Source organism: Paeniglutamicibacter sulfureus, assembly GCF_039535115.1.
Classification (GTDB): Bacteria; Actinomycetota; Actinomycetes; order Actinomycetales; family Micrococcaceae; genus Paeniglutamicibacter; species Paeniglutamicibacter sulfureus.
Genome location: NZ_BAAAWO010000001.1, coordinates 3,250,356 through 4,173,101, shown reverse-complemented (window position 1 = coordinate 4,173,101; position 922,746 = coordinate 3,250,356). Strand labels below are relative to the sequence as shown.

Annotated in this window: 769 protein-coding genes, 13 tRNA genes, 7 rRNA genes, 1 other RNA gene, 9 pseudogenes and 12 riboswitches (2 of these 811 running past the window's edge); of the genes and pseudogenes, 334 read left to right on the top strand and 465 right to left on the bottom strand. The window is 64.9% G+C overall.

Going from position 1 to position 922,746, the window contains the following annotated elements:
- Window positions 1-19: the 3' portion of an acyl-CoA carboxylase epsilon subunit gene (locus ABD687_RS18865; protein ID WP_310288956.1), read on the top strand. Its footprint begins 218 nt before the window's first position; only the last 19 of its 237 coding nucleotides appear in the window; its start codon lies off the left edge, out of view; it ends in the stop codon at window positions 17-19.
- A gap of 162 nt (window positions 20-181) precedes the next feature.
- Window positions 182-1,849: a DUF885 domain-containing protein gene (locus ABD687_RS18860; protein ID WP_310288958.1), complete on the top strand. Its 1,668-nt coding sequence runs from the start codon at window positions 182-184 to the stop codon at window positions 1,847-1,849.
- A 490-nt stretch (window positions 1,850-2,339) separates the two neighbouring features.
- Here ABD687_RS18860 and ABD687_RS18855 read toward each other — a convergent pair whose 3' ends face one another.
- Window positions 2,340-4,913 (bottom strand): helix-turn-helix transcriptional regulator, encoded by a 2,574-nt coding sequence (locus ABD687_RS18855; protein ID WP_302262743.1) that lies wholly within the window; start codon window positions 4,911-4,913, stop codon window positions 2,340-2,342.
- 231 nt (window positions 4,914-5,144) lie between these two features.
- Here ABD687_RS18855 and ABD687_RS18850 point away from each other — a divergent pair, with 231 nt between their 5' ends.
- The 6 genes from ABD687_RS18850 to ABD687_RS18825 all read left to right on the top strand — a co-directional run bounded on the left by ABD687_RS18850 (window position 5,145) and on the right by ABD687_RS18825 (window position 14,225).
- Window positions 5,145-6,551, top strand: coding sequence for a dicarboxylate/amino acid:cation symporter (locus ABD687_RS18850; RefSeq protein ID WP_302262744.1), 1,407 nt, complete (start codon window positions 5,145-5,147; stop codon window positions 6,549-6,551).
- Between the two features lie 155 nt (window positions 6,552-6,706).
- Window positions 6,707-7,366 (top strand): TetR/AcrR family transcriptional regulator, encoded by a 660-nt coding sequence (locus ABD687_RS18845; protein ID WP_264268200.1) that lies wholly within the window; start codon window positions 6,707-6,709, stop codon window positions 7,364-7,366.
- Window positions 7,367-7,372: 6 nt separating this feature from the next.
- The gene (locus ABD687_RS18840) at window positions 7,373-10,837 is read left to right on the top strand and encodes an MMPL family transporter (RefSeq protein WP_302262745.1); all 3,465 of its coding nucleotides are present in this window, start codon (window positions 7,373-7,375) and stop codon (window positions 10,835-10,837) included.
- An 86-nt stretch (window positions 10,838-10,923) separates the two neighbouring features.
- On the top strand, window positions 10,924-11,565 hold the full coding sequence (locus ABD687_RS18835; protein ID WP_302263346.1) for a Maf family protein: 642 nt from the start codon (window positions 10,924-10,926) through the stop codon (window positions 11,563-11,565).
- 130 nt (window positions 11,566-11,695) lie between these two features.
- Window positions 11,696-13,465 (top strand): acetyl/propionyl/methylcrotonyl-CoA carboxylase subunit alpha, encoded by a 1,770-nt coding sequence (locus ABD687_RS18830; protein WP_264268202.1) that lies wholly within the window; start codon window positions 11,696-11,698, stop codon window positions 13,463-13,465.
- 223 nt (window positions 13,466-13,688) lie between these two features.
- On the top strand, window positions 13,689-14,225 hold the full coding sequence (locus ABD687_RS18825; RefSeq protein ID WP_264268203.1) for a DinB family protein: 537 nt from the start codon (window positions 13,689-13,691) through the stop codon (window positions 14,223-14,225).
- A 64-nt stretch (window positions 14,226-14,289) separates the two neighbouring features.
- Here ABD687_RS18825 and ABD687_RS18820 read toward each other — a convergent pair whose 3' ends face one another.
- Both ABD687_RS18820 and ABD687_RS18815 read right to left on the bottom strand, forming a co-directional pair.
- Window positions 14,290-15,687, bottom strand: a complete 1,398-nt coding sequence (locus ABD687_RS18820; protein ID WP_264268204.1) for an MFS transporter — start codon at window positions 15,685-15,687, stop codon at window positions 14,290-14,292.
- 300 nt (window positions 15,688-15,987) lie between these two features.
- Window positions 15,988-17,394, bottom strand: a complete 1,407-nt coding sequence (locus ABD687_RS18815) for an NAD(P)H-quinone dehydrogenase (RefSeq protein WP_264268205.1) — start codon at window positions 17,392-17,394, stop codon at window positions 15,988-15,990.
- A 147-nt stretch (window positions 17,395-17,541) separates the two neighbouring features.
- Here ABD687_RS18815 and ABD687_RS18810 point away from each other — a divergent pair, with 147 nt between their 5' ends.
- The 5 genes from ABD687_RS18810 (at window position 17,542) to ABD687_RS18790 (ending at window position 21,963) form a co-directional block, all read left to right on the top strand.
- A complete protein-coding gene (locus ABD687_RS18810; RefSeq protein ID WP_264268604.1) occupies window positions 17,542-18,381 on the top strand; it encodes a purine-nucleoside phosphorylase in 840 nt (279 codons plus the stop codon).
- Window positions 18,382-18,438: 57 nt separating this feature from the next.
- A complete protein-coding gene (locus ABD687_RS18805; protein WP_310288965.1) occupies window positions 18,439-20,181 on the top strand; it encodes a phospho-sugar mutase in 1,743 nt (580 codons plus the stop codon).
- Between the two features lie 89 nt (window positions 20,182-20,270).
- A complete protein-coding gene (gene deoC / locus ABD687_RS18800) occupies window positions 20,271-20,948 on the top strand; it encodes a deoxyribose-phosphate aldolase (protein ID WP_264268207.1) in 678 nt (225 codons plus the stop codon).
- Window positions 20,949-21,000: 52 nt separating this feature from the next.
- Window positions 21,001-21,249 carry a hypothetical protein gene (locus tag ABD687_RS18795; RefSeq protein ID WP_372342843.1) on the top strand — a complete coding sequence of 83 codons (249 nt, stop codon included), beginning with the start codon at window positions 21,001-21,003 and terminating at the stop codon, window positions 21,247-21,249.
- A 276-nt stretch (window positions 21,250-21,525) separates the two neighbouring features.
- Complete coding sequence (locus tag ABD687_RS18790; protein WP_302262747.1) at window positions 21,526-21,963, top strand: universal stress protein; 438 nt, start codon at window positions 21,526-21,528, stop codon at window positions 21,961-21,963.
- An 82-nt stretch (window positions 21,964-22,045) separates the two neighbouring features.
- Here ABD687_RS18790 and mfd read toward each other — a convergent pair whose 3' ends face one another.
- Entirely contained in the window at window positions 22,046-25,660 is a 3,615-nt protein-coding gene (gene mfd, locus ABD687_RS18785) for a transcription-repair coupling factor (RefSeq protein ID WP_310288968.1), read from the bottom strand.
- A gap of 171 nt (window positions 25,661-25,831) precedes the next feature.
- On the opposite strand from mfd, the gene ABD687_RS18780 reads away from it, so the two are divergent.
- Window positions 25,832-26,329 carry a DUF2505 domain-containing protein gene (locus ABD687_RS18780; protein ID WP_310288969.1) on the top strand — a complete coding sequence of 166 codons (498 nt, stop codon included), beginning with the start codon at window positions 25,832-25,834 and terminating at the stop codon, window positions 26,327-26,329.
- A gap of 274 nt (window positions 26,330-26,603) precedes the next feature.
- Window positions 26,604-27,956 (top strand): Na+/H+ antiporter NhaA, encoded by a 1,353-nt coding sequence (gene nhaA, locus ABD687_RS18775; RefSeq protein WP_310288972.1) that lies wholly within the window; start codon window positions 26,604-26,606, stop codon window positions 27,954-27,956.
- A 94-nt stretch (window positions 27,957-28,050) separates the two neighbouring features.
- On the opposite strand, the gene sufU is transcribed toward nhaA, so the two are convergent.
- The 7 genes from sufU to ABD687_RS18740 all read right to left on the bottom strand — a co-directional run bounded on the left by sufU (window position 28,051) and on the right by ABD687_RS18740 (window position 34,293).
- A complete protein-coding gene (gene sufU / locus ABD687_RS18770; RefSeq protein ID WP_264268212.1) occupies window positions 28,051-28,500 on the bottom strand; it encodes a Fe-S cluster assembly sulfur transfer protein SufU in 450 nt (149 codons plus the stop codon).
- Window positions 28,497-29,840, bottom strand: a complete 1,344-nt coding sequence (locus ABD687_RS18765) for a SufS family cysteine desulfurase (protein ID WP_302262749.1) — start codon at window positions 29,838-29,840, stop codon at window positions 28,497-28,499. The genes sufU and ABD687_RS18765 overlap by 4 nt, the downstream gene beginning before the upstream one ends.
- 302 nt (window positions 29,841-30,142) lie before the next feature.
- On the bottom strand, window positions 30,143-30,721 hold the full coding sequence (gene pth / locus ABD687_RS18760; RefSeq protein ID WP_264268214.1) for an aminoacyl-tRNA hydrolase: 579 nt from the start codon (window positions 30,719-30,721) through the stop codon (window positions 30,143-30,145).
- Window positions 30,722-30,743: 22 nt separating this feature from the next.
- On the bottom strand, window positions 30,744-31,319 hold the full coding sequence (locus ABD687_RS18755; protein ID WP_264268215.1) for a 50S ribosomal protein L25/general stress protein Ctc: 576 nt from the start codon (window positions 31,317-31,319) through the stop codon (window positions 30,744-30,746).
- A gap of 304 nt (window positions 31,320-31,623) precedes the next feature.
- Complete coding sequence (locus tag ABD687_RS18750) at window positions 31,624-32,604, bottom strand: ribose-phosphate diphosphokinase (protein WP_264268216.1); 981 nt, start codon at window positions 32,602-32,604, stop codon at window positions 31,624-31,626.
- A 46-nt stretch (window positions 32,605-32,650) separates the two neighbouring features.
- On the bottom strand, window positions 32,651-34,123 hold the full coding sequence (gene glmU, locus ABD687_RS18745; protein WP_310288981.1) for a bifunctional UDP-N-acetylglucosamine diphosphorylase/glucosamine-1-phosphate N-acetyltransferase GlmU: 1,473 nt from the start codon (window positions 34,121-34,123) through the stop codon (window positions 32,651-32,653).
- A 98-nt stretch (window positions 34,124-34,221) separates the two neighbouring features.
- Window positions 34,222-34,293, bottom strand: a tRNA-Gln gene (locus ABD687_RS18740).
- 153 nt (window positions 34,294-34,446) lie between these two features.
- On the opposite strand from ABD687_RS18740, the gene ABD687_RS18735 reads away from it, so the two are divergent.
- Window positions 34,447-35,115 carry a TetR/AcrR family transcriptional regulator gene (locus tag ABD687_RS18735; protein ID WP_264268218.1) on the top strand — a complete coding sequence of 223 codons (669 nt, stop codon included), beginning with the start codon at window positions 34,447-34,449 and terminating at the stop codon, window positions 35,113-35,115.
- A 176-nt stretch (window positions 35,116-35,291) separates the two neighbouring features.
- Here ABD687_RS18735 and ABD687_RS18730 read toward each other — a convergent pair whose 3' ends face one another.
- The 16 genes from ABD687_RS18730 to ABD687_RS18655 all read right to left on the bottom strand — a co-directional run bounded on the left by ABD687_RS18730 (window position 35,292) and on the right by ABD687_RS18655 (window position 57,957).
- Complete coding sequence (locus ABD687_RS18730) at window positions 35,292-35,705, bottom strand: hypothetical protein (protein WP_310288984.1); 414 nt, start codon at window positions 35,703-35,705, stop codon at window positions 35,292-35,294.
- Entirely contained in the window at window positions 35,702-37,315 is a 1,614-nt protein-coding gene (locus tag ABD687_RS18725; RefSeq protein ID WP_344761010.1) for a hypothetical protein, read from the bottom strand. Before ABD687_RS18725 ends, ABD687_RS18730 begins: the two co-directional genes overlap by 4 nt.
- Window positions 37,316-37,500: 185 nt before the next feature.
- Window positions 37,501-38,976 carry a lipopolysaccharide biosynthesis protein gene (locus tag ABD687_RS18720; RefSeq protein ID WP_310288990.1) on the bottom strand — a complete coding sequence of 492 codons (1,476 nt, stop codon included), beginning with the start codon at window positions 38,974-38,976 and terminating at the stop codon, window positions 37,501-37,503.
- Window positions 38,969-39,919 carry a glycoside hydrolase family 16 protein gene (locus ABD687_RS18715; protein WP_310288993.1) on the bottom strand — a complete coding sequence of 317 codons (951 nt, stop codon included), beginning with the start codon at window positions 39,917-39,919 and terminating at the stop codon, window positions 38,969-38,971. The genes ABD687_RS18720 and ABD687_RS18715 overlap by 8 nt, the downstream gene beginning before the upstream one ends.
- Window positions 39,912-40,901: a GNAT family N-acetyltransferase gene (locus ABD687_RS18710; RefSeq protein ID WP_310288995.1), complete on the bottom strand. Its 990-nt coding sequence runs from the start codon at window positions 40,899-40,901 to the stop codon at window positions 39,912-39,914. Before ABD687_RS18710 ends, ABD687_RS18715 begins: the two co-directional genes overlap by 8 nt.
- 43 nt (window positions 40,902-40,944) lie before the next feature.
- A complete protein-coding gene (locus ABD687_RS18705) occupies window positions 40,945-41,751 on the bottom strand; it encodes a polysaccharide deacetylase family protein (RefSeq protein WP_302262755.1) in 807 nt (268 codons plus the stop codon).
- Window positions 41,748-43,274, bottom strand: coding sequence for a glycosyltransferase family 2 protein (locus tag ABD687_RS18700; RefSeq protein WP_310288997.1), 1,527 nt, complete (start codon window positions 43,272-43,274; stop codon window positions 41,748-41,750). Before ABD687_RS18700 ends, ABD687_RS18705 begins: the two co-directional genes overlap by 4 nt.
- 571 nt (window positions 43,275-43,845) lie before the next feature.
- Window positions 43,846-44,805 carry a glycosyltransferase family 2 protein gene (locus ABD687_RS18695; protein WP_310288999.1) on the bottom strand — a complete coding sequence of 320 codons (960 nt, stop codon included), beginning with the start codon at window positions 44,803-44,805 and terminating at the stop codon, window positions 43,846-43,848.
- A complete protein-coding gene (locus ABD687_RS18690) occupies window positions 44,802-45,608 on the bottom strand; it encodes a glycosyltransferase family 2 protein (protein WP_310289001.1) in 807 nt (268 codons plus the stop codon). Before ABD687_RS18690 ends, ABD687_RS18695 begins: the two co-directional genes overlap by 4 nt.
- An 808-nt stretch (window positions 45,609-46,416) precedes the next feature.
- Window positions 46,417-49,059, bottom strand: coding sequence for a LuxR C-terminal-related transcriptional regulator (locus tag ABD687_RS18685; RefSeq protein WP_310289002.1), 2,643 nt, complete (start codon window positions 49,057-49,059; stop codon window positions 46,417-46,419).
- The gene (locus ABD687_RS18680) at window positions 49,056-51,134 is read right to left on the bottom strand and encodes a response regulator transcription factor (RefSeq protein ID WP_310289005.1); all 2,079 of its coding nucleotides are present in this window, start codon (window positions 51,132-51,134) and stop codon (window positions 49,056-49,058) included. The genes ABD687_RS18685 and ABD687_RS18680 overlap by 4 nt, the downstream gene beginning before the upstream one ends.
- 599 nt (window positions 51,135-51,733) lie before the next feature.
- On the bottom strand, window positions 51,734-53,542 hold the full coding sequence (locus ABD687_RS18675; protein WP_302262761.1) for an ATP-binding cassette domain-containing protein: 1,809 nt from the start codon (window positions 53,540-53,542) through the stop codon (window positions 51,734-51,736).
- 18 nt (window positions 53,543-53,560) lie between these two features.
- Window positions 53,561-54,502, bottom strand: a complete 942-nt coding sequence (locus tag ABD687_RS18670; protein ID WP_302262762.1) for a 4-(cytidine 5'-diphospho)-2-C-methyl-D-erythritol kinase — start codon at window positions 54,500-54,502, stop codon at window positions 53,561-53,563.
- Entirely contained in the window at window positions 54,499-55,380 is an 882-nt protein-coding gene (gene rsmA, locus ABD687_RS18665; protein WP_264268232.1) for a 16S rRNA (adenine(1518)-N(6)/adenine(1519)-N(6))-dimethyltransferase RsmA, read from the bottom strand. The genes ABD687_RS18670 and rsmA overlap by 4 nt, the downstream gene beginning before the upstream one ends.
- A gap of 181 nt (window positions 55,381-55,561) precedes the next feature.
- Window positions 55,562-56,677 (bottom strand): resuscitation-promoting factor, encoded by a 1,116-nt coding sequence (locus tag ABD687_RS18660; RefSeq protein ID WP_310289010.1) that lies wholly within the window; start codon window positions 56,675-56,677, stop codon window positions 55,562-55,564.
- A gap of 320 nt (window positions 56,678-56,997) precedes the next feature.
- The gene (locus ABD687_RS18655; RefSeq protein ID WP_310289013.1) at window positions 56,998-57,957 is read right to left on the bottom strand and encodes a TatD family hydrolase; all 960 of its coding nucleotides are present in this window, start codon (window positions 57,955-57,957) and stop codon (window positions 56,998-57,000) included.
- Window positions 57,958-58,140: 183 nt separating this feature from the next.
- On the opposite strand from ABD687_RS18655, the gene ABD687_RS18650 reads away from it, so the two are divergent.
- Genes ABD687_RS18650 through ABD687_RS18640 form a run of 3 tightly spaced genes read left to right on the top strand, consistent with a single transcriptional unit; the run spans window position 58,141 to window position 63,017 of the window.
- Entirely contained in the window at window positions 58,141-59,121 is a 981-nt protein-coding gene (locus ABD687_RS18650; protein WP_264268234.1) for an AAA family ATPase, read from the top strand.
- Window positions 59,122-59,154: 33 nt separating this feature from the next.
- The gene (locus tag ABD687_RS18645) at window positions 59,155-60,579 is read left to right on the top strand and encodes a DUF58 domain-containing protein (protein ID WP_302262765.1); all 1,425 of its coding nucleotides are present in this window, start codon (window positions 59,155-59,157) and stop codon (window positions 60,577-60,579) included.
- On the top strand, window positions 60,576-63,017 hold the full coding sequence (locus tag ABD687_RS18640) for a transglutaminase TgpA family protein (protein WP_310289018.1): 2,442 nt from the start codon (window positions 60,576-60,578) through the stop codon (window positions 63,015-63,017). Before ABD687_RS18645 ends, ABD687_RS18640 begins: the two co-directional genes overlap by 4 nt.
- A gap of 149 nt (window positions 63,018-63,166) precedes the next feature.
- Here the strand turns inward: ABD687_RS18640 and ABD687_RS18635 are convergent, their stop codons facing one another.
- Entirely contained in the window at window positions 63,167-64,651 is a 1,485-nt protein-coding gene (locus ABD687_RS18635; protein WP_264268237.1) for an NAD-dependent succinate-semialdehyde dehydrogenase, read from the bottom strand.
- A gap of 167 nt (window positions 64,652-64,818) precedes the next feature.
- Window positions 64,819-65,667 (bottom strand): 16S rRNA (cytidine(1402)-2'-O)-methyltransferase, encoded by an 849-nt coding sequence (gene rsmI, locus ABD687_RS18630; protein ID WP_302262768.1) that lies wholly within the window; start codon window positions 65,665-65,667, stop codon window positions 64,819-64,821.
- A 65-nt stretch (window positions 65,668-65,732) separates the two neighbouring features.
- Here rsmI and ABD687_RS18625 point away from each other — a divergent pair, with 65 nt between their 5' ends.
- Together ABD687_RS18625 and ABD687_RS18620 are read left to right on the top strand one after the other, a co-directional pair.
- Window positions 65,733-67,340, top strand: coding sequence for a dolichyl-phosphate-mannose--protein mannosyltransferase (locus ABD687_RS18625; RefSeq protein ID WP_310289024.1), 1,608 nt, complete (start codon window positions 65,733-65,735; stop codon window positions 67,338-67,340).
- 75 nt (window positions 67,341-67,415) lie between these two features.
- Window positions 67,416-69,263 (top strand): AMP-dependent synthetase/ligase, encoded by a 1,848-nt coding sequence (locus ABD687_RS18620; RefSeq protein WP_310289027.1) that lies wholly within the window; start codon window positions 67,416-67,418, stop codon window positions 69,261-69,263.
- 91 nt (window positions 69,264-69,354) lie between these two features.
- Here the strand turns inward: ABD687_RS18620 and ABD687_RS18615 are convergent, their stop codons facing one another.
- The 4 genes from ABD687_RS18615 to ABD687_RS18600 form a co-directional block, all read right to left on the bottom strand.
- Window positions 69,355-70,728 carry a TIGR01906 family membrane protein gene (locus tag ABD687_RS18615; RefSeq protein ID WP_302262771.1) on the bottom strand — a complete coding sequence of 458 codons (1,374 nt, stop codon included), beginning with the start codon at window positions 70,726-70,728 and terminating at the stop codon, window positions 69,355-69,357.
- A gap of 250 nt (window positions 70,729-70,978) precedes the next feature.
- The gene (ahcY, locus tag ABD687_RS18610) at window positions 70,979-72,445 is read right to left on the bottom strand and encodes an adenosylhomocysteinase (RefSeq protein WP_302262772.1); all 1,467 of its coding nucleotides are present in this window, start codon (window positions 72,443-72,445) and stop codon (window positions 70,979-70,981) included.
- 11 nt (window positions 72,446-72,456) lie between these two features.
- Window positions 72,457-72,654 carry a Trm112 family protein gene (locus tag ABD687_RS18605; RefSeq protein ID WP_310289031.1) on the bottom strand — a complete coding sequence of 66 codons (198 nt, stop codon included), beginning with the start codon at window positions 72,652-72,654 and terminating at the stop codon, window positions 72,457-72,459.
- 10 nt (window positions 72,655-72,664) lie between these two features.
- The gene (locus tag ABD687_RS18600) at window positions 72,665-73,063 is read right to left on the bottom strand and encodes a DUF3499 domain-containing protein (protein ID WP_264268244.1); all 399 of its coding nucleotides are present in this window, start codon (window positions 73,061-73,063) and stop codon (window positions 72,665-72,667) included.
- Between the two features lie 96 nt (window positions 73,064-73,159).
- On the opposite strand from ABD687_RS18600, the gene ABD687_RS18595 reads away from it, so the two are divergent.
- The gene (locus ABD687_RS18595) at window positions 73,160-73,675 is read left to right on the top strand and encodes a metallopeptidase family protein (RefSeq protein ID WP_302262774.1); all 516 of its coding nucleotides are present in this window, start codon (window positions 73,160-73,162) and stop codon (window positions 73,673-73,675) included.
- Here ABD687_RS18595 and ABD687_RS18590 read toward each other — a convergent pair.
- From ABD687_RS18590 to ABD687_RS18580, 3 genes are read right to left on the bottom strand one after another with little or no spacing between them, the layout of a single operon-like run.
- A complete protein-coding gene (locus tag ABD687_RS18590; protein WP_310289035.1) occupies window positions 73,672-75,537 on the bottom strand; it encodes a DUF5719 family protein in 1,866 nt (621 codons plus the stop codon). The genes ABD687_RS18595 and ABD687_RS18590 overlap by 4 nt on opposite strands.
- Window positions 75,534-78,917 carry a glycosyltransferase gene (locus ABD687_RS18585; RefSeq protein ID WP_377700314.1) on the bottom strand — a complete coding sequence of 1,128 codons (3,384 nt, stop codon included), beginning with the start codon at window positions 78,915-78,917 and terminating at the stop codon, window positions 75,534-75,536. Before ABD687_RS18585 ends, ABD687_RS18590 begins: the two co-directional genes overlap by 4 nt.
- Window positions 78,918-78,946: 29 nt before the next feature.
- Window positions 78,947-79,477, bottom strand: a complete 531-nt coding sequence (locus tag ABD687_RS18580; RefSeq protein ID WP_310289039.1) for a WhiB family transcriptional regulator — start codon at window positions 79,475-79,477, stop codon at window positions 78,947-78,949.
- A gap of 288 nt (window positions 79,478-79,765) precedes the next feature.
- Here ABD687_RS18580 and ABD687_RS18575 point away from each other — a divergent pair, with 288 nt between their 5' ends.
- A complete protein-coding gene (locus ABD687_RS18575; protein ID WP_310289042.1) occupies window positions 79,766-80,500 on the top strand; it encodes a TIGR03089 family protein in 735 nt (244 codons plus the stop codon).
- Between the two features lie 139 nt (window positions 80,501-80,639).
- Here ABD687_RS18575 and ABD687_RS18570 read toward each other — a convergent pair whose 3' ends face one another.
- A complete protein-coding gene (locus ABD687_RS18570) occupies window positions 80,640-81,206 on the bottom strand; it encodes a GtrA family protein (protein WP_264268249.1) in 567 nt (188 codons plus the stop codon).
- Between the two features lie 243 nt (window positions 81,207-81,449).
- Between ABD687_RS18570 and ABD687_RS18565 the strand changes: the two genes are divergently transcribed.
- The 4 genes from ABD687_RS18565 to manA are packed head-to-tail and all read left to right on the top strand — an operon-like array spanning window position 81,450 to window position 86,054.
- Complete coding sequence (locus ABD687_RS18565; RefSeq protein WP_377700319.1) at window positions 81,450-82,595, top strand: 5-(carboxyamino)imidazole ribonucleotide synthase; 1,146 nt, start codon at window positions 81,450-81,452, stop codon at window positions 82,593-82,595.
- 29 nt (window positions 82,596-82,624) lie between these two features.
- Window positions 82,625-83,125 (top strand): 5-(carboxyamino)imidazole ribonucleotide mutase, encoded by a 501-nt coding sequence (gene purE, locus ABD687_RS18560; protein WP_310293390.1) that lies wholly within the window; start codon window positions 82,625-82,627, stop codon window positions 83,123-83,125.
- Window positions 83,126-83,133: 8 nt separating this feature from the next.
- Entirely contained in the window at window positions 83,134-84,756 is a 1,623-nt protein-coding gene (locus ABD687_RS18555; protein WP_310289048.1) for an LCP family protein, read from the top strand.
- 41 nt (window positions 84,757-84,797) lie between these two features.
- Complete coding sequence (gene manA / locus ABD687_RS18550; RefSeq protein WP_310289051.1) at window positions 84,798-86,054, top strand: mannose-6-phosphate isomerase, class I; 1,257 nt, start codon at window positions 84,798-84,800, stop codon at window positions 86,052-86,054.
- Between the two features lie 91 nt (window positions 86,055-86,145).
- Here manA and glpX read toward each other — a convergent pair whose 3' ends face one another.
- Entirely contained in the window at window positions 86,146-87,168 is a 1,023-nt protein-coding gene (gene glpX / locus ABD687_RS18545; protein ID WP_310289054.1) for a class II fructose-bisphosphatase, read from the bottom strand.
- A gap of 173 nt (window positions 87,169-87,341) precedes the next feature.
- Between glpX and ABD687_RS18540 the strand changes: the two genes are divergently transcribed.
- From ABD687_RS18540 to ABD687_RS18520, 5 genes are all read left to right on the top strand, one after another.
- The gene (locus tag ABD687_RS18540) at window positions 87,342-88,025 is read left to right on the top strand and encodes a DUF4245 domain-containing protein (protein ID WP_310289056.1); all 684 of its coding nucleotides are present in this window, start codon (window positions 87,342-87,344) and stop codon (window positions 88,023-88,025) included.
- A 98-nt stretch (window positions 88,026-88,123) separates the two neighbouring features.
- Window positions 88,124-88,762, top strand: a complete 639-nt coding sequence (locus ABD687_RS18535; protein WP_302262782.1) for a carbonic anhydrase — start codon at window positions 88,124-88,126, stop codon at window positions 88,760-88,762.
- Window positions 88,763-88,899: 137 nt separating this feature from the next.
- Window positions 88,900-90,312, top strand: a complete 1,413-nt coding sequence (locus tag ABD687_RS18530) for a class II fumarate hydratase (RefSeq protein WP_310289060.1) — start codon at window positions 88,900-88,902, stop codon at window positions 90,310-90,312.
- A gap of 171 nt (window positions 90,313-90,483) precedes the next feature.
- The gene (locus ABD687_RS18525) at window positions 90,484-91,158 is read left to right on the top strand and encodes a TetR/AcrR family transcriptional regulator (protein WP_310289063.1); all 675 of its coding nucleotides are present in this window, start codon (window positions 90,484-90,486) and stop codon (window positions 91,156-91,158) included.
- Between the two features lie 56 nt (window positions 91,159-91,214).
- The gene (locus ABD687_RS18520) at window positions 91,215-92,897 is read left to right on the top strand and encodes an MDR family MFS transporter (RefSeq protein ID WP_310289066.1); all 1,683 of its coding nucleotides are present in this window, start codon (window positions 91,215-91,217) and stop codon (window positions 92,895-92,897) included.
- Between the two features lie 124 nt (window positions 92,898-93,021).
- Here ABD687_RS18520 and ABD687_RS18515 read toward each other — a convergent pair whose 3' ends face one another.
- Together ABD687_RS18515 and ABD687_RS18510 are read right to left on the bottom strand one after the other, a co-directional pair.
- A complete protein-coding gene (locus tag ABD687_RS18515; RefSeq protein ID WP_310289070.1) occupies window positions 93,022-93,492 on the bottom strand; it encodes an NUDIX hydrolase in 471 nt (156 codons plus the stop codon).
- Window positions 93,493-93,548: 56 nt separating this feature from the next.
- The gene (locus ABD687_RS18510) at window positions 93,549-94,067 is read right to left on the bottom strand and encodes a prepilin peptidase (protein WP_310289073.1); all 519 of its coding nucleotides are present in this window, start codon (window positions 94,065-94,067) and stop codon (window positions 93,549-93,551) included.
- Here ABD687_RS18510 and ABD687_RS18505 point away from each other — a divergent pair.
- Window positions 94,066-95,040, top strand: coding sequence for a hypothetical protein (locus tag ABD687_RS18505; RefSeq protein ID WP_310289076.1), 975 nt, complete (start codon window positions 94,066-94,068; stop codon window positions 95,038-95,040). The genes ABD687_RS18510 and ABD687_RS18505 overlap by 2 nt on opposite strands.
- A 31-nt stretch (window positions 95,041-95,071) precedes the next feature.
- Here ABD687_RS18505 and phoH2 read toward each other — a convergent pair whose 3' ends face one another.
- Both phoH2 and ABD687_RS18495 read right to left on the bottom strand, forming a co-directional pair.
- Window positions 95,072-96,439, bottom strand: coding sequence for an RNA 5'-3' helicase PhoH2 (gene phoH2, locus ABD687_RS18500; RefSeq protein WP_372342846.1), 1,368 nt, complete (start codon window positions 96,437-96,439; stop codon window positions 95,072-95,074).
- A 183-nt stretch (window positions 96,440-96,622) separates the two neighbouring features.
- Window positions 96,623-97,384: an isoprenyl transferase gene (locus ABD687_RS18495; protein WP_264268262.1), complete on the bottom strand. Its 762-nt coding sequence runs from the start codon at window positions 97,382-97,384 to the stop codon at window positions 96,623-96,625.
- Window positions 97,385-98,007: 623 nt separating this feature from the next.
- Between ABD687_RS18495 and trhA the strand changes: the two are divergent.
- Window positions 98,008-98,689 (top strand): annotated as a pseudogene (gene trhA / locus ABD687_RS18490) (PAQR family membrane homeostasis protein TrhA).
- Here the strand turns inward: trhA and ABD687_RS18485 are convergent.
- The 3 genes from ABD687_RS18485 to ABD687_RS18475 all read right to left on the bottom strand — a co-directional run bounded on the left by ABD687_RS18485 (window position 98,686) and on the right by ABD687_RS18475 (window position 102,781).
- Window positions 98,686-100,899, bottom strand: coding sequence for a thioredoxin domain-containing protein (locus ABD687_RS18485; RefSeq protein ID WP_310289081.1), 2,214 nt, complete (start codon window positions 100,897-100,899; stop codon window positions 98,686-98,688). The pseudogene trhA and the gene ABD687_RS18485 overlap by 4 nt on opposite strands.
- A gap of 170 nt (window positions 100,900-101,069) precedes the next feature.
- On the bottom strand, window positions 101,070-101,861 hold the full coding sequence (locus tag ABD687_RS18480) for an ABC transporter permease (protein ID WP_310289083.1): 792 nt from the start codon (window positions 101,859-101,861) through the stop codon (window positions 101,070-101,072).
- Window positions 101,858-102,781 (bottom strand): ATP-binding cassette domain-containing protein, encoded by a 924-nt coding sequence (locus tag ABD687_RS18475; RefSeq protein WP_310289085.1) that lies wholly within the window; start codon window positions 102,779-102,781, stop codon window positions 101,858-101,860. The genes ABD687_RS18480 and ABD687_RS18475 overlap by 4 nt, the downstream gene beginning before the upstream one ends.
- 156 nt (window positions 102,782-102,937) lie before the next feature.
- Here ABD687_RS18475 and ABD687_RS18470 point away from each other — a divergent pair, with 156 nt between their 5' ends.
- Window positions 102,938-104,374 (top strand): sensor histidine kinase, encoded by a 1,437-nt coding sequence (locus ABD687_RS18470; RefSeq protein ID WP_310289089.1) that lies wholly within the window; start codon window positions 102,938-102,940, stop codon window positions 104,372-104,374.
- 5 nt (window positions 104,375-104,379) lie between these two features.
- On the top strand, window positions 104,380-105,087 hold the full coding sequence (locus ABD687_RS18465) for a response regulator transcription factor (RefSeq protein WP_310289091.1): 708 nt from the start codon (window positions 104,380-104,382) through the stop codon (window positions 105,085-105,087).
- Window positions 105,088-105,682: 595 nt separating this feature from the next.
- Here ABD687_RS18465 and ABD687_RS18460 read toward each other — a convergent pair.
- Genes ABD687_RS18460 through ABD687_RS20770 form a run of 3 tightly spaced genes read right to left on the bottom strand, consistent with a single transcriptional unit; the run spans window position 105,683 to window position 106,092 of the window.
- The gene (locus ABD687_RS18460; protein WP_302262797.1) at window positions 105,683-105,880 is read right to left on the bottom strand and encodes a hypothetical protein; all 198 of its coding nucleotides are present in this window, start codon (window positions 105,878-105,880) and stop codon (window positions 105,683-105,685) included.
- A gap of 15 nt (window positions 105,881-105,895) precedes the next feature.
- Window positions 105,896-106,024 carry a hypothetical protein gene (locus tag ABD687_RS18455; protein WP_302262798.1) on the bottom strand — a complete coding sequence of 43 codons (129 nt, stop codon included), beginning with the start codon at window positions 106,022-106,024 and terminating at the stop codon, window positions 105,896-105,898.
- Entirely contained in the window at window positions 105,979-106,092 is a 114-nt protein-coding gene (locus ABD687_RS20770; protein WP_367281514.1) for a DUF255 domain-containing protein, read from the bottom strand. Before ABD687_RS20770 ends, ABD687_RS18455 begins: the two co-directional genes overlap by 46 nt.
- 678 nt (window positions 106,093-106,770) lie before the next feature.
- Between ABD687_RS20770 and ABD687_RS18450 the strand changes: the two genes are divergently transcribed.
- Entirely contained in the window at window positions 106,771-107,523 is a 753-nt protein-coding gene (locus ABD687_RS18450) for a hypothetical protein (protein ID WP_302262799.1), read from the top strand.
- Window positions 107,524-108,028: 505 nt separating this feature from the next.
- Here ABD687_RS18450 and ABD687_RS18445 read toward each other — a convergent pair.
- A complete protein-coding gene (locus ABD687_RS18445; RefSeq protein WP_264268268.1) occupies window positions 108,029-108,301 on the bottom strand; it encodes a hypothetical protein in 273 nt (90 codons plus the stop codon).
- Window positions 108,302-108,352: 51 nt separating this feature from the next.
- Window positions 108,353-109,270: a mycothiol conjugate amidase Mca gene (gene mca, locus ABD687_RS18440; protein ID WP_302262800.1), complete on the bottom strand. Its 918-nt coding sequence runs from the start codon at window positions 109,268-109,270 to the stop codon at window positions 108,353-108,355.
- Between the two features lie 108 nt (window positions 109,271-109,378).
- On the opposite strand from mca, the gene ABD687_RS18435 reads away from it, so the two are divergent.
- Together ABD687_RS18435 and greA are read left to right on the top strand one after the other, a co-directional pair.
- Window positions 109,379-109,780, top strand: a complete 402-nt coding sequence (locus ABD687_RS18435) for a DUF4307 domain-containing protein (RefSeq protein WP_302262801.1) — start codon at window positions 109,379-109,381, stop codon at window positions 109,778-109,780.
- Window positions 109,781-110,046: 266 nt separating this feature from the next.
- On the top strand, window positions 110,047-110,541 hold the full coding sequence (gene greA / locus ABD687_RS18430; RefSeq protein WP_264268271.1) for a transcription elongation factor GreA: 495 nt from the start codon (window positions 110,047-110,049) through the stop codon (window positions 110,539-110,541).
- A gap of 228 nt (window positions 110,542-110,769) precedes the next feature.
- On the opposite strand, the gene ilvA is transcribed toward greA, so the two are convergent.
- The 3 genes from ilvA to ABD687_RS18415 form a co-directional block, all read right to left on the bottom strand.
- Window positions 110,770-112,020, bottom strand: a complete 1,251-nt coding sequence (gene ilvA / locus ABD687_RS18425) for a threonine ammonia-lyase (RefSeq protein WP_310289099.1) — start codon at window positions 112,018-112,020, stop codon at window positions 110,770-110,772.
- Window positions 112,021-112,124: 104 nt separating this feature from the next.
- Entirely contained in the window at window positions 112,125-113,441 is a 1,317-nt protein-coding gene (locus ABD687_RS18420; RefSeq protein WP_310289103.1) for an AI-2E family transporter, read from the bottom strand.
- 204 nt (window positions 113,442-113,645) lie between these two features.
- Window positions 113,646-114,458 (bottom strand): Bax inhibitor-1/YccA family protein, encoded by an 813-nt coding sequence (locus ABD687_RS18415; RefSeq protein ID WP_302262803.1) that lies wholly within the window; start codon window positions 114,456-114,458, stop codon window positions 113,646-113,648.
- A 354-nt stretch (window positions 114,459-114,812) separates the two neighbouring features.
- Between ABD687_RS18415 and ABD687_RS18410 the strand changes: the two genes are divergently transcribed.
- Genes ABD687_RS18410 through ABD687_RS18395 form a run of 4 tightly spaced genes read left to right on the top strand, consistent with a single transcriptional unit; the run spans window position 114,813 to window position 118,911 of the window.
- A complete protein-coding gene (locus ABD687_RS18410) occupies window positions 114,813-116,111 on the top strand; it encodes a branched-chain amino acid ABC transporter permease (protein WP_377700320.1) in 1,299 nt (432 codons plus the stop codon).
- A gap of 15 nt (window positions 116,112-116,126) precedes the next feature.
- On the top strand, window positions 116,127-117,107 hold the full coding sequence (locus ABD687_RS18405; protein WP_264268275.1) for a branched-chain amino acid ABC transporter permease: 981 nt from the start codon (window positions 116,127-116,129) through the stop codon (window positions 117,105-117,107).
- A complete protein-coding gene (locus ABD687_RS18400; protein ID WP_310289111.1) occupies window positions 117,104-118,132 on the top strand; it encodes an ABC transporter ATP-binding protein in 1,029 nt (342 codons plus the stop codon). The genes ABD687_RS18405 and ABD687_RS18400 overlap by 4 nt, the downstream gene beginning before the upstream one ends.
- Window positions 118,129-118,911 carry an ABC transporter ATP-binding protein gene (locus tag ABD687_RS18395; RefSeq protein ID WP_310289114.1) on the top strand — a complete coding sequence of 261 codons (783 nt, stop codon included), beginning with the start codon at window positions 118,129-118,131 and terminating at the stop codon, window positions 118,909-118,911. The genes ABD687_RS18400 and ABD687_RS18395 overlap by 4 nt, the downstream gene beginning before the upstream one ends.
- 92 nt (window positions 118,912-119,003) lie before the next feature.
- Here ABD687_RS18395 and ABD687_RS18390 read toward each other — a convergent pair whose 3' ends face one another.
- The 19 genes from ABD687_RS18390 to ABD687_RS18300 form a co-directional block, all read right to left on the bottom strand.
- Window positions 119,004-120,278: an ABC transporter substrate-binding protein gene (locus tag ABD687_RS18390; protein ID WP_264268278.1), complete on the bottom strand. Its 1,275-nt coding sequence runs from the start codon at window positions 120,276-120,278 to the stop codon at window positions 119,004-119,006.
- Window positions 120,279-120,492: 214 nt separating this feature from the next.
- Window positions 120,493-120,574 (bottom strand) — tRNA-Leu (locus tag ABD687_RS18385).
- A gap of 169 nt (window positions 120,575-120,743) precedes the next feature.
- Window positions 120,744-122,117, bottom strand: coding sequence for an NAD(P)/FAD-dependent oxidoreductase (locus tag ABD687_RS18380; protein ID WP_264268279.1), 1,374 nt, complete (start codon window positions 122,115-122,117; stop codon window positions 120,744-120,746).
- A gap of 89 nt (window positions 122,118-122,206) precedes the next feature.
- On the bottom strand, window positions 122,207-123,658 hold the full coding sequence (locus tag ABD687_RS18375) for a S8 family serine peptidase (protein WP_409373469.1): 1,452 nt from the start codon (window positions 123,656-123,658) through the stop codon (window positions 122,207-122,209).
- A 75-nt stretch (window positions 123,659-123,733) separates the two neighbouring features.
- On the bottom strand, window positions 123,734-124,690 hold the full coding sequence (locus ABD687_RS18370) for a Ppx/GppA phosphatase family protein (RefSeq protein ID WP_310289122.1): 957 nt from the start codon (window positions 124,688-124,690) through the stop codon (window positions 123,734-123,736).
- The gene (locus ABD687_RS18365; RefSeq protein ID WP_425566766.1) at window positions 124,687-125,418 is read right to left on the bottom strand and encodes a DUF501 domain-containing protein; all 732 of its coding nucleotides are present in this window, start codon (window positions 125,416-125,418) and stop codon (window positions 124,687-124,689) included. Before ABD687_RS18365 ends, ABD687_RS18370 begins: the two co-directional genes overlap by 4 nt.
- A gap of 41 nt (window positions 125,419-125,459) precedes the next feature.
- On the bottom strand, window positions 125,460-126,371 hold the full coding sequence (locus ABD687_RS18360) for a septum formation initiator family protein (protein ID WP_310289127.1): 912 nt from the start codon (window positions 126,369-126,371) through the stop codon (window positions 125,460-125,462).
- Between the two features lie 142 nt (window positions 126,372-126,513).
- Entirely contained in the window at window positions 126,514-127,794 is a 1,281-nt protein-coding gene (gene eno, locus ABD687_RS18355) for a phosphopyruvate hydratase (RefSeq protein ID WP_310289129.1), read from the bottom strand.
- Between the two features lie 100 nt (window positions 127,795-127,894).
- Window positions 127,895-128,614, bottom strand: a complete 720-nt coding sequence (locus tag ABD687_RS18350) for a MazG nucleotide pyrophosphohydrolase domain-containing protein (protein WP_310289132.1) — start codon at window positions 128,612-128,614, stop codon at window positions 127,895-127,897.
- Between the two features lie 290 nt (window positions 128,615-128,904).
- Window positions 128,905-130,098 carry an adenosine deaminase gene (locus tag ABD687_RS18345; protein ID WP_302263351.1) on the bottom strand — a complete coding sequence of 398 codons (1,194 nt, stop codon included), beginning with the start codon at window positions 130,096-130,098 and terminating at the stop codon, window positions 128,905-128,907.
- 99 nt (window positions 130,099-130,197) lie between these two features.
- On the bottom strand, window positions 130,198-130,920 hold the full coding sequence (locus ABD687_RS18340; protein WP_310289134.1) for a DedA family protein: 723 nt from the start codon (window positions 130,918-130,920) through the stop codon (window positions 130,198-130,200).
- 190 nt (window positions 130,921-131,110) lie between these two features.
- Window positions 131,111-132,424 carry a thymidine phosphorylase gene (locus tag ABD687_RS18335; RefSeq protein WP_310289137.1) on the bottom strand — a complete coding sequence of 438 codons (1,314 nt, stop codon included), beginning with the start codon at window positions 132,422-132,424 and terminating at the stop codon, window positions 131,111-131,113.
- A 51-nt stretch (window positions 132,425-132,475) separates the two neighbouring features.
- Entirely contained in the window at window positions 132,476-132,892 is a 417-nt protein-coding gene (locus ABD687_RS18330; RefSeq protein WP_310289139.1) for a cytidine deaminase, read from the bottom strand.
- Window positions 132,893-132,905: 13 nt separating this feature from the next.
- Window positions 132,906-134,189: an ABC transporter permease gene (locus tag ABD687_RS18325; protein WP_310289141.1), complete on the bottom strand. Its 1,284-nt coding sequence runs from the start codon at window positions 134,187-134,189 to the stop codon at window positions 132,906-132,908.
- Window positions 134,186-135,409: an ABC transporter permease gene (locus ABD687_RS18320; RefSeq protein ID WP_302263352.1), complete on the bottom strand. Its 1,224-nt coding sequence runs from the start codon at window positions 135,407-135,409 to the stop codon at window positions 134,186-134,188. The genes ABD687_RS18325 and ABD687_RS18320 overlap by 4 nt, the downstream gene beginning before the upstream one ends.
- A gap of 35 nt (window positions 135,410-135,444) precedes the next feature.
- Window positions 135,445-137,001 (bottom strand): ABC transporter ATP-binding protein, encoded by a 1,557-nt coding sequence (locus ABD687_RS18315; protein WP_264268289.1) that lies wholly within the window; start codon window positions 136,999-137,001, stop codon window positions 135,445-135,447.
- A gap of 208 nt (window positions 137,002-137,209) precedes the next feature.
- Window positions 137,210-138,304, bottom strand: a complete 1,095-nt coding sequence (locus tag ABD687_RS18310; RefSeq protein WP_302262813.1) for a BMP family lipoprotein — start codon at window positions 138,302-138,304, stop codon at window positions 137,210-137,212.
- Window positions 138,305-138,582: 278 nt separating this feature from the next.
- Entirely contained in the window at window positions 138,583-139,788 is a 1,206-nt protein-coding gene (locus ABD687_RS18305) for an amidohydrolase (RefSeq protein WP_264268291.1), read from the bottom strand.
- Window positions 139,789-139,994: 206 nt separating this feature from the next.
- Window positions 139,995-141,107, bottom strand: coding sequence for a mannose-1-phosphate guanylyltransferase (locus ABD687_RS18300; protein ID WP_264268292.1), 1,113 nt, complete (start codon window positions 141,105-141,107; stop codon window positions 139,995-139,997).
- 250 nt (window positions 141,108-141,357) lie between these two features.
- On the opposite strand from ABD687_RS18300, the gene sdhC reads away from it, so the two are divergent.
- The 4 genes from sdhC to ABD687_RS18280 are packed head-to-tail and all read left to right on the top strand — an operon-like array spanning window position 141,358 to window position 144,831.
- The gene (gene sdhC, locus ABD687_RS18295) at window positions 141,358-141,753 is read left to right on the top strand and encodes a succinate dehydrogenase, cytochrome b556 subunit (RefSeq protein ID WP_217388615.1); all 396 of its coding nucleotides are present in this window, start codon (window positions 141,358-141,360) and stop codon (window positions 141,751-141,753) included.
- A 3-nt stretch (window positions 141,754-141,756) separates the two neighbouring features.
- Window positions 141,757-142,203 carry a succinate dehydrogenase hydrophobic membrane anchor subunit gene (locus tag ABD687_RS18290; protein WP_264268293.1) on the top strand — a complete coding sequence of 149 codons (447 nt, stop codon included), beginning with the start codon at window positions 141,757-141,759 and terminating at the stop codon, window positions 142,201-142,203.
- A gap of 58 nt (window positions 142,204-142,261) precedes the next feature.
- Entirely contained in the window at window positions 142,262-144,049 is a 1,788-nt protein-coding gene (sdhA, locus tag ABD687_RS18285; protein WP_310289147.1) for a succinate dehydrogenase flavoprotein subunit, read from the top strand.
- Entirely contained in the window at window positions 144,049-144,831 is a 783-nt protein-coding gene (locus ABD687_RS18280) for a succinate dehydrogenase iron-sulfur subunit (RefSeq protein WP_264268295.1), read from the top strand. The genes sdhA and ABD687_RS18280 overlap by 1 nt, the downstream gene beginning before the upstream one ends.
- A gap of 195 nt (window positions 144,832-145,026) precedes the next feature.
- Here the strand turns inward: ABD687_RS18280 and ABD687_RS18275 are convergent, their stop codons facing one another.
- The 5 genes from ABD687_RS18275 to ABD687_RS18255 all read right to left on the bottom strand — a co-directional run bounded on the left by ABD687_RS18275 (window position 145,027) and on the right by ABD687_RS18255 (window position 149,229).
- On the bottom strand, window positions 145,027-146,181 hold the full coding sequence (locus tag ABD687_RS18275; protein WP_302262815.1) for a YihY/virulence factor BrkB family protein: 1,155 nt from the start codon (window positions 146,179-146,181) through the stop codon (window positions 145,027-145,029).
- A complete protein-coding gene (locus ABD687_RS18270) occupies window positions 146,162-146,719 on the bottom strand; it encodes a 2'-5' RNA ligase family protein (RefSeq protein WP_310289150.1) in 558 nt (185 codons plus the stop codon). Before ABD687_RS18270 ends, ABD687_RS18275 begins: the two co-directional genes overlap by 20 nt.
- 2 nt (window positions 146,720-146,721) lie before the next feature.
- Entirely contained in the window at window positions 146,722-147,759 is a 1,038-nt protein-coding gene (trpS, locus tag ABD687_RS18265; RefSeq protein ID WP_310289152.1) for a tryptophan--tRNA ligase, read from the bottom strand.
- Window positions 147,760-147,775: 16 nt separating this feature from the next.
- A complete protein-coding gene (locus ABD687_RS18260; RefSeq protein ID WP_377700321.1) occupies window positions 147,776-148,522 on the bottom strand; it encodes an exodeoxyribonuclease III in 747 nt (248 codons plus the stop codon).
- A 182-nt stretch (window positions 148,523-148,704) separates the two neighbouring features.
- A complete protein-coding gene (locus ABD687_RS18255) occupies window positions 148,705-149,229 on the bottom strand; it encodes a hypothetical protein (protein ID WP_302262818.1) in 525 nt (174 codons plus the stop codon).
- 157 nt (window positions 149,230-149,386) lie between these two features.
- Here ABD687_RS18255 and ABD687_RS18250 point away from each other — a divergent pair, with 157 nt between their 5' ends.
- Window positions 149,387-149,854, top strand: a complete 468-nt coding sequence (locus ABD687_RS18250; protein WP_310289157.1) for a hypothetical protein — start codon at window positions 149,387-149,389, stop codon at window positions 149,852-149,854.
- Here ABD687_RS18250 and ABD687_RS18245 read toward each other — a convergent pair.
- Entirely contained in the window at window positions 149,844-150,200 is a 357-nt protein-coding gene (locus ABD687_RS18245) for a VOC family protein (protein WP_310289160.1), read from the bottom strand. The genes ABD687_RS18250 and ABD687_RS18245 overlap by 11 nt on opposite strands.
- 1,019 nt (window positions 150,201-151,219) lie before the next feature.
- Between ABD687_RS18245 and ABD687_RS18240 the strand changes: the two genes are divergently transcribed.
- The 8 genes from ABD687_RS18240 to ABD687_RS18205 all read left to right on the top strand — a co-directional run bounded on the left by ABD687_RS18240 (window position 151,220) and on the right by ABD687_RS18205 (window position 158,472).
- Window positions 151,220-151,426 (top strand): Flp family type IVb pilin, encoded by a 207-nt coding sequence (locus ABD687_RS18240; RefSeq protein WP_310289163.1) that lies wholly within the window; start codon window positions 151,220-151,222, stop codon window positions 151,424-151,426.
- A gap of 184 nt (window positions 151,427-151,610) precedes the next feature.
- Entirely contained in the window at window positions 151,611-152,003 is a 393-nt protein-coding gene (locus tag ABD687_RS18235) for a TadE/TadG family type IV pilus assembly protein (protein WP_310289166.1), read from the top strand.
- 23 nt (window positions 152,004-152,026) lie between these two features.
- Entirely contained in the window at window positions 152,027-153,040 is a 1,014-nt protein-coding gene (locus ABD687_RS18230; protein WP_310289169.1) for a TadE/TadG family type IV pilus assembly protein, read from the top strand.
- Between the two features lie 67 nt (window positions 153,041-153,107).
- The gene (gene cpaB, locus ABD687_RS18225; protein ID WP_310289172.1) at window positions 153,108-153,851 is read left to right on the top strand and encodes a Flp pilus assembly protein CpaB; all 744 of its coding nucleotides are present in this window, start codon (window positions 153,108-153,110) and stop codon (window positions 153,849-153,851) included.
- On the top strand, window positions 153,848-155,044 hold the full coding sequence (locus tag ABD687_RS18220; RefSeq protein ID WP_310289175.1) for a CpaE/TadZ family protein: 1,197 nt from the start codon (window positions 153,848-153,850) through the stop codon (window positions 155,042-155,044). The genes cpaB and ABD687_RS18220 overlap by 4 nt, the downstream gene beginning before the upstream one ends.
- Window positions 155,041-156,618, top strand: coding sequence for a TadA family conjugal transfer-associated ATPase (locus ABD687_RS18215; protein ID WP_310289177.1), 1,578 nt, complete (start codon window positions 155,041-155,043; stop codon window positions 156,616-156,618). Before ABD687_RS18220 ends, ABD687_RS18215 begins: the two co-directional genes overlap by 4 nt.
- A 2-nt stretch (window positions 156,619-156,620) precedes the next feature.
- Window positions 156,621-157,568: a type II secretion system F family protein gene (locus ABD687_RS18210; protein ID WP_310289181.1), complete on the top strand. Its 948-nt coding sequence runs from the start codon at window positions 156,621-156,623 to the stop codon at window positions 157,566-157,568.
- A 10-nt stretch (window positions 157,569-157,578) separates the two neighbouring features.
- Window positions 157,579-158,472, top strand: coding sequence for a type II secretion system F family protein (locus tag ABD687_RS18205; protein ID WP_310289184.1), 894 nt, complete (start codon window positions 157,579-157,581; stop codon window positions 158,470-158,472).
- Window positions 158,473-158,731: 259 nt separating this feature from the next.
- On the opposite strand, the gene ABD687_RS18200 is transcribed toward ABD687_RS18205, so the two are convergent.
- Window positions 158,732-159,607 carry a LysR family transcriptional regulator gene (locus ABD687_RS18200; RefSeq protein WP_302262830.1) on the bottom strand — a complete coding sequence of 292 codons (876 nt, stop codon included), beginning with the start codon at window positions 159,605-159,607 and terminating at the stop codon, window positions 158,732-158,734.
- A 136-nt stretch (window positions 159,608-159,743) separates the two neighbouring features.
- Here ABD687_RS18200 and ABD687_RS18195 point away from each other — a divergent pair, with 136 nt between their 5' ends.
- The 3 genes from ABD687_RS18195 to ABD687_RS18185 all read left to right on the top strand — a co-directional run bounded on the left by ABD687_RS18195 (window position 159,744) and on the right by ABD687_RS18185 (window position 162,681).
- Complete coding sequence (locus ABD687_RS18195; RefSeq protein WP_302262831.1) at window positions 159,744-161,039, top strand: cytochrome P450; 1,296 nt, start codon at window positions 159,744-159,746, stop codon at window positions 161,037-161,039.
- A gap of 65 nt (window positions 161,040-161,104) precedes the next feature.
- A complete protein-coding gene (locus tag ABD687_RS18190) occupies window positions 161,105-161,428 on the top strand; it encodes a 2Fe-2S iron-sulfur cluster-binding protein (RefSeq protein ID WP_302262832.1) in 324 nt (107 codons plus the stop codon).
- Window positions 161,429-161,433: 5 nt separating this feature from the next.
- On the top strand, window positions 161,434-162,681 hold the full coding sequence (locus ABD687_RS18185; protein ID WP_310289191.1) for an NAD(P)/FAD-dependent oxidoreductase: 1,248 nt from the start codon (window positions 161,434-161,436) through the stop codon (window positions 162,679-162,681).
- 11 nt (window positions 162,682-162,692) lie between these two features.
- Here the strand turns inward: ABD687_RS18185 and ABD687_RS18180 are convergent, their stop codons facing one another.
- On the bottom strand, window positions 162,693-163,610 hold the full coding sequence (locus ABD687_RS18180) for a LysR family transcriptional regulator (RefSeq protein ID WP_302262834.1): 918 nt from the start codon (window positions 163,608-163,610) through the stop codon (window positions 162,693-162,695).
- Window positions 163,611-163,780: 170 nt separating this feature from the next.
- Here ABD687_RS18180 and ABD687_RS18175 point away from each other — a divergent pair, with 170 nt between their 5' ends.
- Window positions 163,781-165,181 carry an MFS transporter gene (locus ABD687_RS18175; protein WP_310289195.1) on the top strand — a complete coding sequence of 467 codons (1,401 nt, stop codon included), beginning with the start codon at window positions 163,781-163,783 and terminating at the stop codon, window positions 165,179-165,181.
- Between the two features lie 622 nt (window positions 165,182-165,803).
- On the opposite strand, the gene ABD687_RS18170 is transcribed toward ABD687_RS18175, so the two are convergent.
- The 7 genes from ABD687_RS18170 to glyA (ABD687_RS18140) form a co-directional block, all read right to left on the bottom strand.
- The gene (locus ABD687_RS18170) at window positions 165,804-166,910 is read right to left on the bottom strand and encodes a fatty acid desaturase family protein (protein ID WP_377700316.1); all 1,107 of its coding nucleotides are present in this window, start codon (window positions 166,908-166,910) and stop codon (window positions 165,804-165,806) included.
- Between the two features lie 353 nt (window positions 166,911-167,263).
- The gene (locus ABD687_RS18165) at window positions 167,264-167,536 is read right to left on the bottom strand and encodes an SHOCT domain-containing protein (protein WP_302262837.1); all 273 of its coding nucleotides are present in this window, start codon (window positions 167,534-167,536) and stop codon (window positions 167,264-167,266) included.
- Between the two features lie 158 nt (window positions 167,537-167,694).
- Complete coding sequence (locus ABD687_RS18160; protein WP_310289200.1) at window positions 167,695-168,396, bottom strand: response regulator; 702 nt, start codon at window positions 168,394-168,396, stop codon at window positions 167,695-167,697.
- A 37-nt stretch (window positions 168,397-168,433) separates the two neighbouring features.
- A complete protein-coding gene (locus ABD687_RS18155; protein ID WP_302262838.1) occupies window positions 168,434-169,561 on the bottom strand; it encodes a sensor histidine kinase in 1,128 nt (375 codons plus the stop codon).
- 104 nt (window positions 169,562-169,665) lie between these two features.
- Window positions 169,666-170,283: a hypothetical protein gene (locus ABD687_RS18150; protein WP_264268318.1), complete on the bottom strand. Its 618-nt coding sequence runs from the start codon at window positions 170,281-170,283 to the stop codon at window positions 169,666-169,668.
- Window positions 170,284-170,402: 119 nt separating this feature from the next.
- Entirely contained in the window at window positions 170,403-171,284 is an 882-nt protein-coding gene (locus ABD687_RS18145; protein WP_264268319.1) for a bifunctional methylenetetrahydrofolate dehydrogenase/methenyltetrahydrofolate cyclohydrolase, read from the bottom strand.
- A 77-nt stretch (window positions 171,285-171,361) separates the two neighbouring features.
- Window positions 171,362-172,648 carry a serine hydroxymethyltransferase gene (gene glyA / locus ABD687_RS18140; protein ID WP_302262839.1) on the bottom strand — a complete coding sequence of 429 codons (1,287 nt, stop codon included), beginning with the start codon at window positions 172,646-172,648 and terminating at the stop codon, window positions 171,362-171,364.
- Between the two features lie 62 nt (window positions 172,649-172,710).
- Window positions 172,711-172,798, bottom strand: a riboswitch (ZMP/ZTP riboswitch).
- Window positions 172,799-172,890: 92 nt separating this feature from the next.
- Between glyA (ABD687_RS18140) and ABD687_RS18135 the strand changes: the two genes are divergently transcribed.
- Together ABD687_RS18135 and purU (ABD687_RS18130) are read left to right on the top strand one after the other, a co-directional pair.
- Window positions 172,891-173,988, top strand: a complete 1,098-nt coding sequence (locus tag ABD687_RS18135; protein WP_310289204.1) for an NAD(P)-binding domain-containing protein — start codon at window positions 172,891-172,893, stop codon at window positions 173,986-173,988.
- Between the two features lie 60 nt (window positions 173,989-174,048).
- Entirely contained in the window at window positions 174,049-174,897 is an 849-nt protein-coding gene (gene purU, locus ABD687_RS18130; protein ID WP_264268323.1) for a formyltetrahydrofolate deformylase, read from the top strand.
- An 85-nt stretch (window positions 174,898-174,982) separates the two neighbouring features.
- Here purU (ABD687_RS18130) and ABD687_RS18125 read toward each other — a convergent pair whose 3' ends face one another.
- Window positions 174,983-175,504 carry a hypothetical protein gene (locus ABD687_RS18125; RefSeq protein WP_310289209.1) on the bottom strand — a complete coding sequence of 174 codons (522 nt, stop codon included), beginning with the start codon at window positions 175,502-175,504 and terminating at the stop codon, window positions 174,983-174,985.
- A 380-nt stretch (window positions 175,505-175,884) separates the two neighbouring features.
- Here ABD687_RS18125 and ABD687_RS18120 point away from each other — a divergent pair, with 380 nt between their 5' ends.
- Together ABD687_RS18120 and ABD687_RS18115 are read left to right on the top strand one after the other, a co-directional pair.
- On the top strand, window positions 175,885-176,409 hold the full coding sequence (locus tag ABD687_RS18120; protein WP_310289211.1) for a gamma carbonic anhydrase family protein: 525 nt from the start codon (window positions 175,885-175,887) through the stop codon (window positions 176,407-176,409).
- A 37-nt stretch (window positions 176,410-176,446) separates the two neighbouring features.
- Window positions 176,447-177,505, top strand: a complete 1,059-nt coding sequence (locus ABD687_RS18115) for a Gfo/Idh/MocA family protein (protein WP_310289213.1) — start codon at window positions 176,447-176,449, stop codon at window positions 177,503-177,505.
- 205 nt (window positions 177,506-177,710) lie between these two features.
- Here the strand turns inward: ABD687_RS18115 and ABD687_RS18110 are convergent, their stop codons facing one another.
- The 11 genes from ABD687_RS18110 to ABD687_RS18060 all read right to left on the bottom strand — a co-directional run bounded on the left by ABD687_RS18110 (window position 177,711) and on the right by ABD687_RS18060 (window position 192,422).
- A complete protein-coding gene (locus tag ABD687_RS18110; protein ID WP_310289215.1) occupies window positions 177,711-178,178 on the bottom strand; it encodes a 2'-5' RNA ligase family protein in 468 nt (155 codons plus the stop codon).
- A gap of 128 nt (window positions 178,179-178,306) precedes the next feature.
- Window positions 178,307-179,311 carry a bile acid:sodium symporter family protein gene (locus ABD687_RS18105; RefSeq protein ID WP_310289218.1) on the bottom strand — a complete coding sequence of 335 codons (1,005 nt, stop codon included), beginning with the start codon at window positions 179,309-179,311 and terminating at the stop codon, window positions 178,307-178,309.
- Between the two features lie 328 nt (window positions 179,312-179,639).
- On the bottom strand, window positions 179,640-180,842 hold the full coding sequence (locus tag ABD687_RS18100) for a cystathionine gamma-synthase (RefSeq protein ID WP_310289220.1): 1,203 nt from the start codon (window positions 180,840-180,842) through the stop codon (window positions 179,640-179,642).
- 18 nt (window positions 180,843-180,860) lie between these two features.
- Window positions 180,861-182,192, bottom strand: coding sequence for an O-acetylhomoserine aminocarboxypropyltransferase/cysteine synthase family protein (locus ABD687_RS18095; RefSeq protein WP_310289223.1), 1,332 nt, complete (start codon window positions 182,190-182,192; stop codon window positions 180,861-180,863).
- A 96-nt stretch (window positions 182,193-182,288) separates the two neighbouring features.
- A complete protein-coding gene (gene metE, locus ABD687_RS18090) occupies window positions 182,289-184,646 on the bottom strand; it encodes a 5-methyltetrahydropteroyltriglutamate--homocysteine S-methyltransferase (RefSeq protein ID WP_310289225.1) in 2,358 nt (785 codons plus the stop codon).
- 44 nt (window positions 184,647-184,690) lie between these two features.
- Window positions 184,691-185,617 (bottom strand): methylenetetrahydrofolate reductase, encoded by a 927-nt coding sequence (locus ABD687_RS18085; RefSeq protein WP_310289229.1) that lies wholly within the window; start codon window positions 185,615-185,617, stop codon window positions 184,691-184,693.
- Window positions 185,618-185,720: 103 nt separating this feature from the next.
- Window positions 185,721-185,837: riboswitch (SAM riboswitch) on the bottom strand.
- A 386-nt stretch (window positions 185,838-186,223) separates the two neighbouring features.
- Window positions 186,224-188,011 carry an ABC transporter permease subunit gene (locus tag ABD687_RS18080; RefSeq protein WP_310289231.1) on the bottom strand — a complete coding sequence of 596 codons (1,788 nt, stop codon included), beginning with the start codon at window positions 188,009-188,011 and terminating at the stop codon, window positions 186,224-186,226.
- The gene (locus ABD687_RS18075; protein ID WP_302262851.1) at window positions 188,011-189,534 is read right to left on the bottom strand and encodes an ABC transporter substrate-binding protein; all 1,524 of its coding nucleotides are present in this window, start codon (window positions 189,532-189,534) and stop codon (window positions 188,011-188,013) included. The genes ABD687_RS18080 and ABD687_RS18075 overlap by 1 nt, the downstream gene beginning before the upstream one ends.
- Window positions 189,535-189,592: 58 nt before the next feature.
- On the bottom strand, window positions 189,593-190,858 hold the full coding sequence (locus tag ABD687_RS18070; protein WP_302262852.1) for an MFS transporter: 1,266 nt from the start codon (window positions 190,856-190,858) through the stop codon (window positions 189,593-189,595).
- Window positions 190,855-191,646 (bottom strand): ABC transporter ATP-binding protein, encoded by a 792-nt coding sequence (locus tag ABD687_RS18065; RefSeq protein WP_302262853.1) that lies wholly within the window; start codon window positions 191,644-191,646, stop codon window positions 190,855-190,857. Before ABD687_RS18065 ends, ABD687_RS18070 begins: the two co-directional genes overlap by 4 nt.
- On the bottom strand, window positions 191,643-192,422 hold the full coding sequence (locus ABD687_RS18060) for an ATP-binding cassette domain-containing protein (RefSeq protein ID WP_302262854.1): 780 nt from the start codon (window positions 192,420-192,422) through the stop codon (window positions 191,643-191,645). The genes ABD687_RS18065 and ABD687_RS18060 overlap by 4 nt, the downstream gene beginning before the upstream one ends.
- A 354-nt stretch (window positions 192,423-192,776) precedes the next feature.
- Between ABD687_RS18060 and ABD687_RS18055 the strand changes: the two genes are divergently transcribed.
- Window positions 192,777-194,309, top strand: coding sequence for a deoxyguanosinetriphosphate triphosphohydrolase family protein (locus tag ABD687_RS18055; protein WP_302262856.1), 1,533 nt, complete (start codon window positions 192,777-192,779; stop codon window positions 194,307-194,309).
- Between the two features lie 46 nt (window positions 194,310-194,355).
- Window positions 194,356-195,300: a hypothetical protein gene (locus tag ABD687_RS18050; RefSeq protein WP_302262857.1), complete on the top strand. Its 945-nt coding sequence runs from the start codon at window positions 194,356-194,358 to the stop codon at window positions 195,298-195,300.
- A gap of 60 nt (window positions 195,301-195,360) precedes the next feature.
- Here the strand turns inward: ABD687_RS18050 and ABD687_RS18045 are convergent, their stop codons facing one another.
- Window positions 195,361-197,583: an NADP-dependent isocitrate dehydrogenase gene (locus ABD687_RS18045; RefSeq protein ID WP_302262858.1), complete on the bottom strand. Its 2,223-nt coding sequence runs from the start codon at window positions 197,581-197,583 to the stop codon at window positions 195,361-195,363.
- Window positions 197,584-197,803: 220 nt separating this feature from the next.
- Entirely contained in the window at window positions 197,804-198,388 is a 585-nt protein-coding gene (locus ABD687_RS18040; RefSeq protein ID WP_264268342.1) for a TetR/AcrR family transcriptional regulator, read from the bottom strand.
- 156 nt (window positions 198,389-198,544) lie between these two features.
- Here ABD687_RS18040 and ABD687_RS18035 point away from each other — a divergent pair, with 156 nt between their 5' ends.
- Complete coding sequence (locus tag ABD687_RS18035) at window positions 198,545-200,005, top strand: MDR family MFS transporter (protein WP_264268343.1); 1,461 nt, start codon at window positions 198,545-198,547, stop codon at window positions 200,003-200,005.
- A 767-nt stretch (window positions 200,006-200,772) separates the two neighbouring features.
- On the opposite strand, the gene purH is transcribed toward ABD687_RS18035, so the two are convergent.
- Together purH and ABD687_RS18025 are read right to left on the bottom strand one after the other, a co-directional pair.
- Window positions 200,773-202,440, bottom strand: coding sequence for a bifunctional phosphoribosylaminoimidazolecarboxamide formyltransferase/IMP cyclohydrolase (gene purH / locus ABD687_RS18030; RefSeq protein ID WP_264268344.1), 1,668 nt, complete (start codon window positions 202,438-202,440; stop codon window positions 200,773-200,775).
- An 88-nt stretch (window positions 202,441-202,528) separates the two neighbouring features.
- The gene (locus tag ABD687_RS18025) at window positions 202,529-203,053 is read right to left on the bottom strand and encodes a COG4315 family predicted lipoprotein (RefSeq protein ID WP_302262860.1); all 525 of its coding nucleotides are present in this window, start codon (window positions 203,051-203,053) and stop codon (window positions 202,529-202,531) included.
- A 244-nt stretch (window positions 203,054-203,297) separates the two neighbouring features.
- On the opposite strand from ABD687_RS18025, the gene ABD687_RS18020 reads away from it, so the two are divergent.
- Both ABD687_RS18020 and ABD687_RS18015 read left to right on the top strand, forming a co-directional pair.
- Window positions 203,298-203,801 (top strand): sigma-70 family RNA polymerase sigma factor, encoded by a 504-nt coding sequence (locus tag ABD687_RS18020; RefSeq protein WP_302262861.1) that lies wholly within the window; start codon window positions 203,298-203,300, stop codon window positions 203,799-203,801.
- Window positions 203,798-204,466 carry an anti-sigma factor family protein gene (locus tag ABD687_RS18015; RefSeq protein ID WP_310289240.1) on the top strand — a complete coding sequence of 223 codons (669 nt, stop codon included), beginning with the start codon at window positions 203,798-203,800 and terminating at the stop codon, window positions 204,464-204,466. The genes ABD687_RS18020 and ABD687_RS18015 overlap by 4 nt, the downstream gene beginning before the upstream one ends.
- Here ABD687_RS18015 and ABD687_RS18010 read toward each other — a convergent pair.
- Entirely contained in the window at window positions 204,463-205,224 is a 762-nt protein-coding gene (locus tag ABD687_RS18010; RefSeq protein WP_264268347.1) for a DUF4303 domain-containing protein, read from the bottom strand. The genes ABD687_RS18015 and ABD687_RS18010 overlap by 4 nt on opposite strands.
- Window positions 205,225-205,487: 263 nt before the next feature.
- Between ABD687_RS18010 and ABD687_RS18005 the strand changes: the two genes are divergently transcribed.
- Together ABD687_RS18005 and ABD687_RS18000 are read left to right on the top strand one after the other, a co-directional pair.
- Window positions 205,488-206,837, top strand: coding sequence for an MFS transporter (locus ABD687_RS18005; protein WP_302262864.1), 1,350 nt, complete (start codon window positions 205,488-205,490; stop codon window positions 206,835-206,837).
- A gap of 270 nt (window positions 206,838-207,107) precedes the next feature.
- Window positions 207,108-210,140 carry an alpha-mannosidase gene (locus tag ABD687_RS18000; RefSeq protein WP_310289248.1) on the top strand — a complete coding sequence of 1,011 codons (3,033 nt, stop codon included), beginning with the start codon at window positions 207,108-207,110 and terminating at the stop codon, window positions 210,138-210,140.
- Window positions 210,141-210,156: 16 nt separating this feature from the next.
- Here ABD687_RS18000 and purN read toward each other — a convergent pair whose 3' ends face one another.
- From purN to ABD687_RS17975, 5 genes are read right to left on the bottom strand one after another with little or no spacing between them, the layout of a single operon-like run.
- On the bottom strand, window positions 210,157-210,726 hold the full coding sequence (gene purN / locus ABD687_RS17995) for a phosphoribosylglycinamide formyltransferase (protein WP_302262866.1): 570 nt from the start codon (window positions 210,724-210,726) through the stop codon (window positions 210,157-210,159).
- 10 nt (window positions 210,727-210,736) lie between these two features.
- The gene (locus ABD687_RS17990) at window positions 210,737-212,476 is read right to left on the bottom strand and encodes a dipeptide ABC transporter ATP-binding protein (protein ID WP_310289251.1); all 1,740 of its coding nucleotides are present in this window, start codon (window positions 212,474-212,476) and stop codon (window positions 210,737-210,739) included.
- A complete protein-coding gene (locus ABD687_RS17985; protein ID WP_377700317.1) occupies window positions 212,473-213,342 on the bottom strand; it encodes an ABC transporter permease in 870 nt (289 codons plus the stop codon). Before ABD687_RS17985 ends, ABD687_RS17990 begins: the two co-directional genes overlap by 4 nt.
- Window positions 213,343-213,362: 20 nt before the next feature.
- The gene (locus ABD687_RS17980; RefSeq protein ID WP_302262868.1) at window positions 213,363-214,313 is read right to left on the bottom strand and encodes an ABC transporter permease; all 951 of its coding nucleotides are present in this window, start codon (window positions 214,311-214,313) and stop codon (window positions 213,363-213,365) included.
- Between the two features lie 17 nt (window positions 214,314-214,330).
- On the bottom strand, window positions 214,331-215,857 hold the full coding sequence (locus ABD687_RS17975) for an ABC transporter substrate-binding protein (RefSeq protein WP_310289254.1): 1,527 nt from the start codon (window positions 215,855-215,857) through the stop codon (window positions 214,331-214,333).
- A 144-nt stretch (window positions 215,858-216,001) separates the two neighbouring features.
- Here ABD687_RS17975 and ABD687_RS17970 point away from each other — a divergent pair, with 144 nt between their 5' ends.
- Together ABD687_RS17970 and ABD687_RS17965 are read left to right on the top strand one after the other, a co-directional pair.
- Complete coding sequence (locus ABD687_RS17970) at window positions 216,002-216,394, top strand: hypothetical protein (protein WP_302262870.1); 393 nt, start codon at window positions 216,002-216,004, stop codon at window positions 216,392-216,394.
- 11 nt (window positions 216,395-216,405) lie between these two features.
- Entirely contained in the window at window positions 216,406-216,945 is a 540-nt protein-coding gene (locus ABD687_RS17965; protein WP_302262871.1) for a DinB family protein, read from the top strand.
- Here ABD687_RS17965 and ABD687_RS17960 read toward each other — a convergent pair.
- The 5 genes from ABD687_RS17960 to ABD687_RS17940 all read right to left on the bottom strand — a co-directional run bounded on the left by ABD687_RS17960 (window position 216,942) and on the right by ABD687_RS17940 (window position 221,551).
- Entirely contained in the window at window positions 216,942-218,270 is a 1,329-nt protein-coding gene (locus ABD687_RS17960) for a cell division protein PerM (protein WP_302262872.1), read from the bottom strand. The two genes, ABD687_RS17965 and ABD687_RS17960, sit on opposite strands and share 4 nt — an antisense overlap.
- 64 nt (window positions 218,271-218,334) lie before the next feature.
- Entirely contained in the window at window positions 218,335-219,081 is a 747-nt protein-coding gene (locus ABD687_RS17955) for a sulfite exporter TauE/SafE family protein (RefSeq protein ID WP_302262873.1), read from the bottom strand.
- A gap of 179 nt (window positions 219,082-219,260) precedes the next feature.
- Window positions 219,261-220,076, bottom strand: coding sequence for an aldolase/citrate lyase family protein (locus tag ABD687_RS17950; RefSeq protein WP_302262874.1), 816 nt, complete (start codon window positions 220,074-220,076; stop codon window positions 219,261-219,263).
- Window positions 220,061-220,846: a 2-oxo-hept-4-ene-1,7-dioate hydratase gene (gene hpaH, locus ABD687_RS17945; RefSeq protein ID WP_302262875.1), complete on the bottom strand. Its 786-nt coding sequence runs from the start codon at window positions 220,844-220,846 to the stop codon at window positions 220,061-220,063. The genes ABD687_RS17950 and hpaH overlap by 16 nt, the downstream gene beginning before the upstream one ends.
- Window positions 220,847-221,050: 204 nt before the next feature.
- Window positions 221,051-221,551: a DUF6328 family protein gene (locus ABD687_RS17940; protein WP_264268360.1), complete on the bottom strand. Its 501-nt coding sequence runs from the start codon at window positions 221,549-221,551 to the stop codon at window positions 221,051-221,053.
- A 176-nt stretch (window positions 221,552-221,727) separates the two neighbouring features.
- Here ABD687_RS17940 and ABD687_RS17935 point away from each other — a divergent pair, with 176 nt between their 5' ends.
- Complete coding sequence (locus ABD687_RS17935; protein WP_302262876.1) at window positions 221,728-222,933, top strand: MalY/PatB family protein; 1,206 nt, start codon at window positions 221,728-221,730, stop codon at window positions 222,931-222,933.
- 16 nt (window positions 222,934-222,949) lie between these two features.
- Here the strand turns inward: ABD687_RS17935 and ABD687_RS17930 are convergent, their stop codons facing one another.
- The 9 genes from ABD687_RS17930 to ABD687_RS17890 form a co-directional block, all read right to left on the bottom strand.
- Window positions 222,950-223,630: a CE1759 family FMN reductase gene (locus ABD687_RS17930; RefSeq protein ID WP_264268362.1), complete on the bottom strand. Its 681-nt coding sequence runs from the start codon at window positions 223,628-223,630 to the stop codon at window positions 222,950-222,952.
- A 64-nt stretch (window positions 223,631-223,694) separates the two neighbouring features.
- Window positions 223,695-223,913 carry a hypothetical protein gene (locus ABD687_RS17925; protein ID WP_302262877.1) on the bottom strand — a complete coding sequence of 73 codons (219 nt, stop codon included), beginning with the start codon at window positions 223,911-223,913 and terminating at the stop codon, window positions 223,695-223,697.
- A gap of 224 nt (window positions 223,914-224,137) precedes the next feature.
- A complete protein-coding gene (locus tag ABD687_RS17920; RefSeq protein ID WP_264268364.1) occupies window positions 224,138-224,425 on the bottom strand; it encodes a hypothetical protein in 288 nt (95 codons plus the stop codon).
- A 117-nt stretch (window positions 224,426-224,542) separates the two neighbouring features.
- Entirely contained in the window at window positions 224,543-224,716 is a 174-nt protein-coding gene (locus tag ABD687_RS17915; protein ID WP_302262878.1) for a hypothetical protein, read from the bottom strand.
- 452 nt (window positions 224,717-225,168) lie between these two features.
- Window positions 225,169-226,728: a molybdopterin-dependent oxidoreductase gene (locus ABD687_RS17910; protein WP_310289266.1), complete on the bottom strand. Its 1,560-nt coding sequence runs from the start codon at window positions 226,726-226,728 to the stop codon at window positions 225,169-225,171.
- Between the two features lie 122 nt (window positions 226,729-226,850).
- Window positions 226,851-227,693, bottom strand: coding sequence for an anti-sigma factor (locus ABD687_RS17905; RefSeq protein ID WP_310289268.1), 843 nt, complete (start codon window positions 227,691-227,693; stop codon window positions 226,851-226,853).
- Window positions 227,693-228,274, bottom strand: coding sequence for an ECF RNA polymerase sigma factor SigK (gene sigK / locus ABD687_RS17900; RefSeq protein ID WP_264268368.1), 582 nt, complete (start codon window positions 228,272-228,274; stop codon window positions 227,693-227,695). The genes ABD687_RS17905 and sigK overlap by 1 nt, the downstream gene beginning before the upstream one ends.
- A 181-nt stretch (window positions 228,275-228,455) precedes the next feature.
- Window positions 228,456-229,142: a fasciclin domain-containing protein gene (locus ABD687_RS17895; RefSeq protein ID WP_302262881.1), complete on the bottom strand. Its 687-nt coding sequence runs from the start codon at window positions 229,140-229,142 to the stop codon at window positions 228,456-228,458.
- Between the two features lie 240 nt (window positions 229,143-229,382).
- Window positions 229,383-229,520, bottom strand: coding sequence for a hypothetical protein (locus ABD687_RS17890; RefSeq protein WP_264268370.1), 138 nt, complete (start codon window positions 229,518-229,520; stop codon window positions 229,383-229,385).
- Between the two features lie 191 nt (window positions 229,521-229,711).
- Between ABD687_RS17890 and ABD687_RS17885 the strand changes: the two genes are divergently transcribed.
- The 3 genes from ABD687_RS17885 to ABD687_RS17875 are packed head-to-tail and all read left to right on the top strand — an operon-like array spanning window position 229,712 to window position 232,715.
- Window positions 229,712-230,851, top strand: a complete 1,140-nt coding sequence (locus ABD687_RS17885; protein ID WP_310289272.1) for a type III polyketide synthase — start codon at window positions 229,712-229,714, stop codon at window positions 230,849-230,851.
- Window positions 230,852-230,862: 11 nt separating this feature from the next.
- Window positions 230,863-231,573: a methyltransferase domain-containing protein gene (locus ABD687_RS17880; RefSeq protein ID WP_310289274.1), complete on the top strand. Its 711-nt coding sequence runs from the start codon at window positions 230,863-230,865 to the stop codon at window positions 231,571-231,573.
- Complete coding sequence (locus ABD687_RS17875; RefSeq protein ID WP_310289276.1) at window positions 231,570-232,715, top strand: FAD-dependent oxidoreductase; 1,146 nt, start codon at window positions 231,570-231,572, stop codon at window positions 232,713-232,715. Before ABD687_RS17880 ends, ABD687_RS17875 begins: the two co-directional genes overlap by 4 nt.
- 69 nt (window positions 232,716-232,784) lie before the next feature.
- On the opposite strand, the gene ABD687_RS17870 is transcribed toward ABD687_RS17875, so the two are convergent.
- Both ABD687_RS17870 and ABD687_RS17865 read right to left on the bottom strand, forming a co-directional pair.
- On the bottom strand, window positions 232,785-234,242 hold the full coding sequence (locus tag ABD687_RS17870; protein WP_310289278.1) for an MFS transporter: 1,458 nt from the start codon (window positions 234,240-234,242) through the stop codon (window positions 232,785-232,787).
- On the bottom strand, window positions 234,239-235,306 hold the full coding sequence (locus tag ABD687_RS17865; RefSeq protein ID WP_302262886.1) for an MBL fold metallo-hydrolase: 1,068 nt from the start codon (window positions 235,304-235,306) through the stop codon (window positions 234,239-234,241). The genes ABD687_RS17870 and ABD687_RS17865 overlap by 4 nt, the downstream gene beginning before the upstream one ends.
- 216 nt (window positions 235,307-235,522) lie before the next feature.
- On the opposite strand from ABD687_RS17865, the gene ABD687_RS17860 reads away from it, so the two are divergent.
- Entirely contained in the window at window positions 235,523-236,008 is a 486-nt protein-coding gene (locus ABD687_RS17860) for a cupin domain-containing protein (protein WP_264268376.1), read from the top strand.
- A 72-nt stretch (window positions 236,009-236,080) separates the two neighbouring features.
- The gene (locus tag ABD687_RS17855; protein ID WP_302262887.1) at window positions 236,081-236,848 is read left to right on the top strand and encodes an alpha/beta hydrolase family protein; all 768 of its coding nucleotides are present in this window, start codon (window positions 236,081-236,083) and stop codon (window positions 236,846-236,848) included.
- Here the strand turns inward: ABD687_RS17855 and ABD687_RS17850 are convergent.
- Entirely contained in the window at window positions 236,770-237,672 is a 903-nt protein-coding gene (locus ABD687_RS17850; protein ID WP_302262888.1) for a PaaX family transcriptional regulator, read from the bottom strand. The genes ABD687_RS17855 and ABD687_RS17850 overlap by 79 nt on opposite strands.
- A gap of 230 nt (window positions 237,673-237,902) precedes the next feature.
- Between ABD687_RS17850 and ABD687_RS17845 the strand changes: the two genes are divergently transcribed.
- The gene (locus tag ABD687_RS17845) at window positions 237,903-238,862 is read left to right on the top strand and encodes a ribonuclease HI (protein WP_310289282.1); all 960 of its coding nucleotides are present in this window, start codon (window positions 237,903-237,905) and stop codon (window positions 238,860-238,862) included.
- 19 nt (window positions 238,863-238,881) lie between these two features.
- Here the strand turns inward: ABD687_RS17845 and ABD687_RS17840 are convergent, their stop codons facing one another.
- From ABD687_RS17840 to ABD687_RS17825, 4 genes are all read right to left on the bottom strand, one after another.
- Window positions 238,882-239,841, bottom strand: a complete 960-nt coding sequence (locus ABD687_RS17840; RefSeq protein WP_310289284.1) for an HNH endonuclease family protein — start codon at window positions 239,839-239,841, stop codon at window positions 238,882-238,884.
- A 112-nt stretch (window positions 239,842-239,953) separates the two neighbouring features.
- Window positions 239,954-240,304: a sunset domain-containing protein gene (locus ABD687_RS17835; RefSeq protein WP_310289287.1), complete on the bottom strand. Its 351-nt coding sequence runs from the start codon at window positions 240,302-240,304 to the stop codon at window positions 239,954-239,956.
- Between the two features lie 67 nt (window positions 240,305-240,371).
- The gene (locus ABD687_RS17830) at window positions 240,372-241,583 is read right to left on the bottom strand and encodes an integrase catalytic domain-containing protein (RefSeq protein WP_007273073.1); all 1,212 of its coding nucleotides are present in this window, start codon (window positions 241,581-241,583) and stop codon (window positions 240,372-240,374) included.
- A 114-nt stretch (window positions 241,584-241,697) separates the two neighbouring features.
- Window positions 241,698-241,919 (bottom strand): hypothetical protein, encoded by a 222-nt coding sequence (locus tag ABD687_RS17825; protein WP_310289290.1) that lies wholly within the window; start codon window positions 241,917-241,919, stop codon window positions 241,698-241,700.
- A gap of 326 nt (window positions 241,920-242,245) precedes the next feature.
- Between ABD687_RS17825 and kynA the strand changes: the two genes are divergently transcribed.
- The 6 genes from kynA to ABD687_RS17795 all read left to right on the top strand — a co-directional run bounded on the left by kynA (window position 242,246) and on the right by ABD687_RS17795 (window position 246,831).
- Window positions 242,246-243,115 carry a tryptophan 2,3-dioxygenase gene (gene kynA, locus ABD687_RS17820; protein ID WP_264268383.1) on the top strand — a complete coding sequence of 290 codons (870 nt, stop codon included), beginning with the start codon at window positions 242,246-242,248 and terminating at the stop codon, window positions 243,113-243,115.
- A 9-nt stretch (window positions 243,116-243,124) separates the two neighbouring features.
- The gene (locus ABD687_RS17815; protein ID WP_264268384.1) at window positions 243,125-243,958 is read left to right on the top strand and encodes a PaaX family transcriptional regulator; all 834 of its coding nucleotides are present in this window, start codon (window positions 243,125-243,127) and stop codon (window positions 243,956-243,958) included.
- A gap of 143 nt (window positions 243,959-244,101) precedes the next feature.
- Window positions 244,102-244,440, top strand: coding sequence for an ArsR/SmtB family transcription factor (locus ABD687_RS17810; protein ID WP_264268385.1), 339 nt, complete (start codon window positions 244,102-244,104; stop codon window positions 244,438-244,440).
- Between the two features lie 18 nt (window positions 244,441-244,458).
- The gene (locus ABD687_RS17805) at window positions 244,459-244,932 is read left to right on the top strand and encodes an SRPBCC family protein (RefSeq protein WP_310289297.1); all 474 of its coding nucleotides are present in this window, start codon (window positions 244,459-244,461) and stop codon (window positions 244,930-244,932) included.
- A gap of 187 nt (window positions 244,933-245,119) precedes the next feature.
- Window positions 245,120-245,482, top strand: coding sequence for a PadR family transcriptional regulator (locus tag ABD687_RS17800; protein ID WP_264268387.1), 363 nt, complete (start codon window positions 245,120-245,122; stop codon window positions 245,480-245,482).
- Window positions 245,482-246,831, top strand: coding sequence for a permease prefix domain 1-containing protein (locus tag ABD687_RS17795; protein WP_310289301.1), 1,350 nt, complete (start codon window positions 245,482-245,484; stop codon window positions 246,829-246,831). The genes ABD687_RS17800 and ABD687_RS17795 overlap by 1 nt, the downstream gene beginning before the upstream one ends.
- Window positions 246,832-246,952: 121 nt before the next feature.
- On the opposite strand, the gene ABD687_RS17790 is transcribed toward ABD687_RS17795, so the two are convergent.
- From ABD687_RS17790 to ABD687_RS17780, 3 genes are all read right to left on the bottom strand, one after another.
- Window positions 246,953-247,669, bottom strand: coding sequence for a LysM peptidoglycan-binding domain-containing protein (locus ABD687_RS17790; RefSeq protein ID WP_310289303.1), 717 nt, complete (start codon window positions 247,667-247,669; stop codon window positions 246,953-246,955).
- Between the two features lie 319 nt (window positions 247,670-247,988).
- A complete protein-coding gene (locus tag ABD687_RS17785; protein WP_302263445.1) occupies window positions 247,989-248,681 on the bottom strand; it encodes a phosphonatase-like hydrolase in 693 nt (230 codons plus the stop codon).
- Between the two features lie 31 nt (window positions 248,682-248,712).
- The gene (locus ABD687_RS17780) at window positions 248,713-249,471 is read right to left on the bottom strand and encodes a GntR family transcriptional regulator (protein ID WP_310289306.1); all 759 of its coding nucleotides are present in this window, start codon (window positions 249,469-249,471) and stop codon (window positions 248,713-248,715) included.
- A 166-nt stretch (window positions 249,472-249,637) separates the two neighbouring features.
- On the opposite strand from ABD687_RS17780, the gene ABD687_RS17775 reads away from it, so the two are divergent.
- The 6 genes from ABD687_RS17775 to ABD687_RS17750 all read left to right on the top strand — a co-directional run bounded on the left by ABD687_RS17775 (window position 249,638) and on the right by ABD687_RS17750 (window position 255,509).
- Window positions 249,638-250,840, top strand: a complete 1,203-nt coding sequence (locus tag ABD687_RS17775) for a TIGR03364 family FAD-dependent oxidoreductase (RefSeq protein WP_344761009.1) — start codon at window positions 249,638-249,640, stop codon at window positions 250,838-250,840.
- Window positions 250,841-250,854: 14 nt separating this feature from the next.
- Window positions 250,855-251,775, top strand: a complete 921-nt coding sequence (locus ABD687_RS17770; protein ID WP_310289310.1) for a phosphate/phosphite/phosphonate ABC transporter substrate-binding protein — start codon at window positions 250,855-250,857, stop codon at window positions 251,773-251,775.
- Window positions 251,775-252,584: a phosphonate ABC transporter ATP-binding protein gene (locus ABD687_RS17765; RefSeq protein WP_310289312.1), complete on the top strand. Its 810-nt coding sequence runs from the start codon at window positions 251,775-251,777 to the stop codon at window positions 252,582-252,584. Before ABD687_RS17770 ends, ABD687_RS17765 begins: the two co-directional genes overlap by 1 nt.
- Window positions 252,581-253,399 carry a phosphonate ABC transporter, permease protein PhnE gene (phnE, locus tag ABD687_RS17760; protein ID WP_310289314.1) on the top strand — a complete coding sequence of 273 codons (819 nt, stop codon included), beginning with the start codon at window positions 252,581-252,583 and terminating at the stop codon, window positions 253,397-253,399. The genes ABD687_RS17765 and phnE overlap by 4 nt, the downstream gene beginning before the upstream one ends.
- Window positions 253,400-253,471: 72 nt before the next feature.
- Window positions 253,472-254,341 (top strand): EamA family transporter RarD, encoded by an 870-nt coding sequence (gene rarD / locus ABD687_RS17755; protein WP_310289317.1) that lies wholly within the window; start codon window positions 253,472-253,474, stop codon window positions 254,339-254,341.
- 55 nt (window positions 254,342-254,396) lie between these two features.
- The gene (locus tag ABD687_RS17750; RefSeq protein WP_310289320.1) at window positions 254,397-255,509 is read left to right on the top strand and encodes a YihY/virulence factor BrkB family protein; all 1,113 of its coding nucleotides are present in this window, start codon (window positions 254,397-254,399) and stop codon (window positions 255,507-255,509) included.
- A 10-nt stretch (window positions 255,510-255,519) separates the two neighbouring features.
- On the opposite strand, the gene ABD687_RS17745 is transcribed toward ABD687_RS17750, so the two are convergent.
- Window positions 255,520-257,010, bottom strand: a complete 1,491-nt coding sequence (locus ABD687_RS17745) for a TIGR01777 family oxidoreductase (RefSeq protein WP_310289322.1) — start codon at window positions 257,008-257,010, stop codon at window positions 255,520-255,522.
- 471 nt (window positions 257,011-257,481) lie between these two features.
- On the bottom strand, window positions 257,482-258,213 hold the full coding sequence (locus ABD687_RS17740) for a M50 family metallopeptidase (RefSeq protein ID WP_310289324.1): 732 nt from the start codon (window positions 258,211-258,213) through the stop codon (window positions 257,482-257,484).
- 153 nt (window positions 258,214-258,366) lie between these two features.
- Here ABD687_RS17740 and ABD687_RS17735 point away from each other — a divergent pair, with 153 nt between their 5' ends.
- From ABD687_RS17735 to ABD687_RS17685, 11 genes are all read left to right on the top strand, one after another.
- Window positions 258,367-258,696 carry a hypothetical protein gene (locus ABD687_RS17735; RefSeq protein WP_302263437.1) on the top strand — a complete coding sequence of 110 codons (330 nt, stop codon included), beginning with the start codon at window positions 258,367-258,369 and terminating at the stop codon, window positions 258,694-258,696.
- A gap of 74 nt (window positions 258,697-258,770) precedes the next feature.
- Window positions 258,771-259,415: a DUF305 domain-containing protein gene (locus tag ABD687_RS17730; protein ID WP_310289325.1), complete on the top strand. Its 645-nt coding sequence runs from the start codon at window positions 258,771-258,773 to the stop codon at window positions 259,413-259,415.
- A 13-nt stretch (window positions 259,416-259,428) separates the two neighbouring features.
- Window positions 259,429-260,037 (top strand): thioredoxin-like domain-containing protein, encoded by a 609-nt coding sequence (locus ABD687_RS17725; RefSeq protein WP_310289326.1) that lies wholly within the window; start codon window positions 259,429-259,431, stop codon window positions 260,035-260,037.
- 28 nt (window positions 260,038-260,065) lie between these two features.
- Window positions 260,066-260,362, top strand: a complete 297-nt coding sequence (locus tag ABD687_RS17720; RefSeq protein WP_310289328.1) for a hypothetical protein — start codon at window positions 260,066-260,068, stop codon at window positions 260,360-260,362.
- Window positions 260,363-260,555: 193 nt separating this feature from the next.
- Complete coding sequence (locus tag ABD687_RS17715; protein WP_344761008.1) at window positions 260,556-261,239, top strand: SGNH/GDSL hydrolase family protein; 684 nt, start codon at window positions 260,556-260,558, stop codon at window positions 261,237-261,239.
- A gap of 5 nt (window positions 261,240-261,244) precedes the next feature.
- On the top strand, window positions 261,245-263,032 hold the full coding sequence (gene glsA, locus ABD687_RS17710) for a glutaminase A (protein WP_310289331.1): 1,788 nt from the start codon (window positions 261,245-261,247) through the stop codon (window positions 263,030-263,032).
- Between the two features lie 256 nt (window positions 263,033-263,288).
- On the top strand, window positions 263,289-263,957 hold the full coding sequence (locus tag ABD687_RS17705) for an alpha/beta hydrolase family protein (RefSeq protein WP_302263432.1): 669 nt from the start codon (window positions 263,289-263,291) through the stop codon (window positions 263,955-263,957).
- 108 nt (window positions 263,958-264,065) lie between these two features.
- Window positions 264,066-265,331, top strand: a complete 1,266-nt coding sequence (locus ABD687_RS17700; protein WP_310289334.1) for a multidrug effflux MFS transporter — start codon at window positions 264,066-264,068, stop codon at window positions 265,329-265,331.
- A gap of 92 nt (window positions 265,332-265,423) precedes the next feature.
- A complete protein-coding gene (locus ABD687_RS17695) occupies window positions 265,424-268,888 on the top strand; it encodes a TM0106 family RecB-like putative nuclease (protein ID WP_310289336.1) in 3,465 nt (1,154 codons plus the stop codon).
- Between the two features lie 86 nt (window positions 268,889-268,974).
- Window positions 268,975-269,229, top strand: a complete 255-nt coding sequence (locus tag ABD687_RS17690; RefSeq protein WP_264268411.1) for a hypothetical protein — start codon at window positions 268,975-268,977, stop codon at window positions 269,227-269,229.
- 48 nt (window positions 269,230-269,277) lie between these two features.
- Window positions 269,278-270,276, top strand: a complete 999-nt coding sequence (locus tag ABD687_RS17685; protein WP_310289339.1) for an aldo/keto reductase — start codon at window positions 269,278-269,280, stop codon at window positions 270,274-270,276.
- A 10-nt stretch (window positions 270,277-270,286) separates the two neighbouring features.
- Here the strand turns inward: ABD687_RS17685 and ABD687_RS17680 are convergent, their stop codons facing one another.
- Window positions 270,287-270,532 carry a hypothetical protein gene (locus ABD687_RS17680; protein ID WP_310289341.1) on the bottom strand — a complete coding sequence of 82 codons (246 nt, stop codon included), beginning with the start codon at window positions 270,530-270,532 and terminating at the stop codon, window positions 270,287-270,289.
- 158 nt (window positions 270,533-270,690) lie between these two features.
- Here ABD687_RS17680 and ABD687_RS17675 point away from each other — a divergent pair, with 158 nt between their 5' ends.
- Genes ABD687_RS17675 through ABD687_RS17655 form a run of 5 tightly spaced genes read left to right on the top strand, consistent with a single transcriptional unit; the run spans window position 270,691 to window position 277,225 of the window.
- Window positions 270,691-272,148: a DUF3375 domain-containing protein gene (locus ABD687_RS17675; protein ID WP_264268620.1), complete on the top strand. Its 1,458-nt coding sequence runs from the start codon at window positions 270,691-270,693 to the stop codon at window positions 272,146-272,148.
- On the top strand, window positions 272,145-272,804 hold the full coding sequence (locus tag ABD687_RS17670; RefSeq protein ID WP_264268414.1) for a DUF4194 domain-containing protein: 660 nt from the start codon (window positions 272,145-272,147) through the stop codon (window positions 272,802-272,804). The genes ABD687_RS17675 and ABD687_RS17670 overlap by 4 nt, the downstream gene beginning before the upstream one ends.
- Window positions 272,801-276,124: an ATP-binding protein gene (locus ABD687_RS17665; RefSeq protein WP_310289345.1), complete on the top strand. Its 3,324-nt coding sequence runs from the start codon at window positions 272,801-272,803 to the stop codon at window positions 276,122-276,124. Before ABD687_RS17670 ends, ABD687_RS17665 begins: the two co-directional genes overlap by 4 nt.
- A gap of 43 nt (window positions 276,125-276,167) precedes the next feature.
- On the top strand, window positions 276,168-276,647 hold the full coding sequence (locus tag ABD687_RS17660; RefSeq protein ID WP_310289347.1) for an RNA polymerase sigma factor: 480 nt from the start codon (window positions 276,168-276,170) through the stop codon (window positions 276,645-276,647).
- Entirely contained in the window at window positions 276,644-277,225 is a 582-nt protein-coding gene (locus ABD687_RS17655; RefSeq protein WP_264268417.1) for a methylated-DNA--[protein]-cysteine S-methyltransferase, read from the top strand. Before ABD687_RS17660 ends, ABD687_RS17655 begins: the two co-directional genes overlap by 4 nt.
- Before the next feature lie 13 nt (window positions 277,226-277,238).
- Here the strand turns inward: ABD687_RS17655 and ABD687_RS17650 are convergent, their stop codons facing one another.
- Window positions 277,239-279,773 (bottom strand): ABC transporter permease, encoded by a 2,535-nt coding sequence (locus tag ABD687_RS17650; protein WP_310289350.1) that lies wholly within the window; start codon window positions 279,771-279,773, stop codon window positions 277,239-277,241.
- Window positions 279,774-279,777: 4 nt separating this feature from the next.
- Window positions 279,778-280,530: an ABC transporter ATP-binding protein gene (locus ABD687_RS17645; protein WP_302263423.1), complete on the bottom strand. Its 753-nt coding sequence runs from the start codon at window positions 280,528-280,530 to the stop codon at window positions 279,778-279,780.
- Between the two features lie 120 nt (window positions 280,531-280,650).
- On the opposite strand from ABD687_RS17645, the gene ABD687_RS17640 reads away from it, so the two are divergent.
- From ABD687_RS17640 to ABD687_RS17630, 3 genes are all read left to right on the top strand, one after another.
- Window positions 280,651-281,214, top strand: a complete 564-nt coding sequence (locus ABD687_RS17640; protein WP_310289352.1) for a VanZ family protein — start codon at window positions 280,651-280,653, stop codon at window positions 281,212-281,214.
- A 251-nt stretch (window positions 281,215-281,465) separates the two neighbouring features.
- The gene (locus ABD687_RS17635) at window positions 281,466-282,278 is read left to right on the top strand and encodes a FadR/GntR family transcriptional regulator (protein WP_310289354.1); all 813 of its coding nucleotides are present in this window, start codon (window positions 281,466-281,468) and stop codon (window positions 282,276-282,278) included.
- Window positions 282,275-282,979 carry a cache domain-containing protein gene (locus tag ABD687_RS17630; protein ID WP_264268422.1) on the top strand — a complete coding sequence of 235 codons (705 nt, stop codon included), beginning with the start codon at window positions 282,275-282,277 and terminating at the stop codon, window positions 282,977-282,979. Before ABD687_RS17635 ends, ABD687_RS17630 begins: the two co-directional genes overlap by 4 nt.
- 40 nt (window positions 282,980-283,019) lie before the next feature.
- Here ABD687_RS17630 and ABD687_RS17625 read toward each other — a convergent pair whose 3' ends face one another.
- From ABD687_RS17625 to ABD687_RS17590, 8 genes are all read right to left on the bottom strand, one after another.
- The gene (locus ABD687_RS17625) at window positions 283,020-283,853 is read right to left on the bottom strand and encodes a gamma-glutamyl-gamma-aminobutyrate hydrolase family protein (RefSeq protein WP_310289356.1); all 834 of its coding nucleotides are present in this window, start codon (window positions 283,851-283,853) and stop codon (window positions 283,020-283,022) included.
- A complete protein-coding gene (locus ABD687_RS17620) occupies window positions 283,850-284,620 on the bottom strand; it encodes a gamma-glutamyl-gamma-aminobutyrate hydrolase family protein (RefSeq protein WP_264268424.1) in 771 nt (256 codons plus the stop codon). Before ABD687_RS17620 ends, ABD687_RS17625 begins: the two co-directional genes overlap by 4 nt.
- Entirely contained in the window at window positions 284,617-285,339 is a 723-nt protein-coding gene (locus ABD687_RS17615) for an ABC transporter substrate-binding protein (protein ID WP_264268425.1), read from the bottom strand. Before ABD687_RS17615 ends, ABD687_RS17620 begins: the two co-directional genes overlap by 4 nt.
- Entirely contained in the window at window positions 285,339-286,754 is a 1,416-nt protein-coding gene (locus ABD687_RS17610) for a glutamine synthetase family protein (RefSeq protein WP_264268426.1), read from the bottom strand. Before ABD687_RS17610 ends, ABD687_RS17615 begins: the two co-directional genes overlap by 1 nt.
- Before the next feature lie 28 nt (window positions 286,755-286,782).
- Complete coding sequence (locus tag ABD687_RS17605) at window positions 286,783-288,012, bottom strand: NAD(P)/FAD-dependent oxidoreductase (RefSeq protein ID WP_310289360.1); 1,230 nt, start codon at window positions 288,010-288,012, stop codon at window positions 286,783-286,785.
- A 2-nt stretch (window positions 288,013-288,014) separates the two neighbouring features.
- A complete protein-coding gene (locus ABD687_RS17600) occupies window positions 288,015-288,206 on the bottom strand; it encodes a ferredoxin (RefSeq protein WP_264268428.1) in 192 nt (63 codons plus the stop codon).
- A 52-nt stretch (window positions 288,207-288,258) separates the two neighbouring features.
- Entirely contained in the window at window positions 288,259-289,470 is a 1,212-nt protein-coding gene (locus ABD687_RS17595) for a cytochrome P450 (protein WP_302263416.1), read from the bottom strand.
- A 71-nt stretch (window positions 289,471-289,541) separates the two neighbouring features.
- The gene (locus ABD687_RS17590) at window positions 289,542-291,059 is read right to left on the bottom strand and encodes an APC family permease (RefSeq protein WP_264268430.1); all 1,518 of its coding nucleotides are present in this window, start codon (window positions 291,057-291,059) and stop codon (window positions 289,542-289,544) included.
- A 100-nt stretch (window positions 291,060-291,159) separates the two neighbouring features.
- Here ABD687_RS17590 and ABD687_RS17585 point away from each other — a divergent pair, with 100 nt between their 5' ends.
- The gene (locus ABD687_RS17585) at window positions 291,160-291,390 is read left to right on the top strand and encodes a hypothetical protein (RefSeq protein ID WP_344761007.1); all 231 of its coding nucleotides are present in this window, start codon (window positions 291,160-291,162) and stop codon (window positions 291,388-291,390) included.
- Between the two features lie 145 nt (window positions 291,391-291,535).
- On the opposite strand, the gene ABD687_RS17580 is transcribed toward ABD687_RS17585, so the two are convergent.
- On the bottom strand, window positions 291,536-292,450 hold the full coding sequence (locus tag ABD687_RS17580; RefSeq protein ID WP_264268431.1) for a cation diffusion facilitator family transporter: 915 nt from the start codon (window positions 292,448-292,450) through the stop codon (window positions 291,536-291,538).
- Window positions 292,447-292,845 carry an ArsR/SmtB family transcription factor gene (locus ABD687_RS17575; RefSeq protein WP_264268432.1) on the bottom strand — a complete coding sequence of 133 codons (399 nt, stop codon included), beginning with the start codon at window positions 292,843-292,845 and terminating at the stop codon, window positions 292,447-292,449. Before ABD687_RS17575 ends, ABD687_RS17580 begins: the two co-directional genes overlap by 4 nt.
- Before the next feature lie 63 nt (window positions 292,846-292,908).
- On the opposite strand from ABD687_RS17575, the gene ABD687_RS17570 reads away from it, so the two are divergent.
- Entirely contained in the window at window positions 292,909-293,505 is a 597-nt protein-coding gene (locus ABD687_RS17570) for a DNA-3-methyladenine glycosylase I (RefSeq protein ID WP_264268433.1), read from the top strand.
- Window positions 293,502-294,422, top strand: a complete 921-nt coding sequence (locus tag ABD687_RS17565) for a DNA-3-methyladenine glycosylase family protein (RefSeq protein WP_302263414.1) — start codon at window positions 293,502-293,504, stop codon at window positions 294,420-294,422. The genes ABD687_RS17570 and ABD687_RS17565 overlap by 4 nt, the downstream gene beginning before the upstream one ends.
- On the opposite strand, the gene ABD687_RS17560 is transcribed toward ABD687_RS17565, so the two are convergent.
- Window positions 294,419-295,267 carry a siderophore-interacting protein gene (locus tag ABD687_RS17560; protein WP_302263413.1) on the bottom strand — a complete coding sequence of 283 codons (849 nt, stop codon included), beginning with the start codon at window positions 295,265-295,267 and terminating at the stop codon, window positions 294,419-294,421. The two genes, ABD687_RS17565 and ABD687_RS17560, sit on opposite strands and share 4 nt — an antisense overlap.
- A 75-nt stretch (window positions 295,268-295,342) precedes the next feature.
- Window positions 295,343-295,999, bottom strand: coding sequence for a TetR/AcrR family transcriptional regulator C-terminal domain-containing protein (locus ABD687_RS17555; protein ID WP_264268436.1), 657 nt, complete (start codon window positions 295,997-295,999; stop codon window positions 295,343-295,345).
- Window positions 296,000-296,086: 87 nt separating this feature from the next.
- On the opposite strand from ABD687_RS17555, the gene ABD687_RS17550 reads away from it, so the two are divergent.
- Together ABD687_RS17550 and ABD687_RS17545 are read left to right on the top strand one after the other, a co-directional pair.
- On the top strand, window positions 296,087-297,721 hold the full coding sequence (locus ABD687_RS17550) for an amidohydrolase (protein WP_310289367.1): 1,635 nt from the start codon (window positions 296,087-296,089) through the stop codon (window positions 297,719-297,721).
- Window positions 297,718-299,088 carry an APC family permease gene (locus tag ABD687_RS17545; protein WP_264268438.1) on the top strand — a complete coding sequence of 457 codons (1,371 nt, stop codon included), beginning with the start codon at window positions 297,718-297,720 and terminating at the stop codon, window positions 299,086-299,088. Before ABD687_RS17550 ends, ABD687_RS17545 begins: the two co-directional genes overlap by 4 nt.
- Before the next feature lie 76 nt (window positions 299,089-299,164).
- Here the strand turns inward: ABD687_RS17545 and ABD687_RS17540 are convergent, their stop codons facing one another.
- On the bottom strand, window positions 299,165-299,770 hold the full coding sequence (locus ABD687_RS17540) for a histidine phosphatase family protein (RefSeq protein ID WP_264268439.1): 606 nt from the start codon (window positions 299,768-299,770) through the stop codon (window positions 299,165-299,167).
- Between the two features lie 46 nt (window positions 299,771-299,816).
- Window positions 299,817-299,940: riboswitch (SAM riboswitch) on the top strand.
- Window positions 299,941-299,955: 15 nt separating this feature from the next.
- On the opposite strand from ABD687_RS17540, the gene ABD687_RS17535 reads away from it, so the two are divergent.
- The gene (locus tag ABD687_RS17535; protein ID WP_264268440.1) at window positions 299,956-300,390 is read left to right on the top strand and encodes a hypothetical protein; all 435 of its coding nucleotides are present in this window, start codon (window positions 299,956-299,958) and stop codon (window positions 300,388-300,390) included.
- A 96-nt stretch (window positions 300,391-300,486) separates the two neighbouring features.
- On the opposite strand, the gene ABD687_RS17530 is transcribed toward ABD687_RS17535, so the two are convergent.
- From ABD687_RS17530 to ABD687_RS17520, 3 genes are all read right to left on the bottom strand, one after another.
- Entirely contained in the window at window positions 300,487-300,855 is a 369-nt protein-coding gene (locus ABD687_RS17530; RefSeq protein ID WP_264268441.1) for an avidin-fold protein, read from the bottom strand.
- 138 nt (window positions 300,856-300,993) lie between these two features.
- Window positions 300,994-301,458 (bottom strand): acyl-CoA thioesterase, encoded by a 465-nt coding sequence (locus ABD687_RS17525; protein ID WP_264268442.1) that lies wholly within the window; start codon window positions 301,456-301,458, stop codon window positions 300,994-300,996.
- A complete protein-coding gene (locus tag ABD687_RS17520; protein WP_264268443.1) occupies window positions 301,459-302,538 on the bottom strand; it encodes an App1 family protein phosphatidate phosphatase in 1,080 nt (359 codons plus the stop codon).
- Window positions 302,539-302,666: 128 nt separating this feature from the next.
- Here ABD687_RS17520 and ABD687_RS17515 point away from each other — a divergent pair, with 128 nt between their 5' ends.
- A complete protein-coding gene (locus tag ABD687_RS17515; protein WP_264268444.1) occupies window positions 302,667-303,098 on the top strand; it encodes a pyridoxamine 5'-phosphate oxidase family protein in 432 nt (143 codons plus the stop codon).
- 102 nt (window positions 303,099-303,200) lie between these two features.
- Here ABD687_RS17515 and xdhC read toward each other — a convergent pair whose 3' ends face one another.
- From xdhC to ABD687_RS17480, 7 genes are all read right to left on the bottom strand, one after another.
- On the bottom strand, window positions 303,201-304,007 hold the full coding sequence (gene xdhC, locus ABD687_RS17510) for a xanthine dehydrogenase accessory protein XdhC (protein WP_264268445.1): 807 nt from the start codon (window positions 304,005-304,007) through the stop codon (window positions 303,201-303,203).
- Window positions 304,004-306,361: a xanthine dehydrogenase molybdopterin binding subunit gene (xdhB, locus tag ABD687_RS17505; RefSeq protein WP_310289371.1), complete on the bottom strand. Its 2,358-nt coding sequence runs from the start codon at window positions 306,359-306,361 to the stop codon at window positions 304,004-304,006. The genes xdhC and xdhB overlap by 4 nt, the downstream gene beginning before the upstream one ends.
- Window positions 306,358-307,866, bottom strand: a complete 1,509-nt coding sequence (locus tag ABD687_RS17500; RefSeq protein WP_264268447.1) for a xanthine dehydrogenase small subunit — start codon at window positions 307,864-307,866, stop codon at window positions 306,358-306,360. Before ABD687_RS17500 ends, xdhB begins: the two co-directional genes overlap by 4 nt.
- Window positions 307,867-308,526: 660 nt before the next feature.
- Entirely contained in the window at window positions 308,527-309,408 is an 882-nt protein-coding gene (locus tag ABD687_RS17495) for a 3-hydroxyacyl-CoA dehydrogenase family protein (RefSeq protein WP_302263400.1), read from the bottom strand.
- A 134-nt stretch (window positions 309,409-309,542) separates the two neighbouring features.
- Complete coding sequence (locus ABD687_RS17490) at window positions 309,543-311,003, bottom strand: aldehyde dehydrogenase family protein (RefSeq protein ID WP_310289374.1); 1,461 nt, start codon at window positions 311,001-311,003, stop codon at window positions 309,543-309,545.
- A 29-nt stretch (window positions 311,004-311,032) separates the two neighbouring features.
- Entirely contained in the window at window positions 311,033-312,226 is a 1,194-nt protein-coding gene (locus tag ABD687_RS17485) for an acyl-CoA dehydrogenase family protein (RefSeq protein ID WP_310289376.1), read from the bottom strand.
- 48 nt (window positions 312,227-312,274) lie between these two features.
- A complete protein-coding gene (locus ABD687_RS17480; RefSeq protein WP_310289377.1) occupies window positions 312,275-313,636 on the bottom strand; it encodes an aminotransferase class III-fold pyridoxal phosphate-dependent enzyme in 1,362 nt (453 codons plus the stop codon).
- An 82-nt stretch (window positions 313,637-313,718) separates the two neighbouring features.
- Here ABD687_RS17480 and ABD687_RS17475 point away from each other — a divergent pair, with 82 nt between their 5' ends.
- Window positions 313,719-315,272: a PucR family transcriptional regulator ligand-binding domain-containing protein gene (locus tag ABD687_RS17475; protein WP_310289379.1), complete on the top strand. Its 1,554-nt coding sequence runs from the start codon at window positions 313,719-313,721 to the stop codon at window positions 315,270-315,272.
- On the opposite strand, the gene ABD687_RS17470 is transcribed toward ABD687_RS17475, so the two are convergent.
- The 3 genes from ABD687_RS17470 to ABD687_RS17460 all read right to left on the bottom strand — a co-directional run bounded on the left by ABD687_RS17470 (window position 315,252) and on the right by ABD687_RS17460 (window position 318,720).
- Window positions 315,252-316,451 (bottom strand): CaiB/BaiF CoA transferase family protein, encoded by a 1,200-nt coding sequence (locus tag ABD687_RS17470; protein ID WP_310289381.1) that lies wholly within the window; start codon window positions 316,449-316,451, stop codon window positions 315,252-315,254. The two genes, ABD687_RS17475 and ABD687_RS17470, sit on opposite strands and share 21 nt — an antisense overlap.
- A gap of 210 nt (window positions 316,452-316,661) precedes the next feature.
- Window positions 316,662-318,167: an MFS transporter gene (locus ABD687_RS17465; protein ID WP_310293395.1), complete on the bottom strand. Its 1,506-nt coding sequence runs from the start codon at window positions 318,165-318,167 to the stop codon at window positions 316,662-316,664.
- A gap of 52 nt (window positions 318,168-318,219) precedes the next feature.
- Window positions 318,220-318,720 (bottom strand): MarR family winged helix-turn-helix transcriptional regulator, encoded by a 501-nt coding sequence (locus ABD687_RS17460; protein ID WP_264268461.1) that lies wholly within the window; start codon window positions 318,718-318,720, stop codon window positions 318,220-318,222.
- 124 nt (window positions 318,721-318,844) lie between these two features.
- On the opposite strand from ABD687_RS17460, the gene ABD687_RS17455 reads away from it, so the two are divergent.
- Window positions 318,845-319,711 carry an inositol monophosphatase family protein gene (locus ABD687_RS17455; RefSeq protein WP_310289384.1) on the top strand — a complete coding sequence of 289 codons (867 nt, stop codon included), beginning with the start codon at window positions 318,845-318,847 and terminating at the stop codon, window positions 319,709-319,711.
- On the opposite strand, the gene ABD687_RS17450 is transcribed toward ABD687_RS17455, so the two are convergent.
- From ABD687_RS17450 to ABD687_RS17440, 3 genes are all read right to left on the bottom strand, one after another.
- On the bottom strand, window positions 319,703-320,455 hold the full coding sequence (locus tag ABD687_RS17450) for a hypothetical protein (RefSeq protein WP_310289386.1): 753 nt from the start codon (window positions 320,453-320,455) through the stop codon (window positions 319,703-319,705). The two genes, ABD687_RS17455 and ABD687_RS17450, sit on opposite strands and share 9 nt — an antisense overlap.
- A gap of 94 nt (window positions 320,456-320,549) precedes the next feature.
- A complete protein-coding gene (locus tag ABD687_RS17445) occupies window positions 320,550-321,053 on the bottom strand; it encodes a DUF2087 domain-containing protein (protein WP_302263388.1) in 504 nt (167 codons plus the stop codon).
- A gap of 328 nt (window positions 321,054-321,381) precedes the next feature.
- Window positions 321,382-323,058 carry an FAD-binding dehydrogenase gene (locus ABD687_RS17440; RefSeq protein ID WP_310289389.1) on the bottom strand — a complete coding sequence of 559 codons (1,677 nt, stop codon included), beginning with the start codon at window positions 323,056-323,058 and terminating at the stop codon, window positions 321,382-321,384.
- A 170-nt stretch (window positions 323,059-323,228) separates the two neighbouring features.
- Between ABD687_RS17440 and ABD687_RS17435 the strand changes: the two genes are divergently transcribed.
- Complete coding sequence (locus ABD687_RS17435; protein WP_310289391.1) at window positions 323,229-324,041, top strand: alpha/beta fold hydrolase; 813 nt, start codon at window positions 323,229-323,231, stop codon at window positions 324,039-324,041.
- A 14-nt stretch (window positions 324,042-324,055) separates the two neighbouring features.
- Here the strand turns inward: ABD687_RS17435 and ABD687_RS17430 are convergent, their stop codons facing one another.
- From ABD687_RS17430 to ABD687_RS17400, 7 genes are all read right to left on the bottom strand, one after another.
- Window positions 324,056-324,466 (bottom strand): cupin domain-containing protein, encoded by a 411-nt coding sequence (locus ABD687_RS17430; protein WP_310289392.1) that lies wholly within the window; start codon window positions 324,464-324,466, stop codon window positions 324,056-324,058.
- Between the two features lie 38 nt (window positions 324,467-324,504).
- A complete protein-coding gene (locus ABD687_RS17425; RefSeq protein ID WP_310289394.1) occupies window positions 324,505-325,299 on the bottom strand; it encodes an IclR family transcriptional regulator in 795 nt (264 codons plus the stop codon).
- A gap of 51 nt (window positions 325,300-325,350) precedes the next feature.
- Window positions 325,351-325,827 (bottom strand): nucleoside deaminase, encoded by a 477-nt coding sequence (locus ABD687_RS17420; RefSeq protein ID WP_310289396.1) that lies wholly within the window; start codon window positions 325,825-325,827, stop codon window positions 325,351-325,353.
- A 106-nt stretch (window positions 325,828-325,933) separates the two neighbouring features.
- The gene (locus ABD687_RS17415; RefSeq protein WP_302263383.1) at window positions 325,934-327,190 is read right to left on the bottom strand and encodes a M24 family metallopeptidase; all 1,257 of its coding nucleotides are present in this window, start codon (window positions 327,188-327,190) and stop codon (window positions 325,934-325,936) included.
- Window positions 327,191-327,489: 299 nt separating this feature from the next.
- Entirely contained in the window at window positions 327,490-329,244 is a 1,755-nt protein-coding gene (locus ABD687_RS17410) for a BCCT family transporter (protein WP_372342853.1), read from the bottom strand.
- A 1-nt stretch (window position 329,245) separates the two neighbouring features.
- Window positions 329,246-330,040, bottom strand: coding sequence for a creatininase (locus ABD687_RS17405; RefSeq protein ID WP_264268472.1), 795 nt, complete (start codon window positions 330,038-330,040; stop codon window positions 329,246-329,248).
- 450 nt (window positions 330,041-330,490) lie between these two features.
- Complete coding sequence (locus ABD687_RS17400; RefSeq protein ID WP_310289399.1) at window positions 330,491-331,867, bottom strand: MFS transporter; 1,377 nt, start codon at window positions 331,865-331,867, stop codon at window positions 330,491-330,493.
- Window positions 331,868-332,431: 564 nt separating this feature from the next.
- On the opposite strand from ABD687_RS17400, the gene ABD687_RS17395 reads away from it, so the two are divergent.
- Entirely contained in the window at window positions 332,432-332,728 is a 297-nt protein-coding gene (locus ABD687_RS17395) for a helix-turn-helix domain-containing protein (protein ID WP_310289401.1), read from the top strand.
- 34 nt (window positions 332,729-332,762) lie between these two features.
- Here the strand turns inward: ABD687_RS17395 and ABD687_RS17390 are convergent, their stop codons facing one another.
- Window positions 332,763-333,434 carry a GntR family transcriptional regulator gene (locus ABD687_RS17390; RefSeq protein ID WP_310289403.1) on the bottom strand — a complete coding sequence of 224 codons (672 nt, stop codon included), beginning with the start codon at window positions 333,432-333,434 and terminating at the stop codon, window positions 332,763-332,765.
- Between the two features lie 165 nt (window positions 333,435-333,599).
- On the opposite strand from ABD687_RS17390, the gene glyA (ABD687_RS17385) reads away from it, so the two are divergent.
- The 6 genes from glyA (ABD687_RS17385) (at window position 333,600) to purU (ABD687_RS17360) (ending at window position 341,080) form a co-directional block, all read left to right on the top strand.
- Entirely contained in the window at window positions 333,600-334,922 is a 1,323-nt protein-coding gene (gene glyA / locus ABD687_RS17385) for a serine hydroxymethyltransferase (protein WP_310289405.1), read from the top strand.
- A 4-nt stretch (window positions 334,923-334,926) separates the two neighbouring features.
- Complete coding sequence (locus ABD687_RS17380; RefSeq protein WP_149619475.1) at window positions 334,927-336,144, top strand: sarcosine oxidase subunit beta family protein; 1,218 nt, start codon at window positions 334,927-334,929, stop codon at window positions 336,142-336,144.
- A 16-nt stretch (window positions 336,145-336,160) separates the two neighbouring features.
- A complete protein-coding gene (locus ABD687_RS17375) occupies window positions 336,161-336,484 on the top strand; it encodes a sarcosine oxidase subunit delta (RefSeq protein WP_264268478.1) in 324 nt (107 codons plus the stop codon).
- Entirely contained in the window at window positions 336,481-339,393 is a 2,913-nt protein-coding gene (locus ABD687_RS17370; RefSeq protein WP_310289408.1) for a sarcosine oxidase subunit alpha family protein, read from the top strand. The genes ABD687_RS17375 and ABD687_RS17370 overlap by 4 nt, the downstream gene beginning before the upstream one ends.
- Window positions 339,386-340,003: a sarcosine oxidase subunit gamma gene (locus tag ABD687_RS17365; RefSeq protein ID WP_310289410.1), complete on the top strand. Its 618-nt coding sequence runs from the start codon at window positions 339,386-339,388 to the stop codon at window positions 340,001-340,003. The genes ABD687_RS17370 and ABD687_RS17365 overlap by 8 nt, the downstream gene beginning before the upstream one ends.
- A gap of 210 nt (window positions 340,004-340,213) precedes the next feature.
- A complete protein-coding gene (purU, locus tag ABD687_RS17360; RefSeq protein ID WP_310289413.1) occupies window positions 340,214-341,080 on the top strand; it encodes a formyltetrahydrofolate deformylase in 867 nt (288 codons plus the stop codon).
- A gap of 160 nt (window positions 341,081-341,240) precedes the next feature.
- Here purU (ABD687_RS17360) and ABD687_RS17355 read toward each other — a convergent pair whose 3' ends face one another.
- On the bottom strand, window positions 341,241-341,906 hold the full coding sequence (locus ABD687_RS17355; RefSeq protein ID WP_302262894.1) for a histidine phosphatase family protein: 666 nt from the start codon (window positions 341,904-341,906) through the stop codon (window positions 341,241-341,243).
- Window positions 341,907-342,082: 176 nt separating this feature from the next.
- Between ABD687_RS17355 and ABD687_RS17350 the strand changes: the two genes are divergently transcribed.
- Together ABD687_RS17350 and ABD687_RS17345 are read left to right on the top strand one after the other, a co-directional pair.
- Window positions 342,083-344,224 (top strand): heavy metal translocating P-type ATPase, encoded by a 2,142-nt coding sequence (locus tag ABD687_RS17350; protein WP_377700342.1) that lies wholly within the window; start codon window positions 342,083-342,085, stop codon window positions 344,222-344,224.
- Window positions 344,225-344,304: 80 nt separating this feature from the next.
- The gene (locus tag ABD687_RS17345; protein ID WP_310289415.1) at window positions 344,305-345,066 is read left to right on the top strand and encodes a MerR family transcriptional regulator; all 762 of its coding nucleotides are present in this window, start codon (window positions 344,305-344,307) and stop codon (window positions 345,064-345,066) included.
- Window positions 345,067-345,095: 29 nt separating this feature from the next.
- Here ABD687_RS17345 and ABD687_RS17340 read toward each other — a convergent pair whose 3' ends face one another.
- From ABD687_RS17340 to ABD687_RS17325, 4 genes are all read right to left on the bottom strand, one after another.
- Window positions 345,096-346,778: a thiamine pyrophosphate-binding protein gene (locus ABD687_RS17340; protein WP_310289417.1), complete on the bottom strand. Its 1,683-nt coding sequence runs from the start codon at window positions 346,776-346,778 to the stop codon at window positions 345,096-345,098.
- Entirely contained in the window at window positions 346,775-347,767 is a 993-nt protein-coding gene (speB, locus tag ABD687_RS17335; RefSeq protein WP_310289419.1) for an agmatinase, read from the bottom strand. Before speB ends, ABD687_RS17340 begins: the two co-directional genes overlap by 4 nt.
- Before the next feature lie 352 nt (window positions 347,768-348,119).
- Window positions 348,120-348,245, bottom strand: coding sequence for a hypothetical protein (locus tag ABD687_RS17330; RefSeq protein ID WP_302262897.1), 126 nt, complete (start codon window positions 348,243-348,245; stop codon window positions 348,120-348,122).
- A 134-nt stretch (window positions 348,246-348,379) separates the two neighbouring features.
- Window positions 348,380-348,817, bottom strand: a complete 438-nt coding sequence (locus ABD687_RS17325; protein ID WP_302262898.1) for a hypothetical protein — start codon at window positions 348,815-348,817, stop codon at window positions 348,380-348,382.
- 335 nt (window positions 348,818-349,152) lie between these two features.
- Here ABD687_RS17325 and ABD687_RS17320 point away from each other — a divergent pair, with 335 nt between their 5' ends.
- On the top strand, window positions 349,153-350,964 hold the full coding sequence (locus ABD687_RS17320; RefSeq protein ID WP_310289422.1) for an APC family permease: 1,812 nt from the start codon (window positions 349,153-349,155) through the stop codon (window positions 350,962-350,964).
- 79 nt (window positions 350,965-351,043) lie between these two features.
- Window positions 351,044-351,661 carry a VanZ family protein gene (locus tag ABD687_RS17315; protein WP_302262900.1) on the top strand — a complete coding sequence of 206 codons (618 nt, stop codon included), beginning with the start codon at window positions 351,044-351,046 and terminating at the stop codon, window positions 351,659-351,661.
- 80 nt (window positions 351,662-351,741) lie between these two features.
- On the opposite strand, the gene ABD687_RS17310 is transcribed toward ABD687_RS17315, so the two are convergent.
- The gene (locus tag ABD687_RS17310) at window positions 351,742-352,317 is read right to left on the bottom strand and encodes a cupin domain-containing protein (protein ID WP_264268490.1); all 576 of its coding nucleotides are present in this window, start codon (window positions 352,315-352,317) and stop codon (window positions 351,742-351,744) included.
- 161 nt (window positions 352,318-352,478) lie between these two features.
- Here ABD687_RS17310 and ABD687_RS17305 point away from each other — a divergent pair, with 161 nt between their 5' ends.
- The 5 genes from ABD687_RS17305 (at window position 352,479) to ABD687_RS17285 (ending at window position 358,072) form a co-directional block, all read left to right on the top strand.
- Window positions 352,479-354,005, top strand: coding sequence for a sodium:solute symporter family protein (locus tag ABD687_RS17305; RefSeq protein ID WP_302262901.1), 1,527 nt, complete (start codon window positions 352,479-352,481; stop codon window positions 354,003-354,005).
- Window positions 354,006-354,132: 127 nt separating this feature from the next.
- Window positions 354,133-354,711 (top strand): DinB family protein, encoded by a 579-nt coding sequence (locus ABD687_RS17300; RefSeq protein WP_302262902.1) that lies wholly within the window; start codon window positions 354,133-354,135, stop codon window positions 354,709-354,711.
- Between the two features lie 12 nt (window positions 354,712-354,723).
- Window positions 354,724-354,835: riboswitch (SAM riboswitch) on the top strand.
- 18 nt (window positions 354,836-354,853) lie between these two features.
- Window positions 354,854-355,126: a hypothetical protein gene (locus tag ABD687_RS17295; protein ID WP_310289428.1), complete on the top strand. Its 273-nt coding sequence runs from the start codon at window positions 354,854-354,856 to the stop codon at window positions 355,124-355,126.
- 240 nt (window positions 355,127-355,366) lie between these two features.
- On the top strand, window positions 355,367-356,470 hold the full coding sequence (locus ABD687_RS17290) for a VIT1/CCC1 transporter family protein (protein ID WP_302262903.1): 1,104 nt from the start codon (window positions 355,367-355,369) through the stop codon (window positions 356,468-356,470).
- A gap of 195 nt (window positions 356,471-356,665) precedes the next feature.
- Window positions 356,666-358,072, top strand: a complete 1,407-nt coding sequence (locus ABD687_RS17285; protein WP_310289430.1) for a DUF222 domain-containing protein — start codon at window positions 356,666-356,668, stop codon at window positions 358,070-358,072.
- A gap of 117 nt (window positions 358,073-358,189) precedes the next feature.
- On the opposite strand, the gene ABD687_RS17280 is transcribed toward ABD687_RS17285, so the two are convergent.
- The 8 genes from ABD687_RS17280 to ABD687_RS17245 form a co-directional block, all read right to left on the bottom strand.
- Window positions 358,190-359,062 (bottom strand): sugar phosphate isomerase/epimerase family protein, encoded by an 873-nt coding sequence (locus tag ABD687_RS17280; RefSeq protein ID WP_302262905.1) that lies wholly within the window; start codon window positions 359,060-359,062, stop codon window positions 358,190-358,192.
- A 59-nt stretch (window positions 359,063-359,121) separates the two neighbouring features.
- Window positions 359,122-360,156 (bottom strand): Gfo/Idh/MocA family oxidoreductase, encoded by a 1,035-nt coding sequence (locus tag ABD687_RS17275; protein ID WP_310289432.1) that lies wholly within the window; start codon window positions 360,154-360,156, stop codon window positions 359,122-359,124.
- Window positions 360,153-361,208, bottom strand: coding sequence for a Gfo/Idh/MocA family protein (locus tag ABD687_RS17270; protein WP_302262907.1), 1,056 nt, complete (start codon window positions 361,206-361,208; stop codon window positions 360,153-360,155). The genes ABD687_RS17275 and ABD687_RS17270 overlap by 4 nt, the downstream gene beginning before the upstream one ends.
- A gap of 74 nt (window positions 361,209-361,282) precedes the next feature.
- Complete coding sequence (locus tag ABD687_RS17265; protein ID WP_302262908.1) at window positions 361,283-362,224, bottom strand: ATP-binding cassette domain-containing protein; 942 nt, start codon at window positions 362,222-362,224, stop codon at window positions 361,283-361,285.
- A gap of 28 nt (window positions 362,225-362,252) precedes the next feature.
- Window positions 362,253-363,308: an ABC transporter permease gene (locus ABD687_RS17260; RefSeq protein ID WP_302262909.1), complete on the bottom strand. Its 1,056-nt coding sequence runs from the start codon at window positions 363,306-363,308 to the stop codon at window positions 362,253-362,255.
- 72 nt (window positions 363,309-363,380) lie between these two features.
- Window positions 363,381-364,376 (bottom strand): substrate-binding domain-containing protein, encoded by a 996-nt coding sequence (locus ABD687_RS17255; RefSeq protein WP_302262910.1) that lies wholly within the window; start codon window positions 364,374-364,376, stop codon window positions 363,381-363,383.
- A 336-nt stretch (window positions 364,377-364,712) separates the two neighbouring features.
- Entirely contained in the window at window positions 364,713-365,708 is a 996-nt protein-coding gene (locus ABD687_RS17250; RefSeq protein WP_302262911.1) for a substrate-binding domain-containing protein, read from the bottom strand.
- A gap of 243 nt (window positions 365,709-365,951) precedes the next feature.
- Window positions 365,952-366,977 carry a LacI family DNA-binding transcriptional regulator gene (locus ABD687_RS17245; RefSeq protein ID WP_310289435.1) on the bottom strand — a complete coding sequence of 342 codons (1,026 nt, stop codon included), beginning with the start codon at window positions 366,975-366,977 and terminating at the stop codon, window positions 365,952-365,954.
- Between the two features lie 139 nt (window positions 366,978-367,116).
- On the opposite strand from ABD687_RS17245, the gene ABD687_RS17240 reads away from it, so the two are divergent.
- From ABD687_RS17240 to iolB, 4 genes are all read left to right on the top strand, one after another.
- The gene (locus ABD687_RS17240) at window positions 367,117-368,298 is read left to right on the top strand and encodes a Gfo/Idh/MocA family protein (RefSeq protein ID WP_302262913.1); all 1,182 of its coding nucleotides are present in this window, start codon (window positions 367,117-367,119) and stop codon (window positions 368,296-368,298) included.
- 114 nt (window positions 368,299-368,412) lie between these two features.
- Window positions 368,413-369,483: a Gfo/Idh/MocA family protein gene (locus ABD687_RS17235; protein ID WP_302262914.1), complete on the top strand. Its 1,071-nt coding sequence runs from the start codon at window positions 368,413-368,415 to the stop codon at window positions 369,481-369,483.
- Window positions 369,484-369,611: 128 nt separating this feature from the next.
- Window positions 369,612-370,352, top strand: coding sequence for a GntR family transcriptional regulator (locus tag ABD687_RS17230; protein WP_302262915.1), 741 nt, complete (start codon window positions 369,612-369,614; stop codon window positions 370,350-370,352).
- 37 nt (window positions 370,353-370,389) lie between these two features.
- Complete coding sequence (iolB, locus tag ABD687_RS17225; RefSeq protein WP_310289438.1) at window positions 370,390-371,283, top strand: 5-deoxy-glucuronate isomerase; 894 nt, start codon at window positions 370,390-370,392, stop codon at window positions 371,281-371,283.
- 212 nt (window positions 371,284-371,495) lie between these two features.
- Here the strand turns inward: iolB and ABD687_RS17220 are convergent, their stop codons facing one another.
- The 6 genes from ABD687_RS17220 to ABD687_RS17195 form a co-directional block, all read right to left on the bottom strand.
- Entirely contained in the window at window positions 371,496-372,428 is a 933-nt protein-coding gene (locus ABD687_RS17220) for an intradiol ring-cleavage dioxygenase (RefSeq protein ID WP_302262917.1), read from the bottom strand.
- 42 nt (window positions 372,429-372,470) lie between these two features.
- Complete coding sequence (locus tag ABD687_RS17215; RefSeq protein WP_310289440.1) at window positions 372,471-373,409, bottom strand: aldo/keto reductase; 939 nt, start codon at window positions 373,407-373,409, stop codon at window positions 372,471-372,473.
- Window positions 373,410-373,505: 96 nt separating this feature from the next.
- Complete coding sequence (locus tag ABD687_RS17210) at window positions 373,506-374,585, bottom strand: maleylacetate reductase (protein ID WP_302262919.1); 1,080 nt, start codon at window positions 374,583-374,585, stop codon at window positions 373,506-373,508.
- An 86-nt stretch (window positions 374,586-374,671) separates the two neighbouring features.
- Window positions 374,672-375,841, bottom strand: coding sequence for a multiple monosaccharide ABC transporter permease (gene mmsB / locus ABD687_RS17205; RefSeq protein WP_302263356.1), 1,170 nt, complete (start codon window positions 375,839-375,841; stop codon window positions 374,672-374,674).
- Between the two features lie 59 nt (window positions 375,842-375,900).
- The gene (locus ABD687_RS17200) at window positions 375,901-377,439 is read right to left on the bottom strand and encodes a sugar ABC transporter ATP-binding protein (protein ID WP_302262920.1); all 1,539 of its coding nucleotides are present in this window, start codon (window positions 377,437-377,439) and stop codon (window positions 375,901-375,903) included.
- Between the two features lie 69 nt (window positions 377,440-377,508).
- The gene (locus ABD687_RS17195; RefSeq protein ID WP_310289443.1) at window positions 377,509-378,660 is read right to left on the bottom strand and encodes a substrate-binding domain-containing protein; all 1,152 of its coding nucleotides are present in this window, start codon (window positions 378,658-378,660) and stop codon (window positions 377,509-377,511) included.
- Window positions 378,661-378,912: 252 nt separating this feature from the next.
- Here ABD687_RS17195 and ABD687_RS17190 point away from each other — a divergent pair, with 252 nt between their 5' ends.
- The 4 genes from ABD687_RS17190 to iolG all read left to right on the top strand — a co-directional run bounded on the left by ABD687_RS17190 (window position 378,913) and on the right by iolG (window position 383,766).
- Window positions 378,913-380,502, top strand: a complete 1,590-nt coding sequence (locus ABD687_RS17190) for an IclR family transcriptional regulator (RefSeq protein ID WP_310289445.1) — start codon at window positions 378,913-378,915, stop codon at window positions 380,500-380,502.
- Window positions 380,503-380,681: 179 nt separating this feature from the next.
- Window positions 380,682-381,782, top strand: a complete 1,101-nt coding sequence (locus tag ABD687_RS17185) for a Gfo/Idh/MocA family protein (RefSeq protein ID WP_310289447.1) — start codon at window positions 380,682-380,684, stop codon at window positions 381,780-381,782.
- On the top strand, window positions 381,779-382,660 hold the full coding sequence (locus tag ABD687_RS17180) for a sugar phosphate isomerase/epimerase family protein (RefSeq protein WP_310289448.1): 882 nt from the start codon (window positions 381,779-381,781) through the stop codon (window positions 382,658-382,660). The genes ABD687_RS17185 and ABD687_RS17180 overlap by 4 nt, the downstream gene beginning before the upstream one ends.
- 89 nt (window positions 382,661-382,749) lie before the next feature.
- Complete coding sequence (gene iolG, locus ABD687_RS17175) at window positions 382,750-383,766, top strand: inositol 2-dehydrogenase (protein ID WP_310289450.1); 1,017 nt, start codon at window positions 382,750-382,752, stop codon at window positions 383,764-383,766.
- A 165-nt stretch (window positions 383,767-383,931) separates the two neighbouring features.
- Here the strand turns inward: iolG and ABD687_RS17170 are convergent, their stop codons facing one another.
- Window positions 383,932-384,924 (bottom strand): Gfo/Idh/MocA family oxidoreductase, encoded by a 993-nt coding sequence (locus tag ABD687_RS17170; RefSeq protein ID WP_302262926.1) that lies wholly within the window; start codon window positions 384,922-384,924, stop codon window positions 383,932-383,934.
- A gap of 130 nt (window positions 384,925-385,054) precedes the next feature.
- Window positions 385,055-386,086, bottom strand: coding sequence for a LacI family DNA-binding transcriptional regulator (locus ABD687_RS17165; protein WP_302262927.1), 1,032 nt, complete (start codon window positions 386,084-386,086; stop codon window positions 385,055-385,057).
- Between the two features lie 159 nt (window positions 386,087-386,245).
- Here ABD687_RS17165 and ABD687_RS17160 point away from each other — a divergent pair, with 159 nt between their 5' ends.
- On the top strand, window positions 386,246-387,448 hold the full coding sequence (locus ABD687_RS17160; protein ID WP_302262928.1) for a phytanoyl-CoA dioxygenase family protein: 1,203 nt from the start codon (window positions 386,246-386,248) through the stop codon (window positions 387,446-387,448).
- Between the two features lie 16 nt (window positions 387,449-387,464).
- Here the strand turns inward: ABD687_RS17160 and ABD687_RS17155 are convergent, their stop codons facing one another.
- Together ABD687_RS17155 and ABD687_RS17150 are read right to left on the bottom strand one after the other, a co-directional pair.
- Window positions 387,465-388,235, bottom strand: coding sequence for a TIM barrel protein (locus tag ABD687_RS17155; RefSeq protein WP_310289453.1), 771 nt, complete (start codon window positions 388,233-388,235; stop codon window positions 387,465-387,467).
- A complete protein-coding gene (locus tag ABD687_RS17150; RefSeq protein WP_302262930.1) occupies window positions 388,232-389,320 on the bottom strand; it encodes a Gfo/Idh/MocA family oxidoreductase in 1,089 nt (362 codons plus the stop codon). Before ABD687_RS17150 ends, ABD687_RS17155 begins: the two co-directional genes overlap by 4 nt.
- Window positions 389,321-389,436: 116 nt before the next feature.
- Between ABD687_RS17150 and ABD687_RS17145 the strand changes: the two genes are divergently transcribed.
- Window positions 389,437-390,438 (top strand): LacI family DNA-binding transcriptional regulator, encoded by a 1,002-nt coding sequence (locus ABD687_RS17145; RefSeq protein ID WP_302262931.1) that lies wholly within the window; start codon window positions 389,437-389,439, stop codon window positions 390,436-390,438.
- A gap of 37 nt (window positions 390,439-390,475) precedes the next feature.
- Here ABD687_RS17145 and ABD687_RS17140 read toward each other — a convergent pair whose 3' ends face one another.
- From ABD687_RS17140 to ABD687_RS17095, 10 genes are all read right to left on the bottom strand, one after another.
- Entirely contained in the window at window positions 390,476-391,975 is a 1,500-nt protein-coding gene (locus ABD687_RS17140) for a sugar porter family MFS transporter (protein ID WP_302262932.1), read from the bottom strand.
- Window positions 391,976-393,018: 1,043 nt separating this feature from the next.
- The gene (locus ABD687_RS17135) at window positions 393,019-393,984 is read right to left on the bottom strand and encodes a sugar phosphate isomerase/epimerase family protein (protein ID WP_302262933.1); all 966 of its coding nucleotides are present in this window, start codon (window positions 393,982-393,984) and stop codon (window positions 393,019-393,021) included.
- 66 nt (window positions 393,985-394,050) lie between these two features.
- Window positions 394,051-394,935: a sugar phosphate isomerase/epimerase family protein gene (locus ABD687_RS17130; RefSeq protein ID WP_302262934.1), complete on the bottom strand. Its 885-nt coding sequence runs from the start codon at window positions 394,933-394,935 to the stop codon at window positions 394,051-394,053.
- Window positions 394,936-394,958: 23 nt separating this feature from the next.
- A complete protein-coding gene (locus ABD687_RS17125) occupies window positions 394,959-395,972 on the bottom strand; it encodes a Gfo/Idh/MocA family protein (RefSeq protein WP_302262935.1) in 1,014 nt (337 codons plus the stop codon).
- A gap of 68 nt (window positions 395,973-396,040) precedes the next feature.
- A complete protein-coding gene (locus tag ABD687_RS17120; RefSeq protein ID WP_302263357.1) occupies window positions 396,041-396,973 on the bottom strand; it encodes a sugar phosphate isomerase/epimerase family protein in 933 nt (310 codons plus the stop codon).
- A gap of 132 nt (window positions 396,974-397,105) precedes the next feature.
- On the bottom strand, window positions 397,106-398,626 hold the full coding sequence (locus ABD687_RS17115; RefSeq protein WP_310289455.1) for a CoA-acylating methylmalonate-semialdehyde dehydrogenase: 1,521 nt from the start codon (window positions 398,624-398,626) through the stop codon (window positions 397,106-397,108).
- A 44-nt stretch (window positions 398,627-398,670) separates the two neighbouring features.
- Entirely contained in the window at window positions 398,671-400,602 is a 1,932-nt protein-coding gene (gene iolD, locus ABD687_RS17110; RefSeq protein ID WP_302263358.1) for a 3D-(3,5/4)-trihydroxycyclohexane-1,2-dione acylhydrolase (decyclizing), read from the bottom strand.
- Window positions 400,603-400,632: 30 nt separating this feature from the next.
- Window positions 400,633-401,556 (bottom strand): Cgl0159 family (beta/alpha)8-fold protein, encoded by a 924-nt coding sequence (locus ABD687_RS17105; RefSeq protein WP_302262937.1) that lies wholly within the window; start codon window positions 401,554-401,556, stop codon window positions 400,633-400,635.
- On the bottom strand, window positions 401,553-402,551 hold the full coding sequence (iolC, locus tag ABD687_RS17100; protein WP_310289457.1) for a 5-dehydro-2-deoxygluconokinase: 999 nt from the start codon (window positions 402,549-402,551) through the stop codon (window positions 401,553-401,555). The genes ABD687_RS17105 and iolC overlap by 4 nt, the downstream gene beginning before the upstream one ends.
- 186 nt (window positions 402,552-402,737) lie before the next feature.
- Entirely contained in the window at window positions 402,738-403,154 is a 417-nt protein-coding gene (locus tag ABD687_RS17095) for a tautomerase family protein (RefSeq protein WP_310289458.1), read from the bottom strand.
- A gap of 343 nt (window positions 403,155-403,497) precedes the next feature.
- Between ABD687_RS17095 and ABD687_RS17090 the strand changes: the two genes are divergently transcribed.
- Both ABD687_RS17090 and budC read left to right on the top strand, forming a co-directional pair.
- A complete protein-coding gene (locus ABD687_RS17090; protein ID WP_310289460.1) occupies window positions 403,498-404,505 on the top strand; it encodes a sugar phosphate isomerase/epimerase family protein in 1,008 nt (335 codons plus the stop codon).
- Window positions 404,502-405,281 (top strand): meso-2,3-butanediol dehydrogenase, encoded by a 780-nt coding sequence (gene budC, locus ABD687_RS17085; RefSeq protein WP_310289462.1) that lies wholly within the window; start codon window positions 404,502-404,504, stop codon window positions 405,279-405,281. Before ABD687_RS17090 ends, budC begins: the two co-directional genes overlap by 4 nt.
- A gap of 63 nt (window positions 405,282-405,344) precedes the next feature.
- Here budC and ABD687_RS17080 read toward each other — a convergent pair whose 3' ends face one another.
- Both ABD687_RS17080 and ABD687_RS17075 read right to left on the bottom strand, forming a co-directional pair.
- On the bottom strand, window positions 405,345-406,304 hold the full coding sequence (locus tag ABD687_RS17080) for an ROK family protein (RefSeq protein WP_310289464.1): 960 nt from the start codon (window positions 406,302-406,304) through the stop codon (window positions 405,345-405,347).
- Between the two features lie 140 nt (window positions 406,305-406,444).
- Window positions 406,445-407,650 (bottom strand): LOG family protein, encoded by a 1,206-nt coding sequence (locus ABD687_RS17075; RefSeq protein ID WP_310289466.1) that lies wholly within the window; start codon window positions 407,648-407,650, stop codon window positions 406,445-406,447.
- A gap of 104 nt (window positions 407,651-407,754) precedes the next feature.
- Between ABD687_RS17075 and ABD687_RS17070 the strand changes: the two genes are divergently transcribed.
- Window positions 407,755-411,087, top strand: coding sequence for a DEAD/DEAH box helicase (locus tag ABD687_RS17070; RefSeq protein ID WP_264268498.1), 3,333 nt, complete (start codon window positions 407,755-407,757; stop codon window positions 411,085-411,087).
- A 90-nt stretch (window positions 411,088-411,177) separates the two neighbouring features.
- Here the strand turns inward: ABD687_RS17070 and ABD687_RS17065 are convergent, their stop codons facing one another.
- From ABD687_RS17065 to ABD687_RS17045, 5 genes are all read right to left on the bottom strand, one after another.
- Entirely contained in the window at window positions 411,178-413,352 is a 2,175-nt protein-coding gene (locus ABD687_RS17065) for a bifunctional polysaccharide deacetylase/glycosyltransferase family 2 protein (RefSeq protein ID WP_310289470.1), read from the bottom strand.
- Window positions 413,349-413,813, bottom strand: coding sequence for a hypothetical protein (locus tag ABD687_RS17060; RefSeq protein WP_310289472.1), 465 nt, complete (start codon window positions 413,811-413,813; stop codon window positions 413,349-413,351). Before ABD687_RS17060 ends, ABD687_RS17065 begins: the two co-directional genes overlap by 4 nt.
- Before the next feature lie 274 nt (window positions 413,814-414,087).
- Window positions 414,088-415,131 carry an L-idonate 5-dehydrogenase gene (locus tag ABD687_RS17055; protein WP_302262946.1) on the bottom strand — a complete coding sequence of 348 codons (1,044 nt, stop codon included), beginning with the start codon at window positions 415,129-415,131 and terminating at the stop codon, window positions 414,088-414,090.
- 37 nt (window positions 415,132-415,168) lie between these two features.
- Window positions 415,169-416,575, bottom strand: coding sequence for an Nramp family divalent metal transporter (locus tag ABD687_RS17050; protein WP_264268502.1), 1,407 nt, complete (start codon window positions 416,573-416,575; stop codon window positions 415,169-415,171).
- A 175-nt stretch (window positions 416,576-416,750) separates the two neighbouring features.
- Window positions 416,751-417,806, bottom strand: a complete 1,056-nt coding sequence (locus ABD687_RS17045; protein WP_302262947.1) for a zinc-dependent alcohol dehydrogenase family protein — start codon at window positions 417,804-417,806, stop codon at window positions 416,751-416,753.
- A gap of 229 nt (window positions 417,807-418,035) precedes the next feature.
- Between ABD687_RS17045 and ABD687_RS17040 the strand changes: the two genes are divergently transcribed.
- A complete protein-coding gene (locus tag ABD687_RS17040) occupies window positions 418,036-419,064 on the top strand; it encodes an agmatine deiminase family protein (protein WP_302262948.1) in 1,029 nt (342 codons plus the stop codon).
- Between the two features lie 107 nt (window positions 419,065-419,171).
- A riboswitch (SAM riboswitch) is annotated at window positions 419,172-419,304 on the top strand.
- 22 nt (window positions 419,305-419,326) lie between these two features.
- On the top strand, window positions 419,327-419,611 hold the full coding sequence (locus tag ABD687_RS17035; protein ID WP_302262949.1) for a hypothetical protein: 285 nt from the start codon (window positions 419,327-419,329) through the stop codon (window positions 419,609-419,611).
- 19 nt (window positions 419,612-419,630) lie between these two features.
- Here ABD687_RS17035 and ABD687_RS17030 read toward each other — a convergent pair whose 3' ends face one another.
- From ABD687_RS17030 to ABD687_RS17000, 7 genes are all read right to left on the bottom strand, one after another.
- Window positions 419,631-420,638 carry a PDR/VanB family oxidoreductase gene (locus ABD687_RS17030; protein WP_264268506.1) on the bottom strand — a complete coding sequence of 336 codons (1,008 nt, stop codon included), beginning with the start codon at window positions 420,636-420,638 and terminating at the stop codon, window positions 419,631-419,633.
- Window positions 420,635-421,786: an aminotransferase class I/II-fold pyridoxal phosphate-dependent enzyme gene (locus ABD687_RS17025; RefSeq protein ID WP_264268507.1), complete on the bottom strand. Its 1,152-nt coding sequence runs from the start codon at window positions 421,784-421,786 to the stop codon at window positions 420,635-420,637. Before ABD687_RS17025 ends, ABD687_RS17030 begins: the two co-directional genes overlap by 4 nt.
- 38 nt (window positions 421,787-421,824) lie before the next feature.
- A complete protein-coding gene (locus tag ABD687_RS17020) occupies window positions 421,825-422,592 on the bottom strand; it encodes an amino acid ABC transporter ATP-binding protein (protein ID WP_264268508.1) in 768 nt (255 codons plus the stop codon).
- Complete coding sequence (locus ABD687_RS17015; protein ID WP_310289477.1) at window positions 422,589-423,545, bottom strand: amino acid ABC transporter permease; 957 nt, start codon at window positions 423,543-423,545, stop codon at window positions 422,589-422,591. The genes ABD687_RS17020 and ABD687_RS17015 overlap by 4 nt, the downstream gene beginning before the upstream one ends.
- Window positions 423,542-424,441: an ABC transporter substrate-binding protein gene (locus ABD687_RS17010; RefSeq protein WP_310289479.1), complete on the bottom strand. Its 900-nt coding sequence runs from the start codon at window positions 424,439-424,441 to the stop codon at window positions 423,542-423,544. Before ABD687_RS17010 ends, ABD687_RS17015 begins: the two co-directional genes overlap by 4 nt.
- Window positions 424,442-424,601: 160 nt before the next feature.
- Window positions 424,602-426,278, bottom strand: coding sequence for an HAL/PAL/TAL family ammonia-lyase (locus tag ABD687_RS17005; protein WP_310289481.1), 1,677 nt, complete (start codon window positions 426,276-426,278; stop codon window positions 424,602-424,604).
- A complete protein-coding gene (locus ABD687_RS17000) occupies window positions 426,256-427,041 on the bottom strand; it encodes an IclR family transcriptional regulator (RefSeq protein WP_264268512.1) in 786 nt (261 codons plus the stop codon). The genes ABD687_RS17005 and ABD687_RS17000 overlap by 23 nt, the downstream gene beginning before the upstream one ends.
- A 185-nt stretch (window positions 427,042-427,226) precedes the next feature.
- On the opposite strand from ABD687_RS17000, the gene ABD687_RS16995 reads away from it, so the two are divergent.
- Window positions 427,227-428,435 (top strand): cytochrome P450, encoded by a 1,209-nt coding sequence (locus ABD687_RS16995; RefSeq protein WP_264268513.1) that lies wholly within the window; start codon window positions 427,227-427,229, stop codon window positions 428,433-428,435.
- Between the two features lie 93 nt (window positions 428,436-428,528).
- Here ABD687_RS16995 and ABD687_RS16990 read toward each other — a convergent pair whose 3' ends face one another.
- The 4 genes from ABD687_RS16990 to pcrA form a co-directional block, all read right to left on the bottom strand.
- Window positions 428,529-429,740, bottom strand: coding sequence for an alpha-hydroxy acid oxidase (locus ABD687_RS16990; protein ID WP_264268514.1), 1,212 nt, complete (start codon window positions 429,738-429,740; stop codon window positions 428,529-428,531).
- 195 nt (window positions 429,741-429,935) lie between these two features.
- Complete coding sequence (gene sucD / locus ABD687_RS16985) at window positions 429,936-430,838, bottom strand: succinate--CoA ligase subunit alpha (RefSeq protein ID WP_264268515.1); 903 nt, start codon at window positions 430,836-430,838, stop codon at window positions 429,936-429,938.
- Between the two features lie 16 nt (window positions 430,839-430,854).
- On the bottom strand, window positions 430,855-432,024 hold the full coding sequence (gene sucC / locus ABD687_RS16980; RefSeq protein ID WP_217388367.1) for an ADP-forming succinate--CoA ligase subunit beta: 1,170 nt from the start codon (window positions 432,022-432,024) through the stop codon (window positions 430,855-430,857).
- A gap of 239 nt (window positions 432,025-432,263) precedes the next feature.
- Window positions 432,264-434,669, bottom strand: coding sequence for a DNA helicase PcrA (pcrA, locus tag ABD687_RS16975; protein ID WP_310289487.1), 2,406 nt, complete (start codon window positions 434,667-434,669; stop codon window positions 432,264-432,266).
- A 73-nt stretch (window positions 434,670-434,742) separates the two neighbouring features.
- On the opposite strand from pcrA, the gene ABD687_RS16970 reads away from it, so the two are divergent.
- Window positions 434,743-435,378, top strand: coding sequence for a hypothetical protein (locus ABD687_RS16970; protein ID WP_310289489.1), 636 nt, complete (start codon window positions 434,743-434,745; stop codon window positions 435,376-435,378).
- 97 nt (window positions 435,379-435,475) lie between these two features.
- A tRNA-Arg gene (locus ABD687_RS16965) sits at window positions 435,476-435,552 on the top strand.
- Window positions 435,553-436,167: 615 nt separating this feature from the next.
- Here ABD687_RS16965 and ABD687_RS16960 read toward each other — a convergent pair.
- The gene (locus tag ABD687_RS16960) at window positions 436,168-437,397 is read right to left on the bottom strand and encodes an ROK family transcriptional regulator (RefSeq protein ID WP_264268518.1); all 1,230 of its coding nucleotides are present in this window, start codon (window positions 437,395-437,397) and stop codon (window positions 436,168-436,170) included.
- A 207-nt stretch (window positions 437,398-437,604) separates the two neighbouring features.
- Between ABD687_RS16960 and ABD687_RS16955 the strand changes: the two genes are divergently transcribed.
- Window positions 437,605-438,006: an NUDIX hydrolase gene (locus tag ABD687_RS16955; protein WP_264268519.1), complete on the top strand. Its 402-nt coding sequence runs from the start codon at window positions 437,605-437,607 to the stop codon at window positions 438,004-438,006.
- 10 nt (window positions 438,007-438,016) lie between these two features.
- Here ABD687_RS16955 and ABD687_RS16950 read toward each other — a convergent pair whose 3' ends face one another.
- The 10 genes from ABD687_RS16950 to ABD687_RS16905 all read right to left on the bottom strand — a co-directional run bounded on the left by ABD687_RS16950 (window position 438,017) and on the right by ABD687_RS16905 (window position 449,925).
- Entirely contained in the window at window positions 438,017-439,873 is a 1,857-nt protein-coding gene (locus ABD687_RS16950; RefSeq protein ID WP_302262962.1) for an ABC transporter ATP-binding protein, read from the bottom strand.
- Window positions 439,874-440,324: 451 nt separating this feature from the next.
- Window positions 440,325-442,646, bottom strand: a complete 2,322-nt coding sequence (locus ABD687_RS16945) for an FdhF/YdeP family oxidoreductase (protein WP_264268521.1) — start codon at window positions 442,644-442,646, stop codon at window positions 440,325-440,327.
- A gap of 72 nt (window positions 442,647-442,718) precedes the next feature.
- Entirely contained in the window at window positions 442,719-443,552 is an 834-nt protein-coding gene (fdhD, locus tag ABD687_RS16940; protein ID WP_264268522.1) for a formate dehydrogenase accessory sulfurtransferase FdhD, read from the bottom strand.
- Between the two features lie 63 nt (window positions 443,553-443,615).
- Window positions 443,616-444,815 (bottom strand): molybdopterin molybdotransferase MoeA, encoded by a 1,200-nt coding sequence (locus tag ABD687_RS16935; protein ID WP_264268523.1) that lies wholly within the window; start codon window positions 444,813-444,815, stop codon window positions 443,616-443,618.
- A 10-nt stretch (window positions 444,816-444,825) separates the two neighbouring features.
- Window positions 444,826-445,104 carry a DUF6457 domain-containing protein gene (locus tag ABD687_RS16930; protein ID WP_264268524.1) on the bottom strand — a complete coding sequence of 93 codons (279 nt, stop codon included), beginning with the start codon at window positions 445,102-445,104 and terminating at the stop codon, window positions 444,826-444,828.
- Window positions 445,105-445,119: 15 nt separating this feature from the next.
- Window positions 445,120-445,788, bottom strand: a complete 669-nt coding sequence (mobA, locus tag ABD687_RS16925) for a molybdenum cofactor guanylyltransferase (RefSeq protein ID WP_264268525.1) — start codon at window positions 445,786-445,788, stop codon at window positions 445,120-445,122.
- Entirely contained in the window at window positions 445,785-446,282 is a 498-nt protein-coding gene (locus ABD687_RS16920) for an HNH endonuclease (RefSeq protein ID WP_264268526.1), read from the bottom strand. The genes mobA and ABD687_RS16920 overlap by 4 nt, the downstream gene beginning before the upstream one ends.
- Before the next feature lie 550 nt (window positions 446,283-446,832).
- The gene (locus ABD687_RS16915) at window positions 446,833-447,666 is read right to left on the bottom strand and encodes a C40 family peptidase (RefSeq protein ID WP_264268527.1); all 834 of its coding nucleotides are present in this window, start codon (window positions 447,664-447,666) and stop codon (window positions 446,833-446,835) included.
- Between the two features lie 5 nt (window positions 447,667-447,671).
- A riboswitch (cyclic di-AMP (ydaO/yuaA leader) is annotated at window positions 447,672-447,825 on the bottom strand.
- Window positions 447,826-447,952: 127 nt separating this feature from the next.
- On the bottom strand, window positions 447,953-448,876 hold the full coding sequence (locus ABD687_RS16910; RefSeq protein WP_310289495.1) for a M23 family metallopeptidase: 924 nt from the start codon (window positions 448,874-448,876) through the stop codon (window positions 447,953-447,955).
- A gap of 87 nt (window positions 448,877-448,963) precedes the next feature.
- Window positions 448,964-449,137, bottom strand: a riboswitch (cyclic di-AMP (ydaO/yuaA leader).
- A gap of 92 nt (window positions 449,138-449,229) precedes the next feature.
- Window positions 449,230-449,925: an iron-dependent transcriptional repressor DtxR gene (locus ABD687_RS16905; RefSeq protein WP_264268529.1), complete on the bottom strand. Its 696-nt coding sequence runs from the start codon at window positions 449,923-449,925 to the stop codon at window positions 449,230-449,232.
- A gap of 197 nt (window positions 449,926-450,122) precedes the next feature.
- On the opposite strand from ABD687_RS16905, the gene serC reads away from it, so the two are divergent.
- Complete coding sequence (gene serC / locus ABD687_RS16900) at window positions 450,123-451,244, top strand: phosphoserine transaminase (protein ID WP_264268530.1); 1,122 nt, start codon at window positions 450,123-450,125, stop codon at window positions 451,242-451,244.
- Window positions 451,245-451,422: 178 nt separating this feature from the next.
- On the opposite strand, the gene ABD687_RS16895 is transcribed toward serC, so the two are convergent.
- Window positions 451,423-451,938, bottom strand: coding sequence for a DUF3027 domain-containing protein (locus ABD687_RS16895; RefSeq protein WP_310289498.1), 516 nt, complete (start codon window positions 451,936-451,938; stop codon window positions 451,423-451,425).
- Between the two features lie 4 nt (window positions 451,939-451,942).
- Entirely contained in the window at window positions 451,943-452,326 is a 384-nt protein-coding gene (locus ABD687_RS16890) for a cold-shock protein (RefSeq protein ID WP_264268532.1), read from the bottom strand.
- Window positions 452,327-452,577: 251 nt separating this feature from the next.
- On the opposite strand from ABD687_RS16890, the gene ABD687_RS16885 reads away from it, so the two are divergent.
- The 5 genes from ABD687_RS16885 to ABD687_RS16865 all read left to right on the top strand — a co-directional run bounded on the left by ABD687_RS16885 (window position 452,578) and on the right by ABD687_RS16865 (window position 456,601).
- On the top strand, window positions 452,578-452,808 hold the full coding sequence (locus tag ABD687_RS16885) for a hypothetical protein (RefSeq protein WP_264268533.1): 231 nt from the start codon (window positions 452,578-452,580) through the stop codon (window positions 452,806-452,808).
- Window positions 452,809-452,941: 133 nt separating this feature from the next.
- Entirely contained in the window at window positions 452,942-453,652 is a 711-nt protein-coding gene (locus ABD687_RS16880) for a response regulator transcription factor (RefSeq protein ID WP_217388348.1), read from the top strand.
- A gap of 52 nt (window positions 453,653-453,704) precedes the next feature.
- Window positions 453,705-455,174, top strand: coding sequence for a sensor histidine kinase (locus ABD687_RS16875; RefSeq protein WP_310289501.1), 1,470 nt, complete (start codon window positions 453,705-453,707; stop codon window positions 455,172-455,174).
- A gap of 185 nt (window positions 455,175-455,359) precedes the next feature.
- On the top strand, window positions 455,360-455,650 hold the full coding sequence (locus ABD687_RS16870) for a WXG100 family type VII secretion target (RefSeq protein WP_264268534.1): 291 nt from the start codon (window positions 455,360-455,362) through the stop codon (window positions 455,648-455,650).
- A gap of 54 nt (window positions 455,651-455,704) precedes the next feature.
- Entirely contained in the window at window positions 455,705-456,601 is an 897-nt protein-coding gene (locus ABD687_RS16865; RefSeq protein ID WP_264268535.1) for a DUF4031 domain-containing protein, read from the top strand.
- A gap of 17 nt (window positions 456,602-456,618) precedes the next feature.
- Here ABD687_RS16865 and ABD687_RS16860 read toward each other — a convergent pair whose 3' ends face one another.
- From ABD687_RS16860 to ABD687_RS16845, 4 genes are all read right to left on the bottom strand, one after another.
- Window positions 456,619-457,377 (bottom strand): phosphotransferase, encoded by a 759-nt coding sequence (locus ABD687_RS16860; RefSeq protein WP_310289503.1) that lies wholly within the window; start codon window positions 457,375-457,377, stop codon window positions 456,619-456,621.
- 214 nt (window positions 457,378-457,591) lie between these two features.
- Entirely contained in the window at window positions 457,592-459,229 is a 1,638-nt protein-coding gene (groL, locus tag ABD687_RS16855; protein WP_264268537.1) for a chaperonin GroEL, read from the bottom strand.
- 280 nt (window positions 459,230-459,509) lie between these two features.
- Entirely contained in the window at window positions 459,510-460,169 is a 660-nt protein-coding gene (locus ABD687_RS16850; RefSeq protein ID WP_264268538.1) for a LytR C-terminal domain-containing protein, read from the bottom strand.
- Window positions 460,170-460,263: 94 nt separating this feature from the next.
- Window positions 460,264-460,560: a DUF3263 domain-containing protein gene (locus ABD687_RS16845; protein WP_264268539.1), complete on the bottom strand. Its 297-nt coding sequence runs from the start codon at window positions 460,558-460,560 to the stop codon at window positions 460,264-460,266.
- Window positions 460,561-460,695: 135 nt separating this feature from the next.
- Between ABD687_RS16845 and ABD687_RS16840 the strand changes: the two genes are divergently transcribed.
- Window positions 460,696-461,469, top strand: a complete 774-nt coding sequence (locus ABD687_RS16840; RefSeq protein ID WP_310289506.1) for a uracil-DNA glycosylase — start codon at window positions 460,696-460,698, stop codon at window positions 461,467-461,469.
- Here ABD687_RS16840 and ABD687_RS16835 read toward each other — a convergent pair.
- Complete coding sequence (locus tag ABD687_RS16835) at window positions 461,466-463,295, bottom strand: threonine/serine exporter family protein (RefSeq protein ID WP_310289508.1); 1,830 nt, start codon at window positions 463,293-463,295, stop codon at window positions 461,466-461,468. The genes ABD687_RS16840 and ABD687_RS16835 overlap by 4 nt on opposite strands.
- A gap of 199 nt (window positions 463,296-463,494) precedes the next feature.
- Between ABD687_RS16835 and ABD687_RS16830 the strand changes: the two genes are divergently transcribed.
- Complete coding sequence (locus ABD687_RS16830) at window positions 463,495-464,553, top strand: LLM class flavin-dependent oxidoreductase (RefSeq protein WP_264268542.1); 1,059 nt, start codon at window positions 463,495-463,497, stop codon at window positions 464,551-464,553.
- A gap of 77 nt (window positions 464,554-464,630) precedes the next feature.
- On the opposite strand, the gene ABD687_RS16825 is transcribed toward ABD687_RS16830, so the two are convergent.
- Window positions 464,631-464,707: transfer RNA gene (locus ABD687_RS16825), tRNA-Val, on the bottom strand.
- A 477-nt stretch (window positions 464,708-465,184) separates the two neighbouring features.
- Here ABD687_RS16825 and ABD687_RS16820 point away from each other — a divergent pair.
- Window positions 465,185-465,769 carry a GNAT family N-acetyltransferase gene (locus tag ABD687_RS16820; RefSeq protein ID WP_310289511.1) on the top strand — a complete coding sequence of 195 codons (585 nt, stop codon included), beginning with the start codon at window positions 465,185-465,187 and terminating at the stop codon, window positions 465,767-465,769.
- Window positions 465,770-465,833: 64 nt separating this feature from the next.
- On the opposite strand, the gene scpC is transcribed toward ABD687_RS16820, so the two are convergent.
- Window positions 465,834-467,360 carry a succinyl-CoA:acetate CoA-transferase ScpC gene (gene scpC, locus ABD687_RS16815; RefSeq protein ID WP_486348398.1) on the bottom strand — a complete coding sequence of 509 codons (1,527 nt, stop codon included), beginning with the start codon at window positions 467,358-467,360 and terminating at the stop codon, window positions 465,834-465,836.
- Between the two features lie 1,567 nt (window positions 467,361-468,927).
- On the opposite strand from scpC, the gene ABD687_RS16810 reads away from it, so the two are divergent.
- Window positions 468,928-469,545, top strand: coding sequence for a hypothetical protein (locus ABD687_RS16810; protein WP_310289512.1), 618 nt, complete (start codon window positions 468,928-468,930; stop codon window positions 469,543-469,545).
- A gap of 305 nt (window positions 469,546-469,850) precedes the next feature.
- On the opposite strand, the gene ABD687_RS16805 is transcribed toward ABD687_RS16810, so the two are convergent.
- From ABD687_RS16805 to uriH, 3 genes are read right to left on the bottom strand one after another with little or no spacing between them, the layout of a single operon-like run.
- On the bottom strand, window positions 469,851-470,822 hold the full coding sequence (locus tag ABD687_RS16805) for a ribokinase (protein ID WP_310289515.1): 972 nt from the start codon (window positions 470,820-470,822) through the stop codon (window positions 469,851-469,853).
- On the bottom strand, window positions 470,823-472,244 hold the full coding sequence (uriT, locus tag ABD687_RS16800; protein ID WP_310289517.1) for a uridine transporter UriT: 1,422 nt from the start codon (window positions 472,242-472,244) through the stop codon (window positions 470,823-470,825). It abuts the gene before it with no gap.
- Complete coding sequence (gene uriH / locus ABD687_RS16795; protein WP_264268546.1) at window positions 472,241-473,221, bottom strand: uridine-preferring nucleoside hydrolase UriH; 981 nt, start codon at window positions 473,219-473,221, stop codon at window positions 472,241-472,243. Before uriH ends, uriT begins: the two co-directional genes overlap by 4 nt.
- Window positions 473,222-473,411: 190 nt before the next feature.
- Here uriH and ABD687_RS16790 point away from each other — a divergent pair, with 190 nt between their 5' ends.
- Complete coding sequence (locus tag ABD687_RS16790; protein ID WP_264268547.1) at window positions 473,412-474,455, top strand: LacI family DNA-binding transcriptional regulator; 1,044 nt, start codon at window positions 473,412-473,414, stop codon at window positions 474,453-474,455.
- Between the two features lie 8 nt (window positions 474,456-474,463).
- Here ABD687_RS16790 and ABD687_RS16785 read toward each other — a convergent pair whose 3' ends face one another.
- Window positions 474,464-475,009, bottom strand: a complete 546-nt coding sequence (locus tag ABD687_RS16785) for an RDD family protein (RefSeq protein WP_264268548.1) — start codon at window positions 475,007-475,009, stop codon at window positions 474,464-474,466.
- A gap of 174 nt (window positions 475,010-475,183) precedes the next feature.
- Between ABD687_RS16785 and ABD687_RS16780 the strand changes: the two genes are divergently transcribed.
- Entirely contained in the window at window positions 475,184-476,086 is a 903-nt protein-coding gene (locus tag ABD687_RS16780) for a dihydrodipicolinate synthase family protein (protein WP_310289522.1), read from the top strand.
- Between the two features lie 236 nt (window positions 476,087-476,322).
- Here ABD687_RS16780 and ABD687_RS16775 read toward each other — a convergent pair whose 3' ends face one another.
- Window positions 476,323-476,964 carry a cob(I)yrinic acid a,c-diamide adenosyltransferase gene (locus ABD687_RS16775; RefSeq protein WP_264268550.1) on the bottom strand — a complete coding sequence of 214 codons (642 nt, stop codon included), beginning with the start codon at window positions 476,962-476,964 and terminating at the stop codon, window positions 476,323-476,325.
- A gap of 106 nt (window positions 476,965-477,070) precedes the next feature.
- Between ABD687_RS16775 and ABD687_RS16770 the strand changes: the two genes are divergently transcribed.
- A complete protein-coding gene (locus tag ABD687_RS16770) occupies window positions 477,071-478,837 on the top strand; it encodes a BCCT family transporter (RefSeq protein ID WP_310289525.1) in 1,767 nt (588 codons plus the stop codon).
- A 21-nt stretch (window positions 478,838-478,858) separates the two neighbouring features.
- Here the strand turns inward: ABD687_RS16770 and ABD687_RS16765 are convergent.
- Together ABD687_RS16765 and ABD687_RS16760 are read right to left on the bottom strand one after the other, a co-directional pair.
- A pseudogene (locus ABD687_RS16765) lies at window positions 478,859-479,029 on the bottom strand (amino acid transporter); the annotation flags it as partial.
- On the bottom strand, window positions 479,029-479,373 hold the full coding sequence (locus tag ABD687_RS16760) for an SOS response-associated peptidase family protein (RefSeq protein ID WP_264268552.1): 345 nt from the start codon (window positions 479,371-479,373) through the stop codon (window positions 479,029-479,031). The gene ABD687_RS16760 and the pseudogene ABD687_RS16765, both read right to left, overlap by 1 nt.
- A gap of 276 nt (window positions 479,374-479,649) precedes the next feature.
- Between ABD687_RS16760 and ABD687_RS16755 the strand changes: the two genes are divergently transcribed.
- The gene (locus tag ABD687_RS16755) at window positions 479,650-480,690 is read left to right on the top strand and encodes a PDDEXK nuclease domain-containing protein (RefSeq protein ID WP_310289528.1); all 1,041 of its coding nucleotides are present in this window, start codon (window positions 479,650-479,652) and stop codon (window positions 480,688-480,690) included.
- Between the two features lie 356 nt (window positions 480,691-481,046).
- Here ABD687_RS16755 and ABD687_RS16750 read toward each other — a convergent pair whose 3' ends face one another.
- The 4 genes from ABD687_RS16750 to ABD687_RS16735 all read right to left on the bottom strand — a co-directional run bounded on the left by ABD687_RS16750 (window position 481,047) and on the right by ABD687_RS16735 (window position 485,536).
- A complete protein-coding gene (locus ABD687_RS16750) occupies window positions 481,047-482,216 on the bottom strand; it encodes an MFS transporter (protein WP_310289530.1) in 1,170 nt (389 codons plus the stop codon).
- Between the two features lie 109 nt (window positions 482,217-482,325).
- Window positions 482,326-483,381: a Bug family tripartite tricarboxylate transporter substrate binding protein gene (locus ABD687_RS16745; RefSeq protein WP_310289531.1), complete on the bottom strand. Its 1,056-nt coding sequence runs from the start codon at window positions 483,379-483,381 to the stop codon at window positions 482,326-482,328.
- Between the two features lie 44 nt (window positions 483,382-483,425).
- A complete protein-coding gene (locus tag ABD687_RS16740) occupies window positions 483,426-483,995 on the bottom strand; it encodes a tripartite tricarboxylate transporter TctB family protein (protein ID WP_264268555.1) in 570 nt (189 codons plus the stop codon).
- Window positions 483,992-485,536, bottom strand: a complete 1,545-nt coding sequence (locus tag ABD687_RS16735; RefSeq protein WP_310289534.1) for a tripartite tricarboxylate transporter permease — start codon at window positions 485,534-485,536, stop codon at window positions 483,992-483,994. Before ABD687_RS16735 ends, ABD687_RS16740 begins: the two co-directional genes overlap by 4 nt.
- Window positions 485,537-485,846: 310 nt before the next feature.
- Between ABD687_RS16735 and ABD687_RS16730 the strand changes: the two genes are divergently transcribed.
- Window positions 485,847-486,569: a FadR/GntR family transcriptional regulator gene (locus ABD687_RS16730; RefSeq protein WP_310289536.1), complete on the top strand. Its 723-nt coding sequence runs from the start codon at window positions 485,847-485,849 to the stop codon at window positions 486,567-486,569.
- A gap of 50 nt (window positions 486,570-486,619) precedes the next feature.
- A complete protein-coding gene (locus ABD687_RS16725; RefSeq protein ID WP_264268558.1) occupies window positions 486,620-487,876 on the top strand; it encodes an NAD(P)/FAD-dependent oxidoreductase in 1,257 nt (418 codons plus the stop codon).
- A 48-nt stretch (window positions 487,877-487,924) separates the two neighbouring features.
- On the opposite strand, the gene ABD687_RS16720 is transcribed toward ABD687_RS16725, so the two are convergent.
- The 4 genes from ABD687_RS16720 to ABD687_RS16705 are packed head-to-tail and all read right to left on the bottom strand — an operon-like array spanning window position 487,925 to window position 491,800.
- Window positions 487,925-488,926: a type 2 periplasmic-binding domain-containing protein gene (locus tag ABD687_RS16720; RefSeq protein ID WP_310289539.1), complete on the bottom strand. Its 1,002-nt coding sequence runs from the start codon at window positions 488,924-488,926 to the stop codon at window positions 487,925-487,927.
- Window positions 488,923-489,933 carry an amidohydrolase family protein gene (locus ABD687_RS16715; protein ID WP_264268560.1) on the bottom strand — a complete coding sequence of 337 codons (1,011 nt, stop codon included), beginning with the start codon at window positions 489,931-489,933 and terminating at the stop codon, window positions 488,923-488,925. Before ABD687_RS16715 ends, ABD687_RS16720 begins: the two co-directional genes overlap by 4 nt.
- Entirely contained in the window at window positions 489,930-490,637 is a 708-nt protein-coding gene (locus tag ABD687_RS16710; RefSeq protein ID WP_264268561.1) for a 4-carboxy-4-hydroxy-2-oxoadipate aldolase/oxaloacetate decarboxylase, read from the bottom strand. Before ABD687_RS16710 ends, ABD687_RS16715 begins: the two co-directional genes overlap by 4 nt.
- A complete protein-coding gene (locus ABD687_RS16705) occupies window positions 490,637-491,800 on the bottom strand; it encodes a zinc-dependent alcohol dehydrogenase (RefSeq protein ID WP_264268562.1) in 1,164 nt (387 codons plus the stop codon). Before ABD687_RS16705 ends, ABD687_RS16710 begins: the two co-directional genes overlap by 1 nt.
- An 88-nt stretch (window positions 491,801-491,888) precedes the next feature.
- Here ABD687_RS16705 and ABD687_RS16700 point away from each other — a divergent pair, with 88 nt between their 5' ends.
- Both ABD687_RS16700 and ABD687_RS16695 read left to right on the top strand, forming a co-directional pair.
- Entirely contained in the window at window positions 491,889-492,818 is a 930-nt protein-coding gene (locus ABD687_RS16700) for an ABC transporter substrate-binding protein (protein ID WP_264268563.1), read from the top strand.
- Window positions 492,818-493,285, top strand: a complete 468-nt coding sequence (locus ABD687_RS16695) for an RpiB/LacA/LacB family sugar-phosphate isomerase (protein ID WP_310289542.1) — start codon at window positions 492,818-492,820, stop codon at window positions 493,283-493,285. Before ABD687_RS16700 ends, ABD687_RS16695 begins: the two co-directional genes overlap by 1 nt.
- A 25-nt stretch (window positions 493,286-493,310) precedes the next feature.
- On the opposite strand, the gene ABD687_RS16690 is transcribed toward ABD687_RS16695, so the two are convergent.
- The 5 genes from ABD687_RS16690 to ABD687_RS16670 form a co-directional block, all read right to left on the bottom strand.
- Window positions 493,311-494,159, bottom strand: coding sequence for an alpha/beta fold hydrolase (locus tag ABD687_RS16690; protein WP_264268565.1), 849 nt, complete (start codon window positions 494,157-494,159; stop codon window positions 493,311-493,313).
- 18 nt (window positions 494,160-494,177) lie between these two features.
- Window positions 494,178-494,990, bottom strand: a complete 813-nt coding sequence (locus tag ABD687_RS16685; protein WP_264268566.1) for a 3-methyl-2-oxobutanoate hydroxymethyltransferase — start codon at window positions 494,988-494,990, stop codon at window positions 494,178-494,180.
- The gene (locus ABD687_RS16680) at window positions 494,987-495,469 is read right to left on the bottom strand and encodes a hypothetical protein (RefSeq protein WP_264268567.1); all 483 of its coding nucleotides are present in this window, start codon (window positions 495,467-495,469) and stop codon (window positions 494,987-494,989) included. Before ABD687_RS16680 ends, ABD687_RS16685 begins: the two co-directional genes overlap by 4 nt.
- Before the next feature lie 2 nt (window positions 495,470-495,471).
- Window positions 495,472-496,719: a Rieske 2Fe-2S domain-containing protein gene (locus ABD687_RS16675; RefSeq protein WP_310289546.1), complete on the bottom strand. Its 1,248-nt coding sequence runs from the start codon at window positions 496,717-496,719 to the stop codon at window positions 495,472-495,474.
- 70 nt (window positions 496,720-496,789) lie between these two features.
- Window positions 496,790-497,116, bottom strand: a complete 327-nt coding sequence (locus ABD687_RS16670) for a 2Fe-2S iron-sulfur cluster-binding protein (RefSeq protein WP_264268569.1) — start codon at window positions 497,114-497,116, stop codon at window positions 496,790-496,792.
- A 233-nt stretch (window positions 497,117-497,349) separates the two neighbouring features.
- Between ABD687_RS16670 and phtC the strand changes: the two genes are divergently transcribed.
- Window positions 497,350-498,087: a 3,4-dihydroxyphthalate decarboxylase gene (gene phtC / locus ABD687_RS16665; protein WP_264268570.1), complete on the top strand. Its 738-nt coding sequence runs from the start codon at window positions 497,350-497,352 to the stop codon at window positions 498,085-498,087.
- A gap of 769 nt (window positions 498,088-498,856) precedes the next feature.
- Here the strand turns inward: phtC and ABD687_RS16660 are convergent.
- Window positions 498,857-498,933: transfer RNA gene (locus ABD687_RS16660), tRNA-Thr, on the bottom strand.
- A gap of 173 nt (window positions 498,934-499,106) precedes the next feature.
- Complete coding sequence (locus tag ABD687_RS16655) at window positions 499,107-499,970, bottom strand: DsbA family protein (RefSeq protein ID WP_310289548.1); 864 nt, start codon at window positions 499,968-499,970, stop codon at window positions 499,107-499,109.
- Window positions 499,971-500,122: 152 nt separating this feature from the next.
- Between ABD687_RS16655 and ABD687_RS16650 the strand changes: the two genes are divergently transcribed.
- The 4 genes from ABD687_RS16650 to ABD687_RS16635 all read left to right on the top strand — a co-directional run bounded on the left by ABD687_RS16650 (window position 500,123) and on the right by ABD687_RS16635 (window position 505,199).
- Window positions 500,123-501,598 (top strand): alpha,alpha-trehalose-phosphate synthase (UDP-forming), encoded by a 1,476-nt coding sequence (locus ABD687_RS16650; protein WP_264268572.1) that lies wholly within the window; start codon window positions 500,123-500,125, stop codon window positions 501,596-501,598.
- Between the two features lie 162 nt (window positions 501,599-501,760).
- Complete coding sequence (gene otsB, locus ABD687_RS16645; RefSeq protein WP_302262997.1) at window positions 501,761-502,543, top strand: trehalose-phosphatase; 783 nt, start codon at window positions 501,761-501,763, stop codon at window positions 502,541-502,543.
- Window positions 502,544-502,599: 56 nt separating this feature from the next.
- Window positions 502,600-503,724: an ABC transporter ATP-binding protein gene (locus ABD687_RS16640; RefSeq protein WP_302262998.1), complete on the top strand. Its 1,125-nt coding sequence runs from the start codon at window positions 502,600-502,602 to the stop codon at window positions 503,722-503,724.
- A 143-nt stretch (window positions 503,725-503,867) separates the two neighbouring features.
- Window positions 503,868-505,199: a DUF4032 domain-containing protein gene (locus tag ABD687_RS16635; protein ID WP_302262999.1), complete on the top strand. Its 1,332-nt coding sequence runs from the start codon at window positions 503,868-503,870 to the stop codon at window positions 505,197-505,199.
- A gap of 222 nt (window positions 505,200-505,421) precedes the next feature.
- Here the strand turns inward: ABD687_RS16635 and ABD687_RS16630 are convergent, their stop codons facing one another.
- The 4 genes from ABD687_RS16630 to ABD687_RS16615 form a co-directional block, all read right to left on the bottom strand.
- Complete coding sequence (locus tag ABD687_RS16630) at window positions 505,422-507,326, bottom strand: glycoside hydrolase family 13 protein (RefSeq protein ID WP_302263000.1); 1,905 nt, start codon at window positions 507,324-507,326, stop codon at window positions 505,422-505,424.
- Window positions 507,327-507,331: 5 nt separating this feature from the next.
- Window positions 507,332-508,258 carry a sugar ABC transporter permease gene (locus tag ABD687_RS16625; protein ID WP_264268578.1) on the bottom strand — a complete coding sequence of 309 codons (927 nt, stop codon included), beginning with the start codon at window positions 508,256-508,258 and terminating at the stop codon, window positions 507,332-507,334.
- Window positions 508,258-509,871, bottom strand: a complete 1,614-nt coding sequence (locus tag ABD687_RS16620; RefSeq protein ID WP_264268579.1) for an ABC transporter permease subunit — start codon at window positions 509,869-509,871, stop codon at window positions 508,258-508,260. The genes ABD687_RS16625 and ABD687_RS16620 overlap by 1 nt, the downstream gene beginning before the upstream one ends.
- 144 nt (window positions 509,872-510,015) lie before the next feature.
- Complete coding sequence (locus ABD687_RS16615) at window positions 510,016-511,335, bottom strand: sugar ABC transporter substrate-binding protein (protein ID WP_264268580.1); 1,320 nt, start codon at window positions 511,333-511,335, stop codon at window positions 510,016-510,018.
- A gap of 277 nt (window positions 511,336-511,612) precedes the next feature.
- Between ABD687_RS16615 and ABD687_RS16610 the strand changes: the two genes are divergently transcribed.
- The 5 genes from ABD687_RS16610 (at window position 511,613) to ABD687_RS20765 (ending at window position 516,997) form a co-directional block, all read left to right on the top strand.
- Window positions 511,613-513,355 carry a glycoside hydrolase family 13 protein gene (locus ABD687_RS16610; protein WP_344761006.1) on the top strand — a complete coding sequence of 581 codons (1,743 nt, stop codon included), beginning with the start codon at window positions 511,613-511,615 and terminating at the stop codon, window positions 513,353-513,355.
- 64 nt (window positions 513,356-513,419) lie between these two features.
- Window positions 513,420-514,451 carry a LacI family DNA-binding transcriptional regulator gene (locus ABD687_RS16605; RefSeq protein WP_310289557.1) on the top strand — a complete coding sequence of 344 codons (1,032 nt, stop codon included), beginning with the start codon at window positions 513,420-513,422 and terminating at the stop codon, window positions 514,449-514,451.
- Between the two features lie 53 nt (window positions 514,452-514,504).
- Entirely contained in the window at window positions 514,505-516,259 is a 1,755-nt protein-coding gene (locus tag ABD687_RS16600; protein WP_310289559.1) for a glycoside hydrolase family 13 protein, read from the top strand.
- A gap of 303 nt (window positions 516,260-516,562) precedes the next feature.
- A complete protein-coding gene (locus ABD687_RS16595) occupies window positions 516,563-516,889 on the top strand; it encodes a hypothetical protein (RefSeq protein ID WP_310289561.1) in 327 nt (108 codons plus the stop codon).
- Entirely contained in the window at window positions 516,890-516,997 is a 108-nt protein-coding gene (locus ABD687_RS20765; RefSeq protein ID WP_377700346.1) for a hypothetical protein, read from the top strand.
- Window positions 516,998-517,467: 470 nt separating this feature from the next.
- On the opposite strand, the gene ABD687_RS16590 is transcribed toward ABD687_RS20765, so the two are convergent.
- The 15 genes and pseudogenes from ABD687_RS16590 to ABD687_RS16520 form a co-directional block, all read right to left on the bottom strand.
- Window positions 517,468-518,637 (bottom strand): NAD(P)-dependent oxidoreductase, encoded by a 1,170-nt coding sequence (locus ABD687_RS16590; RefSeq protein WP_310289562.1) that lies wholly within the window; start codon window positions 518,635-518,637, stop codon window positions 517,468-517,470.
- A gap of 152 nt (window positions 518,638-518,789) precedes the next feature.
- Window positions 518,790-519,395: a hypothetical protein gene (locus ABD687_RS16585; protein WP_310289564.1), complete on the bottom strand. Its 606-nt coding sequence runs from the start codon at window positions 519,393-519,395 to the stop codon at window positions 518,790-518,792.
- 346 nt (window positions 519,396-519,741) lie between these two features.
- Window positions 519,742-520,818 carry a DUF4365 domain-containing protein gene (locus ABD687_RS16580; RefSeq protein ID WP_310289566.1) on the bottom strand — a complete coding sequence of 359 codons (1,077 nt, stop codon included), beginning with the start codon at window positions 520,816-520,818 and terminating at the stop codon, window positions 519,742-519,744.
- 2 nt (window positions 520,819-520,820) lie between these two features.
- Complete coding sequence (locus ABD687_RS16575) at window positions 520,821-521,459, bottom strand: Cap15 family cyclic dinucleotide receptor domain-containing protein (RefSeq protein WP_310289568.1); 639 nt, start codon at window positions 521,457-521,459, stop codon at window positions 520,821-520,823.
- A gap of 15 nt (window positions 521,460-521,474) precedes the next feature.
- Complete coding sequence (locus tag ABD687_RS16570; protein ID WP_310289570.1) at window positions 521,475-522,371, bottom strand: nucleotidyltransferase domain-containing protein; 897 nt, start codon at window positions 522,369-522,371, stop codon at window positions 521,475-521,477.
- 528 nt (window positions 522,372-522,899) lie between these two features.
- Window positions 522,900-524,284 (bottom strand): annotated as a pseudogene (locus ABD687_RS16565) (IS3 family transposase).
- Between the two features lie 67 nt (window positions 524,285-524,351).
- Window positions 524,352-524,954: a DUF6414 family protein gene (locus ABD687_RS16560; protein ID WP_425566763.1), complete on the bottom strand. Its 603-nt coding sequence runs from the start codon at window positions 524,952-524,954 to the stop codon at window positions 524,352-524,354.
- A 19-nt stretch (window positions 524,955-524,973) separates the two neighbouring features.
- Window positions 524,974-525,333 (bottom strand): hypothetical protein, encoded by a 360-nt coding sequence (locus ABD687_RS16555; protein WP_310289574.1) that lies wholly within the window; start codon window positions 525,331-525,333, stop codon window positions 524,974-524,976.
- 160 nt (window positions 525,334-525,493) lie between these two features.
- A tRNA-Pro gene (locus ABD687_RS16550) sits at window positions 525,494-525,570 on the bottom strand.
- Between the two features lie 71 nt (window positions 525,571-525,641).
- Window positions 525,642-527,024 carry an FAD-binding oxidoreductase gene (locus ABD687_RS16545; protein ID WP_310289576.1) on the bottom strand — a complete coding sequence of 461 codons (1,383 nt, stop codon included), beginning with the start codon at window positions 527,022-527,024 and terminating at the stop codon, window positions 525,642-525,644.
- 69 nt (window positions 527,025-527,093) lie between these two features.
- Window positions 527,094-527,594 carry an SRPBCC domain-containing protein gene (locus tag ABD687_RS16540; protein WP_302263004.1) on the bottom strand — a complete coding sequence of 167 codons (501 nt, stop codon included), beginning with the start codon at window positions 527,592-527,594 and terminating at the stop codon, window positions 527,094-527,096.
- A gap of 164 nt (window positions 527,595-527,758) precedes the next feature.
- A 5S ribosomal RNA gene (rrf, locus tag ABD687_RS16535) occupies window positions 527,759-527,875 on the bottom strand.
- Between the two features lie 173 nt (window positions 527,876-528,048).
- Window positions 528,049-531,178 (bottom strand): 23S ribosomal RNA (locus ABD687_RS16530).
- A gap of 534 nt (window positions 531,179-531,712) precedes the next feature.
- Window positions 531,713-533,240: ribosomal RNA gene (locus ABD687_RS16525) — 16S ribosomal RNA — on the bottom strand.
- The 16S, 23S and 5S rRNA genes sit together here, the layout of an rRNA operon.
- A gap of 835 nt (window positions 533,241-534,075) precedes the next feature.
- On the bottom strand, window positions 534,076-534,627 hold the full coding sequence (locus ABD687_RS16520) for an SRPBCC domain-containing protein (protein WP_264271874.1): 552 nt from the start codon (window positions 534,625-534,627) through the stop codon (window positions 534,076-534,078).
- Between the two features lie 944 nt (window positions 534,628-535,571).
- Here ABD687_RS16520 and ABD687_RS16515 point away from each other — a divergent pair.
- Window positions 535,572-536,956: pseudogene (locus ABD687_RS16515) on the top strand (IS3 family transposase).
- Window positions 536,957-537,272: 316 nt separating this feature from the next.
- On the opposite strand, the gene rrf (ABD687_RS16510) reads toward ABD687_RS16515, so the two are convergent.
- The 4 genes from rrf (ABD687_RS16510) to ABD687_RS16495 all read right to left on the bottom strand — a co-directional run bounded on the left by rrf (ABD687_RS16510) (window position 537,273) and on the right by ABD687_RS16495 (window position 543,639).
- Window positions 537,273-537,389: ribosomal RNA gene (rrf, locus tag ABD687_RS16510) — 5S ribosomal RNA — on the bottom strand.
- Window positions 537,390-538,157: 768 nt separating this feature from the next.
- A 5S ribosomal RNA gene (gene rrf, locus ABD687_RS16505) occupies window positions 538,158-538,274 on the bottom strand.
- A gap of 173 nt (window positions 538,275-538,447) precedes the next feature.
- Window positions 538,448-541,577 (bottom strand): 23S ribosomal RNA (locus tag ABD687_RS16500).
- A gap of 534 nt (window positions 541,578-542,111) precedes the next feature.
- A 16S ribosomal RNA gene (locus ABD687_RS16495) occupies window positions 542,112-543,639 on the bottom strand.
- 521 nt (window positions 543,640-544,160) lie between these two features.
- Between ABD687_RS16495 and ABD687_RS16490 the strand changes: the two genes are divergently transcribed.
- Window positions 544,161-545,372, top strand: a complete 1,212-nt coding sequence (locus ABD687_RS16490; protein ID WP_007273073.1) for an integrase catalytic domain-containing protein — start codon at window positions 544,161-544,163, stop codon at window positions 545,370-545,372.
- 216 nt (window positions 545,373-545,588) lie between these two features.
- Here ABD687_RS16490 and ABD687_RS16485 read toward each other — a convergent pair whose 3' ends face one another.
- From ABD687_RS16485 to ABD687_RS16465, 5 genes are all read right to left on the bottom strand, one after another.
- Window positions 545,589-546,344 (bottom strand): GlgB N-terminal domain-containing protein, encoded by a 756-nt coding sequence (locus ABD687_RS16485; protein ID WP_310289579.1) that lies wholly within the window; start codon window positions 546,342-546,344, stop codon window positions 545,589-545,591.
- Window positions 546,345-546,590: 246 nt separating this feature from the next.
- A complete protein-coding gene (rlmB, locus tag ABD687_RS16480; protein ID WP_264271218.1) occupies window positions 546,591-547,592 on the bottom strand; it encodes a 23S rRNA (guanosine(2251)-2'-O)-methyltransferase RlmB in 1,002 nt (333 codons plus the stop codon).
- 105 nt (window positions 547,593-547,697) lie between these two features.
- The gene (gene cysS, locus ABD687_RS16475; RefSeq protein ID WP_310289581.1) at window positions 547,698-549,167 is read right to left on the bottom strand and encodes a cysteine--tRNA ligase; all 1,470 of its coding nucleotides are present in this window, start codon (window positions 549,165-549,167) and stop codon (window positions 547,698-547,700) included.
- 54 nt (window positions 549,168-549,221) lie between these two features.
- Complete coding sequence (ispD, locus tag ABD687_RS16470; RefSeq protein WP_310289583.1) at window positions 549,222-550,490, bottom strand: 2-C-methyl-D-erythritol 4-phosphate cytidylyltransferase; 1,269 nt, start codon at window positions 550,488-550,490, stop codon at window positions 549,222-549,224.
- A gap of 137 nt (window positions 550,491-550,627) precedes the next feature.
- A complete protein-coding gene (locus ABD687_RS16465) occupies window positions 550,628-551,110 on the bottom strand; it encodes a CarD family transcriptional regulator (protein ID WP_105551679.1) in 483 nt (160 codons plus the stop codon).
- A gap of 309 nt (window positions 551,111-551,419) precedes the next feature.
- Here ABD687_RS16465 and ABD687_RS16460 point away from each other — a divergent pair, with 309 nt between their 5' ends.
- Window positions 551,420-551,950, top strand: coding sequence for a hypothetical protein (locus ABD687_RS16460; RefSeq protein ID WP_264271214.1), 531 nt, complete (start codon window positions 551,420-551,422; stop codon window positions 551,948-551,950).
- Between the two features lie 260 nt (window positions 551,951-552,210).
- On the opposite strand, the gene ABD687_RS16455 is transcribed toward ABD687_RS16460, so the two are convergent.
- On the bottom strand, window positions 552,211-552,891 hold the full coding sequence (locus tag ABD687_RS16455) for a response regulator transcription factor (protein ID WP_264271213.1): 681 nt from the start codon (window positions 552,889-552,891) through the stop codon (window positions 552,211-552,213).
- Window positions 552,888-554,105, bottom strand: coding sequence for a sensor histidine kinase (locus ABD687_RS16450; RefSeq protein WP_264271212.1), 1,218 nt, complete (start codon window positions 554,103-554,105; stop codon window positions 552,888-552,890). The genes ABD687_RS16455 and ABD687_RS16450 overlap by 4 nt, the downstream gene beginning before the upstream one ends.
- A gap of 181 nt (window positions 554,106-554,286) precedes the next feature.
- Here ABD687_RS16450 and phoU point away from each other — a divergent pair, with 181 nt between their 5' ends.
- Window positions 554,287-554,946 carry a phosphate signaling complex protein PhoU gene (phoU, locus tag ABD687_RS16445; RefSeq protein ID WP_302263007.1) on the top strand — a complete coding sequence of 220 codons (660 nt, stop codon included), beginning with the start codon at window positions 554,287-554,289 and terminating at the stop codon, window positions 554,944-554,946.
- 246 nt (window positions 554,947-555,192) lie between these two features.
- Here phoU and ABD687_RS16440 read toward each other — a convergent pair whose 3' ends face one another.
- Together ABD687_RS16440 and ABD687_RS16435 are read right to left on the bottom strand one after the other, a co-directional pair.
- Window positions 555,193-555,495, bottom strand: coding sequence for a DUF4193 domain-containing protein (locus tag ABD687_RS16440; RefSeq protein ID WP_071214863.1), 303 nt, complete (start codon window positions 555,493-555,495; stop codon window positions 555,193-555,195).
- Between the two features lie 304 nt (window positions 555,496-555,799).
- Window positions 555,800-556,543 carry a phosphoglyceromutase gene (locus tag ABD687_RS16435; protein WP_310289591.1) on the bottom strand — a complete coding sequence of 248 codons (744 nt, stop codon included), beginning with the start codon at window positions 556,541-556,543 and terminating at the stop codon, window positions 555,800-555,802.
- An 86-nt stretch (window positions 556,544-556,629) separates the two neighbouring features.
- Here ABD687_RS16435 and ABD687_RS16430 point away from each other — a divergent pair, with 86 nt between their 5' ends.
- From ABD687_RS16430 to ABD687_RS16420, 3 genes are all read left to right on the top strand, one after another.
- Window positions 556,630-557,487, top strand: a complete 858-nt coding sequence (locus tag ABD687_RS16430; RefSeq protein WP_310289593.1) for a class I SAM-dependent methyltransferase — start codon at window positions 556,630-556,632, stop codon at window positions 557,485-557,487.
- Between the two features lie 67 nt (window positions 557,488-557,554).
- The gene (locus ABD687_RS16425; RefSeq protein WP_310289595.1) at window positions 557,555-558,022 is read left to right on the top strand and encodes an LpqB family beta-propeller domain-containing protein; all 468 of its coding nucleotides are present in this window, start codon (window positions 557,555-557,557) and stop codon (window positions 558,020-558,022) included.
- Window positions 558,019-559,674 carry a DUF5671 domain-containing protein gene (locus ABD687_RS16420; RefSeq protein WP_310289597.1) on the top strand — a complete coding sequence of 552 codons (1,656 nt, stop codon included), beginning with the start codon at window positions 558,019-558,021 and terminating at the stop codon, window positions 559,672-559,674. The genes ABD687_RS16425 and ABD687_RS16420 overlap by 4 nt, the downstream gene beginning before the upstream one ends.
- A 37-nt stretch (window positions 559,675-559,711) precedes the next feature.
- On the opposite strand, the gene ABD687_RS16415 is transcribed toward ABD687_RS16420, so the two are convergent.
- Window positions 559,712-560,014, bottom strand: coding sequence for a DUF2516 family protein (locus ABD687_RS16415; RefSeq protein WP_264271206.1), 303 nt, complete (start codon window positions 560,012-560,014; stop codon window positions 559,712-559,714).
- Between the two features lie 18 nt (window positions 560,015-560,032).
- On the bottom strand, window positions 560,033-561,169 hold the full coding sequence (locus ABD687_RS16410) for a trans-sulfuration enzyme family protein (RefSeq protein WP_310289600.1): 1,137 nt from the start codon (window positions 561,167-561,169) through the stop codon (window positions 560,033-560,035).
- 65 nt (window positions 561,170-561,234) lie between these two features.
- Between ABD687_RS16410 and tmk the strand changes: the two genes are divergently transcribed.
- The 4 genes from tmk to ABD687_RS16390 all read left to right on the top strand — a co-directional run bounded on the left by tmk (window position 561,235) and on the right by ABD687_RS16390 (window position 564,845).
- Entirely contained in the window at window positions 561,235-561,948 is a 714-nt protein-coding gene (gene tmk / locus ABD687_RS16405) for a dTMP kinase (protein ID WP_310289602.1), read from the top strand.
- A 2-nt stretch (window positions 561,949-561,950) separates the two neighbouring features.
- Window positions 561,951-563,099 (top strand): DNA polymerase III subunit delta', encoded by a 1,149-nt coding sequence (locus ABD687_RS16400; RefSeq protein ID WP_264271203.1) that lies wholly within the window; start codon window positions 561,951-561,953, stop codon window positions 563,097-563,099.
- A gap of 65 nt (window positions 563,100-563,164) precedes the next feature.
- Complete coding sequence (locus ABD687_RS16395) at window positions 563,165-564,691, top strand: alpha/beta hydrolase (RefSeq protein ID WP_310289603.1); 1,527 nt, start codon at window positions 563,165-563,167, stop codon at window positions 564,689-564,691.
- Between the two features lie 81 nt (window positions 564,692-564,772).
- Window positions 564,773-564,845 (top strand) — tRNA-Thr (locus ABD687_RS16390).
- A 464-nt stretch (window positions 564,846-565,309) separates the two neighbouring features.
- On the opposite strand, the gene ABD687_RS16385 is transcribed toward ABD687_RS16390, so the two are convergent.
- The 9 genes from ABD687_RS16385 to ABD687_RS16345 all read right to left on the bottom strand — a co-directional run bounded on the left by ABD687_RS16385 (window position 565,310) and on the right by ABD687_RS16345 (window position 573,577).
- Window positions 565,310-565,657 carry a J domain-containing protein gene (locus ABD687_RS16385; RefSeq protein WP_264271201.1) on the bottom strand — a complete coding sequence of 116 codons (348 nt, stop codon included), beginning with the start codon at window positions 565,655-565,657 and terminating at the stop codon, window positions 565,310-565,312.
- 224 nt (window positions 565,658-565,881) lie between these two features.
- Window positions 565,882-566,304, bottom strand: coding sequence for an Hsp20/alpha crystallin family protein (locus ABD687_RS16380; protein WP_302263012.1), 423 nt, complete (start codon window positions 566,302-566,304; stop codon window positions 565,882-565,884).
- Window positions 566,305-566,589: 285 nt separating this feature from the next.
- A complete protein-coding gene (locus tag ABD687_RS16375) occupies window positions 566,590-567,495 on the bottom strand; it encodes an IS982 family transposase (RefSeq protein WP_310289606.1) in 906 nt (301 codons plus the stop codon).
- 96 nt (window positions 567,496-567,591) lie between these two features.
- Window positions 567,592-568,437 (bottom strand): aldo/keto reductase, encoded by an 846-nt coding sequence (locus tag ABD687_RS16370; RefSeq protein WP_302263013.1) that lies wholly within the window; start codon window positions 568,435-568,437, stop codon window positions 567,592-567,594.
- Window positions 568,438-568,529: 92 nt separating this feature from the next.
- Window positions 568,530-568,982 (bottom strand): hypothetical protein, encoded by a 453-nt coding sequence (locus ABD687_RS16365; RefSeq protein ID WP_264271198.1) that lies wholly within the window; start codon window positions 568,980-568,982, stop codon window positions 568,530-568,532.
- Window positions 568,983-569,073: 91 nt separating this feature from the next.
- Window positions 569,074-569,787, bottom strand: coding sequence for a proteasome activator (locus ABD687_RS16360; protein WP_302263014.1), 714 nt, complete (start codon window positions 569,785-569,787; stop codon window positions 569,074-569,076).
- Window positions 569,788-569,978: 191 nt separating this feature from the next.
- Window positions 569,979-570,227: a YbdD/YjiX family protein gene (locus tag ABD687_RS16355; RefSeq protein WP_302263015.1), complete on the bottom strand. Its 249-nt coding sequence runs from the start codon at window positions 570,225-570,227 to the stop codon at window positions 569,979-569,981.
- Between the two features lie 2 nt (window positions 570,228-570,229).
- Entirely contained in the window at window positions 570,230-572,476 is a 2,247-nt protein-coding gene (locus ABD687_RS16350; RefSeq protein WP_310289611.1) for a carbon starvation CstA family protein, read from the bottom strand.
- Between the two features lie 123 nt (window positions 572,477-572,599).
- The gene (locus tag ABD687_RS16345; protein WP_310293399.1) at window positions 572,600-573,577 is read right to left on the bottom strand and encodes an NAD(P)H-quinone oxidoreductase; all 978 of its coding nucleotides are present in this window, start codon (window positions 573,575-573,577) and stop codon (window positions 572,600-572,602) included.
- Between the two features lie 198 nt (window positions 573,578-573,775).
- On the opposite strand from ABD687_RS16345, the gene ABD687_RS16340 reads away from it, so the two are divergent.
- Together ABD687_RS16340 and ABD687_RS16335 are read left to right on the top strand one after the other, a co-directional pair.
- A tRNA-Ser gene (locus ABD687_RS16340) sits at window positions 573,776-573,863 on the top strand.
- 163 nt (window positions 573,864-574,026) lie between these two features.
- On the top strand, window positions 574,027-574,812 hold the full coding sequence (locus tag ABD687_RS16335) for a VOC family protein (protein WP_310289612.1): 786 nt from the start codon (window positions 574,027-574,029) through the stop codon (window positions 574,810-574,812).
- Between the two features lie 54 nt (window positions 574,813-574,866).
- On the opposite strand, the gene ABD687_RS16330 is transcribed toward ABD687_RS16335, so the two are convergent.
- Together ABD687_RS16330 and ABD687_RS16325 are read right to left on the bottom strand one after the other, a co-directional pair.
- Window positions 574,867-576,900 carry an FAD/NAD(P)-binding protein gene (locus ABD687_RS16330; RefSeq protein ID WP_264271194.1) on the bottom strand — a complete coding sequence of 678 codons (2,034 nt, stop codon included), beginning with the start codon at window positions 576,898-576,900 and terminating at the stop codon, window positions 574,867-574,869.
- Window positions 576,901-577,003: 103 nt separating this feature from the next.
- Window positions 577,004-578,101 (bottom strand): type I restriction endonuclease, encoded by a 1,098-nt coding sequence (locus ABD687_RS16325; RefSeq protein WP_264271193.1) that lies wholly within the window; start codon window positions 578,099-578,101, stop codon window positions 577,004-577,006.
- A 144-nt stretch (window positions 578,102-578,245) separates the two neighbouring features.
- Between ABD687_RS16325 and ABD687_RS16320 the strand changes: the two genes are divergently transcribed.
- Window positions 578,246-580,456, top strand: a complete 2,211-nt coding sequence (locus ABD687_RS16320; RefSeq protein WP_310289617.1) for a prolyl oligopeptidase family serine peptidase — start codon at window positions 578,246-578,248, stop codon at window positions 580,454-580,456.
- Here ABD687_RS16320 and ABD687_RS16315 read toward each other — a convergent pair.
- Window positions 580,446-580,886, bottom strand: coding sequence for a hypothetical protein (locus tag ABD687_RS16315; protein ID WP_310289619.1), 441 nt, complete (start codon window positions 580,884-580,886; stop codon window positions 580,446-580,448). The genes ABD687_RS16320 and ABD687_RS16315 overlap by 11 nt on opposite strands.
- Window positions 580,887-581,024: 138 nt before the next feature.
- On the opposite strand from ABD687_RS16315, the gene ABD687_RS16310 reads away from it, so the two are divergent.
- Window positions 581,025-581,113: transfer RNA gene (locus ABD687_RS16310), tRNA-Ser, on the top strand.
- A gap of 155 nt (window positions 581,114-581,268) precedes the next feature.
- Here ABD687_RS16310 and ABD687_RS16305 read toward each other — a convergent pair.
- The 3 genes from ABD687_RS16305 to ABD687_RS16295 form a co-directional block, all read right to left on the bottom strand.
- The gene (locus ABD687_RS16305; protein WP_310289621.1) at window positions 581,269-582,246 is read right to left on the bottom strand and encodes a hypothetical protein; all 978 of its coding nucleotides are present in this window, start codon (window positions 582,244-582,246) and stop codon (window positions 581,269-581,271) included.
- A 257-nt stretch (window positions 582,247-582,503) separates the two neighbouring features.
- Window positions 582,504-582,788, bottom strand: coding sequence for an SCO4226 family nickel-binding protein (locus ABD687_RS16300; protein WP_302263022.1), 285 nt, complete (start codon window positions 582,786-582,788; stop codon window positions 582,504-582,506).
- A gap of 135 nt (window positions 582,789-582,923) precedes the next feature.
- Window positions 582,924-585,059, bottom strand: a complete 2,136-nt coding sequence (locus tag ABD687_RS16295) for a RecQ family ATP-dependent DNA helicase (protein WP_310289623.1) — start codon at window positions 585,057-585,059, stop codon at window positions 582,924-582,926.
- A 119-nt stretch (window positions 585,060-585,178) separates the two neighbouring features.
- On the opposite strand from ABD687_RS16295, the gene ABD687_RS16290 reads away from it, so the two are divergent.
- The 6 genes from ABD687_RS16290 (at window position 585,179) to ABD687_RS16265 (ending at window position 592,013) form a co-directional block, all read left to right on the top strand.
- On the top strand, window positions 585,179-586,666 hold the full coding sequence (locus ABD687_RS16290; RefSeq protein ID WP_310293401.1) for a phosphohexomutase domain-containing protein: 1,488 nt from the start codon (window positions 585,179-585,181) through the stop codon (window positions 586,664-586,666).
- On the top strand, window positions 586,663-587,145 hold the full coding sequence (locus ABD687_RS16285; protein WP_264271186.1) for a hypothetical protein: 483 nt from the start codon (window positions 586,663-586,665) through the stop codon (window positions 587,143-587,145). Before ABD687_RS16290 ends, ABD687_RS16285 begins: the two co-directional genes overlap by 4 nt.
- Before the next feature lie 169 nt (window positions 587,146-587,314).
- A complete protein-coding gene (locus ABD687_RS16280; protein WP_377700378.1) occupies window positions 587,315-587,752 on the top strand; it encodes an RrF2 family transcriptional regulator in 438 nt (145 codons plus the stop codon).
- A gap of 180 nt (window positions 587,753-587,932) precedes the next feature.
- The gene (locus ABD687_RS16275) at window positions 587,933-589,114 is read left to right on the top strand and encodes a globin domain-containing protein (RefSeq protein ID WP_310289627.1); all 1,182 of its coding nucleotides are present in this window, start codon (window positions 587,933-587,935) and stop codon (window positions 589,112-589,114) included.
- Between the two features lie 480 nt (window positions 589,115-589,594).
- The gene (gene istA, locus ABD687_RS16270) at window positions 589,595-591,247 is read left to right on the top strand and encodes an IS21 family transposase (RefSeq protein WP_302262615.1); all 1,653 of its coding nucleotides are present in this window, start codon (window positions 589,595-589,597) and stop codon (window positions 591,245-591,247) included.
- A gap of 22 nt (window positions 591,248-591,269) precedes the next feature.
- Window positions 591,270-592,013, top strand: coding sequence for an ATP-binding protein (locus tag ABD687_RS16265; RefSeq protein WP_302262616.1), 744 nt, complete (start codon window positions 591,270-591,272; stop codon window positions 592,011-592,013).
- Window positions 592,014-592,570: 557 nt separating this feature from the next.
- Here ABD687_RS16265 and ABD687_RS16260 read toward each other — a convergent pair.
- From ABD687_RS16260 to ABD687_RS16250, 3 genes are all read right to left on the bottom strand, one after another.
- Window positions 592,571-593,854 (bottom strand): alpha/beta fold hydrolase, encoded by a 1,284-nt coding sequence (locus tag ABD687_RS16260; protein WP_310289629.1) that lies wholly within the window; start codon window positions 593,852-593,854, stop codon window positions 592,571-592,573.
- On the bottom strand, window positions 593,851-594,378 hold the full coding sequence (locus ABD687_RS16255) for a PadR family transcriptional regulator (protein ID WP_264271182.1): 528 nt from the start codon (window positions 594,376-594,378) through the stop codon (window positions 593,851-593,853). The genes ABD687_RS16260 and ABD687_RS16255 overlap by 4 nt, the downstream gene beginning before the upstream one ends.
- A gap of 224 nt (window positions 594,379-594,602) precedes the next feature.
- Window positions 594,603-596,432 (bottom strand): phosphoenolpyruvate carboxykinase (GTP), encoded by a 1,830-nt coding sequence (locus tag ABD687_RS16250; protein WP_310289632.1) that lies wholly within the window; start codon window positions 596,430-596,432, stop codon window positions 594,603-594,605.
- 308 nt (window positions 596,433-596,740) lie between these two features.
- On the opposite strand from ABD687_RS16250, the gene ABD687_RS16245 reads away from it, so the two are divergent.
- Together ABD687_RS16245 and ABD687_RS16240 are read left to right on the top strand one after the other, a co-directional pair.
- Window positions 596,741-596,817: transfer RNA gene (locus ABD687_RS16245), tRNA-Arg, on the top strand.
- Window positions 596,818-597,256: 439 nt separating this feature from the next.
- Window positions 597,257-597,330, top strand: a tRNA-Arg gene (locus tag ABD687_RS16240).
- 74 nt (window positions 597,331-597,404) lie between these two features.
- Here the strand turns inward: ABD687_RS16240 and ABD687_RS16235 are convergent.
- Complete coding sequence (locus ABD687_RS16235; RefSeq protein WP_310289634.1) at window positions 597,405-598,076, bottom strand: esterase/lipase family protein; 672 nt, start codon at window positions 598,074-598,076, stop codon at window positions 597,405-597,407.
- Window positions 598,077-598,293: 217 nt separating this feature from the next.
- The gene (locus ABD687_RS16230) at window positions 598,294-599,319 is read right to left on the bottom strand and encodes a lactonase family protein (RefSeq protein ID WP_310289636.1); all 1,026 of its coding nucleotides are present in this window, start codon (window positions 599,317-599,319) and stop codon (window positions 598,294-598,296) included.
- A gap of 154 nt (window positions 599,320-599,473) precedes the next feature.
- Between ABD687_RS16230 and ABD687_RS16225 the strand changes: the two genes are divergently transcribed.
- Genes ABD687_RS16225 through ABD687_RS16215 form a run of 3 tightly spaced genes read left to right on the top strand, consistent with a single transcriptional unit; the run spans window position 599,474 to window position 603,194 of the window.
- Window positions 599,474-600,280, top strand: coding sequence for an ABC transporter ATP-binding protein (locus ABD687_RS16225; RefSeq protein ID WP_310289638.1), 807 nt, complete (start codon window positions 599,474-599,476; stop codon window positions 600,278-600,280).
- A complete protein-coding gene (locus tag ABD687_RS16220) occupies window positions 600,277-602,595 on the top strand; it encodes a YhgE/Pip domain-containing protein (RefSeq protein ID WP_310289640.1) in 2,319 nt (772 codons plus the stop codon). The genes ABD687_RS16225 and ABD687_RS16220 overlap by 4 nt, the downstream gene beginning before the upstream one ends.
- A complete protein-coding gene (locus tag ABD687_RS16215; RefSeq protein ID WP_264271175.1) occupies window positions 602,592-603,194 on the top strand; it encodes a TetR/AcrR family transcriptional regulator in 603 nt (200 codons plus the stop codon). The genes ABD687_RS16220 and ABD687_RS16215 overlap by 4 nt, the downstream gene beginning before the upstream one ends.
- Window positions 603,195-603,213: 19 nt before the next feature.
- Here ABD687_RS16215 and ABD687_RS16210 read toward each other — a convergent pair whose 3' ends face one another.
- From ABD687_RS16210 to ABD687_RS16190, 5 genes are all read right to left on the bottom strand, one after another.
- Window positions 603,214-604,929, bottom strand: a complete 1,716-nt coding sequence (locus ABD687_RS16210; RefSeq protein WP_310289642.1) for an ABC transporter transmembrane domain-containing protein — start codon at window positions 604,927-604,929, stop codon at window positions 603,214-603,216.
- Window positions 604,926-606,089, bottom strand: a complete 1,164-nt coding sequence (locus ABD687_RS16205) for a DUF1611 domain-containing protein (RefSeq protein WP_310289643.1) — start codon at window positions 606,087-606,089, stop codon at window positions 604,926-604,928. The genes ABD687_RS16210 and ABD687_RS16205 overlap by 4 nt, the downstream gene beginning before the upstream one ends.
- A 183-nt stretch (window positions 606,090-606,272) precedes the next feature.
- Window positions 606,273-607,220, bottom strand: a complete 948-nt coding sequence (locus ABD687_RS16200) for an EamA family transporter (protein ID WP_310289645.1) — start codon at window positions 607,218-607,220, stop codon at window positions 606,273-606,275.
- A gap of 3 nt (window positions 607,221-607,223) precedes the next feature.
- Complete coding sequence (locus ABD687_RS16195; RefSeq protein WP_310289647.1) at window positions 607,224-607,745, bottom strand: SixA phosphatase family protein; 522 nt, start codon at window positions 607,743-607,745, stop codon at window positions 607,224-607,226.
- A gap of 111 nt (window positions 607,746-607,856) precedes the next feature.
- The gene (locus ABD687_RS16190; RefSeq protein ID WP_264271170.1) at window positions 607,857-608,654 is read right to left on the bottom strand and encodes a winged helix-turn-helix domain-containing protein; all 798 of its coding nucleotides are present in this window, start codon (window positions 608,652-608,654) and stop codon (window positions 607,857-607,859) included.
- A gap of 584 nt (window positions 608,655-609,238) precedes the next feature.
- On the opposite strand from ABD687_RS16190, the gene ABD687_RS16185 reads away from it, so the two are divergent.
- Together ABD687_RS16185 and ABD687_RS16180 are read left to right on the top strand one after the other, a co-directional pair.
- Entirely contained in the window at window positions 609,239-609,979 is a 741-nt protein-coding gene (locus ABD687_RS16185) for a response regulator transcription factor (RefSeq protein WP_310289649.1), read from the top strand.
- Window positions 609,976-611,613 (top strand): sensor histidine kinase, encoded by a 1,638-nt coding sequence (locus tag ABD687_RS16180; RefSeq protein ID WP_310289651.1) that lies wholly within the window; start codon window positions 609,976-609,978, stop codon window positions 611,611-611,613. Before ABD687_RS16185 ends, ABD687_RS16180 begins: the two co-directional genes overlap by 4 nt.
- 90 nt (window positions 611,614-611,703) lie before the next feature.
- On the opposite strand, the gene upp is transcribed toward ABD687_RS16180, so the two are convergent.
- Window positions 611,704-612,342, bottom strand: coding sequence for a uracil phosphoribosyltransferase (upp, locus tag ABD687_RS16175; protein WP_264271167.1), 639 nt, complete (start codon window positions 612,340-612,342; stop codon window positions 611,704-611,706).
- A 151-nt stretch (window positions 612,343-612,493) separates the two neighbouring features.
- Here upp and ABD687_RS16170 point away from each other — a divergent pair, with 151 nt between their 5' ends.
- Both ABD687_RS16170 and tadA read left to right on the top strand, forming a co-directional pair.
- The gene (locus ABD687_RS16170) at window positions 612,494-613,903 is read left to right on the top strand and encodes an FAD-binding oxidoreductase (protein ID WP_310289653.1); all 1,410 of its coding nucleotides are present in this window, start codon (window positions 612,494-612,496) and stop codon (window positions 613,901-613,903) included.
- 79 nt (window positions 613,904-613,982) lie between these two features.
- Window positions 613,983-614,471 carry a tRNA adenosine(34) deaminase TadA gene (gene tadA / locus ABD687_RS16165; RefSeq protein WP_310289655.1) on the top strand — a complete coding sequence of 163 codons (489 nt, stop codon included), beginning with the start codon at window positions 613,983-613,985 and terminating at the stop codon, window positions 614,469-614,471.
- An 11-nt stretch (window positions 614,472-614,482) separates the two neighbouring features.
- Here tadA and ABD687_RS16160 read toward each other — a convergent pair whose 3' ends face one another.
- Window positions 614,483-615,721 (bottom strand): DNA glycosylase AlkZ-like family protein, encoded by a 1,239-nt coding sequence (locus ABD687_RS16160; protein WP_310289657.1) that lies wholly within the window; start codon window positions 615,719-615,721, stop codon window positions 614,483-614,485.
- 70 nt (window positions 615,722-615,791) lie between these two features.
- Between ABD687_RS16160 and ABD687_RS16155 the strand changes: the two genes are divergently transcribed.
- Window positions 615,792-615,882: transfer RNA gene (locus ABD687_RS16155), tRNA-Ser, on the top strand.
- A 162-nt stretch (window positions 615,883-616,044) separates the two neighbouring features.
- Here ABD687_RS16155 and ABD687_RS16150 read toward each other — a convergent pair.
- The gene (locus ABD687_RS16150) at window positions 616,045-616,779 is read right to left on the bottom strand and encodes an NUDIX hydrolase (RefSeq protein WP_310289658.1); all 735 of its coding nucleotides are present in this window, start codon (window positions 616,777-616,779) and stop codon (window positions 616,045-616,047) included.
- Window positions 616,780-616,889: 110 nt separating this feature from the next.
- Here ABD687_RS16150 and ABD687_RS16145 point away from each other — a divergent pair, with 110 nt between their 5' ends.
- Both ABD687_RS16145 and ABD687_RS16140 read left to right on the top strand, forming a co-directional pair.
- The gene (locus ABD687_RS16145) at window positions 616,890-617,909 is read left to right on the top strand and encodes an SPFH domain-containing protein (RefSeq protein ID WP_310289660.1); all 1,020 of its coding nucleotides are present in this window, start codon (window positions 616,890-616,892) and stop codon (window positions 617,907-617,909) included.
- 8 nt (window positions 617,910-617,917) lie between these two features.
- Window positions 617,918-618,814, top strand: a complete 897-nt coding sequence (locus tag ABD687_RS16140; RefSeq protein WP_310289662.1) for a diacylglycerol kinase catalytic domain-containing protein — start codon at window positions 617,918-617,920, stop codon at window positions 618,812-618,814.
- A 25-nt stretch (window positions 618,815-618,839) separates the two neighbouring features.
- Here the strand turns inward: ABD687_RS16140 and ABD687_RS16135 are convergent, their stop codons facing one another.
- Together ABD687_RS16135 and ABD687_RS16130 are read right to left on the bottom strand one after the other, a co-directional pair.
- The gene (locus tag ABD687_RS16135; RefSeq protein ID WP_310289664.1) at window positions 618,840-619,613 is read right to left on the bottom strand and encodes an SDR family oxidoreductase; all 774 of its coding nucleotides are present in this window, start codon (window positions 619,611-619,613) and stop codon (window positions 618,840-618,842) included.
- A gap of 91 nt (window positions 619,614-619,704) precedes the next feature.
- The gene (locus tag ABD687_RS16130) at window positions 619,705-620,409 is read right to left on the bottom strand and encodes a phosphatase PAP2 family protein (RefSeq protein ID WP_310289666.1); all 705 of its coding nucleotides are present in this window, start codon (window positions 620,407-620,409) and stop codon (window positions 619,705-619,707) included.
- A gap of 98 nt (window positions 620,410-620,507) precedes the next feature.
- Between ABD687_RS16130 and ABD687_RS16125 the strand changes: the two genes are divergently transcribed.
- The 5 genes from ABD687_RS16125 to ABD687_RS16105 all read left to right on the top strand — a co-directional run bounded on the left by ABD687_RS16125 (window position 620,508) and on the right by ABD687_RS16105 (window position 630,134).
- Entirely contained in the window at window positions 620,508-620,966 is a 459-nt protein-coding gene (locus ABD687_RS16125) for a 23S rRNA (pseudouridine(1915)-N(3))-methyltransferase RlmH (RefSeq protein ID WP_264271157.1), read from the top strand.
- Between the two features lie 60 nt (window positions 620,967-621,026).
- Window positions 621,027-625,922: an ATP-dependent helicase gene (locus ABD687_RS16120; RefSeq protein WP_310289668.1), complete on the top strand. Its 4,896-nt coding sequence runs from the start codon at window positions 621,027-621,029 to the stop codon at window positions 625,920-625,922.
- Window positions 625,923-626,037: 115 nt separating this feature from the next.
- Window positions 626,038-626,871, top strand: coding sequence for a DNA-formamidopyrimidine glycosylase family protein (locus ABD687_RS16115; protein ID WP_264271155.1), 834 nt, complete (start codon window positions 626,038-626,040; stop codon window positions 626,869-626,871).
- A gap of 61 nt (window positions 626,872-626,932) precedes the next feature.
- Entirely contained in the window at window positions 626,933-628,006 is a 1,074-nt protein-coding gene (locus ABD687_RS16110) for a pseudouridine synthase (RefSeq protein ID WP_310293403.1), read from the top strand.
- A gap of 175 nt (window positions 628,007-628,181) precedes the next feature.
- Entirely contained in the window at window positions 628,182-630,134 is a 1,953-nt protein-coding gene (locus ABD687_RS16105; RefSeq protein WP_310289670.1) for a hypothetical protein, read from the top strand.
- Between the two features lie 22 nt (window positions 630,135-630,156).
- Here the strand turns inward: ABD687_RS16105 and ABD687_RS16100 are convergent, their stop codons facing one another.
- Window positions 630,157-630,462 carry a hypothetical protein gene (locus ABD687_RS16100; protein ID WP_310289672.1) on the bottom strand — a complete coding sequence of 102 codons (306 nt, stop codon included), beginning with the start codon at window positions 630,460-630,462 and terminating at the stop codon, window positions 630,157-630,159.
- A gap of 97 nt (window positions 630,463-630,559) precedes the next feature.
- On the opposite strand from ABD687_RS16100, the gene ABD687_RS16095 reads away from it, so the two are divergent.
- On the top strand, window positions 630,560-631,336 hold the full coding sequence (locus tag ABD687_RS16095; protein ID WP_310289674.1) for a DUF1684 domain-containing protein: 777 nt from the start codon (window positions 630,560-630,562) through the stop codon (window positions 631,334-631,336).
- A 21-nt stretch (window positions 631,337-631,357) separates the two neighbouring features.
- On the opposite strand, the gene ABD687_RS16090 is transcribed toward ABD687_RS16095, so the two are convergent.
- On the bottom strand, window positions 631,358-632,137 hold the full coding sequence (locus tag ABD687_RS16090; protein WP_310289676.1) for an SDR family NAD(P)-dependent oxidoreductase: 780 nt from the start codon (window positions 632,135-632,137) through the stop codon (window positions 631,358-631,360).
- Window positions 632,138-632,312: 175 nt separating this feature from the next.
- On the opposite strand from ABD687_RS16090, the gene ABD687_RS16085 reads away from it, so the two are divergent.
- Complete coding sequence (locus ABD687_RS16085) at window positions 632,313-633,059, top strand: glutamine amidotransferase (protein ID WP_310289678.1); 747 nt, start codon at window positions 632,313-632,315, stop codon at window positions 633,057-633,059.
- Here the strand turns inward: ABD687_RS16085 and ABD687_RS16080 are convergent.
- Window positions 633,056-633,628, bottom strand: a complete 573-nt coding sequence (locus ABD687_RS16080) for a YdeI/OmpD-associated family protein (RefSeq protein WP_302263053.1) — start codon at window positions 633,626-633,628, stop codon at window positions 633,056-633,058. The genes ABD687_RS16085 and ABD687_RS16080 overlap by 4 nt on opposite strands.
- A gap of 81 nt (window positions 633,629-633,709) precedes the next feature.
- Here ABD687_RS16080 and ABD687_RS16075 point away from each other — a divergent pair, with 81 nt between their 5' ends.
- The 3 genes from ABD687_RS16075 to ABD687_RS16065 are packed head-to-tail and all read left to right on the top strand — an operon-like array spanning window position 633,710 to window position 635,720.
- On the top strand, window positions 633,710-633,868 hold the full coding sequence (locus tag ABD687_RS16075) for a ribbon-helix-helix domain-containing protein (RefSeq protein ID WP_264271147.1): 159 nt from the start codon (window positions 633,710-633,712) through the stop codon (window positions 633,866-633,868).
- Window positions 633,868-634,581: a hypothetical protein gene (locus ABD687_RS16070; RefSeq protein ID WP_310289680.1), complete on the top strand. Its 714-nt coding sequence runs from the start codon at window positions 633,868-633,870 to the stop codon at window positions 634,579-634,581. The genes ABD687_RS16075 and ABD687_RS16070 overlap by 1 nt, the downstream gene beginning before the upstream one ends.
- A 29-nt stretch (window positions 634,582-634,610) precedes the next feature.
- Window positions 634,611-635,720 carry an oxidoreductase gene (locus ABD687_RS16065; protein WP_310289682.1) on the top strand — a complete coding sequence of 370 codons (1,110 nt, stop codon included), beginning with the start codon at window positions 634,611-634,613 and terminating at the stop codon, window positions 635,718-635,720.
- A gap of 160 nt (window positions 635,721-635,880) precedes the next feature.
- On the opposite strand, the gene ABD687_RS16060 is transcribed toward ABD687_RS16065, so the two are convergent.
- The gene (locus ABD687_RS16060) at window positions 635,881-637,233 is read right to left on the bottom strand and encodes an MFS transporter (protein WP_264271144.1); all 1,353 of its coding nucleotides are present in this window, start codon (window positions 637,231-637,233) and stop codon (window positions 635,881-635,883) included.
- Between the two features lie 247 nt (window positions 637,234-637,480).
- Between ABD687_RS16060 and ABD687_RS16055 the strand changes: the two genes are divergently transcribed.
- Window positions 637,481-638,467 (top strand): Lrp/AsnC family transcriptional regulator, encoded by a 987-nt coding sequence (locus tag ABD687_RS16055; RefSeq protein WP_310289684.1) that lies wholly within the window; start codon window positions 637,481-637,483, stop codon window positions 638,465-638,467.
- Between the two features lie 99 nt (window positions 638,468-638,566).
- On the opposite strand, the gene ABD687_RS16050 is transcribed toward ABD687_RS16055, so the two are convergent.
- Window positions 638,567-640,009, bottom strand: a complete 1,443-nt coding sequence (locus ABD687_RS16050; RefSeq protein ID WP_302263058.1) for a DHA2 family efflux MFS transporter permease subunit — start codon at window positions 640,007-640,009, stop codon at window positions 638,567-638,569.
- Between the two features lie 167 nt (window positions 640,010-640,176).
- On the opposite strand from ABD687_RS16050, the gene ABD687_RS16045 reads away from it, so the two are divergent.
- The gene (locus tag ABD687_RS16045) at window positions 640,177-640,716 is read left to right on the top strand and encodes an NUDIX hydrolase family protein (RefSeq protein WP_264269946.1); all 540 of its coding nucleotides are present in this window, start codon (window positions 640,177-640,179) and stop codon (window positions 640,714-640,716) included.
- 21 nt (window positions 640,717-640,737) lie between these two features.
- On the opposite strand, the gene ABD687_RS16040 is transcribed toward ABD687_RS16045, so the two are convergent.
- On the bottom strand, window positions 640,738-641,808 hold the full coding sequence (locus ABD687_RS16040; protein WP_264269945.1) for an FUSC family protein: 1,071 nt from the start codon (window positions 641,806-641,808) through the stop codon (window positions 640,738-640,740).
- Window positions 641,809-641,980: 172 nt separating this feature from the next.
- On the opposite strand from ABD687_RS16040, the gene tgt reads away from it, so the two are divergent.
- Window positions 641,981-643,282 (top strand): tRNA guanosine(34) transglycosylase Tgt, encoded by a 1,302-nt coding sequence (tgt, locus tag ABD687_RS16035; protein WP_302263060.1) that lies wholly within the window; start codon window positions 641,981-641,983, stop codon window positions 643,280-643,282.
- 15 nt (window positions 643,283-643,297) lie between these two features.
- On the opposite strand, the gene ABD687_RS16030 is transcribed toward tgt, so the two are convergent.
- Together ABD687_RS16030 and ABD687_RS16025 are read right to left on the bottom strand one after the other, a co-directional pair.
- Window positions 643,298-643,888: a DUF4126 domain-containing protein gene (locus tag ABD687_RS16030; protein WP_302263061.1), complete on the bottom strand. Its 591-nt coding sequence runs from the start codon at window positions 643,886-643,888 to the stop codon at window positions 643,298-643,300.
- A gap of 191 nt (window positions 643,889-644,079) precedes the next feature.
- Window positions 644,080-644,805 (bottom strand): queuosine precursor transporter, encoded by a 726-nt coding sequence (locus tag ABD687_RS16025; RefSeq protein ID WP_264269942.1) that lies wholly within the window; start codon window positions 644,803-644,805, stop codon window positions 644,080-644,082.
- Window positions 644,806-645,097: 292 nt separating this feature from the next.
- Between ABD687_RS16025 and ABD687_RS16020 the strand changes: the two genes are divergently transcribed.
- The 5 genes from ABD687_RS16020 to ABD687_RS16000 all read left to right on the top strand — a co-directional run bounded on the left by ABD687_RS16020 (window position 645,098) and on the right by ABD687_RS16000 (window position 652,209).
- Window positions 645,098-645,745 carry a TetR/AcrR family transcriptional regulator gene (locus tag ABD687_RS16020; RefSeq protein ID WP_310289691.1) on the top strand — a complete coding sequence of 216 codons (648 nt, stop codon included), beginning with the start codon at window positions 645,098-645,100 and terminating at the stop codon, window positions 645,743-645,745.
- Between the two features lie 183 nt (window positions 645,746-645,928).
- A complete protein-coding gene (locus ABD687_RS16015) occupies window positions 645,929-646,585 on the top strand; it encodes a hypothetical protein (protein WP_310289693.1) in 657 nt (218 codons plus the stop codon).
- A gap of 79 nt (window positions 646,586-646,664) precedes the next feature.
- Window positions 646,665-647,489, top strand: coding sequence for a bifunctional hydroxymethylpyrimidine kinase/phosphomethylpyrimidine kinase (thiD, locus tag ABD687_RS16010; RefSeq protein ID WP_264269939.1), 825 nt, complete (start codon window positions 646,665-646,667; stop codon window positions 647,487-647,489).
- Window positions 647,490-647,865: 376 nt separating this feature from the next.
- On the top strand, window positions 647,866-651,153 hold the full coding sequence (locus ABD687_RS16005) for a S8 family serine peptidase (RefSeq protein ID WP_310289696.1): 3,288 nt from the start codon (window positions 647,866-647,868) through the stop codon (window positions 651,151-651,153).
- A 141-nt stretch (window positions 651,154-651,294) separates the two neighbouring features.
- The gene (locus ABD687_RS16000) at window positions 651,295-652,209 is read left to right on the top strand and encodes a serine hydrolase domain-containing protein (protein ID WP_310289698.1); all 915 of its coding nucleotides are present in this window, start codon (window positions 651,295-651,297) and stop codon (window positions 652,207-652,209) included.
- Between the two features lie 45 nt (window positions 652,210-652,254).
- Here ABD687_RS16000 and ABD687_RS15995 read toward each other — a convergent pair whose 3' ends face one another.
- The gene (locus ABD687_RS15995; protein WP_310289700.1) at window positions 652,255-653,514 is read right to left on the bottom strand and encodes a glycoside hydrolase family 3 N-terminal domain-containing protein; all 1,260 of its coding nucleotides are present in this window, start codon (window positions 653,512-653,514) and stop codon (window positions 652,255-652,257) included.
- Between the two features lie 255 nt (window positions 653,515-653,769).
- Here ABD687_RS15995 and ABD687_RS15990 point away from each other — a divergent pair, with 255 nt between their 5' ends.
- The gene (locus tag ABD687_RS15990) at window positions 653,770-654,219 is read left to right on the top strand and encodes a hypothetical protein (RefSeq protein WP_310289702.1); all 450 of its coding nucleotides are present in this window, start codon (window positions 653,770-653,772) and stop codon (window positions 654,217-654,219) included.
- Here ABD687_RS15990 and ABD687_RS15985 read toward each other — a convergent pair.
- The 6 genes from ABD687_RS15985 to ABD687_RS15960 form a co-directional block, all read right to left on the bottom strand.
- A complete protein-coding gene (locus tag ABD687_RS15985; protein ID WP_302263068.1) occupies window positions 654,216-655,490 on the bottom strand; it encodes a Y-family DNA polymerase in 1,275 nt (424 codons plus the stop codon). The genes ABD687_RS15990 and ABD687_RS15985 overlap by 4 nt on opposite strands.
- A 139-nt stretch (window positions 655,491-655,629) precedes the next feature.
- Window positions 655,630-656,052 carry a LexA family protein gene (locus tag ABD687_RS15980; RefSeq protein ID WP_302263069.1) on the bottom strand — a complete coding sequence of 141 codons (423 nt, stop codon included), beginning with the start codon at window positions 656,050-656,052 and terminating at the stop codon, window positions 655,630-655,632.
- Between the two features lie 187 nt (window positions 656,053-656,239).
- A complete protein-coding gene (locus tag ABD687_RS15975; protein ID WP_310289705.1) occupies window positions 656,240-656,971 on the bottom strand; it encodes a cytochrome c biogenesis CcdA family protein in 732 nt (243 codons plus the stop codon).
- Window positions 656,972-657,124: 153 nt separating this feature from the next.
- Complete coding sequence (locus tag ABD687_RS15970; RefSeq protein WP_344761024.1) at window positions 657,125-658,882, bottom strand: SH3 domain-containing protein; 1,758 nt, start codon at window positions 658,880-658,882, stop codon at window positions 657,125-657,127.
- 251 nt (window positions 658,883-659,133) lie between these two features.
- Window positions 659,134-660,723: an AMP-binding protein gene (locus ABD687_RS15965; RefSeq protein ID WP_310289709.1), complete on the bottom strand. Its 1,590-nt coding sequence runs from the start codon at window positions 660,721-660,723 to the stop codon at window positions 659,134-659,136.
- 129 nt (window positions 660,724-660,852) lie between these two features.
- Window positions 660,853-661,377, bottom strand: coding sequence for a nucleoside deaminase (locus ABD687_RS15960; protein WP_264269930.1), 525 nt, complete (start codon window positions 661,375-661,377; stop codon window positions 660,853-660,855).
- 113 nt (window positions 661,378-661,490) lie between these two features.
- Here ABD687_RS15960 and ABD687_RS15955 point away from each other — a divergent pair, with 113 nt between their 5' ends.
- Both ABD687_RS15955 and ABD687_RS15950 read left to right on the top strand, forming a co-directional pair.
- Entirely contained in the window at window positions 661,491-662,120 is a 630-nt protein-coding gene (locus tag ABD687_RS15955) for a uracil-DNA glycosylase family protein (RefSeq protein ID WP_310289711.1), read from the top strand.
- On the top strand, window positions 662,117-662,971 hold the full coding sequence (locus ABD687_RS15950; RefSeq protein ID WP_310289713.1) for an SDR family oxidoreductase: 855 nt from the start codon (window positions 662,117-662,119) through the stop codon (window positions 662,969-662,971). The genes ABD687_RS15955 and ABD687_RS15950 overlap by 4 nt, the downstream gene beginning before the upstream one ends.
- 171 nt (window positions 662,972-663,142) lie before the next feature.
- Here ABD687_RS15950 and ABD687_RS15945 read toward each other — a convergent pair whose 3' ends face one another.
- Window positions 663,143-664,420: an NAD(P)/FAD-dependent oxidoreductase gene (locus ABD687_RS15945; RefSeq protein ID WP_302263073.1), complete on the bottom strand. Its 1,278-nt coding sequence runs from the start codon at window positions 664,418-664,420 to the stop codon at window positions 663,143-663,145.
- A 377-nt stretch (window positions 664,421-664,797) separates the two neighbouring features.
- On the opposite strand from ABD687_RS15945, the gene ABD687_RS15940 reads away from it, so the two are divergent.
- Window positions 664,798-668,160 (top strand): DEAD/DEAH box helicase, encoded by a 3,363-nt coding sequence (locus ABD687_RS15940; RefSeq protein WP_302263074.1) that lies wholly within the window; start codon window positions 664,798-664,800, stop codon window positions 668,158-668,160.
- Window positions 668,161-668,322: 162 nt separating this feature from the next.
- Window positions 668,323-669,402 carry a hypothetical protein gene (locus ABD687_RS15935; RefSeq protein ID WP_302263075.1) on the top strand — a complete coding sequence of 360 codons (1,080 nt, stop codon included), beginning with the start codon at window positions 668,323-668,325 and terminating at the stop codon, window positions 669,400-669,402.
- 86 nt (window positions 669,403-669,488) lie between these two features.
- Here ABD687_RS15935 and ABD687_RS15930 read toward each other — a convergent pair whose 3' ends face one another.
- The 3 genes from ABD687_RS15930 to ABD687_RS15920 form a co-directional block, all read right to left on the bottom strand.
- The gene (locus ABD687_RS15930) at window positions 669,489-670,112 is read right to left on the bottom strand and encodes a malonic semialdehyde reductase (RefSeq protein ID WP_302263076.1); all 624 of its coding nucleotides are present in this window, start codon (window positions 670,110-670,112) and stop codon (window positions 669,489-669,491) included.
- A 445-nt stretch (window positions 670,113-670,557) separates the two neighbouring features.
- Complete coding sequence (locus tag ABD687_RS15925; protein WP_302263077.1) at window positions 670,558-671,811, bottom strand: sensor histidine kinase; 1,254 nt, start codon at window positions 671,809-671,811, stop codon at window positions 670,558-670,560.
- A gap of 55 nt (window positions 671,812-671,866) precedes the next feature.
- Window positions 671,867-672,076: a hypothetical protein gene (locus ABD687_RS15920; protein ID WP_302263078.1), complete on the bottom strand. Its 210-nt coding sequence runs from the start codon at window positions 672,074-672,076 to the stop codon at window positions 671,867-671,869.
- A gap of 101 nt (window positions 672,077-672,177) precedes the next feature.
- Between ABD687_RS15920 and ABD687_RS15915 the strand changes: the two genes are divergently transcribed.
- Complete coding sequence (locus ABD687_RS15915) at window positions 672,178-672,849, top strand: response regulator (RefSeq protein ID WP_264269921.1); 672 nt, start codon at window positions 672,178-672,180, stop codon at window positions 672,847-672,849.
- A gap of 265 nt (window positions 672,850-673,114) precedes the next feature.
- Window positions 673,115-674,896 carry a BCCT family transporter gene (locus ABD687_RS15910; RefSeq protein ID WP_302263079.1) on the top strand — a complete coding sequence of 594 codons (1,782 nt, stop codon included), beginning with the start codon at window positions 673,115-673,117 and terminating at the stop codon, window positions 674,894-674,896.
- 264 nt (window positions 674,897-675,160) lie between these two features.
- Here ABD687_RS15910 and ABD687_RS15905 read toward each other — a convergent pair whose 3' ends face one another.
- Window positions 675,161-676,417, bottom strand: coding sequence for an APC family permease (locus tag ABD687_RS15905; protein ID WP_310289716.1), 1,257 nt, complete (start codon window positions 676,415-676,417; stop codon window positions 675,161-675,163).
- Between the two features lie 197 nt (window positions 676,418-676,614).
- On the opposite strand from ABD687_RS15905, the gene ABD687_RS15900 reads away from it, so the two are divergent.
- Window positions 676,615-677,862 (top strand): exonuclease domain-containing protein, encoded by a 1,248-nt coding sequence (locus ABD687_RS15900; RefSeq protein ID WP_264269919.1) that lies wholly within the window; start codon window positions 676,615-676,617, stop codon window positions 677,860-677,862.
- A gap of 121 nt (window positions 677,863-677,983) precedes the next feature.
- Window positions 677,984-679,228 carry a hypothetical protein gene (locus tag ABD687_RS15895; protein WP_310289719.1) on the top strand — a complete coding sequence of 415 codons (1,245 nt, stop codon included), beginning with the start codon at window positions 677,984-677,986 and terminating at the stop codon, window positions 679,226-679,228.
- A gap of 134 nt (window positions 679,229-679,362) precedes the next feature.
- Here the strand turns inward: ABD687_RS15895 and ABD687_RS15890 are convergent, their stop codons facing one another.
- Entirely contained in the window at window positions 679,363-679,932 is a 570-nt protein-coding gene (locus ABD687_RS15890) for a histidine phosphatase family protein (protein WP_310289721.1), read from the bottom strand.
- Between the two features lie 172 nt (window positions 679,933-680,104).
- Here ABD687_RS15890 and ABD687_RS15885 point away from each other — a divergent pair, with 172 nt between their 5' ends.
- The 5 genes and pseudogenes from ABD687_RS15885 to ABD687_RS15865 all read left to right on the top strand — a co-directional run bounded on the left by ABD687_RS15885 (window position 680,105) and on the right by ABD687_RS15865 (window position 687,248).
- Window positions 680,105-680,479 (top strand): hypothetical protein, encoded by a 375-nt coding sequence (locus ABD687_RS15885; protein ID WP_310289723.1) that lies wholly within the window; start codon window positions 680,105-680,107, stop codon window positions 680,477-680,479.
- A gap of 93 nt (window positions 680,480-680,572) precedes the next feature.
- Window positions 680,573-681,957 (top strand): annotated as a pseudogene (locus tag ABD687_RS15880) (IS3 family transposase).
- A 52-nt stretch (window positions 681,958-682,009) separates the two neighbouring features.
- The gene (locus ABD687_RS15875; RefSeq protein ID WP_344761023.1) at window positions 682,010-682,825 is read left to right on the top strand and encodes a GAF domain-containing protein; all 816 of its coding nucleotides are present in this window, start codon (window positions 682,010-682,012) and stop codon (window positions 682,823-682,825) included.
- Between the two features lie 97 nt (window positions 682,826-682,922).
- Window positions 682,923-684,713, top strand: coding sequence for an NAD(P)/FAD-dependent oxidoreductase (locus ABD687_RS15870; RefSeq protein WP_310289725.1), 1,791 nt, complete (start codon window positions 682,923-682,925; stop codon window positions 684,711-684,713).
- A gap of 60 nt (window positions 684,714-684,773) precedes the next feature.
- Window positions 684,774-687,248, top strand: a complete 2,475-nt coding sequence (locus ABD687_RS15865) for a TOTE conflict system archaeo-eukaryotic primase domain-containing protein (RefSeq protein ID WP_310289726.1) — start codon at window positions 684,774-684,776, stop codon at window positions 687,246-687,248.
- 68 nt (window positions 687,249-687,316) lie between these two features.
- Here ABD687_RS15865 and ABD687_RS15860 read toward each other — a convergent pair whose 3' ends face one another.
- The 4 genes from ABD687_RS15860 to ABD687_RS15845 are packed head-to-tail and all read right to left on the bottom strand — an operon-like array spanning window position 687,317 to window position 692,027.
- On the bottom strand, window positions 687,317-688,387 hold the full coding sequence (locus tag ABD687_RS15860) for a substrate-binding domain-containing protein (RefSeq protein WP_302263086.1): 1,071 nt from the start codon (window positions 688,385-688,387) through the stop codon (window positions 687,317-687,319).
- Window positions 688,388-688,442: 55 nt separating this feature from the next.
- The gene (locus ABD687_RS15855) at window positions 688,443-689,432 is read right to left on the bottom strand and encodes an ABC transporter permease (RefSeq protein WP_310289728.1); all 990 of its coding nucleotides are present in this window, start codon (window positions 689,430-689,432) and stop codon (window positions 688,443-688,445) included.
- 19 nt (window positions 689,433-689,451) lie between these two features.
- On the bottom strand, window positions 689,452-690,990 hold the full coding sequence (locus ABD687_RS15850; RefSeq protein ID WP_302263088.1) for a sugar ABC transporter ATP-binding protein: 1,539 nt from the start codon (window positions 690,988-690,990) through the stop codon (window positions 689,452-689,454).
- Window positions 690,987-692,027, bottom strand: a complete 1,041-nt coding sequence (locus tag ABD687_RS15845; protein WP_310289731.1) for an NAD(P)-dependent alcohol dehydrogenase — start codon at window positions 692,025-692,027, stop codon at window positions 690,987-690,989. The genes ABD687_RS15850 and ABD687_RS15845 overlap by 4 nt, the downstream gene beginning before the upstream one ends.
- Before the next feature lie 173 nt (window positions 692,028-692,200).
- Here ABD687_RS15845 and ABD687_RS15840 point away from each other — a divergent pair, with 173 nt between their 5' ends.
- Genes ABD687_RS15840 through ABD687_RS15830 form a run of 3 tightly spaced genes read left to right on the top strand, consistent with a single transcriptional unit; the run spans window position 692,201 to window position 695,233 of the window.
- Complete coding sequence (locus tag ABD687_RS15840; protein ID WP_302263090.1) at window positions 692,201-693,145, top strand: sugar-binding transcriptional regulator; 945 nt, start codon at window positions 692,201-692,203, stop codon at window positions 693,143-693,145.
- Window positions 693,142-694,530 (top strand): xylulokinase, encoded by a 1,389-nt coding sequence (gene xylB, locus ABD687_RS15835; RefSeq protein WP_302263091.1) that lies wholly within the window; start codon window positions 693,142-693,144, stop codon window positions 694,528-694,530. Before ABD687_RS15840 ends, xylB (ABD687_RS15835) begins: the two co-directional genes overlap by 4 nt.
- A 19-nt stretch (window positions 694,531-694,549) precedes the next feature.
- Window positions 694,550-695,233, top strand: a complete 684-nt coding sequence (locus tag ABD687_RS15830; RefSeq protein WP_302263092.1) for an HAD-IA family hydrolase — start codon at window positions 694,550-694,552, stop codon at window positions 695,231-695,233.
- A gap of 87 nt (window positions 695,234-695,320) precedes the next feature.
- On the opposite strand, the gene ABD687_RS15825 is transcribed toward ABD687_RS15830, so the two are convergent.
- Both ABD687_RS15825 and xsc read right to left on the bottom strand, forming a co-directional pair.
- Window positions 695,321-696,658, bottom strand: a complete 1,338-nt coding sequence (locus ABD687_RS15825) for an NAD(P)/FAD-dependent oxidoreductase (RefSeq protein WP_310289735.1) — start codon at window positions 696,656-696,658, stop codon at window positions 695,321-695,323.
- A gap of 194 nt (window positions 696,659-696,852) precedes the next feature.
- On the bottom strand, window positions 696,853-698,658 hold the full coding sequence (xsc, locus tag ABD687_RS15820) for a sulfoacetaldehyde acetyltransferase (protein WP_310289737.1): 1,806 nt from the start codon (window positions 698,656-698,658) through the stop codon (window positions 696,853-696,855).
- Between the two features lie 191 nt (window positions 698,659-698,849).
- On the opposite strand from xsc, the gene ABD687_RS15815 reads away from it, so the two are divergent.
- Genes ABD687_RS15815 through ABD687_RS15805 form a run of 3 tightly spaced genes read left to right on the top strand, consistent with a single transcriptional unit; the run spans window position 698,850 to window position 702,416 of the window.
- A complete protein-coding gene (locus ABD687_RS15815) occupies window positions 698,850-699,689 on the top strand; it encodes an IclR family transcriptional regulator (RefSeq protein WP_302263095.1) in 840 nt (279 codons plus the stop codon).
- 5 nt (window positions 699,690-699,694) lie between these two features.
- A complete protein-coding gene (locus ABD687_RS15810; protein WP_302263096.1) occupies window positions 699,695-700,681 on the top strand; it encodes an AAA family ATPase in 987 nt (328 codons plus the stop codon).
- Window positions 700,682-700,697: 16 nt separating this feature from the next.
- On the top strand, window positions 700,698-702,416 hold the full coding sequence (locus ABD687_RS15805; RefSeq protein ID WP_302263097.1) for a cobaltochelatase CobT-related protein: 1,719 nt from the start codon (window positions 700,698-700,700) through the stop codon (window positions 702,414-702,416).
- Window positions 702,417-702,541: 125 nt separating this feature from the next.
- Here ABD687_RS15805 and ABD687_RS15800 read toward each other — a convergent pair whose 3' ends face one another.
- The 8 genes from ABD687_RS15800 to ABD687_RS15765 all read right to left on the bottom strand — a co-directional run bounded on the left by ABD687_RS15800 (window position 702,542) and on the right by ABD687_RS15765 (window position 713,449).
- Window positions 702,542-703,648, bottom strand: coding sequence for a YeiH family protein (locus ABD687_RS15800; protein ID WP_302263098.1), 1,107 nt, complete (start codon window positions 703,646-703,648; stop codon window positions 702,542-702,544).
- A gap of 126 nt (window positions 703,649-703,774) precedes the next feature.
- The gene (locus ABD687_RS15795; protein ID WP_302263099.1) at window positions 703,775-705,331 is read right to left on the bottom strand and encodes an APC family permease; all 1,557 of its coding nucleotides are present in this window, start codon (window positions 705,329-705,331) and stop codon (window positions 703,775-703,777) included.
- 80 nt (window positions 705,332-705,411) lie between these two features.
- Window positions 705,412-706,425, bottom strand: coding sequence for a phosphotransacetylase (locus tag ABD687_RS15790; RefSeq protein ID WP_302263100.1), 1,014 nt, complete (start codon window positions 706,423-706,425; stop codon window positions 705,412-705,414).
- A 24-nt stretch (window positions 706,426-706,449) separates the two neighbouring features.
- The gene (locus ABD687_RS15785; protein WP_264269905.1) at window positions 706,450-707,844 is read right to left on the bottom strand and encodes an aspartate aminotransferase family protein; all 1,395 of its coding nucleotides are present in this window, start codon (window positions 707,842-707,844) and stop codon (window positions 706,450-706,452) included.
- A 166-nt stretch (window positions 707,845-708,010) separates the two neighbouring features.
- Window positions 708,011-709,192 carry an alanine racemase gene (gene alr, locus ABD687_RS15780; protein ID WP_302263101.1) on the bottom strand — a complete coding sequence of 394 codons (1,182 nt, stop codon included), beginning with the start codon at window positions 709,190-709,192 and terminating at the stop codon, window positions 708,011-708,013.
- Between the two features lie 75 nt (window positions 709,193-709,267).
- Window positions 709,268-710,884 carry a MocR-like pyridoxine biosynthesis transcription factor PdxR gene (pdxR, locus tag ABD687_RS15775; RefSeq protein ID WP_310289744.1) on the bottom strand — a complete coding sequence of 539 codons (1,617 nt, stop codon included), beginning with the start codon at window positions 710,882-710,884 and terminating at the stop codon, window positions 709,268-709,270.
- Window positions 710,871-711,767: a universal stress protein gene (locus ABD687_RS15770; protein WP_310289745.1), complete on the bottom strand. Its 897-nt coding sequence runs from the start codon at window positions 711,765-711,767 to the stop codon at window positions 710,871-710,873. The genes pdxR and ABD687_RS15770 overlap by 14 nt, the downstream gene beginning before the upstream one ends.
- 107 nt (window positions 711,768-711,874) lie before the next feature.
- Window positions 711,875-713,449, bottom strand: coding sequence for a helix-turn-helix domain-containing protein (locus tag ABD687_RS15765; protein WP_310289747.1), 1,575 nt, complete (start codon window positions 713,447-713,449; stop codon window positions 711,875-711,877).
- Window positions 713,450-713,587: 138 nt separating this feature from the next.
- Here ABD687_RS15765 and ABD687_RS15760 point away from each other — a divergent pair, with 138 nt between their 5' ends.
- On the top strand, window positions 713,588-714,385 hold the full coding sequence (locus tag ABD687_RS15760) for a GNAT family N-acetyltransferase (RefSeq protein ID WP_310289749.1): 798 nt from the start codon (window positions 713,588-713,590) through the stop codon (window positions 714,383-714,385).
- Window positions 714,386-714,407: 22 nt separating this feature from the next.
- On the opposite strand, the gene ABD687_RS15755 is transcribed toward ABD687_RS15760, so the two are convergent.
- The 8 genes from ABD687_RS15755 to ABD687_RS15720 all read right to left on the bottom strand — a co-directional run bounded on the left by ABD687_RS15755 (window position 714,408) and on the right by ABD687_RS15720 (window position 724,288).
- Window positions 714,408-715,646, bottom strand: a complete 1,239-nt coding sequence (locus ABD687_RS15755; RefSeq protein WP_310289752.1) for an acyl-CoA dehydrogenase family protein — start codon at window positions 715,644-715,646, stop codon at window positions 714,408-714,410.
- A gap of 41 nt (window positions 715,647-715,687) precedes the next feature.
- On the bottom strand, window positions 715,688-716,914 hold the full coding sequence (locus tag ABD687_RS15750) for an acyl-CoA dehydrogenase family protein (protein ID WP_310289754.1): 1,227 nt from the start codon (window positions 716,912-716,914) through the stop codon (window positions 715,688-715,690).
- Window positions 716,915-716,929: 15 nt separating this feature from the next.
- Entirely contained in the window at window positions 716,930-718,372 is a 1,443-nt protein-coding gene (locus ABD687_RS15745; RefSeq protein WP_310289756.1) for an LLM class flavin-dependent oxidoreductase, read from the bottom strand.
- 18 nt (window positions 718,373-718,390) lie between these two features.
- Window positions 718,391-719,497, bottom strand: coding sequence for an ABC transporter permease (locus ABD687_RS15740; RefSeq protein WP_264269896.1), 1,107 nt, complete (start codon window positions 719,495-719,497; stop codon window positions 718,391-718,393).
- Window positions 719,494-720,501, bottom strand: coding sequence for an ABC transporter permease (locus ABD687_RS15735; protein WP_310289760.1), 1,008 nt, complete (start codon window positions 720,499-720,501; stop codon window positions 719,494-719,496). Before ABD687_RS15735 ends, ABD687_RS15740 begins: the two co-directional genes overlap by 4 nt.
- Window positions 720,498-722,063, bottom strand: coding sequence for a sugar ABC transporter ATP-binding protein (locus tag ABD687_RS15730; RefSeq protein WP_310289763.1), 1,566 nt, complete (start codon window positions 722,061-722,063; stop codon window positions 720,498-720,500). The genes ABD687_RS15735 and ABD687_RS15730 overlap by 4 nt, the downstream gene beginning before the upstream one ends.
- Complete coding sequence (locus ABD687_RS15725) at window positions 722,047-723,141, bottom strand: substrate-binding domain-containing protein (RefSeq protein WP_310289765.1); 1,095 nt, start codon at window positions 723,139-723,141, stop codon at window positions 722,047-722,049. Before ABD687_RS15725 ends, ABD687_RS15730 begins: the two co-directional genes overlap by 17 nt.
- 979 nt (window positions 723,142-724,120) lie before the next feature.
- Entirely contained in the window at window positions 724,121-724,288 is a 168-nt protein-coding gene (locus tag ABD687_RS15720) for a toxin-antitoxin system HicB family antitoxin (RefSeq protein ID WP_344761022.1), read from the bottom strand.
- Between the two features lie 351 nt (window positions 724,289-724,639).
- On the opposite strand from ABD687_RS15720, the gene ABD687_RS15715 reads away from it, so the two are divergent.
- The 3 genes from ABD687_RS15715 (at window position 724,640) to ABD687_RS15705 (ending at window position 729,910) form a co-directional block, all read left to right on the top strand.
- Window positions 724,640-725,818, top strand: coding sequence for an MFS transporter (locus ABD687_RS15715; RefSeq protein WP_310289766.1), 1,179 nt, complete (start codon window positions 724,640-724,642; stop codon window positions 725,816-725,818).
- A gap of 231 nt (window positions 725,819-726,049) precedes the next feature.
- Entirely contained in the window at window positions 726,050-727,873 is a 1,824-nt protein-coding gene (locus tag ABD687_RS15710) for a calcineurin-like phosphoesterase family protein (protein ID WP_310289767.1), read from the top strand.
- A gap of 216 nt (window positions 727,874-728,089) precedes the next feature.
- On the top strand, window positions 728,090-729,910 hold the full coding sequence (locus ABD687_RS15705) for a calcineurin-like phosphoesterase C-terminal domain-containing protein (RefSeq protein ID WP_310289769.1): 1,821 nt from the start codon (window positions 728,090-728,092) through the stop codon (window positions 729,908-729,910).
- A 139-nt stretch (window positions 729,911-730,049) separates the two neighbouring features.
- Here ABD687_RS15705 and ABD687_RS15700 read toward each other — a convergent pair whose 3' ends face one another.
- The 3 genes from ABD687_RS15700 to ABD687_RS15690 all read right to left on the bottom strand — a co-directional run bounded on the left by ABD687_RS15700 (window position 730,050) and on the right by ABD687_RS15690 (window position 732,942).
- Window positions 730,050-730,877 (bottom strand): shikimate 5-dehydrogenase, encoded by an 828-nt coding sequence (locus tag ABD687_RS15700; RefSeq protein ID WP_310289771.1) that lies wholly within the window; start codon window positions 730,875-730,877, stop codon window positions 730,050-730,052.
- A gap of 74 nt (window positions 730,878-730,951) precedes the next feature.
- Window positions 730,952-731,632 carry a FadR/GntR family transcriptional regulator gene (locus tag ABD687_RS15695; protein WP_310289773.1) on the bottom strand — a complete coding sequence of 227 codons (681 nt, stop codon included), beginning with the start codon at window positions 731,630-731,632 and terminating at the stop codon, window positions 730,952-730,954.
- Window positions 731,629-732,942, bottom strand: a complete 1,314-nt coding sequence (locus tag ABD687_RS15690) for an MFS transporter (RefSeq protein WP_310289775.1) — start codon at window positions 732,940-732,942, stop codon at window positions 731,629-731,631. The genes ABD687_RS15695 and ABD687_RS15690 overlap by 4 nt, the downstream gene beginning before the upstream one ends.
- Window positions 732,943-733,156: 214 nt before the next feature.
- Here ABD687_RS15690 and ABD687_RS15685 point away from each other — a divergent pair, with 214 nt between their 5' ends.
- Together ABD687_RS15685 and ABD687_RS15680 are read left to right on the top strand one after the other, a co-directional pair.
- On the top strand, window positions 733,157-733,816 hold the full coding sequence (locus ABD687_RS15685) for an MFS transporter (protein ID WP_310289777.1): 660 nt from the start codon (window positions 733,157-733,159) through the stop codon (window positions 733,814-733,816).
- A 21-nt stretch (window positions 733,817-733,837) separates the two neighbouring features.
- A pseudogene (locus tag ABD687_RS15680) lies at window positions 733,838-734,335 on the top strand (MFS transporter); the annotation flags it as partial.
- Window positions 734,336-734,457: 122 nt separating this feature from the next.
- On the opposite strand, the gene ABD687_RS15675 reads toward ABD687_RS15680, so the two are convergent.
- Window positions 734,458-734,715: a hypothetical protein gene (locus ABD687_RS15675; protein ID WP_302263120.1), complete on the bottom strand. Its 258-nt coding sequence runs from the start codon at window positions 734,713-734,715 to the stop codon at window positions 734,458-734,460.
- 177 nt (window positions 734,716-734,892) lie between these two features.
- On the opposite strand from ABD687_RS15675, the gene ABD687_RS15670 reads away from it, so the two are divergent.
- From ABD687_RS15670 to ABD687_RS15660, 3 genes are all read left to right on the top strand, one after another.
- On the top strand, window positions 734,893-735,930 hold the full coding sequence (locus ABD687_RS15670) for an LLM class flavin-dependent oxidoreductase (protein ID WP_310289779.1): 1,038 nt from the start codon (window positions 734,893-734,895) through the stop codon (window positions 735,928-735,930).
- 702 nt (window positions 735,931-736,632) lie between these two features.
- The gene (locus tag ABD687_RS15665) at window positions 736,633-737,070 is read left to right on the top strand and encodes a 6,7-dimethyl-8-ribityllumazine synthase (protein WP_310289781.1); all 438 of its coding nucleotides are present in this window, start codon (window positions 736,633-736,635) and stop codon (window positions 737,068-737,070) included.
- Window positions 737,071-737,498: 428 nt separating this feature from the next.
- Window positions 737,499-738,362 (top strand): hypothetical protein, encoded by an 864-nt coding sequence (locus ABD687_RS15660; RefSeq protein WP_310289783.1) that lies wholly within the window; start codon window positions 737,499-737,501, stop codon window positions 738,360-738,362.
- 89 nt (window positions 738,363-738,451) lie between these two features.
- On the opposite strand, the gene cycA is transcribed toward ABD687_RS15660, so the two are convergent.
- The 5 genes from cycA to ABD687_RS15635 form a co-directional block, all read right to left on the bottom strand.
- Window positions 738,452-739,936 carry a D-serine/D-alanine/glycine transporter gene (gene cycA, locus ABD687_RS15655; protein WP_310289785.1) on the bottom strand — a complete coding sequence of 495 codons (1,485 nt, stop codon included), beginning with the start codon at window positions 739,934-739,936 and terminating at the stop codon, window positions 738,452-738,454.
- 54 nt (window positions 739,937-739,990) lie between these two features.
- Window positions 739,991-740,194: a hypothetical protein gene (locus tag ABD687_RS15650; protein ID WP_310289787.1), complete on the bottom strand. Its 204-nt coding sequence runs from the start codon at window positions 740,192-740,194 to the stop codon at window positions 739,991-739,993.
- A gap of 158 nt (window positions 740,195-740,352) precedes the next feature.
- Window positions 740,353-740,450: riboswitch (glycine riboswitch) on the bottom strand.
- Between the two features lie 74 nt (window positions 740,451-740,524).
- Window positions 740,525-740,692 carry a hypothetical protein gene (locus tag ABD687_RS15645; RefSeq protein WP_302263130.1) on the bottom strand — a complete coding sequence of 56 codons (168 nt, stop codon included), beginning with the start codon at window positions 740,690-740,692 and terminating at the stop codon, window positions 740,525-740,527.
- 244 nt (window positions 740,693-740,936) lie between these two features.
- Window positions 740,937-742,196 carry an O-succinylhomoserine sulfhydrylase gene (locus ABD687_RS15640; protein WP_310289789.1) on the bottom strand — a complete coding sequence of 420 codons (1,260 nt, stop codon included), beginning with the start codon at window positions 742,194-742,196 and terminating at the stop codon, window positions 740,937-740,939.
- Window positions 742,197-742,753: 557 nt separating this feature from the next.
- Window positions 742,754-742,915: a hypothetical protein gene (locus ABD687_RS15635; RefSeq protein ID WP_310289791.1), complete on the bottom strand. Its 162-nt coding sequence runs from the start codon at window positions 742,913-742,915 to the stop codon at window positions 742,754-742,756.
- A 17-nt stretch (window positions 742,916-742,932) separates the two neighbouring features.
- Between ABD687_RS15635 and ABD687_RS15630 the strand changes: the two genes are divergently transcribed.
- From ABD687_RS15630 to ABD687_RS15585, 10 genes are all read left to right on the top strand, one after another.
- Window positions 742,933-743,886: a metal ABC transporter substrate-binding protein gene (locus ABD687_RS15630; RefSeq protein WP_310289794.1), complete on the top strand. Its 954-nt coding sequence runs from the start codon at window positions 742,933-742,935 to the stop codon at window positions 743,884-743,886.
- A complete protein-coding gene (locus tag ABD687_RS15625; RefSeq protein ID WP_310289796.1) occupies window positions 743,883-744,593 on the top strand; it encodes a metal ABC transporter ATP-binding protein in 711 nt (236 codons plus the stop codon). The genes ABD687_RS15630 and ABD687_RS15625 overlap by 4 nt, the downstream gene beginning before the upstream one ends.
- On the top strand, window positions 744,593-745,447 hold the full coding sequence (locus tag ABD687_RS15620; RefSeq protein ID WP_310289798.1) for a metal ABC transporter permease: 855 nt from the start codon (window positions 744,593-744,595) through the stop codon (window positions 745,445-745,447). The genes ABD687_RS15625 and ABD687_RS15620 overlap by 1 nt, the downstream gene beginning before the upstream one ends.
- Window positions 745,444-746,436 carry a CobW family GTP-binding protein gene (locus tag ABD687_RS15615; RefSeq protein WP_310289799.1) on the top strand — a complete coding sequence of 331 codons (993 nt, stop codon included), beginning with the start codon at window positions 745,444-745,446 and terminating at the stop codon, window positions 746,434-746,436. The genes ABD687_RS15620 and ABD687_RS15615 overlap by 4 nt, the downstream gene beginning before the upstream one ends.
- Window positions 746,433-747,416: a WD40 repeat domain-containing protein gene (locus ABD687_RS15610; RefSeq protein WP_310289801.1), complete on the top strand. Its 984-nt coding sequence runs from the start codon at window positions 746,433-746,435 to the stop codon at window positions 747,414-747,416. The genes ABD687_RS15615 and ABD687_RS15610 overlap by 4 nt, the downstream gene beginning before the upstream one ends.
- 3 nt (window positions 747,417-747,419) lie before the next feature.
- Window positions 747,420-747,866, top strand: a complete 447-nt coding sequence (locus ABD687_RS15605) for a peptidase (RefSeq protein WP_310289803.1) — start codon at window positions 747,420-747,422, stop codon at window positions 747,864-747,866.
- A 154-nt stretch (window positions 747,867-748,020) separates the two neighbouring features.
- Window positions 748,021-749,460, top strand: coding sequence for a DUF3375 domain-containing protein (locus tag ABD687_RS15600; protein ID WP_310289805.1), 1,440 nt, complete (start codon window positions 748,021-748,023; stop codon window positions 749,458-749,460).
- Window positions 749,457-750,161, top strand: coding sequence for a DUF4194 domain-containing protein (locus ABD687_RS15595; RefSeq protein WP_310289807.1), 705 nt, complete (start codon window positions 749,457-749,459; stop codon window positions 750,159-750,161). Before ABD687_RS15600 ends, ABD687_RS15595 begins: the two co-directional genes overlap by 4 nt.
- Window positions 750,158-753,556 carry an ATP-binding protein gene (locus ABD687_RS15590; protein ID WP_310289809.1) on the top strand — a complete coding sequence of 1,133 codons (3,399 nt, stop codon included), beginning with the start codon at window positions 750,158-750,160 and terminating at the stop codon, window positions 753,554-753,556. Before ABD687_RS15595 ends, ABD687_RS15590 begins: the two co-directional genes overlap by 4 nt.
- Entirely contained in the window at window positions 753,553-754,755 is a 1,203-nt protein-coding gene (locus ABD687_RS15585; RefSeq protein WP_310289811.1) for a Wadjet anti-phage system protein JetD domain-containing protein, read from the top strand. The genes ABD687_RS15590 and ABD687_RS15585 overlap by 4 nt, the downstream gene beginning before the upstream one ends.
- On the opposite strand, the gene ABD687_RS15580 is transcribed toward ABD687_RS15585, so the two are convergent.
- Both ABD687_RS15580 and ABD687_RS15575 read right to left on the bottom strand, forming a co-directional pair.
- Complete coding sequence (locus tag ABD687_RS15580) at window positions 754,740-755,135, bottom strand: hypothetical protein (protein WP_302263132.1); 396 nt, start codon at window positions 755,133-755,135, stop codon at window positions 754,740-754,742. The genes ABD687_RS15585 and ABD687_RS15580 overlap by 16 nt on opposite strands.
- Window positions 755,136-755,272: 137 nt before the next feature.
- On the bottom strand, window positions 755,273-755,503 hold the full coding sequence (locus ABD687_RS15575) for a hypothetical protein (protein WP_302263133.1): 231 nt from the start codon (window positions 755,501-755,503) through the stop codon (window positions 755,273-755,275).
- Between the two features lie 93 nt (window positions 755,504-755,596).
- On the opposite strand from ABD687_RS15575, the gene ABD687_RS15570 reads away from it, so the two are divergent.
- Complete coding sequence (locus ABD687_RS15570; RefSeq protein WP_310289813.1) at window positions 755,597-756,586, top strand: ArsR/SmtB family transcription factor; 990 nt, start codon at window positions 755,597-755,599, stop codon at window positions 756,584-756,586.
- A gap of 49 nt (window positions 756,587-756,635) precedes the next feature.
- Window positions 756,636-757,010, top strand: coding sequence for a PH domain-containing protein (locus ABD687_RS15565; RefSeq protein WP_302263135.1), 375 nt, complete (start codon window positions 756,636-756,638; stop codon window positions 757,008-757,010).
- A gap of 39 nt (window positions 757,011-757,049) precedes the next feature.
- On the opposite strand, the gene ABD687_RS15560 is transcribed toward ABD687_RS15565, so the two are convergent.
- The 6 genes from ABD687_RS15560 to ABD687_RS15535 all read right to left on the bottom strand — a co-directional run bounded on the left by ABD687_RS15560 (window position 757,050) and on the right by ABD687_RS15535 (window position 763,307).
- Window positions 757,050-758,174, bottom strand: a complete 1,125-nt coding sequence (locus ABD687_RS15560; protein WP_310289815.1) for a YkvI family membrane protein — start codon at window positions 758,172-758,174, stop codon at window positions 757,050-757,052.
- A 98-nt stretch (window positions 758,175-758,272) separates the two neighbouring features.
- Entirely contained in the window at window positions 758,273-758,611 is a 339-nt protein-coding gene (locus tag ABD687_RS15555; RefSeq protein ID WP_310289817.1) for a hypothetical protein, read from the bottom strand.
- 163 nt (window positions 758,612-758,774) lie between these two features.
- A complete protein-coding gene (locus ABD687_RS15550) occupies window positions 758,775-760,001 on the bottom strand; it encodes a glycerate kinase family protein (RefSeq protein ID WP_310289819.1) in 1,227 nt (408 codons plus the stop codon).
- Between the two features lie 51 nt (window positions 760,002-760,052).
- The gene (locus ABD687_RS15545) at window positions 760,053-761,609 is read right to left on the bottom strand and encodes an SLC13 family permease (RefSeq protein WP_310289821.1); all 1,557 of its coding nucleotides are present in this window, start codon (window positions 761,607-761,609) and stop codon (window positions 760,053-760,055) included.
- Window positions 761,606-763,129, bottom strand: coding sequence for a sensor histidine kinase (locus tag ABD687_RS15540; protein WP_310289823.1), 1,524 nt, complete (start codon window positions 763,127-763,129; stop codon window positions 761,606-761,608). The genes ABD687_RS15545 and ABD687_RS15540 overlap by 4 nt, the downstream gene beginning before the upstream one ends.
- A complete protein-coding gene (locus tag ABD687_RS15535; protein WP_302263140.1) occupies window positions 763,116-763,307 on the bottom strand; it encodes a hypothetical protein in 192 nt (63 codons plus the stop codon). Before ABD687_RS15535 ends, ABD687_RS15540 begins: the two co-directional genes overlap by 14 nt.
- Window positions 763,308-763,540: 233 nt before the next feature.
- Here ABD687_RS15535 and ABD687_RS15530 point away from each other — a divergent pair, with 233 nt between their 5' ends.
- The 5 genes from ABD687_RS15530 to ABD687_RS15510 all read left to right on the top strand — a co-directional run bounded on the left by ABD687_RS15530 (window position 763,541) and on the right by ABD687_RS15510 (window position 769,973).
- Entirely contained in the window at window positions 763,541-764,203 is a 663-nt protein-coding gene (locus tag ABD687_RS15530; protein ID WP_310289825.1) for a dTMP kinase, read from the top strand.
- Window positions 764,204-764,579: 376 nt separating this feature from the next.
- On the top strand, window positions 764,580-765,881 hold the full coding sequence (aceA, locus tag ABD687_RS15525; protein ID WP_310289827.1) for an isocitrate lyase: 1,302 nt from the start codon (window positions 764,580-764,582) through the stop codon (window positions 765,879-765,881).
- 142 nt (window positions 765,882-766,023) lie between these two features.
- A complete protein-coding gene (gene aceB / locus ABD687_RS15520; RefSeq protein ID WP_310289829.1) occupies window positions 766,024-767,661 on the top strand; it encodes a malate synthase A in 1,638 nt (545 codons plus the stop codon).
- 271 nt (window positions 767,662-767,932) lie between these two features.
- The gene (locus ABD687_RS15515; RefSeq protein WP_302263144.1) at window positions 767,933-768,577 is read left to right on the top strand and encodes a hypothetical protein; all 645 of its coding nucleotides are present in this window, start codon (window positions 767,933-767,935) and stop codon (window positions 768,575-768,577) included.
- A 190-nt stretch (window positions 768,578-768,767) separates the two neighbouring features.
- A complete protein-coding gene (locus ABD687_RS15510; protein ID WP_310289831.1) occupies window positions 768,768-769,973 on the top strand; it encodes an MFS transporter in 1,206 nt (401 codons plus the stop codon).
- On the opposite strand, the gene ABD687_RS15505 is transcribed toward ABD687_RS15510, so the two are convergent.
- A complete protein-coding gene (locus ABD687_RS15505) occupies window positions 769,970-770,638 on the bottom strand; it encodes a YoaK family protein (RefSeq protein ID WP_310289833.1) in 669 nt (222 codons plus the stop codon). The two genes, ABD687_RS15510 and ABD687_RS15505, sit on opposite strands and share 4 nt — an antisense overlap.
- A 342-nt stretch (window positions 770,639-770,980) precedes the next feature.
- Here ABD687_RS15505 and ABD687_RS15500 point away from each other — a divergent pair, with 342 nt between their 5' ends.
- Window positions 770,981-772,345 carry an amino acid permease gene (locus tag ABD687_RS15500; RefSeq protein ID WP_310293407.1) on the top strand — a complete coding sequence of 455 codons (1,365 nt, stop codon included), beginning with the start codon at window positions 770,981-770,983 and terminating at the stop codon, window positions 772,343-772,345.
- A 165-nt stretch (window positions 772,346-772,510) separates the two neighbouring features.
- Window positions 772,511-773,218, top strand: a complete 708-nt coding sequence (locus ABD687_RS15495; RefSeq protein WP_310289835.1) for a DsbA family oxidoreductase — start codon at window positions 772,511-772,513, stop codon at window positions 773,216-773,218.
- A 3-nt stretch (window positions 773,219-773,221) separates the two neighbouring features.
- Here ABD687_RS15495 and ABD687_RS15490 read toward each other — a convergent pair whose 3' ends face one another.
- Both ABD687_RS15490 and ABD687_RS15485 read right to left on the bottom strand, forming a co-directional pair.
- A complete protein-coding gene (locus ABD687_RS15490) occupies window positions 773,222-773,917 on the bottom strand; it encodes a LytR C-terminal domain-containing protein (protein ID WP_310289837.1) in 696 nt (231 codons plus the stop codon).
- Between the two features lie 8 nt (window positions 773,918-773,925).
- Window positions 773,926-774,225, bottom strand: a complete 300-nt coding sequence (locus tag ABD687_RS15485; protein ID WP_217388812.1) for a type II toxin-antitoxin system VapB family antitoxin — start codon at window positions 774,223-774,225, stop codon at window positions 773,926-773,928.
- A gap of 180 nt (window positions 774,226-774,405) precedes the next feature.
- Here ABD687_RS15485 and ABD687_RS15480 point away from each other — a divergent pair, with 180 nt between their 5' ends.
- The 3 genes from ABD687_RS15480 to ABD687_RS15470 all read left to right on the top strand — a co-directional run bounded on the left by ABD687_RS15480 (window position 774,406) and on the right by ABD687_RS15470 (window position 778,031).
- Window positions 774,406-775,431 carry an isopenicillin N synthase family dioxygenase gene (locus ABD687_RS15480; RefSeq protein WP_302263149.1) on the top strand — a complete coding sequence of 342 codons (1,026 nt, stop codon included), beginning with the start codon at window positions 774,406-774,408 and terminating at the stop codon, window positions 775,429-775,431.
- A gap of 107 nt (window positions 775,432-775,538) precedes the next feature.
- Window positions 775,539-777,308: a sensor histidine kinase gene (locus ABD687_RS15475; protein ID WP_310289841.1), complete on the top strand. Its 1,770-nt coding sequence runs from the start codon at window positions 775,539-775,541 to the stop codon at window positions 777,306-777,308.
- Between the two features lie 324 nt (window positions 777,309-777,632).
- Window positions 777,633-778,031, top strand: a complete 399-nt coding sequence (locus tag ABD687_RS15470; protein WP_310289842.1) for an Hpt domain-containing protein — start codon at window positions 777,633-777,635, stop codon at window positions 778,029-778,031.
- On the opposite strand, the gene ABD687_RS15465 is transcribed toward ABD687_RS15470, so the two are convergent.
- Window positions 778,028-778,804, bottom strand: coding sequence for a response regulator transcription factor (locus ABD687_RS15465; RefSeq protein WP_310289845.1), 777 nt, complete (start codon window positions 778,802-778,804; stop codon window positions 778,028-778,030). The genes ABD687_RS15470 and ABD687_RS15465 overlap by 4 nt on opposite strands.
- Before the next feature lie 149 nt (window positions 778,805-778,953).
- Window positions 778,954-779,038, bottom strand: a tRNA-Ser gene (locus ABD687_RS15460).
- A 426-nt stretch (window positions 779,039-779,464) separates the two neighbouring features.
- Between ABD687_RS15460 and ABD687_RS15455 the strand changes: the two genes are divergently transcribed.
- The 5 genes from ABD687_RS15455 to recR all read left to right on the top strand — a co-directional run bounded on the left by ABD687_RS15455 (window position 779,465) and on the right by recR (window position 786,183).
- Entirely contained in the window at window positions 779,465-780,784 is a 1,320-nt protein-coding gene (locus ABD687_RS15455) for an HNH endonuclease signature motif containing protein (protein WP_310289847.1), read from the top strand.
- A 66-nt stretch (window positions 780,785-780,850) separates the two neighbouring features.
- An RNA gene (gene ffs / locus ABD687_RS15450) (signal recognition particle sRNA small type) lies at window positions 780,851-780,947 on the top strand.
- 60 nt (window positions 780,948-781,007) lie between these two features.
- Complete coding sequence (gluQRS, locus tag ABD687_RS15445; RefSeq protein WP_310289850.1) at window positions 781,008-781,928, top strand: tRNA glutamyl-Q(34) synthetase GluQRS; 921 nt, start codon at window positions 781,008-781,010, stop codon at window positions 781,926-781,928.
- On the top strand, window positions 781,925-785,398 hold the full coding sequence (locus ABD687_RS15440) for a DNA polymerase III subunit gamma and tau (protein WP_310289853.1): 3,474 nt from the start codon (window positions 781,925-781,927) through the stop codon (window positions 785,396-785,398). Before gluQRS ends, ABD687_RS15440 begins: the two co-directional genes overlap by 4 nt.
- Window positions 785,399-785,520: 122 nt before the next feature.
- On the top strand, window positions 785,521-786,183 hold the full coding sequence (recR, locus tag ABD687_RS15435) for a recombination mediator RecR (RefSeq protein WP_302263156.1): 663 nt from the start codon (window positions 785,521-785,523) through the stop codon (window positions 786,181-786,183).
- Between the two features lie 22 nt (window positions 786,184-786,205).
- Here recR and ABD687_RS15430 read toward each other — a convergent pair whose 3' ends face one another.
- The 4 genes from ABD687_RS15430 to ABD687_RS15415 form a co-directional block, all read right to left on the bottom strand.
- Entirely contained in the window at window positions 786,206-788,698 is a 2,493-nt protein-coding gene (locus ABD687_RS15430) for a GcvT family protein (protein ID WP_310289860.1), read from the bottom strand.
- Window positions 788,699-788,722: 24 nt separating this feature from the next.
- Window positions 788,723-789,616 carry a formyltetrahydrofolate deformylase gene (purU, locus tag ABD687_RS15425; RefSeq protein WP_302263367.1) on the bottom strand — a complete coding sequence of 298 codons (894 nt, stop codon included), beginning with the start codon at window positions 789,614-789,616 and terminating at the stop codon, window positions 788,723-788,725.
- A 79-nt stretch (window positions 789,617-789,695) separates the two neighbouring features.
- Complete coding sequence (locus ABD687_RS15420; RefSeq protein WP_264269863.1) at window positions 789,696-791,579, bottom strand: BCCT family transporter; 1,884 nt, start codon at window positions 791,577-791,579, stop codon at window positions 789,696-789,698.
- A 1,029-nt stretch (window positions 791,580-792,608) separates the two neighbouring features.
- Window positions 792,609-793,388, bottom strand: a complete 780-nt coding sequence (locus tag ABD687_RS15415) for an IclR family transcriptional regulator (RefSeq protein ID WP_264269952.1) — start codon at window positions 793,386-793,388, stop codon at window positions 792,609-792,611.
- A gap of 436 nt (window positions 793,389-793,824) precedes the next feature.
- Here ABD687_RS15415 and ABD687_RS15410 point away from each other — a divergent pair, with 436 nt between their 5' ends.
- A complete protein-coding gene (locus ABD687_RS15410) occupies window positions 793,825-795,111 on the top strand; it encodes an aspartate kinase (protein ID WP_302263158.1) in 1,287 nt (428 codons plus the stop codon).
- Between the two features lie 119 nt (window positions 795,112-795,230).
- Here ABD687_RS15410 and ABD687_RS15405 read toward each other — a convergent pair whose 3' ends face one another.
- A complete protein-coding gene (locus tag ABD687_RS15405) occupies window positions 795,231-796,616 on the bottom strand; it encodes an HNH endonuclease (RefSeq protein WP_310289866.1) in 1,386 nt (461 codons plus the stop codon).
- A gap of 190 nt (window positions 796,617-796,806) precedes the next feature.
- Here ABD687_RS15405 and ABD687_RS15400 point away from each other — a divergent pair, with 190 nt between their 5' ends.
- The gene (locus ABD687_RS15400) at window positions 796,807-797,712 is read left to right on the top strand and encodes a 3-methyladenine DNA glycosylase (RefSeq protein WP_310289869.1); all 906 of its coding nucleotides are present in this window, start codon (window positions 796,807-796,809) and stop codon (window positions 797,710-797,712) included.
- Window positions 797,713-797,760: 48 nt separating this feature from the next.
- Window positions 797,761-798,237 carry a hypothetical protein gene (locus tag ABD687_RS15395; RefSeq protein ID WP_310289871.1) on the top strand — a complete coding sequence of 159 codons (477 nt, stop codon included), beginning with the start codon at window positions 797,761-797,763 and terminating at the stop codon, window positions 798,235-798,237.
- 10 nt (window positions 798,238-798,247) lie between these two features.
- On the opposite strand, the gene ABD687_RS15390 is transcribed toward ABD687_RS15395, so the two are convergent.
- Together ABD687_RS15390 and ABD687_RS15385 are read right to left on the bottom strand one after the other, a co-directional pair.
- The gene (locus tag ABD687_RS15390) at window positions 798,248-798,913 is read right to left on the bottom strand and encodes a response regulator transcription factor (RefSeq protein ID WP_310289872.1); all 666 of its coding nucleotides are present in this window, start codon (window positions 798,911-798,913) and stop codon (window positions 798,248-798,250) included.
- The gene (locus tag ABD687_RS15385) at window positions 798,910-800,634 is read right to left on the bottom strand and encodes a sensor histidine kinase (RefSeq protein ID WP_310289875.1); all 1,725 of its coding nucleotides are present in this window, start codon (window positions 800,632-800,634) and stop codon (window positions 798,910-798,912) included. The genes ABD687_RS15390 and ABD687_RS15385 overlap by 4 nt, the downstream gene beginning before the upstream one ends.
- Before the next feature lie 210 nt (window positions 800,635-800,844).
- Here ABD687_RS15385 and ABD687_RS15380 point away from each other — a divergent pair, with 210 nt between their 5' ends.
- Both ABD687_RS15380 and ABD687_RS15375 read left to right on the top strand, forming a co-directional pair.
- Window positions 800,845-802,269 (top strand): CitMHS family transporter, encoded by a 1,425-nt coding sequence (locus ABD687_RS15380; protein WP_310289879.1) that lies wholly within the window; start codon window positions 800,845-800,847, stop codon window positions 802,267-802,269.
- A 164-nt stretch (window positions 802,270-802,433) separates the two neighbouring features.
- Window positions 802,434-804,005 (top strand): Na+/H+ antiporter, encoded by a 1,572-nt coding sequence (locus ABD687_RS15375; protein ID WP_264269855.1) that lies wholly within the window; start codon window positions 802,434-802,436, stop codon window positions 804,003-804,005.
- Window positions 804,006-804,417: 412 nt separating this feature from the next.
- Here the strand turns inward: ABD687_RS15375 and ABD687_RS15370 are convergent, their stop codons facing one another.
- The 3 genes and pseudogenes from ABD687_RS15370 to ABD687_RS15360 form a co-directional block, all read right to left on the bottom strand.
- Window positions 804,418-806,868 carry a hypothetical protein gene (locus ABD687_RS15370; protein ID WP_310289882.1) on the bottom strand — a complete coding sequence of 817 codons (2,451 nt, stop codon included), beginning with the start codon at window positions 806,866-806,868 and terminating at the stop codon, window positions 804,418-804,420.
- A gap of 511 nt (window positions 806,869-807,379) precedes the next feature.
- A complete protein-coding gene (locus ABD687_RS15365) occupies window positions 807,380-807,667 on the bottom strand; it encodes a YchJ family protein (protein WP_310293409.1) in 288 nt (95 codons plus the stop codon).
- A 51-nt stretch (window positions 807,668-807,718) separates the two neighbouring features.
- Window positions 807,719-807,781: pseudogene (locus ABD687_RS15360) on the bottom strand (SEC-C metal-binding domain-containing protein); the annotation flags it as partial.
- Between the two features lie 201 nt (window positions 807,782-807,982).
- Here ABD687_RS15360 and purS point away from each other — a divergent pair.
- Genes purS through purL form a run of 3 tightly spaced genes read left to right on the top strand, consistent with a single transcriptional unit; the run spans window position 807,983 to window position 811,313 of the window.
- Complete coding sequence (gene purS / locus ABD687_RS15355) at window positions 807,983-808,234, top strand: phosphoribosylformylglycinamidine synthase subunit PurS (protein WP_264269852.1); 252 nt, start codon at window positions 807,983-807,985, stop codon at window positions 808,232-808,234.
- Window positions 808,234-808,989 carry a phosphoribosylformylglycinamidine synthase subunit PurQ gene (gene purQ, locus ABD687_RS15350; RefSeq protein WP_264269851.1) on the top strand — a complete coding sequence of 252 codons (756 nt, stop codon included), beginning with the start codon at window positions 808,234-808,236 and terminating at the stop codon, window positions 808,987-808,989. Before purS ends, purQ begins: the two co-directional genes overlap by 1 nt.
- A gap of 38 nt (window positions 808,990-809,027) precedes the next feature.
- Entirely contained in the window at window positions 809,028-811,313 is a 2,286-nt protein-coding gene (gene purL, locus ABD687_RS15345) for a phosphoribosylformylglycinamidine synthase subunit PurL (RefSeq protein WP_302263368.1), read from the top strand.
- A gap of 183 nt (window positions 811,314-811,496) precedes the next feature.
- Here the strand turns inward: purL and ABD687_RS15340 are convergent, their stop codons facing one another.
- Entirely contained in the window at window positions 811,497-812,393 is an 897-nt protein-coding gene (locus ABD687_RS15340) for a Fic family protein (RefSeq protein ID WP_310289884.1), read from the bottom strand.
- 75 nt (window positions 812,394-812,468) lie between these two features.
- Between ABD687_RS15340 and istA (ABD687_RS15335) the strand changes: the two genes are divergently transcribed.
- Both istA (ABD687_RS15335) and ABD687_RS15330 read left to right on the top strand, forming a co-directional pair.
- Complete coding sequence (istA, locus tag ABD687_RS15335; protein WP_310287146.1) at window positions 812,469-814,025, top strand: IS21 family transposase; 1,557 nt, start codon at window positions 812,469-812,471, stop codon at window positions 814,023-814,025.
- Window positions 814,022-814,771 (top strand): ATP-binding protein, encoded by a 750-nt coding sequence (locus tag ABD687_RS15330; RefSeq protein WP_310287143.1) that lies wholly within the window; start codon window positions 814,022-814,024, stop codon window positions 814,769-814,771. Before istA (ABD687_RS15335) ends, ABD687_RS15330 begins: the two co-directional genes overlap by 4 nt.
- Here ABD687_RS15330 and ABD687_RS15325 read toward each other — a convergent pair.
- A complete protein-coding gene (locus ABD687_RS15325; protein ID WP_310289886.1) occupies window positions 814,732-815,232 on the bottom strand; it encodes a hypothetical protein in 501 nt (166 codons plus the stop codon). The genes ABD687_RS15330 and ABD687_RS15325 overlap by 40 nt on opposite strands.
- Window positions 815,233-815,718: 486 nt before the next feature.
- On the opposite strand from ABD687_RS15325, the gene ABD687_RS15320 reads away from it, so the two are divergent.
- Together ABD687_RS15320 and ABD687_RS15315 are read left to right on the top strand one after the other, a co-directional pair.
- Entirely contained in the window at window positions 815,719-817,611 is a 1,893-nt protein-coding gene (locus tag ABD687_RS15320; RefSeq protein WP_302263165.1) for an FAD-binding monooxygenase, read from the top strand.
- A 343-nt stretch (window positions 817,612-817,954) separates the two neighbouring features.
- Window positions 817,955-818,737, top strand: coding sequence for an SDR family oxidoreductase (locus ABD687_RS15315; protein ID WP_264269848.1), 783 nt, complete (start codon window positions 817,955-817,957; stop codon window positions 818,735-818,737).
- A gap of 38 nt (window positions 818,738-818,775) precedes the next feature.
- Here ABD687_RS15315 and ABD687_RS15310 read toward each other — a convergent pair whose 3' ends face one another.
- The 3 genes from ABD687_RS15310 to ABD687_RS15300 all read right to left on the bottom strand — a co-directional run bounded on the left by ABD687_RS15310 (window position 818,776) and on the right by ABD687_RS15300 (window position 821,900).
- Complete coding sequence (locus tag ABD687_RS15310; protein ID WP_302263167.1) at window positions 818,776-820,416, bottom strand: HD domain-containing phosphohydrolase; 1,641 nt, start codon at window positions 820,414-820,416, stop codon at window positions 818,776-818,778.
- Window positions 820,417-820,420: 4 nt separating this feature from the next.
- Window positions 820,421-821,146: a hypothetical protein gene (locus ABD687_RS15305; protein ID WP_310289893.1), complete on the bottom strand. Its 726-nt coding sequence runs from the start codon at window positions 821,144-821,146 to the stop codon at window positions 820,421-820,423.
- An 85-nt stretch (window positions 821,147-821,231) separates the two neighbouring features.
- Window positions 821,232-821,900, bottom strand: coding sequence for a DNA alkylation repair protein (locus tag ABD687_RS15300; protein WP_310289896.1), 669 nt, complete (start codon window positions 821,898-821,900; stop codon window positions 821,232-821,234).
- A 181-nt stretch (window positions 821,901-822,081) separates the two neighbouring features.
- Here ABD687_RS15300 and ABD687_RS15295 point away from each other — a divergent pair, with 181 nt between their 5' ends.
- Window positions 822,082-823,827, top strand: a complete 1,746-nt coding sequence (locus tag ABD687_RS15295) for a lipase family protein (RefSeq protein ID WP_310289898.1) — start codon at window positions 822,082-822,084, stop codon at window positions 823,825-823,827.
- Window positions 823,828-823,860: 33 nt separating this feature from the next.
- On the opposite strand, the gene ABD687_RS15290 is transcribed toward ABD687_RS15295, so the two are convergent.
- The 16 genes from ABD687_RS15290 to ABD687_RS15215 all read right to left on the bottom strand — a co-directional run bounded on the left by ABD687_RS15290 (window position 823,861) and on the right by ABD687_RS15215 (window position 839,555).
- On the bottom strand, window positions 823,861-825,264 hold the full coding sequence (locus tag ABD687_RS15290) for a DUF1990 family protein (protein WP_310289901.1): 1,404 nt from the start codon (window positions 825,262-825,264) through the stop codon (window positions 823,861-823,863).
- 6 nt (window positions 825,265-825,270) lie between these two features.
- Complete coding sequence (locus ABD687_RS15285) at window positions 825,271-825,594, bottom strand: putative quinol monooxygenase (protein WP_264269842.1); 324 nt, start codon at window positions 825,592-825,594, stop codon at window positions 825,271-825,273.
- A gap of 24 nt (window positions 825,595-825,618) precedes the next feature.
- Window positions 825,619-826,005, bottom strand: a complete 387-nt coding sequence (locus tag ABD687_RS15280) for an MmcQ/YjbR family DNA-binding protein (protein WP_310289904.1) — start codon at window positions 826,003-826,005, stop codon at window positions 825,619-825,621.
- A gap of 87 nt (window positions 826,006-826,092) precedes the next feature.
- Window positions 826,093-826,521 carry a CoA-binding protein gene (locus ABD687_RS15275; protein ID WP_302263172.1) on the bottom strand — a complete coding sequence of 143 codons (429 nt, stop codon included), beginning with the start codon at window positions 826,519-826,521 and terminating at the stop codon, window positions 826,093-826,095.
- 119 nt (window positions 826,522-826,640) lie between these two features.
- A complete protein-coding gene (locus ABD687_RS15270) occupies window positions 826,641-827,516 on the bottom strand; it encodes a MetQ/NlpA family ABC transporter substrate-binding protein (protein ID WP_302263173.1) in 876 nt (291 codons plus the stop codon).
- Between the two features lie 65 nt (window positions 827,517-827,581).
- Window positions 827,582-828,454, bottom strand: coding sequence for a MetQ/NlpA family ABC transporter substrate-binding protein (locus ABD687_RS15265; protein WP_310289908.1), 873 nt, complete (start codon window positions 828,452-828,454; stop codon window positions 827,582-827,584).
- An 88-nt stretch (window positions 828,455-828,542) separates the two neighbouring features.
- On the bottom strand, window positions 828,543-829,469 hold the full coding sequence (locus ABD687_RS15260; protein ID WP_344761005.1) for an acyl-CoA dehydrogenase family protein: 927 nt from the start codon (window positions 829,467-829,469) through the stop codon (window positions 828,543-828,545).
- Entirely contained in the window at window positions 829,369-829,809 is a 441-nt protein-coding gene (locus tag ABD687_RS15255; RefSeq protein WP_344761004.1) for an acyl-CoA dehydrogenase family protein, read from the bottom strand. The genes ABD687_RS15260 and ABD687_RS15255 overlap by 101 nt, the downstream gene beginning before the upstream one ends.
- Before the next feature lie 12 nt (window positions 829,810-829,821).
- Window positions 829,822-831,240, bottom strand: coding sequence for an NtaA/DmoA family FMN-dependent monooxygenase (locus tag ABD687_RS15250; protein WP_310289913.1), 1,419 nt, complete (start codon window positions 831,238-831,240; stop codon window positions 829,822-829,824).
- 48 nt (window positions 831,241-831,288) lie between these two features.
- Window positions 831,289-832,023, bottom strand: a complete 735-nt coding sequence (locus ABD687_RS15245; protein ID WP_302263176.1) for a methionine ABC transporter permease — start codon at window positions 832,021-832,023, stop codon at window positions 831,289-831,291.
- Window positions 832,016-832,840, bottom strand: a complete 825-nt coding sequence (locus ABD687_RS15240; protein WP_310289915.1) for a methionine ABC transporter ATP-binding protein — start codon at window positions 832,838-832,840, stop codon at window positions 832,016-832,018. Before ABD687_RS15240 ends, ABD687_RS15245 begins: the two co-directional genes overlap by 8 nt.
- A gap of 104 nt (window positions 832,841-832,944) precedes the next feature.
- Window positions 832,945-833,039: riboswitch (SAM riboswitch) on the bottom strand.
- A gap of 567 nt (window positions 833,040-833,606) precedes the next feature.
- Window positions 833,607-834,359, bottom strand: coding sequence for an SDR family NAD(P)-dependent oxidoreductase (locus tag ABD687_RS15235; protein ID WP_302263179.1), 753 nt, complete (start codon window positions 834,357-834,359; stop codon window positions 833,607-833,609).
- A gap of 78 nt (window positions 834,360-834,437) precedes the next feature.
- Window positions 834,438-835,850, bottom strand: a complete 1,413-nt coding sequence (locus ABD687_RS15230) for an MFS transporter (protein ID WP_302263180.1) — start codon at window positions 835,848-835,850, stop codon at window positions 834,438-834,440.
- A gap of 24 nt (window positions 835,851-835,874) precedes the next feature.
- The gene (locus ABD687_RS15225; protein WP_302263181.1) at window positions 835,875-837,104 is read right to left on the bottom strand and encodes a M20 family metallopeptidase; all 1,230 of its coding nucleotides are present in this window, start codon (window positions 837,102-837,104) and stop codon (window positions 835,875-835,877) included.
- Window positions 837,105-837,109: 5 nt separating this feature from the next.
- The gene (locus ABD687_RS15220) at window positions 837,110-838,345 is read right to left on the bottom strand and encodes an aminotransferase-like domain-containing protein (RefSeq protein WP_310289924.1); all 1,236 of its coding nucleotides are present in this window, start codon (window positions 838,343-838,345) and stop codon (window positions 837,110-837,112) included.
- Window positions 838,290-839,555 carry a M24 family metallopeptidase gene (locus ABD687_RS15215; RefSeq protein ID WP_302263183.1) on the bottom strand — a complete coding sequence of 422 codons (1,266 nt, stop codon included), beginning with the start codon at window positions 839,553-839,555 and terminating at the stop codon, window positions 838,290-838,292. Before ABD687_RS15215 ends, ABD687_RS15220 begins: the two co-directional genes overlap by 56 nt.
- Before the next feature lie 159 nt (window positions 839,556-839,714).
- Here ABD687_RS15215 and ABD687_RS15210 point away from each other — a divergent pair, with 159 nt between their 5' ends.
- From ABD687_RS15210 to ald, 5 genes are all read left to right on the top strand, one after another.
- Window positions 839,715-840,611 (top strand): LysR family transcriptional regulator, encoded by an 897-nt coding sequence (locus tag ABD687_RS15210; RefSeq protein ID WP_302263184.1) that lies wholly within the window; start codon window positions 839,715-839,717, stop codon window positions 840,609-840,611.
- A 32-nt stretch (window positions 840,612-840,643) separates the two neighbouring features.
- Window positions 840,644-841,540: a LysR family transcriptional regulator gene (locus ABD687_RS15205; RefSeq protein WP_302263185.1), complete on the top strand. Its 897-nt coding sequence runs from the start codon at window positions 840,644-840,646 to the stop codon at window positions 841,538-841,540.
- A gap of 141 nt (window positions 841,541-841,681) precedes the next feature.
- On the top strand, window positions 841,682-842,983 hold the full coding sequence (locus ABD687_RS15200; protein WP_310289928.1) for an aminotransferase family protein: 1,302 nt from the start codon (window positions 841,682-841,684) through the stop codon (window positions 842,981-842,983).
- Window positions 842,980-844,467, top strand: a complete 1,488-nt coding sequence (locus ABD687_RS15195; RefSeq protein WP_310289930.1) for an NAD-dependent succinate-semialdehyde dehydrogenase — start codon at window positions 842,980-842,982, stop codon at window positions 844,465-844,467. The genes ABD687_RS15200 and ABD687_RS15195 overlap by 4 nt, the downstream gene beginning before the upstream one ends.
- 61 nt (window positions 844,468-844,528) lie before the next feature.
- On the top strand, window positions 844,529-845,650 hold the full coding sequence (gene ald, locus ABD687_RS15190) for an alanine dehydrogenase (protein WP_302263188.1): 1,122 nt from the start codon (window positions 844,529-844,531) through the stop codon (window positions 845,648-845,650).
- Window positions 845,651-845,959: 309 nt separating this feature from the next.
- On the opposite strand, the gene ABD687_RS15185 is transcribed toward ald, so the two are convergent.
- The gene (locus ABD687_RS15185; protein WP_264269834.1) at window positions 845,960-847,363 is read right to left on the bottom strand and encodes an LLM class flavin-dependent oxidoreductase; all 1,404 of its coding nucleotides are present in this window, start codon (window positions 847,361-847,363) and stop codon (window positions 845,960-845,962) included.
- 82 nt (window positions 847,364-847,445) lie between these two features.
- Complete coding sequence (locus ABD687_RS15180) at window positions 847,446-848,783, bottom strand: acyl-CoA dehydrogenase family protein (RefSeq protein WP_310289934.1); 1,338 nt, start codon at window positions 848,781-848,783, stop codon at window positions 847,446-847,448.
- Window positions 848,784-848,789: 6 nt separating this feature from the next.
- Window positions 848,790-848,887, bottom strand: a riboswitch (SAM riboswitch).
- 423 nt (window positions 848,888-849,310) lie between these two features.
- Window positions 849,311-849,401, top strand: a riboswitch (SAM riboswitch).
- Between the two features lie 4 nt (window positions 849,402-849,405).
- Here ABD687_RS15180 and ABD687_RS15175 point away from each other — a divergent pair.
- The 4 genes from ABD687_RS15175 to acs all read left to right on the top strand — a co-directional run bounded on the left by ABD687_RS15175 (window position 849,406) and on the right by acs (window position 854,265).
- Window positions 849,406-850,218: an ABC transporter ATP-binding protein gene (locus tag ABD687_RS15175; RefSeq protein ID WP_310289936.1), complete on the top strand. Its 813-nt coding sequence runs from the start codon at window positions 849,406-849,408 to the stop codon at window positions 850,216-850,218.
- Window positions 850,219-850,304: 86 nt separating this feature from the next.
- Complete coding sequence (locus tag ABD687_RS15170; RefSeq protein ID WP_310289938.1) at window positions 850,305-851,333, top strand: aliphatic sulfonate ABC transporter substrate-binding protein; 1,029 nt, start codon at window positions 850,305-850,307, stop codon at window positions 851,331-851,333.
- On the top strand, window positions 851,333-852,163 hold the full coding sequence (locus ABD687_RS15165; RefSeq protein WP_310289941.1) for an ABC transporter permease: 831 nt from the start codon (window positions 851,333-851,335) through the stop codon (window positions 852,161-852,163). Before ABD687_RS15170 ends, ABD687_RS15165 begins: the two co-directional genes overlap by 1 nt.
- A 125-nt stretch (window positions 852,164-852,288) precedes the next feature.
- Window positions 852,289-854,265, top strand: a complete 1,977-nt coding sequence (acs, locus tag ABD687_RS15160) for an acetate--CoA ligase (protein WP_310289944.1) — start codon at window positions 852,289-852,291, stop codon at window positions 854,263-854,265.
- A gap of 4 nt (window positions 854,266-854,269) precedes the next feature.
- Here the strand turns inward: acs and ABD687_RS15155 are convergent, their stop codons facing one another.
- Window positions 854,270-854,917 (bottom strand): class I SAM-dependent methyltransferase, encoded by a 648-nt coding sequence (locus ABD687_RS15155; RefSeq protein WP_310289946.1) that lies wholly within the window; start codon window positions 854,915-854,917, stop codon window positions 854,270-854,272.
- Between the two features lie 154 nt (window positions 854,918-855,071).
- Window positions 855,072-856,004, bottom strand: coding sequence for a LysR family transcriptional regulator (locus tag ABD687_RS15150; RefSeq protein WP_310289949.1), 933 nt, complete (start codon window positions 856,002-856,004; stop codon window positions 855,072-855,074).
- A gap of 159 nt (window positions 856,005-856,163) precedes the next feature.
- On the opposite strand from ABD687_RS15150, the gene ABD687_RS15145 reads away from it, so the two are divergent.
- Both ABD687_RS15145 and ABD687_RS15140 read left to right on the top strand, forming a co-directional pair.
- Entirely contained in the window at window positions 856,164-857,468 is a 1,305-nt protein-coding gene (locus ABD687_RS15145; RefSeq protein ID WP_302263192.1) for an aromatic ring-hydroxylating oxygenase subunit alpha, read from the top strand.
- A gap of 26 nt (window positions 857,469-857,494) precedes the next feature.
- Window positions 857,495-858,925 (top strand): ferredoxin reductase, encoded by a 1,431-nt coding sequence (locus ABD687_RS15140; RefSeq protein ID WP_310293411.1) that lies wholly within the window; start codon window positions 857,495-857,497, stop codon window positions 858,923-858,925.
- Window positions 858,926-859,062: 137 nt separating this feature from the next.
- On the opposite strand, the gene ABD687_RS15135 is transcribed toward ABD687_RS15140, so the two are convergent.
- On the bottom strand, window positions 859,063-859,614 hold the full coding sequence (locus tag ABD687_RS15135; RefSeq protein WP_264269826.1) for a histidine phosphatase family protein: 552 nt from the start codon (window positions 859,612-859,614) through the stop codon (window positions 859,063-859,065).
- 131 nt (window positions 859,615-859,745) lie between these two features.
- A riboswitch (SAM riboswitch) is annotated at window positions 859,746-859,841 on the top strand.
- Between the two features lie 165 nt (window positions 859,842-860,006).
- Here ABD687_RS15135 and ABD687_RS15130 point away from each other — a divergent pair.
- Both ABD687_RS15130 and ABD687_RS15125 read left to right on the top strand, forming a co-directional pair.
- Complete coding sequence (locus tag ABD687_RS15130; RefSeq protein WP_264269825.1) at window positions 860,007-861,380, top strand: O-acetylhomoserine aminocarboxypropyltransferase/cysteine synthase family protein; 1,374 nt, start codon at window positions 860,007-860,009, stop codon at window positions 861,378-861,380.
- Window positions 861,380-861,880 carry a CoA-binding protein gene (locus ABD687_RS15125; RefSeq protein WP_310289956.1) on the top strand — a complete coding sequence of 167 codons (501 nt, stop codon included), beginning with the start codon at window positions 861,380-861,382 and terminating at the stop codon, window positions 861,878-861,880. Before ABD687_RS15130 ends, ABD687_RS15125 begins: the two co-directional genes overlap by 1 nt.
- 144 nt (window positions 861,881-862,024) lie before the next feature.
- Here the strand turns inward: ABD687_RS15125 and ABD687_RS15120 are convergent, their stop codons facing one another.
- The 4 genes from ABD687_RS15120 to ABD687_RS15105 form a co-directional block, all read right to left on the bottom strand.
- Window positions 862,025-862,411 carry a hypothetical protein gene (locus ABD687_RS15120; protein ID WP_264269823.1) on the bottom strand — a complete coding sequence of 129 codons (387 nt, stop codon included), beginning with the start codon at window positions 862,409-862,411 and terminating at the stop codon, window positions 862,025-862,027.
- Between the two features lie 202 nt (window positions 862,412-862,613).
- A complete protein-coding gene (locus ABD687_RS15115; protein ID WP_310289959.1) occupies window positions 862,614-863,393 on the bottom strand; it encodes a carbon-nitrogen hydrolase family protein in 780 nt (259 codons plus the stop codon).
- Between the two features lie 244 nt (window positions 863,394-863,637).
- Window positions 863,638-864,927 (bottom strand): adenylosuccinate synthase, encoded by a 1,290-nt coding sequence (locus tag ABD687_RS15110; RefSeq protein ID WP_264269821.1) that lies wholly within the window; start codon window positions 864,925-864,927, stop codon window positions 863,638-863,640.
- Window positions 864,928-865,095: 168 nt separating this feature from the next.
- Complete coding sequence (locus ABD687_RS15105; protein ID WP_302263196.1) at window positions 865,096-865,455, bottom strand: hypothetical protein; 360 nt, start codon at window positions 865,453-865,455, stop codon at window positions 865,096-865,098.
- Between the two features lie 154 nt (window positions 865,456-865,609).
- Here ABD687_RS15105 and ABD687_RS15100 point away from each other — a divergent pair, with 154 nt between their 5' ends.
- The gene (locus ABD687_RS15100) at window positions 865,610-866,179 is read left to right on the top strand and encodes a TetR family transcriptional regulator (protein ID WP_302263197.1); all 570 of its coding nucleotides are present in this window, start codon (window positions 865,610-865,612) and stop codon (window positions 866,177-866,179) included.
- Here ABD687_RS15100 and ABD687_RS15095 read toward each other — a convergent pair.
- The 4 genes and pseudogenes from ABD687_RS15095 to kynU form a co-directional block, all read right to left on the bottom strand.
- Window positions 866,176-866,802, bottom strand: coding sequence for a thymidine kinase (locus ABD687_RS15095; protein ID WP_264269818.1), 627 nt, complete (start codon window positions 866,800-866,802; stop codon window positions 866,176-866,178). The two genes, ABD687_RS15100 and ABD687_RS15095, sit on opposite strands and share 4 nt — an antisense overlap.
- Before the next feature lie 170 nt (window positions 866,803-866,972).
- Complete coding sequence (locus ABD687_RS15090) at window positions 866,973-868,172, bottom strand: amino acid permease (RefSeq protein ID WP_310289964.1); 1,200 nt, start codon at window positions 868,170-868,172, stop codon at window positions 866,973-866,975.
- Window positions 868,173-868,269: 97 nt separating this feature from the next.
- Window positions 868,270-868,314, bottom strand: a pseudogene (locus ABD687_RS20760) (hypothetical protein); the annotation flags it as partial.
- A 200-nt stretch (window positions 868,315-868,514) separates the two neighbouring features.
- On the bottom strand, window positions 868,515-869,804 hold the full coding sequence (gene kynU / locus ABD687_RS15085; RefSeq protein ID WP_310289967.1) for a kynureninase: 1,290 nt from the start codon (window positions 869,802-869,804) through the stop codon (window positions 868,515-868,517).
- 140 nt (window positions 869,805-869,944) lie between these two features.
- On the opposite strand from kynU, the gene ABD687_RS15080 reads away from it, so the two are divergent.
- Window positions 869,945-870,439 carry an Lrp/AsnC family transcriptional regulator gene (locus tag ABD687_RS15080; RefSeq protein WP_310289970.1) on the top strand — a complete coding sequence of 165 codons (495 nt, stop codon included), beginning with the start codon at window positions 869,945-869,947 and terminating at the stop codon, window positions 870,437-870,439.
- Between the two features lie 28 nt (window positions 870,440-870,467).
- Here the strand turns inward: ABD687_RS15080 and ABD687_RS15075 are convergent, their stop codons facing one another.
- The 8 genes from ABD687_RS15075 to ABD687_RS15040 all read right to left on the bottom strand — a co-directional run bounded on the left by ABD687_RS15075 (window position 870,468) and on the right by ABD687_RS15040 (window position 881,322).
- Complete coding sequence (locus tag ABD687_RS15075; RefSeq protein WP_310289973.1) at window positions 870,468-870,896, bottom strand: SRPBCC family protein; 429 nt, start codon at window positions 870,894-870,896, stop codon at window positions 870,468-870,470.
- 38 nt (window positions 870,897-870,934) lie between these two features.
- The gene (locus ABD687_RS15070; RefSeq protein ID WP_310289975.1) at window positions 870,935-872,098 is read right to left on the bottom strand and encodes an LPXTG cell wall anchor domain-containing protein; all 1,164 of its coding nucleotides are present in this window, start codon (window positions 872,096-872,098) and stop codon (window positions 870,935-870,937) included.
- Between the two features lie 410 nt (window positions 872,099-872,508).
- The gene (locus tag ABD687_RS15065; protein ID WP_264270581.1) at window positions 872,509-873,306 is read right to left on the bottom strand and encodes a hypothetical protein; all 798 of its coding nucleotides are present in this window, start codon (window positions 873,304-873,306) and stop codon (window positions 872,509-872,511) included.
- Between the two features lie 27 nt (window positions 873,307-873,333).
- A complete protein-coding gene (locus tag ABD687_RS15060) occupies window positions 873,334-878,826 on the bottom strand; it encodes a DUF6531 domain-containing protein (protein WP_310289980.1) in 5,493 nt (1,830 codons plus the stop codon).
- Between the two features lie 149 nt (window positions 878,827-878,975).
- On the bottom strand, window positions 878,976-879,257 hold the full coding sequence (locus ABD687_RS15055) for a pyrophosphorylase (protein ID WP_071214649.1): 282 nt from the start codon (window positions 879,255-879,257) through the stop codon (window positions 878,976-878,978).
- A 424-nt stretch (window positions 879,258-879,681) separates the two neighbouring features.
- Window positions 879,682-880,467 (bottom strand): hypothetical protein, encoded by a 786-nt coding sequence (locus ABD687_RS15050; RefSeq protein WP_310289988.1) that lies wholly within the window; start codon window positions 880,465-880,467, stop codon window positions 879,682-879,684.
- A 179-nt stretch (window positions 880,468-880,646) separates the two neighbouring features.
- Window positions 880,647-880,859, bottom strand: coding sequence for a hypothetical protein (locus ABD687_RS15045; RefSeq protein ID WP_310289991.1), 213 nt, complete (start codon window positions 880,857-880,859; stop codon window positions 880,647-880,649).
- A gap of 181 nt (window positions 880,860-881,040) precedes the next feature.
- Window positions 881,041-881,322, bottom strand: a complete 282-nt coding sequence (locus tag ABD687_RS15040) for a pyrophosphorylase (protein ID WP_071214649.1) — start codon at window positions 881,320-881,322, stop codon at window positions 881,041-881,043.
- Between the two features lie 351 nt (window positions 881,323-881,673).
- On the opposite strand from ABD687_RS15040, the gene ABD687_RS15035 reads away from it, so the two are divergent.
- From ABD687_RS15035 to ABD687_RS15025, 3 genes are read left to right on the top strand one after another with little or no spacing between them, the layout of a single operon-like run.
- Window positions 881,674-884,634 carry a hypothetical protein gene (locus ABD687_RS15035; protein ID WP_310289994.1) on the top strand — a complete coding sequence of 987 codons (2,961 nt, stop codon included), beginning with the start codon at window positions 881,674-881,676 and terminating at the stop codon, window positions 884,632-884,634.
- Entirely contained in the window at window positions 884,631-885,965 is a 1,335-nt protein-coding gene (locus tag ABD687_RS15030; RefSeq protein ID WP_302263206.1) for a type 1 periplasmic-binding domain-containing protein, read from the top strand. Before ABD687_RS15035 ends, ABD687_RS15030 begins: the two co-directional genes overlap by 4 nt.
- A gap of 31 nt (window positions 885,966-885,996) precedes the next feature.
- Window positions 885,997-890,301 (top strand): type VII secretion EssC family protein, encoded by a 4,305-nt coding sequence (locus ABD687_RS15025; protein ID WP_310289997.1) that lies wholly within the window; start codon window positions 885,997-885,999, stop codon window positions 890,299-890,301.
- A gap of 60 nt (window positions 890,302-890,361) precedes the next feature.
- Here ABD687_RS15025 and ABD687_RS15020 read toward each other — a convergent pair whose 3' ends face one another.
- From ABD687_RS15020 to fbaA, 4 genes are all read right to left on the bottom strand, one after another.
- Window positions 890,362-890,946 carry a hypothetical protein gene (locus ABD687_RS15020; RefSeq protein WP_310290000.1) on the bottom strand — a complete coding sequence of 195 codons (585 nt, stop codon included), beginning with the start codon at window positions 890,944-890,946 and terminating at the stop codon, window positions 890,362-890,364.
- 122 nt (window positions 890,947-891,068) lie between these two features.
- Window positions 891,069-893,042, bottom strand: coding sequence for a serine/threonine-protein kinase (locus ABD687_RS15015; RefSeq protein ID WP_310290003.1), 1,974 nt, complete (start codon window positions 893,040-893,042; stop codon window positions 891,069-891,071).
- A 100-nt stretch (window positions 893,043-893,142) separates the two neighbouring features.
- Window positions 893,143-893,562, bottom strand: a complete 420-nt coding sequence (locus ABD687_RS15010; RefSeq protein ID WP_310290005.1) for a DUF3151 domain-containing protein — start codon at window positions 893,560-893,562, stop codon at window positions 893,143-893,145.
- A gap of 2 nt (window positions 893,563-893,564) precedes the next feature.
- A complete protein-coding gene (gene fbaA, locus ABD687_RS15005; protein WP_302263211.1) occupies window positions 893,565-894,587 on the bottom strand; it encodes a class II fructose-bisphosphate aldolase in 1,023 nt (340 codons plus the stop codon).
- Between the two features lie 475 nt (window positions 894,588-895,062).
- Here fbaA and ABD687_RS15000 point away from each other — a divergent pair, with 475 nt between their 5' ends.
- Entirely contained in the window at window positions 895,063-895,794 is a 732-nt protein-coding gene (locus tag ABD687_RS15000; RefSeq protein ID WP_302263212.1) for a hypothetical protein, read from the top strand.
- Between the two features lie 23 nt (window positions 895,795-895,817).
- Here the strand turns inward: ABD687_RS15000 and ABD687_RS20755 are convergent.
- Window positions 895,818-896,000: pseudogene (locus ABD687_RS20755) on the bottom strand (M23 family metallopeptidase); the annotation flags it as partial.
- Between the two features lie 736 nt (window positions 896,001-896,736).
- Window positions 896,737-897,411: a TrmH family RNA methyltransferase gene (locus ABD687_RS14995; protein ID WP_310290007.1), complete on the bottom strand. Its 675-nt coding sequence runs from the start codon at window positions 897,409-897,411 to the stop codon at window positions 896,737-896,739.
- 162 nt (window positions 897,412-897,573) lie between these two features.
- Here ABD687_RS14995 and corA point away from each other — a divergent pair, with 162 nt between their 5' ends.
- Window positions 897,574-898,581: a magnesium/cobalt transporter CorA gene (gene corA / locus ABD687_RS14990; protein WP_302263217.1), complete on the top strand. Its 1,008-nt coding sequence runs from the start codon at window positions 897,574-897,576 to the stop codon at window positions 898,579-898,581.
- A gap of 135 nt (window positions 898,582-898,716) precedes the next feature.
- Complete coding sequence (locus ABD687_RS14985) at window positions 898,717-899,511, top strand: HAD-IIA family hydrolase (protein ID WP_302263372.1); 795 nt, start codon at window positions 898,717-898,719, stop codon at window positions 899,509-899,511.
- Window positions 899,512-899,581: 70 nt separating this feature from the next.
- Here ABD687_RS14985 and ABD687_RS14980 read toward each other — a convergent pair whose 3' ends face one another.
- From ABD687_RS14980 to ABD687_RS14970, 3 genes are all read right to left on the bottom strand, one after another.
- Window positions 899,582-900,787, bottom strand: a complete 1,206-nt coding sequence (locus ABD687_RS14980) for an amidohydrolase family protein (RefSeq protein ID WP_302263373.1) — start codon at window positions 900,785-900,787, stop codon at window positions 899,582-899,584.
- 136 nt (window positions 900,788-900,923) lie between these two features.
- Window positions 900,924-902,312, bottom strand: a complete 1,389-nt coding sequence (xylB, locus tag ABD687_RS14975) for a xylulokinase (RefSeq protein WP_302263218.1) — start codon at window positions 902,310-902,312, stop codon at window positions 900,924-900,926.
- 14 nt (window positions 902,313-902,326) lie between these two features.
- Window positions 902,327-903,157, bottom strand: a complete 831-nt coding sequence (locus ABD687_RS14970; protein WP_302263219.1) for a DeoR/GlpR family DNA-binding transcription regulator — start codon at window positions 903,155-903,157, stop codon at window positions 902,327-902,329.
- A gap of 134 nt (window positions 903,158-903,291) precedes the next feature.
- Here ABD687_RS14970 and ABD687_RS14965 point away from each other — a divergent pair, with 134 nt between their 5' ends.
- Both ABD687_RS14965 and ABD687_RS14960 read left to right on the top strand, forming a co-directional pair.
- Window positions 903,292-904,629 carry an MFS transporter gene (locus ABD687_RS14965; RefSeq protein ID WP_302263220.1) on the top strand — a complete coding sequence of 446 codons (1,338 nt, stop codon included), beginning with the start codon at window positions 903,292-903,294 and terminating at the stop codon, window positions 904,627-904,629.
- 61 nt (window positions 904,630-904,690) lie between these two features.
- A complete protein-coding gene (locus ABD687_RS14960) occupies window positions 904,691-906,178 on the top strand; it encodes a mannitol dehydrogenase family protein (protein WP_302263221.1) in 1,488 nt (495 codons plus the stop codon).
- Window positions 906,179-906,259: 81 nt separating this feature from the next.
- Here the strand turns inward: ABD687_RS14960 and ABD687_RS14955 are convergent, their stop codons facing one another.
- The 5 genes from ABD687_RS14955 to ABD687_RS14935 all read right to left on the bottom strand — a co-directional run bounded on the left by ABD687_RS14955 (window position 906,260) and on the right by ABD687_RS14935 (window position 912,059).
- The gene (locus ABD687_RS14955) at window positions 906,260-906,817 is read right to left on the bottom strand and encodes a gluconokinase (RefSeq protein ID WP_310290018.1); all 558 of its coding nucleotides are present in this window, start codon (window positions 906,815-906,817) and stop codon (window positions 906,260-906,262) included.
- Window positions 906,814-908,043, bottom strand: coding sequence for a D-mannonate dehydratase ManD (manD, locus tag ABD687_RS14950; RefSeq protein WP_264270566.1), 1,230 nt, complete (start codon window positions 908,041-908,043; stop codon window positions 906,814-906,816). The genes ABD687_RS14955 and manD overlap by 4 nt, the downstream gene beginning before the upstream one ends.
- Before the next feature lie 56 nt (window positions 908,044-908,099).
- On the bottom strand, window positions 908,100-909,554 hold the full coding sequence (locus tag ABD687_RS14945) for a mannitol dehydrogenase family protein (RefSeq protein ID WP_302263222.1): 1,455 nt from the start codon (window positions 909,552-909,554) through the stop codon (window positions 908,100-908,102).
- Window positions 909,551-910,960 carry a glucuronate isomerase gene (gene uxaC / locus ABD687_RS14940; protein ID WP_302263223.1) on the bottom strand — a complete coding sequence of 470 codons (1,410 nt, stop codon included), beginning with the start codon at window positions 910,958-910,960 and terminating at the stop codon, window positions 909,551-909,553. The genes ABD687_RS14945 and uxaC overlap by 4 nt, the downstream gene beginning before the upstream one ends.
- Window positions 910,961-911,042: 82 nt before the next feature.
- Window positions 911,043-912,059 carry a LacI family DNA-binding transcriptional regulator gene (locus ABD687_RS14935; protein WP_302263224.1) on the bottom strand — a complete coding sequence of 339 codons (1,017 nt, stop codon included), beginning with the start codon at window positions 912,057-912,059 and terminating at the stop codon, window positions 911,043-911,045.
- A gap of 299 nt (window positions 912,060-912,358) precedes the next feature.
- Between ABD687_RS14935 and ABD687_RS14930 the strand changes: the two genes are divergently transcribed.
- From ABD687_RS14930 to ABD687_RS14915, 4 genes are all read left to right on the top strand, one after another.
- Window positions 912,359-913,264, top strand: coding sequence for a TRAP transporter substrate-binding protein (locus tag ABD687_RS14930; protein WP_310290024.1), 906 nt, complete (start codon window positions 912,359-912,361; stop codon window positions 913,262-913,264).
- Window positions 913,261-913,770 carry a TRAP transporter small permease gene (locus ABD687_RS14925; protein WP_217388896.1) on the top strand — a complete coding sequence of 170 codons (510 nt, stop codon included), beginning with the start codon at window positions 913,261-913,263 and terminating at the stop codon, window positions 913,768-913,770. The genes ABD687_RS14930 and ABD687_RS14925 overlap by 4 nt, the downstream gene beginning before the upstream one ends.
- 2 nt (window positions 913,771-913,772) lie before the next feature.
- Window positions 913,773-915,083: a TRAP transporter large permease gene (locus ABD687_RS14920; protein WP_302263226.1), complete on the top strand. Its 1,311-nt coding sequence runs from the start codon at window positions 913,773-913,775 to the stop codon at window positions 915,081-915,083.
- Between the two features lie 392 nt (window positions 915,084-915,475).
- Window positions 915,476-917,854: a glycoside hydrolase family 3 protein gene (locus ABD687_RS14915; RefSeq protein ID WP_302263227.1), complete on the top strand. Its 2,379-nt coding sequence runs from the start codon at window positions 915,476-915,478 to the stop codon at window positions 917,852-917,854.
- Window positions 917,855-917,979: 125 nt separating this feature from the next.
- On the opposite strand, the gene ABD687_RS14910 is transcribed toward ABD687_RS14915, so the two are convergent.
- On the bottom strand, window positions 917,980-918,324 hold the full coding sequence (locus ABD687_RS14910; RefSeq protein ID WP_302263228.1) for an ArsR/SmtB family transcription factor: 345 nt from the start codon (window positions 918,322-918,324) through the stop codon (window positions 917,980-917,982).
- Between the two features lie 157 nt (window positions 918,325-918,481).
- Between ABD687_RS14910 and ABD687_RS14905 the strand changes: the two genes are divergently transcribed.
- The 3 genes in view from ABD687_RS14905 to ABD687_RS14895 are tightly spaced (each overlapping or abutting the next) and all read left to right on the top strand, a layout consistent with a single transcriptional unit that may run on beyond the window.
- Complete coding sequence (locus ABD687_RS14905; RefSeq protein WP_310290030.1) at window positions 918,482-920,110, top strand: ABC transporter substrate-binding protein; 1,629 nt, start codon at window positions 918,482-918,484, stop codon at window positions 920,108-920,110.
- Window positions 920,107-921,120, top strand: coding sequence for an ABC transporter permease (locus ABD687_RS14900; RefSeq protein ID WP_310290033.1), 1,014 nt, complete (start codon window positions 920,107-920,109; stop codon window positions 921,118-921,120). Before ABD687_RS14905 ends, ABD687_RS14900 begins: the two co-directional genes overlap by 4 nt.
- Window positions 921,113-922,746 carry the 5' portion of an ABC transporter permease subunit gene (locus ABD687_RS14895; RefSeq protein ID WP_310290035.1) on the top strand. It continues 19 nt past the right edge of the window, so only the first 1,634 of its 1,653 coding nucleotides appear in the window; its start codon is at window positions 921,113-921,115; its stop codon lies off the right edge, out of view. Before ABD687_RS14900 ends, ABD687_RS14895 begins: the two co-directional genes overlap by 8 nt.

The window sequence follows — 922,746 nt, the reverse complement described above, 5'->3', positions numbered from 1 at the left end:
GAAAGTCGGCCGGCACTAACGCAAGGCCGCCCCTCACCGCAATGCTGCGTGGCCGGCGGCTTCGGCCGGGATGCCGACAGGATGGCATTTTCCTGTTGGTACCCCGGCCTTTCGCGTTCCCGCGAAAAGATTTCCCGCAAAAATCTTCAACAACGCTTTCAGAAGCGCCTAGGCTGTTGCCATGACCAACACCACACCGGCGCGCACGCCCAGCGCGATCGACGCCGTCGCCAACGAATACTTCGCCCGCCTGCTTGAACTCATCCCCGAATTCGCCACCGAGCTCGGCCTACCCGGCAACGAGGCCGCGTATACCGACTATTCCCCCGCCGGTGTCGCAGCCCTGACCGAGGCCGCACGCGATGCACTGGCGAAACTGGCGCCCCTGACGCCCCAGGACAAGGTCGATGAGACCACTCTCGACGCCATGAACGAACGCCTGGGACTGGAAATCGAGATCGCGAAAACCCGGCGGACCGAGCTGAACAACATCGCCTCCCCCGCGCAGGAATTGCGCGCCATCTTCGACCTCATGCCGCAGGAAACCGCTGCCGACTATGCATTTGTTGCCGACCGGATGCACAACCTGCCCGCCGCCATGGACGGATATATCGCCTCGCTTCGCGAATCGGCGGCCCTGGGCCTGGTGGCGGCGGCCCGACAGGTGAAGATCGTCATCACGCAGGCGCGCGACTATGCCAAGGACGGAGGTTTCTTCGACGGCCTCGCTGCTGCGGGCACCGAGGTCGACCCCGGGCTCGCCGAACGGCTGGACTCCGGCGCCGTCGCGGCCAACTCCGCCTATCTTCGCCTGGCTGAGGTGCTCGAGGACGAGCTGCTGCCCTTGGCACCGGAGAAAGATGCGGTGGGCAGGGAGTACTACGCGCTGATGTCCCGCCGCTTCCTGGGTGCCACGGTGGACCTGGAGGAATCCTACGCCTGGGGCGTGAACGAGCTGGCGAACCTCATCGCCGAACAGGAGCGGGTCTCCGAGCAGATTTCCGCCGGGGCCGGCATCGCGGAGGCCAAGGAGATCCTGAACCGGGATGCGGCCCGGCAACTTTCCGGAACCGACGAGCTGCAGCGCTGGATGCAGGAAAAATCCGACGCAGCCCTTGTCGCATTGGCCGGGACCCACTTTGAGATCCCTTCCCCGATGGACCGGATCGAGTGCATGATTGCGCCGACCCAGGAAGGCGGCATCTACTACACCGGCCCGTCCGAGGACTTCAGCCGCCCGGGACGCATGTGGTGGTCGGTGCCCGAGGGCGAGGACAGTTTCACCACGTGGTCCGAGCTGACCACCGTCTACCACGAGGGCGTCCCAGGCCACCACTTGCAGGTAGCCACCGCGGTGCTGGCCCGCGATACGCTCAACGACTGGCGCCGCCATGCCTGCTGGGTCTCGGGGCACGGCGAGGGCTGGGCGCTGTACGCCGAACGCCTGATGCTCGACCTGGGCTTCCTGGCCGATCCAGGCGACTATCTGGGCATGCTCGATGCCCAGCGGATGCGCGCTGCCCGCGTCGTCTTCGACATCGGCGTGCACCTGGAACTGGAAATCCCCGAGGCCTGGGGCTCGGGGACCTGGGACAGCGAGAGCGGCTTCGAGTTCCTGAAAAAGAACCTGGATATCTCGTCCGGCCAACTGGAATTCGAATTCACGCGCTACCTCGGCTGGCCAGGCCAAGCACCGGCATACAAGGTGGGACAACGATTGTGGGAGCAGATCCGCGCCGAACGCGAAGCCCGCGGCGGGGCCGACTTTGACCTGAAGGCGTTCCATACTCAGGCCCTCGGCGTCGGGTCGGTGGGCCTCGATACCCTGCGTCGGGCACTATTGGGCTGATCCCGAGCGAATCCGGAGACGTTGCCGGGGTGCCAAAATCCCTGTTCATCCGGGGATGGGCACCCCGGCAACGAACGCGCACACGAACCACAGCCGACGAAGGTCACATGGATTGTGAATGGGCTTTTCGCCGCCAAGCTCGAGACGGAAGCGCCTGTATTATGCCTTTGCGTTGGATTAGAGGGTGAACGCTAGGGTGAATCGGAGCAAAATGGCTGATGTGGCAACGAATTTGCTGCCATAGTTAGGTCTTGGTACAGCGAATTACGTCGAAGCGACCACAACTCGGGATTCCGGGAAACTCCACTTCACGTACAAAAGCGTTTATCGCCGGGGAATTCGCGGTACGGCATGGATGCAATGCTTGGGGGCTGCATCAGTGCCAACGGGATTATTTCCGAGTCTGGTTTGGTGGAAGCCCGATCCCCCGTAGTGCGGCGCATGCGAGCGCGCAGTACCTCCGGTGGATCATGCGAATGACAGAAACCTCCTAGTCAATCGTCTCGGCGTCTCTGCTGAGAACCAGCCCTTGCACGCGCGCGACATCGAGCGCGGACGCCCGATCGGACACTCCAAGCTTGCGGTAAATACTCCGTAGTTGGCTCTTGACCGTGTTGACCGAGACAAACTGTCGCTCGGCAATTTCCGCGGCACTCCCCGTGGACACCAATTCACCCAGCACCGCCAGCTCGCGGGAGCTAAGCACTGCGCGGCCCAAGCCCCCGGGAATGTTCGACACGGCATTTGGGTCGATCTTGAGCTCGATACGCATTTCCCTGGCCACGGTCAGGACGCGTTCCAGGTCCGGGGCGGGCAAGAGGTTCAAGGCAAGGCCCAAACCGTATTCCTCACTCAGCGCGGCCACCATGCGCAGTGCGCCTCCAACTGCCTTCAAGTTGTTTTGTTGCAAGGTTGCGGCGAGCACCAGGACCGCTTGTTCAAAACGCCCGCGCGGCTGCACGGGCGCCCCCATGGCCGTACACAAGCGCAACACTTCAGCTGCGTCGCCTTGGGCAAGTCGCACCCTTGCTTGGAACGACAAGCGGGAGGTCTCATCCGACAACTTCGTCGCGGCCTTGAATGCCTGGGAGGCGTCCCCCACTGCCAGGTTCAACAGGCACGATGCAGTGATCAGCATTTGCCTGCCGAACCGCTGCACCACCGGTTGTTCGCGTTCACGCAATAGGTAACCCTGCATCCGGACGAGGGAGGCCGTCGGTTCCCCGCGGATCACCGCGAGGAGCGCCTCGGCCAACCGGATGGAGGGCCAGAACTCGTTGTTGTGCTGCTCAATGCGCAAGAGCTCCATCCACCGCGCGGCATCGTCGAAACGATGTTCTTCCATGGCACACAGGAAGGCTGCCGCCCTGTGGGGCGTGGCGAAATAGTGGTTGGCTGCAGGGTTGGACCAGTGCTCCGGCAAGCATTCGGCCAATATTACGGAGGCTCGGCGAATATCCCCGTTGAGCGCGTAAAAGTAGGCCTGAACCGTTTCGGCATAGTGGTCGCTCCCGTCACGATTGTGGCGCTGGTCGGCTGCCACACCCATCTCGGCCACGATCAGGGCTTCTTCGTCCACCCCGCCGGCATGCAGGCACAGTGCAAGCTGAATGAGCAGGGGTCCTTCAAAGGGACCGATCCCGTCGCGCTGCCCGGGCGACATCTCCCGGTACAACGCGATGCCACTCCGGGCCGAACGCACCGAGGCCTCACCGATGCCGCTCAATCTCAGCGCCACGGATTCGACGGTGATCATGATCAGCCGGTCCGACGGCGGGGCCTTGCGACCCACGGTGCGTGCACCGGCGGCGGCCAGGGCCAGCAGTTCCAGGGTCTTGAGCTTGAATTTTCCGGTGGAGCTGTAGGCGACCGCCAGGCAAATGGCCAACAGGGGGTACCGGGCCAGGACCGTCAGGGGCAGGTCATCGAGCAGCACCGAACCGCGCGTGCCCAGTTCGCCTTCGAGGTATTCGTCGGCATGCATGCGCAGCACGTCGGAAGCCAATTGAAAATCGGGTGCCTCCAACGCGTGGCGCAGCGCGCGGAACGAAGAACCCTGGGTCATTTCATACCCCGCGCTCAATCGGTGCAGGGCCGCCAACCGTTCCGGTTCCGGTTCCAGATAGACACGCTTGAGCACTCGGCGCAGCACGGGGTGCAGGCAGTATTCCTCGTCCGGATTGCGCGACGACCGATACACCAGGCCACGGCCCTCAAGATCCGCGAGCCACCGTTCAACGTGACCCGAGCCCAGAAGCGCCAGCAAGGGCGCCGGCAATGTCGTGGGTACCGAGATCACGGCCAGGAAATCCAGCTGCCCGGGCTCCAGGCCCTCGCCTTCCAGCATCAATTTCATGTCACGTTCGACCGCACGGTGGACGGAGGCCAGAAAATCCTTGGCCTCCGCATCGAGCTCCAGCGGCGTGGACGCCGAGGTGCCCAGGGGCGAGACCGGCCAACTGCGCCGGGCCGCCACGTCCGAAGTGCGAGGCCCCTGCATGGTCTCGGCGCGAAGCTTGGCCATCCGCACCAATTGGGGCGTGCCGCACAGACCGTTGGCCAGTTGTTCGGCAAAGTCCGCAAGCGCCGTCCCCTCCAGGTACTGTGCGGTTTCATCGGCGGTGAAGCGAAATTCATGGGGAGGAATCACCGAGACGCCAACGGAAAGCAGCGTTCGATGGCGCTCCACTTCCAGGTAGTCACGCGTCACTATGACTATGCGACGACCGGGATGCTGTAGTGCAGTTCGCTGCACGGCCTGCAGGAGTTCCTCGTCGTACCGCCGGGAGAACCCCACAAGTACAACAAGGTGCGATTCGGGGTTCTCGGCCTTCGCATAGGTCAGGGCCAGCAACTCGTCCAGCGAGTCGGTATTCCCGCGGCACTCGATCCATGACCATTTGCCGGCCGAGGGGTCACGCCGGGACAACCAGCCGCGAACCGCAGTGCGCTTGCCGGAGCCGCGCGGCGCCCTGGCGATGACAACGGGGGAGGCCGCAGCGCGGTCAAGCAGCTGGTCAAGGCGCGGGCGGGGCAGAATGTCATCGACCTGTCTCCACTTCACGCACTCCACCCCCATCCCCAGATAGTGCCGACATCGGTGCACGGATTTCCGCACTCCGGGAGCACCATATAACAGAAAAATACATTAGTTGAAAGCTCATCTTAACACCGGGATGAGCTGCATATGCAACGCGTCACAAATAAACCGCATTAGGCGACTCAGCCCGTTTCTTTCGTAATATTTCTCAATGCTGGCTGTCCTTTGCTAGGCTCCACCGCCTAGCTTCGTACCGTGACTACTTCAACCACGACGCCGCGACGGCGCCTCCCCGCCTGGGCCACCGCCTTTGGCCCGCAAATCATCATCGCACTGGCCTTGGGCCTGGGCCTTGGCCTGCTGGCCAAGTACACCGGCCACACCGCGGACACCCCAACCGGACTGGGCACCACGCTGGCCACGCTTGGCTCCAGCTACATCTCGCTGCTCAAGGCGGCGGTCATCCCGCTGATCTTCTTCGCGGTCGTGGCTTCCATCGCCAATCTGTCCAAGGTGACCAATGCGGCACGCCTGGCCTGGCAGACCATCCTCTGGTTCGCCATCACCTCGGCCATCTCCGTGATCATCGGCATGGTGCTGGGCACCGTGCTGCGCCCGGGATCCGGCACCGGCCAAAGCGCCCCTCCCGAATACGACGGGCGCACCGGCGACTGGTGGGCGTTCCTGATCGGGCTCATCCCCTCGAACTTCCTAGGCCTTGGCGCAACGACCAAGATCGCCGAGGGCGGGGACGCGACCACCGCACTCAGCTTCAACGTGCTGCAGGTGCTGGTCATTGCCATCACCGTGGGCATCGCAGCACTCAAGGTGGGCGACGCCGCCCGCCCGTTCCTGGACTTCTCCGCAGCCACCCTGGCCGTGATCCAAAAGGTCCTCTGGTGGATCATCCGCCTGGCCCCGCTGGGCACCGTGGGCCTGATCGGCAACGCCGTGGCCACCTACGGCTGGGACACCATCGGCGCGCTGGGCAAGTTCACCCTGGCCATCTACATCGGCCTGGCGCTGGTGATCTTCGGCCTCTACCCGGTGCTGGTCCGCGCCCACGGCCTGAGCATCAAGCAGTACTTCTCCGGGGTCTGGCCCGCCGTGCAGCTGGCCTTCGTCTCCCGTTCCTCCATCGGCACCCTGCCGCTGACCCAGCGCGTGACCGAGCGCAACCTGGGCGTGCCCTCGGGCTACGCCTCCTTCGCCGTGCCGCTGGGCGCCACGACCAAGATGGACGGCTGCGCCGCCATCTACCCGGCGATCTCCGCGATCTTCGTCGCCCAGTTCTTCGGCATCGACCTGGGCCTGACCGACTACCTGCTGATCGCCATGGTCTCGGTGCTGGGCTCGGCCGCCACGGCCGGAACCACCGGCGCGGTGGTCATGTTGACCCTGACGCTGTCCACGGTCGGCCTGCCGCTTGCAGGCGTCGGACTGATCCTGGCCGTCGACCCGATCCTTGACATGGGCCGCACCGCGGTCAACGTCGCCGGGCAGGCCCTGGTGCCGGCCATCGTCGCCAAGCGCGAGGGCATCCTGGACGAGGAGCTGTACAACGCACCGCGCCACGGCGACCCGTTCAACGACGAGTTCAAATCTGCAGCGGATTCCTCCGCCGCCGAGGCGCGGGAGTCGACGCCGACGCCCGTCGGCTAGCCAGGCCGCCTTGGGTAGTCACACCAACACGGGGCGGGTCGTTTTCTCCCGGGGAATGCAGTGCATCCCCGGGGCGGAAGCGGCCCGCCCCGTGGCGTTGGTTCCCATCGTCGGAAAATTGCACGTCATGCAAGTTTGCACGTAGTGTATAAAAAGTGATCGACTCCCCCGTGCAGCCGCCCTCGCGGCGCGAAAAAAACAAGGCCGCCACCCGGACCGCCATCGTGCATGCCGCCCTCGGCCAGCTGGAAACTGCAGGCTACGCCGCACTGACCGCAGAATCCGTGGCCGATGCCGCCGGAATCTCCCGCCGCACCTTCTTCAACTACTTCCCCTCGATCGAGGCAGCACTCAACGAGCCGACCAGGCTGCTGCTGGAGAATTCGGTCGCGGTGCTCGACGAGCTGGATCCGGAGATCGATCTGCTCTCCGCCGCGGTGACAGCGGTGGAATCCCTCGTCGACCCGGCGCTGCTGGAACCCATCGCGAATCTGTACCTGCATGCCTCGGCCCATCCGCAGATGGCCCGCATGCAACTTGAGGCCTGGAACGACTGTGCCGAGGCGCTCACCGAGATCATCGCCGCCCGCGCCCCACAGGGCACCGCGCTGGCCGCCTCCGTCTTTGCGCACAGCGTCATCGGCGCCGGCAAGGCGGCCTTCGCCGCCTGGGCCCGCGAGCTGGGCGAGCACCCGGACCCCGCCGACCCGCGGCGGACCCACATGCTGCGCACCACCCTGGCCGAGGCCGTCGCCCAATTGCGCGACGGCTTCCCCTCCCTCCAACAGCGTGCGCCGCACACCCGAAAGGGCTAGGAGACCATGGCTTCCTTCCTGTACCGCCTCGGTGCCCTGGCCTACGCCCGGCGCTGGGCCGTCGTCGGCATCTGGACGATCCTGCTGCTCCTCATCGGGCTGTGCGCCGGCGCTTTCATGGGCAAGCTGTCGAACACCTTCGCCATCCCCGGCACCGAAACCCAGCGCACGCTGGACCGGATGAAGGTCGAGATGCCCGAACTGGCCGGCGGAACCGGCTCCATCGTCTTCCGCACCCCCGACGGCGCGGAGCTGTCGGCCGCGCAGCACCGGGCCATCGCCTCCTCGCTGGACGACCTCGCCGCCCAGTCCCCGATCACCGAGGTGGCCCGGCCCTTCGAACTCCAGGCACAGCTCGATGAGGCCAAGCCGCAGCTCGCCGAAGGCAAGACGAAGCTCGATGATGCCGCCACGGCCCTTGCCGACGGCAAGAAACAGCTCGAGGACGGCAAGGTGGCGTTGGAAGACGCACAGGCGGAGCTCGACTCCGGGCGCGTTCAGCTGGGCAATGCCAAGCAGGAGCTTGCCGAGGGACGCCGGCAGCTGGCCGCCGGCCAGGCGAAACTCGATGCCGCTGCCAGTGAATTGGAAGACGGAACCGCCACCCTGACGGACGGCCGGGAACAACTCGCAGCAGGCCAGAAAAAATGGGATGCGGGCAACCGCGAATACCGGGCCGGTGCCGCGAAGATCGCCGATGGCCGCAAGGCCCTGGCCGCCGGGCAGGCGAGACTCGATGCCGGCGCCCGGGAACTGGAGGCCGGGCGGGCGCAATACGACGCCGGCATGAAGAAAATCCTGGACGGCCGGTCCCGGAACTCCGTTGAGAAGCAGCTGGCCGCCGGGAAGCAGCAAGCCACCACGGGCCTGGCCCGGGTGGACTCCGGCCTCAAGGACCTTGACGCCGGCATTGCCCACGTCAGGAAGCTTGCCGCTGCGGCGGAAAAGAAACTCGCGGGTGCCACCACCGAAGCAGGGAAGCAAGCCGCCCAACAAGAGCTGGACTCACTCACCGCGAAGCTCACGGGTCTCGAGGCCGAAAGGAAATCCGTGGCCGGGACCAAGACGGGCCTGGAAAAAAACCTGCGCGACATTGCCGATGCCACCGCCGGACTATCGACGCTGGATGCGGCCAAGGCGAAGCTCGATGCCGGAGCGAAGGAACTGGCCTCCGGGCAACAGACCCTGAAGACCAAGAAGGCCGAACTGGAGGCCGGGGCAGCCAAGCTGCCGGCCGCCAAGCAGCAGCTCGACGCCGGAGCCGGGGAGCTTGCAGCCAACCGCGCCAAGCTCCGGGACGCCGAGGCAAAGATCGCCGAGGGCAGGGCCCAATTGCGTTCCGGGCAGGCGGAGATCGACGCCAACGCCGCCAAGCTGTCGGCGGGCCAGCAGGAGATCGAGACCAGCCAGGCCAAGCTCGTCGCCGGGCAAAAGACAGTGGACGAGAAGACGGCAGCGCTGCCCGAGGCCGAGGAGAAGCTCGAGCGGGGCGCCAGGGACCTGGCCGCCGGGCGGGCCGAGCTGGCCTTTGCCGAGCGCCAGGCCGGTGCCTCCGAGGGGATGCGATTCGTCTCCGCCGATGGCTCCACCGCCGTGGCACACGTGACCTTCGTCGGTGCGACCGACTCGCTGACCACCGACCAGCGCGCCGCCATCCAGGGCATTGCCGCCGGGCCGGAGTCCGCGGGCGTCGAGGTGCTCTTCTCCAAGGAGATCATCCAGGACCTCTCCTCCATCTTCGGGGCTGCGGAAATCATCGGCCTGGCCGTGGCCGCGGCGGTGCTGCTGGCCATGCTCGGCACGCTGGTGGCCGCCGGCCTGCCGCTGGTCATGGCGGTGCTTGGCGTGGGTGCAGGGGTGGGCGGGACGCTCGCACTCTCGTCGGTCATCGAGATGGCCTCCATCACCCCGGCCCTGGCGCTGATGCTGGGCCTGGCGGTGGGCATCGACTACTCGCTGTTCATCGTGCACCGGCACCGCCGGCAACTGCTGGAAGGCGTCCCGCTGGGCGACTCCATCGCCCGGGCCACGGGCACCAGCGGAAACGCCGTGGTCTTCGCCGGGCTGACAGTGGTCATTGCCCTGTCCGCGCTGGCCGTCCCGGGGCTGCCGTTCCTGACCGTGCTGGGCGCCTCGGCCGCGTTCACGGTGCTGATGGCGGTGCTCATCGCCATCACGCTGACCCCCGCGCTGCTGGGGATCATCGGGACGAGGCTGGTCTCCAAGCGGGCGTGGGCACGTGCCCGGGAGGCCGATGCCGATGCCGCGGCGCCGACCAACGCTGCGGGAAACCGCGGCTGGGGCGCGCTGGTGACCCGCCGCCCGTGGATCGCCGCGATCGCTTCCATCGCCGTCCTGGCGATCGTGGCGTTGCCCGCGCTGGAATTGCGCACCGCGCTGCCCGACGGCAGCGCCGAACCGGTGGACTCGGGCGCCTACAAGGCGTACGAGCAGATGAGCGACGCCTTCGGCGCCGGGTACAACGGCCCGCTGCTGGTGCTCGCGGACCTGCCGGCCGGGCTCGATGAACGCGGTGCCGACACTGCCAACCTGGACGTGGCCGACGCCGTGCGCCAGATCCCCGGCGTCGTCGCGGCGATCCCGGTGGCGGTCAACGAGTCGCGAAACCTTGGTGCGATCCAGGTGATCCCGGCCGAGGGGCCGGCCAGCGCGCAAACCGAGGCGCTGGTGCATGCGCTGCGGGACGCCGCACCCGGGATCGAGGAGGCCACGGGTGCACACATCGCCGTCACCGGGCAGGTCGCTGCGCAGGTGGACGTCTCCGAGAAGCTCGCCGAGGCGCTGCCGCCGTACATCTTTATCGTGGTGGGCCTCTCGCTGATCCTGTTGCTGTTGGTCTTCCGCTCGGTCGTCGTGCCGTTGCTGGCCACCGCCGGCTTCCTGCTTTCGCTGGCCGCGGCGTTCGGCGCCACCGTGGCGGTCTACCAGTTCGGCTGGCTGGGCGAGGTGTTCGACGTAAACGTGCCGGGCCCGATCATGAGCTTCCTGCCGATCCTGCTCACCGGCATCCTCTTCGGGCTGGCCATGGACTACCAGGTGTTCCTGGTCGCCGGAATGCGCGAGTCCTTTGCGCACGGGCAGCCGGCCCGCGCCGCGGTGCGCTCCGGGTTCGCGCACGCGGCCCCGGTGGTCACCGCCGCGGCGCTGATCATGATGGCGGTGTTCGCCGGCTTCGTGTTCTCGCACCTGACGATGATCCGGGCGATCGGGTTCTCGCTGGCCATCGGCGTGCTCTTCGACGCGTTCATCGTGCGGATGACGCTGACCCCGGCGATCATGCACCTGCTGGGCCACCGCGCCTGGTACATCCCGCGCTGGCTGGATAGGATCCTGCCGGACGTGGACGTGGAGGGCGCGAAGATCGCCGCGCGCACCGCGGCGAAGCAGGACGGCACCGCGACGGATTCCGGAACCCAGGCGCCTCCGGCTCGGGATACGGTGGATGCATGAGCCAGAATGTGAATGCCAACGACAGTTCCACCACCACCGGCGCGACGGCCACCGACCCGCGCGAGGAGGTCCAGGGCCCCGATGAGCTGCCGTTGCTGGTGCTGGCCTCGGCCTCGCCGGGACGGGCCAAGGTGCTCACCGACGCCGGCATCGACTTCGCCGTGCAGGTCTCCACGGTGGATGAGGACGCGGTCCTGGCCCGGGCCGTGGAGCGCTTCGGCGAGCTGGGCGCCGCCGACACCGCCTTGCTGCTGGCCAAGTCCAAGGCCGAGGACGTGGCGGGCATGGAGGAGGCCGACGGGGCGGTGGTGCTGGGCTGCGACTCGGTCTTCGAGTTCGAGGGCGTCGCCTACGGCAAGCCGTACACCGCGGAGGTCGCCACGGAGCGCTGGGAGGCGATGAGCGGAAAGTCGGGGATCCTGCACACCGGGCACTGGCTCATCGACAACCGCTCCGAGGAGGACGGGGACGGCGGCACCGGCGCGACCATCGGCGCCGTCTCCTCCACCACCGTGAACTTCGAGAAGGTCAACGCCGAGGAGATCGCCGCCTACGTCGCCACCGGGGAACCACTGCCGTGCGCCGGGGCGTTCACCATCGACGGCCGCGGGGCCGCCTTCATCCGCGGCATCGAGGGCAACCCGCACACCGTCATCGGGCTGAATGTCTCCACGCTGCGCGAGCTGCTGGCGGGGACCGGACTGTCGATTTCCGACCTGTGGGTCTAGCCGGTCCCGGATTGTAGGAACCCCACAAAGAAATCGCGACTTACTCCCGACACCGGGGGTTTTGGGGGTGCATATCCCACAAACGCGGGTAGGCTCCACAAGAGCATATTTAAAGGAGATAGCCCCTGCCATGAGTCAGTTGACGAAGGTTCTCATCGCCAATCGCGGAGAAATCGCCGTACGCATCATCCGCGCCGCCCGTGATGAGGGCATTGGATCGGTTGCCGTCTACGCCGAGCCCGACCGCGATGCACTGCATTCGAGGCTGGCCGACGAGGCCTACTCGCTGGGTGGTTCCACGGCCGCGGAGTCCTACCTGGACATCGCCAAGATCATTGAGGTCGCCAAGCGCTCCGGCGCCGACGCGGTGCACCCCGGCTACGGCTTCCTGGCCGAGAACGCCGGGTTCGCCCAGGCAGTGATCGATGCCGGGCTGACCTGGATCGGTCCCCCGCCGTCCGCCATCGAGCAGCTGGGCGACAAGGTCCAGGCCCGCCACCTGGCCGAAAAGGTCGGTGCCCCGCTGGTGCCCGGCACCAAGAACCCGGTCGAATCAACCGACGAGGTGCTGGCCTTTGCCGATGCGCACGGACTGCCGCTGGCCATCAAGGCCGCCTATGGCGGCGGCGGACGCGGCATCAAGGTGGTGCGCAACCGCGAGGAAATTCCGGAGCTCTATGAATCCGCCGTCCGCGAGGCGGTCGCCGCCTTCGGCCGCGGCGAGTGCTTCGTCGAACGCTTCCTCGATGCCCCGCGCCACGTCGAGACCCAGTGCCTGGCCGATGCGCACGGCAACGTCGTGGTCATTTCCACCCGCGACTGCTCGCTGCAGCGCCGCAACCAGAAGCTCGTCGAGGAGGCCCCGGCGCCGTTCCTGAGCGATGAGCAGAACCAGCGCCTCTACGCCGCCTCCAAGGCCATCCTGCGCGAGGCCGGCTACGTGGGTGCCGGCACCTGCGAGTTCCTCGTGGGCCAGGACGGGGTCATCTCCTTCCTGGAGGTCAACACCCGCCTGCAGGTCGAGCACACGGTCTCCGAGGAGGTCACCGGCATCGACCTGGTGGCCGAGCAGTTCCGGCTGGCCCGCGGCGAGGAGCTGGGCTACACCGACCCCGAGGTCCGCGGCCACTCCTTCGAGTTCCGCATCAACGGCGAGGACGCAGGACGCGGCTTCATGCCGGCGCCCGGCACCATCACCACCATGAACCTGCCCACCGGTCCGGGCGTGCGCATCGATTCGGGCGTGGAGGCAGGGGAAACCGTCTCGGGGAACTTCGACTCGATGATCGCCAAGCTCATCGTCACCGGTTCCACCCGCGCGCAGGCAGCTGCCCGCTCCCGCCGCGCGCTGGCGGAATTCCACATCGAGGGCATGCCCACGGTGCTTCCCTTCCACCGCGCCGTCATGGCCGATGCAGCGTTCATCCCGGAATCCGGTCCGTTCTCCGTCCACACGCGCTGGATCGAGACCGAATTCGCCAACGAGATCCCCGCCTGGGACCCGGCCACCGCCGGCACCCCGGGCGAGGACGAGGGCCGCAATGCCATCACCGTCGAGGTCGGCGGCAAGCGCCTGGAGGTCGTGCTGCCCGCGTCCTTGGGCGCCATGTCCCCATCCAACGGCAAGACGCGGAAGAAGAAGCGGGCCGCGGGATCCCGCGGAGCCGCGAGCGCCGGCAACTCGGGCGCCGACCTGGTCTCCCCCATGCAGGGAACCATCGTCAAGGTTGCCGTTGCCGAGGGCGACACCGTGGCCGAGGGCGACCTGATCCTGGTCCTGGAGGCCATGAAGATGGAACAGCCGCTGACCGCGCACTGCGACGGCGTGGTTTCCGGGCTCACCGCAGTGCCGGGCGACACCGTCTCGGCCGGAGCCGTGCTGGCCTCGATCGGCGAGTAGCACCGCACCACCACCGCACCGAACGGGGCGGCCTGGTCTTCCATGCGAAGACCGGGCCGCCCCGTTGCGTTGCCGGGCCACCCTTTCTTGGGCCGACGCGGTGGCTCCGGGTTCCCGCCGGTCATCCGGGCGGGCATCCGAACGGGCATCCGGGCGGTCATCCGGGCGGGCATCCGAGCTGTCCTTCGCCTAGGAACGGGTGACGGGTCGTAGGCTGGTGGCCATGACGGCAGAAATTAAGACGGCGCCCGCACCGGACCCGCGCGCCGACCCGCCACCGTGCGCCAGCGAGCGCGAGACGCTGCTGGCGTTCCTGGACTACCAGCGCCGCACCCTGGAGCTCAAGTGCGCGGGGCTCACCGCGGCGGCGCTGGGAACCCGCGCGGTGCCGCCCTCCGGGCTGTCCCTGCTGGGCCTGGTGCGGCACCTGGGCGACGTGGAACGATTCTGGGTCCGCACGTGTCTGGCCGGCGACCCGGCGCCGCCGCTGTACTGGCGCCCGGACGGAAACGACACCGACTTCGACTTCCCGCATCCCGATGACCGGATGGTGGAGCTGTCCTTCGCCGCATGGAAGGCCGAGGCGGCCTTCGCCGATGCCGCACTGGGTTCGGAGCCGCTGGAGCGTGCGGTGGGGGCCGGGCACCACGGGATGGTGTCTGTGCGCTGGATCCTGGTGCACCTCATCGAGGAGTACTCCCGGCACAACGGACACGCGGACCTGCTGCGCGAATGCCTCGACGGGACCGTGGGCGAGTAACCCCGGCGTTAACGCACGCTGCCCGCCGTCCGTGGGGAAGGCGGGCAGTGTGACAGGGTGGAAACTAGGAGACGTTGTTCTCGAAATCGACGTCCTTGGTGTCCTTGGTCAGGAACAGGGCGATCAGCGTCAGCACCGCGCCGAGGGCCAGGTAGACGCCAACCCAGACGGTGTTGCCTCCGCCGAACTGCCACAGGGCGATGGCGACGAACGAGGCCGGGGCCGCGCCGATCACCGAGGACATGTTGTAGGCGACTGCCGAACCGGTGTACCGCACGTTGGAGGGGAAGAGCTCCGGCAGGTAGGCGGCCATCGGGCCGAAGGTCGCACCCATCAACGTGAAGCCGAGGACCAGGCCGACCATGGCTGCCGCCTTGCCGGGGCCAAACATCAGGGTCCAGGCCAGACCGAAGATGAAGATGCCGCTGGTGACGTAGATCAGGAACTTGCGGCGGCCCAGCTTTTCGGCCAGCGGGCCGGAGACCAGCGTGAAGATGCCGAAGAAGACCACGCCGATGATGAGCATCGTGAGGAATTCCGGACGGGCAATGCCCAGGCCCGGGACAAATGCTGCCTCGGCGGCGGCGTCAAAGACCTTGCCCTTGGCCTCGGCCGCGGCGCGGGCCGCCTCAACGGTGGCCGGGGCGGTGCCGTAGGTCAGCGTGAAGGCGGTCATCAGGTAGAAGAGCACGTAGGTGGCCAGCATGATGAACGTGCCGGCGAGCACCGGACGCCAGTGGTACTTCATGGTGGTCTTGAACGGGGACTTCGCGACCTTCTTCTGGTCCACGACCTTGGTGAAGGCCACGGACTCGACCAGCTTCAGGCGGACCCAGAGTCCCACGGCCACCATGACGGCCGAGAGGATGAACGGCACGCGCCAGCCCCAGGACATGAACTGTTCGGTGGACAGGCCCAGTTGCAGGCCCACGAACATCAGGTTGGCGATGATGAATCCGATGGGGGCGCCGAGCTGCGGGAACGTTCCGTAGATGGCGCGCTTGTTCGCCGGCGCGTTTTCGGTGGCCAGCAGCGCGGCACCCGACCACTCGCCGCCCAGGGCCAGACCCTGGGCGAAGCGCAGCAGCACCAGCATCAGCGGTGCCAGCACCACGAAGTTGCCCTGGGCCGGCGGCAGGAAACCGATCAGGAAGGTGGCAATGCCCATCAGGAGCAGCGAGGCCACCAGGGTGCCCTTGCGACCGATCTTGTCGCCGAAGTGCCCGAAGAGCACCGAGCCCACCGGGCGGGCCACGAAGGCCACGCCGAAGATCGCGAACGAAGACAGGATCGCGTTGACGTTCGACGCGTTCGGGAAGAAAAGCGCCGGGAAAACCAACACCGATGCCGTGGCATAGGCGTAGAAATCAAAGAATTCGATGGTGGTGCCGATGAGGCTGGCAAACAGCACGCGTCCGCGTGTGTTTTCTTTCGGTGCAACGACCGTGGTCTTGTTGGACATGACTCGTTATTCTCTTGGTGGGGTGCCATAAGTTACTAAGTGACAAGCTTATGAGGGACGTCCACCTTTTGGACAGTCCTTCCACTATTTGGACAACTGTAATACACGCCACAGCAATCCCAGGTGATCCCCGCTTTCGAAGCGTTCAATTCCCTCGAATTTGCGCCAGGGTCCGGTAGCCGGCCCTTCTCGCGGATCGCACGGCGCCCGGGCCTCACCACGGCGAACGGCCGCCACCCCCGGGGGGCGGCGGCCGTTCGAAGGGCACCTTGTTGGGCGCCGCGTTCGTGCGCCTTTGACCTAGAGGTGGACGTGCAGGCGGCGCGCCGCCTCGGAAATCGAGCCCGAAAGCGAGGGGTAGACCGAGAAGGTCTCCGCCATGTCATCGACGTGCAGCTTGTTGTGCACCGCCAGGGCGATGGGGAAGATCAGTTCGGAGGCACGCGGGGCAACCACGACACCGCCGATGATCGTGCCGGAGCCGCGGCGCGAAATGATCTTCACAAAGCCCTGGTTCACGTTCATCATCTTGGCCCGCGCGTTGGTCGCGAGGTCCAGCTTGATGATGTCCGCCTGGTACTTGCCCTCGGCGACCATGCGCTCGGTGACCCCGACGGTGGCGATCTCCGGCGAGGTGAAGATGTTCGAGGAAACCTCGGTGAGCTTCAGCGGCTTCACCGAGTCGCCCAACAGGTGCGCCATGGCAATGCGTCCCTGCATGGCCGAGACCGATGCCAGCGCGAAGACGCCGGTGCAGTCGCCTGCGGCGTACACGTTGGTGGCGGTGGTGCGCGAGACGCCATCAACCTGGATGTGGCCGGATTCGGTGAGCTTGATGCCCGCTTCCTCCAGGCCGATTCCGGCGGTGTTGGGGATCGATCCGACTGCCACCAGGCAGTGGCTGCCCTCGATGACCTGGCCATCGCCCAGGGTAACCTTCACGGTGTCGCCCACGCGTTCCACGGCCTCGGCGCGGGACTTGGCCACCACGTTGACGCCGTTCTTCTTGAAGGCCTCCTCGAGGACCTCTGCTGCGTCGGCATCCTCGCCCGGCAGCACGCGGTCGCGTGAGGAGACCAAGGTGACCTTGGTGCCCAACAGGTTGTAGGCGGAGGCGAACTCGGCACCGGTGACACCGGAACCGATGACGATCAGGTGTTCGGGGATTTCCTTCAGGTTGTAGACCTGGGTCCAGTTGAAGATGCGTTCGCCGTCGGGAATCGCGGTGGGCAGTTCGCGCGGGTGGGCACCGACGGAAATCAGCAGGGCGTCGGCGGGGATGTTTTCGGTGCTGCCGTCGGCGCGGACGACCTCCACGGTGGAGGCGTCAAGCAGCCGGCCCTCGCCAATGACCACGCGCACGCCGGCGCGCTCGAGGCCCACATGGATGTCGGAAGACTGTTCCCGGGCAAGTTCCAGCAGGCGCGCATTCATGATGGAGAGATCTGCCACCGCCTCGGTGCCGGCCTCCCCGACCTCGACGCCGAATTCGCGCGCGCCGATGACCCGGCGCATCGCATCGGCCGTGGCCACCAGGGTTTTGGAGGGGACCACGTCGGTCAGCACGGCGGAACCGCCCATGCCCGCGCGTTCGACGATGGTCACCTGCGCGCCGAGATGGGCGCCGACCATCGCGGCCTCGTAGCCACCGGGGCCTCCGCCGAGAATTACCAACCTGGGGGAACTGAAATCGCGTTGTGCACTCACGATCACCCATTCTTCCCTACCCGGGTGACAAGTGCACACCGCACACGCGGGCGAAGGCCCCGGCAAAAGCGTCCGATGTCGGCATCGACAGCCCGAACTGCCTGCATCCGGCGGCGCCGCCTGCTGCATTCCGAGCTCCACCTGACAATGCAGGGTTCCGCCGGTAGGTTTAACCCCGTGATCGACAACGAATCCTCCCCCTTTGACCTGGCCAATGCCGCCGCCGCCAAGATCGCCGAACTGACCGGCGTCCCGAACCACGACATCGCCCTGGTGCTTGGCTCCGGCTGGGGCGAGGCTGCGGACCTGATCGGCGAGCGCACCCACCGCATTGACGCCACCGAACTGCCTGGCTTCCACGCCGCCGCGGTCCCGGGGCACGTCGGCACCATTTCCTCGGTGCTCACCGCCACCGGCAAGCGCGTGCTGGTGCTCGGCGCCCGCACCCACTTCTACGAAGGCAAGGGCGTGCGCGCCGTGGTCCACGGGGTGCGCACCGCCGCCGCCGCCGGCGCCAAGACGCTGGTGCTGACCAACGGCTGCGGCGGACTGAACCCGGATTGGGTGCCGGGCACCCCGGTGCTGATCAAGGACCACATCAACCTCACCGCCACGTCCCCGCTGGAGGGGGCGACGTTCGTCGACCTCACCGACCTGTACTCATCGCGCATCCGGGCTCTGGCCCGCGAGGTGGACGCGTCGCTGGACGAGGGCGTGTACGCACAGTTCACCGGCCCGCACTACGAGACCCCCTCCGAGGTGCAGTACGCCAAGGTGATCGGCGCGGACCTGGTGGGCATGTCCACCGCACTGGAGGCCATTGCCGCGCGCCACGCCGGCATGGAGGTCTTCGGCATCTCGCTGGTCACCAACCTGGCCGCCGGCATCTCGGCGACAGCGCTCAGCCACGAAGAGGTCATCGAGGCCGGCCAGGCCGCCGGCCCGCGGATTTCGGCGCTGCTGGCGGACATCGTCGCCAAGCTCTAGTTCCCCCGCCCACGCACTCCCCCCCGCCCCGGCACAGCAGAAGGATCCCCACAGCAGATGAGCACCCACCAGATCGACGCCGATTTGCTCGAGCGCGCCGCGGCCTGGGCCACCCAGGACCCGGATCCCGTGACGGCCGCCGCGCTGCGCGAGCTGTGCGCCGCCGCCCCCGGGGATGCGGGCGCAGCAGCCGACCTGGCCGACAGGTTTGCCGCCTTCCTGGCCTTCGGGACGGCGGGGCTGCGTGCCGAGCTGGGACCTGGCCCGAACCGCATGAACTCGATGGTCGTGCGCCGCACCGCCGCCGGCATCGGACGTTTCCTGCTCGATGCCGCCGCCGGAGCCTACACGCCGCTGGCGGTCATCGGCTTTGACGCCAGGCACAACTCTGATGTCTTTGCCCGCGAATCCGCCGCGGTGCTCACCGCCGCGGGCATCGAGGTGCAGCTGCTGCCCTCAGCCCTGCCCACCCCGGTGCTGGCCTACGCCGTGCGCGCGCTCGGTGCGGAGGCAGGAATCATGGTGACCGCCAGCCACAACCCGCCGGCGGACAACGGCTACAAGGTCTACCTGGGCGGCCGCGCCGAAAGCGGGTGGGGCCAGGGCGCGCAGATCGTCAGCCCCGTGGATGCACGGATCGCCGCTCGGATCGACAACGACGAGCCCATCACCTCGATCGCGCTTGCCGAGGGCGGCTGGGGCGTGCTGCCAGGCGCCGGGGAACCCGGGGACATCGAGGGCAGGTACCTTCAGGCCATCGCCGGCGTCGTCCCGGCCACGGACGGGAACGGCGGCGACGCAATCACCGCCGCGCGGGAAAACCTGCGCATCGTGCTGACCCCGATGCACGGGGTCGGCGGGCACACCATGGCCCAGGCGCTGGGTCGCGCCGGCTTTTCCCGGGTGCGCCTGGTGGCCGAGCAGGCAGCACCGGATCCGGACTTCCCCACGGTGGCCTTCCCGAACCCGGAGGAGCCAGGTGCCCTTGACCTGGCCCTGGCGCTGGCCACTGACACCGGCGCCGACCTGGTCATCGCCAACGACCCGGACGCAGACAGGTGCGCAGCCGCGGTGAAGTTCCCCGACACCGGCTGGCGGATGCTGCGCGGGGACGAGGTCGGGTGGCTGCTGGGCGACCGCTGCGCCGCCACGGCCGCCGACACCGCGGTGCTGGCCAATTCCATCGTCTCCTCGCGCATGCTCGCCTCCATCGCCGCCGCGCATTCGCTGGCGCATGAATACACGCTGACCGGATTCAAGTGGATTTCCCGTGTCCCGGACCTGGCCTTCGGCTATGAGGAGGCGCTGGGCTATTGCGTTGCCCCGTCGCTGGTGCGCGACAAGGACGGGATGTCCGCCGCGCTGATGCTCGCCGACTACGCCGCCGAGCTCAAGGCCGCCGGGTCCTCGCTGCCGGAGGTGCTCGATGCGCTGGCGTTGGCCCACGGGCTGCACCAGACCGACCAGCTCTCGGTGCGCGTGGCCGATCTGGGCTTGCTGGACACCATGATGCACTCGCTGCGTTCGGCCCCGCCTGCGAGCCTGGGTTCGGAGGCCGTCACCGGGTTCGAGGACCTTTCCCTCGGTGCCAACCTGCCGCCCACCGATGGACTGCTCTTCGCCACCGAGGCCGGCACCCGGGTCATCGTGCGCCCCTCAGGCACCGAGCCCAAGCTCAAGTGCTACCTTGAGGTCATCGCCTCGGTGGCCTCGCCGGCCGACCTGCCGGCAGCACGCGCCGCCGGCAACGCGCGTCTCGAGGCCATCAAGCTCGAACTCGCCGGCCTGCTGAACCCGTAGCCGCGACCGGCGGCCACCTCGCCGGTAGCGTCCCTCCGACACACCCGTCTTTTCATCCGCACCACGACCAGGAGCCACAGAACATCGCCATGAGCACCCAGAACATCGCCTCGTACATCGACCACACCATCCTGAACCCCGACGCCGCGGCCACCGACATCGCCCGCATTTGCGCCGAGGCAGTGAAGCACTCGTTCAAGTCCGTCTGCGTGAACCCCATCTGGGTGGCCACGGTGAGCGAGGCACTGGCGGGTTCCGGAGTGCTGACGTGCTCGGTCATCGGTTTCCCCTTCGGCGCCACCCCGACGGCGTCCAAGGTCTTTGAGGCGAAGACGGTGGTGGCCGACGGTGCGAACGAGGTCGACATGGTCATTGACATCGCCGCAGCCAAGGCAGGGGACGAAGAGGCGCTGGTGGCCGACATCTCCGCCGTCGCGCAGGCCGTGCACGACGGCGGGGCGATCCTGAAGGTCATCATCGAAACTGCGCTGCTCAGCGACGACGAGAAGGTCCTGGCCTGCCGCGCCTCGGTGCGCGCGGGGGCCGACTTCGTGAAGACCTCGACCGGTTTTGCCGGCGGCGGGGCGACTGTCGCGGACGTCGCGCTGATGCGCGCCACCGTGGGTCCGGACCTGGGCGTAAAGGCCTCCGGCGGGGTGCGTTCGCTGGAAACCGCGCACGCAATGATCGCCGCCGGCGCCACACGTCTTGGTTCCAGCTCCGGAGTTGCTATTGTGGAGGGTGAACAAGGCGCCGAGGGCTACTGATCTCGTATCCCGCACGCGCATTGAAACCCCAGATCATTTTAGGAGATTCGCTGTGTACTCGAACGGCAAGAATGTAGCCCACTCGGGCCAGGGCCACATGGCCGGGAACGTCATCGCCTTGGTGGTGTTCTTCGTCCTGTTTGTCGGGGCCATCTACTCGCTCTCGTTCTGGTCGCTGGACAACGCCTGGCTCCCGGGCATTGCCTGCCTGGTGCTGGCCATGTTGGCCTTCGGCATCCCGCAGCACATCCTGGGCATGTCCGACCGCGACCCGGCGAAGACGTCCTCGCAGCAGGACTAACCGCCTTCGGCGTTTCCCGCTTCAGGGGGAGGCAGCCACCGCGCAGCACCGCTCGTCCGCACACCGCGGACCCGTGTTGCACGCGGTGCCCGCCTCCCCTTTTGCATGCCGCTTCCGCGCCGGTTCCGCCAAGGACCCTACGCGAGGGCAGGGGGCGCGGAGCGCAACGCTGAATTTTCTACAGAGTGTAGAAAATTAGGATTTGCCGCATGTAGGATGAGGTCAGCGGATCCCGCAAGGGATTCGTTCCCCCGACTGAGAATCGAGCGCTTCACCATGGACAACTCTCCACACGGCACCATCATCGTCGGCGTTGACGGGTCACCGCAATCGATTAGCGCCCTGCGCTACGCCGCCACCTTGGCAGCACCCTTGGGCCACGGCCTGGTGGCATTCTCCTCCTGGCTTCCGCGCATTGCACTGGAGGACTACACTCCCGCTTGGGCACCCGAGCAGGACGCCCGCGACTCGCTGGAGAAGTCCATCGAAGAGGCCTTCGGCCAGGACGTCCCGGCAAACCTGGAGCGCAAGGTGGTCATGGGACCGGCGACTCCCAACCTCATCGAGGCTTCCCGGGACGCGGCGATGCTCGTACTGGGCACGCGCGGACGCGGCGGCTTCAAGGGCATGGTCATGGGTTCGGTGTCCAGCTCACTGGCTGCGCACGCCAAGTGCCCGGTGCTGATCCACCATGGGGAATCCGCCTCCGCCTAACGGCGGGCGAACACACGCAGGCCGGGTTCCTCCCCCCCCCCATCGGCGGGCAGGAACCCGGCCTCCCGTTGTTGCGCGCCGGCTACGCCTTGGCGCGCAGCGCCTCAACCTCGAAGATATTGGACAGCACCCCGGAGACCCATTCCAGGATCTGCTCGTCCACCAGGTCCCGTCCCCCAATGGCGGAGGTCTGCGGCTTGGGGATCACGATGGCGCCCAGCGCCGGCTTGTCGGCCGCGCCCTTGTACATCCGGGCCAGGCGCAGCTGGCGCGAATCCGGCAGGTCGGCGATGGCGGCCGGGGCGAACTTGATCATGTTGCCCATCATCGCCACGTCCGTTAGTCCCAGCGCGCGGGCGCGGATGCGGATCCGGGCGACCTCCAAGAGGTTCACCACCGGCGCCGGCGGCTGCCCGTACCTGTCCACCAGCTCGGCCAGCACGTCCTCGAGCGCCGCGAAGTCGGTGGCGGCGGCGATCTTCCGGTAGGCCTCCAGGCGCAATCGCTCCCCCGGCACGTAGTCGTGCGGCAGGTGCGCGTTGACCGGCAGCTCGATCTTCATCTCCGCGGTCTTCTCGTCGGCCTCGCCCTTGAAGTCGGCCACCGCCTCGCCGACCAGGCGCAGGTACAAATCGAAGCCGACCCCGGCGATGTGCCCGGACTGTTCCCCGCCGAGCAGGTTGCCCGCGCCACGGATCTCCAGGTCCTTCATGGCCAGCTGGTAGCCCGAGCCCAGTTCGTTGTGCGCGGCCACGGCCTTGAGCCGCTCCAGCGCAACCTCGCCCAGCGGCTTCTCCGCATTCCACAGGAAGTAGGCATACGCCCGCTCCCGGCCGCGGCCCACGCGCCCGCGCAGCTGGTGCAGCTGGGACAGGCCGTAGTTGTCCGCCCGGTCCACGATCAGCGTGTTGGCGTTGGAGATGTCCAGGCCGGTCTCGATGATGGTGGTGGAGACCAGCACGTCGAACTTCTTCTCCCAGAAGTCCTGGATGATCTTCTCCAGCCGGGACTCGCTCATCTTGCCGTGGGCCACCTCGACGCGGGCCTCGGGGACCAGTTCGCGCAGTTCAGCGGCGATCTTGTCGATGGAGGAGACGCGGTTGTGGACGAAGAACACCTGCCCGTCGCGCATCAGCTCGCGGCGGATGGCGGCGGAGATCTGCTTGTCGGTGCGCGGGCCCACGTAGGTGAGCACCGGGTGGCGCTCCTCCGGCGGGGTGGCCAGCGTGGAGGTCTCGCGGATCCCGGTCAGGCTCATCTCCAGGGTGCGCGGGATCGGGGTGGCGGACATGGAGAGCACGTCCACGTTGGTGCGCATCTTCTTGAGCTGCTCCTTGTGCTCGACGCCGAAGCGCTGCTCCTCGTCGACGATCACCAGGCCCAGGTCCCTGAACTGGACCGTGTCGGAGAGCAGCCGGTGGGTGCCGATGACCACGTCGACGGTGCCGTTCTTCAGCCCCTCGATGATGTCCTTGGACTCCTTCGCGGTCTGGAAGCGCGAGAGCGTCTTCACCCGCACCGGGAAGCCGGAGTAGCGCTCGGTGAAGGTTTGCTGGTGCTGGGAGGCCAGCAGCGTGGTGGGAACCAGCACCGCTACCTGCTTGGAGTCCTGCACGGCCTTGAACGCGGCGCGCACCGCGATCTCGGTCTTGCCGAAGCCCACGTCGCCGGAGACCAGCCGGTCCATCGGGATCTCGCGCTCCATGTCGGCCTTGACCTCGTTGATGGTGGTCAGCTGATCCGGGGTCTCCACGTAGGCGAAGGCCTCCTCCAGCTCCGACTGCCAGGGGGTGTCGGTTCCGAAGGCGTGGCCGCGGCTGGCCATGCGGGCGGAGTAGAGCCGAATCAGGTCCCCGGCGATCTCCTTGACGGCCTTGCGCGCCCGGGACTTGGTGCCGGCCCAGTCCGAGCCGCCCATCTTGGACAGCGTCGGGGCCTCGCCGCCGACGTACCGGGTGACCTGGTCCAGCTGGTCGGTGGGCACGAAGAGCTTGTCACCCGGCGCGCCGCGCTTGGCCGGAGCGTACTCCAGGACCAGGTACTCGCGCTTGGCATCGGCCCCGCCGGCGACCTTGCGGGCGATCAGTTCAACGAATCTGGCGATGCCGTGTTGCTCGTGCACGACGAAGTCGCCCTCGGTGAGGGTCATCGGGTCCACCGCGTTGCGCCGCTTGGCGGCCAGCCGCTTGGCCCCGCTCGGGGCGTAGGCGCTGGAGCGGCCCAGGAGGTCCGCCTCGGTGAGGAAGCCGAGCTTCAGGGAATCGAGCGCAAAGCCGCGCCCGGCTTGCGCGGTGGTGATCTCGATGAGCCCGGGGGTGGGTGCCTCGTCGAGGGAGTTGATGCGGTGGGTGGGAATGTCGGCGTCGTGGAAGAGCTCGGCCAGGCGCTGGGCGGGGCCGGGACCGTCGGTTGCCACCACGATCGACCAGTCGTCCTTGATGCGCCCGGAAATGAACCCGAGCATCTCGGCGACGTCTCCCTGGTAGCCGCGCGGCTCGCGGGCATTGATGCGGATCGAGTCGGCCTCCGGCAGCAGTTCGGCGTCGGTGCCCAGCGAGGTCACCGACCACCAAGAGACCTTGGCGGCCTGCGCGTCGCTGCGGGTGGCGGCCAGCGAGGTGAAGTTCCCGGCCTCCAGCTCGGCCGCGGCGGCCTGCGCCTGCGCCTGGGACAGGTCAAGGGGTGCGGCCCCGCCGTCGGAGGCGGTGGCCCAGGCGGCGGCCAGGAACTCGGCGTTGGTCGCCTCCAGGTCGTGGGCCCGGGCGCGGACGCGTTCCGGTTCCATGACCAGGGCGATGGACTCGGCCGGCAGCGCCGAGAGCAGCGGCACCATGGCATCGACCAGCAGCGGGGCCAGGGATTCCATGCCCTCCACCGCCAGGCCGCCGGCGATCTTGGCGAGCATGTCCCTCGCCGCGGGCATCTGGGACTGCAGCTTGGCCGCCCGCGACATCACCGATGGGGTGATCAGCAGTTCGCGGCAGGGCGGGGCCTGGATCCGGGTGGGTGCCTCGTGCTCCAGCGACCGCTGGTCGGCGATGGAGAAGAAGCGCATGGCCTCGATCTCGTCGCCGAAGAAGTCGATGCGCACCGGGTGGTTCAGCGTGGGCGGGAAGACGTCAAGGATGCCGCCGCGCACCGCGAACTCGCCACGGTGGGTGACCATGTCAACGCGCGCATAGGCGGCATCGGCCAGCGCCCTGACCACGGCGGAGAACTCGTATTCGTCGCCCACCTGCAGGTGGACCGGCTCCAACTTGCCCAAGCCGGCGACCAGGGGCTGGATGACGGCGCGGATCGGGGCCACGACCACCTGAAGCGTCGGATCCTTGGTCTCCAGTCGGCGCAGCACATCCAGGCGCCTGCCCACGGTGTCCGAGCGCGGGGAGAGCCGCTCGTGGGGCAGCGTTTCCCAGGAGGGGAATTCCGCCACGGCAGCCTCGGGGAGGTAGCTGTGCAGGGCGGCAACCAGCTCCTCGGTCTCGCGGCCGGTGGCTGTCACCGCCAGCACCAGCCCGTCGGCGACCTTCGAGCGCAGCGCCTCGACGGTTTCCGCGGTGATGACCGCTCGCATCCCGGAAGGGGCGGCGATCTCCAGCTCGTTGGCGCGGGCGGCGTACCCGGTGGCGGCATTGGATCTGACGCGGGAAAAGGAGGTGTCGGTTCGCAATGCGGTGCGCAGGCCGTGAAGCGCCATCGGCTGGGGTCCTTTCCGAAGACTGATGCGCGCACAACACAAGTACCCGAGATCCATGCCGGGTCCCGGGGTGCGCCATTCAAGCGTACCGCCGCGGGCAGGCAAGCCCGGTACGCTGGTGGGGTTGTATCAATATTGGTTCGGCCAATCTATTTTACGGAGTTTTGCCCCATGGCCCTTAACGCCACCACAGACCTGACACACGCCCCCGACGCCATCATCGCCACACTGGCCGACCGCGACTTCGCCGAGCACCTGACCGGACTGGTCGGCGGATCGCTCAAGAGCTTCGATATTTCCGGCGACACCGCCGCGGCCTTCACCCTGACCACCGTCCGCACCCTGCCGACCGACCGCGCCCCGGAAATGGCCCGGAAATTCGTGGGCCAGACGGTCGAGGTCACCCAGGTCGAGTCATGGTCGGCACCGGCCGCCGACGGATCGCGGGAAGCAACCCTGAAGCTCACCGTCGGTTCCCTGCCGGTATCGGTGGCCGGCACCGAATCCCTGCGGGCCACCGAATCGGGATCGGCCCTGGGCGTGGAGGCCACTGTGTCCTCCTCCATTCCGTTCGTGGGCGGAAAGATCGCCTCGGCCGCCGAGCCGTTTATCTCCAAGGCACTCTCGCTGCAGGGCGCCAAGGTGTCCGCCTGGATCGAACGCGGCTAAATACCGAGGCTTCGCCCGCCGCGGCGGGTGCCGGACCTTGGCACAATGACCGGCGCGTGGCTGACCACCTTGGTCAGCCACGCGCCGGTCTTTGTCTTTCGGGCAGGCCGCCGCCGCAGGGCACCTCCACGCGCCCCAAGATGAAGCGTCCATTGGTCTCCTGAGGCTGCCGGATGTGCACTGGGACACCCTTAGGCGATAGTGTTGTCTCTGGTGTGCCGGGAAGTCTGGTCGGCGATAACTTCAGCGTCCCCGAAAGAATTGAAGAAGAACCATGAGCCAATCCCCCACGCCATCGCCGAAACCAAAGACGGTTTTCGGTCCGGGAAGCTATACCGAACACCTGCGCATCGGGGAAATCCTGCGCAGGGAAACCGTCGGCGGACTCGTCCTGATCATTGGCGCCGTCGTTGCGCTCATCTGGGCCAACTCACCGGCATCGGACAGCTACTTCGCACTTCGTGACTTCCACTTCGGTTTCGAGATCTTCGGCATCGACCTGAACCTGTCCCTCGGCCACTGGGCCGCCGACGGACTGCTTGCGGTGTTCTTTTTCCTCGTGGGCCTTGAGCTGAAGAAGGAGTTTGTCGCTGGCGATTTGCGGGACATGAAGCGCGCCATCGTCCCGGTGACCGCGGCCTTTGGCGGCGTGCTGGTCCCGGCGCTGATCTTTGTCGCCCTGAATGCGTCCACCGGCGGGGAAACCCTGCGCGGCTGGGCCATTCCCACCGCCACCGACATCGCCTTCGCCGTTGCGGTGCTGGCCGTCATCGGTTCGAACCTGCCCTCCCCGCTGCGCATCTTCCTGCTGACCCTCGCGGTCGTCGATGACCTGATTGCCATCGTGATCATCGCCTTCGTCTTCACCGAGGATCTGAACCCGCCCTACCTGCTGATGGCGCTGGCCCCCATCGCCCTCTATACCTTCGTGACGCACCAGTGGCCGAAATTCTTTGCCGCGAACCTGTGGGCCCCCTGGGTCATCCTGCTGCCGCTGGGCATCGCAACGTGGGCCCTGGTCTTCGGTTCGGGAATCCACTCGACCATTGCCGGCGTCGTGTTGGGCTTCTGCGTCCCGGTGTTGCGCAAGAACAAGGACGAATTCGACAGGCCCGGCCTGGCCGAGCAGCTCGAGCACCGCTTCCGCCCGCTCTCCAGCGGCTTCTGCGTGCCGGTATTCGCATTCTTCTCCGCCGGCGTGGCAGTGGGCGGCGCTGAGGGATTCGCCTCGGCACTGGGCGACCCGGTGCTCTGGGGCATCGTCTTCGGCTTGGTCTTCGGCAAGCCCATCGGCATCATGGGCGCCACCTGGCTGGTTACCAGATCGTCCAAGGCGAACCTTGATCCGGACACCAAGTGGGGCGACCTGCTGGGCGTGACGTTCCTGGCCGGCATCGGGTTCACCGTGTCGCTCCTGGTCTCCGAGCTGTCCTTCGGCCTGGCGTCGCCGCACTATGACCACGCCAAGGTCGCGATCCTGACCGCTTCGCTGTTGGCCGCCATCCTGGGCACGATTTGGCTGCGGCCGCGCGATCGCCGCTACCGCCTGGTCAACGAGCGAGCCGCCAGGGACGAAGACAAGGACGGCATACCGGACATCTTCCAGAAGCCGGAAAACCTCGGCTAGAAGAATCACCGCATACAGATAGAGCCGGATTGGCTGCCCGCGGAAATTTCCAGGGGCAGCCAATCCGGCTCTTTCGGCTTAAGTGAAGTGCGAACTACTGGTTGGCCGCCAGCAAGGCGGCCTCGGCGGCAACCCATGACAGCATGGCGCACTTGACCCGGGCGGGGAACTTGGAGACGCCGGCAAACGCTGCGCCGTCACCCAGGATTTCCTCGTCCCCGGCCCGGCTGCCCCGCGAGCGCATGAGTTCGCGGAATTCCTCAAGGATGGACATGAATTCGTCGCGCTCGATCCCGGTGGCCAGTTCACTGAGCACCGAGGCCGAGGCCATGGAGATCGAGCAGCCGTCGCCTTCCCAGGAAACATTTTTCACGATGCTTCCCTCAAGCTGGACACGCAGCTGGATGTGGTCGCCACACACGGGGTTGTGTTGCATCGATTCGCCGTGGGCCACCCCTTCCGGAGCCTCGAGCAACCCGGCGCCGTGCCTGGCCTTGGCATGGTCCAGGATGATTTGTTGGTACAGCTGGTCCAGATCGTTCACTTGCCGACTCCGAAATATCCGCGCACGTCCGACACCGCATTGAGCAGGGCGTCGACGTCGCTGGTGGTGTTGTAGAGGTAGGTGCTTGCCCGGGTGCTGGAGACTACGCCCAGTGCCCGGTGCAGTGGTTGGGCGCAGTGGTGGCCCACGCGCACGGCAATGCCGCGCGAATCCAGGAACTGGCCCACGTCGTGCGGGTGCACGCCTTCGATGACGAAGGGGGCGGTGCCGATGCGTGCCGCGCCCTGGGCAGGGCCCAACACGCGCACCCCCGGGATACCGTCCAGGCCGGTGAGCATCCGCTCACCCAGGTTCTCTTCCCATGCAGCGATGCGGTCCATGCCCACTTCGCGCAGGTATGCGACGGCGGTGGCCAGGGCGTGGACCTGCGAAATCCTCTGGGTTCCGGCTTCGAAGCGCATGGGGGCCGGGAGGTACTCGGCCTTCTCCATCGTCACCGAGGTGATCATGGATCCGCCGGTGAGGAAGGGCGGCATGGCATCAAGCAGTCCGGCACGTCCATAGAGTCCACCGATGCCGGTGGGGCCGAGCATCTTGTGTCCGGAGAACGCCATGAAGTCCACGTCGAGGGCCTTCACGTCCACGGGCAGGTGCGGGACCGACTGGCAGCCATCGAGGACCGTCAGTGCGCCGACATTGCGGGCCAGCGCCACCAGTGCCGCAACATCGGTCACGGTGCCCAGGACGTTGGAAACGTGCGTGAAGGCCACCACCTTGGTGGCGGGGGTAATGATCGAGCCGGCGAGGTCCATGCGCAGGGCGCCTGATTCGTCGACGGGAATGTACTTAAGGGTGGCGCCGGTACGCAGCGCCAGCTCCTGCCAGGGAATCAGGTTGGCATGGTGTTCGAGCTCGGTGACGACGATTTCGTCCCCTGCTCCGAGTGCGAAGGCACGGGCTGCATCTCCCCCGAGGCCCGCACTGGCATTGCCAAAGGAGTAGGTGATGAGGTTCAGCGCCTCGGTGGCGTTCGAAGTCCACACCACTTCGTTGTCCTTGGCCCCGATGAAGCGCGCCACGTCGGTGCGGGCCTGCTCAAAGATGTCCGTGGCCTCGACGGCCAGGGAGTGGGCACCGCGGTGGACTGCAGCATTGAAGTTCTCGTAGTAGTGCTGTTCTGCCTCGTAAACGCAGCTGGGCTTTTGCGAGGTGGCCCCGGAATCCAAATACGTCAGCGGCACTCCATTGACGTTGCGACCCAAGATGGGGAAGTCTGCCCGCAGCCGCGAGACTTCAATGTCATCCAAGGCCTTGGGAAGGGTATCTTGCGTCGTGGGCAATGCACTGGACACGTTGGGATCCTCCGAAGTTCGTTTCATGCCGCCTTCGCCGCAACGGCTGTGCGCCGCACTGTGCGGCTGGTTCCGTGGGACGATCGTGATTACGGCATCATTTGCTTCGCTAATTCTCCCACGTTCGGGCCTTCAAGGCACATAAGTCAACCCTTACCAATGTGTCCCCGGCCCGGAATTTGGCCCAAAAAAGGTGCCGGCAGCCGATTGGGGGTGGCCCCCGGCCTCAGGGGGCCACCCCCAATCGGCCCCTCTTGTTCCTGGGACCAATAATGGCACGTCAATCGGCGACCGGACGGCTTCGCTGTGAAGCGCCACGGATCCCGGTGCTAGTCGTGGAATTTGCGCAGCGCCGATTCCAGTCCGTGATTCACCAGTTCCTCCACGGCGTCGGCCGCCGCATCGGTCAGGAACGGCAGGGACTTCTTTTCGTCCTTCGAGAAGTCCTTGAGCACGTAATCCGCTGTCTCCATGCGACCGGGAGGCCTCCCCACGCCCACTCGCACCCGCAAATAGTCCTTGGTGCCCAGGGCCTTGGAAATGTCTCGCAGCCCGTTGTGGCCGCCTTCGCCACCCCCGAGCTTGAGCTTCACGGTGTCGAAGGGAATATCGATCTCGTCGTGCACGGCAATGACGTGTGCGGGATCGATGCCAAAGAACTTTGCCAGATTGGCCACGGGTCCACCCGAGAGGTTCATATAGGTCATCGGCTTCGCCAGAACGAGTCTGGGCCCGCCAATGCCCATGCGTCCCTCGAGGATTTGCGCCCGGGAGCTGTGGGTCTTGAACTTTCCGCCGATGCGCGCGGCAAGTTCGTCGACGGCCATCTGGCCAACATTGTGCCTGTTATGCGCGTAGCCGGGCCCGGGGTTTCCGAGCCCGGCTACGAGCCAGGTTTCGCTAGTCATGCGACAACCAATATCGAGATAATTACTCGGCGGAAGCTGCCGATTCCTCGTCTGCTTCCGAAACTGCGGCATCGATCGTAGCAACGACGACGCTGCCTTCGATGGCCAGGGCGGTGCCCTCCGGCAGGATCAGGTCCGATGCGAGGATCTGGGTTCCCGCGGTCAGGCCGGAGACGTTGGCAACAACGTGCTCCGGAAGGGCGACTGCCTCGGCTTCGACGGCGATGACCGCGTGGTCCAGGGACAGGGTCGAACCGGCGGTGAGTTCACCCTGGATCTGGACGGAAACCTCGACGATGACCTTTTCGCCCTTCTTGACGATCAGGAGGTCAAGGTGGTCAACGGTCTGGCGAAGGGCGTGGCGCTGGATGTCCTTCACCAGGGTGACGGTGTCTTCGCCCTCAACCGAGATGTTCAGCAGGGCGTTGGAGCCACGGACTGCAAGGGTGGTGGCGGCGGCCGGCAGCAGGACGCGGACCGGATCGGTGCCGTGGCCGTAGATCACTGCAGGGATCTTGCCGGCGCGGCGGGCCTGGCGTGCGGCGCCCTTGCCGAAGTCGGTGCGCAGTTCGCCGTCGAGGGTGATGATGTTGCTCATGGTGTTCTCCTTGTGGAAGATGATTAATTGGTTCCTGCCCCGCTCGGGCCTAGAAGCATCATCATCCGATTCCTGCAAAGGAGAAGGACGCGTAGTGCGTTTCTAGCCTCGTCGATAACGGACCCCCATTTGCATGGGGTTCCCTCGCCTGGGCACAAGTAGATATTTTAGCAGGGCGCGGGCATCCGGGGAAATCGTGCAAGATCCAGGACTGGACCCTTAACGGAAGCGGACCCCGACGCGGCTCCCAAGTGGGAGGCGCATCGGGGTCCGGCATCAAGCCGATGTCCCGCGGGACGGGTTCCTAGGCGTCGCCGTCAAAAAGGCTGGTGACCGAGCCGTCTTCGAAGACTTCCTTGATGGCCCGTGCCAACAAGGGGGCGATCGAAAGCACCGTCAAGGTTTCGAAGCGCTTGGATTCCGGAATCGGCAGGGTGTTGGTCACCACGACCTCGCGTGCACCGGACTCGGCCAGGCGCTGCGCGGCCGGGTCGGAGAACACGGCATGCGTGGCGGCGATGATGACGTCCTTGGCACCGGCGTCCTTCAGCACCTTCACGGCGCCGGCAATGGTTCCCCCGGTGTCGATCATGTCGTCGATCAAGACACAGGTGCGGCCCGCGACCTGGCCGACGACGGTCTTGGAAACGGCCTGGTTCGGGACCGTCAGGTCGCGGGACTTGTGCACGAAGGCCAGCGGAGCCCCGCCGAGGCGTTCTGCCCACTGTTCGGCCACGCGGACGCGACCGGTGTCGGGGGAAACCACGGTGACCGGGTCGTCCCCGACAACATTGCGGATGTGGTCGGCCAGCAACGGGATGGCGAAGAGGTGGTCGACCGGGCCGTCAAAGAAGCCCTGGATCTGCGCGGTGTGCAGGTCAACGCTCATGATGCGGTCGGCACCTGCCACTTTGAACATGTCGGCAACCAGTCGAGCCGAGATCGGCTCGCGGCCACGGCCCTTCTTGTCCTGTCGGGCGTATGGGTAGAACGGGGCCACGACGGTGACCCGCCGGGCCGAGGCGCGCTTCATGGAGTCAACCATGATCAGCTGTTCCATGAGCCAGTTGTTCAGCGGTGCCGGGTGGGCCTGGATGACAAAGACATCCTTGCCTCGCACCGATTCGCCGGAGCGTACATAGATCTCGCCGTTGGCGAAGTCGTAGGCACTCATCGGAAGCAGTTCGGTCCCAAGGGCCGCTGCCACCTCTTCGGCAAGCTCGGGGTGGGCACGCCCGGAAGCCAGCACCAGCTTCTTATCGACGTTATGGCTCAGTTCGCTCATGGGATCGCTTTCTCGCTCAGACGGGGATCGGAAATGATGTGGAGGGTTACTTGGCCTGGTCCGCGGATTCCGCGGTCACGCCGGAATCCAGTGCGGACTTGAATGCGGCTTCCGCGGCGGGGGAACCGGGACGCTTGGACATCGTCCAGCCCTCGGTATTTCGTTGCGGTGCCACGGTCAGGGCAAGGGCCCCCGCCGGAACGTTTTTGCGCACGATGGCGCCCGCACCTGTGTATGCGCCGTCACCGATGCTCACAGGTGCGACAAACACGGTGTTGGAGGCGGTGCGCACGTGCGAGCCGATGAGGGTGCGGTGCTTGTTGACGCCATCGTAGTTGGCGGTGATGTTGCCACAGCCGATGTTGGTGTATTCACCGATTTCGGCGTCCCCGGCGTAGCCCAGGTGCGAGAGCTTTGAGCCACGGCCGACGACAATGTTCTTGGTCTCGTAGAAGGCTCCGATCTTGGCGTCGGGGCCGAGATTGGTCTTGGGGCGCAGGTAGGCGAAGGGGCCGACCGATGAGCCTTCGGCAATGATGGACTCGGTGACGTCCGAGCGGACGATCTTGGCGCCGCGCCCGACCTGGGTGTTGGTCAGGGTGGTGTCAGGGCCGATGACCGCATCGGTTCCCACGGCGGTGCTTCCATGCAGCTGAGTGCCCGGCTTGATGGTCACGTCGTTGGAAAGTGCCACCTCGACATCGATCCAGGTGGTTTCCGGGTCGATGATGCTGACGCCTGCGCGCATCCACTTTTCGAGGATGCGGCGGTTCATTTCCTTGCCCAATGCGGCCAGTTGGACCCGGTCGTTGGCGCCCTCGACCTGCCAGGCGTCCTCCGTGACGACGGCCGCGACGCGTCCCCCCGTGGACCGGGCAATGCCCAGCACATCGGTGAGATACATCTCGCCCTGCGCGTTGTCGGTCGTGACCTCGGCCAGTGCCGAACGCAGGACCTCGGCGTCAAATGCGTAGATTCCGGAGTTGACCTCGCGGATTGCGCGTTCTTCGTCGCTTGCATCCTTGTGTTCGCGGATGCCGGTCACCGTTCCGTCCTCTGCACGCAGGATGCGGCCGTATCCGGTGGCATCTTCCAGCAGCGCGGTAAGCACCGTGACGGCATTGCCTTCGCGGTCGTGGGTGGCAACCAGCTCGGACAACAGCTCGGTGGTCAGCAACGGGACGTCGCCGTACGTGACCACGATCGTGCCTTCCAATGCCGGGTCCAGCTTTTCGAGGCCCAGTTGCACGGCTCGTCCGGTGCCCGGGATTTCATCCTGGTCGGCGATGACGACGTTCGGCTTGACCTGCAGGAGGTGCTCGACAACGCGTTCGCGTTCAAATCGGACCACCGCCACCAGCGTTTCGGGGTCGAGCCCCTCAGCTGCGGCAAGGGCGTGCCCCACCATGGAGCGACCGCCGATTTCATGCAGGATCTTGGGTTTTGCCGATTTCATCCGGGTTCCTGCGCCTGCGGCGAGAACGATGACAGCGGCTGGTGCGTTGGCGTGAACGCTCAAGATTGGTACTCCCCTGCTACATTGGCTAGCCGGACCGGCCGGGCCAGGCCTCATCATTCTATCCCGGCGAAACACCGGGATTTTCAATGATTGATGAGTTCCGCCCATAGGATTCGAACCTATACTCCACAGCTCCAAAGGCTGGGGTGCTGCCATTACACCAGGGCGGAATGTGCGTTGAGCTTGCCTCACCGGCACAGTGAACTATTCTGCCACGACTGTAGGCATCGATGCGACTTGAACGACGTCGGCGCGTTCATCCTTTGTTCACACCACCGTGACTAGGCATGGTTTATGTCATTCCTGTGCTTACCATGTTGCTTATGAGCCCCACCGCACGCCCGCGCACGCGAATGACCGGAGTCCAACGCCGGCTTCAGCTGATCGATATCTCACGCCAGCTATTCTCCTTGCGGGGCGTAGACGGAACCACGATCGAAGAAATCGCCCGCGCTGCGGGTGTGTCCAAGCCCATCGTCTATGAGCACTTTGGTTCCAAGGAAGCGCTCTACATGGAAGTGGTCACGAACGAATACCGGGAGTTGCTGTCGCGGATCACGGAATCTCTCTCCGGTGACGACTCCTCGCGGGTGTTGCTGGAGAAAGCAGCGCTCGCGATCTTGACCTACATAGAGGACTGCACCGAAGGATTCCGCATCCTGGTTCGCGATGCCCCGCCGTCCCAGCCCGAGGGCACGTATTCCACCCTGCTGACCAAGGTGACCGAGCAGGTCGAGCACATCCTGGCCGACGAGTTTTCACGCCGCGGGTTCAGCGCCGAGGATGGATCCATCTACGCGCAGATGCTCGTGGGCATGGTCGCCATGACCGCGCAGTGGTGGCTGGATGCCCGGCACCCCGACAAGCGCACGGTTGCCGCCCATGTGGTGAACCTGGCTTGGTACGGGTTGACCGGCCTGCGCAAGGATCCTGCGCTCCAAGACCAGCAGGCCCGGCAGTCCCCGACAGCCGAGGTTCCGCCGGCGGAGTAGTCGGACCGGATTCTCCAGGTGACATCCCTGACAGCGGTGGTGGTCGGGCAGGCCTGTATCGTTGGCCCTGACTGCACGCCTGGATGGTTCAGGGCTTGTTATTCCCCGCCGGGCACTCCACTGGATCTGTTGCCCGTTCGGGCGCGCAGTTTCGCCCCGCAAGGAATCAATACCGCTTAATCGTTGTCCCCGAGGCGGTGGATTCCATGTGCCCGGGGTTCGGCAACCCCCAGCGACACGTGGAACCCCCGAATCCCGCGGCCCCCCGCGTCACGGCTGAGACGGACAAAGCCCGCGGCACCCATGAGAAGGAGGCTGATAAATCCGGCAACGGGTGACCACCACCCTGCAACGGCCATTGCCGTCGCCACAAAGGTTGTGGCGCAAAAGCTCAAGACGAGGGCCATGGCCAAGGTGTCACCCCCGTCCCCCGGACGCATCCGCAGAGCCCACCCGTAGCCCGGCACGAAGAGACAGAAAACCACGGCACTGATCAAACGGACTGCTTCCACTTCAAGCAAGAGCACAATGTAGATAGTCGTCACCACGATGACGACGGGCCCGGTGCCAATGATGCGCAGGGCACTCATTGGTTCCTGCCCACGTCCGAAAGCCTGAAAACGGTGGCGTCGGTCGTCTCATAGGCAATCTCAAATCTGTCGGATTGCCGCAATTCCTCCTCGATCCGTTCCAGGCTCCCTTCCGGCATGGACTGCTCGGCGTTGACGGCAATTTTTTGGCCCCGGGTAATCAACACGTATCCTTCGGTGTATTTGCTGTCGACGAGCCATGCGGAAAGCCTGACGGCAGGGTCCGACAGCAACCCGCGAATCGATTCTTCCGGTTCACGGTCCAACGGCACATATGTGAACTTCTCATAGTCGATGAAACGCGCCGGATAGTTTGGGCTCCCTTCAACGAGCAAGGAGCCGGGCGCCGCATGCGTGTATACCCAGCTCGAGGCTTCAACCTCTTCAGGGGGAAAGTAGTTCTGCTGTTCCTTGCCGTAATAGCCGAGCAGAAATCCCGGAGTGACCAGTGCGATGACAACACCGGCAGACACGAGGCTTCGCAAGGGAAAGCCCTGGCCGTCGCGCGGGAGACACGTTTCGGCGGCGAGTATTGCAATGAACGGCGAAGCGAACAGGAACGCCCGGAACAGCACCTCTCCACCGAAGCCAGTGGTCAACACCAGGATTCCGGGCAGCAGCATGAGAATCGCGGCGATGCCGCGCGGCCCCATGCCGTCCCAGCGGTGCCAATTTCCTTGCTTGTTCCGGTTCGACCAAATGCCGAAGACCGACAACAGGCCGGCGATGGCAACGGTGGACCGGCCGCCCCAAACCACAAGCAGTGCCGTGCCCGTGATGGCATTCGCCTTTTCGAGGGTCTGGTCTGCGTTGTCCACGACATTGCCGAATTCCGAGACTAGCTCCCGCAAGTTGGGAAGTGTGTAGTCCAAGGCCCCGGTAAAGGCCCACCCGGCTATGACCGTCAGCGCAACGATCGGCAGTTGCCACGCATTGGTGCGTCGTAGTGCAGTCAACGCAACAACCGCCATCAGCATCATCAGGGGCGTGATCTGATGGGTGAGGGCAACCGCGGCGACGATCACGGCAAACGGACCAATCATGGCCACATGTGACATCGGCCTGAGCATCAGCCCGACCATGGCCAAATAGAGGATCAAGCCGACGGCCTGCGGGGCGAAGTAATCCTGCCCCACCCAGTTGATGAGCAGGAAGAACATCAGGCCCAGCCAGATCAACGTGCGGTTCCGTGTAAGGCCCCTGAAGACGTAGCGCAATACGATCACGGTGGACAGGTTGAAGACCACGGGGGCCCAGGAGGCAATTTGGAGCACGTCGGATTGCCCGGAGAAGTCAGTGAGAAGGGCGCCGCCGGCAAAGAACCCCGGCCAGTTTTGGTAGATTTGCCCCGCGTCAAGGGTGGTGTCAACCGATCCGTGCCGCTGGATGTACTCGACGATGCCAACGTGTTTATAGGCCCACGAATAGCGAAGGGTGCCGTATAAAACCGCGGGTGTGCCGTGGATCAACACGATGTAGGTGACCAGGAAGGTACCGAGCACCCAGCTGGGCAGACCCTTGTACAGGCTGGCCAGGAAGCCTCCAAGGAGAAGCGCCAAGGCAAACGCCGTCACGGGAGTGAACAGGCTCAGCAACCCCAGGACGCCCATGTTACGGGGCTCCGCACCGCTGAAGCTCCAGGCCCAGAGTGCCACGGCCACGAGGGGAATCGCCAAGCTCAACGCAATGCTTCGCATGTGCGTGGCACTCCCGGTGCCAGGGGCTGCCGGCGGTGTTGCCGGGACCTCGCCGTGGATATTCGGCTCATGACGGCCACCCGATGTGGTTTGCGTTTTCATTGCCGCTCCCCGGCAGTCGCAATGGTGTTGGTCCACGGCTTTGGCCAGTTCGTGCCCCGTGCCTTCGGCACTCCGCAGGCATTGTGTGCAGTGGGAAAGGAATATCCGGTCCGCTCCAGTTTGCGTTTGGTCCGCCGTGAATGGTGCAGTCGTCCGGCCCCATCGACGAAAGAACGCCATCCACGCTCGTTGTCCCACAGGCCCGTGCGCCCCGTCATCAGCAGGAACACCGCTGTGATGCTGTGGATCATCAGGATCGCCAGTCCGATGCCGGCAAGCCCCCACGTGTGCAGGGCATACCATCCGCCCACCCAGGTGCTGATCGAAATAAACGCATACACCCCTACGACCGCGCGCATGTTTCCGCGCACCCTGGCCGTGCTGACGCTTATGCCTACGATCAGGTGCGGGATTGCCGACGCCAAGATAAATCGCAGGGGCGACGTCGCGTTTTCCGCGTAGTGCGGTCCCATCAAACGCAGAACAAACGGAGCAAAAACAATGCCCAGGATCGCGGCCGGAACCACCAGTTGGGCGCCATGAAACAACGCCCTGCGCGCGTATGCAGTTGCATGGGCCGGGTCGTGTACCGATTCGGCAATCAAGACGCTTCCCACGTTGCTGACGATCAGGTACAACGATTCCCCGATGGCGTTGGCAATGTACCAATACGCGCTGGCTTCGGCTCCGGCGACCTGGAGCACGATCAATGTCAGGACATCGTTGGTCGCAAACCAGAGCATGGTTGCCAGATGGTCGGACGCGGCAAAACGCACAATGCTTGATATCGGAACCCGCGTTTCCTTCGCCGGCCGGGAATCCCGGGCCGCAGCTTGGCGCGCGTACCGCAGAGCCAGTGCCGTGATAAGAAGCACCGCCAGCAAGGCAGGGATCATGGTTGCCGCAAAAATTGCCCATGTGGCGGCACCGGCGAACAACGGAAGCAGGGCGATCTTGAACACGGATGCGAGGCCGTTCTGAATCGGGACCCAGCCGGTACGGCGCAGACCGATGAGCACTTGATCCTGCAACACGTAGAGCACCCATATCGCCGTGCCAACGACAAAGACAAGCATCGCCACCGGGTTGTCGCGAAGGAAGCCAAGTTTTTCGGCCCACAGGGGCTGTCCCAGCAGGAAGATCCCTGCCGCAAACATGGCGGCCCCGGCGCAGAACGCGTAGCAGCTCATGATGATCCGTGCCGTGCCGGATCCGGCCGCAGGCAGGAATCGAATCAGGCCGTTGTTCATCCCCAAGGTTGCAAAGTTGGCAAGCAAGGCGACGGTCGACATCAGTGCCACACCAATGCCGACCGCCGAGGTGGGGAGCCATCGGGCGGCGAGCGCCCAGAAGGCAAGTCCCAGCACGGAGGTGAGTCCGGTGCCGATAATGAGGGCATCGGCACTGCGTCGTAACGGATCGTTGAACCGTGCCCTGAGCGAGCCGGCAATGCCGATCTTCTCGCTAGTCATTTTTCAGGATCCGGACGTGGTCAACGCTCATCGTCGCGGGGAAAACCGTTGACTCGTCGGGGTTTCCGGGAAAGTCTCCCCCGACGGCAAGGTTCATCACCAGGTACATGGGTTCATCCGGAACCCGTTCGTCGTCCAGCTGCCACACCTGCTTTCCGTCCAGGAAGAACTTCAGCCGACCGGGCGTCCAGTCCAGCCCGACGGTGTGCCAGCCTTGGGTGAGCGTGTATCCGCCGGGGACCGCGTATTTATGGCCGAGCGAGCGTTCCGCGTCGTTCTTTGGATGCATGCGCATCCGAAGTATCCCCGGTTTATGGCCCAGCAATTCCAGCAAGTCGACCTCGGGGACCGGTTCCGTGCTTGCCGGAAGCATCCAGATCGCCGGCCATAGTCCACGGCCCGCCGGCATTTTGAGCCGGACCTCGACCTTTCCGTAGGTGAACGCGAATTTCGCCGGCTTATCGTATGCCGGGGGTCCGGTCGTGACCATGCCCGAGGCATAGTCGAACGGTTTGCCCTCCGAGTCGTAAACCCGGCGATCCTCCGCCGTCAGGTTCAGGATCCCGTTGGCGATTTTCGCTTGCTCCGGCATGTACCATTCGAGCTCGTTATTCGTGGCAATGGTGCAACCACCCTTGTCCCACCAATGGCACCGATTCCAGATCGACTCATCCAGGGTGTTTTCATCAAAACGTTCATCCAGCAGGATCCTTTCGTCGGCCGGTTCGACGGGCGCCACGGATGCCCCCGGATCGGATTCTCCCGCCGGATCTGCAGGTTTCCCCTGCCTCGGGGAATCATTGGTTCCCGTCGTTCCGACCGCCGAGGCAAGCGGCGAAAAATCCGTGTCCAGGATTTGATGGCGGGTGCTGGTGGCCAATGAGAAAACCAGGGACAGTGCAATTGCAGCACCAATCGCTGCTCCCCAGATCCTGTTAAACATCGCGGAATCCCAACAGGCGTTTTACGAGTCCGCGTATGGCGGCATCTGCGCGGGTCCACGGCAGGCGGTCCAACCGCAACTCGGCATAGTCGTAGGCAACTGCTCCCAGCTTCTCCTTGAACTGTGCCAGGGCCTCCGATTCGCCGGACTCCCCCATATGGTACGTGGTGCACCCCAATTCACAGGCACGTTCCATGTTTTTCCACTGCACCAAATATCCCGCGCCGCTCTTGCCGACCCGTTCGCGGTCCATGGCACCGAGCGTGTAATGGGCGGTACCGGCCAACATGACAATCGAGCCGGCCGCGGGTTTGCCGTCTACGTATGCGATCGTCACCTGGTACCCACTGCCCAGGTGTCGGGCCAGCAATTGCAATTTGCCCAAGGGGTCACGCCGTTTGGCGCGGACATGAGCCAACGCCCGCGGCTCATGCTGTTGCCCCGCCCACCGGTCAATTGACAGAAGGTACAGGGCATAGAAATCGCGCAGGAGTGCATCGGTGTGGCCCATTTCGATGCGCACGCCTTCACGCTCGGCTATGCGGACGTGGCGGCGCGAGGACTGGGACATGCCCTTCCAGACGCTTTCGGCACCGCCACTGAGGTCTACTGCGTGGGCACGACGCGGGATGGCGAGCACCCCCTCGTCGACGGCATCGGCCCACGCCTGCCATTTCTTCGGGTCCGGCCAGATGCCTATGCGCTGTAGACGAAGTTTACGCAGGTCATGCAGGATCGCCCGAGTCGTTTCTGCATCCGCTTCCGCCCCCACCAAGCCGCCGACTCCCCAGCCCGGTGGGTAGGACTGAAGCCATCCGCCCAGTCCGGCAAGTCCTCGACGTTGGACCAGCGGAAGCAGGAATTCGCGGCCGTCTGCAAAGCTGTAGAGCCTGCTGGCGTCCCGATAGCGGCCGCCGGAAGTCAGCGCATCGACCCACTCGGGGGCGTGGTCGGGTAGCGCCTCCTGGTCGGCGTCCAGCATGCTGCGCCATTTTTTCCGGGGAACCGGTGATACCACCACTGGTTCAAGCATTGGATCCCCACCTCGCCTTTGACGCACGGAACCGGCGCGCCTGCCGCCAGACGTGGGTACGCCAGCGTTCCTGTGGGCGGGCCCGTTTCACGGCCGTGCCTGCCAACACCGCTTCAAGGTGTTCCACGCTGCAATCGGCCATCACCGTATACCGGGCCAGGGCGAAAGGGTCGTCCTGCGGATGACTCAGTGCGTTGCGCACGGCCGCTGCCGAGGAGTACCCGGCCTCGATGACCATTTGCCTGACTGCCTTGTCGTGATAGCCGTGCGGGTAGGCGAAGGTGTCCACCGGCCGCTCGATCAGTTCTTCCAGGGCCTTTTTGCTTCCGGCGATTTCCCGGGATGCGGCTTCCCGTCCTATGCAGTCAAGTTGCGGGTGGGTCACGCTGTGCGCACCCATCTCGACGCCGTCACCGGCAAGTTCCCGGATGGCCGAGCCGTCAAGCATGGGCAGTTCCCCGGCGCCCACCGGCCCGAGCCATTCGCTGCGACCGCCGACCACTCCCGTTGTCACATACAAGGTGGCGGGCAATCCGCGATGCTTCAACACCGGCCAGGCATTCGAGGCGAAATCGGCGAATCCATCATCAAAGGTCACCGCAACGCTCCGAGGCGGCACTTCGGCACCCGATCGGATCAGGTTGACCACTTCCCCGACGGACAGCCCCGTGTACCCGAGCCTGAGCAGCGCATCCATGTGGTCGGCGAACAGCTTGCATGTCACTGCCCAAGGGCCGAAGCCCACGGGTGCATCGTCCTGGACGGAATGGTAGAGCAGGATCGGGATCACCGTGTTCATGGTGTTCCCCCCGCAACGATCTGGCGCTTCAGGTGGCGTCGGCTTCGCAGGTACCTCCAGGGCCCGGACAGGAGGCCGCGCCGGTGTTCGCGCAGCAGATCCCTTGGATAGGGCGGAAGCCCGGCGACCACAGGCGGGTTCATGATGTTGGTTGCGCGCGACCGCAGGATTGAGGCATTCCCGGCAAAGGCGAGCACCATGCGCGGGTCGTGCATGAGACAGCGCATCAGGTGCGCCCCCAGTCCGGCACCGTATCCGTAGACCTGGCGGCGCAGCGCAGCATAGTCTCGGTGGTGCGGATGCAAAACGATCGCGGCCGGTTCATACACGAGCCGATTCCCCGAAGCCAGGACGTCATGGAATGCCGCCAAGTCGTCGCCACCCATCGCCACGGTTCCGGTGCCCAGGGCGGCTTCGAACCCCCCGGCATTTTGCAGGTACCTAGTCTGGAACGCCATGTTGGCCCCGGATCCGCAGGCTCCGGAGGTGTACGGCATCAGGGGAAACTCTGCATTGCCCCGGGTTCCGTCGAAGACGCGCCGGTGCAGGCCCTTGTCATAGGTCATGTTGCCTTCCACCCATTGTTGCGGAAGGGTGTCAAGCTCACGCGGAGCGATCATGCCGGTAACACAGACCGCGGAAGGATCTTCGGCAAAGACCTTCACCAGACGTTCGAGCCAGCGGCGGTCGGCCAGGACATCATCGTCGGTGAAGGCGACGACGTCCGTGGCGATGTGCGGCATTGCGGCATTGTGCGCGTGGGCGAGTCCCGGTCTGTCTTCGCGCACATAGACCAACCGCGGGTCTTGCCGGGTGCGCAGGGCCATGAGTTCGGCGGTACGCTCGTCCGACGGCGCGTTGTCCACAACGACGATGCGCTCGGCCCTCAGGGTCCCGGACTCAATCGAAGCCAGACACTCCACCAGCTGTTCGGGGCGATTGCGCGTCGCGAGGACAACGGTGACCGAGGGGTAAACGTTCGGGTTGGACGAGGTGGATCGAACCGCGCCGGCAGCTTCGGGCCATGCTCTCGCGGCCAAATGCTGACGGACTACCGCCGGGGTGACGGTTTCATGCTCGGCCAGTTGGAAGCTCAGTTTGGACACTGGGTCGCCGTCCCTGGTGAGCAGGCACAGCACCTTCCGATACCTGGCTCCGGATTCAAGCGCATCCAGCGTTGCCGATGGGTTCTTCAGGTCGATGATCAACGGCAGCACCGGCAGGACCATCCCGATCCCTGCGGACCTCCCGCCAGACTTCCGTATCTTGAAATGGCTGGTGGTCGCCAACGCCATTCCGGCCAACACGCTCGCGAACAACGCACTGGCTGCCGCTCTACCGATTTCAGCCGTACCGACCTGTGCGCCGCCCTGTGTTCCACCTTGAGGCCATTTCAACCCTTGACGGCTGCCTCGAACCGGCATCACGCGCGCACTGTCAGTGATACGCCCAAGACCCCGCGACAGACGTTCAGGTTGTCCCTGGTAGCCCGGTAAAATTTTCGGGCTCGTTTTCGACATCATGCTTTATTCCCCCAAGTTCGACCGCCTGGATCCAGCTCCCAAAGCTGTTTCGTGGCGGGGTGCTCATTAAAGAATTGCTTGTCCGCTTGGCGTCATCGCGGAAAGACCTCCCTCTGCGCGGCAAGAAGCATCCCAAAGAACAGTCATGTGTCCCGTCAGTGCCGGCGCGGCTGTTCCGCCATGAAATGGGCTCGGGATCGAAGCCGTTGTCTCCGGGCATCGAGTCGCCCGCCATTGAATCAAGATAACCACAGCCGCCCCCAGTGGTGGTTTTAAGTGGCGAAGACTAGTTCGCCATTGAAACAGCACCCTACGCCTTGACAGGCAAATTTTGAAGAGCGGTTGGACTATTTGGCAAACTCGAGACTCTCGGGCACCACTCGGTTGCACATCAGCATCATCGTCGTTGTCGCACACGGCCTGACGATGCGCCGACCACACATTGTCGAACTGCCGCAGCCAAGGGTGCCGCTGGCGGAGAAACCCGCGAACGTCCCCTCGACCGGCCTTGGAGCGCAGACGGTCCCCGCAGGCGGGACATCGCGGACCCTTGGTCATCATGGCAGAGCAACTATGCGACATTCCTGACAGGTTCCGGGACAAGCGAGCCACGCGCATAACCTACACATGTCGCCAGGAGTCCACCTACGATCGCCAGGGACATTCCCAACGGCCTAAGCGAACGGTTCCTCAACGCCGTTCCAATGCCCTGACTGACCCCGGCAGGCAGAACGGTCAATACGTAGGATTTCTCCGTGTGCAGTCTTTCCGCGTGCTCGTTGATCCGGGCGGACTGACGCCTGACTATGACTGACTTGCTCACTCCCTCCCAATAGCAGCGCCTCATGAAGTAAGCCAACCGGTGACGTTCCAGGGTGACCCGGTGATTCACCACAGCCTTGCGGCAAAGCACCACTCGATGGTTTGCCGAATGTTGCCTCATGCGCATGGATAGCTCGGTTTCTTCGCCGCCGACAGGTTTGGCACCGATCCTTCCAAGTCCGGACGAAAAGCCACCGCTGTCGACTATGCTCGCGCGTCTAAATCCCATGGATGATCCAATAGGGTTCCTGATGTAATCGCCATCCGCGGGAAGCCCGACATAGCTGCAACCGACAACCCACAGGAACTCTTCGGGAAACCAGGATGGCGGTTGTCCTGCATCCCATTTAGGCAGCGCCATTCCGCCGACTCCAACCACGTCGGAGTGAATAAACGGTTCGGTCATGTACCGGACCCATTGCGTGTCCGCAACGGCATCGTCATCAAGAAATAGGACGATTTCTCCCGATGCCCTGGCGACTCCCGAGTTCCTTGCCCCTGAGAGCCCTTTGGCTTCAGTGTTCGCGACCACCACGGCATCCGAGAATTGCTCTCGGGCCCGCTCCAACAATCGTGGATTGTAGTCAATCACGATGATCACTTCTGCTGGTTCCATCGACTGGCAGGCCAGTGAAGCCCTGGCCCTGACCAAGTCGTTCCAGCGTGATTCGGTAAATGCACAAATGACAACAGAAACTAAACGTTTCATGCCTGGCCCAGGCCTCTCCGGTGCAGGGTGTTCCCAGCTGTTCGGGCATTCCAAAACGAATCGGGAGCGCCCGCTGACCGCGCAACAGACATTCTTTCGACAATCAAGGTGCGCAGACAGCGGCCACCGTCCCGGAACGTGTTCAGGTTACTTTCACCGTTGAGCCGATCCGCCTCGAAGCTTGGAACTTCTGCGATCTTCAGTCCCGCCTTGACTGCACGAATGCTCATCATCGTTTCGATCTCAAAACCGTCACCCCAAACGTGGCCAAGAGACGAATTGAAAGGATCCGGGAAGTCGAATGCCTCCACGCTTTCCTTTGTCATGGCGTTGAACCCGTAGCAGAGGTCTGTGTAGGCGGTTCTGAAGAAAGCGTTGGCGATGCCATTCAGGAAATGATTCCCCAATGTCCGAAGTCTCGTGATATCGGTGCTTCCGCCCCCTGGCAGGAACCGGCTGCCCCTGACATATTCCGCACCGTCGTCCATGGCCGAAAGAAAAGCCGCAATTTCGGCTGGGTCCATGGAACCATCCGCATCGATGGCCACGATCCGTTCACAACTCGCCGAAGCGAAGCCAGCGACGAGGGCGTTGCCTTTGCCCCTTCGAGCTTGTTGAATCACCACGATGTCAGGAATGACGTCCCGAGCAACCCCCACTGTTCCGTCGGTTGATCCCCCATCGACGAGAATGAATTCATCTATTCCAGGCGGCAATGCCTCGAGCACATGGCCCACGTTTAGTTCTTCGTTGAACGTGGGCACGACAAGCGAAACGCTTGCACCACCTTGTAATCCGCGCATCTAAATTACCCCCAAGTAGTTTAGGAAAGTTGCATCCCAAAAATGTGGATGCGGTGTCGCATTGTCCGATCAATAGCGACGCAAGCGCGCAGTATCCCCATCGCGGCGACGAGGCATTCTGTGAGCGCTGTAAGCCCAAGGCTATGCACCAAGGCGGGGTTGGCCACGCGTAAAAAGCACTCTAGTGAGGGCGTTTTCCCCGGCGTTTCACCTAGCCCACTACTCCCTTTCGAGGTAAGTTGACTGCTCCCTGGATCTGCACAGGACGCAGGTAGGGCTTATGCGGAGCGGGCCGCATGTCAACCCGAAAAAGTTGCTCCGCGACCTTGGACCTCATGCCTTGTAGTGAGGGAGTACATGAATCGACGTCAGCCTTCGCCGACCGCACAAGGCAAATTGGCGAAGACTGACGGGCGACGAGCTCTTGCCTTGAACTGCTCAACGGTTGGTAGCAACAGGTATTGTCCGGGACCGGATAAAGGTGCCGCTTCAGTAGGACAAGGAGCCGACGGCTGCTGGGGGGTCGATCGCCCAAGATGGACAATCGCCAACCGCCGACTCCAGTCCTGAATACGCAGGCGGTTTACGCTAACGCCTGCCTATACCCGGCGTATTATTCGAATGGAAATCGCGAATCCAGTGCACGTAATTCGATCAACCAACCAATATTCTTCCCCGGGCTAATTCAAAGAATAGTCAGGCCATGGGACGATAACCACGCGTATTGGATACCTTATTGTTGACCGGTAACTACGCGAAATTGTCGATCGTCCACTCGAATTTCCACCAACGCCTTCGATTGCTCAGCCTAACCAAGGTTTCCTAGTTCCGCGCGTCCACTGATCCCTAGCTTGGCAAAGATCCGGTAGAGGTGTCCCTCGACTGTGCGTTGCGAAACTGTCAGGCTTTGTGCAATTTCCCTGTTGCTTTTCCCCTGGCCGACCAACTCGATGATCTCCTTTTCACGGTTTGTCACCCCACGTTCATTCATGGTCTCGCTCAACGCTCCCCAACTCTGGCCACCAAGTTCCGTGACCCACGAAGCCAATTGACGCAGCAGGACCCCACGCTTCCTCTCGTCGATGCCATCGCTGTGGCCACGCAGACACGAAGCAAGAAGTTCGGCTCCAAGACAGGTCTCCCCGCAAGAAAACATCAGCTCAGCTGCACCGACGATGTCTACCAATTGCCCTGAGCGCACCATGCCCATGGCAGCCGCAAGTGTGCCGCATCGTCGACCCACACCTTCGGAGCTCAGTCTCTCGAGGCGGTCCAGCGCCCTCGGTCGGTCACGGAGACCATTCGACATTTTCCACAACAAGATCAGCAGGTGGTGTTCTGTCTGGCTGCGTTTCTCTGCACGGGCCCGTTCGATGAGTGCGACCATGGCTTCCGGTTCCTTCGGCGACCTCGATAGTTGCCGGTATCCGGTGGCCAACATCAAAACGTCGGTGTTTTCGACGCGACCATTTCCGTGTTCGATGAGGTTTTCGCGACGGTCTTGGCCTCCGCCGAACGTGGCACCCTCCGTTTGCGATTCTTGGAAGCCGTACAGCGCCTCGGCCAAGGGGTACAGGCCGTCGGGGTCGTGGCAGGCCAATTCCGCCCGGGCTTCGTCCAGGAAATTTCTGGCAAGCGGCCACCGCCCTTGCTGGATCGTTGCAAATGCCGACCAGAAATTAAGCATGCCGCTTCTATCCAGCTGCACTTCCAGTGAGCCGGAGCGTCCCGATTCATTGAGAGCACCGATCGTTGCATAGTCGCCGACGGCAAACAACGATCGCAAGCCAGCTGCCAGTAGGGGGTGAAATTCAATGTTTTCGGAGGGGGAACATGCACTCATCGATTGCAGAGATTCAAGGGCAAGATCGGCAGCTTCAACAAAGCTGCCCATGTCCATCAGGATTTCGCATATGAGTTCGCGGCAAATGAGCAATTCGGTGCCGTTGTCGTCGCATAATTTTTCACACCGCCTGGCCCTGTCCAGAATTGATCCTAGGTCCGTGCGGTCAACAAGCTCGATGCGCATTTCAAGAATCTCGATGGCCCGCTGATTCCGGGCAATTTCTCGCGCTTCCCCCGGCTCGTCCAATGATTCCAGTCTTGCTGTGCAGCTTTTCCATTCCTGTAGGAGGTGCTGTGTCTCTTCTCGGCTGCCGGCGTTGCGGCGCAAGGCAACGCTTTGCATTAGCTTCATTTCGCGTAGGTGCGCCACATCGGGACATTGCCAACAGAACTTTCCTACCGTATCCATGACCTCCTGGTACCTGCGCATACCCATCAAGGCACGCACCTCTTCCCGGGCGAATGCTGGCCTGCCCCCAAGTACATTCGAGTGTTGACACAAGCGCCAAGCCGTCGGGAAATCCAGCTGGTTATTGGCCAGCGTGGTTGCTTCAAGGACAAGCCGGGTTTCAAGGTGTCTGCCGTTTTCACATGCCCACAACACGGACTCGGGCAGACTTCCATGGTCGACTGAGCGCTGGATGACCCGCTCCATCAGTTGCAAGTTGCGCCCGGGCGGGATGAGGTCCCGAAGGATCTGGGCATGGATAGGCGCCGCAATTTCAACCCGAGACTCGGCAACTTGCCTCACCAGTCCGGCGTCGACTAGCCTGCCGACGTCCGCACCAGTGTACTTCGCCAACAACGTGACCTCTTCTGCTCCGCCCAGGGCCAGTATTTCCAGCGCCGTCGCAGCAGCGGTGTCGAGACGTTGTTGAATTCGGATGACTGCATCGGCCAGGTGCACATCCAGATTGATCCGCGATTGCTCGAGGACATACCTTCCCCGAGATTCAACAAGGATCTCCTGTTGTTTGGCAGAACGCAGGAAAGCTCCTACGAGCATTCCGTTGCCGCCGCAGACTGCGGCGATAACCCGCGCAGAGGCTGTGGTCGGCAACCGTCCGAGTTCCTCCTGGCAGTAGTCTGCGACGTCACGGTCGGAGAACCTCCCCAGTATGATCCTGGCCAGTCGCGCTCCGAGCTCACTCCCCGCCACCACACGCTCGCTGTGTCCCTGCCCCACTGTCATCAAAATCAACTTGATACAACCAGCCGATGCCAGCTGTGTCAGGACAAAGGCACTCGCCTCATCCAGGTGTTCGGCCTCTTCCACCACCACGATTGTCTTTCCGCCCGGTTTCGGTGAACGCAAGAGGCTCCATACGTGTTTCAGGACTCCTGCTTCATTCAGGGGTTCTGTGAAATCGACCAATAGTGGTGACAAGGTCCCGAAATTGCTTTCGCCGAGCACGGCAGAACAAAGCAAGCGAACCGCCTCCAGCTTTTCTCCTCTCAGCACCCTGTCCACCAGCGATGATTTTTCGCATCCAATCGGGCCCGAAAGCACGACTCCCGTTGATGCAGGATCTGTCAATATTTTTGCCAGCTCCCGGCGTGCCGCCAGCCTGGCACGACCGGGAACTTCCCGCTCCCCCGCGCTCATGACGCGACACGGTTATTGAGACCCAGGGTCCCGACCAAGGAGCTAAGTTCACGCCGTCCACCCAAGGACAGTTTCGAATAGATTTGATAGAGATGCCCCTCAACCGTGCGGATAGAGACACCGGCGTCATCGGCAATTTGCTGGTTGTTCATACCTTGCGCCGCAGCCGAAGCCACCATTTTTTCGCGGTTCGTTAGCATTTGAAGCACCTCGGATTCTTGACCCGGGAAATGTTCATTGCCTGAGGTCGGATGTGCCCCGTTTCCCCTGCGCTTGCGATTGACGAAACCTGCAACTGCTGTCTTTCCTGCCGCCGAGATTGAATCAAGGAAATGGTTTGACTCCGGCAAGGCGTAAACCACAAAACCCGCGTCCACCAACTTTTCGAGACCGGCCAGCGTTGACGATTCGTGTCCGTTTTGCCAGCCTGCATATATGAGTGCGAATGCCAGCCCGATCGTCGTCGTCGTTTGCGTAGAAGGCCGCCAAGGTTGGACGCTTGGCTGAAGCCCGTTCCGCAAAGCAGCTAGCCTGCAAAGGATTTTTCCGTTGCCAGTCCCCTGGAGCTGGCTCTCCTCCATGTTCCGCCCTATAGCGGAGCTGGTTCCAACCGAAGACAGCAACTCTGTAAACCACCAGCGTGCTGTTTCCCAGCTTCTGTCGAAAGGCATCCTGGCGTGTTCGGCAACGCGGCCAGATTCGCTTGCGTAGACAAGCATGGCCCGGACTATCCAAAGATCGTAGTCATGCCCTGATACCTGAAGTTGGGCAAGTGACGATTCCAGTACGGGAAGTGCAAGACTCAGGCGACCTGCGGTAACGTCCAAAATGGTTTCGGCGATGACAACGGCTTCGAACAGTTCTGCAGGCAGTTCATCGAGGTAGCGAGTGATGATGTTGGCTATGGATTGCTCCGCGGTTTCGAGTTCACCATCCAAGAGACTGTTCCGCAGCTCGTCGAGGAGCCGACACAGGTTCCTTGACGATGGGGTTTTTATGTGGGTCTGTTCGCACCATGGCCTTCCCTGCCCTGAAATGAAAGCAAAGAAGTTGCCCTTGTCGTTGATTGAATGACCGACCGCGGCCGCGCGGCTTTCGCTCCCAAGGGATTCCTGGAGAAACGTGGAGCTGTGCGTGACTTCCTCGAGTGACTGGCCGATTCTTCTAACAAATCCAGAGCTGATGAGGTGGTCGACGTCTTTTAGTCGATCCCGATTCAGCCCCACGAGCCGTATCGTTCCATGTCTCGCCAGTCTCTGGAGAAAGCGCCTCTCGGAGTGACTTAACATTGACATTTGGGCCCAGGCCAACGCTTCCACGCGGCCGCCCCGCGGCCATGCCCCGGGGAGCAAAACGAGGTGCTCCCCCTGGAGGCACAGCTTGCCATTGGTTATCGCCTCACGAGCAAGGGCCACCAACAAGCCCATGTTTCCATGCGCGCGATGCCATAGTGCGCCCGTTGTCAGAGGTGTTGGAACGGCATTGAACTCTTTGATGAGAACCCGATGCACTTCGTCAAGTCCCAGCGGCTCAAAGCATATTTCGGTACAGCCTGCTCTGCCGGTGATAGGTAGGAATTCAGGGGGCATGATTTCACCGTGCACCATCAGCAATATGACCAACGCGCTCCGGCTGAATGCCATTTGAGCCAGCGCATCCTTGGATTGACGGTCCAACAACTGAGGATACTGAACGACAACCACTGGCCGATCAGGGTTTCGCTTGGCAATGGCCCGCATGATTCCCGTCAGGCCGAGCTGTTCGATTTCTGCGACATCGGCCAGTAGGAATGCCAACGCACCGAAGCCCATTTTTTGTGCATATACCGTTCCGCTGACGTGAATCGGCTCGCACGAGGCATCCACTGCTCTGATCGCTTGGGCCACCAAATCCACACGGTCGTCAGCATGGCTTCCAGTCAACACCACGGACATTGAGTTGTTGTCTGTGATGGCGTCCTTGATCAGATCCAAATAGTGCTCACGCGTTCGTCCTCCCCAGGACTTCCCGCTGTTTTTTTCCCCTGTACCGTTGGTGGTGCCCAATAAATCAGGACGCCAAGCAAGATCCAACATCGTTATTCACCTGTTCCCCAACTACCGGCAAAATATGCGTGTGCCCGTCCCCAAGACAGTCTCATGCAACTTGCAAGCCATCCTACGGCGACTTGGCCAAGTAATCACCAGTTTCGAACATTTTCGTTCCCTTTAGTGCAGACTTTCCACGAAGGTCCCCGTGTGTCTCATGTCAATGGGGGTTAACCGCTTGGTAACGGAACCAGCGAAACGTCTTTAGTTCGGCCTGCGACTTTACATCCAGGCGCTGATGGATCTGGTGTCGGTGGCCCTGAATATTGCGAACCTTCTGCGCAACCGTTGGGAGATTTGGCGACTGGTAGCGCCGGTGGCGCCCTCACTGAACGTGGCCCCGTCAAGATGGCCCACGCCATCGAATAGTTCGGTTTCAGGCTCGCCTAGGCAAGCCGGTTAAGCCCGGCCAGATCCGCGGGTGGCCGTTGTTCCCTTGGTGACGTATGTGATTCGGAGTGTGAATCGAACCAATCCACGACTTCCGCCCTTCTCCGTTTGGCATTTTTGCCAAACGGGGAAGCGGATTTGTTAGGTCACGTGAGGTTTTCTAGGAGTGGGCGGTAGCGAAGTCGTGGGTCGAACAGTTACTCACCCAAGGTTTCAGCGGCTTCCAGCCAAGCCATTTCGAGTTCTTCCTTTTCCATTTCGACTCCACGCAGGGTGGCATTGAGCGTTGATACCTCGTCGAATTTCATGGCTTCGGACGCCACCGCCATCTGACCGTGGAGCTTCTCAATCAAGGACTCGAGCTTGTTCATCTGGCGCTCGACGCGGTTCAGCTCCTTGCGGGCCTCGCGCTTCTCGGCCTCGCTCGGGCCGGTGGATTCGGCCACCGCGGCGGGTCCGGACTTGTCCGTGGGCGCTCCGGTATTGCCGCCGCCCTGCGCACCGGAACGCAGCTCCAGGTACTGGTCGACGCCGCCGGGCAGCCCGCGCAGCTTACCGTCGCCCAGGAGCGCGACCTGGTGGTCGGTCACGCGTTCGAGCAGGTAGCGGTCGTGGGAGACGACCACAAGGGTGCCAGGCCAGCCGTCGAGCATGTCCTCAATGGCGGCCAGCGTGTCGGTGTCCAGGTCGTTGGTGGGTTCGTCGAGCATCAGCACGTTCGGCTCGCCGATGAGCAGGCGCAGCAACTGCAGCCGGCGGCGCTCACCGCCGGAGAGCTCCTTGACCGGGGTCCACTGCTTGTCGGTGCCGAAGCCCAGCTGCTCGGCCAGTTGCCCTGCGGAGACTTCCTTGCCGCCGACCTCGAAGGACATCCGCTCGGCCTTGATGACCTCGATCAGGCGCATGTCCTTGACCTCGTCGAGCTCCTTGACCTCCTGGGTCAGGATGGCGGTCTTTACGGTCTTGCCGCGCTTGATGAGCCCGGACGTGGGCTCGATCTGGCCGTTGAGCAGTTGCAGCAGAGTGGACTTGCCGGCGCCGTTGACGCCCACAATGCCCACGCGTTCGCCCGGGGCCAGGCGGAAGGTGATGTTGTTGAACAGCGGCTTGCCCGTGCCGAAGTCCAGGGAGACGTGTTCGAGGTCGAGCACGTCCTTGCCCAGGCGCGCGGTGGCCATCTTGTTCAGTTCCACGGTGTCGCGGGCCGCAGGGACGTCGGCGATCAGCGTGTTGGCCGCCTCGATGCGGAACTTGGGCTTGGCGGTGCGGGCCGGGGCGCCGCGGCGCAGCCAGGCCAGTTCCTTCTTGACCAGTTGCTGGCGCTTGCTCTCCACCACCGCGGCGGTGCGGTCGCGCTCGGCGCGGGCCAGCACGTAGGCGGCGTAGCCTCCATCAAACGGGTCCACGGTGCCATCGTGCACTTCCCAGGTCCGCGTGCAGATCTCGTCCAGGAACCAGCGGTCGTGGGTGACCACCAGCAGCCCGTTGGCGTTGGCGCGCCAGCGGTCCTTCAGGTGCTTGGCCAGCCAGGCGACGCCCTCGACGTCGAGGTGGTTGGTGGGCTCGTCGAGCATGATCACTTCGTGCTCGCCGATGAGCAGCTTGGCCAGGGCGACGCGGCGCTTCTGCCCGCCGGAGAGGGAGTTGACCTCCGCGTGCCAGTCGACCTCGCCGACCAGACCGCCCATGACCTCGCGCACCAGCGGGTTGGAGGCCCATTCGTGGTCGGCTGCCTCCCCGACGATGGCTTCCCCGACCGAGAGAGCCCCGTCGAGCACGTCGGACTGGTCCAGATAGGCCACGCGGACGTCCCCGCGCTTGGTCACCCGGCCCTCGTCCGGGCTCATGCGGCCGGCCAGTAGGCGCATGAGCGTGGATTTGCCGTCGCCGTTGCGTCCGACCATGCCAATGCGATCCCCGTCCTCCAAGCCCAGGGAGAGCGAGTCAAGGACGGTACGGGTGCCGAAGGACATGGAAACGTTTTCGGCGCCGAGCAGGTGGGCCACGTTGTGGTGCTCCTTTTGTTACGGGGATTCGATGACGGTGGGCAGGATACCGGCTCCGGGGACCGGGCCGTGGACCTGCAGGGTTGCCACGCCCGCTTCGTCGGAAAGCTGGGCGATGATTTCAGCGCCGTGGGGCTGGTCGCGGGCGAGCAGGGCCAGCGTCGGACCGGAACCGGAGACCAGCGCGTGCAGTGCGCCAGCGGCCTCGCCGACGTCGCGCACCACGCCCAGTTCCGGGGCCAGGGCCAGGGCCGCACGGGTCATGTCGTTCACGAGCAGGGGCGCCAACGCGTCCAGGTCCCCGTCCAACAGTGCCCCGACCATGCGCGGGTCGACCTCGGTGGGGGTTTCGACGACCTCGTTGGCCCGCAACCGGTCGAGCATGCCGTACACGCGCGGAGTGGACAGCCCGTAAGAGGCAGGGACCAGCACCCAGTCGGTGCGCGTGCGCAACAACAGCGGGGCCAGCTCGTCGCCCACACCCAGGCCGACGGCGGCGCCGCCCTGCAGGGCGAAAGGCACGTCGGCGCCCAGGCGGGCGCCCAAGCGGGAAAGTTCCTCGCGGGTCAGCCCGGTGCCCCACAGGGCGTTGCACGCCACGAGCGTGGCGGCGGCGTCGGCTGATCCCCCGCCCATGCCCCCGGCGATGGGCACGCGCTTGGTGATGCACAAATCGACCCCGGCGTAGTGTCCGGTGTGTTCGCGCAGCAGCATTGCCGCCTTGACCACGAGGTTTTCCGGACCCAGCGGGAATGACTCAGGGTCGGAGACCGCGGTGGAGTCCGGGTGCAGGAAGACCTGGATTTCCTCGTCGTCCCGGGCGGTGGCGGCAACGTCCTCATAAAGGGAGACGGCCAGGTACAGACTGGCCACCGAGTGGTAGCCGTCCTCGCGGGGCGGTCCGACCCTGAAGTAGCAGTTGATTTTTCCCGGGGCACGGGCAACGACCGATTGGGTCATGGGGCTGCCGGTTCGTTGGCGACCTTCGCCTCGGCAATGGCGGCGAATTCGGCGATGCCGAGCTTTTCCCCGCGGGCCTGCGGATCGACTCCCGCCGCCAGCAGTGCGGCCTCGGCCAGGGCAGGGGATCCCGCCCAGCCGGCCAGGGCTGCGCGCAGCGTCTTGCGGCGCTGGGCAAAGGCGGCGTCGATGACGGCGAAGACCTCGCGCCGGGTGGCTGTGGTCTCAGGAGGGGTGCCGCGTTCGAAGCTGACCAGCCCGGAGTTGATCTTGGGTGCGGGCCAGAAGACGTTCATGCCGATGACGCCGGCCTTGCGCATGGTGCCGTACCAGGCGCCCTTGACCGAGGGCACCCCGTAGGTCTTGTTGCCCGGGCCGGCTGCCATGCGGTCGGCGACCTCGTCCTGGACCATGACCAAGCCGTGCTGCAGCGAGGGGAAATGCTCGAGCAAGTGGAGCACCACCGGCACAGCGACGTTGTAGGGCAGGTTCGCCACCAGGGCCGTGGGCGGGTGCTCAAGCTCGGTGACCTTCAGCGCGTCGGAGAGGATGACAGTGAGGTTCGCTGCCTTCTCCGGGCGGAATTCGGCCGCGGTCCGCGGCAGCCGGGCGGCAAGCTTCGGGTCGATTTCCACCGCAACGACGCGGGCGGCGGCATCGAGCAGGCCCAGGGTCAGCGAGCCGAGGCCCGGCCCGACCTCGAGCACGGTCTCGGCAGGATCGAGCTTGGCGGTCGCCACGATGCGCCGGATGGTGTTTCCGTCGATGACGAAGTTCTGCCCCAGGGTCTTGGTGGGGCGCACGTCGAGCTCACCGGCGAGGCGGCGGATCTCGGTGGCACCGAGCAGTGGTGGCGGGGTCGATTCTACGGAAGTCACGTATCAATCCTAGTTCAGGGCCCGTGCGCCGCCGACCGGGGCGTCCGCTGCGGGTGGCTCACGGGGGTGTTGCTGCCATCAACAATGGGTCCCGCCCTATCCAAGGCGGAACCCATTGTTCATTGTGAAATCTTGTGCACCTGTGCGGTGGTGCATCGGGCCGTCGGGCCCGGTATGTCTGTTAGCGCAGGCCCAGCTTGCTGGAGCATGCGGGCCAGTGGCCCCAGCCGCCGCTGCCGCGCAGCACCTCGGCCGTGGCAACCTGCTCGGAAGGCGATGCCTGGTGCGGCAGCGGCGCGTACTTGCCGCCGCCGGCGCCGAGCCAGCTGCTGGCGGAGAACTGCAGGCCGCCGTAGTAGCCGTTGCCGGTGTTGATCGACCAGTTGCCGCCGGACTCGCACTTGGCCAAAGCGGCCCAGGTGCTCGACACGCTGCCGGAAGTCGTGGGTGCCTTGGCCTTGACCTCGGGCTTGGGCTTCGGCTTTGGCTTGGTGCCTACGGAAACCTCGGCGTCAACGGCCTTGGTGGTGACCTTGTCGCTGGTCAGCTCGCGCTTGGATTCCTTGCCGTCGCGCAACGTAACGGTGTAGGTGAGCGTGCGTTCGCCGTCCTTGCCCTCTTCGAGGGTCTTCTTGGTGCCAACCAGTGCGTCGGAGTCCTTGACGGTGTCGGTGCCGTGTTCTATCGACTCGGTCTCGGTGACGGTCTTGGTCTTGACGCGAACGACCTTCAGTTCCATGTCCTGCACGATGGCGTCCGCGACCTTGGCGTTGATCTCGTCATCCTTGTCCAGGGAGATCTTGGCTGCCTTGAGTGCATCGCCGACGGTCTCGGCGGTGGTGTTCAGCTTCTTGTTCTTGCCATCGGCTGTGATCGAAACGTCCTTGGGAGTGGAAATCTCGATGGTGCTGGCCAGCGAGGCCAGGGCCATTGCGCGGGCCTGCTCGATCTGTGCCTTTTCGGAAACGTTGAGTTGGTCCACGACATCTGCCACGGTCAGGCCAGTGGTGTGCACGACGCGGTCGACGCCGTCGATGCTCACATTGACTTCCTTGTGGCGCTTGATGTCGATGAGGGTACCCTCGGCGACTGGTGCATCCAGGGCCGGGGAGATTTCGTCGCGTTCACCAAGGGTGATCGACGAGTCCTCCAGGACATCTGACACGGTGGCGGCGCGAGTGGTGATGCTCTGGCTCTCGCCGTCGACGGCGACGGCAAGGGTCTTGTTGCCTCCGACGAACATGACCAGACCGAGTATCAACGCGGTCAAAACGGCTGCTTGCGCGCCGATCTTCACCCAACGATTCTTGAGGGCATTCTGCACAGGATTCCAAACTTAGGTCTAACCCGGGCACGGGGGCAGATCGATGCGTACACGGCGGGTGAACGGTTGCTCCCGGCAAAACCGGGCGCAGCCCACCGTGTGCCCATTGATTGGTGCGAGCACAATCCAATTCTTTTCATCTGTCGATGTCGCGTTGCGGTGCGAGGTTCCCCTCCGCAGGCAGAATCAAATGCACCCGGGAACCTTCCCCGATCCCGGCTACTAAAAACCAACCGTAACCGAATCGTAATAAGGTCGCAAGCACTTCGTGCTTGCCTTGCGCCCAAAACGGGCTAGAACTCCCCGTAGACACGGTTCGTGTTTGCCGCCAGTGTCCGGCAATATTCCTCCAGCTCCGCCCCCACGGCTTCGGCCATGAAACGCACCGTTTGCGGGATCAGGTAACTGGCGTTTGGGCGACCCCTGTAGGGATGCGGGGTGAGGAACGGAGCATCGGTCTCCACCAGCACCAATTCGGGGTTGGCTACCAATAATGCATCGCGCAGGTCGTGCGAATTCTTGAATGTCACGGTCCCGGAGAAGGACAGGTACCAGCCGTTGGCGTTGCAGATCTTGGCCAGTTCGGCATCGCCCGAAAAACAGTGGAATACCACGCGCTCGGGAAGTTCCTCGCTTTCCAGGACGCGCACCACATCGTGATGTGCATCACGATCGTGGATTTGCAGGGCCTTGGAGTGCTCGCGGGCGATGCGGATGTGCTCACGGAAGGAGTGTTCCTGGGCCGGCCGGCCGGCCTCGCCGGTGCGGAAATAATCCAGCCCGGTTTCCCCCACGGCACGCACGCGGCCATGGGCCGCCAACTCCTCGATCCGGGCAATCGCGGAATCCAGCTCTCCCGTGGCGGCCAGGCGCGCGGCATCGTTGGGGTGGATCGCCACGGCGGCCAGCACCCGGGGATCCTCAGTTGCCGCGCGGACAGCGAATTCGGAGGATTCCACGTCGCAACCGACTTGGATGACACCGGGTACGCCCACGGCATTTGCCGCATCCAGCGCCTGGGCGACGGTGACGTGGACCGAGCCATCGCGGAAGTCCAGATGCGTATGGTTGTCTGGCACGCCAAAGGGCAACGGGGCCGGCGCGGGCGGGTAGGAGAGGTCGCGCTTCTTGCCCTGTTCGTCCTTGGCATTCCGGATCGGGGCGCCCGACTCCCCCGCTACCGGGGCGGGCAGGTAGGCCTCCGGCACCCCTTGCGTCCTCGAGGTTTGCGCCGTTTGTTCCGCCGTAGACATGGTTGCCACGTCCCCTTCACTAGATGCCCCTGCTTCCCGGGGGCAATGACCACTCGCCCATCCAGCCTACGCGGAAGAAAAAGACGATTGATTTAGTGTGATGCGGGGCACAACTTTGGCAGTATCGTTGGGATGGAGGGCCTCGACCGCCCACCCAACGGATGCGCTCCAGGAGGACATTGCATGTCGCTTTCCACCGAGTCCCAGGTTCTGCCCGCCGACGAGTTCGGCCGGGTCTGCGAAGAAGTGCTGGCCGGGATTGCCACGGTGATCGATGGCAAGGCCGAGGTGGCCCGCACCGCGCTGACCGTGTTGCTGGCCCAGGGGCACCTGCTTCTGGAGGACGTGCCGGGGGTCGGGAAGACCATGCTGGCCAAGACCTTGGCCAAGTCGGTTGACTGCACGGTGCACCGAATCCAGTTCACCCCGGACTTGCTTCCCTCGGACGTGACGGGGGTGTCCATCTTCAACCAGGACACCCACGAGTTCCAGTTTCGGCCCGGCCCTGTCTTCGCGCACATCGTGATCGGCGACGAGATCAACCGGGCCAATGCCAAGACCCAGTCCGCGCTGCTTGAATGCATGGAGGAGGGTCAAGTCACCGTCGACGGGATCACCCGGCGGCTGGAGACGCCCTTCATGGTGATCGCCACGCAGAACCCCATCGAGCTCGAGGGCACCTTTCCATTGCCCGAGGCCCAGCGCGACAGGTTCATGGCCAAGATCTCCATGGGGTACCCGGACGCCGCCGCCGAGATGGCGATGCTCGAAACCCACCAATCGACCTCGCCGCTCGATGACCTGGCCCCGGTGCTGGACCTGCCCGCCCTGCACATGTTGATCAACACCGTTGCCGCGGTCTATGTCTCCGAACCCGTGAAGGAATACGTCGTGGCCCTGGGACGGGCGACACGCGAGCATTCCGACATCCGCCTGGGCGCTTCCCCGCGATCCCTGTTGCAGTTGCTGCGCGCGGCGAAGGCCGAGGCCGCGCTCAATGCCCGCGACTACGTGCTGCCCGAGGACGTGCGCAACATCGCCGCCAAGGTGCTCGGGCACCGGCTGATCCTGCACCGCCGGGCCGAGGCCGCCGGTTCCAATCCCGAATCCGTCCTCGTGGCAATCCTCAACGCGATACCGGTGCGCGCCGGGGCACGCGGCTAGCGCCGAACGCGAAGAGGCAAGGTGAGGGCAGACATGGGCACCGACACCGGGGAACCCAACGAATTCCGCGAATCCCCTTCCCGCGGCCGCTGGGCGATCGCCGAGCCTCCGGCAACGCTGCGCGAAAAGGTCCACCTGGGATTCCTCACCGCGCGCGGCTGGGGCCTTTTTGCCGCCGGGGCGATTGCCTTGCTCGGAGCCTTCCTGCTGGGACGGCGCGAGCTGATGGCGGTTTCCCTTTTCCTCTTGGTGACCCCGCTGTTGGCCGCCTTCCTGTTGCGCTTCGGCAACCCCGCGCTCACGGTGACCCGGACCTTCAACCCGCCTCAGGCAACCACGGATTCATCGGTGCGGGTGCGCCTGCACATCACCCATCGGGGACGTTCCGGTGCATCGATCCCGCTCAGCGACACGCTGCCCGAGGATTTCGGCAAGGGTCCGGAGTTCAACTACCCCTCTCGCACCGCGGCGCAGGGGGCCGGAGGCTCCGGCAGCTGGTATGAATACCGGCTGCGGCCGGCCACGCGCGGCATCTACGCGATCGGGCCGGTGCGCGCGCAGGTTGCCGACGTCTTCGGGCTTGCCGCCCGCCCCGCGGCCCTCGATGCGCCCAGCGCCCTGATTGCCCTGCCGGTGTGCGAGGCGCTGGAGCCCACCGGTATTCCGGGCGAACACGGATCCCACGGCCAGGCCGCTTCAAACCGCCGGCTGACCCCCGATTCCTTTGAGGTGATGACCCGCGAGTACCGTCCAGGGGACACCGTGCGGCGCATCCACTGGCCGGCCACGGCCAGGCGCGGCTCGCTGATGGTGCGCCAGGAGGACTACCGGGCCACCCCCAGGGCCGTCATCATGTTGGACCGTTCCCGCGCTGCCTTCCTGTCGCAGGGCGCCGGTTCCGAGCCGTCGCTGCAGATCCCACAATTCACCTCCGCGCCCAAGGACTCCAGCCGGCGCTTCGAATGGGCTCTGCACGCGGCACTTGGCGTCGGAGCCTACCTGGCGCAGACGGGGTTCGGCATCGACTTGATCGACCACCGCGGCGAGGGCGTCAACGACGTCTCCGCCTCCGGCACCGAGGAAGCCGGCGAGCTGTTTGCAGGTCCCCACGCCACGGCCCGGATGCAGCAGGCACTCGCCGCACTGGCACTTGAGGACTCCGGGGTCCAGCGCCACGAGACGGCCAGGTCCACGCTCGCCGCGGCGCTGAAGGAACGCATGCGCGAGCGAGGCGACAGACTCGTGCTGATCCTGGGCGAACCCACCCCCGAACAGGCAGATGACTGGCTGGAGGTCGTCGGTGCGCGGAGCAAGGTGACGGTGCTGTGCGTGGCCAACCGCGAAGCGCACCTGTTCCCGATCATCTCCCGCTTCCGCCAGGCCGGCTGGTCGGCCGTCGCGGTGAACCCGAAGACCACGCTCACCGAGGCCTGGGCCGGATTGTGGCACCAGTCATGAGCACCGCGACCCTGCCCCGGACCGATACACCGCCCCCGGGTTCACCCCGGCAGGCACCCGACGCAGCTGTTTCCGGCATCCCCGCGGCCGCCTTCGCGGCCCTGGCCACGCTCACGGCAATGCTCGGGGCCACCGCCTCGCTGCATGGGGTGATCAGCGGCTGGGGGTGGATGCTCCAGGTGTTCGTGGTGGTCACCTGCATCGTGGTGGCCGCCAACCTCGTGCGCTGCCTCTCCCCGCGCCGCTACCTGGGGACCCTGGCCGGGGCAGTGGTGGCGGTGCTGGCGCTGACCTTCCTGTTCTTCTCCAACACCGCCTGGCTGGGCGTCGTGCCGACCGGGGCGACCTACCGCGCCCTGCTGAAGGTCTGGGCCATGGCGAATGAGCAAATGGGCTCCCAGGTGCCGCCGGTGGAAACCACCGGGGTCATCGTCTTCTCCATCTGCGTCTGGGCCTCCGCGGTCGCTCTGGCCGTCGACGCCCTGGCCTTCGAGCTCCGCGCCGCGGCCCTGGCCGGCATCCCGCTGGCACTGCTGCTGTCCATCGCCTCGCTCTTCGAGCCGCACGGTGCAGGCATCATGACCGTTGCCCTCACGGCCGTGGGCTATTTGCTGGTGCTGGCGGCATCGCGCTGGCAGTCCGACACCGGTTCGGGCAGGCGCCGCGCCCTGGAACTCGCCGGCCCGCACGAGGCAGCCGGCGGGCACACCTCCCCCGGACCGCAGGCCCGCGGGGCGCTGTTGCAGGGGGCAGCCCTCCTGGCCGGCGCCCTCGTCGCGTTGCTGGTGCTGCCCGCTGCCATTCCAGGGTTCTCCAAGGGCATGCTCACCGAGGGCAGCCGTCCGTCCTGGGGCAGGATCGCCACCAACATCGACCCGATGATCGCCCTGGGCAACGACCTGCGCAACCGCTCTTCCGGCACGGTGCTGCGCTACTTCACCGATGCGGACTCCCCCACCTACCTGCGGACCTCCGTGATCGGCCAACTCACCGCCGACCGCTGGCTGCCTGACCCCGAGGCCAGCCGGGTCCCTGCCACCGAGAACCTGGTGACCCGAGCCTTCCCGCGGGCCTTCGAATCGGCCCGGCCCGCCTATACCCGGGTCATCACCGACAGGTACCGCGGCGCGTGGATGCCGCTGCCCGGAAACGCGATCACGCTCAACGGCCTGGGCGGGAACTGGGGATGGAGCCCGGACACCGGCACCCTGCTGGCCGCAGAGGGCCAGCCGCCGGCGGCCGCCGACTACTCGGTGATGAGTGTGAACCCGCAGATCAGCGCGCAGATGCTCGCCGAGCTCTCCTCCTCGATCCCGCGTGGCTTCTTTGCCGAGGTCGACCCCCAATACCTGCAGCTGCCCGAGGACGTTCCCGGATCCCTGGCAGAGGCCACCGAGGCCGCGGTGGGCGATGTCGCCAGCGACCCCTACGAACAGGCCGTCGCCATCCAGGACTACCTTCGTTCAGCGGCGTTCAGGTACTCGGAACAAACCCCGGTCGAAGACGGCTACGACGGCAGCGGGATGGACGTCATCGACGCCTTCCTGCAGGAAAAGGCCGGGTACTGCGTGCATTTCGCCTCCACCATGGCCCTGATGGCCCGCGAGCTGGGCATCCCCAGCCGGTTGGTCACCGGCTACGCCCCCGGCACCCCCACCGGGGAGTCGATCGCCGGACAGAACGGCTCTGAACTGGATGAGTTCACCGTCAGTTCGCGCAACGCCCACGCCTGGCCGGAGCTCTATTTCCCCGGTGCCGGATGGGTCGCGTTCGAGCCGACCCCGGGGCGCGGGATCCCCCCGGACTACGCACCTGCGCTGCCTGCCCCGGACGTCGACCCGACCCTGAACCCGACCGCGCCCAACGCCTCAAATTCCGCATCCGCCAGCTCCGCCGAGGCCTCGTCCGAGGCTGCGGAGGCGGCGCGGGGCTCCGGCCCCGGGGCCGGGTCCCCGACGTCGGGCCTGGCGGGCATCCTGCTCGTCGTGCTGCTGGCAGGGGCGGCGCCGTGGCTGGTGCGCAGGATCCAGCGCAGTCGACGCATCGCGCGCATGGCCCTGCACGGACGTGCGGATATCCGCCACGGGAAGGAAACCGGACCGGCGGCTGCCTGGTCCGAACTCGTGGCCCTTGGCCTTGACTTCTCCTGGCCCATGAGGCTGGACGAATCGGCCGGGGACTATTCCCGGCGCCTGGCCCGTAGCTTCCCCGCTGCCGCCGAATCCCTCAACGCGCTGGCCGGAGCCTATGAACGCCAGCGCTACGCACGCCCTGGCGATGAGGAAGACCCCGCCGCACTGGAAGCGGCCCTCGGCGAGGTGCGGCAAGCCCTGGCGGCCTCGATGGGGGTCGGTGAGCGCCTGGGGCGCAGCCTCTGGCCGCGGTCGCTCTTTGCTCCCCGCCCGTTGGGAGCCTCCGGCTACGCCTCGGCCAGGTAGTTTGCCCTGTCCTGTGGCTGGGCCACGGCGATCCCGCCGGCCGTCTCGAGAGCGGCATCGCCGCAACGGGGCCCCGCCAACGAAAACGGCGGCGCCCCCGTTGCTCCGTGTGGAGCAGAGGGGGGCGCCGCCGTCGGTGCCGCTGGCGGTTAGCGGGCCGCGTACGGGTCGGCGATGCCGATGTACTGGGTGGTGGTGTACTCGGCCAGGCCCTCGGCGCCGCCCTCGCGGCCCAGGCCCGACTGCTTCACTCCGCCGAACGGGGCGGCGGCGTTGGAGATGACGCCGGCGTTGAAGCCGACCAGGCCGAATTCGATCTGCTCCGCGACGCGGAAGAGACGGTTGTGGTCGCGGGTGTAGATGTACGAGGCCAGGCCGTACTCGGAGGCGTTGGCCAATTCGATGGCGTGGGCCTCGTCGCGGAAGGTGGTCACCGGGGCGACGGGGCCGAAGATTTCCTGGCGCAGGATCTCGGCGTCGTTGGCGACGTTCGAGAGCACGGTGGGTGCGTAGAAGTAGCCCGGGCCATCGATCGGCGCCCCGCCGGTCTCGGCAACGGCGCCTGCCTCGACGGCCTTGGAGACCAGCGCGTGGATGTCGTCGCGGGCGCCGGAATCGATGATCGGGCCGACATTGGTGGTGGACTCGGTGCCGCGGCCGGTCTTCAGCGCGCCCATGGCGGCGGAGAACTTGGCGATGAATTCCTTGGCCACCGACTCGTGCACCAGGAAGCGGTTGGCCGCGGTGCAGGCCTCGCCCATGTTGCGCATCTTGGCTGCCATGGCGCCCTCGACGGCGGCGTCCAGGTCGGCATCCTCGAAGACCAGGAACGGTGCGTTGCCGCCCAGTTCCATGGAGGTGCGCAGCACCTTGTCGGCGGCGTCCTTCATGAGCATCTTGCCCACGGCGGTGGAACCGGTGAAGGAGACCTTGCGCAGTCGGTCATCCTGCATCAGCGGGCCGGAGATCTTCGAGGCGCTCTTGGAGGAGACGACGTTGAGCACGCCTGCCGGCAGGCCGGCTTCCATCATGACCGCGGCGAAGAGCTGGGAGGTCAACGGGGTGAGCTTGGCGGGCTTGAGCACCATGGTGCAGCCGGCGGCGATGGCCGGGGAGACCTTGCGGGTGGCCATGGCCAGCGGGAAGTTCCACGGGGTGATCAGCAGGCACGGGCCGACCGGCTTGGTCTGCACGATCATCTTGTTCTTGCCCTCGGGAGTGGTCAGGTAGCGGCCGTAGTCGCGCACCGTCTCCTCGGAGAACCAGCGCAGGAACTCGGCGCCGTAGGTGACCTCGCCGCGGGCCTCGGCCAACGGCTTGCCCATTTCCAGGCTCATCAGCAGGGCGAAGTCCTCGGCGCGCGCGGTGACCATGTCGAAGGCGCGGCGCAAGATCTCGGCACGCTCACGCGGTGCGGTCAGCGCCCAGGTCTTCTGGACGGCGTCGGCTGCGTCGAGGGCTGCCATCGCATCTTCCGAGGTGGCGCTCGCCAGGGTGGCAAGCACCTTGCCGGTGGCCGGGTCAACGACGTCAAAGGTACCGCCATCGGAGGCGTCGCGCCATTCGCCGTTGATCAGCAAACCGGTCGGGACGGAGGCGAGCAGCTCGGCTTCGCGCTCGGGGGTAATGGTCATAGCGGCGTTCTCCCTTGAACTGTGGGGTGTTGCGAAAATTGCAGGATCGTGTTGGTCTCCACGCTAGCGCCGCGGCAAGTGACTGTAAATTTCTATCTGCACTATGACGAAGCCGCCATTTTGTGCAGTCATCCCATGCGCGTCCCGGTGGTTTTTTGGGGCAATGGTCAGGCGCGGGCTTCGAGCACCGCTGCGTAGAGCTCGCGCTTGGACACGCGTTCGGTCTCGGCGACCGCAGCCACCGCTTCCTTCAGACGCAGGCCCTCCGAGACAAGTTGCTGCACCTGGGCCACGTGGTCGGTGGCGCGTGCGGGCTCCCCCGCCGGAGCGCCGGCAATGACCACGGCGATCTCGCCGCGGACCTCCCCCTCGGCCCACACCAGCAGCTCGTCGAGGTTTCCGCGGATCACTTCTTCATACATCTTGGTCAGTTCGCGGGCAATGGCCCCCTTGCGCTCGGGTCCGAAGGCATCGCGCAGCGCACGGATCATCGCGTCCAGCCGGTGCGGAGCCTCGAAGAAGACCATGGTCCGTTGCTCGGTGGCCAGGTCCTGAAGGCGCTTGGTCCGCTCACCGGCCTTGCGGGGCAGGAAGCCCTCGAAGGTGAACCTGTCGGTGGGAAGCCCTGACAGGGCCAGCGCGGTGAGCACGGCGGAGGGCCCGGGCACGGCGGTGACGGTGACGCCGGCGGCCACGGCTGCCTCGACCAGCTTGAACCCGGGGTCGGAGACAGCGGGCATGCCGGCATCGGAGACCACCAGGATGGTCGCCCCGCCGGCCACCAGCTCGAGCAGCTCGGTCAGCCGGTGGGTTTCGTTGTGCTCGTGGTAGCTGATCAAGCGCCCGGGGACGCGGACTCCCAGGCCGGTGGCCAGGTGCAGGAAACGCCGGGTGTCCTCGGCGGCCACGATGTCTGCGCTCTTCATGAGCTCGATCAGGCGGGGGGACGCGTCGGAAAGGTTGCCAATGGGGGTTGCCGCCAAGACGATCTGGCCCGGGGTTTCTTGAGTTTCCACGCCCCAAGCCTACTGCCCGCGCGTGCCGCCGTATCCCGCCGACGGGCGCCGGTAGAGTATTGACAGTGACTACAGCTTCCACGCAGAGACTTCGGCGCTGGGTCCTCCCACCGGCCGGCGCCTTCGGGCGCGAAGCCCTGAGGGACCGTTTGGCGGGCCCGTTGCACCGTCCCGGGATCTGGGGCTGGATCGTTCCGCTGGCGGTCACCGCACTCGCGGCGGTGCTGCGCTTCACCAACCTCGCCCATCCGCATCTGCTGATCTTTGACGAGACGTATTACGTCAAGGACGCCTTCACCATGATGCAGGCGGGCTACGAGCTGGAGTGGGGCGAGGAGCCGAACGATGCCTTCATTGCAGGGCACCCGGAGCCCAAGGACTCCGCCTCCTTCGTGGTCCATCCCCCGCTGGGCAAGTGGCTGATCGCCGCGGGGATGTGGCTTTTCGGCAGTGACAACGGGCTGGGCTGGCGCTTTTCCGCCGCGCTCTTTGGCACCCTCGCGGTGCTGCTGTGCGCGCTGGTTGCCCAGAAGATGTTCTCCTCGGTGTTCCTGGGCGGCGTGGCCGGCCTGTTGGCAGCCATCGACGGGCACCAGTTGGTCATGTCCCGCACCGGACTGCTCGATATCTTCCTGATGTTCTTCCTTCTGGCAGGGTTCTTCGCCCTGCTCCTTGACCGCTTCGACGGACGCGAGCGACTGGCCCGCGCCCTGGCCACCGCCGATGGCGCCCGCCCCGCCGAGGGGTTGCTGACCTACGGCCCGTGGTTGTGGTGGCGGCCGTGGCGCTTGGTGGCCGGGGTGATGTTCGGCTGTGCAGCCGGGGTCAAGTGGTCGGCGTTGTCCTTCATTGCCGTCTTCGGACTGATGACGGTGCTCTGGGATCTTTCGGCCCGGCGCCGCGCCGGGATCCGCCACTGGATCGCCGCCGGGCTGATCCGCGACGGGGTCCCGGCGTTCCTGCTCATCATCCCCACGGCCATCGTGGTGTACCTGGCCACCTGGACCGGTTGGCTGCTCTCCTCCGACGGACGCTACCGCCAATGGGCTGCGGAGAATCCCTCGGAGACCTGGGGCTGGGTACCGGAGGCGCTGCGTTCACTGGGCGAATACCACCGGGCGGCCTATTCCTTCCACGAGGGCCTGGGCTCGCCTCACGGCTGGGAGTCCTCGCCCTGGAGCTGGCTCTTTGCCGGACGCCCCGTGCTCTTCTTCTACGAATCGCGCGGCAATGGCGAGTTCGGGTGCACCTCTTCGGATTGCGTCCAGGCGATCACCGACCTGCCCAACCCGATCATGTGGTGGGCGGCGACGCTGAGCCTGTTGCTGGTGCTTTTCCACTGGATCGGTGCCCGCGACTGGCGTGCCGGGGCCATCCTGGCGGGAGTGGGCGCCGGGTTCCTGCCGTGGTTCGCCTATCCGGAGAGGACAATGTTCTTCTTCTATACCCTGCCTTTCGCCCCGTTCCTCATCCTCTCCCTGTGCTACGTGCTGGGCAGGAGCCTGCCCGTCGGGGGCCAGGTGCCGTGGCACCGGCGGCGCCTCTTGTGGGGTGTGGGGATCTTCCTGGCCTTGGTCGTTGTCGTGTCCGCCTACTTCCTCCCGGTGTGGACCGGGGAGATGGTCACCTACGAGAACTGGCGCAACCACATTTGGATGCCCAGCTGGGGATAGACCCCAAATTACCAATGGGTAACATAGGTGATGTCCCAGACCACACGCCGACCATCTCCCGGGAAGCACCACACCATGCGCGAAGCCAGCACACCACTTCTCCAGGACCTGCCGCAGGACTTCAACACCACCCAATTGCTGGTGGACCGCCTGGCCCGCGGCACCGGCGCACCGCTTTTTAGCGTCAAGCGCGCAGGCTCGTGGACCGACGTGTCCACCGCCGACTTCGTCGCCGACGTCCGCTCGCTGGCCAAGATGCTGCTGGCCGCCGGGATCGCCCCCGGGGAAAAGATCGGGATCATGTCCCGCACGCGCTATGAATGGGCGCTGGCCGAGCAGGCGATCTGGTTTGCCGGTGCTGTGTCCGTTCCCATCTACGAGACCAGTTCCCCGTACCAGGTGGCGTGGATCCTGCAGGACTCCGGCGCCCGGCACGTGTTTGCCGAGGACCCGGCCTGCGCACGAGTGCTCGCGGAGGCCGCCGGATCCGTGGACGAGGAGGTCACCGTGTGGACCTTTGAGGGGCCCGAGGCCCCCGGGCCGACCGACATCCCTGCAGCAGGACTCCGGGAACTGCTGTCGGAGGGGTCCGCCAGCGGGATCGGCAATGAACAGGTCGAGGCCGCCCGGACCTCCGCCGGCCTGAAGGACATCGCCACGCTGGTCTACACTTCCGGCACCACCGGACGGCCCAAGGGTTGCATGATGACCCACGCGAATTTCTCCCTGATTGCCGTGAACCTGGCCCGGCACATGGCCCCGGTGCTGGGCCGGAACGATCGCACCTTGATGTTCCTGCCGCTGGCCCATGTCCTGGCCCGCGCCGTCCAGCAGGTCTGCGTGCACGCAGGATCGACCATCGCGCACGCGTCCTCGGCCTCCACCCTGGAGCCGGATCTGGCGGCCGTGAAACCGGGCTTCCTGCTGGCTGTGCCCAGGGTCTTCGAAAAGATCCGCACCACCGCGGCCGGCACGGCATTGGCCGCGGGCAAGGGCCAGCTTTTCGCCCAGGCGGAGTCGACAGCCATCGAATTTTCCCGGAGCGCCGACGCCCGGGCCCGCGGCCTGGCCTCGCGCCGTTCCCCGCTCCTGCTGGCCCGGCACGCCCTGTTCAACAAGGTGCTCTACCCGCGGCTGCGGGCGGTGCTGGGCGGCAGGGTGCGTTACGCCATTTGCGGCGCCAGCGCCTTGAACGCCGACCTGGCCCATTTCTTCCGCGGCGCCGGCGTGGGATTGCTGGAAGGCTATGGGCTCACCGAGACCACGGCCCCGGCAACCGTAAACATGGCGCGGAACCTCAGGGTGGGGTCCGTGGGCCTGCCCATCCCCGGCACCACCGTCCGCATCGCGCCTGACGGCGAGGTATTGGTCAAGGGAATCGGGGTCTTTGCCGGCTACCACCACAATGCGCAGGCCACGGCCGACGCCTTTGACGACGAGGGATTCTTCAGGACCGGCGACACCGGGGCCCTGGACGAGTCGGGGTTCCTGGGCATCACCGGGCGCAAGAAGGACATCCTGGTGACGGCAGGCGGCAAGAACGTGGCTCCGGGGCCGCTGGAGGAAGCCATCCGAACCTCGCCCCTGGTCTCCCAGGTGGTGTTGGTGGGTGATAACCGTCCGTTCATCGCCGCCCTGCTGACCCTGGATCCCGAAGAACTGGGCCCGTGGTGCCGGGCCAACGCCCTTCCGGTTCTCTCCCCGGCCGAGGCGGCGGTGCAGCCCAAGGTGCTCGCCGAGCTCCAGGACGCCGTGGATGCGGCGAACGCCGCGGTCTCCAAGGCCGAGGGCATCCGGAAGTTCGTGGTCCTGGACCGGGAGTTCACCGAGGAGTCGGGGCACCTGACGCCCTCGCTGAAGGTGAAGCGGGGAAGCATCGTCAGTGACTTCCAGGACCTGATCGACCAGTTGTACAGGCGCTGAAGGGTCGGCACAAACAGTGATTCCCGGGTGCTTGGCCCGGCTTCCGAATCGAAGCCGGGAAACACCCGGGAATCTGCAGTGGTCGGCAGTGCTACAGCCCGAAGACCCGCTTTTCCTGGCGCAGGCGCGAGCCCTCGCGGCGCTTGGCCGTAGGCCAAGTGGCGATCAGGGTCACCAGCGCCGTGATGACCACCAGGCCGGCGATGCCGATGGCTGCGTCGATCCAGAATTGCGGCGGGTAGAGCCTGATCAGCGTGTCTGAGAAGTTGAAGGTCCAGGTGCCGTCCGCAAAGAAGATCCGGTGGAACGTGCTGAAGAAGCTTTCCCAGCCAAGGATCGCCACGACGGTGAGACCTGCAAGCAGCACCAGGGTGGCGACCGATCCGGCAAAGAGCCCGCGGCGGATGCCGCCGGCGTAGCGCTTGCCCAGGTAGATCAGTGCAATGAGCGCGATGACGCCCAGAATGGTCCCGCCCAGATAGGTGAAGGACATGACGTTCTTGACGTCGGCCATGTGCTGGACCTCGGTGCCGAGGAAAAGCGGGTTGCCGTTGGGATCCCGCAGTTCGGCCAGGTACCGGTTGTCGGCGACGTTGTTCAGGAAGTCCACGCCGAAGGAGCCGTAGGTCAGCCTGTCGGCGGTGGTGAACCCGAAGCTGTCGACGGGGAATCCGGGGCGCTGGTAGGCAATCCACAGGAAGATGGGGCTGGCCACCAGGCGGATGGCCAGGATCAGCAGCACCAGGGGGTAGGCGATGGCCAGCAACACTTGGAGGGTGCGGGCCAGTGGCGGCTTGGATTCCAGGGCCGCCTCGCGGGCGGCACGGCGTTCGCGGGCCGCAGGGGTCGGCTCGGGCACCGGGGTGTAGGCGCCGAAGACCCTGCTGCGTGCCTCGGCAATGGCCGAAGCGGTTTGCGGTGTGGCCGGGGCCACCGGGCGCGGCATGGCGCGGGTCTGGTCGTTGTCCGTCGATGCTGCGGATCCGGCAGTTGCCGGTGACGACGACTTGTCGACCTTGGCGGTTTCGGGGAGCGGTTCCACCGGGATCTTGGCGATGATGTCCTCGACTTCCTCGGGCTCTTCGGCCTTGCCCGGGGCCTGCTTCTGGGCGCCTGCCCCGGCAGGGGTCGCCTTTGCCGGGTCGGCCGGCTTCAGGGGTGTGGCAGCTGGCCTGGCCGCGGCCGCCGGTGCGGCGGTAGGGGCCTGCGCAGGCTTGGCCGGCGCAGCGCCGGTCGTTGCTGCGGGCTTCGCTGCCTGTGCTGCGGGCATCTTGGCTTCGGCGGCCTTCTGCGCGGCGGCAGTCCGCGAGGCGACAATCGAGGCCTCGATCCGGGCGGCGGCCGACGCGGCGGCGGCGCTCAACGAGCCGGATCCGGCCTCGGTCTTGGCGCCGGCACCGGGCACTGCCTGTGCGGTCGCCGGCTTTCCCGGCTTGCCGGTCTGCGGTTCGTCCTGCTCAGCCATGCTTCTCCCTCAAAACTCTGACATGCGGTGCGCTTGCGGTGCGGGGCGTTGCGGGCCGACAACGCCCACTGCCAAACACACAGCTAAGCCTATCGAGCCGAGGGTTCACCCGCGGCCCACCAGCGTCTTTTCGGTCCGCGTGTCGGAAGGGCAACGCACCGGCGCCCGCCCTGCCGCCGCGAGGCGCGAAGGCAAGGCGGGCTTCGATTCCTGCGGCCCGGAGAACTTCGGCGGCCGGGCCGCGATCCGCCTAGTAGCGGTAGCTCTCCGGCTTGTACGGGCCGGCGGCATCAAGTCCGAGGTACCGGGCCTGCGCGTCCGAAAGCTCCGTCAGTTCGACACCCAGGGCGGCGAGGTGAAGGCGCGCGACCTTCTCGTCCAGGATCTTGGGCAGCACGTAGACGGACTTGGCGTACTCCCCCGTGCCGGCCTTGGAGTACAGCTCGATCTGCGCGATCACCTGGTTGGCGAAGGAATTGGACATCACGAACGAGGGGTGGCCGGTGGCATTGCCCAGGTTCAGCAGCCGGCCCTCGGAGAGCACGATGACGGAGCGTTCGGCCGTGGAACCGGCCTCGAAGGTCCACTCGTGCACCTGGGCCTTGATCTCGACCTTTTGGACGCCCGGGATCGCGGCCAGTCCCGCCATGTCGATCTCGTTGTCGAAGTGCCCGACGTTGCCCACGATGGCCTTGTTCTTCATCAGCTGCATGTGCCCGGCGGTGATGATGTCCTTGCCGCCGGTGGTGGTGACGAAGATGTCGCCCTGGTCCAGCACGGTTTCCAGCCGGGCCACCTGGTAGCCGTCCATGGCCGCCTGCAGGGCGCAGATCGGGTCGATCTCGGTGACGATCACCCGGGCGCCCTGGCCGCGCATGGCCTCGGCGGCACCCTTGCCCACGTCCCCATAGCCGCAAACGACGACCACCTTGCCGCCGATCAGCACATCGGTGGCGCGCATGAGCCCATCGGGCAGGGAGTGGCGGATGCCGTATTTGTTGTCGAACTTCGACTTGGTCACCGAATCGTTGACGTTGATCGCCGGGAAGAGCAGCGTTTGGGCAGCTGCCATCTGGTTCAGCCGCATCACCCCGGTGGTGGTTTCCTCGGTGACGCCGTTGATCCTCGCGGCAATGCGGGTGAACTTGGCCGGGTCATTGGACAGGGAGACGCGCAGGGTGTCCAGCACGATGGAGTGTTCGTGGCTTGTCGCGGCCTCGGGGCCGGGCACGGCTCCGGCGGCCTCGTACTGCGCGCCCAGGTGCACCAGCATGGTGGCGTCGCCGCCGTCGTCCAGGATCATGTTCGGTCCGAGCTCCGGCTCGGTCTCGGCCCCCGGCCAGGTAAGGACCTGCTCGGCGGTCCACCAGTAGTCCTCGAGGGACTCGTTCTTCCAGGCGAACACCGGGACGCCGGCGGGGTTCTCCGGGGTGCCGGTGCCCACGACCACGGCGGCCGCGGCCTCGTCCTGGGTGGAGAAGATGTTGCAGGAGGCCCAGCGGACCTGCGCGCCCAGGGCCACGAGGGTCTCGATGAGAACCGCTGTCTGCACCGTCATGTGCAGGGACCCGGCGATGCGGGCGCCGGCCAGCGGCTGCTCCGTCGCGTATTCGGCGCGCAGGGACATCAATCCGGGCATCTCGTGCTCGGCCAGGCGGATCTGGTGGCGTCCGGCCTCGTGCAGGGACAGGTTCGCGACCCGGAAATCGATGCCCATGTCCCCGGCCCCTAGCCTTGGGTCTTCGCGGGGATGACGGTGGCCTCGGGGGCCAGCATGACCGGGATCCCCTCGACGATGTCGTAGCTGTAGGTTTCCCCGTTGTCCCCGGTTCCGGTGGACACCAGCGTGTCACCGTGCTGGATGAGGGTGGAACCGGTGAGAGGGCAACGGAGCTGGGCAGAGAGTTGGGCTGAGAGATTCGACATGGAACCCAGTTTAGGGCTCCAGGTTCCCTTCGCGCAGCACCCGCAGGTGCCGCCGCGTCATGCCCTGGGCGTTGCCGGGCTCGATGGCCGGCGGCGAGGTGCGTGGAGCCGGGACCTCCGGGGCCGGGGCGAGGGCCACATCGGCCTCGTTTTCCCGCACCGCATTGGCCAGCGCGTACAGGTCGTCGTTGCCGAGCCGTCCCTGCTCGGGCAGGGCCAGGCGCATGACCTCCCAACCCAGCGGCACGGTCAGGCGCTGGGCATGGAGCGAGCACAAGTCGTAGCAATGCGGTTCCGCAAAGGTCGCCAAGGGACCGAGCACCGCCGTCGAGTCGGCGTACACATAGGTCAGGGTGGCGATGGCCGGTTGGCGGCACGCCGAACGTGAACAAAGTCTGGATGATCCCACGGTTACACAGACTACCGCAGCGCGGCGGCACGGCGTCGGCGCATCGCCGTGCGGCAGGCGGTTCCCGCGGGGCCGAGGTGGCATAGGCTAGGTGTCATGTCCGGAAAACTGTCGATCGATTTGGACGGGCGCGATCCGTCCTCGCTGCACAGCGGGAGTACCCGGAGATACGCCGACCGCAAGCGCAACCGGCACGGACGCGGCCGGCGCGGGCCACTGCTCCTGGCACCGCTGCCCGGGTCGCGCACCCGGGCCGAGCGCTTCGAGGACCTGCTGGTTGAATCGGCCGAGCGTCTGGCCGACCGCTGGGGCGAGCGGGTGACGGCCATCGACTTCCGCATCATGATGGTCCCCGCCGCCAAGGTGCTGGAGCGTGCGCGGGCTGCCGGGACCCGGGTGCCGTGGGCCACGAGCCGTTCGGCGCGGCCCGGCCGCCCCGAACGCGTCACGCTCTACCGCCGCCCCATCGAGGAGGCATGCGGCCACGGCGCCGAGCTGCTTCCGGAGATGGTGCACATGGCGATCGTGGAACAGCTGGCCGACCTGTGGGCCATGGACCCGCAGGCCATTGACCCCGGGTACGGGTCCTGGGATGCCGGCCCGGACGATTAGTCGCGCAGCAGGACCTGGACGCCCTTGCTTCCCAGTGCTGCGTCGCTGACCGGCACCGCGGCAATGCCGAAGGCCCCGTCCTGGACCACCGCGGAGGCGTAGCCGGGGGCGCCGGTGGCCGAGAGCACCAGGGCCGTGGTGCCGGCCCCGAAGTCGCTGGCGGCCAGCGCGACGGTCTTGCCGCCGGACAGCTCGATGTTCCGCGTTGCCGAGAGCTTGCCGTCGGCACCCAGCGCGCGCACCGAGACGGTGGCGGTGTCCTCGGGGGCGTTGAGCACCAGCGTGGACCTGCCCACTGGCGGAAGCACCATCAGGTTTTCGCTGCCCAGCCGGTTGGCGGCACCGGCCCAGGCCAGGTCGATGGGTTCGTTTGCCTTGGTGCCTCGCACCATTTTCACGCTCGCGCTCACCGCAGAGTCGCCCTCGACCACGATGGTGTACTGCCCGGCGGGAAGCCCGCCCAGCGGCATGCGTGCGGTGGCGTTGGAGGCCACCACCACTTCCCCGCCGCCGGGAATCGGGACCTCGCCGTTGCGGCCAAGGGCCCGCACCTTGACGGTGGCGCCCTCGGCGGAGGTCGCTGCAAGCACCAGTTCGGCGGCGGCGTCGGAGTTGGCCGCAGGCTTGGCCAGCTCGCCGGAAAGCTTCGGGTCCAGGATCGCCACCCCGGGGATCACCTGGGTGTTGTTGGCCGTTGCCGAGCCACCCAGATAGTCGACGCCGCCCGGGACCAGCCCGCGCAACGTGCTTTGCTGGATGGTGGCGTTGATGCGGCCGCCGGAGGAAGTGACCTTGGCCGAGAGGGCCTTCTCGTTCGGCGCGTACCCGGCGAGGATGATCGACTTGGACTCGCCCGGTGCCACCGCCAGCGCGCCGAGGCTGGGTGCGGAGACCATGCCGTCGGCACCGCGCAGGTCAACGCGCACCTGGGCGACGGAGGCCGAGGGGTTGACCAGGTTCAGCACCGCGGTGGATCCGGGGGTGGTCACCGCGCCGGTGAGCCATGATTCGGCCGACGGGGCCGTGCAGCCCGCGGCGGCGAGCCCTGCAAGGTCCCCGTCGGCGGCGGAGTAGGAACGCACGGCGGAGACCAGGGACTGCACCCCGCCCAGCGGCTGGGCGTGCACCGTGAGGGACTCGGCGTAGTTGCTCACCGCGCCCGGTGCGCCCTTGCGCTCGGAGGTGCCGTCGGCGCCGGCGCCGGTGGCCTTCGCTGCCTCGGCTGCCGACAGCCGCGGGGCGATGGTTGCCTCGACGCCCGCATCGTTTCTGAGCATTTCGGTGCCCGGGATGCGGCCGGCGGAATCCGAGAGCACCGCGGCGCGCACACCCGTCCTGGCGTCCTTGGATGCGGGGGCGAATTCCGGGTCGACGCCGGAACCGGCGCCCGTGAACAGCTTCATCGTCGCCGGGCAGCTGGCCAGCGCGTCTCCCGCCGGCAGCGAGGTCAGGGCGACCGGGGTGCCGGTGGCGGCGGTGGCGGGAGGAAACACCGATCCGGCGGCAATGGCCGCGGCGCCCAGGCAGAGCACCCCCAGCGAGCCCACCAGGCCCAAGGCCCTGCCGCGGGTCTTGGCGCGGTGGACGCGCTCCGGGGCGGGCGCCGGGGAGGCAGCCTCGGTCTTCGGGTCCGTCCCCGCGTCGGCGTCCTTGGCGGGCTGAACGGTGGCCGCGGGTGCTGTCGCCGATTGGGGCGTTGCCGCGTCGGCGGATTCCGGGGCCGGTGGCGCTGCGGCCACGGGGGCGGGCACCTGGTCCCGTTCCGCGGGCAGTGCGGCGCCCGGAGCCAGTCCCGCGGCTTCGCGGGCGGCCTGGGCTACGCGATCGGCTTCGCGTCGTGCCTTGCGGGAATCGTTTTTCACTTCGTCTCCTTGGCGTGGGCCCCATGGTGCCCGCGGTCGAGCTCGTCGATGCTTTCCGCGTTGCCGCGGGTGCGGTATTCATCCAGGCGGCGCGCGGCAAAACGGCGGCTGCGCGGGATGGGGATGACCAACAGCAGGGTCAGCAGCAGCACCACCAGCTGGGCCATGGCCACCGGGAGCTTGTACGGGCTCAGGTAGTGCACTTCCAGGGTGCCGCCGGCGGCACCGAGCTCAAAGCCCTGCGCCCATTGCGCGTTTTCCACGCCCGTCCCGGTGGCGTCCGCTGCGCCGCCGGCCTCGGCGCCCACGGCGAGGCGCTTGAGCTCTACCCCGTCCAGGGTTGCGCTCCAGCCCGCGTCGGCGCGTTCGGCCATCGCCAGCACCCGGCCGGCCTCGCCGGGTTCGACAGTTGCAGCGGTGACCTCCCCGCGGTGCGAGGGCAGCAGTGCCACGGTCTTGTCCCCCGCCACGATGCGCACGCGGGCGGTGGAGTCGGTGGCGTTGTCCACGCCGGGGATCCGCTCAAGCGGTTCCACGCGCCACAGCCATCCGGCTTCGGTCTGTCCCACCGGGACCAGGCCGGGCACCGCGTCGAGGCGTGCCACCAGCGCCGAGGTCGTGGCCCGGGAATCCTGCAGCACGACGAACCCGGCGCCGAGGGACGCCAGTTCCGCGCGCGGGTCCAGGGCGGAGTCGGAGACGAGCGTGGCAACCGTTTGTTCGATGAACCGGTCGGCGTCGTCCGATTCACGCAGGGCGGGGGCCGGCACGTTGCCGATGAGGCGGTTTGCGGCTGCGGGCTGGGACAGGGCATCGGCAGTGGTGCCTGCCCCGTTCATCAGTGCTGCGCTGACCGCCCCGCCGCCGTTCTGTGCGAGGACCAGCGTGCGGTCCTCATAGGGTCCCAGTCCGCGGTCGGCGGCGGTGGCGGGAAGGGTGCGGGCGGATACCGCCTGCAGGGCGCTGGTGGTGCCCAGGTCGGTTCCCGTGGCAACACCGGCAGGGGCCGGGAGCTGTGCCACGATCCAGTTCCCGCCGGCGACCAGCACGGAGATTCCCAGCAGGGCCGAGGCCCAGGCGAGGGTGCCGGTGGCAGCGGTGCGCGCACCGGTGGCCGGCGGTGCGTCCTGGCGGCGCTCGGCCCGGAGCTCGGAGATCCCCAGTCCCGCGGCAAAGACCAGCGCCAGGGCGAAGAAGGAGACAAAGGGCCCGTTGAAGGCGGCGACGAAGGTGTTCCCGGCCACGGCGGCGGGCACCAGCGAGGCGCCGTACCCGGCGGCAAGCATCAGCACGCCGCCGAGCCACAGGCTACGGGCCAGCGAGGCGGAGTTGTTGCGGCCCCCGGCGAAGAGCCCGGTGAGCGCGAAGGCGAGCAGTGGGGCGCCGACCAGCAGCGCCAGCACCAGTGCCCAGGGCCCGGCGGGCAGGAAGCCGAATCCGGCAGGGGTTCCCAGCGGGTCAAAGGCCGTGGGGAAACCCAGGCCCTGGGCCCACAGCGGTGCCGGGGCGAAGGGCAGGGGCAGTCCGGGATCGGTGAGCAGCACGCGCGGGTTGCCCAGCGCGGCGATGACCAGCGGCAGGTGGAAGACCAGTGCCGGAAGCGGCACCCACCACAGGGTCCGGGCACGGGAGCGGAGCCCGATGGCGGCGAGGACGATGAGCACGACCAGGGCAAGACCCACGGCGGGGGAACCTGCGGCGATGCCCACCAGCAGCAGGGCGGCCGCCGCGGCGGCGGTCCAGGAGGGAACCATTCCGGTGCCCGGGCGCGAGGCGGGCAGCGGACGGTTTCCGCGGCCAGTGCGGAAGTCAATGGCGGCTCCGACCGAGCGCAGCAGCGCCAGCAGGAACAGCGGTGCCAGGACGTGGACCAGCACGCTGCCGGCGCGGCCGGAAGCCAGCGAAACCTGCATCGCCGGGGCCAGGCCCCAGAGCAGGGCGCCGACCATGCGCGCGGCCCGGGAACGGGTGACCGCGGCCAGGCCCAGCCAGGCGGCCAGCGCCGCCAGCGGCATGGCGAGCAGGGTCAGCACCACGGCCGCGGCGTTGGCGTTTCCGCCGCCGGCCAGGGCGGCCAGCCAGTACACGTAGTCGATGGGGTCCCCGCCGGCGGGGCTGCCGGCCCCGAGGTCGGCCCACCAGGAGGTGGCGTTGGCGAAGATCTCGGAGGCCTTGGTGGAGAGCGGGAGCATTGCCCCGCCGGCCACTGCTTCGGCGCCGATCAGGGCGCGCAAACCCACCAGCGAGGTGGCCAGGGTGACGATCACGGCGATGATGGCACTGACGAAGGAAGAGGTGCGGTTGGGTGCGGCCAGCGCCGCAAAGTCGTTGCGGGCGTCCCCGCTGGGGACCTGGGCGGCGGTGGCGCCGGTCCCGTCCCCGTAGACGCTTTCGCCATCGAGGGAGTCGAGCATGTGCTTGCGGTGTTCGCGCACCAGGTCCTGATCGGTGAGCAGCCGGGCGATGGACTTGCGTGGGACACGCCGGGTGGCGGCGGCCGAGGAGCGGGACCTGGAGAGCTTGACCGGCGTTCCGACGGCCCTGAAGGTGGCACCCAACTGGCCGAAGGCGTACCCCGGGTCCTTGGCCAGCAGCGAGAGCAGGAAGCGGTAGATCCCGCCCAGCACCGCTCCGATGACCAGGAAGGGGATGGCCCAGGCCGGGGCGTGCTTGAGCCGCATGAACACCTCGGCGCGGCGGGTTTCGGCCGGTCCTGCCAGGGCGCGGACCACGGCTGCCTTGTGGTGGATCTTGGCTGCGGGCACGATGACCACGCGGTTGCCCATGAGGCGGTTGCGCCAGCACAGGTCCATGTCGTCGCCCAGTCCCGGCAGCGCCGGGTCGAAACCGCCCAGGGCCTCGAAGACGTCACGGCGGATGAGCATTCCGGCACTGGTCACGGCAAAGGAGTCGGTGCGGGCGTCGTACTGGCCCTGGTCAACCTCGTCGATCTCGATGAGCGTCAGCCGCTCGGCATGCTTGTTCATGCCCAGGCCCACATCCAACAGGCGGCGAGGGGAGTCAAGATCAAGCTGCTTGCACCCGGCGATGGTGACCGACTCGGTGGCCTCGACCACGGTGAGGAGCTTTTCCAGGGCATTGAGTTCGGGCACCGAGTCGTCGTGGATCAGCCAGAGCCATTCGGTGCGCCCCTTGCGCGGCTCACCGAGGGATTGCACGGCTTCCATCACCGAGTGCCCGAAGCTGTGCTCCGGGACCTGAAGCAAGGTGGCGTCGGAGGGCAGTTGCCGGCGCAGGAGGTCGGCGGAACCGTCGGTGGACGACGCGTCGACGCCGACGAAGCGGTCAATCAGTCGTGTTTGATCGCGCAGGGCGGCCAGGGTCCGGGGGAGAAAAGCTGCGCCATTGTGGGCAGCCACAATGGCGGTGACGTGGATCGTAGGGAGAATTAGACTGCTCGTTTCCGCAAGCGACGACGTTCACGCTCGGACAGTCCGCCCCAAATTCCGAACCGTTCGTCGTTGGTCAGTGCATATTCAAGGCATTCGGAGCGCACATTGCAGGCGCCGCAGACACGCTTGGCATCCCTGGTCGATCCTCCCTTTTCGGGGAAGAATGCCTCGGGGTCGGTCTGTGCACACAGTGCCTCGGACTGCCAGCCCAGTTCGCCTTCTTCGTCCTCGGCACCCAAGCCGATCCAGATGGCCTGGGCCGGGCTCTTGCCGTCGGGCATGGCATCGAAGCTCGGTGCCCACGAGGGAGTCGGGTCAGCGACCAGATCGCTGGCTGCGTCGTGCGCCAACAGGAATGCGGCAGTCTCCTCTGCGGGAGTCAAGCCCTGCGAACCGTCGGATTCCTGTGCCCGGCTTGTCTCGGCCGGATCGACAAACCAGTCCGCCGGAACGCTTCGGCCCCCGCTATAAGGTGGCGTAGGCGCCGTCGCTGCGGCCTCGTTGAAGCTTCGATCCACGTTTCCCATGGTTTACTAACCTTCCGCCGTTACGAACTTGATACCTAATATGACCCATAAGAGCGACGTCGACGGCCTTCCAAGAAAAAGCCGTCGCGAGACAATTTCTCTCTCCCTGACGGTGCACTATCTAATTACACTGGTGTAACTCCCGTTGCGTCAAGTGCGGCCGTCGATTTTAGCCACACATGTCGTAGATTTGGAGTCACGCCACGCCCGAGATTTCGCCGTGATCACACACGATTTTGCCCAACCCCGGATTCCCGGGGAATTCACAGGCTTGACAAGGAGCTTCCCATGACCATTGATACCAACTCGTTATCTCCCGTCGAATCACTGCTCGCTCCAATGCGCCATTCCACCCACCCGTACCTGACCTGGTACTCCCAGGGCGGGGAACGCGTGGAACTCAGTGGACGCGTTTTTGACAACTGGGTCGCCAAGAGCGCGAACCTATTGCACGAAGAATTCGATTTAGCCCCGGGGAGCATTGTTGCCACCGACATGCCCGGCCATTGGAAGTCCGCGGCGCTGGCCTTGGCGTGCTGGCACCTGGGCGCCGAAGTGCGCTGCGTGGCCCCCGGAACGGATCCCGGAGATGTCGACATATTTATTACCGCCGACACGGAAACCCTAGCAGTCAACGGCAGCGTCGAGGTCATCGCCGTTCCCCTGCCGGCCCTGGCCATGGCCTTCGACGGCCCGCTGCCGGTTGGTGCCACCGATTACGCCTCAGAGGTCCGCGCCTACGCGGATTCGTTCAACCCCTCCCCCATCGATACGTCCGCCACGGCATTGCAGGGGCCCGCCGGCTCGATGGCCTACACCCAGCTGTTCGCCGAGCTGCCCGAAACCGGGGCAAGCGGCACCACCCTGCTGAGCACCGCGTGGCCGCTGGAACGGCTCCTTCCGGTCCTGGTGTCGCTGTGGAGCGCGGGGAACCCTGTGGTTCTGGTGGAAGACGGCGTAAAGATCAGCGACTCGCTGCTCGGCGGCGAACGCGTGGTGACGCGCCTGGATCGGGAATCATAGGCCGCAAGCCAAGGGCCCGGCCTCCGGCGGGCATGAAAAACCCCGGGATGCTCCCTGGCTTTTCCCTCCACCGGTGGTGGAGAAGCAAGAGGGGGAACATCCCGGGGCTGTAGGTATCAACGTGCCGGGCCCACCGGCACTAGACGACGCCGTCAGGCGTTCCCGGGGCCCGGGGCGGCGCGGAAGCGCCACGCTCCGCATCAGCCGGCTCGAGGCCGACGTGCAGCAGCTCGCGGTCGTGGGCGAATTCCTCTTCGGCATCCATTTCCTCGCCAAAGACCCAGAAACGGTAGGCGAAGAACCGGAAGATCGTGCCCAGCACCAGGCCGACCACGGAACCCGCAATAAACAGGCTGGTGGTGTCGGTCAGGCCGATCCAGTACTTGGTGATGAACACACATGCTGCGGCGATTCCCAGCCCGATGGCGTTCATGATGAGGAACATTACGAGCTCGCGCACCACGTTGGCCTGCCGGCGATGGCGGAAGGTCCAGAAGCGGTTGGCCACCCACGAAAACATCGTGGCCACGACGCCGGCAATGATTTTTGCCTTGACCTCGGAGTCATCCATGGGCCCCTCGAGCATCCACAGGTAGATGCCCGAGTCGATGATGAACGCGACACCCCCGACCACGCCGAATTTGGCGACTTCGCGCCACATCATGGACGCCAGGCCCAAGAGTTTGCGCCAGATCTCTTTCAGCATGATCCTCCATGGATTCGTCTCAATGCACCGTATGCCGCGTGGCTCGCTGCTGCGCGTCCGGTGCGGTTGGGCCGTCATTTCCCTGGACGGCCAACCAAACTATTCTAATGCGGTTCACTGAATGTTCACCGCCAATGGTGTCCAAACTCGCCATGGACAACATAGGTTGGGCCCCGCGTTCGGTAGGCTAAGCGGGTGATGTTTCCAGTGATTGGCGTTGTTGGCGGAGGCCAACTTGCCCGAATGATGGCTCCCGAGGCCCTGAATCTCGGCTTCGAACTACGCATCCTGGCCGAGGGCCCGGATGTCTCTGCCGCGCGCAGTGTTGCTTCCGCCCCGGTAGGTGACTATACGGATTTGGCGACGCTACGTGAATTCGCCCGCGGAGTCGATGTCCTGACGTTCGACCACGAGCACGTGCCCAATGAGCACCTGCAGGCGCTGATCGCCGAAGGCGTCAACGTCCAGCCGCGCCCGGCCGCGCTGATCCATGCCCAGGACAAGCTCGTGATGCGCGAGGCCATCGCCGCGCTGGGCCTGCCCAACCCCGAGTGGGCAGCGGTGGAAACCGTTGATGAGCTGGTGGCCTTCGGCCAGAAGATCGGCTGGCCGATCGTGCTGAAGACCCCTCGCGGCGGCTATGACGGCAAGGGCGTGCGCATGATCGAGACGGAAGAAGATGCCCGCGCGGCGGCGGATTGGTTCGGCAACGGCGCACTGCTGGCCGAGGACAAGGTCGCCTTCACGCGCGAACTCTCCGCCCTTGTTGCCCGCAACCCCGGCGGCGAGGCCAAGGCCTGGCCAGTGGTGCACACCATCCAGGTCGACGGCGTCTGCGACGAAGTCATTGCCCCCGCACCGGGCCTGGACCCGGCCGTCGAGGCGGCAGCCGAGCAGGCGGCACTGCGCATCGCCGAGGCCTTCGGCGTCACCGGCGTGATGGCAGCCGAACTCTTCGAGACCCCCGGCTCCGGTGCCGGGTTCGTCATCAACGAACTTGCCATGCGCCCGCACAACACCGGACACTGGACCATGAACGGCTCGATCACCAGCCAGTTCGAACAGCACCTGCGCGCGGTCCTTGACCTGCCGCTGGGAGCCACCGACGCACTGGCCGAGACCACCGTGATGAAGAATTACCTCGGCGGGGCCAACCAGGACCTGTTCACCGCGTTTCAGGCCGCCTTGGCCGCCGAACCGCGCGTGAAGGTCCACGCCTACGGCAAGTCCGTGCGTCCGGGACGCAAGATCGGCCACGTCAACGTGGTCTCCGAACCCGGGGAATCCGTTGACTCGCTGCGCGCCCGCGCCAACACCGTGGCCTCATTGATCCGTGACGGCGTGCCTTCCCCGGCCCCCGCATCCACCACCGAAGGACAAACTTCTTGAGCACCCCCGCACCCCTGGTTTCCCTGGTCATGGGCTCCGACTCGGACTGGCCCGTCATGAAGCTGGCCGCCGAGGCGCTGCGCGAATTCGGCATCCCCTTCGAAGCCGACGTCGTCTCCGCCCACCGCATGCCCGAGGACATGATCGCCTACGGCAAGGAAGCCCACACCCGCGGCATCCGCGTGATCATTGCCGGAGCCGGCGGCGCCGCCCACCTGCCGGGCATGCTCGCCTCGGTCACCCCGCTGCCGGTCATCGGCGTTCCGGTGCCGCTGAAGACGCTCGACGGCATGGACTCGTTGCTCTCCATCGTCCAGATGCCCGCCGGCGTGCCGGTCGCCACCGTCTCCATCGGCGGGGCACGCAACGCCGGCCTGCTGGCAGTGCGGATGCTCGCCACCGGCACTGACGAGCTCGCCGCCGCACTGCAGGAAAAACTCATCGACTTCGCCGCCGAGCTGCGCCAGGTCGCAGCCGACAAGGGCGCCGCCCTGCGGGCCGCCGTCGCCTCCGAAGCCCCCGGCGCGTAAGGACCCCTATGACATCGACCCGCCGCTCGTCCCACGACCCCGACCTGCTACCGGACCCCGTCTCGGCCCCGGCACCGGTGCGTTCCAAGCGCGCACTGTTCCTGCTGCTGCTGACAACGTTCTTCCCCGGCAGCGCCCAATGGGTTTCCGGGAATCGCGCCCTTGGCGGGTTCGTCATGCGCGTCACCATCACCTGCTGGGCTTTGCTCCTGGTGGTGCTGGCGCTCGCACTGCTCAAACGCGACTGGCTGCTTGGATTCTTTGCCCAGGCCTGGGTGCAGCTGGGATCCTCGTTGCTGCTGGTGGTGCTGGCGGCCGGCTGGCTCTTGATGTTCCTGAACACGCTGGCGATCATCCGCCCCCGGTATCTGGCCCCCGGGGCCAGGATCGGGCTGACCGCCACGTTGCTGGTGGTGGCCCTGGCCATCACCGGGTCCCTGGGCTACGGCGCATTCGTGATGAACAAGGGCCGCGAGACCATCTCCAGCGTCTTTACCGCCGGACCTGCCTTCAAGCCGGTTGACGGACGCTACAACATCGCCGTGTTCGGCGCCGACTCGGCGGGCAACCGCGAGGGGGTACGCACCGATTCCATGTCGCTGCTGTCCGTCGATGCCAAGACCGGCAAGTCGTTGCTGATCTCCATCCCGCGCAATATGCAGAACGCCCAGTTCTCCAAGGACTCCCCCATGCGCAAGATCTACCCCGAGGGGTACAACTGCGGGGACGAGTGCCTGTTCAACGCGATCTATCGCGACGCCACCGACAACCACGCCGACCTGTACCCGGATGCGGCCAACCCCGGTGCGGAAGCCACCATGGACGCCATCGAGGGCAGCACGGGTCTGAAGGTCCAGTCGTACGTGATGATCGACATGGCCGGGTTCGCCGGGTTCATCAACGCCATGGGCGGGGTCAAGGTCGACTCCGGCGGCTGGGTCCCCTACAACGGCAAGAGCTGGCCCAACTCCTCGGTCAACACCCACTGGTTCGCCCCCGGCGAGCAGACGCTCACCGGGAAGCAGGCCCTCTGGTTCGCCCGCTCGCGCGACTTCACCTCCGATTACCACCGCATCGCGCGCCAGCAGTGCCTGCAACAGGCCATGATTTCCCAGTTCAGCCCCAAGACCATGCTCACGCGCTTCACCTCGATCATGGATGCCGGCGAGCAACTGGTGGAAACCGACATTCCGCAGCAGCAGCTCGGATCGTTCCTGAACCTGGCCGACAAGGCCCGCCAGACCCCGTTCAAGCGCCTGACCCTGGGTGCCCCCGACTTCGGGTCCGCGGGCGACAAATTCTCCACCTACCCGAAGTTCGACGAGATCCACTCGCGCATCGACGAACTCATCGCCGCGCAAAACGAATCCCCGGCCAAGAAGTCCGCGGAGGCAACCAAGGAATCGGCCAAGGAGAAGGAATCCTCCGCCCCGGCAAAGTCGACCAAGGATTCCGGGACCGAGCGGAATTCCGAGCCCGGCAAGATCAACACGGCACCCTCCGACGCACCCACGGCACAGCCCGACGGGTCGGAGCTGACCGAGCGCTACCTGGTCACCCTCGAGCAAATCGGCCGCACCGACCTGCTGGCAAAAATCGCAGCCAACAACAACGAATGCTCGGTGCCCTGACCCGTCCGGGCACATAAATCCCCATAGCCTGAAGGACAACGATGTATCGCCTGACAAACACCATCCGTGATTATGCCTGGGGATCCACCGGCGCCATCAGCGGGCTTCTGGGCACCGATCCCAGCGGCAAGCCGGAGGCCGAAATGTGGCTCGGCGCCCACCCCTCCGCTCCTTCGCTGGCCTCCGATGGACAGCCCGGTGGCGTGGACACCGGCCTGGACCGGCTGATAGCCGCCGACCCCCAGGGGCTGCTGGGTCCCGAGGTGGCCGGTGCATACGGCCGGCTGCCGTTCCTGATGAAGCTGCTGGCAGCGGGCAAGCCGCTGTCCATCCAGGTGCACCCCTCCGCCGAGCAGGCAGCCGCCGGTTACGCGGCGGAGAATGCCGCGGGCCTGGCCTCCGATGCTCCCCGGCGCAACTACCGCGACGGCTCGCACAAGCCGGAAATGATCTACGCGCTGACCGATTTCGCCGCCTTGAGCGGCTTCCGCTCCCCCGCGGAGACCGCCGGTCTCTTTGGCACCCTGGGCGCGGCGCTGGAAGCCGAGCCGGCGGAAACCTGCGCCAAGATCGTCTCGCTGCTCTCGAACCCCGACGAGTCCGAGGCGCTGCGCTCGAGCTGCGAATACCTGCTCGGCGGATCCCCGGAGCTTGGGCGGCTTGGTGCCGCCGCGCTGCGCGCCGTGGAAGCGAACCCTGCACTGGCCGAACACCCCTCGCTGGCGGAGCTGCCACGGATCAACGAACACTATCCGGAAGACATCGGCGTGCTGGTCTCGCTGCTGCTGAACCTGGTGGTGCTGGAACCCGGGCAGGCCATCTACCTGGGTGCCGGAAACGTGCACGCCTACCTGCGCGGGCTCGGCGTGGAGGTCATGGCCAACTCCGACAACGTGCTGCGCGGCGGATTGACCCCCAAGCACATCGACGTGCCCGAGCTGCTGCGCGTCAGCAGCTTCGAGGCCCTGGGCGTCCCGCATCTGGAAGCCACCGAGACCATGTACGGCCAACAGGTCTTCACCCCGCCCTTTGCCGAGTTCCAGCTCCAGCACATCGAGCTGGCCGCCGTGTCCGATGCCGCCGACATGGGCGGCGGGGACGTGCCGGTGGCCGCCAACGGCCCGGTCATCGTGCTCTGCATCGAGGGAGAGGTGCTCATCGACACCCCGCGCGGGGACGAGCTCCTGCGCCGCGGCGACTCGCTGTTCATCGGCGCCAACGAGGCCCCGGCCATGGCTCGGCGCAGCGCCAATGCGGCGGGGCGCGCCTTCGCCGTGACGCCGCAGCCGCTCTCCTAGGTCCTGCGGCAGCCAAGACGCAGCGAGGCCCGGCAGGAATCACTTCCTGCCGGGCCTCGCCATGTCCGCGCGGCACTGCCGCCGGTGTGGTCTAGCGCGTGTAGGCTTCCCACTTGTCGGACTGGTGCTCGCCGTCGACGATGCGGATGGTGCCCGACTTGGAGCGCATCACGATCGACTGGGTGTGGATGCGGTTGTTCTTGTACCGCACCCCGCGCAGCAGGTCGCCGTCGGTGATGCCGGTCGCGGCAAAGTAGCAGTTGTCGGAGGTGACCAGGTCGTTGGTGGTCAGCACCCGGTCCAGGTCGTGGCCGGCGTCGATGGCCCGCTGCTTCTCGTCGTCGTCCGTGGGCCACAGGCGGCCCTGGATGATGCCGCCGAGCGACTTGATGGCGCAGGCGGTGACGATGCCTTCGGGAGTTCCGCCGACGCCCATCAGCACATCCACACCGGTGTTCTCGCGGGTGGCTGCAATCGCGCCGGCAACATCGCCGTCCATGATGAACTTGGTGCGTGCGCCGGCGGCGCGGATCTCGTCGACCAGGCCCGCGTGGCGCGGGCGGTCAAGGATGCACACGGTGATCTGGTTGATCTTCTTGCCCTTGGCCTTGGCAATCAGGTGCAGGTTCTGCTTGACCGGCAGGCGCAGGTCAACCAGCTCGGCAGCCTCGGGCCCGGTGACAAGCTTTTCCATGTAGAAGACCGCGGAGGGGTCGAACATGGAGCCGCGGTCGGCAACGGCCAGAACCGAGAGCGCGTTGTTGATGCCCAGGGCGGTCAGGCGGGTGCCGTCGATCGGGTCAACTGCGACGTCGCATTCGGCGCCGGTTCCGTCGCCCACGCGTTCGCCATTGAACAGCATCGGGGCTTCGTCTTTTTCGCCTTCGCCGATGACGACAACGCCATTGAAGGACACGGTGGAGAGCAGCGAGCGCATGGCGTCGACGGCAGCGCCGTCGGCGGCGTTCTTGTCGCCGAAACCAACCCAGGGGCTGGAGGCGATGGCGGCGGCCTCGGTGGCACGCACCAGCTCAAGGGCAAGGTTGCGGTCCGGTTCAGCGTCGCCGACTGAAAGTCGTGGGGACAGGTGGGCAAAATTCGTGGCTTCAGTCACGGTCTTCCTCGTCGTTGAGATCTGTTAGTTTGCCGAGGGGCCAACAGCTCCCATCATATCTCCCGTCGCCGCTTACTCCCCGTTGGCTACGACTTGTGCGACGCATCCGGCAGCCCGCGGAGCCCGGGGCCGCCCGTTTAGATTCTGCGCGGCGGATGCGCGAGAATGGAGGGGTGAGTGAACACCCCGAAGGCCCAGCCGTACCCGTCAACACCCCTGCATCCGCCAACACCCCGGCGTCCGCGGACACGGCCGTGCCGTCGCACGGGCTTGGTTCGGCACCTGCCGATGCGCAGCAGCCCGTCAAGCCGGTGCTGACTCCCAAGCAGGCCAAGCGCGCCAACCAAACACTCAAGGGCATGATCATTTCGGTGTTGCTCACCGTGGCGGTGGCGGTCCCGGTCATCCTCATCAACCCGGCGGACAAGGCCGAGACCTTCCGCGCGCCGGTGGATGTCGCCGATGTTGCCTCGCAGGCCGCGGCGGATGCGGATTTCACGCCCTGGGCACCGAACCTTCCCGAGGGCGACTACGTGAACTTCGCGCGTTGGATCACCGGGAATGTCGACGGAATCAAGTACTGGGAATTCGGGGTCGTCACCAAGGACGACGAGTTCGTGTGGGTCAAGCAGACAGCCGGGGCCAACCCGTCATGGCTGGCAGCGGCCACCGAAAACGCCACCCCCGCCGGCACCCACACCGTAGACGGGACCGACTGGGAACTGCGCACCAAGGACAACGACCAAATACTGGTCTCGACGCGCGGGGCCTCCACCATCGTGCTGACCAGTGACAGCGGCTTGGACACCCTCGACAAGCTGGCCCGCCTGGCCCAGCACGAGATCCCCGCCAACTAGCTCCCGCCCCCACAGCATCCGGCCACGGCGCCCGGATGAGATATTCGACACAATACATTCACCGGCGTGCCCTGCCTCGGGCGTCTAAGCTAAAGAACATGAATGATTCCGACGTCTCCGTCGACCACCTTGAGCTGACTCCCGCAGAAGCCTGGCGCAAACTGCGCGAGGGCAACTCCCGCTTCGTGGCCGGCCAAACCGACCATCCCAACCAGGACGCGCTGCGCCGCCAGTTCCTGGTGGACAAGCAGCACCCCTTTGCCGTCATCTTCGGCTGCTCGGATTCGCGTCTCGCTGCAGAAATCATTTTCGACCTGGGCCTGGGCGACGTCTTCGTGGTGCGCACCGCAGGGCACGTGATCGACTCGGCGGCCCTGGGCTCCCTGGAGTACTCGGTCGCCATGCTGAACGTCCCGTTGATCGTGGTGTTGGGCCACGACTCCTGCGGCGCCGTGACGGCAACGATCGACTCGGTGGAAAGCGGAACCATGCCCCCTGGCTTCATCCGCGACCTCGTCGAGCACATCACCCCGTCGGTGATCACCGCCCGGCGCAACGGCATCCGCGACGTCAACACCACCGTCGTCGAGCACGTCCAGCAGACAAGCCACCGCCTGGTGGAACAGTCGCGCATCGTTTCCTCCGCCGTGGAGGAGGGCCGCACCGCGGTGATCGGGGTGACCTACCGCCTGGCCGAGGGCAAGGCGGAAATGGTCTCCGGCTTCGGCGTCCTTTAGCCGGCACCTCTGCGCCCGCGGCCGGACCGGTTTCCCGGGACCTGCCGCGGGCGCTTTTTATTCCCGCGTTCGCCATTGGGGTGAACTGTGCGTCCGGCCACTGCCGAACCGGGTACATGCGGCGTAGCGTGTCTGGCATGGACACTTCTGCAGACTTCCGCATTGAACACGACACCATGGGCGAGGTCCGCGTACCGGCCGCAGCCCTCTACCGGGCCCAGACCCAGCGGGCCGTGGAGAACTTCCCGATCTCCGGCAAGAAGCTCGAGGCCACGCACATCCGCGCGCTGGCCCAGGTGAAGAAGGCCGCGGCAGGCGCCAACCTGGAATTGGGCGTGCTGGATGCCGAGCGGGCGAACGCGATCATGGCAGCCGCCGACGAGGTCGCCGCCAACAAGTACGACGAACACTTTCCCATCGACGTGTTCCAGACCGGTTCGGGCACCTCGAGCAACATGAACATGAACGAGGTGCTGGCCGAGCTGGCCACCCGCGCACTGGCCGCGGCCGGCTCGGACACCGTGGTGCACCCCAACGACCACGTCAATGCCTCGCAGTCCTCCAACGACGTATTCCCCACCTCGGTGCACGTCGCCGCGACCGCCGGGCTGCTGGGCGACGTCGTCCCGGGCCTCGAGGTGCTGGCAGCATCCCTGGAGGCCAAGGCAGTCGAGTTCAAGGACGTGGTGAAGTCCGGGCGCACCCACCTGATGGACGCGACCCCGGTGACCCTGGGCCAGGAATTCGGCGGCTACGCCGCCCAGATGCGCTACGGCGTCGAGCGCATCCTGGCCTCGCTTCCGCGGGTGGCCGAGGTGCCCTTGGGCGGCACCGCGGTGGGCACCGGCATCAACACCCCCGAGGGGTTCCCCGAACGCGTCATCGAGCTGCTCGCCTCGGACACCGGCCTGCCGCTGACCGAGGCCCGCAACCACTTCGAGGCCCAAGCCAACCGCGACGGACTCATCGAGGCCTCGGCCCAGCTGCGCAACATCGCGATCTCGCTGATGAAGATCAACAACGACCTGCGCTGGATGGGATCAGGACCGAACACCGGACTGGGCGAGATCGCGATCCCCGACCTGCAGCCGGGCTCATCGATCATGCCGGGCAAGGTCAACCCGGTGATCTCCGAGGCAGCGATCATGGTCGCCGCCCAGGTGATCGGCAACGACACCGCGATCGCATGGTCAGGGACCAACGGGGCGTTCGAGTTGAACGTCGGCATTCCGGTGATGGCCTCGAACCTGCTCGAGTCAATCCGCCTGCTGGGCAACACCACCCGGGTCATGGCGACGAAGATGGTCGACGGGATCACCGCGAACGTGGAACGCGCCCGCTTCCTGGCCGAGGCCTCCCCCTCCATCGTCACCCCGTTGAACAAGCTCATCGGCTACGAGAGCGCCGCGAAGATCGCCAAGAAGGCAGTTGCCGATTCGCTCACGGTCCGCGAGGCCACGGTGGCGCTGGGCTTCGTCGAGCGTGGCGATCTCACCGAGGCCCAGCTCGATGAACTGCTCGATGTCACCACCATGACCGGCAAGCACTGACACCAACCCAACACCCCCGCAAGCAGCGGCGGCCCGTCGAGGAATGTCTATCCATTCCTCGGCGGGCCGCCGTTTGCGTGTCCGGACGGCGGAACCGAGGGGCGCTGGGGCGTTCCGTGAGCGGGCCCACTTAAGTTGCACCCAACAACCAATAGTGCAAAACTGCACTCTATGAAGAATAGTGCAATTGGGGTTGTCGGCGAGCCGGGCACCCCGCCGGGCCTCGGCGCCCGCATGCTGAAAACCCGGCTGTCCATCTCGCGGAACGCACGCGAGCTGACGGCGGAAAACGGCTTTGCGGGGTTCACCGTCGAGGAACTCTGCGCCCGCGTGGGGATCTCGCGGCGCACCTTCTTCAACTACTTCGCCACCAAGCTCGACGCCGTCTTCGGGCACGCCGAGGACGGGCTGCCAGCCGAGGCGCTCGAGCGGTTCATGAACGCCCGGCCCGTCGGCACCGTCGGCATCTCCCCCACCCTGCTGGCCGACCTGGTGGCCTTGGTGCGGGAACAGCTGCGCATCGACGACGCCGAGATCCGCGGTGTCCACGGCTTCTTCACGATCCTGCACCGCGAGCCGGAACTGCTGGCCCGCATGATGAAGGTCGGCCCGGAACGCCAGGCCGAATTCACCGCCATGGTGGCCAGGCGCGAAGGAGTCGAAGCCGACCACAGCGGCATCGGCATGCTGGCGCACGCCCTGCAGTTCGCCACCCACCGTGCCATCGAACGCTACCTGGCTTCACCAGACGGGCCATCGCTGGAGGAAGAATTCCTCTCCGTCATGCACCAGACCCGGGAATTGTTCGGCCAGCCCCTGCTGCACGGGGATCCCCCCGCCACCTGACCCGACGGTCCGACGCACCACCCGTCATTTCCATCACACGCAAGGAACACCACCGCATGTCCACCACCACCGCGCCCCGCACACCCCCGGGCCCGGCGCCGTTGCTGCTGACGCAACGGCGCATCTGGATCATCTTCTCCGCGCTGATCGCCGGCATGATGCTCTCCTCCCTGGACCAGACCATCGTCTCCACCGCCATGCCCACCATTGTGGGCCAGCTCGGCGGAGTCGAACACCAGGCCTGGATCACCACCGCCTACCTCCTGGCCACCACCATCGTGATGCCGATCTACGGCAAGTTCGGCGACGTGCTGGGCAGGCGCAACCTCTTCCTGATCGCCATCGCGCTGTTCACCTTGGCCTCCGTGGGAGCCGCGTTCGCCGGCACCTTCTGGATGTTCGTGTTCTTCCGCGCCATGCAGGGCCTGGGCGGCGGCGGGCTGATGATCCTCTCGCAGGCCATCATCGCCGACATTGTCCCGGCCTCCGAGCGCGGGAAGTACATGGGCCCACTGGGCGCCATCTTTGGACTCTCCGCGGTCGCCGGACCATTGTTGGGCGGCTTCTTCGTCGACCACATGACCTGGCAGTGGGCGTTCTACATCAACATCCCCATCGGCATCGGCGCCTTCCTGATCGCCTGGTTCGCGCTGAAGCTGCCGAGCAAGAAGGCCACCAAGAAAATCGACATCCTCGGCGTGCTGCTGCTCTCGATCGCCACCACCTGCCTGATCTTCTTCACCGACTTCGGCGGCTCGAAAAACCATGGCTGGGGCGCCATGGAAACCTGGGGTTGGGGCGTGGGCATGCTGGCCGCCATCGTGCTCTTCGTCATCGTCGAAGCACGTGCCGAGGACCCGATCATCCCGCTGTCGCTGTTCAGGAACCCGGTCTTCGTCAACGCCACGGCCATCGGCTTCACCCTGGGCCTGGGCATGTTCGCAGCCATCGCATTCGTTCCCACCTTCCTGCAGATGTCCTCGGGCACCTCCGCGGCCGTCTCCGGGCTGCTGATGGTCCCGATGATGGTCGGCATGATGGGCACCAGCATCTACTCGGGCATCGCGATCACCAAGACCGGCAAGTACAAGGGCTACCCGATCGCCGGCGCCCTGGTCACCGCCGGGGCCATGCTTGCCTTCACCACGCTCTCGGCAGCCACCCCGCTGTGGCTGGTCTGCGTGTACCTCTTCGTGTTCGGTGCCGGCCTGGGACTGATCATGCAGGTCGTCGTGCTGGTGGTGCAGAACGCCGTGGATCCCGCCATGGTCGGCACCGCGACCTCCACGAACAACTACTTCCGTGAGGTCGGTGCGTCGCTGGGCGTGGCGATCTTCGGGGCCATGTTCACCAACCGGCTCTCCGAGAAGCTGACCGAGGTCTTCACCGGCGCCGGCGCGAGCGCCGAGGATGCCGGCAACGCCACCGCGACGCTGGATCCGCAGACCATGGCGCAGCTGCCCGAGGCCGTCCGGGACGGCATCGTCACCGCCTACGCCGATTCGCTGGCACCGGTGTTCTGGTACCTGATCCCGTTCATCCTCATCGCCTTCGTACTGGCGCTCTTCCTCAAGCAGGTCAAGCTCTCGGACACTGCCGGGATGGTGGCACGCGGCGAGGCCATCGGCGGCGAGGAGGCCCAGGCGCTGGAAGATGCGGAACGCCATGGCACCAAGGTTTCCGCGGCAGTCTCCCGCGCTCGTCCTGACAACGACCGGTCGCCGGAGACCGACCGCTAGGTCCGTGCCTCCCTCCCCCGGCGCCGGTGCCCCGCACGACCCCCCCAACCGCTCCCCTGACCGGGAATGGCTGCAGGTCTGGCGGGGCACTTTCGTCTGCGACCAGGAACCTCGCCGGGTCCGGTCAACCGGTGATGAAGTGGCCGGCTTCCCTGGGCTCGAGGGTCCAGTCGATGGCACGTTGGTGCTTGGGCGGCAGTGCCGGCAGCTGGCCCAGTACGAACCATCCGACCTCGAGGTTCTCGTCGTCGTTGACCTTTGCCTCCCCGCCCAGATACTCGCCGGCCAGGATGATGTCCAGGTATCGGGCGCGGTCCCCGTTGGGATACACCGCCTCGTCGGTGGTTGCCACCCCGACCAGCCGGGTGACGGCGCAGTGCACCGCGGTCTCCTCAAACACCTCGCGCACCGCCGCGATGGCGGGCTCCTCGCCCGGCTCCAGGATGCCGGCCGGAAGCGTCCAGCGCCCGTTGTCGGCCCGGCGGACCAACAGCACGCGGCCCTCGTGGATCACCACGGCCTTGACGCCGGGCAGCCACAGCGGGTCATTGCCGATCTTCCGGCGCATTTGGACGATGAATTCTGGTGTGGGCATGGCGGTGTTCCGGTGTCTTTCGTGTCGAGTGGATTCCGGGCGTGGTCTTGGCTTGGCTAACCGGCCACAGCCAGGGCAAGGGCCCCGCCCGCCAGCATGAAGGGACCGAAGGCAACGGAGGACCGCAGCGTGACCTTGCGCGCCAAAAGCAACACCACCGACCACAGGGCCCCGATGATGAAGGCAAAGGCGGTGGCCCACAACAGGTGGGTGTAGGAGAGGAAACCGAGGTAAAGTCCCAGCACGGCGGCGAGCTTCACGTCCCCCAGCCCCATGCCCGCGGGCGCAATCAGGTGCAGCACCAGGTAACCGGCGAACAGGATCACCGCTCCCAGCACCATGCGCAACAGGATCATGGGTTCTCCGGCCAACAATGCGGCAGCGCCCAGCAGCGCCAGGGCGGCGATGAACCACGGGCCCAGGATGCGGTTGGGCAGCAGGTGCGACTTGAAGTCGATGATGGTCAGGCGCACGGCGTTGAACAGGTACAGCGCCAGGGCCAGCGTTGCCAGGATTCCCGCCACCGTGGCCAGGACCGGGTCGGCGGCAAACCACTGCAGGATGAGTTGCGGCATGGGCCAAACCTTACGCGGTGCCCGCCGCCGCCGTCCGCGGCGGCACGCCACCGGCGGGACAATCCCCCGCAATGTGACTCCTCGCTACACTGAAGGCATGGACCAGCACCGTGGCGCTGACGTATTCCCCGACCCCGACAGGGCGCCGGGCAAGGAGCTCATGGGCCATTTTCGTCGGCTCGCCCGGTCCTCCCCCTGGCTGTGGAACACCCTCCAGATCCGGATCGGCGTCACCGACAAGGAACGGCAGGCGTTGGCCTTTGCCGCCCCGAGCCTGCCCACGCACCTCACGGTGCTGATCAGGCGCCCCGACGCCATCCGTGTCGAGGACGAGGACGGTGCGGTGCTCTTCCGCACCGAGCACATCTACGATTCGCGCGATGCCGGCTTCGTGGCGGCCACCCGCAAAAGCTGGTTGCTGCCGCCCCAACTATTGGCCCCGGTGTACGGGGACGACGGCCTGGTCTCCCGGCGGCCGGAGGCCGCCTATGGCAACGCATTGATGCCCGTGGGCCTGTGGAGTGCGTTCCTGGATCCGGTCGAGATCGCCGGCTTCGCACCGGCTCCTGCCGACATGGCCTTCCCCCATCCCAGCACCATCCACTCGCTGCGGGTGTTCACGGACGAATCGGGCCGCGAATGCATTGAGGCAGAACTCTCCCGCGGCCATTCCTACGCCCCGGTCATCAACGATGCGCCGCTGCTGGGCACCGGCCTCACGCTGATCCGCCTCGACCGGGCCACCGGCGTCTGCGTGCTGCGCCGGGTGCTCGACGGTCCTGACGCCGGGCTCGAACACCGGGCGGTCATCACCGCCGTGGACGAATACATGATCGACGGGCTTTTCACCCAGCCACTGGCCTCGCTCAGCGACGTGCGGCATGCACCGGTGTGGCCGATCCCGGGGCTGGCCGACACCCCCGGGCCGCAGACTCCGGGCAGCGCACGGCACCGGGGCGGGCCGGCGGCCTAGGACCGCGGGCGCGCCCCGGAGTTGCACCCGGCTAGTGGATGCGGTCTTCAAGCAGCTCGGTGACCAGCGCGGCGATCTCGGAGCGCTCGGAGCGGGTCAGGGTCACGTGCCCGAAGAGGTGGTGGCCCTTGAGCTGCTCGACCACCGCCGCGACGCCGTCGTGCCGCCCCACCCGCAGGTTGTCGCGTTGGGCCACGTCGTGGGTGAGGATCACCTTGGAGTTCTGCCCGATGCGCGAGAGCACCGTGAGCAGCACGTTGCGCTCAAGCGATTGCGCCTCGTCGACGATCACGAACGCGTCGTGCAGCGAGCGCCCGCGGATGTGGGTCAGCGGCAGCACCTCGAGCATGCCCCGGCTCATGACCTCGTCGATGGCGTTCTTGGAGACCACCGAGCCCAGGGTGTCGAACACGGCCTGCGCCCAGGGGTTCATCTTCTCCGCCTCGGCGCCGGGGAGGTAGCCCAGCTCCTGGCCGCCGACCGCGTAGAGCGGGCGGAAGACCATGATCTTGCGGTGCTCACGGCGTTCCATGACCGCTTCGAGCCCTGCACACAGTGCGAGCGCCGATTTGCCGGTGCCGGCGCGGCCGCCGAGCGAGACGATGCCGACTTCCTTGTCGAGCAGCAGGTCCAGGGCCAGGCGCTGTTCGGCGGAGCGGCCGCGCAGCCCGAAGGCCTCGCGGTCTCCGCGCACCAGGCGCACCAGGTGGTTGCGGTCCACCCTGCCCAGGGCCGAGCCGCGCGGGGAGTGCAGGATCAGCCCGGTGTTCACCGGCTGATCGGCTGCTTCCTCAAGCTCAAGGGATTCATCTGAGTAGAGCGCGGACATGTCCTCCTGGCTCACGTCCATCTCGTGCACGCCGGTCCAGCCGGAGTCGGCAATGAGCTCGTTGCGGTATTCCTCCGCCGTCAGGCCCATGGCCGAGGCCTTGATGCGCATGGGAGTGTCCTTGGACACCAGCGTGACATCCAGGCCCCCGTCGAGCATGGCCTTGGCGACGGAGAGGATGCGGGTGTCGTTGTCCGCGTTGCGGAACCCCACCGGCAAGACGTTGGACGCAATGTGGTTCAGTTCCACGCGCAGGGTGCCACCCTGCTTGCCGACCTCCATGTCATTGGCCAGCCCGCCGTTCTTGCGGCCCAGCTCCTCAAGGGTCCGCAGTGCCTCGCGGGCAAAATAGCCCAGCGTGGGGTCGTTGCGCTTGTGCTCGAGTTCGGTGATCACTGTCAACGGCAGGACCACATGGTGTTCGGCAAAGCGCAACATGGCGTGGGGGTCTGCGATCAACACCGAGGTGTCCAGGACGAATGTCCGGGTACCTGCCGCCGATGCCGCCTGGGTGGCAGTCTCTGCCGAGACGGCGGGGGCGGTTGATGGGATTTCCTGTTTCGCTACCACTGTGGCTCCTCGCGGGGAGTGCTGCCCCGTTCAGCGGGCAATGACGGCTTCATCACCCGTTACGCTCAACATACGCCGAATGCTTCGGCCATACCTACGGTTTGGACAGTGCCGCGGTGAAGAGAAGATGAAGATTTGGCATCGCCCGGATGTCAGCGTGGGACGCGCCCCGGAAACCACGGATCAGGAGCCGAAGCGGCGTTGCCTGTCGGCGAAGTCGCGCAGGGCGCGCAGGAAGTCCACGCGCCTGAAATCGGGCCACAGCGCCTCGCAGAAGTAGAACTCGCTGTAGGCACTCTGCCACGTCAGGAACCCTGAAAGGCGCTGTTCGCCCGAGGTGCGAATGACCAGGTCGGGGTCCGGCTGGCCCTTGGTGTAGAGGTGGGTGGCCAACTGGTCGGGATCCAGGTCCGCGGCGATCTGCGCGGCGTCCAGCCCGTTGGCATGTCCTTGGAGCAGCAGCGCCTTGACGGCATCGACGATCTCCTGCCGGCCGCCGTAGCCGACGGCGACGTTGACGTGGATCCCGGTGACACCGGCGGTTGAGGCTTCCAGCTCGCGCAGTTTGTTGGCCAGGTAGTCCGGCAACAGGTCCAGCGCGCCCACCGGCTTTACGCGAACGGTCTTGGTCTCGCCCAACCGGTCCAGGGTGTTGGCAATGATCCCCATCAGGGCATCGAGTTCATCGCTGGAGCGGCTCATGTTGTCCGTGGAAAGCATGTAGAGCGTGACCAGGTTGATGTCCAGCTCCTGGCACCAGCCCAGGAATTCCAGGATCTTGTCCGCGCCGGCCTGGTGCCCGCTGGCCGTGGTTTGCCCTGACAGCTTGGCCCAGCGCCGGTTCCCGTCCACGAGCACGCCAATATGTGCCGGCAGTTTTTCCGGGGTCAACATACCCCGCAACTGCCGCTCATAGAGCCGGTAGACGAATCCCGGAAGTTCCACGGCGATACTCCTGCATAAAAATAGGGGGCCAACATGCGACCGCCCTCGGGTCGCGTGCATGGCTTAACGCTACCGGGTTCCGCCCCCGGTGGTGCGCCAAGACGCGGGCATGGCACGGTGCAATACCGCATACAACGGCCCGGTCCCCGGTGATCCCTGCGTTTTCCTCGGCACTCCGGCCACCGCTGCCACCTTGGCCTCGATCCATCGATGGTGATCACGGCAGGCGCCGGGGGGGGATTGAACCGGGAATGCCCGTCTTGTCAGCAAGATGGGGCTTGCCACAGGGGCTATTCGCCTCTGCCACGAGGGGTACGACGCCCCGGCGAGCGCTGCCTCCGCAGGGGCGTCTGGTGAGGATGCTGGTTAGTTCTCCTGCATTTTTACCGTAGTCGCGGTTCCGAATGCGTTGACCTGTAAGCCGATGGTGTCACCGGCATGCGCGAACCCTTTATTGTCGTCAGTTGATGCCAGAATCGCGGAACCAGCCGACGCAGCATCCCGCTGTGAAGTCCACGTGTACGACCTATTCGCTTCGGTCGGAGCCTCGAAGGTCCCCGCCCATTAGATAGACGCCGTATCGCCGCCGCCAAAGCTACCGCGCGGTAGTTTAGGCTGGGGTCATGAGCCAAGCATCCGGGACCCCGTCACATCCCATGGTTCCAGCGCACCCGGCCAAGCCGTTGCTGCGCGGCTGGATCCATGCAGTCACCGCACCACTGGCCCTGGTCGCCGGTATCGTGCTGATCGTTCTGGCCCCTGCGGGCGCCGGCAAGATCGCCAGTGCCGTGTTCGCGTTCACCGGGGTTCTGCTCTTCACGGTTTCGGCTTTCTACCATCGCGGAAATTGGTCGCCGACCACCACTCGCGTGCTCAAGCGGATCGACCACACCAACATCATGCTGCTGATCGCCGGCTCCTACACGCCGCTGGCCTGGGCCCTGCTTCCGGCCAGGTCGGCCACCATTCTGTTGGTCTCGATCTGGATCGGGGCCCTTGCAGGGGTCGGCTTCCGGGTGTTCTACACCGACGCACCGCGTTGGCTTTACACCCCCGTCTACGTATTGCTCGGCCTGGCGTCCCTGCTGTTCATCGGGGAATTCTTCACCGCCAGCCCGGCCGCGACAATCCTCTATATGCGCCGGCGGTGCCTTTTACATTGCCGGTGCGGTGTTCTACGCGTTGAAGGCCCCGAACCCCATTCCGGAAATCCTGGGATTCCACGAGCTGTTCCATGCCTTCACGCTGATCGGTTACTCCTGCCACTTCGCAGCCATTGCCATCGCGGTGCTCGGCGCCACCTAGTTCACCGGTCCGCTCACCGAAAGTCCCGGTGCGATGAGCGCGGCCAGCGCCGGCAGGTTGCCGACCGGTGCGTGGCAAACCCCTCCGCGGCACACATAGAGCCGCAATTGCCCCTCGGGTCCCGCCGGGTAGACAGTGTCCCTGGTGCCCGCGTCGCCGGTCGGGCCCAGTTGGGCCACTGCCGCCAATACGCCGAGGCGCACCGCTTCCCGGCGCTCGGGCTCGGTTCCTCCCGCCACGACCAGCTCCGTCGTGGAACCGTGGACGAATCGGGCAACCACTCCCAAGGCGCTCCCGGTGCCATGGGGTGCGCGCTCGGCAAGCGCCGGGACGAATCCCAGCAACATGCGCACCAACCCGAGGTCTTCTTCGCTGCTTTCGAACGCCGCCTCGGGGGCGTCCGCTCCCATGTCCAGCTGCCTGCGCCCGGCCCGGTTCAGCAGCGCGGCGGCCAGCAGCGAGGTCGCCGAGGGCACCGCGTCATCCAGTGCCTCGGCGCTGCCCATTCCCCCGCGCATGGCCTGGACTCGGGGGTCGTTCGCTGCGCTGTCCAGTGGCAATCCGCCGTCAAGGAAAAGTTCCAGGGCCGCGCTGAGCACTTCGTCGGCTCTGGCGAACCAGACCTGGTCCCCCGAGGCGGTACCCAGCTGCTGGAATCCCAGTGCCACGCCCGCATAGTCCTCAAGCACCGCGGAGATGGATGTGCTGGCCCGGCCCTGGTGGCTGATGCGGTGGAGCATTGCCCCGGCGCCACCGCTCGCCGTCACCCAATGCACCCGGTACAGGTACTCGGCCGTCTTCGTGGCGAGGTCAAGCATGCGCGGTTCGCGCAACAGCACCGCTGCCTCGGCCAGCGAGGCAATGGCCAGGCCGTTCCACCCGGCGACGACCTTCTCGTCGCGGCCCGGCTGCACCCGCGTCGCACGCTCGGCGGCCAGTTTCCCCAGGGCATCTGCGAGCCCCGGCCATTCGACGAGCGTCGGGGTGCGGGACAGCGCAACGGTCATCGGCACGTCCCGCGGAAGGAGATCACCTTGCCCGGCGCCCTCGCCCGGCAGCGATGCGCCTGCCCACAAGTGCAGGAAAACATTGCCGGAGGCCGGAAGCCCTTCCGTTCCCTGTTCCCCCAGGACCCTAGCGACCTCGCCCCGGCTAAAGGTGTAGGTGGCGCCCTCGTGGTGGGATCCGTCCGGCATGACGGTGTCGGCGTCAAGGGATGAGGCGAATCCCCCGCCGGGAAGCTGCATGTCTTCCTCCAGCCACTTGTGGATGCCGCGGGCGGATACGCGACAGAGTTCGGAGATGTCCGCATCGGGCAACTGCACCGCCGCGCGGGCGAACAGGCCGAGCAGCTGTGCGTTGTCGTAGAGCATCTTTTCAAAGTGCGGGATCTTCCATCCAGGATCCACGCAATAACGCGCAAAGCCGCCGCCCACGTGGTCTGCCAGTGCACTGCAGGCCATGATCCGCAGCGTCTCCGATGCCAGCGCCGCGGCCTGCGACGCCTCGGACCCCGAGCCCAGTGAAGCCCGCAGAAGGAAGTCCAACACGGAACTCGGCGGGAACTTGGGTGCCGGTGAAAAGCCTCCGGTGGGATCCTCCATGGCCGCCAACTTTCGCACGGCGGTGCCGATCACCTCGGCCAGCTCCGGTTCATTGCCGGCAGTGGGCAACGGCAGGGACCGGGAGAACATCTTGGCCTGTCCGCCGGCGACCGAACCCAGGTGGTCGGCGAGCGTCGCTGCCTGCAGTTCCAAGGCGTCTCGGCGGTTGTCCCAGGCGTCGGTGACGGCTTCGAGCACTTGCATGAAGGCGGGCATGCCCGGCCGGGGCACCGGGGGGAAATAGGTCCCGGCATGGATGGCGCGGCCGTCGGGGAGCGTGAATACGCTCATGGGCCAGCCACCGGCACCGGTGAGTGTTTGGGTTGCGGCCATGTACGCACTGTCGACGGCAGGATGTTCCTCGCGGTCGACCTTGATCGGCACGAAGTGTTCGTTGAGGTAGGCGGCGATCCCGGGGTCGTCGAAGGATTCGCGGGCCATCACATGGCACCAGTGGCAGGCGGCGTATCCGATGGACAGGAAGACCGGGACGTCGCGGGACGCGGCCTCGGCGAATGCCTCGTCCCCGTAGGGCCACCAGTCCACCTGCTGGTGGGCATGCTGCCTGAGGTAGGCGGAGGCGCTCGAGGCGATTCGTTGTCCCATGTTTCCAGTCTCCCCCACGAGCGTCCTTCATGGCAGAGCCCGGGGCATCGAGCGCAGGCCAATCCCGACGACCGTCGTGTCTGGAGGTTCCAAGCCGGAAACATGTGGAACGTAGACATCGAGCTGATTGCCCAGTGGTTCGCTTCGTGGGACTCCTGCAGCAGCCGACTTCAGCTGTCCCGGCCCCGCAATGCCGCATACCCGGCACCGAGGAACACCGTCGTCCAGGCTGCCAGAACGGCAACCGCGGTGACCGGGCCGTAGGGTTGTTCCGCTGCGGTGCCCAACACCGCAGCGGCATTGATCGGCAGATAGGAGGCGGCTTCCTGCACCGCCTCCGCGGCGAACAGCGGCAGGATCTGCGGCAGCCCGAAGAGCAGCACGAACGCCGCGGTCACGGCCCCGGCGCTGCTACGCAGCATCGATCCGAGGCCCACCATCATCATGGCCAGCAGCCCCAGGTAGGTGCCGGCGCCGAGCATGGCCGTGGCCAGCTGGCCGGGCGTGAACTCTCCGTAGGATCCCGCGGCCGGTGCCGCCACCAGAGTGCCGACCCCCACCAGGGCGGCCCCGGAAACGAATCCGACCGCACCCAGCACCGCGGCCTTGGACCCCAGGAAGCTCAAGCGCACCGGGACCGCCTGCAGGGAGGTGGTGATGGTGCCGGAACCGTACTCGGAGGTGACGGACAGCGCCGCAAGAACGGCGATGAACAACTGGGACAGCTGCAATGACACGAAGGCGACGAAAGGTGCCGGCATCGTCGTGTCATAGCCGTTCTCCCCGCTGGCCTGCGCCGAGGCGCCCAGCAGCCAGGCCAGGCCGAGCTGCCCGAGCAGCGCCAGTGACAGGATGATCCAGGTGGAGCGCTGGGAGGCCAGCTTGGTGGCCTCAAAGGCCGCGGCCCGGCGGGCACGGCCGCGGCGGATGGCGGCGGGCGGGGTTCCCTGGATGGCGCTCATGATGCTGTCCTTTCATTTTCGGATGGCACATATTCGAGGCTGGAGGAAGTCAATTCGGCGTAGGCCTGTTCCAGCGAGGCCTTGCGCAGGCTCAGTTCGTTGATCCTCAGCCCCAGCCCGTGGGCAATTCCCCCGACATCCTCCAGCGAGGCGCCGGTGACCCGCAGCGTCCCGGAATCCGTCAAGGTGACAGGGCACCCGGCCCAGGACAGCGCCTCGGCGAGCAGCGCGGCATCGGGGGTGGCGACGGTGATGGAGTTCAGCGCGCTTTCGGCGATGACGTTGTCGATGGAATCATCCGCGATTAACCTGCCCCGCCCGATGACCACCAGGTGGTCGGCCGTGGACTGCATCTCGCTCATCAGGTGGCTGGAGACGAACACCGTCGCCCCGGCGGCCGCCTTGGCACGCATGAGCTCTCGGATCCACACCACCCCGTCGGCGTCCAGGCCGTTGACCGGCTCGTCGAAGATGAGCACCTGCGGATCGCCCAGCAGCGCACCGGCAATGCCCAGACGTTGGCGCATGCCCAGCGAAAAGGTGCCGATGCGTTGGTGCCCCGCCTCGACGAGCCCGACCTCCTCCAGCACCGTCCCCACCCGGCTGGCGGGGATGGAGTTGCTGCGGGCCAGGCCCAGCAGGTGGGATGCGGCACGCTGCCCCGGATGCCCGATGCGCGAGTCGACCACGGCCCCCACGGTGCGCAGCGGGGTGTGCAGGGCCGCATAGGGTTTCCCATTGATCAGCGCTGCCCCGGAGTCGGGGGTGTCGAGCCCGAGCAGCATGCGCATGGTGGTGGTCTTCCCTGCCCCGTTGGGACCCAGGAAGCCGGTGACTTTCCCCGCTTCGATGGCCACCGAGAGCCCGTCCACCGCCCGCTTGCGTCCAAAGTCCTTGGTGAGATCCTCAAGCACGATCATGGTCCTGCTCCTTGCCCGGTTGGTGTTGCTTCCTTGCCTTCAACGCTAGGTTGGGTCCCGGGCCCACCGACACCGGCGTTCGTCGGGTCTTGGGCAGCGAACACCCCTGACTTTCGTCGGTGTTCCGGCGGGCGGCGGCTCGGTAGCATGGGGTGAATGAGGATCCGTTCCGGAGTCCGTTTCCGTCCGCAGCAGGCCGGCTGGGCCGTCGTGCTGTTGCTGGCCGCGCTCGTGATGCCGGCACTGGGCCCGGGCAATGCCCTGGCCGCGGCCCTGGCGGTGGTTGCCCCCTATCTGGCCGGGCGCAGGCTGGATTCCCTCGCCGCTTCGGTGTCCATGTTGGGGGCCGGGATCCTGGTCGCCGGTGCGCTGCGGCTGGCCGCCGATCCTTCCGGAGCCGCCTCGAGGTGGCTGTTGGACGTGCTGCTGGTCTTTGCCGCGGTGGTGCTGCCCTGGTGGTGGGGCCGCTACCGTATGCTGCGCGCCGCCCACCGCCGACGCGAACACGAGGTGGTTGCCGCCAACGCCAGGCTGCTCGAACGCACCCGCGTTGCCCAGGACATGCACGATGAGCTCGGGCACGAGCTGGCGCTCATTGCGCTGGGTGCCGGCGCGCTGGAGGTCGACGCAAACTCCACGGAGCACGGACGCCGCGCGGCGGCCGACATCCGCGAGCGAGCTGCCCAGGCCATCGATTCGCTGCACGCGATCGTGGCGATGTTGCGCCAGGACACGTCCAACGGCGTTGCCCCGCTGATACCTGCCGGCGAATCGATCCAGGCACTGGTTGCCCGGGTGCGAACCTCCGGGCTTCAGGCGGACCTCGAACAGGTGTCGGCCCCGCCCGGAACCCCGTCTCCTTCACGGGCGGTGCAGGCCGCCATGCACCGGGTGGTCCAGGAGGGGCTGACCAATGCGGCCAGGCATGCCCCCGGCGCCGAGGTGCACATCGGGATCGACGAAGGCAAGGACCCGGTGACCATCACAATCGAAAACCGACGCACCTCACCGGCCCTGGCCGTGGGCACCGGAGGTTCCGGGCTCGCCGGGGTCGCCGAACGGCTGCGCATGCTCGGCGGCACCCTGGAGGCCGGAGTTCACGGGCAGGATTTTCGCCTCGTCGCACGCATCCCCCGGTCATCCCGGCTTCCCGAACCCGGACCCGGCACGCTGGCGCTCGGTCCTGCGCCGGTGGACGGGTCGGTGGCCACGGAGCTTGCCGATGTCCGTCGCACCACGCGCTCGCGGCAATGGGCCACCGCGTTGCTTCCGCTGGGGTTGGCGACGCTGTTGGCCGGCATCCTGGTGACGGTGCAGGTGCTCACGGTGGTGGACAACGCCCTGGCGCCGTCCGCCTACGCGCAGCTGCGGGTGGGGCAGGCCCGCGCAGAGATCGTACCGTTGCTGCCCGCCGGCGGCCTGGACGGCCCCACCCCGAGGATTGCCGAGACCCCGGCACCAGGGAACACGACATGCATCTACTACCAGGCACGCAACGGCTTCCTGGATTTCAGCACCGACATGTACAGGCTGTGTTTCGGCCACGGGGTGCTCGTGTCCAAGGACCATCTGTTGCCGCGAAACGAAGGATGACACCTGTGCCCCTGCCCGAAGTTCCACGACCCGCCTCCGGCCCCGGGGACAGGCCCATCACGGTGTTGTTGGCCGATGACGAAGCGCTGGTCCGCGCCGGGGTCCGGGCGATCCTGTCCTCGGATCCGGGCATCGAAGTAGTGGCCGAGGCGGCCGACGGGCGCGAGGCCCTGGAACTTGCCGCCAGGTTCCGGCCTTCGGTGGCGCTACTGGATATCCGCATGCCGGTGCTTGACGGGCTCGCCGCGGCCCGCGAACTGGCCGTGCGCCTGCCCGGCACCGCCGTCGCCATGCTCACGGTCTTCGGCGAAGACGAGTACATCGACGCGGCGCTGAAGGTGGGAGTCAGCGGCTTTTTACTCAAGGCCTCGGCGCCGCAGGAGCTGATTGCCGGGGTCAAGGCGGTTGCCTCGGGCGCCGCCTATCTTTCACCGCGCGTGGCACGGCGGGTGGTGGACCGGCTGCGCGCCGTCGACGTCGGTGCCCCTCAGGTGGCCCGCGCGGCCGTGGCGCAGCTAAGCGCCAGGGAAACCGATGTGCTCATCCTGTTGGGGGCCGGCTATTCAAATGCACAGATCGGTGCTCGGCTGCACCTGACAGAGGGAACCGTCAAGGGGCATGTCTCGGCGATCCTGCTCAAGCTGGGGGCAGTGAACCGGGTGCAGGCCGCGGTGTTGGCCCACCATGCCGGGTTGGTTCCGCCCGGTTCCTGAACCCAGGGCCGCGGTCACTGCAAAGGCCCCCGTGAAGAAATTCTCAATTTCACGGGGGCCTTGCAGGATGATGGTGAGCCTAACGCGCGGGCTTGTCGCCCGGCTCGTCGGGCTGGATGTCTTTACCCTTGTCCACCAGCTCCTGCTGACGTGCCTCGGGTCATGTCACGGATCAGGAAGATGGTCACAATGACGAGCACCGCCGTGGCCACAAACCCACGAATCCCCGGCCAATGCTCTGTGCCGCATCTCCGACGGGCGCTCCGTGAACCGGCGATGGACTAACGGAGGCGGTGTAAAGCAGGAACGAATACACGCGCGGGGCGCATTCTGAAAAAGTTGGCGGCCGGAATCATCGGCACATTACACCGGCAAACTGGTCGGCCTCTGGGAGTGTGGTGGGAACCGCGGATTCGATCAGGGTGCAGTCCTCCCATGGCCATGCCTTGGCGTAGATCGCCTCGGGCACGGCAAAGAAGAGTCCTGTCGGATCGATTTGGGTCCGGTGGGCCAGCAGCGCCCGGTCTCGGTGCTTGAAGAAGTCTGCGCAGTGGACCTGCGTGGTGGTTTCGTGCGGCGAAACCCGCCCGAATCGCTATTCGTCCGGGTGTTGCTCCCAGGCGGCAATTCGTTCGGCATAGGGCGATTCGATGCCGCCGTCCACCATGGCGTAGTGCAGTGTCTTGAATCGCTCGTCGGCAAAGGCGCGATCGTAGTAGAGCTTGGAGGTTTCCCAGGGCTCGCCAAGTTCCGGAGAGCTGGTGGACTTGGCAACTTCTGCAACGGCGTGCATGGCGATCTTGTGCGCCTAGACGTGGTCTGGGTGCGGGTAGCCGCCGTTTTCGTCGTACGCAATGATCACGTGCGGCTTGAATTCGCGGATCAACTTGATCAACGGGGCTGCTGCCCGGTCAAGGCCTCGTCCCCATAGGGCCACCAGTCCACCTGCTGGTGGGCATGCTGGCGCAAGTAGGCGGAAGCGCTTGAGGCGATTCGTTGTCCCATGTTTGCGGTCTCCCCCAAGATGGTTCTTTGGGTCACGGCCTGGGAATTTCGCGCATGCCAGCCCCTCCTGGTGACTCACGGGAGCATCCGCACTAGAATGCGGACATGAGCGGCTTGCATGTTTCGGTGCGGGCGTCAGCGGGCTCGCCGGCGGTGAGCGAATTCGTCATGGCGGTCGGATTTCCATGGCATGCCAGTACCGAAAACCCTCCCGTAGACAGGATGGTACGAGGCCGCGGGGCCGTGGACCGCGCTTCACGCACGTCTCGTCTTGATACTCATCCCGGTTCCCGACACTGCCGACCAAGTTGCTCTCCACGGGAGTTGACTCGTGCGCGTTGGTCAGGCCGCGCGGATCGTGACGCTCGCCGGAGCGGTCGGTACGCACGGACCATTTCTACCCGACATCGTGTTCCCTGCGCTTGCGGACAGAGCTCCGGGGCCTCTTGCGCCGGACAGTTCATTGGCGACTTGACCGCGGAACGACGCGGGCATCGTCGTGTTCGACTTGTGTTCGACTGCCGGCGTATCTGCCTGGCAATACCGGGTGCCGCTGGTGGACGCGGGGGCGCCTTCGGCCGTGCTCCCTGAAACTTGCTCGCGGTCAGTAGGCCGGCGTTCCCTCGAGCTACTTCTAACGTGAACCGACTCCAATTCCGAGCGAGAAAAGAAAAAGTCATGAAGACAACCAAAGGCAGGCCACCTATCGCCGGCAACCGAATGGCCTTGGCGGGCGCCGTGCTCTACCTCTTGGAGTGGGTCGCCATTTTTGGATCTGGTCTGGTGGGGGTAGAGATGATCGGCGGCGAGATCGGCGCCTCACCGCAAGAGGTCGTGGCCACCTATGCCGGATCCGAGAACGGAATGGCACTCATCGCCGGTTGGATGTGCCTCGTGCTCACCGGCCGGGTGTTGCTGCTCGTCGGCCTTCGGGCCGGCCTCCGAGACTCCGGCCGGGACCACCCCTTGATGGGATTTGCAGTATCGATCATGACCATCAGCGTCGCGCTGGAAATCGCAATCACCGCGATTTATGCCGGCGCCGCAACACTTGCAGCCGATTCGTCCGAGCAAGCGGTCCTGGCTCTGGACCGAGCCGGTACCGCCTTGTACCCTATGGTTTACGGCTCTGCAGGTCTGTCAGTCCTCTGCGCTGCTTGGTGTCTGTCGCGCTCAGGCCTCTTCCCCGTCGCACTGAATGTCCTCGGGTTCATAGGCGGTGCCGGCATGGTTCTGATACCGTTCTTTGCTGCTCCGGCCTTCAATGCGGTACTAATAGTCCTGGGTTTCATCCCGCTTTTCGTCTGGGTCTGGATGATCTGGGCCGGCATCCTCTTCTGGCGGAACGCACCCAGCCGGGCCGTCGAACCAGTCGACGCCGTGAACATGTCGGGCGGGCGACGAAACCGCTCGAAGCCTCCACTTTTGTGAAGTAGCTGCCGGAGCGCTCTTCCAACCGGTGTCTCGCGAGGTCTCGCAGATGGTAGGCGGAACGAGACGACGCACAACGCGGGACAATTCTGTGCTTCATCCCAACACGGTCCCGCTTAACCGATAAGCCCCGGTGCTGTTTCCCGATCCCAGTCTCACGACAGATATCCTTTGCACCGGACATCCTTGTCATCCGACACTCCGGCTCTCCGTCGCACGTTCAGAACAGATCTGTTCCACGAAGAGTACTCGACAGCGAGCTAGTGGAGTCCCATTGCCTGGGACCGTCGATCAAGGTCCGCCCGTGAATGCGGCCCGGGTCCAGGTCCGCCGATCAGACCGACCTGCCGACAGGGCACAGGGACACCTACGCTCAAGGCGACTTCAGGGTGCGGATTCACGCCAAGCGCCGAGTCCCAATGGCCAAGCCCACGGCGGCGGAGCCCCGAAAGCGACACCTGACACAAGAATCCATCCAAGCCATACTTTCAGGAGTCCGAGACGATTAACGCGCGGGCTTGTCGCCCGGCTCGTCGGGCTGGATGTCTTTGCCCTTTTCCACCAGCTCCTGCTGGCGGGCTTGGGCCTCGCCCTGGTAACGGACCCGGCGGATGCGGCGGGTCATGTCACGGATCAGGAAGATGGTCACAATGACGAGCGCCGCGGTGGCCACAAAACCCACGAATCCCGGGCCAATGGATTGTGCCGCGTCACCGACGGGCGCGCCGGGAACCGGCGAAGGACTAACTGATGCTGCGTACAGCAGGAACGAATACACGCGCGGGGCTCTTTCTGAAAAAGTTGGCGGCCGGTTTCACCGGCACGTTACCTATCTTAGACCGGCAAACAGGTCGGTCTCTGGGAGTGTGGTGGGAACCGAGGATTCGATCAGCGTGAAGTCCTCCCACGGCCATGACTTGGCGTAGATCGCCTCGGGCACCGCAAAGAAGAAACCGGCCGGATCGATCTGGGTCCGGTGGGCCAGCAGCGCCCGGTCGCGGTGCTTGAAGAAGACGGCGCAGTGGATCTGCGTGGTGGTCTCGTGCGGGGAGACCCAACCGAAGAGCTGCTCGTCAGGGTGTTGCTCCCAGGCGGCAATTCGTTCGGCATACGGCGACTCGATGCCGGCGTCCACCATCGCATAGTGCAGTGTCTTGAAACGCTCGGGGGCGAAGGCGCGGTCGTAGTACAGCTTGGAGGTTTCCCAGGGCTCGCCGAGTTCCGGGGAGCTGTCGGCCTTGGCCGCTTCCGTAAAGGCGTGCACCGCGACCTTGTGAGCCTGGATGTGGTCCGGGTGCGGGTAGCCGCCGTTTTCGTCGTACGCGATGATCACGTGGGGCTTGAACTCGCGGATCAACTTGATCAACGGTGCAGCTGCCCGGTCCAGCGGCTGCAGGGCGAAGGCGCCGAAGGGAAGTTCCGGCAGCGGGTCGCCCTCGGGCAGGCCGGAATCCACGAAACCCAGCCAGCGGTGCTCGATGCCCAGCACGGCAGCGGCCTCGGCCATTTCCGTGCGCCGCACCCCGGCCAGGTCCCGGTGTGCGTGGGCAAGTTCACCAACGGCCGCGTTGAGGATGTCTCCGCGTTCCCCCCCGGTGCAGGTTGCCACCATCACCGAAGCGCCGGCCGCAATGTACGCGGCCATCGTGGCCGAGCCCTTCGATGATTCGTCGTCGGGGTGTGCATGGACCGCCAGCAAACGCAGCCCCGTTGAATCAGCGATCTGCTCCACGTTTCGTTCTTCCACCTAGGTAGCTCCAACTTCTCATGCTCGGTGAAGGGTTCCCCTTGCCAAGGCTTAGACTGGTAGGGATGATTTCCCGGCCGCGACGCCCACGAATCGAAAGAGGCGCCAATGTCCAGCTTAACTAATAGGTACGGTTCGCCCAAGCGGGCCCTTCCCAAAAAGACCCGCAAGACGTTGATCATCGGGTCCCTGGGCGTTGGCATGCTGGCCGCACTCTACTTGGCCACGGCAACTCATTCGAACGTGCAGTTCAAGGACAATTCGTTCATCGTCCACTCACCCACGATGGCGACCGCGATTGTGGACATTTCCAAGGAGGCCAGCGCGACCGTGCAGTGCGAGGTGCGCGCCATGAGCGATTCCTACGCCATTGTCGGATGGAAGACGCTGACCGTGGGACCCAGCGAGGGCCAGGGCATGACAACCACGCGCTTTGATGTCGATCTGCGCACCGAATCGTTGGCGACCACCGCCGGCATCGAGGAATGCAGAGTCCTCAAGACCGCCTAGATTCCACACGCCCCGAGTGTCTCGGCCATTGTGAAGTCTCCGAGACGCGCCGATACGCCAAAAGCTCAAACCTTGGGCAATTAGCCAAATGACGGCTAATATCTTTCTAATACGTTAATGCCCCGCTACAGAACGTGACGGACAAAGTTCTTCACCCACTGTGCGGGGTCTTTGCTTGCAAGTTGTTCGTCGCATCATCGGGCGGGACCATCTCGGCCTGTTGTTCCCCTGGGGAGCAGCGGCCCTGATTACACAAGGAGTACCACGTGACCACGACCAATCATGAACCAGTAATCTGGCTGACCCAAGAGGCGTTTGACCGCCTGACCGTCGAGCTTGAGCACCTCGCTGGGCCGGGCCGCGCGGAAATCGTGGACCGCATTGAACAGGCACGTTCCGAGGGCGACCTCAAGGAAAACGGCGGCTACCACGCAGCCAAGGAAGAACAGGGCAAGGCCGAGGCACGCATCGCGTACCTCAAGGACCTTTTGCGCCGAGCCCACGTGGGCGAGGCACCTGCCGATGACGGAGTCGTCGAGCCGGGCATGCTGGTTCAGGCCATCATCGCAGGCGACAAGACCACCTTCCTGTTTGGCAGCCGCGAGGTTGCCGGGGACACCGACCTGGAGGTCTACTCCGAGCGGTCCCCGATTGGTGCCGCCGTGCACGGCGCAAAGTCCGGTGACACGATTAGCTACACCGCACCCAACGGCAAGGAAATCACCGTCGAAATCGTTTCCTGCAAGCCGTACAGCGCATAGTTACCTTCACCCGCGCCTTGGCGTGATCGGTGGCCCGGTGGCCGCCAATGCTTCACCCGTTTGGATGCCCATCTCCCCCTCGGGGGCGATGGCCCGGCGGGTTTCAGCATTGGCGGCCATCTGCTTTTGGCCAGTGTTTCCCGTTCGCCCGGGCAAAGGCAAGGCCCCCTTGTTCCATCCACCGCTCCGGTGGATGGAACAAGGGGGCCTTGATGCGGGGGTGTGGAGTTAGCCGATGATCATCGGCTGGAAGCCCTCGGCCCGCAAGTTGTTCAGCACGTATTCCGAATGCGCGTGCCCCTTGGTTTCCATGTCGATGGTGATCGCCACGTCGCCCATGGACAGTGAACCGCCGACGCGGGTGTGGTCCAGTCGGGTGACGTTGGCATCGGATTCGGCGATGACACGGGAGATCGTTGCGAGCTCGCCGGGACGGTCGTCCAGCATCATCCGCACGGTGAGGTAGCGTCCCGCCGCGGAAAGGCCGCGTTGGATGACCTTGAGCATCAGCAACGGGTCGATGTTGCCGCCGGAGAGGATCACCGCGGTCTTCGTCGGCTTCAGCCCCAGCTCCTCCAGCTTCCCTTCCAGCAGCGCCGCCACGCCCACCGCACCGGCAGGCTCGACGACCAGCTTTGAGCGTTCCATGAGGAACACCAGGGCGCGCGCCAGCGCGTCCTCGGAGACTGTGACGACCTCGTCGACGAGTTCACGGATGATCTGGAAGGGAAGTTGGCCGGGTCGTCCCACGGCAATTCCGTCGGCGATGGTGCGCACGGTGTCCAACGGGACCAGCGCGTCGGCGGCCAGCGAGGGCGGATAGGCGGCGGCGTTCTCGGCCTGCACGCCGATGATCTTGATGTCGCGTCCCAGCTCCTTGGCGCGTGACTTGATGGCCACCGCGACCCCGGCCAGCAGTCCCCCGCCGCCCACGCCCATCAACACGGTGTCTACGTCTGGCAGCTGATCGAGGATTTCCAGGCCGATGGTTCCCTGGCCGGCAATGATGTCGGGGTTGTCGAAGGGATGAACGAAGACGGCACCGGTGGCGGTGGCGTAGCGTTCGGCCTCGGCAAGCGCCTCGTCGACGTTGTGACCGTGCAGGATGACCTCGGCGCCGTGGTCGCGAGTGGCGGTGAGCTTGGGCAGTGCCACTCCCAGCGGCATATAGATGCGGGCCTTGATGCCGAGCCGGCGGGCTGCCTGGGCGACGCCCTGGGCGTGGTTTCCGGCAGAGGCCGCGACGACGCCGCGGGCACGTTCCTCCGCGGTAAGCTTCGCCATCCGGACGTAGGCGCCGCGGACCTTGAAGGACCCGGCACGTTGCAGGTTCTCACACTTGAGGTAGACCTCGGAGCCGATGTCCAGCGACAGTGCGCGCGAGTGCTCCATTGGGGTTTGGACGCTGACGCCCTCAAGCAGGGTCCGGGCCTCTTCGATGTCGGGCAGGCTCACCGGGAGTGTGGTCTTCTGGATCATGGGAGCGGCTTTCTTCTGGGCGTGTATGGACACGCAAATGCAATCGGGTCGGGAAGTCTTTCGGGCCAGGACCTTGTGCCGGGCAACGTGGGCGGCGTGCGGGATCAGGAACCTGGGTCTGGTTCTTCTCCGTCAAGGTCTGCGGGAGCCGGTTCCGTGGTGCGGACCGGCTTGGTAATTCGGGATTCTCCCACCGCGGCCATGGCCGCTGTCTGGGGACCGAACGGGTTCTCGTGTTCCCAGCCCCGGTTGGCGATGTACTTGACCACGGTGTTGGCCACTGCCAGCACGGGAACCGCGAAGAGCGCCCCGGCGATGCCGGCGACGATGGAACCGCCGGCCACGGCCATGACGACAGCCAGCGGGTGCAGGCTCACCGCCTTGCCCATGATCAGCGGCTGCAGGATGTGGGATTCGGCCTGCTGTACGAACAGCACCACCAGGAGCATGATCAGGGCATTGACCGGGCCGTTGGCCACCAGTGCCAGCAGCACGGCAACCGCGCCGGTGACCAAGGCGCCCACGACCGGGATGAAGGACCCGATGAAGACGAGCACGCCCAGCGGCAGTGCCAGCGGCACCCCGAGGATCAGCGCGCCGACGCCGATGCCCACTGCGTCGATGAAGGCGACGAAGAGCTGGACGCGAACGTACACGACCATCGAGGCCCAGCCCCGTCGGCCGGCTCCGTGGGCGGCCGCGCGGGCGCGGCGCGGCAGGATGTTCACGAAGAAGCGCCCGATCCGCTGCCCGTCGAGCAGCAGGAAAATCAGCGAGAAGAGCACCAGCAGCACACCGGTAATCAGGTGTCCCACCGTGGTGCCCCAGGACAGCGCGCCGGAAAGGATCGAGGAGGAATTGCTCCTGAGCTCGTTCAGGGCGTCCTGGACCAGCTGGTCGACATCCTGGTTGCTCAGGGCCAGCGGGCCGGTGGAGAGCCAATGCTGGATCTGGCCGATGCCGGTGAGGGCCTGGGACCACAGCGAGGCGAATCCAGTGGCCAGGCGCCGCCCGACGATCGACAGGCCGCCGACGACCAGGCCCAGGAACGCGATCATGGTCACCCCGACGGAAAGCCCCTTGGGGAAGCGCAGGGTGCGGTTCAGGAAGTTCACCACGGGGCTCAGCAGCCCCGCCAGCAGGGCAGCGATCATCAGCGGGATCAGCAGCAGGGACACATGGGACAGCAGCCAGACGGCGATGCCCACGGCGATCACGATGACGATCAGTCGCCAGGACCACGACGCCGCAATCCGCACGCCGTAGGGCAGGTCGTCGGCGTGGGCATGTTCGGCGTAGGAGAGTGCGCTGGCCTCATCGACCACGGGATCGGCGGCCAGTCGATGGCGCGTGGCCTGGGCACTCTGTTGAACAGCTTCGGTGGCGTCAGCCAGGCGCTTGAGGGCACGCGACAGCTTCATGCCGCTCCCCCGCGGGAACCGGGCCGGGGCTTCGCGTCCAAGCGCGCATGCCTTCCGGTCAAATCCATGCTGCCTGAAAATGCCATGAACATACGTTATCCCTTGAGAGTTGCCTGTGCGGAATAGATGACGCACATATTGCAGAAAAACCGCGGGGCAGTACCCAAATCATAGGTACTGCCCCGCGGTCACACAGCAGATTGACTAGTCGTCGCCACGCAGGATGGCCAGAATGCGCAGAATCTCCACGTAGAGCCAGATGAGCGTCACTGTCAGGCCGAATGCAGCTGCCCACGCCATCTTGGCCGGTGCGCCCTGGCGCACGCCCTCGCTAATGTTGGTGAAGTCCAATACCAGCGCGTAGGTGGCCAGCAACACGGCAAGCACGCCAATGCCCAGGCCGAGCAGGCCGCTGCGCATGCCGAACATGCCGTCGATGACGCCGAACATCATCAGGCCGAAGTTGAGCAGGGAGAACAGGCCGTAGCCGATCATCGCAATCATGAACATGCGGGTCATCTTCGGGGTGGCACGGTACTTGCCGGAGCGGTACAGCATCAGGGTCACGCCGAAGACCGAGAAGGTCGCAAGCACGGCCTGGACGGCGATGCCCGGGTACATGTTCTCAAAGACGCCCGACAGGCCGCCGAGGAAGATGCCCTCGAAGCCCGCGTAGAGCATGATCAGGATCGGCGAAGGCTGGCGCTTGAAGGCATTGACCAACCCCAGGACCAGGCCGACAAGTGCGCCGACAAGCATGAGCCCCGGGAACTGCCAGCCAATTGCGGCACCGATGACGACAAGGCCCAGCGTCAGCATGGTCTTGTTGATGACATCGGCATAGGTCATGCGGCCGGTGTCCTGCGGCGATGCGGACGGCTGCGTGTACAGGTCCTGCAGGGCTTGAGCGCTCATCGGCTGAGCATAGGTTGCGGACGCGGCACCCGTTGCGCCGGCCGCACGGGTCTGCTCGCGGTAGTTCTTGGACTTGAAGACCGGGTTTCCGCCCAGGGCCATGGTGTTTCTCCTCCGTAGGGTTGTTAGTAAATAGCCTACGTTGGTAGAACGCTCGATGCGGACCAATAAATCCCCAAATCACCACCTTTTTGCCGCAAAACGAGCGGTTTCAGAATTTTAGCCCGGAAAGCGGCAGCTCAGTTCATGCGCGCCGCCGCAATCCGTTAACCAGACCGTTATCAAATCCGGCAATCGGGGGAAGCCCAGTCATAGGACTTCAACCTGTCATGGCACTACGATAAGCACACGTGAGTGACATGTATCACTCGCAGGCCCGGCGCTGGTGGTCGCGGGGCGGATAGCGACGAGAGGGCTCGTAACGTGCTTCGTCAAGGCAACGCAGCGTTGACCCACTTGGTGGGGGTCGCCGGATTCATCGTCTTTTTTGCGTGGCTGGCCATCGGCTCCGCAGCGCCCGCACTGGCACAGTACGCGGCCCAGCCCGCCGGTCACATCCAGGTGCCGCTGCAGCAACAGGAACTGACCATCCGCGGCACCCTCCGTGCCGCGTCGGAGCCGATCGCCGGCGTGCGCATCGTGGCCACCGCCCCCGACGGATTCAGCGCCGAGGCGACCAGCGACGAGAATGGCCGCTGGGTCATCGTGGTTCCGGAAAAGGGAACCTACGAGGTCCTGCTGGATGTCGCCACGCTGCCGGCGGACAAGCCATTGGGCGAGGGAGAAGAGAATCCGCGCATCGTGGAGTTCGGCACCTCCTCGAATATGGGAGTCATTTTCAAGGTCGGTGAGAGCGCCGCGGTTGAAACCGCTAGCTTTGGTTCGATCCTGGCCGAGCGTGCCGTGGCCGGCCTGAGCTTCGGCCTGCTTCTGGCCCTGACCGCGGTCGGCTTGTCCCTGGTCTTCGGCACCACCGGCCTGACGAACTTTGCCCACGGCGAAATGGTCACCTTTGGTGCCGTCGCCACGTTCGCGCTCGCTGCGTGGGGGTTTCCGCTCTGGGCCGCGCTGGCGGTTGCCGTCCTGTTGGGCGGCGCGCTTGGATGGGTACAGGATTGGGGCCTCTGGAATCCGCTGCGGCACCGCGGCTCGGCGCTGGTGCCCATGATGATCGTCTCCATCGGGCTTGCCCTGGCCATGCGGTACATCATCCTGTTCTTCTTTGGCGGAACCACCGAGCAGCTGCCCTCGGCGCAAAGCCCGATCGTTGAGGTGCTGGGCGTCTCCACCTCCCGCAATACCCTGGTGTCCCTGGTGGTCTCGCTGGCGGTCATCATCGTGATCGCGTTGCTGTTGCTCAAGACCCGGTTCGGCAAGGCGACCCGTGCCGTCGCGGACAATCCGGCGCTGGCCTCCGCCTCCGGCATCGACGTGGACCACGTCATTCGCATGGTGTGGGTGGTCGGCAGCATGCTTGCGGCGCTGGGCGGGATCCTGTGGGCCTACTACCGCCCCGGCGTCGCCTTCAACATGGGCCAGCAGATCCTGCTGATGATCTTCGCGGGGGTCACCCTGGGCGGCCTCGGCACGGTGTTCGGGGCGCTGCTTGGCTCGGTGCTGGTCGGGCTCATGGTGGAGATCTCGACGATCTGGCTGGAAGCTGACCTTAAATACGTCGGAGCCCTGGCCGTCATGATCCTGGTGCTGCTGTTCAAGCCCCAGGGACTGCTGGGACGCCGCGAGCGTGTGGGCTAGGGGAAGGAACGAATCATGGACTTCGCCGCGATCTTCACCAATGCGCTGACGGAAATCGTCAGCCCCATCACCGCGTCCTACGCGCTGGCCGCGCTGGGGCTCGCCGTCCATTTTGGCTATTCGGGGCTGCTGAACTTCGGCCAGGCCGGCTTCATGGCGGTCGGCGCCTACGGCTTCTCGATCTCGACCCTGAGCTTTGGGGCCCCCTTGCCGGTTGCCGTGCTGACGGCGCTCGTGGCCTCGGTGCTGTTCGCCCTGCTGCTGGGCATACCCACGCTGCGCCTGCGCGCCGACTACCTGGCCATCGTGACGATCGCGGCAGCCGAGATCGTGCGCTACATCGTCACCACGAACTCGCTAACCAGCGTCACCGGTTCGGCCAACGGCCTGGCCACGTTCGAGCGCGGATTCTACGAGCTGAACCCCTTCCCGCCGGGCGACTACCCGATCGGCCCGCTGAACTTCAACGACCGCAGCCTTTGGGTGACGATCGTTGCCTGGTGCCTCGTGGTGCTCTGCGCCCTGATCGTGTGGGCGCTCATGCGAAGCCCGTGGGGCCGGGTGCTCAAGGGCATCCGCGAGGACGAGAACGCGGTCCTCTCGCTGGGCAAAAATGTCTTCGTGTACAAGATGCAGGCACTGATCATCGGCGGCCTGTTCGGTTCGCTCGCCGGCATCCTGTTCACCCTGCCCACGGGGGCGGTCCAGCCGGCCAACTACGGTTCCGAATTGACCTTCTTCTTGTGGACGGTGCTGCTGCTGGGCGGCATGGCCACGGTCTTCGGCTCGGTGCTCGGAGCCATGATCTTCTGGGTCGTGCTCTCGCTGACGCAGGGCATCCTGCTCGGACTCATCGAGTCCGGATACATCACCATCCTCTCAAGCGCCCAGGCCGGGCAATTGCGCTACATCCTGGTGGGGGTGGCCCTCATGCTGCTCATGATCTTCCGCCCGCAGGGAATCCTGGGCAACAAGAAGGAGCTGGCGTTCTCATGAATGATCCGCAGCAAATTCCGCCGGTGCAGGTCCCCGGCCAGGGACCCGGATCCGTCCCGGCCACCGTTGAAGGGCCCATCTCCGTGGGTGCGGCCACGCCCGGCTGCAAGAAGGTCGACCCCATCGTCGTCGCCGACGGCGTGCGCCGCACCTATGGAGCGCTCAAGGCGGTGGATGTGGACCATGTCGAGATCCCGCGACACCGGATCACCGCCCTCATCGGCCCCAACGGCGCGGGAAAAACCACGTTCTTCAACCTTCTTACGGGCTTCGACACCCCCGACTCGGGATCCTGGACCTTTGACGGGCATGCCCTCGCCGGCGTCAGGTCCCACCGGGTGGCCAGGATGGGCATGGTGCGCACCTTCCAGCTCACCAAGGTCATGGGCAAGCTCACCGTCCTGGAAAACATGCGCCTCGGCGGTGCCGAACAGCCCGGCGAGGCGCTGTGGCGGGCCATGTTCCCGTGGCTGTGGCGGACGCGCGAGGCCGAACTCACCCGCACCGCCGATTCCCTGTTGGCCATGTTCAAGCTGGGCGAGAAGCGTGAAGACTACGCGGCTTCGCTCTCCGGCGGCCAGCGCAAGCTCCTGGAAATGGCCAGGGCGCTGATGGCGGACCCGAAACTCATCATGCTCGACGAACCCATGGCGGGGGTCAACCCCGCGCTGACCCAGTCGCTGCTCGACCACATCAAGAACCTCAAGTCCACGGGCATGAGCGTCCTGTTCGTGGAACACGACATGCACATGGTCAGGCACATCGCCGACTGGGTCATCGTGATGGCCGAGGGCCGCGTCGTGGCCGAGGGGCCGCCGCACGAGGTCATGCAGGACCAGGCCGTCATCGATGCCTACCTGGGGGCGCACCACGATGTCGACCTGGGATCGCCCGAGGGAGCCGCACGGCTGGAGGACGTCCTGAGCGAGGACGCCGAGTCCGTGGTGGGCACCGCGGACGCCGGGGAGCTTCTGACGGTGCACGAGGAACCGGACACCCCGGAACCGGGCGGGAGGGAATCATGAGTGTCGAGACGGAGGTCGCGGTAGTCAGCGTCACCGATCTGGTCGCGGGCTATTTGCCCGGGGTCAACATCCTCAATGGCTGCAACCTGGAGGCGCGCCCGGGCGAACTCATCGGCATTATCGGCCCCAACGGGGCGGGTAAGTCGACGCTGCTCAAGGCAATGTTCGGCCTGGTGAAGGTCCATTCCGGACGCGTGGTCGTCCACGGGGCGGACTTGACCGGGCTGAAGGCCAACAAGCTGGTCTCCCGTGGGTTGGGTTTCGTGCCGCAGAACGACAACGTCTTCCCGACGCTGAGCGTGCAGGAAAACCTCGAGATGGGCATCTTCCAGCGACCCAAGGACTTCGCGTCGCGGTTCGAGTTTGTCACCTCTCTCTTTCCGGAACTGGGCAAGCGACGGGGCCAACGTGCGGGTTCCCTTTCCGGCGGCGAGCGGCAAATGGTGGCCATGGGGCGGGCGCTGATGATGGAACCGGCAGTGCTGTTGCTCGACGAGCCGTCCGCCGGTCTATCCCCCGTGCGCCAGGATGAGACGTTCCTGCGCGTGCACGAGATCAACCGCGCCGGCGTGTGCGTGATCATGGTTGAGCAGAACGCCCGGCGCTGCCTGCAGATCTGCGACCGCGCCTACGTCCTGGACCAGGGCAGGAACGCGCACACGGGAACCGGACGCGAATTGCTGCACGACCCGAAGGTCATCCAGCTCTATCTGGGGAACCTGGCCGAAACCGTGGAACGCGAGGAAGCGGACCGCGAGACACCGCCGCCGTCGGGATAGCGCGCTCCCTGCAAGGTTCCGGCATGGAAGAGGACCGGAGCGGGCGTCTTGCCGGCTTCGGTCCTCTTCGCGATCCCTGCCGGGGCGGGTCGCTAGACGGCCCCGGATTCCTCACGCAGCGGCTTGGGTACGTTGTTGCCGTCGTACTGGTAGACGCCCATGATCCCCTCGGTGATGTCACCCTTCTCGTCGTAGGTCACCGGACCGGCAATGCCGTCGTAGTCGATGTCCTTGCCTTCGTCGAGCAGCTTCTTGCACGCGGCGAAGTCGGCGCACTTCTCGCCGTCGCGGGAGACCGCCTGCAATTGCGCGGCGATTGCCGCGCCGTCATTCGACTTCGCTACCGTGGAGGCCAGCGCGATCAAGGTGGCGGCGTCGTAGGATTCCGCCGCGTAGTTCCAGTCCTTGAGCGAGTCGTTCACGGATTCAAGGCGACCCTTGAAGTCGTCCTTCGCGAAGGAGCCCGGTTGGGTTCCCATGGCGCCCTCAAGGGTTCCCTTGTCGAAGTCCTTCGAGTAATCAAGGATGTTGCCGTCCACGAAGTACACCGTGGAGGGATCCACGCCCTTTTGGATCAACAAGGGAATGATGGAACGCGCCTGGTCGAAACTGAGGACGGCGATGGCATCGGGATTGGCGCCCACCACCTCGTCGACCTGGGATGAGAACTGAGAGTCCCCTTCGTTGAACATCGATTCCGCGACGATTTCCCCGTTTGCCCCTTCGACGGCCGTCCGGATGTTCTTGGCCAGGCCGGTGCCGTAGGCATCGTTGAGTACGATCATCCCCACCGTTGCGGCGCCCTGGCCCACCATGACGTTGCCCAGGATCCTGCCCTGCATGACATCCGAGGGAGCGGTGCGCCAGTACAGGCCCTTGTCGTCCCAGGTGCTGAAGTCCGGGGAGGTGTTGGCCGGAGACATCATGAGTGTTCCGGATCCGGTGACCTGGTTGATGACCGTCTTGGTGACGCCGGAGGAAGCCGCGCCAATGATCGCGGCGACGTCCTGGCCGAGCATTTCATTGACCGATTGAGTGGCGATGTTGGTCGTGGTGTCGCCGGAGTCGCGGTGAATGACGGTGACGTCCTCGCCGTTCACTCCGCCGGCCTCGTTGATTTCCTTGACGGCAAGGTCAACGCCGGCGGTCATGGGCGGACCAAAGAAGGAGAGGTTGCCGGTGTTGGGCAGCAGCGTTCCCAGCTTGAGCGGCCCCTCCGCGGCGGGCGCCGCTCCGGTGGCCGTGGGCGAAGCGCTGGGCGCGTCGCCGCCCCCGCCGGCGCATGCGGTGGCGGTCAGTGCCAGCGCAGCTCCGACGGCCAGATATCGGCTTCCTCGAGTAAAACGCGACCGTGCAAGTGCGATCATGTTAATTCTCCTCAAAAGTGTGCCCGCAAGGCAGCGGCCCGATGGGCGGCCAAGGTACCTCGGCTATTAAGGAACGTAGCCCAAAAAACCCGAGAATATAAGGAGAAAACCATTACATCAAGATAACGGAGGCACCGGGAAGGCCACCCGATTAACGACCGAGGGGTGTGCCCGGACCTTCCGGTCCGGGCACACCCCTCGGTGTCATTTGTTGTACCCCCAGTGGGACTCGAACCCACAAGCCTTTCGGCAGCTGATTTTAAGTCAGCCGTGTATGCCAATTCCACCATGGGGGCCTACTGGACCAAGCGTACAAGATCGTTCCCTCGGTTGAGAAACGACCGGGTACGCGCCCGGGCATGGGGAAGGGCGGCGACATCGACATTCTCGGTTCCCGGGCCGTGGGCCTATCACTTCTGCGGCCCGGATCCGCGACGCGTTGTCACCGCCCCCCACTCGTTGTTGCTAGGCGCGCGGCTTTGGCGTGGCTGCCTCGACGAAGGTGGCGCGCGGGGTTTCGAGGTTGCTCAGCTGCAGGGTGTCGCGCTGGAAGAACAGTGCCACCATCCAATCACCCAGGACGCGGAACTTGCGCTCGAAGGTCGGCATGGCCATGCCGTGGTAGCCACGGTGTGCCATCCAGGCCGGCCAGCCCTTGAGCTTGATGCCCATGACCTTGGCGACGCCCTTGTTGGCACCGAACCCGGCAACCGCGCCGAGGTTCTTGTGCTTGTAGTTCTTGACCTGGCCCACGCCGTAGCGGGTGGAGTACAGGTTGTGTGCCAGCAACTTGGCTTGGCGAACAGCGTGCTGGGCGTTGGGCACGCAGGTGCCGTCTGGCAGTCCACCGGTTACGTCGGGCACGGCCGAGACGTCACCCGCGGCCCAGGCGCCCTCGATGGCGATTCCGTCTTCACCGGTGATGCGCAGGTCGGTGCCGGTCATGACACGGCCGCGGGGCTCGATCGGGAAGTCGGTGGAGCGCACCATCGGGTTGGCCATGACGCCTGCGGTCCAGATCAGCGTGTCAGTCTCGAAGGTCCCGGCGTCGGACTTGTCCGGCATGTTGATCAGCGCCATGACACCTTCTTCGGCGTTGGCCAGCGAGGTGTTCAGCAGGACCTCAATGCCGCGGCTGCGCAGGTGGTCGACAACCCACAGCGCCTGGTCCTCGGTGACCTCGGGCATGATGCGGCCCATCGCCTCGACCAGCACGAAGCGCAGCTCGTCCTTGCCGATGCGGCCGTTCAGGTCCGCGGCGTGGCGGGCCATGTCCTCGATCTCGGCGATGGTCTCAATGCCGGCGAAGCCGCCACCGACCACGACAAAGGTCAAGGCGCGCTTGCGCTGAGTGGCGTTGGTCATCAGCGATGCGGATTCGATGCGCTCGAGGATCTTGTTGCGCAGGGCGACGGCTTCCTCGATGGACTTCAGGCCGATGCCGGAATCGGCAAGGCCCGGAATCGGGAAGGTGCGGGTGACGGCACCGGCGGCCAAGACGACGTCGCGGTACTCGAGCTCGAACGGCTCGCCAACAGCCGGCACGACGACGGCCTTGTTGTTCTTGTGGTCAATGGCCGAGACACGGCCGGTGATCAGTTCGGCGTGCTTGAGGTGCTGGCGGTGCGAGACCACGGCATGGCGCGGTTCGATCTGGCCGCCGGCAACCTCGGGAAGGAAGGGCTGGTAGGTCATGTAGGGAAGCGGGTCCACCACGGTGACGATGCCGCCATGGTCCTTGACCTTCTTCTGCAGCTTCATTGCGACGTAAAGCCCAACGTAGCCGCCACCCACGACAAGGATGCGCGGGCGATCGGAAAATTGTTCAGTGATAGGCATGTAACCCATCCTATCCCCAGAAACATCGTTTGTGAAAGTCTTCACTAGCTCGAATGGGGGTGGCAATTGCCACTTTTTGCCGGGAGTTGCTAGACGTCCCTGCCCGACTCCGGCAGCTCATCGAAAATATCCTTGGCCCCCGAGCGGTCATTGAGTTTCAGCGCCGCAACGGGTGCGCTCTTGGCCGATTCCGCCATTGCCGCGCGGTTCCGGATGCGGACGAAGTGCATGATCCCGCCCAGCATCGTGAGCACCAGCAAACCGCCGAAGCCAAGCACCAACAACGGGGGCAAGAAGCCGGCCTCGTCACCCGGGGCCACCGGAGCAGGTGCGGCAATGGGCTTGATGCTGGATTTCTCCGTGGAGATGCCGGGGTCCGCGGTGGGCCCGGTGCGGACCTCGGGGCCGCGGCGGTGCACACGGATCCATTCGGTGATGGTGTTCATGGGGTTGGCCTTGACCTCGGGAACCGGTGCCGTGAGCGCCGCGTAAGCGTCGAGGATGCCATGGCCGTACAGGTTGTCGACGCCAGCTGGCCCGGCGGGGCGCGCGGTGGACAGGATCCGGTTGATGACCTGTGGCGCCTTCATATCCGGGTACTTGGAGCGGATCATTGCCGCGACGCCGGCAACCAGCGGCGCTGCGCCGGAAGTGCCCGACCAGTCGGCATATCCGCCGCCGGGCAGTCCACCCACCAGCGGGTCCGCGGGTGCGGCAACGCCGATGCTGATGCCCTCTGTCGAGGAATCGACGCTTGCCTTGCCGTTGCGGTCGATTCCTGCCACCGTGAGCACGCCGGGGATTGTTGCCGGTGCCCCGACCTGCTTCATGCCGCCGGCACGGTTGCCGGCCGCCGCGACCACGACCACGTCGTTGTCCTCAGCGTACTTGAACGCGGTGTCCCAGCTGACCGGCCAGTCCGGCTGGGTGGAGCCCAAGGAGATGTTGATGACCGAGGCGCCGCTGTCCACCGCCCACTTCACGGCCGCGGGAACCTGGTCCTCCACGGAGATCCCCGCGGGGTTTTCGGTGCCCATCCACAACGACACCGAGAGCACCTCGGCCTCCGGTGCGACTCCCAGCACGCCGTCGGGCCCGGGACCCGGCTTCGGGATCTCGATCGCCTCCGGTGCCTTGGGCGGATCCTCCTTGGCCTCCTTCGCCGACTTGACTGCCCTGTCATAGGCGATCTTCTGGGCCGCCGCATCGGCCTTGGCAGCAGCGATCGCCGCCTTGTTGTTTCCGCGTCCGGCCAGCAGCGTTGCCACGAGGGTGCCGTGCTCGGGCAGGGTTCCCAGCGGCTTCGAACCGTCCGGATTTCCGGAACCGGAAACGTCCTTGCCGCCGCGCAAATCCGGGTGGCTGGTGTCAATGCCGGTGTCAATGACGGCGACCTTGACCCCCGCGCCCTTGGAAACCTCCCAGGCATTGGAAATGCCGGAGGCCTTGAGCCACCATTCCCCGTCGCGGGCCGCATCGGCCTGTGCGGCCCCGGCGGTGCCCAACACCGCGGAGAAGCAGAGTGCCAGGCTCAGGAGCATGGCGGCGGCGCGGCGCAGTCTGTGGCTCAAGTGTTCTCCTAGCGTGGTGCGTTCAGGGGGGTCCGGCGGTGGTTCTCAGTGGCCGGTGCCAAGCCCCAGGGCAATTCCGTCAAGAATATCGTGTTCAGAGGCCGTGGCGGTGGTGATCCGTCCCGAGCTCGCCTGCGCGACGCGTTCCAGGATGCATCCGTAGATGAGCGCCCCCGCGGCAATGACGTCCACCCGACCCGGGTGCATGAACCCAAGTGAAGCGCGGGTTTCCCGTTCAGCCTCGAGCATGAACGCGACGGTGGATTCGAGTTTGTCGATGTCGACCTCTGCACCGTGGATGAGTGTCGAGTCATACTTGTCCAGGCCCAGCGCGGCGGCGGTGAGCGTGGTGATCGTTCCGGCGACTCCCACGATCCGGTCCACCAGCGAAAAGTCGACGTCGCGCTGGACCTCGTCGAGCACCGCGTTGACTTGGGCGCGGGCAGCTGCGATCGATTCGGCTGTCGGCTTTGCCAGGCGCCAGAACCGCTCGGTCAGCCTGACGCAACCCATGTCCATGCTGCGCGAGGCCACCGGGCCAAGCCCGTTGCCCAGGACGAACTCGGTGGATCCCCCACCCAGGTCAACGACCAGGATGTGGGTTCCGGGGGCTGCCGGTGCCACGGAGGAGGCACCGGCATAGGACAGCGCAGCCTCGACCTCGCCGGGCACGACCTCCGGGTCGACGCCCAGTCGCTGACGCACGCCGTCGGCAAATTCGTTCCTGTTCTTCGCATCCCGCGTCGCGGAGGTGGCAACGAAGCGGATCGAGGTGGCCCCGTGTTCGCGGATCAGCTGCGCGTATTCGTCGATGGCCGCGAAGGTGCGCGTCAATGCCTCCGGCGCAAATTCGCCGGTGGCGTCGACGTCCTGGCCCAGGCGCACCACGCGCATCTGGCGCAGCACGTCGGTGAGCGACGGGCCATTGGGGGTTTCCACCAGGTCGGCAATGAGCAGGCGGATGGAGTTGGTTCCGCAGTCGATGGCGGCGACGCGTGTCATGCTCCCGGGGCTTCCTTCGTGTCGGCGGAACCCTCGTTTGCTGCGGCCTCGCGGGCGGCACGGGCGGCTGCGCGTTCTGCCTTCTTGATGGCCGGGTCCACGGCCTGGGTCTTCACGTGCCGCGAGCGGTCCTGGCTCGGCGCCGGGGCCTGCGTGTCCCAGGCTCCGGCGCAACGGCAGGTGTCCTTGGTCCACCATTCGGCGATGGCTTCCAGTGCCCTGTCCCCCAGCGGGTTCACGCCCGGGCCGGCGGCCAGCGAGTGGCCGACCAGCACGTGCAGGCACTTGACGCGGGTGGGCATGCCGCCGGCGGAGACACCGGCGATTTCCGGCACAGCGCCGGTCCCGGAGCGCTCGCCAATGGCGTCGCGCACGGCAAGGTAGTGTTCGTGGGCCTGGACGTACTCGGCGGCCAGCGCCGGGTCCTGCTCCAGTTCGGCGTTCATCTCATTCATCACGCCGCCGGCCTCGAGGCGCGACACCGCGGCGGTGATCACCGGGTGGGTCAGGTAGTACGTGGTCGGGAACGGGATGCCCGAGGACAGCCGCGGCGCGGTGGTGGCCACAAGCGGGTTCCCGCAGACGCAGCGCGCGCCGATTTCCACGACATCGCGCACCGGGCGGTTCAGTTGGCGGGAAAGCGTCTCCAGGTCGGCGGCGCTGGGCACCCGGGCGGCAGCATCGAGTGCTTCGTGGTTTTGGTTCGCGGCGTCCACGGTTGGGAGCATCTCCTCGCGTCGGTGGGTCAGGTGGTGTGTGTGGAGCAGGCTCAGTCGGTGGCGGCGCGCTGCACCGAGTCAAAGAGTGCATCGACCCAGGGAAGGTCCGTGCGGACTTCCTCGGGGCTTTGGTTGGCCTCGCCGGGAGCTTCTTCGTCGGGCCGTTCGCCGACGACCATGTAGTTGCGTTCGCCGGGCATGACCAAGTTTATCCGGTCGCGGGCCTGCTGCTTGATGTACAGCGGATCGTCCCAGCGGGCGATTTGGTCCTTGAGCGCTTCCTGTTCCGCTTCCATGGCCGCGATCGAGGTGCGCAGGTCCGAAATTTCGTCGCGCTGGCGCGCATAGGTGCCAATGCTGGGGATCAGCAGGACGGCGAACACCGAAAGCGCAATGCTCAGGGCCAACAGGCGGCCCGAAAAGCTGCGCGCCGGAATCGGCACCTTGGGCCCGTCATCGCCCTTGCGCGGGGTTTTGCGTGCTGCCGTTTCACCCTTGCGCACCGCTCCGGAAAGGAGATTCCGGTCTTCGATGCGCCGCTGCGAGGCGGTGGCCTTGGACGTGGGCTTCGGCTTGGACGTGGGCTTGGGCTTCGCGCTGCCGCTGGCGTTCGCCTTGGACTTGGGTGAGGCCTTGGAAGGCGAGGCCTTTGCTGTGCTTGCATTGGAGGCGGCAGGCTTTGGCTTGGCGGTGCCGGACACGGGCTTGCCCGAGGCGTTCACCTCACCCAGCGGCACGACCTTGGGGCGCGGTGCCGCGGGGCGCACAGGTCCGCGCGGGGCCGCGGTGCGGTGTGCCGCGGGAGCGGCTTCGGGCGGGGATTCGCGGTAGGGGCGCGGTCGCTTGGGCGCTTCGTCGGGTGCCTGCGAATCGGCGCCGTGGCGGGAATTCGCCGTGCCATTGCGCGCGGGGTCATTGGCGGAGGACCCGGAGCGTGGCATGGGGGGACGTCGCGTGGCCATCTGACTCCTTGCCCGGTAATGCCGGAGCCCTTTTCAGATGGCCCCGGAAGGTTCGTGGTGGCGAGCTTTCGGGGGTTAACACAAAAACTCGTGGGGGAACCAAGAATAGTTCCCCCACGAGCCTACGTGTAATTACGGCTTGCTATGCACCGAAACGCGGGAAGGCACCGGCACCGGCGTAAACCGCCGCATCGCCGAGTTCTTCCTCAATGCGCAGCAGCTGGTTGTACTTGGCAACGCGCTCCGAGCGGGCCGGGGCACCGGTCTTGATCTGGCCGGCATTGGTGGCAACGCAGATGTCGGCGATCGTGGTGTCTTCGGTCTCACCCGAGCGGTGCGAGGTGATGGTGGTGTAGCCGGCACGCTGGGCCATGGACACCGCGTCCAGGGTCTCGGTCAGCGAACCGATCTGGTTGACCTTCACCAGCAGCGAGTTGGCGGTGGCCGTCTCGATGCCGCGGGACAGGCGCTCTGGGTTGGTGACGAACAGGTCGTCGCCCACCAGCTGGACCTTGTCGCCGATGGCGTCGGTGAGGGTCTTCCAGCCTTCCCAGTCGTCCTCGTCCAGCGGGTCCTCGATGGACACCAGCGGGAAGTCGGCAACCAGCTGGGCGTAGTAGTCGCTCATCTCCTGCGCGGTGATCGACTTGCCCTCGAACTGGTAGGTGCCGTTCTCGAAGAACTCGGAGGAGGCAACGTCCAGCGCCAGGGCAATGTCCGTGCCCGGGGTGTACCCGGCGCGGGTGATGGCCTCGGTGATCAGTTCCAGTGCCGCACGGTTTGACGGCAGGTTCGGGGCGAAGCCGCCCTCGTCGCCCAGGCCGGTGGACAGGCCCTTTTCCTTGAGCACGGACTTGAGGTTGTGGTAGACCTCAACGCCCCAACGCAGGCCCTCGGAGAAGGTTGCGGCGCCGATCGGGGCGATCATGAATTCCTGGATGTCGACATCGGAGTCGGCGTGCGAGCCGCCGTTGAGGATGTTCATCAGCGGAACCGGCAGCACGTGGGCGTTCGGGCCGCCCAGGTACTTGTACAGCGGCAGGTTCGCGGACTCGGCGGCGGCGTTGGCCACTGCCAGCGAGACGCCCAGGATGGCGTTGGCGCCCAGCTTGGACTTGTTGGACGTGCCGTCCAGGTCGATCATCGTCAGGTCGATGGCGCGCTGGTCGGTGGCATCCATGCCCTCGATGGCCTCGCCGATGTCCTCGATGACCGCTGCGACGGCGCCGAGAACACCCTTGCCCTGGTAACGCTTGGGGTCCTCGTCGCGGCGCTCTGCTGCCTCAAAGGCACCTGTGGATGCACCGGAAGGAACTGCTGCGCGGCCCATCGAGCCGTCGGACAGCAAAACCTCAACCTCAACGGTTGGGTTGCCGCGCGAATCGAGGATTTCGCGGGCGTGAATGGCTTCAATCAATGCCATGGGAAGGTACTCCTTCAAGGGGTGTGGATGTTGGTCAAACGTGAACTGCATCATGCAGGCGCCGTTGCCTGCCCCTAGCCTAGCTTGGGCGAGACCCAGTTCACGAAGTTGTTTCCTGCGTTTCGGCCCCGGCCTGCGCAATGCGCTGTTGCACGACGTTGCGCAGGGCCCGTTCGGCGTCGAGCCCTTGGGTCTGGGCCTGGGCGCACAGGGCGAGCAGGTGCTCGCCCAATTCCTGTTCGCTTTCCGGGACGCCGCCTTGCAGCGGTTCCCCCAAGCGGACAGAATCCTGGATGTCCCGCTTCCCCGCCGCTACGGGTTCGTCCCGGGTTTCGGTAATCGCGGCGTGGCGGGCGGTGCGGGAGAGAAATGACTGGGCGTAGAGCAGCGCCGGCAGGTTGGAGGGCAGGCCTGCGGCGGCCGATTCGTTCAGCGTTTTTTCCGCCCGCTTCGCCCGGTCCCAGGACTCTATGATCTCGCCAATCGAGTCGGGGAAACTGTCCTTGAGGCTGCCATCGGCATGGAAGACGTGGGTGTTGCGGCGAATCATTTTCTCGCCCAGGTAGGCCGCTATCGACTCCAGGTCGAAGGCCCGCCGTTCCTCCCCGATGGCCGCATGAAGGACTACCTGAAGAAGGATGTCGCCAAGCTCGGCCTCGAGTTCGGCATCCGGTGCGTGGGTCTCGATGGCCTCGGTGAGTTCGTAGGACTCCTCGAGCAGGTATTGGACCAGCGACTCGTGGGTCAGCGCCGCGGTCCAGGCGCAGTGCTCGCGAAGTTGGGAAATGATCTCGACGAGACGGTCGACCTGCTCACTCACTGCTGCTTCTCCCCCTGGTCGGCGAAGGGCCCGGTGCAACCCGTGCCGGCGACGGCACGGTGCGTGTAAGACCCCTGGGCGGCGTTGCCCGCATCCAACGATATCCGAATCCCGGGTACCCCCTTCGCGCGGCAGGAACCGGTGTCGGTCACATCCGCGCCACGAAGGCGGATGTCCGATTGAAGCCTTAAACGCCAAGACCGGTGCATCAATGCTCCAAGACGAGCATTGATGCACCGGCGTTCGGTGGCGGGGTCCGGCCGCTGCCGGACCCCGCGTGGGGTTCTCCCTTAGTCTTCGTCCTCGTCGTCAAGGTCCTCGTACTCGAGGTCATCGTCGTCGTCTTCGTCGTTGAGCGCGTCGTAGGCCTCATTGATGAAGTCGACCAGGGCCTCGCGCTCCTCCAGGGGAAGGAAGGCGGCCTCGGCGGCGTTCAGCGTGAGGTCCATCAGGTCCTCGAGGTCGTAGTCGAAGGCCTCGACGAGCAGTTCGAACTCGTCCGAGAGGGTGGTGCCGCTCATCAGCCGGTTGTCCGGGGAGATGGTGACGTTGAAGCCGGTCTGGATCAGCAGGTCCACCGGGTGGGACTCGATGCCCTCGCCAAATGCTGCGGTGGCGCCGGTCTGCAGGTTGGAGGACGGGCAGATTTCCAGGGCAATGCCGCGGTCGCGCACCCAGTTGGCCACCGGACCCAGGTTCACCAGGCCGGTGTCCTCACCGACTTCCTCGCCGTCGTCGTCGAGTCCGCCGTACTGGATTTCGATGTCCTCGGCAATGCGCACGCCGTGGCCCAGGCGCTGTGCACGTCCGGTGATCAGTGCGTCGCGAATGGATTCCAGGCCCGCTGCCTCTCCTGCATGCACGGTGGCGGGGAAGAAGTTTTCGGCCAACAGGTCGAACGCCTTCTTCATGCGCGAGGGTGGGAAGCCTTCCTCAGCACCGGCGATGTCGAAGCCGACGACGCCGCGGCTGCGGTGGCGCAGTGCGAGTTCGGCGATTTCGACGCCGCGGTCGGCGTGGCGCATGGCGGTGAGAATCTGGCCGACCTGGATCGGGGTGCCTGCCTCGGTCAGCCGGGTGCTGGCCTCCTCGATTCCCGCCTGCACGGCCTCGACGGCGTCGTCCAGGGACAGGCCCTCGCGCTGGTGTTGTTCGGGTGCCCAGCGCACCTCGCCGTAGACCACGCCGTCGGCGACGAGGTCCTCGACGAATTCGATGGCCACGCGCTTGAGCGCGTCCTTGGTCTGCATCACGGCAATGGTGTGGTCAAAGGTTTCCAGGTAGCGATCCAGCGAACCGGAATCGGCCGAGGCCCGGAACCAGGCTCCGAGCTCCTCTGCGTTGGTGGAGGGAAGCGCGTGGCCGGCCTCTGCCGCCAACTCGATGATGGTTTGCGGACGCAAGCCCCCGTCGAGGTGGTCGTGCAGCGATACCTTGGGCAGGGCCCGGAAGTCGAAGGAAGGGTCATAGGCAATGTGGATCATCTCGTCAGTCACCTGCCCAGCCTAGCGGTGTGCCGCAGGTTCCAACAGTGGGTGCAGGTGACGTGGGGGCAAATGTTCACCCAACGCTTCCAAGGAGTTCTAGTTGCCGTCCGACGCCATTGGTTCGGGCTCCGGTTCCTGCCCGGGAACGCGCACCGGGCGAGGCGCATCGATGGCGATTGCCTGGGCATTGGCACCGCGCATTTCACGTTCGGAAATGCGGCGCCCGGTCCGCACCAAGATGGCGTGGGAGAGCTTGTCGATCAGGTAGCCCATGATGATGGCCAGGGCGACAGAGAGGACGATCCCCAGCAGCTGGTTGTCGTGGAACCAGGCACCGGCAACCACGCCGATGGCCACCGAATAGCTGGACCAGGTCAAACACCCGACGACATCCAGCACGGTGAAGCGCCGGTGCGAGAAGCCGGTCGCTCCGGAACTGAGGTTCACCACCACCCTGCCAATGGGAACGTAGCGGGCGGTGAAGATCAGCATGGCCCCGCGCATGTTCAGTTCGCGGCGGGCAAAGGCAAAGAGCTTCTGCATGCGCGGGCGCCTCATCCAGCCGAACCGCTCGGTGCCGATGCGCCTGCCCAGCAGGTAGGCCATCTGGTCCCCGGTGATCGCCCCCACTGCCCCGGCAAGGATCAACAGGTAGACGTTGGGGATTCCGGTGCCTGCAGCCACGACGCCCAGGGCGACGAGCAGCGTCTCCGAGGGAAGGATGGGCAGGAAGCCGTCGATGAAGCAGAAGAGGCAAACGATCGGCAGGATCCACCACGCGTTTGCCGCGTGAACGATGGCCTCGTTGATCAGGTCCACTGGGAAACCGTCTTTCATTTGCATTGGCGGCGCACCGCTGGAAACCCCAAGGCGCGGCAACTCGTGGCCCCAAGAACCACTTGGCTCCCATTCTCCCGCATTTCACCGGCCACGTGAATCATTCCCCGGGTTGAATACTGGGTTCCGCGCATCGTCCGTTCGGACCATGCGCCCCCGGGACGGGGACGCCTCAGGAAGCGGTGATCCTGTCGATGACCAGTGCCATGTCCGGACGGCTTCCGGCCGGTGCGATGGTTGCCGCTCCCTCGAGCAGGGCGCGGGCGCGCTCGAAGCGTTCGGGGGTGTCGGTGAGCATGGTGGCCAGCGGGGCACCCCGGCGCACGAGGTCGCCGGGCTTGGCATGCAGGCGCACGCCGGCTCCTGCCTGCACCGGGTCCTGGCGGCGGGCCCGTCCGGCACCCAGGCGCCAGGCGGCAACTCCCACATCCATCGCGTCGAGTGAGGTGAGGACGCCGTCTGCTTGCGCGTAGAGGGTCTCCGACTCCTTCGCCACCGGCAACGGCGCGTCGTTGTCCCCGCCCTGCGCGGCGATCATGGCCCGCCACTTGTCCATCGCCCTGCCGTCCTTCAGCGCAGCCGCGACGTCCACGTCGCGGACACCCGCCCCGGCAAGCATCTCGGTGGCGAGCGCGAGGGTCAGCTCCACCACGTCGGCGGGCCCGCCCCCGGAGAGCACCTCGATGGATTCCTCCACCTCGATCGCATTGCCGGCGGTGAGCCCCAGCGGGGTGTCCATGTTGGTCAGCAGCGCCACGGTGTGCACCCCGGCGTCGGTGCCCAGGTTCACCATGGTGGCGGCAAGTTCCCGGGCATCGGCGAGGTTCTTCATGAACGCACCGGATCCCACCTTCACGTCCAGCACCAGCGCCCCGGTGCCCTCGGCGATCTTCTTGCTCATGATCGAGGAGGCAATCAGCGGGATCGACTCGACGGTGCCGGTGACGTCACGCAGCGCGTAGAGCTTCTTGTCGGCCGGGGCCAGGGAAGCGCCGGCGGCGCAGATCACCGCGCCGACCTCCGAGAGCTGGCGCATCATGGCCTCGTTGCCCAGCTCGGCCCGCCACCCGGAAATCGCCTCGAGCTTGTCCAGGGTGCCGCCGGTGTGCCCCAGCCCGCGGCCCGAGAGCTGCGGGACGGCAACGCCGAAAACGGCTACGAGCGGTGCCAGCGGCAGGGTGATCTTGTCCCCCACCCCGCCGGTGGAGTGCTTGTCTGTGGTGGCCATCGCCAGTCCGGCGGGGGTGCGGAGCGTGGAGAAGTCCATGCGCTGCCCCGAGTTGATCATCGCGGTGGTCCAGCGGGAGATCTCCGCCCTGTCCATGCCGTTGAGCAGGATCGCCATGTTCAGCGCCGCCATCTGTTCCTCGGCGATCACCCCGCGGGTGTAGGCGTCGATGGTCCAGTCGATCTGCTCCCCGGACAGGGTGCCGCGGTCGCGCTTGATGCGGATGATGTCAACGGCGTCAAAGTTCTCGGTGCTCATCTGTCTTCCTTGATCCGGACGCCGGCCCCGCGGGTGCGGGGGGTTCGCGGCCTAGAGGTTGTGCTTGCCGAAAGCGTCCGGCAGCACCTGGTCCATGGTTTGGATGCCGCGCGGGGTTATCAACTGCATCCGCTCCCCGCTGTGCTCGAAGAGCAGCTGCCGGCAGCGCCCGCAGGGCATCAGCGGGTTGCCGGAGGCATCCACGCAGTAGAAGGCGTGCAGCTTGCCGCCGCCGGTGGCAAAGAGTTCGCCGACCATATTGCATTCGGCGCACAAGGTGACCCCGTAGGCGGCGTTTTCCACGTTGCAGCCCGAGACGATGCGCCCGTCCTCGGTCAGCGCCGCGGCGCCGACCTTGAAGTTCGAGTACGGCGCGTAGGCCCGTTCCATGGCGGCGACGGCGGCCAGCCGCAGGGCCTCCCAATCGGCCTGGCCCACCACGGGCAGGGCAGCGGGGGAATCAATCATCGTTTCCCCCTCCCTAGCCCTTCACGTAGGGCTGGCCGGTGGCAGCCGGTGCCCGTGACTTGCCGACCAGGCCGGCCACGGCAAAGACCGTGACCACGTAGGGCAGCATCGCCATGAACTGGCTGGGCACCGGGGTGCCGATGATGGTGAGGATCGACTGCAGATTGTCGGCGAAGCCGAAGAGCAGTGCGGCGAAGAAGGCCCCGATGGGGTTCCAGCGTCCGAAGATCACCGCGGCCAGGGCGATGAAGCCGCGCCCGCCGGAGATTTCCTTGGTGAAGGAGTCGATGGCCACCAGCGTGAAGAAGGAACCGCCGATGCCGGCGATCGCCCCGCCCATGATCACGTTGACGAAACGCGTGGTGTTGACCTTGATGCCCAGGGTGTCTGCGGCCTTGGGGTGTTCGCCCACGGCGCGCACGCGCAGCCCCCAGCGGGTCTTGAAGAGCCCGATCCACACCGCCGCCACGGCGATGTACATCAGGTAGCCCACGATGGACTGGCGGAAAAGGATCGGGCCGATGATCGGGATGGCCGAGAGCACGGGGATCTCGATGACCGTCAGGCGGCCCGGGGAGTTGTAGAGTTCCGGGTCGGTCTGCATCACTGTGGTGAACAGGAACCCGGTAATGCCCGAGACCAGCACGTTGAGCACCACGCCGACGATGATCTGATTGACCACGTACTTGATGGAGAAGATGGCCAGCACCACCGAGACCAGGGCGCCTGCCACCGCCGCGGCGAGCAGGCCAAGCAAGGGGCTGCCCGTCACCGAGGCGATAATCGCGGCGCTGAAGGCGCCGCCGAGCAGCTGGCCTTCGATGGCGATGTTGACCACGCCGGCGCGCTCACACAGGACCCCGGAAAGCGAACCGAAGACCAATGGCACCGCCAGGGTCACCGACCCGGCAATCAGTCCGGCCAGGGAGATCTGCGGGGTGCGGGCGCCGGAGACGACCCAGACCAGGAACGCGAAGATGAACAGCGCGGCGAAGACCATGGGCACCCAGCCCGGGGTGGGTCGGTGCTCGCGCGTCATGAAGATCGAGTACCCGGCCAGCACGCACATGGCCAGGCCCAGCACGATTCCGGTGGCAATGCCGGGAACCACCACGTTCGGCAGGGTGAACACGTCGCCGCCGGTGGAGATCCCGAAGGTGGCGGTTTGCGCAGAGCCGCCGAAGCCGAAGAACACCAGTGAGAGCAGTCCGATGACCGAGAGCATGATGGGCGTCTTCCAGCCCACCGGCGCATGTACCAGGGACTTGGCGGACAGGGTTGGGGCCGGCGCGCTCATGCGCCACCTCCTTGGCTGGCAGGTGCAGCGGGCGCTGGCGCCTCGTGCCTGGGTTTCTTCGGTGTCTGGTGCTTCGACTTGCGGTTCAGCCCGAACATGGCGCGAACCAGGGGCGGTGCGGCAATGAAGAGCACGATCAGCGACTGGACCACCAGGACGATGTCGATGGGGGTCCCGGTGGAAATCTGCATGGTCACCGCCCCGGCACGGAAGGCGCCGAAGAGCAGGCCGGCAAAGAAGGTGCCCCACGGGGTGGAGCGTCCCAGCAGCGCCACCGTGATCGCGTCAAAGCCCAGGGATGCGGCGATGCCGGCGGTGAGCACCTTTTCGGTGCCCGCCACCTGGGCCACGCCAGCGGCTCCGGCCAGGGCGCCGGCGATGGCCATCACCAGGATGGTGGAACGCGCGACGTTGACCCCGGCGGTGCGAGCGGCAGCGGCATTGGCTCCCACGGCGCGGAACTCGAAGCCGATGGTGGAGCGCTTCAGGATCCAGGCAACCAGGACTGTCAAGGCGATGGCCATGACGAAGCCCAGGTGCAGGCGGGATCCGGGCAGCGCCGGGAAGACGGCGCTGGGATCCAGGATGGGGGAAATCGGGTTGGTCTCCCCCGGGCGCTGGAAGGCCTCGGTGTTCAGCAGGAAGTCAAGGAAGTACAGGGCCACGTAGTTGAACATGATCGTGAGGATCACTTCGTGGGCACCGGTGCGTGCCTTGAGCAGGCCCACCAGACCGCCCCAGACCGCTCCGCCGAGGATGCCCATGAGGATCACCAACAGCAGGTGCAGGCCGAAGGGCAGGTGCCAGGCAAAACCTGCATAGGAGGCCATGACGGAACCAATGATGATCTGGCCCTGGGCACCGATGTTGAACAGCCCGGCGCGGAACGCCAAGGCAACGCCCAGGCCGGCGCAGATCAGCGGGGTGGAAACCGTGAGGGTTTCCAGGAAGGGAGCAAAGCCCTGGCGCGAATTGTAGATCGAGCCCTGGAAGAGCGAGACGTAGGAGTCGGTTCCCGCCGCCCACAACGCCTGGAAAAAGTCCGAGGGACGCGAGAAGAGGTAGCCGGCGGTGGTGGCGACCTTGGGGTCGGTAACGGCAATCAGCAGCCCGCCGAGCACCAGTGCCACGATGACCGCCAGGATCGAGACGAGGCCCGGGCCCTGGGTGATTCGCTCCCAGGTGCTGCGCTGCTTCACTTCGGTGGTTTTGGCGTGCAGCGGTGGAGGGCTGCCGGGGGAAAGTTCGCTCTGGCTCACGCGAAGTCTCCTTCCATGTCGTCGGGGGAATCCTTGTGGGCGCTTTCGGCTTCGGTCGGCGAGACGCCGGCCATCATCAGGCCCAGGACATCTCGCGGGGTGTCCGCATCCACGATGCCGATGAGCCTGCCCTTGTAGATCACGGCGATGCGGTCGGCGAGCTGGAGCACCTCGTCGAGTTCGGTGGACACGATCATCACCGGGGTGCCGCCGTCGCGTTCGGCAAGGATGCGCCGGTGCAGGAATTCGATGGAGCCCACGTCGACACCGCGGGTGGGCTGGGAGGCGATGAAAAGACGCAGCGGGCGGGAGAGCTCGCGGGCCATCACGACCTTTTGCTGGTTGCCGCCCGAGAGGGAGGAAGCCAGGTTCTCGGCCGATGGGGTGCGCACATCGAACTCGGCGACCCGGGACGCCGCATTCTTCGCGACCTGGGCCGGGCGCATCGAGATGCCCTTAGCGAAGGGTGCCTTGTCGTAGAGGTCCAGGACCAGGTTTTCGGCAATGCTGAAATCCGAAACCAACCCATCGGCGGTGCGGTCCTCGGGAACGAAGCCGATGCCCGCGCCCAGGACCTGCTTGACGCTGCGACCCAGCAGTTCCTTGCCCTCCAGGGTGATGGAGCCGGAGACCCGGTCCTGGATGCCAAGGATCGCCTCGGTGAGTTCGGTTTGTCCGTTGCCCTGGACCCCGGCGATGGCCAGAATCTCGCCGCGGCGGATCTCGAAGCTCAGGTCATCGACCACGTGTTGGCCGGTGATGGAGGTGACGGTGAGGTTCTTGACCTTGAAGGTCGCCTCGCCCGGGTTGGCCGGGTCCTTGTCCATGGTGAGCTTGACCTCGCGGCCGACCATCATCGAGGCCAGCTCGGTGGTCTCGGCATCCGGTGCGGCATCGCCCACGACGCGGCCGCGGCGGATCACGGTGATGACGTCCGAGACGGCCTTGACCTCGCGCAGCTTGTGCGAGATGAAGACGATGGAGGTGCCGTTGGCCTTGAGCTGGCGCATGATGTCCAGCAGCTCGTCCGTTTCCTGCGGGGTCAGCACGGCCGTGGGCTCGTCGAGGATCAGCACCTCGGCGTTGCGCACCAGGGCCTTGATGATCTCCACGCGCTGCTGCACGCCCACCGGCAGGTCCTCGACCAGCGCGTCGGGGTCGACGTGGAATCCGTATTTGTCGGAAATTTCCCGGATCTTTTTCCGGGTGACCTCCAGGTCAAGGAAGCCGCCGCCCTTGGTGGACTCTGCCCCCAGGGCGACGTTTTCGGCCACGGTGAAGACAGGGACCAGCATGAAGTGCTGGTGCACCATGCCGATGCCCGCGGCCATGGCATCGCCGGGGCCGCGGAAGGTCACCGGTTTGCCGTCCACCAGGATGCGTCCGGCCGTCGGTTCGTAGAGGCCGTAGAGCACGTTCATCAACGTCGACTTGCCGGCACCGTTTTCGCCGAGCAGGCAGTGGATCTGCCCTTCGTCGACGACGAGGTCGATGTCCTCGTTGGCGTAGAACGATCCAAAAGCCTTTGAAATTCCTTGGAGTTCGAGTTTCACGACACCACCATTCTTGCTTGTCAGATAGCGGTGGTGGCCCCAATGGGGCCATCCCTCCGCATTGCCCGTGCCAGCTGGTTCCAAGACTATGCAGGCCAACGGCGCACCGCCAGCCCCCACTGCCACCTCCACGTGTTGCGGGAGGTGCAAGGGGGCAGGCAGCGCGCCGTGTGGTGCGGTGTCCGGAACCCGCCGGATATGCGGGGTGCTAGGCCTTCGGGCTGGCCTGCGATTCGACCTTGATCGAACCGTCGATGATTCCGGCCTTCAGGGCCTCGAGCTCGGCCTTGGTCTCGGCCGAGACCTCGGAGTCGAAGTCGTGGAACGGAGCCAGCGCGACGCCGGTGTTCTCCAGGGTGCCCACGTATGCCTCAGAATCGAAGGTGCCGGCCTGGTCCTCGGTGATGACCTGCTCCACCGCGGTGTCCATGGTCTTGATGACCGAGGTCAGCATGATGTCCTTGTAGTCCGGTGCGGTGAGGTAGCCGTCGGAGTCGACCCACACCAGCAGGGCGTCCTTGCCCGCTGCGTTGGCTTCCTTCACGGCCGCACCGGCGCCCTTGCCGACCGGGCCTGCCACGGGCATGACGATGTCGGCGCCCTGGTCGAGGAAGTTCTTGGTGACCTGCTTGCCCTTGTCCTGCTTCTCGAAGTCGCCGGTGAAGGTGCCGTCCTGCTTGTCCTTGTCCCAGCCCAGCAGCTTCACGTTCTCGTTCTTGTCGGCGTTGAACTTGTCGACGCCGTCGGCAAATCCGTCCATGAAGATGGTCACGGTCGGGATCTTGATGCCGCCGAAGGTGGCGACGGTTCCGGTCTTGGACTGGGCCGCAGCCACGTAGCCGGCCAGGTAGGCAGCCTGGGCCGTGTCGTAAATAATCGGCTTCACGTTTTCGATCGGCTCGTCGTAGGCGAAGTCGACGATAGCGAAGTGCTTGTCGGGGTTGGCCTCGGCAGCTGCCTTGGTGGCATCGCCGAGCAGGAAGCCAACCGTGATGGTGAGGTTGCAGCCCGCCCCCATCATGCCGTTGAGGTTGGTGGCGAAGTCGGAGTTGGCCTTGGACTCGGCGGTCTTCGGCGTGAAGCCCAGCGCCTCAGCGGCCTTGCTCAGGCCGCGGAAGGAAGATTCGTTGAAGGACTGGTCGTCGAATCCGCCGGAGTCGGAAACGATGCAGCCCAAGTAGTCCGATGCCGCGTCCGGGCCGCCGTTGCCTTCCTCGGGGGCAGCGCCACAGGCCGTCAGGACGAGTGCAGAAATGCCGAGCACGGCAGCAGCCATACCGGTCTTGCGCTTGATGTTGCGCATAGGGAGTTCCTCCATATAGTTACGAGCTACAAGTACCGTGGCCCGGATTCCCGGGAGCTACCCGACAAAGAATCCATGCCCACGATTGGTGGGGCACTGCCGCCGGCAACTTGCCGCGCCGGCATGAATCCACTGCTTCCCACGACGACCCGGGCCCCCCACGATTGTGGGGCAGGACGCGTTCGGAAGGAACGGCTTCACAACCACATAGCCTAACCTGTAAAACGCTTGACGCATTATGGAAGAAGGTTACAACCAGATAACGCTACGGATCGGACCTACTCCTCGGTAGCCAACCGCAGCTGTTCGATGGCCCGGAGGGCTGCCGAGGCCATGACCGTCACGCCCACCTCGATGGCTGATTCGTCGGGAATGTAGTCCCCGCGGTGCAGGTCGTAGTTTTCCCCGCCCCGGGTTCGCGTGCCCAGGCGCATCATGGCGCCGGGCACCTTGCTGGTCATCCAGGCGAAGTCCTCCCCTCCCATGGATTGCGGGGTGAGCACGATGGATCCGGAACCGAACTCGGCGCGCGCCGAATCCTCAATGAGGTCGGTCTCCTCTTCGGTGTTGATCACCGGGGGGACGCCGCGGATGTGCTCGAGCTTGACCTCGACTCCGTAGGGGCTTGCCACCTGGCGCACCACTTCGTCCAGCAGGTCCCCGGCGCCCTTCCAGGCTTCCCCGTCGAGGCAGCGCATGGTTCCGGCCAAATAGCCGGTGGCAGGGATCGCGTTGGGAGCGCTGCCGGCATGGATTTGGCCCCAGACCACGGAGACCGCGCTGCGCACGTCGATGCGCCGGCCCAGGACAGCCGGCACGTTCGTGGCGATCTGGCTCATCGCGAAGACCAGGTCCTCGGTCAGGTGCGGGCGGGAGGTGTGCCCGCCGCGGCCGACGAGTTCGATCTTGATGGTGTCGGACGCGCTGGTGATCGCGCCGATTCGGGTGCCGATCTTTCCGGCGTCGATGCGCGGCTCGCAGTGCAAGGCCACGATGCGCGGGACGTCGTCCAAGACGCCGGCGGCAATAACGTTCAGTGCGCCGCCTGGCATCTTTTCCTCGGCGGGCTGGAAGATCACGCGGATCCTCGCGCCCAGCGGCGACTGGTCGTCGATGGCCTTGAGCACTTTGGCAACCCCGAGCATCACGGTGGTGTGGATGTCGTGGCCGCAGGCATGCGCAACCCCGTCCACCACCGAGGCGTAGTCCAGGCCCGTTTCCTCCAGGATCGGCAGCGCGTCGATGTCCGCGCGCAGCGCCAGGGCGATGGGCCCCTCGCCGATGTCTACGTACGCACCGGTGTCCTCCAGCGCGACAGGGGCCAAGCCCACCTCGCGCAGCCGGGTGAGGATCCGTTCGGTCGTCTTGTATTCCACGAACGAGAGCTCCGGATTCGCATGGACCTCTCGACGGAATGCCACCAGCTCGCCAACCATGGGCTTCACCCAGGGCTTGACGGAGGGAATCTTCAGGTCTTCATTCATACTCGTGCGCACCTTACCGACAATACGCGCTGGGACCTGAGCTTGCGCTGTTCGCTTCCAATTGTTGCCTCGCTCACTTTCGCCTCCTTTACAATGCGGACGCTGATGCGCAACCGTTTCCGCCGAATGAAAATGCCCCGCGGCAAACGCTTCTTCAGCACTGCCGCGGGGCATCGGAACGTGCCGGCGGCTTCCGGCCCCTGCACCTACAGGACGTCGACGGCGCCCTCGGCCTTGAGCTTTTCCACGGTGCCCTTCACCGACTGGGCATGCTCCTTGGTGGTGACCAGCAGCGCGTCGGGAGTGTCCACCACGACCACGTCGTGGATGCCGATCAGGGCAATGACGCGCTTGGAGTCGGTGACCACCACGCCGGTCGCGTTGTCCGAGTACACGCGCGGGTTCGCGCCCACCACGGTGACGCCTGTCTTCTCGCTGGCCGGATTCAGCCGGCCGATGGCGGCAAAGTCTCCGACGTCGTCCCAGTTGAACACCCCGGGAATCACGGCCACGTCCCCGGCCGCGGCGGCAGGCTCGGCCACTGCGTAGTCGATGGCAATCTTGGGCAGCGTTGGCCAGATGCGGTCCATGGTCGCCACGCGATCGCCGGTTTCCCAGGCGGCTGCGATTTCCATGAGGCCGGCGTGCAGCTCCGGCTGGCTGCGCTGCAGGTGCTCGAGCATCAGTGACACCGGGGCCACGAACATTCCTGCGTTCCACAGGTAGCCGCCGTCGGCGAGGTAGCGACGGGCGGTGTCCTCGTCGGGCTTCTCCACGAACTCGACCACGTCGCGCGCGGTGGGTGCGCCGGAGATGTCCATGCGCTCCCCGGCCCGGATGTAGCCGAAGCCGGTGGACGGCAGGGTCGGACGGATGCCGATGGTGACGATCTTGCCGGTGGCGGCGGTGTGGATCGCCTCGCGCACGGCCTCCTGGAAGACCTCCACCGGGACGATGACCTGGTCCGCGGCGAAGGAACCCATGATGGTCTCCGGGTTGCGCAGGTACAGGATCGCCGCGGCCAGGCCGATGGCTGCCGCGGAGTCCTTGGGATCCGGCTCAAGGACCAGGTTCAGGTCGCCGAGCTCCGGCAATTGCGCCAGCACCGCGGTGCGGTGCGCGCGACCGGTGACCACCATGATGTTGTCGCCCGCCAGCGGGATCAACCGCTCGTAGGTGGCCCGAATCAGTGTTGATCCGGAGCCGGTCAGGTCGTGGAGAAATTTCGGGGCTGCGGCGCGCGAGAGCGGCCACAGACGGGTGCCGACACCACCTGCAGGGATGACCCCGTGGAATCGTGCCATGAGTTCAGCGTTCATCCGACTAAGGCTAATGGATGAACCTCGGGAAAGCAGTGCCGGCCCCCATGAAATACAGCATTGGAATCTAATGTATTTCGCGCATTTCCCGGATGTTTAGCCGATCAGCCCCGTGTTCCGGTGAGGCTACTCACACGGATAGCCGAAAGAATGGGCACCCTTGTCGATGGTGGTCTAAGATCGGGCAAGGAACGCTCGCACCAAGGCGTCAATTTATTGTGTGGAAAATACACATGCGCCCTTGCGAGTCATGGAGGTTAATTCAGTGTCGAAGGCTTCGTCAGGCACCCTCTACCGCGGCCATGAAGGCATGTGGTCTTGGGTGGGGCACCGCGTAACGGGTGTCGTAATATTCTTATTCCTTTTGGTACACGTGCTCGATACGTCCCTGGTCCGGGTCTCCCCCGGCGCCTACGACGCGGTCATGTCCACGTACAAGAACCCGCTGATGGCCCTGGGTGAAACCGCCCTCGTCGCTGCCATCGTCTTCCACGCGTTCAACGGCTTGCGCCTGATCCTGGTCGACTTCTGGAAGTCGGGAACCAAATACCACCGCCAGATGCTCTGGGGCGTTTTGGCCCTCTGGGTCATCACCATGGTGGCATTCTCCATCCGCCACCTGTCACTCGCCTTTGGAGGTCACTAACCCATGTCGGCAGAAATCGCTGCACCCCGCAGCCAACGCATCGATCCGAAGTACAACCGCGCCCGCAAGTCGCGCGGCAGCTTCGAAATGGTCGCATGGCTCTTCATGCGCCTCTCCGGCGTCGCACTGGTCGTCTTGATCTTCGGACACCTCTTTGCGAACCTCATGGTCGGCGACGGCATCAACGCCATCGACTTCGGCTTCGTGGCCGGCAAGTGGGCCGATCCGGTCTGGCAGTTCTGGGACCTGGCAATGCTCTGGCTGGCCATGCTCCACGGCACCAACGGCGTGCGCACCATCATCAATGACTACGCCGAGAAGCCTGCCACCCGCGTGTGGCTCAAGGGCATCCTCTACGTTGCGACCATTGTCATCGTCGTCATGGGCACCCTGGTGATCTTCACCTTCGATCCCTGCATCGCCGGTAACACCATCGCGGCTTGCCAGTAATCTTCGGCTCCCCGTTCGTTCGCTGAAGCAGAGAATTCAAGAAAAGAGAGCATCAGGTATGCAGGTACACAAGTACGACGTCGTGATCGTCGGAGCAGGCGGCGCAGGCATGCGCGCGGCCATTGAATCCGGCCAGCGCGCACGTACGGCCGTCCTCACCAAGCTTTACCCAACCCGCTCGCACACCGGTGCGGCACAGGGTGGCATGTGTGCGGCCTTGGCCAACGTAGAAGAAGACAACTGGGAATGGCACACCTTTGACACCGTCAAGGGCGGGGACTACCTGGTTGACCAGGACGCAGCCGAGGTCATGGCGAAGGAAGCCATCGACGCTGTGCTCGACCTGGAAAAGATGGGTCTTCCGTTCAACCGAACCCCGGAAGGCAAGATCGACCAGCGCCGCTTCGGCGGCCACACCCGCGACCACGGCAAGGCCGCCGTGCGCCGCGCGTGCTATGCAGCCGACCGCACCGGACACATGATCCTGCAGACGCTGTACCAAAACTGCGTCAAGCACAACGTTGAGTTCTACAACGAGTACTACGTCCTGGACATGCTCATGGTTGAGGAGGATGCCTTCCGCGAGGACGGCACCGCCTACAAGCAGAAGCGCGTTGCAGGCGTGGTTTCCTACGACCTGGCCACCGGAGAACTCCACGTCTTCCAGGCCAAGTCCGTCGTCTTCGCCACCGGCGGCGCCGGCAAGGTCTTCAAGACCACCTCCAACGCCCACACCCTGACCGGCGACGGCATGGGCATCGCCTTCCGCAAGGGCATCCCGCTCGAGGACATGGAATTCGTGCAGTTCCACCCGACCGGCCTGGCCGGCCTGGGCATCCTGCTCTCCGAAGCAGCCCGTGGCGAAGGCGCCATCCTGCGAAACTCGGAAGGTGAGCGCTTCATGGAGCGCTACGCCCCCACCATCAAGGACCTCGCACCGCGTGACATCGTCGCCCGGTCGATGGCCAACGAGGTGCGCGAAGGCCGAGGCTGTGGCCCGAACAAGGACTACGTGCTGCTCGACCTGACCCACTTGGAGCCGGCACACATCGATGCCAAGCTCCCGGACATCACCGAGTTCGCCCGCACCTACCTGGGCGTGGAGCCGTACACCGAGCCGGTGCCGGTCTTCCCGACCGCGCACTATGTCATGGGCGGCATCCCGACCAATATCGAAGCCGAGGTCCTCCAGGACAACGACACCGTGATCCCGGGCCTCTTCGCCGCCGGCGAGGTTGCCTGCGTTTCGGTGCACGGCTCCAACCGCCTGGGCACCAACTCGCTGCTGGACATCAACGTGTTCGGCAAGCGCGCCGGCATCTCCGCTGCCAAGTACGCCCTGGGCGCCGAGTTCGTTGAGCTTCCCGAGGATCCGGAGGCATTCACTGCCAACCAGATCGATGCCATGATCAACTCCACCGGAACCGAGCGCGTTGCAGTCTTGCGCAAGGAACTGCAGGACATCATGGACGCCAACGTCCAGGTGTTCCGCGACAAGGACTCGATGAACCGTGCACTCGTGGTCATTGAGGAACTGCGCGAACGCTACAAGAACGTCTCGGTCCAGGACAAGGGCAAGCGATTCAACCTCGACCTGCTTGAGGCCATCGAGCTTGGCTTCCTGCTGGACATGGCCGAGGTCATGACCGCAGCCGCCATGTACCGCAAGGAATCCCGCGGCGGTCACTACCGCGAGGACTTCCCGAACCGCGACGACGAGAACTTCATGAAGCACTCGATGTCCTACCGCGATGCAACGGCCACCACCGAGGGCATTTCCGGCATCCGCATGGAAACCAAGCCCGTCATCTTCACCCGTTACCAGCCGATGGAGCGTAAGTACTAATGAGCACGGAACTTCCGGAACCAGCATCGAAGATTGAGCTGAAGCCAGGTGTTGGCGGCGGCGGAGAAATCCCGCAGTTCAACATCACCTTGCGCGTCCGCCGGTACCTGCCGGAGACCACCGCAGACGCGTACTGGGAAGACTTTGAGCTGACCATGTACGGCACCGACCGCGTGCTGGATGCCCTGCACAAGGTCAAGTGGGACCACGACGGTTCGCTGTCCTTCCGCCGTTCCTGCGCCCACGGCGTCTGCGGCTCCGATGCCATGCGCATCAACGGCCGCAACCGCCTGGCCTGCAAGACCCTGCTCAAGGACCTGGACCACTCCAAGCCGATCACCGTTGAAGCCATCAAGGGCCTGCCCCTTGAAAAGGACCTCATCGTCGACATGGAGCCGTTCTTCCAGTCCTACCGCGAGATCATGCCGTTCCTGATCAACAAGGGCCACGAGCCCTCGGCGGAGCGCTACCAGTCGGCAGAGGACCACGCCAAGTTCGAGGACACCACCAAGTGCATCCTCTGCGCCGCGTGCACCTCTTCCTGCCCGGTCTTCTGGACCGATGGCCAGTACTTCGGCCCGGCGGCAATCGTGAACGCACACCGCTTCATCTTCGACTCGCGCGATGATTCAGGCGACATGCGCTTGGAGATCCTGAACGACAAGGAAGGCGTGTGGCGCTGCCGCACCACCTTCAACTGCACCGAAGCATGCCCGCGCGGCATCCAGGTGACCCAGGCAATCGCCGAGGTCAAGCAGGCCATCCTGGCCCGTTCCATCTAGTTTCCAACTAGGCCCCCGTGTGGCCCGGCATCCCTTCGAGGGGAGGCCGGGCCACACTGCTTTAACGCAGTATCTGGGGGTGGGCGGGCGACGGGACGGCCATCCGCGCAGTCCATTCTCATGCCATGGGGCAGGACCCCATGCGCGGGCCCATGTGGGGGTGTCCAGGGAAGGCGAAAGCTCTGCTTTTGCCGGTCAGGCGCGTTTGGCGCGAGCGCGTTCCACGTCCGCCGAGCGAACGGCCACGACGGCCGCCGAGAGCAGGTACACGTGTCCGAGCAGGTTGAACCAGACGAACAACCCCAGGATCACGGCAAAGGGCGCCAGCACGGCATTGTTGGTCAAGGAGGCCAGCAACATGGCGGAGAGGAAGCGCAGGATCGTTGCACCGGCTCCCGCCAGCAGGACGCCACCCGCCAGTCCCCCGTCAATGACCTTGGCCCGTGAAGCCACCCGCAAGAGCACCCATGCGGTGGCGCAATCCAGGCCGAACATCGCCACGACGAAGCCCACCCTGCTCAACGCGTTGGTCCACCACCCATTGAGGTGGAGTACTGCCGACAGGGATTCAACCATCGAGGAACTGGCAATGGCCAGGGTGCTCGAGGCAATCAGGGCCACTGCCAGGACCAGCAACAGCAATGCGTCGCGCAGCTTGGACACCACCGGGTTGGAGCGGTCCCGATGCAGGCCAAGGATGGTGCGGATGCCCTCGCGAAGACCGGACAGCCAGCCCAACGACGTGAAGACCAAGGCGCCCAGGGAAACGGCAAGGGTGAGCCCGAAACTGCGAAAGCCCAGGAGTTGTTCCGGGTTGGCCAGTCCCCCGTGGCCGGTGTCAAGCAGTCCGGGTGTGCCGGCCGCGACCATGGCGATCACGCCGTCGCGCAGCACCGGGTTCTCGCTGGCAAACATTCCCAGCACGGCGAACCCCGCCACGAGCATCGCGGCGATCGAGAAGAACATCCGGTATGCGCTGCCGGCGGCCAGCAACGGTCCGCGGCGCCTGACGTAGAGGTTCCAGACCCTCAGGGGGTAGAGCGCGTAGAACCTGGCGGTGAGCAGGAGGCAGAAGGCCTTGAAGCGCAGCCACGGCGTGCCGGAGGCACGCGCTTGGTAAAGTTCCTGCGCCTTCAGCCGGATGAAGGCGTGAAGTGCCCGCGGGTCCAGAGGGGAAGGCGGGGCCACGACCGGAGCGCCGACAAAGCGGCGGGCCACCACGCCGGGGGCCCGGGTTCCAAGTTCCCCGGCAACGGGGTCAATGGACGTACTCGCCGAAGCGGCCGGCTCAACGTCGTCGGCCGTGTCCCAAGCCGGCGCCGTGGTTCCCTTAGCTCGACGGCCCGCCAAGACCCAGCTCCTCACGAAGCGACCAGGCACCGGTGGCATCGAGGGCAAAGAGACCAATCCTTTGGACCGTGAAGCTCAGGGATACGCCCTTGAGTTCTTCCTGGGCCAGGTCCATGACAGCCTCTTCGACCTCGTGGGCGATCGTGAGGTGCGGGTGGTAGCCGTAGGCCACCTCGTGCCGCATGGGACCGTCAACCAACGCGTCATGCAGTTCACTGCACGAATCGGCGCCGTTCTCCACGTTCAGGAACACCACCGGGGTGATGGGCCTAAACGTCCCGGTCCCGCGCACGCTGACCTCGAAGGGCTCCGCCTGGGCAGCCACCTTGTGAACATGTTCCACCGCGGAATCCCAGTCGGTGGTGGAGCCGGAGACCAGGGTGATGTGCGGGGCGACGGCCGCTGCCGCCACTCCGCCGTAGCGCCGGAGCCACGTGCGCAGTGCTGCGTCGTGCGGTGCAGGGATCTCAATGACCACCCCGAGGGCCGTCGCATGCGCGACGTCGGTGCCGGTCGTTTCCCCTGCATTGGTGCCCATTGCTAGCGGATCTCTCCCAGGGGAGCCATGAAGCCAACGCGCTCGTACACGTCTGCCAGCGTCTTGGAGGCAACCTCGCGGGCCTTGAGGGCGCCGGCGGCAAGGAGCGAATCCAACTCGGCCGGGTCCTGGAGCAGTTCAAGGGTCCGGGTCCGTACCGGGGTCAGCGCCTCGACGACCGCCTCCGCCACTGCGACCTTCAGGTGGCCGTACATCTTGCCCTCGAACTCGGTGACCAGCGCCGGGATCGGGGTTCCGGTCACTGCCGAGAGGATCTCCAGCAGGTTCGTGACCCCGGGCTTGTTGGCCCGGTCGTGGGCCACGACCGTATCGGCGTCGGTGACCGCCGACTTGATGCGCTTGGCGACGGTCTTGGGCTCGTCCAGGACGTTGATCAGTCCGTTGGGGCTGGAGGCGGACTTGGACATTTTGGAGGTCGGGGCCTGCAGGTCGTAGATGCGCGCCCCTTCCTTCTTGATGAAGGCCTCCGGCACCACGAAGGTCTCGCCAAAGCGGTGGTTGAAGCGGGTGGCCAGGTCGCGGGCCAGCTCCACGTGCTGGCGCTGGTCATCGCCCACCGGGACGCCCTGGGGCTGGTACAGGAGGATGTCGGCGGCCATGAGCACCGGATAGGTGAACAGTCCCACCGACGCGACGTCCGCGCCGCCCTTGGCGCTCTTGTCCTTGAACTGCGTCATCCGGCTGGCTTCGCCGAAACCGGTGATGCAGTTCAGCACCCAGGCAAGCTGCGCGTGCTCGGGCACCTGGGACTGGACGAAGAGCGTTGACTTCTCCAGGTCGATGCCGCCGGCAATGTACTGGGCGGCGGTGACCCGGGTGCGATTGCGCAAGTCGGCTGGATCCTGCGGGACCGTGATGGCGTGCATGTCGGGGATGAAGAAGAACGCGTCGTAGTCATCCTGGGCCTTGACCCAGTTGACCAGGGCGCCCAGGTAGTTGCCCAGGTGCAGGGAATCGGCCGAGGGCTGCATGCCCGACAGGACGCGCGGACGGGTGGTGGTGGCCAGTGTTTCGCTCATGCGTGGGGTTGGTCCTTTAGAACTGGTAGTCGACGACCAGCGGAGCGTGGTCGGAGAAGCGCAAATCGTAGGCCGAGGCGCGATCCACATGGGACTTGATGGCCTTCGCCGTGAGGTCTGCGGTGGCCATGTGGTAGTCGATGCGCCACCCGGCGTCGTTGTCGAAGGCCTGCCCGCGGAAGGACCACCAGGTGTAGGGACCCTGTGCGTCGGGGCCGGCCAGTTCGCGGGCCACGTCCTTGTAGCCGATCTCGGCGCCAAAGAAGCCGTCGAAGTAGGCGATCTCCTCGTCCATGACACCGGCGCGCTTATTGTGGTTCGGCTTCCAGTTCTTGATGTCTTTCTCGGTGTGCACGACGTTTAGGTCGCCCACCACCAGCACGTGGTCCTTCTCGTCCTTCAGCTCGACCAGGCGCACATTCATGCGCTCGAGGAAACGGTATTTGTCTTCCTGCTTCTGCGTTCCCAGCTCGCCGGAATGCACGTAGGCGGAGACCACGCACAGCGTGCTGCCGTCCTGCATGGTGAAGTCCGCTTCCACCCAGCGCCCGGACTCGGCGAAGTATTCCTCGCCGATGTGCCCGCGCACGGCGGCCGGCTCGGCGCGCGAAAGCACCGCGACCCCGGCGCGACCCTTGTCCTTGGCCTCGGCGTGCAGAATGTGCCAGCCCTCGCCGACCAGCTCGCGCACGATCGCATCCGGCGCGCGCACCTCCTGCAGGCAGACGATGTCAGTGTCGCGGGCATCGATCCAGTCGGCCATGTTGCGCTTGTAGGCAGCACGGATGCCGTTGACGTTCACCGAGGCAACGCGCACCGCACGCTCGGACTTGGCCAGGATCTCTTCTGAGGTAGGTATCACGCCATCCACCTTATCGATATTTGTTCGAGGGGTTGTCCCCGGCATTGCCGGGGTGTCGCCGTGCCGGCGAGGGCTCCGAATATTTAGTCGATGACCTCGCCCGTCATGGGCTCTCCGCGGCCCGACGGCTTCATCATGTCACGGGCGTTGGAAGCGGTGATCTCAATGGTTTCCAGGGCGCGGTCAACCATGCCTTTGGCATCCTCGCCGCCCTGCGCCCGGTACTCGTTCACCACACCGACCTGCACCTGAATGATCTTGAAGGAGTGGTCAAGCTTCAGGTCGCGATTCCGCGTTGCCTCGTCCATGACCACGGGGCTGGTGCTTGGACCTCCCTGGCCGCGGGTGGCGGCTGCCGCCGTGGCGGCCTTCAGCTGGGTACTCATCTTCGCCGCACCCCGCTTGAGTCCAAGGACCAGGAACGCCGACAGCAGGAGCCAACCCAAGGAAATCACCACAACGAGCCAGCCGATGACATCGTTCTGGTTCGCTGCGAAGACGACTGCCACCAAGAAGATGGTGACCATGACGGCGAAGGAGAGGGTCGAGGCGTTGATGGTGATTTTTTTGCCCTGCGCGCGGGCCGAGCTACTACCGAGGGGTTCCATGGTTATATTCTCTCAAACACGCAGCGGCAGGACCGAATCCGGGCACGAATTACGCTTGTCAGCTTAATTGACCAATACCTGGGCCGCACGTGCAGGATCGAGGGGACGACCCGGGCCTTGCCGATCGCGTGTTTGGCGCCCCGTTTGGAGCAAGGACGTGCCGGGCACTGCGTCCTGGGCGTTCCCCACCCCCGGTACCGTGAATCCCAACGATTTTCCGCACCGGTCCGTACAACGACCGCACGCATCAGCAAGGCACGAGGGCGCAACGGGACGGGCGGACCAGGAAGGTTCACAAGTTGACGAGAGCGAGCAGGGCATTCGCAGCCGTAGCGGCCAGCACGTTCCGTGGCGCTACCTCCTTGGATCGCGAAGAACGAGCAGCCCAAATGCAACCATTCGCCTTGTGCCGGGAGAAAATCTCGAGGTCATCGAGTCGATCCTGGATGACATCCGCGCCGACTTGGACCTGCGTTTGACAGGGCATTCCCGCGTGAAGCTACTGAAAAATTTGGGCGTAGCCTCATCCAGTGAAACACCTCTCAACTTTTTTACCCGAACACCGGTGAAGGGCTACCCCGATACCGGGCAAAGCCTGTCCAAAACGCTGGCAGTCACCAGCTGACCAAGCAAAACGGATGCTTCTGCGGATCAAGGTAGACACGGTAAGTCTTCGAGCCATATCCCATGGACGTTGCACCCATGGACAGAACTTCGGTTTCGGCCAGGTCAAGGTCCTTGACCCTGACGTCAATGTGGGCCTGCTGCGGATGAAGATGCCCAGGCCACTCCGGTGCGACGTATGGATCCACACGCTGGAAGGCTATGGCCGGGCGATCCGGCGCATCGCCGATGCCCACCCAATCGTCGTCGTTTTCAACTCGAACCATCCCCAGCAGTGCCTCATAGAAACTGGCCAAGGTGTCGGGGTTTTCGCAGTCAATTACCAATGCTTGCCATGAGCCAACCATGTCCGCACGCCTTCCAATGTCCGGTGTGTGTGTGTGTGGGTTTTCCTGCCCCTCAAGTATGCTCCACGGGTTCATTTCCGACCAGAGTCAGGTCTGTCGGAATTAAGCGATCACGGACGCCTGGCAATCCTCGTGACCTCGCGTCGTGCGCCTATCACACCCGCGGGAGGTGTTCCATGCCGAAAAGACCTCTCGCGTTTGGTTTGCGGTTGCACCGGGTGGTGAAAGCGACGAAAATCCTTGGAGTTTATTTGCCGCGCCTAAACCACTGAGGGCAGTAGTTGGTTGATTCAAGCCGCCCCGCCGCCCCACCTGCACGAACGGTGGGCAAGGGGTATTCCCAGCCCTTGAACAATTCGAATCAAGATTCGCTTGTTCAAACACTGTTGCCGGATATTCAAGCGCACTATGTCATCCTGCCGGAACGAGCCATTCCCAGCGCAGAAGTTTAGTGACGGTGTCATGGCCGTAGGTGCGTGCCCGTGACTCGCGAGGTGCCGGGGCGGCCCGCCCCTTGCGTTTGAGGGGGTGGCCCAGCTGCCGGCGGGGTTGGCCGGTGGCCACCCGATCTCAGTCACGAGGCGGTCAAAAAAATAACTTCTCGTTCCTTTTCGAGGCATTGGAATACGCCAGGGCTTTCGTCATTCTAATCTCGTTGCGCGCGCCCATCGTCCCCCCGTATACCATCGTCCAAGCACACCAAAGCGCCCTGCAGCCGGGTAGGGCTTTGCGAGCATTTCCTAAATGAGGCAATGACCTATTTCGCGAGCACTTTTGAAGAGTCTCGCCGAACTCTCTACTCGCGAGCTCTTTACAAGTTCAAAAAACTCTCCTAAGCTCCAAATCAGATGCCAGTGGTTGGGGAACCGCCTGGGGGGATTACAAATGTAATTGGCATCTAATGGGGTCTAGTTTCTCTTGGGGACCACTTCATTCCTCCAATAATTTCTCATCAAGAATGATTCGCTGGGGGGCGAAAGAATTTCGCACCTTCTTGACGCAGAAAATGGAGTTTCATCATGAACACCTTGTTCGCAAACATCTACATTGGCCTGTCCACCGTCGCGGGTAAGCTACGCCGCGAGGAGAAGGGCGCCACAGCCGTCGAGTACGGCATCATGGTCGCGCTGATCGCTGTCGCCATCATCGGCATGGTCACGCTTCTCGGCACTGGACTGAGCGGCCTCTTCGAGGATGTCAAGGATAAAATCCCCACCATTCCGTAAGCCGTGCTGCGACGTGGGGGCGAGTGCATCTAGCGCTCGCCCTCCACGCACAGTAACGGCGGTACAGCCGTCGTCAGCGCTGCCTCCGTCAAGCAACAACTGTCGAAATGCCGCCAGCGGCCAATTGACGACGGAAAGCACACCGAGTGATCACAGCCAGTAATTTCTACTCAAGGATCGCAAGATGCGACATCGACTCATGGATTCCAAAGGTGCTTCCGCCGTGGAGTTCGCTCTCGTACTTCCCGTTCTGATAGCTATCCTCCTGGGCATCGCGGAGTTGGGCTTTCTGTTTAACCAACAAATTTCACTCACTCAGGCAGCACGTGAGGGCGCGCGCGCCTACGCAATCCACCACGGCGAGGCGGGCTTCAACCTGACCGACGCAGTTCAGCTTGCAGCTCCATCCGTCGCCGGGGTGACAGCTTCGTCATCTCAGGCGACCGGCGCTTGCATTGAGGGCTCAACAGTTGTCGTCGTTGTTTCGGTCCCATACGAATCCCTGAGCGGTTGGTTCGGCTTTCTCACAGATCGGGACACGCTCTGGGGACAAGGAGCAATGCGATGCGGAGGATGACGGAGTCCAACGAAGGCGGTGCCGTGTCCGTCGTTGTTGCCTTCATGATGATTGCGCTTCTCGGATTCGCAGCGATCTCAATCGACGTCGGGCGGCTCTATTGGGAAAAGGCCCAACTCCAGACTGGAGCCGACAACGCAGCGTTAAGCATTGCGAATGCGTGCGCTACCGATATGAGGTCGGCCGATTGCGAGGATCCAGTCGGCACGGCCGAAGAAATCGCGGGCTTGAGCGCCAATGAGGGAAGCAGCGGCGTTGAGTACGCAAACGTGATACCGGGACAGGTATCCGTCATGACTACTGCCGACGAGATCCCCGAGAATGACTCTGTCGGCCTCTGGTTTGCCAATATATGGGGCTTCGACGAGACACTCGTGAACGCTACTTCGATCGCGACTTGGGGAGGGCCCATGGGAGGCACGTTTGCATTTCCGTTGGCGTTCTCGGAATGCGCTCTGCACGAATTCATCGCAACAAATGCTGCCTCGTCCGGGAAGTCGTGGCTCAAATACAAGGACCAAGCTGATCAGCTCCCCTGCAGTTCAAACTATCACGCAGCAAACCCCGTTCCAGGCGGTTGGGGATACCTGGATCCTACGACGGACGTCTCAGGTACATTAGACGGAGCGTGCGTGCTGACGCTAGACCTGACAGTCAAAACTATTTATGACGGCTCGGAAGGCAGCTCCATTCCGGGCACTCCGAGCACCGAGTGCAAAACGAAACTGGATGACTGGGTCATTGAAGCAAAGGCCAATGGCTACGCAGAGGTCTACTTTCCCATTTTTTCTAAAGTCACAGGTACTGGCGGTGGCAAGTTCACGATCCAGGGGATCGCCGCATTTCGTATCTACGCTTGGAAGTTCTCCGGTGGCAGCAAGGAATCTGAAAATTTCGAACTAAGTTCGTACCCGGGTTGCTCAGACCCGTGCCGGGGTATATACGGGGAATTCGTTCGCTTATTGGATGAGGACGAGCTAACGGGCGGGGGCGGAACGGATCTCGGCGTCACACGGCCGCCATCGCTCAGCGAGTAGCTACTCGTCACCGACAGTTAGCTAAACCGAACTACGCAATAGCCATTTCAAGCCTTGGGGGCACACAATGAAGACACGGCTGCTTGGGGGCATAGCAGCACTGATACTGGCAATCGTCGGTACGGTTCTACTCCTCACCTATGTGCAAGGCGCGGACGCCCGCGCACAATCGTCGCTCGATCCCGTGAAGGTGCTGGTCGCCACGCGCGACGTGCCGGCCGGCACCCCGGTCGCAGAATTGACCACGGCATTCAAGGAGCAGAGCCTGCCGGCAGTCGCCGTGCCGAACGATGCGCTGGACACGCTCGCGGACCAGGACGGCAAGATTTTGGCGCAAGCGGTCACCGCTGGCGAGCAACTCCTGGCGGCCAAACTCATCGCAGAGGATTCGCTCCTCACCCCCGGGACCGTCGAGGTCCCCAAAGGAAAACAGGAGATCACCGTCCTTCTGGAGCCCGAGCGCGTGGCCGGCGGCAACCTCCGCGCCGGGGACACCGTGGGCGTCTTTGGCAGCTTCACGGTCAAGGAAAAGAACGACAAGGACGCCGACGAAGTCGAGATCACCAAGCTCCTCGACGAGCAGGTCTTGGTCACCGCCATCCAGATCGCGGCAGGCGAGGCGGAAAGCACCGCCGAGGGAGCTGCGGCGCTGCCGGTCGGTTCGGCCTATGTCACCTTCGGCGTCGACTCCGCCCAGGCGGCCAAGATCATCCACACCCGCGAGTTCGGCCTGGTCTGGCTGACCAAGCAGAACGAGGACACCGACAAGGGCGACACCCGCGTCTGGGAAATCAACCAGGTGCTGAAATGAGCCGCTTCCTGCTCCTGACAGACTCCGTCGAGTTCGAACGCCGCGTCCTGGCCGCCGTCAAGGGTGCCATGCCCGGCGCCGTCCAGCGCATCCCAGCCGGGGCCGCCAACCTCTCGCCGCACGATCTGCTCGCTCGCAGCATCGGCGAGACGACCGACGTCGTCCTCCTGGGCCCGGACACTGACCGTGAGGCCGCCCTCCGACTGGCCACCGCGTTGGACCTGCTGAACCCCGATATCTCCGTGGTGCTCACCGCCGGCGCGGATCCGCAGCTGGTCATGCTTGCCATGCGTGCCGGTGTCCGGGACATCACGGAACCCGATGCCGACCCCGCCACCCTGCGCGTGCTCCTGGAGCGCGCCTGCCTGTCCACTGACGGGCGGCGGCGCCAGTCCGGCGACGGCGGTTCCAATGAACGGCGCCGGGGTCGCGTAGTCGCGGTCATGTCGCCCAAGGGCGGCGTGGGCAAGACCACGGTGGCGACCAACCTTGCCGTCGGGCTGGCGAAGACCGCCCCGATGGGGGTGGTGATCGTGGACCTGGACCTGCAGTTCGGCGACGTCGCCGGCGCCCTTAACGTGGATCCCGAGCACACCATCACCGACGCCGTCTTCGGCTCAGCCGTCCAGGACTCAATGGTCCTCAAGGCCTTCCTGACGGTCGACGACACAGGTGTCTACGCGCTATGCGGGCCCAAGAGCCCGGCCGACGCGGACCTCATCACCCCGGAACAGGTCGCCGTGCTGATCAACCAGCTCGCGGCCGAGTTTCGGTACGTGGTCCTGGACACGGCACCCGGCCTCGGCGAACACCTGCTAGCGGCGCTCGAACAGGCCACCGACGCCGTGTGGGTGTGCGGCATGGACGTGCCCAGCATCCGCGGGCTGAACACGGGGTTCGGCGTCCTGCGCGAGCTCCAGCTCATCCCACAGGGGCGCCACGTGGTGCTGAACTTCGCGGACCGTCGCAGCGGCCTCACGATCCAGGACGTCGAGGCCTCCATCGGGGTCCCGGTCGACGCCGTGGTCCCCCGGTCCCGCGCCGTCCCGCTCAGCACCAACAAGGGGACGCCGTTGCTGACCGACCACTCTCACGATGCCGCGGCACGCGGACTTATGAAGCTTGCGCGCCGCTTCGACGCCGACCAATCGGCCAGCAACCGCAAGATCCACCGCAGGGAAGTGGTCCGATGAACCTCGCCAGCCGCCTCACAGCAGCCCGCCGCGGCGCGCCGGAGCCCGCCACGAAGCCTGACGGCCGAATCCCTGTCGACGCCGTGGCGCTGCCGCCGATCCCGGCTTCCGTCCCCGCGGAGCCGGGTCCAGTCGATGCCGACCCGGGGACCCCGCCGCTGAGTGGCGAAGAACCCGGCGTCGTGCCGTTGCCCGAATCCGACCTCGCTGCGTTTGCCGAAGCGCCTGCCGCTCCGGCGCGACGAGGGACCGTGGACGCCCTGTTCGGCCTCAAGGCACGTGCCGCCGAGGCCCTGTTCGAGCGCCTCGGCTCTCGCATCACCGACCCGTCGCTCACCGAAGAACAGCTGCGCAAGCTGGCCCGCGACGAACTCAGCCAGGTGATCGACGCCGAGCAAGTGCCGCTCTCCCCCGAGGAACGACGGCGGCTGATCCGGGACATCGGCGACGAGGTCCTCGGGTTGGGTCCACTGCAGCGCATGCTGGAGGACCCCGAGGTCAGTGAAATCATGGTGAACCGCCGCGATCAGATCTACGTGGAACGCAACGGCAAGCTCGAGGCGACCGACGCCACGTTCAGTTCCGAGGACCAGTTGCGCCGCGTCATCGAGCGTATTGTGTCCAAGGTTGGACGGCGCATCGACGAGTCCTCGCCGTTGGTGGACGCCCGGCTCGAGGACGGAAGCCGAGTCAACGCGATCATCCCGCCGCTGGCTGTCAACGGACCGTCGATCACGATCCGCAAGTTCTCCAAGGATCCGCTGACAGTACGGAACTTGATCGAGTTCGGTACCTTGACCCCGGACATGGCCCACCTGCTGGAGGCCTGCGTCAAGGCACGGCTGAACATCATCGTCTCCGGCGGCACCGGTACCGGCAAGACCACGCTGCTCAACGTCCTGTCCGGCTTCATTCCATTGGACGAGCGCATCGTCACCATCGAGGACGCCGTGGAATTGCAACTCCAGCAGGACCACGTCGTCCGGCTGGAGAGTCGTCCGGCGAACATCGAGGGCAAGGGCGCCGTCACCATCCGCGACCTGGTCAAGAACTCCCTCCGCATGCGGCCGGACCGCATCGTGGTGGGCGAGGTCCGCGGCGGCGAAGCGCTGGACATGCTGCAGGCCATGAACACCGGCCACGACGGCTCCATCTCCACCGTCCACGCCAACACCCCGCGCGACGCCGTCGCCCGCCTCGAGACGCTGGTCCTGATGGCCGGCATGGATCTGCCGCTACGCGCCATCCGCGAGCAGGTGGCCTCCGCCGTGCACCTGATCGTGCACCTCACAAGGCTCCGCGACGGCACTCGCCGCGTGACGCACCTGACCGAGGTTCAGGGCATGGAGGGTGAGGTTGTCACGCTCCAGGATGCGTTCCTCTTCGACTATTCGGCCGGCATGGACGCCCAAGGACGCTTCCTCGGCAAACCGGTTCCGACCGGCGTGCGGCCCCGCTTCCTAGACCACTTCCACGAGGTCGGCGTCAAACTTCCGCCGGGGATCTTCGGCGCGTCGGGCGGCGCCGGAGCGGGAACCGGTGCCCAAGCGGGCGCCAGCAAGGGCCGGTGGTGACCATGGAGGGGATCCTGCTCGCAGCCGGTCTACTCGCTGGGCTCACCGCCATGTTGTTGCTGTTGTTGGTGGTGCTGAGGCCCGTCAGCGCCGAGGTGCCCATCGAACGACGCCGGATGGGCGAGGCGGCCCTTCAGTCGCCGTCCCTGCTCAGCCGCTTCAGCGGTGCCACGGTCAGGGCCGTGGAGCGCAACGCGACCACAAGCGCGGGCGGGCCCTTTGGACGGGGCGCGCTGCAGGCCGCGGGCGTCAAACAGGATCCGGCGGAATTCCTGGTCCTCGTAGGGTCCGCGGCCCTGGCCGCCGGCGTGCTCGGCCTGCTCCTGGGCGGAGCCGGTCTCGCCGTGCTCCTTGCAGTACTTATCCCGGCCGGCGCCTGGGCTTTCCTGCAAATACGCGCAGAACGACGTAGGACCAAATTCGAAGACCAACTGCCGGACATGATCATGACCATCTCCGGCAGCCTGCGTGCGGGACACTCGGTGTTGCGCGCCCTCGACGGCGCAGCACAGGAGTTCGATTCGCCGATGGCCGAGGAATTGGGCCGAATCGTCAATGAGTCACGGGTGGGGCGCGACGCCGAACAGACGATGTTGGAGACCGCGGTGCGCATGAGGTCTGAGGACTTCTCCTGGGTGGCCGGGGCGATCCAGATCAACCGCGAGGTCGGCGGAGACCTGGCCGTGGTGTTGGACCAGGTCGGCGAGACGATCCGCGAGCGTTCCCAAATCAAGGGACAGGTGAGGGCCCTGTCCGCTGAGGGCAAGTTCTCGGCGTACATCCTGGTGGGACTGCCGTTCGGGATCAGCGGCCTGTTGTTCCTTATGAATCCGGGCTACATCGGGACACTATTCAGCCATCCACTGGGCATCGGCATGCTCGTGGTGGGTGGCATCATGATGGCGATCGGCTCCTTCTGGATGAGCCGCATGGTCAAGATCAAGTTCTAGGGGGAAGACCATGGGAATAACAGCCATCGGATGGATATCCATAGCGCTGGTGGTGCTGCCGCTCTCGTTCATCGTGTGGGGATTCGTCTCGGTGGACCGCAACCAACTGGTGCTGGTGCGGCAAAACCTTTCGAGGTCCGCAGTGGCAACCGGCGAAGAAATCAAAAGCAGCGGCGACAACGAATTCGCGGCACTGGCCCGGCGTCTGACACCCGGCAGCTACGCGGCGAAACTGGACCGCATGCTGGCCATGGCCGGCCGGACGGCATCGTGGCCGTTGGATCGCGTGTTGATGATGAAGCCGTTGTTGGCGCTGGGCGGTGCCCTGATGGGTGTCCTCCTGTTTTCGTCCAACCCGGGAACGGGCATATTCGTTCTCGGCGTGGCCCTGACGGCATTCGGTTATTTCCTGCCGGACCTTCTGGTCTACAACAACGGCATCAAGCGCCAGCAGGCGATCCAGTTGGAGCTGCCCAACACGCTGGACCAACTGCTGATCTCTGTTGAGGCGGGGCTGGGTCTGGAATCCGCCATGGCACGTGTGGCCGCGGGAGGACAGGGTCCTCTGGCGGAGGAAATGGGACGCACACTCCAGGAGATGCAGGTGGGTCGTTCGCGCAGGGAAGCCTACGCCGCGATGGCCGACCGCTCCTCCGTTGCGGACCTCAAGTCCTTCGTCCGGGCGGTAGCCCAGGCAGACAAGTACGGGATTGGCATCGCAAGGGTGTTGCGGACGCAGGCGGGCCAAATGCGCATCAAGCGCCGGCAGCGGGCCGAGGAAACGGCGATGAAGTTGCCGGTCAAGATCCTGTTTCCGCTTTTGGTTTTCATTTTCCCGACGCTGTTCATCGTGATCCTGGGGCCGGCGGCCATCAACATCATGAAGAGCGGGATCTTTGGCTGATCCAGGCCACCCCGTTTTTTGGTAAATCCTCCACCGGAATCCAGGAGGAGGGATTGGGTCTCGACCTTGACGGACCAATGCACACAATGGCGGCGGAAGGGCGCGCACCAACGGCTGGCCTCGGAGTTCAAACCCAGGCAATCATGGATCGTTTCCCCGTTCACTCTTGCTGCTGTATCGGTTCCAGGTCCTCCCCGGCAATCGGTTTTCCTCACTCTGGTGCGTTGTGGGCGCGTTTGGCGAGGTTCTCTGTTCGCAGCTACCGTCGGTGCAACTCGAGTGAAAGTTCGAGCATCGCCTCGGCGCTCCTGGACAGCCGAACCCCTTCGCTCCAAACCATGGATATCGGTACGTGGCGCACGGCCGGATGGATCTGGCGAACCACCAACGGTCGCCCCTCGTAGGAAACGTCTACGGCCGGACGCTGGACCAGGATCGCATACCCCATGCCACGGGCGACCATCGAACGGGTCACCTCGAAGTCGGTGGTGCGGAAGCGGATCCAAGGTGTCAGCTCAGCCGCGGAAAACATCATCTCGGTGTTCTCGCGACTCGGGTTCACGTCAAGCAAGATCATGGGCTCGTCGACAAGTTCGGCGAGCGCTACCGTATCCAGTGCCGCGAGCGGGTGGTCCGCCGGCAGCACGACAACGGGCACGGCTTCTCGTAACCGTTTGCGGGTCAGCCCCGGGGGAACAGTGAGATCGTAGGCAATGGCCAGGTCCAGTTCGCCTGAAAGCAGTTTCTCGTGGATTTCCTGCTGGGTTCCCGCGAAAAAATCCAGCTCCACGTCCGGGTGTCGGTTTCCATACTCCGCCATGAGCTCGGTCAACAGCGTGGGAGCCAAAGACGAATAGCATCCGATGACAACCTTGCCCCGCAAGGTTTTGCCAGCGTCGGCTGCCATGACCTGCAGGTCCGTGGCGGCATGCAGCAGCCCCCGGGCCTGGGACAGAACGTACTGGCCCGACGGGGTCAGGCTGACGCCGTGGGCTTTCCGCCTGATCGTCAACTGCGCATTGAATGCGCGTTCCAGCTCGTTCAGTGCTCCGGTGATCGCCGACGGTGAGAGCATCAATGCCGCCGCGGCCCCGGCAATGGACCCCTGCTCCCCCACGGCGACAAAGCATTCCAACTGCCTCAATGTGTACCGGGCCACAATACCTCGCTAAAAACGTGGATATACCGTTAGAACTCGTACTTTACCCGATGTTATGCAGTGGCTCACACTGGAGGAAACCAGCCGACCTTTCATACAGGAGTCCACCGCCATGAGTGCATCGAACACCCCGACCGCCACTTGCCCCTTCAGTGGCGCAACCAGTGCCTCATCGGCCGTCGAGGAATCTGCAGGGGGAACCGCGGCGGGCGCATCGCCTGCAGCAGCCATGACCGGAGTTGAAGCACCCGTGGCGGATTGGGTGACCATCCCGGATCTGCACGCCGACCCGTTTCCGATCTACCAGCGCATGCGCTCGGAGTCACCCGTCCACTGGGTCCCCGCGGTCAACCGCTACATGGTGACGTCCTACGCCGCGTGCCATGAAATCGAACAGGACGAGGAACGCTTCTCCGCCGATGAAAACAACTCGCTGATGAAGCGCGCCATGGGCCATTCCATGCTGCGCAAGGACAACCCGAAGCACCAGGTGGACCGGGACTCCTACGGCTCCACGCTGCGTCCCGGCACCATCAAGAAGCACTGGAACGAGATCTTTGCTGTCAACCACGAGAAGTACCTGAGCGAGCTGGTCGCAAAGGGTCCGGGCGCGGACTTCGTCTGGGACTACGCGGCTCCCTACACCGCGGAGAACCTGCGGTTGATCTGCGGATTCCACAACGCATCGCAACAAGACATGCAGCGCTGGAGCCAGACCATGATCGACGGAACCGGAAACTACGCCGATGACCCGGAGATCTGGGACAAAAGCGCCGCATCCTCCGCAGAGGTCGATGCCGCCATTGACGAGATGCTCCCCTACCTGGCCAAGAATCCCGACCACTCGCTGCTCTCCGGGCTGGCGTCCATGCCCATCCCGCTCGAGGCCATCCGCGCCAACCTGAAAATGACCATCGGCGGAGGACTGAACGAACCACGCGACGTCCTGGCCACCACCATCTGGGCCCTGCTGAACCACCCCGAGCAACTGGAAGCCGTGAAGAACGACGCCAAGCTGCATGCGGTGGCCTTCGAGGAATCCGTGCGCTGGGTCGCCCCGATTGGCATGTACCCCCGCGAAACCACCCAGGACGTCGTGCTCGAAGGCGTGCATCTGCCCAAGGGTTCCCGGCTCGGCGTGGTTCTTGGAGCCGCCAACCGCGATCCGGAGGTCTTCGAGGATCCCGAGTCCTTCAACATCTTCCGCCCCAAGAAGCCGCACCTTGGTTTTGGCGGAGGCGTGCACTTCTGTGCCGGGACCTGGATCGCCCGTGCCCAGGTCGCCCAGATCGCCATGCCTGCACTGCTGGAGCGCATCCCCGACCTGCGTCTGGACCCCACCGCTCCCAGCATCGACGCCGGTTGGGTCTTCCGCGGCATGACCAAGATGCCGGTCACCTGGGGTTAGGCCCGTCGGCCTGCCCACACTCCACCGACCCCACATTTCTCGACCACCCAAAGGAACCATCCCCCATGCCCACGATCACCTTCGCCCAGGCAACCGGCGAGTCCACCGAAGTCACCGTCGAGGAAGGCACCTCGCTCATGCGCGCCGCCGTCACCAACGGCATCGAAGGCATCGTCGGGGAATGCGGCGGCCAGGCCATGTGCGCCACCTGCCATGTCTACGTCCGCCCCGAATTCGCTTCCGAGCTGCCCTCCGTCAGCGACGACGAAGACGAAATGCTCGACTGCACCACCGCCGAGCGCACCGATGCCTCGCGCCTGGGATGCCAGGTCAAGATGTCCGGTTCACTGGCCAGCATCGTCGTCGACGTTCCCTCGGACCAGGTGTAAGCGCCATGGAAGACAACAACACCGAACACACCGTCGTCATCGGCGCCGGGCAGGCAGGCATCCAGGTCGCCGATTCCCTGCGCGCCGAGGGCTTCGACGGGGCAATCACCATCCTCAACGACGAGGTGGCATTTCCCTACCAACGCCCGCCGCTGTCCAAGGACTATCTGGGTGTCGATTCGCCCGCCGCTCCCCTGCCGTTGCGCGGGCCGGACTTCTTCACCGCCAAGGAGATCACGCTGCACGCCTCCGCCGCCACAGCGGTGGACACCGAGGCGCGGAACATTTCCTTGGCTGACGGCACCACACTTCGCTATACGCATGTGGTCTTTGCCACCGGCGCCGCCAACCGGCCCTTGCCCTGCCCGGGCGCAACCCTCCCGGGTGTCCATGCCCTGCGAACTCTCGACGACGCGCAAGACCTGCAGCGTGCACTGTCCGACGCGCGCAGGGTGGTGGTGATTGGGGCCGGCTTCATCGGTCTGGAATTCGCGGCGGCTGCACGGGCCCGCGGGCTTGAAGTCACGGTGCTCGAATTCGCGCCGCGCCCCATGGGACGAGCGCTCTCGGCGACCGCCTCGGAGTGGTTTGCCGCCCGGCACAGGGCCGACGGCATCGAGCTGCGACTGAACGAGGGAGTGTCCTCCATCCACCGGGACGGAAACGGATTGATCGTCGAATCCACTGGCGGCGGACGCTACCCGGCGGACCTGGTGCTCTACGGGGTGGGCGTGCTACCGCGCACCGAACTTGCCGAGACGGCCGGGCTGGCCACCGACAACGGGATCCTGGTGGACTCTGCGCTGCGCACCAACGCGGATGGCGTGTTGGCCGTCGGCGACTGCGCTTCCTTCCCCAACGCCCACACCGGTTCCCGCACCCGACTCGAATCGGTCCAAAACGCCACCGACCACGGTCGCCATGCCGCCCGCAGCATTATGGGGCACCACACCCACTACGCCGAGACGCCGTGGTTCTGGAGCACCCAGGGCAGCATCCGCCTGCAGATCGCCGGCATCTCGGATCCCGGAGACGAGCCGGTGGTACTTGGGGACCCGTCCGGTGGCAAGTTTTCCATTGCGCTGCTGCGCGATGGTGTGCTGGCGGCAGTGGAATCGGTCAACAGCCCTGCCGACCACATTGCCGCTCGCAGGCTCGTGGGCCGGGGCATCACGCTGGACGCCGAGACCCTTGCCGATCCGGGATTCAGCCTCAAGGCCCTGGCCAAGACATGCATCCCGATACCGGCATGAGCCGCCATGCCTCAGACCCGGCCCCAGGCCCCGTCCATCGCGGCAATGCAATGTTCCAGCAGGGCCTCGGCCCGGGGTCCGGGCGTGGAGTTGCGTGGCCAGATGGCCACGACCGCACTCGGGCTATTCGGCGGCTCGAGGTCCCTGATGGCCACCGGCAAACCGTCCAGCGTGTGCGGCGGATTATTGGGCCGTGCATACAGCAGCCCGTAGCCCAGGCCGCGTCCCACCATGGCATTGACCAGCACCACCTGCGGCAGTGAATAGGCGACGTTGGGATGGAGCCCAGCCTCGGCAAAGAGCCTGCGGGTGTTTTCGGTGCTTGGACTGGATTCGTAGTTGATCAGCGGTTCGTCCTCCAGCTCCGTCAGCGTGATCGAGTCCTTGGCGGCCAGCGGGTGCTCCGGGTGCAACACCACTTCGAGCCGCGTCTCATAGATGACGCGCTTGGCGAATCCGGTGGGCAGCAACAGGTCATAGACCAGAGCCAGATCCAGCTCACCGTTCTCCAGGGCCGGGAGCAGGTCATCGTGGGTGCCGACGCGCACCGTCACGTCGATGCCCGGATGCAGGGTGCGAAAGCCTTCGAGCATCGAGGGCACCACGTGGCTGGCAAAGGACGCGAAGCACCCAATGGACACCGGACCGCGCAGGGCTCCATCGGAGCGGGGAAAGGATTCGGCCAGTTCCTCTGAATCTGCAACGATACGCGCAGCCTTGGCCGCAAAGTACTGGCCGGCCGGGGTCATGCGCACCCCATGGGACTTGCGCCGGACGCAGAGTTGTTCCCCGGCGATCTTCTCGACTGCGGTGATCGCCTGGGAAAGCGCCGATTCCGAGATGTTCAGTTCGGTCGCAGCCGACCCCAGGGTTGAATGCCGAGGAAGTTCGGCCAGCAGTTCAAGCTGGCGCAGGGAGAAGCGGGCCATTCTTCAGTCCAATCAATAATGTTATACAACTAATTGAAGTTTACTCAATCTATGTGGCCTGCAACACTGGTTCGTGACCTGGCATACAAAATCCGGATTGCCACAGGCAGTCCCGGGGCACCAATGACCGAGTCGAGCCAGTCCGAGCAGTCCGCTCAAAGAGGAGCACCATGAGCATTGCCCATAGCCAGACGCCGGCCCAGCGCGCCAACCAGCGCCGGGTGGCCTTTGCCACGATCATCGGCACCACCATCGAGTGGTACGACTTCTTCATCTATGCCACGGCTGCGGGCCTGATCTTCGCCGAGCTGTTCTTCAAGCCGGCCGGTGCACAGATCGGCCTGTTGCTCTCCTTCGCCTCGGTGGGCATCTCCTTCCTCTTCCGTCCGCTCGGCGCCTTCCTGGCCGGCCACTTCGGGGACAAGATCGGCCGCCGCGCCATGCTGGTGATCACCCTGATCCTCATGGGTGCTGCAACAACCCTGATCGGCGTGCTGCCGACCTACGCCACGGCCGGGGTCATGGCTCCGATCATGCTGCTGCTGTTGCGCATCCTGCAGGGCATCTCCGCCGGCGGCGAGTGGGGAGGCGCGGTCCTTATGGCCGTCGAGCACGCACCCAAGGACCGCCGCGGCCGCGCCGGGGCCTTCCCGCAGCTCGGTGTCCCGCTGGGCATGCTCCTGGCCTCCGGCGTCATGGCACTGATGACCGGCGTCATCTCCCCCGGTGAGCAGTTCCTGCAGTGGGGCTGGCGTGTGCCGTTCCTCTTGAGCATTGTGCTGATCGTCGTTGGCTTTCTGGTGCGCCGCGCGGTGGACGAATCCCCGATCTTCGAGGAAATCGCCGCCAAGAAGCAGCAGACCAAGGTCCCGATCGTGGAGCTCTTCCGCAAGCACTGGCTCCTCGTCATCCTGGCCGCCCTGGTGTTCGCCGGCAACAACGCCGCCGGATACATGACCACCGGCGGGTTCCTGCAGGCCTACACCACCAATCCCGAGGGACCGATCGGCTTCGAGCGCACCGACGTCCTGGTTGCCGTCGCCTTCGCCGCGGCCATGTGGTTCATCTTCACGCTGCTTTCGGGCTACCTGGCCGACACGATCGGGCGCAAGCGGACCTACCAGATCGGCTTCACGTCCCAGGCCCTGTGCGTCTTCCCGTTGTTCTGGCTCATCAACTCCGCCTCGCTGCCCATGCTGTACCTGGCCTTCGCGCTCTTCGCCGTCGGTTTGGGCCTGGGTTACGGCCCGCAGGCGGCCCTGTACTCCGAGCTGTTCCCGGCATCGGTGCGATTCTCCGGCGTGTCCATTTCCTACGCCCTGGGCGCCATCATCGGCGGCGCGTTCGCCCCGATGATTGCCACGGCCCTGGTCCAGGCAACCGGCACGACCACGTCGGTGTCGATCTATCTCTCGTGCATGACCCTGATTTCACTCACGGCGGTGTCCTTGCTGCGTGACCGCAAGGGAATCGACCTCTCGATCAACAACCAGGCCGAGCAGGAAATCGGTGCCACGATCTTCGACAAGCGCCGCCCGGCACTCGAGTCTCCGGCCGTTCCGGTCAAGTAGCGGACCGAAGACAAGTATCCCCGCGCTCCGCGGGTCCCACCGCCAGACACGAATGGTCGGTGTCCCCCTCCCTATCTGGGAGTCGGACACCGACCATTTTTCGATTGGATCCATGCAGTGAAGCTCGGAACGCGACTGCCTCGTAAATAGCCAGCAGGTTCAGCTCCATGCCGGGGAGCGGCATCGCGGCGTTCCAAGCGCGGCCTTCCAAGCGAAATCGAGATGGCTTCGTCACCGTCCTCGAGTCCGAAGTATTGGCCAGAGCCTGATCCGCCCGGTTTCCGGCCGGCCTGACTAATCAAGGGCAAGCGCTGGACCTGCATATCGCTTCAGGCACGGCCGTTGGGTTCAATCCACGGTGCAAGCACCGCAATGCCAAACGACAGCCGGTCACAACGGTATCTAGCGGGTAGGGCTCATCTGCTTGCCTATCCGGCATGCTTGGAGCGCCGCAGCCGGCCGATCCCGAAAAGCCGTGACGAATCCGTTTTACAGGCCGCAAGAAGACCGCACCCCAACAAACGCATTGCCCCCGGAGCCGATCAATCGGATCCGGGGGCAATGCGAAGTATTCAGTGAGGGCCGCCAAGCCGAGCAATCTCTCGACGACGTCAGTATCCGCCTACTTGTAGGGGCGGAACTCGCCAACCATCGGGCAGTCAAAGGGGTCGCGCGCCGAGAGGCCGACCTTGTTCAGGTACGTGATGACCTGGGCGTAGGACTGGGAGACCGAGGTGACCGTGTAGGGGACCTTGAGCTCGTGGCAGTATTCGCGCACGATCGCAGCCACGCCCGCGAGGTTGGCGCGGGGCATTGACGGGAACAGGTGGTGCTCGACCTGGTAGTTCAAGCCGCCGAAGACGTGTGAAAGGACGCGGTTGCCAAAGGTCGTACGGGCCATGACGTTGCGGCTGGTCAATACCTGGCGTGAGAAGAAGTCGATGCGCGACTCCTTGGGAATCAGCGGCATGCCCTTGTGGTTCGGAGCGAACGAGGCACCCATGTACACACCAAAGACGGCAAGCTGAACGCCAATGAAGGCCGAGGCGATGCCCACCGGGAGGAAGATGTAAATGGCCGCCACATAAAGGGACAACCGGATGATGATGGAGATGATCTCGCGCCTGCGATCCTTGACTCGCTCGCTCGTGAACAAATAGATCATGGAACGCATATGCAGGTTGAAACCCTCAAGGGTCAGCAGCGGGAAGAACAGGTAGCCCTGGCGCTCGGTGATCCATTTCAGGAACCCCTTCTGCTTCTGGGCGTCCTCCGTCTGGAACGAAATGGTGTCCCACTCGATATCCGGATCCTTGCCGACCGTGTTGGGCATGGCATGGTGCTTGTTGTGCTTGTTCATCCACCACTGGTAGCTGATGCCCACCACGAAGTTGGCCAGAAAGCGGCCGATCCTGTCATTGGCCGGGCCCGAGGTCAGGATCTGGCGGTGCGAGGCCTCATGGGCAAGAAATGCGAACTGGGTCAGGATGACACCAACGGCAGCGGCAATGAGCAGCTGGTACCAACTGTCCCCTAGCAGAACAAAACCGGTGACGGCTCCGCCAAGCATGGCCACAAGGACGCTGATGAGCCCCAGGTAGTGGCCTTTGCGGCGGCCCAGCAGGCCAGCGTCACGAACGCGGATTTTGAGGTGGCGGTAATTGTTGGCTCCGGCCGAACCACGCGATACACGTTGTTCCGGGGCCGAGGGGGTCAAAGTGGAACTCATACTACTCAAGGGTCACTCCCGGTAAACGGTTAGGGCGGCGGTTTCAGTCGCAAGAACTGAAAATCTCGGTTCCTATCTACAAGAGCTTACGTGCTACGCATGTGAAATGCCTGATCGTTGCGCATTGACACCAATTAGCTGAATTCATTTTCGGGCATGGACTGTGCATGATCATGCGGCAATCCGCCCCTGGCCCCGTCGTTCCGGGACTTTTCCCAGGCTCGATCAAATCCCTACATATAGCCGAAAGGGCATATGTGGGCTATGTCATGCCCCCAATAAGCAGGATTCGACCGAGCCGAACCACGGGTCCTTGGACCCGCGGTTGTGCTCGGTCGGAGTTGTTGCCGGGCCTATTTCCGGTTGGCCCGTAGCACCTCGAGCCGCTGCCGGTACTCGGTTTCATCGATTTCACCACGTGCATAGCGCTCGCGCAGCACGCCTTCGGCGCCCATGGGGTCGCCCTGGACACGGTGGCGCCAGTACATGCGGCGGCTGAAGAAGATAAAGAATCCAATGAGCAAGATCCAGAAGAGCGGGAACAGGAAGAACCATACGGGGCCATGTCCCGGTCCCCAGACGTGGGCTGGCATGGATGCAAGTGCCGGAAGAATCGCGGTTGTCATGATGGGTTGCTCCTCAAAGAGTGAATAGCGGGATTCCGAGGCTCTATGCCTCATGTATCCACTTTCACCCTTGGGAATCCTTCGCCGCATCGGCCAGGTGGAGACACCTAGGGGTCCGGGGCGTACTCCGGCCGGTGCAGGCGCGGGTGGAGCCGGGATTAGTCGGGATTCCGTCGGGAGGTCTGCGGAGCGGGCTGTGCACCGGGGGTGATGAGTCCGCTTTCATAGGCGATGACCACGAGCCCGGTCCGGTCGCGCACTCCCATTTTCCCGATGATGCGTGAGACATGGGTCTTGGCGGTCAGCGGGGTGATGAAAAGCTCCTCGGCGATTTCGGAGTTGCTCTTGCCCGTGCCGATGAGCATCAGGACCTCGCGTTCGCGTTCGGTCAGCACGTCGAACGCCGCCGGTTGCCGCGACGTCGGCACGGGCTTGGTGGCGGCAACTTGTGCCAGCAGCTTTCGGGTCACCGAGGGCGAGAGCAGCGAGTCCCCCGCCGCGACGATGCGCACGGCCGCGATGAGCTCCTCGGGTTCGGTGTCCTTGACAAGGAACCCGGAGGCGCCGGCCCGAATGGAATCGAGGATGTAGTCGTCTAGTTCGAACGTCGTGAGCATGATGATCCGGGTGTGTGCAAGCGACGGGTCCGAGGCGATGGCCGCAGCGGCAGTGATGCCATCGCCCTGGGGCATGCGGATATCCATCAGCACGATGTCGGGTTCCAGGGCGCGCGCCTGTGCAAGTGCCTGCACGCCGTTGGAAGCCTGACCAAGCACCTGCATGTCGTCCTCGGCCCCCAAGAGCGCGGAAAATCCCGCCCTGATCAGCGATTGGTCATCAACGACGAGAATGCCGATCATGTGGCTCCCTGGTGTCGGTTCGGGGGGTGTCGGGGTTTCAGTCATGCGGCTTCCCGGGTGCCGGCAGCCAGGCATCGATGCGCGTTCCGACCCTGCCCGCTCCGCCGGCTCCTCCGGTGGTGATGGTGAGCTTTCCGCCCTGGGCGCCCAGGCGTTCGCGCATCCCGCCAATCCCGTTGCCCTCGTCCCCGGTGCCCATGCCGATCCCGTTGTCCGTCACGGCGACCGCGGCATGCACGTCATCAAGTTCGACGGCCACGGTCACGCGGCTGGCCTTCGCGTGCCGCACGATGTTGGTCAGGGATTCCTGCACCACCCGGTAGAGAATGTTCTCCACGCGCTCATCGATCCATTCCGGGGGCGGCAGCACCGGCGGGGTAAAGGAGATGGTCAGGTTCGCTCCGCGGACCCTCGCGATGAGTTCGTCGAGTTGCTCCAGCCGTTGGCTGGGAACCCGCGGCGCGTCTTGTCGCAGGACGGCAAGGACGTCGCGGACCTCGGAGAGCGCGTCCTTGGAGCCGGTCTTGATGTTTTCCAGTGCTGCGAGCATCCCGGAGGTGTCGCCGTCCTTCTTGGCCAAGTGCAGCGCCACGGAAGCCTGTACGTTGATCATGGACAGCGAATGCGCCACAACGTCGTGGATGTCCCGTGCCAGCACCAGGCGTTCCTCGTCGCGCTGGTGCCTGGCCCGCTCGTTGGCTGCCCGACGGAACTCGTCGCGGCGGGCTTTGGCACTGCGCCCCAGCTCCCCTGCCAACAGGACGACTATCAACCACACGAGCACGAAGAGGACCGGGGTGCTTTCCCCCTGTTGCAGGGCAAGCAGCAGGAACACGATTCCGGCGGCCGCGGCACTCCCCCAGGCCCACCAGCGGGCTCCGGCGAGGACGGCAAGGACCAACCCAATGGCAAACGACACAGGGAACGGACCCCAGGGGAAGCCTGCCACGACGTAGCCCACGGTCACCACCCCGATGCCGGCAACCATGGGACCGGGCGCTCGGCGGCGCAACAACAGCAGGGCCGGGCCCGCCAGCAGGAGCAGTACCGCGCCCCACGGCAGGGACTCGTCAAACCGCCGTGCGGCGAAGTGGGTTCCGATCAATTGCACGACCGCCACGGCCACCGGCAGGATGCCCAGTGGAGGACGGCGTCGGTTGATCATGAGACGAGACTACTCGTTCTCACTCTCCGCAATCATCCGGCCGTGGCCGTAGGCACGCATACTCCGCCGGGAGTACGAACCGCCGCCTAACCCGCGGGGTTGTCCTAGTGAGTGCCCGCCAGGATCACGTCAAACCCCTGGCAGGTCAGGATCCAAGGCCGGACGTCCGCATTCAGGGAGCAGTCCTTCGTCTCAATATTCGTTTCTGTCGGGAAGCCGCTGTTGGGTGCCTCCACATACATGTTGGGCGAGTCCGGAACCCAGACGGACACAATGTCTTGGTCGCCAATGCTGCGGTCAAGGAGTACCCGCTGTCCATTCGGGGCGGTGACCGAATCCATCGCGCCCATCCCGGCGCCGAGCATGGCAAAGAAGAGCACCAAAATCCAAAACAGTAGCAGCACGGTACCGGCAGCCAAAAGCACGAGCTGCACGAGAACGAACAAGGCATTGCTCCGGATTCGTGAAACCGGCGGTGCGATCAATAGAACCAACGCGGTTCCCAACGCCAAGCCGCCGAGCAGACACGCAAGGACTGCGAACTCTCCGTCATGCCAGCCCGCGTATAAGACCAGCCGGTTGCCTGCCCCATCATGGAATGGCCGATCGAACAGCCAACCCATCACCGCGAAGCAGGCCATCGCGAACACCGTCAGACCGATGACCCACCGGATACGCACCGAGATGGTGGGCCGCGAAGCGGATGAGGTGTCAGGGGTCATGGCGACCATCGTATGCAGGCAAGCCAACGATTGCCTGGCAAATGACAAACGGCCCGGGCGTTCCGTCCTTCACTTGAAGGACGGAACGCCCGGACCGTCGTTGCTTGGTGGCGAACCGGTTAGATTCCGGCAGCGCGCTCCGCGGATTCGACCACATTGGCCAGCAGCATGGCGCGGGTCATCGGCCCCACGCCGCCCGGGTTCGGGGAGATCCAGGAGGCAACCTCATGGGCTGCAGGTTCCACGTCGCCGGTGACAACGGCCTTGCCGTTCTCGTCATTGACGCGCGAGACGCCCACGTCCAGCACGATCGCGCCGGGCTTGAGGTCCTTGGCCTTGATCATGTGCGGCTGGCCGGCTGCGGCGATGACCACATCGGCCTCCGCCAGGTGCTGGGCCAGGTCCTTGGTACCGGTGTGGGCCAGCGTGACCGTCGCATTGACGTCGCGGCGGGTCAGCAGCAGCCCGATCGGACGTCCGATGGTCACTCCGCGACCGACGACCAACACGTTCTTGCCGTTCAGGTCGATGTCGTGGCGAGCCAGCAGCTCAACGCAGCCCTTGGGGGTGCACGGCAGCGGCGAGGTCATCGGGCGGTTGACGTTGGCGACCAGGCGGCCCAGGTTCATCGGGTGCAGGCCGTCGGCATCCTTGGCCGGGTCCATGGCCTCGAGGATGACGTCCTGGTCGATCTGCTTGGGCAGCGGCAGCTGGACGATGTAGCCGGTGCATTCCGGGTTCTCGTTCAGCTCGCGGACCTTGGCCAGCAGCTCGTCCTGGGTGGTCTCCTCGGGCAGGTCCACGCGGATCGACTTGATGCCGACTTCGGCGCAGTCCTTGTGCTTGCCGCCGACGTACCAGGTCGAGCCCGGGTCGGATCCGACCAGGATGGTGCCCAGGCCCGGGGTGACGCCGCGCTCGGCGAGTTTGGCCACGCGTTCGGTCAGTTCGGCCTTGAGGGCCTTTGCCGTTGCCTTGCCGTCAAGAATCTGTGCAGTCATGTGTTTGTGGTGCTCCGTTTCAAGAGTTAGTTCCCGTGCGCGCATGGTGCGGGCGGTGTTCGGTGGCCGGCGGCCGTTTACCAGTCTTCGAGACCCTCATAGAGCGGGAAGGCCTTTGCCAGGGTGTTCACGCGCTTGGCCAGCGCGTCCTTGTCAGCCTTCTGTCCGTCACGCAGTGCCTCGCCGATGATGTCGGCGACTTCGGCGAAGGCAGCGGCGTCGAAACCGCGGGTGGCCAGCGCCGGGGTGCCGATGCGCAGGCCCGACGTGGTCATCGGCGGGCGCGGGTCGAACGGCACCGAGTTGCGGTTCACGGTGATGCCGATTTCATGCAGCAGGTCCTCGGCTTGCTTGCCGTCCAGCTCCGAATTGCGCAGGTCCACCAGGACCAGGTGCACGTCGGTGCCGCCGGTGAGCACCGAGACGCCCGCCGCGGTGACATCCTCGGCGGTGAGGCGCTCGGCCAGCAGCTTGGCACCTTCCAGGGTGAGCTCCTGGCGTGCCTTGAATTCCTCGCCGGCTGCGATCTTGAAGGCAACCGCCTTGCCGGCGATGGCGTGCATCAGCGGCCCGCCCTGGTGGCCCGGGAAGACGTTGGAGTTGATCTTCTTGGCCAGTGCCTCGTCGTTGGTCAGGATCAACCCCGAGCGCGGACCTGCAAGGGTCTTGTGCACGGTGGAGGTCACCACGTCGGCAAAGGGCACCGGGTTGGGGTGCAGTCCTGCCGCGACCAGGCCGGCAAAGTGGGCCATGTCGACCCAGAGCTTGGCGCCGACCTCGTCGGCGATGGCACGGAAGGCGGCGAAATCGAGCTGGCGCGGGTAGGCGGACCAGCCGGCGATGATGACCTGCGGCTTCTCGGCGATCGCCTGGGCACGAAGCTTGTCCATGTCCACGCGGAAGGTTTCCGGGTCGACCTCGTAGGCGGCAACCTTGTAGAGCTTGCCGGAGAAGTTCAGCTTCATGCCGTGGGTCAGGTGTCCGCCGTGGGCCAGGGAAAGGCCAAGGATCTTGTCCCCGGGTTCGATCATGGCCGAGAGGGCAGCGGCGTTGGCGCTGGCGCCGGAGTGCGGCTGGACGTTGGCGAACTTGGAGCCGAAGAGGGATTTCACGCGCTCGATGGCCAGGTTCTCGGCCACGTCCACGTGCTCGCAGCCGCCGTAGTAGCGGCGGCCCGGGTAGCCCTCGGCGTACTTGTTGGTCAGCACCGAGCCCTGGGCCTCGAGCACCGCGCGCGGCGCAAAGTTCTCGGAGGCGATCATTTCCAGGGTGTCGCGCTGGCGGCCAAGCTCAAGCTTCAGGACCTCGGCGATTTCCGGGTCGAGCTCGGCGAGGGATTGGTTGGTCACGGGATTCTTGCTCATGATGTTGAACTCCAGTGGGTGAGGGTTGTTCTTCGGGCAGGGTCACATTGCGAATCATTCAACCCCCGGACCCAGGCGCGCGGTCCGTGGTTAGCTCATGTGCCGCTCCCCGGTGGTTCACCCCACCCAACGCCAGTTGCGACACCCTTCGATATTAGTCGGAATAGGCCCGCGGGTCAGACTGTTACACCGGGTGACACTTGAATCTTCAATTACCACGTCCTCAAGGAGGGCCAGCCGACATGCAGTCCATGGGTGAGCAGTTGCGTACGGTCGTCATTGGTGCAGGCCAGGCGGGACTTTCCGCGGCGCACCACCTGCGGCGCAAGGGCTTGGTCCCCTTTCAGGACTTCGTGGTGCTGGATGCCAACGAGGGCCCCGGCGGCGCGTGGCGCCATCGCTGGGACTCGCTGACCTTTGACCGCGCCCACGGATTGCACTCCCTTCCCGGCATGGAATTGGACACACCCGCCCCATCCGAACCAGCCTCCGCGGTGGTCACCCGCTACTACGGGGACTATGAATCGGCGTTCGCACTGCCGGTGATCCGGCCCTTCAAGGCCAAGACCGTCACCGGCTCGCTGACCGAAGGCTTCACCATCATCTCCACCGACGGCCGCCAGGTCCACGCCGCTACGCTCATCAACGCCACCGGAACCTGGGACAAGCCGTACTGGCCCTACTACCCCGGAGCACGGGAGTTCGCCGGACGCCAGTTGCACACCCACGACTTCGTGGCGCCGGAGCAATTCCTGGGCAAGCGGGTGCTGGTGGTCGGCGGCGGGACCAGCGCCGCGCAATTCCTGCTGCAGTTCGCCTCCTTGGGCATCGACACCCTGTGGTCCACCCGACAGGCACCGCAGTGGCGGGAAGCACCCCAGAACAAGTCCTGGGGCATCGAGGTGGAGATGAATGTCAACAGCCGCACCCGGGCGGGCCTGACTCCGAGATCCGTGGTCTCGGTAACGGGACTTCCGCTCACTGATTTCTACCGCGAGGGCATCGACTCCGGTGTGCTGGTCTCCCGTGGCGGGATTGATTCAATTTCTGCCCATGCCGTTACCTTCACCGACGGAACCACCGAGGACGTCGACGTCATCCTTTGGGCCACCGGGTTCCGGGCCTCGCTTGACCACTTGGCTCCGCTGGGCCTGCGCGAACCCGGCGGCGGCATCGTCATGGGCGAGGACTCCGTCACCGTCGACAAGGTCCCCGGCCTCTTCCTGGTGGGCTACGGCGCCTCAGCCTCCACCGTCGGGGCAACGCGCGCTGGCCGGGCCGCAGCTGTTGCCGCGCAACGGCTGCTGGATGCACCCGTCGCGGCGGTCGGTGCCGACTAGAAATGCTTCATTTAACTGCAGGATTCAGCCATGGCGAGGGCTGCCTGTAGCGTAATCCCCGTGAGCACCAACGATTTCATTGTGTCCCTGTCATGCCCCGACCGCCCGGGCATCGTCCATGCCGTCTCGGGAGCGTTGCTGAGCGCCGGTTGCAACATCACCGAGTCGCAGCAGTTCGAGAGCCCGGAGACCCACAACTTCTTCATGCGCATCGCCGTGGCCACCGGCCAGGATCTCGAGACCGTGCGCGGATCACTGGGCCCGGTCAAGGAACGGTTCGGGATGGAGCTGAAGGTAACCGCCGCGGGTTCCCGGGTACGCACCATGATCATGGTGTCCAAGGAAGGCCACGCCCTCAACGACCTGCTCTACTCCCAGCGTGCAGGGACCTTGCCGGTGGATATCCCGGTCATTGTCTCCAACCACCTGGATCTGAAGCCCATGGCCGATTTCCATGGCATCGAATTCATCCACATACCTGTCACCGCTGCGACCAAGGCCGAGGCCGAGGCCCGGTTGCTGGCTCTGGTTGACGAGCACGACATCGAGCTGGTGGTGTTGGCCCGCTACATGCAGATCCTGTCGGATGACTTGTGCCGCGCACTGAACGGCCGTGCCATCAACATCCACCACTCGTTCCTGCCATCTTTCAAGGGGGCCAAGCCCTACCACCAGGCGCACGCGCGCGGCGTGAAGATCATTGGCGCCACCGCCCACTACGTGACGGCTGACCTGGACGAGGGACCGATCATCGAGCAAGAGGTCATCCGCGTGGACCATGCACGCACCGCCGAGCAGTTCGTGGCGATGGGCCGGGATGTGGAGGGCCGCACCTTGACCCGGGCAGTGGCCTGGCATGCCGAGCGCCGCGTCATGCTCGACGGCTACCGCACCGTCGTCTTCTCCTAGTCTGGCGGGCCGGCACCAGTACCTGGTGCCGGCTTTTCTTCCCAGCCCCTTTCGGCGCTGGCCCCAGGTAGCTGCTAAGGAAGTGCTACTGCTCAGCGGCCCACTGGTCATGTTCGTCCAGATGCTGGCGTTCGCTGGCCTCTGGTTGGGTCCCCGAATCGGCCAGCTGTTGCATGCGCCCCATCAGGTCCACGGCAACCGTCCAGGTTTCCAAGGTGGAGGGTGGATTGACGCCAGCGGCCCTGGCGATCTTGTTGCGCCATTTGTTGCTAAAGCCCAAAACCTGGTCACCGCCGATGTCCCGGTCCCAGAGCCAGCGGGCCAGTTGCCTGGCCTTAAGCATCCTGTTGGCCTCGGCGTGGGCGCCATGGCGGAAGGGATCGACCACGGTGCTCACCGCGGCCGGGGCGGAATCGACCGATGTCTCTTCGGCCACCACGGGCTCGAGAACGTCGGGCTCGATGTCCGGCAGGCCCACCGCCACGATTTCCGGACTGGTGTCGATGGAGTGAACCGCTGACCTGATGATCCCGTTCAGTCGTTCCAGGACCTCGGCCGGGATATTCTCCGACTGCTCCTCAAGTGTGTGCCGGAGGGCCGCGACCATTTGCTCGTATACCTCAACCTTGTGCTGCGGCCACATCGTCCCAGCTGCTCCCGTTCTTTTGCATCCGAACACCGTCTCAGGTTCCGCAGCCCCAAGGCGCGGAGCCGAAGGACAACACTATCCGGTTGCCCAAGGCCGTGGCCACCGCATGCCGTCCCCACGCCAACCAGCCAAGCCCCGTTGGCAAGAATGCCGGCCCACGGCCTCGTCCATGTCATTGCCCGGACTTCCGCATCCGCAGGGTGCCACCATCAGCCGAACCGATGGATGACCACGGGACACCTCCGTGGCCCGGGCCTCGAAAATTCCCGAAAACGGCTTCGCGCCTTGTTGTGTCGCACAGCCAAAATGGGCGCAGGGCACAGGCTACAGTGGGTGTCATGGCCCACATCATCACCATTGACTCGATCACACCAACCGTCGACCCCACCGCTTTTGTGGCACCGACGGCCACGCTTTCCGGGGACGTCTCCATGGCCGCAAACACCAGCGCCTTTTACGGCGTCTCGGCCCGCGGGGACTCGGACACCATTACCGTCAAGGAAGGCACCAATCTCCAGGACAACGTGGTCCTGCACGCGGATACCGGTTTTCCCTGCACCATCGGCGAGCGCGTCTCGGTGGGCCATTCGGCCGTGGTCCACGGCGCCACCGTGGGCAACGACTGCCTCATCGGCATGAGCGCGACCATCATGAACGGTGCCGTCATCGGGGAGAGCTCCCTGGTGGCCGCAGGTGCGCTGGTGCTCGAGGGAACGCAGGTTCCCCCGCGCTCGCTGGTTGCCGGGGTCCCGGCCAAGGTCCGCCGCGAACTGAGCGACGAGGAGGTGGAAAACCTGAAGGAAAACGCCGCCCACTACCTGGTGCTGGCGGCAAAGCACCGTGAGGCCAACGCCTCACGCTAGGTCCACACCCGCCCACGAAATAGGGAGCACACAAGCGATGGTCAGTTATATCCAGGCACCACCCACCGCACACCCGGGAGCCCCCTCGCCCATCAAGGCCACGGGCCGCACACTGAACTGGGGCGTCGTTTCCACCGGACGCATCGTCGGAAGGGTCATTGCCGACCTGCAATCACTCGAGGACGCCAACGTAATGGCGGTGTCCTCGCGCAGCGAGAAACGCGCCCGCGCCTTCGCCGACGAACATGACATCGAATGGGCCTACGGCTCCCACGACGCCATGTTTGCCGAGCCGGAAATCGACGCCATGTACATCGGCACCCCGCACGGGCAGCACTTTGAGATCGCCATGTCCGCGCTGAAATCCGGTAAACACGTGGTCTGCGAAAAGTCCCTGACCGTCAATGCGGACGAGGCCCGCGCCCTGGTCGCCGAGGCCCATGAGCGCGATCTTTTCCTCATGGAAGCCGTCTGGTCCCGCTTCACCCCGGCGTTTGGCCGTGCCCTGGACATCTTGGAATCCGGCGAGCTCGGGGAACCTTCCTGGGTCCAGGCGGACCTTGGTTTCCTGGCCCCCTACGACCCGACGTGGCGGCTCTACGATCCGGCTGCCGGCGGCGGTGCCCTGCTGGACATGGGCGTGTATCCCCTCACCTGGGCCATCGGCGCCTTCGGTTTCCCGACCTCGGTGCAGGCCAGCTGCGACCTCAACGAGGACGGCGTGGACATCCAGACCGCCATCACCCTGGGCTACTCCGGCGTGCGCCATGCCCAGCTCATGGTATCGCTGACCAGTTCCCCCACCAAGGAAGCGCGGATCGCCTGCACCAATGGCTGGCTGGGGACCAACGCTCCGCTGCACAACCCCACGAAGCTCTTCATCCACCCGGCCGACGGCCCGGCACGGACCGAGGTCTTCGAGCCCGTGGGCGAGAACTTCACATTTGAATTCCGCGAGGCGACCAGGTGCATCCAGCAGGGGCTCAACGAATCCCCCACCATGCCCTGGGAACACTCGATCAACACCATGGCCATCTTCGACGGGATCCGCCACCAATTGGGAATCCGCTACCCGAACGATCTCGTCGCGAGGTAGACCGGTCAGTAGTGCCATAACAAGGGTTTCGTGGTGCCGGAGGATCCTCCGGCACCACGTAACCCTTTCTTCATGCTCGAAAGATCCAGGTGGGCGAAGCGATCGCCTGCAGGCTGTCCGTCCCCCTCCGGATCCCACGCATACATCGGTTCCGATCAGTTTCGCCACGTACTCGGGCAGGCGGCATGCTGCGGCGAACCGTCTCCTACGCTGGTTCCCAGACGGCCAGGACCTGGCGCAGCCGCGGATCGTTATCTGGACGCATATCCACCAGTGCTGCCTGGCGGATGCTGACTTGGTCCCCGGGAAACAGCCGTGTGGCGGCATGGGTGACGTGCGGGCGGTAATTCGAGCGGTTGTGCTGGGCGCCGGGCAAGTGGACCTGCGGTCCCAGCGCTTCCAGTGCGTCAATATGGAGCCGATGCAGCGCCGGCTCCGGTTCCACCAGCGAGACCGGCACGGACGCGTTGCGGCCGAACTGCGCATCCGGGCCGATGCGCAAGCCAAAGCCCAGCCGCGCCGGCAGCACACCGTCGAACCTGGAGCGTACGACGTCGGCGGTTTCCCGGGTGTCGAAGCGCACCAAGGTGATGTGCAGCGGCCAGCCGGACCGGGGGAAGACCAGACCGGCCTGCACGGGTAAGACAAAGGCAACGAGGACATATGCGCCCATGGTTCAGGATAGGCACACGGTCCCGGATTCCGCAGGGCCTCGAGTTGCCGGTGACGACGCCGAAAGGATCCCTAGGCCCGACGATTATCGTCCGGCCTAGGGATCCTTGTGTGACTACGGGCTACCGATTACTTGGCCGCAAGCTGCGATTCTGCGTCGAACGCTGCGTTCTTGGCGCTGCTGCGGCGCCAGTAAGCGGCGATGAAGGCGCCGGAGAGGTTGTGCCAGACCGAGAACACTGCGCCGGGCAACGCGGCTTCGGGGGTGAAGTAGGTCTTGGCCAGACCCGAGGCCAGACCCGAGTTCTGCATGCCGACCTCGATGGCCATGGTGCGGCGGCTGGCAATGGGCTGCTTGAAGAGCTTGGCGGTGCCGTAGCCCAGCGCAACGCCGCCGGCGTTGTGCAGGATGACTGCCAGCAGGATCAACAGGCCGGCACTGAAGATGGCGGCGGCACTGCCGGCAACCACGATGAGCACCACGCCGGTGATGGCGAGGACCGAGACCCAGGGAAGGGCGGGGAGCATCTTGGCGACCAAGCGCGGCAGGATCACACGCAGCACCAAGCCCAGGACCACCGGGATGAGGACGATCTGCACGATCGACTTGGCCATTGATCCGGCGTCAACCGGAAGATACTGGCCGGCCAGCCACAGCGTCAGCAGCGGGGTGAAGATGGGGGCCAGCAGGGTGGAGATCGAGGTCATGGTCACCGAAAGCGCAACATCACCCTTGGCGAGGTAGGTCACCACATTGGAGGAGGTGCCGCCCGGCGCGCAGCCGACGAGGATCACGCCGGCGGCCAGGGCCGGAGGCAACTGAAGAAGCATCGCAATGCCCAGGCCCAGCAGCGGCATGATCACGTACTGTGCCGCAACACCCAGGAACACCGGCAGCGGCTTGCGCACGACCATCGCAAAGTCGGGCAGCGTCAGGGTCAGGCCCATGCCGAACATGATGACCATCAGCAAGGGGTTGATGGCCTTCGAGAACCCACTGAAGGTTTCCGGGGTCAGCAGGGCAATCGCCCCGCCGGCCAGGACGAGCAGCGGAAAAAGCGTCACGGCAATCTTGGCACTGCGCTCTTCGGCGTCCAGTCCGGGCTTGGGTTGTACGTTTCGATCAGTTGACATGAAAAAATGGTCACAAATTGATCAAGCAATGTCCAATCGGATCACCAGTTCGTCCAACATCAGCCATTCGTCGCGGATAAACCGCCGCTTATCGCATCTTCCGGGGTTCATGTGACTGGGCTCGGTCATGCAAGGGGGCACAACCACTAGCGGCAGGAGCGGACCGGCTGCCAGATGCCGGCCCACTCCTGCCCGCTCCGGCACAGCGGGAACTCCCATACCCGCCGTCCCGTTGGTTCCGGTTCCGGCGATCAAGCACGGTACCCGGTCATGCGGTGTTCCTTCGCGGCCCCCTCAGACCAGGCGCGGGAACACCGCAAGCCTTTTCTCAAGCGGCTCGCTGCAGCGAGGCAGCTCGCGCCGCGGCCAGCCCCAGCTGAAGGTCCGCGATGAGGTCCTCCACCTGCTCGATGCCCACCGAAAGCCGGACCAGGTTCCGCGGCACCGCCAGCGGGGTGCCGATCACCGAGGCGTGGGTCATTTCCGCGGAGTAGCAAACCAGCGACTCGACCCCGCCCAGGGACACGGAGAGCGCAAAGAGCTTGGTCGATTCGGCAAACGCCCGAGCGGCCGCCTCCCCTCCGGCAAATTGCATCGAGACGATCCCGCCAAAGCCGTTGGACTGTGCTTTGGCCAGTTCGTGGCCGGGATGGGTTTCCAGGCCCGGATAGAGCACCGTCGAAATTTCCTCCCGACCCTGGAGCCAGTCGGCAATGGCGGCAGCGTTGGAACAGTGGCGCTCCATGCGCAGCCCCAGGGTCTTCAGCCCGCGGGCCGCCAGGAAGCAGTCCTGCGGACCTGCCACCGCTCCCCCGGCAAATTGCTGGAAGCCCACGGCCTCGGCGAGCTCCTGGCCGCGGAATGCCCGGTCGGCCACGACCACTGCGCCGCCGAGCACATCCGAGTGCCCGCCGATGTACTTGGTGGTCGAATGCACCACAACGTCGGCGCCCAAGGTGAGCGGGCGCTGCAGGAACGGGGTGGCGAAAGTGTTGTCCACAACCAGCAGTGCCCCTGCAGCGTGGGCGATTCCGGCCCAGCCCGCGACATCCGCGATGCCCAGCAACGGATTGGACGGGGTCTCCACCCAGAGCAGCGCGGTCTTGCCCGGTTGCACGGCGGCCTGGACCGCCGCGAGGTCGGTGATGTCCACGGGGGTGTTGGTGATCCCCCACTTGCCGTGCAGGCGGTTGATCAGCCGGTTGGTGCCGCCGTAGCCGTCGGAACCAAGGACGATGTGGTCCCCGGGCTCGAGCACCGCGCGCAGCAGCGCATCCTCGGCGGCGATGCCGGAGGCGAACGCAAATCCTGCGTGGCCCGTTTCCAGGACGGTGAGCTGGGTTTCAAATCCGCTGCGGGTCGGGTTGGAGCCGCGGGAGTATTCGTGCCCGTTGCGCAGCACGTTGATCCCGTCCTGGACAAAGGTGCTGGTCTGGTAGATCGGCGGGATGACCGCGCCCGTCAACGGGTCCGGTTCCTGGCCGGCGTGGATGGCCTGGGTGTTGAAGCCGTGGTTGGTGGTGGTGCCCATGGTGACTCGTCCCTTTCTCTAGGCGTTGATGGTTTCGCGCGGCGTTGCGGCCGGCGTGGTGGATGCGGCACCCAGGGGATCGAGGGCTCCGAGCAGGTCCGCCACCAGGTCGGCGGCATCCTCGAGCCCGGCGGAGATGCGCAGCGTGCCGGCTTTGATCCCGGCGGTCGCCAATTGGGAGGCGTTGAGCCGGCAATGGGTCATGGCCGCCGGGTGAACCACCAGGGAGCGGGTGTCCCCGATGTTCGCGGCCAGGGCGAAGAGCCGAAGCGAATCGACCAGCCCCGGCACTGCAGCCGGATCCTTGAGGTCGAAGGAGAACACGCAGCCGGTGCCCCGGGGGAAGTCGCGTGCAGCAAGCGCGTGGTCGGGATGGGTGTGTTCCGAGGGGTGGTGGACCGTGGCCACCGCCGGGTGCGCTGCCAGCGCCCGGGTCAGGGCCAGCACGTTGCCCTGGGCCTTGGCCACGCGCAGGGAAAGCGTCTCGATGCCCGTGAGGATCGCCGCGGCGGAGGCAGCAGGGAGCGTGGGACCCAGGTCGTGCAGGAACTTCGAGCGCAGCAGCATCAGGTAGGCCTTGGACCCGTAGCGGTCCAGCAGCGAGTCCCCGTAGTAGCGCGCCCGCGGCGCGGCAATCTGCGGCCAGCGGGCGGCATCGGAGAAATCGAAGGTGCCCGCGTCAATGACCAATCCCCCAAGAACCGATCCGTGACCCGCCAGCGCCTTGGTGGCTGAGTGCACCACCACGTCCGCCCCGAAATCGATGGGGCGGTAGGCGGCCGGGGTGGCCAGGGTGTTGTCCACGACCACCGGCACGCCCGCGGCGTGGGCCACCTCGGTGATGGCGCGCAGGTCCACCAGGGTGATCAGCGGGTTGGAGACGGACTCCAGCAGGAAGCCCCGGGTCTTTTCCGTGATGGCCGCGGCCCAGGCCGCGGGGTCGGCAGGGTCCACAAAGCTCACGCTCACGCCGAAGTCGGCGAAGGTGTCCGTGAGCAGGTCCACGGTGCCGCCGTAGAGCTTGTTGGAGGCCACCAGGTGGCCCGGGCCCTGCAGCAGCGCCAGCAGGGAGATCGCGACGGCAGACTGCCCGGTGGCGGTGGCAATGGCGCCGATCCCGCCCTCGAGGGCGGCTGCACGTTCCTCCAGCACCGCGACGGTCGGGTTGCCGGTGCGCGAATACGTGTAGCCCGGTTCCCTGAGCGCGAAGAGCTTGGCGGCAGTGGCGTAGTCGGGGAACTGGTAGGCGGCGGAGTTGTAGATCGGCACGGTCATGGGGCGGTGCGGGGCGGACGGGGCGTACCCGGAGTGGATTTCGGTGGTGGCGTTGCGCCAGGTGCTGGAGGCCATGATCGTGCCTTTCGGGCCGAAGGTAAGTCGAAGCGTGGTCGGTGAGGGAGGCACGGGGGCGGCACCCGTGATGGATGCCGCCCCCGCGCGGCGGTGCTAGACGGTGGCACCCAGGGTGGCGCGGGCGGCGACCGCGGCTTCCACCAGGTTGGCCAGCGAGGCCTCGGTTTCCGCATAGCCGCGGGTCTTCAGGCCGCAGTCGGGATTGATCCACAGCGCCTTGGCATCCAAGGAGGCCAGCGCGATGTCGATGAGCTCGGCGACCTCGGCGGTGGAGGGCACGCGCGGGGAGTGGATGTCGTACACGCCCGGGCCGATGCCGCGGGAGTAGCCGAACTCGGTCAAATCCGCTGTGACCTCCATGCGGGAGCGGGCTGCCTCGATCGAGGTGACGTCCGCATCCAGGGCGTCGATGGCCTCAATGATCTCGCCGAACTCCGAGTAGCACAGGTGGGTGTGGATCTGGGTGGCATCGGTGGCCCCGGAGGTCGCCAGGCGGAAGGAGTCAACGCTCCAGCCCAGGTACTTGGCCTGGTCGGTGGCGCGCAGCGGCAGCAGTTCGCGCAGGGCCGGCTCGTCGACCTGGATGATGCCGATGCCCGCGGCCTGCAGGTCGGCGATCTCATCCCTCAGGGCCAGGGCCACCTGGTTGGCGGAGGTGGCCAGCGGCTGGTCGTCGCGGATGAAGCTCCAGGCCAGGATGGTCACCGGACCGGTGAGCATGCCCTTGAGCGGCTTGTTGGTCAGCGAGGCGGCGTAGGAAATCCACGGGACGGTGAAGGCTGCCGGACGGGAGACATCCCCCCAGAGGATCGAGGGACGGGTGGCCCGGGATCCGTAGGACTGCACCCAGCCGTTCTCGGTCTCGGTGAAGCCGTCGAAGTTCTCGGCGAAGTACTGGACCATGTCGTTGCGCTCGGCCTCGCCGTGCACCAGCACGTCCAGGCCCAGGCGTTCCTGAAGCTGCACGACACGCTCGATCTCGGCCTTGAGGAAGACGTCGTAGGCGGCGTCGTCGATGGTGCCGGCCTTGTGCGCGGCGCGGGCGGTGCGGACCTCGGAAGTCTGCGGGAACGAGCCGATGGTGGTGGTCGGCAGCGGCGGCAGTTCCAGGGCGCTTTCCTGGGCGGCTTTGCGGGTCTCGGCGTCGGAACGGGAGAAGTCGGCGGTGGTGAGGTTGGCCAGGCGCTCGCGCACCGAGGCCACGGTGGTCCCGGCGAATCCGGCGCGGTGCGCGATGGCCGATTCGGCGGCCGAGAGCTGGGCGGCGATCGCGGACTCGCCCTCGGCCAGGCCCTTGGCCAGGGTGATGACCTCGGCGACCTTCTGGTTGGCGAAGGCAAGCCAAGTGGGCAGGTGGGCCGGCAGGTTCGCTTCCTGGGCCACATCGTGCGGGACGTGTTGCAGCGAGGTGGCGGTTCCCACGGCCAGGGTGCCGCCTGCCTTTTCGACCTGGGTGCGCAGCGCGGCGAGCGTGCCCAGCGAGGCTGCAAGGTCGTTGCGCCAGATGTTGCGCGAGTCCACGATGCCCGCGACCAGGGTGGAGCCGGCCAGATCGCCCAGGAATTCGGCGGTGGGCAGGGCGCCGCGGACCAGGTCGGCGTGTACTGCATCGACACCGGCGCGGGCCAACAGGCCCTGCGCGGCGCCCGGGCGGGTGATGTCCCCGGCGGTGCCGTAGCCCAGGCTCACGAACAGTGCGGGACGCTCGGTGGCGGCGGCCAGCTTGGAGTAGACGGTTTCGGCGAGCGCGCCGGGGACGGCCAGCGCGGCGCCGCGGTCGGTGACCAGGGCCGGCTCGTCCAGCTGCACCCACGGTGCGCCGGCGGCGGCCAGGGCGGCAAGGATCTCGCCGTAGGCGTTGACTACTTCGTCAATGCGCGACAGCGGGTCGAAGCCGGCCGGTGCACCGTCCTCGGCCTTGGCCAGCAGCAGGTAGCTGATCGGGCCGACCAGGGTGGGGCGGATGGTGTTGCCCTGGGCGGCGTGTGCCGCGAAGGACTCGAGAAGGACGGCGGCGTTGGCCTTGATCGGGGTGGCCTCGCCGATTTCCGGGACCAGATAGTGGTAGTTGGTGTCGAACCACTTGGTCATTTCCAGCGGGGCGCGGGATTCGTCGCCGCGGGCCAGGACGAAGGACGCGGCGGTGTCGATGGCGCCGTTCTCGCCTGCCAGGTCCGCGAAGCGGGTTGGCAGGGCCGAGAGCGCGACGGTGGCCTCGAGCACCTGATCGTAGTAGGCGAAGTCGCCGGGCAGCGAGGCGTCATCGGGCTTGAGCCCGAGACCGGTGAGCTTGGCCAGGTTGGCGTTCTGCAGTTGGCGGGCCGCGGCGTGCAGCGTCGCCTCATCGGTGCGTGAGGCCCAGTGCGCTTCGAGGGCCTTCTTGAGCTCGCGGTTGGGCCCGATGCGCGGGTAGCCGAGGATGGATGCTGCCGGGAAGGATGGCTTCGTCATGATGGTTCTCCTGTTGTTCTGGCGTGGTGGAAAGGTGTGTGGGCCTACACCGCGGCGCGGGTGGCCCAGGTGTTGCTGGCCTGCGCGCGGGTCCGCGGCAATTCGAGCTGCTCGATGACATCGAGGGAGCCGCGATGGTCGTTGAAGGTGTACAGGTGCACGCCCGGTGCCCCGTCGTCGAAGGCCCGTCGGGCCAGGGTGACTGCGGCGTCCACACCGATGCGGTGGCGCTCGGAATCCGAGCCGGCGGTTTCCAGCGCGTGGGCCAGGATCGGGTCCGGGGCAATCCCGGCCATCGAGGCCAGCCGGTTCAGGCGCCTGACCGAGTTCAGCGGGATGACGCCGGGGATGATCGGGATGGTGACCCCGGCGCGGCGGGCCGATTCCACGAGGTTGGTGTACTCATTGGCACGGAAGTAGACCTGGGTGATGGCGTAGTTGGCCCCGGAGCGCTCCTTGGCCAGCAATACCTCCACGTCGTGTTCGAAGGACGGGGATTCGGGGTGCCGGATCGGGTAGGCGGCGACACCCACCCCCAGTCTTCCCCCGGCCAGGGCGGCCGAGTGGTCGGCCTCGACCTCGCGGATCAGCTCGATCAGGTAGCGGGCGAAGGGGAATTCGCCGCGCCAGTCCTCGGGGTCCGTCGGCAGGTCCCCGCGCAGCGCCAGCACCCCGCGGACCCCGAGGGAAACGAAGTGGCGGATCAGGTTCTGCAGGGATTCGCGGCTCTCCCCCACACAGGTCAGGTGGGCCAGCGGGCGCAGGCGGGTGTTCTGGATCAAGTGCTCGATCAGCTCAAGGGACGCGTTCCGCCGTGCCGGGGACCCCGAATAGGTCACCGACACGTAGTCAGGATCCGTCGTCTCCAGGGCCGCGATGCTGTTGAAGATTGCCTCGGCGGCGTCGCGGTTCGCCGGAGGGTACAACTCATAGGACAGTGACGGCGGTGCGGCTGTCGTTCCAATACTCATGCTTGTCTCCTCGTCGATTCGAGGGAGGCATCAGGGATCGCCACAAAAGCCCCAGGGATCCGTCACGGATTTCCTGCGGCGATGGTGAGTGAACGCTGAAGCGGCTCCATCGCTTCTGGCAGTAGCACCCTCGCCGACGGGGTCCCAGGGAACGGACTCCATCGGATGATGGTTGCTGCGGCGTCAACGAGCCAGATCTCTCAGCCGCTCTTGATGGTTGATGTATTCATCTTGGAACAGGTTCGAGGGCACGTGCAAGGAGCGTGCCGGCACAGCCGTCACGAAGGGCAAAATCACTTCATGTGTCCACACGGCGTCATTTTCCCTGGTCCGCCGCGGTCACATTGTTACGGCCGTCCATTCGCGTTTTTCGTTTCATCCTCGGGGATTTCCGGCACCGGCATGACGTCGCGGGACTTCCGTGAAGCCAATGTGACGCGAAGGAGTGGCGTGCTCGCGACCGGTTTCCGGTGCCGGGATCCGAGGGTGGGGGAATGGTTTTCACCCGTGGTGCCACGGTCTTGACGGACTGCCGGGGCGGAGTTGCGACCCCACCGCGATGACCCTGATCCCTTTTTCGTGAAGCCGCTCCCCCTGCGCAGGGGGTTACTCGCCGGACGAGGCAGTACTTTTGTGCCCTTCGCGGATCGGGGCATCGTTCCCGGGGTTGCCCTGGCGGCGAGTCCAGTTCAGGCCGGAGAGCGACACCGCCAGGACAGAGGTAAGCACCAGGGCGGCGGCGGGAGCGGCGACCGTCCACGGCGCCCTTTCAACGTAGTTGATTCCCTCGGCCAGGATGAGCCCCCACTCGGGGGTGGGCTGCCGGGGCCCCAGCCCCAGGAATCCCAGCGAGGCCAGCGCCAGCGCGATCCCGGGAATCCGCAGCATGGCGTGCCTGAACACCGGACCAAGAATCGCCGGCAGGACATACCTGAACAGGATCCGGGCCGGGCCCACGCCCAGCACCGGGAGGATCTTCACGAAAGGCCGGGACCGCGCTTCCTGTCCCAGGGCCGCCGCGTGCGCCGCCAGCGGTGCCCAGCCCACCAATGCGACCGCGATCGCGGCGCCGAGCAGCGACGGGCCGGTGGCCACCGCGACCATCAGGCCCACCAGGATCGGCGGGGCGGCGTTGGCGACCTCCACCGGACCGGTTGCCGCATGCGGAAACAGCCCGATGACCAGCCCCAGGACCAGGCAAACCAGCACCACCAGCAGGGAAGTCCCCAAGGTCGACAGCGCACCATGCCCCACCCTGGCCAATAGGTCGCGTCCGCTGGCATCGGCTCCGAAGGGCAGGGCCAGGCTCGGGGCAGCCAGCCTCGCGTGCTCGGACGCGAACGGGTCGCGCAACAGTCCGGCTACGACCAAAAGCACCAGCGCCAAGGCCACGGCCAGCGGCAGGAGCATCTCCCGCCGGCAGGTGAAGCGCATGGTCTCCGGCGCCGGAACCGTACCGGAGCGAAGTGCCCTGCCCAGCAACAGCAGGCGCACCGCAGCGCAGGCCGAACCCACGATGACGGCCAGCACCAACAGCGCCAGCACCCCGGCTTGCAGGGCCGGAATGTCCTGGGCGCTGGCGGCGCCCAGGATGGCCCGGCCCAAACCGGGGATCGCGAAGACCTTTTCCACAGCCACTGCCCCGCCGGTCAACCCGATCAGGACCAGGCCGACTTGGCTGGTCACCGATGGCATGGCCCGGCGCAGCACGGCCGCGGTGAGCTGGCCGCGGCGCGCCCCGGAGAGCCGCCAGGTCGCCACCCACTTCTCCGCGAAGGCGGCGCTGATGGCTTCGGAGGCCAGGCGCCCGATCAGCCCGCCGGCGGGCAACCCGAGGGAAAGCGCCGGCAGCACCGCGTGGTGCAGCCCCTGCCAGCCGTAGGGCGGGAACCACCCCAGCAAGACGGCTCCGACAATCAGCAGCATGGCGGCCAACAGGAATTCCGGCAGCGCCGTGATTCCCGCCGCAACGGCCCCGGATCCGCTGCCCGGCTTTCCGGCCAGACCGCGCGCCACCGCAGGGACGCACAGCAGCACGGCCAGAACTGCCGCCACCGCCACCGCGCATCCCATCAGGGTCAACGAGACGCCCAGGGCGGAGACAGTCCCGGGACCCACCGGGGTGTTGGTGATCCACGAGGTTCCCAGGTCGCCGTGGGCCACCCCGCCGGCCCAGGCCAGGAAGATCGCCACCGGGCCGCGGTCCAGGCCGAGCTCGTCGCGGATCATCGCCAGGGTTTCCGGTGTCGCTTCCCGATCCGCATAGCGGGCACGCAGGATCGTGTATTCGGGCTTGCTGCCCGATAGCCACGGCAGCAGGCCGATCACGACCGTCACCGCGGCAAGGGCCAGCAGGCGGGAAAGTGCGTTGATTGCCGGGGCCGTGCGTGCCATCAGTCGGCGATTCCCGTGCGGTTGGTGATCAGCGCACGTTCGCGGGGGTCGCGCTCAACATCGCGGACCCTGGCCGATTCGCCCTGGATGACGCGTTCGTGCAAAAGCGGCACTGCCGCGTCCTTGGAAAGGATCAGCGCCTCGGCGGCGGCAATGGCGGCCCGGCGTTCCCCACCGGGTGCCACGGCCGCGGCCTTGGCCAGGGCCGCGTCGACCTCGGCATCGCAGAACTGCGAGATGTTGAACGATCCCTCGCAGGAGAAATCGCTGTACATGTAGGCCACTGGGTCCCCGGAATCCAGCACCGTGGCGCGGGAGAGGATGAAGGCGTCGAACTTCCCGTCCAGGGCGTCGGCCTCGATGTGCTGGTATTCGCGCACATCCTGCTCCACGACAAAACCGGCGGCCTCGAGCTGCTGTTCCAGCGCGACGGCAACCTCGGGTAGTTCCGCCCGGTCGGTGAAGGTGCCCAGCGTGATCTTGGTTCCCTTCACAACGGAGGGCGCTGCACGGTTCCCCAGCACCTCGGTGTAGTTTTCGTTCGCGCGTTCGGCTGCCGCCCAGGGCAGTGCGGGGCCCAGCAACCCCTCGGCGATGTCGGCACGGCCCTCGTAGACCCGTTCGACCACGGTGGCCCGCTCGATGGCTTCCCGCGCCGCGGCCCGCACGGCCGGATCGGCAAAGGGGCCGGTGTCGTTGTTCAGGTAGAGGGTGTTGGTCCTGGGCATGGGAACTTCGTGGACCAGCGCGGGATCGATCTGGGCGACCTGTCCCACGGGGATGGTTTCCACGATGTCGGCGTTTCCGGTGCGCAGGGCCGCTGCGCGGGCGGTGCCGTCCGGGACGAATTGGACGTCCACCCCGGCGGCGGCGGCAGGTTCGCCCCAATAGCCATCAAAGCGGTCCAGGGTTGCGGAGCTGGTTCCGTCGAAGGAGGAAAGCACATACGGACCGGTGCCGGCCCCGGTCGGGACGACGACTCCGCCGGACTTGTAGGCAGAGGCCGCCAGGATGGACAGCTGCGGGCTGGAAAGCCGTTGCGGCAGCAGCGGGTCGGCAACCTCGGTGGTGACCACGACGGTGTTGGCGCCCTCGGCCTTGATGCCCAGCTCGACGCCGTCGAGGATGCGGGGCTTGGGGCTGGCATTCGCCGCGGTTTCCAGCGAAGCGGCGACCTGTTTGGCGGTTAGTGCGGTTCCGTCGTGGAATTCCACGCCCTGGCGCAGTTCGAAGGTCCAGGTCCTCTCACCCGTTTGCTCCCATGCGGTGGCCAGTGCGGGCTGGGCCTCTCCCACCTCGTCGAGGACCACCAGGGTCTCTGCCGCCTGCCAGCGGGAGAGCTTGAAGGCGTCATCGCTCAGCGGGGTCAGTCCCGAACGCGGCGGTTGCATCATGGCCACTTTGATGCGGGTGTCGTCTGCGGCGGCGCCCGCGTCGCCCGCGGCGAAGCATCCGCTCAGGGCCAGTGCCAGGGTAGAGGCCAGCACTGCTGTCGCGGCTGCTTTTGGGCGTGGAAGAACCATCTCGGTCTTACCTGTCTTTCGTGGTTGGGTGGTGACTGGATTTCGGGAAAGAGGGCGGTCAATGCCCGGGCACAAAGCGGCGGATGGCCACTGCGGAGGTTGCGGCCAGCAAGGCCAGTGCCGCCCAAGGGGCGGCCGCTGCCAGCGACGGCAGGTAGGCATGTTCATAGAGCGGACCCAATAGGGCATTTCCAGCCAGCACGGCCAGCCCCCCGCACGTGGCGAGCAGGCCGTAGTACGCCCCGGCGGGATGTCCGTTGGCAAAGCCGGCGACCAGGCCCAGGGCCGTAGGCGTCACGCACATGTGGCCCAGCGCCAGGGCCGTGACCATCAGTGCGGCGGGGGCGAGGGACGCGCCCTCCGGCGCCTCCCGTGTTGCCAGCACCGCCAAGAGCAAAAATCCCACGGCCTGCACGGAAAATCCGAGCGAGAGGGCCGTTTTGTCCCCGACGCGGCGCATGAACCCGGCAATGGGCCATTGCAGGGCCACGGTCAGAAGCGAAACGTAGACAAAGACCCCGGCTAGTGCCCCGACTCCGGCGCCGCTGCGTTCAAGTTCCACCGGCAACCCGAGGTAGAGCTGGTTGTAGGCGAGCAGGTTCACCGCGTAGAACGAGGCAAACAGCACAAACCGGCGTTCACGCAGGCACGCCCAGGTGCCTGCCCCCTCCCGATTCCCGACCCGTGAAATCGCTGTTTGGCCCCCGGCGTCGGTTCCCGGAATCCACCGCAGGAAGACCAATGCCATGACGGCAAAGATCGCCGCGCCGGCCAGCAGCGCGGCATCGATGCCGACACCGAGCAGCAAGGCACCGAGCACCGGGCCTGCCACTGCGCCGATTTCACCGAAAATGACCAGCAGCGCAAAAAGCGTCGGCTTGGCGCGGGTGCCGGCGTTCCCCGTCTCCATGGACCGGGCCGTGCCCACCAGGCTTTCGAGCGCCGGCGAGAACAGGGCTCCACCGACTCCAGTGATGATGGCACCGGCCAGGAACGAGGGAAAGTCCGCGGCCCAGGCCAGCACCAGATAGCCGGCAACCCGCACCAGGGTGCCGGAAACCATCAGCCGCCGCGCTCCCCACCTATCGGCCAGCACCCCTCCGATCAGGAACATCCCCTGCTGGGCGAAGGTCCTGGCCCCCAGCACCACCCCGATTGCCAGGGCACCCATGCCGAAGTCCCCGCGCATGCTCACGGCCAGGAAGGGGACAACGGAAAAGAATCCCACATTGAAAATCAGCTGGCTGGCCAGAAGCAGCCCGGGAGCGGGGCCTGTGCCCTGTACCCGGTCGGGCTCGCCGGCAAGGACGCGGGTGCCGCTCATGCGGCGCCCGTTCGGGTGCCCAATTGCGGGATGGCTGCCAGCAGCTCCCGGGTTGCCGGGTGCCGGGCAGTGTGGAACATATCGAGGGTGTCGCCCTCCTCCACGATGCGCCCGGATTCCAGCACCACGGTGCGGGAACATAGCCGGGACACGGCGGAGAGGTCGTGGGACACGAACAGCAGTCCCATTCCGTCCTGCCGGACCAATTTCTCCAGCAGCCCCAGCACCGCATCGCGAAGCGGCAAATCCAGCCCGCTGACGGGTTCGTCGGCCAACAGGATCGACGGCCCGGGAACCAGGGCCCGGGCGATGGCGACCCGCTGGTTCTGCCCGCCGGAGAGTTCGGCCGGCTTGCGTCCCAGCAGTCCGGGATCGAGTTCGACGCGTTCCAGGGCGCGATGGATCATTTGCCGGTGTTCCCCCTGGATGCGAAGTTGCCTCAGCGGCTCGAGCATCAGTTGTTGGACGCTCATGCGCGGGTCCAGGCTGCCGGCGGGGTTCTGCGGGACGTACTGCACGAACCGCCGGTACCACCGCAGAGAGGAAACCGGACCGGGAACCAGCGGGTTGTCATTGAACTGGACGGATCCGGAGTCCACCTTTTCCAGGGCGAGCAGGCACCGCACAAGCGTTGACTTTCCGGAGCCCGAGCTGCCCACCAAGCCTACGGCTTGGCCTGCTTCGATGCCGAGGTTGATCCCGCGCAGCGCCCGGTGGCCCTGACGGCTCCTCGGCCACCGGCCAGGATAGCCGTGGACCAGATCCAGGGCGCGCAATCGGGCCGTCATGCGGCCGCCACCTCGAGCGGAGGAGCGAAGGATGAGCGGGCCGAATCGACCATGGCAGCGGTGTAGGGATGCCGTGGCCGGGCGATCAACTCCGGCATGTGGGCCTCCTCGATTTTCCGGCCGTCCTGCAGCACGACCGCGCGGCCGCATATTTGCTCGGCAGCGGCCAGGTCGTGGGTGATCAGCAGCAGGCCACCCGCGGTGGAAGGGACCCCCGCCAGGATCTCGAGCACCCTGGCCTGGTTGACGACGTCAAGAGCCGTGGTCGGCTCATCGGCCACCAGGATGTCGGCCCGGCAGGCAAGCGCCAAGGCGATGCATACTCGTTGCAGCTGTCCGCCCGACAATTCCCCGCTGAAGCTGCGCAGCATGCGGTCCGCGTCGGCCAGTCCCACCGAGGCCAGCAGCTCACGGGAAATTTCACGCGCCTCGCGTCCCGAGAGCCCCGCGTTGCGCAGTGGCATGGCCAGCTGGCGGCCCAAGCGCACCAGCGGGTTGAGTGCTGCGGCCGGGTTCTGGTGGATCGCGGCGAATTCCCGCCCTGCGAGCCTTCGGCCCCGGAGCGGAATTTCCTTGCCGTTGACGCGCAGCATCCCCGTGGCCTCCATCCCGGCCGGGAGCTGCCCCAGCAAGGCCGCCGCCGTGAGGGACTTGCCGGATCCGGAGGACCCCAGCAATGCCAGTTTCTCCCCGGGTTCGATGCTGAAGTCCAGCCCCGCGACCAGGGGTTTCCCGTGCAGGGAGATGGTGAGGCCTTGGACGAGCAGGGCAGTCATAAAGTGCGGGCTTTCGTGTGGCGGTTCGGATGGCAAACGCTATTGCAACTAACAATCATTCTCGTTAAGAGCTCGATCGAATATTACCCCATGCAGGACACGGCTTCCGAAACGACCGCTCACGGAACTCCCTAGCGGGGGGATTTTCGTCCGTGAGCCTGGCGTCGCAGGTTCGTTGCGCCCACGAACACGAAATTGCTTCGCGAACGGAGACAAGACGGTGTCAGCACGGCCCTGACCCGTTCAAGAAGATGGGGGGCAGTGGCGGATGGCGCCGTGCGGCCACGTTCCGCGGATTCCGGTGCCGCGTCGCAGGGTTCCTGCGCCCCGGATTCCACTAGGCTGGTGCGCACCATGGACTACAGGAATACCACCCACCAGACCGGCGGCCGGGAACGGGCGATTGGCGAAGATTCGCGGCCCGGGGAAGACGAATTCCGCGTCGACATCGAGCGCATCCGCTTCTCCCCTTATTTCTCGCGGCTCTCGGCGGTCACCCAGGTGATCCCGCAGGCCGGCGCCGGCACCGTGGTGCACAACCGGCTCACCCACTCGCTGAAGGTCTCCGCGGTGGCACGCTCCATTGCCATCGGGTTGCGCAATGCCGACGAGCCCACGCGCACGCTGGTGGCCGATCTCGGCGGCTGCGATCCCGTCGTGGTGCAGGCGGCCGCTGCCGCCCACGACCTGGGCCACCCGCCCTTTGGGCATCTGGGCGAACAGGAACTGGACCGGGCGGCCCGTCAGATCCTCGGGTTGCCCGACGGGTTTGAGGGCAACGCCCAAAGTTTCCGCATCCTCACCGCGCTGGACAGCTGCGACGCGAGCCCGCGCGGGCTGAACCTGACCCGTGCTGTGCGTGCGGCGGTGCTGAAGTACCCCTGGACCCGCAACGAATGGCGTTCCCTGCCGGCTCGGTCCCCGGAACTTCTGCCGCGCGGCGTGGGCCTCGGCGATGGAAACGCCGCCTTGAAATACTCGGCCTACGACATCGAGGCCGCCGAGATGCGTGACGTTCTTTCCGTTTTCCCGCAGATCGCCGAGCACCAACAGACCCTGGAATGCTCGGTCATGGACATCGCCGATGACATCGCCTACGCGGTGCACGACCTGGATGACTTTTATCGTGCAGGGGTGCTGCAGTATTCCCCGGTGTCCGCCGAGCTGCGGCACTGGCTTGATTCCGGCGCCGAGTTGGCCAGGCTCGATGTGTGCGAACTGGACCAGCGCCTGCCCGGCCACGGGCTCGAGCGCACTTGGCGGCGGGTTGCCGCCAAAGACCCGTGGATAGCCAATGCCGACGCCTTCCGCGCCTCGGTGCAGCGCGTTGGCCATGACCTGGTCGAAGGGCTGCTGTCCCTGCCCTATGACGGCGGACTTGACGCCGACCGCGCAGTCACCGCCTTCACCCGGCGCTGGATCGACAGGCTCCAGGCCTCGATCGCGGTGGAGAAGGACCCCGTGATTCGCAGCGGGCACGTCCGCTTGGCTGACGAGGCCTGGCACGACGTGGTGGTGCTCAAGTTCGTGCACGAGCGCTTTGTTCTGGAACGCTCCGACCTGGCGCTATACCAGCGCGGACAGACCCGCATCATCAGGTCGCTGGCCGAGGGCCTGGCCGCGTGGCTGGATGATCCACAGGATGCAGCCCGCGCACCGCGCAGGCTGCTGGACTCCGTCGAGGCGGCAACCGGCGAATACCGCCAGCTCTATTCCGAGACCTCCGGACCGCTTCCGGATTCCTCACGCAGGGAGATCGAGCGGCTGGGACGGGCCCGGGCCATCGTCGACTACATTGCCTCGTTCACCGACGCGCAGGCCGCCTCCGTCAATGCCCTGCTCACCGGCACCTCGGAGAGCATCTGGGAAGTCGGACGCGGGTTGTAGATGCGTGACAGCCGTTCAATCGCGGAAGGCGGGAGAAAAATGGTGGATGTTTTCTCCCGCCTTCGACACTGATGAAAGAAGTTCCATGGACTGCGTGATGCCGTTGCGGATCTTGGAAGCCGTGAGGCTGCTGCACCGCATGGGCTATGGCGGGCTGAGATTCAATCCCGGGCTCAGCGCCTCGGGCATGTTCTGGCGCATCGCGCTGTTTTCCCAGGATTCACTGGATGTAAGCGGGGATGCCACTGAGCCAATCGGGGATGAACAGTGCCTGCGCTATTCAAATGGCGAAGGATACGAATTCAATGCACGTCAGTTCCCCGAAGACGTCGGCCATGTCACGGTCGCCGAGGAAATCCTCGCCGCATTGCCCAAACTGCAGCGAAGCGATCCGCGGAATGCCAATGATCGGGCGTACACGGAATGGTTTGCACGTCTCCTTCCGTTGGTGAAGAGCACATCCGGCCTGCCGATTGCCTACTGGGACTCCTATGGAGAGGACAAGGGCTGGAAGCTGGCATGGCCCGTTGACCGGTATGTGGAGTCACCGCCCGACAACCAGGCAATTCCCACACCGAAAAAAGACGAGCACTATGTCCTTGGGCTATGCGACGAGATCTTGGGCGAAGGACATGTCAGCCAGATGACGTTCGGATGGTTGCGTGGCGATCCTTCGCTGGCCACCGGCAAGCGCTCGAAGCTCCCGGTCGACGGCTTTTGGCGTACGCACGGGATCGTCGTGGAATTCCACGAGCGCCAACACAGCGAACCTGTTCCGTTCTTCGATGACAAGATCACGGCAACGGGAATGACCCGCGGCGAACAGCGCAAACTCTATGACCGTCGCAAAGCTGAACTTATCCCCCAAAACGGGTCGATATTGATAGTGATCGAGCAGAGTGATTTCCCACTGCAGAAAAACAAGATCGCCCGCGACCATGACCGGGACCTGCGCATCGTCAGGCGCCGTCTCTCCGCATTCCTACGCTGAATGCACGAATGCCGCGTAACCACTTTGCAGTGGTTACGCGGCATTCTTTTCCCAGTGAGACTACTTCTTGAGCAGTTCCAGTGCGGTGTTCAACGTCGTGGACGGACGCATGATGGCTGCGACCTTCTCCTCGACCGGGCGGTAGTAGCCACCCAGATCGACAGGGGCACCCTGCACGGCGGCGAGCTCGGCCACGATGGCTTCCTCGTTGCCGCCCAGTGCCTCGGAGACGGCCTTGAAGGCAGCTGCCAGCTCGGTGTCCTTGGTCTGTGCCGCCAGTTCCTCTGCCCAGTACTTGGCCAGGTAGAAGTGGCTGCCGCGGTTGTCCAGCTCGCCGGCCTTGCGCTTGGGCGACTTGTTCTCCAGCAGGAAGGTGCCGGTTGCGGCATCCAGGGTGTCTGCCAGGATCTGCGCGCGAGCGTTGTCCGAGGTGTTGGCCAGGTGCTCGAAGGAGACGGCCAGGGCCAGGAACTCGCCCAGGGAATCCCAGCGCAGGTGGTTTTCGTTCACCAGCTGCTGCACGTGCTTCGGGGCCGAGCCGCCGGCACCGGTCTCGAACAGTCCGCCACCGGCGATCAGCGGCACGATGGAAAGCATCTTGGCGCTGGTGCCCAGTTCGAGGATCGGGAACAGGTCGGTGAGGTAGTCGCGCAGCACGTTGCCGGAAACCGAGATGGTGTCCTCGCCGCGGCGGATGCGATCGATGCTGTACTTGGTGGCATCGACCGGCGAGAGGATCTCGATGGTCAGGCCCTCGGTGTCGTGGTCCTTCAGGTACTCGTTGACCTTGGAGATCAGCACGGCGTCGTGCGCGCGGGTCTCGTCCAGCCAGAACACGGCAGGGGTGGCCGAGGCGCGGGCGCGGTTGACGGCCAGCTTGACCCAGTCGCGCACCGGCACGTCCTTGGTCTGGCAGGCGCGCCAGATGTCACCCGGGAAGACCTGGTGTTCGATGAGCACGCCGCCGGTGGCGTCCAGGATCTGGACGTGGCCGGCTGCCTTGATCTCGAAGGTCTTGTCGTGGGAGCCGTATTCCTCGGCAGCCTGGGCCATCAGGCCGACGTTCGGGACGGTGCCCATGGTGGTCGGATCGTAGGCACCGTTGGCGCGGCAGTCGTCGATGACGACCTGGTAGATGCCCGAGTAGGAGGAGTCCGGCAGAACTGCCAGGGTGTCGCGTTCCTTGCCCTCTGCATCCCACATGTGCCCCGAGGTGCGGATCATGGCGGGCATGGAGGCATCGACGATGACGTCCGAGGGTACGTGCAGGTTGGTGATGCCCTTGTCGGAGTCCACCATGGCTACTGCGGGGCCCTCTTCCAGGCCCTTGGCGATCAGTGCCTCGACGCCGGCGCGCACCTCGTCGGAGAGCTCGTCGAGCCCGCCGAGGATGGCGGCAAGGCCGTTGTTCGGGTTCAGGCCTGCTGCTTCAAGCTGCTCGCCGTAGGTCTCGAACAGCTCGGAGAAGTAGGCCTTGACGACATGGCCGAAGATGATCGGGTCCGAGACCTTCATCATGGTGGCCTTCAGGTGTGCGGAGAACAGCACGTCTTCGGCCTTGGCACGGGCAACCGCGTCCTTGAGGAACTTGTTCAGCGACGCGGCGTGCATGACGGTGCCGTCGATGATTTCGTCCTTCAGCACCGGCAGGGCCTTCTTCAGGACTTTGACATTGCCGTCTTCGCCGACGAAGCGGATCGAGAGGTTCTGGGGGTTGTCGATGACAACGGACTTCTCGTTGGCACGGAAGTCATCCTCGGTCATGGTGGCGACGTTGGTCTTGGAGTCAGCGGACCAGGCACCCATGGTGTGCGGGTTCTTGCGGGCGTAGTTCTTCACGCTCAACGGTGCGCGGCGGTCGGAGTTGCCCTCGCGCAGCACCGGGTTCACGGCGGAACCCTTGATCTTGTCGTAGCTTGCGCGAATTTCGGTTTCCTCGTCCGAGGACGGGTTGTCCGGGTAGTCCGGAAGCGCATAGCCGGCGGCCTGCAGTTCGGCAATGGCTGCCTTGAGCTGCGGGATGGAGGCCGAAATGTTCGGCAGCTTGATGATGTTTGCATCCGGGCTCTTGGCCAGGGCGCCGAGCTCGGCCAATGCGTCGGGAATCTGCTGCTCTGCAGTGAGGTGGTCGCCAAAGGCGGAAATGATGCGGCCGGCCAACGAGATGTCGCGCGTCTCGATCTCTACACCCGCGGTCGAGGCGTATGCTTCGACAATCGGCAGGAACGAGTGGGTTGCCAGCATCGGAGCTTCGTCGGTGTGGGTATAAATAATCTTGGCCATAGGTGCGGCGTCTCCCTGAACGGTCTTCTCGGATATGAATGGTCCGACTTGATCTCAACAGCCCTAACTTACCCGATTTACTGCGCCCGGACACTTTTTGTGGCGAGACTCCCCTTCTCCCCCGGACCCTTTTCACCCCGAAAAGCCGGGCCAATCGGGACCGCGGCGGCACACCCGCGTTAAGTTAACCCCTCATAACTGAACCGCGGACACCCCTCCCTCAGGTGCCTGGGAACAGCTTCCCCAGCTCACGTACGGTTTCATCGAAGAGCGCCAGCGGATCGGAGTCCACCCCGTCGAATTCCTGGCGGGCGAATGATTGCCAGGCCACCCGCCAAGCGGCCGTCACCACCTCGGCAACCAAGAGCGCCTGGATCGGCCGCAGCGGGCCCCGTTGCGCCAACGACGCACTAAGCCCCTCGACAAGGTTTCGCTCCTGGCGCGTGGCAACCCGCATCATCTCCGGTTCCTGGACCATCAGTCGGGAAATCCTGCGGAAGTCGCTCTCTGCAACCTCCAGGGCGAAGAGCTCGCGGCACACGGCCAACAGGTCACCCAGGATCCCGGCGGCATTGCCATGCCGGCTTTCGCAGGCCACCAGGGCGTCGATCAGGCCCTGCTGGCCGGGCATGAGGGCATGTTCCTTGGAAGAGTAGTAGCGAAAGACGGTGCGCTCGGAAATGCCCACGCGTGCGGCGATGTCGCCGATCGTGGTGGCATCCATCCCCTTCTCTTCCACGAGGTCCAGCGTGGCACCCTGGATCTCGCGCAGCATTTGGGCGCGATGCTCTTCACGGATACCCATGGCTCAGCTCTTTTCTTGAATCGGAGGCGCTCCCGGATAGGCGCGGGGCTCACCACACTATATTTCATGTCACACTATGACAGAATTTGCTTACCAAAGCTGTCAGACCATGACATGATTTTATTCGTTCAAATCTTACAGAAGAGGTAGCTTCCGATGGCTCTGTCCACAGAAGACACGATTTCCCCGCCTGCAGCTCCTGCGCGGCAGGCTCCGCCCACCCTGCCCACCAAGCAACTCGTCGGCATCATCGGCTCCCTCGCGCTCGCCGCGTTCCTGATGATCCTGAACGAAACGGTGCTCAGCGTCGCCCTCCCGGCGATCATGGTGGACCTTTCCGTGTCGGCAGCCGCCGGCCAGTGGCTGACCACCGGTTTCCTGCTGACAATGTCCGTGGTCATCCCGACCACAGGCTATCTGTTGCAGCGCTTCAGCTCCCGGAGCCTATTCATTTTCGCGCTGTCCAGCTTTCTGGTCGGCACCTTGCTCGCGGTCTTCGCGCCAAGCTTCGCGGTGCTGTTGGTCGCCCGCATCATCCAGGCCATCGGCACCGCCATTGTGCTTCCGTTGCTGATGACCACCACCCTGATGCTGGTGCCCGTGCACAAGCGCGGCGCCATCATGGGCCTGAACTCGATCGTCATCTCCGTCGGTCCCGCCATTGGACCGACGGTTTCCGGCGCAATCGTCAACGCCTTCACCTGGCACTACATCTTCATCCTGATGGCACCGCTGGCTGTGGTCATCCTGGTACTGGGGATCATCTTCATCAAGCTCCCGTCCCACGCCCGCAAGATTCCGCTCGATGTCCTTTCGGTCGTGCTTTCCGCGCTTGCCTTCGGCTTCCTGGTCTACGGCATCTCCAGCCTTGAGCACGCCGCCGACAACCTGCTCGTCACCGTCGCTTCCTTCGCCATCGGACTGGTCTCCCTGGCTTTGTTCATCAAGCGCCAGGTTCGGCTGACCCGCGTCGGCAAGGAGCTGCTGAACCTCACTCCCTTCAAGACCCGGACCTTCACCTTCTCGGTGGTGATGATCATGATCGCGATGGGCACCCTGCTGGGCACCATCGTGATGGTCCCGATCATCCTTGAATCCGGTGCCGGCTTCACCACCCTGTCCATCGGCATGATGCTGCTCCCCGGCGGTCTGGCCCAGGCGGTCGTTGCACCGATCTTCGGGCGCATCTACGACCGTTTCGGTCCCCGCCCGGTCCTCATTCCGGGAGCCGCCATGCTGGCGCTGGGCCAGTGGATGTACGTCACCGTGGATTCCGAGACCGCGCTGTGGATGTTCATGGTCAACCACATCGTCTTCTCCATCGGCCTGGCCCTGCTGATGACCGGTCTGATGTCATCGGCCCTGGCCACCGTTGAGCCTCGCCTCTACGGCCATGGCTCGGCCATTTTCACCACCGGCCAGCAGCTCGGCGGTGCCATCGGCACCACCATTTTCGTGACCGTCATGTCGCTGCTCGCCGGTTCCAAGATGGAAGCAGGTTCGGATCTGGCCCACGCGCTGTTCTCCGGCGCGCACGTTGCCTTCATCGTCGGCGCCGTCCTGGCCACCGTTGGCCTGGTGATCTCCCCCTTCGTCAAGGTGGACAAGCAGCGATAGCGGCAGCATCGATCAAAGAGGCTGAACTCAGGCCCCGGGCGAATCAATCGTCCGGGGCCTCGGCACACCCTGAATCTTCGCGTCCTCTTTCCCTATCGGCACGGGAAGCCGACCGGGGATCTTGAACGGATCACCATGGTGGGCGCATTGGGCCGGGGCATGCCCGGGTGACGGAGTCACGTACCACAGAGCTTCAGGCTTCCTACAATGCTGAAACGATCCAGATCACCAAGGCAATGGCCACCAGAACTCCCACGATTGTCCATACAAGGCCGCTTCCACGCATGTCCTTCACTTCCATTCTCTTGGTTGGTACCTCTCATCATCGGCTTACGAAACCCGCATATCAAGGTTTTGCACTGTGGTGCGCATGGCGCTCAACCTGATTTCACCGACGCCGTGGATCGCTCGTTTTCCCCACCATCGCATGACTCGATCTGCTCTCTTGGCGCGGTGCTGCGGGCTGTGCGGATGGGGATAACCTCGACCCCGTGACCGAATCCGCCGACCGGGTTCGGTGATGCATGGCAAGTTCCTGATCGACTGCCAGAACCGATGTGCTCGGACAGGTGAACAATGAGACCAAGTACCTGCCGGCAAACCAGGCAAACGGCGTGGAGACCAGCTCGGGAAATCGAAGGGGGAATTTGTTTTCGGGACCATATGTCTTCCGGTTTCCCCGCATCCAAACGACGGCTTAAACGGAAAGCTGCCGCCGGCGTTTGCCCCTGAAGGCGAAACGCCGGCGGCAGCCGGATCACTTGTTCCTAGTGGAAGAAGTGGCGTGCTCCGGTGAAGTACATGGTGATGCCCGCTGCGTTTGCTGCAGCAATGACCTCTTCATCACGGACCGAACCGCCGGGCTGCACCACTGCGCGCACACCGGCGTCCAGCAGGATCTGCAGGCCGTCGGCGAACGGGAAGAACGCATCCGAGGCTGCAACGGCGCCCTTGGCACGCTGTGCCGAGACGCCCTCGGCGCCCGAGGCCCCGCCCGCAGCATCCACGGTGGACTCGACGGTGACGCCCAGGGTGTTGGCGCGCTCGACCGCAAGCTTGCAGGAATCCACGCGGTTGACCTGGCCCATGCCGATGCCCACGGCGGCGCCGTTGTTGGCCAGCAGGATGGCGTTGGACTTCGCGGCACGCACAGCGGTCCAGGCGAAGGCCAAATCGGCCAGGGTGGCCTCGTCGGCAGCCTCGCCGGCCGCAAGGGTCCAGTTCGCCGGGTCGTCACCGTCGGCGTCGACCTTGTCGGACACCTGGACCAGCACGCCGCCGGAAACCTGGCGGATTTCGGCCGGGTAGCGGCCGTAGCCCTCGGGCAGTGCCAGCAAGCGGATGTTCTTCTTCTTGGAGAGGATCTCCACGGCTTCGGGTTCGAAGGCCGGAGCGATGACGACCTCGGTGAAGATGTCCTTGACCGTGTTGGCCATGCCCGCGGTCACGGTGCGGTTTGCGGCAATGACGCCGCCGAAGGCCGAAAGCGGATCGGTGGCGTGCGCCTTGGCGTGCGCGTCGGCGATCGGGTCCGCGGCATCGGCGGAGGCCACTGCGACGCCGCAGGGGTTGGCGTGCTTGATGACCGCAACTGCCGGTGCATCGAAGTCGAAGGCGGCGCGCAGCGCTGCATCGGCGTCGACGTAGTTGTTGTAGCTCATGGCCTTGCCGTGCAGCTGGTCAGCCTGGGCGATGCCCGCCGGGGCAGCCTTGTCCACGTAGAGGGCTGCCTGCTGGTGCGGGTTTTCGCCGTAGCGCAGGACCTCTGAGCGTTCCAGGGCCAGGCCCGAGTACGCGGGCCAGTCGATGACTCCGTCGCCGTCCTCGTCGAGGAACTGTGCCGCGGTCCACGAGGCGACAGCGGTGTCATAGGCGGCGGTGTGTGCAAAGGCCTTGGCGGCCAAGCGCTGGCGGGACTTCAGATCGAAGCCGCCGGCCGCGGCCGCCGCAATGACGGCGCCGTAGGCGGCGGGGTCCACGACGATGGACACGGCGGCGTGGTTCTTGGCCGCCGAGCGCACCATGGCAGGGCCCCCAATGTCGATCTGCTCCACGACGTCGTCCATGGCGGCGCCGGAGCGCACGGTGTCGACGAATGGGTAGAGGTTCACCACTACCAAGTCGAAGGCCTCGATCTGCATGTCTTCGAGGGTCTTCATGTGCTCCGGGACGCGGCGGTCGGCCAGGATGCCGCCGTGCACGCGCGGGTGCAGGGTCTTGACGCGGCCGTCAAGCATCTCCGGCGAGCCGGTGACTTCCTCGACCTCGGAGACCGGGATCCCCGCGGCCGCAATGCGCTTGGCGGTGGAGCCGGTGGAAACCAGTGCGACGCCTGCCGCATGCAGGCCCGCTGCCAGCTCCTCCAATCCGCTCTTGTCGTAGACGGAAATCAGTGCCCGGCGAATCGGGACGCGATCAAGGACGGTCTGGCTCACAAAAGTCTCCCAGGGTGCGGTTTGAGGGGGGTGCTATGCCCCATCTTATCCCGCACCCAGTTGGGGGACTTCTTGTGTGGCGCGGTGGTTACTTGATCATCTCCCCCGCGGGAGTGACTACGTACCAGACGTCGTTCAGGCCCTGGCCCAATACATCGCCCGGCTTGGTGTCCTTGGCGAAGTAGTACAGCGGCATGCCGTTGAGCGTGAGGTGCTTCTCACCCTCGGGGCTGTCGATGGTCCCGACTTCGCCGGTGACGCCCTCCACCACGGGGGTGTCTCCGCTGGCCACCGCGATCGGCCAAGCGACCAGGCAGTCGCCGGTGCACGCGCTGGTGGTGGTGTCCTTCTTGTCCTTGGTGAAGTAGTAGAGGCTCATCCCTTCACCGTCCACGACAATGGTGCCCAGGCTGGATTCGCCGGTCATCAGGTCGGGCGTTGAAGCCGCAGGGCTCGAAGCCGCGGCACTGGTCTCGGCCGGCGCCGTCGTTGCCGCCGTGCCCGGGGCTGCCGGAGAGTCGTCGTCGCCGGAAGCACAGCCGGAAAGCAGCAATGCGGCACCCAGCAGGACCGCAGCTGAAGACGCGAACGCCTTGTGATGAATACGGTTCATGATGCAATTCCTTACACTCGAAGGGCGAAACGGCACCCCGATTCCACGGGGCCAGAGCGCCCCGGGGAACATTCGGGCGGAACCGAGAGGGAACTCTTACCAGCTAAGACGCATCGACCGGGGACAAGGTTCATGCTTTTCAGAACTTTTTTTGCGCATACTTGAATCATGGTTGAACCGTTTGCAGTTCCGATGCGTCTCAGTTGGTGACCCGATGTTTCCGAAACGACTCACTGGAGCCCATGTGCCACTCGATGCGCAAGTGGTGTCGGACATCTACCGCGACCACGGAGACGCCCTGCGACGCTTCGTCCTGCGTGTAGCCAACGACCGGGACGAGGCCGACGACGTCGTGCAGGAAACCGTGCTCAAGGTGTGGAAGACCGCACCGGAGCTGACCGGTTCGCTGCGCAGCTACCTGTTTGCCACCGCCCGCAACGTGATCATCGACAGACACCGCCGGGCCGCGGCGCGGATTTCCGCCACCGCGCTCGGCGCGCAGGATCCGGAAGGCCCGGGCGTGCCTGTGGGCATGGAAGCTGTTTTGGACAGAATTCTCATGGAGGAGGCTTTGCTGCGTTTGACCCTCGAACACCGGCAGGTGGTGATCCACATGCATTATCTGGGCTCCACCGTGGCCCAAACGGCATCGAGCCTGGGGATCCCCCAGGGCACGGTGAAATCACGGGCGTACTACGCCATGCGGGCCCTGCGCGGGATCCTGGCGGAAATGGGAGTGGAACAGTGAACGAGCACATGAACCTGGGTGCCTACGTGCTGGGCGGACTCGACGCCGACGAGACAGGGGCCTTCGAGGCGCATCTTGCCGGCTGTGGGCAGTGCCGCCAGGAACTCTCCCTCTTCGCCCCGGTGTCGACGAGGCTTGGCTCGTTGGACGCGCAGGACGCCCGCGCCTTGCTGTTCGGGGACCACGCCATCCCGGAGGAAGGCCCCGGAGCCAGTCTTCTGGACCGGTTGCGGGAGAGGCGGCGAACCCGGCGGATCCTGTTGGGGTCGGCGGCAGCGGCGGCTGTCGCTGCATCAGTTGCCGGAGGCGTCTTTCTGGCACCCGTGCTGCGACCGGCACCGGCCCCGGATGCCACCTACGAGGTGGTCTCGGCAGCGGGACCGCGCGTGGACCTGGGACTCAATGCCAAGGCCTGGGGCACCGAGCTCCAATTCAGGGGAACCGAGTTGCCCACCAGCGGGACGCTGTCCTTGTGGGTGGTGGACGAATCGGGGGAAGTCGACCGTGCCAGCTCCTGGAACGCCACCAAGACGGGCACTGCCCGCGTGAGCGGGGCCGTGCCCACCGAAATGGGGAGAATTTCTGCGATCCAGCTGCGCGACGTGGACTCCAGGATCCTCGCGGAGCTCAAGCTTCCCGGGGATCCTTCGAGCCTGTCGAGCTAATGCGCGAGTTCCGGGAAGTGCTTGGCCAGCTGGGATTCGGTGAGGCACCTGCGCAGGAGCGCATCGCCGTGCTCCTCGTCGGAGAGGTAGACCACCACGTCCGAGTTTCGTCCCACGGCCAGGGCGGAGCGCAGTGACTCGGTGACGCGGATGAGCATTTCGTAGTACAGGCGGTTGGTTCGTTCCCATCCGTGGTCCTTGGCCACGTCGGTCAACGCCTGGCTCCACAGCGCCGTGGCCGATTCGTCAAAGAGCTCGATGGGGCTCCACTGCCAATCCGAGGGGTTCCACTTTGAGGAGTAGTAGCCCTGTTCGGCATCCGAGGTCAGGGCGTCGAATTCCTTGAGCACCGCGTCAATGTCTTCGTCGTCGTCATCCTCGTCCACGTAAACGTCGTCATCCTCGTCGTCATCGTCCGAGTCGTCGTCATCGGTGTCGTCGTTGTCATGCAGATGGACGTCCCGGTCGGACCCGTCATCGTCGGCATCGGGCCGTTCTTCGAAGTCTTCGGCTTCGTCCTCGTCCTCGAAGTCCTCGGCATCCGGTTCCTCGACGTTGACGCTGAGGGCACGGGTCAGGGCTTCTTCGGAGTTCAGTGCGAGCACGGGCAAATCGATGTGGTCGGTTTCGTCGGCGCTCACCCCATCGAGGGCAATGGCATAGAACACTTCGTCCGGGTGACGGTCAATTATTTCCTCCGCCTGGCGAAGAGCCGACACCCGTATCGCCTCTTCGAGAGCGGTCCAATCTACTCCCATATCCAGAGCCTACCCCGGGTTGCCCCGCACCGGAACAGCCCCGGCACAAGGGGCTTCGCCGAATTTTCCCGGGCCGAAAAGATGCCGATCCACGAAACGCCAAGCCACAAAATGTCAAGGGCTATTCTGTGGTTTGCCGATTCAGCGCGTAGCGTTGTTGCTGGCGCCGGAGCACGTTTTCCGCCGGTGCCGCAATTTCCACATTGTTGCCGCGGTTGGACCCGTCCCGCGCCAGACCGCTCCTGTCCGAAAGCCAAGCCCAGATGAACAATTACTTGAAGCTACCCACCGGCGAGTCGGTCGTCCAGAACCTCCCGTGGAAGTGGGGCGTGCAAGGGAAGATCTTCATCATTGGCGGACTCGGGTTCATGTTCGACGCCTGGGATGTCACGCTCAATGGCGCCTTGATCCCCTTGGTCGCCGCGGAGTGGGGCCTGGACAGGACCACCGCGGCGCTGCTGGGCACCGGAAACCTGCTGGGCATGGCCCTGGGCGCCTTCCTCTGGGGAACCATCGCGGACAAGATCGGCCGTAAGAAGGCCTTTACCTGGACACTGTTGATCTTCTCGATCTTCACCGTTGCCGGCGCCCTGGCCCCGAGCTTTGCATGGTTTGTGGCCTTCCGCTTCATCGCCGGGGTGGGACTGGGCGGCTGCATCCCGGTGGACTACGCTCTGGTGGGTGAATTCACGCCCGCCAAGCAACGCGGCCGGGTACTCACGGCCATGGACGGCTGGTGGCCGGTGGGCGCAGCCCTCTCATTCTTCATTTCCGGTTGGGTCCAGGCGACCACCGGAAACTGGCGGCTCATCCTGGCAGTCATGGTGCTCCCTGCATTGATGGTCTTCTGGGTCCGCCGCAGCGTTCCGGAGTCCCCGCTCTATCTGGTCCGCAAGGGCCAGCGGGATGAGGCGGCGAGGGTCATTGACGACCTGGTCGCCCGCACCGGGGTACCCGCACAGTCCTACACCCTTCCGGAACCGGAGGCCGCCCCTCGATTGTCCCCCGGCTCCTGGCTTGAGCAGCTCGTGAAGATCTGGCGTTTCAGCCCACGGATCACCCTGGTTTCGTGGTCGCTGTTCCTAACCATCCTGCTGGTCTACTACCTGGCCCTGACGTGGATGCCGTCGATCCTGGCGGACACGGGCATGGTGCAGTCCACCGCGTTCTTCATGACGTCGGTGATGGCCCTGATGGGCCTGATCGGCGTGGTCATTGCCGCACTGTTGGTGGAGCGGGTCGGCCGCAAGTGGTTGCTGGGCATCACCGGTCCGTTGTCAGCCCTCATCCTGGTCATGGTCGCGGTGACACTCAATGCACCCGCGTTGGCGCTGCTCTGGTTGCTGGTCTTTGGTGTAGTCGTACAGATCGCCATCCCGGTGCTGTACGCCTACGTGTCCGAGCTTTACCCGACCGAGCTGCGCGGGTCGGGCTTCGGCTGGGCATCTTCGTTCAGCCGCCTGGGCGCCGGATTCGGACCGCTGCTCTTCGCCTCATTGTGGCCGGTGGTTGGACTGGGCAATTTGTTCATGGCGGCAGGGGTCCTGGTGCTGGGCGCTGTCATCCTGATGGCATTCTTCGCCCCCGAGACCAAGGGCCGGGCCCTACAGTAGAGTCCGGTCCACTGCCTTGCAGTGGATTCCGAACCACCCCTGTGGCCCCTGGGCCTGCCCAGAGCGCCCGGTATGCTGCCGGAGCTATCGGTTAGTCTGGATTCATAGGTCAACTCCCCGAATTTCCGCGAAGTCTGCGGCATCACAAGATGAGGCCGCAGGACGTCGGAGCCCGCAGTCTCAATTGGGCTGCGAAGCGCCGGCCAATGCCCCACACCGCTTTTTCCGAGCAAGGATTCATCAAGGGCCAAAGCCCGGCGAAAGGCATCCATGCATGATGACATTCCGTTGACCCTTGGACGCGTCAAGCGAGTCCTCGAGGAACGCATCCGCCCGGCCATCCACCCGGTTTTGATCCCGCTTGACGTTGGCTGGTTTCAGCTTCCGGGCGAGCCCATCGCGCCGGCGGACGCCCTGGGCCTGGAGTACACCGATTATCAGGTCGGCACTCCCTGGGGCGCAGCCTGGGGAACCACCTGGTTCCGCCTGCGCGGAACGGTTCCCTCCTCTTGGGCGGGCAAGCGCGTCGAGGCCCTGGTCGACCTTGGCTTCGACCAGACCCTGACGGGTTTCCAGTGCGAGGGGCTGGTCTACCGCGGGAACGGCACCACCGTGAAAGCGATCAATCCGCGCAACCAGTGGATCCCCGTCGCGGATCCCGCCGCGGGCGAAGAGTCCGTCGAGTACTTCATCGAAGCCGCAGCCAACCCGGTGCTGCTTGGCCACCACCCGTTCCAGCCCACCGCCGAAGGCGACATCCGGACCTCGTCCTCGCGGAAGATCTACGCCACCGGTCGCATGGACCTGGCGATCTTCGAGCCGGAGGTCCACGAGCTTGCCCTGGACCTTGAGGTGCTGCTCGAGCTCCAGGCCGAATTGCCCCAGGGTCCGCGCCGGATGCGCATCCTGCAGGCCATGGACAAAGCATTGGATGGGCTCGACCTGCAGCACATCACCGAAACCGCGCCGGATGCCCGCACCGAACTGGTGGAAGTGCTTTCCAGACGCGCCGATGAGAGCGCCCACCACATTTCCGCGGTGGGACACTCCCACATCGATTCGGCCTGGTTGTGGCCGGTGCGCGAGACCATCCGCAAAGTCGCCCGCACTTGCTCCTCCATGGTGGAAATGCTCGGCATGGACAAGGATTTCCTCTACGGCATGTCCAGCGCGCAGCAGTACGCCTGGCTCAAGGAACACCGCCCGGAGGTCTACGACAAGGTCAAGGAGGCAGTGGCATCCGGCCGCTTCCTTCCCCTGGGCGGCATGTGGGTCGAGTCCGACACCGTCATGCCTTCCGGCGAGTCCCTGGTGCGCCAGTTCCACTACGGCCAGAAGTTCTTCCGCGAGGAATTCGGCGTCACCTGCGCCGGCGTGTGGCTGCCGGACTCCTTTGGCTACTCCCCCGCCCTGCCGCAGCTGATGCGCCGTGCCGGCTTCGAGTGGTTCTTCACCCAGAAGATCTCCTGGAACCAGCAGAACACGTTCCCGCACCACAGCTTCCTCTGGGAAGGTATCGATGGCTCGCGCGTGTTCAGCCACTTCCCGCCCATGGACACCTACAACGCGCAGCTTTCGGGCGAAGAGGTGGCCCGTGCCGCGCGCCAGTTCCGCGAGTCCCGCCACGCGACCGGATCGATAGCCCCGGTGGGTTGGGGAGACGGCGGCGGCGGCACCACCCGCGAGATGACCGGCAAGGCACGCCGCCTTGCCGACCTCGAGGGAAGCCCCACCGTGAGGTGGGAGCATCCCGACGCGTTCTTCGCCCGCGCCAAGGCCGAGTTGGAGAACCCTCCGGTGTGGGTGGGCGAGCTCTACCTGGAGCTACACCGTGCAACGCTTACCTCCCAGCACCGGACCAAGCAGGGCAACCGCCGCACCGAACTGCTGCTGGTGGAGGCCGAGCTGTGGTCGGCAACAGCAGCCGTGTCCTCCCGCTTTGCATACCCGTATGCCGAAATCGACGCATTGTGGAAGCAGGTTCTGCTCCACCAGTTCCACGACATCCTGCCGGGCACCTCCATCGCGTGGGTCCACCGCGAGGTCGTGGCCGAGTACGCCACGGTGACCCAGCGCGCCGAAGCCATCATTGCCGCGGCACAGGCAGCGCTGGTGGGCACCGGCGACACCCCGATCACCCTCAACGCGGCTCCGTTCACCCGCTCGGGCGTGCGCACCGGCGCCGGGGCGGCAGTTGCCGATCTGGCGCCCGTCACCGACACCGTGACGGCCACAGAGTCCCCGGAGGGCTTCGTGCTCACCAACGAGCTGGTCACCGTCGCGATTTCGCGCGAGGGACTGATCACCTCCGCGATAGACCACCTCAGCGGCCGCGAGACCATTGCCGCCGGCAAGGACGCGAACCTGATGCAGCTGCACCAGGACTTCCCGAACAAGTGGGACGCCTGGGACGTGGACAAGTACTACCGCAACCAGGTCACCGACCTGCGCGAACTGGATGCGATCACGCTGGCCACCGATGCCGACGGTACTGCGCGCGTGGTCGTTGAGCGCAGTTTTTCCGCCTCGACCCTGCGCCAGGATTTGACCCTGGCACCGGGTTCGCGGGTACTGCAGATCGAGCAGGCCACTGACTGGCACGAGACAGAGAAGTTCCTGAAGGTCGCCTTCCCACTCGACATCCGCGCGGAGCACACCATCGCCGAAACCCAGTTCGGCTACCAAAAGCGCGTCACCCACGTGAACACCAGCTGGGAGGGCGCGAAGTTCGAGACCTCGATGCACCGATTCGTGCTGGCCGAGGAGCCCGGCTTCGGCGCGGCGCTCATCAACGATTCCATCTACGGTTTCGATGTCACCCGGGATTCCACCGAGGCGGGGGTGACGACCAATGTGCGGCTCTCGCTGCTGCGCGCCCCGCGCTTCCCCGATCCGGAAACCGACCAGGGCCTCCAGAGCCACCGCTACGGCCTTGTCATCGGCGCCGACATCGCCTCCGCGACCGAGGCAGGGGCCCTGATGAACAGCGCCGAACGCACGGTCACCGGCGCCCACGGGTTCGATCCGCTGGTCACGGTCGAGGGCACGGGCATCATGCTCTCCAGCGTGAAGCTGGCGGGTGACCGCTCGGGCGATTTGGTCGTGCGCGTCTATGAATCCCTGGGGCGCCGGGCCGCCGGCACCGTGAACGTGCACCGGCCGGTGGAGTGTGCCTCGGTGACCACCCTGCTGGAGGATCCGATCGAAGGTCCCGGCGGGATGGCCGAACACACCGACGGCTCGGTCGCCATCGCACTGACGGCCTTCGAGGTGCGCACCTTGCGCTTCCGGCTCGGCGGCTAGCCCCCGTCCGGCGTGGCTACGCCTTCGCGGCCAGGTCCGCCAGCGTGGCGATGAGCAGGCGGCGCTCGATCACCTTAATGCGCTCGTGCAAGGTTTCCTCGGTGTCGTCGTCCTGGATGGCCACGGCTTCCTGGCGCAGGATGGGTCCGGTGTCCACCCCGGCGTCGGCGATGTGCACGGTGCAGCCGGTGACCTTGACCCCGTAGGCCAGCGCGTCGCGGACCCCGTGGGCGCCCGGGAAGGAGGGCAACAGGGCCGGGTGGGTGTTGATGTAGGTGCCGTCGAAGGCGTTGATGAACTCTTCGCCGACAATCCGCATGAAGCCCGAGGACACCACGTAGTCGGGTTTGTAGGACAGGCATTTTTCGGTCAGTGCGTGGTTCCAGTCGGAGCGCTCGGCGAAGTCCTTGAAGTTCACCACGAAGGTCTCGATGCCGGCAGCGGCCGAGCGCTCGACGCCGAAGGTGCCGTGCTTGTCGGCGCCCACGGCGGCGATTTCCACGTTTTCCAGCGACCCGTCGGCGACGGCGTCGATGACTGACTGGAGGTTGGACCCGGTGCCGGAGACAAGAACTACGATGCGCATGGGTACAAGTTTAGTGGGGCGCCGCCAGTTCCCCTGACAGGTCAAGGGAGCTGGCAATGAGTTGGGCCGTGTAGGGGTGCGCGGGGTTGTTGTAGATCTGCTCGGTGTCCCCTGCTTCGACGATGCGCCCGTCCTTCATCACGATCACCCGCTCGCAGAGGTGGCGCACCACCGAAAGGTCGTGGGAGACCAGCAGCAGCGTCAGCGCGTACTCGTCGACCAGGTCCGCAACCAGGTTCAGCACCTGCGCGCGCACCGAGACATCCAGCGCCGAGACCGGCTCGTCGGCCACCAGTATCCGCGGGCGGTTCACCAGGGCGCGGGCGATGGAAATGCGTTGGCGCTGTCCGCCGGAGAACTGGTGCGGGTAGCGCCCGGCCGATTCGGCCTCCAGGCCCACCAGCCCGAGCATCCGGTGCACCTCGGCCAGGCGCCCGGCCGCGTCAAGTGTCCGCCCCGGCACCAACAGCGGTTCGGCGATGATGTCCGCTACCCGCATCCGCGGGTCCAGCGATCCCAGCGGATCCTGGAAGACGATCTGCAGCGCACTGCGCAGGGAGGCCAGGTCCGCCTCCCGGGCACCGGCGACAGGGGTCCCGGCGACGGTGGCCTGCCCTGAGGTGGGTTGGTCAAGCCCCGCAAGAATGCGCAGCAGCGTGGACTTGCCCGAGCCGGACTCCCCCACGATGCCCACCCGTTCCCCGGCCGCCACGGTGAAGCTGACATCGACCAGGGCATTGACCACGGGGCGCGGGCCGAAGGCCGTGGTGCGGGCACGGTGGTAGGTGCGGCCCAGCCCCGTCGCGGTGATCAGTGCGGGACCGGGCTTTGGGTCGGCGAGGGCCGGGTGCGGGTCCGGAGTCGACGCCGGCGGTGCCTCGCGCAGCGCCGGCGGCACGTAGCTTGCCGCGGTGTCCACGGTGAACAGGCGTCCGCGCGCATCGGTGGCCGACAGGTCGCTCGCCGCCAACAGTGCGCGGGTGTAGGGATGCTCGGGTGCGGAGAAAATCCGGTCAATCTCCCCGGATTCGACCAGGTGCCCCTTGTTGAGCACCAGCACCCGGGTGCATACGTTCGCCACCACGGCCAGGTCGTGGGTGATGAACAGCAGCCCGGTGCCGCGCTCGCGCACCTGGGCGGAGATGAGCTCGAGCACCTGGGACTGCACCGTGACATCCAACGCCGTGGTCGGCTCGTCGGCCAGCAGCAGCTGCGGGTCGTTGGCCAGGGCCATGGCGACCATGACGCGTTGGCGCTGTCCGCCGGAGAGCTGGTGCGGGTAGGCGCCGGCCGCCTGGGAGGGATCCGGGATCTTCACCGAGGCCAAGAGTTCGACGGCGCGCCGGCGGGCGGCGGCGCGGTTCGGCACCGTGCGGTGCTGGAGCATCACCTCGGCGACCTGGGCGCCGATTTTCATCAGCGGGTTCAGCGCAGAAAGCGGCTCCTGGAAGACCATCGAGATCTCATCCCCGCGCAACCCCTGCATCGATCTGTCGTCCGCGGTGAGCAGGTTGGGTGCGAACCCGTGCAGGTGCGCGGCACCGGAAACGGTGAGCTCCTCCGGCAGCAGGCCCAGCAGCGCCGTGGCGGTCAGCGACTTGCCGGACCCGGACTCGCCGATTAGCCCGATGCGCTCGCCGGCGACCATGGAGAAAGACAGCGAGGAGACCAGTGCCCGGCTGCCGGCGGAAACGGACAGGTCGGTGACCTCCAGCAGGTTCCCGGTTTCCGGTTCGAGGTGCCCGCTCACGCCTTGCCCCGTCCCAGTTTGGGATCCAGGGCATCGCGCAGCCCGTCCCCGAGCAGGTTGAAGCCCATCACCGCCACCGCAATCGCCGCCCCCGGCCACAGCGCCATCAGCGGGAACGTGCCCCAGTATTGCTGGGACTCCTGCAGCATCCTGCCCCAGGAGGGAACCGGCGGGGGCGTGCCAAGGCCCAGGAAGGACAGCGCGGCTTCCGCCAGCACGGCCAGGGCGAAGGTCACCGAGCACTGGATCAGCAACATCCCGGTGATGTTGGGCAGCACGTGGCGCCTGGCGATGCGCAGGGGACGCTGCGCGGCGGCGCGGGCGGCGAGCACGTATTCGGCGTTCATCACCTGCAGCGTCCCGGCCCGGGCCACCCGGGCGAAGCCGGGCACGGAGGCCAGGCCGATCGCCGCCATCGCCGAGACGGTGGAGGCGCCGTAGATCGCGGCGAACATGATGGCCAACAGCAGGGCGGGAAAGGCCAGCAGGATGTCGGAGGCGCGCATGGTGATTTCCTCCACGGCCCCGCGTCGCATGCCTGCCCAGATGCCCAGCGGGGTGCCGATGAGCACCGCGATACCCACCGAGACCAGTCCAACCAGCAGCGTGATGCGCGCGCCCACCAGGATCCGCGAGAGCAGGTCACGGCCCAGGTTGTCGGTGCCCAGCCAGTGTTCGGCGCTTGGCCCCTGCAGCCGCACCGGCGGGTTGGCCTGCAGCGGGTCAAAGGGAGTGAAAACCAGCGAGAGCAGTGCGGTGGCGGCGATCAGCACCACGATCCCCCCGCCGATGAGCAGCGCGGGGACGGGACGGGGCCGCACGGGTCCCGGCTTCATGGTCTCGGGCGACACGGGTGCTGGCAGCATGGGTTCGGGCTCCGGGGTTCTCATCGGACGGCGGCGCGGATGCGCGGGTCAAGGACGGTGTAGAGCACGTCCACCAGCAGGTTGACGACCAGCGTGATGGCCACCAGCACCATCACCACCGACTGGACCGTCAAAAGGTCGCGGTTGCCCACCGCGGAGAGCAGCATCGAGCCCAGGCCCGGGATCACGAAGACCCGTTCGATGACCACCGCTCCGATGATCAGCGCGGAGAACTGGACGCCGGTGACGGTGAGCACCGGGATCGCTGCATTGCGCAGCCCGTGCCGCCCCAGCGCGCGCAGCGGGGACAGGCCCTTGGCCCGCGCGGTGCGCAGGTAGTCCTCGTGCATCACCTCGAGCACCGCGGATCTTACGTAGCGCACCAGGATCGCGGACTGCACCCCGGCCAGCGCCATGACCGGCAGCACCAGCCGGGACAGGAACCCGGCGAAGTCGGTGCCAGGTGCCACCCACCCGTTGGCGGGAAGCCAGCCCAGGCGCAGTGCGAAGAAGGAGACCAGCACGATGCCCAGCAGGAAGCCGGGGATCGCGATGCCCAGCTGGCTGAGCGCGGAGATCAGCGCGCCGGAAGGCTTCGAATGCCGCACTGCGGCAATGGTGCCGGCGGGGATCGCGATGGCCAGCGCGAGCGCCATGGCGGCGGCGACCAGGATCAGGGAGACCTGCACCTTGTCGGCCACCAGCGGGGAGATGTCGGCCCGGGTCACGTAGGACACCCCGAAGTCCCAGCGCCAGAGCCCGGAGAACCAGTCCCAGTACTGCACGGGCAGCGGCCTGTCGGTCCCGAATTGGCGGGCAAGGGAGGCGACAATTTCCGGGGAGGCGTTTTGTCCGGCGGCGATGACCGCCGGGTCCCCGGGCAGCACGCGCATCAGGGCGAAGACCAGTATCGTGGCGGCCAGCAGCGACAGCAGGAAGCGGGCCAGGTTCCCCGCAATGCGCACCAGCATTCCTCGACCGCCCCCGCCTAGGACCAGGCGATGGTGGAGAGGTTCAGCGCCTCGGTGACCGAGTTGGCGCCCAGGCCGGTGATCCCCGCCTTGGCCACCGACACGTTGGGGAAGATGAACAGCGTGTCCACCGCCGCGTCGTCCACGATGGTGCGCACCACGTTCTGCATCCCAGCCACGTAGTTCGACTCGTCTGCCGCATCCGCGGCGGCGGCCTCGTCCTTGATCTTCGAGTTGTCATAGCCGATGTAGTAGTCGGGGTTGTTGAACATGGTCAGCACGTCGCGGGCCTCCACGGCCAGCACCACCGACATCTGGTAGTCGTGGCGGTTGAACACCGTATCCAACCAGACGGCGGGGAATTCGGCGCTGCGGATCCGCGCGTCGATCCCCACGTCGCGCAGCTGGGACTGGACGATTTCCGAGACGGCAGTGGCGTAGGGACGGGTGGGCACCGTGAAATCGATCTTCAGGTTCTCGGCGCCGGCCTCCTTCAACAGGGCACGGGCCTTGTCCGGGTCGAAGGGATAGCGGTTGTTGAGGTCCTCGTAGTACGGGTCGGTGGGCGGCACCGGCCCGCCGACCAGGGTGCCCAGGCCGTTCCAGGCGGTGTCGCGCACCGACTTGCGGTCGATGGCGTAAAGCACCGCTTGGCGCACCCGCTTGTCGTCAAAGGGCTTGGCCTTGTTGTTCATCGACAGGATGATCTCGCCGTTGGAGGTGCCCTCGATGACCTGGTAGGCGGAATTGGCCTGGAAGGAGGACAGCAGCTCGGGGGCCTGCATGTTGTAGATGATGTCGACGTCGCCGGAGGACAGCGCGTTGGTGGTGGCAATCGCATCGGCGAAGTAGCGCAGGGTGACATGTCCGATGGCCGGGGCCGGACCCCGGTAATCGGGGCGGGCCGACATCGTGATCGATTCCCCGCGCGCCCAGGACTCGAGCTGGTACGGGCCGGTGCCCACCGGGGTGTTTGCCAGGTCCTCGACTCCGGAGGGGTCGAACATGGCGCCCACCAGCGTGGTCATCGAATACAGCCAGGCTTGCGAGGGACGGGCAAGGTTCACCGTGACCGAGGTCGGGGAATTGACCACGACTGTGTCCACCACGTCCATCTTGGACTTCAGCCCGTTGAGCCAGGCGTCGGATTTGACGCGCTCGATGGAGAACTTCACGTCGGAGGCGTCGAAGGCGGCGCCATTGGAGAACGTGGCGCCTTCCACCAGGGTGAAGGTGTAGGACTTGTTGTCGGCACTGGTTTCCCAGCCGGTGGCAAGTTGCGGGATGATGGCGCCGGTCTGGTCAACGCCCACCAGCCCCTCGTACACGTTGGACATCATGGCCTGCGGGATCGCGGCCCCGGCGGTGGTGGTGAAGTCCAGGTTCACCGGTTCGCCGGTTAGTGCGACCACCAGCCTGTCTGGATCGGCCGGCGCCCCGCCGGTGGATCCCGCGTTGCAGGCAGAGAGCAGGAGCATCGTGCCAAGCATGGCGGCGAGCATTGCGACGGTCTTTCTGCGTCGGCTCGATTGCGTTGCCTGCATCGTTGAATCAATCCTTCGGTACCTGGGCGTGGGCCTGCCGCGGTGCGGAAAAAGCACCCGTGACTAACCATTATCGTACGCAAGTGCACCAGACGGCGACCTAATCCATGTAACGAACGCGGCTTCGGGGCTAGTGTGGGTTTCATGGCTGGCAACACCCCACAGGATGCACCGGATGCCGCGCGCCCGCTGCGCGGCTGGGTTGCTGCCACATTGATTGCCATGGCTTGCACACTGGCGGGTTGGTACCTGCCGTTGCCGTTCAGGCTCGCGGGCCTGCCGTTCGCCGTGGCCGGATTTGTCTTGGGCCTGCTGACCAGCCTGAAGGCCTTTGGCAATCCCGCGGCGGGCGCGCTCAGGCTGGCGGTGCCGGTGGCGACGGTGGCCTGTGGGCTGATTGCCCTGCTGCTGGCCGGGCAACTGGTGTTCCTCGGGCCCTCGCTGCAGTATCAGCAGTGCCGGACCGACGCTCTGACCCTGCGCTCCGAGGCCGCCTGCACGCAGGATTTCAGGAACGAGTTGGACCCGGCGAGATGAGGAGTTTCCCCATGGACGAGCAGCCCACCCCCGACACCAAGGACTGGACCGTCGTGCTGAGCGAAGTGTGCGACGAATGCGGGATCGATGTGCGGGCACTGCACCCCGGGCAGGTCGCGGCGCTGTTGCGCGACTCCGTCCCGCGTTTCACAGCCGCCCTGGCTGCACCGGATGCGACGGTGCGCAAGGACCCGGGCGTGTGGAGCACGCACGAGTATTGCGCGCACGTGGGCGAGATGCTCCAGGTGATGAACGGCCGGTTGGCCATGATGCTGGAAACCGACTCCCCGACGTTTCCGGACTGGGACCAGGACGCGGCGGCGGTGCGCGGTGCCTACGCGCAGATCCCAGCGGCCGAGGTGGCCCGGGGATTGGAGGAGGCCGCGTCCCTCTTTGCCGCCGCGCTGGATTCGCTGTCCGACGCGCAGCTGACGCGAATGGGGACCCGGTCCAATGGGGCGGTGTTCACCACTGCCACGTTGGCCCAATATGCCTGGCACGACACGGCCCACCACCTGCACCACGACCTGGGCGTCGCGCGGCCGCTCTAGCCGTCGAGCACCGGATCGTGCTCGAGCAGCGGGGACACCAGGTACCCGACGGCGGTGCCCAGGGCCACCTGGGCGGCCAGCAGCACGGCCGTGAGCAGGATGTCCGGCCCCATCTCGGTGAAGCGCCCGATGCCCAGCGACCCGCCGGCCAGCCACGAGCCGACCAGGGACAGGGCGCCGGCAAAGGTGCCGACGAAAAGGCCCAGGGCCACGGTGGACAGGCCCAGGGATAACCAGCGGGAACGGATCCGCAACGACACCCAGTCGTCTAGGTGGTTCTCGCCCACGCGCAGGAAATACCAGCCCGCCATGAACCCGGCGAACACCGGAAGCGCCATGAACGCCCAGGCGTAGTCAAGGTCCCCGGAGGGAAGTGCGGCCAGCACCGGCACCGCGGGCAGCGGGCCCACGGTGGTTTCCAGGGTGGACAGCGTGCTTCCCACGCCCAGGGTGATCCCGCCGCCGGTGATCCACGCCAGGGTCCACAGTGCAAGGTTGGGCATGATCCCCAGCTGGCCCAGCGTCAGCACGGCCGAGCCAATGGGACCGGGCCGCAACTGTTGGTAGACGTTCGAGACATCCACCCAGTGCACTGCCAGGTTGACGGCCAGCAGCAGGGAGGCCAGGGCAAAGGCGAGCAGGTAGGCCAGGGTTCCGCCGCAGAGCACCGCCCACACGTAGGATCCCGCCCAGCGCGAATGCTGGGATGCCTTGGAGATCCAGGCCGCGGCGTCGAAGCCGATCAACCGGCCCCAGGAACCTGCCTCGCGGCGGGCGCCGATGATGACCCCGGCCCCGGCAGGGACCAGCGGAATGAGCGTGGCCGCCAGGAGCGAGACGGTGGCCTCTTCGTTGTTGACCAGGAAACCGGTGAACAGGCCGCAGAGCAGGTAGACGCCCAGCGCCCCGAGGATGCCCTGCCACAACGAGTCGGTGTAGGAAGCCCGGGCAATGCGGCGCCCTGCCCGCCAGCACAGGCCAAACGGGATGAGCGTGAGACCCAGCGGAATGAAGTTCAGCACGCCGGACCCCTGGGTGGGGTCGGCACCGGTGCCCACCTGCAGGAGGTGCAGCGGGACGGCATGGATCAGCAACCAGATCTGCCCGCCCATCTGCAGCACCGACTCGATGTCGCGCTTGGCAAAACCGCCGCTGAACCACACGGCGAACCACGGGATGACCACCAAGAAGGCCGAAAACAGGGCGGCCTGCATGAACTCGAAGGCTCCCTGCAGGAATAGCGGCATGGGCCAGCCGGTGCTCAGCCGCTGGCGCGCCGCGTTCAATGCCGCCGCGGCGTGCGGTTGCTTTTTCTTCTCACTCATCGCTTCCAATCGTGCCACCGATGTGCCGCCGCTGCCCTGATTGACGCGATTGGGCGGCCTTGGGCTACAGGGCGCGCAGACCGCTGACCAAGGCGGTGATGGCTCCAAAGAAGGCGAAACACAACACGAAGAAACGCGCATGCCTGTCCGAGACCACGCGCTGGACCTGCTCGCCGATGAGCACGCCCGCCCAGATGAACACGGCGACCCCGAACCAGGCCCACAGCGGCAGCGGGGGAAGTTGGTCGGGCGTGGTGATGAACTTCATGCCGATGGTGACCAGCCCTGTCACCACGAAGAAGGGCTGGAGGGTGGCGGCGAAGGGACGTTGCGGCCAGCGGGCCAGCACCGCGTAGGCACTCACCGCAGGTCCCCCGACCCCTGCCAGCGAGTTGGTGAGTCCGGAGAGGAACCCGGCGCTGCCCTTGGGGACCTGGCCGGAAACCGTGACATTGGCTCGCACCAGGATCAGGGAGAGCAACAGTGCCGCCAACACCACGGCACCGACCACGATCGACAGCGGGGCCGCCGGCAGCCCTCCGGCGAGCAAGGCGCCGGCCACCGAGCCGAAGACGCTGAAGGAGCACAGCCAGCGGAACATCGACCAGTCGATGTCCTTCCATACCCGCGGCATGATGAGCGCCGAGGAGAGCACCCCGCAGATGTTCACCAGGAACACCCCCTGGTGTGCGCCCAGGGCAATGACCAGGAACGGGGAAACAAGCATCGCGAAACCGAGCCCCGCCACGCGCTGCGCGATGGCACCGACGACAACCATGCCAAGCACGAGAAAAATAAGGGAAAGGTCCATTCAAGCGAGCCTATCGCCTATTGGGCCGAGGTCATTCCAAGGTCGACAGGCGGCGGTGTGCCGGGCGATCCCGCACTGGCACCGCCGACTGCCGCCGGCACCGCGGCGGAGACACAAAAGCGCGGCTTCCGAAAGGAAGGATTCCTCCGGAAGCCGCGTGCTGCCCGTGGGCTCGGAACTCAGTAGCTGGCGGGAGCCCCGGCCTGGCGTTCGGCGCCGGAGACGAACTTGGCTGCCAGCGCCTCGCTGCCGCGGGCCAACAGTGCCACGTCGGCACCGACGCCCACGTAGTGCGCGCCGAGCTCGATGTAGCGCTTGGCGGGCGCTTCGGCGAAAGCATTGACACCGACGTACTTGCCTGCCGCTTTGCCTGCGGCGATGGCCGTCTCCACGGCGGCGACGACGTCCGGGTGGTCCTGCTGCCCGATCACGCCCATCGAGGCGGCCAGGTCGGAGGGGCCGATGAAGATGCCGTCCACGCCGTCGGTGGCCACGATCTCCTCGACGTTGGCCACCGCCTCGGCCGATTCGATCTGCACCATCAGCGTCAGGGACTCGCTCGCGCGCGTCAGGTAGTCGGGGATGCGATTCCAGCGGGCCGAACGCGCCAACGCCGAACCTACCCCGCGCACGCCCATGGGCGGGTAGTGGCAGGCGGCCACTGCTGCGCGGGCGTCGTCGGCGTTGTTGACCATGGGGATGATCAGCGACTGCACGCCCAGGTCCAGGTACTGCTTGATGAGAACGGTGTCGTTGACCGGCGGGCGAACCACCGGCACGACAGGGTATCCACGCACCGCCTGCAGCTGTCCCAAGATGGACTCAAGACCGTTGGGCGAGTGCTCGGCGTCGATGAAGATCCAGTCGAAGCCGGCACCGGCGCAGATCTCCGCCACCAGCGGGGAGCCGGAGCATACCCAAATGCCCGCCAGCGCGTGGTCGGCCTGGCGCAGTGCGTCCTTGAGGGACTGGTCGGGTTCTACAAGAAATGGCATGTCACGGTTCCCATTCGTCCGTAGTCGGCAAAGACGGTGTCGCCCTTGTCCACCCACATGGGGCGGGTGAAGGAACCGGCCAGGATGATCTCCCCCGCGTTGAGCTTGTCGCCGTGGGCGGCGATCTTGTTCGCCAACCAATAGACGCCGGCGGCCGGATGGTTCAACACGCCGGCGGCGACGCCGGTCTCCTCGACGACCTGGTTCTTGAACAGGATGCCCGAGACCCAGCGCAGGTCGATGTCCGAGGGCTTCATCGGGTTCCCGCCGATGACCATGGTGCCCATGGCCGCGTTGTCGGAGATGGTGTCGACAATGGTGCGGCCCTCCATCTCAATGCGCGAATCCAGGATTTCCAGCGCGGGAATGACGTATTCGGTCGCGTTGAGCACATCGAAAATGTTGGCGTTGGGTCCCTCGACGTCCTTGTTGAGCTTGAACGCCAGTTCCATTTCGACGCGCGGGTGGGTGTACTTGTCCCACTCGATGGTGCAGCCCGAGTCAAGCACCATGTCATCGAAGATGATGCCGTAGTCCGGCTCGGTGATGCCCGTGGCCATTTGCATGGCGCGGGAGGTCAGTCCGATCTTGCGGCCCGCAAGGATGCGGCCGTTGGCCTCGGAGCGCTGGCGCCAGAGGTTCTGGACCCGGTAGGAGTCCTCCACCGTCATTTCGGGGAAGCGGGCGGTCAGGCGCTTGACCGGCACGCGGCCGTGGCCCGCCTGCACGAGTTCATCGGCTATCCGGGTGATGGTCTCATCGTTGAGCATGCTGGCCTGGGCCCCTTCTGAAGTTCTGGATGCACGTCCCGTGGTCACCCGACCACATCTTGTGGTCACAGGCTCACACCTTGAACATGGTAGCCAATACGTCACCGGGGTCACATTCAGGCGTCCTTTGTGTCCGTGCCGCCCTGAAGTGCCCAAGGCATTCCTGCGCCTGGCGAGCCGAGGCCGAACCGCCCATGCCGTGCGCTACTCGATGCCGGGGGCCGGCGGGAGCGGGATCGACGACGTTGGCTTGATGATCCGTGGCAGGACCACCAACAGGAAAACCACCGCAAGCATGACGAGTCCGCCAATGAGGGCACCCAATGCCCAGCCATACAGGACCTGGACCACGAACCACACGCACCCGGCCACCAGGACCCCCACGCCGATGACCACCAACTTCGAAATGACGTGGCCCATGTGCACGGTGGTGATCTTGACGCGTTGGCCAAAGAGGTGCCGGTGCACGGCAACCGGCGTAACCAGCAGGACGATCAGCAGCGCGGAGAACACCAGCAGGACCAAATAGAATCTCCTGTCCGCCTGCTCCAGCGACGTGAACCCCGCTTGGAAGGGCAAGACCACCAGGAATGCGGCAAGGATTTGCGCACCGGTCTGCATGACGCGCAGCTCCTGCATGAGCTCGTTCCAGTTCCGGTCCAGCCGCTCCTCGACACTCTCATTGCGCTCATTGCGCCCGTCCATTGCGCTCCCTTCCGGCAACCACCCACAGACCGAGGCTTGGGGGAACCCAAGGAATTCGGGTCGGATCCTGCTGACATCCTGCTTCACTAGCCAACCTACCGAAGAACAAGCGACTTGGGCAGAAGAAATAAAAAACGGCAGGGTCTTTCGTTCCCGAAGGAGTCTAAGCTGGCTAAATGAGTGCCCACCCCTTCGACCTTTTGACCGTCGACCAATTGCGTCGGACCGGATCGCTGAAGTGGTCCGAATACCGCGGATCGCTTGGTGCATGGGTGGCCGAAATGGATTTCGGGACGGCCCCGGGCGTCATCGCGGCGGCACAGGAAACGTTGGTCAACGGCCTGATCGGCTACGCACCGACCCAATTGGTCCACGACATGCAGCAGGCCACGGCCGGATGGCTGGAGAACAGGTTCGAGTGGAAGATCGACCCCGACCAGGTGCGGCCCATGAGCTCCGTGATGACGGCGCTTGACGCCGCCATCATGCATTTTTCCCCGAGGCACCGTCCAGACGCTCCCCTGGTCCTTTTGACCCCCGCGTACATGCCCTTCATCTCCACCGCGGAGCGTTTTGGGCGGGATTCCATCGAAGTGGCCATGGTTCCCACGCAAAGCGGATGGGAGATCGACTGGAACGCCCTGAAGCAGGCATTGGCAGGCGGCGCCCTGCTGGTCCTGGTGAATCCGCACAACCCGATCGGCAAGGTCTATTCGCGCGAGGAGCTGCTCGCGATCTCCGAGCTGGTCGAAGCCTCCGGATCGAGGGTCTTCGTGGACGAGGTCCATTCGCCACTTGTTTTTGACGGCGCCTCCCACGTTCCCTATGCCACCGTTTCGCCCGCGGCCGCGGCGCACTCCGTCACGTCGGTTGCAGCCACGAAGGCCTTCAACCTCCCGGGGCTCAAGTGTGCCCAGCTGGTCCTGACCAACGACGCCGACCGAATCGCCTGGGAGCGGGTGGGCGGGGTAGCCGAACACGGCGCAGCCAATGTGGGGCTGGCGGCGACAACGGCTGCCTACCGCACCGGCACGGGCTGGCTCGACGGGGTCATCGGATACCTTGATGAGTCGCGAATGCTGCTCTTGGACATCATCCAGGAACACCTGCCCCAGGTCCGCTACCTTCCCCCGCAGGGGACCTACCTCGCGTGGCTGGATGTTTCCCGGCTCGCCCTGGACCCGGGGCCCGCCCAGTTCTTCCTCAAGGAAGCCCAGGTCGCTTTGATCAACGGCACTGCCTGCGGCAGCGGCGGCAAGGGCTTCGTACGGCTGAACTTTGCCACCCCGCGGCCGGTGCTGGGCGGAATGATCCACCGCATGGGGGCCGCGGTCGACGGCTGCGACAACAAGGACGTCACCGACCCGGAGTTTGCCCAGTGACCTCGGGCGGCTCCAACTAGCCCTTCTGGATGTTGGCCAGCAGCTGCTCGAACGGCAGCGAGGTCATGTTGTCCCGCGGATTTGCGGTTTCGCTCACGCGTGGTGCGATGGAACGGGTGTCGCCCAGGTCCTGGGTCCGCGCTGCGGTCCCGTTGGGTCCGGCAATGGCCTGGGCCAGCTCGGTCCCGGCGCGGCGCTCGCGTTCGGCCAGCGCACCGTGGCCCTGGTCCGCTCCCCAGTCCTCGGGTGAGGCAAAGATGGCCGTGGGCATGATCCGCGCCCGCAGGTAGGCGAAGATCGGACGCATTGCGTAGTCGACCACCAGGTTGTGCCGTGCACTTCCACCCGTGGCGGCCAGGATCATGGGCTTGTCATCGAGCGAGGTGGGATCCAGTACATCGATGAACGACTTGAAGAGCCCGGAGACCGATGCGGTGAAGACCGGAGAGACAGCGATCAGTCCGGCGGCGTTTCGTACCGCTTCGATGGCCTCGGCCAGGCGCGGCGGTGCGTAGCCGGTGAGCAGGTTGTTGGTGATGTCAGCGGCGTAGTCGCGCAGCTCAAGCACCGTCAGGTCGGCCTGGATGCCCATCGCCGCAAGTTCCTTGACGGCGGATTCGCCGAGCTGGCGTCCCAGCAGGCCGGAGGTTGACGGTGTGCCCAGTCCGCCGGAGATGACTACGATGTTTTGGCTCATGACGTGTGTGGCTCCCTCTCGTGAAATACATGTCTTTGCATGTAAAACCACGAGGGTCGTGAATTCATTCCCGGCCGGCCTCTTCTTTTTTGGGAACGTTTTCGTCGGTCGCCGCCGTCGGCATGCAGATACCGCCAAGGCAACGTCCGCGGATGGCCCCAACCAGGCAGTAGGCGGCAATTGCGCCTGCGCCGAATGCAGCGATCGGTGCGTCGGACCGGAGCGAAATACCCATGACTGCAAGCACCACGGCGACGGTCATCCAGATCACGCGATACAGCATGAAGCCTCCCTGGTTCATCTCGGTGGCAACGGCCGAAATGCCGGGTTCACCATGACTTCAACGGTACCGCGGGAATAGGCGCCATGCAGAAGACGAAGGAAACACCTTTGGCCGGAACGCACTGCCGAACCAACGAATATCGCCTTGCCGGCCGGACACACGAAGGCCACCGTCTGCCCTGGGGGCGGCGAGACGATGGCCCTCGTGATTTCACCCGTTTTGCGTTAGGCAGCCGGGTGTTTGTGCTCGGTATCGCCTAGTCCGAAGGCTTCGGGGCCGCGAACCATGCGGAAGGCTCCAAGAAGCGCGACCAAGACACCGATGATGAAACCAATCCACAGCGGACTGATCACGGTACCCAGCGTGATGCCGCCGGCGACGATGAATACCAAGAAGAGCAGGGCCGCGAGTCCGCCGCCGATCAACAATCCGTTGGCGTGGTGCGTCCCGGGAACCCTCAGCCTTGACTGGGGTTCCTCGCGTGGTGCCGGAATGTGTGCATCCTGTGTCATGACATTTCACTCCTGTCATCTTCTCTGGAACAGGCCACCATGTTGTTGTGAAGTGTGCACCGTCCAAGCCGTTTGCCGGCTTGTCGAGGCACATGTTCTTGGCTTGGTCGCCCGTGGCTAGCCTGCGTCGTAGCGTTCCCTGTCCTCTAGCGACATCGGCCTCTGCGCGTCGTTGCCCGAGCCATCGGGCAGTTCGTCCGCGGATCGTTTCGCGGCGCCCTTGGTCGTGGATGATCCGGTGACTTTTCCGTCGGATTCTTGCGCCGGCGTGGCGTTGGTTTCCTCGTTCATCGTGTGCTCCTCAGTCCTCGAAACTGGAACATGGATGTTTCTCTTGGAGTATGCGGTAGCCGAGCGGACCACCGGTCAATGTCGGCACGATACCCCCAACGGAAGTTTGGGGTTCATCGACAACGTCGTGCACGTCGGCTGTTTCCACTGATCGCGATGCGAAGGCGAAGGCGAAGGCGAAGGCGACGGTGTCATGCACCGTGAACAGAGCCGTCTGGCCTCTGCCAGATATCACCTACGGCGTTTCCGCCGCCGGCACCGATTCCTTGCCGTATCCATGCGTTCACCCGCATCCCATTGCCCATCGGTTCGGCTGGTTCCAGCAAACCGACTTACCTTGAGAATACGCCGGGTATCTATGGATTTCCAGCCTTTCAAGTGGTATCGGGAGCCGACCCGAACCGGCCAAGGTTTGGACGGCTCCGTGCACACCAGACCAGGCGACCGCGGGGCTATTCAACCGAGAACTGGACCCGCTGCCAGCCACTGGCGCCGTCAGGGACCGGGTCGGCCTTTTCGCTGGTTTGCATTTCCCCTTGCCCGTCGAAAGCCCTAACGCTGACCGTGTGGTTTCCCGATGAACCCCCGTCCCATTCGTAGCGCCATTGCCGCCAGGTGTCCACGGAAGCCTCGGCGCCCAATTCCGTGTCCATCCAGTCGCCATCATCGATCTGCACTTGTACCTTCGAGATTCCCCGGGTCTGCGCCCAGGCGGTTCCTCCCATGACAACCGTTCCCGCCGGAACGCTTGCGAAGGACCGCGGCACATCCACCCGGGAGGAAAGCTTGATGGGACCGTGATCCGACCAGCCTCGCGTGGTCCAGTATGCGACCTTGTCTTCGAAGCGAGTGACTTCCAGGTCGACAACCCATTTCGTGGCGGAGACGTAGCCGTAGAGACCGGGAACCACCATGCGGACCGGGAATCCGTGCTCCAGCGGCAAGGGCTCGCCGTTCATGCCGATGGCCAGCAGGGCCATGCGGTCGTCGGTGAGAACCTCGAGCGGCGTGGAGGCACTGAACCCGTCGATAGATGTCGAGAGGACCATGTCCGCGCCGTCCTTGGGCACCGCACGCTCCAGGAGCAGGCGCAACGGATACCCCAGCCACTTGGCGTTGCCCACCAGCTGGCCGCCGACCGGGTTCGATACGCAGGTCAGCGTCAGATAGCTTTCCACGAGGTCCTCGGCCAGAAGCTCCTCGAAGCTCATGGTGAATTCCTTTTCCACCATGCCGTGCACCCGCAGCGACCATTCACCCGGGTTGATGCGCGGCACGGTAAGAGCGGTGTCGATCCGATAGAAGTCCTTGTTCGGCGTGATGAACTTCGGCATGCCTGACAATTCGACCTGCGCGTTGGCCGGTGGCGCCTGTGCCAGCACCTTGGCCGCGGGTAGCCCGAGGGCCGAACGGGCGGAATCGGCTACGTTGCGTGCGGTGGCCAGGGATTTTCCGACGCCCGTGGCGATTGCCGCGCCAACCAGGGAAAGTGCAGTGCCCAGCAGGAAGTTCCTGCGCGAGGCCCCGGGTGCCGGCACCTCTTCGGGTGTCGAAGGCCGGGTCTTCCCGGCGAGCGCCGAGAGCCACCGCAGGGTGGCCAGACCCGCGACCGCACCCAAGATGATGGGAGTCAGGTCCACGAGTCCGGTGGCCGGCCTGGAAAGCACGGCTCCGCCGATTGCCACGGCGAGAACCACGATGCTACCGGCCGCCAGGGCAAAGCTGCGCCTGGCGATCATTCCGACCAATACCGCGGCTACGGCGGCAATCACCCCCATGGAGATGAAAAGTGCCAGTTTGTCATTGGTGCCGAACGTGGCAATGGCGAAATCCTTGAGCCATGGCGGTGTCAGGTCGATGAACACCGATCCCATCGCCACCAGGGGTGCCGATGATGTGGCGAAGAAGGCCGACACAAATTGAGCCACGGAAAAAAGCACGGCAGCCGACGCGAAGCCCGCGAGCCCGAAGGTGCCCAGGTCCCGCAGCCTCGTTGCTGTTAACTTGTTCATGAGTTCACCCACCCGTACGTTGTGATGCTTCCTCCCCGCGACTGCGGGGAACAACTAACCACTACGTATTCGGAACGGTACCACCGGCGGATTGGAAGGCGGCCGCGTAATCTTTCAGGCGCCTAGAGTTCCTGGACGAGGATCGGTTCGGTCGTTGGCGCCGGGGAGCCGGAAGCCGGTTCCACGGTGATGCCGAAGTGTGTCACGCCCTCCATCGCCCCGGAAACCATGACCATGCCATCGGCCTTGGTACCGTCGACCATTCCGGCAGGTACCGCACCGGTGCCGGAGATGAGCCACAGTTCGTACCCCTTGTCGCTGGGCAGGGCGGGCAATCCGGCGGTGGTCACCGCCATCTTGCCCTCGGAGGCCGAGTAGGCCAAGGTAACCGTGGCACCGTCGTCCAGTTGCTGGCTCTTGGACTGGACATCGGCGGCGGTCAGGATGCGGGTCAGTTCGTTTTGCTGCGTGCTGAGGGCAGCCAGCTGTTCCTCCAGCTTTTGCTGCTCCGCATTTTGGTTGACGACCACGCCGCTGAGCACGCCGGATGCCACCAGCAGCACTCCGGCCGCCAAGGCGAACATCCGTTGGTTGCCCTTGGCAGTTGGGGGCGTGCGCTGCGGGGCCGGCTCCGGCGACCGCTCCGATGCGCGGTCCTTCCTTGCTGCCTCTGCGGCGGGACCCGAAGCTTCCGGGGCTCCGTGGCCAGGAATTTCTCGCTCGGCGTCGACCGGCGGCAACTGCGGGGTGTTCCGGATGGCGGACATGACATTGGCCTTGAGCCTGGCCGGGGGTGCGACGGGTTCGGCCGACTGGCCAAGAAGTGCCGCCGTTTCCTGCAGTGCATCCAATTCGTCACGGACCTCCGGGGAGGATTCTGCATGACGGATCAGTTCGTCGCGTTCATCGTCGCCCAATGCGTTCAGGGCGAAGCTGCCGGTCAGCTCGTTCTTGTGCTTGTCCATTACGCCACTCCCATCAGGTCTCGAAGTTTGTTCATTCCGTCGCGTATTCGTGTTTTCGCGGTTCCCACCGGGATCTTGAGCAATTCGGCCACCTCGATGTGCGTGTAGCCCCCAAAATAGGCCAGTTGAATGGCATCGCGCTGCGTCTCGCTGAGCCGTTCCAGGGCCTGGATGACTCGTCGGCTTTCATCGTGCTGGATGGCCGTTTCCTCAACGTCATCGTAGCTCGCCTGGAATTCCTTGATGCCTTGGCGCAGGTCGCGGTCCTTGCTCGCTTGGCTGGCCCGAACCCGGTCGACGGCCCGGCGGTGCGCCAGGGTCAGCAGCCAGGTGATCGCCTTTCCGCGGGCCGAGTCGTAGCGTGAGGCCTGCTGCCAGGCTTCGACAAATACCTCTTGCGTGACTTCCTCGCTTTGAGCCTGGTCCTTCAGGATGCGTCGGACCAGACCGAAGACCTGGGGCGAGAGACGGTCATAGAGTTCTTCAAAAGCGCTCTCATTGCCTGCCGCAATCCGGAGCATCAGTTCTTCGGTGGTCGGGGCCCAAGTCTGTTCCGTGCCACCTGGTAGATGTGAACTCATGCGATAAAGCGTCTCATGCATTCCAAACCCGTCCTTCATCCTTTCTGGTGCGGCGGCCGAAAAATATTTTTTCGGCCTGCCGGAACCACGGGTCGACGCCTATCGACCGCAGGGGGCCGGTGAGTGATGGAAGGGACCATCAGACACCAACCCCCTGGTGGGTTGCCCTGCCGTGCCGCGGCTACTTCTTGGCCGGGGGCATCAGCACGGTGTCGACGAGATAGACGGTTGCGTTGGCGGTCTGGACGCCGCCGCAAACCACCGTGGCGCCGTTGACCATGAGCTCGTCACCGCTGCCGGTGACCTCCAGGTCCCCGCCCTGGACAGTCGTGTGGCTGCCGGGGATGTCGCTCGGTGCGATCTGGCCGGGGATCACGTGGTAGGTCAGGATGCTGCTCAGGGTGTCTGCGTCCGCGACAGCTGCGTTGAGGTCCTTTTCCGGGATGGCTGCGAAGGCCTCGTCTACCGGGGCGAAGACAGTGAACTCGGCACCGTTGAGGGTGTCAACCAAATCGACCTTGGGGTTGAGCTTGCCTGACACCGCTGCGGTAAGGGTCTTGAGCAGCGGGTTGTTGGAGGCGGCCACTGCGACCGGGTCCTTGGCCATGCCGGCAACCGAGCCTTCTCCGCTGGGCACTGCCTCGGCATATGCCGCGCAACCCGAGCCCACGAGGTTTGCTGCCGGGTCCATCGCCGCTTCGCTGGCCATTGCCGAGCTGCTCGGTGCCGCCGACGAACTGGACGGGGCGGCCGAAGAGGCAGGTGCGGCGGTTTCGCCGCCGGTGCCCGCCGAGCAAGCGGTCAGGCCAACGGTGGCAACTGCAATCAGTCCGAGTGCTGAGGCAAACTTGCTGTTCATGCGCTTCATGTCATGCTCCTTGCTTGGCGTCGACCCTTGGTCTCCGCGCCTTCCCGACCACTGTTGGTTCGGGCTGTCATGGAGCATTCGGTGCCGTACGGCAAACGGATTGGAATCATGTCAAAAAAGTTTTTTCCCCCCGCGCCACTACCCGCAGCGGGCTCCCATCTACAGGTGGACATGGAAGAAGCGGAGAAGATGTCTGTTCTTCTCCGCTTCCGGTAAAACTATCTCCAATCATCAAGTTGCTCAGTGTTTCTTGATGTGGGTGACCTGCTCGGTCTCTGTCGCAGGTGCGTTCTTCGAGCGCTTCTCCGCGCGTCGCGCCTTGATCGACTTGCCGGCAGGCTTCTTGTGTTCATGTCTATGTGGTGATTTGTCTGGCATCAATTACCTCTCACCCTGGGGCGGGATCACTTACGACCGCGACTGGTCTCCCCACACACAGACGATACTCCTGAGCGCGCAAGGATGCCAGCACTTTTTGGGGGTCCCGTTTTCCGTGGCCTTCCCCGGGCGACACCTCTGCCGCGACGTGCCCCTTTACCCCAACGGCATCGGGCCATAGGCTCGGTTTCATGCCGGTGATGATGAGAACCATCCAAACAGCAGTTCCGCCAACCATCCTGTACCAGGACAAGGTACGGGACGTTTTTGCCGCCCAACCCGGCCTGACCCGATTGGGCCAGCGCCTGATCAATACGTCCTTTGACTCCGCGCAGATTTCGACCCGCCATACTGCGGTCACCGAATTCACCACCGAGACGGTGGCCGAGAACCCCCTCTTCTTCGACGCGGAGTCGGGGCTGCTGCTGCGACCCAGCACCAAGGAACGCAACGAGGTCTTTGCCTCCACGGCGCCCGGACTCTACATCGAATCTGCACAAAAGGCCCTGGATGCCTGCCCCGATCTTGCACCCGGCGACATCACCCACGTCATCACGGTCTCCTGCACCGGCTTCTACAACCCCGGGCCCGACTACCAATTGGTCAGGGCACTGGGCCTGAGCCCGGCAACCCAGCGATACCACCTGGGATTCATGGGATGCTACGCCGCCTTCCCGGCCCTGCGCGCCGCCAAGAGCTTTTGCGAGGCCGACCCCAACGCCGTGGTCCTGGTGGTCTGCGCAGAGCTGTGTTCCATCCACGTGCGCAGCTCGAACGACCCCGACACCATCATGGGCTCCGCGCTCTTTGCCGACGGGGCCGCCGCCGCCATCGTCACCGCCCGCCAGCACTCCGGGTCCGGCCTGCGGTTGGACCACTTCGAGACGGTGCTGACCCCGGTAGGCGAGGAGGCCATGGCCTGGAACATCGGGGACGAGGGCTTTGAAATGGTCTTGGGAACCTATGTCCCGCACATCATCGACGACCACATCGTTGGCGCCTTGGAACCGCTGCTGGCCCGGGACCCGACGCTGGGCGATGCCTATGCCGACATCCCGCACTGGGGCATCCACCCCGGCGGACGCGCCATCCTTGACCGCGTGCAGAAGCGCCTGCAGTTGGGCGACGACCAATTGGTGCCGGCGCGGCGGATCCTCAACGACTACGGGAACATGTCCAGTTCCACGGTGCTGTTCGTGCTCAAGGACATCATGGACGAGAACATTTCCCGGGCATCGTCATCCGGCGAGCGCGTGTGCTCCATGGCCTTTGGCCCCGGTCTCACCGTCGAGACGTCCCTGATGACCCTGGTTTCGGGGAGGCAGGGCTAGGCGCCCCGGACATGCAACGGGACATTGCCGCATTCGAGGAAATGGACAGCCCTGATGCCGATCCGCTGATGCTGGAGCGGACCTACGCGCAGTTCCCGCTGGTGAACCGATGCGTGTCAGGGTGGCGGAGCGTGTACCTGGGGCTCGTTCGACCGGCGCTCCCGCGCAACCGCACCGCCACCATCCTGGACATCGGCTGCGGCGGCGGCGACATTGCACTGGCGCTCCTGCGCTGGGCACGGGCCGACGGGCTGAGCCTCAAGGTGACGGGCATCGACCCGGACCCGCGCGCCCACGATTTTGCCTCCCGGGCGGCTGCCGCTGCCGGCTTCGGCCCCGAGGAGCTCGAATTCCGGCGGGCGGCCAGCGCGGAACTGGTGGCCGAGGGACAGGTGTTCGACGTGGTCATCTCCAACCACGTCCTGCACCACCTGGATCCGCCGGCGCTGTCGGGCGTCCTGGCCGACAGCCAGGTGCTTGCCCGCTCGCTGGCGATCCACAGCGACATCCGGCGCCGGCGCAGCGCCCTGCTGCTTTTCGGGCTGGCCACCCTGCCCCTGGCCGGCACCTCGTTCATCCGGCGCGACGGCCTCACCTCCATCCGGCGCAGTTTCACCCGCGACGAACTCGCCCGGGTGCTGCCGCGCGGATGGCACGCGCACGCCGCCGGGATGTACCGGAACCTGGCCATCTGGCGCAGGGAACCACCGGCCGGCCGATGATCGACGTCCTGATAGTCGGGGCCGGCCCCAGCGGGATGGCGCTGGCGATCCTGCTGCGCCAGGGCGGACACAGCGTGCGCGTGCTCGAGTCCCGGACCGGGGTCGGGGAGCATTCGCGGGCCATCGGGATCCACCCGCCGGGGCTCGCGGTCCTGGATGGGCTCGGGGTCGGACCGGCTGCCGTGGAGGCCGGGGTGCGGATCACCCGCGGGGTCGGCATCTCCCGCGGACGGGTCGTGGCGGAACTGGGGTTCGGCTCCATCCCGGCCGGTCACCGGTTCGTGTTGTCGTTGCCGCAAAACCGGACGGTCGGGCTGTTGCGCGACCGTCTGCGGGAGCTGGATCCCTCGGCGCTGCTGGCCGGGCACGAATTCACCTCGTACACCGCGCACCCGGGGTTCCACGTCGTTGAGGCCGCGGCCGCCGGCGGACCCACCCGGTTCGAATGCCGCTTCCTCATCGGCGCCGACGGCACGCGGTCGGCCGTGCGGCGGGCGGCGCTGGTCTCCTTCCGCGGCAGGGACCTGCCCGATCGCTACCTCATGGGCGACTACCCGGACGGCACCGATTTCGGCCCGGTGGCGGCCCTGTTTCTGCACGAGCACGGGATCACCGAGTCGTTCCCCCTCCCGGGGAACCGGAGGCGCTGGGTTTCCCGGCTCCGGGATGAGCGGTCCCCCTCGCTGCCCGAACTCATTGCGCGGCGGACCGGGCACCGGGTGGAGGCCGGCGAAAACTCCATGCTCAGCGAATTCGGGACCGCGAATTTCGCCGTGGCATCCATGAACCACGGGGACCTGGTTCTGATCGGGGATGCTGCCCACGAGGTCAGCCCCATCGGGGGCCAGGGCATGACGCTGGGGTTGCGCGATGCCGCCGCCTTGGCCCCCATCCTGGGGGCGGCGCTGGGCGGGCAGCAGCCCCGGGACCGGCTCGAGGAGCAACTCGCCGGCTTTTCCCGCCGGCGTCTTGCCTCCGCCCGGCGGGCCGGGCGGCAGGCGCACGTGAACATGGCGCTGGGGCGCCCGCTGTGGGGCCCCGCCGTGGGGTCGCGCGATGCGCTGGCCCGTGTGCTCTTCGAGTCGGAGCGGTTTTCGGCCGCCGTTGCCGCCACGTTCACCATGACCGGCAAGGGCGGCTGAAAACGCGCGGGGCGTGGGGGAAGAACGATTCTTCCCCCCGCGCCCCGCGGTTGCTTGGTGCCTTTGCGGTTATCCGTTGAAGGCGAACCTGGTCTGCAGGCGTTCGGCGGTGCGGTCCGGGTTCAGCAGCAGGACGCAGATGACACCCACGACGACCAGGTAGATCCCGATCATGGAGAATGACGAGTTCATGCCCTGGGCCAGCAACGAGGCCATTTCCGCGCTGTCGCGCACGCCCTTGGGACCGGGAATGTATCCGGCGCGGTCCATGAGCGATCCGACCATGGCCGGGGCTATGACGCCGCCGACCGAGGCCAGCCCGGTCAGCGTGGCCATGATGGCCGCGCGCTGCTTGGAGGCGACACAGAACGCGATGGCGGTGGGGGCCAGCGGGTAGATCATCGCCAATCCGGCGCCAAGAGTCAGCGCCGTCACCGCTGCGTAGCCGTGCAGGTGCGGCAGCACGGTGAAGCAGATGCCCGAGACCAGCAGCGAAGCGCCGAACAGGGCGCCCATGGCCCAGCGCACCGTGACGCCGCGGCGCATCAGGTACCGCGAGGTGTATCCCAGCACCAGCAGCGCCAGGGCGCCGATGACCCACGGGAAGGTCGAAACCAGGCCGATCATCTCGGGCGAGAGGGCAACCACCGAGCCGAGGTACTTCGGCGACCAGGTGGTCAGGAAGCCCTGGGCCCAGAAGCAGCCGGCACCGGCCAGGACGGCAGCAATGAACATTCTCGAGCGCAGCACCCGGCGGATGGGCACCAGCTTGAGGAGGTCGGCACGTTCGGTGATGCTTGCGCCCGGCTTTCCGACGGCCGGCTGCTCCCGGGGCACCGCGGCCTCCGGGACCTTCGCCGGTTCCGCCTCGGTGGCGGCCTTCTTCCCGGTGATGTGGCTGTAGGGTCCGTCCCGCCCCACGAGGAACCAGACAACGCTCCAGAGCAGGCCCACTATGCCCAGGAACCCGAAGGCCCAACGCCAGCCGAGTGCCGGGTGCGCGATGATGCCGGCCAGGATGGGGGCCGCGATGATGGGTCCGAGCGTGGAGCCAATGGCAATGATGCTGGAGGGGAAGCCGCGCTCCTTGGCCGGGAACCAGCCGTGGACGTGCTGCAGGGAAATGGGGGTTGCCGGGCCCTCGGCCCCGCCGAGCAGGATGCGGGTGACCAGGAGGACCGCCGCGCCGCCGCCGAACAGCATCGGGAACTGCAGCACGGCCCAGCTGATGCCCATGGTCAGCAGGATCCAGCGGGTGGAGACCTTGCCGGCCAGGAAGCCCACGGCCACCGCGGCGATGGCGAAGAGGAAGAAGAATGCGCTGCCGATGAGTCCGAACTGGCCCGCGGTGAGGCCCAGTTCCTTGATGGCCGAGTCGGCGACGAGGCCCAGCACCGCCTTGTCGGCGAAGTTGATGATTTGGAAGACAACCAGCAAGGACGTGACAATCCATGCCCGGCGATTCATTTTCCCGTATTTGACGGCCGCACGAAGGGTGTGCGGCTGGACGTGCTCCGAGGTGCTCATGCGCCTGCTCCGATGATTTCCAGTCCTGCGGTTTCAACACTATTGGTCCCGGGATCCCGGGGGAAGAAGACGTCGTTGTCTTCGGCAATGTGCACGGTGCCGGCGAAGTCCCGGCGGACCGCCTCGCCCATGGCCGCCAGGTCGGCGGTGCCCGGGGTGTTGGGCACGATGTGGTGGAGCACCAGGGCCTTGACACCGGCCGCGGCGGCGACCTTGCCGACCTCGGCGAAGGGGGTGTGCGATTCGCGCAGGTGGACCTCGATCCCCTCGCGGGTGGGACCGTCGGGGAAGGTCGCCAGGATGGAGGGCAGGTCGATGACCTCGTGCAGCAGCAGGTCCGCGCCGCGGGCGAGCCTGATGCAGTTTTCCGAGTAGGCGGTGTCCCCGGAGATGACCACCGAGCCGTGGCGCGAGTCGATGCGGAAGCCGAAGGCCGGGAAGCACAGGCGGTGGTCGACCAGGATCGCGGAGATGACCACCAGCTCGTCGCGGTATACCTCGAACGGTTCCATGACCGGGTGCCGATTGGCCACCGGATCTGCGCCCGCCGTTGCGGGAATCTCGATGTCGTGTCCGCGCACCCATTCGTGCGGCTCGCCGCGGCCCTCGTCGGCCATGCGGATGGCGATGTCCGAAGCGAAGACAGTGTCGAGCAATGCGTCAACGATCTGCGTGGTTGAGGTCATTTCGCGATTGCCCACGCGGGCGTCGATGTCCCGCGCATGCTCTTCATCGAGGGCCGGGATGCGGGCTGGCTTTCCGGGGCCGAAGACCTCGATGGGTGCCGCGAAGGACTCCCCCGGCACCTGCCAGCCGGTGACCAGGAAGGAACCCAGGTCGTAGATGTGGTCGGAGTGGTGGTGGGTGAGGAAGATGCCGCGCAACTGGCCCCATTCGCAATGCGAGCGGTAGTTGCGGATGCTGCCCATGCCGCAGTCGAAGACGTAGGTGGCATCGTCGACCCGGACCGCGGTGCTGGTGCCGGCCCGGGAACTTGAGACGATCGGTCCACCTCCCGTCCCCAAGGTGTGCACACTCATGCCGCTGAAATTTTTTGTACTCACGCTGGCGCCTCGCTTCATTGGGAAGGGCTGTCGGTTCATGGCCCGGTCTGTGGTTGGTTCAAGTACGCCGCGGCAATTTGACCTTGCAGCGGTGCACGCCCCCAAGCGTGATCCACATCATATGCACTAGAACTGGCGATCGCAATACCTATTGCATATGGTCATGGTTTTCTGCCATGCTGGGTCGACCAAGGAAACATGCGACAAGGAGCTGCAATGGAAATCCAACAGGGCCAGGAAATCGTTCTCGGCGATCTGCCCAAGGGCATCACCCTCGCCAGCGAGGCCATGGGCAACAAGACCTGGAACGTGCTGGGGCACACCTATCTATCCAAGGTGGAAAGCTCTTCGTCCTTCGCCTGGCTGTCCCTTGACCCGGCCGGCACCGGCGTTCCCCCGCACGTGCACCCCACGCAGGACGAGCACATCTACATCATGGAGGGCGTGTACACGCTCTACCTCGACGGCGAGTGGACCACCGCGGGCCCGGGCGACACCGTGCGCATGCCCATGGGGCTGCCGCATGCCTATTACAACAAGCACGAAACCCCCGGCAAGTCCCTCTTCTGGGTCAGCCCGGCGGGCCAGCTCTCCACCCTCTTCGACGAGCTGCACAATCTCACCGATCCCGAGGAAGTCGTCCGCCTCTCGGCCCTGCGCGACGTCAACTTCCTGCCGCCGGGAGCCGTTCCGGGCGCCTAGGCGTCCGCTACAGTCGAGGGCAGTGCGGAACCCGCACTGCCCTCCCATCGTTTGCGCCAAGGAGTACATGACATGACCAGCACGCCCCCGCTATCCGGGATCCTGTCCTACGGCCCCGACGAGGCCCAGCACCTTGTGCTTTCACGGCCCGAGCCCGGAACCCGGCCACTCGGCATCGCAGTCCTCATCCACGGGGGTTATTGGCGCTCACATCTCTTCGCCTCGCTGATGGACCCACTGGCCGCTTCGCTGCGGGCCGAAGGCTGGATCACGGCCAACGTGGAATACCGCCGCGGCTCCACCGGCCGGTGGCCGGCCCCGCTGGAGGACACCACGGAAGCGCTGGAACGCATCGCCGTGTTGAAGCAGGCCGAGGGCATCGGCGGCCCGTTGCTCACGGTCGGCCATTCGGTGGGCGGGCAACTGGCGCTGCTCACGGCCCGACTCGCGGATGGGGTTGTGGCCCTGGCACCGGTCACCGATGCGGAACGGACCTATTTGGAGAACCTGGGAGACAACGCGGCGGCCGAATACTTCGGGGCCACCCCGGACCAGGCCCCCGAGATCTACCGCTCCGCCTCGCCGGTGCACCAGCCGCTTGGCACCACGCCAACGGTGATCCTGCATGGGGCAAATGACGACCGCGTGCCGATCGCACATTCGAACGCGTTCATGGCCGCCGCGGGGTCACAGGGTTCCCTGGTGGAGCTACGCGAATTCAGGACCCTTGGCCACCTCGAAGCCATTGACCCGCTGGCCGTTCACTGGGCCGGGGCGCTGTCCTGGATGGCCGAGGCATCGGGCCCCACGCCCCGAGCAGCCAAGAGCGAATATGCGTAGGACTTCGCGATAGGGGCCAGCAGTGCATCGATGGCCCAGAACGTGTGTTTGGCAGCGGGCGCCTTCCAACCCTCGGGAAGGAATTCCAAGGGCAGGTTGGGGTCCCGGTAGGGGAAGCGCCGCCACAGCGTCAGCAAGGGTACGTAGAAGGCAAAGGCCTCCCTGGCCAAGCCGGCGGCGGGATCGCCGCCGGTGCCGGCTTCGAGCCGCGCAGACCATTCCTCCTTGGCCGCTCCGTAAAGCCCAAGGAAATCGCGGTACTGCTCGTCCAGCTCCTGCAGGTCCCACCATTGGGGCACCTTCGCCTTGATGTCCTGCTGGCTCAGGTAGTCTGCGCTGAAGTATTCGACGTATCGGTCAAGTCCCCGGTCCTTCAGCCGCCGCATTGCCTGCGGCAGGACGTTGCTTGGTGCGATGGCAACTCCCGCGCCCACCGCGCCGAAGCCGAGGCTGTTCAGTTCGGTCCGCAGCTCATAGCGGCGGTTGCGTTCGGCTTCCGGCACGGAAAAGATGACCAACGACCAGGGGTCGTTGGGGTGCGAGCGTTCCGGGGCGTAAATCCGCTGGTCGCCCTCGTCGAAGGCATCGAGAACGTCCGCTGAGAGGCGGTAGCTGGCCGTGTTGCCGTCCCGGCGGCTCACGAGCACGCCGTTGCGCTTGAGCCTGGATACCGTCGAGCGCACAGCGGGCGGCTCGATACCCAGGGCGCCGAGCATGTCGACCAACACGGCCACCGGAAAGGTGCCCCCCGTCGATCGGCCATAGAGCCCATAGAGGGTGACGATCAGCTGCTGGTGCTGCAGCTTCGACTGCCGTGTTTCCATGCCGGTGCGAACCCGCTTCTCGTAAAGTACCTCGTTGCCATACCCATCCTAGACACACCGCGGGACAGCGCCCGGCCACGCGGGGACGGCCAAGGGATTTCACCGTCCCGACAGGCGGCTTTCGGGACGATCACCGGTTCCCTATCCCCACGGACAGGTATTTTAGGTAGCTTTGGGGAATCGGGTATTCGCACGCGAAACCAGCCCAGCGCCGAATCGAGGAGGAGACCATGCAGGCACCACGCCCCACGCCTCCATCCGCGCGGTTCATTCCCGCGGTCCAGTCGGTCACCGAGCGCTCAGGGGTCACCGTTGAGGTCCGGCACCACAACCAGATCCTTTTTTGGGCAGTGGTTCGCACCACCGCGTTCCAGGTTGTCGGGCAACGGTGCGGAGTCTTGCCCGTCCATGAATCAGGGCAGCGGCTCGGCGTATTGGTAACGCATCTCGACAAGGCCATTCGCGCGGTGCGCCGCAATGCGTCCGAACCCGTGTATTGTGACAACGCGTTGCTGAACGGACATATTCGACTCCCCGAGGCATTGGCGCAGCTGGGGTTCATGGTTTCGGAGCAGTTCCGTCCACTGGCCGGAGCGAAGGCGGCCACGGCCCTGCTTCAGGAACGCATCGAGGACTACTACTCCGAGCTGACGATCACCACCGACGCCTCACGCAGTTGGCACAGCCCGTTGACGGGCCATGGCTGGATCCTGGATTACGGCCGCGGTACGCCACCCATGATCAACGCCTTCGCCGCCACGGGTAAGGAAATCCTGCAGGGCGAACTCAATTCCATCCATTACGCCCTGCTGGATGCCAGCAGGTACCGTGACGACTTGTTCGCCGGATCGGTTCGCTTTCGCATCCGTTCGGATTCGCTCATGGCCATTGACCTGCTCCACAATCCCCAAAGCCACGCCCGCGCGAAGTCCACTGAGGCGAGGACGATCGTGCACAAAATCCATGAGCTGCTCTCGCGTTCCAAGGTCAGCTATGACTGGGTCAAGGCGCATTCGGGTGATCCCATGAACGAACTTGCCGACAGATTGGCGCTGGTGGCCAGGCGATGTTCTGCGGCGAACATTTCCTCCGTTGAGCGGCAACGCCTGCTGTTGCAGATCGCCGACGAAGGGGTCGACCTTGGCAAGGTGATGCCCTTGCGCACCGGGAGGTTCTTCCAGGTCCAATAGCCGGGCCTCACCCGATTGTTTAGCGCCAGCGCAGGCGGGTGTCGGAATCGCTGCTCTTGCAGGTATAGCTCTTCCCGGTCTTCTTGCCAATTCCCTTGGTGCCTTTGTCGTCCTGTGCACAGTATGCCCCGGGTGATACCTGCTTGGGATTGGGCGCCGTGGTCGAGGGCTTCTTCGCTGGTGCCGCATTGGTCCCAGGCGCGACGGTTGGCACCTTGGCAAGCGGCTTGAGCGGGGTCACTAAGGCGGCCTTTTGCTTCGGGCACGTGAAGAGCACGCGCTCCATGGCCTTCTTTTCGGACGCGGTCACAGACAGCGTGTACTTCTTCTTGACGCTGATCTGCGTTGCCACGTACCGACAGCGGAAAGACTTGTTGGCCGGCAACCACTCGGCGGCATTGGCATCGCCCTTGGAACGATTGGCCGATGCTTGCGAGGCCATGAGGTTCAACGGATCGTTGGCGAGACCCTGGCGTTGGTCCTGGGACAGCTGCACACCGCCTGACACCCATGCGTTCTTCAACGCCACCACGTGGTCGATGTCAACGGACCCGCTGTTCACCTTCCACTTAATGGTGGTCCCGGTGTACACGTCAGCCAACGTGCCGGAGGCGAGTTGGCATTTCTTCGCGTCCTTGAACTTTACAGACGACAAGTCGCGCTTGAGCGTGTCCTGGCGCTCGTCGCATTTGTTGCCGTTGAAGTCCTTCCAGCCATTGCCGAACTTCTGGTTCCGGTCGTAGCCGGTTGCCGGCGCCTTGCCCTTGACCGGCAAGGCGTTCAGGACCGAAACCGCGAGCGGGCCATCGAGCTTGGCGCCGGGGGTGACTCCCTCACCGGCCACGGACGTCGAAGTACTGCTGGGTCCCAAGGTGGTGACATCACTGGCTTGATCATTGCCAACATGGGTGCCGAAATTCGCCACCAAGCCACCGGTCAGGATCAGGAGGGTGACAACAATGCTTATCAGGTGCTTCAAAACGCTCTTTCAGGATGAATCAACAACGCACAACGCCGAAGGTACATTTAAACACCCGTGGCCCACAGTTTGCCTGCGGGCCACGGGTGTTGATCGACAACCGAAAATGGGACTAGCGCTTCGAAGCGCGGTATCCGGCCTTGCGTGCGTCGGAAGTGGTCTTGAAGCATTGCTCGGGAACCGTGATGCTATAGAACTGGCCACCGCGAACGTGGTACTTCCATTCCTTGTTGCTGCCGGTCTGGTTGCCCTTGACGGGGTAGGCTGCGGGGCAGTTCTTGCCCTTGGCCGCGGCCCAAGTCTTCTTCACCTTGGCCTTCGTGATGACCAGGGTTTGCGTCTTGGAGGTCGAGAGCTTCTTCTTGCCGATCTTGTAGTTCACCTTGGTCGTCACCTTGTAGGTCCCGGCCTTTAGTGAAATCGACGTTTTGTTCTTGGCAACGGTCTTCTTGCCTTGCTTCACGGTCAAGACCTTTGAGGTGACCCGCCTTGCCTCATGTCAATATGCTCGCGAAATAATCCCGCATGCCTCAACTAATTTGCTCGCCAAATAGGGCATCCCCGGACTGCGCGCGCATCTTGGCCCGGTTGATGAGATGGTTCTGGATGGCATTGATGCGGCGAGTGATGGCCGCCGGATTCAGGTCCCCGTGGATGCCCGCCAGGGCCTTGGCATGTTCCGGGTCCATGGCCTCCAGATCCATGATGCGCTGGTACGCGGTCCGCGGCCGGTCATAAGTCCGCTTCCTGCGACCCGAACGTGCGGTGCCGTAGCCGTTGGCCTTGACCATCGGCAGCAGGTGGTTCTTGCGCTGGTTCACCAGCGCCCAGAGCTCATTGAGCAGGGCCATCTCCTCCGGACCCTCGTAGCGGAACCTGAAGGCATGGCGACGGACCCAATCCCGATTTCGCTGCTCGACATGCGCATTGTCGTTATGCTTATACGCCCGCGCCCTAGTCAGATCAATGTTTCGTTCCTGCGCCCACTCGATGAGCTGGGTGTTGATGAATTCACCGCCATTGTCGAAATCCAGGGCCCGCATCGGGTAGGGCAGGGACCGGACCAGCAGGTCGACCCCGGCCACGACATGGCTGTGCGCACGGTTTTTCACACACGTGTTCACGGTCCACCCGGTGAACACATCTGTCAGGGTGATCGAATACAGGAACTCGCCCTTGAGGCTGTGTCCGCAGTGGGCGACGGTGTCGATCTCGAAGAACCCCGGTTCCTGCTCCATGGGCGTGCCCGACCACCGCACCGGGATCTCCGAACGCAGCATCGCCCCGGGCTTGGTCGAGGACAGTGCCGAGGGGTATCGAGCGGCGCGCAACGGCTTCAGATACCGATCCATCGTGGAGGCCGACATGGATAGCAGCTCGTCCCTGACCTCGTCGGTCAGCAGTCCCGCCACTGTCCCGAGTTCGTCGAAGCGTTCCAAACGCTCGAGCTCGTCGGCCATGATCGGAGCCAAGTATTTCCCGCAGGGCTCTCCGGAAAGCGTCCAGATTCGTTCCAGGAGCTTGAGGGCCGCCGGCCCGTACTTGCGGGGCCTGCGCCGCGGCAGGGGCTTCGGAATCCCGCGTGCGGGCTTACGCAGTTCCGTGGCCAGACGCCGGCGGGCGTTGGCCCTTGACCAGCCGGTCGATGCGCACAGGTAGTCGAGCATCACGCCCTTCTGTCCCTTGGTCCCTTTCGCATACTCGGCGGCGAAGCCGCTGACGAGCTCTCGCCGGGTGTGCATCGATATCCCCTGTTTCATCTCCCCAGCACAGCCTGCTGCCCGCCCTGGTGGCCAGAGTTTCGCGAGCATTCTTAAATGAGGCACGCACCTCATTTCGCGAGCATTACTAGTGAGTCAACGCGTGACCTTGACGCCCTTGGCCGCCTTGACCGACGGTTTGATGGTGGCCTTGGCCGAACCCTTGACCGTTTTGTTGGCGATCTTGTTGATCGTGATCGCCGGAGCTTTTTTGGCGGCCACCACATTGATCGCTTGGGTCGGCGCTACGGGCGCGGCTGCTGCCACGGCGGCCCCGGAAAATACGATCGAAGCAGCGGCCGCCAAAGCGGTGAGCATGCGAGTAAACGACTTCATGTGTCCCCCAATATCCAGATGGCACCCCTGGCCATCCACGTTCAACTCCCTATCAAACCACAGACCAGGACCCAAACCGCGGCGCAAGGCGGTTCCGCCTCCACGCTCTTTCCAGTTGAGCACCGGATCCGCGGCCACACCCTGGGAACTGCATGCGCCGGATCACGGCCACGGAGAGACGGAGCCGACTTTTTCCATCACCACCGGCAGCACGGGTGTTTCACCAGGTCGTCCGCAATTGGGCCAAGCACCAGCGAGCATCATTTCACTATCTTGACGCACGTCGACGAACTGATATGCTTCTTTCCATGGCCTGCCCACACGCACAGACGCCCGAGGGTGCACGCGAAATCGAAGACACCGTCCGTACCGACTTCAGCAACACCATGTCGTACGGAAGCTACTTGGACCTGGGGCGCCTGCTCTCGGCACAGCACCCCGTCAGTGTCCCTGAGCACCACGATGAGATGCTGTTCATCATCCAGCACCAGACCAGCGAGCTGTGGCTCAAGCTGATGCTGCACGAGCTGGTTGAGTCACGTCGCCTGATGGACAGCGACGAAATCGGCAAGTCGCTGAAATGCCTCGCCCGCGTCAAGCACATCCAGAAGACGCTGACCGAACAATGGGCAGTTCTGGCCACACTCACCCCGCGCGAGTACGCACAGTTCCGCGGCTCACTCGGCTCGTCCTCCGGTTTCCAGTCGTACCAATATCGTGCCGTCGAGTTCATCCTGGGCAATAAGCACGAAGGCATGCTCAAGGTCTTTGAATCCGACCCCGATGCCCACCAGTTGCTATCCAAGCTCCTACACGAACCAACCGTCTACGATTCCTTCCTCCGCGCCCTGGCCCGTTCGGGCTATGCCGTCCCCGAGGCGATCCTTGAACGCGATGTCTCCCAGCCGTGGGTCTTCCAAGAGGCACTGGTTCCCATCTACAAGGACATCTACGAATCCGACGACACCACCTGGAGCCTCTATCAGGCCTGTGAGGACCTCGTTGACCTGGAGGACAATTTCCAGGCCTGGCGCTTCCGCCACATGCGCGTCGTCCAACGCACCATCGGCTTCAAGAAGGGTACCGGCGGGTCTTCCGGCGTGGATTTTCTCAAGCGTGCACTGGACCTGACATTCTTCCCGGAGCTGTTCGCCGTCCGCACCGAGATCGGCAAGTAGCGCCCGACCATGCTGACCGAGCTCGACGACCTGGATGCCCGCACGGGCAGCACCACCTCCCTGGTCCGCACCATCGTGGGTCTGTACCTGCGCGAACTGGGCGGCTGGATTTCCTCGGCGCACCTGATCGCGCTGATGGACGCGCTGGGCACCACGCCCCAGGTGACGCGGACGGCGATCTCCCGCCTGAAGAAGAAGGGGATCCTCGAACAGCAAGCCCGGGCAGACGTCCAGGGGCTCCAACTCACTCCCACCGGTGAACGCATCCTTGCCCGGGGAGACAGGCGCATCTTCGAACCGCGCGCCATGGATCCGGCGGATCCCTGGTGCCTGCTCTCCTACTCCATCCCGGAGGCCGAACGCGAGCGCCGCCACCAACTGCGCAAGTACCTGCAGGGTATCGGCGGCGGCCTCATGGCGCCGGGACTGTGGATCTTTCCCGACTACCTGCGCGCCGAGGTCTGGGAGATCTTGCGCGTCCTGGGCCTGGAGGACCACGCGACGGTCATCGTCTCCAATCTCCTGGAGTTCACCGGGACCGCCCAGGCGTCGGCTGTTGCATGGTGGGACCTGGATGCGCTTTCGGCACTGCACCACGGCTTTCTTGACCAGAACAAGGCCGTGGCCGGCGCTGGACAGGCAAGCGCCGCCGAGAGCTTCGCCCTCTACGTGAGGGCCATTGATTCATGGCGGACCATTCCGTATCTGGATCCCGGGCTGCCGGAAAACTACCTGCCCGGGGACTGGCCAGGCCACCAAAGCGCCGAAGTCTTCCTGTGCATCCAGGCCAGCCACTCCTCCGCGGCACGCTCCCACGTCGACGCATTGACTGCCCTCGCGTAGGGGCGGGGGCACGGAGACGGAACGGCGGCATCCGGCCGACCAAATAAATTCCATGGTCAGCACTCCCCGCCTCTTGACTATCGGAAAACACCGGAGCATCGTTGTAATCAACCGAAAGGTTGATCAAGAAAAGAGTTGAATACGTGTCCTTCGACGAGCAAGATCTCAACAGGGCATTCCTGGCCCTCGCAGACCCCACGCGCAGGCAAATCATCGCCAGGCTGTCCACCGGCCCCGCCACTGTCAACGAACTCGCCGAACCGTTCAAGATGTCCATCCAAGGCATCTCGAAGCACATTCAAGTCCTCGAGCAGGCGCATCTGGTGACTCGCACACGCGAGGCGCAACGCCGCCCGGTCCACTTGAATCCTGCACTGCTCACGGAGCTGACCGGCTGGATCGACAAATATCGGCTACTGGCCGACCAGAAGTACAACCGCTTGGACGCCGTGCTCAAAGGCCAATCCGCACGCCACGGATAAAAACACGAAAGTCCCATCATGACCAACCCACTAAAGCTCAGCATCCCCGAAGGCACACCCTTCATTGATTTCACCCGGGAATTCGACTTTCCCGTCGCGGCGGTCTTCGAGGCGCACCGCGACCCCGCCCTCGTTGCCCAATGGCTCGGACCCTACGGGCTGAAAATGGAAATCGAGACCTACGACTTCCGCACCGGGGGATCCTACAAGTACACCCACTCCAACGAATCCGGGACCTACGGATTCAACGGGGTGTTCCACACCGTCCGCGAAAACGAGTTCGCCATCCAGACCTTTGAATACGACGGCCAGCCCGACGTCGTCGCCATGGACTACATGCGTTTCGAAGCATTGGAGGGCGACCGCTGCCGGCTTGTCGGGCACTCCGTCTATCCCACCGTTGAGGCTCGCGACGGCATGGCCGCCTCAGGCATGGAAGGCGGCATCACGGAGGGGTACGAGCGACTGGACACCCTGCTGTCCACCAGGTAGTGACGGGGCACCGCGGCTTGGGACGAATCACCTGATTTCCCGAGCCGCACTGCCGTCCAGTGGACCCCCCGTTTCCCAGGATGGGACCTTCGCCGGGTCCGATGAAAACGGTCGTGGCCAGGCGTCTTTCTTGCCTTCACGGGACGCCGGATGTCTAATACATAGTAGATCTATGTAAGGAGACATCGTGCGCATCGACAAGGACCTGGTCGCCGCATCGGCGACCCCGCTCGTGCTGGGGATCCTGGAGGGGGACGAAATGCACGGCTACGCCATCATCAAGCGCGTGAGCGAGCTTTCCGGCGGGGACATGCAGTGGACAGACGGAATGCTCTATCCGCTGCTGCACCGTTTGGAGCGGCTTGGCTACCTGCGTTCGTCCTGGGGCGTTTCGGAGGCGGGGCGCCGTCGCAAGCACTACGCCATCACCGAGACCGGTCGTGCTGCCTTGGCCGAACGGCAAGGGCAATGGACCGTCGTCGCCGAGGCGCTGCGACAAGTGTGGCATTCGGCGCAGCGCCCGCCAGCCGCGGAAACGGGATGGGCGTAATGGAAGAGCATGCAGGGCTTGAAGCCCAGATTCAGGTGTGGCGCGGCTACGTAGCCCGCCGCCGGGCCATCTCCCCCGCTGACCTCGATGAGCTCGAAGACCACCTGCGCGAACAGATCAGCGAAAGGCGTGCGGGAGGACTCGACGACGACGAGGCCTTCCTGGTGGCGATCAAGCGCATGGGAAACCTCGATGCGGTCTCTCGCGAATTCGCGCGCGAACATTCGGAGCGGCTGTGGAAACAGCTCGTCCTTCTTCCGGAGGGACCCGCAGTCGCCGGACCCCCGCCCCGGCGTGAGCTTGCCGTGGTCCTGTCCCTCGCGGTGGGGGCCGGCCTGGCGCTAAAGGCGGGTCTCACTTGGCTGGGCGAAGACGCCGCCCTGTTGCGCAACGTCGGCCTGTTGGTGTTCCCATTCCTGGTCGCGTACTTTGCATGGAAGCGGCGGATCACTGCACGCACGGCGATCGCACTGGCCATCCCCTTCGCCATACTGGTGCTCGCGCTCAACACGTACCCGTTCGATTCGGACGGCTCCACGTGGCTACTCGCGGCGCTGCATGTCCCGGTGATCCTGTGGCTGCTGGCGGGGGTCGCCTACGTCGGCGGGCGGTGGCGGTCCGATGGCAGGCGCATGGACTTCGTGAGGTTCACCGGCGAACTTGCCATCTACTTCATCCTGTTGGCGCTCGGCGGCGGCGTGCTCATTGGGCTTACCTTCGCCGTGCTCCAGCTGGTGGGCCTTGACCTGGAACCGGTACTGGAAAGCTGGATCCTGCCGTTCGCCGTTCCGGGGGCCTTGGTGGTAGCCGCCTGGCTGGTTGAGGCCAAGCAGGACGTCATCGAGAACATCGCACCTGTCCTGACGCGCGTCTTCACGCCCCTGACGATTGCGATGCTGCTGGCCATGCTCATCGTACTCACGACCGCCGGCAGACTGGTCGACGTCGACCGCGGCCTGCTCATCCTCATGGACGCGATCCTGGTGCTGGTGCTGTGCCTCTTGCTCTACGCGTTGTCCGCCCGCGACCCGCTGGCCCCGCCGGGGTTCTTCGATGCGCTGCAGCTGATCCTCGTCGCGGCGGCCCTGGCCGTGGATGCAGTAATGCTGACTGCGATGCTGGCCAGGATCGCCGAGTTCGGCTTCAGCCCCAACAAGGTCGCCGCGCTCGGCCTGAACCTGCTTCTGTTGGTGCACCTGGTGCGGGCCGCTTGGCTGTCCGCCGGATTCCTGCGCGGCAGGCGTCCGTTCGCGGCGCTCGAGCGCTGGCAGACCCGCTATCTGCCGGTTTACGGTGCGTGGGCAGCTGTGGTGGTACTGGTATTTCCGCCTGTGTTCGCCTTCGCCTGAGTCCGCGCACCGAAACCTGGGACTTTCAGGCGGAAACGCAAAAGAACTGCTCCGCAGCCACTTGGGGGTTGACTACGGAACAGCTCTCCTGGCCGTTCGTCCGCTCTCGCGAGGGACCGGTTTACTTGGTTGGCAAGTCCAGCGACTGTCCAACAAAAATGAGGTCGGCGCTGGGCGCGACGTCCTGGTTCAGGGCGTGCAGGTCCTGCCAGCTGCTCAGGCCCTGGGACTGGGCGATCTTGAACATGGTGTCCCCGGCCTTGACGGTGTAGTTCTCGCCCGAGTCCTTGACGTTGACGCTGATTGCCGGTGCCTTGGCCACCGGGGCAGCTGCGCGCTTGCCGCTGGAGGCGTAGCTCTTGGCGGGAACCGACTTGGTCTTGTAGGACTTGGTGGAAGAGGTCTTGTAGCTCGACTCGCTCGACTTCTTCACGGTTTCCTTCTTCGGAGCAGACTCGTAGGTCTTGGCTACCGAGCCCTTTCCGCCGGAAAGTCCAAGCTTGGCCGAGCATGCGGGCCATGCGCCCCAACCCTGGCTGGCCTTGACGCGTTCGGCAACGCGGATCTGCTCGGACTTCGAAGCGTTGTTCGCGCTTCCGCTGCCGCCAAAGGCGCTCCAGGTCGAGCTGGAGAACTGCAGCCCGCCCTTGTAGCCATTGCCGGTGTTGATGGACCAGTCTCCGCCGGACTCGCACTGTGCCAGTGCGTCCCAGGTGCTGGTGCTGGCTGCCGAGGCAGGTGCCACCGACATTGCCATGGCTCCCCCGGCCAAGGCCAGTGCGGCAACAGAAGCTGCGCCGCGGCGAATGTTTTTGCTCTTGGAATTCTGCTGGATCATGTTTCTCCAGTGCCATCCTCCGCATAGGTCGTCCAGGACCATCATGGCGGCGTTGTCCGGCGTCGCAATCGACGATTCGAGTGGCTACCGCCGCAATGGACAACGCACAGATATCCGGCGGTAGTTGAGACGTGTTCCGTAACCTGATGTTATAGAAACGTTACTCAACGACGGTACGGCACCACCCCGGGGCCACGTCAAGCCGTGAGTCCTTCGGGGATCCATTCGACCTAGTCAGAGTGCTAAAAAAAGTTAATCACACGCGACAAAACGCCCCGGAGACCGAGATGGACTCCGGGGCGCTGTTACCAAAACGATATTATTTGGGGCTGACTAGTGAAGACTCGAGAACACTGGGAAGTGCCCTGACGCCTTCCAAAACCCAGCTGTGGGGATGCTGCTCGAGTTCTTCACGGCCAAGCGCCCCGGTGAGGACGCCCAGCCCGCGCACCCCGGCGTTGCATGCCGCCAGGAGGTCGACTACCGTGTCACCGCCGGCCACGACGCGGCGCACATCGTGCACGCCGGTGACTTCCATGACCCGGTGGATCATGTACGGCGCGGGCCTGCCCGCGGCGACTTCGTCGCTGGTGACCACGGCATCGAGCAGCTGGCCTTCGCCAATCCCCCAGCCCAGGGTTTCGAGGATCGGGCCCGCGACATCCCGTGAGAACCCAGTGGTCAGGCCTACCTTGATCCCCCGGCCCTTGAGCTCGCACAGGGCTTCCTCCACACCGGGAAGGGCCACCGGCGGGTTGGCCGCGTAGCGCTCCGCCAAAAGGGCGCGGAAGTGGTCGAACTGCCGGGCAACCAGCCCGGGGTCCGCCGTGACACCCCCGAGTTCCATCAATGCGGCAATGGCCTCGGTCTTGTCGGCGCCCATCCAGGTTTGCAGGTCGGCGGCATCGACGCTGGCTCCGGTATCCGTGACCGAATCCTCCAGGGCGCGGTAGACGATCCCATGCTCATCAACGGTGGTTCCGGCCATATCCAAGACGACAAGTTCAATCATTGTTTCCATCCTTTGGTTGGTCTATCAGTTATCAGGCGACCAGCGGGACGCGCACCAAAGCCGCCCTGGACGCCCGGGTGTTTTCGATGACGAAGTTCGCAAGATGCGGAAGGTACCGGTCATCCGAGCATTCAAGGATGCGTCCGTCCTCGGCGTAGGTCAGCCGATGCTCGCGCAACAGCGGCGATCCGGCGGCCACTCCCAGCAGGGAGGCATCCATCTCATCGGCACCGACGGCATCAATGACATGCCGGCCCCTGCTCAGGTCCACGCCCCGGGATGTCAGGTAGCCGAAGATCGAGCCGCTGTCGGTGTCGAAGTCGAAGAGTGCGTTGCCGACATCGGCGACGAAGTTGCTGCGTTCCACCATGGTCGGATTCCCGTCAAGCAAGCGCAGGCGCAACACCTGGATGACAGGATCTCCCGGTTGAAGGAGCATTTTTCCCGCAAGCTCTTCTCCCGCCGGGCGCCGTGCGATCTCCAGCGTCCGCTGTCCCGGTTCCCGGCCCAGTGAATGGGCCCACTCGGTAAAGGACATGAAGGTGGCAAACGATTGGGAAGGCACCGGGTGGGCGACCACCGGGGGCTTACCGCGACCCCCGGTGATCAGGCCCTCGCTACGCAGGCTAGCCAGCGCCTGGCGGACGGTTCCACGGGAAACACCGTTCTGCGCACAGAGCTCCGCCTCGCTGGGCAGTGGCTTGCCTTCTTTCCAGTCGCCGGAGGAGATCCGTTCACGGAACAAATCGCTGAGACGCTGGTGGATGGGTTCTTCGGAAGTTGACTGCACGTACTTGATCATACAAGTGGAACAGGCGGCACCCCGGGAACCTTGGTGAACTACAAATGAACAGGTCATGAAGGGGTCGGTGGCCAGATGAACCGTTGGTGAACTTGTCTGGACAAGTCCCGTTCTGGCTTGAAAACAGGACTTGGGACCGGCAAATATCAATGCCGTGAACATCTTCGAAACGAAATCCGGGGCCACCGCAGAACCGGTGGCAAGCACCGACGTCCTGGTGGTCGGCGCAGGCATCATCGGCCTGGCCCATGCCGCGCTCGCCCAGCAAGCCGGCCTGAGCGTCACCGTCATCGAACGCGACCACCGTGCGGTGGGCGCATCGGTGCGAAACTTCGGCCATGCCTGCATCACCGCCCAACACGGCGACCTCTACGACCTTGCCCAGGCCGGCCGAAGGCACTGGCTCGATTTCTCGGCCAAGGCCGGGTTCTGGGCCATCGAAGCCGGGGCCCTGGTGGTTGCCGCCACCGAGACCGAGCTCCAGCTGCTGCGCGAATTCTCCGAGTCCCGCCCCGAGGGCCAGGTGAGCGTGCTGGGCGGCGAGGAAGTCCGGGCCAGGCTCGGCCGCGAGAACACCGACGGCATCCGCGGCGGCGCCTTCCTCGCCGATGACCTGCGGGTTGACCCGCGCAGCACGGTGGGCACACTGGCGGGCTGGCTCCACGAACAAGAAGGGGCAGCGGTGCACTTCAACACCGCTGCCCTGGGGTTCGGGCAGGGTTCCGAACGCCGGGCCCGCGTCAACACCAGCCGCGGCGACTTCGAGGCCGACCAGGTGTACATCTGTGTCGGCCACGACGTGGACTACCTGTTCCCCCAAATCGCGGCCGAGCACCGCATCGAGCGGTGCGCGCTGCAGATGACGGCCGCCGGCGCGCCGGAAAGCACCACCATCGTCCCTGCCGTGCTCACCGCGACCTCCATGCTGCGCTACGACGCGTTCACGCACATGCCCTCGGCGAGCGCACTGCGCATCGAGGTCGCCGAGGCGCACCCCGACCTGCTGGGGATCGGCGCCAACGTGATGTTCACCCAGCGTCCGGACGGAACCTTGCTGCTCGGGGACTCGCACTCCTATGACCTGACCCAGGATCCGTTCCTCGATGAATCCACGTCCGGGATCCTGCTGCGGGCCGCGGCGAAGGTGCTGGATGTGGAGTCGTTCGCCACCACCGAACGCTGGCAGGGCATCTACGCCTCCTCAGACGTTTCCCCTGTTCTGGTCCGCGACATCGGCGAGGCCATCACCCTGGTTTCCGTGACCAGCGGCATCGGCATGACCATCTCCTTCGGCCTGGCCGAGGCAAACCTCACCGCACGTCCCCTCCCCCGGCCCACCGCCGCCCTCACTCGCTAAGGACCCGTCGCACCATGAAAATCCCACGCACCCTCGCCATGTCCCTTGCCGCCGCCGCCGCCCTCGCCCTCGCCCTGGCAGGCTGCTCCTCCACCGAGGCCCCTGCCTCGGCCGACACCGGGTCGTTCTGCCCCACCGGCGAACTGAAGTTCGGCATCGAGCCCTTCGAGGACCCGGCCAAGCTCGAACCCGCCTACAAGGTGCTCGCCGCCGCCCTGGGCAAGGAACTGGACTGCAAGGTCGAGGTCCAGGTGGTCGAGGACTACGCGGCCGAGGTGCTCTCGATGCGCAACGGCAAACTCGACATCGGACAGTTCGGTCCCATGGGCTTCGTCTTCGCCTCCACCAAGGCCAACGCCGAGCCGCTGGTCTCCTTCGGCACCGCAGACGGGAAGCTCTCCTCCTACACGGCCGGCATCTGGGTTCCCAAGGATTCCGCGATCAAGGCCATCGATGACTTGCGCGGCAAGGACCTCGCACTGGGCTCGGTCGGCTCCACCAGCGGGGATGTGCTGCCCCGCTTTGGCTTGAAGAATGCGGGCATCGCCGAGGACGAGCTGAACATGAACTATGCCGGTGGGCACCCCGAGGCATTGTTGGCCCTGACCAAGGGCACCGTCGACGCGGCCCAGATCAACTCGCAGACCTTGGCCAGCGCCATAGATTCGGGCAACTTCGATCCGGCCGGATTCCGCCAGGTCTGGAAGAGCGAGGCCATCCCGAACGACCCCATCACGGTCTCCGCCGACGCCGACCCGGCTTTCAAGGCTGCGGTCAAGGACGCCCTGCTGAACCTGGCGCCCGCGGACATCGAGGCCGTCGGCAAGTTCCTTGACGTCACCCCGGCCGGGCCCCTGATCGAGGTCACCAAGGAAACCTACAACCCGCTGTTTGACCTGGCCGAGACCATGGGCCTGACCGAGAAGGACATCTAATGACCGCGTTACGGATGCCACATCGCGCCTTGCACCCTGCCGCTCCGGCCGGCGAGGAGATCATGCAGGTCAGGAACCTGACCAAGTCCTTTGGCGGGCGCACCGTCCTGGACGGGGTCGATTTCACCCTTGCCCGCGGCTCCATGCTGGCCTTCCTGGGCGCCAACGGCTCGGGCAAGTCCACCACGCTCAAGTGCATCATGGGCCTGGAAACCCCCGAGGCCGGATCCATCAAACTGGACGGCACAGAGCTGTCCACGCTGCGCGGCACCGAACTGGCCAGGGCACGGTCCTCGGTGGCCATGGTCTTCCAGAAGATCCACTTGGTCCCGCGGCGCACGGCGTTGGAGAACGTTTGCGCCGGCGCCCTGGGCCGGCTCAGCGGCCCCGCCTCCGTCAGCCCGATGTTCTTCCCCCGCGGGCTGAAGGAAGAGGCCATGGCTGCCTTGGCCCGCGTCGGCATGGCCGATCGCGCCCACGAGAAGGCCGGCCGGCTCTCCGGCGGCCAGGCCCAGCGCGTGGCCGTGGCCCGCGCCCTGTGCCAGCGCGCCTCGGTGCTGCTGGCCGACGAACCGGTCTCCGCGCTCGACCCGCGCGCCGCCGAGGAAGTCATGGCCCTGCTGGCCGAACTGGCCCACGCGGAGAACCTGGCGGTCGCGGCGGTCCTGCACCAGCCGGACCTGGCCCTGCGCCACGCGGACAACGTCATTGGACTGGTCAACGGCCGCATCGAATACTCCGGGGACATCTCCGGACTCGACGCCTCCATGGAGTCCCGCCTCTACACCCCGAATCGAGCAGCGGCATGAGCACGCAGGTTCCCTCCCTTTCAGTCCCCAAGGTCCCCAACGCCGGGTGGCGGATCACCTCGATCCTCACCGCCATCGCGGCGTTCATCGTCCTGCACGTTTTCGCGCTGCGCGGCACCGACTTCGAGGTGTCGGCACTGGTCACGGGCGCCGAGGGCATGGCCTCGTTCCTGGCCGATGCCTTCCCGCCGGACCTTGACTGGGAATCGGTCCTCGCTCCGGCACTGAAGGCGACCACCGTGACCCTGTGGATCGGATTGCTGGGCACCACCCTTTCCATCCCGACGGCATTGTTGCTGGCGGTGTTCGCCTCGCGCACCACCACGCCGCACCGCCTCGTCCACCAGCTCTCCCGCGCAGTCCTCTCCTTCTTCCGGGCGGTGCCGGACATCGTCTTCGCGCTGATCTTCGTCACCGCGGTGGGACTTGGCCCCTTTGCCGGCGTGCTCGCGTTGATCTGCCACAACACCGGCGTCATGGGAAAACTGTGGGCGGAGTCGATGGAGGAAACCGATTCCGGCCCCCAACAGGCGTTGGCCACGGCCGGGGCCTCGCGGTTCCAGCAGGTCACCCATGCCGCACTGCCCATGGCACTGGGCCAGTTCGTGGGATTGCTGCTGTACCGCTTCGACGTGAACGTCCGTTCCTCGCTGGTCTTGGGACTGGTCGGGGCCGGCGGCATCGGGTTGCTGATCAACCAGTCCATCAAGTCGTTCCGCTTTGATGCGATGGCCACCCAGATCGTGGTGGTCCTGGTGCTGATCATCCTTGTCGACCAGCTCTCCTCGTTTATCAGGCGAAAGCTGGAAGTCTAGTTTGGCCAAGTCCGGAACGCTGGATCGCTAGACTGAAACACCAAGTCGAATACGAATTACGGAGCGTCATCGATGAATCGCGGCGTTCTTGCCTCCCTGGCGGCCTCGGGACTGTTCGCAGCCATCTTCCTCATTTCCGGTTCCCTGAAGGACATCGGGCACACGGAGGTCTACGGGTGGCGAATCGTGCTGACCCTGCTGATAGTTGCCCCGTTCTATGCGCTGGTTCCGGGCCGCCGGGTCCAAATGGTTGCCTTGCTCGGGCGCATCAAGGCCAGACCCGGCCTGCTGGTTTACGGAGCCGTTGCCAGCTCGCTGGTGGGCGTCCAGCTCTGGCTCTTCATGTATGCGCCCATGAACGGGTTCGCATTGGCGACATCTCTCGGCTACTTCCTGCTCCCCCTGGTAATGGTGGTGGTGGGCCGGGCGGCCTTTGCCGAGCGGTTGTCCCGGGGACAGAAAATCGCCGTCGCCCTGGCAGTCCTCGGCGTGGGCCACCAAGTGGTCTTCGCCGGCGGCCTGGCCTGGCCCACCTTGCTGATTTGCCTCGGGTATCCCGTGTATTTTGCGGCACGGCGAGCCGCGCGCTTTGAATCCAATGCCGCCTTCACGCTCGAGATCCTGTTCCTCACGCCGCTGGCCGTCTATTTCATCCTCACCGGAGTCCGCGGGCCCGAGGCGGCCGTCGTTCCAGTGCTGTCCATCGGGGTGTTGGGTGCCTTGGCAATGTTCCTCTACCTGGGTGCCGCCTCCATGCTTTCCCTTTCGCTTTTCGGGTTGCTCAGCTACGTCGAACCGGTGTTGCTCCTGGTGGCCGCCGTTGCCATGGGCGAGCAGCTCTTTGTCCGTGACGCATTCACCTACGCACCCATAGTCCTGGCCCTGGTCATCTTGGCCGCCGACGGATTTCGGTCCGCACGTTCCATGCGCAGGGGAACCTAGGAAGTAAGGTGGGAAATGACCATGCCAGCCTCGCCGGAAGCAGGTGGATTCCCCAGTGGACCAGACACAAAGCAGTGAACTCGAACTACGCAGGGATTCCTGGCTCTATGCCATAAAGCGAACGGTACGGGAGTTTTCCCGGGACGGGGCCACTGACCTTGCGGCCGCGCTGACCTATTATTCGGTGCTTTCAATGGTTCCAGGGATACTGGCATTGCTCTCGATGCTCTCATTGATCAGCAGCGGACCCGAGACCAGGGATTCTATGGTCCAGACCATCAGGCAGATCAGCACCGCCGAGATGGGCACCAACGCCGAAACCCTGCTGATCCAGCTCGGGCAACAGACCGGGGCCGGCTGGACGTTGATTGCCGGTTTGCTGGTGGCCCTGTGGTCGGCCTCGGCCTACGTGGGCGCTTTCGGCAGGGCCCTGAACCGCACCTATTCCACCGCCGAAGGCCGTCCCCTGTGGAAGCTGCGGCCCCAGATGTACCTGTTGACCTTGGTGATCCTGTGTCTGGCGGTGGTGGCCATTGCCATCCTGGTCCTTTCGGGACCCGTGGCCGAGGGAATCGGCTCCGTGTTAGGCCTCGGCGAGGCGACGCTCTTGGCGTGGAACATCGCCAAATGGCCGGTGCTCGTGCTGATTGCGGTGCTCATGGTCGCACTGCTCTACCATTTCACCCCGAACGTCAGGCAGCCCAGGTTTCGCTGGATCAGTGCCGGGTCCCTGGGTGCCTTGGTGATCCTGGCTATCAGTACCTCGGGATTCTTCTTCTACGTGGTGAACTTCAGCAAGTACCAAAGCGCCTACGGCGCCCTGGGAGGCGTGATCATTCTGCTGTTGTGGATCTGGCTGGCAAATATCTCGCTGCTGCTGGGTTCCGAACTTGACGCCGAAGTCGAACGAGTCCGGGAATTGCGCGCAGGTCTGGCTGTGGAGGATGAACTGGCGTTGCCAACCCGCGACGACACGGGAATCGCCAAGGCGCAATTGGCCCTGCTTGATGACCATGAAGAGGCGCGTGCCCTGCGGGTTCGCGCGGGCGGGGAGGCGCACCCCGACGCCGAGTTGCCAGGTCCGAGAGTGCCCTGGGGACTGCTGTCAGCGGCCGCCGGCACCATCGGGGCATATCTGGTGGGCAGACGCCACGGTGCCGACCGCTAAGGGCGCACTGCTAGGAATGCCCCAACACGTGACGCAAAGCCGATTCCAGATCCGGATGCCTGAACAGGTAGCCGCTGTCCTCGACCTTGCGGCCGGAGACGAGCTGGTCGGCGAACGCCAGTTCCTCGGCACCTTGCTTGCCCAGCAGTAGCCTGGGCCCGAACGCGGGGACCGGTATGCGGGCGGGCCGGCGCAAAACCTTGCCCAGGACCTGCGCATAATCCTTGGCCTGCACCGGGTGCGGAGCGACCGCGTTGACGGGTCCGACCAGTGAATCGGTCAACAGCGCATGGGCATAGATGCCCACCACGTCGTCGACGCTGATCCAGGACTGCCAGGCCTCCGATCCCAGGGGCCCTCCCAGGCCCAGGGCGTAGAGCGGCAGCATCCGTTGCAGGACACCGGTGGCCGGCGACTGCACCAGGCCGGTACGCATATTGACGACGCGCACCCCAGCCTCGCGAGCGGGCGAACATGCGTCTTCCCAGGCCGCGCAGACCTCCGCGAGGAAATCCTTTCCGGGTTCGGCGTCCTCCCCCAGTGGAACAGCCCGCCCTGCGGCGTGAGGATTCGCCCCATAAATGCCAATGCCCGAGGCCACGATGAGGCTGCGTTGCTTCCCGTCCTTGGCGAGGGATGCCAACGCGCGGGCGAGCAGACCGGTTCCCAGCACGCGCGAGGAGCGGATTTCCTCCTTGGCACTTGCAGTGAACCTTCCGCCAATGGTGTGTCCTGCCAGGTTCACCACGGCATCGACATCGCGCAGATCCTCGGCGTCGAGCACCGCGTGATCCGGCGCCCAGAAGATCGTGTCCTCGCCGGTGGCCGCGTGCCGGTCGCGCACCAGTCGCTTGACGCGGTGCCCTCCACCGCCCAGCAGGGCGCAAAGCTGGGTGCCTATCAGGCCGGAGGCACCGGCCACGGCAATCGTCAGTGGCTTGGCGTCATGACTTGCGTGGAAGGCCAGATCCGCCCTGAGCATGCGTTCCCGATACCGGAAGACCTGGATGAGTTCGTGTTTGAAGGCCCGCTCGGCGATCTTGTGTGCGCGGCCCCGGGGAAGCCTGCCCAGGAGCGGGAGCTCGTACTCCACGACGTCGCGCATCATGGTGCCGCGGTTCTGCCCGTCGCCGTCGTCGGTGAATAGGTGCTGGTGTTCCCAGCGGGCCAGCGGCCCTGACTCCATGATGTCGGTGAAATCGTGCCCGGGGTTGAGGGAAATGTGCTTGGCATGCCAAGGGATTTCGGCGCGCACCCGGCCGTGAAGTCCCAGCGCCTGGGCCCCGGCGGCGACGGCGGCGGCAAGGCCGGTGCCCAGTGTCCCCGGTGCCGCCACATCCATGACGGCCCGCGATCCCACGGCAATTCCCTTGTCCGGTTCCTGCCTGATTGAACCGCTAAACGGAGCCGAAAGCCGGGGCAAGGCGCCGGGTCGCTCAAACCAGCGGAAAACCGTTTCCCGCGGGTAGGGCAGGTGGGTCGTGTATTCAAAGATTGCCATGGCTGTGTGCATCCCTTATCTCGCGGCGGTTCCCCCTTCTACCCACACTAGGCGAAAGATATGTCCCGCAGCAGATTCCCTGAGGGCGGCGCAGCCTTTTGTCACCGGCCAAAGTGTCTGTGTCGTGTTGTTGAATGTACTTATCGACCCAGTCTGAAGGGAGCGGTGACCATGCGCATTGGCATGCCCGCCTATCCAACCCTCATGGAGCTGCGCACCGCGGGGTGGACGCTGGAACAAATATCCAGGGCCTATGAGGTGGACGAACCTGATATCCAGAGGGCACTTGCGTTGCATTTCATCCAAAGACAGCCTGCTGGCCGGCGGCCTGTCCTGGGCGCAACCTCCAAACCGCGGCCTGAATGATCGACATTGCCGTACGGGGTGGCCAGTGAGCCTAACGCTCCGCATCCCGCGGCACACCCATGCCGTCCAACCGCCTCGGTCGATGGGGAGAAAAATGACCCGACGCTAGCGCAGCATCAAAGCGATCATCCAGCCGGCAATCAACACCGAGCCGCCAATCACGACGGTGAAGCCAAGAAGCCAAAACCAGGCCGGCAACCAACTTCGTGTGGCAAGGATGTAGGCGTCCGAGGAGGCGACCAATCCGCGCCGGCGGGTGTGTACGCCAATGACCTTGAACAGGTCTCGCACCGATCCGACCAAGAGCATCAGGCCCAGTCCAAGCACTACCCAGGCGATGGCCCTGACGGGGGTGTAGACCACCAGCAGCTGGGCTGCCAGCGCAGAGCAAAGCGCCACCGCGATGCCCGCCCAATTGCGCAGGAAGATCAGCGAACCCAGCAGGATGAGGGCGCCGATGGAAAGTGCTGCAGAAGCATGGCCGTAATACGTCGATGCGACCAGTGCCATGCCCACCACCGCAGGTGTCGGGTACCCCCAGAAGCCGCTGAACACCGCGGAGAATCCCGGTTTGCCGCTACTGGCCAATTCCCCAGAATGATCCAGCCGGATCTTCAATCCGTGGATGAATCTTCCTGTCAGCAACGCAGCAAAAGCATGGCCCAGTTCGTGAACGAATGTCACGTACAGCCCAAAAATCCGCCAGGTTGCCCGCGGCACGGTCAGCAGCACGCACAAGGCAGCCAGGCCCAGCAACGGCCAAGGGGTCAGTGTCAACGGATCGCTGCTGTTGAAGCCCGTGAGCACCGCTTGCCACCACCGCTCAATGATTTCCATTCAGCCAGCCTATGTCTTGCCCCGCGCACCGATTGCACCAGCCGCGTTGGGGATGACGTATCTCAACCTGTCTCACAGCCAATGCACAACTGACGTTTATACCGTTGATTCCTCAACTAACAATTTTCACCGGGCTTGAAGGGCGGCATGTGCATGAAGCGATTCATCGGACTGCTGCTTGCCCTGGCCTTGATGCTGCCTCTGGGTCAATCCCTGGGTTCCGATCCCAAGGGGTCCGCGTCCCCGATTCAAGCAAATACGGCGCAGACGGCCGGAACATGGCATTGCCCGACGGATTCGCCCACCCAGCACCTTTGCGAACCGATCGTGGACCCCCAGCTAAACGTCGCCCAGATTGCACCGCGCCCCGACACCTCGGGAGCCTATGGGGCCGCGCCGGCAGGCCCGGCTGCACATGGCCACATGTCGGACCAGCAGGCACGGGCACCGGATTTGCACGAACTCTCCATTTCCCGAACGTAGAAAACGGCTTCCTCCTCCTGCCGTCCGCGTGCCCGATTCCGGGTGCACCGCCTTCTTCGTTCCGAGGACCCACTATGTCCGAACCGAAAACTTCCCGCGCCCTGGTCATCGCCGTGGTGGCACTCATGCTGGCCATGGCCGCCGGCGGCTGGATCCTGGGATCCGCCAATCCGCGCAGCAATCTACCCTCCGAGGCCTCCCCCGAGGCAGGCTTCTCCCGGGACATGCAAACGCACCACCACCAAGCGGTGCAGCTTTCCATGATCATTCGGGAAAATTCGACCAATCCTGCCGTGCGCTCGATGGCCTACGACATTGCCTTGACACAGCAGCAGCAATCGGGACAGATGTTTGCCTGGCTTGAGACCTGGGGCCTGACCCAAACCGGTGAATCCATGACGTGGATGAGCGACCTTCTCAACGAGGATGCCTCGCATGCCGGCCACGGGAGCGTCGCCCCCGGCGGACCCCACACCATGGCCTCCATGGGCATGGCCAGCGAGGCCGACATCCAAAAGCTCACCGCCGCGCGGGGCGAGACCGCCGACCGTCAGTTCCTGACCCTGATGATCGCCCACCACAAGGGCGGCGTCGAAATGGCCGAGGCCTACCTGCAACGCGGCGACAACGCCATGGTCGCCGCCTTCGCCACCAAGATCACCAAGACCCAAGAGGCCGAAATAGCGGCCCTGAACCAGCTGCTTTCACAGCTGAGCTAAAGGACGACTTCCCATGAACAAACGCGCAGAAGCCCAAATGGTCCTTGCCAAGGCAAAAGCCAAGGAAAAACGAACCAAGCTGTTGACCGTGGCGGTGATCGCGACCGCCGCACTGGCCATCGTCATCCCCACCAGCGTGGTACTCAGCGGTGCCGCCCAGGAAAAATCTACCGCAACCGCAGCCGCCGCCGCCCCCATTGACGGAGTCAAGACCTACGAGGTGGCCTCGGCCAATCACGTCGATACAACGGTCGCCTACGACCAGAAGCCCGGAGTGGGCGGAGACCACAATCCAGTCTGGCTCAATTGTGGGATCTATGAGGCTCCGGTCCCGGAAAACAATGCTGTTCATTCGATGGAACACGGCGCCGTATGGATCACCTACGACGGGGCCAGCGATGCGGAAGTCACGGCCTTGGAGGAAGCCGTGGGAGAGAAGACCTACCTCATCCTGAGCCCCTTCCCGGAACAGGGAGAGAAGATCAAGCTCACGGCCTGGGGAGAACAGCTCAGCGTCGATTCCCCGGACGACCCGCGCATCAAGACCTTCATCACGAAATACCGCCAGGGCCCGCAGACCCTCGAGCCCGGCGCCCCATGCACCGGCGGCATCGGCATCTAAGCTAGAAGGAAAAAGGAGAACACCAACCATGTCATTCCTGCCCTCGGCAATTGCCGGAACCGGACTCATCGGCGGCTTCGCCACCGCCCGCACCACCAAGAACCGCCCGCTGGGCGGCGCGGTGCTGGCCGCAGCGGGAACCGGTGCCTTCCTTCTGTGGAAAGCCAACGCCGGAACCCCGAGGGCAGCTGCCCTGACTGGGCTCTACCTTGCAGCATTCGGGGCATCCCATCCGCTGGCCAAGAAGATCGGCGCCTGGCCCGCCGTCAATTCCGTCACCGCCGCAGTGATTCTCGCATCGATGGTGGTCGGCCGGCGCAAGTAACCGCTCCGCGTTCCAACGCGTTCACGGCGGCTTTCTCGACGAATCCTGGTTCGGAAAGCCGCCGTGATTTGTCTTACCCGGGAAGCAATCGTTGCAGGAACGAGTCCGAATCGGGGACCCGCGGCCACTACGATTAATGCAGGAAAGGGGCAACACCTTGGGAACTCGCAAACCCTTCTTGATACTTGCATGCATGGCCGTCTTCGTGGGACTGCTGGGTCTGTCCGGCACGCCGCGCGCAGATGAGCCGCTGCCGCAAGCCTTCGCTGTTCCAGCGGGCGTAAACCACAACACCTTCATGGTCGCCGGGGACTCGATCACGGCGGCGGGAAGCCGCAAGGTGGCCGCCGGCCACGTCGGCGAAGCCTCCTGGGTCAGGTACGTCAACACACCCGGCACGCCCGCCACCCTGGCATGGACCGGCGGCTGGGCCCTGGGCGGTGCCCAAAGCGGGGACATGGCCGTGGCCCTGCGTGCCGGAAGCGCGGATTCCCTGGTCATCCTGGCCGGCACCAACGACCTCGCGCACGGCAACAGCCACACAATGATCGGAGAGAACCTGGCGCGCATCGCCCGCATCGTACGGGCACCCATGGTTCTGCTGAGCAGCATTCCTCCCCGCGACGACGCCGTTGCGGCAACGGTGGCCTACAACGAATTCCTGAAAACCTTCGCCGGCGAGCGCGGCTGGACATACGTGGACGCGTCGGCCGGATTGCGCAGCGAGGCGAACACCTTCATTGAGGGACTCAGCGACGACGGGGTGCACCCCAATGTCGAGGGCGCCAAGATCCTCGGTGCTGCCATCGGACAGGCCCTGACCACCAAGCCCATGCAGGCCATCGCGGACACGGCGGGCGTCGAACCCCTAGGCTAGGAGTCATGCGCTCCCCCATTGACAGCTACCTCGCGGACCTCCATGCAGAGCTTCTGGATCTCACGGCAGGAACCCCCTACCAGGGCATCCCGGCAATGGCCGACGCCGATCCCTCGAAGTTCGCCATTGCCATGGCCACCGTCGACGGCCACGTGTACCGGATCGGGGATGCCGACCTGGAATTCTCCATCCAATCCATTTCCAAGCCGTTCTCCTACGCGTTGGCGCTGGACGACATCGGCCTGGACGCGGTGGATACGAAGATCGATGTGGAACCCAGCGGGGACGCGTTCAACGAGATCTCGCTGGCCCGGGGCAGCGGGCGCCCGGCCAACGCCATGATCAATGCCGGGGCCATTGCCACGGTTTCGCTGATCAGGAACACCGACGCCCCGCGCTTCGAGCGCATCCTGGAACACTTCTCCACGGCCGCCGGGCGACGCCTGGAACTAAGCGATTCCATCTTCGCCTCCGAGGCGCTCACCGGACACCGCAACCGCGCACTGGCCTACCTGCTGCGTTCCTTCGACATCATCGAGACCGATCCAAGCCCGGTGTTGGAGGACTACTTCCGTGCCTGCTCGGTCATGGTCAACACCCAGGACTTGGCCATGATGGCAGCGACGCTGGCCAATGGCGGCACCCAGCCGCGCACCGGGGTTCAGGTCATGAGCAAGGAAGCGGTCCAGCGCACCCTGTCGGTCATGACAACCTGCGGCATGTATGACGATGCCGGAGCATGGATCTCCGCCGTGGGGCTGCCCGCCAAGTCGGGAGTCGGCGGCGGGCTGATTGCCGTGCTTCCCGGCCAGGTGGGACTGGCCATCTACTCCCCCGCCTTGGACCTCCACGGTTCCTCCGTGCGCGGGGTCGCCGCCAGCGAACGCATCAGCGCCGACATGGGGATGCACTTTGTGCGAGCCGCCCGCCTGGGCCGCTCGGTGATCCGCGACCACTTCGACATCACCGATGCCCCGTCCTACACCCGCTACACCGATGCCGCCAGCAAGCTGTTGGCCGAGTACGGGGAACGGGCGCACATCGTGGAGCTGGCCGGCGACTTGCTCTTCGCCGGCACCGAGTCCATGGTGCGCGAAGTCAGCGAACTGGATCCTTCCGTGGAACTGGTGATCCTGGATCTGCGCCGGGTCGACGACATCGATCGCATTGCGGTGGAGATGATCCACCAGCTCGGCCGGGAACTGGAGGCGGAGGGCCGCACCATGGTGTTGGTCCAGGAAAAAATCTTCGAGCCGCTGGAGTCGCTGCGTTGCTTTCCCAGCCGCAATGACGCGGTGGAATGGGCAGAGACCACGTTGCTGCAGCGCTACGGGGACGGCGACCTGGTGCCCAGCGAGGTCTCGGTCTGCGACTTCGCTGCGCTGGCGCCGCTGGACGCCGTGGACATCGACCTGCTCGAATCCCTGATGGAGGAATCCCGGATCGAGGACGGACGCATTATTCGCCGGCCCGGCCAGGAATTCGGTGGCGTCTACTTCATCCTCAAGGGCAAGGTGGTCACCTCGACCCTGCAAAACGGCAAGCCGGTGCGGCACGCGACGCTTTCGGCGGGCATGACCTTCGGCGAGATCGCCCTGGGCGGTGAGGGCGAACAAACCACCCGCGTCACGGCCGTGGGCAGGCTGCACCTAAAGGTGCTCTCGGCCGCGTCGATCGCCACGCTGGAGGCCGATGACCCGGGAACTGCCTTGCGCTTCTGGAAGGCCGTCGCCCGCGATGCCTACACCCGGGTCGAGGCGAACATCAAGGACTCGAACTTCCCGCTGCACTGACGCGCCTCGGCATTCAGGAAATGCGCTCGCAAAAATGTTCCGCGGCCACCGGAACCGGAAATGTCGGGCAGCAATCGCCCGGCGGGCCCCTCGCCAAGCCGCCAGCGGATTCAGGGTTGCCGGTGCCAGTGCATTTCGAATTCGCAATGCACTGGCACCTCGTCGACAGCGCTCTTGGACTCGGTGGCGACTGGCGCCGCTCTCCGACCCTTGATCGGTTCGATCCAACCGGCCAACAAGATCTAGGCTTGAACCCATGAGCCAGGAATTGAACATCCCGTGCGGCACCGAAAGTGTCACCGCTTTGCTTGATGAGGCCGAAAATCCCCTGGCGTTTCTGGTCCTCGCCCACGGAGCCGGCGCCGGCAAGGACCATGACTTCATGGCCGGCTACGCCCGGGCAGTCGCCGAAAAAGGCATTTCGGTGCTGCGCTTCAATTTCCCGTACATGGATGCGGGCAAGAAATTTCCGGACCGTGCACCCGTTGCGATCAACGTGTGGAAACAGATACGCGAGTGGGTCGGCGCGAACCTCTCCGGGGAACTTCCGGTGTTCGCCGCCGGCAAGTCATTTGGCGGTCGCATGGCCTCCATGGCCGTCGCCGACGGCATGGACACCCAGGCCCTGATCTTTCTGGGCTACCCCTTGCATGCCCCGAAGAAGGAAGACAAACTTCGCGACGAACACCTCTACCCGTTGCAGGTGCCGATGCTTTTCCTCGAAGGCACCCGCGACCCCTTCGCCAACCAGGAACTCATGACCCGCGTGGTCTCCAACCTCAACCCGGCCAGCGAAGTGGTTTGGTTCGAAGGCGGAGACCACTCCTTCAAGGTCGCCCGCTCCGGGCGCACGGTATCCGAGGACGGTGCGGGGCTCGCCGAGGCCACCGCGGCCTTCATCCTCAGGCAGCTTTCCAAGGACTGATTCGGCAAGCACGGTCCTTGGCACCGCCCACGGATGCCGGCGCGGGCATGCCCATCATCAATGTGGAAACATGGTGGGTATGTCCCGGACCCTGCCTGCAACGAGAAAGTGGGCACCTTCCACGCCATGACCAACCCCGGCAAAACCTCCGCGTCCCTGTTGGGCATCCTGGCGCTGCTCAGCGCCATTGCGCCCTTCGCCATCGACATGTACCTCCCGGCGTTCCCGCAGATGATGTCGGATCTGAACACCAGCGCCACCTCGGTGCAGCTCACCCTGACCACCTTCATGCTGGGCCTGGCAACGGGACAATTGGTGATCGGTCCGCTTTCGGACCAGTTCGGCCGCCGCAGGCCACTGTTGCTGGGCACGGTGGCCTGCCTTGCGGCAAGCGCCCTGTGCGCGCTGGCGCCAACCATCGAGTGGCTCATTGCCATGCGCTTCGTCCAGGGCTTCAGCGGCGCCGCCGGGGTGGTCCTGGCCAGGGCCGTCATCACTGACATCGCACGCGGCGTCAATGCCGCCAGGATGTTCTCGATCATGATGACCGTCGGCGGCATCGCCCCGGTCCTCGCCCCGCTCCTGGGCAGCGGAATCATCCAGGGCTTCGGCTGGCGCGGCGTGTTCTGGGTGCTGGCGGGACTGAACCTGCTGATGATCATCGGCGCCGCCTTCCTGGTCCGCGAATCGCTGCCGCCCGAGCGCCGCAGCGCCGGCGGGCTCAAGGTACTGGGTTCCAACGCCGGGCAGGTGCTGCGAAACAAGCCCTACCTCGGCTTCACACTCACGTTCGCCTTCGCCATGACTGCGATGTTCGCCTACATCGCAGCCTCCCCCTTCGTCCTCCAGAACATCATCGGGCTGGGAAGCACCACCTACTCATTGGCTTTCGGAGCCAATGCACTCGGCCTGACAGCCGCCAGCATTGTTTCGGCCAGATTGGTCACCCGGGCCGGCCCGAAGCGGCTGACCTATATCGGGGTCGGAAGCCTGCTGGCCGGCAGCGCGGCACTGCTGTGCATCATCGTCTTCGCCGGCACCCCGGCGATCCCCACGATGCTGCTGCTCTTTGTCACGGTCTCGGCGCTGGGCCTTGTACTGGGAAATGCCTCGGCGTTGGCCACCGCGCAGGTCACCCGGTTTGCCGGCACCGGCTCGGCGATTCTCGGCGCCTTGCAGTTCACGCTCGCGGCCATCGCCTCCCCGATCGTGGGCATGGCCGGCGAGCACAGCGCGGTGCCGATGGCCGCCGCAATGTTGGTCTCGGCCGGTATTTCCGCGCTGTTCCTGTGCACCATGACCCGCGGCGCCTCGATGCAGCCGGAGGAAGAAGGAAACGAAAAATCCGCGGTGTCCGCGCCCGGCGTCAAGTAGCGCAGGGCGCACGCCGCTCCTCACCGGAACCGAAATGACGGAGGGTCGGTGCTAGGTTCAAAGACAAGCCAAGGCAAAGGAGCACCCGTCCCGTGTTTTTCCTCGATCAGGACCTGATCTACTCCGCATCCGACCTCGTGGTGGCAGCAAGCTGCGAATTCGCCTCGCTGAGCAAGCTCGACGAACGCCTGGGGCGCAGCGACAAGGCCGACTTCGGACCCGATGAAATGCTCGACCGCACCGCGGTGCTTGGCGACGCCCATGAACACAAGGTCCTGGAAGAGCTGCGCGCACAATTCGGCGACTACGACCCATCCACCGGCCGCGGCGTCAAGATGCTGGCCGCCGGAGTCCGCGGGGATCGGGCCTCGCTGGAGCAGGCACACGAGGAAACGCACCAGGCGCTGCTCAAGGGCGCCGACGTGGTGTTCCAGGCGACCTTCTTCGACGGGGAATTCGTCGGCTTTGCCGACTTCCTGGTCCGTGAACCGGACGGCTCCTACGCGGTGTGGGACACCAAGTTGGCCCGCCACGCCCGCGTCACGGCCCTGCTCCAACTGGCTGCCTACGGCGACCAGCTCATCACCGCCGGAATCCCGGTCGCCGCAAAGACCACCCTGGTGCTCGGGGACAAGACGCATTCGGTGCACCAGATGCATGAGCTGCTTCCGGTGTTCAAGGAGCGCCGGGCCCGTTTCAAGGCGTTGACCTTCGCCCATCGGTCGGGAACAAACCCCGTCATCTGGGGCCAGGAAGGCATCGGCGCGTGCGGACGCTGCGATTACTGCGCCGAGCAGGTGGCCAAGCACCGCGACCTGCTGCTGGTCGCCGGCATGAGCACCGTCAAGCGCAGGAAGCTCATGGAAGCCGGAATCACCACCATTGACGAGCTCGCCGCAGGCAACACCAAGGCACGCGATCCGCACCACAAGCTAGCCGAACAGGCACGCATGCAGGTCGGACTCGGAACCAGCGACGGAACCATCGGCGGGGTTGCCTACAAGGTCAATGGAACCCAAACCATTTCCCGGCTCCCGGAACCCAACACCGGGGACATCTTCTTCGACTTCGAAGGCGATCCGCTGTGGCAGGATCCTTTTGACGAGTCCTGGGGACTGGAATACCTCTTCGGCGTCATCGAGATCGATACGGCCGAACCGGTGTTCAAACCCTTCTGGGCGCATTCCCGGGCCGAGGAGCGCAAGGCCTTCACCGACTTCGTCGCCTACGTCGAGGCCCGTCGAGCGGTCTTCCCCCAGATGAAGATCTACCACTATGCGCCCTATGAGAAGAGCGCCCTTCGGAACCTCTCGCTGCGCCACGTGGTCGCCGAGGACACCATCGACCAGTGGCTGCGCGATGGGCTGCTGGTGGACCTCTACGACACCGTCCGCCACTCGCTGCTGATCTCCGAGCGCTCCTATTCGATCAAGAAGCTCGAGCCGCTCTACATGGGCGAGCACCTGCGCGGCGGGGACGTCAAGGACGCAGGCGCCTCCGTCGTCGCCTACGCCAAGTACACCGAGCAGCTGGGCGTTGACGATGCCGAGGCCGGGCGGATCCTGGAATCCATCCGCGACTACAACGAATACGATTGCCTCTCCACGTTGCGGCTGCGCGACTGGCTGCTGGGCCTGGTACCGCACGAAACGCGCACCGAGTGGGTGGACGAGACCCCCCTTCCCGGCGTCGACGACGTCGAGCCCAGCGCTGAGGAAATCGCGCTGCGCGAGTACCTCGAATCACTCCCTCAGGACCGCGCACTGGATGACGACGAGCGGGCCATCGCCATGGTTGCCGCCGCCACCGGCTACCACCGGCGCGAGGCCAAGCAGTTCTGGTGGGAGCACTTCGACCGGCTCGATGCACCTTTCGATGCGTGGGCCGAGACCCGCAACGTGTTCGTTGTCGACGAGGCAAGAGTGCTCGAGGACTGGCACAAGGCAAGCACCAGGGCCAGGGTTGAATCCCGTGTCACCGAGCTGAGCGGCACCATGGCCGAAGGTTCGGACTTCAAGGTCGGCTCGAGCTGGTTTGCCATGTACTCCCAGCCGTTGCCCCCCGAACTCGAACCGAGCATGGCCGGGCGGGCGGGGCTGTTTAACGCCGTGGTGAACGAGAACGACGAACGATTCGTCATCACCGAAAAATCCAACACCAAGGTCCCGCCGTTCGGCACCATGCCCGTGGCGCTGACCCCGGACCAGCCGATCAACACCACCTCATTGCGAGATGCATTGGCCGAGCTGGCCCGCACCGTCGGCGGTGCGCTGCCTTCCCTGCCCAGGCACCCGGGGATCGACATCCTGCGCAAGTCCGCACCGCGCTTCAAGACACTTTCCACCCCGCCGGTGCCCACCATCGTCAACGGGCACCCCAACATCGTGGGTGCCATCATTGAGGCCTTGGGTGACCTCGACCATTCCTATCTTGCCGTCCAGGGACCCCCCGGCACCGGCAAGACCTACGTGGCATCCCACGTCATCGCGGCCCTGGTGAAACAGGGATGGAAGGTCGGTGTGGTGGCCCAGTCCCACTCGGTGGTGGACAACGTGCTGACCAAGGCCATCACCAGCGCCGGGGTGCATCCGGAGCAGGTCGCCAAGAAGCTGAAGGCCGGGGACAAAACCGAGGTCCCGTGGTCCGGCACCACCGACGACGCGGTTGAGGATCTGCTGAACTCGGACCAGGGGGCACTGATTGGAGGCACCGCGTGGACCATGACCGGCAAGCGGGTCCCCGAGGGCTCCCTGGACCTGTTGGTCATCGACGAGGCCGGGCAGTATTCGCTGGCCAACACGCTGGCGGTCTCCCGTGCCGCCACCCGCCTGCTCCTGCTGGGTGACCCGCAGCAGCTGCCGCAGGTCACCCAGGGTTCGCACCCGCAGCCGGTGGACGAGTCCGCGCTGGGCTGGCTCAGCGCCGGGCACCCCACGCTGCCCGAGGAGCTGGGCTACTTCCTTGCCGATTCGTGGCGCATGCACCCGGAGCTGTGTGCCAAGGTCTCGGCGCTGAGCTACGAGTCCAAGCTGCATTCGGCCTCCGCGGCCGCACAGCGTTCGCTCTCGCAGGTCCCCGCCGGGGTGTCCACCGTCCTGGTGGAGCACCGCGGAAACACCACCCAATCCGTGGAGGAAGCCCACGAGGTCATCAACCAGGTGCGCGCCCACATGGGATTGTCCTGGATTGGAGGCGAGGCAGAGTCCCCGAGGCCGCTATTGGCAAAGGACGTCCTGGTGGTCGCGGCCTACAACGCGCAGGTGAACCTGCTGCGCGCCGAGCTCGACGCGGCAGGGTTGGAAGACGTGAAGGTCGGCACCGTCGACAAGTTCCAGGGGCAGGAGGCGCCGGTGGTCATTGTCTCCATGGCGTGCTCCTCGGCAGATGACGCGGCCCGCGGCATCGACTTCCTGCTGAACCGCAACCGGATCAATGTGGCAGTCTCGCGCGGACAATGGCGGGCGGTCATCGTGCGCTCCCCCGCGCTGACGCAGTTCCTGCCATCCACTCCCGCTGCCTTCGCACAGCTCGGGGCGTTCCTGGCCCTGGGGTCCTGAGCCAGCCGGCCGACCACCCCCGGCGGCACCCCCAGGGATTCATGTCCGGTTCGCCGGTGGGACACGTCCGTTGGAGAAGATTGGGCATGACCAATTCACATGCACCGCTGGACAGCCGCATTTTCGCCACCCAGCCTGTCGCCGTGCGCGCGTTGGCCGAAGAATTGCGACGCAGCCCCCGTGCGTCCGCGGCCATGTGCACTCCCTTGGCGTCCACCCGCATCGGAGCACGCCCACCGCTTCCGGGCCAGCGCCACCAAGACGGCGTCATGCACCCGAACCGAGAGGCCGGAACGGCGGGCGTCGAGGCAAACACCTGCTCTCCGAGCATGACGAAGTGATGCGCGGTGATGGGCGCTCGGTCGGCGTCGCATGCTAGAAATGAACCCATGACTACGCGTGTACTGGCAGGCAAGAACGTCAATCCCCTGGGCTTCGGGGCCATGAACATCGCCCATGGATACTCGGATTTCCCCACCGACCGGGAAGCCGGGCGGCTGCTGCACGACGTGCTGGATGCCGGGGTCGACCACCTTGACACAGCAACCTTGTACGGCGGGCACCGCAGCGAAAACCTCATTGGCCAGCACCTGAAACAGCGCCGGAGCGAGTACCTGCTGGCTTCCAAGGGCGGGCTGGCCCTGGTCGATGGCCGCGGGCAGATCGACGGACGCCCCGAAACTCTCCGCGCCCAGGTCGACGCCTCGCTGCAGCGCCTGCAGACGGAGCACATCGACCTCTATTACCTGCACCGGCTCGACCCCAAGGTCCCGATCCAGGAATCGGTCGGCGCGCTGGCCGAGGCCGTGGCCCAGGGGAAGATCGGCGGCATCGGGCTCTCCGAAGTTTCGGTCGCCACGCTGCGCATCGCGCACGAGGTGCACCCGATTGCCGCGGTGCAAAACGAATACTCGCTGGCCACCCGCAACCCGGAGCTGGGCATGGTGGAGGCCTGCGCCGAGCTGGGGACGGCGTTGGTGGCATTCTCCCCGCTCTACCGGGGCTTCCTTTCGGGCAACCTGCGTGGCATCGACGCGCTGGCCGACGGCGACATGCGGCATCACATGCCACGCTTCAGCGAGGAAAACTACCCGCACAACCTAGAGCTGGTCGACCGCCTCGCACGATTGGCGACACGCCTGGGGACCACCGCCGCCGCGCTCTCGTTGGCCTGGGTGCTGGCGCAGGGCGAGCATGTCCATGCCATCCCTGGAACCAAGAACCCCGGCCACTTCGCCGAGAACCTCGGTGCACTCCGGCTGTCGCTTTCCCCCGCCGAGCTGGCGGAGGCCGGGGAGATCATCAACCAGTCCACGATTGCCGGGGCGCGGTACAACGTCCACCAGCAAAAGACCATCGACAGCGAGGAATTCCAGGAGGCCAGGTAGGCAAGACCGACTACTCCGACTTGGGTCGCCTGGGGTCGATGACCTTCTGCGCCTGGGCACCTTCGATTCCGGCCAGGGCCGTGGTCGCAGCCGCATAGTCGTAGCCCGCCGCCAGCTTGGTCGCCCGTTCGATGCGATCCGTCTCGGTCGGGCCTTCCTGTTCCTGACTGGGGAGAACCATGACGCACCAGGAAAAGACCGGTCCCGAGGCTGCCGGCAGTGCGAGCGTCGTTGCCGACCGACGACGCGGTTTCATCACTTTTCCCTCGCAAATAGCCCAGGCATGAAGGAAAAACCATCCACCGGCCCCGTCACCGGTGTGGTTCAACCGACCATACCCGGTTGGTCCCGAACCTTAAACCGCCGCTTCGATGGACTAGGATTGTTTGGTCAATCCCCAGCAAAAGGACCGTGATGCGACCTACCCACCAGGCGAGCCCGCTGTGGAGTCAGACGCAACAATTCAGGTCGTCCGCCGCCTGGAAATTGCTCTCAACCGCACCCTGGGCCGTGGCCTTCCTGCGCGCCGAGTTCACCAGCGCCAAACCCCGCGTGGGGCTGGAGGTCTTCCATGCCTCCCTCGAATCCTTCCTCAAGGTCGTGCGCTCCGAGGACCCGGGCTTCAACGACTCAATGGGGGCTGCCCAATACGCCGATGCCTGGGTGCGCAACCAGTTCCTGGCCCGACCGCTGGTCGACGGGCACTTCGTCTACGAACCCACAGCGCAAACGGCCCGAGTGCTGAAATTCCTGTCCGATTTCTCCGGGGACCGGACCAACCTGAACTCCTCGCGGCTTAACACCCTGCTCACCTCCCTCGAATCCCTGGCCCACGAAACCGACCCGGACCCCGCTGCGCGCATCCGTGCGCTGGAGGCGGAGATCGCCCAGCGCCAGGAAAAGATCGCTTCCCTGCGCGACGGAACCTCCCCGGCGGTGCTGCCGCGCGAAGGCGCGCTGGCCGCCACCCGCTCGGTGCTGGACATGGCCTCGGGGTTGCCCGCCGACTTCAAGCGCATGCGCGACGGGGTCCAAGAGATGCTCCACGCCCTGCGCGGGGAAATCATGGAGTCCTCCTCCGCCAAGGGCGTGGCCGTTGGCGCGGTGCTGGAGGGCGACAAACAGCTGCGCAGCACTCCGCAAGGAGAGACCTTCCGCGGCTTCACGGAGTTCCTGAACTCCCCCGAGGCCCAGGTCCGGTTCCGCGAGGCGGTCAACGAGGTCCTCGAGCGCGACTTCGTGGACGCACTGGACAACCAGGAGCGCCACACCCTGGCAAACCTGCTGCGGGAATTGCGTCGCCAGGCCTCCGAGGTCCACCAGTCCTACGGCAGGCTCTCGGAGTCGCTGCACGCCTATGTGCAATCGGCCGAGTTCAAGGAAGCGGCCATCTTGCGCGAGGCGGTGCGGGCAGCGGAAGTCGCCGTTTCCTCCTCGCGTGTCCTGCACTCGCGCACGCCGGTGGCCCCCATCCGGCTGTATGCCCCGCGCTTCACCTCCATTGCGGCATTGGGCATCTACGATCCCGACGAACATGTCGCCCCGCCCAAGCTGGCAGCCCCGCCGCCCCTGTCGGTCGCCGACATCCGGCGCACCCCTTCCACCCCGGGTCCCGACATCCCGGTGCTGAAGAACGCGATCGCCGCTGTCCGCGCCGCCTCCGGTGGTTCGGCGGGCCTGAGGGAAACCTACAACAGCCTCGGCGATGAACACCGGCACCTGAACACCATCAGGTACCTCATCGAGGCGGCCCGCAACGGCGGGGACCGCATCGACGAGTCCACCCTCGAGGAAATCAGCTTCACCCAGGTCAACGGCGTCACGCGCACAGCGTTGGTGCCGGCCATGAGCTTCACGAAGGATCCCGCATGAGCAGCCCACTTCCCACCGGCGCGATCGACGAACGCCGCCTCTTCGAGGGTGACACAGGTTCGTTCGAACTGCCGCTGCGCCAGCTGCTGGTGCGCCTGTTGCGCGGCCCCTATCTCGACGGCGTTGCCGAACCCCGGCTCTGGCAACTGGTGCTGGACCGGCGGGCCGACATCGCCGCCTACGTCGCCGAGATCTTCCTGGTGCTCGAGGTGGATGCCAACCGCAAGATCGCGCTGCTGAGCCCCGTGGACCTGGAAGCGGCCCACACCACCGCGATTGCCCCGCGCCGTGCCCTGAAGCGCGAGGAGACCCTGCTGGCATTGCGCCTGCGGCTGCTTCTTGAACGCCATGCCGGTTCGGGCACTGACGCGGTCATCACCCGGGAAGCCGCACGGGAGATCCTGTTGGAACACCGTGCCCCCGGGGACACCGACGACAAGAAGCTGGAAGAAAACACCGATGCGGCCCTGACCCGGCTGCTGAACCTGAAGCTCATCCTGCCCACCGAACTGGGCGACGAGTACAAGGTCTCCGGGGCGCTGGCGCTGGCCTTGCCCTTTGCCGCGATCGAGGAAATCCCCGACTACATCAAGGCCATTGAACGCGTGGGCACCGATGACACCGAAGAATTCGAGTTGGAGACAGAAGAGCTATGAGCATTGAAATGACCCTTCCGCTCTCTGACGCGCTGAACCCCGGGCAGCACCGGCTGACCCAGATCCAGGTCATCAACTGGGGAACCTTCCACGGCCGGCACACCCTGTATGTGGACCGCGCCGGGACCTTGCTCACCGGGCACCCCGGCGTGGGCAAGTCGACCCTCTTTGACGGCATCGGGCACATCTTCCATGCCGCCCCGCGGCTCAACGAGTCCGCGCACGAGGCCTCCACCCGCAAGGACCGGCGTACCACCTACTCCTACATGCGCGGGCGCCGCTTCAAGACCGAGGCCGGCACCCTGTACCAGCGCCCCGGCGCCACCTGGAGCGCCCTGGCGCTGGTGTACGAAGACGGGCTGGGCTCGAACGTGTGCATCGGCGCGATCTTCGACCTACCCGCCAACGGGTTGGAGGGCCAGGTCGGAAAGCACTACGTCATGGGCGACCGGGTGTTGGACACCGCTGCCCTGGAGGAACACGGGGCACGCCGCTTCACCCCCTCCTCGCTGCAGAAGTCGCTGCTCGGATTCGAGGCCTTCGACGTTCACCGCGCCTTCGCCGAGAAGTTCCGTCGCCGCCTGGGCATCGACAACGACAAAGCGTTTTCCCTGCTGCGTACCCTGCAGAACGGCAAGGGACTGGACAAGGGCGTGAACCAGTTCTTCCGCTACGAAGTACTGGAAATCCCCGCGACCATGAAGGCCGCCACCGGCGCCATCGAAGACTTCTCACACCTGCGGGGCATCCACCGCCAGCTGGAGGAGGCCCGCGCCCAACGCGACGCGCTGGCCTCGGTACCCGAGCAGAAGCTGCGCCACGATGAGCTGAGCGCCGAACTCGCCACACTCAACACCCTGGTATCCACCCAGCTTCCGGCCTTCGGTGCCCAGTTGGCCACCCGGGCGTTGCGGGGCGAAACCGCCATGCTCAGCGCCGCGGTCGAGACCAATGCGGCGCTGATCGAGGAAAGTGGCATCCGCAAGGCCACCCTTGAAGCCAAGGTCGCGTCGCTCGCCGAGCAGCACGAGGCCGGTGGCGGAGCCGGGCTGGCATTGCTGGAGCGCGAGGCCGAGTCCGCCCGCAAGAACCTGGCCGACCGTGAATCGGTCCTGCGCACCCTGCGGGAGAACTTCGAGGCCGTGGGCCTGAAATTCACGTTCACCGCCTCCGGGCTGCAGGCCATGCGCCGGCAGGCTGCCGTCAGCGCCGAGAACCTGGCTTCGATTGCCAAGGACGCGCGCACCATGGAATACGAGGCCATGGCTTCGGTCATGAATTTGAAGGACCGTGCCAAGAAACTCCGGTTGCAGATCGATTCCTATGCCAAGCGCGGCTCCAACATCGATGACAGGTCCATTGCCGCCCGCCGCGCCATTGCCGCCTCCACCAACCTGGACATCGAGGACCTTCCTTTTGCCGGGGAACTGATCGACCTGTCCCCCGCCCACGGCCAATGGCGGCCGGCGGCCGAAAAAGCCCTGCGTTCCCTGGCCACCACCCTGTTGGTGCGCGGCGAAGACATCAAGGCCGTCACCCGCGCCATTGATTCGCTCTCGGGACTGGGCCGGATCCGTTGGATGGACATCTCCAAGACCCCGCGCGATGTCGTCGCCGGCCCCGGGGACCTGGTGGGAAAGCTCGATTTCAAGCATTCGCCGGCCGGCACCTGGCTGCATGCCAAGATCGCCGCCGACTACCCGCTGGCCTGCGTCGATTCGGACGCTGGCTTGCACGTGCACGAGAAGGCCATCTCCCTGGCCGGAACCATCAAGACCGGTGCGGGGACCTTCGAGCGCGACACCCGTGGCGTGGCGGCCTCCGACTACCTGCTCGGCTTCACCAACGCCGAGAAGATCTCCGAGTTGGAGACCAAGCTGGCGAAGCTCGAGGCCGAGACCACCAAGGCCGCCGCGGTGGCAGATGACCGTTCCGCCGCCAAGGACCAGCTCGCGGCCAAGCTGGCGCTGTTGGGCACCCTTGCCAGCGATGACCGCAGCTTCGCCTCGCTGGATGCCTCCGGCGCCCTGAACACCCTGCAGGACCTCGAAGCGCGCATGGCCGAAGCGCTGTCCCAATCCGGGGACCTCTCCCACGTGCGCCGCTCCCTGGAAGCGGCACGTGCCGAACTCGAGGAATGCGTCGGCACCCTGGCAGTGGCCCGCGCCGAAGCCACGACGCTCTCCGCCGCCCTGGACAAAGCGCAAACCGCGCTGCGCGCCGCGGGCGTGCGCGACACGGCTACCGAGGACTGGGCAGCGGCGAAGCTTGCCGCCAGCGAACAGCTGGCGCCGCTGGTCGGCCGGCTGGACGAGGGCTCCCCGGTGGGCACCGCCGAGCTGGAGGCCGCGCTGAACGCACTGGCCCTGTCGCTGTCCGAATCCGGGGCCGAGCTCAAGCGCGAGGCGTACACGCTGGAAGCCTCGCTGAAGGACACCTTCCGGGCCTTTGCCCGCGAATTCGGCAATTCCGCCGCAGTCTCCTTCGGCACCTCGGTGGAGGCCGCCGAGCATTATGTCGCCCTGCACCAGGGCATCATCGAGCAGGGGTTGCCGCAGCACGAGGAGGAGTTCCGTGAGTACTTCTCCAACCGCTCCTACGAGCGCTTCTCTGATTTGTTGCAGCTGCTGGAAGAGGAACGCCGGTCAATTGCCGAACGAATCTCCCCGCTGAACCAGATCCTCGCGGATGTCACCTTCGAGCACGGCTCCAAGCTGGCCCTCGAGGTCGCCACGACGATTCCGGACGAGGCCCGCGCGTTCCGCCAGGCCTTGAAGGACGCCTTGGCCGGTGCGTATTCCTCGCGCGGGGCGGGGACACTCAGCGAGAGCTACAAGGCGCTCGAGGCCCTGGTGGATGCCCTGGATGATTCCGCGCGTGCGGCCTGGCGCGACACCGTGCTGGACGTGCGCCAACACGTGACCATCAGCTGCAATGAGCACAAGCCCAACGGCGAGGTCGAGACCGGCCTGGAGCCCGGCACGCTTTCGGGCGGCGAGGGCCAGCGCTTCACCTCGTTCATCATGGGAGCCGCACTGGCCTACCAGCTGGGCTTCGCCACGGCCGGGTTCACCGCCTATGGCACCGTGATGATCGATGAGGCCTTCATCCAGGCGAACTCCGAATATGCGGCAGCCGGCATCAATGCGCTGCAGGAATTCGGCTTCCAGCTGCTGCTCGCGGCCCCGGAGGACAAGATCGACCTGTCCCGGCACCTGGGTTCGGTGTGCGACATCATCAAGCACCCCGAATCCAATGTCTCCGGCTTCGTGGCCTCGGGCCGCTCCCCGGCCGTGGCCACGAGCATCATTTTGCGATAGCACCTCACAAAATGGTCCGCCGGCGCGTTTACAGGGTATGGAGATGACAACGAACCCCGCCTTCGAGCTGGTGGTGCACATGCACGGCACCACGGTGCTGCGCATGTGCACCGCACTGCTGGGCCCGGGAGCGGACGCGCAGGATGCCTGGAGCGAAACGTTTCTGGCGGCCTTGCGCGCCTATCCGGGCCTGGCCAAGGGCGCCAACCTCGAGGCGTGGCTCATCACCATTGCCCGGCACAAGGCCATCGACATCCTGCGGGCCAACCATCCCGTGCCCACCGGGCAGCTCCCGGAAACCGCGGCGCTACCCAAAGGTCTGGGACAGCTGGAGCTGCTCGAATCCCTGGGCTCGCTCAGCGAACTGCAACGCAAGGTGATCGGCTACCACTACCTGCTCGGGTTCCCCTACGCGGATATCCCGGCGTACCTGGGCGGCAGCGCAGCTTCCCTGCGCCGGGCCGCGTCCGACGGGATCAGGGCCCTGCGCAAGGAACTTATCGAAGCGGAGGAAGAATCATGAGCGAACTTGCCATGCACGAGATGGATGTCCTGCGGCAGCAACTGGCCGAGCGGGCCGCGGCCGAGGGGTTGATCGACGTATCCTACCGGCTGGTGGATTCCCCGGTGGGGCAGCTGATGCTTGCCGCCACGGAGCGTGGGGTCGTGCGCGTCGCCTTCGCCGCCCAGGACTTCGATGCGGTGCTCGGAACCCTGGCGCAGAAGATCGGGGTGCGCGTGCTGCACCGCGCCGCCCCGCTGGATGCTGCGGCGGCCCAGCTCGATGAGTACTTCGCACATGCGCGGACGGGCTTCGAGCTGTCCCTGGACCACCGGCTTTCCAGCGGCTACCGGCTTCAGGTCCAGCTGGCGCTGCCCTCGATCGCTTACGGCCACACCATGAGCTACAAGGAAATGGCCGCGCTGACAGGGCGTCCGGCTGCGGTGCGTGCGGTGGGAACCGCGTGCGCCACCAACCCGCTGCCGATCGTGGTCCCCTGCCACCGCGTGCTGCGCAGCGACGGGTCTCTGGGCGGATACCTGGGCGGGCTGGACGCCAAGAAGGTCCTGCTCGATCTCGAGCAGGACCCCCTGGGCTAGATTCGGCCGGGCGCTATTCGCTGGCGAGCCCCTGCACCGGGGCCAGCTTCGCGGCCCGGCGGGCCGGGACGATCGAGGCGGCCAGCGCGGCAACGACGGACACGGCGATGACCGCGACTAGCTGGAACCACGGGATCGACACGCTCATGGCGCCGAAGGCACCCATGACCGACTGGGCGCCGAGCAGCCCGTAGGCAGATCCGAGCAGCACGCCCAGCAGGGCGGCGACCCCGCCGATCAGCACCGCCTCGGTGGCCAGCATGGCCTTGAGCTGTCCCCGGGTCAGGCCTAGGGCACGGAGCAGCGAGTTCTCCCGGGTCCGTTCCAGCACCGAGAGGCTCAACGTGTTGGCGACGCCGATCAGCGCGATCAGCACCGCGACGGCCAGCAGGCCCGAGACGATCATCAGCAGCATGTCGATGACGGTGTTGAACATCTGCTTCTCCATGACCCCGCCGCCCACGGCGAATTCATCGACGTTCAGTTCATCGGCCATGTCGGTCTGCAGCGACCGCACCGCTGCTGCGTCGAGCTGGTCATCGACCTTCAGCCACAGCACCGTGCGGGCGTTTTGGTCCTTCGCCACGGATTCCTTGGTTACGCCCAGCATTGACGTGGCGGTGTCCCAGCCGATGACCGGCTGCAGCGCGTTGCTTTCGGTGATCAGCATGTCCAGCGTGCCGCTCTTGCCACCGGCACCGGTGGCCTCCATGGTCTTGCCCTCGTTGTTGGAGGAGACCAGGACCTGGCCGGCAGCCGGGACCTGCTTGCCGCTGTTGAGCACGGACTTGAGGTTATCGGGATCGGTGGCGAAGATTTCCTGGCCGCTCTTGGAGTTGCCGACGAAGGTGAGTTCGGCCAGGCCCTCGACGCCGTCCATGGCCCCGACCTTGGACAGGGAGTCAGCGGGATAGGTGGTGCCGGAGTAGTCGTTGACCTCGACGTCCACCAGGTATTCACTGCCCAAGGCATCGCCCAGGGAGGTCTTGGCCGTCTGCGCGCCGACCATCATCATCGAGACCAAGGTGACGCCGATCAGCAGCGCTGTGGCGGTGGCGGTGGTGCGTCCGGGGTTGCGGACGGCGTTGAGGCTGGCGAGCTTGCCCGGAACGCTGGACCCGGAGGTCAGCTTGCCGATGGCCGAGACGGTCTTGGGCAAGAAGAGCGAGCCGAGCATCAGGACGCCGGGGAAGGAGAGCATCCCGCCGCCAAAGGCGATGAGGATGTTCCCTTGGATCGCGCCGAAGGCCAGGGCGGCGGCGCCGGCAAGGAGCAGCAGGAGCCCGAAGACGATGCGCACCTTGCCGGCCTTGTTGCCCACCGCCGCGTCGTCGGCCGGGCGCAGGGCAGCCAGCGGGGAGACTGACATGGCCTTGCCGGCCGGAACCCAGGCGGCAACCAGGGTGATCAGCGTTCCGGCCAGGATCGGCACGATGATGGCCTGTGCCGGTACCGCCAGGATGGCAAAGGACATCTCGGGAACGGTCGCACCCAGGATCGCGATCAGGCCCGCCATGATGCCGGTGGCCAGTAGCACGCCGGCGGCCGAGGCCAAGAGCCCGATCAGCAGCGCCTCGATGAGGACCGAGGAGCGGATCTGGGCGCGCAATGCACCCAAGGTGCGCATGAGGGCCAGTTCGCGGGTGCGCTGGGCGATGAGCACGGCGAAGGTGTTCATGACCACCAGCCCGGTGACCACCAGCGCGATCAGGGCGAAGACCAGCAGCACGATCGTGAGTTGGTCGCTGCCGCCGGAGAACGCGGCAACGTCCGCAACAATTTGCTCATCCGGGGTGTTGATGTGGAAGTATTTCAGGCCGGTTGCCTCCAGGGCGGTGGCCAGCGGGGCCTTGAGCCCCTGCAGGTCAACTCCGTCCTTGGCCGCGAGGGTGATGCTGCCGTAGCTGGCATCCCCGGGCCCCGAGAGGGCTTCAAGCAGGGACTGGCCGACTGTCAGGTTCATGGCCGCGCCGGTGATCGGGTCGTTGGAGGCAGCGGTGATGCCCGAGACCTTGACCTGGCGGCTGACTTCCTTGCCCTCCGCGGTGGTCGAACCGACTTCCAGGACATCTCCGACGGAAATGTTGTATTCACCGGCGTACGTGGCATCGACGGCCACTTGGTCTCCGCCGGTGGGCAGGGACCCCGACGCGAGCGTCGTGGTGTTCAGCTTCGTGTTGGTGGCGGCGGTGTTTGCCGAGGCGTAGTAGTCCCTGCCCCCGGCGTTGACGCTCACCCCGGAGTTGGTGACGCCGTGGACGGCGGCCACGCCGTCAATGTCCTCGATGGCCTTCAGCGTCTTGGCGTCGAGGCTGTAGGTTTCGGGCCTTTCGCTGTCGTCCGCGTCCATGTCGGCCATGTAGTCGCCGGTGACAACGAGGTCTGCATTGGCGTAGGAGGAGCCGATGCTGGCTTTCAGGGATTCGGTGGCGGACGCGTTGACCATGAGCGTCGCTGCCAGGAAGGCGGTGCCGATCATGACCGCCAGGGTCACGGCGATGAAGCGCCGTGAATACGTCTTGAGGTTTGCCAGGGCTAGTTTCAGCACGGGGTCATGCACCCAACCCGGAAAGCGCCTGGGTGACCGTGTCGACGGTCGGATCCTCGAGCTGGCCTACCAGTTCGCCGTCCTTCATCAAGAGCACGGTGTCCGCGTAGGAGGCCGCGACCGCGTCGTGGGTGACCATGATGATGGTCTGGCCCATCTCGCGGGTCGAGGAACGCAGCAGCGAGAGCACCTCGGCGCCGGTGCGCGAGTCCAGGTTGCCGGTCGGCTCGTCTCCGAAGACGACCTCGGGGCGGGTGAGCAGGGCCCGGGCCACGGCCACGCGTTGCTGCTGCCCGCCGGAGAGTTCGTGCGGCTTGTGGTTCAAGCGGTCGGTCAACCCCAGGGTGGTGACGATTGTCTGCAGCCACTCCTTGTCGTGCTTCTTGCCGGCCAGGGCCAGCGGCAGCAGGATGTTGGCTTCCGCGGTGAGCGTGGGGACAAGGTTGAAGGACTGGAAGACGAAGCCGACCTTTTCGCGGCGCATCTTGGTCAGTGCATCGTCATTCAGCTTGGAGATGTCCGTCCCGCCGATGAAGATCTGCCCGCCGCTGGCATCATCCAGGCCGGCCAGGCAATGCATGAGTGTGGACTTGCCGGAACCCGAGGGGCCCATGATGGCGGTGAACTTGCCGCGGGCGAAGGAGACGTCGACGCCGCGCAGGGCCTCGACGCGCGTGGTTCCTTCGCCGTAGATCTTGGTCAGGCCCGTCGCGTGGACAGCGAAATCGGTGCTGGTATGAGGTGCAGTAATGGTCATGGTTCCACGTTATGTGTTCACTGTATGGTTTTGGATCATCCTGAGGGACCCTTTTATCCACCGCTTGGCTCATACCCGGGTATGAGACAGCAGCCTCACAGGGTCCACCGATACGCTGTTATGCCTATGCTCTATTTCGCCGTCCCCACCGTTGCCCTGCTCATAACGCTGGGCCTTGCTGCCAGCATTGCCCTGCTGGCCGCGCTACTGTGGTTCGCTTCCAGGGGCAATGTCCGAGCGAAACGCAGCGTGCTGCTCGTGGCCATTCCCGCATGGGCCATTGGTCTGGCCGTGGCCGTGCTGCCCGCCGCTCCCCTGCCTGACCCTTCAATCCCGGCTGGTACCTTCAATTGGATTCCGTTCCTGGCGCACCGGGAACGCGACCTGGGCGTGGAGATGCTGGCGAACCTCGGGCTCTTTGCCCCGCTGGGATTGATGTTGGGCTTTTGTTGGCGTCGGTTCGCGGTGCTGAAAACCACCCTCTTGGTGCTGGGCATTTCAATCTGCGTTGAGGCCACCCAGTTGGCGCTGCGCAACAACCGCGCCTCGGACATCACCGACATCATCACCAACACCGCCGGCGGATTCATTGCGGCAATGATCGGGTGGGCGCTCGTTTCGCTCATCGGAAACAGGAAAGCCACGGCCGAGACCCCCGTCCCGGATTCACTGCTGGAGAGGTAGCACCGCGCAGTCCACGGCCCGATAATTATCGGATCAAAGGATTGAATTCTCCACTCTGGCTTTCAGCTCCACGTGCCATTGGGGTCGTGTTTAGCAATGTCGCGGAGCAGATGCTACGGATCTGATTCCAGTCAACGTGCCCTGGAAGCGGAACGTTGCAGCTCCCTGTCCCCGGGACAGTTCCCGCATGGACACAGAGATGTCCGAGCCGCTGTTCCAAACCACGTCGTGCTCCGACGTTTCGCCTGTTCGTGCCGATAGACTGGGCACACTTTCCGATTGTTTGGCTTGGAGTACCCGGTTTGGCTTTAAATATGTCTTTCCAGTCGCAGATCTATCGATCCTTGCCCGATCTGGAACGTTCCGATGCCATCGTCAACCGCATCTCCAAGGCGATCACTCTTGGCATGCTGCGCGTCGGCGAACGCCTACCCAACGAAATCGAGATGTCAGAGATGTTCGGCGTTGCCGCAGCCACCCTGCGCGACGCCTTGGCCGTCCTGCGCGACCAGGGGATCGTCGAGACCAGGCGCGGACGTAGCGGCGGGACCTTCATCCTGAAGCAACCGCAATTCCAGTTGGAGGCCATGCGAGAGTGGCTCATGACCACATCGATTGCCGAGATCCGGGATTTGGGCGACGAGCAGTCAGCCATTGCCGCGGCCACAGTCCGCCTGGCATGCGACCGGGCCGAGCCGCATGAACTGGAGAGGCTGCAGGATATGGCCCGCTCGTTGGTCATGGCCGACAGCGCCCAGGCCAAGGCAAGGGCCGATAGCCGCTTTCACATCGAATTGGCGGTGACTGCCCAATCCACCCGGCTGGCCAATGCCGAAATTCGGTTGCAAGCCGAAACGGTGGAGGTGTTGTGGTCACCGTTGGTCGATGAGTTTGATGCGGAACGGGCCACCGCGGAACACCTGGCACTGGTGCGGGCCGTGTCCGAAAACCGCAGCCAACAAGGGCAGCAATTGGTGATTGACCATATCCGACGCAGCACGCACCACCTCATTGATACGAAGCTGGCACTGAGCTACTCCACCGATTTGAAGGAAAACCAATGAGTCTCTCCCAACCGGCAGTCGCAGCGTTGGGGTCCATCTCCGGGTGGTTCAACGACGCATCGGCCGACACCTATGCGATGGCCGCCGCGGTCACCGACCTGCTTACTCGAGATGTCACCCCGGGCGCACTGGTCACGAAACACGATCTGACCGGGTTGAAGGCACTGGCATCGGATTTCCTGCAGCGGCATTCATTCGCTGTTGGGTCCGGGGCAACGTTCTCCTCGGCTCGGATCAGCGAGGGACAAGGGGTCCTCGAGTGGTGGACGCCAGGGCCGAGTGGGGCCGAAAAACTGGTATTTGACCTCGACCCGGATGGCGAGCGCTTTTACGACTACGAGCATCTTCCCTTCTTCAGCGCCGCTGAAAGGACCGGCGAGGCAACCATCTGGGGACCGTATGTCGATTACCTGGGATCCGACGAATACATTCTCACGCACACCGCCCCTTTCAAGATCCATGGCGAGTTTGCGGGGGTTGCCGGCTATGACGTGACAGTTCGGGCACTGGAAGAAATCTTCCTCCCCGCGTTGCGCTCGATCCCCGGCCATGCGGCCTTACTTAACTCCAGTGATCGGGTCATCATCGGCAACTCCGGTGCTTACCTCGTGGGAGAAAGGATCAAGGCCGCGCCCAGCGAAAGCCGGATCGTTCCCCTGGCGGTCCCGCACTTGGGCCTGTCCATGTTGGTTCCTGCGTAACCGCGTGGCGGGTCCAATACACGTCTGCCCGCCACTCGCATCAGGCAGTCTGCGCGTGCCGAGCCAGTTGCAGGCGCCGCAGAACGGCCTGTTCCACCAAGGCTCCGATGATCGCGCGGCGGTCTTCAGCGGATCCGTCCCGGTCCTCCGGATGCCATTGCACGGCCACGACCCAGGTTTTCCCGGGGTGCTCGGTGCCCTCCACGATCCCGTCGTCGGCCACGGCGCTGACGACCAAGTCAGTTGCCACGCGGTCCACGGCCTGGTGGTGCCCGGAACGCACAGTGACTCGCTCATGGCCAAGGATCCCGTGGATCTTGCTACCTTCGGCGAGAGTCACCCATTCGTCGAGGAACATCGGCTGGCCGGATTGCCCCTGGTGCAGGGTCGAGGGAACGATGTCCGGCACCAATGTCCCGCCGAGTGCCACGTTCAAAAGCTGGGATCCCCGGCAGATGGCGAGCAGCGGTTGGTCCTTCTCCAGGGTCCGATGGATCATGGCGATGCAGAATTCATCGGCGGTGCGGTCCACCCCGTAGGCCTTGGGGATCGGCCCTTGAAGTTCGTACAGCGACCCGTCCACGTCGCCGCCGCCGAGAAACAAAACGCCGTCGGCTTCCTCGGCGGCCAGCGCTGCCTGTGGGTCCGCCGCGGAGCTGTCGATCAGCACAGCGCGGGCACCGCTTTCGAGTAATTGGTCGAAGGCACTGCGAGTGAAGTCGCGCATGATCCTGTGGCTTTCGCCAACCATGCCGGGGAAAGTCAGTGATACCACCACTGCCACCAGCGGAGCATCCGGGGGAAGCAAGTCAAACCCTTCCGGGATGACCTCGTCCAGGGTCAATACCCGGTCTTCTCGTGGATCGGTGCTCATAAACTCAAAACCTCCAAGGTTTTCGTCTGCTCGCGGTGGGACTCGGTGGCCCGGCGGGTCCGGGCTGCCTCGACGACCCAGCTGAAAAGTGCATGATCGGTGGCCGATGCCTCGGCCAGATCCTCGGGATGCCATTGGACCGCCAGCAGCGATGCGCCAGGAACCTCCAGCGCCTCAACGACTCCGTCCGGCGCCGTGGCGGCAACCCGCAACCCCGCGCCGATGCGCTCGACCGCCTGGTGGTGGTACGAGGATGTACGCACCGGGGCATGCCCCAGGACCGCGGCAAGGAGAGTGCCGGGCTCGCAGGTCACCGGGTGCTCGGCACCGCGGTGCTGGATCTCGCCGGGTGCCAAATGGCCCACCAGCGTTCCGCCGTGGATGACGTTGAGCAATTGCATACCCCGGCAGATGGCCAGGGTCGGGATCCCTGAATCGAGGCAGGCCCGTAGTAGACCGGCCTCGTAGTCGTCCTGTCCCGGGTAGTCGGCCGGCCAATAGTGCTCGTCCGGCTCGCTTCCGTAGCGGCGCGGGTCGATGTCGGCGCCGCCTGGAATGACCACCCCGTCCAATCGCGCCACTTGGTCGGCCGCCGACTCGCTGCTGCCCGGAAACAGGACCACAGGTTCCCCTCCGGCCCTGTCAATGCCGGCCAGCACCCCGACGGCCACTGCAGCCCCAGCGAAGCGCATGCCCTGCACCTTGGCCGACCACATGCCCGGGACGCCTATCAGCGGGCGGCGGGCGGCGCTTGGACCGTCCGTCATGCCCGGCTGCCCGCGATTGCCTCGAGGCTGTGCCCCAACGGAAAACCGAGCGTTGGCATCCAGGTGTCCCACACCTCGCGCAGGCTGCCGTCGGCAATCACGGCGGCCAGTGCAACGTTGAGTTCCTCGCGCAGGAAGAGGTTGTCCTTGGCGACCCCGATCCCCCACGCGTTGCGGGTTGCCACGGTAAAGGCCACGTCGTAGCGCGGGTCATCGCCCAGCGGCACCAGCACCACGTCATCGTCGACCATGGCATCGACGCTGGAGTCGGCGACCGCCGCCAGCATGTCTTCATAGACGGTGTCCCCGCTGAAGGGAACGATGATCGCCCCCTCGAAGGTTCGAGCCAATGCCATATTGGCGCTGCCATCGATGGCGGCCACCCGGTACCCGACTATGTCGGCCGGGGTGCGTGCAGGGTCTCCCTTGCGCACCAGCACCGTTTCATCGAAGACCGCATACGGGCGGGTGAAATCTACGACAGCCTGGCGTTCGGGAATGATGCCCTGTCCGCACCACACCGCATCCACCTGGTGGTCGCGTACCGAGGGCAGCATCTCGTCCCATCCCATAACGACCCATTCGATGGTCCTGCCCATGCGCGAGGCCACAAGTTTCGCGGCGTCCGGTTCGTATCCGGTGCGTTGTCCGTTGGAATCGAGGAGCGAAAAGAGCGGCGGCGCGTCAGCGTCGATGCAGGCCAGTTTGAGCGTTGTCATTACGGCATCGTCTCCCAGTACATTTCGCGGTCCCATTCCGTGATCGAGCCGCAGTAGCGGGCCCATTCCTCTTCCTTGAGCTTGGTGTAGATGGACACCAGGTCCGCCGGCAGCTGCGAGGTCAGGTAGGTGTCCGAAACGAACGCGCCGATGGCGTCGCCGAGGGTCAGCGGCAACTGGGCACCGAGCGCCGGCGCGTTGTCGCAGGCCTCGTCGGGAGCGCCCGGTTCGAGCTTGCGGTTGATCCCGTCCTCCATCGAGGCGATCAGCAAAGTGTGGGACAAGTAGGGGTTCACCGCCGCGTCCGGCACTCGGTACTCCATCCGGCCGTTGGCAGAGATCCGGATCAGGCAGCCGCGCGAGTCAAGGCCCCAGTTGGCGGTGGAGGGAGCAAATTGCCCGGCGTCCCAGAACCGCTTGTAGGAGTTCACGGTGGAGGCCATCACGGCCATGGATCCCTGGGCGTGGGCCAGCATGCCGCCAATGGCGTGCCGCGCGGTTTCCGAGACGTGCAGTTCCAAACGTCCGGCGTCCTCGATGACGTTGGTGTCCCCGTCCCAGAGGCTGAGGTTGTGGTGGCAGCCATTGCCCATCTGGCCGTTGTAGGGCTTGGGCATGAAGGAAGCGGTGACCCCGAACTCGCGGGCTACCTGCTTGCAGATCTGCCGGTAGGTGACCAGCCGGTCGGCGGTGTTTTCCACGCGGTCGTACATCCAGTTCAGTTCGAGCTGTCCGTCGTCCTCGTAGTCGCCCTCGATCATGTCCAGGCCCATGGCCTTGGAGTAAGTGACGAGCTTCTTGTAGATCGGGCGCATGCGCTCGAGGTTTTCCACCTGGTAGGCGGGGCTGGAACCGGGCCGCTTGACGACCTCGAGTCCGGGGCCTTCCCATGTCATTTCCGGTTCGGTGCCCGAGCGCACTTCGAAACCGGTGCGCTCGGTGAACGCCGCGTGGGTGCGTGCCAGGAGGGAACGCGTGTCGATGGCAAGCGGTCGACCGCCGACCTCCGGCAGGTGCGGGGGCTCGTAGGCGGTGCAGAAGATTCGGGCGACCGAGGTGTCCCAGGGCAGCACCACGAAGGATTCGGGCTCCGGCAGGGCCCAGAACTCGCGGGCCTCGATGCCGCCGCCGATCAGGTTTCCATGGCGGTCGTTTTGGAGGTCGGATAGCGCCGTGCGGTGGAAGCAGATTCCCTTTTCCAGGTTGCGGCGGAAGTGGTTGGCGGGAACCATCTTGGCGACCACGCGCGATCCGATGGTGGGCAGCGCGTAGTAGATGTACTCGACCCCGGCGGCCTCGATCTTCGCCGCGAGATCCTTGACGATCTGGGGTTCTAGGTTGCGTGCCTGGTGCCGGGAAAAGGACTCGCGGTCCAGCATGGCGTCGGATTCGGTTCTCAGTGCTTGCAAGGTCATGGGACTCAACTCGTTTCTTCTGGAAGTCTTAGTTGGTGACAAGTACGCCGGCGTCGAGCACGAGCTGGCGGTAATGCAAGTGCCGCGATGCCGGCAAGCCGGCGTTGACGACGCCTATGAGCGTGTTCCCGCGGTAGTAGCCCACCGCGACTCCCTCCTGGGGCTGGCCGGGGTCGCCCTCCAGGATTCGGGTTTCCTCGGCGAGGGCAGGGGAACCGACGCCGTTGATCCGGGTTCCGAAGATCTCGGTCCAGAAAGACGGAAGCGGGGCGGGGGCCTCTGCCGGCGTCCGGCCGACGATCCCGGCGATTAGCGCGGGGGCGGCGATCTTGGCAGTGTCGGTGGGCGTCGCCCAGTGCTCCACGCGCCGGGCGGGCAGCCCGTTGCGGACATCGGGGTACCGCGCAATGTCTCCGACGGCCACAACGCCGGGCACCGGTTGCCCGTCGACGGCTAGGACGCGCAGGTACCTGTCGCATTCCACGCCGTCGCCGAGGTCCAGTCCGTTTCCCTGCAGCCATTCGACATTGGCATGGGATCCCACGGCCTCGATGATCACGTCCGCAGACACCGTGCTGCCGTCGGAAAGCTCGATGCCGGTGCAGGCTCCTTCTCCCCGATAGGCGACCACGGAGACCGCCTCCCGGCAGTCCACACCGCGACGCGAGAGCATTTCCCGCACCCCGGCGGAAAGTGCCGATCCCAGAGGTCGCTCCATGGGGCCAGTGCGTCCCTCCACGAGGGTCACTGCGCAGCCCAGCGAGGCCGCGGTGGCCGCGCTTTCGCATCCGATGAACCCCGAGCCGATCACCGCTACCCGGGTTCCCGGCAGGAGCACCGCATGTAGGGCCAGCGCGTCATCGATGCTGCGCAAGACGTGTCGACCGCTCAAGGGTCCGGGGGCCTCAACGCGGGCCGGACGCAACCCCGTGGCAATCACCAAACCGTCGAAACCAAGTTCTTCCCCGTCGTTGAGGGTGATGGTGCGGTCGGTGAGATTGGAAGCAGCAATGCGCGTCCCCAAGCGCCACTGGATTCCGGTGGCACTGCGCCGTGGCCGGAAGGCCAGCTTGGCAAGGGCCTCCTCGGGTGTTCCCGGTGCTGCCAGGACGTCCTTGGAGAGCGGAGGACGGTTATAGGGAGGATGCGCTTCCTCCCCGACGACCAGGATTTCTCCTTCCCACCCGGCAGCGCGCAGCTGTTCTGCGGCGCGCAGTCCCCCGAGCGAAGCGCCGGCGACAATGATCCGCTGACCCATCGTTAGTCCTGCACGAAGATGGCTTGGACGGGACACACATCGATGGCTTCCTCGACCTCGTCCAGCAATGCGTCATCGAAGGACTCCTCGAATTCGAGGATGCCTTCGTCGTTCATCGTGAAGACTTTCGGGGCTGCGATGGCGCACTGGCCATGGTTGTCGCATAGTTTACGGTCAACGGTGATTTGTGCCATGGTGGAGCTCGTTTCCTTGCTGCTGGTGGTGAGGTGGGGAGGCGCGTGGAGCCTAGTTGCGCTTGGTGAAACCGATGGGTAGCCGAATCGGACCGGTGTTGCCCGAGTCGGGCAGCCACTCGTCCCCGCCAGTCAGGTGCGGGTTGCCGAGGCGGCTGGCCAACAACGGAAGTGCCTCGCTCATGTCGGCACGGGCCACGAAGTGACCGAGGCAGTGGTGTACTCCGCCGCCGAACCCGTAGTGGGCGGGGTGCTCACCAAGCAGGTCCAGTTCGGGGTTGGGGAACGCGAGCGGATCGGTGCCGGAAGCCTGGGTGAATAGGTGCACGGTGGTGCCGGCGGCGATTTCAAGTCCCTGATAGGTGAAGTCCTCGACTGCCTCGCGGGTTACCCAGGTGACGGTTGGGTTGATGCGCATGACCTCTTCGACGGCCTTGGCGCCGAGCTCCGGCCGCGCCGACAACAATTCCCACTGCTCCGGGTTGCGCATGAAGGATTGCATGGCCAGCCCTAGCTGGTTGCGGGTGGTGTCCATGCCCCCGAAAATCAGCAGCACCAGTGCGTTGCGCAGTTCCTCGTCGTTAAGCTTGTCGCCGTCCCGGCTGGCCAGGACCAGCCGGGAGACAAAATCCTCGCCCGGGTTTGCTTGGCGGTCCTTGATGAGGTCTTCGGCGTAGGCGTACAACTCGGCCACCGCCGCGTCGACCTTGTCCAGGTCCTGTTTGAAGGTGACGCCAAGTGCCAGACCTATGGTGGAGGCAAGCCGGGCAATGGTCGGCCATTCGCTTTCCGGAATGCCCAACAAGATGGTCAGCACGCGGGTGGCATACGGTTCGGCGAAATCTCCGATGAACTCGCAGGAGCCGCTGTCAATGAATTCGTCAATGAGTTCGTTAGCCAGCGCCTGAAAGCGTGGAACCAGGTCCTTGATCAGCCGCGGGGAAAAGGCCGGGTTGAGCAAACGCCGGATCCGGTGGTGGTCCTCGCCCTCCAACACGAGCAGATTCTTGGTCCACCAGTCAAAGAACAGTCCGCCATGCACTCCGTTGTGGGCGGGCCACTTGGCACTGCCCTGGATGAGCTTGGGGCTCTTGAGCAGCTTGCTGACTTCGTCGTAGCGCAACACGGCGATGCCGTAGTTGGTCTTTGCATACCAGCTGGCCTCGCGGGCATTGCGGAGCTCTTCGGACTGCATGGCGAAGCTCGGATCCGAGATGTCGAGATAGGGGACGTTGAGTTGGTTCGGGGCGGTTTCGACACTCATGGTGCGATCCTTTCGTGGTGGTACTGGACTTCTTGGGCGGTCGCCCAACGGTTGATCGTGGCTTCGCGCTTTTAGCTTCCGCCGACTGTTGCGGGAGCGCTGCAGGCATCCGCGGCGGGGGCGTCTCCCTTGAGGTGGGGCTTGCGAAGCGCCAGATACAGCCCCCCGATTCCAAGGACGAAGATCGAGGAAATCAAGACGATGTAGTTGGCGAACCATCCGGCTTCCGGTGTCCGCGGCCAGGCCATGTTGATCATGCCCAGTACGCCCCACAGTAGGGCCATCACATTGACCGGAACGCCCCAGCGACCTAGCTGGTACTTGCCTGCAGGCTTCCAGCCCTTGAGCCTGGCCCGCAGTGAGGCAAGCACGACCATTTGGAATCCCAGGTACATTCCCATGGCCGCGAAGGAGATGATGGCGACCAGCGCATCTTCGGAAATCTTGGAACCGATCACGACCAGCGCGGGAAACACACCGGCGATCAGCAGCGCATACGGAGGTACGTGGCGGCGATCGCTGAATCGGCTCAGCAGGGAACTGCATGGCAGGATTCCGTCCCGGGCCATGGAGTAGGTCAGACGGCTCGCAGCAGCCTGGAGGCTCAAGACGCATGAGACGAAGGAAACCAACACCACCCCGAGCACGACCTTGTATCCAACAGGGCCAAATGCCGCCATCAGAACGCCCACGAGCGGGTCGGAGTCGGCACCTGAAATCACTGCACCGAAGTCGGGGACGGCGAGGATGAGCGAGAGACAGACAAACATCGCTGCCGCTCCCCCAATGTAAATTGTCATGCGCATGGCCTTGGGGATGGTGCGACCTGGGTTCGGGACTTCTTCCGCAACGTCGCCGCAGGCCTCAAAGCCGTAGTACTGGAAGATGCCTATCAATCCTGCTGCCGCGAAGGCCACGAAGTAGTCGGACCCCTCACCGGCGCCGAAGGTTTCAAAGAGTACGCCTAGGTCATGGTTGCGGTGTCCGATAATCAACCAGAGGCCCACGACGACGGCACCGCCGAGTTCTGCGATCAAGCCGAGCATGGCAACCTTGTTCAATACGCCGGTGCCGAGCAGGTTGAGGCAGGTTGCCAGCGCGATAATGACCAAGGCCGCCACGATGGTCGCGTCGACACTGCTTTCCATTCCGAGGAAGGCCGCAAGATACGGGCCCGCACCGTAAGCCACGGAGGCGATCGTCGTCAGAAGCGCGACAAGGTAAACCCAGCCATTCATCCAACCCCACTTGCGGCCCCACAGGCGTCGCGACCACGGGTAGACTCCGCCGGCCACCGGGTAGTTCGACACGATTTCACCAAAGACCATGGCGACGAACATCTGCCCGGCTCCAACTATGAGCAATGACCAAAACATCGGGGGCCCCGCGGTGCCCAATGCGATCGCAAAGAGAGAATAAATTCCCACCACGGGCGATAAGTAAGTGAACCCCAGCGAGACGTTCCCCCAGAACGTCATTTCTCGCTTGAACTGGGCTTCATACTCGTAGCCGAGAGATGCCAGGTGAGCGGCGTCCTCGTCATGCACATGCGATGAGGCCTCAGGTACTTTACGTGACTCTATGGACACGACGTCTCCTTGTTGGATTTCGGTGGTTGGGTCGAGTGAACAGAGCCACGCACCCTTGTGATTCACATCACGCGACCTCTGATAAATAAAAACTGTATCTGTGAATGATTTAGTGCGCAAGGCCTCCGAAAACATTTCCACAGCGGGCCAAGCCGACATCGATGGCCAAATATGGCCAATTCGCCCCAAACATCACCAGCCTCGGGGCGAAAAGCCTAACTTCATGCAGAAAAAAGACGATCGCACCAGCCTTCCCCGCGATGCGAATGGCCTTTTAAACTTTATTTCCGAAGGTAAAGTTCAACGAGAGCGCAACACCCCACCGTCATGAGGCAAACCGATCCGAGGAATCTCGTCCGTGGGCCGTCGAGCAACGTGCCGGCAAAACAAAGCGCCCGTGGTCCAGTTTCAAAAACTAGACCACGGGCGCTTCACGCAATACCGAAAATCCCCCACATGCGTCAGGTGCGTATCACCTAGTCGTGCCGCTCGTGCTCCGGGGCCTGGTGGCTGTGTGACTCGATCTGGAAGGTCGAATGCTCGATGCTCACCTCGAAGTGCTCGGCGACGCACGACTGCAATTCACCCAGCAGGGTTGCCGCGGCGCCGGTGTGGAATGCCTCGTCCTCCACCACGACGTGGGCGGAAAGAATCGGTAGGTTCGTGGCAATCTGGCTGGCGTGCAGGTCGTGGACCGCCAACACCAACGGGTGTGCGACCAGATGGGCGCGGACGTCTTCGAGGTCAAGGCCCTTGGGGGTGGATTCCAGCAGGATGTGCGTGGTCTCCCCCAGCAGCTTCAACGCACGCGGGATGATCAGCGCTGCTATCAACATGGCGGCGATCGAGTCCGCCTGCATCCAACCAGTCATGGAGATGACGATCGCGGAGATGATCACGGCAACGGATCCCAGGGCGTCGTTGACGACTTCCAGGAAGGCGGCCCTCATGTTCAGGTTGTCGTCCTTGCCGGAAGCCAGGATCAGCATCGAGGCGACATTGCCAAGCAGGCCGATGATGCCAAAAACCAGCAGACCGCCGCCGGAGATTTCCGTCGGCTCAAAAAGGCGACGAACGCCGTCGATCAGCGCATAGACACCCACACCGAGCAGCAAGGCCGACTGGAGGGTCGCGGAGAGCACTTCCGCCCGGCGGAATCCCCAGGTGCGCTTGGCGGTGGGCTTTCGCATGACCAGCGTGGCCGCGGTCAGTGCCAGCAGCAGACCGGTGGAATCGGTGAGCATGTGTGCGGCATCAACGAGTAGCGCCAACGAGTTGGTGAGAAATGCTCCGATCACCTCGGCGATGAGGATCGTCGCGGTGATGCCAAAGGCCCAGGCCAGCTTCTTGCGGTTGGTGGTGGCCGAACCGTGGTCGTGGTCGTGGCTCATTGGCGGACGCCTTCCTGCGCCCGGGAAGGATCATGAACCGCGGTGAAGTCGTGCGTGTCCAGTTCGTGGTCTTCGCTGATGCCGATGTAATGGTTCGCATCGCCAAGCAACTCCAGCAACAGCTGCGGGTTTGCCAGCGAGAACATGCTGGCCCGACCCTGTGCCCGCGAGGTCACCAGGCCGCAGTCGCGGAGGCAGGAAAGGTGGGCGCTCACGGTGCTTTGGGCCAGGCCCAGGTGCTCGGTGAGTTCCTTGACCTTGTGCTCCCCGGTGCGCAGGTGCGCCAGGATCATCAGCCGAGTGGGGTCGGCCAGTCCATGGAAAAGGGCCGCTGCTGCTGCATGGCTTTCAAGGGCGTCCTGGCGTTCGTGGTCCGCTCGATCTAGCATCGTCATATTACGATGATAGCGATTTGTGGCGATAAAGCCAACGAGGAAGAGCCGTGGCAGGATTGGAACATGAGCACCGGAATAATCATTGGCGAAGACAGCCTCGCCCGACCGTCCTGGGCGGCGACTGACCCGATGATGCGCACCTATTACGACACCGAGTGGGGAATGCCGGTGCGTGATGAGCACGGCGTCTTTGAGCGGCTGAGCCTCGAGGCGTTCCAAGCCGGGCTGTCCTGGGCCACCATCCTGCGCAAGCGCGAGAATTTCCGCGAGGCCTTCGCCGGGTTCGACCCCGAGGTCATCGAGGGCTTCGGCGATGCGAAGGTCGAAGAGCTGCTGGGCAACGCCGGGATCATCCGCAACCGCGCCAAGATCCTGGCGACCATCAAAAACGCGAAGGCCACCATCGCACTGCGCGAGGACGGCGGCCTGGCCGACTTCATCTGGTCGTTCCAGCCCGATTCCACCCCGGCACCGAACGCGCTCGAGGACATCCCCACCACCAGCCCCGAATCCGTGGCGATGTCAAAGGCGCTGAAGAAGCGCGGCTTCGCCTTCGTGGGACCCACGACCATGTTTGCGCTCATGGAGGCATTGGGCATCGTGGACACCCATTTGTTGGGATCCCATCGCCGCGGCACCTCGGGCATCTGGACCGCATGAGCTCGCGCCTCCTGAAATCCAACGGCTTGCTGGACCCCGGGCACATGATGCGCACTCTCGGCATCCATTCGATTCCCACGCTCGACATCCACGAACCCGACGCCTTGCGGCACACCCGGGCGGTTTCGACGGCTTCGGGGCCGAAGTCTGTCCGGCTGGAGTTTGCCGAGGACGGGGTCGGACTTTCCTGCGCCGAGGCCGACGCCCGGGGCCTTGACGAGCTGGAGGTCGTGGTTCGAGCGTGGCTTGACCTGGATTCGGACCTCGCACCCATGCAAGGGCATTTCGCCCGCGACCCGTTGCTCGGCCCCCTGGTCCGGTCCCGGCCATGGCTGCGCCTGATTGGATACCTCAACGGCTTCGAGGCCGCAGCCACCACCATTCTTGGCCAGCAGGTGTCCCTGGCGGCGGGCCGGACCTTTGGCGGACGGTTCGTCGGCGCCTACGGCAACGACGGGCCAGACGGCCTTCGCCTCTTCCCCACCCCGGCTGCGGTGGTCGAGCACGGAGTTGACATGCTGCGTGAAACCATCGGCCTCACCAAGTCCCGCGCGGCCACCTTGTTCGCCATGGCGGAAAGCTTCGACGCCAAGAATTTTTCCGGTACCGCGGGGATCCCGTTGGAACGCGCCGAACTTCTGGCACTGCGCGGCGTCGGCCCTTGGACGGCCGACTACCTGCAGATGCGCGGCCGCAGCGATCCGGATGCATTCGTGCCCGGCGACCTGGTTGCGAGGCGAGCCCTCAACAGGATCACTGAACGCGAGGCATCCAGATTGGCGGAATCCTGGGCGCCATACCGGTCCTACGCCATGGTCCACCTGTGGGCCTCGGACCCATTGGCACCGGTGTCGACCGATTCACCCAAGCCCGGAGCCTCGGACAACAGGGGTCGCCCCGGCCTGCAACCTGGCTAGGCGTTCATCGCCTCGGGGTAGATCTGCCCGATGGGCGTCTTCTTTTCGGCCTGGAATTCGTCCTCAGCACGCCCGTAGGCCCAGTAGGCGGAGAGCGACATGGCCTTGCGGTCCACCCCTCGCTCCCCGTTGAGGTAGGCACGCAGCGACTTCATGGTCTCACGCTCGCCGTGGGCGAAGACCTGCACGGTCCCCTCGTGCCAGTCGGAGTTGCGCACGGTTTCCTCGAGCTTGGTGTTCTCCGGGGTGAAGTAGCCGCCGCGGTGCAACCAGTGGAGGTTGACCCCGGCGGGCACATCCAGCTGAACCTCGTCCTCGGGACCGGACACCTCAAGGTAGATGTCGCCCACCATGTCCGGCGTCATATCCTCGACGGCTGCGGAAATCGCCGGAAGCGCTGTCTCGTCGCCGATCAGCAGGTGGCGGTCGAATGCCGGGTCGGGAGTGTAGAGCCCGCCCGGGCTGGCGAAGCAGATCTGATCACCGATCTTGGCGTTTTGCGCCCAGGGCCCGGCCAGGCCTTGGTCGCCGTGGATGACGAAGTCGATCTGCACGGTCTGGGCCTCGAGATCCACGTGGCGCAGGGTGTAAGTGCGTCGAACCGGGAAGTCTTCCGGAGCCAGCTGCTCGCGCAGGGCATCGAGGTCATACGGCGGAACCAGCCCGAGTTCGGGCTTGGCAAAGAGGATCTTGACGTAGCGGTCGGAGACGGCCTTGTCCTGGAAGTTCACGAACCCCGGCCCGCCGAAGGTCAGTCGCATCATGTGGGGACTCAGTCGCTCGCTCGCCAAAACCTCGAGGACTACCTGGGGCCGAACCGGACGTGCTGAACGCTGCGTACTCACTAATTACCACTTTCTTGGATTAGGGAAGGTAAACCTATCCTATTCGATGGGGCATCGACCAAGCCAATGCCAACTTCACATGCCTACTCCATTGCGCCGGGCCAGACCGTCGATCATGATCGCCAGCCCGACCTCAAAGGAATGGTTCGCGCGCGAGCCCTCAAGCGCAGACTGCGCAGCGAGGACTCCGGCCAGCCCCGGGGTTTGCGCAGCGGCGTCGCCGGGATCGAACATGTCATCCGGGGCAACCACATCAAGCGCGGATCCCAGGATGAACGACTCCAACGCCACCATGTCGCCCATGACTGCGGAGGCCTCCCAGCCGGCGGCAAGGAATCCCTGCACTACGCATTCATACATGGCCAAGGTTCGAGTCGCCCCTGTGATGGGCTCGGTGGCCAACAGGGCAATGGCATTTGGGTGTGCGGAAAATGCGGCCCGGTAGGACCGAGCCCAGCGCTCCACGGCTTCCCGCCAGGACAAACTTCCGAAACCACTGACATCAATGCTCTCATTGACTACCTCGCGCATCCCCACCAACAGCGCCTGCTTGTTCTTGACGTGGTGGTAGAGCGCGGGCGGCTTGACCCCAAGCTCGCCGGCGAGCGCTGCCATGGAGAACTTCTCCGGCCCCACTGAATTGAGCAGCCTAAGGGCCGCGACGAGGATCCTTTCGCGGTCAAGCACCGACGTGCGCGGCCGACCGGCGCGACGAACTTCTGACGAATCCACCAAAACCCCTTGCGTGTGACTCCGCCCACAGATAAGGTAGGCGACAGTTTATTTAATCTTATTAAATTTAGTTGGGAGCTGCACCCCTTGACCTTGACAGTCTTTCATTCGGGCTCGGTTGCCGGTGCCCCTGCGGGGCAAACGACCGCCGTGGCGGTCACCGACGGAATCATCACCGCCATCGGTCCGGCCGCCGGGGACCTGGCATCGATCGCCGATGTCCTCCATGACCTGCGCGGCGGCTACCTCGGGCCCGCCTTCGGCGACGGCCACGCCCACCCCCTCTTTGCCGGGCTCGAGGACGTCGGTCCCCAGATCCGCCACTGCACGGACCTCGACGAAATCCTGGCCGCAGTCGCACGCTGGGCGGACGAGCACCCCGGGGACGACTGGATCGTCGGTGCCAGCTACGACGCAACACTGTCCGAAGATGGATGCTTCGATGCCCGATGGCTCGACAGCGTCGTTTCCGACCGCCCCGTACTCTTGCGCGCCTGGGACTACCACACGGTATGGGTAAATTCCCGGGCACTGGAAATTTCCGGGATCACCTCGGACACGCCAGAGCCCGAGCTCGGCCGTATCATCCGTCGCCCGGACGGCTCTCCCCTGGGGACGTTGTGCGAACCCGGCGCCATCGACCTGGTTGCCGCCCATGTTCCCGCACACGGCCAGGACACCTTGGTCTCCGCCCTCAGCCGGGCCACCTCGGCATTTGCCCGGGCCGGTGTCAGTTGGGTGCAAGACGCATGGGTGGAAACGGAATCCCTCGACGCCTACCTCGCCGCCGCACGACAGGGGGCGTTGCACACCCGGGTGAACCTTGCCTTCCGCGCTGACCCGTTGCGCTGGGCAGGGCAACTGCCCGAATTTGCCGCAGCCAGGGACCGCGTGATCGCCGCCGGCGGGGAACTGCTCGGCGCAAACACCATCAAGTTCTTCCTGGACGGGATCGTTGAATCGCACACGGCCCACATGATCGATGCCTATGCGGACTGCCCCGGCAGCCGCGGCCTGCCCAATTGGGAAGACCACTCACTCATCGATGCGGCGATCGCCGTGGATTTCATGGGTTTCCAATTGCACCTGCACGCCATCGGAGACGCCGCCGTTCGCCAGGGACTGGACACCATTGCGGCGGTCGTTGCCGCCAACGGCCCACGCGACCGCCGACCGGTCATGGCCCACCTGCAGTCCATCTCCCCCACCGACCTGCCACGGTTCAGGGAATTGGGCGTCATCGCGAACTTCGAGCCGCTGTGGGCCCAGCGGGACACCGTCATGACCGAACTGACCTTCCCACGGCTTGGAGCCGAACGGGCGTCACGGCAGTTCCAGATCAGCGAGGTCGCCGCCTCGGGCGTCAGGGTGTCCTTTGGCAGCGACTGGCCTGTCACACACCACCACCCGATGCCGGGCATCGGCACGGCAGTGACCCGCACAGGGCTGTCCGACCCCGACATTCCTCCGCTGGCCGGGGCCCCCTACGGCGTTGTCGATGCCCTGGACTCCTACAGCGCCCAGGTCGCCTACCAGGCCTTTGCCGACCACGAACGCGGAACCCTGGCAGCGGGGCAGATCGCGGACCTGGTCTGGCTGGAGAGCGATCCACGCTCCATCGCGGAACACGACGTGGCCGGCGTGAAGGTCCTTGGCACCTGGCTTGCCGGCAAACCCACCCACCTGACGACACCCGAACCGGCATTGGACGGAATACGATGAATACCAAGATCTCGGCTCATGTTCCGGCATCCGGCAGCATACACGGCGCCCGTCCCACTGAGCTCAAGCGGGTCCTGGGCATACCTTTCCTGGTGCTCTTCGGACTGACGTACATGGCGCCGGTCACGGTGTTCACCACCTACGGCGTGGTGACCGGGGTGACCAACGGACATCTGCCGGCCGCTTATATCGTGGGACTGGTGACCATGCTGTTCACGGCCTTCAGCTACGCCCAGATGTCCCGGGCGGTGCCGCAGGCCGGATCCGCCTACGCCTACACCCAGCAGGCCTTCGGCGGAACTGTCGGTTTTGCCACGGGCTGGACGCTGATGCTCGACTACTTGTTCATCCCGATGATCAATTTTCTGCTCATCGGCATCTATCTCAACACGCAGTTCCCTGCGGTCCCCGCCTGGGCGTTCTCGCTGGTGTCCCTCGTGCTGGTGCTGGGCCTGAACATCATCGGCATCAAGTTCATCGGCCGGCTCAGCGCCACGGTGGTCGCCTCCTCGGTGCTCATGATCGGCATCTTCGTGGCGCTGGTGCTCAACCAGGTCATCAACGCCGATGCCCCAAGCCTGTTGGCACCGTTCTCCTTTGGCGCCGACGGCCTGGGCCCGATCTTCTCCGGCGCTGCCATCCTCTCGCTCTCGTTCCTGGGATTCGATGCTATTTCGACCTTGTCGGAGGATGCGAGGAATCCCGGCAAGACGATTCCCGCCGCGATCGTGCTCACCACCTTGGCCGGCGGCCTGATCTTCATCGTCGTTGGCTGGGCCGGGGCATTGATCCACCCGGACCACACCACCTTCACCGATCCGGATGCCGCGGGCGTCGAGCTCATGGCAGGGGTCGGCGGTTCGGTGCTCACCGCGATCTTTGTGGCGGTCTACGTTGTGGGGTCATTTGGTTCGGCCATGGCCTCGCAGGCCAGCGTGACCCGAATCCTGTACTCCATGGGTCGTGACGGATTGCTGCCGCGCCGCATGGGCATGCTCAATCGCCGTTTTTCCACCCCCGTCTATGCCACCCTCGTGGTCTCCGCGGTGTCGCTGACCTACCTCTTCGTCAGCTTGGAGACTGCGGCCTCGGTGGTCAGCTTCGGGGCCCTGGTTGCGTTCTCCATGGTGAACCTTTCGGTCATCAAGACCTTCTTCATGGATGCTAAGGCGCGCGGTGCCCGTTCGGTGTTGCTCTACCTGCTCATGCCCCTGGTGGGATTCGCGCTGACCATTTGGTTGTGGACCTCGCTCTCCGGCGTCAGTCTTGTGGTGGGACTGATGTGGTTCGCCGCGGGAATCGGCTTTTTGGCCATCCGCACCAAGGGCTTCCGCACCACCCCGCCGAAGCTTTCCTTCGAGGACTGACGCCGATCCTGAATTGCCGCCCCCACGACGTTTCGGCGCCGTGCGGGCGGCATCGCCGGTTGCAGAACGGGACTTTCTAGTCCAGACGCCGGTCCTGCCAACTGCGCATGGTCCACCGCGATCTTGCTACCGCATCCAGCGTCACCACTCCGGTGTTGGCCAGTGGCAGCGGGCTCAGCAGGCCGGGGTCGAAGTTGGTGCTTCGGGAGGCAAGCCATGTCACCAGCATTGCGGCATGGCTGACCACGACCAGCTTTCCGGTCCCAGCTGCGCGCGCCTGTTCGATGACCGAGTTGAATCGATCCAGTGCCGTGTGCGCATCCTCGCCGCCAGCAACCTTGGCGGCAAGGTCGCCGGAAAGCCACCGGAAAAACACGTCGCGGTAGGCAAGTTGGGCCTCGGGGTCGTTGCGCATCTCCAGGTCACCGGCGGAGATTTCGCTCAGCCCCACGTGCTCGGCAAGGACAAGTCCGCGGGAATCGGCCAAGGGCGTTGCGGTCATCTTGGCGCGCAGCAACGGCGAGGAGAAGACCGCGTCCACATCCTCGGCACCGAGCCTCCGGACGAGTTCCCGTGCCTGGGCCAGGCCGGTCTCGTCCAGCGGCGCGCCGGGGGCCGCGGTGTCCAGGGCCTGGGCCACATTGGAGGCTGTCTGCCCGTGGCGGATCAAGATGAGTCTCATTCACTCACTCTAAAACGTCACCGGGCGTTTGGTAGGATGAAATTAGCTTCACGAGATACGCGTCAGCTTTGGGCTCCGACCCGGCGCGACACCAACCCCATGCTTCAAGGGTGGTTCGGATGACGAAGCGGTCCTGGCAGCAGCCGCTGCCTTGGGGACAAGAGCACACGAAAGGCGCCACCACCTTGCGCAATGAGTCACGTTCCATCGACACCTGTACCTCGTTCCACTCCGGACACCGCACCAATCCCCGGGCGATCAGGAGCCTCATGGCCCGCCCCACGCTTTGGGCGCCCGCTGACATCGAGGTCGCGATGTCCCTGACCCAGGGCCTGACACTGCATGTCTTTGCCGGAGGCACCCACCACCAGGTGTTCGCCCACGACCTGCCGGTCATTGTGCAGCTGCTGCGCATTGCGCCGCAGCCGGCTCCGGGGATTTCACTTGGGCGGGTGAATTTCCACAGCAACGCGATTGCGCTTCCCGCCGATCCGCGCCACAGTGCCGGGCTGCGCTACTTTTCCTTCAGCACCGAACCGCTCTCTGCATGTACCTTCGAGCGCGATGAGGAATTGGCCCGCGACTTCGAGTCCCTGACGGGCAACCTGCAACTTTCCTAGGATTCCGGGCGGCTGAGACGGCCGTGGACCCAAAGTTGGCGGTCGCAGTCCACCGGTGCTTGGCGGGCCACCCCTTTTTCGGTGGTTTAGAACGGGCTATTGCTTCAGCTCTTCGACAATGCTGTTTCCCGTTTCCGGTCGGGATTCCCATGCCCACGATTCATGGAAACGTACCCGACCGTCGTCAAGGACCTCGATGACCGATTCACAAACTCCGGTTGAGGTTTCCTTGTTAGCGCCAAGGTGAACGTAGCGAAAGTTCAATTTATCCGCATTGCGAGTGCCGACGAGATAGCCTCGGACGACTGCACCACCGGAGTACTCTGCCCAAACCACTTCGTGATCTTGGTGGTAGGTAAATGTGGTGGATTGCCCTACTTCTCCTGTTGCAGAATTCTCAACGCCGCAGAATACTCGGCCGTCCAAGGACACGGTGTCTGCCTGAGGTGCAGTTTCGGTGCTCATGCTCCGAACAATAGCAACGCATTGCACGGGAGAGTCCAAGGCTTGTCTCAATGTGACGGTTCGACGTGTTCCTAGGCGGGGCTGGGCATTAGGCCTTGCACGGCAACGATTGTCCATTGCGTCCGGAAAGAGAAAGCATTAGCGGAAAATCGGGTCGGCCGCGTACTGCGCCAGCGCTTCCTTGTTCCCCGGGCTAAGTCGAAGCAATCGCTGCTCGTCAACGGAGAAGAATGCCAGGGTGGTTGCAGCACGAACGCACACCCCGCCGTCCACCGGATCGTGGAACTCGTAGCTGATGTCGAAACTCGCGGCCTTGATGGTGCTGATCCACAAATCCACGTGCGCCGGGACGTTGCGGTAGTCCAACGGTTTGAGGTAGCGCACGCGGTGCTCGACGACCAGGATCTGCGTGTTTTCCGGGACCGTGGAGAACAGGTCGACCTGCGGCATGATGCCGGGCTTTCCGGTGCCGCCGGGCACCCCGAAGCCGGCGATGCGCGCCTCTTCCATCATGCGGACCAGGTTTACGTTGTTGATGTGTCCGTAGGCATCCATGTCTCCCCAGCGCATGGGGACCTCGACGCGGATCTTGTGTCCGGACATTCAGTCGATCCTTGCCGGATCGTCGGGGCTGATGATGCCCAGGCCCTCCAGCTTCTCGGCGATGCGCGACCCGTCTGGCTCGTAGACCCAGGGCACTCCGGGGGTGGAATTCAGGATCCCCTGGCTGCGCCCACCGGCCAGCACCGCCTCGGAGGGGGTCAGCTGGCGAATGACGATGGCCTCGACATGGCGGGGATAGCGGCGGGCGAATTCGGCGTAGAGATAGGGGTCGTGTTGGCCGTCGTCGCCGATCAGCAGCCACTTCATGTTCGGGAATTCGGCGGCGAGGCGGCGCAACTGGTCGGCCTTGTGCTGCATGCCCGAACGGAACCAGCCGCGCTCGGTGGCTCCCCAGTCGGTCAGCAACAACGGGCCCTGCGGGTAGAGGTTGCGTGAGAGGAATCGGGTGAGGGTCTGGGCGACGTTCCAGGCACCGGTGGAGAGATAGAAGGTGGGGGCTCCGGGCTTGTCTCGCATCAGCCGCTCCATCATCACCGGCATCCCCGGTGTGGCCAGGCGGGCGTGCTCGGAGAGCACGAACGAGTTCCACGCCGCCAGCAGCGGGCGCGGCAGCGCGGTGACCACCACGGTGTCGTCCACGTCCGAGAGCACCCCGAACTCCTGCTTCCCGTCAACGACCACAATCGGCGCGGTGACGGTGGGCCCACCCTCGACGTGCAGGCTGATCTCGTTCCAGCCGGGTTCCAGCGAGGCGGCCACGCGGACATCGACCACTCCCCCGCGGTCTGCCTGCACCTTGAAGCGTTCGCCGTTGATGTGGGCCTCGATCTCGCCGTGGGGCAGGATCGGTGACATGAAGTTACGCCAGCCCCGCACGCCGTCCGTGATGACCTTCGCGAGGTGGCGCCCGTCTTCGAAGGCGCCGGGCTTGGCCAGCAGCACCCGGGCGAAGATGCGCACCCAGCCGTTCTCCGGATCCGACAAGCCGTATCCAGTGTAGGGCAGCACCGTAGGGATCAGCCCGCGTTCGCGGGCGCTCTCTGCGCGAAGCTCGTAAAGGCGATCCTCGAAGCGTGCTGCGATGTGCCGGGCGCGTTCTGATCCTGTTTCCTTGACCATGATCCCCAGTCTTTCATGAGCTGGTGGCATGCGGTGGATCGAAAGGATGACGCGCCGCCATGGCATGAAATAAGGCGGCAATCCTCGACACACTGGTATTTATTCATACTTCATAGAAGTGTGGGGGCATGATGTTCAACCATGATGCAGACCAGCCCGTGCTAACGCTGACAGATGAGGAGTCTTGGGGCCTACTCGGAAGGACCAGCCACGGCCGGCTGGCAACCGCCGTGGGCAACACCATCGATATCTTCCCGGTGAACTTCGGTCTGTTGGACAAGACCATCTATCTCCGCACCGGGCCGGGCGAAAAACTTGCGGCCCTCACGGTACACGATGCGGTCGCGTTCGAAGCCGACGGCATCCTCTCCGACGAAGCGTGGTCGGTGGTCGTGCACGGCCAGGCACACCACTTGCAAACCAGCAAGGAAATCGAAGTGGCCCGCAGCTCCGGGGTATCCCCTTGGATCCCCACTCAAAAGGAATCATGGGTGAAGATCGAGGTCACCGGCATCTCGGGGCGCCACTTCGTCCTTGGGGCACAGCCCGAGGCAGACTAGGTACTGCAGTCGCGTTATTTTCGGCGTTGTCGGCGGTTCAATGGGAATTAATTGGATATCGCCGTTTGCGGCCCCACACCCGCGGGGACGGACGGCTGGTGATCAGACCTTGACGGCGTTGACCTTAATCATGCGTTTGAGAAGGTCGGCTGCTACGCTCACCGCAATGGTGGCCGGATCCTTACCCACGACCTCAGGATCTCCGATGGGGCAGTCGATCCTCCCAATCACAGCTTCCTCATGTCCGCTTTGCGCAAGATTCTTGCGGAATCGCTGCCATTTGGCGTTGGACCCGATCAGGCCGATCGAGCCAAGATTCGGATGCCGCAACGCAGCATCGCATAGGTGGAAATCCTCGGCGTGGTCATGGGTCATGATCAGCACGTGTGTTCCACCAGGCAACCGACTGAGCACTTCTTCGCCAATGACGGCCAGTTTCGGATGAATCCGCGCCACTGCCGGTTCAAGTGCGTTCAGCCCCTGTAGGTTTTCCTCGCGGGAATCGCTCAAATACAGTTCAATGTCCTGCCGAGAAAGAATGCGGGCAAGTTCAAGACCCACATTGCCAGCGCCAAAGATCGCCACCGTCGGGGGTACGGCCATCGGTTCAAGCAAGATCGTCACTTCTCCTCCACAGCATTGTCGACCGTAGGTCGCCGGAGCCTTGTCATTCAGCCGCAAGGTCATTGTTTCGGGCACGTGCAGCGACTCGGTGAGCATTTGCCGGGCCCGTGTCACCGCGGTCATCTCCAGGTTGCCGCCACCTATGGTTTCAAAAAGCTCGTCAATGGTGGCAACCATCTTGGTTCCGGCCTCGCGCGGTGCATGCCCGCGCACACCAACCACGGTGATCAAAACCGCCGGGACCCGCTGGGACCGCAGCCGCATCACCGCATCAATCCAGGTCATGATGATCGCCCGCTGATCAATGCACTGTGCTCGCGGGCCGCCTGAACCGCCCAAAACACCGCTTCGGGCGTGGCCGGCGAAGCCAGGCACACACTGGTTCCGGGCTCGGCAAAACCGGCAATGGCTTGGCGCAGGGCCTCGCGCACCGAAAGTGACAACATCAGTGGGGGCTCACCCACGGCCTTGGAACCATAGACCGCACCCTCTTCATGGGCTTTGTCCAGGAGCGAGACATTGAAGACCTCGGGCATTTCCGACAGGCTCGGGATCTTGTAGGTGCTGGCGCTCTGAGTCGCCAGCCGTCCCCTGGTGGGCCGGTCGCTGGTGTCCCAACGCAGGTCCTCCAGGGTCAGCCACCCCGTCCCCTGCACGAATCCGCCTTCGATTTGTCCCAGGTCAATCAGCGGGGAGAGCGAATCCCCCACGTCGTGCACCACATCCACCCGGCGCAAGGTGTACGAACCGTCGAAACGGCTGACCTCCACTTCACTGGCCGCCGCCCCATAGGCGAAGTACTTGAACGGTTCCCCCTTCATGATGTCCAAGTCCCAGTGCAGCCCTTCGGTCCGGTAAAAACCTGCTGCCGAAAGCTGGACCCGCTGGAAGTAAGCGGCATGAACCAGTTCATTCCAGCCGATGGATTCGCGTCCACTGAGGCTGGAGACCGTACCGCGGATAAACCTGATCTCGTGGGCGGGAACACCCAGCTTTACGGCCGCTACCTCGGCGAGCCGTTCACGGATCTGCTCGCACGCATCCTTCACGGCCCCGCCGTTCAGGTCGCTGCCCGAGCTGGCCGCCGTAGCCGAGGTGTTCGGAACCTTGTCGGTACGAGTCGGTGCGATCCGCACGCTATCGAGGGGGACTCCGAGGGTGGTGGCTGCCACCTGCAGGATCTTGGTGTGCAGCCCCTGCCCCATTTCAGTGCCACCGTGGTTCACCAGCACCGATCCGTCCTTGTAAACCAGCACCAGGGCGCCGGCCTGGTTGAACGCGGTGAGGTTAAAAGAGATCCCGAATTTCACCGGTGTCAGGGCCAAGGCCCGCTTTGCATGCTCATGGCTCCCGTTGAATCGGGCAATCTCGGCTTCGCGACGTTCAATCTCCGCACCGTCCAGCAGCTGCTGCCAGGCGGCCTCCATCCGTTCGGGGTGTCGCACCGGTTGGTAGTACGGGGTGTCCTGCCCCTGTACGTAGAAGTTTCGACGACGCAGTTCCCTGGCACTCATCCCCAGTTGCGGGGCCACCCGGCCCAGGATGTCCTCCATGACCAGCATGCCCTGTGGCCCCCCGAAACCGCGGAAAGCCGTTTGCGAGGTCTTGTGGCATTTGGCGACCCGGCCGTGAACCCGGATATTTGGTATCCAGTAGGCATTGTCAATATGGCACAGCGCCCGGGTCAGCACCGGCTCGGACAGGTCCAGGCTCCACCCTCCATCAGCGGTCAGCGTCGCATCCAGGCCCACGATCTTTCCTTCGTCGTCAAAACCGATTTTCCAGCTGGCATGAAAGCCGTGGCGTTTGCCGGTCATGGTGATATCCACCGTGCGGTCCAGCCGCACCCGTACCGGCCGCCCGGTGAGCAAGGCCCCAAGGGCTGCCACCGCGGCATAGCCATGCGACTGCATTTCCTTGCCGCCGAAGGCGCCTCCCATGCGCAGCACTTGGACGGTGACCCGGTGCGCGGGGATCCCCAGTATGTGGGAGACGATGTCCTGGGTTTCGGTGGGGTGCTGGGTGGATGAATGGATCATCACCTGGCCGATTTCGTCCACCATGGCCAGCGAGTTCTGGGTCTCCAGGTAGAAGTGTTCCTGGCCGGAGAACTCGAACTCCCCCTCAAACACCTGCGCGGCGTCCCTGATGGCGGCTTGGCTGTCGCCCTTGTCGATCACGGGCTGGATTCCGTGGAAGCTTTGCGCGGCGATCGCATCCTGCAGGGTGATCAACGAGTCGAGCGGTTCGTAGTCCACTTCAACGGCGGCTGCCCCGGCCTTGGCAGCTTCCAGGTCCTCGCCGAGCACCCACACCACAGGCTGGCCATAGAACATGATCTCGTCCACCGGCAGCATCGGTTCGTCGCGTTTGGCACCTTGGTCGTTGACCCCCGGGATGTCCGATGCCGTGATCACCCGGACCACGCCGGGAACCCGGTAGGCCCCGTCGATACCCACTTTCAGGATTTTTGCGTGCGCCTGCGTTGACTGCACCGGGTAGGCATGCAGCACTCCGACCAACCGCCGGTCCAGGTCATCGGTGTACAACGCACTTCCGGTGACGTGTCCCACCGCCGACTCGTGCGGATGGGTTTCCCCGACGATGGGACGGTCGGGACGTTGGGACAACCGGCTCATTTGCCTTCTCCCTTCAACGAATGGGCGACTTGCAGTTGTGCGGCGAAGAACCGTTCGAACGAGGATTCGAGCATCGCCTTCCGGTATTCGGCGCTGGCCCGGTGGTCATCCATTGGGGTTCCTTCCTCACCCATGACCTGGGCCGCGGCGCGGATGGTTTCCAGGTCCCATGCCCGGCCTTCGAGCATCGCTTCGGTGGCGGTCGCGCGCAACGGGGTGGCCGCCACCCCGCCCAGGCCGATCCGCGCCTTGGTGATGATGCCGTTCTGGACAGCGAGGGCATAGCCGATGGCCACACTGGAGATGTCGTCAAAGCGGCGCTTGGAGATTTTTTGGAATGAGGTCAATCCGGAAAGGGGCAGCGGGACGCGGATGACGGTGATCAGCTCGCCGGGCTGACGGGCCGTTTGTCGGTACCCGGTGAAGTAGTCGGCCAATGGCACCACCCGTTGGCCCGTCACCGAGCCAAGCACCAGCTCGGCGTCCAGGGCCAACAAGGCCGGAGCCGTGTCGCCGATGGGTGAGCCGGTGCCCAGGTTCCCGCCGATGGTCGCGCTGTTGCGGATGAGCCGGGAAGCGAACTGGCCAAAGAGCTTGCCCAGCAGTGGGATCCGTCCGTGCAGTCCACGTTCCAGTTCACTGAGCGTGCAAGCCGCCCCGATCTCAATGTGCGTGTCAGTCACATCCAGTTGCCTCAGTTCACTCAGCCGGTCGATGGCCAGCAGGGAACGGGCCCGTGCCCCCTTGATGTTGACCTCCACGCCCCAGTCGGTTCCACCGGCGAGGGGCAGCACCCCGGGTTCCTCGAACAGGATCTGCAGTGCTTCCTCCAGGGTTCCGGGCCTCCGGTAGCGGCCGAGCTGGCCCGTGGGGGTATCGGCGCGAGACAGGTCTGTGTGCACGACGGCCGGAGCCAGCTGGTCGCGGCGGGCAGCCAGCGCGTCATCCACCGCCGGCGTGCCGAGCGCAAAGGCGGCATCACGGATGGGCCGGTACCCGGTGCACCGGCACAGGTTGCCTGAAAGCGCATGCAGGTCAAACCCATTTGGCCCGCAGTGCTGGTCTGCTGCGTCCTCTTCATTCGGCGGGGCTCCTGCGGCGGTTGCCCGCTCCGGTCGATAGTATTCGGCGGCCATGCTGCAGACGAATCCCGGGGTGCAGTAACCGCATTGGGATCCACCGTGCTCGACCATCTGTTGCTGGACCGGATGCAGGCGGGTGCGGTCCCCCAGCCCTTCGGCGGTAATCACCTCCTGCCCGTCAAGGGCAGCGGCCGGCAGGAGGCAGGCGTTTAGTGCGGTCCAGCGTGTGGCTTCGCCGTCTGCTCTGGCCACCAGGATGGAACAGGCCCCGCATTCACCTTCGGCGCACCCTTCCTTGCATGAGGTAAGTCCTTCACCGCGCAGGAAGTCCAGGGCGTTGGTATGCGTTGGTCCGGTAAATTCCCGCACCGCTCCGTTAACGGTAATCAAGCACTGGGAGTCTGTGGTTGGTTTGGCGGTCATGCCGCTTCCTCCTACTTCCCGCCGAGCGGAAAGCGCTGTGTACGAACGATCGATGATGGGCACGCAACAAAGCGGCCTGCGTATCAGCGTCAGGAGCCGAAGTCCGGGTCAGCTGGCTCGCTGTGTGCAGGCCAGCTTAGCTTCCGTGGGCAATCTGCCCTTTCGGCCAAGCGATCGTTCCACCCATGAGGGGTCCTCCGACATTTTCAGATCATCAATGTGCTTGGTTCACAAAACAGTCAAAAGTTTGCGGAGACCTGCTGTCCCCGGCTGCCGTCTTTGTGCTCAAAGCCGGCCGTCTGGTGGTTCACAGCTGTGACTCCCGGTCGTTTCACATGGGTGAACCGGAAAACCTCCCGTGCCCGGAACCGCCAGTCACCCACTCAGCCCCGCGTCCGGTCGATAGCTACCATGGGTAAAGCGCACCATGGACTTGCTCCGACCATAGCAGTGACTGTGACTTGTGTCATGCTTCACGCGACACTTAGTTCCCTCTCTACTGGTGCCGTGATTTCGCCCCTGTCGAACGGCCTCCCTGCACCTCTTGTCGAGGAAGTTCGCCGCCAGAAACCATAAGGCCCACGGCCCACGGCGCCGGTGTCAGCAACCCCGGACGCCTGTCACGCGGCAGTGCCCGGGCCGGGACAAAACGGTTTCCCACTACCCCTTGTAGTCGTAGAACCCGGCGCCCGACTTCCGTCCCAGCTTGCCCTCGGCCACCAGGGCCGCGATGCGCTCGTTGGGGGCGTCCTCGACCGCGCCGGTTTCCGCGTGGGTGGCCTGGGCAATGAAGTCGATGACATCCAGGCCCACCAAGTCCATCAGCGCGAACGGACCCATCGGGTGGCCCAGCGCCGTGCGGGCGGTGGTGTCGATGTCCTCGATGCTGGCGATGCCCGATTCGGCCAGGAAGAGCGCCTCGCGCTGGATCGCGCCCATCAGGCGGTTGGCGATGAATCCGGGGACCTCGCGATTGATTAGCACCGGCTCCTTGCCCAGGCGCCGCGCCAGTTCCATGGTGGTTTCCACCGTTGCATCGCTGGTGGTTTCGTGGCGCACGACCTCCACGCACTTCATGACCAGGGCCGGGTTGAAGAAGTGCATGTTGCACACCTGTGCGGGCCGGCCTGTAGCCTCGGCGACCTTGGAGGAACCGAGGGTCGAGGAATTCGTGGCCAGGATGGCGTGGGCCGGTGCCAGCACGCCGAGCTTCTCGAAAATCTGCGTTTTGATGTCCAGGCGCTCGGTGGCGGCCTCGATGATGAAGTCGGCTTTTGTCGCGACGGAGTCCAGGTCGGTGCTGTAGCCAAGCGCCTCCAGCGCCGCGGTGGCTGTCGCCTGCTCCAGCTTGCCCTTGGCCACCCGCGAGGCCGCCCAACCCTCGAGCTCGGTGCGCGCCGCGGCAAGGCCGTCGGCGGAAATATCCTGGATGATGGTCGCGAACCCGGCCAGGGCAGCGGTCATCGCGATCTGCCGCCCCATGGTCCCCGCTCCAATGACCAGGATGGTGGAAATGTTCTCGATGCCGGTCTCTGCGCTCATTTAGGCTCCGCACTTTCGTCAATTGTTCGCTGGATCACGTTTCTGCCATGCCCGTTGCCCATCCTAGACATGACCCGGGGCATCCGCCGCATCCGGTCAGGCTGGATGACGGCGGGTGCCCCAAACCTCGTTTCCTACGCTCCGCGCAGGTACACCGTGGTGGTGTGCGTGAAGAATTCCTTCGCCGCGCCGCCTTGTTCCTTGGGCCCGTACCCGCTCTTCTTGGCCCCGCCAAAGGGCACGTGCGGGTCGGCGCCCGCCGATTCCGAATTCACGTGCAAGATGCCCACGTCGATTTTCTCCATGGCCGCCAGCGCCTTGGAAAGGTCCTGGGTGAACAGCGCACAACTCAGGCCGTATTCGGAGTCGTTGGCCAGCTCGAACGCCTGCTCGGTGGTTGCCACCCTGCGCACTGCCAGCACGGGGCCAAAGAACTCCTCGCTCCAGGCATTGTTCTCCCCGGCGGGCAGCTCAAGGACCGTCGGGGCCACGAAGGCATCCCCCAGGCCCGCGACATCGCCCTCGAAGGTGACGACCGCTCCCTGGGCGATCGAGGCGGCGATGCCGGCACGGATCTGCTCCGCGGCCGGGCCCGAGACCACCGGCCCCATGTGGACGGAGGGATCCGTCGGGTCCCCGGTTTTCCACTCGCTGAGGCGTTCGTGCAAGCGTGCCAGGAACGCATCGGCGATTTCCTCCTGCAGGATGAGCCGCGAAGTGGCGGTGCACTTCTGGCCGGTGGAGCGGAAGGCCCCGAAGAGCACCTGCTCCACTGCGAGTTCCACATCCGCGTCATCCAGCACGACGGAGGCGTTCTTGCCGCCCATTTCCGCCTGGATCGGGACTCCGGCCGCGGCGGCCGCCGCGGCGAGCTTCCTGCCCACCCCGGTGGATCCGGTGAAGGTGAGTCCGTCCAGGTCGGGGTGGTTCACGATCTCGTTGCCGAGCGAACCGGGTCCGATGACCAGGTTCAGCACGCCCGCCGGCAGCCCCGCCTCAACCAGTGCCTGCGCCAGGCGCAGGGCCAGCAGCGGCACGGTGGAGGCAGGCTTCCACACCACGGTGTTGCCGAAGACCAGCGCCGGGGCGATCTTCCATGCGGGAATGGCGATGGGGAAGTTGAACGGGGTGATCACGCCCACGACGCCCAGCGGCTTGCGGGTGACCAGGATCTGCTCGCCGCGGCGCGGGGAGGAGAAGACATCCCCGGCCAGCCGGTCGCCCTCGGCCGAATAGTAGGTAAGGATCTGGGCCGCGCGCAGCACCTCGCCCTTGCCTTCCGCCGCGGTCTTGCCTTCCTCGCGGGCCAGCTCGGCGCCCCATGCATCGGCGTTGGCAGTGATGATCGCCGCGGCACGGGCCAGGTACGAGCCGCGCTCGGCCATGGGCGTTGCAGCCCAGCCGCTTGCCGCCGCGCGTGCGGCCGACATGGCGGAGCGCACGTCGGCCTCGGTGGCGGTGCCGCCGGCGGCAACCACGTGCCCGGGATCGGCGGGCGAGGTGGATTCCAGGCCCGCACCGGCGCCGTCGATCCATTCGCCGTCAATGAGCAGGCGCAGCGGCACGGTATCGGTGTGCGTCATGGTTTCGGTCATGTCTTGCCTCTCGAAACGTTGGAGGTGGGTTAGCGGAAGGCAGGGACGCCGGTGAGCTTGTTGCCCAGGATCAGGGTGTGGACCTCGTCGGTGCCCTCGTAGGTGCGCACCGATTCCAGGTTGTTGGCGTGGCGCAGCGGCGAGTAGTCCAGGGTGATGCCGTTGCCGCCCAGGATGGTGCGGGCCTCGCGGGCGATCTTGATGGCCTCGCGGCAGTTGTTCAGCTTGCCCACCGAGATCTGGTGCAGATCCAGGGTTCCGGCGTCCTTCATGCGTCCGATGTGCAACGCCAGCAGGTAGCCCTTGTTGATCTCCAAGGCCATGTCCACCAGCTTCTGCTGGGTCATCTGGTACCCGGCCAACGGCTTGTCGAACTGCATGCGCTGCTGCGAGTAGGCCAGGGCGTCTTCGAAGGAGTCGCGGGCGGCTCCCATGGCGCCCCAGATGATCCCGTAGCGAGCCTCATTCAGGCAGGAGAATGGTCCCTTGAGCCCCACCACGTTCGGCAGCACCGCGGTTGCGGGCAGGCGCACATCGGTCAGCTCGATCTCGCACTGGATCGAGGCACGCATCGAGAGCTTCGGCTCGATCGGGGTCGCCTCGAACCCGGCCGTTTCGGTGGGGACCACGAAACCGCGGATGCCCTCATCTGTCTGCGCCCAGATGACCGCGACCTGGGCGACGTTGGCCAGCCCGATCCAGCGCTTGGTGCCGTTGATGACCCAGTCGTTCCCGTCCTTGCGGGCGAAGGTCTTCATCGCCGAGGGGTCCGAGCCGGCGGTCGGCTCGGTGAGCCCGAAGCAGCCGATGGCCTGCCCCGCTGCCATCTTCGGCAGCCACTCCTGCTTCTGCTCCTCGGAACCATGCTTGTAGATCGCGCTCATGGCGAGGGATCCCTGCACCGAAACGAAGGTGCGTAGCCCCGAGTCCCCGGCCTCCAGTTCGGAGCCGGCCAGGCCGTACTCCACCGCGGTGCCCCCGGCGCAGCCGTAGCCATTCAGGTGCATGCCCAGCAGGCCGAGCTTCGCCATTTCCGGGACGATCTCCAGCGGGAAGACGGCATCGGCGTACCAGGAAGCGATGTTCGGCTTGATGGCCTCGTCGACGAAGGTGCGGACCTTGGAGCGCAGCGCGAGCTCCTCGGCGGTGAGCAGCGCATCGAAGTTGATCAGGTCCGCCGGGTCCAACTGGTGGGTTTCGTGGTCATGGATGGTGAGGGTCATGGTGTTCTCCAAAAAGTTCGGGGGGGGGTATGGGGCTGATGAAGGGGGCTAGTTGGCGGCGTCGATGATGGCCTGGGCCAGGACGGCCAGTCCGTCGCGCAGCAGGTCCTCGCCGATCACCAGCGGGGGCAGCAGGCGCACGACGTTGCCGTGCGTGCCGCAGGTCAGGGTGATGACGCCGGCGGCGTGGCAGGCAGCGGAGATTTCCTTGGCCAGGTCCGCGCGCGGGGCCAGGGTGCCGGCGTCTGCCAGCTCGATGGCGAGCATGGCGCCGCGGCCGCGGACCTCGGCCACAATGCCGGTGGAAGAAAGCAAGGGCTCCAGGATTTCGCGGGCCACTGCCTCGATGCGGCGGGCGTTGGCCAGCAGCGATCCGTCCTCGAACTGCTCGAAGACCGCCAGCGCGGCCTCGCAGGCCAGCGGGTTTCCAGCATAGGTGCCGCCCAGGCCGCCCGCGTGCGGCGCGTTCATCAGCTCGGTGCGTCCGGTGACGGCGGAAAGCGGGACGCCATTGGCCAGTGCCTTGGCGGTGAGGATCATGTCCCCCGCAACGCCCTCGTGCTCGGAGGCGAAGAGCGTTCCGGTCCGGCCCATGCCGGCCTGGATTTCGTCGATGACCAGCACGATGCCGTACTTGTCGGCGAGCTTGCGCAGGCCCGGGATGAAGCCTGCGGCCGGGACGATGAAGCCGCCCTCGCCCTGGATCGGTTCGATGACCATGGCGGCGAAGGAATCCGCGCCGTGTTCCAGGATGGTGGCCTCCACGGATTCCAGTGCCGCTTCGGCGCCTGCGGCCAGCCCCTCTGCGGGGCGCAGCGGATTGGCGGAGGCGGCCCGGATGATCTCCGCGGGAAGCGGGCCGAAGTTCAGCTTGTACGGGTTGACCTTGGCGGTCATGGCCATGGTGAGCAGCGAGCGGCCGTGGTAGGCCTCGTCGAACACCAGCACGTTGGGCCGTCCGGTTGCAGCGCGGGCGATCTTGATGGCATTTTCCACGGCCTCGGCGCCGGTGGAGAACAGGCCGGTGCGCTTGTCGAAGTCGCCGGGGGTGTTGGCGTTGAGCCACTTGCAGACCTGGGTGAAGGATTCGTATTCGGTGACCATGAAGCAGGTGTGGGTGAAGGCTTCCAGCTGGGCGGCTACACGCTGCGCCACGCGCTTGTTGCTGGCACCCAGCGAGGTCACGGCGATGCCGGAGGCGAAGTCGATGAGCCGGTTGCCGTCGACGTCCTCGACGATGCCGCCGTCCGCGCGGGCCACGAAGACCGGCAGGGTGATGCCGAAGCCGTTGGTCACCTGTGCTGTGCGTTCGGCGTGCATGGCCGTGGAGCGCGGGCCGGGGATGGAGGTGGCGAGGTGGCGGGTCTGCGGGAGCGTCTCGGCGTCGACGGCCAGAAGTGTTTCGGTCATGCGCTCCACGTTATGCGAGAGCGTGACACGCGTCATTGGATGATTTGCCCAACACGGCCCTCTGTGTTGGATAATTCAACCCATGATTTCCTTGTTGCAGTTGGGTGCCGAACTCGGACCAGAACTTGTGCCCTGTCCCGGGGCCGAATTCAGCGCCAAGCCGGTGACGGGAGTCCATGTCTCCGAACTGGAGGACCCCACCCCGTATCTGGAGGGCGGCGAGCTGTTGCTGACCACCGGCATGCCCTTCGCGAAGTCGGCGGCGCTTTCGCTCGCGTACATGAAGCGGCTCGGGGCAAAGGAAGTTCGTGCCGTGGGGCTGGGCCTGGGCCCGTGGCTGAGGCAAGTGCCCGAGCATGTGCTGGCGGCCAGCCGCGCGGCTGGCATCGAGCTTGCGCTCGTCCCTGACGGCGTGCCGTTCCAGCATGTCTCACGCGCGTATTGGCGGCTGTCCACCCGGGACGACACAGCGAACCTCATGGATTCGCTCGGAACGCAAACGGCGCTGGCCAGGGCAGCCATGCGCCCCGACGCCACCAGCGCCGTGGTCCGCGGACTCGCCCAGGCGCTTGGCGGCTGGGCCGCCTACCTTCCGGCGGATGCCGGGGCCGAAACCGTGTGGCCGGCTTCCGCCGGATCCCTGGTCGGGGACCTGCGGGCCGAGTCGATCCGCTTCAACAAGGCCGGGGTGCCCTCGGCCGCCACCTTCGAGCTCCACGGCCAGCCAGTGGTGCTTTACCCGATCTTGCTCGGCGCGCGGATCCACGGGTTCCTGTGCATCGGCTCGGGGCGCACGCTGACCCGCGCCGACCGGCAGATCATCATGACGGTCTCCACGTTGCTGGCCCTGCGGGCCAGGGAACGCGAAGTGGTCGTCAGCACCGCCCATGCGCTGGGTGCCGCAACAACCAAGCTGTTGCTACACGGGCAGACCGAGGCGGCACACATGGTGGCCGAGGACGTGGGATTGGCCGAGCTTCCCAACCGGGTCCGCCTTTTGGGCATTAGGCTTTCGCCCGGGGACGATCCGGGGCTGGCGGCACGGGCGGCGGCGCGACTGGCCGCTGATCCGGGATTGCCCGAATTGTCCGCCGCGGTGGATGCCTGCACGCTGCGCCACGTCCAGGACGAGATCCTGTACCTGGTGTTGCCCGCAGCCGGGATCGGCAGCAAGCCCGTGGACGGGCGCGGCGAGTCCCTGGAGCAAAACGCCATGCTGGGGATTTCAGCCCCGGGCGACCCCGAGGTCTCCGGGTCGCTGGCCGCCGCGCTGGGCGACCCCGTGAGCCTGGGCGAGATTCCGGGCAATCTTGCGGTGTTGCGCCGCGCCGTGCTGCAGGCCCCGGCCGGCCGCCTGATTGCCGTCAACGCCAGCGAGGATGCCAAGGCCGCCGGCTGGGTTCGTCTGCTGGCCGGCTACCACCGCGCCGACCTGTTGGCCACGGTGCGCGCCTATCTCGCGGCGCGCGGCACCTGGGAGGATGCGGCGCGGGCTCTGGGCATCCACCGCAATTCGCTGCGGCACCGGATTTCGGTGGCGGGCAACCTCATCGGCGTGGACCTGGACGACCCGGATGTCGCTGCACACCTGTGGCTGGCCCTGCGCCGCGAAGCGTCAGGGACGGGGCCGCGCTAGCGCCTGGAACTCCGCCATGGATCCCACGTCGCTGCCCAACCAAGCGCGGACGGCCTCGGTGTGTTCGCCCAGTTGCGGGGGCGACATCGTCGGGGCATCCAGTGCCGGGGTCCAGGTGATCGGGTGGCGCACCTGCCGTCCCACGGCCTCCCCCTGTGCGTTGTGCACCTCGATGAGTGGGTTGAGCCCGAGGGAATCGGCGTAGGCCAGGCCCTCGTCGATGCCCGCGACCTTGCCCGCCGGCACGCCCACGGCGGTGAACCGGGCCTGCCAGTTGGCCCCGGTGTCCGCTCCCAGAGAGTCCTCGAGCAGCGGGATGAGCTCCGTGCGGTGTGCCACGCGGGCGGTGTTGGTGGCGAAGCGGGGGTCGGTGGCGAGCGCGGGCAAGCCGATCTCGGCGCAGAGCCTGGCGAACTGGCCGTCGTTGCCGCATGCTACGGCCACGGAGCCGTCGGCGCAGGCCAGCAGCTGGTAGGGCACGATCGAGGGATGCTCGTTGCCCATGCGCGTGGCGACCTTCCCCGCCCCCAAATAGGCTTGGCCCTGGTTGGCCAGCGCGCCCTGAAGACTGGAAAGCAGGTTGACCTCCACGTGGGCCCCGGCTCCGGATGAGGCCCGTGCGGTCAGTGCCGCGAGCACCCCGATGCTTGCGTCCTTGGCGGTGAGCACGTCCACCAAGGCGACGCCGGCCTTCATGGGGTCCTGGTCCGGCTCGCCGGTGATGGACATCAGCCCGCCGAGGGCCTGGACGATGAAGTCGTAACCGGGCAGTTGCGCCCCGCCGGCGGAACCAAATCCGGAGATCGAGGCGTAGACCAGTCCGGGGTTGGCGGCGGAGAGTTCGGCGTAGCCCAGACCCAGCTTGTCCATGCCGCCGGGCTTGAAGTTTTCCACCAGCACGTCTGCCCGCAGCGCCAGTTCTCTGGCCAGCTCAAGGTCAGCCGGATCGGTGAGATCCAGCGTGACGGATTGCTTGTTGCGGTTCACCGATTCGAAGTAGGTGGAGCCGGTGGCGGAGAAGGGCGGACCCCAGGCGCGGGTATCGTCCCCAGTGCCAGGACGCTCGACCTTGATGACCGTGGCACCCAGGTCGGCCAGCGTCATGGTGCACAGCGGGCCGGCCAGGACCCTGGAGAAGTCGGCGACGATGATTCCCTCGAGGGGACGGATCTTGCTCATGAACATGATTCCTTACGTAGGTGCAACGTAAATCACACTACGGAAGAAAGGCATCATCAATCCCGGACAGATCATCCAACACGTTGGTCATTTCATCCGTGACCATCGATTTCATGCGCGCGGAAGGGGCTTGAGACGGGGCAGGTACCCGGCACCGAGGATTCTTCCCTGGCGCCGAGGACCCGGCTCGCTGACCTTGCACATCCGGACCTAGACGGTCCGACGCAGCGGGACTTCCTTGATGAACAGGATGCACACCAGCCCGACGACTGCGACGATTGCCGAGGTCATGAACACCACGCCGGTGGCGTCGCCGAAGGCCGTTTCGTACATCAGGCGCACGGCCGGCGGCATCTCCGTGAGGTTCAGCGACGTTCCCCCGGCTGCAACACCGGTGGACCCGTCGGGTGACACCAGGTGCGCCGACTTCAAGGCATCGAGCACCAGCGCCCCGACCTTGTCCGAGAGCATGGCGCCAAGCACCGCCACGCCTGCGGCACCGCCGACGGCACGGAAGAAGGCGACCGAGGAGCTGGCGGTGCCGATGTCGGTGACCTTCACGGTGTTCTGCACCGCAAGGACCAGGTTCTGCAGCATGAAGCCCATGCCCAGGCCGTTGAAGAACATGCCGGTGGCCAGGATCCAGTAGTTGGTGTCGTGGGCCATCATGCCCAGCAGTCCCAGGGCGCCGACATTGACGATTCCGCCGATGACCAAGAAGATCTTCCAGCGCCCGAAGCGGGAGATCAGCTGGCCGGAGAAGACCGAACCGAAGAGGTTGCCCGCGATCATGGGCAGGGTCATGACCCCGGCCAGCGTGGGGCTCGCCTCGCGTGCCACCTGGAAGTACTGGCCCAGGAAGGCGCCGGATCCGAACATGGCCACGCCGATGGAAATCGAGGCCAGGATCGCCAGGGCGGTGGTGCGGGTGGCGATGATACGCAGCGGGATCACCGGTTCCGGAACCCTGCCCTCGATCCAGAGCAGCAGCGCGATGAGCACCAGTGAGCCGCCGACCATCGCGTAGGTCTGCCAGGAGTTGAACTCGTAGAAACCTTCCTTGCCCACGTAGGAGACCCAGATCAGCAGCACCGAGACCGAGATGGTCACCAGCACCGCGCCGGCCCAGTCGATGTAGACCTTGCGCGGGACGTGCGCGATGTGCAGCGTCTTGTGGATCAGCCACATGGAGATGATGGCAATGGGCACCCCGATGAAGAAGGTCCAGCGCCAACCCAGAGGAGAGTCCACGATGAGCCCGCCCAGCAGCGGACCGCCGGCGGTCGCCGCGGCCATGACGCCGCCGAAGTAGCCCGAGTACTTGCCGCGCTCGCGCGGCGGAATGACGGTGCCGATCACCGCCATTCCCATGGCGGTGAGCCCGCCCATGCCGATGCCCTGGATGACGCGCGCGCTCATGAGCATGGGGATGTTGATGGCGAATCCCGCCAGCACGGAACCGATCACGAAGATGACGATGCTGATTTGCAGCAGCTTTTTCTTGTCAAAGAGGTCGGCCAGCTTGCCCCAGATCGGTGTGGTCGCGGCGTTGGCCAGCAGGGCCGCGGTGAGCACCCAGTTGAAGTCGGTCTGCGTGCCACCCAGGGCATCCATGATGGTCGGCAGGGCGATGGAAACAATCGTGGTGGCCAGCATCGCGGCAAAGAAGGAGGCGAGCACGCCGGTGATGGAGCGCAGCACTTCCTTCTGGCTCATCTGCGGCTGGTCCCCGGGACGCTCCCGCGTCCGGTCTACCGACTGCCGCTGTTCAGACAATGGGAGCCCCTTCCGGACCGTTGACCGTCGGGGTAGTTTTTCCGTGGATGTCGTCCAGCCCGGCGCGCAGCACCTGTTGAATGTCGTTCATCGTGGCTGCCGCCGCAGAGATTTTCGCCTCGTCCCAGTCCTTGAGCAGCCCGGCCAGCACCGTTGCGCGCCTGTCGTAGGCCTTTTCGACCTCCTCGGCGCCCTGGGGAGTGAGGGAAATCAATTGGGCACGGGCGTCCGTGGGGCTCGGGCTCCGCACCAGCAATCCCGAGCTTTCCAGCTCAACGACCTGGCGGCTCAGCGCCGCGGGCCCGATGCCGATCCACTGGGCAATGTCAGTGGCTCGAGTGGGTTGGTTGCGCTGGACGTAGGCCAGGACGCCAAGGGCCGCGAAGCCCACCGGCTGCTTTCCTTCGCTCAGGTGCCCGACGCAGCGCAAGGTGCGCTGGAGGGCTGTCAGGCTCTCGACCAGTTCAAGTGTTGAGGTTTCACCGCGTTGCAACGGATAGCACTCCTTCGCAAATATGGTTGACCAAGGCAAATGTTGCCCACGGCAACCATATGGTCAATTTAGTTGCCTCGTCAAACCAATTTGGCGCATCTCACAGCGGCTAGGCTGGTGGATCGTGAGCACCGAAAATTTCAGCACCCCCGATATCGCCCTGGCTGCACGGCTGCGCTCGATCGCCCTGGACGCGGCGCGGCTGGCCGCACCGGTCCTGCGCGGGGCATTCCGCCAGGACGTGGCACGCGAAAACAAGACCAATGCCCACGACCTGGTGACGGCGTTCGACAGGCAGAGCGAAGAGATCATTCGCGGACACCTGCTGGCGGCCGAGCCCGATTCCCTGGTCTTGGGCGAAGAAGGCGGCAGCACCGGCGCGGGAAGCATCGAATGGATCGTCGACCCCATAGACGGGACCAGCAACTTCACCCACGGGGTTGCCTTCTTCTGCATCTCCATTGCCGCGGCCCGCGACGGGGTGCTGCTGGCGGCAGTCGTGCTTGACCCCATCGCCGACCTGGAATTCACCGCTGACGCGCAACATGCCTACCTCAACGGCACGATCCTGGCTCCCGGATCCAGACCTGACCAGAAACATGCGAACATCATGACCGACTACCCGTCGGCCGAGGCCTTGGAAGTCGACGGGGAGGCGGGCCTGCGCGAGTTCGGCGCGTGGGTCGGGGCCTTTGCCACCGTCCGCCGCAAGGTCTCCGCCGCCATGGCCCTGGCCCATGTGGCAGCCGGATGGTGCGATGCAACCATTGGCTTCGACACCAAGCCCTGGGACGTTGCCGCAGGTGCGCTGCTGGTGCGTCGCGCAGGTGGCACGTACCTGGGCTTCCGCTATGACGTGCACACGCTGCCCGACCACGAGGCCCCGTGCTTCCTGGCGTTGGGCCCGGGTGCCGACTACCCGGTGCTGGACGAATCGATCCACCGGATCATCGCTGCCCGCAACGCGCGGGGCTCCGTCGGCTCAGCCTAGGCCGCGGGCGCTGATTTCCTCGGGAAAGTCCAGGTCCTCGACCTTGCGCACCAGGACGTCGCTGAGCATGCATTGGGCGACCGCGTCGATGCCCACATCGGTGTTTTCCACCAACAGGTTTCCCGTCGAATCGTAGATCCGGCAGCTGATGGTGCCGCGGTTGCCGTCGAGATTCGTGACGACGATGCCGCCAAAGAGCGTCGAGGCGTCAACTGTGCTTCTGTACCGGCCGGATTCATTGGTGGTCACGGGCAGGGCCGAGGTGGTGGTCAGCGAGAGCTCATATTCGCCGGTGCCTTCGGCCTCAAAATCAAAGCTCTGCGTATTGTCGTAAAACGAGAGGATCGTGGAAAGCAACACGGCGTAGAGAATCGAGACCAGCAGCCCGAATGTCCCTGTCACCAATGCCGTGACGCTGAATCCGCGGCTCCTGAACCGCTTGGCGATGCCGACGATGCCCAGCACCATGGCCAGTGGACCCAATACAAAGGAAATGAAGCCCAGGAAGGGGACCAGGGAAATCACGGCCGCCACGATTCCAGTCACCATGGCGAATGTCGTCATCCCATGCGTGCGCGGCGGCGGCTGGTTGCCACCGTTGCCGTAGTACCCGTAGTACCCGTTGGGCGGATATTGGCCCTCGTAGGGCTCCTGGCCGGATCCGGGTTGCCCCGGGTACCCGCCGGGAGACGACCACGATCCGTGGTGGGGATCTCCGCCCGGACGGGCATACGGGTCAGACATGTGGCTCCTGAAAGGTACGGGGCGGGGCGGCAGCTGCCGCAACCGTTCACCTAAGAAATTACTCCCTGTCGCGGGCAGGACACAATTGCCGGGCCTAGTCCGATCCGTCGGCCAGCCGATACGCCGACCCGTCACGCTGGCGCAGCAGCATCCCGTAGTCCACGAGATAGCGGCGCAGGAGCACCGGGTCATCGCTGAAGGCTTCCAGCTTCGAGGTCAGTTCGGCCTCCGTGAGTCGTTGCCCGTGCCGCAACACCTTACCTGCCACCACACGCAGCAAGCCCAGACGTTCCTCGTGCTTCTTGGGATAGCGGTCGATGCGGCCCTCGTTGTCGAAGAAGCGGTCGTTCCCCGTCCGCGGCTCCCGCGGTGCACCCTCGGCCAAGATGCGGGCAAAGACCTCGCCGTCAATATGGCCCTTCCCATCGAGCAGGCCCGCGTTGGTCAGGTTCAGCTGCGCCTTGGCCTGGCGTTCGGGCCGCAGATCGCTCTCCAACCCCAGGACTTGTTGGGCGTAGAAACGGCGTGTTTCCTCATTGGCCAATGCGCCAAAAACCTGGCGCCAGTCGCCCGCGGATTCCTGCACTGGATCCTTCATGTTCCATCCCTCGTTTTTCCTAGATACTCGGCCTACCCTGAGGATATGGCTACTCTATTTCATCGGCATGCGCAGACTGCTGTGCATCACCACGGTGGCGGCTCGATCATCCTTGGCGGAATCCTGGCGGTGTTGCTCTTTGCGGTCTTCGCCGTCTTTCTGTTTGCCGCCCAAGGCGCGTGGGAACCCATGTTGATCGGTATCGCCTTCGGCCTTTCAGCTGTCCTATTTGGCACTGTTTACCACTTCACGCACTGACCGAATCGCCCCACGCCGAGCCACGAATTTACTGCTCCCTCGACAAGGGACGGGACGTTGGTGGCTCGCACTATGTTCGCTTCCAAGCCTCGCCGGCGTGGCGGCCTGCAATCCTGCCGCTCATGAGGCAGCCACCCAGGAACGTGCCCTCGAGTGCCCGGTAGCCGTGCATGCCACCGCCGCCGAAGCCCGCAGCCTCACCCGCAGCGTAGAGGCCCGGGATCGGATTCCCGGCGGCATCCAGCACCCTCGAATCAAGGTCGGTCTGGATCCCGCCCAATGACTTGCGCGTCAGGATCCTCAATCGCACCGCAATCAGCGGGCCGGCCTTTGGATCCGTGAGGCGGTGAGGTTTGACGCTGCGCACCAGCTTGTCGCCCAGATAGTTCCGGGCCGACGTGATGGCCGAGATCTGCCCGTCCTTTCCGAAGCGGTTCGCCACCGCCAAATCCCTGTCGTCGATGACCCCGGCGACCTGCGCCGGATCCAAGAGGTCGTCCCCGGTGAGCCGATTCATCTTTGCCACCAGCTCGCCGATCGTGGCTGCCTGGAGGAAGTCGTCGCCGTGGTCCAGGAAATTCTGGACCGGGCCGGGGACATCCACGCGTGCCCGTGCCAGCACCGCGCGGATGTCCTTGCCGGTGAGGTCGGGGTTCTGCTCGGAACCCGAGAGCGCGAACTCCTTGCCGATGATGCGCCGGTTCAAGATGAACCAGCTGTAATCGTGCCCGGTGCCGCGCAGGTATTCGAGGGTTCCCAGCGTGTCGAAGCCAGGCCACAGCGGAGCCGGCAGCCGCCGACCGGTGGCATCCAGCCACAAGGAACTGGGCCCGGGCAGGATGCGGATTCCGTGGCGCTCCCATATTGGGTTCCAGTTGGCGATTCCCTCGGTGTAGTGCCACATCCGGTCCCCGTTGACCACCCGCGCCCCTGCCCTCCGGGCGATGTCCAGGCCGCGTCCGTCCACGTGGGCGGGCACCCCGGAGACCATGTCCTGCGGCGGGGTCCCCAAGCGTTTCGGCCACGCGGCGCGTACCTTGGACAGGTTCCCTCCGATGCCGCCGGTGGCAACGATGACCGATGGGGCAAAGTATTCGAAGTCCCCGGCCTTGGTGCGGTTGGTTGCAACCCCGCGCGTTGCCGGATCATCCGCAAGCACCGTGCCGCGCACCCCGGTGATTGCACCGTTGCCGGTGACCAATTCATCGAGTTGGTGGCGCCAAAGCATAGTCAGCTGCCCCTTTGCCTCTGCGGTGCGGGCGGCCAGGATGAAGGGTGCCAACAGCCCGGGTCCGGTCCCCCAGGTGATGTGGAAGCGCGGCACGGAGTTTCCCGGACCTTGGGCCCCGGCCCCGCCGCGTTCGGCCCACCCGACCACCGGGAAGAAGCGGATGCCGCGTTCACGCAGCCATTCGCGCTTACCGCCTGCAGCCCATTGGACGTAGGCGCGGGACCACTTGCGGGCCCACTCATCCTCGTCGCGGTCGAAGCCCGCGGTGTTGGCCCAGTCCCGCAGCGCGAGCTCCGCGGAGTCCTTGACACCCAGCCGGCGCTGTTCCGGCGAGTCGACCAGGAAGATCCCGCCAAAGCTCCAGTGGGCCTGTCCGCCGAGGTTCGCTTCGGATTCCTGGTCCAGCAGCAGCACGCGTGCCCCGGCCGCGGTGGCCTCGGTGGCAGCCACCAGTCCGGCCAGGCCGGCACCGACGACGATGACATCGAAGTGTGGCGAATGCGGGATGTTCGACATGGATCCACCCTAGCGCCGAAGTGGCGCGGGCCACACGCGCCGCATCATCGGAGGCGTGGCATGTGCCGTGACGGCGCACTCGACAGACTGGCCTCTCGGGCCGCACCCTGGGCGTCCCGGCGTGGCCGCGCGACAGGTGGCCGTCGTGGCGTGGTGCTAGCGTTCAAGGGGTGCATTTTGTCGAGATTGGTTCCGGGACCCCGCTGCTGGTGATCCATGGCTTCTGCGTGGACCACCACCTGCTGGTTGGGCTCGACCCGGCGCTTGCCGGGCGTGGGGGCTGGCGGCGGGTCTACATCGATCTTCCGGGCATGGGCCTATCCGCCGCCGGGCCGGATATCCGCAGCACCGATGACGTCGCGGCGGCCGTGGCGTCGTTCGCCCGCAAGGCCTTTGGCATCCAGCGATTCGCGGTTCTCGGGAATTCCTTCGGTGGAATAATCGCGCGCCACCTCGTGGCGGAGTTCGGCGACCAGGTCCTTGGCCTTGCCCTGCTTTGCCCGGTGGCAGTGGCCGAACACAGACGCCGGCGGGTGCCGCCCCGGATGGTACTGCACACCGATGAGGACCTGTTGGCCTCCCTGGACCAGGAGGACGCGGCGGCCTACCAAGAAATGGCGGTACTCCAAACCCCGGAGAACTGGGCTCGTTTCCGCGATTCGGCCCTACCGGGGCTGCGGAGATTTGACCGCAAGGCGATCGGCAGGATCGCCGGAAAATACCCGCTGGCCATCGAGCCCGAGGACCGTGAATCGACTTTCAAGGGCCCCACCCTGGTCATCGCGGGACGGCAGGACCACGTGGTGGGATACCAGGACCAGGCCACGTTGGCGGCGCGCTATGAAAACTCCACGTTCTCGATCCTCGAGCGGGCAGGACACAACGCGCACCTGGACCAACCCGAGCTCACCGCCAGCTTGCTCGAAGCATGGATCGCCCGCATGGACGAATTGCTTCCCCTTCGCGACGGCGCCTCGACCTGAGCATTGCCGCGCGGTCAGTCATTCCTGGCCCGGGCTTCCCGCGCCGCGGCGAGGGACCCGAAGGCGGAGAAGTCCTTGTGCCCTTCCTCGCCCCAGACCACCAGGACGCGCAGCGTGCCGTCCCCGGTGTTGCGCAGATCGTGCTCCACCCCGGCCGGGGCCAGGATGCTGTCTCCCGCCTTCAGCTCGTGCTGCTCCTGGCCCACGCGCATGGACGCGGTGCCCTCGAGCACCAGGTAAAACTCCTCGAGGGTCATGTCGTCCCGGTGGTGGGCATGCATGCCCTCGTGTCCGCCGGGTTCGAGTTCCCAGGTCTGGATGGCGACGGGCATGCGCATCTCGTCGGCGAAATGGAACTGCATTCGGGTGCCCGAGCCCTCGTGCAGGGCGTAGTCAAAGGTGTACGCGCCTCGTGGTTCAAACATGAGCGCCCCCCTTCTTCGTCGGTTGTGCCGTGCTTCAACTAGGCCGGCGATGCACCCAGGCGCGTGCTGATTTGCCGGGCCGCATGCACGCAGGCGGCCCCGAGTTTGCCCAGTTGTTCCTTCGAGACGCGGTAATAAGGGGCGGCGACCAAGGCACAAGCCACGACCGTGCCGCGGTGGTCGAAGATGGGCGCGGCCACGCCGACCTCCTCGCCGGAGGTCTCCCCGTAGTTGGCCGCGTAGCCCCGGACCCGCACCTCTTCCAGGCGCTTGAGGTAGGCAGCGCGGGTGCTGGCGGTGTTCGCGGGCAGAACCACGGAACCGGATTCCAGGAGGTCCGCGGCGCGGTCCGGTTCCTCATGGGCCAGAAAGACCTGGACCGAGGCACTCAGCGCGGTGTTGTAGCGGCTGCCCATGGCCGAGGTGTGCTTGACCTGGTGGAGGCTGGGGATCTGCTCGACCGAGACGGATTCGATGCCGTCCCAGATGGTCAGCACCGCGGTTTCCCCGGTGTCCCGGGCCAGTTCCGCCAGGAAGGGGTAGGACACCCGGCGCACGTCGAGGTTTGCCAGCAGCGGACCGGCAACGGCGATCAGCCCCAGTCCCAGCGAGTACTTCCGGGTGGCCTCGTCGCGGGCCACGATGCGTTCCTGTTCGAGCGTGGCCAGGATCCGCGAGATGCTTGATTTGTGCAGGCCCACCTGCGCGGCGATTTCGGTGACGCCGAGCACCGGGTGCTCCACGGTGAAACAGCGCAGCACGTCGATGACGTTGACAATGACCGAGGCGCCGCGCGGTTCCGCGGTGGTGGTTTCGGCCGCTTGGGCAACCATGGGAATTCCTCCGGTGGGTGGGGTGCTGGTGGGTGCGTTCACAGTTGTACGCTACCGCGCCGGGGCCGGCGGGGCCTCGTCGACGCCGATGTCCTCATTCCAGAGGCCCGGGTGTTCGGCGACGAAGTCCTCCATCAGTGCTGTGGCCTTCGGGTCGTCGATGACCACGACCTCCACGCCGCGGGACCGCAGCAGCTCGAGTTCCCCGGGGAAGTTCTTCTCCTCGCCGACCACCACGCGCCGGATGCCGAAGAGGATGATCGATCCGGAGCACATGGCGCAGGGCGCCAGCGTGGAGTACAGGGTGGTCCCGGCGTAGGAGGCACGGCGTCCGGCATTGCGCAGTGCGTCGATTTCCCCGTGCGCCGTCGGATCCCCGTTTTGCACGCGGCGGTTGCGGCCCGCACCCAGCAGCACCCCGTTCTCCAGGATGCTCGAGCCAATGGGCACCCCTCCCTCTCCGGCACCCAGGCTGGCCTGTTCAAGGGCGATGGCGTATCCGGCGCGGTCGTGGTCATCCAGTGTCATGGCGTGGGGCTCGATTCTTCGTCGGGATGCGACGTTCGGGTGAAATGCGGGGGGGCGGGTGGAGTGCACGCATGCGCCCCACCCGCCCCCATCATGCCAGCTGGCCCTAGGCGCCGATGATGTTGTTGTCCGGACCGAAGCCGAACTTGGTGATGTTCTCCACGCCGCCGTCCTCGCCGATGACCAGGATGTCGTGCTCGCGGTAGCCGCCGGCACCCGGCTCGCCGTCCAGGATGGTGACCATCGGTTCCATGGAGACAACCATGCCCGGCTCAAGGACGGTGTCGATGTCCTCGCGCAGTTCCAGGCCGGCTTCGCGGCCGTAGTAGTGCGAGAGCACTCCGAAGGAGTGGCCGTAGCCGAAGGTGCGGTTCGGCAGCAGGTTGTGCGAAATGAAGATCTCGTTCAGCTCCGCGGCGATGTCCTTGCAGACCGCTCCGGGCTTGATCAGCTCCAGGCCGCGCTTGTGCACCTCGACGTTGGCATTCCATACCTGCAGCGAGCGCTCGTCCGGCTCGCCGAGGAACAGGGTGCGCTCCAAGGCGGTGTAGTAGCCGCTGGTCATCGGGAAGCAGTTCAGCGAGAGGATGTCCCCACGCTCCAGCTTGCGGGTAGTGGCCCAGTTGTGGGCGCCGTCGGTGTTGATGCCGGACTGGAACCATACCCAGGTGTCGCGCACTTCGCGGTGCGGGAAGGTCTTGGCGATCTCGTGCACCATCGCCTCGGTGCCGATCAGTGCAACCTCGTACTCGGTGATGCCCTCGCGGATCGCGGCCTTGATGGCTTCGCCGCCGATGTCGCCGATGCGTGCACCGTGCTTGATGACCTCTATTTCCTCGGCGGACTTGATCATGCGCTGGCGCATGGCATCCTGCGAGACATCGACCAGGGTGGCTCCGTCGAAGGTGGCCGCGATGGCCTGGCGGGTCATCAACGGAAGGGCGTCGTCTTCGACGCCGATGCGCGAGGCCTTGACGCCGTTGCGCTTCAGGGCTTCCTGCAGACCGAAGTAGAAGTTGTCGCGCTTCCAGTCTGTGTAGACGATGTTGTCGCCGTAGCTGGTGCGCCATGGCATGCCGGCATCGATGTTCGCGGTGATGGTGGTCGAGCTGTCGGCGGTGACAACCAGCGCGTAATTGCGGCCGAAGGTTGTGTACAGGAAATCAGAGTAGTACTTGATGCCGTGGTAGCTGGTCAGGATGACAGCGTCGAGCTCCTTGGCGGCCATGATCCGGCGCAGGCCGGCCAGGCGACGCTCGAACTCTGCGTCCGAGAAGGTCAGCTGCTGCTTGGTGCCGTTGTGCAGCGTCTTGAGGCGCTCGAGGTCTGAAACGTTGGTGGCGCTGTGAGCGGTGGTGGTCAAGGTATTGACTCCTTAGAAGTAATCAGGTGGCAATGCAGACCGGCCCAATCCAATGGATTGCGTGGATTCTTGGGAACCGCCGGAGAAAGGTTCGGGTTGTTGCATTCATTGCAACGCCGTTGCACTCAGGTTATGTGTGCTCTATCTCACTGTCAAGTGCTTTCCGGCTAACGTCGAAAGATTTCCAATTCGCGGGACTCGACCGGGCCTTTTTGCAGGTACCTTCAAGGGCGCTTTCCCGCGCAGCAATGGCGAAGGCCGTGGTCTCCGCCATTGCGGACACCACGACCTTCGCGCGATCACTTCTTCTCTGACAGTCCAGTTCCCTCGTCGACCTCGGAGGCGACCCTGCGGATCGCGCCCTCCTCCCTCGGATCGGGAACGAACACCCGTGTAGGGTCGGGGTCGTTGATGAACTTTTCCAGCTGCCTAATTGCCTTGTCACGCTTGAGCAGCCTTCGGATCAGGTTCACGATCATCAAAAGGATCACAAACGAGAACGGGAATGCCCCGATGATGGTACCGGTTTGAACGGTGTCAACCACCGCAGTTCCGCCCAACGTCAACAACACCGTGGTGACCGTACCCACGGACAGCACCAGCACCACCCGGAACACGGGTCCGGACTTGTGCGGTGCCGAGACAAACTCGCTCAGCGCGTAGATGCCAGAGTCCAGCGAGGTGACGTAGTAGGTGGCGACCAGGATCGTGGCAACCACCAGCAGGATGGTGCCGACCACTGGAACGGCGTCGAGCATCGCGAACAGGCCGGCAGAGGTATCGGCCGCCACTGCCGCACTGATGGCGCGGTCGGACTTGTCGTCGTAGTAGATGGCGGCCGAACCGATCACTGCCACCCAGACCATGACGATCAGGGTCGGGATGACGGTCACGCCCAGGACAAACTCACGGATGGTGCGCCCGCGGGAGATCCGGGCAATGAAGCCTGCAACGAAGGGTGAGAAGGCAATGACCCAGCACCAGATGAATACCGTCCACCAGCCATTCCAACTGTCCTGCCAGCTCGTGAGAGTGGTTGCCGCCAAACCGGAGTCCGTCCACAAGCTCATGTCCACGAAGTTCGCCATGAAACTGCCGAAAGTTTGGGACATATTGGAGATGATAAACAGCGTCGGGCCGAAGATCAGCACGGCTACCACCAGCACGATGCTGAGGATCGAGTTCACACTACTGATCCGGGCCATGCCCTTGTTGATGCCCACGATGGCCGAGACCGAGGTGATACCGGCGAAAATCAGGATGACCATGAACCACATCACCGGACTGGCTGCAATGCCAGTGAAGGAAGTGATGCCAGAGCTGAACTGCATGGCTGCGAACCCGAAGGACGTGGCGAGACCGAGCACAGTGGCTATGATGGCCAGCAGTTCAACAATGACGCCGGCCCCACGGCGCGACCATCGCGGAAGGATATCGACGGTTGCCTCTCGGAAGGTCAGTGTCTTGCCCAGGTTGTGGTGCGAGTAGGCCAGACAGACCGCCACCACGCAATACATGGCCCAGGCAGTCAGGCCCCAGTGGAAGTAGGTCCACACAATGGCGCCCTCGGCACCGCCGCTGGGCCCGGCCGGGATGACCGGGTTCTCGTCACGCAGCATGATGGGTTCGGCGACCGACCAGAAGATCAGCCCGATGCCTTGCCCACAGGCGAAAAGCATCGAGTACCACGCGAACTTGCTATGCTGCGGCTTTGCATTGGGTCCACCCAGTCGAACCTTGCCCACCTTGCTCACGGCGAGCCAGATGCACACCACCACGGTAAAGACCGAATACAGGATGAACAGCCAGGTGAACTTGCCGGTCACGAAGGTTCGCATTTCGGAGATCGCCGCCGCGGCGCCCACGGGGTTGGCCAGCACCCAGATGATCACCCCGACGATGAGCACTGGCGGAATGACTCGGATCAGCAACCTGTCAAGGGGCGGGATGTGCCGCCCCATGAAGCGGGGAAGCTCCACCAGCGTGGCGGACTTGGGATCGTTATCGCCTTCGGCACTCGCAGCCGGATGCGGGTTCGTCTTGTCCAGTGACATGTTATGACACCTCCAGGGCAATGTCCCCGAGCAACAGTTCGCCCTTGAGGGCGTCTGCAATCTGCGTGACAACCGCATCGAGCAAGAGTTGCCCACGCTCGGCACTCGCGCCCTTGGCGCTGGAAAGGCAGCCGCTGTCCGGGGTTCGCGCCGGGTCCTCGGGGAAGATGTCGTAGGGGGTAAGTTTGGCCGGCGGGTGGTCCACAACGCGGGACATATCCACCTTTTCCGGGTGAAGCAAGAGCATCAGGGAGGTTTCCAGCACCCCGCCGTGTTCGATGTCCCAGCCGAGGAAGCCATCAGGGAAGACCTTCTCCAAGGTGGTTTCGTCCACGAAGTCCCAGTAGGAAAGCAACAATGCCCGCGATCCGGTGCCATGTTTGCGGGCGCGGGCAACCGCGTTGTCCAGACCCTCGTAGATGAACTGGTAGTTCTCGAAGTGGCCATTAAGGACGACCACATGATTGAAACCTTGGGCCAGGAACGAGGAAACCACATCATCCACCATTCCGGTCAATGCTGCGGCACCGAGGCTGGTGGTACCTACCCGGTGGTTGCCACCGCCCGAACGCGGCTGGGATTTGTAGCCGTATGCGAATACCGGGGCAACCACTGCGCCGGTCTTTTCGGCGACCACCCCGGCAATTGCCTTCGACAGCATGGCGTCCACGCCCAACGGCATGTGAGGGCCATGTTGCTCCGTGGCACCGGTGGGGATGATTACGGTCGATCCTTCCCGGGCCACAACGGCGGCGTAGGTTTCTGCGTCAAGGTCTTCAAGAAATACTGAGGCCATCGTTGTCTCCTATATATTCACAGCGAACGAGGAATGTCGGGACTTCGGCGGAACGTCACGAGTCCCGCGAATGGAAACTTTTTGTTGCATCTATCACAACATGGTTGCATTGAATCCTTTCAGTGGTTCAGCTCACAGTCAAGCTTCGCTACTCAGGATGAGAGGCGTAAGTCTCGGGCATAAACATCGACGTAACGTCGACTGAGGTGCCGCCACTGTCGATTGACCACCGGAACAGCGATTTGCCTCGATCCAGGGTCACAGCAGTGGAGTTCCGGCCCTGATACATGGTGGGCGCGGGGAGCTGATCCCCGTCACCCCTGTCCGCGCCTGTACCCGCCGGGCATAAGTGTCTTGAGCCTGGTTATGAGGTGCATTCAACTGGCCAATGCGGCAACCCAGGCCTGATCGAGACCCACCTCGCGCGTGAGGAAAATGCTCGTCGACTGGCTAGGCCAGCGGCTTCTTACTGGTTTCAACCGAGAAGGACACGGCCACCAGAGAGATGATTGCCGCTCCCATGAGGTACCAACCGGGGGCCAGATCGGTGCCAGAGCTGGCAATCAGCACGGTTGCCACGAAAGGTGCGGTGCCCCCGAAGAGCGCATTGGACAGGTTGAAGCTCACCGCGAATCCGGAGTAACGGACGCGGGTGGGGAACATCTCGGCAAGGTAGCTGGGCAGCGTTCCGTCGTTGAGGCTAAGCATTGCGCCGAGCAAGATCTGCACAAGAACCACGATGAGGAAGTTGCCCGTTTCCAACAGCATGAACGCCGGCACCGTCAACAGCACAAAGAGGATCGACGCACTCATCAACACCTTCTTGCGCCCGAATCTGTCCGAGAGGATGCCCACCACGAAAATGAAGCCGATGTACGTGGTCAGCGCCACGGTGGTGGCTACATAGGATGCGGTTTCACTGAGCCCGATGTTTTGCGAAAGGTGTGTGGGCATGTAGCTGAGGATCAGGTAGAAACCCACGGCATTGAGCAGCACCGCACCGACGGCCTGTACGAGCTGACGCCAGTGGTTCTTGAACAGCGAGCTAACCGGGGCATTGTCCGCGTTGTCTTCCTTGGCCAGTTCCTTGAATACCGGTGAATCCTCGAGCCGGGTCCGGATATATCGACCAATCAGACCCATTGGTGCAGCCAGCAGGAATGGCAGACGCCAGCCCCAGGACTGCATTTGCTCGGGTTCTAGCAGGCCCGTGAGCAACGCCGCCAGCAGCGAGCCGAGCAGCAGGCCGGTGGCGGTGCTGGCCGGAACGACGGCGGCGTAGAGGCCGCGACGGTTGGCCGGAGCATATTCCACCAGGAATGCCGAAGCCCCCGCGTATTCGCCTGAGGCGGAGAACCCCTGTACGACGCGGATGATCAGCAACAGGATCGGGGCCCAGATGCCGATGGTGTCGTAGGAGGGGATCAATGCAATGCAGAAGGTTGCCGCGGACATGATCAGGATGGACCAGGAGAGTGCCTCACGTCTGCCGATCTTGTCGCCCAGGTGCCCCCAGACGAATCCGCCCAGCGGGCGAACCAGGAATGAGATCGCGAAGAGTGCGAACGTGAGCATCAAGCCTGTCGCAGGGTCCGACTCGGGAAAGAAGACCGCCGTAATGGTCACAGCCAAGTAGCCGTATACGGCGTAATCGAACCACTCCACGAAGTTGCCGATAAAGCTGGCAGCCACGACCTTGGTGCGCGTCTTCTTGTCGACTCCTGCGGGTCCCTGGCCGCGATCGATGTCCAGGTTATTGGCGTGTGCGCTCGTTGCAGAAACCGAGTGGGCGCCGTGGCCGTTCGCGGAGTTGGTGCGGTGCATCATGGGTAACCACCAGAAAGTTTTTGAAGTTGCATTGCATGCAACACTGTTGCGTTGACCCTATTTGTGTCCCGTGTCACTGTCAAGTGTTTTTTAGGTACCCCTCAAATCGGCTATCGACCGGGCGTGCGGCCAGGATCGGAAAACCCCGCGGTCCTGTTCCGCTGGACGCCACGGAGCCGTTGCCCATTGGCAGTCCGAGGTAATTGCTAGTTCACGGGCTGGCCTCCTCCTAGACGCATCAGTGGCCGGGGTGCGTGCCGGATCCCACGGGCAGATGCCAAGGGGGCTCAACCCCTCTTGAACGGCTGGGCCAAGCGTTCGGCGCAGGCCTCCGCATCGACGCCTTCCAAAAAACAGATCGAGAAGGCACTAGGACTGTTGGCGACATGGCACCTGTGCGAACCCCGTGGAATGGACAGTCGTGGCAACCGGAGCCTGCAGTCGACATTGTGGGCGCCCCACGGCCAATCTCTCCGCCGGGGGGCCCGCTGGTTCTCAAGAACTGCTACGAGCCGATTTTTTGCTTCACTGGCGCCGACCCGGACTGCGGCTCGGTAGACGCCCGTGCGAACGCGAACTCGGGCCAAAAAAATCGACCACTACATCCAGGAAATCCTTTCGGACCTGCTGGTCCACGACAGCATGCGATCCGGCGATTTGGTCGCCACCGTGGAGACTTGGCTGTCGAGCGGCTGCAATTCCACCGCCGCCGCTGCGCTGTTCACGGAACGTCAGACTCTCCACAAACGCCCGAACAAGATCATCGACCTGCTAAGCGGCGATCCGCGCGGAACCTCGCGCCTTGCGGCGCACCACTTGACGACCCGGCTGGCCCTCGCGAGCCTGGACACGCGCAATTGAGGCGTGGCACCCACGAGCATGGCGGAGTCAGCCTCTAGAGCACCGCGCGGATCGTCTGCTCGAAGCTGGTGATGTGCGCCAGCGCCATGGCCTCTGCCTTGTCGGCTTCGCCGGCAACAATGGCCTCGAGGAGGTCGACGTGTTCCTCGATGTGCCCGGCGACGGACGGGACCTTGTCCAGCACCAGGCACCAGATGCGCGTGGCCAGATTGTCCAGGCGGATCAGCGTCTCCTCGAGGTGGGGGTTTCCCGCTGCCCGGTAGATCAGCCGGTGGACGCTGAGGTCGTATTGCATCAGCCCGCGCTTGTCGACCCTTTTCTCCCCCAGCCGCTCGATGTCGCGGGCCAGGGCGCGCAGGGCACCGCGGTCGGATTCCGAGGCACCGAGCGCGGCCTTGCGGGCGGCCAGGGGTTCCAGCGAGCGGCGCATTTCGGAGACGTCAGCCAATTCCGTGATGTCAACGATCGTGGCAAAGGTGCCGCGGCGCGGATAGGAGACGACCAGGTGGTCAATCTCCAGCCGCTTGAGCGCCTCGCGCACGGGGGTTCGTCCCACACCCAGCTCAAGGGCCAGTTGGCCGTCGTTGATCGGTTCCCCGGGACGGATGTCGAGCATGATCAGGCGGTCCCGGAGATCGCGGTACGACTGCTCGGCCAGGGAAAGGGGCTCGCCCAGCACCTCCGGGCTTGCGGAGATAGTACTCATGCGGATGTCTCCTTCACTTCGCCGAGGTACGGAATCACTGTAGTTCGGTCGGCCGCACGACTTATTCGGGACGGCCATTGACACCATGTGATCCCCATCATAGCATTGCAACCAGTTCTGATATATCAATCATAAACAACTTGTACTTCAAGGAGTGAACACTGGATGACCGCCACTAACGCCACGCTTGTTGAGACATCGCTGACGCAAAGCATTGCCACCCTGGATCCGGAGATCGCGGAGCGGATCGACGCGGAGCTGGCGCGCCAGCAGCGTGGCCTGGAGATGATTGCCTCGGAGAACCACACGGCCCTGGCCGTGATGCAGGCGCAGGGCTCGGTGCTGACGAACAAGTACGCCGAGGGCTACCCGGGCAAGCGCTACTACGGCGGCTGCGAGGAGGTCGACGTGGTGGAGACCCTGGCCCTGGAGCGCGTCAAGGCGCTCTTCGGGGCTGAGTTCGCGAACGTGCAGCCGCACTCCGGCGCGCAGGCCAACGCCTCGGTGATGCACGCGCTGATCCGCCCGGGCGACACCATCATGGGGTTGAACCTGGCCCATGGCGGGCACCTGACCCACGGCATGAAGATCAACTTCTCCGGCCGCCTCTACAACATCGTCCCGTACGGCGTCGAGGAGGACACCTTGGTGGTGGACATAGACAAGGTCGAGGCCCTGGCCCTGGAGCATAAGCCGAAGATGATCGTCGCCGGCTGGTCCGCCTACCCGCGGCAGCTGGACTTCGAGCGGTTCCGGGAGATCGCGGACAAGGTCGGTGCGTACCTGTTCGTGGACATGGCGCACTTCGCCGGCCTGGTGGCCGCCGGGCTGCACCCTTCCCCGGTGCCGCACGCCCATGTGGTGTCCTCCACCACGCACAAGACCCTGGCCGGTCCGCGCGGCGGGATCATCCTGACCAACGATGCGGACATCGCCAAGAAGATCAATTCGGCGGTGTTCCCGGGCCAGCAGGGCGGGCCGCTGGAGCACGTGATCGCGGGCAAGGCGGTGGCGTTCAAGATCGCCGCGACGCAGGAGTTCCGCGAACGCCAGGAACGCACCCTGGCCGGTGCGAAGATCCTGGCCGAGCGCCTCACCGCACCGGATGTCGCGGCGGCGGGCATTTCCGTGCTCACCGGCGGCACCGACGTGCACCTGGTCCTGGTGGACCTGCGGAACTCCCAGCTGGACGGGCAGCAGGGCGAGGACCTGTTGGCGAAGGTGGAGATCACGGTGAACCGCAACGCGGTCCCGTTTGACCCGCGTCCGCCGATGGTGACCAGCGGTTTGCGCATCGGCACCCCGGCGCTGGCCACCCGCGGCTTCTCCGAGGCCGCCTTCGTGGAGGTCGCGGACATCATCGCCGAGACCCTCATCGCCGGCACCCAGGAGAACAACGAGGCAACGCTCGCGGACCTGTTGGACCGCGTGCACGCCCTGGCCAACGCCCACCCGCTGTACCCGAACCTCGCCCCGATTGGAGCATAAGACCATGGCCGATATCCTCCCCGAGCACCCAGAATTCCTCTGGCGCAATCCGGAACCCAAGTCCTCCTACGACGCCGTCATCGTCGGCGGCGGCGGGCACGGCCTGGCCACCGCCTACTACCTGGCCAAGAACCACGGCATGACAAACATCGCCGTCCTGGAACGCGGCTGGCTGGCCGGCGGCAACATGGCCCGCAACACCACCATCATTCGCTCCAACTACCTCTGGGACGAATCCGCCGGCATCTACGAGAAGTCCCTCAAGCTCTGGGAGCAGCTGCCCGAGGAACTCGAATACGACTTCCTCTTCTCCCAGCGCGGGGTCATGAACCTCGCCCACACCCTGGGCGACGTGCGCGAGTCCATGCGCCGGGTCGGGGCCAATCAGCTCAACGGCGTGGACGCCGAATGGATCACCCCCGAGCAGGTCAAGGAACTGTGCCCGATCATCAACATCGGGGACGACATCCGCTACCCGGTCATGGGCGCGACCTACCAGCCGCGTGCGGGCATCGCCAAGCACGACCACGTCGCCTGGGCCTTCGCCCGCAAGTGCGACGAAATGGGCGTGGACATCATCCAGAACTGCGAAGTCACCGGCTTCATCAAGGACGGCAACCGGGTCACCGGCGTCAAGACCTCCCGCGGCACCATCAACGCCGGCAAGGTCGCCCTCTGCGGCGCCGGGCACTCCTCGGTGTTGGCCGAACAGGCCGGCTTCGAACTGCCCATCCAGTCCCACCCGTTGCAGGCGCTGGTCTCCGAACTGCACGAACCGGTCCACCCGACGGTCGTCATGTCCAACCACGTGCACGTCTACGTCTCCCAGGCCCACAAGGGCGAACTGGTCATGGGCGCGGGCATCGACTCCTACAACGGCTACGGCCAGCGCGGCGCCTTCCACGTGATCGAGGAGCAGATGGCAGCCGCCGTCGAGCTCTTCCCGATCTTCGGACGGGCCCACGTGCTGCGCACCTGGGGCGGCATCGTGGACACCACCATGGACGCCTCCCCGATCGTCTCCAAGACCCCGATCGACCAGCTCTACGTGAACTGCGGCTGGGGCACCGGAGGATTCAAGGGCACCCCGGGCGCCGGCTATACCTTCGCCCACACCATCGCCAACGACGAGGCGCACGAGCTCAACGCGGGCTTCTCCATCGAGCGCTTCGAGACCGGCCACCTCATCGACGAACACGGCGCCGCAGCCGTGGCCCACTAGAAGGGACCCACACAAAATGATGCTCATCGAATGCCCCTGGTGCGGGCCCCGCAACGAGACCGAATACGGCTACGGCGGCGAGGCCCACGTGGCCTACCCCGAGGACCCCTCGGCCCTGAACGACAACGAATGGGCCAAGTACCTGTTCTACCGCCAGAACCCCAAGGGGCTCTTCGCCGAACGCTGGGTCCACTCCGCCGGCTGCCGCCGCTGGTTCAACGCGGTGCGCGACACCGTGACCTATGAATTCAAGGCCGTCTACAAGCCCGGCGAGCCGCAACCGATCAAGACCACCAACGCCCCGGCCACCAACACCGCAGCACAGGGAGGAACCAAGTGAGCACCACCTCTTCGCACCGACTCGGCGAGGAAGCAACGGCTTCGGCCCGCATCGACCGCACCCGCGAACTCTCCTTCACCGTTGACGGCAAGGCCTTCACCGGCTTTGCCGGGGACACCGTGGCATCGGCCATGCTCGGAGCCGGAATCCGCGCCTGCGGCGACTCGCTCTACCTCAAGCGCCCGCGCGGCATCGTCTCGGCCGGCGTCGAGGAATCCAATGCACTGGTCAAGGTCGCCGCCCGCTGGGCCGGGCACGTGAACGAATCCATGCTCCCGGCCACCACGGTGGAACTCACCGACGGCATGGACGTCACGCTGCTTCAGGGCCTGGGCCAGCTAGACCCGCGCACCGACGAGGCCATCTACGACCGCAAGCACGTGCACACCGACGTGCTCATCGTCGGCGCCGGCCCCGCCGGGCTGGCCGCGGCCCGCGAGGCCGCCAAGTCCGGCGCCCGCACCATCCTCATCGACGAACAGCCCGAGGCCGGCGGCTCGCTGCTCTCTGCATCCACCGAGACCATCGACGGCAAGCCCGCCGCCGCATGGATCGCCGAGACCCGCGCGGCCCTGGCCGATGCGCCCGAGTTCACCTACCTCTCTCGCAGCACCGCGTTCGGCAGCTACGACGCCAACTACTTCGTGGCCGTCCAGCGCCGCACCGACCACTTGGCCGGCGAGCTGGGCGCGGGGGTGTCCCGCGAGCGCATCTGGCACGTCCGGGCCAAGCAGGTCGTGCTGGCCACCGGCGCCCACGAACGCCCGCTGGTGTTCGAGAACAACGACCGCCCGGGGATCATGCTGGCCGCCGCGGCCCGCTCCTACCTCAACCGCTACGGCGTGCAGGTCGGCAACAACATCGTCGTGGCAACGACCAACGACTCGGCCTATGCGTTGGTCGAGGACCTGCTGGCCGCCGGCACCGCGGTCTCAGCGGTCATCGACGCCCGCACCGAGCCCTCGATCCGCGCCACCGAGGTCTCTGCCCGCGGCATCCGGGTCATCGTCGGCTCCGTGGTTGCCGACACCTCGGCAGGTCCCGACGGCTCGCTGTCCTCGGTCACCATCAGCGGCATCGATGCCGCCGACGCACTGGTCGGGGACACCGAGACCATCAACGCCGAGGTCCTGGCCGTCTCCGGCGGCTGGAACCCCGTGGTGCACCTGCACTCCCAGCGCGAACGCCGACTGGGCTGGAGCGAGGCGCTCTCCGCCTTCGTCCCCGCCCACCCGGTGGCCAACCAGCAGACCGCCGGTGCCATGAACGGGCGCCTCGAGCTGGCCTCCGCGCTGGCCGAGGGCGCCCGCGCCGGAGCCGACGCGGCAACCGCCGCGGGGTTCAGCACCTCCGCCTCGGTGCCCAGCGCACCGGTGGAGACCCCCGGCGAATCGCGCGCCCTGTGGCTGGTGCCTTCGCTGGCCGGCGAGGCCGCCGACTACAAGAACCACTTCGTGGACTTCCAGCGCGACCAGACCGTGGCGGATGTGCTGCGCTCCACGGGCGCCGGAATGCGCTCGGTGGAGCACGTGAAGCGCTACACCTCCATCTCCACGGCGAACGACCAGGGCAAGACGTCCGGGGTGAACGCCATCGGCGTGATCGCCGCCGCCCTGGGCACCAACGACGTGGCGGGCATCGGCACCACCGCCTTCCGCGCCCCCTACACCCCGGTGGCCTTTGCGGCGCTGGCCGGGCGCGAGCGCGGGGAGCTCTTCGACCCGGCCCGCCTGACTTCCATCCACCCGTGGCACGTGGCCCGCGGCGCACTCTTCGAGGACGTCGGGCAGTGGAAGCGCCCCTGGTACTACCCGCTGGAAGGCGAGGACATGGATACCGCGGTCTACCGCGAGTCCAAGGCCGTGCGCGACTCGGTGGGCTTCATGGACGCGTCCACGCTGGGCAAGATCGAGATCCGCGGCAAGGACGCCGGCGAGTTCCTGAACCGCATGTACACCAACGCCTTCAAGAAGCTCAAGCCGGGGCTGGCCCGCTACGGCCTGATGTGCAAGGCCGACGGCATGATCTTCGACGACGGGGTGACCCTGCGCCTGGACGAGGACCGTTTCTTCATGACCACCACCACCGGCGGCGCCGCCGGCGTGCTGGACTGGCTGGAGGAATGGCTGCAGACCGAATGGCCGGAACTTGACGTCAAGTGCACCTCGGTCACCGAACAGGTTTCGACCGTCGCGGTCGTGGGACCGAAGTCCCGCGCCGTGCTGGCCAAGCTCGCACCGGAACTGGATCTGGACAACGAGTCCTTCCCGTTCATGGCCTTCAAGGAGACAGTGCTGGCCTCGGGCATCGAGGCGCGCATCTGCCGCATCTCCTTCTCCGGCGAACTGGCCTACGAGATCAACGTGCCGTCCTGGTATGGGCTGAAGGTCTGGGAAGACGTGGCGGAGGCCGGGGAGGAATTCAACATCACCCCCTACGGCACCGAGACCATGCACGTGCTGCGCGCCGAGAAGGGCTTCATCATCGTCGGCCAGGACACCGACGGCACGGTGACCCCGCAGGACGCCTCGATGGAGTGGGTGGTCTCCAAGGTCAAGGACTTCGTGGGCAAGCGTTCCTTCGACCGCGTGGACAACCGTCGCGAGGACCGCAAGCAGCTGGTCACCGTGCTCCCGGCGGACAAGTCGTTCCGCCTGCCCGAGGGCACCCAGCTGGTGAACGCCGGAACCAGTATCACCCCGGAGGTGGCCCCGGTGAAGATGCAGGGCTTTGTCACCTCCAGCTACCACTCCCCGGCGCTGGGCCGCAGCTTTGCCATGGCATTGATTTCCAACGGCCGCAGCCGCATCGGCGAGGAACTGCAGGCGTACGTCGATGGCAAGCTGGTCGACGTCGTCGTGGGCGAAACCGTACTTTTTGATTCCGAAGGGAGCCGTCGAGATGGCTGAGCAGGTTTTGGTTGATGTATCCGTATTGCGCACCAGTCCGCTGGCGCACCTGGCCTCCGCGCTCGAGCAGGGCTCGGTGGCAGGGGAACGCGGCGTGACGCTGCGCGAGATCGCGTTCACCACCCAGATCGGGGTGCGCGCCGAGCCCGGGACCGAGGCACATGCGGCGCTTGCCTCGGCAACCGGCGTGGGCCTTCCCGCCGCGGTGGGCCAGGTAGCCGGCGGCGTGGAGGGCACCGCGGTGCTCTGGAGCGGCCCGGACGAGTTCCTCGTCGTGGCGCCGGAGGGCACAGAGCTTCTCGGTGACCTGAACGAGGCCCTTGGCCAGGCCCCGGGACAGGTCGTCGACCTCTCGGCGAACCGCACCGTCATCGAGCTGTCGGGCCCCAGCGCCCGGTTGGTCCTGGAGAAGGGGTGCCCGGCGGATCTGCACCCGCGCAGCTTCGGTGTCGGGACCGCGATCACCACGGCGCTGGGACCGGTTCCGGTGCTGCTCTGGAAGACCGCCGCGGACACCTTCCGGCTGCTGCCGCGGGCATCCTTTGCCGACTACACGGCGCGCTGGCTGCTCGATGCCATGACGGAATTCGCTTCCCCACCCGTCGACTAGGCGGTCAGCACGAGCCGTGGCCACGGCGGGCGGGCGATCCCCCTTTCGACCGGGGGGTCGCCCGCCCGCGTTCGTGGGCGCAACATCGCGGCGGCGAATCGGGATTGTGGCCAGAGGCACCTAAAATAGCCAGCGGAACACCAGCAGTAAAGAAAACCAGACCACCCTTCGCGCGGCCCCGGCGGCCGCGCATGCATCGGAGTGCCGAACGTGGATACACCAACTGAAGTCGAACACATCCTCACCGTCGCCTGCGCGGAGCGCCCCGGCATCGTCCATGCGGTGACCGGGTTCCTGCTTGCCCAGGGCCGCGACATCGTCGAGCTCAAGCATTTCGGGGACCGCCGTGCCGGGCAGTTCTTCATGCGCGTCGATTTTGCCGGGGCCGACGCCCCGGGCCTGACCGAGTCCATGCGCGCCGGCTTCGCCTCCCTGGCAGACGAATACGGAATCACCTGGACGCTTGCGCCCAAGGGCACCAAGAAGCGCGTGCTGATCATGGTCTCCAAGTTCGACCACTGTCTCAACGACCTGCTGCACCGCGCCCGCCTGGGCGAGCTGCCGATCGACGTCGTCGCAGTGGTCTCCAACCACACTGACCACCAGGGCCTGGCCGAATGGCACAAGGTGCCCTTCTTCCATGTGCCGGTCACCCCGGACACCAAGCCGGCCGCCGAGGCCAAGCTGCTCGAGCTCATTGACCAGTTCGACGTGGAACTCGTGGTGCTGGCGCGCTACATGCAGGTGCTCAGCGACGAGCTCAGCCGCAAGCTCACCGGCAAGACCATCAACATCCATCACTCCTTCCTGCCGTCCTTCAAGGGCGCCAAGCCGTACCACCAGGCCTGGGACCGTGGCGTGAAGACCGTGGGCGCCACCGCCCACTACGTCAACGCCGAGCTCGACGAGGGACCGATCATTTCCCAACAGGTCCAGGACGTCGACCACACCTACTCCCCCGCGGACCTGGTGGCCGCCGGGCGCGACACCGAATGCAAGGCGCTGTCCAACGCAGTGAAGTGGCACGCCGAGGGACGCGTGTTCCTCTACGGCAACCGCACCGTGGTGCTGCGCTAACAAACGCACGACCATGCGTTCCGACCTTCGGGCCGGCGGGATCCTTCGGGTTCCCGCCGGCCCGAAGCGTTTTGGGCATAAAACCAACTACTTCACCGGGTCGAGGGATGTCTTGCGGGCATGGCGGTGCCCGCGAAATGTTGTTCCCTTGCCTACCGGATCACTCCCGCGCCAGGACCTCGGCGGCCGCGCCATCGGTGGACGCATCCTCCAACCCGGATCCGCCCAGGGCCTGTTCCTGCCAGCTTTCTGCCCGCCAGCTGCCCGGAGTTCCCTCCACCACAACCACGCCGGTATTCGAAACAGCGTTAAGGGCGGTGAATCCCTTGGGGAGGTTCCCGCATCGGGCTCCGACCCACGCTCGGATCATGGCGCCGTGGGTTACGAGCACCGCGGTATCGATACCCGTGGACACCACTTCGGCGACAACGTCGTCGAAACGTCCCAGCACCGCCTGCCCGTCCTCCCCGGTCCCGGCGATTATGGCGTCAGTGGCCCCATCGGCCCACCCGAAGGCCACGGACAGGTATGCCTCAATGGAGGCCTCGTCGTTGGCCATCTCCAACGTCCCGGCCGGAATTTCCCGAAGCCCGGCACGGATACCTACCTCGAGTCCGAGCGCGGCAGCGAGCGGGGCCGCCGTCTGTTGGGTGCGAAGGAGCGTGGAGGCATAGATCGCCTCGATGGTGGTGGCAGTCAACGCCGCCGGCAGCGCCCGGGCCTGTTCACGACCGAGGTCAGTCAGGCTCGCCCCCGGCTCGCCGGTGTCGAGGTGGTGTCCGACGTTCGATGTGGTCTGGCCGTGCCGAATGAGGATTAGTCGCATGTCCACCATCTTCCCTGCGGCCACGACGGTCCGACGAATTGGTATCCAGGCTTCCTGACTCGGCGCCCATGCAGGCCATGGAGGATCGCGACACGAGCCCAGGCACGGAAACGATCTCCGGATGAGCTTGCCGTCGAGCCGTTGACATATACCCCCTAGGGGTATATGTTGGCGCCATGAACGAACACCAGCACAGCACGGCAGCCCCGCCGGACCCGGAAAACCGCCAGTTTGGCAATGGACCGCATTCGGCACATCCGGAACACGACCACGCAAGCATGGTCCACCCTGAACATGCCGGCGCCGGGCATGGCGACCACTCGGGCCACGGCGGGCACGGAGACCATGTGGCGGTCTTCAGGAAGCTCTTTTGGGTCATGCTGGCCATCTCGATACCGGTTCTGGCCTTCAACGCCATGTTCACCATGCTCATTGGCGTCACCTTGCCCCGGACCGCGTGGATCCCGTGGGTCTCCCCGGTCCTGGGCACGGTGATGTACCTCTGGGGCGGACGGCCGTTCCTCTCCGGGGCCAGGGACGAGCTGGCGGCCCGCAAACCTGGAATGATGCTGCTGATCTCCTTGGGCATCACGGTCGCCTTCCTGTCCTCTTGGGGTGCGAGCCTCGGCCTTCTGGACCACGGACTGGACTTCTGGTGGGAACTCGCCTTGCTGATCGTCATCATGCTGCTGGGCCACTGGATCGAGATGCGGTCCCTGGCCCAGACCACCTCGGCCCTGGATTCGCTGGCCGCGCTGTTGCCCGACACCGCCGAACGCATCGTCGGCGGTGAAGTCCAACAGGTAGCCCCCGGCTCCCTGGAACTGGGCGATGTCGTCATCGTGCGCCCCGGCGGACGCATCCCGGCCGACGGGGAAATCACCGACGGAACCGCCGAGATGGACGAGTCGATGATCACCGGCGAGTCCCGCACGGTGTCCCGCGGCCCCGGTCAACACGTGGTGGCCGGTACCGTCTCCACCGACACCGCCGTCCGCGTGAAGGTCACGGCGATCGGGGCCGACACGGCCTTGGCGGGCATCCAGCGTCTGGTCACCGAGGCACAGGCCTCCAGTTCGCGCGCCCAGCGCATCGCCGACACTGCCGCCGGCTGGCTGTTCTGGTTCGCTTTGGGCGCGGCCCTCATCACCGCCACCGTCTGGTCGCTGCTCGGGGACCCGGACGCCGCGGTCATCCGGACCGTCACGGTGCTGGTCATTGCCTGCCCCCACGCCCTGGGACTGGCGATCCCGCTCGTGGTTTCCATCGCCACCGAACGCGCCGCCAAGGGCGGGGTGCTCATCAAGGACCGGCTCGCCCTGGAGGGCATGCGCCAGGTAACCTCGGTGCTCTTCGACAAGACCGGCACCCTGACCGTCGGCGAACCCGTTCTCACCGAAATCGCCGCGGTTCCCGGCCACTCCGAGGACCAGGTCCTGGCCCTCGCTGCAGCCGCCGAATCCGACAGCGAGCACCCGCTGGCCCAGGCGATCATGCGGGCCGCGGGCGAACGCTCACTGTCTCTCTCCCCCGCCACCGGCTTCCGCTCCTCTCCGGCCGAGGGTGTCCAGGCTTCCGTCGACGGGGCCGAGATCGGGGTCGGCGGCCCGCACCTTTTGGCCACCCATGCCCTTGAACCGCTGCCGGCCAGCGAGAGCTGGAAGGCGCGCGGGGCAACCATCCTGCACGCGATCGCCGACGGGGCAGTCATCGGGGCACTGGCCCTGGCGGATGAGATCCGTCCCGAATCCCGCACCGCCGTTGAGGCACTTCACGCCCGGGGCATCAAAGTCGTCATGATCACCGGGGACGCCAAGGCAGTGGCTGAATCCGTGGGTCGGGAGCTGGGCATCGACAGGGTCTTTGCCGGGGTGCGCCCGGAGCACAAGGCCGCCAAGGTCGCCGGGCTGCAGGCGGAGGGGCAGAAGGTCGCCATGGTCGGGGACGGAGTCAACGACGCCCCCGCGCTGGCGCAAGCGGATGTCGGCATCGCCATCGGGGCCGGCACCGATGTGGCCATTGCCTCGGCCGGGGTCATCCTGGCCAGTGACGACCCGCGCTCGATGCTCTCCGTCCTGGACCTCTCCCACGCCAGCTACCGCAAGATGAAGCAGAACCTGTGGTGGGCGGCCGGCTACAACCTGGTATCAGTTCCCCTGGCCGCCGGAGCGCTGGCCGGCATCGGCTTCGTCCTGCCGATGTCCGTCGGTGCGGTGCTGATGTCGGTTTCCACCGTCGTGGTGGCGTTGAATGCGCAGCTGCTGCGCCGCCTGGATCTGCGCCCCGGCGCCGGGCTCGATCGAGACCGCAGGAAGTAGCCGGCACGGCCCCGGCGACCCGCGCAGTAGGCGCCCCTCCTCTTGACATTGACGTTGCGTCAAGATTTACCGTTGATTCCATGGAACGGTCGATACAACAGGTCGCCAGGCTCGCCGGCACCACCAGCCGCACGCTGCGCCACTACAACGACATCGGCCTGCTGCCGCCCAGCCGCATCGGACACAACGGCTACCGGTACTACGACGAGGCCGCACTGATCCGTCTGCAGCGCGTACTGCTGCTGCGCGAGCTGGGACTCGGCCTGCCGCAGATCCACCAGGTCATCGAGGCCGAGGCGGACGAGGCCGCGGCGCTGGAAACGCACCTGGGTCTGCTGCGCGCCGAACAAGACCGCCTCGCGCGACGGATCGCCGCGGTGCAGCACACCATCAATTCACTGCAAGGAAGAGGGAAGCTCATGGCAAAAAACATGTTCGACGGATTTGACCATACGGTGCACCGGGACGAGGTGGAACAGCGCTGGGGCAAGGAAGCCTATGCCCGCTCCGACGCCTGGTGGCGCGGGTTGGGCAAGGATGGGCAGGAGGACTGGAAGCTCCGGATGAAGGACCTGGGCAATGACTGGATCGCCGCGGCCCGGGATACCGGAACCACCCCGGACTCCCCGCAGGCCCAGGACCTGGCCCGGCGCCACGTCCAGTGGCTCACCGGCATCCCGGGAACCCCGGCGGCGGAGCCGGGCGGCGACACCAAGGGGTACGTCATGGGCCTGGCGGAGATGTATGTGGCCGACGAGCGCTTCGCCGCGAACTACGGCGGCTTCGAGGTCGCGTCCTTCGTGCGCGATGCCCTGATGATCCACGTCAAGACGATGCCGTAGCCGCAAAGAGTGTGCAGGCATCCCGCCTTCTACAGGTGCGTGGGCGCGAACATCTTCAGCAGCGTCTGCACCACCACCACGTTGGGGCCGTCGGCGGCAAAGGACTCCTCGAGCGCCTCGCGCACGTTTTCCGGGTCCACCAGACGGGCCGGGATCCCGAAGGATTCGGCCAACGCCACGAAGTCCGGGCGGGCCAGCTCGGTGGCGGTGGCCTTCCCGAAGGCCCCTTCCATGTATTCGCGCAGGATCCCGTAGCCTCCGTCGTCGACGATCAGCCAGGTCACGGGAGCCTGGTGCTGCTTGGCGGTGGCCAGTTCGGCAATGGAGTACATGGCCGAGCCGTCGCCGGAGACCGCCAGCACGCGCGCCTGCGCCGGGGTCTTGCCCGCGACCTGCAGCCCCAGCGCCCCGCCGATGGCCGAGGGGAAGCCGAAGCCCAAGCCGCCTGCACCCTGGGCGGAATGGAACTCCCCGGCCTTGGAGTCCCAACAGCTCCATCCCCAGTAGGCGGAAATGGTCATGTCCCAGAACGTTTGCATGTCATCGGGCACCGCGGCCCGGATGTCGGCCATGAAGGTGCGTTCCTTGGACAGGTCCTGGGCGTCTAGCCGCGCGAAGACCTTGGCCAGGGTGTCGGCAACGACCGTTTCGGGGCCCTTCCCGTGCCAGTTGGCCTCGGTCCCGCCCTCGAGCATGCCCAATGCCTCGCCGAGGTACTCGAGCGCCGCCTTGGCGTCGGCCCGGATGCCCAGTGCTGGGCGGTTGGATTCGAGCACGCGCGGCTCGGCATCGATCTGGATCAGGTGCCCGCGCGGCTCCAGGGTGAAGTAGTTGCTGGTGACCTCGCCCAGGGCGGAGCCCACCACGATCAGCACGTCGGCGTCCTCCAGGACCTCGGTGACGTGCCGGTCCTCGACCCAGGACTGCAGGGACAGCGGATGGTTCCAGGGGAAGGCGCCGTTGCCGCCGGGCGAGCACACGACCGGGGCGCCCAGGGACTGGGCCACGGCAAGCAGCGCGTCCTTGGCCCCGGCGCGGCGGACCCCGCCGCCGGCCACGATCACCGGGCGACTGGCCTTGGCCAGCCAGCGGACCGCTTCGTCGATGAGTTCGACGCGCGGCGGGTGCTCGTAAGCCTCGGCCAGCGCGTCGATGACCGGCGGTACCAAAACCGGGGCCAGCAAGACGTCCTGCGGGACCTCAACCCAGACCGGGCCCTGCGGCACGGTGATCGCATCGGCCCAGGCGTCCTGGATGGCCGAGGGGATGCCCGAGGCGTGGTGGACGGTGCGCTGGGACTTGGTGACGTTCGCCGCGGAGGCCTTCTGGTCATCGAGCTGGTGCAGCATGCCCTTGCGGCGCGCGCCGAGCCCGTCCAGCGGAATCTGGCTGGCCACCACCACCATGGGCACAGAAGTGGCATAGGCCTCCTGCAGGCCGGCCAGGGATGTCAGCGCGCCGGGCCCGGTGGACAGGAAGAGCACCCCGACCTCGCCGGTGGCCCGGGCATAGCCGTCGGCGGCAAAGGCGGAGTTGTTTTCCACGCGGGAGGAGACGAAATGCAGCTTCGAGCGCGAGAGCGCATCGAAAAGGCCCAGTGCATGCTGGCCGGGGATGCCGAAGACCGTGTGGGCGCCGAGCGCCTCGAGGGTCTCGATGACTAGGTCCCCGCCATTGCGCGTGCCCACCTCGGTGATGTCGTCCGGGCTCATGCCTGGGCCGCTTTTTTGTCGTTGGCGCGCTTGTCCGCGATCAGCGAGACCAGGTCGTAGGCCACGTGCGACGCGGCGACGCCCGTCATCTCGGCATGGTCGTAGGCGGGGGCGACCTCGACGATGTCGGCTCCGACGATGTTCATGCCGCGCAGCCCCCGGATGATCTCCAGCAGCTCGCGGCTGGTGATGCCGCCGGCCTCGGGCGTTCCGGTTCCCGGGGCATGCGCCGGATCCAGCACGTCGATGTCCACGGAGATGTAGAGCGGGCGGTCGCCGATCCGGTCGCGCAGCTTGTGCACGATCTCGTTCACGCCCTGGTAGTAGACATCCGAGCTGGTGACGATGCCGAAGCCGAAGCGCTTGTCGTCCTCAAGGTCCTTCTTGCCGTAGAGCGGGCCACGGGTGCCCACGTGGGAGATCGCCTCGGTGTCGAGAATGCCCTCCTCCACCGCGCGGCGGAAGGGGGTGCCGTGGGTGTACTCGGCACCGAAGTAGGTGTCCCAGGTGTCAAGGTGCGCATCGAAGTGCAGCATTGCCACCGGCGCGCCCGCGCGTTCGGCGGCGGCGCGCAAGAGAGGCAGCGCGATGGTGTGGTCCCCGCCGAGGGTCACCAGGGTGGAGCCGTCGGCAGTGAGGTCCAAGGCGTTTTGCTGGATGGTCTCGATGGCCTCGTTGATGTTGAACGGGTTTACCGCCATGTCCCCGGCGTCGGCCACCTGGGTCAGCGCGAAGGGCGAGACATCCAGGGCCGGGTTGTAGGGACGCAGCAGGCGGGAGGACTCGCGGATGTGCGTGGACCCGAAACGTGAACCTGGCCGATAGGAAACTCCTGCGTCGAACGGAACACCCACGACCTTGATGTCGGCGGCCGGCACCTGGTCGATGCGCGGGAGCCGGGCATAGGTGCCCAGTCCGGCAAAACGCGGAATCCTTGAGGCGTCGATGGGCCCGATGTTTCCGTTTTCTTCAATGCGGAGTTCTTCCACGTTCTTCTCCCTCAGGGTTTCCGGCACCGAGCGCCGAACATGCCTTGTTGCTCAATATGAAACAACCGTTGCCCTGTATGCTATTTGTGGTGTGGGCAACAGTCAAGGCACCCGCCTCGGCCCGGGGATCAGATGGGCGAGCATGGCTCGCGGTGCCGCCACGTTCCCCGCATGGGCCCTGCCCCGTCAACACCCAGCACGGCCCTGACATGGCTCCGTCCACCCTGGGTGAATCGTTCAATATGGACACACCCGGCAGCCGCTTGTTACTTCCGGTGCGTACTCAGCACCGAATCGGCAACTTCCAGCACAGCGCAATGGGGTGTGGATCAGTTCATCGAACTTGGCCGGATTAGGCGGGGGGACGCGGCTTGGCCCGCTCGCGCATCAAGAACACATACAGAAGTGCCAGGATGGTCGAAACGATCAGCACCACAGCGAGCATGAAAGCTCGGGGCGCCTCGGTGGAGTTCACCATGGCGCCGGAGACTCCGTCGATCTCGGCGAGCGCCGAGCGTGATCAAGGTCGACGGCGGGGGCTTTTCATCGGGCATGCCTAGAAGCACTTTCAGTGATGGAAAGCCGTGCTTTTCCATCACTGAAAGCCACCGGTCAAACGTCCTGCCTGGGACGCTCCCGCTTCGCAAACGACGAGAACAAGGCGCGGTCCGCCGCATACATGCAAATGGATATGCCCACAGACAACGCCAGTGCCTTGACGATCACTTCCTGCGGATTCGCGGGCAGCAACACCAGCTGGACGGGACCCACGAGGAAAATCAACAACACCATCCACAAAAGATAGGAAAGCGACATCGGTGGCTCCAGGGCCTCGGAATGGAATTGCCGACGCAAGATCGTGGCGACGCTGATAAAAATGATGATCATGGCCAGGGCAATCGCGCCGGGAATGACAAACGTTCTGGAGGTCCGGAGCAGTGTCAATGTGACCCCCGCAGTTCCGCCCAGGATCATCGCCAGCCACCACGGTGCCCAGAGCCGCTTGGGTCGCCAAGGAACCAAGGATGTGTCTTCGGGCAGGGTACTCACAAACAAAGTCCTTAAAGCAGGCGGGTGCAACGCAGGAAACGACTTCCCTGATGTATGCCGCTACAAAATGGTTGCTTTTCGGCGGCTGAATGTCAAAGCGGCGTACTGTCGCGCACGTCACCAAACTAGTTGTCACCAGCTATGTCCAGGCTCGTTGGGCAAGAGTAGCGTTCCTTCTCGTGAAGAAAACCTCTGCGTCAGCCGGACTGGTTTCGCCCGTGCGAACCAAGACCCGTCCAAAACGCTTTTCAAGGTGGCTCCGTGACACCGAAATAGGTCAGGACCACGCGGAACCCGCCGGATCCACGCCAACCGGACACCGATGGTGGCAGGTTATGTGCCTCTCCGGCCTGGACTACTTTTCAACGCTTGGCTACCAACCCGCCATTGCCGCACTGGCGGCCGGCGCCTTGGCCCCGTTGGCGACGCTCTTGCTCGTGGCAGTCACCCTGGGTGCGGCGTTGCCGGTCTATCGGCGCGTGGCCAACGAATCCCCGCACGGGCAGGGTTCGATCTCCATGCTCGAGCGTCTGCTGCCCCATTGGAAGGGCAAACTGTTCGTCCTGGTGCTGTTGGGCTTTGCGGCCACGGACTTCATGATCACCATTACGCTGTCCTCGGCCGATGCCACGGCGCACATCATCGAAAACCCCTTCACCCCCGATGCATTCCACGGGCAGCAAGTCATTATTACGCTGGTCCTCATCCTGCTGCTGGGGGCACTGTTCCTGCGCGGCTTCCACGAGGTCATCTGGCTGGCCGTTGGCCTGGTCGCCGTCTACTTGCTGCTCAACCTCGTCGTCATTGCCGTCGCAGTGGCGTCGCTGGTTCGCGACCCCGCCCCCGTAGACCATTGGTGGCTGAACCTGACGGCCTCGCATTCGGAACCCTGGATGATGGTTGCCATTGCCCTGCTCGTCTTCCCCAAGTTGGCCCTGGGTCTGTCCGGCTTCGAAACCGGCGTGGCCGTGATGCCCCAGATCCGGAAGGCACCCGGGGACACCGAGGCCAGTCCACTCGGACGCATCGCTGGAGCCAAGAAGCTCCTGCTGACGGCGGCACTGACCATGAGCGTGTTCCTGGTTTCCTCCTCGATCGTCACCACCCTGCTGATACCCGCCCCGGAATTCCAGCCCGGCGGCCAGGCCAATGGCCGCGCGTTGTCGTTCCTGGCCCACTCGATGCTCGGCGAGGGCTTCGGCAGCGTCTACGACCTGTCCACCATCCTGATCCTGTGGTTTGCCGGTGCCTCGGCCCTGGCGGGGATGTTGAACCTCATTCCCCGCTACCTGCCCCGCTTTGGCATGGCCCCGGAGTGGGCACGGGCCGTCCGCCCCCTGGTGTTGGTACTCATCGGCATTGCCGTGGTCATCACCATCTTGTTCGAGGCAAGTGTCGACGCCCAGGGCGCCGCCTACGCCACCGGCGTGCTGGTGCTCATGGCCTCGGCCGCGGTGGCGGTCACTATCTCGGCCAGGCGCAAGGGCCAGCGGTGGCGGGCCATTGGCTTCGGGATCATTTCGGCCATATTCATCTACACCACCGGCGCCAATGTCGTCGAGCGGCCCGACGGCATCCGGATTGCCGGGTTCTTCATCGCCGGGATCATCGTCGTCTCCATGGTTTCGCGTTTCCGGCGCTCCACGGAACTGCGGGCCACGTCGGTGACCCTCGATGAGGAGGCCCTGAAGATCATCGAGACCTCCAGCCGGGATTCGATGGTGCGGATCATCGCCCACGAGCCGGTCCGCCTCTCGGCCGCCCGCTACCGGCACAAGCTTGCCCACGCAAGGATGGCCAGCCATCTGCCCGAGGATGCGCCGGTGGTCTTCATCGAGATCAGGATCTCGGACTTCTCGGACTTCGCCCAGGACATCGTGGTTACCGGGACCACCCGGCACGGATACAAGATCCTTCAGGCCGAGGCGCCTTCCGTGCCCACCGCCATTGCCGCGATCTGCCTGGAAATCCGCGACCAAACCGGCGTGATGCCGCACATCTACTTCCGCTGGACCGAAGGCAACCCGGCGCACAACCTGTTGCGCTTCCTGTTCCTTGGCCAGGGCGAGATCGCACCGCTGACGCGCGAAGTGCTGCGCGAGGCCGAGCCGGCCATCGGCAAGCGCCCCTGGGTGCACGTGGGCTAAGGCACCTGGCATTCGGCACCGCGGGCTTGCCCCCGCGGCCTAGGATTGCAGGGTCCCTGTCGCTTGTCGTGGAGTCTGTGTGTCTGCCGTGGAAAAGAATCCGTCCCGAGAGGGCGGGCGCAAATTGCTGGTCGCGCTGTTCGTTGCCTATCTCAGCCTGCTCGCCTGGATCGTGCTGTGGAAGCTCGAAGTCCCGTACCTCGGCGGGGGCGTGCTTCGCCAGCTCAAGCTGGTCCCGTTCGCTCCCGGTTCAGGGTTCGGGGCGAGCGCACCTTTCGAAGTTGTCGCGAACATCCTGCTCTTCGTGCCCTTCGGCCTCTACCTTGGCCTGCTCGCACCGTCGCGGCAGTGGTGGAAGGCCGCGGGCGCGGTCGCCGGGGCGAGCGCGGCGCTGGAGGTCATCCAGTACGTCCTGGCCCTTGGGAGCTCGGATGCCACCGACCTTGTCGTCAACACCGCCGGTGGACTGGCCGGGATCGGCCTGCTCGACCTGGCACGGCACCGGCTTCAGGCGAGGACGACCGCGGTCATGACACGGATCTGCACGATCGGGACCGTGTTCGCCCTGCTTTTGACCGGGGTCTTCGTGGCTTCTCCCCTGCGCTACGCGCCGCCGCGGGACGCCGCGGCCCTCTCCATGCACTCAGTACCCGCACAGCTGGCAGGGAACACGGCGAAGGACAATGTCCCCGGCTAAGCCCGAACACAAGCGGCCAGCGGACAGTGACGGCTGGAGGTCTTTTCCGCGGGTTTCGTCCACGGGTTGGGCAACGGGTCCTAACGCGACGCGGCGGGGACCAGCGTCCAGGTGACGATGGCTTCCTCGCCCGTCGGGTTCTTCCAGCTGTGCGGCTCGCGCCCCGGGAAGGTCACGGTGTCCCCCGCGTCGAGGTCAAGGCGCTCGTTGGCGAAAATCAGCACAAAGCGCCCGGAGAGGACATGGAGCACCTCCACCTCGCAATCCACCGAGTAGAGCTCCTTTTCACCCTCGCCGTGCGGGGCAATGACGGCGCGAATCACCTGCAGGCGCCGCTCCGAACGCGCCGTCACCAACCTTTCGACAATTCCTTCGCCTCCCAGTGAGATGCGAGGGGCCTCGGCAAGCCTGACCACGTGGGTGTCCGGCTGGGTGAAAAGCTCCCCGACCTCCAGGGACAGTACCTGGCAAAGGGTCACCAGCGATGCCACCGAGGGGCTGGTCAAATCGCGCTCCACCCGGGAGAGAAAACCCTTGGTCAAGCCCGTGGATTCGGCGATCTGGTCAATGGTCAGACGCTGGGCATGACGCGCCGCCCGGATCCGCGAGCCGATGGCGAGGGCAGCACTGCTGGGCTCAACGGGCAGGGCTTTCATCGGCGCGGGTCTCCAGGTGGGCTCGAGGGAAATATTGCGTTCATACAGCTTAGGTGCAATTGACGTGTGCGACACCTCACATTAGCCTGTAGAACAACAAAAGTTTACCCCTAGGCATCCCAGAGTTGCACCCAAGTTCATTCCCAGCAAAGGCTCCCCCCATGGAATTCATCAATGGCACGATCGTTGCCGTCTATTTGGCGGCTATGCTCATCTTCGGCTGGTGGGGAAAATCGCGCACCAAGAACAGCAGCGACTACCTCGTGGCCGGCAGGCGGCTCGGCCCGTTCCTGTACACCGGCACGATGGCGGCGGTCGTCCTGGGCGGGGCCTCCACCGTCGGCGGCGTCGGCCTCGGCTACAAGTTCGGGATCTCCGGCATGTGGCTGGTCGTGGCCATCGGCGCCGGCGTCATCCTGCTCTCGCTGCTCTTCGCACCCACCCTGCAGCGCCTGAAGATCTTCACCGTCTCGCAGATGCTCACCCTGCGCTACGGCAGCAAGTCCGCGACGAACACCTCGGGTATCGTCATGCTCGCCTACACACTGATGCTCTGCGCAACCTCCACCAGCGCCTATGCGACGATCTTCGTGGTCCTCTTCGGCTGGGAGCGCTGGCTGGCCATCGCCATCGGCGGGGTCATCGTGGTCATCTACTCCACCATTGGCGGCATGTGGTCGATCACCCTGGCCGACCAGGTCCAGTTCGTCATCAAGACCGTGGGCATCTTCTTCCTGATGCTGCCCTTCGCACTGAACGCAGCCGGCGGCATGTCAGGGATCCGCGAACGCGTCGGGGCGGAGTTCTTCAGCTTCACCGGCATCGGCGTCCAGACGATCATCACCTACTTCGTGGTCTACACCCTGGGCCTGCTCATCGGCCAGGACATCTGGCAGCGCGTGTTCACCGCCAAGACCCCGAAGGTGGCCCGCTGGGGCGGCACCACCGCCGGCATCTACTGCGTGCTCTACGGGGCAGCCGGCGCCATCATCGGCATGGCCGCCAAGGTCGCCTTGCCGGAGATCATCGGCGCTGACACCAACAAGGACGTGGTCTACGCGGAGGTCGCCACTCAGCTGCTGCCCGTCGCCGTCGGCGGACTGGTGCTGGCAGCCGCTGTGGCAGCCATGATGTCCACTGCCTCCGGCGCGCTGATTGCCGCTGCCACAGTGGCCCGCACCGACGTCACCCCGTTCGTGGCCAGCTGGTTCGGCAGGCACGTGAAGGTGAACACCAACGAAAACCCGGAGCACGACGTGCGTGCCAACCGCATCTGGGTGCTGCTGCTGGGCATTGTCTCGATCGTGCTGGCCATCATGGTCTCCGACGTGGTCGCGGCACTGACCATTGCCTACGACATCCTGGTGGGCGGCCTGCTGGTGGCCATCATCGGCGGGCTGGTCTGGAAGCGCGGGAATGGGCTGGGGGCCGCCGCCTCGATGGCTGCCGGAACCATTGTCACCTTGGGCACCATGATCGTCCTGGAAATCCAGGCCGAACAGCGCTTTGACGGCATCTACGCGAACGAGCCAATCTACTTCGGATTGATTGCCTCGGCACTGACCTTCATCGTGGTCTCCCTGATCACGCGACCCACCTCCGCGGCGGTCATCACCCGCTGGAACGCCCGGGTCGCCGGCCATGCCGACGCCGAGGGCGCGGAAATCACCGAGGTCGCCGGCCGCTAGCACCGGATTCACGGCACGGACCGCATCCCGAAGGGAGCCCGTCTCCGCGCACTGCGCGCGAAGACGGGCTCCTTCCTTTCGCCGCAGCCCTTCCCCGGCGGGCCCCGTCGCTCCTAGGCTGGGCCGCATGGACAATCTCAAGGACCACCTCACCACGTACCTGGACAGCACGCGCGAAGCCATGCTCTGGAAGGTCGAGGGGCTCAGCGAGCAGGAAATGACCCGCCCCATGGTCGGGACGGGCACCAACATCCTGGGCCTGATCCAGCATCTGGCCACCGTCGAGTACGGCTACTTCGTCGAATGCCTCGGGTTCACGGTCGAGGATGAACGCCACGACGCGCTGATGGCCGATCCGGAAGTCAGCGCCGACATGTGGGTGCCCGCCGATGTCCCCTGCTCCGAGATCCTCGATTTCTACCGCCGCGCCATCGCCGCAGCAAACCACAACATCGCAGCCCTCCCCCTGGATGCACCGGCCACGGTTTCCTGGTGGGTGCCGGAGAAACGCGACACCACGCTCGGGCGCCTGCTGCTGCACATGAACGTGGAGACCGCACGCCATGCGGGCCATGCCGACATCGTGCGGGAGCTCATCGACGGTTCCACCGGAATGCGCCGGGACAACACCAACATTCCTCCCTACGACCCCGTTGCCTGGACGCAATTGCACGCAAATATCTTGCGGGCCTCCGAATCACGGTAAAGTGGACCACAGCTTCACGAGACGCGTCGGCAAGCTCCGACTCAGACGCGCACCAACCCCAGGTTCATGGGTGGTTCGGATGAAGAAGCGGTCGCGGACCACTTGGCCCCGGCAAGAGCTCACGAAAGGCTTTCGCCCCCACATGGCACCTTCCATCCCCGTTTTGCCCCTGCTCGATGTCCACCGTGCGGTCGTCGAGCTGCGCCTTGCCGGTTCCTGGCACAGCTACCACGTTGCGGACGCACCTTCGCTGGCCGCGGCCCTGGCCAATGCCGTCGGCTTGCCGCGCTTCGACGCCCGCGCGAGGGAGCTGTCGGTGCGCATCCCCCGGGCCGGAAAGCCCGCCGGACAGGCGTTGTTTTTTAGTCTCAACGAATTTTCACTTGTCCTGCCAACGGCTACACTCGTGGGTTGAAGGGGAGTAGTTCCCAGACCCGCCGGCACGGCGGGACAGCGGTGCGTCGACATACTGGTTACAGCGTTGTAACCCGGCAATCCACCCGGGGCCACGGGCAATCCAGCCCGGCCCGGGCGAACGAGACCTTCGGTCCACACATTGGTGGCCCGAGGCTCAACGTACCCAAAAAGAAATCCTGCTGGGCCTCCCCATCGCATGGCCTCCCGAGGCCGTGAACGCCCACATGAGGATGAGAGCATGACGCAACAAGCGCCGACCCCCACTCACGCCCAGATCAAGCGCTGGCGCCAGTACCTGGCCGACGAAATCGCCGAAGGCGCGGTCTACCGCGAACTGGCCAACAAGCGCCAGGGTGAGGAACGCGCAGTCCTGCTGGGACTGGCAGCCGCCGAAACCCGACACGAGGAACACTGGCGCTCGCTGCTGGGCGAGAACGCCGACAAGCGCACCCGGCCCTCGATCCGGCGCACCATGCTCCGCTTCCTGGCCCGGCACTTCGGTTCGGTCTTCGTCCTGGCCCTGGCCCAGCGTGCCGAGGGCAACTCCCCCTATGCCGCAGACACCGATGCCAGCCGCCAGATGGCCGCCGACGAACTCGTCCACGAGGAGGTCGTGCGCGGCCTGGCCACCCGCGGCCGCAACCGGCTTTCGGGCAACTTCCGGGCGGCGGTCTTCGGCGCCAACGACGGCCTGGTGTCCAACCTGGCCTTGGTCATGGGCATCGGCGCCACGGGCGTGGCAACCTCCTTCGTGCTCTTCTCCGGCATTGCCGGGCTGCTGGCCGGGGCCCTGTCGATGGCCGCGGGCGAATACGTCTCGGTGCGTTCCCAGCGCGAGCTGCTCTCGGCTTCCAAGCCCACGGAGGTGACCCTGGCCGCGGCGCCGGACCTCGATCTGGATGCCAACGAGCTGGTATTGGTCTACAAGGCCCGCGGCATGAGCGACGAGGACGCAGCACACCGGGCCGCCGAACGCATGGGCATCTACTCCTGCGACTGCAACCCCTCCACGTCGCTCCGGTCCGAGCTCACGGTTGCCGCCGATAGCCGGGAACACGAGGAAATCGGCTCCGCCATGGGTGCGGCTTCCGCGTCCTTCTGCTTCTTTGCCTCCGGGGCGGTCATCCCGATCCTTCCGTTCATTTTCGGCATGGACGGCACCCCCGCGATCCTGCTCTCCGCCGTGCTGGTGGGCATCGCCCTGCTGGCCACCGGCGGCGTGGTCGGCTTGCTTTCCGGCGCATCCCCGGCCAAGCGCGGACTGCGCCAGCTGGCCATCGGCCTGGGCGCCGCGGCGGTCACCTACGTCCTCGGACTGCTCTTCGGCAGCTCCGTGGCTTAGCGGCACCACTGCAGGGACACTGGCACGTGCCGCCACTTTCATGGATCGGGGATCCGGCGGCACTCTTTCCTCGCTGTGCCCGAACGGGATGGCACTCGCCGGGAACGCAGTCGCCCACGATCCTTACTAGAACATAGTTTCTAATATTCATGAAAATATCTTCCAATTGTCGGCTACTGGTTCTAAAATTGAAGTATGGCAACGACGTCATCGAGCGGTACCCCTTCTGACGGCACCACCGGTGGTGCCGTCAGGGACCTGGGCTACGATGCGCTATTGCACGACGGGGCGGACATGGACGCACTGGTTGCCGAACACTTGGCCCGCACCGGCACCGACGGGATCCTGTCCCTGGCCGCCGCGGTGAACGGAGCCCCGGTACTGACAGGAACCCATGAGGCGGTGACCGCCGTCGGCGCACTGGAAACCTTGAAATGCGCCGCCACGGCGAAGCAGGCCGACCACAGCGTCGCCTACCAGGATTCCTTGGTCGCCGATCGACAGCGCGCCGGGGTCAGGGAGAAAAACCCCGCATGGGGCTCAAGCGGGGACGTAGCCCTGATGCTGCATTTGTCCCCGAAAAGCGGAACCAAACGCACGAACGACTTCCGGATACTTGCCGAAGACCTGCCACACTGCCACCAGGGGCTGCGCCGCGGCATCATGACTTGGGACCAGGCGCACGTGGTAATCAGCGGCACCCGGAGCCTCAAGATCGAAAACCGGAGAATGATCGACGAGCTGCTGTGGGAGGACACCCACACCTGCTTCGAGGCCGGAACTGCGTCGCTGCGTGAGCTGGTCGACTACTGGGCCCTCGTCCTTGAACCTGAAACCGCCGAACAAGAGGAAGAAGACGCCACCGAGAAGCGGTATGTCAGCGGCTACCAGGTGAACGAAAACACCGTGCGGATCGTCGGTGACTTCCCGCTGGACCAGGGCGTTCCCATCCTGCAGGTCCTCAACCGCGAAATGGAACGCCCCCGGAAGCCCGGGGACGACCGCACCAACGCCCAGGTCGCGGCAGACACCGTCTTCGAGGCGATCACCGACACCAAGGCCACCGGCTCCAGGCCGGTGGAGCTGTTGCTGATGATGGACCCGGAAAGCCTCACCGGTGCCAGTGATGAACCGGCACTGATCCCGGGCCACGGATACATCAGCGCCACCAGGGCCCGGTCACTGGTGGCCGGCGACCCAGAGCACCCACTGAACACCTGGTACCGGCGCCTCTATGCAGCCCCGGACACCGGCAAATTGGTCGCGATGGATTCGGCCGCCCGCAGCTTCGCCGGAAACCTCAAGCGCTTCATCACCCTCCGCGACCAACGCTGCCGCACCCCTCACTGCAACGGCCGCATCGAGGAACTCGACCACGTCGTGCAGGTTCGCCGCAACGGGAAGACCACCGAGATCAATGGTTCTGGCCGCTGTCGAACATGCAACCGGACCAAGGAAGCGCCCGGATGGCACGAGGAGCCTCTGCCCGGACGAGGCCGCCATTCCTTCAAAATCACCACCCCGAGCGGCCACAGCTACACCTCCACGGCCCCGCCACCGCGGCCCGGCACCGGCAGTCGCCGGCCACCCCAGCGGATTTAGCCGCCCGCCGCCACGGGCGGGAAATCCACACCCAACGCCACCGGGGATGCAGCCACGCATCCCCGGCACACCCATGGGCCCAGGGCTGCAGGAGGCCCTGAATAAGTCGGCGAGCGCCTACAACCCCAGCAGGAAGTCGATCGAGGCGCGGACATCGGTCTTGGCCGCGGCGCCGTCCAGGGCCGACTCCAGCACCGCATCCTGTTCCATGACATACCAACCCTCGTAGCCGGCATCCTTGAGCAGTCCGACGATCTCGGCGATCTCGCAGTCGCCCTGACCCAACGGCACGAACATGCCGTCCTTGACTGCCTGCACGAATCCGAGCTCCCCGCTTGCCACCTGGGCGGCAATCCCGGAGCGCACGTCCTTCAGGTGGGCGATGCCAACGCGCGAAGCATGGTGGCGCACCAATTCCAGCGGATTGGTGCCACCCACCAGCAAATGGCCGGTGTCCAGGCAGATCTGCGCCGTGGTGGTTTCCAGCAGCCGCTGCACGCTGGCCGCCGATTCGACCATGGTGCCCACATGCGGGTGCAACACGGCCAGGATCCCGACTTCGGCGGCCAGGTCCACCACTGCCTGGAGGTTTCTCTCGAACACCGCCCATTGCGCCTCGTCCATTTCATGGTGCGCCTCGTAGTCGCCGGTTCCGGCGTCCGCCGCCAGCACCAGCACGGAGGCACCCGCCACGGAGAACGCCTTCAATTCGGCCTCGACCAGCGGCATCGGATCCACCGCCGGATCGTGGAGCACCACCGGCAGGAAACCACCCACCGCCTTCATCCCGTATCCCTCAAGGTGCGCGGCGCGTGCCGAGGGTTCGGTTGGCAGGAAACCGAGCGGGCCGAATTCGGTGGCCTTGATGCCCAGTTCCCGCATGTCCCCCAGTACTTGTTCGGGGCTTAGCTGCACTCCCCAATCGGCGGCCTCGCACACGCCCCAGGAAATCGGGGCGGCCGCGAGCTGGTTGGCGATGGTGGTGGTCATGGATGGGGTTCCTTAAGACGTGGGAGGCTGATTCGTTCTTGGTGTTGACAGGGTGGGTTCTAGGAGGCGGGAACCATGGCAACGGAAACCGGCGCCCCGGTGCGCAAGGACTCCTGGGCTGCGTCTGCGACCCGCGACGCGGCCACGGCGTCCCATGGCGAGCATGGGTTGTCCCGTTCGCCCAGTACATACTCGATGAAGGCCACGAGTTCGGCACGATAGGCGTCGTCAAAGCGCTCGATGAAGGTCTGGTGTGCGGTACCCGCGGGAAAAGCGACGCCTTGCTCGACCGAACGCAGGGCTGACTTCTCGTCGAGTCCCACCACCACCGTGTCCTTGGACCCCTGGATTTCCAGGCGCACGTCATGGCCGGCCCCGTTGTAGCGGGTGGCGATCGCAGTGGCCACGGTTCCGTCCTCAAAGGTCAGCACGGCCAGCGCGGTGTCCACGTCGCCCGCGGCTCCGATTCCCGGGTCCCCGTTGTTCGAACCCTTGGCGTAGACTTCGACGATTTCCTTGCCGGTGATCCAGCGCAGGATGTCGAAGTCATGGACCGAGCAGTCGCGGAAGAGCCCGCCGGAAGAGGCGATGAACTCCAGGGAAGGCGGGAACATGTCCCCAGTGATGGCGCGCATCGAGTGGATCCACCCGATGTCACCGGCTTCGAGGCGGCGCTTGGCCTCTAGGTAGCCGGCGTCAAACCGTCGCTGGTGGCCGATCTGCACGCGTCCGCTCGCGGCGGCGATTTCCTCCAGCAACGGCAGGGCCGCTTCCACGTCGCCGGCCACGGGCTTTTCGCAAAAGACCGGCAGGTTCGCGGCGATGCCGGCCCGGATCAGGTCCGGATGCGTCATGGTCCCGGTGGCAATGAGCAACGCGTCCACCCCGGCATCGATCATTCCCTGCACGGAGTCGAAGAAGTTGGCGCCCAGCCCCTCGGCCACGGTGCGCGCGTAGTCGGCGGCGACGTCAGTGATCCACAGATTCACGTCCAGGCCGCGTTCGGCCAGCTGCGGGCGAAGCGTATTGAGGTTGTTGGCGTGCATGGTGCCGATGCGGCCGACTCCGATGAGCCCGAGGTTCAGTGTCTTCATGGTTTCTGCTTCCGTTTGGCGGTGTCTGGGAATTCTATGCCGGTCTGGCGGCGGATCTCGTCGGCCAGTTCGAGTGTGGTCAAGGTGTCTTCCAGCGGACGCTGCGGCGTCTGCTGCAACCCCGCTGCGATGCTTCGGGCCACGGCTGCGGCCTCATAGTGCAGCCCCTCGAAGTGCGCTCCGGGGGTGTCCTCGTAGCGCAGTTCGCGCCCGTCAAAGTGGCGCAGCGTGAAGCCCCCGGGCATGTTGAAGGGGCCGTCGATGTGCAGTGTGGCCTCGGTTCCGGTGACCACTGCGTCGGTGGGGGTGAAATTGTAGAGCTGGGTGTTCACGATGCCCTGTGCACCTGAAGAAAATCCCAGGACGGTGGAGAGTTGTGAGTTGACTCCCGCGGGGTGCGCGGTGCCGATGGCGGCAACGGTTTCGGGGGCGCCAAGAACCCGGGTGGCGAATGCCAGGGGGTAAGTCCCCAGATCCATCAGCGGTCCGCCGGCGAGCGCGGGGTCGAAGATCCGATGGCCGGGTTCGAAGTGCTCGCCGTATTCGGCCAACACATTCACCAGCGTCCCCAGGGCTCCCGATTCCAGTAGCTGGGTGATCACGTCGAACTTGGGCAGGAAGAAGGTCCACAGGGCTTCGGCGGCGAAGACGTTCTTGGCGCGGGCGGCCTGCACCATGGCGCGGACCTGTTCCGCGGTGATTCCCATGGGCTTTTCCACCAGTACGTGCTTTCCGGCCTCAATGGCGGTCATCGCCACGTCGAAGTGCTGGGGGTGCGGGGTTGCCACGTAGACGATGTCAACGTCCGGGTCCTGCGCCAATTCCTTGTAGCTTCCGTGGCTGGCTGGTATTGAGTGCTTGGCGGCGAATTCGGCCGCACGTGCGGCCGACCGTGAGCCGACGGCCGTGATGTTCTGTGTGGAGTGGGCCTTTACCGACTCGGTGAATCGTTCGGCGATCCAGCCAGGACCGGCGATTCCCCAGTTCAGAATCGGTGCGTCTCGTGAATCGGGGACCCGGGATTCGGGAAGTGCGGCGGGGAATCCGCTCATGTGTACTCCTGTGCTTTCTGGCTTTGTCGACGTGGCTAATTGCTGGCTATGCTGGCTGCTGCCGGGACCGGAGGCTACGAGTGGCGCCCCGCGGCCGGGACATCTACGGTTTCGGCAACCTCTGCCTTGACCTCGGCCAGCACGTCGTCGTGTCCTCCGGTCTGCTCGAGCTCATGGGCAAGTTCAGCCAGTTCCGCGCCGCCGGCCATTTGGCTGGTCAGCTCGTCGATGGTGATGTCCTTCTTGTCGTAGTAGCCGATCGACTTGCCGCGCTTGAGCAGCAGGAAGCGGTCGCCGACGGGGAAGGCGTGGTGCGGGTTGTGGGTGATGAAGATGACGCCCAGGCCGCGGTCACGCGCCTGCAGGATGTAGCGCAGCACCACACCGGACTGCTTGACGCCCAATGCCGCGGTGGGTTCGTCGAGAATCAGCACCTTGGCACCGAAATGCACTGCGCGCGCAATCGCGACACACTGGCGTTCGCCGCCGGAGAGTTGTCCGATGGGCTGCTCCACGTCCCGCAGGTCGATGCCCATGGCGGCGAGCTCGTCCTTGGTGATTTTCTTCATCTTCTCCACATCAAGACTCTTGAACGGGCCCACCCCCTTGGTGAGCTCCGACCCGAGGAAGAAGTTGCGCCAGATCGGCATCAGGGAGACGACGGCGAGGTCCTGGTAGACGGCTGCAATGCCGGAGTCCAGTGCCTCTCGCGGGGAATTGAGCTTGCGTTCGGCACCCATGATCTCCAGTGTGCCGGTGGTGTGCTGGTGAAGCCCCGCAATGATCTTGATCAAGGTCGATTTGCCGGCCCCGTTGTCACCCAACACGCAGGTCACGCGTCCGGTGTCCACGGCCATGGTGACGCCGGTCAGGGCGATGATGTTGCCGTAGTGCTTGCCCACGTCCTTGAGCTCCAGCAGGTGCACCGGGGTGTGGGTGAGCGGGTCGGTCTGTTCCTGCAGCAGCGTCGCCTGGTCGATGCGTTCGAGGGCTGGGGAATTATTGGTGTTCGTCATGGGATTGGCTCCTTGGTTCCTTGCGCTGCTACTTGGTCTCGGCACGTTTCTTCACGACCAGATTCACGATCGTGGCCAGCAGCAGCATTAGGCCCAGGAAGAACTTGAACCAGTCCGGGTTCCACTCGGCGTAGACGATGCCCTTGTTGGCCATGCCGAAGATGAAGGCGCCGATGGCCCCGCCCACTGCCGAGCCGTAGCCGCCGGTGAGCAGGCATCCGCCGATGACGGCGGCGATGATGTAGAGGAATTCGTTGCCGATGCCCTCACCGGACTGGACCGTGGCGAAAGCGAAAAGATTGTGCATTCCCAGGATCCAGGCACAGAAGCCCACCCCCATGAACAGTCCGATCTTGGTGCGGATTACCGGTACACCCACTGCGCGTGCGGCATTTGCGTCGCCGCCCACGGCGAAGATCCAGTTGCCAATACGGGTTCGCAGCAGGATCCAGGAGGCCACTGCCACCAAAGCGATCCAAATGAACACGGTGATCTTCACTTCGACCCCGGCGATGTTCACCGATGAGGCGAAGATCGCCCGTGCCGATTCGAACCCATCCATGTCGGCGATCGACGGGGTGGAAACCGAGCCTCCGATCAATCGGGTCAATCCCAGGTTCAGGCCGGTCAGCATCAGGAACGTGGCCAGCGTGACAATGAAGGAAGGAAGGTTGGTCTTGATCAAGATCCAGCCGTTGATGAATCCGACGGCCAGCGAGACGACGAGCGCGAGCACCACACCCACCCACACATTGGTTCCGAAGTACCAAGAAAAGAGGGAAGCACTCAGTGCCGAGGAAATCACCGCAACGCCGGTGGAAAGGTCGAATTCTCCACCGATCATCAGCAGCGAGACGCCCACCGCCATGATCCCGATGGTCGAGGACCCGTAAAGCACCGTGGCGAAGGATGAAGGCTGCAGGAATACAGGGGCCACGAAAGCGAAGAAAGCGAACATGGCAACCGCGCCGACGAGGGCACCGAATTCCGGGCGACCCAACAGCGTGGAGATGGCGCCTTTGGACGCCACCCGCTCATCGGCCACCTTGGGGGCGGTCGGCGGGGTGAGGAGTGTGTTCGTCATGATGTGAATTACTTTCCGTTGGTCCGTGGTGGCGGTGGTTTAATCCACCGCCACCACGTGGGTCTTTGACTGTTAGCGGATACCCTGTTCGGCGAATTCGAGGACCGCTGCGGCGTTGTCCTTGGAAATGATGGCCGGACCCGTCAGCACCGGCTGGCCGCCGCCGATCTCGAAACCGCCGCGGGTGTTCTGCCATAGCGCATCCACGGCGCCGTATCCCTGCAGCCAGGGCTGCTGGTCAACAGTGAAAAGGACGTTTCCGTCGACGATTTGCTGGGCGAGTTCGGGGTTCATGTCAAAGGACGCAACCTTGGCATCGGAATTGGCGCCGGCAACCGACTTCAGGATGGTCAGGGTGAACGGTGCGCCGAGCCCGATGACGACATCGACGTCCTTGCTGGCCTGGAGCTTGGCCGTGACAGTTGACTGGACTTGGGTCATGTCGGTGCCTTGCACGTAGAGGATCTCCGATCCGGGGACCTTTTCCTTGACACCCGCACAACGATTCTCAAGGCCGACGTGACCTTGTTCCTGGATGACACAAACGGGGTGCTTGAAGCCGTCGGCCGCGAGCTTCTCGCCGACGGCCTCGCCTGCGAGTTTTTCATTGGAACCGAAGTGGGTGAAGGCGCCGAGTTCCTTGTAGCGGTCTTCGCCTGCGTTCAGGCTTACCACCGGGATACCGGCATCGCGGGCCTTTTTCAGTGCAGACGCCAGCGCGTCGGGCTTGGCAAGCGTGACGGCTATGCCATCGACCTTCTGGTCGACGGCTTGTTCGATGAGCTGGGCCTGGCGTCCGCCGTCCGGGTCCGAAAGGTATTGCAGGTCGACGTTGTCCTTGACGGCCGCTTCCTCGGCACCCTTGCGCACGGTGTCCCAGAAGGTGTCACCGGGTGCAGCGTGGGTGATTAGGGCGACATTGATTTTCGGTGTCGCGGCAACAGCGCCTGCATCGCCACCATTGGCTGTTTCAGGTGCCCGACCGCCGCCGCTTGAGCACGCTGCCAGGCCGAGGGCAGGGACAATGAGCGCTGCCACCGCGGCTTTGCGCCAGGAAAACTTTGACATTGCAAGAATCTCCTTGAGTCGTGGGCTCGCCTCGTTGATCCAAGACGGCCAAAGGGGCTCCAGCCAAGTGTCGGAGGCGCCATTGGCGCCACCAAGCTTTTCCCTTTTCATCGATCATCGTGACTACAGTCACACATGTCAAGAGATTGTCAGGACATATTTACATCAGCTCTTATTTTGGGGTGATTGTTACGCACGCGTGAGGCCGCTTTACGACGGGCGGAACACTACTCAAGTCGCGGAAAGTCGAGGAATTCTTGTGGCGCGACGCCCCGGGCCACCACGGCAACGGAGGTAGCAAAACGAGGACCCTCCGCCACCCGTCACCGTCTTCCGTTAGCGGAGGCCTTCCTCGGCGAACTTCAGCACGGCCTTTGCGTTGTCCGTGTCCACAATGCTCGGGCCAGTCGGCACCGGCTGCCCACCACCAAGCGCAAAGCCGCCCACGGAATCGAGCCAAATCGCGTCGATCGACTCATAGCCCTGGAGCCACGGCTGCTGATCAACAGTGAAGAGGATCTCGCCGTCGACGATCTTCTGGGCCATTTCGGCATTCATGTCAAAGGATGCGACCTTGGCCGAGCTATTGGCTTCGGCAACTGATTTCAGCAGCGTCAGGCTGATGGGCGCACCCAGCCCGATGATGACGTCCACGTCTTTCGATGTTTGCAGCTTCGCGGTCGTCGTCGACTGCACCTGAGTCATGTCGGTGCCCTGGACGTAAAGCACCTCGGTGGCGGGGATCTTGGACTTCACCCCGGCGCAGCGCGCCTCGAGCCCCACGTGCCCCTGGACCTGGATGACGCAAATGGGCTTCTTGTAGTTCTCTTCGAGAAGCTTTTGCCCCACGGCCTCTCCGGCTGCACGTTCGTTGGAGCCGAAATTCGCGAAGGCACCCAACTCCTTGTAGCGGTCCTCGCCGCCGTTGAGGCTGGTGATGGGAATGCCCGCCGCCTTCGCCTTGGCCAAGGCGCCGGCCACGGCGTCCGGCTTGGCCAGGGTCACGGCGATGCCGTCAACGCCCTGGTCCACGGCCTGCTCGATGAGCTGGGCCTGGTTCCCGCCCTCGGGGTCACTGAGGTACTGCAGGTCGATGTTGTCCTTGGCAGCCGCGGCCTCCGCACCCTTGCGGACAATGTCCCAGAAGGTGTCCCCGGCCGGGGCGTGGGTGATCATCGCAACCTTGAGACGCGGGGTGTCGGCGACGGCACCCTGTGCCGAGGCGTCCGGCTCGGGGGCGCGCCCGCCCTGACTGGAACAGGCGGTGAGGCCGAGCGCGGGAATCAGCAAGAGCGCGGCCGAAGCCGTGCGCCAGGAAAATTTTCTGGACATGGGAATGCTCCTCGAAATGAAAGTGAATTGATTGCGATTGCGATTGCCTCGGGAACTGGCAGGTGTGTGCGGCGGGACCTCGGGTCGGCCACTCGTTCGTTCACAATCGAGCATGATTTGTTAATTTTGAGAAGTCAATAGATTGTCAGGACAAATATTTTTACCAATATAAAATGGCATGCCAAAGAAATGTCATTCATCTATTCAATGATTGGCGCGCCTTGTGCGCTTGGGCGCGGCCCCCTAGCTAGCCACCCTCGCAGTGGATCCGCGCACCACGAGCCAGGGTTCCACCAGGCATGTAGCCTCTACCTGCTCCGCTCCGTCGAAGCGCGCCAACAGTGCCAAACCGGCCTGCCGCCCGACTTCAAGGTTCAGGGCATCCACCGTCGTAAGCCGCAACAGGTTGGAGGATGCCAGCGGGGAATTGTCGTAACCGAGGAGGGATATGTCCTCCGGAACCCGCAGCCCCAGGTCCCTGATGGCCGCAGCCGCGCCCATGGCCATCGAATCGTTGGCCGCAAAAACAGCAGTCGTCTCGGGATTGGCCTGCAGCAGCATCTTGGTGAAGTGAAATCCGTCCTGCTCAGAAGTTCCCGCATCCCCCAGCACCACGGATTCAACCCCGGCCTCATGAAGCGCGTCGACAAATCCCGCGGCGCGCTCGCGCGCCGAACCGCCGCCGCCAGTCACATGGCCGATCTTCCGGTGCCCCAGGCCCAGCAGATGGTCGGCCGCCAGATTGCCTCCGCGCTTGTCGTCACTGGTAACGACGTCCGCCCCGGGAATCTGCCGGAGCCGGTTCCCGGCCAAGACGGAAGGCACGCCAATCCCATCGCCCATCTCCGGGCTCGGTTCGGAAGCAACGACGATGCCGTCGACCCGCATGGCCAGAAACCCCTCCAATGGCGAAGCATCCACATGGGCATTGAACGACCTGTCGGCCACCGCCACCCGAATGCCGCGTTCGGCCAGGACCTCCTGCATGCCTTGCAGGAAGTCGACAAACCACAGATTTCGGTAATCGTCGATGATGACCCCGATGGTTCCGGTGCGACTTCCGGCTAGCGCGGCTGCAGCCCGGCTGGGTCGATAGTTCAGTTCGGCAATTGCGGCATCCACTGCCGCACGTCGTTCCGCCGAGACGTTGGGTGAACCGCGGAGCACCAGGGACACCAAGGACTTGGACACCCCGGCCTGCTTGGCGACGTCGTAGATCGTTGGGCGCGACGCACCCTGGGGGCGGATGGATGCGGTTTTCTCGTTCACTTTCAAATCCTTCCGGAAAAAAGATTGACAGGACATATGGACAACCGTAGCGTTCATATGGAGCGCTCCAACAGTCTAGGGCATCATCAGCAAATGTCACCACCAGCCCCCCACTTTTTAGTTTCCGAGGAGACACCCAATGTCGAATGAAATCAGGGTTGCCGTCATCGGTGCCGGAATGGCCGGCAAGGCCCACGCCGCCGCCTTCCGCAGCGCCTCCACGCTCTACTCCCCCGTCCTGCCACCCATCAGGCTCGTCTCCATCGGGGACATGAACCCGGAATTCGGTTCGTTGGCCGCGCGCCGCTTTGGCTACGAACGCACGGACAGCAGCTGGCAGGCCATTGCCGAAGCCGACGACATCGATGTTGTCAGCGTCGTGATCGCCAACTCGCTGCACCGACAGGCCGTCGAGGGACTGCTGGCAGCCGGCAAGCACGTGCTGTGTGAAAAGCCGCTGAGCGACACCATGGATGACGCCCGCGCCATGGCCGAGCTCGCCTCCAAGGCCAGCGGGATCGCACGCGTCGGCTTCACGTTCCGCCGCACCCCAGGCATCGCCTACATCCGCGATCTGATCCGCACCGGCGTGCTGGGCGAAGTCCTGCACTTCAGCGGCCGCTACTGGACCGACTACGGATTCGATGCTGCAGCACCCATGAGTTGGCGCTACAAGGGCGGGGCCGGTTCCGGCGCCCTGGCCGACGTGGGAAGCCATCTGGCCTATGCCTCCGAGTTCCTTTGCGGCGACATCACCGCAGTCAGCGGCGGACGGCTGAGCACCGTCATCAAGGAACGCCCCCTGCCCCTGGGCGCCGTCATGGGCCACGACCACACCCCGGTCAGCGACACGTTCGAACCGGTGGAAAACGACGACTACGCCGCCTTCTCCGCGGAATTCGCCAACGGCGGCTCCGGCGGCTTCGAGGTTTCCCGCGTCGCCGCAGGTCACGCAAACTCCTTGATCTTCGAGGTGTTCTGCGCCAACGGGTCGGCCCGCTTCGACCAGCGCCGTCCCGCCGAGATCGAACTCTTCCTCAACGAGGGCGCCAGCGCACAAAACGGCTACCGCCAGGTCATCCTCGGCCCGGAGCACCCGTATCTGGCCGGCGGCCTGCCCATGGATGCGCCCAGCGTTGGATTCGGCCAGAACGAGGCCTTCGCCTACCAGGCACGTGCATTCCTCGAAGAGGTTGCCGGTGTATCCGAAGCGGAGTCGCTGCCGCGCTGCGCCACCTTCGAGGAAGGCGTGCGGAACATGGAGGTCCTGGCCGCGGTCGCCGCCTCGGCGCAGTCCAATGGAAAGCTCGTCAACATCTAGCGCAGCCCGGGGCCAACGTGCGGCGGCTGGCACAGAACGGTGCCCGCCGCCGCGGACCAACACATGCCAGGTGCCACGGCCCCGGCAAGCACCTAAGGGGATGTGACACCTGCCATGAACGAAGAACCCGATATCCGCATTGGATTGGTTGGCTACGGCTGGGGAGGAAGATACTTCCATGCCCCCGTCATCGAAGCCGCCGCCGGTGCCGTGTTGGCCGGTGTCGTGACAACCTCGGCTGCACGGCGCGCCGATCTGGCTATCGAGCACCCCGGGGTCCGTGCCCACGACTCCCTTGATTCCCTGGTGGCATCGGGGATCGATGTCCTGGTGCTCTCGGTGCCCGCCCCCGGGCGGGAAAACCTGGTCAGGGAGGCCTTGGGCTCGTGCGCAGTGGTGATCCTGGACAAGCCCTTTGCCATGGATGCCGGCCAGGCAAGGGAGTTGGCCGCATATGCCGAGGTTTCCGGGGCACGCCTTGGCGTCTACCAAAACCGTCGTTGGGACACCAACATCGCAACGCTAGGCGCGGTGCTTGCCGAGGGTCGGCTCGGTCCGGCGCACAGCCTGGAATCGGTGTTCGACCAAAACGAACCACGATCCGTCGAATCGGCCTCCAGCGGAGGAGCCCTGTTGGATCTGGGCAGCCACTTGGTGGACCAGGCGCTTTGGCTCTTTGGCCCGGTCGACAACGTTGCAGCGGGCATGACGTGGACGCCCACCTCATGGGGAATCAACGACTCGGCGTTCACCATGCGCCTGGACCATGCCAGCGGCGTCACCAGCTGGCTGTCCGCGAACAAGCTGGCGGAACAGGGGCAACGGTTGCTCAGGGTTCAGGGTGCGGAAGGCCAGCTCACGATTCGGGGCAACGATATCCAAGCCGAGGCCCTGCTGGAGGGACGACGCCCAGCGGACAGCCACGCCAACTGGGGCTTCGACCCAGTCGAAGCCACTCTGGCCATCGGCGGCCGAACGGCGGGGGTGGCCTCGGCCCAGGGACGGTACCACGCCTACTACGAGTTGCTGGTCGATTCCGTGCGCTACCAGACACCCCTGCCGGTGTGCGCTTGCGAGGCCGTTGCCTGCGTGCAGGTTTTGGATGCGGCCCGGCTCAGCGCCACCCTGGGCGGCACCGAGGTCCCCGTACCGAAGGCGAAAAACGAACCGTGTCCGCAATGCTGAACCCCTGACCTGAACCGAGGGCGATGCACCCTCCTCCGCGAGCATCTGGACTGCTATGCTCAACTCAAGTTAGAATGTCTTATCAAACTATTCGTGCGGAATGCCGACGGGTTTCATGGAGGAAACAATTGAGCTTGGACCTGAATATCCAGATTGATCGTTCGTCTCCCGTGCCGCTGTACCACCAGATCGTCCAGGGCATCGAGACCGCCATCCACGACGGAACCCTGGAAGCCGGCAGCCGCCTGGAGAACGAGATCGATCTTGCGCAGCGCCTGAACCTGTCGAGGCCAACCATGCGCAAGGCCATGGACGAATTGGTTCGTTCTGGGCTTCTGGTGCGCAAGCGCGGCGTGGGTACCCAGGTGGTGTCGAGCCAGGTGCGTCGGCATTTGGAGCTGTCCAGCCTCAACGACGACCTCGAACGTTCCGGGAAGACTCCGACCACCGAGTCGCTGAGCTTCAGCCACGGACCTGCCGACAAGCGCGTGGCCGACCTGATGAAGCTCCCGGCCGGGGTGCAGGTTTACCACTTCACGCGCCTGCGCAGCGTAGACGGCAGCCCGCTGGCGCTGATGGAAAACTGGGTGCGCGACGACATTGTCACCATCGACGAGCAGTCGCTCAACGAGCACGGGCTCTACCAGATCCTGCGCGATGCCGGAGTGAATTTCCGACTCGCCAACCAGCGGATCGGCGCCATGATCGCCAACGACTACCAAGCCCCGCTGCTGAAGGTCGCTGAAGGCTCCGCCCTGGTGACCATGGAACGCACGGCTGTCGATGACACCGGCCGCAGTGTGGAGACCGGCAGCCACGTGTACCGCGCTGATTCATACAGCTTTGAAATGACTCTCGTCCAGCGTTAGAAATGCCGGGCACCACGAACCTCGAAAGGGCAAAACCTTGACAGATTGGGTATATCCGGCCGGAACAGCCATCGACGGAGCATGGCAAACATCCATCGGCGCAGCGGATTCGCAGCTGGATGTCGCCGGCTGGGCGCACACCGGCATCAAGATTGCGCAGCTTTCACCCGGCGAATCACTATCGATGCCTGCAGCGGCGGAGGAACGCATCATCGTCCCACTGCAAGGGGCCTTCACCGCCGCGGTTGACGGTCAGGACCATGAACTTGCGGGGCGCTCCTCGGTGTTTCACGGGCCTTCGGACGTCCTTTACACCGGCATCAACACCGCGGTAACGGTCTCTTCGGTGGCCGGTGGCCGCTTTGCCGTCGCTCTTGCACCTGCCGAGGCCGCCTACCCCACACGACTGGTAACGGCGGCCCAGACGCCGGTGGAACTTCGCGGATCGGGCAACTGCTCCCGGCAGGTCCACAATTTTGGCACGCCCGCGGCGCTGGAGGCCGACCGTTTCATTGTCTGCGAGGTCATCACCCCGGCAGGCAACTGGTCTTCCTATCCACCGCACAAACACGACGAGGAAAAAGAGGGAGAAACCAACCTCGAGGAGATCTACTACTTCGAGACCCGGGTGGCGAAGGATTCCCCGGCACCTGAGACAACCGACCCCATCGGATACGCCCGCGTCTACGCCTCGGATGAGCGACCCATCGACGTGACCACGGAGGTGCGCACCGGTGACGTGGTCTTGGTTCCCTACGGCTGGCATGGTCCGGCCATGGCGGCCCCGGGCTACGACCTGTACTACCTCAATGTCATGGCCGGGCCGGGCCGGGTGCGCGAGTGGCTGATCAGCGACGACCCGCACCACGGCTGGGTCCGCGGCACCTGGAACGAGGAATCGATCGACCCACGTCTGCCTTTCACACCGTAGGCACATGAAATCAAGGAGCCGGTTTCCCCATTGCGGGGAAACCGGCTCCTTGTTGTAGGTCCCGCTGCGGAAGAACGTCGCGCGGGAATTTTCAACTCACGGGGGAAGGCCCTGTATCCCTACAGGGTCTCCCCTTCCAACGACCCGTCAGGAGCCTCCGCGCCTGATTCAGGCCATGAGAAGTGGGCTATCCACAAGCGGGTCGCAGTTCCTCAAGCCACCTCGGGGGCCAATACGATGTCGAATCGCACCCTTGACCAGTCGCTGTCCTCGAGTTCGCGTCCGTCGGGCACCGGAGTGCCCGGGAGTTGGTGGTCGAAGTCCTTGACGAGGCTGTCCTTGACGCCAAAAACGGTGTCGGACTTGATCAGTTCGTCGCCGCGCACGAAAATATGCGTCACCAGGGTGCGGAAACCGGGGGCAGTCACCATGAAATGAAGATGCGATGCCCGCATGGGCGACCGGCCGGTGGCTTCCAGCATCTTGCCGACCGGGCCGTCGTGTGGAATCGGGTACGGAGTTGGCGTCAGGCCCCAGAAGTTGTAGCTCCCTGCCTCGTCGCTAAAGAGGTGTGCCCGGCCCGAAACCCGGTCATCGGTGTACTGGACATCGTAGAATCCGTCTTCATCGGCCTCCCACACCTCAATGCGTGCGTTGGGAATGGCGTTTCCCTCCACATCCTTGACGCTGCCTTCCACCCAGCAGGGCTGTCCGACACCGGCGCCAGCAATGTCGCCGCCATTGGCGATGAGGGGGGCATCGTCAACAAAGAACGGCCCGAAGACGGTGGCCTCGGTGGCGTTGCCCACGGCTTCGTTGTTGACGTTGATCGTTTGCATGGAAGCGCCCAGAACATCCGAGAGCAGGATGAACTCCTGGCGCCGGTCGTCGGTGATGTGGCCGACCGCGGTGAGAAATTCAATGGACCTTTCCCACTCGGCTTCGGTGAGCCGGACCTCGCGGATGAAGGCGTGCAGGTGGCGCACCAGTGACTGCATCAATTGCTTGGTCCGCGGCTCGGTGCATTGTTCGAAAGACCGGAGAACATTTTCGATCAGTCGTACTTCAACGTCCATCTGCGCCGGGGAAATTGCCGCCCGGCGGGCTTCGTCCGCTGTGCGTGCTACTTCAATTGAACTGCTCATGTTGTTTCCTCCTCTTAGTTGGTGGCCATGCACCAAAGGTGTTTACGGCTGTGAAGCTTCATCAAGAAGCTGCACTTCGGCTTCGGTGAGGGTCAGGTGCATGTTGGCCACCAGGGGCATCAGCTGTGCCACGGTGCGTGCACTGGCGATCGGCGCGGTGATCCCGGGTTTTGCCCTGAGCCAGGCCAGAGCAATCGGGGCGAAGGGGCACGCCCGGTCGGCCGATACCTGCGCGAGGGCGTCAAGAACATTTTCTCCACGAGCCGTCAAATACCGGCCTGCGTCGGCGGCCCGAACGCTGTCGACCTCGGCCGTGCCACGATATTTCCCGGTCAGGAATCCGTGCGCGAGCGAATAGTACGGAAAGACGTCTAGGGAGTGTTTTTGCGCCAGCGGTAGGAGCGATGCCTCGACGTCGCGTTCCATGAGATTGTAGTGGGGTTCGAGGGCCACGGGAAGGGGGAAGCCTTCGCGTTCGCTGATCTCAAGCCACTGGGCGATCCGCTCCGGTGAATAGTTGGAGATGCCGATGGAGCGGATCTTGCCTTGGTCGACGAGCCCCGACATTGCCTCGATGCTTTCCACCAGAGGGGTGGACGGGTCATCGAAATGTGCGTAGTAGATGTCGAGGTAATCGAGCCCGAGTCTGGTCAACGATCCGTCGATGGCTGCGTTGATTGTCGCCGGAGCCATCCCCGAGAGCTGCGGATGGTGACTCACCTTCGAGGCCACCAGGATTTTGTCACGGTCATCGCGTTGCGCCAGCCACGACCCAATGATGGTTTCGGCCTCGCCGCCCGAGTTCCCTTCGGCCCAGAACGAGTACGAGTCAGCGGTGTCAATGAAGTTCCCGCCCATCTCCACGTACCCGTCCAGGATCCGGTGGCAGACCTCGACATCGGCCGTCCAGCCAAAAACGTTGGTGCCGAGCACCAGGGGTGCTACCTTGATTTGTTGTGAAACTGCTAGCTGTGAAGACATGGTCCAACTCCAGAAAGTACGGGGGTGCGCCAGGAGCGCACAAGGGATGCTTGGCGCGCCGCGTCCCGACCTGAACGCCGCACTGGTCTGAGGTGGCTAGGCCGAAGGATTTTCACGTGGCTTGTCCCCTGCCCAGGCATCACGAAGGATCCCTCGAACCGCGGCCAGATCAATGGGGCGGGGGTTGCCGTAGGAGTAGCTGGTGACTTCCTCGGCAATCCGCTCGATGTCTTCCTCGAGCATTCCCAGCTCGGCCAGCGACCGGGGGGCTCCGAGTTCCTCGGCCAGGTCCCACAATGCCAGTGCCGGATCCTCCACATCCCCCAGGGCCCGGGACAGTGCCTGTTTCGCCTGCGAGGCGGCCGGCTGGTTGAAGGCCAACGCGTAGGGCAAGACCACCGTGTGGGTCTGGGCATGGGGAAGGTTCAGGGTTCCGCCCAGTGCGTGGCAGAGCTTGTGGTGAAGCGACATCGTCGTCGCCCCGAGGCAAGCGCCGCAGAGCCACGACCCGTACAGGGCATTGCTCCGGGCTTCCAGGTCGGCGGGGTCCTTCACGATGAAAGGCAGCGCCTCGACCAGGGCGCGGACCCCGTCTTCGGCCATCAGGGAGATGATGGGGGTCGCATCCGGTGCGTAGAGGGCTTCGACCGCGTGCGCAATGGCATTGATGCCGCTGGTCACCGACATGGCTGCCGGCAATGTTGCGCTCAGTTCCGGGTCGTAGACGACGCTGCGCGGAAGCACCCGGGGATCCCTGCCGGTCTCCTTCCGTCCATTGGTCGTCAGGCCCCAGACGGGGGTCATTTCCGAGCCCGCATACGTTGTGGGAACGGCGACAATCGGCAGGTCGTGGTTCAGGGCGATGGCCTTGCCCAGGCCGATGGCCGAGCCCCCGCCCACGGTGACGCAGCCGTCGGCGCCCACCCGTGCGGCCTCGTCGCTGGCGCGTTTCGCTGCTTCGGCGGGCACGTGCATCACCGCTTCGGCCAGTACGCCCACGGCGCGCGAGCCGAGTACCTGGGCGATTTGGTCTCCGGTGTCCTTCTGCTCGGGTGAGCACAGGACCAGGACCCGCTTCAGTCCTAGGTGGTCAAGCTCGGCCGGCAATTCGGAGAGCGATCCGGCTCCGAACCGGACTCGCATGGGAAGGGCGTCATAGGTGAATTGCGTGGTCATTGAATGGACTCCTCCAGGGGATACTTCGTATGCAAGGTGTTTCCGGGTCCGCCGTCGGTGGCATTCCGGAAGTGGTGTTCGCGGGTTTAGTGTGCCCCGGCGCGGCGCTTGTTCCAGATGTCAAAGGCCACCGCGAGCAGGAGCACCAGCCCCTTGACGACGGACTGCAGGGACTGGTCGATGCCCATCAGCTGCATGCCGTTGCTCATGACGGCCATGATCAGGCCTCCGGCCATGGCACCGACGACCTTTCCGACGCCACCGGTGACAGCGGCGCCGCCGATGAAGGCCGCCGCGATGGCATCGAGCTCGAACATGTTCCCGGCACCGGGCTGGGCTCCATTGGTGCGCGAGGAAAAGACGATGCCGGCCACGGCCGAGAGCAGTCCCATGTTGACGAAGATCCAGAAGTTCACGGCACGGACCTTGACGCCCGAGAGCGAGGCGGCGGCCAGGTTGCCGCCAATGGCGTAGATCTGGCGACCGAAAACGGTGTGCTGCATCATCATGGTGTAGGCCATGATCAGGACGGCCAGCATGATCAACACGACCGGCAGTCCGCGCGCCGAGGCCAGCTTCCAGGCGAATGCCATCACGAGCACTCCCACGGCCAGGATCTTGAGGGCAAACATTGACAGGGGCGGGACCGGCTGGTGGTAGCCCATGCGGGCCTTGCGCGAGCGGTATTGGCTCACGGCGAACCCTGCGACACCGAGGGCGAAGACGACCAGGGTGAAGACGTCGTATCCGTTTCCGCCGAGCCACCCGTTGATGAATCCGGAGGCGATGACCCCGTATCCTTCGGGGAATGGTGAAAGCGAGACATTGTCTAGGACGAAGAGGGTCAGGCCCCGGAAGAGGAGCATGCCGGCAAGGGTCACGATGAAGGCCGGAATGCCGACGTAGGCTACCCAGAAGCCGTGCCAGGCACCGATCAGCAGCCCGGCGGCCAGCGCCGCCAGGACACCTACCCACCAAGGCATCCCGAACTTGATCACCGTGATGGCCGAGATGGCGCCGGTCAAGGCCACGACGGAGCCGACCGAGAGGTCGATGTGCCCGGCGATGATCACGATGACCATGCCGATGGCCAGGACCAGGATGTAGGAGTACTGCAGGACGATGTTGGTGATGTTGCCGGCCGACAGTGAAGCCCCGCCGGTGATGAGGGCGAACAGGGCGACCAGTGCCACGAGGGCGACATAGATCCCGCTGGTGCGCAGGTTGCGGGTCATGGCAAGGCGAACGTCGTCCATGCCGTTTTTTCGGGGAGGCGGTGCAACGGAGCCCATGGGTCCGCGCGGGGCTGTGACAGTCATCCTATTGCTTCCTTTTCTTTGGTCATGAGGGTCATGAGTCTTTCTTCAGTTGCTTCCGCTACCGGGAGTTCGCCGGTGATCCGTCCACCGGAGAGCGCATAGATCCGGTCACAGGTGCCCAGCAGTTCCAGTAGGTCCGAGGAAATCACCACGACGGCCTTGCCTGATTCCACGAACTCGTTGATCAGGGTGTAGATCTCGAACTTCGCGCCCACATCGATCCCCCGGGTGGGTTCATCGATGATCAGCACCTCCGGGCCAGTCAGCAGCCACTTGGACAGGACGACTTTCTGCTGGTTGCCGCCCGAGAGCTTCCCGACCACCGATTGGACGTTCGGGGCCTTGATCCGCATCGAATCCATCGAGTGCCTGGCGAGCTTCGCTTCCAGGTTCGCGTCCACGAATCCCCGCTTGGCCAGCTTGGGCAACGCCGCCCCGGAGATGTTGCGGGCAATCGTATCGAGCAGGTTCAGACCCAGTTGTTTCCGGTCCTCGGTCACATACGCCAACCCGTGGCCGATCGCCTCGGCCACCGTGCGGGGGGCAACGGGATTGCCGTGCATCAGCGCCTGTCCGGAGATGAAGCGACCGTAGGAGCGTCCAAAGACGCTCATGGCCATTTCGGTGCGCCCGGCACCCATGAGGCCAGCGATGCCCACGACTTCGCCGGCGCGCACCTGGAAGGAGGCACCGTCAACCACGAGCCTGTCCTGTTGCGGGTGGCGCACCGTCCAGTCCCGGACCTCCAGCACCACCTCGCCGGGGGTCGGGTTCCGTTCCGGGTAGAAGGATTCGAGGTCCCGGCCCACCATGCTGCGCACAATGCGGTCCACGTTGACCTCGGGCGCGGCCATGTCCAGTGTTTCGACGGTCTGTCCGTCACGGATCACGGTCGTGCGGTTGGCCGTTGCCTCGATCTCGTTGAGCTTGTGCGAAATGATGATCGAGGTGATTCCCCGTTCCTGTAGTGCGCGCACCAGGCCGAGCAAATGGGCGGAGTCGTTGTCGTTCAGGGCCGCCGTCGGCTCATCCAAGATCAGGAGCTTGACGTCTTTGGCCAGTGCCTTGGCAATTTCCACCAGTTGCTGCTTGCCGACGCCCAATTGCGCGACCGGGGTCGTTGATTCTTCGTGGAGCCCCACACTCTGGAGCAGCTGCGTGGCCTCGGCATGGGTCCTGTGCCAATCGATCAATCCCCCAGTGCGTCGGCGTTCGTTGCCCAGGAAGATGTTTTCGGCAATCGACAGGTGGGGAACCAACGCCAATTCCTGGTGGATGATGACGATTCCTGCACGCTCGGAGTCACGGATGCTCGAAAATTCGCAGATTTCGCCCGCGAAGAGGATTTCACCCCCATAGGTACCATGTGGGTAGACGCCGGAGAGCACCTTCATGAGCGTCGACTTGCCGGCGCCGTTTTCGCCACAGATGGCGTGTACTTCTCCGCGCTCCGCGGAGAAGGTGACATCCGCCAGTGCCTTGACACCGGGAAAACTCTTGGTGATGGAACGCATTTCCAGTATGTAGTCAGGCACGGCGCTGTCCTATCGCTTCTCTATACATGGGGATGGGGTGAGGGATTCCTGGTGGTCGGCAGGGACCCGTTAGAGCTGGCCGGCCTTGATCTGTTTCGTGGTGTAGTAGTCGGAGTCCACCAGGAGCTTCTTGATGTTGTCCTTAAAGACCACGTCGATCGGCATGAGGTAGGACGGGACCGCTCCGGCACCGTTGTCATACGATGTCGTGTCGTTGAGCTCGGGCTCCTCGCCGTTGAGCAGGGCCTGCGTCGACTTCACTGCCTGGGCGGCCAGCAACTTGGTGTTCTTGAAGACCGTCGCGTACTGGACATCGTCGTTGATCAGCTTCACCGATGCGATTTCGGCGTCCTGGCCCGTGGTGATCGGCATGGGTTGTGTTGCCTTGTCATGCTTCGGTCCGTAGCCGGAGTTGCCCAGCGCCGTAATCGCTCCGCGCGCGACGCTGTCGTTGGGTGTCAGGACGGCATCAAGGGTTGTTCCGTCGGAGTAGCTGGAGGTGATCAAGTTGTCCATGCGGGACTGGGCTTCCTGCTGCGACCAGTCCTTGGTCGCGATCTGCGACAGCTTCGTCTGGCCCGACTTGATCACGATCGTGCCGTTGTCGATGTATTTCTGCAGCACGGACATGCCGCCGTCGTAGACGAAGGTTGCATTGTTGTCATCGAGCGATCCACCGAAGAGTTCGACGTTGAACGGGCCCTTGGCCTTTCCCTCGGACCCGTCCTTGTTCAGGATGCCCAGGCCCGTCAACAATGCCTTGCCCTGTTCGGCTCCGACCTTGTAGTTGTCAAAGGTGACGTAGAGGTCAACATCCGGGCTGTTCCGGATCAACCGGTCGTAGGAAATGATGGGTATCTCGGCATTGACCGCGGCTTGGAGCTGCGGCGCCAGGGCCGTGCCGTCAAGCGGGGCAAGGATCAGCAAATCGGCGCCCCGCGTGATCATCTGGTCCACTTGCTGCTGTTGCGTGGGAATATCGCCGTTCGCATACTGCAGGTCCACTTGGTAGCCGAGGTCCTCCAGCCCCTTCTGGATGGCACGCCCATCGGTAATCCACCGCTCCTCGTCCTGGCTGGTCAGGGACACCCCGATGCGGGTGTCGGCCGGGTCCTGGCTCTGCACGTTTGTTGCCGCACCGCCTGCGCCCGTTCCGCCGCAACTTGAAACCAGCAAGGTTGCGGCCACTGCGGCACCAGCCAGAAAAATTCGTCTTTGCATGTCTACTCCCAAAGTTTTAAACGAGCTGCTTGTCGTGGGTGCGTTGCCGCCAGGTTCCTATGAAGACTTACGGCCACTAGTGGCATACACTGGACAACGTGTTCAGACAGTATCACATGATCTGGATCACTGCGAGGGCTGTCGACGGAGAGCGTTGCCGGAATTTTCCCTTTCGAGAGGATCAGGCAAAATTGGACTCATCGGCTCCGCAGGAATGGGTAAGTCGTGAAGAGACAAGTCAAGGAGCAATAGATGAAACCCGCAGCGAACATGATTCAGCTGGTCATGAAGGCGACGCAGGTGGTCGATGAAATCTCCAACCTCGGACCATCGACATCGGCCGAACTGGCCAAGGCCGTGGATGAGCCCCGCCCCTCGGTCTATCGCATTGTTTCCGCCCTTGAGCAGGCGGGCCTGGTAAGGCGCTCCGAGGACGGACCGGTGGAACTCGGGACACGGATCCTGCATCTCGGGGAGGCCGCTGCAGATGCGCTGATGGACCGGGAAATCCTGGCCGGACAGCTCAACGCCGTCCAGCGCCAGCTCGGACTCACGGCATCCTTTTGGATCCCGCGCAAGGAGACCGCGGTATGCCTGGAGCAGGTCGACGCCACCGATGTCGACCTCTACGGACTCTCCTCCGGACGCATCCTTCCCCTCTATGCGGGGGCGGCATCCCATGTGCTCCTGGCCTTCCAGCCCGAGGAAGTCCTGGACAGCGTGCTGGGTGCAGCTCCGTACCACCCCTTGTCGTCACGAACCCCGCTTGAGGCCGAAACGCTGCGGAAGCACGTGGAGGAAACCAGGCGCCAAGGGTGGCGCCTGGAGGTCAATGAGGTCGTTGACGGGATTGCCGCCATCAGCTTCCCGGTGCTGAATCCCGATGGCACGGTGTTCGGTTCGCTCACGGCCGCCGGCTTGGTGGACCAGGTCCTCTCCCTGCAGGGCCAGGCCCGGGACGTGATCGCCCGGGCCGCGCAAATCCTGACCGAATCCATGCGCGACTTCGCGCCGCAACCCACTCTGCGCGTCCTGAGCACCACGCGCTCCAACAGCTCATCGATCATCGCCAAGGCCAATGCGCTCATGGAGGCCCTGGCCAACGAGCGCGTCTGCACCTCCGCCCGACTGACCGAACTGCTCGACGAGCCGGTAAGTTCGGTCTATCGCATGCTTGCCACCCTCGGTGAAGCCGGCTGGGTCGAACAACTGGGGCCCCGCGGCGCCTTCCGGATCGGCAGCAAGCTCATCTCGCTGTCCGGCAAATTGCTCAACGATCTTGACCTGCGCCGCGCGGCAGTTCCGGTCCTTCGCTCGATCCATGAGGCCACGGGCGAAACGGCCTTCATGTGCATCCGGCGCAACACCCGGGCCGTCTGCATCGAGCGCATCGACGGCAAGCGCGTGAACAGCCGCTTGCTGGCGCTGGGCGGCTCGCTTCCCCTGCATACCGGAGCGGCTCCCCGCGCCCTCTTGGCCTTCGAGGATCGACAGGCCTGGGAAAGCTACTTCGCCATCGTTTCGCAGAACAACGACGTCCAATTCGATGTGCGCTCCCGGACGAAGTTCTACGCGGACCTCGAGGCGATTCGCTCTGCGGGGTACGCCATGAGCGACGACGAGCTGACCCCGGGCATTGCTGCCATCGGTGCCCCGATCTTTGACCACAAGGGCCACGTGGTCGCCTCCCTGTCCGTTAGCGGCCTGCGCGAGGGCATCCTGGCGGAACCGGAAGGAGCCCAGAGCGTGATCGAGGTTGCCAGGGACGGTGCCCGCCGGCTCTCGGATTATCTGGGTGCCCCGGCCTCTGCGCTCGGCCATGAACCTTCACTGGTTGGCTAGCCTGTCCATTCCGTGACTTGACCCTCGCTCATGTGACGTGCAATACTTTGGACACACTGTCCAATAGATGCGACTAGGTCGGAGTATTCAGCCTGGTTTCCGCATGGCCATGACCGACCAGGATCCACGCCCCTTCGCAGGACGAAGGGGTTCGGGAAACAGCTACAGGAGAAAACTCGATGAAACCTATCGTTGTGGGACTACTGGGAATCACCCACCCGCACGCATCTGCCCGGGTCAGGGCATTGCGTGAAATTGAGAACGTGGAAGTGGTTGCCGCCGCCGACACGGATCCACGGTTGGGCTACTTCGCCGAGAAATACGATGTCGAGCTTCGGGACATCGACGGGGTGCTCGACGACGAGCGCATCAACGCCGTCATGATCCATTCCAAGAGCAAGGACATGGTCCCCCACGCCCTTCGCGCCCTGGCGGCCGGCAAGTCCGTGGTCGTTGAAAAGCCCGGCGGCGGAACGGTCGAGGACCTCCTGCAGCTGGCCGAAGCCGAACGAGGGGTCCCCTCGACCCAGGTGGTCCAGGTGGGCTACAATGTGCGCCTCGCCGAATCGATCACCCGGGCAAAGCAAATGATCGATGACGGCGCCATCGGCGAGGTCGTCACCGTTTCGGCGCGTGGCGCGGCCATGGTCGGTGAGCATGTCACCGAGCACCTGAACCAGCCGGCCGACATGGGCGGGGTCCTGTGGATCCTGGGTTGCCACATGCTCGATTCGCTGGTCCACATGTTCGGCGCACCGGAGTCCGTCAACGCCCGCGTGCACAAGTCCACGCGCCTCTCGGATGAAAAAAGCCGGGAAGATTCCGCATCGGTGCTGCTGAACTACCCCGACATGTCCGCCACTTTCAGCTTCGATGGCCACGACAAACTCGAATGGTTCGAGAGCTCCCGCATTTTCGTCTACGGAACGCGGGGAATGCTCGAAATCGGCATTCTTCCCCAGCGTTTGCGCGTTTACCTGGACGAGCCTGCCGCAGGGCTGGCTGCAGGCTGGACCGAGTGGACGGAAAGCCATTTCACCCCGCCCTTCGCGCGGACCGAAAGCAACAAGTTCTCCGAACTTCCGGAGCTGGAGAACATCAGCAATTTCCGCACCGAGATGCGTGGCTGGGTCAACAGCATGCGCACCGGTGCACCGAATGTCGCCCCGGTATCCGATGCCCTGAGCGTGGCCCGCATCGTTGATGCCTGCTACCGCTCGAGCAACAACACCGGCGGCATGGCCAACATCGTCGAACCAACACTTATCGAGGTGCCATGAGCATGCAGAACGACGAATCCATGAATCCGAACCCGCAGCTGATTGCCACGTGTTGGACCAGCGCCGGGGATGCCGCGCCGCTGGGCCCCACCGAATGCAGCCCGCTGGCCATTTCTGACCGCATCGCCGCCATTGCCGAGACCGGGTGGGCCGGCATCGGCCTGGTCCATGACGACCTGCTGGCGGCCCGCGACACCATCGGTTATGAGGAGCTTGGGCGGCAGATCAAGGCCGCCGGCCTCGGCATTGTCGAGGTTGAGTTCATCAACGGATGGTGGACCACCGGTGCCGAACGCAAGGCCGCGGACAAGGTCCAGGCCGAGCTTTTCGAAGCAGCGATCCTGCTGGGCGCCAGGCACATCAAAGTGGGGGCCGGCAACGCCGACGAACCGCTGCCCCTCGAATTGATGACCAGCGCATTCTCCGATCTTGCGGATCAGGCGGCCGAGGCCGGCATCCGCCTGGCCCTGGAAGCGACCCCCTTCTCCAACCTGCGCACCACCGCCGAGGCCATCCAGGTGGTGGACAAGTCCAACAGCGCCTCCGGCGGGCTGATGATCGACATCTGGCACACCGCCAAGTCGGGACTGTCCCACGAAGAACTGTGGGACATGGTTCCCATGGACCGCGTGTTTGCGGTGGAAATCGACGATGGTTTCCACACCACCGTTGGAACCCTGTTCGAGGACACCATCAACAACCGCGCATACTGCGGCAAGGGCGATTTCGATCCCGCAACCTTCGTCATGCTGGCCATCGAGGGCGGCTACCGGGGCCCGTGGGGCGTGGAGATCATCTCCCGCGAGCACCGGGAAACCCCCATGCGCGAAGGGCTCCAGCGGGCCTTCGACACAGCAATCGCCGCATTCGCCGCCTAGCCACCACCGCCACCCGAGTGCACCGGGGTCCCTCTTCGCCACCCGGTGGACCCAGGATCCCGCTTCACCGTCCCTGAAAGGACCACAACATGACTTCACCACGCCCCCTGCGCATGGCACTTTTCGGCTCCGGCCGCATTGGACAGGTCCACGCCCGCAACCTTGCCGCCCACCCTGACATCGAGCTGGTACTGATTGCCGATCCGTTCATTGACGCCGCCCGCAAGCTTGCGGAACAGACCGGGGCACGCGCCGTGCAGGACCCGGATGAGGTGTTTGCCGAGCCCGGCCTGGACGCCGTGATCATCGGCTCGCCGACAAGCACCCACGTCGACCTGATCACCCGCGCAGCGGCCCACGGGCTCGCCGTCCTGTGCGAAAAGCCCATCGACCTTGACCTGGCCACCGTCATGGAATGCCGCGACAAGCTGAAGGACACGACAGTCCCCATCATGCTCGGCTTCAACCGCCGGTTTGACCCAAGCTTCGCATCCATCAACGCCCGCGTTGAAGCCGGTGAAATAGGATCATTGGAACAGGTCACCATCATCAGCCGCGACCCGGCCCCTGCTCCCCGCGACTACATCGAAACCTCGGGCGGAATCTTCCGTGACATGACCATCCACGACCTGGACATGGCACGCTTCTTCGTTGAGGACATCGTCGAGGTCACGGCGGTGGGCTCCAACCAGTTCAGCAGCGACATCGAGGAGCTCGGAGACTACGATTCCGTCGTCGTGACCCTGCGTGGCAGCCGTGGCGAGCTCATCACGATCACCAACTCCCGCCATTGCGCTTACGGGTACGACCAGCGCCTGGAGGCTTTCGGATCCGAGGGCATGCTTGAAGCCAAGAACATCACCCCGACCACGGTCCGCAAGTACGGAGCGTCCGGCACCGCCGAGGGTGAGGCCTACATGCCCTTCTTCCTGGAGCGCTATGCCCAGGCCTACAAGGCGGAACTGGATGCCTTCGCCATGGCAATCCGTTCGGGGACGCCTTGCTCCCCAAGCTTCGAGGACGGGGTCGCCGCGCTGGTGCTGGCCGATGCGGCCCTCGAATCCGCGCGCACCGGCAAGACGGTGAAGCTCAAGCCCATCGCTTAGCAGTTTGGTGAACTGCCCATCGGCCACATGCCACGTGCGTGGTTTCCCGGTAGGGGAACCACGCACGTGGCATGTGGTTTCACACCGGTATGGCCGGCGGGTTCGGCGACGCCTGGTGAGGGTGCGTCGTGGTCCGCCACCCACATGAGGACAACACCGGCCCGCTCAGTAGGCAACAGGCACGAACTGTCCCCCGCGGCGCATCGATTCGACCATGGCCTCACCGACCAGCGAGGCGTTCAGGCCGTCCGTGCCCGAGGCCAGCGGGTTCGGGGCGCCGTCGGTGATGGAACGGATCCAGTCCTGGAGTTCGGTCCTGTATGCCTCGGCAAATCGCGGCCTCCAGTCCGCGGGGTATTCCACGAAGTTCTTGCCGTCCCGGTTGAATTCGACGTTGGCAGGTTCGCGTAGCGACACCGTGCCCTCCTCGCAGACCACCTCGCATTGGGTCGAATAGCCGTGCCGGGCATTGAGGTACAACTCCAGGGTCGCCAACACGCCGTTCGCGGTCCTCAGCAGCATGAATGCGGGATCTTGGAAGCCCTCGGCGTGTGCGCTGCCGGCACCGCCCGGGATCCAGGCAACCTCGGTGATGGCGCTGCCGAGCAGCCACGGCAACGAGTCCAGCTCGTGGATGGCCGAGTTCATGATCGCCGATTCGTTGCTGGTCCCCGGGGCAGATGAGACATTGCGGCTGACGCAGTGGACCATCAGCACCTTGCCCAGCGTGTCTTCCTCCACGATCCGGCGCAGGCGGAGATGCCCCGGGTCGAAGCGGCGCATGAATCCGACGCCCAACAGGCTCTTTCCCGCCCTCTGGCTGGCGGCACGGGCGGCGTCGACGATGGCGCGGCTGTCGGCGGCATTTTGGGCCAGCGGTTTTTCGCACAACACGTGTTTCCCTGCCCGCAAGGCTGCCAGGGCCAGCTCGGCGTGCGTGGAGTCATGGGAAGCGATCAGCACGGCATCGACATCCGGGTGGTTGATCAGCTCCAGCGCATTGTCGGTGCTGAATCCACCATGGGCGTGTTCCCTGGCGCGGGCCGCATCAATGTCGGCGACACCCGCCAATGAAGCTCCGCCGATGTTTTCGGCGAGGTTGCGGGCGTGGTCGGCTCCCATGATGCCGGCCCCGATGACTCCTACGCGTACGGGCATGGACTGTCCTTTGGGTTTGTGTGGATTGGGCACCGACCGAAAGCGTCAACCGGCATAGGAAGAGTCTTACCGCCTGCAATCACCGTGTCAATCATTGTTCTGACATTAAGACAATTTAGGCGCTTTGGTTCTACCGCGCGGAAGATGCAGGCATGTTGTAGGGCGTATGGATGTCTATCGGCGAGCGCTCGGGCTCCCACGCGCCGGGCAGTGCACCGTGGTGGTGCATCAGCGCACGGCACGCTCCATGCATATCGGTGCGCAGGTTGTGCCCCAGGACCGCCTGCATCGATCCGCGGGCCAGCAACAGGGAATTCTCCTGGTTCAGGTCATGGCCAAGCAGAACGGTGCCATGTATTCCGTTCCGTTCGATGGCGCGGGCCAAGCCGGAGTTTCCGCCACCGATCGAATAGATCCCGGAAATGGCCGCATGCCTCGCATAGAGGTCCTCCAAGTGGCATTCGGCCGTTGCGTCGATTCCGTCCGAGTCCGGCAATTCATGGACTCTGCGTCCGGGTGCCAGCGCACGCATCGTGGCACGGAAGCCCATCTCCCGTTCCTCTTCGCCGCGGAAACTATCATGGCTCGCCGTCAGTGCGATGTCCCCTGGCCGTTCACCCAGCCAGGAACACATCAGGTAGGCGGCGGTGGAACCCGCGGCCCGGTTTTCCGGTCCCACATAGGCGATCCTTGCCGTGGAGGGCAGGTCGGTCACCACCGTCACCACCGGGATGCCCCGGGCGGCGAGCCGTTCGACGGCGTCGGCTATTTCCGGGGAATCGACCGCCTTGAGCAGCACTCCATGCGAACCCCTGCGGGCCACGGCATCCAGTTGCCTGGCGCATTCGACAGCACCCCAGCGTTCCCTCAGGTGGAAACGGGCCCGGAATGCGGCGGGGCGCAGCAACGGAAGCTCCGCTTCGAGGGCGCTGCGCAGGGCCCCACTGAAACGCGCGGGCGCATCAACCACCAGGTCGATCACGAAGCTGCGGCCGGAAAGCTCCAACTGGGTTTGCTGGCTATCGAGTTCCGCGATGGCGCGCGTGACCTGGCCCACCGTCCCCCGGCGCACCCCCGGGCGCTCGTGCAGCACCCGGTCGACGGTGGCCACGCTGAGCCCCGCCTGTCTGGCGATCTCCTTGAGGGAAAACCGGTGAGCCATTTTCGATCCCTTCCTGAGGTGTTTTTGAGGTGTTTGGGGCTGGTTCACCACGGTGCCACGAAAGCAGAATGGGATGCAAGGGCAACACAGCCCATCCACCAACCGGGATCTTCCCGGCGTCGCCCCGATTCCCCTTGAGTACCGTGAAAGGACCTCGCCATGACCACCACCCCGATCCCGACCGACAGCGCCGCACGCTGGTTCCGAGCCGAGGACTGCAATCTTGATGACTTCAAGCGCATCACCTCCCAGTGCACGTCCCTGGCCGACTACCCGTATGCCGATGCCGTGGAACAGAATGTGCTCGTTTACGGACCCCGCCTGCATTCGTACCTTGAATCGACGGACGAACGCGCGGACGTCCAGGCGGAACTGGCCAAGGCGCTGACGGATGGTCCGGGCATTGTGGTGTTCAAGGGAGCATTCCCCGATATTTCGGTCGTGGACCGCGCCACACTGGCCTTCAACAAGCTCATCGATGCCCAGAAGGCATCCGGCGTCCAGGGCGGCGACCACTTCGCCAAGCCCGGGGCAAACGACAGGATCTGGGGTGCCCTGGACAAGCTGGCGCTGGCCGACCCCGCGGTGTTCGCCGAATATTATTCCTCCGACATCCTTGCCCTGGTGTCGCAGGCCTGGCTGGGACCCAACTACCAGGTGACCTCCCAGGTCAACGTCGTCAACCCCGGGGGTGTGGCGCAGCGGGCGCACCGCGATTACCACCTGGGTTTCATGTCCGCAACGCAGGCCGGCGCCTACCCTGCGCATGCCCACCTGCTCACCCCGGCGCTCACCTTGCAAGGTGCCGTCGCGCACTGCGACATGCCGCTGGAATCCGGGCCGACCCTTTACCTTCCGCATTCTCACAAGTACGCGGCCGGCTACGTGGCATTCCACCGCGAGGACTTCACCGAGCACTTCCTGCAGCACCATGCGCAGCTGCCCCTGGAGAAGGGAGACGCGGTGTTCTTCAACCCCGCACTCTTCCACGGTGCCGGCACCAACGTTTCAACCGACATCAAGCGCATGGCGAACCTGCTCCAGGTCTCCTCGGCCTTCGGCCGCGCCATGGAAACGGTGGACCGCACGGCCATGAGCAAGGCCCTGTACCCGGTGCTGCTGGAACTCAAGTCCGCGGGGGCCTCCGAGGCCGCCCTGCACAACATCATCGCCGCCTCGGCGGAGGGCTACGCCTTCCCCACCAACCTGGATCTGGACCAGCCGATCGGCGGGCTCGCCCCGCAGTCGCAGGCCGAGCTGGTGGCCGAGCACCTCGCGCGCTCCGGATCCCCGGCCGAGCTCAACGAGGCCTTGGACGCACAGGGAGCCCGGCGCCTGGGCACCGGGTTCCCTCCGGCCTAGCCTGGGATTGCCGGCTTCAGGAGAAAGCGTTCCTGAAGCCGGCAAGGGCTTCCTCCGGATCCCCGGAGGCCCAGCCCTCGAACCCCACGGGGCCCGAGTATCCCAGCGAGCGCAGCTCGGCCGCGATCGCCGGATAGTTGATCTCCCCCGTGCCAGGTTCGCAACGTCCCGGCACGTCTGCCACCTGGACCTCGCCGAGATGGGGCAGGGAATCGCGCAGCAGCTGGATGAGGTTCCCCTCCCCGATCTGTGCGTGGTAGAGGTCAAGCATCATCTTCACGTTGGGGTGCCCCACGCCGGCCACCAGCGCCAGGGTGTCCTTGGCCCTCCCCAGCGGAATCCCGGGGTGGTCCAGGATCGTATTGAGGTTCTCGAGCACGAACACCACCCCGTGTTCGGCGCCGAGGGCACCGAGCTTCTCCAGCGTGCGCGAAGCGGTCAGCCACATTTCCCCGGTGGCGCGATGGTGCGGGTTTGCCGCCTGGCCGTCGATAAGTTCCGCGGGGTGGATGACCAGCCGCTCGATGCCCAGTTCCAGGGCCGTGGGGATCAGTTCCGCCGCGGTTCGCAGCACCTCCGCGCTTCCCTCGGGGTCGATGAGGCTTCCGGCGGAGTAGCCTGTCATCGAGCCGAAGTTCGCGCCCGTCGCTTTCAGGGCCGCGAGATCCCTGGTGCGCGAATCCCACATCTCGATCCCGAAGCCCAACGCGTGGAGCTTCTCCACGCGTTCGACGAAGGGAAGATCGAGGAACACCATTTCCGCACAGACCGCCAAGTCAAGGCTCACAGGACACCGCCCGTGGTTTCGCGCTCGAGCACCACGGGCGCACCCGTGCGCACGGACTCGACACAGGCCAGGGCGATTTCCAGTGCGTCGATGGCTGCCTGCGCCCCGGGCGTGGGCACCGTCGGGGCCTCGCCAAGGCCCTTGCGCGCGGCGATGAGGCGGGCGAAGTGCGCCAGTTCGTCGCGGTAGGCCTGGGCGAAGAGCTCGGTGTTCACGCGCGTGGTGGGCGCCAGCGCCCCGGCCGCGGTGTAGCTGCCGCTGTGGAGCTGCACCGGGTTGCCGGCCACGGCCATTCCCGCGGAACCGAAGATTTCCCCGCGCACGTCGTAGCCGTAGAGGGCGCTGAAGCTGGCCTCGGCCACGGCGATCGCTCCGTTGTCGTAGCGCAGCGTCACCACTGCGGTGTCCAGCAGACCCGCCTCGCGGTAACCGGGTTCGACCAGGGCATCGGCGATGGCGCGCACCTCGGTCACCCTGGCACCCTCGTTGTACCAGTTCAGCGCGTCGAAATCGTGGATGAGGGTTTCGGTGAAGATGGTGTTGGGCTTGATGTGGCCTGCATTTGCGATGCCTTCGGCGACTCCCGGGTCGCGGGTCAGCGAGCGCATCAGCTGCACCTCGCCCAGGTCCCCGGCCTGGATACGCTTCTTGGCCTCGGCGAAGTCGGAGGCGAAGCGCCGGTTGAAGCCGATCTGGAATTCGACGCCTGCACGTTCAACGGCATCCAGGGCCGCGTGCAGTTCCTCGAGCCCGTGGCCGGCTGGCTTCTCGCAGAAGATGTGTTTTCCCGCGGCCGCAGCCTGGACTATCAGTGCCGAATGGACGGCCGAGGGTGCCGCGATGAGCACGCCGTCGATATCGGGATCCGCGAAGAGATCGGCCGGGTCGGTGGTGTGCTTGGAAATGCCCAGCTCGGCGGCCAGCGCCGCCGCGGCTCCGGGAGCCGGATCGGCCAGGGCCTCGAGCCTCACCCCGGGCAGGTGGCCTGCCAGCGTGCGGGCATGGAAAGCACCGATCCATCCGCAGCCGATGACGGCAATGCGGATGGTTTCCTTGGCCGGGGGTACTTCAAGTGAGTATGACATTGCGGGGTATCATCCTTCTATTCTAGAACGTTCTAGTTTCTGCTTTCCCGGCAACTATGCCACACTGTGAAACAATCGTCTAGATCGTTCTAGGTGAATACACGGAAGGCACCCCCATGGCCCCGAGCACCCCCACGCCCCGACGCCCCACCCTTGCGGATGTGGCCCGGGAATCCGGCGTCTCCGTGGCTCTGGCCTCGATCGTCATGCGCGGTGCCGAGGGCGCCAGCGAGGCCTCACGCACCAAGGTCAAGGCCGCCGCGCTGGCGCTTGGATACCGGCCGGATTCGCGCGCGCGTTCACTGCGCAGCCACCACAACCGGACCGTCGGCGTGGCCCTGCGGCTGGGCGAGCCCGTGCATGCCGAGCTGGCCGATGCCCTGTACGCCGAGGCCGACGCCCGGGGCTATGAGATCATCCTGGGCGCGATCGGGGGCAATCGCGACGAGCGCCGCGTCATGGATACCCTCATCGATGCGGGGGCGGAGGCCATCATCGGCATCTCCCTCACCCTCACGGCGGCACAAATGGCCCCGGTGGCCAGCCAGGTGCCGGTGGTCAGCCTGTTGCGCGGCTACCGCCAGCTGCCCTCGGTGCTCACCGACGAGGCCGCGGGAATCGACGAACTGGTGGCGCACCTGTTGCATCTCGGGCATCGCCGGCTGCTCCATCTGGATGGCGGCCCCGCCGTGGCGGCCGCCCAGCGGCGCACCGCCTTCGAGCGGGCCGTGGCCCGCGCGGCGGGCAACGTCGCCGGAACCGTGCTCGGCGCCGGACCAGACGAGGCCACCGCCTTCGACGTGTTGGACGCATACCTGCGGGAGACCGCGGCCGACCAGCGGGCCACCGCGGTGCTGGCATTCAACGACAGGGCCGCACTGGGCGTCCGCAGGGCGATCGACCTGGCCGGCCTCCGGGTGCCCGACCAGATCGCGCTGACCGGGTTCGATGACAGCGAATTCGCCCGGCTGGCCCATGCCGACCTGACCAGCGTGCGCCAGGATGTCGCCGCGCTGGCCTCGGCCGCGCTGGCCGCGGCCACGTCACCCGGCGCAGCCTCCAGCCGGCATGCCCCGCACCTGGTGGTGCGGGGCAGCAGCGCCACCTCAAAACATTGACGGACCACCGATAGGGGCGGTCCGGGTGCACCGTGACTTACGCGTTGGCTTCGGCGTCTTCCGCCCGAACGAGGTAGATCGCGCCGGTGGAGACGTCGCCCTCGAGGGCCTCGAGGGTACGGCCGCGGGTCTCCGGGACCTGGGTGGCCACGAAGAGCAGGGCGAGCACACCGATCCCGGCGAAGAGGAAGAATGAACCGGTGATCCCGATCCCCGAAACCAGCGACGGGAAGAACAGGGCCAGGAAGCCGTTGGTGGTCCAGCCGAAGAACACGGAGATGCCGATGCCCAGGCCGCGCATGTGCAGCGGGAAGATCTCGGCCAGCCACACCCACACTGCGACATTCAGGAAGGTCTGCATCGAGAAGACGAACGCAACGACGAGAACGAGGATCACGATGGGACGGGCGGCGCTGCCCTCGGGCAGCAGCATGCCGGCAACACCGACCAGCACGTGGCAAATAGTGGTCAGCGACAGACCGATCAGGAACGTCTTCCGGCGGTCCAGGCGGTCCATGTTGCGCAGGGCAATGACGCCACCGACCACGGCAACCACACCGAAGGCGATATTCGCGAGCACCGCCTGCTGGGAGGACATGCCGGACTCCTCCAGCACGCGGGTGCCGTAATACATGATCGAGTTGATGCCGGTCAGCTGCTGGGCCATGGACACGCCGATGCCGACGAGAATGATGCGCATGAGCCACTTGTTCGTCACCACGGCCTTGATGCCGATCGGTTTGTTTCCCTTATTCTCCGCGGCGGCGGTGCGCTCGACATCGTGCAGTTCGGCCAGGGCCCGTTCCGCGGGGCGCACGGTTTTCAGCACCCGCAGCGCCTCGGCGTAGCGGCGCTTCTCGACAAGCCAGCGCGGGGATTCGGGCATCCGCAGCATACCGATGAACAGTGCGACGGCCGGAACCGCACAGACGGCGAACATGATGCGCCAGATGCCATCGATGGTGCCGCCAAGGGTCGCGGCGATGATCGCATTGACGACGAACGCGGACAGCTGGCCAACGACGATGGCAAGCTCGTTGCGCCCGGTGATCGACCCGCGGATCTCGTAGGGGGCGATCTCGGCCAGGTAGACCGGGACGACGGTGGAGGCGCCGCCCACGGCAATGCCCAGCATGATTCGCCCCGCCACCAGAATGGCAAAGCCGGCCGGTGAGAACGTGCCGGGTTCCGGGCCGCCCGGGGAGAAGATCACCAGCAGTGTGCCGACGAAGAACAGCACCGCCAGCATGATGATGACCTTGCGGCGCCCCCACATGTCGGAAATCTGACCGCAGACCAGCGCGCCGAAGGCGGCGGCGAACACCAGCGAACTGATGACCACGCCGATCTGGATCAGGCTCAAGCCCAGCTCCTCGGCCATCGGCCCCTCGGCGCCGTTGGCCACGCCGGTGTCGTATCCGAACAGGAGGCCACCGAAACAGGCGACGATCGAGATCAGTCCGATTCGCTTCCGATGCGGTCCCGGCGTCAATGGGGGCAGCTTTGCCCCCGCCAAGACCTGATGCTTTTCGGACATGGGAACTCCTTTGTTGTGACCGGTTGAAGTGCGTGGGGTCGGTGGAAACTCGAGGATTCGAGGAGACCGGGAATGCGATCCGGGTGACCGGAGCATTGTGCTTCACCACCGAAGGGAGTGACGCGCTTCACGGAATCAATATGTAAGGACATTACGTCATTAGATTGTTCGATGCAATGGATCGCAAGAAATTCGCACCCAGAAAACCCCACCTCCGGGCCCCGGGATGGCCTCGGCGTCGGCGTTCAAATATGGATAACCCCTAGTGGAAGCGCGACGCCGCTTTGCCGCGGTGCAGAGCCCCGTCGAAAACGGGCAGGCAGACTTGTGCGGAGACGGCCTGGCTTCCGGCTACGGTGACCCTGACGCCCCGGTGACCGCAACGATAATCCCCATGTCGCGCACCCTCGGCGAACGCTGCGCAGCACGGCTGCGATTCGCCCTCCGGCAGCCCGGCGACCTCCCCGGCGAAGGCGCGGGCCTGGTGACCCACGGTGGCCGGTGCGCCCGGACCGGCCCCGTCCCGGTGGAGCCGGGGCGCCGGCCACGCCGATTCAGTCCGTCCGGCGATGTACTGCGGGGAGGAACCAGGGCGTTTGAAACCGGAGCGATCGGCCCCTGCCTGCCCGAACCCGGACTTGCCCCGCCGGCCGGGACCAACCGGACTTCGGGGAGCCCAGATAAATACAGGATCTTGGCCGCGCGGTACACCACGGCACGGGCAGTGCCAGCCATGCCCGCGCCGATGACGGCGACTCCGACGGAATCGCTGAGGAAACCTCGTGGATGATGTGTTGATCTTGATGTGTGGTCCGCAGGCAGGAGAGCGACCCGGCATTGGACTTGGCATGTTGCAACCGCTCCACGCTGGATTTCCAATGCCGGTGATCACGGATTTCATGGAACGGCACGCTGCCAGGGGAACGTGCAGACAAGGGGCGGGCTCTCCGATATCCATGTCCGATGCCCGGCCTGCGGGCGCGCGCATAACAAGCGATACCGGACCGCCAACGGAAACGCATTGCCTCTTGTCGCAAACCGTTCTAGACGTCGGCCGGCTGCCAGTCCGGTGCCGCACGCAGCGCCACCTTGCCCAGCAGTGCGGCCGCCCGACGTACCCCTTCCTCGGAGTTGACCAGCACGTCCTCGTGCTCGATATTCAGAGTGCCGTCATACCCGGCAGCGCGCAGCTGGTACACGAAATCGGCCCAGAAGGCCTCACCGGCCGGATGTCCCAGGCCCAGCGTCACGTAGTTCCACGCTCGATCCTGCGGCAGCGTCATGGCCGTGCCGTCGTGCAGACCGTTGGCCGCGACGATCGGCGCGTTCAGCCGCACGTCCTTGGCATGGACATGGACGATCGATCCGGCCAAGTCGCGAATCACGCTCGGGATATCGGCGCCCATGGCCATCAGGTGCGAGGGATCCAGGTTGACTCCGATTGACCCGCTGCCCACGGAATCGATCAGCCGCCGGGCGGTCGACGCGTTGTAGACCAGCTGCGCGAAGCACGGCTCGATGGCCAGTTGGACGGACTGCTCCGCGGCGAAGGACGCAAAATCCCTCCAGTACGGAATCGCGACCTGCTCCCACTGGTATTCCAAGATCGCCACGTTCTCCGGAGGCCACGAGCTGGTTACCCAGTTCGGTGAACTGTCCCCCGCCGCCGCGGGCAATCCGGACATGCACACGACGGTGGGCACCTCCATAAGTCGCGCCAGGCGGACCGTTTTGCGCAATACCGCGTCCTGCGCCGGACCCGACACCGGGTGCAGCTGGTTCCCGTTCGCGTTCAGTGCGCTGATGCGCAATCCGTGCTCGGCGACCTTGCGCAGGTAGTCCGCACGCGCCGTCTCGGAGTCCAGCAAACGGTCCAGGTCCAAGTGGGGCGCCTGGGACCAGTTGCCCGTGGGCAACTCGATCGAGCTGAGTCCCAGGTCAGCGGCGATGTCCAAGACGTCATCGAAGCCGCGTGAGGACAGCGAGTCCGTGATCATTCCTATCTCCACGGCGGAGCACCTTCCCGTTACCGTGCTTGCGTCCAGCCCTTCGGGGCCGGGCGCAAGCGGTGATGACTAGACTCGTGCGGCGTGGGCCGCGGCCACACTGCTGCGCATGGTTTGCAGCTGGTACTTGGCGACTTCCTTGGCATTGTCGTTCTCGGCAAAGACGCACGAAACCATGACGGTTTCCTCGCGCGAGGTGAAACCGTTCTCCGCCAGGCCGCCGAAGAATTCCTCCCAGTTCACGTCTCCGTCACCAATCTTCAGGTGCTGGTGCACACGGACCGCGTTCCCCGGGGGGTTGGTGATGTAGCGCAGCCCGTGCGAGGCCTGGTGGTCCATGGTGTCGGCAACGTGCACCACACGCAGCCTCTCGCCGACGGCCGCCATGATGTCCAGCGGCTGATCCTTCATGTGGAAGGTGTGTGCCGCGACGTAGGCGAAGGACAGGTTCGGGGAGTTGACCCCGCGGACCATGCGCCAGCCGGCCAGTCCTTCCTCCACGAAGTCGTCGGGGTGCGGGTCGAAGGCCACGTTGATGCCCTCGGACTCGAAGAGCGGGACAAGTTCCTCCATGGAACGGTAGAAGGCGGCCTCGGATTCCTCGGGTTGTTCCGGGCGGCCGGAGAACTCGGTGTTCATCTGGTTCACGCCCAGGTCCACGGTGATCTGGATGGCGCGCTTCCAGTAGCGCACTGCCGCCTCGCGCAGCACCGGGTCCGGGGAGGACCACTTGTGCACCGGCAGCACCGAGGCGATCTCGACGCCGGCCTTCTTGCAGGCGGCCTTCAGGTCGGAGACCAGTGCGTCGTCGGCCTTGGGGTGCGTGAAGAAGGGCAGCAGGTCCTTGTGCGGGGTCAATTGCAAATACTTGTAGCCGAGTTCGGCGGCCAGCTCCGGGAATTCCAGCAGCGAGTGTGTGTGGTGGAACGGTGTCGGGTCAAGGGCGATCTTCATGGTGTGGTTCCTAGGTGTTTCTGCTAGCTGTACAGGGCTGGCTTCTCGTTGAGTTTCACCGCGACGCGTTCGCCGGTGCGCTGGGCTTCGACACCGGCCTCGCAGCAGGCTGCGGTGGCGTAGCCGTCCCAGGCGCTGGGACCGCCGAGTTCACCGCGTGCGGCGGCGTCGACCCAGGCTTGGATCTCGGTGTCGTATGCGGCACCGAAACGCTCCTCGAAGCCGGGGGTCACCCGTCCGCCCCACTGGCCTGCGGTGCGCACATAGGGGCCCGCATCGTTGCCGATGGACACGATGCCGGTCTCGAAGGAAGCCTGGGTGGCGACCTCGTAGCCGAACTGGGCATTGACGTAGATTTCCACGTCCGCCAGCACCCCGGATTCGGTTTCGATGAGCACGTGCTGTGGGTCGTGCTGCCCTTCCGGGGCGTTCTTGGTGGCCTTGCCCAGGCGTACCTGCACCGAGGTGATTTCCTCGCCGGTGAAGAAGCGGATGGCGTCGAATTCGTGGACGACCGAGTCGTTGATCAGCATCTCGTTGGTGAAGCCGGCCGGGGTGTCGGGGTTGCGGTGCTGGTGGTGCAGCATCAGCAGTTCGCCCAGTTCGCCCGAGCGGATGAGCGTTTCCAGCTGTGCGTACTCGGCGTCGTAGCGGCGCATGAATCCGACCTGGATGCGCTTGCGGCCCAGCTTCGCCTCGGCCTGGACGATCCCCCAAGACGATGCGGCGTCGGGGGTCAGCGGCTTTTCGCAAAGGATCGGGATGTCGCGCTCCAGGGCCTTGAACAGGATGTCCTGGTGCAGGAAGCCGGGGGTGGCGATCAGGATCGCATCAACGTTCGCCGAGTCCAGTGCTGCCTGGGCGTCGGTGAGCGCCACGGCACCCTCGATCCCGGCGATGGCGGCGGAGGCCCGGGCCTCGTCGATGTCGACGACGGCGGCGACCTCAGCGCCGGAGATGCGGTGGTGCAGGCGTTGGATGTGGTCGGCGCCCATGCGTCCGGCCCCGATGACCGCTACGCGCAATGGTGAACTCATGTTAGGTGTTTCCTTGTCCTTGGGGCCCGCGGGGGCGAAGCGTGGGGGTTCGGTGGTGTTCGGTTGTTCTAGCGCACGCGGGTGCGTGAGCCGCAGGAGAGCAGGTGAGCTGCGGTGCGCTTGGCAATGGGCATCGGCACCGAGAAGTCGATGACCGGGTACATGTCCTGCTCCACGATCCCGTACACCGGCTTGTCCAGGGCCTCGACGGCCTCGATGACGGCGCGCAGGTCCGGCAGCCCGTTCGGCGGCTCGACCATGACCCCTGCCTTGTTGGCCGCCGCCCACGTCATGTTGGACTCGCGCACCTTGGCCAGCACCACCGGGTCGATCTGCTTCAGGTGCAGGTAGCCGATGCGCTCGGGGTGATTGGAAATCAGCTCAAGCGAGGACGCTCCCCCGTATTCGGCGTGCCCGGTGTCCAAGCACAGGTTGGTGAAGGCCGGATCGGTGTGCTGCAGGAAACGCTCGATGTCGTCCTGCGCGCAGACGTGGGAGTCGGCATGGGAGTGGAACTGTTGCTTCAGCCCGAAGTCCTCGGCCAGGATCTTCCCCAGCCGGTCGTGGCCCTGGAACAGGGCATCCCAGCCACCTGCGGAGAGTTGCTCGTCCTCCACGGCTTCCCCGGTGACGTCATCGCGCCACATGGCCGGGATGACCACGATGTGCTCCCCGCCCATGGCGGCGGTGAGTTCGGCGACCCGGCGGGCCGGTTCCCAGGCCTCGTCCCAAGCCGCGGCGCTGCCGTCCAGTCCGCGGTGGAAGGCGGTGAACACCGTGCCGGCACAGACGTTCAAGTCGCGGGCCGCCAGTTCGTCGGCCAGGCGGGACGGATCGGTGGGCAGGTATCCGTAAGGTCCCAGTTCGATGGTCTTGTACCCGGATTCGGCGACCTCGTCCAGGAAGCGTTCCCAGGGCGTCTGCTTCGGGTCCTCCGGGAACCATACGCCCCAGGAGTCCGGCGCGGTGCCAATGATCAACTTGTTTTTGATGTCCAGCATCATGCGGACCTTTCGTTCATGAAGCGGGGGGCTGCGAGGCAATTCGGGGTTCCGGCGGCGGGAGGCGTTTCCCGCCGCCGGTACACCCTCCCCCCAGGGGGGTGTTGGTCCCCGGGGGAGAACGGGGCGGTGCTAGTTGGAAGGGAACGCGAAGGAGGCGTTGGATTCTTCCTTGTGTTCGGGCCAGCGCTGGGTGACTGCCTTGCCGCGCGTGTAGAAGCGCACGCCGTCGGCACCGTAGATGTGGTGTTCGCCGAACAGCGAGTTCTTCCAGCCGCCGAAGGAGTGCCATGCCACCGGGACCGGCAGCGGGATGTTGACCCCGACCATGCCAACGTGGACGCGGCGCATGTAGGTGCGGGCGTCTGCGCCGTTGGAGGTGAAGATCGCCGTGCCGTTGCCGTACGGGTTGGCGTTGACGACCTCGATGGCCTCGGCCAGGGTGTTCACGCGGACGACGGCCAGGACGGGTCCGAAGACTTCCTCGGTGTAGGCGGTCATTTCGGTCTTGACCTTGTCGATGATGGTCGGGCCGACGAAGAAGCCGTTCTCGTGGTCGGCGACGACCAGGTCGCGGCCGTCGACGATGATCGCTGCTCCGGCTTCCTGCGCCTCGCCCACGATCTTTTCGATGCGGGTCTTGGAGGCGGGGGTGATGACCGGGCCCATGTCGGCCTCGGCGTCCAGGCCGTGGGAGACCTTGATGTCCTTGGCGCGGGCAACCAGCTTGTCCACCAGCACGTCCGCTGCGGGGCCGACGGCAACGGCCACGGAGATGGCCATGCAGCGCTGTCCGGCCGAGCCGAAGGCGGCGGCGGTGAGGTGGTCGGCGGCGAGTTCCATGTCGGCGTCGGGCATGATGACCGCGTGGTTCTTCGCCCCGCCCAAGGCCTGGACGCGCTTGCCGTTGGCGGTGGCCGTCTCATGGACGTACTTGGCGATGGGGGTGGAACCGACGAAGGAGATCCCGTCGATGAGCGGGTGGTGCAGCAGGCCGTCGACGGTTTCCTTGCCGCCGTGCAGCACCTGGAACACGCCGTCGGGCAGGCCGGCTTCCTTGAAGAGCCGCGCCATGAAGACCGCTGCGGAGGGGTCGCGCTCGGAGGGCTTGAGGATGAAGGCGTTGCCCGCGGCGATCGCGACCGGCGCCATCCACAGCGGGACCATGACCGGGAAGTTGAAGGGTGTGATGCCCGCGACCACGCCGAGCGGCTGGCGGAAGGAGAACACGTCGATGCCGGTGGAGACCTGGTCGGAGTATTCGCCCGTGAGCGACTGCGAGATGCCGCAGGCGTACTCAACGACCTCCAGGCCGCGGCCGATCTCGCCGGCGGCGTCGGAGAGGACCTTGCCGTGCTCGGAAGTCACGATGCGGGCCAGCTCGTCGGTGTTGGCGGCCAGCAGTTCGCGGAACTTAAAGAGCACGGCGGTGCGCTTGGCGATGGAGGCGTCCCCCCAGGAATCGGCCGCGGCGCGGGCGGCAACCACTGTTGCCTCCAGGTCCCTGGCGGAGGCCAGGGCCAGGTTGGCGGTGACCTCGCCGGTGGCCGGGTTGTACACCGGCTGGGTGTTGCTGCTGTCGCCGGTGGTTTCGGCGCCGTTGATGAAGTGCTTGATGGTGGTCACCGCGGTGGCCTGGGTGGTGGTGCTCATGTCGGCTTTCCTTCTGTGGTGGGGGGGAAGTTGGTTGGGGGGCATTAGCCCAGGTAGTTTCGCTGGCGGGCCTTGTGCCCGGAGTAGGTCTGGAAGGCGGCCCGGGTGCTCTCGAGGTCGGATTCGCCGGAGACCGGCACGTCCCACCAGGATTCGGAATCCGGGGCGTCCAGCAGCGGGTCGGATTCGACGTGGATGAGGATCGGTCCGCTGCCTTCCGGCGCCGCCTTGGCGGTGGCGATCGCCGCCGCGAGCTTGTCGATGGCGTCGGTGCCCGGTTCAATCCTGATGACGTTTACGCCCAGGGACTCGGCGTTGGTGGCCAGGTCGATCGGCAGCTTGGCCCCGGCGTCGAAGGAATGCGTTTTTGCGTCCAACTCACGGTATTGAGTGCCGAAGCGCTGGGAACCCAGGGATTCGGAGAGCGAGCCGATGGAGGCGTAGCCGTGGTTCTGGATCAGCACGGTGATCAGCTTGATCCCCTCGGCCACCGCGGTGACCAGTTCGGTGTGCATCATCAGGTAGGAGCCGTCCCCGACCATGACCACGACATCGCGGTTTTCCGCCGCGCCGCGGGACGTTTCGTCGATGACCGCGCGCTTGACGCCCAGCCCGCCGGCGATCTCGTAGCCCATGCAGGAGAACGCGTACTCCACGTGGTAGCCGTGGGCGTCCTTGATGCGCCACATCTTGTGCAGGTCCCCGGGCAGGGAACCGGCGGCGCAGATGACCACGTCGCGTTCGTCCATGGCCCCGTGGACCGCGCCGATGATCTCGTTCTGCGCCGGCAGCGGGTTGTGCCGGGTGGCGAAGGCGGTATCCACGGTGGCGTCCCAGCGTTGCTTCTCGGAAGCGACCACGGCTTCCAGGTCGGCCCCGACCCGGTACCCGCCCAGGGCGGTGTTCAGTGCCACCAAGGCCTTGCGGGCATCGGCGACGATGGGCAGCGCCGTGCCGTGCTTGTAGGCGTCCAGCGGTGCGACGTTGATGTTGATGAAGCGCAGCCCGGGGTTCTGGAACGCGGTGCGCGAGGCGGTGGTGAAGTCCTCGTAGCGGGTGCCGATGCCGATGACCAGGTCCGCCTCGGCGGCAAGCGCGTTGGCGGCGGTGGTGCCGGTGGAACCGATAGCGCCCAGGGAGTGCGGCGAGTCCCAGGCGATGGTCCCGACCCCGGCCTGCGTGTAGGCCACCGGGATGCCGGTTTTCTGCGCCAGTTCCAGCAGCGCATCCTGCGCGAAGGAGTACAGCACCCCGCCGCCGGCGACGATCAACGGACGCTTGGCGGCCTTGATTAGCTGCGCGGCGCGGGCGATGTCATCGGCCTCGGGTTCGGGGCGGCGGATCTTCCAGTCGCGTTCGGCCAGGAATTCCTCGGGCACCTCGAACACCTCGGCCTGCACGTCCTGCGGCAGGGAGATGGTCACCGCGCCGGTCTCGACCGGGTCGGTGAGCACGCGCAGCCCGTTCATCATGGCGGAGAAGAGCTGCTCGGGGCGGTTGACCCGGTCGAAGTACTTGGACAGCGGGCGGAAGGCGTCGTTGACGGTGATGTCGTAGCCGTGGGAATGCTCGAGCTGCTGGAGCACCGGGTCCGCCGCGCGGGTGGCGAAGGTGTCGGAAGGCAGCAGCAGCACCGGCAGCCTGTTGGCCGTGGCCAGTGCCGCGCCGGTGAGCAGGTTCGAGGAGCCCGGGCCGATGGAGGTGGACACCGCGTAGGTGGCGCGGCGGCGGACGTGCCGGGCGTAGCCGACGGCCTGGTGCGACTGGGCCTGCTCGTTGCGTCCCTGGTAGTAGGGCATCAGGGACGGGTCCCGCACCTGGAACTGCTTCAGCGCCTGGCCGACGCCGGCCACGTTGCCGTGCCCGAAGATGCCGAACATGCCCGGGATGAGCCGTTCGCGGTAGGCCTGCCCGCCAACGTTGTCCACGGTGTACTGCCTGCCCAGGAATTCCACGACGGCCTGGGCGACCGTCATTCTGCGTGTAGCCATTGCTTTGCGGTGCTCCTACTCGGCGGGGATGGTGGCGTGGTTCAACAGGGAAGCGGCGGTGGCCACCGCCGAGGCGACGTCGCCGTCTGCCGGGTAAAGCAGCGTGCGTCCGACCGTCAGGCCTTGGACTCCCGGCAATGCCAGTGCGGCCGCCCAGGTGGCGAACACCTCGTCGGGAGAGCCCTCGGGGTCCCCTCCCAGCAGCACGGTGGGCAACGTGGTGGCAGCCATGACGCGTTCCATGTCCGGGACCACCGGAAGCTTCATCCAGGTATAGGCGCTGGTGCCGCCAAGCCCGGAGGCGATGCCCACCGACTTGATGACGGCGTCGGGACCCAGGTCGTTGCGGACCCGCCCGTTGTGCCATTCGGAGAGGAACGGCTCAACCATGGCGATGAGCTTGCGTTCGGCCAGCTCGTCGATGGCGTGGGCGGTAGCCTCGAGTGTCACGGCGGTCGCGGGGTCGCCCAGGGCAATTCGGGTGAGCATCTTTCCGCCGTCGGCGCCGATGTCCGCCAGCGCCTGTGCGGTGTGGCCGGTGAAACGGTCGTCGAACTCGTTGACGTATCCGGAGAGCCCGCCGCGGTTCATCGAGCCGAAAACCAGCTTGTGGTCCAGCGCACCGAGCAGCAGCAGGTCATCGAGGATGTCGGGGCTTGCCAGCACGCCGTCGACCGCGGGGTTTTGCAGGGAGATCTGCAGCCTGTCGAGCAGGTCGCGGCGGTCGGCCATGGCCATCGTACGGTTGCCGACCGATAGTGCGCCGCGGGCCGGGTGGTCTGCGGCGATGATGAAGTTCTGCCTCCCGGTCCGCGCCCCCTCGTGGCGGATGCGGGTGGCAGCCGCACGGGCCACGGCTCCCGGGTCCTCCAGGCGGATGGTGGTCAGGTGCGCGTAGCGGCGCGGGTCCTCGCGGTCGATGGCCGGGTTGTTGCTCATGGGGAGACCTCGATGGTTGCCGGCCCGGGTACGGTGCGGCCGCGTTCGGCCAACAGCGCGTTGACCTCGGTTGGGGTGGGCATGTCGTCGGAGCAGGCCAGGCGGGAGGCGACAATGGCGCCTGCCGCGTTGGCGTAGTCCAGGACCTGTTCAAGGGGCCAGCCGGAGAGCAGTCCGTGGCAGAACGCACCGCCGAAGGAGTCCCCCGCGCCGAGGCCATTGACGGTCTGCACGGGAACCGGGGCAGAGACCACGCGTTCGGTGCGGGTCTTGGCCATGACGCCCTCGGGGCCGAGCTTGACCACGGCGATCTCCACGCCGGCGGCCAGCAGGCGGTCGGCCTGCTCGTCGGGGGTGCCCTCGCCGACTGCCACCGCGCATTCCTTGTCGTTGCCGATGGCGACGGTGACGTGGGGCAAGACCTTGGCGACCTGGGCGCGGGCGGCTTCCTCCGATTCCCAGAACATGGGGCGGTAGTCCAGGTCCAGGACCGTGAACTGGTTTGCCGCCAGCGTCTCGCGTGTCCTGAGCTCATGCGCGGCGATGTGGGCGCCTGCGCTTGGCTCCTGGCTGAGTCCGGTGACGGTGGACCAGAAGATCCGCGAACTGCGGATCGCATCGCCGTCCAGTTCCTCCGTGGCGATCTTCCAGTCAGGGGCGGTGGGGAATCGTCCGTAGAAGTAGAGCGGGAAGTCTTCCGGCGGCATGATGGCGCAGAAGGTGACCGGCGTCTGCAGCCCGGGGACCCGACTGACATGGCTGCGGTCAACCTGGAACTTGTCCAGCTCGCGCTCCAGGTAGCTGCCGAACTCGTCGTCACCAATCCGGGTGATGACCGCGGTACGGCGCCCGTGGCGGGCTGCGGCCACCGCCACATTGGTTGGCGAACCACCCAGGTACTTGCCGAAGCTGTTAACCTCGCCGAGGGGAACACCGATGTCGTTCGGGTAGACGTCGACGCTGATGCGTCCGATGGTGAGTACGTCGTGGGTCACGCGGATCGACGTCCTTTCTTGTCTGGTTCCTGGCTGACCGGTTGCCCATCAGCCTCGAAGATCTCTGTGCTGTGAGTCAAGCCACAGGCAATACTCTGCACCATAAACTTTGTCCTGTCAAAGGTTTGTACTGTCATATTTACAACGAGCGTAACGTGACGGACGGCGGGATCGGACCATGCGCCCTCACGGCGCCTCCCCGGCGCCGGGAACTGCCAGCTCGCCGGTGGAATACCGGGCCCGGCCAAAACCAAACGACCAGCCCTCGGCACCGTTTTCCGAGTAGCCGATGAAAACGTCCTCGCCGGCCACGCCGACGGCCCGGAGTTCGCGTGCGATCGCGGCAAACAGCGCAGCCTTGGCCTCCCCGGAGCGCCCGCGCTGGGTGAAAGCCTGGATCATCACCACCGCATCACTGCGGCCAAACCCGAGCCCGGCATCCAGGGCGACGATCTGCCCGCATGGATGCTCGGTCATGACGTGGAAGTAGTCACCCTCCGGGATGCGATACCCCTGCACCGCCGCGACATGGATCGCCCTGCTGAGCGCAGCCAACCCTGCGGGCGTGCGCCCCTCGGCGACATCAATGCGAATCATCAGCATGGGTCCGACACCTCTTTCAGTTCAAGTCCACCGACCCGCCTCGGTCCGGCGGGTCATGAAAAAACTTTGTCCTGACATACTTACAAAATCAAGACTGGATTGTCATTCACCCCGCGATCGCCCCTCCCGCATCCATGGCGGCGGGAACTTTTCCCGGTGACAACTTTGTATGGACAACGTGACCTTGTGTGGATATATTTTAGATGCGTCACGTTTTGGAGCGCTCCAAGATTGCGTGTCAGTCTCCAGCTGCCGGCGTCGCCCGCCACCGCCGCGGCGGTCATCGGCCGCTCTCCACGGACAGCTGCACGTCCTTCCCCCATCCAAGAAAGCTAGGAAAGCCATGAAACTCGGTGTCTACAACGCCATCCTGCACGACCGTTCACTACCCGAGGCGCTTGAAGCCATTGCCAAGGTTGGATTGACCGGCATTGAAATCAACACTGGAGGTTTCCTGCCGGCGGTGCACGTGCCGACGTTCGACGAGATCCTCTCCAGCGATGTTGCCCGCGACGAATACCTGGGCCTCTTCGAGGGCACCGGCGTCTCGATCGCGGGACTCAATTGCAACGGCAACCCACTGCACCCCAACCCTCTGATCGGCCACGCCCACGCCGAGGATATCCGTCGCTCCATCCGCCTGGCCGAACGCCTGGGCCAGGACCGCGTCGTCACCATGTCCGGCCTGCCCGGCGGGGAACCCGGCGCCACGACACCGAACTGGATCGTCAACGCCTGGAACTCCACGGCACTTGACGTCCTTGACTACCAAATGGGCGTGGCCGCCGACTTCTGGAAGGAAACCGACAAGCTCGCCGCCGACCACGGGGTGAAGGTGGCCCTTGAGCTCCACCCGCAGAACGTGGTCTTCAACCCGGCCGGCATCCGCGAGCTCGTCGAACGCACCGGTGCGACCCACGTAGGCGTCGAACTCGATGCCTCCCACCTCTTCTGGCAGCAGATGGATCCCGTGGCGGTAATCCGCGACCTAGGCCCGCTGGTGTTCCATGCAGCCGCCAAGGACGTTCGAGTCAACCCGTCGGCCGCCATTTACGGGGTTTTGGACAACCGCTTCCGCAAGCTCGACCCATCCGAGCCCCGCACCAACTTGGGCGGCGACGAGTGGGCCAACGAGTGGCCGAAGGATGCCGCCTGGGACTTCGTGGCGCTGGGCAAGGGACACGACACCGCGTACTGGACCGAGTTCCTGCGCGCGCTGCAGGAGGTCGATCCCGAGATGTGGGTCAATATCGAGCACGAGGACGTGTCCCTAGGTCGCATCGAGGGCCTGGAAGTGGCCTCAGCCGTACTGCGCGAAGCCAACGCCACCCTGGAGGTTTCGGTCCGTTGATCGCCTGGGCGCGCTACCCGTACGAAGGCAAGGTCGTGCTGGTCACCGGCGCCGGCTCGGGCATCGGGCGCGGCATCGCCCAGGGGTTCCTGGAGCAGGGCGCATGCGTGGCGGTGCTGGGCCGCACCACCGACTCGTTGCGCACCACTGCCCAAGACCATCCGGAAGACCGGTCCCTGGTGCTGGCCTGCGATGTCACCGATCGCTCCGAGGTCGAGCGGTCCGTTGCCGAGTTGCTGGCACGTTTCGGCCGCCTGGACATCGTCGTCAGCAATGCCGGCTGGTGCGAACCCAGCGAACTCGAGACGTTCGAGGACGATGTCTGGGCGCGGATGCACGCTGTCAACGTGGACGCATTCATCTTCCTGGCCAGGGCGGCCCTGCCGGCGTTGAAGGCCAGCCACGGCAACGTCGTGGCCGTTTCCTCGGTCTCGGGAATACGGGGGGATTGGAACCAGTTCGCCTACAACGCCACCAAGGGCGCGCTCAACGCCATGGTCCAAAGCCTGGCCCTGGATCTGGGCACCCATGGGGTGCGGGTCAATGCCGTGGCCCCTGCCTTCACCGATACGCAGCTGACCCGCCAGAGGCTGGAGGACCCGGAATTCGCCGCCCGGCTGCTGGACAGGCTGGCCCTGGATCGGCCGGCGACACCGGCGGACATCGCCCGGACAGTCTTGTTCCTGGCCAGCCCGGACGCCGGTTACATCACCGGGGCCATTATTCCCGTCGACGGCGGAACGACCGCGTCTTCGGGAACGCCTCGCCCACTTTAGGACACAATGTCCGGAGGCCGGGTTCCACGACCGCGCGGAACCCGCCTTCGGCGTTCCGGGTCTTCAGCCGCGGGGCAGCCGTGCCAGGTCAGCGGCACCGACGAGACCTGCATCCGGTCCCAGCTCGGCCCGGGCGATTTTCGCAAAGGGCCGATACCCCCGCCCGCTCAGCGCCTTTTGGTAGGCGCTGGTCGCCGTCTCGATCAGTGAGGGCGAGGCCGATCCCAGCCCTCCGCCGATGATCATGATTCCGGGGTCCAGCACAGCGGCAAGGTTCGCCAATCCCAGACCGAGCCATTCACCGGCCTCGGCGACGAGGTCGCCACATGCCGGATCTCCGGCTTCCGCCAGACGCGTGACCATTTCCCCAGTCACCGCAGAGGCGTCCCCGTTGGTTTCGGCCCGCAGCGCGTGGGCCACCGGGGAGTTGGAACCGGCCAGGGCCCGCCCCTCGCGTCCCAGCGCGTTCCCCGAGGCGTATTGTTCCCAGCACCCGCGGTTTCCGCAGGCACAGCGATGTCCGCCGGGAACCAGCGTCTGGTGTCCGAATTCCCCGGCGACGCCGAACCTGCCGCGCTGCAGCTTCCCGCCCAGGACGATGGCTCCGCCGATTCCGGTTCCCAAGGTCAGGCACAGCATTTCGTTTTCGCCACGCGCCGCACCGAAGCGGTGTTCGGCCCAGCCGGCCGCATCGGCGTCATTGCTCAACATCACGGTGCGCCCCAGTGCGTCCTCAAGTCGTGCGCGCAGGGGTTCGTTGCGCCAGGCAAGGTGGGGGCTGAAGAGCACGGTGCTCCCGCTGGAATCCATCCATCCGGCCGCGCCCACACCGACCACGGCCCGGGGCGCCTGCTCACCGAGCTTTGTCACCAACTCGACAACCGTCGCCTCAACGGCGCGTGCATCGTGGCCGGGCGTGGACCGACGGAGCCGGCCCATCACTGTGCCGTCGCGGGTCACCAGACCTGCCGCAATCTTTGTTCCACCGATATCGACGCCGATGGCTAGGTCTTCCGCTGGCATGTGCCCTCTTCGGTTTTTGCGTGTGCAACCAACCCACGGTGACAGCCCGGCGTGGCGGTCAGGAATTTGGCCGGGGACAGTCGCGGACTTGGGGAAATTATCTTTAGTATCCTACCTTTTACCGCCGCTGGCCGTGGCACTCATGCCAGTCCCCGTACGCCGGAAATCGAACCGTCGTTGAGCTCCACCAAAATGCGCACTGCCTCGGACGGCTCGTCGACCAGGAAGACCATGTCCTCCATGGCCCGACCGCGGGCCAGGTCCACCAGCAACGGGTAGGCCGGCAGCGTCCGGGTCCAATAATCGACTCCCACCAGCACCATCGGGCTGATGCTGCCGGCCGCCCCGTAAAAGTTCTCGCAGGCGTCCTGGAAGATTTCCTGCACGGTCCCCGCGGCCCCGGGCATGAACACGATTCCTCCGGAGCATTTTTCCAACAGCACCGCCTCGCGGGTGGCATTGGCGAAGTACTTGGCAATGTGGGTGGCGAACATGTTCGGTGGCTCATGGCCGTAGAACCAGGTCGGGATCCCCAGGTTCGCCAGGCCCACGGGCCAGCGTTCGCGCACGCGTGCGGCGGCCCGCGCCCAGCGGGTCACCGACGAGGCGAACCCGGGCTCGACCGCCAGCATTTCCAGCGCCTCGGCAAGGTTCTCGGTGCTGCCCGCGCCCAGGTAGGCGCCCAGGTTCGCTGCCTCCATGGCTCCGGGTCCGCCGCCGGTGGCCACGATGAACCCCGCACCGGAGAGCGCGTAGCCTAGCCGTGCCGCCGTCGCGTAACCGTCGCTGCCGCGCTGTTGCGCATGACCTCCCATGACGCCGACCAGCGGAGCATGGGCCAGTGCCCCGTCGCGGATCTGCGATTCGAGCCGCGCGCCGATGGCATGGTCGTGCAGCGTGGAGGAAAGGGCCGCGTTCAACGCGTCGTGCGCCCCGGCCCCGTAGCGGTGCGAGAGCCAGGCGTAGATCCGCGCATCCGGGACCGTTTCGTAGGACCCGGTCTCCAACCCCGCATAAAGTTCGCCTCCGGAGTACAGTTCCCCGCGATAGGGATCGAAAGGCAGGCCCGGGATCTCGGGGAAAACCAGCGCCCCTCCCCCGCGCAAGCGGCGCTCGATCTTGTCCTCGATCTCGCACCCCATGAACACCGAACCGGCGGCCCGCAGTTTTTCCAGCATCGCGCCCCGGGCACGCAGGTCAACGGATTGCACGTGCCAGCCGTGCATGGAAGCGGCCAGGCGTTTGTCGGTGAGGGCCAGAGCGGCCGCTGCGTGCCTGTCGAAATCGGCCAGCGACGCAATCTCGATGACGCGCGGGAGCGGGTGCAAGGCCGGAGTGCTGTCCATGACATCAAAGACTAGGCGAATTTCACGGCCAGGGCCCGCATTGGTCGTCCACTTCCGCCCGGTCGCGGTTCGTGCTGGGGTGCCAGACGTGAAACGATAGGAGGATGACCGAATCTGCTTTTCCCATGGTCGATGCGCGTGAAATCCTGCGTGTCGTTGGCGGTGTCTCCTTCACACGCGGCAAGGTGCTGGCCACCGACGCCGCTCTGAGCGAGTTCCTGTGGGATCCGGATCAGCAGAACCTGTCCGGGACGGTGTCCGAGGACGGCGAACCCGCTTGCGGCGTGGGCATCACGCTGGCGATGAAAAAGGGCGAGCGCGTCATCGACGACGCCACCTGCAACTGCGGCGATGCGCCCAAGTGCCGCCACGTGGCCGCCGTGCTCATTTACTCCAATTCCATGCACCTGCGGGCCAAGGACGTGGTGTACCGCAACACCGCCGTCGCGGTCCCGGCGTGGCAGCAGTCCCTGCAGCAACTGCTTGCCCCGGCCCCGGCAGCCGCCAAGTCCCTGGGCGGACCCAACTCCAAGCACCCGGTGTTGCAGATGGGCCTGCAGTTCGAGCTGCAGGACACCACGCTTTCGGCACACCAGCAGTGGGCCCCGGGTTCCGGGGTGGGGCAGTTGAAGGTGGCCTCCCGGCGCTGGCGCCTGGGCGTGCGCCCGGTGGTGCGTTCCGGGTCCGACCGCTGGGCGCGGTCGAACCTGCGCTGGAACACCATCAGCTTCAAGACCTTCGGGTTGAACCTGGATGTCGAACAGCACCGCTGGTTCTGCCAGTTCGTGCCGCTTTACCGCGCCAAGGGGGAACTCTACTTCGGCGAGGACAACGACTGGCTGTACCTCGACGAGTATTCCTCGGCACTGCTCTGGGAGTTGCTGGCCGAGGCCAGGTCCCTGGGCGTGGCGCTGGTGGGAACCCGGACGTACACCAGGATCCTGCTGGCTTCACCGGCCCAGGTGGCACTGGGCACCCGCGCGGCCGAGGATGGCCTGGCGCTGGCCCCCTCGGTGTCCCTGGGCGGGCACGGCTTCATCCTCGATGCGCACACCGCCGCCGGTTCCATCGGCAGCCACGGCGTGTACGTTGCCAACGAGGACCAGAGCGAGATCTTCCTGGGCCAGGTCCCCGGCGGGCTCAGCCATAGCGAGCTGGCCATGCTGCACCACCCCGAGACCCTGAACGTGCCGGCGGCGGAAACCGAGGAGTTCTTCTCCCGCGTCTACCCGCGGCTGGCCCGCAAGTTGCGCGTGACCAGCCCCGACGCCTCCGTCGAGTTGCCCCCGGTGTTGCCGCCCAAGCTGGTGGCCAAGATCCGCTACGGCTCGCGGGAAACCGTCGACGTGGACTGGGTCTTCGACTACAACGGCATGGTCGTGGATGCCGCAGACCGCGACACCCTGGTGGAGTCCGCCCTGGAATCGGCGGTGCTGGAGATCCTGAACCGGCACCCCGCCTTCGAGTCCTCGGTGCTCGGGCCCCGGCACTTCCAGGGCCTGGAGGTCATCGACTTCGTGCGCCGCGTGCTGCCGGAGCTCACCGAGGTCGAGGACCTGGTGCTCTCGGAGGCCGGGACCCGCCCGGAATTCCACGAACTCACCGAGGCGCCGGAGCTGGTCATCACCACGGTGGAATCGGACCGCCGCGACTGGTTCGACCTGGGCCTGCTGATCTCCATCGGCGAGCGGCAGATCCCCTTTGCCGACATCCTGCGTGCCCTGATCCAGGGACACACCAAGCTGTTGATGCCTGACCGCAGCTACTTCTCCCTGGCCGATCCGCTCTTTGACAAGCTGCGCGCCCTGGTCTCCGAGGCCGGCGGGCTGCGGGACATGAAGGACAAGGAAGCGGACATCTCGCTGACCCCCTACCAGTTCTCCATGTGGGAGGAGCTGGAGGACCTGGCCTCCCGCATCGAGGGACCCGACGCGTGGGTGGGCGCGCTGAACTCGCTGGTGAACCTGAAGACCACCGAGGTGGCCGACCTGCCCCCGACGCTGAATGCGACGCTGCGCCCCTACCAGGTGGAGGGCTTCGGCTGGCTGGCCACGCTGTGGCGCAACGGCCTGGGCGGGGTGCTGGCCGATGACATGGGCCTGGGCAAGACCCTGCAGACCCTGGCGCTGATCCTGCACGCGCACCAGGTGTGGGAGAACCCCGCGGCGTTCGAGGGCATCAGCCCCCAGGCCGGCGTGCGCGCTCCCTTCCTGGTGGTCGCCCCCACCTCGGTGGTCTCCAACTGGAAGGACGAAGCGGCGCGCTTCGCCCCGTCCCTGCGGGTCGTGGCCATCACCGACACCGAGTCGCGCGCCGCCGCCTCGCTGGCACAGTTGGCCAAGGACTACGACGTGGTCGTCACCTCCTACACGCTGCTGCGCCTGGACGACGACGCGTATGCGGACATCCCCTGGGCCGGGCTGATCCTGGACGAGGCGCAGTTCGTGAAAAACAAGGCCACCAAGGCACACCATGTGGCCAGGGACATGCCCGCCCGCTTCAAGCTGGCGATCACCGGCACGCCCATGGAGAACAACCTCATGGAGCTCTGGTCGATCTTCGCCATCGTCTCCCCCGGGCTCTTCCCCTCGGCCGTGCGCTTTGCGGAGAACTACCAGCGCCCCATCGAGCGCCAGGGACTGGCCGAGCCGCTGGTGCGCCTGCGCCGTCGGATCCGCCCGTTCATGTTGCGCAGGACCAAGGACGCGGTGGTCACCGACCTGCCGCCGAAGCAGGAACAGGTACTGCACGTGGAGCTGGGCGAGGAGCATCGCCGGGTCTACGACACGCACCTGCAGCGCGAGCGCCAGAAGGTGCTGCGCCTGGTCGATGACATGGACAAGAACCGGTTTACGATCTTCCAGTCCCTGACCCTGCTGCGCATGCTCTCGCTCGATGCCTCGCTGGTGGACCCGGAGTACGCGCACGTGCCCAGCGCCAAGCTCGATGTGCTCTTCGAACAGCTGGAGGACGTGCTGGCCGAGGGCCACCGTGCGCTGATCTTCTCCCAGTTCACCTCCTTCCTGAAGAAGGCCGCTGACCGGTTGGATGCCGCGGGGGTGCCCTACGCCTACCTGGACGGGTCCACGCGCAAGCGTGCCGAGGTCATCGACTCGTTCAAGTCCGGGGTCGCCCCGGTGTTCCTGATCTCGCTGAAGGCGGGCGGCTTCGGGCTGAACCTCACCGAGGCCGACTACTGCTTCCTGCTGGACCCGTGGTGGAACCCCGCCGCCGAGTCGCAGGCCGTGGACCGGGCGCACCGCATCGGGCAGACCCGCAACGTGATGGTCTACCGGATGGTCGCCAAGAACACCATCGAGGAAAAGGTGGTGGCGCTGCAGGACTCCAAGCGCCAGCTCATCTCCTCGGTCATGGACGAGGGCGCGGGCTTCGGCAAGGTGCTCAACGCGGACGACATCCGCGAGCTGCTGCGCTAATCCCTCCCCTTGTTTCGGGGCCACATGCCTGTTCGAGGGGACGACGCCCGCCGGGCCTGCACCATGTTGCGCAGTGCAGGGCTTCCGGGCCTAGGAACGTTCCTGGGCGGCCTGCGGGACCCGCAGGCTGCCGTAGCGCTCCATCCGGTGCCAACGCAGGCGAACACCGGTGAACGCGGTGACCACCGACTGGATCACCACCAGATACATCAGTTGCCGATAGACGAACTGCTGCAGCGGGAGCGTCCACAGGGCGTGCATCGGCTCGCGGTCAAGCTTGAACGCATAGCCGGCCATGACCAGTTGGATCAGCAGGAAGAGGGTCCAGACCACGGCGATCCGGAGCGGATCCAGGAAGACCAGCCCGTAGATGGCGAACACATCGACCACCGGCGCGAACAACGGAAGCAGCACCTGGAAGACCATCAGGTAGCCGATCCCCCGACGCCCGAGCTTGCCTGCAGATCCCGACTGGGCCATGGCCCCGCGGTGCTTCCACATGGCCTGCAAGGTGCCGTAGCACCAGCGGTACCGCTGCTTCCACAGGGCGCCGAGGGTGGCAGGCGCCTCGGTCCAGGCCAGTGCCTCGTCCTCGTAGACGACGCGCCAGCCGTCGCGGGACAAGGCCATGGTGAGGTCGGTGTCCTCGGCCAGGGTGTCGTCGCTGACGCCGCCCACCCGGTCCAGTGCCTCGCGGCGGAACGCCCCGATCGCGCCGGGGACAGTGGGCATGCATTCGGCGACGTCGAACAGGCGGCGGTCCAGGTTGAACCCGACGACGTATTCAATGTGCTGCCATGCGCCCAGGATGCCGCCGCGGTTGGCAATCTTGGTGTTGCCGGAGATGGCGCCCACCTTTGGATCGGCAAAACGCTGGAGCAGGAGGTGGACGGTGTCGGGCTCGAAGACGGTGTCGCCGTCGACCATCACCACCAGTTCGTGGTTGGCCGCCGCAATGCCGGCGTTCAAGGCGGACGGCTTTCCGCCGTTCTGCTTGCGGATGACCACCACTCCGGGCAGCCCGAGTGACTCGACGATGTCGGCGGTGCCGTCGGTCGATCCGTCGTCAACGACGATGACCTCCACCGGGTGGTGCGAAGCGGCGATGGACCGCACTGCCGCTTCGATTCCGGCCGACTCGTTGTACGCGGGAACGATCACGCTGGCAGGTTCGAGGATCTCCTTGCGCATCGGCTGTTCGAACCACCCGCGGTCGCGCTCGGCCTCGCGGCCCAGCCGCTCGGCGCGTTTGTGCCGGGCGGCCACGACCATCACCAGAACGGCCCGCAACAGCGTCAACACCCCGGCCGCCACGAGCGCCCAGGAAATCGCCACCACGACGGCCTCGGTGATCCTGATGCCCCACACAAAGGCATTGCCCGTGACGGTGTCGGCGGTGGATGCGGGCCGGCTGCTGTCCACGCCGATCGAGCCGCCGACCGTGGTGAAGCGATGGCCCGGGTCGGACGCCCCTTCCAAGGCCGCATCAAGGGCGGCGACGGTCTGGGACCTGTTTCCGCCGCCGTCGTGCATCAGGACCACTTCCCCGGCCGCTTCCTGCATGGTGAGCCGATCGGCGATCACCTCGGCGCCGGGGCGGACATTGTCGGCGCTGTCGTGGCTGCTCAGGACGGTGAGGTACCCGTCGTCCGCGGCGGTATCCATGAAGCTCCATTGGACCTGGGTGAGCGCCGCATTGTCGTAGCTGGCCGGCGGGCGCAAGAGGGTCGGGGAATGCCCGGTGATCCCCGTGATGACTTTCTGTGCCCCGCGGATCTCAAGCTGGCGCCGCCAATCGGGCACCGCGGCAAGGTCGCTGTTCGTGAGCGTCTGGATGCCGATCTCATGGCCCTCCGCAAACATGCGACGAATGAGCTCGGGGTGCCTGACGGCCGCGGAACCGGTCACGAAGAAGGTGGCATGGACACGGTGCTCGCGCAAGGTGTCAAGGATCCTCGGTGTCCACATCGGGTCCGGCCCGTTGTTGAACGTCAGGGCCACGGAGTCGGCGGACGGTGCGGTGGTGCGCACGCCTTCCCCCCGCGGATCCACAATGGGGCCACCCTCCAGGACGGCGCCGGGGGTGTTTCCGGCGTTGGAGGCGCGCGCGGAACCGGGGGGAGCGTCACTGTCCACCGGGTGGTTGATGTATCCCTGGATGGCCAAGGCCAGGCCCAGCGTCAGCATGACGGCCGACAGGAGAACCCAGTGCGCCCCGATCCCGTCGCTGCGTGCGGGAAGCCTGGAGCGGCGTCCCGAACTCATGGCCGGGCCTCGCGCGTCGGCTTGGCGGTGGCCCGGCTCGGCTTGGTGTCACTTCGGCCCGGGGCTGCTGCGCTCTTTCCGGGGGCGCTCTGCGCGACGGCCGTGCTTGGGGCAGGATCCGTCGGTTCGGCACTCGTCTGCGCTTCCGTACCTTCGGGATCGGCGCTTTCGGTTCGCTGTGCGGAGGCCGAGGTCTCTGCTGCGCTGCTCGGCGCGGATGTTCTCTGCCGTGGTGCGGCGGGACCCGTCGTTTCCCGGGCGGTGGATGCCTCTCGGGGCAGCGGTGCCGGCGATGGATTCGTGGAGGGTTGCTCCCGCAGCGCCACCGTTTCCGCTCCCGCGCCTGCTTCGGCCCGCGGGGGCAGTGGCGGAGCCGCAACCGTGGAACCTCCCAGCAAGGCGAACAGCATCACCAGGGCGTACATCGACATGAATCCCACGGTGATGACTCCGACCGTCAAGACCTGCTGTCGGCGTCTGCCCGACGGGTCGACAAAAATGGGTTCATGCGTTGCGGCGGACGGTGCTTGGTCATGGGGTTTAGTCAAGTCAGGCATCGGGATTTACTGTAGTACACGGCCCCAAAGGTCACAAAAGCATCACGATTGCAAGAAACGGTGCCCAAGGACACATATTTGACCTGCGATTATGTCCTCCAAGCGCACCGGAGCCCGGCGGTGCAGCGGGGCCGCGGGCCACCGGGCAAGGTGCTGGATTCGAGCCGGAGCCGTGTCCCTAGCCCAGGCGAATCATGACCTTGGAGGAACCCGAGGAGCGGTCGGCGGCGAGGTCGAATCCGGCCAGTGCCTCGGCGAGCAGGACCTCGTGCGTCATCAACGGTGAGACGTCCACGCCGGAGGCCATGAGGTCGAGCGCCTCGGAGATCTCATCGACAAAGCGGTAGGAACCGCGGTAGTCGATCTCGCGGGTCACGATGTTCCCCAGCGCCGCGGAGATTTCCCCGCCGGGCAGGTTTCCGACCTGCACCATGACCCCGCCGCGGCGCACCGCGGCGATCACCCCGCCCAGCGCCCGAGGGGCGCCGGAGGCCTCGATGGCCACATCCACGTCCTGCGGCAGGACTCCGCCTGACGCGGGGTTCACGCACTGATCCGCTCCCATCCGCGCGGCAATGTCCAGGGCAGCATCCGAGAGGTCCGCGGCAATGACCGTGGCGGCCCCGGCCGCCTTGGCCGCCGCAACCGCCAGCGCGCCGATCGGTCCGGCGCCGTTGACCAGCACCGTCTTTCCCGCCACGTCTCCGGCGCGGGCCACCGCATGCAGCGCCACGGCGAAGGGCTCGGCCAGTGCCGCTTCCTTGAGCGAGACGCCCTCGGGCACGACGCGCAGCTGCTCGGGGCGCACCGCGCGGAGGCGGCTGAAGCCGCCCTGCTCGTGCGGTTCGAATGCCGCCGAGCCGAAGTAGCGCACCTCGGGCCACAGGTTGGTGCGGTCCGCGGTGTCGGCGGGCACCTGGTGCTCGCCAACCAGGGTTGCGGGGTGCATCGTCACGTTGCTGCCGATGCCGATCCCGCGCGCCGCCAGCGCCGCAGCGGCGTCGGGACCGATTTCGGCGACCGTTCCGGAGACCTCGTGACCCAGGACCAGCGGGGCCGAGAGCACCGCGGTGCCCGAGGCGCCGGACTTCCAATAGGCGATGTCCGACCCACAGATCCCGCCCCATTCCATGGCCACCAGGACCTGCTCGGCGCCGCAGACGGGATCCGCGATGTCCTCGACCCGCAGGTCGTCCTTGCCGTGCACAACAACTGCCTGCATGTGAGAGGTACTCCTTGATACTGCGCCGTGAGGCGGACTAGAACATGTTGACAAGACCCATGACGCCGACGAAGAACACGGCGACTGCGGAGAGGACCAGCATGGCCGTGAAGGCCTTGCCGTCCTTGACACGCGGGTCTGTCTGCTTATGCGAGAGGTAGATGGTTGCCGCGGCGACACCCATCAGGAAGATGGCGTTGAGGATGCCGGCCAGGACAATCAGGGCCAGCGGAGAGGAGACGACGGTGCCAAACAAGCCCCAGACGATGGGGAGCACGATCATGATGACGCGCATCCAGCGGTCGCGCTGTTTGCGGTTGTTCCAGTCGAAGGCCCCGAACACAGCGAGGGTGTTGCCGACCTGGCGGCCGAGCGACGGAACGTTGGCGATGATGGTCTTGAACAGCGCGATGCCGGCACCGACCAGGAACACCACGGCACCCCATTGGCCGACGTTGGTGGAGAAGATGGAGGAGATCGTTGTCATGACCTCGTCGCCCTTGGGCTCCAGGCCCTGCGGGTGCAGCACCGCGGCACCGAGCATGTAGAGGGCGGCGGTGGATACGGTGTAGACGACCCAGGAGACCCAGGCATCGAGCTTCATCACGGAGATCCAGCCGCGGGCCCGCTTGACCCAGGCTTCGGAGCCGTCGTTGGGGCCGGTCCAGGAGGCGTAGCCCTTTTCCACACACCAGTAGGTGTAGGCGGTGATCTCGCCGGCACCCACACCGGTGAGGCCGAACATGGACAGGGCCACGCCGATGGAGCCCAGCGCGATCTGGAAGCGCATGCCGTCGGCCAAGTCGCCGACGTTCCAGCTGAATTCGGTGCCTTGGATGGCGAAGACCATCACGACGGCGAAGATCGTCACCAGGAAGACCAGCACCGTGGAGATGCCCTCGACCACGACGTACTTGTTGCCCAGGTGGATCGCGATGGCGATCACCACCAGGATGGCCACCCAGGTGCCGATGGACAGGAACGAGTACGGGTCCGGCCCGATGGGCAGCAGCGAGGAGAACGCGAAGGCCGAGGCGGTGATGACACCGGCCTGGCTGGTCAGGAACTGCACGAACATCAGCAGGATGAGCCAGGCCATCCAGCCGCGCTTGCCGATCCGCGGCGGGACCTCGTCATAGCCGGTGACGGCGACCTTGCCGGTGGAAATGGACCAGCGGCCCAACTCGATCTGCACCCATACCTTGATGAAGGTGGAAGCCAGCACCAGCCAGAGCAGCATGAAACCTGCCTTGGCACCGAGCGTGGTGGCGGTGAGCAGCTCGCCGGAACCGACGACGGCGGCCGATGTGATCATGCCCGGGCCAAGGAACTTGAACCTGTCCCGCCAGCGGGTGGGCGGGTCCATGATGGACCGGGGATCCAACGCGTACGGGTCGACCGTTTCGTCGCCCAGCGGGCGCGACTCGGGGGTGGTGATAGACATACCGCTCCTTTGAGGTGTGCAACCGGCCTTGAAAGGCCGAAATCATCGGGGGTTCCCCCGCGGCCTCCTGTGCCAGCCGGGTATTGACCTCAATTGACGATCGCCGAGAGAACCAATAAGTATGATATTAGCCACGCACCTCGGAAACAAATCTACGTCCGCTGCGGCCTCCAGATTACGGAATGAGCATCACCTTGATGGCCCGACGCTCATCCATTGCCCTGTACGCCTCCGGAGCCTGCTCGAGATCCATGACCGAGTCGAAGACCAGGCCCGGGTTGATGCTCCCTTCCAGCACGTCGACGAGCAGTTCGGGAAGATAGGCGCGGGTACTGGCGGCCCCGCCAGCCACTGAGATGTTCTTGGAGAACAGCACTGACATCGGCAGCGGGTCATCCCCGTGCGGGACGCCCACGAAGCCCAGGGCACCGCCGGGCCGGGTGCAGCGCAACGCCTGGTCCATGGATTCGGCGGTGCCGACGCATTCGAGCACGGAGTCCGCCAGCACACCCCCGAGCAGCTCGCGCACCTTCGCCGCCGCCTCGGCGCCGCGCTCGGCGACAATGTCGGTGGCCCCGAACGCCCTGGCCAGTGCCGCGCGGTCGGAGTGCCGGGACATGGCGATGATGCGCGTGGCGCCCAGTCGCTTGGACGCGAGCACCCCGCACAAACCCACGGCCCCGTCACCGACCACCACCACGCTCCGGCCGGGTTCGACACGGGCCCCGAGGGCTGCGTGGTGGCCGGTGCCCATGACGTCCGAGAGCGCCAACAGCGACTTGGACAGCGCCTGGTCGGGCTCCGTGACCCCGGGGACCGCGACGAGCGTGCCCTCGGCATTGGGCACCCGCACCATCTCGCCTTGCCCGCCGTCCACGGGCAGCCCGTGCTCGTCCACCCCGCCCCAATGGGCCCGGTGTTCGCAAGCGACCTGGACGCCGTGGCGGCACGGAGGGCAGGCGCCGCAGCTATTGGCCCAGGGCGCCACCACGAAGTCGCCCACGGTCAGGGTTGAAACCCCGTCGCCGACCGCCTCGATACGGCCGATGAACTCGTGGCCGATGCGCCGGGGCCTGGGCGTTTGGCTGACCCCGCGATAGGGCCAGAGGTCCGAGCCGCAGACGCACGAGGCGGTGACGCGCACGATGGCGTCGGTGTCGGCGAGCAATGTCGGCTCGGGGCAGTTTTCGACGCGGATGTCCCGCGGTCCGTGGATCAGGGTGGCGCGCATGTGTTCCTCCGCAAAGTGGTGGGCCGGCAATGGTTCCACCCTATGCCCAGCCTGCTGCCGCTACTCGGATACCAGCGCTGGCTTCCCGCGGAGAGGCGCACACCCCTTGCGCACGCTCCGGTCAACCAGCATAATAAATGAACGATATTCATTTAGCGTAATGGCCATCCCATGCACCTTGTCCGGCGCCGGCGTATCGCGCACCACCTACCAAGCAGGAGCACACACCATGAGTTGGTCAATGCCCGCCGAGACCTCGGCCCAGAAGCGCGTCTGGATGGCCTTCCCCCACGAGGGATACACGCTGGGCGTCACCGGGGCCGAGGCCCACGCGGCTCGCTCGACCTGGGCCAACGTCGCCCACGCGGTGGCCGGGTTCGCCCCGGTCGTCATGGTGGTGGACCCCGCCGACGTGGAAATTGCCGCACGCTATCTCGATGAGCGCATCGAGGTCCGCACGGCCGAGCTCAACGACGCCTGGATGCGCGACATCGGGCCGACCTTCGTTACCGACGAGCACGGCGGGCTCGCCGCGGTGGACTGGGTGTTCAACGGCTGGGGCGCCCAGGACTGGGCTGCCTGGGACAAGGACGAGAAGATCGGTGCCATCGTGGCCGAGTGGGCCGGCGCGCCCCGCATCGCCTCGACCCTGGTCAACGAGGGCGGCGGCATCCACGTCGACGGGCAGGGCACGGTGCTGGCCACCGAGACCGTGCAGCTGGATCCCGGGCGCAACCCCGGCATCACCAAGGCCGAGGTCGAGGAGGAGTTCGCGCGCACCCTGGGCGCCACCAAGGTACATTGGCTCCCGCGCGGGCTGACCCGCGACAGCGAGGAATTCGGCACCCGCGGACATGTGGACATCGTGGCGACCATCCCCTCCCCCGGCACCGTGCTGGTTCACATGCAGGAGGACCCCGAGCACCCGGACTATGCGGCCAGCCGGGAAATCGCCGCGTCCTTCCGCGGCGCCACCGACGCCAGGGGCCGCGAATTCACCGTCATCGAGGTCCCTGCCCCTGCGACGCTGCGCGACACCGAGGGGTTCGTGGACTACAGCTACATCAACCACCTGGTCGTCAACGACGGGGTGGTGGCCTGCACCTTCAACGATCCCAACGACGAAAAGGCCCTTGCCGTCCTTTCCGACGCCTACCCGGGGCGCAAGGTCGTGGGCGTGGATGCCCGTGAGCTATTCGCCCGCGGCGGCGGCATCCACTGCATCACCCAGCAGGAGCCGATGCCGACGGCGAAATGAACCCCTCTCGGGATGGCAAGGTCACTCGCCGTCACAGATGACCGTTTGTTGCTCCCCGCACGTCCGCGCTGGCAAAACGTCCCCGCTTCGCCGTAGGGTTGGATCAGCTTCACGAGTTCTGGTTGCCGCATAGGCATAGCTCCGACTAAAACAGACGCCAACCCCATAGTTGCACGGTGGGTGGTTCGGATGACGAAGCGGCCCTGTCGCGCATCCCGCACGAAAGGGCAAGGACAACGAACCCCAAGGACGTGTGCACATCATGTACGGCCCCACCCTGACTTCCGCCCCCACGGATAACCCGCTTCCGCGCTTCACCGGCGACTGGATCGCCGCCTGGCTCCACCTCGACGCGGACACCGACCTGCTGCACATTGGCGCGGGTCCCGACGAGTGGGTGCTCGAGGCACTGGCCCCGCGCAAGCTCTCGGCCGCATTGGTCGGCCGCGGCCCCGTCGAGGTCCAGTTCAACCCCGAGCTGCTGGTTCTCCTGCTGCCCGGGGCCCACGAACTGGTCGGCAGCTCGTTCTTCCGCCTGCGCGCCTGACGCCCCGCCGGGCCTGGTGCTAGATGTCCAGCACCAGGCGCCCGCCCTTGCAACGCGACACGCAGATCATCATGGTGTCGCCGGCCTCCCGCTCCTGATCGCTGAGCAGCGAATCGCGGTGGTCGATCTCCCCCGCGACCACCGGGGTCTCGCAGGTCCCGCAGATGCCCTCCCGGCAGGAGTTCAGCACCTGCACCCCGACTTCTTCCAGTGCGGTGAGGATGCTGGTGCCCACCGGAACCTGCACCTGAAGGCCTTCGGTCGTCTCTACGGTGAATTCATGGTCTCCCGCGGCAGGCGCGCTCGCGGCCGCGTCGGCGACAAAGCGTTCAAAGTGGAACCGTGCGGGGTCCTGCCAACCGGTGGTGAGCGTGGCGATGTAGTCCAGCAGCGGGCCGGGGCCGCACACATAGGCGTGGAATCCCGCCGCCGGGCCGCCGAGCAGCTCGCCCAGGGGATAGAGCCCGGATTCGTCGTCCGCGTGCACGTGGACCTTCTCGCCGTACTGTGCCAGTTCGCCGGTGAAGGCCATGGAGCTGCGGCTGCGCCCCAGATAGACAAGGCGCCACGGCACCCCGGAGGCCTCGGCCGCGCGCAGCATGGGCAGGATGGGCGTGATGCCGATGCCCCCGGCGATGAACACGTATTCGGGTGCGGGCCCGAGCGCGAAATTGTTGCGCGGGCTCCTGACGCGCAGCTGCTCGCCGGGCTTCAGTTGGTCGTGGATGTAGGCGGATCCGCCGCGGCCGGCGGGCTCCCGCAACACCCCCAGCCGCCAGCGCGGCTCCCCGGGGGCGGAGCACAGGGAGTATTGGCGCAGCAGCCCGTTGGGGAGCATGACGTCGATGTGCGATCCCGGACTCCAGTCCGGCAGGGCGAGCCCGTCCGGGCGGGCAATGCCCAGGGAGAGAACCGATTCGGATTCCCGCCGGATGTCCACCACGTCCACGACGAAGAACCCGTCCTCGCTCGTCTGGCTGGTCGCCACCGGTTCCTCGATGATGTGCTTTTCACTTGTGCTGATCACGATGCACCTCCAGTGCTGTGGATTGGGTGGGTGGTGAGTACTGTCTGCGGCGTTTGAGGGGGCCGCGCCGCTGCCGGCTCGTCCAAGGCGGCCAGGATTGCGAGGGAGGCCAGACGCGGGCCAATGGTCACCCGCACTCCCGCGCCGTCGAAGGCCCGGACCGACACCCCGTGCGCGGCGCACGCGCGTTCGATGACGGTCGCCAGCCGGCCGTCTTCCGGGATCCAGAGGAAGTTGCCTCCGCTGCATGGGACGCCAATACCGCGGGCCTCCAGTTTCCGGTGCAGGAATTCGCGTTCGCCCGCCACCGCGGCCACGGTGCCGAGCAGGTAGTCGGTGTCGGCGAGGGCCGCCACGGCGCCGGCCTCTGCCACCGCGCTCAGCCCAAAGGGCGGGGCCACCTTGCGAATGGCGCGGACGATGTCCTCCCCTCCCAGCAGGTATCCGGCCCGCGCCCCGGCCAGGGCATGGGCCTTGGAGAAGGTCCGCAGGATCACCAGGTTCGGGTACTTGGGCAGCAGCATCAGGGTGTCGCCACTGGATTCGGAGAACTCGATGTAGGCCTCGTCGAGCACCACGAGCACCCGGCCCGGAACCCTCGCGAGGAAGGATTCGACTTCGTTGATCCCCAGCACCGTTCCGGTGGGGTTGTTGGGATTGCACAGCAGCACCACCGCGGTGCGTTCGGTGATGGCACGGAGCATGGCCTCCGGGTCGTGGCGATGGGCCGCGTCCAGCGGCACCTGGACGCCCCGGGCCCCTGCCAGCGTGACCAGGATCGGATAGGCCTCATAGCTGCGCCAGGCGTACAGCACCTCGTCGCCCGGCCCGGCGAACGCGGCAAGGACCTGGCCCAGCAGGGCCAGGGACCCTGCCCCCACCGCAACCTGGGTGCCGGGCAGCCCGAGCGTGTCGGACAGCGCGGCCACCAGCCGGTCCCCGGCCAGGCTCGGATAGCGGTTGGAGCGTTGCACGCTGGCCGCCATGGCCGCAACGGCAGCGGGCGAGGGCGACATCCAGGATTCGTTGGAGGAAGCCACCCACCGCACCTTCCCCGCGGCCGGCGAGCGCGAATAGTTCGGCAGCAGGTTCACCAGGTTGCGCGGCCGTGGTGTCGCCTCGCGTGCGCCGGATTGCTCGTGGGACATCTGGTCCTTCCTTCTCCGGGTGGATTCCATCGACGCCCTTAGGCCAAGACCTTGGACAGGAAGGCCTGGGTTCTGGGTTCGCGGGGGTCCTCCAGGACCTGCCTGGGGCTGCCGGATTCCACCAGCTGCCCGTCCGCCATGAAGTGCACGACGTCCCCGACTTCCTTGGCGAAGCCCATTTCGTGGGTCACCACGATCATGGTCATCCCCGAAGCCGCCAGGGAAGTCATGACCTCCAGCACCTCCCCCACCAGCTCCGGGTCGAGCGCGGAGGTCGGCTCGTCGAAGAGCATGAGCTTTGGCTTCAGGGCCAGGGCCCGGGCGATGGCCACGCGTTGCTGCTGGCCCCCGGAGAGCTGCGCGGGGTAGTGCTGGTACTTGTCTGCCAATCCCACCCGGTCCAGCAGTTCCATGCCTTCGGCCATGGCCTTCGCGCGCGATTTGCGCTGCACGATGGTCGGTCCCTCAATCACGTTCTCCAGGGCGGTCCGGTGCGGAAACAGGTTGAATTGCTGGAAGACCATGCCGACGGATGCACGTTGCCTGGCCGTTTCGTTTTCCTTCAGCTCGTGCAACTTGTTCCCCGAACGGCGGTATCCAATGCGCTCCCCGTGGACCCACATTTCCCCGTCACTGATTTTTTCCAGGTGGTTGATGCACCTCAGGAACGTGCTCTTGCCCGAGCCGGATGGCCCCAGCAGGCACGCGACCTGTCCGGCCTGCACCTCAAGGGTGATGCCCTTGAGGATTTCCAGGTGGCCGAAGGACTTGCGCACATTGTGGGCGCGCAGGACTGGTTCGTTCATTTGCTTGGCTCCAATTCCGGCTCGATGCTTGGCGCTGCCTTTGGTCCCGCGCCGGGGCCGGTTGCCGAGGCAGCGGGCGCCGCGGGCTTCTTGCCCTTGATGGGTGAGAAGCCCCGTTCAAAGTGGCGTTCGATGAAGTACTGGCCCACGGAAAGCACCGCGGTGACCGCCAGGTACCAGATGGCCGCCACGATGAGCAGCGGAATGGTCTGGAAATTGCGCGAGTAGATGATCGACACGCTGGTCAACAGCTCCGAGTACCCAATGACGATGACCAAGGAGGTGTACTTGAGCATGCCGATGGTCTCGTTGCCGGTCGGCGGGATGATCACGCGCATGGCCTGCGGCAGGATCACCCGGCGCATGGTCTGCATCCTGGACATCCCGATGGCCTTCGCCGCCTCGGTCTGGCCCGTGGCTATGGAGCGGATGCCCGAGCGCACGATCTCTCCCATGTACGCGCCCTCATTGAGGCTCAGGCCCAAGAGCGCTGCGGTGAACGGGGAAATCACCGAGTTGGTGTCGATACTCAGCAGCTCCGGTCCGAACGGGATGCCGAGCCCGATGTTCGGGATCAGGGCCGCCAGGAAGAACCAGAAGAGCAGTTGCACCATTAGTGGCGTCCCGCGGAAGAACCACGAGTACGCCCAGGCCGCGGTGGACAGGATCGGATTCGCAGAGAGCCTGCACACCGCCACCACGATCCCCAGCCCGATGCCGATGAGCATGGAGATGGCGGTGAGCATCAGGGTCCGGCCCAGGCCGGCCATCACCGGCGCCGCGAAGAGGTACTCCCCCACCACGTCCCAGTGGAAGCGTTCGTTGGCGAACATCGAGTAGATCAGCATCAAGAGGATACCGACGACTGCCACCGCGGCAATCCAGCGGCCCAGATAGCGGGCCGGCACGATGACCAGGCCGTTCTCCTGCGGTTCAGGGGTCCGCGTGGTCATTGCTTGACCCCGTTGACGGGGAAGGACTCCATGGTGTGGTCGGCCATGTTGTACTTGGCCAGGATCTTGTCGTAGCTGCCGTCGGCTTTAATGGCCTCGAGTCCCTTTTGGATGGTGTTCATGAGCTGTTCCTGGTCCTTGGGGAAGACGATGCCGAAGGCCAGGTCCTGGTAGCGCTCGCCCATGGACAGGGCGCCCTTCGACTCGGCAGCAATGACCGAACCCGAGGTCGAATCGACCAGGAAGGCGTCCACGCGGTTTGACTGCAGGGCCAGCACCGCCTGGTTCTGTCCGGCGAAGATCGTCATCTCGACCTTCGGCTTGCCGGCCTCCTCGCACTTCTTGGAAGCCTCGGCGGCGTCGGCGTCCTCGGTGGTGCCCTTCACGATGCCCACGTGGGCGCCGCACAAGTCATCGAGCGTCTTGAGCTTTTCGGCGTTTGCTGCCGAGGTCATGACGCCTCCGCCCGCGGAGAAGTAGTCGATGAAGTTGACCTGCTTCTGGCGTTCGACGGTGTCGGACATCGCCGACATGGCCATGTCGTAGCGTGCCGAGGCAAGGCCCGGGATGATCGCGTCGAAGGCGATGTTGTCGAAGTCCATGGTGACGCCCAACTGCTTCTCCAGCTCGTCGGCGATTTCCCTGTCGATGCCGATGACGGTGGTGCCGTCCGTGTCAAAGGATTCAAATGGCGGGTATTCGACGTTGCTGGCCACGTTGATGGCCCCGGATTTTTGGACCTTCTCCGGCAGTTGACTAAACAGGGGCGCACTTGCGTTGGCTGCGGCCGGATTCTCGGCTTCCGCGGTCCCGCCGCAGGCGGAGAGCGCGAGCATGCCGGCCAGGGCAAGTACACCAAGTGCGCCGGAACGGATGGTGCGCGTGGAGTTTTTCATGGTGGGTTCCTCCTGATGGATGCGTTCTGAACTGCTGGAGCGGATGGGGACTTTCATGTGGGTGAGTCCGTCGAATTCCGTGACGGGCACGGGTTTTTGGGCATGGGCAGTAGAGCCACCGACTTCAGTGGTGCGCTGGGGGCGTTGCTGGGTTGTTCGGCTAGCCGGCGAGAACCTTGTTCACGGTTTCAACGACCGATCCGCTGTGCACCAAGTCCAGGGCCTTCCGGACCCGTGGATACATGACCACGTCGGCGCGGATGTGGTCGATCGGCCGTCCGTCGGCCGACTTGCTCCCCCGCACCAGAGCCAGGGCTGCGGCGCTTGCCGCGCCCGGGCGGGCATCCCCGGTGTCGGGGTGCGCGGCACGCAGTTCCAGCGCCTGGGCGGCCATGAGCAATTCGATGCCGACCACGGATTCGATGTTGGCAACGATCTGCCGGGCGTGCCGTCCGGCGTTATTGGCCATTGAGACGTGGTCTTCCTGGTTGGCGCAAGTGGGGATGGAATCGACCGAGTCGGGGTGGGCGAGGGTCTTGCAGTCGGACACCAGTGCCGCGGCCAGGTATTGCGGCAACATATAGCCGCAGTCCATGCCCGTTTGTTCGCTGTCGATCAGCATGTCGGGCAGCCCCCGGTTCAGCGTTCCGTCGTCAAGTCGGAAGAGCCGGCGTTCGGTGATGTTGCCGATCTCGGTGACCACGATGGAGATGAAATCGGCGGCGAAGGCCACGTACTCGGCGTGGAAGTTCCCTCCCGAGACGGCTTTGAGTTTGCGGGTGTCGGGCAGCGACGGGAAAATCAGCGGGTTGTCGGTGGCCGCGTTGATTTCGTTGTCGATGATCCCGGCAGCGAAGGCCAAGGTGTCCTTGATCGGGCCAAAGACCTGCGGGATGCAGCGCAGCGAGTAGGCGTCCTGGGGCGGCTGGCGGACCGGGTCGGTTGACGCGTTGCCGTCAATGAGGGTGGACCCCGACAGCAGTTCGCGGATGCGCGTGGCGACCTCGATTTGTCCGCGCTGGCCGCGGGCCTGGTGCAACTCGTCAATGAAGGCGTCACCGAACCCTCTGAGCGCCTCGATGGTCATGGCCGCGGTGATTTGTGCCGTTTCCAGCAGGTTTTGTGCGTCGTAGAGGGCCAGTGCCGCCTGGGCGCAGGAGAACGAGGTGCCGTTGAGCAGGGCGAGTCCGTCCTTGGCCCCCAGCGGGAGCCGCTCGATGCCGGCGTGGCGCATCGCGGCGATGCCGCTGACCACCTTGCCGTCCAGCAGGGCCTCCCCCGAATCCAGATCCACGTCTTCGCCGGTGTGCGACCGCGACATCACGATGGCCACGTGGGCCAGCGGGATGAGGTCGCCAGAGGCGCCGAGCGAGCCGTACTCCGGAATCGCCGGACAGACCCCCGCATTGAGCATCCGGGCCAGGGTGCTGACGATTTCGGGCCGCACCCCGGAGTATCCCTGGGTCAGGCTGACGATGCGGATGAACATCGTCGCCCGCACGACTTCCTCGTCCACGTGACGCCCCACGCCCGCGGCGTTTGAGAGCACCAGGCGCCGGGACAGTTCGGCGGCGTCGGCCGGCTCGGCGAAGGCCTTGCGCCCGGCCAATGACCCGAACCCGGTGTTGATGGAATAGATCGGCGGTGTCTGTTTGCCCGGTCCCATCGCATCGACGATGCCGTCCAGCCATTCCCGACTGGGGGCCATGGCGTCGAAGACCGCATCATCGATGATTACGGGGCGTCGATGCCGGGCCACCTGAATGAGGTCGTCGAGCGTGGCACGGTGAACGCCAATGGTCACCGGTGCCGTTTCAGCCAATACTGCTGTAGTCATCAAGGGTCTCCCTGGTTGATTTGTTCGGTGTGCACTCTTGCAATGCCTGGGTAAGTTTGTTGGCCGATTCCTGCATGACGCGCAGCGTGGAGGAGATCCAGAAGCGAGAACCGCACGTTGCCTCGGGACCGGCGACGTTGATCGAGCAGACGACTTCTCCCTGGCTGGTCACCGGGATGGCGATGGACAGCGATCCCTGATCCAGTTCGCCGCGGGAAAGCACATATCCGGAGGACCGGGTCTGCGGAATGGACGCCAGGATTTGCTCGCGGTTCATGGTCTTGGCGGTGAACCGGGTCATGGATCCGGTGAGCACCTCGTGAACCACTTCCGGGGGTGCCCAGGCCAGCAGCACCCGCTGCCCCGCCCCCGCATGCAGCGGCAGCAATTCGTTGACCGCGAAGGAGTATTTCAGGGACTTCTCCGGTTCCACACGCCGAAGGCACATGGCCTGGGAACCAATCCGCACGATCATCACGGCCGTTTCCCCGACCTGGTCCACGATTTCGCGAAGCACCGCATTGCCCACCTCGGCGAGGTAGGACTGGGCATGGTGGCGGCCGGCGGACCTAAGAAGCGCCGGGCCCGGCCGGTACCGTCCGTCTTCCTCGCAGACGAAATCCTGTTCGCGCAGCACCTTGAAATAGCGGTACGCGGAGCTTGCGGGAATGCCGAGCTTCCTGGACACGGCCTCGACCGAGGCGTCTCCGTGTTCAATGACCTCGGTCAGGATTCTCAATCCCCGTTCAAAAGACGTTGACATGTCCCAAGCCTCCCTTCCAACCCAAGATGCGGTGTGATGCGCGACATATTCTTGCGCACTGATTCGATGTTGCACGCTGCGGGAGCGAAGGACAATTCCGACTCTCACATAGTGAGAACCACGCTTACTCGCTGAACCGCGGCACGCTAGGTTGAGGGCAGTCACCACGATCTCGGGAGGTACCCATGGACTCGACCCTGGCCGCTGCCACAGCGCCGATATTTACGGAAGACCCCTATTCCCCGGCGCATTTGGCCGAACCATATGGGCTCTTTGAACGCATGCGCGACGCCGGCCCGGTTGTACTGCTCAAGGAGCACGATGTCTTGGCCGTGACGCGCTTCGATGAGTGCAAGGAAGTCCTGGAGGACTATCGGACCTTCATCTCCGGCGCGGGTGCCGGGCCGCGGAACCTTCACCGCGAACCCAGCTGGCGGGCCCAGGGCATCATGGAATCGGATCCCCCGATCCACACCCAGATGCGCCATGCCATAGCCGGAGTCATCTCACCCCGCGGGGTCCGTTCGCTGCGCGCGGGTTTCGAGGAGTACGCCACCGAGCTGGTCGACGAGCTGCTGGAGCGCGGGGAATTCGACCTGGTCAAGGACCTGTCGGAGGTTTTCCCCCTGCGCGCGTTTGGGGATGCCGTCGGTATTCCGCGCGAGGGCCGGGCCGAGAACCTCCTGGCGCTGGGCGCTGCCAATTTCTCCACCTTCGGACCCGACACGCCCCTGGCCAGGGAGCATTTTTCCGCCGGGGCCGGCACCAACGACTGGGCCATGGCCAATACCGCCCGTGAACGGCTGCGCCCTGGCAGCCTGGGTGCGCAGATCTGGGACCTCGCAGACCGCGGCGAGATCACCACGGACCAGGCACCGCTACTGGTGCGGGCCATGCTCTCGGCAGGCCTGGACACCACGATCTTCTCGCTGGGAGCCACGTTGTTGGCCTTGGTCCGCCACCCCGGGCAATATGCGAAGGTCCACGAGAATCCCAAGCTCGTGAAGTTCGCCATCGACGAGGCCTTCCGCTATGAGTCGCCGTTTCAGTCCTTCTACCGCACGACGAGCCAGGCCGCGGAAATCGGGGGCATGGCCATCCCGGCCGATACCAAGGTCGCGGTATTCGTTGGCGCCGCGAACCGCGACGAGCGGCGCTGGGGGCCGACGGCGAACGAGTACGATATCGCCCGAGCAGCCGGCGGGCACCTGGCATTCGGCATGGGCATCCACCAGTGCGTGGGCCAGCCGCTGTCGCGACTCGAAATGGACGTGCTGATCACCGAACTGGCGCGCCGGGTGAAGAGCATCGAGTTGACGGCCGAGCCCGAGCAATTCATGCACACCACGCTACGCGGCTGGAAATCCATTCCGGTGAGGGTCGCCGCCGCTTAGGTGGCCATGGCCTTCGTGGAAGCGACCGGCGCGGTGTTCCCCGAGCGGTTTGCGGGGACAACGCGCCGGTCGCGTACAGCGGTGCCGGCGGCTTCACCCCTCGCCCAGGCGCACGTGTTGCGGACCTAGTTCCGACAGGGTGCGCACGCCCAGCAGGGCCATGGTTTGCCGAATCTCCCGTTCGAGGATCTCCAGGGCGCGTTCAACCCCTGCCTGTCCCCCGGCCATCAAACCGTAGAGGTAGGCCCTGCCGATGAGGGTGAAGTTCGCCCCTGCGGCCAGCGTCGCCACCACGTCGCCGCCGCTCATGATTCCCGAATCGGCGATGATGAGCCGGTCCGGTCCCACGGCCGCGCGGATGGCAGGCAGCTGCAACACCGGCACCGGCGCCCTGTCCAGCTGGCGTCCGCCATGGTTGGAGACCACCACGCCGTCGACGCCGTGCCCAAAGCATGCCACAGCGTCCTCCGGGCCCTGCACTCCCTTGACGATCAAGGTGCCCGGCCATGCCTCCCGCACCCAGGCGAGGTCGGTGTAGTTCAGGGATGCGTCAAACATCGTGTTGAACTGGGCACTGACGTTTCCCGTGTTGTCCGGAAAGTTTGCGAAGCCCAGCGGTTCGGTGGTGAGGAAGTCCAGGCACCAGCCGGGGCGCCTGAGCGCATCGAGAACGGTTGAAGGGCCGAGCGTGGGCGGCAGCGTCATGCCGTTTCGTTGGTCCCGAAAGCGGTTGGACGTCACGGCGGTGTCCACTGTCAGGAGCAGGGCACTGTAGCCGGCTTCCCGGGCCCGGCGCATCATGGCCAGGGACGCCGCACGGTCCTGGCCGAGGTACAGCTGGAACCAGCGGGTGCCCCCTGGTGCCGCGGCGGCGGTTTCCTCGATGGACACGGTACCCATGGTGGAAAGGGTGAAGGGTATGTTCTGCCGTGCCGCTGCTGCTGCCCCGGCGCGTTCTCCGGCGGCATGCATCAGGCGGGTCAGTCCGGTGGGGGCGATGCCCACAGGCAACGAGAATCGCCCACCGGCCACGGTCACGGAGGGGTCCACCGCGCTGACGTCGCGCAGGATCCCAGGTAGCAACTCGGTGTTCCGGTACGCACGGTAGTTCCGTTCCAAGGCCTCTTCGGCGTAGGAACCGCCATCCGCATAGTCGAAGGCCGCAGTGGGAGTGCGGCGCTTGGCAAGCCTTCGCAGGTCTTCCAGGTTCAGCGCCCCACTCGCCGGACCCTTGCCTGGTTTCGGCAATGACTTGAATTTCAACTGGGCGAGGGCCGCAGGAATCCGGGTGAGGGAACGTTTCATGATGCGAAGCGACCTGCCTTTCGAGCGTGGAGGACACTGTCCTCCACGCATCCTAGGCATCGGCGGGGCATGGCGTGCAAACGGCGTTCCCGCCGGGCGAGAAGCGGCCGAGGCCGGTCGGCGCTTAACGGCGAACGGCGGTTGGCCACCGGAAAACCGGATGTCCAACCGCCGTCAGCGGATACTACAGGTGCATTAGAGTGCGGCGAAAACTTCGCGCAGCAGCGTTGCGGTTTCCGACGGGGTCTTTCCGACCTTCACGCCTGCAGCCTCAAGTGCTTCCTTCTTGGCCTGTGCGGTACCGGCCGAGCCCGAGACGATGGCGCCGGCGTGGCCCATGGTCTTGCCCTCGGGTGCGGTGAAGCCGGCCACGTAGCCGACGACCGGCTTGGTGACGTTGGCCTTGATGAAGTCGGCCGCACGCTCTTCGGCGTCGCCGCCGATTTCGCCGATCATCACGATGGCCTTGGTCTCCGGGTCCGCCTCGAACGCAGCCAGGGCGTCGATGTGGGTGGTGCCGATGACCGGGTCGCCGCCGATGCCGATGGCGGTGGAGAAGCCCAGGTCGCGCAATTCGTACATCATCTGGTAGGTCAGGGTGCCGGACTTGGAGACCAAGCCGATCGGGCCCTTCTGGGTGATGTTGTTCGGCGTGATGCCGACCAGTGCCTCACCCGGGGTGATGATGCCGGGGCAGTTCGGGCCGATGATGCGGGTGACCTGGTTGCCGTCGGCGTCGACCTTGGACTGGGCCAGTGCCCAGAACTCGGCCGAATCCTGAACCGGAACGCCCTCGGTGATGACAACGACCAGGCCGATGCCTGCCTCGATGGCCTCAACGACTGCATCCTTGGTGAATGCCGGCGGCACGAAGACGATGGAAACGTCTGCGCCGGTTTCGGCCATGGCTTCCGCCACTGCGCCGAAGACCTTGATCTCCTTGTCGCCGTGCAGCACCGTGGTGCCGGCCTTGCGGGCGTTGACGCCGCCGACGACGTTGGTGCCGGCCTTCAGCATCAGTGCGGTGTGCTTGGTACCCTCGCCACCGGTGATGCCCTGAACGATGACCTTGGAGTCCTTGTTAAGGTAAATGCTCATGTTCGCGTATCCCTACTTACTTCGCTGCGTTGGCGAGCTCGGCGGCCTTGTCGGCGCCCTCGTCCATGGTTGCTGCCAGGGTGACCAACGGGTGGTTGGCCTCGGCCAGGATGCGGCGGCCCTCTTCGACGTTGTTGCCGTCGAGGCGCACGACCAGCGGCTTGTTGGCGGAGGAACCGAGTTCGGCCAGCGCGCCGACGATGCCCTTGGCAACGGCGTCACACGCGGTGATGCCACCGAAGACGTTCACGAAGACCGACTTGACCTGCTTGTCGTTCAGGATGACGTCCAGGCCTGCGGCCATGACCTCGGCGGAGGCTCCACCGCCGATGTCCAGGAAGTTGGCGGGCTTCACGTTGCCGTGGTTTTCGCCGGCGTAGGCAACGACGTCGAGGGTCGACATGACCAGGCCTGCACCGTTGCCGATGATGCCAACTTCGCCGTCCAGCTTGACGTAGTTCAGGTCCATTGCCTTGGCCTTGGCCTCGAGCGGATCCGCTGCGTCCTTGTCCTCAAGCTCGACGTGGTGCGGGTGGCGGAACTCGGCGTTCTCGTCGATGGAGACCTTGCCGTCGAGGGCGACGATGTCGCCGGCGCCGGTGCGAACCAGCGGGTTGACCTCAACCAGGGTTGCGTCTTCCTTCTTGAAGACGTCCCACAGCTTCAGGATGGCGGAGGCGACCTTTTCGGTCAGCTCCGGGGCGAAACCGGCGGCGGCGACGATCTCGTCGGCCTTGGCCTGGTCGATGCCCACGGCCGGGTCAACTGCAATGCGGGCCAGGGCCTCGGGACGCTCAACGGCGAGGTCCTCGATTTCCATGCCGCCTTCCACCGAGCACATGGCCAGGTAGTTGCGGTTCGCGCGGTCCAGCAGCACCGAGAAGTAGAACTCCTCGGCAATGTCGGCGCCCTGGGCGATCATGACCTTGTTCACGGTGTGGCCCTTGATGTCCATGCCGAGAATGTCGGTTGCGTATGCGAATGCCTCGTCGGCGGTCTTTGCGACCTTGACGCCGCCGGCCTTGCCGCGGCCTCCGACCTTTACCTGGGCTTTAACAACCACGACGCCGCCGATTTTCTCGGCTGCTGCCTTGGCTTCTTCAGGAGTGTAGGCAACGATGCCGGCCAGCACGGGTACGCCGTGCGACTCGAACATATCGCGCGCCTGGTATTCATACAGGTCCACGGGCTTGTGTCCTTCTTGTCGAAGTCTATGCTGACTCAAGGCATGGCTCCGTAGGCACGGTTCCATGCATCGAGGGGGTAGAGCCCAACCTGGGATAAGGCCAGGCTCCTTGCTCAGCCTAACGCCTTAGCGCCCAATGGCACAGTTCTACATTCGGTAGAGCCATCGGGCGCGTGAGTACCGACACAACCACATCACCGCAGGTCCGGACGGATGTGTCGACAATGCCCGGGAACCGGCTAGTCAGCCTTGGTTAGCGGGGCGTATCGCAGCAATAGGCGTTTCTCGGCATCAGCGAACTTAACCTTCGCCACTGTCTTGTCCCCGGCACCCTCCAGCGCCAGAACCACGCCTTGGCCGAAGGTCCCGTGTGTCACCTTGTCCCCCACCGACAAGGAAATGATTTCCTTGTTTGGCTGCACACGGCCCTTGGCCCGCGCCGGGGGCGCGGTGCTCAACGTGTGGATCTCCGGGGCACCGGAAAGCCTGCCTCCGCCACCGCTGCCGGACCCTGCGCCCCAATAGGAACCCGATTCGTAGCGGCTGGTGGCAAAGTTGTTGCGCCCGCCGAAGGACTCAAAGCTGGCCCGCTTGGTGCCCTCGCGTTTCCAGTCCACAAGACTCGCGGGGATTTCCTCAAGGAACTGGCTGGCGGGGTTGTATTGGGACTGGCCCCACAGGCTCCGGTATTCGGCCCGCGTCAAGTAGAGACGCTGGCGGGCACGGGTGAGCCCCACATAGGCCAGTCTGCGTTCCTCCGCCAATTCCTTCTCGTCGGTCAGCGAGCGCTGGTGCGGGAAGATCCCGTGTTCCATGCCAGTGAGGAAGACCACCGGGAATTCCAGCCCCTTGGCCGTGTGCAAGGTCATGAGCGTGACCATTCCCTCACGGTGCGCCATGTCCGCGCCCTCCGCATCGTTCGGTGCGTCGGGGATGGAATCGGCGTCGGCCACCAGCGCCACGCGTTCCAGGAAATCCGTAAGCGTTCCCTCGGGATTCTCCTTCATGAAGTCCCGCACCACCGCCACGAGCTCGGCGAGGTTCTCAACGCGGGATTCGTCCTGTGGGTCGTTGGATGAACGCAGCATTTCCAGGTAGCCGGTCTGCTCCAGGACCGCTTCCAGCGCCTCGGCAGGTCCCGAGCCCTCTGCGACCACTGAGAGGTCGTCAATGATCTTCACGAAGGCGCCGATCATGTTTTGCCCGCGGGTTCCGAGGCCGGGGGCGTCATCGGCACGGCGCAGCGCCGCCATGAAGGAGATCCGTTCGCGTTCGGCCAGCGCGGCCACCGAGTATTCGGCCCGGTCCCCGATCCCGCGCTTGGGCTCGTTGAGAATGCGCCTGACGTTGATGTCGTCTTCCGGGTTCACCAGCACCCGCAGGTAGGCCAGGGCGTCCTTGACTTCCTTGCGGTCGTAGAAGCGGGTTCCGCCAATGACCTTGTACTTCAGGTCCACGCGGATCAACTGTTCCTCGAGGGAACGCGATTGCGCGTTGGTGCGGTAGAAGACGGCAACATCCCCGGGGCGGATGCCTTCCTCGTCATTCAGGCGCAGGATCTCATCGGCGATCCAGCGGGCCTCGTCAGACTCGGACTCCCCCACGTAGCCGATGATCAGTTCGCCGTCGCCCTCCGCGGTCCACAGTCGCTTTTCGGGGCGGTCGGGGTTGCGCTTAATCACTTCGTTGGCGGCCGAGAGGATCGTTTGCGTCGAACGGTAGTTCTGCTCGAGCTTGATCGTTTCGGCGTCCGGATAATCCTTGGAGAACTCGTTGATGTTGCGGATGTCCGCGCCACGGAAGGCATAGATCGATTGGTCCGAGTCGCCCACCACAGTCAGTTCGCCGCCGGGAGTGGGGCCGTCCGGGCCGGTCAGTTCACGCACCAGGGCGTACTGTGCGTGGTTGGTGTCCTGGTACTCGTCGACCATGACGTGGCGGAAACGCCGGCGGTAATTGTCGGCGACCGCAGGGAAGGCGCGGAAGATGTTGACCACGTGGGCAATCAGGTCATCGAAGTCCAGGGCGTTTGCGGCGCGCAAACGCTCGGTGTAGCCGCGGTACACCTGGAGGACGGCCGAGGCGAACGGGTCATTGCCTGCGACTGTGGCGGCATATTGTTCATCGTCAATGAGCTCGTTCTTCAGCGCGGAGATCTTGTGCGCGATCGACTTGGGCGTGAACTTCTTCGGATCCAGCTCCAGGCCCTTGGCCACCATCGTGATCAGGCGCAGGGAATCTGCGGAGTCATAGATGGAGAAGCTGGACTTCAGTCCCACCGAAGCCGCCTCCCGGCGAAGGATGCGCACGCACGAGGAGTGGAACGTTGAAACCCACATTTTCTTGGCCACGTCTTCACCCACCAGGGCGGCGATTCGCTCACGCATTTCGGCCGCGGCCTTGTTGGTGAACGTAATGGCCAGGATCTCGTGTGGACGTGCCCGACCCGTGGCCAGGAGATAGGCAATGCGATGTGACAGCACCCGGGTCTTGCCCGACCCGGCCCCGGCGACAATCAGCAACGGGGAGCCTGCATGCTTGACCGCCTGCTCCTGCTCGGGATTTAAACCGGCAAGCAGCTCTTGGGTGCCTGGCAATTGTGGGGCTGGAGCGGGCGCGACGAAGTCATCGAAAAGGAAATCCATGATGTGCCCTAGTCTACGGCGGAGCAGCCACGCATTGGGCGGGCGCGGATCGATTGACGGCATAATTGGGGTTATGGCCAAGTCACAGAAGAAAAAGAAGAAGTACAACCGCCCCGCCGCGGCAACTGCGCCGATCAATCCCTCGACTCAGCGAACGCCGGAGAAGGCCGCAGGCAACGCCAGCCTGATCCTGATTGCCGGTTTGGTCGTCACGCTGTTCCTCTTCGGGTACTTCCACTTACTAGTGTTAAACCAGATGGAAGATCTGTCCAACGGACTGACCATGCCCGACCAAATGATCGGGGGCTATTCCGTGGAGCACGTGGAGGCATTGCGCCAGGCCATGGACGCGGACGCCGCAGGGCAACTGAACTACGTGCATAAAACCGCAGGGTTGCTGTTCCCGCTCTTTCTGGCCTTGATCACCATGCTGGCAGTCAACATCAACACCGCCCGTGGTTCGGTCCGCTGGATCCTGTGGGTGCCCCCGATGGCCTTCGCGGTTGTCGACCTTTGGGAGAACCGGGCGATCGACGCCTTGTTCATCGGCGCGCTGGATCCGGCAGCCGTCTCGTTGGCCTCAACTCTGACCACCACGCGGTGGATGCTGCTCTTTGCAACCGCGGCGATCTTGTTCGGTGTGCTCATTGCCGCCTTTGTGCGCACTTTCCGGGAGAAGTGGGAACTGTCCAAGCGGGGACTGCTCTAGGCCAAGGACCGCGTGACTCCCCGGCACGCGGCGCCACATTAACCACGATTCGCCAAAATACCGTTAGAATTGGTCCGGATCGTTTTTGACGATTCGAGCCTCTGTAGCTCAGTTGGATAGAGCGACTCTCTCCTAAAGAGTAGGCCGTCGGTTCAATTCCGGCCAGGGGCACCAAAACGAAACGCGATCTGCATGTATGCAGGTCGCGTTTCGTTTATGCAAAATCCGTCCGCGCCCATCTGCAGTTGCGCCAGCACCAAGGGAGCCGGCGGGCGAGTCCCCAGAGCGCCAAGCCCGTCCCGGCAATGACGCCGGTCACTTTGCCTCGGAGGCGTAGGGGACGAAGAGTGCTTTGCGCATTCAGAGGGTGCCCCGTCCGCGGGGAAGAACGGCATTTCCACGGCCGCGGCACCGCATTGGCGAAGGGGGCGATAGGCCGCAGCGACACGGTATTTTCTCACGAGCATCGCCTGCGTGAAATCCGGATGGACGCTTAAATGGGAGTGCCGTCGACCGGTGAATCCGTGGGATAACTCCCATTACATCCTACGGCACCGGTCGACGGCGTTAAGAGTCGGGTCCCCAGCAGCCGACCTGCCGTTCCCCCACGCACTGTGTTCGCGGATAAACAAGACCAACACGAAAACAACGGTGGGCAGCTCGGTTGCCACCAACTCTTATTGGTCATCTAAATTCATTAGAGAAAGTTTGTCAACTGACTCATGGGTAATAAGTCAAAGGATCGTTCAAAACGGTAATGAACGATCCTTTGACGTAATATACGACCGCTTAGCGCAGCAACAGTGCCGCGGCCTTTGGCGAGAGGCTCGCGTCCATGATCGCGCAGGCCCCGCCAATTGCGCCAACTTCGTGGCCCAATGTCGAGGAGCGAACCTCGATCGCGTGCACGTGCTTGGAGCTGAAGCGTTCGTTGATGATCGCACGCACATCTTCGAGGCACCATTCATCGACCTCTGCCCACAAGGGGCCAGCCAAAATCACCAATCCGACGTCGAGGGTGTTGCAGAGCTGTCCGGCAACCTGGCCCACATGTCCCATGCATTCCCGGATGAGTTCCACAGCCACTTCATTGCCGGATTGCGCCAAGGCCACGATTTCGTTCATGCCGGCCGCGCGCTCTTCGGCGTTGCCGTCATCTGGTGCCGTGAGGTTCAGGCCTCGCTCGCGTGCCTGCTGCGCAATCATGTTGAACGACAATGAGGCATGCAGGCAATCGTTGCGGCCGCAAATGTTGCAGTCCTGGGAAATGACGCCGGTGGAGTAATGCCCGATTTCACCTGCGTTGTTGCTGATGCCGCGATGGATTTCGCCGTTGAGGACCATCCCTGCACCGATTCCGGCACCGACATACATCGTGACGAAATTGTCGCGCTCGGCGTCGTTGCCCTTCCACTGTTCCGCGATGGAGGCGGCAATGGTGTCTTTTTCAATGATGACATCGAGCTTGAGCAACCGGTGCAAGGGTCCGACCATGTCAACGTCTTTCCAACCGTCGAGCAGCGGCGGATCGATCATCACCCCGCGTTCGGGATCCAAGGGACCGGGAACAACGACACCCACGCCCAACACGTTGGAACGCGGTACTCCGGATTCGGAAATAATCTCGTCCACGGTCGTCGCCATGGTTTCGATGGTCTTTTCCGGAACCTCGACGGCGGGAATATCCAGGCGGCGCGAGTGCAGGATTTCACCCCGCAGGTTCAGTATCACCACGGTGATTACGCCGGGATCCAGGTGGATACCTACGGCCACCATGCGGTTGGATTCAAGTTCCAAGACGGTACGCGGTTTGCCCGGGCCCGAAACAATCGTCCGGTCCTCGCGGACCAGACCTTCATCCAAGAGTCGGCGCACGACGTTTGAAATGGTCTGTGGGGAAAGCCCGGTCGAGCCTGCAAGCTCCACACGGCTGACCCCGTCAACTGCACGGCGAATCGATTCAAAAATGACCGCCTGATTAAAATCCCCGAGTCGACCTAAGTTGGTGCCCCGCTGCATCAATTCTCCATTTGTAGATCCACATTTGATCCCCCATTGGCAATGCCCGAACCACTTGTCCCCAATGACTAGTGGGGTTCCTGGAACACGGCGCGCTGGCGAATTGTCTCCAGTATCCACGAGTAAATGGAAAAACGCGCCCGTAGGCCTGTCCACAAAGCACGCTATCACCCCACCTGTGCTTTTAGCGGTTGTTAAGCTCAAGTTGTGCCAAAGATTCTTACCATCGCAGCCTTGCAACTACTAGACGCCTCCGGACGCATCCTTTTGGTGCGCAAGCAGGGGACCACTACCTTCATGCAGCCGGGAGGAAAACTCGAATTCGGGGAAAGTCCACTGTCCGCGGTATTGCGGGAAACACAGGAGGAAATCGGACTGGTTTTCAGTCCCGACCAAGTCACCGCCATGGGGATGTGGAAGGGGCCTGCAGCCAACGAGGCCGACACCGACATCCACGCCTATTTGTTTGCCGCGCGAACCCTGGAGAGCCCGAGAATCCAAGCCGAAATCGACCAAATCATGTGGCTGGAGCCGGAAACTGCGATGGCCCGACCTGACATCGCGCCCCTACTTCGCGAAAAGGTCTTGCCCGGCTTGCTGGGTCGCTGACACCCCGGCCCTACTGCGCGAACTGGGTGTCGTGCAATTCGGCATAACGCCCTCGCACGGCCATGAGCTCGGTGTGGGTGCCGCGCTCGGCAATCCGTCCATCCTCGATGACCAGGATCATGTCGGCCGTGCGGATCGTGGAGAGGCGGTGCGCGATGACCAGGGCCGTCCGGTTTTCCAGTGCTTCGGCCAACGCGGCCTGGACGGCCGCTTCGTTGGAAGAATCCAGCGCGGCGGTGGCCTCATCGAGAATGACCACCTGCGGGGCGGCCAGGAGCAGCCGCGCAATGGTCATGCGCTGGCGCTCCCCACCCGAGAGCCGGTAGCCACGTTCCCCCACCACCGTGTCCAGCCCGTCGGGAAGCGCTTCGATGGTGGGTTCCAACCGGGCTCGCTGCAGCGCCTGCCAAAGCTCCGCGTCGCTGGCCTCCGGCTTGGCCAGGCGCAGGTTTGATCCAATCGTCTCGTGGAAAAGATGCCCGTCCTGCGTGACCATGGAAACGGTGGAGCGCAACGAACCCAGTTTCAGTTCGCGGATATCGACCCCCGCCAACTGCACGCTGCCCGAATCAACGTCGTAGAGCCGCGCCAGCAGGGAAGCGATCGTTGATTTTCCGGCCCCCGAGGAGCCGACCAGGGCCACCGTGGTCCCGGCGGGGATCTCGAAGTCGATACCGTGCAATACCGTTTCCCCGCCCCGGGTGTCGAGCACCGCGACGTCTTCCAGGGAGGCCAGGGACACCTTCTCCGCACTGGGGTAGGCAAAGGAAACGTTGGAAAACTTCACCGACACCGGGCCTGGATCCAGCACGCGGGCATTGGGTGAGTCGCTGATCAGGGGCTTGAGGTCAAGGATTTCAAAGACGCGGTCAAAGCTCACCAGGGCACTGGTGATTTCCACCCGGGCGTTGGCCAGCGCAGTCAGCGGCGCGTAGAGCCGGGTGAGCAGCAATGCCAACACCACCACATCACCGGCGGCCAGCTGGCCGCGCACCGCGTAGACACCGCCGAGCCCGTACACCAGGGCCAGGGCCAGGGCAGCCACCAAGGTGAGCATGGAGACGAAGAAGAACTGGCGCATGGCCATCTTCACCCCGATGTCCCGCACGCGTCCGGCGCGGGTGGCAAACTGCGCCGATTCGTCGGCCGGGCGCCCGAATAGCTTTATCAGCGTAGCCCCGGGGGCGGAGAACCGTTCGGTCATTTGGGTGCCCATGGAAGCGTTGAGGTCCGCCGATTCCTTGCGCAGCAAGGCCAGGGATTTGCCGAAGTGGCGTGCGGGAAACAGGAAGACCGGCAGCAGCACCAACGCCAGCGCAGTGACCTGCCAAGACGTGGAGAACATGACACCTGCGGTCAACACCACTGCCACGGTGTTCGAAACCAGGCCCGAGAGGGTTCCGGCAAAAGCGGATTGGGCTCCGATCACGTCATTGTTCAGGCGGCTGACCAGGGCCCCGGTGCGCGTGCGGGTAAAGAATGCCACGGGCATCTTCTGCACGTGGTCAAAGACTGCGGTGCGCAGATCGAAGATGATTCCCTCGCCCAGTTTCGAGGAGAACCAGCGGACCACCAGCGAGATGACGGCGTCCAACACCGCCACGATCGCGATGATCCCCGCCAGATTCAACACCACCTGGATCCCGGTTTGGGCCACGATGGCATCAACCACGCGTCCGGCCAACACCGGGGTGATCACTGCCAAGACGGCCGACAGCACAGAGAACAGCACGAAGACCAAAAGCCGGTTCTTGTAGCTCGCGGCAAAGGCCAGCACCCTCCGCGGTGTCGTGGACGCATATGCCTTGCCCTTGTCCGGTCCGGACATTCTCCACAATGAATGCCAGGCCGCAGTTTCCATGCTCATGTTTTTGTTCTCGCCATTCAGCCGGGTTGTCGTGCCGTACCCGGCCAATGACTCCGCCGGGGATTAAAAAGATCGTCGATCGTGGGCCAGCATACGCAGGTGCCCGCCTCCGACATAACCACCGTGGCGCCCGGGTTCTTCCCGGATCCGCCGCCGGCGCATATGGAGGCACGCCCCGCGGGAGTAAAGTGGGCGACCTCGAGGCCATCCCCGGCCGGCTCCCACGACGCAAAATTGGTCGCAATTCTCCGGTGAGTGCCACTCCGGGGAGGGTGAAACGAAACGTGCGCAGGGGGAGGTGCGAACGGCTTTGACCCGGCTCGGGATCACAGTTTCTCGCCGCCGGGATCACCAGAAGCAGCTGCCCACGCAACGAAGGTCCCGGTGACTTGCCCACCGAGACCTTCGTGTTGCTTCCGCAAAGCTACGGGCTCGCCGCGCTTTTTCGGGGCTAGCTGTCCAGCGTCGGGCCCGGCGCGAGTTCGTGCGGCACGAAGCGCACCATGATGGCCTTGAATCCCGGCGTATTGGATTCGCGTGCCACCAAGTCTCGGTGGACCAGTGCATTGGCTTCCGGGAAGTAGGCTGCTGCGCAGCCCTTGGCAGTCGGATAGGAGACAAGCCGGAAGCGGTTGGCCCGGCGTTCGGTGCCGCCAAAGGTGGAAATGACGTCCACCAAGGACTTGTCCTCCAAACCGAGTTCTGCAAGGTCCTGCGGGTTGATCAGGATGACGCGGCGCCCGTCCTTGATGCCGCGGTAGCGGTCGTCCAGACCGTAGAACGTGGTGTTGTACTGGTCGTGGCTGCGCATGGTCTGCAGGACCAGGTGGCCCTCGGGCGCGTAGAGCGCCTCGAAGGGCGAAACGGTGAACTTACCCTTGCCGATGTCGGTGGCGAAGGACCTGGTGTCGCGCGGAGGGTTGGGCAGCACAAAGCCGTTGCGCCCGCGCACCCGCTTGTTGAAGTCCCCGAAGCCCGGCAGCACGCGGGAGATGTGGTCGCGAATGACGTCGTAGTCCTCCGCCATTCCCTTCCAGTCGACCGAGTGGTCCTCGCCGAGAATGGCTTGGGCCATCCGCGCCACGATAACCGGCTCGGCGAGCAGGTGCTCGGAGACCGGCTTGAGTCGGCCCTGGGTGGAGTGGATGACCGACATGGAGTCCTCCACCGAGAGGAATTGTGCGCCGCCCGGGTGCTTGTCGTCCCGGTCGGTGCGTCCCAGGGTCGGCAGGATCAGCGAGGTCTGCCCGTGCACCACGTGGGAGCGGTTGGGCTTGGTGGAGATGTGCACCGTGAGCTTGGCGCGCTGCATGCCCGCCTCCAATGCCTCGGTTTCCGAGTTTGCAAGGGCGAAGTTCCCGCCCATGGAGACAAAGACGTCTACCTCGTCTTCCTCGAAGGCTTGCAGGGCCTCGGTGGAGTCGTAGCCATGGGCGCGCGGGGAATCGATGTTGAATTCGGCATCCAGGGCGGCCAGCAATGCCTCGCCCGGCTTTTCCCAGATGCCCATGGTTCGGTCGCCCTGGACATTTGAGTGTCCGCGGACCGGGCAGGCACCGGCGCCGGGCTTGCCGAAGTTCCCCTGCACCAGCAGGAGGTTGATGATTTCCTTCAGCGTGGGCACCGAGTGCGGCTGCTGCGTCAGGCCCAGCGCCCAGCAGAAGATGGAGGCCTTGGACTTGATGAGCAGGTTGGCAACGGTGGTGATCTCGGCACGGGTGAGCCCGGTGGCTTCCTCGGTGGCTTCCCAGTCCAGGGTTAAGCGGGCTTCCTTGTACGCTTCGTAGCCGTCGGTGGCCGAGTCGATGAACTCCTTGTCGATGACGGTGCCGGGGTTCTTGGCCTCGGCCTCGAAGATCAGGTGGCCGAAGGCCTGGAAGAGGGCCAGGTCCCCGCCGACCTTGATCTGCAGGAAGTGGTCGCTGATGTCATCGGAGCGTCCCAGCATGCCATTGAGCGACTGCGGATCCTTGAACCCGAAGAAGCCGGCCTCGGGCAACGGGTTGACCGCCACGATGTGGGCGCCGCGCTTGCGGGCATCGGCGAGGGCGGAAAGCATCCGGGGGTGGTTGGTGCCGGGGTTCTGGCCAATGACAAAGATCAACTCGGCGTGTTCGAAGTCCTCAAGGGAAACGGTGCCCTTGCCGATCCCGATGGTGGGGTTCAGCGCGGAGCCGGAGGATTCGTGGCACATGTTTGAGCAGTCGGGCAGGTTGTTGGTGCCCAGCGAGCGGGCCAGCAGCTGGTACATGAACGCGGTCTCGTTGGCGGTGCGCCCCGAGGTGTAGAACACGCACTTTTCCGGCGTGGTCGCGTTCACATGCTCACCGATGGTGGCAAAGGCCTGTGACCAGGTGATCGGCGTGTAGTGGCTTTCGCCCTCGCGGATGATCATCGGCTCGGTGATCCGGCCTTGGGAGCCGAGCCAGTACTCGGTCTTCTCACGCAGCACGTTGATGGGGTGCTTGGCCCACCACTCGGGAGTCACCGTGCGGGCGCTGGCTTCCTCGGCGATGGCCTTGGCGCCGTTCTCGCAGAACTCCGCGGGCTTGCGCGCCCCGGTGATGGATTCGGGCCAGGCGCAGCCCGGGCAGTCGAACCCGCCGCGCTGGTTGATGCGCAGCATCGAGCTCAGTGTCCGGCTCACGCCCGCCTCGGAGAAGCCGCGTTCCAGTGACACCATCACTGCCTTGACCCCGGCCGCGCTGCGTTTTGGCTCGGTGACTTTCAGGTCATCCTCGTTGATGTCCTGCGTTGGGGCTGGCCGATGCATGTATCCTCCACGTCGAAGTGCGGTGTTGTTGACCGTAGTCGCGCGTGCCGGAAACCGGGTGCCTTATTCGGGCTATGAACCGGTTTTCACCCGGTCGGCATGCGTATATAAGTTCACCGTACTACCCCGTGAGAAACCCGCAAGCGTCAACCCGGTTTCATCGGCCAATTCCACTGCCAGCGAAGAGGGAGCACTGACCGCCGAAAGGACCGGGATCCCTGCCATCGCGGCCTTTTGCACCAGTTCGAAGGAGGCCCGCCCAGAGACTTGCAGGATGGTGTCATGAAGCGGTAATTTTTGTTCGCGTAGCCCGGCCCCGATGACCTTGTCCACGGCGTTGTGCCGTCCCACGTCCTCGCGAAGGACCAGCAGCTCGCCGTCGGTGGTGAACAGCCCCGCCGCGTGCACTCCCCCGGTGGCGCTGAAGAGATTTTGTGCCTCGCGCAGGGTGTCGGGCAATCCCAGCAGCACCTTCACATCCAGGTGGCCCCGGGCCGGGTCCAGCGGATAGGAGGACTTCTTGGAGACCTCGTCGATGGAGTTGGTGCCGCAGATCCCGCAGGCCGAGGAGGTCACGACGTTCCGTGCCGCGGAAAGATCCGGGGCCTGGGCCCCGAAACCAACCTGCACGTCGATGACGTTGAAGGTCTGGTTGCCGTCCTCGTCGGTGCCGGCGCAATAGCGCATGGAGACCAGGTGCTCGGTGCGGCTGATGATTCCCTCGGCGAGAAGGAAGCCGGCGACCATGTCGAAGTCGTCTCCGGGGGTGCGCATGGAGGTGGTGAAGGACGTCCCGTTGAAGCGAATTTCCAGGGGTTCCTCGACCGCGAGTTTTTCCTCGCGCGCGATCCGCGCACCATCCAGCGTGGCGCGGACGATGCGCCTGCGTGCTATTTTCCGTCCCATATCTTTATTGCCCTTCTAGCCTTGGCCGCGTTCCGCAGCTCGCGCGGTGCGGCGACCGCACACCTACCAAGGTAGCCGAAGATAGGGCACCGGATCGCCGGCTGTGGCGCCGTCGGGACCCACCACCAAGATGGCGTCGGCAGCGGCCAGTCCGCGCAGCATGGCAGGTGCCACATGTTCGGCCGGTGCCAGTGCATCGGGGTCGGCACCGCCGGCAGCCGGGACCCAACGGGCCGGGACCAGACGGGTCCTGCCCGGTAGCTTGGTGAAGTCCGTGGCCGAGGTTGCCGTGTGGAGTTCGGCCAATGCGCTGCCGTTTGCCCCGCGCAGGATCGGGTCGACGAGTGTTGCAACGGCCATGAGCGCGGCCAACGGGTTGCCGGGCAGGGCCACCAACAGGCGGTTGCCGGGAAGCACCGCGACCATTGACGGGTGGCCCGGTCGCATGGCCACGGAGGAGATGGCTTCCCGCCCCCCGATGGCGCTGACCGCGGCGCGCACGAAGTCGCGCTCGGAGAATCCAGTGCCCCCGGTGGTCACCACCAGGGCAGCCGCCCTGGCGTCTTCGCCGTCGATGGCCGCGATGGTGGCAGCAAGGGTGTCTCCGATGCGGGTACTGCTGGCAACCGTGCCGCCGAGGGCCGCTACGACCAGGGGCAGCACCGGGGAAAAACCGTCTCGGACCTGGCCAGGTGTCGGGTGACCTGAGGTGATGACCTCATCCCCGGTGAACACCAGGTGCACGGGCGGGACGGCAGCGACCGGGAGTTCGTCGTGTCCCGCCACCGCTGCCGTGGCGATCACACCGGCCCGCAGCAGCGTACCCGCGGCGGCCAGCACATCCCCGGCGGAGGCCTCGGTGCCGGAGGGCCGGATGTCGTCGCCAGCGCGCAATGTCCGCTCGCTGGAGAGCAGGCTTCCCTGGAGCGTCGAGTGCTCGACACGCAGGATGGCCGTGGTGCCCTCGGGAATCAGGGACCCGGTGACCACGGCGCTGGCTTCGCCGGCGGCGAGCACCACGCGGTCCGCCGCAGCGGGGTTGGCTGCGTGCGCCCTGAGCAGTTTCCACGGCCCGGTGCCGTTGACGGCGTATCCGTCCATGGCCGAGGTGGCGCAATGCGGCATCGGGTAGGCGGCCGTCAGATCGGCGGCCAGGATTCGTCCGCCGGCCAGGTGAAGGGGAACGGTTTCGCGAATGCCGGCAATCCTGGAGCCCAGCGCATGGGCATCGGCGCGCGCGGCCTCCCACTGGTGGTCTTCCATGGCGCCCGTGCTAGGCGTTGTCAGGGGAGTCGGTGCGTGCTGCAAGGACCTCGCGGGCCAATCCGTCGGCCGCGTCCATGGCGTCCAGTTCGCCCGACCGGGAGCTGCCGACGGCCAGGCCGGCCGCGTAGCCTGCCACGTAGGTGGTCAGCGGTGCCGCCGGACGGACAATGGTGTGGGCGGCCACCCCTGCAAGCGAAAGAACCTGGTCGATGTCGATCCTGGTGTCGGCGAGGTCAAAGGCCGCCAGCAGTTCCTTGACCCAATCCTCGAGCTCGGCTGCAGGCATGGTGCGTTCTCCTTGTCAATGGCCGTTGGCCACCGCTATCCCGTGGCGCCCGGCATCCCCGGGCGTATCGATGTCGCTGAAGTCCGCATCCGGGAGCTTCAGGCGTTCCATCTGCACTGTAGCAAGCAGACGCATCATTGACGCATTTTCGAGACTTCCGCGGGGTTCGGTGGCCTGGTCGATGGCCTGTCGCAAGGAGGAAGTGAGGATGGCGCAGGAGAGTGTCTGCAGCACGCCCGAGGCATCCTGGGGAACCCATGCCTCGACCCCTTTGGAGGGCTTCCCTGTGGCCGCCAGCAGGGCGTCCACGACAGGACCCGGATCCAGGAAGTCCGAAGCCAGCACCACGGTCAGTTCTGAGGCCTGGTTCTGGCGTTGGGCGCTCTCGTCGTCGGGGCCGTCGTCCAGGGCCGCCCGTCCGGCGGCGACCGCTGCCGCTGGACCGGAAAAGCTGGGGTATTCGCGGGTGATGACCACGCGCTGGAAATCCGGCGCGGTATCCATGTACCGGGTGACGGCTTCGGCCAGGGCATGGGTGCCGACCACGGCGATGGCCTGCGCGTCCCGGACGGCGTTCAGGGAATGCTCCAGCAGCGTTTCCCCTCCGTGTTCCAGTAGGGGCTTGCTGACGCCGCCCAGGCGGGATCCACGGCCACCGGCCACAATAATCGCATCGAATTTCATGCTGCACTCCGTAAGAAGGGACTCCAGGCCTCTGCGGGGCGCTCAAGCTCGGTAATGAACCACTGGGCGCCACGCGGTCGGCTCGGGGCGAACCGCAGCTTCCAGCCAAGCTGTGCTAGCGTCCGGTCCCCCTTGGCGCTGTTGCAGCCTTGGCATGCCGCTACTAGATTCTCCCACGAATCCTCCCCGCCGCGGCTGCGCGGCACGATGTGGTCGATCGTGTTGGCGCTGCGTCCGCAGTATCCGCAGCGGTGCCCGTCGCGGCGCAGCACGCCGCGGCGCGAGACATTGACGGTGTTGCGGTAGGGAAGTCGGATGTACCGATTCAGCAGGATCACCGTCGGCCGGGGCATCACCTGGTTGACCCCGACGATCGGGTCACGGTCGTCATCGGCAAGGACGGTGGCCTTCCCGGTGAGGACAAGGAGAAGTGCCCGGCGGAAGGTGATGACCGCCAGCGGTTCAAATCCTGCATTCAGTACTAGGGTTCGCATACGCGCATCCTTAGATCCTGACCCGGCGCAACGCGAGGGACCCGTCCACGACGGAAGTCCCTCACGGTGGCGCACACGGCACTCGGCTTTGGCTCCTGTGACCTAGCCTAAGACAAGAAACAGCGGTTTTGCGTGTATTTGTGGAAAACCAGTTGAAATTGCCACCATAATTTTCCCTGCAGTACACCCCTCGAACACCTGGCGGACAGGGCTCCGCACGGTGTTCCCGTCCCCCGGGCGCACCACCGTTACCGGCCTGGAACAAGGCGAGGGTAAAAATGCCTGCTGCGTAGCCCGAACGCTCGATGCCGGCCGAACTGGAGACATGGATTTGCTTCCCGTCCGCACCCAGGGCGACTGCGTCCACCGCGCCGTCAGTTCGGGAGCCTTCACTCCAGCTCACTGCCTCGTCGGTGCTTGAAATCGGCATACCCACGCCAATGTCCGGCTTACCAAGCCCGGGTAGGCTTCCATGCAAAAATCCGCATTAACCAGCAAGGCCTCCGGTCGATCCACATGGATCGACCGGAGGCCTTGGAACGCTTGGCGCTTAGCCCTTGAGGGTGTAGTAACCGTAGAGCGGGTTGCGGGAAACGTCGTGAAGCATGGTGTCGACAGTCGGGTTCTGGGCACCGATCATCTTGCCGCCGCCGAGGTAGATGCCGACGTGTCCGCCACCGTTCTGGAAGACGAGGTCACCCGGCTTCGGGGAGCTGGTGCGCACGAACTGGCCCGAAGCGCGGATAGCCGAGGTGCCGCGGGCGATGTTGATGCCGTGCTTTGCGTAGACGTACTTGACGAAGCCCGAGCAGTCCCAGCCCGAGGGGGTGTTGCCGCCCCATACATACGGAACGCCGACGTACTTGGCCGCGGTTGCCGCGATGCCGGACAGGTTGGCGGTGTTCATCGAGTCGCTCTTCACCTTGGGGGCCTCGGAGGCCTTAGGGGTGGAGTCGCGGTTCGAGCGGGTCACCGGCGCCATGGCGTCCGAGTTGCTGCTGGAACGGGTCACCGGGGCGGTGTCGTTGGAGCGCTCGGAAACCTCGTTGGAAACGGCGACGACAACCGGCGCGGGCGCCGGCTTGGAGGTGAACGCTGCGCGTTCGATGTTCAGGTCCTTGGCCTTGGAAGCCGCGACCGAAACGGCCTTGACGGCTACACGCTCTGCTGAGAGGCCTTCAACGGGAACTGCGCTTGCTTCGCGGGAAACATCACCCTGGGCCGGAACGCCCAAAGTGAGCACGAGGCCTGATGCGGCTGCAATCACTGCTGCCTGGCGTCCAACCGAACCAGCGTTCGAGGCAACTGCCTTCGAGATGGATTCGAGTGGGTTGGTCCGAACCGGGGTCGCGCGGTGGCGGCCCAATGCTTGACGTGTAGTCACGTAGTAATGCCTCTCCTGATGCCTGCGAGGTGAGCTGTCGGGTTCGAGTGGGAGTCACTCGGCAATCCGGCCGCCAGGCCGAACCACTTAACCCCAAGGCTTCCTGTGTGGAAACCGAATGTGGGTCCCCCGCCACTGCCAAACGAGTAATTGAACGGACACCGTGGGCTGGCAGTGCTCGGCACTTCCCGCGGCGGTGAACAGGGATGATCCCTGGTCACGTATTTAGAATATATGAAGCGAATCCAAAAGTCACGTTCTGATCACGGAACGGTGACAATTGCCGTTATAACCAGGCCTCGGGGTTTACCCACTTGCCGTTGACGATGACTTCCAGGTGCAGGTGGGGGCCGGTTGAGTTGCCCGTGCTGCCGCTCAAGGAGACGACTTCGCCGCGCTTGACCTTCTGGCCCACCGAAACCTTCAGCGACGAATTGTGGTTGTAGCTGGTGTGCAGTCCGTTGCCGTGGTCGATCTCCACACGGAAGCCCGAGTGGCCGGCCCAGGCGGCCTGCACGACGGTGCCGGCGGCGCTTGCCTTGATCGGCGTGCCCATGGGAACTGCGTAGTCCAAGCCGTTGTGGTTCATGTACCCCGGACCGGTCGGATTCTTGCGGTGGCCGAAGCGCGAGGTCAACCGGATGCTGTCCACCGGCTGGGCCAAGACTCCTTCGGCGGCCAGCTTGGTGACGTCTCCGCCGGCTGCGGTCAAGACCGTTGCCAGCTTGTCTTCCTCGGTGAACTCGCTGGTCAGCGACGCTCGCTCGATCTTGACCTCGTCGTCGGCCGGAGCCATGACGTCGACCACGACGGACTGGGCGACGCGGTCGGATCCCGCGGCTGCCGTTTCGGCTTCCTTTGCGGGAGAGGCTGCGGCGAACGCCAGACCGGAAACGGCGGCGACTGCCGCCAGCTTGTGCGTGAAGCCAAGGCGGGGGCGCTGGGCCCGGGGGGCGAACTTCAGGACATTGTCCAGTTCGTCGACCTCGGCCGGGGCGGCAACGGGTGCTGCCGGCGCAGCCAGGGCGACGGGAATTTCGGTGGCGGCAATTGCGTCCGCGTCCGGGGATACGCCATAGCGCAGGCCCGCTACGAAGCGGCGGCCGGTGTACTGCGTGTTGTCAGGGGTCTCGACGGAATCAGGGACCGCGCTCAGGGCGCGTCGACCGGAACGTCGGGAAGTGTTTTCACCACTCAGGGCGGTGTCCACGATCTGCTCTAGTGAACCTTCAGCAGGCGAAGCATCAACGGGTCCGGAAGCACGGCGGCGCCCGGGAGTGTGCTGCTGAGTCAAATGTCAACCTCTCATGTATCGCCTGCGAAGTTAGCTGTCGGATTCGAGTCATGAGATCAACTCGGCAGAGCCTACATAGTGGACTCAGCTTCACCCCAAGATCCATGGTCCAAGACCAGGAACGGCTGAATGGGTCCTCCGCCCCTACCGGGAATTCTTGCTCCGCGATCCGCCGGTAGGGTTATGCGAACCGGATCGGGACTAGATTGCCTAGGTGCAACCCAACGTGAAACACTACCGGGATTAATGTCAAAGTTACAATTCCGTTATCAATCCATGCGGCGGACAAACACGTGGGCGCTGACTTCCGTCGGAAGCTCCAGCGCGCCCTCGATCCCCTGCACCCGAACAACGACGTAATCGCCGGCCCGTTCGAGGGTGACTAGGGCGCCTGGGCGGATGCCGCCCTCATCGAGCTGCACCAGCAGCTCGGGTTCCACCTGGATGGTTTCGGCCAGTCGCTCGACGCGGACCGGGCCCGTATTCCCGTCGACCAGGGCCGAATCGAGACTTTGGACACGTATCGAGATTTCACCCAGTTCCGGCCCTCCCAGTGTCTCGAGCCCGGGGATCGGATTTCCATAGGGAGAGGACTCGGGCGAACCGAGCAACTTGAACAGGCGCTGCTCCACGCGCTCGCTCATCACGTGCTCCCAACGGCAGGCCTCTTCATGGACGTACTCCCACTCCAAGCCAATGACGTCGGCGAGCAGGCGTTCGGCCAGACGGTGCTTGCGCATCACGCCCGTTGCAACTTCTGCGCCATGTGAGGTCAGTTCGAGGTGGCGGTCGGTGGTCACCACGACCAGTCCGTCGCGCTCCATGCGGGCCACCGTCTGTGAAACCGTGGGCCCGGAGTGCCCCAGTCGCTCGGCAATGCGCGCGCGCAGGGCAATGATGCCCTCTTCCTGGAGTTCCAGGATGGTGCGCAGGTACATTTCGGTGGTATCGATCAAATCTGACACGTTTGCAGCTCCCGCAGGGGTTGATTGTTACAAGAGATCACTACGCGATCCACTCTACCCGCGTTCACATTGGCGACTCGCTATTACACAATGGGCCGCCCAGTGCGCGATTATTGAACCACTGGGCACCCTCAATGCGCATCGGATTGCCGCATCGGAAGTGCCCACAGCGGATAACCCCCCTTATGAGGAGCAACATGAGCACCGGCGTGACCATCCCCCAAGACCTTTTGCCCGTGGACGGACGATTCGGCGCAGGACCTTCCAAGGTCCGCCCCGAACAGATCCAGGCTCTCATCGATGCCGGCACGCAACTCCTGGGGACCTCTCACCGCCAGGCCCCGGTGAAGAACCTGGTCCGCGACATCCAGGAAGGCCTCAAGACGTTCTTCAACGCCCCGGCCGACTACGAAGTGGTCCTGGGCGTGGGCGGATCCACCGCGTTCTGGGACATTGCCGCATTCGGCCTGGTCCGCCACAAGGCCCAGCACCTCTCCTTTGGCGAGTTCGGCTCGAAGTTCGCCGCCGCAACCAACAAGGCGCCCTTCCTTGAGCCGTCCTCCATCATCGTCTCCGAACCAGGCACCCGGCCTGTTCCCGTGGCCGAGGCAGGCGTGGATGTATACGCTTGGCCCCAAAACGAGACCTCCACGGGCGTCGCTGCACCGGTTCACCGCGTTGAAGGCGCCGACGAGGGATCGCTTGTCCTCATCGACGCGACCTCCGCAGCCGGCGGACTGGACGTCGACGTCTCGCAGGCAGATGTGTACTACTTCGCCCCGCAGAAGAACTTCGCCTCCGATGGCGGCTTGTGGATTGCGCTCTTCTCCCCCGCGGCCATCGCCCGCGCCGAGGAAATTGCCGCCTCCGGCCGCTGGATCCCGGACTTCCTGAGCCTGAAGACGGCGATCGACAACTCGCGCCTGAACCAGACGTACAACACCCCGGCCCTGTCCACCTTGGTCACTCTCAACGCCCAGGTGCAGTGGCTCAACGCCAACGGCGGCCTGGCGTTCGCCGCAGCCCGCACCGCGGACTCGGCCTCCCGCATCTACGACTGGGCCGAGGCTTCCGAAGTGGCGACCCCGTACGTCACCGCCCCCGGGGAACGCTCCAACGTCATTGCCACGATCGACTTCGACGATTCGATCGATGCCGCTGCGGTGGCCAAGACCCTGCGCGCCAACGGCGTGGTCGATGTCGAGCCGTACCGCAAGCTCGGCCGCAACCAGCTGCGCGTGGCGACCTTCGTCGCCATTGAGCCCGAGGACGTTTCGTCCCTGCTCAAGTGCATCGAATACGTGCTGAAGAACAGCTAGCTTCTTCAGCCTACGAATCGGGCGGCGCCCACCCACGGTTGATCCCGCGGGTGGGCGCCGCCCGATCTATTTGAGCCGATGCCTGCCGCCCGACGGCAAGGGCGCGGGTAGCGATCCGACGATCGCTACCCGCTCCCTTGTTCATTTCAGGGGACAAGTCCCCTGGTTGCCTATTCAGCTATTTGGCATCTTCGTCCCAGACGTCTTCATCGGAGGCGACTTCGTCCGTCGCGGCCGCGGATTCGGTCTCGGTTTCCGCGGATTCTTCCTCCGTGCCTGAGGGGGCGGAATTGTCCGAGCCCTCCGGAGCCGAAGCTTCGGCGATGCCGTCCGCAACTGCGGCGGCGTCCTCGGCGGCCTGGCGCTCGGCGTCCATTTCCTCCGGTCGAACTCGCTCGGCCCACGGCACCCAGGCCGGGGCCAGCAGTGCGTCCTCGCCGGGAAGGATCCCGACCTCGCACACCGTGAGGTCCTTGGCCTGGGCACGCGGGATGCGGGTCAGCGTGGCAAACCAACTCCAGCCCTCGTAGCCGGGGAGCAACACGTCAAATCGGTGGGTCACCAGGCGTTCGCCGTCGTTCACGGCTTCCTGGTATTCACCGATCGTTGCCTCGTCGGTGATTTCCAGCAGCGCCTTGCGCGCCTGGTCCACGGCCTTGGCCAGTGTCGTATCGAGCATTACTTTGCGGGACATGGGTTCAGGCATCCAAATCGTCGGCTACGGCGCGCAGCACTGCTGCAACCTTGGCGCCTTGGGCTTTTTCGGGGTAACGGCCCCTGCGCAGTCCGTTGGAGACCGAGTCGAGCACTTTGATGAGGTCTTCGATCAGCACCGCGGTGTCCTCGGCAGGCTTGCGCTTGGCGCGGGCCACCGAGGGTGCGTCGTCAATGATGCGAACGCTCAGGGCCTGGGCACCCTTGCGGCCTTCGGCGACACCGAATTCCATGCGGGTACCCGGTCGCAGCTCGGTCGTGCCCACGGGCAGCGCCGAGGCATTCAAGTACACTTCCTGGCCTTCGTCGGTCACCAGGAACCCGAACCCCTTGGAGGGCTCGTACCACTTCACTTTGCCGGTTGGCACGTCTAACTACCTCGTTCTTGCGTCTCAATGGGGCAACGACGGCGGGCCATTCAGGTTCCGCGTTCCCATTTCTGGCGATGTCCCGGCGCGAAACCACGCAGCCCGTCCCTCTATGGGGGCTTGCGGGCGGGCTCATGCGTCCGGGGAAGTCTATATCTTCTAGGGTACGACATCAGCGGCGTGCCCCCTTCCCACCCACGGGCCAGGGCCTCCATGATGGCCGTTTCGCCGGTGCACGGTAGTTTTAAGGGGTGAACACCTCCGCCGCCACCCCCACATCCCTACGCATCCTGACCTTTCTTGCCGGTGGCGTTGCCATCGCCTCACTCGCCGCGCTGGCCGTGATCCTCATCCAATACGCGATGCAGCTTTCCCCTGCCCCGGCGCTGCTGGCCGTGGCGCTCTATGGATTGCCGTTGGCGTTCATCCTGCTCATCGTGATTCTGGTGCTGAACTTCCGCGAGCGCCGCCGCTCCCACTAGACCAGGTCGCCTGCTACCCGCCCAAGTGCCCTGCCGGCTCCGGGCATCTTGGGGGTGACCATGGGGCGCGGCACCCTTGCCCGCACACCAAACACACAGCGTTCTTACAGATAGCGGTTGCAGACTGGTACCCATGAATGCCAAAACCCCCGAAGCGAAGCTCCTGGTCGTCGACGACGAACCGAACATCCGCGAATTGCTCTCCACCTCCCTGCGTTTCGCGGGCTTCGAGGTGGTTGCCGCGGCGAACGGCCGCGAGGCCCTGGCAGCCGTGGAGGCCGACACCCCCGATCTGGCGGTGCTCGACGTGATGCTCCCGGACATGGACGGATTCACCATCACCCGCAGGCTGCGCGCCGCGGGCAAGCACTTCCCGGTCCTTTTCCTCACCGCACGCGACGACACCGAGGACAAGGTCACCGGGTTGACCGTCGGCGGGGACGACTACGTCACCAAGCCCTTCAGCCTCGACGAGGTGGTCGCCCGCATCCGTGCCGTGCTCCGGCGTACCCAGCCGGCCGAGGAAGACAGCGCTATCATCCGGGTGGATGACCTCGAGCTGGATGACGACGCGCACGAGGTCCGCCGCTCCGGCGAGGTCATCGAGCTTTCGCCCACCGAATTCAAGTTGTTGCGCTACCTGATGATGAATCCCAACCGGGTGCTGTCCAAGGCACAGATCCTTGACCACGTATGGGAATACGACTTCAACGGGGACGCTTCCATCGTGGAGTCCTACATTTCCTATCTGCGCCGCAAGATCGATTCCCGCGCCGAGTGGCCCTCGCTGATCCAGACCAAGCGCGGCGTCGGGTACCTCATGCGCACCGCCGACCGCCGCTAAGACGAAAGGCCGGTTCCCACACGTGGAAAGTGCCCGCAGATTCTGGCGACAGGTGTCGTTGCGGACCAAGCTCGTGGCGCTCATGAGCTCCCTGATGATCCTGGGGATCGTGGTCACGGCCGTCGGCTCTGCCCAGTCGCTGCGGCTGATGCTCACCGCGCAGCTGGACACTGACCTGAGGTCCAACAGCGCTACGATCACTGCCACCATGCTCAATGACTATGCGGGCATTGCCAATATCAACCCCAAGTCCAACGGGCTCGCCCGTTTCTACGGGGATCTGCGCAACGAATCGGCCGAAATCCTCTACACCATGCCGCGCCGTGCCGCGCCGGACAACAAGCCGCTGGATGCCCCGGCTGTCGATGCGCAGGTCATCGAGCGCTTGCGGGAGGACCCCGCAGCCTCGCTCTCGGTGCCCGGCAGCACCCTGGGCTCCGCCGGGTGGCGGGTGCGCATCGTGGACCTACCGCGCACCGACTACGACCTCATCTATGCCCTGCCGATGACCTCGGTGCAGGACACCGTCACCAAGGCAACGATGCTGGTGATGTCCACCGGAATGCTGGCCACGCTGCTGATGTCGATGATCGCCTACGGGATCACCACCCGGGCGCTGCTGCCGTTGCTGCGCGTTGAACGCACGGCGGCGGCCATTGCCGCCGGGGACCTGTCCCGCCGCGTGGAGGACTACCCTCCGGAGACCGAGGTCGGGCGGCTCTCGCGCTCGCTCAACGCCATGTTGGCGCACATCGAACACGCCTTCCGCGGGCGTGCCGCTTCCGAACGCAAGATGCGAAGATTCGTCCAGGACGCCTCCCACGAACTGCGCACCCCGTTGGTGACCATCCAGGGGTACTCCGAGTTCTACCGGCAGGGCGGGCTCAACGACCCGGAAATGCTGCGCACCGCCATGGGGCGCATCGAGGCCGAGTCCAAGCGCATGGCCCAGCTCGTCGAGGACCTGCTGACCCTGGCGCGGCTCGACGAGCAGCGCCCGCTGGACCGCAAGCCCATCGATTTGCTCCTGCTGGCCGGTGACGCCGCCGAGGACACCCGGGTCAATGCCGTGAACCGCAAGGTGCGCCTGATCGGCCTGGATGGCGGGGCCCCGCAACCTGCACCCACTTCCGGGGACGAGGCCCGGCTGCGGCAGGTGGTGGCGAACCTGATGACCAACGCGCTGCGCTACACCCCCGAGGGCAGCGACATCGAGATCGCCGTGGGCGTCAAGCCGGTCATCGACGGAAGGTCCGATGCGGTGCTGGAAATCCGCGACCACGGCCCGGGGATTTCCGAGGAGGATGCGGGACGGGTGTTTGAGCGGTTCTACCGCGCCGATTCCTCGCGCCAGCGCGAGACCGGCGGCACCGGGCTGGGGTTGGCCATTGTCGCGGCGATTGCCGCGCAGCATGACGGCTCCATTCGACTCAGCGAGACCCCCGGCGGCGGGGCCACCATGTCGATCCACCTGCCCTACGTCAAACCCGAGGACGACCCGGCCGAGGATGAGGACGACTGACCCATCGGCCGCGGAGTTGTCCACACCCCGTCGCGACCACGGGGTCGCGGCGGGACAGGGGCCCTAGCCTGAACTCGGAGGCGTGCATCCATCCATGGCGCGCCTCCCGCCGGGCCGCTTGCGCCATTGCCATTGCGTCCCAAGGCCCGGTGCCAAACAGCCATTGCACGGGAGTGAAGCCAATCATGAGCACCTTTGCCGCCAACACCAACGAAATGCAGGCCCGGTCCATGAACCTGCATGCCACCATCGAGCGCGTGCGGGCGGAGGTGAACTCGCTGACCTCCTCGCTGCAGGACCTCCAGGGCACCTGGCAGGGAGCGGCCTCGACCAACTTCCAGTCCGTGGTGGCCGACTGGCGCAACACCCAGGCACGCGTCGAGGAATCCCTCTCCTCCATCGGCACCGCGCTGAACCGGGCCTCTGTGCAATACGACGAGGCGGAAGCCGCCAACGCCTCCCTGTTCACGTACTGACCTTTCCAAGGCCACTTGCCGGGACGGGGTGTGCAGGCGTATTAGTCTGGGGACGTGTCCATCCTCATTGATCCCCCGTTCTGGCCGGCCCACGGAACGCTCTTTTCGCATTTGGTCTCCGATGCGTCGCTGGACGAATTGCACGAATTTGCCAGGGAACAGGGCCTGCCCGAGCGCGCCTTCGACCGCGACCACTATGACGTGCCGCAAAAGCGCTACGACGACCTGGTCGCGGCCGGGGCCGTCCCGCTCCCGGCCACCGAGCTGGTGCGGCGGCTCATAGCCTCGGGGTTGCGCGTGCGGGCCAAGGAACGGCCCGAGCGCCTCGACGCGGTGCTGCTCGCGCGCTGGGACAACTTGGGCCTCAATGACCCGGGCTTGGGCCGCGAACTGCTGGGGTGCTGGAGCCAAGAGCAGCGCGTCTACCACGACAGGGCACACCTGCTGGCGGTCCTGACGGCCCTGGACGCCCTGACGGGCGGGGCCGCCTCCGCGCAGTCACACCTGTCGGTGTATCTGGCGGCTTGGTTCCACGACGCGGTGTACCGCGGCACGGCAACCGATGAAGATGAATCTGCCGCGCTGGCCGCGGCACGCTTACCGGACCAAGGCATCGGCTCATCCGTGGTGGACGAGGTCGTGCGCCTGGTCCTGCTGACCAAGACGCACAAGCCCGCACCCGGCGATGTCGCCGGGGCCCTGCTCTGCGACGCGGACCTGGAGGTCCTGGCCCGTCCGGCGGCCGCCTACCGGCGATACACCGTGGCCGTGCGCCGCGAGTACGCCCACGTGCCTGACGCCGATTTTGCCCGCGGGCGTTCAGCGATCCTGCGCGCATTGCTGGCCGGCGGCTCGCTCTACTCCAGTGACAGGGGCCGGGCGTTGTGGGAAGAAGCCGCTCGGGCCAACCTCGTGGCTGAGCTTAAGGACCTGGAAGCCCTCGCCCCATAGGCTTCGGCTGCCTGGCCCTAAAGCGCAAGGGAAGACGCCCAGAGCGCTTCGTGTTTCCTCACGAACCTGGCGGCATCGGCCCAATGCCGGCCATGCCCGCTGGCGAACATCCGGCCCCACGGCTGGACGTCCTTGAGATGGGCGTCGCGAAGAAAGCCGTACATCGCTTCGGTGCGTTCGCCCATTGCCGCCGGCAGCTTGGCGCGCAGATCGGCATCGGCCCGGTAACCGTTTACGACCAACGTCCGCAACCGCGCCGCGGCCTGGTCTGGATCCTCACCGGAGACAAGAAAGGCAAGCGACTGGGCAGCATAGGCCAGATCCCAGAGACGCGTGCTTGGCCCCGCACCGTCCCAGTCGATGAAGGCCCGGCGGTCCCCGCCAACCAGGTTCCAGGGTGCCAGGTCGTTGTGGCAGATCAGGTCCTCACGGGGTGCCTGGATCAGGGTGGACCAGCAGTCGTCCGTGGATCGCTTGAAGCTTGCGGAGGCGTCATGGATCCGGCGTATCAGGTCCCCTGCTTCTTCCAGGGGTTTCTGCGCCAGGGGCCGGTCGTGGGGCGCTGGGGCACCGGAAACAAATTCCGTAATTTGCCGGCCTTGCCTATCCCGGCCCAATGGCCGTGGGACCTCGGACAGCCCATGCTCACGGAGGTGGGCCATGAACCTGTGAACCGATGGCGTGCTTTCTAGCCAGGGCTTGCGCACTGTGGAACCGACGCGCACCACCTCACCGGCGGCGTTCCCGCCGACCAGCGGCACTTCGATGTGGGTCACGGCTCCATGCTAGTCCGCCGCAAGCAATCCCCCCCCATGCCTGAAGGCGTAACCGGCGCATGGCGGTCCGGGCGTCAGGAGCCCGTTAACGCCGCGAGCCGCCTTCCATGCGGTGTCCCATCCTCCCCGAGGGGGAACGGGACACCGTGGGAAAGCGGCTCACGGTTTAGTGCCAGGTACTGCTAACGCGCGGGGCGTGGTGAAACAGGAGGGATTAGAATCCGCCCATGCCGCCCATGCCACCCATGTCGTCGCCACCCGGTGCTGCTGCGCCGGCCGGAACCGGCTTGTCAGCGACAACGGCTTCGGTGGTCAGGAACAGGCCGGCAATGGAAGCGGCGTTCTGCAGGGCAGAGCGCGTAACCTTTACCGGGTCGTTCACGCCGGCTGCGAGGAGGTCCTCGTAGACGCCGGTGGCTGCGTTCAGGCCGTGACCGGCAGGCAGGCCCTTGACCTTGTCGGCGACAACGCCCGGCTCCATGCCGGCGTTGAAGGCGATCTGCTTCAGCGGAGCCTCGATGGCAACGCGGACGATGTTCGCACCGGTTGCTTCGTCGCCGGTCAATTCCAGCTTGGCGAATGCTGCAGCGCCAGCCTGGATGAGGGCCACGCCGCCACCGGCAACGATGCCTTCTTCAACGGCAGCCTTGGCGTTGCGCACTGCATCTTCGATGCGGTGCTTGCGTTCCTTGAGCTCGACCTCGGTAGCGGCACCGGCCTTGATGACTGCAACGCCGCCGGCCAGCTTGGCCAGACGTTCCTGCAGCTTCTCGCGGTCGTAGTCCGAATCGGAGTTCTCGATCTCGGCGCGAATCTGGTTCACGCGACCGGCGATCTCCTCGGCGTCGCCTGCACCCTCGACGATGGTGGTCTCGTCCTTGGTGACAACGACCTTGCGGGCGGAGCCCAGCAGGTCGATGGTGGCGTTTTCGAGCTTCAGGCCGATTTCCTCGGAGATGACCTGGCCACCGGTGAGGATGGCGATGTCGGCCAGCATGGCCTTGCGGCGGTCGCCGAAGCCCGGTGCCTTGACGGCGACGGACTTGAACAGGCCACGGATCTTGTTCACGATCAGGGTGGCAAGGGCTTCGCCCTCGATGTCCTCGGCGATGATCAGCAGCGGCTTGTTCGACTGCATGACCTTCTCAAGGATCGAAACCATGTCCTTGACGTTGGTGATCTTCGAGTTGACGATCAGGATGTACGGATCCTCAAGGACCGTTTCCTGACGCTCGTTGTCGGTGACGAAGTAGGCCGAGATGTAGCCCTTGTCGAAGCGCATGCCCTCGGTGAGCTCAAGCTCGAGTCCGAAGGTGTTCGACTCCTCGACGGTGATGACACCTTCCTTGCCGACCTTGTCCAGTGCCTCGGCGATCAGGGCGCCGATTTCGTTGTCGCCGGCGGAGATCGATGCGGTGGCGGCGATCTCTTCCTTGGTTTCGATTTCCTTGGCGGAAGCCAAGAGCTCAACGGTGACGGCCTCGACGGCCTTCTCGATGCCGCGCTTCAGGGACAGCGGGTCGGCGCCGGCGGCAACGTTGCGCAGGCCTTCCTTGACCAGTGCCTGTGCCAGGACGGTTGCGGTGGTGGTGCCGTCGCCTGCGACGTCATCGGTCTTCTTGGCAACTTCCTTGACGAGTTCCGCACCGATCTTCTCGTACGGATCCTCGAGCTCGATCTCCTTGGCAATGGAGACACCGTCGTTGGTGATCGTGGGGGCGCCCCACTTCTTTTCCAGAACGACGTTGCGACCACGCGGGCCAAGGGTGACCTTGACGGCGTCGGCCAGGATGTTCAGGCCGCGCTCAAGGCCGCGGCGTGCTTCCTCGTCAAATGCAATGATTTTGGCCATAGCGGCTTATGTCCTTTCGGGACGTTCATGCGTATCTACGACCTGAGGCAACGCCCGCGACGGACGAAGAATCCACGATGTCATGGGACGATCGCAAAAGCTTCTCGCTGCCCTGGTCAAGGACTCACTCAAACACCGCCCCAAGGCTGCATGTATCCGCTCGAAACTCCGATCGAATTAGCAGTCGGGACGTGCGAGTGCTAATACAAATCTTGGCACTCAACCACTCGGAGTGCAAGCTGTGGGTCTTTGCCGTAAGCGTATTGCGGCGCCAGTGCGGCTAGTTGTAGTTGCTTCCCAGCACGATGGCGATATTGCCCGGGATGTTTGCGCTCTGCATGACCGAGGTGATGCCCAAGGCGTCGGCCGCGGCCTCCGCGGTGGCCCGATGGGTCTCGGCGCGGTAATAGACCGTGGAATAGTTGACTTTCTTGGTCCAGTTCGATGCCGCGACATTGCTGAACCCGGCATCCTGCAACTCCGTGCGCGCCTTGCCGGCAAGGCCGCCGACCTTTGCACCGTTGTAGACGCCCATTGCCATGGAGGTGTCAGCGTCTTCCGCCAGACCGCTTTCGCTGGCCTCGGTGGAGGAGCTGGCTTCCGTGGATTCGCTAGCCTCGTCCGCCGATTCGCTCTCTGCGGGCGTTTCGCTGGCTTCGTCTGCCGATGTGGACTCTGAGGAGTCCGCGGCGTCCTGGGTGCCCGAGGAGCTGGCGGCAACCGGTGCCGGGTCGGTCGTGGCGCCCGTGAGCTTGGGCAGGACCATGAAGGAGAAAAGTCCCACCACCAGTGCAATCGCCCCAAAGACCATCAGCCAACGCAAGCCGGATCGAGCCCCGCCCACGGACGCGGCGGAAGCCCAGCCGTTTTCGCGGTGCGAGCCGCTACGGTTGCTGAACTCTGGGACGCGATCAAATTCATCGCGCGGATAGTTGGTCATGCCCGTCCTCGGTGATCTGGCTTGCAATGTGGGCATGCGCGGCTGCAGGAATACAAGCGCGGCCGGGCCCCGAAACGCCAGACGTGCGTTGCAATCATGCCTCGGGTCCGAGCCGTTTCGCCGACCGAGCGCGATGCCTCGTCGTTCGTAGTCTACGCAATCGCTTGACCAGCATGGGGTCATGGGCCAGCGCTGCGTCCGTGTCGATGAGTGTGTTCAACAATTGGTAGTAGTTGGTTGGCGAGATGGAAAACAGCTCGGAGATGGCTTGTTCCTTGGCCCCGGCATACTTCCACCACTGGCGTTCCAGCGCGAGAATCCGCTGGGAACGCTCGTCCAGCCCGCTGGATTCGTCGAGCTCAAACTCGAGCTCAAGTGCCTCGGATGACATTGCACTTCCCTCAACTATCCGGTTCCCGGTTTACGGTGAACTACCGGGCAATCTGCCCCAACCGTAACTATTCTAACGTGTTGCCCCCGCAAACCGTTTGCCCTCTCGGCTTGGCATCTGCCCACAATGTATGTCATGGACACCCATGAGACGCCGCTCTTCGAGCTCCCCGAGCCGCAACCCGACACCACTGTTTTCCCCTTCGGCCAAGGACTCGCCGAGGCGGTGGACGGCGGATTCGTTGCCGCCGACTGGGCAGAGGCGCTTGCCCCGGTGGAGGGAAAGCTGGTGTCCCTCGCCAGGGAACTCGAAGCCAGGCGCGCCTCCGGCGAGCGCATCCTGCCCGCACCGCCGAACATCCTGCGCGCCTTCAGCCGCCCGTTGGCCGAGGCCCGGGTGTTGGTCATGGGCCAGGACCCTTACCCCACGCCCGGCCATTCCATGGGGCTGAGCTTTTCCGCCCTGCCCCAGGTGCGCCCGTTGCCACGCAGCCTGAAGAACATCTACCTCGAGCTGCACGAGGACACCGGCCTGCCGATCCCGGCACACGGCGACCTCTCCGCCTGGGCAAACCAGGGCGTGATGCTGTTGAACCGGGTGTTGACGGTGGCTGCGGGTGCCGCGGGTTCGCACCGACGGCTTGGCTGGGAGTCCGTCACCGATGCCGCCATGGCGGCGCTGGCGGCACGCGGGGGGCCGCTGGTGGCGATCCTGTGGGGCAAGGACGCCCAGGCGCTGGCGCCGGCGCTGGGCTCGATCCCCATCATTGCCTCGGCCCATCCCTCGCCCCTTTCGGCGCGGCACGGGTTTTTCGGCTCCAGGCCCTTCACCCGGGCAAACGCGCTGTTGGTGCAGGCTGGCGGCGCGCCCATCGACTGGGCACTGCCTCTGGTGGTCCCGCGCGGCTAGCGGCGGCGGATGTTTCGGCGCTCCGCCAGCACCTCGGCACCGATCAGCGGGCGGGCGATGGTGTCGCCGAAGACCACACCCCCGGCAATCGCCATCATGATGGTGAACGCGGTGAACATCTGCACGATGGCCGAGTTCATGTCGTCGACGTCAAAGACGATCCCGTACATGGAACGGAAGATCATCAACCCGGGCAGCAGGAACACGATGGCGGGGGCGGCCAGCACCAGCTGCGGAGCACCCATCTTGTAGGCCACCCAGCGCCCGGCCAGGCCGACGAAGGTCGCCGCGACGGCCGGCGCGGCCCGGTCTCCCACGCCCAGGGCCTGGATCCCCAGCAGGATCAGGTAGCCGAGCAGGGCGATGCCGCCGGTGGGCAGCAGGAGCTTGGGTTCCGATTGCTCGGTGATCGCGCCCATGATGACCGCCGCAACGACCAAGGCCGCCAGCAACCAGCCGGGATAGGAAATCGTGTCGATGACCCGCACGTCCAGCTCCGGGGCGCCCAGTAGCTCGCCGCCGACCAGTGCCGTCATGATCCCCGTCAGGATCGCGGCATAGGTCAGTGCGGCGGAGAAGAACCGTCCGGCGGCGGTGACGGGGAACCCGTTGATGGCATCCTGCAGGGCGGAGACAAACCGGGCCGAGGGCAACAACAGCAGGATGCCGCCGGCGACCACCAACGCCGCGTCCATGGGCGCATTCAGGGCGTGGAAGAGCACCGCGATGGCCGTGACGACAAAGCTTGCGGTGGCAATCGAGAAAAATTCGGGCACACGCCAGCGTGCCGCATACTTGATGATCTGTCCGACAGCCAACGAGGAGACGAAGGCCAGGATCGCCCCGGGCAGGGAGCCGCCGATGAAGATCACGAAGAAGGCAGCAAAGGCACCGGCGGCCGAGCCGATCATCCAGCGCGGGAAGGGCTTGGGCCGACGCGAGATCTCCCGCAGCCGGTCCACCGACTGTTGCCGGGTCACGCCTCCGGAGACGATGTCGGAAACCAATCGATGCACCTCCGCCAATCCGGCAAAGTTGTTGGTCCAGGAGCGCACCACGCGCAGCATCGAAAACGACTCACCCTCCGGCGGGGAAAAGTTCAAGTGGATCGACTGGTTGGTGATGTCGACGTCCGTGTAGCTGAGCCCGAGGGCCGCGGTCACGGCAATGACGCTGGTTTCCACTTCCAGGGCGCCGGCACCGTAGCGGAACATGGTTTCAGCAAGGTCCAGGGCAAATTCCAGGGTCTTGCGCGCCGAGGCGTCCTGTGCGGCGTTGACCTTCGGGTTGGCATAGGGGGTTCCCTTGAGCCGCTCGACGATGTTGAACGCCTGGGTGGGAGGGGTGTCGGAGGCCAGCAAACGCGAAATCATGCGCTTGGCTGCAGGGTTCGCGCGCGGCGGCAGCGCCGGGGCACCCGTGGAGGTGATGCCGACCTGGCCGGTCTTGGCGTTGATGGCGTCCTGGGCCAGCGTGGTGGGCCGCGGCCGCTTCGTGGGCTTGGCAGGCTTGGGCGTCTTGGGCGGCCTGGGACCCCCGACCCGCTTGGCGGCTGGCCTTCCCGACGGCTTGCCCGCCTGTTTGGGGACGGGCTTCGTGGGCGTCGGAGCGACGGTCGGCGTGCCGGTTGCCGGTTTGCCGGTTGCCGGCGTGTCAAGGTGGGGGAACAGCGGGGAGTTCTTGGCGTGCGCGGCAGCGTCCTTCAGGGCCTGGGCGATATGGGTCATTTCCCCCGCTTCGACACGGCGAATGCTTGAGACCTGCGGGTTGGGATCCTCGCCCGGTGACGCCGGGGCGGTGGCGTCCGGCCCCTTACCTGAAGACACGCTTCCTCCTGTCGTTTGCGCTTGCTTCACCCACCATACCGCCGCCTTATGGCCCATTGATCCACTGGCCACGCAACTCACATTTGACTGATTGGACACAGTGCGACGCCGGACCCCGGGAATATCCGCAAGGATTCCGGAGTTGAGCCACAATGAATGCAAACGCATATAACTCACGACAGGAGAAACACGGGAAATCATGAGTGAATCCACCGCGAATACACAGCAATTCGAGATCGGCATCGAGACCTTCGGCGACATCACCGACGACGCCAATGGCCAACCGCTCCACCCGGCCCAGGTCCTGCGCAACGTGGTCGCCGAGGCCAAGGCCGCCGAGGCCGCCGGACTCGACTTCTTTGGGGTGGGCGAACACCACCGCGACGACTACTCGGTCTCCGCCCCCGAGGTGGTCTTGGGCGCCATCGCCTCGGTGACCGAAAGGATCAAGCTGGGATCCGCCGTAACCGTGCTGAGCTCGGATGACCCGGTGCGCGTCTACGAACGCTTTGCAACCGTCGATGGCCTGTCCAACGGACGTGCAGAGGTCATCCTGGGGCGCGGCTCCTTCATCGAGTCCTTCCCGCTCTTTGGTTACGAGCTTTCCGACTATGAGCTGCTCTTCGAGGAGAAGCTCGCGCTCTTCGCCAAGCTGCGCAAGGGCGAACCTGTCAGCTGGTCCGGCCAGACCCGCTCCGCGCTGCGGAACCAGTCGGTCTACCCGCCGATTGAAAACGGCACCCTGGACGCCTGGGTGGGCGTGGGCGGCAGCCCCGAATCGGTAGTCCGTGCGGCACGGCACGGCCTGCCGCTGTTCCTGGCCATCATTGGCGGGCAGCCCATGGCCTTCGAGCCGCTGACCCGGCTCTACAAGCGATCGCTAGAGGAATTCGGACACCAGCCCCAGCGCATCGGTGCGCACTTCCACGGCCTGGTGGCCGACAGCGACCAAGAGGCACTGGACCAGCTGTGGCCGCACTACAAGCTCACCATGGACCGGTTGGGCTCCGAGCGCGGCTGGCCGCCGGCGAGCCGCATGCGTTTCGAGGCCTCGGCGGGCCGCGACGGTTCGCTGCTGGCCGGCAGCCCGGAGACCGTGGCCCAGAAGATTGTCCGCTTTGCGAGCGGGCTTGGCCTTTCGCGTGCCGACATCAAATACTCTGCCGGCTCGTTGCCGCACGAGACCATGATGCGAAGCATCGAATTGCTGGGGACCAAGGTCAAGCCCCTGGTCCTGGAGATGCTCGAGGCAAAGTAGGGGGCCGTGGCTTCCCGCGGAAGCGCGCACCATGCTTAACGAAAAGAACCCCCGGTTTTCCGGGGGTTCTTTTCCGTTGGTGGTTCTTAGCAGACTCGAACTGCTGACCTCTCGCGTGTGAAGCGAGCGCTCTAACCAACTGAGCTAAAGAACCGCGCTGCGTCTCCCAAAGGAGTACCTAGCAAGATTAGCCGAGCACCGCGGTGCACGCCAAATCGACATCAAATCCAACGGCGCTCCCCGACCTGCGACCCGCTCGCCCCACCGGCTGCAAGCCTTCGGTTTTCGCGCCACGCCCGGGCATCAAATACACAGGTGAAATGCTGGCGAACGAACCACTCAGCGAACCCGTCAAAACCCCCGGAATCGCGGTGATTTTCGACGCTTGAAACCACGCCGTGCGGAGGACGTTTCGGGGCAACCGGCGCGTCGCGCCCAAGCCGTATTTACAACATGGCTTTCGGCAGGTAATAATTTCACTGTCGACTTCTTCGACGCCCAAACTGGGCCCTACAAGGAAGCTGCCGGGAACCGCCGGCAGCGGTCCCCTACCGGCCAAAGAACCGGCCCGGCGTAATTCCGGGAACCCCTTCTTTCGTTCGCTCTCTTTTTGCTTAGAGGACCGCTCCCAGTGCTTCCCAACATCGAGTATTCCCTGTCTTACTCCGCGCCCACCGGCATCGAACGCGATGCCCTCTCCGCGCTCGCCCTGAACCCTGACGCGCGCTGGCACGAACGCATGGACCATGCCCTGTTTGTGGTCACCGCGCTGCACGAGGGTATCCGGGTTGGCCTCGGAATCGTACACAATTCCGTCACCGCACCGACCCAGGCACCGCGCCCCATGGAGCTTGGTGGCATGTTCGTGCACCCCGCCTATCGCAGGCTGGGCATCCGCCAGTACATGGCCGAATCACGGCTGACCTACGCATTGTCCATGGGTGGCACCCCGATCACCGTGATCGACAACCGCAACCAGGCTTCATGGGGCTACTACGAGCGCTCGTCCCGATGGGCGCGCGAACGCGAATACACCGGTTACTTCACCGGACTGCCCATGACGATCTGGGTATCCACGGAGTCCTCTTGGCACCGCACCGGCATGGGATTGACCCCGCTGGTCCCGGCCCAGCCGAACACCGTGCTTCCCCAAGGCCTGAACCGGGCAGAGCCGCTTGGTTTTGGCCCCGACCAGGGAAACCCCGTGCCCGCATAAAGCATGGAGCCCGTTTTGCCCACCCCAAAGGCGTGCAAAACGGGCTCCACTGGGTTGCCGGACCCTATGCTTCCGCCGCTGCCGGACGCATGTCGCCGGTGTCGATGTAGCGCTGGTGCCAGGACAACGACTCTCCGAGCAGGTGCGGTGTGTGCTTGCCGTAGCTGCCCATTTTGGCGCGGTCGAAGTAGTCCTGCAGCATAGGGCGGTATGCCGGTGCCGCGCACTTGTCGATGACCACCTGGGCACGCTGCTTGGGCGAGAGCCCGCGCAGGTCGGCCAGTCCCTGTTCGGTAATCAGGATCATGGTGTCGTGCTCAGTATGGTCCACGTGGCTGGCCATCGGCACGATGCCGGAGATCTTGCCGCCCTTGGCGACCGACGGTGACATGAACACCGAGAGGTAGCCATTGCGGGCGAAGTCGCCCGAGCCGCCGATGCCGTTCATGACGTGCGAGCCGACCACATTGGTGGAATTCACGTTGCCGTAGATGTCGGCCTCGATCATCCCGTTCAGGGCGATGCAGCCCAGCCGGCGCACGAGCTCGGGGTGGTTGGAGATTTCCTGCGGGCGCAGCAGGATGCGCTCGCGGTAGAAGTCCACGTGCCTGTTGAACTCGTCGATGCCGTCGGAGGACAGAGAGAAGGAGGTTGCCGAGGCGAAGCCCAGGGTCCCGTCCTTGAGGAGGGACAGCATGCCGTCCTGGATGACCTCGGTGTAGGCCTGCAGGCCCTCGTAGCCTCCGCGCGCCAGCCCGGCGAGCACCGCATTGGCGATGTTTCCCACGCCCGATTGCAGCGGCAGCAGCTTGTCGGTCAGGCGCCCCGCCCTGATCTCGTGGTCAAGGAAGTCCAGCAGGTGGTCGGCGATCTGCGTGCTGGTCGCATCGACCGGGGCAAAGGGGCTCAGCCGGTCAGGGGCGTTGGTTTCAACCACGGCGACGATCTTGGCCGGGTCCACGCGCAGGTAGGGCTCGCCGATGCGCTGGTCGGCGGTGGTCATCTCGATGGGCTTGCGGTGCGGCGGCAGCGCGGTGCCGTAGTAGATGTCGTGCATGCCCTCCATGGCGGCGGACTGCTGGCTGTTGACCTCGATGATGACCTTGTCGGCCATGTCCAGCCAGGTCTTGTTGTTGCCCACCGAAGAGGACGGGATCAGGCTGCCGTCCTCCTTGATGCCCACCACCTCGATGATCGCCAGGTCGATCTTGCCGTAGAAGCCGAACCAGGCGTGCTGGGCCACGTGGGAGAGGTGGATGTCCATGTATTCCATCTCGCCGTCGTTGATGCGCCGGCGCAGCTCCGGATCCGACATGTAGGGCAGGCGCAGATCCATGCCCCCGGCCCGGGCGAGCACCCCGTCAAGCTCCGGGGCCGTCGAAGCCCCGGTGAGCACGTTGATCTTGAACGGATTCCCCGAGGCCTGTTCCTTTTCCATGAGGGCGGCGAGCGCTCCCGGGACGGCTTTCGGGTAGCCGGCGCCGGTGAAGCCGCTCATGGCCACCGTCATGCCGGGCTTGACCAAGGCCGCGGCCTGTTCGGCCGGCATTCGAAGGTCGAGAAACTTGGGGTATTGGATCCGATCGTGCACGGCTGCCCTTCCTGAAGATGTGTGACACACACGCGTTGCTTCGTGTCATTCGCGCCACTTTAGTCGGTGATCGCGTCACATTTGGGCCACTTTGCGCCTTCGATGCGCCGAACCGTTGGCTGGCTCGGTGAGGCGGTCAGTATTTGCGGTGACTGGCACCCGGCAGCAAACCTCCCGGATACCCTGGCAGGATCGAGGGGCGCCGGAAATGGGTGGGGGTAGTTGGGGTGCCGCGAGGCCATGGTCATCACGGACCGGGTCGCTGGTTCGGGCATCCCGGCCCGGCTGCTTGATCCCCAGTTCTTCGCTCGGCCGGACCAACGACAAACGGGCGCACCGGCCAAATCAATGGCAGACGCCCCCGTTTCCCTATTCATAGACCAGGACAATTCATTCTCGTGCCAGCCAGATTCCTCTGTGGTCTGCGGTTGGTTCCTGATGCCGCATGTGGGCCTTCCGGTAGCGCGCGACCATGGCGAAGGACAGCGCACATAGTAGGCCGAATCATCGTGAAGGCCGCAATGACCAGCTCTTCATGACCTGGTGTCATAGTGGTCGGTCATTCACGACAGGGCGGCAGATCGACGGGCGTGCCGCGCTTTATTCACCGCCGGGCGCGCCGTGTTCGACGCCGGGAGGCGTCGAACAGTTGGCACATTCCTAGTGGTGCTATTGCATGCACTCCACCTCGATGGAAGGGCATGCCGAATTTCGAACAATCCTCGTTGATCCACCGGTCCACTGACCGGCCAACTCCAACGTGCAATCGACATCCGAAGCGACGTGCAGAGGCCTGTCAGCAAAGATTTCTGGCAGGCGTGCAGCATCGAATCGCGCGGCCCGTTTTCGGTTCAGGCTGCAGAGCGTGGGTACGGGGGATTTGCTGTCGCTACCTTCAGCGCTGCATCCGGCCCTGACAAATTCATCCCGGCCCAACTGTCCGTTCCGCCCAAGTGTTTGCACTGCTATACGAGCGGCCGTGCGGAAAATTCCGCTGCTCACGCTCTTCTGGCAAACCTCAAGGGGACCTTTAACTGTCGCATCTTTGTACGAGAAATACAAATCGGCTGGCACATCGTCGTCCAACGCGCGCCCGATCCGCCACTGGGAATCACCATTCCACCTCGTCAAGCAGGAGTGCGCCGTTGGCGGCGTCGCGCTCGATTGCCCCGCCGAGCTGCACCGCCGCCTTCCGGTAGCTCGCTCCAAGAGCGGAAGGTGACTCCTGTTCCGGTTGCCTGATCCTCCATGGAATCATCGGCGAGCATCACGACACGGTGTCCCCGATCAGCGATCCGGCGGGCCACGCCCAATTCCGGCGGGACCGTGCCGCCGGCGTCCTTGAGTGCGAAAAGGTAGGTGCGGCGCGAGGCTTCCGTAGCGGGCACTGCGCCGGGGCACGTCAGTGGGGTCGATCATGGCTGCAACGGTACGCCGCGGGCATGACGCGCAACATCCGTGCCAGTACCCGCTTATTTCCTGCTTCGTGCCCTTGGGGAACGCCCGTGGAGATCTCCGCCTGCCACCCGACATCCGCTGTTCGCCGGAGCAGAGTAGGCTTCCGTCCATGACCACCGCCGTCGTTTTCGTCGCCGTGCTTGTCCTGTTGGTTCTCTTCCAGCTTGCCTTGGCCGGTGGGGCGCCGTGGGGACGGTTCGCGTGGGGCGGGCAACACCCCGGAACACTGCCGACCGGCTTCCGGATCGCCTCTGCGTTCTCCATCCTGGTCTACGGATTCATCGCGGTGCTCGCCCTGGACCGTGCCGGGATGCTGGACGTTTTTCCGGAAGGCTTCTCCCGGATTGGCATCTGGGTCGTGTTCGCCTACCTCGCCCTCGGCGTGGTGATGAATGCGATCTCCCGATCCAAGCCGGAACGATATCTCATGACACCGGTGGCACTCGTGCTTGCGGTACTCGCGCTGCTCATCGCGCTTTCACCTGCCGCCGAGAGGTCTTTCGCCGGCATGGTGTTGGACAACGGGAACGGGCCGGTGTTCTGCACGACCGTCATGGAGTCCTACCCGCCGCAATGCGGCGCCGACTCCCCCGCCGTGCTCGGCTGGGACTGGAATGCCGTGGATCACGAGCAGTCGCAGTCGGTACGTTGGGGCGAGTACAGCTTCGAGGGAGTGCGAGAGCGCGACACCATCACTCTGGGCGACGGGGCAACTCCGTTGCGCTGAGTAGGGCGGGAAGATCGGGTGCAGCGATGAAGGCCACCAGGTCCGGTGGCTGGTTCGCCGGAATCCTGACGGCAGCACTGCTGCTGTCGGGTTGCTCGGGCCCCTCAAATGTGGCGGAGCGGGGCGTCCGGTCACCTTCACCCTGACGTATCCGAACCAAGGTGAACCGACGATGTTGTCCCTGGACTGAGCACCTGCCGCAACGCTCGAACGCCAGATCCCTCCCGGGGAAAGGTCCGGGAGGGATCTGGCGTTGAATGAACCCGGGTTTGTCCCCCGGGGATCGGGGACGAACCGGGAACCCCCTAGCCCTTCAGCCTGGCGTTGACCGCGGCAGCATCCGGGTAGGCGGCCTGCGTGCCCTTCTTGGTGGCTGCCAGTGCGGCGCCCACCGAGGCAAAGGCTGCCGCGTCGGCCAGCGCGTCTCCGGCGGCCAGGCGTGCGGCAAGCCCGCCGGTAAAGGCGTCGCCGGCACCGGTGGTGTCCACCGCGTCCACGCGGGTGGGATGGATGCGGACAATGCGTTTCTGCGCTGCCGCGGTCGAGTCCAGCACCACGGAGCCCTGGGCACCGAGGGTCACCACGGCGCTTGGCAGCCCCCGTGCCACCAGGAGCTCCAGCACCGGCTCCCAGGCCGAGGTCTCGGCGTCGGGATCCGGGATTTGCTCCCCGTCCAGGAACTGCGAGGCTTCGTGCGCGTTGACCAGCAACACATTGGAGAGCCTTGCCAGGCTGGCCGGGATCGGGGCGTACGGGGACAGGTTCAGCAGCACCGTCGCGCCGGCCTCGGCACCGGCGCGGGCCGCTGCCTCTACGGTGTCCACGCCGACCTCCAGGCACAGGCAGAGCACTGCGGCGCCATCGAAGGCGGAGCCGGCGGCCTCGACGTCGGCCGGGGACAGGGTCCCGTTGGCTCCGGCGGAAATGACGATGCTGTTCTCCCCGTGCGCATCCACGGTGACCACGGCGACCCCGGTCTCCACGCCGTCGGCACGGCGCACCTGGCTGACATCCACGTTGGCCGCGGCGCAGGAGTCAAGCAGCATCTGCCCGTTGGCGTCCCGGCCCACGGCGCCCACCAGGGACACGTTGCCGCCCAGGCGGCCGGCGGCCACGGCCTGGTTGGCGCTCTTGCCGCCGGGGTTCACGGTGAAGCCCTCGCCGTGCAGGGTCTCCCCCGGGGACGGCAGGCGCTGGGTGTAGATGGTCAGGTCGGCGTTCAGCGAGCCGACCACCACGATCCGGCCGGGCTCTTGCCCCTGGGCTTGGGTCTGCATCTACTTCACCTCTGCGTCGACGGGCTTGGGGATCAGCAACGAGGCGGCGAAGGCCGCCACGGTGATGACCAGGCCGACCACCACCACCGTCACGTAGGAGGCGCGGTCGCCCAGGGACGAGGTTCCCACGAGCACCGCGGGCAACACCAGGAAGCTCAGCCCGGCGCCCAGGTTGAAGGCGCCCGCATTCATGCCCGGCAGGAAGCCGGGGTTGCCCTTGGGCGAAAGCACCACGCCCAGGCCGTTGAGCATGATGTTGGCGGTGCCCGCGTACATGATGCCCAGCAGCGCGGTGCCGGCAACCATCATGGGCAGCGAGTCCATGCCGAAGAACACGATCAGCAGCAGCGCAGCGACGGAGCCGATCATGCCGATGCGCAGCACCTTGTTATAGCCCCACACCGGGGCCAGGCGTCCGCTGATGGGCCCGAAGACCCATCCGAGCAACGCGTAGGGGGTGAGGATCAGCAGCGCAGTCTGGGTGGGACCGACCCCGAAGCCGGGGCCCGCTGCCTGCACGTAGGCGGGGACGATGCCGTTGATGACGGCGAAAATGCCGGTCATGGTCAGCACCGTGGTCAGCAGCGGCGCCCAGGTGGCGCGCTGGCGCAGGTGCTCGAGTTGCACCATGGGCTCGGCCACGCGCTTCTCGGTGGCCCAGAAGCCGTAGAAGGCGGCGGCGGCCAGGGCCAGCAGCACCAGCGAGGTGATCACGGTGGCCGGGTCGATGCCACTGACCAGTTTGGCGGCCTCGTTCAGGGCGGTCAGCAGGGCGCCGACGGCAACGACGATGAAGAACACGCCGAGCCAGTCCATCTTGGTGCCGGCTTGCGGCTTGGACTCGCGGGTCAGCAGCGCCACGGCAACCGCTGCAAGGACGGCCAGCACCACCATGAACCAGAAGATGGAACGGAATCCGTGGTTCTCGGCCAGGTAGCCGCCGAGGAAGGAATCGACACCGGCGACCCCGCCGTTGACGGCGAGGATCAGGCCCATGAGGGTGCCGTAGCGGCGCGGGTTGGGCACCGCGCTTCGCAGCATCAGCAGGCAGAGCGGGACGGTGGGACCGGAGATGCCCTGGATGATGCGGCCGACGAAGAGCCATTCGATGTTCGGGGCCAGGGCCGCGACGACGGAGCCGACGGCGGTCAGCAGCATCATGATGACCAGGATGCGCTTGCGGCCCACCACGTCGGAAAGGCGGGGCAGGAAGAGGGAGAACAGCGCAGCGGTGGTGAAGAACCAGGTCTGCGACAGGCCGATGGCGGCCTGGTCGGTGCCCAGCTCCTCGCCCATGGTGACCAGCGCGGGGCTAAGCATGGAGGCATTGAGCTGGAACGCCACGCAGGCGGTGAGCAGGGCGGCGGTCAGCGCCGCGGCGCCGCCGCGGGTGCCGGTGGCTTTTTCGGTCAGGGTGCTCATGCGCTTGCGAGCTCAACGTCGCCGATGCGCACCAGCGCGTCGGTCACCAGGTTCCAAAAGCGCTCGTGGTCAAGGTCCACGGCGACGGAGGTGTGGCAGTCGGCGGGGGCCGGGGCGCGGAAGTCGGCCACCGTCATGCCCAGGGTCAAGGTGCCCGTCAGTTCGATGTTCACCGGCACCTTGCGGGTGGTGACGATGGTCGGGTCGATGACGTACGCCACGGCGCAGGGGTCGTGGACCGGCGGGAAGTCGAAGCCCTGGGCGTCCTTGTAGGTTGCCTTGAAGAAGTCCATGAGTTCGCGCACGAACTTGGCCGGGCCGGTGCCCACTGCCTCGATCTGGGCGACGACCTCGTCGGTGGCCAGCGCCTGGTGGGTCAGGTCGAGTCCGACCATGACGACAGGCCACTTCTCGTTGAAGACGATGTGCGCGGCCTCGGGGTCGATGATGATGTTGAATTCGGCCACGGCGCTCCAGTTGCCCACGTGGTAGCCGCCGCCCATCAGCACGACTTCCTTCACGCGTTCGACGATGCGCGGCTCCTTGCGGGCGGCCATGGCGATGTTGGTCAGTCCGCCGGTGGGTACCAGGGTGACGGTGCCCGGCTCGTGGGCCATGATCGTGTCGATGATTAGGTCAACGGCGTGGCGGGGGTCCAGCTCGATGGCGGATTCGGGCTGGAGGGGGCCGTCCATGCCGGATTCGCCGTGGATGTCGGGCGCGTTTTCGATGGTGCGCACCAGCGGGCGGTCGCAGCCGGCGGCGAAGGGAACCCCGGTGATCCCGGCGATGGTCCCGGTCGCGAGTGCGTTCTTGGTGACCTTGGCCAGGGTCTGGTTGCCGACCACGGTGGTGACGGCAAGCAGTTCGATCGCGGGGCTGCCGTGTGCCAGCAGGATCGCAACGGCGTCGTCGTGCCCGGGATCGCAGTCGAGGATGATCTTCCGCGGTTCGGTTGAAGCGAGGGGTGCGCCCATGGTTTTCTCCACATCTTCGGGGATAACTTACCGGGGTTTGCGGCCGCGGAAAGGAAATGCTGTTTCCCCGAAATTCTGGCACCCTGGGGCAGCTTACGTCAAACGCTTAACTACGACCGCGGATATGCCCTAGTCAAACGCTTGACTTTCGACGGGTCCCGACTGCTGCTGCTCGACTAAGATTAAGGTCATGCATTCGACCCAAAAGCCGCGCGCCACGGCAATCAACCGGCGACGGGTCACGGCCGCCATGGTGGCAGAACGCGCGGGGGTCTCAACGGCCACGGTTTCCCTGGTTGCCAATGGCAAGGCCAGCGGCCGGGTTTCGCCTGGGAACGAGGCCAAGGTCCGCGAGGCCATCCGGGAACTTGGCTACGTGGTCGACGGGATCGGCAGTTCGCTGGCCAGGGGTGTGAGCAATACCGTCATCATGGTGGCGCCCGACATCTCCAACCCTTTCTTTGCCACGGTTATTGCCGGGGTCCGCGCCGCGCTGGGCTCCGAATTCCAACTGCTGCTCTCGGTCACCGATGCCGGCCAACTGCCCAGCGCCGATGACACTCGCCGCCTGCTGGGCCTGCGCCCGGCAGGGCTCCTGGTCGACGCCCCGGACCCCTCCTTCCTCGAGGAACTTTCGGCGCCAGGTCCCCTGGTACTGCTTGATGCCCCCGGCCTCGGGCCCGAGGTCCCGGCCGTGAACCTCGATGTCGCCCAGGGCGGACGGCTCCTGGCCGAGCACTTGGCCGCCACCGGCCACAAAAAGGTGGCCTACATCGACGGCACCACCGGAACCACCACCTTTGAGGTTCGCCGCATCGCCTTCCTCGAGGCCGCGGGCGCCCTGGGCATGGAAGTCCCCGAGGGAGCGCGGATCGCCGCGACCATCAATGTCGGCCTGGCCGCCAATGCCTTCGCCGAGGCCTGGCCGCAGTGGAAAAAGCTGGGGGTGAGCGCGGTGGTCTGCGCAACCGACACCCACGCCTATGGCGTGCTGCAGGAAGCGCGGGCCGCCGGCATCTCGATTCCCGGCGAACTCGCGGTGACAGGCTTTGATGACCTGCCCTATTCGACCACCAGCTCCCCCGGCCTGACCAGCGTCAACCTGCCCGGCGAACTGCTGGGCCGGCGGGCCGCCGAACAGTTGCTGCGACTCATCGCGGGCGAGGACCTGGAGACCCAACAAGTCACCCTGGAGAGCACGCTCATGGTCCGTGGATCGACCGTCCAGGGCTGACGCTTTCCTCAGGAAGCTGGCACCCTGCGCAACTGGACCCGGGTTCCAGCCGCCGCGTCGTGCGGTCCACGTCCGGTGACAAACACCAGCACGATGTAGAGAAGCGCCGCGACCGTTACCGCGTTCAGTCCCACGACGACCCATGCCGGCGGCGTTGCCTCATAGCCTTCGCGGTAGTACACGTACATCATTTGCCACACGAAAAAGTGGGCGCCTTCCCACGGCAGCAACTTCACGATGGTTCTCAACAGGATTTTCGTGCGGTTCGGCGCCGCACCGTCTGCGGCCCTCACCTCCAACCCCAGCTTGCGCTTGCCCCAGGTCGCATGGTGCGGCCCGGACTCGGTCCTGTACAGGTAGACGCCGACTACGAACGTGAGAAGCAAAAAATAGACCAGCTGACTGCCGAGCGGGCCAATGGTTCCCAGGGTGTCGGGCAGTTCCCCGCGGATCAGGAAAACGACAGTTGAAACCACGCCGAGAACGATCATCCAAGCCAAGATGACCACGTAGTCAAGCCCCAGGGCGGCCAAGCGCCGCGTCCGCTCACGCATGGAGCCAGCCTAACTGGCGCGGTATTTCCTGCCAACGGTGCCAATGTCGCTGGACAGGGCCTCGGAATCGCCAGCAGCCGAGAGGACTCACAACACCGAACCTCCGTGGGACCGACAGTGCCAAGATAGGCTTCGTCATGTTGCTGCCCCCATTTTCCTTGTGGAAGGACCCTCATGAAGTTCACCGGCCTGAGCGCTTTTCCCTTGACGCCACTTACCGCCACCGGCATTGACGAGCGCGCCTTCGAATCCATTATTGGCCGACTCGCGTCCGCAGGTGTCGATTCGATCGGTGCCCTCGGTTCCACCGGCAGCTATGCCTATCTCGACCGGAGCGAGCGGGCCCGCGCGGCATCCCTGGCCGTTCAGTGCGCCGGCGGCGTTCCGGTGATCGTCGGTGTTGGCGCGCTGGGCACCCGGGAGGTGCTGCGCAATGTGGAAGATGCCCAGAGCGCCGGAGCGGACGCCGTGTTGCTGGCACCGATGACGTATCAGCCACTCACCGAGGACGAGGTGTTCGGGCTTTATGAGGATGTCTCGGCGAACCTTTCGGTGCCCTTGGTTGTCTACGACAACCCCGGTACCACACGTGTGAATTTCAGCGATGAGCTGCACGGCCGGATTGCGCAGCTCAAGGCCGTGGCATCCATCAAGATTCCACCTGTGTCTGCCAATCCGGCCGAAGCTGCGGAACGTGTCGCTGCCCTCCGGGCGCTGGTGCCCGGGCATGTAACGATCGGCGTCAGCGGTGACGGCGCGGCCGCCAATGGACTACTGGCCGGATGTGATGCCTGGTACAGCGTGATGGCGGGGATCCTGCCGGAGCATTGCCTGGCGATCACGCGCGCCGCCACGTCCGGCGACGTGGAAAAGGCTCGATCGCTGTCGATGGCCATGGAACCCCTGTGGGCGCAGATGGCCCGATACGGGAGTTTCCGGGTCGCTTCGGCAGTGGCCGAGGATCTCGGATTGGTGAAGCCGGGAAACCTGCCCATGCCGGTAAGAAGCCTGGATGCCGACGGGCGCCTCGCGGTGCGGAGCGCCCTGAATGAAATTGGGATTACCACTCTGGCCTGACGAATGGGCATTGCTCCGCAACATTTGAATCCAACTGTGCGCGAAAGCCGTTTGGCCGCGTCCCACGGAGGCGCCCGCACCATGGGACGAGGCCGGCTTTGAGCTCGGGCGGAGCCCGCGGCCCTGCAACTCGAGACGCATGGGGCACTGCACGTCCTGGACTGCGGAGCATTCCCGGTGGTGCAGGCGTGGACAGAGCCGGATGAATGGCAGCAGCCGCGCCGCGCCCTCACCCTCTACGTGCCGGGGCCTTGGGCGGCGGCGTCGTCAGTGTCGGTGTCGACCGGCTGCACCGATGCCTCCGGGATCCACACGATGTCCCCGTGCTCGGCATTAGCCCCCCGCGCCAGGACGAACAGCATGGACGACAAGCGGTTCAGATAGCGGGCGGTCAACGGATTGACCGCATCCGGATACTCCTCGACGGCGATCCAGACCGCCCGCTCGGCGCGCCGGACCACGGCCCGGGACATATACAGCAGCGCCGCCCCTGCAGTGCCGCCGGGGAGCACTGTGCCGCTGACGTCCTCGGAATCCGCGTCGAAATGCTGCGTGGCACGTTCCAGCCGGTCGATATGCCCCTGGACCATCCTTGCCCGCGCCGGCTCCTGTCGGGATAACGGGACAGAGAGGTCCGCCGCAAGATCGAAAAGATCGTTCTGCACGCTCACCAGCATGGATGTCAGGTTGATTGGCAGACCGCCCATGGCAACGGCGACGCTGATGGATGCGTTGGCTTCATCGCACTCCGCAAAGGCGACAACCCTTGCGTCTCGCTTGGCCACGCGGCCGTGGCCGCCGAATTCGGTATGTCCGTCGTCTCCATTCCGGGTGTAGCCGGCGGGCTCCGGGGCTAGGGATTCTTCGCTCTCACTCATGTCTGCAACTATACTGACGAAGGCCATGCGGCGAACAACTAGCCATCCTCCCGGACGGCGGACCGCACAATGACCCGGCATTGGCCGCCAGTTGGTGAGGAGTTCGATGAAACATCATTCAAGCGACCAAGACCTGGAGGAGCGGGTGGGCGAACCCGCATCATTGCCGCCGACCCAGGGCTGGGCGAGCGTTGACAAGACGGTCTTCGGCGTCTCAGCCGGACTCATTGTGGTGCTCATCCTGCTGGGCGTGTTCTTCACGGATGCCGTCGGGGACGGCGCCGCGGCGGCCCTGTCCTGGATCACCAATACTTTCGGCTGGCTGTTCATCCTGGGTGCCTCCGGATTCGTCGTCTTTTCCCTGGTCCTGGCCTTCGGCCGCTACGGACGGATCCCACTTTCCAATGAAGGCGAAGCGACAGAATTCAGCACTCTCTCCTGGGTCGCCATGATGTTCAGCGCCGGCATGGGGATCGGGTTGATGTTCTACGGCGTGTACGAACCCGTCACCCATCTGGCTTCCCCGCCGCCCTTTGTCGACGTCGCGCCCGGCAGCCCGGAGGCCGCCAGCACTGCCATGGCCTACACGATGTTCCACTGGGGTCTGCATCCCTGGGCGATTTATTCTGTCGTCGGGCTGGCGCTGGCCTATTCCACCTACCGGATGGGCCGCGGCAACCTGATGAGCGCCCCGTTCCAGTCCCTGTTCGGCAAGGAACGCATCGAAAAGAGGGGCTGGGGCAAGCCCATCGACATCCTGGCCATCATCTGCACCAAATTCGGTACCGCCACCTCGCTCGGTCTCGGGTCGCTGCAGATCGCAGCGGGCCTCGCGCTGCTGCGCACCGGCGAGTTCGAGGAAGACCCCTCGGCCGCGGTGCCGATTATCGTGATCTGCGTGCTAACGGTCGGCGTGGTGCTCTCCGCCGCCAGCGGCATCTCCAAGGGCATTAAATGGCTGAGCAACACCAATATGGTCCTGGCCGGAGTCCTGCTGGTGTTCGTTTTCGTGGCCGGCCCCACGCTCTTCATCCTGGATCTGCTGCCCTCTGCCATCGGTGCCTACCTGACCGAGCTGGTCCCGATGAGTTTCCATTCGGCCGTCTTCGGCGGCAGTGACTGGCTGGCCAGCTGGACCATCTTCTACTGGGCCTGGTGGATCTCCTGGACCCCGTTTGTCGGCACTTTCATCGCCCGGATTTCCCGCGGTCGCACCATTCGGGAATTCGTCCTGGGCGTGCTGCTGGTGCCCACCGCCGTCAGTATGGTGTGGTTTGTCATCTTCGGCGGGGCCGGCATAAACCTGCAGCTGAACGGCGTGGACATCGCCGGGACCGGCAGCGAGGCGGCGGGGTTCTTCGCAGCCCTGCAGAACTATCCGTTCTTCATCGGGGCGGCGTTGGTGGTCATGGTTCTGACCGCCGTCTTCTTCATCAGCGGCGCCGACGCCGGCGCCCTGGTGCTGGGGACCTTGTCCACACGCGGCAGCAAGCACCCCTGGAAGCCGCTGGTGATCTTCTGGGCCGTCCTCACCGGTGCGGTAGCCGCGGTCCTGCTGGCCGTCGGCGGGCTCGCTGCCCTGCAGACTTTCACCATCCTGGCCGCCAGCCCGTTTGTGCTGATCATCATCGGGCTCTGCGTGGCACTGTACGCTGACCTGCGCCGCGACCCGCTGCGCCAGCGCCGGCCCGGCCCGGTTCGCGGAGCGACGGGGCTGCAGGCAGCCGTCCCCTTCAGCGAGGCGGCCATGGCCGAGGCCGAGGCCGAAGAAGGTGCCGACCCCGCCGACGACGGAAGCGGGACAAAAGAAACACCTACGCCGCCCGCCGGTGGGAGCGAATTTGGGCCGGATTTGCCCAAGACGCCCCGTTGAACCTCTTCCGACTCCGTCCTAGGCCAGCACCTCCAGGGCCAACAACATGTACAGCAGCACTATCACCAGGATGTTCATGGTCGCGGCACGCCCCGCAGTCTTTTCCGGGTCCTTGGGCTCCTCATTCAAGGTCAGCGTGACATCCAAGCCCCAGTAGATGAAGATGGACAGCGAGACGCCGGCGGCGAAAGCTAGCGATCGCCCATGGGTTCGACGAGTCCCGGCCCGTTGTTGCGCACATTTCCCACGGGCTTGCCGACTTCACGCGGCAGGATCTCGGGATCCGGAATGGCATCCAACAGTGAACGGATTTCCGTCTTGTCGGAGAGTCCGGGATCCAGCCAGTCCGCCTGCAGGTCGGCAGGCACGATCACCGGGGTGCGGTCGTGGATGTGGCCCAGGGCATCGGCTGCCGGTCGGGTGAGGATCGTCGTGCTCATCCGCCACTCACCGTCCTCGCCGTCCGGAATTTCCGGGTCGCGCCAGAACCCATAGTGACGGGCGAAGCCCACGATTCCCCCATCCTGGGGGCTCACTAATGCAATCGAAAAGATCGACGCGCGAGCCAGCCGATACGCACGTGGCCCCAGCAGGGAATTCGATATCGACTGGGAAACCAAGAGCTCCGACGCGTGACAGCCCTTCACGTTGTGAAGGGCTGGTCTACCAAGTATTCTCGGTCAATCGCCGATAACCGCACATACGTAGTCGGCTTGTGGCTGGCTGCCGATCCACGCCCCCGATCGTTGGTGGCGGGACGCGCCCCTCAGCTCGTGCCCAGGCGAACCCACAGGCTTGGATAAGGTGGAGGAATGACCGCAGCCGAATTGCTTCCGCATCCCGGAGACTACGCCGAGGTGTTGGCGGCGTTGAAGGACCAGGTGCGCCAGGCACGGGTCACCGCCCAGCGCCGGGTGAACACGGAACTGATCGGCCTGTACTGGGGCATTGGCCGGCAGATCCTGCTCCGCCAGGAGGCCCACGGCTGGGGCGCCGGGGTCATCCGCCGGCTGGCCGAGGACCTGCTGGCGGAGTTCCCCCAGATGCGCGGTTTTTCCCAGCGGAACCTCCAATACATGCGGACCATGGCCAGCGAGTGGGGTGCTGAGGCAAATGTGCCACAGCTTGTGGCGCAATTGCCCTGGGGGCACATCCGCACCATCCTGGACAAGGCCCAGTCCCCGGGGGAACGTGAGTGGTATGCTGCCGCGGCGGTGGAATACGGCTGGTCCCGCAACGTCCTGCTGAACATGATGATGAACCGCTCGATGCAGCGCACTGGGACCGCGCCGTCAAATTTCACCCAGCACCTGGCGGCCGCCGATTCGGAGTTGGCGCAACAGGTCGCCAAGGACCCCTACGCCTTCGAGTTTCTCGGGCTTTCCGGCGAAGTAGCCGAACGCGACCTGGAACAGGCCCTCATGGACCGTATCGTGGAGACCCTGCGCGAAATGGGACCCGGGTTCGCCTTCGTCGGACGACAGGTGCACCTTGAGGTGGAGGGGGACGATTTTTACGTGGACCTGCTGTTCTTCCACGTCGAGCAGCTGCGCTATTTCGTCATCGAGCTCAAGACCGGGCAGTTCCAGCCCGAGTTCGCCAGCAAACTGAACTTCTACGTGGCACTGGTGGATGACAAACTCCGCCGCACAGCCCACTCCCCCACCGTGGGCATCCTCATTTGCGGCAGCAAGAACGACCACACCGTGCGCTACGCGCTGGGGCGCTCCACCTCTCCCATGGCCGTCGCCGCCTACACCTACGACCAACTCACCGCCGCCGACCGCGCGCTGGTCCCTGCCGAGGACCAACTCACCGCGGCCCTCGATGCGCTCCCGGACGAAACCAACTAGCCCAACTTCTGAGCCGATGAGATGCAGCTCCTCCTAAATTCTCTGTCAAGCTATATTCGGTACCCGGAGGCTCCAAAGGGGCCAGCTCCGCATATCTTCTTTCTCTTGTTTACTGAGAAGCCCAAAGCAGTAGTCGACTTCCTCTTGGTCGTCCAAAAGCATCGCACATGCCGTCTCAATGAAGGGGATTTTCCTGCGCTTGTTGACTGACTGAGCTCTTGAGAGCACGGATGGCTTTTCGATCATCTTGGCTGAGACTGACCGGTATGGATTTGGGCGTGGAGCCCCAACGCTGCCACGCGGTCCGGGGCAGTGTCGCACCAAGTCCACGCGACGCTGATGATTGCTTGTTCGGGTCAGGGTTTTCTTCTCGTGCCGTCCCTCGTCGCCATCGCGGGGATCCCGACGGCGACAGCGACGATCGCAGTCGCAACTGCTGCGGAAGGAACAAGGAAGATCAGAGCGCCGATGCCCATTGGCGTGACAAGAAGTGAGATGGCACGGAACGTGCCGACCGAGGCGATGGCACGCCCGCGTTCCTCCAACCCGACGGCCTCCGTGGCGAGCGCTGGGCCAAGCGTCTGCAGGATCCCCGCTCCCACCCCCGAGATGAACAGGAACGCGCCCGCCAGCACGAGGTGGGGCGTCATGAACGCCATCAACGCCACCCCTCCGACTGCGAGGGCCGCGCCGAGGACAGCCGACAGCCTCACTCCTGTCCGACGAACCGGCCTCGCGACGGCGGAACCCGCCAGCGCTGCGAGGTTCGCCAGCGTCATCATCGCGCCAACGACCGGGATGGAGTGCCCCGCCTCGGTCAAGAGAACGGGCAGATACGAGTTCAGGATGCCCCGCCACCCGCCGGCCGTCGCGCCCATCCATCCAGCCGTCGTCACTCCATCGCGCCGCCACATAGGAACTGCTTTCTCGGCGGTTTCCGTGCGCGGCTTCGCGAACGGTTCGTATCGGATGAGGAATGCACAACTCAAGACACCCGGTCCTGCGATGCCTGCGGCGATGAAGAGTGCGAAAGAGAGCGACGAGGCGCCGATGATTCCTGCGAGGAGGGGGCCGATGAGCAATCCGACGCCGTTTGTCACATTCATGATGGCTAGAGCGGACACCGCCGGTCTCGATGCACGGATCACGTGCGTCTGCATGCCCGTGAAGAAGTACGCGCGGGCGGCCCCCTGGAGGAGTTGCGAGGCGACGAACGCCCACAGCTCATCGGTCACGCCGAGGATCACGCACGAGGACGCCAACAAAATCAGCGCGACGAGGACGAAGGTCCGCGTGCTGAAGCGATCCATCAGCGCGCCCATTCCTGCTCTCGCGATGATTTGCGTGATGGCGGACACTCCGACGAGGAATCCCACAGCCCCTAACTGGTACCCGGCTGCCGTGGCCACGAGCGGGACGACGACTGTCGCCATTCCGAGCGTGACGGAGAACAGAAGAATAGTCGTCTGGGAGAGGATGTCCTCCCGCCGCGGCGTGGGGGCCGTGCTGTCCTGCACTGACGTCATGTCTCATGCCCGTTCTCACGACCTCCCGGTCGCACAAAGAAAAAGGGGCCTTCGTCTCCGCAAGTTGTTCGCGGAGACGAAGGCCCCGGTGGTTATGTGCGCGAACGAGTCAGTACGATGCTTTGAGCACGTCGATGAAGTTCGCCGGCAGTTCGTCGAAGGCCGGGACGACGTCGTTCGCGAGTTCCTCGCCCGAGAGGTAGGACAGTTCGCGCTGCATCTTCTCGGCCTGCTCGAGGACCTCGGGGTCCTCCACTGCCGCTGCGAGCGCGTCCTGCAGGCAGCCGCGCGTCTGCTCATCCATGCCCGCCGGCGCGACCAGCGGGCGGCCGTACTCTGTGAGCAGTTTGATGCCGTTGATGATTTCCTGCGCATCCGCAGAGAGGTCGAGCTCGCTGAACACGGTGGCGTCGGGGGCAACCGCCGGTGCCTCGTCCGCGAACGACAGCGGGACGATCGTCTCACCGTTCTCGATGCTCGTGCGGCGGCTGTCCAGCGGACCTGCGATCGCGTCCACGTTGCCTTGGATGAGGGCAAGGTCGGTTTCGGCCTGGCTGTTGAATCCTACGACGACCTCGGCGTTCTTCAGGTCGAATGCCTTGATCAGCGCGTTGGCTACGATGTAATCGGAGGACCCGCGGCCGGTTGATCCGAACCTGAATCCATCGCTTTTCATGACGTCTTCCCACGTCTGGTAGTCGCTGTCAGCATTGGTGGTGACGACCAGGTCATCGACGGCAACGCGTCCGATGTAGCTGAGGTCGTCGAATCCGAATTCCGGCCCTTGGGCGCCTGCAAGGATCGCGGCGGCCGCGCCCGTTCCATTGACGATGGCGATCTGGCTGCCGTCGGCAGGGGCCGTGGTGAGCTGATTGATTGCGAGCAGGCCGCCCGCGCCGGGCTTGTTCATGGGGATCACCTTGGCATCCAGCGCGTTCTCGATGCCGGGGATGATGACACGTGAGAGCACATCGTACCCTCCTCCGGCGTTGTAGGGGATCACGAGCTCGATGGTCTTTCCCTTGAAGGATGAGCAGCTTTCGGCCGCAGCCGCGCTGGAAGTTGATCGCTCCTGACCGGGTGCCGTGCATCCGGTCAGTGCGAGAGCGCCGATCACACTCGCCCCCAGGGCGACACGGGCGATGCGAGATTTATTTTGAAACATGAACATACCTTCCTTGGTACTTATGCCGGGTTTTGAGGTGGAGGTCATCCTCCGGGAAGCAAGGCTCCTGGGGGGCTGGGGATGTACGTTACCCAGCGCATGAGGACCCACAGCAGCCCAGTCAGGACCACTGTGTATATGAGCGAGAAAATCCAGGTCTTCTTGCCAATTGCCATCAGGTATACGAGGGACAGCGCGGCCGCGGCGACGAACAGCCCGCACAGGTAGAGAACCAAGAAGAACCCGGCGATGAAACCGAGCGTCGTCAGCCACACGCGCCGCGAGGTGTGCGACAGGACGTACTCCGCGTCGTTCGGATCAATCTCGTCGTTGTCTTCTGCGGACTCGTTGAGCATCGCTGCCTGCTCCTCGGCGGGGCCGGCGGTCCTGTCAGTCCCGGTCTCCCCACGCTGCCGCGCCAGCGCGATCGACTTGCTGACGAGCAGCCAGGCTGCGCACAGCAGGCCGAGGCCCGCAGCCAGCCGGGGCAGCAGCAGCGACACCGCGGGCGGATAGGTGACGCTCGTGACGAGCGCCCCGCTGCAGATGACAAGAACCACACACGAGATGACAAGGTCCGGCATCGCGGACCGCTTCGTCGATGGGGCCGTCATTTCTTCCTTCCAATCGTTTGCATTGCACGGGTGCGGGGCCCCGGGACCGTCTCATCGGCAAGGCGTGCGCGGTGGTCGCGGTGCACCGAGCGAATGCTGAGGAACAGCGTCGCGAGGACGGCCAGGCCGACGATGAGGACGCCCGGACGGGTGAGCCATTCGGCGCCGAACAATGTGTTGGAGAGGTTCAAGTACTGCTCAAGAAGTTTTCCGAGCACGAGCGCGAGCAGGAACGGCACGCGCGGCCAGTCCCACCGCAGACACACCACGCCGAGCACTGAGGCCCCGAGCATGACCAGCAGGTCACCCCAGCTGTTGTTGGCTGTATAGGCACCGATCACGATGAACATGAACAGAATCGGTGTGATAACTGGGCCGCTGATCTTCGTCATGGCTGCGAGCGGGCGAACGAGCGCGAACGCGAAAACGACTCCGAGAATCCCGGCGATAATGACCGTCCACACCATCGAAAATGTGATGCCCAGCTGCGTGGTCAGCATTTCCTGACCCGGTTTGACTCCGAGAACGAGGAATCCGCCGAGCAGGACCGCTGTGGCCGCCCCGCCGGGGATTCCGAACGCGATCGTGGGTATGAGCGAACCTGCGTCTTTCGCGTTGTTCGTCGCCCCCGCCGCGACGAGCCCATCGACGGCGCCCTTGCCGAATTGCTCGGGGTTCTTGGAAGTCTGGCGCGCCTGCCCGTACGAGATCCACTGCGCGACAGTGCCGCCGAGACCGGGGAGCATTCCGATAACCACGCCGATCGATGACGAACGGATTACCACGGGCCAATGGCGGAGGGCGTCAGTCACTCCACGCATCGTGCCGGTGAGCTTGGTATCGCCGAGCGGTCCGTTGGCGATGGAGGACCGGGTCAGCATCAACTGGAGCACCTCGGCGCCACCGAAGAGACCCACGACAACAGGGATCAGCGCAATGCCGCTCCAGAGATACATCTGGTCGAAGGTGAACCGTGGCAGGCCCGCAGAGGGGTCTGATCCGACGTAGGAAACGAGGAGGCCGAAGGCCACCATCGCCATCCCCTTCGCTAGGTTCTTGCCGGCGAGCGTCACCACGAATGCCAAACCCAGGAGCACAAGCATGAAGAACTCGGGCGGTCCCAGCAGCAGCACGAGGGGGCGGATCACGGTGATGAAAACACCGAGGACGATCGCACCGAAGACGATGCCCATAGCGGAGCTGGTGAGTACGATTCCAAGTGCGCGTCCCCCTTGCCCCCTCTTCGTCATCGGGTAGCCGTCGAGCACCGCGGCCGCCGACGTGGCTTCGCCCGGGATGCCGAACAGTACGGAGGTGATGTCGCCGGCTGTCCCCGTCACGATCCACATGCTCAGGAGGAACACGAGCCCCTGAACCGGCTCCATCGCGAAGGTGAATGGAAGCAGGAGGGCGAGCGCCACGGCGCCTCCGAGTCCCGGCAGGATCCCCACGACGAATCCGATGAGCATTCCGATGATCATCAGACCCAGGGTCTCCCACTGGAGCACCTGGTCCAGACCACTTGTGATCGCGTCGATCATGCGAGACGCCTCCTTGTGCACGCACTGTGCATAGCGTGCAAGCCCACGCTACCCACGAATTCTCGAGGGAGCGGTCTTAAGACCCGCCTTCGTGTCGCTGACACCATCGAACGCCCTTCACTTCGTTTTGATTCGCAGGGCATCGCCTGCGATTCCCTGCCCGAACACATCGGTGTGATCGGACTCATATTCTCAATGGAAGGACCATACCACCATTTACCCTTTCGTCAACAGCCCGGTATCCTAGCTATGTGCACCCGCACCGCGATCATCGATTGATCTCGACGCATCCGAATGACAGGAGACGGCATTGTCCGGAACCCCCCTAAGCCCGCCACCCACACAGCTTTTCAGCCAGGTAAATGTGGACCGCGCTTATCACGTCATCGTCGAGCAGATCAAGCAGCTAATCAGGGACGGCAACCTGAAGCCGGGCGACCGCCTGCCGAACGAACGCGAATTCTGCCAACAGCTTGGGGTCAGCCGCGTCACGGTTCGCGAGGCGCTCCGCGTTCTCGAAGCGACGGGATTGATCCAGGTAAACCTCGGCGCACGCGGCGGGTCGTTCTTGACCTCCCCCTCGCCAGAACTCGTGGGAGAGAACCTCGCGCACCTCCTGACCCTCTCGCCAATCACAGCGAGTGCCACAACGGAGGCACGCCAAATATTCGAGCTCGGAATCCTCCCCCTGGTCCTCGAGCGGGCAACAGCGGAGGACATCGCCGCCCTCCACGACCTCGTGGCCGAGGCGAAGGCCGACGGCGCCTCCTCCACGGACATGTCCGCCGCGTTCCACGTGCGACTCGCGGCATGCACGCACAACCCAGCCATCGAAGCGTTGATGCACAGCTTCCACGGGCCCCTCATCTCCTCCCTCCGCGTGGCGAAGACCATCGCCCCGCATATGGGCCTCAAGGGCGTCGAGGAGCACGGCCACCTCGTAGAGGCGATCGAGGACGGCGACCTCGATCGCGCTCGTGCGATCCTCGCCCAGCACCTCGAGCGAACGGCGCGACGGCTCGCGGAGAAGTAGGGACGACCTCGACATAATGTGGTCTAATGGTCCTACCCTTAAGGAGGACCATGAATCACATCGCAACGCCTCGAATTTCCGCCCGCACCCTGATCATCGGCGCCGGCCAGGCTGGTCTCCAGCTCGCGGCCACCCTGCGCGAGCTGGGGGACACGGCGCCGATCACCGTTGTCGGCGGGGAGAGCCGGCCGCCATATCAGCGCCCACCGCTGTCGAAGGCCTTCCTCAGCGGCAGGGCCGCGGAGCACGAGCTGGCGCTTCGCGGCGCCGACTATTACACGGCGAACGACATCACCCTCGTCTGCGGCGAGTGGGTGGATACGATCACGCTCGACGACGATGCCGCCGGGTCGGGCGAAGCCGTGACTCGCAGCGGCCGGACGATCGCTTTCGACCGGCTCGCGTTCACTGTTGGCGGCACACCCCGTCGTATGCGTGCGCACGGCGCTGAGCTCGCGGGAATCCACTATCTGCGCACCATCGACGACGCCGTCGCGCTCAAGGAATCCCTCGACGATGCGTCTCGCGTCGTCGTCGTCGGCGGCGGATTCGTCGGTCTTGAGATCGCAGCGGCGGCGACGGCGAGCGGCAAGGACGTCACCGTCCTGGAAGCCCAGGACCGCCTCATGGCACGCGCTGTCGCGCCCGAGATGTCCCGCTTCTATGCAGACGCGCATCAGCGCCGCGGCACACGCATCGTGCTCGATGCCGCCGTGTCGGGCTTCCGCGGAACAGATCGCGTGAGCGGCGTCGAGCTCGCTGATGGCCGTGTGATCGACGCCGATGTCGTGGTCATCGGCATCGGCCTGATCGCCCACACGGAGCTCGCCGCGTCGGTGGGGCTGGCCAGCGAGGGCGGCATCGACGTCGACGCCTTCGGGCGCACCCGCATCCCGGGCATCGTCGCCGCAGGCGACTGCGCGGTGAGCTCCCACCCCGTCCACGGCCCTGTCCGGCTCGAGTCGGTGCCGAACGCGATCGCGCAGGCGAAAGCGGCTGCCGCCTCCTTGATGGGCCATGAGCCGGGCGTGACGGCGGTGCCGTGGTTTTGGTCGGATCAGGCCGACCTCAAACTCCAGATGGCCGGTCTCACGATGGGCCACGACCAAGTGGTCGTTCGCGGCGATCCCGACAGCGAGCGCTTCTCGGCGCTCTACTACCGCGATGGTCAGCTCGCATCGATCGAGGCGGTCAACGCTCCGCTCGACTACATGACGGCGAGGCGCATCCTCGAGGCAGGCGGAAACATCCCACCGGAGGCTGCGGGTGACACGGACATTCCGCTGAAGAAATACCTCACGAGGTGACGACGCAGTTCGGCCGGAGCGCCGCGGGAGCGCTCCGGCCGAACTGCGTCAGATGACGAAGGACTCCAGCGACTCGGGAGCAAACAGGTCCTCGGGCTCGCGACGCGCTCCGGATAATCCCTGCTCGTGGTGGTACCTGAGGAACGTGGTGAGCACCTTTCGATCGACTCCACCCAACCCGTACGACCAGTAGTCATCGCCCAGGAGCTCCCGCGCCTCTTCGAGATGGAACATCAGCCATGGCTCCATGAACTGCAGAGCCGAGGAGTCGTAGATGCGCGCTGCCGCCAAGGCCTTAGCTGCGGCCAAGGCCTTGGTCAGCGATTGCGCAACCCACCGGTGGCGCTCGTACAACTCGCGACGCAGCACGACGACGTGCATCACCGGGAAAATCCCCGTGGCCCGGAAGTACGCCTGCTCGGCCTGTTTCGTGTCGGGGAAGAGTCGAGCGATGCGCCCGTCCGGCCGCCCGAAGGTACTCGGGATCCGCGGCGAGAAAATCGCGTCGAGGTCCCCCACGGCTAGCATCTCGGACAGCGTGCGGTCCGAGGGAATCGGATGAATGTCGAACGGCACATCCACGACGCCCTTCTCGATCCGCCCGGGACTCTCCTGGCCGCCGGTGAAGAACGTCGATGCATCGAGCGGCAGGCCGTGGTGGTCGGCCAGGATCCCTCGTTGCCACACGCACGCGGTCAACTGCACCTCGGGCATGCCGATCCGCTTGCCGCGCAGATCGGAGGGTTTCACCACCCCGGCATCGACGTTGACGAACATCCCTCCGTGGCGGAACTGACGCGACGTGTAGATCGGCAGCGCGACGAACGGCGGTTGCTCTCCCCTATCGAGCGCGTTGAGGGTCGAGACGTAGGTCGACAGCGACATCTCCGCCGCATCGAACTCATGGTGCCGCGCCATGCGGAAGAAGGTCTCCTCCACGGGCAGGCGCAGGTACGTGAGGTCGATGCCGTCGACCGCCACGCTGCCGTCCTCGACCCCGCGGGTGCGGTCGTAGTCGCCACAGGCAAAGGTCAGCTGCAGGCGACTCATCCGCCGCTCCCTACCAGGCGCGCGGCAAGCCGCGGGTAGATGCGCAACGCGTTCCCGTGCGTGATCGCATCCCAGTCTGCCTGCGATCGTTCAGATGCCCGCAGATACGTGAGGGTGTCATCCCATTCCACGCCGGTGATGGGGTCGGCGCCGCGCACGGCTCCGAGCATCTCCGAGGCGAAGAGCACGTTCGATGCCGGGATCAAGTCGACGAGGAGGTTGTATCCGGGCTGGTGGTATACCGCCGTATCGAAGAACACGTTGCCCAACAGCTCCGAGGGATCCTGCCAGCCATTGCGCATCGCAAGTCCGCGATAGCGGCCCCAGTGATAGGGAACCGCGCCGCCACCGTGGGGGATGACGATCCTCAAGCCGGGGAACCGGGTGAACAGATCCGATTGGAGCAACTGCATAAAGACGCTCGTGTCGGCGTTGAGATAGTGCGCGCCGAGCGTGTGGAAGTTCGGGTTGCACGCCGCCGAGACGTGGACCATGAGAGGCACATCGAGGTCCTCGGCGGTCTCGTAGATCGGGAACCAGGAGGGATCCGTCAGCGGCTTGCCGGCCCACGTCCCCGATGGATCCGGGTTGAGATTGGCACCCACGAATCCGAGCTCCCCCACGGTGCGTCGCAACTCGGCGAGCACGCCGTCGAGGTTTCCTTCCGGCGTCTGGGGAAGCTGCGCGACGGGAGCGAAATGCGCGGGAAACAGCTCGCTGACGCGATGGACCATGTCGTTCGACGCCTGCGCCCACGTATTGGCGATATCCGCATCCGGCTCGTGATGTGCCATCCCGGAGGCGCGTGGCGAAAACAGCATTAGGTCGCCACCGCGCTCACGCAGGACCCGGACCTGGTGGTCTTCGACGCTTTGGCGGAGCTCTTCATCCGACACCTGGTCACTGAGACCCGCCGCGCTCGGAGACTCTCCCCGAAGCAGTGCCGCACGGAACCGATGAAGCGCTTCGGGTTCTGTCGTATAGTGCCCGTGGATGTCGATGATCATGATGTCCGCCCTTCCTGCCACATGCGATAGTCGACGTATCGGATCCCTGCAGCCTCGATCATCGGCCGCATGTTGTTCACGTCGAGCGCTGTCTCGCCCGCGAGGTACCGGGCCCGGGAGAGCTCTTCCTTCGCTTCGCGCTCCTGTGCCGTGACCAGCACCTCGGCGACCCGTGCACGTGACACGATCACGACGCCGTCATCATCGGCGAGTACCGCGTCGCCGGGATGCACGATCTGACCCGCGATAGAGATCGGCACGTTGACATCGCCGAGGTTGCCCTTCGTCGTCCCCTCGGCACAGACATGCCGCGACCACACCGGGAAGCCCATCGTCTGCAGGTCGGCGACGTCACGCACGCCGGCATCGATGACCAGGCCGCGCACGCCACGGGCCTTCAGCGAGGTGGCGAGCAGGTCGCCGAAGTAACCCATGTCGCACGGCGCCGTCGGGGTGATGATGAGCAGGTCACCTTCCTGGCACTGCTCGACTGCCACAGCGATAGTCGTGTTGTCCCCAGGGGTCACCGTCGCTGTCACAGCCGACCCGGCGACGCGCATTCCGCTCTGAATCGGCGTGATCGCCGATGCGAGCAGTCCTCTGCGGCCCTGAGCCTCGTGCACCGTGGCGACGCTGTACCCGGCCAGTGTGCCAAGGAGATCGAGGGGCGTGCGGGGCGTGCCCGTCACGACGAGGCCGCCCATCAGGCTGTCGCCTTCGCGCTCGTCCGCCCACCGGGCTGGCCGATCATGTCGGGCATCATCGAAATGTGGATCGCATCCTCGTCGGTCTGGCCGGCGAGCACCCGGATCGCGTGATCGACCTCATCGATTCCATACCGGTGCGTAGCGAGCTTCTCGAGCGGGAACCGGCCCGATGCGATCTGCGCGACGGCCAGTTCGCAGGCGCGGTACGAGTGGCCACGCGCCGACTTGATCGTGATCGACTTCTCGGTGATCTTCTTCAGGGGGAAGTCGGGGAAGGCGGCCAGTTCGCCCTGCACGAGCAGCGTGCCATCGCGACGAGTGAGGACGTCGACTCCGAGCAGCAAGGGGGCCGTACCGGCTCTTGACGTGCAGTCGAGCACGTAGTCGACCCCGCGCCCCTGAGTCAGATCCATGACCTTTTCGCGCGCATCCTCCGTCAGGATGTCGATGACGTCATCGGCACCGAGCTCGAGCGCGAGCTCGAGACGCTCCTTGTCACGGGTTGTGCCCGAGACGATGATTCGCGAGGCGCCCGCCTGCTTCGCCGCGATGAGCTGGGAAAGTCCCTGCTGGCCGGGACCCTGGATGAGCACGGTGTCGTTGTACCCGATCCCGGCGGTGAGCAGCGCCCATTCGATGCCGTTCGACAGCGGCATGATGAGTCCCGCGAGCTCAGGAGACATCGTCTCGGGGACCTTGTGAAGCACCGCATTCCATGGCAGGTACATGTACTCGGAGAATCCACCCCAGAGGCGGCCGGGCATGTCGGAGGACGTGTAGCCGAAACGTCGCGCGTCGGGGTTCGTGCGCCAATCGGTGGCTTCGCAGTGGCGATACTCGCCGATGCGACACCACTCGCAGTTGTAGCAGGCCACGTAATGCTCGACGAAGACCCGGTCTCCCTCCACTAGCCCGTGCCGGCTCCTGAACCGCTCTCCTGCCTCGACAATCACGCCGACGTTCTCGTGCCCCATGATGACGGGTCCCTGGGTCGCCGGAGTGTCGGGCGGTGAGAAATACAGTTTGGCGTCGGTGCCGCAGATGCCCGCCACCTCGATCTTGAGCAATGCGGAGTCTGCGTCGATGCGCGGCTTGGGGAATTCGCGCATCTCGGTCATTCCGGGGGCTGTACGCACGGCGGCGAGCACTGAATCAGTCATTGGCACTTCCTTGGGCTAGTGATTGGCATAATGGTAATACCAAGGCTAGCATCCAATAAGACAACTTTTCTGACGACATGGAGGATTCATGCACTTGTCACTACTCACGCGCCCGCAGGGAGCAAATCGCGCACTGATCGAGGGTGGCGCGGCGGCGTCCGGGCTCCGCTTCGACGTCGTCGAAGAACCCGTCCTCGTGAAGGGGTTCCGCAGGATGGTGCGCGATCTCGAGTTCGATGTCGCCGAGATGGCTCTCACCACATATCTCACTGCGAAGGAGCACGGCGTAGCGTTCACCGCACTGCCGATCTTCCTCGTGCGCGACTTCCACCACGGTGCCGCCCAGGTGCTGCGGAAGAACAGCAGTCGACCCGTCGCAGACCTCGCCGGCAGGCGCATCGGCGTGAACCGCGGCTACACGGTGACCACGGGAGTCTGGGGTCGAGCGGCACTGGCCGAGGCCGGCCTCGATCTCGACTCAGTGACCTGGGTGTGCTCAGGGGACGAGCATGTCCCCGCGTATGTGCCTCCGAAGAACGTGCTTCGCGCACCCCACGGGGCGACGCTCCAGGAGATGCTCCTCGCCGGTGAAATCGACGCCGTCGTCGGTGCCGGCATCACGCATCCCGAGGTGGTCTCCCAGATCGCAAACCCCGACGAGGCGGCGACCGACGTGCTCCGGCAGCGCGGGGTCTTCCCCATCAACCACCTCGTCGTCGTGCGAGACGAGCTGCTCGCACAGCACCCCGAGTTGGCCTCGACCTTGTTCGCTGATTTCGCCGAGGCGAAGCGTCGCTACGTCGAGCGGCTGCGCAGCGGTCCCGGCGACAGCCGCCAGGATCAGATCTTGGCGCGGGTCATGAAGATCACGGGATCAGACCCCCTGCCCTACGGCGTCGAAAAGAATCGGGGTACGCTCGAAGAGCTCATCGACAACGCGATGAGCCAGCACATCGTCCGCACCCGTCCGGCGATCGAAGACCTCTTCGCCGACGGAACCTTGGAGCTTCAGGGATGATGCCAGATCTCGCACGCATCGCCATCGCAGGAGACCACCACGGCGTGCGGCTCATCGACCGCATCGTGGGCGTCTTGAGTGCCCGGGGGCATCATGTTGTCTTGGACCTAGCCCCGCGGGGCGGCACAACGGTGGACTATCCGCCGTTGTGCGCTGCCGTCGCCCGGGCGGTCGCCCGGGGCGATGCCGACCTCGGCATCATCGTGGGCGGCAGCGGCCAGGGAGAGGTGATCGCCTGCAACAAGGTGCGTGCGATCCGCGCGGGGCTCGCGTACTCCGAGTTCTCCGTCGACATCTCGCGCGGCAACAACGATGCCAACGTGATGGTGATCGGCACGAAGGTCGTCGACGACGAGACCGCCCTCACGCTTCTCGACCGGTGGCTTGCGACGCCGTTCAAGGGTGGCGTCCACGCAGAGCGGATCGCGCAGATCGCGCGTATCGAGAGCGGCCTCGGCGAGGAGTGATCACTCCTCGCCGAGGCCGCCGGCCTCAGTGGCGCGAAAGGAACTCGCGCACGCGTGCCGTCGACGCTTCGGGCGTCTGCTCGATGACCGGCACATCCCAGTACTCGGCCCGGGGCAGGCACTCCTCGAGGTAGCGCGCGGCCGAGCGGGTGTGCGAGAGATCCTCGCCGGGCACGACGAGCGCGGGGACTTCAAGTAGCTGGAGATCCTCCGGTTCCGGCCCTGGAACGGTGTCGCGGTCGAACAACAGCCGCGCAGATCCCGACACGATCGTTCGGTACCGCTCGAGACTCGTGGACGCGTAGCGCTCGGCGAATGCCTCGTCAGTGCGGAGCGCCGCGGACCATGGCCCGACGCGGGGATCCTTGGTGAACCCCGCAGTGGTGGACCGTGCGTGCTCGACGACGGCATTCACTCCGTGTTCCAGGGCGAACCCGAGATGCTGCGTGAAGCGCTGGTGCTGGGCTGCCCGGTACGTCACTCCGCCAGCTGGGGAGAACAGCACCATGCTGCGTACGCGCTCAGGCTGCGCGATTGCGAGCAGTGCGGCGGACGAGCAGCCGACGCACCCGCCCATCGTGTGCACGGCGTCGAGACCGAGGTGGTCGATCAGACCGATCGCCTGGTCGATGTACTTCGGCCACGCCAGCCGCTCGAGGCGACCGCCTGACTGGCCCGATTCGCGCCGATCGAACACGATGCAGGTGTACTCCTGCGACAGGGCATCGACGAATCCAAGCTGCTTGTAACGCCCGAACGTCGTCCAGTTATCCAGGCTCGAGTCGAAGCCGCCTGGGCTAAACATCAGGATCGGCGGACCCTCGCCGACCATCTCGTAGCGGGTGCGGATTCCATCCACTTCAATAACGGGCATGGCCCTCTCCTCTGGTTGTCAACTTGCGCCGGGGACCTTGATGCCGCCACGGATCTGGCGTCCCGCGCGGATGTCCTCTGCGCAGGCAGCAAGTCCGTCGTACGCGATGCGAGCGACGTTCGCGTACGTGTCCGGCTCGGCATCAAGCCATTTATCGTTGTATCCGAGCGCCGCCGTGGCCATGCGGATCCTGCCGTCCAGCCAGGGTCCTCCGCCGAAGCCGCCGAGCACGGGGATCGAGACCGCCTGGGCCACGGCCGGTCCCACGACCGACCCGGAGTTCGTGAAGTTAAGCAGCACGGCGCCGGCCGACTCCAACCGCTTGGCTTCGGCGACGAGCTCCTCCGTCAGCTCGTCAGGCACCTGGACGGTGTGGGCGCTCGAGTAGTCGAGACCGTACTTCAGCGAGGTCTGGGGCGTGATCCCGAACTGCGCGAAGACAGGGATTCCCGCTCGCGTGAGCGCTTCGACCTCCTCCGGGAAGTCGGCGGCGCCGTCGAGTTTGACGAGGTCGATCCCCGCCTCCTTCACCAAGCGGATTGCGGCGGGCAGCGCACCGCCGGACTGCAACGGACCGAAGGGGAAGTCGCAGCTCAGGAGCGCGTTCGTCACGCCTCGGCGCACCGCCTTCGCGACTACGAGTAGCTCGTCGAATGTGATCTCCAGCGGATTCGGCTGACCCCACAAGTTGACGCCGACCGTGTCGCCGATCGAGATGATGTCGGCGCCGACTCGATCGGCTATGCGCGCCATCTGGAAATCCCAGCAGACAAAGCAGACTGATTTCTCACCCGCATGCTTCATCGCCTGAAGCTGAGGAATCGTTCTCATGCCCTGATCCCCTTCAACAGCTCGAAGAGGTCTTCCTCGTCCGCGGGAACCAGCAGGATGCGGGCATATGGACGAAGCGCGCTCAATGCATCGCCTCCGAGCGCGCCCGCGTCCAGCAGGAGCAGACCCGCGGTCATGATCGACCGTTCGCGACAGGCGACTCCCACTGCCGCGGCGGCATTCGAGACGATCGAATTCGTCGCGACCATGATGACGGAGTCGGAGTGCTCGATCTCCATCGCCATCGGGCGCCGCTCGCCATCGAGGGTTATGAGCTCCTCGCCGGAGTCCGACGTCGTATAGAACTGTGCCTTTCCCCAAGGTCCGTCGGAGACCGACCGCACGGTCTTCGCCGCCGTTTCATCGAATGCGACCACACGGGTCGAGCGGGCGTATGCCAGCGGATAGTCAATGCGGTACGCGGCCTCTTCCGCCGTGGCCGCACGAGCACAGGCGCTGACCGAGATCGGTGTAGTCATGATCATACCGTGGTCTGCCGGACGCCTGCGCGCGCCTCGAACCCGTCTCCGATACCTTCGACGAACGGTTGGTCCGCCGGAAGTACGATCGCCACGGAACGGATGTTCTGGTGCTCGGGAACGTTGCCCATCGGCTCGGTGCCGTGATCACGCAGCGCCTCAACGGCACGACGCAGCTTCTGACGAGCCTTGATAATTCCGGCGTCGGTCGCGACGAGCCGCTCCTTCGTGCGATCGACTGTCGGACCCATGCTCTCCTGCAGGGAAGAATCCTGAATTGCGATGCCCTCGACGCCTGAGAACAATTCACCCGTCTTCTGCTTATCGCGATTGATCAGGTAGTCGTTGTCCTTGTTAGCCTCGGGACGATACGTGCCGGGGATGTTCTTGCTGTGCACACCCGCTCCGGCCTTCATCGCCGCGACCTCCGCTTCCTTGAGGTCTCGCGTAGGGTGATAGTCGAAGCTCCAGGCCCAGCAGTTTTCGTCGTCGATCGGCACCCAGAAGTGACCGTGCACCGGGTGGTCGCCACGTGGTGGCACCAGGGTGAAGTTGGGCAGCACCCAGGGGGTGACTCGCCAATAGTAGTGGTCCTCCTCCGCATTGCGGCGTGCGCCGATCAGCAGTCCTCCCTCGTTCTCGACGACTTCGAAGGAGGGCTTCACGTCGCCCTTGTTGTATTGATTACCCTTCGCCCCTGCGAACAACGGGTCGGCCTCAAGCCCGGCACCCGTCGGTCCACCGCCGTGGAGCCACGTCACATGGCTGGAGTCGATCCCACCCTCGAGCGCTTGGAGCCAGTTGCTCTCCTGGAGTCGCTTCGAGGTGAAGGTCTGTCCCGAAGGGACTGTCGCGAACTCCCAAGTCGGAAGCGGCGGCTGCATCTTGGGTTCCCCAAGGTAGGCCCACAGAAGGTCACCCACCTTGACCAGCGGGTAAGAGCGGAGCTTGACGTTCTTGCAGAACTCGGAGTTGTTGAGCTCGCTGGGTACCTCGATCGCCTGTCCATCGGCGTTGTACTTCCAGCCGTGGTAGGGACAACGGATACCGCCGTTCTCAACACGACCAAAGAACATCGACACGCCGCGATGCGCGCAGAACTCGTCCATGAGTCCGTATTCGCCCTCAGGCGTGCGAACGGCGATGAGCCGCTCCGAGAGAATCTTCACTCGCACGGGTGGGCACCCGTCCTCAGGCAGCTCATCAGTATGCAGGACCGGCTGCCAGTAGCGCCGGAACAACTTGCCCATGGGGGTCTCTGGGCCGGTCTGCGTGAGCAGGTCATTTATATCTGGACGCAACATCGTTATCCCTTTTCTCTCAGTGCCATGCTTCAGGGCGCGGCTCGACGACGAGTTCGTCGAGCTCGTCAGTGATGGAGATCTGGCAACCGAGACGGCTCGCCTCCGTGTAGTCCGACACCCCGAGGTCGAGAAGGTCAGCTTCCATCTCGCCAGGACCGCCGACTCGCTCGCGGAATTCGTCATTGACCCACACATGGCACGTGGCACAGGACATCTGTCCTCCGCATTCGCCAACGATTCCGGGGACTCCAGAGCGCACAGCCGCGCTCATCACGTTCTCACCGATCGTCGCATCGACCACATGCTTTTCATTGCCGTTCCCGACATACACAACCTTGGGCATTTAAGGCTCCTCCGATATAACTAATGGCCTGACCAATATACCTCAGGTTGAGGACGTGTCAAGAGAATTCCGCTGGCGCCCCCGCCATTCGCCCACTTTCGCGCTCTCGGGCTATGCTGGCTGGCGACGGCCAAAGGTCGAAACCCCCAGGGGCAATATGTGCGCCACCAACGGGCGCAGTGCGGCCCGGCTTCGAAGGCGGACCGCAGATCCAACGGATGAGAAGGAAGAGCATGCTCAACAGCTTCGAAGAAGAGCGGTCACTCCTCGCTGACGCATGCCGTGTACTCGCCAACCGCGGCCTCGCCGACGGGATCCTCGGACACATCAGCTTGCGCATCAACGACGAGAGTCTCCTTGTGCGCTGCCGGGGTCCACGCGAACGAGGTCTCGGCTACACCGAGGCCGAAGACATCCGCCTCGTCCGGTTCGACGGCACCGAGGCCGCACCGGGCGAGCTGGACGGTTGGTCCGTGCCGAACGAGCTGCCGCTGCACACAGCGGCGCTCAGGGCCCGCGACGACGTCGCGGCGGTCGTGCACGCGCACCCGCCGCGCATCGTCGCAGCCGACCTTGCCGGCATTGCGATCCGCCCAATCGTCGGCGCATTCGACATCCCCGGCACTAGGCTCGCGGCAGGAGGCATACCGGTGTATCCACGGGGCGTGCTCGTACGAGATCACTCGCTCGCGGCCGAGATGGTTGCCGCAATGCAGGGACGTCCCGTCCTCGTGCTCAGGGCGCATGGCATCACCAGCGTGGCACTCACCGTGGAGCAGGCCGTGCTCCAGGCGATCAGTGTCGACACGATCGCGGGCCTCTCGATGGACATCCTCTCCGCCGGGGGCACGCTAAGCGATCTCTCCGACGAGGACATGGCCGAACTGCCCGACCTCGGAGCGGGTTTCAACACGGGCACGGCGTGGCGTCACGAGATGGCGCGAATCGATGGTGTCCGTGCCTCCCACTAACACCCGATCATCGCCGTCCCGGCGCAGGTGGAGTGAACTGGAGAATCCGGTTGCCGACATGGGATCCACCATTCGCCGCTAGCAGCGCCGCCAAATAGCCCTCAAAAAACAAGGATTCTCTATCGAAATTTCCTTATAACCGCCTTGCGTCTACGGCCTGCCACGTTAAGTTCAAGTTCACGCGCCTAGGTAACCCTGCTGCGCTTGGTTGGGGCATGATTGCTGAAATCGTCTTGGTTGGTCGCCGATAACCGCACATACGTTTTGGAGTGACTGGATCCCGACCCATGCCACTCCGATCGTTGCTGGAGTGCCATGACGAAGTCCAAGAGTCCAAACATCATTTTGAAGGTCACGACTGCGAATGGTGTTGTCCGCTACGTCTGCGAGACTGCCGACATCATGCTGACGGCACCTTGGCAGGGCGGCGTGGAAGCGCACGAATCGCTTCGATTCCATCATCGTCGTAGAGCCGATGCGATTGGGTTTCCACGAGGGCTCAGAGATGGTGTGGGGGCAAGTGCTTTCAAGGCATCCTGTGCGCAGCATCGAGCCAGCTGGCAAAGGCAATCTTCTGGACGTTTGGCTCCGGGGCCGCACCCTATGAGCTGAATTGATGTTGCCCATGGAAGCCATGAACATCCATTTTTGTTTCGCCCGAGGCTCCAAGTGGAGGCAATGTGGAGGATTCCCCAATTCGGACTACTTTTGAACATGAAAAATCCCCGTGGTTCTGGGCTGTTTTACCGCGGAACCACGGGGATTTCAGTGGAGCCCCCTGCCGGATTCGAACCGGCGACCCTCGCTTTACAAGAGCGATGCTCTGGCCAACTGAGCTAAGGAGGCAAACTGCCCGGGTCCGATAAATCATGACCCAAGTGCAGGAACTAGCGTAGCCGACAATGCCCCTCAGCAGGAAACGGGATGCCCACCGCCCATCGAACCGGTGCCCGGGGTTGGGCGGTTCACCAGCATGTGGTCAACCGGCCAACCCCGGCAAAGGTCCGGCGTATGGCTTTTTACTTGTTGGCAGCGATTGCCGCGTTGACGACGGAAACGAAGTCGGGCTCGGCGTTCGCATCCCAGTACTTGCCCTGGATGAAGACGCTCGGGGTTCCGCCGATGGAATCCACGCGGGAAGCCTCGTCGGTGAACTTCACGAACGAACGGAAGGTCCCGTCTTCGATGCAGCTGGAGACATCCGCGCCGTTGTCCTTGGCGAGCTGGGCCAGTTCCGCATTCTTCATTTCACCCTGTGTATGGTGGGCGAACAGGCCCTTGGCGAACGGCAGGTACGAGGCCGGGGCCTGGTCCGCTACGCAGGCAAGCGCGTTGGCGCCACGTGAAGAGTAGTTGGTCGGCGATCCGCCATCGAGGTACGCCACGTTGCGGTACTCGACCTGCACGTCGCCGGCTGCAAGCCAGGTGCTGATCTGGTCGGCATACTGCTCTTCGAAGCTGGCACAGTGCACGCAGTTAACGTCCACGTAGATCAACAAGTTGACCGGCTCGCCCTTGGGAGCGGCTTCCGCATCGCGCGGCGCAGGAGCCTTCGCCTCGGTCGGCTTGGTGCCGGCCTGGGTGACGTCCACCGTCAAACCGGAGGTGCCGGCCACGGTCGTATCCGAGGTGAGCGTAATGCCACCGGCTTCATTGCCGCCCTTGGGCACGGCACCGGAATCGGCTACCTTGCCGGCGTTGTTCTGCAGGACGATGCCAACGATCAACGCAATCACGGCGAGCACGGCCACCAGCACGCCAAGTTTGATAAACAGTGACTTGCGCTTGTCAGCGGCTTCCTGGGCGACACGCATGGACTGTGCCTGCTCTCGCGCGCTTGCTGTCCGTTCGGCCTTGCTCGGCCGCTGGCTATTGGATGCCATAGGTCAAAACGTCCTTTAAGTTTGGTTTGGTACTCCCCCGACCCAACCAGTTTAGGGTAAGTCGGCGGCGTAGCTTAGCGCCATGGTGTCGCTTACATCACGAGCTTCCCCTAAGCTCAACATTAATCTTGAGCAAGAAATGGAGGGTCAACATGCAAGCGGATTTCGAAATTGAACATGCATCCGGTAGCGACAAACCAAGCTACGACTTCATCGTGGTGGCCAATCGACTGCCGGTGGACCGCGTACAGGGCGAAGACGGCGAGCTGTCGTGGCGGCGTTCCCCCGGAGGGCTGGTGACGGCAATTGCTCCGGTCATGCAGGAATCAGACGGAGCCTGGGTTGGCTGGCACGGAGCCACCGACGAAGAACTGGAACCCTTTGAAAACGACGGAATCCACTTGATCCCCGTTCCGCTTGAAGAGTGCGATCTGGAGTTGTATTACGAGGGGTTCTCCAACTCAACGCTCTGGCCGCTGTACCACGATGTCATCGTGCCCCCTGAATTCCACCGTACGTGGTGGGACAACTACAAGAAGGTCAACAAGCGCTTCGCCGAAGCCACCGCAAGCGTCGCCAAGCCGGGCGCCACGGTATGGGTACAGGATTACCAATTGCAGCTGGTGCCCAAGCTACTGCGTGAGGCCCGTCCGGACTTGCGCATCGGGTTCTTCAACCACATTCCTTTCCCGTCCCCCGGAATCTTCTCCCAGCTGCCCTGGCGCAGGCAGATCCTCGAGGGTCTGGCAGGAGCCGACGTGGTGGGCTTCCAACGGACCGCCGATGCCAGCAACTTCCTGCGCTGCATGCGCCGCTTCACCGACCGCACCGTCAAGGGCTCCTTGGCGATCCCGCCGGCATCGCCCGGGGAGAGCGGATCCACCGGCAACATCTGTCGTGCCGAAGCTCACCCCATCTCCATCGACACCCAGCAGGTAGCCGAGCTGGCGCACGATCCCGAGATCATGGCCCGGGCAAAACAGATCCGACAGGAACTGGGCAACCCGAAGACCATCATGCTGGGCGTTGACCGGCTCGACTACACCAAGGGCATCCGACACCGGCTCAAGGCCTATGGTGAGCTTTTGGCCGACGGAGAGATCCACGTCGGCGAGGCCTGCATGGTGCAGGTCGCGAGTCCCAGCCGCGAGAATGTCGAGCGCTACCAGCAGCTCAAGGACCAGGTTGAGCTCATGGTCGGCAACCTCAACGGCGAGCACGACACCATGGAACACACAGCAATCCGTTACCTGCACCATTCCTACCCGCTGCGGGAAATGATTGCCCTCTACCTGGCGGCGGACATCATGCTGGTGACCTCGCTGCGTGACGGAATGAACTTGGTGGCCAAGGAATTCGTGGCTGCACACACCGATGACACCGGGATGCTGGTGCTTTCCGAATTCACCGGTGCCGCCGACCAACTCACCCAGGCCGTCCTGGTGAACCCCCACGACATCGACGGGATGAAATCCGGGATCATGCGCGCGTTGCGCATGGATCCGCAGGACTCGGCCCGGCGGATGCGACGCATGCGTCGTCATCTGCGCGACCACGATGTGGCCACGTGGTCCCAGACGTTCCTTTCCTCGCTGGCCCAGCCTTTGCCGGTTGACACCCTGGTCTAGGCCGATTCGTGTTGCGGCGCGGATGCAAAGGGGGAAGATCGTCCCCCTTTGCATCCGCGCATGACATTTTGATGTTTGGTCTAGGGTCGAGCCGGTGACCTGCCTTGACCCAAGTTTCCGCTTTTACCCGCCCCGAACGCCTGAAGGATCCACCGGACACCCATGAGCCCCATTTCCCCTGACCTCGCCGATGCCATTGAAGCCCTGGTCGACACCCCAATCCTGCTCGTAGCCGTGGACTTCGACGGAACCATGGCCCCTTTGGTGGACCGTCCCGAGGACGCGCGCCCGTTGCCGGCAGCTTCCGAGGCACTGGCCAACCTGGCCGCCCTGGAAAACACCGTGACCGCCGTGATCTCGGGCCGCGACTTGGCAGCGCTGAGGACCGTCGGCAGCCCGCCCGAACAAACACTGCTGGTGGGCAGCCACGGCACCGAGCGCTGGGCACCTGCCGCCTTTGACGCCGAAGACGAACACATCGACCTCAGTCCCGCACAGACCTCGGCGCTGGCCAAGGCCACCGAAATCCTTGAAGCCGTCTCCTCTGCCCACCAGGGAACCATGCTTGAATACAAGCCCGCCTCGATCGTTCTGCATGTGCGGCAGGCCGACCCGGAAGTCGCGGCCAGGGCGTTGCGGGCCGCCCACGAGCAATTGGACGACATCGAGAACCTGCAGGCGTTGGACGGCAAGGCCGTGCTGGAAGCTAGCGTGCTGGTGGGCACCAAGGGAGACGGGCTGAATTGGTTGCGCGAGGTAGCCGACGCCTCCACCGTACTCTTCGCCGGTGACGACGTCACTGACGAGGATGCCTTTGCCGTACTTCGCCCGGGAGACATTGGGGTAAAAATCGGCTCCGGAAATACCAAGGCACAATTCCGCCTTAATGGGCCAGGGGAATTGCCAGCCCTTTTGGAATTGGTACTCGATATGAGAAGCTTGTGATTCCATTCACTACGGACCGTCGGGCACGTACCTGCCCGTGAAAGGATCGCTGCTTCATGGCATCAGTAACTTTTGACCAGGCCACCCGCATTTACCCCGGAGCCACCACGCCTTCCGTGGACAAGATCTCCCTGGAAATCGCCGATGGCGAATTCCTGGTCCTTGTCGGCCCCTCGGGTTGCGGAAAATCCACCACGCTGCGCATGCTCGCAGGCCTTGAGGACGTGAACTCCGGACGAATCCTCATTGGTGACCGGGACGTCACCAACGTCCCGCCCAAGGACCGCGACATCGCCATGGTTTTCCAGAACTACGCGCTTTACCCGCACATGAGCGTCGCCGACAACATGGGTTTCGCCCTGAAAATTGCCGGAATCGACAAAGAAGAGCGTGCCCGCCGCGTTCAGGAAGCAGCCAAGCTGCTTGACCTCGAGGACTACTTGGACCGCAAGCCCAAGGCACTCTCCGGCGGCCAACGCCAGCGCGTGGCCATGGGGCGCGCCATCGTCCGCTCCCCGCAGGTCTTCCTCATGGATGAGCCCTTGTCCAACCTGGATGCCAAGCTCCGTGTGCAGACCCGCACGCAGATCGCCTCACTGACCCGTCGTCTGGGCGTCACCACCGTGTACGTGACCCACGACCAGGTCGAGGCACTGACCATGGGCGACCGCGTTGCGGTACTCAAGGACGGATTGCTGCAGCAGGTCGGCACCCCGCGCGAACTGTACGACCGCCCGTCCAACGTCTTCGTGGCCGGCTTCATCGGCTCGCCTGCCATGAATCTGCTGGAGCTTCCGGTGGCCGATGGTGGCGTCGCCTTCGGAGGGTCCATCTACCCGGTGGCCTCGTCGACGCTGGAGGCGGCAACCGGCAACTCGGTCACCCTGGGCGTACGGCCCGAGGACCTGGACCAGGTCTCCGAGAACGAGGGCCTTGCCGTCGAGGTCGACGTGGTCGAGGAGCTCGGCGCCGATGCCTACGTCTACGGCCACACCACCGTGGGCGGCACCGAATACCAGATGGTGGTGCGTGTCGACGGTCGCAAGCCTCCGTTCAAGGGCGAAACGATCCACGTTGCGCCGAAGATCGGACACGTGCACCTCTTTGACACCGCGTCCGGCGAGCGCCTGGCCGAGCCGTCCCGGAACGGTGCACACGCACAGGTGTCCTCCGACGCCTAGGGACTTGCCCGTTATCGTGTGATTGCACGATAACTGCCCATGGCGGCCGTATTCAGCCCGGTGCTGGGTGCGGCCGCCTTCGCATTTCCGCTTCCCCCAATCACCCCCACCTCATCACCGCACCAAGGGACGGCACACACGCCATGATTCGCCACACCGCCAGCTGGCGCGACGAGCCCACCAACCATGCCCAGAACGGCAAGTTGCCGCGTGATTCCGCCCCCGCCGCTCCCGCGCCCGTTGCCGGTTCGCTGTCCATCACCGCCGCCACCGCCGATCCGGGTCTGCTGAACCTGCCGTGGCAAATCCCGCTGGAGGACTGGCCGAGCGACACGCTGGCCCCGTTGCCGCGCGGCATCTCCCGGCATGTGGTGCGCTTCGCCCTGATGGGCAAGGCAGTCATCGCCATCAAGGAAACCGGTGAGCACGTGGCCCGGCACGAGTACCATATGCTGCGCAAGTTGCGCCGCCTGGCCGCGCCCTGCGTGGAGCCGGTCGCGGTGATCACCGGGCGCACCGACACCGAGGGCAACGACCTTGACCCGGTGTTGGTTACCCGGCACCTGAAATACTCGCTCCCGTACCGCGCGCTGTTCTCCCAGAAGCTGCGCCGCGACACCTTGACCCGGCTCATTGATGCCCAGGCGCTGCTGCTGGTGCGCCTGCACCTGATTGGCTTCTACTGGGGCGATGTGTCGCTGTCAAACACGTTGTTCCGCCGCGATGCGGAGTCCTTCGCCGCGTACCTGGTGGATGCCGAGACCGGCGAGCTATACCCCGAGCTATCCTCCGGCCAGCGCGAATACGACCTGGAAATCGCCCGGGTGAACATTGCCGGCGAGCTCATGGACCTGATGGAAGCCGGACTCATCGAGGACACCGTGGACCCGGTGGCCACGAGCGAGGACATCCTGCACGCCTACCGTGGACTCTGGGCCGAGCTCAACGACAAGGAATCATTTGACCTCTCCGAACGCTGGCGGGTCGATGAACGCATCCGCAGGCTCAATGAACTCGGCTTCGACGTGGAGGAGATCAGCCTCAAGACATCCCCCGACGGCGGCCAGCTGCTCATCCAGCCCAAGGTCGTGGACGCCGGGCACCACACCCGTCGGCTTCTGCGCCTGACCGGCTTGGATGTGGAAGAAGGCCAGGCCCGCAGGCTGCTCAACGACCTGGATGCCTTCCGGGCCAAGAAGCATCCTGACGCGGATGAGGAAATTGCCGCGGCCCGTTGGGTCACCGACGTTTTTGACAGGATTACCGGGGCCATCCCCCGCGAATTCCACGGCAAGCTGGAACCCGCCCAGATCGTGCATGAGGTCCTCGAGCACCGCTGGTACATTTCCGAGGCACGCGGTTCCAACGTTCCGATGGAGGAAGCCGTCGCGTCCTACGTGGATGCCGTGCTGCGCCACCGCAGGGACGAGGCCCGGCTGGTGTATGGCCCGGAAGAGCAGTCGACGACCACGTAGCCTGCCATCACCGCGAATTCGGTTTCCGGTGGTTTATTGGTTGATCGGCCGGAATATAGGAGAATCTTCACCTATATGTCTCGTCTCCCCTGGACACTCCTGCCGTCAGCCCGAAGAATTCGGCGGCGCATCCCCGTCCGACGACGCGTTCCGAGGGTTCCTGCCCATCCTTGTCGCGATCTTGGTGTTCACCGCTGGGAACGCCATGACGACTCCCGGGCGCTAATGCCACGCTCCGCTTGCGGTGCTTCGGTGGAGCGAAGCACCGGGACCGCTCGCACTGACCCGCAGCTCCCCTGCTCCATTCACGGCCAGTACAGGCACCTGTCCCACCGAGGCGAGGACATCGCCTGGTTTCCCAGCCAATCGCACTGCGTGCCCCAGGTTGGTTTCCGGGACCACTCCCCGGGCCAGCACGCACAACACCGAGCCGGTTGCATGCTCCCGGAGATAGACCAACAGGTTCCCCTCGGCGATGATCCAGCGCAAGGATCCGTCCACGAGGGACCGGTGATTGGTGCGCAGTGCCGCCAGTTCCGCGTACAGCGGCCGCAGGTTCTTGCCCCACTTTTCGGGTTGGCCCCAGGGCATGGGAGTTCGGGAGTCCTCGCCGTTGAAACCGTGCAGCCCGAACTCGTCCCCGGCAAACACCAGTGGGATTCCCGGGAACGTGAATTGCGCGCAGGCGGCGATCTCCTGGCCCCCGACGATCATGTGGCTGGCGGCACGGGCGGTGTCGTGGGTGTCCAAGGCATTGGCGTTGGCAAGCCGCACCTCCCAGCTGAATCCCGCCGACATTTCCCGATGCGTCGCCACGAAGTCGGCAGCGTCGATGCGCGCTGGTCCCGGTTGTGGCAAGCCAAAAAACCACCCGTGTTCCGGCGTCGTGTCCTTCGCCAGCCATTGCCACAGCGGCCGGGTGAAATTGCTGTAACTCACCACTCCCTGCCAGCCGTCCCCCGGAACATCGTGCGCCGCGTCGGAGGTTGATTCGGCCAGCAGCATGGCCCCGGGTTTCACTTCCTCGATACGTTCGCGCAGCATCCGGGCGATCTCGTGGTTCAGGTCATCGCTCCCGCGGCGCCCGGTCATGTTCCCCACGTCGATGCGCCAGCCATCGAGGTTGAACGGCTCCTTGAGCCAGCGCACCGCCACAGAGTCCTCGGCAAGGATGAATCGCTCGCGCAGCGCGGCGGAATTCCAATTCAGCTTCGGCAGCGAGGGCACGCCCAGCCACGCCTCGTAGTCGCTGTTGTCCTCGTTGAAGTAGTAGTACTCCCCCGTGGACGCCCCGGGATTCCGGTGGGCATCAACGAACCAGTGGTGCCCGGCCCCGGTGTGGTTGGTGGTCAGGTCGCCGACCACGCGCAGGCCAAGGGCATGGGCGGCCTTGACCAGCGAAACCAGGGCAGCATCCCCGCCGAGCAATGGGTCGACCTCGTCAAAGGAAGAGGCATCGTAGCGGTGGTTGGAGGAAGCGGGGAAGACCGGGGTCAGGTAGAGCACCGTCGCCCCCAATGAAACCAGGTGATCGAGCTTGTCTTGGATCCCCGGAAGGTCGCCGCCATAGAATTGCCGTGACGTATCGGCACCACTTCCCTGCACTTCGGTGTCCCAGTCGCAGCCGACCATCCATCCCGCTTTTGGCTTTTCGGCACCGGAGTTCGCGAACCTGTCGGGGAAGACCTGGTACATGACCGATTCCTCGATCCAATCCGGGGTCCCGCGCCCGGCATGGACCCTGAAGTCAAAGGCGTCGGGCACATCGCGTCGGTGCAGGCCCGCAGCGTTGAGCCAACGGTAGTGATGAGCGCCTTCGGTGTCCCGGTATTGCAGGTACCAGCGGTAGCGCTGCACCGGATTCACCATCGACAGCGTGGCCTCGAAGAAGACCTGGGTGGCGCCACCGCACACCTCGCCCGCCGGTTCAAGGTGGGGTTCCCCGTCGCGCAGGCTGCGCAGCCACACGGACACAGGGGTCGCGGCGCCCTCCGGCACCAGCAGGCGCAGCCTCAGCACGTCCCCGAGGCTGAGCACGCTCGGCCCCGTTACGTACGCGGGCGATCCGTCGTGGTGGGGCTGCAGTGACAACGTCGAGTCGATGGCGTGCATCCGGCTGCCGGGCATGGGCGCTATCCCTTGACGCCGCCGGCGGTCAGGCCGGAGGTGATGTAGCGCTGCAGGAAGAGGAAGAGGGTCATCACCGGGACCGCGGCAATCACGGCGCCGGCGGCGAAGACACCCCAGTTCTCGCTGCGCTGCTGGGCCACGTAGGAGTACAGGCCAACCGCCAGGGTCTGTGATTCGGGGTCGGTGAGCACCACCGAGGCGATCACGAACTCGGAGGAGATCCCGATGAAGGCCAGCAGGCCCACGACCGCAAGGATCGGAGTGACCAGGGGCATGATGATCCTGAAGAACACCTGCACATGGCTGGCCCCGTCGATGCGCGCGGATTCGTCAAGCGACATCGGCACGGTGTTGAAGAAGCCGTACATCAGGTAGGTGTTCACGCCCAGCGCACCGCCGAGGTACACCATGATCAACCCGAGCTGGGAGCCCAGCCCGAGGGCCGGGATGATGTCGCCAATGAAGTTCAGCAGCAGGAAGATCGCCACCACCGTGAGCAGCTGCGGGAACATCTGCAGCAGCAACAGCGTCAGCAGGCCGAAGCGGCGGCCGGAGAAGCGCATGCGCGAAAACGCGTAGGCGGCCAGCGCCCCGAGGAACACCGTGGCAGCAGAGGTGACCAGGCCGATGACCAAGGTGTTGACGAACCAGCGGCCAAAGGGCCGTTCCTGGTTGGCAAAGAGCGCCTCGAAGTTGCCCCAGCCGAACTCGGTGAACATCGTGCTGGCCCCTGCCATGGTGCCGGTGGGGTTCAGCGCCGCGGAGAGCACATAGAGCAGCGGGAAGATGGAGAAGGCCGTGGCGGCGATGGCCACCAGGTGGCGCCAGCCCTTTGACTTGAACCATTGCCCCAATGTGGGCTTGTTTGCCGTGGCCGGCGGGGGCAGGGTTTCGAGCACCGGGGTGTGCGGTGCGGTCGCGGTGCTCATTAGTTCAGTTCCTCCAGGGCCTTGGTCTTCTTGAAGCTCAGCGCGGACACCACGGCGACGATGATGAAGATCAGGATGGCCAGCGCGCTGGCCAGTCCGTAGTCGCGGCCGGTGCCGGTGCCGAAGGCGATCTTGTACACCATGGTGATCAGGATGTCGGTGGAGCCGATGTCAAAGGTGGTGCCTTCAAAGCGCGGCCCGCCGCCGGTGAGCATGTAGATGACGTTGAAGTTGTTGAAGTTGAAGGCGAAGGAGGAGATCAACAGCGGCGCGAGTGAGACCAGCAGCAGCGGCAGCTTGATGGCGGTAAAGATTTTCCACACGCTGGCCCCGTCCATGCGGGCGGCCTCGTCGACCTCCTCGGGCAGCGACTGCAGGGCGCCGGTGCAGACCAGGAACATGTAGGGGTAGCCCAGCCAGAGATTGACCATCAGCACCGAGATCTTGGCCAGCACCGGATCGGTGAGCCAGGGGATGTCCGCCCCGCCGAGCAGCGCGTTGTTGATGAACCCAAATTCCGGGTTCAGGAGGCCCGACCAGACCAGGCCGGAAAGGAAGGCGGGGAACGCGTAGGGCAGGATCATCAGGATCCGGTAGATTTTCTGCCCCTTCAGATCCGCCCGGTTGAAGGTGATGGCCAGGAACAGTCCCAGGGCGAACGTGGTCGCCACCGAGAGGATGGCGAAGGCGAAGGTCCACGCGATCACCTGCAGCAGCGGGCCCTGGAGATTCGGGTCGGTGAACGCGCGCTGGAAGTTGTCCAGTCCCACATTGACCTTCCAGCCGGTGTTCAGCGCAGTGCCGTCCTCGGCCACGAAGGAACCGCGGCCGTTGTCCGCGTAGCTGGCCCCGGTGGCGGTGTCGGTGAACGTGTCGGCGTTCGCGTCGTACTTGAGCTTGGGCGTGTACACGTAGGAGGTGGAGCCGTCGGCGGTCTTCAGCGCCCCTTCCTCGGGGTTCTCGCTGATCGGCACCGTGAGGGCGGTGATCTCCTGCTGGTGGGCCAGCAGGGTCGCGAAGTCAAGGGTCGTGTAGCCCTCCACGCCGGTCGCGGCACCCGTGGGGCCGGTGGCGGAAGGTGTCACTGTTTCCAGGGGCTTGCCTGCCGAGCCGATTCTTGCCTCGCCCTCCGGCGTGGTGACCAACAGGAAGTAGCTGCCACCCTTTTCCAGGACGGAGGTGGGGAATTGCGGGGAATCCGGGACGCGCTCGGAGGCCGAGAGCTGGATGGAGGCAATCGCGTCGGCCTTGGTCGAGTTGTGCCCGTCGCCGTAGTTGGTGAAGGCGATGTAGGTGGAGAAGATCATCACGAAGACCTGGAAGACCAGCAGGAAGATGATGCCCGGTGCCAGGTACTTGGCCGGCAGTCCCCCACGGCGCAGGTAGATCCAGTTGATCACCAGCGTGGTGAGCAGGGAAATCCCGAAGATCATCCATTCGGCGCTGAGTGCCAGCTGGAAGAGGATGAAGGCTGCCACTGCATCCGTGATGCCCAGCAGGATGATCTTGGCGAGGATGCCGCCGAGGGAATCGGGGCCCCGGCCTGCGGAACGCGGCCGCTTTCCGTGTCGCCGCGGCGGCGCCACGCTGGGCTTTTCTTCGATTTCAACCATGGGGTCCAACATCTTTCCTCGTGCGATCGACCGCCGACCGGCGATGGGTGTCGGGCCGCTGGCCCGGATCCGGCTGCGTGAAACCGGTGGTGCGCGTGCAGAACGCACCACCGGTTCCCCGCAGCCGGAGCTTGCTTCCGTCGGCTACTTGCCGCCGGAAATCTTCTTCTCGATGTTGGCCGTCATCTTCGACCAGGCCGCGGCCGGGTCGGCTTCCTTGCCCTTGATCAGGTTCAATTCGGTACCGCCCCAGTCGGCCCAGACGGCGTCCATGGCGGGAACCGCGGGCATCGGCACGCCGTTGGCGCCGATCTCGCCGAAGGCCTTGACCACCGGGTCGCTGGCGGCCTTCTCGAAGGACGCGGTCAGCGCCGGCGGGCGGCCGCCGACCTTGAACAGCTCGTCCTGCGCGTCGGGCTGCGAGAGGTAGTTGACCACGAATTCATTGGCAGCCAGGGCATTCTTCGACTTCGCGGAGATGAAGAAGCCGTTCACGCCAATGAATGGCTGGGCGGGCTTGTCCCCGGCAGTGGGCAGCGGGTCAACGGCGAACTTGATGCCCTTGGCCTCGATGTCGGGGATGTTCCAGGGGCCGGTGAGGAAGTACGGGGATTCGCCGGCCAGGAACTTCTCCTTGGCGATGTCGCCGGTGATGTTGGAATTCAGGACCTTCGAGCCCTTGTCGCCGAGGTCGGCCAGGAGCTGGGCGAACTTCTTGCCGCCCTCGTTGTCCAGGGCCAGTTCGCTGGCGTCGTAGCTGCCGTCTGCGTTCTGGGCGAAGACCGGTGCCCCGAGGGAGGTCTGCAACGGGTAGAGGTGGTACGGGTCGGCCTGCTTGGGATCGAGTCCGACCAGGAACGGGAACTTGGCATCGCCCGCGGCCACGGCCTTCTTGCCCTCGGCGAGGACGTCGTCCAGGGTGGTCTTTGCCTCGGGAGCCAACGTGGTGTTGCGGACCAGGGCGACGTTCTCAATGGAGTACGGAACGCCGTAGGTCTGCCCGTCGTAGGTCATGGCCTTGATGGAGCTTTCGGCGAAGGTCCCCGCCTTGTCGCCAAGCTGCACCGGGGCAACCACGCCGTTCTGCACCAGCTTTCCCAGCCAGTCGTGCGGGCCGACCATGATGTCCGGGCCCTTGCCGGTGGGTGCCTGGGTGATGAAGTCGTCGCGCACGGCGGCGAAGTCCTTGACGACCAGCTTGACGTCGATGCCCTTTTCGGCCTTGAACTTGGCGGCAATGTCCTTCAGCGCCGGCGAGCGCTCGGCGTCGACCCACAGGGTCAGGCTGGTCCCGGTCGCCGGCACGCTGGCTGCGGCACTGGTGGCCGCCGCACTGCTCGAGGGTGCGGTGGCGGGTGCACCGCCGCCGCAGGCCGTCAGTGCCAGCGCCGAGAGGGCGCCGACCGCACCCAAGGTAAAGGTGCGGCGCGTGAGACGTGCACCGGGTGAGTTGTTTCCCGTCATGGTGGTTCCTCTTTCGAGTGTTGCGCGCCCGGTGATCCCATCGGCGCTGGTGTCGTGAGATTTAGTGTAAACGCTTCCACCGCTGTCGTCCAGATCACAATGGAGAAGTTTCCACCAAGCACTCGTCCCCGACTTCCGGGATGCACCAAAAACGGCGTCTTTATGCAGAAACGCGACGAAACCGCAACCTTTGACGGGACGCTCCCAAGCCGGAGAATCGAAACGCATGTATGGAAACGCTTCCACTTTTGACGGTTTCGTCGTTATGCTTGAGCGCATGCCCCAGACCGACGAGCACCCAGCGACCCCACCAGCCCATCTGGAGTTCCGGCTCGAGGACGCGACCCACGCGCCTTCGAGCGGCAATGAATGGTGGCGCCGCTCGGTCATTTACCAGATCTACCCCCGCTCGTTCCGCGACACCACGGGCAGCGGAATCGGAGACCTTCCCGGTATCACCGCGGAGCTGCACCACATTGCCTCCCTGGGCGTCGACGCCATCTGGCTCTCCCCGTTCTTCGCCTCCCCGCAAAAGGACGCCGGCTACGACGTCTCCGACTACCGCGCCGTGGACCCGCTCTTCGGAACGCTGGCCGACTTTGACGAGCTGATCGCCGAGGCCAACCGGCTCGAGATCAAGATCCTGGTGGACATCGTGCCCAACCACTGCTCCAGCGAACACGCCATGTTCCGCGAGGCGCTGGCCTCCCCCCGGGGATCGGCTGCCCGGGAGCACTTCATCTTCCGGGACGGGCGGGGAAAGGACGGCCAGTTGCCTCCCAACAACTGGCAGTCGCACTTCGGCGGTTCAGCCTGGACCCGCGTCCCCGACCCGGACGGTGCCCCCGGCCAGTACTACCTGCACCTCTTTGATCATTCCCAGCCCGACTTCAACTGGGACAATCCGGCGGTGGGCGACGAGTTCGAATCGATCCTGCGATTCTGGCTGGACCGCGGCGCCGGCGGGTTCCGCGTGGACGTGGCCCACGCGCTCATCAAGGCCTCCGGGCTGCCGGACTGGCATGGCCGGGCCGACGGCGCCGATTCCCCGGGCTATCCGTTTGCCGACGCCCCGATGTTCGGCCAGCCCGCCGTGCACGATGTCTACCGGCGTTGGCGCTCCATCTGCGACCAGTATCCCGGCGAGCGCGTGCTCTGTGCCGAGGCCAACGTGCACCCCATCGAGGCCATGGCCGATTGGGTGCGCCCGGACGAGATGCACCAGTCCTTCAACTTCCCCTTTCTGCACACCGGTTGGGACGCCGCCGCGCTGAAGGCCATCATCACCCGCTCGCTGAAGGCTTTCGACGCCGTCGGCGCCCCCAGCACCTGGGTGCTGTCCAACCACGACGTGCCCCGCCACGCCACCCGACTGGGCGCCGTCTCCCCGGCTCTGCGCCCCGGCGACGGGCTGGGGCCCGAGGACGTGCAACCGGATCCGGTGCTGGGCCTGGCACGCGCACGTGCCGCAACGCTGTTCATGCTGGGGCTTCCCGGAGGCGCATACATCTACCAGGGCGAGGAACTGGGGCTGGGCGACCACACCCTGCTCCCCCATGAATACCGCCAGGACCCCTCCTACGCGCGTACCAACGGCGAGCGACTGGGCCGCGACGGCTGCCGGGTCCCGTTGCCCTGGAACGACTCGACCCCGTCCCTGGGCTTTAGCGACGCCGCCGGCTGGCTCCCGCAGCCCGAAGGCTGGGGAACGGTCACCCGGCAGGCACAGGAGGCCGACCCCGACTCCACGCTGCACTTCTACCGCTTGGCCCTGGATCTCCGCCGGACCCACAACTTGGGCCTCGGCAACCTAAACTGGGTGGAGGGAACGGACGGCGCGCAGCTGCTGGGCTTCGGGAATTCCGGGGTGCTGGTCCTGCTGAACCTGGGCACCGCCCCCGTGCCGTTGCCGGCCGGAGACGTGTTGCTGGCCAGCTCCGCCACCGCGGTTGCCCGCTCAACGGAGGCCGCGTCGGGGCTGGCGCTGAATCCGGATGCGGCCGTGTGGCTGCGCCCGTAGACCGCCTAGCCGCCCCCATTCCGTACCCCAGCACGACCGCCCGAAGACAAGGAAGCCGCACATCATGGCAAGCATCAAGGACGTGGCACTGCGCGCCGGGGTCTCCGTCGCCACGGTCTCCCGCGCCCTGTCCGGAAACGGGAAGGTTTCCGCGGCTTCCCGCGAGGCGGTCGCCAACGCGGCCAAGGACCTGGGCTACGTCCTGTCCTACAACGCCTCTTCGCTGGCCTCGGGACGCAGCCGCAACATCGGGATCGTCATGCCCACGGTCTCGCGCTGGTACTACGCCAATGTGTTGCAGGGCGCCACGCAGGAACTCAACGAGCGCGGCTACGACCTGACCCTGTACAACACCAGCGGCGAGCAACGGCACCGCGATGCGGTGTTCCAGGACCTGCTCATGCGCCAACGCCTCGACGCGGTCATCACCGTGACCCTGAAGCTCACCGATCCCGAGCTGCACCAGCTGCGCTCCGTGGGCAAGCCGCTGGTGGCCCTGGGCGGGCTGCTGCCCGAAGTCCAGACCATCCGGGTCGACGACTTCAACATCGCCTCGCTGGCCACCGAACACCTGGTCTCCCTGGGCCACACCGACATTGCCTTCCTGGGCGGCGCCGACGCGTTCAACGTCGACTTCAAGCTGCCCGGTGCGCGCCTCGACGGGTTCGAATACGCCCTGGACCAGGCGGACATCGCGGTGAACCCGCAGTGGCTGCTGGACGCCGACTTCACCACGGCCGGGGCCTACCAAAAGGTCCGCAGCCTGCTGTCCAACCCCCGCGGCCGGCCCACCGCGTTGCTCTGCGTCTCGGACGAGATGGCATTCGGTGCCATCATGGCCGCCCGCGACCTGGGGCTCTCGCTGCCCGGGGACTTCTCCGTGCTCGGCATCGACGGGCACGAGCTCGGGGAGCTCTTCGGGCTGACCACCATTGCCCAGCACCCCGCGGCCCAGGGCGAGGCCGCCGTCGCGCGCATCATGGAACTGCTCGGCGAGGGCGGGGCGGAAGATCCCGCGCAAACCCTGCCTGTGGATGAATTCTTCCCCACGGAATTCGTGCTGCGCACCTCCACCGCTCCACCGGCCGCCGGGTAACCCCGCTGCATCGGCCCCAACGAAAGCTCCGTCCAGTAGATAGGCTTGACACCATGTCGCTACCGAAGGACGCGTCTTCAGCGTCGGATGCCCTGAACACCTCCGCCACGCCCTACGCCCTGGGCCCGATGCTGCACAAACCCGCGGAGGGCGAGCAGTGGTGGCGACGGGCGGTGATCTACCAGATCTACCCGCGTTCCTTCAAGGACTCGACCGGATCGGGCATGGGCGACCTGGCCGGCATCACGGCCGAGCTGCCCAAGATCGCGACCCTGGGCGTGGACGCCATCTGGCTTTCCCCCTTCTTCCCCTCCCCGCAAAAGGACGCCGGCTATGACGTCTCGGATTACCGCGGCGTTGACCCGCTCTTCGGCACCATGGACGACGCCAAGACCCTGATCGACACCGCCAAGTCCTTCGGCATCCGCATCATCATCGACATCGTCCCCAACCACTGCTCCAACGAGCACGCACTGTTCCAGGCAGCCCTGGCCGCCGAGCCCGGATCCCCCGAACGCGCCATGTTCCACTTTGCCGACGGGAAGGGCGAGGGCGGGAACACCCCGCCGAACAACTGGGCTTCGCTCTTCGGCGGGCCCGGCTGGACCCGCGTGCCGAACCCCGACGGCACCCCGGGCCAGTACTACTTCCACCTCTTCGACGCCACCCAGCCCGACTTCAACTGGCGCAATCCCGCGGTGCAGGAAGAATTCGAAAAGACCTTGCGCTTCTGGCTTGACGCAGGCGCCGGGGGTTTTCGGATCGACGTTGCCCACGCGATGTTCAAGAAGGAGTCGATGTCCGACTGGGGCGGGGCACCGGACGGCACCCCGCGGCCCGGCTTCCCCTTCGCCGACGCACCCATGTTCGGACAGCCCGAGCTGCACCAGGTCTTCGCGCGCTGGCGGGAAATCTGCGACCAGTACCCCGGGGATCCGGTGCTCTGTTCGGAGGCGAACGTGCGCCCACTGATCCGGCTGGCCGACTGGGTGGCCCCGGGCCAGATGCACCAGTCGTTCAACTTCGACTACCTGCGCACCCTGTGGGACCGCGACGCCCTGGCCACCGTCATCGGCGACTCGCTGGCCGCCTTCGACACCGTCGGCGCGCCCACCACCTGGGTGCTCTCTAACCACGACGTCTCCCGCCACGCCACCCGCTTCGGACTGGACGGGGTCGCGCTGGACCTGGGCGACGGGATCGGTCCGCGCGACCCGCAGCCTGACACGGTGCTGGGCCTGGCCCGGGCCCGTGCCGCCACGGTGTTCATGCTGGGTCTGCCGGGAGGCGCCTACCTCTACCAGGGCGAGGAACTGGGCCTGGGCGACCACACCACGTTGGCCGACGAGTACCGGCAGGACCCTGGGTTCCTGCGCACCAACGGGGCCAAGACCGGGCGTGACGGCTGTCGCGTGCCGATCCCCTGGGTGCACGACGCACCTGCCTACGGGTTCTCCCCCAACGGGGAAACCTGGCTGCCGCAACCCGGTGACTGGGCGGAATTCTCCCGTGACGTGCAGGAGAACGACCCCGCATCCACGCTGAACCTGTACCGCAGGGCGCTTGCCCTGCGCGGCGAGCTGGGCCTGGGCCTGGGCTCGCTGTCCTTCTATGCCAATCCGGATCTGCCGCAGGTACTTGCCATCCTCAACGGGGAGACCGTGAGCGTGCTGAACCTTTCCGACGCCCCGGTGCCGCTGCCAGCGGGCGAACCGCTGCTCTTCTCCGACGCCAACGGGGCAGAACTGGCCGCCGAGGGCCTGCTGGGCGCCAACGCGGCGGCCTGGCTGCGGGCCACCGACGGCTAGGTCCGGTTGGCTGCACGCCCCTCGCGGGCCTGCAGTGCTGATTTAAGTGGGGCCCGGCAACTGCTGGGCCCCACTCCTGTGCACAAGATATGAGGCGCCGGGGTCTCTTACGGCCCGAGGGATCCGGGATGGGCCGGCAGGTGCTGCTAAACCACACCCTGACATGGCAAGCCCCGGGTGACACACCCGGGGCAGACACACATTTTGTCCTATAGGCCCCCACGACATCGGAATCGGGCCCGGAATCGGTGGCTTAAATGGGACGAGCCCCGCAGGAAACCGAAGTTTCTTGCGGGGCTCACATTGGTCGAGGTGCTGGCAGAGTATTCCAAGCAGGCGCACCGCAAAATAGATCGGCTCTCTACCGCGGCGCGAGCACTTCAGCAGCTGAAATCAGGGGAAACCCGGCCAAGAGCGAGCACGGGCGAGCGCCATTCACAGCGCTATCGTATCGCCGATCGCTTTTCGCCTGATGATCTGACTGCCATTGCGCAACGATATGTAGCTGGTGAGCAGTCAACCGATCTCGCCAAAGAGCACAACATTGCCAAATCGACGCTGCTTCGACTCCTGGCCGAGCAGGGCATTCAAACCAGGCAGCGCGGACTCACGCCCGAAAAGGAGCGTTAGATCCTCCGCCTCCGGAAACAAGGACTCATCATCCGCGATATCGCCAAACAAGTTGGCTGTAGCTATGACACAGCGCGCAAGTTCCTACTCACGGCTTCGAATCGCTAGGTTTGTCCGACGCGCGAGGCGCGGCCTCAATGTCACGAGAAGCGTTCGCGGCTCGAGCATCTTCCAAAGCCATGAGACACTCAGCCTGCGAAACCTTGCAAATATCTGGTTTTGGTCGAACTATGCCGCAAACAGCAACGATTCTGCACTTGAGAAGCCTGCCGGTCTTGTACTTGACCGAAACTGTATTCACAAGTTGCTGTCGTCGTTACTCCACCGCTTCAAGTTCTTCCTGGAGTGGTGGAGCAACCTGCGATCTATATGGCGTTGCTACGGATGCTCCTGGATCACGCTTTTCAGGTGCATTTTGCAATCTACCAGACCGAGCTCTTCATCAGACCTGCAAAATGCATGGACCTTCCAATGATTTCTGACTCCTGGTCGTCCGAAGATGGGCTGGCTATTTCTGGCTATCCAAGCTATCCGTAGAAACGCAATGCGTTGATATTGTTCACGCTTCTTGTTCGCATCTAGTCCGCCAGGAAATGTTCATTCCAAACTTCAGCCACCTGGACTCTGGCCTCATACGAAACTTCTGAAACAATTTCGCCACGGACATAAGTCCCGTCCACTAGCGCTTTGATCGCAGCCATCTTTTCACCTTCGATGAGTTGCATCGCAGGACCGATGACCGCGCCATGCAGAAAGTTTGCAGGGTTGCCATCATTAATAAGCCAGAAATAACGCGAACGGTCCCTATCTCCCCCGTGCTTTTTAATGTCATATCGCTTCATAGATACGGAGACAATTGACCCAATGTATGCGTCAATTGCACCCTCTGCAAATTCGTCGTCTGCTGAAGTTACGGTTGCAATGACAGACCCAGACCGTACGTTTGCAAGGGCCCGGCTATCGAGAGCATGGTTGCCGGTAGCAGAAATTACCAGGCTCGCAGCGCGGAGGGCATCATCCAGTCGACGAAAGACTTGAAATCCGCGCGCAGCCGCCTCTGCCATGGCGATTGGCGACCGGTCATGAACCACCGTAGGAATTCCTCGCCCACGCAATACCTCCGCCACGCTACTTCCCACACGCCCGTACCCAATGACACATGCGGTCCTTGTTTGAAGTATCTGAGCCTGCTCCCTCAACACTGCTTCAACGGAAAAGACTATCCCCGAGCCTACATGGTAGTCTTCAGGGAGCTTGAGGGGGCTTCTAGCAACCGTCACGATTGGCACCGAATAACGAAGTCCACTTTGTTCATATTTCTGAACGCCATTCTCGGTTCCCTCCATCACACCAATGAGACGACCTGACAGACCCTCGGCGATATCATTTAGCGACTCCGCGAAGTAGCCCCCAATGTCTACCAATACAATATTGCTAGGCGATGCTATCGATCTCTCAAGTTCCTCTACAACTTCAGAAGAGGAACTTGCCCATTTGCGGGATAATTCATGAGTCCTAAACCCAAAGCCCGCAATCCTGGCTGCTTCTTGAGTGTTCATAGTCTTAGGTTTAGGCAGTAAAAGGCCTACAGGAGCTACATCGGCCAGCGCGGGAAGAAAAACAACTGAATTCGCTACCATATGAGCGACACAGACTAGTTGGGTACCCGGAGCGCTCCCCACCTCCATGGCTAAATGAGAGAAATAGGCGCGCAAACGCTGTTCTTCGAAATCTATCACTTCAGCCATGCCCAATTTAGCCCTTCTTGACGGAGATGTTCTGGATCTATAAAAAGCTCGCGAGGTTTATGATTCTCGCGAGCTTTTATTATCGTTAATTTTCTTGCCCATCTGACATTCCAAATTACCTCCTTTTGGGATTATAATATAAATTGGAAGAATTAGATATTCTCTAATTCTTGATGCCACTGTATTCTGTACCGGAGTCCTTGGGCCGGATTAATTACGCGATGCGAAAATTCCAGTCGGGATTCAAGGTCGGTGATCGGCTCTATTGGATCGTCTTCAGCCCAGTCGTCGCTGCCGGTGTGACCACACAAAAATCGAGGACGAAGGTTCGGCCGAGCAGGCAGAACGGCCTTAAGGACAATTTCCTTGCAGTCTTCCTTGGCGACATGCCCCACGAATCCATAGTTATCGGGATTCGTTCTAACAAAAAAGTGATCCAATTCAAGAACTTCTGTTTCACCAGGCTGGAAAACCCTCCCCAGGTCAACTACCGCTAGGCGCGCTCCACCTCGACCAACAATGACTGGCCCTTGCAAGCGGTGAGACGACGTTCCGCTGGGATTGCGTCCAGTCTTTATCATTGGAGCCTTCTCGATACCAACCTCATTATCCCAAGTATATGAACGCAAGAAAAATCGCTCTGCACGCAGGGCAGTAAGCTCGAAGCGATGACTAGTACGAATCGCCATCCAACGGCTATCAAGGACCGTATAAGAGTGTTCAACCCTTACAACCGCAAAACCAGGCTCAGCCTCCATGGCTCCCCTCGTTCTTTTGAATACCAAACGTGTGACTGGGCAATAGCCTGCTGACCAACGGGGTTCAGACCCAACCACACCCAATACGCCGAAGTTTAGCCCTGAGAGTATCGGAGTATCAAGCGCAGAACCGACGAAGCATCTCACCGCTTATGACGGACTTAACCTTACGTCTGAACAGCCGGAATCAATAGGGGGTGCGCGTTGAGAATGGCGCTGACGAGGCATGTCCCTAGCTTCGTCCGGTTAAGCATCAACCAGAACAGCCGACCACACATACGCATCGAATTAGAGCCGACACGCTAGATCCGTCAATCATGAGCTTGCGATTGGCACCGACCCCAGCTCAGCGGTAGTTGATGTATGCGAACGCGAGACGCTCGTGGTAATCCAGATAGACGTTCGTCGTAGTCAACACATTGAACGTTAAACTACTGAGATCCTGTGGTTCACAGCGTATCCCGGCGGCTCGAAGGCCCCCAAACCACTGCCCAAATTGGGCAGGCGAGAACATGCTATTCGACATCACAAGCACGCGGTCTATAGCAGCGTCCTTTGCAGCTGCAATAACATCTACGCCCCCGAGAGACCCAGGTGCTACATTTCCTATCGGATCGATCACCACTAGAACATCTCCCTGAGCATAAAGCGGCGCGCCTTCGATCCGAAAGTCAGATCCTTCGTCAAATCCAAACTCTGTGGTCATGGCTAGTACCCACTCGTACGTGAGATGCATACGCCCCTGAAGGACTGTGGGGTTGCCCGTACTTAGCCTTTCCTTTAGAGAACTGGGCGACCCGGCGAGACGAAAGTCGTGTGCAGCCAATAGTCCACTCGCGACATCAATGAACAGGTCGGGAGGCATCATAGCGAGAGCGCTCCTTAGCGGATCTATGCCATGACCCAGCGGCCGACCTCTCCATGCTGGTCCGTCGATGCGCATGGACCGGTGCTGCGGCATACGGGCGATCGCACGCTCCAGCGTCTCAGTCTTTGGAATCTTGAATGTCGTGGTCTTCTGGTCCGCGATCTTCGCCAACCCTCCGCCTCGGTCTACAAGATCCCGGACGTCGGCAGCCAAGAACAGGTCAGCGGATTCGATGTAGAGAGCTAGGTAGACGGGCTCGGGCGCATTGTACCAATAACGAACATGATCCATCTCGAGCGACGGCGAGGTGATGGCTTCGGTTTCGTCCCAGTCGGCCTTCGTCACTGTCGTGTCGTGAAAGCCCTTCGCCTGGAACCAGACTCGAGCACCGACGACCTGCTTCTTATTCTTGATCTCCACCCATAGATGCACCCCCACATCAATCGCGGCGCGATCGACGGGGTATTCGAGCAGCACGCCCTTCTTGACAAGGAAGCCCCGCAGCTTGGCCATGTATGTCTGTTCGAGGATGTCGTCTTCGCTGATCTGTGGCATGGCTAGACCAGCTTCTTCCCGTGCATTTCCTCCGCGTGACTGGTGGCTGCGGCGAAGGAAGGGTATCCGGAAGTGTGATCGACGAACTTCAGTACCATATCGCCCTTCGTGAATCGATCCGTGAAGTAGGTACCCTCAACTTCATCGGGCTTGAGCAACGTCGGGTTGAGATTGCAGGCACCTGAGCTACGCATACTTCGATGCGACTCGGACATCTTTGGAGTGTTGTCGTAGGTAAACGTGAGGCTGTCGACAAAGCTTTCGTACGCCGGCAACCAGGTAGTGGCCGTGCTCTTGCTTGCGCTCTGATCAGTGTACAGACGAAGGTAGACCGTCCAGAAGGATTGCTTGACCTCAAGGAATCCGGCAATTGGCCCGCGGTTGCCACCTTCGGGAATGTGAGAGTCGGGATGAGGTGTGAGCGTTACGCGCCACAGGCCGCGAAGGTCTGGACGACGAACAAGCTTCTGCACGCCAGGGAGGCGCCACAGCCACACGTCCCACAACACGACGCCAGCGATTGCCAGAGTTGGAAGGAATGAGACAACGAAGCGCCACCAGCCCGGCAATTCGAACCCGAGCATGAAGAGGACGATCGAGTAGATCGACGAGATGATCAGAGTGACGGCGCGCACGAGCACTGTAGGCCGACCCACCTACGCGTCTCCCAAGCCGAGATAGCTCCAGCCGGCGTAGGCGAAGTCGCGGGCATCCTTGCGTGTCCACTTCTGCGACGTATGGAACAGAAACTTGGTCTCGTTGACCTCCAGCCATCGATCGTTGTCGTTTGCAGGCTCAGCTCCATCGAGCGAGGTGTAGATGTGGGTGAGCACGTCTTTCACCGTCGCCGTCCATGTGGAAGTCGCGAACAGTGAGTCGGGACAGTTGTAAACCAGGCACTCGAGGAAGAAGGACGGCGCTTCGCGATGAGAACCATCTGCGACCATCGCGTTCTCAAGACGCTTCAGGATCCGAACCGTCTTCTTGTAGGCCTGATTGGTGCGTGTGTTCTTCGCGCGACCGTTTGTGAGCTGGCGTGATGAGTAGTTCTCGACGTGCGTGCCGTCAGTCTTGTAGACGCGAGCGCCTTCGACCCAGCTTGAAGCGGAGTAGTAGTAGCGGTACTCAAAGCATGGAACTACATCCGCCTCTACGCGGGCGGAGCTGGAGTGAACTTGGATCGCAGTTGATCCCGACGTGTCGACGTCGGAGCCGAACTTGGCTCGAAGCGCGGCGATCAGTTCGTCCCGAAGCCTCTGCGGATCACCCCACTCGCCCGAGTATGGTGTGATCGACGTTCCAAGATCTGTGGACGTCTTGTCGTAGTAGAAGATATTAGTGCACTCGACTGCAACATCGACATCACTTTCAGAGCGAACGTTGGTGTTGTTGGCGTACGACCCCTTGGCGTACACCTTTCGCGAGAGGGTCTGAAACGCAGGGTGAGCGTTGATGGCCTCCCGAATCATTCGCTCGGTTCGATCCTGTCTATCCTGTTCAGTCGCACTCGATGGGCCCGTCCATCCTGCAAGTTTTTCTTCAAGAGCTGTCATTCCCCGGCAGTCCTCACTTTCAGTGTCTGATTATGACAGTAGCCTGCAACACGTCAAGCATCGATTTTTAGCCACGCCAACCAGTCGGTGTTGAAGAGGTGTGGCACTGTGTCGGCCTCTGTTCTATGCATCAATCCTGCGGTGCCACATTGGATCAAGAAGTATGTGGGAGAATGTTCGCTTTAGTGTGGAGCTTTGGATGATGAGGGGTGGAGCTTTCGCGGGCTACCAATAGATGCCGATAACCTCCACGTCGAGCATTCGCTCTGCGCGCTTACTAGACGGCTTCGTTGTTGTCTCGGTAGAAGTTTCGGCGAAAGTAGTAGCTGAGGGGAAGAGTTCCAGCCCTGCAATTTCACGAGCATGCTGACGCATAGTGAGATCCTCGTCCGCATCAACCACGAACGAATCGTTGAGTGCGATTACGGCTGCGCGCACCTGATCGAAGGCAAGTCGTTGCGCAGCTGGCGACGTTTGGCCGGCCGGAATTTTTCAAGTCAAGCGGTACCAAGGTGAGTTAGGCGGCCGTTAGGCCGCTGTTTTTTCGGTGGTTTCCTTTGGTTGGTTGATCCATGCCGGCCCGGGCAGGGCCAGGATCTTGGGGTCGGTGGTCGTGGCGAATCGGTGGGGATGTTCGGCGCGGGCCGCTGCCAGGGTCTGCGAGCGTTTCTCCGCGACGCCGGCGGCGAAGCCGTAGTGCACGTTGGCAGGGGTGTGGAACCCGATGCCGGAGTGCTGGTGGTGATGGTTGTACCAGTCGACGAAGCCGCTGATGAAGGCCCTCGCATCGCCCAGGGACGCGAAGCGTTCGGGGAACGTCGGACCATACTTCATTGTCTTGAAAATTGACTCTGAGTAGGGATTATCGTTGCTCACCCGGGGTCGGGAATGCGATCTGGTGACCTCCAGATCCGAGAGCAACGCGGCGACGGTCTTCGACGTCATCGAGGTGCCGCGGTCGGCGTGGACCACCTGCGGGATGCCGTGGATGCCGAAGATCTCCTTCATCATTTCCGCCGCCAGGATCGCCGCTTCGGTGGCGTGCACGTGCGCGCCGACAATGAACCGCGAGTGGATATCGATCATCAGGTAGCAGTCGAAGTACTTGCCCTTGACCGGGCCGGCCAACTTCGTGATGTCCCACGAATACACTTGGCCGGGGGCGGTGGCCACCAGCTCCGGGATGGCCCGGGGCGGATGCTTGGCGAGTTTCCGGCGTTCTTTGACCTGCCGGTTTTCCTCCAGGACCCGGTAGAACGTGGAGACCGAGCCCAGGTAGATCCCGGCGTCCAGCAACTTCGCATAGACCTGCAGGGGCGCCAGGTCCACGAACTGAGGCGAGTTCAAGGCCGCGAGGATCTCGGCCCGCTCCGTGGCGCTGAGCTTGTTCGGCGGAACCACCGGATCGTGGTCCCTCGGCGCTGCGGGCTTGCGGTAGATCGTGGTGCGCGAAAGCCCGAGCAAGGTAGCGGCCCGCCGCGTCGGGACTGCCAGTTCCACCAGCTGCACGTAGGCGCCCGTCAACGCTTCTTGGACTTCGGATCGTCGTTGGTGTCCTCGGAGATCGTCTCCAAGAACGCGTGCAGTTTTCCCATCACACCAAGGGCTGCCTCCGATCGTTTCAACCGGCTCTCGCTCACCTCCAGCTGGCGGCGCAAACGCGCGATCTCGGCCTGCTCGGGGGACAGTTTCCCGATTTTCTCCCCGGCCGTCTTGCCCTGCAGCACGCCGGCGTCGCGCAGCTTGCGCCACTCGGTGATCTGCGAGGAATACACCCCCTGCTCCCGCAGGAACGCACCGCCTTCCTGCCGGGTGCAGGCGTCCTCGTACTGGGCCAACAACTCAAGCTTCTGCGCGGGGTTATACGACCTGCGAGGGGTCGGTCCACCGGCACGCGGTCCGGAACTACTCATGGATCCATCTTGGCGCACTTCGGCCAAAACTAGATTAGACATACAGATTGGTTTCCTGGTTCTCGCCCTACGCGATCGAGCCGACTTGCTCTGTCACCCTGGTACCGCTCCAGCCTGACACGTAGGGGGCTGCGAGTCGATTTATGAGTGCCTCAAAGATCTGCTCTTGTTCAGTGTCGACGTCGATGTTTAGCTTCTCGCTTAGCGCCTTCTCATATGCTCGGAGAGCCACGCGCAGGGCATCTTGACGTATCTTGCTCTGCGATGTCGTCGTACTGTCATCGGCTTTAGGAACCTCGATTGCATTAATCAGGTCAACGAAGCCTGGCGCAACATCAGTGAAAAGATCGGCCAGCTTTACGGGCGTCCAACTGTCATGGATACCGGTTCGAGCCACTCGGCACATTACTGTGAAGCGAGCGTTAGAGAACAGCACTCGCCGTAGGTCCTTCCAGTATCCGAGTTTTTCAGTGACACCCACGATGTAGAGCGGGCGGGATTTGATGGCCAAATCCTTGATGGATCGCTTGTCCACAATGTATTCATGTCCAGCAACCTTGACGACTCGGTAGTGGACAGCTTTCGACTTGATGGGTACTAGTTCTGCGAGGAAGCGATCAAGCACCTTCATGATTGGTTCGGACTCACGTAGGAAACCAAACCAACTCACGGAAATCGAGAAGAAGGAATCACGAATCGTAGACCTTGCCGCCGACGGGACTTTGCCTGCAAGTAAGATCCGGGAAAAGCTCTACGAACTTGCCTCGCAGAAGAATCGTATCGAAGACAGCCTGGCTAACATTGAAAGCCAGATTGCTGCCGGGGGAAAACTGCTGTCGACCGCACTGGATCAGATCGCTGACACGAAGCGCTACTACTTGGCTGCGCCCGACAAGGTTCGCCGATTGCTCAATGAATCCTTTTACCATTTCTTCCGGGTGGGGGAAGGCGGCCAAATCTACGCAGAACTCAACCATCCATTTGATGACATCATGGCCGCCCAGGTGGCGTTCTCCGGCCTGAAAACGGCATCGAACGATTCGTCCCAAGTATCGACCCCATCGTCCCAAATTGGACCGATTCTGGACGTTTCAGGCGTACTGACCCGACAATTGCAGGGCAACAAAAATGGCGCCGATTTCTCGACGCCATCTCTGTTATTGGAACTGAAGTGGATCTACTCGAACCATGGTTCGAATAAAACTACTCTGGTCGGGATAACAGGATTTGAACCTGCGACCTCGTCGTCCCGAACGACGCGCGCTACCAAGCTGCGCCATATCCCGGTGTTGTACCAACGAATAAAAAGTTTACCGACTTTTCACTCGAACGCCTAATCGAGGCAGTGGGCCCTTCATCACAGGATCGCCTTGCCGGGGTTGAGGATGCCCTGCGGGTCGAAGACCGCCTTGATCTTGCGCTGCAGCTCCAGAACTTCCTCGGACTGTTCCCAGGCCAGCCAGTCGCGCTTGGCAGTGCCCACGCCGTGCTCGCCGGTAATGGTCCCGCCCACCGCCAACGCTGCTCGGATGGATTCCTCCAGGGCCATGTCAAGCCGCGCCACGCCTTCGTCGCCATCGTCCGGGTCGACCCAGAAGGTGGGGTGCAGGTTGCCGTCCCCGGCATGGGCCACGACGCGAACCATGACTCTGTTCCGTTCGGCGATCCGGTCAAGGGTCCCCATGTAATCCACCATGGCCGACCTGGGCACGGCGACATCCTCACCGACCCGGTATTTGTCGTCCTGCCCGTCCCCGCGGCTGGCTCGTCGCATCTCGATCAGCCGCACCGCTTCTTCGTCACCCGGTGCGCTCACCTGCGCACCGAGGCCTTCGAGGGCCGAGCGCACGATGCCCGCCTCGATCTCGGCGCCATGGCCGTCGGTGCGGATCAACAGCATGGCCCCGCCCCGCGCCCCGAGGTCCGAGCCGTAGGCGGCATCCAGCACGCGCATCGTTCCGAGGTCGATCAACTCCAGGATGGCCGGCTGCACGCGCACCCGCGCGATGGCCACCACGCCGGCGGCCGCCTGGGCGACGTCGGTGAACACCGCGGCGATCGAGCAGGTCTTTTCACTGAGGTAGCGCAGGCGCACGGTGACGGAGACGACAATGCCCAAGGTCCCTTCGGAACCGACAAGCAGCGAGGTCAGGTCGTAGCCTGCAACGCCCTTGAAGGTATTCCGCCCGGTACTGATCAGGGTGCCGTCGGCCAGGACGACGTCCAGGCCAAGTACGGAGTCAGTGGTGACCCCGTACTTGGCGCAGCGCAGCCCGCCGGCGTTGGTCGCCACATTCCCGCCAATCGTGGATTGCTGGTAGCTGGCGGGGTCGGGTGCGTACATGAGCCCGTATTTGGCCACGGACCTGTTCAGCACCGCGTTGATGACACCGGGCTGGACCACTGCCACCTCGTCCTCGGGGCGGACTTCCAGGATCCGGTCCATGCGTTCGAGGGATAGCACGATGCAGCGTGCGGTCGCGTGGGCGCCGCCTGAGACGCCCGTGCCAGCCCCACGGGGGACGACCTTGACTCCAGCCGCTGCGGCCAGGCGCAGGGTCGCCTGGACATCTTCCACGCGCTCTGCAAAGACGACGGCCAAGGGCAGCTGGTGGTCAACGATCTTCCCGAAGTCATGGCTGTGGGACAACAGCATCTTGGGGTCGGTGGTTACAGCTTCCTCACCGATGTGCAGGATCAGATCGTCAATGAGTGCCGAGTCGGCGGTTTCGAGGTTCATGCCACCCTTTCAAGGCGTTTTTGATATGGCTGTGCCGTGAATGGGCTACGGCGGGCATATTCCATGGGCCTAGCGGTCTGGCCTGCTGTTCGCTCCCATGAAGCGAGCGTAGAAATCGAGAATCTCCGGCCACTGCGTGTAGTGCTCGAATTGCTCCTTGCCGATCTGTCCGGAGCTCCACCCTTCATGGGTCAGGATAAGCTCGGTGCCGGACCCCTGCTCATGGAATTCAAGACTCACATGGGTGGGAGGGGCAGTTTCCATGCCCAGTGTAAAGTCCAGGACTATGGTGTGCGGAGCATCAAAATGAACGATCTTGCCCCAGAGATGCTGGTTGCCGTCGTCCGATTCCTCGAGGAGGCTACCCTTTTCAAACGTGACATGGCTGCCCGGCCCGAAGTGAGAGAGCTTGCCTACCGGCCACCACAAGTGTATGTATTCCGAGAAGCCTTCAAAGGCCTGGTCCGCAGACACCGGGACGCTGACCGTATGCCGGTGCTCCGGCAAGCGGTAATCATCTTGGGAGCCAGAATCGTTGGCTGATGCCGCGTGTGAGAATAGTCCGTCCATGCCTCAACCCTAGCGGCTCTGCATGCGAAGGGAGCTCTCGAGACATCTGCGAGTGGCGCGTTGGTAGCGGAGCCAGACGATCCAAGAAAGGTGCATTTTGGGGGTGTGGTGGTTAAGCATCGAAACCCCCAAGCCGGTGGGGCTTGGGGGTTTCGGGACGTTGTGTCCGGCGGTGACCTACTCTCCCACACCCTCCCGAGTGCAGTACCATCGGCGCAGTGGGTCTTAGCTTCCGGGTTCGGTATGGGACCGGGCGTTTCCCCCACGCTATGACCGCCGTAACTCTGTTACCGCCACCCAAAGCTGGTTTGGGTGTGGTGAATCTGTGGGTTACGACCATGATAGTTATGGTTGTTGTTGTTCCGCGAAAAACAAATTGGGTTTGTTGTTTCGGGACCGTATAGTGGACGCAGCGTTTCTTGCCAACCACCCGCGGGGGGTGGTGTGGTGTTTGTGGTTTAAGTTGTCGGCCTATTAGTACAGGTCAGCTTCACGAGTCTTTAGTCCTCGCTTCCACATCCTGCCTATCAACCCAGTGGTCTGGCTGGGGGCCTCTCACACTCAAAAGTGTATGGAAATCTCATCTCGAAGTGGGCTTCCCGCTTAGATGCTTTCAGCGGTTATCCCTTCCGAACGTAGCTAATCAGCGGTGCACTTGGCAGTACAACTGACACACCAGAGGTTCGTCCGTCCCGGTCCTCTCGTACTAAGGACAGCTCTTCTCAAATTTCCTGCGCGCGCAGCGGATAGGGACCGAACTGTCTCACGACGTTCTAAACCCAGCTCGCGTACCGCTTTAATGGGCGAACAGCCCAACCCTTGGGACCTACTCCAGCCCCAGGATGCGACGAGCCGACATCGAGGTGCCAAACCATGCCGTCGATATGGACTCTTGGGCAAGATCAGCCTGTTATCCCCGAGGTACCTTTTATCCGTTGAGCGACGGCCGTTCCACAACGTGCCGCCGGATCACTAGTCCCGACTTTCGTCCCTGCTCGAGCTGTCGCTCTCACAGTCAAGCTCCCTTGTGCACTTACACTCGACACCTGATTGCCAACCAGGCTGAGGGAACCTTTGGGCGCCTCCGTTACTCTTTAGGAGGCAACCGCCCCAGTTAAACTACCCATCAGGCACTGTCCCTGACCCAGATCATGGGCCGAAGTTAGGTGACCGGTACAGCCAGAGTGGTATTTCAACGATGACTCCACCCGAACTAGCGTCCGGGCTTCACAGTCTCCCACCTATCCTACACAAGCTGCACCGAACACCAATACCAAACTATAGTAAAGGTCTCGGGGTCTTTCCGTCCTGCTGCGCGTAACGAGCATCTTTACTCGTAGTGCAATTTCGCCGAGTTCATGGTTGAGACAGCGGGGAAGTCGTTACTCCATTCGTGCAGGTCGGAACTTACCCGACAAGGAATTTCGCTACCTTAGGATGGTTATAGTTACCACCGCCGTTTACTGGGGCTTAAATTCTCAGCTTCGCTCCAAAGAGCTAACCGGTCCTCTTAACCTTCCAGCACCGGGCAGGAGTCAGTCCGTATACATCGTCTTGCGACTTCGCACGGACCTGTGTTTTTAGTAAACAGTCGCTTCCCCCTGGTCTCTGCGGCCCACACCCGCTCCGAGGAGTAAATCCTCATCACGGGGCAGGCCCCCCTTCTCCCGAAGTTACGGGGGCATTTTGCCGAGTTCCTTAACCATGATTCTCTCGATCGCCTTAGTATTCTCTACCTGATCACCTGTGTCGGTTTGGGGTACGGGCGGCTAAAACCTCGCGTCGATGCTTTTCTTGGCAGCATAGGATCACCGAATCACCCCCCAAAAGGGGCGCCTATCGGGTCTCAGGCTATGTGAGTCGCGGATTTGCCTACGACTCGCCCTACATCCTTGGACCAGGTCAATTCCATTGCCTGGCTCGGCTACCTTCCTGCGTCACACCTGTTAATACGCTTACCTCCCTGGTTCGGGTCCCGCGCCGCACACCCGATACAAGGCCCGAAGGCCTTGAGGTGGGTGGTTGGGGCGGTTAGCATCACCAGTTCGGTATGGGCGGTTTTTCACCGGTACGGGAATATCAACCCGTTGTCCATCGACTACGCCTGTCGGCCTCGCCTTAGGTCCCGACTTACCCAGGGCAGATTAGCTTGACCCTGGAACCCTTGATCATTCGGCGGACGGGTTTCTCACCCGTCATTCGCTACTCATGCCTGCATTCTCACTCGTGTGGGCTCCACCGCTGGTTTACACCGCGACTTCACTGCCCACACGACGCTCCCCTACCCATCCACACGGCTGGACCACGAAGGCCTGCCAAATATGTGAATGACGCAACTTCGGCGGTGTGCTTGAGCCCCGCTACATTGTCGGCGCGGAATCACTTGACCAGTGAGCTATTACGCACTCTTTCAAGGGTGGCTGCTTCTAAGCCAACCTCCTGGTTGTCTTCGCAACTCCACATCCTTTTCCACTTAGCACACGCTTAGGGGCCTTAGTTGGCGTTCTGGGCTGTTTCCCTCTCGACTATGAAGCTTATCCCCCACAGTCTCACTGCTGCGCTCTCACTTACCGGCATTCGGAGTTTGGCTGACGTCAGTAACCTTGTAGGGCCCATTAGCCATCCAGTAGCTCTACCTCCGGTAAGAAACACGCAACGCTGCACCTAAATGCATTTCGGGGAGAACCAGCTATCACGAAGTTTGATTGGCCTTTCACCCCTACCCACAGCTCATCCCCTCCATTTTCAACTGAAGTGGGTTCGGTCCTCCACGCGCTCTTACACGCGCTTCAACCTGGCCATGGGTAGATCACTTCGCTTCGGGTCTAGATCACGCCACTCACTCGCCCTATTCAGACTCGCTTTCGCTACGGCTTCCCCACACGGGTTAACCTCGCGACGTAACACTAACTCGCAGGCTCATTCTTCAAAAGGCACGCTGTCACCCCAACAAGGAGGCTCCAACGGATTGTAAGCGCACGGTTTCAGGTACTATTTCACTCCCCTCCCGGGGTACTTTTCACCATTCCCTCACGGTACTTGTCCGCTATCGGTCATTGGGTAGTATTTAGGCTTACCAGGTGGTCCTGGCAGATTCAAACGGGATTTCTCGGGCCCCGTCCTACTTGGGATACTCTCACAAAGCGGCGGCACGCATTCGCACTACGGGACTCTCACCCTCTACGGTCCGGCATTCAAGCCGATTCGCCTATGCGCCCGCACCTTACTTCACCAGTCCGGCAGAACTGATATGGAAAGTCCCACAACCCCGACCATGCAACGCCCGCCGGCTATCACACATGGCTCGGTTTAGCCCCATCCGCGTTCGCTCGCCACTACTAACGGAATCACTATTGTTTTCTCTTCCTGCGGGTACTGAGATGTTTCACTTCCCCGCGTTCCCTCCACACAGCCTATGTGTTCAGCTGCGGGTCATACGGCATGACACCGTACGGGGTTTCCCCATTCGGAAATCCTGGTCTCAACGTCCGGTTATCGACTCCACCAGGCTTATCGCAGATTCCCACGTCCTTCTTCGGCTCCCAATGCCAAGGCATCCACCGTGCGCCCTTAAAAACTTGACCACAAACATGATCAAAAATTTACATGAGCTATATATTATTACAATCGAAAGAACCAAGAAAAACACACCCGAAAGTGCGTTCACCAGGTTCAATAATTCATAAGAAATTGCTATGCAAGACAAGGAAAAAATCCCTTGCCTCACAAGATGCTCGCGTCCACTATACAGTTCCCAAACAACAACCCCGTCACACCCACCACCAACACACCCCCAGGGGGCTCGTGCGGCTTAGGCCATGCGCGGGACAATCCAGAAAAAACAAGAACCCAACCCGAAACCGGATCGGGGCCTGTTATTCCAGGACCCAACAGTGTGCCAAAAGACCACCCGCGTTCGCCGGCGGCTCCCGTTCCAACCACCGGAACGAATCCCGAAAGCGTACTAGAAAACCACCCACCAACGATGGACGGCCATGATTTGTTGATATTCCACCCTTGAGCACTCGCCCATCAACACAAGTGATGGATGCGAGCAGCACTGAACACCCGCACGGGAAACACTGTGGAATCCCTGCCTGGTGCTAGTTGCTCCTTAGAAAGGAGGTGATCCAGCCGCACCTTCCGGTACGGCTACCTTGTTACGACTTAGTCCCAATCGCCGGTCCCACCTTCGACGGCTCCCTCCCACAAGGGGTTAGGCCACCGGCTTCGGGTGTTACCAACTTTCGTGACTTGACGGGCGGTGTGTACAAGGCCCGGGAACGTATTCACCGCAGCGTTGCTGATCTGCGATTACTAGCGACTCCGACTTCATGGGGTCGAGTTGCAGACCCCAATCCGAACTGAGACCGGCTTTTTGGGATTAGCTCCACCTCACAGTATCGCAACCCATTGTACCGGCCATTGTAGCATGCGTGAAGCCCAAGACATAAGGGGCATGATGATTTGACGTCGTCCCCACCTTCCTCCGAGTTGACCCCGGCAGTCTCCCATGAGTCCCCGCCTTTACGCGCTGGCAACATGGAACGAGGGTTGCGCTCGTTGCGGGACTTAACCCAACATCTCACGACACGAGCTGACGACAACCATGCACCACCTGTGAACCAGCCCCAAAGGGGAAACCGTGTTTCCACGGCGGTCTGGCACATGTCAAGCCTTGGTAAGGTTCTTCGCGTTGCATCGAATTAATCCGCATGCTCCGCCGCTTGTGCGGGCCCCCGTCAATTCCTTTGAGTTTTAGCCTTGCGGCCGTACTCCCCAGGCGGGGCACTTAATGCGTTAGCTACGGCGCGGAAAACGTGGAATGTCCCCCACACCTAGTGCCCAACGTTTACGGCATGGACTACCAGGGTATCTAATCCTGTTCGCTCCCCATGCTTTCGCTCCTCAGCGTCAGTTAATGCCCAGAGACCTGCCTTCGCCATCGGTGTTCCTCCTGATATCTGCGCATTTCACCGCTACACCAGGAATTCCAGTCTCCCCTACATCACTCTAGTCTGCCCGTACCCACCGCAGATCCGAGGTTGAGCCTCGGACTTTCACGATAGACGCGACAAACCGCCTACGAGCTCTTTACGCCCAATAATTCCGGATAACGCTTGCGCCCTACGTATTACCGCGGCTGCTGGCACGTAGTTAGCCGGCGCTTCTTCTGCAGGTACCGTCACTTTCGCTTCTTCCCTACTGAAAGAGGTTTACAACCCGAAGGCCGTCATCCCTCACGCGGCGTCGCTGCATCAGGCTTTCGCCCATTGTGCAATATTCCCCACTGCTGCCTCCCGTAGGAGTCTGGGCCGTGTCTCAGTCCCAGTGTGGCCGGTCACCCTCTCAGGCCGGCTACCCGTCGTCGCCTTGGTGAGCCATTACCTCACCAACAAGCTGATAGGCCGCGAGTCCATCCCTGACCAAAAAATCTTTCCACCAAAAACCATGCGGTCCACGGTGCATATCCGGTATTAGACCCAGTTTCCCAGGCTTATCCCAGAGTCAGGGGCAGGTTACTCACGTGTTACTCACCCGTTCGCCACTAATCATTCTGTGCAAGCACAAAAGTCATCGTTCGACTTGCATGTGTTAAGCACGCCGCCAGCGTTCATCCTGAGCCAGGATCAAACTCTCCGTAAAAAAATACAGACACAACCAACACGACCCTGGAAAAAGGGTCGCGGGCTGCACCAAGCAAAACGTCCTGGCAAATTGCCCCAGGCATCCACACGGGGGTGCGGACCCTGAAACCATTCACCAATAAAATAAATAAATTGGTATCAACAAACTTGGCACACTATTGAGTTCTCAAACAACAGACACTTCCAACACCCACAACCGGACTAACAATTCCTACCGGCGCTTCGCTCTGGAGCAACTTGTCTACCTTACCCCACCGCGTGTCCCGAAGCAAATCCACCGTTTCCGGCCCGACCTGATCTAACATGCGATCCCACAACATTTCCGGCGCACAAGGCAACCAGCAAAACTGGGGTGGGGTTTTGGCAAAAATTCGGTCGCCCGGCGATTCCTCCAGCGGCTTTCCCGCTGTGTCCCTCGCGGCGACTTAGAAAACTATACACACCATTCCGCACCCCGGCAAATCGACGACCGCCTTCCTTCAAAACCCCGGAATACCAGCCCAGAACGGCCCCTTGGAGGCCGCTCCGGGCATGGAAGCCCCAAAAATGACATTGTGACCCCCGCGACATCTTTAGAGAGCCGTGCTGCCTGCGGTCGCCATGAGTGCGGATATCCACTGGAGCAGTCGACTCTAAATGACTTGCACTGGCTACTTGTTCCGATTCCGGACCATCAATGCAAGGAATCTAGGCGTGGTTATATACCCTGCAGTCGGCCGCCCCTATTCGGCGCGGATGCACCAGGGCACCGAATTGCGCGTCAGGTCCCAGTCTTCGGGTCGAGATCAAAGCCCCTGCAGTACGAGGTTCGGCTCAACGGATTGCCAGGGGCATCACTGGGAAGAACGCATGCCTTCTGCGAACTTCCGGCCGGGTGCCGGGTCGACCCCGAAGCTTTCGGCATAGCGCTCATGAATCTCCGCCCATTGCTCGTGGGCCGTAGCTTCCGTCAAGTGCTCGCCACGCAAATGTGGGTCAAGTCGAGAAAGATAGGTCTCCCAACCGGCTGCCGTCTGCGCTGCAAGTGGGAGGTCGTCAAAGACGTGGGTGAACGTTAGACGGCAGCGGTCGCCCTCCCCGCTGAGTTCGAAGCTTTGCAGCTGGCCGGCGTAGGACCACGCCAGATGATGCGGAGCATCAACGTTGGTCACCTCGAGAGTCGCCCCACCGGCATCGAAGGTCTCCCCCACTGCCGGAGTCCAGTCAACGGCTCCCGGGAACCAGCTTTCGAGTTCAGATGGCACACTGACGGCCCGCCAAACGCGCTCAACGGCATGGCGCAAACTCAAGTTGAAGTGCAAAACCACGCGTCCATCGATCATTTGCATGGTTCCGTGGATTTCTGGCTCTCCTGCAATTGCCGATTCCGAGCTTTCGTTGCTCATGGTTTCTCCTTCAGTTGTTGTCCGAGGCGGTTCCCCGTATCGCAATCAGTACCCCCGGTGATGCAATAGGCTCCGACGTCGAGCCGGACGCCACGACGTATCGGGATCCAAGGATGGCTACTTACATCCCGGCATTATTGGTACTGATGAGTTCATCATTCCCCAAGCAAATGCCGACCAGCAAGGTGGTGCATGCAGGTTTTCGCAGGGGTGCGAGCCGGTGTCGGTCTCGTGCGCGGGGCCAAGGGGCGTTAGCTGAGCGGCAACATCATGTGCAGAGCAGGCTGCCGTGGCTAGGTACAGTAACCCGGTCCATGCAAGCTTCGCAGTTTGCATGCCATTGAGTTTGAGTCGTCGGAAGTAGGGTCGACGCCGATGAAGGTTCAAGTGCTGCAGAATCGCGAAGTCCACCCATAGCACGTGATCTTAGAGCCAACGATGAAATGCGTCGATTACGATGGGCTGGTTCCGCGCGGCAGGAGAATTCAAAGGCGCCGCTACATCAGCGATCAGCCCGGCCCGTTCGAAGATGTAGGCGAGCCGCCAGATGTCCTGGTGGTTCGCAACCACGCTTGCGGTCCTGTCGCAGACATCGCGTATGGGAATCCATCACAGCTGTTTCGGTATGGGACACCAATATGCGATGGGCACCTTTGCATGGCCCTTGACAAGTGGCGGCAGAGCTACGAATTAACAAGAAGATCAGCCCGAGCCTCGCCGCATGAGGGTTCGCTGGAGGCGGTCAGCGCCAGGGTCGTGTTGCCAGCTGATGGGGTTTAGCAAGCACAGTTCCGCTCGTGCGCTTTCCGGAGCCCGACCCTACGTGTCAGGCTGGAGCGGTACCAGGGTGACAGAGCAAGTCGGCTCGATCGCGTAGGGCGAGAACCAGGAAACCAATCTGTATGTCTAATCTAGTTTTGGCCGAAGTGCGCCAAGATGGATCCATGAGTAGTTCCGGACCGCGTGCCGGTGGACCGACCCCTCGCAGGTCGTATAACCCCGCGCAGAAGCTTGAGTTGTTGGCCCAGTACGAGGACGCCTGCACCCGGCAGGAAGGCGGTGCGTTCCTGCGGGAGCAGGGGGTGTATTCCTCGCAGATCACCGAGTGGCGCAAGCTGCGCGACGCCGGCGTGCTGCAGGGCAAGACGGCCGGGGAGAAAATCGGGAAACTGTCCCCCGAGCAGGCCGAGATCGCGCGTTTGCGCCGCCAGCTGGAGGTGAGCGAGAGCCGGTTGAAACGATCGGAGGCAGCCCTTGGTGTGATGGGAAAACTGCACGCGTTCTTGGAGACGATCTCCGAGGACACCAACGACGATCCGAAGTCCAAGAAGCGTTGACGGGCGCCTACGTGCAGCTGGTGGAACTGGCAGTCCCGACGCGGCGGGCCGCTACCTTGCTCGGGCTTTCGCGCACCACGATCTACCGCAAGCCCGCAGCGCCGAGGGACCACGATCCGGTGGTTCCGCCGAACAAGCTCAGCGCCACGGAGCGGGCCGAGATCCTCGCGGCCTTGAACTCGCCTCAGTTCGTGGACCTGGCGCCCCTGCAGGTCTATGCGAAGTTGCTGGACGCCGGGATCTACCTGGGCTCGGTCTCCACGTTCTACCGGGTCCTGGAGGAAAACCGGCAGGTCAAAGAACGCCGGAAACTCGCCAAGCATCCGCCCCGGGCCATCCCGGAGCTGGTGGCCACCGCCCCCGGCCAAGTGTATTCGTGGGACATCACGAAGTTGGCCGGCCCGGTCAAGGGCAAGTACTTCGACTGCTACCTGATGATCGATATCCACTCGCGGTTCATTGTCGGCGCGCACGTGCACGCCACCGAAGCGGCGATCCTGGCGGCGGAAATGATGAAGGAGATCTTCGGCATCCACGGCATCCCGCAGGTGGTCCACGCCGACCGCGGCACCTCGATGACGTCGAAGACCGTCGCCGCGTTGCTCTCGGATCTGGAGGTCACCAGATCGCATTCCCGACCCCGGGTGAGCAACGATAATCCCTACTCAGAGTCAATTTTCAAGACAATGAAGTATGGTCCGACGTTCCCCGAACGCTTCGCGTCCCTGGGCGATGCGAGGGCCTTCATCAGCGGCTTCGTCGACTGGTACAACCATCACCACCAGCACTCCGGCATCGGGTTCCACACCCCTGCCAACGTGCACTACGGCTTCGCCGCCGGCGTCGCGGAGAAACGCTCGCAGACCCTGGCAGCGGCCCGCGCCGAACATCCCCACCGATTCGCCACGACCACCGACCCCAAGATCCTGGCCCTGCCCGGGCCGGCATGGATCAACCAACCAAAGGAAACCACCGAAAAAACAGCGGCCTAACGGCCGCCTAACTCACCTTGGTACCGCTTGACTTGAAAAATTCCGCGATCCCGATCCAATCCAGCCGACACGTCCTGGTTACGATCGTCGTTCGAGAATGTGCATCCAAGTCGGACGCAGAACCGGGCAACTGACTCCAGATTATGCGCCAAGACTCCCATGTCGATGAACGCCATCGATGCCTCGCCGGCTGGATAGGGCCCGCGCTGCCAGGGCGAAGGGCGGGCATAAGCCGGCCATAAGCCCCCGGGTCTTATTTGCTTGTTAAACATCGGAACCCCTGAACAATTCTGTTCAGGGGTTCCGGGACATTTATGTCCGGCGGTGACCTACTCTCCCACACCCTCCCGAGTGCAGTACCATCGGCGCAGTGGGTCTTAGCTTCCGGGTTCGGTATGGGACCGGGCGTTTCCCCCACGCTATGACCGCCGTAACTCTATTACCGCGTATTCCTTATTCAGGAACACTGGTGGCTTTATCGAGTCACAACACATGCTGTGGTTCTTCATAAATAACTATAGCGGAACCTAGGCGCCGCGGCGACCAAAACTTGGTTTTCAGGCCATGATGACCGTCACAACCACGCCTAGGTCGTTCAGAAAAGTGTCGCCGTGCGGATGGGTTGGTACGCGGCCGGGGACTCAGAGAGATTGGGCATCTATGTTGCAGCCATCGAGATTGCGCCCAGATATCCGGTGCCGGCAGGCTTGACTAGGTCATCGGCCGAAAGCGTTGCTTCACCGCTGCATCCGTTGCCCTGGAAGGTTCGAATTTCTCAACATTCCGGATCCACTATTTGCCCACACGTGCATTTGCTTGCGGCTCGATCGAATGGCAAACGACAACCCTTCGTCGGCAACCGCGTGGCAAACCAAGAGTTGTTTACGACTCTGGCCGTTAAGGAAATTCAGCGCGAAGCCAATGGCTGCCGTGTTGTAAGCTTCCGCGTCAGATTCGCTCCCCGCAATCGGACCGACGATGCAGGAAAACTTCTCGCGGTTCCGAACCCGTACAAGACACTGTGGATAGGGGCCGGCTATCCACAGTGTCTGTGGATGGCCGGGGGCGCCTTAACGGGGTGCGGCCCCCGGGGGTGTGTGTCCGGGGGCCGTGGTTTTTGGGGGCCGTGGTTTTTGGGGGGTGTGGTGGTTAAGCATCGAAACCCCCAAGCCGGTGGGGCTTGGGGGTTTCGGGACGTTGTGTCCGGCGGTGACCTACTCTCCCACACCCTCCCGAGTGCAGTACCATCGGCGCAGTGGGTCTTAGCTTCCGGGTTCGGTATGGGACCGGGCGTTTCCCCCACGCTATGACCGCCGTAACTCTGTTACCGCCACCCAAAGCTGGTTTGGGGGTGGTGAATCTGTGGGTTACGACCATGATAGTTATGGTTGTTGTTGTTCCGCGAAAAACAAATTGGGTTTGTTGTTTCGGGACCGTATAGTGGACGCAGCGTTTCTTGCCAACCACCCGCGGGGGGTGGTGTGGTGTTTGTGGTTTAAGTTGTCGGCCTATTAGTACAGGTCAGCTTCACGAGTCTTTAGTCCTCGCTTCCACATCCTGCCTATCAACCCAGTGGTCTGGCTGGGGGCCTCTCACACTCAAAAGTGTATGGAAATCTCATCTCGAAGTGGGCTTCCCGCTTAGATGCTTTCAGCGGTTATCCCTTCCGAACGTAGCTAATCAGCGGTGCACTTGGCAGTACAACTGACACACCAGAGGTTCGTCCGTCCCGGTCCTCTCGTACTAAGGACAGCTCTTCTCAAATTTCCTGCGCGCGCAGCGGATAGGGACCGAACTGTCTCACGACGTTCTAAACCCAGCTCGCGTACCGCTTTAATGGGCGAACAGCCCAACCCTTGGGACCTACTCCAGCCCCAGGATGCGACGAGCCGACATCGAGGTGCCAAACCATGCCGTCGATATGGACTCTTGGGCAAGATCAGCCTGTTATCCCCGAGGTACCTTTTATCCGTTGAGCGACGGCCGTTCCACAACGTGCCGCCGGATCACTAGTCCCGACTTTCGTCCCTGCTCGAGCTGTCGCTCTCACAGTCAAGCTCCCTTGTGCACTTACACTCGACACCTGATTGCCAACCAGGCTGAGGGAACCTTTGGGCGCCTCCGTTACTCTTTAGGAGGCAACCGCCCCAGTTAAACTACCCATCAGGCACTGTCCCTGACCCAGATCATGGGCCGAAGTTAGGTGACCGGTACAGCCAGAGTGGTATTTCAACGATGACTCCACCCGAACTAGCGTCCGGGCTTCACAGTCTCCCACCTATCCTACACAAGCTGCACCGAACACCAATACCAAACTATAGTAAAGGTCTCGGGGTCTTTCCGTCCTGCTGCGCGTAACGAGCATCTTTACTCGTAGTGCAATTTCGCCGAGTTCATGGTTGAGACAGCGGGGAAGTCGTTACTCCATTCGTGCAGGTCGGAACTTACCCGACAAGGAATTTCGCTACCTTAGGATGGTTATAGTTACCACCGCCGTTTACTGGGGCTTAAATTCTCAGCTTCGCTCCAAAGAGCTAACCGGTCCTCTTAACCTTCCAGCACCGGGCAGGAGTCAGTCCGTATACATCGTCTTGCGACTTCGCACGGACCTGTGTTTTTAGTAAACAGTCGCTTCCCCCTGGTCTCTGCGGCCCACACCCGCTCCGAGGAGTAAATCCTCATCACGGGGCAGGCCCCCCTTCTCCCGAAGTTACGGGGGCATTTTGCCGAGTTCCTTAACCATGATTCTCTCGATCGCCTTAGTATTCTCTACCTGATCACCTGTGTCGGTTTGGGGTACGGGCGGCTAAAACCTCGCGTCGATGCTTTTCTTGGCAGCATAGGATCACCGAATCACCCCCCAAAAGGGGCGCCTATCGGGTCTCAGGCTATGTGAGTCGCGGATTTGCCTACGACTCGCCCTACATCCTTGGACCAGGTCAATTCCATTGCCTGGCTCGGCTACCTTCCTGCGTCACACCTGTTAATACGCTTACCTCCCTGGTTCGGGTCCCGCGCCGCACACCCGATACAAGGCCCGAAGGCCTTGAGGTGGGTGGTTGGGGCGGTTAGCATCACCAGTTCGGTATGGGCGGTTTTTCACCGGTACGGGAATATCAACCCGTTGTCCATCGACTACGCCTGTCGGCCTCGCCTTAGGTCCCGACTTACCCAGGGCAGATTAGCTTGACCCTGGAACCCTTGATCATTCGGCGGACGGGTTTCTCACCCGTCATTCGCTACTCATGCCTGCATTCTCACTCGTGTGGGCTCCACCGCTGGTTTACACCGCGACTTCACTGCCCACACGACGCTCCCCTACCCATCCACACGGCTGGACCACGAAGGCCTGCCAAATATGTGAATGACGCAACTTCGGCGGTGTGCTTGAGCCCCGCTACATTGTCGGCGCGGAATCACTTGACCAGTGAGCTATTACGCACTCTTTCAAGGGTGGCTGCTTCTAAGCCAACCTCCTGGTTGTCTTCGCAACTCCACATCCTTTTCCACTTAGCACACGCTTAGGGGCCTTAGTTGGCGTTCTGGGCTGTTTCCCTCTCGACTATGAAGCTTATCCCCCACAGTCTCACTGCTGCGCTCTCACTTACCGGCATTCGGAGTTTGGCTGACGTCAGTAACCTTGTAGGGCCCATTAGCCATCCAGTAGCTCTACCTCCGGTAAGAAACACGCAACGCTGCACCTAAATGCATTTCGGGGAGAACCAGCTATCACGAAGTTTGATTGGCCTTTCACCCCTACCCACAGCTCATCCCCTCCATTTTCAACTGAAGTGGGTTCGGTCCTCCACGCGCTCTTACACGCGCTTCAACCTGGCCATGGGTAGATCACTTCGCTTCGGGTCTAGATCACGCCACTCACTCGCCCTATTCAGACTCGCTTTCGCTACGGCTTCCCCACACGGGTTAACCTCGCGACGTAACACTAACTCGCAGGCTCATTCTTCAAAAGGCACGCTGTCACCCCAACAAGGAGGCTCCAACGGATTGTAAGCGCACGGTTTCAGGTACTATTTCACTCCCCTCCCGGGGTACTTTTCACCATTCCCTCACGGTACTTGTCCGCTATCGGTCATTGGGTAGTATTTAGGCTTACCAGGTGGTCCTGGCAGATTCAAACGGGATTTCTCGGGCCCCGTCCTACTTGGGATACTCTCACAAAGCGGCGGCACGCATTCGCACTACGGGACTCTCACCCTCTACGGTCCGGCATTCAAGCCGATTCGCCTATGCGCCCGCACCTCACTTCACCAGTCCGGCAGAACTGATATGGAAAGTCCCACAACCCCGACCATGCAACGCCCGCCGGCTATCACACATGGCTCGGTTTAGCCCCATCCGCGTTCGCTCGCCACTACTAACGGAATCACTATTGTTTTCTCTTCCTGCGGGTACTGAGATGTTTCACTTCCCCGCGTTCCCTCCACACAGCCTATGTGTTCAGCTGCGGGTCATACGGCATGACACCGTACGGGGTTTCCCCATTCGGAAATCCTGGTCTCAACGTCCGGTTATCGACTCCACCAGGCTTATCGCAGATTCCCACGTCCTTCTTCGGCTCCCAATGCCAAGGCATCCACCGTGCGCCCTTAAAAACTTGACCACAAACATGATCAAAAATTTACATGAGCTATATATTATTACAATCGAAAGAACCAAGAAAAACACACCCGAAAGTGCGTTCACCAGGTTCAATAATTCATAAGAAATTGCTATGCAAGACAAGGAAAAAATCCCTTGCCTCACAAGATGCTCGCGTCCACTATACAGTTCCCAAACAACAACCCCGTCACACCCACCACCAACACACCCCCAGGGGGCTCGTGCGGCTTAGGCCATGCGCGGGACAATCCAGAAAAAACAAGAACCCAACCCGAAACCGGATCGGGGCCTGTTATTCCAGGACCCAACAGTGTGCCAAAAGACCACCCGCGTTCGCCGGCGGCTCCCGTTCCAACCACCGGAACGAATCCCGAAAGCGTACTAGAAAACCACCCACCAACGATGGACGGCCATGATTTGTTGATATTCCACCCTTGAGCACTCGCCCATCAACACAAGTGATGGATGCGAGCAGCACTGAACACCCGCACGGGAAACACTGTGGAATCCCTGCCTGGTGCTAGTTGCTCCTTAGAAAGGAGGTGATCCAGCCGCACCTTCCGGTACGGCTACCTTGTTACGACTTAGTCCCAATCGCCGGTCCCACCTTCGACGGCTCCCTCCCACAAGGGGTTAGGCCACCGGCTTCGGGTGTTACCAACTTTCGTGACTTGACGGGCGGTGTGTACAAGGCCCGGGAACGTATTCACCGCAGCGTTGCTGATCTGCGATTACTAGCGACTCCGACTTCATGGGGTCGAGTTGCAGACCCCAATCCGAACTGAGACCGGCTTTTTGGGATTAGCTCCACCTCACAGTATCGCAACCCATTGTACCGGCCATTGTAGCATGCGTGAAGCCCAAGACATAAGGGGCATGATGATTTGACGTCGTCCCCACCTTCCTCCGAGTTGACCCCGGCAGTCTCCCATGAGTCCCCGCCTTTACGCGCTGGCAACATGGAACGAGGGTTGCGCTCGTTGCGGGACTTAACCCAACATCTCACGACACGAGCTGACGACAACCATGCACCACCTGTGAACCAGCCCCAAAGGGGAAACCGTGTTTCCACGGCGGTCTGGCACATGTCAAGCCTTGGTAAGGTTCTTCGCGTTGCATCGAATTAATCCGCATGCTCCGCCGCTTGTGCGGGCCCCCGTCAATTCCTTTGAGTTTTAGCCTTGCGGCCGTACTCCCCAGGCGGGGCACTTAATGCGTTAGCTACGGCGCGGAAAACGTGGAATGTCCCCCACACCTAGTGCCCAACGTTTACGGCATGGACTACCAGGGTATCTAATCCTGTTCGCTCCCCATGCTTTCGCTCCTCAGCGTCAGTTAATGCCCAGAGACCTGCCTTCGCCATCGGTGTTCCTCCTGATATCTGCGCATTTCACCGCTACACCAGGAATTCCAGTCTCCCCTACATCACTCTAGTCTGCCCGTACCCACCGCAGATCCGAGGTTGAGCCTCGGACTTTCACGATAGACGCGACAAACCGCCTACGAGCTCTTTACGCCCAATAATTCCGGATAACGCTTGCGCCCTACGTATTACCGCGGCTGCTGGCACGTAGTTAGCCGGCGCTTCTTCTGCAGGTACCGTCACTTTCGCTTCTTCCCTACTGAAAGAGGTTTACAACCCGAAGGCCGTCATCCCTCACGCGGCGTCGCTGCATCAGGCTTTCGCCCATTGTGCAATATTCCCCACTGCTGCCTCCCGTAGGAGTCTGGGCCGTGTCTCAGTCCCAGTGTGGCCGGTCACCCTCTCAGGCCGGCTACCCGTCGTCGCCTTGGTGAGCCATTACCTCACCAACAAGCTGATAGGCCGCGAGTCCATCCCTGACCAAAAAATCTTTCCACCAAAAACCATGCGGTCCACGGTGCATATCCGGTATTAGACCCAGTTTCCCAGGCTTATCCCAGAGTCAGGGGCAGGTTACTCACGTGTTACTCACCCGTTCGCCACTAATCATTCTGTGCAAGCACAAAAGTCATCGTTCGACTTGCATGTGTTAAGCACGCCGCCAGCGTTCATCCTGAGCCAGGATCAAACTCTCCGTAAAAAAATACAGACACAACCAACACGCCGACTGGAAAAAATCGACCGGGCTGCACCAAGCAAAACATCCTGGCAAATTGCCCCAGGCATCCACACGGGGGTGCGGACCCTAAAACCATTCACCAATAAAATAAATAAATTGGTATCAACAAACTTGGCACACTATTGAGTTCTCAAACAACAGACACTTCCAACACCCACAACCGGACTAACAATTCCCGCCGGCGCTTCGCTCTGGAGCAACTTTACTATCCTAGACCCAAACAAACTCAGCGTCAAATCGACTTCCGAAGTTCATTTGGAATTCTTTGCAATCGGCTCCGCGCTTCACCCTCTCGGGCTACGTTGCGGTGCTCGGTGCGAGAAATAACTGTACGCGCATCCGGACCAAATGTCCAAACGGCGCGTTGACTCACTAGTAATGCTCGCGAAATGAGGTGCGTGCCTCATTTAAGAATGCTCGCGAAACTCTGGCCACCAGGGCGGGCAGCAGGCTGTGCTGGGGAGATGAAACAGGGGATATCGATGCACACCCGGCGAGAGCTCGTCAGCGGCTTCGCCGCCGAGTATGCGAAAGGGACCAAGGGACAGAAGGGCGTGATGCTCGACTACCTGTGCGCATCGACCGGCTGGTCAAGGGCCAACGCCCGCCGGCGTCTGGCCACGGAACTGCGTAAGCCCGCACGCGGGATTCCGAAGCCCCTGCCGCGGCGCAGGCCCCGCAAGTACGGGCCGGCGGCCCTCAAGCTCCTGGAACGAATCTGGACGCTTTCCGGAGAGCCCTGCGGGAAATACTTGGCTCCGATCATGGCCGACGAGCTCGAGCGTTTGGAACGCTTCGACGAACTCGGGACAGTGGCGGGACTGCTGACCGACGAGGTCAGGGACGAGCTGCTATCCATGTCGGCCTCCACGATGGATCGGTATCTGAAGCCGTTGCGCGCCGCTCGATACCCCTCGGCACTGTCCTCGACCAAGCCCGGGGCGATGCTGCGTTCGGAGATCCCGGTGCGGTGGTCGGGCACGCCCATGGAGCAGGAACCGGGGTTCTTCGAGATCGACACCGTCGCCCACTGCGGACACAGCCTCAAGGGCGAGTTCCTGTATTCGATCACCCTGACAGATGTGTTCACCGGGTGGACCGTGAACACGTGTGTGAAAAACCGTGCGCACAGCCATGTCGTGGCCGGGGTCGACCTGCTGGTCCGGTCCCTGCCCTACCCGATGCGGGCCCTGGATTTCGACAATGGCGGTGAATTCATCAACACCCAGCTCATCGAGTGGGCGCAGGAACGAAACATTGATCTGACTAGGGCGCGGGCGTATAAGCATAACGACAATGCGCATGTCGAGCAGCGAAATCGGGATTGGGTCCGTCGCCATGCCTTCAGGTTCCGCTACGAGGGTCCGGAGGAGATGGCCCTGCTCAATGAGCTCTGGGCGCTGGTGAACCAGCGCAAGAACCACCTGCTGCCGATGGTCAAGGCCAACGGCTACGGCACCGCACGTTCGGGTCGCAGGAAGCGGACTTATGACCGGCCGCGGACCGCGTACCAGCGCATCATGGATCTGGAGGCCATGGACCCGGAACATGCCAAGGCCCTGGCGGGCATCCACGGGGACCTGAATCCGGCGGCCATCACTCGCCGCATCAATGCCATCCAGAACCATCTCATCAACCGGGCCAAGATGCGCGCGCAGTCCGGGGATGCCCTATTTGGCGAGCAAATTAGTTGAGGCATGCGGGATTATTTCGCGAGCATATTGACATGAGGCAAGGCGAACGGCAGGAACCCTCACCGCCAGAGGTCCAGGAACCCCGCAAAGACGGGAAATTTCCATCCCTCGGCACCAGGGAATCACCAAAACAAGGCAGAATACCTTTTGTGAGCTGGCCCATAGGAATTACCGCTTAATGTCTGGGATTCACCGTCCCCGTGTCCGACCTAAGATCTAGGCCTCAAACCCCTCGGGTTGGACTACACATATGGTGTCGGGATCCTCGGTCGAATAGTGGCCAACAGGATCTGCATACTCGACCCATGTGCCGGTGGGCTCCAGGTATTCGAATCGGTACTTGGAGCCGACCGAAACGCCAGGAATAAAGATTTCCCAGATCCCGCTATGGCCAAGCTGGCGCATGGCGTGGGCGGAACCGTTCCAAATGTTGAAATCGCCGCAAACCCGCACTGCAACGGCCTCATCCTGCCTGACTACGAAACCAGTGCCTTCCACGTCCCCCATGGGTGAGGAGTAGTGCTGTGGATGTGCACCGAGCAAGAGTTCCTGCACCTGCGTTCCTCCGGTCCGCAGGCGATGGAGCTCCAGCTCACCCAAACGGGGTGTATGCCGATATGGATCATCGATCACGCGGACTCCCCCGAGCTCAATGCGTTGGATCCGGTAGTCGGGAACTCTGCCAATGTCCTTGGACTCGATCAACCCCACCCAGAGGTCTCCGTGCTCGCGAAGCATGGGTACCGTGGCCGTCGCGGTCAGGATGTTGATGGCCAGGACATCGCGCTGCAAGGTCCGGACGCACACATGCCCCAACAGGTTCAGGTGGGGCCCAAGGATCGCGTGCGGGGATTTGTCTTCTCCCCGTTCAACCGCTTCGAGGACCTCGGGTCGTACGTGCAAGGGCGCTCCCAATGATTCTTCTAGCCGGTGCGGCGCATAGTCGTCGGCGTCGAGCTCCGCTTGACCCATGGCTTTTCTCCATCCCCCTCGTTGCATCGTTCCGGGGTGCCCATCTTGCTTGTCGGCACCTGGGGTTCCGATTCACCTCACGCTATCGAGAATCGGTGGCCTTGGGAATAGCCACCCCTGTAGAGGCCGGTGAAGTAGGGCAAGGCTCGTTAACGAAGAAAGTGGCCCGACGAATCCTTGCCAGAAACGTCGAACCACTTTCATGAAATTCTAGTGCCATCCGGGCGGGGCCCGGTGCACGGTGCCTTAGGCGCTGCGCTTGCGCGAAACCTCGTAAAGCGTGATGCCCACGGCCATCGATGCATTCAGCGACTCCATGGAGGAGTTGATCGGGATCGAGACGATCATGTCGCAGTTCTCGCGCACCAGGCGGGACAGGCCCTTGCCCTCGGAGCCCACCACGATGCACAGCGGATCGGTGGCCAGGCCGAGATCCGGCAAGGAGACGTCGCCGTCGCCGTCCAGGCCGATGACAAATACGCCGGCTTCCTTCATGCCCTTGAGGGTGGAGGTCAGGTTGGGGGCACGGGTGACCGGCACGCGCACGGCGGCACCCGCACTGGTCTTCCAGGCCGAGGCCGTCATGCCCACCGAGCGGCGCTCGGGAACAATTACGGCGTGGGCATTGAATGCCGAAGCCGAACGGATGATCGCACCGAGGTTGCGCGGGTCGGTGATGCCGTCCAGTGCAATGAACAGCGGGGCGTTCTTGACGTAGCCCTTGCGGTGCTTGGAGATGGTGGCCTTGACGGTTTCCAGCGCATCGGCGTAATCGTACGGCGGGATCTGCAGGACCAGGCCCTGGTGGATTGCCTCGTCGGTCATCCGGTCCAGTTCCGGCTTGCCGGTTTCCATCACGGGGATGCCGCGTTCGGCGGCGATCTTCAGGGATTCACGCACGCGCTCATCCATGTCGATCCGGATAGCCACATGCAGCGCCTTGGCAGGAATGCCGGCGCGCAGGGCCTCGACGACCGAGTTGCGTCCGGTGACCAGTTCTTCGCTGTTCTTCGAGCGTCCGCCGGTGCTGCGGCCGCGGGAGGCGGGGCCGCCCTTGGAGGTTCCGCGCTTTGCCGCGGAGCGCTCGGCAAGCTCCTTGTTCTTGAAGGCCTTGTGGTACGGGCGGTCCTCGGCCTTGGGCGTGGGGCCCTTGCCCTCAAGCGCCTTGCGGCCATATCCGCCGGTTCCGACGGAGGGGCCCTTCTTGCTCTTGCTTTTGGCGCCGGAACGCCTTGGTGCAGCAGACATGATGGTGTATTCCTAGGATCGGGGCGGACGGCACGGCGATTTCACGCACCGCCCCGCCCATTTTAGCGACAAGGAAGGCATATTCCTTGCCCTTTGTGTGGCAACTTACCCTTTCAGGCTCCAACGGGCGCCGTCCGCCGAGTCCTCAACCACGATTCCGGCCTTGGCCAGGGTGTCGCGAATGGCATCCGAACGCGCCCAGTCCTTGGCCTCGCGGGCGGCTGCCCGGTCGGCCAATTGGGCGTCAACCAGCACCGAAAGTGCGGCGGACTGCGCGGCATCGGCGGAACCGCCGGCCTCGATGGTGTCGTCCAGGCCCAGCGTGTAGGTCATGGCCATGACCTGCTGCATGGCTTCGTCGGCCGCCTCGAGGTCGCCGGCTGCCAGCGCAATGTTGCCGCGGCGCACCGTCTCATGAAGCGACGCCAGTGCCTGAGGCACGTTGAGGTCATCGTTCATGGCGTCGGCAAAGGCATCGGTCACCTCGAAGTGGTGCATGTCGATTGAGAAGTCCTCGGTGGGGCCCACGCCGTGGATGCGGTCCAGCGCGTTGGCCACAAACCCGTCGATGCGCTCGACCGCGGACGTGGCCTCGGCGAGGGAATCGGGGCGGTAGTCCAGCTGGGAGCGGTAGTGCGCCTGGCCCAGAAAGTAGCGCACGGCCCGGGGGCTTGCCATTTCCAGCATTTCTGCCGGGGCAATGGTGTTGCCGACGGACTTGGACATCTTTTCACCCTCGTAGGTGACCATGCCGTTGTGCATCCAGAAGTTGGCGAACTCGTGGCCCGCGGCCATGGACTGGGCCATCTCGTTTTCGTGATGCGGGAAGCGCAGGTCCAGTCCGCCGCCGTGGATGTCGAAGGCGGTGCCCAGGTACTTGGTGACCATGGCGGAGCATTCCAGGTGCCAGCCGGGACGGCCGGTTCCCCATGGGCTGGGCCAGGAAGCACTGGCCGGATCGGTGTCCTTCTGCCCCTTCCATAGAGCGAAGTCGCGCGGATCGCGCTTTCCGCGCGGGTCTGCATCCGGGGCGCCCTGCATGTCATCGACGTTCTGGTGGGTCAGCGAGCCGTAGGCCGGGAAGGAACGGACGTCGAAGTAGACGTCGCCGGAGTCATCCAGCGCCGGGTACGCATGGCCTGCCTCGATGAGCCGGGCAATGAGCTGGTGCATCTCCGGGATGTGGCCGGTGGCGCGGGGTTCGTAGGTGGGGCGGCGCACCCCCAGGGTGTCATAGGCCGCGTTGAATTCCTGCTCGAAGCGGTAGGCCAGGGCGAACCACTCCTCGCGCGCAAAGTAGTCTTCGTTTTCCTCGAAGTCCTCGGCGAAGGAGGCAGCTGACTTCTCCAGGATCTTGTCGTCGATGTCCGTGACGTTGCGGACGACGGTGACCTCGAAGCCGCGGTTTTCCAGCCAGCGGGTGAGGATGTCGAAGGCGATGGCGCTGCGTACGTGTCCCACGTGCGGCATGCCCTGGACGGTGGCGCCGCAGTAGTACAGCCCGACCTTGCCCTCGGTTAGGGGCACGAAGTCCCGGGTCGTTGCCTGCTGGGTGTCATAAAAACGGATGCTCACCTGTACAGGTTATCCGAGGTCGTCAAACACCCGGTGCGCCGCGAACGGCGTTTTTCAGCGCACCGAATACACCAATGCGGTGGCATAGGCGGTGACTCCCGCGCCGGCACCCTCGTACCCCAGGCCGTCGGAGGTGGTCGCGGTGACGCTGACCGGGGCACCGGCCGCCTTGCTCAACACGGCGTCGGCTTCCGTCCGGCGGGCGGCGAACTTGGGACGCCGGCCAACGAACTGGACCGCAACGTTGCCGATCTCGAATCCCGCGGCACGCACCAGGCGCGCGGCCTCGGCCAGCAACGTGGTGCCCGAGGCCCCGGCATATTCGGGACGGTCGGTGCCGAAGTGTGTTCCCAAATCCCCGATGCCGGCGGCCGAGAACAGCGCGTCGCAGGCGGCGTGGGCAACCGCGTCGCCGTCGGAGTGACCCGACAGGCCCTGGTCCTCGGGGAAATGGAGTCCGGCCAGCCACATGGCCCGGGGCTCGGCGGGATCGGCGACGGCATGAACATCGATGCCGATGCCGGTGCGCGGGATCAGCGGGGGCTGCTGGCCGCCGGAGTGCGGGGGCATAGGGGATTCCTTCGGGGGGTGTGCCGGCAACATGGATTCGGCCAGGACAAGGTCCGGCTTGGTGGTGATCTTCAGGGCCGCCGCTGCACCGGGGACGGTATCGACACGCTCACCCAAAATTTCCATGAGCATCGCATCGTCGGTGATGGCCTCGGCCTTGGCCCGGTCCCAATCCGTGGCTTGTTGGTGTGCCGCCAACAGGGTGGGTGCGTGGAAACCCTGCGGGGTTTGGACGGCTCGCAGCAGATCGCGTGCCGGGGTGCCGGTGACGTGCGGCTGGCGTCCCGGATCGGTGGCCACTTGCTTGATGGTGTCCACCACCGGCACCACCGGAATCACCGCCTGTGCCCCCGCAAGAAGTGAGCTCACGACTTGGCGGAAGACCTCGGGCGGGGTCAGCGCGCGGGCTGCGTCGTGAATCAGGACGCGTTCGGTCCCGGGTTCCAGCGCCGCGAGTCCGGCACGCACCGAGTCGTTGCGGGTTGCTCCGCCGCTCACCCAGTGTGGTCGCAACGGATGGTTCGCTGCGATGGCAGCAAGTTCCGCTTCGTCCTCCGGCAGCACTGCAATGACTTGGGCGGCGCAGCCGGCCAGTTGGATTCGGTCCAGCGCATGCTCGAGCAACGACCGGCCGGCCAGCGGGACCAGGGCCTTGGGGATGCCGTAGCCAAGCCGGGTCCCCGAGCCGGCGGCCACCACGATGACTGCCGTCTGGTGGATCTCTTGCTCGCTAAACGAAGTTGGGACATTCACGCCTTCCAGCCTAACGGTGTTCCAACGGCCCTTCCGCGCTGACTTGCCAGCGGCCTTTAAATGCCGGTGGGGGTCCGAAACGCCTTGCGGTGTTTCGGACCCCCACCGGGGTTCAAACCAAATAGAACTCGTGGCTGCTAAGAGGCCAAAACCTCGTCGAGCACGCTCTCGGCTTTTTCCTCATCGAGCTTCTTGGCCAAGGCCAGTTCGCTGATCAGGATCTGGCGGGCCTTTGCAAGCATGCGCTTTTCGCCTGCGGAAAGTCCGCGGTCGTTATCGCGGCGCCACAGATCGCGAACGACCTCTGCAACCTTGATTACGTCGCCGGAAGCGAGCTTTTCCAGATTCGCCTTGTAACGGCGCGACCAGTTGGTAGGCTCTTCTGTAAACTCGGCCCGCAGCACGTCGAAGACGTGATCCAAACCTTCCTGACCAACTACATCGCGCACACCAACGAGATCGACATTTTCTGCCGGAACCTCGATGGTCAGATCACCCTGGGCAACCTTAAGCTTGAGATACATCTTCTCTTCGCCCTTGATGGTGCGCATTTTGATCTCTTCGATCATTGCTGCACCGTGGTGCGGGTAGACAACTGTCTCGCCAACCTCAAAAACCATGTGGATAAACCCCTTTCCCACTACCTAGTTTACCACGATTGTTTGGCAAATTGATTCGGGGGGCTCCCCTACTCCCTTGTAATGGCGGGGTTTTGGGTCTTCCCAAGCGGCCGATCTCCTGCTATGCAAAGCAGTCATTTCGGGTCGTTTCATGGCTGTGATCAGCGCATTGATGACTCTTACGCCGGTGGCCGAATCATACATTCTCGACAAAACCCATTAGGCTAGGGGGCGAGAGTGGCTCCCTCGGGTGTATCCCGTGTGCCCACGAGCTCACCCGAACTCGAACCTGATTGAGGAGTTTGTGCCGTGATGACCGCACAGAAGAACCGTGGACGCCGCGTCGTTGCCGCAGCAGCCCTTGCCATTTTGTCCCTTGGTGTCACCAGCTGTGGTGCCATCAACGAGCAGGCAACGACCTTCCAGTACGCCGCATCCGATGGAATCGTTCTTAACGTCGGCGACGTCGAAGTCCGCAACCTGATGCTCGTCACCAAGAGCGCCACCGACGAGGCCCGACTGCTCGGCTCCCTGGTCAACAGCACCGATGCTGCCCAGAAGCTGGAAGTAACGCTTGCTTCCGGTTCGGTCAGCATCGATGTGCCAGCCAAGTCCGTCGTGTCCCTCGAAAAGACCGAAAACGCCAAGACCGTGCCTTCCACCGGAGTGCTTCCGGGCGCACTGGCCCAGGCGACCCTGAGCATCGGCTCGGGCTCCGACGAGGTCCGTATCCCGGTGATCGACGGAACCCTCGAGGAGTACCGCGACTACGTTCCGGGCGGACATGACCCGAAGAGCCTTGAGCACTTGACCCCGTCCGAGAAGCCCGCCGCACACTAAGGCGGCTTCGGCGCCCCAGCGGCGACGGCGACGGCGACGGCGACGGCGAGAGAGCATAAACAGCGAAGGCGATGGGCCCGGAAGAATTCTTCCGGGCCCATCGCCTTCGGCGTCTGGATAGGCACCGGCAGATCCGCGAAATCACGCAAGGACTTCGCGCCGCGGCCTCTGCCTCACCACGACTACGAACGGCAACGGGCCCGCGGGGCGTCAGGAATGACGCCCCGCGGGCCCGTTGCCTTGATGCCTTCAGGCGTTCGCTATGCCTCGAACTTGTATCCCAGGCCGCGCACCGTGACCAAGTGGACCGGGGTCGCCGGCTCCGGTTCGATCTTCGAGCGCAGGCGCTTCACGTGCACGTCGAGGGTCTTGGTGTCCCCCACGTAGTCCGAGCCCCAGACCCTGTCGATCAGCTGCCCGCGGGTCAGCACCCGGCCGGCGTTGCGCAGGAGCATCTCCAACAGCTCGAATTCCTTCAGCGGCATCGGCACCTCCGTGGTGCGCACCGAGACCACGTGGCGTTCCACATCCATGCGGACGGGGCCGGCGGCAACGATGTTGGACACCAATTCGTCGCCCTCGCCCTGTCGGCGCAGCACCGCGCGGATGCGGGCCACCAGTTCCCGGGAGGAGTAGGGCTTGGTGACATAGTCGTCGGCACCCAGCTCCAGGCCGACGACCTTGTCGATTTCCGAGTCCTTGGCGGTCAGCATGATCACCGGCACCTGCGAGACCGTGCGGATCTGGCGGAACACCTCGGTCCCGGGCTGGCCCGGCAGCATCAGGTCAAGGAGTACCAGGTCGGCGCCGTGGCGCTCGAACTCGGTGACGGCATCCAACCCGTTGTCGGCCACGCGGACCTCGAAGCCCTCCTTTTCCAGCAGGTACGTCAACGGGTCTGAAAGCGATTCCTCGTCCTCAACCAGCAAAATACGGGTCATCCCCGTCCTCCTTCCGGCAGCGCGCCAGGCGCATGGGCCGTTTTGTGTTTATGGTCGTTCCTCGAGGGAAGCGACTCGTCTTGTTCGCCGGTTTCTTCAAGCATCGGAAGGCGCACCGTGAAGGTCGACCCTTGTCCGGGCTGGGACCACAGGGTGATTTCGCCGCCGTGGTTGGCCACCACGTGCTTGACGATGCTCAGCCCCAGGCCGGTTCCGCCGGTGTGCCGCGAGCGCGCCGCGTCAATGCGGTAGAAGCGTTCAAAGATCCGGTCCTGCTCGTCCGGGGCGATGCCGGGGCCCTGGTCCGTGACGGAAATCTGGACAAGCCCGTCGCGCTCCCGCAGTCCCACGCCCACGGTGGTGTCCTCGGGCGAGTAGCGGATGGCGTTGTCGATTAGGTTGCGCAGTGCCGTCATTAGCAGGTCGCGGTCTCCGAAGACCGGCTGGTGCACCGAGCCTCCCACCGAGATCTTGATGCGTTTTTCCTCCGCCGGCAACTTGTTGCGGTCCACGGCCTCTGCCAGCACCTCGTTGAGGTCGATGTTCTCACCCATCAGCACCACGTCGGTGCCCTGCAGCCGGGACAGTTCGATGATGTCCTGGACCAGCGCCGCCAGACGGGCCGATTCCTTGTGCAAGCGGGCGGTGAAGCGACGCACGGCCGTTTCGTCGTCGGCGGCTCCGTCGATGGCCTCGGCCAGCAGCGAGATCGCCCCGACGGGGGTCTTCAGTTCGTGGGACACGTTGGCCACAAAGTCGTTGCGGACCGCGGCGGTGCGGGTGATCTCGGTGCGGTCATCGGCAAGCAGCAGGATGTATTCCTCGCCCAGCGGGGCAACCCGCACATGGATGATCATGCTCGCGGCGCCCATGGTGCCCCGAGGGAGCTCGAACTCGCGTTCGGCAATCACCCCGTCGGCGCGGACCTTGCGGGCGAGGGTGCGCAATTCATCATGGATGAGCGTGTGCCCTCGCACCAGCCCATAGGCATAGGAGGCGGGGTTCGCACGCACTACCCCGTCGACCTCGTCGAGGATGACAAAGGCGCGGCCAATCACCGACAGCACTTCGGCGGAGCCCTCGGGCAGCGTCGGCTCACCGACCACCGGCAGGCCGCCGCGGGAGCGCATCGAACCGCGGTACGCCATGATGCCCACAATGCCAAGGGCCAACCCGACGAGGCCCGCAACAAGGGAAAGCAAGACATCATTCACACCTCCTAGCCTAACCGGGGTTCAACCGTCCACCGGCTCCAAACCAGCCAATGACGCGACTCATTCACGAAACGTTCACCTCGTTTCCCCGGCCGATTCACCTGGTGCTGTAACAATGGACATGAACAGTTCCGTCGTCCGTGCCGGACGCGGTGACAAATCGTAGTGAAAGGACGCCCGCGTGCGTAAGGTTTTCCAGGCCGATCTGCAGCAAATCGGAGAAGAACTCATCGAGATGTCCCGTCTTGTGGCCACGGCCATGGAACGTGCCTATGAGTCGTTTACGAATGCGGACATCGATTTGGCCCAGGAAGTCATCGCCGAGGACGCCAAGATCGATTTCCTGCAGAACCAGCTCGACGAACGCGCCATCGACGTGTTGGCTCTCCAGGGTCCGGTGGCCTCGGACCTGCGCATGATCGTTGGATCGTTGCGCATGAGCGCCTCGCTGGAGCGCATGGGCGATTTGGCCCGACACGTGGCCCAGCTGGCACGTCTGCGCTTCCCGCAGCAGGTGGTCCCGGAATCCATCGCCCCCACCTTCAAGGAAATGGCGGAGCTCGACATCGCCATCGCCATCAAGGTCGGCGAATTGCTGGACACCCGCGACCTGGCCATTGCCCGGGAAATCATCGAGCTGAATACCAAGATCGATGAACTGCACTCCTCGATCTTCAAGGTCGTGGCAGCTCCGGATTGGACCCACTCCGGGCCGACGACAGCCGACGTCACGCTGACCAGCCGCTATCTCGAGCGCTTTGGCGACCACGGGGTATCGGTGGCCCGCAAGGTTTCCTACCTGGTCACCGGCGAATGGGATCCGGACATCAGCGTCTTCTAGGCAACATGCCTCCGGCGGCACCGCGGCTTTCCGCCGGTGCCACCACGCGCGATGGCCCCGCCGGAACGGCGGGGCCATCGTTTTTTGCGTTTTGGCCAGGTGGCATTAAACGCCAAACCGCCACATGCCTTCCCGTGGAGCCGGGCGTCTTTCCGTGGAAGACACGACGTCTTCGGGGAGTGGGCGCACAGCCTGGGAAAATTGATGCAGCGGCAGTCGTTCTAGGCGCTGGGGCGTTGCTTGGCCCTAGCCTTCGCAGTCGCGGCAGTATGCCACGCCGTTGGCCTCGCGCGCCAGGAGCGTGCGATGGCGGATCAGGAAGCAGGAGCCACAGAGGAACTCGTCTTCCTTCTGCGGAACGACGGTGACCGTCAGTTCCTCGTTCGACAGGTCGGCACCCGCCAGCTCGACACCATCCGAGGTGTCTTCCTCATCCAGGTCTCGGGACACGCTACGTGCGTCGGGAGCGTTTGCGGACTTGACCGCTTCAAGGGAGGCCTTACGGGCCTCGGCTACGTCTGGCCGGACCTCATCATAATCAGTTGCCACGAAATGCAATCCTTACGTGATTCAGGGGTACGTCGAGACGACACAGTACAGCATGAACCCGTGTGCGCAAGTGCCAATTTCCCATTTTTCGCCCCCCGCGCAGATTTTGTGACCAGTCGAACATTCCCGACGGTCTCCGAGACCGTATTTCCATGGCCCGGGACACAGTGGGGCCAGGGGTCTGCCCGCGCCGGATTCCGCAGCGAACACCTGTCGACACACGGCAAAACGGGGCTGCGTTCCATGCCGGCCGGCATGGGACGCAGCCCCGTTATTCCACTTGCAGGGAGGGAAGCGGTGGACCCTAGCGGCCCTGGTTGGCGACGGCCTTGATGGCGTCGGCAGCGGCATCCGCGTCAAGGTACTGTCCACCGCGGGTGACCGGGGTGAAGTCCTCGTTGAGTTCGTACACCAGCGGGATGCCGGTAGGGATGTTCAAGCCGGCGATGTCCTCGTCGCTGATGTGGTCGAGGTGCTTGACCAGGGCGCGTAGCGAGTTGCCGTGCGCGGTGACCAGGACGGTCTTGTGCGCGGCAAGGTCCGGCTTGATCTCGTCTTCCCAGTACGGGAGCATGCGATCCAGGACGTCCTTGAGGCATTCGGTGCGCGGTGCGTCGTCGCCCAGGTTGGCGTAGCGCGGATCGTTGATCTGGCTGAACTCCGAGTCGTCGGACAGCGCCGGCGGCGGGGTGTCGTAACTGCGGCGCCATTCCATGAACTGCTCCTCGCCGTATTCGGCCAGGGTCGCTGCCTTGTCCTTGCCCTGCAGCGCGCCGTAGTGACGTTCGTTCAGGCGCCAGCTGCGCTTGACCGGGATCCACGACAGGTCCGCGGACTCCAGGGCCAGGTTTGCGGTGATGATGGCGCGCTTGAGCAGCGAGGTGTGCAGGACAGCAGGGGCCAGCTTGGCCTCGGTGAGCATCTGCCCGCCGCGAACGGCTTCGGCACGGCCCTGTTCGGTCAGCGTGACGTCGTACCAGCCGGTGAACAGGTTCTTTTCGTTCCACTCGCTTTGCCCGTGGCGCAGCAGGATCAGGGTGTAAGTCATGAAACCCATTCTAGGGCGCGTGAAGTGCCTTACTTTATTCCGTGACACGCGCGGGTCGCGGTGCCGGGCACTTTACGCTTAAGCCAATGGTTCAGAAAGCGACTCGGCTCGGCGGACGGTCGCTGACCGGTCGCCCGCTGGGCAATACGACCCGCGGGACCACAAATCCCAATCGCATGCGCCGCGTCGACCGCTGGATGACCGGCCCCCAGGCCTGGCGCCTGCGCCCCGGAACCACCGGGGCACCGCCCATTGCAGTGGACCTGGGCTACGGGGCATCGCCGGGAACCGCCGTCGAGTTCTTTGACCGCATCCGCTCCATCTCCCCCCTGGCGCGCGTCATCGGCATCGAGATCGAACCCGAACGCGTGGCCCGCGGCACCGCGCTGCGGTTGGAAGGCCTCGACTTCCTGCTGGGCGGCTTCGAGATCCCCATTGCAGCCCAGGCCACCGTGATCCGCGCCTTCAACGTGCTGCGACAATACGACGAGGCCGACGTCCCCGGCATCTGGAAGACCATGGCCGGGCGGCTGACAGAGAACGGCGTTCTCATCGAGGGCACCTGCGACGAGATCGGCCGGCGCAGCTCGTGGGTCGCCGTCACCAAGGACGGCCCGCAGACGCTCAGCATCTCCCTGCGCTTCGGTGCCTTCGCCCGCCCTTCCGACGTGGCCGAGCGCCTGCCCAAGGCGCTGATCCACCGCAACGTCGACGGCGAACGCATCCACGACTTCCTCGCCGCGGCAGATGCCGCGTGGCTTTCCGCCGCACCGCTGGCATCCTTCGGCAACAAGCAGCGCTTCGTGGCCATGTGCCGCACCCTGCGTGAATCCGGTTGGCCAATCTGCGACTCGGCCGCCCGCTGGCGCCTGGGCGAGCTGACGGTGAAATGGGCGGCCGTTGCCCCGCGCACCGGAGCCCTGGCCCTTGCGGAACTCAACTAGCCAGCCACGGATTTTGCCCGCACCAAGGATGGGTGCAATCGGCCCCTTGCGGCCCCATACTGGATCCATGGTCAAAGGTGTTTCACGGACCGGGAAGCCACTGGTCCTGCTGCTGTGCGTGATTGCAGCACTTGTGCTCTTGTCGTTGCTCGTCGTGCTCACCCGCGGGGCACCGAAGACACTTGATGCCGCCACCCCTGCCGGGGTCGTGCAGGGCTATGTCACCGCCGTCATCGGCGGCGACGAGGCCGCCGCGGCGGCCTATCTGGACCCCGGGCAGGACTTCAGTTGCGAGGAGTTCGACGCCGTTGCCCCCGAGCGGAACGTCCGGGTCGCGCTGGTGTCCACCACCGAGCGCGACACCACTGCCGACGTGGTGGTGTCCATTTCACACACCAATGTCGGCGGACCGTTCGGAAGCGCCGAATACGCCAGCGAAGAATCCTTTGACCTGAGACTCGTCGAAGGCAAGTGGCTGATCTCCGACGCCCCGTGGCCTTTGGTTGTCTGCCCTGAGAAGGGCATCGCGCCATGAGCACCGGCAACACCACCGTGATTCGCCCCGCCGCCCCCGCGCTGGGCACGCTGCGCCGCGTCATCCTCTACCTGCTCCTTTTCGCACTGGTGTCCCTGGCCGCCTCCGGCGTCAGCGGGCTGCTGGGCATGCTGCTCACCGCCGGCGATGCGATCGCGTTCAACGATTCATCCTCGCTGGCCCTTGCCATGGCACTGGCGCTGGTGGGCGGCCCGCTGGGCGCAGTGGTGTTCTGGGCGTCGTGGCGACTGCTGGCCGATCCTGCCGAACGCCGCGCCACGGCGTGGGGCATCTATGTCTCTGCCATGTACGCAACTTCCCTGCTCACCGCCACCGGATTCGGCGTCGGCGCCCTGGCAGCGCTGGCGGGCGGGGACACCGGTTCCTGGAAGTCTTCCCTGGCCACCGGCCTGTCATGGGCCGCGGTGTGGGTCTGGCATCGGTGGATGCTGCACCACCGGACCCGGGGGCCGTTGGCCTTGGCGAAGGTCCCGCACGTGCTCGGCACCGTCATTGGACTGGTCATCGGCCTGGGCGCCGGCACGGGCGCGCTTGCCGTGCTCTTCGAACAGGCGCTGGGAACGCATGGGGAGCTGGCGGCCATCGGTGCTCCCTGGTGGCGCGCCGCCCTGGCGCTGCTGGTCTGGGCAGCGGGCGGGATCCTGGTCTGGTGGTGGCACTGGATCCGCGAGGGAACCCGTGAGCTGCACACCAAGTTGGCGGGGGTGGGCCTGGTGGCCGTCGGCGTCGGCGGGTCCGCGATCCTGGCCCTGGGCGGAGCCGGCGTGCTGTTGTTCGTGCTGCTGCGCATGGGCCTTGACCGCAGCGATCCGCTGCCGGTGCTGCTGGAACCGGCACCCGAGGCCCTGGCCAGTGCGTTGCTGGGCACGCTGTCCTGGCTGTACCATGCCAGGACCGCAGGGAACCGGCCCGAACCTGTTCCCGCAGCTGCCGGGCTGGCCGTCTCCGGGATCGCGCTGGCTGCGGCGGCATCGGGCATCGGCGTTGTCGTCAATGCGGCCCTGTCCACGGCAACCACGCGGCTGGGCGGCACCGACCCGACCGAGCTGCTGCTGGCGGGCCTGAGCTCGCTGGCCATTGGTGGGCCGCTGTGGTGGTTCACCTGGCATCCGACCCGGCCGGCCGACCCGCGCGGCCGGCGGATCTACTTGGTGTTGGTCTTCGGAATCAGCGCCGTGGTGGCCCTGGTGACGCTGCTGGTGATCGGGTTCCGGCTCTTCGAATTCATGCTCGGGGATTCCGGCGGTGCCGGCCTGCTCGAACGCGTTCGCGCACCTCTGGGCCTGCTGGTGGCCACCGGGCTGGTGGCGGGTTACCACTTCGTGCTCTGGCGGCACGCCCGCTCTGCGGGTGCCGGGGACGAGCCCGCGCCGGAGCCCGGGCGCGGCATCCGGGAGGTCATGCTGGTGGCCGGTGAGGATGCCCGAGAGCTCGCCGCGGCGATCCACGCACACACCGGCGCCAACGTCACGGTGCTGCACCGCCACGATGGCGCCGAATCAACGCTCTCCCCCGACCGGTTGTTCAGGGTCCTGGGGCCCGTGGCGGCAGAGCGCATCCTGATGGTGGCCGGCCCGGCCGACCGCCTGGAGATCATCGAACTGACGGCCGATATCCGGGGACGGGACTAGCCACCCAAGCGGCACACGGAGCGCGCCGGATGCGCACCTAGTAGGAGTAGCCGCCCTTGCCGGACACCGCGGGCTTGACGTCCGCCAGGTATACGCAAGCGATGCAGGCGCCAACGAGCTGGAAGATGCCGCCGCCGCCACCGCCGAGCACCGACAATACGCAGACCAGGGTCGCGGCCGCTGTCATGCCCATCCAAAACGGCTTGCTGCGCTTGTTTTCGCGCTGGAAGTTGGCCGCGGGGTGCCGCACCGCGTCAAAAAGCGCCACCAGGGCAATCACGGCGGCCAGGATACCGAGCGCGAGCAGAAGATAGTGCTCGAACAAGTGCGCAAGATTCATGGATCCAGCTTAGCCGCGTTAGCCCAGCGCCGCGGTCAGGTCGACGTGCAAGTCCTCGACATTTTCAATGCCGACGCTCAGCCGCACCAGGTTGTCCGGCACCGTCCCGGGTTCACCCGGGTGGCGACGGCGCCGCTCGGCCAGGGACTCCACGCCACCGAGCGAGGTTGCCGGGGTCCACAGCAACAGTTTCGCGAGCATCGCATCGGCGGCTTCCGCGCCGCCGGCGACCTCGATGGCCACGATGGCCCCGAAGCCTTCCAGCTGTTCAGCCGCGCGCTGGTGACCGGGGTCTTCGGGCAGACCGGGATAGCGCACCCGGGAAATCGCCGGGTGCCCGGCCAGCCGCTTGGCCAGTTCCATGGCGCTGGCTTCTGCCCTGTCCAGGCGCAGGGCCATGGTCCGGATGCCGCGCAGCGTCAGCCAGGCCTCGAACGGGCCGGCGATCGCCCCGTGCAGGGTCCGCATGCCGTGCAGTCGGGAACGCAATTCGGGATTCCGGGTCACTACGGCGCCCAGGACCACGTCAGAGTGGCCACCCATGTATTTGGTGGCAGAGTGCACCACCACGTCGGCGCCCTGCTGCAGCGGCCGCTGGCGCAGCGGGGTGGAGAAGGTGTTGTCCACCACCGTGAGCACCCCGGCCTCACGGGCGGCTGCCAGCAGCACCGGCAGGTCGGCAACCTCGAGCATCGGGTTGGTGGGTGACTCCAGCCAGGCCATGTCCGCACCGGCCAGGGCGGCGATCGCGGCGTCTGTGTCGGCCAGGTCGACGCGGCGCACCGTGAGTCCCAGCGTCTTTTCCAGCTCGGCCACCAGCGAGAGCGAACCGTTGTAGGCATGGGACGGGATGACGATGGTGCCGCCGGCAGGCAGCAGGGAGAGGGCCGCGGCCACCGCCGCCATGCCGGAGGCGTACGCCAGGGCGGGGAGTTCGCAGTCCTCGAGCTGGGCGATGGTTTCTTCCAGCGGGTCCCAGGTGGGGTTGGTGAAGCGTCCGTAGACCTTCTCCCCGGCGTCCGGCTCCCCCAGCGAGTGGAAGGTGGAGGAAAGCACGATGGGCGAATTCACGGGCTGGTCAACTGCATGCGGCGGGCGTCCGGCGGACACCACTACGGTGTCCGGGGCCCACGGCACGGATTCTGGGCGGGTCATGATTTTTAGGTTACTCCCTGGCCAGGCCAGCGCCCCAGCCGATGACGTACAGGTGCGCACACCGGATGAGCCGACAGGGCCCCGGTGCGGATAGGCTAGAAGGCGTGAGCAACGCGCAGCCAAACCCCGTCAACGCAGGCCGCTTCATCGTCTTCGAGGGCGGTGACGGGGCTGGAAAGTCCACGCAGGCCGCCCTGCTGGTCCAGGACCTGCGCCAAAACGGACACACCGTGCTGCACACCCGCGAGCCCGGCGGCACCCCGATCGGCGAGAAGCTGCGCTCCCTGGTCCTTGACCACGGGCAGGGCACCGTCGATGCACGCACCGAGGCCCTGATGTACGCGGCGGCCCGCGCCGCCCACGTCGAACAGGTCATCCGCCCCGCACTGGCCGCCGGCACCATGGTTGTCTGCGACCGCTACGTCGATTCTTCCCTGGCCTACCAGGGCATCGGCCGGGAACTCGGTGAGGACGCCGTGCGTTCCATCAACGACTTCGCCACCGGCGGGCTCCAACCGGACCTGACGGTGCTGCTCGATGTCACCCCGGCCGACGGCCGTTCCCGCCGCACCGTCGGCGCCGACGGCAAGCCGCTGGCCGAGGACCGCCTCGAATCCGAACCCGACGAGTTCCACTCCCGCATCCGCGACGCCTTCGTGCACTTCGCCGCCCGGGAGCCGAGCCGCTATCTGGTCCTGGATGCAGCCACCGGGGTCCAGTCGCTGGCCGCCGCCATCACGGAGGCCGTTGCCGCACGGCTCAACGGTCCGGGAGCCTGAGCATGGATGTCTGGGACGACCTGCCGGGACAGGAGAAGGCCATTGCCGCGCTTCGCCGCGCGGTCGCCGAAGGCAACCCCGCGCATGCATGGCTGTTCACCGGCCCGCCGGGCTCCGGTCGCTCCAACGCGGCGCGCGCCTTTGCCGCCGCCCTGCAATGCCAGCACCCCGATGCGGCGCTGCGCGGTTGCGGAAGCTGCAAGGCCTGCGTCACGGTGCTTGCCGGCACGCACCCGGATGTCGCGCTGATCGCCACCGAAAAGGTCAACTACCAGATCGAGGACGTCCGGACGCTGATCACCAAGGCGCAGGACCGGCCCTCCACCGCGCCCTGGCGCGTGATCATCGTGGAGGACGCGGATCGGATGACCGAGCGCACCACCAACGTGCTGCTCAAGTCCATCGAGGAACCTCCCCCGCACACCGTCTGGATCCTCTGCGCTCCCTCGCCGGCCGACGTGCTGGTGACCATCCGTTCGCGCTGCCGCTCGGTCTCCCTGGCCGTTCCGACCCGCGCCGCAGTGGCCGAGTTGCTGGTGCGCCGAGACGGACTCTCCGAGGAACAGGCCGACTTCGCCGCCCGGGTTTCCCAGTCGCACATCGGCATCGCCCGGCGCCTGGCCCGCGACCCGGAGGCACGCCGCCGCCGCGACACCACGGTGCGCCTGCCGCTGCGCATCCGCACCGTCTCCGACGCGGTGATGGCAGCTGCCGAACTGGTGGAGCTGTCCACCGCGGAGGCCACCGCGTCCGCAACGGAACGCGCCGAGGCCGAGGCCGCCTCCCTGCGCACCGCGCTGGGACTGGAAGCCGACGCCCCGGTGCCGCCCCAGCAGCGCAGCGCGTTCAAGGCCCTGGAGGAGAACGCCAAGCGCCGCGCCCGGCGTGCCACCCACGACGCTCTGGACCGCTCGCTGATCGACATGACCACGTTCTTCCGCGACGTGCTGCTGGTGCAGTTGAATGCCTCCACCGAGCTGGTCAACGACTACCTTTCCGATCCCCTGCATGCCTACGCCAACGCCTCGCGGCCCGAGACCACGGTGGCAAAGATCGATGCCATCGCCGAAGCGAGGGCGCGTATTGGCGCCAACGTCGCCCCGCTATTGGCCATCGAAGCCATGATGGTCAGCCTGCGTCCGACAAAATAGCCTTTATTCCCCAGTAATTTTCCCCCCATTCCGCGCACTCGCGCCCCAAGGAGCCTGAAGCCCGCATGAGAGCACCCCGCCGCCACCTGTCAGTGATTGCCGCACTCGGCTCCGCGGCCCTGTTGTTGGGCGCCTGTTCCACGGCAACCGCCCCGGCCCCTGCCATCAATTCGGCGCCGGCAGACTCGGCAGCGATTCCGGCAGGCCTGGAAAAGTTCTATACCCAGGAACTGGACTGGGCTTCCTGCGGCGGCGTGCTGCTGTGCACCGAGCTGACCGTACCCATGGATTACGACGACCCGTCCGGAAAGACCATGACCCTGGCCCTGAACAAGCGCCCGGGCGGCAAGAACGCCGCCGGCTCGTTGCTGGTGAACCCCGGCGGCCCGGGTGCCTCCGGTCTGGAGACCGTCCGCGAGGCGGTCCCGAACATGTTCGGCCAGGATCTGCAGCGCGGCTTTGACGTGGTTGGCTTTGACCCGCGCGGAGTCGGTTCCTCCACTCCGGTCACATGCGAGCAGCCGGCCGAACAAGACGCCGGCCGGGCGGAGCAGTTCGATCCCGGCTCCGACGCGGGAATCGAGGAGATGCGCCGCGACAGCGCCGAGTATGCCGCGCTGTGTGCCGAGCGCACCGGGGACGCACTGGGCTTTGTCGACACCATTTCGGCAGCCCGCGACATGGACGTGATTCGTTCGGCGCTCGGGGACAAGACCCTGAACTACCTGGGCTATTCCTACGGCACCTCGCTGGGCGCCAACTATGCCCAGCTCTTCCCGCAGAACGTGGGTCGCATGGTTCTTGACGGGGCGCTTGACCCCACGCTCGGCAACAACGAGATCACCATGGGCCAGGCCCTCGGGTTCGAAAACGAGATCCGTGCGTACATGCAGGATTGCCTGGATTCGGGCGATTGTCCCTTCAGCGGCGAGCTCGAGGATGCCTTGGACCAGTTGCGCGAACTCTTCGCCGAGGTGGAGGCCGAACCCCTGGTAGGCAGCGACGGACGCAGCGTCCCGATCATCGACTTCGTCAACGGGTTCATCGTCCCGCTTTACGACAATTCCACATGGCCCATGCTCACCGAGGCACTGCGCAATGTGATGGCCGGGAACGTCGATGACATCCAGTACTTCGCCGACCTCACCGCCGGACGCGAGTCCGACGGGAGCTACACCGGCAACGGCACCGCCGCCTTCAGCGCCATCAACTGCCTCGACTATCCCATGGACGCGGACATCCCGACGATGCGCGCCGAGGCCCAGGAGCTGGCCCAGGCGGCCCCGACGATCGGCAAGTACCTGGCCTACGGCGCAGTGGGCTGCCAGGACTGGAAACACCCCGCCACCGGCAATCCCGCCCCGTTGACTGCGGAGGGCGCCGCTCCGATCGTGGTCATCGGCACCACCGGGGATCCGGCCACGCCGTACGCGTGGAGCCAGGCGCTGGCCGAGCAGCTTTCTTCCGCCTCGCTGGTGACCTACGAGGGCCACGGCCACACCGCCTATGGCCGTTCCAACGACTGCATCGCCAACGCCGTGGAGTCCTATTTCCTGGACGGGACGGTTCCGGCCGACGGATTGACGTGCTGACGGACCCTCCCACCGCGTCGTTTTGACCGCTGAGGACAGATTCCTATAAAGTGTTCACTTGTGGTGCTCACGCGCCACGGTGCCTCCTTAGCTCAGTTGGTAGAGCGTTTCACTCGTAATGAAAAGGTCGCCAGTTCGATTCTGGCAGGAGGCTCTGATCCAGCCCCGGGAAACCGGGGCTTTTTCATTTCCTGGTCACCTCAAAACTGCCAAGCTTCAGCCTTCGCCGCAGCCGACTGCACAACCAGCGATGCGCCGGAAAGAGCCACCCAGCAGGCCTTCTGGGCTCAACCTGAGGCCGCCCCGCCCACACGTTGAATATCGTGCGTGCAGGCATTGAACTCTCGATCGCCGGTGTCGTTCCCATGACCGCGGACGGCCTTGAGCAAGCACTACCAGAACTTGGTTTGCCGAGGGGCCGACCAGTCAATCATGCAAGAAAAGTCCTAAACCTAGGCTTAGGACCTTTCTTGCATGATTTCCACTGTTGGACCGAATAGGTCTTCCTCCGAGCACGGCCAACCATCTGGCCCACGAACGGCGTCGCCTGGCCCCACCGCGTCCCAAAACGCTCGAGGAACACGCGCAGCAGCGGCGCATCGTAACGATGCCAGGAATTCACGGCATCTTCCTATTCGGGGGCGGGGTCCAGACCAGTGGTCCAGCCACCACGTCGGGCCTGGTCGAGCGGGATACCCGCCTGGCCCTCGCCGGCCTTGCGCCCCGGCGGGCGGATAGGTGTTCGCGATCGTACGCCGACCGGGCGGCGGCGTTGCCCAGGACCGCATAGGCGTCCATCACCGACTGCAGCCGGGAACGCTCCAGCGCTTCCTGCTCCGGTCCCTCAGGCCCGGGCCTGGTGTCGGGATGGTGCAGGCGCATCTGGGCCCGGTAGGCACGGGCGATCTCGGCGGCGCTGGCCCGCGGATCCAGGCGAAGCACCGCATAGGGGTTGAGGGACTCCACGGCAATGCCTTTCAAATCTTCGCGCCGGGGTCGGGCGCGGGCGGCAACTGGGATGCCGAAGATGGTCCCGTCCCCCGCCGGGAATCGGGACCATCTTCCACGGGGACGGCGCCAACCCCGACCCTACGGTGCCGGAGGGCGCCGCGGTGTGCCGTTTGGCCAGCACCCGCAGTTACTGATGTCGGGGGCGGGCCGTCCCCGTCGGGTGAACCATCTCCGGGACCTCAGGCGTCGATGGACTGGCGGTCGGATTCCTTGCTGGTAATGGCGATCTTGCGTGGCTTCGCCTGTTCGGCGACCTGAATCTCCAGGGTCAGCACACCCGCGTCGTAGCTGGCGTCGATGTTCTCCGTATCGAGGTTCTCCCCCAGGACCAGCTGGCGGCTGAACACTCCCCGCGGGCGTTCGGCGGCAAGGATTTCGACCTCGTCTCCCAGCGCACCTCGTTCGGCCTTGACTGTCACGACGTTGTTTTCGACATCCAGGTCGATCGAATCGGGGTTTACCCCCGGAAGGTCAAACTCGATCCGGAACTTGTCACCTTCACGCCAGGCATCCATGCTCATGGCCGCCGGCCTGACCGTCGTCCCCCAAACCTGTTGGGCGAGCTTGTCGAGTTCACGGAACGGATCTGGGCGCATCAACATTGTTCTCTCCTTCACAGCTTTGTCGTTTGCCGATCCCGCTGCCCCGTGTGGCTGCGGGTATTAATTTTTTAGCATCACTCCATCGCCCGCGCAACAAGAAATCGTTTGGGAAATTGGCGCTTTTTGCCCCGGACCCGCAGGGCGCCGCAGCTCGAACGGCCGGGGAGCAGCCCCCGTCTTAAACGTGTGTGGGGACCCGCTGACGGGTCCCCACACACACTTGTCTTGACGCTGTTCCGTTGCCGGGAGCCTTTTTGTCGACTAGATGATTAAGTCCTAATCATTTCAGTGGTCGTAGGCGGTTAGGGAGCGTTTGCGGGGTGCGTTGGTTTTCCAGTTGTGCCAGATTCCTGCCGCGAGGGCCAGGAGCTTTGACGCGACGCGTGCGTAGAGACCTTCGAGGGTTCTGGCGCCGTGGTGTTCGAGCCCGAGCTGGCCCTTGAGGCTGTCGAAGACGGACTCGATCCACTGGCGGATGCCGCCGAACTTCCCGAACCTGGGCTTTTCGTCCTTGCGGTCCGGCCGCACCAGGTTGGCGCCGAGGTCCTCGGCGATGAACCGCTCAAAGTCCCTTCCGGCGAAACCCTTGTCGGCAAGGATGACCTGCCCGTCGCGGACCAGATGGTGGTCGTGGCGCAGCAGGGCCTCGGTGACCTCGCGTTCCCCGAGTTTCGGGTTGGCCAGTCCCCAGATCACCGGCATGCCCTCGGGGGTGCTGACCAGGTACAGGCGAAAGCCCCAGAAGTAGCGCGAATGCGAGGCGCAGTATCCGTAGCCGGCGTGCCCGGCCAGGTCCGAGCGCTTGACTGTTTCGCGGCTGGTGCCGCACGGGACGGGGGTCGAATCCAGCAGGCGGAGGATCTCGTGCCAGGATTCGGTGTCTTTGGCCAGTGCGGTGATCACTGCACTGATCAGTGTTCCGGCGGCGCGCACGCGCTTGTTGTATCCCGATTGCTGCGGGATTCCGGGGAATAGCCCGCTCAGGTGGGTGCGCGCATAGCGGACCCATCGCGATTCGGAGGAGTGCCCGTGCAGCAGGTGCTGGGCCACGACCAGGCACAGCAGCTCGGCATCGCTCAAGATGGCCTTGCGGCCGGGTTTGCTCGTCCGGTCATATCCCAAATCCGGCAGGACACGATCGGTAAGTAAGACGTAGAGTGTGGTCAGGAGAGTGTTCAGTTTTGGGTTCACATACGAGACTTAGCACTCTCCGCCAGCGATTAACAGGGTCCGGGAACAAGTTCCCGGACCCTGTCTCGTTCCAAGCGTCAATTAGGACTGACTCATCTAGGCGAAGTCGCTGACGGCCGGATCGGCTGCGATGCGGCCCTCGGCGCCCTTGTCCAGGGCGTTGATCGCGGCGAGGTCATCGGCGTCCAGCTCCACGCCCAGCCCCGAGTGGTTCTCCACGATCCGCGAGGGGGTCACCGACTTCGGGATGACCACATTGCCCAGGGCCAGGTGCCAGGCAATGACGACCTGGGCGACGGACGCGTTGTGCTTCTCTGCGATGGCCACCAGTGCCGGGTCGTTAAGCAGTTCGCTGCCCTGGCCCAGGGGCGACCACGACTGGTGCAGGATGCCCTTGGAAGCCTCGAACTCGCGCAGTTCGGTCTGCGGGAAGTACGGGTGGGTTTCGACCTGGTTGATGACCGGCAGCACTCCGGTGGCTTCCTCCAGCTCGGCGAGCGCCTCGATGGTGAAGTTGCAGACGCCGATGGACTTCACGCGACCCGACTTCTGCAAGTCAATGAGCGCACGCCAGGTGTCCACGTATTTTCCCTGCTTGGGCTGCAGCCAGTGGATCAGGTAAAGGTCAAGATACTCCAGGCCCAGGCGTTCCATGGATGCGTCGAAGGCGGCCAGGGTCGAGTCGTAGCCCTGGTCGGCGTTCCAGACCTTGGTGGTGATGAACATGTCCTCACGGGGCACGTCGGTGGCGGCAATGGCGCGGCCAACACCCTCCTCGTTGCCGTAGATGCGGGCCGTGTCGATGTGGCGGTATCCGGCGGCGAAAGCTTGGACGACCACGTTCGTCGCGACGTCGTCCTCGACCTTCCACACCCCGTAGCCAAGCTGGGGAATGGTGTTGCCGTCGTGGAATGTGAGCTCAGGGGATACAAGGTTCGTCATGTTTCCCATCCTGCCACCGTGCATTGACCGGAATTGCCGGACCCGGCATTGATCAGCGCTGGGCGAAACCGAAATCCCCGCAGCCCGGAACGCTAGTGCTTGGCCATTTCGGCCTCTGCCGCACTGATGCCGTCGGCCACCAGATCCGCGCGCATGGCAACGTTCTCCAGGCCCGCCGACGCATAGCCCCAGCGCTCCCCGTCGAGACGTGCCATGGCCGCCACTTGCGCGGTGGTCGCCAGGTCGTTCGCGGCCTTGGAAAGCAGGCGGTGCACGGCGTAGAGCTCGTGCGGGACGGCTTCGCCGGTGCTCGGGGCCTTGGCTTGGGCGGCGACGCACACCAAGCGCACCCGACCCTGGAGCTCGGCCAGGTGGTTGGCGATCAGGATCAGGGCATTGTGGAGGTCGTCGTCCTCGATGCCCTCGAGGACCTGGTGCACCCGATCCAGGGAGCGCCCGAACCTGTCATAGGCCCGGCGCCAGACCCCGTCGCCGAGTTCCTTGTTGTCGCGGCGTGCGCCGCGTACCGAGGAGAACAGCCCCATCTACGTGTTTGCCTTTGTTGTCGCCATGATGTCCCCCGGTGGTTCTGGTCGCCCGAGGAACAAGTCGTTACCCGTGTTGCCACTTTCAATTCTAGAGGTATTGCCCAAACCCGCCGTCGCCATCGGTTCCCGTGCCCGGCGCAGGACCCTGCGGTCCCGGTGCCGCGCCGGGATCTCCTTGGGTCATGCGTTCGGGCTCGCCCTGCTCGTTGATGATGATTCCTGGGGCCACTTGCGTGCCCGGGGGAAGCTGGCGCATGGCCATGCGCTGGGCGAGTTGTTGGTTGGCCATCTGCTGGGCGGCCATGGCCGCCTGCAGTCCGTGGAAGACGCCTTCGAGCCAGCCCACCAGCTGGGCCTGGGCCACGCGAAGCTCGGCCTCCGAGGGTGTCTCGCCGTCGGCGAAGGGCAGCCGGATGCGATGGAGTTCCTGGGCAAGTTCCGGGGACAGCCCGGTCTCCAGCTCGTGGACGGAGCGTTCGTGGATGTCGGCCATGCGGGCGCGGGCTTCCTCGTCCAGTGGCGCCGAGCGGACCTCTTCGAGCAGCTGCTTGATCATCCCGCCAATGCGCATGAGCTTGGCCGGTTCCCCGATGCTCATCACGTGCGCACTGTCCTTGCCCGGCGCGTGGCCTTCCTTGGCGCCCGGGGCGTTGCCGGGACCGGGTGCTGCAGGACCCATTGGCATGGTTCCGGGGCGGGTGCCGGCCTCGGCCGCAGCCTGGAATGGGCCGTTCACCTCATCGGGCGTCAGGGTGTTGGACGCAGCGTTGGGATCGGGGATCTGTTCACTGTGCTCGCTCATGGCTCCATCTTGCCATGTGAATCCCCGGTCCGGCAGGGAGATTTCCTTGTTGGTTCGAAGCTGGCCGCAGGCACGGCCCGCAAGGGCGATCCCTGTCGGCACCGCGCACAGGCGGGCCAACGGACGCGGGGCCGGCGGACAACGTGTCCTCCGGCCCCGCGGCGCTGACGCACTGATGCGCGGAAAGCTGGTCAGCAGCACCGACCCTGCGGGTTCTTCTCCTGCCAGTCGGAGTAGTCGCGCCAGAATTCCCGTTCGCCCATGGGAGCGACGCCCGGGTGCGTGCGGGCCTGGTGCTCGAGGTACACCCGGTATTTGTCCGCCCCCAGCACCCCCTCGAGGTAGCGCACGATCCCCCGGGCGATCTTGCCCGTTGCGGATAGTCCGCGCGCCAGCACCGAGGTGCCGCCGACCGGTGGGGTTCCGCCTGTGCCAGCCATGGTCAGTGACCCCCGCGTGCCATCTGTTGCTCCGGAGGAACCTGCTTCCAGGCCTGCTCCAGCTCCTTCTCCGCCGGGGAGGAAACCAGTCCGCTCGGGGCGTAGATCCTTGAAGGGACCTCCGGATCCTCGGTGTCGGTTCCCCCGCCGTTGGGGTAGGCGCGGATGGTGGCGATGATGGCCGTGACGATCACGATCACCGAAAGCACCAGGAAGATCACCGAAAGCCAGCCCTGGACGCCGGTGTTGCGCACCACTGCCTCCATGGCCTCGACGTTCTTGGCGGTGCCGAATGTGGTTTCCCCGCGTTCGAGTGCGCCCTTGAAGGCATTGTGCTGGGCGAAGTAGCCCACGGCCGGGACCGGGGAGAAGATCTTCAGGAACGACGCGTACACCGTGACGACGGTGGCGAATGCCAGCGGCAGCACCACGATCCACAGGTACTTGAAGTTCCCACGCTTGGCCACGATGGTCATGACCACGGCCAGTGCGATGGCCGCCAGCAACTGGTTGGAGATGCCGAAGAGCGGGAAGAAGGTATTGATGCCGCCCAGTGGGTCGGTGACCCCGAGGATCAAGATGTATCCCCAGCCGGCGACCATGATCGCCGTACATGCCCAGGCACCGGGACGCCAGGAGGTGTCCTTGAACTTCGGGATGAAGTTGCCGATGGTGTCCTGCAGCATGAAGCGGGCCACGCGGGTTCCGGCATCAACGGCGGTGAGGATGAACAAGGCCTCGAACATGATGGCGAAGTGGTACCAGAAGGCCATCATCGCAGGCCCGCCGAACCATTGGTTCATGATGTGGGCGATGCCCACGGCCAGGGTCGGGGCGCCGCCGGTGCGCGAGACCACGGATTCCTCGCCCACGCCCGCCGCCAGGTCGGTGAGCATGCTCGGGGTCAGGTTCACGCCGGTCAGGCCCAGCGAGTTCACGAACGCCACGGCGCCCTCAACGGTGCCGCCGGTGGCCGCAGCCGAGGAGTTCATCGCGAAGTAGATGCCGCGGTCGATGGAGATCGCCGCGACAAGAGCCATGATGGCCACGAAGGATTCCATGAGCATGCCGCCATAGCCCAGGAAGCGGGTCTGGCGTTCCTTTTCAACCATCTTCGGGGTGGTTCCCGAGGAGATCAGCGCGTGGAACCCGGAGAGGGCACCACAGGCAATGGTGACGAAGAGGAACGGGAAGAGATGCCCGGCAACCACCGGGCCCTTGTCGGAGCCCGCGAACTCGGAGATCGCCGGAACAGTGATCTCCGGGCGGACCACGATGATGGCAACTGCCAGCAGGCCGATGACACCGATCTTCATGAACGTGGAGAGGTAGTCGCGCGGGGCCAGCAGCAGCCACACCGGAAGCACTGCGGCAATGAAGCCGTACACGATGATGAACCAGGCCAGCGTGGTGCGGTCCAGGTGGAAGAGCTCGGCACCCCACGCGGATTCGGCAACCCAGCGACCGGAAATGATCGCAAACATCAGCAGCGCAAAGCCGATCAGCGAAATTTCCATGACCTTGCCGGGGCGGATGAAGCGCAGGTACACGCCCATGAACAGGGCGATCGGGATGGTCAGGCCGACCGAATAGACGCCCCAGGCCGATTCGCCCAGCGCGTTGACAACCACCAGTGCCAGGATGGCGACGATGATGACCATGATGGCCAAGGTCGCAATCAGTGCGGCTGTGCCGCCGATGACGCCAAGCTCCTCGCGGGCCATCTGCCCCAGCGAACGTCCGCCGCGGCGCATGGAGAAGAACATGACCAGGTAGTCCTGGACCGCGCCGGCCAACACCACGCCGATGATGATCCAGATGGTGCCCGGAAGGTAGCCCATCTGCGCGGCAAGGATCGGGCCGACCAACGGCCCGGCTCCGGCGATCGCCGCAAAGTGGTGCCCGAAGAGCACACGGCGGTCGGTCGGCATGAAGTCCTTGCCGTTGTTTTTGTACTCGGCAGGGGTCGCCCGGAAGTCATTGGGCTTGGCGATCTTGCGCTCAATGTACTTGGAGTAGAAACGGTAGGCCACCAAATACGTGCACACCGCCGCGAAGACGAACCAGATGGCGTTGATGGTCTCCCCGCGGGAGAACGCCAGGATCGCCCAGGCGACGCCACCGAGCAGCGAAATCGCCACCCACAGGGCGATCTTGGCCGGCGTCCATTTACGTTCCTCGGCCTCCGCAACTTGCGGGTCTACACCTGCCGGGGGAAGCCCTGGAGCTGAAGGTTGGGACGTGCTCATGTTTTCCTCTCACGTGACGGATGGATCGGACGATGCGAGTGATCCTTTGGGCGCGCGCCCCGGACCTTAGTGGTCCACGACACCGCCCTCTGAGATACACCGTAGCCCGTGGGAAAAACAGTTTCAGAACTTTACGATGATTTTCCCCGTGTGGTTCCCCGAATCGAAGTATTCATGCGCCAAACGGGCTTCCGTGAAGGGGAAACGTCGGTCGATCGACAGATCCAGCGTGCCCTGGGCCAGCATCGGCAGCGCGTGTTTCCTCACTGCGGCGACGATTTCCTCCTTCTGGTCCAGCGGACGGGCACGCAGCGTGGTGCCCATGACCCTGGCGCGCTTGGTCATCAGTGCCCGGAGATCCAGTTCCGCCTTGGCCCCGCCCTGAAGGCCGATGACCACCAAAGTCCCGCCGGTGGCCAGGATGCGGACGTTTTGCGCGAGGTATTTGGCGCCCACGACGTCCAGGATCACGTCCACCCCTGCGCCGTCGGTCAGCTCCAGGGTGCGTGCCGCGAAGTCCTCCTCGCGGTAGTTGATGCCCGCGTAGGCGCCGAGCGCAAGGCAATGGGCGATCTTTTCCTCGCTCGAGGCCGTCACCAGGACCTGGGCCCCTGCAGCGGCCGCCAGCTGAATGGCCATGGAACCGATCCCGCCGGCCCCGCCGTGCAACAGCACGGTGCTGCCCGCGGTGAGCCCGGCCTCCAGGAAGAGGTTCGACACCACGGTCCCGGCGACCTCCATGAAGCCCGCGGCGTCGACCAGGTCCACGTCCTGCGGGATCTCGATGACAAGCCCGGCGGGCACCGTCACGTATTGGGCATATCCGCCCCCGGCCAGGAGCGCGCACACCCGCTGGCCAATGGCGGCCGAGACGACACCCTCCCCCAGCGCCTCGATGGTGCCCGACACCTCGAGTCCGGGGATGTCGCTGGCACCGGGAGGCGGCGGGTAGACACCCCGGCGCTGTTGCACATCGGCACGGTTGAGCCCGAAGGCCGCCACCTTGACCAACACTTCCCCGGGCCCGGGGACCGGCATGGGGCGCTCGGTCTCGACCAGCACTTCGGGACCGCCTGCACCGCGGTATTCAATGGCCTGCATCGTGGTCATGGTCTTCTCCCGTTTTCCTTTGCTTCGATCGCGGGTTTTGCCCGGCGGCCCATGCTTCTTAGGTCCCGGCATCCGCGTTTTGCCTTCTTGGGGCCACTCTAACCGCCGGGAAATTCCGGCTCCCGTTTGTGACCGGCGGGGCGTGGCGGTTCGAAGGCACCCGCGGGCTGGCGTATACTTTTTGGGTCTGGATGGTTGTCCGAGCGGCCTAAGGAGCTGGTCTTGAAAACCAGTGTGCGGTAACCCCGTACCAAGAGTTCAAATCTCTTACCATCCGCGCAATTCAAGGAGGCGGTTCCCGTACCCACGGGAACCGCCTCCTTCCGTTAACCATGAGGCCATGTCCAAGTCCAGTGTTCGCACGTAGGATTCGAATCATCCGGGCAAGCACGATTCCCGGATCCCGAACCAACGGCAACCAGGATTGGAAGCGTTCGAAGATGACCCTGCGCAACAGCACCCCCGCCGGAAACCCGGTCTGGACCGACATCATGAGCACCGACATCGAAGCCAGCAAGAAGTTCTATGCCGCCCTCTTTGGCTGGGAGTTCGAGGAACCGAGTTCCGAGGAGTACGGCGGGTACCTCAGTGCCACGAGGAACGGGCGCCTCGTGGCCGGGCTCTCCCCCTACCAGCCCGAGTTCGGCGGCATTCCGAACATCTGGTCGCTGTATTTGAAGAGCGATGACATCACCGCCACCGAGGCCGGCGTTCAAGACTCAGGCGGCCAGGTCCTGATGCCGCCGATGCACGTGGCGCCATACGGGCACATGGGCATCTTCCTTGATGCCGGCGGTGCCGCATTCGGCGTCTGGCAGCCGCAGGAGCACCAGGGGTTCGGCGTCGATTCCGAGCACGGGTCCCCGGCTTGGCACGAGCTGTATTCCAAGGCGTACCCCGCGGCGGTGGGGTTCTACTCCAGGGCCTTTGGCTGGGACATGCACGTCATGTCCGATGCCCCTGAATTCAGGTACACCACCTATGGGCAGGGCGACGATGCCCGGGCCGGGCTGATGGACGCCGCAGGCTTCCTCCCGGCCGAGGTCCCCGGATTCTGGGTGACCTATTGGGGCGTGGACGACGTGGATGCGGCCTGCGCGACGGCGGTGGCCAACGGCGGTGCAGTGACCGAGGGCCCGGAGGATTCGGAGTTTGGCCGGGTTGCCGCGATCACCGATTGCTGCGGTGGTTCGCTGAAGCTGGTGGGTGTGAAGCAGACCCAGTAGGTTCGGGCACGGGGGAAGGTGCGGATGCCGGCGCCCGCACCTTCCCCCGTGCCGTTAAAGCGGCTGGACCAGGTCCTTGACCTGGCTCATCCGCAGTACCTCGTGGGCAATATCCTGGGCGTCGCCGAGCGTCCGTGCCGCACCGTCAAGCGGCGCCCCAGCCTGGGCGGCAATCGCTGTGCCCCACTGGGCCGAGGACAGCTGCAGTCCGAGCACGAAGATCGCCCGGTGCGCCAACCCCCGGGCATCGACCATCCGGTAAGGCTCGCCGACGACGTCAAGCCCCTGTCCCGGGATCGGTTCGCCCTGGTCGTTGCGCATGGTGAAGGCAGCCGCCAACCCGTCGTCAAGCAGTTGCCGCAGCAGCGGTGAATCTGTTTGCAGCACGCGGTTGGCCGGCATCATCGCCTCGATGAGCGTCCGTGCCGTGTATGCCGGGGCATCGACCCAGGGCGAGGACGCGGTGAACATCCCGGTGGGCACATCGATCTCGAATTCCGGGTCGGGGCCGATGAATTCCACGACCTTGGCGCGCGCCAGCGCTGCCAGTTCCTCGATGCGCTGCAGGGGCGGACCGGAAGCCAACCCCTCCACCAGGGGCTCGAACCAACCCTGTACCTCGGCCAGCCGCGACTCGTCGGAAATCAGGCCCTCGGCGAGCAGGTCCTTGACGATCATGCGCCCGGCGTTCAACGTGGCGATGGCCATCTTCAGTGGGTCCTTCTCACCCTCCACCGAGGAAATGGCATCGTACTCCAGGTATTCCATGACCGCTTTTTGGTATGCCTTCAGGGAAGGGAATCCCTGTTCCGCAAAGGGATGCCCCAGCCCCGGAACATCCAGGAACCCCATGGCCGGAGCCAGTTCCCCCACGAGTCGTCGGGCTTCCTGCAGCCATACCTGGGACCCCGCCTGGTGCTCGGCATCGAGGGCATCGGTGAGCATGTCAACGAACTCGTCCGGGTCCACCTCGAAGCGGGAGGGGTGGCGCCGGGCCGCCGTGCGGTAGTACGCCAGCAGGACATCGCGGTGCAGCAACGGCCACACGTGGGCGTCGAAGCGCACCGTTGCCTCCGGGTTGAGCATCCGGGCCTCGGCGACCCTTTGGACGAGCACCTCGCTATCCAGGTAGCGCAGCCGGACCGAGTCCGGGATGAAATCCTCGATGCAGGATTTCGCGCGGTACGGCGTCCCGCGGCGGGAGGCTGCCACAATGCGCGGCTCGCGGCCCGTGGGCCAATACTCCAGGGCCCGGCCGGGCCCTCCGTTGATTTCGTTGAATTGACCCCCGCGTCCCACCGTCAAGGCAACCATCACGTCAAAGAAGTTCAGTCCCAGGCCCCGTACCAATACCGTCTCCCCGCCCGGCACCTTGTCCCAGGCAACGTCCCCGGGCACGTTCGGGCCCTGGTAGAGCAGGCCGGCATCATCGGCGGCCTGGGCCATGGCTCCCTGTGACGGGTTCAGTCGTGCCGAAACATGTCCCAGGGCCAAGACCACCGCGTCGGCGCGCAGTTCGAACTCCGGTCCCGACCGCCGCGGGTGGGGGCGGGTGCCATCGACGGGGTGGGCCTGAAGCAAGTAGTCGGCCTCCCCGCGGTGCAGCGCGGTGACCTCTGCACGCTCGAAGCGCACCTCGGAAACCGCCTCATGGGAACGAAGCGCTGCAACCGATCCGTCAAAAACATGACGCAGGTAGCGGCCGTAGAGGGCCCGCGGAGGGTAGGAGCCTCGTTCCATCTGCTCCAGTTCCGTTCTTTCCACGCTGCTGAGCGCCGCCCCGTCGCCGCCGGCGGCACGCCACTGGTCAAAGCTCAGCCCCGGCTCGTCCGGGTGCGTGCGGACGGGGGCCACCGTGGGGAACCCTGCCGGGGTGTTCATCAAGAAGAGACGGGACTGGGCCGTGGACCAGACATGACCGGCACCCGGGTCATGGACGTCATAGACGACCACAGTGATCTTGCGTGAGTGGCTCTGGGTGCGCCGCAACTCGGCAGCCAGGCGTTCGAGGACCGAGGTTCCCCTGGGCCCTGCACCCACAATGGCTATGACGTACGGTTCCCGACCGAAATTTTTCTTCTCACTCACGGATTCAGCCTAGTCTGCTGTTGCGGTCCATCGCTTCGCTTGGGCGCAGCATTTGAAGACCGCGCCCAAGCGAAGCGAGGGTCCGCACCGCTGGCAGGATTACTTAGGCCGCTTCATAGCTTTCGACGGTGGCACGCAGGGCATCTGCATGCATGTAGATTTCGTCCAGGCTCTCAATGGGGATGCGCGTCTCAGCCTTGTCCTCCCCAAACAGACCTAGGTACTTCTGCGATCTGTTGAAATGCAATCTGGCGATGGGCTTGCGATTGTTGTCGTCGAGGAGAACCGCAAAATAGGACTTCGCATCTCGATGCGCAATGCGGTTGACCTTGACGGTTTTGCAAACAATGGCTCGAACAATGTGGAAGCCTTCAATCTCTTCCAGGGTCGTGTCGACTCCATCGTCTTGCTCGAGGTCTGCCTCGGCCACGGGTTGGCTGGTTACGCTGGCCGCTGCCGCCGCCGCGGTGACCATGGGGATGTTCGGCTCCCCGAGTGCTGCCTTGAGCCGATCATTCACCTGATCCGCAAGGTACTGTTTCGTGGCCTTGGCAACGAGGCCCGTGAACTGCTCGCGAACCCGTTGCGTAAACTGGCCCCCGTAGACGCCCGCAGAGAGGAATTTGACCCACTCGGCCGTTGGCTCTTGGAAGTTCGCAGCGATGGCACGTTTGATTTCCCCGACATAACGTAATTCTTCGGCTGCGCTGACGATGGATTCAAGGTCAAAAGCGTCGCGGGAGAGCTTGCGCAGTTCGGGGATCAACGTTTCGTCGATGTCATTCATATCGAGGATCAAGAATGGCTTCGCATCCATCTTGTTCGGTGCATCAAGATCGGTATAGAACTGGTAAACCTCGCCATTGGTCAAGATCGCGATCCGTGCGGTGGTTGCTGCGAAGTATCGGTAAAGCTGAGACGCATGCTCATACTTCAGGCCACCGACCGATCGCTTGCACTCAATCAGGATCTGCACCTCGCCATCGAGCATGATTGCGTAATCGATCTTTTCGCCCTTTTTGATCCCGATGTCGGCGGTGAATTCGGGGACAACTTCCAGCGGATTGAAAACGTCATAACCAAGGATCGTCGAAATGAACGGCATGATGAATGCGTTCTTCGTCGCTTCTTCGGTTTCGATGATCGTGCGTTGTTGCTGAATCTTTGCTGCCAGCGCTGCTAACCGTTCTCCAAATTGCATTGATTTCCCCTATTCAACGAAACTAAGACCCAGTGCCCAACCTACCCACTAACCCGAACAAAAAAGTGATTCTCATCAGCAATTGAGTAACGAATCGGTTACGAACCCGAAGCACACATCCAACCGCATCCTTAGACTGTCCATATGAGCACCCCTCCCCTGGATACGCCCGCGCCGACAACTCTCACCGAACCGACTAATACTTCCACGACCCAAGCAATCGATCCGATTGCTCGAACAGATGTGCCCCGGCCTGTCACTGACACCCCCACAGATCCGCTTCTGTGGCTGGAAGAGCTGGATTCAGAGCGCGCCATGGACTGGGTACTCGGACAGAACGCCCGCACCGAAGCGGAGCTCTTCGACGAGGATTTCGCCGCCACCCAGGAAGAAATCCTCAAGATCCTGGATGCTTCCGACAGGATCCCGATGGTCACCAAGCGCGGGCAGCACTACTACAATTTCTGGCGAGATTCCGGGCATCCCAAGGGTTTGTGGCGTCGCAGCAGCTGGGAGTCCTATCGGCAAGACGATCCGCAGTGGGAACTACTGCTCGACGTGGATGCCTTGGCAGAAGCCGAAGGTATCGACTGGGTCTTCTCCGGGGCGCAGATGCTGCGCCCGGCACCGGGTGAAGAGTACGCTCGGGCCCTGATCAAGCTTTCCCCCGACGGAGGCGACCAAGTGCGAGTGCGGGAATTCGACCTGCCCTCCCGCGCCTTTGTCCCGGGCGGCTTCGACTTGCCCGTCGCCAAGACCAACGTGTCTTGGGCGGATGCCGACACGTTGTACGTGGCCACCGATGTCGGCGAGGGATCACTCACCCTCTCCTCCTACGCCCGCACCGTGCGTCGGCTGGTCCGCGGACAGGACCTGGACGATGGAGAGGAAATCTTCGCCATTGACCAGTCACACGTCCTGGCCTATGTCTCCCACGATTCGACGCCGGGCTTCGAACGCGACGTCGCCCACGACGTCATCGACTTCTACAATTCCAAGACGTTCGTGCGCCAAGAAGACCAATGGGTGCACTTGGACGTCCCCACCGATGTGGGCGTCTCGCTGCACCGTGGATGGGTGTTGTTCTCCCCGCAGACCGCCTGGACCCGCGACGGAACCACGTACATTCCGGGATCGCTCGTGTTGGCCGATCTTGGGGATTTCATGAGCGGTGCGGCCACATTGCGTGAAATCTTTGTTCCCACTCCATCCACGTCCCTGCAGTCCATCGATTTCACGGCAAACCACATTCTCCTCAACGTCCTGCAGGACGTCTCCTCACAGATCCTCGTCTGCGATCCGGCAAACGACTTCGCGCTGCATCCCTTGGACATCGGCTCCCCGCTGCACAGCTTCAGCATTTCGGCCGTCGACGACGAAGACCCAGTATGCGATGATGACTTCTGGCTGACGCTCACCGGATTCCTCACGCCCACCACGCTGGCCCGCGGAACCGTCAGCCTCAACCCCGACACCGAGGGCCCGGCTGTTCCACAGGTCGTCAAAAGCGCTCCTGCCCGATTCGAGGCCGGTGACTTCGAGGTCTCCCAGCACTTCGCAATTTCCGATGACGGAACCCGGGTCCCATATTTCCAGGTGTCCCCGCGCGGGCTGCCGCTCGATGGAGGGAACCCGGTGCTGATGAATGGCTACGGCGGGTTCCAGACCAGCCTGACCCCGGGCTACCTGGGTGCCCTGGGCCCTGGCTGGCTGACCCGCCGCACGAAAGAGGGCAGGCGCGGCAGCTATGTGGTGGCGAATATCCGCGGCGGCGGCGAGTACGGCCCGCGCTGGCATCGCGCCGCCTTGCGGGAGAACCGTCACCGCGCCTACGAGGACTTCGCAGCCATAGCCCGCGATCTCATCGCCCGGGGTGTCACCTCGCGCGAGCACTTGGCCGCCACCGGACGCTCAAACGGCGGACTGCTCATGGGAAACATGATCACCGGCTACCCGGAGCTTTTCGGGGCGATCTCCTGCGGCGTTCCACTATTGGACATGCGTCGCTACACCCGTCTTGCGGCCGGACATTCATGGATTGCCGAGTACGGGGATCCGGATGTGCCCGGAGACTGGGATTTCGTGCAGACCTTCTCCCCCTACCACCGACTCGATGATGCCCTCCCCGAGGGTATCGAGTACCCGGCCTCCCTGATCTGGAGCGCAACCAGCGACGACCGGGTCGGACCGGTGCAAGCCCGGAAGATGGCCGCGAAGATGATGCTCATGGGTGTGGGCAATGTTCGTTACCACGAGTCTCTCGATGGTGGCCATGCCGGGGCCAGTGACAACAAGGCCTCGGCCATCATGCTAACCACCAGCTATGAGTTCCTCTGGCGGCATGTCAGGGGTTGAGCCGAGACTGCCGGATCGTTAAACCCTGGTCCTCATGTGTCGCGGTGCCGGTTGCCGCGCCGATGCGCTTGAGTAGGCGTTGGCTCAGCCGGACCTCGTGAGGCAGTTCCCGGAGTTCGGCGGGATCAATGTCCAGATCCTGCCGCTCAAGGATTTCGCCCAGGTACTCCCAATAGTCCGCCGCCATATCTTCTTCAGTCTGGTCGCCAGACGGTTCATCCGGTCCAACCACAACCAATGCGGTTTCCCTGATGTCCTCTTCCGACGCCTCCGACCACGTCGCGGTCGAGGACCAACCGCGATCATCCAACAAAAGCACGTCACGTCCCGTGTCAAGAACGACAGCGAGCCGGGCCGTCACCGAAATACGTCCCTTGTTGGACGAGTTGTAGTCGAGATCGGCAATGGTGACCAGTCTGGTGGCTTTCATGGGGCCAACGCTACCTGCCATGCGGTGCCACTGGCCTCCGAAATCCACGGATCCCGGGGCTTTGTTGCCACACAAAAACACTCGTTTTGTGTGCCGCCCCAGCTTTGGGTAGTCTAGGGGAGCTGGAAACAGCAAAACGGACACGTGCCAGAGCGGCCGAATGGGCTTCACTGCTAATGAAGTGTCGGGGTTAAACTCGACCGGGAGTTCAAATCTCCCCGTGTCCGCTGAAAAACCCCTACTTCGGTGGGGGTTTTTTCGTCTTTACCCCCGCGGCCGGAAGAGGGTTGTTCGGACAAGAAACCGCGTTCGGCTGGCTCCGGGTGGAGCCAACCGTGAGCGGCCAGAAGTCCAGGTCCGGCGGCAGCACCGCCGGCGACCCCTACTTGTCTCCGTCTCCAAACGCATTGAGCAACGTGCGCACCATGTCGTCGGGCAGGCCGGTGTGGCGGACGACAATGGTCGTGGCCTCATCAAGCTCGCCCAGACGCAGGTGTTCCAGCAATTCAGTGCGTTCGGGTTCGGCAAGGTCATTGATGCTGAATTTCACGGCACCGTCCGGGCCCTGGCCTTCAAAACTGAAGTCTGCAATGTTTGCCGTTGGCGTCTCGCCGCCGCCTAACGGGGAGGCCGCGAGCATTCGCAGGATCTCTGCCTGCTCCAGGCCGGAGTGCTTGGCAATGAGCTCCGCAGCTCCCGGAAGGTCCTCGTCGCGCACCAACGAAAGAAACTGGTCGTACTCGGCAGGCGGCAAGTCCTCGCTGGCAAACTCGCGGGACTCGCCGTCCACCAGATAGGCGACCTTGAACTGCGTGGAAGTCCGTTCCGATTCGCTGCCGAATTCCTTGGCCCATTCACTGGGCACCACCCAGGGGTCATCGGATTTGTCGGAGTTTTCCGGCGCGGCTATGTTTTCGTCCATCCCGCCTTCAACGGCAGGAATGGCGGGCTCCGGCGTCAGCGGGATTTCGGTGGCCGCGCCGGTCTGCGGTTCGGAGATTTCGGATTCCTCTGCCCGGCGTTCGGCTTCGACCTGCTCGGAAATCGTGGGTCCGCCGGCGGAATCTTTACGGATCTGGGGGAACCGCTCCAGACTGCGGACGGCAATGATGCTGGCCTTGTACCCGGCCGCGGTCATGGCCTTGTAGTTTTGCACTGCGGCCATGAAGTCGCCCTGGGCCAAGGACTTGTAGACGGCTCGGTGACCCTCTGCTGTCAGCTGTGCTGCGGCTGCCTGGGCCGATTCCGGGGTGATTGCGGCAGAAACCTCTGCCGAGTTCTTAATGCGCAGCTTCTTCAACCCGATCCACGCAAGTCCGAGAATGAGCAGCGGAACGACGACCCAAAGCAGAATTTCCATGACTCTAGCCTACGGCCCCGCGGGACACAGTGCGGAACTAGGCGGCTGCCGGATTGTGTCGGCCCAGGCCCCGATGCCCGGTGTTGGCGAGATTTTCCATCCCCGCATGTTGACATCCGAGGGACCGAAAATCCCCCATCCGTCCTCGGCCATGCACAGGGGTCGTGAAGCCGCCGAAAATCGGCTGCATCACGACCCGCATTGCGCCTTGCGCTCCAGCCAGCGATTGGCTCCCTAGGCCCCCTCGGCACCGAGGATCAGACCACCAACGGGACCTCGTAGATCTCATCGGCCAGATGGCCTGCCCGCTCGTGGACCCGCTGGACCGCTTCTTTCGAGGGACCTTCGGACAGGCAGAAAATCTTCCCGCTTTCCGGATCGGCCCATGCCTTCTTGAATTGCACGTTTTCCTCGTCCTGGATGGCAAGATCGGCCGCGTGCGCAGCCTTCAGATCCTCCGCAGACAAGCCCTGCATGTGATTGTGCACGTCCATGAATTCAGCCATAGCAACACTTCCTTGGATTGTGGCAAACGCTTTCATGACTCAGCGTTCGCCTCATTGTAGGAGCTCCATCGAGCCTTATACAGAGCTGGATGACGCGGATTCTTACGGGAACCACACACCAGCAGGACAAGGCCGGATTGGCACATTTCCGGAACCGATTCCGGGGCTTTGCTAGCCCGCCGCTCCCAGCACGAAGGGAAGCACCCCGGGGGCACCTGCCTCGCGCAGAATCCTGGTCGCTTCGGTCAACGACCATCGGCTGTCTGCCAGGTCATCGAGCAGCAGGACCGGTCCGGGTGCTCCGGCAAGCTTCTCGGCCATTTCGCCGGGAACCACGAATTGGTCCCAGACAGCGGCGAGCCGGAAGGCGGAGTTTCCGCCCGAACCGCCGCGTGGTCCGTGATCCCGGTATTCGAGCTGTCCCAAATATGGAAGCCGCCCAATGGTCGAGATGCCCTGGGCAAACGATCCAACCAATTGCGGTCGGGTCCGCGACGGCATGGAAACCACTGCCACCGGCCGGGTGGACCATTTCCACTCGCTCAGGACCTTCACGCAGGCATCGAGCATGCCCTGTGAAATGGGTGCATCCGGTTCATCCGCATTTTCCAGCAACGCACGCAACCGGCCGCCCCAGCCCAAGTCGGTCAGGCGCGCCAGCGCGCGGCCGTCCTCGGCCTGGAACTCAGGCTTGATCTTGCCCTTGAGCTGCACACCAAGTTTTTCCATTCCGCCGGGGTACATCCGGCGGGCCTCAACCAATGCGCCTACCCTGCCCAGCGCGGTCTGTGCCGAGTCCTTGGCCGAGTCCTGGATGTCGTCCCTGAACCAGACGCCTGCGCAGTTGTCGCAACGGCCGCACGGTGCTGCGGCCGGGTCGTCAAGAGCCCGGGCGAGGAATTCCATGCGGCAGGTCTTCAGGTTCTCGTAGTCGAGCATGGCGTTTTGTTCGGCCACGCGTGCTGCTGCAACGCGGGTGTAGCGTTCGGCGTCGTAGAACCACTGGGCACCCGAGCGGATCCACCCGCCGGAGACTCGTTCCACGGCCCCGTCCACCGCCAGCACCTTGAGCAGCAGTTCCAGGGGGGTGCGCTTGATGTTGACGCGGGCCTCGAGCGCGGGAACCGAGAGGGGGCCCTGGGTGGCGCCGAGTTCCTGCAGGACGGCGTGCGCCTTTTGCTCGTCCGGCATCGAGCTCGTGGCAAAGTAGCGCCAGATTTCTCGGTCCTCCGGGCCCGGCAGCAGCAGGACGTCGGCGTTGATGCTGCCACGTCCCGCACGGCCCACCTGCTGGTAGTAGGCCACTGGGGAACTGGGCGCCCCGACGTGGATGACGAAGCCAAGGTCCGGCTTGTCGAAGCCCATGCCCAGCGCGCTGGTGGCGACCAGCGCCTTGACCTCGTTGTTCTTAAGCGCGGTTTCGGCGCGGTGGCGCTCCTCGGTGTCGGTTCGTCCCGAATACGCCAGCACCTTGTGTCCGGCCTCGGCCAGCAGCCGGGTGATGTCCTCGGCCGCGGAGACCGTCAGCGTGTAGATGATGCCCGAACCGTGGAAGTCGTTCAGGTGCGTGAGCAGCCAGGCGAATTGCGAGCGTGGCGATGCCAGCCGCAGCACCCCAAGGCGCAGGGATTCGCGGGCCAGCGACCCGCGAAGCGTGAAGACCTCGGCACCGCCCACGGCCAGTTGCTCCTGCACGTCGTGGACCACCCGCTCGTTGGCGGTGGCGGTGGTGGCAAGCACCGGGACGCTGCCGGGCAACGCGTGGATGAGGTCCTTGATGCGGCGGTAGTCGGGGCGGAAGTCATGGCCCCAGTCGGAGATGCAGTGGGCTTCGTCAATGACCAACAGCCCCATCCGCGCCACCAGCGCGGGCAGCTGGGTGTCGCGGAAGACCGGGTTGTTCAGCCGCTCCGGGGACACCAGCAACACGTCCAGCTCGTCGTTGTCGAGCTTTTGGGCAATTGACTGCCAGTCAAGGGCGTTTGCGGAGTTGATCGCCTCGGCCCGCACCCCGGCACGGGACGCCGCGGCCACCTGGTCGCGCATCAGCGCAAGCAGCGGGGAGACTATCAGCGTCGGCCCGGCGCCGCGGGCCCGCAGCAGCAGCGATGCCACGAAGTACACGGCCGATTTTCCCCAGCCCGTTCGCTGCACCACCAGGGCGCGGCGTCCCCCGGCAACCAGGGCCTCAATGGCCTCGAACTGCCCGTCGTGGAAATCGGCGTCGTCCCTGCCCACCAAGGAACGCAGGATGGCGGTGGCAGCGGAGCGCAAGTCCGAATCGATGCTGGGTGTGTAGGCGTCCATGGCCCCCAGTATTCCAGTGTCCGCCGACACTTGCCCGCACCGCAGGCAACCGCGCCCTATGGAACTACTCACCTTCGATGACTCAAATCCGCGCCGCACCATGCCAACCCGATAAGCTCATGGATGTGAGTGTGGAAATCGATCTTTCTGAGTCCTTCAAGGCCTACGACGTGCGCGGCATCGTCGGGTCCACTATTACGGCCGAGGCGGTCGAGGCCATTGGCGCCGCATTTGTCGACGTGCTGGGCCTGGCCGGACAGGACGTCCTGGTGGGCGGGGACATGCGCCCTTCCTCTCCAGAGTTCGCCGCCGCCTTCGCGCGCGGGGCTGCCTACCGCGGCGCCAACCCGAAGATGCTGGGGCTGATTTCCACCGACGAGCTCTACTTCGCCGCCGGGTCGCTGAACTGCGCCGGGGTGGTGTTCACCGCGAGCCACAACCCCGCCGCCTACAACGGCATCAAGATGGCCAAGGCCGGTGCCGTGCCGGTGTCCTCGGACACCGGGCTCTTTGACATCCGCGACCTGGCACAGAGCTACCTCGAGGAGGGGCTTCCGGTGTCCACCGAGGCCCCCGAGGGCACCGTCGGCGAGCTCGACGTGCTAGCCGGCTACGCCGACTACCTGCGCTCCTTGGTGGACCTGTCGGGCATCCGCCCGCTGAAGGTCGTGGTGGACGCCGCCAACGGCATGGGCGGGCTCACCACCCCCGCGGTGCTGGGCGACACCCTGCTGCCGGGTTTGCCGCTGGAAATCATCGAGATGTACTTCGAGCTCGACGGCACCTTCCCCAACCACCCGGCCAATCCGCTGGAACCCGAGAACCTGCGCGACCTGCAGGCCGCGGTGCTCGAACACGGCGCCGACATCGGCCTGGCCTTCGACGGCGACGCCGACCGCTGCTTCGTGATCGACGAAAAGGGCGAGCCTGTCTCCCCCTCGGCCATCACCGCGTTGGTGGCGGTGCGCGAGATCGCGCGCGCCCAGGCAGCGGGCGAGGAAACCCCGGTGGTCATCCACAACTTGATCACTTCCCGCGCCGTGCCCGAGGCAGTCACCGCGGCCGGCGGCCGCCCCGTGGTCACCCGCGTAGGCCACTCCTTCATCAAGGCCGTCATGGCCACCGAAGGTGCGGTCTTCGGCGGGGAGCACTCCGCCCACTACTACTTCCGCGACTTCTACAACGCTGACACCGGCATGCTGGCCGCAATGCATGTGCTCGCGGCACTAGGCCACCAGGACACCGCACTGAGCGACTTCGCCGCCGAGTACGAGCCCTATGTTTCCTCCGGGGAGATCAACTCCGAGGTCGAGGACAAGGCAGGGGCCGTGGCCCGCGTGCTCGCGGAATTTGCCAACGGGTACGAACACAACGCCGATCGAAGTGGCCTGGTCTGCCCGCCCTGCCATCCGGATCTGGCGAATCGAGCGACCGTTGTGGGTACCATGGACGGGACGACCGTGACGGCAGCCGATGGCTCGTTCTGGTTCAACCTCCGTCCCTCCAACACCGAACCCTTCCTCCGCTACAACGGGGAAGCCATTGACCGAAAGACCATGGAACTCGTCCGTGACGGAGTTCTGGATATCGTCAGGAGCAACGCATGAGCACCCCCGAAAACAAGATCACTGAACTCGACGAAGCCGCCCAGGCGGAACTGAACAAGGTCCTGGGCACCGCCCTGGGTGTCGCACGTGAGCAGCTGGAAGAACAGGGCGTGTTCCTTCCCTTCGCCATCGCCGTTGAGCCCGCCACCGAAGAAAACGCCGAGCCCGAACTGCGCTTGCTGGCCGTCCAGCCCACCGAGGACCTGGACGATCCCGAAGCCGACATCGACGCCGAGGTGATGATGAAGGACCTGGTCCAGCTACTGGCCGACCAGCGCGATTCCTTCAACGCCGTCGCCTTCGTTTCGGATGTCACCTTGCTCGATGACGGCATGGACGCGGTCCATGTACTGGCCGAACACCGCGCCGGAGCTTCGATTGCCATCGTGCAGCCGTACACCGCGCCGGATCCGGAAACCGGCATCTGGGAATTCTCCGAGCCCAGCGCCGAGGGCGGCCAGATCCAGGTCTGGGCCTAGCCCCCTCCATTGCTTTCCTGCCTCTGGCCCGGAACCCGCTAATCCGGGCTCTGGGCCACAGGTCTTTGTACAGGTATTCGGGGAAACCAGATGTCGCACGCCGGCGGCCCACTGTGCACCTCGGCACAGCCCGCGCCGCGGAGGGCCAACACCTGCGACAATGGAACACGTGAAACTCAGCGCCTTTGCGGACGTGTGCCTGCGCACCTTGATGTTTCTCGGCTCCCGTCGCGACCAACAGGTCACCACCAAGGAAATCGCCGAGCAAATCGGGGTGCCCTACAACCACGTGGCGAAGGCCATTGTGGAACTGCGCAACCGCGGCGCCCTGGACGTGGCGCGAGGACGCTATGGCGGTTCGCAAATCACCGACCAGGGCTTGAGGCTGCCCGTCGGTACCCTGATGCGCGACCTTGACGGCCGCGAGGATGTCGTCGATTGCGTTTCCGAAGCCGGTATCCCCTGCCCGCTGCTCGCTGGATGCAAGCTCCGCGGTGCCCTTCGACGAGCCCGGGAGGCGTTCTATGCCGAGCTCGACCTTTTGTGCGTAAGGGATCTCACCTCGCCTTCCGCCAGCGTACTGCTCCCCTTCCCGGCGCTGCCCTAACCGCCTGCCGCCTCATATTTTGGGGCGAGGTGCTCCCGTCCAGGTTGTCTGGGAACCGCTCCCGGGCCCACATACCAACGGGCCGATTTGCTTCCGACTTCTACTCCGTGTAGAACTGAATTATCAATCTTGCATATCGGATGCAAGATAACACAATCACCCTCCGTCAGGAGCCACAAGATGCTTTCCGAGAAGTCCCGCCCGGTCATCGAAGCCACGCTACCCATCATTGGCGAACGCATTTCCCACATCACCCCCAAGTTCTACGAGCGCTTGTTCGAAGCCCACCCGGAGCTCCTGGACGGACTCTTCTCCCGTGCAAACCAGAAGAATGGTATGCAGCAACAGGCGTTGGCCGGATCAATCGCCGCATTCGCCACGCATCTGGTCAACAACCCGGGCACCCTGCCGGAGGCCGTTCTGTCCCGAATCGCCCATAAGCACACCTCGCTGGGCATCGTCGAGGAACAGTACCCGATCGTGTACGAGCACCTGTTCGCCGCGATCGTCGAGGACTTGGGCGACGCGGTGACCCCCGAGGTCGCAGAGGCATGGACCGAGGTCTACTGGCTCATGGCCGACGCGCTGATCAAGATCGAAAAGGGCCTCTACGCCAAGCAGGCCAACGACAAGATCTGGACCCACTGGAAGCTTGTGTCCAAGGAAGCCGCCGGCACAGGATCCGTCACCTTCCGCTTCGTCCCGGCAGACGACACCCCGGTCACCGTCGCCAAGGCCGGCCAGTTCGTCTCGGTCCGTGTCCCGCTGCTGGACGGATTGCGCCAGTGCCGCCAGTACACACTCAGCGATTCCGTCACTTCCACCACCGAGCGCGTGATCACGACCAAGTTCGACGGCGGCGGCGAGGTGTCCCCATTCATGCACCAGCACCTGAGCGTCGGGGACGTCATCGAGCTCTCCAACCCCTACGGCGACCTGGTCATCGACACCACCGGCGCTCCGATCATCCTGGCCACAGCAGGCATCGGCTGCACCCCGAGCGCCTCCGCACTGGCCACCCTGGCCGCTGCAGGCTCTGACCGCCAGGTCATGGTGCTACACGCGGAGGCCACCGAGGATGCCTGGGCGCTGAAGGAGCAGATGCTCGAATCCGTCGAGTCCCTGCCCAACGCCGAACTGAAGCTGTGGCTCGAGGACATCAGCGCCAAGGCCGAGGACACCGAAGCCGCCGAGGGCTACATGTCCCTGGCCAACCTGGAGCTGCCGACCGATGCCCGCCTGTACCTGTGCGGCCCGCTGCCGTTCATGCGCGCGGTCCGCTCGCAGGCCATCGAGGCGGGAATCCCCGCCACGAACATCCACTACGAGGTCTTCGGCCCCGATCTGTGGCTCGCCGCCTAACGACTGGGAAGCCACGGGTCCCGCGGCGATAGGCATATCAGCGGAACCCGCTTGGGGGGCAAAGGCCGCCACCGATAACTCGGTGGCGGCCTTTGCGATTGCGCAAGAACTGACCAATTCGATTCGATGACGGCAAACCGCATCCCGTGGTGAGAGGGCTACGGGTGTTCCAAACGCTTACTCATTCGCACTTTTGGTGTTTGCGATTTCACGTTCGTTCTTGTCGGTCGCAATGATGAACATCGCCATTGTCGCAGCCGATGTCTTTTTCGTGTATCCGGTGATCATGAGCAGTAGACCGAATGTGATCCCAATAAACGGAACGCCGTTCCCGGATGTTTAGGCGGAGCTTTCGGTAGCGCATGTGGAACGAACCGGTAGCAAAAATGTAAGTATCCGGTAGCGCTTCGGGGGATTCAGAGTCAGGATTGCTTTCACCCACGGCAACAGGTCGTGGACAGTGAAAGGAAACCGACCGTAGTGGCTGATTACAAACAAATCATGGCCCTGCTGGTGCAGGGCAATTCGTATCGGCAGGTCCAAGCGCGAGCCGGTTGCTCGCATCGAACGATCTCCAAGGCCCGCCAGGTCCTTGACGACCAGAAACTGACCACCCTTGATCAGGTCGGTGCGCTTAGCGATGAGGACCTTGACCGGCTTTTCAGCGATGGCCGCAAGAACGTGTCCAGCGAGTTCGTTCCCGTCAACATCGATGCCGTGGTGAAGGCCCGGATCGGCCGGAAAAAGCCACCGTTAAAGGTCATGTGGGCCCGCTACCTGGACACCCCGCACACGGGCTCCGCCCGGTTTTACGGGTATGAACGGTTCTGCCAGATCGTTGCCGAGCACGTGAAGGCCAACGACCTGACCAGCCCGCTTACGCACGAACCCGGACGCACGATGCAGGTCGACTGGGCCGGGACCAAGATGCAGCTGACCGACCCCATCACCCGGGAAACCACGAAGGTCTCGGTCTTCGTGGCGTCGTTGCCGTATTCGGGCATGATCTTCGCGTACGGGTCCCTGGACGAGAAGCTTCCAGCGTGGTGCCAGATGCACCGCAGGGCCTTTGAATATTTTCAAGGCGTGACCCAACTGGTCATTCCCGACAATGCCTCGACCGCCTCGAACCAGATCAGCCGCTATGAAAAGGCCCGGGACGTGAACCAGTCCTATGAGGCTTTCCTGGAGTATTACCAGAGCGCGGCAGTCCCGACCGGATCCTACAAGCCGCAAGAGAAAGGCCACGTCGAGGCCGGGGTGAAGATCGTGACGAACTGGATCATCCACTATCTTGCCGACCGGCGCTTCACGACCCTGGATGAGCTCAATGAGGCCGTGGCCGAACAGATGGACATGATCAACGAACGGACGCCCTTCCGCGGTGAGCCCCGCTCCCGGCGTGAGTGGTTCGAGGAAGCCGAGCGCCCCGAGTTGATCGGCCTCCCGGATGAGCCGTGGCGGGAAGTTCAGTGGCGCAAGGCGAAGGTCTCGCGGGACTGGCACGTGCAGGTCGACACGATCAAATACTCGGTTCCGCACCAGCACGCCGGGCAGACCCTGGACGTGCGGGTGGTCGGTGAGCAGGTCACGATCCTTGCCGGCGGGGCAGTGATCGCTTCGCACCAGCGTGGGGCGCGGCGTCATTCCTACGTCACCGACGCCGACCATGCGCCGCACGGGTATGAGGACACCTCACTGCTATGGACCCGGGCCTATTTCATCCGGCAAGCGACCAAGGTCGGCCCCTACACGGTCCAGGCTTTGACCCGGTTGCTGGAGCGGAAGAAGATCGAAGCCCAGGGCTACCGGTCGTGCTTGAACATCCTCGAGCTGGGGAAAGGCAACAACCGCAGCCTGTTGGAACAGGCCTGCCACGACCTCTGCGTGCACGACGCGAGGAACCCGATCAGCTATACCGCGGTCAAGCATCGCATCGCCGTCCTGCGTGCGGACCATGCCGGGCGTCCTGCAACTCTCGCTCCTGGCCCGGGGCCGTCCGCTGCGACGGGGAGAACGGTGGGCGTCCGGGATACCAGCCGTGCCCACCTGGACGGGATCTCGCAGTTCAGTCTCGAGGCGCTGACCAACGCAAGCCTGACCGAGCCGACGACGGGGGAAGGCCGTGCTTGACCACCACCTGACGGAAGATGACATGGGGCTGTTTACCAGGTTGCGGATGACCGCGTTCGGCCAGGCTGTCATCGACATGGCCAACGATCCGGCCTATGACGAATGGACGTTCTCCCGCAAGGTCCGTCACGCCTTGGACCAGGAGACCACGGCCCGGGCCCAGCGTCGGGTGGTGAAACTGCTCAAGGAGTCGAAAACGCCCAACCCGGCCGCTTGCATTGAAGAGATCCACTATCTGCCCGATAGGACGCTGAACCGGGAGGTCGTGGCACGGCTCGCGTCGTGCCAGTGGATTGAGCAGACGACGAATCTGGTGATCCTCGGGAAATCAAGTGTCGGCAAATCGTATTTGGCCCAGGCCTTGGTCAACGCGGCTTGCCGGCACGACCACACGGCACGCTACTTCCGGCTTGATGACCTGGCCAATAAGCTCGCGGTCTATCATCGGGCGGACTCCGAACGGCTGAAGTTCCTCGGAGACCTGCACGACTGCGATGTCCTGGTCCTGGATGATTTCCTGACCACGCCGATCAGCCCGGAGACTGCGAGCGAACTGCTCAATATCCTCGCAGGACGTGAACACCGGGGCGCCACGGTGGTGACGTCGCAGTTCGATCCCGAGGACTGGTACAAGTCGCTGCACGATGCGGTGATCGCCGAGTCAATCCTTAACCGCATTGTTTCCAGCAGTGAACTGATCCAGCTTGACGGGCCGAATATGCGCCGGCGCGCCCACGCCGATCAAGGAGCTGAGCCTGCAAGCTAAAGCGGTGGGGTGCTGGTGCGAGGGTTCGGGCACTACCGGGTCCTCGCACCAGTGCTACCGGTTCGTTCCACAGGCGTTACCGAAAGCTCCGTCCATACACCCGGAAGCAAAGAGAGTGAGAGCTCCAACCACCAGGCAAAGTGTCGAAATGATGATGCCAGTAATTTCGAGCCCATCGCCAGCTTTACTGATGGTTTCGTGTGTTGGTATTACAGGTTTCTTGGTCATCGGTTGTGGCCTTTCACGGGGATTCGATTCTCATAGCCAGCAATCGCCGGGTCAGACCCCGGTTCGATTCACTTCGAACCGAATATCGACAGTATCCCGAGCCTATAGGGGACCTCGCAAAAGTGAGACTCGGTGTCGAAGTGGGCCTAGTCGGATTACAAATTCAAGGTAGTCGGACAGGAATTTTAGCTAGAGATCCCGAATCCCCGGGCGAGATCTCAATAAGCACGTTCAAGCCCATCCCGGCCATGGCGAAGACCGCCACCGATCGTTCGGTGACGGCCTTCGATTTTCGGGCTCCCGCGGCCATCCGTGAGCAGCGCGTGATCCTACTGTCCGGGCTCCTGCAAGCGAGGGTGGGCGGTGTGCTTTTCGATCCAGGCCCGCACAGTGGCGTTGAAGAGGATGGGATCTTCGATGTTCCACTGGTGGTGCATGCCCACGGCGGTGCGGAACTCGGCCTGCGGGAGGGCGCGGGCCAGGGCCGGGAAGGACTTGGCCACCAGCTTGGGTTCCTTGCTTCCGGCAATCACCAGCACGGGTCCCTTGTAGTTCCCGAGCTTGTCCGGGACGCCGCCGGGATCCACCTCGTCCATGATGGCGCGCATGTTGTCGGCACGCAGGTGCGTGCCGTGTTCGGTGAAGAGTTCCTTCTCGTCGGCGACCATGCCGTAGGCGCCGGCCTGGAAGCGCCAGTACCATTCGCTGCCGAAGAGGCGAAGTTGCATCCGGCTCATGGTCCGCATGGAAGCCGAGACTCCTGCGGCCGGGACGCCGGAAATCAGCAATGATTCGACGAGTTCCGGGTGCCTGGCCAACACGCGCAGTGCCACGACACCACCCAGGGACAGGCCCACGAGGTGGGCACCGCCGTTGGAGACCTCGTCGGCAATGACGGCTGCCACGTCGTCGGCGGCGCTGTCGAGCCCCGCCCAGTCCTCCTGGGCCCGGGCGCCGAAGCCGGGAAGATGAGGGGTGAGGACCTCGTAGTCCCCAAAGGCCCGCACCTGGGGGTCCCAGGTCCAGTTCGCGACGTTGCCGCCGTGCAGGAAGACGATGGTCTGCGCGGCCTTGCCGTCCCGGCGCGGGCGTGTGGGCGCATGGAACTCCGGGTACGCGCCGGGATCACGCGGTGCCGGTGAGGACGCCTGCCTTGATTCGGTGCCCGGCGCCGCCGCAGCCCCAGGCTCGGGGCGTGTGTGCGGGACCGTCGTCCTGGATTGTCTCGGGGCCTTGGTATGGCGCGCCGGCTTGTGGGTGTCGGAGGCCTTGTCCCGGACAGCGGTCCGGGGCACTTCACCGGAGGGTTTCGCGGGTTCCTGCATGGCGGCGGCTTCGGCCGGGGCCTTCGGCGCCTCGGCAGCGGCTGGCACGGCCTCCTTCGCCTCGGGCTTCACGGCGTCCTTGGCGGCAGTCTTAGCCGTTGGCTGCGGTTCGGGGCGCGGCTTGCGTTCCTTTGGTTCGCGTTTCGGGGATGTCGCCTTGGCCGGACGATCTTGCTTGGGGGCCTTAGCCGGCTTGCCGGCAGCGGTGGGCTCGTCCGCGAAGGAACGGTCCACGAATTCCTCGTCGGTTCCGGCATCACCGTCGGCGGGGTGCTCGTGGCGGTTCATGGCAGGTACTCAGTCACGGCGTCCAGCCATTCGAGTTCGGCCGATGCGTGGCGGATTCCGTTGTCCAGGGTTGCCGCCATCAGGAAGCTGCGGCGGTCGGCTGCTGCTCTCATGTCAATGTCCTCACGCTGGGAGAGGTAGTCGTCCAATACCTCTTGCGTCGCCTCGCGTCGGGACTGGATCATCTCCAACACCGAGTCGCGATCGAGTTCCGCGGCAAAGAACACCCGGGCCAGGAACGGCTCGCGAGGCGTGTGGGCGGTGACCTCGCCACCCAGCCATTCCACGAGCTCCCGGCGACCCTGGTCGGTGATGTGGTGTTCCTGGCGGTCCGGATAATTTCGCTGGGCAATGGTGGTCACGGTCGCGTGGCCGTCCTTCACCAGCTGGGCCAGGGTGCGGTAGATCTGTGCCTTGTCGGCGTTCCAGAAATGATTGATGGACGAGTCAAAGTGCTTCTTCAGTTCATACCCGGTCATGGGCGCCAAACTCAAGAGCCCGAGGATCAAACGCGCAAGAATCATGCTTTCATCCTGACACATCCCCTAGGGGATTGTTCCAGCAGCCACGCACTTAATAACGGATCCCATCGACCAAAGGCGTGCCCCACCACCGGCGATGACGAGAAAGGCAGGCCTTGTCGCGGGGTAGCGGAAGGGCCCCGCCCTCATCGCTCCCGCCTTCCCGTAACCGGGAAGGCGGGCGATGAAAACGGGGCCCTGGAGAACTGCTGTCTGCGCGGGGAAGCCTAGGCCCCCATGCGCTCCTTCAGTCCATCGAGTTCGCTGCGCAGCGACGCCGGAAGCGCCTCGCCGAACTTTGCGTACCATTCCTCGATGCTGGCCAGCTCGGTGGCCCATTCACCCTTGTCCACTGACACTGCGGCGTCGACGTCTGCTGGGGTCATGTCCAGCCCGGTCAGGTCGATCGAGTCGCCGGTCGGCACGAATCCGATGGGGGTCTCGACGGCGTCGGCCTTGCCCTCGATGCGATCGATGGCCCACTTCAGCACGCGGGAGTTGTCCCCGAACCCGGGCCACGCGAAGCCGCCCTCGGCGTTGCGACGGAACCAGTTGACGAGGAAGATCTTGGGCAGGCGTTCCGGGTTGGCCTTGGATTCGATGGAGTCCCAGTGATTCAGGTAGTCACCGGCGTTGTAGCCGATGAAGGGAAGCATGGCCATGGGGTCGCGACGAACCACGCCCACGGCGCCGGCGGCTGCAGCCGTGGTTTCCGAGGACAGGGTCGAGCCCATGAAGATGCCGTTGGTCCAGCTACGTGCCTGGGTCACCAAGGGAATGGTGGTCTTGCGACGTCCGCCGAAGAGGATCGCGTGGATCTCGACGCCGTCCGGGCTGTAGTACTCCTGGGCCAGCATGTCGACCTGGGAGATCGGGGTGCAGAAACGGGAGTTCGGGTGTGCGGCGGGACGGCCGGAGTCCGGGGTCCAGTCGTTGCCCAACCAGTCGGTCAGGTGCGCCGGGGCCTCGTCGGTCATGCCTTCCCACCACACGCCGCCTTCGTCGGTGAGCGCAACGTTGGTGAAGATGGAGTTGCCCTTGGTGATGGCGCGCATGGCGTTGGGGTTGGTGGACCAACCGGTGCCCGGAGCGACGCCGAACAGGCCGTATTCCGGGTTGACGCCGCGAAGCTCGCCTTCCTTGCCGATGCGCATCCAGTTGATGTCATCGCCAAGGGTCTCGGCCTTCCAGCCGTCAATGGTCGGATCCAAGAGGGCCAGGTTGGTCTTGCCGCAGGCGGACGGGAAGGCGGCGGCGACGTTGTAGCTCTTGCCTTCCGGGTTGGTGAGCTTGAGGATGAGCATGTGCTCGGCCAGCCAGCCCTCGTCGCGTGCCATCACCGAGGCGATGCGCAGCGCGTAGCACTTCTTGCCCAGCAGGGCGTTTCCGCCGTAGCCCGAGCCGTAGGACCAGATGGAGCGCTCTTCGGGGAAGTGCACGATCCACTTGTCCTCGTTGCACGGCCATGCCACGTCGTCTTGGCCGGGAGCCAACGGGGCGCCGACAGAGTGCAGCGCGGGGACGAAGAAGGCTTCCTCGGCTTCCATCTTTCGCAGCACGTCATTGCCTATGCGGGCCATGATGCGCATGGATGCGACAACGTAGGCGGAGTCGGTGAGCTCGACGCCGTACTGCGGCTGCTCTGCGTCCAGCGGTCCCATGACGAATGGGATGACGTACATGGTTCGACCGCGCATGGCGCCATCGAACAGGCCCTTGAGCATCGACTTCATCTTGACCGGGCTTTCCCAGTTGTTGGTGAAGCCGGCGTCCTTCTCGTTTTCCGAGCAGATGAACGTACGTTCCTCAACCCGGGCCACGTCCTTGGGATCCGAGAATGCAGCGAAGGAGTTGGGGAACGAAGGATCGGTGAGCTTCTGCAGCGTGCCACCGGCAACCAGTTCAGCGGTCAGGCGATCGTTCTCCTCCTGCGTGCCATCCACCCAATAGACATGGTCAGGCTTCGTCAGTTCCGCGATTTCCTGCACCCAAGCGGCAAGCTTTGAATGCGTTGTCGGTGCTGCGTCGATGACCTTCTGGTCCGAGCTCTCGCTCATGTCCATTCCCTCCATTGGGCTGAATTTGCAATATGTCGATGCTATGGGGCCGATCCTCGGAGCCCCTGTGACCCATATCGCCAAAAAACCCGGAAAATGATTTAGTTAAGCCGAAAACCCCGGCATTTCGGGCTTTGCCCATTTGCCCCTAAACGCAAGAAGTGACGAAGGTCACGTAGACCGGTATACTTCATGAAAAGCCTCCCCGAAACCTTTCATCTCGAAGGCCCCTGGATTTTGCACGGGCGACATTCCTCTGTATAGTTATTCGAGGTCGAACCGCGAGGTTGGTACCTAATACAGAATATGCGCCCATAGCTCAGCTGGATAGAGCGTCTGTCTACGGAACAGAAGGTCAGGGGTTCGAATCCCTTTGGGCGCACCAATGAGAAAAGCCACGAGAAATCGTGGCTTTTCTGCTTTAATCACGGGCCAGGCCGCTCGAGAGTCGGGCCTTACCGAACCTGTCGCCGATCAAGCCTCCCTCGGTACGGGCGGGGCGGGCGGCTTGATGGTGTTCTCCACGGGCGTGACCACCACTTCTCCCTTTTCTTGCGCCTTCCTTTTCGTCACCTCTTTTGCGCATGAAATGCTCATCGGCCAGGGAGCCGTCAACACCGCTATTGCCGAATCCGGCCCACCGCCTTGTCCCAAGGAAACGGTTTCCACTCGAAGCCGGCTTCCCCAGGTTCAGCAGTACATGCCCCGGATCGCCACGGGAAGCGTGAGTTCGCGCACGAATATCCTGTTTGAATCGACCAGCACGCCAAAGGTATGTATAGTTGTTCGAGGTCAAGCTGCGAGGCAGGATCAAAACCGAATATGCGCCCATAGCTCAGCTGGATAGAGCGTCTGTCTACGGAACAGAAGGTCAGGGGTTCGAATCCCTTTGGGCGCACTCATATGAAGAGAGCCGCAATCGAAAGATTGCGGCTCTCTTTATTTTCGGCTTGGCTGCCTATACGCCGGCCCTCAAGTATCCAGTGCCAGGAAAGCCACCGCTTCATCGACGGCAGCCAGCAGGACCGGTTCGCTCAGCGAGCGGAAATGCCCTGCAACTTGAAGCCTCACGTTCCTTGCACCGACAAGGGCACTGCCAACGGGAATGTGCGGATCAAATTCCGGATAAATGGAAACAATCCGGTCATTGACTTCTTCCTGCGCCTGGAGCGAGACAAGGACTGCGTTCGTTGGCGAAAAGTGGCGCAGCGTGCGCGAGAACAGGTATTTGGCATAGATGGAGCCGGCAAATGGCGTTCCAATGGCCACCAGACCCAGGATCTGGATCTCCGAGCCAGGTGGCGACTTCATCTCGGTCTTCTGCGATAGCAGCACGTCGAGCATTGCGTGCTTGCCCGTCAAGCCGCCCTTGCTGTGGGCCAGCAAAAGGCACTCGTTGATCCCATGTTGCCGGTGAAGATCTGCGAGGCGCCGCCGCACGATCTGCGCGGACTCGGGCACCGGACGCTTGTTGATTCCCAGTTCCGGGACAGTGAACACGCGGTACCCTGCCTCGTTGAGCCGCGAGGCTGCCGGCTCAAGAAAAAGCCAGGTTTCGTACACTCCGGGGAGCAACACAATGGCAGGAAGCGACGCGTCGCCGTTTCGGTACGAGGCGGGACTTTCGCGGCGGACCAACGACATGAATTGCCGCCAACCGGCATATGCGTAATCCAATAGCCACCACCGTGCGCGCGACCAGCGGTTCATGGCGTCCCTTCAATGTCTTAGTTCCCCGGCTTGCCGTGAGGTCGGCGATCGGCGGGATGCCGCGGCATCCCTGGTTCCGCCACACACAATACCCAAACCCGGCCATCGGCGTGCACGGCTCCAGCCGGGAGTCGGCTCGGTCGCCGCTCGCCTAGCTCGGCATTTGCGCGACGATGCAGGTGGGGCTATCCAATGCCAGCGAGTTCAGGTGCTTGAGTGGCAAGCCGTCTTCTGGACCCAATCCGAGGACCTCTATGGTGTTCGAGAGTTGGTTGGCCACCAATAGTGAGTTCCCTACCTGCAGATGATGTCTCGGCCACTCGCCCGCACACGGCACGGCTCCCAGGACGACGGGCCGTCCGCCTTTGAGCTCCAGCACGGAAATGGCGCGGGCTCCACGCACCCCTACGTAGAGCTTGTTGGTGTGCCGGTCCAGGGATATCTCCGCGGGGAAGTGCTCGCCGGCGAGGATGCCGTCGCCCAGGGAATCGCGCGACACTTCCTGCCATTCACCCGCGGCGTTGACGGCCAGCGCAATGACCTGGGCGCTGTGTTCAGTGACCACGTAGATGAGCCCCGATGGATGCTCCACGAGGTGGCGCGGGCCGTCCCCCTTGCGCAAGGCGACTTGCCGGTGCAGCCGCAACTCCCCTCCCACCAGGTCCCACATCCGCAGTGAATCGTGGCCCAGGTCGGTGGTGACGATCTTGCCAGAGCGCAGCGCCGTGCCTTGGTGAGCACGGGAGGCCCTCGGGTGGTGACCAGGGCTGGCAAAGGGGTCGGTCGATGCGGGCGCAATGGTGGGCTTGGCCAGCGAGCCGTCCGCATTGATCGGGTAAGCCAGCACCCGCCCGTCACCGTAGCAGCTGGCAATCAACACGGTTCCGGCGCCGGCGACGGCCAAATGGCACACCATCGGACCGGCAGCCACGGGCTTGCCCAGGGACTCAAGCTTGTCCTTGTCCATGATTCGGTACGCGGCGATCTCGCCGCGGTGTTCCAGTGCCGCATACAGCACTGGAAGCTTCGGGTGGGTTGCCAGCCACGAAGGTGAATCAGCGGCGTGGGCCAGGCCGAGATCCGTGAGCAATCCGCGGCTGATCTCGATGGCCCGGATGCCCAGGCTCGTCCCGCCGCCGTCCGGGGAATAGCCGCCAACCCAAAATCTCTTGCCCATATCCCCATCTTCTCCCGCGTCCCTGTCCCTGCGGAGCCCGGTGGCCAAAAGATGCTTGATTGTGTCATTGGCCCACCCTTGGGAACGAGATTCGTGGCGAACCAGACACCCACACTATTTGAACTGACCGGTCAGTTCGGTTTATGCTCTAATCGTGCTTATCGCCGATAGCCTGGCCATTGCCGGCCGCCACCTGCCCCTCCTGCATCCAACGAGCCTCGCCGTTGCGCGCGGCGAACTCCTGCTGGTCCAGGCGGTGCCCCAGCCCACCCGCACCGCACTTGCACTGGGCCTCAGTGCCCGCATGCGCCCCACCGAGGGAACGGTGAGCTGGTCGGGCAATTCCACGCTGGGCCCGGTACGACGCATCAGCGCACTGGTCGATTCCCCGGAAATCAACGAACCCGAGGCACACCTCCGGGTGCGCGACCTCGTGGCCGAGGACCTTGCGCTGCAGCCCGGACCGATCTGGCGGCGAAGCGGGATCGATGCCTGGATCAGGAAACACCACATGGACGAGCTGGCCAATGAATGGCTCGACGCCATCGACCCGCTCGCACGTCTCGCGCTGCTCACCCACTTGGCGCTCGAGGACCGCGGCGTCGAGATGCTGGTCTTCGATTCCCCCGACCGCCATGGCATCCCCGAGGACGACTGGTTCCACTATCTGCAATCGGTGGCCACCGGGCGCCGTGCCCCGGCCGTGGTGGCGGTCGTCCAGCGCATCCCGGCGAATTGGGGCGGGTCGACGGCTTGGGCCGGCCGGGTGCAGGACAAGCTGGCGGTTGCTCCGGCACCCGCGGCGGACCTCGATACGGAAGACCAGGCGACCGCCGCACCCCGGGAGAACCCCGGGGAACCGGTCGCCGAGGCATCCCCAGTGACTGCCCAGGGCCTCGCCGATGACGCCGATGCCGCGGCACCCACCACGCATTTGACCGCACCGAAGGAAGAATCATGACCACGTTGCGCCTGGCCCTCTCCGAACTCAAGCGCATGACCTCCGGGCGCCTGCCGCGGATTGCCATCATCGCCATGTGCCTGGTCCCGTTGCTCTATGGCGCCCTGTACCTCTACGCGAACTGGGACCCGTACGCACACCTGCACAACGTCAAGGCGGCCATCGTCAACCTCGACGCCGGTTCCGCGCAGGACGGCCAGGAGCTGAAGGTCGGCGACGACGTCACCGCCGAACTGCTTGAGGACGGGACCTTTGGCTGGAGCGTGGTCACCTCCGAGGCCGAGGCGGATGCGGGGGTCGCGGCCGGCGACTACGCCTTCGCCATGACGATCCCCCAGGACTTCTCCGCCAACCTCGCCTCCCCCGGCGACTTCGAAAAGGCCAAGCAGGGCATCCTGAAGATCACCACCAATGACGCCAACAACTACATGGTCGGCACCTTCGCCGACAAGCTCGCCGGACAGGTCCACAACACCGTGGCCAAGGAGGTCGGCACCCAGACCGCCGATGCCCTGCTGACCGGCTTCTCGGACATCCACACCTCCATGGCCAAGGCCGCCGACGGCGCCGGGGAACTGCACACCGGCACCGTGAAACTCTCCGATGGGGTCACTTCCCTGGCCGATGGCACGAAAACACTTGGCAACGGGGCGACCAAGCTCGACTCCGGTGCAGGAGATCTGGCGGACGGGGCCGACGCCCTGCACGATGGCACCGGTTCGCTGGTGGCAGGGCAAAGGAAGCTGGACAACGGCGCGGACAAGCTTGCCGACGGTGCCGGAACCCTGGCCGCGGGCACCAAGGACCTCGACGACGGGCTGGGGGAACTGAAGGCCAAGACCTCCTCGCTTCCTGCCAAGACGGCGCAGCTCGATGACGGGGCGCAAAAGGCCGCCGACGCCTCCAAGAAGCTTTCCTCCGGCGCCGCCCAGGTCGCCGCCGGCAACAAAGCCCTGGATGACAAGGTCGCCCAGGCGGCCGAGACGCTCACGGCCTTGGAGAAGGATGCCGAGAGCCGCATTGATTCGGCCACCGAAACGCTGGATACCCGGCTGGACACCCTGGTCGAGGCCGGGGTCTTGACCCCCGAACAGTCACAGACCGTGCGCAAGGACGTCACGGACGCGGCGGCCTCCAGCGGCGTGGCCGGCCAGGTCGCCGACACCAAGAAGCAGCTGACCACCGCCCGGTCGCAGATCTCCGCGCTCGCCGACGGGTCCGCCCATGTCGCCGCCGGCGCGAAGGAACTCTCCGGAGGGCTGTCCACGCTCGCTGACGGAACCCATCAGCTGGCCGGGGCCATGCCTGCCTTGAAGACGGGCATTTCCGATGCCGCGGCCGGCGCGTCCAAGCTCAACGGCGGTGCCCAGCTCCTCGCCGACGGGGCGGGCACCCTGGCCGAGGGACAACACGATGCACTGGCCGGGGCGAAGAAGCTCGACTCCGGGGCCGGTGCGCTGGCCGAGGGTGCCGACACCCTGCACGAGGGAACCGGCGTGCTGGCCTCGGGCGTGAAGAAACTGGGCACGGGCGTGGGCGAGCTGGGCGACGGCGCCACCGAACTGCGCGACGGCTCCGGGGAACTGTCCACCAAGTTGGCCGACGGAACCTCCGAGGTGCCCAACCCGGATGCCTCCTCACGGGAACAGGTTTCCTCCGTGATCGGGGACCCGGTCGACATCAAGCGCACCGACCAGGCCAAGGCCGGGGTCTACGGCGAGGGGCTCGCCCCGTTCTTCATGACCTTGGCCATCTGGATCGGCGCGTTCATCCTGGTGCAGATCATGCGCCCGATCACCAAGCGCGCGCTGGCCTCCAACGCCGCGAACTGGAAGATCGCGATCGGCGGCTGGCTGCCGTTCCTGGGCATCTCGATGCTCCAGGGCACCATCCTCTACGCCGTGGTGCTCTACGGGTTGGGACTGGACACCGTCCACCCGTGGATGACCTGGGGGTTGTTCCTGCTGGCTTCCATGGCCTTCACCGCCATCATCCAGGGCATCTGCGCGCTAGCCGGAACCCCGGGCAAGATGGTGGTGCTGGTGCTCATGGTGCTGCAGCTGGTCTCCTCCGGGGGCACCTTCCCCTGGGAAACCACCCCCGAGGCACTGCACGTGGCACACCGCTGGCTGCCCATGGGCCACGTGGTCACGGGCCTGCGCCACCTGATGTACGGGGCAGACCTCTCGGTGCTCGGTCCCATCGTCGCGGGGCTGGTCGGCTACACCGTGCTGGGCCTGGTGGCCAGCACCGTGGCGGTACGATTGCACAAGACCTGGTCCCTGAAAACACTGCATCCGGAGCTAAGCGCATGAGCCAGAACACCACGCCCCGGCCCCGGGTGCGCGCGACCGACTCCAAGCACCGGCTTTTCACCGCCTCCATGGAATTGATCGGCGCCCGCGGGCACCAGCAGGTGAGCGTGGATGAGATCGCCAAGGCAGCGGGAGTCTCCAAGGGCACCGTCTACTACAACTTCGGGTCCAAGAACGAGCTTATTGGCGAGCTGCTGAACTACGGCATTGCCATCCTGTTCGAACGCCTCGAGCCCGGCACCACTCACGCGGACCCGGACGCCGGGTTGCGGCTGATGGTTGCCGAGGCCCTGGAATTCATTGCCGAATACCCTGCCTTCTCGCAGCTTTGGATTTCCGAGCAATGGCAGTCCGACAGCCAATGGGCAGGGGCGCTGGCGCAGATGCGCAACGACGTCATCGGGATGGTCCGCACGGCCCTGTCCCGCCTGGCCGACGCGGCCCCGGCCGGGCATCCGGTGCCCGACCTTGACGCGCTGGCCACCGCGTTGTTCGGGGCCACGCTCATCCTGGGCCGGGACCGCCAGGTCTTCCACCCGGAGCGGAGCATCGAGGAATGCGTCGGGGCAGCGATGGCCTTCACCGCTCCCCTGCGCTGATTCCCCGGCCGGTCCTCGATCAGTCCGCCGGGCCGTCCAGGTCCCATTGGCGGTATCCCGCGCACCACTCGGAGTCGGAGCACACGATCACCACGCCACGGTACCCGTCGAGCATTTGTTCGAGCTGCCCGCGGGCGGCTGTGTCCAGGTGGCCGTCGATCTCGTTGAGCAACAGCAACGGCGGGGAGCCGAGCATGGCGCGGGCGACCATGAGTCCCGCGCGCTGCGTGGCATCAAGCGGCGCCCCGCCGCGGCGCAGGTGCGTGTCATGGCCGTGCTCCAGCGATGCCGCGTCCAGTCCCAGACGCGCAGCCAGCGCCAGCGCCTTGGCCGGATCGGCGTCGGGTCGGCGGTAGCGCAGGGCACGCAGCAAGGTGCCGCGCTCGGGCACCATCGAGGCGAAGGCCGCACCAATGAGCCGGCGCCGCTTCTTTTCATTCACCGACCCGGGAATCACGCCGGCCACCACGTAGCACTGCCCGCGATGGGCAACATCGTCGCCGAGGTCACCGAGGATCGGACCGGCCTGCGTGCGCGCGGTGGCCAGCACGCTGAACAGCTCTCCGCGCAACTTCGCGTCGGCTCCGGTCATCCGGATCCGTTCGCCGGGCTCGGCCCGCAGCTCCGGGACCGGCTTTCCGTCGATGTCCACGCCGTGCAGCCACAACCCCTCGACCCGCGAGGCCTGGATCTGCGCCGCGGCCCGCTGTGCCTTTTGGCGCAGCACCGGGCCCGCGGACAGTGCGCTTTCCTCCCGCAACAGCGGGGCAATTATCCGGGACGCCGCCCGATGGTTCTGCCGGTATTCCACGATGCGTCCCCACTCGCCCACCGGGGCTGCGCACAGCCCCAGCAGCGTCAGTGCGGTGGCGATGTGTCCGGCGTCCAGGGCCGCGTTGCGCGAAACCAGCACCACCACGGCGGTGGCCAGCAGGGGCATGCCCAGCGAACAGGCGCGCAGCACCGCCGCCAGTCTGGCCCGCGACACCGCGGCATCCACGACCTTCTGGCCGCTGGATTCCACCCGGGACAGCTCGCGTGCCACTCCGCCGGCCGCCACCACGGCGGAGGAGGCTGCAACGGTGTCGGCAATGCGCGCGGCCAGGTTCCCGCGGTGACGCCTCAGGGTCCGCGCCCTCTCGTAGGCGGGCTTCGCCAGCAACAACAGGGCGCCGGCCAGCACCAGCACCGGCAGCCCGAGTGCCAGTGCCAGCACCGGATGAAGCATCCAGAGCCCGGCCATGGAAATGAGCACCAGCGGGATGCCGGCCAGCAGCGGGGCGATGCCCTGGGCCACCCAGTTCCGCACCGAGGACAGGTCGTTGCTGGCCCGGGCCACGGTGATGCCCACCGAGGGGACCTTGGCGGCCAGCAGCGAGTGGGAGATCAGCGAGAGCCTCAGCTGGGCCACGTAGTGCTGCCCGAGCTTTTCGGCCAGCACCCGTTCCAGGTAGCGGCCGTAGCCCAGCACCAGGATCAACGCCCCGATGCCCAGGGACATCGGCAGCACCGCGCCCCCGCCCACCAGTGCGCCGACCAGCAGGGCGATGGCGACCCCGAGCGCGCCGCAGCCGATGGCCAGGGCCAGCAGCGCGGCAAAGAGTCCTCGGCGTTTCCCGGTGACCAGCTTCGGCAGGCGCGGGGCAGGTTCGCGTTCGCTGGCGGCGGGCACGATGTCCAGCGGTTGCGTGGTTGGTCCGCGCTGCCCCTGCCTCAGGACCTCGAGGCCGCTCACAGCGAGGCGGCGCGCACCGGGATCAAGGCGGTGGCGACCTCGGGGCGGCACAGGGCGTAGGTGTCGATGACCGGGACGTCGAGCCGGGAGGCGGCCTCGGCGGTCGCCAGCGGGGAAGCGGTGAGCAGGCCGGATACCGCGGCAACCGGCACCGCCGTGTCCTGCAGCACGTCCAGCCCGGCCCGGGCACCCAGGGCGTCCTGGGCGGAGAACACCACGGTGTCCACGTAGGCGGCGAAGAGCGGGTCGCGCAGCAACCGGGAGGTCTCGCCCTGGTACAGGCCGTCGGCGATCTCGATGACGACCACGTCGGCGCCGGAAGCGGCCTGTTCGTCGATCATCGCGGCCAGCAGGTCGCGGACCTGCTCGTAGGCGAGCTTGAAGGTGGTGGGGTAGCCGAAGTCGGTAAAGTCGCAGACCGGGAACGCGCCGGCGTCGATGAACAGGTTCGGGTCGTTGCCCGCCCCGGTGCCGGTGGCCTTGCCCGCGGCCACGTTGAGCCCGGCATTGGACAGTCCGTTGACCAGGCAGCCCAAGGTGGTGGACTTGCCGGAGTTCATCGAGGTGCCCAGCACCGCGATGACCGGCGGGCGCACGGTGCCTACGGCGCGCAGCGCTGCCAGCGACGGGGTGCCGACTTGCAGCGGCGCGAAGTCGCGCAGGTTGACCACCCCGTTCTTGGTGGCCAGCAGGCCGATGGGCTCGATGGCCGTGGCTGCATCGATCGAGGCGTGCATCTCGGTGACGTACCCGGCCAGGCCGCCGCCGGCCACCAGGTGACAGGGCTCCAGGGAGTCCGGCACGTGCGCCAGGAACTGGTCCGGGGCGTAGCGGTTGCCGTAGGCGACCATGATTTCCTGGCCGACGAACATCAGTTGTCGGCGGGAGACCGGGGACTCGAGGCGGGTGTGCTTGCCGATCTCGGCGACGCGGGCGATGACCACGTCCCCGGGCTGCGGGGTGACGTCCGCCCCGGCGACGAGGTGGAAGTCCTCGGCGTTCTTGGAGAACTCGGTGGCCACGAAGCGGGTGGTGTAGGCGGCGCGGATCTTCAGCGCGCGCTGTGCATCGAGTTTCAGGTGGCGCAGTCGGCCTTCGGCCGCCGCAAGGGCTTCGTTGGCTTCGAAGGTTTCGGTTTCAAGGCTGGGGCTGATGCTCATCTGCTGGGTTCCTTTTCAAGGGGCTCGGTGGCTTGCGTTGCTCCTAGTCAAAGCGGCTCAAATGAGCAAAGGGTGAACGGTCGATGAGGGCGTTCTCATAATCGCCTCACGCGTTCTCATGTACGCCGGTTCGGGGCCCGTGAACCCGGGGTTCCGGGCCGCGGAAAACTCTCATCCGCTTTCTCACGTGTGTTCGGCCACGGCGTCGTTTTCCGGGCGCTCCCGCGGCGCGGGCGCCGCTTCGGGCCTCGCCGTGCCAAACCGCAACGTCCCGACGGCAACCCCCAGCACCAGCACCGCGGCCCCGGTGATTTCCAGCGCATTGGGATACTCGTGGAGCACCAGGGCGGCGCTGCCCATCCCGATGGCGGGGATCAACAAGGTGTAGGGCACGACCTTGGCGGTGGGGTACTTGCCCAGCAGCGTATTCCAGATGCTGTACCCGACCAGCGAGGCCACCAGCGCGGTGAAGGCGATTCCCCACCACGTCTCCGGGCCCAGCGTGGCAAGCGCATCGCCCACGGCGGCGGGCCCGTCGAGCAGCAGCGAAAGGCCAAGCATCGGCAACGGGACCCAGAGCGCCGAGTGCACCACCAGCCCCAACCCGGAGGCGCCGGAGGCCGAACGCGAGATGACGTTTCCGACGCCCCAGGCGAAACCGGCGGCAATGCAGATCAGCAACGGCACCAGGACGCCGGCCAATGCTGCGCCCTCGGGCAGCGAGGCAACCCGGCCAAAGCCCACCACGACCAGCCCGGCAATGCCCAGGATGGAGCCGAGGACCTGCTTCCTGGTGGGGAATTCCCGCAGGAAAAGGGCGCCGAGCCCGATGGTGAAGAACATCTGTGCCTGCAGCGCCACCGGTGCCAGCCCGGCCGGCAGCCCCAGGTGCATGGCGGTAAAGAGCAGCCCGAATTGCCCGGCGCTCATGGCCAGCCCGATGCCGGCGACGACCTTCCAGCCCACCTTGGGCCGGGGAACGAAAAACACCAGCGGGAAGGCGACGGCGGCGAAGCGCAGGGCAACGAACACCAGCGGCAGCGTGTCGCGCAGCCCCAGGTCGATGAACAGGAAGTTCAGCCCCCAGAGCAGGGCGACCAACAAGGCAAGGAGCGTATCGCGGGGTTTCACGGGTCAGCGCGGAACCACGAAGTGGGTCACCTGCATGTCGCGGCCGTCGATCTCCGCCCAGGATTTCTCGGTCTGCAGCACCGTCAGCCCCAGCGTCGGGTAGTCCATGGCCAGCTCGTAGACGGCTTCCTCGTTCGAATCCACCGACGCCAGGCGCATGGCCAGCTCCTGCAGCACCGGCTGGTGGCCGATGACCATGAGCGTGGTGACGGTTTCGGGAGTCTCGTTGATGATGGAGCACAGCCTGGTGCTCGAGGCGCCGTAGATCCGCGAATCCAGGTAGGGCGTGGGCGCCTTCTCCCCCAGTTCGCTGATCACCCACGCGCAGGTGGCGCGGGTCCGCTGGGCGTCGGAGAGCATGATGAAGTCGGGCACCACGTCGTTTTCGCGCAGCCATGCCCCCGCGGCAGGCGCCTCGCGGTTTCCACGGGCACCCAGAGGACGGTCGTGGTCACTGACCCCCAGCGGGTAGTCGCTCTTGGCGTGGCGCAACAAGACGAGACGCTTCAGATGGTGTTCGCTCATGCATCCAAGCTTAGGGCGCACGGGGGCCGCAGGCCTCCACTGGACTTAAGCAACTGCGGGGGCGCCGGCATCCGTGGATGCCCGCGCCCCCGCAGGGAACAAGAAATGAACTTAGATGGTGTACTCCGGGGCGGCCCAGACGACAACCTCGGGGTGCTCGTAGAAGCGGTAGCCCTGGCCGCGCACGGTGCGCACCGTGTTGGCCAGACGTCCCAGCTTGGAGCGCAGGCGACGAATGTGCACGTCGATGGTGCGCTCGTTGGGCACCTCTTCGGCGTTGCGCCACAGGTTGGTGAGCAGCTCGTCGCGGCCCACGGTGCGCGTGCCGTTTTCCACCAGGTAGTTCAGCAGCTCGAATTCCTTGAACGTCAGGTTCAGGGTCTCGCCGTCCAGGTGCACCTCGCGGCGCGACAGGTCGATCAGCACGCCGGAGGGGCGCGGCGCTGCCGGGCGGGAATCCACGCGCGGGCGGCGGTTGACCGTGGGATCCCCCAGGGCCTGGCGCACCACGTCGATGTTCTCGCCCTGTGCGCTGGTCGGGGCCAGTGCGACGGCCGCGTGGGTCTGTGCTTCGGGAGAGAGCGTGGCCAGGAAGGCGCGGACCTGCGTGGCAAGCTTGCCCAGCGAGGTCCCCTGCGCCTGTGCCACCGATTCGTCCAAGCCGACGTAGAGCACAAACCCGCGGGCAGTGGTATCGGTGGATACCGGCTGTGGTCCCGGGGTGCCGCTGGGGGCTACAACCGGAGTCGGGGCTGTCATCGGGCGAGGCTCTTGCGCCGCGGGCACGGCATGGAGTTGGCGATAGCCGGCCGGGGCATAGCCGCCGGGAGCAGTGCTGCGCTGCGCTGCGGCGGCGCGGGACTGGGCGTTGCGGATTGAGACATGGACGTATCCGGACGTTACCGACATGCTTTACCTCTAACTCGTGTGAATGCCACGGAATGGCGCGAATGCTTAGGTGCTCCGCTTACCTCGCAGGTGCGAAGCCATGGGAGCGATGCGAGTGTCACTGAGCGCCGAAGGGTTCCGGTCGCTCAGCTGGGCATTCGACAACAACACTGGCGACAAGTCATCGCCATGCCTCCGAAGAGGCCCTGAGGTGTTGTTGCTGCGCTATTCACAATTTCTAGTTTCCTCGTAATATTCGGAACCCGCAAGTAACAAACTGGGATTGCGTCCACGATGTGAGACATCGAGCGCTTAACGTGTCGATCATCACATTGTACAGATTTGCGCAATGCGGACTCTCCGATCGACGTTATGCGCCATCTTTTCCTCACCACCGGTCAATGTGATCAATCGGCAGTCCCGCGGCGTTTGGAATCCCCGACCTACACCCGGACCGGGTCTCAGGCAATGAACCTGCGGGTGCCGATGGCCCCCGCGCCAGGATGCCGCCAACTGCAGGCCTTAGGCTGGAACGACCAGGCCTCACAGCGCGCACACAGCCGGGCCACAGGGCCGGCCTAAACCTCGGATGGAGAGTTAAAGACATGCCAGATTCCCGCTTTTCACCCACGCAACTGCCCCGCCTGACCCACCCGGACGGTACCGCCATCCGGGTACTTGTTGTCGACGACGAGCCCTCGCTGGCCGAGCTGGTCTCCATGGGCACCCGGATGCTGGGTTGGGAAGCCACCGTGGCCCACGACGGGCCCACCGCGGTGGAGGCAGCCCGCAAATCGGTCCCGGATGTCCTGGTGCTGGACTGGATGCTGCCCGGATTCGAGGGCCCGGAGGTGCTGCGCAAGGTCCGTACCTTCCTGCCCGAGGTCCCTGTCCTCTTCCTGACCGCCAAGGACGCGGTCGAGGACAGGATCGAGGGCCTGGGCATTGGTGCCGACGACTATGTGGCCAAGCCTTTCAGCCTCGAAGAGGTGTTGCTGCGCCTGCACAAGCTTGTCGAGCGTTCGGGCGCCACCGCGGCTGACGGCGCGGAACTGGTCGTGGGAGACCTGGTGCTGAACTCCGACTCCCACGACGTCACGCGTGCCGGGGTCCCCATCAGCCTCACCGCGACCGAGTTCGACCTGCTCTCCTACCTGATGGTCAACGCCCGCAGGGTCGTCTCGAAGTCCCAGATCCTCGACAATGTCTGGCACTACGACTTCGGTGGCCAAGCCAACATTGTCGAACTCTACGTTTCCTACCTGCGCAAAAAGATCGAAGCCGATGGTCCGGCCATGATTCACACCGTGCGTGGAGCCGGATACATGCTCAAGCCGGCATCATGACCCAACCTGCACGGCCCTCCCCACCCTCCGGCGCACCGGAACCCCGGCCCACCGAGGCGCTCTCGATGCAGGCCGCGAACAACGATGGCAAGGAAGCCACCTTTCCCGGCGGGAACCATCCCGAAAAGGACCCGCTGCATCTCGGGCTGCGACACCGCCTTGGCCACCTCCCCCTGCAGCGCAAGTTGCTGCTCGCCCTAATTGGCTCCCTGGCATTGATCTGCACCGTCATTGGCTTGTTGCTCAATGCCGGAATGCGCCAGTCCCTTACGGCCCAACTGCACGAACAATTGGAGTTCGCCGCCGACCGCGCCGCCAGCTATTCAGCGCAAAATGGCCGCAAGCCATCCACCGAATCGCCCTTTGCCCCGGGGCAGGCATCCGGAACCCTCAATGCCAAGATCGTCTCCGGCTACTTGTTTTCCGGTGCCGTGCTCGATTCGAAGACCGGCGAGCGCAAGGACATCACCGACACCGATGTGCAGCCCCTGACCTCTGTTGAGATCGATGCACCCCCGGTCGTCCACCACCTGAGCATCGGCGACTACATGCTCTCGGCCCAGCACGATCCCGGTTCCGGCGGAGTCCTGATCACCGGCCTGCCCATGGCGCCCACCGAGCGGACCCTGGCTTCCCTAGGCATCCTGACCGTGACGATCTCCTTGGCCGGGCTGATTGCCATCGGGCTTATCGGCTCGATGATCATTCGCCGTTCCCTGGCTCCGCTGCAGCGAGTCTCGGCCGTGGCGTCATCCGTGGCCAACGCCGAACTCGAATCGGGCACCGCCGCCCTGGAGGCACGGGTGGCCCCGGAGGACTCCATTCCGGGCACCGAATCCGGGGAGGTCGGCAGGGCTCTCAATGCCTTGCTCGACAATGTGGGCGCCGCCTTCGCCGTGCGTGAGGCCTCGGAGGCACAGATGCGCCAGTTCGTGGCCGATGCCTCCCACGAGCTGCGCACCCCGCTGTCGGCCATCCGCGGGTACACCGAGTTGATCAGCGCCACCGAGCATTTCTCCGACGACGGGCAACGCTCGCTGAAGCGGGTGCTGGAACAGAGCACCCGGATGAGCTCCCTGGTGGAGAACCTGCTGTTGCTGGCCCGGCTCGATGAGAAGCACCAGGTCAAGAAGGCCCCGGTCGATCTGGGCAAGCTGGCCGCCGAAATCACCGAGGATTTTGCCATTACGGCTCCCGCCCATCATTGGACCCCCCGGATCCCCGCAACACCGCTGGTGGTTTCGGGCGATGCTTCGGCTCTGCGCCGGGTCATCACCAACCTGCTGGGCAACGCCCGAAAGCACACCTTGGAAGGCAACAACGTCACCGTCGAGGTCCGCCGCGACGCCGCCACGCACGAGGCGGTGCTGCGGGTCAGCGACACCGGAGAAGGCATTGCCCCGGACTTCCTGCCGCTGGTGTTCAAGCGCTTCACCCGCGCGGATGCCGCACGCTCCGGCGCGGACGGAACCACCGGGTTGGGACTGCCCATCGCCAAGGCCATCGTGGAGTCCCACGACGGGACCATCACGGTCTCCTCCGTTCCCGGAAACACCGTCTTCGAGGTGCGCCTGCCGCTGCCGCCCGCGGTGCCGCCCAAGCCCTCGACCCCGCCGAAGACGACCAAGGCCTGAGTCCGGGCACCGTCCCCACGGCATGAAAACGGCGTCGGGCCGGCACGGGAACCTGGTTCCCCTGCCGGCCCGACGCCGTTGATGCGGTTGCTAGTGTGCCACGCCGTAGAGGCGGTCGCCCGCATCGCCCAAGCCGGGAACGATGTAGGCGTTCTCATCGAGCTTCTCGTCCAGGGCGCCCAGCACCAGGTGGACCTTCTCGTTGTCGCCGTAGGCCTCCTCGAGGCGAGCCAGGCCCTCGGGGGCGGCGATCAGGCAGATGCAGGTGACGTCCGCGGCTCCGCGGTCAAAGAGGAACTTGATCGATTCGATCAGCGTGCCGCCGGTGGCCAGCATCGGATCGAGCACGAACACCTGGCGTCCGGTCAAATCGGAGGGAAGTCGCTCGGCGTAGGTGATGATGTCGAGGGTTTCCTCGTTGCGGGCCATGCCCAGGAAGCCGACCTCGGCGGTGGGAACCAAGCGGGTCATGCCCTCGAGCATGCCCAGGCCGGCGCGCAGGATCGGCACCACCAACGGGGTCGGCTTGGCGAAGGCGATGCCGGTGGTCGTGGCCACCGGGGTCTGAACCTGGACCTCGACGGTCTTGACCTCGCGCGTTGCCTCGTAGGCCAGCAGGGTCACCAGCTCGTCGGTCAGCTGCCGGAAGACCGGCGACGGGGTGTTCTTGTCCCGAAGGACCGATACCTTGTGGGCCACCAATGGGTGGTCGATTACCTGTACACGCATGCACCAAAATCTACCAGCCAAACGGGCACGTTCCCCGGCTTTCGCTTTCCGGCTTCGGGTGATTCCCGCCATTGACCGGCCTTTGGGCCGCGAGGAGAATGGGCCACAGACCGGGCCGGTCTCGACCTGGACACAACACGAAGCTGGCACCATGGACATCACCCACCCGCTTCCGGCATCCGCACTGCGGTCGCTGTCGGCGTCACTGCACGGGCTGCTCTTCACCGCCGCCGACCCCGAATACGGCGAGGTCCGCACCGTCTGGAACGCCATGATCGACAGGCACCCCATGCTGGTGGTCGGCGCCGCCGACGTCGCGGACGTGTCTCTCGCGCTGGCCTTCTCCCGTGAGCACGGGTTGCCGTTGGCGATTCGTTCCGGCGGGCACAACGTGGCGGGGTTCGGCACCGTCGAGCACGGCCTGGTGCTCGATATGCGTGCCCTGAACACCGTGCACGTGGATGCCGCGGAGCAACGGGTGAGGGTCGGCGGAGGGGCACTGCTGGGTGAACTCGACCGCGCTACCAGCGCCCACGGGCTGGCGGTTCCCGTCGGGGTCGTCTCCAAGACCGGGGTGGCCGGACTGTGTCTGGGCGGTGGGTTCGGCTGGCTCACCCGACCCCTAGGACTGACCGTCGACAACCTCTTGGCGGCGGACCTTGTCACCCCCGAGGGCGAGTTGGTCCACACCGACGCCACCACCAACCCCGACCTGCTCTGGGGTCTTACCGGAGGCGGCGGAAACTTCGGGGTCGTCACCGAGTTCACGTTCAAGGCCCACCCGCTGCCGGAAACCCTCTATGCCGGGAACCTGATCTATCGACCAAAACAGTGGAAGCAAGCCTTGCGCGCCCTGCGCGACTGGGCCGCCGGGCTCCCGGACCAGATGACGGTCATCGTCACGGCCATGGTGCCGCCGCCCGAGTGGGAGCTGGGCAACAGCAGCGTGCTCATCGTCGGATTCCTCTGGGCGGATCCGGATCATGCGGCCGGAGCCACCTGCGTCGAGAAATTCCTCGCGGCTGCGCCCACCGAGGAACAGGACATCTCCCCCGTTTCATGGCCCGACTGGCAGTCCGTGGTGGACGAGATGTTCCCCAAGGGCGTTCGCGCCTACTGGAAGAACACGGCACTGGATGACCTCTCGGACGAGGCCATCAACGTATTCACCGCCCGGGCGCGGCAACTCGACTGGCCGGGCATGGGCTTCGACATCCACGTCATGGGTGGCGCCATGGGACGGGTTCGCCCTGAAGCTACGGCATTCGAGGACCGGAGCTCCCCCTTCTGGCTCAACATCTACGGGTTCTGGAACGGGAAGGAACGCGACGACCACCATGTGGCTTTCATCCGCGGCTTCCACCATGAAATGCAACCCTTCACGCACGGCGGGGAGTACGTGAATTTTTCCAGCAGCGATGAACACGTGCCCGGTGGCTTCGATGCCCTCGACCTCTACGGGGCCGAAAAGCTCGCCAAACTCACGGCGCTCAAACGCCGCTACGACCCGCACAACAGGCTTCGCCTGAACCACAACATCGTCCTGCCGAGCCCCGGCTAGCCGCACCTACCGGCAGCCGGTTGCCGCATTCCGGTGCAGACGGCAGCGAGGTCCCTGCACCGGAACTAGACTTGGCCGGGTGATTCCCGAACAACCCAGCCACCGCGACCTCATGGACCTGGCCCTCGCCGAGGCCAAGGCGGCCTTGGCCACCGGCGACGTTCCCATCGGCGCGGTCGTCATCGGCCCCGATTCGACTGTGCTGGCCACCGGCCGTAACGAGCGCGAGGCGCACGGGGATCCCACGGCCCATGCCGAGATCGTGGCCATCCGCGCCGCGGCCCAGGCGTTGCGCGATGCCGGGCGCGGGGATGGGTGGCGGCTGGAGGACTGCACCCTGGTGGTCACCCTCGAGCCCTGCGCCATGTGCGCCGGGGCCATCGTTCTTTCGCGCATCCCGAAGGTCGTCTTCGGTGCCTGGGACGAGAAGGCCGGCGCCGTCGGATCGGTGTTCGACATCCTGCGCGAGCCGCGGCTGAACCACTGGGTCGAGGTCTACCCCGGGGTGCGGGAGGCCGAATGCGCAGCCCTGCTCACCGATTTCTTCCGCGCCCGGCGCCTGGACTAAGCCAGGGCCCGCTATTTCTTTCGCAACGCATCGAGCCTGGCAATGTTCTTCGCCCGCGACTTCGGGGAATCCAGGCTAAATGACCTGAAATCCCCCAGGTCCGCGGTGATCCATTCTTCGACCTGCGAAATGCGCGAGCGCACGCCGGCGCTTGCGGGCTCGAACGTCCACCACGCAATCCGAGTGCCTTCCGGGTCGTACTGCCACAATCCGATGATCCGGCCGCGGTCCACGATCGGGTGATCCGAGAGATCGGCGGCCAACGCCGACCCGCTCAGCCCCTGCACTGCCTGGCACCCCGTTTCATCGATCAGGTCTGCCGCGTTCCGGCGCAGCAACACGAGCGAATCGGAGCCCGACAGCAGCTGGATGTCTTCGGCCGGCGGTACCTCAAATCCGGCGAGCCCGTCCACGTCTTCCGGCAGCATCCACAGCACGTCGCCGGCCGCGGTGGCGACTTCCACGGCCCCGGTGGCCGCAAGCGCCTTCTTGGCCTGGGCCACGGTGAAAGCGGTGAACCAGCGGATCTGTCCCAGCGTGGCCCCACCCGTCCAGCCCAAGAACCCCTCGAGCATCCGCGCCCTGACCGCTTCGTCGGATTCGCCGCTGGCAGGAAGTTCCCAGGCCACGTAGGAGTAGCGCTGCTGGTCCAGCCGCCCGTTCACCGGCACGCGCCGGATCCGTCCGTCGGTCTGCAGGAGCCCGAGAGCCGCGGGCAGCGTGGTGCTGGCGCCCTTCTTCTTGCCTTCCTCGCCCATGCTGCGGACCTTGTCGCCCAGGATCTCCTTCAGCCCGCGGGGGTCCAGGGCCTCAACGGCGGTGTCCCGAGCCCGGAGCAGGACCTGCAGCACATCCTCGGCCAGCTGCTCGACTTCTTCCCGCTCCACCCCCAGTCGCACCAACACCTTTACCGCGGCCTCCGCCGAGGCGTGCCCGATTTGCAGACCCCAGGCATAGTCCTTGGCGGGCAGGACGTAGGTGCAGCCCCGCGCGGTGGGCAGTTCATGGATGTGCTGCGCGGCGAGCGCCGCGTCGGCCTCGGGGCGGCGGATCCCTGCACGCGCAAAGAGCGTCAGGTAGGTGTTGGCGCCTCCGATCGACCGAGCCCAGCCCACGCGGTCCAGCACGGTCGCGGAATCGCATCCCGCCAGCGCACCGTCCAGTCCCTGGCGGTGCCACGACCAGGCGCGCAGCACCTGCAGGGTCAGCTTCTCCTGGGGAATTTGCGGCGTTTCGCTCTTCGTCGTCATGGCTACATTCTGCCCCGAAAGATGACTCGTTTTTGTTGTGGGCCATTTACCCGGTAGAGTGTTCTGGTCTGGTGACGTGTCCGAGCGGCCGAAGGTGCAACACTCGAAATGTTGTGTACGGTAACCCCGTACCGAGGGTTCAAATCCCTCCGTCACCGCCAGAAAAAGGCCCCGATTCCCCTCTAAACAAGGGATTCGGGGCCTTTTGCTTTGCCCGGAAATTGACCTCACAGCAACGCAACGCCAACAAAATTCTCGCAAGATTCCTCGTTTGGCGACGCCGGGGGGGCAACGCTCACAGTTCTTGTCGGCGGCGCCGACCATTAAGGGCGAGGCCGCATGAGAGGCGGGTTGAGCACCGCCCGGACTGGTTCTCCCGCCGCGGAACGGGCCGCCGGCGCGAGCCGGAAAAGCGCCGCAGGGCGACCGGCGTCGCCCGCGGTCATTCGGCCGGTGTCCTCGAGGAAACCGGGGTTTCCCGTGGCCTTGCGGTGGAAGTTCCGGGGATCCAGGCGGGTGCCCCACACCGCCTCATACACGGCGCGGAGCTGGGCGATGGTGAACTCCTCCCCGCAGAACGCCGCCCCCAGCGGCGAGTACTCGAGCTTTGACCGCGCCCGCTCCACGGCATCGGCCAGGATGCGCCCGTGGTCGAAGGCAAGTTCGGTTTCCCCCTCCAGAACGTGGCTGACCGGATACCAAGCGGCGTGCTCGGCGTCGCTTCCGGCGGACAATACGGGAAAGTTGGGCGCCAGCATCAGGTGGGCCACGGTGAGCACATCCCCGCGCGGGTCACGCCCCTTCGGCCCATAGCTCTGCAGCTGCTCCAGGTGCCCCGGGACCTGCTCGACCCCGGCCTCCTCCGCCAGCTCGCGGATCGCAGCCTCCCCCAGGCCCTCTCCGGCAAGCACGAACCCTCCCGGCAGCGCGAGCTTGCCGCGGAACGGCTCGATGAGGCGGGTGATCAGCAGGACGTTCAGGGCATCGTCGCGGACGGTGAGGGCGACGATGTCCACCGTCACCGGGAAGCGCGTGGGCTCCGGATGGGATTGAGGCATGCACCCATCATAAATACTTATCGTCATGTTGACAATAATTCAGTAAGCACCCTACGCTCGTCTTATCGTCAAAGTGACGACAAAAGTGAAGTTTGAGGAGAACCCCCGCCATGGCCACCATCAAGCGCTACCCCTGGATCAGCCACTTCCTGGGCAGCCCCACCGGTTACGTTGTCCACCTGCAAAAGGGCGCCGTCAGGCACCAGGGTGTGGGCCAGGCGTTTTGGTTCCGGCCGGCGTCATCCGTACTCAGCGAGGTTCCCGTCGACGACCAGGAACTACCCACGCTCTTCCACGCCATCACCCGCGACCACCAGGACGTCAGCGTCCAGGCCAACGTCACCTACCGCTTCGTGGACCCGGTGTCCGTGGCCAGCCGGCTCGACTTCGCCCTCCAGCAGGCGGGCCCGGCAACCTCCGGCGGCAAGGAGCAGGTGACCACCATCATCGGCCAGCTCTGCCAGAGCCACGCGATCGACCACATCGCCACCACCACGCTCGCCCAGTCGCTGGAACACGGCGTCAGCGAGCTTCGCAACCTCCTCACCGAGGCCCTGAGCGCCGATACCCGGCTGGTGTCCACCGGTATCGAGATCCTCGGCGTACAGGTCCTCGCCGTCCGGCCGGAGTCCGAGGTCGAACGGGCGCTTCAGACACCGGTCCGCGAACAACTGCAGGCCGAGGCCGACCGTGCCGTGTACGAACGCCGGGCAGTTGCGGTCGAACGCGAACGGACCATCTCGGAGAACGAGATGGCCAGCCAGATCGAACTGGCCTCCCGGCGCGAACACCTCGTGGCCCAAGAGGGTGCCAACGCCAGGCGCGAAGCCGAGGAACAGGCCGCCGCCGGCCTGATCCAGGCCAATGCGGAAGCCGAACGCCGGGGCATCGGCGCCACCGCCGAGGCCAACCGGATCCGTTTGGTGGGCGAGGCGGAAGCAGCACGGGAAGCCGCCGCCATGGAGGCCTACCGGGGCATGGACCAGGCCACCCTGCTGGCTCTGGCGGTCCGCGAGGCCGCCGGCTCGCTGCCGAACATCGGTAACCTGACCGTCACCCCGGACCTGCTCAGCGGGGCACTGGCCGGGTTGATTCGGGAGCCGGGCGCCGCGGCCACCGGCGGAAAGTAGTCCCGGCCATGGCAACACCTCGCCTCGTCATCGTCCATCGGCGCACCGAGCTGGCGGAATTGCTGGACCGGCACGCCACGCTCGGCCAGACCGAATTCTTTCTTGGCACCCGGGGCCGAACCCTTGCCGCTGTCCAGGCGCGCCACGAGTTGCTCGGCGCGGCGCTGGCAACCATCCGCGCCGCGGCGCCGCCCGACTGGCGCCGCGCCGAGGTGGAACGCGCAGACCTGGGCAGGTTTCTGTTCACCGCCGAGGACGTCATCGCCGTCGTGGGCCAGGACGGACTCGTGGCCAATGTGGCCAAGTACCTCACCGGACAGCCCGTCATCGGGATCGACCCGGAACCGGGAATGAATCCGGGCGTTCTGGTCCGGCACACCACCGCGGATGCCGTACGGCTGCTGCAGAACGCCGCCCCTGACGGGGACAGGATTGCGCTGCGCTGCCGGGAACTTGCCATGGTGACGGCGCGGCTCGACGACGGTCAGGAACTGTCGGGGCTCAACGAGATTTTCATCGGGCACCCTTCCCACCAGTCTGCCCGTTACCAGCTCACGACTCCGGACGGACGGACCGAAAGGCACTCTTCGTCCGGGCTCATCGTCTCCACCGGAACGGGCGCCACCGGATGGTGCGCCTCCATAGCCCTCGAACGCGGAGGTCGGCCACTGCCGGCCCCGACGGACCCCCGACTGGCCTGGTTTGTCCGCGAAGCGTGGCCCTCCCCCATCACGGGGACGTCCCTGACGGAAGGCGTGCTTGAAGCAAACGAACCGCTGCGCCTCACCGTGGCGTCGGACCAACTAGTGGTGTTTGGCGACGGCATGGAGCAGGACCGCCTCACCGCCTCGTGGGGACAGGAAGTCAGCATCCAGCTCGGCGTTCGGCCACTCCGGCTCGCATAGGTGCGGAGTGACTGGAAGGGGCAACCTAGGCTCTGCGGCCGTTGGCCAGCCACTGCTCAAAGGTCGTTGGATCAGTACGGACGGCGTTGGCGGGGAGCAGCCCGCCGTTCAACGCCTTCATTCCCGGCACCGGGACGCCAATGACGCGGGGATGCGGCCCACGGTGGTTCGCGGCGGCGTTGCTCCTGGCAACAAGGCGCGCCAGCCGGGCCATGTTGCGGGGTTCGGGACCTGCAAGTTCAACTCCAGCCGGAGCGTCCGACCCCGCCTCGGCCATGGAAACAACCAATTGCGCCACCGCATCGGCCGCGACCGGCTGGCAATGCATATGCGGCACCACCGCCACAGGCCCGATTTTCATCTGGTCCAGCAAGGTCTCGGCCAGCTCGAACCACTGGGTGGAACGAACAATGGTCGTGGGGATCTTGGCGTTTTGGTAGCGGGCCTCCTGCGCGGCCTTGCCCCGGTAGTAGCCCATGCGCCGGTTGACCTCCGGATTGCGGGCATTGATGATCGAGATGCACACCAGGTGCTTGACGCCTTCCTGCTCCGCGGAGCGAATGATGTTCTTGGCCGTGGTTTCATGGAAATCTATGCAGGCTCGCGCGTTGACCGATGTCATGTTCAGGCAGTCCACCACGGTATCGGCACCGCGCAGCGCCACCGCCAAGCCAAATCCCGTGTAGGCGTCAACGCCCGATGAACGGCTCGCAACCACCACGTCGTGGCCGGCCTCCTGCAACAGGCCGACGACCCGCTTGCCCATGTTTCCGCTGCCGCCGAGAACACTCACCCTCATGCATGTCAGCCTACGCCCGTTGGCGGCGTTGGTTCGAGGGAAGAGCGTGCCCCAAAAACCATCGGGTGCCGCAGGGGCAAGTCACTGGAACCTAGAGCTGCAGCCACCTGACCCTGCGCCGGTTCCTGAGCAGCACGAAGTGATGCAGGAGGATGACGACAGCAGCCCATGCGCCGCCGATGAGCAATCCACCCAGGACATCGGTCAGCCAGTGGTGCCCCAAGTAGATCCGGCTCCATCCCACGCCAAGCACAAAGCACGCCAAGGTGCACAGGACCAGGACTCGCGCCCAGAGGGTGCGAAAAATGAGGATCGACAGGTATCCGACAACCCCCAGGATCGCCATGGAATTCAGTGCGTGGCCGCTGGGGAAGGCAAAGGACGCGGGGAGCGGGGCAAGAACGCTGTCCAGTGAAGGCCGCGCCCGGCCCAGGGTGGCCTTGAGCACGACCGTCAATGCCACGGAACCCGCGGCCGTCACGGCGATGAGCACTCCCGGCCACACGCCACGGGTGCGCCATGAGAACAGAACTGCAATGCACAACGCCAGAATGGTCATGGCAGGGGTGTCCCCCAGGATGGTGAAGAACCAGGCCGCGTCCGTCGTGGCCGCATTCCGGTTCGACACCATCCATTCCAGGACCGGGATGTCCCAGACACTGGGAACCCCGCCGGCGCGCGCCGAAACCCAGATGCGGCGTGCCACGGCAAAAAGCCCCAGCAAAATGGCGAGGGAAAAAACCAGGATCGACCCGGCATGGCTGCGGTTCTTCCCGGTCCGGCGCGGTGAATTCATGAAATCCAGCCTAACGTCCGTGCCTTGGCACGGCCCGAAGCGGCAGCCCTCCTCCCCGCGTGCCGGAGGCTTGGACCGGCATGCGGGAAGATGGAAGCATGACAATTCGCGTGCTGGCCATCGGCAAGAAACATGAATCCTGGGTGACCGAGGGCATCGAACGCTACGAAAAACGCATGAAGAAGCCCTTCGACCTCAAGTGGCAGCTGCTCCCCCACTCGGCACGCGAGGGGGATTCGGCCCGCGCCGAGGAATCCGAGCGAATCCTGGCGAAGGTCGATTCCCGGGATTTCCTGGTGCTGCTGGATGAGCGGGGCAAGAACATCGATTCCCCGACCCTGGCCAAGACCCTGCAGCGACCCTTCGACACTTCGCGGAACATCACCGTGGTGATCGGCGGCGCCTACGGGGTCGACGAATCGGTCCATTCCCGCGCCGACTTCGTCTGGAGCCTGTCAAAACTGGTCTTCCCGCACCAGCTGGTGCGGCTGATCCTCACCGAGCAGCTCTACCGAGCCCAGGAAATCTCCGGTGGCGGCAAGTACCACCACGTCTAGCCGGGGCCCCTGCGGTAATCCGTCCCCTAATTGACCCTGCGAGCGCTTAGGCTGGGGTCGATGGCTAAGAATGTTGAAGCGGCGCACGTCCTTGAGCGGTTCACCCCCGCGACGCGGGCCTGGTTCGAGGGAGCCTTCGCCGCGCCGACGCCCGCCCAGATCGGAGCGTGGGACGCCATCTCCACGGGCCGACATGCCTTGGTCGTTGCCCCCACGGGATCGGGCAAGACCCTGTCGGCGTTCCTGTGGGCCTTGGATTCCTTCGCCCGCACCGCCACGGAGATCACGGCCCCCGCACTTCCGGGACTGGAATCGGGGGCGTCCAAGGACAAAAAGGCCGAGACCACATCCGGCGGCACCAAGGTGCTCTACATTTCGCCGTTGAAGGCACTTGGCGTGGATGTGGAGCGCAACCTGCGCGCTCCGCTGGTGGGCATCAAGGCCACCGCCGCGCACCTGGGACTCGCGGTGCCCCAGGTGTCGGTCGGCGTGCGCTCCGGCGACACCCCGGCCAACGAACGCCGCAAGCTGGTGACCAACCCGCCCGACATCCTCATCACCACCCCCGAGTCGCTCTACCTGATGCTCACCTCCAGGGCCCGCGAATCCCTCACCGGCGTGCACACCGTGATCATCGATGAGGTCCACGCGGTGGCCGGCACCAAGCGCGGGGCCCACCTTGCGTTGTCCCTGGAGCGCCTCGATGCCCTGCTCCCTGCCCCCGCCCAACGCATCGGGCTCTCCGCCACCGTCGAACCGCGCGACGAGGTGGCCCGCTTCCTGGGCGGCACCGCCCCGGTGAGCATCATCGCCCCGCCGATCACCAAGACCTGGGAACTGAGCGTGCGGGTACCTGTCGAGGACATGACCGACCTGCCCGCCGCCGCGGCCGCCCACGACCTGGGACCCGGTTCCGGGCTGGCCCCGCAGGCCAGCATCTGGCCGCACGTCGAGGAACAGATCGTCGATTTGATCGAGGCGAACCGCTCCACCATCGTCTTTGCCAATTCGCGCAGGCTGGCCGAGCGGCTGACCGGGCGGCTGAACGAGATCCACGAATCCCGGGCGGCGGGGACGGACGCCGTCCCCGAAGCGACCTTCGCCTCCAACGGCATCGGTTCCACCGGAGCCGAGACGGGTGCAGGCACGCCCGCGGCGCGGGTCCAGCCGGGCACCGGAATGCCGGCTGCCATGATGGCCCAGGCCGGAACGACCGCCACCAGTGTCCCGGCGGGCGAGCGAGGGGCGGTGGCACCGTTGGCCCGCGCGCACCATGGCTCGGTGTCCAAGGAAACCCGGGCGAACATCGAGGACGATCTTAAGACCGGGGTGCTGCGGGCCGTGGTGGCCACCAGTTCCCTGGAACTGGGCATCGACATGGGCCTGGTTGACCTGGTGATCCAGGTCGAGTCGCCGCCTTCGGTGGCCTCGGGCCTGCAGCGCGTGGGCCGCGCCGGGCACCAGGTTGGCGAGACTTCCACAGGAACCTTCTTCCCGAAGCACCGGTCGGATTTGTTGAGCACCGCACTGACCGTCTCGCGCATGCGCGAGGGCAAGATCGAAAAGCTGCACATTCCCGCCAACCCGCTGGACGTGCTGGCGCAACAGACGCTGGCGGCGTGCGCGCTGGAGGACGTGGGTGTGGAGGCCTGGTTTGAGACGGTCCGCCGTTCGGCGCCCTATGCCTCGCTGCCGCGCGCCGCGTTCACCGCGACACTGGAAATGCTGGCGGGCAAGTATCCCTCGGACGAGTTCGCGCAACTGCGACCGCGCATCGTCTGGGACCGCGACGCCGGGGTGCTCACGGGCCGGCCGGGCGCGCAGCGACTGGCCGTCGTCAGCGGCGGCACGATCCCGGACCGCGGACTTTTCGGCGTGTATCTTGTCGGTTCCGAGGATTCCTCCAGCAAGGACGGTGCCAAGGGCGGGCGCCGGGTGGGCGAGCTCGACGAGGAAATGGTCTACGAGTCCCGCGTCACCGACGTGTTCGCGCTGGGGGCCACCAGCTGGCGGATCGAGGACATCACCCACGACCGGGTGCTGGTCTCCCCGGCCTTCGGACAGCCGGGAAAACTGCCGTTCTGGAAGGGCGACACCCAGGGCCGGCCGGTGGAACTCGGCGAGGCGCTGGGCAAGTTCACCTCCGAACTGGTCAACCTGCCCGCCGAAGCCTCGCGGGAGAAGCTGGCCGGCATCGGGCTCGATGCCTTTGCCGCCGGGAATCTCTTGAACTACCTGGGAGCCCAGGCGGAAGCCACCACGGTGGTCCCCAGCGACAAGACGCTGGTGGTCGAGCGGTTCGTGGACGAGCTCGGTGACTGGCGGGTCATCCTGCATTCGCCCTTCGGGCTGCCCGTGCATTCTCCCTGGGCGCTGGCCGTGGGGGCGCGGCTGCACGAACGCTACGGGCTGGACGGCTCCGCGATGGCAGCCGACGACGGGATCGTGCTGCGCGTCCCGGCGATGGACGACGAACCGCCGGGTGCCGAACTCTTCTTCTTTGAGTCCGACGAAATCGAGGACGTGGTCACCGCGCAGGTGGGCAACTCGGCGCTTTTCGCCTCCCGCTTCCGCGAATGCGCCTCCCGCGCCTTGCTGTTGCCGCGTACCAGCCCCGGCAAGCGCACCCCGCTGTGGCAGCAGCGCCAACGCAGCGCCCAGCTGCTGGACGTGGCGCGGAAGTACCCGGATTTCCCGATCATCCTGGAAACGGTTCGCGAATGCCTCAATGACGTCTACGATCTGCCCGCACTGAAGAACCTGCTTGCCGCGGTGGGTTCGCGCGGCATCGCGGTGCGCGAGGTGCAGACCCGCACACCCTCTCCCTTCGCCCAGTCGCTGCTCTTCGGCTACGTCGCCCAGTTCCTCTACGAGGGCGATTCGCCGCTGGCCGAGCGCCGCGCCGCGGCCCTGTCCCTTGACCCGGCGCTGCTGGGCGAGTTGCTGGGCCGCACCGAGTTGCGCGAGCTGCTCGACGCCAAGGTCATCGCCCGCACCCAGGGCGAGCTCCAGCGCACGGCAGAAAACCGCAAGTTGGCCGGGCTCGAGGGAGCGGCGGACCTGTTGCGGTTGCTCGGCCCGCTGGACGCCCAGGCCGTGGCGGACCGGCTGCGGCACGAGGACGAAGCCGCTTCCGCTGCCGACGCGGTGGAAGCCGCCGCCGGATACCTGGAGCAATTGGTCCGCTCCAACCGCGCCCTTGCGGTGCGTCTGGGCGGCAGGGAAGTGTTCGCCGCGATCGAGGATGCCCCGCGGCTGCGCGACGGGCTCGGGGTGCCGCTGCCGCATGGCGTGCCGCTGGCGTTCATCGACCCCGTGGCCGACCCGGTGGGCGACCTGGTCTCCCGCTTTGCCCGCACCCACGGGCCTTTCACCGCCGGGGACGTCGCGGCCGCACTGGGCCTGGGCGTCGCGGTGGTGGTTTCCGTGCTGGAGCGGCTGGTGTCGGATTCCCGGGTCATGGTCGGGGCGTTCCGGCCCGCCGAAATGCTCCTTGACTCCCCGGTGACCGGCGGCAGCGCCACCGAGTACTGCGATGCCGGGGTGCTGCGGATGATCCGCACCCGCTCGCTGGCCGCCCTGCGCGCGGAGGTCGAGCCCGTGGACCAGGAGACCTTCGCCAGGTTCCTGCCGGGCTGGCAGGGCATCGGCGCGGGACTGCGCGGCATCGACGGGGTGCTGGCGGTCATCGAGCAGCTGGCCGGGGTGCCGGTTCCGGCCTCCGCCCTGGAATCACACGTGCTGCCCGCCCGCGTCCGTGACTACCGGCCCGCAATGCTTGACGAACTCATGAGCGCCGGCGAGGTGCTGGTTTCCGGCGCCGGCGCGCTGGCCGGAACCGACGGCTGGATCGCCCTGCACACCGCCGAGAACGCGCCGCTGAGCCTGCCGTTGCCCGACACCTCGGCTCTGGGCCCGCTAGCCACCGAGCTGTTCTCGGTGCTGGGTTCCTCCGGCGCCTACTTCGTGCCGCAGCTGGCCCGGTTGCTGGCCGTCGCACCCCCGGACGGTTCCGGCACGGCGTCGGGAAGCGAACCGTCCTCCGCGGAAGTGCTCGAGGCCCTGTGGGAACTTTTCTGGGCCTCGGCCGTCGCTCCCGACACCCTGGCGCCGATCCGCCAGCTGGTCTCCGGTGGCAAGGCCGCGCACCGCGTGCCGGCACTGGCCCCGCGGGCGCGAACAGCCCGGCTGGGGCGCATGGCGATGCTGCGATCTTCCCGCACTGATGGAGCTGCCGATGTGACCGGTCGCCGCCAGCTCCCCGATTCGGCTTCCGGCCGCTGGGGCGCCCTGCCCGCCCCGGAAAAAGACACCACCATCCGCGCCCACGCAGCCGCCGAGTTCTTGCTCGAACGCTACGGGGTGGTGACCCGCGGCTCGGTCGCCGCCGAATCGGTGCCCGGCGGATTCGGACAGCTCTACCGGGTGCTGGGCCGGCTCGAGGAGGCCGGGCACACTCGCCGCGGCTACTTCGTGGAGCGGCTTGGCGCCGCCCAGTTCTCCACCTCCGCGACCATCGACAGGCTCCGTGCGCTGGTCCGCGAACCCGGACACGGGGCGCCTCCGGTGGCGCTGGCCCTGGCGGCCACCGACCCGGCCAACCCGTACGGGGCGGCATTGGGCTGGCCGGAGGCCGCCGGCGGGCACCGCCCCGGGCGCAAGGCCGGCGCGCTGGTGGTGCTGCTGGACGGCGCGCTGGCCCTGTACGTGGAGCGCGGAGGCAAGACGGTGCTGGGCTTCGGCGCCCTGTCCGGGGACCAGGATTCCGCCGCCGCGGATCCCGCGGTGCTTGATGCCATAGCGACCGAGTTGGTGGCTGTGCTGCGACGTGCAGCCATCGCCAAGCTGGGAATCGAGAAAATCAACGGGAAACCTGTTCTCGAAACGCCCGTCGGGACGGCCCTGCTGCGTGCCGGGTTCTATTCGAGTCCTAGTGGACTGCGTTTTAGGTCCTAGGTAATTTCGCGGTTTCCACCCGTGATTCACCGACACCGGCTAGGCTGGGTGGTCTAGGTCACTTGATACTTGAGGGCAAGTGCATCCTTTACTAGCAGGATTGGTGGTTTTAGCGATGCCCGAAGGGGATACAGTTTTTCGCACGGCCCGTCGATTGGAGGCCGCTCTGGGGGGCAGGGCCTTGAGCGTGAGCGATTTTCGCGTACCCGCCCATGCAACCTTGTCGTTGGTGGATTGGATGGTGGAGTCGGTCGTTTCACGCGGCAAGCATCTGCTCATCCGCACCCGCCCGCCCGTGAAGGTATCCGCCCCTCCGCTGAGCATCCACTCGCACCTGCTCATGGAGGGTCACTGGGACGTCTATGCCACCGGGGAACGCTGGCGGTCCCCGGCGTTCAAGGCACGCGCGGTGCTGGGCAACAAGGCCTTCACCGCGGTGGGCTTCGAGCTCGGGTTCCTGCACGTGTTGCGGACCACCGACGAGGTTGAAGTCATTGGCCACCTGGGCCCGGACCCGCTGGGGCATTCCTGGGATCCGGACGAAGCACTGCGCAGACTGCTCATCGACCCGGAGCGACCCATTGGATTGGCGTTGCTCGACCAGCGTCTGATTTCCGGACTGGGCAATGTGTATCGTTCCGAGCTGCTCTTTATCACCCGGGTGCACCCACGCACCCCGGCGGGCGAGGTGGAGGACCTGGGCCATATGGTCGACATTGCCCACCGCCTGCTGCATGCCAACAAGGACCGCGCCCGGCGCGTGACCACGGGCTCCGACGGGATGAACCCGTACTGGGTCTATGGCCGTGCCGGCCAGGCGTGCCTTCGCTGTGGTGGCACCTTGCAAAAGGAATCGCTGGCCGAATCCACGCGCAGCGCCGAACGAGATGTGTTCTTCTGTGCCTCCTGCCAGGGCTCCTACGTGCCCAGCGGCGGCCGTACGCGCTGACAGAGCCCCCCTGTCGCACCGGGGCAGGCCGTGCACACGTGGAAGACTGGTGTGCATGGCCATGACTTCTCCCCTTCCCGTGCGCAACGGTGTCAATGCAACCCGTCTGCGCGTGCCTTCCGGGGGCCAGTGGGCAACGGTGTGCGAATACATGCTGCATCGATTCGGGCACGTCGACGCCCAAGGCATCGCACGTCGCTTCCAACAGGGCGAGGTCGTGGGCCTTGACGGGGAGTCCCTGGATGAGCACACGCCGCTGGGCGCGCACGAATTTATCTGGTACTACCGAAACCTGCCGGCCGAGGAACCCATACCCTTCACCGAGACGATCCTGCACCACGACGAAAACCTGCTGGTCATCGACAAGCCGCACTTCCTGCCCACCACCCCCGGCGGTCGCTTCATCCAGCAGTCAGCCCTCGTGCGGCTGCGCAACCGCGTGGGCAACCCGGAGCTGATCCCCATGCACCGGCTGGATCGGGCGACGGCAGGAATCCTGCTCTTCTCCACCAACCCGGAGACCCGCGGCGCCTACCAGACGCTCTTCGAACGCCGCGAGATCTCCAAGACCTACGAGGCGGTTTCGGCGCTTGAGCCGGTCGCGGGGCGCCCGGCCGGCGAGGTCCTGGGCACAGGCGGGCTCGGTGGAAGCGCCGAGGAACGCAGCGGCAACGCGGTCGACGGAACGGCCGGACCGGGAAACGACCTGCTCACGGCCGCCGCACTGCGCGACCGCCTCGACGCGCTGGCGCACGAACCGCTGGTGTATCGCAACCGCATGAGCAAGATCAAGGGGCAGTTGCGCTCGTTGGTAGAGAAGGGGGAACCGAACGCAGAGTCCCTCATTGAGCTGATGGGCACCGGGACCTCGAACGGGCATTTTGCCGGGCTCCGGGTCGCCAAATTCAGGCTGAGCCCGCACTCGGGCAAGACCCACCAGCTGCGCGTGCACCTGGCGGCCCTGGGACTCGGAATCCTCAACGACCCGTTCTACCCGACGCTGCTGGACCTGGCCGCGGATGACTACAAGCGCCCGCTGCAGCTGCTGGCCCGCAGCATTTCGTTCATTGACCCTCTCTCCGGGACACAGGTGCGTTACACCTCGGAACTGGAACTCTCCGAATCTCCCACCTGAGCAGGACCGGAAGGGATGGTCGCCGAGGCTCTGCCAACGGCCATGGCGTAGCTCACCTTTGCCGGTCGAGCGGCCGGGCGTGGGAAGTGGACATCACCTGCGGGTTGTTGGGTACGCTGGAAGCCATCCGATGAGCAGATGCGCCAAATGCATCGCGGCGATGAAGGAGCTGAACATGAACAATTCCGATACCAAGACCTCCGCCGCGTCAAGCAAATCGCAGAACCCGGGCTCGACTTCCGACAAGGGACATCCGGCCAAGACCGGACCGACGGAGTCCGAACAAGCCAAGACCCCCGAAGCCGGCGAAGCAGATCCGGCCAAGACCGAGCCGACGAAGCCGACGAAGCCGCCCAAGGCTGCAGGTCCGTCAAACCCGGGCCAAACGCCGAAGCCAGGTGCCAAAAGCAACATCGCACCCACGCCGCCCGGCCCCACCGATCTGGTCCGTGAGGCCGGGGAGACCGCCCCGGTTAAACCCGCAGAAGCCAAGGAACAACTCTCGAAACGCATTTCCAGGCCCGTGCCGCATCGCTCCGTCCCCGAACCCGACACCGTGGATGAAGTCCTCAAGAAGCCCACGGACCAGGTACTCGGCGAGTCTCCGTTGCGCCACCTGACAGACGGGCAATCGTCGAAGGACAAGAACGCAACCGCTGTTCCCGCCAAGACGATCGCCGGCGGCTTCAGCGGACTGAACAATTGGCTGGATTCCGTGCCCGCGCCAAATCTTGAACGCCTGGGCGACAAGATCTACGCAGCCCCTGCCACTTTCAAGAGGCGGTGGCACCGGTTGCGCGTCGAACGGGCCAAGGCCGCAGAGACCAAGGAACAAGAACGGTTGGTGGAGGTCGCCCGGGCCGAGGCAAAGACGGAAGCCGCCAAGCGTGACGCCGCGCGCCTTGCCCACCAGGCCAAGCTCGATGCCGCCGCCCGGCAGGCCGACGAGGCACGGCTGGCCGCCCAGACACAGTCCGAGGACCGCGCCAGGGGTGCCGAAGCGGCGAGGTTCCATGCCTCGGACCCCCTCCAGCCCGATGATGCGCAAGCCGTCAAGTCCCCGGTGCACGACGAGCCGGAATTGCATGCCGGAAACCTGGTTCCAGGTCCTGCCACAGACTGGTATCCAGCGGAGCACGCCGCTCCCGGTGAAGACATTGTGGTTTCCGACTCCGGGACCTCGGTGGCAGCCACTCCGGCCCCGCCCATGGATCCGGAGCATCTTGCGGCCCTGGTTGCCAGCGCCAAGGCCGCAATAGACCAGCAACAGGCCACGGCCGAACCGGTCTACGAGGCACCTTACGTCCTGCCGGAGACCGGCCCCAACCCCGTCGAGGAACCATCGGACATGCGCCGTCGAATCCTTGGCAGCGCTGCCACCGTGGCGGCGGCGGCTGTGTCCCTGGCCAGCCTGGAGACGTTGTCCTCCGGCACCGTCGAATCCCTGGGTTCCAATTACTCCTTGTTGTCGCTGGCTCCCAGTGCGCACCTGATCTGGCCAGTCGTCCTTCTCTGGGCGGTGGCGGGTGCAGCCTACTCGTGGGCGCCCTCGCAGCGCTCCGCGATGCGCCAACGCGCCGTCGGCCATTGGTTTGCGCTTGCCTGCGTGGGCAATGTGCTGTGGATGCTCAGCGCCGTGAACGACTGGCTTTTCCCCGCCTTCGGTTTTGCCGCGGCAAGCTGTTGGTTCCTGTACACCTCAGTGCGCGAGCTGAACCTGAACACCGCCCGTACCACGCGCGAACGGATGTTCACCGATGCACCCGTCAGCCTGATGACCGGTTTCAGCATGGTCGTGTTGGCGTCCGCCTTCATGAACATGCTGCAGTCCTGGGGTGCCGGCGGAGCGGGCATCTGGATCGCAACCCTGTTGGTGCCTGCCCTGGGCTACGGTGCCACAAGCCTGTCCATGACCGAGCGCGGTCGCATCATCATGGCCATCGGATTTGGCTGGGGCATGTTCTGGCTGCTCGTGCCACGGGTATTGGGAACCAACAACTCCATCTGGATCGCCATCCTCGCGGGAATGGCCGGTTTCGTGGTGCTGTTGGCAACCGAGAACCGGCGCTACCAGATCCACCATGCCGAGCACCGCGCCGCCCGCGGCAAGCCGACTGACTTTTCCTAGGACGCGAGATCCTGCCGCACGCCTAGCGCCGCAGCGTCATCCAGCGTCCACGGGTGCGGCGCAGCACCACGAGCTTTTCGCTCACCGCCACCCTTTCCACCGCCGCGCGCATGGCAGCGGCCGATGCAACGGCGCGCATATCCGGGTTCCCGTCTTCCTCCACGGTGTAGCGCACGGTGATCCGCGGTACCCCGGCGACCACGTCGAGCTGGTTCGCATCCACATGGTGGCCGTCGGCCAGCGATGCCACGGCGGTGCCCATGACGGCTTCGGGCGCGTGCCCGGGACGAAGCCCCGTGATGTTCAGCTGGGCGCGATAGGAAGGCATGGAAACAAGCCTAATGCTTGTGGATTCGGCATGGCCACATCGCGATCCCCCCTCAGGCGACGGAGCGACCGGGCGCTGAAGTGGCACACTGGGTTCCATGAGTGCACCCACGAATTTCACACTGTGGCGCCGCATGCGCGACGAAGGCCTGGCGGTCCCGTTCGGGTGGCTTTCACTGAGCAGCTACCAGTGGCTGCCCGAGGATCCCTGCCTATTGGACCTGGTTCCGGGAAGCTGGAGCGCCGATGCCACCGGGGCGACCGCGGACTTCGAGGTGTCGGACTCCGTGACCACCCCGGATGGCGACCCGGTTCACGGTACGTTGGCCAAGTCCCTGCACGAGGGCGAGTCCATGCATTTCATCCGCCACGGTGACACCCTGGTGGAACTGGGCGTGCGCGGGGGCAGGTACATGATCCGCACCCGCGAGCGCCACCATCCCCGGCTGAAGGCCTTCACCGGCGTCCCGGTCTTCGACCACGACCCGACCTTCATCGTCCCCGGGCGCTACACCGCATTCCACGCCCCGAAGGTGGTGCCGATCGACAGTTTCCGTTCCGACACCAGGCTCAGGGCAGAACTGGTCGGCGAGGTCGGATTCGAGCTGGCCGGGCACCGCGCGTCCCTGGCTGCTTCCCGGAACGCCGATGGTTCGCTGACCTTGGCGTTCCGGGACCAGACGAACGGGGTGCAGACGGCTTCCTGGCGCTTTGTCACGGTCAAGGACCCCGGCACGAACGGGGAAGTCGCCATTGATTTCAACCGCACCTTGAACTACCCCATGGCATTCTCACCCCATGCGGTGTGCCCGGCACCGGTGCCGGGGAACCGGCTCGAGGTTCCGGTGCGCGCCGGGGAGCTCATGCCCCGCTGAGGGTTTTGCTCCGCGGTCCGGCTACTTCGGTCCCATGCGGATGGCCCCGTCAAGGCGGATGGTTTCGCCGTTGAGCATCTGGTTGGCCACGATGTGCTCCACCAGGGCCGCGTATTCGGCGGGCTTGCCCAGACGTGCCGGGTGCGGCACCTGGGCACCGAGCGATGCCTGCGCTTCGTCGGAGAGCGAGGACATCATCGGGGTCTCGAAGATGCCCGGGGCAATGGTCATGACCCGGATGTAGTGACGGGCCAGTTCGCGGGCCAGCGGCAGCGTCATCGCGGCGACGGCGCCCTTGGAGGCGGAGTAGGCGGGCTGGCCGATCTGCCCGTCGAAGGCGGCGACAGAGGCGGTGTTGACGATGACCCCGCGCTCGGGGGTTCCGGTGGCCGGGTCGATGACCGGGTCGGTTGCAGCCATGGCCTCTGCCGCCAGCCGGACCACGTTGAAGGTGCCGGTGAGGTTGATGGCGATGACCTTTTCGAAGGTGGACAGCGGCAGCACGCCCTCGCGCCCCAGCACCTTGCCGGGGGTGGCAACCCCGGCGCAGTTGACCACGATGCGCAGGTTTCCCATGTCCGCGGCTGCGGCAATGGCGGCTTTGACCTGCGCTTCGTCGGTGACGTCGGCGGCCACAAACCTCGCCCGCGGCCCCAGTGCCGCCGCTGCCTCCTCGCCCTTCGCGGAGGGCAGGTCAACCAGCACCACCTGGGCACCGGCGTCGTAGAGCACCCGTGCGGTGGCGGCCCCGAGGCCGGAGGCTCCCCCGGTGACCAAGGCGATTGAGTCGGTGATGAGCATGGTGCGGTTCCCTTCGTCTGCGCTGCTGTGGACCCGTCCCCTGCTACCGGCCAGCGCTCGGCGCCGACCTAGCTGGGTTAGTGGCCATTAACTCACTTCAGACTAGACCGGGAAGCGCCGGGATAGAAGAGCGCCCCCGGCTCGTCGAGTCGATTGCGGCACGTAGACTGCAGCCATGGGCCGCTTTATCTTGATTTCGACGAGGGAACACGACCTTGCCGCATCCGACGAGGTGCGCGGCGTCTTGGATGCCAGCGGGCTCGATGCCGATGCGCTGCGCGTCATCCGCTTGGAGCGCGAACCACTGGGCTCCCTTGACGGGCTGGGATTAGAGGACTGTCCGGGCATCATCCTGGGCGGCAGCCCCTTCAATGCCTCGGACCATCCGTCAACGAAATCAGCGACGCAGCTGCGCTGCGAGGCGGACCTTTCCCGACTGCTCGATGTGCTGGTGGCCGAGGACTTCCCGTTCCTGGGCGCCTGCTACGGCGTTGGCACCCTCGGCACCCACCAGGGAGGGAGAGTCGATACGCACTTTGGCGAACCGGTGGGCACCTCGCGCATCAGGCTCACCGACCAGGGACGCCGCGATCCGCTGCTGGCCGGGCTGCCGGAGGAATTCGATGCCTTCGTGGGGCACAAGGAGGCCGTCTCCGAGCTGCCGGAATCGGCGGTGTTGCTGGCCGATTCGGCTGCCTGTCCCGTGCAGATGTTCAGGGTCAAGAGCAATCTCTATGCCACCCAGTTCCATCCCGAGCTTGACCCCGCCGGGCTGGCCCAGCGCATCATGATCTACCGCGATGCGGGCTATTTCCCCCCGCAGGATGCCCAGCGGCTGCACGACGAGGCGATGGCCGCACTCGTGGAGTGGCCGGCACTGATCCTGCGCAACTTCGTGCGTCGCTATGGGGCCGAAAGCTAGAAGATCCCTTGCCCGGCATCGAGCCGGGCCACGTAGTCGGCGATCTTCCTCCGGCGGGTCTCATCCCCCTTGACGGTGTGCAACCGGTAGTAGATGGCGAATCGCTCGCTGGCGCCGAGGGCTGCCAGCGTTTCCTGCGCCCGCGGAAATCCGGAAACCGCCTCGAGGAAATCGGCGGGAAGCTGCGCCGATGCCTGCCCCGCATAGGCTTCGTCCCACCTCCCGTCGGCTTTGGCCGCCTGGACCGCGGCGGCCCCCGCCGGCTGGATCAGGCCGACGGCCTCCAGCCGCTGGACGTGTTCCACGTTCCTGGCGGACCACTTGCTGCGCGCGGTGCGCGGGGTGAATCTGTTGGTGAAGCTGTGCTCGTCGCGCGCGTTGCGCTGGCCGTCGATCCAGCCGAAGCACAGGGCCTCGTCCAGCGCCTGCGCGTAGGTCAGGCTTGTGGTGGTTCCGCCTTTCTTGTGCAGCACCAGGTTCACGCCCGGATGGCTGGCGTGGTGCTCCTGCAGCCAGGCGCGCCACGCGGGGGCATCGGGCACCAACAGTTCTTCCAGGGGGATCGCCATGGACCCATCATTCCACCGGCCACCGGGGGCGACCAGCGGTGGCCTTGTGGCAACGGCGGCTATATTGCTAGCATCCGTTGCATGGCAGCGAACAGGGACGAACACAGCGACAAGATCCAATTCAATGTCTACCTCCCGGCGCCGCTGGTGCGCCGCGTGAAGCACGCCGCCGTCGATGACGGCAGCAGCCTTTCCGCCTTCGTGGAAAAGGCCCTCGCCGAGTACCTGGAGCGGCGCTGATGTTGCGCGTGCGGCCCGTGGTGAACACCGGGCACGCCGCTGCCTGGGCCGAGCTGTTGCTGGCCATTGGGCTTGCCGAATTGCCGCACGGAACTTCCGGGGAACGGTGCTTTGCCGCGGGTTCCGGACGCGTTCTCCTCCGTACCGCGCCCTCCTTCGCCATCGAGCTGGGTTTCGAGGTGCGAGACCTGGACAAGTTTGCGCAATGGACCCGCAGCGACGGCACCGAGGTGCTTCTGCGCACCACGGACGCCGGACCCATCGGGCACATCACCGCCGATGACCGGCTGGAATTCACGGCCACCCCGGTGAACGCCGGTGTCACCGCCGGATCGGGACTCCAGTCCACGCCGGGTTCGCTCGGCGTGCTGGCTGTATGGAACACTCCCGACGTGCCGGGCTCCGCGCAGACGCTGCGAAACATCGGCGCGATCCAGTCCCCCGGTGGGCCAGGAGCATTGGATGCGCACTTCAGGGCCAAACATGGCGGGTACGTGGACCTGCGTCCCGCCGCAGCCACCCGGGTCGACCTGGAACTCGGCATCGACGGCGACGCCGGGCACCTGGCCGCGCGGTTGGAGGCCGCCGGACTGCGACCGCGCTTCGCCACGGGGACCCACGACCGGACACTGCTGGTGGCGCACCCGGATGGCGGGGACCTGCGGGTCGCCGAACACCACCACCATGCCCAAAGCCCGGCACCGCGGGAATAGCCCGGACGGCGCACCTGTTGCCACCGGGCATGAGCAAACTCTTTACTCCGGTCGACCTTGCCGCGCCCGAGGGCCCGGGCCTGACGCTTCGGAACCGCACCGTGCTGGCACCCATGTGCCAATACTCGGTCGACAACCGCGACGGCGTGCCGCACGCCTGGCACCTTGCCCATCTGGGCGCCCGCGCCGCCGGGGGCTTCGGCCTGGTGTTCACCGAGGCCGCCGCGGTCACCGCCCAGGGACGCATCAGCGACAGGGATGCCGGCATCTGGAACGATGACCAGTCCCGGGCGTGGGCCCCCATTGTCGACTTCATCCATTCCCAGGGCGCGGCAGCCGGCATCCAGCTGGCCCACGCCGGTGCCAAGGCCTCGACGCATGCCTGGCTGCCCCAGCCCGCTGCCGCCGGACAGGTCGGCAGCCTCGGCGAGGAGGACGGCGGGTGGGAAACCGCCGCTCCTTCGGAAACCGATGTCTTCGGGCTCGACTCCCCGCTCGCCATGAGCGGCGAGCAGATTGCCGCATCGATCCGGGACTGGGCCGAGGCGGCGCGCCGGGCCGACGAAGCGGGGTTCGATGTCGTCCAGATCCATGCGGCGCACGGCTACCTGATCCACCAGTTCCTTTCGCCGCTGGCCAACGCCCGCACGGATGAATACGGCGGAAGCTTCGGGAACCGCACCCGGTACGCGCGCGAGGTGATCTCCGCGGTGCGTGCCGCCTGGCCGGCGCACAAGCCGCTGGCCATCCGCTTCTCCGGGGATGACTGGGTCGATGGAGGGTGGCGGATCCAGGACACCGCGCGTTTCGCCGCCGAGGCCTTTGAGCTGGGTGTCACGGCCTTCGACCTGTCCAGCGCGGGGATCGGCAAGTACCACGGGCCCAGCGGCCCGGGCTTCCAGGTGCCGCTGGCCACCGCCGTGAAGCAGGCGGTCCCGGCGGCCTTCGTGACGGCCGTGGGCATGATCAACGACCCCTCGCAGGCCGAACAGGTGCTGGTCACCGGTGCCGCCGACGGGGTGTCGATCGGCCGTGCTGCCCTGAAGAACCCGAACTGGCCGGCGGTGGCCGCCGCCGAGCTGGGTGCACCCCGCGAACAGGTGCCCTTCGCCGCCCAGTACTGGCGCGCCCACTGGTAGTCACACCGGTGCGGGGCATTCGGCCGGCCGCGCGGGCACGCGCGTCACCGGCAGGACCGCCAATGGCCGCCCACGCAGACGGTGCAGGCCATCCGGGAGGGGGATTCCCGGGTGGCCCGCACCTAGATGAGGGGGGTCCTTCAGCGTCGCGGCGCGGTTGCTAGCCGCGCAGGTCCTTGCCCACGGACTCGGGCATCTTGTAGATGGTGAGCGCGCTGATGAGCAGCAGGACGATGGAGTAGATCGCGAAGACCGTTCCGCCGGTGGGGATACCGAACCAGGCGTTGAACCCGGCTTGCAGGAAGGCAGCGGTGCCGCCGAAGGCCGCCACGGCGATGGCGTAGGGGATGGCCACGCCGATGGTGCGGATCGCGGTGGGGAACAGCTCGGCGTAGACGGCCGGAACGATCGAGGCGGAGGCGGCGATGAAGATGAGCATCACCGACATGGCGATGAACAGCTGCCATGCCTCACCGCGCACCAGGGATGACATCGGGAACTGCAGCACCGCGGCACCCAGTGCCGAAATGAGCAGAACCGGACGGCGGCCGATGCGGTCCGAAAGCTTCCCCCAGAACGGCAGGGCCGTCATGAACACCAGGTTGGCGGCGACGCCGGTCCACAGCGCGGTTGCCGGATCCATCTTCAGGTTGGCGATCGCGTAGGCAGGGGTCGAAACGGACCAGATGTAGTAGACGACGGTCAACCCAACGGTCAGGCCAATGACCCGCACCGCCTGGCGCCAGTTGGCCATGATCTGTGAGAAGACCGAGGGTCCCTTGGTGGCGGCCGCGGCCTTGGCCGACTTCTGCTCCTCGAACTGCTCGGTCTCCTTCAGGCGCGAGCGCATGACCAGGGTGTACAGACCCATCAGCGCACCGACGGCGAAGGGGATGCGCCAGCCGAAGGCACCCATCTGTTCCTTGGTCAGCACGACGGTGAGGATGGCCCCGAGCAGCGTTCCGGCAACGATGCCGGCGGTCCCGGAGAAGTACATGAGCGTGGAGTAGAACCCGCGCTTCGGGGCAGGGGCCACCTCCGCGAGGTAGGTCTGCGCGCTGGGCATCTCGCCGCCGTGCGCCAGGCCCTGCAACAGCCGGGCCACCAGCAAGATCAGCGAGGCGCCGGCCCCGATGCTGGCGTAGGTCGGGGTGATCGCGATGATCAGCGAACCGAGCGAGGCCAGGCCCACGGCCATGGTCATGGCGGACTTGCGGCCGACCTTGTCGCCGATCAGGCCGAAGAATGCGCCGCCGAAGGGGCGGGCGACGAAGCCGACTGCGAAGATCGCCATGGTGGCCAGGAACGCGGAGGTCGGGTCGGCCTTGGAGAAGAGCTGGCCGGAGATGAAGGAGGCGAACGTGGCGTAGATGGCCCAGTCGAACCATTCCACGGCGTTGCCGGCGCCAATGCCCAGCAGGGTCTTGAAGGTGGACTGCCCGGGTGCCCCGTGCGCGGCAGGCTCGGTGCGTTGGATGGTGCCGGCCGGGGCCAGCTGTTCCTTGATGCTCATGGCGGGTTGGATCCTGCTTCTGTGCGGGGAGAGGGAAATGGGAATTGGCGTTAGGCCAGGGAAGCGAGCTTGGCGTTGCCGGCTGCGTGTCGTGGTCGCTTTCGCGAGCCCGGCGACCCACCGGGTGGTGAGCCGTGTCACTATCGATCGTGGGGCCAGGGCAGGACAATGAACTAGAATTCACGAATAATTGCACAGGGGGCCATCCAAGCCGCGAATTCGTGCAGCAATGACGAGGAGGGATCTCATGGAACTGCCGGTGGAAGACCTGCAACTAGTGAATGCGCTGCAAATCGCGCCGCGGGCCAGCTGGGCCGAATTGGCGGCCGCGCTGGGACGCCACCCGGCAACGCTTTCCGCCCGTTGGAACCGATTGCGCGAGGATCGCATGGCCTGGGTCCTCGGACATCTGGGCGGACACCCCGAGCAGCACTGCACCGCCTTCATCGATGTCGTGGCCGATCCGGAGCTCATCGACGAGGCGCGCGTCGACCTCTGCGCGATCTCCGAGGTGCTCACCGTCGACGACGCGACCAGCAGTGCCGACTTCCGCCTCACCTGCCTGGCCGCCGACTGGCTCACCATGGCCCGGGAGATCCTGCCGCGCATCCGCGGCGCCCGTGGCGTCCAACGCACCAAGGTCTCGCTGTGCACCAAGCTCTACGCCACCGGCAACGTGTGGCGACTGGACGTGCTCTCCCCCGCACAGCAGGCCCAGCTCCAACGCCTCAACCAGCCACCCCTGGCGCAGCCGACGATCATCCCCGACACGTTCTGGCCGATGCTCAGGGTGCTGATGCGCGATGGCCGTTCCACGGCCGCGGAAATCGCCCAGGCCACCGGCCAGCATCCCTCAACCACCGGCCGGGCGCTGCGCACGGCGCTGGAGACCGGCATGGTGACCCTGCGCTGCGATCTGGCGAGCCATTACACGGGGTACCCGCTGACGGTGCAATGGTTCGCGAAGGTTCCCGCAGGCACTGCGGACACCGTCGCAGCCTTCCTGATGGAGCATCGGACGCTGCGCCTTTGCGCCTCAACCACGGGTGCGGCGAACATGACGTTCATGATGCAGTTGCGCACCCCGGCCGACATCGCCGACATTGAGGCCAGGCTCGCCGCCAGGGTCCCCGGTGTCGACATCATCGAGGCCTGCGTGGGCGTGCATTCATTCAAGCGCATGGGCTGGATGCTGGATCCGGAGGGGCGTCCCACCGGTGAGGTCGTCACCTGATCCGGGCCGGGAGGGGTCGCCTTAAGCGACGATTCCCCGGCCACTGTCCGAAACGGACAATGGCCGGGGAATCGCTTCACGTCAACGAGGTGCCAGGTCCTAGTGCGCGTGCTCCGCTGCCGTGGCCGGGGCTGGTTCCCTGGCCTTGGTCAGGAAGAGCGCGATGACCACCATGCCCACGGCGCAGACCGAAGCCACCAGGAAACCGGCGGAGAACCCGTCGATCTGGGCCTGGATGGGATCGGCGCCGGCCGCGGCACCCGCGCCTATACGCGAGGCCAGGACGCCGACCAGCAATGCGGTGCCGGCCGCGCCGCCCAACTGCTGCAGGGTGGAAAGCACCGCGGAGCCGTGGGAATGCAGCGAATGCGGCAGCGGGTTCAATGCCGTGGTGAACGCCGGGGTGAAGATCAGCGACAGCGCCAGCGACATGGTCAGGTGCAGCGCGATAATCACGCCGAGGGCGGTCTCGGCGCCCAGCAGACGCGAATAGCCGAAGAGCACCAGCACCAGGATCACGGTTCCCGGGATCATCAGCGGGCGCGGGCCAACCCGGTCGAAGAGCCGTCCGACGAACGGGGCCAGCAGACCCATGAGCAGCCCGCCGGGCAACAGCATCAGGCCGGTGGCCAGGGTGTCCAGGCCGCGCACGTTTTGCAGGTACAGCGGCAGCAGGATGATCACGCCGAAGAGCGCCACCATGGCCAGCACCATCAGCGAGAGCGACAAGGTGAAGGGGCGGTAGGTGAAGGTGCGCAGGTCAAGCAGCGCATGGTTCTTCTTCTGCAGGCGCAGCTGCAGCATCGTGAAGGCCACCAGCGAGAGCACTGCAACCACCAAGATGGACAGCGTCTGCCCGTCCAGCCCGTTGGCCGAGAGTCGGCTGAGTCCGAAGACCAGTCCGCCAAAGGCCGGGATGGACAGCAACACCGAGGGGATTGACAGCGGCATGGTGGAGGCCTCGGCGACCTTGTTCAGCCGCGGTGAACCAATGAAGAGTGCCGCCAAGGCGATCGGCGCGACGATCAGGAACATGAAGCGCCACGACAGCGAATGCAGGATGAGACCCGAGATGGTCGGCCCGATGGCCGGGGCCACGGAAATCACGATCGACACATTGCCCATGATGACCCCGCGCCTGTGGGCGGGCACCAGGTCCAGGATCGTGGTCATCAGCAACGGCATCATGATCGCCGTGCCGGAAGCTTGGATGACACGGGCAACCAGGAGCAGGCCGAAGCCCGGGGCAGCGGCGGCCAGCAGCGTGCCCAGGGAGAACAATCCCATCGCCAGCATGAACACCCCGCGGGTGCTGAAACGCTGCAGCAGGAAGCCTGTGGCCGGGATGACCACGGCCATGGTGAGCATGAAGATCGTCGCAAGCCACTGGATGGCTTCCTCGCTGACCTGGAACTCGTGCATGAGCACCGGCAGCGCCACGTTCATGATGGTTTCGTTGAGGATCACCACGAACGCGGAAACGATCAGCACCGTGATGGTGGCCAGATCCTTGGGGTTGAGTTTGGTGCCGGTCTCGGTCACGGTCAGTGGCCTCTTCCATGAAAAGTGGGGGGTGGGCTTTTGCGGAACATTTCATTCTAGCGTCGGGGGCCGACGGTTGATTCCCGAAAGTGAAAAACATCCCCGGAATCACACAACACGGTCCGCGACGTGGCCCGCCGACCCCTTGGATGGGACAAGATGGAGACATGAACGTTCGCACTCCGGATCCCTATCCCGGCTGGCTGTCCGACGAAGACCTCTACGAGGCCCGCGCCCGACTGCCCATGCTCTACATCGAAGCCATCCCGGTGCGCCTGGATCCGCTCGGCTATGTCACCGAGATCGGCCTGCTGCTGACGGCCGATCCCGAAGGGCGGATGCTGCGCACCTTCGTTTCGGGCCGTGTGATGTACCGGGAGACCATCCGTGCGGCGCTGACCCGCCACATCGAGAAGGACCTGGGGCCCATGGCCATGCCGCAGTTGCCGCCGTCCCCGGCGCCCTTCACCGTGGCGGAGTATTTCCCGTCCCCCTCGGAAACCGGGTTGACCGACGAACGGCAGCACGCCGTCGCGCTGGCCTACATCGTGCCGGTGCGCGGCGAATGCTCCCCGCGCCAGGACGCGCTTGAATTAACCTGGCTGACGCCCGAGGAGGCGCTGAGCCCGAGCATCCAGGAGGAGTTCGCCGGCGGCCGGGAGAATTTGGTTCGCCAGGCACTCGCCCACGTCGGCTACGTCCGCTAACCTGCTGAACGGCGCCGCCTGCTAACCGATTTCGGGCAGCAGGCGGCGGCGGAACCAGGCCCCGTAAAGTGATCCGAGCAGCACCACCAGCATGCCCACGAGGGCTCCGATGATGGTTTCGAGCATCCGGTCGTAGAGCAACACGTTGTTCAGCCCCGTCCCGAAGGAGACGCCCACCAGGGCCAGCGGGGTGACGAAGATCTGGGCCAGGAAATAGTTGCGCGCTATGAACATCTCGGCAGCGAACTGCAGCAGCCCGATCATGGCCAGCAGCACCCAGACGGGCGGCGCGAAGGCGATGATGGCCGCCATCAACACCAACCCGGTGAGCGTGCCCAGAATACGGTGGACGCCGCGACGCACGCGGTGCCTGGTGGTGTGGCCCACCAGCGGCACGACAGCCGCCACCATGGCCCAGTAGCTGTGACCGGTAGACAGCGCCGGGGCCAGCAGGTTGGCGATGGATCCGGCCAGCCCCGCAGCTAGCAGGTACAGCAGCGCCTCGTTCCAGATCGCCAGGCGAACGGGCCGCGACAGCGGTGCCGGGGCGACGTAGGGGCCCCAGGATGTTCCCTTGGCGAAGAGCGTCCCGGAGAATCCCAGGACTATCGCGAACAGTACCGCGCCCAGCGCGGCGGCCATTGATTCGGCCAGCAGTGGCTGGTGCGGCATCGAGGCGATGGCCGCGAAGGCAAAGATATGGAAGAGCGACCCGCCGGGCCGCAATTGCAGGAATCCGGTGAGGACCGAACAGATCCCGGAAACCACTGTCGTAAGCCCGACGATCATCCAGGCACTTGCCGCAGGGTCCTCGTGGTTTACGAGGTAGTGCGAGGCCAGCGCGGCGGCAAGGATTACCGCCAGGAACAGGCCACCGGCCTTGGACTGGGCCACCAGCCGGTTCGCGTAGCCAGGTACCCGGCCGTAAACACCGGTGAAGGCGCCAAAGATCACGAAGACCATCAGGTCCAAACGGTCGATGGCCAGCAGGGCAAAGAGTGGAACAAAGATCCCCACGGCCGTGCGCAACGCGATCCAGTGGTCGTTGTGTGCAGGCCCCAGGGTCAGCAACCCGCCAAAGTTCTTGCCCATGCGTGTGGTTGGTCGCCGTTCTCTCGGTCCTGCATTCTCGTACACCTTCCTCCAACGCTACGCCGCGAATCCCTTCGAACGCGGCTCTTGTGAGGGAAGGAATAGCATTGGGTGAGCCACCGCACGCCCCGGTTTTTGCCGCCACGCCGGGGGCATGCGGCACACTAGGTAGGTGCCGAACGATTCTTTTGATGCCACTGCCCCCCATCCGCGCCAGGACGAGTTCTCCTTCGACGTCGGAACCCGGCTGACCCGCCCCGACGGGTCGGTGTCCAACGGACGCACGGGCGTGATCACCACCCCGCACGGGCAGATCAAGACACCGGCATTCATTGCCGTTGGCACCAAGGCTACGGTCAAGGCCCTGCTGCCTGAATCCGTGGCCGATCTTGGAGCGCAGGCGGTGCTGGCCAACGCCTACCACCTTTACCTTCAGCCCGGTGCCGACATCCTTGACACCGCGGGCGGGCTTGGCAAGTTCATGAACTGGTCCGGACCCACCTTCACCGATTCGGGCGGATTCCAGGTCATGAGCCTGGGCTCGGGATTCAAGAAGGTGATCGACATGAAATCGGTGGACCAGTCCGGTCCCGACGACGCGGTGGCCCCGGGCAAGGAACGCCTGGCCAACGTGGATGACGACGGCGTCTGGTTCAAGAGCCACATCGACGGCAACAAGCACCGCTTCAGCCCGGAGGTGTCGATGAACGTGCAGCACAAGATCGGCGCCGACATCATGTTCGCCTTCGATGAGCTGACCACGCTGCAGAATTCCCGCGGCTACCAAGTCGAGTCGCTCGAACGCACCCGCCTCTGGGCCGAGCGTTGCGTGGCAGAGCACTTCAACCTCACCGATGCCCGTGTGGGCAAGGACTACCAGGCGCTCTTTGGCGTGATCCAGGGCGCCCAGTACGAGGACCTGCGCCGTCAGGCCTGTCGGGACCTCGGCGCCATGGCCTTTGACGGTTTCGGGATCGGGGGCGCGCTGGAAAAGGAAAACCTCGGCACCATCGTGGGTTGGTGCGCGGAGGAACTTCCGGAGAACAAGCCGCGCCACCTGCTGGGGATCTCCGAGCCCGACGACCTCTTCACGGCCATCGAGAACGGCGCGGACACCTTTGACTGCGTTTCCCCCACCCGGGTGGCCCGCAACTCGGCGTTCTACACTCCCCACGGCCGGTTCAACCTTTCGGGCCAGCGTTACAAGACCGACTTCACTCCCCTGTCCGAGGAATGTGACTGCTACACCTGCCAGCACTACACGCGCGCCTACATCCACCACCTTTTCAAGGCCAAGGAACTTCTCAGCCACACGCTGATTTCCATCCACAACGAGCGCTTCGTGGTGAAGATGGTCGACGACGCCCGCGCGGCCATCGAGGACGGCACCTTCCACGAGCTCAAGGAACGTGTCCACTCCCGCTACTACGCCGGCGCTCCGGACCCGCAGGGCCTAAAAACCGTCTCCGCCTAGGCCGTCAAAGCGAACCTAGCCCGCGGGGCTGCCCTTTTTTGGCCGCAGCCTGCGAACGCCGACAATCAACAGCACGGCCAGCCCCACGGCTACCAGCAGGACCAGCACGGGCAAGACGATGGCCAGCAGGCTCAGGCCCAGCGATGCCCCGTCCTCGGCGGTGCTCACCACCGGGGCGGCAACCCCGGCCGTGCCCAGGTTCAACAGCGGCCTCGACCCCGATTTAAGCAGGTGGAACGCCAGTGCGATCGCCGCGCCTATGAGCAGCGGCACCCACTGGGCCGAGCCAAAGGTGTCGCCGGGGTCGGCTACGGCAACGGTCTCGGATCCGACGCCGGAGGCAAAGACGAGTCCGCCGGAGGCCGGGCGCACCACCGTTTGCAGTGCGTCGTTGACCGAGTCAACCACCGGAATCTTGTCGGCCGCCACCTCGATGACCAGCAGCACCGCCAGTATTCCCAGCGCCCAGCCGTTGGAAAGCCAGCCCCATCCCTCGGGTAGCGCGACCCATGAGGTGAAGCGGTTCAGCAACCCCAGAACCAGCAGGGGAATGTACGCGTTCAGTCCCGCGGCCGAGCTCAGCCCGGCGGCCGTGAGTAGTTCCATGTGCCCAGAATAGGCGCAGCCGGGGCCGCAATCAGCGCAACGTGCCGGTGCCGCCAGTGGCCAACGGCCAAACACCGTCCTCATCCAATACCGGACGTGCCATGCCCCCCCGGGGGCATGGAAAAGGCGATGGCTCCTTCGCCAAGTGAAAGCGAAGAGACCACCGCCTCCGTATTCGTGTTGCGGTTTGCCTACGCGGCGCCGCCCGCCACGGGGGCATGCAGCTCGTAGGTGGGTTCACGGCGCTTGAACCAACGGATCACCAGCGTGGTCACCGGGACAAAGAGGAACTCCACCGCAGTCTTGTAGATGAACCCGACCACCACGTAATTGATGAACGTGGGAATGTCGGTGATTCCGATGACGGTGGCGGCAATCGAGCAGAAGATCAGGGTGTCGGCGAATTCGCCCACCCCGGTGGAGCTCATCAGGCGGCCCACCAGCCCGCGTTCGCCGAAGCGTTCCTTCATCTTCACCAGCACCCAGGAGTTCAGGGTTTGCCCGACCAGGAAGCCGAGCAGCGAGGCCAGGACGATGAGCCAGACCGGGCCCAGCGTGCGTTCGAGGGCTGCCTGCCCGTCGTACCATTCGGCCGCGGGCAGCTGGATCATGATCCAGAAGCACAGGGTGGAGAAGGCCGCCAGCGCAAAGGTGGTGATGATGGCGCGGCGGGCGACCTTGAATCCGTAGACCTCCGAAATGACGTCACCGAGGATGTAGGCCAAGGGGAAGAGGAAGAATCCTCCGTCGGTGACGATGGGGCCGAAGGTGACGCCCTTGGCGGCACCGACGTTGGAAAGGATGACCACGACGGCCATTAGTGCAAGCACTGTCGAAAAGTAGGGGCTTCCCGCGGACGCAAAAATGGCACGCGGGGCCTTCGGACGTTGTGTTGTTGAGGCGGTGTTTTCGCCCATGGTGATTCCCAATCGAAGAAGTGGTTCGCCAAGCCGGTCCCGGCGCAACGACTCCCGCCGCGATCGACGCAGCCAAGGGAATCGGGGTCGTGGGGACCACTCGCTGTATTAGCACTTGAGCTTCAAGTATCCCATGCCTTCGCGGCCTCCGATTTGGCGCTTTCCCGTTCCCGGGACCCGATTTGGGCCATCGCATTGGGCCTTTCACGGCTTGCATACCGGAGATTCCAGTTTTGAACGCGTTCAAAAATGGATATGATTGAGACCAATGTCCAGCGTGGAAAGGAGCTCCGTGGGAAAGCCGACCGCCAAGAGCGCCCATACGCGCCAGCTGCTGCTGGACACGGCCATGGGGCTGTTCGCCACCAAGGGGTTCGCAGGGACCACAATGCGCTCGATTGCCCAGGAATCCGGGCTTTCCCTAGGCAATGCCTACTACTATTTCGATTCCAAGGACGCCATCGTCCATGAGTTGTTCCGCCAGCTACTCGAGGAGCACCGGACGGCTACTTGGCCGTTGTTGGTGCCGGGGAACAACCTGGAGATGAATCTGCGCATTGCGTTGGGCAAAGGCCTGGACATCATGACGCCCTTTCGCGAGTTCGGACCCGCGTTTATTCGGACGGCCTTTTCCGGTTCCAACGCAGAGTTCGGCAATGTCCAGCGAGCCATGGAACTCGGATTGTGGCGCCAGGTGGTGACGGCCAGCAGGCCCCTACCCCCGTTGGCCATCCGAACGGAACTGCCCCAGTTGCTGTGGCTGGTCCAACGGGGCATTCTCCTTTTCTGGGCCTACGATTCGTCCCCGGGTGCCGCACGCAGCCTGCGACTCATCAAGAACGTTGCCCCGGTGGTCGCGCGCTTGGTTGTGCTCTCGCGAATGCCCGTGGTCCGCAGCATCCTCGACGATGTGCTCTCTCTGGTGCGCACCGCAACCTAGGCCTCTCCCACTTCCGATTCCCCGCCCTGCCGAACGGGCAATCCCGGATTCGACAGTTACAGGCGTAGAGTCGGAGGTGAAGCCTCGCGCGGGGCGCGAAACGCAACGGTCGCCACAGATCAGCGCTCATTTTGTGTCCCGAGTCGCCATTCCGTTGCCCGTCTATGGAACAGGAGCCGCCAGATGCCATTCGAGTCCTCAAACCTTCCGCCCTGGGTCCACTCTTTTGCCTTGATTCGTGACCGCACGGTGGTCCGCGACGAAGACGGGCGACTGCACAGCATCGCCGAAGACGGAAGCGACTACGAAATCATCAGCACGTGGCCCCTTCCCGAGGAACTGCCCACCCTACTGGGAGATCCAGGGCTGTCAGGGCATCAGGGGCAGACCAGGCTGACGTTCCTGGGTTCCCCGGACGGGGTCGCGAGCCGGGAACTTGCCGCACGGGGCTGGAGCCTGAGCGATCGGCGCGTCCTGCTGGTGGCGCTTGCCAACGACGTGGAGCAGGTGGCCGCGTTGCCGGAAACGGCAAGCCTATTCGAGGCCCCCATGAACGATTACGACGTGGTCGAAATCGCGGATTTCGACGCTCCTGTCGGCCGGGGCCGGATCCGCTTCGCCGATGGGTTCGCGCTCCTGTGCGACCCAAGCATCACCGCCACTTCCAATGTCGAGCAGTTCCGCGCCGCGATCCTTGCGAACCTTGCCGCCACGGCGGCACGCCAGGGGCTGCCGGTGCTTTTCATGGTCACCACAGCCGACACCGCCGCCGGCACGCGTGCCGAACGAGGCGCCGGGTGGTCAAATGCGACCCAGCTGACCACCTTCACCAGGTCTTAGTTCCCGTTTTCCGTCCCTGGCGCGGCGCCGATGACCCCGTGCGTGTGGGCGCCCGCGGGAAACCGCCTAAAATGAATGCATGACTTCTGCCTCCACCGGGATCCGTCCCGCCGTTACCCTGACCATCGCCGGCTCCGAAGCAACCGGCGGTGCCGGCGCCCAGGCCGACCTGAAGACCTTCCAGGAGCTGGGCACCTACGGGATCATTGCCCTGACCTGCATTGTGTCCTTCAACCCGAAGGACAACTGGAACCACCGCTTCGTGCCGGTGGAGACGCAGGTGATCGCCGACCAGCTCGAGGCGATCCAGACTTGCTATGCCGGCGACCTGAAGACCGTCAAGCTGGGCATGATGGGTTCCCCCGCCACCATCGACACGGTTGCGGCCGCGCTCAAGGACCAGGCATGGGACAACGTCGTGCTGGACCCGGTGCTGATTTGCAAGGGCCAGGAACCGGGACACGCCCTGGACACCGACGAGGCGCTCAAGTCGACCCTGTTGCCGCTGGCAACGTTCGTCACGCCGAACCACTTCGAGGCCGAGTCCCTCTCCGGGATGAGCATCAACAACGTCGAGGACCTGACCGAGGCCGCCAAGAAGATCCATGCGCTCTCCGGTGCGGCGGTGCTGGCCAAGGGCGGCGTCCGACTCTCCGGCAGCGATGCCGTGGACGTGTTCTACGACGGCGAGACCCTCGAGGTGTTGTCCGCCCCGAAGGTCGGGGAAGTCGCCGTGTCGGGTGCCGGTTGCTCGCTGGCAGCGGCCATCACGGCCGAGCTGGCCAAGGGCGAGTCGCCATTGCAGGCAGCACGCAACGCCAAGGCCTTTGTCACCGAGGGCATTAAGAATCGCGTTTCCTCCGCGGCCCCCTTCGATGCCTTGTGGCAGGGCGGCTCGCGCTAGGAATTTCACACACCGCAGGTTGGTTGAAGTGCTGGTCCCGTGCATACACGGGACCAGCACTTTTGCGTTTCCCCAAAAAACGCCCGCGGAACACCGGCATCCGGCCCGAAAACCGTTTCGACGGCGTCCTTGCCCGATGCCATCTGTATGTTTCCGGGCGCAGTGCCGGCGCTCCGGGCGGCCAACCTCCCCAAGAGGTTCACCGACTGACCATAGGTTATCGATCCCCGCCGACACTTCGTCCGGACACATTCGGGAAAATCTCAAACAACCCCTTGATATGTGCCTCGGCTCACATAGGATATGCGTGGGAAGGACACCGATAAGCAGCCATGGGTTTCCTCCCGCGTCACTCCCCTCGGATACAAGGAGAACCATGTCCAACCCGCGTCGTCACAGACTTGCGCGGACGATCCTGGCTTCGGCCTCAGGGCTTGCCCTGGCCGTCACCATGTCCGTCCCTTCCCTTGCGGCACCACCCACGATCGACCCGGCGCCAGGGTCGGATTCGCCATCCCTGGGCGGACTCGCCCCCAAGGCATTGAAGGACCTGAAGGTCTCCGGCCCCCTGTCGGTGGCCAAGGGAGAAGTCTCGGTCTATGTGCAGTTCGAGGGCGAAGGCGCCTTCGAGGCCACCCAGCCGGAGAGCGCCAAGGCCCCGCGTGGCAAGTCGGTCAAAAACCCCTCCAAGGTCAAGGAAATCCGCGACGGCATCAAGGCCAAGGGCAAGTCGGCGGCCAAGGACGCCAAGGCCGATGTCATCTACACGACCACCAATTCGCTTCCGGGCGTGGCACTGCGCGGGGACGCCGAGGCATTGCGCGCCTTGGCCGCGCGTCCCGACGTCAAGAAGATCACCGCGATCGTGCCCAAGACGCAGGAGAACAAGAATGCCGACATCGACACCCGCGCCCTCGAGGCGTGGACAGCGCTAAAGGAAACTGGCGAAGGCATCAGGATCGCGGTGCTGGATACCGGCATCGACTACACGCATGCCGGCTTCGGCGGCCCGGGCACACTCCAGGCCTACTCCGAGGCGCAGTCCTCCGATGTCCTGCCGGCCACGGACTCCGGGCTGTATGACCCGGCCAAGTTCATCGGCGGCTGGGACCTGGTGGGCGATGACTACAACGCCGACCCAAGCGCACCGGACTACCAGCCGGTTCCGCGTCCCGATTCCAACCCGCTGGATTGCGCAGCCGCAGGGCACGGCACCCATGTCGCAGGGACTGCCGCCGGGAACGGCGTGAATGCCGACGGGACCACCTTCACCGGGGACTACACCAAGCTCACCGCCGACGAGGTGGCGGGCATGCGCATCGGCCCGGGCAGCGCACCGGAAGCCGCCTTGGTCGGTATCCGCGTCTTTGGCTGCGGCGGCTCCTCCGCCGTGGTCGGCCAGGCCCTTGACTACGTCCTGGATCCCAACAACGACGGCAACTTCGATGACCGCGCCCAGGTCGTCAACATGTCGCTCGGTTCGGACCATGCGCCCGCGGACGACCCGGAAAACGACATCGTCAACGCACTGACCGACTTGGGCATCCTCTCGGTCGTGGCCTCCGGAAACGCCGGGGACGTCACCGACGTCGGCGGCTCGCCGGGCAACGCCCGCTCCTCGCTCACCGTCGCCAACTCGGTGGCTTCCAGGGTCACCCTGGATGGCATCACCGTCAATGCCCCTGCCGACGTCGCCGGAACCGCGGCCGGGCAATACTCGGCCAGCTTCAACTACACCGCCGCCGACCCGGCCAGGCTCACCGGCGAGGTCATCATGGCCCCGGCCGCCAACGCCTTCGGCTGCTCCGCCTTTGAGCCCGGTTCCCTGACCGGCAAGTGGGTCTGGCTGCAGTGGAGCGAAAACCTCGAGTTCCCCTGTGGCTCGGGTACCCGCTTCAACAACGCCGAGGCCGCTGGTGCCACCGGCGTCATCCTGGACGCCGAGGTCTCGGTCTTCGAGGCAGGCATCGCCGGCAATTCCACGATCCCCGGAGCGCAGCTCACCAAGGCCTACTCCGACCAGCTGCGTCCCGCGGCCCAGGCCGGAACGCTGAACGTCACCCTTGACCCGGCTATGGTCGGAACCGCATCGAGCGAGTCCGGACTCGGGGACACCCTGAACTCGTCCTCCTCACGCGGAGTGCACGGCTCGGAGGGCGTGGTGAAGCCCGACGTCGCGGCCCCCGGCACGCTCATCGGCTCCGTCGGCGTCGGAACCGGCACCGGCCCGGCCGTCAAGTCCGGCACCTCCATGGCGACCCCGCACACCGCGGGCATTGCCGCCCTCGTGGCCGGCAGCGGCGACTACACCGCACTTGAGGTCAAGTCCATCGTGATGAACACCGCGACGGTGGACATCCTCGCCGCCAACGGCCAGGCCTACGGGCCCAACCGCGTGGGCTCCGGCCGCGTCGTGGCGGACGCCGCGATCAGCACCCCGGCCTATGCCTACGCCACTGCGGATCGTGACCTGACCACCGTGGTCTTCGGGGTCATCGAGGTGGACAAGAACAAGTACAAAGCCACCAAGTCCATCACCGTGGTCAACAAGTCCGATGAGACGCAGACGTACGACGTGAAGTACGTGCCGTCCACCGAGATCCCTGGCGCAAGCTACAGCCTGGACCGGAACACGGTCACGCTCGAGGCCGGCGCCAGCACCAAGGTCAACGTTGCCCTGAACGTCGACGCACGCAAGTACGCCAAGACCATCGATCCGACCATGGACAGGGCCCAGCTTGGCCTGCCGCGGGCCTGGGTCGCCGATGTCTCGGGCCGCGTGGAGCTTTCCAGCTCCACGGCCCCGACGCTGCGCGTCCCGGTGCATGCAGCACCGAAGCTGGTCTCCGACATGGCGGCCAAGAAGGTCAAGTTCGCCAAGGGCGCGACTTCCGGCACCATCGACATGGCCGGCGACGACATCCGCGTGGGTTCCGGAGACACCCAGGTGGTTTCGCTGGTCTCTGCCTTCGAGCACGGCGCCTCCTCGGACCGCCTGCCCGACAGCACCGACGATGTTCCCGGGGCCCGGGAGATGGACCTGCAGCACGTCGGAGCGGCGTCCACCGCCCCCACCACGGGAGCAACCGACGGTCTGCTGAACTTCGGCGTCAGCACCTGGGGCAATTGGGCCCACCTGGCCGGCGCCACCGAGGTCAACATCGAGATCGACACCAACGGCGACTCAGTGCCCGACTTCGTCACCTTCAACACCTACGCTGACGAACTGGACGCGGACCTGGTGGCGACCTACAGCCTGCAGTCCTTCCAGCAGGTCGACCTGCAGCTGCTCAACGGCCTGACCGGTGACGTCGATTCCAACACCTTCGACACCAACGTGGCTGGCTTCCCGGTGTCCCTGGCGGCCCTGGGCCTGGAGGGGTCAAGCGCCCCGATTTCCTACCGCGTGAGCACGTACTCCTTCTACAACTCCGATGAATCCGGTGCCTTGGCCCCGGTGGACCAGACCGATTGGATCGCCTTCAATGCGATCGCCCCGGCCTTGTCCTTCGCCGGTGCCGGAACCGTGTTTGCCGACTTGGACAAGAACAAGCTGACCGCCACCGTCGCCCCGGAAGCCACCGATGCCAAGGCCCTGTTCCTGCACCTGCACAACGCCTCGGGCAATCGCGTCCAGCTGGTGGATGTGGAGGTTCGCAAGTAGCACGGACCAACGGTGCCGAATGAACGATCGGCACCCAAGGGCGCGGCCCGGGGCCTGGACAGTGGAACTCCATTCGCTGTCCCGGCCCCGGGCCGCGCCTTTTGCGCTGTACCGACGGCCTTCGGGACTAGGCTCGGAGCCATGGACGACACGTTGGCCTTCGAGGCACTTCTCCGGCAGCTTCCCACCGGTTCGGTGGCGGCCTATCGCGGCCCCCGGGACGGGGCCCCCATACATGTTTCCGGTCCCGCCGAGCCGTTGCCGGTCTTCAGCGTGACCAAGATGTTCGTTGCCGCCGGCGTCCTGCGTGCCGTCGATGCCGGGCTGCTCACGCTCGCCGATCCCCTGGCCTCGCGATTGCCCGGCGCCCCCACGGGCTGCACGATCGCCCAAGTGCTGACGCACACCGCGGGGCTGGGCAACTACACCGCCAACCCGGATTACCAGCACGCCATCAACGCGGATCCCGGCGAACCCTGGGAGCTGGAGGAAATTTCCGCAGCCAGCACCCCGGAGAAACCCGGCACATTCTCCTATGGCAACACGGGATACTGGTACCTGGGAGCCATGCTGGAGGGAATCACGGGCATGTCGTTGGGCCAGTACCTGCATCGGGAGATCTTCGAGCCCGCGGACATGGCCTCGACCCGCTACCCGGAACCCGAAACCTCGCTGACCCCTTCCGGATACTCGACCCTGTGGGCGGGACCCGCCGGCGCCGCCTTCTCCACAGCTGCGGATCTATTGGGGTTCGGGGATCTCTTCGCGGACTCCAACCCGCTCTTCCCGTCTGCGCTATCCAACGCCGCGCGCGCGGCGTTCATGGATTCGGTTCCGGTGCAGGCGCCGGCACCCTGGAAAGAACCGCGCTACGGCGCCGGGGTCATGATCGACGCCGGGCTGGGGCTCTGGGGGCATGGAGGATCCGGGCCGGGCTATAGGAGCGCCGTCTTCACGTCCCCGGCCACCGGTGCCGCGGCCGCGCTCATTTGTCCCGGCCAGACGGACTTCAGGCCGGAGTCCGCCCTGATTTCGTTGCTCGGATCCCACGGTTGACGACACCCGTACGTGGGCGCAGGATCGGGGCCGGGAGTGCCGCTCCTAGCGGCGTTCCTTGACCTCGAGCACCCGCAGTGCCGCGGAGTCTATGATGCGGGCAAAAGCCGGGTCCTTGCTCGCCTTGGCATGCAATGCCTTGGCTATGGCCGGCATGTTGCCGGCATTGACGCAGAGCATCATGGTTCCTCCTGCCTCGAAGAAGCGCAGGGCACGGGTACCGGGGGCCCAAGGATCCAGCTGCGCGGCCTCGCACATGTCGTCGGAAACGATGATTCCGTTGAACCCCAGGTCCTCGCGCAGCATCTCGCGCATGACTGTCGAGGAGAACGGAGCGATGTTCTTGGCGTCGATCTTGGCATAGTAGGCATTCGAGACCATTACCCAGTCGTTGCCGGCGGCGATGCCGTCCTTGAATGGCTTGAGGTAGGCGTCGTGCCGGGTGGTCCGGGTGTCGGTGACATTCCTTGTGGTGTCGGTGTTCTTGGTGACGCGGCCAAGGCCGGGGAAATGCTTGATCACCGGGTCCACACCAGCCGCCAGCATCCCCGCGGAAAATGCGCGGGAAGCCGCCGAGACGGTATCGGGGTCGTATCCGTATTCACGTTTCCAGTATCCGATGGGCGCATTGGAGGGGGCGAACGCGGCCGAAGCGACTGTGTCCGCGACCGGTGCCAGGTTGACGTTGATTCCCGCCTCGGCAAGTTCTTGGCCCCAGTCAGAGGCCCTCTCGCGTAGTGTTTGGGTGGCCCAGCCGCCTTGGGTCAGTGCGGCCGGCAAGGTTGAAAAGCCACTGCCCTTCAGGACCTGGACGGAGCCGCCTTCCTGGTCGGTTGCCACAAACGGGTCGATATCCGCCGACAGGGTTTTCGAGATGGTGGATTCGACCTTGTCGACCACTGCGGCCGTTGTCGTGTTCCCGGCGCCGCTTCTGCCCTTCAGGAAGAAATTCCCCAGGGCATGCTCCGCAATGACCGCCCGGTCGGCCGAGCTGCTGCCGGTGGCCGGGACGCCGACCATGAGAACCTGCCCGATTTTTTCTTTCAGGCCCATGGCATCGAGGCTCTTTTCGGCGGCGCTTTGCTGCGGGGCGGACGTGGGTCCGTTGCCGGGTGTTGTCTGGCTCTGGTTCGGGTCCGTCGATGGGGTCGGGCTGGAAGAAGGGGCGGTGTTCCCGGGCGCCGACGTACCGGCGCTGCCTGTCGGCGCCGGGGCAGGGGTGCAACCAGCCAACACCAGTGCTGTAAGGACCACCAGTGGCAATATCCTGCACCGCAGGGAAATTTTTGCTCGTAAAATGCTCATGGTGCGCAGCCTCTTTTCTCAACCACCTTCAGCGTGCCAGAAAAATGCGCGGACGGTGGCACCCAGACCCACCAATCGTGACGAGACACTCATTGTTCTCGATGCCTTCCCCGTCCGGGGATTGCCAGGGGGATTTCAACCGGGACGATTTCATGGAGAGTTCTTGTTGCCGCCTGACTCAGTTTCCTCGGCACCCGGCCAAGCTGTCGGAGGGCAAGCCTATGCTGGGCACAGGACATTTCAAGGAGGAACCAATTGGCATCGAGCGCATTCCTCAGAACGACGACCACCGAGGGCACGCTGCAGTCGGGTATTTCCCGCCGGCATGCCCCGGAAGAACCGTCCGACACCGAGCTGGTTCCAGATGTCTGGCAGATGCCGTCCCGCGGTATTGAATGGTGCGATTGCGGACAGCACCATGCCGTTGACCGGAAAATCGTGCTCGACTTTGCAGAAGCCGTAGTCGAAGACCGGGAATGGATGACTCACGACGAAGTCATTGATACAGCCATGGACCTGTGGAACTACGTGTCGGTGTGCGAGTTCTTCCTCATGGGTATCCGACGCTCGGCGAGCGCCGTGAACGGCGGACCGGCAGTGAAGTACCGCTTCGAACGCGGACTGGAAATCGTGGCGGTCTTTTCCAAGACCTGGCAGGGCTGCCCGGAGGAAATCTGTGCCTCCGTCCGAGACCGAGACAGCTAGGCCTTCACCACGGGGATTTGCGCCCAATCGGTAGTGAACTTGGGCGAGGAGAACTCCCGCTTCATCGACCAGCCCGGTTCCACTGCCAGTCCCCCGGAACCGAGTCCGATGGATTTGTTCCCGAATCTGGCCTTGACGGCACCCAGTACGTCGCCGACATGCTTTGTCGAAATGTCCTGTTCAAAGATTCCGAAGGCGGCCTGCCCGGGGTCGGGCTGCAACCCGGAAAGCACGACCCCTCCGCGCACGTATGCGGCGCCGGGCCGCATGATTTCGCGCATGGCTCCGACGGCCAGGCGGGTCAGCAGGATTGGGTCCTGGGTCGGTGAGGGAAGCTTGAGCGTCACCGACGGAAACGAGGCTTCCCCTCCGGCAAAGCGGCTGGTGCCTGCGGTGACGGTGAGTAGCGTGGCCCAAAGCCCATCAGACATCAGCCGGGCCGCACCCCGCTGGGCATAGATCGACATGACCTCGACCATGTCCTCGATGGTGCTCACCGGGCTGGAGAAGGACCGCGAGTACATGATCTGCTGCTTGTCGGCGCGTTCTTCGTTGTGGGGAATGCACGGGGTTCCGTTGAGTTCCAGGACCGTGCGTTGGAGGACCACGGAGAACTTCTTGCGGATCTCGGTGACATCCGCTGCCTTGAGGTCGGCGATGCTGGCGATGCCCATCCCGGCAAGCTTGGTACCGGTGCGGGCTCCGACTCCCCATAGGTCGGTGACGGGGACGCGGGACTGGATGTTCTCGATGAGGTCCGGATCCATGGAGTCCATGGAACACACACCGCCCAGATGCGCATTGTGCTTGGCCACGTGGTTGGCGAACTTCGCCAGGGTCTTGGTCGGGGCCACTCCCACGCAGACAGGAACCCCTACCCCTCGTCCCACGGCCGTCCGGATTCGCGTGGCAAGCTCACCAAGCTGGTCGGGATTGCCTTGGATGCCGAGGAAGGATTCATCGATGGAGTAGACCTCTTGCCAGGTGCCAAACCGCGAGAGGACTTCCATGACGCGGGCGCTCATGTCCCCATACAGTTCGTAGTTGCTCGAGCGCACGATCATGCCATGGCTTTGGATGAACTGTTTGACCTGGAAGAACGGTGCGCCCGTGGTGATGCCCAGGTCCTTGGCCTCCTGCGAGCGCGCGACAACGCAGCCGTCGTTGTTTGAAAGCACCACAACCGGTCGGCCGATGAGTTTGGGGTCGAAGGCCCGCTCGCAGGAAACATAGAAATTGTTGACGTCCACGAGCGCGATTCGGTCGGTCATCGGGCCTTCCCTGCCCAAGGTGCGCTCCGAGACCAAAGCCGCTCACCCGGCACAGGACCTTTGGCACCGGTGTGGCTACGCACGTCGATGCGCTCCAGGTGACGTGGCGAGCGCCCATCTCGGTTCGGTCGCCGACGACTCAAACATGGTGAAGGCATCTGGTGACCACGCCCCAAATGGTGGTTTCCTCGGTCACGGCCTCGGCCCGCTCCTGCGGCTGTTCGTCGCTACATAAGACCGTGGTGCCGCGGCTGGACACGAGGCGGCGGATGACCAGTTCGCCATCCTGGACGGCGATGACCACCGATCCGTCGCGTGGGGCCAAGGCCCGGTCCACGATGACTTCGTCTCCGTGGCTGATTCCGGAAGAGGCCATGGCATTCCCGGAGACCCGCATCAGGAATGTCGACGTCCTATCCCGAATCAACAGGCGGTTCAGGTCGATTCCGCCGCTGTAGTAGTCCCTGGCCGGCGAGGGAAACCCCATGGCCTCGACGGCTCCAACGGGCCCCTGGGATTCCGGCTGCGGGGCCGGCGGCTGCGGCTGGTCCATTCCGAACATAGACCCCGCCCTTCCTAGAACATAGATTCGATACTTCAGCTTATCAGCGGAAATGCTCGCGGAGGGCATCGCTAACGGATTTCCGGGACGCCTCCATCGTGGTCGGACCTGCCTGCTGAGGGGACTCTCGAGGCGTCGGCGCCACCCGTTCGGCTGGTCCTGCGGACGGCGGCACGAAGCCACCAGATCAGCAACATGCGCCGACCAGTGCCGTCCAGGCCCACGACGGAACGGCTGCGTCAACTTGCCTTCCCAGATTTTCAAATGCGGCGTTCCAGTTCGAGGGGAGCAGCTCGGGTACGGCGGCCGTGCCATTGGTGAAGATGAGGATCCAGCCAACGAGCACGGTGAAGCGCCCATCGTCAACGAGGTCGTGTGCAGGCGCAACCTGCCCACACGGAATCGCCGCCCTCGATGAAACGGAACGGTGGCCGAGTTTGCGGACCAGTAGGGCAATGAACATGATCGGCAGCACCATGCCCACGCCGTAAAGCCCCAACAGCGTTCCGCCGCGGGCCGGGGACGCGGAAGACAGTGCGAGGGTAAGGATCGCGCCCACCACCGGGCCAGTGCAGAATCCAGCCACGCCGGAAACTGCACCCAGGGCAAATGTACCGGCGAGCGATCCGGCGACGGGCCGGGGCCGGCCCGGAACCAGACGGGAAAGATCTATCCCTCCGCGAAAGGCCGTGAACAGCCCCGGGGCAATAAGCCCATTCGGCTCCGCCGAGCAAGACGCCGCGGTCGATGATGAAGGTTCCGCCCAGCCATCCCATACCCAGTCCGAGAGGGACCAGGGTGGCAAGCAGGCCGCCCGGAACACGGAACCAAGGCTCAGGAGCGTGGCACGCGAGGTCGCGATGTTGGCGAAGAACGCCGGCAGCAACAACGCATTGCAGGGGCTGAATACGCCAAGCATTCCACCGATCAACGCATAGGCGAACCCGATTTGCACGGCGTTCAGCGGCCCAGTTCTTCGTCGATGGCCTGCACACCGGTGCCGAGCAGGGTTTTCATCGCCCGTGAAGCAGGCATTGTCCCCTGCCCCGAGGCAAACCAGGGCTCCGACGAACTACTTGTTGGCCCGGGAGGCAGAGATCTCAGCGTGGATGTGGTCCATGTGCCGCGTGGTGTCGTTCCATCCGCGGGAGGATGCCAGGTGCTTGCCCCAGCCGCTGGTTGAATACGGTCCCCACTGGCCGTCCTCGGCCAGCCACAGTTTGTCCTGCCAGATCAGGTAGCTGATCCCCATCCGCTCGTGGTTTTCCACCAGGTACTGTGCCATCTGGTCGCCGGCCTTGATGCCTGCGGCCGAGGAATAATCCTTGATCATGAAGTCCGCGGCCAGCCCCGAGCTGTGCCCGACGGAGCCGGCGCGCGAACCGCCGACGCTGCTGATCCCGGCCCCGAAGAGGTCCTGGACTTCCCGGATCATGGCCCGGGTCATCGGCTGCAGCTCCTTCGGGGCTTGGTACTGGACGCTGGTCAGCAGCGTGTTCTTGATCCAGCCCGTTCCCTTGGAGGTCTTGACCTGCGACCAGCCACCGGAAGTTTTCAGGTAGGTCATTTTTTGGTTTGCCGGGATGACGCCCAAGGTGCTGAAAGCGGTTGAGGGGCCGGTGCGGACGTTGGCTGCATAGGCGGTCCACCGGTACGAGGTGGAATTGTTGCCCGGTTCGCTGCTGGCCAAGGATGAACTGGGGAGCCAGCCCTGACCGGTCGGCGTTTCAATGAAAGACCAGTTGCCGGAACTCTTGATCAGCCGGACCTTTGTCCCACCGGTTTGCACCGCGAGGCGCTTGGAGGATAGCGAGGCCTGGGCATACATCGGCTGGGTGCCGTCCACCCAGCGATTGGCGCCGGCGACCGGAGCGGGGCCGGGTGCCTGGCCCGTGCTCTTCTCCAAGTAATTGGAACTCACCCAACCGGTCCGCGAACCGGCCTTGACCTCCCACCAAACACCGCTGGCCTTGCCCGTCCGGGTAACCGCAGTGCCCTTGGCAAGAACGATCAACGACCTGCAATGCGTGCCCGGATCCTGCCGCAGGTTCAAATTCGCACTCGTCCGATGCGTCGCAGACGACGTGGGAGCCGGCGCCTTGCCAGCGCTCCTCGCCAAATAGTTGGAACTCACCCAACCGGTCCGCGAACCGGCCTTGACCTCCCACCAAACACCGCTGGCCTTGCCTGTCCGGGTAACCGCAGTGCCCTTGGCAAGCACGATCAACGACCTGGAATGCGTGCCCGGAGCCTGCCGCAGGTTCAAATTCGCACTCGTCCGATGCGTCGCAGACGACGTGGGAGCCGGCGCCTTGCCAGCGCTCCTCGCCAAATAGTTGGAACTCACCCAACCGGTCCGCGAACCGGCCTTGACCTCCCACCAAACACCGCTGGCCTTGCCTGTCCGGGTAACCGCAGTGCCCTTGGCAAGCACGATCAACGACCTGGAATGCGTGCCCGGAGCCTGCCGCAGGTTCAAATTCGCACTCGTCCGATGCGTCGCAGACGACGTGGGAGCCGGCGCCTTGCCAGCGCTCCTCGCCAAATAGTTGGAACTCACCCAACCGGTCCGCGAACCGGCCTTGACCTCCCACCAAACACCGCTGGCCTTGCCCGTCCGGGTAACCGCAGTGCCCTTGGCAAGAACAGCCAAGGACTCGTAATGGGCACCGGCATTCTGACGTAGGTTCAAGTTCGCGGTGGTTCGAATGACCGTGGTGGTTTGCGCACGCGGGGCGAGTGGCTTCTTCACGACAGTGAGTTGCAGTGGAGCTGCGCCCGTGGGGACCGGTGCTGCCACCGCCGCGGGGGCCAGTGCCCCCACCGCCATTGACGCACCGAATGTCGCCGCTGCAATCCGTAGGGAGAGGAGGGGTTGGGGACTCATGGTGATTACTCCTTGAACAAAGGAATTGACCCTGAGACATCAATCCCCGTGGATAAGTGCTCGCTTGGGTACACACTATGTGTCTGGAGTTGCCAATGTCACGGGTGTTACAGAAGGGATTGAAGAGAATTGGCCCTCCCGGTGTTGCTTTTTCGGGAGGACCAACCGCTGAAACGCACCTGCGTGCGGACGCGCTAGGCGTTTTGCCGCAACACGTTCTTTTGCACCTTTCCGGTGGATGTGCGCGGCAAATCCTGCGGGAAGTGGATGGTCTTGGGAACCTTGAAACCGGCCAATTGTGTGCGGGCGTGGGCCTGGAGCGTCGCCGCGTCGACCTGCGATCCGCTGGCCCGGATGACAAAGGCAACCGGCGTTTCGCCCCATTTTTCGTTCGGCACGCCGATCACCGCGACGTCGAGGACTTCCGGATGGTTTGCGAATGCCTGCTCGACCTCGATGGTCGAGATGTTTTCCCCGCCGGAAATGATGATGTCCTTGGCGCGGTCCTTGAGCTGGATGTACCCGTCGGGGTGCATGACGCCTAGGTCCCCCGTGTGGAACCAGCCGCCGGAGAACGCCGCGGCGGTGGCTTCCTCGTCCCGGTAGTAGCCAATCATGACGTTGTTGCCGCGCAGCACGATTTCACCCATCGTCTCCCCGTCGGCCGGCACATTCTTCATGTCAGCATCAACGATGCGCGCCGATTCGGCCTGGACCATGCCCACTCCCTGTCTGGCGACTTTCTGCGCCTTGGCCTCGTCGTCCAACCCGTCCCAGGCGTCCTGGTACTCACAGATCGTGTAGGGCCCGTAGACCTCGGTGAGGCCGTAGACGTGAACGACCTCGATGCCGAGCATCTGCAGCTTGCGGATGATCGCCGGCGAGGGCGGAGCCCCTGCAGTGGTGATCTTGATGCCGCGCTCCAGCTCGTGGGCGCGGGAGGAGTCGGCGATGATGGAGCAGACCGTGGGCGCGCCGCACAGGTGTGTGACGCCGAGGTCGTCGATGGCGTCCCACACCGGCTCCGCGCGCACGCCGCGCAGGCACAGGTGGGTGCCGCCGGCAGCGGTGACGGCCCAGGGAGTGCACCAGCCGTTGCAATGGAACATCGGCAGCGTCCAGAGGTAGCGGGTGTGAGCATCAAAGCCCTGGTGGAAAGCCTCCCCCATCGAGTTAAGGTAGCTGCCTCGGTGCGAGTACAGCACGCCCTTGGGCTTGCCGGTGGTCCCCGAGGTGTAGTTCAGCGTGATCGGGGCCCGCTCGTCCGCGATCGCGTAGTCCAGGTCCGCCCCGGTGCCGGCGGCAATGAATTCGGCATAGGTTCCATCGACCTGGACCTCGGACCTGGTGCCGGTGAATTCCGGGTCCTGGATCTCGATAAGCGCTTCAAGGGACGGGACCTCTGCGCGCAGCGTCGCCGCGGCGCCCAGGAGCTCCGAGTCGACAAAGAGCAGCTTCGTGGCCGAGTGCTCCATGATGTAGCCGAGCTCGCGGGCCGACAACCGGGTGTTCAGTGCCACGAGCACACCGCCGGCCAGTGGGACGGCATAGTGGGCGACCAGCATTTCGGGAATGTTGGGTGCCAACACCGCCACCCGGTCACCGGGAACGATGCGAGCGGCCAGCGCCTTGGCGAATTGCTGCACCTGCGCCCCGAACTGCGCGTAGCTGTAGGACCGTGACCCGTGCACGATGGCTTCCTTGGACGGATACACCTCCACCGAGCGCTGCAGGAATCGCAATGGTGTCAGTTCCGAGTGGTTGGCCAGTGGTTGCACACCCATGTGGTCCTCATTCCGGTCTTCGTCTGTTTTTCCGGTCCCAATCGTCTTTGGCACAGTGTGACGCCGACGACATTTCCCAGAGTAAGGTTTCGGAACGCAGTTTCACAATTAGACACCGGGTTTCACTGTTTATGTCGCGCCACCGGACCCTTTGACGGCGGCGGGACGACGCAACGTCTCCTGGTGGGCCTGGAAGTGCAGGTAGCGGATCCGCGGCACCAGCTCCTCGGCGGGCCCGACCACTTCTATGCCCGGAACCACCAGGTTGATGGGCAACGCGGCCACCCGCCCGCGCCCGACACCCCAATCCCGGTGCCAGGAATCAAGCATCGCCGCCGAGGCAACAAAGGCAATGCGTCCCAGACCGGCCCAGCCGTGGGCCCCGGCGCACATCGGGCAATGCTCCCCGGAGGTGTATACCGTGGCGGCCGCCCTGCGCTCCGGATCAAGGTTTGCCAGCGCCCATTGCGCAATGGCCAGCTCCGGATGCGCGGTGGCATCCCCGCCGGCCACGCGGTTCCGGCCCTCGTAGAGCACGGACCCGTCGGCGTCGACAAGGATGGAGCCGAAGGGCTCGTCGTTTGCCTCCAGGCTCTCCTCGGCAAGTGCAACACAGCGGGTCAGATGGTCAATGTCCAAGCGCGTCAGTCCCATGTGCCCATCATGCGACATGGCCGTCGATTTGCCCACCGCGGCAGGCCGTTGAACGCTGGAATGCGCGCGACGGCTAATCGGCGTAGGCTCAGTGCGAGGGCGAAAGGTGAATAATGAGCCAATCCGAGTACTTTGAAGAACAGTTGAGCAAGGTGGAGGACGATTCCGTCGCCGAACTCACGGCACTATGTCGCAAGCTGCAGGACCAGCAGCCCGGTTCCCGGGTTCCGCTTATCGACCCGGTGCACGACGTGGACGAGGCTCGGGTTATCTCGCTCCAAATCGCGCCGGGCCCCGGAACGTCTTCGGGCTTCCTGTCCCTGCGCAACGACGATCCCACCGCGGCACGACTCGCTGCAGTCTATGAGACTGCCGGGTTGGAGCCGCGTTTTGCTATCCCGTGGAATGTCTATCCGTGGGAGCTGCCCGACGGCGGAACCAAGCTGACCCCGGACCAGGTGAAAGCCGGGATCCGCCCGCTCAAGGAGTTGATGCGCATCGCTTACCGCACCTCCGCGATCGTGGCCCACGGCACCGAGGCCAAGCGCCTGGTCCAGGCCTGGATCAAGGCAGGCGGCCAGCAAGTCATCAACCAGCGCGGCATCAAGATCTACGAAGTGCGTTCCACCGCTGACCGCGCCTTCCTGGGTTCGGCCGAAAAGCAGCAGGCGTGGTTCGACGAAATGGTGGCCGCGTACGCCGACGCCATGGCTCGCGCCGGTTTGCGCCCACCGGCCAAGTGAAGGTCCTCGTTCTCGGTGCCGGGGATCTCGGCACCGAGGCGGGCCTGCGCTTCGCAGCCGCCGGGCACCACGTCACCGCGTGGCGCCGCCGGCCCGAAGTGCTGCCTGCCTCCTTCGGCACCCGGCGGGTCGATCTTGGCGATGCCGGCACCGAGCTGCCGGCCATCGATCCGGCCACGGATATCGTGGTCTTCACCCCCGCCGCACCCGAGCGCAGCGAAGAAGCCTACCGGCGCACCTACCTGGACGCCACGCATCGCGTGCTCGACGCACTTGAACGCGACGGCGTTGATCCGCAACGCTTCCTGCTGGTCTCCTCCACCGCGGTCTACGGCGATGCCGCCGGAGGCTGGGTCGACGAGGACACCCCGATTTCGCCGCGCACCGAAACCGCGCAGATCCTGGCAGTGACGGAGGCGGCAGTGCGGGAACGCGCAACGACGCCAATCATCCTGCGCCTGGCCGGCATCTACGGACCCGGCCGCAACCACCTGGTCTCCCAGGTGCGCAACGGCAAGGCACGCACCCCCGGAGAAACCGTGTGGACCAACCGGATCCACCGCGACGATGCCGCTGCTGCCATCGTGCACTTGTGCACCATGGACACCGCGCCCGCCCCGCTGTATCTGGGTGTCGACCACGAACCGGCGGATCTGGGCGAGGTCCAGGGGTTCCTGGCCTCGAGCCTCGGCGTTCCCCGTCCCGAGGTCGGAGAAGCCCCGGTGAACCGCGGCGGCGACAGACGCCTGTCCAATGCCCGGCTGCTCGCCAGCGGCTTTGAATTCACGTTCCCGACCTACCGCGAAGGCTATTCGAGCGTGCTTGCGGGCGAAGGCGTGCGGCACCCCTGAGCAGCCGGCAGGCTCCGCCCGCTGCCCGCCGGCGGGGTTCTTGGGGCCGGGGCCGCCACTACGGGCATCACGGTCGGATCGGTTGTCCCTCACGCAAGGAACCCCGGCGATCGGTGCGGGCTTCCTGATCCGCACCGATCGCCGGGGTTCGGCGGTTTTTCCTACAAGAGCCTAAAAGCCCTTGCGCAGCGGGTTGAAGTGGCGTGCAACGGCAGGCTTTTCCTTGCCCACGATGCCCGCGGCCAGCAATTTGCCGGTCAGCGGGCCCAGGGCCACGCCCCACATGCCGTGTCCGCCGCCGACGTGCACGCGGGGCGACTTCGTGGCCCCGACCAGCGGCAGGCCGTCGGCGGTGCAGGGCCGTCCGCCAACCCATTCCTCCTTGCGGTTCTCCCAGTTGATGCCCTTGTAGACCGGGGCGGCCGCGGCAACGATGGCCTCGATGCGCTTGGGCTCCAGCGGGTGGTTGGCGTCGCGGAACTCCATGGTGCCGGCAATGCGGAAGCGGTCACCCAACGGGGTGCAGGCAACGCGCTGGGACGGGAAGTAAATCGGGTGCGTCGGCATGACCTCGGGCTGGACTGTGAAGGAGTAGCCGCGTCCCGCCTGGACCACGACATTCACGCCGAACTTCTTGGTCAGGTCGTTCAACCAGGCGCCGGTGGCCATGACCGCGTGGTCGGCGGTGATCGAGCGCCCCTCGGAGCCGATGACCGTGACGGAGCCGCCGTTGTCGCGGATGTCGGTGACGTTGAAGGAGCCGACGATGTCGCCGCCGCGGGCGACCACCGACTCGGCGAGGGACTCCATGTACTTCGGCGGGTTCAGGAAGCGCTGGTTCTTGATCGCAACACCGGCCGCCACCTCGTCGGAGAGGGTTGGTTCGATGGCACGCAGTTCGTCGCCGGTGAGCAGGTCGAACTCGACCTTGCCGCCGGTCTTGCGGATCATGTCGAATTCGTGAAGAAGGCCGTCGCGGTCCTTCAGGGACTTGAAGCCGGTCAGGAAGGGGTTGGCCGGCTTGGTCTTCTCGACGACGCCCGGGCCGGCATTGGTATTCTCGGAGATCTCGTCGAAGGCATCCAGTCCGGTGGTTCCGATCTCCGAGTAGATGCGCATGGCTTCCTGCCATTTCTTCGGCGTGCTGTGCCAGGCAAAGCCCACCAGGAAGCGAAGCAGCTTGGCATCGGCCTTCAACGGAACGTACAGCGGGGACGCGGGATCCAGCAACATCTTCGGTCCGCTGGTGAAGATGGACGGCTCGGCAATCGGCAAGGTGAGTGCCGGGGTCAGCCAGCCGGCGTTGCCCCAAGAGGCGCCCGAGGCAACTCCCCCGCGATCCACGACCGTGACCTTGACGCCCTCTTCCTGCAGGTACCAGGCGGCGGACAGGCCGACGAACCCGGCACCGACGATTACAACATGTTCTGGCGTCGCTGCGCTGGCCATGGTTCACACTCCGTTCAAGAAATTCCAACTCTGGATCTCAACTTTGGCGCTGAAAGCCACTCGAAGCAACGGCATTTCACTTTTCATCGGTGACGCAGGCCACTGCATCGCCGAGTCTGCATTAAATACAGAAAATCGGATACTTTTTAGTTTTTCTTGCAACAGGGATCAATAACGACACATTTCTGACCCGTTAGCATGGGGTCTGACCTGCTCTCATCATCGATCGAATCATATATTCGCGCAAGCACCCGGGCCGACTAACTGTCCGATGGACTGAAACAACCCACCCGGGAACCACCCACCGCATTCAGCCGACAGTCGCACAACAGTTCTTTTGGATCCGGCGCATGGGCGGTCCCCTTTAGACTATTTCCATGCTTCCCGTTGCTCCCGTGCTTTCGTCGACCACTCTGATCCGGGAACTTGTCGGTCCGCTGAGCCTTGACCGCGGTGCGGCCTATGCCAGCCAGGGCAGGGTGCTGGACGTTAGCTGGGTTGCCCCGATGAGCATCGTGCGCGCCAGCGTCCTGGGCTCGGGCGGCATGGTCTACCGCACCGCAGTCCACTCCCAGGTCCGCCACGGCTTTTTGATGCCCCAGCACGGGATCTGCACCTGCCCGGTGGGTGCCAATTGCAAGCATGCAGCAGCGGCACTCCTGGCCTACATGTGGGATGAGACGAACTTCGAGGAACCCGATCCCAGGGCACCTTGGGAGCGCATGTTGGACTCCCTGATTGGCGACGGCGGCGCCCAACCCATGGCAACCGAGGAACGCACCCTGGGTGTCCAGTTCGAGCTCCGTCCCCGGACCCTGCAGCGGTACCAGGCCGCTGCGATGCAGAAGATCAAAAACGGGGACATCCCGCACACCTCCAAGCTTGAACTGGTCCTGCGTCCCGTCCAGCTCAACGACAAGGGCCGCTGGGTCTCAGGCAACCTCGCCTGGCAGCACTTCCGCTACACCCGCACCGGCGGCGTTCCGGTGCTGCCCTTCGACTACACCTACGACCCTGACCAGGTGGAGTGGTTCTGCACCCTGCTGCAGCTAAACTCGTTTGCCGCCTGGAACGGGACGCATCTGTCGGCCAGCGACTTCCTCAGCCCCATGGTCTGGAACCATTTGGAACGTGCCACGGCGCTGGGAATCGAGTTGCGCGGGCCGTCGGCAAAATCCTCTGTGAAGGTGCACGAGCCCGTCACCATCAGAACCGACGTCGCATCGGAGGGCCGGAAATTGCGGATCCGACCCGCCCTCGACGTCCTGCCCGCGGAGTTCGACACGGACTTCATCGGTACCGTCTCCGACCACGGCGTCTTCTGGTGGAACGCCAGCGACGGCATGAAGCACCTCGACCTGCGCTTGGCTCCAACCCGCGCCAAGATCCCCCCTTTGATCACGGGCCTGCTTGCCACGGACAAAAAGGTGGTCGTCCCGGCCAATGGACGGGAAAGCTTCGAACGCGAATATCTGCCCAAGCTCGCCAAGGCCACGGAACTATCCTCCCTCGACTGCTCCGTCGAGGTGCCGGCCTCCCTTGCCCCGAAGATGCTGCTGCGCGTCAAGCACATCCTCGTCAAGCCGGACACCGCTCGAAGGCGCAAGGACGAGAAAGCGGGCGTTCCCGGCGTTGAACTCCAGTGGGGCTTTGCCTACGGCGAGATCCGGGTTCCCCTGGACAACGCACCGGTCCCCGGCGTCGACCGCGATCCGAAGGCCGAGCTCGCCCTGCAGCGTGAGGCGGGCGCGGCCATGGCCGATTTCCCTGGAGCCCTCGGAAACATCCAGCAGCAGGAACGGACCACCGACAGCACCATAGTCATCTCAGGCGTGGAAGCCGCCCGCTTCACCGCCGCCCTGCCGACACTGCAGGCGATCGAAAACCTGGAGGTGACCATCGAGGGCGAAACCATTGGCTTCGAGGAGCTGACCGCCGACCCGCTGATCACCATCTCGGCCGAGAACACCGAAACCAACGACTGGTTCGATTTGGGTGTGGAGGTGCGGATCGATGGCAACAACGTTCCCTTCACCGAACTCTTCCAGGCCTTGGCCCACGGCGACGAGTACCTGATGCTCCCCGACGGCAAGTACTTCGCGCTCGACCGCCCGGAATACGAGCAACTACGCCGGCTCATCGAGGAGGCCCGCGCCCTCTCGGATTCCACCACGGATGGGACCATTCGGATTTCCAAGCACCAGGCTTCGCTGTGGGAAGACCTCAAGGACATCGCTACCAATGTCGAGGCCTCCGAAGCGTGGAAGGCCTCCTCCGAAGGACTGAGCAACATCCTTGAGGTCGCCCACGCCCCGCTGCCCGCCGGCATCGATGCCACCCTGCGCCCCTACCAACGCGAGGGGTTCGAATGGCTTTCGTTCCTTTATGACAACGGCCTGGGCGGCGTGCTTGCCGACGACATGGGGCTGGGCAAGACGTTGCAGACCCTGGCGCTGATCCAGCACGCCAAGGACAACCACGACGAGACCGCGGGCAAGATGCCGCCGTTCCTCGTCGTGGCCCCGACCTCCGTCGTTTCCAACTGGGAGGCCGAGGCCAAACGCTTCGCCCCGGACCTGCGCAGCGTGTACATCACCGAGACGGTGCGCCGCGGCGGGATCCCGGCACACGAGATCGCCGCCGAGGTCGACATCGTCATCACCTCCTATGGGCTGTTCCGCATCGACCAGGAGGAATACGCCGCCACGAAGTTCTCCGGCCTGATCCTGGACGAGGCGCAATTCGTGAAGAACCCGGCCACGCAGGCATCCAAGCAGGCCCGCGACTTCCCGACGTCCTTCAAGCTCGCCATCACCGGCACTCCCATGGAGAACAACCTCTCCGAGCTGTGGTCAATGTTTGCGATTGCCGCTCCCGGGCTTTTCCCCACGCTCAAGCGCTTCGACGAGACCTATCGCAAGCCCATCGAGAAGGACGGCGACAACGAGGCGCTGAAGCGCCTGCGCCGACGCATCCGCCCGCTGATGCTGCGCCGCACCAAGGAACTGGTGGCCACCGACCTGCCCGAGAAGCAGGAACAGGTCCTGGAACTGGAACTGAACCCCAAGCACCGCACCATCTATCAGCGGCACCTGCAGCGCGAACGCCAAAAGGTGCTGGGCATGCTCGAAGACATGGACAAGAACCGCTTCGCGGTGTTCTCCTCCCTCACCAAGCTGCGCCAGCTGTCCCTGGATGCCTCGCTCATCGACGACGAGTACGCCTCGGTGCCCAGCAGCAAGCTCGACGCCCTGCTCGAACAGCTCGAGGACCTCACCGCTGAGGGCCACAACGCGCTGGTCTTCAGCCAGTTCACCTCGTTCCTGTCCAAGGCCAGCGACCGGCTCACCGAAGCGGGGATCGAGCACGCCTATCTGGACGGCTCTACCACCAAGCGCGCCAAGGTCATCGAGTCCTTCACCTCCGGCAAGGTCCAGGTGTTCCTTATTTCGCTGAAGGCCGGCGGGTTCGGACTAAACCTCACCCAAGCCGACTACTGCTTCCTGATGGACCCTTGGTGGAACCCCGCCTCGGAGAACCAAGCTGTTGACCGAGCGCACCGCATCGGCCAGAAGCGCAACGTCATGGTCTACCGCATGGTTTCCAAGAACACCATCGAGGAAAAGGTCATGGCACTGAAGGACAAGAAAGCCAAGCTCTTCACCGCGGTGCTGGATGACGATGCGGCTTTCGCCTCGGCCATCAGCGCCGACGATGTCCGTTCGCTCTTTGCCGACTGAGTGGGCACCGGCCGACTGAATATTCCGTAGCATCCAAGGATTTCCAAGTACCAAAGAGGGGACGACGCCAAAATGTCGAAATCGAAGCCTGCCACCAATAAGTCGCGAGGCGGGCACCCCGCCCGCACTTCGAGTGCTGGTGCGTCCAAGTTTGAAAACCAGGTGCGCGTCGCGATGCGGCCCTACCTGGCCCAGTTGCGTGCCTTCTTCAACCAGCGCCACGACGCGGCCGATACGGAAGCTGGCATCGAGGGGCTCGTGACGCTGCTGACCGTCCACGCCCGGCTTCGCGGCCAGGTAGCGGTGTCGGAACTCGACCACGACGCGCTGTCGATCCAGTTCGAGGATCTGCGCGCTATCGGTGACGAGGTTGCGGTTGCCTGCGCCTCGATGCTGCGGGAATTCGTGCTTTTCCTGGCCGAAAGTGGCCGTTGGTCCGGCTCGGTGGAGGGATTCAAAGCGGTCTTCGATCTGATCTCCGCCCAGGGCGGAGAGTCCCCCGTAGTCGTTCCGGAACTCGACGAGGACGGCGCGGATGCCCGCTGGGCCAAACTGCCCATGGTTTCCACTGCGCGTGCGCTGTTGGCATGGGTCGGCGAGGGCCGGGACGTCCGTCCGGACGGCTCACTGCTGGATATGGATCTGGCCCCGGCCGCCGCAGCCGTGGGCCTCACGGTTCTCCACGACCCCGGAGCCGCGGCTACGCATCTGCCCTGGGACCCGGAGGCGGGTACTGCAGTGGCCACGCTCGTTCAGCTGCCAAAGCTGGACGCCTACTGGAACTCGCTGTTGCGAGCCGGTCTGCTGACCAACCAGCAGGGAAAAGCGGTCCCGACCCCGGTGGTCAGCGAAGCGTTGCATGCCGACTCGGGATTTAGCGCACGCGGCGTGAAAGACCTCATCGCCGAGGGCCTCTACGCCCACATCCTGCTCAACGCGGTGGGATCGGAGAACGACCACACCGTGACGCAAATGGCTGCCGCATTGTTGAGCAAGGCCGGGTCGGCCAATCCCCCACGCACCGAAGCCGCCTTCGCTGTCCCAGCTCCCGGGGAGCTCGAACCCGAGCAGGCCCATCTGCAGCCACTCTTTGAAAAGACGGTGCCCGCCGCGGAGTCGCTGCTTCGCGCAGCGGAATCCGAGGGGCTGGTGCGCATCGGAAAACACGTGCGGGTGCCGCGCGTCTTGCGCGCCCCGCTGGAACGGGCACTGACGCGGGTGGCCGAGGAACTACTGGCCTAGTTCATAGGTTATTAGCGCCGTCGGGCGGCGGACGTGCGTGGCACGTCCGCCGCCCGACGGCGTCTGTCACATTGGACGAGGAACCCTTAGATGCTGCCCGTGGCCATGTCGATGTCCAGGCGCGGCAGGCGGTCGAACCAAGCGTTTTCGCCGGGGGTGCCCACGTTGACGATCAGGAAGGCGTGGTTGGCGGTTTCGGCGTTGACGACGGTGTCCACGCCGGCGGCGTTAAAGCCACCCATGGGTCCGGCATGCAGGCCGGCAGCACGGACGGCCATGATGAAGTAGCCTGCCTGCATCCAGGCGTTGTTCTTGGCGATCTCGGCACGCATGGCGGCATCGTCCTCAAACATTGCCTTCCGCTCCGCCGCGTGGGGGAAGAAGACGGGGAACTGCTCGTGCCAGTTGGCATCGTAGCTCAACACAGCCAGCGCCGGGGCGGCCAGGGACTTGGGTCGGTTCGCTTCCATCATCTGGGCAACAACTGCCTCGCGGGCCTCTGCACTCTTGACCCAAGTGATGCGCAACGGCTGGTTGTTCATCATCGTCGGACCCATTTTGGTGAGCTCGTAGATGGCTTCCAGGGTCTGGTCGGAGACGGCGTCGTCGGAGAAGGTGTTGGCAGTTCGCGCTTGAAGGAAAAGCTTGTCAGCGGTATCTGCATCGATCGACAGCTGTTCGTACACGGTCGCGGCGGTTTCAACGCTCATGTGGGGGTGTGCTCCTTGCGGTTCAGCGGTAGTTTCCTACTAAAGCAGAACCACCACTGTTGACCGCCACATTCCACCGGCATCCGTGATTCACGTCACCCGGAATGGCCAAGGGTTCGAGAACGGGACACTTTCGTGGTTAAACATCAGCACGCCTGACGACGCCGATGGTAGCTACTCTTGGGGTAGTAGCGACCGGGAACCATGGTTATCAAATGCTCCTTGGGGGAAAGCATTTGACGCGGTTCCCGATGCGGACCAACTTGGGGGCTTGGTCTGCGGGGCTGGCGTCGTCTGGCGTGCTGGAAATGAGTTCTCGAAGCGCCACTCGCAAAACGCTCTTCGTACTCATCAATCGGCTATACGGCCGATGTAGTACCTACTGTATCCAGCGTGGCAACCACAGCACATTAGACTTTTGACCATACTTAGTGAGGAAACCTCACTATAAATCTTGGACCTCGGGTAGTTCCTCGGGCACCTGGTGGGCTCCATCTAGAATCTTGGCGGGCAGCTCGGCCCGAACCACCCAGTCACCTCGGACGCCCTGGGCCGACAGAGTCCCGCCGAAGGCTGCCATGCGGTCGGCCATGCCCACGATGCCGGAGCTATGACCACCATTGTCAAAACCCTGGTCGATCACCCGACCAGGCAGCTTGTTGGCGACTTCAAGCCAAACCCTGTCACCGACAATGAGGGCCTCAATGCGGCACGGCGCATCACGCTCGGCATGTTTGACGATGTTCGTCGTGGATTCCTGCAACACCCGATATAACGCGGCTTGGGCCGACTGGGGCAGCCCGGCAAGCTTTGGGTCGGCCATGGTCTTGGTCGGGTGGCCGAGGTCAACCAATCGCTCGGCAAAGATCTCGACACCAATCAATATTTCCAGGCTGCTGGCCGCATTCCCCGCCTTGTCAACAATCGATCCGTCCAAACGCGTTGCCTGGCCGTCGGATCGAAGCACATTGAGCAGGACGCGCAGGTCCTGGAGCGCCTCCTTAGACGTAGCACCGATAACCTTGAGCGCGGCCTGGGCAACCGCCGGATCGCCGGAAAAACCTGCAGCCTTGGCTTGCATGGAAATCACGGTGATGTCGTGGGCGACGATATCGTGAAGGTCCCTCGCAATGGCCTTGCGCTCCGCTTCAACAGCTTCCCGTTGTTTGCGTCGTAATTCTTCAATGCGCTCCCTGTCGGCTTCGCGCTGTTCCTGGAATTTCCGGACGAATATGGCGATGAAGTAAGCCGCCGCAACCAAAGGAATGATGATGATCAAGAAGCCCACGTCGTAGGATCTGACGACGATGATCAGGATCGGCCAAAGGCCCGTTATGCAGAGGTAGCGGAGCGAGAATTTGCGGGTCTCCGTCAGAGTAACCAAGCCGACGAGGAGGGGAATAATGAGGAGCGAGTACAAATATGCTCCGGTGAATGCTGCCAACGTCATTGCCACTATCGAAACGATGACCGCATATCGGGTACGCACCCACAGTAGTCCGAGCGCCAGAGCGAAGGTCGCATTAACAGCGACCGCTTTAGCAAAGGAGACAAACAGGGCAGGGTCAGTTTCGTTGAGAAGTGTCACAATGTCAGTGCCCAGCAGCAGTGCGACGAATCCACTGGCCACCAGAAGAATCTTCCTCCCAAGACTGGAGGAAGACTGCTCCTTGGCGGCGACAGTTATCGGAGAGTTCATTTCTCCATTCTCATCGAAATAAGGGCTCGCACAAATAAGCCCAGATCTTTAGGAGCTATGAACGGCAGCCGGCACCAAAGTATCGGCACAGCCAGTCATTGAAAGCCAGAGATGCGCCAGCGGTTTCAGCGACTGGCATTGAGCCACCTTGCGCCAGGGAACCCGGAACGGCAGCAGCCTGGGCAGGAATTGCAGCCGGCAGCAGCAAGGCGACGGACATGGTAACAGCAGCGAAGATACGAGTTTTACGATTCATGTTGCCCATTCTCGCACCTATTTCAGTAAGTCAACAGCTACATTCCCGAAAACTTTTGTTGCTCACCTGCAAGTCCCACAATTCCACTCAGGGTCATTAGACTCGTAGTTGTGACCGACATCCAAGTTCTTGTGGTAGATAACGAACCACTCATGCGCCAAGCACTCAAAATCATTCTCGACGCAGCGCCAGGATTTCATTGGCTTGGAGAGGCAACAAACGGCATTGAGGCCGTGAATTTTTGTGCGGGCAACAGCCCGGACGTGATCCTCATGGACATGCAGATGCCGCGTATGGACGGTGTTGAGGCCACAGAAATTATCATCACGAATTACCCGGACATCGGCGTACTCGCCATAACCGCATTCTCCTCGGAAGAATACCTGGTCCCGGCTCTACGCGCCGGTGCTGCAGGATATCTGGTCAAGGACGCCGAGCCCATGGAAATCCTCGGCGCGATTCAGGCAGTGCACGACGGAAGCGCCGCCATTTCGGCATCGCTATCGCAGGATCTCATTCGCGCGGTTCGCGATGCTCACGGCATCAAACCAAGTAGTACGAGCAGACAAAGCCCCATGCCTTTGTCTGAGCGGGAACTAGAAGTCCTACAGTTGCTGGCTCGCGGCCGAAACAATCCAGAGATGGCTGCCGAGTTGCACATTTCCGAAGCCACCGTCAAAGCGCATCTAAGCCGTGTCATGGCAAAATTCGGTGTCCGGGACAGGGTCCAGACCTTGATCCGGGCTGCACAATTCGGACTTGTCGAGCTGCACATGGATTAGACAAGGGCCTACGGTTGTTGCTCGGCAGATGTTGTCACGCCAACCCGGCGTCCTTGCCTCCAACGGATCGGGACGGGCACCGGTTTTGCACGATGAATAGGTGCCCATCCGGCCACCGGCGTCAGGCAGCGGGACCGGGCACATATAAAACTTGTACATTTTACTAATATGATCCCCATTTCATGGATTAGCATTCATTTGCAAATTAGGTGGCAATAACCACCTTTCTTGCTAGGGTCCCCCCTGCATCGCCTAGGCTCGAAAAATGACAACTGAACTGACGAAGGCGCGCGCCCAGCCACGCGTACACCGATGGGTTTTCTGGCCCGCGGCCATCATCATCATTGTTTTTGCCACGTTTGCCATGACCATGCCAAGCACTGCCGAGGCACTCTTCGCGTCCGTCCAGTCGCAGATCATCGGCTACTTCAATTGGTACTACGTCCTTATTGCCACGGGATTTGTGGTGTTCAGCCTGTGGCTGGGATTCGGCAAATTTGGCGAAATCAAGCTCGGCAAGGACGAAGACGAACCGGAGTTCTCCCTCGGTTCGTGGTTCTCGCTGCTCTTCGCCGCCGGCATGGGCATCGGCCTGGTCTTCTATGGCGTCTCCGAGCCGCTGAGCCACTTTGCCTCTCCCAAGCCCGGCGCCTCGGGATCGCCTGGCGAGCTTGCCCAACAGGCGCAGGCGCAAACCTTCCTGCATTGGGGGGTGCATGCCTGGTCGATCTACGTAGTTATCGGGTTGGCCCTCGCCTACGCCATTCACCGCCGTGGCCGACCCATATCGATTCGGTGGACACTCGAGCCACTGCTGGGGCGCAAGGTCCATGGCGGACTTGGAAACCTCATCGACGTTGTTGCGTTGGTTGGCACGATCTTTGGTGTGGCGACCTCTTTGGGATTGGGCGTCTTGCAAATCAGTGCAGGACTGGAAAGCGCCGGACTGGTTCAGGCTTCCCAATTCATCGATCTCGTCATCATTGCAGTCGTCACCGCGTTGGTGCTCTTCTCCGTTCTTTCGGGCGTCGGCAAGGGCATGAAGTGGCTCTCGAACACCAACTTGATCCTGGCAGGCGTGATGGTCGTCTTCCTCTTGATTGTTGGCCCCACGCAATTCCTGCTCAGAAACTTCGTACAGTCCGTGGGCAATTACCTGCAGAACTTCCTTGCAATGTCGTTCAACGTCAGTGCCTTCACCGGGGCCGAGGGCGAGGTCTGGCAGGGCACTTGGACCACGTTCTACTGGGGCTGGTGGATTTCGTGGGCGCCGTTCGTGGGAATCTTCATTGCCCGGATTTCTCGCGGTCGCACGGTACGCCAATTCGTTGCAGGTGTCATTTTGGTTCCCACCATTGTCACGATGATGTGGTTCTCGGTCCTGGGTGGAATCGCCTTGCACGGACAGCTGGAGGGAACGGGCAACCTCATCGCCCCGGACCGCTCGATTGACACCGAGGGCGCCTTGTTTGCCATGCTCGACCAATTGCCTGCCGGCTCTGTACTAACGGTGGGTGCGATCATCATGATTGTCATCTTCTTCGTTACATCGGCTGACTCGGGCGCGCTGGTCATGGGCATGATTGCCACCGGCGGGGACGTGGAGCCCAAGAACTGGATCCGAATCTTCTTCACGCTGGCAACTTCGATCCTGGCCGCTTCCCTCTTGCTCTCGGGCGGCCTTGAGGCACTCAAGACAGCGGCGATCATCATTGCCCTGCCGTTCAGCATCGTCCTGATCTTGATCTGTTGGTCGACGTATCGGGCATTTTCACGTGAAGTGAAGGTATATGAAAAGGCACGGCGCATGGCGTTCGTCGACCACATCGGCGATTTCTATGGTCTGGAAGTCGAAGCCCCGAACCAGGATTCGCAGTTGATCAATCTCCAGAACTTCACTGCACGGCTGCGGCGGTCAGTTCCGCTGGCACGCCGAGGCCATGTGCCGGCGGCTTCGGGCAGGGTTCGCTTGGAAGCTGACAACCATCGAGACGCACCGGAAACCGAAGGCAGCGACTCCGGCCAGCCACCGCAGGCCACGAGCTAGCCGAACCTACATCGCAAAATCGAGGTGTTGGGTTCCCGTCCATGTACGGGAACCCAACACCTCGAATGCGTTTCAATCAATGTTTCCGACAGGCGTGGGCAAATAGCTGCCGGACTCAACGGCGGTATTCTGCTGCCCGGTTGGCGGTCACCGACTCGGATCCAAGTCGTGGAAGACCACGACGTGCGGCGCCATCCGCGTTCCGCAAGTGGTGGTCAGTCGGAACCTTGTTCCCAGGCTGGACGATCAATGGTCCACGTTGTATCAGTCAGCCCCGAAGCGCAGGCGAATGGCACGGTAGGCCAGGCCCACGGCGAACATCGCCAGTCCGCCGATGACGGCGCTGGGTGGCAGCGTGGCAACAAGCACGGCGCACCCAATGGCACCTGCGACTCCCAACCACGCGGGGCTCAGGCGCTCGTCCCGCGGCTGTTTGAACGCCGCGATGTTGGCGATTAGGTAGTAGACGAGCACTCCGAACGACGAGAACCCGATGGCGGTCCGCAGGTCGAAGAACATGATCAGCAAGACCACCGCCACGCCAACCGTCAACTCGGCGCGGTGCGGCGTTGAAAAGCGCGGGTGGATGGCGGCCAAGGGATGGGGAAGGTCGCGTTCCCGTGCCATGGCCATGGCCGTGCGTCCAATGCCTGCAATCAAAGCTAGGAGCGCCCCAAGGGATGCCAGGGCCGCGGCTATTTGCACCAGCGGCAAGGCCCAGGAATCCCCCAGTGCGGTGACCAAAGGCTTGGCGCTTTGGGCAATGCCTCCGGCACCCAAAACATTCAGGAGCACCACCGCGACCACCGCGTAGAGAACTACGACGATGCCCAGGCCAATCCCAATGGCACGGGGAATGCTCTTGGTCGGGTTTCGTACTTCCTCGCCCAGGGTCGCGATGCGTGCATATCCAGCGAAGGCAAAGAACAGTAGACCGGCCCCCTGCAAGATACCCAGAGCGCCGGTATTCTCCCCTGCCGCGTGGGCCGGCGGCGCATGGGTGCCGGTAAGGATCACGACCAGAACCACGGCAAGGAGCGCCAATACCGCGATGACGATGATGCGTGCTGCGGCCGCTGTTCGTGTAACTCCCAGATAGTTGACGCCGACCAGCAACGCCACCGCCAGAACAGCGACGGGCTTCACCCAGGCTTCGGGAACCGTGTAAGTTGCGAAGGTCAGTGCCATTGCAGCTGCCGAAGCCGTCTTGCCGACTACGAAGCCCCATCCGGCGATAAAGCCCTGCCACGGGCCAAGCACCTCGCGCCCATAAGCATAAGTACCTCCGGACGTCGGGTACCGAGCCGCGAGTTGGGCGCTGGAGCGTGCATTTGCATACGCCAACGCGGCCGCCAAAAACAGGGACACCAGAAGTGCGGAACCGGCCGCGGACGCCGCAGGTGTGAACGCGGAAAAAATTCCGGCGCCAATCATTGCACCCAAACCGATCATCACCGCCGCTTGGGTACCCAATTGACGTTTGAGGCCAGGGCCCACTTCTTCTCCGCTCAAGCTTCGCATTCCCAACAAGTACTACATTGAGATTAACGTTTGGTGGCGCACCAACATCGAGGGACGCGCCCTCAGTCGCCTTTTCACTTCGCGCATGCGCTCCCACGCCATAACCCCACAGATCGACATTGGTCTGGGAACGACCTTTGCAGGTTCGCCTAAGCTCAAAGAGGATTGCTGGATACGCGCAAGAATCGGGGACTCGCATGACACTGGGACATTTCGCAGTCATTGATACGGAAACCACGGGACTTTTCCCGGGAAACCACGACCGCATCGCAGAAATTGCCGTCATTACCATGGACCGTTCGGGAGCGGTACTGGATCGATGGGAAACGTTGATCAATCCAGAGCGTGACTTAGGCAAGCAATCGATCCATGGCATCCGGGCAAAGGACATCCTCGACGCGCCACGCTTCAGTGACGTCGCTGACGAACTTGATTGGCGCCTATCCGGAACCATTGTTGTTGCGCATAATCTCGGATTCGACGCGCGTTTCCTCAGGGCCGAATTTCATCGTGCGGGACTCGAACTTCCCGATTTCTATTTACCACGCGGTTTGTGCACCATGCAGATGGCGCACGAGTATCTGCCTGGGGCGGGGCGCTCCCTGCAGGACTGCTGTGATTCATTCAGCATCGAGCTGCGGCATGCTCACAGCGCCGGGGATGACGCCGAGGCAGCGGCCGTCCTTCTATCCCGATATATGGAGCTCGATCCCGATCTGGGAGACTGGGACTTTCTCCTGACGGAGGCGGCGGAAACATCCTGGCGACAAACACCGCTTACGCCCCTTCGCGAACCCGCGCACCGATCATCGGCGGGTTCTTTGGAACCGCACTTTGTTGACCGGATTGTGGTGCGGCTGCCAGAAATATCCGGACCAGCGGAACACCATGAGTATCTGGCACTACTTGACCGCGCACTGCTTGACCGGTATCTCTCCGCTCACGAAAAGTCCGCACTCGTTGCCACCGCCGATGATCTGGGAATCGGCCAAACCACCGTTCGGGAACTGCACGGGAAGTATTTCGCTTCGGTGTCAGCTGTCGCTTGGGCAGATGGTTCGCTCACCGGAGATGAACTAAACGAACTGACAACCATCGCGGGGCTGCTCGGCATCTCTGCCCAACAGCTCGAGGCCGCTTCCCAAGCAACACAGGAAACGGTCCCGCCGGTCCCTGATACGACTGCTTTGACCTCCTCGTTCCTGGTACCTGGCGATCTCGTCGTACTGACCGGGGACATGAGCAGGCCGCGCAATGCCATCGAAGCCGAGTTGGAAGAAGCCGGCTTCACGCCTCACGGGGCTGTGACAAAAAAGGTCAAGCTTCTCGTGGCCGCCGATCCGGACAGCCTCTCGGGCAAAGCGCGAAAAGCCAGATCCTACGGCATCCCGGTGGTCGGGGAGGATTACCTGTGGAACCGTCTCCTTAGATCGCCGGGCAACTGACGTCTCTTCAGAATTTTTTGACAACGGTACAATCGATCTCGGCTCACTAGTATGCTCAAGTCATCAGCGGCGGCGCCGGGGTTGTAGGCGCTGCCAAGAGGACCAAACTGTGCGGAAAAAGATGTCTCCCAAAGATCCGAAATCAGCCAACAAGGTCGAATCGCCACCACGCGGCGCAGCCGATCCTTCCGTCGTAAGCATCGATGAGCTTCGAATTCGCCGCGAACTACCTCGCGTCCTCCCCGCTTTCGATCAATGGTGCTCGGAACGTCGATTCGATATCCGCGGTTCGGATCTCCGCGCGAAAATCGTTGCTTTTCTGGAGCACTATGCGCGCGTAAACAGCAGTCGCGAAATCACCTTCCTGAATCTCCCGGCCTTCGCCGCGACGCTCGATGACCTGATGTTTGGCAAGAAAACCAACGACTTCCTGGAAACGACACACGTCCTGGGGGCCTACCTTGAGTTTCTAGGCACCACGGGAACATGGAGCGGCACCCATGAGGAATTTCAACGCCTCGAATCTTTTTTCAAATGCTTCGATTTTCCCCGGTTCGAGCCGGAATATTCCGCCATTCCCGAACTTCAAAGCGTGATGATCAGTGTTCCGAAACTTTCCCACGAAGAAGTCCATGAAGGGATCGCGGAGTTGGCCCTGACCCGCCGATTGCTGTCGTTTTTGCGTTGGTTCGGCACGAAGCGCGAAATCACTAGCTCGAAGATCTTGACCCGCAAACATGTACAAGAGGCGGCCGCCGCCCTCGAAGTACCAGCCGTTTACGACGGCTCGCCGACACCCCTCGGCGGACCGTCGAAGAACGGTCCGGTCCGGTTCAAGTCCGCCAAGAATGTGGCTCGCCTGAACTTGTACTGGGATGCGTCGGTGGCCGCCGGACTCGTGGAATTGAGCGCCACCCGCGCCTACCCAAGCAAGGAGGCCATCGGCTTGCTTGAAGATCCCTCCGCCAATCTCATCAACGTGGTCCGTAGCGTGGCGCAGCAAATGTACCGTGCAGTGTCGGTGGAGGTAGAAGGACTCCGCCGAGTTCCGGAGATGGGTTACCTAACCCGTTATTTCTTGCTGGAGGCGGCCGTCGAGCCGATCAGCGTCGAAGTCCTCAAGCACCCGGTCCGGGGCTTGAGCGACTTCGATCCGCGCGGAACCCCGGACACCATTGAAGTAGCTTGGCATTACCTGGAACGGTTGCATGCGGAAGGACTCGTGACCATCAACGCACGGCTTTCCATCCCGCCGGTCTTGTGCAAGCCGCTGGTCCTGGAACTCGCGGATGCTTCCGAGGTCGCGTACACGTTCTTGGATCCCAACGACGAGGTTCCCAGCTTCACCGGTCTTCCGTTGTTGTGAACCTTGCGACTCCGGGAACGAATACTCGAAAATTTAGGGACTCGGCTGGCGGTCCCGTTGTCCGGCGTTCCCCGTGATATCTTCTCCTGCTTCGACGCGTTGGGTGGAGCACCCGCATACGCGGGATGCGGCGCCTACTGGATGAGAGGGGTTCCAAGCGTTTCCCCGTTGACGCTGCGCACCATCCACAGGCCATCAACGTTGTCCGTCAGCGATACGGATCCATTGAGAATGCTGTCAAATTGGTTTCCGGCGAGCGCGGAAAGGGTGTAGCGGATGATCGTTCCGTGGCACACCACCGCAACGTTCTTCTCCGGGAAGTCCGCGGCGATCAGCTCGATGGCGGCAAGACCGCGAGCCACCACTGAGTCCAAGTTCTCTATTCCGCCGCCGACCTTGTTAGGCCAGAGCTTCTCCCATTCACCGTCCTGCATGCCTTCGGCCTGACCGTAATCTCGCTCAATGAGTTCCTCGTAGCTGCGTCCCAACTCTATCCCCAGGCCACTTGCAATGATTTCCGCAGTTTCGCGCGCCCGGGACAGCGGGGAACTGACAATCGCATCCCAGGAGCCTGCGCCAAGCACCGCCACGGCGTCGCGGGCCTGCTGGCGTCCGACCTCGTTGAGAGGGATGTCGCTGGAGCCCTGCAGGCGGCCTTCGGCGTTCCAATCGGTTTGCCCATGGCGAATGAATCCAAGTTTCATGGCTCCATTCTCGCGCTTCCGCACCCCGACTGCCTACCACCGACACTCGTCGGGGAAGTTCAGCTGCCAATGCAGATGCGTAAATTCAGTGGTTTCGTCTTTCCCGGCCCCCCGCCCCCTGTCCAAAGGAAGTGCTTCCATGCGATCCTCTAAGGGTTGAGGGGTGGGACATATGGCAGTTCATCGGCTGGAGGCCGCGCTTGCTGCGTTCGAGGATCCGGCGGCCAAGGCCCGATCGCTTATGCCGCTGCATCGGGCGTGGTCCAACACGGAGATCATCCCCGCACCGGTGCGTCCAGTGGTGGCCCGCTCCTGGCAGCGACAGTCGCTGAAGAACCCGGCCATCCGGCCGCTGGGCACCGAGGACATCGTTGACCGCAGGGAACGTGCAGCCGTGCTTTCCGGCTTGGTTCCCCTGCTTGAGGACCGCTTGTTGCAACTTGCCGCCGATGCGGGCAACGAACTGGTCATCAGCGATGACGAGGGCTATGTCCTGTGGGTTGCCGGGCCGTCCCCTACGTGTCAGGCTGGAGCGGTACCAGGGTGACAGAGCAAGTCGGCTCGATCGCGTAGGGCGAGAACCAGGAAACCAATCTGTATGTCTAATCTAGTTTTGGCCGAAGTGCGCCAAGATGGATCCATGAGTAGTTCCGGACCGCGTGCCGGTGGACCGACCCCTCGCAGGTCGTATAACCCCGCGCAGAAGCTTGAGTTGTTGGCCCAGTACGAGGACGCCTGCACCCGGCAGGAAGGCGGTGCGTTCCTGCGGGAGCAGGGGGTGTATTCCTCGCAGATCACCGAGTGGCGCAAGCTGCGCGACGCCGGCGTGCTGCAGGGCAAGACGGCCGGGGAGAAAATCGGGAAACTGTCCCCCGAGCAGGCCGAGATCGCGCGTTTGCGCCGCCAGCTGGAGGTGAGCGAGAGCCGGTTGAAACGATCGGAGGCAGCCCTTGGTGTGATGGGAAAACTGCACGCGTTCTTGGAGACGATCTCCGAGGACACCAACGACGATCCGAAGTCCAAGAAGCGTTGACGGGCGCCTACGTGCAGCTGGTGGAACTGGCAGTCCCGACGCGGCGGGCCGCTACCTTGCTCGGGCTTTCGCGCACCACGATCTACCGCAAGCCCGCAGCGCCGAGGGACCACGATCCGGTGGTTCCGCCGAACAAGCTCAGCGCCACGGAGCGGGCCGAGATCCTCGCGGCCTTGAACTCGCCTCAGTTCGTGGACCTGGCGCCCCTGCAGGTCTATGCGAAGTTGCTGGACGCCGGGATCTACCTGGGCTCGGTCTCCACGTTCTACCGGGTCCTGGAGGAAAACCGGCAGGTCAAAGAACGCCGGAAACTCGCCAAGCATCCGCCCCGGGCCATCCCGGAGCTGGTGGCCACCGCCCCCGGCCAAGTGTATTCGTGGGACATCACGAAGTTGGCCGGCCCGGTCAAGGGCAAGTACTTCGACTGCTACCTGATGATCGATATCCACTCGCGGTTCATTGTCGGCGCGCACGTGCACGCCACCGAAGCGGCGATCCTGGCGGCGGAAATGATGAAGGAGATCTTCGGCATCCACGGCATCCCGCAGGTGGTCCACGCCGACCGCGGCACCTCGATGACGTCGAAGACCGTCGCCGCGTTGCTCTCGGATCTGGAGGTCACCAGATCGCATTCCCGACCCCGGGTGAGCAACGATAATCCCTACTCAGAGTCAATTTTCAAGACAATGAAGTATGGTCCGACGTTCCCCGAACGCTTCGCGTCCCTGGGCGATGCGAGGGCCTTCATCAGCGGCTTCGTCGACTGGTACAACCATCACCACCAGCACTCCGGCATCGGGTTCCACACCCCTGCCAACGTGCACTACGGCTTCGCCGCCGGCGTCGCGGAGAAACGCTCGCAGACCCTGGCAGCGGCCCGCGCCGAACATCCCCACCGATTCGCCACGACCACCGACCCCAAGATCCTGGCCCTGCCCGGGCCGGCATGGATCAACCAACCAAAGGAAACCACCGAAAAAACAGCGGCCTAACGGCCGCCTAACTCACCTTGGTACCGCTTGACTTGAAAAATTCCGGTCCCCTATTCGCCGACGCAGTGAGGGCATCGGATTCATTGCCGGGGCGCGATGGCGGGAAACCGATGTCGGCACCAACGGGCTGGGCGCCGCCATGGCCGAACGCACCGCGGTGCAGATCTTCGGCCCGGAACATGCCCGCGAGGAACAACATACCTGGGTGTGCACCAGTGCCCCGATCATCGAGGAACGCACCGGACAGGTGCTTGGCGCCATCACGCTCTCCGGGTCCTACCGCACCGCGCACCCGCATACCCTTGCGTTGGTCAGCGCCACGGCGCGGGAGGCCGCCGGCCTGCTGTCCGAACGGCACCACCGCGAGCTTCATCTGCTGGCTGCTTCGGTTCCGTCCCCGGTCGGACGCCATGTGCTGGTCGATGCGCAGGGCTGGGTGGCGCATTCGACGGGATTCGGCGTGGGAACCCGCCTGCGGCTGCCCGGCACACTGTCCCCCGGCGGCGCCTGGCTGCCCGAGCTCGGGGCGGTGGTGGCCGAAGAGGTCCCCGGCGGCTGGCTGCTGCACGGCGGCAAGCGCGCGTCGGACGCCCGGCTGGAACTGGCCCTAGCCCCGGTGCCGGTTGCCGTCGTTGTCCAGGACGGGCAACGAACCGAGATCCGCCTCACCGAGCGGCACGGCGAGATCCTGGCGCTGCTGGTGGCCAACCCGGCCGGCCTGGACGCCCACGGCCTCATGGAGCGGCTTCCCGGCATCACCACCACCGTCACGGTGCGCGCCGAGCTCTCCCGGCTGCGCACCAGGCTCGGCGGGCTGATCGAATCCCGGCCCTACCGCCTGGGCCTGCCGGCGGCCTTCCGCCCCTGAGGCGGGGCGGGTGTTGCAACCTCTTGCAACCCTCGCGGCACTGTGACCCAGCTCATAGCATCGTCTCCATCGCAACATGCTTTCGAAGGAGACGGACATGACCGAAGAGAATGCCAGCACCGCGGCAGGGCAATGGCTCCGCGAGCTGGAACGCGCACTGGAAGCGGGCAACACCGAGGCGGCGGCAGCCCTCTTCGGCGAGGAATCCTACTGGCGGGACCTGTCGGCGCTGACCTGGAACCTGCACACCTCCGAGGGCCGCGGGGAAATCAAGGACATGCTGGACGGGGTCGGGCCCGACGCCTGGCCGCGGGACCTCTCCCTGGTCTCGGCCACCGAGGGCGACGGCGTGATCGAGGCCTGGTACACCTTCACCAACAAATCCATCGACGGCAAGGGGCTGCTGCGGCTGCGCGACGGCAAGTGCTGGACGCTGCTGTCCACCGCCCAAGGGCTGCGCGAGTTCCCGGAGCCGGCCGGGGCGCTGCGCGAACGCGGGGCCGACCACGGGTCCGAGATGACATCGGAGAACTGGCTGGATCGGCGCCACCGGCGCGCGGCGGAATTAGGCATCACCGAACAGCCGTACGTGCTGGTTATCGGCGGCGGGCAGGGCGGCATCGGGCTCGGCGCCCGGCTCAAGCGCCTGGGCGTCCCCGCCCTGGTCATCGACAAGCACCCGCGCCCGGGCGACCAGTGGCGTTCGCGCTACCACTCGCTGGCCCTGCACGACCCGGTCTGGTACGACCACATGCCCTACATCCCCTTCCCAGACCACTGGCCGGTGTTCACCCCCAAGGACAAGATGGGCGACTGGCTGGAAAGCTACACCCGGCTGATGGAACTGGACTACTGGTCCAACACCGAGGCCACTTCCGCCGTCCACGACCCTGACACCGGGGCATGGACCGTCCAGGTGATCCGCGAGGGCCGGAAGCACACCTTGAGCCCCGCACACGTGGTAATCGCCACCGGCATGTCCGGGATCCCGAACATCCCCTCCTTCGAAGGCCAAGACGTCTTCGGCGGGGAACAGAACCATTCCTCGACCCACCCTGGCGGCGAAGCCTACCGGGGCAAGAACGTGGTGGTCGTCGGCGCCAACAACTCCGCCCACGACATCTGCGCGGACCTCTACCAAAACGGCGCCAAGCCCGTCATGGTGCAACGCTCCAGCACCCACATCGTGCGCTCGGAGTCGCTGATGAACACCGTGCTCGGGCCGTTGTACTCCGAGGAGGCGCTGGCAAACGGCATCGACCACGAGACCGCGGACCTGATCTTCGCCTCCATCCCCTACAAGGTGCTGCCCGAATTCCACCGCCCGGCGTTCGAGAAGATCCGCGCGGACGACGCGGATTTCTACCAAGGGCTCACCGATGCCGGCTTCGACCTGGACTTCGGCGACGACGATTCCGGTTTGTTCCTGAAGTACCTGCGCCGCGGCTCGGGCTACTACATCAACATCGGCGCCTCCGAGCTGGTCGCCGACGGGTCCATCGCCCTGGCACACGGCGACGTGGCGCATTTGACCGAGGACTCGGTGGTGCTCGACGACGGCACGGTGCTGCCGGCCGACGCGGTGGTCTATGCCACCGGCTACGGCTCCATGAACGGCTGGGCGGCCAGGCTCATCTCCCAGGACGTGGCCGATGCGGTGGGCAAGTGCTGGGGCCTGGGCTCGGACACCACCAAGGACCCGGGTCCGTGGCAGGGCGAGCTGCGCAACATGTGGAAGCCGACCCGGCAGGAAAACCTATGGTTCCACGGCGGGAACCTGCACCAGTCGAGGCACTACTCCAAGTACCTGGCGCTGCAGCTCAAGGCACGCTTCGAGGGCATCGACACCCCCGTCTACGCGCTGGCCGAGACTCACCACAGCTCCTGATCCGGCGCCATGGTGCCCCGCCGACCCCGGATTGTCGGGGCCGCGGGGCACAATGGTGGTGTGAGTCCCACCCACCACGATCCGGACCAACCCCAGCTGCCGCTTGATGGGGCATCGACCCGGCCCCCGGCACCGGCCGACACCCGCGCCCCCGCCGATGCCCCTGCCAACGCCCCTGCCAACGCCGGCTCCGTCCAACGCGAGCTTGAGGCGCTGCGCATCGACAACTTGCGGCTGCGCAAGCTCTTGTCCCTGGGCACTGCCGAGGCACGGGCCGCGGCACCCTCCCAGGCCGAGCTCGCGCTGCGCCCCTCTGGTCCGGTGACCGCCAGCTCCCCGGAGGCCGAGAAGATCCGGCTCTACATGGACCTGTTTCGCGCCCGCACCGATGTCTTTGCGCTGCGCTGGGAAAACGCGGCGGAGGGAAAGGCCGGCTGGGTGCCGGCGGTTCCCGGGGGCTGGCGCAAATGGATGGACCGGGACAATACGAACTACACCAGGCTCACCCCGGCCGAGGTCGAGGCCCACCTGCGGGGCACCCAGCACATCGGGCTCTACCCGTTGACGGCGCGGGACAGCTGCTACTTTGTGGCCGCGGACTTCGATGGGGACGCCGCGATGCTCGATGCGCTGGCCTACCTCAAGGCCGCGCGCTACCGCGGTATCCCCGCCGCCCTGGAGGTCTCCCAGTCCGGGCGCGGGGCGCACGTGTGGATTTTCTTCGCGCAGGAGGTCTCTGCCGAGTCCGCGCGCTCCCTGGCCAGCTCGCTGCTGCACGAGGCCATGGGCATCAGGGGCTCGATGTCGCTGCGCAGCTACGACCGGCTCTTCCCCTCCCAGGACCGGCACACCGGCAAGGGCATGGGCAACCTGATCGCCGCCCCGTTGTCCGGCAGGCGCCGCAAGCACGGCACCACGCTCTTTCTGGACACCTCGACCCTGGAGCCCTACGAGGACCAATGGGCGTACCTCTCGGGCCTCGGGCGGGTGAGCCCCGGGGAACTGAAATCGCTGCTGCGGTTGCTGCCGGCACCGGTCACCGGGCGCAAGACCCGCCTGGAGGTCCCGGCCTCCTCCAAGATCTCCCCGCGACCCGCCCCGATCGTCAATGCCTCGATCGCTGCACGCATCACCCTGCGCGCCACGGACCTGGGCCCGGCCATGGTCACCGCGCTGAAGCACGCCGCGGCCCTGCCCAACCCCGACTTCTACGAGCGGCAGCGCCAGCGGCGCTCCACCTGGGGCATCCCGCGCTTCCTCACCAGCTACGACGAAACCCTCGAGGGCGACCTTATCCTGCCCCGCGGGTTGCTGCCCCGGCTGGAGGAACTCGTTCAAACCGCCGGCAGCAAGCTCAGGCTCACCGACCACCGTGTCGTAGGGGAAGCAGCAGACTTCGCCTTCACCGCGACGTTGCATCCCGAGCAGCAGCGGGCGTTCAATGCGCTGGCGGCCCGCACCCACGCGGTGCTGGTCGCCGCGCCGGGCAGCGGCAAGACCGTCATGGCCTGTGCGCTGATCGCGGCCAAGTCCGTCTCCACGCTGGTGCTGGTGGACCGCAAGGCGCTGGCGGACCAATGGCGCGGCGAGATCCTGACCTTCCTCGGCGAGAAATCCGGCCAGATCGGCGGCGGGAAGTCGAAGACCACCGGCCGCATCGACGTGGCGCTGCTGCCCACGCTGGCCCGGCGCAAGAATGTTGCGGAGCTGACCGCCGGCTACGGGTTCGTGGTGGTCGATGAATGCCACCACGTGCCTGCGGCCGCCTTCAGCCAGGTCATGAACCAGGTCCCGGCCCGTTCCTGGCTCGGGCTCACCGCCACCCCGTACCGACGCGACGGGCTGGAGGAGCTGATCTTCCACCAGCTGGGCACCTTCACCCACGAGTTCGCCACGGCCCGCCACGGCGAACTGCCGCAAAGCGCCGCCGAGTTCCCCGCTCCCGCCCTGCAGCTGCGCCTCCACGACACGGCGTTCGACTACGACGGGGACATCGACCCGAGCGAGCCGGGCGGGATCACGCGGATCTACAAGATCCTCATCGAGGACCGGAACCGCCTGGCCCAGGTCGCCGGCGACGTCATCGAGGCGCACGGACAAGGCCGGCAAATCCTGGTGCTCTCGACCTGGAAGCGGCATCTGCAGCTGATCGCCGAGGAGTTGCGCGGCGCCGGGCTCGACCCGATCGAGCTCACGGGATCGCTGAAGACCTCAGAGCGGCGGGCCGCAATGGAGCGGATCAACTCCACCCCCGAGGACGAAGCGCTGCTGGTCCTGGGCACCGGGTCGCTGATCGGCGAGGGCTTCGACTGCCCGCGCCTGGACACGCTCTTCCTGGCCGCACCCGTTTCCTTCAAGGGACGGCTCGTCCAGTACGCCGGCCGGGTCACCCGGCCACACCCGGGCAAGGCCACCGCCGTGGTGCACGACTACGTCGACGTGCTCACCCCGGTGATCGCCCGCGCCTACGACAAGCGCGCCGGCGGGTACCGGGACCTGGGGTTCGCGACCGAGTCCAAGAACCGCTTGCCTTAAAGCACCGTTGGCGGTTGTCGCGGGGCGAACCCCGGACAACCGCCAACGGCTGATTCACGTGCCTGGTACTACTTGATTTGGCCCGGCAGCCCTTCGTAAGCCACGTTGCCGGTCTTGAGGTTCTCGCTGATCAGCTCGGGCAGCGCCTTAAGGAAGGATTCACGTTCGGTCACCACGTTCTTCATGGCGCCGTCAACATTCTCCTTGGTGATGGCCGGCATGATGTAGACGGGCTTTGCGTTGACTTCCTCGCCCTTGGCCAGCTTGACTGCCACGGCCAGTCCCGCGGCCATTTCCACCGTTCCGTGCTGCAACGAAGTACCGATGAAGTCACCCTGCTTCACGGCTTTCAGTCCATCCTCGATGCCATCGATGCCCACGATCGGGACGCCCTTGATGCCTGCTTCTTTCAATGCCTGCAAGGCTCCGAGCCCCATGTCGTCGTTCTGCGAGATGACGCCGTCGATGTCGTCGCCGAATGCAGAGATCCAGTTCTTCATCTTGTTCACGGCCTCGTCGCGCTTCCAGTTGGCGGTGTCTTTCGCCAGCACCTTGACGTCCGGGTACTTGGCCAAGACCGAGTCGATGCCCGCGCCGCGGTCGATTTCCCCTGAACCACCCAACGGGCCCTGCAGGATCACGACGTTGCCCTTGCCGCCCAGCTTATCCATCATCATCTGGGCTTCCTGGGCACCGGCGGCGACATCGTCCGGCTGCACCGACCCGTCAAGGGCATCGTTCTTCAGCGATGCGTTGACATCGACGAAAGGGATGCCTGCTTCCTTGGCCGCGGCAACCTGCGGCTGCAGCGAGCCGGCCTGAACGGGGTTGACCAGGATCGCGTCGACGCCCTGGTTCACGAACTGGTCAACCTGGGTTGCCTGCGTATTGACGTCGAGGTTGGCCGAGTTCCACAGGATCTTCACATCGTTGGCCGCGGCGTATGCATCGATGCCTTCCTTGCCCTGGGTCACGAAGGAGGACATGTCGTAGACGCTCACGCCCACGGTCAGCTGCTTGTCGGACGAGCCCGCTGCGCCGGCGGCATTCGGGTCGCCTGCTCCGCAACCGGTGAGGACCAGGGAGGCCACGCCGAGTGCGGCCAGGGAGGTGGTGATTTTCTTGAGAGGACGGATCATCGTTGACACTCCTGAAAGGGGATTCGAAAGGTGGGAAAAGGTGAAACGTGGAACGCTATTTGCGGTGCTTGGAGGCCCAGACGTCGACGGCCACGGCCGCAACAATCAGGATGCCCTTGATGACGTCCTGCCAGTAGGCGGGGACGACCAAAAGGTCGAAGCCGTTGTTCAGTGTCTGGATGAGCAACAGGCCCAGGGCGGTGCCCCAGATGCTGCCGCGCCCGCCCATGAGCGAGGCACCGCCAATGACCACCGCGGCAATGGCATCAAGTTCGTAGCCCGAACCCAGGTTCGGCGCCCCCGAAATCACGCGCGAGGCAATCATGATTCCGGAGAGGCCGGCCAGCACGCCGCTGATGGCGTACACGCTGAGCAGGATCCGGGAGCTGTTTACGCCGGCGATTTCGGCGGCCAGGCGGTTGCCGCCCACCGCGTAGACCCGCATGCCATAGGCGGTGCGCTTCATCACGATGGCAAGGCCGATGATGCTGACAATCATGAGGATCACCGGGATCTTCATTCCGAGGACCTCAGTATTCGCGAATGCCCCGAAGCCCGCCGGCAAGCCGTTGATCGGAGCGCCGTTGCCGATCACGTAGGCCACACCGGAAGCCAAGGTCATCATGCCGAGGGTTGCGATGAAGGGCGGAACCTTCATGTAGGCCACCACCAAGCCATTGATCAGGCCGGCCACCATGCCCACCACCACTGCGGCGAGCAGGGCCAGCCAGATTTGGCCTGGGTTTGACTTGGCGACCAGGGCGCCAGCCATGGCGCTGGCGGCAATGACACTGCCGACCGACAGGTCGATGCCGCCGGTGAGGATGACCAGGGTTTGTCCCAGGGCGATCAGGGCGAACGGTGCCGCGGCGACGAGGATGGTGACCAGGTTTTCCGGCGTGCCGAAGCGTGCGCTGCGATAGAGGAAGAACACAATCACCAGCACCATGACCGCGACCATGGCATTGTCGATGAGCAATTGCCTGAACCAGGCCCCGCTGAAACGGGCCGGGCCCAACGCGGTCGCTGGGGCCGTTTCGGCCATTGTGGCGGCCTTGGCCGGCTTAGTCGTTAACATTCGGGGTGTCCTTCTGCGAGTCGGCTTCCTGCCCGGAAGCAAGTCTGAAAATGCGGTCCTGTATATCGGGGGCGGACAGTTCCTCGCGGGAGAGCTCGGCGGCGAAGGCACCGTCCCGCATCACCATGGTCCGGTGGGTCAGCGAGAGGATCTCGGGCATATCGGAGGACGCCATGACCACGGCCATGCCAGCCTGGGCGAGTTCGGTGATGATCCGGTAGATCTCGTTGCGCGCGCCCACGTCCACGCCCCGGGTTGGTTCGTCGAGCAACAGCACGTCGACCTTTCCGGTGAGCCAGCGGCCGAGGACAACCTTTTGCTGGTTGCCGCCAGAGAGCTTTTCCACCGGCTGTCCCAGTGTGCGGCGGCGCAGCCGCAGCGAATCCATGACCTCGGTGGCCGTTTGCTGGCGCGAGCGGCCGTGGAGCCAACCCGCGGTGGAAAACGCTGAGAGCCGCGGCAGGATCGTGTTGTCGAGAATCGACATGCCCATGACGGCGCCGGCGCCCTTGCGGTCCTCCGGGACCAGGGCCATGCCGGAAACGATGGAGGCAGCAGGGTTGGCCAGGCGCACCTTGGAGCCGGAGACTGTTACGGTTCCGCCGTTCGGGGCACGCATGCCGAAGATGGTCTCAATCAGCTCGGTGCGTCCTGCGCCGACCAGCCCGGCCAGCCCCAGGATTTCCCCGCGTCTCACGCTCAGGCTGACCGGCGCTCGGTCTCCGACGCCCAGCCCGCTTACCTCAAGCAGCACCTCGTCGGCGTGCGGGTGCACCTGGGGGAACAGGTCCTCGAGCTCGCGGCCGATCATCGCCCGGACGATTCCATCATCGGTGATGTCCGCAATGAGCTGGTCCTCGACCAGGTTTCCGTCGCGCAGCACGATCACGCGGTCGGCCATGGCCCGGATTTCTTCCATCTTGTGGGTGGTGAACAGCAGCGCGACGCCGTCTGCGCGCAGCTGTCGGACGACCGCAGCGAGGCGGGCCACCTCCTTTTCGGCGATGGCGCTGGTCGGTTCGTCGAGCAACAGCACCTTGGCCCCGCGGGTGGTCGCCTTGGCGATTTCGATGATCTGCCGAATGCCCACGGGCAGCGATCCCATTTGGGCGTCGGGCGAGATTTCCAGGCCGAACGTCGAGAGCATCGCTCGGGCCCCGGAACGCATGGCCCGGCGCCTGAGGAATCCGCCGCGGCGCAGCTCCCGCCCGATGTACAGGTTCTCGTACACGGTCATTTCAGGAATGGAAGCCAGTTCCTGAGGCACGATGGCCACGCCCAGCTGGTTGGCGGCCTGCGGATTCCCGACCGGCAGATGCGTCCCGGCCACCTCTACGATTCCGTCATCGGCCCGGTACTGCCCGGAGGCAATCTTCATCAACGTGGACTTGCCCGCACCGTTTTCTCCGGCCAGCGCAGTGACCGTGCCGGGCTCCAGGCTCAGGGTGATGCCCTTGAGCACCGGGACGCCGGCAAAGCCCTTATGGATGTCGACGCAGCCCAGCGCCCCGGGGGCCGCGCTCATGCGCCGTTCCCGGGACGGATCATGGTTTTCAGGCTGGTGGAGGCGGTGGATGCCAACAGCGCGGCTTCGACCTCGTCGAGCCCGAAGCCGCCGGTCACCAGGCCGTCCAGGTCCACGCGCCCGGTGCGCACCAGGTCGATGGCGGTCGGCCACGTGTTGTTGTAGCGGAAGATGCCGGTCACGACGAGCTCGCGGTTCTGGATCAGCGGGATCGGCAGGGCAATTTCGTCTGCTCCCATGCCCACCAGCACGGCGACACCGGCGGGGGCCAGGGCCTCGAGCCCGGCGCGCACCGCGGGGGTGGCCCCGGAGCATTCGAGCAGCACGTCCATGCCGAGGCCGCGCAATTCGGCGTCGTCCGCGATGGCGTCCAGCACGCGGTCGGCCCCGAAGGCGAGCGCCTGGGCCCGGCGCTCAGCGTCAAGGTCGCTAACGATGACCTCGGTGGCCCCGAAGGCGCGGGCAACCTGCAGGGCGATGATGCCGATCGGACCAGCACCGGTGACCAGCACGCGGGAACCCGCGGTGATCCCGGCCTTGCGTGCCGCAGCGATGCCCACGGATAGCGGTTCCATCAGGGCGGCCGCGTCGTCGCTGATGTTCTCCGGCACGGCAAAGGCGAAGTGTGACTGGATGGTCACATATTCGGCGAAGGCCCCGTCAATCGGCGGCGTCGCGTAGAACTCCATGTGCGGGCAGAGGTTGTAGGCACCGGACATGGTCTGCTTGCTGGTCGGCGAGGGACGCTGGGGTTCGATCGAAACCCTTTCTCCGACACGGGCCGGATCGACGTCCGCGCCCACCGCGACGATCACGCCGCCCGCTTCGTGGCCCAGCACCAAGGGCGATTCGACCACGAAGTCGCCAATGCGGCCTTCCTTGAAGTAGTGGACGTCCGATCCGCAAATTCCAACCGAGCCAACACGGACCAGTACTTCATCGGATGCCGGAACCGGGACCGGACGGTTCTCGACTACGACCTCGCCCGCTTGGCGCAAAACGCTGGCGCGCATCTCGGTGGGCAGTGGTTCGCGCATGATTTGTGCTTCCTTCTTCTGGTTGCTTCGACGGCGACTCGCCCGCCTCAGGTGCGGCGGTGGACCGTGACGACTGGCACAAGTATCTAACACGTTTACACAAGTGTGCAAGTCCCATGCTCATGTGAGCAAATGTAAGCTAGTCTGGAAATCCATCTTCCAGAGGAGTCTCCTTGGCACCCATCGGCCCCGACGAACTCGTGCGCCTGGCCCATATCGCCCGCGAACACTACATCGCCGGCAAGACCCGCGTTGAAATCGCGGAGGAACTCGGCTTGAGCCGATTCAAGGTGGGACGGCTGCTCGACGATGCGGTGAAAAACGGGATCGTCACCTTTGAGATTTCCGTCCCCGGGCCCGTCGACGTGGAGCGCTCGCTGGAACTGCAACGGCGCTACGGCCTCAAGCGTGCCGTCGTGGTGCGGACCCCCACCGACTCCGCCGAAGCCGTCCAGGAGGAGCTGGGCCGGGTTGCGGCCCAGCTGCTGGAGGAAATCGCCACCGCGGACGACGTCATCGGCATGACGGCAGGGCGAACGCTCGGCCAACTGGCCCGGTCGCTCGGCGCCTTGCCACCCTGCGAGGTCGTCCAGCTAGCAGGGGTCGCCGGCCCTCTCCAGGCCACGGGCGTCGAGGTCATCCGGCGTGTCGGCGAGGCCGCGAATTCCCGGGGCTGGACCCTCTATGCACCGCTGATCGCCTCGGATGCCGAGTCGGCCGCCGCCATCCGGCGGCAGCACGACGTACAACTGACCATGAACCAGTTCAGCCGCGTCACCCTCGCGCTCGTTGCCATCGGAAGTTGGTCTCCTCCGGATTCGCAATTTTTCGACAACCCGGCCATCACCGCGGACGACCATGCGCTGCTGGTTGAGCACAGGGTCCAGGCCGATATCGGATCCATCCTCATCGACCGCGACGGCGGACTGGTCAATGACATCCAGGATCGCTGCATCGCCATCGGGGCTGAGGCCATGGCCAACATTCCCGAGGTGATCGGCGTCGCCGGAGGGGCGTCGAAGGCTGCCGCCGTCCGCGCGGCCCTCGACTCGGGCCTCATCGATTCGCTGGTCACCGACCTTTCGCTCGCCACCCGACTACTGGAGAACCACGCATGAGCCGCACCGTCATCGCCGGAATCGATTCCTCCACGCAGAGCACCAAGGTCCTGAGGGTCGACGCCGAAACCGGCGAAATCTTGAGCAAGACTTCCGCCCCACACCCCGACGGTACGAGCGTCAACCCGGAACGCTGGTGGGAGGCCCTGGCATCGCAGGGGGACCTGGACGACGTCGCCGCCTTGTCGGTCAGCGCCCAGCAGCACGGCATGGTGGCGCTGGATGCCTCCGGAACCCCGGTCCACGACGCGCTGCTGTGGAACGACACCCGCTCGGCCCCGCAGGCCAAGGCGCTGCGCGAGGCGTTGGGTGCGGAGTCCTGGGCCAGGGAAATCGGCATCGTCCCGGTCCCCTCCTTCACAGTCACCAAGTTGGCCTGGCTCGCCGAGAATCATCCCGAGTTGGCCGACCGGGTCGACCAGGTCATGCTGCCCCACGACTGGCTGACCTGGAGGCTTGCCGGGCGCCCCGAAACCGCGACGACCGATCGGTCCGACGCCTCCGGCACGGGCTACTATTCCGTGCCCGAGGGCCGGTACCGCGACGACATACTGCGACTGGCCTTCGGCCGCTCACCTCGCCTTCCCCGGGTACTGGCTCCGGCCGAGGCCGCGGGAAGAACGTCCTCCGGCGCCCTGATCGCCGCCGGCTGCGGGGACAACGCCGGCGCGGCCCTGGGGCTGGGCTTGGTGCCCGGCGAGGTGGTCATCAGCATCGGAACCAGCGGAACGGTCTTCGCGCCGTCGGCGGCCCGCATCCAAGATCCCAGCGGAGCCGTGGCGGGCTTCGCGGACGCCACGGGCCACAACCTGCCGCTGTTGGCCACGATCAATGCGGCCCGGACCCTGTCCGCCAGCTCCCGGATGCTCAACGTCGACCTGGACGAATTGGATGCCCTGGCCTCTGCCGGAGCCCCCGACGCCGGCGGTCTGACGTTGATTCCCTACCTAGACGGCGAGCGAACCCCGGACCTGCCCCACGCAACGGGCACCATGACGGGCCTGACCCGAGCCAACCTGACCCCCGAAAACATGGCCCGCGCATCTGTCCTTGGGCTGTTGTGCACGCTGTCCGACGCGCTGGAGAGACTGCGTGCCCAGGGAGTCAGCGCCAAGCGCATCGTGTTGATCGGCGGCGGCTCAATGTCCCGGTCCGTGCGTCGCGCGGCCGCGGAAATTTTCGACACCGAAGTGGTCGTTCCACCGTCGGCCGAGTACGTGGCACTCGGCGCCGCCCGCCAGGCCGCTTGGGCGCTGAGCGGGGCGACCGAACCGCCCACGTGGACCCGCTCCACCGAGCAGACCTATGAACCCACCGGCGCATCATGGGCCGCCGAGGTTCGCGGGCGCTTCACTGCCGCTCGCATCGCCACCTATGGCATCTAGCCTTTCCGAAGGGAAATACATGACAAACGCCTCGCCGGAACGATCCGGCCATGAATCGACGACGCATTTCGATGTGCAAGCCATCCTCTTCGACCTCGACGGGACTCTCATCGATTCCACCGTCGCCACCGAGCGTGCCTGGACCTCCTGGGGCGGACTGATGGGGCTCTCCGGCTATCGGCATACCGTCCATGGATTGACGGCGCAAAGCCTGGTCAACGAACTCATCGCGGAATCGCGCCGGGCCGAGGCCCTCGAGCTGATTGCACGCCTGGAGATCCAGGACACGGACGGAATTCAAGTGAAGGACGGGGTTCGGGAGTTGCTGCAGAGCCTTCCGGCCGAATCCTGGACGATCGTGACATCCTGCACCAGCGCGCTGGCCGCGGCCCGCATGGGCGCAGCCTCCCTGGGGCAACCGGAGCACATGGTCACCGCTGACCAGATCACTACGGGCAAGCCCTCCCCCGAGGGCTTCCTGTTGGCGGCCGAACGGCTGGGTGTGGACATCGCCCGTTGTCTGGTCGTCGAGGACGCACCCGCCGGGATCAGCGCCGGGAAGGCCGCAGGTGCCGGAACATTGGCGGTCACGGGAACGTATGGCTCCAATTCGCTCGACGCCAACGTCGTCGTGGAGTCGCTCAGCCAGATTGCAGTCTCCCGCACGCCTATGGGGACGCTGCGGGTTTCCATCAACAACTAGCACCCTGACGCGGTGTGGCCCTCCCGACGCCCATAGCCAAGGATCGAAAGGGCCACACCACTTTTGTTTGATGGCTTGGAGCGCGACCTAGCGCAACGGGTTGAAGTGCCGCATGATGGCCGGGGTCGATTCCCCGGTGATCGAGGCGGCAAGCATCTTGCCGGTCAGCGGCCCCAGGGCCACTCCCCACATGCCGTGGCCGCCGGCGACATGCACGCGCGAGGATCGGGTGGCCCCGATCAGCGGCAGCCCGTCGGTGGTGCAGGGACGGGATCCGACCCATTCCTCCTGGCGGTCCTCCCAGTTGATGCCGGTGAACAGCGGGGAGGCCGCGGCGACGATGGCCTCGATGCGCTTGGGCTCCAGCGGGTGGTCGGCGTCGCGGAACTCCATGGTCCCGGCCACCCGGAACCTGTCCCCCAGCGGGGTGCAGGCCACACGCTGGGCGGGGAAGTAGATCGGGTGCGTCGGCATGACCTCGGGGACCACGGTGAAGGAGTAGCCGCGCCCGGCCTGGACCACGCGCTTGACGCCGAACTTCCGCGCGAGCTTGCCCAGCCAGGCGCCGGTGGCAATGACCACCGCATCGGCACCCTGGATCCGGCCCTGCGCGTCCACGACCTCGACGCCATGGGCGTGTTCAATCACGTCGGCGACCTCGAAGTCCGTGACGATCTCCCCGCCGCGGGCAATCACCGAATCGGCCAGCGAGTCCATGAACTTGGGCGGGTTGATGAAGCGCTGGTGGTGGATCGCGACACCCGCCTGGACACCGTCCCCCAGGGTCGGTTCGATGTCACGGATTTCCGCCGCGCTCATCAGGTCGAATTCGACCTCGCCGCCGGCGGCGCGGATGCCCTCGAATTCGTGGAGCAGCCCGTCGCGGTCCTTGAAGTTCTTGAATCCGGTCAGGAAGGGCTCGGCCGGGCGGGTGGGTTCCACCACGCCGGTCCCCAGCGTCGCGGTGCCCCCGTCGTTGGCCGGGACGCCGGTCCCATTGACGGAGCCCGCCTGCCCGATCCTGCTGATGGTGCTGCCCTCTGAGATCTCGTCGAAGGCGTCCAGCCCGGTGGCGCCGATCTCACTGAAGACGGCCATGGCCTCGCGCCACTTGCCCGGGGTGCAATGCCGGGCAAAGCCCAGCAGGAAGCGGATCAGCGAAGGCTTGGCGGAGAGCGGGATGTAGAGCGGGGAGGCCGGGTCGAACATGGTCTTCAGGCCGTAGGTAAGCACCGAGGGTTCGCTCAGCGGCAGGGTCAGTGCCGGGGTGAGCCACCCGGCGTTGCCCCAGGAGGAACCCGCGGCCACGCCGTCCCGGTCCAGGATGGTGACCTTGACGCCGCGTTCCTGCAGGTACCAGGCGGTGGACAGGCCGACCATGCCCGCACCGATGACGACCACATGTTCCGGACTCGTTGTGCTCATTTCACGCTCCACTCTCTTGCTTGCCGCTCACCCGTCGGCGGACGTCGCTGTCCGCGTGTGGTGCCCGGCCGAATTGCCGATGTTAAATGTCTGGGTTCAATGTCTGGGGGGGGGTGGCCGGAAGTGCGCCGGAGGGTGCGGGCACCCTCCGGCTGTGCTCCCCCGCCACGGGGTCGTGCGGATGGAACTGCGGTTTAGACGTAGTCCTTGTACTTCTCCAGGTGGCGGACCGGGGTGGAGAGCGCGTCGCGGCGGAACGGGTCGCCCAGTTCGCGGGTGCACATGATCTCGATGACGGTGGTCTTGCCGTCGACCATCTGGTTGTTCAGGGCTTCCTTGAGTGCCGCCCCGACGTTTTCCAGCTTGTCCACGACGATGCCCTCGGCGCCCATGCTGCGGGCCATCTCGGCGAAGGATTCGCCGTTGTCCAGCTCTCCGGCGATGAAGCGGCGGTTGTAGAACTCGACCTGGTTCTTCTTCTCCGCGCCCCACTGGCGGTTGCGGAAGACGATCGCGGTGACCGGCAGGTCGTGGCGGACCGCGGTGAGGACCTCGCCCATGCTCATGGCCCAGGCGCCGTCGCCCGCGTAGGCGATGGCCGGGCGGTGCGGCGCCGCGGCCTTGGCACCGATCATGGTCGGCAGCGCGTAGCCGCAGTTCCCGAAGGACATGGGGGCGAAGAAGCTGCGCGGCTTCTCGAAGCGCAGGTAGCTGTGCGCCACGGAGTTGATGTTTCCGATGTCGGTGGAGATCATGACGTCCTCCGGCATGGCCTTTTCAAGTTCGCGCAACACCTGGCGCGGGTGCAGCCAGTTGCCCTCTTCGCCTTCGGCCTCGGCGATCACGTCGAGCGAGTACTCGTCCTGCTCGTGGGTCCACTCGGAAAGCTCCTGCTCCCAGGCTTCCTTTTCGGCTTTGATGTTCGCTGCGCGTTCGGCTTTGGTCGCATCCGATGCAAGTTCGATGCCCTCGAGACGCTTGGAGAGCTCAATGGCAACAGCCTTGGCATCGCCGGTTATTCCGACCGCGATCTTCTTCACCAGACCGAGCTTGGTGTGGTCCGCGTCGATCTGGATGATCTTGGCCTCGGTCGGCCAGTAGGCCTGGCCGTACTGCGGCAGGGTGCCGAACGGGCCGAGGCGGGTGCCCAGGGCGATGACGACGTCCGCCTGGGAAATCAGCTTCATGCCGGCCTTGGATCCCTGGTAACCCAGCGGGCCGGCCCACAGCGGATGGCTGGCCGGGAAGGAGTCATTGTGCTGGTAGCTGTTGACCACCGGTGCACCGAGCCGCTCGGCCAGGGCCTTGGCTTCCTCGACACCGTCTGCCATGACCACGCCGCCGCCGGAAACGATGACAGGGTTCTTGGCGGTCTTGAGCAACTCGATGGCCTCGTCCAGGGACTTGGTGCCACCTGCACCGCGGTCAACGCGGCGCGGGGCGGGGATCTCGGTGATGGATTCGCCGTAGAAGTAGTCGCGCGGGATGTTCAGCTGGGTCGGGCCGTTTTCGCTCATGGCGCGGTCGAAGCAGCGGGCGGTGAATTCGGCCATGCGGTTCGGGTGGGTTACGTGGCCCTGGTACTTGGTGAATTCCTGGAACATCGGGAGTTGGTTGGCCTCCTGGAAGCCGCCCAGGCCGATGGTGTTGGTTCCGGCTTCCGGGGTGATGATGACGACCGGGCTGTGTGCCCAGTAGGCGGCGGCGATGCCGGTGACGCAGTTGGAGATGCCCGGGCCGTTCTGCCCGATGACCACGCCGTGGCGGCCGGAAGCGCGTGCGTAGCCGTCGGCCATGTGGGCGGCGCCCTGTTCGTGCACGACGGGTACCAGGCGGATGCCGGCCGGGGCGAAGATATCCATGGCGTCCATGAAGGCGGAGCCCATGATGCCGAAGATGTCGGTGACGTCGTTGGACACCAGCGTCTCAACGAAGGCTTCCGACGACGTCATCTTCTGCGCGCCCTGGACGACCTCGCGGGATGTGGCCTTTTCAGTCATTACAAGTCTCCTTCGGGGATCAAGACCTCGCAATCGCGAAAAGTCTCAAAAAATGATTCGAACTGCTCCCAAAAACGGGATTGATGACAAAGCTATGCGACTCCCGTCACATCAGTCAAGCCCCTATTCCATTTATTCTTCGTCCTGATACGATTTATTGAAACTTCGTTCATCGGCAGATTGGATCGATCATGGAAAATCTCACGGAACCGGAGCTCGGGCCCGCGGGCGCTGTCCAGGGAGAAACACCGGCCCTGCGCCTGTTCGCGCTGCTGGAGTTGATCACCACGCGCGACCAGCTCTTCACCTTGCAGTCGCTGGTGGACCAAACGGGACTTCCGAAGCCCACGCTGCACCGCATGCTGCAACAACTCGAAGGCGCCAACCTGCTGACCCGGCAGTCCGACGGCAGGCATTACGGCACCGGCTCGCGCATGCGCCGCATGGCCGAGGACGTGCTGCTCAATGACACCCGGCACGGCACGCGGCACGCCATCCTGCGGGGCCTGGTCGATGAGATCGGCGAGAGCTGCAACATCACCGCCCTGTCCGGCAACGAGGTCATCTACCTCGACCGCGTCGAGACCAACGAGCCCTTGCGCGTGCACCTGGGCCCCGGATCCCGGGTGCCGGTGCATTGCTCGGCCAGCGGAAAGCTGATCCTTGCCCAGTTCGGGCCCACCCAGCGCGAACGCGTCCTGGCCACGGGACCCCTGCAACGCTTCACGGCCCACACGCTCACCGACAAAGCGGAAATCGAGGCCGAACTGGCCCGGATCCGGATCGACGGATACGCCGAGGACCGCCAGGAATACCTGGACGGGCTGGTTTGCCTGGCGGTGCTGGTTCCCAATCCGGCCGGGCGCTCGAACCTCTGCATCGCGGTGCAGGCCCCCATGATGCGCAAGAGCTCGGAGGACCTGCTCAAGTTGCTGCCCGCACTTCGCCGAGCGGCCGAGAGCATCTCGCGCATCGAAGACCACGCGGACCTGGGTTCCCCGGAGTCCGAACCCATCGCGGCGGGATGGTGAGGGAAATGAACCCGGAAGCCACCCCCCTCGCGCAGCAGGAATTGGTCTCCGTCCGCGAGACCTTCGGCATCGACAGCGACCTGCGGGCCCCCAAGTTCACCGAAACCTCGGACCACGTCCCGGCCATCGACCCTGCCTACCGGTTCAACCCGGATGTCACCGTGGCCATCCTCGCCGGATTCACCCACAACAGCCGGGTCATGATCCAGGGTTTGCACGGCACGGGAAAATCCACGCACATCGAGCAGGTTGCGGCGCGGCTGAATTGGCCCCTCATGAGGGTGAACCTCGATGGGCACATCAGCCGGCTCGACCTGGTCGGCAAGGACACCGTGGTGATCCAGGACGGCCAGCCGGCCACCAAGTTCCAGGAAGGCGTGGTTCCCTGGGCCATGGTCCAGCCCATGGCCCTGGTCTTCGACGAATACGATGCGGGGCGGCCCGATGTCATGTTCGTGGTCCAGCGGCTGCTGGAACGCGACGGCGGATTCACGCTACCCGACCAGAACCGCGTGATCCGCCCCCACCCGCACTTTCGGCTCTTTGCCACGGCGAACACCGTTGGACTCGGAAACCTCAACGGCCTCTACCACGGGGTGCAGCGGCTGAACCACGCCCAGCTGGACCGGTGGAACATCGTTGCCGCCCTCGACTACCTTCCGGTGGACGAAGAGGTCCGGATCGTTGCCTCCCGTGTTCCCGAGCTGGCACGAACCCCTGCCGGACTGGAGCTGGTTCGGTCCATGGTGGACGTTGCGAACCTCACCCGCGACGGCTTCGCCGCCGGGGACATCTCCACCCTGATGTCACCACGCACGGTGATCACCTGGGCCCAGAACGTTTCCATCTTCCGCGATCCGGCACTGGCCTTCAGGCTCTCCTTCGTCAACAAGTGCGACGAGGCCGAGCGCTTCATCGTGTCCGAGTACTACCAGCGTGCCATGGCCACCGAACTCGACGAGTCCTACGCACTCGTTCCCGTCGGGGCCTAGGGAAGCCGGGCACGCCATGAGTGCAGCCCAGGCCCCCGCGCGCCGCGCCCAGGAAATCAGGGAACTGTGCGGAGCGTCCCTGCGCGCCCTCGGCGCCGATCCGCGGCTCGAACTGCTCGGTTCCCGCCCATACCGCGGCACCGTCGTGCTTCCGTTCAATGCCCCGCACCTCTATCCGCCGGCGGCAGGGGCCGGCTTCACGTCGTTTCGCGGTGCCGCCGATGGGATGGCCCTGCGCGTGCTGCATTCGGACACCGCCGCGCATCTGGCCCTGCTCCCGCACTCCCCCAGTGCCAGGCTGGTCTTTGAAGTGCTGGAACAATTCCGCTGCGAATCCCTGGCGACCCTGCCAGGGGTCATCGAGAATCTCCGGGCCCGGCACGTCGCATGGTCCAAGGAATACATCGCCTCCGGGCTGACCGAAACCGCCCTGGGCATGCTCCTCTACACGATCTTCCAGGTGGCCCGCTCGCGGATCAGCTCGGAGCCGGTGGTCCTTGAATCCGAGGACATGATCGAGGCGACCCGAGCGAACCTGTCTTCGACGCTCGGCCCGTTGCTCCCGGGCCTTCGCCGGTACAAGCACGACCAGGCCGAGTTCGCCCAGCATGCGCTGCTGGTCGCCGAACTTGTCGCGGAGGCCGTCAGCGCCCTGGAATCCCCGGCACCTGCCCGCAAGGGCGCCAAGGAAAAGCAAGCCAAGGCGCCGGAGTTTTCCCTGCTGGTGGATGTCGAACACGATGCAGCTGCCATCGGGACATCCGGCAGCGCAACCAGCGGCGCCCTTGATTCCTCGCCCGAGGGATACACCGTGTTTACCCGCGCCTACGACAAGATCTCCCCGGCCACCACACTGGTGCGCGAGGACCTGCTTCGCAGCTACCGCGAGCGCATCGCCGCCCGGGTGCACACCGAGGCGGTGAACGTGCAGCTGCTGGCCAAGTCCCTGCAGTCGCTGCTCTGCGTTCCCGGGCGCTCGGACTACGATTCGGGCACGGAGGAGGGCCTGCTCGACGGAACCCGGCTGGGCCAATTGGTGGCCTCGCCCACCGAGCGCCGGCTGTTCAAGACCGAGCGCTTCGAACCTTCCGCGGCCGCGACCCTCACATTCCTGGTGGACTGTTCCGGCTCCATGAAGGAGCATGCGGAAGGACTCGCGGCATTCCTTGACGTGCTGGCTCGGGCACTGGAACGCATCGAGGTGCCCTGCGAGGTGCTGGGCTACACCACCGGCACTTGGAACGGCGGCCGGGCGCTGAAGGACTGGCGCCGCGCAGGCACCCCGCCGAATCCGGGGCGGCTGAACGAACTGAGCCACGTGGTTTTCAAGGATGCGGCGACCTCGTGGCGCACCGGGCGCCTGGGGCTTGCAGCGATGCTCAAGCCGACGCTCTACCGCGAGGGAATCGACGGGGAGGCCGTGCGCTGGGCCTTGGGCCGGCTCGGGCAGCGGGACGAGGAACGCAAGATCCTGGTGGTGCTCTCCGACGGCAGCCCCGCGGACGGCGCCACGGCAAACGCCAACGACGAGAACTACCTGCAGCACGACCTCGCCAATGTGCTGCGCGAGGCCGAGGCGGCCGGCGGCACCACGATTCTGGGGCTTGGCCTGGGACTGGACATGAGTCCGTATTTCAGGCGCAACGCCATCCTGGACGCGGGCCGGCTGGGCGGTTCGGAAACCGTGCGTGACCTGTTGGGCCTGTTGGAGCGCTCGTTGCGTTCAGTGCGCTGAACGGGGGGGGACCGCTCCGAGCGAAGAGATAGCGCGAAAAGGGGAACAGTGCGGGGCCGAAAGATTCGTTCGGCCCCGCACCGTTCCCTCACGACTTGTGGCGGGCGTTGTCTCCCGCCGTCGTACTACATCTGCAGCAGGAGCACCCCCGCGTAGCCAAGTCCGGCAATCAATGCCCAGGAACACATGGCCATCAGGATCGAGGCCCCCTTCGAGGCGAAAAGCTGGCGGATCCGCACGGCCGAACCCAGTCCGAAGAGCGCGGCGGCCAACACCACGTCCTGCACGATCGTCACGGCCTCCAGGACCTCGGTGGGTACGTTGAAGATCGAGCGCACCGCCACCAGCACCACGAATCCAATGATGAATCCCGGAACAATCGGCGGAAGCTTCAGGCCTTTTTCACCGTCACCGGCCCGGCCGTTGCGCCGGCTGATGATGCCGGCTGCGGCTACCATCGGGGCCAGGGTCAGCACTCGGGTGAGCTTGATGACGATGGCAATGGCCAGCGCGGATGCCCCGGCGGTCTGCGCGGTGGCAACGACCTGGCCGACGTCGTGGACCGAGGCGCCGACCCACTGGCCGAAGGCCTCCGGGCCCAACCCCAGCGGACGCATCAGCAGCGGCAGCACGGCAATGGCCAGGGTGCCGCACAAAGTCACCAGCGCCACGGGGATTACGGTGTCCTCGTCCTTTGACCTGCGCACCGCGCTCATCGCACCGATGGCGGAGGCACCGCAGATGGAGAAGCCGGTGGCGATCAACAGCGGCTGGTCTCCCGGCAAGCGGAACGCCTTGCCCAGCAGGTAGGTGCCGCCGAAAGCCAGCAACACGACCAGCACCACCACCCCGAAGGTCGCCCAACCCAGCTCAAGCACATCGACGATGCTCAGTTTCAGGCCCAGCAGCACAATGCCGGCCCGCATGAGTTTCTTCCCCGCGAAGCCCAGCCCCCTCTGCCAGGGCCCTTCCACCAGCCGGCCCGTCCCCGGGAGGTTTGCGGACAGGATGCCCAGCACCACGGCCGTGGTCATGACCGGGATCGAGGGGACGAGCAGGTGGACCAGGAAGGACAGCGGGACCACCACGGCGCAGACCGCCAGCCCGGCCCAATGCCCGGTGACCCAGGCGCGCGCGCGGGCCCGCCGGGTAGGTCTCACGGGAGCGACGGGCGTCGGTGCGCCGCCCCCGGTCGGAGGCCGCACTGCCGGCTCATGTGTTTGATGCACCATGAAGGTGGCTCCTTCGAAGAATGACATTGGCGTGGTGCGGCCGCACGCACCAGGGGATTCTCCCGTCGGGGGCTGCGGACGCACCACGATCAATGTGGTGGGTACGTTGACAATTCTGCCTGCTAATCAGGCTCCGGGCGTCACGGCCGGGGTGCCGGACTTCAGTTTGGTGCCTTCCGGGCGCGGGGCACCCAGGACCAGGATGTCGACCTGTTCGTCGGTCAGGGTCTTGTTGTGCCTACGGCGCATCAGGAAGAATACGACGCCCAGCAAGGTCCAGACGACCAGCGCCGTCATGGATTCCTTGCCCAGCACGCCCGGGGAACCCGGGATCAGCAGCAGCCCCATGAAGACCAGGGCCGTCACGGCGCCCAGCGCGCTGAGCACCTTCTTGGAGGTGGAGCGGGTGCCCTCGAGGTCTCCGGGGCACTCGATGGAGTTGGTCGGGCGGAAGATCTTGAACGCGCACAGGCAGGTGTAGAGGTAGGCAACCGTCACGCCCACCGCGGACATGTCAACGACCCAGGTCAGTGCCGCGCGGCCGAACCACGGGCTGATCAGGCAGACGGCCCCGACGAAGATGACGCCGACGTATGGGGTCTTGTACTTGGGGTGCAGGCGGGCGAACATCTTCGGGACCATCTGCGCCCGGCCCATGCCCAGCAGGATGCGGCTGGCCGAGACGTAGAAGCCGTTCAGGCCGGTGCTCACTCCCATGGTGATGCCGATGGTCAGCAGCAGCAGGCCGGATCCGCCCAGCACGCCGGTCAATGCGTCCGCGGTGCCCCAGGCCGAGTCGCCGGCAACGAGGGCCTCCCACGGGGCGGCCATGGCGACGGCGGCGATCATGGCCGCGTAGAGCAGGGCTGCGGCCAGAAGTGCCAGCACGATCAGCTTCATGGCCTTGGCCGGCGGGAAATCGAATTCCTCTGCCGCCTGCGGCACGTTGTCGAAACCGATGAAGGCCCAGGGTGCGATGGCGACAATCGCGGCGATCGCGGCGACCGGGTTCACGCCCTCCGGAAAGGCCGGAAGCGCGTTGGAGAAGAGGACCTGCGGGCTGGCGATGACCGCCACCAGGATGCAGGCCACGGCGACGAGCATGATGACGCAGGCGATGAACTGGATGCGGCCGGAGAGGGCGGTGCCGCGGATGTTGAGGTAGGCGAAAACCGCCAGGGCGACCATGGAGATGAGCACCTCGACGATGTACACGTCGAAACCTGCCACGGTGTATAGGTATCCCTGTTGGACCACGTCCGGCATGAGCTTGCGGAAGAGCAGGGCCAGCGCCGAGGCGTTAAGGGCCACGATGCAGGTGTAGCCAAGGGTCAGGAACCAGCCGCAGAAGAAGGCGTGGGTCCGTCCGAAGCCGACCAGGGCGAAGGCCAACTCGCCGCCGGAGACGGGAAATGACTTGATCAGGAACCCGTAGCTGACGGCAATGAGCACCATCAGTGCGCCACCGATCAGGAAGCCGGAGACCGCTCCGAGCGGTCCTCCCATGGCCAGCCAGTCGGTGGGGAGGATGAATGCACCCCAACCCACGGCGGAGCCCAGGGCAATGGCCCAGACCCAGTGGGCCTTGAGTGTTTTTTCCATGCGCTCGGGCTGGCCGTTGTCCGGACCTGCCGATGCCGATGCCATGGGAGTAACCACCGTCTTGTCTGTTGTGGCTTTCATTTTAACCTCGTTCTCGGGTGGTGGCGGCGATGCCACCGCTTGCGAAGACCGGCCGCCCCGGCAGGGGCGGGACCGGTGGATCAAGATTTCTGGGATTGCAACATGCTGATGAGTGAAACGTTGACGATGTCCGCGACGCTTGCGCCGCGGGAGAGGTCGTTGACCGGCGCGGCCAGCCCCTGCAGGATTGGCCCGTAGGCCTGGGCACCGGCGAGCCTTTGGGTGATCTTGTACCCGATGTTTCCGGCCGCCAGGTTGGGAAAGATGAAGACATTTGCGTGTCCGGCCACCGTTGAGCCCGGGGCCTTGGACGCGGCCACCGATTCGAGCAATGCGGCGTCGAATTGCAGTTCCCCGTCGATGCTCAGTGTTGGCTCGGCCGCCAGGGCCAGGGCGGTTGCCGCGCGGACCGTGGAAATGCTTTCGTGCTCCGCGGATCCGGCGGTGGAAAAGGAGAGCATGGCGACGGCCGGTTCTTCGCCGGTGAGGATGGCGAAGGTCCGTGCCGTGGCGCGGGCGATGTGCGCCAATTGGGTGGCGTCGGGCGTCGGGATGACGGCGCAGTCGCCGTATCCCACATAGCGCCCGTCGGCCAGCCGCATCAGGAAGGAGGAGGAAATGCTGCCGGCACCCGGGTCCGTGCCCACCACGCGCAGTGCCGCTCTCAGCACGTCGGCGGTGGGCCGGGTGGCCCCGGCGACGACGGCCGAGGCCAGCCCCGCCGGAACCGCCGCGACCGCCAGGAACAACGGGTCATCCATCCACCCCGCTGTCTTGGCGGGGCCGAGGCCGGCGACCTTGCCGGCCAGGAGCGTCCCGGCGGCACTGTCGCGCAGCTCGGCCACGCACAGGACGGTGGTGGCGTCGGTGAGCGTGACGCCTTCGGCGAGCGCCATCGCCTTGATGCACTCGCGCTCCCCCACCAGGATGGTCTCGACGCCGATCTCGCCCAGCACCCCGGCCGCGGCAATGGCCCGAGGATCGTGCCCGTCGGCAAGGATGACTGGTCCGCGGGAACCTTGGTCCGGGCCTGCCAGGAATCGGGCCAGGATTTTTTCGTCGACACCCGGGGGTCTCACCGTTGCGATGGCCATGGGACGGTTTCCTCCCATTGCCCGCTAGACCGCGGCCAGGGTGACGGCCGGCGACTTGAGGTAGCTGTCGGCGGCACTCATCACGTGGTGGACCTTGTCCAGCAAGTCATCGAGCACGTCCTGGTCGGCGACCAGGGGCGGGGAGAGCACCAGCATGGTGGCGCCGCGGTTGTCCGGGCGGGTGATCAGGTTGACCTCGCGCATGGCCTTGGGCATTACCCTGGTCAGCAGGTCCTTGGATTCCTCGGCCGTGAGCTCGCGTCCGGTTTCCCGGTTGCCGGTGAGCTCGATGGCGTAGAAGAATCCGGTCCCGCGGTATTCCTTGATGCTGGTGTGCGCCGAGACGATCTTGTCCAGTCCGTTCTGGAAGTACGGTTCCAGGCTCCGGACGTTGCCCACGATGCCTTCTTCCTTGAGCGCGGTCATGTTGGCCACCGCCACCGCGGTGGAGACCGGGTGGCCTCCCCAGGTGGCGCCGTGGGTAAAGATGCCCGCCAATGGCGAGGAGAGCATGGCGTCGGCCAGCGGTTTGCGGATAATGACCCCGCCCAGCGGCGCGTAGCCGGAGGTGGAGCCCTTGGCGAAGGTGATCAGGTCCGGGACCACGTCGTACTTGATGCTGCCGAACCATTCGCCGAGGCGGCCGAAGCCGGTGATGACCTCGTCGGCGACCAGCAGGATGCCGTGCTCGTCGCAGATGGAGCGCAGTTCCTGCCAGTAGCCGGCCGGCGGGACCAGTGCGCCGCGGGAGTTCTGCACCGGCTCGGCAAAGAGCGCGGCGATGGTGTGGGCGCCTTCGCGGGCGATGACCTCGCGGATCGCCTGGATCGAGGGCAGGTCCGCGGCGGATCCGCCTTCCGGGATGACCTCTCCCAAGGTGTTCGGGACGTGGAAGACGCCGGGCATCAGGGTGCCGAAGGCCTCCTTGTAGGCGGGGATCCCGGTGACGGCCAGGGCGCCAAGGGTGGTGCCGTGGTAGGCCATGTTGCGGGCGATGATCTTGGTGCGCTCGGGTTCGCCCTGCCCGCGGTGGTACTGCCGGGCAAACTTGATGGCCGACTCGACGGCCTCGGAACCGGAGTTCACGAAGAAGACGACGTCGAGGTCCCCCGGGGCCAGCCCGGCGATGAGCGTGGCGGCATCCACGGCCGCCGGGTGGGCCGAGCCCCAGTTGGTCCAGTAGGCCAAGCGCGACATCTGCTCGTACGCGGCCTTGGGAATGTCCTGGCGGCCGTGGCCGATGTTGGCGCAGAAGAGCCCTGCCAGTCCGTCGAGGAACTTGTTGCCGTCCTCGTCAAAAAGGTAGCTTCCCTCGCCCCGGGTGATGATGGGCAGGTTCGGGTCGTTCCACACCTGGCCTGTGGTGAAGTGCGGGTAGAGATGCCGCTGAGCACGATTGCGGATATCTGAGTTGGTCACGAGACCCCTCCATTCAAGGTTTTCCTGTCGGGTCCGCGGGCGCTTCCTTGCCCCGGGGATCCCCGCGCCACCCGACGTTGCCGTGTGGTGTGTATCACTCTGCCCCCATGCTGGGCCCTTTCCCAGACCCAAATCGGCTTCCCTTTTTAGGTACCAGAGGTTGGGGCTACACGTAGATCCGCGGCACTCTGGTCCCCACGCGGGTCAGGATCTCGTACGGAATGGTGCCGGAGGCCTCCGCCCACTTCTCGACGTGCGGCTCCCCGGCATCCCCGGGGCCAAAGAGCAGCGCCGCGTCCCCGGCCGAGACGTCGTCGTCGCCCACGTCGATGACGAATTGGTCCATGCAGACCCGGCCCAGGACGCGGTAGCGCACGCCACCGACCTGGACGGGACCCACCGAGCTGGCGCTGCGGAAGACGCCGTCGGCGTAGCCCAGCGGAACGACTGCCAGCGTGGTCTCCCCTTGCGTGGATTCGGTGTGGCCGTAGGAGATCCCGGCGCCGGCCGGGGCGCGCTTGGTCTGCACAACGGCAGCGCCCAGGGACATGGCCGGCCGCAACCGGGGGCAGTGGATGCGTTCGGATTCGGGGAGCGGGTTCACCCCGTAGACGGCGATCCCGGTGCGGACCATGTCGAAGTGCGCCTCCGGGGTGGCGAGGGTCGCTGCGGAGTTGGCGATGTGGCACAGCGCGGGGTCCAGCCCCAGGGACCTGGCCGTGTCGATGGCGTGCCTGAAGACCTGCAGTTGCGCAGCCACCGAAGGGTGCCCCGGTTCATCGGCGCAGGCCAGGTGGGACCAGACTCCCACCACCCGGATCCGTCCGGCGGCTTCCAGCTCCCGGGCCGCTGTGCACAATGCCGGCCAGTCGGCGGGCGTTGCCCCGCCGCGCCACATCCCGGTGTCGATCTTCAGGTGGATCCGGGGAACGCCGCCGGCCCCGGTTCCGGCGTCAGCGATCTCCCGCAATTGCCCCACCGAATACGCGGCAAGCTCGATGTCCTCGGCGATGGCCCGGGCGTAGGGTGCGCCGGGCGCCGCCAGCCAGGAGAAGAGCGGGGCGTCGATCCCGGCTTCCCGCACCGCGAAGGCCTCCTCGAGCACGGCGGTGCCCAGGTAGTCGGCTCCGCCTTCGAGGGCTGCGCGGGCGGCGGGCACGATGCCGTGTCCGTAGCCGTCGGCCTTGAGCACCGCCAGCAGCCGGACGCCGGCGGCGACCTTCCGCAGCGCCCGCACGTTGGCGGAGATGGCCGCCGTTTCGATGAAGGCTGCCCGCTGCGGCACCGCGCCGAGGGCTGTCTGCGGCCCGGGGGCCTGGTTGTTTTCGAGCGTGCTGAAGGGATTCATTGCGACGTCCTTGTCGTTGGTGGGGTGCGCCGGTGCGCGGGCAGGGGGCGGCGGGCGGCAACATGCCCGCGCTACCTACAACTGTTCTGCAGGTGCGCCGTTCGGCACAGATCCAGATCGGGCAGGGTTCAATGGGTCCACAGGATGTGAAGGGGCCTCGCCCTGCCGCCCGGCAAGCCCTGCAATGACGCGGCCCAGTTCCCTGATGCCCGGTCGGATGGCCTCGAGCTTGATGGCGGCGAATCCCAGGCGGAAGTGGTTCCGGTTGGCTCCTGGATCATCGTAAAAAACGTCCCCGCGCTCGATGACGATTCCTGCCTTCAGCGCCTCGGCCGCCAATTCCACGCAGTCCAGGTCCGCCGGGCCGGTGATCCAGACGCTGACCCCGCCCGGAGGCGCAACGACCTTGAAGGGCACGAATTCCTCCAGCGCCTCGGTGAGCACCTGCCACTTGCGCTGCAATTGGGTGCGGCGCCGCGAAATGGTGCGGTGGTACTGGCCCGATTCGATCAGCAGCGCCATGGCGCGCTGGGGGTGGCCGGGGATGTGCCGGATCTTGTAGCGCCGCTGGTTCCGCAATTCGGTGATCAGCTCCGCCTCGGCCACCAGGTAGCCCATGCGCAGCCCCGGGGCCAGGAACTTGGTGAAGGATCCGAGGTAGATGACGTGCCCGGAATTCGGCAGCGCCTTCAGCGCCGGGGTGGGCTTGCCGCGGTAGCGAAACTCGGAATCGTAGTCGTCCTCGATGATCAGTGCCCCCGCGTCGCGGGTGCTCGCGAGGATTTGCTGGCGGCGGCTGCCCGAGAGGGTGACGTTGGTGGGGCTGTGGTGGCTGGGGGTGAGATAGAGCAGGTCAAGGTCCCCGAAGTCCGCGGGTGGCACCAGGCCGTGTTCGTCGACTTCCAACGGACGCAGCGTGGCACCGGTGCGCGCGAAGGTGTGCCGGGCATCGACATACCCGGGGTTCTCCACCCCGACCACGGTGTCGCGGCCCATCATGGTCTGCGCCAGAAGGTCCAGCCCCTGTTGGGAGCCGGCGGTGATGAGGATGTTTTCCGGCCGGGCCTGGATGCCGCGGGCCGGGAGGACTCTCTTGCACAGCACCTCGAGAAGGTACGGGTCGTCCTCGTCCACCGAGTCGCGCAGCGAGTAGAAGAGGTGTGGTGCGTCCATGGCGTCGCGCAGTGCCCGGGACCAGGCAAGGCGCGGGAAGTCGCGCTCGTCGACCTGCCCGGCCACGAACGGGTACGGGTGGCTCGACCAGTTGCGGACCTTGGTGATCTCCGGCATCCCGGCATCCTCGCGCGGGCGGATGTGCCGGGACCAGTCGACGGCCGACCCCTCCGCCGTGGCGGCGGCGCGGCCGAGCTCGCGGTTGCGCAGCATCTGGGTGTTGATGAAGTAGCCGCGGCGCGACCGGGACTCGATCATGCCCGAGGCCAGCAGCTCCTGGTAGGCAGCATTGACGGTGTTGCGCGAGAGCCCGAGCTCCCGGGCCATCTCGCGCGACGAGGGCAGGGGCTGCTCCGGCACCAGGGTGCCCACGAGGATCTGGTGCTCCAGCGCCTGCCTCAGCTGCCGGTACAGCGGCTCCCCCGACCCGGACGACACCGCGATCGGAGCCCTGACCCCTTCGCGGGGTTCCGGCAGGTCTGCGGGGTTGGCGGGGCGCGGGTTCCTAGACGTGGCCATGGTTGGCGCCCGCAGGGACCGGGACGTAGAAACGCGGGATGACCACAATGGGCACCGGCAGGGCACGCAGCATCTTGTTCGCGGTGGACCCCAGGAAGATCCGGCTCCGCTCCGCCAGGCGGCTGGAGCCGAGCAGGACGATTTCTGACTCGTCCCAGTCAAGGGCATCCACCGCGGCCTCTGTCGAGCGGCCCTGGGCGACGTCGGCGGTGACAATCGTCCGGTTCCGCACCCCCGCGATGGCCGTCTCGAGGGTCTGCCGGGCGTGCTCGCGCGCCGCATCGATCCGGTCGCCGTGGTGCTTTTCGCCGTCCATGGCCACCAGCGAGATCAGCCGCAGCGGAACGTGGCGGACTGCGGCGGAATCCACCGCGGCCTCCAGGACCGAATCGGCCCCGTTGCGGGTGCCCAGCGCACAGGTGATGCGGGTGATTTCCCGCGGCGGGAGGTAGCCCGAGGGTGCCAGCGCCACCGGGACCGGGGAGGAATGTAGCAGGGCGTTGGCCACGGAGCCCACGGTGAACCGGCGCAGCGGCCCGGTGCTCGCTGCTCCCACCACCACCAGGTCCGCCTTGAACGCCGACACCGCCTCGAGCAGCCCTTCGGCCATCGATGCGGCAAAACGAATGTGGGTCCGCGCCACCATGCTCGAGGGCACCAGCGCCAGCGCCCGGTCCATCCATTTTTGGGCTGCCTGCTCCAGGAACTCCTGGTAGACGCGTTCGCTGCGGGTGGCTGCAGCGGCCGGCGGGACGCCGGGGAGGATGTGGACCAGATCGATCTCGGCATGCGTGGGAGCCGCCAACGACCTGGACAGCGCCAGTGCCAGGGAGATTGCCTCGCGGCCGCGCTTGTCCTCGGTGCAGCCAACGACATACCTCATGGCGTGGGCTTCCCCCCCTTCATTGGGAGTAGATTCGGGTTTTCCCCCTTATGCCTACCAGTTCGCGGTTCAGGGCGGAAAGAATGACGCACCTGTGACGCGGCGCACTATTTGTCCATCGAGTGCTGCGCCAGGAAGGAATACACCTCGGTCTCGTCCACGCCAGGGAAGGCACCCTGCGGCATGGCCGCCAGCAGATGCGTCTGGGCACGCGCGCTGGGCCAGGCCTGGCCCGCCCACTGCTGCTGCAGCTCCAGCGGCGGGCGGCGGCAGCACGACTCGTCCGGGCAGGTGGATACGGAGCGCTCGGTGGTGTCGCGCCCGCGGAACCATTTCACGTGCACGTAGGGCACCCCGATGCTCAGCGAGAACTTCCCGGTGTTGGAACGCTCGGTCCGCGCGGTGCACCAGAAGGTGCCGACCGTCGTGTCCGTGTACTGGTTGTAGGCGCTGAACTGGTCGGCCACGTCGAAGACCTCGCGGCTGGTCCAGTGCCTGCACACCGACTGCCCCTCGATGGCACCGATGTGGTCCATCGGGAAGTTCACGCCGTCGTTCTCGTAGGCCTTGTGGATGATGCCGGACTCGTGCACCTTCTGGAAGTGCACCGTGATGCCCAGGTGCTCGGTGGCCAGGTTGGTGAAGCGGTGGGCGGCGGTCTCGTAGGAGACCGCAAAGGCGTCCCGGATGTCCTCGACGGCGAGCTCGCGCGCGCTCTTGGCGTGTTGCAGGAAATCCACGGTGGCCTTTTCCGGCATCATCAGGGAGGCCGCAAAGTAGTTGGTGGCCACGCGTTGGCGCAGGAACTCGGCGTAGTCGGACGGGGTGGCGTGGCCCAGCACGTGGTGTCCGAAGGCCTGCAACAGCACCGAGCGCGTGGAATGCTCCGAACGCTGGGACTGGGTGAGGTAGACCCGCATGTTCTTCAGGTCGGTGACCGAGCGGGTGGAGTGCGGCAGGTCCGAGACGTTGTGCAGGGAGAAGCCCAGGTGCGCGGCGATGTCGGCTACCTGGTGGTGTGAGAGCGGACCGGTGGTGTGGCCAATGGCCTTGAGCACGGCCGCGGCTTCCTTCTCGATCGCCGGAAAATAGTTGTTGCGTGCCTTCATCTCGCCGCGCAGCTCCGCGTTGGCGCGGCGCGCCTCCTCGGGGGTGGCCGATTGCTCGTTGAGCCGCCGTTCCAGCTCCCCCTGCAACCCGACCAGGGATTCGAGCACGTCCATGGGCGTCCGAGAGGAGATGCGCACCTTGGGCAGTCCCAGCGACTGGTACAGCGGTCCGCGCTGGGCGCGCTCCAGCTCGATTTCCAGTGCCGCGCGCCGCGTGGGAGGTGCGGCACCGAGCAGCTCGTCCAACCCGACGCCGAAGATGGCGGCGAGCGACTTGAGCATGCTGAGCTTTGGCTCGCGCTTGCCATTTTCCATCAGCGACAGCTGGCTGGGCGCTGTGCCCACGGCCTCTGACAGGTCATCGAGGGTCATGGCTTTGGCCTTGCGCAGGTGTCGGATCCGGCGGCCGAGGGAGATGATGTCCAATTGCTCGGCGTCTTCGGGCGACAGGATGCTCTTGTCCGACGCTGCGGGTCGGTTCCATGTGGGGGTGCTCACATTTTCAGGGTACGCGAAGAAGTGAAGATCTTCCCAGCAATTTGCCACAAAGGCTGCCCTGGAAACACCAAACATGCGCTTCAGCGAAGTTGCATGCCGAATCCGCCAGTCTGCACAACCATCCACGAACCCCCGGGACTCGATGTGGAGCTATCCGCGTCCGGCTTTCCCGCTGCCCAACGGGGGTTGTGCCCGACCAACCGCCCTGACAGCATGAAACCGGTGACTGACCATGCGAAATACCTCGAGGCCTACGACGACCAGCTCCGCACGGACGCCGAAACGCCCAGCGCGATCCGGGTTGACCGTCTGGACACTCTGCGCCTGGTGACGTTCGCCGGAGGGCGTGGCTTCGTGACGTACCGGAATCTGGGATCCGTTGACGACGTCGGAATCGCCACACTCGTTGGCCGGGCGCTCGACCATTTCCGCAAGGATCCGACGATCGCCGGCATCGAGTGGAAAAGCCGGGGGCACGATCATGCACCGGGGTTGCACGAGGCACTGCTGGCCAATGAATTCCTGCCCGACGAGCCAGAATCGATCATGATCGGAGCCCTCGAAGGATTGTGTGCCGATGTCCCGACCCCGGACGGGGTCGGCCTGCGGCGGATCACCAGCGATTCCGATGTACGCATCATGAGCGAGATGGTCGAGCAGGCCTTCGGCAACCCCTCCAACACCCGTCTTGCCGATGCACTCATCAACCGACTGGCGCGCAACGACGGCATGGAGCTGTGGGTGGCCGAGACCGACGGGCGCATGGTCGGCGCGGGCCGGCTCGAGCCCGTGCCCGACACCGACTTTGTCGGCATCTGGGGCGGCTCCACCCTCCGGGCCTACCGCGGACGCGGCATCTACCGCGCCCTGACGGCTGCGCGGGCTCGGTCGGCGTTGGCGGTGGGCAAGAAGCTGGTCCACAGCGACTCGACGGAGTACTCGCGACCCATCCTGGAACGCTCCGGCCTGCTCAAGGTCTCCACGACCACGCCCTATTACTGGTCGCGCTGAGTCCGAAGACCGCGCCGGCCGGCTACGCCCTTTTTGACGCGCCGATGGCCCAGACCCGCGGCAGGGCAGCGCCGTTGACGGAGTGATCCCCCACCAGGCGGGCCTTGTAGACCCAGGGGTTGTGATTGCCGGCAGTGCGGGCGTTGCGCCAGTGGCGATCCAGGTTCTTGGCGGTGCTGGTGGCCGAGGCAGCCAGCGCATCGAAGGCGTGGGTCACGGCGTTCAGGACCAACGGGGTCAGTGCCACCTGCGCCTGGGCCGAGGCGAGTTCCGCGGCGTCGTTGGCCGCCTCGTCCTGCTGCGCCGTGGCGTCCCCTGCGTGGAGCGCGACGGCGGTTGTATAGGCGCGCTGCAGGGAATCCGCCACGCGTTCCACCGCACCGGCCGCGACGAATGCGGCGGCGGATACCTCACCGACGATTTGCAGCAGCTGCGGGTCCTCACTGGCGACGTTGGCCGCGGCGTGGCTGAAGGTGCGCTTGCGCGCGGCCAGCTCTGCGGCGAATTCGCGTTCGACGGCGCGTGCCGTTCCCGCCAGCACCGCCAGCAGCACCTCCTGGTAGAAGGCAGTCTGGTACTTGAACCGGGTGTCGAATTCGATGAGATTCTCGGGGGCAACCACCGCGTTGGTAAATGTGGAGGTCCCGGTGCCGGTGGTGCGCTGGCCGAATCCGTCCCAGTCGTCCTCGATCCGCACTCCGGGCTGGTGGGCATTGATGGCCGCGATGACGCGGCTGCCGGTGTCGGTGCGCTGGGCGTAGGTGTCGATCCAGTCGGCGTAGATCGACCCGGTCGAGTAGTACTTGGTCCCGTTGACCACGAACCCGCCGTTGCCGTCTGGAGCGACTTTGGTGTTCACCTCCCCAACGGTTACGGTCCCAACCTCCGTCCAGGAGTTGCCGACCAGCTCGCCGTCGACAAAGCGCGCCAACCAAGCATCGCGTTCCGCGCCGGGGACGGCGACGAGCCGGTCCTCCACGAAGGCGAAGTGGCTGCGCAGCGCTTGGGTGATGTTGGGGTCTGCCGCGGCAAGCTCGGTGAGTAGCTCGAAGAGCTCGGGCAGTGTGGCCCCGGCACCTCCGTGGGATTCGGGAACGCGCACCGCGCCGAACCCTGCGGCGGCCAACGCCGAGACTTGTTCGCGGGGAAGTGACCCCGTGCGGTCGCGCTCCGAGGCACCGGCGGCGATGTCGGCAAAGAGCGGGGCGAAGCGTGCCGAAAGCTGCTCGAGCCGGCTGCGGTTCAGGGATGTGGTGGTCATGGTTGGACTCCTTTTGCGTGGGAAGGAAAGCGGGACGGGGCTTAGGTGTAGAGCGAGAGCGGTTGCAACTCTCCATGCAGGAAGTGGGCGCCGACCTCGATCTTCTTGTAGTCGACCGGGTCGTGCAGGGTGTGGGTGCGCACATTGCGCCAGAAGAGGTCGAGGCCCACGGAATTGGCCGTCGAGCTGGCGCCGGTGACCTCATAAATGCGGTTGGCGACCTCGATGCCGGTCTCGGTGGCCACCACCTTCAGCTCGGCGATGGCGATGGCGTAGTCCCCGCGCTGCTCGGCCGTCAGCTCGTTGGAGCGGGCGACCTCGGTATCGAAGCGTCGGTTCAGCTTCTCGGCGAGCGCCTCCACCGCTGCTGTGCCGGCCTTCAATTCCCCGATGGCGCGCTGGAAGACCACGTCGTGCGCATAGCTTTCGGCGTTTGAGAGGAACCAGGCGTTCTTGCGCGCCAACAGCAGTTCCCTGCCCTTGGCCAGCGCGCCCTGGGCGACGCCGAGGTAGAAGTTGCCGAAGCCCAACTGCACCCCCGGCGTCAGCAGCGAGGCGATGGGCTCGTCGGTGACCGGCCCGAGGATGTCCTCGGGCAACACCGCGACATCGGTGTACCGCACCGAGCCCGAGGCCGTCAGCCGCTGGCCGAGGTGGTCCCAGTCTCCCACCAGTTCCAGTCCCTCCCGCCCGGTGTCCAGCACGAAGGCCAGCACCTTGCCGTCGTTGGTTCCGCCTTGGATGACGGCGTTGACGATGATGACCTCGCCCACCCCGGAGCCGGTGGAGAAGCGCTTGAACCCGTTCAGGCGGTAGCCCTCGCCCTCTTCGGTGAGCACCAGGGTGGGGTCCACGGGGTTCACCGAGTCGCCCCAGAGCCAGCCGCCCTCCACCGTGCGGCGCCACCAGGCCGGCTGGTCCTCCGGGGCCGCGTAGAAGCCGATGCCCGCCTGGTTGAAGTAGTGATAGGCCAGTAGCTGGGAGATCGAGCCGTCGGCGGTGGCCAGGATACGCACGGCGTGGAAGGAGGACTCGAAGTGTCCTCCGCCACCGCCGAACTCCGCAGGGACCAGCAGATCCAGCAGGCCCGAGGAGCGCAGCAATTCCGTCTCCGCATGGGGTGTCGCGTTGGCGCGGTCCCGGACCAGGGCATCGGTGGCAAGGGTGTCGGCCACCGATTGGGCGATGGCGCTCCAGTGGGCGATCTCCGCCTCGTCGGCGTTCCCGGTCCAGGGGGTGCGGCGCAGGGTCTCGGTGCTTGTGCTCATGTGCTTGCCTCTTTCCTAGGAGTGGTTCGAGGCCAGGACGGCCTCGGGGGTGGCGCTTGCCGCGGCCTCGGCTGCGGAGGGCTTGTCCGCATAGGAGCCGCGGTAGGCTGCCGCCGGGTGGGTGTCGGCGACCTTGGTGTTGCCCTGCCCGGCCACGTACTCGCGCAGCGTGGAACCCTCGTAGCCACCCCAGGCGCGTCCGCGCTTGCGCAGTTCCGGGACCACCAGGTCGGAAAATTGCTCGAAGGACCCGGGGGTCACGGCGTAGGCCAGGTTGATGCCGTCGAGCCCCGATTCGTCCACCCAGCGCTCCACCTCATCGGCAACGGTCTCGGCTGAACCGACAAAGACCGGGCCGATGCCGCCGATGCCCAGGTAGTCGGCGATCGCATTCGGCGTCCACGACTTGGTGGCATCCGCGGTGGTGAAGATCGACAGCGCGGAGCGCGCAGCATTGGTGTCGATGTACTTCAGTTCGTCCTCGCCGGCGTACTTACTCAAATCCAGGCCCGACCAGCCTCCGTAGAAGGTCATGGCGCCCTCGCGGGAGGAAAAGGACTGGTATTCGCGGTACAGCGCCTCGGCCTTGGCATCCGAGTCGGCGACCACGGTGGTGACCAGCGCGTAGAGCTTGGCCGCATCGCGCGGTCGGCCGACCAGCTCGAGTTCGTCGCGGATTGCCTCGGTTTGCCGGCGTGTGACGGTGGTGTTGATCGAGTTCAGGAAGATCCCTTCGGCGTGCGTGGCGCCGAAGCGCCTGCCGCGTGAGGATGCCCCCGCCTGGAAGATGGCAGGGGTGCGCTGCACCGAGGGCTCGGAGAGGTGGATTCCGGGCACCTTGTAGTACGTGCCGTCGTGGTTGATCGGGTGCACCTTGGAGGGGTCGGTGTAGATTCCGCGCTCCCTGTCCTTGACGACGGCGCCATCCTCCCACGAACCCTCCCAGAGCTTGTAGACGACCTCCATGAATTCATCGGCGAGGTCGTAGCGCTCGTCGTGTCCCAGCTGGCGCGTGTAGCCCAGGTTCCGCGCGGCGGATTCGAGGTAGCTGGTGACAACGTTCCAGCCGATGCGCCCGCCTGTGAGGTGGTCAAGCGAGGAGAACTTGCGGGCCAGTGCGTAGGGCTGTTCGTAGGTCAGCGCGCTGGTCACCGCGAACCCGAGGTTCTTGGTCACCGCCGCCATCGCGGAGACCTGCATGAACGGGTCGTTCAGCGGGACCTGGTCGGCGTCCAGCAGTGCCGGGGCGCTGGAGTTTTGGTAGACGTCGTAGATTCCCAGCACGTCGGCCAGGAAGAGGGCGTCGAAGCCGCCGGCCTCGAGGGTCTTTGCCAGGGAAGTCCAGTATTCGAGGGTGTTGTAGGTATCCGCCTGATTTTCCGGGTGGCGCCAGAGCCCGGGGCTCTGGTGGGTCGGGGTGGTCATGTCGAAGGCATTGAGGGAAATGCGTTGTGCCATGGCGTGTGGGGCTTCTTCCTAGTCGGTGCTCTGGGTTGCGTTGCGGGGTGACGGCCTGGTCAATAGCCGGGCCAGGATCCCGGTTCCGGCCGGGACGCTTCGGGAAAGCAGCACACCGAGCAGGAGGATGGCCAACAGCACGACGCCGCGGCCCAGTCCCTGCCAGAAGAAGGAGAGCCCCACGAGGTTCATCCCGTTGCTCAGCAGAGCGAAGATCAGCACGCCGATGAGCGTCCCGGGCACCGAGACGCGTGAGAAGCGGGAAAGCGTCGCCCCGATGAAAACCGCGCCGATGGCATCCATCAGGTATGCCTGTCCGGATCCGGGCACGAACCCATTGGTCCGTGAGGCCAGGATGACTCCGGCGAACCCCGCAACCAGGGAGCAGAGCAGATAAGCCGAGACCGTGATGCGGTTGATCCGCAGCCCGGAGATCCGCGCCGCGGTGGGCTGCTCGCCGGTGACCGTCACGGTGCGGCCCCAGCGAGTCGCCCCGAGCAGCACGCCGATGACCAGGGCAACGAGCGCGGCGCTGACGATCACCCCGTCCACGTCCACCAGATAACCGCGGCCAAGCAGGGCGAACTCGATCGGCACGCGGGGCTTGGACAGGTAGATGGGGGCTCCACCGCCGGTGAGCAGTTGCTGGACGCTGGTGCCAATGAACCAGACGCTCAGCGTGGCCAGGAACGGCGGGATGCGCAGGCCCACGATCAGTGCTGCATTGACGGCGCCGACCAGCAGTCCAAAGAGCAAACCGGCCGCGATGGCGACCCAGGCACGGTATCCGTCGGCGATCAACGCCGCGGACGCAAGCGCGGCCAGGTCCACGGCGACTCCGATGGACAGGTCGATGCCGCCGGCACGGACCACGATGGTCATCCCGATGGCCACCAGCGACAGGATGGCCATCTGGCCCAGTACGCCGGCCAGGTTCCCTGCAGTCAGGAAGACCGGGGACAGCATGCCGAAGCCGAGCAGGATCGCGGCCAGGGCCACCGGGGCAATCAGCCGCGGTGCGATGGCTCCGACCCGGCGCCGCTCCCGGCCGGGAGCGGGCCCGGGGTTGCCCTGCGGTGTCGGTGGCGTGGGCAGCAACGGTGGGGATTGTTGAATGAGGGTCATGATGCGGTGTTCCTTCCTCGGACAACGACGACGGCGAGCACCAGCAGGATCAACAGGCCCTTGGCTGCGCCGACCCACTGGCTGGCAACCCCCAGCAGGGTTAGCCCGTTGGCCAGCCCGGCGACGAAGATCGCGGCGACGACGGTGCCGGGGATATTGACCACGAGCCGGCGGGAGAAGACGGTGGACATGTAGGCCACCAGGATGATGTCCAGCAGGATCTGCCCGCCGATGCCGGGTACGGCGGCGGAGAGCCGAGAGGCCAGCAATACCCCGGCGATGCCGCCCAATACGCCACTGATGACGTAGCTGGAGAAGCGGTAGCGTGCCGGGGACAGCCCGGCGATCGAGGCAGCGGTGGCGTTTTGCCCCACCGCGTAGCTGTTGACGCCCCAGGCGGTCTTGCCCAGCGCCCACCAGGCAAGCAGGGTGGCCGCAACCAGCACCACGACGGCGGCGGGCAGGCCGGCGAAGGTTCCCTGGCGCAGCCACAGGAAGGCTCCGCCATCGAGGGCGACCTTGAGGTTGTCGCTGACCACCAGTTCCAGGGACGTGGCAATGCCCATGGTCGCCAGCGTTGCCAGCAACGGCCGCAGGCCCAAGATGATGGCAGCTCCATTGACAGCACCCAGCGCCGCGGCAACTGCCAGACCCGTGAGTACGGCGGCCGTGGCTCCGGTGCCTGCCGCGACGGAAACGGCCGTGACGGTCCCGGCAAGCCCGGCGGTGGCCCCGATGGAAAGGTCGATGCCGCCCTCCAGGACGTCGTCGCCACCGGTGACGATCACGATGGCCAAGCCAATGCCGGCGATCCCGAAGACGGCTGCCTGGTTCAGCACCGAGGACACGTTCTCCCACTGCAGGAAGTGCGGCGACCCAAGGGCAAAGAAACCCAGGATGAGGACCACGGCGGCATAACCGGCCCAGGTGATCAGTGCGGGGCGTCTGCGCGGGGCGGCGGCCCCGGCGCCCGGACGGATGGGGTCCAGCGTGGTGACGCTCATGCGTACTGCCTCGCATTCAGGGTTTCGGGGGTGGATTGGACCTGGCCTGGAGCCGAGGCGGCTCCCGAGGCGATCGCCAGAATCCGGTCGGTGGTGACCTCGGGTCCGGAAAGTTCGGCGGCGACCTTTCCGCGGTAAAGGACCAAGGTCCGGTCGGCGATGCCGATGAGTTCCTCCAGGTCGACGGTCACTACCAACACGGCGGCTCCGGCCTCGACGAGCTCATTGATTTGGGCGTAGATCTGGGCACGGCTGCCGACGTCGACACCGGAGGTGGGCTGGTCAAGCACCAGCACCGACGCGTCGGCGGCCAGCCACTTGCCCAGCACCGTCTTTTGCTGGTTTCCCCCGGAAAGGTTCCCGGCGATGGCCGAACCGTTGGCCGGGCGAATGTCGAGCTGCTCGATGTATTTCCTTGCAAGCCTCGTCTCCAGCGCGGGGGCAATGAATCCCAGGAGTTTCGAAACGTTGCGCAAGCGCGCCACTGACAGGTTTTCCGCCACGGTGTTTCGCACGAAGATGCCGTCGCGGCGGCGATTCGAGGGCACATAGGCCCCGCCGTTGGCAACGAATCCGGCCACGTCGCGCACCGGTTGGCCGCTCAGCTGAACACTCCCGTGGCGCTTGGCGGTGCCGGTGACGGCGTCGGCGACGACATCCACTCCGGAGCCGACCAGCCCGGTGATGGCCAGCACCTCTCCGGGCAGTACTTGGAGGTCAAGCCCCTGCAGGGCGCCGGGAACACTGAGTCCACGGACCTGAAGTGCCGGTATCTTGCTGTCGGGACGGCGTGGGGTCCGCCCGTGGTCGAACTCGACAACCTTGCGACCCACCATCAGCTCGACCACGTCTTCAAGGCTGTCCCCGGCGCGCAGCGACACATTCCCGGCGTTCCCGCCGTTGCGCAGCACGGTGATCTTTTCGGTGATCTCGTTGAGTTCCTGCAGGTAGTGGGAGATGTAGATGATGCCAACTCCGGCGCCCTGAAGGCGGCGCAGGGTGCCGAAGAGCTGGTCGACCTCGCCGGAGGCCAGCGGCGCGGTTGGCTCGTCCAGGATCAGCACCCGCGGTTCGGAAAGCACCGCCCGGGTGATCTGGAGCAGTTGCTGCTGGGCAACTGTAAGCCGTTCCACCAGCAGGGAGGCATCGATGTGCTGGCCGGTGACGCGCAGGATGTCGGAGGAGGCTTTCTGTTCCAGGTTGCCGCGGCGTATCCAGCCGCGGCCGAGGTTCCGGTGCCCGAGGTACAGCTGTTCCGCGACGGAGAGCCTGGGGGCCAGGTGCCGGTCCTGGTGGATCACGTGGATACCCAGCTCCTCGGCGTCGGCCGGCCTGGCGATGGACACGGGGTTGCCGTCCAGCCGGATCTCGCCCGAGTCGGCGGCATAGAGGCCGGTGAGGATCTTGATCAGTGTCGACTTGCCGGCCCCGTTCTCGCCAACGAGCCCCAGTATCTGCCCGGAACCGAGCTCGAGGTCGACGTCGGTGAGGACCTGCGTGGAACCGAACGACTTGTTGATTCCGGTCATTTCCAGCAGCGGGACGTTAGATGCCGAGGTCAAGGCGCACCTGATTCACGTTGGACTTGTCGATGAACACGGGGGCCAGGTAGCTGGTGTTGGGGACCTCGTCGGCTCGGTCACCGAGCAAGAGGGCAACGTTGGCAGCCGACTTGGCTGCCATCGCCTTGGTCTGCTGCGCAACGGTTACGGTGTAGGAGCTTTCCGGGTCCGCGATGAGGTCAAGTGCCCCGGGTTCGGCGTCGACGCCGTAGAGCTTGATTTCGTCCCTGCCTGCCGAATCGACGGCCTGGGCCGCACCAATCAGCGGGATGTCCCAGCAACTCCAGATGGCGTCGATCTCCCCGGCGGGGAGTCTGCGAAGCTGGTCCTGGACCTGCTTCTTGGCATCCTCGATGGTGCCTTCGTATTTGTCCTGAAGCTCGGGCTTCAGGATTTCGATTCCCGGGTAGTCCTCGAGCACCACCTTGAGTTCGCTGTAGCGGATGCGGCACGGGGCCACTCCGGGGAAACCGTTGAAGGCCAGGATCTTGCCCTTGCCCCCGATGTCCTCGGCCAGGGTGCGGGCAACGGTGGAGCCGACCCACCAGTTGTCTCCGGTGACGTTGTTGCTGCTGTACTCGGACTGGAAATCTATGGTGAACAGTGCGATCCCGGCCTCGTCGACCTTCTTCAGGGCGGGACTGAGCGTTTGGGCATCACCGAGGATCACGATGATCGCATCAGGCTGCTGCGTGACGAGGTTTTCCACGTTGCTGACGTGCTTGTCGTCCTTTGCCTCGGCCTGGGTTGCAATCACCGTGCCACCGAGTTCCTCAATTCGGGATTGGAGCTCCTCATAAATAACGCGGCTGTAGTCGTGGACAATGTCCTTCGCGGCGATTCCAACCGTCTTGCCTTCCAGCGAGGGGACGCCGGCGAGGGAGTCGGCTTCTGCAACGGGAGCGCCCGCTGCCCCCGTGCCTGGTTGGCTGGCGACCGGAGCGGCGGTCGCCACCGGTTCCTTCAGCGAGCATCCGGTGACCATCAAGGTCAGCGCGGCTGCCAGGCTCGCGCCCTTAAGAATCGCTCCGCGCAGCGCACGGCCTGACGATGCCGAGTGGGATTTGGTGTTTTCCATGAAACGCATTCCTTCAACAATCTCGGTGGCGAAGAAATCGACAAACAATCCGTCCCATGGCCAGCAGGTCCTGGCGGCGGGAGGAATCGCGAGATCTCCATCGGTCCTGGCCGAAGCACTATCCACGGATTGCTCCGTAAACTTGCTGCGGCGTCAACAAGCCAGGTCTCTCGGCCGCTCTGGATGGGTACTCATCGATTCAAACAGCCTGATTCCGCCGAATAAACACGACCGTAATATGTCGGTTGCCTCAGGCCTCATGACGTCGTCTGGCGACTTTCACATCGTCACACCGGGCCGGATTCCGCCCTTCGTCGACCTCGAGATGTCATATGGCGCAAGGAACCGTCACCTTTCGCCTTCAATTTGGAACTAGCCGCCCTCCGCTCCATCCGCTACGGCTTCTCCTGCTGGGGCCGGTGACACATTCACCAGACCCGGCTTCGCAATTCACTTTGTGTCCGGCAGGAATCAAACCGCCCAGGGCTGACGAATGATGCAGTGCCCCAGCAGCCCGCGATGCCGATGGCAAAAGATGTTGTCGGAATTCATGCTCCGACACGGACAAAAAATCTAGAATTAGGGTACGGATAAAGGACTTGGTGATGAACATGAAAAACAAACGTCCCCGCTCGGCAGGCAGCGCAGGCAGTACTTCCAGGATGGGTCCTGCCGCGCTGCACGGTTCGGCGTCAAGCCCCGGACTCCCAAATTTGGCAGGTGCCCAGATCCCGGGCCCGGGTACCAAGCATGTCCTCTACGGCGCGGACGGTACGCTGTCCGACGCAGCTGCCGATCCGTGGGAACTTGAGGGCCATTTGGGTTCCCGCGGCGGGATTCGCTCTTTCCTGGGCAGGATCTTTAGACGCTGAGGTGTCGCAAGGAATCCAATCTGTTGTACTCCACGGAGTAGTACGTCTACCTGAAGCGTAGGCAACCATCTTCATGGTTTCCTACGTTTGTGTTCCCATTTGAAGTCTTAGCGTTGGCCCCGGGCAGCCAGGATCGAGCCCCGGAACCGATTCAACGAGGCGCCCTGCTTCTGGGCCTCGACCACAAGGCGCCGGTGCTCGGCCGGTGAGACCCGAACGCGGAGGTTGCCACCATACGCTCGGAGAACGGTGCAGGCACGTCTTCGCCATTGAATTCAAGGTCGCGTACGACTCCTTCGACGAGATTCTCCAATGCGCGAAGGGACGCGTGCTGATCGTCGTCCAGCCATGACAATGAGGGAAATTCCGCAACGGTCGCAATAAATTCCTCGTCTGCAGGCGACCATTCAGCTCAATAGCGGTAATGGGAAATGCGCGGACTAGCGACGACTTGCATCCTTCGACTCCTTTTGTCGATCGCTGCTAGCACTTGGGCAACCTGATATGGCCTAGCCGTCCCGCCGCGCCCACACGAAAGGTACCGCAGGCCGTCACAAACCTCCCTTCTTCCAAGCGAACTGGTTTCATATAGCGAGGATCGAGCTTGGAAAGGGACGAATAACCATATGTCCGAGGACTCCACCGAATCAGTGGGCGCAATACCCGATCCGGTACTTCGTTCCATCGGCTTCTTGGCATTCTTTGACCGTTTCGCCACACCGCCCATGCTCGTCGCCCTGGCTACTTTCACTGACCTCTCCTTGTCCCAGGCCGTCCAGCTGGTCGCCGTCTATGCGCTTTTCTACGCCTTCGGGCAACCTTTGTGGGGATTTCTCAGCGACCGCTTTGGTCGCCTGACGGTGCTGCGTCTGGCACTCATCGGGGCCGTTCTCGGCGCCGTTGCGAGCACCTTGTTCATTTCATACGTGCCGTTGCTGGTGGCCAGGGCCTTCTCTGGTTTCATGTTCGGCGCGCTGTATCCGACCTTGCTCACGCTGCTGGGTGATACCCGGACGGGGATCGACCGCGCCCGGGGGCTCTCGGACCTGCAGATCTATTCCTCGCTGGGAGCGACCCTGGCCACCTTGGGAGCAGGAGCCGTCGCGACCTTCCTGGATTGGCGGTTGGTCTTTGGAATTCCTGCACTGGGAGCTGCGGCAATCCTGTTTGCGTTGGCCAAGGTTTCGGCAGTTCCGGTGGTTCGCGGCCGCTTCCAGCTTCGCCGCGCCTTTACCGTAGCCGCGGTTGGCGTCTATGTGATTGCCCTGATGGAGGGCATGGTGTTGCTCGGCGCGCTGACCTACATCGTGCCGGCGCTTCAGCACGCCGGCGTGGGGATCGGGGTTGCCGGGCTGTTGGCCACCGGCTACGCCGTGGGGGTGATATTCGGTGCCCGCGCGATGAAGAAATTGGTGCACCGTTTCTCCCGGACCCAGCTGATTTGTGCCGGCGGCTCGGTATTGACGGTGGCTTGCGGGATCTCCATGCTGTGGCCGGTACCTGCGGTGGTCACCGTGACGGCGACCTTGATCGGCGTCGCCAACGCGGTCATGCACTCGTCAATGCAGGGTTGGGCCACCGATGTCGCACCGCAGGCCCGTGCGACGACCGTCTCGTTGTTCGCCGCATCGCTGTTCCTGGGCGGCTCGCTGGGAAACTTCGCCACGGCCACCCTGGCCGAAACGGGCGACTACGCCGCCATCTTCGGCTACGGCCTGCTGCTCAGCGCGCTGCTGACAACGGCCGCGACATTCGGCCACACAGCATGGAACCGTCGCCATGCCGAACCCGCCACCCTCGGATAGCAACACGCAATAGATTCCGCGCGTCCCGCCCATGAACGTTGACGTCATGGAACCATGGCAAAAACATCGCACGAACATTGCCCGCCCCAGTGTTCACGAATTCGTGGGCGAGTCTTTGCCGGCAGGACCTCTTCCCGGACCACGAACCCCGTTCCCCATTCACCTGCACTTGGAAAGTTGGAGGTGCCGACGAATAAGTCGGCAGGTTTTCCCCCAACCCGGAGGTCGCTCGTGCAGTCGTTCACCCCACCGTCCAAGAAGGCCCATGCCCGTCCCCTCGGCATTGCCGCCGGAACCCTGGCGCTCATGTTCGCCGGATCCGTTCTCTCCCCCGCCGCCAGCGCAGCCACCGTCAAGGCTGACTGGGACGCAGCTGCCTTCCGCGGCACCGTCGATGTCGTCAAGCCAACCGGCGACGCAGGCCAGGAGGCCATCGATGGAATCGTTTTCGATGACAAGAACAAGAACTCCAAGCAGGACGCCAAAGAACTCGGCCTGAACGGCGTGACCGTGTCGAACGGACGCGACGTCACAAAGACCGATTCGAAGGGCCGCTACGAGCTGCCGGCCTTTGACAACATGACGGTGTTCGTTACGCAGCCGCGCGGCTACCAGGTACCGGTCGACGAAAACAATGTCGCCCAGTTCTCCTACCACCACCTGCCCGCCGGCTCCCCGGAGCTGAAGTTCGGCGGCATCGCCCCGACCGGCGCACTGCCGGAAGCAGTGAACTTCCCGCTGGCCAAGAGCCAGCTGACCCAGTCCCCCGAGCAGCACTGCCTCATCGGCGGCGACATCCAGACCTACAACCAGGACGAGGTCGAATACGCCCGCAATGGCGCCTTCGCCGACCTGGCCCAGCGCACCGACTACGAGGGCTGCGGTGCCCTGTTCATTGGAGACGTGGTGGGCGACGACCTTTCCTTCTACCCGCAGACCCGCGAACTGGCCAGCGTCCTGAATGGCCCGGCCCGCTTCCTGCCCGGCAACCACGACCTGGACTTCGATTCGACCACCAGCGAACACGCGTTTGACACCTTCAAGGCCAACCTCGGCCCGGAGTACTACTCCTACGACGCCGGCAAGGCCCACGTGGTCGCGCTGAACACCGTCGAGTACCCGACCAAGCAGCCCGCAGCGAAGGGCGACTACACCGGCGCCCTGGACGAGCAACAGCTTCAGTGGCTGCGCAACGACATTGCCCAGGTGCCGATGAACAAGGTCATCGTGCTGGCCGCGCACATCCCGCTGCTCGACTTCGCCGACCAAGGAAGCGCCAAGCACCAGGTCAAGCAGGTAGCCGAGATCTACGAACTGCTGAAGGGCCGCGAGGTCGTGGCGCTGGGCGGACACACCCACAGCATCGAGAACATGCGCGAAGGCGACAAGCTCGAAGGCTGGAATGACATCTTCGGCATCGACGGACTGCCCTTCACCCACATCACCGCCGGCGCGATCTCCGGTGACTGGTACTCGGGACGCGACGCCGAGAGCGGCTACCCGCTCGCCCTGCAGCGCGACGGCGGACGCCCGGGCGTGCTGACCCTTGACATCAAGAACACCGATGTCGTCGAGCGCTTCACCGTCCGCGGCGAAGACGACTCCGTGCAGATGGCCCTGGGGCTGAACACCCCGGCCTACCGCGACTGGTACGAAGCGAACCTTTCCAACAAGGGCAAGGCCCCGGAGTTCGAGAACCCGCTGTCCGTGCCGAAGTCCGACTTGGCCAACAACACCTGGCTGACCACCAACTTCTGGATGGGTTCCACCGGCTCCACCGTCAAGGTGAGCATCGACGGCGCGGCATCCACCGAAGCCACCCGAACCCAGGCGATGGAAGGCGAAGCCCCGCTGGTTGGCGCCGAGTACTCAGACCCGGTGGCCGCTCAGGAGCAGCTGGTCAACGGTGGCAGCCTCGCCGACCGCTCCATGCACCTGTGGCGCCTGGAACTGCCATCCGGCCTAGCCGTCGGCGAGCACACCGCGGAGGTCACCGCGACCGACGTGCACGGACGCGAATTCACGCAGACCTTGGCGTTCGAGGTCACCGAGTAACACCCGGTTTCACACATTGAGCGCACTGGCGGTGCGTCGCGGCCTTCGGGCTGCGGCGCACCGCCGCCGTTTTCGGAATCTTCCCTTCGGCGAGTCGCCTCGTCCATGCCACCCGGCGCTCCCCCAATCACTGCTTGCCGTTCACCTGCCGTTGAAACGCTGGACAAGGCCGGTTCCCCGATCGGCCCAAAATCCAATCGCACCGGAAGGCACGTCTTGAAGCCGTTCATCAATCCGTCCAAGAAGCCACCAGTCCGGCCGCTGGCCATCGCGGCAGGTGCCCTGGTCCTGGCCACCGCGGGCACCCTGCTTTCCTCCAGCGCGGGCGCGGCCCCCACCCAGCCCGACTGGGACGCAACCGTCTACCGCGGTGCCGTCGAGGTCGTTGCGCCGACCGGCACCAACAACCAGGAAATGCTCAACGGGGTCGTCTTTGACGACAAGAACAAGAACTCCCGGCACGACGGCAACGAGCCCGGCCTGAACGGCGTGAGCGTGTCCAACGGACGCGAGATCGCCACAACCGATTCAAGCGGCCGCTACGAACTTCCGGCGTTCGACAACATGACGGTGTTCGTCACCCAGCCGCGCGGCTACCAGGTCCCTGTCGACGAGGACAACATCGCCCAGTTCTTCTACAACCACCTGCCCGAAGGCTCCCCGGCCCTGAAGTTCGGCGGCATCGCCCCGACCGGGGCCCTGCCGGACGCGGTCAACTTCCCGCTGGCCCAAAGCACGCTGACCCAGTCGCCCGAGCAGCACTGCGCCATTGGCGCAGACATCCAGACCTACAACCAGAAGGAAGTCGAGTACGCCCGCAACGGCGTATTCGCGGATCTCGCCGCGCGCGAGGACTACGCCGGTTGCGGCGCCCTGTTCATCGGCGACGTGGTGGGCGACGACCTCTCTGTATTCACCCAGACCCGCGAGCTGACCTCCATGCTCAACGGTCCCGCACGTTTCCTGCCCGGCAACCACGACCTGGACTTCGACGCGCTTGACGGGGAACACGAGTTCGACTCCTTCCGCGCCCAGTTCGGGCCGGAGTACTACTCCTACGACTCCGGCAAGGCGCACGTCGTGGCGCTGAGCAACATCGAGTACCCGACGAAGGTGCCCGCCAAGAAGAGCAGCTACACCTACGGCCTCGGCGAGCGCCAGCTCGACTGGTTGAGCGCGGACATCGCACAGGTCCCGAAGAACAAGGTCATCGTGTTGGCGGGCCACAGCCCGTTGCTCGAGTTCTACTACAGCGACTCGCACACCGTGAAGCAGCTGAAGGAGATCTACGAGATCCTTGAGGGCCGCGAGGTCGTCTCGCTGGGCGGGCACACGCACATGGCGGAGAACCTGCGCGAGGGCGATTTGATGGCCGGGTGGCGCGACGAGGTCGGCGAGGCGGGTCTGCCGTTCACCCACTTGACCGTTCCCGCGGTGTCGGGCCACTGGTACGGCGGCCGGGTCCTGGACGGAGGCTATCCGACGTCCGTCCAGCGCGACGGCACCCCGCCAGGCGTGCTGACCCTCGACATCAAGAACACGGAAGTCACCGAGCGTTTCACTATCCGAGGCGGCGATGGGGCCCGGCAGATGTCCGTGGGCCTGAACACGCCGAAGTACCGCGCTTGGTACGAAGAGAACATCGACTTGCCGCGCGGTTCCGCTCCCGAGCTGAAGGAACCGCTGTTGGTGTCTCAGGATGATCTTGCCGACCAGGCTTGGCTGACTGCCAATTTCTGGATGGGCAGCACCGGCTCCTCCGTCGAGGTCAAGGTCGACGGCGGCCAACCCGTCGCGGCCGTACGCACCCAGCAGATGAGTGGAGAGACCCCGCGCATCGGCGCCGAGTATTCCGACCCCGCGGCCATCCAGGAGCAGTTCGTCCACGGCGGCGGACTCGCCGACCGCTCCATGCACCTGTGGCGTCTCGAGCTGTCTGCGGATCTCCCGCTCGGGGAGCACACCGCGGAGTTCACCGCCACCGACATGCACGGCCGTGAATTCACCGAAACCTTGGCCTTCCAGGTCACCGAGTAACACCCGGTTTCACATATTGAGCGCACCGGCGGTGCGTCGCGGCTTTCGGGCAGCGGCGCACCGCCGTCGTTTTTGTCACTTAGTCCTTGGTGCACCGGGCCGCCGGATGCCGCTTCGACGCTTGCTGCAAGAACAGGCCTTAGTTGGCTTGCGTATTTGCCAGCATGAATTCGCGGGCTTCGCGAACCTGTTCTTCGGTGGGCGTCAGGCCGGTGTAGAGAACAAACTGCTCCACGGCCTGCAGCGTTGCAACGTCGGCACCGGTCACTACCGGCTTCCCCGCGTTGCGTGCGGCACGGATGAGAGGCGTCTGAACCGGCATGGCAACGACGTCGAACACCACCTGCGAAGCCGTGACCTGTTCCAGCGAGAACGGCATCCGGTCCGCGTCCCCGCCACCGGCCATGCCGATAGGGGTGACGTTGACCAGCAGTTCTGCACCGTCCTCGGCTTCAGCAGCCCACTCGAAGCCATAGGCCCGGGCCAGAATCCGGCCGGCCGATTCATTGCGGGCAACCACCACGACGTCGTCGAACCCCGCGTCCCGCAGTGCTGCCACCACTGCCTTGGCCATTCCCCCGGACCCACGGACCGCAGTTCGCAGCGAAGGGGAAATGTTGCGGGTTTTCAGCAATTCAAGCACTGCCGAATAGTCGGTGTTGTGGGCCGTGAGGACACCGTTGTCATTGACGATGGTATTCACTGAATCGATGGCCGCGGCGGAAGCGGCCACATGGTCGACGAGCGGAATCACCGCTTCCTTGTAGGGCATGGAAACGGCGGCACCACGTATGCCAAGACCGCGGACGCCGGCGATGGCCTGGGCCAAGTCGGTGGGGGCGAACGCCTTGTAGATCCAGTTCAGGCCCAGCTGCCCGTAAAGGTGGTTGTGGAACAGGGTCCCGTTGTTGCTGGGCCGCGCCGCAAGCGAAATGCACAGCTTCATGTCCTTGTTCAATATCGGCATGCTTCAGTCTAATCCGGCGGCCCCGGACCAAAATCGCTGCGCTTACTCGTCGGCCAATGACGTCGCTTGTGCCGCTACTTCACGGGCATCCAGCCCATGCAGTAGTCCAGGTTCGCGATGACGGTGCGCACGGCGGCCTCGCCGTCACCGGCCTCGATCGCGTCCAGCAGGTCTTCGTGGCCCACTGCCATGCAGCCGTCGAAGCCGGCTTCGAGCCGCTGGACCATCTTGGTCCCGTGGAAGACATCCCCGAAGCTTTCGTAGAGTTCGTGCAGCAGAGTATTGCCGGAGGCCTCGGCCACGCGCAGGTGGAATTCCCAATCCGCCGTCGACCAGGCCTCGTAGTCGGCGGCCTCCCAGGCCTCGCGCCGTCGGACCAGCAATGCGCGAAGCACGGCAATCACGGCGGGGTCGGCCGAGCCGGCGGCGAGACGGGCGGCCTGCGTATCCAGGGCAAAGCGCACCTGGAGCACGTCCTCGTCCGCGTGTTCGCGATAGACCCGCTGCGCGGTGCCGCTGATTTCGCTGGTGGCGCGCACGTAGGTCCCGTCCCCGCGCAGGACTTCGAACAAGCCGGCGTGCGCGAGCGCCTTGACCGCCTCGCGCAGGGTGCCACGGGAAACTCCCAGCTCGGCCACGAGCTCGGGTTCGGACGGGATCTTCTCGCCCACGCCCCAGCGCCCCGAAGCGACGGCCTCGCGCAGCCGGGCCACAACCTCGTCGGCCAACGGCGGCCGCAAACCGGGCACGCTCACGCCTGCACCTCCGCCGGGACAACCTTTTTCCGGCCGATTCCGCCCAGCCGGTAGCCGAGGACAAACTGCACCAGGGCCACACCGACGAGGATCACCAGGGGAACCGTCCAGGAACCAAGAACGCCCTGCAACAGGCCGAGGCCGAACGGGCCGGCGGCGGCGACGAGGTAACCGACGGACTGGGCCAGGGTCGACAGTGCGGTGGTTTCGGCCGCGCTCTCGCCGCTGCGGCTGATCATCAGCATCAACAGCGGGAAAATGCCCAGTCCCAGGCCGGTGAGAACCGCAGGGATCACCGAGAACGCGACGGGGAGCAGCAGCAGGGAAGTGAAGCCGGCGACGGCGCACCCGCAAGTCAGGATAAATGCGGGGCGCAAGAGCCGCGGCTTCGAGGCCATCCACAACAGGAGCAACACCGTGGGGATGCTGACCGCCTGCACCAGGCCCAGCATGAAGCCCGCCGTGGCGGCATTCGATCCACGCGAAATGAGGATGTGCGGCAACCAGCTCAACAGCGTGTAAACCAGCAGTGACTGGACCGCAAAGACCGAGGTGAACAGCAGGCCCTTGCGTGTTGCCAGCATGGGCCACGGGGAGACGTGGGGTCCGGCGGGTCCGGAAGCGCGGCTTCCCCTGATGGCCAGCGGCAGGAAGACCAGCAGCGCGAGGGCAGCCGGAATTGCCCAGGCAGCAAGGCCGAGCGTCGGCGATCCCAAGACTCCGGCGATCGGCACGCTCAGCGCCGCGGCGCTAGTCGCACCCACCGACATGGTGACGGTGTAGGTGGCGGTCATCGCCGCGGATCTGCTGGCGTGGTGCTCCCGGATGAAGGAGGGCATGGTCACGTTGCAGATGGCCAGGCCGGACATGCCGAGCACGGTGCCGGCCAGCAGCAGCCAGGTGGACTCGAAAGCGCGCACGGCCAGACCCAGGGTCAGCAGCAGCAGGGCGATTCCAATCGCCCGCTCAAGACCCGTGTGCTTGACCAACCAGGCGGTGCCGGCCCCGGCGAAGGCAAAGCAGAGCACCGGGATGGTGGGCAGCAGCGAGGCCACCAGCGTGCCGTATCCGAGCAGGGTTTCCAGGTCGTGATAAAGCGGCGCCGCGGAGGCAATCCCGGCGCGAAGGTTCAGGCCGACCAGGACCACCGCAGCCACGGTCAGGGCCCCGGTGACCCAGCCGTTTCGACGTGCGGGCGCCGGCCCGGCAACCGGAGCACCGACGGCCGCTTCGACCTCGGCCATCTGTCCGGCGACATCCTCCGCGGCCTGCGGTGGGCTGGGTGGTTTCCGGGTCGTCTCTGAGCTCATGGTTAAACATTAGACGTCTGATGTTTGTTGCGGTGAATTTCGTGGCTTTTCCCACGAACCGGCACCCTTTGCCGGGGCTCCGCTAGGCTGGCTTCAGGACCAGGGCACCAATTGGCCACCACGTCCAGAGAGCCCTAAGGAGTCCACCACGCACCGCAGCCCAGCATCGCGCACGGCACTCCCGTGGGTCATCGCCGGCATCGTGGTCGTGGCCTTGAGCCTGCGCGCACCGATCATCGCGCCCACCGCGGTGATCCCCGACATCACGGCCGACACCGGGCTCAGCGCGGTCGGGGCCGGGTTGCTGACCGGACTGCCGGTCCTGCTCTTCGCGCTCGCCACCCCGCTGGCGACGCGCAGCATCCGTCGCTTCGGCCCGGAGGCAACCATCATCCTGTGCCTGGCCGGCGTGCTGGCCGGGACCGTCATCCGCTCGCTCGGACCGGCCTGGGTGGTCCTGGCCGGAACCATACTGATCGGTGCGGCCATGACCCTGGGGAACATCGCCGTCCCCGTGCTGATCCGTCGGGATGTCCCGTTCAACCGGATCTCCGCCGCCACCGGCGCCTATTCGGCCACCATGAACATCGGTTCCATGGCCACCTTGCTGGGCACCGCGCCGCTGGCGGCCGTTGTTGGCTGGCGCTGGGCGATCGCGGCGTGGGGCATGGTGACCGCTGCAGGACTGGCCTATTGGCTGCTGCGGCAACGGCATGCGCGCAACTCGACATTGGAATCCACGGTGGAGCCGGCCCGCGCACCGGCGGTCCCGGTGGTTTCGGATGGTCCCGGCGCCGCGGCCGCCACGGCTCGCGCAGCCATTGACCGGACCCGCTTCCGCAGGGTCGTAGCCCTGCTGGTTCTCGCCTTTTGAGGACAGTCCGCCGCCTATTACGCCACGACCGCCTGGCTGCCCCTGATGCTTTCGGACACGCGCGGACTTGCGCCGGCCACCTCCGGCGCAACGGCTTCGCTGTTCCAGATCGCCGCGGTCATCGGCGCTTTCGGTGTGCCCCTGTTGGCTGCGCGAACGAAGCTCTGGATCGCGACTGGAGTCATCGCGCTGTTCTGGGTCTCGCTCCCGATCGGCCTGTTGGCGGCCCCGGAGGCGTTCGTGCTCTGGTCCATCATCGGCGGGATCGCCCAGGGCGGCGGGTTCACGGCCATCTTCTCGATCATCCCCCGCGTGGCCCACAACAACGCCGACACTGCCACCGCTTCCGCCCGCATCCAGGCCGGCGGCTATCTCGCCGCCACCTTTGCCCCGCCACTTGCCGGCTGGCTCAACAGCACCACCGGCTCCTGGACCATGCCGCTGTTCCTGGTGCTTGCGGCAACCCTGGCCTTCACCATCGGGTCGCTGCTGGCCGCGCGGCTTGCCGAACGGCGCTAGCACCAAAGCGCATGTTGCTCCACCGCACCGCGTTCGATCGCTTCCGAGATCATTGCTGACGGGCTTTGAGCCGGAACTCTGCTGCTACCTGCAGGTTCAGGGAATCATTTTCGTTGCCGGGACTAGTTCCCGCCCGCGGCGTTGGATTCCAGTACGACGGCGGTGAAACGACGCTCGAGCTCCACGCCCGAAACCACTTCGCGCTCCACGCGGAAGGACGTTTCCGGAATGTCAAGGACCAAAGCGATGAGGCTGCGGGTGTAGCCGGAGATCTTGCGGGACTTCCTGGTGGCGGTGACTTGGTCGATCTCTGGAACCCAGATGTTCCACCAACCGCCTTGTTTTCCGACGACGGCCTGGAATACTCGTGGATCAGGCATATGTTGTTCTACTTTCATGGGTGCGTCTGTCGCGCATCCGGCTGGGATTCCGACCCGGTGAGCCGCTATAGACGGTTCACCCCTTGTTTCAATGTTCCTTCATGGATGGCGGTTGGGACAAGGCCGGCGCTGAACCCGCCACCTTCGCCGTCCCAAGGAATAGGAACCGCCGCCGCCATGTTGGCAACGGGTGTGAAGAACATCGGATTTTTGTCATTCGGCCATTGGACCGACCACCCGCAGTCCGGCACGCGCAGTGCGTCGGACTCGCTGCTACAGGCCATTGACCTCGCGGTCGCGGCCGAAGAGCTCGGCGCGGACGGTGCGTACTTCCGCGTCCACCACTTCGCCCAGCAACATGCCTCCCCGTTCCCGCTGCTGGCCGCAATCGGCGCGCGGACCAGCCGCATCGAGATCGGCACCGGCGTGATCGACATGCGCTACGAGAACCCGCTCTACATGGCCAAGGATGCCGGCGCGGCCGACCTCATCTCCGGTGGCCGGTTGCAGCTGGGCATTAGCCGTGGTTCACCCGAGCAGGTCATCGACGGGTGGCGCCACTTCGGCTTCTCCCCTGCAGAGGGCGAATCCGACGCCGAGATGGGCCGCCGGCATACCGAGCGCCTGCTCGAGGTGCTGACCGGCGACGGCTTCGCGGAGCCGAACCCAAACCCGATGTTCCCGAATCCTCCGGGCCTGCTGCGCGTGGAGCCGCACTCCGAGGGCCTGCGCGAGCGCATTTGGTGGGGCTCCGGCTCCAACGCCACGGCCGTCTGGGCCGCAAAGCTCGGCATGAACCTGCAAAGCTCCACGCTCAAGGACGACGAGTCCGGCAAGCCCTTTCACGTCCAGCAGGCCGAGCAGATCGAGCTCTACCGGCAGACCTGGAAGGAAGCCGGGCACCCGCGGGAGCCGCGCGTCTCGGTCAGCCGCAGCATCTTCGCGCTGACTGACGAACGCGACTGGCAGTACTTCGGCCGCGACCGCTACAGCTCCGACCAGGTGGGCAACATCGATGCCAAGACCCGCGCGGTCTTCGGCAAGTCCTACGCCGGGGAACCCGACGAGCTGGCCAAGAAGCTGGCCGAGGACGAGGCGATCGCCGCCTCAGACACCCTGCTGCTCACTGTCCCGAACCAGCTCGGCGTCGAGTACAACGCGCACGTCATCGAATCGATCCTGACGCACGTGGCGCCGTTGCTCGGCTGGCGCTGATCCCAGGCCAATCCAAGGCCGTTTCCGTGTTCCCACCCGGGAGCACGGAGACGGCGTTGCCCGCCAAACCGGCATTGCGTGCCAAGGAAACCGCTGGCCCCAAGGTGCGCGGATGGGCATTGTCGATCGCATGGCCAATGGATAGACGCCTTAACCTGCGGACCGACAACAGTGTTCGTTGGCTGTGCGAGCGTGGCCAGGAAAATTCCTATTCCATTGGAACGGGAATAGGCTTTCGCCGGTAGCCACCAGCCGGCATCCCGAAGATTCGGGGAAACGTTCGACGGAATGACTTGCAATTGCTTCGAATGAAAATTGCTCACCTAGGATGAATTCATGAACGAAGTCTCCCGCAGCCTGGGCGGCCGGCAGAGCCTCGAACGGTTGCGGTTGCTGACCAAAGTAGCTCATATGCACCACGGGCAGAGCATGCGTCAACCGGCGATCGCTTCGACGCCTGGCAAGTCCCAGTCCAGGGTGTCCAGGTCGCTCAAGGAAGCGGCGGACGTCGCTCCGTTCCCCGCGTCATCGGTATCGCCGACGGCTCCCGGCAGCTTATGGCGATATCCGGGGCCGTGGGTAGCGGCTGGATCAACGTCCTGATCGCGGATCTCGCGACGGCCCGCGCGCGGCTCGACGAAGTTGTCCCCGACTGAGAACACCTAGCATTTTTCGAATCCCAAAATCTGACACAGGAGAACCATGAGCAAGCAGCTGCACGTCGCATTCATCAAGGCCGGCTGGCATTCCGACATAGTGGACCAGAGCCTGATCGGATTCAAGCAGGACATGGAAACATCGGGCCAGTCCCACACGATCCATGTCGTTACCGTGCCCGGAGCCTTCGAAATGCCGCTGCAGGCCAAGCGTCTGGCTGATTCGGGCAAGTACGACGCCGTTGTCGCGGCGGCGCTCGTTGTCGATGGCGGAATCTACCGGCATGATTTCGTCGCCCAGGCAGTGGTCGAAGGCCTCATGCGCGTGCAGCTTGACACGAACGTGCCGACATTCTCCGTGAGTCTGACACCGCACCATTTCCACTCCACACCCGACCACGAAAAGTTCTACTTCGAGCATTTCTTGAAAAAAGGCGCCGAAGCCGCTCGCGCAGTACGTGCCATCGCAGAACTCGCAGTCTAGTATTGGCGGCCCGAATCTCTTCGATACCAAGGTAGGGTCGGACGCTCTACGTAGAACGATAAAGCAAATCGCTTAGGATCCGCCGCCGTCACTCAGAGCGTCCGCGCGAGCGCATGTGTTTGGGCTCCGACTCCAACGCGACCGCCGTCTGGGCCGCGAAATTGGGCGTGAACTCGCAAGGCTCCACGCTCCTGGGACGACGAGTCCGGCAAGCCCTACGCCGGGGAACCCGACGAGCTGGCTGGCGCTGATCCCGCGGGCACGGCCAGCCCCTTTGACGCCCGGTTCCCGCCGACGGTCCCGGTCCTCGGCGGGAGCCGGCAGGCCTGCCCGCTTTAGTTGGCACCGCCGCATTTCCCGATTCGACACACTCTCCCAGGGCATCGATATGTCCTAGCCAGATGGCCTTTGCTGTTGCACAATCAGGCATGCACACAATTACGGACGAGCACCAGGGCCGGGACACATTGCGCTACGTGCGGCTGATGCTGCTGGTCATTCCGCTACTGCTGCTGGTCGCCATCGTCGTCTACGGAATCTTGACCGGGACGATCGAGGATTCCATCAGTTCCTACTACCTCGGCCCCGCCAGGGACCTGTTCGTGGCGATGCTGGTTGCCATCGGCGTGCTGTTGGTGGTCTACAAGGGTCCCCCGCTGGAGGACTACGCGTTGAACCTCGCCGGCTTCTACGCGATGTTTGTTGCCCTCGTCCCCACCAAGCTGGGCGAGACGCTTGCGAACCTCGATGCCGCCGCAGCGCAAAAGCTGGTCCATTCCATCCAGGTCTCCGTGCTGGCGCTGCTTGTTGTGGCCACGGCCTTCGTCTGGCTCGATTTCAAGACCATGAACTGGGCTCCCCGGGCCTTGCTGCAGAGCACGTGGACCCGCGTGCTGACCGTTGCTAGCTCCGTGCTGCTGGTCGGGTTCCTGGTGCTGCTGGTGTGGCGGACGATTGAGGGCACGGAGTTTGCCGGCGTCCATGTGGCGGCCGCGCTGCTGCTTATCAGCAGCATGGGCATCGCGATCGCCAGCCATCTGGGCAGTGGCCGGCTCAGCGCCACCGACACCAGCGGCGGGCGAGCACCCCACTACGCCGGGCTGTTGGTCCTGATGCTTTTGGGCGTCGTTGCGTGGCTGGTCCTGACGGCCATCGGGGTCAAGCAGGCCCTCTTCCTGGTCGAATGGTACGAGATCGCGCTCTTTGTCTACTTCTGGTATCTCGAGACCAAACGGACCTGGAACCCGGAGACTGCGCTTCGCACCGGCCGCGGGCGGCACACGCCGACATGACGTCGGGGCCGCCTCCCCAAGGGAAGAGGCCCCGACGTCGTACCGGATTCCGGGGCGCCAGCTGGCACCCTATTTATTGCTGCGCGGAGTTACTTCGCGGCCGGTTCCTTCAGCTCCGCCTCGTCGACGACGACGCCGGCGTTGAACGACGCGGCGAGCATGCGCTCCTGGGCGACCTTGGCTCCGTGCATGGCACGCAGCTCGGCGTGCTTCGGCTTGCTTCGCAGGATTGCGTAGCCGATGCCCAGTGCCACGAACCAGATCGGGGTGAAGAGCAGTGCGGCCATGGTGTCGGCCTGGGTGGTCAGCGCCCAGAGGATGAAACCGAAGAAGGTCAGGACCACGTAGGGCATGAAGGTTCCGCCGGGCATCTTGAACTTGCTGGCCGCGTGCAGCTGCGGGCGGCGCTTGCGGTAGACCAGGTAGCTGATCAGGATGATCGACCAGACGAACATGAAGCACAGTGCCGAAATGGTGGTGACCAGGGTGAAGGCCTCGGCCACGCCGCCCTCGGCGTAGAGCAGGGCCACGCCGGCGAGCAGGAACATGCAGGAGAACAGCAGTGCATTGCGCGGGACCTTGGTCCTCGAGAGCTTGGCGAAGCCCTTGGGCGCGTCGCCTTCCTCTGCCAGGCCGTGGATCATGCGGGAGGTCGAGTAGATCCCGGAGTTCGCGCTGGAGGTGGCCGAGGTCAGCACCACGAAGTTGATGATGCCGGCGGCACCCACCAGGCCGGCCATCGCGAACATGCCCACAAACGGGGATTCCTCGGCGCTGAACAGCTTCCATGGCTGGACGGCCATGAGAATAACCAGCGCACCAACGTAGAAGAAGAGGATGCGGACCGGGATGGAATTGATGGCCTTGGGCAGGGTCTTTTCCGGGTCCTTGGTCTCGGCGGCGGTGGTGCCCACCAGCTCGATGCCGACGAACGCGAACACTGCGATCTGGAAGCCGGCGACGAAGCCCATGAAGCCGGTCGGGAACATCCCGCCGTCGTTCCAGAGGTTTGCGAAGGAGGCGGTGGCGCCGTTGTTCTCGAAGCCGGTGATGATCATGACCAGGCCTACAACGATCAATGCGCCGATGGCGACGATCTTGACCAGGGCGAACCAGAACTCGGTCTCGCCGAAGTTCTTCACGCTCGGCAGGTTCAGGGCCACCAGCAGCAGGATGCAGACCACGGCCGGAATCCAGAGCGGCAGGTCCTTCCACCAGTACGCCACGTAGTGGGAAATCGCCACGACGTCGGCGATGCCTGTGACCACCCAGCAGAACCAGTAGGTCCAGCCGGTGAAGAATGCCGCCCAGGGGCCCAGGATGTCCCCGGCGAAGTCGGAGAAGTTCTTGTAATTGGTGTTGCTCAGCAGCAGTTCGCCCATCGCACGCATCACGAAGAAGAGCATGAAGCCGATAATCATGTACACAAAGATCACGGAGGGGCCGGCGACCGCAATGGTCTTGCCGGAGCCCATGAACAGGCCGGTGCCGATGGCGCCGCCGATCGCGATTAGCTGGATGTGGCGGTTGGAGAGCCCGCGCTCGAGGTGGGGCTCGGAACTGTTGTTGCTCATGCTGTTGCCTTCCAAGTGGATGGTGGTGCTTCGGTGACGCGCCATGGTGATTCCCTAGTGCCCGTCGCCGAGTGGGGCCAAGTCTTCGGTCGCGTGTGTCGCGTCGTTCTCCGCGGCGCTCATTCCCAGGCCGTTGCGCTTGCAGGAGAGCACATCGTCGCGGGCGGCAAACTCCTGATCCCGCAAGACAGGATCGAGAAGCTGGCCGGAAGGCGCGTCAAGGGGCAACCGGGCAGTGGCGTGGGTGGTGAGCGTCATGGGGGAACTCCCGAATCGTGCACGGACGGTGCCGTGCTGTTCTTGGTTCCTCCCCAATCTGTTTACTGACCTGAGAGTTTCCATCCCTGCCCGCAATGGGTGAGGGACTTGCTCCTTCGGTGAGCACGAAACTTCGTCGTGCTGCTTTCCAGATTCGCCTCTTCGTGGCGGTACGGGGGCCTGAGAGTTTCCTGGGGAGGAATTGCTCCTACGGCGCCCGCCCATGGTTTGGGCGGGACTCTCCCGCCACGTGTCGACGGCGAATTTCTTGTGACTACTGTCACAATCTACGCGAAAGTTTTCCTGTGGAGCAAACCGCAGAACGTTTCATTACAGCGCAGGGTCGAAAAATGTCATTCTGACGTGGAGCGGATCCTCCAACGGGGACTCGTCATATTCGCGGGCGAGGCAGTGGGTGCGGCCCTCGAGGGACTCCTTGATGGCCGCGTCCTGTGCAACGGCGGGTTCGGGTGCTGCGGGGGGCTTGGTCTGCGTCATGGGTGCCACGCTAGCAACCCGGATTGCCCAGCGGTTTTCGTCGCTGTTTCCACCCTGTAACGGTCATCCAGTACGTGTTTCGCGCGGGTTTCACACGACGACTGCCATCGAGAAGTCCAGTTTCACGTGGTCGGACGCAAGAGGGTCAGCTGCGGTTAACGCCATCTCCGTCCCCTCCGGCCGGCGGCCGGAACCTTGTGTTGCCTGCCTGCCGCATCCGAAACGCCATCGTGGCCTTGCCTGCTCAGCTGCCCAGGGCAGCGCCCAGGTCCCCCAGGAGGTCATCGGTCGTTTCCAGCCCGACGGACAGACGCACGATTCCATCGCCGAGCCCGATCACGGCGCGCCCCTGAGGACCCATGGCGCGGTGGGTGGTGGTCGCCGGATGGGTAATCAGGGACTTGGCATCGCCGAGATTGTTGGAGATGTCAACCAGCTTCAAGCCGTTGAGCAGTCGGAAGGCCGCTTCCTTGGCCGGGCCGCGGCCCGGGTCCAGTTCGAACGTCACGACCGTGCCGCCGCCGCTCATCTGGCTTCGAGCCAGGTCGTATTGCGGATGCGATTCAAGGAACGGATAGATGACACGGCTAACGCCCGACTGGTCCTCGAGCCAGCTGGCAATCTTCAACGCCGAAGCCACCGAGTAATCGACGCGCAGTTTCATAGTCTCCAGGCCCTTGAGCAGAGTCCAGGCGTTGAACGGGCTCAGTGCGGGACCGGTGTGCCTCATCAAGTTCCGGACCGGACCGTCGATGAAGTCCTTGCGTCCCAAGACCGCGCCGCCGAGGACCCTGCCCTGCCCGTCCATGTGCTTGGTGCCGGAATACACCACGACGTCGGCGCCCAGCTCCGTCGTCCGCTGCAGCAGCGGCGTGGCGAAGATGTTGTCCACCACGACCTGCGCCCCCGCGTCATGCGCCAGCTGAACGACGGCGCGGATGTCCACCAGCTCCTGGAGCGGGTTCGAGGGGGATTCGAAGAAGACCGCGGTGGCCGGAGTGGCGAGCGCCCGTTCCCATTGGGCGAGGTCGTGACCGTCCACGAACTCGGTTTTCACACCCCAGCGTGGCAGGATCTCGTTCAGCACCACAAAGCAGGAACCGAAGAGGCTCCGGGACGCAACTACGCGGTCCCCGGCCGCCAGCAGCGCGCCCAGTGCGGTGAAGACAGCAGACATGCCGCTGGCCGTGGCGAAGCAGGCTTCGGCACCCTCGATGAGCCGCAGCTTCTCCTGGAAAGCGGCGACCGTCGGATTGCCGTAACGGGAATAGACGAAGCGCTCGACCTCGCCATTAAAGGAGGCCTCCGCAGCCTCCGCCGAATCGAAGACATACCCCGAAGTCAGGAACAGTGCCTCCGAGGTCTCCTGAAAATGCGTGCGGTCGATGCCGCCACGCACCAAAGCGGTCTGCGCGCCCCATACCTGGTCCGGTGCCTCCGCGTTGCCCGCGGACGGGCTGTGTGCCGACGCGTCGGACCTTGGACCATGCTGGGGATCTGACATTGGGATTCATTCCTTCGTTTCGGAAGCGGTCAGGGATTCGAGCGGGAACATGCGTTCGTGGAAATCATGCCTCCCTCGATGGCTTGGCGCAGATCAACCGGAATGGGCACAGAGCCGACCGGAACCGACCGTCCCGGGAACATCGTTCGCGAGGCAGCTCCCATCGCGCGGAACGAATAAGCCATTGCTTCAGCTGCTGCGGCTTCATCGAGCCAGGCCTTTCGGCCACGCCTGGATGCTCTGCGCTTCCGACGGTACGGGAGGCACGACGGAATCCAATGGGAGTTCTTCATCTCCGGAAATGTCCGGAACCTGGCGACACATACGTCACGGAAATAGCGCTCCAGAGCCGCCACAGCACAACATTCCGTCACATCCAGGACATTCCCTCGCCATCGGCCTCACGTAGTTGACGAGAAGGCTCCGCGACCACTTCGTGCCGTGGCACTGGGCACCTTCGGATCAACGACTGCAGCCCTCCATCGGCGCCAAGCGCCCTTAAACGCTGCGGCCGCCCCACAAAAAAGGGGGCGGCCGCAGCATAATTTCGCTTTCGACTATTTAGTGGCCCAGAGTCCGGCTTCGTCGTCGAGGGAAATCGTCTCGGCCACGCGGACCTTTGCATCCGTGACGGCTTCGGCGGGAACGTCGAAGACCACCTGGTGGGAGCCCTTGCCGCCCTTGGCGGAGGCCGTCCCGTTATTGAGAATCGATCTCAATAAGATAGGGTTCTGACATGCTTTCGCTTCCACCGCGCCCCTTCCTGCCCGCCGCTCTCGCCACCGCAGCGCTCGCCCTCGCCAGCTGCGCTGCGCAACCCGCCGGGGCTGGCCTCGACACGCTGCGCGTGGCGGCGTCTTTCTACCCGGTCCAGTTCCTGGCCGAACGCATTGCCGGCGACACCGCGCACGTCATCGGCCTGACTCCGCCGGGACAGGAACCACACTCCCTCACCCTGACCGGACCGGACCTGGCCGCGCTGCGCGAATCCGGCGTCGTGCTCTACATCGGCAACGGCCTGCAGGCCGACGTCGAAAAGGCCGTCTCCGTGCTGCCCGGCGACGTGCGCGTGGCCGAACTGCTCCAAACGGCCGGACTGGACCTGCTGCCGGCCGACCCCGGGACGGAAGAACACCACGATGCAGCGGACGCCGAACACGATGACCACAACCACGGCGCCACCGATCCGCACTTCTGGCTGGACCCGGCCCGTTACGCCACCGCGGCCCGCGCAGTGGCCGACGAGTTGACCGCCGCCGACCCCGGGAACGCCGACGCATATGCCGCGAACCTTCAGGCACTGACGGTGGACCTCGAGGCCCTGGACGCGGAACTCGAAGACGGACTGGCTCTCTGCGCCGGCGACACGCTCGTCGTTGCACACTCCGCCTTCGGCTACTTCACCGATCGCTACCGCCTCACCCAGGTCGGCATCGCCGGTCTGTCCCCAGACGACGAACCCGACGCCCGCACTCTCGCTGACATCACCCAGACCGCCCAGGCGGCCGGCGTCGGAACGGTCTTCTTCGAGGAGGCCCTGCCGCCGAAACTTGCGCAGGGAGTAGCCGAGGCCGTCGGAGCCGACGTCGCCGCGTTGGAGACCGCCGAATTCGTCCCGGCCGACGGCGACTACTTAGACCTCATGCGTGCCAACGGCCGGTCCGTCCAGGCAGGGCTGGACTGCAAGTGAGCACTCCCATCCTGGCCGCCCGCGGCCTCGTCGTCGCCTACTCCGGACGCACGGCCGTGGACCGCGTGGACCTGAACGTGCGCCACGCCGAACTGGTTGCCCTGGTGGGCCCGAACGGCGCCGGGAAATCCTCGCTGCTCGCGGCCCTGGCGGGCCTGGGCCCGCATACCGGATCCGTGCTGCGCTGCGGCTGCACCGGCGCCCAGCCGACCCCCGGCATCGCCTACGTCCCCCAGTCCCCGGACCTGCGCACGGCCTTCCCGCTGAGCGCCGCGCAGGTCGTCGCCACCGGCAGCCTCGATGCCCGGCGCTGGTGGCGCCGCCCGGACGCGGCCCAGCGTGCGGCCGCGGCCGACGCCATGGAACGGCTCGACGTCGCCGACCTGGCCCACCGTCCGTTCGCGGACCTCTCCGGCGGCCAGGCCCGCCGGGTGCTCCTGGCCCGGGCGCTGGCACAGGGACCGAAGCTGCTGCTGCTCGACGAACCACACGCGGGGCTCGACGTCGAGGCCGCCACCACGCTGAACACGGCGCTGGCCGCCCTCGCGCAGGCCGGGACGGCCGTGCTGGCCTCGGTGCACGACCTGGACCTGGTCCGCGGCGCATTCACCCGCACCATCGTGCTGGACCGCCGCATCCTGGCCGACGGACCCACCTCCGAGCTGCTCCCCGCCGTCGGTTCCCTGGCGCCCTGGCTGGTGGCCTGATGTCCGAGGCACTTCACTGGCTTCTGGGCCCCTTCGCCCACGACTTCATGCAGCACGCCGCGATCTCCTGCCTCGCGCTGGGCATTGCCGCGCCGATCGCCGGGATCTGGGCCACGCACCGGCGGATGGTCTACCTGACGGACGCCATGAGCCACGCGGTACTCGCCGGGGTCGCGGCCGCTTCCCTCCTTGGCGGCTCGCTGCTGCTGGGCGGACTCGGCAGCGCGGCCGTGATGGCCGTCGTCGTCGCCCTGCTCGTGGCCCGCAGCCGGCTGGCCGAGGACTCCGCGATCGGCATCGCCGGCCAGGGGCTGTTCGCGCTCGGGGTCATTGGGGTCTCGCTGGGGTCGGACCCGCGCGCGCTCTCCCACGCCCTGTTCGGCAACCCGCTCACCGTCACCGCCACGGACCTGGCCCTGCAGGCGGGGTTGGCCGCCCTGGTGCTCGGCACCGTCGTGCTGTTCCTGCCCGTGCTCACGGCCACCACGTTCGATGCCGGCCATGCCCGCTCACTCGGGGTCAAGACCACGGTGCTCGACGTGGGGCTGGTGCTCGCTCTCGGCTTGGTCGTCGTGGTGGGGATGACGACCGTCGGCGTGCTGATGGTCGTGGTGCTGTGCATCGCCCCGGCCGCCGGAGCCGGGCTGGTGGCCCGCACCCTCGCCGGCACGCTGGCCACCGCCGTCGGGTTGGGCACCGCAGCCTCCCTCGGCGGCCTGCTCGCCGCCTACCACCTCGCCCTCCCTGCCGGCCCGGTGATCGCCGTGGCCGCCGTCCTGCTCGTCGCCGTCTGCGCGCTGCCCCGTCTGGCCGTTCGCACCCACCGCCCCGCCCCCGAAGGAGCCCCCGCTTGAACGATTACCGCATCCCCGTCACCGTCCTGACCGGATTCCTTGGATCCTGCAAGACCACCCTGCTCAACCGCATCCTCACCGAAGAACACGGCCGCCGGATCGCCGTTATCGAGAACGAATACGGCGAGGTCGGCATCGACGACGCCCTCGTCTACAACTCCGAGGAGGAGGTGTTCGAAATGAACAACGGTTGCATCTGCTGCACCGTGCGCGGGGACTTGATCCGGATCCTGGGCACGCTGCTGCGCCGCCGCGAGACGTTCGACCGGATCATCATCGAAACCACTGGGCTGGCCGACCCGGCGCCGGTGGCCCAGACCTTCTTCTTTGACGACGAACTGCGCTCCGCGCTCCGGCTGGACGCGATCGTCACCCTGGTGGATGCCCGGCATATCCTGGAACACCTCGACGACGCGAGGCCCGAGGGCGTGGAGAACGAGGCGCTGGAACAAGTGGCCTTCGCCGATCGGATCGTGCTGAACAAGACCGATCTCGTGACGCCTACGGAGCTGGAGCGCGTGCGGCGGCGCCTGCTCTCGATCAACGCGATGGTGGAGATCCTGCCGGCCACCCGGGCCGACGCGGACCTGGGGCGGATCCTGGACGTCGGCGCGTTCGACCTGGACCGCGTGCTCGAATCCGAGCCGGGCTTCCTGATGGACCTGGAGCACGAGCACGACGCCACCGTGACGAGCGTGGGCATCGAGCGCCGCGGCGTGGTCGACGGCGACCGGCTCCAGGTTTGGCTCACCGACTTGCTGCGCGAGCGTGGAGTGGACCTCTTCCGCTCCAAGGGCATCCTCGACGTCGACGCCCTCCCACGGCCTTATGTGTTCCAGGGCGTCCACATGCTGCTGGATGCCGAGGACGGCCGCCCGTGGCCCGAAGGCCAGGAGCGGCTGAACCGGTTGGTGTTCATCGGGCGCAACCTGGACCGCGCCGAGCTCGAGGCCGGATTCGACGCCTGCCTGGCGAGGGTCGTCGCATGAGGGTGCTCTGGAGCGCGCCGCTGGCCGAGCAACCCGCCGCTATTTCCGTCTCGGGCGCCTTGGCGGCCGTCGCCGGAACCGACGGCGCGTTGCGTGTGCTCGATTCCGAATGCGGGCGCCTGGTCGCGGAGGTCAACCCGGGGCTCGACATGCTCACCGACGTCGCGGTCTCGCCGTCCGGAACGGCCGTCGCCCTCACCGGCGCGCGCGGACACGGCGTGTGGGAATCCTCCGGAATCCTGGTGAAGGAATCCGGCGCCTGGTGCACCCGGGCCGTCTGGGCGGACAACGGGCGGTTGGCCGTCGCGGCCGGCAAGTCGGTGGTTGTCTATGCGGCGGACGGGTCCCCCGCGTGGCGGACCGAGCCGGGCCGGCACACGCTCACGGACGTCGCGTGGGACGCCAAGCAGCGCAGCGTCGCGGCCAGCGGCTACGGAGGGGTGCGCATGTTCGCACGCCACTCCCCGCGCCCGGTCCACGAGTATGCGCATGCCGGGCCGAACCTCTGTGTCGCCGTCTCCGCGACGGGGCGATGGGTCTGCTCCGGCAACCAGGACGCGGTCGGCCGGGTGTGGAAGACCAACGGCGGGGACCTGCAGATGCCCGGACTGCACACGAAGGTCACGAAGGTCCGCTTCGATCCGACCGGGCGCTGGCTGGCCAACACCGGGCATTCGGTGCTCCCGGTGTGGGACTTCGGCGGCGCCTCGGGCCCCGCCGGCTCGCGGCCCAGGATGCTGGGTGGGCACGGGTCCGTCGTCGACTTCGCCTGGCGCGGTTGTTCCCTTGGTGTCGTGGCGTCCGTCGGATCCGAGGGCGAGGTGCGGGTCTGGTCGGTGCCGGACCAGCAGCCCGGCCGGCCGGCAGTGCCGTTGGCGGACCTGGGGTACGACGACGCCGTCCGCGTCGCCTGGATCGACCTGGACACGCTCGCCGTGGCCAGGCCGGACCGCGTCGACGCGGTCCGGCTGGAACCATAGGCCGTGGGCAGGGACACGACATGGCAGCCCCTCTGGGCGCAGCTTCCCGACGGCGGCCGGTTCCTCGTCACGGCCGAGGCCGCACAGCTGATCAGTGCGTTCGGCGGTGCGCTGCATTGCTACGAGCACACCGGCGGCTGTCGCACGCGGGCACTGCATTTCTCACTGAACCGGCCGAAACGGGCGCTGGACTGCGCGCTGGTCCCGGTGGACGAGGCCGCAAGTGCCGACGACGGCGATCTGCAGCTGAGCATCGGCGCCTCGCTGGCGTCCATGCTTGATGGCGCGACCCTTGACTTCGGCCGCCACTCCGGCCGCGAGCGATTCCTGTGGCGTCGGCTCCCGGCGCTGCGGACGCCGTCCTGCACGTGCCTGAGGTCCGTCGGGGCGCCGGCGGGCAAGCGTTCACCGTGCCTGGACGACTCCGGCGTGACGTTCCGGGACCTGTAGGGACCGGGGCTCCCTGGTTGTCCCGGGCCCCGAGCGCGTCCTTGATCAGTTCCACCGTCGGCAGCCCGACGAAGCCTGCAGGGGTCCGGTAGATTCGGCAGGCCCGCGGGGCCCGGGTTCCCGAACTGGCGGTCCCTGCGGTTACCGTGGAACCATGAGCGTCCTTCGCACCGCGCGTGCCGCCTCGAGGCTTCAGGCCTCCGATCCCGCCTGGGCGATGCTCCGAGCCCGCAATGCGGACGTCGCTGTCGCAATTCTCAGCCGCCACCTGGCCGGCGATGAGCGCCGGCTGCCCGCACCGGTGCTCTTCGAGAAAGTCGACTCCGACCTTGAGGAACTTCGCGGCGAAGGCTTCGAGCTGCCCCAGGCCGCGCAGGCCTATTGCACGGAATGGCGCAACCAGCAGATCCTCGTCCGCCGTTCCGCCGACGACTCCCGCGAGGAGACCTTCGAACTTTCCCCTGGTGCGCTCACCGCCATCCGCTTCGTCACACAGCTCGCCGAACCCCGCCAGGCTGTCACCGAGTCGCGACTCGCCACGATCCAGGAACGACTTCGGTCGCTCGCCCGGGACACCGACCCGGACGTGGCCAATCGGCTGGGCGCGCTGCACTTCGAGCGGGATCGGATCGATGCGCAGATCGCCCGCTTGGTTGCCGGGGAGATCGATGTGCTCCCCGCCGACCGAGCACTGGAACGCATCCGCGACATCCTCGGGCTTGTCGAGGAGGTGCCCGCCGACTTCGCCCGGGTGCGCGGCGAGTTCGAGCAACTCAACCGCAAGTTGCGCGAGCGACTAGTCGAGGCAGAAGGGCCGCGGTCTTCCGTGCTGGAGGACATCTTCCGTGGGGTGGACCTGCTCGCCGAATCCGACGCCGGTCGCAGTTTCGCCGGGTTCTATTCGCTGCTGCTTGATCCCGAACGCGGACTCGAGTTCGAGGAATCCCTCACCGCGGTGATGGACCGCGGCTTCGTCAAGGACCTCGCCCCCGCGCAGGTCCGCACGCTGCGCCGGCTGCTGCCCAACCTGCAGGACCGCGGTGCCGAGATCCACACGGTGCTGACCACTTTTAGCCGCAGCCTGCGCCGCTTCGTCCAAAGCCACGACCTGCAGCGCGAGCGGCTTATCAGCCGCCAGCTGCGCGCCGGCTTACGTGAGGCCCTCAACGCCTCGGAGACCGTCAAACCGTATGCGAAGACGGACCTCACCCTGGACTTGACCAGCGTCCCGCTCTCCAGCGTGTCCGCGCTGAAACTCCACAACCCCGGCGATTTTGAGTCGGGAACCGAGGTTGTCTCCCACGAATCCGAACTCGTTGACGTCGGCGAACTGCTGGCGCTGGCCCGCGCCTCGGATATCGACATGGCGGAGCTGGAGGCGAACATCAACCTGACCATCGAGGCTCAGGGAGCAGCAACCATCGCCGAGGTCCTTGCCAATCACCCCGCGTCCCAGGGCGTGGCCAGCGTCGTCGGGCTGCTGGTGCTCGCCCAGGAACACGGCACCGCCGTCGGTGGGCGCGAGACCGTTCAATGGGACGGGCGCCGCGGCACCCTGGACCGCCACCTGTTCACCGGAAGGATTCCCGCATGAGCAACCCCGTCCCCGTCCCTCCGGACGCCGCGTTCCCCGAACACGGAGCAGGGACTGAAACCCGGGCCAGCCTGTGGGAGGGCGACGGCGGCACCCTGCGTGAACCCTCCCGCCGCGCCCTGGTCCAGCTGCTGCGTGGCCCCTATCTCTCCGCGACGAGGCACTCGAACCTGTGGTCGGCCCTGCTCGCCGACGAGGACGAGATCCGTTCCCGGCTGGCGGACATGTTCCTGGAGCTCATCGCTGACCACGAATCCCAGGTGGCGTTCGTGCGCAACGTCCAGGCCGACGTGGACGCTCCGCGCGTGATGCGCACCGCCACACTGACCTTCCTGGACACGGCCTTGCTGTTGCACCTGCGGCAACAGCTGCTGCACGACTCCCACGGGTCCCGGACGATCGTGGGGGCGGACGAGGTCGCGGACCAGCTGCAGGTCTACCGGGGCAGCGACAACGCGGACCCGGCCGGGTTCACCAAGCGCATCAACGCATCGTGGACCAAGATGGTCAAGTTCGGCTTGCTGGCACCGACCAGCACCGAGGGACGATTCGAGGTCTCCCCCGTGATGCGGTTGGTGTTCGGGCCCGAGGAAATTGCCGCGGTCCGTGCCGAGTACCGCCGACTCGCTGGCTCTCCCGCGTTGCCGGAACCCCCGCTGCCGAACGAGGCAACGGAAGATGACGGGGAGGAACCTTCATGAACGCGATCCACCCGGGCCAATGGCGTCTGGAAAGCATCGAACTGCTGAACTGGGGCACGTTCCAGGGGCACTGGTCGGTACCCGTCGCCCGGCGTGGCTTCCTGGTCACCGGCCCCTCGGGTTCGGGCAAATCCTCGCTTCTGGACGCGGTTTCCGCGGTCCTCACCCCGCGTGGCAAGTTGCGCTTCAATGCGGCGGCGAACGACGGCGGAGCGCGCGGCGATGACCGTAGCCTCGTCAGCTACATCCGCGGCGCGTGGCGGCGCAGTGCCGACGAGGAAACGGGCGAGGTCGCCAGCGAGTACCTGCGCCCGGGCGCCACTCACAGTGGGATTCTGCTGCGCTACGCCGACGGCACCGGCGGCCGCCCCGTGATCCTGGCCAAGCTCTACCACTTGCGCCGGGGCAGCAACACGCCCTCGGACGTGCAGGAGCTCTCGCTGATCCTGCAGCAGGACGCCGTCCTTCCGGATTTTGTCCCGCACCTGGGCAGCGGGATCGACGTGCGCAAGATCAAGGCCGACTGGCCGGACGCGATGGCCATCACCGACAAGCACTCGAGCTTCTCCGCCCGCTTCAGCCGGCTGCTCGGGATCTCCGGGGAAAACGCGATCCTGTTGCTGCATAAGACGCAGGCTGCCAAGTCGTTGGGCAACCTGGATGAGCTCTTCCGCACCTTCATGTTGGACGAGCCGCGCACCTTCGCGATGGCGGAAAATGCGGTGGCCCAGTTCGGCGAGCTCTCCCAGGCGCACTCCGCCGTTGTCCAGGCCCGGCTCCAGCGAGACCACCTGGCGGCGATGGCCATTCCTGCCCGCACCTACGACACCAGCGCGGCTGCGGCCGCGGAGGCCGGAAACCTGCACGCTGCGGTTCCTGCCTTCAAGGACGCTTGGAAGCTGCGGCTAGCGGAGGAGGCCAGCGCCTCCGCCGGGGAGCAGCTCCTCGCAGCCGAAAATTCGGCGGCCCAGGCCACCGACCACGTACGGGACCTCTACCAGACGCTCTCCGTCGCCCGGCAGCGCGTCTCCGAAAACGGCGGAGCAGCACTCGGCACGCAGCGCGAGCGGATCGACTTGGCCGAGCGGGAACTCGCCGCCGTCACCCGGCAAGCTCGACGCCTCGCCGGCCGGCTCGAGGAAGCCTCGGTGCCCATGCCCGGGTCTTTTGCCGAACTGGAGGAACTGCGCGCAACCGCCGCCAGCGAGCATGCGGAGTGGGAAGCCGCGGAACCGGAAGCCAAGACCCGGCTGCTGGAGCTGCACGACGCCCGGGCAGCCGCCCGTCTGGAACGCGATTCCCTCGAAAAGGACATCACCGCGCTGCGTACCCGGCGTTCCAACCTTGATCGCCGGCTGCTTGAGGCACGGACCGCCGTGGCCGAGGCGGCCGGGCTGCCGGAAATGGCGCTGCCGTTCGCCGGGGAGTTGCTGGAGGTAGATGCGCAGTACTCGGACTGGACCGGTGCCATCGAACGTGTGCTGCGGCCGCTGGCCACCGTGATGCTTGTGCCCCGGGCCCATTTGTCGGCCGTTCGCAAGGCCGTGGACTCCCTGCACCTGGGAACCCGGCTAGTGTTCGAGGATGTCCCCGCCAGCCCCGAACCGCCGCGGAAAACCGACCCGGCCACCTCACTCGTACACCGGGTGAAGGTGGCCGAAGGACCGATGTCCGGCTGGCTGCATCTGGAACTGTCCAGGCGCTACGACTATGCGTGCGTGGAATCACCGGGTGACCTCGCCGTGCATGACCAGGCCGTGACCCGCGCCGGACAGGTCCGCCGGTCCCGGACCAAGTACGAGAAGGACGACCGACACCGTGTCGATGACCGCCGCAACTGGTATCTGGGATTTAGCACCGCTTCGAAGCTGGAGCACCTGATCGGCAGCCTCGCCGAGGCCCGTGGCCGGTTGGAGGCGGCCGAACGCGCCGTCGACACTTTCAGCGGGCGGCGCGAAACCGTCCGACAGCGGCTGGCCGCACTTCAGGAGCTTGTGGGCCTGACCTGGCCGGAAGTGGACACGGCTGCAGCCGAAGCCGCCCTGGCCGAACAACGCGGCCGGCTCGAGTCGTTGCTCGCCGCCAGCGACGATCTGCGTGCTGCGCAGGATGCGCAAAGCGAGGCCGAGGCCCGGCACGAAGCCGCCCGGTGCCTGGAGACCGAGCGCCGCAGCGCCGTCGCGGAAGCCGCTGCCCTGGTCAATTCCCTGGAGGGCACCATCGCCGAGCTGCGCGAACGCGCCGCCAGCGAGCCGGTCGCTGAACAGGAGCGCATCCGGTTGGAGGAGCTGTTCACCTCCAGCGCCCAGAAACGCCGAATCACCCACACCATCATCGACGATGTCGCGCTGGCCGTCAGTGGCGCGCTCTCGCAGCAGGAACGCAGCCATACGGACACTGCGCAGCGCGCGGCCCGGGACTTCGGGGCTGCCGCGCACGACTTCTGCACCGCCTGGACGGCCACTGCTGCTGACCTGGGAACCGACATCGAGGACCGTTCTGGTTACCTGGAACTTCTCGACCGGCTCGTCGCCGACGGACTTCCGCAATTCGAGATCCGGTTCTTTGGGCTGCTCGAGAGCCAGTCCCAGCAAAACGTCGCCCAGCTGGCCGCGGAAATCCGCCGTGCACCCGGTGAAGTGCGGGAACGGGTCGACCCGGTGAACCGATCGCTGGCCCGTTCGGCGTTCGACGAGGGCAGGTTCCTGCGCATCTCGGTCAAGGAAAACCGCGGCGAACTGGGGCGCCAATTCCTGACCGATCTGCAGGACATCGCCACCGGCTCCTGGATGGCCGAGGACCGGGAGGAAGCCGAACGTCGCTTCGAGACCATGCGCCGGCTCATGGGCCGACTGGCCTCATCCGAAGCGGCCGATGCGTCTTGGCGCCGGCATTGCCTGGACACCAGGCTCCATGTGAGGTTTACGGCCCTGGAGGTGGACGGTCGAGGGACCGTGGTGAATATCCATGACTCCAGTGCCGGGCTTTCGGGCGGCCAGCAGCAGAAGCTTGTCACGTTCTGTCTCGCCGCTGCGCTGCGCTACCAACTAACCCGGGACGACGAACTGCTGCCTCGCTACGGAACGGTGATGATGGACGAAGCCTTCGACAAGGCCGACGCCCGATTTACCCGCATGGCCATGGACGTGTTCCACGAGTTCGGGTTCCACATGGTGCTGGCCACGCCATTGAAGCTCTTGCAGACCTTGTCCGAGTACATCGGCGGGACCGCGGTCATCAAATGCATGGACTTCCGCGACTCGCGGATCGCCACCCTGGACTACGACGACGCGACGACCACGGAGGACAACGCCACCACCGGCAAAAGGACCGTTGCTGGCAATGCCCTGCCCGACGGCCTCGTCGCGGGCAGCGAAGCAGGGACGCTCTGGTGAGTCCGGGCCCCGTCACACCGGACGCCGCACGCGCGGCGGCCCGGACCAAATACGACCGTCACGCCGGCACGTGGGCGGCAGCCCTTTCCCTCGACACGCCACTGCTGTCGATACCGCTGCACTCTCCGACCGAGCGGGCAGCCCTGGCCGACCAGGGAGCCGCCATCGGCTGGGTGCGCTCATGGTCCGCATTCGCCGTGGCCCCGTACGCGGTGGCCTGGGGCGAACGGCGGTGGGCCAACCTCGGCACCCAGCGTGTCCCTGAACGCCTCGTGCTCGATTCCCCCTCCCTCGTGGCCCACGTGGCCGGCCGTGCCGCCCATTGGACGCGGCTCACCGAACGCTTTGCCCGGCTGCTCGCCGCCGTGCCTGGTGACACTTCTGCGTTGTCTGCCGCGTTGCCCCGCGTGGCCAAGGACGTGGTGGCACTGGACGAGCCCGACTTCACACGCCTTCTCGGGGTGCTGGACTGGCTGGCCGGGCACCCGGCATCGGGCATGTTCATCCGGCAGCTGCCGATCAGGGGCGTGGATTCCAAGTGGGTCGGCTCCCACCGCACCCTGGTGCAGCGCCTCCACCTGGCTGCGAGCGGCCACCCCGACCTCGGTCTGGCGGCCAAGCCGGACCTGGTCCGTATGCGGTTCCTCGACCCGGCGCTCGCCCCGGGCGGGCTGAGCGATGTCTCTGCTCCCCTTGCCGAGCTTGCCGCCCTCGACATCTCCCCCGGCACGGTCTTCGTCCTGGAGAACCTTGAAACCGTGCTGGCCATGCCGCCGTTCCCAGGTGCCGTCGTCGTCCACGGATCGGGATACGCAGTGGAACGACTCGGCCGGATGCCTTGGGCGCGAACGGCCCAAGTAATCTACTGGGGCGATCTGGACAGCCACGGATTCGCGATCCTGAACCGGCTGCGCTCCCATGGCGTCACAGCCCGCAGCGTCCTGATGGACATCCAAACCCTTGACGCCTATGCGGACCTGTGTGTAATGGAACCCGTCCCGTCCACCGCCCGGCTGGTCTACCTCACCGCCGCCGAGCTCGAAACGCTCCAGGTCCTCGCCGAACGGGGCAACACCCGGCTGGAACAGGAAAGGATTCCGTGGGAGCGCGCCGTGGCAACACTCTCGCGTGCTGCCGGATCCGCCGAACGAACGGTGGCAGGGCCTGGGAACACGCCCGAAACTCAGCTGTTGGAGTAAAGGACCCGTAGCGCTTCGTGCAGTCCGTGTCGGCGCTCGAGCGGATCCGACCCCGCGGTGCGCAGCGGCTCGGCTTCCTCCAGCGCGTCCCAAAAACCCTCGGTGGGCATGGAGGGCGGAGGCACGATGAACCAGCAATGGGCCAGCGGGTCGGGCGGGCAGTTGAGACCGGCTTCGTTCAGGAAAACGGAGATCGGGTTGCCGGCGGAACCCGCAGTCGGATCAAGCCGGTCTTCGCGCGGCAGGCGGTAGATGACGTGCGGCACGCCGAGCTCCAGTATTCCTGCGACGGCGAGGAAGCCAAAGCCGCTGCGGGGCACCTCCACCGCACCGGGCGGCGGGTCGGCCACGGGGACGGAGTCCCAGTCGATGGTTGGCATCTTTCCTCCTTGTTCGGCGAACGGGGAAATGGCGCCCGCGAAGCCAGACTAGTCGACGCCGGTGGGCCTCGGTAGGGGGCGTCGAGGCGACCATGGCCATTCGTTCGAGGGTGAACGGCCAGAGGGCCAAGGATGGCTCAGATCCGTCCGGCCACGACCCCGGCGAGCTCGAGCCAGGCACGCTCGCGGTTCTCCCGCAGCAGCTTCGCCTGCTCCGGCGAGGTCTCCAGGAGGACGCGGGCCAGGCGACTGCGCCTCAGGGCGGCGTGGGCAGCTGCCCGTGTTGTTCGCTTTCGGGCCACGTGGCGCGCCTTGTCGGGGTTGACGATGGCTGGATGGTCGGTGAATATCTCGGTTGAAATGCTCATGCATCAAGCCTGCAACCAGGGAGGCCGCACAGCCACCATTCGGCTATTTCCGAATCCTTACGCCGACCCCGTTGCCGGCCTAGACTGTCTTGCATGCGGATCAGCTTGACCTCGGAGGACCTGACCCGGGTGCGATTCACCGTCTCGCCCCTGTGGGAAACGGTCACCAGCGTCCGCGCCCTCCAGTTGGGCACCCGGATGCACCGCCCGTGGATCACCGATGCCACCACGCGCATACTCGCCTCCGGTGACCCGCGGAAACAGGACCACTTGCGGCTGCTGACCACCTTGATCCGCCCCACCGGGTATATCGCCGATTCACTGACCCCCACTCCCCTCCGGCAGGACACCTTCGAGGCGGGGCTCGCCGCGGTCGGCGCCGTCCCGCCGGAATTGTGGGTTCGCGACCTCGACTACCTGTTCTCCACAGGGCTGGAGGGGAGCCGGGTGAGGGAGGTGCAGGCAATCCTCGAGGACCCGGAATCCGGGATACCGCGCGTGGTTTCTGCCCTGCGCTGGTACTGGCAAACCGCGGTCGAACCGTTTTGGCCGCGGCTGCGGGCCATGCTTCTGGCCGACCTGGACTACCGGCTGGCCTTGCTGGCCGAACACGGCATCCACCAGGTCTTCAACACCCTGCACCCCAACGTCCGGCTGACCGGGGACGGCATTGAGGTCACCGCCCATTGCGACGGTTCGCACCATGCGGCCCCGGGCAACGGGCTGATCCTTGTTCCCAGCGCCTTCGTCTGGCCACGCACCCTGGTCCTGGACGTGGACCCGTTTGTCCCCACGCTGACCTATGCCCCGCGCGGCGTCGGCCGGCTGTGGGAAAACACCCGGGAGGTCAAGGACTCCCCGGTGGCCCAGCTGCTCGGGCACACCCGGGCGCAGATCCTGGCCCAGCTCGACTTGCCCATGACCACCACGCAATTGGCCTGCGCCCTGGAGCTGGCGGCGGGAACCGTCAACGGGCATCTGAAGGTGATGGCGGCCTCGGGCCTGACCGACACCATCCGCGCGGGCCGCGAGGTCTGCTACCGGCGTGCCGATCTGGGCGAGGACCTGCTGGCCCGCGCTTAACCCCGCGGCAGCGCGCGTTATTGTCCCCGATCTTGGGTAGGGTCGGGGCATGATTGATTTCAACAATGCCTCCGTGTTCAAGCTCAGCCCGTGCAACCCGGATGACGTGGCGGGGGAAGTCACGCCCCTCTTTGTTCAGGGCGAGGAGCTGCTCGCCGCGTTCAAGGGCGCGCGCGACTACGTGGTCTTCACCAACAAGCGGCTCATCGCGGTGAACATCCAGGGCCTGACGGGCAAGAAGCGCGATTACACGTCATTGCCGTATTCCAAGATCCAGGCATTCTCCGTGGAGACCGCAGGCACCTTCGACCTCGATGCCGAGCTGGACCTGTGGTTCAGCTCCCTGGGCAAGGTCCGCCTTGAATTCAAGGGCAAGGTCGATGTGCGTGCGCTCTCGCAACTCATCGGATCCTACGTCCTGTAGCGCCGCACGTCCCGACCAAACGCGGCCGGTCATGCATCCTCAGAGGGATTGGCGCCGGATGAGCCGCGTGCCGGTCTTGACCAGCATCAGGACCAGCAGCAGGATTCCCACGTAGCCGTTGATGACATAGACGATGTTGACCATCTGGGAGAATGGCAGGACCAGGCCAATGACGGTCCCGGCGACGGCCAACGCGATGGTCAGGTACTTGAATCGGGGCGTCTTGTCGGCGAAGAAACGCGAGGAGACGGTCCACAGCAGCGGCACCGCCGTCGTGTAGATGCCCGCAAGGATCATCACGGAGATCCCGGCGGCAAGCACCGGGCTCACATCGCTGGCCAGCACGAGCATCGGGATCTCGGTCCCGCCGACCTTGGCGATGTTGGCGAGGAGTCCGAGCCCGACGACGATGCAAGCCACCGAGAAGGCGATCGATCCCGCCAGCGCGCCGGAGGAAGCCTCCTTGCGGCTGCGGGCGGTCTTGCCAAGCGCCGTCAGGAAGGCGGCGAGCCACAGCATGCAGAAGCCGACGTAGGACAGGCCCGCCATGAACCAGTTCGTGGAGGCCTGCGTCAGCTCCATCCCGGCCAGCAGTGCATTGCCCTCGGCGATCCCGCCCGGGTTCCGGAGGATCCCCAACAGCCCCAGTGCGATCGCAACCACGACGATCAGCGGGCCGATCTTGCCGATGACGTCGACCAGCGACTTGAGCCCAAACCAGACGCTGATGCCGACGACCACCGCCAGTCCGATGCCGCCGGCGTAGCGCGAGAGCCCATAGTGCTCCTCGAAGACGGCCCCCGCTCCGGCGACCATCACCGTGAAGCTCAGGAAGACGAACAGGATGGAGAAGAAGTCAAAGAATGTCCCCAGGTGCTTGCCGCAGTAGTAGTGGAAGATCATCGAGGGCCGCTCGAATTTCTTCGCCTGGCCGACCACGAAGAATTCGACGGCAACATATGTCATGAGCACCAGGACCAACAGCCCGGTGCCGAAGACCCCCCAGTAACCGTAGGACGTGAAGTACTGCAGGATCTCCTGGCCGGTGGCGAAACCGGAACCAATGAGGAACGCGATGATTGCACCGGCGTAGCTGAGAACGCGCAGGACGCTCACCTTCTCGACAGTGTCCAAGTGCGCCCTGGTGAATGCCTTCTGTGCCATACCTTGCACTTCTCCCGAAAGTAACCGACGCCGGTGCACGCACGTCAACTCCTGATATATCAATACTCCACGAACGATATGTTTGATATGTGATCCAGTCAACAACTTTTTGAAAGATGACGCGGGTCACAGGGTCGCGGCGGAGCCTTCCCGGCAACGGGGAGCACCGCGGAGCACGAGAATCCTCGGATTCTCAGGTAGGCGGCCCCCGCGAACCGCCCGCTGGCCAAGTAGGCGACCGCGGCTGGCTCCGGGCGCACGCCCGGCGCGAGCGCGGCTTCCTCGATCCCGGCCACACGCATGCTGTTTTGGCAGGCGCAGACCTCGATGCCCACTTCGGCCGCCAGCGGGGCAACATCCGAGTTCAGGTGCGGGACGGCGGACAGCTGGGCGACGCAGGGACCCCGGACGACGACCTCGATGGCCGTGTCCGGCAATTTGGTGCGCGCCTTGCATGCAATCCGGGCGGCGGCTAGGTCTTGGAATAACCTTGTCCCGGGTCCGGCGAAGTGCAGCAACAGTCTTTGGATCGCGGGCGGACATCTTCGTGTTTGGTGGCGGATGCCCCAGCCTGTCGACTGCCGGCCCGCCGGCGCCGCGCTACCAGGCGTCGCGCGGGCTCAGCCGGGCCGCCGCCATCGAGGCACCCAGGATGATGGTGCGCATGAAGCGCTCCGCGGCCTCGATGAGCAGGCGTTCCCCGTCCTCCACCGCTTCCTCCAGGGTCATCGGGATCGGGACAATCGAGGCGATGGCATCGATCCCGATGTCGTGCACGTCGCGGCAGCCCTTGCCCAGCGTCCCGGCCAGCGCCACCACGGGCACCCCGTGCAGGGACGCGCGGCGCGCGACCTCCGCGGGAACCTTGCCCCGGGGAGTCTGGAAGTCGATGGCGCCTTCGGCGGTGATGACCAGGTCGGCCCCGCGCAGCAGCCCGTCCAGGTCGATCCCGGCCAGACCGGAGTCCAGGATCGCCTCGAAGCGCGGCATCAGCACCGCCCCGACGGCGGCCAAGCCGGCACCGAGCCCGCCGGAGGCGCCGGTTCCCGGCGCGTTCGCGAAATCGGTGGCCCGGGCAGAGTCCAGGGAATCGCGGCGCAACACCGCGGCCCAGTGTTCGAACCCGGCAGACATGGCCTCGACCTGTTCCGGGGTGGCGCCCTTTTGCGGGCCGAAGACGCGGGCCACGCCGCGCGGACCGGTGAGCACGTTGTGCTGGTTCAGGGCAAGGGTGATTTCCACGGTGCCCGCGGCGATGGCCGGGTGCAGAGAGGCCATGTCGATCCTGTCGACGCGCGCCAGGTGGTTGCCGCCGGCCGGGACCTCGCGCCCGGCGGCGTCCAGGATCCGCGCGCCGAGTGCCGCCAGCGCGCCCATGCCGCCATCGGAGGTCCCGGAATCGCCGCACCCGACGAGCACCTTCTGCGCACCGGCGTCGATGGCAGCGACGATGAGCTCGCCGACCCCGTGGCTCGTGGTGGTTCCGGGATCCCGCTGGTCCCGCGGAACCAGTCGAAGCCCTGCCGCGGCGGCCATTTCGACCACTGCGGTGCCGGTGGCCTCGCCGCCGAGCATGGCGTAGTGGGAGTCGACCGGGTCACCGACGGGGCCGGTGACCCGGGCAGGGACCAGCCGGCCGCCGGTGGCGCAGGCGAGCGTCTCGGCGGTGCCTTCCCCTCCGTCCGCAATCGGAACGGCCTTGACCACCGCGCCGGGCAGGGCGCGGCGGACACCGGCGCCGATGGCCTGGGCGACGGCTGCGGCATCGAGGGATTCCTTGAATCCGGAGGGGGCAACCAGGATGCGGCGGGGCAGGGCGTTGGACATGATGATGGTTCCTTAACTGTTGGGGAAGGTATTCGGGGGGTGGATGTGTGGCTAGAGGAAGAGCGGCATGCCCATCGCGGGCCAGATCCAGAGCGCGAAGACCAGCACCAGGGCGACCATGACCGGGGCCAGCACTGCGCTGAGCCGCAGCAGGTCCGCAGGCTTGTAGGTCTCCACGCCCTCGATGTCGGAGAAGAGGTTGACGGGTTTCGCGCTGCTGGTCAGCGTGTGGCAGAAGCCGGCCGCGGCGGTGGATGCGAAGGCGATCGCCACGGCGTTCACGCCAAGGCCGGGGGCCAGTGAGACGACCAGCGGGATCAGCACCGCCGAGCGAGCCGAGCGCGACTGGATGACCAGGTGCGCGGCTGCGGACATGACGACCACCAGCACGGTGAACACCCACGGGGCCGCGGCTCCCAGCCCGTCGACCGGGCCCAGCACACTGAGCGCCAGCCATTGCGCGGCACCGGTCCCGACCAGGGCGGTGCCCAGGGTCAGGGTGGCGGCCATGAAGATGAGCATCGACCACGGCACCGCTTTCAGTGCCTTGGTCAGGCCGACGGAGCCGAAGCCCGGGCTGGCCACGAGCAGGGAGCCGAGCAGTGCGACGATGGCGGGGTGCAGGTGGTGCAGCGGTTCGGTGCACCAGAGCACCACCACCGCGCAGATCAGCAGGGCTGCCCTTGACTGGCCGACGGTCAGCGGCCCGGTCAGCGGCACCGGGGAGTGTTCCTGCAGCTGCTCGATGCCAACCGCCAGCGGCAGTCGCCGGTCCCCGGGCCGGGTGAAGAGCCACAGCACCAACTCGGCGCACAGGTGCGAGGAGACGAAGGCCAGCGGCAGGCCGTAGAGCAACCACCCGGCGAAGGAGAAGCCCTCGTATCCGGAGGCGGTGAGGATCTGGCTGGTGATCAGGTGAGCCCCGGCACCCAGGTAGGAGGCCACAGCGGAGAGCAGGATGACCGAAGGGAAGACCAGCGACAGCGCCAGCACCACCCGACGGCGCTCCTGCAGGGCCCGGGCCAGCGCAATGAACACCGGGATGGCCAGGGCCGCCCGGCCGGAGGTTGAAGGCACCGCGAACGCGGTGGCGACCAACACCCCGGTGGTCAGGTGCACCAGTTGGCGGGGGCTGCGGGCACCTGCGACGATGTAGGCCGCTGCCCGGGTGGCCAGGCCCGTGGCGGTGATCCCGGCCGCGATCACGAACGCCGCCAGCAGCAGCCAGATGGTGTCCTCCCCCAGCGAGGAGAAAAGCTGGTCTTCGGGCAGGACTCCCATCAACACCAGCACCAGTGCGGCGCCGAGGGCCACGTAGGTGTCACCGACCGGCGAGAAGATCCACAGCCAGATGGCGACGGCGAAGACCGCGAGCGTCAGCGCGCCCTGGGCCGACAGCGCCGTCGGGGTCCCGGCAGCCTGGCCGAAGGTGCTTGTGGCACACCAGATCAGGAACGCCGCGAGCAGCGCCGCGGCGAGAAGGGCCGCGATGCGCCGGCGGTTGTCGCGTGGGCGCTTGGGACGGGGTGCCGGGGAAAGTACCGCCGGCGCTGGCGTTGCATAGCGGAAATGGGCGGGGGTGCCGGTGGCGGCGTCGGTGGTGTTCACGATTCCTCCCCGAGGGTGGTGGCGAGCCTGTCTGCGAACGCGTCGTCCTGGCGGCTGGCGGGTGCCAGTGCCTCGAGCGGCACCGAGAGCCCGAAACGGGTTCCGGAACCGTCCCCGGATTCGACCCAGGCGGTGCCCTGGTGTGCCTCGGCAACCGCCTTGACCACGGCAAGGCCCAGGCCCATTCCGGGGTCGCTGCCCTCTGCGCTGCGGTAGCTTTCAAGCAGCGCCCGGGCACGCTCGGGATCCAGCGGCGGGCCCGGATTGGCCACCCAGAAGCTGGCGGAGCCGTCGGCGACAGAGGAACCGATGCGGATGGTGTCGCCCGTTTTGGTGTGGGCAACGGCGTTCTCGATGAGTTGGCGCACCGCATCGGCGATGCGGTTCCGGTCCAGCCACGCGTCGGCGTTGCCGGTCGCCTCGATGCGGAAGTACCGTTCGGGGTGGGTGCCGGGAAGGGATGCCTCGGCGGCGACATCGGCCGTCACCTCGCCAACCGAGACGCGGGCGGGCTTCACGAAGCCCGGGTTCCCGCTTTGGGCCAGCACATCGAGGTCCGCGAGCGTGCGTCCCATCCGGGCGATCAGCCTCTGGGCACCGCAGGCGATGCGGGCGCGTTCGGCACCCGGCAGGTCCTCGTCGACCAGTTCGTGCAGGGCCGCGGCGACCCGGCGTTGGGGTTCGTTGAGGTGCTCGCGGGCCTCGGCGATGAAGTGGCGCTGTGCCAGGTGGGAGGCCTCGACCCGGTCAAGCATCGCGTTGAGCGTCTCGGCCAGCTGGGCCAGGTCGTCCCTGCCCTCCACCGGGATGCGTGCCGAGAGGTCGTGGGCGGTGATGGACTCGGCGGTTTCCCGCACGGTCCGGATCGGGCGCGTGATCTGCCGGGCCACCAGCCAGGCGATCCCGGCGGTCAGCGCCAGTCCTCCCGCCGCCACGCCGAAGAGCATGACCGCCTGCCGGTTGGCTTCCTCCTGCGCGGCCCCGGTGAACTGCGCGACCACCAGATGCGCCTGCCTTTCCGGCGGCGTGCCTGCGGGTTCACCGGCGGCGACGGCCTCGGCCTTGCCCCAGCGCACCGTTCCGTGGGCGCTCTCATAGACGCCGGCGGTCTTTGGGTCGCGGAGGATCCGTTCGACCAAGGCGGCGTCGCCCACCAAAATGCTGCCGTCATCGTCGGCCACGCCCCGCGCGGCCAGCACTGTCCCGCCGGCCACGCCGACGATCTCCTCGCCGGCCAGCGGCTGCTGCCGGGCGAGATAGCGTTCCATCAGTGCGCCCATCGAGGTGAAGGGCAGTGCCGTCCTGGGGTCACGTCCCTCGGCGGCGAAGGTGCGGAACTCCTCGATCTCCTGCACGACGCCCACGTTGGCGGCCTCCGCGACCTGTCCGGACATGACGGAGCGCATCGTCACTGTCACAGCGAGCAGTGCCAGGGCGGTGGTCAGCACGATCCAGCCCACTATGCGCCAGCGCGCCGACACGGCCGAGCCCTGGCGCTCATGGGTTTCAGTCCTGGTCATGGTCGCGCTCCTGGGAAGGGGCCTGGGCCGACGGTCCCGACGGGGAGGCAAGCTCAACCACGATGGGGTGCTGGTGCGGCAACGGCGGGTTGGCGGTATTGGCCAGTATTTGGCTGGCGGTCGCCAGTCCGGCCGGAATGGCCAAGACGACGAGCAGGAGAAGTATGCGGCGAATCATGTTCCCAACACTAGAAATGCCTTGTGAGAGGAGAATGATGGGTCAGTGAGAGGCAAATGAGAGCCATGCGGGAGCTTTCGTGGGGACGACCGGCAACCCAAACGCGTCCAGGGCCACGCTAGTCGGGGCCAGCGCCATTCACAGACAACGCACAGGCCGGTGCAGGCATCGATTCGCGTGGACTCGTCGTTGAACCCAGTAGCGAACCCAGCCAAATCAACCGACGGAGACTATTGCTTTTGACGCCCGCAGCCTCGACCACGGCTACCGCCACGCTTCCGGATCCGCGGCATGACGATATCCCTTCGGTCGTGCCGTCGCGCGCCCGGACCGTCGTGTTGCTCGGCATCGATGGAGCAGGCAAGACCACCGTCGGGACAACGCTGGTGGCCGAACTCCGGGAAGCGGGCACGCCGGCCCAACTCCTGCGCAATCCGGCCGGACGCCGTTGGATGTCACGTGTGGCAGAACGATTCGGAACCGCTTTGACTCCGGTTTGGGCTAACCGGCTGGAATCTGTCGTGCGCCTTGTCAACGTTCTGCTCGCCCACGCGCGAGCATCGGGCTTCGCCGGCACCACCGTGATGGATCGGCACTTGGCGTGCCAGCTGGTCCTGCGTTCAGTCCGCGGACTGCCCCAGGGGGTGCTGTTGCCATGGCTGCTTTCCCGCCTGCCGCAGCCGGACGCGATGATCCTGATTGATGTTCCCGCCGGAATTGCCCACGCCCGCATCGTTGCGCGCGGGGAGGATAGCGAAACACTTTCCTACTTGCAGTCGGCGCGAGAGGCATACCTGGAGATTGCGTTGGCCAGAGGCTGGCACATCATCGACGGTTCCGGCACTCCGCAGCAGGTAGCCGCCACAACGCGACGGGCCGCGACAAGCAACGGTTGACCACGGCGCTCGGCACCATCTGTGCCACGGTTCCCGGACGGCTGAGCGGCACGGCCCTTTGCTCCTGACGTAGTGCGATCCTTCGGCGTGCACTTCCACAGATCGCCGATTCTTGTCGACCTTCAAATATCCCTTCCTTCTTCTACGGTTGCCGCCGATGAGGAGGCCACTTTCGCTTTTGTTGCTGGAATACATGTGTGGACGGCCACAAATTTAGATTTCGCGAAGAAGTGCAAATCTTTCCTCCGATACCCCCTAGCTGACTCTGGAAAAGTGCGGAAATGTAATTCCTACGCAGAAAGAACGCCGGAACAACCTACCGGGATCATGAAGACGATCCTGGCCCGGCACCCGGCAATCCAGCAAGGAGAAGGCAATGACCGAGCAAAATTCGACCGAGAACCGCATCGCTGCAATCGAAGAGGATTGGGCAAGCAACCCGCGATGGACCGGCACCACTCGTGATTACTCGGCAGCAGACGTCGTGAAGCTCCAGGGCTCCGTGCAGGAAGAGCACACGCTGGCCAAGCGCGGTTCGCAGAAGCTTTGGAAGCAGCTCACCGAGGAAGCCCCGTCCGGCGGATACACCAACGCACTGGGCGCCCTGACCGGCAACCAGGCAGTGCAGCAGGTCAAGGCCGGCCTTCGAGCCATCTACCTTTCCGGTTGGCAGGTCGCGGCCGATGCAAACCTTTCGGGCCAGACCTACCCGGACCAGTCGCTCTACCCGGCCAACTCGGTTCCGCAGGTCGTGCGCCGCATCAACAACGCGCTGCTTCGCGCCGACCAGATCGAGCACGCCGAGGGCATCAAGTCCGTCGAGGACTGGCTCGTCCCGATCGTGGCCGACGCCGAGGCCGGCTTCGGCGGCCCGTTGAACGCCTACGAACTGATGAAGTCGATGATTTCCTCCGGCGCCTCGGGCGTCCATTGGGAAGACCAGCTCGCTTCGGAGAAGAAGTGCGGCCACCTCGGCGGCAAGGTCCTCATCCCGACCCAGCAGCACGTTCGCACCCTGAACGCCGCCCGTCTGGCAGCCGACGTCGCCGGAACCCCGTCGGTTGTCATCGCCCGCACCGACGCCGAGGCAGCAACCCTGATCACCTCGGACGTCGATGACCGCGACAAGCCGTTCATCACCGGCGAGCGCACCGCCGAGGGCTTCTACAAGGTCACCAACGGCATCGAACCCTGCATCGCCCGGGCCAAGGCCTACGCGCCGTACTCCGACCTCATCTGGATGGAGACCGGCACCCCGGACCTGGAGCTGGCCCGCAAGTTCGCCGAGGCAGTCAAGGCCGACTTCCCGGACCAGATGCTCTCCTACAACTGCTCCCCATCCTTCAACTGGAAGAAGCACCTGGACGATGCAACCATCGCCAAGTTCCAACGCGAACTTGGCGCCATGGGCTTCACCTTCCAGTTCATCACCCTCGCCGGCTTCCACGCCCTGAACCACTCGATGTTCAACCTGGCCCACGGCTACGCCCGTGACGGCATGAGCGCCTACGTCGAACTCCAGGAAGCGGAATTCGCCTCCGAGGCACGCGGCTACACGGCCACCAAGCACCAGCGCGAGGTGGGCACCGGCTACTTCGACGACATCGCCACCGTACTGAACCCGAACGCCTCGACCCTTGCCTTGGCCGGGTCCACCGAAGCCGGACAGTTCCACTAAACACCCACCGGGCGGTTTCCCGCCCACGGCACCGGCGGGGTCGACCTGACACGGTCGGCCCCGCCGGGGCACCCGCCTCGGAGCACCAGCATCCAGGCACACCACCACCCACAAGCATTTGATTCAAGAAGGAGTCACAGCCATGAACGATCCAATCACCCTGAACGGTATTACTTTGGTCGCTGCCCCAGTCCGCCGGCAGGAAGAGATCCTCACGCCCCAAGCGCTGGACTTCTTGGCCCAGCTCCACAAGGCATTTGACGGTCGCCGTGCAGAACTCATGCAGACCCGCCAGCTGAACCGCGCCCGGATCGCCAACGGTTCGGACCCGAAGTTCCGCCCCGAGACCAAGTCGATCCGCGACGACGAGTCGTGGAAGGTCGCCCCCATCGCCCCAGGCCTGGAGGACCGCCGCGTGGAAATCACCGGCCCCACCGACCGCAAGATGGCCATCAACGCCCTGAACTCCGGCGCCAAGGTCTGGCTGGCGGACCTCGAGGATTCCTCGACCCCCACCTGGTCCAACGTCATCAACGGGCAGCTGAACCTGCGCGCGGTGCTGGACCGCACCATCGATTTCACCTCCCCCGAGGGCAAGGAATACAAGCTGGCCGGCGAGAAGCTCACCGACCTGCCCACCATCGTGGTCCGCCCCCGCGGCTGGCACCTGCCGGAGAAGAACCTCCTGGTTGCCGGCAAGCCCGTTTCCGGTGCGTTGGTCGACTTCGGACTGCATTTCTTCCACAATGCGCAGCGCCTGATCTCCCAGGGCAGGGGCCCGTACTTCTACCTGCCGAAGATCGAGAACCACCTGGAGGCACGCCTCTGGAACGACGTCTTCGTGCTGGCACAGGACCTGATTGGCATCCCGCAGGGCACCATCCGCGCCACCGTCCTCATCGAAACCATCACGGCCGCCTTTGAAATGGAAGAGATCCTCTACGAACTGCGCGAGCACGCCTCCGGGCTGAACGCTGGCCGCTGGGATTACATCTTCTCCATCATCAAGAACTTCCGTTCCCGCGGCCCGCGCTTTGTGCTCCCGGATCGCGGCATGGTGACCATGACGGCGCCGTTCATGCGCTCCTACACCGAGCAGCTGGTGCGTGCCTGCCACCGCCGCGGTGCCATGGCCATCGGCGGCATGGCTGCCTTCATCCCCAACCGCAAGGATCAGGCCATCAACGCCATGGCCTTCGAGAAGGTCCGTGCAGACAAGACCCGCGAGGCCAACGACGGCTTCGACGGTTCCTGGGTTGCCCACCCGGACCTGGTTCCGGTGGCCCGAGAGGTCTTCGACGCGGTCCTGGGCCAGAACCCCAACCAGCGTGAGCGGACCCGCGAGGACGTCACCCCGGATGACAAGGAGCTGCTGAACATCGCGGGCACCGAAGGCAAGATCACCGAGGGCGGCATCCGCAACAACATCGAGGTGGGCATCCGTTACATGGAGGCCTGGCTGCGCGGCAATGGTGCCGTTGCCATCCACAACCTCATGGAGGATGCTGCAACCGCAGAGATCTCGCGTTCGCAGATCTGGCAGTGGATCCAGCAGGCAGCCATCACCGACACCGGTGAATTGGTTTCCCGCGCCTGGGTCGAGGCCATGACCGAGGAGGAATTCGAGAAGCTCTCCCGCTTCGAAGGCGACCGTTTCGAGGATGCCCGTGAGATCTTCGAGGCCTGTGCCCTGCGAGAGGACTTCCCGACCTTCCTCACCGTCCAGGCGTACAACCGCTTCCTGCGAGAGGCAAAGTCCCTGGAAACGGCCGCCGCGTAAACAGTCTTCGGTGGCGGGGTCAGGGGGCAAGCGCAACGACGCGACCACCCCTTGGATCCCGCCACCAAGAAACAACTTCATAACCTTCGATCGTCCCCACCGGCAGAACTGCCCCAGGCGGGGACGATCGTTTTTTATTCGTACAATCCACCTTTTGGGATTCATTGGCATACACATTTCCCGAACTGACTATGGGTGCTGGGCTGATGTGCATTGGGGGATCCCAGGATCGACCAATACACGCACTCGCAAAGCAAATCAGGAGATCCAATTGGACGATCACGAAGCAGATAATTCAGTTGACGGGTCCACCCTGACTCGCGTTTGCCAAGATTGCAGCGTCCAGTCCACATCTGCTGGAAATTTCTGTCCCAATTGCGGGAAGCCCTTCGAAAAGAAGAATCCTAGATCGCAAAAAATGATGGTGCTCATAATCGCAGCGGTCGCGGTCGCACTTTTGGTTGTAGGCATCATCTATGTATTTCAACAGGCGGCTGCCAAACAGGTGGCCGAAGACGCGTTGGCTTCACAAGTAGCCGCCTCGTCATCCGCAGCTGCCAGTTCATCCGCGGCTTTTGCGGCCGCCCAAGCAGCGGCAGCTGCGGAGGCTTCCGCAGCTGCCGCGTCCGAAGACACAGAACGTGCAATCCGCCAGGTCTATGTGGCAGAACTTGAATCCAGCATCGAGAAAGACTCCAAGGCCCGTGTCAAAAAGGGCAGTCTGACTGGCCCCATCAAACGCGTCAGCTGCACGCCCACTGGCGGCGGGTCTCTTGACGACCTCACCAGCCTCACGACAACGTTCGAGTGCATTGCTGTCAATGAAACGAACAAAGACAAGACCGAAAGCGGATATGTCTTTACCGCCACCATGAACTGGGATGATGCATCCTATTCGTGGCATTTGGGCCGATAGCCCCAAATACCCTGGAGAATCCGGAAACCGCCAACGCCCCGACACCAAAAGCGGTCAACGTCTCCCGGGGCTGTCGCCAATGACACCACCTTGGGCACCTATAAATGCCGAAGCTGGCTCTAATCAAGGTCAATAATGGGACATGGCTCCTCCTCCGGGCCGAATGCGGAAAAACCCAAGAAGGAGCGCGGTGAGCCAGCCACATATTCCCCCCACGAAGCTTTTCACCCGGGATTTCCTGCTCGCCGGCGTCGCAAACCTCTTCATTTCCATGGTCTTCTACCTATTGATGACCTCCATGGCGCTCTACGCGGTGGACAGGTTCCAGGCCTCCGACAGCGCCGCAGGGTTGGCCTCGAGCGTATTTGTTATCGGCTCGGTCATCGCCCGGCTCTTCGCCGGAAAATTGCTCCGGACCATGGGGCGGAAGCGGCTCGCCATACTCTCACTGGGCCTCTTTGCCCTTGCCTCCGTGTTCTATATCTTCAGCAGCACGCTGTTTCTCTTGCTGATCGTGCGTCTAGTCCACGGGGTTGCGTTCGGCATGGGCAACACCGCCATCGCCACGGCCGTCCAGTCGATCATTCCGCCAGCGCGACGCAGCGAGGGCACAGGCTACTTCGGCCTTTCCACCACCCTTTCCACCGCTGTCGGCCCTTTCCTGGCGGTCCTGCTTTCAGGCAACGGCAACTACACGGCCGTCTTCGTGTTTTGTACCGCATTCTCGACCGCGGCCCTGCTCTTCACGTTGCTCGTCCGCATGCCCGAACCGCCGAGGCCAGCCCAAAAACCCCATGCACACGCCCGGCGCGGCAGCTTTATCCGGTCCATCATCAGCCCCGCGGCACTGCCCATTTCGCTGGTGATCCTGATCTGCGGCATCGCCTACTCGGGCATCATTTCCTTCCTGGCACCGTTCCTGATTTCCAAGTCCATGGCGGAAGCCGCCAGTTGGTTCTTCATTGTCTATGCCGTCACCGTGCTGATCTCCCGGCTATTTGCCGGGCGCATCCAAGACCGGCGGGGCGACAACGCCATCATGTATCCCCTGCTACTGGTGTTTGCGCTGGGCATGGCGGCACTCGCGTTCGACCCGAGCATCCTGACGGTGGCTTCCGCTGCCGCCCTCACGGGTTTCGGCTTCGGCGCATTGATGCCCTGCGCGCAGGCCATTGCCGTTTCAGCGGTGCCACCCGCGGAACTTGGCGTGGCCACTTCGACATTCTTCCTGATGCTTGATGTCGGGATCGGCTTCGGGCCGGTGGCCCTCGGACTGCTGATCCCCCATCTGGGATACACGGGCATGTTCGGGATGCTCACCGTGCTCTCGGTCCTGGGCATCGCCCTGTACTTCCAGGTGCATGGACGCCACGCCCGCGGGATGCAGGGAGCCTAGGTTCGGTGCCCGAAGCCCATGCCAGGGCTGTCGCGCACGAAGGCCACCGCAGTCCAGGCCACTAGCGCCAGCGCTGCGCCCCAGAGGATCTGGAGGCCTACGTGCAGGTACAGGAAGGCACCGACAAAGGATCCGAGCGTGATCATGGCCCATAGGGCGCCGTACGGAAGCCACGCCCACCTGGGACCGCCGATCAGTGACGCGGCAAGATGCTGCCCCATCTTCACCAGGGCACCGGTCATGTACGTCAATCCCACGCTTACTTCGCCGCGGCGCGTATAGGTCGCGTTGATTGCCCCCATGGACATGGCCATCAAGACGGCGGTCAAGACCCCACCAGCCGACCCCAGGGTGGTGAATGCCGAAGCCGACAAGAATGCCGAGGACACCGAGAGCACGGCTCCGCGCCTGTGGACCGAGGGAACCTGGCTGGCCAGGGTCGCCGCGGCCACGCCCAGCACGAAGCCGAGCACCAGCCCGATGGCCAGCGCCCACTCCAAAAAGTTGCCTTCTGCCAGTCCCGCACTTGAACGGGTCGAGTTCCCGCTCATGAACGAGACAAAGTATCCGCCAAAGTGAATGAACGCCACGCCATCGACGAAACCTGCAATTGCAGTTAGTCCACTGGCATACGCGATCCCCCGCCAACCCAACGACCGCGCCACGTGTTTTCTCCTTCATCCGTCCCAGACCCGAAGCAGCGCTCCGCCCTGCGGCCCCGTCACGGTCGTTGGTACCGGCCGGCATCCACAACGGTATCGGGCTCCTGCCCAGTCTAGTGATCCAACCGCAGTGCACCGTTCGGTCCCACGCGGGCGATGCCCCGGGTATCCCTTCACGGCGCCCAAAACCGGCTCCGCACCTCAGGTGATCCGTGCCACGGGATCATGGTGGATCTGGGCCATCGACTTACCATTGAATGTCCCCTTTCCTACCAAAGGTTTGTTTTCGTGCCCCAATTTGCCCAGGCGCTTGCCCGCGGACTCAATGTCCGCCACGTCCGGTTCATGGCCCTCGGTTCGGCCATCGGAACCGGTCTGTTCTACGGTTCCGCATCCGCCATCCAGGCCGCCGGACCGGCGGTCCTGCTGGCCTACATGATCGGCGGCGCGGCCGTCTTCATGGTGATGCGTGCGCTAGGCGAGATGGCGGTACGCCACCCCGTCTCCGGTTCGTTCGGCCAGTACGCTTCCAAGTACCTTGGCCCGTTCGCCGGATTCATCACGGGCTGGACGTTTGCCTTCGAGATGGCCATCGTGGCCATTGCCGACGTCACTGCCTTCGGCATCTACATGGGCTTCTGGTTCCCGGATGTCCCACGCTGGATCTGGATCCTGGCCGTGGTCTTCTTCATTGCCGCGTTAAACATGATGAAGGTCAAGGTCTTCGGCGAGACGGAGTTCTGGCTTTCGCTGATCAAGGTCTCTGCCATCATCGCCATGATTGCCGGCGGCGTCCTGATCGTGCTCTTCGGCTTCGGCCTGCCCGCCGAGGCAAACCCGGGCATGGGCACGCTGTTGGCCGCCGGAGGGTTCTTCCCCAACGGATTCTGGGGCCTGCTGGCCTCATTCTCGATCGTGATGTTTGCCTTTGGCGGCATCGAGACCATCGGCATCACCGCCGGTGAGGCCGAGAACCCCAAGTCAGTGGTGCCCAAGGCGATCAACACCGTGCCGGTGCGCATCCTGCTGTTCTACGTTTGCACCCTGGGCATCCTGATGATGATCTACCCGTGGAACCAGATCGGTTCCGAGGGCAGCCCGTTCGTGCAGATCTTCGACAACCTGGGCATCCCCGCGGCCGCACACATCCTCAACGCCGTGGTCATCACCGCCGCGATCTCCGCGATCAACTCCGACATCTTCGGCGCCGGACGGATGATGTTCGGGCTGGCCCAACAGGGCCATGCCCCGGCTTCCTTCGCCAAGATCTCCCGCAACGGGGTGCCGTGGATGACGGTCCTGACCATGGGCATCGTGCTTCTGGCCGGCGTGGTGCTCAACGCGGTGTTGCCCGAGTCGCTGTTCCTGATCATTGCCTCCATCGCCACGTTCGCCACGGTCTTCGTGTGGGTCATGATCCTGCTCTCGCACATCTCCATGAAGCGAACCATTGCGCGGGAGAACCTCCCGGCGTCCGAGTTCCCTTCGCCTTGGTGGCCTGCTGCATCCTATGCGGCTCTTGCCTTCATGGGCTTTGTAATCGTGCTGCTGGGCGTCATCCCCGCAACCCGGGTTGCCATAGTGGTCGGCCTGGTGTGGATCGTGCTCTTGTTTGTTGCCTACAAGGTCTGGGTCCGCGGCAAGGGGCACGAGCGCGCCGAGCTGGTCGACGAGACCGGGCGCGAATACGTGCCGGTCGATTCGCTCTAGCAAGTCCTCCCAACCCCCAACTTTCCCATCGTCACGAAGCCGAGCCGCTTGCACAGCGGCTCGGCTTTCCGCGTACCGTTGCCGGAAAGATCACGCCGGCACCCGCAGCGTGCGGGGAATATGCGCCCTGGACCCGCTGTTGCCCAAGGTATGACTGAAACCCGCTTGAGCGTTGACATTTTTTCCGACATTGCCTGCCCGTGGTGCTTCATTGGCAAGCGCCGCTTCGAAACCGCCTTGGCGGCCCTCCCCTTTGGCGAGAAGGTCGACGTAAAGTGGCATGCGTTCCAGTTGGACCCCTCGTTGCCCGACCACTTTGAGGGAAGCGAACTGGACTACCTCACCCAGGCCAAGGGCATGCCCGCCGAGCAGGTGGCCGGAATGCTCGAGCACGTCACCACCCAGGCCGCCGGCGAGGGCCTGAAGTACGATTTCGATGCCCTGCACGTCGCCAACTCGTTCACCGCGCTGCGCTTGCTGGCGCTGGCCAAGGAACGCGGCCTCGGCAACGAAATGAAGGAAGCACTGCTCTCTGCGCACTTCGAGCAAGGTGTGGATACCGGCAGCAATGAAGCTCTGCAGGGCCTCGCCGACTCCGTTGGCCTGGACCCGGCGGAAACCGCCGAGGTGCTCGCAAGCGACAAGTATTCCGATGCGGTGCGGGCCGACGGCGTACGTGCCCGCGAGCTGGGCGTCAGCGGCGTGCCGTTCTTCGTCCTGGACAACAAATACGGCATCTCCGGTGCCCAGCCCTCGGAGGTCTTTGAGCAGGCACTGAGCCAGGTCTGGAAAGAAATCGGCGGCGAGAACCTGCAGATGATCGGTACCACGGGGCAAGACGGCGCGGTTTGCGGGCCCGAGGGCTGCAACTAGGGGCTAGTCGCCCTTGCTCTGTGTCGACGGTTCCGGCTTGGCCGGGGCCGTCGACTTTTTTGCATCGGCCTTCGGTTTCGGCGGCGTGCAACCAAGCTTGCCGGCCTTCTTGTTGACGGATTTCTCCCTGACCAGGTCCTTGTACTTGGTACCGATGACCACGTCCACGGTTTTCCCGGGACGCTTCGCGTCGTAGACATAGGTCAGGCCCTTGATGTGCCGCTGTACCGTCATGGCCTCGGCATAACCATCGGGCCCGGACCTCACCGCACCGACGACCTGGACGTTGGACAGCTGGGCGTTCCCCACCTCCCCCACAGTGAATCCGCGCTTCTTCAACTTGGTCGCGGTGGCCCCTGCCAGGCCGTAGATCTGGGTTGCGTTCAGCACGTTGACCTTCATCTTGGCAGGGTCGACGTAGCTGAACTGCTTGGTGGGGCATGCTTCGTTCACTGATGCGGGAGCCTCGGCTGCCGGTTTGGGTTCGAGCGCATCGATGACCAGGGTGCGCGTATTGACCATGTAGGCCAGGACCAGGGCGGCGGCAAGCAGCAGGACCACAAGCACCAAGATGACGCCGTGGCGGATGTGTCGGCGGCGCTTGATCCGGCTATCGGTGGTGAACTGGGGGCTTCCCAGCTCGTCCTCGGAGATGATGTGGTGGCCGTGCCAATCATTCGGATCCGTGTTGCGTGCCAATCTGTTGCCTAGTCTTCCAGCACGAGCACGCGGGCGTGCAGTATCGAACGCTGGTGCAGGGCGGTGCGGACTGCCCGGTGCAACCCGTCTTCCAGATAGCGGGTACCTTTCCATTGCACGACGTGCGGGAACAAGTCGCCGAAGAACGTGGAGTCCTCGGCGAGCAGCGCGGCTAGGTCCAGGGTGCTCTTGGTGGTCACCAGCTCATCCAAGCGAACCTGCATGGGTGCGACGGAGGCCCAGTCCTTGGGGGTCACGTAGCCGTGTTCCGGGTATGGGCGCGAATCGCCGACAGATTTGAAGATCACTTGACCAGCTTAGGAAACTTCTGACGCCTATTGGGGCGATTGGCAGATTTTTGTGCGAGTCGTCCTTCGGCTACGCGACTTCGGGGTCCGCGTCAAGGGCTACGACTCATGGATTCACAGTACGGAACGTGAAGTAACTTCCGCTGTCACAAACCGGTCTCCCGGGTGCATTCTTGAACCATGAGTACAGTTCTCACCACCGTTCCGGTCCTTGACATGTCTACCGCACGTCGCGCCGATGGCACTTTTGATGAAGACTTCATTACGGCTTTGCGCGATGCAGCCCACCGCGTGGGCTTCTTCCAGATCACCGGCTTTGGAGCCGGTCCGGGAACGACGCAGAACTTGCTCAAGACCCTGGCCGACTTCTTCGCCCTGCCCGTTGAGCAGAAGCTAAAGCTGGACAATCGCACCTCGGCACAGTTCCGCGGTTACACCCGGCTTGGGGCCGAAATCACCCGTGGGCGTGCAGACTCGCGCGAACAGATTGACTACGGACCCGAACGCGAGGTCCTTTCCGATGTCCCGTCCGACGCGCCCTACCTGAACCTGCAGGGGCCGAACCAGTGGCCGGAGAATTTCCCGCAACTTGAATCGGCCGCCATGGACTGGGCGCAGCTGATGAACAAGGTGGGTGCCGAACTGCTCTCGGCCCTGGCCGTGGGCCTGGGATTGCCGGAGGAGTACTTCGACGAGCCGTTCGCCGAGAGTCCCGCGTGGATGGGCAAGCTGGTGCACTACGTCAGTGGCGACATCGTTCCCGAGGCGGGCACCCAGGGCGTTGGCGCGCACGCCGACTATGGTTTCATCACCCTGCTGCTGCAGGATGCGGTCGGAGGTCTGGAAGTAAAGCCCTACGGCCAGGACGAATGGATCTCCGTGGAGCCAATCGAAGGCGCCCTCGTGGTCAACATCGGAGAAATGCTCGAGGTCGCCACCAACGGCTACCTGATGGCCACGATTCACCGTGTCATCGCCCCGCCGGCCGGTGTGGACCGCTACTCGGTCCCCTTCTTCTACTCGCCGCGCCTGGATTCGGTCATCAGCACCGTGCCGCTCCCGGAGAAGCTTGCCGCCGATGCCCGCGGAGTCTCCGACGATCCGCACAACCCCATGTTGGCTTCCTATGGCGCCAACGTTCTCAAGGGTTGGCTCCGCGCCCACCCGCAAACGGCCAAGGCGCATTACCCCCACCTGGTGAAGTAGCGCAAGCGCCGACGGGGCAGGGTGAAGTTGGTCCGAATCGGTCCGAATTCACCCAGCCCCGTCGTCATATCGGTGCTGATCAGGCAATCAGTCACTAAGCTATGTCCATGAGCGCCGCACGAACGGGCCGCCAGCGCCATGGAGGCATTTGGCTGTCGTCGTTATTCCCCCGGATCATCACCAAGGGCGTGCCGTTTTCCCAGCTGCCCGTGCGCCGCAAGGTCGGGTGGTCGCAGGCCCCCATGCTCATTGCAGTGGTCACCGCTTGCTTCTTGGCGCTCATCACTTCTCCGACGGAGATCTTCGGGGATGGGCACTTTGTTGCGGGTGTGCTGCTGACGCTGCTTAACAGCGTCTTGGCGTGGACCATCCCGTGGAAGTCCATCGGTCCGGAACCGACCTATCTGGCCATTCCGGCGCTGGGACTGGTCTCGGCAGCCTTGATGGCAACTGGCGCCTACCCGTGGCTCAACGGGGTGTCCCTGCTGATTGCCTTCCCGATCTTCTGGTTTGCTTGGTCGGGATTTGTCCCGCGTTTGACGCTCATGCTCTCGTTCCTGGTTCCGCTGACGACGACCTTGCTGCAATTGTGGAACTCGGGCACCCCCTTCTCCCTGGAAACCATGGCCAAGCCGATGTTGATCCCGCTGACCATCCTCGCGCTGGCCACCACCACCGTCATTGTCGAACACAACTCCGCGCTGGCGGAACGGCAATTGCGCGCCACCCTGGCCACGAGCCGGCGTCAGACCCGACTGCTCAATGCGGTACTCAATGCCGCCAACGTCGGCGTTGTCGTAGTTGACCGCGACGGCCACGACCTGTTCATGAACGATGTCCAGCGCTTCCAGCATCGGCACGCCACCCCGCCTGGCAATCCCGACCCCGACGAGTCGCAGCTTTTGGTGCGCGCCGTGTCCAGCGCCTACGAGCCCGTACCGGAACTCTTGGACCCCAAGGACCGTCCCGTCATTCGTTCCATCCGCCAGGAGGAATTCACTGACGAGCTCTTTGCCCTTGGCCCGCTAAACGACGCCATGTACCTCTCGACCTCGGCCCGTTCCTTCTTTAACGAAGACGGAGAGTACGACGGCGCGGTGACCATGTTCAAGAACATCACCCCGCTCATCGAGGCTTCAAAGACCCGGGACCGCTTCCTCGCCAACGTGAGCCATGAACTGCGAACCCCGTTGACCTCCATCCTCGGCTACCTGGAATTGCTCGAGGACGATCATCGGCTCACCGACGACCAGCGGCAATCCGTTGATGTCCTTTCCCGAAATTCCGAGCGTATGCTGCACATGGTCAACGACCTGCTTACCGCGGCAGCTGGCCAGCACCAGGTCAATATCAGCACCATTGACCTCGGTGCGGTGATCCACGGACAAATCGAATCCATGCGCCCGCGCGCCGCGGCGGAAGGCCTCGAACTGGTCGAAGGGAATCTTTGCCATGAGCCCGTGCTGGGCGATGCGCTGCGATTGGGCCAGGTGGTGGACAACCTCGTCTCCAACGCCATCAAATATTCCGGGGCAGGAGGAACGGTTACCGTTGACATGAACTGCAACAGCAAGGAAATTTCGCTGCGGGTTGCCGACACCGGACGTGGCATGGCCGCCGAGGACTTGAAGAAACTCTTCACCCGGTTCTTCCGCACCGACGAGGCACGGCGCTCCGGGCTTCCGGGGGTGGGACTCGGGCTAGCGATCAGCAATGAGCTTGTCATGGCCCATGGCGGGCGGATCTCGGCAGAGAGCGAGCTGGGGAAGGGCACAACGATGACAGTCGTGCTGCCTCGCAAGGATGCGGACGGCAATTCGGCATCCTCGACCCGCAGGATAGGATTCCCGACGATGCATCCGGAATCGCGCCACTGATCCGGTGCATTAACGCCAAAGTGTGGGTTCTCGACGCGCCGGAAACCCACACTTTGTCTGGTTCGTCATGTCCACTCACGCCCCCATGAAGCGAGTGAAGAACCCTGTCCTGGTATCCGGGGACTCGATAACTTCCCCGTTGTCGGTGGAAACTGGTGGACCAAACCACCGCCTACCAAGGACTATTCCTTGTCGACATCAAGTTTCCTCTCAATCGGCAACAATTTTGACGCACAGTATGCTCAAGATTCAGGGGCATACCTTGAGGTTGCCTTGAGCATATTTGGGGTCGGATCGTGAGCTTCACCCATCATGATAGGGAACATGGAGTTGCAGCCAATTTCCCCGGACGCCGTCGTGTGCGCGCAGACCCTGGGAAAACTGTGCGCCGAGCTCGGCCCGGAGTCGGTCAACGAGTTCATCTCCCAGTTCAGGTCGCTGTGGCCCACACGAATCGGTCGATTGAATAAGGCGATCGCGGACAATGACCGAGCCGCCGGCGAGGATTCGGCGCTATCCCTGAAATCGGCGGCGACCATGGTCGGTGCGCACGACCTGGCCACGCTGGCAGTCCAGCTACAGGCGGCCTTCCGTACGGACAACCAAGCTCTGCAGGGCTCTCTCGTGGGCCGCATCGAGGGAGCCGGCAATGCCATCTTGGCCGAGTTGACCAAGCCAGGCTTCCCCGAGCATGCCTTGGATATGTACCGCCGGTCCGCCTAGCGCCCGATCACAGCTCGGTACCCCACGCCGCGCACTGTTTCGATCCAGCGCGGCTCGTGGACGGAATCGCCCAGCTTGCGACGCAGGTTTCCCACATGCACTTCCACCGACCGCTCATCCGCCGCCGAAACGAAGGTCCCGGCGTCGGAGTCCTCGTTGCGAAGTCGCCTGACCAGATCGGCCTTGGTGCGAATGTGGCCCTTGGCACCCAAGAGCAAATCAAGAAGAGTGAACTCCGTCGGGGTGACACTTAAGTTTTCACCGTCAACCTGGACCGAATACGTCGAAACGTTCATCACCAGCCCGTTGAGGGTGCGCACAAGTTCCGAGTCGGCCTCGGGGCCCACACCTTCGCCTGACGGCATTTCGACAGGTCCCGTATCTTGATGGGTCGCCTGGTGTGCGGTGCGGCGGCGCATGATCGCATCGACCCTGGCGCGAAGCTCACGGGGACGAAATGGTTTAGTGACATATTCGTCGGCACCGGATTCAAGCCCCAGGACCGTGTCAATCTCATCGGCCCTGGCGGTCAACATGAGGATGTGCGCATCCGAGATCATGCGAATGCGGCGTGCGGTTTCAAATCCGTCGATGTCAGGCAACCCGATATCCAAGGTCACCAGATCGGGCTCGTGAAAACCAACCATTTCCACGCCGGAAACTCCGGAGTCAGTGGAGTGCACGTCAAACCCGGATTGCTGCAGGACAACCTCGAGCAAACCCCGTATGTCTGCATCATCTTCAACGACCACTGCGGTACGGGCTCTAGTCACGACGGTTACCTCTCCAGCTGGGTCCAATCGGCGATTCCAGTGGTTCGCCAAGGGCATGTTCGTTAGTCTAACGATTTTCCGACTGAAAGGTGGTTTAAACGAAATCGGCCTTGACCAGATTTCTCAAGTCAAGACCGATTCCGTATCCGCGGAGGATGGGGGATTTGAACCCCCGAGGGCGTGAACCCAACACGCGTTCCAGGCGTGCGCCATAGGCCGCTAGGCGAATCCTCCAGCTTGCTCCAAAGAGCAGGTTCCAGCATAGCGGACATTTTCGACGACAACTAATCGAGGCATGTTCAACCTCGCCATGCGCCCGTTCCAGCGCCCTGGCGCACCTTCCCCCACAGGCCTTGGCCGTGGGTGCTCCTGAGCCACAGGCAGCCAAGGCCGCCGCCCTGGCATGACGCATCGGGGCTGTACTGGATTATGGGAAAGTTCGCGGCTCACCACGGCAATACGGGGCCCGAGGGCGGTGGCGTGCCACCGCCCGGGTCACGCTATTACACCGGACTGGACGGTGCCTGGACGGCATGCGTGGAAGGTTTTCTTGAGCGGAACCCCCTTATGACGGCCGTTACGAAGCTCACATCTGCCCAGCACCCTCGAAGCCCTGCGCAGGGGCTCGAACAGCTCCGTGTGATCAGCAGGATCCGGGCCATGCTCGACGGACTGGAATCCACGCTTCTGGCAGATACCAGCGAGATGGTGCAGCGCGGAATGCCCACTCCTCTATCGGAGGAAAATCCCACGCTTTTTGACTACAAGCGCGAGATCGAAGAGCACGGTTTCCCGCTTTCCCGGGCGGACCAGGATCTGAATCGCTCCTCGTTCGTTGCCGAGGCCGCCATGGTCACCCGCACATCCGAACGCTCCACCTTCAACCGCCTGGCCACGGCGGAGGGCCTACGGTACGTGCACGAACATTCCCTTTTCGCCCTCTACACCGGCAGCATCACCTCACGCACTGCTGCCGCGCTCGTTAAGCAGACGCGCGGCATCCCGAGGGCAACTGCCCAACAAATTGAAGCGGGCCTACTGCCGACGGCGACCACTGCCTCCGACGCCTCCATGTCCCTGCGCATCAAGCGCGCACGGGAACGGCTGCATCCGCAACCGGCCGCGGATCGCCGCACCCGGGCCGAAATGGGGCGCTCGCTGATGTGGTGGCCCGAGGATGACGGAATGGCGGTTCTGCAGGCCTACTTGCCGGCCGAGGACGTCTTGTCCATTTTCAACACCGTAACCACCCACGCCAACCTGCTGCTTTCAAGCGAACAGGAGCGGCCCCTGGGCCAGCTGAGGGCCGACGTGTTCCGGGATTCGCTGCTCGATGGCTGGCCCGGACAAGTCAAGAGGAAGCCCTCGCTCTTTGTTGGTCTGACGATTCCCGCGCTGGAGTTGCTGACCAACCCCGAACGAGGCATCGCCAACTTGGAGGGATACGGCCCGATTCCCCTGGGGGTCGCGTTGCGCCTTGCCGCCAACGCGCCATCACTCAAACCCATCCTCACCGACCCCTGGACAGGTTCAATCCTGGATTTGGGCCGCAAGCGCTACAAGCCCTCGAAGGCGTTGCGGGATTTCCTGCGCGTCCGCGACGAGCATTGCCGCTTTCCCGGCTGCCGCAGGGCGCCGGAGACTTCGGAATTCGACCACATCGACGATTGGGCAACCGGCGGAACGACCTCGGTGCAGAACGCGCAGCTGTTGTGCAAGCGACACCAGATCTACAAGCATGTGCTGGGCTGGCAGGCGGTCCATCTGGGCAACGGGTCACTGCAATGGCGCACTCCCCACGGGGTGACACACCTGGAACTGCCCGACGGCCTGCTCTTCCCGCGAGCGCTGGGCCCCGAACCTCCACCTGTCCAACTGATGCTGCCCGGAACCACGATCGACGCGCAGAGCAAGAAGTTGCTGGGCTGGGATGAGACCGAGGACATCCCGGGGTTTCCAGACAACTCACCGGAGCCGTGATCGGACCCGGCGGGCGCCCGGGGATCGCGGATTTCGGGCCAAGGCCCTCCCTCGGGTAGACTACTTGTCGGCCCCTCATGTGGTGTCATCCTGTTGAACTCCCCCAGGACCGGAAGGTAGCAAGGGTAGATGGGCTCTGGCAGGTGCATGAGGGGCCTTTACTATTTGCCCGGGGATCGTTGACCCATTCACCTCGAATCCGGGAGTCGAAAGGGAGTTGTCGATGGGTGCCGGACGCTTCGCCCCCAGCCCCTCGGGGGATCTACATCTGGGCAATCTGCGCACGGCGATCCTGGCATGGCTCTTTGCCCGGTCCACCGAACGAAAGTTCCTCATGCGGGTGGAAGATCTTGACCGCGCACGCGCCGGAGCCGAAGCCCAGCAACTTTCCGACCTTGCGGCCATGGGTCTGTCGTGGGACGGAGAGGTCGTGAGGCAAAGCGAGCGATCCAACCTGTATGCAGCCGCACTTGACGGCCTTCGGGACCGTGGCTTGCTCTATGAATGTTTCTGCACCCGGCGCGACATCGCCGACGCCCCCAGCGCCCCGCATGCCGCCCCGGGAACCTACCCGGGAACCTGCCGTGGTCTCACCGAGGCCGAACGCGCCGCGAAGCGCGAAATGCGCCCGGCGGCACTGCGGCTGCGCACCGAGGTGGGTTCCTTCACCGTCACCGACGAACTCCACGGCGCCTACACCGGAGTCGTCGATGACTTTGTGGTGCTGCGCAACGACGGGGTTCCCGCCTACAACCTGGCGGTGGTGGTCGACGACGGAATCCAGGGCATCGACCAGGTGGTCCGCGGCGACGACCTGCTCTCTTCGGCTCCGCGGCAGGCATACCTGGCAAAACTGCTCGGTTACGGAATTCCCGCTTATGCCCATGTCCCCCTGGCCCTGAATTCGGAAGGCAAGCGCCTTGCCAAACGGGACGGCGCGGTCACGCTGGCCCAATTGGCGGCCGAGGGAATCGACGCCGATGCGGCCCGCGCGGTGATCCTGGCCTCGTTGGGTCTCCCGACGTCGTCGATCGACGCGGCCCTGGCGGCCTTTAGGCCGGCCTCGCTGCCCACCGACCCATGGGTCTTCACAACAAGTCCGGATGCACGCGGCACCGGAAAACCGATAGGGTGGCCCTCGTGAGTACAGCTCTTTACCGTCGCTACCGTCCAGACAATTTTGCGGACGTGATCGGGCAGGAACATGTCACCACACCGCTGATGACAGCCCTGGAAAAAAACCGGGTCAACCATGCCTATCTCTTCTCGGGTCCGCGCGGCTGTGGCAAGACCACGTCCGCCCGCATCCTTGCCCGCTGCCTGAATTGTGCCCAAGGCCCGACGCCCACCCCGTGCGGCACCTGCCCCAGCTGCATCGAACTGGCCAGCGGCGGTCCGGGTTCCCTTGATGTGATCGAGATCGACGCGGCGTCGCACGGCGGCGTCGACGACGCCCGCGACCTGCGCGAACGTGCGACCTTCGCCCCGGTTCGCGATCGCTACAAGATCTTCATCATCGACGAGGCCCACATGGTCACCTCGGCCGGTTTCAATGCCCTGCTGAAGATTGTCGAAGAACCGCCGGAGCACATCAAGTTCATCTTCGCGACGACCGAGCCGGACAAGGTCATCGGCACGATCCGCTCGCGCACCCACCACTACCCCTTCCGGCTGGTGCCGCCCGAGCCGCTGATCAAGTACCTCGAGTACCTGTGCACCGCCGAAGGCGTCACGGTTGCCCCAGGTGTGCTGTCCCTGGTCATTCGCGCCGGCGGCGGTTCCGTGCGTGATTCGCTGTCCGTGCTGGACCAGCTGATCGCCGGAGCCGGACCGGGCGGGCTGGACTACGAGCTGGCGGTTTCGCTGCTGGGCTACACCCACGCTTCGCTGCTTGACGACGTGGTCGATGCCCTGGGCGCCGGCGACGCCGCGACGGTGTTTGGCGCCGTCGACCGAGTGGTGCAGACCGGACACGACCCGCGGAGATTCGTCGAGGACCTGCTCGAGCGTTTCCGCGACCTGATCATCGTGCGTGCGGTGCCCGAAAACGCCTCCCAGATCATCCGCGGCCTGCCCGAGGACCAGCTCCAGCGCATGCACGCCCAGGCAGCGGGACTTGGCCAAGCCGAACTCAGCCGCTGGGCCGATGTCACCAACGCCGGGCTGACCGAGATGACGGGAGCGACGTCGCCGCGCCTGCACCTCGAGCTGCTCTGCGCCCGTTTGCTGCTTCCGGCATCCGACGCCACCGAGCGCGGTTTCAATGCGCGCATGGACCGGGTCGAGCGCCGTTTGGCGTACGCCGGCGACGATCTTCCCCCGGCGCCGTCCGGCGATGGAGCCTACGCGCATGCCGACGGTTCGGCAGGGTCTTCCGGAGCCTCCGGCTACGAGGCCGAGAACTCCGGCGCCGGTGCTGCAGCGGTCCGCGAGGCACTGCGTGCCGCCCGCGCCCAGAAGGAAGGCGGGGCACCCGATGCGCCGTCGGCTTCCGAAGCCGTTTCTGCCCCTCCAGCGGCGCAGGAACCGACGGTCCAACCGGCTTCCGAGCCAGCACCGGAATCGGCCCAGCCGCCGGCACCGGCCGATCCTGTAGCGGCAACCGCTTCCGCACCGGCGGCTCCAACACCGTCGGTTCCCACCCAGGAAGCTCCCCCGATGGAGGATTCCACCGGGCACTCCCCCGATTGGGGCGGCACGTGGGGACCCGTTCCCGACGCCCCCGCCAACCCGGTGACCGAGCCGGTGTCGCCCGTCCAGGGCACCCCGGTTCAACCTCCGGCAAACGTCCCGCCATTCAGCATCCTGCCCGACCGCGCCCCCGAGACCGAGGGTGAAGGCCAGTCCAGCGCTCCGGCAGCGGAGCCCGCGCCGATCCAACAGAACCAGGCCATGGCCGACTTCGCGAAGAAGGTCAAGGAAGAGCAGGCAGCCAAGGATCGGGCCGCCGCGGAGCAGGCAGCGGCCCAACGCGCTGCCCAGGAAAAGGCGGCAGCCGAACAACGCGCCGCCCAGGAACGAGCGGCACAGGAACGTGCAGCGGCCGAGCAACGCGCCGCGCAGCAACAGCAACAGCAACAGCAACAGCAACAGCATGCGCCATCGCAGGTTCACCAGGCCCAGCGTTCCGACGCGCCGCAACAGCACCAGGCACCACAGCAACCGCAGCAGCAACAGCCGCCGCAATCGCCTGCACCCCAGCGGCAGCCCGCCCCCCAGCAACAACGTCACGCTCCACAGCAAGGCCAGGGCCCGCAACAAGGCCAGGCCCCGGCTGGAACCTCCGGCGGCACGGGATCGGTTGAGATGTTCCGCCGGGCATGGCCCGACATCCTGGAAGAACTCAAGAGCAACAAGAAGTTCGTCTGGATGATGGTGGCGCCCAACGCCTCTGTGACCGGGTTTGACGGTCGCACGTTGACCGTCAGTTTTGCGCACACCGGCGCGCTGACCGCGTTCACCGCGCGGCAGGAAAACGTCGCGATCCTGGGACAGAGCGTCAACAGGGTGCTCGGCGTGAACGTTGAATTGGCCATCGCAGCGGGAGGGTCCGCACCGGCGGGTGGTTCTGGCCCAAAAGTTGATCGCCGGCCCGAGCCGGCGGTGACCCAAGGTCCAGCTGAATCCGCACCACAGCAGCACACCGCCCCGACACCCTCCAGTGCGCCCGCTCCCGGCGAACCCGGACACGGCACCGCCCCGATTGCGGCGACCGAGCAGGATGCAGTGCCGCCTGTCTCCCAGCCCGCTGCTCCCCGGCCGGTTGTCCAGCAGGAAGCCCCACGGCTGGCCGCCGAGCCCGTGCGCCCGGTTTCCGCTACCGAGCAACCCGTCCAGGTCTCGGCGCCGTCCCCGTCTGCGCCGTTGTCCGACGAGGATCCGGGCTTCGGACCGGAACCCACCTGGGACTCGGAACCATGGGACGATGGCGGCGGAGACTGGGATGCCTCCTCCGTTCCGGTGCCCGATTGGGAAGCCGACCTCGGCTCCGCCTCGGCGGAACCTGCCCTCGACACCGACACTGCAGCACCCTTACACGGTGCCGGCGAAACCTCGCGGCCGGCCGCCCCCGCCCCTGCCGCGCCCAAGGGCTACGTAGCCCCGGCGCCGTCGTTGGGCGATGCGGATCGTCCGGTTGCACCTCCTCCAGGCGCATCGGCAGCAACCTGGGGCATGCCGATTGCGGCTCCCTCGGTCGCTTCTTCCGGGGAACCCGGCGCACCTGCAGCTTCCGCCCCGGTCGCCAACGGCGGAAAGCTCAGCCGCTACCAGCGGCTGATGAACCGCGCCGCGGGGATCGCCGACTCCGCCCCGGCACCCGCACACGCCCGCATCACCACGGACCCGGCTGCAGGCGCATGGGGAAACCCCGACGAGGCCCCAGACTTCGCACGCCCGAGACCCACCGCACCCGTTGAAGACACACGCCCCCCGGCACCTGTTGCACCCGTAGAATTGGATGAGACGGAGTTCGTCCCCAGTGACGACGACATCGCCATCGAGGATTCCTCGCTGATCGGGGTCCCCGCCATCGAGCGAATCCTCAACGGCCGTGTCATTGAGGAACGGGATGCCGCCGGCAACGTGATCGAGCGACCCAACCGGCCCCGCTGATCCGTTCGGACCCCGACCGGAAGGCCGGAACCGGCACGGTGAAGCGTCGCCGCGAACGTGTAGTGTCTGCTGCACGGAACCGTAATTCCCAGGAACAGCAAGATTAGGCAGTGTGAATCCAAGTGTACGAAGGCGCAGTCCAGGAACTGATTGACGAGTTGGGTAGGCTTCCGGGCATCGGCCCCAAGTCCGCCCAGCGCATTGCCTTTCACATCCTCGAGGCGGACCCGGAGGACATGAAGCGCCTGGCCCAGTCCATCTCCGTGGTCAAGGAACGGGTAAAGTTCTGCACCGTCTGCTTCAACGTCTCCGAGTCCGAGACCTGCTCGATCTGCCGGGACGAACGTCGCGGCGATGACATCATCTGCGTCGTCGAGGAGTCCAAGGACGTCATCGCCATCGAGCGTTCGCGCGCCTTCACCGGCAAATACCACGTGCTGGGCGGGGCCATCAACCCGATCAACGGGATCGGCCCGGAACAACTGCACATCCGCGAGCTGATCGCCCGCCTGGGAGATGAGCGCATCACCGAGATCATCCTGGCCACCGACCCCAACCTGGAAGGCGAGGCGACGGCCACCTACCTGGTGCGCACGCTGCGCCCGCTGGGCATCAAGATCAGCCGGCTGGCCTCCGGGCTGCCGGTGGGCGGAGACCTCGAGTACGCCGACGAGGTCACCCTCGCCCGCGCCATCGAGGGCCGCCGCAACACCGCGCCGGCGGCACCCGCCGCACCCCTGGTGCGTACCCCGCTGCCGGATCAGGAAGCGGTTTCCGCCTCCTGATCCGGCCGGCGGGGTGCCCCGCCTAGCCGCGCAGGCGCTCCATCTTCGGATCGAAGAGCGGATCTGCCGCCACCGTGGCGGGAATCCGGCGGCCGAAGTACTCGATCTCCACCTGGTCTCCCTCCACCGTTGAGGCCGGGAGCCAGGCGTAGGCCAGCGGCGTGCCCACGGTGTAGCCGTAGGCAGCGGAGGTGACATACCCGGCCGGGGCACCATCGAGGTACACCGGTTCCTTGCCCAGCACCATCGACGTCCCGTCGTCGACGGTCAGGCAGCGCAGCGCCCGCGTGGAGGGCTTGTTGCGCAGCACATCCACCGCGTCGGCCCCCACAAACCCCGTCTTTCCCTTGGCGATGGAGAACCCCAGGCCGGACTCGAACGGGTGGTGCTCGGGTGTCACATCGGTGCCCCAGAGCCGGTAGCCCTTCTCCAAGCGCATGGAGTTGAACGCCCCGCGCCCTGCTGCGATGATCCCGTGTTCGGCCCCTGCCTCGAAGAGCACGTCCCAGAGCCGCTGCCCGGTCTCGGCACTCGCGTAGAGTTCCCAGCCAAGCTCCCCCACGTAGGACAGGCGCATCGCGGTGACCCGGATCCCGCCGATGACCACCTCGGCACTGCGGAAGTACTTCAGTGATTCGTTGGAGAAGTCGTCGTCGCTGACCTTGGCCATGACCTCGCGGGCCAGCGGCCCCCACAGCCCGATGCAGCAGGTGGCTCCCGTGATGTCAGCGACGTGGGCCCACGCCGCGGGGTCCGCGGCTGCCTGCCGCCGCGCCTCAACGGTGAAGTAGTCGAAGTCAATGTTCGAGTTCACGCCGAGCTGGAAGCGTTCCTCCCCCAGCCGCGCAATGGTCACGTCCGAGCGGATCCCGCCGTCGGCGTTCAGCAGCAGGCAGTAGGTGACGGCCCCGGGCTTCTTGGCGATGTTGCCGGTGCTCAGCCGCTGCAGCAGGGCCAGGGCCCCGGGGCCGGTGATCTCCAGGCGCTTGAGCGGGGTCATGTCGTACATTGCCACGGCGGTGCGGGTCGTGTAGGCCTCGGCCGCAGAGATCTCCGAATGGAACTGGTTCGACCACGCGTCGCGCTCGGGACCGCGCCAGGCCTCGGGCAGGGTATCCACCAGGTGCCGGTTCGCCTCGAACCAGTGCGGACGTTCCCAGCCCGCCGATTCCAGGTAGAAGGCGCCGAGTTCGTCCTGGCGGGCGCGGAACGGGCTCGAGCGCAGGTCGCGCGGGGAGGTGCGCGGCTCCAGCGGGTGGCGGATGTCGTAGATCTCCACGAAGTTCTGCTGGGAGGTCTCGCTGACGTATTCCTTCGTGGTTTGCAATGCCTCGAAGCGGGTCACCTCGCCCTCGTGCAGGGAGATGGAGGACTGGCCGTCGATGAGCAGCTCGGCCATGGCGCGGGCGATGCCGGCCGAGTGCGTCACCCAGACGGCCTCGGCAAGGTAGAAGCCCTCCAGCTCCGGTGCGGCGCCCACCAGCGGGCCACCGTCCGGGGTGAAGGAGAAGATCCCGTTGAAGCCGTCGTCGATCGACCTGTCGCCCAGCGCCGGCAGCAGCACCTTCGAATCCTCCCAGGAGTCCAGAAAGTCCTCCTGGGTGAAGTCCAGCCGCGACGGCATCTCGTGTTCGGACATGCGGTCGGCCGGCACTTTCGCCAGCGTGTGAAGCTCCACCGGCATCGGGCGGTGGGCATAGGAGCCGATGCCGATCCTATCCCCGTGCTCGCGGTAGTACAGGTCCTTGTCCTGGTGGCGCAGGATCGGAAGCGTCGCCCCGTTGGGGCCCTCGTTGCGCCCGGCAAGCTCGGGCAGCGCGTCGGTGGTGACGTATTGGTGGGCCAGCGGCAGCAGCGGCACGTCCATCCCGATCATTTCCCCGATGGCCGGACCCCAGAACCCGGCGCAGGAGACCACGATGTCGGCCTCGATGACCTCGTCCTCCCCGATCCGCACCCCGGTGACCTTGCCGCCGTCCTGCTCGATCCCTGTGACCGTCGTGTCCCCGAGGAACCGCACCCCGGCAGCGGTGGACTTCTCAATGAGCAGCTGCACCGCCCGCGCCGCGGACGCCAGCCCGTCGGAGGGAACCAGGAAGCCCCCAAGCACCACCTCCTGTTCCAGCAGCGGGTAGAGCTTCTTGCATTCGGCGGCGTCGACCAGCCTCGACTCAAGTCCCCACGAGGTGGCGAAGCCGTGCCGCCGCTTGAGTTCCTCGAGCCGTTCCGGCGTGGTCGCGACCTCCAGCCCTCCGACCTGGTTGAAGCAGGAGGTGCCGTCCTTTTGCAGGGACAGCAGCTTTTCGACGGTGTAGCCGGCGAACTCGGTCATCGACTTCGAGGCGTTGGTCTGGAAGACCAGTCCCGGCGCGTGCGAGGTGGAGCCGCCGGCCAGGTGCAGGGGTCCCTGCTCGATGACGGTGGTGTTCGCCCAGCCGCGGGTCGCCAGCTCGTCGGCAAGGTTCGCGCCGACGATGCCGGCCCCGATGATGACGACGCGGGGTGCTTGGTTCATGGAAATGCTCCTTTTCGGGGGTGTTTAGCGGAAGACGACGGTGCGGGTGTTGTTGAGCAGGATGCGGTGCTGGCAATGCCAGGTGATGGCGCGGGCCAGGGCCTGGGCCTCGGCGTCGCGCCCGATCCGTGCCAGCGCGTCGGCGTCCGGGACGTGGTCGACCCGAAACACTTCCTGTTCGATGATCGGGCCTTCGTCGAGGGACTCGGTGACGTAGTGCGCGGTGGCCCCCACCATCTTCACGCCGCGTTCATAGGCCTGGTGGTAGGGCTTGGCGCCCTTGAACCCGGGCAGGAACGAGTGGTGGATGTTGATGGCCCGTCCGTGCAGTGCCCGGGTCAGCTCGTTGGAGAGCACCTGCATGTAGCGGGCCAACACCACGACGTCTGCCCGGTGGTCGGCGATGACCTCCTGGAGCCGGGCCTCTGCTGCGGGCTTGGTGTCGGCAGTGACCGGGATGTGGATGAACGGCAGCCCGGCGGCCTCGGCCATGGGGCGCAGGTCCTCGTGGTTGGAGACGACGCCGACCAGTTCGGCGCCGAGGGTTCCGGTGCGCCAGCGGTAGATCAGGTCGTTGAGGCAGTGCCCGAACTTCGAGACCATGACCAGCACCCGCTGGGCGCGCCCGTCGTGGAAGGCGAAGTCCATGCCGAACTCACCTGCCAGCCGTCCGAACGCGGTTTCCAGCTCCTCGGCGGTGTCATCCGGGTTCCCCCCGGCCAGTGCGGTGCGCAGGAAGAGCCGGCCGCCGACGTGGTCGTCGAATTGCTGGTGCTCGGCGATGTCGAACCCGCGGTCGTCGAGGAACCCTGTCACTGCCCGCACGATGCCGGGCTTGTCGGGGCAGGAAAGGGTCAGGACGAAGCGAATGCTGCGCGGGTGCGTGGCATCCCGGGTCACTGCCGTCTCGTGGATCATGGTGCTCACGTTTGCTCCCTTGGCTCGTTGAAAGGTGGTTGGTTGTGGCTGGATATTGGTGTGTGGATTGCGGACGTTCTCATGCGCCGTCGGCGCCTCGGCCAGGGCAGCGGTCTTCGGCGTCGCAGGCCTCGGTGCAGTCGTGTTTGGTCACCAGTTCGAAGGGCACTCCGCCGTGTTCGTCCACGCCGCTGCGGATGGCCCGTTCGACCACCGAGTCGGCCAGCTTCCTGCGAAGTGCCAGCGGATCGCGGCGCAGGTCCTTGACCAGGGCGATGCACAAGATAAACATGACGGCAGCGAACGGCAGAGCGGAGACGATGGTGATGTTTTTCAGCCCGTTCAGCGCCTGTCCGGGATTGTCCCCGCCGGCCAGCAACATGATGGAGGCAACCGCCCCGGTGAGCACTCCCCAGAACACGATGACGCCTTTGGAGGGTTCCAAGCGCCCATTGGTGCTCAGCGAGCCCATCACGATCGAGGCGGAGTCTGCGCCGGTGACGAAGAAGATGCCGATCAACACCATGGCCAGGATGGCAATGGCCAAGGTGACCCCGGGGCTGGCGCCAAGGTGCTGGATCAAGTCGAACATGGCGCCCTCGAAGTCGATGGAGGGTTCCCCGTCGACCATGCTCACCATCGAATCCGACGCCCCGTTTGAAGCTGCGGACTTGAGCTGGATGTCGAAGGCGGCGCCGCCGAAGATCGAGAACCAGATAACGGAGACCAGCGACGGGACCAGCAGCACCCCGGTGACGAACTGGCGGATGGTGCGTCCGCGACTGATCCGGGCAATGAACATGCCCACGAACGGCGCCCACGACACCCACCAGGCCCAATAGAAGATGGTCCAGCTCGACATCCACGCCCGCACCGACTCGTCACCGGCGGACTCGGTGCGCGAGGCCATCGAGGGCAGGTCCCGGACGAAGTCGCCGATGGCCGACGGGATCAGGTTGAGGATCAGCAGCGTGGGCCCCAACACGAACACGAGCACCGCCAGCAACAGGGCCAGGACCATGTTGATGTTGGACAGCCACTGGATGCCCCGGGAGATCCCCGAGACCGCGGAAAGCACGAAGCAGACGGTCAGTACCGTGATGACCCCAACCAGCACCGGCGAGGCGACCTTGCCGACCCAGCCGTTGAATTCGATGCCGCTGGCGATCTGCATGGCCCCGAGCCCCAGCGAGGCGGCGGTGCCGAAGAGCGTGGCGAAGATGGCCAGGATGTTCACGATCTTGCCGGCTGGCCCTTCGACCCGCGGACCGAAGAGGGAAGTGAAGGCCGAGGAGATCAACTGCCGGCGACCCAGCCGGAAGGTCGAGTAGGCCATGGCGATGCCGACCACCGCGAACATGGCCCAGGGGTGGATGCTCCAGTGGAATATCGACGTGGCCATGGCCGTCTGGATGGCCTCGGGCGTGCTCCCGTCAACCGTTCCCGGTGGCGGGGAGACGTAGTGGTAGAGCGGTTCGGCCACCCCGTAGAAAACGAGGCCGATTCCCATGCCGGCGCTGAACATCATCGAGATCCAGGAGACAGTGCGGAACTCCGGCTTTTCCCCGTCACGCCCCAGCGGGATGTTGCCGAACCGGCCTAGAGCCAGCCAGAGCACGAAGATCACGAAGAACGAGGCCAGCGAAACAAAAAACCAGCCGGTGTTCTCGGTGACCCAGGACAGTGCAGCGTTCGAGGCCGCCGAGAGCGAGGCGGTTTTGACCAGGCCCCAGATGACGAAGGCCAGCGCGAAGGCCCCGGCGACCCCGAAAGTGACCTTGTCCAGTCCCTCGGGCAGGCGCGGAATCATCCGTGTTGCCTTCCGCTCCGATTCGCCGTCCCTGAGCTCCTGCAGGATGGCGGTGTCAACTGGTGGCGCGGAACCCGCGACCGGATCCTCGACCACGTACTCGTCGGGCACGTCCGGTTCTTCGGACATGGTCTCGTCGGTGTTCACTGCCATGGGTGTTTTCCTTTGCCTGGTGAATGCGAACGTGTCTTTGGTCCGTGGACCGGGGGCGGTCACCCGCCGAGAGAACCGCTATCCCGCGGGATTGCAGTCCTGGAAATCGGGGCATCGGAGTGGCTTCGTCGCCCGTGGTGGAGCTTTGCAAGACCGTGGCGTATTGGATGCGAGCCTGCAACCGGGTGAACAGGGGCCTCCTGCGTTCAGGTGCAGTAGCTGGCGAGCAGCCCAGCGCCGTCGATAGGCATTGCGGCAATCAGGGCCGGCTTGTCCAGAAGGGCGCCACTGCGGGACAACCGTTTCGATGGACAGGCTTCGTGCATCGCGCATCGACTTCCTTTCGGCTGTTTCGTTCGATGGTTCGGCGGCGATTCAGTCTCGCTATGATCAACAGCCTTCGCCCTGTGCAACAACTGTGGCGCACGCCACAGAAGGGTGTCAAGAGGTTTAGGTCTTTTTCCTTCCGGCCATCCCGACTCTGGGGCCGCCCTGCGTCGCGCCACACCGGAATCACCCCTTTGTTGTGGAACCTGGCCCAGGCGACGCATTGGCGTAACAGTAGAAGAGTTGCGCCTACAGATGCTTGATGTTTATTACGCAATTGGGAAACAGAGGTCCCAGTACAAATCGAACCGACTTCCCGAATGCCCCGAAGTCAGGGGTTAGCCAGCCGGCTGATGATCATCTGCGGCCATTCGCAGGACCACTGCGATTGCATCTCCGCCGTACGCGAATCACCCCGGGAAAGGTCACGGAGTCCAATTTCTCTGGTACGGATAGATCGGGAACCCGGGCGCCGCATGAGGGCAGGGAAGGGAGGCCGTCCCTCCAGGACGACATCATGGGATCTTCCGGGATTCGCCCGGGAGACTTGGTGCGAGCCAGGACCCTGGCATCACAAACCTCGGTTGATGACCGTGGTATCGACCACGACGCGATGGCCAGATGGAAGGCCATCGTCGGTCATGCAGCCCGGCACGTCGTCAGCAGCGCACGGAGTGCGCCGACATCATCGACCGGCGAGCCTCAGCCGGCGGTGTAGCCAAGCGACGCGCTGACCTGCAGTCCTGCCTGTTTGAGCCCCTCCAGCAGACCGGGCTCCATTTCGGGGGCGAAGCGGAAGGCAGGGCCCGAGATGCTGATGGCACCAACGACCACGCCGAGGTGGTTGCGCACTGGCGCCGCATAGGAATTGATGCCCATCTCGAACTCCTCGAGCGCCTGAGCGTAACCGTCCTTCACGACCTGAAGCAGTTCTTTTTCCAGAGCCGTCCGGGTCCGAATGGTTTTGGCGGTGCGCTGAGGAAGCTTGGTGGCTTTCAGGATCCGCCCCCGTTCATCGGAGCTGAGGCCCGCCAACAGGACCTTGCCGCTGGAGGTCGCATGCAGGGGGGTGAGGCTGCCCAGCCAGTCATATGTCGCCAGGGTCGAAGGGCCCATGGCCTGGTCCACGTTCACCGCGTATTCCTCGCGCAGCACGGCAAGGTTGACAGTCTCTTTGTACTGCTCGGCCAAGGCCTCAATGACCGGGCGGGCCAGAGCCACCAGTGAAAGCCGGCCTGGAATGGTGCTGGCCAGCTTCAGGATGCCGAATCCCAGCTCGTATTTTCCCCGATTGGTGTTCTGCTGCACCATGCCGCGGGCCAGCAGCGAGCCCAAGAGCCTGGAAGCCGTGGACTTGTGGATCTGCAGTTCTTCGGCAACTTCGCCGACCCCGGAACTTCCGTCCCGGCCGAGGATTTCCAGGATGGCCAGGGCGCGGTCCACCGATTGGACACCCCCATGCACGGCATCGTCGTCGTCCATTTCCGGGCGATGGGATTTATCGACTGCCAAGGGCCTGCCGTCCTTTGCGTTCATCTTCATACTTGGTCGCTTTCGTCCAGCTTATGCGCTGGCCCCGGCAAGGTGCGCGCCATCGCCCCGGCGCCCAGCGCCAAGGCGGGTTGGAAGCCCCGGCGACGAGCCGGCAATACCGGCTTGGCAAGCTGCTCAAATCACGCTTTCGTCCAATCCGTTACCAAATGACCCCCTCGCCGCGTGGGGCCGACCAGTCTTCCGGACGAGGTGACCTCGCCGACACCAAACCGAGCAAATAGACCAGCCAAACCACCCTTTATGACCTAGATCGGTCACGCATTGGCGTCCCGGTGCATCACAATGGCTAATATGGGGGTTGGGCCAATTATTGTCGCGCCCTTTGAAGTCCCACCTGTTCCCGTCCCATGGAGTGTGCTGACGCATGAGCCTGATTGTCCAGAAATTCGGCGGATCTTCCGTTTCAGATGCCGAAGGCATCAAACGTGTTGCCCGTCGGATTATTGACACCAAGTCCGCCGGCCACGATGTCGTCGTGGTGGTTTCCGCCATGGGCGACACCACCGATGAACTACTCGACCTCGCCGAACAACTGACCGAAGATGCCCCCGCCCGCGAGATGGACATGCTCCTGTCTGCAGGCGAACGCATCTCCATGGCCCTGCTGGCCATGGCCATCGACGGCCTGGGTGCCAAGGCGGCTTCCTTCACTGGCTCACAGGCCGGCATGATGACCGATGCCATCCACGGCAAGGCACGCATCATTGAGGTTTCGCCGCAGCGCGTGCGCCGCGCCATCGATCGCGGCTACGTCGCCATCGTCGCCGGGTTCCAGGGCATGAGCAAGGAATCGAACGACATCACGACCATGGGTCGCGGCGGTTCGGACACCACCGCGGTGGCGCTTGCCGCCGCACTGGGTGCCGATGTCTGTGAGATCTACACCGATGTCGATGGCATCTACACCGCCGATCCCCGCGTGGTTCCGGCGGCCCGCAAGATCGACACCATTTCCAGCGAGGAAATGCTGGAGATGGCCGCCTCCGGCGCCAAAATCCTTCACCTGCGTTGCGTTGAATATGCGCGTCGTTTCGGGGTTCCGCTTCACGTGCGGTCCTCGTTCAGCACCAATGAGGGAACCTGGGTTATGCCCAGCCCCGATGACCAGATCAAGATTCAAGAGGGAGAACCCTTGGAACAGCCCATCATTTCCGGTGTCGCCCACGACCGCTCCGAAGCCAAGGTCACGATTGTTGGCGTGCCCGACATCCCCGGCAAGGCCGCACAGATTTTTCGGGTCATTGCCGGCGCCCACGCCAACATCGACATGATCGTCCAGAACTTCTCGACTTCAGGTTCGGGCCGCACAGATATCTCCTTTACGCTTCCCATGGTCGATGGCAAGCAAGTCAAGGAGGCCCTGCGATCCGCCCAGGAGGAAATCGGCTTCGAGGACATCTCCTACAACGAGAACGTTGGCAAGCTTTCGCTCATCGGGGCAGGTATGCGTTCAAACCCGGGCGTTTCCTTCACGTTCTTCGAGGCCCTGCACCAGGCCGGCGTGAACGTGGACATGATCTCCACCTCGGAAATCCGAATCTCCATCGTCACCGACGCCAACAAGCTCGATGCCGCGGTGCGAGCCATCCACGCGGCATTCGACTTGGATGCTGAGGACGAGGCAACGGTCTACGGCGGCACCGGCCGCTAAGGTACATATGCCTTAACGCCACGCGGTCCGTGGCACCGGGGCACGCCAAGGGGCGTGCCTTCGGTGCTGCGGACCGTTTTTGGTGGTGGGCGTGGTGCGGCGGCGGAACTCTGCGGTGTTCAGGCGGGGGTGCCGGGCAGGGCGGGTGCCGTGGAGGTGTATTGGGCCCCGGTGGGGGTGGTGATCAGGATGGTGTGCCGCCCGCCGGTGTCCAGCACTTGTTCTTCCCAGCCGGTCTGTTCCTTTGTCTGGTTGCAGGCGGCGCATCGTCCGGCACTGTTGGCTTCGTTGGTCGGTCCGCCGCGGCTGTGTTGGACCACGTGGTCGAAGTGCTTGATCGGTGCGTTGCAGTAGGGTGTGCGGCAGTACTGGTCGCGGATGCGGATCAGGTCCTTGAGCGCCTTGGGAAATTGGCGGGAGCGTGAGTCCATGCCCACTAGGGCCCCGGTGTCGGGGTGGGTGTAGAGCCGCTTCAGGGCCACCTGGGAGCGGCGGCGTTCCCGGTCCTGCGGTTCGCGTCCGCCGACCAGGTTCCTGGCCCAGGTGGAGGGGACAGTGCCGTAGCCTTCTAGGAACGCCGGCTCGCTGCCGCCCTGGAGCAAGGTCCGGTCGGACATCGCCAGGTACAACATGAGCTGGGTTCCTTCAGCGGTGGACCTGCCGGTGATCCGGTCCACCGCGACGTCGACCATGATTTGGGCCCGTGTCCGGGTGTCCCCGGCCGCCTTGAGCCTGTCAACTTCGAGGGTGAGGGCCTGGCGGATCGCCAGCCCGTCCTCGACAGAGAGCATCCCGGCGACCTGCATCATCGCGTCCCGGGCCGGGAACACCGCGAGGTACCGACAGGACTTGGCCTCTTCCAGGCGCGTCAGCGCGTCGGAGCTATCGTATGCGTAGGCGAGCCGGCGGACCCGGTCGACGACGGCACGCACGCACAGGCCCTTGAGCCCTTCCGGATCGCGAAGCAGTGCCGCGTCGATCTCGCCGCGCTGCGCCGAAGGCAGGTTCGCGGTTTCGCGGTCAATGGTCCGCGCCTGGGACTCGCCGATCTTGCCGCGCACCAGGGCAATGAGGGTGAATGGCAGGTCCGAGACCAGGCGGCCGGATAAGCCCAGGAAGGCCCTGCCCTGTTCCGGGGATTCGCGGCGTGCCAGGGCGACTTGTGCCCCGACCCCGTAGGACGGGTTGTTTTCCCGCACGCCGGCCTCGGTGCGCCGGGCCACGACGTCGGCTTCCATGAGGGTTGCGGATATGACCTGGGCGCCGGCCGCGGCGCTCTTGATCTCCTCGGCCAGGGCGATCTTTTCGTGATGTTCCTTGGCGGTGCCATCCGTGTCCAGGGCCGCCAACCCGTCGCGCACGTATCTCAGGAACGCCAGGTCATCCTCGTGGCATCGCCCCGGCACGGGCGGGAGGCAGGCCACGGGTGCGGGTGCGGGTGCGACAGGAAAGTATTCGTCGGGAGGTTCGTCTATGGAATATCCGCTGGGATATTCATCGAACATACCTCCATTCTACGCCCGAAAACCTTCGAAAAGAAGGGCAAAAAACAAAGAAAATTACCCCAAAGGCTCATGTCAAATGCGCTTTATGGTTGTCCACAATCCTGCGCGGGATTCTTGACAAAGGTCGCTGAATCGGAGGGTGTGATTCAAGAATTAAGGGTTTCCCGGTCGGCGCGGCGATAATGAATGGATGCTCTCCTCCTCGCTTGTCTGGCTGCCCGAAGAGCAGTGGCTGTCGTCCGCCGCCGCTCATCAGGTGCGCGCAAAGCGTTTTGGCGAACCGTTCACGGAGCGCAGGATGAAGCGCCAGAAGCACCCGATCGAGGACTTCCTCTTTACCTATTACACACAGAAGCCTGGGCAGCTCTATCGCTGGCATCCGGGGCCCGGCGTGGTGCTATCCGGGGAGAGCGCCACGGAACGCAGAGACTGGAAGTTCTATCGCGAAGTCGTTGACGAGTCGACCGGCGAGCGCGGCTACACGGTGGACCTCGAGGCGTTTGCGCAAACCCGCACGGAGGCGATCCGGTTCGCCAACATCATCCTGGCCGGAACAGCCACCCGAGCGGCCAATTTCGCATGCTTCGGCCTGCACGAATGGGCCATGGCCTACAAATCGGCCGACAACGGGATCAGGCACGAATACCTGCCCCTGCGCCTGGGTTCTGCGGGAACCGATGCGGTGGTCCAGGAGCACAAGATCCGCTGCACCCACTTCGATGCGTTCAGGTTCTACACCCCCGAGGCCGTGCCGCTCAATGAATTGCAGCCAACCCGTGAAACCCAGCGGGACCTCGAGCAGCCCGGGTGCCTGCACGCCAACATGGACCTGTACAAGTGGGCGTACAAGCTGACCCCCGCGGTGCCGAGCGACTTGGTCATGGACTGCTTCGAACTGGCGTGGGACATCCGCACCATGGACATGCAGGCCTCTCCCTACGACCTGGCCGACTGGGGCCACCGGCCCATCGCCATCGAGACTCCCGCGGGCAAGGCCGAGTACGTTCGCTTGCAGAAGGACTTTGCCGATCGGGCGCAGGTGCTGCGCGATCGCCTACTGGCCGTTGCCCAATCACTGCCGTTGCCACAGACTTAGAGGTACCGGCCGCCACCGGCGGCCGACGCATGATTGGAGGGCAACTCCATGCGGCACAGGAACCATTCGCTTCTCCCCGCGCTGCTCCTTGGTGCCGTCGCGTTGCTTTCCGGGTGCGCCGGCGGCGGCGGAACCGGCGGATCGCCGAGCGCGTCGACTTCCAGCCAGGGGCAGGGCCAGGACACCGACCTGCAGATCTCGATCCGGGCCGACGGAAACGCTGAAAGCGCGCACTTCCACCTATTGTGCGACGGGCCCGTCGCCCTGGAACGGAGCAACCACCCGCGGGCCGCTGCGGCCTGCGCGCTGGTGGATGCCCACCCGCAGCTGCTCACCGAGCCCGCGGCGGGCGCCACGCGGATGTGCACCCAGCAATACGGCGGTCCGGCCATCGCACGGGTGACGGGCACGCGGGACGGGCAGGCGGTGGAGCGCACCTTCGACCTGCATGACGGCTGCGCGATTTCCGACTGGACCGCCGCCTTGGCGCTACTGGTCGACCAACCTTCAGGGCAACTGCAATAGGGAGGGGGCCTCAGCCCTGCACCAGGTAGCGGTGTTCGGGCCTGCCCCGGCTGCCATAGGCCAGCTCCAGGCGCAGCGATCCGGCCTGCACCAGGTTGGCCAGGTAGCGCTGGGCCGTGGCGCGGGAAATCCCCACGGCGGTGACCACCTGCATGACGGTGGCAGGTTCCCCCGCGGCGGCAACCGCGGCGAGCACCGCCTGCTCGGTGGGCGTAGCCACGGCCGTGCCACCTTCCTCACCGGCCAGCAGCGTGCGCTGCGCCCGGTCGATGGCCTGTTGGTCCAGCCCGGTTGCGGTGTCCAGTTGCCGGCGGTAGCGGGCGTAGGCCCGAAGGCGCGAGGCAAGGACCTTCGGGTCGAACGGCTTGACCAGGTATCCCAGCGCGCCGCGCCGGATGGCGGTGCGCACCGCATCGACCTCGGTGGCAGCCGAGAGCACGAAGGCGTCCACGTCGAGGGTGGCCAGCAGGTCCAGGCCCGAGCCCTGGGGCAGGTAGACGTCCAGCAGCAGCAAATCCGGCTGCTGCTCGGCCACGGCGCGCGGCACCATGCGGGCATCGTGCACCGGCGCCAGGGCGCGGAAGCCCGGCACCGAATCGACGTAGCCGGCGTGTAGCGCCGCCACCCGGAAGTCGTCGTCGACGACCAGGACCTTGTAGTCGGTGTTCTCGTTCATCGTGCATTGGTCCTTTCGGGAGATCCTGCATCGGTGGACAGCACCCCGGGCAGGCGGGCGGCAAATACGGCGCCGGCGGTGCGATGTTCGGTGTCCCCGGGTCCCGCGCCGTCCGCGCGGGCCCCGCCGGGATCCGCGATCCAGACCTCGCCGCCGCGGGTGCGCGCCAGGCGGCGCACCAGTGGCAGCCCCACGCCCTGCCCGCGCTCCGGGGAGCCCGGCAGCGCCCCGGTGCTGACCCCTTCGGCGAAGACGTCGAGCCCGGGTTCGACTCCGGTCCCGGAATCTGCGACGGCCAGGTGCAGCGTGGAGCCCTCGGACAGCAGGTCGACCTCGACCCAGCGCGGGGCCGGGCCCTCCACCGCCGCACGCAGCGCGTTGTCGATCAGGTTTCCCAGCACCGCGGTGGCGTCCTGGGCGTCGATGAGGCTTCCGTAGAGCGCGCTGGCATCCCCCACGCGCAGCACCACGCCGCGCTCGTACGCCTGGACGCCCTTGGCCCCGAGGAAGGCCCGCAGGTAGGTGTCCTCGATGGCCTCGAGGTTCTGCACCGGCTCGCGCACCGGCCCGGAGGCGATGACCTCGCCGAGGTAGTCGCGGGCCTCGTCCACGTCCCCGTGGTGCAGCAGCCCGGAGATGGTGTGCAGCCGGTTGGCGAATTCGTGGCGCTGGGCGCGCAATGCCGAGGCCATGGTCTCCACCGCGTCCAGCCGCGAGCCCAGGGTCTCGATGGTGGTGACATCGCGCAGCAACACCACCTGGCCCAGGTCGGTGCCGTCGCGTCGCACCGGGTGGACGGTGGCGACCAGCGCTGCGCGCTCGGTTTCCAGGCGAAGCGTTGCACCGTCGCAGGTGGCGATGGCGGCAACCAACGGCGCGGGCAACTTCGCCTCGGTATAGGGCAGCCCGATGATGTCGGAGGATTCGTGGCGGTGCGGCAGCCCCAGCATGATCCGCGCCGCCCGGTTGCGCACGCTCACCCGTCCGTCGGGGCCGATGCCGATGACGCCGTCGGCCACGCCGTAGAGCACTGCGTCGCGGTCCCGCAGCAGCTGCGCCATTTCGGCTGGTTCCAGCCCCAGGGTCTGGGCCTTGAGCCGGCGCACCAGCCAGCGCGTCGACGCCGCGGAAAGGCCCAGTGCGGCGAGCCCCAGCCCCAACACCCAGAAGCCGGCCACGCGCAGCCGGGCCGCCAGTTCCTGGATCCCGACCCCGACGCTGACCTCCCCGACCACCGTGTCCGAAGCGGGCGCGAAGACCGGCACTTTGGCGCGCACCGATTCGCCCAGTGTGCCGTGCTCGCGGGACACCGATTCCTGGCCCGACAGCGCGACGGGATCGGTGGAGACCCTTTGGCCCAACAGGGATTCGGTGGGGTGCGCCAGCCGGATCCCGCGGTCCTCGGTGACCACCACGAAGAAGGCCCCGGTGCGCGTGCGCGCCGCCTCCGCCGCACGCTGCACGTACCCGGCGCGCAGGGCCGCGGCGTCGAGCGAGTTGTCGTCGTCGGCATGGCCCTTCACCTGTGCCCGGATCTCAGGGTCGGCGGCGAGCGTGCGGGCGATGGCCAGGGCGCGCTCCTGGGCCTGCTCGTTGACGCGTTCCACGGTCACCCACATGGCGCCGGCGGCAGCGGCGAGGATCATCATTCCCACCACCGCAAATTGCAGGCCCATGATCCGGGCGGCGAAACCGCGGGAGGGCTTTGGCTCTTGGGGCATGAAACCAGTTTAGGACCTTCGTGGGCTTTATGAGCAAAAAAGGATTTAGGGGAAGAAGGGTGCTTTGTGGGCACAACCACACTGGCGTGATGCGCACCACGTAGCGTGTATATCCGCGGTGCATCGGGCGGCCAACGCTTCCGGCCCCCACAGGCACCGACTCCCATCACTCGCGTAGAAATACGCACCATCTTTAGAAGGAGACCCCCCATGCTGGTAGCACTCGGGTTCCTGATGGTCGCCACGTTCATGGCGCTCATCATGACCAAGCGCATGACCCCGTTGTTGGCGCTGATCATCGTGCCAACCGTCTTCGGCCTCTTTGCCGGCGCCGGCCTGGGGCTCGGCGACATGGTCATGGACGCCGTGAAGTCCATGTCCGGAACCGCCGCACTGCTGATGTTCGCCATCATGTACTTCGGCATCATGATCGACGTGGGGCTCTTCGACAAGCTGGTCGACGGCATCCTGAAGCTGGTCGGCAACGACCCGGCCAAGGTCGTCATGGGCACCGCGCTGCTCACCGGCCTGATTTCCCTGGACGGCGACGGCTCCACCACCTTCATCGTGGTCACCGCGGCGCTGCTGCCGATCTACCTGCGCCTGGGCATGAGCCCGGTGGTGCTGACCTGTGTTGCAGGTTTGACCAACGGCACGCTGAACATCGTCCCCTGGGGCGGTCCGACCGCCCGCGCCGCGGCCGCCCTGCACGTGGACGCCTCGGCAGTGTTCGTCCCGATGATCCCGGCACTGGCAGTCGGCCTGGTTGTCGTCTTCGGCTTCGCCTGGGCCATGGGCATCTCCGAGCGCAAGCGCCTGCAGCGCGAAGACCCGCTGCGCTGGGGCCCGGGTTCGGTCATGACCGGCGGCACGTCCGGCTCCTCCGACTCCGGAAACACCCAGACCCCTGCAGGCGGCCGCGGCGTCGCCCTGCTGGAAAAGGTTGCAGTGCGCGGCGACGGCACCGAAACCGCCACCATGAACGGCACGGTCCTGGACCCGACCCGCGAGACCCTGCGCCCGAAGCTGTTCTGGTTCAATCTCTCGATGACCGTGGCCATCTTCGTGCTGCTGATCCTGGACCTGATGCCGCTGTCCTACCTGTTCATGGTCGGCACCGCCGTCGCCCTGCTGGTGAACTTCCCGAAGATCTCCGACCAGGCCAAGATGATTGCCTCCCACGCCTCCTCGGTGATCGCCGTGGTCTCCATGGTGCTTGCCGCCGCAGTGCTCACCGGCGTGCTCTCGGGCACCGGCATGGTCGACGCGATGAGCGCCTGGCTGGTCGACGTCATCCCCACCTCGATGGGCCCGTACCTGGCGATCCTCACCGGCATCATCTCGATCCCCGCCACGTTCTTCATGAGCAACGACGCGTTCTACTTCGGCATCCTGCCGGTGCTCACCGAGGCGGGAGCCCACTACGGCATCCCCGCCGTGGACATGGCCCGCGCCTCGATCACCGGCCAGCCGGTCCACATGCAGTCGCCGCTGGTTCCCGCGATCCTGCTGCTGGTCTCGATGGCCAAGGTCGACCTGGGCGACCACCACAAGAAGGTCCTCTGGCGCGCACTGGTCGTCTCCCTGGTGATGCTCGCCGTCGGCGTGCTCACCGGCGCCATCGGCATCGGCTAGGAAGCACCTCACGCTGACACGGCAACGCACCGCACCAGGGGGCGGAGGACGGGAAACCGACCTCCGCCCCCTCTGCCTGCGTGCAGTGACACAGGTGGCGCTTAACCTCGCCGAAACCGACGTGTGAAAAGCTTAGGGATACGCGAAAGAGTGAGGCGACACCCATGGAATTCCTGCTGCTGTTGGTCGGCCTGCTGTTCGGGACGGTGCTGGTGGTCGGGCTGGGCGAACGAATGCGCCTGCCCTACCCCATCCTGATGCTGCTCTTCTCCGCCGGGGCGGCGTTCCTGCCGTTCATCCCCGAGGTCCACATCAACCCGGAACTCATCCTTCCGCTCTTCCTGCCGCCGCTGCTCTACGCGGCTGCCCAGCGCAGTTCCTGGTCGATCTTCCGGCTGCGGTGGCGCTCGCTGGTGCTGCTGGCCGTGCTGCTGGTCCTCGCGACCACCGCCGCCGTGGCGGGTGTCGCCTGGCTCATGGTTTCGTCCATGGCCTTGCCGCTGGCCATCGCACTGGGCGCCATCGTGGCCCCGCCCGATCCCGTCGCGGTGGAGGCCATCGCCAGCAAGGTCAAGATGCGCCGCCGCCTCATCACGGTTCTGCAGACCGAGGGCCTGTTCAACGACGCCATGGCCATCGTGATCTTCCAGGCGGCCGTTGCCGCTGCCATGAGCGGAGGCGAGGTCGGTTGGAACGTCGTGCCGAAGTTCCTCATCGGCGCGGCCGGCGCCATCGTCCTGGGCCTGGCCATGGCCTGGCTGATCGGCACCCTGAACCGCTTCGTCCCGAACCTGGTGGCCCGCTCGGCCGCGACGCTGGTGGCGCCCTACGCGGTGTACCTGCTGGCCGAGGAAGTCCACTTCTCCGGCGTCGTTGCCGTGGTGGTCACGGCCCTGGAACTGGGGCGCAGGGCCCGCCCGCAGGACTCCGAGGAACGCTTGACCCGGACCGCCTTCTGGGACGTGGTGGAGCTGTTGACCACCGGCGTCGCCTTCGGACTGGTGGGCATCGAGATGCGCTACATCATCCAGGACGAGGGCAAGAACCTGCTGACCTTCATCCCCGGCATCGCGGCCATCTGCGCCACCGTCGTGCTGGTGCGCTTCGGCTGGATGATGGCCATGTACAAGATCGGCGGGACCGAACGCAAGAACAAGACTCCCGGATCGCTCAAGGAAGTCCTGGTGCTCTCCTGGTGCGGGATGCGCGGGCTGGCCACACTGGCGCTGGCACTGGCCCTCCCCTCGACCATGGCCGATGGACAACCGCTCGAGGGGCGCAACTTCGTGGTGGCAACGGCCTGCACGGTGCTGATCGTGACGCTGGTTTTGCCTGGCCTGACGCTTCCGGCCCTGATGCGGGCGCTCAAGCTTCCCAATGACCACGCCGTCGAAGAGCGGACCCAGCGTGCACTGGCCCGGCGGGCGGAGAAGGTCGCGCTGGAAACCATGAAGCGCTCGAAGGCCGCCGCGGCCCTTCCTGCCGAACGCCGCCAGTCCCTGGCCCGGCGCATGTCCTCGCTGCACACCATTCTCGAGGCCGACTTCGAGAAGGACCCGGAAAAGATGCTGCGCCTGAAGCAGATCCTCACCATCATGGACGATGTCCAGCGCGAGGCACTTGATGCCGCACGCGAGGAAATGCTCAAGGCCCGCAACGAACCGGGCAATGACCCCGAACTCGTGGACAGGGTGCTGCGCCGCTTGGACCTGCGCACCGTCACGCTGGACCACTGACAGCTCGTCGGGTCCCACCCTCCAAAGGATCGGGTGCAAGTGACGGCGCACGGTGGAGTGCAAGGTCGATGAAGGCAGGGGCTCGCCCGGGCAGCCGACTGCCTTCCAGCCATCCAATCGTGGCTTCCGCTGAAATCGGACTGGGCTCCATCCTCAGGGGCTTTACCGGGAGGCCTTCGTAGCTCATGGGAGGGGGGTCAAGGTCGGTGGTTGCCGGAACAACGAGTACCCTCCACGCGCGGCCATTGAACGGATCACTTCGAAGTGCGAAGACCTCAACCCGATCCGGGGAACAAGCCCCTGCCGGGAAAGGTCGACGAGGATGTCCTCGCCCATACTCCGCCCAGCGAAAAGGGATGGTTGCCGGCGCCAGAGAAGAAAAACAGCCGGCGGCCACCCGGCATTCCGCCAATCAGGCCTCGCGCACGGCCACGAGCAGGGCTCGGGCACGCCCCGCAACATCGGCATCGCGCATGGATAGCACCGAGACCAGGTATTCGAGCTTGTGGATCTGCGCCGTGTAATCCGGGCCGAAGCGCTGGGCCAGCGGGCGGGCGGCGAGTTCCCCGGCCATGCGCCAGGCCACGGCCAGCGCACTTTCGAAGAGTCGTTGGTCGCCGGAGGCCGCCAGCGGGACCGAGCCGCGATCGACCATGAACACCGCATTGAGCCGCGAATCGTCCAACCCCATGGTCAGGGCCTCAAGTTCCCGGCGCACGGTGCGCAACCTGGCAGCGCCCTTGCCGAAGCGGCCCAGGCGCATGGACATGCTGCCGCCGTAGCGAAGCACCTGGTAACCGATGACCAGAACAAGCCCATTGGTCGGGAACAGCAACCAGAACAGGGGATCCAAATTGGAGTCCAGCTCCCGCTGGTCGTTCAGCGGCAGAACCCTCGCCAGGCGATCCAGGGTGTTGGACACCGCCCACTCGGGTGACATCTCGGGGGTGAAACGGTTGGTATTCCAGTCGAACCTGCCCAGCGCGGCAGTTACGCCGGTTGCGACCGCCGAGGTCAACCACGCGGGCGCCGTGGTGGATCCGTCATCAAAGAACCACACGGGCAGCACCACCTCTCCGGGGAGCAGTTCCCCGCTGCCCTCGTCAACCAAGTGGGGGTATTGGGCCTTGATCGTCCACATGGATTCCACCAGCAGCTTGGGGTCGAAACGGGTATATGCGAAAGGGTCGGAGGGGTCGTAAATCTTCGCTCGGACCTCGGGGTCCATGGTGAGCTGCAGCTCATCCTCAGCGTCCCGGGCAACCACCGTCACCACGAGGTCTTCGGTGAAATCGACCGGGAGGCCGCGGCGGATTTCATCCACGTCGAATTTGCTGTCGTCGGGCTCAAAGCGCAATGCCTGCAATGGCCGGTTTCCGGTCGGCACGGCTTCGGCCACGTCTTCGATACCGACGATGACCATCGAGCTCAGCATGGCCGAGGCCAGCACCAGGACGATGCCGGCGAGCACCTTGGCGCTCCGGCGGACGCCCGTGCGGAGTGAGGGATGCAGCGGGGTCTTGCCGCGCGCCGGTTCCGCTGCGTCATCGAATTCAGGGAGCCTGCCGATCGCTTCGCGGGCCATGGCATTCACCTCGTCCACCGCGTTCAGGGACAGCCGCGAACCCTGGGGAGTCAAGCCAAGGCTCGTACGCAACACGCTCAGGTCTTCGGCGGGCCTCGGGGCCGCCAAAGGTCGTCGCCGAAGCATGCGGCGCAACCTCCGCGGGCGGCCCAATTTCCGGGAGAGCGCATGCGCCTGGCGCTTGAGTACACGCTCCGCTTGGTCCCAGGCGCGCACGGCATGTTTGGACCCGCCCGTCTTGCCGGTGCTTGCCGCAAGCAGGGCGTCCAATGCGGATTCAAGGTCGGTGACGGCCCGCGGATCGATCGCGCCGGCCGGGGCGGCGCGCAGGCGCGCCAATAGTTCCCTGGTGGCGAATGCCAGCGGTGCGGTCAACCGCTGGAAGGTGTTTTCGCCGCCGCGGAAGCGTCCAATGACGGCACCGGCACCCATCACGGCGTCGGCCGATGCGGCCAATTGCGACACCAGGGATTCGAATCTTTCGAGCTTTCGGGCGGTTTCCGGTGTCATGCCGCTGCCGCGCGCATGCACCGCTGCGACGACCTTTTCCTCGGTGCGCGCCAAGTCCAGCGACGCCTTGCGCACCTTGGCCCAAGCGGCAGTGAACCCGCGGGGGCGTTGCCCCGGGTCGACGGCGAGGTAGGTCACCTCGAGGGCTTCGAGCTCCAGGACCACGCCTGCAAGTTGGCGCTGCGCGGCGGTGAGCCGGCGGAAGCGGGCCCCCCACCGGGAACGGCGGCGTTGTGCCTTTGAGAGGGCGAACGCCGTCAGCGCCAGGCCCAGCGCGGTGGCCATGATCCAGGGCCAGGGCGAAGGCGGAGACCCGTGGTCGAGGTGCCGGGATGCTTCTTGTGCCGCGGCGATGACTGCCAGTGGCCCGTGGCCGATTCCGACATTGGCCTGGTATGCATCGTGGATACCCTGGCCGACGGCGAGGTTTTGGGCCGGATCCTCGAAGAAGGGGCGGATTGCCACCTTGTCGCGGGCTTGGGCTCGCCTGATCGAGCCGTCGTAGTTATCGATCGTTGCGGCTTTCGGGAGCTTGGTGCTCAGCAGGATATCGGTGCCCGGGGCGAGGTTTCCCTGCTGTTCCTCGAGACTCAGCGTCCGGTCGGTGACCGTGAGGGTGAGCGGTTGCCAGGAAGCGACTGGTCGGTCCAGTGCGGCTTCGACCGTTTCCCGGGAGATGTTCCACGGCTGCTGGCCCTCAACGAGGATCCGGACCTCGGAATCCGGTTGGGTGGCGATGTTCACGAGCCCGGTGGTTCCGAAAACCACGGTGACAGCCCCGAGAAGGATGGATATCCAGGGGAGGCCGAAATTCGGTTTGTTGCCGGAACGGGCGGGCGGTGTGGCTTTGCGGATCATGGACTCAATCAGGCGTATGCGGGCGTGAACCAGCCAATTCTAACGAAAATTGAATAAATGTCAGGCCGCGGAATACCCGGCCCTACGCTTTTGGAAAACATCAGAACCAGGCGAGCCAACCGCGAAACCCGTGAGCATAAACAACTTTGTGCTGGCGGGAGTCAATATTGCAGAACGAGCCCACCAGCATGGACAGGCCAAACGCTGCGGGGTTAATTCCGCGAGGTGGTCCGGTGCGAACGCGACCGGGCGGTGGTGAATGGCGGAATCGAACGTGGTCGCTTCCGTATGGGTGGATCAGTCTTGGAGGACCGAACCACTCAACAGGAGCCACTCCTTTCTGCCCTGGCGACGAACCGACTTGACGTCATGCTCAGAATCTCAACCGAACGGCATGGGGCCCAGCCGCCGTTGCCGGCGGTTATTCCTCGCCGTCGAGGTAGTACCAGCGTCCGCCCTCGCGCATGAAATTGCTGACTTCTCGCTGGGAACCCGGCTGGTTCAGCAGGCGGTAGTGCGCCTCGAACTCGACGATGCCGCGGGTGTCGAACGGCCCTCCTGCTTCGGTGCGGATGATGTCCAGGTCGCCCCAGACGATCGCTTCGTCCAGCACCAGCTCCGCAGGGCGCGTGTCCGGGTGCCAGGTTGCCAGCAGGAATTCCGGAATTCCCAGGGCGAAGGCGCTGAAGCGCGACCGCATCAGCGCCACCGCGGTTCCGGGCCAAGCGGGGGCATTCGAATCTTCGTATCCCCGGTGATATCGGCCACAGCAGGATTCGTAGGTTTCCCCGGAATTGCAGGGGCAACGCGCATCTTTTTCCATTGAACCAGCTTAAGGGCAGTCGGATCGACGGAATAACGGCGGCCAGCCTGCGCTCCGGGACCCCTGCAACCCGACACAAAACCAGAGGAACGACCCCGTGCCGGTAGACTGGGCAGGCAAGCTCGCGGAGCGCCCCCACCCTTGGCGTGAGACGGCACGTCCGCGGGCGATTAACCACCCCTCGCGCACAGGAGAACCCGGATGCCCCGGATCGTTGTTGATGTTATGCCCAAGCCCGAAATCCTTGACCCGCAGGGCAAGGCCATCGTCGGCGCACTTCCCCGCCTTGGCTTTACCGCTTTCAGCCAGGTTCGTCAGGGCAAGCGCTTCGAACTGACCGTGGACGGCGAGGTCACCGAGGAAATCCTCGAGCAGGCCCGCAACGCCGCCGAGAAGCTGCTCTCGAACCCGGTCATCGAAGACGTTGTCAACGTCGAGGTAGTCGCAGACTAATGAGCGCAACCGAACTTCCCCTGATCGGCGACTATTCGACGCCCGTCGCAGCGCTGTCCGGCGCCCGCATCGGCGTCGTTACCTTCCCGGGCACCCTCGATGACCGCGATGCTGCCCGCGCAGTGCGACTGGCCGGCGCCGAGGCAGTGTCCCTGTGGCACGCCGATGCCGAGCTTCAGGACGTCGACGCCGTGGTCATTCCCGGCGGATTCTCCTACGGCGACTACCTGCGCGCCGGCGCGATCTCCCGCTTCGCACCGATGATGGGCAAGATCATCGACGCCGCGAACTCGGATGCCAAGCTGCCGGTCCTGGGCATTTGCAACGGCTTCCAGATCCTGACCGAATCGCACCTGTTGCCGGGCTCCATGATCAAGAACGATCATTTGAAGTTCCTGTGCCGCGACCAGGTCCTGCGCGTGGAAAACAACAACACCGCCTGGTCCAACCAGTACGCGCAAGGTGAGGAAATCACCATCGTGCTCAAGAACCAGGACGGCCAGTACGTGGCCGACGAAAAGACCCTCGACGCCCTTGAGGCCGAGGGCCGCGTGGCCTTCAGCTACGTCGGCTGGAACCCCAACGGTTCGCGCCGCAACATCGCGGGCATCACCAATGCCGCGGGCAACGTCGTGGGCCTCATGCCCCACCCGGAGCACGCAGTAGAGGCCGGATTCGGCCCCGACCACACCGGAACCGACGGGCTGGGTTTCTTCACCTCCGTCCTGACCCACCTTGTTGGAGGCCAGAAGTGAGCGCCGCAGAGCAGACCACCGAGCAGAAGAAGTTCAACATGGACACCGTGGCCAACGCCGCGGCCACCCCGGAGACCGAACTGCCCTGGGCCGAGCTCGGCCTGAAGCAGAACGAGTTCGACGAGGTCGTCAAGGTCCTGGGCCGCCGCCCCACCGCCGCGGAACTGGCCATGTACTCGGTCATGTGGTCCGAGCACTGCTCCTACAAGTCCTCCAAGAACCACCTGCGCCAGTTCGGCGACAAGGTCAGCGAGGAAATGAAGAAGGACATGCTCGTTGGCATCGGCGAAAACGCCGGCGTGACCAACCTGGGCGACGGCTGGGCCGTGACCTTCAAGATCGAGTCGCACAACTCCCCCACGATGATCGAGCCGTACCAAGGTGCTGCCACCGGCATCGGCGGCATCGTGCGCGACATCATCTCCATGGGCGCCCGCCCGGTCGCCGTGATGGACCCGTTGCGCTTCGGTGCGATCGACCACCCGGACACCGCACGCGTGATCCACGGCGCGGTCGCCGGCATCGGCGGCTACGGCAACTCCCTGGGCCTGCCGAACATCGGCGGTGAAATGGTCTTCGACTCTGTCTACCAGGGCAACCCGCTGGTCAACGCGCTGGCAGTGGGCGTGATGCGCCACGAGGACATCCGCCTGGCCAACGCGTCGGGCAAGGGCAACAAGGTCGTGCTCTTCGGTGCACGCACCGGCGGCGACGGCATCGGCGGCGCCTCGATCCTTTCCTCGGAGTCCTTCGACGACACCAAGCCCTCCAAGCGCCCCGCCGTCCAGGTGGGTGACCCGTTCGCCGAAAAGGTGCTCATCGAGTGCTGCCTGGAACTGTTCAAGGGTTCCCTCGTTGAAGGCATCCAGGACCTCGGCGCCGCGGGCATCTCCTGCGCCACCTCGGAACTGGCCTCCAACGGCGACGGCGGCATGGAGGTCGAACTGACCTCCGTCCTGCTGCGCGACCCGTCCCTGACCCCGGGCGAGATCCTGATGTCCGAATCCCAGGAACGCATGATGGCGGTGGTCTCCCCGGAGAACATCGAAGCCTTCGAAGCGACCATGGACAAGTGGGCCGTGGAGTACTCCTGGCTTGGCGAGGTCACCGACACCGGCCGGTTGATCATCAAGTGGGACGGCGAAGTCATCGTCGACGTCGACCCGCGCACCGTCGCCCACGACGGCCCGCTCTACGACCGCCCGTACGCCCGCCCCGAGTGGCAGGATGCGCTGCAGGCCGACACCTTCAAGTCCTCGGAGGCCGGCGCCAACCTGCCGGCCACCGGGGATGAGCTGAAGGCCGCACTGGTTGAGCTGATGGCTTCGCCGAACATGTGCGACAAGTCCTGGATCACCAACCAGTACGACCGCTACGTCGGCGGCAACACCGCGCTGGCCTCCCCGGACGACGCCGGCGTGATCCGCGTCGACGAGGAAACCGGCCTGGGCGTTGCCCTGGCCACCGACGCCAACGGCCGCTACACCTTCCTGGACCCGTACCACGGCGCGCAGCTGGCCCTGGCCGAGTCCTACCGCAACGTCGCGACCTCCGGCGCCGTGCCGATGGCCGTCTCCGACTGCCTGAACTTCGGCTCCCCCGAGGACCCGGATGTCATGTGGCAACTGGCCGAGGCCATTCGCGGCCTCTCGGATGCCTGCCTCGAGCTCGGCGTCCCGGTCACCGGCGGCAACGTCTCGCTGTACAACCAGACCGGATCCACCCCGATCCACCCGACCCCGGTCGTGGCGATGCTGGGCAAGTTCGACGATGTCGAGCGCCGCACCCCCTCGGGTTGGCGAGCGGATGCCGACGGCCAGGCCATCTACCTGCTGGGCACCACCTTCGACGAGCTGGACGGCTCGGAGTTCGCGAACATCCGCGGACACCTCGGCGGCCTGCCGCCGAAGGTCGACCTGGCAGCGGAGAAAACCCTGGGCGCGATCCTGATCAACGCCTCGCGCGACGGCATGATCGACTCGGCCCACGACCTCTCCGAGGGCGGCCTCGGCGCAGCCTTGGGCGAGATGGCCCTGCGCTACGGCGTCGGTGCCCGCGTGGCACTGGATGACCTGTGCGAGCGCGACGGGGTGGATGCGTTCACCGCGCTCTTCTCCGAGTCGCAGGCCCGCGCGATCGTCGCTGTTCCGCGTTCCGAGGAGGTCCGCTTCAACGACATGGCCACCGCGCGCCGGTTCCCGGTGGTTCGCCTCGGCGTGGTTGACGCCGCGAGCACCTCGCTGGAGGTCCAGGGCCAGTTCGACCTGGACCTGGCCGAGCTGCGCGAGGCCCACGAGGCGACGCTGCCGAAGTACTTCGGCTAGGCACGTCTGGCCACTGCGGGGCGTCGGGGATTTTTCCCCGGCGCCCCGCCGATGTTTAACTTCATCTTCACCTTTTCGGCCAAGTCAGATTGAGTTCACCGTGCGAGAGATCTGCTTGCGAGCATCTCATAATCGAGCAAAGCGAACTTCAAGCTAGTTTCAAGGTCAAATTTGAACTTGAAACTAGCTTGAAGTTCGAGCTCGACCTATTTTGCCCGAAAGCTTATTGATCAGTTGCGGCGTTGGACGCCAAAGATACGACCTACCTACCTTTTGTTTTGTCAGGTAGCCATGTTTGGTGAGATCGTTAAGATCAGCGCGCGCAGTTTCGTGTGACACCCTGAAGCGATCCCGATACTGCCTCACCGAAACCCGCTCATTCTCATCACGAGCCAACTTCTCCAAAATTTCCGCTTGCCGGAAATTAAACTCAACAGTTTTGCTCGCGAGGGCAGAGCGTATATCGGCGGCCTCCTGGACCTTCGCCTGCAAGTGGTCATCTAGCTCGTCAAGCGCTCGGATAAAAACGTCCAGCTGGTAGTGGATGAAGTAGGTGAGGTCGCGTTCGTCGTCCTCAGTTAGCAAATAGGCAGTTGAGTATCGCGACGGTGCTTTCTTGAAAATCTTGGAGATCGCGACATACTCACTGAGCCAGTATTCTTGCTTGAGCATGCACCAATAGAAGAGAGCTCGAGCGGTTCGCCCGTTACCGTCAGCAAAATAATGGTCGTAGCCAACCATAAAATCGACAATTACCGCCCGCACTACTGGTGGAATGTACGCCCCTTCCGGGGTATCACCGTTGGCAAAATCGCATAACGCCTGCAGTCGCTGGGGAAGTTGGTCTGCACTCGGTGGCTCGTGAACACAAATTTCGTTATCCCATACGGCAACTCGTTGATGATCGAGAGTTTCCAAACGACCTGCGTCGCTAGGGTCTTCCAATGTCCCATCGGTCAGGATGCGATGTAGTTCAAGGACGAATTCTGTTGTCAACTGAATATTTGACTCTTTGGGGGCCAGCAATATTGCGCTTGGGGGCCACCGCGGGAAAACGGGATTATTGTCCTTGGGGGCCACCCGTAGTGTTCTTGGGAGCCACCAAATAGGCTCCTTCCACCATGTGACGGCCACATGGTGGAAGGAACAGTTTCAATGGTACGTAGGATCAAGGCGAAGCTTATTCTCAAGCTCCGCGCAGACGGGCTTTCGGGCCGGGCGATCTCGACCTCGGTCGGGGCCTCGAGGAAAAGCATCACGACCGTTCTCGAGGCGGCCGAGCAACAATGCGTCGGCTGGGACGAGGTGCGGGAAAAGTCCGAGGGCGAGGTGTACGCCCTGCTGTTCCCGGGCCGCGGCGACCACCAGAGCGTGTTCGCCCAGCCGGACTGGGGCGCCATCCACCGTGAACTGGCCAAGGTCGGGGTGACGCTGAAGCTCCTGCATGGCGAATACCTCGATTCCCAGGCCGGCTCCGGGCAGGCGGTCATGGGCTACGACCGCTTTTGCAAGACATATCAGCGGTTCGTCCTGGAGTCCCACGCAACATCCCGGGTGCAGCACAAGGCCGGGATGAGCATCGAGGTGGACTGGTCGGGCCCCACCATGGAATTGGTCGATCCGGTCACCGGGACGCGGAGCAGGGTCTACCTGTTCGTCGCGTGCCTGCCGTTCAGCCGGTACGCCTTCGTGGAGGCGACCTTGGACATGAAGCAGGACAGCTGGCTGCGTGCGCACGTGGCGATGTTCGAGGCCTTCGGCGGTTCTGTGCCACGCATTGTGCCGGACAACCTGAAGACCGGGGTGATCAAGCACCCCGCCGAGGGCGAGATCGTGCTCAACGATTCCTACCGCCACCTGGCCGCCCACTACGGGGCGGCGGTGCTGCCGGGCCGTGTCCGGGCCCCGAAGGACAAGGCCAGCGTGGAAAACACCGTGAGCCACGTGGCCACGTGGGTGATCGCCGGGCTGCGGAAGACCACGTTCGGGTCGCTGGGGCAGTTGCGGGCCGCCATCCGTGAGCGCGTCGAGGCCTACAACCAGGAGCCCTTCCAGAAACGTGCAGGGTCCCGCAAATCGGTGTTCCTGGCCGAGGAGCAGCCCCTGATGAACCCGTTGCCGGCGGCCGCCTACGAGATCAGCACCTGGGTCTACGGGCGGAAGGTCGCCCGGAACAGCTACGTCTCGTGGCGGAAGAACTTCTACTCGGTGCCGATGTCCAGCATCGGCGCCACCGTGGACCTGCGGCTGACCGAGTCCGTACTGGAGGTCTATCGGAACCACGAGCGGCTCACCAGCCACCGGCTGCTGCCGGCCGAGGCCCTGAACCAGTACCGCACCAACGACGCCGACATCCCGCCCGAGCGCCAGTGGCAGCACTGGGACACCGCCCGGGTCAAGGAGTGGGCCTCGCGCACCGGGCCGTGCACGCTGAACGTGGTGGAACGGATCTTTGAAGCCGTACAGGTCCAAGAGCAGGGCCTCAACGCCGCGCTGGCGGTGCTGCGCCTGAGCCGGCGCTATGGCCCGGCACGGCTGGAGGCGGTCTGCCGGATCGCGCTGCAGAGTCAGGTCCGCTCCCCACGCTACGCCCACCTGCGCCCGCTGCTGGAAACAGGCCAGGACCAGAACCTGGCCACACAGCCCGAGCTCTTCCACAACGACGGCGGCTATGTCCGCGGCGGCGACTACTACGCGGGAGGCACCCGATGAGCTCACTGGATATCGAGACCAAGCGGAAGCTGCGCGAGATGAACGCCATCGAGATGCTCCAGGCCTTCGAGGCACAGGACGAAATCCTGAGCATGGCGTTGAGCTTCGATGAGCGGGTGCGGCTCATCGTCGACGAGGCGCATTCGACGTTCACCACTTCCAAGGTCGGCGGCCTGATCAGCCGCGCCAAGCTGCGCTACCCCAACGCCGATTTGCGGCAGGTGGACCTGGTCGAGGAACGCGGGCTGAACCGCAGTATGCTCACCGCCTTGGGCAGTTGCGCCTTCATCGAGCAGAACCAGAACGTGGTCTTCCAGGGATTCACCGGTTCCGGAAAGTCGTACCTGGGCTGCGCCCTGGCCAAGCAGGCCTGCCGCAACCGGATCCGCACCCACTACGTGCGCATGCCGGACCTCGAGGAGGAATGGGTCCAGGCCCAGGACAAGCCGCTGGGCGCCGCGAAGTTCCTGAAAAAGTACGGGGCCTTCACGCTGCTGGTCGTAGACGAGTGGTTGTTGGACCGCCCCAGCGGCGACTTCCTCCGCATGCTCCTGGAACTCATGGAACGGCGCTACGGGTCGACGTCGACGGTGTTCTGCACCCAGTACCAGCAGAAGGACTGGCACCAGCGCCTCGGCTCCGGCGTCCACGCCGACGCGATCATGGACCGGATCATCCACAACACCATTTGGATCGAGACCGGTAGCTACAACATGAGAGAGAAGACCGGCGCCGTCCAGGCATAGCCAGGCCCGTTGGGGACCGGTGGCTCCCGCCCAGGGAGGTACTGGCCCCCAACGGCAATATCACTGGCCCCCAACGGCAATAATGGGTGGTCCCCAAACCGTCGAATACTCACAGTTGTCCCAAAAACGTCGTCCGGCGTTCGAATCTGACCACTTGCGCGACGCGTAATTTGCTCACTCTGCTTGAGCAGGCGATCAGTCATAGTGAATTGAAAGGCCTGACCGTTCTTGTCGGACAAATCAACGGCACGATACTGGCTGCGGCGAGCAAACTTAAGCGACAACCACCATTCCTCAAGAGTCATCGCCTCAGGCGGCGTCTTATAACGAAGCTCGTCCCAATGCATATACCGTGAATCGTCAGGGTGAGCACTCATGAGTTCAAACAGGCGATTAGGTTGAACGGAATAGATCTTTTGCATCGCTGCTTCGATGTTGGGCGCGGACATTGGCAGCTTCATTGGACCTCGCTTCATTCAGATCTACTTCAAATGGGCATCAAAATTTGAAGTTAGATGCAGTCGAGCGAACTTCAAGCTATCTTCAAATCCAAATTTGAACTTGAAGATAGCTTGAAGTTCTCTCCGCGCCAGCACGAATGCTCGACGGGCGAAACTGGTTGAAGTGGATGGCTCCGCGCGAGGAAACCATCAACTCCCGATTTACATCCATACTTCAGTCGCCACGCATCTCGAGGAATCCACAAAGCGATAGGCCTCACGCTCATTTCCGGCCAATCGCCGGAGCGTCCGTACGCAACCGATCGCACACCCAAGCGTCAGACGGCACGCGCATTTCCCGCGCCTCCGCCACCCGCACTTGTGACCCACAACGCCTTGCCGTAGAGTTCTACATCACAGGCCAAAGTTCGACTATAGAATCCAGTGTTCGACTATAGAACACCATGCGGCGGCCGCAGACAGAACTCGACGAAGTGAGGAAAGCCCGTGCAGTTCCACCACCACGGTTACGTATCCGGTGACCCGCGTATCAAGCCAGCAGCCGGCGTCGGCATCAACCGTCCGGAGGAGCTGCCCGAGAACATCGACGTGCTCATCGTGGGCTCCGGCCCCGCCGGCATGCTCACCGCCGCCCAGCTCTCCCAGTTCCCCGACATCACCACCCGCATCGTGGAACGACGCGGCGGCCGCCTGGAAATCGGCCAGGCCGACGGCATCCAGGCCCGCAGCGTCGAGACCTTCCAGGCCTTCGGCTTCGCCGAAGCCATCACAGCCGAGGCCTACCGGATCACCGAGATGGCGTTCTGGCGCCCGGACACCGAGAACCCCAAGAACATCATCCGCGGCGGCCGCGCCCTGGACGACACCGTGGGCATCAGCGAGTTCCCCCACCTGATCGTGAACCAGGCACGAGTGCTCGACTACTTCGCCGAGGTCGCCAAGAACTCCCCCACCCGCCTGGTCCCCGACTTCGGCTGGGACTTCCAGGGTCTCGAGGTGGCGGAAAGCGGCGATTACCCCGTCAAGGTCACCCTGGTGCGCAGCGCGGGCAAGGATGAGGGCACCACGCGCATCGTGAACGCCAAGTACGTCGTTGGCGCCGACGGCGCACGCTCCAAGGTCCGAGCCTCCATCGGCTGCACCATGGCCGGGGACCAGGCCAACCACGCCTGGGGCGTCATGGACGTGCTGGCATCCACCGACTTCCCGGATATCCGCCTCAAGTGCGCCATCCAGTCCCACGACGGCGGCTCCATCCTGCTGATCCCGCGCGAAGGCGGGCACCTCTTCCGCATGTACGTCGACCTGGGCGTGGTGCCCGAGGGCGACAACGGCGCGGTACGCAAGACCAGCATCGAGCACATCATCGAGCAGGCCAACGCGATCATCCACCCCTACACGCTCGAGGTTCGCAACGTCGCCTGGAGCAGCGTCTACGAGGTCGGCCATCGCCTCACCGATCGCTTCGACGACGTATTGCCGGAGGACCGCGGCACCCGCAACCCGCGCGTATTCATCACCGGGGACGCCTGCCACACGCACAGCGCCAAGGCCGGACAGGGCATGAACGTCTCCATGCAGGACGGCTTCAACATCGGCTGGAAGCTGGCCCATGTGCTTGAGGGCCGCAGCCCCGAGTCGCTGCTGGCCACCTACTCGGCCGAGCGCCAGGTGGTGGCGAAGAACCTCATCGACTTCGACAAGGAATGGTCGACACTGATGGCCAAGAAGCCCGAGGAATTCGAGAATCCCTCGGACCTCGAGGACTTCTACGTGCGCACCGCCGAATTTCCCGCGGGCTTCATGACCGAGTACGCGCCCTCCATGCTCACCGGCGAGGCCGTGCACCAGGAGCTGGCCACCGGGTTCCCGGTGGGCAAGCGCTTCAAGTCGGCCATGGCATCGCGCGTCTGCGACACCAACCCGATGCAGCTGGGCCACCACGCCACCGCCGATGGCCGCTGGCGCATCTACGTCTTCGCCGATCCCTCGGCCCCCGGGGCCGATTCCCCGGTGGGCGAGCTGGCGCAGTGGCTATCCACCGCGCCCGAGTCGCCGCTGGCGGCCACCCCGGCGGGCCTGGACATCGACGCTTGGTTCGACGTGAAGGTCATCTACCAGCAGAAGCACGAGGACATCGACATCAACGCCGTCCCCGCTGTTTTCAAGCCGGAGGTCGGCCCGTTCAAGCTCACCGAGTACGAAAAGGTCTACGGCACAGTTCCCGGCAACGACATCTTTGATGTACGCGGACTCTCCCGCGACGGCGTCATTGTGGTGGTCCGCCCGGACCAGTACGTGGCCAATGTGCTGCCGCTGGGCGCGACCGACGAGCTCGGCGAGTTCTTCGCCCGGATCCACTCGGGCGCGCGCGTCTAGCCACAACCCGAACCGAACCACCCGATTCGCGCCAGCGGATCACCAGAGGTAGTGCCCGCGGCCGATGGCCGCGGGCACTACCTGTTTTGCAGGGGGCACGTCTGATCGTCGACGGCGCCAGCCCGCTTTGGCGGCGACGTCAGCCGGCAACCAGTCCCTTCCCCAAAACCCTTCATTCGATCTGCCGAAAGCCGCAGACCCGGCATGGTTCCGCGATACGTTGGAAGCAGCGCGAACCGGCCTGGACTCGCATCGCCGGACGAGCAGGAATAATCCGCAAATTACATGTGTTTGCATGAATACTGGCGGACACAACCGCTGGACCCACTGAAAGGAAGCACCCATGCAGAGGTTTGAAGGCAAGTCAGTCATCATCACCGGCGCAGGCTCCGGCCTGGGACGTGCCGCGGCCATCCAGATTGCCAAGGAGAAGGGCAAGCTGGCGCTGGTCGACCTGAACGCCGCCGGGCTGCAGGAAACCGAGCGGGAGATCCGGGACATCGCACCGGACGCAGAGATCATCTCGGTGACCGCAAACGTCGCCAACGAGTCCGAGGTGCAGAACTACGTCGCCGAAACCCTCAAGAACTTCGGGACCATCGACGGCTTCTTCAACAACGCCGGCATCGAAGGCAAGCAAAACCCCACCGAGGACTTCGGTTCGGACGAATTCGGCAAGGTCCTGTCCATCAACCTCGCCGGCGTCTTCTACGGGCTCAAGCACGTCCTGAAGGTCATGAGGGAGCAAGGTTCCGGCGCCGTCGTGAACACTGCGTCGGTCGGCGGCATCCGCGGCGTGGGCAACCAGTCCGGTTATGCTGCCGCCAAGCACGGAGTGGTCGGCCTGACCCGCAACTCCGCCATCGAATACGGCCAGTACGGCGTGCAGATCAACGCCATCGCCCCGGGCGCCATCATGACCCCCATGGTCGAGGGATCACTCAAGCAGATCGACCCGGAGAACTGGGAAGCCGTGGGCCAGGCCTTTGTCGAGCCGAACCCCATGAAGCGCTTCGGCAAGCCGGAAGAGGTCGGCCAGCTGGTCGCCTTCCTGCTTTCGGGCGACGCCGGGTTCATCAATGCGGCGGTCATCCCGATCGACGGCGGCCAGTCCTACAAGTACTGAGTCCCAAGACCGGATCCCCGGCAGGCCCCGCGGTGATGTCACCGCGGGGCCGTGCCGTGCCCGCGGTCCCACAGCCCGTGCTCAAGGGCGAAGAGCGTGGCCGAGACGCGATTTGATGCCCCGATTTTCAGGTAGATATGTTCCACGTGGTTGCGTGCGGTCTTCGGGGCGATGACCAGCGCCGCGGCAATCCGCCGGTTGTCCATGCCGCGGCAGAGCAGGCGCAACACCTCGATTTCCCGACCGGTCAGGCCCGCCGGACCGGCGGAGCGCCGCCGGTGTGCCAAGGGCGTGCCGGCCGCGGCGAGCACGGCATCAACGGCCGACGCATCGAGCCTGCCTGCCGCGGCCTCGGAGCGAAGCCGCTCACCGGCCGCCCGCGGGCCCAGCGCCTCCCGGTGCGGCCGCGGCTCGAGGTAGGTCTGGTGGGCCTCGGCAGCGGCGAGCAGTCGCTGGGTCGGATCCAGCTCGGACCCGGTCCTCCCCTGCGGATAGCCCGAGCCGTCGAGCCGCTCCCGGTGGGCGCCGGCCACCTCGGCCACCCGGCGCATGCCGGGCACCCGCGCCAGGATCCGTTCGGTGAGGAACGGGTACATGGCCAGGTGCTCCAGTTCCACCGCCGAGAGCGGCCCCGGCTTGTCCCAGACCGCGTTGGACACCCCCATCCGGCCCAGGTCGTGGACCCAGCCCGATCGGCGCAGCACTACTGTCTCGACCGGGTCCAGGCCAAGGCGTCCTGCGGCCGCGGCGGCGAGCGTGGCCACCGCCCGCGAGTGTCCCGTCGTCCACGGGGATTTCAGGTCGGCAAAATCACCCATGGCCTCCAGCACGGAATCGAGCCCGGCGGCATCCAGCGGTTCATCGGCCGGGGCGGAGGCCAGCACCGCGGGCCAGGGATCGCCCAGCATCAGGCCCCGGGACAATTCCGGGGCGCGTGCGCAAAAAAGGTCGGCGATCTCCGGGTCGAACTGGGTGCCGCGGCGTGCTGCGACCATGGCCACCGCCGCGTCGATGCCGCCGGAGCGCAGGAAGACCTCGGCCGCGTCGGCGAGCTGTGCGATGCGCATCTCCAGCGGGATCTGTGTCCCGGATTTCCCCGCGGGAAGTCCCAGGCCGTCCCAGCGCTCAAAGGTGTGGGCAAGGATCGAGGGCAGGTCCCCGTCCAGCCCCACCCGCGCCGCCAGCTGGCCGGCCGAGGTGCAATGCGAGGCAATGAGGTCCCTGACCGCTGTCTTCGCCCCGAGAGCGAACCGCGCTCGTTCCAGGACCCGCCGCCCGCCGGCATGTTGCGAACCGGTGTGGCGCAGCATCAGCGAGAGCATGGGCAAGCCCTGTGCATCGATGAGGTAGTAGTCGGAGCGGAAGGCGATGTCGTCGTCGAAGAGCGCCGCAAGTTCGAAGGAATCCGCGTGGCAGCCGATCCAGGCCAAGAGGTTCGCGTGGTAGATGCGCTCGCGCGCCGGCTTGTCGACGCCCAGCTGTTCAGCGATCCGCAGGCCCAGCAGCGTCGCGCGCATCATGTGTTCCATGGGCTGGCCGAGCCCCAGGTCGATGGCCAGTGAGAGTGCGGCGAGCAGTTCGCTGCGGCGCGGGGCGCCCGCCCCGGCCCGCGCGGCCGAACCCGCGGACCCCGTGACCGCGGGGATCCGGTCGAAGCCGCGCGCGCCCTGATCCGCCACGCCTTCATTCTACGGCCGCAACCCGCCTCGGGGCCGTGGAGGGGAAGACGAGACTGGTGTCGGCCACGAACACGCCGCGCTGCGGCAGCCAGGCGTCGGCGAGATGCTCCTGGACGGGGAGCGGCTGCGGGATCCCGGCGTCTACTCCGTCGACGGTGGCGACCGAGGCGCGAACCATCCACACCCGCATCGGGCGAGCGCGGAAGGACTGCCCGTTGGGCACGCGCCCGGCCAGCCCCATTCTCCCGGCGCGCAACACCGGTCCCATGACCCTGCCCATGGCGCCGAGCATGGCATCGCTGCGCCACAGCGCGTCGGGCATGGCACCGGCCACCGCACCGAGCATCTTCGTGGCCGGGGTCGAGGCCAGGTCCAGCTGCCAGTCCAGCACTCCGGGAACCGAGACCTCCAGGCGTGCGGGCCCCGTCCAGCGGGCGGATACCGGTGCGAGCACCGCCTCGTCCACGGCCGCCCCGAAGAAGCGGGCGCAACTGGTCTCCGGCGGGGCGTCGGCGTAGATGCTCCAGGTCCCGCCCGGCCGGCGCAGCCACACCGACCGATAACCGGGGCCGAAGGAACTGCGCGGGAAACGCCGGTAGGCCAGGTAGTGGCCGCTGCTGAAAGGCAGGCCCATGAGCGCATAACCTGCCAGGCGTTCGGCGTCCCCGGGCGGCAGCGTTGCTGTGGTTTCGGCGCGGTGCGCGTAGTGCTGCGGTGTCTTGTCTTTCACGGCGGTCTCCTTGGCTTGTTTTCACAGCCTAGAAACTCCGCGCCCGCGGCGCATGGGGCCGGTGCCCCATGTTTTGGGCGGGCGCTCAGCCTTCCTTGCGCCGAACCATCTCGTTGATCCAGGCCGGCGCGAAGGGCGAGGTGCAGTTCGGCGGCGTCGGGTAGTCCTTGAGCACCTCGAGGCGTTCGCCGATCCGAAGCGCCCGGGCGCGAAGCGCTGGATGTTCGATGCCGATCGTGGCCAGGGCCTGGTTCATGGCCCACTGCAGACGCTCCGGGGCGTCCTTCATCTGCGCCTCGATGACATCCAGCAGCCCCGGCAGGTCAAGGCCCTCGGGCTTCTTCGCGATCCGTTCGCTGGTCAGCGCCCACCCGGCGCTTGCCACCACGGGATCGGCGTCGGCCATCCAGGCGGCGCGCAGCTCCTCGGCGTGGGGGCTCTTCTTCACCACGTAGTTCACGAGCCAGTCGTGGACCTTCGGGGCGCCGGCCTCGCGCAGCATGGTGTCCAGCGTGTCGCGGCCGAAGGCCCTGGGCCGGCAGATGAGCAGCGCCAGCAGCCGCGCCGGGGTCTGCCCGGTTGCCCAGAGTTCCACTGCCAGCTCCTGCTGGGTCTTCAGCCGCTTGGCCACGGCCCGCAGCTTGGAGAGGTTCACCCCGTGGTCGTCCCCGCGCTTCTCGTTCACGGCGCGCATTTTCGGGTCCTCGAGCGCCGCCAGCTCTGCCAGCAGCCCGTCCACGGTCGTTTCCGACATCCCAACCTCCAGCTGTTCGTGTGTGTGGCTTCCAGTCTACGAAAGTTGTTCCCCCGACGGGTCCGGGCCGACGCGGCAACTGCGGCGGGCCGATCACCCGTGGCCCAAAACCATGCGGCAGAATGTTTAGGCGGGCAGGCGCAGGGTTTGCCGTCGTCGAGAGGACTTCATGGCCGGTTTCATGCACAGGACCCCGGGGTGGGTGCGTCCCGTCTTGGGCGCTGCCCTGGCGGTTCTCGGGTCTGTCCTTGCGCTGCATTCGGCCGCATCCATCGAGGTGTTCGTGGTCCTGGTCTCCGCCGGGCTGGTGGCGCTGGGCGTTGCCCGGATCGCCGGGGCCCTGGGCCGGGACGGGGACGGAGAGGGAACCTGGCCCTGGCTCGAGGGGGGCAGCGGTGCGCTCCTGGTCGTTGCGGGCATCGCTGCGTTGCTTTGGCGCGGCACCACGCTGCCCGTGCTCGCGGCCTGCGTGGCCGTGCTCCTGCTGGTCACCGGCGCCACGTCCCTCGCCGCGCTGTTCCGCAAAACCCCGGTCCACCGCGCCGCCGCGCTGCTCGGCGGCATGGCCGCGGTGCTGGCTGGCCTGCTGGTGATGTTCTGGCCCCGGCTGACGCTGTGGGCCTTTGGCGTGGTCTTCGGCGGCTGGCTGGTCTTCGCCGGCCTGCACATGCTGGTGGGATTCCTGGCCCGGCGGCGGGGACCCGGGGGTCGCGCCGGGGGCCGGTGGCGGGAGTTCGGCAGGGTGGCGGGTTCCGCGGTGGCGTTGCTGATGGCCGTGGCGATGGTGGCCCTGACCGCGTTCATCCATGCCGGGGACCCGAGGCTGGTGCCCGATGCGTTCTACACCCCGCCCACCGACGTCCCCTCCGAACCCGGCAGGCTGCTGCGCGCCGAGGTGCTGGGTTCCGGGGTCCCTGCCAACGCCGAGGCGTGGCGCATCCTGTATACGACGACGAACCCGGACGGGTCGCCGGCCGTCGCCTCCGGCTCGGTGGTGGTGCCGCGGGACCGCGGCGAGGCGCCGCTGCCGGTGGTTTCGATGGCGCACGGGACCAAGGGCATAGTCCCGCGCTGCGCCCCTTCCCTCTCGCCGCAGCCATTCGAGGACGGTCCCGCCGCGGCACTGCGCGAGCTGGTGTCCCAGGGCTGGGCCGGGGTGATGACCGACTACGTGGGGCTGGGCACCGCCGGCCCGCACCCGTACCTGGTGGGCGAGGCCGAGGGGCGCAACGTGCTCGATGCGCACCGGGCCGCCCGCCGGCTCGAGGGGATCGCGCTGCGCGGGGACGCCGTGATCTGGGGACATTCCCAGGGCGGGCACGGTGCCCTGTTCAGCGCAGCCATCGCGCGGGACTATGCCCCGGAGATCGGGGTGCTGGGTGTCGCGGCACTGGCCCCGGCCAGCAACCTGGAGGATTTGGCGCTGGGGGTGAAGGACGACGCGGCGGGCAAGGTCGTGTCCTCCTACATTGCTGCCTCCTGGGAGGAGCTTTTCCCCGCGCTCGGCGTCGGTTCCTTGCTGACACCCGGCTACGCCGGAGCGGTCGAACGCATCGGCGAACTCTGCTTTGGCGGCCGCGACGCGCTCTCGGCAATCGTTGGCGGCACGCAGCTCTTCGACGCGGTGCTTCCCGCCTCGGCGCTGCACGGACCGCTGGGCGCGAAGCTGAGGGAAAACTCGGTGGCGATGGACATCGGCTACCCGCTCTTCGTGGGCCAGGGGCTGGCCGACCAGCTGGTGAAACCGGGGATGCAGCGCAACTGGGTTGCCGCGCGCTGCGCGGCGGGGCAGGAGATGGAGTATCGCGAGTATCAGGGACTTGACCACATGCCGCTGGTGCAGGACGACTCCCCGTTGATCCGTGACCTGGTCGCGTGGGCCAATGACAGGCTTCAGGGCCGGGAACCGGTGGACACCTGCCCGTAGCGGGCCGACCGCCCGAAACCCGGGCCGGCTTGCTCAGTTTCCGCCGGCAAGCCTCCGGGCTGCCGCCACGTAGCGGTCCGTGACCATTGACTGGGCGGCCGCGGTCACCGGGGAGCCCAAGCGGTAGATCCCCGGCGAAGGCCGCGAGACGGCCTTGAGCTCCAGGTACACCGCGCCGTCGGGCTCCAGCACGGCGGCGAAGGATTCCTCGCCGGTCTCCGGGTGCCCGGCCAGCGTGCCATAGGCGAAACCGCGCCGAGTGGCGGACTCGATCAGCCGAACAACGCGGCAGGGAGCCTCGATGCGTGCGGCTCCCAGGCCGATTCCGAGCCGGACGCGACTGGCCAATTGGACCATCGGAGTGTCGGCGCGCACCCGCAGGCCGGCGGCCTCGTGCAGTTTCCAAGACATGATCCCCGAGGCCAACGCCTCGAAGGCCGCTTCGCCCTGCCCCACGCGCTCGCGCACGTGAAGCGTCCGGAAGCCGGCGGGTGCCGGGACGGCGTCGGTGATTCCAGCCTCGGGGTAGTCCAGGTCGTTGAGCACTCCGAGGCGGAAAAGCCTGCGGCGTGCGGCCAGTTCCGTCGGCCGCTGCTTATCCAGCGCGAGGCCCGCCATTGTGAGCGCCGCCTTTCCGCCGAGGCGGGCGGGCAGGGGAATCCCGGCCAGGGTCGGGCGCCGCAATCCCAGCATCCGCCGGTGGTTTTCGGGCAGGGTAGCGACAACCGCGGCAAAGAGCAGCTTGTAGCCGGGCAACACGGCGGGGTCCAACGGCGGGTTTTTCAGGAACGAGACGACCTCGGCGACCCGGGGACCGCCGGCCAGTTCGTCGCGGGCCTCGTAGCCGGCGATGGCTTCGCGGAGTTCGGCATCGCTGCGCGGAGGGTTGGGCACTCCCATGAGTTCGCCCGCCTTGGCCCATTCGCGAACATAGGCGTCGGCACCCTGCGGGACGGGTCCGGAAAAGATCTCGTGGCTGCGCAGGAAGGCATCGGCGAAGGCCAGGTGCACCCAGGTTGCGAGCCCCGGGTCGTTGGCCGCATACTCGCGTTCTTCCCCGGTGCCGGCGAGGTAGCTCCCGGTGACGGCTTCGTGGCGGCGGGCCACCCAAGCGCAGGCCGCGTCGGCAGCTGCGGTGTCGCCGTGAGTGAGAGTGAAGATCCAGCGGATCGTGCCTGCAAGCCTGGCCAGCGGATCCGATTGGTAGTTCGAGTGCTCGGCCACCCCGGCGAGCGCCCCCGGGTGGAGGGCCTGGGTCAGCAGTGCCCGGATGCCAGCGGCGATCGGGCTCATCCCGCCGTGCACCACCCAAACCGCGGAGTCGTGCGGGAAGTACCCCGCATCATCCCCGCGGTCCAGCTCGCGTTCCCACACCGGATCGTAGTGTTCCTGGGCGGAAAAGGTCTGCTGCAGCTTGCGCCGAAGTGGCTCGAACATCTCGGTCTAGCCGATCTGCAATTCGCCCATTTCGCCCCAGGAATCGCCCTCAACCTTGCGTGAGATGATCTTCGGGGTGGCCACCAGGGCCGGACGCATGGCTTCCAGACCCGCCTTGAAGTGCTCGGAGTTCACGTGCTTGCCGGCGGCATCGTCGTCCAGGAACGCTTCAACGAGCACGAACTCGCTGGGGTCTTCGACGCTGCGGGACCAGTCGAACCAGAGGTTCCCGGGCTCCTTGCGGGTGGCTTCGGTGAACGGGGTCACCAGGTCCATGAATTGGGCGGTGTAGTCGGGCTTGGTCTGGAATTTTACAACGATGAAGTACATGCCATCCAGCCTACCGATTCCGGATCATCCGCGCTCTACGAGGCCCTTCCAGCCCAGCGCCGCGCGTTCGGCGGCGGGCAGCGAGGCGACAACCAGGTCGTACGAATCCTCGATCATCGCCAGCATGGTTTCCTCATCCAGCCCCGGCACCACGGTGTTCCAGTGCTTTTTGTTCATGTGGTAGCCGGGGGTGATCTGCTCGTTGGCGGCCCGCAGCTGCTCGGCGAGCGCGGGATCGCACTTGAGGTTCAAGTTCAGCTGCCCGCCGCGGTGCATCAGCAGCCCGAACATCTTGGCGCGGCCGCCCTGCTTCCCGGCAACCTTGAACACCGCCGCGTCCTCACCGAAGGGGAAGTCCTCGAAGGCGCCGGGCATCGACAGCAGCATCCCGCGCCATGATTCGTATTCCACGTTGCCAATCCTAAGCCCGGTGGGCAGGAAATTGCCCGCCCCCCGGTGGTTCCCCGCCGTGGCAGGCGTGGGTTGGATCGTGTGGAACTACAGGTAGGGGTACTCAATCTTCGGACAGGTGTCCATAACGACTTCCAAGCCGGCTTCCTTGGCGCGCCTGGCGGCGGCTTCGTCGATGACGCCTAGTTGCAACCACACGGCATCGGCACCCACGGCGATGGCTTGGTCAACAATGTCGCCGACCCTTTGCGAGTTCACGAAACAGTTCACAACGTTGATGTGCCCCGGGATTTCGTCCAATCGCTTGTACCCAACGTTGCCCAGAACGCTTTCGCCGCTCAGGGACACCGGAATGATTTCCATGTCCAGCTGATCCTGCAGGAATCGAGAGACTCCCGGAGCCACACGACTCGGGTTGTTGGTCAGTCCGACCACGGCCCACCGCGCCGGGGTTTGCAGAAGTCGACGAATCACTGCCGGGTCATTGACGTGCCGCTGGCCTTGTTCATTGCTCATGCTCCTAACGCTACCGCGACAGTACGGGGCCCGCACCGTAGGAATATTCTGCGCCCGGATCCAATGTTCGGAATGAATGGAAATCATGCCGAACATTCTGGGAATGGTGCGTGACGGTCTCAGCTATCCCAGGTCTTGCGGTCGGCAACGGGATCGCGGTCCCAAGGAGTTGGGAGCACGCCGTCAATGTACTCCTTAAACCACGTGCGAACCTCATCCGATTGGTAGGCATTTTGCAAGGCCTTGCCTTTCTCAGTTTCGGCGAATCCAGGCTTGGCAGCTACGACGCAGATAAATGGCAGCGCGTCGGCATCCTCTTCAAAGAGCAGCGCATCCTGTGGCGTGAGGCCCAGCTCTGCGCCAAGCCGTACGAATAGGAAGCCTGCGTCAACGTCTGGCAGGGTCTTGGAGAGCGACTGCTGGTCGACTTCCGTGAAGGAAATGCCCTTCGGATTTTCCAAGATGTCATTCTGAGAGAGATGGATCACGCTCTTGTTTTCGTCAACCTTGAGGACCCCTGCCTTGGCCAGCAGCGCCAGTGCACGCCCATTGTTGGCCGGGTCGACGGGAATGGCGATCTTGGCACCCTGTGGCAATTCATCGATGGTCTTGTGCTTCTGGGAATACAGTCCACCGGGCGATCCATACATGTAGAAAGCCGTTTCAACGTCGATGTCCTTATCCTTGGTGAACTGAGCGAGATAAGATGCGTGCTGGAAATAGTTGGCATCGTATTCACCGTTCGCTACGGCAAGGTTCGGCTGGACGATGTCAGTGACATACTTGACCTGAACTTCCCAGCCCTCGGATTCCAGAACCTTCTGGGCGATTTTGGTCGGTTCCTGATAAGGGGCCGATTCGGTGACGATGAGTTTGATGGTCATGTTCTCTGCCCCCGTGGCAGCATTCCCGGTAAGGCCACAGCCTGTCAACACGGCAAGACCGGTTAAGGCGCTTATGCCCAGGGATCCTTTGATAAAGGTGCGTCGTTCCATTGCCAATTCTCCTAACTCTGCCGAGGCCCGCACACCCCAGGTCTGCGTGCTACACGACGGTTTACTTAGACGTTCCAGGCTTTTAGATCCGCTGCGGGATCTCGGTCCCACGGAGTGGGCAACGCACCGTTGAGGTAGCCCTCGAACCACTCACGGACCTCGTCCGAGTGATAAGCCGCTTCAAGCGCCTTACCCTTTTCAGTAGCTGAAAAACCCGGTTTGGCCGCAACAAGATTGATGAACGGAAGTGCGTCCTCTTCCTTTTCAAAGAGAAGGGCATCCTCCGGATTAAGTCCGATCTCTGCGCCGAGGCGAACGAAAAGGAAGCCCGCGTCAACATCCGGCAGAGTCTTGGATAACGACTGCTGATCGACTTCGACAAAATTGAATTTTCGCGGGTTGTCCAAGATGTCGGCCTGTGAAAGGTGAATCAGGTTCTTCCCCTCGGTCAGCTTCAACAGTCCGGCCGTCTGCAAAAGGGCCAGAGCTCGTCCGTTGTTGGACGGATCCACGGGAATCGCGATCTTGGCACCTTCGGGAAGGTCACCGATTTTCTTGTGTTTCGCCGAGTACACACCCGCTGGTGATCCGTACATGTAGAACGCGGTTTCCACCTCAAGGTTCTTGTCGGTGGTGAATTGCTCAAGATAGGCGGCATGCTGAAAGTAGTTCGCATCGAATTCGCCATTGGCCACGGCGAAGTTCGGCTGGACGATATCGGTGACGTATTTGGCTTCAACCTTCCAGCCTTGGGACTCCAGGATTTTTTGGGCGATTTTAGTCGGTTCCTGCGTTGGGGCCGACTCGGTGACAATCAACTTAATGGTTTTGTTGTTGCCGGTCGCGGCGGTTGAAGCCCCGCCGGTTAGTCCACACGCCGTAAGCGAGGCGAATGCACCGAGACCAAGTGCTCCGGCAAGGAAAGTACGACGCTGCATGATGCTTCTCCTGAAATATTTGCAATGATTTGGTGGCCTATGAAGATCCGGCGGTTCTTCATGGGTAATAGTTCTGCTGAGGCGGACGTTATGTGATGGACGGAACCGTCGTCGCATCGCCAATGGCGTTAAGACCCTCCGGGAGGGTTCCGTTGATGAAGTAGTCACCAATCGCTCGGGCACGGAATGCGATTGGATTGTGCGTTGCCACAGTCTGCGCGTTCCGCCAGTGGCGGTCCAATCCCTTTGAGGTGCTGGTAGCCGAGGCTCCCCCGGTTTCGAAGAGTTGCTGCGCAGCGCCGATCGCCAACTCCGGAACAGAGACTTGCGCTTGTTCCACGGCCAATTCGGCCAGATGCCCTTCAAACGTCGTTGGGCGATGACCGTTTTCATCTGGTTCCTGCCCAACAGCCGCATCAATGGCGATATCAAGGGTTCGCGCCGCAGCCAGCACGGTGGCCTCTGCTGTAAACGCTTTCGTGGCGATGCGGCCAACGGTTTCCTGGATCAGGGGATCGTTCCTGAAGGGCAATCCCGATCCGGTGTTGAAGGTGCGGGCCCGTTTGGCGACCGACTGCGCCGCATCATCCCGGGCAGCGCGGGCGATGCCTGCGAGCACCGCCAGCAACACCAATTGGAAGAACGACGCTTCGTGGGTTGCTTCCGCGCCGCTGGCCTCGCGGCCAAATATGTCGACGGCATCCACGTGGACGTTCTCAAAAATAGTGGTGCCCGTGCCGGTCAGCCGTTGGCCAAAACCATCCCAGTCATCGATGACTTTCACGCCGGCTGCCTTGGTTTCAACGACCGCAAACACACGTCCCGGCTTTCCCTGAAGGGCTGCTGAAACGCGCGTGTAGTCGGAAAAAATGGTGCCCGTGGTGTAGAACTTTTCACCGTTTAACACCCACGCCTCATTCTCGTAGGACAGCACCGTGTTGAGCTGGCCGAGCGCATTTCCGCCGCGTTCGGTGGATGCATTTCCAACAGTTTTTTCCGGCGGCCGCGAGTTCATACCAACTTCGTCGGATGGGCTCGTCCTGCCACTGCAGGGACTCCACGAAGCCAAAGTGTGATCGATACAAATGGGCAACGTTCGAATCCGCGGCTGCCAGATCAATGAGAAGGCGCGCAAAGGTTTCGATACTGACGCCCGCGCCACCGTACGCCTGGGGTACCCGCAGCGCTCCAAACCCCGCTTCATCCAGCCACGCGACTTGTTCGAATGGGAGGATGCGTTTGAGATCACGTTCCCGGGAGCCTTCGGCAATCCGCGAAAAGAGTTCGGCAAATCGCGCGCGTTGGGTCGAATAATCGGCGGCAACAATTTCGGATGCCTTCAAAGTAATGGTCATGCTGGATGCCTTTCAGGAACTTGCTGTGACCGCGGCGAGATTTTCATTGGCTGCCGAGAATTGGGTGAAGGCTCCGCGGAAAGCGGCTGCCGGGTGTGAGGCCTCGAGCGTCGCTTGTCGCCCAAAGACCTTCTCGCGCAAAGTGCCTGGCGCATATTCGGTTTGGGCAAGGCCGCGGGCTCGCAATTCGGGCACCACACCCTCGATGAAATCCGTGTAGGAGCCAGGCAGAATCTGGTTGATGATGTTGATGCCGTCGGTTCCTGCGTCCTGCCACAGTTCGAGCTGATCAACGATTTGTTCAGGGGTCCCGGAGATCTGCATGGACTTCGCCCGGTACCGGGCGAGATCGGCAATCGTGGGGTTACCTCCCGGAACCGAAGCGCGAATGGCTTCAAGCACACCCTTTCCGCCCTCTGTATCGATTTCACCAAGTCGGGTGTCCAATGGCCTGCCGCCGAGGTCAATACCGAGCCCTCCGCCTATGTGCGCAACCACGGCGTCCAGGTCGAGATACTCGTCATAGTCAGCTTGCTTGCGCAAGACCTCTGCTTCTGTACTTCCCACTACGAAGGAGAGTCCGGCAAAGATTTTCACATCGGATGCTTCGCGCCCGGCGTCAACTGCCAGTTTCCGAATGACCTCAGAGTTCTTGCGAACGTTTTCGGGGTTCGGCGCGAAAAGGAAGGTGGCTTCCGCGTTGGCGGCCGCGAACGATCTGCCACGTGGAGAACTCCCGGCTTGAAAAAGAAAGGGGGTTCGCTGCGGGCTGGGTGAAGACAAGTGCGGGCCGTCAATTGAGTAGCGTTCTCCCCGATGGTAGATCTTGTTCACCAAGGCCGGATCAGCGTGGATTCCTGCAATTTTGTCGGCCAGCAACGCGCCGTCTTCCCACGAGCCTTCCCACAGCTTGAACGCAGCCTGAACGTATTCTTCGGCCCAGTCATAGCGGTCTGTGTGTTTGGCTAGCCTGTCAGCCCCAAAGTTGCGGTGTGAATTCTCCAGCACGCTTGTCACGATGTTCCAGGCAACTCGACCGCTGCTCAGGTGATCGAGCGTCGAGAGCTGACGTGCCAACTGGAAGGGATCGGACTGGATTACCGAGGACGTGAAGGCCAGCCCGATTTCTTCGGTCACTCCTGCCAGGGCCGAAGCAAGCACTAGCGGGTCATTGGACGGCACCTGCAGTCCGCGCTTGATGTGCGATGCCCAGCCCCCGTCGTGGTCGCCGTAGAGCCCAACAACATCCGCAAGGAAGATTGCATCGAACCTTGCGGCTTCCAGGTCCTTGGCCAGATCCACCCAGAGCTTGAGCTCGTTGAAGCGATGTTGTTGTGCCTCGGGGTGGCGCCATTGGCCACCAAGGATGTGGCTGGTGGTGTTCATCAGGAAGGCGCTCAACAGCAGGCGCGGTCGCCGTGAAGTACTCATGGTTGGGGTCTCTCCAAAAGAAGCAGGTCGGTTCAAGAAGGGCGATGGTTACTGTCGCTTGTCCAGACGGGATGCGATGCGGGTGCCCGAGATCTGCACAATTTGGACCATCAGAATCATCAGCACGATGGCGACGACCATCATGCCTGTTTCATATCGGTAGTAGCCATAACGGATGGCAAAGTCACCGATGCCTCCCCCGCCGACCAGTCCCGCCATTGCCGAATAACTGATGAAACTCACCGTCATGATCGTGATCGAACCAATCAGTGCAGGCTTCCCTTCCACTAGCAACACGTCGCGGACGATCTGGCCGCGGGTCGCACCCATGGCCCGTGCAGCTTCAACGACGCCGCTGCCGAGCTGCGTGAGATTCTGTTCAACGAAGCGTGCAAAGTAGGGAATCGCGTTGATCGTCAGCGGGACAATCACGGCTGCCGTACCGATGGTTGTTCCAACGACGAACCGGGTGAAAGGAATGATCGCGATCAGCAAGATCAGGAACGGAAAGGACCGCATGGTGTTGACGAAACCATCGACAATGCGATGCAGCTTCGGCCGGGGTCGGAGGCCTTGGGGGGCCATTGAATAGAGCCAAATACCCAAGGGCGTTCCCACCAGGATCGCGATGGGGATGGACACGACGAGCATGGCCAAGGTCTGGCCGATTGCCGCGGCAATTTCAGGCCAAAGCTCGATAACGCGGTTGAGGTCGAAGGCCGCTGCACCGCTGCCGTTGGTGGAGGAAGCAGGCACGCTGACGGCCGCAGCAAACTTAGACAAGGGAGGCCTCCTTCAAAGGTGCGCCGAAGCTTGCGGATTCGGTGCCGCGGACCTGGCGCTTGCGGTCCAAGGTGATGTCATCGGAAATGAGGTACCGGCCGATGGCGGTCGCCGGTGTAAACGAGGGATTCCGAAGTGCGCTGATGTCGAATTGTTCGACGACTCGGCTTTCTTCCATGACGGCGACGTTATCGGCGATTGCCTTGACGACGTTCATTTCATGCGTGACGATCACGGTGGTGATTCCCAACTGGGCGTTGATGTCCGAAAGGTACTGCAACACCGACGCAGTGGTCCGCGGATCCACGGCTGATGTCGGCTCGTCGCAAAGCAATACCTTTGGCTCGGTGGCCAGCGCACGGGCAATGGCCACGCGTTGCTTCTGTCCGCCTGACAGCTGTCCCGGATATGCCTTGGCTTTGTCGGCCAAGTCCACAATTGCCAAGGCTTCGTGGGCGCGGCGGCGGCGTTCTTTCTTGGCTACTCCCGCGAATTTAAGGCTAAGCTCGACATTTTCAACGGCGTTGCGGTTGTTCAGGAGGTTGAAATGTTGGAAGATCATCCCGATCTGGTGCCGAGCCCTGCGCAATTCCTCGTCGTTCAGCGACGTAAGGTCCGTACCGTCAACCACCACGCGGCCGTTCGTCGGGCGCTCCAAGAGATTGATATTGCGAAGCAACGTTGATTTGCCCGCACCGGAAAATCCAATGATTCCCTGGATCGATCCCCGCGGGATTTCCAGCGAGACGTTGTCCACCGCAGTGAAGGGTGCCTCCGCCGGAGGGAAAACTGTTGACACGCCTTGAATGCTGATCATGTCCTACTCCTCTCGGTTCACCCGAGGAACGCCGCGACATGGCAAATCAGTCAAATACGTGCGTAAGAACGAAAGTATTCGGCGGACCGCGCAGAGTTTGGCTATCTCCATCGGTCCTGGCGGTAGCACCGGATCCCAAGGACGGGAGTGGTTGCTGCGGCGTCAACGAGCCAGGTCTCTCAGCCGCTCTGGATGGTGTGTGTTGGCGTTGGTCGATTGCCAACGCCGAACAGTTCAAGTGTGTCGCAGAATCTTCGATCGAACCAAGACGAATCGGGCTCCTGTGAAACAAATCGACTCACAGAACGATTCTCGCGCTTGATTTGCTTCATGAACCGTTATAAGTCGGAAGATGAAGCGTCGATCCGCCCTACCTTGCTTCATGATTGCGTCATGTTGACAATGCGCCCCACGCGCGCGCCCCGGTCTTGCCGAGCCAATTCCAGCCCATAGGTGAACGCTCGTCCGAGCACCACCAAGGTTCGCCACCCGTGGGATTTGCGAAACAACCGGTGACCCACTGCTGCGCCACCCGCGACGGCGACAAGGATTGCGCGACGTCAAAGACACCCGCGGCCGTCACCATGTCCGATCGCTGCAGACCGAATTCCGAGGGCAACCGCGCGGCGACCAACGGGCCAATTTTCGTGGTTACCCCATGGATCGCCAGAGGTATTTACACGATGACCCGCAACCGCCCACAGCAAACCCGCAGGTACCGGGAGCCGCGTGGGCGGAAGGTACCTGCGGGTTCATCGTCGTCGGCTCACTTGGCCAAATAGCCACCATCGACCGGCAACGAAACGCCGGTGACGTAAGTATTGGTGGCACTGGCAAAATAACCCACCGCTTCGGCAACGTCTTCCGGCATCGCCACTCGACCCAGCGGAATCGCTTCGGAGACCGCTCGCTCCGCGGCCATGGGATCCTCGTGTCCGGCCAACCAGTCCTCAAACATCTGGGTACGTGTCATCCCCGGGGCCACGGCATTGACCCTGATGTTGTGCGGTGCAAGTTCCACCGCCGCGGCCCGTGTCAGCGCCAGCATCGCGCCCTTGCTCGCGCTGTAGATCCCCATGGTGGGAACCCCAATGCTTGCCAGCCGCGAGGTCACGTTGATGATCGCGCCGCCACCGGCACCACGCATGACCCGCCCCGCAGCTTGGAGACAGAAAATCGCCGCGAAGGTGTTGATTTCAAAGGTTTCCCGCACCTCCTCCTCCGGGGTGTCGAGTAGGGAATTGATGTGGTCAATGGCCGCATTGTTCACCAGAACATCAAGCCTTCCGGTGCGTTCGAGCACCGTGTCCATCAATGACTGCGCGGCACCCGAAGCGGTCAGTTCAGCCCGCACGAAGAAGCCGGACTCGCCGAGTTCTTCGGCCACCTGCTCTCCGCGTTCCTCATTTCGTCCGGTCACCACGACCTTCATTCCATCTGCCACCAGTCGTCGGGCAATCTCGATTCCGATTCCCGAGGTGGCGCCGGTAACCAGTGCGACGCGTTGGTTTTCTCCCACTGCGCTCTCCTCCTTCACTTCGCTGTTTGTCCTACTTTTTTGCGGGACCGATCAATTCCTGGCCCGGGCGGCTGTCGCTTAGGGGCGTCCCGCCCCCACCAGCCTTTCACCAAGCTTTCGTCGCTGCTGGTCGTCGCTGCCTGGAATGACGTTGCCCCGAAGCGAACGCCCCGCGGTCTCCTTGAAAGTGAGCACCGAAATCAGCCCGATCACGCCCGCAGCCATCAGGTACCACCCCGGTACCAGCGAATTTCCGGTCGCACCGATCAGCGCCTCGTTGGCCACCGCCGCGGTGCCGCCGAAGACGGCCGTGGACAGGTTGTAACCAATGGCGAATCCGGAGTAGCGCACCGAAGTCGGGAACAACGCGGGCAGCGTCGAGGAGATCGTCGAGAGCAGCATGACCAGCAAGAGACCCAGGGTGCCGATGCCAACGATCTGCCCCCACAATCCGGCCGACTGCATCAATTGCACCGCCGGCACCGAAAGCAGCACGAAGCCAATGCTTGCGGTCACCAGCAGCGGTTTACGTCCAATCCGGTCGCTGAGTGCCCCCAACGGCACGATCAATGCGATCATCACCAGCTGGATGAGAACCAGCGTCATGTTGGACTCCACCGAGCCATGTCCCAAGGTCGTCGTCAGGTAACTGGGCATATAGGTCAGCACGAGGTAGAAGGCGACGTTGACCAGCACGATAAAACCGAAGAGCTTGAAGAGCTGACCGGGATACTTGCGCAACAATGTTCCCAGTGCCTGCGGCGCGGTGCTGACTTCGTTGTCCTTGGAACTGTCCTCGGTAAAGGTTTCGGATTCCTCAAGGTGGCGTCGCATCCACAATGCAATCCCCCCAAGCACGAGGGTGAGTGCGAAGGGCAACCGCCACCAGCCAGCCATCATGCCTTCCTCGCCAACCACCAGGGTCAGCCCGGTGCACAGGATCGCCGCCGCGCTGAAGCCGGCCAAAGTGCCGAATTCAAGGAAGGAACCATAGAAGCCACGGCGGTTATCCGGGGCATGTTCGCTCATGAACACCGCGGCTCCGGCGTATTCGCCGCCGGCGGAGAACCCCTGGACCATGCGCAGCAGGACCAGCAAGACCGGAGCCAGGTAGCCGACCTGGTCAAAGGTGGGCAGGGCGGCGATGCACGCGGTGGACACACTGATCATCACAATGGTGAAGATCAAGACCTTCCGTCGGCCAATCCGGTCACCGAGCGGGCCGAGCACCATGCCACCGAGCGGACGGATGAGGAAGGAGATCGCGAAGGTGGAAAAGGCGAGGATTCGAGGCAGGGTTCCCCCTTCTTCACCGAAGGTGAAGAACAGTTGGGAGATGTACACAATCAGGTACCCGTAGATCCCGTAGTCGAACCACTCGATCGCGTTTCCTATTGCCGATCCGGCCACGGACTTCCGGGCCTGCTTCAGTTCTGTCGGGCTGAAATCGGCTTCGAGTCTCAGGGCAGGCGGTTGGGTTTGGCTGGTCATGGTGTGCTCCTTTGGCGGCCTTAATTAATGGGAGGGAGTCGGTGCGTTGTTTGAGGCATGGCGCAGTGCGAACAGTGCATACGCGCGGGCGGCGGTAAGCAGGTCATCGATCTCCACCGATTCGTTTGGCTGATGGGCCTGGGTGTTGATTTCCCCGGGACCGAGGACCAGGGTGGGGACCTGATGGTGCTCGGCCATGTAGCCGCCCTCGCACGAAGCTGTCCAAATGCCGAGCTCACCGGCGCCGGAGACATCGCGGACTGCCTGGCGCATACCGGCGACGACGGCGCTGTCCGCGTCGGTGAGGAACCCGGGCATCTGCATCTGCAGCTGGCCGCGGACGGTGATCTTCTCGCGCCCCGGCATCGAAGCGGTCTGCAGGCGCTCACGGATGCGATCCAGCAGATGTTCAAGGATAAGGTGCGCGTCCTCGCCGGGCAGCAGACGCCGGTCAAGGCTCATTTCGCAGGTGTCGGGCACAATCGAGGTTCCGTGTCCGCCGGCGATGGTTCCGATATTCCATGTTGCGGCCCCAAGCACCGGGTGGGCGGCCGCCGCCAGTCGCTCCGTGTCCTGGCCTATTTCGGCAATGATCTCTGCCGCGGCCTGGATGGCGCTGGCCCCGTCGGCCGGGCGTCCGGCATGGGCGCTCGCCCCGGTAATCTGCAGGCCGAAATTCGCAGCTCCCCGACAGCCGACAATCGCCACCAAGTCGGTGGGTTCGGCGACCACGCAGCCCGTGTACGAGCCAACGGGCTCGGTGGCCACGTAGTGTGCGATGCCGATCGCGTCGGCTTCCTCATCCACGGTGCATACCAAGGACAGCGGCAGCTGCGGATGGTGCGCATGGACAGCGGCCATGGCCGCGATCACCGCGGCCAGGCCACCCTTCATGTCCGTCGCGCCGCGTCCTATGAGCCGCCCCTGCTTCTCTCGTGGCGTGAAGGCATCGGCGTCCCAGCCGTGGCCGGCCGGAACAACGTCGCTGTGACCCAGGAAAAGCAGTCCCCCGCCGGTTCGGTCCCCGCCGAGATGAGCCGTCAGGTTGGCTCGTCCCGGGGCAACCTCGTCGAGGTGCACAATCGCACCGAGCCCGGTGAGCACCCGATCCAGGATGGCCACGGTGGCTGCTTCGGTGCCACCGGGGTTTTCCCCGCCGGCGGCAATCAGCTCTCCGGTCAGTTCGACCAGGCGGGCCCGGTCGATCTCGGCCAGCACGCTGGTCTCCAGCGGCCTCAAGGGTGCGGTAGCCATCCGGTTCACCGCGCGTCCCCGCTGGCCAAAGCCTCTTCCAGCGCGGCGTGCAGCCGTTGCACGCCCTCGGCAATCCGTGCCGGGGTGGAGGTCGCGAAGCACAGGCGCAGTGCGTCGGCAAACGCCCCCGAGTCCGAGAATGCCGGACCGGGAATATATGCGACGCCGTGCGCCAAGGCGATCGGGAAGAGCTTTTCGGAATGGATCGCGGCGTAGCGTCCGCGCAGGGTGAGCCACAGGAAGAACCCGCCCTCGGGATCCGTGGCTTCCACGTCCTGCCCGAAGGCCTCGGCGAGTGCGGCCAGCATCGCCTGCTTGCGTTCCCGGTAGACCTCGCGCAGTGTATTCAAGTGCGCGTCGAGCCGGCCCTCGGAGAGGTAGTCGGCAATCAGCTGTTGCATGGGCCCGTTGGTGCAGGTATCCATGGACTGCTTGGCGTTCACCGCCAGGGCACGCAGCGCCGGATCCATGTCCATCCAGCCCACGCGCAGTCCCGGGGCGAGGACCTTGGAGAAGGTGCGCACCGAGACCACCCGTGGATTGCCCGGGCTGAGTTCGGCGAAGCTTGGCTCTTCGGATCCCTCGAAGCGCAACAGGCCGTAGGGGTCATCATCGATGATGAAGGCGTCCCATTCCTCGGCAAGTTCGAGTAGCTGCATGCGGCGCGCTCCGCTCAGCGTCCGGCCGGAAGGATTTTGGAAGTTCGGGATGGTGTAAATGACCTTGGGGATCTGGCCCGTGGCGGCGACCAGCGCGGGAAGGGCTTCGACTATCAATCCCTGCTCATCCACCGGGGCTTCCAACACGCGGCCCTGGTAGCTCAGTGCCGTGGCGATTCCGTTGGTGTAGGTCGGCGACTCGACAATTACCAGGTCTGACGGGTCAACGAAGAGCTTGAAGGCGATATCCAGGCCCTGCATGCCCCCGGTGGTCACCAGCAGCCGGCTGGGATCCAAGTCCACGCCCCTCCTGGAATGGTAGGCCACGATCTGCTCAATCAGCTCCGGGTTGCCCTCTGTGGCGGCATAGTCGTAGCGGCCTGCCGCCGGATAGGTCGCGAGCCGGGCGAACTCCGCCTCGGGGATCAGTTCGGCATTCGGCGCGCCCATCGCGAACCGGATGATGTCATGCTTCTGGCTTGCCAGCAGCGACGTCGAGGAGTCAATGATCGAGCCCTTTAGCAGGCTAACCCGCGAGGCCAAGCGGGATGTTGGGGATTTGAGCAGTGGTTCGATGGACATGAGGAGTACTCCTTGTATTAATCGTGGTTAGTTCGCGCGGGACGTCCGCGAAGAACTCGAGGCCGGTGGCGGTGACGCGGATGGGTTCGGAGACTTCGAAACCGTACCCATCGAGCCACATCCCGGCGATCAGGTGGAAGGTCATGTTTTCTTGGAGCTCGGTATGTTCCCCGGCCCGGAAGCTGACGGTGCGTTCGCCCCAGTCCGGTGGGAATCCCACGCCGATCGAGTAGCCCAGTCGGGATTCCTTGTCGAAGCCGGCGGCCTTGATGACCCTGGTAAAGCGGTCGGTCACCTCGTGGATCGTGATTCCGGGGCGGACCAGCGAGAAGGCAGATTCGAGACCCTCGATGGTGGCGGCCGCGACTTGTTCCAGCTCCGAGCTGGGTTTGCCGATCACCGCGGTGCGGGCCATCGGTGCGTGATAGCGGCGGTGGACCCCGGCCAATTCAATGGAAATCGGGGAGTCGACCGGCAATGGGTCATCAGTCCAGGTCAGGTGGGGGGTGTCCGCCCCTTCCCCGGTGGGAAGCATCGGGACGATGGAGGCATAGTCTCCCGCAATTCCATCGACACCCCGGGCTTGGGCCGCCATGATCTCCGCGGCAACCTCATTTTGCGGCCGGCCAGGACCCAGGGCCTGCAGAGCGGTGCGCATGACCGTCGAGCAGACCTTCCCTGCAGCGCGCATCAGCTCAATCTCGTACGGGGACTTCACCAGGCGGACCCAGTTGACCAGTTCACGTGATTCCTGCAATTGCCATTCGGGAAGCATCGCGGACAGTGCCATAAACATGCGCACGGAGAAGTAGTGGGCATCGCCTTCAAACCCGACGCGCAGGTTGCGCCCGAATCCGAGATCGCGCAGGTGCTTGGCAATCCAGTCACCGGGATGGATGTCGGGGCGGTGCACGATCTGTTCCGGGTAGCCATGGATGTTTGATTCATCCATGCAGATTGCAGTTCGGTGGGCGCCATGGGCATCCATCTGACGCATGTAGAGGAGGGGAGCTCCCTCCAGGGGAAGCACGAGTATTTGTGCGGTGTAGAACGACCAGGCGTTGTACCCGGTCAAGTAGTACAGGTTCGCTGGATCCGAAACCAGCAAAACATCCAGCGCCTGGTTTGCCATGCGCTGACGAACACGCTGCTGACGCGCCGCATATTCGTCGATTTCGAGGTCGCGGTGACCTACCGGATTGTGCACCATCGTCGCTTTTTGTTCCTAACGGTTTAGCGGGAAATTTTTGCCAGTGACGTAAACAATAGGGGTCGCTATCCCATCAGATAAAGTAGGTAAATCTTGTTCGTACCATTAAGTTGAACTTACGCTTTGGTGGCTCGAATATTCCCTGACCTCGGAGGGGCCATGCTCGATTTCAAAAGACTGACCTTGCTGCGTGAACTAAAGCTGCGCGGGAGCATTGCAGCAACTGCCCGCGTCCTGGGAATCAGCGCTTCGGCGGTCTCCCAGCAATTGGCAAAACTCGAAACCGAGGCCGGCCTGCCCTTGCTGGAACAGGTCGGCCGGAACATCCAGCTGACGCCGGCCGCACGGCAGCTGGTGGCACGCGTCGACGAGGCGGTGACGGTCCTCGAAGGAGCGTCCGCCGAGTTGGAGGCCCGCAGCAGCCGGGTCCAGGGCGTCATTCGCTTCGCCGCCTTCGGGACCTTTGCCCGCACGTATCTCCCGGAAACCTTGCGCCGGCTGAGTCTGGTGTACCCGGACGTGGACGTGGAGTTCACCCAACTTGAGCCGTTCGAGGCCCTGGATGCCCTTGCCAGCCGCCGGGCCGATATTGCGATGGTCGACGAGTTCGTCCATGTTCCCCGGCGAACGGACGAGGGTCTCGTGCGCACCCTGGTCACCCGAGACCGGGTTGACATTTATCTGCCACACCCGATCTCCGATCCAATCGAGCTGGGGGAACTTCACTGGGCGTTCGAACCGCGTGGCACCGACGCCTACCTGTGGACCCAACGCTTCTGCCGCAAACTGGGGTTCGAACCGAAGGTCACCTTCGATTCGCCGGACCCGCGACTGCATTACGAATTGGTCGCCGCCGGGGTTGCCGCGGCGTTCTTGCCGCACATGGTTTTTCACGGCGAGATACCCACCCCTGGCACGATGACCCGATGGGTTCCGGAGGATGCCGAGACGGAGCAAGCATTGTTCCGCGACATCTACGCCGTGGGTCGACGTGGTAGCAATTTGCGACCGGCCGTGAAAAGTTTCCTACAGATCCTCTGCGAGGTCGCCGCCTAGCCCGGCGGCCCGCCTAATCAGGGAAGGACAGAATGCTCGATATACACCGGCTCACCTTGCTCCGCGAGGTCAATCTGCATGGGAGCATGAGCGCCGCCGCCCGCAATCTCTCCTACAGCCACTCGGCGATTTCGCAACAGCTCGCCCAGCTCGAACGTGAGACCGGGGTGCGTTTACTGGAGAAGGTTGGGCGCAATGTCCAGCTAACCACCGCCGGCCTTGAGCTTGTGCGCAACACCGAGGCGATCCTCGCAGCGATCGAACGGGCCGAGTCTGATCTGGCCACTTCGCATCAGCGCGCCCAGGGCACCGTCACCGTGGCGGCCTTTGCCAGTATCAGCCGGTCGGTGCTGCCGACGGCCTTGGTCCTGTTGTCCCACGAGCATCCCAGTCTTCAGGTGAACATCCACCGCTACGAACCCGAGGAAGCGGTCCTGCGCCTGGTCTCCCGCCAGGTGGACGCGGTCATCACCGATTCGTTCCCGGGAACCGCTGCCGGCGGACATGCCGGCCTGCACACCACCGTGTTGGGAACCGATCCGATGCGCGGCTATCTGCCCCTGGGTTTGGATCCGGATGACACCGCGGCCATCGCAGTGGTGCCCTGGGCCATGGAACCACCGGAAAGCGCCGCGGCACACTGGGCATTGCGGGTGTGCCGCGAAGTGGGTTTCGAGCCGCAAGTCGCCCATGTCTCCTCCGACTTGCTCTTCCATTTGCGACTGGTGGAGCGTGGCCTGGCCGCCGCTTTCCTGCCTGACATGCTGATGCGTGAAATGCAAAGCGAGCTGCAGCCCAGCCCCTGGCTACCCGTGGACCAGCACCGCACCATCCTCTTCGTGGCACGCAGCGGCGCTGAGCAGAACCTTGCCTTGAATGCCGTGCGCCAAGCGGTCTTGCAGGCTATGGAACACCCCGAAATAACGTAAGTAAAACTTACAGTAATCCGTTGGAATCATTCGCTTTTCTTTACGGGTACGGCTCTCTAGATTGGAACTACGACGCGATGAACCCTCGCCGCGCACGTCCTTTATCTTCAGCCGATCCGCACCGGAAAGGAGCGATTCCGAATGACAGTCACCGACATTTCCCATCCGGCACCCGCCAGCCCCACCCTCCTCGATGGGCCGGCCCTCTGGCCGGCCCAGGCCCACACCCCCACGGTGCTCGGGCGTCAGTTGGTGGTGGAGCGCGGCGCAGGGTCGTGGCTGTACACCACCGACGGACGCCGACTTTTTGACGGCACCGCGGGACTCTGGCACGCCAATGTGGGACATGGCCGCCCCGAGCTGGCCCAAGCGGCCTACGACCAGATGCGCCAGCTGGAAACCTTCCACATCTTCGCGCGCTACGCCAACGACAAGGCGCTGGAAATTGGCGAAGTCCTCGCCGAGATTTCCCCCATCGACCGCGCGAAACTCATCTTGAACTCCGGCGGCTCGGACGCCATCGATGTGGCCTGCAAGTTGGCCCGCCGGCACTGGCAACGCGAGGGCCGCGGATCAAAGAAGATCATTCTCTCGCGTGAATTCGCCTACCACGGGCTCCACGCCTTCGGCACGAGCATCGCGGGACTCGAATTCAACCGCGAAGGCTACGGAAGCGAATCGCTGGTTCCCGAAACCGCCCGCATCTCACTGAACGACCCAGCGCAGGTCGAGGCGCTGATCACCGAGCTCGGCCCGGAAAACATCGCGGCGCTTGTGACCGAGGCCGTGCAGGGCACTGGCGGCGTGAATCCGCCGGCGCCGGGGTACCTCGAAGCCATCTCGCGGTTGTGCAAGGAGCACGACATCCTTTTGATCCTGGATGAAGTCATCACCGGCTTCGGACGAATGGGAACCATGTTCGCGGCCGAATACTACGGCCTCGAACCTGACATGATCACCTTCGCCAAGGGCGTCACCAGCGGCTACGCACCACTGGGCGGGGTCATGGTGGCACCCCGGTTGTGGGAACCGTTCTACCAGGACTCCCCCAACACCCCGATCTTCCGCCACGGGGCCACCTACGCTGGACATGCGACTGCCTGCGCCGTCGCACTGAAGCACATGGAAATCCTGGAGAGCGAACGGCTCGTGCCGCGGGTGGGCGAACTGGCTGGAGTGCTGGGCAGTGCGCTGGACAACCTCGCCAGCCAGAACCCGCTGGTTGCCCAGGTGCGCTACGCCGGACTGCTGGGCGGCGTGACGCTCAGCGACCAGCTCTCGGCCGAGCAGGTCTGTGACGATCTGGTCGAGCTGGGGTTCATAGGCCGTCCGCTTCGCGGGAACACCATCCAGATCAGCCCCCCATTCATCACCACCGACTCCGAGCTACTGGACTTCGTCGCAGCAATCTCGCAGGCCATCACCGAACGAGGCGCCAAATGAACCTCACTGCCACCGTTGGCACCGAACTGATCGAAGCCGACCCAAAAGCGCTGGCCCTGGCCGACGCAGTCATCGACACCCTGCACCTGCCCTCCGACGGCATCCCGGTTCATGACCCCGCCACCGGCCAGCTCATCGCCCACGTCCCGGACCTGGGCAGCGACGATGCACTGCACGCCGTAGCCTGCGCTGACCAGGCCGGACACGCCTGGGCCGGGCGCACTCCACGCCAACGAGCCGACGCACTGCATGCGTGGTATCAACTGCTGGTGCAGAACACCGAGGAAATCGCGCACCTGATTTCCCGTGAAATGGGCAAGACCCTGGCCGAGTCACGTGGCGAGGTGAAGTATGGAACCGATTTCGTGCGCTGGTATGCCGAGGAAGCTGTTCGTCCCAGCGGCGATTACCGCCCGGCACCGGATGGGGCAGCCGACATCCTCACGCGTCGCTCCCCCGTGGGCCTGGCAGTGCTCATTACGCCGTGGAACTTTCCGTTGGCCATGGCTACCCGCAAGATCGCCCCGGCCTTGGCCGCCGGGTGCCCGGTTGTGGTCAAGCCTGCAACTGCGACGCCGCTGACCACCTACTTCGCGGTGCAGCTCGCGGTGCAGGCCGGCATTCCGGCCGAACTCATCCAGGTGGTCACCACCTCGGATTCCGGGGCCTTCAGCCGCAGCGTGCTCACCGATGAGCGGGTGCGCAAGGTGTCGTTCACCGGTTCGACCCCGGTCGGAAAACAACTGCTGGAACTCGCCGCGAAGAACGTGCTGCGCACCTCCATGGAGCTGGGCGGCAACGCGCCATTGATCGTCTTCGACGATGCGGATCTGGAACGCGCCCTTGAAGGCACCTTTGCCGCCAAACTCCGCAACGGCGGCCAGTCCTGCATCGGCGCCAACCGCATCTATGTCCAGGACGGGATCGCGGATCGGTTCGTCTCCGAGCTCACCGCCCGTTTCGCCCGAGTTCCCGTGGGATCGGGGCTCGGGGCCCACACGGCACTCGGAGCGCTCATTGACCACCGTGCCGTCACGCAGATGCATGCGCTGACCGAGGACGCGCTGGCCCGCGGTGCCGAACTCCTCACCGGCGGCCATGGCTACGATTCGCTCGGAAACTTCTATGCACCCACCGTCTTGGATCGGGTACACCCCGAATCCCGGGTGGTGCGCGAGGAGATCTTCGGTCCGATTGCCGCCATTCAGCGTTTTTCCACCCAAGCGGAGGTGATCTCGTTGGCCAACGACACCGAGTTCGGTCTCGCCGGCTACGTATTCAGCCAGGATCTGGATCGCGCGTTGAACGTCGCGGACCGGCTGCAGACGGGAATTCTCGGCATCAACCAGGGAGTCCCTTCCAACGCCGCAGCGCCCTTTGGCGGAGTCAAACAGTCCGGTTTAGGCCGGGAAGGCGGCGCCGAAGGCCTGGAGGAATACCAGAACGTACGGTTCTACAACATTTCCCGCCGCACCACCGGCTAAATCCCACAATTTGTCTCGCAACACTTTCACGTCAACAACCAAACACGAAGGCACAAGCTCAATGAAGATCTCAGTCGTCAAGGAAATCAAGGCCCAGGAACAGCGCGTGGCACTGCTTCCGGCCGGAGTCGCCGCGCTTACCGGGCGCGGACACACCGTCTATGTTGAACACGAGGCCGGACGGGCCGCAGGCTTCCCCGATGAACAGTACGCCGCGGCCGGTGCGATCCTGGTCGACCAGAACGAAGCCTGGGCCAACGCCGAACTCCTGGTCAAGGTCAAGGAACCCGTCGCCTCCGAATACGGTTTCCTCCGCGAAGACCTCACCCTGTTCACCTACCTGCACCTGGCCGCCGACCGTCCTCTGACCGAAGCCCTGCTGGAGGCCGGCACGCTCGGGATCGCCTATGAAACGGTGCAGGACGAGACCGGGCTGCCGTTGCTGACCCCGATGAGTGAAATCGCCGGTCGACTGGCAGCCCACGCGGCGGCCAACTATCTAACCGGTCCCAACGGTGGGCCGGGACGCCTGCTGGGCGGTTCACCGGGAGTGGCTCCCTGCCGGGTGCTGGTCATCGGTGGTGGCGTGGTCGGCACCCAGGCAGCGCAGTTGGCCCTGGGCATGCAGGCCGAGGTCACGATCCTGGAAATGTCCCCGCGCCGCATCCGCCAGCTCGATGAATTGCTAGGTTCCCGGGCCCGCGTCCTCATGAACGACCCGCTGACCCTCGAACAGGAACTGGCGCAGGCCGATGCGGTCATCGGTGCCGTGCTGGTTCCCGGGCGGGCCGCACCCAAGGTAGTCAAGCGCTCACAGCTGGGCCTGCTCAAGCCCGGAGCCTTGCTCGTGGATGTCGCCATCGACCAGGGCGGCGCGTTCGAAACGTCCCGCCCGACGACCTACCAGGATCCCATCTACGAGGTGGACGGGGTGCGTCACTACTGCGTGGCAAACATGCCAGGTGGCGTCCCGCAAACCTCGACCAAGGCACTGACCAATGCCACCCTGCCATACGTGCTGCAGCTGGCTGACCAGGGAGCGGAGCAGGCGGTGGCCGCCAATCGCGCGTTGGCCGCCGGAGTCAACACCAGGGCCGGCCGGATCGCCTATCCGGGGGTGGCCGCGGCCTTCAGCGATCTCCCCGGCGAGGACCGGGAACTGTTCGCCGTGGCAAGCAACTGACATCCGACAAGTTTGGGACAGGTGACATCACCTGTCCCAAACCGTCTGCCCCGAACGTCATCGTCGCTCGGGGCTTTTTGGTTGAATCCCCTGCCCTCTGGATCCGTGGCTTTCTTGGGGCCCGCGAACTTCCGCCTGTCCACCGCCAATCCGTGCGGCGCAACCCGACCTCACCCCGGTTGCTGAAGACGGTGCTTCCCGGCCAAGACGTACATTGCGGAAGGATCTGCGGGTTAAAGAGTTCGGACGGCGGTGCACCCTGCAGGGTGCAACGCCGCCCGACCCCCCCCGTACGGGGACGACTACAGGTTACTTGACCTCGGCGTTGGCGAACCGGTAGTTGGCCGCGCGGTGGGAGTCCTGGACGCGGTCTCCCTTGCCGAAGAGCTTGTTGCGCAGCGTGCCCTCGACGTATTCGGTCGGGTAGGCACCGCGGGCCTGCAGCTCGGGAACGATGAACTCCACGATGTCCTCAAAGGTTCCCGGGGTGATGGCATAGGCCAGGTTGAACCCGTCTACGTCGGTGTCTTCGACCCACTCGATGAGCTTGTCGGCAACCTCGGTCGGCGAGCCGACGGTGATCGGTCCGAACCCGCCAACGCCCACCCATTCGGCCAGCTGGCGGATGGTCCACGGGTTCCCGTCGTCTCCGCTGGCCTTTTGGAAGGTCGTGACGGTGGACTGGATGGCGTTGGACTTCACGTTGGCACCAATGACGTCGTCCGGGCCGTAGGTGGACATGTCCACGCCCATCCAGCCGGAGATCAGGGCGAGGGCCCCGTCGATGTCGGCGTAGGACTTGTAGTCCTCGAACTTGGCCTGCGCTGCCGCGGAGTCCACATCCGTGATGATCGTCTGCATGGCGTAGATGCGCACGTCGTAACGGCCGCGGCCCGCGGCCTCGGCGGCGTCGCGGATCTTGGTGACGGTGGCCTTGAGCATTTCCTTGGTCGGGGAGGTCACGAAGACCGCCTCGGCGTTCTCCGAGGCGAACTTCAGTCCGCGCGGCGAGGCGCCGGCCTGGAACACCACGGGGGTGCGCTGCGGGCTGGGTTCGGTGATGGCAATGCCCGGGACCTTGAAGTACTTGCCCTCGTGGTTGATCTCATGGACCTTGGTCGGGTCGGTGAAGATGCCGCGCTCAACGTCGCGCACCACCGCGTCCTCTTCCCAGGAGCCCTCGAGCAACTTGTAGATGACCTCCATGTACTCGTCGGCCTGGTTGTAGCGCTCGTCGTGCTCGAGCTGGTCCTCCTGGCCCATGTTCCGTGCGGCGGAGGGCAGGTAGCCGGTCACGACATTCCACCCGACGCGGCCCTTGGTCAGGTGGTCAAGGGTCGCCAGGCGGCGGGCGAAGGGGTAGGGGTGCTCGTAGGACGTCCCGGCGGTGACGCCGAAGCCGAGGTTCTCGGTCACCGAGGCCATGGCCGAAACCAGCATGAAGGGGTCGTTGACCGGGACCTGGGTGCCGGCGCGCAGCGGCACCTCGTTGGAGCCGCCGAAGACGTCGTAGGTGCCCAGCACGTCGGCGATGAAGATGCCGTCGAACTTGCCCTTTTCCAGGGTCTTGGCCAGGTCGGTCCAGTAGGACAGGTCCTTATAGCGGGCCGACTGGTCCTTGGGGTGCTTCCACAGACCCGGGGACTGGTGTCCCACGCAGTTCATGTCGAAGGCGTTGAAACGGATGTGGCGGGGGGCGGGTGTCTGGCTCATGTTTGTCCTTCGCGAGGTGGTGGGAGTTTGCGGATCCGATGGTGCGCGGATCAAGTCAGTGGTTCGGTGGCGGTTGGCGGTTTTAGGGGAGGCCGGTTGCCGGTATTGCACCCACGTCGCCGATGGCGTTGAGCTGCTGGGGTGCCGTTCCATTGACCTCGTAGTCGCCGATGATGCGCGCCTTGTAGATCGCCGGGTTGTGGGTGGCAACGGTGCGCGCGTTGCGCCAGTGCCGGTCCAGGTTGCAGCCCTTGGCGGTTGCCGAGGCGCCCAGTCCGTCAAATAGCTTGGTCGCCGCCGAGAGAACCAGCGGCTGGACCACGGCTTGCGCCCGATCCGCGGCGAGTTCACACACCGCAAACCGCTCTGCCGGGCTCAGGGAGGCATCGGCAAGCGCGATCTCGATCTCCGCCACGGCGGCCAGGACGATGGAGTCGACGGCGAACGCGGTGCCCGAGATCTCGCCGACCAATTGGAGCACCTGGGGTTCCTCGCGCACCGGAACGCCCGTTCCGGTGCTGAAGCTTCGAGTGCGGGCCTGGACCGACGAGCGCACGTCATTGAGAACCGCTCGCGTGATTCCGGCTTGGACCCCCAGGAGCACCAGCTGGAAGATGGCGGATTCAGGGTCGTTGACCTGCTGTTCGTCGGGCAGGATCGTGTCCACCGGGACGTTCTCGAACGTGGTCGAGCCGGTGCCGGTGAGCTGCTGCCCGAATCCGTCCCAGTCGTCAAAGATCTTGACCCCGGAATGCTGCGTGGAGACCACCGCGATCTGGCGGCCGGCGCGGGCCGGATGCGCCACGGCGACGGCGACCCAATCGGCGTAGATCGTGCCGGTGCAATAGTATTTCTCGCCATTGAGGATCCAGCGTTCGCCCTGCCTGGCAATGGTCGTGTTGAGCGTGCCCAACCGGTTCCCGCCGCGCTCGGTGTAGGCGTTGCCGACGATCTGGCCGGCAACAATGCGCTCGATCCAGCGGTGCCGCAAGGCATCGTCCTCAAGCAACAGCACGGATTCGACGAAGCCGATGTGTGAGCGCCACAGGTGCGCCACCTGTGAATCCGCCTCGGCGAGTTCGATCAAGAGGCGGAACAAGTCGGACACGCTTGCCCCATAGCCACCTGCTGCCACCGGGATGCGCAATGCCCCGAATCGCACCCGGTTCAGCCACCCGACAGGTTCAAAGGGGAGGGTCCGGTTGGCATCGCGCTCGCCGGCCCCGACTGCGATCTTGGCGAAGACCGGGCGGAAAATCGCGGCCAACTCGTCATAGTGACCGTTCAGTGGAACGCCCGGCGTGAGTTTGAGCAGGTGTCGGGCGGGGGTGTCGCTGGTGAAGGCGTCGAGGTTGACGGCGCCAAAGATGTTCGGGTCCGCCTCGACGGCGTGCGCTAGTGCAAATGAATCGATAGCCATGAATTCTCTCCATCGGTCCTGGCGTGAGCACCTACCGCCCAATTAAGGGGAAGGGGTTGCTGCGGCGTCATGGAGCCAGATCTCTCGGCCGCTCTGGATGGTTGTTGGACATATTTCTACACGCCCCGGCGAAGCGGAGACAACCCGGTTCGTCACAAATGGCACGTGCGTCACAGGGCACAGCGGGCTTCCTGGCCCGCCGCGGCATCGGCTCGGTAGCGACCCAACGCCGATCCGACAACCATTCCTTCGACGAGACACCAGCCTTGGCGCGGAGGTCAGGCGACCCGGGGCCCCAGGTTCAGCCGGCCCGCCCGACAGCGGGTTCACGCGGCTGGACGCGTGATACGCGGGCCGGGAAGGCGGTCCCCCGCCGGCACTTTGGCGCTCGTGGAAAAAAGATGAAAATTCCCTATTTCATCAAATTTCATTCGATGGATTGCCGATTCTTTCCGACTTGTCGAACGTTCCGTCACATTACGGCCAGCTTGCCTCCATGACGCCGGATCGACTTTGATGAAGGTAACAACCCATCCCGAGCGGCCGAGAGATCTGGCTCCATGACGCCGCAGCAACCACCTCGACCGAGGCCGGTGCTACCGCCAGGAACGATGGAGAGAACATGACTTCCACGCTTGACCACCCCACGCTTTCCCTACCGGCACGCGGCTCCAACCCGGCGCTTCGCGTGACGTTCAAAGGCGTTGGACGCAGCTTCGACGGTCGCAAAGTGTTGGGTGATGTCGACCTCGAGATCGCGGGCGGCGAAGTCGTGGCAATCCTTGGCCCTAGCGGTTGCGGCAAGTCCACGTTGCTTCGCTCGGTCTCCGGACTGGACCGACCCTCCACGGGCCAGGTCCTGATCGACGGCACCGCCGTCAACGGCCTGGACGCCCGATGCGCCGTGGCTTTCCAGGAACCGCGCTTGCTGCCGTGGCAATCCGTTGAAAAGAACGTGGCTTTGGGGCTTCCCCAGGGTACAGACCGTTCCATTGGCGCCAGCCGCGTAGCCGAACTCCTGGAACTCGTCGAGTTGGATGCCCACAGCACCTTACGGCCGCGGGAAATTTCCGGCGGCATGGCCCAGCGCACCTCGCTTGCACGGGCACTGGCCCGACGCCCCGGAGTCCTGCTGCTGGATGAACCATTCGGCGCGCTGGATGCACTAACACGCCTGAAAATGCAAGACCTGCTGCTGGACATCCACGGCGCCTACCCGACGACCGTCTTGCTGGTCACCCACGACGTCGACGAGGCGCTCCAGTTGGCAGACCGCATCGTGGTGTTGGGTCGCCCGAACGGCGCCACCTCCGCCACCGTCACCCAGGTCCTCACGGTCCCCGGCGCACGTCCGCGCCACCGGAGCGATGAAGCCCTGGGCCGAATGCGCAGCTCGCTGCTGGCGTCGCTCGGCGTTGACGCGCACCGCCACTAGCACCGGCCCCCAATCACTTCCACTCCACTCGCTTCTTAGAACCAGCGCCGCACTGGCGTGCGGTCGAACACTCAAGGAAACCACTCATGAACCGCAAATTCTTCTCGCGTCGCGCGCTCATCGCCACCACCGCGCTGGCAACTGCCACCGCACTGCTGACCGGTTGCGCCGGCGAAGGCTCCGGCGGCGCCAGCGCCAACGAAGCCACGACGCTCAACATCGACTTCGCCACCTACAACCCGTTGAGCTTGGTGCTCAAGGAAAAGGGCTGGCTGGAAGCATCGCTGAAGGACCAGGGCGTCACCGTGAACTGGGTGCAGTCGGCCGGTTCCAACAAGGCCAACGAAGCGCTCCGCGCGGGCGCCATCGACGTGGGATCGACCGCGGGCTCCGCCGCCCTGCTGGCCCGCTCCAATGGTTCACCGATCAAGACCATCGACATCTACTCGCAGCCCGAGTGGGCTGCCCTTGTGGTCGCCAAGGACTCCCCCCTCAAGGAGGTCTCCGACCTGAAGGGCAAGTCCGTGGCTGCCACCAAGGGAACCGATCCTTACTTCTTCTTGCTGCAGGCCCTGGAACAGGCAGGGCTTGGTCCCGACGACGTGACGGTGGAAAACCTCCAGCACGCCGATGGGCGCGCTGCCTTGGAAAATGGCTCCGTGGACGCCTGGAGTGGACTGGACCCGATCATGGCTGGCGCCGAGGAAAACGGCGCCACGCTGATCTACCGCAACCTGGACTTCAACACCTACGGCGCGCTGAATGCGACCGAATCCTTCCTCAAGGATTCCCCGGAAGTCGCACAGGCCGTGGTGGATTCCTACGAAAAGGCCCGTGAGTGGGCTGCGGACAACCAGCAGGAAACCGCGACCATCCTGGCCGACGTGGCCGGGCTGGAAACGCCGGTTGCCGAAAAGGTGATCCTCGAGCGTTCCAACCTCGATGTTTCGGCGGTACCCGGTGAAAAGCTGATCGACGTCCTCACCGTCGTCGGGCCGATCTTCGTTCAAACCCACGACGTCACGGACCAGGCCGCCGTAGATGCCGCACTCAGCACCCTGATTGACGACTCGTTCGCCAAGAAGGCCGATTCATCCAAGGTCAAGGCCTCCTAATGTCCGCTGACCTGTCCCTGGACACCAGCGAATCGACCAACGGCAACGGCGCGTCCACGCCCGGGGGCCCGCTGCTGGCATCCCGGCTGGGCCGCATCGGCCTGGGTACGTTGGTGCCGCTGTTCATTCTCGCCCTGTGGCAGGGTGCGACCTCGTTCGGGTGGGTCACCCCGGCCCAGTTGCCTTCGCCGGCCTCGGTGTTTTCCGCCGCGGTGGATCTTCTCGGTCGCGGAGAACTGGGCAACCACATTGGCATCTCAACCCAGCGCGTCCTGGTCGGCTTTGCCATCGGCGCGGTGCTGGGCCTGGCCATCGGCGCCCTGGTCGGCTTGTCGCGCATAGCCGACGCTTTGCTGGCGCCGACCATCGGGGCATTTCGCGCGGTGCCATCCCTGGCCTGGGTCCCGCTGTTGATCCTGTGGATGAAGATCGGTGAGGACTCCAAGGTCACCCTGATCGTCATTGGTGCGTTTTTCCCCGTATTCACCACCGTGTACCTGGCCCTGCGCCACGTGGACAAGAACTTGATCGAGGCCGGCCGCGCTTTCGGACTCAAGGGCGTCAAGCTGTTGACGACCATCCAGCTTCCCGCGGTGGTTCCGGCAATATTTTCCGGCCTCCGGCTGGCCCTGGCCCAGGCCTGGCTGTTCCTGGTGGCCGCCGAATTAATCGCATCCTCCATGGGCCTGGGGTTCCTGCTGCTTGATTCCCAAAACAACGGGCGCATCGATCGACTGATCCTCGCCATCATCCTGCTGGCCGTGCTGGGCAAGACCACTGACGCGTTGGTGGGCTTGGCCGAACGCTGGGCCGTCAAACGCTGGGCCTGACCCGGCAAACCTGCCCAAGAACCACCGAAGAAAAGCATCCCGAGCGGCCAAGAGAACCGGCTCCGTGACGACGCAGCAACCACATATGCGGTGGAGTGCCAACGCCAGGACCGATGGAGAAGACAATGACTGAAACCCTGAACACGACCGCCCCCGGCATCGCCAACGAGGCCACCTGGAGCGAAGCCGAACGCCTGGCCTTCTGGGACGCCGCGGCGCGGCGTCTGAGCTGGTCCGACCAATGGCACACCGTCCACAGCAGCACCGGCGTGGACCCGGAGGCGCGGCGTGGACCCGAGTTGCGCTGGTTCGAGGGCGGCAAGCTCAACGCCGCCTACAACTGCGTGGACCGCCATGTGGAAGCCGGTCGCGGCGACAAGGTGGCCCTGCACTTCGAGGGCGAGCCCGGCGACACCACCACCGTCACGTACAAGGACCTGCAGGACCGTGTTTCCCAGGCCGCCAATGCGCTGGTCGCCTTGGGCATCACCAAGGGCGACCGCGTGGTCATCTACCTGCCGGTGTTGGTGGAAACCATCGTCATCACCCTGGCCTGCGCGCGCATCGGCGCGGTGCACTCGCTGGTCTTCGGCGGCTTCTCCGCCGAAGCCCTGAAGTTCCGCGTCGAGGACACCGCCGCCAAGCTCCTGGTCACCACCGACGGCCAGTTCCGCCGCGGCACATCGGTCCCGGTCAAGGCGCACGCCGACGAGGCCGTCTCCGGCGAAAACTCGATCGAGCACGTCCTGGTCATCAACCGCACCGGGCACACCGACATCAACTGGGTGCAGGGCAGGGACGTGTGGTGGCACGAGACGGTTGACACCGCGAGCACCGTACACACCCCCGAGGCCTTCGACGCCGAAACGCCCTTGTTCATCATGTACACCTCCGGCACCACCGGCCAGCCCAAGGGCCTGGTCCACACCACCGGCGGCTACCTGACCCAGGCCTCGTGGAGCCACGAGTTCCTCTTCTCGAACCCGGATCCGGCTAAGCGCGAGAACGACGTCCACTGGTGCACCGCCGACCTGGCCTGGGTCACCGCGCACACCTATGAGATCTACGGACCGCTGTCCAACGGCGTCACCCAGGTCATCTACGAGGGCGTGCCCAATGCCCCCCACCCGGGCCGCCACTTCGAAATCATCGCCCGCTACGGCGTGACCAGCTATTACACCGCGCCCACGTTGGTGCGCTCGCTGATGGGCTGGTTCCCCGAGGGAATCCCCGCGGACTACGACCTGTCATCGATCCGGTTGGCAGGGACCGTCGGCGAAGCCGTGAACCCCGAGGCGTGGCGCTGGCTGCGCAGCCAGGTCGGACGCGACACCGCCGCCGGCATCCCCATGGTCGACACCTGGTGGCAGTCCGAGACCGGTGCCACGATCCTCTCCCCGCGCCAGGACGACACCGCGTTCAAACCCGGCTGCGGCACCCGCGCGCTGCCCGGCGTAGCCGTGGACATCGTCGACGATGCGGCGCAAACAGTGGAGAAGAACCTGCAGGGCTACATCGTGCTGACCAAGACCGGGCCGTCCATGGCCCGCACCGTCTGGGGCAACCCCGAGCGCTACTACACCTCCTACTGGGAGAAGTACGCGCAGCAGGGCTGGTTCCTGGCCGGTGACGGGGCGCGCTTCGATGAGGACGGGGACATCTGGATCCTGGGCCGCACGGACGATGTCATCAACATTTCCGGGCACCGGCTTTCCACCATCGAAATCGAATCGGCACTAGTCACGCACCCGGCAGTCGTCGAGGCCGGGGTTTGCCCGACCAGCGATGCCAAGACCGGCCACGCGGCCACCGCGTTCGTGGTGCCGTTCGACAAGTCCGTGGTGGGAACGGACCTGGCTGGCGAAGCGCTGGCAAAGCAGCAGGCCCTCATTGCGGAGCTTCGCAACCACGTGGCAACCCAGATCGGGCCCATCGCCAAGCCGCGCGAGATCGTCTTCGTTCCCGATGTGCCCAAGACCCGCTCGGGCAAGATCATGCGCAGGCTGCTGACCCAGCTCTTTGAGCGCAGCGCCCTGGGCGACACCACCAGCCTGCAGAACGAGCCGTGCATCGCACAGATCAAGGAGATCTGCGACGCCTAACCGGCTACCGCGAAATCTCCACGTACGCCATCGCCCCGCGACGGGCCAGCGTGACGGATCCAAGACCGCTGGCCCTGGCTTCGTCGAAGAGCTCGGTGCCGGATCGGATCCTGGCAATGTCTCCGTGCGCCTTCAGCAGCGCAAGATAGGCGTTGGACCGGGCCGATCCCCTGACCAATGAGGCCAGGAACAACTTCCCGTGATCTTCCAGTTGCCTGCCCAGCTCCCGGACGGTGGCGGTGACATCCGGGACCAGGTGCAGCAGCCCCAGGCCGAGAATTGTTTCGTACCTCCGGTCTCCCGGGGGCGCGAGCATGTCCCGGCATTCCAGGGTGATTCGATCGGGCAGTGTGCCGCCGGCGGCAGTGGCGATGGATTCACCGGCCAACTTTAACATCGGTCCGCTCATGTCCACCAACGTCGTCGTCCGGGCACTTGCCACGTGCAGTGTCGCCGTGGCCTGCGCCGTGCCGACCGCAACCTCCAGCAGCGGACCTTTCCCGGAGGCAATGGCCTGGGCCGCGAAGATTGAATATTGCCGGGGGTCGGTGCCCCAGAACACCTTGTTGTACACCTTTGAGCCGATCATGGCGTCGTAGGCCTTCGCACACCGGGCATAGTATTCGGGATCCCCAAAAAACGATTCGCTCATGCACACATGGTGCGCCCGCGCGGGCAGTGTTTTCTAGGCGTGGACCACGCCGATCTTCACGCGGTCCCGTCCACACGCATTCGCCACATGGTATTTGCCCTCCGGCACCTCACGAAGTCGTGCCCCCGGGCGCGAACGCCGCGATCGCGCGGCTTCACCCTTCCCCATCCAGCCGTTCGGTGAGGATTCGCTTCGCCCTGCCCTGCAGGATCCCGAGCGATTCCTTGATCAGCGGTGAGCCGAGGCTGCCTTTGCGCACCGCCGCGACAATCCTGCGGGCGGGTTTCCCCTGGCCCGAGATGCGCAGTCGGGTCACATTCTCTGCGCTTCCCAGGGGCGCCAGGCGCGGCAGCAGTCCAACTCCAAGACCAGCTCCGACGAAGGCGATCTGGGTTTCCCACTCAACGGCCTCGTGGGCAATTCTCGGCGTGACTCCGACGGCCGTAAACGCCGCAGTGAACAGGGAATGATAGGTGGACCCCGGGGCTTCGGTGATCCAGGGCTCGCTCGCCAGCTCTTCGAGCGTTACCGTTGCGCGCGTTGCCAGCGGGTGGTCGGAGGGGAGGATCACGTCGAGGGGATCGTTGAGCAGCGTGGTCTGCTCGAAGCGCGGATCTTCCTCAACATGGGTCTGGGACTGCATGGCCACGATGACCGCCAGGTCGATTCGTTCGGCGACCAGCAGGTCGAAGCAACGTGCCGGATTCGCCTCGAGCACCTGGACGTCCACCGAGGGACGTGCCGTACGCAGGGTGGCGGCCAGCGGCGCGAGCAGCTGGGCAGCCGCGGTGGAAAAGCCGCCCAGCCCGAAGTGGGACTGTACCTGGTCGCCGGCCTGGAGCGCCGCGGCCCGCAGCCGCTCCCATTCCGTCATCAACACGTCGGAGCCCGTCACGAGGAACCTGCCGGTGGCCGTCAGGCGCACGCCCCGCCCTTCCTTCGCCAGCAGCTCCATGCCCAACACGCGCTGCAGCTCACGCAACTGTGCCGACACCGCTGAGGGCGAATATCCGGTGAGTTCCGCGGTTGCCCCGACGGTGCCGGTCCGGGCAAACACTCTGAGCGTGGTGAGTCGCGGATCGATCATGCACCTATTCTGCATCATTATCCCCAAAATCTTGCGCTTTTATTGCAGGGCATCGATCCATACCCTCGTGAGTAAGAAGTTTCCGGCATTTCGGTGACCTGGATCACCAACCGGGACCCCGGCCCGCATGCCCGCCCCATTCCCCCGAGGAGTAAACACATGTCTGCATCAGTGAACGTGCCCCTGTCTTCACGCGGCAAGCTCGCTTCGTCATTGCCTGCGGAGCAGCTGGCCGAGATCACCGAGTTGTTCGACTTCCGCCGCGAAGGCCATTCCCTTGACGCGCCCTTCTACACCGATCCGGCGATCTTCAAGATCGACATGCAGGCCATTTTCGGCGAACACTGGCTCTTTGCCGCGAGCGTCGCCGAGCTCCCGGAACCGGGCGACTATGTGACCGTCGACTACGGGCCCTACTCCCTGATCGTGCTGCGCAACGACGAGGGCGGCGTGAACGTCCTGCACAACGTGTGCCGCCACCGCGGCGCGCGCGTGTTGACCGAGTCCACCGGAACCACGGGGAACCTGGTGTGCGGCTACCACTCCTGGACCTACGCCCCCAGCGGAGACCTGATCCACGCTTCCGCACCCGGGGAAACGAAGTTCGACAAGGGCTGCTTCGGGCTCAAGCGCGCCCACAGCCGCGAATACGCCGGCCTGATCTTCGTCTGCATGGCCGAGGAACCGCCGGCCGACTTCGACGAAACTGCGAAGATCTTCGAGCCCTACCTGGCCCCGCACGACCTCTCGAAGGCAAAGGTCGCCTACCAGCAGAACATCATCGAGGAGGGCAACTGGAAGCTCGTCATGGAGAACAACCGGGAGTGCTACCACTGCGACGGGCACCCGGAACTGGCCTGTTCCCTGTTCCCCACCTGGGGTTTGACCGAGGGCCTGATCCCGCCGCACCTCGAGGAGGTGTGGGACCGCAACACCGAGGCGCAGGCCGCGCTCGAAGCCCGCTGCCGGCGCTACGGCATTCCCTACGAGGTCGTTGAGGAGCTAGACACCCGGGTGGCTGGCATCCGCATCTCGCGCGAGTCCCTCGACGGCGACGGCGAATCGTTCTCCCCCGACGGACACCGACTCTCCAAGAAGCTGCTCGGGGACCTGCGCGACTTCCGCCTCGGCCGCTGCTCGATGCACCTGCAACCCAACAGCTGGTTCCACTTCCTCGGCGACCATGTCATCACCTTCGCAGTGTTCCCCGTCAACGAGCACCAAACCCTGGTGCGCACCACCTGGCTGGTCGCCGACGATGCCGTGGAAGGCGACGACTACGACCTGGAGAAGCTCACGCACACCTGGAAGCAGACCAACCTGCAGGACAAGGAATTCGTCGAACTCTGCCAAAAGGGAGCCGGCAGCCCCGCCTACGAACCCGGCCCGTACATGAAAAGCGAATACCAGGTCGAGGCATTCATCAACTGGTACATCCAGCGCGTGCAGGAACACCTGTCGTGACCATGACCGCGACTGAGCCCACAATCATGGCCGAGACCACGACCATTACCGCGCCCCACCAGGAGCCACAGCGCATCCGCGGCCTGGAAATGCCGTGGAACCGCGTGCTGGGCAGCACCGAGGGACCGGCCAGTGCCGCGCGCGCCCTGGGCCCCTGGCACCCGCAGGAGTTCCTGGCCGAATGCGTCGAGATTGTTCCGGAAGTCGGTGGAATGCTGACCTTCGTGTTCCGCCGCGCAGACGGCGCGCCCCTCGCGTTCCGCCCGGGTCAATACGTGAACATCGCCTTCCCCGTGAACGGCGAGGGCGGGGACCCGATCGACCGCAGCTACTCCCTGTCCAGTTCGCCCACGAAACCGTGGACCTTCGACATCACGGTGAAGCGAGACCCGGCCGGCCGGGTCTCGCCGTGGGTGCACGAAAACGTCGGACCCGGCACGGTGCTCGAGATGCTCGGACCCGTCGGCGCCTTCCACCTGCCCGACGCCGACCGGCGGGCGCGCTACCTCCTGCTGGCCGCGGGCTCCGGCATCACCCCGATCATGTCCATGCTGCGGACCATCCACTCGCTGCCCGGACAGGCCGACGTGGTGGTGCTCTATCACGGTGCCGCACCCGGAGGCTTCGCCTTCCACCAGGAACTGGGCTACATCGCCACCGTGGATTCGCGCGTCACCGTCCACTTCTCCCTGGGCGACCGCAGCGCGCCCGCGGACTGGGAAGGCCTCACCGGACGGCTGTCCACCGCGATGCTGGATGAGGTGGCGCCAGATGCCAACGGACGCCAGGTCTACGCCTGCGGCCCCGAGGGCTACCTGAACAACGTGTCCGAACTGCTTGCCGCGGTCGGCGTCGACGACACCTCCATCCACATGGAATTCTTCTCCGGAGACTGCGAGACGACCCTGGAATACCAGACAGAGGTTGCCCTGGCGGAGGAGATTGCCGAGGAAATCGCGGAGGAAATCTCCGATTCGGCGGAGGACTACTACGAAAGCCAGCCTTCCGCCCTAGGCATGTACGAACCGGCCTACGACGACGAGGGCCCGCTGGAGGCCACGGGACTGCCGCTCCAGGCGGCCGATCCCGACTTTGCCGAACCAGACCCCGTCGATTCCGAGGTTCCGGCCGCCGAGGCAGAAACAGCGGAACCCTCCGCCCCCGACGTTTCGGCATTCGACACCGTCGGCACCGGAAGCCTCACCCTGTCCTTCATGCGCACCGGCATCAACGTGCGCATCGACCCCGAGGAGAAGATCCTCGGCATTGCCCAGCGAGCCGGAGTCAGGATCGGCGCCAACTGCCAGGAAGGCATGTGCGGCTCCTGCAAGATCGTGAAGCTTTCCGGTGATGTTGAGATGAACCACCAAGGCGGGATCCGCGCACGGGAGATCGAGGCCGGCAAGTTCCTGCCGTGTTGCTCGACCGCGCGGACCGATCTGGTGATCGACGCCTAGCCGGCTGGTTCCAGGAGGTGACCTCGGAAGCATGGATGGCGGGCATGGAGGTCATCGGCCCTCGCGGCGCAAGGCCAGGGGGTCGCCAAGGACGTTCCAGCCATGCCAACGTGGTTCATGTTGGAGGGCGGAATTTCCTAGTGTGCGGCGGCGGACAGGTGCCGCTGCAGCAGGCTGATGTCCACTTCGACGATCTGGCCATTGCGCAGCGGTTTGGTTCGCACGCCGCCCTGCAGCTCATCAACAGTCAGTCGGATCAATGTCCCGTGGGCCACGGCAATGATGTTCTTGCCCTCGTAACGCAGCACCAGCTCACTGAGGGCGGAAATCCCGCGCTTCACCACGTCTTCCTCGGGCTCTGCCGAGTGCAGCAGCAGGTCGATCTCCTCGCGGGGCAGGTCGCGGACCACACGGCCTTCGGCATTGCCGTAGTGGCGTTCCTGGAGACCGCCCAATTTTTCGGTCAGCGTCAACCCCAGGTCATGCCCGATGAGTTCCGCCGTTTCCGCTGCGCGGCCAAGCGTCGATGAGACCAGTACATCCCAGTGGCGGGTTGCCAGTTCCCGGCCCGCGCCACGCGCCTGCTCACGTCCCAGCTCATTGAGCGGAATATCCGTCTGACCCTGAAGTCGACCTTCGGCATTCCATGCCGTTTCACCGTGACGGACCAAAACCAAGGTTGCACTCATGGCCACAAGCCTAACCGGGCAGGAACGCCGCCGGGATCCGGTGCAGATCCTTCGATTCCCATCCCCCCGGACGCAACCTAAGCACATATTCTTTGGCTACAGGCAATTTTCTTGCCACAATGGATCCCAGACCCCCATCCCGAGCGGCCGAGAGATCTGGCTCTACGACGCCGCAGCAACCTTCCACACTCCGGTGGACAAGGTGCTACCGCCAGAAACGATGGAGAACGCACCAGCGATCTTGGGTGTCGATGCGCCCGCAGGGAAACCCCTCCCCGAGGGCACTTCGGCGCCGCATTCATCCGGGAGAAGCACCACCCGCCCCACCACAGGCGAGGACAGTCCGCACCCAGGGCTGCCCCAGCCGTATACGCAAGGAGTCAGCCACCCTCATGGCCGAACACCAATTTGGATTCCGCACGCGCGCGCTGCACGCCGGCGGCACCCCTGACGCCGAGCACGGCTCGCGCGCAGTTCCGATCTACCAGACCACGTCGTTTGTCTTCAAGGATTCCGACGACGCCGCGAACCTCTTTGCGCTGCAAAAGTACGGCAACATCTACTCCCGCATCGGCAACCCGACGGTGGCGGCATTCGAGGAGCGCATCGCCTCCCTCGAAGGCGGCATCGGCGCGGTGGCCACCGGCTCGGGCATGGCAGCCGAATTCATCACCTTCGCCGCACTTGCAGGCGCCGGGGACCACATCGTGGCCTCCTCCAAGCTCTACGGCGGCACCATCACCCAGCTCGACGTGACGCTGCGTCGCTTCGGGGTGTCGACGACCTTCATCGACTCCACGGATCCGGCCGAGTTCGCCGCCGCCATCCAGGAAAACACCAAGGCGGTCTACACCGAGGTCGTGGCCAACCCTTCCGGCGACGTCGCCGACCTCAGGGGCCTGGCCGAGGTCGCCCACGCCGCGGGCCTCCCGCTGGTTGTCGATTCGACCCTCACCCCTCCGTACCTGTTGCGCCCGATCGAGCACGGTGCCGACATCGTCATCCACTCCGCCACCAAGTTCCTCGGCGGCCACGGCACCACCCTCGGCGGCATCGTCGTGGAGGCCGGCACCTTCAACTGGGGCAATGGCAAGTTCCCCGCGATGACCGAGCCCGTGGCCTCCTACGGCAACGTCTCCTGGTGGGACAACTTCGGCGAGTACGGCTTCCTGACCAAGTTGCGCAGCGAGCAGCTGCGCGACATCGGACCGGCACTGCCGGCCCAGTCCGCGTTCCAGCTGCTGCAGGGCGTCGAGACCTTGCCCCAGCGCATGGACTCGCACCTGGCCAATGCCAAGGCCGTGGCCGCATGGCTGGAGGCCGACCCGCGCATTTCCTACGTGAACTACGCAGGCCTGCCCTCCCACCCGCACTACGAGCGTGCCCAGGAGCTGTTGCCCCTGGGCGTCGGCTCCGTGTTCAGCTTCGGCGTCAAGGGCGGCCGCGCCGCCGGCAGTGCCTTCATCGAGGCATTGCAGTTGGCCAGCCACCTGGCCAACGTCGGGGACGTGCGCACCCTGGTGCTGCACCCGGCTTCCACCACCCACCAGCAGCTCTCCGCCGACCAGCTGGTTGCGGCAGGCGTTCCCGAGGACCTGATCCGCTTCTCGGTGGGACTGGAAGACATCGATGACATCCTCTGGGACCTGGACCAGGCCCTGACCGCCTCGCAGCTGGTGGCCGACGCCCCGGCCGAGGAAGCCTACGACGGGGCAGCCTGCTCCATCGACGCCGCCCGCGCGGCCGCCGTGACGGGAGCCAAGTAATGAGCAACGCCGTGGATACCCGCACCTGGGAAGGCCCGAACGCGGCCGAACGCCTCGAGATCCTGCGCAACACGAAGTCGATCGCGATCGTGGGCGCTTCCAACAAGCCCTCGCGCGCCAGCTACTTCGTGGCGACCTACCTGTTGTCCTCCTCCAAGTACAAGGTCTACTTCGTCAACCCGGTGCTCGATGAGATCCTGGGCCAGCCGGTCTACAAGTCGCTGGCCGACCTGCCGGAGACACCGGACCTGGTGGAGGTCTTCCGCAAGCACGACGACCTGCCCGGCGTCCTGGACGAGTCGATCGCCGTGGGGGCCAAGACCCTGTGGCTGCAACTGGGTTCCTGGCACGAGGAGGTCGCGGCCAAGGCCGAGGCCAACGGCCTGAATGTGGTGATGGACCGGTGCGTGAAGATCGAACACGCACGTTTCCACGGCGGGCTGCGCCTGGCCGGGTTCAACACCGGCGTCATCTCCTCCAAGCGCCAGTTGCTCGCCTAGCAAGACAGTCTGCCCCATGCGAAGGGTCCGTGCCCGAAACCCCATGGTTTCCGGCACGGACCCTTCCCATTGGAGGGAACCCGCGGGACGGCCCGAGCGATTCCCGTAGGCAACCCGCAATTCAGGGGCGGCCCATGGTTCTCGTTACCACCCGGTGTCGTCCTCGTCGTCGGCCTCGGAAACCCCGAGGTCCGGCTGCTGGTTTGAATCGAACTCCGCCCAGGCCTCGGCAAAGCCGAGGATGTCCTCGAGCGCTTCTTCCTCGTCGTCGTCCAACAGTTCCAGGGCCTCAGGGGTGTCGAGGATGATTCCGATCGCCGAGGCAGGGTGTTCCTCGAAGTAGTCGATCGGTGAGTAGTCGGCGTTGAAGGTCATGTCCTTGCTCTGCCCATACAGTTCAATGAAGGCCCGCACAGCCTTCGGCACACGAGCCAGGTCCAGGCCGGACAATGAGTCGTTGTAGGCCTGCGCCGTTGCCTCGGCCCATTCCTCGATGATGGCTTCATTCATTTGCGTGTCGGTGGTGCCCACTGCCCTATCCTGCCTAATTGGAGTTACATCGAGCACCAATAGTAGTGGGCGGAACCCGAAGCGTACATGCCCAGAACTGTGAAATTCGTTGGGTCGCGGCCGGCGCTTCGGCGGCCGGGTTCAGACTGCCCGCGGGAGACGCAAAGGGAGCCCGTGCGGGCGCCTGGACGGCACACGCACGGGCTCCCGGGCATTCCTTTTCCTACAGCCTGCGGTTGGCCAGCACCGGCAGGAACTCGCGCACCTCGTCGATGCGCCGGCGCGTGACATCGGTCGTCACCAAGCCCTCGGCATCGTCGCCCAGGTACTCGATCGGCACACCCATGGGATCCAGGATCGCCGAGTGGCCGATGGTGTGGCCCGAGCTGGTTCCGGCGGCCGCGACCCACACCGTGTTCTCGATCGCGCGTGCCCGCAACAGGGTTTCCCAGTGCTCGATCTTGTGCTCGCCCTTGAACCAGGCGGCGGCCACCAGCAACAGTTCGGCGCCCTCGTTGACCAGCCTCCGGGCGATTTCCGGGAAACGCAGGTCATAGCAGGTGAACACCCCGACCTTCATGCCGGCGATTTCGAAGACGGGGACCTCGGCAACATCTCCGGCCTTGATCGACTTCGATTCCTGGTAGGAGAATGCGTCGTAGAGGTGGATCTTGCGGTAGGTCCCCAGGATCGCGCCATCCTCTCCGAGCACCACCAGGGTGTTGTAGGGCCGTTCGTCGCCACTTTGCTCGTATCCCCCGGCCACAATGGCAATCTTGTGCTCGGCGGCCATGAAGGAAAGCTGCTGGACGAATTTGGTCCAGTTCCCTTCGAGGGCGTCATTCAACGGGCCCGTCACCTGGGAAACGGCGAGCATGGCCTCTTCGGGAAAGAGCACCAGGTCAGCGGCCTCGGCCTTCGCCTTGGCAACCAGTCGTTCCATGGTTTCCAAGTTGTCGGTGACCGACCCTGTGGGGGCAAATTGACCAACGCTGACCTTCATGGCGATTCCCTTCGTCGCTGAGTTCTTTCACCCAGCCTAACGACAATCGCCAACTCGGCGAGTCAGCTGCAGTGATTTTTGCCCCGACCCGAAGAATGTGACGGCAAAACGGTCGACAGGGGGACGGTTCGGCATCTCGAGACGGGTCAAGACGGCATCCGTGCCCCGGACACGGCAAGGGCGCGGTGCCGGGCCAGGTGAATGTCATTCATCCTGCCCCACACCGCGCCCGAGCGCGTCGCTGTCAGTCGTTGATCAAATCGTGGCGGACGATCGTCTGCTCGCGGTCCGGTCCCACGCCGATGGCGGAGAAACGGGTCCCGCTTATGGCTTCGAGCGCCAGCACGTAGTTGCGTGCATTCTCCGGCAGGTCATCGAGGGTGCGGGCACCGGTGATGTCCTCGGTCCAGCCGTCGAAGTATTCGAAGACGGGCTTGGCGTGGTGGAAGTCGGTCTGCGTCATCGGCATCTCGTCGTGGCGCACCCCGTCAACGTCGTAGGCCACGCACACCGGGATCTTCTCGATGTTGGTCAGCACGTCGAGCTTGGTGACGAAGTAGTCGGTGAAGCCGTTCACGCGCGAGGCGTGGCGGGCCAACACTGCGTCGTACCAGCCACAACGGCGCGGACGGCCGGTGTTCACGCCGAATTCCCCGCCGGTCTTCTGCAAGTATTCGCCCATGTCGTCAAAGAGCTCGGTCGGGAACGGCCCTGCACCCACGCGGGTGGTGTAGGCCTTGATGATGCCGATCGAGCGGCTGATACGGGTTGGGCCGATGCCCGAGCCGACCGAGGCGCCGCCGGCGGTCGGGTTCGAAGACGTCACGAACGGGTAGGTGCCGTGGTCCACGTCCAGGAAAGTGGCTTGGCCGCCTTCCATGAGCACGACCTTGCCGGCGTCCAGCGCATTGTTCAGCTCGAGCGTCGCATCGATGACCAGCGGGCGCAGGCGCTCGGCGTAGGAGAGGAAGTACTCGACGATTTCGTCGATCTCAACGCTGCGGCGGTTGTAGACCTTGACCAGCAGTTCGTTCTTCTGGCGCAGTGCGCCCTCGACCTTCTGGCGCAGGATGGATTCGTCAAAGACGTCCTGCACGCGGATGCCCAGGCGCCCGATCTTGTCCATGTAGGCCGGGCCAATGCCGCGCCCGGTGGTGCCGATGGCGCGCTTGCCCAGGAAGCGTTCGGTGACCTTGTCCATGGTCTGGTGGTACGGGGCGACCAGGTGCGCGTTGGCCGAGACGCGCAGCTTCGAGGTATCGGCACCGCGTGCCTCCAGTCCCTCGATCTCTTCGAAGAGCGCCTCGAGGTTGACCACACAGCCGTTGCCGATGATCGGGATGGCATTTGGCGAAAGAATACCGGCGGGAAGGAGCTTGAGCTCATACTTTTCACCGCCAACGACAACTGTATGACCTGCGTTGTTGCCGCCGTTTGGCTTTACAACGTAGTCAACCTGGCCACCTAAAAGGTCTGTGGCCTTGCCCTTGCCTTCGTCGCCCCACTGGGCGCCGACGATCACGATTGCTGGCATGGGATCCTCCCCCTTGCTCGATTCAGCGCGGCCGGCAAAAATGCCGGGTCCCGGCGGTGCCGGGCGCAGAAATGCCCCTCGCTCTTCGATTGGCCCAAGCAGGATCAGGAAGAACAGTAAGGGGCTCTTACGTCACGAGTTTACCCGATGCAGCATCAATGAGTGGATTTATGCTTCCTTGGGCTCGTCTTCTGCTTCAACCGCCGCCGCCAATGCGGCGCGTGCCAGTGTTTCCCAGTGCTCGATCGATGTTTCGGGAACGGACACCCAGTCGCGGAAGGGCCGCCCCTGACCCGAGGGGTCGAAGAGGCCGGCACCGGGATATTCCAGGGCCTTGCGCATGATTTCACTCGCGCGTCCCACCTTGAATCCCATGGTGTCCTCGATAAGGCAGGCGATGGCCTTTGATTCGTACTTCAAGGCGTCCTTGCCAAACATCTTTCCGGCAGCCACTCCCTCGCCAAGCAGGGCACGGGTGAGCCGCTGGAACTCTTTCATGGCCTCTGGTGTAGGAAATTGCATACTCATGCCCCCATCAAACCCCGCCTTTGCCCCTTGCGTCGAGGGATCGACCAAAAGTCTTTTGACGACTGCGCCTCCCGCCTGCAGCTGCTCCAGATGATGACGCGAAGAAATGCGCCCACATTCAGACTTGCTTGGAGTGCCGCCTAGACTGGGAGCCATGGCCCTGACGCGTGAACAACTCATTGATGCCGCCGTGGGCGTGCTCTCGGAGTTCGGCCTGGCCGACCTGTCCATGCGCCGGCTGGCACGGGAACTGGATGTTCAGGTCGGGGCGCTGTATTGGCATGTGAAGTCCAAGCAGGAACTGCTCGTGGATGTTGCCGCCAGGCTCCTGGACGCGGTGCCTCGCCCCGAATCCCCCACCCCTGCGTTGGCACCGATGGCCATCGCCGCGCTGCTGCGCCAGCTGCGCACCGCGCTGATCACGGTTCCGGACTCTGCGGAAGTCATGCAGCTTGCTCAATCCATGCGTCCCGAGTCCTTGGATCCGTTGGGCTGGATCTTGGATTTCCTGCGGATCGCGGGCGTCCCGGAGAGCGATGCCACCTATGCCCGGCACGTGCTGGTCAATCATTTGCTGGGGTCGATCGGCGCACACCAGGAGGCGCTGGCATTGGCCGCAGGCACCGAACCGTCCGAGTCATCATCCGACTGGGGCGACGAGGCCTTCGACTACGGTGTTCGGGTGATCCTGCGAGGGATGGCACTGGAACCCATCGCCGGTTAGCTGCCCAGACGCCCGTTCGAAGCTTCCAGGTAGCAAGCTCCGCAGAGGGATTCGTACCAAACCTCGTCCCCGTCGATGGCCACCTGGTCTCCATCGAAAATGATCTCGGTGCCGATCCGGCGGGTGTTGAACACCGCCTTCTTTCCGCAGCGGCAAATCGTCTTGAGTTCCTCAAGGCTGTGCGCGATCTCCAGCAGGCGCCGCGACCCGGGAAACGCATGGGTGCGGAAGTCCGAGCGGATCCCGTAGGCCAGCACGGGGACGTTATCCAGGATGGCGATGCGGAACAGGTCATCGACCTGTTCCGGCGTCAGGAACTGGGCCTCGTCAACCAGCAGGCACGCCACCGGAGGCGCATCCACGTGCTGCAGCAGGGCATCCGGGTCGTCCCCGGCGACTTTAGTGGCAAAAAGTTCCCGGGCATTCGCTGACGGCGGGATGAGGAAATCCACGTCGCGGCTCATTCCCAGGCGGGAAACTATTGCCGAGTCGCCCTTCGTATCGATCCCCGGCTTCGCCAAGAGGACCCGCTGTCCGCGCTCTTCATAGTTGAAAGCGGTCTGGAGAAGACCCGTGGACTTGCCGGAATTCATTGCCCCATAGCGGAAGTACAGCTTCGCCACATCGTTCCTTTCGAGTTGGACACCGTGGACGATTCTATGCGCATCGGAGCGCCTGTCCCTTGGATCACCCGCGTTTTCGACGAGAATGCCCGGCACCGCGCGAAGGCCGCATCAGCGTACCGTCCGGCGTTGCCGGGCATCTTCACCGGGAGCAGGAAATCACTTGTGAGTTATGCCAAGTCCCCCACGGCAGCCGCTTCCCGGAGCTCCTCCTCGGCAGGGACCATTCGTTTGCGCAGTAGGAAATAGAGTGCCGCAACCACCAGCGCGAAAGGGAAGCCGAATATCAGTGTCATCTGGAATTCCTGGGTAAACAGCGTGGTGACCAGGAGGGCCGCCATCAGCAATGCGCCCAGCAGCGAACCCAGCGGATAGAAGGGCAGCTTGTAGGAAAGTTCCTCGCCGCTGCGCTTATGGTGACGACGGAAAAACAGGTGGGTGACGAAGATCAGCATCCACGTGGCCATGGCACCAAACATGGACAAGGCCATCATCACGGTGAATCCCGTTTCGGGATTGGCGGCATAGATCAGCGTCGCCACGGCGATGCCTCCGGCCGAAAGCAGCAGTGCATTGACCGGGGCGCCGTTCCTACGCACCTTTCCGAACATCCTCGGGGCGTGGCCACCGCGCGAGAGGAAAAACATCATGCGGGTGGAGATGTAGAGCTGCGAGTTCATGGCCGACAAGGCCGCCACGATGACCACGAAGTTCAGGATGGAATCGGCGTAGGGAATGCCGATGACCTGCATGACCGTGACAAACGGACTGCCGCCTTCAAGGATCTTGCCCACCGGCGCGATGGCAAGAATCAAGGAGAGGGTCAGGATGTAGAAGAGGAAGAGGCGCAACAAGGTGACCTTGAAGGCCTTCTTGACCGCCACCTCGGGCTCCTTGGCCTCGCCGGCAGCCACCGCGATCATTTCGATGCTCAGGTAGGAGAAAATCGCCACAATGACGGCAAACCACACTCCCTTTGCACCGCCCAGGAAGAAACCGCCGTCGGCGTTGTAGTTCTGCATGCCGAAGTCCGGGTTCGATCCACCAAAAACCAGTGCCGCGGCAACAACGATGAATCCCACAATGGCGAAGACCTTGGTTGCGGAGAACCAGTATTCGAGGGTGCCGAAGGCCTTGACGTTGAACATGTTGACCCCGATGAGCAACGCGGAGAATCCGAGGACCCAAACAATCGGCGGAACCGAAGGGAACCACATCTGCATGTAGTCGCCTACCGCAGTGACTTCCGTTCCCACCGCCAGCACGATGCATGACCAGTACAGGTACTTGATCATGAATCCGGCAAACGGGCTGATGTAGTGCTCCGCGAAGGCGCCGAAGGACCCGGTGGTCGCGTGGGCAACCGTCATCTCCGAGAGGGCTCCCATGAGAAGGAGGGCAATCAAACCCGCCAATGACATAGCTGATGATGACGCTGGGGCCGGCAAAGGAGATGGCAAACTTGCTGCCCAGGAAAAGACCTGTGCCGATGGCGCCGCCCAGGGCAATCATGCCCAGCTGGCGGGACGTCAGCTGCCGGGACAAGCCGCCTTCTCGTTTCTTGATGTTATTCAACGACGAGCTCATAAGTATCCTCGAATCATTGTGTGCGGGTGAAGCAGTGCAGTTGTTTTTGGGTACGACAAACCCGCGGGCGGTCCGGGTTTTCGCCAGACGGCCCACTGGGCAGGTTTGGTTGGGCTGTTGCCCTCTTAGGTGACGGCTTGGCGCGTTCGGTAGGCGGGGACGTCCCAGGCTCGGGTTTCCAGGATGTCGCGCAGGATTTCGACCGCATCCCAGATGTCCGTGTAGGAAAGGTAGAGCGGTGTGAGACCGAACCGCAGCACCTCGGGCTCTCGGTAATCGCCAATGACGCCCCGGTCGATCAACGCCTGGATGATGGAGTATCCCTCGGGGTGGCGGAAGCTGACGTGGCTGCCGCGTTCGGCGTGGTTCTCGGGCGTCACCAGCTCGAGGCCGAATTCACCGCAGCGCTCGCGCACCAGGGAGATGAACACGTCTGCCAGTGCGAGCGACTTGGCCCGCACCAGGCCCATGTCGGCTTCCAAGGACACATCCAGCCCGCATTCGACCATGGCCATGGACGTGATCGGCTGGGTTCCGCACAGGAAGCGGCGAACGTCGCTGGCGGCCGTGTAGCTGTCGGACATCGCAAACGGCGCCTCGTGGGACCACCAACCGGTCAAGGGCTGCCAGAAGCGGCCCTGGTGGCGCGCATTGACCCAAATGAAGGCCGGGGAGCCAGGCCCGCCGTTGAGGTATTTGTAGGTGCAACCAACCGCATAGTCGGCGTTGGCCCCGTTGAGGTCCACCGGGACGGCGCCTGCCGCGTGGGCAAGGTCCCAGATCACCAGCGCACCGGATTCATGGGCGGCCGCGGTGACGGTGTCCATGTCCCACATGGCGCCGGTGCGGTAATTGACATGCGACAGGGCGAGAACCGCGACGGAATCATCGAGCGCTTGTTCCAGCGTCAGGTTCTCGTCAATGAGGCGCACCTCGTAGTGCTCGTTGGTTTCGGCGTTGACTGAGTTCAGGAAATCGCTGATGCCCTCGGCAATGTAGATGTCGGTGGGGAAGTTGTCCCGTTCGGTCAGGATGACCCGGCGGGCCGGCGCGTCCTGCTGCTGGATGCGCACCGCCGAAGCGAGTGCCTTGAACAAGTTCAGGCTGGTCGTGTCCGTGACGACGGTTTCGCCGTCGTTTCCGCCGATGAGTTTGGAGAGTTTGTCCCCAAGCCGGCTGGGCAGCTCGAACCACCCAGAGGTGTTCCAGGAACGGATCAGGCCCTGTCCCCACTCGTTGTTGATGACTTCAGCTGCCCGTTCGGCTGCACCGCGCGGAAGGGGACCCAACGAGTTTCCATCGAGGTAGATCAGCCCTTCGGGAAGTGAGAATCGCTCACGAAAGCCGGCGAGGCCATCGATCTTGTCTGTTTCCTGCAAGCTCGCGCGATCGGTGGGGTGGGTGGGCGTGCTCATTGGCTATGGGCCTTTCTTGGCGCATCGTGGATCTTCGACGCAAATAAAAAATACATGATATCGACGCACCCCATCATAGAATTATCAGTCGGCAGCTTGATAGCGTTCTGAATAAATGCTCAAACCTACAGGAGATCCTCGTGCTAAATTCGAAATCCATCAAGAATCACTACAGTCAGCAGAATACGGTTCGGCTCGATGACATCGACTTGGTTATCTTGCGGGAACTGGGCAGGGATGCACGTACGCCCAACAACTTGTTGGCATCGCGTGCCGGGATTGCCCCCTCGACATGCCTGGGGCGCGTTCGAGCGTTGCAGGATTTGGGGGTGATACGCGGATTCCACGCCGATATCGACCCCATGATGCTCGGCCTTCGAATCACGGCGATGATTTCAGTAATGGTGCACCCGGAATCGCGCAACGCCATGCTTGATTCAGCCCAGGCCTTGCGGGCGCTTCCAGGGGTGCAGGACGTGTTTGTGCTCGGCGGAACACCTGACATCCTGGTTCATGTCGTCAGCGATTCCATCGAAACACTGCGGGATTTCGTGGCCGAGCACCTAGGCTCCAATCCCACTTTCTCCTCGACGCAAACGAACATCGTCTTCGAGCATCTATCGCCGGCTGGCTAAGCAAGTCGATACTCCGGCGGACCCGGAACTAAGGCGCGGATTCCGCATAAGCCCGCAATGATTTCAAGGTATCCGCTTCGGAACCGGCAATCGCCGCCAGGAGATCTCCGACTTCGTTCCGAAGTTTCTTGGCTGCTTCCACGGTGATGACTAGTCGCACCTGGGTCTGCCCGGAATCCTTGGCGAGCGCATATCGATAGTGCACGCTGATGTCCCCGCCGCCGGAAGTGAGAGTGATGGCCTTCTCATCGACCAATTCCGAAATCAGCAACTGACGTTCATGGGATCCGGAATGGTAGTCGAGGACTGTCCCGAGGCTCGTGAGCTGCTCGGCCTCCATCGAATCAACCCCGGGCATCCATTTGGGCGCGGCCACCCAATCGGTAAGCAGTTCCCACACTCGCGGCACCGAGAGGTGAATCAGCTCCTGGGAATCCAAAGCCTGAAACTGTGTCATAGCCGAATCGTGTCACGCCGCAGCCCAAAATGAAACGCCTATAGGCCCTTTTGCCTCTTGCGCATCCCGAGCATCAAGGCGCCGCCCAGCAGTAGTGCCACCCCGAGCCCACCCATGACGACGGTGCCGTTGCTGCCGGTATTTGCCAGTTCATGCCGTTGGGAATCGACGAGGGGTTTGGCGACTGCCTGGGCAACTTGCTTTATCTGGACCACGGGCTTGGTGACGTTCGCAGCGGGCTTGATTTCAATATCTCGCTCTTCTGGCTCTTGCGTCGGCGTGGTCGGCTCCGGCGATTCTTGTTCGGTGACTTCCCATTCGCCCAAACCCGCCAGGATTCCGTCGAATGCTTCCTGCGCCCATTCAGGGTTGTCCGGGAAGAGTTCGTTGAGGTACTCCCACAATTCGTCCAGATAGTACTCGTCGCCGGTCGTTGCAAAGTCAGTCACAATGTCGATGATCGTCTGGAGTTCAGGTGAATCCATCATCGCGTTGTTGTATTCATCGATGAATTCCTGGCCTTCGTCTGAATCCAGGAATTCATTCCACTGGCTCTCGTCCCACGCCTCGGAACCTTCGGGCATCGTCAGGGTCGGCATCCAGGCCGGCATTTCTGGTTCCTCGGCAGGGTCCTCGGCCATCGGCGGAGAGGCCGACTCTTCAACGATGTCGATCGTACTGCCTCCCTCAGCGCCCTCTGATTCGGTCGTTCCAGTTGGGCTCGCAACTTTAACGACCTGACCGCTGACTTCCACAGAAGGGCCGGATGGCACGGCGTCTACTAGGCCGGGTTCCTCCGTGACGGCGGTTTCTTCTTCCACGGTCGGCAGGCTCAGATCGTCACTACCAACCTGAACGGGAACCTGCGTTTCGACGACCGATGAATCCGCAGCCTCCGGGGAGACGGTCGTGGTAATCACTTCTGCCGTGCCCGGATCGTCTTCCGGGATCTGTGGGGCGCCAGCCGGCACATCCTGCCCCGCACTGAGAGCATCACCCGGCTGCTGCACGGAATCTCGGGCCGATTCGGTGTTCCCAGCTGCCGCTGCGCTATCTCCATCGTTCGCGCCAGCTATCTGGGGGTTCTCAGTCGCGGTGATTGAGCCCTCCTCTAGCGGCAAGGCTTGAGCCACCAAGGGGCTAAGCATCAGGCCCGAGGCCATCACGGTTCCGAGCAACGCAATACGAATTCGAGGTGCCATGTCAGTCCTGTCCCAGAGATTGGTGCGGTGGAAACAGGATCCGGTGCCACGTGACGTCCCCTTGGACCGTGCCCTGCAGTCAACGTGGAACATGCGCCACGTGTCAGATCAATCTATGGCAATGACAGGGTTTCGCCTAGTCACGATTTGAAAACTAATTCGTCGGGCTGACCGGGCCAGTAACCCGCTCCATCCAGGACACGAATCCGGTGCTCGAGAGCGGATAGTTTTCTGCGACGTCCTCCAATAGCCTGCTGCCAGTCCGCCATTGAATGCAAAGGACTCATGAGCCGTCGGGTGCCGGGCCGCCGGTATTCTCGCGGTTCGCCCAGACACCACAGCACGAACCTATCGGTCCGGGGTGGGAGCCATCGCCCGGGCAGCCGACGTCAATTGGCGCTGGCCGAGAATCACGAGGCCAATGGTCGTCGTTCGCACACGTCCTTTGAAGCATACCACGTCAGAGTCGGATCTGCTTGACCCGTGGAAGCAAAATGGCGCGCAGCGGCAATCGCACGCTCCACTGTTGTCGTTTCCCAGTTCTCGAACGAACCTTTCAAATCCCCGATCGCGACCTCGGTCTGGCCGTGCTCGGACCCTGGCGTTGTCATCATGCTCCACAGCCGGTCATCCGATGTGTCGGGACAGAAATAGACAACCATCGCGCCTTCCGCACCCCCACAGAAGTCCATCCGCGCACCGCCACGCATCGCGCTGACAAGCGTCCGTTTCTTGCCATCCAAGGACCGTACGCGGCCTTCGAGGGAAGTAGCGGACGGGGCCTCCTCCTCGAACAGCTTTCTCCCATCGTTCCCGGTGACCAGAAGTGCACCCGAGGCTAGTTTCTTCGCCTTCTTCTTTTTGTCAGGTCGAAAATTGGCGCCAATAATGGTTCCGGCAATCACGCATGTGAACCAAGTCAGGCCGAGGCCACCGGTTCCTCCCTGAATGCTTTGGATGTTCCGGAACCACAGCAGAACCCCAAAAAAGACGACGAAAAAAAGCAGGATTGGCAACCTGCCTTTGGCGAACATGAAGGTACCCGCGCCAGCGGCGAAGGCAACCAACAAAACCATGAGGACGATGGAAATATTGGCGTCCCACCAGATAACCGGGATCAAGAAACCACTCAGGACACCGATCGCCGCCATCGCCATTCCGACGAAATCAGCGTTCTTTGAGGAACTACGCGCCACGATTGAATTCACCTACACGATTCATATACACATCGACCATCATTTCAGACCTTCGGTGAATTGATCTACCCCAAATCCGGCGGAGCTGCTTGTAAAGGCTTCCGACCACAACCCATTGGTGTTGGTTCGCGCGACGTCAAAAGCTCCACCGAGGGTTCTGGGGTGGAAATTGGGCATTTGCCTTAAGGTACTGACCCCGTTCATGCCAACGCCCGGGATCTTGTCCACCGGAATTGCAGACGCCATGCCTCCGGAAAGAGCACTCACGCCGGCGTTGCGGAGGTTAACGTCTTTTCCTCCGACAAGATCCGTTGTGATCGACCCTGCGGCGCCACCACCAGCGGAAAGACTGATCGTTGAAATCTTGGACAGGCCACCCGTGGCAGTCTGCCCGAAGGATCGCGCGATCGACCCTCCGGCCGGGCCGGCGAGACCACCGACCGAACCGGCCACGAAACCGCCAGCCATGGAACCGGCGAATCCCCACCCGTCCTCGATCTTCCAGTCGTTCTTCATCAGCTCCGAGGTCCCGCCAGCGATTGCGCCAAAGGAACCGTTGACGCCGGCATTTACTGAGGCAGCAGCCACGAATTTACTTGTGTTTGACGCCGCGGCCGAGGTGGCAGCGACACGCGTCGCTCCGAATCCCACTGTCGCGGCCCGCGTGGCCAGGGCTCCTGCCCCGCCACCGACTGCACCCAAGGCGCCGGCGACTGCAACATGGCCCCAATCCACAGAGCCGTTTTGCGCCTTCTCCATGATTGTCTGGGCGCCAGCAGAAACCAGCGCCCCGCCGACCATCATGCCCACCGGCCCACCGAAGATCATCAGCCCACCACCGACAAGCACCGCAGCACCACCCGCGATATACTCCCAGTTGTCCGCGAACCAATCGCCTGCGGCTGCCATCGCACCGTTGTTGCCGTCGCGGTACGCCTGCAGTTCGTCCTCGGTGACCGGACGCAGGCCCAGCGGATCGATCGCATGCAACGGGTCGTTGCCGGCATAGGAATACGGGTTTCCGGACCAACCGGAACCCACCACCGGATCCAGCGGATCAACCGACAGGAACCCGCGCGTCATCGGGTCATAGGCCCGGGCGCCGAACCAATCCAGCCCGCCCACCTGCAAGCCGCCGGACGCACCCACGGCCAGCCCGGAAGGAAGGCCCGGAATCGCGTCCGATGCCATCCCCCACGGGCTGCCTGCCTTCGTCGGATGCGCACTGCGCCACCCGGCGGAAAGCACCGTGCCGCCTATCGCCGTCACGCCGCCGGGCAGTGCCACCACCGATTGGTCACCGGCGGACATCACCCGGGGAGCGACCTCCGCCGAATCCCACCACACCTCGGCGCCGTCCACGTCCGCCAACTCGCCGAGGGCGTCAACCCACAATTCGCTGCGCGAGGGAGCCCCGGAGGAGTCTTCCGCGGTCACCGCGGTCAACCAACCGCGCAAGGACCATTCAAATGACCGCACCGAGCCATCGGGCTCCACTGATTCGATCCGACGGCCCAACCCGTCGTAGGCATATGTGCTGGTCCCTGCGCCGTCCGTGCGGGAACGCAACTGGCCGGCAGCATCATAGGCAAGCTCGGCGGTGAACCCGTCAATGGATTCATTAACCAGGCGGCCGGAAAGGTCATAGCGCCACTGGGACACGAGACCGTCCCCGCGCACCGAACGCTCGAGCTGGCACGCCGCGTCATAGGAGAAACGGGTTTCGATGCCATCGGCAAGGATCGCGGCAATACGCCCGTCCCCGTCCCGGCGAATGACGGTCTCGGTCACACCCTCAACCGTTGTCGTGGTGTGGCGCACCACGACGCCTTCGGCATAGTCCCAGTTTTGGACCGCATTGCTGGCGACTGCGCCCACCATGCGTCCGGCGGCATCACGCTCGTAAGAAATCCGCCCGAAGACCGGGTGCTTCACAACCACCACGCGTCCGGCGGCGTCATGGCCGAACTCGGTGCGCGTCCCGTGCGGGTCGACCATTGCCGTGCGGTTCCCGTCCGCATCGTATTCCCATGACGGGCCGCGCCCGTCACGCAAGCGTTGGATGAGCTGCCCGCGGCGGTTGAAGCGCAGGAGTTGCTCGACCTGCACGCCGTCCTCCCGGGTGTGGTCGGTGATGCGCACGCTCCTGGAACGTGCATCCCGGTTGATCTGCATCAATGAATGCCCATCGACGCCGAGGGAGACCTGCCGCCCGGCTGCATCATAGCTCCATTCGGTGCGCCGGCCCTCCGGGTCGCACTGCCACAGCTGGCGGCCGGCCGGGTCAAAGCCCGCCGTCGTGGTCCGGCCCAGCGGATCGGTTTCCGCAACGACCTGGTCTGTCTCGTTGTAAATCCGGCGCGTGGTGGCGCCCAGCGGGTCGGTGACGGTGGTGAGGCGCCCGCGCGAGTCGTACTCAAAGCGGGTCTTGCCGCCCAGTCCGTTGACGGCCTCGATGAGTTGCCCCGCCGCATCGTAGCGGAACCTGCGTCGGCCGAAGGAGGAATCCACGGCCCGGACCATGCGTCCGGCCAGGTCGTATTCGAAGCGCGAGGTGCCCCGGCCCGGGGTATAACGGGAAACGACTCGGCCGACGGCGTCGTATTCCAGGCGCTCGATCTCCCCTCCAGGGAAGACGCGGGCCACTACGCGGGACTCGGCGTCGTATTCCAGGGTGGTGCGCGCACCGGTCGGGTCGATGCTTGCTGCCGGCCGCCCGGCGGCGTCGAATTCGAAACGGGTGACGGCCCCGCCCGGGGAACGGTGTTCGATGACCCGTCCGGCCGCGTCGCGGCGCAGCAGGGTGAGACCTCCCTCGGCGTCGACCAGTTCCACGGGGCGTCCGCACGCATCGTAGGTGGTCAGCTCGGTGCTGCCGTCCGCGCGCTCGGAGGCCACGGGGCGGCCGAACTCGTCGCAGCGCACGCTGCTGCGCTCGAACGCATCCTGGACGGTGACGGTTCCGGTGGCCGCGTCAGCGGAAATCTGCTGCCGCACGCCGGTGGGGTCCACCACCGCGGTGAGCTCGCCGTTCTTGTTGTACTCGCGGGACCACGCGTGCCCCGCAGGGTCGGTGACCTGCGTCAGGCGGGCCAGCGCATCTTGGACGAAGCTCCATTGGGCCCCGTCGGGAAGCTCGAGGCCGGACACGTTGCCCAGGTCGTCGAAGCTGCGCGTAACGGCCCGCCCCAGCGGATCGACGGTTTGGGTGAGCTGCCCGTGGGAACCGTAATGCATCTCGGTGCGGGACCCGAGCGGGTCGATGACCACAGTCAGGGCTCCGCCCGGGGCGTACTCGAACTTCCACAGGGCGCCGTCCGCGTCCCGGCGGGAGCGCAGCTGTCCGTTTGCGTCATACAGGTAGGTGGTCCGGGCCCCGCCGGGGGACACCGCCTCGGTGACCAGGCCCGCGTCATCGCGGTGCAGCGTCGCGGTGTTCCCGAAGGAATTGGTGATGGTGGCCAGGTCGCCGAAGCCGTCGTAGCCGAAGCGCACGGCCACCCCGACCGGGTCGACGATCTTCTCCAGCAGGCCGTCGCGCCAGTGCAGCTGCGTGCGGCCACCCTCCGGGTCTATGACCAGGGAGGGGTTGCGGGAGGAGTCGTCGGCATATTCGTAGGTCACCAGGGCGCCGGACTCGGTCACCACGGTCACCGGACGATCAGCATGGTCATAACCGTAGGTGATGTCGGCACCGCTCGGGGTGCGGGTGCGGACCTTGCGCCCGCGCTGGTCGTAGGCATGCACCGTGAGGGCACCGTCGCGCTCGGTGACGGAGACCAGGTTGCCATATCGGTCATAGCTCATCGACTGGCGCGCGTCGTTGGCGTCGATGACGCCCACCAGGCGGCCCCGGGCATCGGCGATCCAGGCGTTCGAACGCGTCCCGTCCGCATCGGACACCACCGTCAGGCGGCCCGGCAGGTAGGCGAACCGGGTCACGCGGCCGAAGGCGGAGACCTGGGTGAGCACCCGTCCGTGCTCGTCATAGGTGTTGACCGCCTCCTCGACGCCGGCGGCGTCGGCGACAGCCTCGATGAGGCCTGCGTCGTTCCAGCGATAGCTGCGCACCCCGCCCGGCCCAGCGGCGGAAATCAGGTGCCCGTTCTCGTCGTACTCGAACTCCACGCGACGCCCGTCCGAGGCCATAAGCACGGCGATCCGATCGCCCGCGAATTCCGTGCGCACCCAACGGCCGCGTTCGTGGGCAAGCTCGTCGATTCGACCCTCATCATCCCGGCGCACCAGCAGCGCGGTCCCCGGGCCGGTGTCCGAGGACAGCCAGGTCCCGGCCGAGGTGAACACCCAGCGGGCTCCGGCATTGTCGCGCACCACGAGAACCTCGGCGGCATCCGCCGCGTATTTGTCGATCTCCTCGTCATTCAGGGTTTCGCGATGCAGCCAGGAGCTTTCCCCGTCGGCCCGGTCCCACCCCTCACCGAGGCGGGGGAACCACAGGTGGCGTCCATCGGCCAACACCATCCAGGCGCCTTCGTCCTCCAGCTCGAGCCGGGTGTCGAACACCGAGGCCCAACCGGTCCCGAAAGTACCGACCCGCTCGTCCAGGGAGTTGTAGGTTCGCGTGGCCACCAGTGCCGCCGCGGCGCCCGCGAATCCGAGGTCCACCTCGGTTTCCAGGAAGTTGCCGGTGGAGGTGTTGACCGGGTCGTTGGAGTAGCCGGTCGTCGGATCGGCACCGAGGGCAAATGCCGCGTCGATGGCGATGTCCTGGCGGGTCGCCCCGACCCCTTGGGTGGCGAGGGCAGCCAAGAGCGCCGAGTCGGCCAGCCGCGAAACGTTTCCTTCGCCGCCGGCGGCAGCGAAGGCGTTGGCGATGGTCAGGGCCCACGCCACGTCCTGGTCGTTGGCCTCGAGCCACTTGTCGAAGCCGTTGACTACCCCATTGGCGTTCAGCGAGCCATGGCTGCAGCGGGCGGCAAAGTCCGCGAGGTGGCTGCGCAAGGCCGCGGGCTTGCCCGAAAGCTCGCCATTGAGGTTCGCCGACCCGGTGGCAAAGGAGCGCAGGTCGCTGGGGCGTGCCGCGGAGACGCCGGCATTGGAACCGCCGCCCGGGGCGGGTGTCTGCCGGACCCCGGTCACGGGGGCCGAGGCCTGGATGCTCACTTCCTGGGCCGGGGGCCCCACGGGCGGATCCTCCTCGCCGAAGACCATGTCCCAGCCCCTCAGGAGGGCGTTTTCTTGGCGCTCGTCTCGACGCTGCTTCCATTCGCGGGCCAGCCGGCGCCGTTCGTTTTCCTTGCGGGCTTCTTCCTTCAGCGAATTGGCGCCGGTGGCTGCCTCGCGCAAACGTGCCGCGAGCTCGGTCGCGTCAGCGGACGCGACGCGGGCGTTGTCGGCAAAAAGCTTTGAGAAATGCCCCTGGAACTCGGCTCCGGCCGTCGCCACCAGGGAGGACCGGGAACCGGACTGTCCCTCAATATTGGATGCGGCGAGGTTGAACGCCGAAATCAATGCGTCTGCCGTCCCGTTGTCAAACACAACGTCATGTTCAAAGGCACCCAGATCGGCCACGCAAGAACTCCCTCATCAGACCAGTGGGACCCGGAGGTCCCGAAAAACGATCCGAGGCACCGTCGAAACCTCGGTAAAGGATGGAAAACGCCCCCGCCGCCTGCGCGGCATCACGGCCGGAGGCAACGGGGGGCGAAGCCCAGAACTGGCTAGTTGCCGCCGCCCGCGGTGAAGATGTTCGTCGAGATCTGGTTCAACTGGCCACGGAGCTGCTCCAGCTCGGTGCGTGCCTTGTCCAGCGCGGCCTTCGTCTCCGGCCACGTTGAACCGCGGAACTGGGAAGCAAGCGGGCCATCCCAGACATTCGGGTCCGACAGGACCCGTCCCTGGGCATCCAACTGGCTGATCTGGTCGGTGAAGCCACCGTTGATGATCGCCTGAATCTGCTGAATGGCCGTCTTTGCCTGCTCCGTTGATAGGACACGCGACATGAAATCCTCCAAGAATCCTGGTGATGTCCCCGCGCAAACGCGCTACTAGGAGACTCGAACGAGAATAACTCTAACAAGATGACATGCCGCGTTCCAAGTAATGAGCCCATAAATTTCTCGTGTTGGCGAGAAATACAACCGCCAGACAGACACAGCCGTTTCGACTACTCACGTTGGTGTCCGTACGGTTTCGAACGACGCGAAAGCCGCCAAGGGGTGACCGTCATCCATTGGGGCATGATCGGGTAGGCGGAATGACTTGCCGATCAACGCATCAACATGAACCAACGTGCCCCTAGCACCTGTCCCCCGAATCTATTGGCAAGCGATCGGACGCCCCTGATGGCATGCCTGGCTCAGTGTCTTCGAATGCAACCCGCTGATGGCCTGACCCATCTTTCCTGGATCCCTGAGGCTTCCTCAATCAGTCTGCGCGGCGGCTTGTCGACCAGACAACATCGCGCGAACGCGATCCGGACACCGCGAAATAGCGCGCAGCCACCTGCGCCCGGCGCAACGACTCGCCTTTCGCCTGACCATCCGGCGAACCGACAGCAGTCACTTGCCCACCCAACATCGTTTGCCCCGCAGGAAGCAGCGCGTGCCACTCCGCGGACTCGACGTCGTCGGTCACATAGACCTCAACGGCGTCCGGCGCGAAACCAACAGCATCCAACCGCGCCGACCCCCGCCGAAGTGACAAGGCCGAAAAGTTGCCATTGAGCTGCGCCAACAGCTCGTCGAGCTTCTCCCCCTCCGGGTCGATCTGCTCGAAGCGGTCCTTGCCGATCGCCCAAGTGGCCACGGTCCTACCCGGAACGGCCAACGGATCCGTCGGAGGATCGGGCAGAACCTCGATCCCCTGCCTCGCCGCCCGGAGTCCACGCCCGAGGGTCATTCCGAGAACGGCACAGCCCACCAGCGCCGCAATCGTCCAAGTGATCGGACCGAAATTGATCAACAAAACCATGGAAAGAACGATCACCAGTGGATAGGCCATCATGCGCTGGTAGGGGTCCTGCCGTGCTCCGGAAAGAAACGAGAGCAGGAGGACAACTGAAGAGAAAAGGACGACGAGAATCGGAAACGCACCAAACAAGAATGAAATCGCCAGGCCCCCAATCGCCGCAGCGAACGCAAGGACGTAACGTCCCGGCGTGGGCGCCGCCACCCGAGCAACCGGCGTCAGTCGACGCTCAACTAAAATCATGAAGCCAAGGTCCTCCAATCAGCAATCGTCGGCGAGCTAAACCACGTCATTTGGGGATCGGCACCGCCCTTTCGGTGGAAATACCTACCGCAGCCAACGTTTTCTCCAGAGTCGTGGTTTCCCAGGACGCATGAGAAAGAAGCATGTCCCCAATCATCACCTCGACCTGTCCCGGATCGCTACCGGGCGATGTCAACACGCTCCACTGAGTCCGCGAGGTGGCTGCGCAATGATGCGGGCTTGCCGGCAAGTTCACTATTGAGGTTCGCCGATCCGGTGGCGAATGACCGAAGGTCGCTGTGCCCCGCCGCGGAAACGCCCGCGTTGGAACCGCCGCCCGGGGCGGGTGTCTGTCGCACCCCGGTCACCGGGGCCGAAGCTTGGATGCTCACTTCCAGCGCCGGAGGCCCGACGGGCGGATCCTCGGCACCGATCCACTGTCCGGTCGATCCAGTTTGCTTGGCGTTCGTCCCGGCGTTGCTTCCATTCCCTGGCCAGCCGGCGCCGTTCGGTTTCCTTGCGGGCTTCTTCCTTCAGCGACCTGGCTCCAGCGGGGGCGAGGCCCAGAACTGGCTAGTTGCCGCCGCCCGCGGTGAAGATGTTCGTCGAGATCTGGTTCAGCTGGCCACGCAGCTGCTCCAGCTCGGTGCGTGCCTTGTCCAGCGCGGCCTTCGTCTCCGGCCACGTTGAACCGCGGAACTGGGAAGCAAGTGGGCCATCCCAGACATTCGGGTCAGACAGGACCCGTCCCTGGGCATCCAACTGGCTGATCTGGTCGGTGAAGCCACCGTTGATGATCGCCTGAATCTGCTGAATGGCCGTCTTTGCCTGCTCCGTTGATAGGACACGCGACATGAAATCCTCCAAGAATCCTGGTGATGTCCCCGCGCAAACGCGCTACTTGGAGACTCGAACAGGAATAACTCTATCAACATGACATGGCCCATCCCAGGCAACCGAGGCATGAACTCCAGGGATCAACGTCATGAATGGATTTCGTCGCGCACCGGACCCCCTTGGTGATATGAACGCGGGGCACCTTGTCCGTTTATTCATTTCGGTGGCGTACCGCCTATTATTCAATAGGAATTTGCAAACGAAGGGACCCCAGTGGCCAGTACGCGCACACGCCAGCAGCATGTCGACACAACCAAACGCACCCTCCGACTCCGTCGTGGCGCGGGCGCGGTACTCACGGTTGCTGCCTTGGCTTTCACCACATCGTGTACCAACGCACCACAGGCCATCGACAACCCCACGAGGGTGCTGCAGTCGGTTAACGTGGATCTTGCCTCCAACGGCTCTATCTCGGCGGTGAACGGAACCGCCATCTCCGTGGACGACGCCACCGGCGGTTCCTCGAGCGCAGATACCGCCTATATTCCGGGTGAAGTCGCCAACGACCTTCCCGTTCGCGTGAGCACGCAGTACCGCACCGCGGAGAAGACCGGCACCAATCTCGAGGAGCTGGCCGGCTACACCGGCCGGATCGAGATCGGCCTGACCGTGGAAAACCTCACGGTGGCGCCCAACGACGTGACATTCGACGTCGCGGGCCAGTCCCGCACCGAACCTGCACTCGTTGGCGCACCGATGACCATTGCCGCCTCGACGGTGCTTCCCGAGGTTTCGCCCGGCGCCATCGTCGCCGAATCCGGTTCCGGCGCGGCCGGGACCAACGGCATCGTCAGCGCTTCGCCCGACGGGGAGACGGTCATCCAGTGGGCAACTCTTCTGGCACCTCCGGCAACCAGCGCCAGCACCACGCTGCGGCTGGTCGCAGACGTCACCGATTTCGCCACCCCGAGCATCGACCTGGCCGTGCAGCCGGGCATGTCCACTGACCTCTCGGTGGACGGCGTGCTGGCCTCCGCGTTCGACACCAGCCCCACCTCCGAGCTCGCCCTGCAGCGGCGCACCATCGACCTCATTGCCGAAGTGAATGACGTGTTGAGCCGTGCGGGCTCCACCATCACCGACGTGCGCGGCAACCTGGAGAGCACCTCACAGACCCTGGGCGTGAGCACCGCCGCCCACCTGAAGGAGAGCAGCGACTCCTTGGCCGGGACCCTCAGCGGCTTGAAGGACCAACTCGGATCGCTCAAGACTGACCTCGATTCCACTGTCACCGGCGCCGAGACCACGACCCTTGCGCAGCTTTCCCAGACCGTGAACACGGTCGACGCCATGCTGGGCGACACCTCGGTCGGCGTGCCAAAGGCAACGATCAAGGGCAACGGCTGCGCCGCCATCGTTGCACCCGCAGGCGAAACCGCGACGGTCTACTCCAGCCTCGTGCTGATGTCCGCCCAGCTGGACGGCTATGCCCGCTCGACCGCGGGTTGCCGTGACGAAGTTGCCACCGCACTGCAGAGCACCGTTGGCCCTTCCGAGCCCAACGCCGAGAACTGCGCCGTCGCATCACTGACCTGTGCGTTCCACGCTTCGTCGATCACCGTGACCGGCGCCCTGCTGAAGTTGGTGGACCAGGGCGACAAGCTGGTTGCCACTCTTCAGCCCGAGGTCATCACCGGCGCGCGGGCCCAGCACCGGATCCTTTCCGACGGAATTGACGAGCTGGCCTTAGACGTCGACGCTTTGGACGAGGCGGCGGCCACTGGCGATGCCAATAAGGAACAAGAAGCCAAGGCAACCAAGGATGCGCTCCAAGAGCTGCGCGACACGGCCAAGAAGGTTGCCTTCCCGACTGATGAGCTAACGGCGGCAATCGGTAATCTGGTCGAGGACGAGCGGACTAGAAACGAGGAGATCAAGACGATCGCCTCGAACACGGTCAAGCTCGTCAAGGGCCAAAAGTTTCCGTTTGATCTAAAAAATCCATGGGTCTACAAGCCGATTGAACGCACAAACGAGCTCGACTCAATGATTGTCCAAAATGACAGGCTTGCAGCCGAAATGTGCGACCTGATACCAAAAAATGCATCCACTGAGAGCTCATCGTCTGAAGCGGCCGCCCAGACGGCGCCCTCGCGTGAGGACATCGAAGCGCTTCGGACATACCTGACCTCGATTCCGTGCCGCGGCACCGACCCAGAAACCTTCGAGGACCTCGCCAAGTACCCTGATCCGCTGAAAAAGCGAATGCAGAACTTGGCCGATGATCTGGACGACCAGTCGGATGAACGGGCCGCTCAGGTGACTGCGCAAGCCGACGCATGGACAGACTGGGTCAAGAAAGCGACCGAAGCATGGGAGGATCCCGACGAAGGTCCGGCAGCGACCCAAATCGCGGCCTGGGAAGACGTTGCGGACTTGGCCAACAAACCGGTCCTGGACGGTCCCGTGTACAAAGAGATCGACAAGGCCAATTCGAGTCTGACGGACAGCATTGAGGCAGTCAGCACCAAGATAGATAACTTGGAAGACACCTTGAAGGTCGGCGGGAGCCTCCGAAGCGAAATCGAAGTACTTCGTAGGACCGTGAACGATGCCAAGGCAAGCCGCGACTCCATGGATGCGGCACTGCTGTCCCTGCAAAAGCAGCAGGACGAGCTCGAGTCTGGCATCAAGATGGCCTTCGCGGACACCCAGAACGCCATGACCGAAGAGGTCAACGCTCTGATCGACAGCCAGATCCGCGTGGTCTCCGCCCAAGGCGCCGAAGGCAGCGACGCAGTCGTGAAGGCCTTCGACCGCTCGGTTGCGGGTCTGTCCGCGACTGCCGTCGACGTTGAGGCCAACGCCAAGACGACCGTTGACAAGCAGCACGCCGAACTAGCCAAGCAGGACGCCGGCCTTTCGGAGGCAGTCAGCAAGCAGACCGCTGCCTCGCTCGAGGGCATCGCGCAGAGTACAGGAGCCTCGACGCGGGATGTCGAGGGTGCCTCGAAGCTGCTCGCCGCCGGCCTGTCCAAGGTCATGCTCGACCTGGGCGACCGCAAGGTGAACGGGTCCGGACTGCTCGGATCCATGGCCACCAGCGCGGCGAAGGCCGACACGGCCGACTACCAGCTGGCCCTGGCCACCAAGAACGCCCAGGGCTACGCCAACGTGCGCGCCGAGGACGTTGCAGGGATCCTGCTGCGCCAGGCACAGTTCAAGGCTTCGCTCGAGGCCGTCTCGGCCCTGCCGACCTTCCACCTCGAGGTGCCGGCGGGCACCGCGACGCAGACGCTGTACGCCTTCCGCCTCGGAAGTGCCAAGTGAGCCGTCTCGCGACGCGCCGGAACCTGATTTCCGGCGCGGTGGCCATTGTGGCCGTGGCCGCGATCATCGCGATGTCGGTCTTCCTGTTCCGTCCTTCCGACGCGGCCATGGGCGACCCTGTGGAGGCAAGCGTCCCGGTGGCATTGTCCGCAGCCAACGTCCCTGCCGAGACCAAGCTCGGTGTCGTGGTGACGCTCGGGTCCAGTTCCGGCGCCGCGTGGAAGGATGCGGCACAGGGCGCGGCGGTTGCCGCGCACCGCTTCTCCCTCTCGGGCACCGCCATCGCCCTGTCCACCGCAGATGACCGCGGAACGACCGAGGGCGCACGCAAGGCCGTGGAGAAACTGGTTTCCGAGGGCGTCTCGGGGATCATCGTGGCCACCGACGGCGAGCAGGTGGACGGAGCCCTCGAGGCCGCCGCCAGCGCCGGGGTCCCGGTACTGCTGCCCTACTACGCCGACAAGGTCGATGGCGACGGTGCCGCCTGGCGCACCGCGCCCACCGAGGCCCAAGTGTCCAAGTCACTGACTTCCGCCCTGGCCGGCGCGAAGCGGACGCTGCTGATCGACGCCGGCGGCGGTGCCCCGGCATCCGTGGACGTCGCGGCGAAAATCTCCTTCGAACCGGGCGCCGATGCCGAGCAGCTCGCTGCAGATGTCGCCCGCCGCACCGGCGTGGTTGAACCGGCGAAGGCCGACGGCACCCCTGGACGCGCCCCGGTGGCCAACCCCGCCGACGCGGTGCTGCTCTCGGGCAACCCGACGCAACAGGCAACGGTCGTCCATGCCCTGCAATCGGCCAACGTCACGGTCCCGGTCGTGCTGACACCCGGGGCCACCAGCCCCGCCTTCGCCTCCCGGTTGGCCCAGGCCGGCGGCACCGCCTCCGGACGGCTCTCCACCGTCGGCCCCGACGCCGGCGACGCGGCCGCCCTGCGGCCCGATGCCTCCGGACGGGCCATGTCCGGGTTCCTCGCCGGCCTGCGGGTCCTCGCCCAGGACAAGGAAGCCAAGAACCTCACCGGCGACGTGCCCTTCAGCGAGGTCGCCAACGCCGCCGATTCGCGCAGCCACGACGCCGTGGTGGCTCTGGTGCGGGCGGTATCAACCGCCGGCAGCGGCGATCCGGCCAAGGTGGCCAAGGCACTCGGTACGCTGAAGCTTGGCCCGGCCGACGGCATCGCCGGCCCCGGACTGGACTTCACCCGGCCCGATAGCATGGACGGGGAACCGGCGGTGCTGCACTTCTCGGCCCAGGACCTGGGCTTGCGCCCGCTGGTATCCGGGAGCGGCGGACCGGCTTCCTGGTTCTCGAGCCCCGCCGCCGACTGACCCCACGTCCCAACGACGAAAGGAGCGCGCGGTGCGCGTGCTGATCCGGCTGGATGGCCAGCGACTTGACCGGGAGCTGGGAACCTTCGCTCCCGGCACGACACTCGCGCAGCTGGTCACCGCCGCAGGCGGCACCGCTCCTCCCCCCGGCTCCACGCTGTACGTGGACGCCGCTGCGGTGCCCGCCGATACCCCGTTGGAGGAGTTGCTGCTGCTGGAGGGCAGCACCATTTCGCTGGCACCCCTCCCCCGCCCCGAGCCCTTGCGCGGCTGGAGCGCCACCCTATCCGGCGGCCTGGATGCAGGTGCGGTTATTCCGCTTCCCGCGCACCGGCCGCTGCTCATCGGCCGTTCCCCGCAGGCGGATCTGGTCCTGCAGACCGAAAGCGCCTCGTGGAACCATGCCAGCCTGGAACTCGAGGGAGACGGCGTGCGGGTCCGTGACTCGGGCTCGACCAACGGAACGCTGCTGGCCGGGGAAGCGGTGGATGGGGACGGCGTACTTGTCACCGCCGGCACCACCCTGGTCATGGGCGGAACGACGGTGCTGCTGCGGCCGGAGATCACGGAGAACCGCGCCCCGGAACCCGGGTCGCTGCACAACCTCACGCCCGCGGCCACCGCGCCGTTCAACCGGCCCCCACGCCCCGGAAACCCGCCGGAACCCGATCCGCTGTCCCCGCCGGTGCGCAAGGACGTCCCCCCGGCCTCCAAGTTCAGCTACATCACCGTGCTGGCCCCGCTGCTGCTGGCCGGGGCCATGGTGATGATGCTGGGAGATGCCCGCTTCGCCATGTTCGCCGCGCTGAGTCCGGTCATGGCCGTGGGCATGTGGTTCGAGCAGAAGCACCGCCGCGCCAAGAACCTCAAGGAAGAGGACGAGCGCTTCACCGCGGCCCTGGCCGACTTCGCCACCGAGATCGCCGACGCGGCGGCGGTCCAGGCCACGCGCCGCCACAGCGAAATCCCCGACCCCGCCACGACCATGCGCATCGCCGCGCTGCCCACGACCAGGCTGTGGCAGCGAAGAGCCGGCTCCGCGGGCTTCCTGGCCCTTAACGCAGGGATCGGCGACGTGCCCTGGGCCCCCCGGCTCGATGACCGCTCCGCCCCGGTTCCCGACCGCCTGGTGCGCGAGGCACTGGAGGCCAGCCGGATCCCCGCGGCCCCCGTGCTGGTGGACCTCACCGACGCCGGCGTCGTGGGCATCGTCGGGGACCGCGCCGGAGCCTTGGCCCTGGCCAGGTCCCTGCTCACCCAGGCCGCCGTGCACGCGGGGCCCGCAGATTTGTCCATCGCGGTGTTCTGCGACCGCGGACGCCACGAGGAATGGTCTTGGGCCTCCTGGCTGCCACACACCCGGCGGCTGGGCACCGGCACCTCCGAACGCTGGCTCTCCGACGAACGCCGGCGCAGCGCGGCCCTGTTGCGCGCCCTGCGCGATGGGCTCGAGGAGTCCACCGGCGGCACCACGCTGCTGGTGCTGGATTCCGAGGTGCTCACCGAGGGCCGCGACGCCCCGGCACGCGAGCTGCTGGGCCACGGCCGCTCGGTCCCGGGACTCGGCGGCCGCGGCACGGCGCAGGGACCGCGGGTCTCGGGCATCGTGATCGCCGCCTCCGAGCAGCAGCTGCCCGCCTCCTGCACCACCGTCATCACGGTGGGAACCGACGCCGCGGCATCCGTGCACGACCTCGGCGAGCTCACGAACGTGGGCGACACGGTGTTGGCCGGCATCGGCCTCGAGGCCGCGGAACGCTGCGCCATGGACCTGGCGCGCTTCGACGACCCGGAGCTGGTGGTACCCGGCGCCGCGCTGCCCTCCCTGGTGCGCCTGCCCGAGCTGGCCGGCATGCCGGCCAGCGACGCCGAGTCGATCCGCACGCAGTGGGCCAAGGCCAAGGGTTTCTCCGCCCCGATCGGCACCTCCGAATCCGGGCCGATGTCCCTTGACCTGGTCAAGGACGGGCCACACGGGCTGGTCGGCGGCACCACGGGTTCGGGCAAGAGCGAGTTCCTGCGCTCCCTGGTCGCCGGACTCGCCGCACGCAACGACGCCACCCGGCTGAACTTCATCCTCATCGACTTCAAGGGGGGCGCCGCCTTCGCCGCCTGCGAAGCCCTGCCGCACACCATCGGCACCATCTCCAACCTCGACGAGCAGCTGGCCGACCGGGCCCTGCGCTCCCTCGAGGCGGAGATGGCCCGCCGCCAGCGCATCTTCGCCGCCGCCGGCGAGGACATCGACAACCTCGATGCCTACCTGGCCACAAACCCGGAAGAGCCGATGCCCCGGCTGCTGCTGGTGGTCGACGAATTCGCGATGCTGGCCAAGGACTTCCCCGAGGTGCTCTCCTCGCTGGTCTCCGTCGCCGCGGTCGGGCGAACCCTGGGCGTGCACATGATCCTGGCCACCCAGCGCCCCGCCGGCGTGGTCAACGACGACATCCTGGCCAACACCAACCTGCGCGTGGCCCTGCGCGTCCAAAGCCGCGACGACTCTTCCAACGTCATCGGCGTCCCGGCAGCCGCCGGCATTTCCCGCGCGCAGACCGGGCGGGCCTACATCAAGCTGGGGCAGGACGAGATCACCCCGGTGCAGACGGCACTGGTCACCGGGCGCGCCTCGCGGGCAGCCTCCGACGAACTGGTGCTCGATGAGATCGGGCACTTTGGCATCGCGGTTCCGCCGCGGGCCCCGGCGCCGGGAGCCGAATCCGAGGACAGCGACCTGGACGGGCTCATCGAGGCCATCAACCAGGCCCACCGGGCTGCCGGGTTCGGGGAGCCTCGGCCGGTCTGGCCCGTGGCGCTGGGCGAGCGCGTCCCGCTGGCCGGCTTCCCTGCCGACGGCACCGGCACCGGTCCCGCCCACCGCGCCTCAACGATCCCGGTGGTGGGTTCGGTGCGCGGGCGCTGCATCGAGGTCGCGCTGAAGGACGAGCCCGAGGCCCAGCGTCAGTCCCCCGCCGGCTGGGACCTGGCCAAGGGCAACCTGCTGTTGCTGGGCATCGCAGGTTCCGGCACCAGCACCGCGCTGGCATCCCTGGCCCTGGCCGCCGCGGCCGCCAAGGACCCGCGGGAACTTGACCTGCTGGTGCTGGACCTGGGGTCCCGCGCCCTGGCCCCGCTGGCGGCGCTGCCGCACACCTCCGCCTACGTGGGCACCGGACCCGGCGCCAAGGAGCAGCAGGCCCGCTTCCTGCGGCACCTGCGCACCGAGCTGGCGCGCAGGCGCGCCGACCCCGGCTCACGCCGCGAGACGCTCGTGCTCATCGACGGGCTGGCCACGCTGCGCGACGAATTCCAGGACTACGACGGCCAGGGGCTGTTGGATGCCCTGAACCGCGCCTACGCCGACGGACCGGCCCTGGGGCTGTACTTCGCCGTGGCGACCACCCGCGCCAAGGCGGTGCCCTCGGCGATCGACGAGGTCACCATCCAGAAATGGCTCTACCGGCTGGCCGATCCCTACGACTACTCGGCCCTGGGCGTGCGCGGGAGCAACATCCCGGCCGCGGTGCCCGGGCGCTGCGTGGATGCCGGGACGCTGCGGCAGATGCACATCGCCACCCCCGGCACCGACCTGGCCGCAGCGGTGGAATCCGTCGCCGCGCGCTGGCCCGGCACCGCGCCGAAGGCCGCCGCCATCGGCCGGCTGCCCGAGGAGCTGACCGTCGCCGAACTCGGCATGCCTGCGCAACTTCAGGGCGAGCCATGGCGCTTCCCGGTCGGGTTGCGCGAGGAGGACCTGGCCCCGGGAGTGCTCGAGGTCTACGAGGGCGAACACGTGCTCATTTCCGGGCCCGCACGCTCGGGCAAGTCGACGCTGTTGCTGGCCCTTGCCGAGTCGATCCGCGCCTCCTCCGCCGACGGGGAGCCGGTGGCAGTGTGGGGCGCCTGCGGCCGGCGTTCCCCGCTGGCCAACGCCGGCCTGGACAAGGTGGCCGTGGGACCGGAGGACCTCCCGGCCCTGCTGGCCTCGATCCGTCTGGAGCGCGGACCCGTGGTGTTGCTGGTGGACGACGCCGAACGCTTCGAGGATTCCGATGCATCCCTGGCCAACCTGTTGGCCTCCGGGCAGCGGGTCTGCGTGATCGCCGCGGGCCGCTCAGCTGACTTGCGGGCCCTGTATGCGCACTGGACCAAGACGCTGCGCAAGTCCCGTTGCGGGGTGCTGCTGCAGCCCGACGTCGACTACGACGGGGAGCTACTCGGCGTCACCCTGCCGCGCCGCGCCCCGGTGGCGGTGACCCCCGGCCGAGGCTACCTCTGCGTGGGCGGGACGCCGGCATTCATCCAGTCCATGGGGCCGGGGACAACGCCCGGCGCCTGATTCGGACCCCCAGGGATACGAATAGCCGATGCCCGGGAAGGTCCGCGAAAGCGGGCCTTCTCAGCCCGACATGGGCAAAAAGGCGAAAAGGCTGACCATCGCCCCCACGACGGCCCCGGCAAAGACCTGGCTGCTGGTGTGGTGCCTGAGCTGAACCCGTGACCAGCTGAGTATTCCCACCACGGCCACCGCCACGGCAGCGCCATAAGGCCGGTCTTCAAGGATGTGGAGGGCCACGAAGGCGGCAACGGCCACATGGATCGAAATCTTCCAGCGCAGTGTGATGCCCCCGGTGATCAGCAGGCCCGCCAAGATCAGCAACACCTCACGCAGGAGGACCGGTTCGACCCGAAGCCACACCATCAGCGTCAGGCCCAGCAGGATCGAGGCCAACGCGGTTAAAAGCAACGGCCACCGCTGTTCGCGCCGGGTGATGTGGATGTCACTGACTTTCCCGGTCTTGCGGGCCCAGACGAGGACTGCCCACGGGATGAGCATGGTGAAGGTGGTGGCCACGAACGCATGGGGCCAGGAGACCTGCGGGAATCTCAGCGGGGTGAACATCAACAGCGCGGTGACCAGGACGGTCGGGGCGCAGAGATGGGATATCAGCCATGGCAGTTGCCTGGAACGGGGAAGGGGCATGGTTCCTGGGTTTCCTGGAATCGGAGGTGGGCGCGGGTCACTGATCTTCCGTCCCGGTGCGCCGGGTCATCGAGACCGTGAGGGCATCAATCGCTGCCTGTTCGGCAGTCCGCGACTACCGGCTACCCGCGGGTGGTGATGCCAAACGGGTCGCTGGCCAGGTCGGTGAAGTTGCCGACCCCGGCCCGCAGGATGCAGTTCGGGGTGACGGACAGCGCCGTGACCACCAGCCCGTCGGCGGATACCGCCAGGGAACCGGAACAGCCGTCGGAGAAGCGCACGCCCTTCTCGCCCCCGGCCACCGCGGCGAGCATTGCCGAGGCCTTGCCCGTGGACGGGGAGGTGTAGAGCGGGTTCAGCACGTCTTCGCCGCCGGGCCACACCGGCACCAGGGTGACCGGAAGCGCGGTCTGGCTCACCGTTCGCGCCGGGGTGACGACCTTGATGTCCCGCAGCCGCTGCACCGGATACGCCGAGCCGGCCGCCGCGGGGTCCGACACCGCTGCGGTGGTTGCCGCGGCCGAAGCTTCCAGCCATTGCTCCAGGGCGTTCACACCGACCAGTTCCACCGGAATCCTTGCGCTGGCCTCGACGCTTCCCTTGGCCGGGACGGTGATCCCGGCAAGACTCCACCCGCAGGTTGCGGAGATGCCAGTCAGGCTCGGCTGGTTGCGTGTTGCCTCGATCTTCTCCCAGGTCGCCGGCGGACAGGACGCTGACGCGGACGCGCCCGGAAGCACCTCGAGGAAGGGCCCGCCCAGCGGCGCCTTCTGCGCCGCATAGGTGATCGTCAGCTTCACTTCGTGCGCCTGGGCGTCGTATTGGGCACTGCGGCTGACGGACAACCCACTGGGCAGCGGGGCGTCCTGCTGGCTCGCGGTGGAATCTGCTGCCGGTGCCGCTGCGGGGGTCTCGGGCTTCGCCAGCGCCATGGCCCCGATGACGATGGCGATGGCCGCCACGAGGCCGCCGGCGATCAGCGCGATGGCCTTGCCGTGCAGCCATGCCGGCCGCCACCCGGCGCGTGCAGGGGCGGGTGCCGGCTGCGGGCGGGGCCGCAATTCGGACCGCGGCATCGACCGCACCACGGTGTGCTGGCCCACCGGACCCAGTTCGGGGAGCACGGAGGCGCCGGATCCGGAATCCTGAACCGCGTCCGACCCTGGATCCGGCGCCGCGGCCGCGCCCCGCAGCACCGTGGCCGGACGGTCAAGGGGCTGGAAGTCCTCGGGTTGGGCGGCCAACGGCAAGGCCGGCAGGTCGGCGAATTGGGCAGCCAGCCGACGCAGCCGCGCCGCGGCCTCGGGCGCGCCCGGCCGTTGGCGCGGGTCCTTGCCCAATAGCGACTCAAGCGCCTCCCACAGGGCGTCGGGCACCGCCAACCGCGGCGGCAGGGTGGTCACGTGACGGTAGGCGAGGGTAAAATCGGTCCCCGTCCCGGCGTACGGAGTCCGCCCGGACAGCATCTCGTAGAGCATGATGCCGGTGGCGTAGAGATCGGCGGCGGGCCCGGTCTCGCCGGTGCTGAGCAGTTCGGGCGGCATGTAGGCGGGGGTTCCCACCATGCCGGTGGTGTGTCGGGATTTTTCGTGCATGACCGAGGCGATGCCGAAGTCCGAGACCCGCACGGCTCCTGTAAGTCCTGGCTTCCACGGTTCGGCCAGCAGCACATTGTCGGGCTTGATGTCCCGGTGCGTCGTGTTTCGGGTGTGCGCATACGCAATGGCGTCCAGCATCTCGGCGCAGATGGCCAACGCGTCTGCAGCGGCAAGCGTACGGCGGTCCTCGAGCAGGTCGCGGAGGGATCCACCGGGCACCAGGTCCATGAGGATGGCGAGCCTTTCGCCCTCGACCACCAGGTCCCTGACCGCCACGATGTTCGGGTGCCGCAGTGCCAAAAGCACCGAGCGTTCCTTCACGAAACGCTCAACGAGGGCGGGGTCGTGGGCGTGTTCCGGGCGCAGCACCTTGGCCGCGAGGTCGGGGTCGCCCGGGAGCGCGCTGACCCGCCACACCTCGCCCACCGCACCGGAGCCGAGGGGCTCGACGAAGCGGTAGGAGGCGCCAAGCGCGTCACCGGGCTGCACGTTTGCCATTTTTTTTCGTCTGCTCCTTGGTTAAGCAGCAATTGTTCGTGCCGGCCCGAGTGGGTCGGCACGAACAATTGCCATCCGGGCCCAGCGGGGCCCGTCGGGATTACTCTGCTTCGAGCGCTGCCGCCGCGAGCGGATCCGAATCATTGAGGAAGCGGCCGATGCGATCGACTTCCTCGGCTTCGCCGATTGCTGCGGCGGCGCGCTGCAGCGCATAAAGCGAACGCAGGAAACCGCGGTTGGGTACATGTGCCCAAGGCACCGGACCCTGTCCGCGCCAACCGGCCTTGCGCAGGGCGTCAAGGCCGCGGTGGTAGCCCACGCGGGCGTAGGCGTAGGACTCGACGGTGCGGCCCTCCGCATGCGCCTCGTTGGCCAGCAGGGCCCAGCCCAGCGAGGAGGCCGGGAAGGCAGCGGCAATGTCCACCGCTTCGTCTCCGGCTTCCAGCCGCGCCTTGACCTCGGTTTCCTCCGGCAACAGGGTTGCGGGGATGCCGAGCAGGTTTGCTCCAAGATCTGCCATGGCTACTTCAGCGCCTTTCCTGCGGAACCGAGCTGACGTGCGGCCTCCACGATGCGGGCGGCCATCGAAGCCTCGGCGGCGGCACCCCAGACGCGCGGATCGTAGGTCTTCTTGTTGCCGACCTCGCCGTCGATCTTCAGCACGCCGTCGTAGTTGGCAAGCATGTGGCCGGCCACCGGGCGGGTGAAGGCGTACTGGGTGTCGGTGTCGATGTTCATCTTGATGACACCGTAGGAAACCGCGTCGGCGATTTCCTTGTCGGAGGAACCCGAGCCACCGTGGAAGACGAGGTCGAACGGGTTGGCCTTGCCAAGCTTGGACCCGACCTGCTCCTGGATGTCCTTGAGGATCTCCGGACGCAGCTTGACGTTGCCCGGCTTGTACACGCCGTGCACGTTGCCGAAAGTCAGAGCCGTGATGTAGCGGCCGTTTTCGCCGGCGCCCAGGGCCTCGATGGTGGCCATGGCGTCCTCGACGGTGGAGTACAGCTTGTCGTTGATGGCGTTTTCCACGCCGTCTTCCTCGCCGCCCACGGCACCGATCTCGACCTCAAGGATCTGCTTGGCCGCGGCGGTGCGCGGCAGCAACTCCTTGGCGATGCGCAGGTTCTCTTCGAGGGTCTCTGCGGAACCGTCCCACATGTGCGAGTTGAAGTACGGGTTGCGGCCGGCGGCGACCTCGGCCTCGGAGGCCGCCAGCAGCGGCAGGACGAATTCGTCGAGCTTGTCGGCCGGGCAGTGGTCGGTGTGCAGCGCGATGTTCACGCCGTAGCTCTTGGCCACTTCGCGCGCGAACGCGGCAAAGGCCAGCGAACCGGTGACCATGTTCTTGACGGAGGCACCCGACCAGTAGGCTGCGCCACCGGTGGACACCTGAATGATTCCGTCGGATTCTGCTTCCGCGAAGCCGCGGATTGCGGCATTCAGGGTTTGCGACGACGTCACGTTGACTGCGGGGAAGGCGTAGCCGCCGGCCTTCGCAGAATCAATCATGGCGTTGTACTTTTCCGGTGTTGCGATGGGCATACTGACTCCTATGTAGAAAAGGAATATGTGGGGAGTAGACCTCGTTGGCTGTTCCCATCCTATCTACTTGTGTGCTGGATCGCTTACGGGATGACGCGAGGCCACCGAAGGGCGGCTCTGCGTGGTGGGTTTGTGTAGTTTGTCCGTGATCGCCTCGACCCCGAGCGAGGACACGTAGGTGACCGATCGGCCTTCCCACCCACTGATCTTTTCCGTATTACCGAGGGTTTCCCCCCGTCCTCGCCCAGGACTGTTGCGTTCTAGCCCCAAGCGCGCGTTGATCTTTTCAAAGAGAAGGATAGCAATTGCGGCTAACTTTAGTGGGCCGCTTTTTCTTCCCGAAATTGAGTCCGGGAGGCCCCGGCCAGCCCGGATGCGCCGGTCACTTCAGCGGCGGATCTGGGTCAGGCCCGGGTCGCCGAAAACCAAAAACTACGGCTATTTCGCTGTGCTTGCGGACGAAGACAGAGTCTCCATGCCGCCACTTGTGGTCGACGCGCCACTTGACGATTCCGTGGCCGGAGTCCCGGATCGCGATTCAGGCAATTTACTCGATGACTCGGTCGAGGTGCTCGTCGACGACTCGGTCGAGGTGCTCGTCGACGACTCGGTCGAGGTGCTCGTCGACGACTCGGTTGACGCGCTGCTTGACGACTCGGTCGGTTCGACGGACGGTGAAACCGTGGGTTCCGTGGTGGCCGGGGATGAACTGGTCGGCGGAGTAGTTTCGTCGCTCGGCGTAGGCGTCGGACTCGTTTCGGGTGTCGCCGAATTTGTGGGAGAAGGATCGGGAGTGTCGGTCGGTGAGGGTGTGGAGCTCGGCGTAGGCGTCGGACTCGTTTCGGGTGTCGCCGACTTTGTGGGAGAAGGATCGGGAGTGTCGGTCGGTGAGGGTGTGGAGCTCGGCGTAGGCGTCGGTTTTGTCGAGGGCTTTGTGTCGGGCGTGGGCGTGGGCTTTTGGCTCGGTTTCGGCCGTGGGGATTCTTTGCCTGGTGCCGTTGACTTGGGCGGGGTCGTGGTCGGTTCCGGCATCTCCACCTCGATGTCGTGGCCGTTCCGGCTCTCGGTCCGCGGCGCCCCCAAGTTGCGGATCGGTTCGGCGGCAATGGTGGTACGGCGCGAATCGATTTTCGCACTTGGCTGGCCGGGGATGACGGGCAGGAAGTTCCGGGGATCGTTCCAGCGTCCGTTGATGATCACTTCGTAGTGCACGTGGCAGCCGGTCGAGTTGCCCGTGGTGCCGCTGAGCGCAATGAGCTGACCCTGGCTGACGGTGTCGCCCGCCCTGGCGATGAGCCGCGAGTTGTGGCTGTAGCCGGTGCGCACCGAGGAGCCGTGGTCGATCGTCACGCGCATCCCAGAGTGGCCGGCCCAAGCCGACTGGACGACCACCCCGTCCGCTGTCGCATACACCGGGGAACCGCAGGGCAGGCCGTAGTCCTGTCCGATGTGGATCTGCGTCCCCGGACCGGTCGGGTTGTTCCGCCAGCCATACGGGCTGGTGATGAATCTCGAGGAAACCGGGTGGATCAGTTGGATCCCACCTGGTAGTACACCCAACGGCCCCACATTTTGTCCCACGAGTTGACCGGCGAATTGCCCGGTTGTCCCCCCGGAGCCCTGTGCCGATCCCGGGTCGGAGGCATCGGGCAAAGGCAGGCCTTCGGCCGCGCTGGTGATGTTCTCCGTGTCCCAGGCTATGGCGTCGATCCCGCTCAGCAGCGAGAGCTCGACAGGTTGCCTGTAGGCGGCCCCCTCGATCGCAAGCGGGGACGATGCCACGGGAATGGAGGCCACTTGGCGGTCGGCCAGTGTCGGTGTGCTCGAGACTGCAAGTGCGGCAACGATGGCGATTCCCGCGGCAGCTACTCGGGCTGACTTCGGCTGCCTACGTATCTGGGATGGCTTGGGCAGCGGAAACGGATGATTGACGCGATGCTTCTTCACCAGCGGGCCTCTCCGTTCCCCGGTCCGACACCAGGGCCGGTCCCGTCGCACGAGCGTCGGCGTCGTCCCGCTTTGGGAACGGTGACTGCACAAGCCCACCGCACGGGAACGAGCGCCCAATATTTACGCTAACTGAAGGACGGCACGGAAAGAAGGGATATTGGCCATGGGCCTGGCATTCTGGCCAAGCGGCTACGTTGGGCTAAACCGTCTGGTTAAAAACGTGGCGTCGGATCCACGCATGCATGGCGATTCCGGCTGCCGAAGCAGCGTTGATGGATCGGGTGGAACCGAATTGTTCGATTGACAATGTTGCCTCGGCGCTTTGGTGGACTTCCTCGCTCAGCCCCGGCCCCTCTTGGCCGAAGACGAGCACGCAATTGCGTGGCAGCTCATAGGTCTCCAGCTTCTGGGAATCCGGGAAAATGTCGATACCGATGATCGCCAACCCTTCACCCTGGGCCCACGCAACGAAATCCTCGACCGTCGGGTGGTGGCGGACGTGCTGGTAGCGGTCGGTGACCATTGCCCCGCGCTTGTTCCAGCGCCGTCGGCCGATGATGTGCACCTCCTTGGCCAGAAAGGCGTTGGCGGTGCGCACCACGGTGCCAATGTTCATGTCGTGCTGCCAGTTTTCGATGGCAATGTGGAAGTCGTGGCGGCGCTCGTCAAGGTCGGCGATGATCGCCTCCATGGACCAGTAGCGGTACTTGTCCGCCACATTGCGCCGGTCCCCCAGTTCCAGCAGCTCACGGTCGAAGTGATCGCCGGATGGAAACTCGCCCTCCCACGGGCCGAGACCCACCTCGGGGCGTTCCTCATAGACGGGATCGTACTCGGTGGGTTCTGGTGCGGGGGTTTCAACGGCGGAAGTCACTCCTCAAGGGTAGTCGCCAATGGTCCCGCACCGGATCCCGGCCCTAAAACACCAGGTCGGGAAACCACGCGTGCAATGGCGTGCGGCCGGTTGATGGCAAACTTGGCTAAGGCACGATTGGTTCGCCGGGTTTTCCTCCGGCCCGGAACGCAAGGAGGATCCATGCCCATCATCGACAACGCGATCTACGTCAAGGGCAAGCGAGTGATCCATCCCCCGGACCTCAGCTCCACGTTCGAGTCCATGAAGGAGTCCGGCGGCATGGCCTGGCTGGGACTCTATCGACCCGACGAGGCCGAAATGCGGGAAGTCTCCGAGGAACTGGGCCTTCACGAACTGGCGGTGGAAGACACGCTCGCCGGCCACCAGCGTCCCAAGCTGGAGCACTACGGCGACCACCTCTTTGTGGTGCTTCGACCGGCCCGCTACATTGACGAATCGGAAAAGGTCGAGTTCGGGGAACTGCACGTCTACGTCGGTGCCGATTTCGTGGTGACGGTACGCCACGCGGAGTCTCCCAAACTGGCGCAAGTGCGCCACCGGCTCGAGGACGAAGCCGGGCTCTTGGCGATCGGTCCCGAGGCCGTCCTTTACGCCGTCGTTGACCAGGTCGTGGACGAATACGAGCCGGTGTTTGCGGGCCTGAGCAACGACATCGACGAGATCGAGGACCAGCTGTTCTCCGGGACCCCGAACGTCTCGCGGCGCATCTACGAGCTGTCCCGGGAGGTCATTGAATTCCAGCGCGCGCTCGCGCCGCTGGAGGACGTCCTCACCCGTTTGCGCAGGGACTTCAGGCTCAGCGACATTTCCGAGGACGACGCCCTGGAACTTGACCGCAAGCTCATCGACGTCCAGGACCACGCGATCCGGCTCACCGAGCGCATTACCTCCTTCCGCGCCCTGCTGACCAACGCCCTGTCGCTGTCCTCGACGCTGGCTTCCCAGCGGGCCACGGAGGCGGGACTGGCGCAAAACGAGCAGATGAAGAAGATCTCGGCGTGGGCCGCCATCCTCTTTGCCCCGAGCCTGGTCACCGGCGTGTACGGCATGAACTTCACGCACATGCCTGAATTGGACTTCACTTTTGGCTATCCGGCCGCGATCGGGCTGATGGTCGCCCTCGGAGTTGGACTCTTTGCCATCTTCAAGAAGAACAATTGGCTCTAGGTCTGCCCGGGGCTTCGTGCAATGCCGGGAAACCTGAAAGACTAGTGGCAGCAGGAAACCTCTCGAAAGGAACACCCACACGTGTCAACGCATGAACCACGCAACGTCCATGACATTGAATGCTGGCTCACGGACATGGACGGGGTGCTCGTCCATGAAAACCAGGCCATCCCGGGCGCCGCGGACATGATCGCGCATTGGGTCTCTTCCGGCAAGCGCTTCCTGGTGCTGACCAACAACTCGATTTACACCCCACGGGACCTGCGCGCGCGATTGCTTTCCTCCGGGCTGGACGTCCCCGAGGCCAACATCTGGACCTCGGCCATGGCAACCGCGGAGTTCCTGCGCCGCCAGCGGCCGGGCGGCCGGGCCTTCGTGATCGGCGAGGCGGGGTTGACCACCGCGCTGCACGATGCCGGTTTCATCCTGACCGACCAGGATCCGGAGTACGTGGTGCTGGGCGAGACCCGCACCTACTCCTTCGAGGCCATCACCAAGGCCATCCGGTTGATCGCCGGCGGCGCCCGCTTCATCACCACCAACCCGGATGTCACCGGCCCCTCGCCCGAGGGCCTGCTTCCGGCCACCGGTTCCGTGGCGGCGCTGATCACCCAGGCCACCGGCAGCGCCCCATACGTGGTCGGCAAGCCGAACCCGATGATGTTCCGCTCTGCACTGAACCGGATCGACGCGCATTCGGAAACCACCGCGATGATCGGGGACCGCATGGACACTGACATCGTCGCGGGCATGGAGGCAGGGTTGCTGACCATCCTGGTCCACACGGGAATCACCCGTCCCGGCGACGTGGCATCGTTCCCGTTCCGCCCGGATGTGGAACATGATTCGGTGGCCGAGATCCTGGCCGAGCTTCGCGAGGGACGCGTCGGCGAGGATTCGTTCGTTACCTCCGGGCCGCACGAAGACTGATCCGTAGCCAAGACACGGTGGACGTGCCCGGCTCATCCGGGCACGGCCACAGCTGCACCGGCGACCCCGGCTAGGCAAGCTCCAGCTGGTCCGCCACCACGCGCCCATCGTGGATGACGGTGCGGTCGGACCCGCGGTCCATGACGGCGCTGGTCACGGTTTCGCCCGCGAGCAACACCAGGTCGGCGCGATCCCCCACGGCCAGGCCCGGGCGGTCGGTCGTCGAACCCAGCCGGGCCAGGCCCCGGTCCATGATTCCCGCCCCGCCCCAGGTCGCAATGGCCGCGGCGTGTTCGATCAGTTCGTCCTGCCGCAACCCGTGTGTGAAGGCCAGCTGCCAGGTGCGCGAGAGCAGGTCGCAGTCCCCGTAGGGGCTCCAGTAGTCGCGCTGGCCGTCCTCGCCCAGCCCCACCCGGATGCCCGCCGAGGTCATCGCGGCCAGGTTGAACTGCCTGCCCGAGGTCGCCGGGGCCACTGTTGCCCAGGAAATGTCCAGGTCCCCCATGCCCTCCATCACCCGGGCCGTGGCCGCCTCCGAAATATTGCCCAGCTCGTAGGCGTGGGAGAGTGTCACCCGTCCCTCCATGCCCAGTGCCCGGGTGCGTTCCATGACGAGTTCGGTGCTGAAAAGCGCCAGGTGGCCGGGCTCATGGAGGTGAATGTCGACATCCACCTGGTATTTTTCCGCCAATTCGAACACGATGTCCAGGTGCCGCACCGGGTCCCGGTCCAGATGGCAGGGGTCGATGCCGCCCATCACGGTGGCACCGAGCCTCAGCGATTCCTCCAGGTAGGGAACGGTTCCGGGCTCGAGCAGCAGCCCGGCCTGTGGGAAGGCCATGATCTGCACGTCGACGCTGGCGGCAAGTTTTTCCTTGGCGGCGAGCACCGCCTCGAATTTTTCCAGCTTGCAGTCGACATCGATCTGCGCGTAGCTGCGCACCCGGGTGGTGCCGTGGGCGATCATGCGCCGGAGGGTCCCCTCGACCCTCTCGGGCAGCGGAACCTCGGCGTGGCGCCAGTTGTTGCGGTCGTTGAGCATCATGCCCCAGACCCCCGGGGCCCCGGTGTGTTCGCGGAACGGCAGCCCGATCCGGGTAGAGTCCAGGTGCACATGGACATCGGAGAACGCCGGAAGCGCCAGCTGGCCCCGGCCGTCGATTCCCGCGGCCACGGGGAGATCCGGGTTGTGTGGGGCGATGCCGCCGATCCGCCCGTCTGCGAGCTCGAGGTCCACCGCGTCCCGGCCCCATGGCCTCACGTTGCGCACGAGCATTGCCCATTCCCCTTCGTTCGGTGGCCCGTCGGCGTCCGGCGGCGCGGTTTCCACTCTTCCATGCCGCATCGGCCCGGGAATGCAAGCGAATTGGCGTTGCGCGGTCGCCGGGCTGCCGCGGAGATTGGCGCTGGTGCTACTCCCAGCCCTCTGTGGCATCCCGAACCACGGCATAGCGTTCGTAGATGTCCGGCCGGTGCGCCGCTTCGTAGCGCTTCGAACCCACAGGCTCCCACGAGGGAGGCACTGCCGCGCCACTCATCGCCCAGGCTGCCTGGCGTGCCGCGCCCAGGGCCACGTATTCGGCGGTGGCCGGCACGTCGACTGCGACCCCGAAGACTTCGGGGGCGATGCGGCGCACGGCCTCGGATTGCGCCCCGCCGCCGATGAGCAGGATCCGCCCGGTGGAAACGCCCGTGGCGTTTTCCAGGGCCGCCACCGCGTCCTTCATGGAGCACAGCAGGCCCTCGACGATGGCGCGGGCGAATTGTTCGCGGCTGGTAGTGGCCCGCAACCCGTGCATCAGCCCGCTGGCGTTGGGCCGGTTGGGTGTGCGTTCGCCGCCGAGGTAGGGCAGCAGCACCGCACCTCCGGAACCGGTCTGTGCACCCAGTGCCAGGCGGGTGAATTCCTTATGGTCGACCCCGAGCATGCGTGCCCCGAAGTCCAGCACCGGGGCCCCGTTCAGGGTGCAGGCCAGCGGCATGTAGCGCCCGGTGGCATCGACGAACCCGGTGACCAGCCCGCTGCCGTCGTGCACGCTGTGCTCAACGACGGCCGAGGCGACACCCGAAGTGCCGATGGATACACAGACGTCGCCCGGGCCCAGGTCTAGTCCCAGAGCCGCGGCCATGTTGTCCCCGGTGCCCGCAGCGATCTTCGCGCCGCCGCGCGTGTTCCCGACGACCTCGCGGGGACCGGCCAGCCGGGGCAGGATCACCTCGTGACCCAGTGCGGAGGCCGCCAGGTCCGGCCGGAATTCCCGCTTCGAGGTTGAGTAGTACCCGGTGCCGGAGGCGTCCCCGTGGTCGGTGGTCATCTCCTGGCGGCCGCCCAACTGCCAGGTGAGGTAGTCGTGGGGCAGCAGCACCGAGGCGGTGCGCCCTGCGTTGTCGGGTTCGACCTCGCGCATCCAGCGCAGCTTGGAGGCCGTCAGCGAAGCGACCATGACCGAGCCCACCGCGTCGGCGCAACCGGCGGGCCCGCCGAGTTCAGCAACCAGGTCCTTGGCCTGCGGTGCGGAGGAGGTGTCGTTCCACAGCATCGCGTCGCGCACCGGTTCCCCGTCGGCATCCAACGCCACCATGCCGTGCTGCTGGCCGGCCACGGACACTGCCGCTGCCCGCTCCAGCAGCCCGTCGGTGGCGCCATCCATGGCCTCGAGCCAGCGGGCCGGGTCGATCTGGGTACCCTCGGGGTGCGGCATGCGGCGCTGGTCGACGACCTCGCCGGTCCCGGCGTCCACCAGGACCGCCTTGCAGGATTGGGTGGATGAATCAATTCCCAGGACGTACTGCGAACCCATCGAAGGCCCCTTCGTTACTGTGCGGTGGCGACATGGATGGTGACACCGAGCTCGCGCAGCCGGGCGCGGTGGTGTTCGGGCAACGCGTCGTCGATGACGACATCGTCAAAGCCCTCCACGTCCATGACGTGGTAGAGGCCGGTGGACTCGAACTTCGAGCTGTCGACCAGCAGCACCTTGCGCGCGGCCATTGCGATCATGGCTCGCTTGGTCAGCGCGGCCTCTGCATCGGGGTGGAACAGCGCGTCGTTCTTCACCGCCGTGGTGGACACGAAGACCACGTCGGCGGTGATGCGGTGCAGTTGCTCGACCACGACGGAGCCGAGGAACGAGTCCGTTTCCGTGTAGTACTGGCCACCCAGGCCAACCAGGGCGATGTCCGGCTGGCAGGCGACGATGTTCATCAGCGGCAGCGAATGCGTGATGACGGTGGAGGGACGCCGCCCGGCCAGGTAGGCGCCCATGGCACCGACCGTTGTCGAATCGTCCAGTCCCACCACGGCGCCGGCGGGGATCAGCGCGGCGGCTGCCCGGGCCAGTGCATCCTTGGCGGCCGCGTTCATGTGCCGGCGCAGCCGCACATCGCGTTCGGCCATGCGGCTGGTGATGGCGCGGGCTCCCCCGCGGACGCGTTCGAGGCGGCCGTCCCTGGAAAGAAGCTCGAGGTCGCGGTGGATGGTCATGGCGCTGACGCCGAAGCGCTCGGCCAATTCCTCGACCTTGACGTCTTGGGCCTTGGCAACGTATTGCGTGACCTCGTCGCGGCGGGTTTCCGGGGGCAGGCCGATGCGCGCGGGCTGCGCCGAGGCCTCCACACAAAACTCTTCAATAGTCACAACATTCATGATAGATCCGTCACCCGGTGAAACAAAAAGTACAAGACATCTATCTAATTTAACAGATTTCTTGTGATCTTTGTCTTGTTTGGTGTTAGATTGAGGCGATCACCACGACGAAGTGCAGGACGCAAGGGAGCGACATGACCGTGAAAGCGCAGCCAGAAACGCACAACGGTGCGACAGGTGCCCGCGAGGGCATCCTCGAACGCATGGGCCTGCCCCGGCCACTGCTCTGGGGCTTCGTCGGGCTGATGCTCTTCATGATCGGTGACGGCGTGGAGACCAACATCCTCACCCCGTTCCTCACCGCAGACCACGGATTCTCCATCCCCATGGCCGGCACCCTGGTCACCGTCTACGGCATCGCAGTGGCCATCGCGGCCTTCCTTTCGGCCTCGCTTTCGGACCTTTGGGGACCGCGGAAGGTCATGTTCATCGGTGCCGGCATCTGGGTGGCCTTCGAGCTCCTTTTCCTCGTCGTGGCCCTGAATTCCGCCAGCGTGGCGCTGATCTTCATCGCCTACGGCCTGCGCGGCTTCGGCTACCCCTTCTTCGCCTATGGGTTCCTGGTCTGGATTAGCGCCACCGCCAATGCCAAACGTCTGGCCGTGGCCATTGGGTGGTTTTATGTCGCCTTCAGTGCCGGGCTTCCCACCCTCGGCGCCCTGACGGCGAGCGCCTCCCTGACCATCTTCGGCCTGGACTACTACCAGACGCTCTGGATCTCCCTGGCGCTGGTGGTTGCGGGTGCCGCGGTTGCCCTTCTCGGCGTGAAGGAAAAAACCGGCCGCGGCCCGCTGGTGGCCGACTCCGAGAAGGTCTTCAAGACCCTGGTCTTCGGCTTCACCCTGCTGCGCACCAACCGCAAGGCCCTGATGGTCATGCTCACCCGCACCATCAACTCGATCCCCACCTACGGCATGGCGATCTTCTTCCCGGCGCTGTTCGTCGACCGGTTCGGCTGGACCGTGGGACAGTTCCTGATCCTGACCACGGTCATCTACGCGGTAAACATCCCGTGCAACCTCTTCTTCGGCGCCCTGGGCGACAGGCTCGGCTGGAGCAAGACGGTGACCTGGTGCGGAGCGGTGCTCTGCGCCGTGTCGATGCTCGGCCTCTACGTGGTGCCCGCCTATGCCGTGGACCGGGGCTGGGACTCGGCCTACGCCCTGACCCTGCTCGTCGGCGCATTCTTCGGGATCGGGCTGGCAGGGTTCGTCCCGCTCTCGGCCATCGCCGTGTCCCTGGCGCCGAAGAACCCGGGCGCCGCCATGGCCTCCTACAACCTTGGCATCGGGGCTGCGGTATTCGCCGGCCCGCTGCTGGTGGCGGTGCTCTACTCGGTGCTTGGCGCCGCCGGCATGGTCTACCTCTTTGCCGCCCTGTATCTGGTCGCGGCACTGATGTCCCACGCCCTGCGCGGCACCCAGCCCGGATTCAACGGAGTGCCTCTTCCGGCCCCGGAGCGTTTGTCCTAGCCCCGCGCCTCTCCGCCTTCGTCCTTTCCCCGCAGACCTGATCCAAGGAGCACCCCCGAGAATGGAACTGAAAAACAACGCCCTGGCGCACATCGCCTCCCCCGTCGCCGTTCCGGCATACGACCGTTCCGCGGTGCGTGCCGGCATCATCCACTTCGGTGTCGGCGGCTTCCACCGCGCCCACCAGGCCATGTACCTGGACAAACTGATGAACCAGGGCAGGGCCCTGGACTGGGGCATCCGTGGGATGGGCGTGATGCCCTCCGACGCCCGGATGCGCGACGCGCTGGCCGCGAGCGACGGGCTCTACACCCTGGTGGTGAAGAACCCCGACGGTACCCGCGAGGTCCGCGTCGTCGGATCCATCGTCGACTACGTCTTCGCCCCCGAGGATCCGAAGGCGGCCATCGAGGCCCTAGCCGACCCCGCCATCCGCATCGTCTCGCTCACCGTGACCGAGGGCGGCTACAACGTCCACCCGGTCACCGGCGAGTTCGACCTGGAAAACCCCGCCATCGCCGCGGACCTGGCAAGCCCCGCGGCCCCAGCCACGACCTTCGGACTGGTCAGCGCCGGGCTGAAGCTGCGCCGCGAGCGCGGCATCGCCCCGTTCACCGTGATGAGCTGCGACAACATCCAGGGCAACGGCGAGGTCGCACACAAGATGTTCGGCGCCTTCGCCACTGCCCTGGACGCCGAGTTCGGTGCCTGGGTCGAGGCCAACGTGCCCTTCCCCAACTCCATGGTCGACAGGATCACCCCGGTCACGACCGACGCCGACCGCGCGGACGTGGCAGGGACCTACGGAATCGATGACGCCTGGCCGGTGGTGTGCGAGGACTTCACCCAGTGGGTGCTGGAGGACAAGTTCGTTTCAGGCCGGCCGCCCTACGAGGAGGCCGGGGTCCAGCTCGTCGCTGACGTCGTCCCGTACGAGTTGATGAAGCTGCGCCTGCTCAACGCCACCCACCAGGGCCTGTGCTACTTCGGGCACCTGGCCGGATACAGCGCGGTGCACGACGTGGCCCGCAACCCGCTGTTCGCCAACTTCCTGCTGCGCTACATGGATGAGGAGGCGACCCCCACTTTGGCGCCGCTTCCCGGCGTGGATCTGGAGGCCTACAAACGCAAGCTCATCGAGCGTTACAGCAACGAGTACGTCGCGGACACCGTGGCTCGCCTGTGCGCCGAGTCCTCGGACCGCATCCCCAAGTGGCTGATCCCGGTGGTCCGCGAAAACCTGGCCGCCGGCCGCCCCGTGGGCCTCTCCGCCGCGATCGTCGCCTCCTGGGCCCGCTACGCCGAGGGCGTGGACGAGCAGGGCAATCCCATCACCGTGGTCGACCGGCTCGCCGGGCAGCTGCAGGCAACGGCCGCGAACAACAGGGAGAACCCCAACGCGTTCATCGAGCAGCGCGAACTCTTCGGCGACATCGCCGACGACGAGGCCTTTGCCGCGCCGTACCGCGCGGTCCTCGCCGCGCTGCACGAGCACGGCTCGCTAGCCACGCTCGAGGCGGTCATGGCGGGCCAGCCGGCCGCCGGGTAGCCGCGTACCCCTGCACAGGGCGCTCGATGCAACAAGGTCCGGCCCAAGGAATTTTCCTGGGGCCGGACCTTGTATGTGGAATCAGGCCTGCGCGTCCAGCCAGGCGGCGGCTTCCTGCGCCAGCTGTGCCGGCGTGGCCGCGATGTCCAGCACCACACCTGCCTCGTCGCTTTCCAGCGGCTCAAGCGTGGCAAGCTGGGATTCGAGCAGGCCCACCGGCATGAAGTGCCCGGGGCGGGCGCCCATCCGCTCGGTGAGCAGTTCGACCGTGCCATGCAGGTGGATGAACACCGTGCCAGGTGCCTGGGCCCGGATCAAGTCGCGATACTTCCGCTTCAGGGCCGAGCAGGCAATGACCATCGACTCGGATTCGGCCGAGCCGAGGCGTTCGCCCACCTCGCGCAGCCACGGTTCGCGGTCCTCGTCGTCCAGCGGGTGTCCGGCGGCCATCTTGTCGATGTTCGCCTGCGGGTGCAGGGAGTCCCCGTCGAGGAATCCCGCACCCAGTTCCGCGCCGAGCAGCTCGCCCACGGTGGACTTGCCGCAGCCGGAGACACCCATGACGATGACCCGGTGCAGCGTGACCGCCGCGCCGTTGACGGCGTTGTCGGTGGCGGCTTCCATGGTTTCGGCGCTCACCAGTCGTGAACGGTGCCGTCGATGAGACGGTTGTAGGGCAGGTAGGCCTGCTGGTACGGGTAGGACAGCGCGGCTTCTTCGTTGAACTCGACGCCCAGGCCCGGCTTGTCGCCCGGGTGCAGGTAGCCGTCCTTGAAGGTCATGGACTGCTCGAAGACCGTGTTGGTGGCGTCCGAGTGCTGCATGTATTCCTGGATGCCGTAGTTGTGGATGGCCAGGCCCACGTGCAGCTGGGCGGCGAAGCCCACCGGGGAGATGTCGGTCGGGCCGTGGAAGCCGGACTTGACCTGGTATTGGGCAGCGTAGTCCATGACCTTCTTCAGCGGCGAGATGCCGCCGAAGTGGGTGGAGGCTGCACGCACGTAGTCGATGAGCTGTTCCTTGATCAGCGACTGGAAGTCGTAGATCGTGTTGAAGACCTCGCCGATGGCGATCGGGGTGGTGGTGTGCTGGCGGACCAGGCGCAGCGCTTCCTGGTTTTCGCCAGGGGTGCAGTCCTCGAGCCAGAACAGGTCGTAGGGCTCCAGCGACTTGCCCAGCTTGGCGGCCTGGATCGGGGTCATGCGGTGGTGGCCGTCGTGCAGCAGCGGGATCTCGGGGCCGAATTCGTTGCGCACGGCTTCGAAGACGGTCGGCAGGTGGCGCAGGTAGGCGCGGGTGTCCCAGTCCTCTTCCTGCGGGAATGCGCCGCGGCCGGCGGGCTCGTAGTCGTAGCGTTCGCCCGAGGCCTGGGTCTGGGCGGCAACGCCGTAGACGGCCTTGATGCCCGGGACCGCGGTCTGCACGCGGATGGACTTGTAGCCCAGTTCCAGGTGCTCGCGGATCGAGTCGAAAAGCTGCTCGGTGTCGGTGCCCGAGGCGTGGCCGTAGGCGCGCAGGCCGTTGCGCGACGCGCCGCCCAGCAGCTGGTAGACCGGCATGTTGGCGGCCTTGCCCTTGATGTCCCACAGGGCCATGTCCACGGCGGCGATGGCTGCCATGGTGATGGGCCCGCGGCGCCAGTAGGACGAGCGGTAGAGGAACTGCCAGGTGTCCTCGATGCGATGTGCGTCCTTGCCGATGAGCAACTGCGCGACGTGGTCCTTCAGGTAGGACGCGACGGCAAGTTCGCGGCCGTTCACGGTGGCGTCGCCGATGCCGACCAAGCCGGATTCGGTGGTGACCTTGAGGGTCACAAAGTTGCGTGACGGGCTGGTCACAAATACTTCTGCCTTGATGATTTTCATGGCAATCCTTTCAAATGCGCGGTGCAACGGTGCACCGGTGGTGACGGGGAGAAAAGTTAGTTGGTGAAGCTTCCGCGCAGGGCGTGGACCGAGGCGATCGTGTCGGCGTCCCGGGACAGTTCCGCATCGACGACGGCCACCAGTGCCGCGGTCTGCTGCGGGGTCCCGGTGCCGATCTGCGAATCGGCGAGAACCGCTTCCAACTCGGCTGCGTTCGCATCGGCAACTGCCGTGCCGGAGGCGTGCTGCGCGGCCAGCTGGTCGCACCAGGCTGCCAGCAGGCGCAAGGCCGCATTGCCGTCGCGCTCGGCATCCCGCTCGGCGCGGAACACCGGCAGCGCCCGTGCGGCGAGCTTGATCGATCCGTCGGTGGCGATCTGGGCCAGGTTGTGGGCGATGCGCGGGTTTTCGAAGCGTTCGCGCAGGGCCTTCCGGTACTCGGGGACGGCGAGTTCCGGCTCGTTGAGGTGCGCGGAGGCGGCATCCCAGAATTCCTCGACCCATCCGGAAACCGCCGGGTCGGCCAGGGCCTGGGCGACGGTGGCGTGTCCGCGCAGCTGCCCGGCGAAGGACATCAGCGTGTGGGCGCCGTTGAGTAGCCACAGCTTGCGGCGCTCGAAGGCCTCGAGGTCATCGACGAACTGCGCTCCGGCTTTTTCCCAGGCCGGACGCCCGGCCGGGAATTCACCGGAGAGCACCCAGGAGGAGAACGGCTCGGTGACCACCGGGGACACGTCGGCGAAGCCGGTCTGCTCCGCGACGGTGGCGCGGTCGGCGTCGGTGGTGCGCGGGGTGATGCGGTCGATGGAGGTGTCGACGAACGACACGTTCGCGTCGATCCAGCGTGCCAGCTCGGCGTCGATTTCCCGCGCAAAACCCAGGATTCCGGCGCGGGTCACGGTGCCGTTGCCCGGCAGGTTGTCGCAGGAGACGATGGCCAGCGGCCATCCGTCCCCGGAGCGGCGGGCCGCCAGGCCCACCAGGATCCGCGCCGCCGGGGTGGAGAGCTTCAGCTGCCCGAAGTCCGCCGCGGAGCTGGCGAAGAGACTGGCGTCGTAGCGCTCGCGCAGCACCGAAAGGTCGGCCTGCACAGCCGCGTCGTTGAGGTCAAGGGCCGGTTCGCCGGCGCCGGCCGCCATCTTGTAGCCTGCCTCGGTGATGGTCAGGGTGAGGATCGCGGTGGAGGGGCTGGCCAGCAGGGTGGTCAGGGCCGCCATGTCATTGCCGTCGTGCGCCTCCACGATGGAGTCGATGACCTCGAAGGTATCGCCTTCGGCTTCACGCCGGATGAGGGTAAATAGTCCGTCTTGGGCGGCAAGCTCGGTGGCTGCCGTGGCGCTGCGTCCGGTGAAGGCGGCGATCCCCCAGCCGTCGTTCGCCCTGGCGGTGTACCAGGCCTGGTGGGCGCGGTGGAAGGCGCCCAACCCGATGTGCACGATGCGGACCTCGGCCTTGGCGGCCGGGTGCGTTCCGCGATTCAGCTCCCGGGCTTTCAAGGTTCCGGCGCTCACAGCTTGAACGCCCGGCGCGGTGCGGCGTCGACGATGTCGACGATGATCTCGTGGGCGCGTTCCTCGGTGATCCGGTGCTCGGCGACCAGGCGGGCCAGGAAGGAGGCCTCCACACGGCGCGAGGCGTCGTGCCGGGCGGGGATGGAGCAGAAGGCACGGGTGTCGTCGATGAAGCCCGAGGACCGGGAGAACCCGGCGGTCTCGGTGACGGCTGAGCGGAAGCGCATCATGGCATCCGGCGCATCCAGGAACCACCACGGCGCCCCGATGAACACCGACGGGTAGAACCCGGCCAGCGGTGCGATCTCGCGGGAGAACACGGTTTCGTCGATGGTGAAGGGGATGAAGTGGAATCCCTTGGCGGTGCCGAAGTCGTTGAGCAGCGGCTGCAGTCCGGTGGCGAAGTCCACGGCAAAGGGGATGTCATGCCCGGTGTCCGGGCCGAATGCCTCCAGCGTGGCTGCGTGGGTGTTGCGGTGCACGCCCGGGTGCATCGTCATGACCAGTCCGTCTTCCACTGCCATGGCGGCCTGCTGGTACATCATGTGCGCCTCGAAGGCGAAGGCCTCGGCGGTGGAGGCGGTGCCGGCCATGCCCTTGGCGAAGAGTGCGGCGGCCTCGTCGCGGGAAAGCTTCAGCGTAGCGGCCGAATGCGAACCGTGGTCGGAGGACACTGCGCCGTGTTCGACGAAGTAGGCACGGCGGTTGGCCATCGCGGCCATGTAGCCGTCGTAGCCGGTGGCCCCTTGGCCGGCGGCCTGGATCAGCGCGTCGGCCTTGGCGGCGAAGTCGGCGCCCCAGAACTTGATGTAGGCGTCGGGGCGGAAGGTCGGCAGCACCCGGGAGGTGAAGGACGCGTCATCGGCCAGTGCGCGGTGCGCTGACAGGTCGTCCAGTGGGTCGTCGGTGGTGGCCATGACCTCGATGTTGAAGGAGTCCATCAGTGCCCGCGGGCGGAAGCCCGGCTCGTCGATCTTCGCCTGCAGCGCGTTGAAGGTTGCCTCGGCGGTTTCCTCGCGGATGTCAAGGTCGTCGATCCCGAAGACGTCGACGAATTCCTGGCGCAGCCAGTACCCCGATGCGGTGCCGTCGAAGGCCTTCCAGTTGGCGCAGAAGGTACGCCAGGCATCCAGGGCGCCGATCTCGGAGGTGCCGCCGACCCGCAGCTGTTCAAGCGGTACGCCGTTGGCGTGCAGCAGGCGGGTCACGTAGTGGTCCGGGCTCAGCAGCAGTGCGGTGGGGTCCGGGAACGGGGTGTCGTTGGCGATCATGGCCGCGTCCACGTGGCCGTGCGGCGAAATGATGGGAAGGTTTTCCACGTCTTTGTGGAGCGACCGGGCTATCGCGCGGACACCGGGGTCTGCGGGCAGAAGCCGATCGGGGTGGTTCGCAATCGAGGAAGACATGTATTGATCGTCCGTATCCCTGGCACGTATTGGCAACAAGTTGCCATGAGTTGCACCACTACCGCGGAGGCGCGGATTTCCGCTAGCCGCGGGGGCGTGCCGTGGAGCCGCGCAGCACCAACCGCGTCGGCAGCACCACGGCCTGTTCGTGCGTGGAGACCGCGCCCCGCGAGATCGCCAAAAGGCTGCGCACGGCCGTGGCCCCCAGGGCGTGCAAGGGTGCCGCCACACTGGAAAGTCCCGGCACGATCAACGAGGCGCCCGAGGAGTTGTCGAAGCCGATGATCGAGAAGTCCTCGGGGACGCCGAAGCCGTTGGCCTGCAGCCTGCGCATCAGCCCAAGGGCCAGCTGGTCGTTGTAGGCAAGCACTGCGGTGGCCTTGCCCGTGGCGACCTTGTCCGCGGCCCGCGCCCCGCCGTCCATGGTGGGTGCGGCGGATTCGACCTTGGTGATCCGCACGTCGAGCTCCAGGCCCGCCTGTTTCACGGCCCCCCAGCGCATGGAGTCGGCCCAGGAGGCCTCGGGGCCCGCGAGGTAGGAAACCTCTTGGTGTCCCAGTTCCCTGAAATGCTCGATCGCCCGGCGCACCCCGCGCACGTTGTCGGTGATCACGCTGGCCACGCCCTTGACTCCGCGGTTCATCACCACCGTGGGCTTTTGCTTGGCCATGGCGCGGATGGCCGCATCGGACATGCGCGAGCTGCTGAGCACGATCCCGTCCACGATGTCCATGGACCGTTCGATGGCCTCGCGCTCGATGACCCCGGATTCCCGGGTGTGGGCCAGAAGCATGGTGTAGCCGTTCAGGGCGGCCTCCTCCTCGGCCCCGCGGATCATCTCGAAGTACACCGGGTTGGAAATGTCGGCCACCACCAGGGCAATGGTCCCGCGCCGGCTTCGCCCCTGGGCCATGGGGCGGCGCACGCTCACCGACTGGTAGCCGATCTCGTCGGCCACCTTCCGGATGCGTTCGGCCGTGGCGAAACTGACCCGCCCCGGGCGGGCAAAGGCCCGCGAAACGGTCGATGCTGAAACTCCCGCGATGCGCGCAACATCGTAGATGGTTGCCGGGCGGGGTTCTTCGGGTCTGGGGATCACACCCCTATCCTTGCGCGCCCGGCCAATAGTTGAAAGTCTGTGGCAACTAGTGGCAACAATTGGCTCCCCGCGCGCTGTGGCGTACATCATCAATGCAACCGTCAATGTGGCCGGGAGGTGCCTTTGCAGGCACCGCCTCGCAAGGGCAATGGGGCAACGTCGCCTCCTCGCCGGCCGGAAAGTAGCCTCCAGAGATGAAACTTCGCTTATTGCGAGCCGTCGCCCTGGCATCAGCAGCCGTACTTGGCCTAAGTGCGTGCACCGCTGGTATCTCGGGCACCGCAGAGGAGGGGAAGACCATGGTCCTTTCCCTCAACCAGTCAGAAACCCACCCGTCCTACATTGCCCTGACCGGCTTCGGCGAACGACTGAAGCAGGCCACCGACGGCCGCTGGGACATCAAGGTGTACCCCAACGAAACCCTCGGCGCCCAGCAGGAAGTCATCCAGCTCGTCTCCGACGGCGCCGTCGACATGCTCATCGCCTCCGGCACCCAGCTGGAAAACCTGAACCCCGAGTTCGCGACACTGAATCTCCCGACGGTCTTCAACAGCATCGACCACCAGATCTCCGTGCTGCGCAACCCGCAGATCGTTGGCGAGCTGTTCTCCTCGCTCGAGGAATCCAAGAACCTCACGGTCCTGGGCGGACTCACCCAGGGCGACAGGAACCTCTACACGGCCCAGGGCCCCATCAGGACGCCGGAGGACCTGGCCGGCATGAAGATCCGCGTCCAGGAATCCGACATCCACATCGCCATGCTCAATGCCATGGGTGGTTCGGCCACCCCGATGTCCTACGGCGAGGTCTACACGGCAATGCAGTCGGGCGTGCTGGACGGTGCGGAAAACAACGAGGTCTCGTACACCACCCAGAAGCATAACGAGGTTGCCAAGTACGTGGCCCGCACCCGTCACCTGGTGGGCCTTGACTACATGCTCATCAACTCGGAGCTCCTGGAGAAGATGAACCCGGAGGACCGCAAGATCCTGGAAGCCGAATGGCAAAAGACCGTTGACGAGCACGTCAAGCTATGGCTGACGGACACGCAGGGGGCCATCGACAAGGCAACCGCGTCCGGATCCAAGTTCAACGACGTCGACGACGAGGCATTCCGCAAGGCCCTGGCCCCCGTGGTCGAAGGCGCCCTGAAGGGCGAAAAGGCCCACGCGCTGTACGAGGACATCAAGGAGGCCGGCAAGTGAACGCAATCAAGGCAGTTCTCGATGTCACGCTGAAGTGGCTGTGCGTCATTCTCTTCAGCTTCCTCGTGCTGGTGGTCTGCTGGCAGGTCTTCAGCCGCCAGGTCTTGCACGACCCGGCCACCTGGACCACGTCACTGGCCCAGTACCTCTTTGTCTGGCTGGCCCTCTTCGGTTCCGCCTACGTCTTTTCCGATCGAGGCCACATCGCCGTGGACTTTCTGGTGCGCGCCCTCAAGATCAACGAGAAGCGCACCACCGAGGTCTTCGTCCAGGTCGTCATCCTGCTCTTTGCCGTGTTCGTCCTGGTTTACGGCGGCATCCGCGGCGTGGACCTGACTTGGTCCCAGAAGATCTCCGGGCTGCCCCTGAACATCGGCGCCATGTACCTGGCCCTGCCGATCTCCGGGGTCGTTACGGCCTTCTATGCCATCTACCACTTGGTTGAGGCGCTGCACGGACGCGGCCTGCCCAACGACAACGACGAAGAAATCCGGGAGGCGATCTAGCTTTGGATGCAGCACTTGTAGCAGGCATTGTCCTGGTTGTCGGCATCGCCGTGCTCTTGCTGGCACGCGTCCCGATCGCCGTCGCAGTCGGCATCTCGGCCTTCCTGGCCGTGGCCGCGGTCATCGGCGTGGAAAAGGCAGCCTTCGTCTCCGCGCAGCGGATGTTCACCGGCATCAACTCCTTCACCCTCTTGGCCATCCCGTTCTTCATCCTGGCCGGCGTGCTGATGAACAACGGCGGCATTGCCGGGCGCCTCATCGATGCGGCCAAGGTCCTGGTCGGCCGCACCCCCGGCTCCCTGGCCCAGACCAACGTCGTGGCCAACGCCCTCTTCGGCTCGGTTTCCGGTGCCGCCGTTGCCTCGGCCGCAGCGGTCGGCGGAGTCATCGGCCCGCGCCAGCGCAAGGAAGGCTACGACAGGAACTTCTGCGCGGCCGTCAACATCGCCTCGGCACCCTCGGGCATGCTGATCCCGCCGTCGAACACCCTGATCGTTTACTCGCTGGTCTCCAGCACCTCGATCGCCACGCTCTTCGTGGCCGGCTACATCCCGGGCATCCTGTGGGCCCTTGCCTGCATGCTGGTGGTTTGGCTCTACGTGCGCAAGCGCCCTGAGCTGAAGAACCATACCAAGGTCGCGCTGCCGGTGGCACTGCTGACCATCTGGCGCGCGGTGCCCTCGATCCTGATGATCGTCATCGTCATCGGCGGTATCCTCGCCGGCGTCTTCACCCCGACGGAGTCGGCGGCCATCGCCGTGGTGTACTGCCTGATCCTGGGCTTCGTCTACAAGGCCATCAAGGTCGCCGACCTGCCGCGCATCCTCATCGATGCCACGATGACCACCGCCATCGTCATGCTTCTGGTCGGCGTTTCCACGATCATGGCCTGGGTCATGGCCTTCTCCGGCATTCCGGGCGCCATCTCCTCCGGGCTGCTAGGCCTGACTGATTCCCCGACCATGATCCTGATCCTGATCATGGTGATCCTACTGATCGTAGGCACCTTCATGGACCCGACCCCGGCGATCCTGATCTTCGTGCCGATCTTCCTGCCGATCGTCACCACCTTCGGCGTGGACCCGATCCACTTCGGCATCATGGTCACGTTCAACCTGTGCCTGGGCACCATCACCCCGCCGGTGGGCAACGTGCTCTTCGTGGGCGCCCGGGTGGCGGGCCTGCGTGCCGAGCCTGTCATCAAGGCCCTGGTGCCGTTCTTCCTGGCCCTGGTGGCGATGCTCTTCGTCGTCACCTTCATCCCGCAGCTGTCCATGTGGCTGCCGGACGTGCTGGGCCTGCTGGCCGAGTAACGACGAGCGCTTCAACCGCCTTGGCGCCGATGCGGTGCCGGAACCATTTACAGGTTCCGGCACCGCACTCTTTTAAGCCCGGATTGCGTCAAGGAATTGAGCCAAGACCTCCCCGGTCGTCGGGGGTTCTCGGCGAAACCGGCGGCGGGTTTCCGGCGCCCTTTCGGGCTTCGGCCTTGCGCGCCGGTTAAGGCGGCGCAGCATGTCAAAGTCGCTTTTCCGGAGGCCGACCGGCGCTTTTGGCAGGCGGAAGCCCCGTGGATCGAGGGCAATATATGGCAACCACGTGCACTTTCGAAGTGATTCACGTCACAGTGGATCTGCATCCAATGGCGGGCGTCACAACGGCCCCGTCATTGGTCCTCGGACCCTGACTCAACGGAGAGCTCACCATGACTCGAATGTTCCCGCCGTCTTCGAAACGGCGCCGCACCGCGGCGGCCCTGGCACTGCCCCTAATACTCACCCTGGGCGCGACGTCCGCAAGCGCACTGCCGCCGCAGGAGGGCAGTGGCAAGCCCGCCCCCATGGCGGTTGAAAAGAATGAAGGCAACCACGGCAAGCCGCCGACGATCGGTGTCCGCGTCAAGGACACCATCACGGTCAAGGGCCGCACCTTCAAGGACCTCAACGCCAACGGCAAGCTCGACGCCTACGAGGACTGGCGGCTTTCCGCCGGCGAGCGCGCGGCGAACCTGGTGTCGCTGATGACGCTGGAGGAGAAGTCCGGCCTCATGCTGATCGACACGCTCAATGCCGCCTGCGACCCCGTCACGAAGGAGCGTGGCGCCCTTGACCCGGCGGCGGCCGGCTACATCAACGACCAGAAGATGCACCGCTTCATCTTCCGCAACACCGTCACCAGCGAGGACAAGGCCGTCTGCGGGGCAACCGGCGACGGCTTCCAGGCCAGCACGTCCCTCACTCCGCAGGAAGCCGCCACGTACATGAACTCCATCCAGGAGCTCGGCGAGGCCACCCGCCTGGGCATCCCGATGCTCTACAAGTCCAATGCACGCAACCACATCGACCCGAACGCGCGGGCCGGCATCAACGAATCCGCCGGCGCCTTCACCGCCTTCCCCAAGGAGGCGGGCATCGCCGCCGCGGCACTCGGCGCGGAGGCCGCGAGCACCGGGCAGGCACCGACCACCGGAGACATGTCGGTGGTCGAGGACTTCGCCAACGTCATGGGCGATGAATGGGAGTCCATCGGGCTGCGCGGAATGTACGGCTACATGGCCGACCTGTCCACCGAGCCGCGCTGGTACCGCGCCCACGAAACGTTCACCGAAGACGCGGACCTCAACTCCAACATCATGTCCACGCTCGTCCAGTCCCTGCAGGGACCGCTCGACGCCGAGGGCTCCTCGCTGAGCCCTGACACTTCCGTGGCGCTAACCATGAAGCACTTCCCGGGCGGTGGACCGCAGGAGCTTGGCCTGGATGCCCACTATTCCTTCGGCAAGACCCAGGTCTACCCGGGTGACGCCTTCGCCGAACACCTCAAGCCCTTCGAGGCGGCCATCAAGGCCGGCGTTTCCTCGATCATGCCGTATTACGGCGCCCCGGTGGAGGTCACACACAACGGCGTCACCTACGACCAGACCGGCATGGCCTTCTCCAAGCAGATCGTCAATGACCTTTTGCGCGACGAGCTCGGATTCAAAGGCTACGTCAACTCGGACACCGGCATCATCAACGACCGAGCCTGGGGCCTGGAGGACAAGTCCGTTCCCGAGCGCGTTGCAACTGCCATCAACGGCGGCACCGACACCCTGTCCGGCTTCCACGACGTCAAGACGATCACCGACCTGGTCGATTCAGGGCTGCTGACCGAGGAGCGCATCACGCTCGCCGCCACGCGATTGACCGAACCGATGTTCAGCATGGGCCTGTTCGAGAACCCATACGTCGGTGAAGCCGCTGCCGGCGATACTGTCGGCAGTGCCACGAACCGCGAGGTGGGCCTGGACCTGCAGCGCAAGTCCGCGGTCCTGTTGCAGAACAAGGAAACCGCCGACGGGGACAAGGTCTTGCCGCTGAAGCCCGAGTCCGACGTCTACGTCCTGGGAGACATCTCCGCGGACAAGGTCGCAGAGTACGGCTACAACGTCACCAACGGCAACACCAAGGACCCCGCGGCCCGGCCCAGCGCCAAGGACAGCGACGTGGCCCTGCTCAACATCACGGTGAACAACGCCAACACCGGCTCCTACGTCAGCAACAGCCCAGAGTCCGGCATGAACCCCGAGCACATCAACCCCTCCGTGCTGGAGGGCGTTGAAGGACTCGACGGCCAGAGCCCCTACGGTGCGGCGGACGCCTGCGTGACCCAGGGAGCACCGACCTGCACCGATGACGGCCTGCGCTTCGGCGGGTCGCTGCCCTGGGAGTCGAGCATCCTGGACTTCACGTCCATGGCCGAGTCCGAGTCGTGGAAGATCACCCCGTCGCTGGACACCATCAAGCAGGTCATGAGCGAGGTCGAGGACCCGTCCAAGGTGGTCCTGCACGTGTACTTCCGCCAGCCCTTCGTCATGGACGAGGCCAGCGGGCTGCGCGATGCGGGCGCGATCGTGGCAGGGTTCGGCATGAGCGACACCGCGCTGATGGACATCCTCTCCGGCAAGGTCGCCCCGCAAGGCCGGATGCCGTTCGCGCTGGCCGGAACGGCCGAGGCAATCCGCGAGCAGTACAGCGACCTGCCCGGCTACAAGGAGACCGCGGACGGGGAACTCTACCCGTTCGGCTTCGGCCTGGGGTACTGATCCCCATCGAGTAACCAGTCACCACGATGGATGGCGTTCGTCCCCCGGGGCGGGCGCCATCCGCCATGTGCACGGCACGGCAGACGGACCTCCGTCCACAGGCTGCCCCGGCGTGCGGCCGGCCGCTAGTGCTCGGGGTGCAATTCCGAATGCGGCGCCTGCATCTGGTGCAGCAGCCGATGGACCTCGGGATGGGTCAGGGTCCAACGGCGGTAGCGGCCGTCGGCACGCACGCTCACCACGCCCGCCTTGTGCAAGGTGGCCAGGGCTTGGGTGACGGTGTTCGCGCCCAGCGCCGTGGCGGTGGCCAGCTGGCTCACCGAGGAGTCCGGGGCGGCGTGCATGGCGATGAGGATCTTCATCCGCGTGGCATCCGCAACCAAGGCAAAGACATCGATCCACTCGGGCATGTTCGGTTCCGAGGCGGCCACCGCGTCCGCCCCGATCTTGCTGCGTTCCGTTTCCGGCACGTGGTCCCCTCCTTCCCTTCGTTGCGGGCTGGTGCCCAAGCTCACCGGACCCATCCCCCGAACCCTTCATCTGTCTGCCCAGACAGATGTACAGTAGGGGCGTTGCCGCATCCCGTTTGCCCGCCGGCGACCCGGATGAAAGGCCCAAACCCCGAACGTGCGAAATCCACAACGCCTGACGACGCTGGCCCTTCTTGCCTCCATTCTATTGGTCGGCACCGGCTGCGCACCCGCCGCCCCCGGGACGGGTGCAACACTTTCGGAACAAGGCTCCCTGGCACTGCTCACCGCGGCCTTGCCGGAGACGCTCAACCCGCTGGCGGGGTTCGACAACAACGGCACGGGCAAGGTCAACGAATCGCTGTACACCCTGGCAGGTCCCCCCGACCGGTTGCCCCGGATCGTACCGCTGTTGGCCGCGGCGGAACCGACGGTCTCCAAGGACGCGCGCACCTGGACGGTTCCGCTGCGCCGAGACGCCCGGTTCAGCGACGGGACCGACTTTGATGCCGCCGATGTGGTGGCAAGCTACAAGGCCATCATGGATCCTGCGAGCGCTTCCCCGATCTTCGGCACGCTCTCAAACGTCGTGGAGGTCAAGGCCTTGGATTCGCACACTGTCAGGTTCACGCTGCACGAGTCCCAGGTGTCCTTCAAGACGGCCATGCTCGTCGGCATCGCCCCCTCCGAGGCCATCGTGCCCGGCCAGCGTTTCGAGGAATCGGCCTTGAACCGTGCACCCGTGGGCACCGGCCCCTACCTGGTGGACTCGATCGGCCCTTCGCGCCTGGTCCTGTCGGCCAACCCGGATTACCGCGGTGGCGAAGTCGCGCTCAAACGCGTCACCTACGAGGCCGCACCCGATGACAACGCGCGTGCCCAACGCATGCTGGCCGGGGAATTCGACGGCACCACACTTCCCTCGCGGCTGGCCCAGACCTTTGCCGCGAACTCCGAATTCGATCTGGTCACGGCCACCTCCGCAGACTGGCGCGGGATCTCACTCCCGGCGGACAATCCTCTGACCGGCGACCCGAAGGTGCGCCTGGCGCTTAACCTTGCCGTGGATCGGCAGGCGCTGATCGACGGCGTCCTGGCCGGTGCCGGGCGGCCGGCACACACCTTCGTGCCCGCCGAATACGGCGATGCCTTCGATCCCGGGGCCGTCTTCGCGCGCGACCCACAACGCGCCGCAGAATTGCTGGATGAGGCGGGCTGGGCTGTCGGCGAGAACTCGATGCGCTCCAAGGACGGGAACCCGGCCGCGTTCACACTCATGTACAACCCCGGGGACCAGCTGCGCCGCGACCTGTCCCTGGCGTTCTCCGCCCAAATGAAGCAGCTCGGCATCGATGTCTCGGTCGAAGCCGCGACCTTCGACCAAGCCGAGCCCCGGGCGGGCACCGACGCGATCATGCTCGGCGGCGGGGACACCCCCTACGACGTGGACACCCAGCTGTACAAGATGCTGCATTCCTCCTATCCGGCCACCGGTGCTTACTACGACAACCCGAGCAGGTATGCCGACCCGGCCATGGACCGCGCGCTGGAAACCGGGCGCACCACCCTGGATGCGGCCAAGAGGGCCACCGCGTACCGCGAGGTCCAACGGCTGTACACGAGCGAACCGTCCATGGTCCTGCTCGCGTTCATCGACCACACCTACGTCCAACGCGCCGCCGTCTCAGATACCTGGCAGGGCACCGGGACCCTGCTGGAGCCCCACGACCACGGCACCGCGTGGGGCCCCTGGACCAAGATCGGCCAATGGGCCCCCCGGCAATGAGCATGCAGGCACCGCCGGGGCTCCTGACCCTGGGGCGCATACGTGCCCGCAAGGTTCTCTCCCTGCTGGGGCGGCGCACGCTCGTGGCGGTTCCGGCCACGGCCGGGATCACCGCCGCGGTCTTCTGGCTCGCCTCCCTGGCCCCCTTCAACCCGCTGGCCCTGTACATGGGCTCGCAATACGAACACGCGACCCCGGTGCAACGCGGTGAACTGGCCGCGCAGCTGGGGCTCAACGATGCCTGGTACGCGATCTGGTGGCGCTGGGTTTCCGGCATCTTCCGCGGGGATTGGGGCACCTCCCGGGTCTTCGGCCAGCCGGTGGCACAGGTGGTGTCGGAACGACTTCCCTACACCGCGTTGCTGGTGGCCTCGGGGCTGCTCGTGGCCATGGCGCTCTCGGTGGTGCTGGCGGTGGGTGCCGCCCGCCGACCCGGCTCGGCCGCCGACGCCGTCGTGCTCGGCCTCGTCCACCTTGCCCAGGCCATCCCGCCGTTTGTGCTGGGACTGGCGGCCATCGCCGTCTTCGCGATCGTCCTGGGGTTGCCGGCCGGAGGCGCCGCGTCGGGAGGGGCCGACCCCACCCTCGGCGGCATTGCACTGCACCTGGTCCTGCCGGCGGGCGTGCTGGCGGTGACCCTGCTGCCGTGGCTGGTGTTGAACTTGCGGGCCTCGGTGCTCGAGGCGCTGGATTCCGATGCGGTGCTGGCCGCGCGCGGACGCGGGCTGGGCCAGTTCACGGTCCTGCGCACCCACGTGTTGCCGGTGGCACTGCTGCCGTTCATGACGGTGGTGGGTTCGAAGCTGGGCGAACTTGTCACCGGGGCGCTACTCGTCGAGGCGGTGTTCTCCTGGCCGGGCCTGGCCTCGGCCACGGTGTCCTCGGCGATCGCGGGAGATTTCCCCTTGCTGGCCGCGGCCACCGCCCTGACCAGCGCGGCGGTATTTGCCGGGTCCGCGCTGGCAGACGCCTGCTACCTCATCCTTGATCCGCGGGTCAGCGATGTCTAGGCCCCGCCTGCTTCCCCTTGCCCTGCTCGGCCTGGCCGTCAGCTATGCCGTGTTGGTCCCGTGGCTGCAACCGCTGGATCCGCGTGCGGTGGACCTGTCCGCGGTGCTGCAGGCACCCTCGGGCCAGCACTTCTTTGGCACCGATACCTTGGGCCGGGACGTGTGGACCCGTTCCGCCCAGGGCCTGCGCATGTCCCTGTTCCTGGCCCTTTTGGCCTCGGGGTTCTCCACCGTGCTCGGGGTGGGCGTCGGGCTGTTGGCAGCGTGGCGCGGCGGGCTTGTCGACCGCATTGCCATGCGCTTGGTTGATGCGACGAATGCGTTGCCGCACCTGTTGCTGGCGGTGGTGATTGTCGCCTTGTGGCGCGGGCAGTGGTGGGCGATCGTGCTGTCCATTGCATTGACGCACTGGACGCAGGTGGCACGGATCGTGCGTTCGCGGCTGCTCGCCGAGCGCACGGCAGACTACGTGCAGCTCGCCCGGGCCTCCGGCGCCGGGACGGCCTTCATCTGGTTCACCCACCTGCTTCCGGCGGTCGCACCGCAGGCCGCCATTGCCCTCGTGCTGCAGCTGCCCCATGCCATTTGGCATGAGAGCTCGCTGTCCTTCCTGGGCGTTGGGCTGCCGCCCGAATCCGCATCGCTGGGCCTGCTGCTGGACGACGCCCGCGGCGGGCTCCTGGCCGGCGCCTGGTGGCTGCTGGCCTTCCCCGCCGGGATGCTGGTCCTGGTCAGCTGGTCCACCGCCGCCCTGGCGGGCACGGCCGGAACGCGGCGCCTGCGCAGCGGGCCGGCCCGTGCCTTCAGTAAAAGCTCCACGACGCAGCCGGCAACGGCCCCGGCCGTTGCGCGCGCAATCCCCCACACCGATCCGGACCAATCCCTGGACGGCGCGGCAATCCGGGTCTCCGGCCTGGGCCTCCGGATCCCCTCGACCACCGCCCCCGGGGCAGCGTCCCTGGTGCTCAAGGGGATCGACTACCGGGCCGAGGCCGGGCGCATCAATGTCATCATTGGCGCCTCCGGGGCGGGAAAGTCCCTGCTGCTGCGCACCCTGGCCGGGTTGCCGCCCGCCGGCGCAAGTTTCACGGGAAATATCGCGGTCGGCGGACGCACGCTCGACGCGGCGGGGCTGGCCGCGGTGCGGGGCACCGAAACCGTACTGGTTCCGGGCTCGTCCGGCACCGCACTGAATCCCGTGCGGACGGTTTCCGCACAGATGCGCCAAACGCTCAAGGCCGCCAAGAGGCCATCCTCCCCCGCCGATGCCCTCGCGGCACTGGAGGCTGCGGCCATCGACGGATCCCTGGCCGCACGCTACCCCCACGAGCTTTCCGGCGGGCAGGCGCAGCGGGTTGCACTCGCCCTGGGCGTTGCCGTCGGCGCGCGGATCCTGCTGGTGGACGAGCCCACCAGTGCCCTGGATTCCGACACGGTTGGCCACGTGGAAACGCTGCTGCGGTCCCTGGCCTCAGCAGGAACCACCATCGTGATGGTCACCCACGACCTCGAGCTGGCCCGCCGCATCGCGGACCACCTGGCGGTGGTTCAGGACGGGTTGGTCGTTGAATCGGGCCCCGCCTCGGAAGTGCTCGGCAACCCGGCGCATCCGGCGACCGATTCGCT

What these genes read in the sequence shown, in the direction of transcription:
- ABD687_RS18860 (WP_310288958.1), top strand. Translation starts at nt 182, where the DNA reads ATGACCAACACCACACCGGCGCGCACGCCCAGCGCGATCGACGCCGTC.
- ABD687_RS18840 (WP_302262745.1), top strand. Translation starts at nt 7,373, where the DNA reads ATGGCTTCCTTCCTGTACCGCCTCGGTGCCCTGGCCTACGCCCGGCGC.
- ABD687_RS18830 (WP_264268202.1), top strand. Translation starts at nt 11,696, where the DNA reads ATGAGTCAGTTGACGAAGGTTCTCATCGCCAATCGCGGAGAAATCGCC.
- ABD687_RS18825 (WP_264268203.1), top strand. Translation starts at nt 13,689, where the DNA reads ATGACGGCAGAAATTAAGACGGCGCCCGCACCGGACCCGCGCGCCGAC.
- ABD687_RS18820 (WP_264268204.1), bottom strand. Translation starts at nt 15,687, where the DNA reads ATGTCCAACAAGACCACGGTCGTTGCACCGAAAGAAAACACACGCGGA.
- ABD687_RS18810 (WP_264268604.1), top strand. Translation starts at nt 17,542, where the DNA reads ATGCAGGGTTCCGCCGGTAGGTTTAACCCCGTGATCGACAACGAATCC.
- ABD687_RS18805 (WP_310288965.1), top strand. Translation starts at nt 18,439, where the DNA reads ATGAGCACCCACCAGATCGACGCCGATTTGCTCGAGCGCGCCGCGGCC.
- deoC (WP_264268207.1), top strand. Translation starts at nt 20,271, where the DNA reads ATGAGCACCCAGAACATCGCCTCGTACATCGACCACACCATCCTGAAC.
- ABD687_RS18790 (WP_302262747.1), top strand. Translation starts at nt 21,526, where the DNA reads ATGGACAACTCTCCACACGGCACCATCATCGTCGGCGTTGACGGGTCA.
- mfd (WP_310288968.1), bottom strand. Translation starts at nt 25,660, where the DNA reads ATGGCGCTTCACGGCCTGCGCACCGCATTGCGAACCGACACCTCCTTT.
- ABD687_RS18780 (WP_310288969.1), top strand. Translation starts at nt 25,832, where the DNA reads ATGGCCCTTAACGCCACCACAGACCTGACACACGCCCCCGACGCCATC.
- nhaA (WP_310288972.1), top strand. Translation starts at nt 26,604, where the DNA reads ATGAGCCAATCCCCCACGCCATCGCCGAAACCAAAGACGGTTTTCGGT.
- ABD687_RS18765 (WP_302262749.1), bottom strand. Translation starts at nt 29,840, where the DNA reads ATGAAACGAACTTCGGAGGATCCCAACGTGTCCAGTGCATTGCCCACG.
- pth (WP_264268214.1), bottom strand. Translation starts at nt 30,721, where the DNA reads ATGACTAGCGAAACCTGGCTCGTAGCCGGGCTCGGAAACCCCGGGCCC.
- ABD687_RS18755 (WP_264268215.1), bottom strand. Translation starts at nt 31,319, where the DNA reads ATGAGCAACATCATCACCCTCGACGGCGAACTGCGCACCGACTTCGGC.
- ABD687_RS18750 (WP_264268216.1), bottom strand. Translation starts at nt 32,604, where the DNA reads ATGAGCGAACTGAGCCATAACGTCGATAAGAAGCTGGTGCTGGCTTCC.
- ABD687_RS18735 (WP_264268218.1), top strand. Translation starts at nt 34,447, where the DNA reads ATGAGCCCCACCGCACGCCCGCGCACGCGAATGACCGGAGTCCAACGC.
- ABD687_RS18730 (WP_310288984.1), bottom strand. Translation starts at nt 35,705, where the DNA reads ATGAGTGCCCTGCGCATCATTGGCACCGGGCCCGTCGTCATCGTGGTG.
- ABD687_RS18725 (WP_344761010.1), bottom strand. Translation starts at nt 37,315, where the DNA reads ATGGGCGTCCTGGGGTTGCTGAGCCTGTTCACTCCCGTGACGGCGTTT.
- ABD687_RS18720 (WP_310288990.1), bottom strand. Translation starts at nt 38,976, where the DNA reads ATGACTAGCGAGAAGATCGGCATTGCCGGCTCGCTCAGGGCACGGTTC.
- ABD687_RS18715 (WP_310288993.1), bottom strand. Translation starts at nt 39,919, where the DNA reads ATGTTTAACAGGATCTGGGGAGCAGCGATTGGTGCTGCAATTGCACTG.
- ABD687_RS18710 (WP_310288995.1), bottom strand. Translation starts at nt 40,901, where the DNA reads ATGCTGGACGCCGACCAGGAGGCGCTACCCGACCACGCCCCCGAGTGG.
- ABD687_RS18705 (WP_302262755.1), bottom strand. Translation starts at nt 41,751, where the DNA reads ATGAACACGGTGATCCCGATCCTGCTCTACCATTCCGTCCAGGACGAT.
- ABD687_RS18700 (WP_310288997.1), bottom strand. Translation starts at nt 43,274, where the DNA reads ATGATGTCGAAAACGAGCCCGAAAATTTTACCGGGCTACCAGGGACAA.
- ABD687_RS18695 (WP_310288999.1), bottom strand. Translation starts at nt 44,805, where the DNA reads ATGAAACGTTTAGTTTCTGTTGTCATTTGTGCATTTACCGAATCACGC.
- ABD687_RS18690 (WP_310289001.1), bottom strand. Translation starts at nt 45,608, where the DNA reads ATGCGCGGATTACAAGGTGGTGCAAGCGTTTCGCTTGTCGTGCCCACG.
- ABD687_RS18685 (WP_310289002.1), bottom strand. Translation starts at nt 49,059, where the DNA reads ATGAGCGCGGGGGAGCGGGAAGTTCCCGGTCGTGCCAGGCTGGCGGCA.
- ABD687_RS18680 (WP_310289005.1), bottom strand. Translation starts at nt 51,134, where the DNA reads ATGTTGGATCTTGCTTGGCGTCCTGATTTATTGGGCACCACCAACGGT.
- ABD687_RS18670 (WP_302262762.1), bottom strand. Translation starts at nt 54,502, where the DNA reads ATGACCCAATCGGTCGTTGCCCGTGCCCCGGGAAAAATCAACTGCTAC.
- ABD687_RS18655 (WP_310289013.1), bottom strand. Translation starts at nt 57,957, where the DNA reads ATGTCTACGGCGGAACAAACGGCGCAAACCTCGAGGACGCAAGGGGTG.
- ABD687_RS18650 (WP_264268234.1), top strand. Translation starts at nt 58,141, where the DNA reads ATGTCGCTTTCCACCGAGTCCCAGGTTCTGCCCGCCGACGAGTTCGGC.
- ABD687_RS18645 (WP_302262765.1), top strand. Translation starts at nt 59,155, where the DNA reads ATGGGCACCGACACCGGGGAACCCAACGAATTCCGCGAATCCCCTTCC.
- ABD687_RS18640 (WP_310289018.1), top strand. Translation starts at nt 60,576, where the DNA reads ATGAGCACCGCGACCCTGCCCCGGACCGATACACCGCCCCCGGGTTCA.
- ABD687_RS18635 (WP_264268237.1), bottom strand. Translation starts at nt 64,651, where the DNA reads ATGACCATTACCCCCGAGCGCGAAGCCGAGCTGCTCGCCTCCGTCCCG.
- ABD687_RS18620 (WP_310289027.1), top strand. Translation starts at nt 67,416, where the DNA reads ATGCGCGAAGCCAGCACACCACTTCTCCAGGACCTGCCGCAGGACTTC.
- ABD687_RS18615 (WP_302262771.1), bottom strand. Translation starts at nt 70,728, where the DNA reads ATGGCTGAGCAGGACGAACCGCAGACCGGCAAGCCGGGAAAGCCGGCG.
- ahcY (WP_302262772.1), bottom strand. Translation starts at nt 72,445, where the DNA reads ATGGGCATCGATTTCCGGGTCGCGAACCTGTCCCTGCACGAGGCCGGA.
- ABD687_RS18605 (WP_310289031.1), bottom strand. Translation starts at nt 72,654, where the DNA reads ATGTCGAATCTCTCAGCCCAACTCTCTGCCCAGCTCCGTTGCCCTCTC.
- ABD687_RS18595 (WP_302262774.1), top strand. Translation starts at nt 73,160, where the DNA reads ATGTCCGGAAAACTGTCGATCGATTTGGACGGGCGCGATCCGTCCTCG.
- ABD687_RS18580 (WP_310289039.1), bottom strand. Translation starts at nt 79,477, where the DNA reads ATGGGAAACGTGGATCGAAGCTTCAACGAGGCCGCAGCGACGGCGCCT.
- ABD687_RS18575 (WP_310289042.1), top strand. Translation starts at nt 79,766, where the DNA reads ATGACCATTGATACCAACTCGTTATCTCCCGTCGAATCACTGCTCGCT.
- ABD687_RS18570 (WP_264268249.1), bottom strand. Translation starts at nt 81,206, where the DNA reads ATGCTGAAAGAGATCTGGCGCAAACTCTTGGGCCTGGCGTCCATGATG.
- ABD687_RS18565 (WP_377700319.1), top strand. Translation starts at nt 81,450, where the DNA reads ATGATGGCTCCCGAGGCCCTGAATCTCGGCTTCGAACTACGCATCCTG.
- purE (WP_310293390.1), top strand. Translation starts at nt 82,625, where the DNA reads ATGGGCTCCGACTCGGACTGGCCCGTCATGAAGCTGGCCGCCGAGGCG.
- ABD687_RS18555 (WP_310289048.1), top strand. Translation starts at nt 83,134, where the DNA reads ATGACATCGACCCGCCGCTCGTCCCACGACCCCGACCTGCTACCGGAC.
- manA (WP_310289051.1), top strand. Translation starts at nt 84,798, where the DNA reads ATGTATCGCCTGACAAACACCATCCGTGATTATGCCTGGGGATCCACC.
- ABD687_RS18535 (WP_302262782.1), top strand. Translation starts at nt 88,124, where the DNA reads ATGAATGATTCCGACGTCTCCGTCGACCACCTTGAGCTGACTCCCGCA.
- ABD687_RS18530 (WP_310289060.1), top strand. Translation starts at nt 88,900, where the DNA reads ATGGACACTTCTGCAGACTTCCGCATTGAACACGACACCATGGGCGAG.
- ABD687_RS18525 (WP_310289063.1), top strand. Translation starts at nt 90,484, where the DNA reads ATGAAGAATAGTGCAATTGGGGTTGTCGGCGAGCCGGGCACCCCGCCG.
- ABD687_RS18520 (WP_310289066.1), top strand. Translation starts at nt 91,215, where the DNA reads ATGTCCACCACCACCGCGCCCCGCACACCCCCGGGCCCGGCGCCGTTG.
- ABD687_RS18515 (WP_310289070.1), bottom strand. Translation starts at nt 93,492, where the DNA reads ATGCCCACACCAGAATTCATCGTCCAAATGCGCCGGAAGATCGGCAAT.
- ABD687_RS18505 (WP_310289076.1), top strand. Translation starts at nt 94,066, where the DNA reads ATGGGCCAAACCTTACGCGGTGCCCGCCGCCGCCGTCCGCGGCGGCAC.
- ABD687_RS18510 (WP_310289073.1), bottom strand. Translation starts at nt 94,067, where the DNA reads ATGCCGCAACTCATCCTGCAGTGGTTTGCCGCCGACCCGGTCCTGGCC.
- ABD687_RS18485 (WP_310289081.1), bottom strand. Translation starts at nt 100,899, where the DNA reads ATGGGACAACGAATCGCCTCGAGCGCCTCCGCCTACCTCAGGCAGCAT.
- ABD687_RS18480 (WP_310289083.1), bottom strand. Translation starts at nt 101,861, where the DNA reads ATGAGCGCCATCCAGGGAACCCCGCCCGCCGCCATCCGCCGCGGCCGT.
- ABD687_RS18475 (WP_310289085.1), bottom strand. Translation starts at nt 102,781, where the DNA reads ATGATCGTGCTTGAGGATCTCACCAAGGACTTTGGACGCAAGCGGGCG.
- ABD687_RS18470 (WP_310289089.1), top strand. Translation starts at nt 102,938, where the DNA reads ATGAGGATCCGTTCCGGAGTCCGTTTCCGTCCGCAGCAGGCCGGCTGG.
- ABD687_RS18460 (WP_302262797.1), bottom strand. Translation starts at nt 105,880, where the DNA reads ATGCACGCCGTTGCAGAAGTTGCCAAGTCCACCAGCTCTCCGGAACTT.
- ABD687_RS20770 (WP_367281514.1), bottom strand. Translation starts at nt 106,092, where the DNA reads ATGGGACAACGAATCGCCTCAAGCGCTTCCGCCTACTTGCGCCAGCAT.
- ABD687_RS18450 (WP_302262799.1), top strand. Translation starts at nt 106,771, where the DNA reads ATGAAGACAACCAAAGGCAGGCCACCTATCGCCGGCAACCGAATGGCC.
- ABD687_RS18435 (WP_302262801.1), top strand. Translation starts at nt 109,379, where the DNA reads ATGTCCAGCTTAACTAATAGGTACGGTTCGCCCAAGCGGGCCCTTCCC.
- ilvA (WP_310289099.1), bottom strand. Translation starts at nt 112,020, where the DNA reads ATGATCCAGAAGACCACACTCCCGGTGAGCCTGCCCGACATCGAAGAG.
- ABD687_RS18420 (WP_310289103.1), bottom strand. Translation starts at nt 113,441, where the DNA reads ATGAAGCTGTCGCGTGCCCTCAAGCGCCTGGCTGACGCCACCGAAGCT.
- ABD687_RS18415 (WP_302262803.1), bottom strand. Translation starts at nt 114,458, where the DNA reads ATGGCCCTGGGCGGAAACCCGGTCTTCAAGTCCAAGAACTACCGCGAG.
- ABD687_RS18405 (WP_264268275.1), top strand. Translation starts at nt 116,127, where the DNA reads ATGGACTTCGCCGCGATCTTCACCAATGCGCTGACGGAAATCGTCAGC.
- ABD687_RS18400 (WP_310289111.1), top strand. Translation starts at nt 117,104, where the DNA reads ATGAATGATCCGCAGCAAATTCCGCCGGTGCAGGTCCCCGGCCAGGGA.
- ABD687_RS18395 (WP_310289114.1), top strand. Translation starts at nt 118,129, where the DNA reads ATGAGTGTCGAGACGGAGGTCGCGGTAGTCAGCGTCACCGATCTGGTC.
- ABD687_RS18390 (WP_264268278.1), bottom strand. Translation starts at nt 120,278, where the DNA reads ATGATCGCACTTGCACGGTCGCGTTTTACTCGAGGAAGCCGATATCTG.
- ABD687_RS18380 (WP_264268279.1), bottom strand. Translation starts at nt 122,117, where the DNA reads ATGCCTATCACTGAACAATTTTCCGATCGCCCGCGCATCCTTGTCGTG.
- ABD687_RS18375 (WP_409373469.1), bottom strand. Translation starts at nt 123,658, where the DNA reads ATGCTCCTGAGCCTGGCACTCTGCTTCTCCGCGGTGTTGGGCACCGCC.
- ABD687_RS18370 (WP_310289122.1), bottom strand. Translation starts at nt 124,690, where the DNA reads ATGACACGCGTCGCCGCCATCGACTGCGGAACCAACTCCATCCGCCTG.
- ABD687_RS18365 (WP_425566766.1), bottom strand. Translation starts at nt 125,418, where the DNA reads ATGCTCCCAACCGTGGACGCCGCGAACCAAAACCACGAAGCACTCGAT.
- ABD687_RS18360 (WP_310289127.1), bottom strand. Translation starts at nt 126,371, where the DNA reads ATGGCCACGCGACGTCCCCCCATGCCACGCTCCGGGTCCTCCGCCAAT.
- eno (WP_310289129.1), bottom strand. Translation starts at nt 127,794, where the DNA reads ATGGCATTGATTGAAGCCATTCACGCCCGCGAAATCCTCGATTCGCGC.
- ABD687_RS18345 (WP_302263351.1), bottom strand. Translation starts at nt 130,098, where the DNA reads ATGATCCACATTGCCTATGACCCTTCCTTCGACTTCCGGGCCCTGCCC.
- ABD687_RS18335 (WP_310289137.1), bottom strand. Translation starts at nt 132,424, where the DNA reads ATGAGCACCGAGAACTTTGACGCCGTTGACATCATCCGCATCAAGCGC.
- ABD687_RS18330 (WP_310289139.1), bottom strand. Translation starts at nt 132,892, where the DNA reads ATGATTGATTCCCCCGCTGCCCTGCCCGTGGTGGGCCAGGCCGATTGG.
- ABD687_RS18325 (WP_310289141.1), bottom strand. Translation starts at nt 134,189, where the DNA reads ATGAGCGCGCCGGCCCCAACCCTGTCCGCCAAGTCCCTGGTACATGCG.
- ABD687_RS18310 (WP_302262813.1), bottom strand. Translation starts at nt 138,304, where the DNA reads ATGCGCAACATCAAGCGCAAGACCGGTATGGCTGCTGCCGTGCTCGGC.
- ABD687_RS18305 (WP_264268291.1), bottom strand. Translation starts at nt 139,788, where the DNA reads ATGAATGAAGACCTGAAGATTCCCTCCGTCAAGCCCTGGGTGAAGCCC.
- ABD687_RS18300 (WP_264268292.1), bottom strand. Translation starts at nt 141,107, where the DNA reads ATGAACGCTGAACTCATGGCACGATTCCACGGGGTCATCCCTGCAGGT.
- sdhC (WP_217388615.1), top strand. Translation starts at nt 141,358, where the DNA reads ATGGAGGTTAATTCAGTGTCGAAGGCTTCGTCAGGCACCCTCTACCGC.
- ABD687_RS18290 (WP_264268293.1), top strand. Translation starts at nt 141,757, where the DNA reads ATGTCGGCAGAAATCGCTGCACCCCGCAGCCAACGCATCGATCCGAAG.
- sdhA (WP_310289147.1), top strand. Translation starts at nt 142,262, where the DNA reads ATGCAGGTACACAAGTACGACGTCGTGATCGTCGGAGCAGGCGGCGCA.
- ABD687_RS18280 (WP_264268295.1), top strand. Translation starts at nt 144,049, where the DNA reads ATGAGCACGGAACTTCCGGAACCAGCATCGAAGATTGAGCTGAAGCCA.
- ABD687_RS18270 (WP_310289150.1), bottom strand. Translation starts at nt 146,719, where the DNA reads ATGGGCACCAATGCAGGGGAAACGACCGGCACCGACGTCGCGCATGCG.
- trpS (WP_310289152.1), bottom strand. Translation starts at nt 147,759, where the DNA reads ATGAGCGAAACACTGGCCACCACCACCCGTCCGCGCGTCCTGTCGGGC.
- ABD687_RS18260 (WP_377700321.1), bottom strand. Translation starts at nt 148,522, where the DNA reads ATGGCCGACTGGATCGATGCCCGCGACACTGACATCGTCTGCCTGCAG.
- ABD687_RS18255 (WP_302262818.1), bottom strand. Translation starts at nt 149,229, where the DNA reads ATGGAACCCCTCGGTAGTAGCTCGGCCCGCGCGCAGGGCAAAAAAATC.
- ABD687_RS18245 (WP_310289160.1), bottom strand. Translation starts at nt 150,200, where the DNA reads ATGGTTGGCTCATGGCAAGCATTGGTAATTGACTGCGAAAACCCCGAC.
- ABD687_RS18240 (WP_310289163.1), top strand. Translation starts at nt 151,220, where the DNA reads ATGAACACCTTGTTCGCAAACATCTACATTGGCCTGTCCACCGTCGCG.
- ABD687_RS18235 (WP_310289166.1), top strand. Translation starts at nt 151,611, where the DNA reads ATGCGACATCGACTCATGGATTCCAAAGGTGCTTCCGCCGTGGAGTTC.
- cpaB (WP_310289172.1), top strand. Translation starts at nt 153,108, where the DNA reads ATGAAGACACGGCTGCTTGGGGGCATAGCAGCACTGATACTGGCAATC.
- ABD687_RS18220 (WP_310289175.1), top strand. Translation starts at nt 153,848, where the DNA reads ATGAGCCGCTTCCTGCTCCTGACAGACTCCGTCGAGTTCGAACGCCGC.
- ABD687_RS18215 (WP_310289177.1), top strand. Translation starts at nt 155,041, where the DNA reads ATGAACCTCGCCAGCCGCCTCACAGCAGCCCGCCGCGGCGCGCCGGAG.
- ABD687_RS18210 (WP_310289181.1), top strand. Translation starts at nt 156,621, where the DNA reads ATGGAGGGGATCCTGCTCGCAGCCGGTCTACTCGCTGGGCTCACCGCC.
- ABD687_RS18205 (WP_310289184.1), top strand. Translation starts at nt 157,579, where the DNA reads ATGGGAATAACAGCCATCGGATGGATATCCATAGCGCTGGTGGTGCTG.
- ABD687_RS18195 (WP_302262831.1), top strand. Translation starts at nt 159,744, where the DNA reads ATGAGTGCATCGAACACCCCGACCGCCACTTGCCCCTTCAGTGGCGCA.
- ABD687_RS18190 (WP_302262832.1), top strand. Translation starts at nt 161,105, where the DNA reads ATGCCCACGATCACCTTCGCCCAGGCAACCGGCGAGTCCACCGAAGTC.
- ABD687_RS18185 (WP_310289191.1), top strand. Translation starts at nt 161,434, where the DNA reads ATGGAAGACAACAACACCGAACACACCGTCGTCATCGGCGCCGGGCAG.
- ABD687_RS18180 (WP_302262834.1), bottom strand. Translation starts at nt 163,610, where the DNA reads ATGGCCCGCTTCTCCCTGCGCCAGCTTGAACTGCTGGCCGAACTTCCT.
- ABD687_RS18175 (WP_310289195.1), top strand. Translation starts at nt 163,781, where the DNA reads ATGAGCATTGCCCATAGCCAGACGCCGGCCCAGCGCGCCAACCAGCGC.
- ABD687_RS18170 (WP_377700316.1), bottom strand. Translation starts at nt 166,910, where the DNA reads ATGAGTTCCACTTTGACCCCCTCGGCCCCGGAACAACGTGTATCGCGT.
- ABD687_RS18165 (WP_302262837.1), bottom strand. Translation starts at nt 167,536, where the DNA reads ATGACAACCGCGATTCTTCCGGCACTTGCATCCATGCCAGCCCACGTC.
- ABD687_RS18160 (WP_310289200.1), bottom strand. Translation starts at nt 168,396, where the DNA reads ATGATCGGCATTCTCGTCGTTGATGACCAATCGCTGATCAGGGCGGGA.
- ABD687_RS18155 (WP_302262838.1), bottom strand. Translation starts at nt 169,561, where the DNA reads ATGATCAACCGACGCCGTCCTCCACTGGGCATCCTGCCGGTGGCCGTG.
- ABD687_RS18150 (WP_264268318.1), bottom strand. Translation starts at nt 170,283, where the DNA reads ATGACCCCTGACACCTCATCCGCTTCGCGGCCCACCATCTCGGTGCGT.
- ABD687_RS18145 (WP_264268319.1), bottom strand. Translation starts at nt 171,284, where the DNA reads ATGACTGCACAGATTCTTGACGGCAAGGCAACGGCAAAGGCCCTCAAG.
- glyA (WP_302262839.1), bottom strand. Translation starts at nt 172,648, where the DNA reads ATGAGCAAGAATCCCGTGACCAACCAATCCCTCGCCGAGCTCGACCCG.
- ABD687_RS18135 (WP_310289204.1), top strand. Translation starts at nt 172,891, where the DNA reads ATGCAGTCCATGGGTGAGCAGTTGCGTACGGTCGTCATTGGTGCAGGC.
- ABD687_RS18125 (WP_310289209.1), bottom strand. Translation starts at nt 175,504, where the DNA reads ATGGTCGCGGCCCTCCGGCACACACTTGAGGAGCAGTCGGAGAATATC.
- ABD687_RS18120 (WP_310289211.1), top strand. Translation starts at nt 175,885, where the DNA reads ATGGCCCACATCATCACCATTGACTCGATCACACCAACCGTCGACCCC.
- ABD687_RS18115 (WP_310289213.1), top strand. Translation starts at nt 176,447, where the DNA reads ATGGTCAGTTATATCCAGGCACCACCCACCGCACACCCGGGAGCCCCC.
- ABD687_RS18110 (WP_310289215.1), bottom strand. Translation starts at nt 178,178, where the DNA reads ATGGGCGCATATGTCCTCGTTGCCTTTGTCTTACCCGTGCAGGCCGGT.
- ABD687_RS18105 (WP_310289218.1), bottom strand. Translation starts at nt 179,311, where the DNA reads ATGTCAACTGATCGAAACGTACAACCCAAGCCCGGACTGGACGCCGAA.
- ABD687_RS18100 (WP_310289220.1), bottom strand. Translation starts at nt 180,842, where the DNA reads ATGGGCACCACCACCAACCACGGCTTCAACACCCAGGCCATCCACGCC.
- ABD687_RS18095 (WP_310289223.1), bottom strand. Translation starts at nt 182,192, where the DNA reads ATGGCCTCCAGCACCTGGCGCAACGCCACCACCGAAATCCACTCCGGG.
- metE (WP_310289225.1), bottom strand. Translation starts at nt 184,646, where the DNA reads ATGACGAAGCCATCCTTCCCGGCAGCATCCATCCTCGGCTACCCGCGC.
- ABD687_RS18085 (WP_310289229.1), bottom strand. Translation starts at nt 185,617, where the DNA reads ATGAGTATTGGAACGACAGCCGCACCGCCGTCACTGTCCTATGAGTTG.
- ABD687_RS18080 (WP_310289231.1), bottom strand. Translation starts at nt 188,011, where the DNA reads ATGGCACGCACGGCCCCGGCAATCAACGCACTTTCCCGCCTGCTGGCC.
- ABD687_RS18075 (WP_302262851.1), bottom strand. Translation starts at nt 189,534, where the DNA reads ATGGTTCTTCCACGCCCAAAAGCAGCCGCGACAGCAGTGCTGGCCTCT.
- ABD687_RS18070 (WP_302262852.1), bottom strand. Translation starts at nt 190,858, where the DNA reads ATGAGCGGCACCCGCGTCCTTGCCGGCGAGCCCGACCGGGTACAGGGC.
- ABD687_RS18065 (WP_302262853.1), bottom strand. Translation starts at nt 191,646, where the DNA reads ATGACGGCCCGATTGCGCGCCCTGGATCTGGTCCACGGCTATCCTGGC.
- ABD687_RS18060 (WP_302262854.1), bottom strand. Translation starts at nt 192,422, where the DNA reads ATGACTGCCCTGCTCGTCCAAGGCCTCACCATCTCCCTGCACGGGAAA.
- ABD687_RS18055 (WP_302262856.1), top strand. Translation starts at nt 192,777, where the DNA reads ATGGACTACAGGAATACCACCCACCAGACCGGCGGCCGGGAACGGGCG.
- ABD687_RS18050 (WP_302262857.1), top strand. Translation starts at nt 194,356, where the DNA reads ATGTTTTCTCCCGCCTTCGACACTGATGAAAGAAGTTCCATGGACTGC.
- ABD687_RS18045 (WP_302262858.1), bottom strand. Translation starts at nt 197,583, where the DNA reads ATGGCCAAGATTATTTATACCCACACCGACGAAGCTCCGATGCTGGCA.
- ABD687_RS18040 (WP_264268342.1), bottom strand. Translation starts at nt 198,388, where the DNA reads ATGGGTATCCGTGAAGAGCATCGCGCCCAAATGCTGCGCGAGATCCAG.
- ABD687_RS18035 (WP_264268343.1), top strand. Translation starts at nt 198,545, where the DNA reads ATGGCTCTGTCCACAGAAGACACGATTTCCCCGCCTGCAGCTCCTGCG.
- ABD687_RS18025 (WP_302262860.1), bottom strand. Translation starts at nt 203,053, where the DNA reads ATGAACCGTATTCATCACAAGGCGTTCGCGTCTTCAGCTGCGGTCCTG.
- ABD687_RS18010 (WP_264268347.1), bottom strand. Translation starts at nt 205,224, where the DNA reads ATGGGAGTAGATTGGACCGCTCTCGAAGAGGCGATACGGGTGTCGGCT.
- ABD687_RS18005 (WP_302262864.1), top strand. Translation starts at nt 205,488, where the DNA reads ATGAACAATTACTTGAAGCTACCCACCGGCGAGTCGGTCGTCCAGAAC.
- ABD687_RS18000 (WP_310289248.1), top strand. Translation starts at nt 207,108, where the DNA reads ATGCATGATGACATTCCGTTGACCCTTGGACGCGTCAAGCGAGTCCTC.
- purN (WP_302262866.1), bottom strand. Translation starts at nt 210,726, where the DNA reads ATGCGCATCGTAGTTCTTGTCTCCGGCACCGGGTCCAACCTCCAGTCA.
- ABD687_RS17985 (WP_377700317.1), bottom strand. Translation starts at nt 213,342, where the DNA reads ATGCTGCCAGCACCCGTGTCGCCCGAGACCATGAAGCCGGGACCCGTG.
- ABD687_RS17980 (WP_302262868.1), bottom strand. Translation starts at nt 214,313, where the DNA reads ATGCTGGTGCGCATTGCGGGGAACCTGGCCCGCTTCCTGCTGTCGCTG.
- ABD687_RS17975 (WP_310289254.1), bottom strand. Translation starts at nt 215,857, where the DNA reads ATGCAGGCAACGCAATCGAGCCGACGCAGAAAGACCGTCGCAATGCTC.
- ABD687_RS17970 (WP_302262870.1), top strand. Translation starts at nt 216,002, where the DNA reads ATGGCTGGCAACACCCCACAGGATGCACCGGATGCCGCGCGCCCGCTG.
- ABD687_RS17965 (WP_302262871.1), top strand. Translation starts at nt 216,406, where the DNA reads ATGGACGAGCAGCCCACCCCCGACACCAAGGACTGGACCGTCGTGCTG.
- ABD687_RS17960 (WP_302262872.1), bottom strand. Translation starts at nt 218,270, where the DNA reads ATGAGTGAGAAGAAAAAGCAACCGCACGCCGCGGCGGCATTGAACGCG.
- ABD687_RS17955 (WP_302262873.1), bottom strand. Translation starts at nt 219,081, where the DNA reads ATGGACCTTTCCCTTATTTTTCTCGTGCTTGGCATGGTTGTCGTCGGT.
- ABD687_RS17950 (WP_302262874.1), bottom strand. Translation starts at nt 220,076, where the DNA reads ATGCCATTTCTTGTAGAACCCGACCAGTCCCTCAAGGACGCACTGCGC.
- hpaH (WP_302262875.1), bottom strand. Translation starts at nt 220,846, where the DNA reads ATGCTCAACGATGAGACCATCACCCGGATAGCCGATGAACTCGTGCAG.
- ABD687_RS17940 (WP_264268360.1), bottom strand. Translation starts at nt 221,551, where the DNA reads ATGGACGGGCGCAATGAGCGCAATGAGAGTGTCGAGGAGCGGCTGGAC.
- ABD687_RS17935 (WP_302262876.1), top strand. Translation starts at nt 221,728, where the DNA reads ATGAGTGCCCACCCCTTCGACCTTTTGACCGTCGACCAATTGCGTCGG.
- ABD687_RS17930 (WP_264268362.1), bottom strand. Translation starts at nt 223,630, where the DNA reads ATGAGCCAAAACATCGTAGTCATCTCCGGCGGACTGGGCACACCGTCA.
- ABD687_RS17925 (WP_302262877.1), bottom strand. Translation starts at nt 223,913, where the DNA reads ATGCTGTATCGCGTGATCTGGATGACCGTCGCCGTGGTGCTTGCAGTC.
- ABD687_RS17920 (WP_264268364.1), bottom strand. Translation starts at nt 224,425, where the DNA reads ATGACACAGGATGCACACATTCCGGCACCACGCGAGGAACCCCAGTCA.
- ABD687_RS17915 (WP_302262878.1), bottom strand. Translation starts at nt 224,716, where the DNA reads ATGAACGAGGAAACCAACGCCACGCCGGCGCAAGAATCCGACGGAAAA.
- ABD687_RS17910 (WP_310289266.1), bottom strand. Translation starts at nt 226,728, where the DNA reads ATGAACAAGTTAACAGCAACGAGGCTGCGGGACCTGGGCACCTTCGGG.
- ABD687_RS17905 (WP_310289268.1), bottom strand. Translation starts at nt 227,693, where the DNA reads ATGGACAAGCACAAGAACGAGCTGACCGGCAGCTTCGCCCTGAACGCA.
- sigK (WP_264268368.1), bottom strand. Translation starts at nt 228,274, where the DNA reads ATGAGTTCACATCTACCAGGTGGCACGGAACAGACTTGGGCCCCGACC.
- ABD687_RS17895 (WP_302262881.1), bottom strand. Translation starts at nt 229,142, where the DNA reads ATGAAGCGCATGAACAGCAAGTTTGCCTCAGCACTCGGACTGATTGCA.
- ABD687_RS17890 (WP_264268370.1), bottom strand. Translation starts at nt 229,520, where the DNA reads ATGCCAGACAAATCACCACATAGACATGAACACAAGAAGCCTGCCGGC.
- ABD687_RS17885 (WP_310289272.1), top strand. Translation starts at nt 229,712, where the DNA reads ATGCCGGTGATGATGAGAACCATCCAAACAGCAGTTCCGCCAACCATC.
- ABD687_RS17880 (WP_310289274.1), top strand. Translation starts at nt 230,863, where the DNA reads ATGCAACGGGACATTGCCGCATTCGAGGAAATGGACAGCCCTGATGCC.
- ABD687_RS17875 (WP_310289276.1), top strand. Translation starts at nt 231,570, where the DNA reads ATGATCGACGTCCTGATAGTCGGGGCCGGCCCCAGCGGGATGGCGCTG.
- ABD687_RS17870 (WP_310289278.1), bottom strand. Translation starts at nt 234,242, where the DNA reads ATGAGCACCTCGGAGCACGTCCAGCCGCACACCCTTCGTGCGGCCGTC.
- ABD687_RS17860 (WP_264268376.1), top strand. Translation starts at nt 235,523, where the DNA reads ATGGAAATCCAACAGGGCCAGGAAATCGTTCTCGGCGATCTGCCCAAG.
- ABD687_RS17855 (WP_302262887.1), top strand. Translation starts at nt 236,081, where the DNA reads ATGACCAGCACGCCCCCGCTATCCGGGATCCTGTCCTACGGCCCCGAC.
- ABD687_RS17850 (WP_302262888.1), bottom strand. Translation starts at nt 237,672, where the DNA reads ATGGAAACACGGCAGTCGAAGCTGCAGCACCAGCAGCTGATCGTCACC.
- ABD687_RS17845 (WP_310289282.1), top strand. Translation starts at nt 237,903, where the DNA reads ATGCAGGCACCACGCCCCACGCCTCCATCCGCGCGGTTCATTCCCGCG.
- ABD687_RS17830 (WP_007273073.1), bottom strand. Translation starts at nt 241,583, where the DNA reads ATGCACACCCGGCGAGAGCTCGTCAGCGGCTTCGCCGCCGAGTATGCG.
- ABD687_RS17825 (WP_310289290.1), bottom strand. Translation starts at nt 241,919, where the DNA reads ATGCTCACCGCTTTGGCGGCCGCTGCTTCGATCGTATTTTCCGGGGCC.
- kynA (WP_264268383.1), top strand. Translation starts at nt 242,246, where the DNA reads ATGGCCTGCCCACACGCACAGACGCCCGAGGGTGCACGCGAAATCGAA.
- ABD687_RS17815 (WP_264268384.1), top strand. Translation starts at nt 243,125, where the DNA reads ATGCTGACCGAGCTCGACGACCTGGATGCCCGCACGGGCAGCACCACC.
- ABD687_RS17805 (WP_310289297.1), top strand. Translation starts at nt 244,459, where the DNA reads ATGACCAACCCACTAAAGCTCAGCATCCCCGAAGGCACACCCTTCATT.
- ABD687_RS17795 (WP_310289301.1), top strand. Translation starts at nt 245,482, where the DNA reads ATGGAAGAGCATGCAGGGCTTGAAGCCCAGATTCAGGTGTGGCGCGGC.
- ABD687_RS17790 (WP_310289303.1), bottom strand. Translation starts at nt 247,669, where the DNA reads ATGATCCAGCAGAATTCCAAGAGCAAAAACATTCGCCGCGGCGCAGCT.
- ABD687_RS17785 (WP_302263445.1), bottom strand. Translation starts at nt 248,681, where the DNA reads ATGATTGAACTTGTCGTCTTGGATATGGCCGGAACCACCGTTGATGAG.
- ABD687_RS17770 (WP_310289310.1), top strand. Translation starts at nt 250,855, where the DNA reads ATGAAAATCCCACGCACCCTCGCCATGTCCCTTGCCGCCGCCGCCGCC.
- ABD687_RS17765 (WP_310289312.1), top strand. Translation starts at nt 251,775, where the DNA reads ATGACCGCGTTACGGATGCCACATCGCGCCTTGCACCCTGCCGCTCCG.
- phnE (WP_310289314.1), top strand. Translation starts at nt 252,581, where the DNA reads ATGAGCACGCAGGTTCCCTCCCTTTCAGTCCCCAAGGTCCCCAACGCC.
- rarD (WP_310289317.1), top strand. Translation starts at nt 253,472, where the DNA reads ATGAATCGCGGCGTTCTTGCCTCCCTGGCGGCCTCGGGACTGTTCGCA.
- ABD687_RS17745 (WP_310289322.1), bottom strand. Translation starts at nt 257,010, where the DNA reads ATGGCAATCTTTGAATACACGACCCACCTGCCCTACCCGCGGGAAACG.
- ABD687_RS17740 (WP_310289324.1), bottom strand. Translation starts at nt 258,213, where the DNA reads ATGGAAATCATTGAGCGGTGGTGGCAAGCGGTGCTCACGGGCTTCAAC.
- ABD687_RS17735 (WP_302263437.1), top strand. Translation starts at nt 258,367, where the DNA reads ATGAAGCGATTCATCGGACTGCTGCTTGCCCTGGCCTTGATGCTGCCT.
- ABD687_RS17730 (WP_310289325.1), top strand. Translation starts at nt 258,771, where the DNA reads ATGTCCGAACCGAAAACTTCCCGCGCCCTGGTCATCGCCGTGGTGGCA.
- ABD687_RS17725 (WP_310289326.1), top strand. Translation starts at nt 259,429, where the DNA reads ATGAACAAACGCGCAGAAGCCCAAATGGTCCTTGCCAAGGCAAAAGCC.
- ABD687_RS17720 (WP_310289328.1), top strand. Translation starts at nt 260,066, where the DNA reads ATGTCATTCCTGCCCTCGGCAATTGCCGGAACCGGACTCATCGGCGGC.
- ABD687_RS17715 (WP_344761008.1), top strand. Translation starts at nt 260,556, where the DNA reads ATGGCCGTCTTCGTGGGACTGCTGGGTCTGTCCGGCACGCCGCGCGCA.
- glsA (WP_310289331.1), top strand. Translation starts at nt 261,245, where the DNA reads ATGCGCTCCCCCATTGACAGCTACCTCGCGGACCTCCATGCAGAGCTT.
- ABD687_RS17705 (WP_302263432.1), top strand. Translation starts at nt 263,289, where the DNA reads ATGAGCCAGGAATTGAACATCCCGTGCGGCACCGAAAGTGTCACCGCT.
- ABD687_RS17690 (WP_264268411.1), top strand. Translation starts at nt 268,975, where the DNA reads ATGACCAATTCACATGCACCGCTGGACAGCCGCATTTTCGCCACCCAG.
- ABD687_RS17685 (WP_310289339.1), top strand. Translation starts at nt 269,278, where the DNA reads ATGACTACGCGTGTACTGGCAGGCAAGAACGTCAATCCCCTGGGCTTC.
- ABD687_RS17680 (WP_310289341.1), bottom strand. Translation starts at nt 270,532, where the DNA reads ATGAAACCGCGTCGTCGGTCGGCAACGACGCTCGCACTGCCGGCAGCC.
- ABD687_RS17675 (WP_264268620.1), top strand. Translation starts at nt 270,691, where the DNA reads ATGCGACCTACCCACCAGGCGAGCCCGCTGTGGAGTCAGACGCAACAA.
- ABD687_RS17670 (WP_264268414.1), top strand. Translation starts at nt 272,145, where the DNA reads ATGAGCAGCCCACTTCCCACCGGCGCGATCGACGAACGCCGCCTCTTC.
- ABD687_RS17665 (WP_310289345.1), top strand. Translation starts at nt 272,801, where the DNA reads ATGAGCATTGAAATGACCCTTCCGCTCTCTGACGCGCTGAACCCCGGG.
- ABD687_RS17660 (WP_310289347.1), top strand. Translation starts at nt 276,168, where the DNA reads ATGACAACGAACCCCGCCTTCGAGCTGGTGGTGCACATGCACGGCACC.
- ABD687_RS17655 (WP_264268417.1), top strand. Translation starts at nt 276,644, where the DNA reads ATGAGCGAACTTGCCATGCACGAGATGGATGTCCTGCGGCAGCAACTG.
- ABD687_RS17645 (WP_302263423.1), bottom strand. Translation starts at nt 280,530, where the DNA reads ATGACCATTACTGCACCTCATACCAGCACCGATTTCGCTGTCCACGCG.
- ABD687_RS17640 (WP_310289352.1), top strand. Translation starts at nt 280,651, where the DNA reads ATGCCTATGCTCTATTTCGCCGTCCCCACCGTTGCCCTGCTCATAACG.
- ABD687_RS17630 (WP_264268422.1), top strand. Translation starts at nt 282,275, where the DNA reads ATGAGTCTCTCCCAACCGGCAGTCGCAGCGTTGGGGTCCATCTCCGGG.
- ABD687_RS17625 (WP_310289356.1), bottom strand. Translation starts at nt 283,853, where the DNA reads ATGAGCACCGATCCACGAGAAGACCGGGTATTGACCCTGGACGAGGTC.
- ABD687_RS17620 (WP_264268424.1), bottom strand. Translation starts at nt 284,620, where the DNA reads ATGACGGACGGTCCAAGCGCCGCCCGCCGCCCGCTGATAGGCGTCCCG.
- ABD687_RS17615 (WP_264268425.1), bottom strand. Translation starts at nt 285,339, where the DNA reads ATGACAACGCTCAAACTGGCCTGCATCGACGCTGACGCGCCGCCGCTC.
- ABD687_RS17610 (WP_264268426.1), bottom strand. Translation starts at nt 286,754, where the DNA reads ATGACCTTGCAAGCACTGAGAACCGAATCCGACGCCATGCTGGACCGC.
- ABD687_RS17605 (WP_310289360.1), bottom strand. Translation starts at nt 288,012, where the DNA reads ATGGGTCAGCGGATCATTGTCGCCGGCGCTTCGCTCGGGGGACTGCGC.
- ABD687_RS17600 (WP_264268428.1), bottom strand. Translation starts at nt 288,206, where the DNA reads ATGGCACAAATCACCGTTGACCGTAAACTATGCGACAACCATGGCCAG.
- ABD687_RS17595 (WP_302263416.1), bottom strand. Translation starts at nt 289,470, where the DNA reads ATGAGTGTCGAAACCGCCCCGAACCAACTCAACGTCCCCTATCTCGAC.
- ABD687_RS17580 (WP_264268431.1), bottom strand. Translation starts at nt 292,450, where the DNA reads ATGAGCCACGACCACGACCACGGTTCGGCCACCACCAACCGCAAGAAG.
- ABD687_RS17575 (WP_264268432.1), bottom strand. Translation starts at nt 292,845, where the DNA reads ATGACGATGCTAGATCGAGCGGACCACGAACGCCAGGACGCCCTTGAA.
- ABD687_RS17570 (WP_264268433.1), top strand. Translation starts at nt 292,909, where the DNA reads ATGAGCACCGGAATAATCATTGGCGAAGACAGCCTCGCCCGACCGTCC.
- ABD687_RS17565 (WP_302263414.1), top strand. Translation starts at nt 293,502, where the DNA reads ATGAGCTCGCGCCTCCTGAAATCCAACGGCTTGCTGGACCCCGGGCAC.
- ABD687_RS17545 (WP_264268438.1), top strand. Translation starts at nt 297,718, where the DNA reads ATGAATACCAAGATCTCGGCTCATGTTCCGGCATCCGGCAGCATACAC.
- ABD687_RS17540 (WP_264268439.1), bottom strand. Translation starts at nt 299,770, where the DNA reads ATGAGACTCATCTTGATCCGCCACGGGCAGACAGCCTCCAATGTGGCC.
- ABD687_RS17530 (WP_264268441.1), bottom strand. Translation starts at nt 300,855, where the DNA reads ATGAGCACCGAAACTGCACCTCAGGCAGACACCGTGTCCTTGGACGGC.
- ABD687_RS17525 (WP_264268442.1), bottom strand. Translation starts at nt 301,458, where the DNA reads ATGTCCGGACACAAGATCCGCGTCGAGGTCCCCATGCGCTGGGGAGAC.
- ABD687_RS17520 (WP_264268443.1), bottom strand. Translation starts at nt 302,538, where the DNA reads ATGGTCAAGGAAACAGGATCAGAACGCGCCCGGCACATCGCAGCACGC.
- ABD687_RS17515 (WP_264268444.1), top strand. Translation starts at nt 302,667, where the DNA reads ATGATGTTCAACCATGATGCAGACCAGCCCGTGCTAACGCTGACAGAT.
- xdhC (WP_264268445.1), bottom strand. Translation starts at nt 304,007, where the DNA reads ATGACCTGGATTGATGCGGTGATGCGGCTGCGGTCCCAGCGGGTCCCG.
- xdhB (WP_310289371.1), bottom strand. Translation starts at nt 306,361, where the DNA reads ATGAGCCGGTTGTCCCAACGTCCCGACCGTCCCATCGTCGGGGAAACC.
- ABD687_RS17500 (WP_264268447.1), bottom strand. Translation starts at nt 307,866, where the DNA reads ATGACCGCCAAACCAACCACAGACTCCCAGTGCTTGATTACCGTTAAC.
- ABD687_RS17495 (WP_302263400.1), bottom strand. Translation starts at nt 309,408, where the DNA reads ATGAGCGCAGAGACCGGCATCGAGAACATTTCCACCATCCTGGTCATT.
- ABD687_RS17490 (WP_310289374.1), bottom strand. Translation starts at nt 311,003, where the DNA reads ATGACCGAAACCATGACGCACACCGATACCGTGCCGCTGCGCCTGCTC.
- ABD687_RS17485 (WP_310289376.1), bottom strand. Translation starts at nt 312,226, where the DNA reads ATGACCCTCACCATCCATGACCACGAAACCCACCAGTTGGACCCGGCG.
- ABD687_RS17480 (WP_310289377.1), bottom strand. Translation starts at nt 313,636, where the DNA reads ATGACCGAAACACTTCTGGCCGTCGACGCCGAGACGCTCCCGCAGACC.
- ABD687_RS17475 (WP_310289379.1), top strand. Translation starts at nt 313,719, where the DNA reads ATGATTTCCTTGTTGCAGTTGGGTGCCGAACTCGGACCAGAACTTGTG.
- ABD687_RS17470 (WP_310289381.1), bottom strand. Translation starts at nt 316,451, where the DNA reads ATGAGCAAGATCCGTCCCCTCGAGGGAATCATCGTCGCCGACTTCTCC.
- ABD687_RS17465 (WP_310293395.1), bottom strand. Translation starts at nt 318,167, where the DNA reads ATGAGCCAGAAGGAAGTGCTGCGCTCCATCACCGGCGTGCTCGCCTCC.
- ABD687_RS17450 (WP_310289386.1), bottom strand. Translation starts at nt 320,455, where the DNA reads ATGTCTGACCCGTATGCCCGTCCGGGCGGAGATCCCCACCACGGATCG.
- ABD687_RS17445 (WP_302263388.1), bottom strand. Translation starts at nt 321,053, where the DNA reads ATGAAGGATCCAGTGCAGGAATCCGCGGGCGACTGGCGCCAGGTTTTT.
- ABD687_RS17440 (WP_310289389.1), bottom strand. Translation starts at nt 323,058, where the DNA reads ATGTCGAACATCCCGCATTCGCCACACTTCGATGTCATCGTCGTCGGT.
- ABD687_RS17430 (WP_310289392.1), bottom strand. Translation starts at nt 324,466, where the DNA reads ATGTTTGAACCACGAGGCGCGTACACCTTTGACTACGCCCTGCACGAG.
- ABD687_RS17425 (WP_310289394.1), bottom strand. Translation starts at nt 325,299, where the DNA reads ATGGTTGCCCAAGCGGCCGAAACCACCACCGCGGAACCGCGCGGCGCC.
- ABD687_RS17420 (WP_310289396.1), bottom strand. Translation starts at nt 325,827, where the DNA reads ATGACACTGGATGACCACGACCGCGCCGGATACGCCATCGCCCTTGAA.
- ABD687_RS17410 (WP_372342853.1), bottom strand. Translation starts at nt 329,244, where the DNA reads ATGTCACTGGACAAGACGAACCCGCATCCGGCTGCGAGTGCCGAAGGC.
- ABD687_RS17405 (WP_264268472.1), bottom strand. Translation starts at nt 330,040, where the DNA reads ATGGCCTCAGTATTTCTTGAAGACCTTGACGCAGAAACCTACGCCGCC.
- ABD687_RS17400 (WP_310289399.1), bottom strand. Translation starts at nt 331,867, where the DNA reads ATGATGCACCGCACCAACTCCGCGAACGGCCACGGCGCCCACTCGGTT.
- ABD687_RS17390 (WP_310289403.1), bottom strand. Translation starts at nt 333,434, where the DNA reads ATGAGTACTATCTCCGCAAGCCCGGAGGTGCTGGGCGAGCCCCTTTCC.
- glyA (WP_310289405.1), top strand. Translation starts at nt 333,600, where the DNA reads ATGACCGCCACTAACGCCACGCTTGTTGAGACATCGCTGACGCAAAGC.
- ABD687_RS17380 (WP_149619475.1), top strand. Translation starts at nt 334,927, where the DNA reads ATGGCCGATATCCTCCCCGAGCACCCAGAATTCCTCTGGCGCAATCCG.
- ABD687_RS17375 (WP_264268478.1), top strand. Translation starts at nt 336,161, where the DNA reads ATGATGCTCATCGAATGCCCCTGGTGCGGGCCCCGCAACGAGACCGAA.
- ABD687_RS17365 (WP_310289410.1), top strand. Translation starts at nt 339,386, where the DNA reads ATGGCTGAGCAGGTTTTGGTTGATGTATCCGTATTGCGCACCAGTCCG.
- ABD687_RS17355 (WP_302262894.1), bottom strand. Translation starts at nt 341,906, where the DNA reads ATGCGACTAATCCTCATTCGGCACGGCCAGACCACATCGAACGTCGGA.
- ABD687_RS17350 (WP_377700342.1), top strand. Translation starts at nt 342,083, where the DNA reads ATGAACGAACACCAGCACAGCACGGCAGCCCCGCCGGACCCGGAAAAC.
- ABD687_RS17345 (WP_310289415.1), top strand. Translation starts at nt 344,305, where the DNA reads ATGGAACGGTCGATACAACAGGTCGCCAGGCTCGCCGGCACCACCAGC.
- ABD687_RS17340 (WP_310289417.1), bottom strand. Translation starts at nt 346,778, where the DNA reads ATGAGCCCGGACGACATCACCGAGGTGGGCACGCGCAATGGCGGGGAC.
- ABD687_RS17330 (WP_302262897.1), bottom strand. Translation starts at nt 348,245, where the DNA reads ATGGTGAACTCCACCGAGGCGCCCCGAGCTTTCATGCTCGCTGTGGTG.
- ABD687_RS17320 (WP_310289422.1), top strand. Translation starts at nt 349,153, where the DNA reads ATGTGCCTCTCCGGCCTGGACTACTTTTCAACGCTTGGCTACCAACCC.
- ABD687_RS17310 (WP_264268490.1), bottom strand. Translation starts at nt 352,317, where the DNA reads ATGAAAGCCCTGCCCGTTGAGCCCAGCAGTGCTGCCCTCGCCATCGGC.
- ABD687_RS17305 (WP_302262901.1), top strand. Translation starts at nt 352,479, where the DNA reads ATGGAATTCATCAATGGCACGATCGTTGCCGTCTATTTGGCGGCTATG.
- ABD687_RS17300 (WP_302262902.1), top strand. Translation starts at nt 354,133, where the DNA reads ATGGACAATCTCAAGGACCACCTCACCACGTACCTGGACAGCACGCGC.
- ABD687_RS17295 (WP_310289428.1), top strand. Translation starts at nt 354,854, where the DNA reads ATGGCACCTTCCATCCCCGTTTTGCCCCTGCTCGATGTCCACCGTGCG.
- ABD687_RS17290 (WP_302262903.1), top strand. Translation starts at nt 355,367, where the DNA reads ATGACGCAACAAGCGCCGACCCCCACTCACGCCCAGATCAAGCGCTGG.
- ABD687_RS17285 (WP_310289430.1), top strand. Translation starts at nt 356,666, where the DNA reads ATGGCAACGACGTCATCGAGCGGTACCCCTTCTGACGGCACCACCGGT.
- ABD687_RS17280 (WP_302262905.1), bottom strand. Translation starts at nt 359,062, where the DNA reads ATGACCACCACCATCGCCAACCAGCTCGCGGCCGCCCCGATTTCCTGG.
- ABD687_RS17275 (WP_310289432.1), bottom strand. Translation starts at nt 360,156, where the DNA reads ATGAAGACACTGAACCTCGGGCTCATCGGAGTCGGCCGCATCGGCACC.
- ABD687_RS17270 (WP_302262907.1), bottom strand. Translation starts at nt 361,208, where the DNA reads ATGAGCGGATTCCCCGCCGCACTTCCCGAATCCCGGGTCCCCGATTCA.
- ABD687_RS17265 (WP_302262908.1), bottom strand. Translation starts at nt 362,224, where the DNA reads ATGACGAACACCAATAATTCCCCAGCCCTCGAACGCATCGACCAGGCG.
- ABD687_RS17260 (WP_302262909.1), bottom strand. Translation starts at nt 363,308, where the DNA reads ATGACGAACACACTCCTCACCCCGCCGACCGCCCCCAAGGTGGCCGAT.
- ABD687_RS17255 (WP_302262910.1), bottom strand. Translation starts at nt 364,376, where the DNA reads ATGTCAAAGTTTTCCTGGCGCAAAGCCGCGGTGGCAGCGCTCATTGTC.
- ABD687_RS17250 (WP_302262911.1), bottom strand. Translation starts at nt 365,708, where the DNA reads ATGTCCAGAAAATTTTCCTGGCGCACGGCTTCGGCCGCGCTCTTGCTG.
- ABD687_RS17240 (WP_302262913.1), top strand. Translation starts at nt 367,117, where the DNA reads ATGTCGAATGAAATCAGGGTTGCCGTCATCGGTGCCGGAATGGCCGGC.
- ABD687_RS17235 (WP_302262914.1), top strand. Translation starts at nt 368,413, where the DNA reads ATGAACGAAGAACCCGATATCCGCATTGGATTGGTTGGCTACGGCTGG.
- ABD687_RS17220 (WP_302262917.1), bottom strand. Translation starts at nt 372,428, where the DNA reads ATGAGCAGTTCAATTGAAGTAGCACGCACAGCGGACGAAGCCCGCCGG.
- ABD687_RS17215 (WP_310289440.1), bottom strand. Translation starts at nt 373,409, where the DNA reads ATGTCTTCACAGCTAGCAGTTTCACAACAAATCAAGGTAGCACCCCTG.
- ABD687_RS17210 (WP_302262919.1), bottom strand. Translation starts at nt 374,585, where the DNA reads ATGACCACGCAATTCACCTATGACGCCCTTCCCATGCGAGTCCGGTTC.
- mmsB (WP_302263356.1), bottom strand. Translation starts at nt 375,841, where the DNA reads ATGGACGACGTTCGCCTTGCCATGACCCGCAACCTGCGCACCAGCGGG.
- ABD687_RS17195 (WP_310289443.1), bottom strand. Translation starts at nt 378,660, where the DNA reads ATGCAAAGACGAATTTTTCTGGCTGGTGCCGCAGTGGCCGCAACCTTG.
- ABD687_RS17190 (WP_310289445.1), top strand. Translation starts at nt 378,913, where the DNA reads ATGAAACCCGCAGCGAACATGATTCAGCTGGTCATGAAGGCGACGCAG.
- ABD687_RS17185 (WP_310289447.1), top strand. Translation starts at nt 380,682, where the DNA reads ATGAAACCTATCGTTGTGGGACTACTGGGAATCACCCACCCGCACGCA.
- ABD687_RS17180 (WP_310289448.1), top strand. Translation starts at nt 381,779, where the DNA reads ATGAGCATGCAGAACGACGAATCCATGAATCCGAACCCGCAGCTGATT.
- iolG (WP_310289450.1), top strand. Translation starts at nt 382,750, where the DNA reads ATGACTTCACCACGCCCCCTGCGCATGGCACTTTTCGGCTCCGGCCGC.
- ABD687_RS17170 (WP_302262926.1), bottom strand. Translation starts at nt 384,924, where the DNA reads ATGCCCGTACGCGTAGGAGTCATCGGGGCCGGCATCATGGGAGCCGAC.
- ABD687_RS17165 (WP_302262927.1), bottom strand. Translation starts at nt 386,086, where the DNA reads ATGGCTCACCGGTTTTCCCTCAAGGAGATCGCCAGACAGGCGGGGCTC.
- ABD687_RS17160 (WP_302262928.1), top strand. Translation starts at nt 386,246, where the DNA reads ATGACCACCACCCCGATCCCGACCGACAGCGCCGCACGCTGGTTCCGA.
- ABD687_RS17150 (WP_302262930.1), bottom strand. Translation starts at nt 389,320, where the DNA reads ATGTCATACTCACTTGAAGTACCCCCGGCCAAGGAAACCATCCGCATT.
- ABD687_RS17145 (WP_302262931.1), top strand. Translation starts at nt 389,437, where the DNA reads ATGGCCCCGAGCACCCCCACGCCCCGACGCCCCACCCTTGCGGATGTG.
- ABD687_RS17140 (WP_302262932.1), bottom strand. Translation starts at nt 391,975, where the DNA reads ATGTCCGAAAAGCATCAGGTCTTGGCGGGGGCAAAGCTGCCCCCATTG.
- ABD687_RS17130 (WP_302262934.1), bottom strand. Translation starts at nt 394,935, where the DNA reads ATGAAGATCGCCCTTGACCCGACACCGTTCCACCACACACACTCGCTG.
- ABD687_RS17125 (WP_302262935.1), bottom strand. Translation starts at nt 395,972, where the DNA reads ATGAGTTCACCATTGCGCGTAGCGGTCATCGGGGCCGGACGCATGGGC.
- ABD687_RS17120 (WP_302263357.1), bottom strand. Translation starts at nt 396,973, where the DNA reads ATGCTGGACATCAAAAACAAGTTGATCATTGGCACCGCGCCGGACTCC.
- ABD687_RS17115 (WP_310289455.1), bottom strand. Translation starts at nt 398,626, where the DNA reads ATGAGCACCACCACCCAGGCCACCGCGGTGACCACCATCAAGCACTTC.
- iolD (WP_302263358.1), bottom strand. Translation starts at nt 400,602, where the DNA reads ATGACGGTCGCCCAGGCCGTCGTGGAATTCCTGGGCAGGCAGTACACC.
- ABD687_RS17105 (WP_302262937.1), bottom strand. Translation starts at nt 401,556, where the DNA reads ATGAGCAACAACCCGGCCATCGACCGCGAGGACCCGCGCCGCTACGCG.
- ABD687_RS17095 (WP_310289458.1), bottom strand. Translation starts at nt 403,154, where the DNA reads ATGCTGATGATTCGCATTGATGTCGCCGAGGGGCGCACGCCCGCAGGG.
- ABD687_RS17090 (WP_310289460.1), top strand. Translation starts at nt 403,498, where the DNA reads ATGAAACTCGGTGTCTACAACGCCATCCTGCACGACCGTTCACTACCC.
- ABD687_RS17080 (WP_310289464.1), bottom strand. Translation starts at nt 406,304, where the DNA reads ATGCCAGCGGAAGACCTAGCCATCGGCGTCGATATCGGTGGAACAAAG.
- ABD687_RS17075 (WP_310289466.1), bottom strand. Translation starts at nt 407,650, where the DNA reads ATGGACAGCACTCCGGCCTTGCACCCGCTCCCGCGCGTCATCGAGATT.
- ABD687_RS17070 (WP_264268498.1), top strand. Translation starts at nt 407,755, where the DNA reads ATGACCGAATCTGCTTTTCCCATGGTCGATGCGCGTGAAATCCTGCGT.
- ABD687_RS17065 (WP_310289470.1), bottom strand. Translation starts at nt 413,352, where the DNA reads ATGAGTTCGGGACGCCGCTCCAGGCTTCCCGCACGCAGCGACGGGATC.
- ABD687_RS17055 (WP_302262946.1), bottom strand. Translation starts at nt 415,131, where the DNA reads ATGCAGGCAGTTGTTGTGCACGGCAAGGACGACCTGCGGGTCGAGGAC.
- ABD687_RS17050 (WP_264268502.1), bottom strand. Translation starts at nt 416,575, where the DNA reads ATGTCTATCACCACCCCCGAGTCGCGCCCGCTGGGCGACGAAACGGTC.
- ABD687_RS17045 (WP_302262947.1), bottom strand. Translation starts at nt 417,806, where the DNA reads ATGCGCGCCACCCTGATCCACGGACCGCGGGACATCCGCGTCGAAAAC.
- ABD687_RS17040 (WP_302262948.1), top strand. Translation starts at nt 418,036, where the DNA reads ATGAGTTGGTCAATGCCCGCCGAGACCTCGGCCCAGAAGCGCGTCTGG.
- ABD687_RS17035 (WP_302262949.1), top strand. Translation starts at nt 419,327, where the DNA reads ATGTACGGCCCCACCCTGACTTCCGCCCCCACGGATAACCCGCTTCCG.
- ABD687_RS17025 (WP_264268507.1), bottom strand. Translation starts at nt 421,786, where the DNA reads ATGTCCCACGAGCAATCCGGCGCACGCGAGGCGACACCACGGCCGCGC.
- ABD687_RS17020 (WP_264268508.1), bottom strand. Translation starts at nt 422,592, where the DNA reads ATGAACGAACCAGTCCTGCGCGCCCACAATGTGCGCAAGTCCTTCGGC.
- ABD687_RS17015 (WP_310289477.1), bottom strand. Translation starts at nt 423,545, where the DNA reads ATGACCACGCGGACCCCTGAACCGCAGGAGAACGGCCTGGTCATCGTG.
- ABD687_RS17010 (WP_310289479.1), bottom strand. Translation starts at nt 424,441, where the DNA reads ATGAAAAACTCCACGCGCACCATCCGTTCCGGCGCACTTGGTGTACTT.
- ABD687_RS17005 (WP_310289481.1), bottom strand. Translation starts at nt 426,278, where the DNA reads ATGACTACAGCAGTATTGGCTGAAACGGCACCGGTGACCATTGGCGTT.
- ABD687_RS17000 (WP_264268512.1), bottom strand. Translation starts at nt 427,041, where the DNA reads ATGTCAACGTCTTTTGAACGGGGATTGAGAATCCTGACCGAGGTCATT.
- ABD687_RS16995 (WP_264268513.1), top strand. Translation starts at nt 427,227, where the DNA reads ATGGACTCGACCCTGGCCGCTGCCACAGCGCCGATATTTACGGAAGAC.
- ABD687_RS16990 (WP_264268514.1), bottom strand. Translation starts at nt 429,740, where the DNA reads ATGAAACGTTCCCTCACCCGGATTCCTGCGGCCCTCGCCCAGTTGAAA.
- sucD (WP_264268515.1), bottom strand. Translation starts at nt 430,838, where the DNA reads ATGAGCATTTACCTTAACAAGGACTCCAAGGTCATCGTTCAGGGCATC.
- pcrA (WP_310289487.1), bottom strand. Translation starts at nt 434,669, where the DNA reads ATGGATTTCCTTTTCGATGACTTCGTCGCGCCCGCTCCAGCCCCACAA.
- ABD687_RS16970 (WP_310289489.1), top strand. Translation starts at nt 434,743, where the DNA reads ATGGCCAAGTCACAGAAGAAAAAGAAGAAGTACAACCGCCCCGCCGCG.
- ABD687_RS16960 (WP_264268518.1), bottom strand. Translation starts at nt 437,397, where the DNA reads ATGCAGCGGGGCACCAACTTAGGTCGACTCGGGGATTTTAATCAGGCG.
- ABD687_RS16950 (WP_302262962.1), bottom strand. Translation starts at nt 439,873, where the DNA reads ATGAGCATGGAAACTGCGGCCTGGCATTCATTGTGGAGAATGTCCGGA.
- ABD687_RS16945 (WP_264268521.1), bottom strand. Translation starts at nt 442,646, where the DNA reads ATGCATCGGCCAGCCCCAACGCAGGACATCAACGAGGATGACCTGAAA.
- fdhD (WP_264268522.1), bottom strand. Translation starts at nt 443,552, where the DNA reads ATGGGACGGAAAATAGCACGCAGGCGCATCGTCCGCGCCACGCTGGAT.
- ABD687_RS16935 (WP_264268523.1), bottom strand. Translation starts at nt 444,815, where the DNA reads ATGGAAGACCACCAGTGGGAGGCCGCGCGCGCCGATGCCCATGCGCTG.
- ABD687_RS16930 (WP_264268524.1), bottom strand. Translation starts at nt 445,104, where the DNA reads ATGCCTGCAGCCGAGCTCGAGGATTGGGTCAAGGAACTGCTGGCGGCC.
- mobA (WP_264268525.1), bottom strand. Translation starts at nt 445,788, where the DNA reads ATGAAATTCGATGCGATTATTGTGGCCGGTGGCCGTGGATCCCGCCTG.
- ABD687_RS16920 (WP_264268526.1), bottom strand. Translation starts at nt 446,282, where the DNA reads ATGCGAACCCTAGTACTGAATGCAGGATTTGAACCGCTGGCGGTCATC.
- serC (WP_264268530.1), top strand. Translation starts at nt 450,123, where the DNA reads ATGAGCACCGGCGTGACCATCCCCCAAGACCTTTTGCCCGTGGACGGA.
- ABD687_RS16895 (WP_310289498.1), bottom strand. Translation starts at nt 451,938, where the DNA reads ATGTCCCGCAAAGTAATGCTCGATACGACACTGGCCAAGGCCGTGGAC.
- ABD687_RS16880 (WP_217388348.1), top strand. Translation starts at nt 452,942, where the DNA reads ATGAATGCCAAAACCCCCGAAGCGAAGCTCCTGGTCGTCGACGACGAA.
- ABD687_RS16870 (WP_264268534.1), top strand. Translation starts at nt 455,360, where the DNA reads ATGAGCACCTTTGCCGCCAACACCAACGAAATGCAGGCCCGGTCCATG.
- groL (WP_264268537.1), bottom strand. Translation starts at nt 459,229, where the DNA reads ATGGCCAAAATCATTGCATTTGACGAGGAAGCACGCCGCGGCCTTGAG.
- ABD687_RS16850 (WP_264268538.1), bottom strand. Translation starts at nt 460,169, where the DNA reads ATGACCAACTATCCGCGCGATGAATTTGATCGCGTCCCAGAGTTCAGC.
- ABD687_RS16845 (WP_264268539.1), bottom strand. Translation starts at nt 460,560, where the DNA reads ATGTCATCCGAGGCACTTGAGCTCGAGTTTGAGCTCGACGAATCCAGC.
- ABD687_RS16840 (WP_310289506.1), top strand. Translation starts at nt 460,696, where the DNA reads ATGGACACCCATGAGACGCCGCTCTTCGAGCTCCCCGAGCCGCAACCC.
- ABD687_RS16830 (WP_264268542.1), top strand. Translation starts at nt 463,495, where the DNA reads ATGAGTGAATCCACCGCGAATACACAGCAATTCGAGATCGGCATCGAG.
- ABD687_RS16810 (WP_310289512.1), top strand. Translation starts at nt 468,928, where the DNA reads ATGACCACCGCCGTCGTTTTCGTCGCCGTGCTTGTCCTGTTGGTTCTC.
- ABD687_RS16805 (WP_310289515.1), bottom strand. Translation starts at nt 470,822, where the DNA reads ATGCAGACCCAAGCCCAGGGGCAAGAGCCCGGCCGGATCGTGGTGGTC.
- uriT (WP_310289517.1), bottom strand. Translation starts at nt 472,244, where the DNA reads ATGAGCACCCTGACCGAAAAAGCCACCGGCACCCGCGGCGGCGCCGCG.
- uriH (WP_264268546.1), bottom strand. Translation starts at nt 473,221, where the DNA reads ATGGGCGCACCCCTCGCTTCAACCGAACCGCGGAAGATCATCCTCGAC.
- ABD687_RS16790 (WP_264268547.1), top strand. Translation starts at nt 473,412, where the DNA reads ATGCATTCGACCCAAAAGCCGCGCGCCACGGCAATCAACCGGCGACGG.
- ABD687_RS16785 (WP_264268548.1), bottom strand. Translation starts at nt 475,009, where the DNA reads ATGCGTGAGCGGACGCGGCGCTTGGCCGCCCTGGGGCTTGACTACGTG.
- ABD687_RS16780 (WP_310289522.1), top strand. Translation starts at nt 475,184, where the DNA reads ATGAAGTTCACCGGCCTGAGCGCTTTTCCCTTGACGCCACTTACCGCC.
- ABD687_RS16775 (WP_264268550.1), bottom strand. Translation starts at nt 476,964, where the DNA reads ATGAGTGAGAGCGAAGAATCCCTAGCCCCGGAGCCCGCCGGCTACACC.
- ABD687_RS16770 (WP_310289525.1), top strand. Translation starts at nt 477,071, where the DNA reads ATGAAACATCATTCAAGCGACCAAGACCTGGAGGAGCGGGTGGGCGAA.
- ABD687_RS16755 (WP_310289528.1), top strand. Translation starts at nt 479,650, where the DNA reads ATGACCGCAGCCGAATTGCTTCCGCATCCCGGAGACTACGCCGAGGTG.
- ABD687_RS16750 (WP_310289530.1), bottom strand. Translation starts at nt 482,216, where the DNA reads ATGACGTCAGTGCAGGACAGCACGGCCCCCACGCCGCGGCGGGAGGAC.
- ABD687_RS16745 (WP_310289531.1), bottom strand. Translation starts at nt 483,381, where the DNA reads ATGTTTCAAAATAAATCTCGCATCGCCCGTGTCGCCCTGGGGGCGAGT.
- ABD687_RS16740 (WP_264268555.1), bottom strand. Translation starts at nt 483,995, where the DNA reads ATGACGGCCCCATCGACGAAGCGGTCCGCGATGCCGGACCTTGTCATC.
- ABD687_RS16735 (WP_310289534.1), bottom strand. Translation starts at nt 485,536, where the DNA reads ATGATCGACGCGATCACAAGTGGTCTGGACCAGGTGCTCCAGTGGGAG.
- ABD687_RS16725 (WP_264268558.1), top strand. Translation starts at nt 486,620, where the DNA reads ATGAATCACATCGCAACGCCTCGAATTTCCGCCCGCACCCTGATCATC.
- ABD687_RS16720 (WP_310289539.1), bottom strand. Translation starts at nt 488,926, where the DNA reads ATGAGTCGCCTGCAGCTGACCTTTGCCTGTGGCGACTACGACCGCACC.
- ABD687_RS16715 (WP_264268560.1), bottom strand. Translation starts at nt 489,933, where the DNA reads ATGATCATCGACATCCACGGGCACTATACGACAGAACCCGAAGCGCTT.
- ABD687_RS16710 (WP_264268561.1), bottom strand. Translation starts at nt 490,637, where the DNA reads ATGGGCGGCCTCGTCGTGACGGGCACGCCCCGCACGCCCCTCGATCTC.
- ABD687_RS16705 (WP_264268562.1), bottom strand. Translation starts at nt 491,800, where the DNA reads ATGACTGATTCAGTGCTCGCCGCCGTGCGTACAGCCCCCGGAATGACC.
- ABD687_RS16700 (WP_264268563.1), top strand. Translation starts at nt 491,889, where the DNA reads ATGCACTTGTCACTACTCACGCGCCCGCAGGGAGCAAATCGCGCACTG.
- ABD687_RS16695 (WP_310289542.1), top strand. Translation starts at nt 492,818, where the DNA reads ATGCCAGATCTCGCACGCATCGCCATCGCAGGAGACCACCACGGCGTG.
- ABD687_RS16690 (WP_264268565.1), bottom strand. Translation starts at nt 494,159, where the DNA reads ATGCCCGTTATTGAAGTGGATGGAATCCGCACCCGCTACGAGATGGTC.
- ABD687_RS16685 (WP_264268566.1), bottom strand. Translation starts at nt 494,990, where the DNA reads ATGAGAACGATTCCTCAGCTTCAGGCGATGAAGCATGCGGGTGAGAAA.
- ABD687_RS16680 (WP_264268567.1), bottom strand. Translation starts at nt 495,469, where the DNA reads ATGACTACACCGATCTCGGTCAGCGCCTGTGCTCGTGCGGCCACGGCG.
- ABD687_RS16675 (WP_310289546.1), bottom strand. Translation starts at nt 496,719, where the DNA reads ATGGGCAAGTTGTTCCGGCGCTACTGGCAGCCGGTCCTGCATACTGAT.
- ABD687_RS16670 (WP_264268569.1), bottom strand. Translation starts at nt 497,116, where the DNA reads ATGCCCAAGGTTGTGTATGTCGGGAACGGCAATGAAAAGCATGTGGTC.
- phtC (WP_264268570.1), top strand. Translation starts at nt 497,350, where the DNA reads ATGCTCAACAGCTTCGAAGAAGAGCGGTCACTCCTCGCTGACGCATGC.
- ABD687_RS16655 (WP_310289548.1), bottom strand. Translation starts at nt 499,970, where the DNA reads ATGGCATCCAATAGCCAGCGGCCGAGCAAGGCCGAACGGACAGCAAGC.
- ABD687_RS16650 (WP_264268572.1), top strand. Translation starts at nt 500,123, where the DNA reads ATGCAAGCGGATTTCGAAATTGAACATGCATCCGGTAGCGACAAACCA.
- otsB (WP_302262997.1), top strand. Translation starts at nt 501,761, where the DNA reads ATGAGCCCCATTTCCCCTGACCTCGCCGATGCCATTGAAGCCCTGGTC.
- ABD687_RS16640 (WP_302262998.1), top strand. Translation starts at nt 502,600, where the DNA reads ATGGCATCAGTAACTTTTGACCAGGCCACCCGCATTTACCCCGGAGCC.
- ABD687_RS16635 (WP_302262999.1), top strand. Translation starts at nt 503,868, where the DNA reads ATGATTCGCCACACCGCCAGCTGGCGCGACGAGCCCACCAACCATGCC.
- ABD687_RS16630 (WP_302263000.1), bottom strand. Translation starts at nt 507,326, where the DNA reads ATGCCCGGCAGCCGGATGCACGCCATCGACTCGACGTTGTCACTGCAG.
- ABD687_RS16625 (WP_264268578.1), bottom strand. Translation starts at nt 508,258, where the DNA reads ATGAGCACCGCGACCGCACCGCACACCCCGGTGCTCGAAACCCTGCCC.
- ABD687_RS16620 (WP_264268579.1), bottom strand. Translation starts at nt 509,871, where the DNA reads ATGGTTGAAATCGAAGAAAAGCCCAGCGTGGCGCCGCCGCGGCGACAC.
- ABD687_RS16615 (WP_264268580.1), bottom strand. Translation starts at nt 511,335, where the DNA reads ATGACGGGAAACAACTCACCCGGTGCACGTCTCACGCGCCGCACCTTT.
- ABD687_RS16610 (WP_344761006.1), top strand. Translation starts at nt 511,613, where the DNA reads ATGCCCCAGACCGACGAGCACCCAGCGACCCCACCAGCCCATCTGGAG.
- ABD687_RS16605 (WP_310289557.1), top strand. Translation starts at nt 513,420, where the DNA reads ATGGCAAGCATCAAGGACGTGGCACTGCGCGCCGGGGTCTCCGTCGCC.
- ABD687_RS16600 (WP_310289559.1), top strand. Translation starts at nt 514,505, where the DNA reads ATGTCGCTACCGAAGGACGCGTCTTCAGCGTCGGATGCCCTGAACACC.
- ABD687_RS16590 (WP_310289562.1), bottom strand. Translation starts at nt 518,637, where the DNA reads ATGGCTGAAGTGATAGATTTCGAAGAACAGCGTTTGCGCGCCTATTTC.
- ABD687_RS16585 (WP_310289564.1), bottom strand. Translation starts at nt 519,395, where the DNA reads ATGGAGGCTGAGCCTGGTTTTGCGGTTGTAAGGGTTGAACACTCTTAT.
- ABD687_RS16580 (WP_310289566.1), bottom strand. Translation starts at nt 520,818, where the DNA reads ATGCCACAGATCAGCGAAGACGACATCCTCGAACAGACATACATGGCC.
- ABD687_RS16570 (WP_310289570.1), bottom strand. Translation starts at nt 522,371, where the DNA reads ATGACAGCTCTTGAAGAAAAACTTGCAGGATGGACGGGCCCATCGAGT.
- ABD687_RS16545 (WP_310289576.1), bottom strand. Translation starts at nt 527,024, where the DNA reads ATGAACCTCGAAACCGCCGACTCGGCACTCATTGACGATCTGATCCTG.
- ABD687_RS16540 (WP_302263004.1), bottom strand. Translation starts at nt 527,594, where the DNA reads ATGGACGGACTATTCTCACACGCGGCATCAGCCAACGATTCTGGCTCC.
- ABD687_RS16520 (WP_264271874.1), bottom strand. Translation starts at nt 534,627, where the DNA reads ATGAGCAACGAAAGCTCGGAATCGGCAATTGCAGGAGAGCCAGAAATC.
- ABD687_RS16490 (WP_007273073.1), top strand. Translation starts at nt 544,161, where the DNA reads ATGCACACCCGGCGAGAGCTCGTCAGCGGCTTCGCCGCCGAGTATGCG.
- ABD687_RS16485 (WP_310289579.1), bottom strand. Translation starts at nt 546,344, where the DNA reads ATGGGTCAAGCGGAGCTCGACGCCGACGACTATGCGCCGCACCGGCTA.
- rlmB (WP_264271218.1), bottom strand. Translation starts at nt 547,592, where the DNA reads ATGTCTGCTGCACCAAGGCGTTCCGGCGCCAAAAGCAAGAGCAAGAAG.
- ABD687_RS16465 (WP_105551679.1), bottom strand. Translation starts at nt 551,110, where the DNA reads ATGGTTTTTGAGGTTGGCGAGACAGTTGTCTACCCGCACCACGGTGCA.
- ABD687_RS16455 (WP_264271213.1), bottom strand. Translation starts at nt 552,891, where the DNA reads ATGACCCGTATTTTGCTGGTTGAGGACGAGGAATCGCTTTCAGACCCG.
- ABD687_RS16435 (WP_310289591.1), bottom strand. Translation starts at nt 556,543, where the DNA reads ATGACTTACACCCTGATCCTGCTGCGCCACGGGCAAAGCGAGTGGAAC.
- ABD687_RS16430 (WP_310289593.1), top strand. Translation starts at nt 556,630, where the DNA reads ATGGTTCAGAAAGCGACTCGGCTCGGCGGACGGTCGCTGACCGGTCGC.
- ABD687_RS16425 (WP_310289595.1), top strand. Translation starts at nt 557,555, where the DNA reads ATGGTCAAAGGTGTTTCACGGACCGGGAAGCCACTGGTCCTGCTGCTG.
- ABD687_RS16420 (WP_310289597.1), top strand. Translation starts at nt 558,019, where the DNA reads ATGAGCACCGGCAACACCACCGTGATTCGCCCCGCCGCCCCCGCGCTG.
- ABD687_RS16415 (WP_264271206.1), bottom strand. Translation starts at nt 560,014, where the DNA reads ATGAATCTTGCGCACTTGTTCGAGCACTATCTTCTGCTCGCGCTCGGT.
- ABD687_RS16410 (WP_310289600.1), bottom strand. Translation starts at nt 561,169, where the DNA reads ATGACCCGCCCAGAATCCGTGCCGTGGGCCCCGGACACCGTAGTGGTG.
- tmk (WP_310289602.1), top strand. Translation starts at nt 561,235, where the DNA reads ATGAGCCGACAGGGCCCCGGTGCGGATAGGCTAGAAGGCGTGAGCAAC.
- ABD687_RS16400 (WP_264271203.1), top strand. Translation starts at nt 561,951, where the DNA reads ATGGATGTCTGGGACGACCTGCCGGGACAGGAGAAGGCCATTGCCGCG.
- ABD687_RS16395 (WP_310289603.1), top strand. Translation starts at nt 563,165, where the DNA reads ATGAGAGCACCCCGCCGCCACCTGTCAGTGATTGCCGCACTCGGCTCC.
- ABD687_RS16380 (WP_302263012.1), bottom strand. Translation starts at nt 566,304, where the DNA reads ATGTTGATGCGCCCAGATCCGTTCCGTGAACTCGACAAGCTCGCCCAA.
- ABD687_RS16370 (WP_302263013.1), bottom strand. Translation starts at nt 568,437, where the DNA reads ATGACGAACCTTGTATCCCCTGAGCTCACATTCCACGACGGCAACACC.
- ABD687_RS16365 (WP_264271198.1), bottom strand. Translation starts at nt 568,982, where the DNA reads ATGGGGCTGTTCTCCTCGGTACGCGGCGCACGCCGCGACAACAAGGAA.
- ABD687_RS16360 (WP_302263014.1), bottom strand. Translation starts at nt 569,787, where the DNA reads ATGAGCGAGCACAGTGAACAGATCCCCGATCCCAACGCTGCGTCCAAC.
- ABD687_RS16355 (WP_302263015.1), bottom strand. Translation starts at nt 570,227, where the DNA reads ATGGCTGGCACAGGCGGAACCCCACCGGTCGGCGGCACCTCGGTGCTG.
- ABD687_RS16350 (WP_310289611.1), bottom strand. Translation starts at nt 572,476, where the DNA reads ATGAGCACGTCCCAACCTTCAGCTCCAGGGCTTCCCCCGGCAGGTGTA.
- ABD687_RS16345 (WP_310293399.1), bottom strand. Translation starts at nt 573,577, where the DNA reads ATGCAGGCCATTGAATACCGCGGTGCAGGCGGTCCCGAAGTGCTGGTC.
- ABD687_RS16335 (WP_310289612.1), top strand. Translation starts at nt 574,027, where the DNA reads ATGACCCTGCGCAACAGCACCCCCGCCGGAAACCCGGTCTGGACCGAC.
- ABD687_RS16325 (WP_264271193.1), bottom strand. Translation starts at nt 578,101, where the DNA reads ATGCAATTTGGAGAACGGTTAGCAGCGCTGGCAGCAAAGATTCAGCAA.
- ABD687_RS16320 (WP_310289617.1), top strand. Translation starts at nt 578,246, where the DNA reads ATGAGCACCCCTCCCCTGGATACGCCCGCGCCGACAACTCTCACCGAA.
- ABD687_RS16315 (WP_310289619.1), bottom strand. Translation starts at nt 580,886, where the DNA reads ATGAAAGCCACCAGACTGGTCACCATTGCCGATCTCGACTACAACTCG.
- ABD687_RS16305 (WP_310289621.1), bottom strand. Translation starts at nt 582,246, where the DNA reads ATGGAAATTCTGCTTTGGGTCGTCGTTCCGCTGCTCATTCTCGGACTT.
- ABD687_RS16300 (WP_302263022.1), bottom strand. Translation starts at nt 582,788, where the DNA reads ATGAAAGCGTTTGCCACAATCCAAGGAAGTGTTGCTATGGCTGAATTC.
- ABD687_RS16295 (WP_310289623.1), bottom strand. Translation starts at nt 585,059, where the DNA reads ATGGACGCCTACACACCCAGCATCGATTCGGACTTGCGCTCCGCTGCC.
- ABD687_RS16290 (WP_310293401.1), top strand. Translation starts at nt 585,179, where the DNA reads ATGGATGTGAGTGTGGAAATCGATCTTTCTGAGTCCTTCAAGGCCTAC.
- ABD687_RS16285 (WP_264271186.1), top strand. Translation starts at nt 586,663, where the DNA reads ATGAGCACCCCCGAAAACAAGATCACTGAACTCGACGAAGCCGCCCAG.
- ABD687_RS16275 (WP_310289627.1), top strand. Translation starts at nt 587,933, where the DNA reads ATGCTTTCCGAGAAGTCCCGCCCGGTCATCGAAGCCACGCTACCCATC.
- ABD687_RS16265 (WP_302262616.1), top strand. Translation starts at nt 591,270, where the DNA reads ATGGGGCTGTTTACCAGGTTGCGGATGACCGCGTTCGGCCAGGCTGTC.
- ABD687_RS16260 (WP_310289629.1), bottom strand. Translation starts at nt 593,854, where the DNA reads ATGAACCGCCACGAGCACCCCGCCGACGGTGATGCCGGAACCGACGAG.
- ABD687_RS16255 (WP_264271182.1), bottom strand. Translation starts at nt 594,378, where the DNA reads ATGATTCTTGCGCGTTTGATCCTCGGGCTCTTGAGTTTGGCGCCCATG.
- ABD687_RS16250 (WP_310289632.1), bottom strand. Translation starts at nt 596,432, where the DNA reads ATGAGCGAGAGCTCGGACCAGAAGGTCATCGACGCAGCACCGACAACG.
- ABD687_RS16235 (WP_310289634.1), bottom strand. Translation starts at nt 598,076, where the DNA reads ATGTCGTTGGTCCGCCGCGAAAGTCCCGCCTCGTACCGAAACGGCGAC.
- ABD687_RS16230 (WP_310289636.1), bottom strand. Translation starts at nt 599,319, where the DNA reads ATGGGCAAGAGATTTTGGGTTGGCGGCTATTCCCCGGACGGCGGCGGG.
- ABD687_RS16220 (WP_310289640.1), top strand. Translation starts at nt 600,277, where the DNA reads ATGACCACGTTGCGCCTGGCCCTCTCCGAACTCAAGCGCATGACCTCC.
- ABD687_RS16215 (WP_264271175.1), top strand. Translation starts at nt 602,592, where the DNA reads ATGAGCCAGAACACCACGCCCCGGCCCCGGGTGCGCGCGACCGACTCC.
- ABD687_RS16205 (WP_310289643.1), bottom strand. Translation starts at nt 606,089, where the DNA reads ATGAGCATCAGCCCCAGCCTTGAAACCGAAACCTTCGAAGCCAACGAA.
- ABD687_RS16195 (WP_310289647.1), bottom strand. Translation starts at nt 607,745, where the DNA reads ATGAGCGAACACCATCTGAAGCGTCTCGTCTTGTTGCGCCACGCCAAG.
- ABD687_RS16190 (WP_264271170.1), bottom strand. Translation starts at nt 608,654, where the DNA reads ATGTCGGTAACGTCCGGATACGTCCATGTCTCAATCCGCAACGCCCAG.
- ABD687_RS16185 (WP_310289649.1), top strand. Translation starts at nt 609,239, where the DNA reads ATGCCAGATTCCCGCTTTTCACCCACGCAACTGCCCCGCCTGACCCAC.
- ABD687_RS16180 (WP_310289651.1), top strand. Translation starts at nt 609,976, where the DNA reads ATGACCCAACCTGCACGGCCCTCCCCACCCTCCGGCGCACCGGAACCC.
- upp (WP_264271167.1), bottom strand. Translation starts at nt 612,342, where the DNA reads ATGCGTGTACAGGTAATCGACCACCCATTGGTGGCCCACAAGGTATCG.
- ABD687_RS16170 (WP_310289653.1), top strand. Translation starts at nt 612,494, where the DNA reads ATGGACATCACCCACCCGCTTCCGGCATCCGCACTGCGGTCGCTGTCG.
- ABD687_RS16160 (WP_310289657.1), bottom strand. Translation starts at nt 615,721, where the DNA reads ATGACGACGAAGAGCGAAACGCCGCAAATTCCCCAGGAGAAGCTGACC.
- ABD687_RS16150 (WP_310289658.1), bottom strand. Translation starts at nt 616,779, where the DNA reads ATGCCTCAATCCCATCCGGAGCCCACGCGCTTCCCGGTGACGGTGGAC.
- ABD687_RS16145 (WP_310289660.1), top strand. Translation starts at nt 616,890, where the DNA reads ATGGCCACCATCAAGCGCTACCCCTGGATCAGCCACTTCCTGGGCAGC.
- ABD687_RS16140 (WP_310289662.1), top strand. Translation starts at nt 617,918, where the DNA reads ATGGCAACACCTCGCCTCGTCATCGTCCATCGGCGCACCGAGCTGGCG.
- ABD687_RS16135 (WP_310289664.1), bottom strand. Translation starts at nt 619,613, where the DNA reads ATGAGGGTGAGTGTTCTCGGCGGCAGCGGAAACATGGGCAAGCGGGTC.
- ABD687_RS16130 (WP_310289666.1), bottom strand. Translation starts at nt 620,409, where the DNA reads ATGAATTCACCGCGCCGGACCGGGAAGAACCGCAGCCATGCCGGGTCG.
- ABD687_RS16125 (WP_264271157.1), top strand. Translation starts at nt 620,508, where the DNA reads ATGACAATTCGCGTGCTGGCCATCGGCAAGAAACATGAATCCTGGGTG.
- ABD687_RS16120 (WP_310289668.1), top strand. Translation starts at nt 621,027, where the DNA reads ATGGCTAAGAATGTTGAAGCGGCGCACGTCCTTGAGCGGTTCACCCCC.
- ABD687_RS16115 (WP_264271155.1), top strand. Translation starts at nt 626,038, where the DNA reads ATGCCCGAAGGGGATACAGTTTTTCGCACGGCCCGTCGATTGGAGGCC.
- ABD687_RS16110 (WP_310293403.1), top strand. Translation starts at nt 626,933, where the DNA reads ATGACTTCTCCCCTTCCCGTGCGCAACGGTGTCAATGCAACCCGTCTG.
- ABD687_RS16105 (WP_310289670.1), top strand. Translation starts at nt 628,182, where the DNA reads ATGAACAATTCCGATACCAAGACCTCCGCCGCGTCAAGCAAATCGCAG.
- ABD687_RS16100 (WP_310289672.1), bottom strand. Translation starts at nt 630,462, where the DNA reads ATGCCTTCCTATCGCGCCCAGCTGAACATCACGGGGCTTCGTCCCGGG.
- ABD687_RS16095 (WP_310289674.1), top strand. Translation starts at nt 630,560, where the DNA reads ATGAGTGCACCCACGAATTTCACACTGTGGCGCCGCATGCGCGACGAA.
- ABD687_RS16090 (WP_310289676.1), bottom strand. Translation starts at nt 632,137, where the DNA reads ATGCTCATCACCGACTCAATCGCCTTGGTCACCGGGGGAGCCTCCGGC.
- ABD687_RS16085 (WP_310289678.1), top strand. Translation starts at nt 632,313, where the DNA reads ATGGGCCGCTTTATCTTGATTTCGACGAGGGAACACGACCTTGCCGCA.
- ABD687_RS16080 (WP_302263053.1), bottom strand. Translation starts at nt 633,628, where the DNA reads ATGGCGATCCCCCTGGAAGAACTGTTGGTGCCCGATGCCCCCGCGTGG.
- ABD687_RS16075 (WP_264271147.1), top strand. Translation starts at nt 633,710, where the DNA reads ATGGCAGCGAACAGGGACGAACACAGCGACAAGATCCAATTCAATGTC.
- ABD687_RS16070 (WP_310289680.1), top strand. Translation starts at nt 633,868, where the DNA reads ATGTTGCGCGTGCGGCCCGTGGTGAACACCGGGCACGCCGCTGCCTGG.
- ABD687_RS16065 (WP_310289682.1), top strand. Translation starts at nt 634,611, where the DNA reads ATGAGCAAACTCTTTACTCCGGTCGACCTTGCCGCGCCCGAGGGCCCG.
- ABD687_RS16060 (WP_264271144.1), bottom strand. Translation starts at nt 637,233, where the DNA reads ATGAGCATCAAGGAACAGCTGGCCCCGGCCGGCACCATCCAACGCACC.
- ABD687_RS16055 (WP_310289684.1), top strand. Translation starts at nt 637,481, where the DNA reads ATGGAACTGCCGGTGGAAGACCTGCAACTAGTGAATGCGCTGCAAATC.
- ABD687_RS16045 (WP_264269946.1), top strand. Translation starts at nt 640,177, where the DNA reads ATGAACGTTCGCACTCCGGATCCCTATCCCGGCTGGCTGTCCGACGAA.
- ABD687_RS16040 (WP_264269945.1), bottom strand. Translation starts at nt 641,808, where the DNA reads ATGGGCAAGAACTTTGGCGGGTTGCTGACCCTGGGGCCTGCACACAAC.
- ABD687_RS16030 (WP_302263061.1), bottom strand. Translation starts at nt 643,888, where the DNA reads ATGGAACTACTCACGGCCGCCGGGCTGAGCTCGGCCGCGGGACTGAAC.
- ABD687_RS16025 (WP_264269942.1), bottom strand. Translation starts at nt 644,805, where the DNA reads ATGGGCGAAAACACCGCCTCAACAACACAACGTCCGAAGGCCCCGCGT.
- ABD687_RS16015 (WP_310289693.1), top strand. Translation starts at nt 645,929, where the DNA reads ATGCCATTCGAGTCCTCAAACCTTCCGCCCTGGGTCCACTCTTTTGCC.
- thiD (WP_264269939.1), top strand. Translation starts at nt 646,665, where the DNA reads ATGACTTCTGCCTCCACCGGGATCCGTCCCGCCGTTACCCTGACCATC.
- ABD687_RS16005 (WP_310289696.1), top strand. Translation starts at nt 647,866, where the DNA reads ATGTCCAACCCGCGTCGTCACAGACTTGCGCGGACGATCCTGGCTTCG.
- ABD687_RS16000 (WP_310289698.1), top strand. Translation starts at nt 651,295, where the DNA reads ATGGACGACACGTTGGCCTTCGAGGCACTTCTCCGGCAGCTTCCCACC.
- ABD687_RS15995 (WP_310289700.1), bottom strand. Translation starts at nt 653,514, where the DNA reads ATGAGCATTTTACGAGCAAAAATTTCCCTGCGGTGCAGGATATTGCCA.
- ABD687_RS15985 (WP_302263068.1), bottom strand. Translation starts at nt 655,490, where the DNA reads ATGACCGACCGAATCGCGCTCGTGGACGTCAACAATTTCTATGTTTCC.
- ABD687_RS15980 (WP_302263069.1), bottom strand. Translation starts at nt 656,052, where the DNA reads ATGTTCGGAATGGACCAGCCGCAGCCGCCGGCCCCGCAGCCGGAATCC.
- ABD687_RS15975 (WP_310289705.1), bottom strand. Translation starts at nt 656,971, where the DNA reads ATGCTTGGCGTATTCAGCCCCTGCAATGCGTTGTTGCTGCCGGCGTTC.
- ABD687_RS15970 (WP_344761024.1), bottom strand. Translation starts at nt 658,882, where the DNA reads ATGGCGGTGGGGGCACTGGCCCCCGCGGCGGTGGCAGCACCGGTCCCC.
- ABD687_RS15965 (WP_310289709.1), bottom strand. Translation starts at nt 660,723, where the DNA reads ATGGGTGTGCAACCACTGGCCAACCACTCGGAACTGACACCATTGCGA.
- ABD687_RS15960 (WP_264269930.1), bottom strand. Translation starts at nt 661,377, where the DNA reads ATGGGACTGACGCGCTTGGACATTGACCATCTGACCCGCTGTGTTGCA.
- ABD687_RS15955 (WP_310289711.1), top strand. Translation starts at nt 661,491, where the DNA reads ATGAGCCAATCCGAGTACTTTGAAGAACAGTTGAGCAAGGTGGAGGAC.
- ABD687_RS15945 (WP_302263073.1), bottom strand. Translation starts at nt 664,420, where the DNA reads ATGGCCAGCGCAGCGACGCCAGAACATGTTGTAATCGTCGGTGCCGGG.
- ABD687_RS15940 (WP_302263074.1), top strand. Translation starts at nt 664,798, where the DNA reads ATGCTTCCCGTTGCTCCCGTGCTTTCGTCGACCACTCTGATCCGGGAA.
- ABD687_RS15930 (WP_302263076.1), bottom strand. Translation starts at nt 670,112, where the DNA reads ATGAGCGTTGAAACCGCCGCGACCGTGTACGAACAGCTGTCGATCGAT.
- ABD687_RS15925 (WP_302263077.1), bottom strand. Translation starts at nt 671,811, where the DNA reads ATGAACTCTCCGATAACTGTCGCCGCCAAGGAGCAGTCTTCCTCCAGT.
- ABD687_RS15920 (WP_302263078.1), bottom strand. Translation starts at nt 672,076, where the DNA reads ATGGGCAACATGAATCGTAAAACTCGTATCTTCGCTGCTGTTACCATG.
- ABD687_RS15910 (WP_302263079.1), top strand. Translation starts at nt 673,115, where the DNA reads ATGACAACTGAACTGACGAAGGCGCGCGCCCAGCCACGCGTACACCGA.
- ABD687_RS15905 (WP_310289716.1), bottom strand. Translation starts at nt 676,417, where the DNA reads ATGCGAAGCTTGAGCGGAGAAGAAGTGGGCCCTGGCCTCAAACGTCAA.
- ABD687_RS15900 (WP_264269919.1), top strand. Translation starts at nt 676,615, where the DNA reads ATGACACTGGGACATTTCGCAGTCATTGATACGGAAACCACGGGACTT.
- ABD687_RS15895 (WP_310289719.1), top strand. Translation starts at nt 677,984, where the DNA reads ATGTCTCCCAAAGATCCGAAATCAGCCAACAAGGTCGAATCGCCACCA.
- ABD687_RS15890 (WP_310289721.1), bottom strand. Translation starts at nt 679,932, where the DNA reads ATGAAACTTGGATTCATTCGCCATGGGCAAACCGATTGGAACGCCGAA.
- ABD687_RS15885 (WP_310289723.1), top strand. Translation starts at nt 680,105, where the DNA reads ATGGCAGTTCATCGGCTGGAGGCCGCGCTTGCTGCGTTCGAGGATCCG.
- ABD687_RS15870 (WP_310289725.1), top strand. Translation starts at nt 682,923, where the DNA reads ATGACCGAAGAGAATGCCAGCACCGCGGCAGGGCAATGGCTCCGCGAG.
- ABD687_RS15860 (WP_302263086.1), bottom strand. Translation starts at nt 688,387, where the DNA reads ATGATCCGTCCTCTCAAGAAAATCACCACCTCCCTGGCCGCACTCGGC.
- ABD687_RS15855 (WP_310289728.1), bottom strand. Translation starts at nt 689,432, where the DNA reads ATGGCCGAAACGGCCCCAGCGACCGCGTTGGGCCCGGCCCGTTTCAGC.
- ABD687_RS15850 (WP_302263088.1), bottom strand. Translation starts at nt 690,990, where the DNA reads ATGAGCGCGGCCCCCGGGGCGCTGGGCTGCGTCGACATCCATAAGGGC.
- ABD687_RS15845 (WP_310289731.1), bottom strand. Translation starts at nt 692,027, where the DNA reads ATGCGCGAACCACTGCCCACCGAGATGCGCGCCAGCGTTTTGCGCCAA.
- xylB (WP_302263091.1), top strand. Translation starts at nt 693,142, where the DNA reads ATGAGCCGCACCGTCATCGCCGGAATCGATTCCTCCACGCAGAGCACC.
- ABD687_RS15830 (WP_302263092.1), top strand. Translation starts at nt 694,550, where the DNA reads ATGACAAACGCCTCGCCGGAACGATCCGGCCATGAATCGACGACGCAT.
- ABD687_RS15825 (WP_310289735.1), bottom strand. Translation starts at nt 696,658, where the DNA reads ATGAGCACAACGAGTCCGGAACATGTGGTCGTCATCGGTGCGGGCATG.
- xsc (WP_310289737.1), bottom strand. Translation starts at nt 698,658, where the DNA reads ATGACTGAAAAGGCCACATCCCGCGAGGTCGTCCAGGGCGCGCAGAAG.
- ABD687_RS15815 (WP_302263095.1), top strand. Translation starts at nt 698,850, where the DNA reads ATGGAAAATCTCACGGAACCGGAGCTCGGGCCCGCGGGCGCTGTCCAG.
- ABD687_RS15810 (WP_302263096.1), top strand. Translation starts at nt 699,695, where the DNA reads ATGAACCCGGAAGCCACCCCCCTCGCGCAGCAGGAATTGGTCTCCGTC.
- ABD687_RS15805 (WP_302263097.1), top strand. Translation starts at nt 700,698, where the DNA reads ATGAGTGCAGCCCAGGCCCCCGCGCGCCGCGCCCAGGAAATCAGGGAA.
- ABD687_RS15800 (WP_302263098.1), bottom strand. Translation starts at nt 703,648, where the DNA reads ATGGTGCATCAAACACATGAGCCGGCAGTGCGGCCTCCGACCGGGGGC.
- ABD687_RS15795 (WP_302263099.1), bottom strand. Translation starts at nt 705,331, where the DNA reads ATGAAAGCCACAACAGACAAGACGGTGGTTACTCCCATGGCATCGGCA.
- ABD687_RS15790 (WP_302263100.1), bottom strand. Translation starts at nt 706,425, where the DNA reads ATGGCCATCGCAACGGTGAGACCCCCGGGTGTCGACGAAAAAATCCTG.
- alr (WP_302263101.1), bottom strand. Translation starts at nt 709,192, where the DNA reads ATGAATCCCTTCAGCACGCTCGAAAACAACCAGGCCCCCGGGCCGCAG.
- pdxR (WP_310289744.1), bottom strand. Translation starts at nt 710,884, where the DNA reads ATGGCCACGTCTAGGAACCCGCGCCCCGCCAACCCCGCAGACCTGCCG.
- ABD687_RS15770 (WP_310289745.1), bottom strand. Translation starts at nt 711,767, where the DNA reads ATGAGGTATGTCGTTGGCTGCACCGAGGACAAGCGCGGCCGCGAGGCA.
- ABD687_RS15765 (WP_310289747.1), bottom strand. Translation starts at nt 713,449, where the DNA reads ATGTTTGGTGTTTCCAGGGCAGCCTTTGTGGCAAATTGCTGGGAAGAT.
- ABD687_RS15760 (WP_310289749.1), top strand. Translation starts at nt 713,588, where the DNA reads ATGAAACCGGTGACTGACCATGCGAAATACCTCGAGGCCTACGACGAC.
- ABD687_RS15755 (WP_310289752.1), bottom strand. Translation starts at nt 715,646, where the DNA reads ATGACCACCACATCCCTGAACCGCAGCCGGCTCGAGCAGCTTTCGGCA.
- ABD687_RS15750 (WP_310289754.1), bottom strand. Translation starts at nt 716,914, where the DNA reads ATGAGCACAAGCACCGAGACCCTGCGCCGCACCCCCTGGACCGGGAAC.
- ABD687_RS15745 (WP_310289756.1), bottom strand. Translation starts at nt 718,372, where the DNA reads ATGGCACAACGCATTTCCCTCAATGCCTTCGACATGACCACCCCGACC.
- ABD687_RS15740 (WP_264269896.1), bottom strand. Translation starts at nt 719,497, where the DNA reads ATGACCCTCATTCAACAATCCCCACCGTTGCTGCCCACGCCACCGACA.
- ABD687_RS15735 (WP_310289760.1), bottom strand. Translation starts at nt 720,501, where the DNA reads ATGAGCGTCACCACGCTGGACCCCATCCGTCCGGGCGCCGGGGCCGCC.
- ABD687_RS15725 (WP_310289765.1), bottom strand. Translation starts at nt 723,141, where the DNA reads ATGGAAAACACCAAATCCCACTCGGCATCGTCAGGCCGTGCGCTGCGC.
- ABD687_RS15715 (WP_310289766.1), top strand. Translation starts at nt 724,640, where the DNA reads ATGTCCGAGGACTCCACCGAATCAGTGGGCGCAATACCCGATCCGGTA.
- ABD687_RS15700 (WP_310289771.1), bottom strand. Translation starts at nt 730,877, where the DNA reads ATGCCGATATTGAACAAGGACATGAAGCTGTGCATTTCGCTTGCGGCG.
- ABD687_RS15690 (WP_310289775.1), bottom strand. Translation starts at nt 732,942, where the DNA reads ATGAGCTCAGAGACGACCCGGAAACCACCCAGCCCACCGCAGGCCGCG.
- ABD687_RS15675 (WP_302263120.1), bottom strand. Translation starts at nt 734,715, where the DNA reads ATGCCTGATCCACGAGTATTCCAGGCCGTCGTCGGAAAACAAGGCGGT.
- ABD687_RS15670 (WP_310289779.1), top strand. Translation starts at nt 734,893, where the DNA reads ATGTTGGCAACGGGTGTGAAGAACATCGGATTTTTGTCATTCGGCCAT.
- ABD687_RS15665 (WP_310289781.1), top strand. Translation starts at nt 736,633, where the DNA reads ATGAGCAAGCAGCTGCACGTCGCATTCATCAAGGCCGGCTGGCATTCC.
- ABD687_RS15660 (WP_310289783.1), top strand. Translation starts at nt 737,499, where the DNA reads ATGCACACAATTACGGACGAGCACCAGGGCCGGGACACATTGCGCTAC.
- cycA (WP_310289785.1), bottom strand. Translation starts at nt 739,936, where the DNA reads ATGAGCAACAACAGTTCCGAGCCCCACCTCGAGCGCGGGCTCTCCAAC.
- ABD687_RS15650 (WP_310289787.1), bottom strand. Translation starts at nt 740,194, where the DNA reads ATGACGCTCACCACCCACGCCACTGCCCGGTTGCCCCTTGACGCGCCT.
- ABD687_RS15645 (WP_302263130.1), bottom strand. Translation starts at nt 740,692, where the DNA reads ATGACGCAGACCAAGCCCCCCGCAGCACCCGAACCCGCCGTTGCACAG.
- ABD687_RS15640 (WP_310289789.1), bottom strand. Translation starts at nt 742,196, where the DNA reads ATGTCAGATCCCCAGCATGGTCCAAGGTCCGACGCGTCGGCACACAGC.
- ABD687_RS15630 (WP_310289794.1), top strand. Translation starts at nt 742,933, where the DNA reads ATGCTTTCGCTTCCACCGCGCCCCTTCCTGCCCGCCGCTCTCGCCACC.
- ABD687_RS15620 (WP_310289798.1), top strand. Translation starts at nt 744,593, where the DNA reads ATGTCCGAGGCACTTCACTGGCTTCTGGGCCCCTTCGCCCACGACTTC.
- ABD687_RS15610 (WP_310289801.1), top strand. Translation starts at nt 746,433, where the DNA reads ATGAGGGTGCTCTGGAGCGCGCCGCTGGCCGAGCAACCCGCCGCTATT.
- ABD687_RS15600 (WP_310289805.1), top strand. Translation starts at nt 748,021, where the DNA reads ATGAGCGTCCTTCGCACCGCGCGTGCCGCCTCGAGGCTTCAGGCCTCC.
- ABD687_RS15595 (WP_310289807.1), top strand. Translation starts at nt 749,457, where the DNA reads ATGAGCAACCCCGTCCCCGTCCCTCCGGACGCCGCGTTCCCCGAACAC.
- ABD687_RS15590 (WP_310289809.1), top strand. Translation starts at nt 750,158, where the DNA reads ATGAACGCGATCCACCCGGGCCAATGGCGTCTGGAAAGCATCGAACTG.
- ABD687_RS15580 (WP_302263132.1), bottom strand. Translation starts at nt 755,135, where the DNA reads ATGCCAACCATCGACTGGGACTCCGTCCCCGTGGCCGACCCGCCGCCC.
- ABD687_RS15575 (WP_302263133.1), bottom strand. Translation starts at nt 755,503, where the DNA reads ATGAGCATTTCAACCGAGATATTCACCGACCATCCAGCCATCGTCAAC.
- ABD687_RS15570 (WP_310289813.1), top strand. Translation starts at nt 755,597, where the DNA reads ATGCGGATCAGCTTGACCTCGGAGGACCTGACCCGGGTGCGATTCACC.
- ABD687_RS15565 (WP_302263135.1), top strand. Translation starts at nt 756,636, where the DNA reads ATGATTGATTTCAACAATGCCTCCGTGTTCAAGCTCAGCCCGTGCAAC.
- ABD687_RS15560 (WP_310289815.1), bottom strand. Translation starts at nt 758,174, where the DNA reads ATGGCACAGAAGGCATTCACCAGGGCGCACTTGGACACTGTCGAGAAG.
- ABD687_RS15550 (WP_310289819.1), bottom strand. Translation starts at nt 760,001, where the DNA reads ATGTCCAACGCCCTGCCCCGCCGCATCCTGGTTGCCCCCTCCGGATTC.
- ABD687_RS15540 (WP_310289823.1), bottom strand. Translation starts at nt 763,129, where the DNA reads ATGACCAGGACTGAAACCCATGAGCGCCAGGGCTCGGCCGTGTCGGCG.
- ABD687_RS15535 (WP_302263140.1), bottom strand. Translation starts at nt 763,307, where the DNA reads ATGATTCGCCGCATACTTCTCCTGCTCGTCGTCTTGGCCATTCCGGCC.
- aceA (WP_310289827.1), top strand. Translation starts at nt 764,580, where the DNA reads ATGACCGAGCAAAATTCGACCGAGAACCGCATCGCTGCAATCGAAGAG.
- aceB (WP_310289829.1), top strand. Translation starts at nt 766,024, where the DNA reads ATGAACGATCCAATCACCCTGAACGGTATTACTTTGGTCGCTGCCCCA.
- ABD687_RS15500 (WP_310293407.1), top strand. Translation starts at nt 770,981, where the DNA reads ATGGCCCTCGGTTCGGCCATCGGAACCGGTCTGTTCTACGGTTCCGCA.
- ABD687_RS15480 (WP_302263149.1), top strand. Translation starts at nt 774,406, where the DNA reads ATGAGTACAGTTCTCACCACCGTTCCGGTCCTTGACATGTCTACCGCA.
- ABD687_RS15475 (WP_310289841.1), top strand. Translation starts at nt 775,539, where the DNA reads ATGAGCGCCGCACGAACGGGCCGCCAGCGCCATGGAGGCATTTGGCTG.
- ABD687_RS15470 (WP_310289842.1), top strand. Translation starts at nt 777,633, where the DNA reads ATGGAGTTGCAGCCAATTTCCCCGGACGCCGTCGTGTGCGCGCAGACC.
- ABD687_RS15455 (WP_310289847.1), top strand. Translation starts at nt 779,465, where the DNA reads ATGCTCGACGGACTGGAATCCACGCTTCTGGCAGATACCAGCGAGATG.
- gluQRS (WP_310289850.1), top strand. Translation starts at nt 781,008, where the DNA reads ATGGGTGCCGGACGCTTCGCCCCCAGCCCCTCGGGGGATCTACATCTG.
- ABD687_RS15430 (WP_310289860.1), bottom strand. Translation starts at nt 788,698, where the DNA reads ATGAACCAAGCACCCCGCGTCGTCATCATCGGGGCCGGCATCGTCGGC.
- purU (WP_302263367.1), bottom strand. Translation starts at nt 789,616, where the DNA reads ATGATCCACGAGACGGCAGTGACCCGGGATGCCACGCACCCGCGCAGC.
- ABD687_RS15420 (WP_264269863.1), bottom strand. Translation starts at nt 791,579, where the DNA reads ATGGCAGTGAACACCGACGAGACCATGTCCGAAGAACCGGACGTGCCC.
- ABD687_RS15415 (WP_264269952.1), bottom strand. Translation starts at nt 793,388, where the DNA reads ATGGACGACGACGATGCCGTGCATGGGGGTGTCCAATCGGTGGACCGC.
- ABD687_RS15410 (WP_302263158.1), top strand. Translation starts at nt 793,825, where the DNA reads ATGAGCCTGATTGTCCAGAAATTCGGCGGATCTTCCGTTTCAGATGCC.
- ABD687_RS15405 (WP_310289866.1), bottom strand. Translation starts at nt 796,616, where the DNA reads ATGTTCGATGAATATCCCAGCGGATATTCCATAGACGAACCTCCCGAC.
- ABD687_RS15400 (WP_310289869.1), top strand. Translation starts at nt 796,807, where the DNA reads ATGCTCTCCTCCTCGCTTGTCTGGCTGCCCGAAGAGCAGTGGCTGTCG.
- ABD687_RS15395 (WP_310289871.1), top strand. Translation starts at nt 797,761, where the DNA reads ATGCGGCACAGGAACCATTCGCTTCTCCCCGCGCTGCTCCTTGGTGCC.
- ABD687_RS15390 (WP_310289872.1), bottom strand. Translation starts at nt 798,913, where the DNA reads ATGAACGAGAACACCGACTACAAGGTCCTGGTCGTCGACGACGACTTC.
- ABD687_RS15385 (WP_310289875.1), bottom strand. Translation starts at nt 800,634, where the DNA reads ATGCCCCAAGAGCCAAAGCCCTCCCGCGGTTTCGCCGCCCGGATCATG.
- ABD687_RS15380 (WP_310289879.1), top strand. Translation starts at nt 800,845, where the DNA reads ATGCTGGTAGCACTCGGGTTCCTGATGGTCGCCACGTTCATGGCGCTC.
- ABD687_RS15375 (WP_264269855.1), top strand. Translation starts at nt 802,434, where the DNA reads ATGGAATTCCTGCTGCTGTTGGTCGGCCTGCTGTTCGGGACGGTGCTG.
- purS (WP_264269852.1), top strand. Translation starts at nt 807,983, where the DNA reads ATGCCCCGGATCGTTGTTGATGTTATGCCCAAGCCCGAAATCCTTGAC.
- purQ (WP_264269851.1), top strand. Translation starts at nt 808,234, where the DNA reads ATGAGCGCAACCGAACTTCCCCTGATCGGCGACTATTCGACGCCCGTC.
- purL (WP_302263368.1), top strand. Translation starts at nt 809,028, where the DNA reads ATGGACACCGTGGCCAACGCCGCGGCCACCCCGGAGACCGAACTGCCC.
- istA (WP_310287146.1), top strand. Translation starts at nt 812,469, where the DNA reads ATGGTACGTAGGATCAAGGCGAAGCTTATTCTCAAGCTCCGCGCAGAC.
- ABD687_RS15330 (WP_310287143.1), top strand. Translation starts at nt 814,022, where the DNA reads ATGAGCTCACTGGATATCGAGACCAAGCGGAAGCTGCGCGAGATGAAC.
- ABD687_RS15325 (WP_310289886.1), bottom strand. Translation starts at nt 815,232, where the DNA reads ATGAAGCTGCCAATGTCCGCGCCCAACATCGAAGCAGCGATGCAAAAG.
- ABD687_RS15315 (WP_264269848.1), top strand. Translation starts at nt 817,955, where the DNA reads ATGCAGAGGTTTGAAGGCAAGTCAGTCATCATCACCGGCGCAGGCTCC.
- ABD687_RS15300 (WP_310289896.1), bottom strand. Translation starts at nt 821,900, where the DNA reads ATGTCGGAAACGACCGTGGACGGGCTGCTGGCAGAGCTGGCGGCGCTC.
- ABD687_RS15295 (WP_310289898.1), top strand. Translation starts at nt 822,082, where the DNA reads ATGCACAGGACCCCGGGGTGGGTGCGTCCCGTCTTGGGCGCTGCCCTG.
- ABD687_RS15290 (WP_310289901.1), bottom strand. Translation starts at nt 825,264, where the DNA reads ATGTTCGAGCCACTTCGGCGCAAGCTGCAGCAGACCTTTTCCGCCCAG.
- ABD687_RS15285 (WP_264269842.1), bottom strand. Translation starts at nt 825,594, where the DNA reads ATGTACTTCATCGTTGTAAAATTCCAGACCAAGCCCGACTACACCGCC.
- ABD687_RS15275 (WP_302263172.1), bottom strand. Translation starts at nt 826,521, where the DNA reads ATGAGCAATGAACAAGGCCAGCGGCACGTCAATGACCCGGCAGTGATT.
- ABD687_RS15270 (WP_302263173.1), bottom strand. Translation starts at nt 827,516, where the DNA reads ATGGAACGACGCACCTTTATCAAAGGATCCCTGGGCATAAGCGCCTTA.
- ABD687_RS15265 (WP_310289908.1), bottom strand. Translation starts at nt 828,454, where the DNA reads ATGCAGCGTCGTACTTTCCTTGCCGGAGCACTTGGTCTCGGTGCATTC.
- ABD687_RS15260 (WP_344761005.1), bottom strand. Translation starts at nt 829,469, where the DNA reads ATGAACTCGCGGCCGCCGGAAAAAACTGTTGGAAATGCATCCACCGAA.
- ABD687_RS15255 (WP_344761004.1), bottom strand. Translation starts at nt 829,809, where the DNA reads ATGACCATTACTTTGAAGGCATCCGAAATTGTTGCCGCCGATTATTCG.
- ABD687_RS15250 (WP_310289913.1), bottom strand. Translation starts at nt 831,240, where the DNA reads ATGAGTACTTCACGGCGACCGCGCCTGCTGTTGAGCGCCTTCCTGATG.
- ABD687_RS15240 (WP_310289915.1), bottom strand. Translation starts at nt 832,840, where the DNA reads ATGATCAGCATTCAAGGCGTGTCAACAGTTTTCCCTCCGGCGGAGGCA.
- ABD687_RS15230 (WP_302263180.1), bottom strand. Translation starts at nt 835,850, where the DNA reads ATGACCAGCCAAACCCAACCGCCTGCCCTGAGACTCGAAGCCGATTTC.
- ABD687_RS15225 (WP_302263181.1), bottom strand. Translation starts at nt 837,104, where the DNA reads ATGGCTACCGCACCCTTGAGGCCGCTGGAGACCAGCGTGCTGGCCGAG.
- ABD687_RS15220 (WP_310289924.1), bottom strand. Translation starts at nt 838,345, where the DNA reads ATGTCCATCGAACCACTGCTCAAATCCCCAACATCCCGCTTGGCCTCG.
- ABD687_RS15215 (WP_302263183.1), bottom strand. Translation starts at nt 839,555, where the DNA reads ATGGTGCACAATCCGGTAGGTCACCGCGACCTCGAAATCGACGAATAT.
- ABD687_RS15210 (WP_302263184.1), top strand. Translation starts at nt 839,715, where the DNA reads ATGCTCGATTTCAAAAGACTGACCTTGCTGCGTGAACTAAAGCTGCGC.
- ABD687_RS15205 (WP_302263185.1), top strand. Translation starts at nt 840,644, where the DNA reads ATGCTCGATATACACCGGCTCACCTTGCTCCGCGAGGTCAATCTGCAT.
- ABD687_RS15200 (WP_310289928.1), top strand. Translation starts at nt 841,682, where the DNA reads ATGACAGTCACCGACATTTCCCATCCGGCACCCGCCAGCCCCACCCTC.
- ABD687_RS15195 (WP_310289930.1), top strand. Translation starts at nt 842,980, where the DNA reads ATGAACCTCACTGCCACCGTTGGCACCGAACTGATCGAAGCCGACCCA.
- ald (WP_302263188.1), top strand. Translation starts at nt 844,529, where the DNA reads ATGAAGATCTCAGTCGTCAAGGAAATCAAGGCCCAGGAACAGCGCGTG.
- ABD687_RS15185 (WP_264269834.1), bottom strand. Translation starts at nt 847,363, where the DNA reads ATGAGCCAGACACCCGCCCCCCGCCACATCCGTTTCAACGCCTTCGAC.
- ABD687_RS15180 (WP_310289934.1), bottom strand. Translation starts at nt 848,783, where the DNA reads ATGGCTATCGATTCATTTGCACTAGCGCACGCCGTCGAGGCGGACCCG.
- ABD687_RS15175 (WP_310289936.1), top strand. Translation starts at nt 849,406, where the DNA reads ATGACTTCCACGCTTGACCACCCCACGCTTTCCCTACCGGCACGCGGC.
- ABD687_RS15170 (WP_310289938.1), top strand. Translation starts at nt 850,305, where the DNA reads ATGAACCGCAAATTCTTCTCGCGTCGCGCGCTCATCGCCACCACCGCG.
- ABD687_RS15165 (WP_310289941.1), top strand. Translation starts at nt 851,333, where the DNA reads ATGTCCGCTGACCTGTCCCTGGACACCAGCGAATCGACCAACGGCAAC.
- acs (WP_310289944.1), top strand. Translation starts at nt 852,289, where the DNA reads ATGACTGAAACCCTGAACACGACCGCCCCCGGCATCGCCAACGAGGCC.
- ABD687_RS15155 (WP_310289946.1), bottom strand. Translation starts at nt 854,917, where the DNA reads ATGAGCGAATCGTTTTTTGGGGATCCCGAATACTATGCCCGGTGTGCG.
- ABD687_RS15150 (WP_310289949.1), bottom strand. Translation starts at nt 856,004, where the DNA reads ATGATCGATCCGCGACTCACCACGCTCAGAGTGTTTGCCCGGACCGGC.
- ABD687_RS15145 (WP_302263192.1), top strand. Translation starts at nt 856,164, where the DNA reads ATGTCTGCATCAGTGAACGTGCCCCTGTCTTCACGCGGCAAGCTCGCT.
- ABD687_RS15140 (WP_310293411.1), top strand. Translation starts at nt 857,495, where the DNA reads ATGGCCGAGACCACGACCATTACCGCGCCCCACCAGGAGCCACAGCGC.
- ABD687_RS15135 (WP_264269826.1), bottom strand. Translation starts at nt 859,614, where the DNA reads ATGAGTGCAACCTTGGTTTTGGTCCGTCACGGTGAAACGGCATGGAAT.
- ABD687_RS15130 (WP_264269825.1), top strand. Translation starts at nt 860,007, where the DNA reads ATGGCCGAACACCAATTTGGATTCCGCACGCGCGCGCTGCACGCCGGC.
- ABD687_RS15125 (WP_310289956.1), top strand. Translation starts at nt 861,380, where the DNA reads ATGAGCAACGCCGTGGATACCCGCACCTGGGAAGGCCCGAACGCGGCC.
- ABD687_RS15115 (WP_310289959.1), bottom strand. Translation starts at nt 863,393, where the DNA reads ATGAAGGTCAGCGTTGGTCAATTTGCCCCCACAGGGTCGGTCACCGAC.
- ABD687_RS15110 (WP_264269821.1), bottom strand. Translation starts at nt 864,927, where the DNA reads ATGCCAGCAATCGTGATCGTCGGCGCCCAGTGGGGCGACGAAGGCAAG.
- ABD687_RS15105 (WP_302263196.1), bottom strand. Translation starts at nt 865,455, where the DNA reads ATGAGTATGCAATTTCCTACACCAGAGGCCATGAAAGAGTTCCAGCGG.
- ABD687_RS15100 (WP_302263197.1), top strand. Translation starts at nt 865,610, where the DNA reads ATGGCCCTGACGCGTGAACAACTCATTGATGCCGCCGTGGGCGTGCTC.
- ABD687_RS15090 (WP_310289964.1), bottom strand. Translation starts at nt 868,172, where the DNA reads ATGACGGTTGCCCACGCGACCACCGGGTCCTTCGGCGCCTTCGCGGAG.
- kynU (WP_310289967.1), bottom strand. Translation starts at nt 869,804, where the DNA reads ATGAGCACGCCCACCCACCCCACCGATCGCGCGAGCTTGCAGGAAACA.
- ABD687_RS15075 (WP_310289973.1), bottom strand. Translation starts at nt 870,896, where the DNA reads ATGACACAGTTTCAGGCTTTGGATTCCCAGGAGCTGATTCACCTCTCG.
- ABD687_RS15070 (WP_310289975.1), bottom strand. Translation starts at nt 872,098, where the DNA reads ATGGCACCTCGAATTCGTATTGCGTTGCTCGGAACCGTGATGGCCTCG.
- ABD687_RS15055 (WP_071214649.1), bottom strand. Translation starts at nt 879,257, where the DNA reads ATGTCGCGTGTCCTATCAACGGAGCAGGCAAAGACGGCCATTCAGCAG.
- ABD687_RS15050 (WP_310289988.1), bottom strand. Translation starts at nt 880,467, where the DNA reads ATGATTTTAGTTGAGCGTCGACTGACGCCGGTTGCTCGGGTGGCGGCG.
- ABD687_RS15040 (WP_071214649.1), bottom strand. Translation starts at nt 881,322, where the DNA reads ATGTCGCGTGTCCTATCAACGGAGCAGGCAAAGACGGCCATTCAGCAG.
- ABD687_RS15020 (WP_310290000.1), bottom strand. Translation starts at nt 890,946, where the DNA reads ATGCCCCTTCCCCGTTCCAGGCAACTGCCATGGCTGATATCCCATCTC.
- ABD687_RS15015 (WP_310290003.1), bottom strand. Translation starts at nt 893,042, where the DNA reads ATGGCAAACGTGCAGCCCGGTGACGCGCTTGGCGCCTCCTACCGCTTC.
- ABD687_RS15010 (WP_310290005.1), bottom strand. Translation starts at nt 893,562, where the DNA reads ATGGCAGATCTTGGAGCAAACCTGCTCGGCATCCCCGCAACCCTGTTG.
- fbaA (WP_302263211.1), bottom strand. Translation starts at nt 894,587, where the DNA reads ATGCCCATCGCAACACCGGAAAAGTACAACGCCATGATTGATTCTGCG.
- ABD687_RS15000 (WP_302263212.1), top strand. Translation starts at nt 895,063, where the DNA reads ATGCCGCCACTTGTGGTCGACGCGCCACTTGACGATTCCGTGGCCGGA.
- corA (WP_302263217.1), top strand. Translation starts at nt 897,574, where the DNA reads ATGCCCATCATCGACAACGCGATCTACGTCAAGGGCAAGCGAGTGATC.
- ABD687_RS14985 (WP_302263372.1), top strand. Translation starts at nt 898,717, where the DNA reads ATGGACGGGGTGCTCGTCCATGAAAACCAGGCCATCCCGGGCGCCGCG.
- ABD687_RS14980 (WP_302263373.1), bottom strand. Translation starts at nt 900,787, where the DNA reads ATGCTCGTGCGCAACGTGAGGCCATGGGGCCGGGACGCGGTGGACCTC.
- xylB (WP_302263218.1), bottom strand. Translation starts at nt 902,312, where the DNA reads ATGGGTTCGCAGTACGTCCTGGGAATTGATTCATCCACCCAATCCTGC.
- ABD687_RS14970 (WP_302263219.1), bottom strand. Translation starts at nt 903,157, where the DNA reads ATGAATGTTGTGACTATTGAAGAGTTTTGTGTGGAGGCCTCGGCGCAG.
- ABD687_RS14965 (WP_302263220.1), top strand. Translation starts at nt 903,292, where the DNA reads ATGACCGTGAAAGCGCAGCCAGAAACGCACAACGGTGCGACAGGTGCC.
- ABD687_RS14960 (WP_302263221.1), top strand. Translation starts at nt 904,691, where the DNA reads ATGGAACTGAAAAACAACGCCCTGGCGCACATCGCCTCCCCCGTCGCC.
- manD (WP_264270566.1), bottom strand. Translation starts at nt 908,043, where the DNA reads ATGAAAATCATCAAGGCAGAAGTATTTGTGACCAGCCCGTCACGCAAC.
- uxaC (WP_302263223.1), bottom strand. Translation starts at nt 910,960, where the DNA reads ATGTCTTCCTCGATTGCGAACCACCCCGATCGGCTTCTGCCCGCAGAC.
- ABD687_RS14930 (WP_310290024.1), top strand. Translation starts at nt 912,359, where the DNA reads ATGGTCCTTTCCCTCAACCAGTCAGAAACCCACCCGTCCTACATTGCC.
- ABD687_RS14915 (WP_302263227.1), top strand. Translation starts at nt 915,476, where the DNA reads ATGACTCGAATGTTCCCGCCGTCTTCGAAACGGCGCCGCACCGCGGCG.
- ABD687_RS14900 (WP_310290033.1), top strand. Translation starts at nt 920,107, where the DNA reads ATGAGCATGCAGGCACCGCCGGGGCTCCTGACCCTGGGGCGCATACGT.